Source organism: Phocaeicola vulgatus ATCC 8482 (assembly GCF_000012825.1).
Classification (GTDB): Bacteria; Bacteroidota; Bacteroidia; order Bacteroidales; family Bacteroidaceae; genus Phocaeicola; species Phocaeicola vulgatus.
On record NC_009614.1, the window covers coordinates 4,093,551 to 5,016,296 of the forward strand.

Sequence of the window (922,746 nt, forward strand, 5' to 3'; positions counted from 1 at the left end):
CGTATAGAAAACGGAGAAGTAGTAGAATATGATAAAATCAATATTTCGCCCACTATCGGAAGAGAGGACGGAACTTTTGGCTTTGGATTTTTTGAGTATGACACAGATCTTTCTTTATTTATTGAAAATGCAGAAAAGGAAATACATAGAGTAAAAAACAGTACCGGACTTTCTTTTTCCAAGGACACAGCAAGAGCGGATGTCATCCGTTATTCGGCTCTGCCTTGGTTTGCCTTTTCCGAGATGAAACATGCCGGTTCAATTCAAACAGGAGATTCTATACCCAAAATTTCTATAGGTAAGCTGATACAAGAAAAAAAGAAACTTTTGCTCCCTATATCCATCAGTGTCCACCATGGCTTGGTGGATGGACGAAATGTTGCCGAATTTATACAGAACGTAAAAGACGGACAAAACAATACATTATGATATGATTTGCTCCCTCTTCCTATTCTAATAATAAAACATGAAAAATAAGATAGAATTTATCGCTTTTGATGCCGATGACACTCTTTGGGAAAATGAACTTTATTTTCAAGAGTTGGAACACAAATTTTGTCATCTTCTGAGGAAATATTCACCGGCTCCTTCCGTATCAGAAGAATTGTTCAAGACAGAAATAAAAAATCTGCATATCTATGGTTATGGACTGAAAGGAATGCTGCTTTGCATGATTGAAACCATTTGCAAAGTTACTAATGGAGAAGGAGACCTCAATCTCGTAAAAGAAATCCTCCGATCAGGTCAGGAACTTCTGCAAAGACCAATCACATTATTGGACGGTGTGCAAGAAGTCATATCAGCCTTGCACGAAAATTATAAATTAGTATTGGCCACCAAAGGTGATTTGTTCGATCAAAAAAGAAAGATTTCTGCGTCCGGACTACAAGAATACTTTTGCCACATAGAAATAATGAGCGACAAGAAAAATGCGGATTATAAAAGATTGCTTGATCATTTAGGGTGTAAGGCAGAAAATTTACTGATGATAGGTAACTCGATAAAGTCGGATATTATTCCCATATTGGAACTCGGAGGTTATGCAGCCTATGTACCTCATCATGTCACTTGGGCACACGAACAGTATGAAGGAGAAGTAACGCACTCCCACTTTATTAAGTTGAATAACATTAAAGAGATACAAAACTATCTTTAGTTTTTGCCATACTCCATTCTCCACGTGGTAACTCTTTGAACAAAAATACCACGTCCGGCAAGACTCAAAAAAGGATAAGTCACTCTATACAACAAAAAAAGGTTGTCAAAACGTGGATAATGCTGTCGTTTCGTTCGTAGGGGCGAGGTTCGCTCGCCCGAAAACAGTTTGCTTTGTGTCTCCGGGCAGACAAACCCTGCCCCTACAGTTAACGATTGGATAGTCCGGTTTCGTTTTGACACTTCCTTTTGTTAAAAAAATCACATATTTAAAACCCAATACTTAATCCGGCTATCAGATAAGTTTTGTCAAATGAGGGCGAAACAATAGCCTGTACAAACAAAGGCAAAGAAAAATGATCTGTAATATTAATGTTCTTGGAAGCTTTTAAAGCAATATCTGTAAAAGCAGCACCATCAGCATCATACATTCCTTTCCAGGGAGTGAAACCAACGGAAGGAGTGAGCGTAATTTCTGCCGGGCAAGCAATATTATAAGAAGCATTGATATAAGTGGAATAAGCACGATCACCGTCTTTGTTATCGTCTCCTCCCGCAAACATGGTAGACCAGCTCAAGGTCAGAGGAAAGTTCTCGCCGAAATTATAAGCTAATGTTCCTTCAAAATGATGATCATGTTTATAATCCCCGTAGGGCATGGTGATGCCATTCCACCAATAGTCGGTCACTGTAATACCTAAACCGCCAATGGTATAACTCAAATTGATGTCAAACTCTTGTGCACCGTCTGTCTTGGTCAGGCTCTGACTCCCCCAAGCAGACAAAGAAAGATTGCCGTAAGATAATCCTAATGTAGGCTGTACAGAGAATCCTGAATTCTGGTAAGCGCCACGCCAAATGTAATCACTTACAAAATCCGCCTTAGCCGTTACGTTAAATTCTTGTGCTTTTATCACTCCAGGCAACAGTAGAGCCAGCACCAAGACCACTTTTTTCAAATTCTTTTTCATCTTAAAAAATTAAACTAATCAATATTCGTGTTTTACATATTTATACTATTTCCTTCTTATTGTCTGAAAGGAAATATCCATTTTGAGTTTTTCTGAATCAAGATGCATCATTCAATAGGGTGATGCACGTCAAAGATCAAGAATCCATGTTATCAAAGCAAAGAACAATACAATGATAGCCACAGCTTCTAGAGCCGACAGGCTCTCGGTATCCAGGAAACTTCTCTTTTTCATGACGCACATCTTCCTAATTTAATGACTATATATTTTTTATTATTTTGCCTTTTCTAAAGCAGCATTCAGTTTTAATACATTCACCTTCTCTGTACCGAATATGCCCATAAACGGTTTTTCCACAGCTTTATCTACAATAGCTTTTACAGTTTCCTCACTCATTCCGCGAGCTTTAGCCACACGTTGTACCTGCACGTATGCGCAGTCCGGAGTGATGTCAGGATCCAGCCCGGAACCGCTGGCTGTGACCATTTCGGCAGGTACTTCCTTACGGCTCAAGTAAGGATGATGCTTTAAAAATGTATCAATCCGCGCTTCTACTTCAGCCAAGTATTCTGCATTGGTAGGGCCTTTATTGCTACCGGCCGAACTGGTTGCATCATAACCATCTCCGGCACATGAAGGACGTCCCCAGAAATAGATATCTTCCGTAAATGATTGTCCCACATTGGCGGCACCTACCACTTTTCCGTTAAGTTCCACCACCTCGGCATTGCCGGAATTAGGTCCGGCAAATTGAGCGAAAATCCATAAGACTAGTATATAGCATACTGAGAAAAACACACAAAAGACTAAGGTAAGTCTGAATGACTTTATAAAATTTTTCATTGTCGTTTACTTGTTAAAAGAATAATCCTACTACTAAATCTATTAATTTAATACCCACAAAAGGAGCAATAACACCACCTATGCCATATATCAAAAGATTACGACGAAGCAAGGCGGAAGCTCCTATCGGTTTGTATTGAACTCCTTTCAATGCCAGCGGAATCAGAATAGGAATAATGATGGCATTGAATATAACCGCAGACAAGATAGCACTCTCAGGGCTATGCAGCCCCATAATATTCAATGCAGCCAGTTCCGGAATGGAAAGCATGAACAATGCAGGAACAATGGCAAAATATTTGGCCACATCATTGGCTATGGAGAAAGTGGTCAGTGTACCACGTGTCATCAGCAATTGTTTACCTATCTCGACAATCTCTATCAGCTTGGTAGGATCATTATCCAAATCCACCATATTCCCTGCTTCCTTGGCAGCCTGTGTACCGCTATTCATGGCAACCCCCACATTAGCTTGGGCAAGGGCAGGAGCATCATTTGTTCCGTCACCCATCATGGCAACCAGTTTGCCGGCAGCCTGCTCTTTCTTGATATACTCCATCTTATCCTCCGGTTTAGCCTCGGCTATGAAGTCGTCTACTCCGGCTTTCTCTGCAATATATTTGGCGGTCAATGGGTTATCTCCCGTCACCATGACTGTTTTTACCCCCATCTTGCGTAAACGTTCAAAACGTTCCTGAATACCCGGTTTTATGATATCCTGCAATTCTATTACTCCGGCAATTTTCTTATTGACACTTACCACCAATGGAGTACCTCCATTACTTGTAATGGTTTGAATGATATCTTCCGTTTCTTTTGGGAAAGGGTTTCCGGCAGACAAAGCTATCTTGCGGATCGCATCAAATGCACCTTTACGGATTTCTGTTCCATCCTTCAAGTTAATACCCGAGCATTTGGTTTCGGCGGTAAATTTTATCATATGAGCACCATCGGTATTCAAATTACGCATCCGTAAACCCGATTCACGTCCCAGTTCAATAATAGATTTGCCTTCCGGAGTATCATCAGATACAGATGAGAGCAGGCAGGCTTCGATGAAAGCATGTTCATCCACTCCCTGAGCCGGATAAAAACGGGTAGCTTTACGGTTTCCTATAGTTATTGTTCCTGTTTTATCAAGAAGCAACGTATCTATATCTCCGGCTGTTTCCACTGCTTTACCCGATTTGGTTATGACATTGGCACGCAAAGCACGATCCATCCCGGCGATACCGATAGCCGAAAGCAATCCTCCGATAGTGGTAGGAATGAGGCAGACAAACAAGGACAGAAAAGAAGCAATGGTAATGACAGTTCCCGTATAATCGGCAAACGGTTTAAGGGTGATACACACAATGACAAAGACCAATGTAAATGCTGCCAACAGGATAGTCAATGCAATTTCATTCGGTGTTTTCTGGCGGGATGCGCCTTCCACCAATGCAATCATCTTATCCAGGAAACTTTCACCCGGCTGGGTGCTTACCATTACTTTTATCTGATCGGACAATACTTTTGTACCTCCTGTTACTGAACTCTTGTCACCGCCTGCTTCACGGATTACAGGAGCGGATTCGCCTGTGATGGCACTTTCGTCAATAGACGCCAGTCCTTCGATGATCTCGCCATCGGCAGGAATTACATCTCCTGCCTCGCATACAAAAATATCACCTTTCTTTAACCGGGAACTACTGACAGTTTTCAAAGTCCCGTTCACAATCAATTTGGCAGGGGTTTCCTCACGAGTCTTCCTCAGGCTATCGGCTTGTGCTTTTCCGCGCGCTTCGGCAATAGCTTCAGCAAAATTAGCAAATAACAAGGTGATGAACAGGATTACGAAAACCCATAAATTATAAATAAATGAGCCTTGTGAATCATTAACGATAGAGTAGAGCATCACCAAGAACATAATAGCTGTACAAACCTCTACCGTGAACATAATCGGATTCTTAATCATCACTCGCGGATTCAACTTCACGAATGATTGTTTTATGCTGTCAATGACTTGCTCCTTCTGAAATAAAGAAGCTGATTTATTATCTTTCATATCTTCTATTAATATCGTTGTCTGTTATCAGAATTATAAACTCAAGTGCTCGGCAATAGTGCTTAATGCATGTACCGGGAAGAATGATAGTGCGGCAACAATAAAAATAACCGCAAATGTCATCACACCGAATGTCACTGTATCGGTTTGCAATGTGCCGGCGCTTTCGGGAATAAATTTTTTCTTAGCCAGAATACCTGCTATGGCCACTTGACCTACAATCGGGACAAAACGTCCTAATATCAGCACAATACCACAAGAGTAGTTCCAAAACCATGTGTTATCACCCAGTCCTTCAAAACCGGAACCATTATTGGCGGCACACGAGGTGTATTCATAAAGCATTTCACTCAGACCATGATATCCGGGATTGTTCAGCCAGCCACCTTCACTTTCCACAAATGCAGGCGCATGAACAAACAGATAAGCAGCCAATGCCGTACCAACTAAAATGATAAACGGATGAAGTAGTGCCACAATGGAAGCAATCTTCATTTCACGTGCTTCTACTTTATGACCAAGGAACTCCGGTGTACGGCCTACCATCAACCCACTGATGAACACGGCGATAATAATAAATGTAAAGTAGTTCATCCATCCCACACCTACACCGCCAAACCATGTGTTGATCTGCATGTTCAGCATTTCCATCATACCCGAAAGCGGCATTGTTGAATCGTGCATACCATTGACAGAACCATTGGAAGTAACCGTAGTAGTAATACTCCACAAAGCAGTGGCGGCCGAGCCCAAACGTATTTCTTTACCTTCCATCGCGCCATTATCCTGCGCTATCCCCATTTCGTCAATACGTGGATTACCACCCATCTCCTGACTCACATTGATACAAACTCCTACCAGATAGGCAAACAGCATGACACCATATATACTATAACCCAATTTTTTACGTTTCAGATAGAAACCGAATGCAAATGCCATCGCCATAGGTATGATAAGGATAGACCAACATTCCACCATATTGGCAAAATAGGTAGGGTTCTCCAATGGATGAGAAGAGTTTACACCAAAATAACCACCACCATTAGTACCCAATTGTTTGATAGGGACAATAGCCGCCGTAGGGCCTTGTGATACATATTGTGTAGCTCCTTCCATGGTGGTCACTTTCATTTTTCCGTCAAAGCCCATCGGAGTTCCTTGCACAATCAGGATAAAGCCTACGACCAATGAAAGAGGCAACAGGACACGGGTACAACTTAATACCAAATAGTTCCAGAAATTGCCAATAGTCTGAGTAGTCTTTGCAGCCAGCGCTTTCATTATACCTGCCATGGCAGCCATACCGGTAGCGGCAGTAATAAACTGAAAGAGCATGATGACGAATAGCTGAGTAAAATAAGTCAGCCCACTTTCACCGCTATAATGTTGCAAGTTGCAGTTCACCATGAAACTGATACAAGTATTGAATGCCTGATGCGCAGTCTGACCGACATTTCCATCCGGGTTAAGCGGCAGCACACCTTGTGTAACCAACAGTACCATCCCCCAAAGGAACCAAAATAGATTTACCACCAGCAAGGCTCTCAAAAACTGTTTCCAGTTCATCTCCTCATTGGGATTGATACCACTCAGTTTGAACATAACCCGTTCAACGGGCTTCATAAAATCCGACCAAGTCTTTTCACCTTTATAAACTTTAGCGATATATTTGCCCAAAGGATAGCTGAGCACTACCATTAAGACAATTTGCGCTATAACACCTAAAACTTCAGTATTCATAACTCTTTATTTCTTAACTTACTTTTTTAAAACTTCTCCGGCTTGATGAGAACATACATCATATAGCCGAACATAATCAAACTAACTACAAATAATGCTGTGTACATAACTTGTTTCTCCTTTCTTTTTTTAGATCTTCTCGAACCAGTCTATGCATTTAAAGAAAAGCCAAAAGCAAGCTATGCCGCTCAAGGTACAAACCACAAATCCGATTGAAAATAAATCCATAATTCCTTTTTTAAATTAATACTATTGTTAACTGCCACACTATATGCCAATAGTGTGCCATTACCGGCAAACAGGAGATAAGTAACTGATTTATATACAGATATAACAACAAGAAAAGAGAGAGAGCAAAAGAAAATCTTTTCAAAATGAAAAGGGAAGAATATCAAAACAGGAGAATAATTGATTTATTTGCTGCCAAACTGCATAATTCCCCAATTTATTATATAGCTTTGTATAGAGGTTTTAATACAGAAAAACAGAAAGGAAAAATGAAGAAGATAAATGTTACCGTAGCCGATATCACTACTTTAAAAGTCGACGCCATTGTAAATGCAGCCAACTGTTCGTTGCTGGGTGGCGGTGGTGTAGATGGAGCTATCCATCGGGCTGCAGGCCCGGCGTTGTTAGCGGAATGCAAAACATTGGGCGGTTGTCCGACGGGGGAAAGCAAGATAACCGATGCATACAACCTGCCATGCAGGAAAGTGATTCATACCGTAGGACCCGTATGGCATGGGGGAATGCATGGAGAAGCCGAAAAACTTGCATCATGCTATCATACCAGTTTCATACTAGCGAAAGAGAACGGCATCCAAAGCATTGCATTCCCCTGTATCAGTACCGGCGTATATCATTATCCCAAGGAAGAAGCGGCACGTATCGCATTGAATGCCATCGGGGAAGAAATGGCACATGGCTATGAAGGAGAAGTGATTGTATGCTGTTTCTCGGAGGAAGATGCCGAAGTATATCGAAAGCTCTTGTCTTGCTGAGGAAAGTCACGGATCATTTCTATATCCGGAATGTATTGATTCCGTAGCCATCTTTGCTGAAACCATCTTGCAATAATGCTGCCTATGGTCTTTCGTGAAGCAGTAGAATTTGAGTGGGGCTGTTTATCCGTAAGGAATACATAAAAGACTTGGGAACCGGATTCGTCATTAAAAGGTTTTATCCGTATCCCTAACCCTTTCCTGCCCTATGGTTAAGGGTTTTCTTCCTGTTTGTTTTATCTCCACAAGTCTTTGGAGTTAACTCCAAAGGCTATGGAGATAGAATACATCCGTATAAAAAGACTTAACCATAGGGCAGGAAAGGGTTGATCAATGACCTGCAACAACTAAATACCGTATTCCTCTATCTTTCTATATAAAGTAGTCAAACCTATTTTCAATAAACGTGAAGCCTCGGTCTTGTTTCCTTTAGTATGTTGCAGAACTTTAGCAATATGACGTTTTTCCATAGCGGCCAGTTCAAACTCCGAATAATTCTTGCCGGAATAATCTTCCTGCCGGGCATTCTGTATTTCAATGGGAAGATCTTGTAAGGTGAGCTGTTTGTCGCAGACAATCATGCTGCGTTCTATCACGTTTCGCAATTCACGGATATTTCCTCTCCAGTCGGCAGCTTTCAAAGCTTTCAAGAACTCCGGAGCCATCCCTTCCACCTGTTTCCCCAGTTTCTTTGAAAAGAGTTGGATAAAGCTTTCCGCCAAAAGTTCGATGTCTTCTTTGCGCTCACGAAGAGGAGGGAGGTGTATCTGAAAAACAGAAAGACGATAATAAAGATCTTCACGGAAATTACCTTGTTCTATTTCTTTTTTCAGGTCCCGATTGGTGGCGGAGATAACGCGGACATTCACTTTCGTCGGTTTCGTGTCGCCTATCTTGATGTACTCTCCCGCTTCGAGCACACGAAGTAATTTGGCTTGCAGCTCGAAAGCCATTTCACCTATTTCATCCAAAAAGATGGTTCCGTTATCGGCCACTTCGAACAGCCCCTTCTTATCTTTCATCGCTCCGGTAAACGAACCGGCTTTATGACCGAATATCTCGCTTTCAAGCAGATCTTTGCTAAAAGCAGAACAGTTTACAGCCACAAAAGCATTCTCTTTGCGAAGACTGTTGCGATGGATGGCTTGTGCAAAGACCTCTTTCCCCGTGCCTGTTTCTCCGGTCAGCAAGACTGTAACATCCGTTGCCGAAACCTTTCGGGCCAATGCTACGGCTTGTTGCATACCCTCCGACTTCCCTTTTATAGCGTCAAAAGAGAAACTTTGGGTCTCTTCTGTTTTCACTTTTTCTCCTACATTCTTTTTAGCCTGAGCCATAGCCCGGCTGATTAACGGAATAATTTTATTATTATCATCCCCTTTGGTGATATAATCAAAGGCTCCATTCTTGATTGCCTGCACACCATCCGGAATGTTACCGTGGGCGGTCAAAAGTATCACCTCCAATTCTGGATAGAGTTTTTTGATGGTTGTAACCATATCCACTCCATTGCCGTCCGGCAAAAACACATCACACAACACCACTTGGGGATTATGTAACTTAAGTTGTTTCAATGTAGACTGGCAATCGGCTGCCTGGAATACTTCGTAACCTTCCAATTCCATCATACGCGAAAGAAGTTTGCGTATTTGCGGTTCATCATCAATAATTAAAATACTATCCATATATTTATTCTGTTTTGCGTGACAAAGATAGAATAAAATGAACGCTCGACAAAAGGATAATACTTAATTTCTGTTTTATAGAAAACGCTTTCTGATTAGCTTTTTTTAATCTCGGACTTTCTGAACCACTCCCGTAGGGAGTAAACAATAACAAGCTGTAAAAAAACATATTTACTGATCAATAAAACTCATCTTATAATGAACCTTTTTATATTTTGTTTCGTTAAATATACCGGACGACATCTCAATTTACTTCCGTCAATTCCTCCCTATTCTTAATTAATTTAAACTATTATAGACTATGAACAAAATAGAAATAAAAGACTTGTATCTTGTTTTCGGTCCGGAAAAGCAGAAAGCGTTCCGGATGTTGAAAGAAAGAAAAAGCAAAAATGAAATTTTAAAGGCGACTAATTGTACTGTAGCAGTTAAAAACGCCAATCTGACAATCAAAGAAGGAGAGTTCTTCGTAATCATGGGACTGTCGGGCAGTGGCAAATCAACTTTATTGCGCTGCATAAACCGGTTAATCAAACCCACAAAAGGACAAGTACTGATTAATGGAACAGACATTACTGCCGCATCTGATAAGGAATTGCTGGAAATGCGCCGCCGGGAAATAGCTATGGTGTTCCAAAATTTTGGTTTGTTACCTCATCGCAGTGTTTTAAGCAATATTGCATTCGGGCTCGAACTCCAAGGAGTTCCCAAACAGGAACGTGAGAAAAAAGCCATGAAGAGTATGGAAATAGTCGGGCTGAAAGGATATCAGAATCAGATGGTCGGACAACTTTCCGGCGGAATGCAGCAACGTGTGGGATTGGCACGCGCTTTGGCAAATGATCCGGAAATATTACTGATGGATGAAGCCTTTTCCGCTCTGGACCCATTGATCCGCGTACAAATGCAAGATGAAATGCTGGCACTGCAGTCCAAAATGAAAAAGACCATCGTCTTTATCACGCATGATTTGAGCGAAGCAATTAAACTGGGTGACCGCATTGCCATTATGAGAGATGGAGAAGTGGTGCAAGTCGGAACTTCAGAAGAAATTTTAACTGAACCGGCCAATGACTATGTGGCAAGATTTGTAGAAAATGTGGACCGGAGCAAAATCATAACGGCAGGAAGTATTATGATAACCCGTCCCGCCGTAGCCCGTCTGCGTAAAGAAGGTCCCGAGGTTCTGATCAGAAAGATGAAAGAAAGAGATATTACCGTGCTTCCTGTGATAGATGAAAATGACAAGCTGATAGGAGAGATTACATTGGAAAGTGCCGCCATTCTTCGGCGTAAAGGTATAAAATCAATCCAGGAAGCCGTACAAAGTGAAGTACATTCCGTTACGGAGGACACAAAGATTGAGGATCTGCTTCCCTTAATCACGAAAACCAATTCTCCCATTTATGTGGTGAATGAAGAACGCGAACTGAAAGGCTTGGTTCCTCTATCGTCCATCGTAGTAGAGATGACCGGAAAAGATAAAGAAGAAATTAATGAACTTATTCAAAACGCTATCGAATTATGATAAACATAGGAAAATATATAGAAACAGCCATCAACTGGCTCACAGAAAACTTTGCCCCTCTTTTCGACGCCATCAATGTTGGAATAGGCGGGTTCATAGATGGGTTCCAAAACATATTGATGTGGATACCTTTTTATGTAACAATAGCATTGCTGGCCATCCTGGCTTGGTATAAATCGGGAAAAGGAGTCAGCATTTTTACCATTTTAGGATTATTGCTGATTTGGGGAATGGGATTTTGGAACGAAACCATGCAGACTTTAGCATTGGTGCTTTCGTCTACCATCATCGCTCTTATCATGGGACTTCCCTTGGGAATATGGAGCGCAAACAGCAAACGATGTGATAAAATTCTGCATCCTATCCTCGACCTGATGCAAACGATGCCTGCTTTCGTCTATCTGATTCCTGCCGTACTCTTTTTCGGGCTGGGAACCGTTCCGGGAGCCTTTGCCACCATTATTTTTGCCATGCCTCCCGTAGTGCGTCTGACCAGCCTGGGTATCAAGCAAGTACCGAAGAATGTTGTAGAAGCTTCGCGCTCTTTTGGTGCGACACCTATGCAATTATTATTCAAGGTACAATTACCGCTGGCATTGCCCACTATCATGACCGGTATAAACCAGACAATCCTGATGTCGCTCTCCATGGTGGTCATTGCCGCTATGATTGCAGCCGGAGGGTTAGGGGAAATCGTACTGAAAGGTATCACGCAGATGAAAATAGGTTTAGGTTTCGAAGGCGGTATCGCAGTAGTCATCCTGGCCATCATTCTGGATAGAATAACACAAGGACTTGGAAAACAAAAGAAAGGGAAATAAGCATGAAGAAAATACTATATTTTTTGTCTTTCCTCCTGCTGCTTGCCTCTTGCAGCGGGAAAAAAGATGATAAGACAATAAGCATTGGATACATAAACTGGGACGACGGCATCGCCCTGACCTATTTGACGGAAGTGATTCTTGAACAACAAGGTTATCATGTCGTTTTAAAGAATGCCGATCCGGCTCCTATCTATGCAACAATGGCCCGTGGCAAAGTAGATTTGCTGATGGATGCTTGGTTACCGGCTACACAGGCCGATTATATGAAACAATACGGAAAGAATCTGGAAATCTTAGGCAAGATCTATCCGGATGCCCGTATCGGTCTGGTAGTCCCCGATTATGTGGACATTCATTCCATTGAGCAATTAAATGCCAACAAAGAAAAATTCGGAGGCGAGATTATCGGCATTGATGCCGGTGCAGGGATTATGCATGCTACAGATATGGCCATAGAAAAATACAATCTGGATTACAAATTGCTGGAGTCTAGCGGACCGGCCATGACCGCAGTACTAAAAAGAGCCGTTGACGAGCATCAATGGATTGTGGTGACGGGATGGACTCCCCATTGGATGTTCACCCGCTTTAAATTAAAATTTCTGGAGGACCCGAAAGGTATTTTTGGTAAAGCGGAAACAATTACGGCCATTGCCCGCAAAGGATTTGGTGAGCAACACCCGTTTGTGGCAAAACTGATAGAAAACATACATCTGAGCACCGAAGAAATCAGCAGCCTGCTGGATGATGTATCACAAAATGAATATAATGAAAAAGAAGGAGCGGAAAAATGGGTAAAAGAACATCAGGAGCTGGTAGATTCCTGGATTCCCCGGAAATAGAAATATCTCACTTACCTTGAGGGCCGCGCCCAAGGTAAGTGAGAAAACAAACGAACTTTGTATCAGCTCAACTATGCCATATATTTTGATAAGTTTCTCGAAAACAAAACCTATCTTTGCAACATAATAAAACACATATAAATTATGAATGTTATCAAATCAAGGTTCGTCTATCACTTAATGGCAATAATCACTGTAGCTATCTGGGGAACTACTTTTGTTTCTACTAAGATTCTAATCCAACATGGATTAAGTCCTTCCGACATCTTCTTTTATCGTTTCACTCTGGCCTATCTTTGCATGTGGTGTATTTCTTATAAAAAACTATTTGCCAACAGAGTAAAAGATGAATTGTTACTTTTATTGGCCGGATTATGTGGAGGAACTATTTATTTCATTACTGAAAATACGGCTCTCGGTATCACATTAGCCTCCAACGTGTCTCTGATAGTATGCACATCACCTGTTCTGACCACACTGCTTTCTTATTTGTTCAGAAGAAAAGAACCTTTCACCCGCCATCTTGTTTACGGATCGATCATGGCTTTGATAGGAGTGGGGCTGGTTGTTTTCAACGGCAGTTTCATTCTGAAAATTAATCCTTTGGGAGATATTCTTTCACTGACCGCTGCATTGATGTGGGCATTTTATTGCCTTATTCTCAAACAATTGGATAATCATTATTCTATCGTATTCATTACCCGTAAAGTATTCTTCTACGGAGTGCTGACCATTCTGCCCATGTTTTTATTCCGTCCGTTAAATTGGGACAATATCTTGATGATGCAACCCATCGTGTTTGGAAATCTCCTCTTTTTGGGATTTGTCGCCTCCATGCTCTGCTTCATAGCCTGGAATGCTTGTGTCAAGGAATTGGGAGCCGTAAAAAGTACAAACTATATTTATATCGTCCCTTTGGTAACTCTTCTTACTTCAGCGGTCATTATTAATGAAAAGATAACTTGGATAGCCCTTACCGGCTGTTTTCTTATCTTGTGTGGTGTATATTTGGCAGAACGGAAAACAAATCCTACATTTGAGGCAAAATCTTAAAGCCCTTTAATTATGAACGAGATAGACAAAATGCGTAACAGTCAGCTGGCCGATATGGAGAAACCGGAAATACAGGCCAGTTTCATATACGCCAAAAAACTAGTGGCCCAATTACGGATGATGAGTACATACGATGATGGTTTCAGGGAAGTGCTGGAAGAATTAGTGCCGGGTATCCCTTCCACTTCTGTCATCTGTCCACCATTTTACTGTGATCATGGACACGGCATCCGCTTAGGAGAGCATGTCTTTGTGAATGCCAACTGTACATTTTTAGATGGTGGATATATCACCATAGGAGCACATACATTGATAGGGCCCAATGTACAGATCTATACTCCACATCATCCGGTAGATTACATAACCCGACGCGAACCCAAAGAGTATGCATATCCCGTAACTATCGGAGAAGATTGCTGGATAGGAGGAGGAGCTATTCTTTGTCCCGGAGTAAAAATAGGTCATCGCTGTATTATCGGAGCCGGAAGTGTCGTAACTAAAGACATTCCCGACAATTCCGTTGCTGTAGGTAATCCGGCCAAAGTGATTAGAAAAGTTGATTAAAAAAAGAAAACAGATAATTATGAAAGTTTTGGCCCCACATAATTATCTGTTTCTCGTATTCAGCCAATATAAACATTGACGCTCAGAAACAGGCAATCGTCTCCGTTAGAACATTCAAAGTCTATTTTATTCTCTCTGGCCAGCCAACCTATAGCTGCATTCAAATCTCTGTCAGACAATTCTGAAGCTCTTTTTAAATCACAATAACTCCACCGTTTATTGTCATTCAGCAGTTTCCAAACTTTTCCTGCGTTTACTCCAATTTGATGTTTATCCATTTTGATGTTCAATTAAAGAAGTTAATAATAGAATGCTTAGTTTTTTGCGGTAAATATAACCTTTTATTAAAATAAAATAGACTCTCCTACATAAAATTCATGTAAAAGACATGATTATTTAACATTTGTTTCTGTCAAATTTCATGTAAATTCTCTTTTTATGAAGATATTTATTGCCGGATGAGCCATTTTTACAAATATTTCCTCTAACTTTGTAAGTCAATTAATCCTTTGATATGAAAAGAAATAAAATAAACTGGAGAGTTCCCAAAGGTATGGAACTCACAGAGTTAGATAAAAAGGTTCTCTATTATCAAGATAGAGGTCATTTAGTACCTTCACGTGAACTGATCAAGACACCGGAACAGATTGAAGGAATACGCCGTAGCGGTATTGTCAATACCGGAGTGCTAGACCTTGTAGAACATGAGATCCATGCAGGCATGAGCACATTGGAAATAGACAAGCTGGTTTATGAATATACGAAAGATCACGGTGGCATTCCTGCAACCTTAGGTTATGACGGTTTTCCCAAAAGTTGCTGCACCTCTATCAATGAGGTTGTTTGTCACGGTATTCCCAATGAATTCGATATTCTGGAAGAAGGAGATATCATCAATGTGGATTGTACTACCATTCTTGATGGTTATTATGCCGATGCATCGCGTATGTTTACCATTGGAAAAACCACACCTCAAAAAGAAAAACTGGTACGAGTAGCTAAAGAATGTCTGGAGATAGGCATGGAAGCTGCGAAACCATTTGGTTTTGTAGGGGACATAGGACATGCAATTGAAAAACATGCTAAAAAAAATGGATTCTCAGTAGTGCGTGATCTCTGCGGACACGGAGTAGGCATAGAGTTCCATGAAGAACCGGATGTAGAACATTTCGGGAAAAAAGGAACTGGTATGCTATTGGTGCCGGGAATGGTTTTTACCATTGAACCAATGATCAATATGGGAACATGGGAAGTCTTCATTGATGAGGAAGATGGCTGGACTGTAGTCACCGAAGACGAACAGCCGTCTGCACAGTGGGAACATACTTTCGTTATGACAGATAACGGACTTGAAATTCTGACACATTAATATATATAATAAGGTATAGAAATATGGATACAATTATATTAGGTATAGAATCTTCCTGTGACGACACATCAGCCGCAGTTATCAAGAATGGCGTATTGTTGTCCAACGTAGTGTCCAGCCAGGCTGTTCACGAAGCTTACGGAGGGGTGGTTCCCGAATTGGCGTCACGTGCCCATCAACAAAACATTGTACCGGTGGTGCACGAAGCCTTAAAAAGGGCAGGAGTTACCAAGGAGCAACTAAGCGCCGTTGCATTCACCCGAGGACCCGGCTTGATGGGATCATTACTGGTCGGAGTATCTTTTGCGAAAGGTTTCGCACGTTCATTGAATATACCAATGATTGATGTTAACCACCTGCAAGCCCATGTGTTAGCCCATTTCATTAAAGAATCGGAAGAAGACAACAACCAACCTAAATTCCCTTTCTTGTGCCTGCTGGTGTCAGGAGGAAACTCACAGATAATATTGGTAAAGGCCTATAATGACATGGAAGTTTTGGGACAAACTATTGACGATGCAGCAGGAGAAGCTATCGACAAATGTTCTAAAGTAATGGGCTTAGGTTATCCCGGAGGTCCTATCATTGATAAACTGGCACGTCAAGGCAATCCAAAAGCGTTCACTTTCAGTAAACCACATATTCCGGACTATAACTATAGTTTCAGCGGATTAAAGACTTCTTTCCTATACTCTTTGCGTGACTGGTTGAAAGAAGATCCCGATTTCATCGAACATCATAAAAACGACTTGGCTGCTTCATTGGAAGCGACCATTGTAGATATTTTGATGGACAAGCTGAGAAAAGCAGCCAAAAATCTCAAGATAAATGAAGTGGCAGTAGCCGGAGGGGTATCAGCCAACAACGGGCTTCGTAACTCATTCCGCGAGCATGCCGGGAAATATGGTTGGAATATCTATATCCCGAAGTTCAGCTTTACTACGGATAATGCCGCAATGATCGCAATTACCGGTTATTACAAGTATCTGGACAATGATTTTTGCACTATAGACAAGCCCGCTTATTCACGGGTAACTATTTAATATTAAAAAACCGTTTTCAACATGTCAGTAGAAGGTAAATTTTTAAGTAAAGAGATTAACGATTTGTTTTGGAGAGAGGGCCTGACACTCGTTACTGCCGAGAGTTGCACGGCAGGAAGTGTGGCGGCCGCTATTACAGCCGTTGCCGGAAGTTCACAATTCTTTAAAGGTGGAATTATCGCCTATTCCAACGAAATAAAGGAAAGTCTGTTAGGGGTAAACCACGAAACTTTAGAAACTCACGGAGCTGTAAGTGAAGAAACCGTTATCGAAATGGTAAAAGGAGCGATGAAATCGATGAATTCTGATTGTGCTGTAGCAACTTCAGGTATCGCAGGGCCCACAGGAGGTACTCCCGACAAGCCGGTAGGTACCATTTGGATTGCTGCCGGATGTAAAGACAAAGTGATTACACTGAAATTGGAAGGCGACGAAGGAAGAAACAAAAACATTGCAAATGCAACCCAAAATGCACTGCAACTGCTTCGAAAGTTGTTCCAAAACGAAGAAAATGAGCAGTAATTGCAGAATTATTTGCAAAAACTCTTGTTTTATACAAATAAAAGTGCTTATTTTGCACTCCGTTTGAAATAAGTATTGAAAAAAACTATAAAAATAAGATAGCAATGTCGAAGATTTGTCAAATTACCGGAAAGAAAGCCATGATTGGCAACAATGTTTCACACTCTAAGAGAAGAACCAAAAGAACTTTTGATGTGAACTTGTTTACTAAGAAATTCTACTATGTAGAACAAGATTGCTGGATTAGCCTGAACATCTGCGCTAACGGCTTACGTGTGATTAATAAAAAAGGCCTGGATGCAGCGCTGAATGAAGCGGTAACCAAAGGCTATTGTGATTGGAAAAGCATCAAAATTATTGGTTAATTAAAAAGGAGAGATAGACTATGGCAAAGAAGGCTAAAGGTAATAGAGTACAGGTAATCCTTGAATGCACAGAAATGAAGGATAGTGGTATGCCGGGAACTTCTCGTTACATTACAACAAAAAACAGAAAAAATACCACTGAAAGATTGGAGCTTAAGAAGTACAATCCTATTTTGAAAAGAGTAACAGTTCACAAAGAAATTAAATAATTATAACCCATGGCAAAGAAAACAGTCGCAACCCTTCAGACAGGTAAAGAAGGACGTTCTTATACTAAGGTTATCAAGATGGTTAAATCTCCGAAAACAGGAGCTTACATCTTCGATGAGCAAATGGTACCTAACGAAAAAGTTCAAGACTTTTTCAAGAAATAATTCAGTCGGAATGACTGGTGGAAAGTTCCTTTCATATATTATGGAAGGAACTTTTTTTATACCACAATGTTATCATCATAATACATTATGACCAATCATTGTGACACTTTTTTTTGTCCGTGTAAGAGATTAGTTATATCTTTGTAGCATAAACAGATAAATCAGACTCCAATATGGGATTTTTTAATTTTTTCTCAAAAGAAAAGAAGGAAACTTTAGACAAAGGATTGTCCAAAACCAAAGAAAGTGTATTCAGTAAGATTGCCCGTGCCGTAGCGGGTAAATCAAAAGTAGACGATGAAGTATTGGATAATCTGGAAGAAGTGCTTATCACTTCGGATGTAGGCGTTGAAACAACTCTGAATATCATCAAACGCATTGAAGAAAGAGTTGCCAAAGATAAATATGTAAACACTCAGGAACTGAACAAGATTCTCCGTGAAGAGATAGCGGCATTATTGACTGAAAATAACACGGTGGATTCGGATGATTTCACTGTTCCGGAAGGTAAGAAGCCCTATGTCATCATGGTGGTAGGTGTAAACGGTGTGGGTAAAACCACAACCATTGGTAAATTGGCATATCAATTTAAGAAGGCGGGCAAAACCGTCTATTTGGGTGCCGCTGATACATTCCGTGCTGCCGCCGTAGAACAATTGGATATTTGGGGAGAAAGAGTAGGAGTGCCTGTTATTAAACAGAAAATGGGATCAGATCCCGCATCTGTAGCTTTTGATACCTTAAGTTCCGCCGTAGCTAATAATGCAGATGTAGTAATCATTGATACCGCAGGCCGACTTCACAATAAAGTAGGTTTGATGAACGAGCTTACTAAAATCAAGAATGTGATGAAGAAAGTTGTTGCGGACGCACCTCACGAAGTATTATTGGTTTTAGACGGTTCTACCGGTCAAAATGCATTTGAACAAGCCAAACAGTTTACTTTGGCGACAGAAGTTACTGCTATGGCAATTACCAAATTGGACGGAACAGCCAAAGGGGGCGTTGTAATTGGCATCTCAGAGCAGTTCAAGATTCCCGTAAAATATATTGGATTGGGCGAAGGCATTGAAGACATGCAGGTATTCCGCAAAAAAGAATTTGTAGACTCACTATTTGGAGAGACTGAATAATAAATGAAACGTAACACAATAGATATCATCACCTTAGGGTGTTCCAAAAACTTAGTAGACTCAGAAAAGCTGATGCGTCAGCTGGAAGCAAACGGTTATAAAGTAACTCACGATTCCGACAAACCGCAAGGAGAAATCGCAGTTATTAATACATGTGGTTTCATCGGTGATGCCAAAGAGGAATCGATCAATATGATATTGGAATTTTGTCAGGCCAAAGAAGAAGGGAAGCTCAAAAAACTATATGTGATGGGCTGCCTTTCAGAAAGATATCTAAAAGAATTGGCATTGGAAATTCCTCAAGTAGATAAATTCTATGGTAAGTTTAACTGGAATGAGTTGCTGGCAGATTTAGGCAAAGCATACAAGTCGGAATTTGCCATTGAACGGACATTAACCACACCCCATCACTACGCTTATCTGAAAATATCAGAAGGCTGTGACCGTAAATGCTCTTATTGCGCCATTCCTATTATTACAGGACGCCACATTTCACGGCCGATGGAGGAGATTATTGATGAAGTGAAACTACTTGTATCCGAAGGAGTAAAAGAGTTCCAAATTATAGCCCAAGAATTGACTTACTACGGCGTAGATTTATATAAAAGTCAGAAATTACCCGAACTCATCGAAAGAATCGCCAATGTTCCCGGTGTAGAATGGATACGTTTACACTATGCATATCCGGCCCATTTTCCGGAAGAATTATTCCGTGTTATGCGCGAACACGATAATGTATGCAAATATATGGATATTGCCTTGCAACACATTAGTGACAATATGCTGAATAAAATGCGCCGGCATGTAAGTAAAGCGGAAACCTACGAATTAATCGAAAAATTCCGTCGGGAAGTACCCGGTATTCACTTACGTACAACATTAATGGTAGGACATCCCGGTGAGACTGAAGAAGATTTTGAAGAATTAAAAGAATTCGTCAAAAAAGTACGATTCGACCGGATGGGAGCCTTCGCTTACTCGGAAGAAGAAGGAACATTCGCCGCTAAAGAATACGAAGATTCCATTTCTCATGAAGTGAAACAACAGCGTTTGGATGAATTAATGGCACTTCAGCAGGAAATAGCCGGCGAACTGAGCCAAACGAAAATAGGTAAAGAATTTAAAGTCATTATAGACCGGAAGGAAGGAGATTACTACATAGGCAGAACCCAGTTTGACTCTCCCGAGGTAGATCCTGAGGTCTTGATAAAAGCTGATGAGGAGTACTTAAAAATAGGTGAATTCTATAAAGTGAAAATTACAGCCGCTGATGATTTCGACCTATACGCCAGCATTTTATAGACCTTTGCCCTTATAAAGTTTGGATAATGTTTGTTTTTTTACTAATATAGCAACCAAATTAACACTTTAAGCTTTGAATAACAAAGAATTTATATCTGAATTATCACGTAAACTAGGATATACGAATAAAGATACATCACAATTGGTATCCTCAGTCATTGGTGTTATGACCCAGGAATTGCAAGATGGCAACAACATTGCAATCCAGGGATTTGGTACGTTTGAGGTTAAGAAAAAGCTGGAAAGAATTTCTATCAACCCGGCTACTCAACAACGTATGCTGATTCCCCCCAAGTTAGTGCTGACTTACAAACCCAGTGTAACTTTAAAAGAAAAGTTTAAATAAAATAGCCCTTATTTATAATATTATCATGAGCGAGAAAGTAACCATACAAGATATCATCGAACTTTTGGCTGAGAAACACAGCATGACTAAAAAAGATGCTGAAATCTTTGTCAAAGGAATGTTTGAACTGATAGAGGAAGCTTTAGTTACTGAAAAGTATGTAAAGGTTAAAGGACTAGGTACGTTTAAACTTACAGAGGTGGAGAGTCGTGAAAGTGTAAACGTAAATACGGGGGAAAGAATTGAAATACAGGGCCATACAAAAATATCTTTTACTCCGGATTCCAGTATGAAAGATTTAATAAATAAACCATTCGCTCATTTTGAAACGGTTATATTAAATGAAAACACCAAACTGGAAGATACCGAAACAGAAATAGAAGGAGAGGAGGAAGATACCTTTGACGGAAACGCGCCTAAGCCTAAACAAACAATTGCGGCTAAAGAGGTTGAGTTCATAGAAGCGGAAAATACAGAAGATTCTCCAAATGAGAATGCCATTGCCGCTGAAGACACTACTCCGGTTATTGAGGAAACAATTATTGAAGAACCTGTACCTTCTGTTGAAATTACAGAGGAAAAGATACAAATTATAGAACCGGAAAAAGAATCGGAAGATATTGTCACTGAAGCAGAAAAGGATATTGTTGCTGAAACAGCTGTTCCCCAAACGGTTTCCCCTTTAGCAGAAACAATAGAAGGAAACGAGGTAACAGACAAACCTCAAGAAGAAGTTATGACTATCGCCGATGCAGCCATACTGGCTGCTCGTAAAGCTTGTGAAGAAAAAACATCCTTGGAAACAATAGCGTCAGAAGAGGCAACCCCGTCAGAGAAAACAGTAATAACTCCTGTTACTTCTGATTTTGAAAAAGAACAGAAGATAGAGGAAACAACAGAGACACAAGAAATCTCAGAAGAGAAAAAGAACAGAGTTTCCCAGGGAGTTATTCTTGCTATCATTTTGATTGCCTGCATTGCAGGTGGCATATATTGGTATTTGCAATCAGATAAAACTTCGGATTTACAATCGCCGGCTACAATAAAAAACACCCAAGAACAATTGGAAGAGGATATTCCTGCAATTCCGGTTAATGACTCATTGATGCAAGGTAAAGATACCGCAAACATATGGACGAATGTTGCCGGAAAAGAGACCATCAGTCAATCACAACAGACTGTATCTCCTAGTACGGAAAAGAGTTCAGGCGTTGCGACAACCGCAAATGTTGCAAAAGAGACTTTAGCCGACACTGTAGAATATGACATAACAGGGACTAAAACTAATTACACATTACAAGAAGGAGAGAGTCTGGTAAAATTAGCAGTGAAATTCTATGGTACAAAAAAGCTATGGCCCTATATCGTGAAACATAATAAAAACATCATTAAAGATGCCGACAGAGTACCCATAGGGACTACTCTGCGTATTCCTGAACTAACTCCTAAAAAATAAGCCTTCTTGCATTTTGCCTGCTTTCGGCATAAATAAAGCAGGCAAAATACAAGAAGTAAAAAAAAGTGCGTTCAACTGATATTCTCACTCTACAAACCTTATCTTTGTATTTTAAAATTCTTTAGCCCAATAACCTTTAAAAAGTAGAGATGCACTTTACTTTTTTAATAAAAATTAGTTGCCGCTGTTAATTAATTAGCGTAATTTTGGCTGCGTTAAATGAACAAGGCTATTTACAAGCCCGTTATTAGATCAATAAAGAAACAACTAAATAAAAACAAAATTATGGCTGAAGCAATTGACATTCGCGAACTAAACGAACGAATTGAAAGACAAAGTGCGTTCGTAACCAACTTAATGACTGGTATGGACCAGGTTATTGTAGGTCAGAAACATTTGGTAGAATCATTACTTATCGGTTTACTGTCCGATGGTCATATCCTGTTGGAAGGTGTTCCGGGTCTGGCAAAGACTCTGGCGATCAAAACGCTTGCATCTTTGATTGATGCCAAGTACAGCCGAATCCAGTTTACTCCGGACTTGCTGCCCGCCGACGTTATCGGTACCATGATTTATAGTCAGAAAGACGAACAATTCATAGCAAAGAAAGGTCCGATTTTTGCAAATTTCGTATTGGCCGATGAAATTAACCGTGCCCCGGCTAAAGTACAGAGTGCTTTGCTGGAAGCCATGCAGGAACGTCAAGTCACACTGAGCAAGGAAACCTTTATGCTACCCGAACCTTTCCTTGTAATGGCTACTCAGAACCCGATTGAACAGGAAGGTACCTATCCGCTTCCCGAAGCCCAGGTAGACCGTTTTATGCTGAAAGTTATTATCGACTATCCGAAACTGGAAGAAGAAAAGAAAATCATCCGCCAAAATATCACCGGAGAGAAAATCGAAGTTCGCCCCATTCTGAAAGCAACAGATATTATGGAAGCCCGTAAAGTGGTGCGCCAAGTCTATCTGGACGAAAAGATAGAGCAATACATCGCTGATATCGTATTCGCAACCCGTTTCCCTGAAAAATATGACTTGAAAGAACTGAAAGACATGATTGGTTTCGGTGGTTCACCGCGTGCATCTATCAATCTGGCATTGGCAGCACGTAGTTATGCATTCATCAAACGTCGCGGTTACGTGATTCCCGAAGATGTTCGTGCAGTTGCTCACGATGTGCTTCGCCACCGTATCGGCTTGACTTACGAAGCAGAAGCCATGAACATGTCTTCTGATGAAATTGTAAGCAAAATCCTGAATAAAGTGGAAGTACCCTAAGGATTGTGTTCTGAGGCAGTTCTTAATTGCTTGACAGTTAGTAAGAAGACTTGGAAACAAAAGGTTGAGTACAGAGTTCCACATGGGTGGGACCGCCATTCCACCCATGTGGAACACCAAATGCATCCGTTTGAAAAACCATTCTCGATAGGAGAAAAAACAGAAACCGATGCACCGGATAAATAAACAACATAGTACGAACAGTATGGAAACAAGTGATTTATTAAAACGGGTTCGCCAGATTGAGATCAAGACACGCGGACTTTCGAACAATATCTTTGCCGGACAATATCACTCTGCATTCAAGGGAAAAGGTATGTCATTCTCGGAAGTACGTGAATATCAGTATGGTGACGACGTACGTGACATTGACTGGAACGTAACCGCCCGCTACAACAAACCCTTTGTCAAGGTGTTTGAAGAAGAGCGCGAATTGACGGTTATGCTCTTGATTGATGTTTCGAACAGCTTGGATTTCGGTACGGTGAAGCAGTTGAAGAAGGATATGGTGACCGAGATTGCCGCTACATTGGCATTCTCGGCCATTCAAAATAACGATAAAATCGGAGTTATTTTCTTTTCAGACCGGATTGAGAAATTCATTCCGCCTAAAAAAGGCCGTAAACATATTCTTTATATCATCCGTGAACTGCTTGATTTCAAGCCCGAAAGCAAGCGTACAGATATAAAGATAGCTGTGGAATATCTGACCAACGTAATTAAAAAACGTTGCACCACCTTTATGATAAGCGACTTTATAGATGAAAACGACTTCCGCAATGCTTTGACCATTGCCAACCGGAAACATGATATCGTAGCTATCCAGGTATACGACCGCCGCATGGCAGAGTTACCTGATGTGGGACTGATGAAAGTACGCGATGCCGAAACCGGCCACGAGCAATGGATTGACACCTCGTCACGAGCTTTGCGTCGCGCACATAATGACTGGTGGATACAGCGTCAGGGAGTATTGAATGAAACATTTACCAAAAGTAATGTGGACTCTGTATCTATCCGCACGGATCAGGATTATGTGAAATCGTTGCTTAACTTATTTGCTAAACGAAATTAAAGAATATGAATATACTGAATACTAGCAAAAAGTTCTTGAAAGCTGGAGTTTGTGCAATTATGCTGATAACAGCCGGACAGGCACAGGCACAGCAGGTTACGGTAGACGCCAGCATTGACTCGCTGCAACTTCTCATTGGCGAACAGGCTAAAGTGAAGCTGGAAATCAGCATGGATGCCAAGCAAAAACTGCAACTTCCGTTCCTGCGCGATACATTGGTAAAAGGAGTGGAGATATTGGATATAGCCAAGCCTGATACCCAGATGCTGAACGATGGAAAACGTATGCTGATAAAACAGGAATATACAATAACCTCTTTTGACTCGGCACTTTACTATCTCCCCCCATTCGAGGTGATGGTAAACGGAGAGCCTTACCGGTCCAAAGCATTGGCCGTAAAAGTATATTCCATTCCGGTAGACACGCTGCATCCCGAACAATTCTTCGGACCGAAGACCGTTCGCGAAGTACCTATCACCTGGGATGACGTATCGGCCATCGTATGGCTTACCTTGCTGATGCTTGCTTTGGGCGGACTGGCTTACTATCTGTTTGTACGCTACAAGGATAACAAGCCTATCATCAAGAAGATCAAGATTGAACCGAAGTTGCCGCCACACCAGCAGGCGTTGAAGGAAATAGAGCGTATCAAGGGAGACAAAACCTTGCGTACAGCCGATCCGAAGACCTATTATACCGAGCTGACGGATGTACTCCGCACTTATATGGAAGAACGATTCGGCTTTAACGCTATGGAGATGACTTCATCCGAAATTATTGATAAGCTACAGGAAATCAACGACAAAGAATCTATCAAGGATTTGATGTATTTGTTCCAGACTGCCGACTTGGTGAAATTCGCCAAACATTCTCCGTTGATGAACGAAAATGATATGAATCTGGTAAACGCAGTAGACTTCATCAATAATACAAAAGTGGAACCAGACCCGAATGCAAAGCCCGAACCTACGGAAATCACCGTGGAGGAAAAGCGAAGCAAACAGGGCAGAATGATTCTGCTGGGCAGCATCAGCATCATTGTTATTGCTATTGTGGTAATTCTGTATAAGGTGCTGAGTGGTGTATATAACCTCTGGTTTTAACAAATAAATACTAGGAACAATGATTTTTGCAAATATTGAATATCTATTTCTGCTGGTTCTGCTCATACCTTATATAGTATGGTACGTCATGAAGCGGAAGAAAACCGAGCCTACGCTTCAGGTTTCTACCACACGCATGTATATGAAGGCACCCAAAAGCTGGAAGATTTACTTGCTGCATACTCCGTTCGTACTCCGTACGGTGGCTATCATCATGGTAATCCTGATCTTGGCACGCCCTCAGACCACAGACAACTGGCAGAATACCGAAATAGAAGGAATCGACATCATGCTGGCAGTGGACGTTTCTACCAGTATGCTGGCCGAAGACTTGAAACCCAACCGACTGGAAGCTGCCAAACAAGTAGCTTCCGAGTTTATCAACGGCCGCCCCAATGATAATATCGGTCTGACCATCTTTGCCGGTGAGAGTTTTACCCAATGTCCGCTGACGGTAGACCATGGGGTGTTGCTGAATCTGTTCAACAGCATCAAAGGCGATATCGCCCAGCGCGGACTGATTGAAGATGGTACTGCCATCGGTATGGGCATTGCTAATGCGGTGACCCGTCTGAAGGACAGCAAGGCGAAATCGAAAGTGATTATTCTGCTGACGGATGGTAGCAATAACCGTGGAGATATTTCTCCGCTGACGGCTGCCGAGATAGCCAAACAGTTCGGAATCAGGATCTACACCATCGGTGTCGGTACAAACGGAACTGCTCCTTATCCGATGCAGACCTACGCAGGGACGCAATATGTGAATGTCCCCGTCGAGATAGACGAAAAGACTTTGACCGAGATTGCAGGTACAACGAACGGAAATTATTTCCGTGCCACCAGCAATTCCAAGTTGAAGGAAGTCTATCAGGAGATAGACAAACTGGAGAAAACGAAGTTGAACGTGAAGGAATTCAGCAAACGCGAAGAAGAATATCAGGTATTCGCCTGGATTGCTTTCTTCTGCATTTTGCTTGAACTCTTGTTGCGTAACTCAGTATTAAAGAAAATACCTTAAAAAAAGAAAGTCATGTTTCGATTTGCAGACCCGAACTTTTTATATTTACTCATCCTATTGCCGTTTTTGGTGGCGCTGTATTTGTATTCCAATTATCACCGCCGCCAAAATATTCGCAAATATGGTGATCCGGCATTGCTGAAAGGGCTCATGCCGACTATTTCCAAGTATCGTCCTGACATCAAGTTTTGGCTGACTTTTGCTGCGTTGACATTGGTTATACTGATGTTGGCCCGCCCACAGTTCGGCTCAAAGATGGAAACGGTGAAACGAAGTGGAGTGGAAGCTGTCATTGCCTTGGACATTTCAAACTCCATGCTGGCAGAAGATGTGACTCCCAGTCGTTTGGACAAATCAAAGAAATTGATTTCCAGACTGGTAGATACGTTCAATAATGATAAAGTGGGATTGATTGTTTTTGCAGGTGATGCTTTCACGCAATTGCCCATCACAAGCGATTATGTTTCCGCCAAAATGTTCTTGGAAACCATTAATCCGTCATTGATAACCACACAAGGTACGGATATCGGTGCGGCCATCCGCCTGGCAATGAAGAGTTTTACTCCGCAAGAAGGAGTGGGACGTGCAATTATTGTCATTACCGATGGTGAAAATCATGAAGGTGGGGCAGTAGAAGCAGCCCAAGAAGCAGCCGAAAAAGGTATGCAGGTATTTGTATTAGGAGTAGGTTCACCGGATGGTTCTCCAATTCCAGCTGAGGACGGTAGCAACAATTTCCGTCGCGATAAGGATGGAAATGTTATCGTCACCCGCTTGAATGAGCAGATGTGCCAGGAAATAGCCAAGGCTGGCAATGGAATGTATATTCGTGTGGATAATACCAACTCTGCCGAGAAGGTATTGAACAATGAAATCGCCAAACTGTCAAAAGCTGATGTAGAAAGTCAGGTTTATACTGAATTTGATGAACAGTTCCAGGCTTTGGCATGGCTGGTGCTTATCCTGCTGGTGGTAGAAATGCTTATTTTGGAACGGAAAAATCCGCTTTTCAAAAATGTCAGACTATTTAAATAAGGAATGCTTATGTTACAAAAAACCTATATCACTCTGTTATTCTTACTTGTGGCAAGCAGTGCCTTCGCCCAAAAAACAGAAAGAGATTATCTGCGCAGCGGAAACAAGCTGTATAATGACAGCTTGTTTATCAAAGCGGAGGTAGATTATCGTAAGGCATTGGAAATTAACCCGAAATCAACAGATGCCATGTTCAATTTGGGAAACTCGCTCTTGATGCAGCAAAAAGCAAAGGAAGCGATGGAACAGTTTGAATCTGCTTCTAAGGTAGAGAAGGACAAGGATAAACTGGCACAGATTTATCATAACATGGGAGTTATCCTTCAGTCGTCCAAGCAGTATCCACAGTGTATAGAGGCTTATAAGGAATCTTTACGGAATAACCCGAAAGATGATGAAACTCGTTATAACTTGGCTTTGGCGCAAAAGCTGTTGAAAGACCAACAGCAAAATCAAGACCAGAATCAGGATAAGAATCAAGATCAAAAACAAGATCAGAAAGACGACAAAAAGGATCAGAACAAAAACCAGCAAGAACAGGATAAGAAAGACCAACAAAATCAAAATCAGCAGCAACAGCAGCAAAATAAGGATGAAATGTCCAAGGAAAATGCCCAACAATTATTGAATGCTGTGATGCAAGATGAAAAGAATGTGCAAGACAAAGTTAAAAAACAACTGCAAATTCAAGGAAAGAAGTTGGATAAAGACTGGTAATTTCTTAATTTTGGCAAATAAAAAAATAATTAGATAGCAATGAGGAAAGTAATTCTCTTATTCATATTAATAACATCGGTGCTCGGAGCATGGGCAGACGGAAATGTGACGTTTACCGCTTCTGCGCCTGATGTAGTAGTAAGCGGGGATCAGTTCCGGCTGACTTATACGGTTAACACTCATAAAGTCAGGGATTTTCGTGCACCTAATATCAAGGGGTTCGATGTCTTAATGGGACCAAGCCGTTCACAGCAGAGTAGTACACAGATTATAAATGGTAATGTTACTTCTACCAGCTCCATTACTTTTACTTATATTTTGATGGCTGATAAAGAAGGAACTTACACCATTCCTGGTGCTACTATTGTGGCAGACGGACAAAACAAAACTTCAAATTCCGTACAAATCAAAGTATTACCGCCTGATCAAACAAATGGTGTTGGAGGTGGAAATAATAGCGGTGGAAGAACTTCTTCACGCAGTCAGGTTGCCGGAAGCAAAATAACCAATCAAGATTTGTTTATTACCGCAACAGCAAGTAAGACTACTGTTTATGAACAGGAAGCCATCTTGTTGACATACAAGGTCTATACTTTGGTAAACTTGCGCCAGCTGCGTGGTGACATGCCTAAACTAACCAACATTTATGTACAAGAAGTGGAACTTCCCCAACAAAAGACATTCTCTTTGGAACATTATAACGGAAGAAACTATAACACTACTGTGTGGAGTCAGTATGTACTTTTCCCCCAGCAATCGGGAAAAATAGAAATTCCGGCTATTACCTTTGAAGGGGTTATAGCTCAACAAGTTGCCTCAGACGATCCTTTTGATGCTTTCTTTAATGGTGGAAGTAACTATGTGGAAGTAAAGAAAAACATTGTCACTCCTAAGCTGACCATCAATGTGAAAGCATTGCCCGATGGCAAACCGGCTAATTTCTCCGGAGGAGTAGGAGAGTTTACTATCAGTTCGTCTATAAGTACAAAAGAACTGAAAACAAATGATGCTGTAACCATTAAGTTAGTCATTTCTGGTACAGGTAATTTGAAATTGGTCAATACTCCGGAAGTAGCTTTTCCAAAGGATTTTGAAGTATACGACCCCAAGATTGACAATAAATTTACATTAACTCGCGAAGGTTTGTCAGGCAATAAGGTGATAGAATATCTAGCAATTCCAAGACATGCCGGCAATTTCACTATTCCGCCTGTCGAATTTTCCTATTTTGACTTAAAAAGCAATAGCTATAAAACAATAAAAACAGAAGCTTACAACCTAAAAGTGGAAAAAGGTGCAGGAAATGCAGATCAAGTTATTGCAGACTTTACCAACAAGGAAGATTTGAAAGTATTGGGACAAGACATCCGCTACATCAAAATGGGGGAAACTAGTTTAACTCGTAAGGGAGATTTCTTCTTTGGCTCAACAACATATTATCTATGGTATATCATTCCATTGGTTCTCTTCGTTGTTTTCGTAATTGTCTATCGTAAAAAAGCTATTGAAAATGCAAATGTAGCAAAAGTACGTACTAAAAAAGCGAATAAAGTGGCTGCCAAACGCATGAAAAATGCAGGCAGATTATTAGCTGAAAACAAACAAGAAGCATTCTATGATGAGGTGTTGAAAGCACTTTGGGGATACATCAGTGATAAGTTGAATATCCCGGTTTCTCAATTGTCTAAAGATAATATCGAGGACGAATTGACCAAATATGGTGTTGCCCCCGAACTGATTAAAGATTTCATCGGAACATTGAATGAATGCGAGTTCGCCCGCTATGCTCCGGGTAATCAGAATGAAGCTATGGATAAAGTATATTCTTCGGCTGTTGAGGTCATCAGCAAAATGGAGAATAGTATAAAACACTAAATCAAAGGAGATTATAACAATGACAAAAATATATTTCATTTTGATATTCCTGATAAGTTTTGTCACAGTCTACGCACAGAATGAATCAGACTCTGCACAGGTTACCGCCCAAACAGAAATGCCACAAAGTGCTGCTGTGCAAACTTTCCCAACAAAGACAGAAGCCGATAGTGCATATATAAGAAACGACTTTGCAGCTTCTGTAGAGATGTATGAGAATATATTAAAAAACGAGGGGGAATCTTCCGATATTTATTATAATTTAGGTAACAGCTATTATAAAATGAATAACATTGCCAAAGCTGTCCTCAATTACGAACGTGCCTTGTTGCTAAACCCAGGAAATAGTGATATTCGTTTCAACCTAGAACTGGCTAGAAGCAAAACTGTAGACAAGGTAATCCCTTCTAGTAAAATGTTTTTCGTTACCTGGACTCAATCACTTATTAATACAATGAGTGAAAAGGCATGGGCACATACAGGCATCATCATGTTTATTCTGATGATATTGGCACTGTCTTTATTTATTTTCGGAAAACGAGTAGTCTTGAAGAAAGTAGGATTTATTTCAGCAATCTTTTTCTTTCTAGTGACTATTTTAGCAAATATATTTGCCTCAGAACAAAAATCTGAATTAATTAATCATGATAACGCTATTATAATGGCTCCTAGCGTTACAGTCAAAAGTACTCCTAACCAAAGTGGAACAGACTTATTTATTCTTCATGAAGGTAGGAAAGTAATAATTAAAGATAATACGATGAAGGAGTGGAAAGAAATTAAACTGGAAGACGGTAATGTGGGATGGGTACCTACCAATGTTATTGAAATCATTTAAAACATAATCAATGGATATACAACAGTACATAGCAGCAGATAAAGAATTACTACTGAATTTGAACGGAAGCCAATCCTTATTTTGGGACGGATTCATGTGGGTAGCTACCAGTACAATTGTATGGGTACCTGTAGCTGCTATGCTGTTATATATCATAATTAAAAATAATAAAATTCAAGAAGCATTATTGACTATCGTTATGATTGCCTTAGTCATAACTTTAGCAGATCAAATAGCTTCTGGTTTATGCAAACCGTTTTTCGCACGTTTCCGCCCAACACAAGACCCCAATATTATGTATATGGTTGATATTGTAAACGGATATAGAGGAGGACGATTTGGCTTCATATCCAGTCATGCTGCCAACACATTTGCTATTTCTGTCTTTTTATCTTTACTAATTAAAAGGAAATCTCTTACTTTTATGCTTCTTTTTTGGGCCGTACTCAATTCCTATTCTAGAATCTACTTAGGAGTGCATTATCCGGGAGATATTCTTTTTGGTACTATAGAAGGTTGTTTCATAGGATATTTGATTTATCTCCTTTATAAATTTATTCAAAAAAAAATCTTTTATAAACCACGTTGCATTTCTAATCAATACACTGCCAGCGGTTATTTGATTAGTGATATTAATTTATTCTACATAATTCTCATTTCTACTTATTTCTTCATTATTATAGCAGGTATGATTGTGACTCATACACTCAATCTATAATCAGCAAATTAACCATTATAAATTTACATACAGTCAAAAATAGCACAAAAAGATTTGTTTTATGCATTTTTTTGATTAAGTTTATACCATGATTTAAGTACTCACTTTTATAACTAAATTTAATACATCATGAGAACAATAACATTTAATGAACTGCGCAGAATCAAAGATTCATTACCTAGTGGGAGTATGCACAGAATCGCAGATGAACTCAATATGACCGTAGAAACTGTACGTAACTTTTTTGGTGGACACAATTTCAAGAATGGTAAAAGTGTTGGAATTCATTTGGAACCGGGACCAGATGGGGGACTAGTAATGCTAGATGATACAACAGTTCTTGAAAAAGCCCTTCAAATATTGAGAGAAACTGAAGAAAAAGTAACGCAAGAAGCGTAATATAAAATCCCGGTTGAATGCAACATTCAATTGGGATTTTTTGTTTAACCTGAAAATCACTTAAAATATAGAATTATGGAAGATAAATTGATAACCTTAGCAATCCTCACTTATGCTAAAGCACAGATTTTAAAGAATGTACTTGAGAATGAAGGAATTGAAGCGTACATTCACAATGTGAATCTTATTCAACCTGTCATATCTTCTGGAGTAAGGCTAAGAATTAAAGAAAGCGACCTGCCTCATGCTTTGCAGATTATAGAAAGTTCTGCATGGCTTTCAGAAGATATAATCAAAGGTAAGGAGAGCAGCTCAGAAAGAAATAAAGAAAAAAGAAAAGTACTTATCCCGATAGACTTTTCAAACTATTCTCTTAAAGCCTGCCAATTTGGTTTTTCTTTTGCTAATGCTATTAATTCAGAAGTTGTGCTTCTACATGCTTATTTCAGTCCTATTTATGTGCCTACAATTCCTTATGGAACTGATAATTTCAATTTTCAGATCGAAAGAGAAGAATCTGTAAAAAGTATGATAGAAACAGTGCACAACGAGTTGAATAAACTTTCTGATACAATCAAAAAGAAAGTTGAGTCGGGAGAGTTTCCTAATATAAAATATACTTGCATTTTGCGTGATGGTATTCCCGAAGAAGAAATCTTACGATATGCTAAAGAATATAATCCTCAGATAATTATAATGGGAACAAGAGGGAGAAGCCAAAAAGATATAGACTTGATTGGTAGCGTTACAGCTGAAGTTATAGAAAGAAGCAAATCCTTTGTATATGCTATTCCAGAACATACACCACTAAAAACATTCAATGATATAAAAAAAGTAGCTTTTGTGACCAATTTTGACCAAAGGGATCTAATAGCTTTTGACTCCTTGATAAATGCTTTTAAATCGTTTCATTTTGCTGTTTCCTTCATTCATTTAAGTACAGATAACGATGCATGGAATGAAATAAAACTAGCAGGTATTAAAGATTACTTTCAAAAACAATACTCTAAATTGGAACTATATTATAATGTAGTGAAAGAAGATAACATACTGAACAATTTGGACAACTATGTAAAAGAAGAAAATATAGACGTGATTTGCATCACAAATTATAAACGAAACATATTTGCTAGATTGTTTAATCCTAGCATAGCAAGAAAAATGATATTTCATGCTAATACACCTATATTAGTAATAAAATAAAGAATCAAGAAGGGTAGCACAAGCAAATCACAATGTGTTACCCTTCAACATATTAATGTTCACTTAGGGATATTCAGTAAATGTCTCTAAAAAATAAGATGGCATATGAAGATGATAGGGCATGACCATTTCATATGCCATTCTTATTGTCATTTTTCCGTGCTTTCTCACATACTTCTATCCGACAGGACATGACGTTCCGGAAGAAGTCTGATGACCTCTTCTGATTCTGTGAGTAAAATCATATCATGCTGCTTTAGCTGTTTTGTTTCTGATTTTTTCTATCATCAGTATGGCATTTGCCGTATGTATTCCAAAGAAAATCCACAGTATTTCCGTCTTCCTGTTTCTGGCCTTTATCCTTGAGAGCGAGTAATGTTGCTTTTGAGTGCCGAAGCTTCCTTCAAGCCGTGTTGCCCTTTCTTTTGAGAGTTCGCTTCTAAGCACCTTCCTCAAAGGCTCATCTTTGGCCGCCCTTCCCTTGCGCACAAAGGATGTGGATATCCCATATTTTGTACAGAACTTTCTGTTGGCATTATTGGCATATATGGAATCGGCAGCCACACATCTTACCCTTACATTCATAAGCTTCTGCTGCATACGGATACAGTCCTTCAAGCGTATACCCTCATTGAATGCCTTGAACGAGAGGTGTTCGATGAACGATATGCCGTCTATCTGTATATTATTGACCTTTGCACCGAACTCGACGGACTTGGTTTCCTTGCCTCTGACGATGGGACGTACATAATGACGGTCAATGCTGACGATGCGGTCACTGACTTTCCGCCCTTCAAACATTTCCTTTTCTTGTACAAGCACCTTTCTGATGATGGAAAGACGCTTATGATAATCCTGGGTATATCGGAGTAAAGCACCGTACTCGCTATGGATCCCATCCCTTTGACTGAGGAGCTTTTCAAGAAGCTTGATCATACGGCGCTTAAGCATTCTTGTCCTTGAAGCTCTCCTCTTTCTTTTCTTGCAGTAGGACAGATAGGATTCCGCCACATTCCTGTATTTGTTGCGCGGACGCCTTATGCCCAACTCCCTGCAATGCCGGCATATATGCCTGTAGAGCCATTCGAGGCTTTCCCAAAGGAGTTTCATGTCCGTAGGAAAACGCATGTGGCTTTCATAGCATGTGGCATCGGTCATGCAGACGTGAAGGTTATCAAGATAAGGTTTCCAGTGTGAAGCCAGGAGCTCCTGGAAAGAATCAATGTCAAGGCGGGATGCTATCTCATTACGGATGGCACTGACTATCTTGAAGTTGGTTATGGGAAGGGACGGGGGAATCATAATTCCACAGAAAATCTGGTAGTGTATGTTCCCGTTCAGATGTTCCACCAGTTGCCTGTCGGAGAATCCGGTGTATGCCTTCAGGACCATAAGGGCGATCTTTGCGGAAGGACTGAATCTGTTCCTGCGTCCCAGGCGCCGGTCCGACAGGCCGGCGGCTTTTGCCATACATTCAAACGGAAAGACCGAATGAAGCTTGCCAAGCTCACTCTCATTAAAACTCTTGCGGTATTTTTCCAGAATATCAAATTCTGTAAAACCCAAAGTAGGGTGAATTTCTGAAATATTCACTATCTTTGCCATATCTTATTAGTTTGGATATTTCCCCCGTTTTGGCCGTCAAATCTTATTTTCGGGGGAATACCTAAAGATACAAAAAAGCCAACTAATTCGCAATACTTTGTGTATGAATTAGTTGGCTGATTTTGTAATATTTAATGAATGTCCCCACTTAGTATTTAATTAAACATAATACTGATTATATATCAAAAATGGCTCGCGTAAATAGACTTGAAAAAGGGATTGGTTGATTAATAAAGACGAAAATAAATTTTGCCATAACGCAAAAAACTAATATCTAAAGATACATAAACTTTAGATAATAACAAAGCCCAGACTGGAAAAGTCCGAGCTTTGTGCATAAATAAATAGAAAGATCGTATTAATATCCTAATTCTTTTTCCAAAGAATCATATTCAGCTCTATTTAACTTCCAATAAATATTTAGCAAATAATTTCCCCACAAAGCTTTATTATCAGGCTTTAATTCTTTTGCCTTCTCATAATATGGTTTAGCTTTCTCATACAACTCTTTAATCTTATTTTCGTTTTCATTGTATTTGGGATCATCAATAGCTAACTTTGCATTTTCCTCAACAATAATCTGGGCTGGGAAAAAATAACAATCACCAATCTTTGAATATGCTTCAGCAACTAAATCTCCGTTGTTTGAAATAATTTTATTAAATATAGCAACTGCATCATCATACTGCTTTTTCTCATACAATAAGATACCTTTTACATAAAGATAGTACGGAGTTTCACTCGTAGCAAGCAATTTATTAATTTGAGCCAAACCCTCATCAACCATACCTTTTTGAATATAATAATCCATAATATTACCAACAAAGTATTCTTGCTTAGGAAACGATTCAGTACCTTCTTTGATTACTTCAAGCCATTTTGCAGAATCACCACCTTCTTTCTGACCATATGTTTCAGCCAAGCACATTAATGCTCTATAACCTTCTTCTTTATGATTCTTACCTATATTGCCATATTTGATGACAGCTTGATTGTCTTTCAGCATATTAGCAGCTAAAGTTGCATAACAAGCATATAATGCATTCAAAGTGTCAGCCTTCAACTCATCATCATCAGCAAACATAGGCTCGTTTACTACATCAACAAATAATCCAAAATATTTTAGAGCATCAGCATAATCTCCTTTATTGTAAGCATCACCACCACCATTAACTAGGTTTAAACGCAAAGTCTTCAAAGCATCTGCATTCTTCTTTCTGAATTTGGGTTTCTTTAACTCACCACTTTGGACTTTAGCCTGCTCTATTTCATCGCATTTCAAGTAGAAGTCATACATCTTAGCTAAGCTGTTATAAAGCTTAGTTGTATCTGCCTGACCTCCGGGTAAATAAAGTTTCATGTTTTCTTCATCATAAATTGCTTTCTGAAAATCTCCAGCTAATTTCCATGTTTCCGGATCATTAGCGGTTTCAGGATTAGTTAAAGCCGGTTCGATAGCTTTTGCAGCTTCTTCAGGTTTGCTTTTCAAGGATTTAGCCTCCTTAACAACACTTACTTGTGCAGACACAAAGCAAGCTGTTAACAATAAAGCCACTGTAAATAATACTTTTCTCATGATTTTGTGGATTTAATAATACAATTTATTTTATTCTTCACTATTTGCTTCGGCAGTTAAATCTGAATTAGTATCAGAATTAGTAGTACCACCACTCTCTCCTTCAGTTATATTTTCAAGATCTGTATTTGAATTTTCATCTGTAACCTCTTCTTCAGATGTCACCTTACATACAGAGCCTATTTGGTCATTACGTTTCTCCAAATTTATCAATCGCACACCTTGTGTTGCACGTCCCATGATGCGGACTTCAGCGACTTTTAAACGAATTGTAATACCAGATTTATTAATAATCATCAAGTCATTCTCATCTGTAACAGACTTGATAGCTACCAATTTACCCGTTTTATCTGTAATATTCAACGTTTTTACACCCTTACCGCCACGATTGGTCTTACGATAATCTTCGATATCAGAACGTTTACCGTATCCTTGTTCAGAAACTACCATAATTGATTCAGCTTCAGGATCTTTTATACAAATCATACCGATAACTTCATCGCCACCATCTTCATCCAAAGTCATACCACGCACCCCTGTAGCCGTACGTCCCATAACACGAACCGCACTTTCGTGAAAGCGAATTGCACGCCCGTTACGGTTAGCAATAATGATTTCATTATCACCGTTAGTCATACGAACTTCAATCACTTTATCATCCTCACGAATAGTTATCGCATTAACACCATTCTGGCGAGGCCGTGAGTATTGTTCCAACAAAGTCTTTTTAATGACGCCATTCTTTGTACAGAACAGCACATAATGGCTGTTAATGAACTCGGTATCATTAAGGTTTTTCACACGTAGATATGCTGTAACCACGTCATCGGAATCAATATTCAGCAAATTCTGAATAGCGCGTCCTTTAGCATTTTTAGTTCCTTCGGGAATTTCGTAAACTTTCAACCAATAGCACTTACCTTTCTGAGTGAAGAACATCATAGTATTGTGCATTGTAGCCGGATAAATATGCTCTACAAAGTCTTCATCACGGGTTTCACTTCCTTTTGATCCAACTCCACCCCTATTTTGGGCACGGAATTCTGATAAAGGAGTACGTTTGATATATCCCATATGAGATATCGTGATAACCATCTGATCATCAGCATAAAAATCTTCCGGATTAAATTCTTCTGAAGAATAAACTATTTCAGACCGACGCGCGTCCCCATACTTCTCTTTTACCTCTACTAACTCATCTTTGATTACTTTTTTACAAAGTTCATCATTTGAAAGAATTTCTTCATAATAAGCAATCTGTTTCATCACCTCTTCATATTCTGCGTGAAGCTGATCTTGCATCAAACCTGTTAATTGGCGCAAACGCATTTCTACAATAGCACGTGCCTGAATTTCACTCAGATTAAAACGCTCTATTAACCCTGCTATGGCATCATTAGGGGTTTTTGCAGCACGAATAATACGGATCACTTCATCAATATTATCAGAAGCTATAATCAATCCTTCAAGAATATGAGCACGCTCCTGTGCCTTCCGTAAATCATACTGAGTACGACGAATTACCACATCATGACGATGTTCTACAAAATATCTGATTAAATCTTTCAGATTCAACATTTTGGGGCGACCATGGACCAGAGCGATATTATTTACTCCAAATGAAGTTTGCAGAGCTGTCATTTTGAACAATTTGTTCAGCACCACACTAGCATTTGCATCACGTTTAACATCAATAACAATACGCATACCTTCACGGTCGGATTCATCATTTACATACGAAATACCATCAATCTTCTTGTCATTGACTAAAGATGCGATATTTTCAATCAATTCCTTCTTATTTACATTATAAGGAATTTCATTAACTATGATCTTGTCATGTGTAGTATGAGTTTCTATCTCAGCCTTAGCACGCATCACTACTCTACCACGTCCGGTTTCGTAAGCATCGCGTACCCCGCTTATACCATATATATATCCACCTGTAGGGAAATCCGGTGCTTTTACATATTGCATAAGCCCTTCAATATCAATATCATTATTGTCAATGTAAGCAATACATGCATCGATTACTTCAGAAAGATTATGGGTAGGCATATTGGTTGCCATACCTACAGCAATACCGGATGCTCCATTTACCAACAAGTTAGGAATCCGTGTTGGCATGACAGTCGGTTCCTGCAACGTGTCATCAAAATTATTCTGAAAATCAACAGTTTCCTTATAAAGATCCTGCATCATCTCTTCACCTATTTTCTTTAATCTTGCTTCCGTATAACGCATGGCAGCAGGGCTGTCACCATCAACAGAGCCGAAGTTACCCTGACCATCTACCAACGGATATCTCATAGCCCAATCCTGAGCCATTCTGACCAAAGCTCCATACACGGAAGAGTCACCATGCGGGTGATATTTACCCAAAACTTCACCTACAATTCTTGCTGATTTCTTATAAGCTTTATCGGAGGTATTTCCCAGTTCAATCATACCATATAAGATACGTCTATGAACCGGTTTAAAGCCATCGCGAACATCCGGGAGGGCGCGCGCAACAATTACTGACATTGAGTAATCAATGTACGACGACTTCATTTCCTCTTCGATGTTAATCTTTATAATTCTGTCTTGTTCTAGCATTTAAACAAATATTAATTATACATCTTTTTGGTTTACCAAAAACCACGCTAAAGTACTACTTTTATACGACATACGAAACAAAACCCATAAAAAAGTTAAGTCTATTAAATGTTTTTACTTATATAAGTAAAAAGTATCCCTATACCTTATTTTATAGTATATAGTGATTATCACTCCCACTTCTCATTTACTTTGTGAATAGTTCGCTATAACCCTTATTTTTGTTTAATCCATTTAGCCTGTCAAAGCTTGGCATACATTTTGTTATGCTAATATAAATAAGAAAACAATGGTATGCATTGTTATTATGTGTATCTTTGCACACTGGGAAATAAATACTATACTTTAGGAGGACGATAAATTTATGAACAATCAATTTACACAAAGAGTGTCCGATATCATCATGTATAGCAAGGAAGAAGCCAACAGGCTGCGAAATAGCTATATTGGTCCCGAACACTTGTTGTTGGGACTGATACGTGAAGGTGAAGGAAAAGCTATCGAGATTTTGTTTAATTTGCAAATAAACTTACAGGACATAAAAAATCAGTTGGAGGCCATTGTGAAAAACAATGCAGAAAATGACACCACCTATGACGAGAATATTAGCTTTAATGACAAAGCATCCAAAGTGTTAAAGCTATGTATTCTAGAGGCTAAGTTATTGAGAAACATTGCGGCTGACTCTGAACATATTTTGTTAGCAATTATGAAGGTCAAGGATAATGCAGCTTTCCACGTCTTGGAAAGCAATGGCGTAACATACGAAAAAATCAAACTCACTTTACAACCAGACACCCATGCAGGTCTGGGGTTCAGTGAGGACGAGGATGAAGACGAGGATATACGTCAGAGTCCAAGTGGCAATAAATCAAATGCAGCACAACAGCAGGCACGCCCGGCACAAAAAAAGCCGGCTAATGACACTCCTGTACTCGACAATTTCGGCACAGACATGACAAAAGCTGCCGAAGAAGGAAAACTAGATCCTGTAGTTGGCCGGGTGAAGGAAATAGAGCGACTGGCACAAATATTGAGCCGTCGCAAGAAAAACAACCCAATTTTGATTGGCGAACCGGGAGTCGGCAAATCTGCCATTGTTGAGGGACTTGCATTACGGATTGTGGAAAAGAAAGTATCACGTATCTTATTTGACAAACGAGTGATAGCTCTTGATATGACTGCCGTTGTCGCAGGCACTAAATATCGTGGACAATTCGAGGAACGTATTCGTTCTATCTTAAACGAGTTGAAGAAGAATCCTAACATCATTCTTTTCATCGATGAAATCCACACTATTGTGGGAGCAGGTTCTGCAGCGGGCTCAATGGATGCAGCCAATATGTTGAAACCCGCATTGGCCAGAGGCGAGATTCAATGCATCGGAGCGACGACGTTGGACGAATACCGCCAAAACATTGAAAAAGACGGTGCATTGGAACGTCGGTTCCAAAAGGTTATTGTAGAACCAACAACTGCAGAAGAGACACTTCAGATATTGAAAAATATCAAGGATAAATACGAGGATCATCATAATGTGAACTATACAGATGCAGCCCTTGAAGCTTGTGTGAAACTAACAGACCGATATATCACAGACCGTAACTTCCCCGATAAAGCGATAGATGCTTTAGATGAAGCCGGCTCGCGCGTACATCTTACTAATATCACTGCTCCTAAAGAAATAGAAGAACAGGAAAAACTGATTGATGAGATGAAATCTCTTAAAAATGAAGCTGTCAGGCTACAGAATTTCGAACTGGCCGCCAGTTATCGTGACAAAGAGAAAGAATATACGAATCAGCTTGATACCCTGAAGGAAGAATGGGAAAAAAGTCTGAAGGAAAACCGGGAAACGGTAGATGACGAACAAATAGCTGAAGTCGTTTCCATGATGTCAGGCGTACCTGTACAAAGAATGGCACAGGCTGAAGGAATGAAATTATTAGGAATGAAAGACGATCTGCTTTCTAAAGTTATCGGTCAGGACAAAGCAATCGCCACACTGGTAAAAGCTATTCAAAGAAGCCGTGTAGGCCTGAAAGATCCTAATAAGCCGATTGGTACATTCATGTTTCTAGGTCCGACAGGTGTCGGCAAGACTCATTTGGCCAAGGAGTTAGCGAAACTAATGTTCGGTTCAGCAGATGCACTTATCCGCATTGACATGAGTGAATATATGGAAAAATTCACCGTATCCCGTCTGGTAGGAGCACCTCCCGGATACGTAGGTTATGAAGAAGGTGGGCAGCTGACGGAGAAAGTAAGGCGTAAACCCTACTCTATCGTTTTATTGGATGAAATTGAAAAAGCGCATCCCGATGTATTCAACATATTGTTGCAAGTGATGGATGAAGGTCGGTTGACTGACAGTTATGGCAGAACTGTAGACTTTAAAAATACCATAGTCATCATGACATCTAATATTGGAACCCGCCAACTGAAAGAATTCGGAAAAGGAATCGGATTTGCCGCCCAGGTCCGTACTGATGACAAAGAATACTCGCGCAGCGTGATTACAAAAGCTTTGAATAAGTCTTTTGCGCCCGAATTCATCAATCGTTTGGACGAAATAATAACTTTCGACCAACTCGATCTGGATGCACTGACCCGGATTATTGATATTGAACTTAAGGGCCTTTACAGTCGTGTGAAAAACATTGGTTACAAGCTTGTTATTGACGAAGATGCCAAAAAGTTTGTAGCCACCAAAGGTTACGATGTACAGTTTGGAGCACGCCCATTGAAACGTGCCATCCAAAACAACTTGGAGGATGGCATCTCCGAGCTGATACTTGGATCAGAAATGGCAGCTGGTGACACGATCAAGGTAAGCTATGACAAAGAAAAAGACCTCATTGTCATGACTGTGGAAAAGTAAAGAGTCCAAAGTTATTCAAAAAATAACAGACAAAATGTCAGATATCACTGTATCTGGCATTTTTTTTGCCCATCATCCAACAAAAAGACGATTCAAACGTATATATAACATAATAACTTAAAACCATAAATAGTATGCAAAAAGGAAATATTGGGGTAACCACTGAGAACATTTTCCCCATCATTAAAAAGTTCTTATACAGTGATCATGAAATATTCCTCCGTGAATTAGTTTCTAATGCAGTAGATGCCACACAGAAGCTGAAAACCCTTGCATCTAAAGGTGAATTCAAAGGAGAGATGGGAGATCTTACCATTAAAGTAAGCTTAGGAAAAGATACCATCACCATTTCCGACCGGGGTATCGGACTTACAGCCGAAGAGATCGACAAATATATCAATCAGATAGCTTTTTCAGGTGCTAACGACTTCCTTGAAAAATATAAAGATGATGCCAATGCCATCATCGGACACTTTGGTCTGGGTTTCTATTCTGCCTTCATGGTAGCCAAAAAAGTGGAAATCATCACAAAATCCCACCAAGAAGGAGCACAAGCTGTGAAATGGACTTGCGACGGAAGCCCTGAGTTCACTATCGAAAACGTTGAAAAAGAAAGCCGCGGATCGGATATTATCCTTTATATAGATGATGACTGCAAGGAATTTCTGGAAGAAACACGTATTTCTTCATTGCTGACTAAATATTGCCGCTTCCTTCCTATCCCCATTGCATTCGGCAAAAAGAAAGAATGGAAAGATGGAAAGCAGGTTGAAACAAACGAAGACAACGTAATCAACGAAACCTATCCTTTATGGACACGCAAACCGGTAGAGCTGAAAGACGAAGATTATAAGAAATTCTATCGGGAGTTATATCCTATGGCAGACGAACCTCTGTTCTGGATCCACCTGAATGTGGATTATCCGTTCAATCTGACAGGTATTCTGTACTTCCCGAAAGTGAAGAGCAACATTGAATTACAAAAAAACAAAATCCAACTTTACTGCAACCAGGTCTATGTCACCGACTCGGTAGAAGGTATTGTTCCAGACTTCCTGACCCTGTTACACGGAGTGATTGACTCACCGGATATCCCGTTGAACGTATCCCGTTCTTACTTGCAGAGCGATTCCAACGTGAAGAAAATCTCCACTTATATTTCTAAGAAAGTATCAGACCGCCTGCAAGCCATTTTTAAGAATGACCGCAAAGAATTCGAGGAGAAATGGGATGATTTGAAGATTTTCATCAACTACGGCATGTTGACTCAAGAAGATTTCTACGAAAAGGCTAATAAATTTGCTCTGCTGAAAGACACAGATGACAAATATTACACTTACGAAGAATACCAAAGCTTGATCAAAGATAACCAAACAGATAAGGACGGCAACTTGATTTATCTGTATGCTACCCATGCAGACGAACAATACAGCTACATTGATGCGGCCAAAAACAAAGGCTACAACGTATTGTTAATGGATGGTCAGCTGGATGTAGCCATGGTAAGTATGCTCGAGCAGAAATTTGAAAAGAGCCGCTTCACCCGTGTGGACAGTGATGTAATTGACCACCTGATTGCTAAAGAAGAGCGCAAAGATGCCAGTTTGGAAGTTGGCCAACGCGATATTCTATCTTCCGTATTCCGCAGTCAGTTACCACAGATGAAGAAAGTGGAATTCAATGTGGAAACACAATCTTTAGGCGAGACAGGAACTCCTATCATGATTACCCAAAGTGAATATATGCGCCGTATGAAAGAAATGGCCAATATCCAGGCAGGTATGAGTTTCTATGGAGAAATGCCGGATATGTTTAACTTGGTTCTGAATGTCGACCACAAACTGGTGAAACAAGTTTTGAATGATGCGGACAACTCTTGCAAAGCTGCTCTTGAACCTATTGAAGCTGAAATGACCAGTCTGAATAAACGTCACGACGAACTTCACAAAGCACAGGAAGGTAAAAAAGCTGATGAAATACCTCAAGCAGAAAAAGATGAATTAAGTAATGTTGAGAAAAAGTTGGCCGATGAAAAGACCAAGAAAGAAGCTGTTTTAGGTGAATACGCAGGTGGTAACAAAGTAATCCGCCAATTGATTGACCTTGCTCTGTTACAAAACAACATGTTGAAAGGTGAAGCTTTGACAAACTTTGTAAAACGCAGTATCGAACTGATTTAACAAATCTATCACATTTTGCTATCAAAAGCGTCGGGAAGTTCATTTCCGGCGCTTTTTTATTCTAAAAAACGATTGGAAACGAAGATTTCTTTCTATATTTGGAGCGACACATACAAAGATTCGACATCCATGAAACATTATCTATATATACTTTTTCTTCTCTTTTTACTACTTCCTCCCATCCATGCACAGAAAGTGGGACTGGTACTGAGCGGAGGAGGTGCCAAAGGCCTAACCCATATCGGCATTATCCGCGCATTAGAAGAAAACGGTATCCCCATAGATTATATTGCAGGCACATCCATGGGAGCCATTGTCGGTTCACTTTATGCCATGGGCTATTCTCCCGATGAAATGGAGGCTTTACTCAAATCCGATGACTTCAAACGCTGGTATTCAGGTAATGTGGAAGAGAAATACATCTATTATTTCAAGAAAAATCCTCCAACACCCGAATTTATCAACATCCGTATCTCCTTAAAAGACTCGCTGAAGAATGTCAAACCTCAGTTTTTGCCTACCAGCATTGTAGATCCCATTCAGATGAATATTGTATTTCTGCAATTATTCGGTCAGGCAACAGCTGCAAGCAAGGCCAATTTTGACAGCCTGTATATTCCCTTCCGCTGTATAGCTTCGGATGTGTACAACAAAAGACCACTGATATTGAAAAAAGGAGATCTGGGAGATGCCGTACGTGCCTCCATGAGTTTTCCTGCCATGTTCAAGCCTATCGAAATAGACTCGATACTGGCATACGACGGTGGCATTTACAATAATTTTCCAGTGAATGTAATGCGTGATACCTTCCATCCAGATATCATTATAGGAAGTGCCGTATCCGCCAATCCGGGCAAACCCAAGGAAGGTGACATTATGGGGCAACTGGAAAATATGATTATGCAAAAGACAGATTACTCTTTACCCGATTCCCTCGGCATCCTCATGACTTTTAAATATGATGATGTCAATTTAATGGACTTCCAGCGCTTTGACGAGTTGCATGACATTGGTTATAAACGTGCCATAGAAATGATGGACTCCATAAAAAGCCGAATTCATCGAAGAATCACCCCCGAACAAGTGAAAGTTAAACGACTGGCCTATAAGAGCAATTTACCGGATTTCCGTTTCAAAAGAGTTAATATAACCGGTGCCAATGAACAGCAAAAGCAATATATACAAAAAGAGTTTCATGAAAACGACTCCGATGTTTTCACTATGGAGGATGTCAAACGAGCATATTTCCGTTTGTTGTCCGATAATATTATATCCGAAATCATTCCTCATGCCGTTTATAATGAGAAAGACCAAACCTACGACTTGAATCTTCAGGTCAAAATGGAGGCCAATCTCTCCGTTCGTGTCGGTGGAAACGTGTCTTCCAGTGGCTCCAATCAAGTCTATTTTGGTGCTTCTTATCAAAACTTGAACTATTATTCAAAAGAATTTAATTTTGACGGACAGTTAGGCCGGGTCTACAATAATGTACAACTTGCAGCACGAATCGATTTTCCAACCAAACTGCCTACATCTTATAAATTCATAGCCTCGATCTCTACCTTCGATTATTTCAAAGAAGCCAAATTCTTTTCCAACAAAGACAATCCGGCTTTCAACAAGAAAAGGGAAGAGTTTGTAAAATTGAAGGTGTCATTACCGTTTCTAAGCCGTAAAAAAGCTGAATTCGGTGTGGGTATAGCCCGTATGGAGGACAGGTACTTCCAAACCAATATCATCGACTTCAGCGAAACAAAACATGATGAAAGCACTTATTCTATCTTCGGAGGCTCTATCGTATTGGAAGGAAGTACCTTGAATGCCCGCCAATTTGCCACACAAGGAAGTCGTGAAAAAATGGCTGCACAAATTTTCACCGGCACAGAACATTTCAGATCCGGTATATCCAAAGTGACTAAAGGCACACCGGAGCCTTATAAAAAAGTACAATCCTGGCTTCAAGTTTCATATCAGAACGAAACATACCATAAGGTAAGCCCTAAGTTTACTTTGGGAGCGTATCTGGAGGCATATTACTCATCCCGAAATTTCTCCAACAATTATACGGCTACATTAATGCAGGCAGGAGAATTCACTCCGACAGCCCATAGCAAAGTAACCTATAATGAGGCTTTCCGTGCTAATCAATATGCCGGAGTCGGCACCATGCCCATCTACCAGTTAAGCGAGTCTTTTCAATTACGCGGAGAATTTTATGGATTTATACCCATCTTTCCTATCAAGAAAGATGAATATGGACAAGCATATTACGGGAAAGCTTTCACAAAATTCGAATATCTTGGAGAAATTTCATTAGTCTTTCAATTATCGTTCGGTTCTATCAGTGCCTATGTAAATCACTATAGCTCACCGTCTAACGATTGGAATGTAGGTTTAACACTAGGCTGGCAGCTGTTTAATTCCCGTTTCGTCGAATAATTTTTAGAAAAAAGTTTAGTAAAACGCTTGCATTTTCAAAAAAAGTCCGTATCTTTGCACCCGTTAAAACGAAAGAACAATAAACAATGGCCGCGTAGCTCAACTGAATAGAGTAGCTGACTACGGATCAGCCGGTTACAGGTTTGAATCCTGTCGCGGTCACTACCAAAAAGTTCGATTAGTTTTACAATGGCCGCGTAGCTCAACTGAATAGAGTAGCTGACTACGGATCAGCCGGTTACAGGTTTGAATCCTGTCGCGGTCACTACTAAAATATTAAACAACGGTCGCGTAGCTCAACTGAATAGAGTAGCTGACTACGGATCAGCCGGTTACAGGTTTGAATCCTGTCGCGATCACAAAAAAGACTATCTGAAAAGATAGTCTTTTTTGTATTTTCTTGAGTCAGTCCAGAATTAGGATGGCTCAGTTTGAAAACGGAGGCTCAATTTTCAAACTTGGGGGAATTAGTTAGTTAAAACAAGCACTTGTTTTTTTAAAGACAAGACGTTTCAAAGGTTACTAACATACAGACCGACAGGTTAGTAACGTGTCGGGTAACATGTTACTAATGTATCAGGTGAAAGATTAGTAATGTTATGCGTGAAAGATATAGAATCTTACAGGTATAACATATATATCAAAGAATGAACAGGTAGGCATAAAAAAAGACTGGTGTTTTTTATATGAGAAGCACCAGTCTTATCTAATTAAAAAGATTCCTTTATCAGCATTTTATTTTCAATTCATTCAAAATAGCACGCATCTTTTCAAATGTTGTGATACGAGTCGGTACAAGCGGCAAACGCAATTTGTTTTCAATCAGCCCCATTACATTCAACATAGCCTTCACCCCAGCAGGGTTACCATCTACGAACAACAGGCTGAATAATTCCGTAAACTTATGATGAATAGTCAATGCATTTGCAAAATCACCCTGTAATGCCAAACGGGTCATACGGCTGAATTCACGCGGAAATGCATTACCGATAACCGAAATAACCCCTACAGCACCCAAAGTAATCAAAGGAAATGTAATACCATCATCACCCGAAATCACATCAAAATTAGCCGGTTTATTCTTGATGATATCATCCATCTGAGTAATATTACCCGATGCCTCCTTGATAGCGATAATATTCTTGAAATCACGTGCCAAACGCAAGGTGGTCTCAGCAGTCATGTTCACACCAGTACGTCCCGGCACATTATAAAGAACCACAGGAAGATCCGTTGCTTCAGCAATCGCTTTATAGTGTTGGTAAATACCTTCCTGAGAAGGTTTGTTATAATAAGGTACAGCAACAAGCACGGCATCAACTCCTGTCATATCATCATTTTTCAGCGTTTCCACAACAGCACGGGTACAGTTACTGCTAACCCCCAGCAGAATAGGAATACGTCCATTCACTCTTTCGATTATCAAACGTTTTATCTTGTCTTTTTCTTCTTTAGTCAAAGTTGGGGTTTCAGCCGTGGTTCCCAACACGCATAAAAAGTCTGTTCCATTTTGAAGCTGGTAATCAACCAGACGAAGTAACGCATCATAATCAACGCTGTCATCTTCCTTGAAAGGAGTAATCAACGCTACTCCCATGCCTTTTAATCTTGTCTGTATCATAAATGAATTATAAATTCTTATTTAATAGCCTACAAAAGTACGAATATTTTCTATTTTAGCGATAAAAATCACACTATTTTTACTTTATACTCGCTAAAAAGTCACTCTATCATTTGCAGAAACTCCTCTTCGCTCACAATGGTCACACCCAGTTTCTGCGCTTTCTCCAGTTTACTGGGCCCCATATTGTCACCTGCCAGAATAAAGCTGGTCTTGGACGAAATACTTCCCACATTCTTACCGCCATGCTTTTCAATTAACTCCTTATATTCGTCACGCGAATGATGGGCGAAAACCCCACTGATCACGATAGATTTCCCTGCCAGTTTGTCAGTGTGTTCCGAAGTATCCTCCTCATCGGCTTCCAGTCTCACACCCGCCACACGAAGACGCTCTATAATGTCACGATTCTTCGGATTAGCAAAATACAACAAGATACTCTGCGCTATTTTTTCTCCGATTTCATCGACATGAATCAAATTATCCAAACTCGCGTCTGCCAAAGCATCCATCGACTTAAAGGATTTTGCCACCTTCTTCGCCACAGTTTCACCCACAAAACGGATGCCCAATGCAAAGAGTACCCTTTCGAACGGCACTTCTTTGGACTGCTCTATACCTTTTATTATATTCTCGGCAGATTTTTCTCCCATACGTTCTAGGTTGATGATATCCGATGTTTTTAAAGTATACAGATCGGCAACATCACGTATCAATCCTTCCTGGTAAAACTGATCTACCGTTTCCGGACCGAGACCATCAATATTCATAGCTCTACGGCTGATAAAATGTTCTATTTTTCCCTTGATCTGTGGGGGGCAAGCGGCATCATTGGTACAATAATAAGCAGCTTCACCTTCATAGCGTACCAATTTACTGCCACACTCGGGACAATGAGTAATAAACTTTACTTTGTCACCTATCATAATACGGGCGTCTTTGTCCACACCTACAATCTTTGGAATAATCTCACCGCCTTTTTCTACATATACCATATCACCAATATGCAAATCCAACCCTTCTATGATGTCGGCATTATGGAGCGAAGCACGCTTTACCACGGTTCCGGACAACTGTATAGGATCCAGATTGGCCACCGGAGTCACAGCACCTGTTCTCCCCACTTGATAGGTCACCTTGTTCAAGCGGGTAAGTGCCTGTTCGGCTTGAAACTTGTATGCAATGGCCCATCGGGGTGATTTTGCCGTAAAACCCAAATTACGCTGCTGTCGCAAAGAATTCACTTTCAATACTATTCCATCCGTAGCTACAGGCAGATTCTTACGCTCCACATCCCAGTATTTGATAAAATCAAAAACTTCCTGCAATGTTTTGCATTTGCGAGTGAGATCGGAAATTTTAAATCCCCATTTCTCAGCTTCTTTCAGATTTTCATAATGACCGTCGCACGGCAAATTATCTCCAAGTAAATAATAAAGGTAGGCATCCAGCTTGCGAGATGCCACAATAGCAGAATTCTGCAACTTCAATGTTCCCGAAGCCGCGTTGCGGGGATTGGCGAACAACGGTTCTTCGCGGGCTTCCCGTTCTTTGTTCAATTCCTCAAACACCACCCAAGGCATCAAAATCTCCCCACGAATTTCAAATGTTTCAGGATACCCCTTTCCATGCAGCACCAAAGGGATACTGCGGATGGTCTTTACATTGCCTGTCACATCATCTCCCTGCACACCATCGCCACGCGTCACGGCGCGCACCAGTTTTCCGTTCTCATAAGTCAGAGAGATGGAAGTTCCATCATACTTCATTTCACAACAAATTTCAAAATCCTCGTTCAGAGACTTCTTTACCCTGTCATAAAACTCGGTTACTTCCGTTTCCGAATAGGTGTTAGCCAATGAAAGCATAGGATATTTATGTACCACCTGCGTGAAATTTTTGTTTATATCACTTCCCACACGCATACTGGGCGAGTTCTCATCTCTATGTTCCGGATGTTTTTCTTCCAGATCCTGAAGTTCACGCATCAGCTTGTCAAACTCCTGGTCTGTAATCTCAGGCGCATTCAATACATAATAATTATAGTTATGTCGATGAAGCTCCTCGCGCAATTGGTCTATTCTTTCTATTTCTGTCATATATAAAAGGTAGTTTTCCCGCAAAAATAGCTATTTTTTGAATGAAAAACACCTTCCGACAAAGAGGAATTTGCTACTTTTGCAAAAAATAACCGAATATGAGAATAGACATCATTACCGTTTTACCCGAGATGCTGGAAGGCTTCTTTAACTGCTCTATCATGAGCCGTGCGCAGAAAAAAGGAATTGCAGAAATACATATACATAACCTGCGTGATTATGCATACGACCGTTATCGCAAAGTAGACGATTATCCCTTCGGTGGATTTGCCGGTATGGTGATGAAGATTGAACCGATAGACCGATGCATCTCAGCTTTGAAAGCAGAACGCGAGTATGACGAAATAATATTTACATCTCCAGATGGAGAGCAGTTTAACCAGCCGATGGCCAACTCACTTTCACTCGCAAAGAATTTAATTATTCTATGTGGCCATTTTAAGGGTATAGACTATAGAATACGTGAACATTTCATTACGAAAGAAATCAGTATCGGTGATTATGTTTTGACAGGTGGAGAGTTGGCTGCCGCCGTTATTGCCGATGCCGTAGTTCGTATTATTCCCGGGGTCATTTCTGACGAACAATCGGCATTGTCCGATTCTTTTCAAGACAATCTGTTAGCTGCTCCTGTATACACTCGTCCTGCAGAATACAAAGGATGGCAAGTTCCCGATGTGTTGTTATCCGGACACGAGGCAAAGATTAAAGAATGGGAACTTCAGCAGTCATTAGAAAGGACACAGCGGCTAAGACCCGATTTGTTGAAATAAAAAATATATATAAATAATAAAGAGGTAAAAGCCATGTTCGTCATAGGGCTTTTACCTCTTTTCTTTTGCTTATATCATATCCGAAAAGATGTTCTCTCCTTAAGTGTAATCTAAGTTCATCTTCCTTTCCCTTATATATTAATAAAGCTTTTTCAAGTGTTTTTCTACTCCGTTTTTTCAAAAACAAGCCATTTCATCGAAAAAAAATAATTGAAGTTATCATTTTATACCCATATAACAAGTTGCAACGGCAACCATTTTCATACTCATTCCATCTAGAGAAGGTTATAAAAAAAGCCCTGCAAGAGATGCTTCAATTTATTCATCTACACTCTCGCAGGGCTATAATTTAAAAGATAAAATTTTCAGACTTCCAAAGCACCTATTATATCTTTTACAGATGTATATCCATGACGTTCCAAATAGTCATTTATTCCTTCTGAAACTTTGACAGTAATAGCTGGATCTATGAAGTTGGCAGTACCTATCTGTATTGCGGTGGCACCTGCTAGCATAAACTCCACAGCATCCTTCCATCCCATGATACCCCCTAGTCCAATGACAGGAATATTTACTGCTTTAGCGACTTGCCATACCATACGCAATGCAATTGGTTTTACCGCTGCACCACTCATGCCGCCGGTAATAGTGGAAAGTACAGGCCTACGCTTTTCAGCATCGACAGCCATCCCCAGCAGGGTATTGATCAGAGATACACTGTCCGCACCGGAAGCCTCGGCCGCACGTGCTATTTCTGTGATGTCTGTCACATTGGGAGATAATTTTACGATCAGCGTCTTTTTATATACATTACGTACAGCTTTTACAACCTCGGAACATCCGCATGCGGAGACCCCGAAGGCCATACCACCCTGCTTTACATTAGGGCATGAAATATTCAATTCTATAGCGGGAATATGATCCAGATCATTGATGATCTCGGCAGTCTTCACATAATCCTCTACAGCAGATCCGGATACATTAACGATCATATTAGTATGAATATCCCTTATCTGCGGATAGATATGTTCAACAAAATAATCCACCCCTTTATTCTGTAACCCTACCGCATTAAGCATCCCCATAGGGGTTTCTGCCATGCGTGGGTAAGGATTACCCTCACGATGATGAAGGGTAGTCCCTTTTACAATGATACCACCAATCTTTTCGAGGTCTACAAAATCCTCAAACTCTTTTCCGTATCCAAAGGTACCCGATGCTGTCATAACCGGGTTACAAAGCTTTAAATCGCCGATATTTACGCTTAAATCTGCCATAATAGTTTCTTTATATTAAATACAGGACCCTCTTTACAAACACACAAATGCCCTTCGTCCGTGTTCTCCACACAGCATAAGCATGCACCGACACCACAAGCCATCCTATTTTCCAGTGAAACCTCACATTCTATTCCATGAGCTTTGGCGTATTTAGCTACCGAAACCATCATGGGTTTTGGACCACAGGTGTATATCATATCAAACCGGTCTGTATGCAAGACGCTATGCTGTGTCACATAACCTTTCTCGCCCATACTTCCATCTTCAGTCGTTGTATACACCTCACCTAATTTCTCAAAATTTTCCAACTGTAACAGGTCTTTGGATGAACGTGCGCCTAGCAGGAAAGCAGGCGTACATCCCATTTTTACCAACTCTGCACCAAGCATCAACATCGGGGCGGTACCCACACCACCGCCAACCAGTAACGGCTTTACCTTTGTCACGTTCCGAGGCATTGTAAATCCATTGCCGAGAGGCATCACCACATTAACAATATCTCCTTGTTTCACAGTGGCTAGTTTGCGAGTGCCATCGCCAACTAATTGCACCAGGAACCAAACTTCATTGGTTGTTTTATCCACATAATTAATAGAAATAGGACGGCGGAGAAAAGTAGTATTGGAACCGTCTATACGTATCTCAGCAAACTGGCCCGGCAGCATCTCGGGCAATGGGTTGGCATGAGTCAATTTTATCAGAACATAATTGGCATGCAATTTGATGTTCTGTGTAACCACAAGGTCTAAAATATATTTTTTCATGAAATAAAATTGGGTAAATTCGTTTTCTATGCAAAGATACACGAATTTACCCAAATCTTATTCTGCCAACCGGCATTTTAGTGGATTCCCACCCTAATTTTCAGGTTTGAACGTTTCATAAGTCCCATTATCAAAGAATATTCTTATTTCAGTGATTTTTTTGGCAGGTACTTCCACATACTTAATTTCCTCACGCACAATCTCTTTAGGAGAATAAAGCGGTGTTTTAACCTCATTTTCCTTGCGATATTCCGGAGAAGCCGGACGTTCGGGCGTAAATAATGAATTCTCGTCAAACAAAGAAGGCGTATAATGAATGTTATTGTCTGAATCAACATCCGTTTCCATTTGTCCTTCACCATAGAGTAACCAGTCTAAGCTGATATAGTCACACGCCTTGTGTATTTTCATGACGACTTCTAGGCTAGGATTGTTCCTGCCACTAAGAATATGGGAAAGAGAGGAAGGTGAAATTCCAATCTTCTCTGCAAATTGAGCTGCAGTCATATCTTCTTTCTGGATTATTTGAGCGATTCTTTCCTTCATTTACAAAAGTATAAGGCAAAATTTACAGATACAAAAGTAATTAATATAATTCATAAATGCAAATTTACAATATAAAAATGTATATATTACAAAAGTAAATAGACGGTGTATCGTTGGAAATAAATTAAGATTTACACACGTAAACCACTCCTAAAAACACCATAATTACCACTTTAACTATAAGTATATAAAATACTGATTATCTATAATATACTCACAGAAAAAAACAATATATTTACAAACAAACATGACTATATAAGCAAATAAAATGCATACAAGTTATCAATAGCTTTATCAATAAGATGTAAAACTTTGGTTTATAATATATTATTGTAATAAAATAAGGGATAAATAATTATTCATACACATTTATATATGTAATATTCACTCTTGACCACCATCCTGTTTATATTTGTAACATTCACATTACTAAATCTGTAAAACTTATAAAACCTTCTATATTAAGAGGGTTTACAGGTGTAATGTTACAAAATTAAATTATAATTATTTCCAACAGTAAATTTCATCTGTTTTATGATCCAACTTGATCCTATGAATATTTTGTTTTCCTATTTTACAAGTCAATGTATTTTTCATGGTAAAACCCATCCAAGTTTTAACCCATCTTCGCTTTATGGAATCCATGGATAGTGAGAATCATGGAAGGCACGATAAGAGAACAAAGTATAGATTCAAAATTTTAAAATAGCGTATGGAACTTACAAAAATAAATGGTAGCTATTTGCTCACTTCATCTGCATTCTTTCACATCCCCATTCTTCTATTCATTTTACTCCGAAAAGGCAAAATACTACCATATTCATGTACTAACGGACATTCTCTTTAAAATACACGATTCTAAGAAGGCGAAAAATGCTCTATCAATCTAGGAATAAGCGAGTTAATACTATTTTTCTCATCATCCATCTCTCATCATCTAGAAAAATAGAGAACAAAAGCATAACTTATAGCATTAAATGAGATAATAACAGAAGCATGAATGTAAAATATTATTCTCAATTGAGCCATCAACAGAATTTCTGCTGAGAGAAAGGATAAAAGAATCCCGACACTTAAAAAATAAAAGCATCGGGACATCGGAATCTTACTTGACCCTGTTAATTAATGAAGAATTTTATATACAAGTTCGCGCAGCAAATCTCCATCTCCCAAAGATGGATTACCCACTCCTTTTGATTTTGCATCACAGTAACGAATCTCACCAATAATTTGCATTACCTTTACTCCGCTATATTTCCTCATAGCAACCATATAGTCTTTAGACTGCCATGATGATTTAAGCCCCAGCTGATTGGCTATACCCTGCTCTGACTTATCAGGAGCATAATATGCAAGCATTAAATTAGAGAAGAAATTAAATAACACAGACAAGGTCATCTGCAAAGGATTTGTTTTGGGATTCTCCTCAAAATATTTTATTATCTGATTAGCCTTGAAAACATCCTTTGCCACCAAAGCATTCCTAAGCTCAAAATTATTATAATCCTTGCTTATGCCAATGTTACGTTCTATCTGTTCTGGAGTAATCCGCTTTTGTCCTCTTGGAAGTGTGATAATTAATTTTTCCAACTCTCCAGCCATACGGCTTAAATCTGCTCCAACAAATTCCGCCATCATTTCTGAAGCCTTAGGTTCTATTTCTACTGATCTACGTTTCAAGTAAGAAGATATAAACCCAGGAAGCTGGGCATCCTTAATCTTTTTCGATTCGAAAAGGACACCTACTTTCTCTATTTCAGCTGCCAATTTTTTTCTTCTATCCAATGTACCATGTTTATGGCATAACACCAGAATTGTAGAATCCAAAGGTTTTTGGAGATAATAAACAAGCTCTTCAATATTCTTTATATTTTGAGCCTCTTTTACTATTACAACTTGATATTTGGACATCATGGGATAACGCTTGGCTGCATTGATAACAGTCGCGATATCTGTATCAGCCCCATAAACAATAGTCTGATTGAATTCTTTTTCATTTTCATTTAACACCGTTTGTGCTATATACTCAGATATCCGGTCTATATAATAAGACTCTTCACCCATTAGATAATAAACAGGCTTATAGATACGGTTTTTCAGCTCACGGGCTATCTCTTCGTATGTTGTTTCTTTTGCCATACACAGTAAAATTACCAGTCAAATTTTAAGTGCTTGACCGTTTTCTTTTCCTCAATAATCATCTGTAATGAAGCAATACCAATCTCCACATGTTCCTCTACATATTGCTGCGTTACAATACTGTCGCTTTTCTCCGTCTTCACCCCTTCAGGAATCATCGGCTGGTCGGATACCAAAAGTAATGCTCCAGTAGGAATATGATTGTAAAAACCAGTAGTAAACAGCGTAGCCGTTTCCATATCCACACACATGGCACGCGTTTTAAGGAGATACTTTTTAAACTCTTCATCATGCTCCCATATACGGCGGTTGGTAGTATATACCGTTCCAGTCCAATAATCGCGGGCATGGTCGCGAATAGCCGACGAAACGGCACGCTGCAACATAAATGCAGGTAACGCAGGTACCTCAGGCGGATAATAATCATTGGATGTTCCTTCTCCACGAATGGCTGCAATGGGTAGAATCAGATCTCCCAACTTATTTTTCCTATCTATGCCCCCACATTTGCCTAAAAACAAACATGCTTTAGGCTGGATGGCCCCTAGCAAATCCATAATGATGGCAGCATTAGGACTTCCCATGCCAAAATTAATAATAGTGATTCCTTCCGCATGTGCCGAAGTCATATTGGCATCACGTCCTAATACCGGCACATTGAATTTGTCGGCAAAAAGTTCCACATATTTATTGAAATTGGTCAGAAGGATGTATTCTCCGAAATCATTCAAGCTTCTTTTTGTGTAGCGGGGAAGCCAGTTTGCTACAATTTCCTCTTTTGTTTTCATAATCTTTTGTATTTTTGTATCGGTTATTACCGAGTTACACTTATGCAAATTTACTAAATGTTATCATTAAACTTACCATCCTACGAAATTAAAATCGCGGAGCGAAATGGAAAAAATGTTATTTTCGATATGCTTCGCAAGAGATATGTCGCCCTTACTCCGGAAGAATGGGTAAGACAACATTTTGTTCATTATCTGACGGATTATAAAGGATATCCGAAGGGATTACTGGCCAACGAAATACAACTGGACTTAAACGGAACAAAAAAACGTTGTGATACTGTGCTCTACAACAAAGATCTAAGTGCCAAACTGATTGTGGAATACAAAGCTCCACATATAGAAATCACGCAAACAGTATTTGATCAGATAACCAGGTATAACATGGTCCTGAAAGTTGATTATCTGATTGTCAGCAACGGATTGAACCATTACTGCTGCCATATTGATTACAATACAAAAACATACCTTTTTCTACCGGAGATTCCCCATTATTCAGAACTGTAGATATAAAAACATTCTAAGCAACATCTTCTTACAAGATCTTGCTTAGAATGTGATAAAATTCTTTTTCCACAAAGAAAAAGATACTGCTTCAGGAGATATATTATCTCTTGACAGTTTCCAAATGCTGTTCAGCAATCACACCCGCCAATTCAGGGTCAATCATGATGCGACCACAATATTCACATACGATAATTTTCTTACGCATACGGATATCAAGCTGTTTCTGGGGCGGAATCTTGTTAAAACAACCACCACATGCATCACGCTGAACATATACAATTCCCAATCCATTTCGAGAATTCTTACGGATACGTTTAAATGCCTGCAACAGACGCGGTTCGATTGTTGTCTCCAATACTTTTGCTTTCTCTCTCAGCTTTTCTTCTTCCTGCTTGGTTTCAGAAACAATTTCTTCCAATTCGGATTTCTTCGCTTCCAAGTCCTTCTTTCTTTCATCCAAGTCTTGATTACTGTGCTCTATCTCCTCGCTCTTTGCTTTTTCTGCTGCAATATATTCCTTTATGCGTTTCTCGCAAAGTTCGATTTCCAATGACTGGAATTCAATCTCCTTTGTCAACACATCATATTCACGATTATTACGCACATTATCCTGCTGAGCTTTATATTTTTCAACAGAAGTCTTAGCTGTCTCGATTTCAATTTTCTTAGTTGCAATGTTTGATTTCAATTCCTCGATATCAGCTTTAATTTTCTCGATACGAGTGCTCAAACCGGCAACCTCATCTTCAAGGTCTTGAACTTCAAGAGGAAGTTCCCCTCTCAGAGTCTTAATTTTATCGATTTCAGACAACATGGTTTGCAACTGGTACAAAGCCTTCAGCTTTTCTTCCACTGTTAATTCGCTCGGGTCTTTCTTTGCTTCTCTAGCCATAGTTTTTCTTACAAATATTTAATAGGATTTGTATTTACCCGGGTTATCTGGACTTCCAGCTCCGGAAACATCTCCTGTATGATTGAATAAAATATTTCTTTTGTATACTGTTCACTCTCATAATGCCCCATTTCAGCTACCAGGATATCATTCTCATAATTGAAATAATCATGATATTTCACTTCACCTGTGATAAATACATCAGCATCGGCACTTACCGCTTTAGGCAATAAAAATGCTCCAGCTCCGCCACACAACGCTACTTTCTGTATCAGACGACCGGATAAACGAGTATGTCGCAGACAGCCCACTTCGAACGTTTTCTTGATGCGTTTCAAGAAATCCAGTTCGGCTTCAGGCTCTTCCAATTCTCCGACCACTCCCGAACCTACTTGTGTCCAGGTATTTTTCAACGGATAAAAATCAAAAGCCGGTTCTTCATAAGGATGTGTTGCCAATAATGCTTTTATCACCGCAGCCTTTTTAAAAGCCGGAAGAATCGTTTCTATACGCACCTCGGATTCCTTATGCAATTCGCCTATTTCTCCACAGAACGGACTGGTTCCTCTCTGCGCACGGAAAGTCCCCTCACCTTCCAAATTATAGCTGCATGAATCATAATTACCTATGCAACCACAACCGGCTTCAAATAAAGCTTTTCTTACTCTGTCAGCCTGTGCATCCGGCACAAAAGTTACAAACTTCAATAAATATTCTTCTTTCGGGTCTAATATGCGTACATTCTTGAGGCCTATCTTTTCAGCTATTTTATAATTGACACCTCCGGGAGCATTATCCAGATTGGTATGTGCCGAATAAATGACAATATCATTTTTAATGGCTTTCAACACACACCGTTCAATGTAATCCCGACCAATAATAGATTTATAACCTTTAAATATAAGTGGATGATGCGATATAATCAGGTTGTATCCCAACATGACAGCTTCATCCACAACAGCTTCAGTAACGTCCAGACACAACAAAGCCCCTGTTGCTTCCGCTTCTGTCAGTCCAACTTGCAATCCGGCATTATCAAATCCGTCTTGCAAAGGCAGAGGCGCGAACCTTTCAAGGGCACTTACTATTTCCTTAATTTTCATTCGTTCGCGAAAATTTGATTGCAAAGATAATCAATCCATTTGAATTTAAAAAGCAACCAAGCTATTTTTTATACTTTCCCCACTTTATCATTTTATTTTTCAAAGCATAACGCTCGTCAACAACACGGTCTGTCGGGAAAAAAGTAAGATGAATACGCCATCCGCCCGAATGAAACGTAAATTTGCGGGCTGATATTCCTGTTTCTATCAGAGCTAGTTTATCAATGATAAATGCTTTAATATCTACGGGAAATTCCTCTCCTTCATACATTATATCCGCAGTGACAAAGAAACCGGGAGTTGATAATTCTGCTATATATTTCCAAATTTGCTCATTCATGTTTTTCTATTTTATTGAAAGAAATATATAAAATGTATACAAAGCAAGAATAAGGCCCCTACTTCCGTTTGGTATCCTTATGAACCCGTAACAACCGGCCATAACTGTCGAATGATTTCCGTGAGGCCAGAAAAATGGTCATCATTAGTGAAAGCATGGATGCCACCACAGTGATAACTACAATCATAATCTGATATTTGATAGCCACATGTGGCGAACTTCCTCCCAATATCTGCCCAATCATAGTTCCCGGCAATGCAACAAGCCCTGTTACTGCCATATTGGCAATGCCCGGGCTGAACGCTTTAATAAGAGCCTGACGCACAAATGGAGCTATCGCCTCATTACGGGTAGCGCCATTCCCCAACAGAAAATAATAAAGTTGCTGTTCCCTACGCAATCCGGCATAGTAAGTATTTAATCCTATCACATTCACTCCCAACATATTCCCCATGATTATACCAAAAACCGGAATAAAATACTGGGCACTGAAGATGTTATCCAACTTTAATACAAAACCAAGAAAATAAAGTCCGACGAGCACCACTGTTACAAAAAAAGCGATAGAGATTGGAATCATCAAAATTCCACGTTTTAACCGCGTACGCGTCAAAGCCGTTTCAGCAGCCACCCCAACCATGATGATCACCCATAGAAAATTGATAAACGGATTGTTCCATTCAAACAGAAAACGAAGATAAGCCCCAATCAAAAACAACTGTATAATCATACGTACCGTGCCTATCAGAACCGGTTTAAGCAAGCCCGTCTTGAAATGCCATAAAAAATAAACCGGAATAAGCATCAGCAGCAATCCTATTCCCAAACTGCCATAGTCTATATCAATTGTTCCCATCAGTCAGATTATAAAGTAAATACCTTGTCGCATCCGGCGGCAAACTGTTTGTCATGCGAAACAGACAAGATAGTCATTCCTTTACTGCACAAGGATTTAAAGAAGTTAATCACCCGTAAGCACGATTCCGGATCAAGTGCCGAAGTCGGTTCATCCACTACCAGTAAAGGTTTGTCAAGCAAGGCTGTCACTGCCAACATGATACGCTGACGCTGACCACCCGACACTTCATTTACCCGTTTATCATAAAGTTTCTCTTCCAATCCTAATGATACGAAATAATCCATCAGCCGCTCTTTGTTGAATCCCGCCTCACGGTTTGCCTTCAGTTCAAAAGGCATCCGCACCATTTCACTGACCCATTCCGAAGGAAGAGCCAACTCCTGGGGAATCCATGCTATTTTCTTTCGGATATGATCCGCCGTTCTAGGTGCCAGCAGTGTGCCGTCCACCCTTATTGTCCCTTCACTTAAAGGTACAAAGCCCAAAACAGCTTTCAGCAATGAAGATTTTCCACTGCCGGAACCACCACAAATACATACGCTTTCTCCGTAATGAACTTGCAGGTCGAGTCCTCTGAAAAGAGTCAGGTTGCCAAAACTGATAGATATATTTTCTATATTAATCATCACATAAAAACAAAAAGAGTCGGGAGCATTCACTGCTGCCGACTCCACATAATGTATTAAAATAAAATAAATGTGTCGAAGTTTAATATGCTCTCGCAAAGAGAACACGGCGAGCAGATGGTTTTCCGGTTACCATACACTTGCCCGGAGTCAGGCTCTCTTCATCAGCATCAAAAGGAAGACAACGAATTGTTGCCTTGGTTTCCTCTTTAATCCGGTCTTCCGTTTCCGGGGTTCCATCCCAATGAGCCAGAATAAAGCCGCCTTTCTCTATTTGTTCCTTGAAATCATCGTATGAATCCACTTTCACGATATGTTCGTTACGATAGTTCAATGCCTTCTGATAAATATTGTTCTGGATATCCTCCAACAATTGTTGTACATATTCTTCGATTCCGTCGCAAGAACGAGTTTCTTTCTCCAATGTATCACGACGCATCACTTCCATTGTATTGTTTTCAAGATCACGGCCACCCATTACCAAGCGAACAGGCACACCTTTCAGTTCGTAATCTGCAAACTTGAATCCCGGACGCTTATTGTCTGCATTATCATATTTCACAGAGATACCCATTGCTTTCAACTTATTGACAATGCCTTCTACTTTTGCATCAATCTTCTTCAGCATTTCATCATTCTTATAAATAGGAACGATAACTACCTGAATAGGAGCCAAATGCGGTGGCAACACCAATCCGTTATCATCAGAGTGAGTCATTATCAAAGCACCCATCAGGCGGGTAGATACTCCCCAGGAAGTAGCCCAAACATAATCCAGCTTATTATTCTTATCAACAAACTGTACATTGAACGCTTTTGCGAAATTCTGTCCCAAGAAGTGAGAAGTACCACATTGCAATGCCTTTCCATCCTGCATCAAGCCTTCGATGGTGTAAGTATCCAATGCACCGGCGAAACGTTCATTAGCCGATTTTACCCCTTTGATTACCGGAACAGCCATATACTTCTCAGCGAAGTCACCATACACATGCAACATTTTCTGTGCTTCCGCTTCTGCTTCCTCGCGGGTCGCATGAGCCGTATGTCCTTCCTGCCACAAGAACTCCGCAGTACGCAGGAACAAACGGGTACGCATCTCCCACCGCATAACATTTGCCCATTGGTTACACAAGATAGGCAAGTCACGATAGGAATTAATCCAGTTCTTATATGTACTCCAAATGATTGTCTCAGATGTAGGGCGGATAATCAATTCTTCTTCCAGTTTGGCAGCCGGATCTACGATAACACCCGAACCGTCCTCTGCATTCTTCAGACGGTAGTGAGTAACTACAGCACACTCTTTGGCAAATCCTTCTACGTGCTCAGCTTCACGGCTAAGGTAAGATTTCGGGATAAGCAACGGGAAATAAGCGTTCACGTGGCCGGTTTCCTTAAACATATCGTCCAACTGACGCTGCATTTTCTCCCAAATGGCGTATCCGTAAGGCTTGATAACCATACATCCACGCACAGGTGATTGTTCAGCCAAATCGGCCTTCACCACCAAGTCATTATACCACTGAGAATAATTCTCGCTTCTTTTGGTAAGTTCTTTCAATTCTACTGCCATTGCTATATCGTTATTTTTGTTTTTCCTTTTTAAGAGTTTGCAAAATTAGTAAAAAAGCATGGGAAAGTACCAATGATTTAGCAAAAATATAGGATCAAAAAGTATAAAAATAACTTATTGATAACGATAATACCACCAATAGGTATCACCATATTCCCGCCGCATATGGTTTTTCTCTTCCACCGGTGATGAAAATTCCTTCTGACGGTTAAGAAACTCATCCAAACGCCGCACCATCAGCGTGTCTTTGACTTCTCTTCCATATCCAGGATGAGTCCGTTTGTAAAGCACCAATGCCTCACGATAATAACGCGGCAATGTATCTTGCTCGAAACAATACATATCAACCGCCGATACAAATTTGTCCAATTTCTTATCCAGCAGCAATGCACTCATATAATAATTCAAAGCGGTATGTCTACCTATTTCATCACGACAGATACGAGCCAAAAAGTCTACTGTCTTTTCTGCAACATGTGGTCTTGCACCAAGATAAGCATACAAGCTATCGGCATTCAAGCGCAAAGTTTCCTGAGAATGAGGCGCAAACAAAAGCCCTTCCGCACCATAATATTGAGGATATTCAAACAAATGCTCCCCCATGGTACCTTCCAAAGACATAGCATAGGCTCTAAGCACTGCCAATGTACGGGTTGTTTCCAAAGACTTTGCTCCTACCATCCGTGCAGCTTCATAATGATGATTACGGATAGCCTGCTCCACAGCCAGTTCATGATGAAAATTCACATTCGTATTTCCTATACCTACCGTCATCAGGCATAAAAGTGTCAAAATAGCTAAGTTAGAGTTTATTAAGCCCAATATGGACCCCTCTTGATTCAGCCAGGAACGAAACACACGCCGTAAAGTATAGACCACACCTATATATATAAGCAAAAGCAACGGCAGCAGCCAAAACCATTTATCTCCTATGTTTCCTCCGTAGAAAATAGTCCGGTCCACATCCGTCAGCACTCCCAGCAACAGACAAGACGGGAAATAAGAAAGTGTCCGTACAGGCCCCTTTAATCCCATCAATCCATTGATTCCCCAACGGAATACCAATAAAACCACTGTAATGATAATAGCTCCCACCAACGGAGAATAATGTGTCTTTCCTTGTGACAATGAATAATGCAATGCACCTACTACATCTTTCTGAAGCACAAAAAGATAGACAATACTAAAAATAGAGAAAAGAAGACCGCACGCAACCGTGAGGATGCGGGCGGCTCTTTTATAGGATAAGCTGTTGTTGCTGCTCATAAATTACTCTTTCACTTTTTTCAATACCACAGCCGAACGGGCAGGCAGATACAGTTTCAGCCATTCCTTTTTATCCTTCTTATAAAGAGGGTCGAAATTAGTGAAATGACGTATACTGTCATCAGCCAGACCATTGCCTCCGAAAGCTGTCGCATCCGTATTCAGTACCACATCATACGCCCCGACAGGCACTAGGAAACCATAGTCTGTAAATGACTTGGTAGGATTGAAATTAAATACAAAAATCAAATTCTTACGCCGGTAAGCCAACACTTGGTCACCGTCGTTATGCCATACTTCAATCACTGGAGTTTCCTGAATATTTTTCACACTCTCAATGAGGTGGACCATAGCTGAATCAAAATCGCCCAAGTAATGGTAACACAGGTTCTTATTATCAAAAAGCCCCCACTGACGACGGGCATATTTATGCGACCATCCGTTACCTTCACGCGGGAAATCAATCCATTCGGGATGCCCGAATTCATTACCCATAAAGTTCAAATATCCTCCATTGATGGTAGAGGCAGTAAGCAAACGAATCATCTTATGCAATGCGATGCCGCGATGCACTGTATAATTTTCATCCCCTTTCTGGAAATGCCAATACATGTCAGCATCTATCAGACGGAAAATTATAGTCTTATCGCCCACCAATGCCTGGTCATGGCTTTCGGCATACGAAATAGTCTTCTCGTCCTTGCGTCTGTTGGTCACTTCCCAGAACATGCTGCTCGGTTTCCAGTCTTCATCAATCTTCTCCTTGATTGTTTTAATCCAATAATCCGGAATATTCATGGCCATACGGTAATCAAACCCATATCCACCATCTTGAATCGGTGCTGCCAACCCGGGCATACCCGAAACTTCTTCCGCAATGGTAATCGCTTTGGAATTTACCTGATGAATCAACTTGTTGGCCAATGTCAAATAACAAATCGCATTATCATCCTGATTCCCGTTAAAGTAATCCCCATAATTACAGAACGCCTCTCCCAAGCCGTGGCTATAATACAACATCGATGTCACACCGTCAAAACGAAAACCGTCAAAACGGAACTCATCCATCCAATACTTACAATTGGACAGCAAGAAATGAATCACCTCATTCTTACCATAATCAAAGCATAAGGAATCCCATGCCGGATGTTCACGCCGCCCGCCCGGATAGAAGTATTGATTAGGATCACCGGCAAAATTGCCAAGTCCCTCCACTTCATTCTTCACGGCATGAGAGTGAACAATATCCATAATGACGGCAATTCCCATTCTATGTGCCGTATCAATCAATTCCTTCAATTCATCCGGTGTACCGAAGCGGGATGACGGAGCAAAGAAACTGGAAACATGATACCCGAAACTCCCATAATAAGGATGCTCCTGAATAGCCATAATCTGAATACAGTTATATCCGGCTTCCGCTATACGCGGCAATATTTTCTCACGGAACTCATTATAAGTCCCTACCCTTTCTTCTTCCTGAGCCATACCGATATGACATTCATAAATCATCAAAGGATCAGTCTTTGCACGGAACACCTTCTTTCTGAACCGGTAAGGATTCTCCGGTTCCCAGACCTGTGCACTGAATATCTTTGTCTGCTCATCCTGTACCACACGGTTGGCCCATGCCGGTATGCGTTCTCCTTCACCGCCATTCCAACGGACTTTCAGTTTATACAAATCACCATGCTTTATAGCACCGCTTTGTAATTCCACCTCCCATACACCAGGAGAGTTCTTTACATGGTACATCCTATAATCGCCATGTTCTTTCCAGTCGTTGAAATCTCCGATAAGATAAATTTCCTTCGCATTCGGAGCCCATTCACGGAACACCCACCCTCTTCTGGTACGATGCAAGCCGAAATATAAATATCCGGTGGCAAAGTCCGATAAAGTTCCTTTGCCTCCGGTCAGTTCCAATTCTTTGTCTAGTGCATGCTGATGGCGTCCTTCAATCGCTGCCGAATACGGTTCCAGCCAAGGATCACTTTCTATTATGCCTAATTTAGGAGTGGTATTTTCCATAATATGATTACTTGTTAGTTATTCTCTTTCAAACCAAAACTTTAACGATCACTTTTTTCACACCGTCAGGAGACACTCCCGGAGCGTGAGCATCCTGTGGAAAAAAGATGGCAAACATTCCCGGCTTTACAGGAATATAGCTTTCGGCAAGTCCCGGATAGAACGAGATATCCTTATCTGCATCATAGTCTGCTTCGGGAAGATCTTCACGGGCCGTATAACCCATCACTTCCACCCCTGACAGAGGAATCTGTATATCAATAAACTGATTATGAGTTTCTAATTTTGCTTCTTCTTTAGTTTTAGGCTTGGTCTGAGAAAAGTTTACTACCAGATCATCACCCTGTAATTTTACTTTTCCTAATTCCTGAGCGTTCAAGTCTGTAGTCTTCAGATATTCCATTGCTTTAGCGAACAAAGGATTCAATGAAGCGTACTTTTCTAAGTTTTCTAATCTGTCTACTACCATAATTATTTCATTTTAATGGTTAAAATATTGCTTTTATCATTCAAAGTCGTCTATTGTGAAATTTGTAAAATCAGCAAAACGCTTCAGTTGCTTGAAAACATCCTCTACTTTGTCCAACAGGTCAGGGGCAAGGAAAAACGCATCAGGCACCATATAAGCACAGGTATAATCCTTACATTTTAAATAATCAATATATTTAAAATCTTTCGGAAATCCTTTGGGAGCCGTTTTTAAGTGATTTTCTCCGATAACAGGAAAGTATTGCTTGAACGCAGGATCTTCCACAATTTCCCTGTATTCGTCTATGTTGTCATAAACGGACTGGCGGACAGCTTTCAGCACTTTAGGTTCCAGGCACCAGCTTCCACCAGCAAGCATACAGTTATCAGGCTCTATATGAACATAATATCCACAATGTTCCGATTTCTTTCCACGAGCGTTGATATAGCCGCCCAAGTGTATCTTATAAGGAGTCTTATCACTGGAAAAACGCGTGTCGCGATAAATTCGGTATGTACAGTCCTTGGCTTGAATACCGACAATACTTTCGTCAAACAACGAAATGCGGGCGATGATTGCTGTCAGTAATTCCTCAAACTCTTTTTGAGCTTTCAGATATTCATCCTTATGCCCCTGAAACCACTCCCGGTTATTGTTTGCGGCCAGGTCTTTTAAAAATTGAAAGATAACAGATACATCCATGTTACATTATGTTCATGTGTTCACTTGACAAACTTACAAAATATATTTGTAACGAACTAGAAAAAAGCGAAGTATTTATTTTTTTCCCAAGACCTTGAGAAACTCATCATGCAACTTTCCATTAGTAGCCAACACTTCACGACCGGAATAAAAGTCTCCCCCTCCGCTGTAATCTGTCACTTTTCCACCGGCATTCATCAAGATTATCGAACCGGCAGCAATATCCCACGGTCCCAGCAGCCCTTCTATACGGGCTTCAAAGCGACCGGCAGCTACATAGCAAAGTTCTGCCGCAGCAGCTCCTTGCAGGCGCATGCCTCCCACATTTCCATATAACTCGTGCACGATATGCTCCGCCAAAGGCTTATACTTTTGCGAATCGTATGGAAAGCCTAACGCCACAAACGCTTCGTCCATATCAGAAACATCTGATACATGTATTTCTTTGTTGTTCAGATAAGAAGGCGCTCCTTTATAAGTCCAGTAAAGTTCATCGCGGCATACCTCATACACCACCCCAACCAGCAGTTCTTCTTTATTGCGAAGGGCGATACTCACACAATAAGGAGCATTATTATGGATAAAATTGGTGGTTCCGTCCAGCGGATCTACCAGCCAGCAATAGTTTTCCGTAGTCAGGCTGCCCGAACCTTCTTCGGCAATGAATCCTGCTTCGGGAAGCAATTCCCGAAGTTGGGCCACAATACGGCGTTCCGATTCCTTATCTACATACGACACATAGTCGTGAGCATTTTTCTTCTCTACCTTGCTACGGTCAAAACCGCTACGCTCATTACGAAGAAAAGCACCCGCCCGGAGTGCTATTTCACGTACATTCAACGTTATCTTCTCTAAATCCAACATTATATTCTTATTTTTGTTCCGCATCCAGCGTTCCAAACTTATAAACACCTTTACGGATTACATTTCCATTCTTGTCAGTCTCCACAAAAGCGCCGTGTTTCTTCCCTTGTTTGAAAAATCCGTCATAGCGTACTCCGTTCTTATCTTCAAGCACACCTTTGCCGTCTTCCTTTCCTTTTACGAAATGCCCCTTGTATTTGGTTCCGTCAGCCGTGCGCAGAGTGCCTTCACCGTCGGCCATGTTGTTTTTCCATTCACCTTCATAGTCATCGCCGTTCGCCCAAATATAGTGTCCTTTACCGCTGCGCTGGTTATTCACCCACTGCCCTTCATACACAGCACCGTTGGCCCATGTAAAGGTTCCGGTCCCATGCTGCTCGCCGTTCTTGAACTGCCCTACATACTTGTCGCCATTCTTATGTATATAAATACCCTGCCCGGTACGTTCACCGTTCACGTAGTCACCTTCGTAACGGTCACCGCTATGAAAGTAATAAATGCCTTTACCGTGCTGCACGTCATCCTTCCAGTCACCCACATACTTGTCACCGTTGACATAGTAAAACGTCCCCTTTCCGTCACGTGCGTCATCTTTCCACTCGCCTTCATATTTTGACTGGTCGGGCCATACCATAACACCCTGTCCGTTTTTCTTGTCTTCTTTCCATTCGCCCTCATATTTGGCTCCTGCTTTCCAGGTATAAGTACCCTTTCCGCTACGTTTGTCCTGAAACCAGTTACCTATATAAACATCTCCGTTATAATAATACATAGTGCCTTCACCCTGCTGATAGTCGGCAAACCACATACCCTCATACCGGTTGTTATTCATAAAATAATAGGTTCCGCTGCCGTGTTGCTGGTCCTGGAACCATTGCCCCACATACTTTTCTCCATCGTGAAACGTATATGTCCCGTTCCCCTCGCGTTTACCTTTTATATATTCCCCTTCGTAGGTATTTCCGTTCTTGTAGATTGTTTTTCCTTTACCGTTTGGTTTTCTGCCTTTCAGTTCTCCGGTATATTCGCCCCCGTCTTTAAAAGTATAATTCCCGATTTTTATCTGGGCGGTGGCCAATGTACTGACCGATGCCAAAAGCAATAATATATATACGTATTTCTTCATTGGTTCGTTACTTATAATAGATAAGATTATGCCAAAGATACGATTTTCTATCTTTGGACATGATAGGTTATTACACTTTTTTACCCGCAATGACCTCTATTAAGTTTTCTTTGCAGAAATACTTTTGAGCCAATATGCGTATTTCTTCTCTGGTGATTCCCCGAATGGCATCCAGCGAACGGATAAAGAAGCGTTCGTCCAGCCCTGCCGTTTCTATATAAATCCAGGCATCAGACAAAGAAAAAGGTCCCTCGTACGACCGGCATAAATCGCCCAGCATATAGTTCTTCACCATTTCCAATTCTTCTTGAGGAACGAGATCATTACACAATTTGTCCATCTCCCGATAAACTTCTGTTATGATAGAATCCACATATTCATTGGCCGCCTCGGTACTGACAGTCAGTATTCCCGTTCCCGGATAGGACACAATGCCTGCGCCGATACCGTATGTATATCCCTTGTCTTCACGGATATTGGACATCAGACGGCTCCCGAAATACCCTCCGAACAAAGTGACCATGACACGTGCCTTCAAAAAGTCCGGATGATGACGGTCCATTACGAAACATCCCATTTTCAAGGAACTTTGAAGTGCATCCTCACGTTCTATAAAGATACGCTTTTCTTTGGTGGTAACCGGAGGAACAAGCATTGTCTTTGCTTTTTCCGTCACTTCCCCCCATTGTCCACTTCCCAAGTTATCTTCTATACAACGGATAATTTCCGATGTGACCTTTCCCGAAATATATACCGAACAATTGCCCGAATGATAATATTTCCGATAAAACGAACGGAGCACCTCCGGGGTAATCCGGTCATAATCCTCCGCTACCGCATAGCGCCCGAAAGGATGCTCCGGACCGAACAAGGCTGTATTCAGCTGCTTTCGGGCAATCATTTCCACCCGGGTGCTGTTCACCAGGAATTGCTGTTTGTTCGTATCGGCCACCACGGAAAGTTCCTTTGCCGGAAACGTAGGAGCCTTTATCATCTCGGATATGACGGCCAGCGTGCGGGCAAAATATTTATTCAGAGAGTAAAGTGTTATGAATCCATAGTTCACGGAAGAAGATAACTCCAGCCAGGCTCCATAATAATCCAATCGCTCCGCAATCTGTGAAGACGTTAAATTCCCAGCTCCCTCACGCAGCATCCTGTTGGCAAACATAGCCTGCAACGGCTGTTCCTGATTCCATTGTCCGCCTCCTATCAGAAGATCGAAACGTACAACATCCTCGGTTCCCGCATGAATGATATTCAAAGGCATCCCGTTCTTCATCGTCCTCCTGTCGGGACGGGTTATACTGAATTCGCTTAGTTGGCGGATTGGCGGTGGGGTGGTTCTGTCCAGCATTTACTCCCCCTCCCTTTGTTTTAAAAATGCTTCGGCACGTGCCAGATCCTGAGGCGTATCAATGCCTATTGTCTCCACTTCACTGATTCCCACCTTAATAGTATAACCATTTTCCAGCCAACGAAGCTGCTCCAACGATTCAGCCAGCTCCAGCGAAGATTGTGGAAGCGAAGTTATTTCTTTCAGTACATCGGCCCGATAAGCATACAGACCGATATGTTTATAGTAAGTATGCCCTTTCAGCCAGCCTTCCTTCTCCACATTACGCTGGAAAGGAATGATGGAACGGCTGAAATACAAAGCATTCATATTCTTACCGACTACTACTTTGGGAGAGTTTACATTTTCCAAGGCTTCAAGCCCGTCATCCGGGATGAAAGGTTTCACTAAAGTCGCAATCTGTGTGGCAGGATCTTCAAAGCAAGCTTTCACGGCTTCAAGCTGTGATTTTTGAATAAAAGGTTCATCACCCTGGATATTTACAACCACATCATATCCTCGTCCTACTTTGGTATACGCTTCATAGCAACGGTCTGTGCCGCTTTTATGGTGAACGGAGGTCATGACCACTTTTCCGCCAAAAGCTTTTACAGCGGATTCAATGCGTTCATCGTCCGTCGCTACATATGCTTCATCCAATATGCCGGACACTTGTTCATAGACTCTCTGAATCACAGGCTTGCCTCCCAAGACGGCCAGAGGTTTGGCAGGAAAACGTGTAGAGGCATATCTTGCAGGAATAATTCCAATAAATTTCATGGTAGCATTTCTTTTATATATTCATGCAAAAGTAACAAAAACATTTCATACATTTGCACCATTAATGCAATAAATGTTATGGACGAACACCATTGTTTGCTTTGTATGGGCTCTAATACCAACCGTTACGCGCAACTCTCGGTTGCACGGGAAGCATTGCGCACCACGTTTCCCGACATTCATTTCGGCGAGATGATGGAAACGGAAGCTGTTGGCAGCGGCTTTCACTCCCCTTTCAGCAATCAACTGGCAAAATTCAGCACTACGCTTTCACCCGATTCCGTTCGTGATTTGTTTAAAGAATTGGAACGACGCAGCGGACGGATTCCCGAAGACAAGGCTCAAGGGGTGGTAAAACTGGATATTGACCTGCTGGTCTTTGACAATAAGATATTGAAACCGGAAGATATGGAAAGAGAATATATCCGCCGTGGAATGTCTGTGCTCTTTTAGAGCTTATACCTTATTATATACTAATCATTATCACCTTGTGATACCCCGCCTCCATCCCCCCTATGGCAAACGATAGTGTTACTGAGAGGCCCAACCTGACAGGTGGGAAAACAGCTAAGTATTTTCATTGGCAGACCTAAGGCTTTCTACCAAGAAGGCTAAGGCTTTCCGGCCGTTCTATTTCTATCTCCATAGGCTTTGGAGTTATCTCCATAACCTTTGGAGTTATCTCCGCAGCCTTTGGAGTTAACTCCAAAGCCTATGGAGATAGAACACAACAGAAAGAAAAGCCTTAACCTGCCTCAAAAAAGAGATTAGCTTTCCTTGAAAAAAACATTTCATAAGAACAGAAAGCACATTTTTTATCTCATCTGTTTGTTGTTTCCAATGATTCCTTATACATTTGCGTTTACTAACAATCCTGTTAAACAAGACTGCTAATCCCGAACTACCTTTATTTATATACAGGGAGATTCTGACCAATGAATGCGGAAAAGAAGCAAGGATCAATACCAAGCTACGTTGCAACTGGACCAAGTGGTATGGGACGGTGGTAACATCCGGGCACGGAAAGAGGTAACCCGTGCCACATCCGAAGTAGACAAACAGAAACTGGAAGTGGACATGTATGCCATCAACGAACGGGTAACCCCAACTTTTTTTTGGCATCCTGTTATTGAAAGAGCAATTGAAGCAAAACCAGCTTATGCAGGAAGAATTACAAAGGAATTATGACAATGTTGCAGCGTATGTAAAGAATGGCATTGCCAATCAAGCCGATTTGGATGCTGTAAAAGTGGAACAATTGAACAACATACAGCAACGTCATACTCTAGAAGCTACCTATCGTGCTTACGGCAAGATGTTGAGTCTTGGGCCGCAAACTTCGAAATCAAAAATATGAATCTCAGCATAGTGGATAATGACCGCAGCCCCTATTCTACCCGATTAGTACAGAAAGTGGAAGCTTCCGAATATTTTCATCTGATAGATGTATCAAACAACTATCAGGAAGCGATGCAATGCATTGAAAAAGGAGATGCCGACCTCATTTTGGAAATCCCGCCACACTTTGAACGCGATTTGCTGAAAACCGGCGTAGCAAAAGTACTGGTTTCAGCCAACACCGTAAATGGGACGAAAGGAACGTTGGGAAGTTCCTACCTCAGTAATATAGTGAATGCCTATGCCACTGAAATCCGGATTTCCCATTCCGGCTCTATTTCTCCCTCCCCGGTGATAAAAATAGATACCCAAGGACGTTTCAACCTCTATCTGGATTATAAGGTATTTATGGTTCCGGCACTGATGGCGCAATTGTTGATGATGTTATGCGGATTTCTGCCAGCTCTTAATATTGTGAGTGAAAAAGAATTCGGAACCATCGAACAAATCAATGTGACTCCTGTAAGCAAGTTCACTTTCATTCTGGCCAAGCTGATTCCTTACTGGGTAGCCGGCATGCTGATCCTCACAATCAGTATCATTCTGGCATGGTTAGTCTATGGTCTGGTTCCGGCCGGTCATTTATGGCTGCTTCATTTCTTCGCATTGCTGTTCATTATCGTCATTTCGGGTATGGGACTGGTAGTTTCCAACTATTCCCGAACCATGCAGCAGGCCATGTTTGTCATGTTTTTCTTTGTGATTATCATCATGCTGATGAGCGGATTATTCACCCCCATCAACAGTATGCCCGAGTGGGCTCAAGCCATCACCATAGCCAATCCCTTGAAATATTTTATACAAGTGACACGTATGGTCTATTTGAAAGGAAGCGGATTCGATGACTTGATCATGCAATTTATTGCCTTGCTTTTTATGGCTATCATGTTGAACGGTTGGGCCGTGTTCAGTTATAAAAAGAACTCATAACAGATAAATCGGAACATTTGCTTGTTTATCATTGTTAATATCAGTAGCTTAGCAGCCTATTGCTAACCTGATTTTAATTATCTAAAAGAAAAAGTTATGAAATTCTTTATTGACACAGCTAATCTGGAACAAATTCGCGAAGCAAACGCATTGGGCGTACTGGACGGTGTAACTACTAATCCCTCTTTAATGGCTAAAGAAGGTATTAAGGGAGTTGAGAACCAACATAAGCATTACATCGAGATATGTAATATTGTGGATGGAGATGTCAGCGCCGAAGTCATTGCCACCAATTACGAAGGAATGATCAAAGAGGGTGAAGAACTGGCAGCCCTTAATCCACACATTGTAGTAAAAGTTCCTTGTATTGAGGACGGCATCAAAGCTATCAAATATTTCAGCAATAAAGGAATCCGTACCAATTGTACACTGGTTTTCTCTGCCGGACAGGCATTACTTGCGGCAAAGGCGGGGGCTACCTATGTATCTCCGTTTGTCGGCAGACTGGATGATATTTGCAATGACGGTGTAGGACTGGTTGCACAAATTGTAGAATTGTACCAAACTTATGACTACAAGACACAAGTTCTTGCCGCCTCCATCCGAAACACCTTACATATATTACAATGTGCGGAAGTGGGAGCAGATGTAGTAACCTGCCCGTTATCCGCCATTAAAGGCCTTCTAAACCATCCATTGACAGATATAGGATTAGAAAAGTTCCTGGCCGATTACAAAAAGGTTAACGGATAATAAAAAGCCTTCTCTCGCCATGAGGGAAGGCTTTTTACAACCATAACACAGAACTAATAATTTTCTGAATGTCGCTTATTATTAGCAAATAGTCGAATGGTGTTGTTTCATTCCAATTAAATTTATTCTTTTACTTTAAATAACATCAAGAATGATAAAAGGACATACCGACATAGACATCTGGAATACCGGCTTTTTCATTAACGCAGATTATTTTTCCGATGATTTCATTATTTATAATAATACGGGAAAAGATCTTACCCGCAAGACTCTTGCCCATCCTTTCTTTCACAACAATTCATATAAAACGACCTATACTTCATTTATACTGTGCCTTTCCGGAACTTCTGAAATAGAAATAGACTCCATCAACTATTCTACTAAAGAGAATACATTACTAATGATGGTGCCTAATCAAATAATTAAATATAATAAAATAAGCGAGGATTACAAAGCACATCTCATCATGATATCTAATAAATATTTTGATACCCGAGATAATTTTTATAAAATGATGTCTCTTTTAATTCCTCTAAAAAATCATCCATGTGTCAATTTGAATATCGCGGAAACAGATTTATTGAAAACATATCATGTATTGCTTTACAAAAAAATCAGTGAAGAAAATAATCTGTTTCGTGATTTTACCATACAATATCTGATACAAGCTACTTTCTACGAAGTATGCCAGCTCCTACTAAAGCATCTGGAAATAAAAAAGAAAAAACTGCCGCATAAAGAAGACATATTCAAACAGTTTTTAAAACTGGTAGAAACCCATCATTATAAAGAAAGAGACATTTCTTTTTATGCTGAGAAACTTTGTCTAACCCCTAAGTATTTATCTTCCATAATCCGGGATGTTAGCGGAGAACTGGCAGGAAACTGGATTGACAATTATGTAATTATTGAAGCAAAAGCCCTACTGATTTCTTCCAACCTTACCATTCAGGAGATTTGCTATAAACTGAATTTTTCTACTCCGTCCTCATTCACCCGTTTCTTTAAACGAATAACCGGCATGTCACCAAGAAAATTCAGAACACTAAAAGTTTTTCCCAACTTAATAGAATAAAAACATATAATATCTTGCCACCTGCCCTTATCTTCATGAATGAAGACAAGTACTTTTCCCACCTCGCCCGGTCTCTATTTGAACTTCAAATATCCTATGCGAGTATATTTTATTCCTTTGTTCTCATAATGAGAAAGAACTTTAGCCGATTTTAAATACAAACTTTCATGGACATTGATTTTTTTTGTATAACAGCTCAACATATCCGGTGACATACTGGAAGCCGCCGCCTTTATAATGAAAGTATAACGGTTGCCATCAGCATCAGCGGCAAGCACACTCTGGTCCACATAATATCCGGTTGTTTTGTATATGTCCAGTTGTAACCTTATCCCTAAGACTTCTAAACGCAAGTCGGATAGTTTTTCTCCCGGCTGACCGATAAAACGACTGCCAGCCGGCAAATGATGTTTTCTGATAACCGTTTCATAATGCACAGTAGCAAAAGCCTTCGCTAACATTGCCAGCTTCTTATCCCTAGGATTTCGGGCCTCAAATTTGTGTGCCAGCCAAAGTACATAGTTAGGATCAATGTAATAAACCTCCGCTAATCTTTTTCCACGATATTTTCCAAATGCGACTATATCCTCGGATATTCCATAATAAGGTTCAAAAAAAGTATTGTCTTTTACTTTCAGCAGGACGTTACAGTTCTGCAAATACTGAAAAGCACGTTCTGCCGCATCATTAAAAGTGACAGCCAGCGATTGAATAAACAAAGGGGAATAAATATTGTCCGGAAATATACGCCATAATGCATAATATGATCGGTAAGGGGTAGAAACACTGATTGCATAATATCCCGCATCTTCTCTACGGCCTTTATTGAAGTTATCTATTTTTTGGAAAACTCTCTCGGCCATAACATTAGTTATCTGATACAGAGTTACATCTCTATCCATAATTACCTCCTATCTTCATAAGGTAAAGATTTTCTTTTTGTAAATATAGTATTTTCTTACGAAACAGCAAGGGTTTTCACTATTTTTACATAAATTATTTTCCACAACACCAAGTAGAGAAAGCACCTTTTATAAAAGGTATATCAATAAAAAAAGTCTGTTTGCTTTTCCTTGCAAACAGACTTTTTTATTGATAAATCTTTCAATTATTCAAATATATTATCCAAACCTCCGGTTTCTTCTACCGAAGTTTCATCTATTAAGGTATCTTTGCAAGGGTCAAAGTCATCAGGAATATTGAATTTCTCATCCTGAGAATATCCCAAGCTCTTGTCTTTATAGACTTTCTGCATATAAAGTCCCCAAATAGGAAGCGCCATAGCAGCCCCCTGCCCGTCTACCATCGTATCAAAATGAATATCACGTTCTTCACCGCCTACCCATACACCGGACACCAATGAGGGAGTGAATCCCATAAACCAACCGTCAGAGTTACGGTTGGTTGTACCTGTCTTCCCCCCCATATCAGCAGTAATGCCATACAGACGGCGTACACGTCCACCGGTACCCTCATTAACGACCGCACGCAACATAACCAGCATTTTGTAAGCACTGGTCTCACTAATCACCTCATCCATTTGCGGAGTGAAATTCGCTAATACATTACCTTCATTATCCTCAATACGGGTTACAAATACTGGTGCTGTACGGATACCTCGGTTTGCGAATGCTGAATAAGCGCTGACCATCTCCCCTACAGAAATTTCACAAGGTCCCAAACAGAGTGATACTACGGGGTCTATCTGTTTGTTCTGCACACCGAATGAATGAATCAGACGAACCAACTGATAAGGATTAAGTTTCCCCATCAAATAAGCCGTTACCCAATTATCCGAATTAGCCAATCCCCATTTGATAGTTACCATTTCTCCATAACGCTTTTTGCTGGCATTACGTGGTGACCATGGACGCCCGTTCTCATCTATCAATGTCTGCTCTACGTGACGCACCTGATCACAGGGAGAGAAACCGTTCTCCATAGCCAAAGTATACACGTAAGGTTTAATAGTAGAACCTACTTGGCGACGCCCCACCATCGCCATATCATATTGGAAATAATTATAGTTAGGACCACCCACATACGCCTTCACATGACCTGTCAAGGGATCCATAGACATAAATCCCGCCCTAAGGAAGAATTTATAATATTTCAAAGAATCCATCGGAGTCATAATGGTATCCTTCTCTCCCTCGTAAGAAAATACAGACATTTCGTATTTAGTATTAAACGCTTTCTTTATTTCCGCTTCCGAGCATCCGGCTTCTTTCATAATACGATAACGATCAGTCTGTTTCATAGCCCTGGTCATGATGGTATTCACCTCCTCCTCTGTCAACTGATTAGTAAACGGAGCTGTTTTCTTTTTCCGTTTTTCCTTGAAGAAACGAGGTTGCAAGTATTGCGCCACATGTTCATAAACAGCCTCTTCCGCATATTTCTGCATACGTGAATCAATAGTGGTATAGATCTTAAGACCGTCTGTATAAATATTGTAGTTGGTACCGTCTTTCTTCTTGTTTTTAGCACACCACCCGAAAAGCGGATTCGTTTTCCATGCCAATGAATCTTCATAATATTTCTGCATCTGCCATCCGCGATAATCACTTTTCTTCGGCTCCTTGGCTGTCATTACTCCACGCAGATATTCACGGAAGTAAGTTGCCAAACCTTCTTTATGATCCACACGACGATATTTTAAGACGAGAGGCAACGCCTTTAATGAATCAGTTTCCGCATCAGTCAGGTATCCCGCCTTCCGCATCTGGCCAAGCACCACATTACGCCGTCCACGTGAACGTTCATTAAAACGTTTCGGATTATAAAGAGACGGATTCTTACACATACCAACCAAAGTAGCCGCTTCCTCAATGCTCAAATCTTTCGGTTCTTTCGAGAAGTAAGTATTGGCAGCTGTTTTGATACCTACTGCATTATTCAAGAAATCGAACTTATTAAGATACATAGTCAGAATCTCTTCCTTTGTATAATAGCGTTCCAACTGAACAGCTATTACCCATTCAATGGGCTTCTGCAACAGACGTTCCATCACATTATCTGCCGTAGGTGAATAGAATTGTTTTGCCAACTGCTGGGTTATGGTACTACCCCCACCGGCATTCTTCTGCATCATCACTCCCCGTTTCACCAAAGCACGGACAAACGCACGGGCATCAATGCCGGAATGTTCTGCAAAACGTTCATCTTCGGTAGCAATCAGCGCACGAATCAGATTCGATGAAAGCTGGTCATAACCTACAAAAACACGATTCTCCTTACTAAGTGACCAAGTACCCAGCATCTTGCCGTCATCGGATATAATCTCGGTTGCAAACTTTAAATTCGGATTTTCCAATTCCTCAATAGGCGGTACATATCCAATCCATCCTTTCGCTATTGCGGTGAATATAAGCGCTATAACTAACAGTACGCCGACTACAAGAGCCCAAAGCACGTATATAAATTTCTTCCTCATGACATTTTCTAGTAATTAACGGTACAAAAGTAAGGAAAAACTTTGAGATAGAATGTGTTTCTAACAAAGTTCAACGAAATATCTTTTAATTCTTCGCTCATTTATTTTTTTTTCATACCTTTACACTCCGTATAAATTGTAATTATAAATACAAGCCAATATGGAAAATAGAAGTTTAGTTACTATTGCCGAACACTCGAAAGAGAAAATCCTCTACCTTTTGGAGATGGCAAAAGAGTTTGAAAAGAAGCCTAACCGTAAAATCTTGGACGGCAAAGTTGTTGCCACCCTTTTCTTTGAGCCCTCCACCCGTACACGACTCAGTTTTGAAACCGCAGCAAACAGACTGGGAGCCCGCGTTATCGGATTTACCGATCCCAAAGTAACCAGTTCTTCAAAAGGAGAAACATTGAAAGATACCATCATGATGGTAAGCAATTACGCCGACATCATCGTAATGCGCCATTTTCTGGAAGGTGCCGCAAGATATGCCAGCGAAGTCGCCCCGGTGCCCATTGTCAATGCCGGAGACGGAGCCAACCAACATCCGTCACAAACCATGCTAGACCTCTACTCCATATACAAAACACAGGGAACGCTTGAAAATTTAAACATCTATCTAGTAGGCGACTTGAAATACGGACGAACTGTTCATTCTTTGCTGATGGCTATGCGTCATTTCAACCCCACTTTCCATTTCATCGCTCCGGAAGAGTTGAAAATGCCTGAAGAATATAAAATCTACTGCAAGGAGCACCATATTAAATACAAAGAGTACACAGACTTTAACGAAGAAACCATTGCTGACGCCGACATTCTTTACATGACCCGTGTACAACGCGAACGTTTCACCGACCTGATGGAATATGAACGTGTGAAAGATGTATATATATTAAGGAATAAGATGCTGGAGCATACCCGCCCCAATCTGCGTATCCTGCACCCTCTGCCCCGCGTCAACGAAATAGCTTACGATGTGGATGAGAATCCGAAAGCTTACTATTTCCAGCAGGCACAAAACGGACTTTATGCGCGCCAGGCCATCCTTTGTGATGTATTGGGCATAACCTTGAATGATGTTATAGAAGATGCAAAAAAGTAAAAACAAAAATGAAGATGAGCGATAATAAACAAGCATTGCAGGTAGCCGCTTTGAAAAACGGCACTGTTATAGACCATATACCTTCCGATAAATTGTTTACTGTAGTCGCCCTATTGGGCTTGCAGGATTCTGACTCTAACATAACCATCGGAAACAACTTCGAGAGCAAAAAATTAGGCAAAAAAGGAATTATAAAAGTGGCCGACCGCTTTTTTACTGATGAGGAAATAAGCCGCCTTTCCGTAGTAGCCCCGAATGTAAAACTGAACATTATCCGTGACTATGAGGTGGTAGAGAAGAAACAAGTCCTGATGCCTGAGGAATTACGTGGCATCGTAAAATGCGCCAATCCCAAATGTATCACCAACAATGAGCCAATGACCACCCTGTTTCATGTAATTGACAAAGAACATGGAATCTTGAAATGTCATTACTGCGAAAAGGAACAAAGTAAAGAAGGTATCAAACTACTGTAATGAATATGAAACAAGACTGGAAACCGGGAACTATGATTTACCCTCTTCCGGCCCTACTGGTAAGTTGCGGAAGTACGGAAGAAGAATATAACATTATCACAGTGGCATGGGCAGGTACTATTTGTACCAACCCCGCCATGTGTTATATATCCGTGCGTCCGGAACGCCATTCCTACCCCATTCTGAAACGGAATATGGAATTCGTCATCAACCTTACTACCAAAAGCATGGCATTCGCTACCGACTGGTGCGGAGTGCGTTCGGGCAAAGATTATAATAAATTTGAAGAAATGAAGCTGACCCCGGGAAAAGCAAAAATAGTCAGTGCTCCCATCATCGAAGAATCCCCGCTCTGTATAGAATGCAGAGTAAAGGAAATCATCTCACTAGGATCTCATGATATGTTCATAGCCGATGTGGTAAATGTAAAAGCCGACGATAAATACCTGAATGCGGAAACAGGAAAATTCGAATTATCCGAAGCTAACCCGTTAGTCTATGTTCATGGCGGATATTTTGAACTAGGACCGAAAATCGGGAAGTTTGGCTGGTCTGTAGAAAAGAACAGATCACAGACCAAGGAAAAATCCTAAAAATATCTCATGAAGAAACTCCTTTTATTAATCGCTTTATTACTTCCTGCCCTGTTCGTTACAGCACAAGGAATAAAGAATGGTCTGAAAGAGGAACCTAAGATCAATGTGGGAATAAAAGGAGGCTTCAACTCTTCCATGTATTTTACCAGTCGGTTAGAGCTAGATGGAGAGCGAATGGAAGATGTGCAAAATAATTATAAAGTAGGCTATTTTGCCGCTATGTTTTTTCGGGTGCACATGAAAAGGCATTTCATCCAACCCGAAATTATGTATAATATTTATAAAGGTGAAATAGCTTTCAATAAAAATCAAAATAAAGAAAACACCCTTCCCGAGCTTGCTAAACTGAACAGCACGATTCACTCTTTGGAACTACCTATATTATATGGTTATAGTTTTGTAAAAAGCAGGCCTTACGGCATGGCACTTTTTATCGGTCCCAAACTGGAATATGTATGGAAACATAAGACTTCCGAAGAGTTTGAAGGATTTGGATATTCTGGTATAAAAGAAGAATTACACCCCATTAATATAAGTTCTGTTATCGGATTAGGAGTAAATATTGCTAATATATTCTTTGATTTCCGGTATGAAATCGGACTCACCAATATCTCCAAATCAATCATTTATAAAAAAGACACAGATGGAATAATGTCCCAAGAAAAAGGTATCTTCATTAACCGACACCGCAATGTGCTAAGCTTCTCGCTAGGAGTTATTTTCTAAAGTAGGAAGCTTCCTCTAAGTAGATATCATAATGCCACATTTATATCCTTTTCTTTCCTCAAAACGCCCTTATCTTCAACTCTTTCAGCAGCTTCAGACCTTACTACACGACAAAAAGAAAGTCATATATCTTTTTTCCGTAACCTCACCAAATATTTTCCTCTAAATAATTTCCTTATATTCTAAAATTACTTAACTTTGTGAACTCAGAATCGAATATCGCACATAAACTTATTATAAAAAGAAATGAAAAGAGACGATTTGATTTTCGACATTATCGAAAAAGAGCATCAACGCCAGCTCAAAGGTATCGAGCTGATCGCATCCGAAAACTTTGTTAGTGACCAAGTAATGCAAGCCATGGGTTCTTGCCTTACCAACAAGTATGCTGAAGGGTATCCCGGCAAGCGCTACTATGGCGGTTGCGAAGTGGTAGACCAGAGCGAACAAATCGCTATCGACAGACTGAAACAAATATTTGGAGCAGAATGGGCTAATGTACAACCTCACTCCGGAGCACAGGCTAATGCTGCTGTATTTCTGGCCGTTTTGAATCCGGGTGATAAATTTATGGGATTAAATTTGGCCCATGGTGGTCACTTGTCACATGGTTCATTGGTAAACACATCCGGAATTATTTATACTCCGTGTGAATACAACCTGAACAAAGAAACAGGTCGTGTAGATTACGATCAGATGGAAGAAATCGCATTACGTGAAAAACCCAAAATGATTATCGGTGGCGGTTCTGCATATTCTCGCGAGTGGGACTACAAACGTATGCGTGAAATCGCAGATAAAGTGGGAGCCATCCTGATGATTGATATGGCCCACCCTGCCGGACTGATTGCTGCCGGACTGTTGGACAACCCGGTTAAATATGCTCATATCGTCACTTCAACAACCCATAAAACCCTTCGTGGCCCTCGTGGCGGTGTCATCATGATGGGTAAAGACTTCCCTAACCCATGGGGCAAGAAAACTCCAAAAGGTGAAATCAAGATGATGTCACAACTTTTGGATTCTGCTGTATTCCCTGGTATACAAGGTGGCCCGTTGGAACATGTCATCGCAGCCAAAGCTGTTGCATTCGGTGAATGTTTACAGCCGGAATACAAAGAATATCAAACACAAGTAAAAAAGAATGCAGCCGTATTGGCACAGGCTTTGATTGACCGTGGCTTTACGATCGTTTCCGGTGGTACAGACAACCACTCCATGCTGGTAGACCTGCGTACCAAATACCCTGATCTGACAGGCAAAGTAGCAGAAAAAGCATTGGTTGCTGCTGATATCACTGTAAACAAGAACATGGTCCCATTTGACAGCCGTTCTGCTTTCCAAACTTCAGGTATCCGTTTGGGAACTCCCGCTATCACAACTCGCGGAGCAAAAGAAGACTTGATGTTGGAAATCGCCGAAATGATTGAGACAGTTCTTTCAAACGTAGACAATGAAGAAGTAATTGCACAAGTTCGTGCACGCGTAAACGAAACAATGAAGAAATATCCTATTTTCGCTTACTAATCAACGACTTCTATCAATATACTCATAAAAGACTTTGGAGTTTTTGAAAAAGCTTTATCCTTCTTCAAGAACTTCAAAGTTTTTTATAAAACATCCAGACCATTTAAAAAGAGTAATAGAAAAGTATTTTTATCAGCATTCCCCACAGAAATCAGTATAAATTTCTACCTTTGCAGACAATTTATCCGTTAATGACGAATGAAAGGAACTAAGAATCTGACTCAAGGCCCTATCCTAAAGCAATTGTTTACTTTGGCAATGCCCATTATGGCTACTTCATTCATACAAATGGCATATAGTCTGACCGACATGGCTTGGGTAGGAAGAATAGGAAGTGAGGCAATAGCCGCCGTAGGTTCGGTAGGAATTCTTACATGGATGTCCACATCTATCTCTCTTCTGAACAAAGTAGGTTCGGAAGTCAGCGTAGGACAAGCCATCGGGGCACAAAACGAGCAAGCTGCCCGTGCATTCGCATCACATAATCTTACCTTGTCCTTACTTATATCATTGAGCTGGGGAGCATTGTTATTTATCTTTGCCACCCCTATTATCAGTATCTATGAACTAGAACCTCATATAGCCAAGATGGCTGTGGAATATCTACGGATTATAGCAACCGCCTTTCCATTCGTCTTTTTATCAGCTGCCTTTACAGGGATATTCAATGCCGCCGGACGAAGCAAAATACCTTTTTCCATTAACGGTATCGGACTGATTACAAATATAATACTGGATCCTATCTTTATCTTTGGTTTAAGCTGGGGAACTACGGGAGCAGCAATTGCCACTTGGCTGGCCGAAGCTACGGTATGCATACTGTTTATCTATCAATTGAAACAAAAGAAAATATTATGGGATGATTTTCGGTTATTTACTAAACTGAAAAAACAATATACACGCCACATTTTGAAAATAGGATTACCAGTAGCGGCACTCAATACATTATTCGCTTTCGTCAATATGTTTCTCGGAAGAACCGCCACAGAACAAGGTGGTCATTTAGGGCTGATGGCACTCACCACCGGAGGACAAATCGAAGCTATCACCTGGAACACCTCCCAAGGTTTTTCTACAGCTCTCAGTGCCTTTGTAGCTCAGAATTATGCAGCGCGGCAAATCTCCCGTGTGCTGAAAGCCTATCGCACCACTTTATGGATGACATTTATATTCGGATCTTTCTGCACATTCCTTTTTATATGTTATGGAAACGAAATATTTTCTATCTTTGTTCCTGAAAAAGCAGCTTACGAAACCGGCGGTGTCTTTCTACGTATTGACGGATACTCGCAACTATTTATGATGCTGGAAATTACCATACAGGGCGTATTTTATGGGATGGGGCGCACCATGCCTCCTGCCGTAATCAGCGTCACCTGTAACTATCTGCGCATCCCGATGGCACTGTTGTTTGTATCATGGGGCTGGGGTTTGCCGGGTATTTGGTGGAGCATAAGCATCACTAGCACTATGAAAGGAATTATTTGTCTGATCTGGTTTATGCTTATCAAGAAGAAAGCTTTAAATTATCAGGCCGTTTAATGAACAATTTTTGCATTAAGTCATTAATATATTAAAATGAACATGATTATGAAAAAGACTAAAATTATGGCTTTATTACTGAGTGCTACATTAGTATTCAGTGGATGTGGTAACATGAATAATACCGCTAAAGGCGGTCTGATCGGCGGCGGCGGCGGTGCAGCATTGGGAGCAATTATCGGCGGAATAGCCGGACATGGTAAAGGTGCGGCTATTGGTGCGGCAGTAGGTGCGGCAGTAGGTACAGGTGCCGGTGTGTTAATTGGGAAAAAAATGGATAAAGCAGCAGAAGAAGCTGCTCAAATCCAAGGAGCACAGGTAGAACAAGTAACAGATAACAATGGCCTTCAGGCTGTAAAAGTTACTTTTGATTCCGGTATTCTCTTCAATACAGGAAATGCAGCCTTGAGTGCACAAGCGAAATCAGCCTTGAGCAAGTTTGCAAACAACGTATTGAACCAGAACAGAGATATGGATGTATCCATTTATGGATATACAGACAACCAGGGCTGGAGAAACAGTACAGCTGAACAAAGTATCCAAAAAAACCTCAATCTGTCACAAGAACGCGCTCAAAGTGTGGCTAGTTATCTGTTGGGTTGCGGTGTAAGTAATTCCCAGATCAAGTCCGTAGAAGGCTTGGGTCAAGCAGATCCGATAGGTAATAATGACACAGCCGAGGGACGCCAGCAGAACCGTCGTGTAGAAGTATATATGTATGCCAGCCAACAGATGATTCAGCAAGCGGAAGCAGGAACACTGAAATGATATCAATGACGTTATTGTAGAGCGTATCCAATACGCCCGAACCAACGGTCACAACATTGGAATAACATATAAAATAAACCAATTTCGGACAGGTTATTTCTGCCCGAAATTGCTTTTAATACACAAGCATGAAAAAAAAGATTTTAAAATTCATCCGCAATCTGCTGCTTTTTTTCTTTGGTTCTTCCATTCTCGCAGTTATCGTTTTACGATTTATTCCGGTTTACTTTACCCCGTTGATGTTTATCCGTACTACCCAGCAAATCATTCATGGAGAAGATATAAAGTGGAAACACTCTTGGCTACCTAAAGAAAACATATCCCCTCATCTGTCTATGGCTGTTATTGCCTCTGAAGACAATCGCTTTGCCGAGCATAATGGTTTTGACTTCAAAGAAATAGAGAAAGCCTTAAAAGAAAACAAGAACCGAAAACGCCCTCGAGGTGCCAGTACTATCAGCCAACAGACAGCCAAAAACATTTTCTTGTGGCCTGCTTCTTCTTGGATCAGGAAAGGACTTGAAGTGTATTTCACCACCTTGATAGAACTATTTTGGAACAAGGAACGGATTATGGAAGTCTATCTGAACTCTATAGAAATGGGAAATGGTATCTATGGTGCCGAAGCAGTAGCTCGTGAACACTTTCACAAGAATGCCAGCAAACTGACACCGGAAGAATGCGCACTAATTGCAGCCAGCCTTCCCAATCCTCGCAAATTCAATTCAAGCAGACCTGGCAACTACATGCTTAAAAGACAAAAGAAGATACTTTATCTTATGAAATGCGTCCCTACATTTCCGCCCAAACAAGATACGTCCTCTACGGTTTCAAAGAAGAAAAAGAAATAACCCGCACCCCCGTGTGGGCTTTCTTATTTTTAGAGTATTCAAAGAGAGTCTGAGAATCTAGAATAACTTTCTTCATGACCGATGAAGCATGAAGCAAATGCAATTTACCATCCACCCAACAAGCAAATCCTGTATGCACCACATCCAGCCCTTTTATATTGGTAGTAATCGCTATGATATCCCCATTCTTTATGTCCAACTCCTCAGAAGAAACGTTCAGACTTGTTTTAGGAATATAAGAAACAGGAACATTTTTCCATTTTCTCTCTATTTCAATCATCTGGGATATCATGGAAGGATTATTTTTCAACCGGTGATAATTGTCAGAGTGTGTGGACATAAAATCCAAATTCAAGATTTGTGATACAGCAAGCCCTAATTCCCCTGTACGTTCATGTACAATTCCTTTCTGTTCGTTATCCTTAATCCAATCACTGAAGTAATGTAAACGCGAGACATAACCGGCTTGTTTTCCATTCCGATAGCGGATACACAGCAACGCTTTTTTGTAACTTTCAAAGTCACTTTTCCCATACTTGTCAGCGAGACTCAATGCAAGTACTGTTTCAACTAATGTGGTACAATCCACCTTATCCAAATGAACAACTAATCTCTCTTCATCTGTCCCATCCAATGTATTCGCTACGTATGGAACCCCTAATAGATTTTGGGCAAAAAACAATATCCTACAGCTATCGGCCGGCAACCGGGCAGCTTTTTGAAGCAGACTCTCGACTTTTATACTGTCATTTTCTGATGCTGAAACGATACAAGGCATTATTCCTAAAATCATTCCCAGCAACCACGGATACAGCTTTCTCATATATTTTTTCTTATCTACCTGTTTTTTCTGCATGGCAACAAAGATAACACATAACTGAATGAATGCAAATTTTAAAAGAATGAAAAGATAAAAACATCCGCCATGACAAATTCAACACTTGCCATAGCGGATAAAAAAAGCTATATAGCACCTTTAAATCATGCAGTAAACTCTGTTCTTTCCAAATAAGCTATAACATCACCTTTATTAACTACAGCTCCTTGTTGGGCGCAAACTTCTACAATACGTCCTGTAAAATTAGCAAAAATCTTTTCATACTCTCCCCACGGAGTGGAAATATAACAGAACACTTCATCATGCTGGTATTTCCGTCCGACAAACGGTGCCATAGAAGGACCTTCCACGGAAACTTCCCATAAAATCTGCCCCTTATCCGGTGCAATAATAGGATCTGCCTTAGCACGCTTATATTTTCGGATCGTTTCCTCATCGAAGCCACTTTTTACCATAGCCGCATCCTGAGCACGTTGTAAATCATCCATAAAACGTTTCTTGGCTACACCCGATTTATAATCACGGTATTGCCGGTCATGCATAGCCAGTTCAAACAACTCTTCCTCATCCTCACCATATTCCCATCCATTATCATCCATCTCCTTACGGTACTTGTCCAGCTCATCAGGATAGTTCACCTGAGGATCTTCATCAGTGAATTCGTAGCCTTTACTTTTCGCCAGTTCGATTATTTCAGGAGCCAACGCACCCGGCAATTTTCCACTTTTTCCCAAAATCATATCCCATGTATGGTTATCAATCATCGTCCATCTCTCCTCTCCCTTCACCAATTGCATAACATTCATCAAAGCCACATTCTTCACATATTGGCTAAACGGTGTTACTAAAGGTGGATATCCCAATTTCGGCCATACGTATTCCACTTCTTCAAACAGCATCACTACCAAATCATCCAAACTCATAGGTTCCTTTCCCTGTCCTTTCAGAATCAGATTGATGCCCGAATGCACCCCTTTCAGATCGGCCATCATTGAACCCATCATGCCACCGGGAAGTCCACATCCCAGCAGCAAGGAAGACATATGTTTGTTGGTAGGATCAATAAAATATCCCAAAAAATCATCAATAAATTCCTGCGTCATGCTACGCGCTTTCATATAAGCCTTCATATTGATTTCAGGTACCTGAAAACCTGCATTTTTCAACATAGCCTGTACAGAAATTACGTCAGGATGCACTTTTCCCCATGACAACGGCTCCATAGCGACATCAATGATATCCGCACCATTCTCACAAACTTCCAAAATAGATGCCATAGATAACCCAGGACCGGAATGTCCATGATATTGTACAATGACTTCAGGATGTTTATCTTTGATATTTCTCACCAACTGCCCCAACATTTCAGGACGGCCGATACCTGCCATATCTTTCAAACAGATTTCGGGTGCCCCCGCTTCTATTAACTGGTCGGCAATATAAGAATAATAATCCACCGTATGTACAGGAGAATAAGTGATGCAAAGAGTGGCTTGAGGAATCATTCCCGCTTCTTTAGCATATTTTATGGAAGGAATAATATTACGAACTTCATTCAAACCACAAAAAATACGAGTAATATCCACTCCTTGCGCATGTTTTACCCTATACATCAACCGACGTACATCAGCTGGAACAGGATACATTCGCAATGCATTTAAACCACGGTCCAACATATGCGTCTGAATACCCGCCTCACGTAAAGGCTTGGTAAATGTACGCACTGCCTTGTTAGGATTCTCACCATATAGCAAGTTCACTTGTTCAAAAGCACCTCCATTAGTTTCGACTCGGGCAAAACACCCCATTTCAACGATTAGAGGAGCAATTTTGGCTAACTGATCAGCTCTGGGCTGGTACTTCCCTGATGACTGCCACATATCGCGGTAGACCAAACTGAATTTGATTTCTTTTTTCATAATTATTACTTGATTTAAAGGTGTCTTGTCCTTTTGCAAATATAACAAATGAATAAAAATAAAGTTAATATTCGAAGCTGTTTTTTAGCTTCCAAAAACATGTTTAATATCATATTGTAAACCAACAAAAACAAAAAAGGCAGAGCAAAAGATTTTCACTCTACCTTTTTGATAATTTTCCCCCTTGGATTATACAAAATCACGGAGCTGTCCCTGCAAGCGTTGTCTGGTAAAAAAAATTCTGCTTTTTACAGTACCCAACGGCAATCCCAGCTTTTCGGCAATCTCACGATATTTAAATCCCGACACATGCATAGCGAATGGAATACGGTATTCTTTAGGAAGCAAACCGACTATACGATGTATTTCTTTCATGTCATAAGCTCCCTCGGTACTATCAAAGCCGGAATCCTGAGGCATACTTAAATGGTAGAGATTGTCTGTATGGTCCACAAATGTCTGGTCACGCACGATTTTCCTATAATTGTTTATAAAGATGTTACGCATAATGGTATACATCCATCCCTTAAAGTTTGTATCGGGGATATACTTGTCTTCATTATCCAGCGCTTTCAATGAAGTTTCTTGTAGCAGGTCATTAGCCTCCTCACGGTCGGCTGTGAGTTTGTATGCAAACCGAAGTAATTCTTCTTGCACACCCAGCAGGTTCTTTTTAAAACTAACGGGTCAGCGGATTTTCCTGGTTGGTAAGCTTTCTTTTAAGCGTATAGCCTAGCCAGTCTGAACATGAAGAATTTCAGATCAGCCACCCCTCTTAACTGGCTTCGAAAAGCTTTGATTTTAGCATTGAACGACTCCGCTGAAGCATTTGTCAATCGTTCTTCAAAATAATTTATGATGGTCGTACTATGGTTTGAAAAGGTATCAAGTACCTTGTTGAACTCCATATAGTCAAACTTTTCCACTTCATTGTACCATCTTGCGAGATTTAGCCTTGCTTCATCGGGACCTGACTTCTTGTTGAAGATGTCTGTCAGTTTCATGCTAAGGCTGTATCCTTCCAGAAGCTTGGGGAATTTATCAAAGAGAATGGCAGCCCTGGTCTTTTGCTGTTCATTCCATTTGCTCCAGTGTTTCAGTATAATATGCTTGCTTCTGCTTACTATCTGTGGCAGGGTTTCTCCGTTCTCCATTCTTTCAGGCTCCCATTTCCCTATTCTCTCCCTTTCCGCCTTACTCTTTGCTTCTTTCTTCTTTTGACGGTGCTCCCTGATAGCCTGATTTTCCGCATCAAGTACTTTCCACCGATAGCGTATTCTTAACCGGTCAACAGCTTCAGACATGAGCTGCTGTACATGAAAACGGTCATTGATCAGCTTTGCGGCAGGAAACACCTTTCTGACCGTCAGCATCATGGCTGAAGATAAATCTGTAGTGACAGTCTTGACAGACAGCCGTTTCCGGTGCGGAAGCCTGCGCAAGATTCCGCTTACCGCATCTGTGGCCACTCCACGAACCATTGCAACTAAAGCCCCCTTACGGCCTTTGGCTGCTTTATTGGTCAGAATCGTATAAACATCTCCATTGCTCAGGCAAGTTTCATCCAAAGAAAGGTTTTCTCCAATGTTTTCAGGATAAAGGAGGTAGTCATGCGCATGTTCGAGTTGGTCCCAGTTCCGGTAATCACTGATTTTCTCCTTGTATTGTTTACGAAGAGTCTGTCCTTTTACGCCATAACGTTCCGCAAGCACACAGATGCTCACAGGAGTAGATTCAATCTCCTTCTTTTAAAAAAGAAACGAACTCAGAATTGAGCCGTGTACCGTCAAATTCGGATAAATCCCAGTCATAGCTGAAGATTTCATTGGAAGACTTGTCAAGCCATTTACGTTTACGGACATGGAGATAAGTGGCGCGACCACGAATAGGGTAGTCTTGGATTGTACGGTACTCACCAAAACCATAGGATATGATATCCGGGTTGGTCTTATCTTCTTTTAGCTGAACTTTTTTTTCATCAAGATAAATATCAAAACGGTCAGCACTCTTGTCGAAATTGACAATATCAAAGTTGTCTATAAGCACATCCGGAAGGATGGCACGAAGGAGTCGTTCGGGTTTCATAAAACAAAGGTAAGCAAAGATAGCTAATTTTAAAACTTACCAACCAGAAATTTCCGCTGAGCCAAACTAACGCTATTCATAAGTCTTTCAGTTTAGGTTCATATTCTTTTTCCATGCTCTCGGTAATGCAAGGATAGCGCATTTTAAATAGGTGTCAAAGAAAAAACTATCAAAATAGGGGGTAAAAACCGTCATTTATCAGTTTTTACCCCCTGTTTTGATAGTTTTCAGGTGCTATTTAGCGTTGTTCCCCCTTTAAAATTGGTAAACAGATACTATATTTAACAGCTAAAATACGCGCCAAAAACACAGTACTACCTCCTATTATCTGGCAAATAAAGGCTTCCAGACCAAACAGATCACATATCCAATAGGCCAATCCCCCCACCACACAGGCCATTGCATAAATTTCTTTACGAAAAATAAGCGGAATTTCATTAATAAAAACATCGCGGAGCACACCACCTGCGGCCCCAGTGATACTACCCATGATTATAGCTACCCAAAAAGGATATCCGAGAGCAATACTTTTGCCTACTCCCACTACTGTAAATAGTGCCAGACCGATGCTGTCGAACAGGAAAAAAGTGTTATGCATATGAATCAGATACTTGCCGAAAGCAATTACCCAAAACAATGCAAGTCCTGTACATATTAAATATATAGGGTCGGTCATCCAACCCGGAGTCACATCTAGAAGCACATCACGGATAGTACCTCCTCCGATAGCCGTTGCCAAACCCACTACATATGCACCAAACCAGTCAAACTGTTTGGCAGACGCCAATCTGATACCACTGATGGCAAAGGCAAACGTGCCTATAAAATCTAAAACTTGAACAAATGTTAGCATAATGGTTGTTATTTGTCTGCAAAGTAACGAATAAATTCGATAAGAAAATGTATTTTTGTGTTCAGAAAATAGCTTAAAATAAGATGAAAGTAACAATTATCGCAGGTGCACGTCCCAATTTCATGAAAATTGCCCCATTAATGCGTGCTATCAAGGCTGCAAAGGCAGCAGGAAAAAATATCACTGCCCGTCTGGTCTACACAGGTTCGGACGAAGATAAAAGTTTGGAACCTTCTCTGTTTACAGACCTGGATATGCCGCGTCCTGATGTATATCTGCATGTAGATAATACAGATTTTTTCCAGCAAATGGCAGGTATATTGGTAGCTTTCGCCCGCGAACTGGAACAGCATCCTGCACAGGTAGTACTTGTAGTGGATGACCTGACTCCTACTATGGCGTGCTCTATCGTAGCTAAAAAGAAAGGGATAAAAGTCGCTCATCTAGTGGCCGGAACCCGCTCTTTCGATATGGATATGCCAAAGGAAGTGAACAGCATGATAACAGATGGCTTGTCCGATTATCTGTTCACGGCCGGAATGGTAGCCAACCGCAATCTGAATCAAACAGGAACCGAACAGGCACATGTACATTTTGTAGGAAACATCCTGATTGATACGCTGCGTTATAACCGTACCCGTTTACAGCGCCCGGTAGCGTTCTCCATTATGGGACTGAAAGAAAAAGAATACCTCTTGCTAACATTGAACAAGCATTCATTGCTAAACAAGGACACAACACTGAAAGCCATCTTCCACACTATACTGGAAAAAACAGACAAGCCGATCGTGGCGCCGCTCCATACATATGTAAAAAACAAGCTGTCTGCTTTAGGAATTACTTCCGAAAGGTTATATATATTACCACCGCAACCTTATTTGTCATTCGGATATTTAGTGAACCATGCCTGGGGTATCATTACAGATTCGGGCAATGTAGCGGAAGAAGCTACTTTTTTAGGAATCCCCTGCATGACATTAAGCACGTATGCAGAACATCCCGAAACAGTGACAATCGGCACAAACCGGCTGGTGGGGGAAAACTCTGAAATCCTGGCAGACGCCCTTGACATTCTGAATAAAGGAGAATGGCAGAAGGGACATTTGCCGGAACGCTGGGACGGACACGCAGCAGAAAGAATTGTGCAAACATTGCTGGGTGAACATAAATAAAATGGAGCACCAATAAAAACACGGATGCCGCAGAATTTGATATTCTGCGGCATCCGTGTTTTTATTGGTGCTCCATCGATATCGCTTACACTCTCCTTTCTTACCAAGTATAATTCAAACCAAAACTAAGCAATTCCTGCAACTGGAAATAACTCTTGTTATCTTCTGTCAGTGTCACACCGTCATCATAACGCGCATGAACAAACAACTTAGTAGACAAATAACGGTTCAACACAAAATTAAATGTATTTTCCCAACTGGCAATTACGGTGTCATAAGTTGTAAAGTACTCCAATTTAGACTCCCACACAATACTGGGGATAATTGTCCAAGTCAGATTACCTGTAAATTTCGAACCGAAGAGATTCGCTGTTTTATGCCCCGGATCCACATTAAAAGCACCCGGATCAGTTATCTTATCATTGCTGATATACATAAAAGTATACGCCAGTGGAGATCCCAACAAAGACAATGAATAATTCTTCTTATTCTGCTTAAAGTCCATACCGAGGGTTATATCCAATTGGGCGGGAGACAGAAAATTAGAAATCATATCATTCGTATTCGTCTTATAATTTCCAAAGAACTGAGTCTTGAACTCGCCCGCCAAAGTATAATACCAGTTTTTGAAGGCTTTTACACCCAGTTTACTGCTTAAACGAAGCAAGTCGGCATTCGTCTTATACTTATGCACTGTATCTGACGGTGCTGTAACAAAACCCAATTTTATTTCCAGCTTATTTTCAAACTCTATACGCTGGCGGTCATCAAAATTAGCTTCCAGCACTAAGCCGGACAACAGCGCATTAGTACTTTCACCACCTTTATACCAGTTATCTGAAATATAATGTTGTGTGAACTGAACATACCCATTCCCCTTATGCGTCCAAAAGTTAGGGCGTACCACCAACAATTCATTATCCGTAGTCAAGCTTTCCACCGGTGTTTCCGGTTGAAGGAAACTTTTGATTCTCTCTTTCCTTGGTCTTTTTACTATCTGATTATTTTCCAGTGGTTTCAAATCAGCCAAATAAAGTTCGTTATTCACCAATCTGCCCGGATATTGCAAATAATAATTCCTTAATATATTATTCGACCAACGGTCGGCAGCGGCCAAGGTTTCCAAATCGGGCAGTTGATATATAGCTGCAGATGCAGAGTCACGCTTTCCCATATATAGCGAATCGACAGCTGTCATTATTTTCGTATCCGGACTCCATTTTATTTCAAAAATTTCTTTTATAGGAGCTTCATAATAAGTGGGCGGAACAAACAACTTATAAAAAGCCGGATTAGGACGTACCCGCCGGGGCGCCGGAATATTCAAATCATCCCACAGCCTGAAATAAGCAAAATAAGATGCGCTTAATGCAGACAATGAATCAGAATAGGCTTTCACAGCCGGATTTTCTTTCGTCTTGGCTATTTTCTGTGCCGGCACTTCTTCCATACAGAATACAGCAAGTATTATAGCCAAACATATACTTTTTCTCATACTAATTTTAGTTTTGTGCAAAAGTACACTTAATTTTCCTTTTCCCAAAAAACTGTTTCCTTTATATAGTAACGAATGATAAATTCAGTTTCATCAAATGATTTTTTAAAGCATATCCGACAATATTGAAAAAGATTTTGTAATTTTGCAACTTTGATAAATATTGCGATTTTGATAATTAAGAAAATAACATTTAAAAATATTAAGTCGTGGGAGAAACTAAGTATATCTTCGTAACTGGTGGTGTTGCCTCCTCATTAGGTAAAGGTATTATTTCATCATCAATAGGTAAATTACTGCAAGCCAGAGGCTATAATGTAACAATTCAGAAGTTCGATCCGTATATCAATATTGATCCGGGAACTTTGAATCCTTATGAACATGGTGAATGTTATGTAACGGTAGACGGACACGAAGCCGACCTCGATTTGGGACATTACGAACGTTTTTTGGGCATCCAAACAACTAAAGCCAATAACATTACAACAGGACGTATTTACAAAAGTGTTATTGACAAAGAACGCCGTGGTGACTATTTGGGAAAGACTATTCAGGTTATCCCCCATATCACCGATGAGATCAAACGCAATGTAAAATTATTGGGAAGCAAATATAAATTTGATTTTGTCATTACCGAAATCGGTGGTACCGTAGGTGATATTGAATCACTTCCTTATTTGGAAAGTATCCGCCAATTGAAATGGGAAATGGGACGTAATGCGTTGTGCGTACACCTTACTTATGTTCCTTATCTGGCAGCAGCAGGCGAATTGAAGACCAAACCTACCCAGCACTCTGTAAAAGAGCTGCAATCTGTTGGTATTCAACCAGATGTATTGGTATTGCGTACCGAGCACGAATTGAGCACAAACTTGAAAAAGAAAGTTGCTCTGTTCTGTAACGTAGATGAAAATGCTGTGGTGCAGTCTATCGATATGCCCACCATTTATGAAGTACCTTTGCGTATGCAAGAGCAGGGACTGGATGTAACCATTCTCCAAAAGATGGGATTGCCCGTGGGTGAAACTCCAACCCTCGGTCCATGGAGAGATTTTCTAGATCGCCGTCATAAGGCAACTGAGAAAGTAAAAATTGGATTGGTTGGTAAATACGATTTGCAAGACGCTTATAAATCTATCCTTGAAGCCTTGTCACAAGCCGCCACTTACAATGACCGCAAAGCGGATATCCACTTCATAAACAGCGAGAAACTGACAGATGCTAATGTAGAAGAGCAGATTAAGGATATGGATGGTATCATCATCTGCCCGGGATTCGGACAACGTGGCATAGAAGGTAAGTTCGTTGCTATCAAATATGCACGTACACACAATGTGCCGACTTTTGGTATCTGTCTAGGTATGCAGTGCATGGCTATTGAGTTTGCCCGTAACGTGCTAGGTTATACAGATGCCAACAGCCGCGAAATGGATGAAAAAACGCCACACAACGTGATAGACATTATGGAAGAACAGAAAGCTATCACCAATATGGGCGGCACTATGCGCCTGGGAGCCTATGAATGTATCCTTGACCAACACTCAAAGACTTTTGAAGCCTATAAAAGCGAACACATACAGGAACGCCACCGTCACCGCTACGAATTCAATAATGACTATAAGCAGGAGTACGAAAAGGCGGGTATGAAATGCGTGGGTATCAATCCGGAATCCGATTTAGTGGAAATAATTGAAATCCCGACATTAAAATGGTTCATCGGAGTACAGTTCCATCCCGAGTACAGCAGTACAGTATTGAAACCACATCCTTTATTCCTGTCATTTATCAAAGCGGCAATAGACAAATAAGAAACGAGAATTATAATATAATAAGGTAAACAAGTAAAAATGGACAAAAACACTTTAGTGGGATTCGCCCTGATTGGTGCAGTTGTGATAGGCTTCAGCATCTACAACCGTCCTAGCCAGGAAGAAATGGCACGTGCCAAACATTATCAGGATTCCATTCAGGCGATAGCCCAAAAAGAGGCCGAACGACTGGCACAGGCTGCCACGGCACAGAGTCAGAATGCAACATTGCATTTAGACTCTACCTCTATGTTCTATGGCGCAAACCAAGGTACGGAACAGCTAACGACACTGGAAAATAATGTAGTAAAACTGACTTTCACCAATAAAGGTGGACGGGTGTGCGCAGCCATATTAAAAGATTATAACGGACAGGACGGCAAGCCTTTGATGTTATTTGATGAAAAAGATTCGGGCATGAATTTCGCTTTCGAAGGAAAGAATGAAAATATTTTGACCGAGGATATGTATTTCCAGCCTACCAACGTAACAGACAGCACTGTAACTATGCGTTTGGCAGCAAACAATGGAGGCTATATAGATTTCGATTACAAACTTTTACCGGATGCTTACATGGTGAATTTCACTATTCGCGCAAACGGCATGCAGAATTTCTTCCCTCCTGCCCTGAACACAGTCAATATAAACTGGCGTCAACGGGCACGCCAGCTTGAAAAAGGTTTCAGCTTCGAACAGCGCTATACTTCGCTCACCTACAAGCCGGTAGAAAAAAGTTCAGACTATCTGAACGAAATGAAAGAAGCAAAAGAAGATGTTACCGACCGTTTGGATTGGATTGCTTTCAAGAATCAGTTCTTCTCAAGCGTACTTATTGCCGATCAAGATTTTGATAAAGCTTCCCTAACCTCTACCCCCCAACAGGAAGGAAGCGGATATATGAAGAACTATACCGCGGACATGACAACTTTCTTTGATCCTACCGGAAAGCAGCCTACCGATATGCAGTTCTACTTCGGTCCGAACCATTTCAAGACTTTGCTGAACAGCAATGATCTAAGCCTTTCCCAAAAAGATTTGGAACTGGAAGACCTGGTTTATTTGGGCTGGCCCATTATCCGCTGGGTAAACCGCTGGTTCACTATTAATTTGTTTGATTGGCTCTCAGGGTGGGGACTGAGCATGGGTGTCGTATTGCTGCTGATGACGATTATCGTCAAAGTGTTAGTTTATCCGGCTACCTACAAATCATATATGTCCTCTGCCAAGATGCGCGTCCTGAAACCCTACATCAACGAGATCAACGCAAAATATCCCAAGAAAGAAGATGCTTTGAAAAAGCAACAGGAAACGATGGCACTTTACAGCAAATACGGAGTAAGCCCTATGGGAGGTTGCTTGCCTATGCTGATCCAAATGCCGGTATTCATGGCTTTATTCTTCTTCGTGCCTAACGCTATTGAGTTGCGCCAACAAAGTTTCTTATGGGCCCCGGACTTGTCCACTTATGATGATATTATCAACTGGGGAACCAACATTCCTCTGCTGGGCAATCATTTAAGCCTCTTCTGTTTGCTGTTCAGTATCACCAATATTCTGAACACCATGTACACCATGAAGCAGCAGGATATGGGACAACAGCAAATGCCGGGTATGAAACTAATGATGTATATCATGCCAGTCATGTTTATTTTCATCTTCAACGGTTATTCATCCGGCTTGAACTACTATTACTTCATTTCCGGACTGATTGGTATCCTCACCATGGTGATTCTGCGCAAAACAACTGATGAAAAGAAACTCCTTGCCATGTTGGAAGCCCGAAAAGAAAAGAAGAGCCAAAAGAATGGCGGCAAACCGGGTGGCGGACTGATGGCTAAACTGGAAGCTTTACAAAAGGAGCAGGAACGACTGCAACAAGAAAGAATGAATAAAGGGAAAAAATAACGAGTTTACACTTCCTTAAAAAAACAGCGAAGACCGGCATATATAAAAAACAGCGGTCTTTGCTGTTTTTTTATATATACCGGTTACCTCTATATTTGCTCTTCTTTGCAAAGACACCCTTCCACAGACACACAAAGAAACAAAACAAATATGCAGGAACATTTCACATCACCGGCTTTTATACGTATTTTTGCAATCAGTTAATCATCAAAAACAATTTTTAGATATGAATAAATCAAGCGCAACCATCATGGCAGCAGCACTTATGCTAGCTTCTTCCTGTACCGAAGTGAAACAGGAAGGACAGGGCTACGAGCCCATTATAGGCAAGCAAGAAATCACCATCAAAGACGGTCGTCTTACCCCCGAAGCCCTGTGGGCAATGGGACGCATAGGCAGTCTGAGTATTTCCCCCGATGGCAAACAGATAGCCTACACCGTAGCCTATTATAGTGTTCCCGAAAACAAAAGCCATCATGTAATTTACGTAATGGATGCCGATGGAAAGAACAACACCCTGCTTACTCAAACAGCATGGAATGAAAGCGAGCCTCAATGGATAAAAGGCGGAACAAAAATCGCATTCTTATGCAATGAAAGTGGTGGCAGCCAAATTTGGGAGATGAATCCTGACGGTACGGAACGCCGTATCATTTCCGATTTCAAAGGAAACATAGAAGGATTCTCTTTTTCACCGGATGGCAAAAAGATTCTTTTCATCTCACAAATAAAATACGGCCAACGCACCGTAGACCTCTACCCTGACCTGCCCAAAGCCAGCGGTATCATTGTAAACGACCTGATGTATAAACATTGGGATGAATGGGTAGAAAGTATTCCACATCCTTTTATCGCTGATTTTGATGGTAACATGATGGGAGCAGCCACCGATATCATGGAAGGTGAGCCGTTTGAAGCTCCAATGAAACCTTTCGGAGGTATCGAGCAGCTGGCTTGGAGCAACGACTCTAAACAAATAGCTTACACCAGCCGGAAAAAGCAAGGATTGGCATACGCAGTATCTACCGACTCGGATATATACCTTTATAATATAGAAAAAGGCACAACACTGAACCTGTGCAAACCGAATGGAAAAGATTCAAATGGAACAGATGAAATGAAAGGATATGACACCAATCCTAAATTCAGCCCCAACGGCAAATACATTGCATGGCAAAGCATGGAGCGCGATGGTTACGAAAGTGACCGGAACCGCCTGTGCATCTACAATTTAGATGACGGTCAAAAGACATTTGTTACCGAAAGTTTTGAATCAGGCGTAGATGACTATTGCTGGAACAATGATTCGCAAAGTCTGTACTTTGTCGGTGTATGGCATGGAACCAGCATGGTATACAGTGCCAATCTGAATGGTGATATAAAAAAACTGACTGATGGCATGTATGACTACGGATCAGTAGCCATGGCGGGCGATAAAATAATTACCAAACGTCACTCTATCAGTGCCGCCGATGAAATCTACACCCTCACTCCTGCCGACGGGCAAGTGGCGCAACTCTCACACGAGAATGATCACATCTTTAAACAGCTGAATTTGGGCAAAGTGGAGGAAAGATGGACCAAAACTACCGATGGCAAGCAAATGCTTTCATGGGTGATCTATCCCGTCAATTTTGACGCAAACAAGAAGTATCCTACTTTATTATTCTGTGAAGGTGGCCCGCAAAGTCCCGTCAGCCAATTCTGGAGCTACCGCTGGAACTTCCAGATTATGGCAGCCAACGATTATATTATCATTGCTCCGAATCGTCGTGGGCTACCTGGATTCGGCATGGAATGGTTGGAACAAATTAGCGGTGACTATGGAGGTCAATGTATGAAAGACTATTTGTCAGCCATAGATGATATTTCAAAAGAACCATATGTAGATACTAATCGTTTGGGATGCGTAGGTGCCAGCTTCGGCGGATTCTCCGTCTATTGGCTGGCGGGACACCATGACAAACGTTTTAAAGCATTTATCGCACACGATGGTATATTCAATATGGAGCAGCAATATCTGGAAACAGAAGAAATGTGGTTCGCCAACTGGGATATGGGTGGTGCATATTGGGACAAAAACAATGCAACGGCACAACGTACCTTTGCCAACTCTCCCCATCGTTTCGTTGATAAATGGGACACTCCCATTCTCTGCATTCACGGTGAAAAGGATTACAGAATTCTTGCTTCACAAGGTATGTCGGCGTTCAATGCAGCTGTATTGCGCGGTGTTCCGGCCGAACTTTTATTATATCCGGATGAGAATCATTGGGTATTGAAACCGCAAAATGGGGTGTTATGGCAACGCACTTTCTTTAGTTGGTTAGATAAATGGCTCAAATAACGCCTAAATTACTGCAATATTATCCGTTATTAGAACTATATAGTATAATTTTCAATTTTTGTGTTACCTTTGTAATGTCAAACAAAAAATGAACATTAAGTGATATTTGTTAAGCTACCTTTTATTAGGTGAGTAAACAATAGCTTGTGAAAGTAGTTGTTTACAGTGTTAGTATATAAATAACTTTTTATTCCCCGTGCTTTGTGAGCGCACAAAGCTGGATGATTACAAAATAATAAAGTGATTATTTTTTCGTGATACCGGCTTGTGATAAGTCGGTATCATTTTTTATTCCAGCAAACCAACATCATACTCATTATTATTCTGGAATGCTTATGCCCTCATGCTCTCATTTTACATATAACAATCTAATTATAAATAGCTTACATGATTACAGTAAAAATATTTGCTCTCACTTATGCCCTCATACCCTCACTATATTTTAAAGCAGATTTTCGCATAATACGCTTGCTGTCAACTATATATTCTTTTTTATAAAGTATTCCTGTTTGATATAAAGCAGGGTACTTTCAGACTTTTTCATTTCAAAAATGCATATGAAAGAGATGTACTTCCACGAAATAGCAGTTTACAGAGTTCCGATATCGATAAAAAAGATCAAAACGTTTTTAAAAAAGCTCGTTATCTTTTCCAAAAAGTTCCTGTTGTTATTTGAAAAGCTCTTGATCTTTTTTAAAAACGTCCTTATATTTGGGGGATTTATATGATTCACACTCACATACATACGCACAAACCCGTACATACATATGCGTAGCTTCATGTAGACATACGTGCGTTAGAGATTTTATATGATCACATCTATTGAAAAAACTCTTTTATTCAATATCACTTCGCCGATACAATAATAAAGAGGCTGAATCAAATTTATCTTGAATTTCAGCCTTTTTATTCATCAATACAACATTGGGAAATCGGACTACATGACCATTCTTGCATTAAGAAAGGCAGTTTAATAATGAAACAGCCAAATCTCTAAAAACAACAATATCCATCCGTCTACAGTTTGGTAAATGGATGGATATTGCTTTTTTATTCTTAACCTCTGCCCAAAATAAAAGCAAAGAAGCCTTATATTTAATTTTAACAGAAGAAATTTTCTATTTTTTCTGCATTAATCCTTTAAATGCCGTAGGATAAGGAGTTTCAAACTCCATCAACTCTTTTGTTACCGGATGATAGAAACATAACTTGAAGGCATGTAACGCCAATCGTCCTAAAGGATCACACTCACTGCCATAGCGCCGGTCACCAACAACAGGGTGACCTAAATCCAACATATGCACACGAATCTGATTCTTACGTCCTGTTTCCAAATCCAACTCCACCAATGAATATCCATTGGCCCGCTTTATTGTTTTATAATGAGTGACCGCAAACTTACCTTCCCCATTATCTACAGGACTGGAACTGACATACAATTTCCGGTCGGTCAACCAAGACTCTACAGTACCGTAATCTTTCTCCATATCACCAGAAACGATAGACACATAACGGCGGTCCGTCACAATATCATGCCAATTATCACGTAAAGTATTCTGGGTTTTTTCATCTTTGGCATACATCATCAACCCCGAAGTTTCACGGTCCAGACGATGTACTACAAATACGCGGTTGAAACGATGTGAACGTTTTACATACTCATTCAAAATATGTTGTGCAGTACGCTCCTTCTGATGTTCTGTGCTGACAGAAAGCAGTCCCTCCTTCTTTTCCACCACCAAGATATAAGCATCCTCGTATACCAGTTTCAGCATCGGATGTTTAAACTCACGATTATTCTTCACCTTGGATATCTGCACTTTCATACCTGGTTTCAATGCGAAATTATATTGGGTAGTAATCACATTATCTACCAAAATCACGCGGTTGGCAAGCAACGCCTTTACCTTGCTACGACTGATTCCCGCCATTTTCCGCATCAGAAAATCCATCAGCTCAGCGGGCTCCGTCACATTATATATAGTATATCGGGCAACACTTCTCGCCTTTGGCCTGCCGGAATCACTATTCTTACCTCTTGACATAATTCTATTTACTGTTTAAACAATTTATAATTGAACTATCCGGATTATCCTCTTTTTTCCAGCAACACCACATTTTCCACATGATGCGTATGAGGGAACATATCTACGGGTTGCACGGCCATCACCTTGTATTTGGCATCTAACAAAGACAAATCACGTGCCTGGGTGGCAGGATTACAGCTAACATACACAATCCGCTGAGGTTCAGCAAAAAGAATTGTATTAATCACATCATTGTGCATTCCGGCACGCGGAGGATCAGTGATTATAACATCAGGACGACCATGTTGGTTGATAAACTCCTGAGTGAGGATATCCTTCATGTCACCGGCATAAAATAAGGTATTGTCAATGCCATTAATTGCCGAATTCACTTTAGCATCTTCTATTGCTTCAGGCACATATTCGATACCAATCACTTTCTTTGCCTGGCGTGAAACAAAGTTGGCTATGGTTCCAGTCCCTGTATAAAGATCATACACCAATTCTTTACCGGTCAATCCGGCAAAATTACGGGCCACCTTATAAAGATTATACGCCTGTCCGGAATTAGTCTGATAAAATGATTTTGCTCCTATCTTGAAGCGCAACCCCTCCATTTCCTCGAAAATATGATCGTTGCCTTTGAACACCATTACCTCCAGATCGTTAATGGTATCATTGCATTTGTTATTGACTACATATAATAAGGAAGTAATCTGCGGAAAATGTTCTGCCACGAAAGCCAGCAGTTGCTTCATCAGATCCATTTCGCTCTCTTCCACAATCTTGCATTGCAGCAACACCATAAGCTCACCCGTACTCGAAGTACGGATCATCAAGTTGCGAAGCATTCCTTCTTGAGAACGCAGATTAAAGAAAGAATAATTGTGTTCGTATGCATAGTCACGAATCGCATTGCGTATCTGGTTGCTGATATCATCCTGTAACCAGCACTTTTCTATAGCCAGTACCTTGTCAAATGCACCGGGAATGTGGAAACCTACGGCGTTCATCTGATCGTACTTCACATCTTCCTTTACCTCTTCCTCTGTCAGCCAACGTTTGTTAGAAAACGTAAATTCCAACTTATTACGGTAAAACTCCGTTTTTTCCGACCCCATGATAGGTGAAATTTCCGGCAATTCGATCTTGCCGATACGGGTCAGATTATCCGTCACCTGCTTTTGCTTATACTTTATTTGTTCTGTATATGGCAGACACTGCCACTTACAACCACCACATATACCATAATGCTGGCAGAAGGGTACTGCACGCACAGGAGAATACTCATGGAATTTCACAGCCACAGCTTCTGCATAATGATTTTTCTTACGCTTCACTTGTAAATCCACCACATCACCGGGCACTACATAAGGCACAAATACTACCAGGTCATTCACTTTCGCCAAAGCTTTTCCTTCGGCAGCTACATCTATTATGGTTATCTTCTCTAATAATGGAAGTTCTTTCTTCTTTCTAGCCACTTTTCTGAATAAGTTAATTTGGGGACAAATTTAAGCATTTTCCCTGAATATTGCCTCATAAATCGTAAGATATTAAAATTGCAAAGTAGAAATTGCAATTTCCACTATTTTTTTTCAGTAAAAGATTTGGAGATAACTAAAATATGTATAGTTTTGCGATTACATTTTTTGAGCGAGTTAACTTTAAATACATTTATTATGGATAAAAAAAGAGTTTACACCTTTGGTAATGGACAAGCTGAAGGAAAAGCAGACATGAGAAATCTGCTTGGTGGAAAAGGCGCTAACCTGGCTGAAATGAATCTAATCGGTGTTCCCGTACCTCCGGGATTTACAATCACCACAGAAGTTTGTAGCGAATATTATGAGTTAGGTAAAGATAAAGTAGTAGAACTGCTGAAAGCGGATGTTGAGAAAGCTATCGCCAACATCGAAAATCTGATGAATTCCAAGTTTGGAGATGTAGAGAACCCGTTACTGGTTTCTGTACGTTCGGGTGCCCGCGCTTCTATGCCGGGTATGATGGATACCATCCTTAATTTAGGTTTAAATGACGAAGTGGTGGAAGGCTTGAGCCGCAAGACCGGACGCCCCCGTTTCGCATGGGATTCTTACCGTCGTTTCGTACAAATGTATGGTGACGTGGTATTGGGTATGAAACCGGTGAACAAGGAAGACATCGATCCTTTCGAGGAAATTATCGAAAAAGTAAAGGAAGAAAAAGGTGTGAAGCTCGACAACGAATTGGAAGTGGAAGACCTTAAAGAACTGGTTAAACGCTTTAAAGTTGCTGTAAAAGAACAGACCGGACAAGATTTTCCGACCTGTGCATACGAACAACTTTGGGGTGCCATTTGTGCTGTATTCCGCAGCTGGATGAACGAACGCGCCATTCTTTACCGCAAAATGGAAGGTATTCCTGCCGAATGGGGTACTGCTGTAAGCGTACAAGCCATGGTATTCGGTAACATGGGTGATACTTCGGCTACCGGTGTTTGCTTCTCTCGTGACGCAGGTAACGGTGAGGATTTGTTTAATGGCGAATATTTGATCAACGCACAAGGTGAAGATGTTGTGGCCGGTATCCGTACCCCGCAACAAATCACAAAAATCGGTTCTCAGCGTTGGGCAGAACGTGCAGGTATTTCTGAAGAAGAACGCGTAGCCAAATACCCCTCTATGGAAGAAGCTATGCCGGAAATCTACAAAGAACTGGATGCCCTGCAGACCAAACTGGAAAACCACTATCGCGACATGCAGGATATGGAATTTACCGTACAGGAAGGTAAATTATGGTTCTTGCAGACCCGTAACGGTAAACGTACCGGAGCTGCCATGGTAAAAATCGCCATGGACTTGTTGCGCCAGGGCATGATTGATGAAAAAACCGCATTGGAGCGTTGCGAACCTAATAAATTAGACGAACTGCTTCACCCTGTGTTCGACAAGAAAGCGTTGAAAGAAGCGAAAGTTTTGACTCGTGGTTTGCCCGCTTCTCCGGGTGCCGCTACCGGTCAGATTGTGTTCTTCGCCGATGATGCTGCTAAATGGGCTGCCGATGGTAAAAAGGTGGTCATGGTACGTATCGAAACTTCGCCGGAAGACCTGGCAGGTATGGCCGTTGCCGAAGGTATCCTGACTGCACGTGGCGGTATGACATCTCACGCTGCGGTTGTGGCCCGTGGTATGGGTAAGTGCTGCGTATCGGGTGCTGGTGCTATCAATGTAGATTATAAGACACGTACCGTAGAAATTGAAGGTATTACTTTAAAAGAAGGTGACTTCATCTCTCTGAACGGTACTACCGGTGAAGTATATAAAGGTAAAGTGGAAACCAAAGCAGCCGAAGTTTCAGGCGATTTCGCTGCATTGATGGATCTTTGCAACAAATACACAAAGCTGAATGTCCGCACTAACGCTGATACTCCGCATGATGCGGAAGTGGCCCGCGCTTTTGGTGCTTCAGGTATCGGTCTTTGCCGTACGGAACACATGTTCTTTGATGCTGAAAAGATTGTCGCTATGCGTGAGATGATCCTGTCACCGGATGTAGAAGGACGTAGAAAAGCATTGGCTAAATTGCTCCCCTTCCAAAAAGCCGACTTCAAAGGTATCTTCAAGGCTATGGACGGATGTCCGGTAAATGTTCGTCTGCTCGATCCTCCTTTGCATGAGTTCGTTCCCCATGATGCAAAAGGTCAGGAAGAAATGGCTAAGGCAATGGGCGTAACCGTACAGGAAATCAAAAAACGTGTGGAAAGCCTGTGTGAACACAATCCGATGTTAGGTCACCGCGGCTGTCGTTTGGGTAACACCTATCCCGAAATCACAGAGATGCAGACTCAAGCGATTCTAGGTGCTGCAATTGAACTGAAGAAAGAAGGATATGATCCGCATCCCGAAATAATGGTTCCCTTGACCGGTATCCTGTATGAATTCGAAGCTCAGGAAAAGGTGATCCGTGATGCAGCAGCAGCATTATTTGAAAAAGAAGGTATGGAAATTCCGTTCAAAGTAGGTACCATGATTGAAATTCCGCGTGCTGCGCTGACAGCCAACCGCATTGCCAGCCGTGCAGAATACTTCTCATTCGGTACCAATGACTTGACCCAGATGACCTTCGGTTATTCCCGTGACGATATTGCTTCTTTCTTGCCGGTATATCTGGAAAAGAAGATTCTAAAAGTAGACCCGTTCCAAGTACTCGACCAAAATGGTGTGGGCCAGCTGATTGAAATGGCTGTAGATAAAGGCCGTTCAGTTCGTCCTGATTTGAAATGCGGTATCTGCGGTGAGCATGGTGGTGAGCCTTCATCAGTGAAATTCTGTCACAAAGTTGGTTTGAACTATGTGTCTTGTTCTCCGTTCCGCGTGCCTATCGCCAGACTGGCGGCGGCTCAGGCCGCCGTTGAGGAATAATTCGTTCAACTTTAAATCGTTCAATAAACTTCCGCTTACACTGGGCTTACACCCAAAAGCGAAGTGAATGGTTTTCAGCACTATATTAGTGTGGCCCAAGCCACCGTTGAGGAATAATTCCAAATTGGCTTAATTAAAATAGTAGGCTGTAACTCATTGAAATACATGAGTTACAGCCTATGTTGTTCTTATACGGTTCGTACACTTGACAATGGAAATCGCGCCAAATGTGCGTACTCGCTTACTCACTGCTTACACTAAAATTGATGTTGCTTACACCTGCTTACACCATCAAAAAAGCCTATGGCAGCGTAAAATTAAAGGCTTATGACAACTACATTAAAAGCAATCGTAAGGAAGCCGAGAACAGACGGCCTTTATGCAGTGTACATTCGCATCGTACACAACAGAAAACCGGGTTACATCAAGACCAACAAGATTGTTGATGCGGATCATATCTCTAAAGATAATGAACCGACCGACCCTGTCGTTAATGAGTATTGCTCAATGCTCGTTCGACAATACACAGACCGACTGAACAGAGCCAACACTACCCTTTGGTCTGTCAGTGAAATTATAGAGTATCTTCTTAAAACGGATGAAGAAGTTTGCTTCAGTGATTATTCGCGTATGTTTATCCGGCAAATGCGACTTGACGGACATGAGCGGAATGCCAAGAACTATCAGCTTGCAGTGGCACATCTGGAACGCTATATGGGAACTACACGAGTTATGTTTGGGCATTTGACTGCTGCCGTCCTCAAAAAATGGATAGAATCATTGTCTAAGACACATCGTGCGAAGGAAATGTACCCTACCAATGTCCGAATGATTTTCCGTTCGGCGATAGCAGATATGAATGATGATGAGAAGGGCATACAACGTATCAAGTTCGATCCGTGGGTGAAGGTACAAATTCCCAAGTCTGAGCCAAGTGAAAAACTGGCCATCAGTGCTGAAGAATGCCGGGAGTTCTTCAATCGGCCTTTGCCTAGAACCAAGATGCTTTCTTCCCTCCCGGAACTGGGCAGAGATGTTGCACTTCTTTCTCTGTGTTTAGGCGGAATCAATACCGTGGACTTGTACAATTTGAAGAAGTCGGATTATCATGACGGAATCATTGGCTACAAGCGTGCTAAGACCAAACACAGCCGCAAGGATGAAGCATATATAGAAATGCGCGTGGAACCGTTTATTCAAGACACGTTCAACAAGTATCTGTCAGAAGAAGAGGATGAATTTCTTTTCACCTTCCACCAGCGCTATGGCAATACCGACAGCTTCAATGCCAATGTCAACATCGGCATCCGTAAAATTTGTATGGATATGGGTATGACAAATAAGGAAGATTTCTATTGCTTTTATACCTTCCGTCACACTTGGGCTACCATTGCGCAGAACGACTGCAATGCCAATCTTTATGAAGTGGCATTTGGTATGAACCATAGTCATGGCTTCAAGGTAACCCGTGGATATGTAAAAGTAGATTTTACACCGGCATGGGCATTGAATGCCCGCATCATTGACTTCATCTTCTTTAGTAACAAGCCTAGTAAGCAGGGACTTGCCAAAGATTTGGATGAATCAGGAGATAAGATGTTTCGCATTTCTGCAAAGATGATGATTTACGCCCGTGCCTATTTCAAAGGTGAGGTTATCGCTGAATTTACAGACATCGGCTTCAACAATGTTGATGAAGTACTAAGCAGGATCGTGAAAATGTTCCCCAAAGACATACCAGTTGGATGTACTGTTCAGATTCGTCTAACGAATTGTGACAATCACAAAGAAGTGGTTTATGAACGCAGCAAAGGTAAGGGCTTCTAAGCACTCTATACCTTATATATAGCGAACAATCCGTATCAATCGTTTGGACTGATGCGGATTGTCGTTTTCGGTAGGTTCCCTACCATATCACTTGGTGTTCGCTTAAAAGTAGTACTTAACCAGAGGGAACAGTTTAGCCACTTCCCCATGCAGCGTACTACCTTCTTGGTCAGAAGGCACTTCTTTCCCTCTTTTGTCCTTCAGAACTTTGGCGGCACATTTGTCCTTATTATCCCTATGAGTAAAACCATGATAAACACCAGCAGCTTCCAGGCAAGAGAGAACATGATTTTACCTAGCCACCAGGCAAGCTGGATGGCTTTTATGATAACGACTAATCCCACCTTCAAGAGAATAGCGAATATTATCGCGACCGGTATCAAATATATGAAGAATAGTACCAATACCATAGCTGTCTATTTTTTAGTAAGTGATAGCTTCTGAGGGCTGTTTTCTATACTCAAATATACTAAAAATCAATGAGATATAAAAATAATACGACTTCTTTTTCCTGGTTGTTAGCACTATTTAATCATTGATTTACAGGTCTTTTATTCTAAGGATTTGAAGGGTCAATCGTTCATAAGATAAGTAATTGTTTTCCCATTGTTGGACCACGTTATTTAGTTCGTTTGTGAGAGAATCAACTAAAAAAACTCTCCTTGCTCTTGTGGAGAATTCCACTTGACCAAGGAGAGTTACTTATTCATTAGTTATAATTCAACACGTAGCTTTTCTATTTCTTCTATGATTGCCTTTGCAATTTGTTCTTCGTTATCATTGGATAGGTTAAAATCTGAGAAGTCTTTGATTCCTAACCAGACTTTCAATTTATCTCTTTCTGTTTGATAGCCATATAGAGAAAGTACGTCTCGTAGTTGTATTTCGTCAGGAAAATCAATTTTTAGGTAATTGCGGTTTTTTCCTAAATGCCGAATACCGATGAATCCTGAATTTGCTGTTGATACTGTTAGTTCAATTTGCTCATTAAGCTTGTATCGGTGATTCTTTTCGTCATGAATAGGATATCGAAGTTCAGATAGCTTATTACACACAAGCTCGGCAACCTTATACTTATCAGAATATTTCTCTTTTCCCGATAAGTCGTAACCCTCAATCTTGGGTTCTAATGTATTTTGAATGAATTGCAGACGCGCTTTCAATCCATGCTTTCTATTTCTGGTATGTCTCATCAAATACAACGGGTGGTAAAACCTGTTTTCTAGAAAATCTTTATAGTAACACATCATACCTTGAGCTAAGGCTTCTTCAAAGAATCTTTGTGCAGTAATCTGATATGTTTCATGCTTGCTCAGGTTGGAAAAACCCAAGTATATGGGTGGTATCAAATGTGCTACATCATAGTCTGTCAAGTCCTTTGAACCGAACTGAGCCGTTTTTTGAAGGGCGCATTCCAAGTTTGCCTCCCTGATGTAAAACAGGTTGAAGATTTGTATGATTCCATTCAGCTCAATGTGTTTATTCATAGAATAGTATTCATGAAATAAATCCCTGATGCAATACATAGTTTGATCTGGCTTAAATTCATACCATATTTCTTCGGCAGTGTGTTCGTCAAAAATGCGAAGAGCCTGTAGAACTTCTGTATCTGTAACAGGACAGGAAACTGATGCACTTCCTGGGTTCTTCATAACGACAGTGCCTATAATGTTCCATGAATCTCCGAATTGTAGAAGGGTTCTCCAACGAAAGCCCTCTTTTTCTGTTATCTTAGTGTAATGGGTATATACTCTCATGTCAGTCATTTTTATATATGTTCCATAGGTCTTTTGCCCAATTGTGCATTTCATGCCGCAATGTGGCTGGTTGCATGACTTCTACCATGTTTCCAAATTTAAGCAATTCCATTCTGTTTTACGCAGTCCACTGCCGTATTTCGCTTCAAACTCAGTAACCAGTTTCCGGAAGTTCTCGGGCAGATAGGTCATCGCTTTCTCATACATCTCTTCGGGTACCCCATAAAGAGCTTCAGCAATGGAACCGGTGATGCAGCCGATGGTGTCGGAATCTCCACCGATGCTGATAGCATTACGGATGGCATCCTCAAAGTCTGTAGCTTGCAGCGCACATTGGATGGCTTGAGGGACACTGTCCTGACAGATGCCGCCATTGCCTTCCCCGTCAACTCCGTTCCAGGAATAACGCTTTTGCAGTTCGGCAATGGTGAGCGGAAAACGATAGCCGAAGTCCTGCTCCATACATAGCTGAATCTCATCCGTCGATGCACCCTTACGGGCCAGGAAGATACATATGGCTGTAGCCTGTGCCCCCTTGATGCCCTCCGGATGGTTGTGTGTCCCTTCTGCCGAAACCTTGGCGGCATTCATGATGTCGTTTTTCGTATCGAAAGCCCAACCCACCGGGCCGACACGCATGGCTGATCCGTTGCCGCAGCTGTTGTATGCCGGAGCATATCCGGTTCTTGTCTTCTGGATGACCCAATTCTGGAAACTGTTTCCATATCCACCCATCGGCGTGGGATAAGCTTCCGCATACCGGACATAGTAATCCGCCACCTGTGCAAGGCGCCCAGCCAGGATGGCATCCGCTGTAGCCAACGTCAGGATGCTATCATCTGTGTATTCCACGTAGCGACCGAAGAACTCAAAGTCCTTGGTTCGTATGTTACTGAACTCGTAGATACTGCCTACGATGTCCCCAATGATACTTCCAATCATACTCTTCCTGTTTTAGTGATTCTACTTACTCAAAGCTGTTGCCACCAGTAATATCCGTAAATATACTCATTTTGTATCTCATACAGAGCCAACCGATGGACTTTGTTGCAAAGTTACCACGATACTCCCTCAAAAAGTGAGACACCCTCTATGTTTTAGGTCATAACTACCATGGTATTTGCTGTTGGCGCTTTTACATGACCGCATTTCCATACGCTTCTGCACTTCTTTTTCCCTCCCGTTTCGAGTCCGTACGCTGAAATGCTCTTTTACCCTTGCAGACAACATACTGAGAGATTAGACACATCTTCAACTTGGCAACTCTGTATTGCCGGATTGCTGAAATCTTGAAATATGAGATGGGCGAACCATGGGTTCAAGACATCAGCCAAACTTGGCAACAAGTGATTATTATACGGGCGTATGCCGTTCCAAAGAAGTTGAGAACAACGGAGAAACAAACTTGGAACACCTGATAATCAAGATAAATCTACCGAAAATTTCTCCAAAGAATGATGTTGTGAATTTTTGCGTTCCGCCGTTTTTTGTGCTTCTTTGAGGTCTCTAAAGCTACCGGGAAGGCATCGAACTGCGTTGCAGGATTTGTCAAGCAAGTTGTACCCTTGTGAGGACAAAACAGAGTTTTGTCCTCACAAGGGTCACTTGCCGATTGCTGCCGCAACGGGGCGATAAATCGCTGTTTCGCTCTGCGAAATAGGTGTCCGGAGAACCCGGCTAACAAGTAATCCAAGGAAGTATGAAACAGAAAAACAAAGTATTTCAGTTACGGCTTACCCCCGAGGAAGCCCAACTGTTGAAGGAAAAATCAGGCTCATTCCACTCTGTGAGCCATTATATCCTGTCGGCAGTGCAGGAATTTTCCAATGTGGATGTGAAGGAACGCATCGAGTTGATCCGAGAACTCGGTGAGTTTTACCGAAAGAATCAGAACGAACTGTCCTGGGCAGGCGGCAACCTGAATCAGGTGGTCAAACGAGCCAATGAACTGGCGGTAGCCGGGTTGCTTGCACCCAGCTATATCCAGGAGATAGTGCTTCCAACCATCCGCGAAACACAGGAAACGATGAACCGCATCAAACGGGAATTGGAACTGATTACATTCAAGTGTATAAAGACCAAAATGCCGAAGTAGCGTTTGTGCGGTATATGTTTTGACCGTTGAACCTAACTAATCCGACTATTCAGATGATTGCAACCATTTTACCCGGAAGTTCGAACTTCCATGCCGTAGATTACAATGAACGGAAGGTGGCGAAAGGTGTAGCCCGGTTACTGGAGATACAAAACTTCGGAGCACTCGGTGAAGTACGCAAGCCAACTCCCGAAGAGTTGACTCAGTTTCTCATGGAATATTCCTCCATGAATCCTAGAATACAGAAAGCCCAGTTCCATGTAGCCATCTCCTGCAAGGGCCACGAGATGTCGGAACAGCAGTTACTTGATTTCGCGCACCAGTATCTGCAGGAAATGGGTTATGCTGAACCCGGACAACCCTGGCTCATCTATTCTCACAACGATACAGACAATGCGCACTTGCACATTGTAACTTCAAGAATTGCGCCCGATGGACACAAGATACAGCACGACCATGAACGCAGACGCTCGCAAGCGGTCATTGACAAGATACTTGGAACCGATAGAACACAAAAGACAGAGAAAGACATCGAGGCCGCCAAGCAGTACAGCTTTTCCTCCTTTGCACAGTTCAAAGCCGTGATGGGAACCATGGGCTATGAAGTATTCCAGAAAGACGGAAACGTCTTCGTCAAGCAAGGCGGTAGAATCCAAAAGAAACTCCCCCTGACAGAGATTGAAGCTCTATACAAGAAAGGTTATCAGGACAAGGCACGGAACCGCCAGCTGAGAGCCTACCTAAAGAAATACCGGGACGTATGCGCCAACAAGGAAGAATTGCAGAAGGAAATGAAGAAGAACTTCGGTGTGGATGTGGTCTTCTTCGGCAAGAAAGACAAGCCCTACGGCTACATACTGATAGACCATGCCAACAAGACCGTCATCCATGGTGCCCGGGTTCTAGCCGTAGAAGAACTGCTCGATTTCGCCACCCCCGAACAACGCTTTGACCGGATAGAAGCATTCATAGACCAGCTGCTGACCCTCAATCCCAAAATCACTCAGGGAAAAATTTTCCAGAAACTCAAGAAACAGCGTGCCTATATAAAGAAAGGTGTCATCTACTACGATGGCCAGAGCAGACCCTTGCCGCCTTTCATGGCCAAGGCCATTGACCGCAACAACCGCATCAGCTTCATCGAGAAGTTCCGTCCGCAGAACGCAGCCGAAGTGGAAATGCTGTGCAAGGTATTCAAGGTGGACCGGCCGGACCTGGTGGACATCTCTACGGAACGTCCTCCCAAGTATGCCGATTCCGTCGGCCGTCTGCATGAAATATTCAATGATCCCGAAGTGAAGTCCCCCCGCAGCGTCATGTACCAGGAAGGCTTCATCATCCGTCAGGTCGATGATACCTACTATGCCATCAACTTCAAGGAACATATTCTCATCAACCTGAATGAAGAAGGCTTCGATGTGGAACGGGTGAAGAAAAAGTCCAGGAAGCAAAAACGAAACGGAGTTCCGTTTAAGAAATCCAAGAAGAAGACGCTCAATCCTATTAAATCCCTTCAGCGTAAATCGCATCAAGGACTGGGTAAACTCCGGAAAGAAGGTGTCGGCAGCCACAGTGCCAACCGCGAATGGGAAGTTGGAAAAAAGACAAACTACGATGACGTGGATGACGGACGCTCATTGAAGATTTAGTATTGATGTTTAATGATTTAAGTTACAACTGAAAGTCAAAAGGAGACTTTTAGTTGTAACTTTTTTGGCTAATTTTTCTCAGATTCCCTTGTTCCGAAGTCCATTTAACCCTCGGTTTCAGCAATCGAAAGCACATTGATGTTGTGCATTTAGGTTTTCCCTGTTCCAGCATTTACTTTTGCTTGCGAGTTTAATAAACGGAAAACAACATGATACAGACCCCGGTCATAGTCACCTTTGCCAACCAGAAAGGAGGAGTCGGAAAGACCACCCTTTGCGTCACCTTTGCCAACTACTTAGTGGCAAAAGGCGTCCGGGTGCTTGTCATCGACTGCGACTTCCAACACTCAATCATGAAATGCCGCAAGGCAGACATCAAGAAGTATGGAGAGGAACAACTGCCCTATGAAGTTTGGTCATACGAACCCAACAACAAGGTGGAGATGACCTCTCTGGTGGAGAAACTGCACAACGACCCCGAAATAGATGTGGTACTCATCGACTCGCCGGGCAGCCTGAAAGCCGAAGGGCTCGTACCCATCTTTGTCAATTCAGACATCATCGTGGTCCCGTTCCACTACGACCTGGTGACCATTCCTTCCACCGCCAGTTTCCTGCTGTTTCTGGACCGCCTTCGTCAGGCCGTCGGCGAACGGATGAAAGCACAGCTCTTCATCATCCCCAACCTGAACGACAACCGCGTGGGCAAGCGCTCCGAACTCATCCTATGGGACAACACCCGGGAAACCTTCTCCAACTACGGGTATGTCACCGGAAAGATACCCCGCCGTGCAGACATGGAACGGTTCAGCACCATCGCCGCACTGGATATGCAATACCGCTATGTCAGTTCGGTATTCGACAAGATCTATTTCAGCATCTTCGACAAGACCGGTCCCATCCGTGAAATGGAACTTTCCGGCATCCAGCTGACGGAGAACCTTTACCCCAAGAGCGGCAAGAAGAAATACCAGGCCGAAACAAGCACCCATATTGCGCTGGATGAAGCCGAAGACGAAGAACAGGAAAACAACAGTGAGCATCAACATAATCAGTAACCATCAATACCTATCGTGCAATGACAAAAGACATTCCCGAAATTGATGACCTTCTTAAAGGTATCAACGATTCCGATATGACCTTGACGGGCGAACCGAAGGAAAAGTCGGATTCTACCAGCAAGATCTCCCAGGAGGCACCCGTGAACGAAGAAACCGCAGATGGCGCTACAGTTGCTCTTTTCCCTTCTGTGGAGGGGAACAAGTGCTGGCAAGTGTTCATGAACTATCTGGACACTTCCGATGAACGAGGCGACAAGGACGAACGGCTGGTCTGCAAACTCGACCGTGACCTGGCCGATTCACTCGATGACTGCGACATCCATAACCGGAGCCGTTCCGACATGGTCAATGCCATCGTCCGTGCCTTCTTCGAGACCTATCTGCCGCAACTCTCCGAGTTTCGCAGAAAGAAGAAATCATTGTTTATCAACTTCAACAAGGAAGATTATGAAATGGAATAGATGGAACGACCGGATGGTGTCCCTGCTTATCGAACTTTATCCGGTAGAAACCACCGCCCATACCGCCGCCGTGCTGGAGATGAGCGTGTCAGCCGTAAAGTACAAAGCCAAGGAACTGGGACTGGGTAAGCTGGCCAAGTCCAAATGGATGGAACGTGCCGACCATATCCGCAGCCACTTCAATGAAGAGTCCTTTACGGAAATCGGAGAGAAACTGGGTGTGACCCGAGTAACCGTCAGCCGTATCGCATCCAAAATGGGACTGAAACGCTCCAAACATGAAGGATATAAGGTATCCTCCCGCGTCCGTCAGAAAATAGTGCGTCGGGAACGAAGAAGAATGGTATTCGGTCTGGATCCCATCACCCGAATCAATGTAATATCCAACCGGGCCAAGGTACGCCTACGCTATCGCCTGAAAGTGAAAGGCTATATACTCAGCGGACAGAAGAACCTGATGTACTATACCGAAAACACCTTCCGCAAACAGCGTCTGGAGAACCGGGGCATGAAATTGGGAATTCGTTTCCTGCCAGTTCCGCAAGAGGACATTATTGTAATACCCAACCTCATATAAGTACAGCTATGACCTATGGACAAATAATCTCGATCCTCTTTGTGGCCCTGCTATGCTACTATGCCTTCTTGATAGTGATGGACATCCAGCGAGCCAAGGCAGCAGAAGCGGCAGAACAGGATAACCATATAGAGGAGGATATAGACATATCGGACGAAGCTCAGTCCTTCCGACCTCACAAGGTGAGCCGTGAGGAACCGAAGAAGGAAGAAGAAAAGAACGAAGAATCTCCAAACGAGAACACTTCTGAAAGCAGTCAGCAGGACAATACTTCCACAACTGAATCGGACGCCGATACTTCACAGGAAGGGAAAGAAGAAACCGATGATGAAAATGAACAGGAGGAATCGGACACTTCCGAAGATGTGTACAATGAAATTGAATCTGGAACTGCATCTCATTCACAGGCAACTGAATCGGATAACGAACAGGAAGCAACTTCTTCCCAATCTTCTGATGATGAAACGACCGAGGACCCTGCTGAAGAAGAATCTGAAGAACCTTCTGACGAACAACCATCCGAAGAAAGTACCGATGACGACCAACCCTTCCGTTCACCGACCTACCGCGAAGCCATACTGACAGACGGCATCCTGGTGGATGACATCTTTAAAGCCATCGACCAGCTGGCCGAAACCGGTGAATGTGACCTGGGTACCATTATCTATCACTGCGAAAGCATGCGATATGCCGGGTAGATAAACCCGAAACTACTTGGACGAAAGTCCACCGTTCCTTTAGCGACCTCTGATACTTGAATGACCTCTGTTTCTTTGGCGACCTCTGTTCCTTTGGCGATGAAATCCATTATCAAAGAAAGATACAATGAAACAACTTAATCAACTCGTATGCGGAAACGAAAGCATCTTCCGCTCTATCCAGCGTTCTTCTGAAAAAGCAGTCAACCGCCTCATGGCCTGCAGTGTGGTACAGAAATGCCTCATGTTCCTCCTTGCCCTCTGGGTATCGGCAGGTGAACTGATGGCTGCCAGCAAGGGAGCCGCAGGCTTTACCAAAGCCACCCAGGAAGTGAGTTCCTACCAGACTCCGGTGTCAAACTTGATGAAAGCGATTGCAGCCGTTATAGTTTTAGTAGGAGCTTTTAACGTTTATTTCAAGATGCAAAACGGCGACCAGGATGTCAAGAAAACTATCATGCTGACTATCGGTGGCTGTATCGCATTTATCGCTCTTTCTGAGGCGCTTCCGCTCTTCTTTAAGTAATCTAATTTATCAACATATTATCCAGAATTATGACGATAAATCAGGAGGGTTATCCCGTTTTCAAAGGCTTGCAGAAACCGCTGGAGTTCATGGGCATACGCGGTCGTTTTCTGACATTGGCAGCAGCGGCCATCGGTGTGTCGTTCGTAGGCTTCATCGGCTTCTCCATCGCTTTGGGAAAGCTTGCCGGGTTCATCGCCATGCTGGTGATGGCATTGGTCGGATTGGTCACCATTTATGTCAAGCAGCGTGGCGGTCTCCACAACAAACGGCAGGCAAAGGGTATCTATGTTTACAAGAATCTGAGACGCAACTCGTAAAATAAAATGAATATTTATGGCACATACCAAGAAAAGAATATTTGACGGACTCTATGCACAGCTGGAGGAAACGGACGGCAATGTCGTCCTTTTTTCAGCCAAAGGGGAACCGTCGGTTATTTTCGAGATAACCAATCCCGTGCAGCAGCTCTGTACCGATGCGGAACAGTACATGCTCTTTCAGGATGTACTCTCCAATGTGGTACAGACGCTCGGCGAGGGCTATGCCCTGCAGAAACAGGACGTGCTCTGCAAGCAGTCCTACCACCATGAGGTGCCGGAGGATGCGGAGTTCCTGACCAAGAGCTACTTCCGTTACTTTGAGGGAAGAGAATTTACGGAGATACGTACCTACCTTATCCTCACGCAGGAGGCACAGCGTAGCCAGTTCGTGCAATACGACCCGAAGAAATGGCTGGACTTCCATTCCAAGGTCTCCAAAGTGAGCGACATCCTCAAGGAGAAGAACATCAAGTATCGCAAACTCAGTAAAGAGGAAGTCAATGAGTACTGCCACCGCTTCATGGCCTTCCAATTCCGGCATGGTCCGTTCTCGATGACCAACTTCAAGGCATCGGATGAGTATCTGAAAATCGGCGACCGGGTAGTCCGTTCCTATCCGCTGGTGGATATAGACGAGATTAACCTGCCATCCCTGGTGAAGCCCTACACACAGATGAACATCAACGGCTACGGCATCGCCACGGACTTGTTCTCCTTCTTGACAAGTGTGCCCCATGCCGATTGTGTGGTGTTCAACCAGGTGGTGCAGATACCGAACCAACGAAAATTACTGAGAAAACTCCAGGCAAAGGCCAAGCGACACGGCTCCATGCCCGACCCGAGCAACAAGATTGCGAAGGAAGACATTGAGGAAGTGCTGGATCGCCTGGCGGTGGACAGCACGCAGCTGGTATATTGCAATTTCAACATTCTGGTGAGCTGCCTGGTAGATAAGGTCACTCCGGTCACTTCCTATCTGGAAACGAAGCTGTATGAGTGCGGCATCATGCCGTCCCGTACCGCCTACAACCAGTTGGAATTGTTTACAGACAGCTTCCCCGGCAACGGCTATGCCTTCAATCCGGACTATGACCTCTTTTTGACGCTCTCCGATGTCGCTCTGTGCTTCTTCTTCAAGGAGCATCTGAAAGGTTCGGAAGATACCCCGCTGACTACTTACTATACCGATCGCCAGGGGCTGCCAGTGTGTATTGACATCACAGGGAAAGAGGGCAAGGTGAAGATGACGGACAATGCCAACTTCTTCTGCATCGGACCTTCGGGAAGCGGGAAATCATTCCACATGAACAGCGTAGTTCGTCAACTTTTAGAACAAAATACTGATGTCGTTATGGTCGATACGGGCGATTCTTATGAAGGTATCTGTGGCTACTACAAGGGAACGTATATCTCTTACTCCAAAGAGAAGCCCATCTCCATGAATCCTTTCAAGGTCACAAAGGAAGAGTATGACTTGAACTTCGGGGAAAAGAAGAACTTCCTCAAGTCGCTCATCTTTCTCATCTTCAAAGGAAATGAGTTTCCGAGCAAGATTGAGGACATGCTCATCAACCAGACCATCGTGGAATACTACGAAGCCTACTTCCATCCCTTTACCAAGTTTACCGAGAAGGAACGTGAGGGGTTGAGACAAAAGTTGTTGGTAGCTTCCAAGATGGAAGAAGATTATGACAAGTTTTCTCACAGCATGGAAGACATTGATGCCCAAATCAGGGAAGCCGAGATGGACAAGCAGGCGGAAAGCAGGGCACTCATGCTTCCGGCAGAAGCCCGGCGACTCAAGCTGCTCCGCCAGTGCCGTTCGCTCTATGCCCTTGCCCAGGATGAAGCTGCCAGCAAAGGCGAAAAGGAACGTGCCCTGCAGATTATCGAGAACTACAAGAAGGAACTCTACAACAACTCCATGCTTATCAAGATAGACAAGCAGATAGACCACATCGAGGAACAGAAACGCAGACTGAAAGTCCGGGTACTGTCCTTCAACTCCTACTACGAGTTCGCCCTGGAACGCATTCCGCAAATCGTGGCACAGGAGAAGATTCAGTTCAACATCCGCGACTTCGCTGCCATCCTGAAGCAGTTCTACCGGGGAGGTGAACTGGAGATGACCCTGAACTCCGACCTGAACGTGAACCTCTTCGATGAGCAGTTTATCGTCTTCGAGATAGACAAGATTAAAGATGACCCCGTGCTGTTTCCGATTGTGGTACTCATCATCATGGACGTGTTCCTGCAGAAAATGCGTATCAAGAAAGGACGCAAGGCACTCATCATCGAGGAAGCGTGGCTGTGACATGTAAGTCTTGTATATGATTGTTCAACTTTCATTCCACGAGTTGGAAATCGAACGATTGAACCTGTTGTTCCGTCAACAGTAGCCTATGGGAACGTGCGGTATTAAGCAATGAACCCGTGCGGTAACAGAACCAACAATGAAGCCCTTCCGAAAGGAGAAGTCTGAACCGTGAGGGGATGACAACTGCCGTTAGTATCGAACGACAGGGGAGCTAGGCTGAATGGTATGAATAACGTAATGTGAACCGTTGATAAACGTCGTAACTTCGAATGAGCCGCTAATGATACTGGGCTCTAACCCAAAAGGGATGCAGTCGGTTAACCTTCTCCATGCTAAGGTTACACGGACATAACGACTGCCGGCGGATAGACGGATTCTAACCCATTCGTTTGTCATATACAAGAAACATGGTAAACCCGTACTTCTCCTGTGTAACAGCAGGTAAGCAGACCGTAAGTGAAGCCGAATGGAGTGCGGGCAGAGGAATGCGGAGAAAGCGAATGCCGTTCTGTAATGGGACGGATAGAGGTTGAAACATCACCTCACACGAAAGTGGGCAGACTTCCGCATGGTGGATGTTTTACAAGAAACTTATAGAACTTATTAAAGGAGAAAAGCAAATGAACGAAATTAAAACATCGTGTGCATCTACTGACCGTAAATGGAGCACTTGGGAAAGCATAGACTGGAACAAGTGTGAGATAGCGGTTAATAAGCTACAAGCACGTATTGTAAAAGCTCAAAAGGCGGGCAAACACGGCAGGGTGAAATCCTTGCAGTGGGTGCTGACGCATTCGTTTTACGCTAAGGCTTTAGCCGTAAAGCGTGTTACATCAAACAGTGGCAGTGACACCGCAGGCGTTGACAAGGTGAAATGGTCAACTCCCAATACCAGATTCAAGGCTATCGGTGAACTGAAAAGAAGAGGCTACAAGCCCCAGCCGTTAAAAAGGGTCAATATCAAAAAGAGTAACGGGAAACTACGTCCTTTAGGTATCCCGACAATGAAAGATAGGGCTATGCAGGCATTATACCTGCTTGCGTTGGAACCTGTATCGGAAACAACTGCGGACAGTAATTCCTACGGTTTCCGTAAAGAGAGAAGTACCGGAGATGCAAGGGAACAATGTTTTTGTGTCCTTGCAAAGAAAGCTTCTCCCGAATGGATTATGGAGGGTGACATCCAAGGTTGTTTCGACCACATCAGCCACGAATGGCTGCTGAACAATATCCCTATGGATAAAGTGATGCTGCGGAAATGGCTCAAATGCGGTTTCGTCTTCAACAAGGAGCTATTCCCCACGGAAGAGGGCACTCCACAGGGTGGTATCATCTCACCAACTCTTGCGAATATGACACTGGACGGACTGCAAACTATGTTTGCAGAGAAGTATCACAAGAAATTTGTAACCAGGAAAACGACCTACTATCCCAAAGTACATCTTGTACGCTATGCGGATGATTTTATCATCACGGGTAGAAGCAAGGAAGCTTTGGAAGAAATCAAACCGTTAGTAGTGGACTTTCTCCAAGAAAGGGGATTAACCCTGTCGGAAGAGAAAACAAAGATTACACACATTGATGACGGATTCGATTTTCTCGGGTACAATATCCGGAAATACAAAGGAGTGCTTCTAATCAAACCGTCCAAAAAGAGCCTGAAGAAATTCATGCAGAAAATCCGAGGAATCATCGATTCCAATAAAGGAAGCAAACAGGAATCACTTATAAGGCTCTTGAATCCTGTGATAACAGGCTGGGTAAACTACTACAAGAATTGTGTGGCATCTGATACATTCAGAAAAGCTGACTACCTGATATTTGAAAAGTTATGGCAATGGGCTACAAGACGACACCCCAAGAAAGGCAAATATTGGATTGCCGACCGATACTTTACACGGGTAAAGAACCGTAACTGGTGCTTCGTGGCAAACTTCAAGAAAGGCAAGACTGATGACAGGATTGCTCTGAAAAGGCTGTATGACACAAAGATTACCCGATATGTCAAGGTAAAAGGTGAAGCAAATCCCTTTGACCCCGAATGGACAGAGTATTTTGAAAAGCGCAAGACTTACAAGATGCTACAGTCGCTCAACGGCAGAAAATCATTGCTGTACATGTGGGAAAGACAGGACCATTTATGTCCCGTATGTGGTAAACCCATAGACAAGGAACATCCTTGGGGAACTTCCCAACAAATAGTCAACGGCAAGAAAGTAAATAATCTGCTACATGACAGTTGTAGAAGAAAAGTCATTCAAACTAATAAGATGTAACTATGAGCTGGTTTCTATTAAATAGAAATTTAACACTGCTTGAGCCGTATGATTGGAAACTTTCACGTACGGTTCTGAGGGGGGAAAGGGGCAGTAATGCCTCTGACCTACCCGGCAAGGCGATTGCTTCGCCCACCATGGCTGAATACATCAAATATTTGTACAAAACGGTCAGAAAGTTCCACGGCATAGCAGGTGTCGTTACCCAGGAGCTGAACGATGTGATAGATTCGCCCATCGTGAAGGAAGCCATCATCAACAACTCCGACGTGAAGATACTGCTCGACCAGACCAAGTTCAAGGACCGCTACGAGGATATTGCCGCCATCCTGGGACTGACACCCATCCAGCGACAGCAGATTTTTACCATCAATGCCCTGAACAACCGGGAAGGACGCAGCTACTTCAAGGAGGTGTGGATATGCCGGGGACAGAACTCGGATGTGTACGGTGTGGAGGAAGCGCCGGAATGCTACTGGGCCTACACCACCGAACGCACGGAGAAGGAAGCCCTCAAACTCTATCTGGCCCACTACGGAACCATGCAGGAAGCCATCACGCACATAGAGGCAGACCGCAAACGGGATGGCGGGCATAAGTATCTGGAATTTGCCAGAAAAGTCAATCAACATCAAAAAGTCATGTCATTATGGTCAAGTTAAGATTCCTGTTGATGGCGGTGCTGATGCTTGCCGCTTCAACGCAAATGTATGCCGGATGGCGGGTCGTGGTCGACAAGAACTGCATCAAAATCGTATCGTCCAACCTTGCCGCCCAGAAACTCATCGAGAAACAGCACAATGCCCGGCTGGACACCATCGCCGCCAAGCAGCAGAAGGTGGAACTCTATTCGGTCAGCATGGCCACGATGAAGGAACTCTACAAGTTGTCGATGCAGAACATCTCCGGCTTCGGCACGGAGAGCCTGTACTACAAGGAAATCGGCAGCTGTGCCCTCGACATCATCCGGAACGTACCGGAACTGATTAAAACGGTCAGCAAGGCCAAGTTCACCAACCAGCTCTACTGCCTGACGGAACTCGGAGGGCTGGTGATGGAAACTCAGCAGCTGGTAGGCAATTTCGTGAACATCGTGAACAATGCGAAGATACCCAATCCGCTCAAGGGAGAAGGCACAGCCGAGAGGAAGAGCGATGGCTACAACATACTCGATCGTTACGAACGGATGTCGCTGGCCAACTCCATCTACACCAATCTGAATGAGATCCGCTACAAGGTGGACGGCATGATGCTCATGGCACAGTATGCCACGCTGAATGACCTCTGCTTTGCCATCAACCCCGAAGGATGGGCCAACGTGATGACCATGCGCAACCAGGTGGACGGACTCGTATCGGACTGGAACGGACTGGTGGCAACTAATTGAATTATCTTGTAACACGCAACTTATACGGCTATGAAACACTGGAAAAAGAAATTGGGCGCATTGTGTTTGATGCTATCTGTCATGTCCTCAAATATGAGCTATGCCGTGGTCATACCCAAGGACCTGCCCACCATCGAAGCCCTGATAGCCCTGCACAAGTGCATCAAGAAGGACGAGGACCAGGCACTGGGCAGAGTGGCCACCAGCTTCGGGGAGCAGTCCATGATCACGAAAGGCGCCAACAAGTTCAACGAGGTGCGGACCACGCTGAACACCAAGATAAGCAATGCCCATTCCTACTTGGTGCTGGCCGGAGCCATTTCCTCCACCGCCAACTCGCTCTACATACTGGTCAAGGAGTACAAGGACTTTACCTCCAACACCTTCAAGCATGTCAAGAAGAAGCCCTTTGTGGGATGGTACTATGCCGATGCCAACGTGGCGATAGCCCGGGAAGTGAAGCACTGCTACAAGCTCTACGCTTCCGTGGCCGCTTTGGGCATCAACCTGATGAAAGCCTCCATGGACGAGAAACTGAACCTGGTGATGACCCTCAAAGCCACCATTGACAAGGCCCGCTACATCGTGGACAATGCGAACCTCTACTGCTTTCTCATCACCGACTGCGGCTGGAAGCCCGACTACATCTGGGAAATACTCAACTCCAACGTGAAGGACGAGATTGTGAATCGTGTCATCAATCAATGGAACAAAGGATATGCGGTATAGAATTTTATTACTCTGCTTGCTGGGCATGACAGTGGTTTCCGGTCTGTATGCCCAGCGTCCTACCAAGGACAAGGAAAAGGCCCGGCAGTGGCAGTCCATGGAGAACGGTCCCTGGGACTTCGCACCGGACTGGTACTACTTCTTTCTGCACAAGAAATACTCGGGAGCGGAAATGTACTGGAAGTGGGCAGGATTCCAATCCGGCTTCCGGGTGCGCTTCAAGGAGCACAAATCCAACGTGAAGCGCATCATGCCCACCCGGGTAACGGCGGAAGAGACCCAGCGGCAGAAAATCAAGAAGGTGGAGGAAGAGCGCCAGAAGATGGAGGAACTCTATCAGGAGGAATTGCTCCGCGAGGCAGACCGCAACGTGGATCTGATGTTCCCTTCCTACAAGGACGAGTTCAACCGGATGCAGGACTGCATCACCGACGGACTGCTCTACTGCATGCAGAAAAGCAAGGGCAAGCTCCAGTACCAGGTGGATGAACTGAGCCGCCAGAATGAAATCCTCTGTGCCGACATCGCCTACATCCACAAGATGGGAGTCGGCTACGGACTGGAGAATGCCAAGCGGCAGAAGGCTTACGAGGAAGCCCGGCAGAAGATGGAGGAACTGGTCAAACGGACCGCCAACCTCTGTGCGGTGGCTTCCACGCATTATTAAAAGGAATATGTAACGAAAATAGAATGAAAATATGAATCTACTGTTAGTACCATTAACCATCGGATTGCCTGCCATTGACGAGAGTCTGGACAAGCTGCTGGTCGCCATGGAAACCTTTCCCAATGTAGCGGTGCTGGGTGATGCCATCGGACTGGCACGCATCCTCGGCCTGTTGCTGGCGCTCTGTGTAGGCTCCTACGAATGCTGGATGATGATGCTCGGGCGGCGCGGCATGGACGTGATGAAACTCCTGCGCATCATCGGCATTTCCATCTGTATCTCTTCTTCCTCCTGGATCTGTCAGGCCCTGCAGGCTCCCGGCAAAGGACTGGAAACCGCGACCAAGGCCATGGCAAAAGCCAAGAACAAGGAAGTGGCCGCTTTCGAGCTGAAGGTGGCGCAGAAACAGAGTGAATACCTCGACCGGCTGAGAGCCGTGCAGGACTCCATATCTACCGCTCAGCAGGTAGCCGCCATCGGACAGGATGCCGCCTGGTGGGACAAGCTCATCTACAACGTGGAGAATCTGGGCAACACCATCAACAACTATGCCCAGCGGGCAGCGGTGGCGGCTGAAACCAAGATGAGCGAATGGATCAACGATGTCATCCGTTTTGTGGGGGAACTGATATTCCAGATGTCCTACTACGGCATTCTGGTGGCGCAGCGTATCTTCATGGCCATCATGATGATTTTCTGTCCCATCATGTTCGCCCTGTCCCTGGCTCCGCCCTGGAATTCGGCCTGGAGCCAGTGGATGTCGAAGTTCCTTTCCCTCTCGTTGTGGGGTTTCGTCACCTATATGTGCATCTACTACATTGACTTTATCCTGCTTTATAATTTGCAGCAGGATTTGATTGCCTACAACCATCTTCTTCATGGCTCGGTGAACTCATGGGAGCAGATAGGCGCCTTGGGACTGCAGGGCATCGGCTCCAACTGCATGTATGCCATGGGCATGCTAGTGGGTGCCTATATCATCCGCTTTGTTCCTGAAGTGGCTTCGTGGCTCATTCCGGGCGGTATCAGTTCGGGTGCAGGTTCAGCAGCAGGCAGTACGGTGATGGGCATGGCAGCAATGGCAGGCGGTGCAGCCGGCGGAGCGGCAGGTTCCGTAGTGGGCGGTGCCATTTCCATGATCAAGCCCAAGTCCAAGTCAGGAAAGAAATAATCTCTAATCCCAACGAATATGCTTATTGAATCATTAGCACAGAAAACGAAACTCGCCCTGATGACGGTGCTGGCCACGATAGGTGGCTGCACCCTCATCTGCGGGTTCACCGTCTGGTGCTGCATCTCGCTCGTGACGAAAGAGCGCGAGCAGATCTACATACTGGACGGTGACATTCCCTTCCTGGCACAGCGTGCCCGGCTGGAAGCGAACTTCACGATGGAAGCCAAAGCCCATATCCAGCTCTTCCATCAGTACTTCTTTAATCTGCCTCCTGACAACGACTACATCAAGTGGACGGTCGGCAAGGCGATGTACATGGCAGACGGTACGGCCCTCAAACAGAAGCAGGCTTTGGATGAGAACGGATTCTACTCCGACATCATCTCTTCCTCGGCAGTCTGTACCATCATGTGTGACTCTATTCAGTTCGACGAACATGAACGGAAGTTTACCTACTACGGAACGCAGCTCATCAAGCGCCGAACCAAGGACTTGAAGCGCAGCATGATTACCACGGGGTACATTGAATCGGTTCCCCGAACCCGGAATAATCCGCATGGACTGCTGATTACCAACTGGCGAACACTGGAGAATAAAGATCTCGATTACTGATGATAATCAGGTAATTACTCACAAATTACCGAAGAATTACTCAGTAATTACCAAGTAATAACCAAGAATAACTGAAGAATAACCATCAAATAACTGCCTATATGAAATCATTTAGAAAGACACTTCAGGAAAGCAGGCTCAAGACGCATCACTTGATACGCTCCTGGCTGCAACCCAGGTTGGGAGCCGTTGGCACCAGGTACCGCCTGGCAGGACGCATCCGGCTGGCCAACATCTGGGCAAGAAAGCATCCCAAACGCACCTTTGCCTATGTCACCGGTTCACTCTTTTTCCTGCTGGCAAGTACCGTGGCTATCGACAGCATGACCTTGTCAGACCAACGTGAGCCGGATGTCAGTAGCATTGCCCAGTTGGAACCCATCTTTTCCGGATTCCGTACCATTCAGGCAAACAAGAGCGTACACCGTACCACGCTGACGGAGTTGACCCATGAAGGGCAGCTGCTCCGGGAAAAATTGGATTCGTTGATAGCGATACCGCATAAAAGCCATCAGGATTCTATCCACATTGTGCAAAGCTACAACCGGCTGGAATCCATCGTCAAATCACTTAAAAACAATGACCATCCATGATCAGTAAAATCAATTTCAAACAGCCCAAGTACATCTTCCCGCTGGTGGTGTTCATTCCCCTGTGTGCCCTGGTGTACTTCGTGATGCAGACCTTCGGAGGCAGCGAGGACGCCCAGCAGACGGTTGCCACCGACCGCATCAATACGGAACTGCCGCAAGCCAATGCGGAGGAAGCCGGAGATAAAATGTATGAGATGTTGCGCCGTTTCGGGGACGAAGATGCCTTCACTGCGATTGGTGCCATCGGTGAAGAACAGAAAGAGAACGAGGAACTAGAGCACGGCTACAGCGAAGACGAACTTAACAAACTGGATGCAGCAGAAGCGGAACGGCTTCGTCAGCAACGGGAAATGGAGGAACTGGAGAGGTCGTTGGCCGAGTCCAGAAGACACATCAATTCCTTTGCATACGGGGATAATCCTTCTTCCGGAAATAGGTCAGGTAATGGAAGCAGAACTGGTACATCTACTGCTACCGAAGGCTATACTTCACAAGATGACTTCGCCCGTGACCTGGAGGAAATTCAGCGCAGAAGTTTCGAGCGCCAGAAGGCTATTGAAAGCGGATTGGGTATCGGACGTTTTGACCGTGATGAACAAGCGGAGAAGCTGCGGAAGGATTCCATAGCCAAAGTCCGTCAGGCCGAAAAGGAGCGCAACCGCCCCAAGCTTGTCATCAAGTCCGGTGATACCAATGCGGAGAAGTTTCATACGGTAACATCTCCTGATGATGTAGCGGAAGCCAAGTTGATCCGTGCTATGATTGACCAGACCACTAAGGCAAAAGAAGGGACCAGACTTCGTTTCAAATTGCTGGACGACATTACCGTCAGCAACACCAAGTTGAAGAAAGGCACCTACCTCTATGGAACAGTGACAGGCTTCGGACAGCAGCGTGTCAAGGCTACCATTACCAGTATTCTGGTCGGTGATAAGTTCATCAACGTGAAGCTTTCTGTGTTCGATAATGACGGCATGGAAGGGTTTTATGTACCAGAATCTTCCTTCCGTGAGTTTGTAAAGGATGCCAGCTCCAGTGCCGTGCAGCAGAACATCAGTTTTGAATCGGAAGATGGCTATGGCTCTGGAATCTCGGGTGAAGCCCTGGCACTGCAAGCCTTGCAAAACGTCTATAACTCAGCTTCTTCGGCTATCTCGTCCAATATCCGCAAGAACAAGGCGAAAATCAAGTACAACACGATTGTTTACCTAATCAACTCGGAGGAAGCAAGATGATAAGCCAAGAATAAAAATAGGTAAACTATCTTACTAATCATATAGTCAACAAAGTTACAAATCATAGAGTAAGTAAGATTACAAATAATAAAGTAAGCAATTCAACCAATCAGTAAATCATAAATATTACTCAATATGAAAGCGAAATTATTTTTACTTTTCTTCGGTCTTCTCGGTATTGTCGTACAGGCTGCAGCCAAGGAGAAGATCTATGTGAACTGTGAGGTCACTACCCATATCGTCATGCCCGAGAACATCAAGTTGGTGGACATATCTACAACCAAGATTATGGGCAACCAGTGTGCCGACAATATGGTACGCATCAAGCCTTATCTGGAGCAAGACTCCATCAAGGCTTCCTTTGACGAGAATGAGTTACTGGGCACCATCACCCTGGTTGGAGAGCGCCATATCGCTCAGTATGAAGTGGTTTATACCCATTATCCCAGCATGGCAGCCTCCATCTTTGAAGTGGCCTACAGTGATACCCAGTCCTATATCAACCCCGAAGTGTCGATGCCCAAGGCCGAAATGGTACGCTATGCGTGGGCGGTGTATGGCAGCAAGCGAAAGTACAATCAGGTGGTGTCGAATGCCCACGGCATGAAGGCCATCGTCAACAATATCTATACCATCGGCGACTACTTCTTTATTGATTATTCCTTACAGAACAAGACGAAGATTGCCTACGATATAGAGGAACTCCGCGTGAAGCTGACGGACAAGAAAGAGACGAAAGCCACCAACTCGCAGACCATCGAATTGACACCGGTTTACTCATTGAACCCCGTCAAGAAGTTCAAGAAGAATTACCGCAATGTGCTGGTGATTGAGAAGCTGACCTTCCCGGATGAGAAGGTGCTCCGTCTGGAAATCTCAGAGAACCAAATCAGTGGCCGTGTCATTACGCTCACCATTGAATATGAAGACATCCTCAATGCCGATGGCTTTGATTCGGACATTCTGAAGAATTCCTCTTGTTATCTGTATTACTATATTTACCGCTAAGTTATGAAGAAAATCTTATTTGTTTTAGTATGTGCGTTTGCCGTGCTTTCGGCATCTGCACAGGACAAGAAACTCACGCTGAATGCAGGTTTCCTGTTTCCGAATACTTTGAATGCGATGATTGGTTACGAGCATCCGTTGAGCTATGGCAATGCCGTGGAAATCTACGGTGAAGTGGGGAATCATTGGCAGAAACCCACCTGCTGCCGGTTCTGGAAGGGTTACTATTGGGATGGCGGATTGGTCTATAAGCAGCGACTGGTACGTTACAAGAACGGCATACTTCGCTTCCGTCTCGGTCCTCAGTTCGGTGCCACCCAGAAGAAGTTCTTCCTCGGTGTGGAAGCCGGCTTTGAATACAGCTATGTCTTTCAGAACGGCTGGGAGTTTTCGCTGATCCAGAAGAACAACGTGAACTTCCTGCATGGAGATACCTTCCGTAACGGACTCTTACTCGGTGTGAAGATTCCTTTTTAGTATTCACTCAATCTGATGGCTTATGGCATTCGAAGAAACCCGGGAACAGCAACAGATGTACAACTACTTCCGCAGTTGCATCTACATCTTTCTCATCATCGAGATTGTGATGAATCTTCCCATTACAGCGGATAACCGTGTCACGCAGTTTATTCTGGACCTTCTGGCACGCTTCAAGGTGTTCAATTCCGTATCGGGCTGCAAGGTGGCTGAGCTGATCTGCATCTGTGTGGTCTGTATCGGAACAAAGGCGAAGAAGGCGCTGAAGTTCAACGTGAAGACGATGGTCATCTATCCGGTGCTGGCGGGATTGACATTGGTCGGCATGTGTTTTATCTTTCACGGCATGAATATCGGTATAAGCTGGTTTGGCTTCCCGGCCAACCGCATCCTTTATACACTCTGCTCGGTCGTAGGTACCATGCTGGTGCATCAGGGGCTGGACGGTATTGCCAAGTACTACAACTACAAGGTGGGTGAAGACCGCTTCAACTTCGAGAACGAATCGTTCCAGCAATCAGAAACTCTGGTAGCCAATGACTATTCGGTGAACATCCCGATGATTTACTACTGGAAGCAGAAGATGCACAAAGGCTGGATCAACATCATCAATCCTTTCCGTGGGACGATTGTGCTGGGTACACCGGGTTCGGGTAAGTCGTTCGGTATCATCGATCCTTTTATCCGTCAGCACGCTGCCAAGGGATTTGCTATCATGTGCTACGATTTCAAGTTCCCGACGTTGGCCAAGACACTTTTCTATCAGTATTGTAAGAACCGCAAGGCAGGTAAACTGCCGCAAAACTGCGGCTTTCGCATCATCAACTTCACGGATGTGGAGTATTCCGACCGCATCAATCCGATTCAGCGCAAGTATATTCCGGACCTGGCGGCAGCATCGGAAACCGCTGCTACTTTGCTGGCTTCCCTGAACAAGGGAGGCGGTGAAAAGAAAGGCGGTTCGGAGGCGTTTTTTACCAATTCGGCAGAGAACTTTTTGGCAGCCATCATCTATTTCTTTGTGAACTTCCATCCGGTAGGCTTCAAGAATGGCAAGAAGCTGAAACGCTATGTTTCCCTGGCACCAGACTCCGAAGTGGTCATACCCGAGGGAAATAAACTGGAATTGGTGATACGGAATTGGGACGATTACCATGCCCTCGATGCAAAGGGCAACATCATCCTGGACTTTGTGGACAAAAACGGCAACGACGTGTCAACGGATGAAGACCGGATGTTTGTGGATTTAAACGGCTTCTCGTATTTGGACCGGACGGGTAAACGAGTTCACATAGAACGCTGCTGGTACGAAGATGATAAAGGCAAGGAAGTGGAGCCGGACACCATCACCGGGGAATATTCGGATATGCCACATGTGCTGTCCTTCTTAGGCAGGTCCTACGACCAGGTGTTCAACATTCTGATGCAGGACGACAAGATTGCTTCCCTCATGGCGCCCTTTAAGAGTGCCTACGAGAACAAGGCGAACGACCAGTTGGAAGGTATGGTGGGTACCCTTCGTGTGAATGCAGCCAGACTGGTATCTCCGGAAGCCTACTGGGTGTTTACGGGAGATGACTTCGACTTGAAGATTTCGGACAAGGCAAATCCGAGCTATCTGGTGATTGCCAACGACCCGGAGAAGGAACAGGTCATTGGCTCCTTGAATGCACTGGTGCTGAACCGACTGATTACCCGAGTCAATTCCAAGGGAAATATCCCGGTGAGCATCATCGTGGATGAGCTGCCTACACTCTACTTCCATAAGATAGACCGCTTGATAGGTACGGCTCGCTCCAACAAGGTGGCAGTGACCCTGGGTTTTCAGGAGCTGCCGCAGCTTGAAGCGGACTATGGCAAGGTGGGTATGCAGAAGATTATCACGACCTGCGGCAACATCTTCATGGGTGCTGCCCGTAACAAGGAAACGCTGGAATGGGCGCAGAATGATGTGTTCGGCAAGGCGAAGCAGACTTCCCGGTCCATCTCCATCAACGACAACAAGGTATCGACCACCATCTCTGAGAAGATGGACTACCTGGTGCCTGCTGCCAAGATAGCGGATATGGCAACCGGCTGGCTGGCAGGCCAGGCTGCCCGTGACTTCACGGCTACGGACGACAGCATGCTGAACCACTTCGACATCGAGCAGTCGGAGGAGTTCAAGACCACGAAGTACTTCTGCAAGACGCACTTCGACATGAAGAAGATTAAGGACGAAGAGAACCACTATGTACCGCTGCCGAAAATCTATGAGTTCAAGAACGACCGCGAGAAGGAAATCATGCTGAACCGCAACTTCAAGCGGGTGAACGAGGAGGTGGACAAGATGGTCAAGGAACTGCTGGGTATGGCATAAGCACCTTGAAGTAACACCTTTATAGAATAACGTAGTACATTGTAAAACAGTGAAATGAATATATATTATTCCACCAATACTTCAATTCGATTGAGTGGTAGCGCACTGAAGATCATCGCCGTCCTTTCGATGGTGGCAGACCACGGTGCCTACTACTTGATGGAGCACGGAACACTCCTTTACGAGGTCATGCGCTGCTTTGGTCGCATCGCCTTTCCAGTGTTCGCCTTCCTCATAGCAGAAGGCTTCCGGCATACCCGAAACCGGATGAAGTATTTCCTACAGCTGCTGGGATTTGCCGTAGTCAGCGAGGTGCCCTGGTACCTGCTGAATGGCGCAGACGGGACGCACAATGTGCTCTTTACGCTGGCACTGGGTGTAATGGCACTGGCATCTTTTGAGGCATTAAAAAAGGATGGCATCCTCTGTGGGACTGTCATACTTTCTATAGCTGGCTTCGCCACTTGGTCCGGTGTGGACTATGAGTGGCGAGGGATTCTGATGATGGTGGTGTTCTACCTGTTCGGGAATGTCAGCAATCTTTCTTTTCCCTCTGGTAGAAAGGCGCAGCTATTCTGTGCCTTTCTACTCATGATGCACTATGGGATAGTCGGCGCTTTGCTGGCATACCTGGTGATTGCTTGTTATGATGGGACTAGAGGGTTCATCCATGGCAAGGTGGCGAAGTATGGGTTTTATGCGTTCTATCCGGTGCATCTGTTTTTTATCCTTGTTATGCAGCCTTCATAAATTCTTTTCTTAATTTTTCATATGATACAGAAATATCATTACTTGCTTCTATAACAGAATCTATCTGAACTTTTGAAATGTTTTGGGGAATTATTCGACGTTCGGCTAACTCTTTTAAAAGAGCTGTTGAGGTTCGCAGTAAAAATAAAAGATTTTCTGGTATTGTATTAATATTGTTTTTATAGGTTACAGATATTATATCAAGAATTTGTTCTATAGCAGGAATAAACTTTTCGTTTACATCAGTATACACCTTTGCTATGTTGTTCAAAGCAATAGAAAGATTTTCAATTTTACTATTGTCGCTTTTCATTTTTTCAAAAACTAGATTTGTCTTATTTTGAATATCTGAGAATTTATTTTCAAGTTCATTTATTTTTTGTTTGACAAGAAATGGTGTTACTAGATATGCTGGGAATACGGGTATGATTGGCATATTTTCCAATACTTTTGTATATAGGTCATTGTTTATTGAATCGAATTCTTTAGTAATGAAATTGAACTCTTTATTTAATATGAAAGCCCTCATGTCAATAGACTCCATAGGGTAATCTTCAAGCTGACTATTTATCCCTAGTTTGCATAGTTTAAGAGCTACTTTCTTAAGTATATAGTCTTTCATTATAGGCTTGCGTTTATTGATAGTGTCTATTTGTGCCTGAACATCATATATAAATTGCTCATGTTTAATAACATAGTTATTGTATTCATTCTTGGCTGTATTAATATAGTTCACAATATTTTCTTTTGTTCTAGCAAGTCTCTTTCCTGGAAATACTATATCAGAAACAAATTCCCATATAGCTCCTAAAATTTGACTTGGCATATCGACAAAATAGTTTACCGCTATTGCGCCTGTGCCCATGGTTGTCAAAATCCATGCTTGCTCTTGATCTGACATTTTTTGGAATTGTCTGTCTTTCCTGAGCTCCTCTTCATTGTTTCCGTATTTTGATACTAGTCCAATACTTTTCGTATCTAAAATTAACGTAGATGTATAAGAAGCAGAAACGGTATCACTGATAATGTTCCTAATGGCAGGGTTTGTTGTATTCATTACATGTTCCAATTTATAGTTCCATTATTATTCTCATTTTTAAACTCGCTAAAGTTATTATAGTCCAAAACTATGTTTAAGTTTTTTGCAAGGGCAAGAACTTCGTAGCTGGCATCTGTAAAATCAGATTTTTCCATTGATTTTGAAAAACGATCTAAAATCAGGCGTGATTCAAGTGTGGATTGCCTCATTTTTTCTATGACAGCTTCGTTCATACTTTGCGTGGCTTGTCGAATTTCATTTATTCTCTCTTCAAACAACTCCTTAATTCTCGCGTTTCTTCTGTCGGCTTTGACATTGAAAATATCTGCTTTGTCTAAGAGATAAAATACAAGCATCGAGGCCAATCCAGATAGTAATGTTGAAATAACACCTCGTAAACTCTCTGGTATAATTGGAGTTTTTTCGAGCATGGAATCTATCCATATTCCGCACAATGCAGCAGCGCTTGCTCCGAATATTTTGAGAATGGCATCTCCTTTTTCAGCAGGTGTTGATGTTTTAGCATTGCTTCCGAAGAGGACATTGTATGATTGTGTCATAATCTTAATTCCTTCCTTGATTATTCTAAATGCTTGCTTAAAAATCCCTACAAACATACCTATGATACCTTCTATTATTGTAGAAATGAGTGTTTTGAGCGTGCTCATGATGGAGGAACACACATTCCCAAAATTAGTCATCTGTGACCATACATATTCTTTTACTCTACTAAATCGAATAGAGAATGCTCTTTTAAATGATTCAGCATTAACGCCCTCTTTAAATCCGTAAATAATGGAATCTTTCATTTCATAGAAAAGAGGTTTAATCATGAATAATATAGCAGATCCCATAGTGTACATTAGGGTCTGTTTACCTGCACTTTTTATATTTGTGCGGTGGATATCATATGCTTTATCTTTTGCTAATTCTTTATCAATTATATTTCTTTCCTCTTGTGTCAACTTACGACCTAACTCATTTTCTTTCTTATTAAATGCCTCCTTTCGTATCTCTCTATCAGCCTGTCCTTGGCCCAATAAATTTTTTATAACGGCATTATTAACACCATTTTCTATAGCCTTTTGTGCATTTTGCTCCATTTTAATCATGTTAGCTTTTTGTTCTGGTGTTAAGTCAATATATTCTTTACCTTGAGACTTTAAAACCTCTTGTTGTTTTATAAATTCGCTATTGGACATTTCCCTTTTGGGATTATTGATTCTTCGTCCTGTAACGGCAAGATTTTTTTCTGAGTTGGCAATTCTTTTTATATCGCCATCACTAAGTCCCATATTGTTTTGTAATTGGTTAAAAATCTGTTTCAAGGGTACAATATGATCAGTTTCTGCGTTATACAAATTTTTTTGGTCATTTCTTCTTAAATCAGGGTTGCTTTTTTTGCAGTAATGTTATTTTCTCCAGTATATTCATCTGTTAAATTCTTACGTGTTCCTGCTTCTTTTATTTTTTCATTTTTATATCGTCCCATTTCGCTTGTATTTTGATAAGTTGAGCGATCATAGGTAGAACGATTTTCATCACTCCATTGTTTGTTTATCAAATCTTGATTATGCTTTTCTACATAGGTGTCAGGTAATAAATAAATGCCTAGGCCATCATAATTAAAGGAATTACATTCTATCATTACTCGGTTTGCATTAAGACCGATTTTTTGTGTTATTCCTTTAAACATAGGCAGCATCAATAAAGCATCAACGATTGATGTCATAACAGGTGTTACAACATTATCAATTAGTTCTTCTTTCTGAAAATCTGTGTTGATACGATTAAGCATTTCTTCTGCTGTTTCACAATCGTATTGTTCTAGCTGCATCAATAGAGAAGGTATTTCAAGCGGAGATGCATTAGTTATTTTCTTCTGGAATTCATTAATGTCTATACTCATAGTTATTTGATTAAAGATTAATGCAAAAGTACGTTTTTCCTTTTGATTATTCAACATTTCCCATTTGACTTTTTCTATATCCTTTTTGAAGGTAGAGATTCTTTTATTAATTATTCTCTGCGCAGTTTGCTTGTTTAGCGGTAGGTAAGTATTTTATTCTCATCCGTTTTCTAATGAAAGTATGAGATTTTAGTTACAATTGGTATAATATCCGAATCACTTCACGCACATACCTTGGATCTTCCGCATAGCCAATCTTATGCAACCATAACAAATAATTGCCGCCAGTGTATTTGTATTGGACTTTGGTATAGTAGGCCCGGACACTTTCCGTCCAATGGTTGAACTCATAGTACTTTCCGGTTTTTGGATTCGTAAGTCCGAACAGGTTATGTCGGTTTCGGCAGAGCGGTGAACGGAACCAGCCCGTTTCGAGGATGGCTTGTGCCAGTACTATCTTTGGATGCCGGATGCCATTGCGGATGATTTCCTGATAAAGATTGAGTATGGTCAGTGCTGGCAGCGTTTTAGTTTCTGCTTTGACTTCTTTTGTTCGCACTAATTTTGGGGACGTTTTATTGTAACTTTTTTGGTCACTTTGTCCTTTATAGCCCCTTGTGGGCGCTAATGTACATAAACTATCCTTTTCTGCCTTTTTGCAAGACTCAAAAGCGACCAAACCCCTCTGTAAGGTATCAGGAGGCACTTTTTGCTTCTTTTCAGGACGGATTTCCGTCTCTTTTGTAATCGTATAGAACTGTGCCGATGCCGAAACGGAACCAAGAATCAGCAACGCGGCGCAAAGAATGATGTTGTGCATTTCTTTTCAATGATAGGGTTGACAATACTTTTGCGGGTGTTCAAGGCGGTTCCGACCGCAAATATATCGTTTTACTTAAACAATACGAAAATGCACAACATCAATCATTCTGAAAGGCTGCCCTACGAGAAGTTGGCGGCATTGGGCATTGACCGGGAAAAGGCCGAAAGCCTCCCTCAGGAAGTGAAGGAGAAACTGGCATCTGGAGAGGTCACCCCGCTCATGCAGGTGTCCATCAGTGCCCGTAACGGAGACATCATCACGCTTCCCCTCAAACTTCAGCTGACCACCGACCAGCAAGGTAATCCGGCGCTTATGGCTTATCCCGTCCGTGCCGTACTGGAAAAGGAACACAACCAGGTGTTGCGCCTCACGGAACAGGAAGCCGAAAGGCTCAACAAGGGTGAGGTCATCCAGAAAGCCGTGGAAGTCAACGGCGAAAAGACCCAGCAGTATCTGCAACTCGATCCCGAAACCAAATCAATCTTCCATCGCAGGGTTACAGACGTTCAGCTGGAACAGAAGCTCAAGGACATGGAAAAGGTCAACGACATCGAACTGGGCATGCAGCAAAAGCAGCAGGTACGCGAGGGAAAACCCATTGAGCTGAATGTAGGCGGCGAGAAAGTGTCGGTCGGTGTGGACTTGAAAGAGCCCCAGGGCTTCAAGGTCATTCAGGGCGACATGAAAGAGTGGGAACGACAGCAGAAGCTCCGCTACGACGAGCAGCATCCCGAGTACCTGGGACTGGTGATGACAGACAAGAACCGCTGGGAATACCAGCAGGTGGTGGACAAACAGTCACAGGAAAGAGCCTTGAAACTCCATGCGCCCAAAACAGAAAAATCCCAAGGTCTCAAACTCTAAATCCTTTTCCCTATGGTCAAGAAGAATGCAGAGAAGGATGCCGGTTTTGTCCAGCAGTTCAACGAATTGAAGAAGAAACATCCCGATGCGGTGCTGCTTTTCCGCAAGGGCGACTTCTACGAAATGTACAAGGAGGATGCACTCAAAGCATCGGTGATACTGGCGCTGAAGGTATCAGACAAGATTCTGCCGCTGGAAAATGACCCCATCAAGCTCCTGACCTTTCCCCGTCATGAACTGGACAAGCATCTGCCCAAGCTGATTCGCTCTGGTCAGCGGGTCGCCATCTGCGAGGCGATAGACCAGCCGAAATTGATGAAGAAGCCCAGAGAGAAGACCGGGAAAGAATTGAAAGAAACGAACACCTCTAACAAGAATACTATGGCGAAAAAGAAGAAAGAACAGGCTGTGCAGGAAGAGCCTACCAAGACTGTGAAAAGTGCAGTGGAGGAAAAACCTGCCAAGGAAATGAAGAGTGAACAAGCAACCGAGCAGAAAGCGGAAGCCAAGCAGGAACGCAAGCCACGCGAACCGCAGATGATTACCGCCAACGGCGAGAAAGTCAGCCACGGCCATGCCTTCCAGAGCACCATCAACCCGGCGGACTGGTACTTCACCGCCAAGATTGACGGCGTACAGCTGAAGCCACAGAAGATGGACGCTGCGGATTTGGCCGCTTACCAAAAGAAGGAAATGACGGTGCCCCAGCTGATGGAGAGGTATTATCCGACCAAGCTCATGCCGAAGGTATCGGAAGAAGCGTACCAAATGCCGAAGCAATTGTCTGGCCCTGATGGTGCCATCACCATCGACAAGTTCAATGTCTATAAGGAAAAGGATGAACAGCGCCCGGACTACAGCAAGTATAAGTTCTATGTGCAGATGGGCGACACCAAGATGTCGGCCGTGGCATCCCGTGAGGACCTGGATGCCTACTTCGACCGGGTGGTCAGTCCCACACAACTTGTGGAAAAGAACTTTGGGGAGCGCCTGCATCTGCAGTCAGCCTACGAGAAGTACCAGCTTCCCGAGGGAGTGGACCCCAAGGGAGTCCGTGTGGCCAAGGACCACTCCGACAACAAATGGAAGGTGTCGATGGACCTGGGCGACAAGGGCAAGACCAGCAAGCATGAAATCTCCTTCGACGACGGCTACTCGCTCTTCAAAGCCAAGACCGCTACCCGTGAACAGATTGCAGCCAAGTACCTCAATACGGAAATCACAGGTATGCTTTCAGCCGTGACCAACAAACTGGAGAAGTCGGCTTCCATGAAAATGTAACAAAATCAAGAGAAACAAACGAATATTCAAGAAACAATAAAAGACGAAAAGATATGACAGCTAAAAAGACACACGAGGAGTTGGTGGAACTCCTTCAGGCTGGTAAAATCGGCTTCCTCCGCTTTGTGATGGACGGCGATAATGCAGAGGACTATCTGGAATGGTGCCAGACCCACGGCACGGATCCTTCGGATGAATCCGCAGAGTTTTATGTCGAACAGACGGACATTGACCGGATGGACCGTCAGGTAATGGATGACGAAAGCTATGGCGTATGGAACTAACACATCAGGCAATGCCGGACAGGTAGCCATCGACCGCTTTGCCGAAATGATGATAGCCCGCATGGAGCAGATGAAGGCTTCCGAATGGAAGAAATGCTGGATTGGCGGCGCATCCGGATTTGCAGGTCTCCCGCAGAACGTGGGAGGCCGCAACTACTCGGGTTCCAACTCCTTCTTCCTCCAGCTGCAGACCGCAGCGCAGGGCTACCAACTACCGGTGTACCTCACCTTCAAGCAGGCGCACAACTTGAAGGCCCATATACTGAAAGGTGAAAAGGCTTTTCCGGTGGTCTATTGGGACGTGCTGGCCAAGGACAAGAACGGCCATAAGGTCAGTTCGGATGAGTATAAGGCCATGAGCAAGGAGGAGAAGAAAGGCATGGATGTCATTCCCTTCTTCAAGGCCTTCCCCGTATATAACATCGACCAGACCAACCTGGCAGAGGTGCAGCCCGAACGGGTGCAGAAACTCATGGAGAAGTTCAAGGTGCCCGAACTTCGGGATAAGGAAGGCATGTATGCCCATGCCGCCCTCGACCGGATGATTGAGACGCAAGGCTGGCTCTGTCCCATACAGGCGAACAAACGTGAGGACGGTGCCTACTATTCTCCGGCTCGCGATATCGTGGTACTGCCTATGAAGGAGCAGTTCAACATCGGCAATACCCCCGAGGAAATCTACCGGGGTGGCATGGAATTTTATTCCACCATGCTGCACGAGATGACGCACTCCACCATGACTCCCGAACGGCTCAACCGCGAGATGGGCGGACGCTTCGGAGACCTGAAATACGCCAAGGAAGAACTGGTAGCCGAACTGACCGCTGCCATGATCAGCCATTCGATGGGCTTTGACATGAAAGTGACGGACAATTCCGCAGCTTATTTGGATTCCTGGATTGGGGTATTGAAGCAGGAACCCAAGTTCATCGTTTCCGTCATGGCGGACGTGAACAAGGCTTCGGACCTGATTCTGGACCATGTGGACAAGCAGCGGCTGGCACTCAACGAGCAGCCTTACCTGACGAAGAACGACCCGTTTGCCCCGTTGGGCGAAGGCGAAGAAGTGCCGTTCAAGAATGCGGCCATCGTGAAGACAAGGAATGGCGACTATGCCATCCGTGCTTCGTATGACGGTGTGGAGTTAGGCTTGAAGAAGGTATCGAAAGATACGGCCAAGACCTACTTCCAGCTGACGGACTACAAGGACAAGGCAGCCTTCCTGAACATGACGGCGCACAAGACATTTGAGCCGGAGATAGCCAATCTCAAACGTACGCAGGCTGTGGGAGCGAAAATGAGTATCTAATCACACAATCAATACCATGACTGATTACAAGGTAAACTTCAAGGACCTCAAAGCTAAGGTAGGCATCGACGATGTAGCCTATGCGCTCGGGTACCGCCTGGACCGCAAGGCCGGTGTGGGCCGCTACATGGAACTGGTGTTGGGTGACGGCAAGGATAAGCGGGATGCGCTTGTGATATGTCATCCTCAAGACAAGGCTTCCCAGCGGTTCTTCCGCCGTGACGGTTCCAAGGGGGATGTGGTCACATTCATCCGGGAGAACCTGAACGCCTTCAATGTGTCGGGCAAGGATGAATGGCAGAAGATAGCCAAGGTGCTGTCCCGCTTTGCCAACATGCCCGAACCTGAATACCGCGAAGACCGGGAGTATGTGCAGTCAGTCAGGTGTCATGCCACCTTCGACAGCTCCAGGTATGAGGTGAAGCCGATAAATCCCGATAAGATTCCGGCCATCTTCCAACAAAGGGGATTGTCCGATGAAACGGTACGCACCTTTGCTCCGTTCATCCGGCTCATCCGCGACAGGAAGAACGAGAACTTTGACGGCTACAACATCGGCTTCCCTTATACCAACGGAGAGAACGACAAGGTCCGGGGCTACGAACTGCGGGGGTACGGTGGTTACAAATCCAAGGCTGCCGGAAGTGATTCCAGTTCTTCCGCATGGGTGGCTGATCTCTCCGGCGGCAATCAGCAGGCAGTCAGGAACGTGTTCTTCTGTGAGTCGGCTTTCGATGCCATGGCTTTCTACCAACAGAATCAAAGTCTGTTGAAAAACGATACGGCTTTGGTCTCCTTGGGCGGTACGTTCTCCGATGGTCAGGTTCAAGGAGTCATGAAACGCTTCCCGAATGTCCGTCCGTTTGATTGTTTCGACAATGATTTGGCAGGTCGCATCTACGGGTTGCGTATGCTGTCACTCTTGGAGGACATTCCGATGAGAATCAACAAAGTCGAAGATGTTATCCGTATAGAAGCCAAGGGAAAAACCTTTGACCTCATGCAAGGTCGTTCCTTTGTGGAACAGTTGAGCGAACAACTCAGCATCCGCTACAAGATGGGGCAATGGTTGCCACCCAAGGCATTCAAGGACTGGAATGATTGTCTGCTCAACAAGCCCATAGATATAAAACCCTCGCTCTCGCAGGAGGATAGAAAGAATAATCTGGCCGAACGCAGAAATGCAGGCCCTAAATTATAAATGTATGAATGCAGGACGATGGAAACGCTCCTTGTTAATAGCTGCTGTTGGCTTATTGATAGGCAAGACTCCGATCTTTGCCCAGCAGACCGACCCGGCGCTGACTTCTGCCGTACTGGGTCAGACCGCAGCCTTGAAGAAGGTCCACAAGGACCGCAAGAAGACGCAGGAGAAAATCATTGCAGCGGAAGTGGCTGTTACCGCTTCACTCGAACGGATTCACCATGTGGAAGACAAGATGCTGGACTACCTTTCGAATGCGCAGGGGGCCATGCAGAACCTCTACCAGATTAAGCGTGCCGGGGAACTGGTGGCCAAGGAAATCCCGCAGAACTGCAGCCTGCTCCTCAAATCGGTGGGCGGCAATCTGAAGGGAACCGTTATTGCGGCCATGGTATCGGATGAGCTGACGGATGCCGCCACCCAGATGACGGCGCTCTTTCCCTTCATGAAACAGCTGGTGACTTCGGGTAAGTATGATGTGACGGGAGATGACGGCAAGAACGAGAAGCACAAGGTGAACCTACTGAACGCTTCGGAACGCTACTACATCGCCAATGAGGTGGTGAGCCGGCTGGAAGCCATCAACACCAACCTGTTTATCCTGGCCTGGCAAGTGCGCACGCTCTCATGGAACGACCTCTGGTTCTCGCTTGATCCCGAAGGATGGGCCAACGTGATGTCCGGCAAGAACATCATCGGCGGTATCATCTCGGATTGGAACCAGGGCTACAGTCTGAAATGGTAAATAGGTAAACTAACTTACTAATCAGTTAATAACAAAGTAATAAAGTAAGGAAATAAGAAAGTAATAAAGTAAACAAATCATCCAAAAACAAAAGCGTATGGAAAAGAAAATAATCGGTCGCTGTCCCTTGTGTGGCGGCAACGTGGTAAAGACCTGCAAGGGCTACCGCTGTGAGAACAACATTGCCGAACAGCCTACCTGTGTGCTGAATATCAACGGTATTATCGGCAACCGCAAGATGAGTGACGAAGAAATTACCGAACTGTTGGAGCGCCGCTTTATCCTGTTGGACGGCTTTGCTTCCAAGGAGGGAAAGGTTTTCCCTTCCGTGCTGGAACTGGCCGACAACGGTGCCATCAACATACAGTCCATCATTGGCAAATGCCCGCATTGCGGTGGCGATATTCGGGTGGGTACACGCGCTTTCAACTGTTCCAATTACAGCAACCAGCAGGCGCCGTGCAACTTCGCCATCTGGCGCAACATTGGTGGACACCAGCTGAGCTTGACAGAAGCCAAGGAAATCTGTGAAAAAGAAATTACCTCCAACGAACTGGAAATGTACCGCGACGACGGCACCATCTACCGCAAGCGTCTCGGTCTTTCTCCCGATAAACTCCAAATTGTGAAGATATGAAACCGGGAATGAAACTCACTATCCTGCTGGTGACCGTCGTCTGCTTCTGGAGCGGACTGTTTTACTTCGCCAGCTGTTCCGACCATCCCGAACAACGGGCGGTGGAAATCGCAGAGAGAGCCCTGAAGGTAACCGTCGATAATCCGGAGTCCATCCAAATCAAGGGTATCAGCAAGGCAGATTCGGTATTTGGCAAGGAATATGTCAATCCACATGAGAAGGCCGTATTATCCATGCACCTGATGCAATATGGCCACAAGTTGATGGAAGAAACGGACTACTTTCAGAACCTCGACAAGGACGATGCCGCAATGAGTGATCAGGTCACCCGTCAGCTGGATGCCATGACCACGCTCCGGGCTTTGATAGCTTATGGAGAAATGGAAGAAGCGAAAACAGGGAAAGAAAAGGTCGCGAAGCCGTTTAACGGATGGAAGGTCAAGATAGATTTTGAAGCCAAGACCTTAAAAGGAAAGCCTTACCACTCGGAATACTGGTTTATCCTCGACAAGGAGGCAGAAATTGTAGTCAAATCATTTGAAATACCGCTGCTATGAAACTGAGAATTTTAAAACATCTACTGTGCGCTATACTCACAGGAGGAACCATGCTATTCACCTCCTGCGAAGAATGCGACCATGAAGGAGACAAGTCCATAGCTTCTTCCCTCCAGGTTGGTGACGTAGTCTGCTCGGATGGCAGTGTGCTGTCCAAAGAAAAGTTCAGTTCCTCCCAAAAGGAACCGGTGGCCATTGTCTATCATGTGAACCGGAATCCGGAGATCAAAGCTTTGGGCTATGCCGTTTCCATCCGGGAAGTCGCATCTGCCGCTTTTGCCGACAACCTGGGTGTCGAACAAGAAACCTCGGCTTCATTGGAGAAGGAAGACGGTAACGAGAACACCCATGCCATGTACCGCAACGAAGAAGTAAAATCTCCCTTAGCCGTTTATGTTTTCGACATATGGCGCTACGGCCAGTCCGCCTACATTCCTTCGGTGAAGCAGCTCACTTACCTTTATCAGCAAATTGGACTAGTCAACCAACGGATAGAGGCGGTCGGCGGATTACCCATCAGTTTGCAGCCCGGTGACTGCTGGCTGTGGACTTCCACCGAAGTGGAAGGGCAAAAGGACAGCAAGGCCTGGCTCTTTTCGATGCAGTCGGGAACCATTCAGGAAACCCCGAAGGACCAGACGCATAAGTTCAGACCCGTGATAAGTATCTATTAGGTAGTGTAACCTCTAAATGCAAAGATTATGAATGAATTACTCGAACAACTCCAGATGAAGATGGAGGCATTCCAAAAGAATGCAGCCCTTCAAGCAGACAAAGGAAACAAGGCAGCCGATCAACGTGCCCGCTGTGTATCACTTGAAATGGAACCATTGCTGAAGCAGTTCAGGAAATTGTCCTTGGCGGCTTCGAAAAGATAATAGTTTTTCAGTTCAAATTCATATTAAACCGAAGGTCCTGGTGCGTGAGCATCGGGGCTTTTTTTTATTCCTTGGCAGTTCATCTGCACTCCCGATGAAATTTCCGATACAAAGGTACGAAGGGTCGGTACGGCGTCAAATGGCGCTGCGCTTGGCTGCGAAGAAAGCAGCCGGCAGCCTTCCACAATTTGTGCCAAATTGGGTATTCCGTCTGCTTTCCCCTTGCCACATTTGCCTTCCGTTCCTGATACCCTTCGTGAAAAGAGATATCGTAAAAATCACCCGGGAGTGAGAAGCCCTAAGGCTTCAAACCAAAGGGAAAAAATTAGTTCAGCTATGGCATACAAACTTAAAGACCGAAAAGAAAAGATGTTCTACAAGGGCAGTGTTTACGAACTCACCCTGCAGTGGGACAGAGAGAGTCTCCGCAAGTGCTTTTGCGGTATGCCTCCTTTCTATGCACACATCCGGAAGGACGGCGCCAACTTTGCACAAATCGACTGCTATTCCAATGGGGACGATTTCAGTGTGGTACCCATGCACCCGCTTTTTGAAGAGCCGGAATGGATAGTACACTTCCTAAAGTCGGACATCAATTCCATTCCACTGCAGAAACTGCTGGGACTGCTTCCCATCTAATTCACGGAGTAACGAACTTAAAAGGAAACGCTATGGACACACTCATTGAAGCCATCCCCACATGGGCACTCTGCTATCTGTTCAACTCGGATGCAACCGGACTGACGGATGAAGAAATCGCTCTGATTGACCAGTGGTACACGGAGAATAAAGTCATGGGTATCACTACCGCAACGGAACAAGAGGGAGAATGTTTCCCTTACTTCTCACACTATCCGGCTTTCGGTCTTCCTGCCGAAGTGGTGGACTGCCATGTTATGGTAGGCTGAATACAGCCGGTGACTACAGATGATTATTTACGCTTAAACATAGGAACATATGAAAGGAACTGACCATTTCAAGGAACTCATCAAGAACTATCTTGATAACCGAGCCAAGGAAGACGAACTCTTTCGTGCCAAGTATGAAACCACCACACACACCATTGACGATGTGGTCAACTATATCTTCCATGCCGTACAGCAATCCGGCTGCTGCGGTTTCTCTGATGATGAAGTCTATTCCATGGCAGTCCATGCGATAGATGAACCCGATTTGAAAATCGGCAAGCCGATGAACTGCAACGTGGTGGTGAACCATCACATCGAACTGACCGAGGAGGAAAAGGCAGAGCAGCGAGCCATTGCCCTCAAACGATACCAGGAGGAGGAAATGCGGAAACTGCAGCAACGCAACAGCCGACCCAAGGCAGCCAAACCGCAATCCAAACCCATTCAAGAACTCTCACTATTTCAAGGCATGGAACTATGAAGGCAAGAACGAAAATAGAAAAACAGGTGGCAGCTTCCAATGAGAAGCTGACCGCCATAAGCCCCAAAGTGATGACATGGGCAGTGAGGAAAGTGGCAGGACATGTCTGCTTCCGTACTTCCGCACACAAGTGTACATGTGGCGAATGTGGCAGGCAGTTCGACTATGAGGGAAAAGGCAAGTCCGTATGCTGCCCTTATTGCGGTACTCGTTTGCAGATAAAGGACACCCTCAAACGCACCATCAAGGAAGCCTACTACTTTTCTTCCCTCGAAGTAATAGACCATTTGCAGGTGCAACGGGTATTCCGTTTGGAAACGACCTTTCGGAAAGGATTGCCTATGGAGGTAGACTACTGGGAAGCATGCCGTCTGTGGCTCAATGCCGAAGGCAAGTCGGCTGTCACGGCAAGAGCAAGGACATTGAGCTATTATGTGGACTGCTTTGATTGGGCATCCGAAATCACCTTGAAGCGACCGAACGAAGTTCACTGGCTCATTGCAGACACCTATGTCTATCCGCACTATCGGCTGCTGCCCGAACTGAAACGTAACGGCATGAAAGGCAAGCTGCCCGACTGCTATCCGATGAAGCTGATGAAAGCCGTACTGACGGACAGCCGGATGGAAACCATCCTCAAGTCAAAGGATTTACATGCCGTGTCTTATTTTGTAAACCGACCTTTGGAACTTGACCGATGCTGGCAGTCGTATAAGGTAGCCACCCGGCATCACTACCGCCCTTCGGACATGGGATTGTGGGCAGATACCATCCGCTTGCTGGAGCAGTGTGGCAAGGACATCTGCAGCCCCAGGTATATCTGTCCGCAGAACCTCAAAGCCGAGCATGACTATTGGATGAACCGGCACAACCAAATGGAGCAGAAACGCAGAAGCCAGGAGCAGATACAGCGAGCCAAACGGAAGGAAGCCGAGTTCTACAAGGAGAAGTCACGCTACTTCGGCATTACCATCACCGACAAAGACCTGGTGATTTCGGTACTTGATACGTTGGAAGCCTTCCAAGCCGAGGGAAATGCCCTGCATCATTGCGTCTTTCAGTGCGAATACTATGCCAAGGCGGACAGCTTGATACTATCGGCTCATGACAAGGAGGGAAACCGCATCGAAACGATTGAGTTCTCACTGACCGAGGGGAAAGTGATACAGAGCCGTGGGCTGTGCAATACGAATACTCCGCACCACGACCGGATTGTCCGGCTGGTCAATGCCCATGCCCATCAGATACTCGCAGCCAAACAGACAGCGTAAATTCCTTATATATGTTCCGCTCCGACTTCCGCCGTGAGGCGTGGGTCGGAGTTTAAAAGCATACCATACGAAATGTATTGACAAATTGTTTCAAACTGAATTTAGGCGCTCTTTCTGCCTTCCAATTCTTGAATATAAGGAAGATTGTTCAGCAGGACAAAATCCATCTTGATGTTTGTCTGATATTTGTTTGATGTTTATTTAATGATTGATTAACAAGGAAATAAAATCATCAGAAAAGTGATTTTTCGACAGAATAAATGAGTAAACTTTCTGCCTAATCAGCAAGTAATAAAGTATTTTTGTAAGTAAAGAAATAAATGGAATAGTAAACTTTTAATCTTGAAGATAATGAAAGGAAATAACTTGACAATAGCTATCGGTAATCAGAAAGGTGGAGTCGGCAAGACTACCTCTACTGCATGTATAGGCGCAGCACTCGCACTGCAAGGAAGACGTGTGTTGCTCATTGACCTGGACGCACAGCAGAACCTCACGTTCACGCTGACGCAGAACGAAGACCCGGAAACAAGCATCTATGATACGCTGGTCAAAGACCAACCGCTGCCCATCATTCCCATCCGTGAAAACCTGGACCTCGTTCCGGCATCGCTGAATCTGGCAAGAGCCGAAATAGACATGGCTACCATGATGGCAAGGGAGGGCATCCTCAAATCCTACCTCGATGAACAGAAGGAGAAGTATGACTACATCCTGATGGACTGTTCGCCCTCCCTCGGTATCGTGACAACCAATGCGCTGGTGGCAGCGGACAAACTTTATATACCGCTCACCGCTGAAGCCTTGCCCTTGAAAGGCTTGACCATGCTGGACGATATAGTACGGGAAGTGAAGCGCAGGGTGAACCCGACACTGGAACTGGGCGGTGTATTCTTCACCCGCTTCAATAACCGGAAGTTGAACAGGGAAGTGATTTCCATGGTAGAAAAACGGTACGGAGAGAAGGGCTTTCAGACGAAAATCCGTGAGAATATCGCCATAGCCGAGATGCCGCTTTCCGGTCAGACCATCTTTGAATACGACCCGAAAAGCAATGGTGCAGCGGACTATCAGGCACTGACCGATGAAATAATCAGTCGGGAGGAAAATAGATAAACTATGTTACTATATGACTAATCACAAAGGTTATTGGTAACATAGTAAGTTAATCAACAAGTAAACAAGTAATAAAGTAAGCAATATGAGTAAGAAGAATTTATCCTTATTGATGGACGGCTTCATGGGTGAAGCCATTCCATCTGACCCGGTACAGGAACAGCCTGAGGAACAGGCTGTTGAGCAAGATGCAGAACAAGCGGAACAGCCGGCTGCTCAAACGGATAAGCAGGATAGTCCGAAGGAAGCACCTGCAAAAGCGTCTTCTAAGAAAGAAACAACCGAAACGGCTGCTACTGAGCAAATGAAGTCCAAGCTGGAAGCCAAACGCAGGGAGAATGTGGGTCGCCCCAAGAAAGGCGAAGCAGCCAAAAGTGCCAAGAAGCCCCAGGAAATCCGAGCCACTTTCATCGTGGATCCGGATTTAGTCCGCAAAGTGAAGTACATTTCCCTCGTGGAAGGCATCCTCTTGAAGGATGTTATCTCTGAAGCATTGAACAGCTATGTGGATGCATGGGAAGAAAACAATCGAAAAATCAAACTGCCCAAAAAAAAGTAATTATCTATCATAATGTGCCACTATTCTGGCATAGTTCTATGTTAAAATAAATAAGACCATATGTTTTCAATTAACAAGGTTGATAACATATGGTCTTGATAATAAAATACATATTTTTGTATCCGAATTTATAAATTATCTATAGGATTTGAATACTCTCTTTCGTGTTTGGTCCTTCCTATTGATAATCCAGCGATAACGTGAGCACCTGCTTGTTCTAATAGATTCTTTGTCATTTCCATTGACATTCCAGATGTGATAACATCATCTAAAAGAACAATGTATCGATCTCTAAAAAAACTTCCATTTATACTGATTTGAGCTTGAGTTGTTCCTCCCAAATGTTTTGCTTCCCCCTCTTGGAGTACAGATATATAATCGTATCCATTATCCATACCTGTTATTGAGCATAATTCATGAGAGAAGTCTTTATACCTTCTTTCTGTTACAATTTTCTTAGAAGAAGGAATGCAAACTAGAGTCAGCTTTGAAGTGTTAGAACCAAAGTAATGACTCATGACCTTCTTAAATAAAGGAAGTACTTTATTCATAGCTCTTTCATGCCGAAATCTTATTTCAGACTCCGGTTGTGATCGATTGGGGTTTGCTTTGAAATCCCAAATCAAGTTTCTTACTTCCCACTCATCTTCAGATGCATTCCAATCACAGTTTGTGGGATAATAATAAAAGAGAGAGAAACACTTTAGAGAGCTTCGTGTCGGTTGGAACCAAGTAAAAACGCAAGATAGTAAATAAACGAGCTCTTCTTTACGTCGTTCTTCCTCCATTTGCTTACGCCTTGCTTCTTCTTGAAGGTTCTCCTTATATTTTATTTCATTGTCTAAGTCTTTTATTTTAATGCTATTATCTATGATTTCTTGAATTTGTGATATATCGCATACATCCAAATCAATTTCACTCCATAACGCAGCAAATCCTTTGCTGTAATTCGATTTAATAGACTTAGCCTTATTTCTTAATTCCTGCTGGTTGTTGTATTCATTTACATAGTTTGAAAGGTCGCTGCTAGGTATGCAAATATCATAATAGTCTGATATATAAACGACAGCTTTTCCATATTCCTTACTGTTGTAAGACTTAATCGCATTTTCATTTTGACATTTTATTCTTACAGCGTCATCAAAAGCAACACCAATCTCATCAAACTGTTTTCTATATTCGTAGAAATCTGCTAATGTAAAACTGGACGCGAAATTGCATTCTTTTCCATATTTTTCAGAATTTAATATTGCTCGCTTTAATTCAGTTTCATTTTGGAGATGAATTACGGATTTTAATAGATCAGTGCTGTTTGAACTTTTTAGAGATAATACTTTTATTATTTCTTTCTCTTGTTCTATGGCTTGTTCAGAAAAAGAGTTTATAGCTAATAATTCTTTGCCATAAATCAGTTTAATCAAGGATTCATGTTCTTTGTAATGTCTTAGATATTCCTCCTTGATTGAAAAGTATTCTTTGTTTATGCCGGACAACTCAGCATACGATATATTCTCAAATCTTCTTCCATTGCTAAATACTATCCAAGCTTCTTTGTATTGGGATTCGCAGTCATGCCCTTTTTTTATAGCAGATGAAATGTTTTTAATTTTTGTGCGATTTAAAGCAATATTCTTAATATCATTATATGTATAATAGGTATTAGTAAAGCGTCTTATTGCTTCTGAATCAGTTTGCATCAAAATGTTATACTCATTCCAATAGGTATCGAGAGTTTCTATTTGCTTCTTGTTTTCAAAGATTAACTTTAAATCTTGATACTGATTTGTCGTAGGATATGATAATGATTTCTCTTTTGAAAACCATTTCAATCCTTCTTCCTTATTTCTTTTTAAATAGCTATAAGTACTCTTCCATGAATCTACTTGCTTTATATCAGAATACGCGTTAGCTATAATCTCTTTTGTTTCAAACTTTCCGTTGTCTGAAACAGAATGATAACTACTCCAAATTTTGTATGCCTCTAAATACTTTTGTTTTATCTCGTCATATTTATAGATTACATCATTATAGTAGTTATTCTTGAATATAAAAGTAAATATGCTTTTCATTTGATAGGTATATTATATAGACATTTGGGATACTTTACATTATTACACTGAAACATCTTTATTCCGCCTATTATACTGATATCATTTTCCTCAATCTTTCCGAAGAGTATTCTGCTTCTATTTTTTGTCATAAAAGCATGAAGATCTGAATTTTCGCTCCTAGCTATATGCCCTAATTGAAAAAAACAATCTCCTCCTTGAAGTACTATACCTGAATCCTTATCTGCCAACATCGTTTTTTTTGTAGGAATCCATCTAAGAACTTTGATGGCATTATTATCATATTCATTGTCTAATTCTGCAAATAAGACACAGTATTTTTTGTCCAAGGTTGTGTATGGCGCATAGTATCGGGTACCAACCAATGTGAATTTTCTCGATAAGAATTCATCTGGTATATCTATTAATGCCAATGATTCTACATCGGAAAACTTATTGAACTTTATGCCTATATCGTCTTTTATTTTCTGTAGTGATGAGTCTGATTTAGAAAGATTTCTGCCTGTTATGTTGTATAAAGGGGTGTCAAAATCTAATCTTCTCATAAATCTAAAGGATACAACATCTTTATTTTTTTTATATTCAGCTATCTGAGCAAATGAAATTCCAGGATTGCTTCCTTTGTCTTCACTGTCATGGTTATCAACTGGAAATAGTAATGCTGCATCAAATTCGATTGGCAGAAATCTACATATTGTATTTTCAATATTAAAATACCCTTCAATTTTTTCAACACTTTGGTTTTCGCTAAAATCTACCAAAATCTTTATACTGTTTCCATTGACTATTTTTTCAGATTTGCCAAGAAGTTCATCGTGCAACTTTAAGGCCTTCTCATATGCACGATCAAGTTGTAAATGAAGTTCTTTTACTCCATCTACAATACCAGTATATCCTTCAACTACTTTCTTCATTGCTATCTTATTAATGTCAATATCTCACTCGGTCTTATAATAGCATGCGAATAATCAGAGCGTAATAAATCTGCTTTTTCTTTCGTTCCCCAAAAGCATGCAACACTTTCTATGCCTGCTGCATTAGAAGCTTGAATATCTATGACTCTATCTCCAAATGAGATGGTGTCTTTTGGAAGTACATCCATCATTTCAAGAGCTTTAAGCATAGGTGCAGGATGTGGCTTTATAGGTTTTGCATCATGATAGCTTACAATATACTGAGTAGGAATACTATAGTGCGATACCAAGCGTTCTATGTAGGGACGCGGCGATGTACTTACAATAGCCATTTTAATTTGGTGTTTTCTAATTATTCCTAGGACTTCGTCCATCTCTGGATACATTGTTGTTTGAGGAATAAGACTGTAAGCTAGATTCCAATTCCTGCTATGACGTGCTTCTTCGAGACAGGTTGTATCAACGAGCGTCAAATCCATATCAAATATTATATTTTTCATGAGAACAAATTTGGAAAAAGTGATTCTTGTTGATTCTGTTTTGCCTTATTTATGTAAGACTCTATCAGTTGTTTTGCTTCATCTATTTCTGACGAGCGCAGGGGATGTGCTTGCCCCTCTTGAACAAGCTTTAAATTCCCTTGTACCTTTTCACTGATCGTGTCTTCATTGTTTTTGAATTCAACTGCAAATAATGGTTTTTGCGAATTAATGGTAGCATTCACAGCATGCATAGTCCCACCTTTAATTCCTGTCTGAATCACTATGGTTGCATATGACAGCCCTGCTTGCAGTCTGTCGCGAGCTACTAAAGAATATCTTCCACAACTTTGCCCAACCGGATATTCACTTAGCAACAATCCACCATTTGACACAATTTCTTTTGCTAAAGAGAGGTTCTCTTTAGGATAAATGGAAGCCCAATCTAGTCCATTGGCTAAAAATGCAGTTGTAGTGCCTCCTACAGATAACGCACCTTGATGACCAGTTGCATCGCAACCTATAGCAAGTCCTGAAACAATATTATAACCACGTTTCGCAAACTCTCTTGAAAAATGCAATCCAGCCTTTATTCCGTTTGGAGTTGGTTCCCGTGTTCCAATTATTGCTACTCCAGGTTTTCTTAATGCTTCCAAGTTTCCCTTATAATACAGAATGAGAGGTGGATCTATTTTTCCATCTTCATTTGTGCATGATTTTAGTATCTCAGGATATTTTGAATCGTAATAAGATATTATACCTACATTTTCCTCTTTGCATCTTTCAATAATACGCAATGCAACATCATGTGCTTTGTATAAGTCATCTTCTGTTATAGCTTGAATTTTTTTCCCTTTTAGTGTTATCCAAAATTCGCATAATTGACTTATCTGACTAATTGTATTAGTCACATACTTTGCAATTTGGTTGAAAATTGTTTTATTTCCGATTCCGTCCAGTTGTTGAAGCGTCAGAATCATTTCTGTTGATAAATGCATACTTTTGATGTTTAATATTTATCTACTCATGGTGTTAAATATGAGATATTTTATTAGTGTGAGATTCTACTGATTTATGATTATTCTAATCAAATATCTTATGTAGATTAACAGTATCACTAGATATTTCATATCAATACACCATAGTAATATTGTTTATTATATTATTTGTTGAGCATATACAACTCATCTACAAAAATACTGATATTACTACATATAATCTATTAAACATCAAACAAAATACCACGACTATTTCCGTTTTTGACTATTTCTATACTTAAATATGTTTTATATCACTTTTTGTATACAATAGATTCCATAAATTTTTGTTTTAAGTGCAGGAGATGTTTTTGGTAACACATGGCCTGGCAATAGACATGACCGCCATGATGGGAAGGAAAGGCATCCTCAATTCCGACTTTGATGAACAGAAGGAGGAGTATGACTACACTTCACACGTGTCAATAACTGAAAGTGGAACTAGGCAGTGATTATCATTATGGAAAAGCGATACAGAGAGAAGGTTTTTCAGACGAAACCCCGGAGTATATCGCCATAGCCGAGATGCCGCTGTCCGGTCAGACCATCTTTGAATACGACCAGAAAAGCAATGATGCAGCGGACTATCGAACACTAACCGATGAGATAATCTGTCGGGAAGAAAATAGGTAAACTATATTACTATATGACTAATCACAAAGGTTATTGGTAACATAGTAAGTAAATCAGCAAGTAAACAAGTAATAAAGTAAGCAATATGAGTAAGAAGAATTTATCCTTATTGATGGACGGCTTCATGGGTGAAGCCAATTCATCTGATTCTGTACAGGAACAGCCTAAAGAACAGGCTGTTGAACTGGCCGAAGCACAAGCGGAACAGCCAGCAGTTCAAGATGATAAGCAGGAAAGTCCGAAGGAAGCACCTGCTAAAGTATCTTCTAAGCAGGAAGCAACCGAAACGGCTGTAGCAGAGCAAATGAAGTCCAAACTTGAAGCCAAACGCAGGGAGAGTGTGGGTCGCCCCAAGAAAGGCGAAGCAGCCAAAAGTGCCAAGAAACCCCAGGAAATCCGAGCCACCTTCATTGTGGATCCGGATTTAGTCCGTAAGGTGAAGTACATTTCCCTCGTGGAAAGCATCCTCTTGAAGGATGTTATCTCTGAAGCACTGAACAACTATGTGGATGCCTGGGAGGAGAAGAACAAGAAAATCCGGTTGCCGAAGGCGAAGTGAGAACATGCAAAAACGGAGCAAGCTGTTACAGTCTGCTCCGTTTTACTATTATACCATCCACACATCAGAGATAGCGTGATGAACTATCATTTAATCAGCTCGTTGAGCTTGTCCTCTCTGACAATTTTAGGCTGCGCCTTACCTGCCAGAATCAGTACTTTCTTGCCGTTTCGGTATATATGGAGTTGTCGACTGCATACCACTGCAGTGATTTCTTCATCCTCCTGTATGGCTTTCCATATCGGATAATATGCACCTTCCGGCTGAAACAGCTTCTTTTGAAGGTGGGAACACATATTGGTAGTATCAATGGTCATCATGGTTGTCATTCTATTTCGTTTCAATGGTAGGTTGTTTCTTTCCGTAACTTTCGCTGGGTTCGGCGGCAGCTTCCAAAACAGGTTCGTTCATCGGATAAATTTTGCTCAACTTCTTCTCTACAGGCTTCTTCTCCGTGGGTTTTGCCAATTCCGGATTCAGTCGCTCCTTCAGTTTCGTGTTCCGTTTCAACACCGACATGTTGCGGATGGCAAATGAAAGCGCCTTTTTGGTACCGATGAGCACGCAAATCTTCTTGGCACGGGTGATGCCCGTATAAACCAGGTTACGCTGCAGCATTACATAGTGTGTCATAAGAACTGGCATCACCACGATGGGATATTCCGATCCTTGCGACTTGTGAATGGTCGTAGCGTAGGCCAGTGTCAACTCATCCAGTTCTGAGGCTTCGTATTCCACCTGACGCTCCTCAAAGTTCACCAGCAGCGTACGTTCCTCCATATCTACCGATTCCACATAGCCGAGGTCCCCGTTGAACACATCCTTGTCGTAGTTGTTGCGCAGCTGCATCACCCGGTCGCCCTGACGGAAGGAATAACCTCCCCTGTTCAAGGCAATCTGGGAAGGATTCAGTGCATTTTGCAAGGCCATGTTCAGATTGGCAGCACCCACCACACCGCGTTGCATGGGGGTCAAAACCTGAATGTTGCTCACCCCTTGGCTGTAGGCTTTCGGCAGGCGGTTCTTCACCAGATTCACAATTTCCTCCGCCACCTTCTCCGGCTCCTCCTGTTGGATGAAAAAGAAATCCGTCTGCTTGCCGTTGCTCGTATCGGGGAAACGTCCCTGGTTGATGGCATGGGCACTCATCACAATGCGGCTGGTCTGCGCCTGACGGAAAATACGGGTCAGTCGAATCACCGGAATCTTTTCACTCTCAATGATGTCGCGCAACACATTGCCGGCACCAACACTCGGCAACTGGTCAATGTCGCCCACGAAGACCACGCGCATGGAAGAGGGAATGGCCTTCATCAGGTTGTTCATCAGGATGATGTCAATCATCGAACACTCGTCCACAATCAGTGCGTCCCCTTCCAAGGGATTCTCATCATTCCGCTTGTAGCCGTCTTTCGGATTGAACTCCAGCAGCCGGTGAATGGTCTTGGACTCCATCCCGGTGGCTTCACTCATACGTTTGGCTGCCCGTCCCGTAGGAGCCGCCAGCAGAATGCGAAGTCCCATATGCTTCAAAGCCGCAATGATACCCTGCGTGGTGGTAGTCTTACCCGTACCCGGTCCCCCCGTCAGTACCATTACTTTTGAACGGATGGCTTCCTCGATGGCCTGCAGCTGCACCTCGTCATATTCAATGCCAGTTTCCTTTGATAAAGCCTGCACATCTACCTTCTTGGCAAAGAGGTTCTGTTCCGATTCACGGAGCAAAGCCTGCAGCCTGTTCGTCGTACCTACTTCGGCAAAGTAGAAAGGCGGCAGATAGATGGCTTCGTCTTCCAACTTCAAGTCATCCGTCTGCACCATATTATTCAAAGCCTCACGGATAGGCGCTTCGTCCGCTTCCAGCAATTCCAACGCAGCTTGTACCAACTGTTCCTCTTCAGCATAGACATGCCCTTCGTTGGCCAACTGATTCAAGGTGTAGATGATGCCACTCTTACAGCGGCGGAGGTCATTTTTTTCGTAGCCCATCTTCGCTGCAATGCTGTCGGCCGTCTTGAAGCCGATGCCCCAGATGTCGTCAGCCAGTCGGTAAGGGTTCTCCTTTACCTTGTCGATGCTTTCCTTGCCGTACTGGCGGTAAATCTTGGCCGCATAGGCCGTACTGACACCATACCCCTGCAGGAAAAGCATCACATTCTTGATGTCCTTCTGCTTCTCCCAACTCTCGCAAATCTTCTCCACGCGCTTCTTGCCGATGCCCGGCACCTCGTAGAGCCGTTCGATGTCGGTCTCGATCACATCGATGGTTTCCAGACCAAACTGACGGACGATGAGTTGGGCAAACTTCGGACCGATGCCTTTTACCAGTCCGCTTCCCAGATACTTCTCAATGCCATAGACCGTGGCCGGCATCACCTCCTCCCACGATTGGCACACGAACTGGCTGCCGTAGCGTTTGTCCACCTTCCATTCGCCCTCACATAACAGCACACTTCCGGCAGGCACCTCCAGCAGGTTGCCCACCAGTGTCACCAGGTCGTCATAGCTTTTGACCTTGACCCTCATCACCGAATACCCGTTCTCGGGATTTTGGTAGGTGATTCTTTCTACTACGCAGCGAAGTTTGAGCATGATTAAAAAATATCTTATAGTTCATCAAATGGCGGAGTATCTGATTGCCCGTTTAGAACTTGTTCATACTCCTCGTCTTGAGGCAATCTAATTATGCTTACATTTTAACATTAAAATGTTACACAAAACTTTCAGCAATACTAGAGAGCAATATTCCTTCCAATTGTCATTTTATTTATTGCTATGCCTCAATAATTTACACCTTTCCTAAAATGTCTGGTTAATACGCCTTTAGTACTATTCATACTAATGTAGAAGTTATATTTTGAGTTTCCCATCCTCTTTATTGAGGGTGGGAAACTTCATTATTTTATAGTTACCAACGAAGGTGTTTCAATCATTCTAGTCACCAGCGACCGGAAATTTATTTTGAAATCTTCGTTCATATACTCCTTGTAGAGTGACATATCCTTCTGGCGTTGTCTGCGTACGATGCGGTCGATAATTTTGTCAAGCGCTTCTTCTGCAGCTTGCTTGTCAGGATTACCTACAATAAGTGAGAGGTAGTCGTTGTCCTGCTTGATGGCATTGACAATGGCTGTGAGCTTGACTTTCTGCTCTTCTGGAGTAGTATCCCAACCTTTGAACCATTTATCATTGAATTCTTGCAGAATTACGTCGAGTTCTTCTTTTGCATCATCACTCGTGCCTGCACCTGCCATAGCTGCTTTGGTAGGATCGAGAACAGTTTCGCTAGAATCTAATTCTATCTTTTCATTCAATCCAGTACGGCGTAGACCATAAGTATTCAAGTCTACTGAATCCAATAGGTCTTTGAGGTCGTCACGGCCAGGCACATCTACATGCAAGTTGGGAATTAAGAAACGAAGGAACCAGAACATTTTTTCCCAGTTGAGTACCTCATAATCCATGATGGCAGCTACACGAGAATAGACTTTTACAAACTGCTTGCATTTGATTTTGAAGTCTGCTTTACCATTCTCGTCAAACTCAATCTCGTGGTTGAATCGATGAGCTGCTGCATCTGTAATGGGAACCCATTTATCAGGTTCTGCGCCACTCATATAGATTTCCATAAATTGGTTGATGTCTTCTTCATCAAACACCCCAATAGACAACAAAGTACTACGCAACTCATGAAGAATGTTTACGTCCGTAGGTTCGGACAGAGTTGTGGAGGTGTAGAAAGGGTTGAAGCTTTCTTCCATGTCGTCCTTCTTGTTGTAGAAGTCCAAAATAAAGAGATCCTCGCTACGCTTGGACAAGTCTGGGGCTGCACGATTTAAGCGTGACAAAGACTGTACTGCCAACACACCAGCCAAAGGTTTATCAATGTACATGGCGCACAACTTGGGTTGGTCAAAACCAGTAAGATACTTGTTGGCCACCACCAAAATACGATTTTCGTCCGCATCAAATTTTTCTGCTGTTTCCGTTTCTGCAAAACCATTTAGACCTGCTTCGGTGTAGGTAACGCCGTTCATTTCTTTTTCACCAGAGAATGCGATGAGTACTTTGTAGGGCAACTTTAGTTTGACTACGAGGTCGGTTAACGCTTTGTAATAGTGGATTGCGCATTCTATGTCCTTTGTTACGACCATTGCTTTGGCTTTGCCCTTTAACTTTCGCTGGCGGAACACTTTACTGTCGAAGTGTTGTAGCATGGTGTCTGCTTTTACTGCGATGGTGTCAGGATGGCGTTCTACCGTTCGACGCAGTAGTTTTTGAGCTTTCTTTTCGTCATATTGAGGGTTCTCCTCAATCGACTTGATAAGCTCATAATAGCTCTTATAGGTGGTATAGTTTACAAGCACATCCAATATAAAGCCTTCTTCAATGGCCTGCTTCATACTGTATAGGTGGAACGGATGAAATACTCCTTCTTCGTCTTGCCATCCAAAGCGCTCTAGAGTTTCACGTTTCGGTGTAGCAGTAAAGGCAAAGTATGAGCAGTTGCTCGACATCTTACGGTCACGAATGAGTTTGGCTATCAACTCGTCTGTATCAGATCCTTCCTGGTCTGAATCACGTTGTACTGAAGCGTTCATTTTGTCCGCAGCTATACCACTTTGCGAAGAGTGAGCTTCATCGATGATGATGGCAAAATTATGGTCACTTACGTCAGCAATAGTCCCACAGATAAAAGGAAATTTCTGTATTGTTGTAATCACAATGCGTTTGCCACCTTCTATAGCTGTTTTTAGTTCGTTTGAACTATCTGCATGAGCTATCGTTTTCTCACTTTGACCGAACGCCTTTATGTTATCTGTGATTTGTTTATCTAGGATGCGACGGTCTGTCACTACAATCACGGTGTTGAATAGCTGTTGTCCCAATCCGCGAGAGCGTACAGCGTTTTCGGATGAAGCACAAGACTTAATCAACTTAAATGCCAGCCATGTCAATGAATTTGATTTTCCAGAACCGGCTGAATGCTCAATCAGATACCGCTTGCCTACGCCATTTTCTTGTACATCGGCAATCAGTTTATCTACCACATCAAGTTGATGGAAACGTGGAAAGATCAGTTTTTTTGCATTTCGAAGAATGTGAGGAACTTTTTTCCTTGTTTTCGCTTCACCATAATCAAAGAGAGCATAATTCATAATGATGTCAGACAACGTATCCTTGGTCAGAATACGCTCCCACATATAGGAAGTCTTGTAGCCATTTTCATTTACAGGATTTCCAGCACCGAGACCATTAGGCAGACCTTGATTAAAGGGCATAAAGAATGTCTTTCCTTCATTGAGCCGTGTAGTGAAGTACACTTCATCTTTGTCCATGGTGAAGTGTGCCAAACATCGTCCGTAGTTCAGCAAAGGTTCTTTGGGGTTGCGTTCTTCTTTGTATTGCTTGATGCCATTATAGCGAGCGGTCTGTCCAGTCCATGGATTTTTCAGTTCCATAGTAAATAAAGGCAATCCGTTCACACTGATCACCATGTCTATCTCCAGTCCTTTATTGGATGATGAGAAAGTTTGTTGGCGCGTTACACAAAATTGGTTTTGTGCGTAAAGTCGTTTACTCTCCTCACTGTCGGCCTCTGATGGTTTGGGATAGAATAGTTTGATTCCTTCCAGATTGTCCAAGTCAATACCTTTTCTCAGTATTTCCAGGATACCCTTGGTGGAAATGATTTTGGCTATTTGTTTGGGTAAGGCTGTTTCTAAGTCTTTGCCCTTGTATTCTTTAAGTTTCTCGCTTTGTGTGGCATTCAAGAATGACCATAAGCGCACAGTGTCGATGGCCAACTCTTTTTTTAGGTCATCAGGGCGGCCCCAGTAAAACTTTTCGTTACCTGGGTTCTGTGTGTCAAAGTCAGCTATTTCTTTATTATGTTTTCGCTCTTCTTTAGTATTCCCTACGAGTGCTTGTTCTATCAGCCACTCAAAGGCTTGTTCGTTGCTCTTTGCAGGTGTTACCATAAGCTTTTACTTTTTGAAGATGAATTTAGCGATACGTTCGGCAACGATTGCTGTTGCGTCTTCAATATCTTTCTTTCCCCATTTATCTTTAGGGTATTTTGAAAGGTCCAGGGCCATGCCGTAACGACTGCCCTTATACCCGCGTTTACTCTGAATGGTACTGCCTTTTTTGGTCTTAAACCAGTCATTGCTGATTGATTTGTTGATGTCTTCTTCAAGCAGTATTTTATTTCCCAGTAAGTTGGCCAGTGCGTCAAACTCTTCCTTCGTTTTGATATGCGCATCCATGCGAATGGCCTCTATGTTATGTCCGCTCGCCGGCATGATATGTTCTACATTCACACGGTCGTCAAAATCAAAGTTGCGATTTTGCTCCTTAGCATAAAGATACTCATTTAGGAAGACAAGAATGTTCTTGTCATATTCCTTGAGGTAATCGAGCACATCTTCCTTCTTCCAAGTGACTTCAATATGTTTGCTGAAATCAGACTCGATCTTATAGATATCGTAGTTTCCGTCTACCAGACGGAAGTTCTCGTTGAAAAGGAAGGTCTTGAAATTGGAGGAAGAGAAACCTACATCACCCACTTCGATAATGGCAAACAAGCGGAGCAAACATTCTGCTATTGGTTGTACATCTTCGGGGCAAAGATCATTTACGTCAAATCGGTAGAGATAGGCCATCAAAAACATCTTGAAGTTTTCATTAAACTTGAGCAGGAGCTTGATGATGGGGTAATCCTTGATTTTGTTCCACGTATTGAGAATCTTTTCAAAAGAATCGCAAAGCGCCATCGGCTCATTCAGAAGTTCTGAATGTTCGATGGTGTAATACTTACGAATACCTGGTGTGGTTACTTGGTTCAGTCCATAGTGATTGTTCTTAGCACGGTTGATATACATAAACTGTTGCAACACGGCATCGATATTCATCACCTTTCTTTGGCTAAGTTGGTTGGCTAACAGCGTGATTCCTTGCCATTTTTCGATGAATGTATCTTTATCGTCCTCTTTCGAGAACAACTGTGCAGAAATGATATCGGCATCCGACAATGGCATACCGGTGGAGTTGAGTGAATTAAACATGGTAATAGCCTGTTCTATCTGCCAACTCTTAATCTCAATGATTTGACACTTACCCAGGAATATCTTGGCAAAGTTATTCAAGTTTGACTCTGAGTACAAAAGCAGCTTCTCATAGAAATACTTGAAATTTCGGAAGAAGTTGGTGTATTTATTGTCTTTTTGCTTGCGAGGTATTTTATGAACTGCTTTCTCGACTTCAATGTAGGTCTCTGCCTCTATGATGTTTTGGAAGTCATCTTTGTAGAGTTCGTTGATACTCTTGTTTTCCAATATGGTAATACCCTTGGCTTTATTCCAATCTTCTTGAATGGCTACTTGTTTATCATCGTCTGCTTTGAATAGAATTTCAAAGATACCGTCATAGCTATTACTAAGGCCCTTGTATAGAGCTTTTGTATCTGGGCTCATTTGGAAATCATCCAGTACTTCCTTTAAACGGAGCTGTAGTGCTTTCAATAAAAGAAGAAACGTTGTTGTGCGTTGCTGACCATCAATCAAGTTCAGACAGTTATCCGTGGAGCAATCAATAATGATTGTTCCAAAAAAATAAGGGTCGTCTGCTCCCGAGTCGATAAATGCCTCAATGTCTTGCCACAACTTGTCGCAGTGCATAGTTGTCCATGAATAGCCTCTTTGGTATTCCGGGATACGGAATCTGTCATCTTTTCCCAACTTGGTATATTCACTGATAAGCCGTAAATTCGGTTCTATATTTTTTGTTGCCATGTTATGATACTTTTATTTTACCCGTTACTACTTCACTGATGATAATTTGCTTGCGCTCTTGAAGGAGAGTTATCTGTTTTTGTATCCGTTCTAAAGCTGTGTTTATTTGTTGTAAATTCTGAGTTAAGGAACTCACTATATTCTTTTGTTCTTCCATCGATGGTTTAGGTATGGGGAAACGTTTTAATGCTCCCATATCTACATATTGAAAGCAAGTAGAATTTGAGTTTTCACGACAAAAATCACCAACTACATACATATAGTAGAACAGGAAAAGCGGGTAGAAAGATTCAATCAGCGATTTGCGAATTTTAAAATTCGCAAATCGCTGATTCGCAAGCGAATCAGCAATTAACATCGCATGTTCACCTATTGACGCTGTACAGATTGCCATGATGTATGATCCTGCTTTAAAGGTGCCTTTTCCGTTTATGGCTTTGGTAGTAACGTATTGCATTGCCTCCCTTAGAAAGCGCCCAGATTTTCTTATATCCTCCATACGATACCATGGTATTGAACCATTAGTCCAATATGTAGGATCGTTTTTAGATGGTGTATATCCATTTCGCATTTCAAACACATAGGTTAACGGCAAAGATTCCCAATGTGATGGTATTTGTCCCAACCAATTCAATCCTGAATTCTTCATTTCCACATTCCCGTCCAGCCCTTTCGTAACTGCACGCTGAATGATGATTTGCTTTCTTTCATTAAGCAAATCAATCATACGCTGCTGTTGGGCAATGGCTTTGTCTATTTCGGCAGTAGCCTTGTCGAGATAGGTAGCCATGGATTGTTGTTCTTCTAAAGGAGGGATAGGTAATAGCTCATTTCTAAATTCTTTAAAAGATAATGTGAGTCTGACACCACATCCCATTCCATGAAACACTTTTCGTGCATCCATTCCTTTTAGAAGATAAGTAAAATAATCTGAACATATATTTTCTTTCGGGCGTAGGGCTATGTAAGCAGAAGTAATGATTCCCTTTTCTTTTACTTGAGCAACTCTTTGAGATACAAAATCATAATTCAGATTAAGCCCATTGATCATAATATCTCCATTTTGAACTATGGTGTACTTTGAAATGATTTTCTTTAAATCAGAATCCATTTCTTGAGATTTCTTAGGTTCAATCGTTCCAAATCTAAATTGAAGTTGATTAGTATTATTACATGTAGAATTTGTCTCAACATTTTCATCAAATATTAATCTAGAGCGTTTAATTTCCCAATGACTCGGAATTTTACCAAGCCATTGTATACCACTATCTTTATAGCTATTATATTTCTCCATAAGCCTACATCAATTTAAGCAATGCTTCGATAAACCCTTGACTCTGGCGATCTAACTCCAGAATATCATGTTCATTCTCTTCCAAAGAGCGAAGTTGAGCAGGCTTATAAAAGTACTTGTTAAACGAAATCTCGCATCCAATCTTGGTGACAGGAAGGTTAATCCACGCTTCTGACACATAAGGATTTACCTCACGCTGCACATACTCCCAAATATCCTCCTTAACAGGAATTTTTTCAATGTCACGCAAATCACTGTCAGCTTCGTAGGTCACATAAGTACCATCCGTTTGTGGGTAATAGCCATAATCGGGCAAAAGACTTTCATCTATGCCGTAAGTAGCCAAAAAAGCAGGAATGTCCTTATTCTTTGCCTTGAGCACTTTGGCAATGACAGGCTTTGCAGTTGGATCTTGTACTGCATTGGTACGCAAGATGGTTTTCAACTGGGCGGCAGTTAGCTTTAATCCTAGCTCCTTGATCGCCTTTTGGTTTAGCGCAAGGAAAAGGTTGTAGTCATCGTATTCAGCCGTGCCTACTTTGTGCATGAGCTTCATTGCAGCCTGTTGCAGGGCACGACGCTCTTGCCATTTCTTGGCACTCACCAAGGTGGTAAACTTCTTGTCTGTTAGCTTTAGCTCGTTCTCATTGAGATATTCTTTAATATCAGTCACCTCTGCTTCGAGACCGCTATACACCTTATCTCCATACGTTTGGTAAAGCCATTTCGAAAGTTCCATCATGGAAGAATCAAAAAGCAGTTCATCGCACTTAACGGCAGAGAAACGGCAACGTAAGCGTAGCGGACGCTCAATTTGTACGCTGTAATAGCGGAAGTCGTCGCCATCAAAAATCTTGCTCGAAATGCGTACGTCATCATTTGCCTCACATTCAGTGCGATTCATGTAAATACGTACAATATCATCTGCATCCTTAGGCGTTACCTCGCAGTTACGGCTACCTAGATTCTTGCGCAATTTGTCGAAAGCTTTCGAAGCATCAATGAGTTGCACCTTGTGGTCTTGTTTGTGATTGCTCAGCAGCCACACATAGGTACTGATACCGGTGTTGTAGAAAATATTATTAGGCAACTGCACAATTGCATCCACCAAATTATTCTCAATAAGATAGTAGCGACGGATATTAGATTCACCCGAGCCAGCATCGCCTGTAAACAGAGATGAGCCATTGTGAATGGAAGCCACTCTTGAACCTTGTGGTTGTGCTTCCAGTGACTTCATTTTATCCACTTCTTCGAGAATAAACAGAAGTTGTCCATCACTGGTGCGCGGCGTAGAATCCACAATTTCTTCTTCACCAATGAAATTAGTCAATTTCAAGTTGAAGCGTGCATCAAGCAGATCCTTATCATGATAGATTTTTTTCTTGTCCTCTTTCCACGATTTGCCATAAGGTGGATTGGTAAGCATATAACCAAACTGCTTATTATGGAAATGGTTCTCAGTGATTGTGTTACCACGGTGCATACCTTCAGGATCTACTCCTTTAATGATAAAGTCACTCTTACAAATAGCATAAGTTTCAGGGTTGACCTCTGTGCCATACATCTGAATGGCATTTGGAGTTACGCCCATGTTGAGTAAGTAGTCACGGCCTTCTGTAAGCATACCGCCCGAACCACAAGCAGGATCATAGAGTGAAATAATTTTAGGGAGATTATCTTTTACGGGTTCAAATACCATCTTAGCCAACAGTTCAATCACATCACGGGGCGTGAAGTGCTCACCTGCTTCCTCATTATTTTCTTCATTGAATCGGCGGAGCAGTTCTTCAAACAACGTACCCATTTGAAGATTAGACACAGCCGGAAGCGGTAAGCCGTCGGGGTCGGTTGCAGGACGGTCGGTAAGATTCAAACGGGGGTCCGTAATGCGTTCTATGATTGAAATCAATCGGTCATTATCGGCCAATTTCTTAACCTTCGCATAAAACTCAAAGTTCTTCAATACATCCTTGACATTCTCACTATAGCCATTCAGATATTCAATGAAATTGGTATAGTTGATGTCATTATTATCTGAGGATTGATTTTTCAGTCGATTGAGTGTCCACTTTGATAGGTTGTAATACGTTTGTCCCGACTCATCTTTAAGGGCTTCCTCATCTAAATTATCTGCAAGTCCAGCCTCAATCTGACTTTTGTATTCTTGCTCTACAGCTACTTTGGTAGGTTCCAACAAAGCATCGAGACGTCGCAGTACAACCATAGGAAGAATTACATCACGGTATTGACCGCGAAGAAACACATCACGCAGCACATCGTCTGCTATATTCCATATAAGGGCTATCAGTTGCTCCATTTTTTCTTACTTAAATTGTTTTTGTATATACTCAAAAAGCTCCGGATTATTTCTCATTGGATGCTGCAAACTGCGGCCTCCGTGAAATCCGTGCTCAAATAGTTTGGTTTCACTTAACGCATCACCAGTGTACTCCTCTAGAAGTTCGAGTTTAAAGGTTTTATCTTTGGGGGCTACTCCATTCCAGTAAGCACTATCGCCGCGTTCTTGATTGGCGGCAGTAACAATGGTCTTGAAACGCACACATCGTTCGTTTGACATGAAGAGATAGACTATATCTCCAATTGCAAACCTTACTCTGTCCTGTCGCCAAGATATGTAACCTAACTCTTGAAGAGCTTTTGCATGGTTACATTTTGATTTATTTGCGAATACCAGCCAATTATAATTCATGCTTCTAATCTTTTTGTGGAGTCGGTACTAACAAATCTCTAATGTCAACGCCTAAAGCTATTGCCACTTTTCTCAGTGTAGCAAGATCTGGCTGGGATGAATTAGTGCACCATTTTGAAACAGTAGCAGGGTCTTTGTCCAATTCTGCAGCCAGCCATTTATTTGTCCGCTTGCGCTCTGCAAGAACAACTTTTATGCGATTCAAATCTTTCATTTCAATTTCTAGGTTTATTGCGTTTGGTACAAATTTAGTGAGAATATATGGAATACGTATGAAAATATCTGTCTTTTCTCTTTTGAATGTAATTCATGTAATAACGAACGACCATTTGAGAGGATTATGGCATCCGGTTTACTCCATGTCTGCGACACCAAGCAAAGCCCGGCTGAATGGCTTTTGCAACAAGTGGGGACTCCAGTCCATTGCCACAGAGAGAAGCAGCAGGGTTTCACTTCGCTCCACTCAGCTATTTCTCACTGTGTCAATGAGGTCAGGCTGCTGGTCAAACGATGATTAGCTCAATGGCTCTACCGAACGCAGGCTGACGCTTGCGGAAGTAGAGCCATCGAATGGTTTTGGAGGCTGGCTCACAGATGTTGGCCGCCACTTCCGACTTATCGTATTGCATGCGATGCCGGAAGTGACGACCTTTTGGGAAGATGCACCATCCGGTTTGCTCCGTGTCTGCGACACCAAGCAAAGCTCGGTTGATAGGCTTTGGCTACAAATGGAAGCTTCAGTCCATCGCCACTGTGAGAAACAGCAGGCTTTCACTTTTCTCCACTCAGCTGTTTCTCACAGTGTCAATGAGGTTGGGAAGCTGGTCTTCAAACGGTGATTTGCTCGATGGTTCTACCGAACGCAGGCTGACGCTTGCGGAAGTAGAGCCATCGAATGGCTTTGGAGGCTGGCTCACAGATGTTGGCCGCCACTTCCGACTTATCGTATTGCATGCGATGCCGGAAGTGACGACCTTTTGGGAAGATGCACCATCCGGTTTGCTCCGTGTCTGCGACACCAAGCAAAGCCCGGCTGATTGGCTTTTACTACGAGTGGAAACTCCAGTCCGTTGCCATAGAGAGAACCTACAAGGCTCCACTTCGCTTCACTTTGTAGGTTCTCACAACGGCAACGGTTTTCGGGAATGTGCATCTTCAAGACGATCGGAATGCTGGGTTACGCGGACTTTCTGAGGAATATGTTTGAGATGACTTGTTAGAACTAATCTTTTTCCTTGGAGTCATGGTCGGGAAAGTCTTGAAAACCATTGGAGCTTCTTGGTCCAACTCGTTTTGTACGTGCAAAGGTACTGCGGACGGGAGAAACGTCAAGTGCCGCTGACGCTTTCGGACGGAGTACTTTCCGGCAGCCTTTCACAATTTGTGCCAAATTGGGTATTCCGAAAAGTCCTCTGTCCTCACACTTGCCTTATTCCCCCTGGTGTCCGCAGTGTAAGGAGGCACGAAAAAACGGTTTTCCCGACCAAGAAGCTCTAAAGGGCTTCACAAGAGGGAGAAGAATCGGAAACGTAACCAACTTAAATAATACAATTATGTGCAGACTTATGACAACACAGTTGGAGGAAGCCTTGAAAGGCTATCCTCTCTATTCCCAGGACGGCAAGGGAAAGGACGCTATTTGCCGTGCCATCTTTGCGCTCGGTGGAGTGCGGTGGTTCATTCTTGAAGGCGAAAAGGAAGGCAACGACACCATTCTCTTCGGTATCGTCATCGGACTGATGAAGGACGAGTATGGCTACATTTCTTTGAATGAACTTTCGGACATTGAGTTGGATTTGACCAAACAAGGCTTCGGCAAGCTGCAAGTGAGGCAGCAGGAAGACTTCCAACCGACACCGCTGAAGAAACTGCGCGACAGCCGGTTGCAGGAGTTCCTTGCAAGAATGGGCAGTTGAGTATGATAATGAAGTAATAACAAAATGACCTGCCTTATCCGTCACGGACCGGGCAGGTCTCAAATAGTAGGTTTAGTCTGAGATATGAGGAATGGAAATATATTCAGTATCGCAGCCCAACTCGGTTGGACTGCTTCCGCTCAGTACAAGGAGGGCAAACTCTTCTTTGACTTCCAACGGAAGACCTTGAGCGGTGTGCCGTTTACCTTCACGGCAGAAATGAAGGACGGCAAGGTAAGTAATCTGGTGAAGGAGATTGAGTCCTTCGTGGATGCCATCGAGCCGGAGACTTGTGCTTCGGAGTGGATGGTCCGGTCGGGCACCGTGGCACCATCCCGTTTCCGGCAGGCCGTGAGCGACATGGATGCCATCCGTACCGAAGCGTGGCTGTTGGCTTGCCAGCTGGCCGAGGCGGACGGCAAATCCGTCTTGGCAGGTCTGCCCTGGAGCCAGTGGAACTGAGTTCCGCTGGCCAATAAGTCCAAAAGCAGCCCTTTATTCACGAGGGCTGTTCTTGAACTTGCGTCCTCTTCTTGGAAGACCCGCTTCCTTGTAGGCAATAAGGTCGCTTCCCCGGAAGAGGATGCCCCTTTTATCGGTGTAGATCCGGATAAAAGGCAAGGGTCGCTCGGGATTGTTGATGTAGTCGTAGATGGTGCATCGGTGTACCCCGAGATAAAGGCAGGCTTCCTTGATGGTGTAGTTCCGGTCGGGAGCTATCGCTATCCATGTGTTCTTCAAGTCGGTCATAGGCATAAGCGTTTGATGCAGTAAAGTTACGAAGAAATACCTTGTGTGACAATAGCTTCCGTGTGATGCAATGAGGGATTTTGGGTGACTTTGTGGGATTTTGTGATACCCCCTGCAAAAAGTTAGGCAAACATTCATCCGTCTTTCATCCAAGAATGGCACTTAGTGTGGGGCTGCATCAAAAAAACACCTTCTGCAGTTTCCGGCGGTATAGTTAGGGTGGTGACAAGATAGCCAGGGTGACAACGGGCTGGAAAGGCCTGGAGCCGCTTCCGAAAGCCATTGTATTTCAATATCTTTTCTTTTTAAAGGAAAAAAATTATAGAATAGAAAAGCCGGAATTTGTCAACCAGTGGTTATAATTTTTCTGCCGCAGATTTTTTTGTCAACGCTTGTCAACGTTTGTCAACGCTAACGGATGTATTAAAGCTGTTGATATACAATGACTTTTGCTGTGGCTATCTTGTCAAAGCGAAAATGCTCCCATTCTAGAAAATGAAGCGACTATTTTATAAGGAATTATTCGTGTGAGTATGAGGGTGTAGAAGAAGGAGCAAAATGTACCTGCAAGGTCTTGTAGAAGTATCTGTCAGGGATGGAATGAGGAATATCCGGTTCTGTGAAGTGATGAATGAAATGACCGCTCACCGTTTTCTCATCTTGCCTACGAGGATATTTTTTTGCAAAGGTAGGCTGTTCCCACCAAATGTCAAATCTCTTACAGAAAATCTTCCTCAAACAAGTTGAGCGTATTTTCTGTCCTGAATTTACCTAATTGGTGGCTGCCAGCACTCTGAAAAAAGCAAAAAACATCCCTTCGGACAAGCTGCAAAACAGCAAAACAAGAGGGAAAAAATCAGAGCGTATGGCACACATGGACAATTACCTCAAGAAGCAGTTGGAAAAACCTCAGACATGGTTCTGCAAGTATTTCCCGAAACGCATCCGCAATGTCGGCGAAAAGGAAGTGACTGACAGACAGATGGTATATGATTTCAAGGACGGAAGAAGTTTTGAGGCAGTGGCACAAATGACCGCAGCAAGCATGAAGGAGCAGTATGGCGATTTCTGCAAGGACATCACCTTTGTTCCGGTTCTGGCATCCACCTCCGAGAAGAACGAACTCCGCTACAAGGCTTTTTGCGAGAGAGTCTGTGAACTGACCGGAGCCATCAACGGCTTTGAGCATATAAAGGTAATCGGTGGACGCCTTGCCATCCACGAGAACCGTAAGCTGGAGAAGGAAATCCGCAGGGTGAGCATCATCGAGTTTGATGAAATTTGGTTCAACGGCAAGAATATTGTTACCTTTGACGATGTAATCACCCGCGGTATCACTTGGGCTACCTATTCCGACCAATTGGAGAACTTGGGTGCACACGTCCTCAGTGGCATCTTCTTGGCAAGAACCCATTATAGAGTAACAACGAACTGACAATGATAGAAAAGAGAATAATGAAGGTGAAGGCAACCGCAAAGGCAGTTGCCTTTACCGGACATAGAGAAATATCCCACAATCACCAAGGACAAGTACGAGAACGGCTGAAGGATGCCGTTCTGCAAGCCATCCATCAAGGAGCCAACAAGTTCTACTGCGGCATGGCGCTCGGCTTCGACATGATGGCAGCGGAAGAAGTCCTTTCCCTCAAGTTGAGCATCCCCATGCTGAAACTGATAGCGGTCGTACCCTTCAAGGGACAGAGCGCTTCCTGGTCCATGGTGGAGCAGCAGCGCTATGCCTATATCCTTTCCAAGGCAGACGATGTGGTGCATCTGAGTGAGGACTACTTCAACGGATGCTATTTCAAGCGGAACGACTACATGCTGTCGCAAGGCAGTGTGATTGCCTGCTTTGACGGCAAACCGAAGGGCGGCACAGCTTACACCTGTCGCAAGGCAAGGGAGAAGCGGATGCCTGTCGTCAATGTGTATTAGTTTACAGCTTTCAATAAACGAGTAACGGGAAGCTAAACGCAAAAATATTTGCGTCCAGCTTCCCGTTTTGCGTGAAAATAGGCTGTTTTTGATGGTTGAACGCAAAAAAAATTGCGTTCAACGGTTAGGAAGGTTTCTTTCTGAAAGTGGCTTTTTTGAGATGAATAAGTCGGATTAAACCTCGAAGTCATAAGGATGTTATACGTTTTTCATATGTTTTTTGAAATACGTATAACATTATTCGGAAAACTGCTTATCTTTGTGCAGAAATAGTGTTTAGACCATGGGTAATCAGGAAAAACAAGTGATAAAACAAGCGGAAAACCAGCCCAAGAAACCCGGTAGAGGAGGTAAAAGACCAGGTGCAGGTCGCCCCAAGGGTACCAGCAAACTCTATGCTTTCCGGGCCGATAATGAAGTGGCTGCCTATCTGGACAGCCAGGAGAACAAGACGGACTTTATCAAGGAATGTATCGTCTGGCAGATGGAGGTTGCTAAAAGCAGGCAGGAAGACGAAGCTTTGATGCAGTTGGGGGAAGTGATGCCTACCAGCCGTGTCAAACCGATGACGCTGCCTTTCTTTGATGTGAAGGTGGTGGCCGGTTTCCCCATTCCTTTGAACAACGATGAACTGGCGCAGGACATTGAGGTGTTGAAGATGCTGTGCCCACACCCGGACTCTTCGTACTTGATCCGAGTGCAAGGCCGTTCGATGATTGAAGCCGGAGTGAATGATGGCGACATCATCATTGTAGATAAGAGTGAACGGAACCCTACGGAAAAGCAGATTGCGGTCTGCGAACTGAATGGAGAGTACACGCTGAAACGGGTTTGCAAGAAGGAAGGAATCCTTTGGCTGGTTCCGGCCAATCCCGAGTACCCCGAGATTAAAATCATTGATGGTGATGATTTCAGTGTTTGGGGAGTCGTGACGTATATCATCCATAAGCCTGTTTACTAATTTCTATAATCCGTTTGCCAACAACTCATGATTGCTTTAGTCGATTGCAACAGCTTCTTCTGTTCCGTGGAAAAGGTCTTCCATCCCGGACTGAACGGAAAGCCCGTCTGTGTGCTTTCCTGCAACGATAGCTGCATTGTTGCCCTGACCCCGGAAGCCAAGGCACTGGGGCTGCGTCGTGGAGACCCCATCTTCAAGAAGAAGGGTATTGTGCAGCACTATGGGGTGAAGCTGTTTTCTACGAACATGTATCTCTATGCGGCCATGTCCAAACGGGTGAACAACATTCTGCGGTCTGCTGTGCCTCATTCGGAAACCTATTCGATTGATGAATCCTTCCTCTATCTGGACGGGCTGGAGAAGTACCATAATTTGGAGGACTACATGAGCGGAGTGGTGGAAAAAATCAGGCTCTATACGGAAGTGTGGGCATTGCACCGACCAAGACATTGGCGAAGATTGGCAGCAAGTTCGCCAAGCAGTACAAAGGCTACCGCTCGGTGTGCCTGATAGATAATGAAGAGAAGCGCCGGAAAGCGTTGGCACTCTTTGAGTTGGCAGATGTGTGGGGAATTGGCAAACAGACCTTGACCAAGTTGAACTACCTGGGCATCCGTACTCCGCTGGACTTTGCCGACAAGAAAGGAAGTTGGGTGCACAGCCACTTCACCAAGCCGGGATTACAGACGTGGAAGGAACTGAACGGCATCCCATGCATTGACACCTCGGAGGTGTTGCAACGACAGACTATCTGCACCAGCCGGAGTTTCGGACTTTTGGTAACCGATTATAACGAATTGAAGGCATCTGTAGCCAGCTTTGCGGCCAGCTGCGCCAACAAACTCCAGGAACAGCACTCGTTGACTTCTGCCGTGACGGTATTCGTATCGAGCACCCGCTTCCGGGAGGAGCTTCCTCTGTATTCCAACGGGCAGACCAGGATTCTGCCCATGCCGACCTCAGACACGATAGAGATTACACTGGCAGCACTGGCAGTGCTGAAGGAGATTTATCGGGAAGGCATCGGCTACAAAAAGACGGGAGTCATTTTGGGAAACATCACCGATGTTTCCTACATCCAGCAGAACCTCTTTGACGAAGTGAAGAACCGGCCGGAGCGGATGCAGCTGATGAAGCGCATTGATGAACTGAACCACCGATTCGGTTTGCGGAAAATACATTTGGCCGTGGAGGGTGAAGAGAATCAGGCCTGGCATGCCAAGAGTGAATTCCGGAGTGGTAACTATCTGTCGGACTTGCGAGAGATACTGACGATTCAGATATAGTGATGCTGGGATTGTCACTATATTTATGTGGTTGTTTATCAAAAATCCTACGATTAAGGTTTAAATAAAGAATACCAATTGGTATATTTGCCAATTATTGCTATCTTTGCATTGTTTTGATAACATTTAAAGGTGGCGGCAACACTTAAAATGCGGCAGAATAATTATGACAAATCAAAATGAACTTTCCTTTTTGGAAATTCCCAATCAATCATCCGCGCAGATAATTAGCCGGAACGAGGTAGAGGTAATAGCTCCCGATGGTGAGGTCTTTACCGTATTATGTCAGATAGGTGCTTATACGAGCAAAGAGACACAAACCATAGAACTTTATTGGTTGGAGTCTTTGTTTGACAAGAACTTTTCCGCTGACAAAGAGGAAATGATTAATGCTATTTGGCGAGAATCCATGCAGTTTGCTATTGGTGGCGGAATAATAGGCATCAGTACAGGTACTCGCCATAAGGATAGAGCACGTATCGGTGAACGTATTCGTCAAATCCGTATGGATAGAGGTATGGAAGCTCGTGATTTAGCAAGACTTTCCGGCATAGATGCAGCTAATCTGTGTCGTATCGAGAATGGTAAGTATTCTGTAGGGCTAGATATTTTATCTAAGATAGCAGCAGCTTTAGGGAAGAAAATAGATTTTGTTGACCTTTAATAGCTTGTTATGATTGATATAGATGACTACAAAGTAGAGGTCTCTTGTGAATATAAGGGTGAAACCTATTCCGTACGAGATAACGGTGCTATTATGAGACATCCTAAAAAAGGCGGACGAACAAGAGCATTGGATGGTAAATGGACATTTGGAAAGAAGGATGAATCCAATGGTTATATGTTTTTTTCTTCTAACATTCGTGTTCATCAAGTTGTTGCTACAGCTTTTTGGGGGCAAAACAAGGAGGAAGGAATGGTGGTAGACCATAAAGACACCAACAGGTGTAACAACAGAGCTGAGAATCTTCACTGGGTAACAAAGCTTGAAAATGTGTTGAACAATCCGATTACTCGTAGAAGAGTTATCAATATTTGTGGAAGTGTAGAAGCTTTTCTTAAGAATCCTGCTTTGATATGGAATAGTTCTGCTGATCCTAATTTTACATGGATGCGCACTGTGACAGAGGAAGAAGCTGCGAAATGTAAGGCGAACCTAGAACGATGGAGTAAAGAAGATGTAGATTTCTTTAATTCACCTAAAGTCAACGGTTTAGGCGAATGGATTTACAGTGATGTGCGATCCAATAATGACGTCCTTCATGAAAGGAAGCCACTACCCCAACATCCTGAATTTGAAAAGTTAGATGAAGAACAAGTAGAACTTGAAGACGATCCAATGTGTAGTTTCGATGAGTCATTAACCCTCAATGCACTACAAGAGTATTGGAGAACTCCTACAGAGTTTTCTTTATGTCCTTCTGAGGTTCTGTCATTAGAAACATATTATGCGTTGCTTAAGAAGGGAAAAGTCTTTTATTCTAATACTTATGGTTCAGGTATTATCATTGAAGCTGCAATTTCTGATGACAAAAATGAATTGTGTGTTGCGACCCATAATCCTGAAGCATTAAAGAATTGGGGCATTACATACATTTATATCTTGGGCGGCAAGTACATTCATCGGAGTGGTGGAACATTTTTTTCAGAGATAGGTGCTTTAAAAGCAATAACATTTTTCCAAGGTAAAGAATGGACAGGCGGCGATTGCATAGATGATTATTGCTAATCAGTAAGTTTACATATATGTAAAGGGGAAAGATTATCAAATAAGATAGTCCTTTCCCTTTTGTCATCAAGATAGAATAGTTAATGGTATGAAACCCATTTTATGGATTCTTCTTGGATATGATTAGCCTTCTTCTAATAGATTAGTTGCTTTTGTACTGATTTATAGAGCAAAAACGAGTTTGCTTGGTGTTTGTTTGAGGTGCATTGCTTATCTTCGTGTGCTTTTTTAAGAATGTAGAAATGACGAAAGCAGAATTATGTAAGAAAATATCCGCAAAGACGGGATGTGATGCCCAGACTATACTGGCAGTAGTGGAGAGTTTGATGGTGGAAGTGAAGGAATCACTGGAGAAGGGAGAGAATGTTTATCTGAGAGGCTTCGGCAGCTTTATCGTAAAGCAGCGTGCAGAAAAGACTACACGAAACATTTCGAAGAATACCACTATTATTATACCGGCTCATAACATCCCGGCTTTTAAGCCTTCCAAGGAACTGGTGAAGCTGGTGAACAAACTGGAGGATTGATAGCTGTTTGCAAAGGATAAACCATAAAAGCGAGCCGTTTCTTGACTCGCTTTTATGGTTTATCTTAAATGGGCTTTTGCACTACTTTACTTCAATAGCTTCCAGTAGCCGGCTTTGGTCGGACCAATATGCTCTACAATATGTTTCAATTCTTCGATGTCGCGATGAATGGTACGGGCATTGACACCTAGCTTGTCTGCCATTTCCTCCATCGTAATCCTTGAATTCTTCCTGATCAACGAAACTATCGCTTGATGGCGCTTATTCTTTTTAGAATTTTCTTTCTTGTCTGTTGACTTTTTAAGAGAAATATTCAAATCGTCTTCATCATTGGTGGAAATGGTTTCTTGGGACATTTGTCCGTTTCTTGGGACATTTTCCACAGTTTCTTGGGACATTTTCTCATTTCTTGGGACATTTTTCACGATTTCTTGGGACATTCCCATATAGGTAATGGAGAAGATGAACTGTGAACCATTGACGATTTCCACTTTGTAGTCGGGATAGTACAAGGGAGCATAGCGCAGGATATTACGGGTGCCGGAACCCATGTCTTCCACCCAGGACAACTCATGGAACACGCGCACCAGCAGCGGATTCTTGGTATAGTTACTCAATTCCTGTAACGTGAGTTCGCCTTCGGGAATCTCCGGCAGCAGACGGGTGGGGTTCTTCGTGATTACTCGGTCCTTGAATACATGATAGAAACAGGCATAGCCTGTACTGAAATCGCTGTGTACGCAAAGATTGGCCACAATTTCACGGAAGAGGTCCCAGCGCAGGTCTTCCCGTTGGGTGGTACCTTCTGGCAGGTAGAACTTGTTCGGTAGGTAGCGTTCTGTAAACTGCGTCAGTCGGTCATAGACCTTGATCAGGTTACAGCGCATCGTGATGCGGTCGTCGTACCGGTTGGGAAAGCGCTTGATGTCGTTGTATTCCTCGTAGGTACACATGTGGAACAGTGCCTCGAAGCGGTAACGGGGCATGTACTCCTCAATGGCTTCTTCCTTGCCAAACAGAATGAGTGCGGCATACTTCAACTTTAGTTTCCCGGTTTCTCTGTCTTTCTTGGCCAGACGGGTATGAAGCAATATATCTTTATCAGCCAGCTGCAGCCAAGGATGGTTCGGTTTGATGACAGCCAGAATATTACGGCAGTACTGGAAAGTATCACTGTCCAAATCTTCCAGTGTCAGTTCCTCTACAATCCTTTCTTCAAAAAGATGCGGATTCTTTCGCTCAAAGAGCGACAACAGCAATTCCGGCTGGTCGGTTACATCAATGTCTGCATCTCCATTACGATCCCAGTATTTCCCCTTGTAACGGTAAACGTATTGGCCGCAAGGTATGTCCAGATGCAGGACCATCTTCCCTTCAACGGTAAGTATTTGCGGTGTGAAGTAGGGACAGGGCAAGAATAAATCAGGATTCTTGATGGCAGTGATGATATTACCCTGCAGTGTGGTGGCTTTGTCTGGATTCACTCCGACAATCTCACCATTATCCTTGACTCCCACAAGGATGTGGCCACCACTATGGTTCAGAAAGGAGCAGACGGTTTCATACAATGAATCAGAAATCTGTTCATAGCATGTTTTGTATTCTATTTGAGCATTCTCTCCAGCTTGGGAGAGCTTGATAAATTGGTCTTCTCTCATGAGGTTCAGTAACTTTTTTACAGATATATGTGGCATGGTCCTATCATTGAGACCCATGATACAAAGATAATTCTATTTCCTGAATGTTCGAAATAAAAAGGCCTTTATATCATGGGGTGTTAATCACATCAATTTTCTTACATATCAGAATCATCTTCACTGTTTTCCGTTATCACTTCCGTTTCCAGATCTAGTCCGAACATCTCCTTGAGCTGCAGGTAGTCGAAGCAAAGTGCTTTGGGACGGTTCACCTTAGGACTTTGGATTACCTTTCCGTCTTTCACAAGCGTCACGCAATCCAGGTTGCCGCTGGGTAGCAGGATGTAGAAGCGGTCCTGCTTGGTGCCCAGAAATGCCGGATGGGATTTGAGGTACGACAGAATGGTGGACCACGATGAGCGGTTGGCCGTGATGTTTTGGGTGGAGTTACGGCTGCTGAACAGCGAAGAGATGGCTGCCATGTTCAGGTAAAGTATCGGACGGGCTTCCAAGAACTCCATATCTTCCTTGACATTCATCGGACGGAACTTCTTGAGATAGCGAATGTTGAAGTGTACTTTTTCCGTACACTTTCCGATGGATTGCCAGCCCTGAAGCGTATTCCAGAAGTCTGCCACTTCGGAACTTTCCTGTGCCAGCTCGTTCTGGTTTCGCATACCGTTAATGGTGGTTTCCAGCATCTGGGTATAACCAAAGGGAAGATGCAAGGCGGATTCCAGTGTGCGGAGTGTGGCCAACGGAATAATCCAGTTACCGAAGATACGGTCATGGATGCCTTCCTGCTCCATCTTGATGGCAAGTTCCCGCTTGGTGAGGGAGTACATATCGGAAAAGTTCTTCTCAAACAGCTCCCTATGTTTTAAAATATCGAGGGTCAGATGGGTCAGACCTTGATTGCAAATGGACTGCAATTCTTCGTAATGCTTTTTCTCCAGAACGTTGAACGAGGTCTTGGTGTAGGCCAAAAAGAGGACACGGGTATAGAGTGCCATATCCTGCGTCGGTTTTTCCTGTCCGCAGATGACGACTCCCGTGCTGACGATGGTCTGAGAGGCCATGCCGTCCGTGTTGGTGTTTTTCTTGGTCTGACCGCCACCACCCCAAAGGCCTTTGAGAAAAGCTATCTTCCGTACATCGAGGTCGTTCTTGTATTCATCAAAAACGACCAGGGTGTTGACTGCCTGCGATACTCGGTCGTTCATAGCCGGAACCGATGCCACACCCATGTTGGGCGGTTCCACGTCATGCAGGAAGAAGGCCTGCAGACTGGTGGCCAGTGTGGTCTTGCCGGTTCCTTTCTCACCAAAAAGATTCAGGATGGGGAAATGCCGGGTTCGCTTATAGACCACATCTCGGAAAAGAGTAGCAATCAGGTAGCCAAAAGCGATGCGGGCATTGTCGCCAAAGACCTCCGTCAGCTTTTCCACGAAAGAGTGGAGAAGCACCCCGTTGCTATTTTGGTGTACCATCAGTCGTTCAAATTGGTAGATTTCCGCATTGTCCCGGTAGATTTTAGAGGTGGCGGGAATGTAATAGGCATGGTGGCTGTCATCTTGGATAATGCCCATTTCGTCAGCTTCATGAAAGACACCATGCTGATAGATGCCGTTGCCGAAAGCGAAGAACTCTTTGTTCTCGTTCCAGCCAAGCTTGCGGATTCGCTCGGCCGTCTGGGTGCGGGAGTAGAGGAACTCCTTGACGCTGTTCAGTTTGTCTATCTTGCCCAGCCATACATAATTGCCGACCGAACCTATCTTCTGCTGGAAGTTGGAGATGGAGCACATCTCGGATTCCTTCAACTCGATGATGCAGCTGTCCCGGAAGGAGTTGAACAGCCGGAACAGGCGGACTCCGTTGCATTCGTCATGGATATGGAACAGAGGTTCCATCCGAAAGTTGGAAAGGCGGATGGGGTCTTCATCATCCTTGCCCAGGCAATAGTAGCAGTTGTTGCGGACAAACAGGTTGAGCTGCCGGAGTGCATCGGTCTCTTCCTGTTGTTTGTCCATCATGGTCGGCTGTTTGGCCCTCTTGGCCTGGTTGCGGGCTTGTGTCACGGCATCCTTCCACAGACGGGCTTTGCCGTAGATTTTACTCAGCTGCTCGATGCACTGCTCATACACGAACTGGTCCTTTACATAACGCAGCAGGTCGGCTATCTGATTGACGCAGTTGATTTCCCTGAGCAACGAACTAGCCGTGGCAAACTGCTTCTCTGCCAGCCAGACGATGAAATGCTTTTCCCTCAGGTTGCGGTAGATTTCTTCGCTCAGGATGTAGCTGTCGGCATCATTCTTGACAAGCACCTCCCGTTGAGCATCTTTTGGAATAGTCCCTTCGTACTTTTCCTGCAGTTCATCTTCCGTCAGTTCCCAGGTGCCGAAGGGCAATTCCTTGACCGTGGCATGGAACCCCTTTCGGATGGCCAGTGTGCCGCATTCCATCACAGCCTTGAAGCCAGGACCGTATTGGCCTTCCGGAGCCACATCAGAGTCAGGAATGAAACAGAGGGAGGACTTATAGCGCTTGAGCAGGTTCAGCTGGTTCTCGTTCCAGCTGGTGCCCAAAGAGGCCACTGTGTTCTCCAGACCGATGGATTGCAAACGCAGCACATCAGGGGCGCCTTCCACAATGATGAAGTTCTCGGCATCCCTCAATCGAAAGGCGCGGTCGATGCCAAACAGGGTTTCTCCCTTGGTGTAGAGCACGCTGGTGGCGGAATTGATGTACTTGGGGGCATGGGGATTGGCGCCGATATAACGGGCCGTATAGGCAATGATACGTCCCCACCGGTTCCGTATCGGAATCATGATCCGTTCGCGGAACATGGGGTAACTGGTGCCATCCTCCTTCCGTTTGAGCATGCCCAGTTCAAAGAGCAGTTCCTCTTTCAATCCTTTCTGTTGACAGTAATCGCGGAAGGCGTTGCTGTCTTTCGGGGCATATCCCAATCCGGCCTCAGAGCAAAAGTCTTCCGGCCAGCGGTTGTAGGCATAACATCGGGCATTCCAAGAATCCTCCGTAGTTGCCAGGCGAAGGCTGTCCACAAAGAAGGTCTGGAGTATATCCAATGCGGCCAGAAGGGATTCCTTGTGTTTCTGTTCGGCTATGGCTTCCCCGCTTTGTTCCTCTTCCTTTTCATAATCTACCGGGATTCCGTGCTGTTTGGCCAGAAAATGCACCGCATCGGTGAAGGAAAGGTTTTCCTTCTCCATAATAAACCGGATGCCATCGCCTCCCCGGTTGCAGCCGAAGCAGTGGTACAGGTTCTTGGAAAGATTCAACGAGAAAGAAGGGGTTTTCTCCGAATGGAACGGACATAGCCCTTTCATGTTGAGTCTGCCGTCACGCGAAAGCTTCACATACGGCTCCACAATGGACTCGATGGGCAGTTCCCTGACTTTATCAAGTGTATCTTCGCTGGTCATAACATGCGGAGTTTAAGCCAGCAGTCCAGGATGGACTGGCCGGAATATTTCAGACGTCGGGAAGTGACCGGATTGATGGGCTGTATGTAGCCGTTCATCCGGTATTTACGCAATGTCTTGTAGCAGACACCCAGTTCCGCACAAGCTCTTTTTACTGAATAGACTCCCAAGGGGTCTACTATTGGCTTTGATTCTATCATATCTTTCTACTTTTTGGATATACCAATGGCCTATGAGAATAGGGTACACCAGATTTGTGTGGTATTCTCATTACATATTCAAATTGATAAAATCCAGTTCCTACTATTATGGTTTGTCTCCCAATAATGAATTAAGTGGCTATACTCTGGGAGGATGACGAGGTTAAGTATAGTCGCTGTCGTTTTTAATCTAGTCTTTTTTATCTTGCTTACGTACTTGTTTAGTTCTTACTTGAACTTTTTTAAAGTAGTCTTGAGTGGTCCGCTGGAGAAGTCTAAGGTCTGCAGTTCTGTATTCTAACTTGCCTGGTCGTTTGCACGGTTCAACCTTTCCTTCTTTCCGCCAGCGTTCAACATTACGTCTGCCAAATAATCTCCAGGCCTTGTTTTGACTGATGTATTCAGGGTCATCATGAGTGGATTGAATCATGTTGGCGATTCTAGCTGCTAGGTCATTGGCGAACTCTTCGTATGGAATCATTCGGTCCGAGAATTCTAGAACATTCATAGGACTCAGGTTTACTCTACGAAACTCGTGTAACCATAATCGTGTGGGTCTCCCGATTTGTTCTGGTTTTGAACTGTCGGTTGAGAATCATTCCCAGTTCGGAAGCTTGTGTTCGAACACTTTTCATCTTTTCGATGGGGAACTCCATGCTTTCGCCTACTTCAAGAGAAACGAGCGCAGGACGAATTTTTGTAGAAATTTCATTCATAAAACTTTGATGTTTGATGTTTAATGTTTAACTTTGCCCATGGTTATGGGTTTGTACACCGCAAATTAAATGATTTATGTTTATATAACCAATAAATGTTTGATGTTTTTTTGAGCTTCAATTAAAAATTTCGTTCGGATGCTATGAGTATAGGAATAAAACATGTTCATATAGGCAGGGAGATTGATAAACGACGTCTAGAGCTAGGTATCAGTAAATCAGAGCTTGGGCGGCGTATTCATGTACCCCAGCAGCACATCAACCGCATTCTGGAGAAAGAAACCATCGACACAGGCAAACTTATAGATATAAGTGTAGCCTTGGAGAAGAATTTCTTTGATTTGTATGCTTCCGATACGCACAACGTATCTGCATATTTAGCAGCAGTGTCCATTCATGGAGATGCCAATAATATGATTGGCGAATCGGAAGTGGCGAGTGAGCTGTCCCAAACGAAAGTTGTTTTGGAGGAAAAAGACAAGACCATTCAAGTTCTAACTGACGAGATCAAACGTCTGGAGGAATCACTTGAGGATAAAACACTCATCATATCCTTCTATAAGGAGAAGGTGGGTGAACCCATAAAGAAATAACCATAGTATTAACCATAGTTGCCTAGTCTGGAGAGATTGGTAGAGCTTGTAGTGAGTACAAGATTTTAGTGAAGAAATTGATTTGAGTTGCAGAGTCAGAGCTTGCCATCAAAGTGTAAGCATCTGATAGTTAAGCCAACTTTTCAACGATGCCTTTAAGCCATGATGGAAAATCCATCAAACTTTAAGCTTTAAATAAACATTCGCTTACACTCCGCTTACAACGATAGTGTTAGCAGTTGAATATCATAGCTATATTAGAGTGGCTCAGGCTGCTGTTGAAGATATGAAGTAAATTGAATATTTTCTGAATATAAAGGTGGGAGGTGCTTGGAATAAGTACCTCCTACTCTATTTTTATGGCATTTTATTTTTTCAATAAAAACATAGTTTATACATTTGCCTGCAAGACAAAATCTATATTCATATGAAAAACAAATGCCTCTTAGTATTACTGTTAGCTTTGGGATGTTGCCATGTACAAGCACAAAAAAGTCAAAAGGATCCTTTGTCCGAAGCACTCGTCCGGTTGAATCAAAAAGTGGATTCCGAATTGATTCCCGAAATAAAAAGGTTTCCCCTGATTGGAATTTCCACAGATATAAGTCCGAAACGGACAGCCGTAAACACGGCATATGTACAGTCAGTCATTCTCTCTGGAGGAATTCCTTACATGATACCTGTAACGGATAATGTAGAAATACTGCGTCAAATTGTATCCCGGCTGGACGGAATTGTCTTTACAGGTGGAGAAGACATCCAACCAATGTATTATGGCGACCTTCCTTATGAAAAACTGGAAGAAGTAAGTCCCGCCCGGGATACCTTCGACTTGATGGTGCTGAAAATGGCCGCAGATCGGAATATTCCCATATTAGGAATTTGCAGGGGACTACAATTAATGAATGTAGCTTTCGGTGGAACTTTATATCAAGATCTGCCCACGCAACATCCTTCAAGTGTCAACCATCGCCAAAAAGAATCCGGCACTACCACCACCCATCCGATATCCATCATAAAGGGAAGCAAGTTGGCAGACATTACAGGACAAGAAGTGCTGCAAGTCAATACATTCCATCATCAGGCTATCCAGAAATTGGCACCGGGATTCAAAATCACGGCTTGGGCACCCGACAGCATAGCGGAAGCTATAGAAGCTTATCCCATACGACAAATGATAGGTGTGCAATTTCATCCGGAAATATTTACAGCTGCCGGAGATACCACCATGCATAAATTATTTAAATTTCTGGTGAATAAGGCTGACACATTTAATCTGGCCAAAGATATCCATAGCCGTATCCTTTCCATTGACACTCATACAGACACTCCTCTTTGGTTTAAAAACGGTTACAGTGTAGGCCTGAGAAAAGACAACATGGTCAGCATCCCCAAAATGGAGGAAGGCAAATTGGACGCACAGTTCCTAGCCGCATTTATATGGCAGGGGAAACGGGATGACGCATCTTCACAAAAAGCCGTAGAAAGCACCACCCGATTAATTCAATCCATTTATGACGAAGTAGAGCAATACAAAGATTTTTGTGGCATCGCCCTTACGGAAGAGGATTTGGTACGTTTAAAGAATGAAGGCAAGAAAGCTTTCTTTATAGGGATCGAGAATGGTTACGCCATCGGCAAGGACTTAAAAAATATAAAAAAATACAAACAGATGGGAGTTAATTATATAACTCTCTGCCATTCTTATGATAACGATATTTGCCATTCGTCCACTCATACGGAAGATGCGACTCAAGGACTGACACAGTTTGGTCGTGAGGTAGTGAAGGAAATGAACCGGTTAGGTATTATGATAGACATATCACATGCCAGTGAAGGTACTTTCTGGGATGTGATAAAATATAGTGCACAACCTATCATCGCCTCTCATTCCTCGTCAAAGGCTTTATGCGACCATGACCGTAATCTAACAGACGAACAACTCCGTGCCCTAGCGAAAAATGGCGGAGTGGCACAGTTATGTCTCCTCGATGCCTATATCAATAAAAAAACAAAAGCCGCATCCATTTGTGATGCAGTCGAACATTTGGACCACATGATTAAAGTAGCCGGCATAGACCATGTAGGAATAGGTACAGACTTTGATGGCGGTGGTGGTCTGCAAGGATGTAGAGGAGATAATGACTTAATTAATCTGACCATAAAAATGATTGAAAAAGGATATACAGAAGAAGACTTAAGGAAGATTTGGGGAGGTAATCTCTTGAGAGTAATGAAGCAAGTACAGGAAGCACCACTTCTTTCTTCAAAAAAACGCAGATAATACCCAAACAAGGATAATTAAAAATATATAGAAATATCCTATTATCATTTTTCGGAAATTATCAGGGCTGTCTCACCAATGGACAGCCTCTTTTTGTAACTTACAGTTTAATAGTAAAAGAAATAAGACAGACCTTATTCCCCTCTCCTCACCATAGGAATTTTCCTATTACAAATAGGGAAACTCTCCTTTACAAATAGGAATATTCCGTTTATTGTATCATTCCCTCCACTTATCTTTGTGACATAAGAAAAACAAATTTTAAAATTAACGGATATGAGAACAAAAATACTGAAATACTTCGGAATGGTAGTTGTACTGATAATAATGGTTAACCTAACCTCCTGTGAAGTATCCATAGAAAGTTGGTACGATGATGATGATTACAGCGAAATATATTACAGAACCACTCGGGAACTATGCAGCCGGACCTGGCAAGAAACTTGGGAACAAGACGGTGAATACTACACACAACGACTAGACTTTTACGAAAATAGAACAGGCACAGACATCATACGAATAGAACATCGAAACGGCTATGTAACCGAAGACAGGTACAATTTTGAATGGAGATGGGATAACAGCGCACAGACATGTATCCGTATGGTTTACGGTCCCAGTGACATTTCATATTTTGAAAATATATGGTTGGCCGGAAACTTCTTAAAAGGCACATTGGATGGTGTCAATGTAAATTTCACAGGAATCAGGTAAAAAAAAAAAAGCGGGATGATACCCAACACATATCATCCCGCTCTCCTTTTTCCAAATACACTACTCAACTTTAATACTCTTTACCGGATTCTCATTAGCAATACGCCAAGCTCTAACAACGACACACACCACTATCAGAGCGATAATCACCAATGCTGTTCCGACAAAATACAACGCATTCATATCTATCGTTTCGGCAAATTGATCCAACCAAGCCTTTCCTGTAAAGTACGATACTACAATTCCCATCAAGACCGATGGGACAGCAACATATAATATATCACGGGACAGCAACCGAAGAATAGTCGAAGCTTCAGCACCATTCACCTTACGGATAGCTATTTCCTTACTGCGACGTTGTGTTTCATCATTCACGTAACCTATCAACCCCATAACAACAATAAGCAAAATAAAAGTAGAAGTAATCCATACAGAATTACGAAAACGATATACATTGCGATAGATTTCCTTCAGCATGGTATCTATCGGAATAAATTCCAATGCCTTAGTGGAATGCACCTGCTCCATGTATTCGTTCAGCTTTTTCAAACTCTCATCGTATGGCTGCTTTAAACGTACATCAAAAGTGTGACTGGTATTATGACTATAAACCAAAGCCACGGGAAACTGCTTATAAAGAAAAGACGTATTGCGCACATTACGGAATACACCAACAATGGTTCCGGCTTTATCAAAATCATTCAACCGTTTGCCTACTGCCCCATCTGTCCATTTCATCAGCCGCACTACTTCTTCGTTGACCAATACATCTCCCTCATTCTGCATATCTTTCCCTTCAATAATAGTAATCCCCATGGTTTCAGCATAATTCTTATCACAAGGATTATACATCAAGGTTTCTATTCGCTTGCCACTATTATCAATCAGCCCACGAGTCCAATATTCTCCCAGAACACCATGCATAGAACGGGTGGCATTTTCCACCATGGGTTGACGACGAAGATCGTTAACCATATTCTCTGCTTCTTCGGGTGACATCCATGTTTCCGCCTCCACCAATCCTGGAGTACGGATACCCATATCACTATTAATCAGATGATGATACTGCATCAAAGATACTAACAAAATCCCCATCACAAAAGATACCCCCATAAATTGTACAAATAAAAGAGAACGCTTCCACCCCTTTTTCCCATCTGTGTAACGACGAAAAACTTGAGTGACAGGAATGCGTGAAAACAATCTTCCCGGCAGCACTCCGGCTACTATGAACAGTACAAAAACAATGAGCATCGGAACCCATAAAGTTTCCAATGTAAAGAGTGAGGACAACTGCACCGAAAGTAAATCTTCTATCAGATCTTTGGTATTGAAAATAATAAAGAGGGCCACTATAACGGACATCAATACCACAATCCCCGTCTCAAAAAGGAACATACTGAAAATATTGATTGCACTGGCACCACTACACTTATGCACACCTATACTTTTTGCCCTGCGGCTCATGGTAGCAATAGCTACTAATACATAGTTCATGATTGCCACAAAAAATATGGCAAAGCCCAAAAAACCATAAATGTAAAGGCGAGTGCGGGTATTTGAGTCATCCAGATGAATTTCGGGCAATGGCTGTGCATCATAAAAATTTCTCCATTCATCATCAGCAGAATCAGGATAATATTTTTGCATAGCCTTGTATATCTGACGATTGATTTCTTCCCTGTCCACCCCATCGCGCAAACGGAGAATAGTATAATAAATGTCATTACGCCCCCATGTTCCACCCCCTATATAACCACCTCCGGCATAAATGGGAGCTACAAAATCAAAATGATAGGCCGTATTTTCCGGAGTATCCTGATAAACACCACGGACTGTCAGTTCATGCTGTTTATCCAAAGATAATTTTTGTCCCACAGGGTCCTGTCCACCAAAGACATCACGAACAAAAGTTTCAGAAACGAATATGCTCCCTGCCCTTTGCAATTCCTCAGGATTCCCTTTCAATACTTTGATGCCGAAAGTACGGAAATAGCAAGTATCTACATAAGCGTAGTTTACGTCTTTCAGCTTATGACCATCCTTGAATACATTTAATGTCTCAAAATTGAAAATGACTGTAGCATTTTCAATCCATTGTGACAAATCACTGCGGAATGCTTCTGCCATCGGAGCAAACAAGCTATCATCATATCCTTCTCCTTTCTCTCCAGTCTTTACATTCTCTCCTCCTCCACGTACCAACACCAATCGGTCGGCATCAGGGTAACATTTTTCATAATTGAGTTCAAATGCTATTTGTGAAAAAAGCAGAACACCAATAGTCAAGCCTAATGAAAGCGATATGACTTTTGTCACATTGCTTCCACGGCCGTGTAATGTCGATTGTATTGCATAATAGATTTGTTTCATTACAACCACCCTTTCATTATTATTCTTTAATGTTCGCCACTACACTACCGTCAAACAAATGAATGACACGATGAGCAAATCCGGCATCATGCTGAGAGTGAGTTACCATGACAATACTAGTCCCCTCCTTGTTAAGTTCGGTCAATAGATTCATTACTTCAGCACCGTTCTTTGAGTCCAAATTACCGGTAGGCTCATCGGCGAGGATCAATTTAGGGTTAGTAACCACAGCACGGGCAATAGCCACACGCTGTTGTTGACCGCCGGAAAGCTGTTGCGGGAAATGCTTGGCACGATGACTCAAGTTCATTCGCTTTAAAATTTCCAGAACACGCTCCTTACGTTCACTAGCCTTGATTCCAAGATAAGTCAACGGTAATTCCACATTTTCAAAAACATTCAGTTCGTCTATCAGATTAAAGCTTTGAAATACAAAACCTATTACACCTTTACGCAGGCGGGTGCGTTCTTTTTCTTTCAGATTGGCTACTTCATTGCCCAGCAACTTGTAACTGCCTTCAGTAGGATTGTCCAACAGACCAAGGATATTCAATAAGGTGGATTTTCCACAACCTGATGGTCCCATAATAGCTACAAACTCTCCTTCTTTCACCTCTATGTTTACATGATTCAACGCAATTGTTTCTACTTCTGAAGTACGAAATACCTTACTTAAATTTTCAATCTGTATCATAATAATAAATTTTAATTGTTTGTTCTATTGATCTTTATTCTGATTTAATACTCTTTACTGGATTCTCATTGGCAATGCGCCATGTTTTGGAAATGACACAACTGACAATCAATATCAAGACCACGATAGCTACACATACATAATAAGGAACAAGCGAACCTACAGTCACAGCAAACTGTTCCATCCATAAACCACCTACATACCATGCCCCTAGTGTACCTGCGACTACAGCCGGGAAAGAAATCCAAAGAACATCTTGCACCAACATTTCCAATATCGCAAATGACTCAGCTCCATTCACTTTACGAATAGCAATTTCTTTCGAACGTCGCTGTAATTCATCATTAATATAGCCTATCAGTCCCATCAAAGTAATAAACAAGATGGCAATTGCCGCCAATAAAGTCGCATTACGAAATACACGAACGGAATTATAACTATCCGCCATTTTTTGTTCCAAGCTTTCAAAGCCGACTGTTTGATTAGGAAAAGCTTCGGCAGCATCACGCTTCAGTTTCTGAAGATTCTCACCAAAGGGTTCCTTCAGACGGAGATAAACAAGATCAGCCAAATCTTTGGGATGATGATGCAAGACAAACGGTTTCAGCTCTGAGTAGAATCCGCCAATATTAAAATCTTTAATCACACCTACTATTTTGACACGGCCTTCTTCTGTCTGTATACTCTTACCTAAAACATCTTTTCCCCAATGCATTCTCCGTACAAATTCCTCATTCACTGCCACCTCACCGGATTCACGAGGCACACGCCCTTGCTGTATGACCATTCCCATAAAAGCTACATAATTCTCCTGAGTAAAATCATAACGGCTGGAAAAAAGACTCGTTCCTTTCTCATCCGGTATCATCTGCCCGCTATATCCATTAGACGGATAGCTAGTTGCCGAAGTCAATGCTTCCACGTATGGAAGCCCCTCATAAAAGTGACGGGCAGCAAGCCGGGCTTTAGCATCCGGTGCATTATTAACGCCAATCACTACCCGCTCAGGATTATAACCCGGATCTTTATTAATAACATAATGATACTGGAGCATCACTACACACATCAATCCACATATAAAAGCCACTCCTGCAAATTGGATAAACAATAACGGACGTTTCCATCCTTTCTTACCCTCTGTATAACGCCGGAAAACCTGTGTGACCGGTATCTTTGAAAAAATTCGTCCCGGCAGCACACCACCAATGAGGAATAAGACAGCAGTCACTCCAAAAGGCACCCAAATACGTTCCACCGCAAAAAGAGACTCCAGTTTAGCAGCTGTAGTATCTTCCACAAATTCCCGGAAATTAAACATTAAAAAAACCATCAAAAACAATGAAAGCAAAATAATAATACCGGTTTCCCACATAAACATACCAAAAACAGTACCCGTTCCCGCTCCGCTGCATTTATGAACACCAATACTTTTGGCACGCCGGCTCAATGAAGAAATAGAAATCAACACATAATTCAATGTCGTGATAAACAAAATAGATATACCTAAAATAAGCATAATATTACGCATTCTTTTCACTTCATCATATCCACGGTACGTATCCCGAACAGGTTTTGCCATGACAGTGATTCCCAACTTATCACTTCTGGGAATATGTTGCTGTACTACCATATCAATACGCTTGTTCAATTCATCCAAATCAATATCCTGCTTCAACCGGATATATTCTTTCCAGCTGTCCCCACCGTCCCATGAATAATTTCCTATCCGGCGGCTCCAGATAGAAGGCAAGGAAATGACAGCCTTCGGTCGCATAGTACAATTCTCAGGTAAAGCAGCATACGTTCCTTTGACTGTCAACTCAATTTCCTTATTGAAACTAATTATTTTACCAATCGGGTTCTCACCGCCAAACATTTTATCCGCCAAATCTTTACTCAGGAAAATTACATCTTTTTGCTGCAATTCACGTACCGGATCACCACTCAAGACCTCAATACCCATTGTCTGAAAAAACAATGAATCAGCAGCAACTTTAAAATCATCAAAGCGGACACTCCCGTTATAAATAGGTGCCGAAACCGGCCACGAGCCTGTACTTGCCGCCGATTCCACAATTTCCGGCATTGCATCCAGTATGCCTCCGGCAGCTGCACCGATAATGAACTCACTCGGAGGAAAAGGCTCTCCATTTACTGTCCATATATTCCACAACTGGTATAATTTATCATGATCCTTAAAACAAGTATCAAAACTCTGCTCATACACAACTCTTGAGAAAAGCAGAATACTCATAGTCAGGCCCAAGCCTAACGAAACGACTTTTATAATATTAGCTCCACGTCCATGTATCAAAGCCTGAATGACATAATAAATCTGTTTCATATTTCGTGTTTTTAATTATTATTATTTTAAAAGAGAGAAGTCCCGTTTCACAACGTTACTTCCCATAAAGTGTATAAGAAACTAAAGTTTCTATAATTCGTTCTCTATAATATAAATGCCAAAACCGTGCCACGCAAACAAATGACTGATTAACAACACATTGCAAAATAACAAAAAGAAACAGTCTGTCTAATTATTAGACAATAATGTATGATAATTAGACAGACTATGAAAACAAACAAATAGTTCTACGCTTCAAACTTATTGGAATTTGCCTTATTTTACTATCTTTGCATTATCACCTATATAAAACAAATTATTATGAAACACATTCTTTTGGCAGCCTGTGCGGTTGCCATATTAAGCGGTTGCGGTTCGCAAGGGAAACAGGCAGCCCCTACCGAAAATCCATTCCTTTCAGAGTACACAACTCCCTTCCAGGTTCCTCCTTTCGACCAAATCAAGATGGAACATTACAAACCCGCCTTTTTGCAGGGCATGGAAGAACAACAGAAAGAGATTGACGCTATAGTAAACAACCCCGAACCCGCCACTTTCCAGAATACCATTGCAGCACTGGATCAAAGCGGAGCGTTACTTCGTAAAGTCAGCACCGTATTCTACGGACTGAAAAGCGCCAATACCAATGATGAAATGGACGCACTGAGCCGTGAACTCTCTCCACTACAATCAAAACACAGCGATGACATCGCCTTAAATGAAAAACTTTTTGCACGTATTAAAGCTGTCTATGAAAATCCCGGCAATTTGGACAAAGAGCAAAAGAAGTTGTTGGAAGAAACCTATAAAGATTTTGTACGTGGAGGTGCCAACCTGGATGCCGACAGTCAAAAAAAACTGCGTGAATTAAATAGTGAGATTTCCATGTTACAGCTCACCTTCGGCCAAAATATGCAGAAGGAAACCAATGCTTTCCAATTGATCGTGGACAAAGAAGAAGACTTAGCCGGATTACCCCAAAACCTGATTGCCAGTGCTGCCGAAACAGCTAAAGAAGCAGGCATGGAAGGCAAATGGATTTTCACCCTGCATAATCCCAGCGTCATGCCTTTCCTGCAATATGCCGATAACCGAGACCTGCGTGAAAAGATATTCAAAGGATACATTAACAGAGGAAATAACGGAAATGAATACGACAACAAGGAAGTGGTACGCAAACTGCTCAAAGCCCGTCTGGAAAAAGCCAAGCTGATGGGATATGAAAACTATGCTTCCTTTGCACTGGAAGAACGTATGGCGAAAACACCGGATGCCGTATATAAATTATTAGACCAGATTTGGACACCTACTCTGTCCAAAGCCAAAGAAGAACTGGCAGATATCAATGCCGAAATAAAGAAAGACGGAAAAACCTTCACAGCCGAAGGTTGGGACTGGCGTTATTATGCAGACCGAGCCAAGAAAGCCAAATTCGACTTGGATGAAAATCAGGTACGTCCTTATCTGAAACTGGAAAACGTACGTGACGGTGTGTTCTATGTTGCCAACAAACTGTACGGTATCACTTTCACCCAGCTGGACAATCTTCCCCTCCCTCATCCCGATGCACAGGCATTCGAATGTAAGGACAAAGACGGTTCTCATCTAGGTGTACTCTATATGGACTTCTTTCCGCGTGCCAGCAAGAAAGGTGGCGCATGGTGCGGAAGCTATCGTTCACAGACCTACAAGGACGGCAAGAAAGTGGCTCCTGTAGTAACCGTGGTATGCAACTTTACCAAACCGGCAGCCGGACAACCCGCTTTGCTCAGTGCAGATGAAGCGAATACCTTGTTCCACGAATTCGGACACGCTTTACATAATCTTTTCAAAGATGTACATTATTATGGTGTGGCTAGTGTTCCGCGTGATTTTGTAGAACTGCCGTCACAGATAGATGAGCATTGGGCTTTTGAACCGGAGGTATTGAATGTATATGCCAAACATTATCAGACAGGTGAAGTTATTCCTGCCGGACTGGTTGAAAAAATGGACAAGAGTGGCAAATACGGACAAGGCTTCGCTACGGCTGAATATTTAGCTGCTTCCCTGCTGGATATGGATTATCATGTATTAAAAGAAATTCCCGATGATATGGACGTTATGCAGTTCGAAGCAGAAACATTAGGTAAGCGCGGATTGCTGAAACAAATTCCGTCACGCTATCGCACCACTTATTTCAACCACACCATGGGTGGTGGATATACTGCCGGTTACTATAGTTATATTTGGGCAGAAGTGCTGGATTGTGACGCATACGAGGCATACAAGGAAACAGGCGATATCTTTAATCAAGAAGTAGCAGGAAAGTTCCGCAAATATATCCTCACTCCCGGCTGCATTGACGATGCGATGGACATGTATGTCAATTTCCGTGGCAAAGAACCCGGTATTGATCCCTTGTTAAAGAACAGAGGACTAAAATAACCCTCTAACCCTAAATAGAATTCCTCCCCCTGCAAAAGACAAATGATTGTGACTCTTGCAGTGGGAGGATTCTCATTTTGTAGTATGATTGCGGATAGTTCTTTTTATTTTTTGTTCCAAAGCAAGAAATAATCCTCAGAGAAAGCGTACCTTTATGCCTGTCAAATCAAAAATTAAATTATGAATCAACCTATTGCTATGAACACCACAAGAAAACATGTGGTATGGCTGGATGTCGTTCGTTTGGTAGCCATGTTCACCGTAGTTTGCTGCCATAGTGCAGACCCGTTCAACTTTTACCCCGGCGAACCGCCAGCCAACATTGATGAAATCAAATTCTGGGGAGCCGCCTACGGAGCCTTTCTCCGTCCGTGTGTCCCACTGTTTGTCATGATTACAGGAGCATTGCTGCTCCCCGTACGTGGCGAAATATCCGCTTTCTACAAAAAAAGAATCAGCCGTGTATTCTGGCCGTTCCTTATCTGGAGTGTCATTTATAATTTATTTCCCTGGTTTACAGGATTGTTGGGACTTAATCCTGAAATAATCCTTGACTTTTTCCCTTATAGCGGTGAAGAAGCCGCCCGTCAGTCACTCAACGTATCATTGGGTTATATAGCAGAAATGCCTCTCAATTTCTCTTTATTAGACGTACATATGTGGTATATCTATCTGCTTATCGGATTATATCTATACCTTCCTATTTTCTCCGCATGGGTAGAAAAGGCCTCGGAGAAAGCCAAACTATGGTTTCTTGTCGCATGGGGAATAACCGGCTTGTTACCTTATTATTATCAGTTCGTATCCCCATACATTTGGGGAGGCTGTGCGTGGAACTCGTTCAATATGCTCTATTATTTTGCCGGATTCAACGGGTACTTGCTATTGGGACACTATCTGCGCAACCACGACTGGTCATGGAGTAAGACACTGTCAGTCTGTATCCCCATGTTTCTGGCAGGTTACATGGTCACATTCTTCGGTTTCCGCCACATGACCGCATTACCACAATGCACTGATGAAATGTTGGAACTGTTCTTCACCTATAATTCTTTGAATGTGATTATGATGACTATCCCCTTCTTCCTCATAGCCAAGAAAGTAAAAGTACGCTCAGAACTGATCCAGCGTATGCTGGCAAACTTGACCGTATGTGGTTTTGGCATCTATATGATACATTATTTTTTCACAGGTCCGGGTGTAGTCCTGATGCGCAATATCGGTGTTCCCGTGCCTTTACAAATTCCCGCTGCCGCAATCGTGGCATTTGGCGTATCGTGGCTGCTTGTGGTATTCATTCGTAAAATAAGCGGCAAGAATGCTAAATACATTGTAGGATAATAAAAACAGGACATACAAATATCGTTATATAAGAATAGCCGGAACTACTTTTTCCAAGTGATTCCGGCTATTCTTATAATGCTTCATCCACTAGAAATCAAGTCAGTTATTTGAGATGTAATTTAAAGAATATACCTCCGCTAAAAAATTTACCGTCATTCAGTTCAGCAATAAGATTGATATGGTCTTTCCATATTGAATAAGTTCCACCCACATTCACAGTATAAGTTGCTGTATGCAGATCTTCCGCATGTCCGGGACACACTTCCGCCATCAGATTAAATCCATTCAGAGCTTTCTGCCAGAAACCTTCGCCCTTCATGCCAAAATGAAAGTTTACCCCTGCAGCAAGACGGCTATAATGCACATCACTCATAGCTTTACCGATAACCCAAGCTACATGCCCCCCCACTGTACCTATTCCACTAAATTCAACATGTTTCGTTGCCGCCAGATAATAACGTGTCAAGTAATTGTGGTTTCCGCTACCACCGCCCCCCCAATCTATGTCTCCACCTCCATTTGAAGAATGGCTTCCCGGATCATTCGCACCAATCACTATCTGAGGCGTCCAAGCCTTCCACCAGCCTTCTTTCCATGCCCTCAACCGGAAATGAAACGATCTGTCCTGATTGGTAAACCTGCCCCAAGTTTGCTGAGGCCAATAAGAAGAACCATGTATCCCCTTTACCAACGTACAAGTATATGCTACTTCCAGCCAAGGAAACAAAGTACAATTTATATAATAGTTATAGGTATAGGGATGATATTCACTTCTCACCCAATATCGGGAAAGTATATTTACATCAAGCATATTTCCTCCCAGCATAACGGTTTTATCTTTCTGCATAACGGCAGTAGGTGCATGAAGTAGTCCTGTAGTACCATAAAAAGCCTGCCCTTTGATAACATTCATTCCTCCAAAGAGTCCCCCCAGAAATATTAGAGTTCTTAATTTCACTATTCTATGAATTTTAATTTATATTTGCAGCATGAAAACAGATGTATTAAAAATACTCGGAAAAATTATTCCTACTGCTATCTTCGTCCTGTTGTTGCCATTCTCCATTATTTACATGGCAATAAGCAAAGTCTGCTCTTTCATCCGAAAATTCTTTCCCCGATAAAGCGTACCGGAAACAAGAATGCAGCTTGCAGATATCTTGTACGTGTATGTTTCTCCTTATACATTCTATAAACGAAACGCAAATTCATCTTATCAACCCAGTTCGGATAATAGTGCATCCTATTCATTGCCGTTTGGTGAACAAAGCCACCACACGTAAAGCCGATGCCTTGGTAACCCATCTTTTTTACCTTAAGCAGAAACTTTTCCTGCATCAAGGCCCCCATACCTACTATCAGAAAATCCGGATTTAATTCGACTATATGAGAAGCTTCCTTATTCATTTCAGCATCCGAAGAGAAATATCCGTTCCTGAACCCTGCAATGCGTAACTCCGGATACTGCTCTTGAAATATCCTCACAGAACACTCCACTTGTTCTTGACCCGAGGCTACGATATAGAGCGTTTTACGGCTTTCCATGAGATAATTCAACAATTCGGGAGCAAGGGAGGTCATATCAAAGCTACGTCTGGTCACTCGCTTTCCGTATACTAATCTTATGGCAGAAACCAGTAAAGAGCCATCGGCAAAAATACCATCGAATTGTTCAAATAGGGATTTGTTTTCTAAAGCTATGAGGTAAGATACGGGGTTGAGAAAGGTGTAAATTCTGTTTTTCGTTTCGAAAAGTTCGGGAGACGTCCATTTCTCTGTTTGCAAAATGTGATTGACTAAGAGAGATGTCATATTTTATACTACAAGTTTTTGTAAATTCTCATGAGGTTTTCCGCCTCCGTTTCTATATTATAACCCGCTTTAGTGATAAGTTCAGTATTTCTTTCGCAACGTTCTTGACGAGACAATTCGTATTTAACATTACCGAGATATTCCGCCCAATAGTCAGCACCTTTACTTAAAGGTAATTGAATTACATCTTCACCTATGTTTACCATTTTAGTTACAGCATCCGAAATAATGCATGGTAGACCTGATGCCTGTGCTTCTACCACAGACAATGGCATACCTTCATAAATAGAAGGAAAAAGGAAAATATCCATTGCTTGTAACAATTCAGGGATATCAGAACGCAATCCAGCCAATATCACACAATCATTCACTTTGTTCTTATCTATCGCCGCTTCTACAAGATGACGTAACTCACCATCACCAATCAGCAATAATTTTGACTTTGGCTGCAAGGCATGATATTTAGCAAATACTTCAATAAGAAAGGAGTGATTTTTTGCTTCCATGAATATACCGATATGGCCTACCACATATTCATCATCTTTAAAACCAAAGACACACCGCATTGTCTTTCTTTTATCTACATTGAATATAAAAGGTTCCACTTTGATAGCATTACGCAAAATAGTAAATTGTGTTTCACCATAAAGCCATTCACCAGCTTCAATAGAACAAGCTATAGCCTGAGTGAACGAACGCCTATATCCAGGCAACAATAATTTATTTAAAATTTTATGTTGGCAACAACTAGAATGATTATGTATAATTCTTGCCTTTATACCTAACCATTTTGCAATTTGTAATTCCAAAACAGCTGTAGCACTGTTTCCATGTATATGAACAATGTCATAACTTCCTTTATACATTATGCGACATAATGCCATTATATAACGAAATAATTGCTTCTGCCGATGTGGCAAATGAATGATTCCACACCCTAGAGATTTGAATTTATCTATAACATCATTGTTTTCTTGTACCGTTACCACTATATCAATTTTATAATCACTGCTTCGCTGTAAGACTGAAATATAATTGAATATATGAGTAGTTATGCCACCTAGATCCAAACCATTTAAATTCTCAACAAGTATTCTTGTCATTTTAGTTTCTGTTTTTCAATATTTTATAAAGTTTAAAGTATGGAAAAGGAATTTTAAGCAAGCATTTTAAAAAACCTATTTTCCATTTACTAGACAATAAATCATTTTTTAAACATCGAGGATTAAACACATAATAAATAAACGACTTACTAGAAACTAATGAAAAAGTCTCTCCCTCATCAAAAAATCTAAATTTTGCCAACATCTTTAAATCCTTTCGAGAAGGAGATAATCCCACTGCTTTTAAATTCGCAAACAACACATCCGGAGTGAAAGGAATATATTTTACAAACTCTATTGCTTCTATATCATTAATGAAATCTAGAGCTGCTGACTGAATTTTTTCTACAATATAATACTCCTCTTGTAATTCGCCATTCATTTGATATTCATAATCATATCTCTCTGCCACAAGCCATTCATTTTTGTCACGAATATAGTTTTTTACAGATCCTTTTTGCTCTAAAAACAATGTTTCATAAAGCCCAACAAACGGACTTCGTTTATCCACACTGTTTACATTATTATAAAAATCGAACAAATATCCATGTAATGATAGTTTTCCATCATTCATATTTCGTTTATAATAATCAGCTACCCCTGTATAATAACCTAAAATTTCATTTTCTATACCTATTATTCCCAGTGACTTTTGAAGAAATCTCTGCATACCACCTGACCACCCTATATCCACAACTGCAAAACGTCCTTCAACGTGCATTTGCTTCATATATTCACACATTAAGACAAATTCTTTTTTTGAGTTTAAAATAATCTCATTCTGCAACTCATTATATAAAAGCATTAATCTATTTTCTTCCAATATGGTATTTCTATAGAAATAAGAATTTAAATCATATCCATATTTTCTAACTAAAGCTATATGATCAATAATATTTAATCCAACTCCATCAAATATTGACTTCAATGATATCCTTTTGGAAGGTGACAGCATGGTCAATAAATTAATAAATGATGGATCATTCCACAAAATGGGTACTCGCAAACTCCTTCTCGATACTTCTAAATAATAACTTTTCAGCCTCTCATCTTTGTTAACAATATCGAATGCTTTTTTCATGATAAGCCCATCACGAGCAAAAAAATAAATCTTATTAAGATCTTCTTTTTGAAAATTTTTAATTAGCCAATGAATATATCCCCATAATAAAGGACCCAAACATCTATAGCCCAAATATTTAAAATAATCCTCTTTTGTTTGACACATATAATCAATGACATTATTTAATAGGGATAAATAGCTTGTATTATCTACTTTTGACTTTGTAAGAGTTATCATAGTTGTATGTATACCCATTATCTTTGGTCTAATAAAATCAGACTTTAGTGTGTCTCCAATATGAACTAATTGACAAGGTTTTAGATTTTCTTTATCTAAGATATAACGAAACAAAGCCCCTGTTCTTTTAGTTCTTTTTATAGATGAAGAAAGATAAAGTTTTTCATAACCTGTAATGCCACAATGACTTAAAATATCCTTTATTATATCTTCAGGAAGATACATATCTGATGTTATTATTACTTTTTTTCCATTCTTAAGGCATTCATTAAAAAGACCGACAATAGATTTATTGGGAATACAAACTTCGTACTCCGTCTTCAATTCTAGGTTTTTCAATTCTTCATTTATAGCTGGACTAAATTCTATAAAATTATAAATTTCATCGATTGAAACTTCTTCTATTATTTTTTTCCTAGCCTTAAGTTCGGCATTTATCCTCAATTCCTTAAAACCTCTTATTTTCTCATTACTGGTACCATGTAAACTGTTATACCTCAATTCAACTATATCAAACACATCTGTAGGCAAGGAAACATATCTTTTTACTAATGTATCAAATATGTCAAAAGATACACAATCATGTTTTAATATAACGTGAGTTCGAAATAAAATCAAAAAATAGCAAGTTGTCCGTCATTGACAAACTTTACGTCAATGGCGGGCTTCTTTTCAAAAAAGCAGTATGCCGCGATAGCCGACAAGGAGTTGGCTATAAAGTTACTGAATGAACGATGTCTTGAGTGTTCAATCTGTGCGATGTTCTTCAGTTCGTCATTGACCGTTTCAATCAAGGCTCTTTTTCTTAGCAAAATCTTGTCGGCAATACTCATCAGTGAGTTCCTCATATTATTTTTAACTTTAGTAACAAGTTGTATGCCATTAAGGAAAAGGTTTTCAAACAGAGCCTGACCTATATATCCCTTGTCTGCACATAGTTTTCCTTTGATGTTTTCCAGAAACCTACCCTGTTTCAACGGTTCCCGGTCATCCACGTTTCCAGGCGTGAACATGAAATTGAGGATTTCACCCTTGTCATTGATTATCAGATGCAGCTTGAATCCGAAGAACCATCCCATAGAACATCTTCCACGCTCGGCAAGCCCTTCAAATGTCTTATGAATCAAGATTCTTTGGTTACGACATACACATAAGGGAGTGGAATCAACGAAACTGATGCCGGTACAAGTTCCCAGCAGTACTCTTTTGATGAATATGGTCATGGGAAGCAATACTTCCTTCTCCAGTTCCACAAAACGGTTATAAGAAACCTGACGAGGAAAAAGGTGTTTCAGATGTTTACAGACATACTCCTTGTAGTAATGCTTGAAACAACGGAAACCACCGGAGTGAAACAGGATTAGAATAACCATAATCTCTGCATCACTCATACGGTTGGGTTTGTTACGATGCATGGTCTTCATATCCTTAATCATATATTTTTCCTGTTGCAATGTAAATTCCTTGCAAAAATCATCGGCCATACAATAAATCTCTGTAACTTTAGACTCTGGAAACATAGTGGTAATCGTTTAAATGTTATAATTCAGCACTATAAATTTAATACTTTTATCGCTATGTTTCTAATTATAAGTGAAATATATTTATTCTTATTTCGAACTCACGTTAATATATATTTCAATTTATGATCCATATATAAGCCTCAATTGATTAGAGACCCTAATAAATAGGGAAATCTCGCTGATTAATATTTGGGGTTCTGACTAAGATTTAACAGATTTAAACAGTATCTTTAATAATAAAATGCATTTATATTTCAATAAAAAAAATACTATTCTATGCTTTAAATCCATTCGTTGATAAGGATAATTAGACAATAATTCTTGATATAGTTTTTCTTCTAATATTCTTTTGATCTTCTGATCTGTTTCACCAGCTAACACCATACGCATTACAGTATTACGAAGAAGAAAAAATACCGAGCGAAGATAATGCAAATAATATTTCTCTTCAGAGTAAATTTTTGCCAATCGCTCTTTTATTATCCGAGATAAATTTACCATTTTATGGTATTTGGCATCATCATAAGTATGAGAAAGCGAATATGGATTTACAACATAATAGTGCAAACAATCAGGCAGATAACATACACTCCTTACATGTGAAAGAAAATCAATATCAAAAATAATATCCTCGCTCACAAATTCACGTTCAGACACAAACTGTACTCTATGCTCCATAAAAATGCTATGACGATATATAGCATGCCCCACCGACATCATATAGCGAACATCATGATGATATTCAGGCAATGGAGCTATCATATCAAGCAAAAAATCATCAACAGCTTCACGCCCTCTGAAGATAACCTCCTCCTCTACATCTTTTCGAGGATAAATATGCTTTTTATCTTTATAAATATTGCAATTACAATAAACAACATCAATATCCTTGGCCTTTGCTTTTAAATATAACTGTTCATACATATTCACATCTACAAAATCATCGGAATCCAGAAATGCTATATATTCACCAGTAGCTATCTCCAACCCTGAATTACGGGCAAAGCCAAGACCTTCATTAATTTTATGAATCACCTTGATAATCGGCCAATGCAAATTATCTGACGCTGATTCATAATTATCACATAATGCAGGACTATTATCCGGTGAACCGTCATCCACTAGAATAATTTCTAATTCTTTCAGCGTTTGCCCAAGAAGCGATTGCATGCAACGATCAAGATATTTCTCCACATTATAAACAGGGACTATTATACTAACTTTCGGCTGTTTCATTCATTTTTTGATTTACATATTGAATAAAATCATCATAAGACGAAAATTTCGCCTTATGAGTAGATAACCAATCACCATAAGCTATACTTAACTGAGACCGAACAGGCACACCTTGACGTTCATATTCCTCTACATTTGAGGCATCTACAAAATAGATGAATTCTTCATATAATTCATGAGGCAAAGGATCTCGACCAAAATTCTTTTGAAAAGCCTTAACATGTTCCACAGCTTCCTGCAATCCTTTGACTTTCCGTTTTTGATAATATTCATCTAATGAACACACTACACGACAAGGAGCTCCTACCGCTACACTATTGGCAGGGATATCATGTGTTACAACACTGCCAGCACCTATAACACAGTTATCACCAATAGTAACACCACGTAATACAATGACATTTGTGCCAATATAAATATTCGAACCTATTTCCACTCTTCCTGAAGAATTCACAAAATCATGATATTTATTCCTAAAAACAAAGCTAGCCCAATCATGCGTCAATATCTGGAAATATGTATTCATATCAACATTACTACCAATGGAAACCAAGGCTGGCCTTGAAACATCGATTCTCGTAGTCAGCGGATCTCTAAAAATGCAACCATCACCAATTCTTATACCCAGTGAACGCAGATGAGCAATGTACGATCTGCTGTTTCGGCGATGCCAAATATCTAATATATGCGCTGTTATAGATGATAATTTTATCATATATTGAATTGTACAATGAATATTTAATATAAAAACCTATTAATATGTTACTTAGAGCATTTGAACATTGCCTATAAATTATACACGAATTTTTATCCATTCATTTGGCAAAGCTTCTAATTTTGAAAAATCAGTATTCACCCATCGGTCTGGAGTTATAATTATTTTTGCTGTCCTATTTAAATAAGCTGCCCAACATGAAAAGGTACTATTTGCCAAAATCATATTTTTAGCATGAGCCATCAGGTACATATCAAAGAAGCTGCGATCATCTCTATTATGTGATATGATTATTTTATTTCTTATATCAGCAAATTCTGTTTCCACATATAAACAATCATCAGAGAAAAAGAAAAAAAACGGTTCTTCCACCTCTTGTTCCATGAATTTAATTGCTTCCCGATAATATTTCGATGTACATATACCACCATAAATATGTATTAAATCTGTTTTCAAATAATCGCCACGACGAATATGCACTGAGATTGAATTACAGGTCTCCATTTTTTTAAGAAATTCCATGTTTTCCTTTCCTATAGGAAGTTCCGAGCGAAATTCAAAAATATTTATTTGTTTTATAATAGAATAATCTTGCCAATCTCCCCATTGAAAAAAATGTTTCATAGATTGAGGATAAACCCTATTACAAAATAACAATCTATAGCCATGATTATATAAAAAGCGATTCACACGATATAGAAGAATGCCCAATTTATTATATAAATAAGAAGTTGGAGGTAATTCTATATCAAACCATTTATCAATCTCTATCCCATTATGTGCCTTTAAACTATCAGGATATATTCCCAAAATTCTTTCTGAAGGATATTTCTTCTTCAAATATCTATAATAACTATACTGGAAAAGTTGGTTACCTAATCCTCCACCAAAAACAAAAAATTTCATTTCAATACTTCCATTTGTTCACCTATGAGTAGATGATATAACTATATTACACCACTTTAATTCAGAATCTCGACTCCAATAGTCCATTCTTAAAAAGATAACAACAAAAGTCATCAGAATATTTATATTTTCATCAATCGGAGCAGATAGAGATAAAAAAACAAAATATATAACAGGAAAAAGCACAGCAGTTTTCTGACATTTATAAATCAAAAAACAACATACTAATACAAGAAAAATAAACATTAAGCCACCCATTATTCCATAATCTATCAATAAAGAAAACCAAATACTTTCAGCACCTAATATTTCATAATTATTCTGTGTGGCAACATTCCACAAATATGAGCTCCCATTTCCCCATAATTCATTTTGCTCAAAAGCCCATAAAATAGATCCCCATTGCTCTAGTCTCATACCACTGCTACTACCTACGTCCATTTTGTTAGCAAATAAAGTAGAATAAATAAGAGTAAAATAGAATTTCCAAAAAAACAAACATGATACTAAAAACACACCTACTATTCTATAAAAAACTTTATACCTAAAAATATTTACACTCAATAAATAAGGCAGTATACCAATAAGAATGGCAACATACCCAGCCCTAGTCCCTGTAAGAATAGTGCATAATGGAAGGAAATATAATAGCTTTGTTACTTTATTTTTATTCAATGGATAATTATAATACCGACTACAAAAAAAGTAAAGATAAAAACACATACAACAATATAAAGCAAAAGGCTGATAATAAGAAAATATAGAATTACTTCGTTTAAAACCATATCTTTCCGCACCTTGGGCTATATATCCATGTACATCAAATAAGCTCAGCAATACGTCCTGAATAATATTCTTATTAAAAAGAACTTCTATAATAGAATAAACACAGGCAAATAACATACATCCACTAAGAAGTTGCAAACAATATATCATATATTTTCTAGAATCCAATGAATACCATAAAAACACGGGTAAAATGAAAAAGAAATATATGTTAGCAAAGGTCAGCATGTTATCAGGAGGATATAATGCCAAATAATTAGAAATTAAATAGCTGATTGAAGTTAAGACTGAAATAAGAATTAACGATATGGGATATTTTCCTTTTTTTGATCTATATATAACTAATCTTCTTTTTCTGCATTTCCGATAAACAAAAATACAAATAGCCACAACAGATGTCGGATAAATCAGGCGAAGACTAGTATTCCACAGAGTTAAATATATGAATATCTGCAAAATAACAACTATTTGTATGATACCTTTTTTCACATCTTTAAGAAGAACGAAACAAAAGTAGATGAATAGAAGAACAGATGGCATCTTTTATTATTTATTGTCTATTAGGAACATAGAATAGGCCTTTTTTTTCTCTTTTACAGGATTGAATCTATACAAGGGAATTGACAGCACAAAAAAAATTGCAAAAAGAATATCCCTATTATTTAAAGCTAATCGGAAACAACTCCAAAGTGCAGTATTATATCTTCTTATTTTACCATAGCACAAATATTGGTAAATTCTATACCTACTAGTAAATAGACTATACATTTTATCAAATGTTAGTTTAGATGTAGATATGTTTCCTTCCCGTGTATAATAAACATATATTTTATTTTTAATAACTTTTATATTAGTTGATCTATATCCAACTCTTACAGAAAATAAAGCATCATTTCCCTTTTCAATTTCCTCAAATTCTACATCCTCACAAATAAGTTCCTTTTTTATCATTTTATTCCATGGAGCCCATAAATAATACCGTATATTATTTATCATGTCTTTATGTCCTTCTAGATAAGATTTTATTTGTATAGAGATAATGTTATCACAATGTTCCATGGTCTTTTCTATGATATGATCACAGGCAAAATAAATTATATCATAATTACTATTCACATATTTATCCAAAACGTTCATTAAATCTGTTGTATAATGATCATCTGCATCAGGAAACAAAAACCATTTTCCCTTTGCATAAGTCAATCCTATATTCCTGGCATATCCCGCTCCCTTCCCTTCTTTTGTAAAATAAACCTCAACACATTTTTCATTTAAGCCTGGAAAACACTCAAAATTCACGATCTTAGGATCACTATTATCATCAACTATAATTATTTGGATATCATCACGTTTGGGAATTGAATCAATACATCGTTGAAGAAGATGTGGTACATTCCTATGAGGTATTATAAAAGAATAATTAATTTCTATTTCCATACGCACTAATACAAACTAAATATTAAATCATTTTTTTTGTTTATTTTTTCTCCGCTTTGATTCTAAAATGGTCACTAACTTTTGGTTTACCACATATCTTTCTGTTGATGAAAGACCGCATAAATAGGCAAGAGAAAATAAAATAAGTTCTAATATAAAACTTGAAAGAACAGCTGTAAAAAAACTATCCTGTTCCATCTTTTTATGTAAGATATAAGCTATACAATAGGTGATAAACACAATAAGTATATTTTTGCTAAAAATATGTGTCACATAGTATCTAATTTCATAGATGGGCAAGATTCTACTTATTAAAACTATCCGAATAAGTACCCCCAATAATGTAACAAATAATGATGCATAGAGAACTGAATATGGCGGATATCCAATTGATAACAATAAATAAGCTATCGGTAATTCTGTCAGCATAACAATACAAATTATTACTTGAAACCATTTGATTCTTCCCGTGGCTTGCATGGCTGTTGTTAATGGACTAGATATAGCATACAAAAGATTGCATACAATCGTTAATATCAGAAAAATATCCGTATATTGTGGAACTTCTACCAACCATAAATTTAATATATAGGTAATATTAATCATTATAGGCAGGGAAATGACAGCTAACAAATAAAATGAAAATCTACAACCTGCATATACTAACTCTTTAGATCTGTATAAGTCTCCTACTGCATACGATTTTGTTATTTGTGGATTCATCGCCATCATAAAATTAGCAGAAAAACTATTTATTAGCGAACCTACCTGAACTGATATTCCGCGTGCAGCATTAACAACTGTACCAAAAAATAGATTCAAGAGAATATTAGATAATTGATCTTTAAAAGAAAATCCTAAATTCCCAACCAAACTCCAACCAGCAAAGGCAAACATTTCCCTAAATTGTTCAATATTAAAGCTAAAAGTATAATGACACTCCTCAAAATGCCTTTTACAATAAAAGCAATATAAGGAACGTAAAAGCAATGCAACGCAAAATACCAAAATTGAATATACAATCAATTTATCATAAGATATAAATAACAGCAAATAGGCTATTGCTAACTTCAAACTAACTTCGAAGATACTAATATATGCAAATGCGCTCATTTTTTCGTGTGCCACAATAGAAGCATTATAAGGAACACTGATTACATTCACAGCAAATACGAATATAGATAATTGGAGTGTCCAATTGGCAGCCATCATTCTATCTGATGGAATATTCAGTTTGGTATTGAGGAACCAAACTCCTATTACTTCCGATAAAACAACAATAATAAACGCAATAGCTATGTGTATAGTTAAAGTCGTACAAAAAACATCTTTAAGTTTATGTAAATTTCCCTTTCCTAACTCATATGAAATAAAACGTTGTGAAGTTGCAATCATAGCCGAATTTAAGAAAGCAAATATTGTAACAATACCACCAACAAGATTGTATATGCCATAATCCTCTATTCCCAAACTTTCAAGTACAATACGACTTGTAAACAAACCTATTCCCATACTGAAAAGCATACGAAAATAAAGTAATAGAGTATTTTTAGCTATTCTTTTATTATTTTGCTGAGATAAAGCAGACATTTTCAATTATAAAAAAGCACATTAAAATATTATGTCTATAATAGACAAGTCCCGTAATATGTATCCTAATTCTATTAATATATTCAAATCACTTGAAAGATATATATCTTCCACCTGCAACATTACTAATCTTACACCCCACACATTAGTAACGTGTGGGGTGACACGTTACCAACCTTCCGGCATACACGTTACTAACCCTTAAAAGATCCTGTTCTTTTCCGAAAAGAACAAGGTCTTTAAAAAAAAGAACAGGACGTTTTCATTGAAAGAACAAGAGCTTTTAAAAATTTGACCTGTTATTTTTTCCATAACGGTATCTACATGCCGAAACGCCTTTTTTTTCCTTCAGATCTTTCAGCCACTCCGCAAACACCCTGCCTGTCGGCATTCCGGCTGAAGGATATGCATTGTGAAATGTTTCAGCCGGAAAATATCCTTCAGGAAAAACGATTCCCTAAGAATCGGAGGAAGATCAGTTCGGCTGAAACATTCCAACCCCCAACTGAAGGATTCCTGAACCCAATCCTTCAGCCGGAATGCCCACGGGTAGGGCGTTTGCGAGCAGGCTGAAGCTTTTGAAGGATTTTTCAGGGTATTCCCTATAGAGCATGACGAATGACCATATTCCATTGAAAAAAGTAAGATATCTTCGTAAGCAAAGTAACACCACTTACTTGGTCCACGAAGTCCGCATACTTTTCTTTACAACAAAACAGACCTCACAGCCATCTCATGCCAATGACGATAATCCCCCATCGGCAAAACATGCTCCGACCACACTTTCCGGTAAATTCCATCGTGCAAAATGATGTACTCACCCAAACAGCCCTCCGCCTCATCGGCAGGAACAGAAGCCATCACCACATATTCCACACAATCCGGGACACGAAACAAAGTCAGCTCACTTTTAGAAAACAAACCGCTCAACCTACAGGCGGAACGCTCGAAAGCCACCCAATACGCACCAATGTCATACAGATGAATGAATTTATCATTATTCTTTTCCCTGGCTAAAATTTCCTTATACTGATTCTGAATCAGCTGCTGGAGCCGGATGCCTGACGGCATGAATGTGGTTCTACACATTATTATACATAAGATTTATATTATCAGATCATTTACTTCCCCATTAATCAAGGGATAACAATGTTTAACGTAGCAAATGAAGTCATCTCTTCTTTGGCTCTTCTATCACTTCTATCAAGTCCGGCGAAAGCGTCGCCATGGCCATGGCTATCACCCCTTGCAGACTGATAACCACACGACGGTCTCTCGCACCTTTCACCTTTACAAACACCCCCTCGTAGCCCTCGAAGTCACCACCCGTAATACGGACTTTCGTACCTTTACGCAGGTTCACCTCATCGGGACTGAAGAAGATAAGATGCTCGTCATACGTTCCAGCCACAGCGATAAACTGCCTCATCTGATCATCGGGCACAATGATTTTCTGCCCGTTGCGGATATCAATCATATATTGAAAATACGGAAGTTTGAACTTCACCTTCTGAAGTTCGGACTGGACGGAATGAACAAATATCAGATCACTGATAACGGGAACCAGTTCACGCCTCTTGCGCCCGTTCCTTATACGAACTTCGTAACGCATGGGGATGAAGTTGTTGATTCCTTCTTTATCCAACAAAGCCTTGATCTGCATCCCCCGGCGATAGGTGGCACGCATGGCAAACCATTGCATTTTTTCACTTGAAAGCATAGTTATGGAGCTTTGAAGCACAGATATCTATCTGCAATTCAATCAATTACGAGAAGTTTCGTAAAATACAAGAGGAATCGGCCTCTTGTGATTAAGTTGACTGGAAAAGCTATTTCAACAAATGGAGGATGGAAATCCGCACGATGTAGATGCAGCCTGTCGGGTCAACCGATAACCTTCCGCAGATTCCCGAACCGGACGGTTCATATATGTTAAATCAGAAATTTGTAATACCTATATATAAAAAAAGCGCGGGAATCTGTACCTGTTACTCGTCCCACACTTCGAAGGCTTTGCACTGCCCATTGCTGTCTGAACGAGCAACGCAGAAGCCCACGCCGATATGTATAACAACACTTGAATACACCTTTGACCAACAAAAGCGCACCAAGGATATAAACATACCCCGCAGACATCCACTGTTGCTTTGTCTCTGACAGCAATTTCAAAAGGTGCAAATTTTCGAAGCGTCAAGAACAAAACGTCAAGTAAACGTCTTTTCTATATATGTATATTTCCCACCTCCCTAACTTCCTTGCGGAAGTACCGGCGTGGAAAACGTGGCAAAGATAGCAATTTAATAAATAGGACGAAAATATATTCCGCTATTTTTAGTGATGTTTCTTGATTACTCAAAAAACAAACAAGAAACAGATTATCGGTATACTTACCTTGATACAAATTCTTCCGGACGCATCATCGCCCAGATGGTAAGATATAAGATACAGCAAACAAGGCTACCTGGTACTCGGTACATGCCTACCCTGCCTGCATCATATGCTTGCCCGGTTCTTGGTATGAATTTGGCTTGTTCACCGCATCTCCCTGACGGATGCAAAAACGTCACGCAGCAACATAGCCGTATTTGTTTATTCTAGCCATATCTTCCTTATATTTAATTATCTTTCTGTTGAAACTATGATTGTGGAAAAATTAACATAAAAAAGGCGTGAAACCAAATGGAATCACACCTAAACTATTATTAAGAGATTAATCAAACGGCAAGTAATTCTTTTCCCAAAAGATGGAGAGCCTCTTTAATCTGCATCTTCCTTATATCACTCGGCTTTTTAATACCATAGATATACTTGGAAAGAAGACTCTTGTTTATTCCCATACTACGTGCAACCTCTGACACATTTAGTTGAGGGAAACGTTTAAATATCATTGCTATCTCATTTTCATAATCCGGCTCCGCTGTATCGAAAAAACTGGATATATGAATATCCTCATCCAATGATTCCCAACGAACATCGTCACCAAACTTTCCTATCTTGAAATCAAGGCGCTCTCTGTCACTTGCATCCTTCAGCAAAGGGAATGCCTCTAAGGGACGGCTGAAAGTTTCTCCACCATCCGTTTTCATATAAATGCGGTTAGCATCAAACCAAATGTCTTTTATTGTATCCATAACTTTCAGTTTTAATAATCATTCTCCATGATATTTTTAATTTTACTAATACAATATAGGGATAAATATTTATCCCCACAAATAAATAAGCAAAAAAATAGCGACAACTCTTTTCGAACCACCGTTCCATAACCTATGATGTACAAAGGAACTGATTTCCCTCCTGTTTTCCTAACAATCATCATCCGGCACACGGGTTCTTGCGTGTCAGAGCAGAGCTGCCATTTAATTGGAAAGATAATAATTATCTAAAGAATATATTTGTAGTTAAAAAGTTTCCTACACAAGAAACTTTATCTATTTTTGTGGTATGAATACGAATTTGCAAAAAATAGGAGAACTTTTGGCCCAATGCCGAAAAAACAAAGGATTGACACAAGAAGAAGTCGGGGTGATGATTGGCGTCCAAAAAGCAATGGTTTCCAAAGTGGAAAACGGTCTGTGTGTTAATTTTGGCACTGTCAACCGCATAGCGGAGGCGTTGGGTGTCGAACCGATAGTGGCGCTCAAGTCCAAAAAGAAAGCGGACAAGAACCTAATCGATTATGTGATGACGGTCATTGTCGAATTTGCGCGCCGTCACGATTTGACAATCCGGGAGGCAAGCAATTATATCAGACGTTTCAAAGGCATTGATTTTCTCACCGAATTTTACGATGTGGAACACACGCTTTCTTTTAACGACTGTGTGGATGACCTGACCATCGTCTGCCAAAACAATGGAGGAACATTGCGATGATACTTTACCACGGTTCAAATACGGCAATCGACGGCATCGACCTCAACAGATGCCGCCCCTATAAGGATTTCGGCAGAGGATTTTACCTGACCGACATTAGGGAACAGGCCCAAAGGATGGCCGCAAGAACAGCGCGGATGTTCAGCGGAAACCCCACTCTGACTATGTTTGAGTTTGACCTTGAAGAAGCGCAGTCGAGCGAATTGAAAGTCAAGGTTTTCAAGGAGCCAGACTGGGAATGGGCACGTTTTGTCATGTCGAACCGCGATATAAACACTACTCAGCCTTGCCACGATTACGATATCGTAATTGGCCCTGTTGCCGATGATACCATTGCGCGCTTGCTACGTTTATACACCGAGAATTTTATTAACGAAGAACAACTATTGCACGAACTGACATTTTCGAAAGTGACTTCACAATATTTCTTTCACTCAGAGGCAGCGATTAAAATGCTGAAACGACTATGAACACGAATACCGCAAAATTCCTCTTTGAAGGAATATCCGCCGATGTAGTCCGTTACTTGGTGGAACGTAATGATATGGATTTGCAGGAAGCCATCTCCACATTCCACAATTCGGAGACATTCGTCAAACTGGAAGACTTCTCCACCGGCCTGTATATCGAAAGCCCGGCATACGTCTATGACCTGCTGATGTCGGAACTGAAAAACGGAAAGCTGGTGCAATAACAATAGGGCATTATTTATCTTCTGGTCATTTTATTCTTCAATCCATCCTACAATTTCCTGTGAAAGCGGACTGGTAGTAGAGCCGATTGAGGCAACCCATCTACCATTTTCATCAATCAGAAACTTATGAAAGTTCCACCCTATCTTAGCATCCGAAACCCCGTTTTCACTTTTATGCGTAAGCCATTGATAAAGGGGAGCTATATCTTTCCCCTTTACAGATATTTTAGCCATCATAGGAAAAGTCACTCCATAATTCAACGTACAAAACTCCTTGATTTCTTCATTCGTTCCGGGTTCCTGATGCAGGAAATTATTGGCAGGAAATCCGATAACGACAAAATCATCTTTTCCATATTTCTCATACAACTCCTCCAACTTGGCGTATTGGGGAGTGAAACCGCATTTAGATGCCACATTGACTACCAATACTTTCTTACCCTTGAACGTGGAAAGTGGCAAGTCCTTCCCGTCAATAGTCTTGACCGTAAAGTCATAAAAACTTTTTTGCTGTGCACCAGCTACCGATGTAATCATGGTTACAATTATGCTTAATATAAATGTTTTCATTTGAAATGCTATTTTATAATAGAACAATTCATGAAATTGAAAAGTTTTCTCTGAAAGAAAAGATTGGCGGATACCTATCGGACAGCTTCCTCCATGTTACCAAAAAGAAAGAACCTTTGTTTTTTGGAGAAGCAGGGAAAAGAAAGTATCTTTGTATGCTATACATATCTCTTTTACCAGAGTTTATTCATAAAAAAACAATATAACTAATGGAATATGCACCTTCAAACAGGAAACGATTGCCATACGGTATGATGAACTTTGCAGACATCCGTTTCGACAATTATTATTATGTGGACAAAACCGCCTTCATCCCACTGATAGAACAGTCGGACCGGTTTTTCTTCTTCATCCGTCCCCGGCGATTTGGCAAAAGTCTGACCTTGAGCATGCTGCAACATTATTATGATGTACGCACCCGCGATAAGTTTGACGCCCTGTTCGGAGACCTCTACATAGGAAAGCACCCCACGCCGGACCGCAACACCTATCTGGTGCTGAAACTCAATTTTTCCGGTATCAGCGGGGAATTGCACAACTACCGTCAAGGGATGGACGCACATTGCCAGACCATGTTCGACTATTTCTGCGATATCTATGCCGACTATCTCCCACAAGGTATCAAGGAGAAGCTGGATGAAAAATCAGGAGCGATAGAACAATTGGAATATCTGTTTACGGAGTGCAACAAGACTGAGCAGAAAATTTATCTTTTTATCGATGAGTATGACCACTTTACCAATGCCATTCTCTCCGATGCCGAAAGCCTGCACCGATACACTGAAGAGACACACAAAGAGGGTTACCTGCGCGCATTCTTCAACAAAGTGAAAGCCGGAACTGATTCCTGCATCAAGCGTTGCTTCATTACCGGAGTAAGCCCCGTAACCATGGATGATCTCACCAGCGGATTCAATATAGGTACCAATTACTCCCTCTCACCGGAGTTCAACGAAATGACAGGGTTCACGGAAAAAGAAGTGCGTGAGATGCTGACGTATTATTCCACAAACAGTCCGTTCAACCATACCGTCGGCCAACTGATAGATATCATGAAGCCGTGGTATGACAACTACTGCTTCGCACCGGAATGCTACGGAGAAACTACCCTGTACAATTCCAACATGGTTCTCTATTTTGTCAAGAACTATATTCTGCGTGGCAAAGCACCACAGAAAATGATAGAAAGCAACATACGCATAGACTACGAAAAACTCCGGATGCTGATTCGCAAGGACAAGGAGTTTGCTCATGATGCCTCCATCATACAAACCCTGGTAAGTCAAGGATATATCACCGGAGAACTGAAGGATAGCTTTCCGGCTGCGAATATTGTCGATCCGGACAATTTCGTGAGTCTGCTCTATTATTTCGGCATGCTTACCATCAGTGGAATGCATAAAGGAAAAAACAAACTCACCATTCCCAATCAGGTAGTGGAAGAGCAACTATACACCTATTTGCTGAATACATACAATGAGGCCGACCTTAGTTTCAGCAGTTATGAGAAAGACGAACTGGCCTCGGCTTTGGCATACGATGGTAACTGGCAGGCCTACTTCGGTTACATAGCCGACTGTCTGAAACGCTACGCCTCACAACGCGACAAACAGAAAGGAGAGTTTTTCGTACATGGATTCACACTGGCCATGACAGCGCAAAACCGCTTCTACCGTCCTATTTCCGAAGCGGATACACAAGAAGGATACGCTGATCTTTTCCTGTGTCCTTTGCTGGAAATCTATCCGGACATGAAGCACAGTTATATCATAGAGTTGAAATATGCCAAATACAAAGATTCTGAAAGTCGTGTGGAAGAACTGAGGCTGGAAGGGATCGCTCAGGCAAATCGTTATGCTGATTCCGACCGGGTGAAGAATGCTGTGGGCACCACACAGCTACACAAAATAGTAGTGGTCTATAAAGGAATGGAAATGAGAGTGTGTGAAGAGATAGTACCTTTGCATGAAACGCACAACTAAAGATATCTTTAAAGGAAAAAGAAGCTACAACGACTTATGAGCAAACAAGGAACCATCATTGTGATAGATGATAACAAAGGAGTGCTGTCGGCAGTAAAGCTATTGCTGAAAAATCATTTCGAACATATCGTCACACTGCCCTCACCCATCACACTGCCCGCTGCGTTACGTGAAGAAAATGCGCAAGTGGTGCTGCTGGATATGAATTTCAGCAGCGGACTGAATACCGGGAATGAAGGTCTGTACTGGTTACACGAGATAAAGAAAATACACCCCTCCCTGCCCGTAGTACTTTTCACAGCCTATGCTGACATAGACCTGGCAGTGCGCGGCATCAAGGAAGGAGCGACAGACTTCATCGTCAAACCCTGGGACAATGCCCGGCTGATAGAAACCTTGCTGTCTGCCTGCCGCAATTCCTCCAAGAACAAGAAGAGAGCGGAAATCCCTAAAACCGTATCTTCTATGTATTGGGGAGAAAGCAATGCCATGAAGCAACTGCGGACGCTGATAGAGAAAGTGGCGCAAACGGATGCCAATATTCTGATTACAGGAGAGAACGGCACAGGAAAAGAAATGCTGGCGCGGGAAATACACGCCTTGTCCAACCGATACCGGCGGGATATGATAACAGTGGACATGGGTGCCATCACCGAATCCCTGTTCGAAAGCGAACTGTTCGGCCATAAAAAAGGCTCGTTTACCGATGCCCATACCGACCGTGCTGGTAAATTTGAAGCCGCCCATGAAGGGACTTTGTTTCTGGACGAAATAGGCAACCTGCCCTATCACCTGCAATCCAAACTACTCACCGCCATTCAGAGCCGGAGCGTGGTGCGAGTAGGAAGCAACGAACCGATACCTGTCAACATACGTTTGATTTGCGCCACCAATTGTAATTTGGAAGAGATGGTGGCCAAAGGCAAATTCCGCGAAGATTTGCTTTACCGCATCAATACCATCCACATCGAGATTCCCCCTCTGCGGGAACGCAAAGAAGATATTATCCCTTTGGCCGAACGCTTTATAGACCGGTTCTGCAAACAATATGACAAAGGAAATATCCTTCTTTCTACCGGTGCGCAAGAAAAGTTACGGACATATCCGTGGTATGGAAACATACGCGAACTGGAACATGCCGTAGAGAAAGCGGTCATTATCAATGAAGATGGTATATTGAGTGAGGAACATTTTCATTTTCCCCGAAAAATAGCGGCTCCTGCGACAGAAACAAGTGTCTCTACACTGGAAGAGATGGAATTGCAAATGATTCAGAAAGCGATAGAGAAATGCAACGGAAACCTCTCGGCTGTAGCGGCACAGTTGGGAATTACCCGGCAGACGCTTTATAATAAGATGAAAAAATTCGGATTATGACCTATTATCTCATCTCATTCTTCACGATGGTTCAGGATGACAAAACAAATAACAATAATCTATTTTTAAACAGGAACTAAAGGAACATTCAAACGAAATAATAAATAATTAAGCTGTGAAACAATTCTTCTTCCGCCTATTTACCGTACTGGTTCTAGCCATTGCCTGCACCTTACTAATCCAGCAGCGCAACTGGTTGTGGCTATGCGTAATCGTACCTTCATTCCTCGTTTCCATAGGCTGGTTTTACCGCCTGTACACTTTTAATACCCGGAAGATAGCCTTTCTGCTCGACGCCATCGAAAACGACGACCCCGCTGTTCGTTTTTACGAACATGCCTCCCCTGGCGATTCTTCCATGGTCAATGTCATGCTGAACCGTATCGCACGTATTTTGTACAATGTAAAACAGGAAACGGCACAACGCGAGAAGTATTATGAGCTCATCATGGACTTTGTAGAAACCGGCATAGTGGTACTGAACAGCAAAGGCTCCGTTTATCAAAAGAACAAAGAGGCCATGAATCTGTTGGGGCTGGATGTTCTGACTCATGTCAAACAACTCTCCCGCATCTCGGACGAACTGATGACTGCTTTGGAAAAAGCAGTTCCGGGTGACAAGCTGCAAATTCAGTTCAATACGGAACGGGGAACGGTGCATCTTGCCTTACGGGTGTCCGGCATCCGTATCAAAGACGAGGAACTCCGCATTATTGCCTTGAGTGATATCAATCGGGAATTGGATGAACGGGAAATAGATTCATGGATACGCCTTACCCGCGTGCTGACACACGAAATTATGAACTCCCTGACCCCGGTGACTTCCCTCAGCGAAACGCTGCTGGCTCTTCCCGGAGCAGAAAATGAAGAAATGAAACAAGGGCTGGAAACGATTCACTCTACAGGTAAAGGATTGATAAATTTTGTCATGTCTTATCGCAAACTGACACGACTGCCATCACCTGAGCCATCGCTGTTCTATGTCCGTCCTTTCCTGGAACGGATGATCCGACTGGCACAGCACCAGCATCCATGCCCCAACATCACCCTTTCCATCCTCGAAGCCCGGGAAGACCTGATAGTCTTTGCCGACGAGAACCTGATAGCCCAAGTGGTTACGAATCTGCTGAAAAATGCGATTCAAGCCATAGGTAATGCTCCCGACGGAAAGATCACCTTGAAAGCTTATTGTGATCCGCAAGAAAGTATCCGTATAGAGATAGCCAACAACGGTCCCGCCATTCCTCCCGATGCAGCCGGACAAATTTTTGTACCTTTCTTCACGACCAAAGAGGAAGGAAGCGGCATCGGACTGAGCCTGAGCAAACAAATCATGAGACTGAGCGGTGGCACACTGACCCTGCTGCCTTACAAGGAAAAGGGACAGGCCACTGTTTTTGTGCTGGTTTTTAATTAAAAATAAAAATGTACTAATGTGTCAGCCAATTACCATCCGGTACACAGCGCAGCCATTAGCAAATTAGCAAATTATTTAAAATGAAACATTCTCCTGAATTATTAGTTTATAAAGCCTCTGCCGGTTCGGGAAAAACATTCACACTGGCCGTGGAATATATAAAACTGCTGATACAGAACCCACGGGCATACCGTAATATACTGGCTGTGACTTTTACCAACAAGGCCACTACCGAAATGAAAGAGCGGATTCTGAGTCAGCTATACGGAATATGGATAAAGGATAAGGATTCTGATCCCTATTTACAGAAAATCACAGAAGAACTGGAAATGCCCCAAGAAGACATAAGGACAGCCGCCGGTACGGCACTGCACTACATGATACACGATTACAGCCGCTTCCGGGTGGAAACCATTGACTCATTCTTCCAGTCGGTGATGCGCAATTTGGCACGGGAGCTGGAATTGGGTGCCAATCTGAATATCGAACTGAACAATATGGAAGTTCTGAGTGATGCCGTGGACTCCATGATAGAAAAGCTGGACCGACAATCTCCCGTACTCTATTGGCTGTTGGAATACATAGAAGAAAGAATAGCCGATGACAAGAGGTGGAATGTTTCCGGTGAGATAAAGAATTTCGGACGAAATATCTTCGATGAAGGATATATAGAAAAAGGAAACGGACTACGGGAAAAATTACGGGACAAAGACTGTATCAAGAATTACCGCGAAACGCTGCAAGCCATTTTGGAAGAGGTGCAGGAACAAATGAAAGGATTTGCCGACCAATTCTTCGGAATATTGGATACAAACGGGGTGAAAGTAGAAGATTTGAAAAACGGCTCCCGAGGTATAGCCAGCTATTTTAATAAATTACAATCGGGTAAACTGGATGACAGTGTCCGCAATGTAACAGTGGAAAAATGTCTGGACTGCCCCGACGAATGGGTGAAAAAAACCTCCCCCATACGCAACGCTATCCTAGGTCTGGCAGAAAAAGAACTGATTCCTCTGCTGAATGAATCGGAAAAATACAGAAGCCGGAACAATATGCTGGCCAATTCCTGCCAACTCTCCCTGCGCCACGTAAACAATATCCGTCTGCTGGCCAATATAGACGAAGAGGTACGCGAATTGAACCATGAAAACAACCGCTTCCTGCTGTCGGATACCAACGCGTTGCTTCATAACCTGGTAAAAGAAGGAGATTCCTCGTTTGTATTCGAAAAGATAGGAACAACCATACGCAACGTAATGATCGATGAATTTCAGGATACTTCGCGTATGCAATGGGACAATTTCCGTCTGTTGCTGCTCGAAGGTTTGTCTCAGGGAGCAGACAGCTTGATTGTAGGAGACGTGAAACAATCCATCTACCGCTGGAGAAACGGTGACTGGGGCATACTGAACGGATTGAAAACAAACATCGAAGCCTTTCCCGTCAAAGTAAAGACACTGACCACCAACCGCCGGAGCGCCGCAAACATCATTCACTTCAACAACGAAGTGTTTACAGCCGCCTGCGAGGTGTTGAACAACATTTACAAGGAAGAACAAAAAAAGGAATGCAAGGAACTGAAGGAAGCCTACAACGACGTGTGTCAGGAAACATACAAAGATCCCGGAAAAGGGTATGTCAAAGTGGAATTTCTATCGGATACGGAAGACATGACCTATATGGAAAACACCCTGCACCACCTAGGAGAAGAAGTGGAGCTGCTTGTGGCGCAGGGCGTGCAACTGAAAGATATTGCCATCCTGGTGCGCAAGAACAGAAGCATTCCTTTAATAGCCGATTACTTCGACAAGAACACCTCTTACAAAATCGTATCCGATGAGGCATTCCGACTGGATGCCTCACTGGCGGTATGTATGATAATGGATGGCCTGCGCTACTTGTCACAACCCGAAAACCGGATTGCCAAGGCGCAACTGGCTGCTGCCTATCAGAATGAAGTATTACATAAAGGAATAGACCTCAACACTCTATTGCTGAACGGAATAGATGATTATCTGCCATTCGATTTCATAAAAGAAGCGGAGCAACTTCGCCTCATGCCACTGTATGAGCTGATGGAAAAACTTTTCAATCTGTTCCAGATGTCCTGCATCGAACAACAGGATGCCTATCTGTGCGCCTTCTTTGATGCCGTGACGGAATATCTGCAAAGCAATTCTTCCGAATTATCCGCTTTTATCACCTACTGGGAAGAAAAACTAGGCAGCAAAACCATCCCTTCCGGCGAGGTGGAAGGAATTCGCATTCTCTCCATCCACAAGTCCAAAGGATTGGAATACCATACCGTACTGCTACCCTTCTGCGACTGGAAAATGGAGAATGAGACTTACAATCATCTGGTATGGTGTGCTCCCCGGCAAGCTCCGTTTAGCGATCTTGACATTGTTCCCATCAACTATTCCACAGCCATGCAGCAATCCATTTATCGGGAAGAGTTCCTGAATGAACGCTTGCAATTATGGGTGGATAATCTGAACCTGCTTTATGTGGCATTTACCCGTGCCAAAAAGAACTTGATTATATATGGAAAGGCGGAACAGAAAGGAACGGTATCCGAATTGTTAGGAAGTGCCTTATCCGACATGACCGGAAAGAGCTATGCCACCGGAGAAGAAATATACGAACTGGGAACGCTCTATCTCTCATCTCACGAAGAGGAAAAACAAGTGTCCGGCAACAAGCTGCTGACTGTAGCCCGACGTTTGCCTATCCATCTGGAAACGCTGGAAACCAACATCGAATTCAAACAGTCCAACCGTTCTGCCGAATTTATCCGGGGAGAAGAGGAGACGGAAGACAAATACATCCGGCAAGGACAGTTGTTGCATAATCTGTTCTCCGTAATCCGTACCCCGGACGATGTGCCTCCCGCCATAGAACGCCTGCGTTTCGAAGGAATCATAGAGTCGGCACAACAGGAGGAACAAATACGAAAACTCACCGAATGGGCTTTGAGGCATCCGCTGGTCAAAGAATGGTATTCGGGCAGCTGGGAACTATACAATGAGTGTGCCATTATTTATCGGGAAAAAGGAGTGCTGCAAACCCGCCGTCCGGACCGCGTGATGATGAAAGACGGAGAGGTGATTGTGGTGGACTTTAAATTCGGTAAAAAGCGGAAAACTTACAACAAGCAGGTGAAAGAATATATGGATTTATTATCGGATATGGGATATGAGCATATCCGTGGCTATTTATGGTATGTATTTAACAACGAACTGGAGGAAATAGAATAATGGAAAGCTTTTTGAAACTGGTAGCAGCCGATTTATATAAACATACGGAAGGAAACCTGGCACATACAGCCGTGGTTTTTCCTAACAAACGTGCCGGACTTTTCTTTAATGAGTATCTCGCCCAAGAGTCGGAGTCACCTATTTGGTCGCCCGCATACGTCAGCATCAGCGAATTGTTCCGTAGCCTTTCTCCATGGGAAGTGGGTGATCCGGTAAAACTGGTATGCGAACTTTATAAGATATTCCGACGGGAAACTCAAAGTACGGAAACACTGGATGATTTCTATTTTTGGGGAGAAATGCTGATCAGTGATTTTGACGATGCCGACAAAAATAAAGTGGATACCGACAAACTGTTTTCCAATTTACAGGATCTGCGCAACATAATGGACGACTACACCTTCATTGACGATGAGCAGGAAGAAGCTATCCGGCAGTTCTTCCAGAACTTCTCCATCGAACGGAGAACAGCGCTGAAAGAACGGTTTATCTCTTTATGGGACGTATTGGGAAACATTTACAAAGGGTTCCGTGAATCCTTAGCTTCTCAAAACATTGCCTACGAAGGAATGATGTACCGCCACGTCATAGAGCACCTGGATGTGGACAAACTTCCATACGAGAAATATGTTTTTGTAGGATTTAATGTACTGAACAAAGTAGAACATACGTTGTTCACCCAATTGAAAGATGCCGGGAAAGCTGTTTTTTATTGGGATTACGACGAATTTTATATGAAGGAAAACAGACAAGCCGTCACCCATGAAGCCGGAGAGTTTATCCGCCGGAACTTACGCGACTTTCCTTCTCCTTTGTCCGGTGAGTTATTCAAAAATCTCTCGAAACCTAAAGAGGTACACTACATCGCATCTTCTACTGAAAATGCACAAGCCCGTTACCTGCCTCAATGGATACGAAACAATCTGACTACACCGGAAAAGGAAACCGCAGTCGTATTGTGTAACGAAGCATTGCTTCAGCCGGTCCTCCATTCATTGCCGGCAGAAGTAAAACATGTCAATATCACCATGGGATTTCCGTTATCGCAAACTCCTGTATATAGTTTCCTCATCGCCTTACTGGAGTTGCATACCCACGGATTTAATTTCAAAAGCGGCCGCTACACGTTTCAATCGGTTGTTACACTGTTAAAACACCCCTATACCCGGCAACTCACCGGTCAAGCCGAATTGTTGGAAAAAGAACTGACCCGGAACAACCGTTTCTATCCGTTACCCGGCGAATTGGGTAAAGATGAATTCCTTACCCGGCTTTTCACTCCGCTTTCCGGAAACCTGAATCTGTGCATACGCCTGTCCGAAACTTTGCAGCAAGTGGCAGGCATTTACCAGGCAAACACTTCCGGTACCGAAGACACAGATGCATTCAACCAACTTTACCGGGAGTCGCTTTTCAAAGCCTATACCACCATCAACCGGTTCCGCACACTGATAGAAGAAGATGAATTAACCGTACAGAGCGAAACATTCCGGCGATTGCTGGTCAAGGTCTTGTCAGCGACCAATATTCCATTCCATGGCGAACCGGCCATTGGTATGCAGGTCATGGGGGTATTGGAAACACGCAACCTGGATTTCCGCCACTTGGTATTACTATCGGTCAATGAAGGGCAGCTTCCCAAATCGGGAGGAGACTCTTCCTTTATTCCTTACAACCTGCGCAAAGCTTTCGGAATGACCACCATAGAGCATAAGATTGCCGTATATGCATACTATTTCTATCGTCTGCTGCAACGGGCAGAAAGGATTACCTTGATGTACAATACCAGTTCGGACGGACTGAACCGCGGCGAATGGAGCCGTTTCATGCTGCAATTCCTGATTGAATGGCCTCACCCCATCACACGTCAGTTTCTGGAGGCCGGACAGTCCCCCCAAGGCACCTCGCCTATCACTGTAGAAAAGACCCCGGATGTCATGCGCCGGATGCAAAGCCTGTTTGATGTCCGTGCCAATCCCAAAGCAAAATTTTCTCCATCAGCCTTGAACTATTACCTGGATTGTCCTTTAAAATTTTATTATAGGTACGTAGCCGGTCTCTCCGCCCCCGATGAAGTGAGTGCGGAAATAGACTCTGCCACATTCGGGAGTATTTTCCATTACGCCGCCGAGCATATTTATAAAGACCTGACCACTCATGGCAAAGTCATTAATAAGGAAGCATTGGAAACGTTGCTACGCAATGAAGTGAAGCTGCAAGATTATGTGGATACAGCATTCAAGAAATTATTCTTTAATGTTCCGCAAAACGAGAAACCGGAATATAACGGCGTACAACTTATCAACTCTGCCGTTATTGCAAGATATTTAAAACAACTTTTACAAAATGATTTACGTTACGCTCCCTTCACTTTTATTGCATCGGAAATGGAAGTGGATGAACCCATCGACATACAAACACCCAAAGGAGTCATAAAATCACGTATCGGGGGAATTATTGACCGTATGGACAGCAAGGATGGCACACTCCGTATTGTGGACTACAAGACAGGCGGTGATGCAGACACCCCACCCCATGTGGAATCTCTGTTTATTCCGGACAAGAAACGTTCCAACTATGTATTCCAGACGTTCCTGTATGCCGCCATCATGTGCCGCAAGCAACCAACGATGAAGATAGCTCCGGCCCTTCTCTATATTCATCGGGCCGCTACAGAAACCTATTCTCCCGTTATACAAATGGGCGAGCCACGAAAGCCCAAAGAGGCTGTGGAAGATTTCAGTAAATATGAAAAAGAATACCGTGAACGACTTCAAGGATTATTAGAAGAAATATTTAATCCGGAAAAATCATTTACCCAAACAGAAATCATAGAAAAATGTACCTATTGTGATTTCAAGGCACTATGTAAAAGATAGACTATAGTGGTTAGTGGTTAATACCTGCGGCATGACAGCGCAGTCCACTAATCACTAACCACTGATCTGCCACACTATTCCAACGCTCTCTGTCTGCAAAAGCATCCACAGAATTTATCTTCCACATTCTCTATCGGTGCTTTGAAAATACCATAGACGGAAGACCCCGAGCCACTCATGGCGGCATACACTGCCCCCAAATCATACAATTCATCTTTTATAGCAGCAATCTCAGGGAACTTTTTGAAGACACTATCTTCAAAATCATTCTTCATACTGTTTTTCCATGTTTCCATAGGTTGCTTTACAATTTCTTTCAAAGAAACAGCCGGACGCACAGGCTTTATTTCGGCAAACGCATCCCGGGTGGACACAAAGATATCAGGTTTAATCAAAATTATGTGGTATCCCTTTAATGACAATTCCACAGGCTCGAACAGATTCCCTATTCCGGTAGCGAAAACAGGTTTGTTCCGAATGAAAAAAGCACAGTCTGCCCCTAGTTTTACCGCATATTCCTCCATCCGTTCCGTACTGAGTCCCAATGAAAATTTATCATTCAGAAGCTTTATCATACAAGCGGCATCTGATGATCCGCCACCCAGTCCGGCACCCGCCGGTATATGCTTGTACATGTGTATATCTACCGGCAACAGTCCGGGATAGTCTTTTTTTAATAACTTGTAGGCTTGTACTACCAGATTATCTTCGGGTTCACCCTCCAAAGGAGATCCGCTTATGTGTAAAGTGTATTCTTTGTCATTGTTTTCCCGCCGCGTCACTTCCAGAGCGTCTTGCAGGTTTATCGGATAAAATATGGTTTCCAGATTGTGGTATCCATCCGGGCGCTTTTCTACAATATTAAGTCCCAAATTAATCTTTGCATTAGGAAATGTAATCATATTCTGTTCTTTAAATAGTTATTTTTAGTGTGTTTCGTTAGATTGTTGCCCGTTCTACAAAGATGCACGCCATCTTTTATCCGGACAGAGCGCCAAATATAGAACAAACTTTTCATTTTACCATATAAAAAAACCATTTACTGTCCAGATTGTTCATTTCTCTGTAGATTCAGGTTCATATTTCTTTTATATTTTTGGGAATGGACGAGTGTCCAACTCAGCAAAAAGTTCTATCTTTGCCCTACTTTAAACAGACGACAATGGCAGAAACGAGAAAAATGACACGTACTCCCAAAACTTCGAAAGCAAAGCCTGTTGACGAATACGGACATTTACAGCCCCAGGCACCTGAGCTGGAGGAAGCTGTATTGGGAGCCTTAATGATAGAAAAAGATGCTTACTCATTAGTAAGTGAGATTCTTCGTCCCGAATCTTTTTATGAACGCCGTCACCAACTTATTTATTCGGCTATTACCTCTTTGGCTTTACGCCAGCAACCAGTCGATATCTTGACTGTGGCCGAACAATTACGCAGCACCGGTGAACTGGAAGATGCAGGCGGTCCTTTTTACATAACACAGCTAAGCGGCAAGGTAGCCTCTTCCGCACACATAGAATATCACGCACGTATCATCGCGCAGAAGTTTCTTGCACGCGAACTGATTACCTTTACCAGCAACATCCAGACAAAGGCTTTCGACGAAACCCAAGACGTGGACGACCTGATGCAGGAAGCGGAAGGAAAACTGTTCGAAATCTCGCAGCAGAACATGAAGAAGGATTATACGCAAATCAACCCTGTCATCCAGGAAGCGTATGAGATGCTTCAAAAAGCGGCGGCACGAACGGACGGGCTGAGTGGTCTGGAAAGCGGTTTCCATGCATTGGACAAAATGACCTCGGGCTGGCAAAATTCCGACCTGGTGATTATTGCCGCCCGCCCCGCTATGGGTAAAACGGCTTTTGTGCTTTCCATGGCAAAGAACATGGCGGTAAATGCGAAAATCCCTGTGGCTTTGTTCTCTCTTGAAATGTCCAACGTACAGTTGGTCAACCGTATGATTGTCAACGTGTGCGAAATTCCGGGTGAGAAAATCAAGAGTGGTCAGTTGGCTCCGTATGAATGGGGACAACTGGATTATAAAATAAAAGAATTATACGATGCTCCGATGTATGTGGATGACACACCATCCTTGTCCGTCTTTGAATTACGCACCAAAGCACGACGGCTTGTACGCGAGCATGGAGTAAAAATCATTATCATTGACTACCTTCAGTTAATGAATGCCAGCGGAATGTCATTCGGTAGCCGTCAGGAAGAGGTCAGTACCATTTCACGTTCACTGAAGGGGTTAGCCAAAGAACTGAACATCCCCATCATCGCACTGAGCCAGCTGAACCGTGGTGTGGAAAGTCGTGAGGGTATTGACGGAAAACGCCCCCAGCTCAGTGACCTCCGTGAATCCGGAGCTATTGAGCAGGATGCCGATATGGTATGCTTTATCCACCGCCCGGAATACTATAAAATCTACTCGGATGAAAAAGGGAACGACTTGCACGGTATGGCAGAAATCATTATCGCCAAGCACCGTAACGGTGCCGTAGGTGATGTACTGCTGCGTTTCCGTGGCGAATTCGCCCGCTTCCAGAATCCGGACGATGATGTCATCGTGCCTATGCCGGGTGAGGCACCGGGTATTATCCGTTCCAAAATGAACGGTGGCGGCAACAGTGTACCTCCCCCATCTCCTGATGCCGCACCTGCCGACAATAATCCGTTCGGAGCCCCTATTCCCGAAGGACCTTTACCGTTCTGACATTTATTTATCCCTCACAGAATTAACACGGATTATTTCCCTCAAAGAAAAATCTGTGTTAATCTGAGTAATCTGTGATGGATAAATAACAGGATAAAAGAAAATAATTACTAAATTTGCAGGTCATTTGGAAATACATAAAAAATATCATATATGAATATCTCTTATAATTGGCTGAAAGAATACGTCAACTTCGATTTGACACCGGATGAAGTGGCCGAAGCGCTGACTTCCATCGGTTTGGAAACCGGAGGCGTAGAAGAAGTCCAAACAATTAAAGGTGGTCTGGAAGGTATTGTCATCGGCGAAGTGCTGACTTGCGAACCTCATCCCAATTCAGACCACATGCATGTTACTACTGTGAATTTGGGACAAGGCGAACCGGTACAGATTGTCTGTGGAGCCGCTAACGTAGCTGCCGGACAGAAAGTGGTGGTTGCCACATTGGGCACCAAGCTATACGATGGCGAAGAATGTTTTACCATCAAGAAATCAAAGCTCCGCGGAATTGAATCTATGGGTATGATCTGTGCCGAAGACGAAATCGGTATCGGAAACAGCCACGAAGGTATCATCGTACTGCCGGCGGATGCTGTTCCGGGTACTCCCGCTAAAGATTATTTCAATATCAAAAGCGAATACGTACTGGAAGTGGATATCACCCCGAACCGTGCGGACGCCTGCTCACATTACGGCGTGGCCCGAGATCTGTATGCCTACCTGATTCAAAACGGCAAACAAGCCACTTTAAAACGTCCGTCTGTAGAAGCGTTTAAAGTGGATAACCATGATATGGACATCGCCATTGAAGTAGAGAATACAGAAGCATGTCCGCGTTATGCCGGAGTTTCCATAAAAGGGGTAACTGTAAAAGAGAGTCCCGAATGGCTGCAAAACAAATTACGCCTGATTGGAGTACGTCCTATCAATAATATCGTGGATATCACCAACTACATCCTTCACGCATACGGCCAGCCCCTGCACTGTTTTGATGCAGATAAGATTAAAGGTGGTAAGATTGTAGTGAAGACTGTTGCCGAAGGTACTACATTCGTTACTTTGGACGAAGTGGAACGCAAATTATCCGACAAGGACCTGATGATATGCAACACTGAAGAACCGATGTGCATTGCCGGCGTATTCGGTGGTCTGGATTCGGGAACAACCGAGCAGACAGTAGATGTATTTTTGGAAAGCGCTTATTTCAACCCGACTTGGGTACGTAAAACAGCCCGTCGCCATGGATTGAGTACAGACTCTTCTTTCCGTTTCGAACGTGGTATTGACCCCAACGGAACTATTTATGCATTGAAAGAAGCGGCTTTACTGGTTCAAGAACTGGCAGGAGGTACTATTTCTTCTGAAATTAAAGACAACTACCCTGCCCCGATAGCCGATTTTACAGTAGAGCTGAATTATGAGAAAGTCCACTCACTGATAGGAAAAACCATACCGGTGGAAACCATAAAGAGCATTGTCACCAGTCTTGAAATGAAGATTGTGAACGAAACACCCGAAGGCTTGACTTTACAAGTTCCCCCCTATCGTGTGGATGTGCAACGTGATTGCGATGTAGTAGAAGACATTCTCCGTATCTACGGATATAATAATGTGGAGATTCCTACTACCTTGAAATCCAGCCTGACCACCAAAGGTGAAGTGGATTACTCCCAGAAATTACAAAATCTGATTTCAGAGCAACTGGTAGGTTGTGGTTTCAATGAAATACTGAACAATTCACTGACCGCCGCTTCCTATTACGAAGGGTCGGAAACATACAAGAACGAAAATTTGGTTTACTTGATGAACCCATTGAGTAACGATTTGAACGTGATGCGTCAAACTTTGTTATTCGGTGGTTTGGAAAGTATCCAGCACAATGCCAATCGTAAGAACGCCGATTTGAAATTCTTTGAATTCGGTAACTGCTATTTTTATAACGCAGAAAAGAAAAACCCGGAAAAAGTGCTTGCGGCTTATGCTGAAGAATATCATTTAGGATTGTGGGTAACCGGCAAACGCGTCAGCAATTCATGGGCCCATCCCGATGAAAACAGCAGTGTTTACGAATTAAAAGCATATGTGCTGAACATCTTTACCCGTTTGGGATTGAATTTCGGCAACGTGGTATTCGGCAACCTGACCAACGATATCTATTCAACAGCCATCAGCGTACACACACGTGGCGGCAAGTTATTGGCCACCTTCGGCATCATCAGCAAGAAGATTCAAAAAGCATTCGATATAGACAATGAGGTATATTATGCAGAAATCAACTGGAAAGAACTGATGAAAGCCATCAAGTCGGCTAAAGTCAACTTTAAAGAACTTTCCAAGTTCCCGGCTGTGAAACGTGACTTGGCTTTGTTGATTGACAAGAACATACAGTTTGCAGAAATCGAAAAAATAGCCTATGAGACTGAAAAGAAACTGCTGAAAGAAGTAGAATTGTTTGATGTTTATGAAGGCAAGAATCTGGAACCGGGTAAAAAAAGTTATGCAGTGAGCTTCTTGTTACAGGATGAAAGCGCAACACTGAACGACAAACAGATTGACAAGATCATGTCCAAACTGATTGCTAACCTGGAAAACAAACTAGGTGCAAAACTAAGATAATAATAAAAATAACCATTATAAAACTACAATCCAATGGGAAGAGCATTTGAATATAGAAAAGCTACAAAGCTGAAAAGATGGGGCCACATGGCCAAAACATTTACAAGACTGGGTAAACAAATCGCTATAGCTGTAAAAGCAGGTGGTCCGGAACCCGAAAATAACCCGACCCTACGTGGTGTGATCGCTACTTGTAAGCGTGAAAACATGCCGAAGGATAACATTGAACGCGCCATTAAGAATGCAATGGGTAAAGATACCAGTGACTACAAAGGTATGACTTACGAAGGATATGGTCCTCACGGAGTAGCTGTATTTGTTGATACATTGACAGACAACACTACCCGTACCGTAGCAGATGTGCGTTCAGTATTCAACAAATTCGGTGGAAACTTGGGTACTACCGGTTCCTTAGCTTTCTTGTTCGACCATAAATGTGTATTTACTTTCAAGAAGAAAGAAGGAATGGATATGGAAGAACTGATCCTGGATTTGATTGACTATAATGTAGAGGATGAGTTCGACGAAGATGAAGAAGAAGGAACTATCACCATCTATGGTGATCCGAAGAGCTACGCAGCAATTCAGAAACACTTGGAAGAATGTGGTTTCGAAGAAGTGGGTGGTGATTTCACATATATTCCCAATGACTTAAAAGATGTGACTCCTGAACAACGTGAAACTCTAGACAAGATGGTAGAGCGTCTGGAAGAATTTGATGATGTTCAGACCGTTTATACAAACATGAAACCTGCATCTGAAGAGGAAGAATAAAATGAAAATAACCTATAAGACGCAGGGCACTTGCAGCAGCCACATCGAAGTGGAAGTAGAAGATGACGTTATTCAACAAGTTTTCTTTTGGGGCGGATGCAATGGAAACTTACAAGGTATCAGCCGATTGGTGAAAGGAATGAAAGTGGAAGAGGTCTTACAGAAACTGGAAGGTGTAAAATGCGGAAACCGCTCCACCTCCTGCCCGGATCAATTATGTAAAGCGTTGCGTGAAATGAAACAATAAAAAAGAAGCTGTCTCATCTTGTAATTCAAGTTTGAGACAGCTTCTCTTTTTTTCAATATATTATCTTACTTCCGGATCATTGTTCCGTTTCATTTTCTGTTCTCTTCAAGGCCCTTCAAAGGTTGATGGTCTTTACCTTACCCGGGATGATGGTCAGATGCACCGTTCCATCCTTTTCTATCTCCACCTTCTGATATCTGGCCTCCACCACCACTTTTCCATCCAGTGCCATCACCCCCCATTGGCAGGCATTCCCTTCAAAAGCACAATAACCGCCTACGGGAACACAGATATTCCGGTAACAGGGAGGCACTACGATACGATCTCCCCATTTCAGCCCCCACTTCATCCCCATCCGGAAAGGAAGGACATCTTTTATTTCCTCCAGCCTCTTCCGCCTTTTCTCTTCCTCATTCTGTTGCCGTTCCCGCTGTACGCTCTCCGCACGCCGCCCGGCTTCCTTCCTCAGACCTTCCACCACGGAGGCAAAATCCGCCTCGCCCGCCTTAGGAACATTACAAGCTATATACCGCTTCCCCTTTCCTTTCTCCACATGATAATAGTTTCCTTCCCCGTCCATCACCACGATGCTCCGATCCGCCAAACAACCACAACACCAGTACACCTCTTCATCATCCCCTTCCAGCACGCAGGCGAAGACATCAAATATAGCAGACCACACAGGATCAACTAGCCGGCAAGACTTCGGAGCACGGTAATCCGGTATCTTCAAGTAGAAACCATAAAAACAAAGACTGTCTTTGTGCAAACCATGCATAGAGGTATACGCCTTCCGCGTGCGGCTATGGAAAGTCTCCCCCACCCGCAGCAACTCTATGCCGCCGTATGAAAAAACCACCGGCCTCTCCTGATAAGTTCTGTTTGTCTTCAAATCGGTATAACAGTCACTCCCATCCTCTTTGGTGACAGAAAGAAGTTCTCCCTTCAGGAATCTCAATCTCCGGCAGCGGTCTGTCACCATCAGGGGAGTTCCGGAATCATCCACCACTCCTGTCCGGCCGTCCTCAAAACGGACGGCAGCCCGGTCCGCACAAAGATCAAATACTTCCCGGTATTGAGGAATCACGGTGATTTTGTTCCCGCACCTCAAGCCCCACAAACCACTTGTAATTTGCAAATTTTCTTGTGCCTTTTTTTAGAAAAGTTAAATATGCCACAGAATACACCAGTAACTAAGGCTTCATAAGTTCGTTTCTCGTTCCTGTTGTAGTCTTGAAAATCGTTTGCCTGTTTTCTAACCGATAGCTACTGCCGGTGAACTTGATGACTTCACATCGATAAAGCAGCCTGTCAAGCAGAGCGCTGGCAAGGATTTCATCATTCAATGTTTCTACCCATTCTGTAGGTGCCTTGTTGGTTGTAATGATGATGGATGTCTTCTCATGTAGGGTGTTTATCAGGTTGAAGAAGGCAGTTGCTTCCTCTCTTTTCACAGGAAACAGCATGATATCATCTATTGCCAGCAGCTGTGCGCGCAGAATCTTATTATAAGTCATCATGGCCGGAGTTGAGATGTCTTTAAGTCTGAGACAATTTACGATATCCTCCATTGTCATCAGGTATGCCTTGTAACCGGCCTTGACCGCATCAAAGACAAGACCGGCTGCCAGAAATGTTTTTCCAGTCCCTGATGGTCCCATCAGGATCAGGTTATAAGCTTCACGGAGCCATACCAGTTCACGAAGCTCCTTCATCTGCCGGCGGTCTATGCCTTCATAAAAATTGTAGTCGTATTCGTCAAGATCATGTTTTCGGGGCAGACGTGCCGCAACAAGGCGTCTCTCGTAGTCTTTCCTCTCTTTCATCTCAACTTCGGTGCCTAATACCAGGGACAGGAATTCCGGGTAGGTCGGTTTTTCTTCCTGTGCATGATGCAGAATGCTGTCCATGCGGTTTGCAATGTTGTAAAGCCGCAGACGTTTGGCGTGTTCTTTCAATTTTTCACTTTGTATCATTCAAAAAACTTGTTATATTGGTTTATATCTGTTTTTTCAGGATGACAGTCCGCTGTTTCCGGAATGGATGTCGGAGCTTGGAAAGTCATCCCGTTCATATTGTCCTTACTCCTGTGGATTGAGCCGGATATTTCCTGCACGGAAAGACTGTTGTATATGTTTTTTTCCAGACAGGTCCGCAGGGCTGCTATCACTGTTTCTTTGCCGTATTCGGATATCACATGAAGCAGCAGTTTCATATTGTCTCTGTAATAACGCGGCTTTTCCCTTTCCAGATTCCGGAGCCACAGAATAACGGTGGGGTCATCTTCCGTCCGCTTTCGGATCCGGACCTGCAAGTCATTCACACTCCGTGTCTTGTCCTTATGATGTCTTTTGTCACATACATTTTTCCCTTTTCCGGGACACAACTCATGCCTGCATATGAGTTTACCGCTCTCTTTGTCGTACAGCTCGATATGTCCGTTATTCTCAAGAAGCCATACAACGGTGTTCCGATTTTTATAGGTGCCGGAGGGCACACTGTAGTAGTTGGTCCGGTACCGTACCGTATTGTCCTTGCGGACATGATACTCTTTCGGCTCGTCTTTAGGGGGCACCGGTTCTCCATAGTATGGCAACAGATATTTCCGTTCAATCTCAAATTCCTCAGCCGGAACCAGGCGTGTGGTTCCATGTATCTTGCCGTTTCCTGTTTTTTCCAGCCATTGCAGGACCTCGGTGTTAAGGACTTCCAGGCTGTTAAATGCCCGTCCGGCAAGAAAGTTACGCTTGACATATTTGACCACATTTTCCACTTTTCCCTTGCTTTCCGGATCAGCAGGACGGCAGAACACGGGCTGGAAATGCTGCTCGTTGACAAAGGCACGGAATGTTCTTGTCAATATGAGGTCACCCAGGTTTTCTCTGACCAGCAGGACTTTGTCCTGGTCATAGATTATCCTTCTTGGCTTCCCTCCGAAATATGCGAAAGCCAGTTCATGGGCATATACGGCTAGGGCTGATGTGAAAGGCGTACAGGAAAAATACACGAACTTCTGCCTGGAACGGCTCATCACCATGACAAAAAAATAAACTTTGACAAAGTTGTCCCTGTATGTGGGCATACGGCTTTCTCCGAAATCCATCTGGGCATATTCCCCGTAAGGGGTATCCGGCATTTTCTCATAAACACGTTTGGAAAGACCCTCCTTGTCCAGATTATACTTACGACGTACAGTTTCCACAAAATTGTATACGGTTTTCCCGCAGACGACAGGAAGATCAGGATACTGTTCCTTCATCCAGTCATGAATCTGGGAGGCGGACAGGAACCTGTACCGGGAAAGAACGTCACAGACATAACGTTCGTATTTGTCAAGTATGCGGGGATATCGCCTGCGATGCTGCAATTTTGCAGTCAATGTATCCTCATCCATTTTCAAGTACCGGCGCACCGTACTTCTATGCAGACCAAGCTGGAACGCAATCTGACTTTTGTTAAATCCTTTTGAATATAATTCTCTTATTTTGTACCACATGATGACTCTGTTGTTTGATTGGTGTCTGCATGCGTCCTTAGTTCTGTCCATATCATTTATATTATTGAAACGCAAATATAGACATTTTTAGGAGGCATGATGGCATATTTCCTTTTTCTAAAAGGACATGGGGCAAAGATACGGATTACAACTCCATACCTGTCCGTATTAATATTTTAATGTTGCAATATTTTAATTTTAAAATTGTTTGATATTTTAAAATTAAAATATTCTGATATTAAAATGTTTTTAAATTGAACCGTCAGCATTCCTTTGAAAAAAAGAATATCCATTGATTTTCCACATAAGATTAAGTGTGGGTTACAGAATTAGGTGTCTGATATTTTTGATGATAATATAACATGTATGGGTCAATAAATATCATAAAACAACACCTGCATGACTTCATGTACAGGTATTTATGACTAAAGTTTTAATATTTCAACATTTTGATATTTTAATGTTTTAATATTAAAACACTTTAATGTATTGACATTAAGTATTGGATGGATATATATATTGAATGGATATTAAAAAAAAGTGACACGGCAATTTAGAATGTATACCTATCGGATTCGTGGAAAAAGAGGACGATTCAAAATAATCCTGCCGCTTCTTTTTGTTCCTTCTTGACGCTACCAGGCATGTCCGGTTCTCCGCCATCATTTTCAGATTACCTATATTTTTATTCGTTCATGGACAGGAATGTTCATGCGCATTTCTATCGGCAACCCATAAGTATTGACTGTCAGGTATTGTTCATTTTCTTCTTTTCGGGAAGATTATGCAGAAACAGATATTGTACTTTTCTTGATTTTCAGAATCGGTTTGATAAAGTCTGCCGTATTGTCTTCTGGTTTGTCCACCGACCACTTGCCGATAGCTTCCGAAGGAATCTCTTACAAAATGGCAATGCCAGTGCCTTTCCGGATTTCTCCGTGTCTTTCAAGACCTGAAATCCGGCGCACATCCGTATCTGCCATATAACCTTGCAGTTTGTTCCTGTATGGACATAATATATATCCGTTTTTCTGTCACATATTTTTTATATTCATTTCATTCCGCATGGTCTTTTCTCTTTTCTTGGGAAAGGGCTCTGCCCGAGAAATTCCATTTTTTCATCGAAAAAATAATAAGGAAGAGCAAGCAGGGTTCAGGCAAAGCCATGAACTAAATCACGCAGAGCCTTGATTATCAATTGATTACCGGATTTTTTGTAAATAGAATATTTATATTTAGTAAATTTTAACTAGGTAAGTATCTATTTTACAGACTTTTATATTGTAAACACAATATTTACAATGTAAAATTATTATATTGTAAATCAGAGCTTTACAATGTAGATGTAATATTTACAAAAAAAATATGGTCTGAGTATAAAAACGTTATACTGCTTCCCACTTACATTTGCGGAAACCATATAAAAAATATGACTGCTTTGGAAAAAAAAATCAATACGACAATTCGGTTAACCGCAGATGTGAAACAGTATCTGGACGAAATGAAAGGAAGCGTGTCGGCCAGTGAATTCATTGAGACAATGCTGTCCTACTTTGAGCGGAACGGGGTGGATCCCCGAACATCAATCAATGGGAAGTTCAAGACACTGGAACTTCAGGGAATCGAACGGATCATCAAAATCATCCGTGCCATAGAAAAAGATAAGATTGACAAGCTGCTTCCTGCATCGGAATCGCACAGTGATGATCTGCTGAAACAGGCAGACAAACAGGTCACCCAACTGAAAGCGGAAGTGGAACGCTTGAAAAAAGCAAGTGCTCCTGACGTGGTAGGGTAGAAACAAATTGGGACAGGTTGTCAGGCTGCTGGAAAACGCTTTCGACCAGAAGAACTTCAAGAAGGCGGAAAAAGGAACAGATTATTTTGTCGCACCGGTTTATCTGGAAATGTTGTTATATAAAGTAAAGGAAATATGCTCATAAAACAGGTAATGGCCCGTCCTGTACCGACTCATCCGAAGTGGAAATACAGTTTGAACAGAGAAAGTATGATATTTTTTTTTCACAAGAAAATATTATATGGCGCCAATGTGGTTTATGCGGAAGGCTGGCAACAATCAAAAAAAGAATGGCATATTCTACCATATTTCCAGCAATCCTTTACAGAATGAAGTGTCCATATAGTCCGGCGAATTATCTGAAAGGGGATTATGAAGTTCGGGCTGTCACCATGAAGGAACAGAGGACGACAGGCGGTGAGTTGAAAAAAATGCAGTATCATACATGAATCTGTATTCAATAAATTTCAATAGGAACCTTATGATTATTATCAGAACTAAATCCAGGTGGAATGTTTGTAAAGGTACATAAACCGGTCAACACGCCCTGTGTATGCGACAACAAGGATAGGTGCCGGGCACTGGTGGAATATCTGTTGAAGGAAAGTCTTGAAGACAAACCTTATTATGACACTTTCTTCTCCCATGAGGAGGATTATGTACCACCGGTGACGGTCATACAAAAGATTGACAACAACCATAAGAAGCTGATGAAAGGAGATGATAAATTCTATATGCTGTCCATCAATCCCTCACAGGATGAAGCGGCTCATCTGATCCGGAAGGTTACAGGAAAGCAGGTGACGGAATTTGAACAGCTCACCGTGGAGGAACAGGAAAAAGTCATTCATGAGTTGAAGAATTACTCCCGGAACTGTATGGACCTGTATGCGGAGAATTTTCGCAGGGAGAAGATAAAATCAGGAAAGGATCTTGTTTATTTTGGAAGGGTGGAAACGGAACGCCACTACAGGAACAGTGATGAGGAAGTGAAGGAGGGACAGGCAAAGTCAGGGGACAGGAAGCCCGGGCTACAGCTTCATGTACATATCATCGTGTCACGGAACGATGTGACACAAACAGTAAGACTTTCACCATTAGCAAGAAGCAAAGGTTCATTTAATGAACTAAACGGTAAGAAAGTCATGGTGGGTTTCGAACACATGGAGTGGAAATCCCGGTGTGCGGACCGGTTCATCAGTATGTATGGTTACAAGGCCACACACAAGTATTACGAGGACGGCAGGGAACACACCTACCATTATGTTCCGGGAAAGAACGAGGCGATGAGCATGGCCAAATCCGCCATCCTGCAGAAAGAATTCAGAAACGAGAGGAAGATGCTGGATGTGTCTTACCGGATGTTCCGTTTCATGGTGAATCCGAAACAGGCTCTCATAGCGGAAGCTAAAAGACTGGTAAAGGATGCGCTTACTGGAAAAATCTAAATCAATTTATGAATATGGATCATATGTTTATTATGAGACTGGCAGCCCTGCTTTTTGGCGGCGGCATTGCCAGCTGTCTGTTTCCGGGAAAATCCCGGATGTCACATGTCCTGTTCCTGCTGTTGGTACTTGCAGAAACAGCTGTCGCACATGCCACTATCCCGGACGGGTGGTGGTTCCTGCTTCCGGGTGTCGTTTCCGTACTTCTTCGTCTTTCTTTCAAAGGAGGGACAGAAAGCGGAAAGGGCAGAAAAGCCCTGCTCTCCCTTCACGCTACGGACGGGACAATTATCAGATATTATTACTGGTTCTCCAATTTCCTTGTCTATGGAGGAGCCGGTTCCGGCAAGACCAAATCCATAGGCAAACCGCTGATGGAACAGTACATCAGGTCCGGATTCGCCGGTTTCATCTATGACTTCAAGGATTTTGACTATACCCGGACTGCATACAACCTGATCAGGAAACACGGATACCCCCATGAGTTCTATTATGTAAATTTCACGGACATGAACCGGACTTACCGCTTCAATCCGCTGGACAGGAGGAATATAAAGGACAGGACGATGCTCATGCAGCTGATGGAGGACGTACTGGGCGCGTTGATGCCGCCCACATCCAAACAGGACGAATGGTATACGGGCGCGCTTGGCATCCTGAACGGCGTGGCGTACAGGCTTTGGGACGAGTTCCCGGAATGTTGCACGCTGCCGCATATCGTCAACTTCGTGATAAAGGCCGATACGGGACAGCTTCAGGAATTCCTGAAGCTGAACGATATCAGCGCCATGATGGCGGGGGCGTACCTCAAGGCGGAAGGCAGTGAGAAAACACAGGCCTCCTATGTGTCCACTCTCAGCAACTATGTGGCGAAGCTGGCCACCAATGAGAACATATGCTATGTGCTGACAGGGAATGACTTCGACTTCAATCTGATTGATCCTGAACATCCGAAACTTTTTGCAATCAGCAACAACTATGCAACGGAGTCGGTGATATCCCCCGTCATCGCCATGGTAATGAGTATCGCCTCGCGCTCGTTTTCCATGGAGAACAGGGTCCCCTTTGTATTTATCCTGGACGAGATGACCACCTTCAAGGTGCGTGACTTCGAGAAGCTGCCTTCCGTCCTGCGCGAGTACGGGGCGGCGTTCCTGCTGCTCACCCAGTCCGGAGCCAAGCTGGAGAAACTGTACAGCAAACTGGACAGGTCGTCCATTGAGGCGAATTTCGGAAATATCTTCCTGGGCCGCACACAGGATGTGGAGGCATTGAAATATTACCCTCTCTTTTTCGGGAAATACGAGAAGGAGAAGAAGTCCACCAGTTCCGGCAGCAGCGGTGGCGGCCGTAATTCCAGCGTGACCATCAGCACACAGAAGGAAGAGATATATGAATCGAAGGACTTCGCTTCATTGGAACCGGGGGAATTTATCGGAATGGGAAACCGTTCCAATATCAAAGGGCATTTCAGAAAGAAGTTCAGGCTGTTCGAACTGGAGGAGGAACCGCTGCCGGTAGTCGCGTTCAGGACGGAGAAGGAAATATCTGACAATTATACCAGAATACTGAAAGATATCGAGAGGGTGCTTGGGATGGAAGACGCAGAAGTGGATGTAAATTCTTTATTTCCGTGAAATGCTCCGTATCGAAAACCTTTGCTGCCTTGTGGGATTCGATGAAAGGCAGACCGCAACGTTCGTCAAGGGAAAGCTGTTGGAGTATGCAAGAGAACTCTATTCGGAGGAACATAAGCGGAAATTCACGACCGAAAAGACAGGGTTTCAAGTGGTGAAAGAACCGACGAACGGGACGAGATTGGTTCTTGCCATCAACCGGAAAGCCTATTGTCGAGTGGTTCAAAGAGCAAATTCGATAAGCTACGGCAGAGCATACACCGACCTATACAGCCGCAAAGGAAAAGCAGGGGAATGAAGATATAACGGTTTTGTCTTGCCGGAAAACAATAAAAAAGTGCCATTCATAAAGTATTATGAATGGCACTTTCATTATATTCTTTTATGGGAAGTGGGGATATGTCCTCTTCCCTGGCGGATGTGTCTGCCAGGGTGTGCTGTTTTTCCATACTTTCCTCTATCATGGCGGATGCCTTGCCGGCCTCCCGTAACACACTCATGACATAGCCGGGGTCCTCCTTCAAATTTGACAGCCAGCTTTTCAGATACTGTGCGTTCTCCTTTCTCGGAGTTACGGCTATTCCCAGATCCCTGCCTGTGACGGCAGCTGTGAATTCGGCGATGATTTCCTCCCGGGCATATCCGCACGTTCCGAACGGGTGATGCAGGCCGCGGTCCAGTCGTGAGGAATGCCCGGTGGAGTAGGCCATTTCGTGAAGGGCGGTCATCTGGAATGATTCCATATCCTTGAATTGTCCCGGAGCCGGAAGAACGATCCTGTCTTTGGACGGGCTGTAATATGCTCTGTCCTGCACCTTCAGTTCTATGGGACAGAGCCATTTCTGTTCCTTTATCATTTTATCCAGCCAGGGGTTCCTATTTCCTTTTACGTTGTCCGCTACGGCAGGACCGGAGAATCTGACCCTCATGCCCTCATACCGCTCCGGATATTTTTCCTTGAAATCCGTCTGGTCTATGTTGAATACATAGAAATGTTTCATGAAGGGAGTCACCTTATATTCCTGCTTCTGAAGTTCCGGGAGGCTTTTGTAATCATCGAAGCTGATTTTTTCTCCCGTCGTCTTATGCTTCACGGTGATATCGTAAAAAGTCACGGGAAGGGCGTGCGATCCTTTTGTGACCATCAGGTTCTCATCCTTCAGCTGACGGAAGGTCATGAATACCGGGAGGGTGTATCCCATCCTGTCCATCTCCATGTAGAGCATAAGACGGTTCATGCTGTTGTACGGACGCCCTGATATGTTCTGTGGCAGGCCGGCACGGGGGGTGAACCAGGGCTTCTGCCATTCACCGGCGGACATCTGCCTGATCTTGTCAATCATCAGTTCCGCATATCTTTCCAGTACCTTCCCGTTCATGGCAGCAGTTCCTGATAAAGCCTTTCCTCGTATTCCTTCAAAAAACGCACCGCATCCGCTGCTGTGGGACAGGTGATGCCATTGCCCCGGGCATAGTCCGAAAACGGTTCCTTCAATTCCGGGTTGAGCATGACATAACCAAGCATGTCCAATTCCCCGTTTTCCACTTTGTGTATCAATTCCATTTCTTCCATTGTGTATTTTTTATAATTGACGGAACAAATGTAAGGGCGGCCCAGTATAACGTTTTTATACTCTTTGTCATTTTTCTGTAGTTTTTTTGGCTGTTCCAAATATTATTTCCATATTTGCAGTGCCAAATAATCACGGAGAATTCGTGCCGCGAGCTTCGGTTAATGCTCAAAGTTCAAAGAAATACAATGGGCCTTTTATACCCAGCACACTATCTTTTGCTTACAATAGCAAAATGATATATAAGAAATTGTAGAAGTCACAACTTATTGTGAACAACTGCGGCTGCTTTTCCCATTACAATTTTAGCTCTCGGGCGAAAATCTGTGATTGTTTGGCGACACGGGAAATGGCAGCCGTTTTTTCTGTCTAGTAAACGCCAAATAATCACAGTCATGAAACAAACAGTTTCTATTTTTGCTCCCGACATAAATGTCGCTAGCAAATCTTCAGCTATTCAATTATGGCTGAACCGTAAAAACCAATTCTTTTCTTCTGTACTCGAAGAGGGCGTATCCAACCGCCAGGTCCTGCTGCTTGGCCATGCCTCCTTTGTTTTCTCTGCATTAATATGCGCATCTTTCGTATCACAGGTTCCCGCTCTGATTTGTCTGGCCTGGTTCATGGTGGCATTGCGGCTTTGTGTGAAAGGAGGCCTGGGATGAAGTTCATTATAGAGCCTTCCGCGGCTTCCGGTATGATCCGTCTTCCTTTGAAAAAAGAAATGAAAGTTCCTTCGTTATGGGAGATCATGGTATCAAAATATTTTAGTGTTAAAATATATAAATATTAAAGCATTAAAACATCAAAATATTGGAAAAGAGAATTATTTTCCTTAACTTCGTAACACACTAAAAAACAAATAGATATGGTGAAAATTATAGCAGTCCATAATCAGAAGGGTGGAGTTGGCAAGACTACTACCACTACCAATGTGGGGTTCGAACTGGCACGAAAAGGATACAAGGTCCTTCTTGCTGATTTGGATCCGCAAGCCACTCTGACCTCGGCTTTGGGGGTGACAGATCCGGAAGAAACGGTTTTCTCGGCCTTGCAGGGTGCGGTGGATGGCAAGGAAACGCGGCTTCCATGGATACGGTTGCAGGAGAATATATCCCTGTGCCCGTCATGCAGGAAAATGGCGGATGCGGAGTATCTTCTGCAGAACGAATACGGGAGGGAAAACTTCCTTAAAGAACTGGCTGCCAAAACGGATGGAGGGTACGATTTTGTGCTTCTTGACTGCCCGCCGGCTGTCGGACTGATCACGGTCAACGCGCTTGTGGCCGCCACCGATCTGATTATACCGGTGCAGCCGGAAGTGGCTTCTTTATATGGTCTGGTTTCCATCCTGGATACGGTTGCTGTAATACAGAGGAAGATCAACAGGGGACTGAACCTGCTCGGCATGCTGGTGACACAGTATGACAGAAGGACTACATTGCATGCGGAGATATTGGAAGCGATGCGGAAACAGTACGGGGAAACGGTCTTTTCCACGGTCATCAGCCGTTCCATCAGGGTGGCAGAGTCCATGAGCAGAAAGACGGATGTCGTATCTTACAGCAGGAACAGCAATGGAGCGGCGGACTACCGGTCCCTTACCCGGGAGATCCTGTCCAGATTGAATATGGTTGACAACAAATAAAAGTAAATAAAGAATATGGGAAAATTTATTGGAATTGACGAGATTCTGCAGGGCGGAACACCAAACCGTCCCACACATTCCACTCCGAAGGAGGGGAAGAAAGGGGAAGCACTGGCCAGAACCTCACTGGAGTATCCGTTGGAACTGCACCGCAAGGTGAAGAAATACGCTGTAGACGCTGGAATGAAGGAGAAGCAGGTCATAGCACAGGCTATACGGGAATTCTTCGAGAGAGTGGAGAAAGAATAAAGAACATAAAATTGAAGAAAATGAAGACATTCGGATATTTGTTGATGGCGGTCATGGCGTGCATGACATGTTCCTGCCGGGATGAGGAACCACTGCCGGACCCGGTTCCTCCCGTAATGGAGCCGGAAAATCCCGGAAACCCGGAAGAGCCGGATACGGGAAAGGTGTACCTCGGCATCGCCCCTATCATCGAGAACATGCAGGAACAGAGGGCCGTGGTGGAGAACTGGAAGGAGGGGCATTGCCTGGGAGTGACAGCTGCAGGGGATGTGAACATACCCTTCACTTTTGACGGCAGGCGGTGGAAAGCCGAAAAACAGGTGGAGATGACGGCTGAGCAGAAAGTGTCCGCCTATTATCCTTATAATGTACAATATACGGACATGACCGCCATACCTGTGGACATCACGACACAGGAGGATTATATGTATGGAGAAGGAGGAGTAAGCGTTGAGAAGCCGAGCGCGGTCCTTGTGATGAAGCATGCTCTCTCCCTGGTCAGGATCCTGATAAAAAAGAATGATTATACAGGTGACGGGATGGTGGATGCGGTCACTTTTGGAGGTGTAAGGCTGTCTGCGTCCATGGATGTCACGTCCGGAAAGCTCCTTCCGACAGGACAGCCCGGAGAATATAAGGCCGGAGGGAACTACACACTGGACGATGCCTCTCCGGTATATGTGGAGGCAATCCTGATGCCTGTGGGTACGGCTGAGGGTATCACTGTCAATGTACATGTGGACGGGAGGGATTTCACCTATGCCCTGCCGCCTACCCATGTGTGGAATCCCGGCATGATCTATACTTACACTCTGAATATGAAATCCGGTTATAACTGTGAGGTGGACGTGGACCATGTGCCGATGGATGAGGAGTATTGGAGCACTTTCGGAAAGACCGACCGGATTGTCATGAGGGATTGCGGGACGGACAGGATTTATATACGGCCGAATTATACGGGATATGGCTATGACACCTATACCGGTGAGGGTAAGGTCTGGGGATTCTTTTTGCGGTATAGAAACCGTGGAGGTGGGGAAGACTTCGCCGGACAGGCACGGTTCGTGCTGATGGATGGGGACAGGATTGTGGAACAGTACCAGCCGTTTGATATCAAATGCGGAAACGGTGCATGGGACGGATACTGCAAGTATTGTTATGTGCAGGCCGTGCCGGGGACATACCGGCTGGCAGTGCTGTTCAAAAAGAACGGGGAGTCAGCCTGGTTCAAGCCTTACGGATACGATCAGAATTCCAATGACGGGGAATGGATGTATGAGGTGAGACCGGCCACTGATATGCCGGCACTTCGTATGATAACATTGGAGAACCAGAAATGCAATACGTTTCTGGCATATCCTGTTCCTGATAATGACTGGTTCAATATAGTCTATACGCTTTCAAACAAAAGCAGGAAAGCCATGAAAGGGACTATAAAGGTTGTATGGGAGAGGGAGTTTAAACTGGAATCCAATTCCTACAGACCGAGTGCCAAAGCGGATAAAAATGACAGCCTCAATGATGAAGAATGGCGTGATGAGCTGGGAAGCTGTACTGTTGACATAGCGGCAGGAGTACGTTTTTGGAAAGGAATAGTGTCCTGCAAGTTTCCGGTCCAGAGAAAAGAACCATGGCGCATTCATGATAATGTTGGTTATTGCACTCCAATAGCCCATTTGTATTATCAGCCAGAAGGAAGCAGTGAGTGGAAGCTTTTGCGGTGTGACACAGAATACCTGTTCAACCGGAACTATCCGGGTTCCGAGTCTGCAAAAATGGATGAAGCGTTCAATTATCTTTATGTGATTCCCAAAAGTTGGTAAAAGACGATGGCAGGAACTATTCCTCTTAAAGAAAAATAGGACATAACAGTCAATGTATTGGTTTACAGAAGAGCCACATAGAAAGATTTCAAACTCTTCTTTACTCTCCTTGTAATAAATCTGGCTGTTAGTATTGATGTTTGGAATAGTGCGGTTTATGATAATGACAGCCGGTATGTGCAATGTGAACAAGCTGGAATACCTTTTTCTGAAGGGTTCCGGCTTGTTTATTACATGGCTGAAAAAACAAGACAAATAAGAGGGTTGTGTCCATAGTGTTCCTGGAACATCCGGTATTTGGGTAGAATTCCGGTAGAAAATGTTTTCTCCACCCTTTTGAAGGAGAAAAAGTACGGACAGACGGTCTTGCAATCGCTCCGTTCCGGTGTTTTATCTTGAATTTTGTTATGTTTTTTTATTTTCCACCATTGTTCTACCAGTAGGGCGGGGAAAGTAATGATATCACACTTTTATCAAGGAATTACATATAGAATGCAGGGTTATATTGGTCAGATTTAGTATCTTTGCAAAAAATGGTACTGATATGGAGGACAAGTTGATTTCCCGATATGATATTTTAGTGAACCGGTACAAGGAACTTGTATCTGAGAAGCTGAGCAGGAAAGATTTTATAGAATACAATGAAATTCTATTCTCGGCGCATAGCTGTGCTATAGAGGGGAACAGTTTTTCAGTGGACGAGACCCGCACCTTGAAAGAAAAAGGGCTGGGCATGATCCCCAAAGGCAAGACCTTGCTGGAGGCATTTGAAATCCTGGATCATTTCCAGGCTTATGAATATCTTCTGAAGAATTTGGACAGGCCGCTGACCGAGGAACTCCTGAAGGAAACCCACCGGCTGCTGACGGAACATACCCTCTCTTACAAGACCCAATACGATGAAATACCGTCCAACCCGGGAGAATATACAACAGTGGACATGTGTGCCGGTGATACGATATTTGGGGACCATGAGCAGCTGATAAAGCAGGTTCCCCGCCTGTTGCAAAGCACCCAGCAGGTCCTGGACTCCGGGAAGATCCATCCGATGATCATCGCGGCAAGATTTCATGGGTTTTATGAATATCTGCATCCCTTCCGGGACGGAAACGGTCGTCTGGGACGTCTGATGTCCAATTTTATATTGCTCAAAAAAGAACAGCCGCTGCTGATAATCCCCGGTTCGCAAAGAGAGGAATATATCACCGCCTTAAAATATATCAAAAAAGAGCGTACAGATGAATTTCTGATAGATTTTTTCTTCCGGACATCCATAAAAAGGATGGAACAGGAAATAGAGGAAAAAAAGAATCTCACGGAGAATTTTATCAGGGGGATGGAATTTGTTAGAAATGTAAAATCATCCAATGATGACATTTCAGAAATCTAATATTACATTCTGACAGTCCGAACAGTACTTTGCAGGCGAACTTTTCAAAAGCCGGTAAAACGTTCTATTTCTCCATCCGGACAGGAAGAGGCAAACTGGATGTCTTTGATGAACGTAGTGAAACCACATTGCTGCCATCTGCTTCAGAAATAGTATTGAATCTTTCACCGGATGATGAAAACTTGGAACGAGGTGGTTACCTGATATCTCCAGAGCCGGAATCCGGTTGGAAATATGGAGAGGATGAATGGTATGTGAATGGCAACGGGATACCCTCCGGACAATATGGTCAATATTTATTTACGTACAATGATTACAGCCGTTATCCTGATGGAAGCAGATTCGTATACGATTTCAAAGCGGACAATCCTATAAAGGTGACTATACAGACTGGCATGTGGAGTAACAATTCTTTCTCCTTGTATACGCACGGTGATTTCAGAATTGGCTTTTCTGCTACCGGTCTGAGTTCCGGTCAGCAAACCCGTGAGTTCTCATATGGAGACCGGGTAACAATATATGCGGATGGTGCGGATTATGCCGTGCCGGGAGAAGGTGACCGCTGGAGATATAACTATCTGAGAGGTTTCTTTACTACCAGATGGCAGGCTTTGGACGATCTTGGGGAATACTCCCAGACATCAGCCGGTTCATATTCATTTACAGCGACAAAGGATATAACTATTAACATTGTATTCATGCCCACTATCAGATAAAATACAAGGGCTGTCTTAAAAAAATGACTTGACAGCCTCTTGTTATAATAGCCTTTATCTTGTCATACAAAATAAAAAAGAACTTGTAACAGAAGTTAATGTGCAACAGATTTTGGTTTTACGCACAAAATAGGCAGAATTCCTGCCTATTTTTATAAGTGTGGAAACATTCTACATCAGACCACACTATATGAGGATTATTTCCATTTTTTACATAATAAAAAAATGACAATTAACTGATAATCAGAATAAATATTCTTTTGGCATGGGAATTGCCTTATCATTATCGTAAAACAATAACCATTAAAAATATAAGATTATGAAAAAATTTTTTGTTGCAGTAGCATTGGTAATGGGATTAGGAACAACAGTGGCATTTGCCGAAAATTTGACCTCAGGTGTTGAAACAGTCATGGCAGTAAATGACTTCACCCCTATTGAAGTGAAAGACCTTCCGGCAGCGGTAACGGAAGCAATCGCCAAAAATTTTGCGGAATCAACCGTCAAGGAAGCGGCGGTGGAAGCGGCAGAGGATGGCAGCAAGACCTATCAGGTTGTTCTGACAGACAAGGAGGGAGCTGAAAGTACGGTGTTCTTCAATGAGAAAGGTGAAATACTGAAATAATATATTTTGCGTCTTTCTTGATAAAGAACTGAATTTGCCCTCATAAGAAGAGAACAGTTCTTATCAAAAGATACAGGGTCTTTATAAATAATTTCATTCATAAAGATTGTCGTTTTTTACTAATATTGAACCGTTTTTACAGGAGCAACTGTCCGAGATGAACAGTTGCTCTTTTTAATTTTTATGTTGCCGTTCATAACTGCCAGTACATTGTGAAAATCTATTTTAGATTTTTCTCGGTTTGACTTAACCGATTGAGAAATAAACTTTTAGCGAATTATTTGAGAAATAGAAGTAACGATTTAGCAACTGTGCGAATTTCAGTGTTTTACGTTGCTATGCTGTCAAATAACTCTTTCATCTGCAAATATAATATGTTTTTCCAAAAACGAAAAACATCAAGCGTGTTTTTCTGAATGGGATGGTAATTATCCCTTGATTAATATGGGGTATCTATATTCCAAATGTCCACTGAATCATTTTTTTGATATTCATTAAAATCAGAGATGGCATCATTTATCATTAGTGTATTCTCTCTAAACATTGAACATTTTGAAACATCATTATCATTGCAATATTTTGGATTACCACATTTTTTATACAATTTGCAGAACTTGCTTCCACTCATATCTTCTGCTTGCCATTTACATAATTGGCAATCTTTCTTTAAATACCCATCAAGATACGCTTTAACTTTTCCAATTGTATATAAACCACCACTATTGATAAAATATGGTATGCAATCATCATATGGCATACTTATTTCATAGATTCCCTTTCTGTGGTGATTGTAATTCCTACAAGTAAACGTATCTCGTTCAACATAGCTTTTCAAAGTATGATGTAAGATATATTTTTGAAAAGGTTGCGCAAAGTCCTCTGCTAAAACTTCCTTACGTTTAAAGTTGTGCAACTTAACTTTTTCACATTCATTTAAATTTGTGGAATTTACAATATCCAAAATATCTTCTTCTGACTGAATACTAAGTTCAATAATACGAATGCCCGATTTTTTCTTTTCTTGACTGCATTCATGTGTTACAAATACTTCAATGAAAATAGGCAAATTAGGATTAGTCTTGTTTTCGCAATACAAATCGGCTATAAAGTCTCTACACCTATGTTCTTGGATGCATTTTGAATAATAAGTCTTTAAATCAAATTGCACTTTCTTTACCCTCTTACAGTTTATCTTGTCATAGAAAACACAATTATCATACTTGTCGCACTTTTCATAACTATCCATAGATAATATGATATGCTCTTTCTGATTAAACCAATTCATTATCATTATCTCAGCAATGGAATGTAGATATTTGTCGTAAGAACATTTGTCAGCCTTATGCGCAAAATGCCATTGGCGGATATTTCCACGTTTAGCTATCATCTCACTGTGACAATAAGGACAAAAATATCGTTCGTTTGAATAATATACATCCTTTATATCAACGATGCAATTATCGGTGTTAAGTGCAAAATGTTGATAAGTGTGTGAATGTTTCATTTTATAAGTACCGACTAATAAACTCCTTCTTTTTCCCTAATTATGCCAATGTTTTCATCTGTCGATTTTGATTTTGACACGACTATTTGGTCAAAATTCTTTTTCCCCACTTGTATTTGACCATTTGAAAACACATATAGAAAAACATTTTTCAAAGTCTTTTTATATATAGATTTTCCATTTTTATCAACGACTTTTACTTTGACTTTATATTTATCTGATATAAAATAGTCAGGAGTTATTGACTTGAAAGACATCGTAACATCTTCATAATATTTCCCTTCAATATCAAGAAATGCTACTTTATGTACAACTTCCATATCAGTTAAAGGCTTTGCTGTTTCTGGTTCACTTTGAGCAAAAGCCAAAGGACACGTAAACAACATAATTAACAGCAATACAGACATTTTTGCCTTGTCTAAAACATAAGTGTTAGTGATTTTAGTCATATCTATTATTTTTTTAATGATAAAAAGCGCAGACATTCGCCATACGCTTCACGGTTCACCACAAACCACAACTAAATATGGGAAGTCTGCGCCCATATTCGGGGCAGTCCCAATATTAGTTGTTGCTCTTTACTTGTAGTGGTGATTGTGAAGCTATCGAGCAATATGTCTTGGAACGAGTTATCTCAATCCAACTGCAAAAATACAAAAAAACGTGATAATCCATTCAATATAGGTAGATTATTCGGCTGTTTTCTTTGAACTATAGTTTTATACCCCTATTTTGCCTTGGCTTCGGTATTCCAATAGCTTCTCAAAACTCGCTCATCTTTTTTCTGAACCAACTCACGTGTGGAACTCCGTCAATATTGAAATCGAATTTTCCGTTTTCATTCTCCTTGATGGCGCAGATAGAACGCTTGGTTTCAAAACTTTGGTTGAACTCCGAAGAGTAGAGTTTACCTTTAATGGCAACATCCTTGAAAGTGCATAGTCTTCGGATAATACCGTCATCGAAACCCAAGCGGTCACGCAGGAAATTTATTGTCGGTATCAGCTTTTCCACGTATGGGAAATAGCATTTGACAAAATTCACGAACTCGGACAGCTTACCATTCTGTTGCTCATATGTGCTTTTCATTTCCTGCATCTGTTTGGCTTGTTGTCGTTCCCGTTGTCGGGCTTCTTCTTCAAGTTCAATGATGCGGTTTTGCAGGGCGGTGTTCTCCCTTTCCAATGTCTTGACCTTGTTGCTGCCGAAAAGAGAACCGACACTCTCGGCGATGTTGGCGGCTGCGACGGTTGCCGCCCCTTTCAGCTTCTCGGTCTGTATTTCTTTTTTCGCCCGTCTTAGTTCCTCCCGTGCCGTTTCTTTCTGCTGTTGCAAATCCACCACTTCCGCTTTGAGGTCGTCGGAGAGTTTCTGTATATCCCGATAATACTGCTGCGTGGACTTGTGGCGAGCCTTCGAGCCGTCTACAGGCATAACCTTTAGGGGTACATTCTAAAAGGTGAAGATTTAACCTTTTTATTATTTATTAACACTCAAAGAGCGGTGGTAGAGGGTATTTTCCCTCTTTTCGGTACTTTATTGATGGTTCGATGTTCCCATCTTTCCACATTGCTTGGCTCGTTCGCACAAGCCACTACAAAGGTACTACAATTTCCAATAAAGGCAAGAGGACAGCAATTCAAATCTATTATTTTTGAGGGAGTGAAATCTGCCGCTTGCCAAATTTCTCTCTGTCGAAAATAATAGTCCTCTGAAAAGAATGAAAACAGCATTGATAAAATTGCCTTATTAAGGGGGGGCTATGCTGTTTTATGCTATTATTTCGTCAGTCGTTTATCTCCGTTGCCGGATGCAGTTTTCAGCCAAGCCGATGAATAAGAAAAGGTTTTGGAGCTGTTTACTCTCCAACGGAGGACGAAACTGCTCCAAATGGTTTACCGCTTGAACTTTTCGTTTTCTAAAAGAGGTTTGGCAACCTTTGCATCCGACAAAAGGAGATAAATGACCAGATATATAACAGTAGTATTACATTAAGGTAAAGAACAACCATGGTATAGTATTATTGCAATTTAACTATTTAAAGTTTGTTTATAATCAAATCATTTAAAGATTTTTGTCCTTCTATGATTTTTTGTATTTGATAAATGTCGTAATTAAATAAAAAATATCACGCATAATGACTTTTTCTTTTTTCTAAATTTCTTCAAATGACAAATTATTGTTACCTTTGTAATGTAATGTAGTTAATGGTTGCGCTTATAAAGTCCTTGGAAAGGATTTATGTATAAAAGAGGTAGATGTTTACTCTGTTCTTGCCTGGATTATCAGCATCACTGATATGAAATAACAGAAAAAAAATATACAATGGCTAAGCGGACGGACAGGCAGGGAAATAGTACAGATTCCCAATCCCCCTCTTTATAATACATTGCGTATAAGATTTATGGGTCAGCGGATTTTCCTGGTTGGTAAGCTTTCTTTTAAGCGTATAGCCTAGCCAGTCTGAACATGAAGAATTTCAGATCAGCCACCCCTCTTAACTGGCTTCGAAAAGCTTTGATTTTAGCATTGAACGACTCCGCTGAAGCATTTGTCAATCGTTCTTCAAAATAATTTATGATGGTCGTACTATGGTTTGAAAAGGTATCAAGTACCTTGTTGAACTCCATATAGTCAAACTTTTCCACTTCATTGTACCATCTTGCGAGATTTAGCCTTGCTTCATCGGGACCTGACTTCTTGTTGAAGATGTCTGTCAGTTTCATGCTAAGGCTGTATCCTTCCAGAAGCTTGGGGAATTTATCAAAGAGAATGGCAGCCCTGGTCTTTTGCTGTTCATTCCATTTGCTCCAGTGTTTCAGTATAATATGCTTGCTTCTGCTTACTATCTGTGGCAGGGTTTCTCCGTTCTCCATTCTTTCAGGCTCCCATTTCCCTATTCTCTCCCTTTCCGCCTTACTCTTTGCTTCTTTCTTCTTTTGACGGTGCTCCCTGATAGCCTGATTTTCCGCATCAAGTACTTTCCACCGATAGCGTATTCTTAACCGGTCAACAGCTTCAGACATGAGCTGCTGTACATGAAAACGGTCATTGATCAGCTTTGCGGCAGGAAACACCTTTCTGACCGTCAGCATCATGGCTGAAGATAAATCTGTAGTGACAGTCTTGACAGACAGCCGTTTCCGGTGCGGAAGCCTGCGCAAGATTCCGCTTACCGCATCTGTGGCCACTCCACGAACCATTGCAACTAAAGCCCCCTTACGGCCTTTGGCTGCTTTATTGGTCAGAATCGTATAAACATCTCCATTGCTCAGGCAAGTTTCATCCAAAGAAAGGTTTTCTCCAATGTTTTCAGGATAAAGGAGGTAGTCATGCGCATGTTCGAGTTGGTCCCAGTTCCGGTAATCACTGATTTTCTCCTTGTATTGTTTACGAAGAGTCTGTCCTTTTACGCCATAACGTTCCGCAAGCACACAGATGCTCACAGGAGTAGATTCAATCTCCTTCTTTTAAAAAAGAAACGAACTCAGAATTGAGCCGTGTACCGTCAAATTCGGATAAATCCCAGTCATAGCTGAAGATTTCATTGGAAGACTTGTCAAGCCATTTACGTTTACGGACATGGAGATAAGTGGCGCGACCACGAATAGGGTAGTCTTGGATTGTACGGTACTCACCAAAACCATAGGATATGATATCCGGGTTGGTCTTATCTTCTTTTAGCTGAACTTTTTTTTCATCAAGATAAATATCAAAACGGTCAGCACTCTTGTCGAAATTGACAATATCAAAGTTGTCTATAAGCACATCCGGAAGGATGGCACGAAGGAGTCGTTCGGGTTTCATAAAACAAAGGTAAGCAAAGATAGCTAATTTTAAAACTTACCAACCAGAAATTTCCGCTGAGCCAGATTTATTAACTGTCTGGTCTGGGGAATCTACAGAGATTTAACGAATCAAGATGGGAAGAGTCAGTCTTTGTCTTGTCATAATGTTCTTCATCTGTAGTGCTCAAAAAATTGATGCACAAGTACAGAATATCAGAGAGAAACAAGATACCATTTCGGCGACTAAATCATTAGAGCATATCAGGCCCGAGAATATCAAGAAGGGACCATTGAATAATGCTTTGGATGTATTGAGTGGTCAGTCTGCCGGTGTGAACGTCACCACTAATGGGACTGACAGGCTCGCTATGCTGAATAGTATCCGTGTGCGTGGTACCACATCCATTATGGGTGGCAATGACCCGTTAGTAATTATTGACGGAGTGACATCTGACATCGCTACGCTATCTACCATATATCCCGCAGACATCGAGAGTTTCACTATTTTGAAGAATGCTACCGAAACGGCAATGTACGGTTCCCGTGGTGCTTCAGGTGTAATTGAGATTAAGACCAAGAAAGGAACGGGGCGAGGTTTCGAAATATCATATGATGGCAACTACGGATTCGAGTCAATGTATAAACATCTGCAAATGCTCAACGGCCCGGAGTATATAGCTACAGCAGAGGCACTTGGATTAGATTACAATAATGGTGGCTACAACACCAATTTTCACGATGTAATTACTCGTACGGGCTTGATACATCAGCATCACTTGGCTTTTAGCGGTGGTTCGGAAAACTCAAACTATCGAGCATCGTTCGGTTTTATGGATCATAATACAATTGTCAAAGTTAACGATTACCGAAATTTAGTGGTAAAACTTGATGCTACACAAAAGGCTTTCGATGGTCGCTTAGTTGGCGATTTTGGTGTATATGGCTACTCGTCAAAGATACACGACATTTTCGATACACGAATGCTGTTTTACTCGGCAGCTGCACAGAATCCTACATATCCAGCAGGAACTGATGTTAATGGCAACTGGGTGAAGAACTCGGCTGCATCACACATCAACCACCCCGGAGCACTCCTCTATGAGAAAAATGACTCCGAAGAACGGAATTTCAATACACATTTGGGGCTGAAATTTAATATCCTTGACAATTTGATATTGTCGGCTTTCGGCTCTTATTCATATTCATCTACGGGAAATGCTCAATTTTGTCCTACATGGGTGTGGGCGCAAGGCAATGTTTATCGTGGAGAGTTCAAGGGTGAAGACTACTTTACAAATGTGTCCCTCTCATATAACAATGCTTGGGGAGACTCACACCTTGATGCTGTTGTTGGCGCAGAATATCTTAAACAGGTAAGGACTGGTTTATGGGTGCAGGCAAAAGGAATAACAACAAATGATTTCTCCTATAATAACATCGGAGCAACATCATCGCGTCCTTTCGGTGGTACGAGCAGTAGCTATGAAGACCCGTCACTTGCTTCAATAATGGGTAGTGTCACATATAGTTACAAGGATAGATATTCTATTGCGGCAGCACTCCGTGGAGATGGCTCTTCAATGGTAAGCGATAACAATACTTTCGGATTCTTCCCATCAGTATCACTGGGTTGGGATGTAAAAAAAGAAGGCTTCCTCTCTGATACTGACTTTATAACAATGTTGAAACTAAGAACCGGATATGGTCGGTCAGGAAATCTTGGAGGTATAACATCCTATACAACACTTAATACCGTAAAGGAGAATGGTATCGTATCCATCAACGGTGCACCTACCGTAACAATGGGAAGTATACGCAACACGAATCCGGACCTTAAGTGGGAGACTCGTTCAACATTTAATATCGGTTTTGACTTAGGTATATGGGATAATCGGTTGATGCTTACCTCGGAATTATATTACTCAAAGACAACGGATATGCTCTATGAGTATGATGTTCCCGTTCCGACCTTTGCGTTCGATAAACTGATGGCAAATATCGGCTCGATGTCTAACCAGGGTGTCGAACTAGGAATCTCGGTAGTTCCCATTCAACGAAAGGATATGGAGATGAATATCAACTTCAATATGTCCTACCAGAAGAATAAGTTACTTTCGCTTAGTGGAGAGTATAATGGTATGCATATGACAGCTTCAGATATTACTCCGATTGGCTCGCTTTATGGTGCAGGTCAGAACGGTGGAGACAATAATGTAGTATATCAGATTGTAGGTCAGCCATTGGGGGTATTCTATCTACCTCACTGCAAAGGGCTTAAAGAAAATGAACTTGGTGGCTACAGTTACGATATTGAAGATTTGAATGATGATGGCGAGATTGATTTTAGCGATGGCGGAGACAGGTATATAGCAGGTCAGGCAACCCCCAAGGTAACTATTGGATCAAACATCAGTTTCCGTTACAAGTCCTTTGATATTGCCATGCAGATAAATGGTGCTTTCGGTCATAAGATATTCAATGGCACGGGCTTGGCTTATACCAATATGTCTATATTCCCTGACTACAATGTATTGAAGGGTGCTCCTGAAAAAAATATTATTGATCAGAATGTTTCAGACTATTGGTTGGAAAAAGGTGACTATGTAAATATTGAACATATTACCATAGGCTACAATATTCCAATGAAATCCAAGGCTGTGAAGTCATTGCGTCTTTCGGCAGGCATTAGCAACCTTGCAACAATCACAGGCTATAGCGGTCTTACTCCAATGATAAACAGTTATGTAGTAAGCAACACTTTGGGCATTGACGACAAACGCACCTATCCTTTATATCGTACCTATTCGTTAGGTCTTAGTATTCAATTCTAACCGCTTACAGTTATGAAAAGATATATAAACATATTGATGGTTGCTTTGGCAACGATGATGACCTCTTGTCTTACTGAAGACCCTAGAGATCAACTTTATGAAGAAGACATTTACAACAATGCCAACAACATATATATTAATGCAGTGGCTGTGCTCTACAATTACATTGGTGGCAGTGCAGACAGTGAGGGTTTACAGGGGACCTGTCGTGGGATTTATGACTATAACACACTTACTACAGACGAAGCCATGATACCTATTCGTGGTGGCGACTGGTACGATGGAGGTTTGTGGACGAATATGTATCAGCATAAGTGGAGTCCTAATGATTTACCACTCTACAATACTTGGAAATACCTCTACAAGGTTGTTGTGTTATCGAACAAATCTCTGCATATCATCGATAAGTATAGCCATAACCTATCTGAGGAGCAGAGAGTGGCCTACGAAGCTGAGGTGCGAGCTCTGAGAGCACTTTTCTACTACTACATTATGGATATGTATGGCAGAGTGCCCATCGTAACATCCTATGAACAACCGCAGGATGAAGTTGTGCAGAGCGAGCGTAGCGAGGTTTTCCGTTTTATCGTGAATGAGTTGCAGGAGGTTGCCGAGTTGTTGCCAAATGAGCGTAGTAATAAGATGGGTAACTACTATGGTCGTATAACAACACCTGTAGCTAATTTCCTTTTGGCTAAGTTGGCTCTTAATGCCGAGATATATTGTGATGATAATTGGACTGATGGCGTTCCACGGAACGGTAAAGAGATATTTTTCACCGTCGATGGTGAGAAACTCAACGCTTGGCAGACCTGTATCAAATATTGCAATAAACTTGCCGAGGTAGGTTATCGGTTGGAGGACGATTATAGCTATAATTTCTCTGTGCATAACGAGAACTCCAACGAAAACATATTCACCATTCCGTTGGATAAGAACCTCTATGCTGCGCAGTTCTGGTATCTCTTCCGATCACGACACTACAACCATGGCGGTGCGTTGGGGGGCTCATCGGAAAATGGTACCAGTGCCAATATCTCAACAGTCTTAGCCAACGGATACGGCACAGATGATGTAGATGCTCGCTTTGAAAAGAACTTCTATGCCGGCATCGTAGAGGTTGATGGAAAGCCTGTAATGATGGACAATGGACAGCAGTTGGAGTATTTCCCATTGGAGCTAAAGTTGAATCTTACGGGAAGCTCCTATGTCAAGACAGCTGGTGCTCGTATGGCAAAATATGAGGTTGATAGGACCTCACATTCCGACGGTAGACAACCGGATAACGACATCGTGCTATTCCGCTATGCCGATGCTCTCCTGATGAAGTCCGAGGCAAAGGTACGTAATGGTGAGGATGGCTCGTTGGAGTTGAACGAAGTCCGAGGTCGTGTTGGTATGCCATATCGAGAAGCTACGCTTGAGAACATATTGAAAGAGCGTTTGTTGGAGTTAGTATGGGAAGGCTGGCGACGACAAGATATGGTGCGTTTTGGAGTTTATCACAAATCATACGATCAGCGAATCCAACTGGCTGATGAGAAAAATGGGTATACCACAGTTTTTCCTATTCCACAAAAAAGTATAGACTTGAACCCAAAATTGAAACAAAATGTTGGATATAAATAACTTTAGCCTATGAGTATTCAATTTGACATTGCAAAACAGATTATAGCTGAAACATGCCCTAATCGCAAACTTAAGTTGGAGAATATTCGCCTTTTTGCAGATATTATTCAGCCTAAGAAATATCAAAAAGGTGATATAATTCTAAATGAAGGTGATATCTGTAATTGCCTATTTTATATAGAAAAGGGATTTATTAGACAGCACTACCTAAAGCATGATAAGGATGTGATAGAACATTTAGCATGTGAAAAAGATGTTGTCTGGTGTATTGACAGCTATTTTAACCGAGAGCCAACACATCTTATGATGGATGCTGTAGAAAACAGTGTTTTATGGGAAATTCCGCGTGATATAATGGAAGAACTTTCTGATGCTAATGGTGATATAGCTTATCTATATCGGAGTTTTTTTGAAAATTCCTTAATGTTATCACAATTAAAGGCTGACATTTTACGTTTCGAATCAGCAAATGACAGATACGCTAGATTACAGCAACATTTTCCTGAAATAACTAGAAGAGCACCTTTGACAATGATTGCTTCATATCTTCAGATGACATTGGAAACATTAAGCAGAGTACGTGCATCAATAGCTAATGCTGAGAGCAAATAAAGCAAACTAACTATTAGGACTTAACTAACATCAAAAACAGGTCAGGATATAGCGTCCTGACCTGTTTCTTTAATAAACTTAAAAGCTATGGATTAATGAGATGTTAGTCATCGTCATCATCATCGAATTCATCCTCATCGTCGTCATCATCATATTCTATTGCTTCACTTTCTTCAATAATGTTACTAAAAGCTCCTGTTAAATCAAAATGATAGTTCTTTTTATTGTTAAAAAATTCATACGTGATAGAGCCGAAAGTATTCATAATATGTAACTGATGTTTATGACTCACTCATCTTATTCGAAAAATAAGGGCAAACTAAAAAGTGTATGTTTACTATATTGAAGTCATATCTTTTGAACGACAAAAAGTAAATACTTATATAGAACAACTTCCAACATAATAATCACTTTTTAGCATGCCGCATACATTGTTAACCTTAAAAATCTTTTTACCTGTTGCAAGTAAATCTTACATTTACTATGCATAAACTAAACCCTATTTACTTTCCTCTCTTGCTTAACTTTAAATTATAAAAGACAGGGATCATACCAGTGGGGCACACATGTACCTTGCAAATTTACACACCTCATTTTTATGTAATTTAATATATCCCACTTTTAGCAGGATATTACTTTACAGTTGTTAACTCTTTTAAAGTGTCTGTATCTTCACTCCGATTGCTAAAAATTGTTTTCCTGTTTTCCATCCGATAGCTGTTTCTTGACAGTTGTATAATCTCACAACAGTAGAGCAGTCTGTCAAGCAATGCCGCTGCGACAGCTTCCTCTCCCGGTATTGCCAGCCACTCTGTAAGGGAGTAGTTGGCTGTAACGATAAGCGATGTCTTTTCCTGAAACTCATTCACCAGTTTGAACAGCAACATGATATCTTCTCTTTTCAAGGGAAAGAGTGTGGCATTGTCAATGGCCAGCAGCTGTGCCTTCATGATCCGTTTGTAGGTTTTCATCGCATGCCTGGAAACATCCCTTGTCTTCAGACAGGTCAGAAGGTCCTCCAGCGTAACCATATATGCCCTGTATCCGGCTTTCACCGCCTCATGGACAAGTCCGGCGGCAATATAGGTCTTTCCTGTTCCGGAACCGCCTGCCAGAAGCAGGTTGTATGCCTGTCCCACCCATACCAGCTCGCGCAGTTCGCGCAGCTTTCTGGAGTCGATTCCTTCCGTCCGGGTAAAGTCGTAACGGTCCAGATCATGCCTTGCAGGAAGCCCGGCCGCTTTCAAACGACACAAATATTTCCGGTTCTCCCTGGTCCGGACCTCCTCCCTGAGGCAGGCGAGTAGAAACTCCGGATAGGTCAGCTGCTTTTCCTGGGCCTGATGCAGCAGTTCCTCCAGATGTTCGGTCAGATTGCCCAGCTTGAGCATACGTGCACATTCCATGAGTTCCTTCTTATGTCTTGTCATAATCCCTGAGTATTTCGTTATAAGACTGTATCAATCCGCCTTGTCGGGGCAGGTGATCCTCCAGTCCGTATATTTCTGTTCCATTTTCCTTTCCCCTGCACACATATTCACACAGGCTTTTAACCGAGTCCCCGTTATAGATGCCTTTGTCCAGACATATCCGTATGGCCTCTATCAGTGTATTCTTGTCATATCCGGGAATTATGCGCAGGATCACCTCCAGATTATCCCTGTAATAAACGTGAGTTCGAAATAAAATCAAAAAATAGCAAGTTGTCCGTCATTGACAAACTTTACGTCAATGGCGGGCTTTTTTTCAAAAAAGCAGTATGCCGCGATAGCCGACAAGGAGTTGGCTATAAAGTTACTGAATGAACGATGTCTTGAGTGTTCAATCTGTGCGATGTTCTTCAGTTCGTCATTGACCGTTTCAATCAAGGCTCTTTTTCTTAGCAAAATCTTGTCGGCAATACTCATCAGTGAGTTCCTCATATTATTTTTAACTTTAGTAACAAGTTGTATGCCATTAAGGAAAAGGTTTTCAAACAGAGCCTGACCTATATATCCCTTGTCTGCACATAGTTTTCCTTTGATGTTTTCCAGAAACCTACCCTGTTTCAATGGTTCCCGGTCATCCACGTTTCCAGGCGTGAACATGAAATTGAGGATTTCACCCTTGTCATTGATTATCAGATGCAGCTTGAATCCGAAGAACCATCCCATAGAACATCTTCCACGCTCGGCAAGCCCTTCAAATGTCTTATGAATCAAGATTCTTTGGTTACGACATACACATAAGGGAGTGGAATCAACGAAACTGATGCCGGTACAAGTTCCCAGCAGTACTCTTTTGATGAATATGGTCATGGGAAGCAATACTTCCTTCTCCAGTTCCACAAAACGGTTATAAGAAACCTGACGAGGAAAAAGGTGTTTCAGATGTTTACAGACATACTCCTTGTAGTAATGCTTGAAACAACGGAAACCACCGGAGTGAAACAGGATTAGAATAACCATAATCTCTGCATCACTCATACGGTTGGGTTTGTTACGATGCATGGTCTTCATATCCTTAATCATATATTTTTCCTGTTGCAATGTAAATTCCTTGCAAAAATCATCGGCCATACAATAAATCTCTGTAACTTTAGACTCTGGAAACATAGTGGTAATCGTTTAAATGTTATAATTCAGCACTATAAATTTAATACTTTTATCGCTATGTTTCTAATTATAAGTGAAATATATTTATTTTTATTTCGAACTCACGTTAATAACGTTCCTTCCTCCTTTTCAGATTATCCATCCACATGGCTACCTCCCTGTTGCCCGACACATGGACAAGGATGCGTTCGGCTATCTTCACTCCGGCGTTTCTCGGTTTTCTGTGGGAGTCGTCATAAACGGTCCTTCCCTTTCTGGTACAGAGCGCATGCCGGCAGATGAGTTTCCCCGTATCCTTGTTGTACAGCTCCACATTCCCTTCCGTTTCCTGCAGCCAGACGGTTGTCTGCCCGCTCCGGTAAGTTCCGCATGGCAGGCTGTAATAATTCCCCCTGTACTGCACTGTATTGTCCTTGCGTACATGGTATTCCCTCATCTCCTCCTGCGGTGGTTGTGGCGTCCCATGATAGGGCATGAGAAAGCCTTTTTCCACGGCAAACTCTTCCCGGGGAAAAAGACGGGTGGTCCCGTGCACCTTCCCGTTCCCCGTCCTTTCAAGCCATTCGAGGGCCTCCCTGTTCAGACTGTTCCTGCATGATTGATGCAGTACTCCCCGATTTGTCTGTGAGCAAGCATGTTGTACTCTATGGATTTGTCAATCTTCGAACGGCTATGATGTTGTGGACTTTTCTTTCTCCTTTGTTGTCGAATTTCTTGTTGTCGCTTGGGTGGTTGACCACTTGACCATTCACCCATAAGGTGGTAGAACCGCCTCCATCCAGATTAAGTGCGCAATGTGCCTTCAGAATTCGCAAAAGATAGGCAAGTTCTGCAATGGACATTCCATCTGCGTGCCCTTCTGCCCTTCCATCTACCGCTACCAGCATTATGTCACCTTCTTTTGTGAGTGCAATGGCACTTCTGGGATGTCTGGTCTCTGAGAATTCCCGATCTATCGTCGTGAAGTCACACGTCTTGCCGTCCTGCATCAAGAGCGGTCCGGACGCAAGTATATCCCCATCCAGCGGGAACCCTTTCTTCTCATTTTCGTCGTTCCATGGTATGATCCGGATATTGTTATCCACCATGTGTACGGCACCATTGACACGCAAATGCCTTTCTTCGGTAGTTGTCGTATCTATTACCGCTTCATTTTTACGGAGGTAACAGGTAGAGAAGCCTTCCTTGATACTGAAGTACGACCCGTTTATGGCTGCAGAAGAACGGCTTTGTTCAGCCAATTGGCTAGTGGTGGTCAGCGAGTCCGTCGTAGCAATAAAGGCTGTATAGCCTTCCGCTCTTCCAATGGTCAGGATGCTGATGGATTGCTTGCCTCCAAACAGGCCTTCTATCGAAGCTTGTTTCAACTGGATGCCTTGCAGTGAAGATGTTCTCTCCCATTTGGCCGATACGATGGCCAGGGAATCCGATGGATTGCTGGCTTTGGAAAGCTGTACGCCCGTGAGTGTGAGCACTGAAGCAAAGATGAAACTGAGATATTTATTCATGGTTTTCAGATGATTTGATGACAATGAACGAGGTTACTCTGCGTTGTCCCGCATGGTCGAATTTCTTGTTGTCAGTCGGATGGTTCACGACCCCTCCTACTCGCTGCTCTGAAGAGGCAATCCACATGGTAGTGGACCCTCCACCATCCAGGTTCAAGGCTGATTGGGGGCAGAAGTAAGTAAGTAGAAATCGGGTCAGTTCGTTTGCAGACATTCCTGCCGCCTGGGTACTTCTTCCGTCAACGGTTATCAAAAGCAGTTTCTTATGCTCTGTAAGTGCTACCGCTGTCCGCGGGTGTCTCACTCCCTGGTGCCTTCTGAAGTCTTCGTAATCAAGCTTGTTCAGGTCCATTCCTTCTACGTTTCCGGTAAAATTCAGCCCTACAGGATCGTTGTTGTCTATCAACATGGGAGCACCGGATAAAATGTTTGCTGCGGGGTGTGAAAGAAAAGTCGAGTCGCTGGCAAATCGGATGTCGATGTTCTTGTTGTCGTCATCGAACAGGAAGGCACCTTCGTGTTTCCAGTATCGAATGTGTGTGCTGTCCAAACGGTTTTGGGCAAGGAGTCTACCTCCGATTTTGATGAACGATGCTTCGGCCTCGTAGGTTCCGTTGATGGCGGCAGCCGCATTGTTGCGTTCCGCTACAGAAGATAGGGAATCCCCATGCTCTTCGTAAACAAGCTGTATATCATAACTTGGGGAGGTCAGGTCGACCTCGAGAACGTCTACATTTTGGTGCGCTTGGCTGATGGAGTCATATCCGGCGAATCGGTAATGTATCAGTGCCGGCGCAATGGTGTCTGCCACCCACCCGTCCGAAATACGCAGTACCGGGTTTGAAGCTGATCCCTTGTTGGATATTGTCATGCAAGACAAGCACAGTAGGGAAATAAAGGCGGTTTTCAGTTTTTTCATGAGAATCCATTAAAAGTTGGGCGTTGGGGTATTCCCAACGCCCGATAGTGACTATTTCCGTTGCCCTTCACATTCCAATCGAAACAGAGGTTGGCAGGCTGTCCCAACAGAAACCAACAGTATCCCGACCGAGCAGGGCAACGATGAATAACAGGGATTGGTTTATCAGTTATATTCGTTGAGGTTGGGATTGTATTGCACCTCTGATTCCGGCAAGGGAAGATAAAGGTTTGTCTTTCCGTTCATGGACACTACCTCTTCGGAAATCTTGTTGGTACGAATCAGGTCAAAAAACAGGAAGCCCTCACAGTAAAGTTCCTTTCTGCGTTCCAGGGCTACTTTCTTCTGGTAGTCTTCCTCCGAAGCAATATCCGAGTTGTTGTACGGATTCAATCCTCTTGAACGGCGCAGCTCGTTCAGTCTATTCAGTCCGTTCCGTCCTTGTGCTTCCGCACTAATCAGGTACATTTCTGCAATACGTGAAACGATGAGCGGCGTAAAATCTCTGAACTTGTTCATGATGATATAGGTTTCGGAAACGCTCTCCAGCGTAGTGATGCAGGTGTTGTTGCGCGTATCAGCCGGATCCTCGAACAGTTTCTCCGATTCGGGAGACGGGCAGAGAAACCAGCTTCCTTTCATCGGTGAGTTGTAGGTGGTGAACAGGGCGTACAAGTTCTGGCCTCCTTCGCTAGTGTTGTTGCGGAAACTGAAGATTATCTCGCTGTTGTTGGTTGTCGTGAAGATGTTGTCGTAGTTTTCGCTGAGTTTGAATTTGGGATTTGCGATCAGCGTTTCAGCCATATTTTTGGCCGTTTCCATATCTCCGGTTGTCAGGGCCAAGCGTGCCATCAGAGCTTGGGCTGCTTCGAGGCTTACCGTGAAGGGTGCGCCCGAAGTTTCACCAAAAGGTTTCAAATGTCCTTCATCGATACAAAAACTTAACTCTTCCTTGATGAAGTTGAACACAGCGGACTGTTTGTCACGCTTTACGTTCTCCAGGGTATTGTCCTTGATGATGGGAACACCATCCCAGCGTGTGGCCAGACAGTAATAGGCGTATGCCCGGAGGAAACGAGCCTGTGCCTCTATATGGGTGTTCTTTTCACTGGGCTCCAAATTGGAAAGGATGGAAAGGGTGGTATTGGCATTGTAAATGGCCTTGTAGTAACCACGCCACATCGTAAGCAGCGTACCGTTATTGGAGGGTATCTCGTTGTTTACAAAGTCATTGGAACCGCTCAGGTAGGTATTGATCAGATTCTCGCCCCGCATGTCAAAGAGTACCCAGGTGTCGCGACCCGGGTCGTTCTGTAACGAGCGGTAGGTACCGGTTAGCAGTTGTTCCACTTCACCTTGTCCGAGAATGGAGGGTGAGACGGCCGTTGCAGGTTCCAGATCCAACCAGGAGCAGGAACTGGTACCCAACGCGGTGCCCAGCATTAATGTATATATCAGATGATTTAGTTTCATGATGAATATCGATTATAAATGAATTATATTTAGAAAGTAAGATTGAAGCCGCAGACAAACGTACGCAACTGAGGAACGGTCATGGCATCCTCGCCCATTGTCTTGGAATTGTTGACTGAGTAGCTGACTTCAGGGTCATATCCAGGATAAGAGCTGATGGTCCACAGATTCTGTGCGGACAGGTACACACGCATATTGCTGATGTTCAGCTTCTGGGTCAGGTTTGACGGAAGGGTATACCCCAGTGTCACATCCTTGAATTTGAAGTATGAGCCATCATGAAGCAGGTAGGTAGATGCCTGTGTGTTGTGCGTGCTGATCATGGCACGAGGTATCGAGTTGTTTGTGCCGGGGCCGGTCCATCGGTTGGCAGCAATGTCCTTACGCATGCCGTAGTTGTTGTGTCCAACGGCATCAATACCACCCATACCGGTAGCATAGACATCGTTGCCAACGGAGAAAGTGTTGAAGATGGTCAGGTCGAAATTGCCGTATCTGAACCGGTTGGTGAGACCACCGAAGAAATCCGGAAGGGGCTTTCCGACGATTTCCTTGTCGGCGGGTGTCAAATCACCATCATTGTCCTTGTCTGCATACTTGATGTCACCGGCACGAACCCCCTTGGCATAAAGTTTTTCAGGAACCTCTTGATTATCTTGATAGATACCATCCATTTTATACATGTAGAAGGATCCGATGGGTTGTCCCACCTGAAGGACATGGTTGCCTACAGGAATGGGCTTTTCATCAATCAGTGAGGTCAGCTTGTTCTTGATCGTTGAGATGTTGAACTGTGTATCCCAGCTGAACCGGTCGTTCATGATGTTGTGACTCTCTACATTGAATTCGAAACCGGTGTTTCGCATGCTGCCGATGTTTTGGGTAATGGATGAGAATCCAGTTGTAGTATGCAGCGGGCGGTCATAAAGCAAGTCTTTCGTGTTCTTGATGAAATAGTCCATACCGACAGTGACTCTGTCATTGAACAGCGACAGGTCCAGACCGATGTTTGTCTGGTCGGACTTTTCCCATTTCAAGTCCGGATTGGCCAGGGTGGTGATAGCAATGCCGTCCTGGCCGTTGTAGTTGTGTCCGCCATTTGCCAGTGAACGGGAGTCATAGTTTCCAATTCCTTCCTGGTTACCGGTCATACCCCAGCTGGCACGCAGCTTCAGGTCCGAGATGATTCCGTCTTTTGGAAAAAAGGATTCGTTGCTGATGCGCCAAGCACCTGACACCGATGGGAAGGTACCCCATTGGTTACCGTCAGCGAACTTGGATGAACCGTCTGCACGGATAGAGAAGGTGAAAAGGTATCTGTCCGCATAACCCATGTTCAATCGGAAGAAGGTAGAGATGAGTCGATTCTTTCCTCCGGTGGTAGAAGCGCTGTTGATTCTACCTGCCGCGTTGATGTAGTCAAATTGTGAAGACGGGAAGTCCTTGCCGACAATAGAACTGGCATCTGTGTTGATTTCTTGCATGGAGTACCCTCCCAATGCCGTGAAATTGAAGTCCTTGATCTGTTTGGTATAAGTCAATGTATTATCGATCAGATAATTCTGCATCATCGAACGATAGTCTGTAATCTCACCTTTCGGACTGCCGTAGGGATGGTCCTTAGTCAGCTTCAGATAGTCGTTTGAATAGCGGATGTCTCCGCTCAGGCTGAGCTTGTATTCCAGTCCTTCCAACAGTTTGATGGTCAGGTAGGCGTTGGCCAGCACTCTGTACCATTCGTTTTTGGACTTTTGTTCATTTAGGACCTGGATCCCGTTGTGTCGTGGAATATCCACGCCTCCAATCATGTATCTTCCATCTTCTTTGAACGGCACATCAAACGGCCGCTGCTCGATGGAGCGTGTAAAGATGCCGTTGCCGACGTTGTCATTGGGAACGCGGTTGTTAATGGTTTTGCTGAGTGCAATGGACACCCCAGTCTAGAAGGCGTTGGAGATGTCGTGGTCGACATTGGTGCGGAGTGAATATCTCCGGAATCGGTTCGTAAGGATAATACCTTCCTGGTCGAAGTATCCCAAAGAAGAGTAGAAACGCGTCTTTTCGCTACCGCTGGAAACCGAAACCTCGTAGTTTTGTACGGCTGCTTGGTCGTGAGTAATGAGATCGATCCAGTCTGTATCGGGTTGTCCCGGACGGGGGTTGACTTCCAGAGTCTTGTAGAGGTTGTCTCCCGGTTTCAGGTTGTTTTGGGTATTGTAGTTGTTGACGGCTTCGTTACGAACAGTAAGGTAAAGATCCGAGTCAGCCATTTCGATTTCCTTGGGAAGTGACTGCAAACCGTATGAAGCACTAAGATTTACGGTTGTCCGTTGGCCTTTCTTTCCTCTCTTGGTGGTGACCATCACAACACCGTTGGTAGCTCTCGAACCATAGATGGCCGTTGCCGCTGCATCCTTCAGTACGTCTATTGACTCGATGTCGTTGGGATTGAGCATGGACAGCGGATTCTGCACGCTACCACCAAAGCGTCCGTTGACGCCTGAATTGTCCGAGTTGCTTACAGGTATACCGTCAATGACGAACAATGGTTCGTTTGAGCCGTTGATAGACCCTACACCACGGATGCTGACACGGACAGCTCCACCGGGCATACCTGATGCGTTCGTAATGTTTACACCGCTCAGGTTACCTTGCATCATCTGGTCCAAGCTGGTTGTTACCGAAAGCTTTTTGTCGCTGGCCTTGAGTGAGGAGGTTGAACCGGTCAGTTCTTTCTTTTTCTGGACGGCGTATCCGACAACGACCAACTCATCCAGCGCAACTGCATCTTCTTCGAGCACAATTTTCTCGACCAGCTGGTCTCCTTTCAGTTCCTGTGTCTTGTATCCAACGTAGGAGATGACAATGACAGCATCCCGATTGGATAGCGAGAGCTGGTATTGGCCGTTGAAATCTGTGATACATCCGTTGTCTGTACCTTTCTCAAAGATGGTTACTCCAATCAGTGGGTTTCCATCCTTGTCAACAATGGTACCGTTGACATTCTTCTTTGTCACAACATACTCTTTGGTCAACATCTTGCTGTAAGTCTGTGATGCAAGAGCAGGATGAGACATCCCTAAGTGACAGCATGTAATACAGATAGACGATGCAATCTGTAAGTAACGTAATTTCATATAACAATATTTAATAACTAAAAATCCTTTGTTGACAAGTAGTCAATAACTCTTAAAAACGGTCGCAAAGTAAGGCATATCCGTATTACAGGGAAAGCGAAACTGGTTAAGTTCCAAATTCGAAAGCGTTAAGAAAATGTTACATAAAAAAACCGGTAAGTCAAAGATGACCGCTCGTATATATTAAGGTATCGTTGCCAAGTATGAGGAGTTCGGGGAGAGGTTCCGGGTAGGTGGATTGTAATCGATTAATGTAAAAAAACGTACTTTATTTTGTCATTGAAACGTTTCTGCCACTTAACTGCTATGTAATATGATGCCGGTATTTTTGCCACCATATCAATAACAGGCATATATCATCAAATACATGAATCATAGAGCAAAAGTCCTTTCCGGCATGGGTAGTGTGCCACTTTTATCCGTCGCTGCGCCAATGTCTTTTTGGAGAGGATGTGGATTGATGGAGCATTCAGTAATCAGCCAAATGGAACTTTGTCGGTATGCGGATAATCCTGCTTTATTGCCTCTAAACCCTGCTTGGAAATAGTAAATTCATCATTTAAATTAATAGATTATATGGAAGTAAAGAAAGTATTGGTGAGTGCATTCCTTTTGACCACTTGCTTGATGAGTGGACAGGCGCAACGCCGGAATGAAATTCAGGTTCCTGATTTGGACGGATATACCACGTTGAAGTGTGACTTTCACATGCACTCTGTGTTCTCCGATGGTCTGGTTTGGCCTACCGTGCGTGTAGATGAAGCCTACCGGGATGGACTGGATGCCATTTCACTGACAGAACATATTGAGTACCGCCCTCACAAACAGGATGTTGTTTCGGATCATAACCGTTCGTTCGACCTTTGTCGGGAACAAGCTGAGAAGTTGGGGATACTTTTGATTAAGGGCAGTGAGATTACGCGAGCCATGGCACCCGGACACTTTAATGCCATCTTCTTGTCTGATTCCAATCCATTGGAACAAAAAGACTACAAGGATGCTTTTCGTGAAGCCAAAAAGCAGGGCGCTTTTATGTTTTGGAACCATCCCGGATGGGATAGTCAACAACCGGATACGACCAAGTGGTGGCCAGAACATACAGCACTCTATCAAGAAGGCTGTATGCACGGTATCGAAGTGGCAAACGGTCATTTGTATATGCCTGAAGCCATTCAGTGGTGTTTGGATAAAAACCTTACGATGATCGGTACTTCCGATATTCATCAGCCGATTCAGACTGATTACGACTTTGAGAAAGGAGAACACCGTACCATGACGTTTGTCTTTGCGAAGGAACGCTCTTTGCAAGGTATCCGCGAAGCTTTAGACAATCGCCGTACTGCTGCTTATTTTCATGAGTTGCTGATAGGACGAGAAGACTTGCTTCGTCCCTTTTTTGAAAAGTGCGTGAAGATTGAAGAGGTAAGTCGTAATGAGCAAGGAGTGACGCTCTCTATCACCAATGTGACGGATCTTGTTTTGAAACTGAAAAAGACAGCGCATGACACTTTATTGGTGTATTTCCGGGATATGACCTTAAAGCCACATACGCGTTACACTGTCCGTATCGGGTTTAAACAGGGTATCAAAGGTGGCGATGTAAATTTCGAGGTAACGAACTTTATTGTGGCTCCCGATAAAGGACTGAAATATACCATTTCTCTGTGAGATGCTATCGATAGTAATTCATGGACTGATCTTTTGCCTGCACGCTGTTCCTACTCTTTTGAAGAGTTAGAATAAGCAATAACGGTGGCATGAATAGCCAAATAGATTGTGATGGCCATGAGTCAATTTATTGAATTTGAGGATTCATCAGACTTGTTCTTTATATTTTATCTACATTCAATCAAATTGATATCAAAAGTTTGAATATCTAATTTAAATTATAGGTTTATATAGATATAAATCAACAAGAAGGTGTGTCGTAATGCACGATGCACCTCTTTTTTGTTCATCACTATACAAATCTGTTCATTTTCTTTAAGCTGCGATCTTTTGAAGATTTCTTTGATTTATGCAGCGGGTGGAGAGAATAAGACTTTTATCGGTTCGGCGGACTGGATGCCGCGCAACTTGGATAACAGGGTGGAAGTAATCACTCCCGTTTATGATTCTCGAATCAAGGAGGATTTATGGAAAGTCATTGATTTTGGACTCCGGGGTAATTGTCAGGGTAGCGTTGTCGACGGAAGCGGTAAGAACTGCCTTTGGACAACGGATACCGAAGAATCTTTTCGCTCGCAAGAAGAACTATATAAGTATTACAAATCACATATAACGAATGACTGATAGTAAATGTTACGCAGCTATTGACATCGGCTCTAACGCAGTGCGGTTGTTAATCAAAAAGGTGAAGAATAATGAGAATCTAGCCAATAAGCGCCTTTCCAAAGTGATGCTCCTGCGTGTACCTCTACGTTTAGGCTTTGATGTTTTTTCCTTGGGAGAAGTGTCGGATGCAAAGGTGATGAAATTGCGCAGGTTGATGAAGGCTTTCCGACAATTGATGAAAATTTATGAAGTGATAAACTATAGGGCTTGTGCCACTTCTGCCATGCGTGATGCCCAAAATGGCAAGTCTGTAATCAAAAAGGTATGGAAAGATACGGGAATCAACATTGAAGTGATTAACGGTCAAGAGGAAGCACGTATGATTTATAACAATCATATCGAGTGTTTGGAAGACCGTGCCGGAAACTATATATATGTAGACGTCGGTGGGGGAAGTACGGAAATAAATTTTCTCATCAACGGAGAGTTGGTACAGTCTCTATCATATAATATAGGTACCGTCCGAATGTTGAGCAATTCTGTAAGAGAAGGTAGTTGGGAACAGATGAAAAGTGACTTGACTCGTTTAACTGCTGATTTTCAAGGTGTCAATATTATAGGTTCGGGTGGAAATATTAATAAACTTTATCGTCTTGCTGATAAAAAGGATAAGAAACAATCACGTTTGCCAATCACTTCTTTGCAGGAGCTGTATGATAAGTTAAAAGTTCTAACTCTTGAACAGCGCATGGAAGAATTTAATCTGAAAACTGACCGTGCAGATGTTATTGTTCCCGCCGCTGGGATATTTCTGATAATTGCAGGTATTGTCAAAGCTGAGTATATCCATGTTCCGGTCATTGGCTTAGCAGATGGTATTATTGACAATTTGTATGCCATAGACCTGAAAACGGAATAAAAGGAATTGTGCATAGCTGTTTTAACTAGGGATATTCAGTAAATCCTATAAAATTAGCCAACTAATTCATACTAAAAGTATTGCGAATTAGTTGGCTTTTTTGTATCTTTAGGTATTTCCCCTAAAATTTTGAAGAACGATTGACAAATGCTTCAGCGGAGTCGTTCAATGCTAAAATCAAAGCTCTTCGAAGCCAGTTAAGAGGGGTGGCTGATCTGAAATTCTTCATGTTCAGACTGGCTAGGCTATACGCTTAAAGGAAAGCTTGCCAACCGGAAAAATCCGCTGCCCCTGGAAAAAGCAGCATAGCCAAAAGAAAATATAACAGAACTGTAAAATATAAAAGAGGTTGTGCCAACGTTTTGACACAACCTTAGCAGATTACTATTCAGCTGATACCTATTCTGAAAGATGTAAACAACTTGTTTCTTAGATAGCCTTATAAATATTCTACTACTTATTACAGTTCATTTAGAAATGTTATTCTCACTTTTATTCCTCCGCTTTTTCACTTGCTCCACTGCTTCAGATATGATTCCCTTGTTTTCAAAACGCTGCGTGTAATTGGTGTAATCCGGGTGAATACGTTCGTAAGTTGGGTCAGTGAATAAGGGACTCGTAATAATGTGGTCCGCAGTCGAACGGTTACAGCAGAAAACAATATTTTCAACTCCAGCCAGTCTGGTCAATGCTTTCACATCCGTATCATGCGGCTGTAGTGTCATCGGATCTGTAAAAAAGAACAGATAGTCTATTTCTCCTTCTACGATCCGCGAACCAATTTGCTGGTCACCTCCTAAAGGACCAGATTTCAGGATTGTGATATCCCATTTGATTTCAGGATGTTTTTCTTCAAGGGCTTTTTTAATTAGTGTACCGGTTGTACCCGTACAATAGAATTTATGTCCTATCAGACGTTCCGAGTTCCAGAGAACCCACTCTATCATGTCTTTTTTCATTGCATCGTGTGCAACAAGTCCAATTCTACGAACAATTGTTTCCATAAAGCTAAATTATTTTATTTTTATATGATAATTATAATAACAAAAAAACTAATTCTATTGAAGGCCGGAGGATGACCGGATAAATCTGAGCAATTCTTTGTTTGCCTGGCTATCCATGACGGTTTCCCGTTTTTCTTCAAAAAGATTGAGTGTTGTGGAGCATTCCCCACAGATGTCAATGCCCACTACCTGTTCTTTCTGAAGAATAACAGCCAGCAGTTTCTCCAATTCCCATAAGCTGAGAGAACCTTGATCCCAGTTTGTTGCTGCCGAAGCCGGCTTCAAGACATCCTTGTCTATGGAAATGTAAACCGGTCCGTTGATATGTCCGGAAGAAAAGTTCTGCCAACCCTCTTCGTGCATGAGCGTAGTTTCACTGTAAAACCGAACTTGTCTTTCATATCCTTTCGGCACAGCCTGTATCAGTTTGTCTGAAGCACCTACGATAATTACTTTCTTGCAGTTGTTGTTATGGTCCAATATATCCTTTACCCAACTTCCGCAAGAAAGTATGTTGTCAAACAACGGTGGCTGCATATCGGGATGGTGGTCGAACACAATCAGCGAAAACGGAGTTTCAAGTTTGTCTGTCCAGAATTTAGTCAAATAATGATAATTGCCTGAATCGATGAAATGGACTCCCTCCGCCGGATAATCAGCAATCATCCCCTTCAAAGCCAAAGCCCCCTCCCTATCACAGTAGCCATCTGTACCATAAAGATGACGACAATCCAGCCATATAAATTTATTGTTCCGGGCAAACGCCTCGTAGTCATACACTCCCGTGAAGTTCATGATGATGATCGGCCATGCTATCCGTTTATCTGTTTTTTGATTTTGCCCGCTCATACGTTGTTTTTGCATATCCTTTTACTGTTCATTAAAACCATCGTACATAACAGAAATCTTGTCGGTGAGGTAACAAAGCATTCTTGGGATACATACGGAAGGCCTGCTTGAAGCTTCCAGCGTTGAAAATACCGGATGTCGCCTTAAAGGTATATAAATTCCCATTCTTGGAAACCGGCAAAAGGGGAATAACCTCATATATGTGATCCTGACCGTCTTCACGCCTGATAATGACCGATTCTATTCCGATTGCGTCATCCAGGCCTTTCTCATCAACGACAACCGTCACCTCATATTCCTTTCCGGCTTCAACCGTGGCATTCAGCCCATTCCCAGCCTCTATGGATTTGATTTCTATGGCATCCCATCTGCTTCGGACGTTTGCTTTCCAGTCAGCCATCATTTTCGCCTTCGCAAAGTTGTCGGCTGCCAGAATGTGGAAATGCTCTGACAGCTTGTTATAGAACCTGTCATAGTAGTCGTCCAACTGTCTTTTCATGGTAAAATGGGGAGCGATTTGTGCGATTGAGTTCTTGATATACTTGACCCAGTCTTCCGAATAGTTCTTCCCCCCATACTCGTAATACAGTGGCAGGATGTCATGCTCCAACAAATAATAGATGGCTTCGGCATCCAGCTGGTTTTGGTACTGTTCATTCTGATAAGTCCTTTTATCAGTCAGTGCCCATCCAGCATCCTTACGGTATCCTTCATACCACCAACCGTCCAGCACGGAGAAATTAAGCACACCGTTCATCAATGCCTTCTCGCCCGACGTACCCGAAGCTTCTGCCAACCGCGTAGGGGTGTTCATCCAGATATCCACCCCCGAGATAAGATGGCGTGCCAGGTCCATGTCGTAATTCTCCAAGAATATGATTTTACCTAAAAATTCCGGACGCCGGGATATTTCCACGATTTGCTTGATCAGCCCCTGCCCGGCACCGTCATTGGGATGGGCTTTTCCTGCAAAGATGAACTGTACCGGATATTTCGGATTATTCACAATCCTGGCAAGTCGGTCTATATCCGTGAACAGAAGATGAGCCCTCTTATATGTAGCAAAACGGCGTCCGAAGCCTATTAGAAGAGCATCGGGATTGAATCTCTCAAAAATGGAAACGCTCAATGCCGGATCAACCTGACTCCTGAGCCAGTCCTTGCTGCATTTGCTTTTGATATAGTCCAGCAATTTTGCTTTCTGTTTTAACCGGGTATTCCATATCTCTTCATCTGGGATGCCATAGACGGCCTCCCAGATTTTCTGATTGGACTGGTCGCAGAAAAAATTCTCATCAAAATTGTCCTTGAAAAGCTTTTTCCATTCTGCCGCACACCAGGTAGGCAGATGTACCCCGTTGGTTACATAACCCACATGGTTCTCTTCCGGGAAGTATCCCTTCCAGATCGGCGCAAACATTTGCTGGGATACCGATTTATGCAACTTGCTGACACCGTTTACCTCCTGGCAGGTCTTGCAGGCGAAGACAGACATGCAGAAACGTTCCTCCTTGTCTCCCGGATTGTGACGCCCGAGATCCATCAGGTTATCCCAGGTTATACCCAACTTGCCAGGATATCCCTTCATATATTTATTGAAAAGCCCTTCGTCAAAATAATCATGACCAGCGGGTACGGGAGTATGTACGGTATAAAGTGAGGAAGCACGTACCAGCTCCATGGCCTGCCCGAAATTCAAGCCGCCATTTATGTAATCACAAAGCCGCTGGATATTGATCAGTGCGGCATGCCCCTCATTACAGTGATATACATCTTTCGTTATACCTAAAGCTCTCAGCGTTATCATCCCGCCTATGCCAAGCAGTATTTCCTGTTTTAGCCGATTCTCCCAGTCGCCTCCATACAGATGGTGAGTGATAGGGCGGTCAAACTCGCTGTTGAGTTCATTGTCCGTATCCAGCAGATAAAGGGGAATACGCCCCACACTGGCTTTCCAGACATTGGCATGTACCACAAAACTGTCGGCATAGGGGACGTGGATTACCAGTTGTTTCCCATCCGGTTGCATTACCTTTTCAATCGGGAGCTGCCCGAAATTCTGCGCTTTATAATTGACTGTCTGCTGGCCGTCCATGGAAAGCGACTGGTCAAAATAACCGTAACGGTACAAAAGTCCTATGGCACAAAGGTCCACATTGCTGTCCGACGCCTCTTTCAGGTAATCCCCCGCCAACATACCCAAACCGCCGGAATATATCTTAAGGACTTCATCCAAGCCGTATTCCATGCTGAAATAAGCTATTGACGGGCGCTGGTGATCCGGTTCCACATCGACGTATTTTTTGAAGGCGGAATAGACGGCATCCATTTTATAGACAAAGTTCTCATCATGTGCCAGCGCTACAAGCTTCTCATAATTTATCCGCTCCAGAAACAATACCGGATTCTGTTCCACCTCTTTCCAAAGTTCCGAATCCAAATCACAATACAGTTTCTTTGCGTCATCATTCCATGTCCACCAGAGATTATGTGCGATTTCTGCAAGTTTCCGCAGTTCTGCAGGAAGATGTGAACCTACTGTAATCTCCCTCCACTGAGGGGTATTTACATTATAACTTGAATATTCCATGACATTTTAATTAAATAAGTCCTAATCTTTATTCAGTCCTTTTATTATTTTTCGTTTACCGACAATCCATACCGTATCATTCTCCTTGAAAATTGTATCAGGGTCTGGATTCATAATATTCACGGTACTCCTCTCTATTCCGATAATGATGCTATCCGATATGTCTGCCTCCCGGATCGTCTTTCCGATCAATGGTGAACCTCCTTCGACAGGAAATTGCCCTATTTCCATCTCATCCTGCGAGGATGTTCCGTTCCCGTTCCTTTCTACCTTCTTTTGCTCCATGGATGTCCGGAAGCTTTCCAACTGCCGGTCCGTACCTACGACCGTAACCTTGTCATATGGATAGAGATGTTCTTCCCCTTGTGGTATATCCAGGCGTTTTTCTCCACGGGTGATTGAAATCACATTTATCTGAAACAAGGTGCGCAAGCTGCTTTCTTTTAATGTTCTGCCCACATATATGGAATCAGGGGATACTGTGAAATCCGCCAAATGTAATTCCTTGAACGGGATATTGCTGCCAAGGGTGGAGCCTGTATCACTTTCTGTAGAAAGTACATTCCCGTCCGTCCCCTGAAAGTTTGCCATAAATTGTCTCTCTATAGTCAGCGACCGTTTCTTGATCCGCTTGGAAAAATAAATGACGGCAATGATAATGGAAGAGACTACCAACCCGGCTCCCAAGGCAACATTGAAAAGATGGGTAATGATACTCATCATGATAATCGTGCAGATCAGTATTTTGACAAGTACTATTGATACCAAAGGCCCTCTGTTGAACTTGTTGTCCGTCCAGAGTTTACGGAACTCGGTTGAATTGTTCCTTTTCATGATGATGGCCCATAGAAACGGGGATATGACAAGAAAGATGATGATGAAGCCCAACAAGTTCCCTTCCATTCCCGGCAGACTTTTCCTAATCAAAGGATGCACATAGGAAAAATATAAAGTGATGAAAAAAACGCATACGACCAGATAGAGTGTGACAGACACCAGCATAGACCGGATCAGTTTATGCCAAGTCCCCTGGTGTTTTACAGTCATTGCCCCGGACGTATAGTGTACGAGATAATCTTTCAGGGATTCAGGCATGTGGATGTCTATAAACCGGTATGCTGGTTCCGAAAGCCGTATCATATAGGGGGTAAGAAAAGTCGTTATGACAGATACTGCCACTATGACCGGATAGAGATACTTGTCCGTAACATTCAGACTGACGCCTAAAGATGCGATGATGAATGCGAATTCACCGACCTGTGTCAGTGAAAAGCCGGACTGTATGGCAATTTTCAACGGCTGGCCGGAAAGCAAGACACCAAAGCTCCCGAACAGGACCTGACCGGACAGTACCAGCAATGTCAGGATGAGAATAGGGACGGCATATTCCCACATCATGGCAGGATCGATCATCATTCCTACCGACACGAAAAATATGGAAGCGAACAGGTCTTTTACCGGCTGTACGATATGTACGATTTTTTCCGCTTCAACGGTCTCTGCCAGCAGGGACCCCATGACAAAGGCTCCCAATGCGGCAGAAAATCCCGCTTTTGTCGCAATCATCACCATTCCCAGGCAAAGTCCCAGAGAGGTTATCAATAAAATCTCGTTGCTGGTGAAACGGCGTATCTTCTTCAGCAGGGTAGGTATCAGATAGATACCCAATGTCGACCAGAAAATAAGGAAAGCGGCCAGCTTCAATATACTTTCCAGCATCTCCTTCCCTTCAAAATGTTTGCCTACCGCCAACGTGGAAAGAACAACCATCATCACTACAGCCACCAGATCTTCGATAACAAGAATCCCCAAGACAATGCCAGTGAATTTCTGTTGGAGAAGTCCCATATCATTGAAAGCCTTGAATACGATGGCCGTGGACGACATGGACAACATTCCACCCAGAAAAATACTGCTCATGTGGGAGAACCCCATTGCATTCCCCGCTGTATAACCTATGAACATCATGCCACATACAATAGTGACAGTGGCAACGATAGCCGTAATGCCCACATTTATCAATTTCTTGAACGAAAAGTCCAGTCCCATCGCGAACAGCAGAAAAATGACACCGATGTCCGCCCATATTTTGATATTGGCAGGATCGGAAACAGTCGGGACCAGGGAAACGGAAGGACCCGCCATAATACCGGCTACAATGTAGCCCAATATGACCGGTTGCTTCAGCCACTTGAAAATGACGGTTACAATACCGGCAATAATCAGAATTATGGCAAGATCCGATATTAAGGGAGCAACTTCTGACATGTTGACGGCTATTTTATATCGATAATTCGTTAAGGACCCGGATCAGGCTTTTGTCAATAGTCTTGTCCTTTTTGATTGCCTGGACAAAAGGAACATAAACAATCTCGTTGTTCCGTATGCCTATCATAACATTCCGCTGGTCTTCCATTAAGGCCTGGATTGCGGCTTCACCCAGCCGGCTTGCCAGTATACGGTCATTGGCACTCGGAGTACCACCCCGTTGCAGATGGCCCAAGATAGAAACCCTGACATCATACCCGGGATATTCCTTCTTTACCCGGTCGGCGTAATATATGGCACCTCCATTCTTGTTTTCAGGACTTTCGGTCACAATTACGATGCTGCTGTTTTTCGTCTTTCTGAATCCGCGCCCGATGAATGTTTCCAACTGGTCCACGTCCGTCCTGTCCTCCGGGATGATGGCCGCTTCAGCACCGGAAGCTATTGCGCTGTTTTGTGCCAGGAAGCCCGCATCACGCCCCATTACTTCGACAAAGAAGATACGGTCATGGGAGGTTGCCGTGTCCCTGATTTTATCCACGCATTCCACAATGGTGTTCAATGCCGTATCATATCCTATGGTAAAATCGGTACCATATAGGTCATTGTCAATGGTGCCGGGCAATCCTATGCACGTCACATCATACTCCTCCGCAAAGATACGGGCTCCCGTCAGGGAACCGTCTCCACCGATAATTATCAAAGCATTGATGTTCTCTTTCTGTATGACCTTATAAGCTTTCTTGCGTCCTTCGGGAGTGGTGAAAGTCTCGGAGCGAGCTGTTTTCAGTATGGTGCCTCCCCTCTGGATAATGCTACTTACATCTTCCGTCGTGAGTTCTTTCACTTCACCGGCAATCAGCCCCTCGTAACCTCTATAAATTCCTTTCACTTTAAATCCGTTAAAAATGGCGGCGCGGGTCACGGCACGGATAGCCGCGTTCATTCCTGAAGCATCCCCTCCGGAAGTCAGAATTCCAATATACTTGTTATCCATAATTTGTTTTTTATATTTTAATTAATCAGGCAAAATCAGAAAGCAACTGTTTTAGCCTTTTTCTGCTATAAAAGATACGGCTTTTTATCGTACCCAGTGACACTCTTATCTTTGCGGCTATTTCCCGATATTTGACTCCGGTACAACATAAAAACGACATAATGTGCTTTAGGCAATGTTTTAAGGGCTTCCCTTATCTCTTTTGCATCATGCCCGTTATCCACGAAAATGAAAGAGTCGTCCCTTAACAGGAAATGATATTTAGGTTCTGATAATACATATAAATTCCCTCGTATTTTCTTTGTCCGGCAATTATTGATAAATGCATTGCGCATGATGGTATACATCCAGCCTTTAAAATTCGTACCGGAATCAAACTTATCCTTATTATCCAACGTCCTCAACATTGTTTCCTGCAACAAGTCTTCTGCTTCATCCTTGTCAGCAGTCAGTTTATATGCAAAACAATGCAGTTCATTCTGAAGGGCTACCAGCGCTTTATCGAAATCAAATCCTCTCATTATATTTATTTTGGAATTCAAATATCCGGGTGAAGGCATTCCCTGATAATAAGAAATGCCTTCTGTAGAGTCTCATCAAGATATCTTATTTGACATCAATAGTTTTGGTGGTTTCCTGAACCTTCTTATCTACGACTTTGGGAATATCGATAAACAGGACCCCGTGTTCCACTTTGGCCGAAATTTTATCTTTTTCCACATTATCCGGCAGCAGGATACTCTGCTGGAATCGGGAATAGGAGAATTCACGGCGCAAGTATTTTCCGTCTTTCTTCTCCTCCTTTTTCTCGTCCTTTTTTTCCATGCAGATTACCAGATTGTTGCTTTCATCCACACTTACCTTAAAATCATTCTTGGTCATTCCCGGAGCTGCCAGTTCTACCTTGTAGTCCTTTTCATTCTCAATCACATTGATGGCTGGAGCCGTAGCGTTTGCTCTTGCCATCCATTCATTGTCAAAGGAATCGTTAAAAATACTCGGTAACCAATTCTGGTTTGTTTTTACAGGTACCATTTTTACCTCCTCTTTAAAAGTTAATAATTAAAACTTAAAAAAAAGCATCTGCTTGATAGACAGATTTTTATTTTTTAGCCATCCCTTGTTTGGCCACAGCTTCTGCCCGTTTCCGTATCTCTTCCGGGTTTCCAAGGTAGTAGTCCTTGACAAGAACCAGCCTGTCGTCAAATTCAAAGACATAAGGAACTGCCGTAGGCAGGTTCAGGTTGGAAATATCCGTATCGGAAATTCCTTTGAGATGCTTGATGATTCCGCGCAGGCTGTTACCATGGGCGACTACCAGCAGGCTGTCCTTATACATCAATGCGGGAAAGATGATGCATTTCCAGTAAGGCATGACACGCCCAATAGTATCTTTCAGGGATTCCGTACGGGGAAGTTCCCTATCTGGTACACCGGCATAGCGGATATCCATGCCCGGATTACGGGGATCATCTTTGCCTACCGGAGCGGGAGCCACGTCATAGCTTCTTCGCCAGATGTGTACTTGTTCTTCACCATATTGGACCGCTGTTTCACTCTTATTCAGTCCCTGAAGCATGCCGTAATGCTTCTCGTTCAGCCGCCAGGTCTTTTCAACCGGAATCCAGTCTTCATCCAGCCGGTCCAAGACACAGTTCAACGTTTTTACGGCACGTTTCAAGTAAGAAGTGTAAGCTGCCTCAAAAGAAAATCCAGCCTCCCGTAATGCATCGCCTGCCTTGCAGGCTTCTTCAACTCCTTTCTCGCTTAAATCCACGTCCGTCCATCCAGTAAAACGGTTTTCTTTGTTCCATAGGCTTTCGCCATGACGTAATAACACTATTCTTTTCATGGATACTTCTTCTTTATGCAATGGTTATTGAAGAATCCAGATATACGTCCTGAATGGTGTTCAGAAGTTGAACTCCGTCTTTCATCGGTTTCTGGAAAGCCTTACGACCGCTGATCAGCCCCATACCACCTGCACGCTTATTTACTACTGCCGTTACGACAGCATCATGCAGGTCGGATTCCCCATGGGATTCACCGCCCGAGTTAATCAATCCGACACGTCCCATATAGCCATTCGCCACCTGATAACGGCAAAGGTCTATCGGATGGTCAGTGGTCAGTTCCGAATACATACACTCGTTTGTCTTTCCGAATCCGATAGCCTTGAAACCGCCGTTATTGGATGGGAGCTTCTGCTTCACGATATCGGCTTTAATGGTAACCCCGATATGGTTGGCTTGTCCTGTCAAGTCGGCAGCGGCATGATAGTCGGTACCATCCTTTTTGAAGCTGCTGTTTCTCAAATAGCACCACAGAATAGTAGCCATTCCCAGTTCGTGGGCATATTCAAAAGCCTGTGACACTTCCACTATCTGGCGGCGGCTTTGTTCCGAACCGAAATAAATGGTAGCACCGACAGCTACGGCTCCCATGTTCCATGCCTCTTTCACCGTACCGAACATTACCTGGTCGTAGCTGTTCGGATAAGTCAGCAACTCATTATGGTTCAGCTTGACGATAAAAGGTATCTTGTGTGCATATTTGCGTGCCACGGCGCCCAACACACCGAATGTGGATGCCACGGCATTACACCCTCCTTCAATGGCCAGCTTTATGATGTTTTCGGGATCGAAATAAAGCGGATTGGGGGCGAAAGACGCTCCTGCAGAATGTTCTATGCCCTGGTCTACAGGCAGAATGGATACATAGCCCGTATTGGCCAGACGTCCATGTCCGTATAAAGCCTGCAAACTTTCCAATGTACGGATATTCCTGTCGGAATTCATCCATACCTTATCTATCATATCCGGTCCCGGAATATGGATAAGTTGTTTGTCTATCGTCTTACATGTATGGTTCAGGTAGTACTCAGCCTCTCCTCCCAATAAATCTACTATTTTCATTTTATTTATTTTTATTGATTATTCTGGTTTATGACTCCCGTTCACCCAGTTTTGCATCCATAAAAAGGATAGCACAGTCTCCGGCTTTCCTCAGATGACTAACAATATTGAGTACATTCGCTTCATCTTCTACTTGCTCACGAACAAATTGCCACAAGAAGTCCTGAGTGGCATTGTCTTTCTCTTCGGATGCTACCTGTACCAACTCATCAATCAGTCTGGAAACATGTTTTTCATGCTCCAAAGCATGCTCGAATACTTCAACAGGGTTACCCCAACCTTGTGGAACCACATCGACCTTGTCTACTTTCGGGGTTGCCTCACGCTTAATCATGTACCCGGCAATGGCATATGCATGCCCGGTCTCTTCTGCAGACTGTTTCTGCATCCAGCGAGCCATTCCGGAAAAGCCCTCTCTTTCCAGATAAAAAGACATTGATAAATACAGGTTGGCAGACCATAATTCTGCTGTGATTTGCTCATTCAGGGCATTTTGCAATTTTTCAGTCATGATGAATCAAACTTTTAATGTTAATAATAAATCCAAATTATCTCTCTTCTTTAAGAACAAGCATGGGCTTGTTTCAAGATTTCAATTAATACCGGACGTATCCCGCTGATAAAACATTCCACGGCGATCACCATTAGAATAAGTCCCATCAGTCTCATCATCACATTGTTTCCCGTCTCTCCCAAGATTTTTAAAAGCTGGGTGGACGCGTACAGAATAAAGAAGGAAAGAATGCAGACCAAAGCGATTACGCCAAGCAATACTATTTTGAAAGTATATTCCGAAGCATCTTCCATCAATGTTATTCCACTGGAAATCGCTCCCGGACCGCATAACATCGGAATGGCAAGAGGTGTGATGGTTATATCTTTGGAATATTCTTTTCGTTCAGTTTCATTCAGTTTCACATGGGTAAAATGTGCCTGCAACATATCATATCCGATTTTAAAGATGATGATACCTCCCACAATCCGGAATCCGTTTGTTGAGATACCGAAAAAATGAAACAGAAACCTGCCCGATAATGTAAAAAGGACTAATATGATAAATGCAATGGTACATGCTTTCAAGGCGATATATCTGCGTTCTTTCGTATCCATTCCATCAGTCATTTGCAGGAATACCGGCATCACTCCAAGAGGGTCCATCAAGGTGAATAGCGAAGTGAAACACAATGTTAAATATACAAATATATCCATGATGACATATAGTTTATTATCGATTATTATATCGCAAAAAACATACCAGATAGCATTCTGCAATATTAAATTTTGCATAACATCAATCTTAAATCCATACCGTCAAAAATAAGGTAGTTTCCGTTCGTTTTCCTTGGCGAGGATACGTAACAATTCCATAAATGCCATACTTACATATATACGGTCTGCATACAGCCCGCTGATGAAAGAATGGAAGGACATGCTTACATTCCAGCATAATATGAGAAATGTGTTTACCTGACGTGATATGTACTGCTCATGTTCAAGCAATTCATTCAAGGCATTCAATGGCGTTGTCCATTAATGTGTATCCCGTTTCATTTCATTGATTACAACACATCCTCCATCATGGCATATCCGATTCATCATCTGATAAACCTTGTTCATATTGTCCTGTGCTTGGGAGTTCAGCCAGGAGCTAAGTATTGGAAGCCGTTCATCTTCAAAATAAACCTGCAATGACAGGTATAAACCGGTTGACCATATTTCTGTATTGATCAACTCATTCATGGCGTTTTCTATTCGTTTATCCATTATCACTCTGAATATTGAAAATCCATTACTAATATCATGTGTTATTCTCAGTATATAAAAATTCCATTCGATTGTGGGTAACCCATAAAACGGAATTCTTAAACGAGGCTTAAATAATAGGATAACTTATCGGCGTAGACAAATTGTCATAAAAAATAGCACTATGATGTCTTTTTGTCTTGCCTCCCTTGCAGAATATCCAATAAGACATCCAGTTCTCTTTCTATTCCTTCAATCTTATCGGAAATACAGTCCAAAGTATTATGGTGCAGACTAGCTTTACACTCCTGCAACTCTCTTGACAGAGAAAGTATCTGTAACCAAAGTTCTTCCTCTATGTGATAGGGGGAGTTACTATTATCTAGTACCATAGCAGGAGAAGGCAGAAAAGTGCTTTGGCATGTAATTTGTATGATAATGAACGGTATGTTCCGAAAGAGACAGGAATGGAAATGAAAGGATAGAATATTCCACAAAAGATAGTAACAAACAAAGGGGGAAAGTCGTTGGAGACAGTTGTCTCGCTTTTAAAACAAGTTGCTTTCATAATGTTTATTATAAGCCAACCCTGTTCCCTGGAGTTGTGTTTATATAAAGTTAAGCGTGGGAACTTTGGTATTACCGTTCAGAAGTATCCCCATACTCAACAACATATAATACACAAAGCCCCACGCCTATATATAACAAAAATCTATATAGATAGAACGTGGAGCGTCCAATGTATTATCCAATTGTTGTTTCGAAATTGGGGATTTCCTGAACTTGGATAATGCCTTAACGCTTTACTATAAATCTTCTATTTTCAAAAGACTAATACAAATGTAATAAAAGAAATGAATTCTTTGAAAGGAAATATCTCTTTTTTTTAAGGGGTAGCTTAATTTTTCTTTATTTAAAGTCTTAGAATTACTGCCCACCAAAGCCATCAATTTTCGTTTTTTTGTTGGGGTTCTCTTAGTAAGAGAACCCCAAGTTTACTTAAATGCCTGATAGAGTGTCCTATAGTTATAACCTTTCATATTATTTTTGCAAACAATTGTCATTTATAAGCATACTTTGGAATACTTTTTTAATACGGAATTTTCTGTATTAAGGAATTATAGCTATCTTTGCAGCAAAATGGGGTTCTCTTACTAAGAGAACTCCATTTTTTATTAAAGGCTTAAAAAGGGAAAAATCTTATTTTCAACACATTATATTATTTATACAATCAGAATCAATTTTCCTCTCACAATAATTATGGTGAACTAAAAATGCTCAAAAAGAAAGAGGCTTCCGTTTCCGGTCGCCTCTCTTTTCTTTTCGGATAAACGCTTTTATCCGTAAGTGTACTGACTTTCACAAGCAAATACTAACTATTAATCTTAAATCTATTACTATGAAAAACACATTATATTAACATTTGAATCGCGTAGATTGTTCAACAAAATGAGATTAAAAGAGTGTTAAATATATAGCAAAGGGAGGTCCAATTGTTTTTTAATGCAAGAAAAACGATTAAGTCTGATAAAAGTAAAAGAAACGGAAATACAAAAGATGTATCGTGATTTCACATAATCGTGACATAAGTAAAATACAATATAAATTATACAAAAACACACTACAAAAGAGAAAGGATGCCACCAAGGCACCCTTTCTCATCGCTCATTTGTAACTATAGAGAGTTAGACTCTCCTTAAAAACGCTGTAAAATTAATAAAATAATTTTAGACGCAAAATTAGTTTTGTAGAAAAATTCAAAAGGTTTTCAAAGTTTATCAGTATTGATCTGCCATAATGAACTGGTACGATAATTTATATTGGTTTTAAATGATATTCCTTGTAAATGAATTACTAACCACGGATATCTTATATTCCATTATTCATATTTCAATGACCGAGCGGGTTTACTATAAACAACCTTTATGGTTTGTCCTGCTACAGTCAGAAAAGAAATCAACAACATCAAGACCACAGGAAGCAGAAAGAACCACACTTTCAATTCTGTTCGGAACGGATAATGAGCCAACCATGCATTCATGCTGCCCCATGCCACAGGCAACGCAATCAGAATAGCGATAATAATAGGAATAAAGAAACCTTTACCCAACTGATAAAACAGATTCCAACGAGATGCCCCCAATACTTTCCGGATACCCATCTCCTTGGTACGGACGGCACAAGAGAACATAACCAACACCCATAAACCTAAGCAGGAGATAAAAATAGCCAATCCGGTAAAACCTCCCATCAATACGCCGAAAGCCTCATCCTGACGGTACTGCCGGTCATAGAACTGGTCGAGGAAGAAATAATCAAAACTGGAATCCGCAAAATAATTATTCCATATTTCTCCTATCTGTGATACTAATTCCGAAGGATCACCCGGTTTCATCACAACCGAAATATAACGCTGAGGAATCCAGTCAATCTTATCTTTATGGAAAAGCATTACCCCTGTATAACCTTTATTCAACGCTTGCTGATGATAATCCTTCACTACCCCGATTACCTGCATGGGCTCTCCTAGCGTTTCAACAGCTATTTCCTCACCAATGGCATCATCATTATCCACATATCCTAACATACGGGCAGCCGTTTCGTTGATAACCAATTTATTCACATCGTCCCCATATTCCTCGGAAAAACCCCGTCCGGCTACCACCTCCAGTCCGTATGCATCTATATAGTCAGGGTCACAACTCAGCATCTCGTACAACCGGTTTTGCTTCAACGCATCATGTGCCCGATGATTGGACAGGAACATGGCCACCTCTTCACCCGGTACCGCCCCGGAACAAGTTACTTTCGACGCCAATGGCAATTTCTTGATAGCTCTCCGCATAGACTCCATCTTTGTTTTCATACCCTCAGTAGGCCCGGGAAACTTGATTACCAAAATCTGGTCAGTCTTTACTCCCAAAGACTGCCGACGCATATAGCTGAGTTGTGCAAACACAATTAATGTACTACAAAGCAATATCATGGATGCCGTATATTGTACTATGACCAATATTTTACGTGTATTTTCTCCGGAACGGCTATTTTGGAATTTACCTTTCAGTAAAACAATCGGCTTCTTACGCAACAATGCGCGGGCAGGATAGTAACCGGAAATATAAATACCGACTATAAAAAGCAATAGAACCCCGCCCCCCCAATATTCCGTAAACCATACAGAGAAAGTAATAGTACGTCCTACCAACTGATTGAAGGAAGGAAGTAATAGTTCGATCAATCCTAACGCAATGATAAAAGCGATCAAATTCATTACAAATGCTTCAAATAGAAACTGACCAACAAGCTGTTTCGGGAAAGCTCCCACTACCCTGCGCACTCCTACCTCTTTGGCACGCTCCATAGAACGGGCAACTGTCAGATTTATATAATTGATCCAAGCAATAATCAAAATAGCAATAGCTCCGAAAATCAACGCGATGATGGCCGAATGGTTTCCTTTCAACTCGGCCTCATAACCTAATTGAGGATTGAGATGAATCTTCTCCAATGGCTCCAACCGCACCCCCCAAGTCTTGTTTTTCAATGCCTCTTCAGTTTTATACTTCTCGGCCAATTGAGGAAAAGCACGTTCTATCTCTTCTTTGCGCTCGGGCGAATCCAGCAATACATATGTATAGGCTTCATGTTTGTACCAATACTCCTGTACCCATTTAGGTAAGGTGGCATATGATAAAAGAAAATTATAATGTATATGCGAATTAGAAGGCATTTCTTTCATGACTCCAGTTACCTCACAAGACACCTTCCCCATATTGCTGTTAAAAATAAGTATCTTCCCGACAGGGTCTTCATCTCTGAAATATTTGCGGGCAATCCGTTCCGTAATCACTACCTGACATGGCATGGAAAGACAAGAAGCGCGGTCACCTTTCAACAATTCAAAATCAAACAAACGGAAAAAGCCAGGATCAGCGTATGCTATCCCATTCTCGCGCAGACATAATTCGCCATATTTTACCAATTGCTCCGGTTGGATAATACATCCTACACGAGTATAATCCTCAATTCCCGCCAGATTTTCCTGCATGGCCGAACCATATCCGAATGAACTGGTCGCCCAATCATCCGTCAGAACTTCCCCCTCATGAAAAGTACTTTGCACACGATAAATCCGTTCACTCTTACTATGCATTTTGTCAAAACTAAATTCAAAAGCAACGTAAGTAAATATCAATAAAGCTGATGCCATGCCTACAGCCAAGCCAAAGATATTGATGAAGCTGAAACCTTTCCTCTTCATCAGATTACGCCAAACGCTATTCCAATAATTTTGTATAATCATAAAATTTCAATTTTGCTGTCAGATTCCATAGGGCGGTTACGATTCTCGGCAATAATTTTACCATCCAGCAAACGGATTATACGATGTGCATAAGCAGCATCACGCTGTGAATGGGTAACAATGATGATGGTGGTCCCCTGTTTGTTCAGTGTACTAAGCAGTTCCATAATTTCCACCCCATTGGTAGAGTCCAAATTACCTGTCGGCTCATCCGCCAGCAAAAGCCTGGCATTGGTAACTACGGCACGGGCTATGGCCACACGTTGCTGCTGTCCACCTGATAACTGTTGTGGCAGATGATTGGCGCGATGCAGCATATTCACTTTTTCAAGCACTTCTTTTACCCGCCTGTTACGTTCTGTCGGCTTTATATTAAGATACACCAATGGGAGTTCAACATTCTCATATACAGTCAGTTCATCAATCAAATTAAAGCTTTGGAAGATGAAACCGATATTTCCTTTTCGGAGAGCGGTCAGCTGGTTTTCATTCATTTTATCCACTCGCTTTCCTTCAAAGAGATAGGAGCCCGAAGTAGGGGTATCTAATGTTCCAAGTATATTCAACAAGGTAGATTTTCCACAACCGGACGGCCCCATGATAGCGACAAATTCTCCCTTTTCAATTTCGAAAGTTACTTCATTCAATGCTTTGGTCTGCACTTCCTCGGTGCTGAACAACATAGAGAGGTTTTCTACTTTAATCATTCTTACGTGTTTTTTATTCGTTTAAAATCAGTTTCTCATTATCTCCAAACAGCTCGTAACCGGAAATAATAACTTTCTCACCGGAAGCCAGCCCGTCAGTCACTTCATAAAACTGAGGATTCTGCCTGCCAATCTTGATAGGACGTCTGACGGCAAATTTACCACTTTCATCCACAACATATATCCATCGTCCTCCGGTAATTTGAAAAAAACCTCCCCGAGGAATCAGAACAGCTTTGACAGGATCCCCCAACTGAAGATTGATATGATAAGTTTGTCCCGCCCGAATGTTTTCGGGACGCCCTGTCGTGAAACGGAAATCTGTACGAAACTGCCCGTCTTTCACTTCAGGATACACTTTGGTTACTTCCAACTTATAATTTTCTCCATCACGGGTAAAGTCAGCGGGAAGCTCTTGGACGACACGCTCCACATAATGCTCATCAATTAATGCCTGTACCTTCAGATCAGCAGTAATAATCTGACCGATATGTTCCCCGGCAGAAATGGATTGCCCGATTTGTGCTTCAAGATTACCCACTTGCCCGTCTATAGGAGCTTTCACTTTCAGGTTTTCAAGACGTTCTCGTACCAATGCCAAACTTCGTTTCATATTCATTATATTCTCGTCCAAACTGCTTATCTGAGTCAAACGAAACAAACTATCTTGACGGATCCGCTCATCCAATACCGACAATTGTTCTTTTACCGCTTCATATTCCTCCGTAGCTTGGAGATAGTCCTCCCTCGCTATCAATTGCCCCTCCATCAGCCGCTTGTATTGTCCGTAACGACGTTTCTTTATAATGAATTCTTTCTGAATACCGATACGATCCTGCTTCAGACTCAACCGTTCCTGCTCCATACTTATACGAGTATTACGCAACTCGTTTTCCTGATAAGCCAGATCTGCTTCACTTTGCATGATACCGATATTCAGCAGAGGATTACTCAGGCGCAGAATCACATCCCCTTTCTTTACCATCGCTCCCTCTTCATGAAGGCGTTCCTCCACTCTTCCGCCTTCTATAGCATCGAGGTAAATCATGCGGCTGGGAAGTACTTGTCCAATCACACGGACATAATCATTAAACTCATTTTCTGTAACTGTAGCGATAGTGATACGGCTCTTGTCAATGGTCATGGAGGAACCGGTATCACGAAAAATAAAATAAAAAACGAATACCAATATGAATAATACTCCCGCACCTCCATAAATCCGCCTGGGAGTGAAACGCTTTTTACGTTCAATTAGTGTGTCCATATTTTTTAATGGTTAATAAAACTTCCTGTCCGATAATACATAGTTAGTCGCGATGTCAGTTCGTACTGCAAACGCACTCTTATTTTTTCCGCTTTAGCGACAAGCAGGCGATTTCGTGCTTCCATCAACTGAAACACGGAAACAAGCCCTTCCTCCCACTTCCGTTCCGTTTCTTTCAGCACTTGCGTTTCTGCTTTTACCTGCAGGGAAGCCTGTCGATGCTCTTCCCATCCCGAATGTAATGAAAGTACAATTCGTTCCGTTTCATTACGTAAATGTAATTTCTCTTCCTCTATGCTGTTCCGCACCCGTTGCAAGTTCAATTTCTTCTTCCTTATTCCGGCATTCCGATCTAATCCGCTAAGAATAGGGAATGAAATACCTACTCCTATATATTTATTCCAATGGTCACGCAATTGATGTAACGAGAACAAGGAATTATAAAAATCAGATCCCCATGAGAAACGGGCGAAGATAGTCGGGCTGAACTGTCCAAGGGTCACAGCATACTCCTTACGAGCAGCACGTTCCCACATTTCCATCCGTTTATAATCCGGCAGTACGTGTACGGACCGTAAATAGACTTCTTCTACCTCTACTTGAGGCATTAACAAGAGCGTATCCTCACTAACTGATAAAGAAACAGACAAAACATCGCCCTCTTTCATACCCAGTATTTCCTTTAAATAAAGAAAGGACATCTGACGATTTTTTTCATACATACGCTCTCTGAACACATCTCCTTGATGACGCGCTTTTACTTCCTGCAAGTCCGAAAGCGATTTCAACCCCAGTTCTACAAAAGCTTCCGTCTGTTTCAGATAACGTTCTCCCAAACGAAGCTGTTCAGCTGCCAGTTCTGAAAGCTTTTTATCCAATACCGCTTTATAATAAGCCTCAGCTACCCGATAAGCCAAATCATTTTTCTTTGCCAGATGATCCCACTCCTTCTCTTTTTTAGTCCAATGCGTATATCGCAAACGATTGATCCGGGCAAATCCTTCGAATAAAGAAAGAGTTATATCCATTCCTATAGTTCCTTGATTATATGAATCGGCTGTATATTCATTAGTATCCGGATCGACAGAACGTCCGATATGCCTGCCCACTTCCGCCTGTACTGAAACATAAGGAAGAAATTTACCCATAGCAGCCACATAGTCTGTTCGTGCTTTCTTTACGTCTATTTGGACATTCTTGAAACCAGGATTATGTTTCCAAGCATAACGTATGCAATCGTCCAGTGTACTTTGCCCACATACAGGCAAAGACAGACCGGACAACAAACACACAATTATCAAGTTATTTCTCATTGCATTTTAATTTAAACACAGAATAGGAAGCAAACGATATGCCAAGAAGATCAGAACATTAATAATCAACCAGTTACAAAATAAAATATAAATTAGCTGTCCAAATTTTAGACGGTATAACGTCCAAATTATAAACACTATAAAACCAGAACGAACCAAGGAAGATATTGGAACGCTGACAACACGGACTGAAGACACATTCCAATGTCAAGTCACCGTTATGATAAATAAAAGCATTACAGAAAATAATAAAAAACGTCCAATAATTGGACGCCTCATTTGCAGAAACAATCAAAAGCAGATACCTTTAGCCTCTGAAAGCAAAAATGAGATGGAAAAAGGAACGATTTTAATAGTAGATGATAATAAAGGAGTATTGGCCTCACTGGAATTATTACTGGAAACGGAGTTCAGCGAAATAAAGACAGCCCATCATCCGAATCAAATCATATCTATCATAAATACCTCTCCGATAGATGTGATTATTCTTGATATGAATTTCTCGGCAGGAATCAATAACGGCAACGAAGGGTTATATTGGCTGAAACGAATCCGTGAGATAGCTCCTGCACTACCAGTAGTCATGCTTACAGCATACGGGGATGTAGAACTGGCAGTAAAGGCTTTAAAGAATGATGCAACTGATTTTTTGTTGAAACCTTGGGATAACCGGACCTTAGTGCGCAAAATAAAAGATGCTTTTGGAAGCGGTAAGAAAAGGAAAAACAGAATCCCCGATAGAAACAAATCACCGATGATTGTGGGAACATCACCTGCCATGCAGCAGTTAATGAAGATAGTAGTGAAAGTGGCACGCACAGATGCCAATATATTGATTACCGGAGAAAACGGAACAGGAAAAGAAATGCTGGCACAGGAAATACACCGGTTTTCCACACGAAAGGAACATTCTATGGTAACGGTAGATATGGGAGCAATCAGTGAATCTTTATTCGAAAGTGAACTGTTCGGGCATGAGCGCGGTTCTTTTACCGATGCCTACGAGAGCCGGCCGGGAAAGTTTGAAGCGGCATCCGGCAGTTCCCTGTTTATGGATGAAATAGGAAATCTCCCTTTAGCCATGCAGGCAAAGTTGCTCACCGTATTACAAAACCGAAAAATTACACGCATCGGCAGTAATAAAGTAATCCCAGTGGATATCCGGCTGCTTTCAGCTACCAACAAGAATATTCAGGATATGGTGGATTCCGGGACTTTCCGTGAGGATTTATTGTACAGACTGAATACTATTCATCTGGAAATCCCGCCTTTACGCGAACGGAGGGAAGATATACATTTGTTCATTGATTATTTTATGCAGCGCTATGCTGCTAAATACGAAAAAAAAGAAATCTTCCTGCATGAACATGCTTTAGAGAAATTATGTTCTTATCATTGGCCGGGAAATATCCGGGAATTGCAACATACCATCGAGAAAGCAGTTATTTTATGTGAAGGAGATGTAATCCGTTCCAAAGACATTTTCGTAAAACAAACCTGGAGTCCACAATTCTCCACTACCGTTCCTAATCTGGAAGAAGTAGAACGCCAGGCCATAGAAACAGCCATCCGTCAAAACGATGGAAATCTGACAGCAACAGCCGAACAGTTAGGCATCAGCCGCCAGACACTTTACAATAAAATAAAACGCTTTAAGCTCTGATGATCATGGTATTCAGCAAACATCTATATATGGTTATCCTAAGCTACATCTTATTAATAATTGCTGTAGCCGGAGCTGGTATCGCACTTATTATTACACATACCGCCCTTATTCTAGGCTGTCTTTTCTTGATTATTTCACTTTTTTTTATCAGAGCTTTGGTAAAACAATTGAATAAATTCAATGCCAAAATAAGAATATTCTTGGATGCGATGGAAGATAAAGAGAGCATGATACTGTTCAACGAGCAATCGGCAGATAAAGAAATGAATGCACTTAGCCATTCACTAAACCGAATCAATGAATTGCTTGCCACAACGAAATCGCAAAGCCGGGTACAAGAGAACTTTTATCACTCTTTACTGGAAGAAGTACCAAATGGAGTGCTAGCGTGGAACTCCGAAAAAAGAGTTCTGTTTGTAAATGGTGCAGCCTTACGTTTGCTGGGAGTTGAGTCAATCATATTCCTCCGCCAATTGGAAGAGCAATATCCGATCTTGAAAGATTTCATAACCCATGGAAATGTGGAAAATTCCTTTCTTTTACAATCTAACTCAAAAAAACAACTGTCACTATCCATGAACCGGATGAAACTAAATTCAGAAACGATTACCCTGTTGGCTATCAAAGATATCAGTAATGAACTGAACGAGAAAGAAAGTGAGTCATGGAACAAACTTACCCGGGTGCTTACTCATGAAATTATGAATACCATTGCTCCTATTGTTTCTCTGTCTCAAACACTTTCATTGCGCCCCGGTACGGACGAGAAAGTAATACGAGGACTTGGAGTGATTCGTGAACAAAGCGAAAGACTGATGGAATTCACAGAATCATATCGACGCTTATCGTATATGCCGGAACCGAAAAAGAAGCGATTCTCACTGACCAATTCATTGCACAATCTAGGTCTGTTACTACAATCTGATTTTGAAAATGCTCATATCCATTTCATTCTGCGTAGCACCCCCTCTGATATATATATTGAGGGCGATGAGAAGCAACTCTCTCAAGTTTTTTTAAATCTGCTGAAAAACAGTATGCAATCATTGGAAGGAAAAACAGACGGACAAATAGAAGTAACACTGGAAGTAACAAACAAACTTTATATAAGACTACTTGACAATGGACGGGGAATCCCTATGGAATTGCAAGAAAAAATATTCGTTCCTTTCTTTACCACAAAAACAGAAGGAACTGGTATCGGGCTTAGTCTGTGCCGGCAGATTATAAAAAGACATGGGGGCAATTTCTATTTACAGGAAAGCAGACAAGGAAAAACTATGTTTGTTATAGAATGGCCCGTAGCTTCTTTTATTTTGAAATAACAAAGTTCATTACAGGATCACTCTGATTAACACAGGTTATTCTTAAAAGTAAGGCGGAAATATAAAATAATAACCACTTATCTATAAACCAGCGTTAACCTGAGTAATCCGTAATGAAACATTTTTTTATTTCTTTATCTTCAGTTCATAAAGGTCATGCCTGCGGTCACGCAAATTGCGCACACTGCCATACGTATGCAATTCATTCAACAGATTCAGATCAACATCCGAAACTAAAATCATTTCGGTATTCGGAGTCGCCTCGGCCCGTTTGCCATCAGTTGGGAAAGCGAAATCACACGGAGTAAACACTCCAGACTGTGCATACTGAATATCCATATTGTGCACACGCGGCAAATTTCCCACACTACCGGCTATAACGACAAAACATTCATTCTCGATTGCCCGTGCCTGAGCACAAACACGTACACGGGAATAACCGTTCTGAGTATCGGTGAGGAATGGAACAAACAGAATCTGCATTCCCTGATCGGCCATGATACGAGAGAGCTCGGGAAATTCCACATCATAACAAATCAAGATACCAATTTTAGCACAATCCGTATCAAAAGTCTGCACCATCTTACCGCCCGAGAGGCCCCAACTCTTTATCTCATCGGGAGTGACATGTACCTTTTCATACATTTCGTATGAGCCGTCACGCCGTACTAAAAAACCAACATTATAAAGCCCTCCGTCCTCTTTTACGTATGGCATACTACCCGTAATGATATTAATATTATAACTGATAGCCAAATTGATAAAACGGTCGCGAACCTCTTCGGTATATTGTGCCAAACCACGAATGCTCTGGGCTTCTCCCAAATGATTGAACTTGGCCATCAACGGCGCATTGAAATATTCCGGAAAAAGAACAAAATCACTCTTATAATCGGAAACGGCATCTACGAAAAACTCAACCTGCTCAAATACATCATCCAATGTTTTATAAGGGCGCATCTGCCATTGCACTAACCCTACACGTACAGTGGTTTTCTTATCCACATAATCCTGCGTAGGCTCCTGATAATAAATATTATCCCATTGCAACAAAGTGGCACAATGCTTGGATTCTTCGTCATTGGGAAGATAATTCTTCATGACACGACGCACATGAAAATCATTGGAAAGCTGAAATGTCAATACCGGATCATAAATCTCACGGGAACGCACCTTATCCAAATATTCCTTAGGACGCATCGTATCCGCATACTTATAATAATTAGGAATACGACCACCGAACATGATCGCTTTCAGATTCAGTTTCTCGCATAATTCTTTCCGGTACTCATACATACGGCGTGCCAGACGCAAACCGCGATAATCCGGATGGATAAACACCTCGATACCATACAAAATATTCCCTTCCGGATTATGCGTACAGAAAGTTTCATTACCAGTTACTTTGGCATAGGTATGATCTCCCTTTACCATATCATAGTCTACAATAATAGAAAGAGCACATCCCACTATCTTATCGTCTACCACCGTTACTACTTGCCCTTCCGGAAAAATCCGGATAAGCGTTTCTATTTGCTCGTGTGTCCAAAACACATCCTTATCCGCATACACCCGCTTGAATGATTGTGATAATTGGATGTAATCTTCGATCTGTAAATTCCGGACCTCTACTTTATTAATTTTATGCATCGGTTCCATAATGATTCTCTTATTTATATTTTAAAACAGCGGTGCAAAGGTAGGACAAATTATAAAACGATGTTCTCCCAAACAGAAAAAGATAAAGAGAATATCACTCAGTATGAAAGAAAATATCTATGAACTTTTCATAGGATTTTCAGAAAACTTTTTGTTATCTTTGGAAAGTTAACCAAATAACAAACAAAAAACAACCAATTTTGCTATGAATAAAGAATTAATAATGAACCCCAACCAATTGGTGGCATTTCTAGAAAAACCTTGTGCAGAGTTTACCAAAGAAGACATAAAACGATACATTCAACAGAATGGCATCCGTATGGTCAACTTTATGTATCCCGCCGGAGACGGACGACTGAAGACATTGAATTTCGTTATCAACAACCAAGCATATCTAGATGCTATCTTGACTTGTGGAGAACGTGTGGACGGTTCCAGCCTGTTTCCATTCATTGAGGCGGGCAGCAGTGATCTGTATGTAATTCCCCGATTCCGGACGGCTTTTTTGGACCCGTTGGCCGAGATACCTACACTTTCCATGCTTTGCTCTTTCTTTAACAAGGATGGAGAGCCATTGGAAAGTTCCCCCGAACATACCTTACACAAAGCATGCAAGGCATTCAATGAAGTAACCGGCATGGAATTTCAGGCTATGGGGGAATTAGAGTACTATGTAATTGCTCCGGATACAAATATGTTCGAGGCTACAGATCAGAAAGGCTATCATGAATCAGCACCATATGCCAAGTTCAATGATTTCCGTACCCAGTGCATGGCCTACATTGCACAAGCAGGCGGACAAATAAAATATGGACATTCCGAAGTAGGTAATTTTACCTTGAATGGCATGATATATGAACAGAATGAAATAGAATTCCTGCCTGTCAATGCCGAAGATGCGGCAGACCAATTGATGATCGCCAAATGGATTATACGTAATCTGGCCTATAAACATGGTTATAACATTACTTTCGCACCTAAAATAACTACAGGAAAAGCTGGTTCCGGATTGCATATCCACATGCGTATCATGAAAGATGGACAAAACCAGATGTTGAAAGAAGGTGTTTTATCAGAAACAGCACGCAAAGCTATTGCTGGCATGATGGAACTTGCTCCATCCATCACCGCATTCGGTAATACCAATCCTACTTCTTATTTCCGCCTGGTTCCCCATCAGGAAGCGCCAACTAATATTTGCTGGGGTGACCGCAACCGTTCAGTATTGGTACGCGTACCTCTAGGATGGGCAGCTAAAACAGACATGTGCATGACTGCCAATCCACTGGAAACAGAAAGCCATTATGATACCACACAAAAACAGACAGTGGAAATGCGGTCACCGGACGGTTCGGCCGATCTCTACCAACTGATAGCAGGATTAGCTGTAGCCTGTCGCCATGGATTTGAAATAGAAAATGCACTGGACATTGCAGAAAAAACTTACGTAAACGTCAATATCCATCAGAAAGAAAATGCAGACAAACTGAAGGCATTAGCCCAGCTTCCCGATAGCTGTGCAGCTTCCGCAACCTGTTTGCAACAACAGCGCGAAATATTCCAAAAACATAATGTGTTCAGCCCCACTATGATTGATGGAATCATCAGCAAATTAACCAGTTATAACGATCTGACCTTACGTAACGACTTAAAAGATAATCCGGAAGGGATGTTGGCATTGGTCAATAAATATTTCCATTGCGGATAATTTGACTAAAACAGCGGGAGGAGGGTATATCAATATTTTGATTTGACCTTCTTCCGTTTTCTAACATTTACACCATGATAAATAAAAAAGATCAATGTACTTCTGCACTGATCTTTTCTCTTGAGCGGAAAACGAGACTCGAACTCGCGACCCTAACCTTGGCAAGGTTATGCTCTACCAACTGAGCTATTTCCGCAAACCTCTAACATGGTGCCCAGAACAGGACTCGAACCTGCATGCCTCTCGACACACGCACCTGAAACGTGCGCGTCTACCATTCCGCCACCTGGGCATTCTGTGTAACACTCTTGTCACAACGCACAATATTTTATTTATGTGAGCGGAAAACGAGACTCGAACTCGCGACCCTAACCTTGGCAAGGTTATGCTCTACCAACTGAGCTATTTCCGCAAATATCTTCTCTTCGTGAAGGAAATGAGACTCGAACTCACACGACATAATTGTCACCACCCCCTCAAAGTGGCGCGTCTACCAATTCCGCCATTCCTCCAAAAACGAAAACCTCGTGTGTAGTGCCCAGAACAGGACTCGAACCTGCATGTCTCTCGACACACGCACCTGAAACGTGCGCGTCTACCATTCCGCCACCTGGGCATTCTGTGTAACACTCTTGTCACAACGCACAATATTTTATTTATGTGAGCGGAAAACGAGACTCGAACTCGCGACCCTAACCTTGGCAAGGTTATGCTCTACCAACTGAGCTATTTCCGCAATTTCCGCTTTCGGTTTTAACTATTTCCCAGCTGTTTCCCGATTGCGGATGCAAAGGTAGTGCTTTTTTCTAAACTTCCAAAAATTTTCTATACTTTTTATAGTACTTTTATTACATTATTTCATCAAACTCCTCATAGTCAATATAAACCAAAAGTTTTTTTTACTTACTATCAAGACATACGGTCACGATAATCCTCATATCGGAAGTCTTTATATACTTCCAATGTATTATCTGTATGCCAAATAGCAATAGAAGGGTGATGGATTCCATTAAACATGTTTGTTTTTACCATAGTGTAATGAATCATATCTTCCAAAACAATGCGTTCTCCTATCTGTAACGGATGGTCAAAACACCAGCTACCCATATAGTCGCCACTTAAGCAACTGTTTCCACCCAAACGGTAAACATTCTCTTCCGTTAAAGCTGTTTTTATCGCATCGACTGGTAAAGTTTTGGCACCACGCACTGCCGGCTGATAAGGCATTTCAAGACAATCGGGCATGTGACAAGTAAAGCTAACGTCCAAAATCGCGGTTTTTATCCCCCGGTTTTCCACTATATCGACAACAGAAGCTACCAAAGGTCCGGTCTGCCAAGTAAAAGCCGAACCCGGTTCTAAAATAATCTCCAAATGAGGATAACGGGCTTTCAAGTTTTTTAATAAAGAAATAAGATGCTCCGTATCATAATCTTTACGTGTCATCAAGTGTCCCCCTCCCAAATTCAACCATTTTATTTGTGGGAACCAAGAAGCAAACTTCTCTTCTATGTGCTGCAAAGTATGCTCTAATTCATAAGAACTGGATTCACAATGACAATGACAATGGAAGCCCTCGATGCCCTCCGGTAAAGTTTCAGGAAGCAAATCGGCCGTCACCCCAAAACGCGTACCGGGAGCACAAGGATTATAAAGTTCCACCTCTACTTCCGAATATTCAGGATTGATGCGGATACCACAGGTTATCTTTTCTCCAAAGGCCTCAACCATAGGATAAAAACGCCGGAACTGACTGAAAGAATTAAAGGTTATATGACTGCTGCATCGCATGATAACCGGAAAATCAGTATCCGTATATGCCGGAGAATAAGTATGGGCCTTACTGCCAAATTCTTCATACGCCAAACGGGCTTCATATACGGAACTGGCTGTAGTATAACGAATGTATTCCCTGAAAATGGGGAATGATTTCCACATGGCAAAAGACTTGAAAGCCAAGATGATCTCAACTCCGGCTCGGTCTGCCACACTCTTTATCAAACTCAGATTCTTTCTGAGCAATGCTTCATCCATTACATAGCATGGAGAAGGTACTTTATGGATATCTATCATTTTTGTATCAGAATTCTATTAAAATATTTATTCTATTCCACAACTTTGAATCGGGCAAATTTCAGTAATAATTGTTTTTCTCCGGCATTCCGGAAACGGACAGTCGCTTTGCTGTTCTCACCAATTCCTTCCACCTTTATCACATCGCCTATTCCAAAACGCTCATGCTCTATCACCTGCCCTGCCTGTACATTCACTGACAAGTTTCTCGCTGCGGACGGCTTTGAGACCGTTTCCGGACCAACCTTGGTCAAATTACGTGGTATACTGGGACGAATAATCTCAACTTTCGGTCTTTCTCCAACTAAAAATGTTTTCTGACCACCAGAGATGTTCGATGAAGAACGCCCGTAAGAAGACTGAGAAGCAGGTTCGTCAAACAAGGAACGAGCCGCACGTTCATTTTGCTCACGACAGAAACGGCTGGCTCTCTCGTCTATTCTCCGGGCCATCTGTTCCTCCTGAGGTAACTTCAGGAAATGTACATCAATATCTTTCAAGAAACGGCTAGGGCTACTGAACTCCATCTTTCCATATTTAAACCGACTCTTGGCAAAAGACAAATAGCAATGCTCTTCGGCACGTGTAATCGCCACATAAAACAAGCGGCGCTCCTCTTCCAGCTCCTTATACGAATTGAGTGACAAAGCACTGGGAAACAAGTTCTCTTCCATCCCAACTACAAAGACGTTTTTAAACTCCAAGCCTTTAGCAGAGTGAATGGTCATCAAGGTAATCTTCTCGGCATCCCCCTCTTTCTCGTTATCCTGGTCTGTCAACAGAGAAACCTCCGACAGAAAATCCGTCAACAGGATGTTTTCATTCCCTTCTTCTTCACGGGTTGCACAAAAATCGTGCATACCGTTTATCAGTTCTTCAATATTCTCCTGACGGCTCAGATTTTCAGGATCATTGCTCTGATAAATCTCATTCATAATGCCGGACTGACGAACAATCATTGCTCCCAATTCGTATGCATTCTTCTTCGGGACCTCCACTATAAAACTTTCTACCAGTTCACGAAACCCCTGTAATTTAGTATGCATACCCTTGTTAATATTCAAGCCGTATGCCAACGGCTCTTCCAAAACCATCCAAAGACTGACATGATGCTGTGCAGCCGCATCAATGACCTTGTTCAACGTAGTATCCCCGATTCCTCGCGCCGGATAATTCAACACCCGCTTAAAAGCCTCCTCATCATTCGGATTTACCGCCAGACGGAAGTAAGATATAACATCTTTAATCTCCTTGCGTTGATAAAAAGAAAGCCCTCCGTAAATCTTATAAGGTAAAGCACGCTTCCGCAAAGCCTCCTCAAAAATACGGCTCTGAGCATTTGTACGGTATAAAATAGCAAAATCATTATAAGAATAATGTTCCCGCGAACGCAGTTTCACAATCTGGTTGGCAACAATCTCCCCTTCCTCCACATCACTGTAGGCATTGAAAACTCCGATAGGCTCCCCTTTCGCTTTTTCCGAAAATACCTCCTTCCTTATCTGCTCGCTATTTTTCTCTATCAAACTGTTTGCCGCGCATACAATGGTCTGGGTAGAACGATAGTTCTGCTCCAATTTAAAAAGCTTGGCTCCCTTATACAGCTGAGTAAATTTCAATATATTGTCAATATTCGCCCCTCGGAAGGAATAAATACTTTGTGCATCATCCCCCACTACGCATACACGCTGATGTTCTTGGGTAAGCTGAAGCACAATGCTGTGTTGCGCAAAATTAGTATCCTGATACTCATCCACCAGCACATAACGGAACTGCTCCGCATACTTACGGCAGATTTCGGGATGATCGCGGAATAACATATAAGTATAAACCAACAAATCATCAAAATCCATCGCATCGCTTTGGCGACAACGTTCCCAATATCGTCGGTAAATATCACGGGTAGCGGGTACTTTGGCATTCAGATCATACTGATAAAGCTCTGCGTTCGAAACATATGCATCGGGAAAAACCAAATGGTTTTTCGCATTGCTGATACGCGCCTGTATCACCCCCGGTTTATAGGTTTTATCATCCAATTGCATTTCTTTTACAATAGACTTGATCAAACTCTTCGAATCTGAAGAATCATAGATGGTAAAATTGGAGGTAAAGCCGACAGCCTGTGCCTCACACCGCAGGATACGCGAAAAAATGGAATGGAACGTTCCCATCCATAAATAGCGTGCCTGATCGCCCACCTGACGGGCTATACGCTCTTTCATTTCACGAGCAGCCTTATTGGTAAAAGTCAATGCCAGAATAGACCAAGGAGTATATCCCCGCTCCAGTAAATAAGCTATTTTATAAGTCAGTACGCGTGTCTTCCCCGAACCTGCTCCGGCTATCACCAAAGAGGGACCTTCGTTGTAAAGCACCGCATTGCGCTGACTTTCATTCAATTCTTCTAAATAGTTCGTCATAAATTTCACCTTTCGCCCGCAAAGATAGAGAAAGTTTGAGTTTATCAGAACAATTCTATGCTCAATAATGTTATTATGATAGAAGTTTAATTAAAACCTCGACTAAAAATGAATATATTATTAACCACTTTAATTTCATTAGTTATGACTTACGAAATGCCCAAACTCCCGTATGCAAACAACGGACTCGAACCTGTAATCAGTCAGGCTACTATAGACTACCATTATGGCAAGCACTTACAAACATACGTAAACAATTTGAACTCTTTGGTTCCGAGTACAGAATTTGAAGGAAAGACCGTAGAGGAAATTGTTGCATCAGCTCCCGACGGAGCGATATTCAATAACGCCGGACAAGTATTGAACCATACATTATATTTCCTTCAGTTCACCCCCAAACCCAACAAGCATGAACCGTCCGGCAAATTGGCAGAAGCCATCAACCGGGACTTCGGAAGCTTTGAAAACTTCAAGAAAGAATTCAACGCCGCTTCCACAGGACTGTTTGGTTCGGGCTGGGCTTGGCTTTCTATAGACAAGCAAGGAAAACTACATATCACCAAAGAGCCAAACGGAAGCAACCCGTGGCGTGCAGGCCTGAAACCATTGCTGGGTTTCGATGTATGGGAACATGCTTACTATTTGGATTACCAGAACCGCCGTGCAGATCATGTGAACAAGTTATGGGAAATCATTGACTGGGATGTAGTAGAAAAACGTCTATAAAAGAACCCTTAACTATACATCATAATAAAGCTGCCTCGCACCCTATTCATTCAGGGAGCGGGGCAATCTGCTTTAAGATGCAAAGATACAGCAGATATGCATTCATCCTTTTACAAGAATAAACAAGCATAATGCAAGATAATCATAAAAAAACATTCTTCCACAAAAAATAAAGCAGTCTGTTGTAGCATTATTCATTTCTTTCCCATATCTTTGCCATCGTAAAACAAAGGGGTGCCCCACGTAAACAGCGGACGGGCTGAGATTATACCCTGTGAACCTGATGCGGTTAGTACCGCCGAAGGGATTGTTACTTCTTACCTCATACCATCCGGTCAAAAAGCAACTCTTTGTATTTACAAGTAAATTCATAAACTGATATAGTATGAAACTGACAGTAAACAGCAAAGAAACCGAAGTAAAGGACGGATGCACCATAGCCGAACTTTCCACCTTTCTGGCACTTCCTGAGAAAGGTATCGCCATAGCGGTAAACAACCGGATGGTTCCCCGTATAGAGTGGGAGAAATGTGTGTTACACCCCAATGACAGTCTGGTAGTCATTAAAGCTGCATGTGGAGGATAAGACCGTGGAACTTCAATTCATCACTCACTTCACCGACACATATTCCTATTATGATTCCGCACGCATGGCCTTGGAAGGCGGTTGCCGCTGGATCCAGCTACGCATGAAAGACACTCCCGTTGACGAAGTGGAACGGGAAGCCATACGCCTGCAAGGCTTATGCAAAGACTATGGAGCGACATTTGTCATAGACGACCACGTGGAGTTAGTTAAGAAAATTCATGCTGACGGAGTGCATTTAGGAAAAAAGGACATGCCCGTAGCCGAAGCACGGGGAATATTAGGAAAAGAATTCATCATCGGAGGCACCGCCAATACATTTGACGATGTAAAGATGCATTACAAAGCCGGAGCTGACTACATCGGCTGTGGCCCGTTCCGTTTTACTACTACAAAAAAGGATCTCTCTCCAGTGCTGGGACTGGAAGGTTACCGTTCCATTATTCTGCAAATGAAAGAGGCAAATATCCATTTGCCCATCGTTGCTATCGGGGGAATTACTTTGGAAGATATCCCTTCCATCATGGAAACGGGAATCACCGGTATTGCCTTGAGCGGAACCATACTCCGGGCGAAAGACCCGGTAGCGGAAACTAAACGAATCATGAATTTATAATAAAATCACAAAATACAATGAAGAAACTGATTATAGCTGGAAAAGAATTTAATTCCCGTTTATTCCTGGGAACCGGTAAATTCAATTCAAACACCGTAATGGAAGAAGCCATTCTGGCATCAGGGTGTGAAATGGTAACCGTAGCCATGAAACGCATTGAACTGGACGATAAGGAAGATGATATGCTGAAACATATCATTCACCCCCACATACAGCTATTGCCCAATACCTCCGGTGTGCGCACAGCCGAAGAAGCCGTCTTTGCCGCACAAATGGCCCGCGAGGCCTTTGGCACCAACTGGCTGAAACTGGAAATTCATCCCGATCCGCGCTACTTGTTGCCAGATTCTACCGAAACATTGAAAGCAACCGAGGAACTAGTCAAACTAGGTTTTGTCGTATTGCCCTATTGCCAGGCAGATCCTACATTATGCAAACGGCTGGAAGAGGCAGGAGCAGCAACCGTCATGCCGCTTGCCGCCCCCATCGGGACAAACAAAGGCTTGCAGACACGTGACTTCCTGCGCATCATTATCGAACAAGCTTCCGTTCCTGTGGTAGTAGACGCCGGAATAGGCGCCCCCAGCCATGCCACCGAAGCGATGGAAATGGGTGCGGACGCCTGTCTGGTCAATACAGCCATCGCAGTAGCCGGCCAACCGGTAGAAATGGCAATAGCCTTCAAGGAAGCTGTCATTGCCGGACGCCGCGCCTATGAAGCAGGCTTAGGAGCAGTAGGACAGAACTTGATCGCATCCGCCTCATCCCCTTTAACTTCATTCTTAGATTAAACAGAAATATGATAGACAAAAAGCAAGATAAAAAAGCATACGCTCATGCAGAAAAGGCATATATGCAAGGAACCCTGTTCCCATACATCAAAGTAGGAATGCAGAAAGTAAACCTGACTCCTACTGTAAACATAGTGAACGGTGAAAAGGTAACAACGCCCAATGCTCCTGTTTATATTTATGACACCAGTGGTCCGTTCAGTGATCCCAATATGGAAATCGATCTGAAAAAAGGACTTCCCCGTATGCGCGAAAGCTGGATTATTGGACGGGGAGACGTGGAAAAACTGCCCTCCATTACCTCAGAATACGGAAAGATGCGCCGTGACGATAAAAGTCTGGACCACCTGCGCTTTGAACACATCGCCCTGCCCTATCGTGCCAAAGCCGGAAAGGCCATCACACAAATGGCATACGCCAAAGCCGGCATAGTTACACCGGAAATGGAATATGTAGCCATCCGTGAAAACATGAATTGCCGGGAACTGGGCATCGACACCTTTATCACCCCTGAATTCGTGCGTGATGAAATAGCCGCAGGGCGTGCCGTACTTCCCGCCAATATCAACCACCCCGAAAGCGAGCCTATGATTATCGGCAGGAACTTTTTAGTGAAGATCAACACGAACATCGGAAACTCCGCCACCACTTCCTCCATTGACGAAGAGGTGGAAAAAGCCGTGTGGAGCTGCAAATGGGGAGGTGATACCCTGATGGATCTCTCGACCGGCGATAACATTCACGAAACACGCGAATGGATTGTCCGCAACTGTCCTGTCCCCGTAGGTACCGTACCTATTTATCAGGCATTAGAGAAAGTAAACGGTAAAGTAGAGAATCTGAATTGGGAGATTTATAAAGATACATTAATCGAACAATGCGAACAAGGAGTGGACTACTTTACCATCCATGCCGGAATACGCCGCCAGAATGTACATCTGGCCGACAAACGTCTGTGTGGCATCGTAAGCCGCGGAGGCAGCATCATGAGCAAGTGGTGTCTGGTACATGACAAGGAAAGTTTCTTATATGAGCATTTTGATGACATCTGTGATATTCTGGCACAATACGATGTAGCCGTATCCTTGGGTGACGGACTTCGTCCGGGCTGTATCGCTGACGCTAATGACGAGGCACAGTTTGCCGAACTGGATACCATGGGTGAACTTGTACTCCGAGCATGGAACAAAAACGTACAGGCATTCATTGAAGGACCGGGGCATGTACCTTTGCATAAAATCAAAGAAAACATGGAACGCCAGATCTCTCACTGTCACAACGCACCGTTCTACACCCTCGGTCCGCTGGTAACGGACATCGCTCCGGGATATGACCATATCACTTCGGCCATCGGTGCCGCACAAATCGGCTGGTTAGGCACTGCCATGCTATGTTATGTCACCCCGAAAGAACATCTGGGATTGCCCAACAAAGAAGATGTACGCATAGGTGTCATCACTTACAAGATTGCTGCCCATGCTGCCGATCTAGCGAAAGGGCATCCGGGCGCACAGATCCGCGACAATGCTTTAAGCAAGGCACGTTATGAATTCCGTTGGCGCGACCAGTTCCATCTGAGTCTGGATCCCGACCGCGCTTTGGAATACTTCAATGAAGGCCGCCATACGGACGGTGAGTACTGTACCATGTGCGGACCCAACTTCTGCGCTATGAAACTGAGCCGCGACTTGAAGAACGTGGGTAATTAAACAACTGACTTTGTAAAAACTATGGAAGATTTCAAGAAAGCACTTGAAGGAACTTTAGGAAGAAAACACATAGACAACATAGTAGATCAAGTGGCCAGCTCCCCCGACCGCTTTGATGCTCTTTATACTCTAACGCAGCATGAAGAAACAAGGATAGCCTGGCGTGCCACTTGGGCTTGTGAAAAACTGAGTTTCCTCCTTCCTTCCCTATTGATGGATAAAAGGGAGGAACTGATGTTACGGGCCATGCAATGCCCCCACGATGGAACAAGACGCCTGCTACTGAATATCCTTCATCATCTTCCTGTCCCGAAGCCTGTCAACGCAGCTTTCTTCGATTTCTGCCTTCAAGGTATGCTATCTTCTGCCGAAAGCGCATCCGGACAAGCCGTCTGCATGAAACTTGCCTACGACATCTGCCTGGAAGAACCGGAACTGACAGGAGAGCTGAAAGCATATCTGGAAAATATGGAACCGGAATACTATACGGTTGCAGTGCAATGTGTCCGCAACAACATCCTAAAAAAAATAAGGTAATGAAGATATTGATACTCAACGGAAGTCCTCGTTGCCAAGGACTTATCAGCCGAATGCTGGACATCATGGCCGAAGAAGCTCGCATACGTGGCGCCGAAGTGGAAGCAATATCCATCCATAAATTGCAGGTACGCCCCTGTACAGGATGCATGGCTTGCCGCAGCCGGCAGGCCTGTGTCCTACCCGAAGACGATGCGCAGCGCACGCTTCAAAAGATACAATGGGCAGACGTGCTGATTGTCGGATCACCCTGCTATTGGGGAAACATGAACGGACATCTGAAAGTAGTGTTCGACCGCATCGTGTACGGCATGATGGGAGAAAGTCCGAAAGGGATCCCCCAAGCGTTGCATAAAGGCAAGAAAGCAGTCATCGTAAGCACCTGCTCCACCCCATGGCCGTTCAATATCTGGTTTAACCAGACACGCGGTGTAGTAAAAGCGTTGCGCGAAATTCTGAAGTGGAGCGGATTCTCTATCAAAGGCCGTTATCCAGAAGGGAGGAACGAAGCAACATCCCGAGCTGACGGAAAGCGACAAAAAGAAATGTAGAAAAATAATAAGAAACTTATAGCTTGAAACCTGTTTAAATGCCGAAAAAGTTTAAATAGGCTCTTATAGAAGCGAAATCATCTTATAGAACTATAACAAAAAAAATTATGTTTTCAGAAGAACTTGAAAAAATAGATTGGGAAGAAACCACCAAAACCATCTACTCCAAGACCGAAAGTGATGTGCTCCGCGCTCTTGGCAAGGAACATTGCGATGTGGACGACTTTATGGCGCTCATCTCCCCCGCAGCAGCAAAATACCTGGAGCCGATGGCGCAACTAAGCAAAAAATATACCGAAGAACGTTTCGGCAAAACCATCTCCATGTTTATACCGCTGTATATCACCAACTCCTGCACCAATTCTTGTGTGTATTGTGGTTTCCATATCAGCAACCCGATGGCACGTACCATCCTCACCCCCGAACAGATTGAAGATGAATACAAAGCCATCAAGAAACTGGGGCCTTTTGAGAACCTGTTACTGGTGACCGGAGAGAATCCGGCAAAAGCCGGAGTCCCTTATCTGGCTAAAGCTTTGGACATCGCCAAAAAATATTTCAGCAATCTGAAGATAGAGGTAATGCCCCTCAAAGCCGAAGAATATGCCGAACTGAAAGAACACGGACTGAATGGAGTCATTTGCTTTCAGGAAACTTATAACAAAGCCCGTTATAATATATATCACCCACGCGGGATGAAATCCAAATTCGAGTGGCGGGTAAACGGCTTCGACCGCATGGGTCAGGCAGGAGTCCACTCCATTGGCATGGGAGTACTTATCGGACTGGAAGAATGGCGCACCGATGTGACCATGATGGCTTATCACTTACGCTATCTTCAGAAAAAGTATTGGAAAACCAAATACAGTGTCAACTTCCCCCGTATGCGTCCGGCAGAAAACGGTGGTTTCCAGCCGAATGTCATCATGAATGATCGTGAGTTGGCACAGCTCACTTTTGCCATGCGTATTTTCGATCACGATGTAGATATCTCCTACTCCACTCGTGAACCGGCACAAATCCGCGACAACATGGCAGGGCTAGGAGTGACTACCATGAGTGCTGAAAGCAAAACTGAACCGGGGGGATACTATACCTATCCGCAAGCTTTGGAACAATTCCATGTAAGTGATGAGCGTACAGCCGTAGAAGTAGAACACGCACTGAAATCATTAGGAAGGGAGCCAGTATGGAAAGACTGGGATGTTTCTTTTGACAAGTTCACGCCAATACGATAGATTTTACCCATATTTTTAAAGGAATGGGGCTGTATAAATGATACAAAGCTCCTTTTTTTCAAATTAACAACAAACAAAGTGGAAAGATATAACCGTCAAATTATTCTCCCTGAATTGGGAGAAAAAGGACAACAACGGCTTCAGCAGGCCAAAGTGCTTATTGTCGGTGTAGGTGGTCTGGGATCTCCTGTTGCCTTGTACCTGACAGGAGCCGGAGTAGGTACCATCGGATTAATAGACGATGATGTGGTAAGTGTCAGCAACTTGCAACGTCAAGTACTTTATAGTGAAGCCGAGGTAGGCATGCCCAAAGCTATCCAAGCCAAGAAACGTCTTGAAGCCCTGAACCATGATGTACAAATCAATGCCTATCCCACAAGACTGACTAAAGAGAATGCGGATGAAATTATCCGTACCTACGACATCATTATAGATGGATGTGATAATTTCGCTACCCGCTATCTTATCAATGATATCTGTGTGAAATGGGGAAAAGTTTATGTATATGGTGCCATCCGTGCCTTCGAAGGTCAAGTATCCGTTTTCAATTACCAAGGAGGCCCCGATTACCGCCACTTTTTCCCCGACGAAACAGAAATGCTATCCATGCCCCATCCGCCCAAAGGAGTATTAGGTGTAACCCCCGGCATAATAGGTTGTGCCGAAGCTGCTGAAGTGTTGAAGATTATAGGTGAATATGGCGAAGTGTTAAGCGGCAAATTATGGACGATTAACGTAAAAACGATGGAAACCCATCTCATTTCCTTCTAGAGGAATCGAACCGACCCTATTCAAAAGACATTAATTCCTCAATTATGTGCCAACAGTCGAGGCATGACGACATCCGTCGTCCGGCATCGACCGGCACATGGATAGTTTGACTTTATCCTATAATATGTGGTACAAACTCGGACAAGTTATCTGTAACCTCCATACGATTTTCGCGAATACCGATGCCCGCAGCTTCTCCTCCTATAATCCAAGAACCAATAACTGGATATCTGCCACTGTACGCTGTCGGTTCCACATACTCCTGATATACATAAGCTCCAGTGTTATAATCACCCTCCGTTTCAGCTATACGTACATATTCCTCCCAATCCCGGATATCAACAACGCTTACATTATGACCTTCACGAGAGAAGACCGGTTTTTTACAAAACAATCCCGACCGAGGGCGCGACAAATAACAAGGAAGCACATAAGGAGAATCCGGAAACAACTCGTACAATGTGGCAAGGATCGCCTTATTGGACATCACCAATTTCCATATCGGCTCCAACCATTCCATTTCCGCTAGACATCCGTCAGGACTTTCGTCCACCATCCACTCCCACGGATAAAGTTTAAAGCACCGGTTCACTAGTTCACCTGCCGGATCAAAAAATCGTCCATTTTGCAAATCCAGCGCCTGCATATCCAATACTCGGGTAGAAAACCCAGCCTCCATCGCCGTACTTGCCAGATATTGCAACGTTCCTGTATCTTCATTATTCTCTAATGCACCAGCAAAATGAATCTCTCCTTTTTTGGGGAAAATATCTTTCCATGACTGCACCAATCCTTCATGAATACCATTAAACTGGTCGCATTCCGGAAAAACATCCTCTTTCCATTGCCATTGGATAACAGATGCTTCAAGCAAAGAAGTCGGTGTATCAGCATTGAACTCCAATATTTTCGGAGTACCATCCTTGGCTAATATAAAATCAAAACGACCATACAGACTTAACTCATCCGCATCCCAAGAAGCACGGATACGCTCACCAATCTCCTTCGGAATATTCAATGCACGCTCCATAAATTCCGGGTTATCTTCAATAATGAATTGAGCAGCCTCACAATACAGACGGTACGCCTCATTGGTTGCTTCCTCCAAACAGGCTGTTTCTTCAGCCGTAAAACGATAATACGCTTCCTCGCGCCAATAATCACCATGAAAATCAAAGCCCAGCGCTTCTATTTTCTCACGGTAGTCTGAACGTGGCGTAACAGGTATTCTTTTCATATCCGCTTCCTATTAACTATGAACACCGGATGAACGGCGTGTTTTCCCAAAAACACTTCCGCTCGATTTTGATTTTGTAGACGATTTTGCCCCCACATTCACTTTTGAAGGAGCATCCACTTTCATTCCGTTAGCATCTGTCCACGAATCAGATTTAGGATAATAATAATGTGTGGTAGAAAGTCCGTTGGCCATAGACGGCATTAATGCCCAACGCATTAGCATAGCGTTATAAATCCAACTGTTTCCCTGATGATCACGGTACTCTTCTTGATCTTTAGGATTCTCAGGCAATTCCGTTTTTTGCGTACATCCGGCAAGTGCCATCAAACAAAATGCGGCTGCAAGAAATTGTTTTTTATTCATAATTCTATCTATTCGTCTTGTTTTATTAGCGCAAAAGTAAATAAAAAACGCCTATTTCATACAGATACACACAGATTATTTAAAACTTTTCCATCGCATGAATCACTTTTTCGGGGAAAGTATCCCATTGATTTACAGGTTTATCAAAAATAAATCTATAAATCCACTAGGATTATTACAAATAGGTTGCTATCTTTGCTTAGCAATTAGTCATAAGGTATGAAGTTAATTCTAATAACGCCCCCCACTTATTTTGTGGAGGAAGATAAAATAATTACAGCTCTTTTCGAGGAGGGACTAGACACACTCCATCTGCGAAAGCCCGGTACAGCACCCATGTTTGCAGAACGTCTGCTAACCCTTATCCCCGAACAATATCACAAACGCATCGTGGTTCACGGACATTTTTATCTGAAAGAGGAATACAAACTGAAAGGAATTCACCTGAACGGTCGTAATCCGAACCTGCCGGAAGGATACAAAGGACATGTCAGTTGTTCTTGCCATTCGCTAGACGAAGTTAAAGAGCGCAAATCCAGTTGCGATTATGTCTTTCTGAGTCCGGTATTCAATAGCATATCCAAACTAAATTATAACTCGGCATACACCGCCGAAGAACTCCGTACCGCCGCCAAAGCAGGCATTATTGACAAAAAAGTCATAGCTTTGGGAGGCATTGACGAAGAAAACTTGCTGGAGGTAAAGGACTTTGGTTTCGGAGGAGCCGCCATATTGGGCGCCCTTTGGAATAAATTCGATGCGTGTACCGATCGCGATTATCGGTGCGTGATAGAACATTTCCGGAAATTAAGAGATTTAGCAGACTGATTTATCAAAATAATTTAGAATAGAAGCCTAAAAAAACGAAGAATATGCTTCAAACCAAGCATATTACAATAATGAGAAGTTATTTTTAAATTTCTATTTTTAATTTCTAATTATAATACGTACCTTTGCACGCAAATTAACAAATAGGTAATATCTATTACAAAAATGAGCAAAACATCACCTTTTAGGGTATTCTCAGGAACAAATTCGAGATACCTTGCAGAAAAGATTTGCAACAGCCTCGGTTGCAAATTAGGAAACATGAACATCATGCATTTTGCTGATGGTGAGTTCGCTGTTTCTTATGAAGAATCAATTAGAGGCGCACATGTTTTTCTAGTTCAATCTACCTTTCCTAACTCTGACAACTTAATGGAACTGCTGCTAATGATTGATGCAGCTAAAAGAGCCTCTGCAAAAAGCATTGTAGCCGTTATTCCCTACTTTGGATGGGCACGTCAGGACAGAAAAGACAAACCTCGTGTTTCTATCGGTGCTAAACTGGTAGCCGATCTTCTGAGCGTAGCAGGCATCGACCGTTTAATCACAATGGATTTGCATGCCGATCAGATTCAAGGATTCTTTGATGTACCGGTAGACCACCTCTACGCTTCTGGCGTATTCCTGCCTTACATTGAATCATTGCAACTGGAAGACTTGGTAATCGCAACTCCGGACGTGGGTGGTTCAAAACGCGCCAGCACTTATTCCAAATATTTGGGTGTACCCTTGGTACTCTGCAACAAGACGCGCCTGAAAGCCAATGAAGTGGCCACCATGCAAATTATCGGTGATGTAAAAAATAAAAATGTCATCTTAATTGACGATATGGTAGATACAGCAGGTACTATTACCAAAGCTGCCGATATTATGAAAGAAGCGGGAGCTATTTCCGTCCGCGCTATCGCTTCTCACTGTGTAATGTCAGGTCCTGCATCCGAACGCGTTCAGAACTCCGGCTTGGAAGAAATGGTATTTACCGATAGTATTCCTTATGCTAACCGTTGCTCTAAAGTGAAGCAACTGACCATTGCTGATATGTTTGCTGAAACAATCCGCCGCGTGATGAATAATGAGTCTATCTCTTCACAATACATCATTTAATCTTTATATGATTATAGAAATAAAAGTCCGGACTTTCCCAAGTTCGGACTTTTATTTTAGGGATATTCAGTAAATGTCTCTAAAAAATAAGATGGCATATGAAGATGATAGGGCATGACCATTTCATATGCCATTCTTATTGTCATTTTTCCGTGCTTTCTCACATAATTCTATCCGACAGGACATGACGTTCCGGAAGAAGTCTGATGACCTCTTCTGATTCTGTGAGTAAAATCATATCATGCTGCTTTAGCTGTTTTGTTTCTGATTTTTTCTATTATCAGTATGGCATTTGCCGTATGTATTCCAAAGAAAATCCACAGTATTTCCGTCTTCCTGTTTCTGGCCTTTATCCTTGAGAGCGAGTAATGTTGCTTTTGAGTGCCGAAGCTTCCTTCAAGCCGTGTTGCCCTTTCTTTTGAGAGTTCGCTTCTAAGCACCTTCCTCAAAGGCTCATCTTTGGCCGCCCTTCCCTTGCGCACAAAGGATGTGGATATCCCATATTTTGTACAGAACTTTCTGTTGGCATTATTGGCATATATGGAATCGGCAGCCACACATCTTACCCTTACATTCATAAGCTTCTGCTGCATGCGGATACAGTCCTTCAAGCGTATACCCTCATTGAATGCCTTGAACGAGAGGTGTTCGATGAACGATATGCCGTCTATCTGTATATTATTGACCTTTGCACCGAACTCGACGGACTTGGTTTCCTTGCCTCTGACGATGGGACGTACATAATGACGGTCAATGCTGACGATGCGGTCACTGACTTTCCGCCCTTCAAACATTTCCTTTTCTTGTACAAGCACCTTTCTGATGATGGAAAGACGCTTATGATAATCCTGGGTATATCGGAGTAAAGCACCGTACTCGCTATGGATCCCATCCCTTTGACTGAGGAGCTTTTCAAGAAGCTTGATCATACGGCGCTTAAGCATTCTTGCCCTTGAAGCTCTCCTCTTTCTTTTCTTGCAGTAGGACAGATAGGATTCCGCCACATTCCTGTATTTGTTGCGCGGACGCCTTATGCCCAGCTCCCTGCAATGCCGGCATATATGCCTGTAGAGCCATTCGAGGCTTTCCCAAAGGAGTTTCATGTCCGTAGGAAAACGCATGTGGCTTTCATAGCATGTGGCATCGGTCATGCAGACGTGAAGGTTATCAAGATAAGGTTTCCAGTGTGAAGCCAGGAGCTCCTGGAAAGAATCAATGTCAAGGCGGGATGCTATCTCATTACGGATGGCACTGACTATCTTGAAGTTGGTTATGGGAAGGGACGGGGGAATCATAATTCCACAGAAAATCTGGTAGTGTATGTTCCCGTTCAGATGTTCCACCAGTTGCCTGTCGGAGAATCCGGTGTATGCCTTCAGGACCATAAGGGCGATCTTTGCGGAAGGACTGAATCTGTTCCTGCGTCCCAGGCGCCGGTCCGACAGGCCGGCGGCTTTTGCCATACATTCAAACGGAAAGACCGAATGAAGCTTGCCAAGCTCACTCTCATTAAAACTCTTGCGGTATTTTTCCAGAATATCAAATTCTGTAAAACCCAAAGTAGGGTGAATTTCTGAAATATTCACTATCTTTGCCATATCTTATTAGTTTGGATATTTCCCCCGTTTTGGCCGTCAAATCTTATTTTCGGGGGAATACCTAAAGATACAAAAAAGCCAACTAATTCGCAATACTTTGTGTATGAATTAGTTGGCTGATTTTGTAATATTTAATGAATGTCCCTATTTTAATTCTACCTAAAGATTGGATTCCCTAAATCGTTTTATCAGCAAGACTAAATGTTTCCTTCCTTTATAAAGTCATTTCTTTCTTTGATGATTCCTGCGACGATATTGAGCCTTTTCATGCTGATAACGCTGAAGTTTTCTATACACGGTGAATACTACCATAATCCCGGCAGATACCAGAATCACAATAACCACGCCTACCCCCAAATTATCCCCCTTTACACGCGACCACATTTCCAAGACCAATTCGGTCTTGTCACCGGAATCACGAATCATGGCACAACGCTCCACCACTGTACGGTCAGGATACTGTACCTTATCTATTTGTATACTATCGGCAGCAGGACCGAAAAAATAGCTTAAATCTGCAAAGTAAGATAAAGTAGTATCTATTTTTGCCTCCAAAATCTCGGGAGTAGCAACGGCACTCACATAACCACAGGCGTCCATATTACGTAAAGCCACATCGGGACGGCATAAATAATTAATAAAATAGCTGGCAGCCTTTTTATTTCTAGCATACTTAGGGATCACCCATCCGTCATACCACACATTACTTCCTTCCACCGGCACCTCATAGTCCAGATGGATGCCCACTCCTTCAGCCTCTTCTATCGCCCATACCGCATCCCCGCTCCAGGTCATGTTCAGCCATGCTTTACCTTTAGTCATCATTTCCTTGCCAAAATCAGCTTCCCAACCTGCTATCAAGGGTTTCATGGCTTTCAGATACTTTTCAACTGTATCGATGGATGCTTGCGAATAGTTGTTCATCAACTCCTCTACCGTAACCTTGCCTTTTTTCAAATCCTCGGCATTGGCATAAATCAATGCGGTACCATATGCATCACGATAACTTTCCTTCATCAGGATCTTGTTCTCATATTTCAGATTCCAAAGACTGGCCCAAGTCCTGGCATCTTCCGCTGGAACATGATCGGTATTAAAAAGGATACCTGCTGTTCCCCACATATAACCGATGGCATAATCTGAAGCACGATGCCCCGACCAGCTCAATTTATCCAATTGTTCACGGATATAAGGAGATTCATTATGCAGATAATTGGGGGTCTTTCCAAAAACGGTATCAATGGGAAGCAATAAACCTTTCCTCAGCATGCGCTCTATGATATACTCCGAAGGACAAACTACATCAAAATCTTCATGCCCGCGTTCTATCTTAGTCAACATGATTTCATTGATGTCAAAAGTCTGATAGACAATCCGAATATCTTCCCCCGTCTGTTCTTTGTACCACCGGGGAAATTCCGCCAACATATCCTCATCAATGTAATCGGCCCAATTATATATTTTCAGCACACTCTCACGAGGCTCTGTGTTATAGCATCCGGTTAAAGAGAATAACGCGCACACACACACCATCAGCCATCTATTTATTTTCCTCATTTTTTATACCTCCTTTTTCTTGCCTGCACGGCGATTGATGATAACCAGCAATACCAGCACCAATACGAATATAATGGTAGAAAGCGGACGAAGTTCAGGGGTCAACCCTCCTTTCCGTGCATCCGCATAAATATAGGTGGAAAGAGTTTCAAGCCCTTCATTACCAATAGTAAATACAGTCACGGCAAAATCGTCAATGGACAAAGTCACCGCCAACATAAAACCTGAAATCATTCCCGGAAGAATCTCAGGAACAATCACCTTGCGGAGTGCCTGCATAGGAGTAGCCCCCAAGTCAAGCGCCGCCTCATAAATATTCGGATTCATCTGTTTCAAACGCGGCAACACACTTAACACCACATATGGAGTACAGAATGTGATATGTGCAAGCACTACAGTGGTATATCCTTGTGGAATACCCAAAGATACGAACAGCAAGAATAGAGATATACCAATAATAATATCTCCATTCAAAATAGGAATGTTATTGACAAAACTGATTGCTTTACGGGCACGGGGACGAAGATTGAATATGCCGATTGCCGTAATACTGCCCAGCAAGGTGGATACGGTAGCTGCAATAAAGGCAATGCTCAAGGTATTGACCAAGGCATTTGTCAATGAATGATGTGTACCCGCAACAAATAGGGATGAATAGAGTTTGGTGGAAAACCCGGTCCAGTTGCCCAGCACCTTTGCTTCGGTAAACGAATAGATCATAATGATAAAAATAGGCGCATAAAGCAATAGCAGAAGCAGCCACAAATACCCCTGACACAAAATTTTCTTTACCATAGTCCACCTCCTTCGTTATGATCCTTATCATCTGAAGCGAGCAAGGTTGTCGCACCAATAAGGAACAACATGATCAACGACAAGGCCGCCCCATAATTCCACATACTATTATTAATATTTTCCTGGATAGTAGTGCCAAATAATTTAATATTATTCATTGTCAATAATTCGGCAATAGCAAATGTGGAGATAGTAGGCATAAATACCATTAATATACCACTCACAATACCCGGCATAGACAGGGGCAACACAGCCTTGAAAAACACTTGCATGGGATTGGCGCCCAAATCTTGCGCCGCTTCCACATAACTTTTATCCAATTTCTGCAAAGTGTTGTAAATAGGATAAATCATAAAAGGCAAAAAATTATATACCATACCGAATATCAAAGCCCCCTCTCCTAAAGATACGTTCATAAAATCGAACAAGGCCACCGTAGCCAGTGTACGTATTAAAATATTCACCCACATGGGCAAAATAAACAATACCACCACTGTCGATGCATATTTCATCCGCGTCTGTGTCAGAATATAGGCAGCAGGATATCCCAATAAGATACATACCACTGTTGTGATAATGGCCACGCCAATAGAATAAACAAATGTGTTGATTGCCTCGGGATGAGCGAAAAATTTGGCAAAATTTCCCAATGTGAAATGCCCCGCATCATCCATAAATGCATAAACCACTATTAAAAGTAGCGGAAGAATAACAAATACCGCCGAAAATATCACGTAAGGAATAGTCCAACTTTTACGTGAAGACAAGAAAAATCGTATCGTTCTGAGCACCTCTTTTCTTTATTATGATTCTACAATCTGAGTTATTTTTATACTTTCAGGAAAGATGCTGATACCTACATGATCACCATTGTCCCATACATCATTGGTATCAACAAAAATATCCTCACCCCAGTCCGATGACACAGTGAGGTGATAATGATCTCCCTTATATAGGATAAAACGTACATCTCCGGTTAAAGTTCCATCCTCTTCATTATCCTGCAAAATGATATCCTTGAAATCTACCTGCACTTTTACTTTAGTTCCCGGCTCAATGTCAACCACTGGCAGACACTCAAACGTACATCCCAGAAATTCCACATGCGTTCCATCTATCAGTTCTCCTTCAAACGTATTGCATACACGTTCTTTTTTCATAATATGGATATCAAAAGGTTTTATCAACAAACCTACCTGCTCACCCACAGCAAAATGATGATAGTCCTGTACAATAAATTCATAACCATTGGCCTCGACCACCATTTCATAATGCACACCTTTAAAGATGGATGAGGTTACGATACCTGAAATCTGTGAAGCATCCGAATCCGGAAAAATATACCAATCTTCAGGACGTACCACAACATCTACCGGCATATTTTCACCGAAACCTTCATCTACACATTCAAATTCCACTCCTGCAAAACGCACAAGCTTGTCCTGTATCATAGTTCCGTTCAGAATATTGCTCTCACCTATAAAATCAGCTACAAACGAATTGATGGGTTCGTTATAAATATCCACCGGTGTTCCGATCTGCTGTATTTTTCCTTCACTCATTACAACAATCGTGTCGCTCAGTGTTAAAGCTTCCTCTTGGTCATGCGTCACATAAATAAAAGTGATGCCCAATGTCTTATGCATCTCTTTTAATTCCATCTGCATATCTTTACGCATCTTCAAGTCCAAAGCAGCCAAAGGCTCATCCAGCAACAACACCTCCGGCTCATTGACAATAGCACGGGCTATGGCTACACGCTGTTGCTGCCCGCCTGACAAGGAATTCACATCCCGATACTCATAGTCCGTCATCCCTACCATACGAAGAGCAGCCTTTACTTTCTTCTCGATAGTCTGCTTAGAGGTCTTTTTCAATTTCAATCCGAAGGCAATATTATCGAACACATTCAAATGAGGGAACAAAGCATACTTCTGGAACACAGTATTTACCGGACGCTTATGCGGAGGTGTCTGCGTGATCTCTTTTCCAGCTATCTTTATCTCGCCTTCCGAAGCAGTCTGAAAACCGGCAATCAAACGTAAAAGAGTTGTCTTTCCGCAACCGGAGGGCCCCAACACAGTTACAAACTCACCTTTTTTTACATATAAATTAATGTTATCCAAGACCATTTTATCACCAAAAAACTTGGAAACACCTTTTACCTCAATTATATAATTAGATTGTTGCATACTCATTTTGTAATTGAGTTGCAAAATTACGGTATTTTTCAAGAATGGAGGATATAAATAAAGTAATATTTATTCATCCGACTAATAATTTTCCATTGTGCGTACTATTTCTCTTCTCCCAGCAAAGTGAATGATAGGCTTTTGAGAAATTGTAAACAAAAAAATGAGACCTTCTCCCTGCTCGGATTCAACATCTACCCGATCTCCACCTCCGGATTATTTTTATTCCGTAATTGAAATAATTCCTCCAAATCGTACATCATTGCATTAATATTCACATCACTCTACACAAACTTCAATGTGCCCGATTCGATTTTCGAAAGATCCAGAATATTACCGATCAACTGTAACAGTAAGGCAGCCCCCTGTACAAATTATAACCAAAGGAATTGAATGAGTGCCCATAAAATTCAAAAAAAGCAAAGCAAAACTATAGATTCCTTATTTCATTCTGAAAATAAAAACCTTTTTTCCGCAAACATATTAATTAAGTAGTTATCTTTGCGTTCAAATTATAATCATATTAAAATGAAAAAATTAGTTTATTTATTGGCTGCAGGAAGTATGGCTTTCGTTGCATGTCAGAATTCGCCTTCCTATAAGGTTACAGGTTCAGTAGAAGACATCACTGATGGCGACACGATCTATTTACAGGAATACGCAGGAGGAAACCTTGTAAAACTTGATTCTGCTATTGTCAAAAGCGGAACTTTCGTATTCACCGGAAAACAAGATACGGCTGTAAACCGCTACATCACTTATATGAAAGGAGACAAGCGTTACTTTACTGATCTTTTTCTTGAAAATGGAAATATTAATGTAACCTTAGGTAAGGAAAGCAAAGTTTCAGGTACTCCTAATAACGACGCTTACCAAAAATTCAAAGATGGCTTCATGGCTTTAAGCAAGGAAATGAATGAAATGTACCAAAAGGCTCAAAGCGACACTAGCTTGACAGAAGAACAGGTAGAAGCTATCATGGCTGAGATTGAAAAGAAAGACAGTGTAGGCATGGATATGGTTTATCAAACAATTGAAGCCAATATCACCAATCCGGTCGGTGTATATCTTCTCCCTTCCTATGCAGGCGCATTCGAACTCGACAAACAAAAAGCGTTGGTAGAAAAAATTCCCGCTGCATTAGTTAATGAACGTATCAACAAGTTGAAAGCCCACATTGAAACTTCAGAGAAAACGGCTGTAGGTCAGAAATACATTGATTTCTCTATGCAGACCCCTGAAGGTAAAACTGTAAGCCTGTCTGATTTCGTCAGCAAAAATAAATATACTTTGATTGACTTTTGGGCTAGCTGGTGCGGACCTTGCCGTAAAGAAATGCCCAATGTTGTAGAAGCATACAAGGCTTTCAAAGATAAAGGCTTCGGAATTGTAGGTATTTCTTTAGACGAGAATGCAGACAAGTGGAAAGAGGCTATCACTGCCTTGAATATTACATGGCCGCAAATGTCTGACCTGCAAGGTTGGAACAATGCAGGTGCAAAACTTTATGGTGTCAATTCAATTCCTGCTACCGTATTGGTTGATCAGGAAGGTACCATTGTTGCACGTAATCTCCGTGGAGATGCCATCAAGTCCAAACTGAACGAACTATTGAAATAAAATAACTGCAAAATAGTTTACAAAGTAGGGATATTCAGTAAATGTCTCTAAAAAATAAGATGGCATATGAAGATGATAGGGCATGACCATTTCATATGCCATTCTTATTGTCATTTTTCCGTGCTTTCTCACATAATTCTATCCGACAGGACATGACGTTCCGGAAGAAGTCTGATGACCTCTTCTGATTCTGTGAGTAAAATCATATCATGCTGCTTTAGCTGTTTTGTTTCTGATTTTTTCTATTATCAGTATGGCATTTGCCGTATGTATTCCAAAGAAAATCCACAGTATTTCCGTCTTCCTGTTTCTGGCCTTTATCCTTGAGAGCGAGTAATGTTGCTTTTGAGTGCCGAAGCTTCCTTCAAGCCGTGTTGCCCTTTCTTTTGAGAGTTCGCTTCTAAGCACCTTCCTCAAAGGCTCATCTTTGGCCGCCCTTCCCTTGCGCACAAAGGATGTGGATATCCCATATTTTGTACAGAACTTTCTGTTGGCATTATTGGCATATATGGAATCGGCAGCCACACATCTTACCCTTACATTCATAAGCTTCTGCTGCATGCGGATACAGTCCTTCAAGCGTATACCCTCATTGAATGCCTTGAACGAGAGGTGTTCGATGAACGATATGCCGTCTATCTGTATATTATTGACCTTTGCACCGAACTCGACGGACTTGGTTTCCTTGCCTCTGACGATGGGACGTACATAATGACGGTCAATGCTGACGATGCGGTCACTGACTTTCCGCCCTTCAAACATTTCCTTTTCTTGTACAAGCACCTTTCTGATGATGGAAAGACGCTTATGATAATCCTGGGTATATCGGAGTAAAGCACCGTACTCGCTATGGATCCCATCCCTTTGACTGAGGAGCTTTTCAAGAAGCTTGATCATACGGCGCTTAAGCATTCTTGCCCTTGAAGCTCTCCTCTTTCTTTTCTTGCAGTAGGACAGATAGGATTCCGCCACATTCCTGTATTTGTTGCGCGGACGCCTTATGCCCAGCTCCCTGCAATGCCGGCATATATGCCTGTAGAGCCATTCGAGGCTTTCCCAAAGGAGTTTCATGTCCGTAGGAAAACGCATGTGGCTTTCATAGCATGTGGCATCGGTCATGCAGACGTGAAGGTTATCAAGATAAGGTTTCCAGTGTGAAGCCAGGAGCTCCTGGAAAGAATCAATGTCAAGGCGGGATGCTATCTCATTACGGATGGCACTGACTATCTTGAAGTTGGTTATGGGAAGGGACGGGGGAATCATAATTCCACAGAAAATCTGGTAGTGTATGTTCCCGTTCAGATGTTCCACCAGTTGCCTGTCGGAGAATCCGGTGTATGCCTTCAGGACCATAAGGGCGATCTTTGCGGAAGGACTGAATCTGTTCCTGCGTCCCAGGCGCCGGTCCGACAGGCCGGCGGCTTTTGCCATACATTCAAACGGAAAGACCGAATGAAGCTTGCCAAGCTCACTCTCATTAAAACTCTTGCGGTATTTTTCCAGAATATCAAATTCTGTAAAACCCAAAGTAGGGTGAATTTCTGAAATATTCACTATCTTTGCCATATCTTATTAGTTTGGATATTTCCCCCGTTTTGGCCGTCAAATCTTATTTTCGGGGGAATACCTAAAGATACAAAAAAGCCAACTAATTCGCAATACTTTGTGTATGAATTAGTTGGCTGATTTTGTAATATTTAATGAATGTCCCAAAGTAAAATACCGATGTCTAGAAAGGCATCGGTATTTTTTATACTCGTCCTATCCTTCCCAATAATGCGCACTTTCCATAACAATCTTAACTGGAATGATAATATCAATGAAACTTTGGGCGAACATACTAATAAAAAAGAACTGCTTCCTCTCTTTTCCAAGGAAACAGTTCTTTAAATAGAAATATTATCTTAATTCAATGATTAGTTAAACCAACGAACATAGCAGAAGTCCTGACGATGAGGCAAATCAACATTCTTCGGGAACATACGGTATGCCACCTTGAAGCTGCCTGAGTTAGACAAACTGTGTTTAACCTGGAATGTATACAAGTTACCTTCTTTCTTAATTACTTCCATTGGTTCTACAGAATAGATATGCTCTTTACCTTCCGCATTCGTGAAAGTGGTAACCAGTTCAATACCTACTGCATCATCCAATCCCTTTTCATCTATAACATAAGTAATGATATATTCTTTTCCGCTTTCAATATTACCGCTAGCCAGCTCTTCCGTCTTTTCACATGAAACGATTTCAATGGAATCCCAAAGTTCTGCAACTCTTTCTTTCCAAGCAGCCAGTTCCTTAGCCTTTGCATAATCATTGGCTACCAATTCTTTAAAACGTTTTGCTTCTTTAGTATAGAACTTAGCATAATAATCGTCTAACTGACGTTTCATTGTATAATGAGGAGCCACCTGAGCAATAGAATTCTTGATAGTCTTCACCCAACCCTCAGAATATCCCTTACGGTTACGTGCATAATACAATGGAAGAATCTCATTTTCCAAAATACTATAAATAGTTGCGGCATCCAATTGATCTTGATGATCTTGATTCTGATAAGTACGTTTTTCAGTTAACGCCCATCCTGCTCCTTCACGGTAACCTTCCAGCCACCAACCGTCAAGCACAGAGAAGTTAACAACACCATTCATCAAAGCCTTCTCGCCTGATGTTCCAGAAGCTTCCAAAGGACGGGTAGGAGTATTCATCCAAATATCAACACCTGAGACCAGACGCCGTGCCAACTGCATATCATAATTTTCCAAGAAGATGATTTTGCCCAAGAATTCCGGACGACGGGAAATTTCCACAATCTTCTTGATCAACCCCTGACCTGCACCATCGTGTGGATGAGCCTTACCTGCAAATAAGAACTGTACCGGATAATCAGGATTGTTCACAATCTTAGACAAACGTTCCAAATCAGTAAACAGCAGATGCGCACGTTTGTAAGTAGCAAAACGACGGGCAAACCCAATCAACAAGGCATTCGGATTAATCTTTTCCATCAGAGAAACGATACGTGAAGGATCACCTTGGTTCTTCAACCAGCTTTCACTGAACTGCTTACGAATATGGTCAACCAATTTGTACTTCAAAGCCATACGGGTTTCCCAAATTTCTTCATCGGCTACATTATAAATAGCTTCCCAAATTTTCTCATTAGACTGATCTTCCAGGAAATTAGGAGCAAAATGCTTAGCATATAGCTTCTTCCATTCAGTAGCACTCCACGTTGGGAAATGAACACCATTAGTTACATAACCCACATGACTTTCTTCAGGGAAATAGCCTTTCCAAATTCCAGAGAACATCTCCTGAGAAACCTTGCCATGCAACCAGCTCACACCGTTTACTTCCTGACAAGTGTTACAAGCAAATGTAGACATACAAAAACGTTCGCCTGCATCACCCGGATTAATACGACCCAAGTCCATCAAATCCTGCCAAGAAATCCCCATACGCTGTGGATAACCACCCATATATTTTCCAAACAAGCCTTCATCAAAATAGTCATGCCCCGCAGGAACCGGAGTATGAACCGTATATAAAGAAGAAGAACGAACTACTTCCAAAGCCTGGTCAAATGTCAGCCCGCTTTCTACATAATCACACAAACGCTGCACATTACACAAAGCAGCGTGTCCTTCATTACAATGATAGACATCTTTCTTAATGCCCAATTTCTTCAGCAGCAACACACCACCGATACCTAACAAGATTTCTTGTTTCAAACGGTTCTCCCAATCTCCACCATACAACTGATAAGTGATAGGACGATCAAATTCGCTGTTCATTTCATTATCCGTATCTAGCAGATACAAAGGAACACGTCCTACATTTACCTTCCATACGTATGCATGAACGAAATAGTTCAAATAAGGAACATCAACTACCATCGGCTGTCCGTTTTCATCCATTACACGTTCAATAGGCAGGCTACCGAAATTCTGTGATTCATAGTTAGCAATCTGCTGACCATCCATTGAAAGGCTTTGGCTAAAATACCCATAACGATACAAGAAGCCAACACCACACATATCTACATTACTGTCTGATGCTTCTTTCAAGTAGTCACCGGCCAAAATACCCAGCCCACCGGAATAGATTTTCAAAACATGTGTCAAACCATACTCCATACAGAAATAAGCAACAGAAGGACGTTTGCTATCCGGCTTAGCATCTACATAAGCTTTGAATTTAGCATATACATCATTCATGCGCTTTACAATCACCTTATCCTGAGTTAATGCCTCCAGCTTTTCATAGCTCAAACGTTCCAATAAAGCAACGGGATTCTGCCCCACTTCTTTCCAAGTTGCAGGATCTAAATCTCTAAACAGGTCTGTTGCTTCGTAATTCCATGCCCACCAGATGTTACGAGCCATTTCCTCCAACTTCTTCAGTTCTTCGGGAATGTGTGATTTTACTGTAACTTCCTTCCAATTAGGAGTATTCGCATTACTTACTTTGATTTTCATGTCTCTCAAATTATTTATTAATAATTAATTAGCTATTCATAACAAGCCTTTTCTGTGCATTATGCAATGCCACATCATAAGCTTCATAATAATATTTGATAAAATGCTTCCACAATGCCTTTTCAGCAATGTCCGCCGCATTTTTACGCACTGTCTTGATTGTATTTTCCGGCAATCCCGAAAATTCCGATATAGTGTCCTTTATAACATCCGCCACTTCAGAATAGTTGTAATCCGAGCGATGGATAACTTTCACACCATCTTTCAACTCACTGTATCTACCCTTCAACGAGTTTACCCACAAACCAAATCCAGCCAGATCAGTTGTTATAGTAGGTACATGGAATGCTACACTTTCCAAAGGTGTATACCCCCAAGGTTCATAATAGGAAGGATAAACACTCAAGTCATTCCCCAACACCAAATCATAATATTCCAAATTCAAGATACCATCCTTTCCATCCAGATAACAAGGTACAAATATTACTTTTACCTTAGATTCCGCCGAATTGGACATTCCCAAATACTTCATCATATCAAGTACCTGATCATGACTCATATTATGCAACCAATGTGTGATAAACGGACACTCCAACGGAGTTGTGAAATTCTCTTTGCTTTTCAAACGTTCCACCAAATCCTCACGAGGATCCCCTACCCAACCTGGTACATTAATAAATGCCAGCACCTCTTTTTTCAAATTTTTATCACGGGTCAATCGGTTCAAGGACTCCAAATAGACATTGATACCTTTATTTTTAAACTCATAACGACCGCTTGTACCCACAATAAGAGTATCATCGCTCATCGTCAAGCCAAGCAATTTATTAGCCAAATTCAACATCGCAGCACGAGCTTTCTTACGCTTGGCGGCAAATGTACGACCTTGCGGAACAAAGTCATCCTCAAACCCATTCATCAACACCACATCTGCCGGCTTGTCCAACAACTCCTTGCATTCGTTGTTGGTAATCTCACTGACCGTAGTAAAGCAATCCACATGATGCGCAGTCTGCTTCTCAATAGAATGCTTTGCCTCCATATTGAGTTCACGCGCCATTTGGTCGCCATTATAAGCAAATAAGTAATCGTAAAGGGGTTTATTGTTTCCGGCGATAGACCGGCCTATAGAAGTAGCGTGAGTAGTAAAAATGGTAGCTATTTCGGGTACCGCTTTCTGCAAATAAAGGGCCCCCATACCTGTCATCCATTCATGTGCCTGATAAATGACCTTATCATTTTCGGTCAGATTGAAACGATAAAAGCTTTCAACCACTTTTCCGGCTGCATAAGAAAACATAGACGCTTCGTCGTAATCTCCATAAGCATGAAGTGAATCAACTTTGAAATCCTCCCACATCCGGCCATATATTTCATTTCTTTTAGAGAAAAAAGGATAAAAATCCACCAATATGACAATAGGCTCTCCCGGAATATTCCAGCGTCCCACACGAACTTTCAATCCGTCTTTCTTCAAAGCATGTTCACGCCATGCCGCACAAAGATTTTCATTTTCACTGAACAAAGGATTTTCCTTTCCTGCCCAAAAATCGGGTCCTATGAAAAAGACTTTGTCTTTGAATGCTTCCTGCAGTGTTTTGGCCCTGGTGGACAACACCGTATAAATTCCCCCTACTTTATTACATACCTCCCAACTTGCTTCGAATATATAATCAGGGGCTAACAATTCTTTTGCCATCTATTAACTAATCTTAATTCGAGCGCAAAGTTACATATTTTCAATGAGATAATAAAGTTTTTTTGCAACTTTATGTTATTCAGATAGTTTCTGAATTAGCATTCAATTATTTTACTCTAACAATCTTCACAAAAAATACTGATATCGGCTACAATAATAAATATTTTTAAGGTTCTGTCTTACATTAGAATAAGAAAAGCGGCTATTTCCATAAAAACAGGAAATAGCCGCCCATATAAAAAAACTAATCTGATTACGCAGCCAATGCAGATCCCATCAAGAAGGTTGCAGCCAAAGCAACAATAGCATACAATTCAGGAAAAACGGCCAAAATCAATGTATTACCAAATACATTATGTCCTTGGCCAATGGCAGCAATACCATTAGCACAAACCTGCCCCTGACGGATAGCGGAGAAAAGAGCTACAAGTCCCAAAGCAATACCGGAACCCAACACGGCAGCAGCTTGAATACCTGTAATAGCCGGAGTCAGAACACCGAAAATACTCTGGAACATGAAATAACCGGCAAAACCATACAGTCCCTGTGTACCGGGAAGTGCAGTCAACACCAAGAAGTTACCGAATGCACTATCATTCTTCTTCAATGCACCGATAGATGCATTACCTGCGATAGTTACACCATACGCACTACCGATACCTGATAAACCAACCATAATTGCAATACCTACATAAGCAATCAATAAATTCATTTCCATAATTCTTCTATTTTTAATTTTTAAATTCTTTATTTTATCAAACTTCTCCTAAAAGGAATACTTTTCATGTCATCCAGAACTTAGCGAAATATCTGCATACTATGCTTCAGATTCTCCCTTTCTAGCTTTTCTGTCTGCACAAGGATACAACATTTATTCAAAATGACAATGCCGAAAAGGCTTAAACAGCTTTTAATTCTTTATTCTCATTCTTCAATTCTTGAAAGGCTTGTACTCCTTACCCCCTCCTTCGTAACCCGAATTCTTAAAAAACTCCACGAAAGTCAGACGCATCGGATGAACCATCGCTCCCAATATATTCATAAACATGTTGATAGAATGACCTATCAAGAAAATCAATACCATCACTATCGGACCTGCAATTGCATTATCAGGACTCATTCCAGCCGCCAGACTATTGAATACGCTGGCAAGAATACCACCCGACAGACCTAAAGCAAACAAACGCACATACGAAAGGATATCCCCCAGCAAACCGGTTGCCATATTGTAGGAATCCCACAAACCCAAACCGATATTGAGAAAAATATTCTTTCCTGGACTGTTGAGCAAGAAAATCAGCACACCGGCAAGCCCCAGAATTACCAAATGGACAGTTCCTCCCATCGGCATGGTATCTCCCAATAGGAATGCCAAAGCTGTACTTACCAATACAATAATCCATCCGATAGTTGACAATGCATATTTCAATCCGAACTGAATGGTCTGATTAGCCGCTTTCAGTATCATACCGAAAATAATCTGTACCGCTCCCAAAATCAATGAAAGATTAAACATCCATTGATTGTCCAAGAAGAACAAATCACGCATCTTATTAAAGAACGGAATATCATTACCATACAGATTAAATCCGAAAAAAGTACCTGTCAGCATACCGCAGAAGAAAGTAGAAGCACCCAAAATCTGCACCAAAGTTAAGATGGGCTTCATGGAAGCACCGACATTCTTCGCCAACATACGATAAACAGTTACTCCTAATACCATGAACAGACCATAGCCCGAATCGCCCAAACACAGCCCGAAAAAGAGCATAAAGAAAGGGGCAAAGAACGGCGTCAAATCCAGTTCATTATACTTAGGAAGCATATACAGTTTCATAATCGGTTCAAACAGACGGAAGAATCCTTTATTATTCAACTGAATAGGTACATTGTCCTCCGGCGTAGGGTCAGCAATTTCAAAGTACGCCTCCTGTTGATTCAGAAAATTAGTAATCTCCGGAATCTGCGTAGCCGGTGCCCACCCCTGTAACAACATCAATTTGTCATCCGCAGCTTGTTCAGTACTTAGCACCACTTTTGAGAATTCTATCTGTGAGCGGATATTAGCTTGTGCAACTTGCAAAGAAAGAAGTTTTTCTCCTGCTATGGCAGCTAACTTATCATCCACACTCTTCATTTGCTGTTCCAAATCTTCACATCTGGCAGCAAGCCTACTCAAGGACATTACCGGCAATTTGACCGATTCCACTTCCAATTCGGGCAACGTTCCTTCTTTGGTTATGGTAATGAAATAAATGCGTGAACCAATACGGTTAACCTCCGTAGCATAGTACGTATCCAACCATTCCTCGTTAAAGTTCTTCTCTGAGCAAATATAGAAATTCACCTGATATCCAACTTCTTGCAACCGCATAACCGACGCAGGATCGAAATCTCCCCATACCTCTAACGCGGCACGCTCTTTGTCGCAAATCTGCAACTGATGCTGCAACTGTGTTTTCTCCAGTTGTAACGCCTCCACTTCCTCCAACGCTTTCTCTCCACGGGCTGTATCCCCCTTCTGTTCTTGCAGTTCAACATTAAAACCTTGCAAAAACTTAATAGTTGAAGCATAGTGGTCGGACAGACGGATGCTCTCTTGAAGTTCGGTATTCTCCGCTGTCCCCTGCGCTTTTTCCGCCACGTGGACTACGCCCAAATCACGGATATTTTGCAGGAAACATTCATAGTCCTTATGATAAATAAGGAAAGTCAACTTCTTCATTTTTGTAATCATGCCTCCGCCTCCTTTCTTTTCTCTTGAATAGATTTCAGAATCTTCTGCGATGATTTGGACAAATTCTCTTCATCCTCCATAAATCGTTTTATCTTTCGCAGAGCATCCTGATATCCGGGTATCTGCACTTTCTCAAAAAGATTCACTTTTTGAGTGGTCTTTTTACGCGCATGTTCCAGCAGGTTCAGTTTGGCAAGCATAAATTCCCTTTCAATAGCAGTCTGTGCCAATCCTTTCAACAAATATATTCCATCGGAATACCACTTCGGGCTGTTGAACAGACTGTAGGGACGGATGTCAAAGTCTACGTTTTCCAACAAGGGAACTCGTACACCGGCAATCTTCTTTATACCCAAATGAACATCACTCACTTTTATTAATGAAGCATCAAATTCATTCCAAAGTGCGAACATGGCCTCGTATGCCTGAATCTGTTTTTCAAGCCTTTCCTCCAACCCGGCAGCTTCTGTCTTGCATCTCTTTACTTCCATGCGGAGAGCGCTTTCCTTATTTTTAATAATAGGAAGCGTACGCACACGGACCTTGAGCTGCTTCTCAAGCTGTTGTAGCGAGGTCTTGTTATATTGAAACTTTATTGCCATGTTTCTTCGTTAATTTATTGTTTTTTCCAATGCTGGTCAACCAATTCTTTCTTTATATTGACTTCTTCCGGCTTAAAGTATTTGCTGAACAATCCCCATGTAACATCCAGCATTTCAGTAGTATCCAGATTCACATCAATGGCGAGTAACTGATTAGCGTAATCTTTAGCGAATGCCAAAGTACGTTCATCATAATTAGTCAAGTCAAAACCATTTTCCATCTTAGTCTTGGCATTGGCGGCATCAGCATACAAACGTACAGCAGCATTCATCACCTGAGGATGATCCTTACGGGTTTTCTTACCACTCACCAACTGTTTCAAACGAGACAACGAACGGAACGGGTCCACGATAACCTTACCGATATCACTATCGCGACGCAGGAACAGCTGACCTTCAGTGATATAACCCGTATTATCAGGAACAGCGTGCGTAATATCACCGCCACTCAAGGTAGTTACCGCAATAATAGTGATTGAACCACCTGCGGGGAATTGTACCGCTTTTTCATAAATCTTCGCCAAATCCGAATAAAGAGATCCCGGCATAGAGTCCTTGGAAGGAATCTGATCCATACGGTTAGACACAATAGCTAACGCATCAGCATAACTGGTCATATCAGTCAGCAACACCAATACTTTCTGATTATGTTCCACTGCAAAATATTCAGCAGCCGTCAGCGCCATATCCGGAATCAACAGACGTTCTACCGGAGGATTTTCCGTAGTATTCACGAAACTGATAATACGGTCGAGCGCACCGGCATTAGAAAATACATTCTTAAAATACAGGTAGTCGTCATTAGTCATACCCATACCGCCCAAGATAATCTTATCGGTTTCGGCACGCAATGCCACATTGGCCATCACTTGATTGAACGGCTGGTCAGGGTCAGCAAAAAAAGGAATCTTCTGTCCTGATACCAACGTATTGTTCAAATCGATACCGGCAATACCGGTCGCAATCAGTTCCGACGGCTGTTTACGGCGAACCGGATTCACAGACGGACCGCCGATAGGCACTTCCTGTCCCTCAATTTCCGGTCCCCCATCAATCGGATCACCAAAAGCGTTGAAGAAACGTCCAGCCAACTGGTCGCTCACTTTCAGTGTAGGCGACTTGCCCAAGAATACGACCTCAGCATTGGTCGGAATACCTTCCGTACCCTCGAACACCTGCAAAGTCACTTCATCACCCATGATTTTTACCACCTGGGCTAATTTCCCATTAACCATTGCCAACTCATCATAGCCCACTCCTGACGCTTTCAGCGAACAGGTTGCCTTGGTAATCTGGCTAATCTTAGTATATATCTTTTGAAATGCTTTTGTTGCCATCTCTACTCATTATAAATTAAAATTAAAAATTAAAATCAGACACTTCTCTCGGCAACCAATTCCTGTAACTGCTTCTTAAAATCCTCATACTGCTCAGATTTATATTTAGCATAGTTCATCTGTTTGCAAAGGTTGATCATCTTTTTGAAATAATCCATCACCTCAATGAAAGTATCAAACTTGAATTCCGTATGACAGATGTCGATTACCATATTCAAGATCTCCTCCTGACGTTCCATCGGAGTCACTGAATCCACTTCATCAAAAGCATCCTGTTGCAGAATCACAAAATCAATCAACTCTGATTTCCAAAAGATTACATGATATTCTACAGGTACGCCATCATCACCCAAAATATTAATCTGTTCAGCAATTTCCTTACCACGCAACAATCTTGTTTTGATTTCGTTCACCTTACCAATCCATTCACCATTAATACGTTTGGCGATATATTCCTCAAATTCCGGATATTCCAGATATTTTGAATAAGAGTCAATCGGGTTCACAGCCGGATAACGCTTCCTGTCGGCACGTTCCTGCTCCAAGGCATAAAAGCAACGGGCCACCTTTTTAGTATTCTCCGTTACAGGTTCCTTCAAGTTACCACCTGCCGGAGATACAGTACCGATAAAGGTAATAGAACCGGTCTCACCATTATTCAGATGTACATATCCCGCACGTCCGTAAAAGTTGGAGATAATAGCCGAGATATCCATCGGGAATGCATCCGGACCAGGCAATTCTTCCATACGGTTGGACATCTCACGCAAGGCCTGCGCCCAACGGGAAGTAGAATCTGCCATCAGTAAGACTTTCAATCCCATAGCACGATAATACTCAGAAATGGTCATAGCCGTGTACACAGACGCTTCACGGGCAGCCACCGGCATGTTCGAGGTATTGGCAATAATGATAGTACGTTCCATCAGCTTACGTCCTGTATGCGGATCTACCAGTTCGGGGAACTCCGTAAAGATTTCCACCACCTCATTCGCACGTTCACCACAAGCAGCGATAATTACGATATCCGCTTCCGCCTGCTTGGAGATGGCATGCTGAAGCACTGTTTTCCCTGTACCAAACGGACCGGGAATAAATCCCGTTCCCCCTTCTACAATGGGGTTGACCGTATCAATAACACGGACACCGGTTTCCAATAATTTATAAGGACGCGGCTTTTCCTTATAATTAGTCATAGCCTTCTTTACCGGCCACTTCTGAATCATGTTTACCGGAATATCTTTACCTTCTCTGTCCGTCAGAACCACTACAGTATCCTCAATAGTATAATCACCTTCAGGAACAATGGATTTCACTTTATAAGTACCTGTCAACTGAAATGGTACCATAATTTTCAGTGGCTGGAAGTTCTCATCCACCTGTCCCAACCAAGCCGATGGACCAACTTCATCACCCACGTTCACCAACGGTACAAAATGCCACACTCTTTCTTTATCCAATGGATAGGTGTATTGTCCGCGTTTCAGGAACACTCCATCCATTTTATCAAGGTCGTTTTGCAGACCATCATAATTTTTAGACAACATACCCGGACCTAGAGTCACTTCAAGCATGTGTCCCGTAAATTCGGCTTCAGCACCAACTTTCAATCCACGTGTACTTTCAAACACCTGCACATAAACATTGCTGCCTACCACCTTAATAACCTCTGCCATCAAGCGGTCTCCGCCAGTCAGAATGTAACAAATCTCATTCTGTGCCACCGGTCCGTCAACGGTAAGAGTAACCATGTTGGCTATTACGCCACTAACAGTTCCTTTTGTTGCCATATATCTTTAATCTGTTTATTATCTGAATTCTGCGGGAATCTGTATCTCGTCCTTTAATTTATCAATAATCTGACGGAACAGTTCGCTTCCCTTTTCCTTATCCATAGAAATCCAACGGCCAATCATTTCCAGTTTCAACAAAAACACGAAAATCCGCTCCACAGTAAAATAGTTGAAAAAGACAGCGTCTTCCATCCAGTTCCATTTCAACAAATCTATCTTCTTTTCCCTTTCCACTAATTCTTCAATCTCGCTGATACGGAGTACCTGCTCAAAATATTCCAGCATCTCGGACAAACCGAAATCTCGGGCATTCGATGTACGAATCATCTCACTCACATCCGTCTTGCCCACTACTACCTGAGATACGTCCATTTTATATTTACGTGCAGCTAAGGCAGCCAGTATATTATTGATATTCAAATTAAATTCAAACCAGGAGGAAACAAATTGATTACCGCAGTTCATGGCATACGCATAATAGCAGGCAGATAACATATCTTCCGCACGATAGAGTTCCTCTGCGGAAAGAGCCAAATAAGCAGTAATAAATTCATAAAGATAAGATGGGTATCTCTTATCCGGAGCATCGCCTTCACGCACCGAACTGATAAGCGCCAGCAACTCATTCTGAGAATAATTCCCCTCAAAATCTGTCGTAGCTTCCTTATCTTTCAACAGTTTCAACAGGTTAGCATTATCGAATTTCAAATAGAACAAGTCGATTAACTTCCTATCCTTTTCCGATAATTCCGAATAGATTTCCGATTTAAAATTAGCCACTGTATAGTTCAGTTTGCCATCCTCCAACGAAAGATCCGGCAAACCGGCTACCAGGCAATAATAATTTGTCATAGTCCCGTTTTAAAACAACATTTCTACTAATTGAGGACGAAGGAAATCCTTGAAATAATTTTCAAATTCCTCTTCACCGAAGTTCACTTTGTAAGAGCCGTCAGCTGGTGAGATAGTAAAAAGTGATTTCGTTCCGTTCACTTCTTCTATTCTCACTCCTTTATCCAACAAAGCTTTTGCGTTCGCTGCAAAATATTTCTTAAGTCCTTCGGCATCTGCGGTAGAGATCACGATAGATTCGTTAGCAGACCATTGGGCAGCTAATGAAACTATAAACTTATTCAGATACTCCTTATCTGCCACAAATCCTTTCACACTTTCACTGACTACCTCATTGGTCAACAAGGTAGCTATTTCGGTCTTCAATGCATTTACTGCTTGTCCGGCAAACAATTTAATTTCTGATTGTGTATTTTCGGCAGTTTCCTTGGCTGACTTCCGAGCTACAGCGAGAATAGACTCAGCTTCCTTACGGGCATCCTCTACAATCTTTGCTGCTTCATCGTGAGCACTACTGATAAGTCGCTGTGCTTCTTCATTTCCTTTTTCCACACCTTCACGATAAATCTTATCGGTAAGCTCCTGAATTTTATTTTCCATATTCTTAGAAGATATTTTTTTGAGTTTAACACTTTCTTTCTTCAATAAATTCAAAAAGAATAGCCCAAAAGTACAAAAATCAATGATAGAAAAAGAATTTAATGATAGAATTTACACTAAAAGTACTGCAAAAAGAGAAAAATATACCATATTCATGTTACAGAACATAGGATTATTTCCGTTACTAGACTCCCCACACACGTGCGTATACAAAAAAAAGCCTCCGGAACTTCTTCAAGTCCGGAGGCTTCAATCAAAACGGCGGCTACCTACTCTCCCACTGTGACGCAGTACCATCGGCGTGACAAGGCTTAACTTCTCTGTTCGGAATGGGAAGAGGTGGAACCCTTGTGCTATAGCCACCTGAATAAGGTTGACATATTGTTGAGCTGTTATCGTAATTTCATTCTGTAGTAAAAACCAAAGGTATACACCATCCGACATATAAGGAAAGTGAACGGGCAATTAGTAATGCTCGGCTTTGGTATCTCTACCTTTACACCTGCATCCTATCAACGTCGTAGTCTACAACGACCCTGAGAAATCTAATCTTGTGGCCGGCTTCGTACTTAGATGCTTTCAGCACTTATCCGATCCAGACTTAGATACCCGGCAATGCACCTGGCGGCACAACCGGCAAACCAGAGGTCTGTCCAACACGGTCCTCTCGTACTAGTGTCAGAGCCACGCAAATTTCATGCGCCCACGATAGATAGAGACCGAACTGTCTCACGACGTTCTGAACCCAGCTCGCGTGCCACTTTAATGGGCGAACAGCCCAACCCTTGGGACCTTCTCCAGCCCCAGGATGTGACGAGCCGACATCGAGGTGCCAAACCACTCCGTCGATATGAGCTCTTGGGAGGGATCAGCCTGTTATCCCCGGAGTACCTTTTATCCTTTGAGCGATGTCCCTTCCATACGGAAACACCGGATCACTATGCTCTAGTTTCCTACCTGATCGACTTGTTAGTCTCCCAGTCAAGCGCCCTTATGCCATTACACTCTAAGGCCGGTTACCAATCGGCCGGAGGGCACCTTTAGAAGCCTCCGTTACGCTTTTGGAGGCGACCACCCCAGTCAAACTACCCACCAATCAATGTCCCCGTATCCACGGGTTAGAATCCAAACAAATAAAGGGTCGTATTTCAACAGCGGCTCCACAAATACTGGCGTACCTGCTTCAAAGCCTCCGACCTATCCTACACATCACGTGCCCAGATTCAATGATAAGCTATAGTAAAGGTTCACGGGGTCTTTTCGTCCCATCGCGGGTAATCGGCATCTTCACCGATACTACAATTTCACTGAGCTCACGGTTGAGACAGCGTCCAGATCATTACACCATTCGTGCAGGTCGGAACTTACCCGACAAGGAATTTCGCTACCTTAGGACCGTTATAGTTACGGCCGCCGTTTACTGGGGCTTCAATTCAACGCTTCTCTTATCGATGACATCTCCTCTTAACCTTCCAGCACCGGGCAGGTGTCAGGCTGTATACTGGATCTTTCGATTTGGCACAGCCCTGTGTTTTTGTTAAACAGTTGCCTGGACCGATTCTCTGCGCCCTCCCATAAAAGGGTAGGGACCCTTTATCCCGAAGTTACAGGGTCAGTTTGCCTAGTTCCTTAACCGTGAATCACTCAAGCGCCTTAGAATATTCATCCCGACTACGTGTGTCCGTTTGCGGTACGGGTACCTACAGGATTAAGTTTAGCGGATTTTCTCGGCAGCATGCTTACGCGCACTATTGCCTTGTCCCGAAGGACGCGGCATACTCTCAGGTTCGGATCTCATGGTGGATTTGCCTGCCATGATCGACTCCTACACCCTTCAACCATCTATTCCGTCAGATGGCGGCACTGTCACTACTGCGTCTCCACGTCACTCCTGAAGGTAGTAACGGAATATTAACCGTTTCTGCCATCGGCATCGCCGTTCGGCTGAGCCTTAGGACCCGACTGACCCTGATCCGATTAGCGTTGATCAGGAAACCTTAGTCTTTCGGCGAGGGGGTTTCCCGCCCCCTTTATCGTTACTTATACCTACATTTGCTTTTCCAGACGCTCCAGAATACCTCGCGGTACGCCTTCGACGCCGACTGGAATGCTCCCCTACCGATCATATTAATGATCCCACTGCTTCGGTAGACAACTTGATACCCGATTATTATCCACGCCCGACTCCTCGACTAGTGAGCTGTTACGCACTCTTTAAATGAATGGCTGCTTCCAAGCCAACATCCTAGCTGTCTTAGCAGTCAGACTTCGTTAGTTTAACTTAGCTGTCATTTCGGGACCTTAGCAGGTGGTCCGGATTCTTCTCCTCTCGGGCACGGACCTTAGCACCCATGCCCTCACTCCTGCGGTAGAACTGATGCGCATTCGGAGTTTGTCAAGACTTGATAGGCGGTGAAGCCCTCGCATCTTATCAGTCGCTCTACCTCACATCAGTAACCCGCAAGGCTGCACCTAAATGCATTTCGGGGAGTACGAGCTATCTCCAAGTTTGATTAGCCTTTCACCCCTACCCTCAGCTCATCCAGAAGCTTTTCAACGCTTATTGGTGCGGTCCTCCAGCTGGTGTTACCCAGCCTTCAACCTGGCCAAGGGTAGATCACTTGGTTTCGCGTCTGCCACTGCCGACTATACGCCCTGTTCAGACTCGCTTTCGCTTCGGATACGTGTGTCGTCACACTTAACCTTGCCGGCAAAGGCAACTCGTAGGTTCATTATGCAAAAGGCACGCCGTCACTCATTAATGAGCTCCGACCGCTTGTAGGCGCACGGTTTCAGGAACTATTTCACTCTTCTGTTCGAAGTGCTTTTCACCTTTCCCTCACGGTACTGGTTCGCTATCGGTCTCTCGGGAGTATTTAGCCTTACCGGATGGTCCCGGCAGATTCACGCAGAATTCCTCGTGCTCCGCGCTACTCAGGATACTACTATGCTTCGACAACATTCGAATACGCAACTGTCATGCTCTATGGTCTTTCTTTCCAGAAAGTTCTTCTCTGATGTCTTCATGCAACGGCGTAGTCCTACAACCCCACCCATGCCGTAACATGGATGGTTTGGGCTGTTCCCCGTTCGCTCGCCACTACTGGGGGAATCATTGTTTATTTTCTTTTCCTGCAGGTACTAAGATGTTTCAGTTCCCTGCGTTAGCCTCTTACATAGTAAGATAATACCTCTTCAAGATATTGGGTTGTCCCATTCGGAAATCTCTGGATCAAAGGTCATTTGCACCTCCCCAAAGCTTATCGCAGCTTATCACGTCCTTCATCGCCTCCGAGAGCCAAGGCATCCGCCATGCGCCCTTCTTTACTTTCCTTATCCATTCGCTCACACTTGCGTGCCAGCGGGATGATATATACTTTCAGCTCTTTACTACTAAAATTACTGTTTGCTTGTACAATATGTCATAGATCGTTCATCTTCGTTTCTTACGTTTCCGATGGAGTGGAGAATAACGGATTCGAACCGTTGACCCTCTGCGTGCAAGGCAGATGCTCTAGCCAGCTGAGCTAATCCCCCGAACTTGATTCCGTTCGTAGTCCCAGGCAGAGTTGAACTGCCGACCTCTACATTATCAGTGTAGCGCTCTAACCAACTGAGCTATAGGACTAAGTTCAACCTAGTCTGTTTAATTAGACCCGGCTTCTTACTTTCTCTCTTCCGTATCATTACGGAATCATATCTTGAATAAACAACACCAGCAGTACAAGAACAAAAACCTTCTCGATCTTTCGTCCTCTCCAGAAAGGAGGTGTTCCAGCCGCACCTTCCGGTACGGCTACCTTGTTACGACTTAGCCCCAGTCACCAGTTTTACCCTAGGGCGCTCCTCGCGGTTACGCACTTCAGGTACCCCCGGCTCCCATGGCTTGACGGGCGGTGTGTACAAGGCCCGGGAACGTATTCACCGCGCCGTGGCTGATGCGCGATTACTAGCGAATCCAGCTTCGTGGAGTCGGGTTGCAGACTCCAGTCCGAACTGAGAGAGGTTTTTGGGATTGGCATCCACTCGCGTGGTAGCGGCCCTCTGTACCCCCCATTGTAACACGTGTGTAGCCCCGGACGTAAGGGCCGTGCTGATTTGACGTCATCCCCACCTTCCTCACATCTTACGATGGCAGTCTTGTCAGAGTCCTCAGCAGAACCTGTTAGTAACTGACAACAAGGGTTGCGCTCGTTATGGCACTTAAGCCGACACCTCACGGCACGAGCTGACGACAACCATGCAGCACCTTCACAGATGCCTTGCGGCTTACGGCTTTCACCGTAATTCATCTGCAATTTAAGCCCGGGTAAGGTTCCTCGCGTATCATCGAATTAAACCACATGTTCCTCCGCTTGTGCGGGCCCCCGTCAATTCCTTTGAGTTTCACCGTTGCCGGCGTACTCCCCAGGTGGAATACTTAACGCTTTCGCTTGGCCGCTTGCCGTATATCGCAAACAGCGAGTATTCATCGTTTACCGTGTGGACTACCAGGGTATCTAATCCTGTTTGATACCCACACTTTCGAGCCTCAATGTCAGTTGCAGCTTAGCAGGCTGCCTTCGCAATCGGAGTTCCTCGTGATATCTAAGCATTTCACCGCTACACCACGAATTCCGCCTGCCTCAACTGCACTCAAGATATCCAGTATCAACTGCAATTTTACGGTTGAGCCGCAAACTTTCACAACTGACTTAAACATCCATCTACGCTCCCTTTAAACCCAATAAATCCGGATAACGCTCGGATCCTCCGTATTACCGCGGCTGCTGGCACGGAGTTAGCCGATCCTTATTCATAAAGTACATGCAAACGGGTATGCATACCCGACTTTATTCCTTTATAAAAGAAGTTTACAACCCATAGGGCAGTCATCCTTCACGCTACTTGGCTGGTTCAGGCTCTCGCCCATTGACCAATATTCCTCACTGCTGCCTCCCGTAGGAGTTTGGACCGTGTCTCAGTTCCAATGTGGGGGACCTTCCTCTCAGAACCCCTATCCATCGAAGACTAGGTGGGCCGTTACCCCGCCTACTATCTAATGGAACGCATCCCCATCGTCTACCGGAATACCTTTAATCATGTGAACATGCGGACTCATGATGCCATCTTGTATTAATCTTCCTTTCAGAAGGCTGTCCAAGAGTAGACGGCAGGTTGGATACGTGTTACTCACCCGTGCGCCGGTCGCCATCGGCCTTAGCAAGCTAAGACCATGCTGCCCCTCGACTTGCATGTGTTAAGCCTGTAGCTAGCGTTCATCCTGAGCCAGGATCAAACTCTTCATTGTAATAATATCTTTTTCAACTGTTCAGTTGATAATCTGCTCAAGGATTCCAAATCTATCAATATCAATATTGACGGTTCTTGTTTTTTCCGTACACCATATACATATATTACATACGGTGCACCGACTTGTACTACTTGTTTGTTTATCTTAAATCTTTCAAAGAACTCTCATTTATATTTTGCCATCGTTTCCGAAAGCGGATGCAAAGGTAAGAGATTTTATCGTAACCGCCAAATGTTTTCGAAAGTTTTTTTGAAAAAGTTTTTTTTTCGAAACTTCCATAAAAGGCGGGACGTCCATCCTCCCCAGGTCTTATCCGTTCTCGCTCCCTTAGCCCCGCTAAGGTAAGATACTGGGTGCAGACACTGTCAAGGAAAACTCTCCTACGTTTGTTTCACCAAGTCAGTCACACACTGTCTGAAGTGCCGCATCTCTCTCGATTGCGGATGCAAAGGTAGACCTTTTAACGATAACCAGCAAACATACGAAGGAAAAATTATCCGGATTTCCTGAAACTTTTTTGTAATACTCTGAATAACAGATGTGTTACAAAGCATGTTTTTATAACGGAGGACACCGGAGGAAAAAGACAGACACATTATAATATTCGCACGCGCGTATAAGGACGGAAAAAGGAAGGGACCCATACGAAGATAGCAGACGGAAAACAAGAAAAGAGAAAAAACGGAAGGCAAACTTGCAAAACTTGCAGCATCTCCACACCCACACACGTGCGCGTACATTATAATATGAAAAAATAATAAAGCATAAAAAAGAGAGCGGAAGACAGACGGACGATACCGGAGAGAACTACAACGGAGGAAAGGATAACAGAATGCAAAAGGCGGAAAGGGAGATACGTGACAAGACTTCCGGTGGAAAAGAGCAGGAAAGCCTGACAAGGAGAAAATAAGAAAGCGGAAGACAAGGACTAGAACAAAACAAACACTGACCGTAAAGGACCGACTTCCTGAATCTGCGGCAACCACACACTTTAACCTTAATACAATTCACATAATTCTGCGGAAGACACGTATCCTGCATGCGAAAAACCTCCTAGCTACTTTAAACAAGGTACGTTACTAACATACAGGCCTCTATGTTAGTAACGTACAAGGTCACACATTACTAACCTTACGGAACACACGTTACTAACCCTTCGGAACACACAAACTATACAAAAGCACATAGCATCCCGTCCAATACCCAGATACTCCGTCAGAAAAGCTGCCGGCTGCTGTTCACCTACCGCTCATCGGTTACCATAACCTCCAGAAAGATTTTCTTCATCCCCCCATTACAAAAAAACAGGATAGAACCAGACCATTCACTACCTAGAACTAGGAAAAAAGATGGAAGCCAACACACCACTCCACCTCTTCCTCCACTCTACCCTTCACACTCTCATCGGATTGTATGTCATTACTTTACCAGGATATAATAATCCATCGCCATTATAATGTACGCATACGCGCAATCGCGCGCGCTCGTGTGTGTGTGTGTGTGTGTGTGGAAAGACTGCAAGTTGTGCAAGTTTGCAAGTTTCCCCCTTGCATCATCTCATAAAAGGAGCTGAAAAAACAAAAGAAACAACAAGAGAATAATCACCAAGAATTAAAATATCAACAACTTTCAGGCTCCTCGCTCCAGCTCCAAACAGACCTTATAAAAAATGGAGAATCAGCAAAACGAATTACATAAAAAACAATCACACATAAAATTATTGTCTTTCACACTTTGCTTTCTTTATATTGTAGCGATAGGCTCGACAAGCCAAAACAAAGTATATCGCACATTGTATCCATAGGATAATATATTGCTGACTGATTTCAGACATACTAGCTCCCATAGAATTTATCTTAACAAAGGCCAAAGTTCCGGGAGCCGCAGGAACCATATAATGAATCCATTGCCAATACCAAGGCATTAACTCCAGCGGATAAGAAACTCCGGACAGGAAAATCAATCCTACAGAGAAGAAAGCTACCAACAACAATGGAGCATCACTATCACTGAAAAATAACGAACAGGCCAATCCAAAGAAACTGGTAGCAAGAATATAAGGTATCATAAGTGCCACAATTTTCCACGGATATGCTAAATGAGGCAATTGGAAAACTAAAGGAAGAAGCCCCAACAAAAAGACAGAGAATAAAGCATAAAAGACTAAATAAGTAAATGATTTTCCTATCACTACGGATGCCATACGTAAAAAAGAAAGATCCCTTCCTTCAGGGCCTGCAAACATCAGTATATCTCCAGTTTCACGCTCTTTCCCACTCAACATGCTGATAACAAATATCAACGTCTGAAAAATAACAACCATCAAAACGGCAGGTATCAAATAAGTACCATAACCATCGGTATAATTATACAGGGCAGTACCTACCACATCGACAGACCTTGTTTGAACCACAGATTGTATATCATCCTGAGGTAGAAAAACCACTTGCTCGGGTCGGACATCATCATTCACAGCAAGCATGGCTCCAGCAGACGCTTCCTGCATGGAAGCAAAATAAAGGAAAGCCGTAGTGGTGCTGTACATAATATATATCGCTTCTTCACCACGCCCCACACGAGCGTCAAAATCCGCGGGAATGTAAACAATACCCACCACTTCATCATATTTCATCAATTCCTTAGCAGCAGGCAAATCAGCATTGTTTGTCAATACCCGTGCCTGCGGAGTGGCATCCAGCAAACGGATGTAACTGCGGCTTAACGGAGTGCGACTCATATCCACTACTGCCACCGGAGCATCGCGTACCACATTGGGAGCATACATATAGTTATAAAGTAATCCATACACAAAGATGCCACCGCTGAGTACCAATAAAATGGAATAGCGGGTACACATCACACGAAACTCGTGCCAAGATACAGCTAATATATTATTCAATATCGTCATATTTCCGACTGATTAAAGAGCGTTTCAAATGAGGTAACAACAATAAAGGAGGAATAAGGAACAACAGCAGACAGGCTACATTGCCCCACATATACGCATAACCATAGTTGCCATAAAGCAGATTCTGTCCAATCTCGACAAAGTGACGGACGGGGAAAAGATAAGAGGCATAGTACACCGGTGCAAACATGTGAAGCACCGGAAAGGTAACCCCGCCAAGGGTAGCACCTAACGATCCTACCATGGAAACGATACTGATAATAATACTCAACGCAGGAAAAAGAGAGAACAGAAAAACCGCCAGCGCCTGCGTAGCAATGACCAATAGTGCCGAAGTAAGATTCAACGCCCAAAAACCACAATCCATCGGTATATGCATGGCACCAAAAAAGACATAGTTTGCCAGAATACTCATAACGATGAAGATAAAACTGTATGGAAGTAACTTGGCAGTGACCGCCACCCAGATATTCCCATCTGCCACTGCCAGCCAATTGGCTGAAGTATGGAATTTCCCTTCACTGCCAATGGAGTATGTAGTGACCAACAACAAGATAACTTGCAGAAAAACAAAGAAGAATGGCTGTGTAAGATAGACCGAATAATCCATATCAGGATTAAATAACGGATGATTCTGTGTGGTGACCGGTAACAGAAAAGATTCTATCTCTTCCTGATTTATACCCAATGCCACAGCATGAGTGACAATGGGAACTACCGAGATGCTTTTCAACAAACTTTGAAATGCTCCGTGAATCTCACTTCCCACACTCATCAATGCATAATGGTAATAATAAGTCAGAGCTGTTTCCTTACCATCCATCACCTTTGCTTCAAAACCAGACGGAATACTGAGGTATCCATAAATACTTTTCCGCTGCACATCTGCCCTGGCCTCCGCTTCATCGGCATAATGCCGAGTGATGCGGAAAGTGGGAACAGCCTCGGTCATACGAATTATCTCACGAGAAGTGGCTGTATTATCACCATCCACAACACCCACAGGCAGATTCTCCATCTGTCCGTTACCAAAAATTGTAGCCATAAAGAAGATAGAAAACAAAGGCAAGACGATACACGATGCAAAATAAATGCGCCGGGAAACCATACGGTCCAGTTCACGTTTCAATACCGCTATAAAAGGAGATTCTTTCATTCAAGTAGTTCATTTATATTTACCATTCACTGCAATCAGAATAACATAGCTATCCTTCTATCATTTCAATTCATCCAGATTTACCAAGACGGACATACCCGGTCTTAATCCCTCCATCGGCTCTACAGGCAGCGCATGAATTTCAAAAGTTTTCATATCGTATGTCCCCGTCTGCTTGGTAGAACGCCAAGTGGCAAAACTCCCCAACGGGCTGATGTAATTGATTTTAAATGCCTTGTTTTTTACATCAAGAGCCGGAATATCTCCCATAAAATTCTCGTTCATACGGAAATAAGGCATATAGTCCTCACGGACATTAAGCACTACATGACAATCATCCAATACTACCAGACTCATAATGGGAGTCCCCGCTCCTACCAGTTCTCCACGCTTGGGGTAGATGGTTGATATCTGTCCGTCTTCGGGAGCTGTGAGGCGGGCATCCATCAACAAGGCCTGAACCTCATTCACAGTGCCCCGAGCCGCATCCACCAAGGAGCGGGCACTCTCTTTATCCTCTTTCTGCGCTCCGTCCTTCACTAACAGGAATTGTTGATGCGCCGCCCGTTCGGCGGCAACAGCAGCTTTATACATGGCTTCCACTTCATCTTTCCGCTGGCTGGTGACCACGCTATCTTTGTAAAGCGCCTGAATACGGTCATACGTCACCGTGGCCAGTTGCAAGTCACTCTTTGACTTGTTCCACAATTCTTCTACCGAACGGACTATCTGCCGACGTGTACCGTCATCTATTTTCTTATTCTGAAATTTCGCAATATCTTCCAAGGCATTTACCTGCTGGAACTTCGCCCAAGCCTCAGGACTGTTAATCACAACCAAGGTGTCACCCATCTTTACATACTGTCCCTCCCGGACCAAAAAGGTATCAATTCTACCGGGAAGTTTTCCGGAAATCCGTATTTCAGTAGCTTCTATCTGCCCCTGCAATACAACCGGTTTATTGCTCATAGCTATAATCCCAATGGCAGACACCATAACAATGGCCACAAGAACAACGATAAAAGCGACTCCTAACTGTTTCTTCTCTTTTTCCATATTGTTTTCTTTTTTTATTATTTCCCGAATATAAAGTTCTCGGTTTGTCCGGTACGGCTATACTGCCAAAAACTTTCGGGCATTCCGCAAGTAGAGAGCAGAGATGCCAGTGCCACATCATATTTATAATAAGCCAGCAAAAAAGCAATCTGCACCTTGGATAACATCGTTTCCGCATCAATCACATCAGTAGAGGTAGCCATTCCTTCCTGAAAGGATTTTTTACGGATACGTACCAATTCACGACTCATCTCAATCGTGGTGTTGAGTGCGGCAACATCATCCTTTGCATTCTGAATTTCGCTATATAACTTGTCTACCAAAACACCCAATTCATTCTGAGCCTTTTCCCTTCCCAGTTGCAAAGTTTGTTTAGTAAGACGTGTCTGACGGATATTGGCTTCACGGTTCAGTCCGTCGAATATATTCCAAGTAAAACCCACTCCTACCAAAGTACGGGGCATCAGGTTTTTCGGAAGATTCTCTGCATAAAGTGTCTGCTTTCCAAACAATGCAATGGTAGGAATATATGCACTTTTACTGATTTTCAATTGATTATCAGCCATCGCCTCCTGTATTCGCAATTTACTTACTATATAGCTGCCGGTACTTACCAGATTCTTGAAATAAAGTTCATCGGGCAGATCATGGTTCATAAACAAAGGAGAACTGGGGTTGATGGATATGGCGTCTTCCACATTCAACAAGACTTTCAAGGCATTTTGCGCCACATTCAAATCTTTCCGGGCAGATTCCAACTCACGTCTGGCCTCGTCCATAGTGACCTGAGCAAAGAGGCGTTCGGCCTTATTTATCATACCGTTCTCCTCCAGCTTCATGGCATTACGGTAATGTTTCTGCAAGCCTAAAAAGGTTTGCTCGCGTACATCCACCACTCTTTGCGCCAGACGCAAAGCATAATAAGTTTCCACCAACTCCGATTGCAAAGTAGCTCCCGCCTCTTCCCTACCTGCTTTGGCCAAATCTACCATACGGTTGCCGATACGGCTTGCAAAAATTCGTTTTCCGCCTGTAAAAAGCGGCCACATCACATTAGCATCTATGGTCGTCAGGTTACGTTCTAATAAAGGAAAAGTAAGGGTATGCGCACCTATATTATCAAGAATAGAAGAAATAAATTTATCATCGGGCACAATGGAATGTACAAAGTCTTTTGCCGGATCGGTAAATTGCCTTAAAGGTTCCTTGACCTCAATATGGTTGGACAAATGGACGTATGCACCCGATGCATTCAAAGACGGATACCAAAAAGCATTCATCTTTTGTCGCTCACTGCGTGCTATATCTACAGCCTTATCCGCCATTTGCAACGTGCGGCTGCCCTTGTTCATCAGGCTGGCAGATTGTTCCAATGTTAAAGATAATTCCCCGTTTTGAGCTGATAATGAAACCGGGAACAAAAGAACACATAAAAATATTTTATAATGCATACACTGTTTAGTTTCTGTTATGTTGTAATAAACAGAAAACCAAACAGATTGTTTGAACAGGATTATTTATTAAATAACTCGAAAGTGAATTTAAAACCAAAGGTATCAAATTGCCCGTTGATAGTGCTTACAAAAGCCCCCACATCAAATATATGTGTGCCGATGCCATAACCCAACTCGATATATGGATTAAGATGTGGCATGAACAGGATACCACCATACAAACGCTCCTGCTGGACTAATCCCAGCCAACGGTTTAAGGGTTTCAAGAGAATAAAAGGAGACTCATAGGTGAAATTCCCCCGCCAGTACTGACGTGAGGAGTTATACCAACGTCCGTCCAGCAATTGGAAAGTGCCACCAATATCATCATTCCATCCTTCGGGAAGATTACGACGGGCAAAGTTAGCAAAATCCACGAAATACATATCTTCCTGCTTGGTAAACACCCCCCCCCCAATGCGATAACCGATACTTCGGATTCCGCTCAGTTTCAAGTTTTGCTGTATATCAAACTCCCAACGTTCATGAGCACCCGTACTCTTGAATACACCTTTAATGCCCCGTTCATAATCCAGCATAAAAGTAGGCATACTGGAACCTACATTCATCTTCCGGCGACCGTTCATGTAATAATACATACCGGGAGTCCATTCAATACGTATACGAGGTGCAAAACTATTGTATTCTGATCTGATACCTCGCAATGCAGCCCAATCCTTATCGGGCAACGGCTTTTCAAGAATGACTTTCGAATTATTTATCAGATACCTCCAATGTACGGAAACACCTGCTTTAATAAACAAGCCGTTCACTATTTCTATATTATGGAACAGATTGAGATACACATCCTTGAAATAGTCCAATTCCAATTGGTCAAAATTAAAGGTACTATCGGGCAATTGCTTTAGCTGATCCAATACGACACTACTATATATGCGGTTACCGTTACCTACACTAACCTCAAAACTAGCCTGCTTTTCCGGCCAATATTGCCAATCGGCATCCGCTTTCACATAAAGTTCCTTATGTGTAAAATTATAACCTATCTGCGGACTGATTCTAAGTATACGTCCATCATGAAAAAGCCGACTGTATTTAAACTTCTGCTTATACGAAAAGCCCCTGCTGTGGCTATAATCCAACAGCACCGGATTAATAAGTGGAGAACAATGCACACTCCCCATACTGGACAAATTCACATTGTAACTACTGATAAGCATGTCACCCAACTCCCCCCAAAACTCCAAATGTTCATTCTTCTTTTTTTTCGGTACGCGTAAAAGCGTATCCTGACGTAAAGCATAACTTCTATACAAAGAATCCTCCAAAGCGGACAGCGGAATGGGACGCAGCTCATTGAACTTTTCCTTATCTGTTATCAGCTGTTCCGAATCACAAGTCAGCTTATAGGATTCCGTCAGGTCATGGTGATGCTTCTTTTGAGATTTACGCCGGGCGGCTCCTTCATAAAATTTAATTTCATTGTATTTCAACCAGGCTCCCATATCCATTTCCAGATGGTTACCTATAAACTTAAAAACAAGATTCAAATCAAACTGCACCGGCAGAAACTCCACATCGCCCTCCTCTCCCATCTTGACACGGACCTTGAAGCGGATCACATCATAAACGCCTTCAATATAAAGTTCACGAATAGTCCATATCTGATCACTAACCCACATATATCCACTGACCAACTGTGTACCACGGAATTTGGGAATAATAAGTATTTTATACCGCTGGCAATCGGGAGGACCGGCTATAGAATCCAATAAATAATGATAATATCTGCTAGATTTCTTATCCAAAGGAGAAAGAAGTTTATCGGACATCAATGAAGAAGAATAGATATTCATGTTCAAATAATCCATCACATCCGTTATCTGTCCCCTGTTACGTGGAAATGTAGTGGATACCGCTTTTATCTTACGGTCGTATATATCAGGGGCCGTATAATGCAGCTCACTAAGAGATTCCATAAGGTAATCATTGATGTGTTTTTCGAAACGAAACATGGACGGTACATAGCGGATAAGGTGATTGCGCTTATGTACCTTTACTTTTCCTTTTATATATAAATCAGCCTTATACTCATCAATGATACGGGAATAGAACGGCGAAAACTGGAAAATACACTGAAGAATGGAATCGGACACCATCGGCTTGTCGGGCATATCAACCTTTTCCCTCTTAGCCTGAACAGCTAAAGGTAACAAAAGACAAAATATAATCAACCTGACAATCCGTATATAGTGCATCAATGTACTTTCTTTTCATTGTTTGAAGAGCAAATATAAACAAAAACCAACAGGCTGACGCATGATAATACTTAATTAACATCCTTAACAGAAATGAAAAATGATTAGCGATATAGCGAATTATTAATCAAAAAGCAGTATTTTTGCAGCCAACAACCAGTAAAAGAAAGACAACATGTCCAAAATGAGATTTTTTGCTCTACAGGAGTTAGCCAACAGACGCCCCGTTAAAGTTGACTACCCCTCTGAAAAGTTAGCTGATTATTACGGCAACCACGTATTCGACCGTAAAAAAATGCAGGAATATCTGCCTAGTGAGGCTTATAAAGCAGTAATAAACGCAATCGAGAAAGGTACCCCTATCAATCGTGAAATGGCCGACATGATAGCCAATGGCATGAAGAATTGGGCAAAGACCTTTAATGTTACCCACTACACTCATTGGTTCCAGCCTCTGACTGACGGAACTGCCGAAAAGCACGACGGCTTTATTGAATTCGGTGACGACGGTAATGTTATAGAACGCTTCTCGGGCAAACTGCTTATCCAACAAGAACCGGATGCATCCAGTTTTCCCAACGGCGGTATCCGGAACACATTTGAAGCACGTGGCTATACGGCATGGGATGTTTCTTCTCCGGCTTTCATTGTAGACAGCACACTTTGTATTCCTACTATCTTCATCTCTTATACAGGCGAAGCACTCGACTATAAAACTCCTTTGTTGAAGGCATTAGGTGCTGTAGACAAAGCGGCAACTGAGGTTTGCAGAATGTTCGATCCAAACGTAAAACGCGTATTCGCCAATCTGGGTTGGGAACAAGAATACTTTTTAGTGGATACCGCACTATATAATGCACGTCCGGATCTTTGCCTGACCGGACGCACCTTGATGGGACACTCGTCTGCCAAGGACCAGCAGCTAGACGACCACTACTTCGGTTCCATCCCTCCACGTGTAACCAGTTTTATGAAAGAATTGGAACTGGAATGTCACAAACTAGGGATTCCGGTAAAAACACGGCATAACGAAGTGGCTCCCAACCAATTTGAGCTAGCTCCTATTTTTGAAGATGTAAATCTGGCCAACGACCATAACCAGCTGGTAATGGACCTGATGAAACGTATCGCTTCCAAACACAATTTTACTGTACTGCTCCACGAAAAACCATTCAAAGGAGTAAACGGATCGGGCAAACACAACAACTGGTCACTTTGTACAGACACAGGTATCAATTTGTTCTCTCCTGCCAAGACTGCGGAAGGAAATATGCTTTTCCTGACTTTCATAGTCAACGTACTGATGATGGTCTATAAAAACCAAGATTTACTACGTGCCTCTATTGTCAGTGCCGGAAACAGCCATCGCCTAGGAGCAAATGAAGCCCCCCCCGCTATTCTGTCTATTTTCCTAGGACGTCATCTTTCCCATATGTTGGACGAAGTAGTGGCACGTCTGAATGACGCCGAACTGACCCCTGATGAAAAGAAAGCATTGCAATTGGGTATCGGGCGCATACCTGCCATATTGCAAGACAATACAGACCGTAACCGTACCTCTCCTTTTGCCTTCACCGGAAACCGTTTTGAATTCCGTGCTGCAGGCTCATCTGCCAACTGTGCCGCATCAATGATTGTGATCAATGCCGCTATGGCACACCAGTTGAATGAGTTCAAGACCCAGATAGATAAATTAGTAAACGGAGGGATGGAACAGGAAGAAGCTCTGTATAAGGTATTAAAAGAAACCATCATCGCTTCACAAAACATCCGTTTTGAAGGTGACGGCTACTCGGAAGAATGGAAAGCAGAAGCCGCGCGACGCGGATTGACCAATATCTGCCATGTACCCGAAGCCATCCTGAAGTTCAACGATGAGCAATCTCGTGCAGTACTGATAGGCGAAAAAATATTCAATGAAAATGAATTGTTCTGTCGTATAGAAGTGGAACTGGAAAAGTTTACTAAAAAGGTCCAGATTGAAAGTCGTGTACTAGGCGATCTAGCTATCAATCATATTGTTCCCACAGCTGTAATTTATCAGAACAGACTATTAGAAAATCTTCGTGGTCTGAAAGAGATATTCTCCACCGAAGAATACGAAGAGCTGACCGAAGACCGGAAGAATTTGGTACGTGAAATTCAAAACCGCATACTTGCTATTAAAAAAGCCGTGCACAACATGACAGAAGCCCGAAAAGTAGCAAATCATTTGGGAAGCCAAGTAGAGAAAGCCTTCAGTTACGAGGAACAAGTGCGTCCATATCTGGAAGAAATCCGCGACCATATTGACCATTTGGAACTAGAAATAGACGATGAGATTTGGCCATTACCTAAATATCGTGAATTACTGTTCACCAAATAAAATTTCACAAAAAAAAGAAAGGATAGGAGATAAGAACCTATCCTTTTGTTATTTTTTGAAGATAAATTAATAATATATCTTTCTTTTTTCTTCTGATTACTTCGTCCTTTTATTTTTTCTTCTTATATTTGTGCTCTATAACACGGTTTTATAGCACGTTTATGGTTAGAAAAGAATTATCAGAAACTGAGATTGCTGAAAGTATACCAGACTTATGGCAACCTTTAACACAGGAACAAAGAGAGTTCTTGGCTCAGAACTTTACGATACAGAAGTATAAAAAGAATGAGACGATATACTGCGAAGGAGAAACTCCGATGCACCTTATGTGTCTTCTTAGTGGAAAAGTAAAAATCTACAAAGAAGGTGTGGGAGGACGTAGCCAGATTATCCGCGTATTAAAGACGAAAGAATATTTCGCATACCGAGCTTTTTTTGCCGAAGGGAACTTCGTGACAGCTGCTTCCGCTTTCGAGCCTTGCACTATCTGCCTTATTCCCATGCCGGCCATTATGAAACTGATAAAAGACAACTCTGAATTAGCTTTGTTCTTTATCCGCCAACTTTCTATAGATTTGGGAATTTCTGATGAAAGAACCGTAAATCTTACGCAAAAACATATTCGTGGACGATTGGCGGAATCTCTGTTATTTTTGAAAGATACTTATGGAGTAGAAGAAGATGAATCTACACTAAGCATTTACCTTTCACGAGAAGATTTGGCAAACTTATCAAATATGACTACTTCGAACGCAATCCGTACGCTTTCTAACTTTGCAACTGAAAAACTGATTACCATCGACGGTAGAAAAATTAAAATCATTGATGAAGAGAAACTAAAAAAAATCAGCAAAATAGGATAAAATCTAATATCAATTCATACTTCACACACACAGGCGTCCGTTTTTCCATAACAGACGCCTGTTTTTTCTCTACTTACAAAACCTTTTTCAGTACCAGCTGTTATTAAAGAAACTAAAACCAAGAAACTATGAGTAAAGGTAAATTATGGGGAATCATCCTCCTTATTTTATTTGTGCTGGGATTCGGTATCTGGCTTTATACCAGTTCTGACGTAAAAAAAGATGTAGACCAGGAAGGCATAGGTGTGTTAGACGACATGACTATACCTGCTGTGGACTAAATAATAATAAACACTAACTTAAACTTTACATTATGGCTAAAGAATCTGTGAATATCCTGAAGGATAAAATTGACATTGTGGACTTATTGGCTCAGCTGAATGCAGCTCTGTCCGAAGAATGGTTGGCTTTCTACCAATACTGGGTAGGTTCATTCGTAGTAGAAGGCGCTATGCGCGGTGATGTACAACGCGAGTTTCAAGAACATGCAGCCGAGGAATATAACCATGCAAAATTATTGGCCGACCGTATCATTGAATTGGAAGGCGTACCCGTACTTGACCCTAAACAATGGTTTGATTTAGCTCGCTGCAAATATGATGCGCCCGTAGATTTCGGTTCGGAAATCTTGTTGAAACAAAATGTAGAATCCGAACGTTGTGCCATCTACCGCTATCAGCAAATTGCTGAATTCACAAACGGAATTGACTTCACCACTTGTGATATTGCCAAACATATTATGGCAGAAGAAGAAGACCATGAACAAGATTTGCAAGATTACTTAAATGATATAGCCCGCATGAAGGCTTATATTCTAAAAAAATAATCCACATCTGCTTCTATTCTTTTTTCTGTTTTGACGGAGAAAGAAAGGTAAGGCCGGTTTCTACTGCAAAAACCGACCTTATTTTATACTATTCATGCAAGTTGCCCCATAGTCCAAATAAATTAACCCATCTTACCTGTGAATCCCCAACGAATAACATTTATAACACTTGGCGGATTCTTACCAGTTTGGTCAATAGCCCTTCCAGCAAATCCAGTTTCAACATATTCGCTCCGTCACTCTTAGCGACAGAAGGGTCTTCGTGGGTTTCCATAAACAAACCGTCCACTCCTACCGCTATGCCAGCCTTGGCTACCGTTTCAATAAGCTGCGGCATACCACCTGTCACACCGGCAGTCTGATTAGGTTGTTGCAAAGAATGTGTCACATCCAGAATTACAGGAAAACCTAAAGTCTGCATTTCCGGAATACCCCGATAATCTACAATCAAATCCTGATACCCGAAAGTCGTTCCCCGCTCGGTCAGCATAACCTGATCATTACCCGCCTCCACCACTTTGTCAGCAGCAAAACGCATGGCGCCAGGTGATAAAAATTGTCCTTTCTTGATGTTGACAATCTTTCCGGTATGAGCTGCCGCCACCAGCAAATCAGTCTGGCGACACAGGAAAGCAGGAATCTGCAACACATCCACATATTCAGCGGCCATAGCAGCTTCTCCAGCACTATGAATATCGGTTACCACAGGAATTCCAAAAGTTTCCCGTACTTTACGAAGTACTTTCAAGGCCTTTTCATCACCTATTCCTGTAAACGAATCCAAACGGGAACGGTTAGCCTTACGATAAGATCCTTTAAACACATAGGGAATACCCAGTTTATCTGTTATTTTCACAATACGATCTGCTATTCGGAGAGCCATTTCCTCTCCTTCGATCACACAAGGACCAGCCAGTAAAAAGAAATTATCTGTCTTTCTTAAATCTGAAATTGTCATTATCTTACGTCTATTCATTGAGATATCTACTCTGCCTCTATCCTTAAAGCAAGAAATGGATATCTATAGTTTTTAATTAGGGATAATCAAAGTTATAGCTTCCGGCTGGATCGTAATTTCCAAAGGAAAATGGCGGTCTAAAATACGCCCGTCCAAACTGACAGAAGCATTCTGCGCACGTAGTACTTTTACTTTCCGTGTACGATAAGGTTTCACCATTTTATGATTTAAAATACGTCCCTGCAACAGCATCCACATACCCGAGAAAAGTTGAATTAACTCCGGACGATAAATAACCGACACATCCAACCAGCCATTATAAGGAACTGCACTAGGTGTCAAACCGTATCCACGGGCACTTCCCACACATACCGTCATGATACGTCCACGAATATGTTCGCCATTGATACAAAGATGTGTACGGTACAATTTACGTTCAAACAGCAACAGGAACATGGAAGCGGCAAAAGACAACTCACGTATTCCCCAAAAACGGCGGGTACCATCTGAGATCTGTACAATACGCGCACCTAAACCTATATATATGGCATTCAGGAAATAGCGGGAGGTGTGCTTCTCTCCATCAAAATAATTACAACGCCCCACATCAATTTCCCTCAGACGACGATTGATAATCCAATCTACCGCTGCTTTATAATTATCTTCATCCAACCCCCAATATTTGGCAAAGTCATTACCAATACCATTAGGAATGATTCCAAAAGCGATATTTGTCTTATCCTCCACCATAGAAGTCATAATACCGTTAATAGCATCATTGATCGCTCCGTCTCCACCTACAATCACAATGGTTCGATAACCATTATTAGCCAAGGTACGGGCGAGTCGTTCCACCGATCCAAAACCTTCGGACTGTACGTAGTCAAAAACCACCTTACGGTTTTCCATATAGCTACGTATCTCATTCCAACGCTTCTGAGTCTTACGGCTTCCGGCTTTCGGATTATAAATAATCCCCCATCTGTTTGGTTCTACAGCCATAACATTTAGTTTTTAGTGTGTAACAAATTAATGATTTTTTCCACCTTATCTTCCATAGGCAGGCAAGCATCCAGCCAATGTATAGTGAACCCTCGCCGCTCCATGCCCCGGAACCAGGTCATCTGCCGTTTGGCAAATTGATGGATAGCTATTTCCAATTGATGAAACATTTCATTGAAAGAAAGTTTACCCAAGACATATAAAGTCAAATACTTATATTCCAATCCGTAATAAATCAAATCCTCGGAAGAAATACCACTATCCAACAAAGCCTTCACTTCGTTTACCATCCCTTCATCCAAACGCTGCTTCAAACGGTGGGATATTTTTTCACGACGTAACTCACGAGCTATATCTACTCCAATGATCAAACTATGAATTTGCGGGAACTCACGGTATTCCGCTGATTGATGCTTGTAATACTCTTCTATTTCAATGGCCCGGATAGCCCGCTTTACAGTATCTACGTCCGTAGAGTTATGAAGTTTCCTGTAAGTTGACAACAACCGGGTGAGTTCCGCTAATGATTTATCTGCTAACGAGTCCCTAAGTTTGGGATTCTCTGGAACAGGAAGCAGCCTATATCCCTTCAACACGGATTCAAGATACATCCCCGTACCTCCGCATAATATAGGAAGTTTGTCTTTCCATCTCACTTGATCATAAGCATTCAAAAAATCACGTTGAAATTCAAATACATTATATTTATATCCGGGGTCTACAATGTCTATCAGATGGTAAGGTATTTGCTGTCCATTCACGACATAGTCTTCCAAATCCTTTCCCGTACCTAAATCCATCCGGCGATATACCTGCCGGCTATCTCCACTGATAATTTCGGTATCCAACTTGTAAGCTAAAGCCGCTGCCAAAGGAGTCTTTCCTGAAGCGGTAGGTCCTAATATCGTTATCAAATCGTACTTTTCCATCCTAAGTTTTTGTAACAGTCGCACAAAGATAACGAAAATGTGCAACTTAGCACGCAAAACTACATAAAAAAAAGCCGTCTGAATTACTTCAGACGGCTTTCGCTATATGGTTTTTAACTGATTAGCAGTTTACAGAAGCCATGTGAGCAATCAAATCCAATACTTTGTTAGAGTAACCGATTTCGTTGTCATACCAAGAAACCACCTTAACAAAAGTATCAGTCAAAGCGATACCAGCTTTAGCATCGAAGATAGAAGTACGAGTATCACCCAAGAAGTCAGAAGAAACAACTGCATCTTCAGTGTAACCCAATACGCCAGCCAATTCACCTTCAGAAGCTTCTTTCATAGCTGCACAGATTTCAGCATATGTAGCCGGTTTAGCCAAGTTAACTGTCAAGTCAACTACAGAAACATCCAAAGTCGGAACACGCATTGACATACCAGTCAATTTACCGTTCAATTCAGGAATAACTTTACCTACAGCTTTAGCAGCACCAGTAGATGAAGGGATAATGTTACCAGAAGCAGCACGACCACCTCTCCAGTCTTTCATAGAAGGACCGTCAACTGTTTTCTGAGTAGCTGTTGTAGAGTGAACTGTAGTCATCAAACCGTCAGTGATACCCCATTTGTCATTCAAGACCTTAGCGATAGGAGCCAAACAGTTAGTAGTACAAGAAGCGTTAGAAACGAACTGAGTACCTTTAACATAAGTCTTTTCGTTTACACCGCAAACGAACATCGGAGTATCATCTTTAGAAGGAGCTGACATAACTACATATTTAGCACCAGCTTCAATATGAGCCTGAGCTTTTTCTTTAGTCAAGAACAAACCAGTAGATTCAACTACGTATTCAGCACCGATTGCATCCCACTTCAAGTCAGCCGGATTTCTTTCAGCTGTTACGCGGATTGCATTGCCGTTCACGATCAATTTGCTATTTTCTACGTCAGCTTCGATAGTACCGTCAAATTGTCCGTGCATAGTGTCATACTTCAACATATATGCTAAGTAATCAACCGGGCAAAGGTCATTGATACCTACGATCTGAATATCGTTTCTTTTCTGAGCTGCACGGAATACAAAACGGCCGATACGACCAAATCCGTTAATACCTACTTTAATCATTTTGTTTAAATTTTAAAGGTTTTATAATATAGCTTTTAAACACTCTACGTTGGAATGTTGTTAAACGTTTAGTATTTATTTCCTAAACGCGGTGCAAAAATAAGAATTTGTTTTTATATTCGCACATAAATTCATATTAAAATAAAAAAAAATGGGAAAAAGCAGCTTCTTGCAAGATTTTAAGGCGTTCGCAATGCGCGGAAACGTCATTGACATGGCAGTCGGTGTCATCATCGGCGGAGCCTTCGGTAAAATAGTATCTTCCATTGTGGCCGATGTCATCATGCCTCCCATCGGATTGCTGGTAGGTGGCGTGAACTTTACAGATTTGAAACTACAATTAAAGCCGGCCGAAGTAGTGGATGGAGTTGAAAAAGCTGCCGTAACGTTGAATTATGGCAACTTCCTACAAGCTACTTTCGACTTTATCATCATTGCTTTTTCTATATTCTTATTTATAAGATTACTTGCCAAGCTGAATCGCAAGAAAGAAGAAGTTCCTGCTCCCGCCGCCCCACCTGCCCCTAGCAAGGAAGAGGTATTACTTACAGAAATCCGTGACTTGTTGAAGGAACAGGCTGGCAAAAAATAAAATATTATCCACACAAAAAAACGGGCTGCCCTCAAATGCTTGTCGGACAGCCCGTGATTTATATACCAGCCGACATTTCCTAAACATTCCAATCTTTTTTTTGCATATTTTTCCACAAGGAAGCAGGAAGAACAAAGTTTTTCCAATTCAATTATAAAAAGCCTCAACAGCATGACGGATTTTTATTTTTTCTGAGTATCTTTGCGGCACGAAATCATTTACATATCTTAATATATATATGCAAGAAAAGATCATTATTCTCGACTTCGGTTCACAAACCACACAGCTCATAGCCCGTCGCGTTCGCGAACTGAATACTTATTGCGAGATTGTGCCTTACAACAAATTTCCACACAATGATCCGTCCATAATCGGCGTTATCCTTTCGGGAAGCCCTTTCTCGGTGTATGATGAAAGCGCCTTTAAAGTCGATTTGAGTGACATTCGCGGAAAGTATCCTATTTTGGGTATCTGCTATGGTGCACAGTTCATGTCTTATACAAACGGTGGGAAAGTGGAACCGGCCGGCACACGTGAATACGGACGTGCACACCTTTCCACTTTCGACCAAGAGAACCCACTATTGAAGAACGTCCGTGAACACTCACAAGTATGGATGAGCCACGGAGATACCATCACCGCCATTCCGGAGAATTTCAAAATTATCGCTTCAACAGATAAAGTAGCCATCGCTGCTTATCAAATAAAGGAAGAGAAAGTATGGGGAGTACAGTTCCACCCGGAAGTGTTCCACAGTGAAGACGGAACCCAGCTTCTGAAAAATTTTGTAGTCGACATTTGCGGGGGGAAACAGGACTGGAGCGCTGCCTCTTTCATTGAAACGACTGTAGCCGAACTGAAAGCGCAACTGGGAAATGACAAAGTAGTACTGGGGCTGAGTGGCGGAGTAGACTCATCTGTGGCAGCCGTATTATTAAATAAAGCGATAGGCAAGAATCTTACCTGCATTTTTGTAGATCACGGCATGCTGCGTAAGAACGAATTCAAAAATGTACTCCATGATTATGAATGTCTCGGACTGAATGTAATCGGAGTGGATGCCAGCCAAAAATTCTTCAGTGAACTGGCAGGTGTGGAAGAACCTGAGAAGAAGCGTAAGATTATCGGTAAAGGTTTTATTGACGTATTCGATGAAGAAGCTCATAAAATTAAAGATGTGAAATGGCTGGCACAAGGTACCATTTATCCTGACTGTATCGAGTCATTAAGTATCACCGGCACTGTAATCAAAAGTCATCACAACGTAGGTGGACTGCCCGAAAAAATGAATTTGAAACTATGCGAGCCTCTGCGTCTGCTATTCAAGGATGAAGTACGCCACGTAGGTCGTGAACTGGGTATGCCGGAACATCTGATTACACGCCATCCATTCCCCGGACCAGGACTTGCGGTACGTATTTTGGGTGATATCACTCCTGAGAAAGTACGTATTCTGCAAGACGCCGATGATATCTATATCCAAGGATTGAGAGACTGGAAAGTGAAAGACTCGGACGGAAACGAAACATCCCTTTACCACCAAGTATGGCAGGCAGGCGTAATCTTGCTACCCGTACAAAGTGTGGGAGTAATGGGGGACGAACGTACATACGAACGTGCCGTTGCCCTACGTGCCGTAACTAGTACGGATGCCATGACCGCCGACTGGGCTCATCTTCCCTATGAATTTATGGCTAAGGTTTCAAACGACATAATCAATAAAGTAAAAGGTGTAAACCGCGTATGCTATGATATCTCGTCCAAACCGCCTGCCACAATTGAGTGGGAATAATAGACAACCAACTAATAACTTAAAAACAACATAACGGAATGAAACAAGATATGATTGTTATCTTGGATTTGGGAAGCACCGAAAACACCGTGCTTGCCAGAGCCATTCGTGCTTTGGGTGTATATAGTGAAATTTACCCGCACGATATCACAGCCGCCGAGCTGACAGCATTGCCCAATGTAAAGGGTGTCATTATCAATGGCGGTCCCAACCATGTAATTGACGGAGTGGATATTGACGTGCTTCCCGAGATTTACAAAGCAGGGATCCCCGTAATGGCTGCCGGTCATGACAAAGCATGTTGCGAAGTGAAGCTTCCCCAACTGACGGATGATGTGGAAGCAATAAAGAATGCTGTACAATCGTTTGTTTTTGATACCTGCAAGGCAGAGGCTAACTGGAATATGACAAACTTTGTCAATGACCAGATTGAATTGATCCGCCGCCAGGTAGGCGACAAGAAAGTATTATTGGCACTTTCCGGAGGTGTAGACAGTTCTGTAGTAGCAGCTCTGTTGCTGAAAGCCATCGGTAATAATCTGGTCTGCGTACATGTGAACCATGGATTAATGCGCAAAGGTGAATCGGAAGCAGTAATTGAAGTTTTCAAAAATCAGTTGAACGCTAATTTGATTTACGTGGATGCTACAGACCGTTTCCTGAGTAAACTGGAAAATGTAGCTGATCCGGAGCAGAAACGCAAGATTATCGGTGGTGAATTTATTCGTGTGTTCGAAGAGGAAGCCCGTAAGCTAAATGGAATCGACTTTTTGGGACAAGGTACAATTTATCCTGATATCGTAGAAAGTGGTACTAAAACAGCCAAAATGGTTAAATCCCATCACAATGTAGGTGGCTTACCCGAGGATTTACAGTTTGAATTAGTAGAACCTTTACGCCAGTTGTTCAAAGACGAAGTCCGTGCCTGCGGAGTGGAACTTGGTTTACCATACGACATGGTCTACCGTCAGCCGTTCCCTGGTCCTGGTTTGGGAGTGCGCTGTTTGGGGTCTATCACTCGTGACCGCCTGGAAGCTGTTCGCGAATCGGACGCCATCTTGCGTGAAGAATTCCAACTGGCAGGCTTGGACAAGAAAGTATGGCAATATTTCACCGTAGTACCCGATTTCAAATCAGTAGGCGTGCGTGACAATGCCCGTTCATTTGACTGGCCTGTTATTATCCGAGCTGTCAACACCGTAGATGCTATGACAGCTACTATCGAACCGATAGACTGGTCCATTCTGATGAAAATTACCGACCGTATTCTAAAAGAAGTAAAGAATGTGAACCGCGTATGCTATGACCTGTCGCCCAAACCCAATGCGACCATTGAGTGGGAATAAAAAATATACTTCAAACCATGTAAGATCCCGAAACTAAAAGTTTCGGGATCTTTTTTATATTCAAGTTCTTCACTTTGCCCCCAATGACACTAGAACAAGAACCATAAAATTTTTCGTTTTTTTGATATTTCCGCTTCAATATTTACATCCAAGGAATCAAAGCTCTATAATCTCCTCATTACAAATGGTCAGTTTGCCGGCTCCGTTTTCTGTAACTACCCAAGAATTTTCAATGCCGACCGGTCCTACTCCCGGCAATACGATTTTAGGTTCAAGGGCAAACACCATTCCCTCTTCCAACTCCCTCCGGATACGCGGAGCCAACACTGGTGCCTCATTGATTTCCAACCCGATGCCGTGTCCTATAAAACGTGCCTGTTGGGACACCCCCATAAAACGATCGGCAAATCCGGCTTTCGTCACGATCTCAATGGCCGCATTATAAAGATCCTCGCACACCACACCAGGCGCCGTCATAGAGGCAACCTTATCCTGCACTTCAAGACAGACTTGATGAGCTGCATAAGCCTCATCATTTAATTTTCCAATGGAGAACACACGACTCATATCGCACATATATCCGTAAAAGTTTCCCCCTATATCCACCATTACACTATACCCCTCTTTCAACAAAGTTCCATTCATTCCTCCGGGCAAAGACGGATCCAATCCCTTACCACCTAAGGCAAAATCATAAGGCGAAGGAGTAGCTGCATTATCTCCGGCCAACACACTTCCCATAAATATCTCCATACTCTGACCAAATACTCTGAATATTCCCAGACAACCTTCCAGTCGCATCAGGCGTTCCACCTCAACAGATAGTTCACGATCAGTCATCCCCGGATGGTATACATCGGGAATCTTACTATATGCTCGAGCATGTAAAGCAGCCGACCGACGAAAAAGTTCAATCTCCAGCGGAGTCTTTACACTACGCGCTTCACGAATAATAGCAGTTCCATCCACGACCTCCGATTCAGGAAAAAGAGATGCAAGACGCATATAGTCCGCATAAGGCAGTTCCCCGCCTTCCAACATTATCTTTGAAGCTACAGGTATACCATTTTCTTTTAACAAGTCCACTATCTGCTCAGGTTTACGAATAGGGAATACAAATTCTCCCACAATATTATTAGGACGTTTTACAAAGAGAAGTGCCGGTGAATGAAGCGGTAAATAAAGATAGCCGTTCACTATCTCACCATACGTATAAAGCAAATTTACATTACAAGCTATCAGGGCAGCATCAATGCCTTGTTGAGCCATCAAATAGCGTATTTTATCTCGACGAAATTTCAATTCGGGTTGTAACATAAGTAATATTATCTGATTATTTAAAATACTGAGTACAAAAATAACAGATTTCAGTCAGTATAAAGGATAGTAGTTCCAAAAAAGAGAAAGGATATATTAAAACTCACTAATTTTGGATGATTAGTTTGAAAACAGTGTTCAATTATATTAAATTTGCAAACGAATTGACAAACAAAGTATCTTTCATGTTCAACGGTATCAAAAAATATGTGGTAAGAATAGTATGCGTAATTATGTTATTACTCGTACAATTTGATGTATGCGCTCCACTGATTGATGCCAATCTGGCTATGGTAGAAACGATGGAACAACCCACCCTGCCTTCTGACAACAATGAAGAAAGCAGAGGAGAAGAAACTTATTATTTCCAGTCGGGACGTGCACAACTGCCAAACAGTCGTTTTTTACCCTGCACTATCGACATGCTGGTCAATCTTTTTGCTATTCCCCAAGTTCCGGTACAAAGTTACACACCTGTCAGTGAAAATCCGGGGAAAGTGGTACATCATCACATTATCTTTTGTGTGTACCGCATTTAATATGTCACATTAAAGCATATTCATACATATTGGCCTTGTATTCTGAAAGATTTGAATGCAAGCCGGATCTTTTATTTACTCAAACTCAATTATTAATCTTTTTAAATTGTATTCGTAATTTCATGAAGAGTAATTTTCAGAAAATTGCGGTCCTGTGTACATGCACAGGATTGCTATGCTCTTGTGGTCAATCGGACAACAAGCAGGAACATCACAAAGAATTCATTCCCATCACCATTCTTCACCCCACAACCATTGAGTTTCCACGCTCATATGTAGCTGATGTGCAAGCTATACAGTTTGTAGAAATTAAGCCCAAAGTGGAAGGATTTGTTCAACAAATATATGTAGACGAAGGACAGAAAGTCAAAAAAGGACAGCCCCTATTCCAACTCAGTTCCGACCAATATAGCGAAACGGTAAAAGAGGCGCAAGCCAATTACAAACAAGCACAGGCACAATATGAAATGGCAAATTATGAAGCCGAAAGAATAGGCCGGCTGGTTGACAAACAAATCTTATCAAAAATCCGACTCGACCAAGCCAATAAAGAAAAAGAAGTAGCCCAAATGAAAGTGGAACAGGCAAAAGCACAAATGCAACGTTCACAGATGGATTATTCTTACACCACTATCACTGCCCCTTTTGACGGCTACATAGACCGTATTCCTTATAAGACGGGAAGTCTGGTAAATCCGCAAAGCTTACTGACTACCGTAAGTGATATTTCCGAGATCTTTGCTTACTATAAAGTGAACGAAAGCGAGTATCTGGAATACAAGCGCCAACAACTTAGCGGACAAAAACAGCACGAAGAAAATAATGTGGAACTGATTTTGTCAGACGGTTCCATCTACTCCCACAAAGGCACATTAGAAACTGTAGAAGGTGACTTTGAACGAGGAACCGGCTCCATTGCCTTCCGTGTCCGTTTTCCGAACCCGGACGGACTGCTGAAACATGGAGTGACTGGAAAAGTACGTATGATGACCCAAATGGACAACATCTGCCTAGTTCCCCAGAAATCAACATTCGAAATTCAAGATTTCACCTATGTATATACCGTTGATAGTGCCAGTGTAGTAAAAGTACGCAGCTTCCAACCGCTGGAACGCTATAATAATTACTATGTGACACAAGACTTCTCTCCTAACACTGCCATCGTATACGAGGGAGTGCAAATGATGAAGGATGGCATTACCATCAAGACTGATACCATTGATATGGAAGCAATCAGAAAAGAAGTTGAATTAAAACAACCTATCGTAAAATAAAACGGACAGTTTATGTTTAAGCTATTTATAAAAAGACCGATACTTTCAGGAGTAATCTCCGTCATTATCGTCTGCTTGGGCGTACTGTCTATTTTGACACTGCCCATCACTCAGTTTCCCGATATCGTACCCCCATCTGTAACGGTAACCGCCCGATACACCGGGGCTAGTGCCGATGTGATGTCTAAAACAGTCGCCACCCCGTTAGAGCGTGCCATCAACGGAGTACCCGGCATGACCTACATGACCACTGTTTGTACCAACGACGGTATGTCCCTTACTACTATCTATTTTAAAGTGGGAACCGATCCGGACGTAGCTGCCGTAAATGTACAGAACCGTGTGACTACCGTACTAGACGAATTGCCTGAAGAAGTAATCCGTGCCGGAGTTATTACAGAAAAAGAAGTAAACAGTATGTTGATGTACTTGAACATCATGAGTACGGACAGTGCACATACCGAAAAGTTTGTTTATAACTTTGCCGATATCAATATTTTGCGCGAATTAAAACGTATTGACGGTGTAGGCTTGGTAGAAATCATGGGTAGCCGTGATTATGCCATGCGTGTATGGTTGAATCCTAATCGGCTGGCCGCCTACAACATGGTACCTCAAGATGTAACTGAAGCCATCCGTAATCAAAACATAGAAGCAGCACCCGGCAAGACAGGTATCAGTTCAGACAAATTACCCCAACAACTGCAATATGTATTACAATATACCGGAAAGTTCAGCACAGCAGAAGAATATGGAGAGATTGTATTGAAAGCTCTTCCCGATGGTTCACTGCTACGTCTGAAAGACGTTGCCACTATTGAATTCGATTCTGAAGATTATAACATGACCTCTATGACCGACGGAAGGCCATCGGCATCTATTATGATCAAACAACGCCCTGGCTCCAATGCAAGGGAAGTCATCCAAAATATTAAAACCAAAATGGCAGAAATCAAAGAAAGCAGTTTTGCGCCTGGCATGGATTACAATATCTCCTATGACGTATCACGCTTTCTTGACGCCTCCATACAGTCAGTGCTGAAGACACTGCTCGAAGCATTCATACTGGTATTTATTGTGGTGTATATATTTTTACAAGATTTCCGTTCCACCTTAATTCCGGCTATCGCCGTACCAGTTTCATTGGTCGGTACATTCTTTTTTATGGAAATGCTGGGCTTCTCCATAAATATGTTGACCTTATTCGCCCTTGTGCTCGCAATAGGTATTGTAGTAGACAACGCAATAGTCGTCGTAGAGGCTGTCCATGTAAAGATGCATCATGAGAAACTCTCTCCTTATAAAGCATCTGTAGCAGCTATTAATGAAATCGGTGGAGCCATTATTGCCATCACGCTAGTCATGTCGGCAGTCTTTGTTCCGGTGGGCTTCATGCAGGGAACTGTAGGTATTTTCTATCGGCAATTCTCATTGACACTGGCGGTAGCCATTGTTATCTCAGGAATAAACGCATTGACCCTCTCGCCTGCCCTATGTGCTTTGTTACTGAAACCCGCTGATGGAAAAAAGAAGAAAAAAGCAGGATGGCTACGTCGTTTCTTTATTTTTTTCAACCGCCGGTACGACCGCTTTGAAAAGAAATACAATATCGGATTACACAAGTATTTGAGCCGGAAAATAATCACTTATGCCACACTGATTATTTTCTTCCTTGCCACTTTCGGCATGAGCCAGGTACTTCCTTCAGGCTTTATTCCCAATGAAGACCAAGGTATGATTTATGTCAATGTAGATGCGCCTCCGGGAGCAACATTGGAACGCAGCGAAAAAGCCTTGAACGCTGTACAAGCTGCATTGCTTCCTTTCAAAGAAATTGAAAGCATCTCCACATTAGCAGGTTATAGTTTGATGACTGAAACGGAAGGTGCCAATTTCGGTATGGGTATGATTAATCTCACCCCGTGGAGTGAACGCGATCAAACAGCAGCCGAACTTATAGAGATATACAAAGACCGCACCTCGCATATCAAAGATGCGGATATTCAGTTCTTCCTGCCTCCTACAGTTCCGGGATTCGGTAATGCCAGCGGCTTCGAACTTCGTTTACAAGATAAAACAGCAGGCAGCTTTGCAGAATTTGCCGATGTTGCCAATACATTAGTAGAAAAACTGAATGAAGATCCGCGCATTGTGGGAGCAACCTCAGGATTCAATCCTAATTTTCCACAATATCTGCTGAAAGTGGATATTGCTAAAGCAGCTAAATTAGGAGTAAATCTAAATGAATCCATGGAAACACTCCAATCCTATATCGGCAGTTTCTACTCATCCAACTTTATTCGTTTCGGACAAATGTATAAGGTGATGTTACAGGCTTCTCCAGAGTATCGTATGAATCCTGAAGATCTGTATAAGTTCTATGCCAAGAACAAGGACGGGAATATGGTACCCTACTCTAACTTTATGACGATGGACCGTATATTCGGTCCTAACCAGATTACACGCTACAATATGTTCACCTCGGCCTTGATTACAGGTGAACCTGCCGAAGGAGTCAGTTCAGGAGAGGTTATCGAAGCAGTGGAACAAATTGCCAAAGAGACATTACCTCGCGGTTATGATATAGAATGGTCAGGAGTTACTCGTGAAGAGAAAGATTCGGGTGGACAAACCGTTCTTATTTTCGGTATCTGCCTGCTGTTTGTTTATTTGTTGCTGGCAGCACAATACGAGAGTCTGTTACTGCCTTTTCCCGTCATACTTTCATTGCCGGCAGGTATCTTCGGTTCTTATTTTTTCCTGCAACTGGCAGGCTTGGAAAATAATATTTATGCCCAAGTAGCCTTGGTAATGTTGATTGGTCTGCTAGGCAAAAATGCCATTCTTATTGTGGAAATGGCCAACCAGTACCGCAAACAGGGAATGAGCATCTTTGATGCTGCCGTTAGAGGTTCCGTAAGCCGTCTGCGCCCCATCCTGATGACATCCTTTGCATTTATATGCGGACTAATCCCGTTGGTAATGGCAAGCGGAGCCGGTGCTTTGGGCAACCGTTCCATCGGAACAGCTGCCGCCGGAGGTATGTTTATCGGTACATTCGTAGGAATCTTCCTTGTACCTGGACTTTACCTTATTTTCGAGAGTTGGTCTGCACATCTTAACCGTAATAAAGTCAGCTATGATGAAGAAGATGAAAAATAACAATATAAACAAAACAGGTTTAATAATAGGAGCTTTCTGTCTGATTATGGTAAGTTGCAAAGCCCCTTCCCTTACTCCGACAGAAAAGATAGAGTTACCCGAGTTCTATATGGATAGGGAAACGGACAGCACTACTATCTCTTCCATGTCATGGAAAACATTTTTTCCAGATACGTTATTGCAAAGTTATATAGCCGAAGCGTTAAATAACAATCATTCATTCCTTCAAACTATAGAACGGATATCCATTGCCCGTTCACAAGTTCGAGTAGGAAAAGGAGCGCTGCTGCCCGATCTTTCATTAGGCATTGATGGTGGAGTACAACGTTTTGGCGAGTACACTATGGACGGAGTTGGTAACAGCACCACCAACACTCCCGATTTAGAAAAAGACAAACATATTCCAGATCCCTACCGGAATTTCAACCTAGGACTCAATTTTCAATGGGAAGCTAACATATGGGGTAAGCTAACCGATAAAAAACGATCGACCGTATCCCGCTGGATGCAGTCTGTAGAAGCTATGCGTCTGGCACGCACCTTATTGATATCAGAAGTAGGTACACACTATTTTGAATTAATAGGACTGGATAAACAGCGATATGTGCTACGCGAAGCCATCCTAACAGCCAGAGATGCTTATAATTTAACCGATGAACTGATGAAAGAAGGTGAAGTAACCCGACTTTCTGTAGACCAATTCCGGTCACGACGCCTTAAATTGGAAGAAATGCTGCTTGCAAACGAACAGCAAATAAGTGAAAAGGAACGTGCCATCGCCACCTTATTAGGACGACTGCCTTTCAAGGTGAAACGAGTGTCATTTGAAACTGCATGTAGTTATGAGTTTCCCACAGATGCAGGAATCCCGTCACAACTTTTGCAATATCGCCCGGATATAAAGGCTGCCGAACTGGAGTTATTAGCTAGTAAATCCGACGTATCTGCAGCGCGAAAAGCTTTCTTCCCATCCATCGTGATTGGAGGAAACGGAGGTTTTAACGCATTTGATCTGGATAAATGGTTTACTGCTCCTGCATCCCTGGTTTACAATCTCGGTGCAGGTATCACAGCACCTATATTCAAACAAAATACTATACGTGCATTATGGAATGATGCGAAAAGCCAGCAACGCATCGCTTTGTTAGGATATCACGATACGGTATTAAAAGCCTATGAAGAAGTATTAAACCTCATTACTGCATCATCGCAAATGCACCAGCGCAAAAAGTTGAAAGAAGAAGAAAGCCGTATCCATCATCGATCTATTTATAATGCAAATGAAATGTTTAAAGTAGGATTCGCAGGCTATCTGGATGTACTGTCGGCCGATGAACGTTTCCTGGATTGTGAATTGGAACGTATCGCTCTGAATGTGGAATCTTGTAAACTGCATATCATGCTTTACCGTGCCTTAGGAGGTGGAAGCAATTAGTTAATATACTTATATTTTTTGATTTGTTTGGTTAGGAACCGCCCCCGGCAAGCGTGTCGTCAGGACGGTTCTTTTTTACTCTTATAATTCAAGAAATATCAGACCTCTTGAGCAAAGAAACAATCCACAACAATAATATAGCTCCCACAATAGAGGTAACAAGACTGCCAATAATACCAGTTGCTGCAATACCAAACAAACTGAATACCCAGCCGCCCAGGACACCACCAACAATACCAACCAATAAATTAATAAAGAGACCGAAACCTCCCCCTCTCATCAACTTACCGGCAACAAAACCAGCAATAATTCCGATAATAATGTACCAAATAAAATACATACGCTTTATTCTTTAGAGTTTATAGTTAATCATCTTACTGATAAAAACAGCTATTCTGTATAAAAAGTTGCCTGAATAAATCTTTTTTTACTTCATTGATAAAATTATTCAGGATGCATTTTCCCTTTTTCCGGTCTTCTTTTTCCGGCTTCAGCATTTTCTTCCCCATCTGTTCTCCCTTCAATCTTTATCTTTGTCTCAAACTTAAAAGACAAAATATGAAGATAAACGTACATTCCATGCTATTATTAAGCCTTGCCGCACTACTTTCTTCCTGTGCTGCCGAAGGCAATGATAAAAAACAAGACCTTATTGTAAAAACAACACAAGCTGTTCCAGTTTCACATCAGGGTGACAAAGAATTCTCTTTTATTGCCCGACCTTTTCGCACTTCCGAGTTATCTTTCCGAGTAGGCGGTCCCATCGACCGTTTCGATGTATACGCAGGTAACCGATACCAACAAGGCAGCATCATAGCCGAAATAGATCCGCGCGATTTCCGCATCCGTAAAGAACGTGCCGAAGCAATCTACCATCAGGCAAAAGCGGAATTCGAACGTATACAAAAGTTATACGGCAAAGGAAATGTTTCTGCAAGTACTTATGAAAAAGCAAAAGCAGACTATATCACTGCAAAAACAACTTTCAATACAGCTTCCTATGAACTGGAAGACACACACCTTATCGCTCCATTCAATGGTTATGTGGGTGAAGTATATATAGAGAAATTTCAAGACGTGAAAGCAACCCAGCCCATCATTTCTTTTATTGATATAGACCAACTTAAACTGGAGATTTATGTCACTCAAGACATTGCCCGTGCAGTGCAAGCACTAGATACAATACAAGTACGATTTGACGCCCAACCCGATAAAGTATATAATGCTAAGATAATGGAAATTTCCAAAGGGACTACCCGCAATAACCTCTCTTATCTGCTGACCGCTCTACTTCCCAATAAAGAAGGGAAATTACTGGCAGGTATGTCTGGTAAAGCAAGCCTAAATGCCCCTTCCGTTTCAACTCTTTCCCAAGGAGCAGCCATCCCTCAAACAGCCCTTTGCCATCGCCCTACAGAAGGAGATTATTTATGGGTAGTAAATTCCAAAACCCAACAAGTAACTAAGAGAAAAGTAAAGAAAGGGGATCTATTGCCAAACGGTTATGTATCTATCACCGAAGGCTTGTATCCTGATGAAACTGTAGCAAACAGTGGGCTCCGCTTCCTATCGGATGGAATGAAAATAAGTGTAGAAAACGAATAATATCACAGAAATAAACAATCATGAAACTCGTAAAATATTTTCTACAGAAGAAAGCAGTCACTATCTTGCTGTTGGTATTGATATTGGCCGGTGGGCTGTTCTCCTATATCAAAATGGGAAAACTGGAAGACGCCCCCTTTACCATCAAACAAGCACTCGTACTGACTCCGTATCCCGGAGCATCCCCCTCCGAGGTACAATCTCAAGTAACAGATGTTCTGGAAGAATCCATCCAATCTCTTGGTGAACTTTATTATCTGAAAACAGAAAACCGAACAGGACTTTCAAAAATAACCGTTTATGTAAAAAAGGAAATCCGGGCAGACGAAATGCAACAACTTTGGGACAAATTACGCCGTAAAGTAAATGATGTACAAAGCAAACTTCCCGCCGGAGCAGGTCCATCTGTTGTTAACGATGATTTTGGAGATGTATTGGGAGTTTTCTATGGACTGACTGGAAAGAGCCATACCTATCGGGAACTGGAAGACGAAGCCAAGATTATCAAAAACGAACTATTGAAAATAAAAGATGTTGCTAAAATAGAAATCTACGGAATACAGACACCTACCATTGACGTGTCTGTCAGCCCATCCGTCATGGCACAAAGCGGAATTACGACCTCGGATATAGCCCGCGCTTTCGAAGCACAAAATAAAGTGGTGGATGCCGGAGGTATTGATGCCGGACAAAATCGGCTGCGCATTGAATCCACTGGAAATTTTTATTCATTAGATGATATAAGAAACCTGACTATCGTATCACGCTCCGGTGAACATTTCCGCCTTGCCGACATTGCACAAATAGAAGAAAGTTATCAGACACCTGCCAGCAATCTGATGCGCATTGACGGTAATCCGGCCATAGGTATTGCCATCTCCACCGTCCCCACCGGAAATGTAGTGGATATGGCAGAAGCTGTGAAAAAACGCATTGACGAATTATCCCAATCCATGCCTGAAGGATATGAACTGACCTCTATCTACGATCAAGGATATGAATCAGCCGTTGCCAATCAAGGCTTTGTCTTGAATCTCATCATTTCCGTTTTAACTGTTATAGCCATTCTATTATTTTTCATCGGGTTCAAGAATGGCACGCTGATAGGTAGCGGACTGATTTTTTCCATCTTCGCCACTCTCATTGTCATGATGGCTTGCGGCATCGCACTCCAGCGAATGTCACTGGCCGCCATCATTATCGCCATGGGGATGTTGGTAGACAATGCCATTGTTGTGTCAGACTCCGCTTTAATCAATATGGAGCGTGGAATGCGGAAACGTGTAGCCATCATGCAGGCTTGCTCGACTACCGCCCTGCCCTTGTTGGCAGCAACCGTAATCGCTATTCTTACTTTCCTTCCTATCTATTATTCACCACATATCACAGGTGAACTGTTATCCTCATTAGTCGTGGTTATCGGAGTATCCCTGATGTTCAGCTGGGTGTTCGCACTGACACAGACACCTTTCTTTATACAGGAATTTGTCCGCCGCCCACGTCCCGAGGAACTGAAAGCGGCACTGTTTGACGGAAAATATTACAACCGTTTCCGCAATGCTTTACATTGGGTGCTCCGCCACCGGTCGGTCACCATCGGCTCACTGGCCATTATGCTGATACTCTCTGCCTGGAGTTTCAAATTTATTCCTAAAGTATTCGTACCCGCACTGGAAAAACAATACTTTACCGTAGATATGTGGCTGCCCGAAGGAACAAACATTAACGAAACAGACCGCATGGCAAGCAGTCTGGCAGACTATATACGCGGACACGAAGAAACAGAAATGGTTTCTACCTACATAGGTCGCACGCCCCCCCGCTATTATTTATCCAATGTATCTTTCGGTCCTCAATCCAATTATGCACAAATACTGGTAAAATGCAAGACCTCCAAAGATTCAAAGGAATTACATGCGCTACTGCAAGACTCCATTCGCCAGAAATATCCCGAACCCCTGATAAAAGTGAACAAATTCGAGCTTAGCCCTTTGACAGAAGCCGTCATCGAAGCCCGTTTTCTAGGACCGGATCCTGCTGTACTAGATTCACTGGCAGGGAAAGCAATAGAAATCATGCGCCGCAATCCCAAAGTAGCGGACGCCCGCAACGAATGGGGCAACATGAGTTTAATGATCCGCCCTGTTTACGATCCGGTAAAAGCCGGAGCACTGGGTATCACCAAAACACAAATGATGCAATCCGTCAAGTCTATCAGTGATGGAACTCCTGTAGGAATTTATCGGGATAATGAAAAGAAAGTACCTGTATTACTAAAATCGGAAGGGGTCATATTACAGACGAACGATCTTTAGGGGATTTCTCTGTTTGGAACGGGGAGCATTCGGCCCTCTGTCACAAGTAACGGAAAAAATTGAAACCACTTGGGAATTTCCGCAAATACGTACTTATAACCGTCAGTTATCCATGGCAGCCATGTGTGGAGTAAAACCGGGACACACCATGGCGGAAGTACACGGAGAAATACGAAAAGAGATAGAAGAAATAGAATTGCCCGAAGGATATACCTTCTTCTGGGATGCCCAATACAAAGACCAAGGCGAAGCGATGCAGGCCATTGCCAAGTTCTTTCCTTTGGCTTTTCTGATGCTCATTGTAATTCTTGTAGCATTATTCGGTAACTTCAGACAACCGGTCATTATCCTGTGTATCCTTCCCCTTTCCCTTATCGGGGTTGCCATAGGTATGCTGCTCACCGGATTCGATTTCGGCTTCTTCCCCATCGCCGGATGGCTGGGATTATTAGGTATGATTATTAAAAATGTGATTGTGTTACTGGATGAAATAAATATACAGCGCCGAAATGGAATCGCACCTTATACCGCCATCATAGAAGCTACAGTGTCAAGAACAAGACCTGTACTTATGGCAGCGACCACTACTATTTTAGGAATGGTTCCGTTGTTGTTCGATATAGCATTCGGCGGTATGGCAGCCACTATTATTTTCGGACTGACGTTTGCCACATTGCTAACGTTATTCGTAACCCCGGCATTATATGCCATGTTTTATAAAATTAAGAGTAATTCTAAATATGCATCCTATGAAAAGAATTAATATACTGTTTATCTTTATTTTTAGTGTTCCGTCCGCAACTTTCTCCCAACAAAGTGATTTATTGGAAAAGTACAGGTCGATGGCTGTGGAATACAACCACGACCTGAAGGCGGCGGATAAACACATCTCTGCAAGTATCGAACTGGAAAAAGCCGCCCGAAAAGATTTGCGTCCCAAACTTTCGGGTGACGCCAACTTTCAATATACCGGCAACCCCATCCAGCTCACTCTGGACTTGCCCAGTATGCAAAACCCACTGACGTTCGAAGGCAAGGACATGAAATATGGTGCCTCACTTACCCTATTACAGCCGGTCTATACAGGCGGGCGTCTGCTGGAAACCATCCGGATGGCAAAACATCAACATAGTCTGGCAGCACATCAGGCGGAATACTTTCGTTCCGCCCTGTGCTACCAAACCGATATGCAATACTGGAATACCGTAGCCCGTGCCGAACTTCTGCAAGTTGCTACCGACTATCGAAACTCTATCGCCTCACTCACCAAAACTATCCGTGAGCGAGTCGAAGCAGGACTAGTTGACCCGCAAGACTTGCTTATGGCAGAAGTAAAACTAAATGAAGCCGAATACCAATTGCTCCAAGCAAAAAGCAGTTTGGAAACAGGAAGAATGGCACTTAATTCACTGATTGGCACGGCATTTCATGAAATAACGGAAGTGGAAGATACCATTCCTTCCATCGTAATGAATGAGCAGTTATGGAAGCAAGACGGTTCTAACCGACCGGAACTAAAAATAGCATACGACCAAATAGGCATAGCCGAAAGCTCAAAGAAACTGACTGACTCAAAATATAAACCGCAACTGTATGTCGACATAGAAGGAAGTTACTCTTCACCAGGATATAACTTTAAATCCGACCTTGATCCCAACTATGCCGTTTATGCTAAGTTATCTGTACCTATTTTTGAATGGGGGAAACGACGCAACGAAAAACGGGCAGCCTCTTTCCAGATCGGTGCCGCGACTGATAATCTGCACCAAGTAAGTGACCATGTAAATCTGGAAGTGCAGACAGCCCGTGTATCCTTGTCTCAAGCAATGGAACAAGTACAATTAACTAGAAACTCATTGGAAAAAGCCCGCAAAAACGAACAAATGGCATTGGAAAGATATACAGAAGGGAAAGTATCAATAGTGGAAATGATAGAGGCACAAAACTATCGGCAGATTTCACAAACCAACTATGTACAAGCCAAAGTTTCTGCACAAGGACACTATTCCGCATTGCTGAAAGCTTTAAACAAATATTAGATAAAACCAACCATCATGAAAAGCATATTCTTCCATTCACCAAGGAACGGAATTTATCCGTACCTATAGTGAATGGAAAATATTAATTTAACACCTCTCCAGTCTATGATTATTCTGTAAAATATTGTAGCTTTGTTCACATGAAATGGAATGTTACATTATATGGCCTTTTATTCTCCGGACTAGGAGCATTTTCCTATCTTCTTCTAGCCAATTATTCCGATTTGTCACCCCATGTGGCAGATATGCTATTTTCCAAAGGTGCTTTTATCTTCTTCATCACAGCCTTCAATATTCTTGGCTACTCAACGTTGCGGCTCAGTTCCTGGCTAAACAGTCAATATGCATTGAATATCCGCAAACGTTGGAAAATTATTACCATTTATATAGCCGTAACTCTTCTGTTCTTTCTTTTGAATTATAGTTTATTGATTGTCGGAAAACTTCTGGTAGGTTCCTACAACATATTTATTTTCCCAAATGGCGGCTGGCGCATCCTCTTTCTGGTATGGTTGGTGGAGTTAGTTATTGTAGGACTACTTTTATCTAACCGTTCTATTCAGAACACATTAAAACTGCAACAAGAAGCTGCCGAACTTCAAAAAGAAAATAACACAGCCCGTTACACCGCCCTGCAAAACCAACTCAATCCACACTTTCTGTTCAACAGTCTTAACACGCTGATTGCAGAAATAGAATACAATCCCGCCAATGCAGTCCGCTTCACTAAGCATCTGTCCAGCGTTTACCGCTATGTCCTTCAAAGTCAAGATAAAGTCTTGGTACCTTTAAGCGAAGAATTGGAATTTATGAGATCCTACCTCTTTCTTCACGAAGTCCGATTAGGAAATTGCATCAGTTACAAATGTCATCTTCCCGAAGACTATCCTGAAGCCATGCTCCCGCCACTAACTTTGCAACTGCTGGTAGAAAATGTCATCAAGCATAATTCCATCACCTCAAACAAGCCTATGCAAATTAATATAGAAATTGAAAATTATTTCCTGACAGTAAGTAACCCTATCCAACCTAAAAAGAGTAATGACACCTCTTCGGGAGTAGGATTGAATAATCTTTCCAACCGTTGCAAACTACTGCTCGGTGAAGGAATCATTGTCACTAAAGCAAACAATTTGTTTACCGTAAAAGTACCTTTAGCATATGAATAAACTAAACGCAATCATTATAGAAGATGAAGTGCCAGCAGCACGTTTGTTACATTCCATGATTACCCGTCTGCGCCCGCAATGGACACTGACCATTATACCGGGCAGTGTGGACGAAGCTGTGGCTTGGTTTAAAGATAATCCACAACCCGACCTGATCTTCCTCGATATCCAATTGGCAGATGGAAACGCATTCGATTTCCTTTCGGCCGTGCATCCTTCCTCTATAATTATTTTTACAACTGCCTACGACCAATATGCCATCCGCGCATTTACAGTAAATAGCATAGATTATATACTGAAACCCATCGACGAAACACGTCTGCTCGATGCCATCATCAAATACGAAACTTTACAAAACAAAGGAATCTCCCGCCCCCAAGAATATCTGGATACATTGCTGGATACCCTGCAACATAAAGAAAGACGTTACCGTACACGCTTCCTTATTTATGGAGCCGACCGTTTCTGGTCTCTTCAAGTAACGGACATAGCCTATTTCTATTCTGAAAATAAAATAACTTTTGCCGTCACCCAAAAAGGACAAGAACACATAATCGACCTGTCTCTGAATAAATTAATGGAACAGTTGGACCCAGAACAGTTCTTTCGCGCCAACCGTCAGATTATTATCAGCATTGCTTCCATAGACCATGCCGAACCTTATTTTAATGGCAAGATAGTAGTCAGTGTCCTTCCTCCTTACAAAGCCCAAATCACCATCAGTGAAGAAAAACTTTCTTCATTCAAGCTTTGGCTTAATTATTAAGAAATGAAAAAGGAAGATTAAGCACTTACTAATCGGTAAACATGATAGCCTCAATGCATATACCTTGTTTATTGATAACACACTCTATAGTCGCTGCCGGAAGCCGGAACTCCAAAATATGCGCATCGGGCAAATAGGGACATATATATCTTTGTGAATCAGGATGAAATGTTCTGATACACAATTCCGAAAATCCAATAAAGCCCCTTACTTTAAAATAATTAAAGCAAGATTGCGAAAACGGCAAAAAAGGAGGTCTATTTTCTTTCATTAGTCTTTGCAATAGATTTATGTTACTCATGTCAAAAACATGAACTTATCATAAACAAGCGTGTGTCCGAAAGGTTTATCAAAAGTTCCATTTCTTCCGCCACAATATAAAAAAGCAGTCCGGCACAGATATTCATCCATATGCCGGACTGCTTTTACACCATATTATCCTTCTTACTTATTTCTAAGTTTTTTACACAAATCTGCTTTATCCGACAAACAAGGAAGATCGAAAAAATATTCATTCCGCCAAGTAACAGGACAAATTATTGTACCATTTTATTTCTATGCCAAAATCCTATAACAAAGCTTTTTAATGCATCGTTAAAAAATATGAGTTATAAAAAATTGTCGGAATACTAGAATATCTTCTAAAACTTATAGACTATCAGGTCCAACAAGTTTTAAAATAATTACGTATTGATTTAAAAATTTATCTGCCTTTACTCTTGCCCTTATTGATGAAATAATAAAGCACTCCATAAAAATATAAAGACACTGAAAAGAATTATCGGACGGAATGTTTCCGCCCGATAATATAAACAGTTATTCTACCGGCGGCACCTCCAGAATACTACCATAACGATGATATTCAAATGAAATACTTTGCTCCTTGATGTAATGAACCAATTCCACACGTCCGTCTTTCACCGGTTTAGCTGTAGCAATATACTTATCAATACGTGCAGCTTCCTCGTACATTTCCATCGGAATATCAGCCCCACAAGTGCGGATACGTTCATAATTCTTCATTGATTTCAGGAATCCGGCCAACGCTTCTTCTTTTAAAGGACATCCCAAAGAAGCCAATGCAGCGGTACGGTCATCACCAGGTTCAAAACTAATACTCAATGGAGTATGACAAATTCTGGCAGCCAAAGCAATCATCTTTGCATCTTCATTGTTATCTCCTGGGAAAAGACGCAAAACCATATTCTTTAAAGGCAGATAGCGGAATGCATTTTGCTCGCCATACAGATTATTGACATCACGAGCATGCGCAAATTCCTGCTCGTATGCCTTCACATAACTTTGTGTATAGTCGGTGGTACTGCCTGGCTTATCTGCAATATTTACAAAACAAGCACAATAGTTAGGACCACCCGCCTTCACACCTCCACCAAAAGCCGACAATTTCATTCCACCGAACGGCTGACGATTTACAATGGCCCCCGTTATACCACGATTGATGTAAAGGTTACCTGCCATAATTGAATCTTTCCACAATTTCTGTTCGCCTTCATCCAGACTCTGTAAGCCCGAAGTCAAACCATATTCCAAACTGTTTACCAAATCAATGCCTTGCTGCAAATTCTCAATGCAAACCACGCTCAGCATCGGACCGAACAATTCCGTTCTGAATGAATAGTTGCCGGGACGTACCCCCCACTTCACTGTAGGAGCCAATACATATTTATGCTTATCAAGAAAACGAGGTGGAACCAGCCAAGACTCCCCTTTTTCCAGTTCCAGAGCTTTCAATAATTTATCATTCTTATTGGTAATCATCGGACCTACCACATTCCCAGGATTCCATACACTACCCACCTTCATACTAGTTGCGGCATCTTTCAACTTATCTTGAAAGTTCTTGTCCTCATAGACCGAGCGTTCTACCAGCAATAAAGAACATGCGGAACATTTTTGACCGGCATTGCCAAAAGCAGAAGCCACAATATTCATAATAGCATGGTCACGGTCACCGGAATCTGTCAAGATAATTGCATTCTTGCCACCGGTTTCTGCCGACAATGGAGTAGCCGGATTACTGCGTGCAATATTTTGGGCAGTGTCTGTCCCTCCTGTCAGAATAATATGTTTGACAGCCGGAGCAGTAGTCAATACCTTTAATGCCTCACGGTCTGTAATGATAACCTGCAAAGCCTCTTTAGGCACACCTGCATCCCAAAATGCCTTGGCAAACAACCATGCCACAGGAGCGGCAACAGTAGCCGGTTTCAGAATCACAGTATTTCCTCCTGCCAGTCCTGCCACAATACCACCAATAGGTATGGCACACGGAAAGTTCCACGGAGAAATAACCAAAATAGTCCCTTTAGGAGCAATATCCACACCCGGCAATTCCGCAAACTGCTTCATGCTAGTGGTATAAAAACGAGCATAATCGATCCCCTCCGATACCTCCACATCGCCTTCCACCACTGTCTTCCCTGTCACAGCACACATACAACCTATCAAATCACCACGCATCTCACCCAGTCTGTTGGCAGCTTCATACATTATTTTATGCCGTTCCTGCAATGTGGTCTTTCTCCATCCGGCAGGATCTTTTTCGGCTATTTCCAAAATTTTCATCACCTGTCCGGCATCAGCTTGTGACATTTCACATACACAAACCTCATCATCCTGACAACGGTCCATATATTTATGACGCTTCTCACAAACCACCGTTTCAGCTCCTATCTGCAAAGGAATGATTTCAGGTGAATCCGCCGGTGACTTCTTCCATTTCGCAAAAATATTCCGAACCCACTCCTGGTTCTGAGCCAAATCAAAATCAGTATCAGGTTCATTCTTCATTACATCAGCTGGTGGAACGGGATTATAACGATGCAAGCGGTTTTGTGTACGGGTAGGAATATGCGTAATAACATCTTTCATCTTATAAGCTTCCTCAAACTGGTTCTGCAAGAAACGCCAAGTATCCGTACCCGGCTTCAAATTGAACGAATGGGTCAGAAAGTTGTCCGGAGCCGTATTTTCATCCATACGACGGACCAAGTAAGATACTGCATTCAGGAAATGCTCATCTTTTACCACCGGTGCATATAAAATCACATGATTTCCCAATTGGGATTGGGCACGCCATACATGATCAGCCATACCTTCCAACATCTCAAAAGTCATGTACTCCGCGCTTCCCAGCTTCCGACTCAACAGATAGGCGTATGCAATAGTGAACAAATTATGAGAAGCGACCCCCACATGCAAGGCTTTTGCATTCTCCGGTAACAAAGCCCGTTCCAGAATATGCAAATAATTGGCATCGACTTCTGTTTTCGATGTCCTCACTGGATTAGGCCAGCCACGAAGAGAAGAGATAACCGTTTCCATTTCCAGATTACAACCTTTTACCAACCGCATTTTCAATGGCGCACCGCCATCAGCCATACGCGCTTTGGCAAAGTCCAACAATTCAGTCTGAAATTCATACGCATCGGGCAGATAAGCCTGTACAACAATACCTGCCGAATAGTTTTTAAATTCCGGTCTGCTCAACACTTCTTTAAACAAGCGCAATGTAAAGTGAGCATCTTTATACTCCTCCATATCCAAATTGACAAACTTGGAACGTTTTACACCATTCTCATCTACGTAAGGAAAGTCAATCGCTTTCTGATATAGCGCACACATACGTTTCACCAGTTCCGGAAAACTTTCTTCATAATTCAGCGCATGGGTCTGTGCGTAAATACCCGATATTTTCACGGAGATATAATTGATATCGGGAGCCTCCAAAGCTTCTAAATAATGGAAATAACGATGGTCTGCTTCTCCGTTTCCTAATACGACCTCACCCAGCAAATTTACATTCTGACCAATCTTTTGCTTAAAACGGGCAGCCAGATGGTCTGTTAATTTAGGACGCGCCTCATCCAGAATCACTTTAGAAGTATCCATACGAAGACGCTTCTTTATGATTGGTATGGCAATAAAATCAAAATGGTGGCCAAAAGCCTGGTACATTTTAAAAAGGAAAGCATCACGCTTATTCAAGAATTCGGGTACACCATAACGGTCTATCAGTTTCTTGATACGTTCCGCCAGTTTCTTACGATCACGGATCTGAGAAGATTCGTCCAGCATCTTCACCAGGAACTTTTTATCCTGCGGCCGTTGTACCATAACGGCATATTTATGCTGTTCTTTACGTTCTTCGCTAGTGATGGTTTGTTCACACGTGTTATAAAGCTTCAGTACCCATTCTTGTACTTCAGCGATGGTCGGTCTGTTGTCCATAGTAAACTCATGTTAATGTGTAAGAATTAAGGATAAAAAAATCATAGGTAAACAACCAAAGACATGAGCATCGTAGGACTGAACATAACGGCACGATACCGGTGCAAGGTCTGAAGAGCCTGCTGCGAAAACCGGTCAAATATAAGTTCTCTGCCCATAACGTAAATTCCTTATAAAATGTTACTGTTCATGTGCAAATATACACTAATTCTTTTATTATCAAAGGAAAAAGTGAAAAATTATAATCCGGAACATATTAAATTTCCAATTTAAAGAAAGTAGGCTGATTGGAAGCCCTACTATAGCCTTCCAACAAATAGAAATCCGTACAGGCCACATGAATGGTAAATAAATAATTGATGGTATGCGAATGGTATCCTTTGGGAGGAGCGATACAATATAATCCACCTATCGTTTCCTGTGTCCAAGAATAAGACTTTTCCTTAAAATCGGCTACAAAAGCTGCCTTTCTGAAACGATCTGAGATTTCACGCAAATAAAACTCACCTATATGACAGGCATTGCTCCGATTAGACTCATGGTTGGCAAACAGCCAAAAATCATCCTGCAAACGAATACCTACCAAAGATCCTATATTGGAATGAATGCTATATAGAACAGATTCTCCGCTGTACAAACCATTCCGACATATAAACGCCACCTTCTCCAAGCAATAAAATATATCATAGGAAAGACCTTCATGCTCATCTTTCCAGTGAAACAGACCATTCTGTATCTGAAGCGCATACATCGGAACCGTCCATTGCCCGCAATCCAACAGACACAACACATCGCAGCCTCTTATCAATTTATGATAATCAGCCACACATTTATCCTGCGAATTCCAAACAATAATTTTCATCACTCAGGCTAGTTTTATCCGTTCATTTTTATGGTACAAACATAAAAAAGAGACGTGGGACCTGCTTAATATTTTATCTGCCTTAGAGGTATCCCCATACCAGCTGCACAAATAATAACAACAGTGTCCCACGTCTTTATGAATATACTAATCCTGTTAAGGAGTATAAACACAAGACGTGAGCGCTTGTTGTATTACACTTGTGCAGCTTTGAAAATTGGGGATTTTCTAAGACAAGGTAATATTTTAAACGCTCTTAATTATATATGTTCCTTCTTGTTTTCAAATGAATTTTCATCTGTTTTCAAGAATTGGTACAAAGTTAAAAAAAGAGTTCTGATTAAAGTGGAATTAATCTATTTTTTTAAATAAATAATAACCCGGATGAACATCTGAAAAAATTATTCCCCCATTACAGTAGCTACAATTTTACGACCACCTCCATGGTTGCGGAACTCACAAAGGTAAATTCCCTGCCAAATACCCATATTCAACCGACCTTCTGTAATAGGAATAGTGAGGCTGACGCCTATAATTGTTGCTTTTGCATGAGCAGGCATGTCATCCCAACCTTCTAAAGTATGTTCGTAATAAGGCTTACGTTCCTTTATCAAATGATTAAAAATAGATTCCATATCCGTACGGACATCCGGATCGGCATTTTCATTGATACTTAATGCCGCACTAGTATGTTTGATGAACAAATAAAGCAAACCTGTTTGGGGAAGTGGCGGCAAATTGCGCACCACTTCATCAGTAATCAGGTGAAATCCCCTGGTACGGGGACGAAGCGTAAATTCTGTCTGAGATACCATAACTATTATCAACCTTTATGCATCCATATAGATGCCACTTTACGACGTACCGCTACTATATTAAATAAGGATACACCCACAAAAAGCAAAACACCTATAACCAAGGCCGGTCCTAAATTTCCTTCTTCCAATTGTGGGAATAACTTTCCTATCATATCCATATAGTTACTCCGCACATAAATCACAATTCCCACTGATAAAAACAGCACCACAGCATTGAGTGCCAATGTCAGCATTTGATAAGGGAGCGCCACCTTAGCCGGACTGTAACCTATCAATAACAGATTCTCTAACTTGGATGTATTCTTTTGCAGCAACAAATAAATACTGAGCATCAAAATATAGAAAGAGAGCACACTGATAAGCAAACCTACAGAAAGCACAATTCCTATAATCACTTTCAAGAACCAGGTAGTCTTTCCCGCATCCAACTTGTCATCTTCCGTATCATATCCCTTGTCTTTAAAGAACCTGGCAATACGGTCGTCCGTAGGATTGTTCACTTCAACAATCAGTCGTGACGGTTCGCTTTTCTGCCCCGGGGCAAACTCATTGTTGGCCCACGTCATAAATGTTTCCGGAACAAGAATCGTATTCAGACGATTAGAGAAACCAACTATTTTTCCTTTAAAGTTTTCCGTACGCCCCACACCGGTAATACGTATATCCAAATTAACCATACCCATCACCCCTTCCGACAATTGCGGCAGGCTCCGGCTTTGTGCAAAACCGAAGTTATACAGATTCAGATAATTACGGGGGATGATAATAGGAACGACCCGTTCATATTCATCAAACTCCCATTTATCCAGGTTCACATCCACATACTCATCGGGAACAGACTCAAAGAACATGGCTGTAGACATGTGCAATCCCACGTTCTCCATCCCCATGCCTGCCGACACTTTAAATTGGGAAGGGATAAAAGCCCCTACCCCTTTGGTAAACGGCTGTTCGCTGATTTCAGCAATGTCTTGTTCGGAAAAAGTCTTGCTTTTACCGACAAAAGAACCCAATGTGCTCACTTTCTTGCTTACTATCACATAGTCTTTCTTCATGAAACTGTCACCTTCTGTAAAAACCGGCAACACATCTTTATAAAACTGAACACTCAGCAACACAATGACCATACCGCACAGATTGGCAAAGAAAAAACCCGCCAATTGTGAAAAGCTGATATGCTGACGTAATAATTTCCAGACCAACCTCATAGCTTCAACGTTTTTGTGTAGTTCAACTCCAAATGCTTGCCGATAGAAGTCACAATGATACCTGCCCCCTGTCTATCCGCTTCCTCCACCAATATCCGGGACATAATCCGCCCATTCTCCTCATCCAGATGGCTGATAGGTTCATCCAGAAAAATAAAATCGAAAGGTTGGCAAAGGGCGCGGACCAACGCAACACGCTGCTGTTGTCCGAAAGACATTTTAGCTATTGGCGTATCCCATTTATCGGCAATGCCGAACTGTTCAAACCAAGCCTTGATTTCTTTCTTAGATTTAAATCCGGTCAGCGAATTCTTCAACTGCACATTCTCCCACGCTGTCAGTTCTGTAAACAAACGTAATTCCTGAAACAACATACTGATGGAACATTTCCGAATCTCCACCCAGTCGCGCACCGAAAGCGTACGAATATTTTTCCCGTCAAAACAGATGATACCTTGATAGTCGTTACGGTATCCGTATATGTAGCTACAAAGCGATGATTTTCCTGTACCGGACGCTGCCTCCACCAAATAAGCTTCTCCACGCTTCAGAGTCAACGACTGATGCCAGACATCAGATATAATAGAATCCCTCCCTGCAAAAACGGCAGGGAGGGTCTGTTGTAATTCTATAGTGTTCATAAATTTTCCAATCCACGTACAATCAACTGTAGCACGTTGACCTCTTTATCTTTCATAACAATATTCATTTGGGCGCTTTTCCAATCGGGAGCCATCACATCCATATAGTCGCAAGGTCCCAGAATGGCATTGAACATGGCGGCATCGCTGCCCAGCATACGGCTTAACCGGGGATTCTCCTGAACATCCTTCACCAGCTGCGCCGCATTGAACGCCATAAAGAAACGGTTCTTTGTCACCTGTCCGGCCCAAGGAGTATTCTGCAAAGAAACTCCGTAACGGCGGCCTGCCTCATCTGCCAGTCTTTCATTGTTCGAGATATAAAGCAGATTGTCCTTCACACCAAACCAAATGCTTTGGCGATACATACGGAACTCGTATTGGTCTTTGCCCGTAGAGTTCAACTGCATCTGCCCACCGGTCATAGCCAACAAAGGTTTCAGGTCTTCGAAGGACTGCAAAAAGTCTTTATTCGTTACATCAGCATAAATCAGCAAGTCATTATTCGACAAGGAATTATAGCCAACCGCAACATCTCCATGAATAGAAGAGAATATACCTTCAATATCTATTGGTAACATCGGATTATCCAACGCTTGCCTGATGGTAGGATTTTCGCAAAGCAAATCATAAATACCCTTTCCATTGATATTACCTCCTGCCCAAACCAACGTATTGGCAGGGAAATACTCTAAACAGGCTCCTTTAATACATGAGGAAGCAGCCGACTGTTTTTCATACATAGCAATCAAATCCTTGTTTTCAATCAAAGTTTCCACGTCCACTACAATTTTGCCTTTTTCGAAAGTGGCGGAAACCAGATATTTGATATCTTCCAGTTTCAAATCGGCGGGCATTCCCATACGCATCTGCATGGTAATATCATTAGGAATGAACGACATATTCATCACTGTAACGACTTCACCTTTTGCCGAAGCCAACTTACCAAAGTCTGTAGTCTTTACGTAGCTGTTTTCAGCATCCTGACGCATCAATGAAAGCAAACTTCCTTTCAAACTGAGGGCATCTCCTTTATTACTACCCATCAATAAGAAAGTCCCCTTATTAAAAGCGCACAGCGCCGTACCCATCTGTGTCCATGTACATCCGCTTTCACTTTTCAACTCCGTACATATCTGCTCATTCTTTAATGCCTCCAGCAAAGCTTCCACTTTACCTTCATCATCCACTTTCGCCAATAAAGCAAAAGCATTAGAATGAGGAGTGATGAACATATACACCTTATCGGTAAAAGACAAGCCCGATTCAGACGGATTTTGAATAATCTTCTCGGCAATCTTGTAAGCTTCACCCTCCAAACCGCTTTTCAATGCGTCCGTCAGTTTGGCCACAACCTTTTCTCCTCCTTTACCGTTTATGCCGCTCTTCTCCGCCATCGTCTTGAAATCGAATGACATAACCATTGCCGCATCCTTAGGAATAGCGTTGGCATACTCACTTTCAGACGAACAAGAAGCCATAAGCAGCACTATCGCTACGAGTGCAAATCCCCAAATACCTTTTCTCATATTCTTATTTTTGGTTTAATAAATTCAGCGTATGACAGGCTACCAATGCAGCTGTTTCCGTGCGAAGACGGGACTTTCCCAAACTGACAGGCTGAAAACCCGCCGCTATAGCCTTAGCCACTTCTTCCTCGCTAAAATCTCCTTCCGGACCTATCATCACCAAAGCATCTTCTCCGGAACGCAATATATCTTTCAACAAAGGTTTTTCCCCTTCATAGCAATGGGCGATGAACTTCTGCCCTTTAAAATCCCGTGAAACAAACTTATTAAAGTCCGTCATTTCATTCAGCACCGGCATAGTCGCCTTCAACGATTGTTTCACTGCCGATACCAGAATCTTTTCAATACGTTCCTTCTTGATTACTTTCCGTTCGGAATAACGGCAGTTCAGGAAAGACAGTTCATCAAAGCCTATTTCAGTCGCTTTCTCTGTAAACCATTCAGTACGATCCATATTTTTAGTGGGAGCCATGGCAATATGCAACCAACCGTTCCACCCTTTTTCCTGCGGAATCGTTTCCGTTACCTTCACTTGGCAACGTTTACCGCTTGCAGCACTGATTACAGCTTTGTAAAAACAACCTTTCCCATCGGTCAACATAATCTCATCGCCTATGGAAAGGCGCAAAACCCGTAAACAATGTCCTGCTTCCTCTTCCGGAAGCTCAAGGTTACTCGCTATATCAGGGGTATAAAAAACATGCATAGTTCTTCTTGTTTTTTCAATTTATATATCAAGCTATTGTATTCTCCTCCTCTTGTTCCCGTCGTTTTATCTCATCACGCAAACGGGATGCCTGCTCATAATTCTCTTCTTCTATAGCCTTTGACAATGCTTCTTTCAGCATCACCACATCAACTGTATTTACATTGACAGAAAATGCCGTACTCCCAACTTCATGCAATTGCTCACTTTCCATAATCTCATCAGTAGTATAGACAGGACACCCGCAACGCATAGCCAACGCAATCGCATCGGAAGTACGTGAGTCTATTTTAAATACCTCACCTTCCTTTTCCAAAAACAGATAGGAATAATAGACTCCATCCTTTACCTTATATATCAATACTTTCTTTAAAGCAGTCCCCAACTCTTTGGTCACCGTCAGAAAAAGATCGTGCGTCAATGGTCTGGGCATCTTATAGCCCATCATTACCACCTTAATAGCCTGCGCCTCCAACGAACCGATAATAATAGGCAGCTTACGGTTGCCGTTCACTTCTTCCAACACCAACGCATATGCATCCGCCGGCTGCAATGTAGAGGACATATCATGTACCTTCAATTCTATTTCATCCATAATTTAACTTTCCTTCCACCATTCCCGTCTACATCGGAAACGGTCAAAAAATAATTTATCAAACTTGCCCGGGACGATGCTTATACTTGAATATGACAGCAAACAATACCGCAACCGCCAAGGCATATCCCGCAAAGACAAACCATGTCATGCTCCATCCCTCCATCTGCGGAGCACTGCTGTTCATATCAACAAAACGATTTACCACTGCCTGAGCTCCCAACGTTCCCACCGTAGCGCCAATACCATTTGTCATAATCACGAACAATCCCTGAGCACTGGAACGGATGGATAAATCAGTTTCATTGTTAACAAACAACGAACCAGAAATGTTGAAGAAGTCGAAAGCCACCCCATACACAATCATGGACAGTACAAACATCCAGACACCCGGCCCAGGATTCCCCAGTCCGAACAATCCGAAACGAAGTACCCATGCCAACATGGCTATCAGCATAACACGCTTGATTCCGAAATGCTTCAACACAAACGGTATTAATAAGATACACAATGTTTCCGACACCTGCGACAAAGATATCAATGCATTGGCATGATTCACTCCAAACGTATCGGCATACTCCGGAACTCCCTTGAAACTGCTGAGAAACGGATTGGCAAAACCGTTGGTTATCTGTAAAGAAACCCCCAACAACATAGAAAATATAAAGAAAATAGCCATCTTTTTCTGTTTGAACAGTGTAAACGCCCGTAATCCCATAGCATCTACCAACGATTTCTGTTCTCCACCACGACTTACAGGACACTCAGGCAAAGTAAGCGCATAAACCGCCAGTATCACTCCAAAGCAAGCACAAGAAAAAAACTGCATATAATTATTTTGGAATCCCAAGATATCCGTCAGCAACATGGAGCAGATGAAACCAATCGTTCCGAAAATACGGATGGGAGGAAAAGCGATGACAGGGTCCAGTTTTACTTTATCCAGTGCGGTATAGGCTACCGAATTTGTCAAAGCCAATGTTGGCATATAAAAAGCTACACTAAGAGAATAAAATGTAAACAAAGTACCGAAATTAACCGCTTCACCATCCACATAGCCATACCACCCGGCAGCCACCATAAACACGGCAGCCATAAAATGACAGAAACCATATAATTTTTGAGCAGGCACCCACCTGTCGGCAATAATTCCCATTATGGCAGGCATAAACAAGGAAACAATCCCCTGCATGGCGTAAAACAGACCTATCTTGGCCCCCAAGCCAATATTAAACAAATACGTCCCCATGGAAGTAAGATAAGCCCCCCATACGGCAAACTGCAAGAAGTTCATGACTATCAGTCTGAGTCTCATTCCGGTAATTTCGTTTTTCATCTTTCTTCTTTAATGTGTGTTTTTTATATTACTTGCAAAGATATAAAACAATTCGATTTTTCATGGAGATTCATCTTAAAAAACAAAGCCTTTCCGGCAGTTTCACAACTTCCGGAAAGGCAAGACAATTAAAAAGTTTTTGTAATCTAACCAAAAGAGAGTGTTTTATTATCTTGTGTTCGTGAAAAATAATGCCATCATCTATTCAGCTATGGCATAAGCATCCAGTCCTTTCAATGACTGGCGGATAGTTTCCTGCATCTTCTCCATCTCTTCCCGACTCATTTGGCGCACCTCTATACCGGAATCCCTTAGATTATTCCCTAATTCGGCCATCTGCTCATTGAACGAATCCCAATATTCCGGGTCAAGGACAACAGAACCCACTTCTTGCCCATCCTTCATCGGACTGATAATGACGGTCATGCTTACACTTCCGCTTTCTTTGACATTAAGGGTGTAAGTACGTTTCTCATTATCCGTCTTATAAATGAACGTAAAATTCGCTTTCTGCGCCTTGCCTCTTCCCTTCGGCATATCCTTGATGGCAGTTTCGGCATATTCCTCATCCTTCTCGAAAGCCTCAATCAACCTTGCACCTATATTCTCATCCTTTAACGAGAAACTTTTCACCACCTTCACCACTTTGCGGGTTTTAGGGTCACGTTTCGTTACAGAATTGATAGCCACATCATCCCGTTTTTCCAGTTCCGCCGCCATTTTATCAATATTCTTCTGGGCCATAACCTTACCTGTTCCACCCCACATCAGCAAAACAGCCGCCAATGCACTTCCTAAAATAAATCTTGTTTTCATATCTTATTTTTTTTATGTTTTTTATTCGCTTACCAATAATTCCTTTTCTTCTATCTCTTTCTCGGAACGACAAATTTCCTCCACACGCTCCTGAGCCAGTTTCTCCACCCGTTCCGCCTCTTCCAGTGTTTCAATAATACAAGGCATAATCTGTTTCACATCCGAAATTCGCTTGCCTCCCACTTCCACATAACTACCTTCGTAGCACGACCATTCACCACTTCCGCCTGCTTGGTTCTCCGAATAGAAAATCAAGCCTAACCCCAGCGCAATGACCATCATTGCCGCTATACCGGCACTCCAGACAGCTACCGGAATACGCTGATAAAAGCCTTCTTTTCCAACCACCGGTATCTTTTCCGATCTCTTCCCTCCGGCAACCTCCTCCTGACCGTCTGGCTGCGACATACCCGGTTCTCCCTGCATACCTCCCTCATACCAGGCAAACATCGGAGCATATCCCATCAGATGAGAAGGTACATCCCCTGTATGGAAGAAGCGATAAATAGCCTGCTCCTCGGCATTCGTGGTCTCCCCTTCCAGGAAACGGTTAATGTATTCTTCTATATTCCTCTTATCTAATTCCATACCTTACTGTGTATCATAAATTGTTCTTTTACTCTTTTTCTAGCTCTCGACAAATTGGTTCGTACCGCCACCGGCGTACTTCCTGTGAGACGGGCTATCTCCTCTACTTCGAAACCTTCCAGGTGCTTCATGCGGAGAATAGACTGTTGCAAGTCAGGCAAAGTACCTATTACTTCCAGTATCTCCTGCATATTCTCTTCCTCTACCAGTTTCATTTCAGGATTTTCACCTCCACCAATGCTGATGCCCTGCTCCAAATCGACTTTCTCTATCCGAGTGCCTCGCAGACGGTTGATGCACAAATGCTTGGTTATAACAATAGCCAATGCATCCACGCTGCGGTATTGGTCCAGACGGTCACGAAGAAACCAAAGTTTCAACAGTGCATCTTGCACTGCATCTTCTGCCTCGTCGGAGTTTTCCAAATAACGGATAGCCATTCTTAACAAAGCCGGCCGCATTCGTTTTGCCTCTATTTCAAATCTATTTTGTTCCATGTTCACCAGTATGACACATAGAGGTAGGGAAACGTTACATCAAAATGAAAAAAAAATTTGCTGACATGTCAATTTACCAATATACCAATAACCGTATGGGCATATATAGCACCGCTAATTGGCACATCAGCCAGTTGACGGATGCACCAATTATTCAAACTTATAAACCGTATGACTACGAAAGACCTCTCCCGGACGGAGTACAGTACTAGGAAATCCGGGCTGGTTGGGGCTATCTTGAAAATGCATCGTTTCGAAACATACCGCCGAACGGAAAGGATAAGCTATCCCCCCTTTACCTGTCATTTTTCCTTTCAGTCCATTACCGGTATAAATTTGCATTCCCGGCTCGGTGGTGAAGATCTCCATCTTACGCCCGCTTGCTGGATCATACACCCAGGCAGCCGGCCTTGTATCATCTCCTTTCGTATTCAATTCCCAAGTATGATCATATCCGTTTACCACCTTCAATTGGGGATGATCCGCATCTATACATTCTCCGATAGTATGCGGCATACGAAAATCAAGGGGAGTACCGGCCACCGGAAGATATTCTCCTGTAACACATTTCTTATCATCGTATGGAGTAAAACGATCTGCGTCTACCCAAAGTTGCTGGTCCTCCACGCTTTTCGTAAAATTTCCCGAAATATTAAAAAAAGAATGATGGGAAAGATTAAGTACCGTGGGTGCATCCGTAGTTGCCTCGTATGTCAAATCCAACGCATTATCATCCTCACCAAGACTATAGACCAACGTCACTTTCAGGTTTCCGGGGAAACCATTTTCTCCATCAGGAGAGATAAGACAGACGGACCCTATGTGTATCTGCCTGCTCCACTTTCCATATTCTATCGGCAAAACCGGGATTCCCTCCATGTGATATATGCCCGGACTTCCCATTGTTAGGGACCAGCTTATACTCTACTCCATCCAGCGTGAAACGCGCATTCAGAATACGTCCTATATAACGCCCCACCGTAGAACCAAAATTCTGCCGTTGCTCCATATATTCAGTAATCGTGGAAAATCCGCACACCACATCCTCCCGTTTTCCATTTCTGTCGGGGACAAGGATAGAAACCACCCGTGCCCCATAGTTTGTGATACAGACCTCCATTCCCTGCTTGTTGCTCAATGTAAATAAATCGGTATGCTGCCCATTCACTTCTGTTTGAAAATCCTTCCGCTGTAATCCAGAAGCTGTGATTTGCTTACCGGTGTGACAAGAAGAGAGCACCAGCAACAAGCCCATACAAACCAGACCCTGTTTTCCTTTCATATCATTCATTTTATAGGTTTTAAATACCACAAATGTAAATCCTCCGATGGAAAATAAGAAAAGCCGGCCTTCCCTTTTTCAAAGGATGACCAACTTTTCAACCATTTCAACCAATTTTTACCCTGTCGCTTCCTCTCTTTCAAAACCATCTTTTTACCATCCAGCGTATTGACAGGCTGATATTCCTGTCTGCCCCGCTATGATAGGAAAATCCAGAAATAACTGACTGATAACGCTTAAGCCCAAACAAACAACCTAGTGCTTCCACTCCACAGGCAACCTTAATCTCGCCTTGTAATCCTGCCTCCTGCAACAATCCTGCAAGCAGATTTATCTTTTCCGCTTCCGGACCATATGCAGTACGGATTATAAACAATGAAACGTTCGCCATACAATCATTCATCCCTGCTTCCACATAAGGTTTTCAGCCCTGCCCGTAAGTTGTGACCAAAGTTAAAAGAAAGCAAGCCAGTGTTGCATAAAGTTGTATTCTCATATTTTTCATCTGTTTTGTTTTAACCTAACAAATGCAGACAATTATCTTCTTTTTACATTTATTTTCAGAAAAACTTCTGTTTCCATGCAGTCTTTTACCCTCTCCTGTATCTTCATATAATAACATGACAAAAGAAGAATGAATGACACAGAACTAATAGAGGGATGTAAAGCCGGAAAGCGGGAAGCTTTGGAAACCATATACAGGCTCTTCTCCCGCCAAATGTATGGAGTGTGCTATCGCTATGTAGGCGAAGATTCGGCACTGGACGTCATGCACGATGGATTCGTCAAAGTATTTTCCGCCATCGGCCAGCTACATGCCACCGACCTGCATGGATTCAGATCCTGGATCACCCGTATCATGGTAACCACCTCCTTGCACCATCTCCGCAAACAGAAAAGCAGCTCTTTCCTTTCTGTAGATGACCTGGAAGAAAACATGCAACCTGTGGACGAAGAAGATATGATTTCAATTCCTATTGAAACCCTGATGAAATTCATAGCTGAATTACCGACAGGCTATCGCACCATACTGAACTTGGCCGTATTCGAGGAAATGCCTCATAAGGAGATTGCGAAGACATTAGGCATTAACGAACATTCATCCTCCTCACAACTGTACCGCGCCAAATGTATACTTGCTCAGAAAATTAAAGAATACTTAACTCGACAATCATTATGAAACAGGAAGAAGAACCGTGGATAGACCACTTGAAACAACGGGTTAACGAATACGAAAAGCCACTCCCAGAAAATGATTGGAATCATTTTCAAACGGAATTTTTCACTCCCTATCTACATAAGAGAAGAAGGATGAAAACGATGCGTATAGCAGCCGTTTTCTTCTTGATATTCATACCTTTTGCCACTACTTTTTATTTTTTACAGACAGAAAAACATGAAGCAGCCTCACCTGTTGTATCCTTACCGGCATGCCAGCCAAGAAGCATTACAGGCAGCCCTTCCATTATGCCTGAAAACAAACTGTTACAGGACAGGACCAAATCAAAGACAGCTTCCTTGACAAGGCCGCCAATCCAAACAAGTATCCACACCGATACGGCAAATAATATAGAAACAGAATGTATGCCCCCGGTACAAGATACAATCCGGGATACAGAATCTGTACACAAGCGCCCTTCCGGACACAAGCACTTTGCATTACCGTATAAGCGTTCCGGATATACTTTGGCACTTGCCATATCTGCCGGCAATAACGGAGCAAGTACCGGCTTCATAAACAAAACTTTTTCCCGGGGAGACATAGGGAGTTCTCATAAGGATGAAATTATGTATTGGAGTGACTTCAAAGACTATTTGCAGGAATATCCATCGGACTTTCCCGATGCACAAGCTTACGAAGCTCTACTACAAATAGCAAATGACAACACGGGACGGCCCATGACAGAATATACCCATTATAATCTCCCCGTCAGCATTGAGCTTTCGCTCCGTAAATCTATAAGCAGGCACTGGGGGGTCAGCGCGGGACTGCAATACACCTATCTGTCGTCCGAGAGTTCCATAGGAGAAGATTCCAAGTGGGTTAAACGACAAAAGCTCCACTACATAGGCTTGTCCGTGAAATTAGACCGCCGGCTTTATACCACCCGCACCTTTTCCTTTTATGCCACAGGAGGAGGCACAATAGACAAATCCGTTTCGGGTAAACTGGAACAAGATTTCATCGTTCAGAAAGAGAAAATCTATTCCAGTACAGAGAATCTGAAAATAAAACCGTTCCAATTCTCCATACACGCCGCATTGGGAATACAATATAATATAAATCCCACCCTAGGTGCTTTCATTGAGCCCGGAACAGTTTTTTATTTCAAGGACGGCAGCTTTAAAAACACCATACGTGACAAACACCCGCTCCATTTCAACCTGCAATTGGGGGTGCGCTGGAATTATTAAGGAAACTTCATGCAGTCTTTTGTCCATCCTTGTATCTATAAGATAAAAAAAACAACCATGCAAAAAAGACATAAAGACAGACAATGTTATTTTAACGAGCTGGCGAATACGTCCCGTAGTTTCTATATAGACTATGTGAAACAATTTATCTCCCTCAGCCCTTCCACCCACATACTGGAAATAGGTTGCGGAGAAGGAGGCAACCTGCTTCCCTTTGCCGAACTAGGCTGCAAGGTAACAGGAATAGACCGTGCAGCCAGTCGCATACACCAGGCAGAAACCTTCTTCACCGCCTCCGGCTACAAAGGAGAATTCACCACAACGGATTTCTTCAACTTTTCCTCAGCTTCCCGTTACCAACTCATCCTGATACACGATGTTATTGAACACATCAGTAACAAAGAAGAATTCTTCCGTTGCCTCTCTCCTCTTCTAGCTAAGAGAGGCATCATATTCTGGGGATTCCCGTCTTGGCAAATGCCATTTGGCGGACATCAGCAAATTTGCCACAACCGGTTCGTCTCCTCTCTCCCTTTCATTCATTTATGTCCCGGTATACTCTATCGGTTTCTGCTCAGATGTTTCCATGAAACACCATCATGTATTGAAGAATTATCAGACATCAAACGCTGCCGCATGACCATAGACACCTTTGAACAACTTGCTGAAAAGTATGGATACGAAATAACCGACAGACAATTATGGTTCATCAACCCACACTACCAACAAAAGTTCCATCTGCGGCCACGAAAGTTATATCCTGTACTGGCACAGTTAAAATATATCAGAAATTACTTCAGCACCTCCTGTTTCTATATAACGCGCCACCGTGAGCTTCATGATTGAGGCAACCCATTTATACTACTTTCATGTTTATACCAACACTATAATTACCAAGATGTTATAACCCGTCATCTAAGCATTTTCTTCTGTTACATTAAGCTTTTTCTTCCAGCCACCTAATACAGACTCCGGCAGTGGACTGTACAGACGATTGGAATAGACTATACAGTCTACTATAGGCGACTGTACAGTCCACTGCCGGAGTCTGTACTACATAACCGTACAAATCCCCTTAATCATCAGCCCGAAAAGACTTAGGAGAGCGTATATAAAGCTTTAAACCCAGGCAGAACAAACTATGCCGCCAGCATTGAAGAAGAACCAACAGAGGGCTGTCACCCCAAAAGAGAAAATGTAAGAAGTGGAAGAAAAAACAGAGCAAATCTCTTTTTCAGGAAGAAGAAGCCTAAAAAAACGGCCTATATCATATATAAAAAAAGAAGGGTATCTATCCCAGACACCCAATCTTCATTAACCTTAAATCTAATACCATGAAAAACACAGTGCAAAGATAAGTAGTTTTATGTTATCAAACATAATAACACTACAATTATTTGCTTTCAATTAACATCATTTAAATTTTAAAGACGCTTTTACAGTTTCAAATTCTGTAAAAACGCCTTTGTACTATATATGATTATACAAACCAATCAAATTATTCCACATACAGCACCAGCCCTTTCAAATACTCTCCTTCAGGATGGTAAATATTTACGGGATGATCTCCCGGCTGGGTCAATTGATGCAGAATACGCACACTACGTCCGCTTTGTGCGGCAGCTGTAAATACCGCATTACGGAAATTCACCTTATCCACCACCTGCGAACAAGAGAAAGTAAACAGAATGCCTCCCGGTTTGATTTTCTCAAATGCTTTAGCGTTCAATTTCGTATAGCCGCGCAATGCATTGCGGAGAGCATCCTTGTGTTTGGCAAATGCAGGAGGGTCAAGAATTATCAAATCATATTGATCCCCCATACGATCCAGGTATTTAAAAGCATCCTCAGCATACGCCTTATGACGGGTATCACCCGGAAAATTTAATTCCACGTTCATATTGGTAAGATCAATAGCTTTTGCCGAACTGTCTACCGAATGTACCAGATTCGCGCCTCCACGCATGGCATAGAAAGAGAAGCCTCCTGTATAGCAGAACATATTCAATACATTACGCCCTTTGGCATAACGCTCCAACAAATGGCGGTTCTCACGCTGATCCACAAAAAAGCCTGTTTTCTGACCTTTCAGCCAATCCACATGGAATTTCAAGCCGTATTCCATCGCTATGTTTTCGGAGCTTCCCCCCTTGATAAAACCATTCTCCGGTCCCAAATCCGCCTTGAAAGGCAATGTGGTTTCTGATTTATAATAAATGTTCCGGACTACATCCCCCATCACCTCGGACAAGGCATCGGCTATCTCCATACGGTAAACATGCATTCCGGCCGAATGTGCCTGCATCACGGCTGTATGATCATATACATCAATAATCAAGCCCGGCAAGTTGTCTCCTTCGCCATGAACCAGACGGTAAGTATTGTTTGCAGGATTACCGGCCAAACCCAAACTGCGGCGCAAATCGTATGCCACTTCCAGTTTATGCTTCCAAAATTCATGATCAATCTCACCTTCCTTGAAAGAGAGCACGCGCACGGCAATACTTCCTATCTGGAAATGCCCGCAAGCTATAAACTCTTTCTTCGAAGTGTACACATCCACTATCTCGCCTTCTTCGGGTTCTCCCTCAATGCGCTGGATAGCTCCGGAGAATACCCACGGATGAAAACGCTTTAACGACTCTTCCTTACCCGGTTTCAGGTATACTTTCTTATAAGCCATTTGTATTTACTGTTGTTTCTATTGGTTCTTCCTCTGTTATCTCATAACCGCCCGTACGTTCCAATTCCGTCAGGCAATTGTAAATTTCCACACAAGCCCACGCATCCGTGGCTGCATATAGTTTCTGTCCCTCGCTGAGCACCTCCGCCTCCCAATTAGAAAGACGCTGGCTTTTTGAAATCTTCTGGCCAAACAAATTGGCGAAGATTTTTTGCAGACTCCGGTCAGCTATGCCGAATCGTCCTACATAGTCCTGTAACTCTATCCAGTTTCCCCGGTCGGGATGCACATCCTCACGTTTCCGCAACGAGTTAAAATCGTCTTTCAGAGACAAACCTATCTTCAAGGTATTACTCATCAAAAACTCTTGCAGAGAATCGGGCATACCTATCCGGTTCAGGCGAAACAAGAAACAGGTATCTTGCGTAGATATTTGCAACAAAGCTACCTTATGGGTAGTACCGCGTTTAAAAGAAGGGCGTGTTTCCGTATCCACTCCCACTATGCGTTGATCTTTCAAATAGGCTACCGCTTTTTCGGCCTCACTCTCGGTATAAATCACGAAGATGCGTCCCGGAAAAAGCACCTTGGGCATTGCTGCTATCTCGGCTTTAGTAATCGTTTTCTTTATTTGTTTCATAATAATGAATTCTCATCTTCCATTTCTTCCTCCTCGCCATCATCGGCAGGGCTGTACTTCACATCATGCAAAGCACGCATAGTGTTTACCAGCCGTTGTCCCCAAAACTCTCTGAAATGTTCCTTGCAGACCACTAGAGAATCGTTCATCGTCTCATTCAGTCCCAGTTGGAACACACTGATAAAGTCCTTCAAATCCTGATAGATATCTGCCAAATCCTCTGAAATACATTTTTTGATGGGCGTGTCACTGTACACCATATCCGGCAAGAACACTTCCAGATAATCATCCTTGGCTCCTAACACACCGGCTATAGCCCTACGTATCAGTTCATAATCTTCTTCAGTAACGAAGGTTTCGGGTTCGTCCTCTCCTATCGGCTCACACGGAGGCAACAAAGTCGCTTTCAAATAAAGCAACGGAAGTATTTTTAAGGCGGTATCTACAAAGTCATAGCGTTTCATATCACGGGCACGTTCCAGAAAGCCACAAAATTCGGCGGCTACCGTTACAAACTCTACTGTATTTTTGTCAAATATCACCTGACTGTACTTTTCCATAAACATTAAAATTGAATCGCAAAGTTAAGAAAAAAGAGATTAAATAAGGCAATAATTAATGTTTTTCATGTACATTTGCGAAATAATAAATAGAACGAAGACCTATGGCAAAGAAAAAATCAGATAAGGAGACAGAGCCTAAAAAGGTATCTACCAAACGATTCTCCGCTTTTTTAAAGAACGAAACCACACATTTTGTAATCGGATTGATCAGTGTAATTTTTGCAGTTTATCTGTTACTGGCATTTACCTCTTTCTTCTTTACGGGGGCCGCCGACCAAAGTATTTTGGATAATCAGCAGCCGGGTGAACTGATGCAAACCGCCAATCATGTAAAAAATTACGCCGGAGCACGCGGTGCACAACTTGCCGAATTCCTTATAAACGAATGTTTCGGCTTAGCTGCTTATTTTATCATTTTATTCCTGGCCGTAGTGGGTATGAAATTAATGAAAGCTTACCAGTTCCGTATCTGGAAATGGTTTATGTCCTGTTCTATCCTGCTCATCTGGTTCTCTATCACATTGGGATTTATTTTTGACGGCACCTTTGGGGATAGTTTTATCTATCCGGGGGGATTGCACGGACATAATGTAAGCAATTGGCTGATTTCACAAATTGGGATTCCAGGTTTGGGATTATTGCTGTTCATAGCGGCACTATTGTTCTTTATCTATTTAAGTAACGAAACCATACTGGTTATCCGTAAAGCACTGCGTCCCAGCTTCAGACGAAAGAAAAAAGAGGATCAAACAATTTCTGCGACTGAAGAAAATCCGATTAAAGAAGCTCCCCGGAAGGAAGAATCCAGGAAAGAATTCTCTAATCCCGGTCCCGCTATCGTAGATTTCGAATTAGAACAACCGACAAAGAAAGAAGAGGAAGTGGAAGAACAAGTGCCCTTCCCTTTTGAGAGCAAGCAGGTTACCGAACCGGCAGTGATAGAAGAACCTGCCTACACAAACGAAGAAGAGGAAGTTGAAAATACAGATGAACCTGATTTTTCAATCAGTGAAGAAACAAATGAAGAAGACGAGGCGTACAAAGGTCCCGTACTTCCACCATACAACCCTCGTCTGGATTTGGAAAACTACAAATTCCCTAGTTTGGATTTGCTAAATGAATATGAAGATGATGGTCCTAATATTGACATGGAAGAGCAAAACGCCAACAAAGACCGCATCATCAAGGTTTTACGTAGCTTCGGTATTGAAATCAGTTCCATCAAGGCAAGTGTAGGTCCTACCATCACATTATACGAAATTACTCCGGCAGAGGGGGTACGTATCTCTAAAATCAGGAACTTGGAAGATGATATCGCATTAAGTTTGTCGGCACTGGGTATCCGCATCATTGCTCCGATACCGGGCAAAGGCACTATCGGTATTGAGGTTCCGAATGCCAATCCGCGCATTGTACCGATGAAATCCATCCTGAACAGCAAAAAGTTCCAAGAAACCACCTATGAGCTGCCTGTGGCATTAGGCAAGACCATTACGAACGAAGTCTTTATGGTGGACTTGGCAAAAGCCCCCCACATGTTGGTAGCCGGCGCTACCGGACAGGGTAAGTCCGTAGGATTGAATGCCATCGTGACCTCTTTATTATATAAGAAGCATCCGGCAGAACTTAAGTTTGTAATTGTAGACCCCAAGAAGGTGGAGTTCGCTATCTATGCTCCGATTGAGAAGCATTTTCTGGCCAAGCTGCCGGATGGAGAAGACGCGATTATCACCGATGTTACCAAAGTGGTACAAACCTTGAACTCACTATGTATAGAGATGGACAGCCGATACGACTTGCTGCGTAAAGCCGGTTGCCGTAATATTAAGGAATATAACGCGAAATTCATCAACCGGCAGTTGAATCCGGAAAAAGGACACCGCTTCATGCCTTACATAGTGATTATCATTGATGAGTTCGGTGACCTGATTATGACTGCGGGTAAGGAAGTGGAATTACCTATCTGCCGTATCGCCCAGTTGGCACGTGCAGTAGGCATACATGCCATTATCGCGACCCAGCGTCCGACAACGAACATTATTACCGGTACTATCAAAGCTAACTTCCCGGCACGTGTTGCCTTCCGTGTAGCTGCCATGATGGACTCACGTACTATTCTGGACCGTTCGGGAGCACAGCAGCTGATTGGTAAGGGAGATATGCTTTACTTGCAAGGTAATGATCCGGTACGTGTGCAATGTGCATTCGTGGATACTCCTGAAGTGGAAAAAATAGCCAATTACATCAGTAAACAACAAGGATACACCACCGCATTCATGTTGCCCGAATATGTAGGCGAAGAGAGTGAAAGCAGCGTTGGCGAAGTAGACATGAACCGGTTAGACCCTATGTTTGAAGACGCAGCCAGACTGGTCGTGATTCACCAGCAAGGCTCTACCTCATTAATCCAACGCAAGTTCTCTATCGGCTATAACCGTGCGGGACGTATCATGGACCAACTGGAAAAAGCTGGAATTGTTGGCCCCACTCAAGGAAGCAAGGCGCGTGACGTACTCTGCATGGATGAAACAGACCTGGAAATGAAATTGAACAATCTGCAACAATAAGTTGTTTAATAATGTTATGATAAAAATGAAAAGAACATATTTACTGGTATTAATCCTTTTCCTTTCAGTCAGCCTATCCGCACAAAAGGACAAACAGGCACGGGAGATATTGGACAAAACCGCCAATGCCCTGCAACAGGCCGGAGGCATCCGTGCCACCTTTGGAGGGACAGGAAATGGAACCTTATTGCTAAAAGGCAACCGGTTCTATCTGAACAGTGGCGGAATACAAAGCTGGTTTGACGGAACAACGCAATGGAGTTATCTGGAAAGCAGCGAAGAAGTGAATGTGAGCAATCCTACCCCGGAAGAGTTGCAAACCATCAATCCTTATGCACTGTTATCCATTTACAAAAGCGGATATAATTATAAGTATACAGGGATCAAAAGCCGTAACGGCAAACAGGGGTTTGAAGTGATACTGACTCCGGAGAATAAACAGGATATCACATCCATCACCTTGTTCGTTTCCCAAACATATCAGCCTTTATATATAAAGGTAGAACAAAGTAATAAATCGGCAAATGAGATTATCGTCACTTCTTACCAAACCAACCAGCCGCTGGACAATGCGACATTCAAGTTTGATAAAAAGAAATTCCCAAATGCCGAAGTGATAGACTTACGATAACAAGCAGAGTTCAAGATAGAGAGATAATATAATATTCATCAAATTAAATTAAGTAAAGAAATAAGTATTATGAGTACAGAAAAAGTTAAATGCCTTATCATCGGCTCAGGTCCTGCCGGCTACACCGCCGCCATTTATACAGGACGTGCCAACATCGCCCCGGTCTTATATGAAGGTCTACAGCCCGGAGGCCAGTTGACCATCACTACCGAGGTGGAAAATTTCCCCGGATATCCCGAAGGTATCAGCGGTACCCAACTGATGGAGGACTTGCGCAAACAAGCAGAACGCTTCGGCGCGGATATCCGCAATGGCATTGCAACCTCCGCCGACCTGAGCAAACGTCCTTACCGTATCACCATTGATGACGAAAAAGTGATTGAGGCAGAAACTGTAATTATATCCACAGGTGCCACCGCCAAATATCTAGGTCTGGAAGACGAACAGAAATATGCCGGAATGGGTGTAAGCGCCTGCGCCACCTGCGACGGTTTCTTCTATCGCAAGAAAACCGTAGCTGTAGTAGGTGGCGGTGACACTGCTTGCGAGGAGGCTGTCTATCTGGCAGGACTGGCCAAACAGGTTTACCTGATTGTACGCAAACCGTTCTTACGCGCATCCAAGATTATGCAGGCACGTGTTATGAACCATCCTAACATCAAGGTACTGTTCGAGCACAACGCTGTCGGCTTATACGGAGAGAATGGCGTAGAAGGTGTTCATTTGGTAAAGCGTCAGGGTGAATGCAACGAAGAACGTTATGACTTGCCTATTGACGGATTCTTTCTGGCTATCGGCCATAAACCCAATTCAGACATTTTCAAGGATTATTTGGACACAGACGAAGTAGGCTACATTATAACAGAAGCAGGTACTCCGCGTACGAAGGTTCCCGGTGTGTTCGCTGCCGGTGATGTGGCCGACCCGCATTATCGTCAGGCTATCACTGCTGCCGGAAGTGGCTGCAAGGCTGCCATAGAAGCAGAAAGATACCTATCTGCCAACGACTTATTATAATAAAAACAAACTAACCCCACAACAAACACTATGACACATTTTCTAAGGAAGATGGCAGCTGCCTGGATTATTCTAGGCAGCGTGTCGGTGGGCTTTGCACAACAGCAAATGCCTCCCATCCCGACGGACCCTAACGTTCGCATCGGTAAATTGGACAACGGATTGACTTATTACATCCGTCACAACGAACTCCCGGAAAAAAGAGCCGATTTCTACATCGCTCAAAAAGTAGGTTCCATTTTGGAAGAAGACAACCAGCGAGGCTTGGCACACTTCTTAGAACACATGTGCTTTAACGGGACTAAAAACTTTCCCGACAAAACCCTCATCCAATATCTGGAAAGCATAGGGGTGAAATTCGGTGAAAACCTGAATGCTTATACCAGCATAGATGAAACCGTATACAATATTTCCAATGTTCCCGTGATACGTGACGGCGTTGTAGATTCTTGTTTGCTGATTTTGCATGACTGGGCCGACGACCTGACACTGGATCCTAAGGAAATAGACAGCGAACGCGGTGTGATTCATGAGGAATGGCGTACCAGCACAAACGCTATGATGCGTATGTACGAAAAAGCCCTCCCTACCCTTTATCCGGAAAGTAAATATGCCTATAGGCTTCCCATCGGCATTATGGAAGTAGTAGACAATTTCCCTTATCAGGCATTACGCGATTATTATGAAAAATGGTATCGTCCGGACCAACAGGGTATTGTCGTAGTAGGCGATATAGATGTAGACAAGATTGAGGCAAAGATTAAGAAGATATTCTCTCCTATTAAAATGCCAGACAACCCGGCAGAACGAGAATACTTCCAAGTTCCCGACAATAAGGAAACTATTGTAGCAATAGAAACAGATAAAGAACAGGCAAACCCAGTAGCTTATTTATGCTACAAACATGAAGCTATTCCTAATGAACAAAAGGGAAACATGGATTATCTGGTAGTGAACTACATGAAATCCATGATAGAAAATATGTTGAACGCCCGTCTGAACGAACTGACCCAAACAGCCAATCCTCCTTTCATCTTCGCTCAAGTCAGCGACCAAGAATTCCTGATTTCCAAAACAAAAGATGCCTTTACAGGAATAGTAGCAAGCAAGGAAGATGGAATTGACAGTGCAATAACCGCCATTGTACGCGAAATTGAACGGGTCCATAAATTTGGTTTCACCGCGTCCGAATATGCCCGCGCCAAAGCGGATTATCTGCGTATGCTGGAATCTGCATACAACGAACGCAATAAAGTGAAAAACGGTGCATACGTGGATGAATATGTACGCCACTTCATTGACAACGAACCGATTCCAGGTATTGAAAATGAATATGCCATTATGAATCAGATCGTCCCCAACCTGTCTGTGGAAATGGTAAACAGTCTGATCCCGGCCTTGGTTACCGACAGCAATCTGGTAGTAAATGTATTCTTCCCAGAAAAGGAAGGATTGAAAGTTCCATCCAAGGAAGAAATTTTGGCTGCTGTCAATAAGGTAAAAGCTGAAACACTGACTGCTTATGAAGACAAAGTTTCTGATGAACCTTTGATTTCTGAAAAGCCCCAAGGTGGAAAGATTACAAAACAGGAAAATGGTCCGTTCGGTTCTACTATCCTGACTCTATCCAATGGAGTACGCGTTATCTTAAAGTCGACCGATTTCAAAGCGGATGAAATCAGAATGAGAGCTTTCAGTCCGGGTGGCAGTTCCTTGTTCCCGAATGATGAAATTATCAATATCAATGTCATGAATGATGTGGCAAGTATCGGCGGTTTGGGTAACTTCAGCAATGTTGATCTGGAGAAAGTATTGGCAGGTAAAAAAGCGAGTGTAAGTGCTTCTGTCGGTGGCAATACAGAGGGGCTGAGCGGAAGCTGCTCACCCAAAGATTTTGAGACCTTGATGCAATTAGTCTATTTGTCATTCACGGCTCCACGAATGGACAATGATGCATTCACTTCATTCAAGAACCGTCTGCAAGCATCTTTGGCAAATCAAGAGGCCAACCCCATGACTGCCTTACAGGATACATTGCAAAAAGCCCTCTATATGGGACATCCGCGTACTATCCGTATGAAAGCCGATATGGTGGACAAGATTGACTATGCCAAAGTTATGGAGATGTACAAAGACCGTTTCAAAGACGCCAGCGACTTTACTTTCATCTTTGTAGGAAACATCAAACCGGAAGAAGTAGAGCCGTTAATTGCAACTTATCTGGGAGCTTTGCCTTCTGTCAACCGCAAGGAAACCTTCCGTGACAATCACATTGATATGCGCCAAGGCGACTATAAGAACATTTTCAGCAAAAAACTGGAAACGCCCAAAGCCTCTGTACTGGTTATCAACAATGGTAAATGTGCATATACTCTGAAAAACCAAATCATGATGAGTATGCTTTCACAGATACTGAATATCATGTATACCGAAAGTGTGCGTGAAAAAGAAGGCGGTACGTACGGAGTAAGCGCATTCGGCAGTCTGACCAAATATCCAAAAGAGAAAGCGGTTCTGCAAATCTATTTCGATACCGATCCTGCCAAACGTGCCAAAATGACGGATATCATTTTGAATGAACTGAATCAGTTTGTCGACCAAGGACCGTCTGCCGAAAATTTGAACAAGGTAAAAGAATTCATGCTGAAGAAATACAAGGAAAATGCCAAAGAAAACAGTTATTGGGTAAATATACTGGGTGAATATTTCTGGGAAGGAACAGATATGAACACCGGCTACACAAATACCGTAAACAGCATTACCGCTAAAGATCTGCAAGAATTTACCAAAGCCTTGTTGGAACAGAATAACCGTGTAGAAGTAAGCATGACCTCGGAAGAAACAAAATAATCCAAGCCTATGCTTCTATCTATTATAAGACAGAATCAAAAACTTGCGGCCAAGCGGAATCCTGCATTTGACAGGAACCGCTTCGCCAAGTTTTTAATTTACTTTATGGTCGCTTTTTGGGCAGCATACCTCATCTTTATCGGGGTCATGCTGTCCTTTGCTTTTGAAGATATCTTTCCCAGCATGGAACCTTACCATATTATGAACCAAGGATTGATTTATCTTCTGATACTTGATTTCCTGTTACGCTTCATGCTCCAACCGGCCATGTCGCAAGAGATCAAGCCCTATCTGCTTATGCCGGTAAAAAAGAATAAGCTGGTGGATACCCTGTTACTACAATCCGGAATCAGCAGTTACAATTTCTTCTGGTTTTTCCTGATCATACCTTTTGCTCTGCTTACGATTATCCGTTTCTACGGACTCACGGGCATCCTATGCTATCTGTGCGGCATTTGGCTTCTGATGGTTATGAACAGTTATTGGTATTTGATATGCAAAACTTTACTGAATGAGAAACTGCTTTATATACTTCTCCCGATCGGAGTATACGGATTATTAGCGGGAACTGAATTTATTCCCGAAGGAAACCCGGTTTCCACGTTCATGATGAATTTGGGAGAAGGATTTATAGAAGGAAACATACTCGCCTTTCTAGGTGTCATAGCAGCCATTCTGTTACTTCTGCTAGTAAATCGCAAGCTACAGCTACACTTCATCTATAATGAAATAGCCAAAGTGGAAGACACCAAGATGAAGCATGTATCCGAATATAAATTCCTGGACCGCTATGGTGACGTAGGTGAATATCTACGTCTGGAACTAAAACTGTGTTTCCGTAACAAAACCGTAAAGACACAATTCCGCATGGGATTTATCATCATGCTGGCTTTTTCGGCACTGATTGCCTTCACGGATGTGTATGACGGAACAGGAATGATAAATTTTATCTGCATATACAATTTTGCCATTTTAAGTATCATGACCCTGGGGCAAGTGATGTCTTTTGAGGGCAACTATCTGGATGGTCTTATGAGCCGTAAGGAATCTATCTATAACTTGCTTCGTGCCAAGTATTACCTGAACTGCATCATCGTGTTCATCCCTTTCCTGATTATGATGATCCCTGTAGCTAAGGGCAAGATACCCTTCCTCATGGCTCTATCCTATATGCTGTTTACAACAGGATTCGTATTCGCCATGATGCTGCAACTGGCTGTGTACAATAAAAAGACACTCCCGTTAAACGCCAATGTCATGCGAAGCAATCGGGGAAGTTCCTTATTCCAGACCATTATCATCTCATGTGCTTTTTTCCTGCCCTTGATTATCAACAAAGCTCTGACAGCTTTCTTTGAACAGGATACAGCCTGCATCATCATGATGATTATAGGGTTGTTACTGATTGCAACCCACAATATTTGGATAAAAAATATCTATAACCGTTTCATGAAGCGCCGTTATGAGAATATGGAAGGCTTCCGTGACTCACGTTAAAACGAATTGCGTATGAATATCATAATAAACCAATTACAAAAGAACTTTGGCCCGAAAGTGGCTGTAGACATAGAAAATTACTCCATTCAAAGCGGTAACATGTTGGGACTGGTGGGCAATAACGGAGCAGGAAAAACGACCCTGTTCCGCCTGATGCTGGACTTGCTGAAAGCCGACGGAGGCAGTGTACATATCGGAAACATCGATGTGAGCCGGAGTGAGGAATGGAAAAATATAACGGGAGCTTTCATTGACGAAGGTTTCCTGATAGATTATCTTACCCCCGAAGAATATTTCTACTTTGTAGGAAAAATGTACGGACTAACAAAAGAAGAAGTAGATAAACGTGTCGCTAGGTTTGAACGTTTTATGAATGGCGAAGTCATCGGACAAAAAAAACTGATTCGTAACTATTCGGCAGGCAACAAACAGAAAATAGGTATCATTTCGGCTATGCTGCACCAACCGCAGGTACTGGTTCTAGATGAACCGTTCAACTTTCTGGACCCTAGTTCGCAGTCCATTATCAAGCATTTACTGAAAGCTTATAATGAAGAAACCGGAGCCACCATACTGGTATCCAGCCATAATCTGAACCACACAGTAGATATATGCCCACGCATCGCTCTGTTGGAAAACGGAAAGATTATCCGAGATATTGACAATAAAGGGAATTCCGCCGAAAAGGAATTAGAGGACTATTTTAATGTAACAGAATGAAAAAACTACTATTCCATTTGCTGGTATTAGGTACACTGGCCATGTTGTTGGTTTCATGCGGTACCTCTGCCCCACGTTATAACTACAAAGAACTGACGCGTGCCTCCATCCGTCTGAATATGGATATTGACATGAAAGACAATCACCAACTGTACGTAGAATCAGCAGCATGGCTGGGAGTCCCCTACCGTGGCGGTGGTAACAGCAAACGGGGAGTGGACTGTTCCGGACTGACTTCACATTTATATAAAAAGGTATACCACAAAAAATTGAAACGTAATTCGGATGACCAACGTACCCAAGATTGCCATAAAGTAAGTAAGAGAAACTTGCGCGAAGGAGATTTGGTATTCTTCCATAACGGCAGAAAAAAACGGATTGCCAGTCATGTAGGTATTTATTTGAAAGATAATAAGTTCATCCATGCCAGTACCAGCCGGGGAGTCATAATCAGCAGCCTGAATGAAGATTATTACCATAAACACTGGTTAAGTGGAGGCCGTCCTTGACAAGATCCTTGCGGACAATATATTCATTACACTAAAATGAATTTAATTTGAAAGAATGAAATACACAACATACCTTTTTGATTTTGATTACACACTAGCCGATTCTTCACGCGGCATCGTTATCTGCTTTCGTAATGTACTGGAACGCCATGGGCATACGGGCATCAGTGATGAAGCCATAAAACGCACCATTGGAAAAACACTGGAAGATTCATTCAGTATTTTGAGCGGAATCACTACTCCCGAAACATTAGCCGAATATAAAAAAGAATATGTAAAGGAAGCAGATACATACATGACTGTCAACACTTTCTTTTTTCCTGAAACGGTTACCGTGCTGAAAACACTGAAAAGCCAAGGTGCCCAAATAGGTATCATTTCCACTAAATTCCGTTTTCGTATCCGCGAAATGGTAGACCAACATTTTCCGAAAGATTTTTTTGACATTATTATCGGAGGAGAGGATGTAAAGCAAGCCAAGCCAGATCCCCAAGGTATAAAAAAAGCACTACGCCGGCTGCATCGCCGGAAAAGCGAAACACTCTACATCGGTGACAGCACAGTGGACGCAGAAACCGCCCAAGCAGCCAAAGTAGACTTCGTAGGTGTGCTCAATGGCATGACAACCCGCGAAGAACTGATGGTCTACCCACACCGGCAAATACTAGACAATCTTTCGTTACTTCCATTAATTCATAAATTCACCCCTTACGAACCAGACAAACATTTTCCGGAAAAGTTCTTTTATTCTTCCTGTTTTCCCCAAAAAATAGTAGCCTTCTACAAACTGCTCCATCAAAAACAAATAAGAGGGAAACATGAAATAAAAGAAAATCCGACATGTTGCGTCTGTAAGAACTGCAGAAACACGTTTCAAGGAAATTATTGTCCCCATTGCGGACAAAACCGCCACACGCCACGTTTTACCATACGAAATGCCTTTCAGAATATTTTAAGTGGGTTCTTTAACATAGACCATGGTTTCAGCCGTAACCTGATAGAACTACTCTACCGACCAGGATACATGATACGGGATTATCTGAAGGGAAAACGTGTACATTACTATAAACCATTTCAAACCTTGTTCGTTCTGGCTGCTCTATACATCATGGGCGTACAACTCATTGACCCGGCAGCGATAAAACTATCGGAAAAGGAAATGGAAGAAGAGCCTACTATCGCCAGCCTGATGGACGACATCAAGTACCAACAGGAACAGACATCAGACAGTTGTACCAAATATTATCTAGAACAAAGTATTACCTATGCAGACAGTGCACAGTGGGCCCAAACTCACAGTTTATCAGAATCAATACAAGCACAAATCGATGCAAAATTCAGCAATCAAGACCCCAATGAGCTAAAAAAAGAAATAAGCAAACAAATAAAAAAGGAGCTTAAACAAAAAATAAAAGCAAAAAACGGCGAGATTGATGACTGGAGAGGTCTGATGAAAGAAATTGGTACGACTTTGGCAAGACAAGATAGCTTACGGATGGCCACTTTAGGAAGAGAAGCCAACAAACAAGACTCAACCATATCGGAAATAAGAAAAAACATATTGGCAAACATGGCCCAACAAGATAATCCCTATGAAGATCAAGATATCTGGAATGATTTGAGCGAAGCCGGAAGTGAAATGAAAAATGTCTTTAACGAAATGACTAACAATTATTTCACAGAAAATAGCTTTCTCTCTGCAGTCGGTAACCTGATGAAAAGTTGGATACATGGCAACAAAGCCTTCAGCATCCTTGCTCTGCTCCCTCTTTTTACAATAAGCACCCGGTTAAGCTTCTGCCGGACCTCTATCGGACGTAGACTAAATCTGACGGAAAACTTTTTTGCACAAGTTTATATAGCCTGCCAAATCTTATGGATTTCTTTACTGATCCTGCCATTTACCGGAACAGCACATTTGAATGATATTTTTGATTTAAGTTACAAAGCAATCTTTATATTATTTGTCTGGGATTACCGCCAACTGTTCGGACTTTCCTGGTGGAAAAGCTTCTGCCGTACAATAATCATGTTTTGGTATTGCTTTTTGGGACTGTTGCTAGTCTGTTCTATCATTATAGGCATCATTGTATTGATAGCCTATATTATACAATGGGGTAAATAAAAGTACAATCACACAAACCTTATTTATACAATCGCGCATCCACAAAATGCAATATGAATAAAAACATTGAGTACAAGAAAAAAGAAGATGGTTTTTCTTTGCAGATATAAATAAATATAGTAATTTTGTGCCCGATTTAGTCCGATGAGGTAGAAAAGTGAAGGCAGTGATGCATTCCACCTTACGGAGAAAACCGTTTAATATTATAAAAAGATGTACGTAATTGTAGAAATTAACGGTCAGCAGTTCAAAGCTGAAGAAGGCAAAAAACTGTTTGTACACCACATTCAGAACGCAGAAAACGGCGCAACTGTTGAATTTGAAAAAGTATTGTTGGTAGACAACAATGGAACAGTAACTGTAGGTGCTCCTACTGTAGAAGGTGCCAAGGTAGTTTGTGAAGTAGTATCTCCGCTGGTAAAAGGCGACAAAGTACTTGTATTCCACAAAAAGAGAAGAAAAGGTTATAGAAAACTGAACGGTCACCGCCAGCAGTTTACAGAGTTAACTATTAAACAAGTTATTGCTTAATCATTTAAAATTTAAGAAGAAATGGCACATAAAAAAGGTGTAGGTAGTTCTAAGAACGGCCGTGAATCAGCAAGTAAGAGATTAGGCGTTAAGATATTTGGTGGACAGGCTTGTAAAGCAGGTAACATCATTGTTCGTCAGAGAGGTACAGAATTCCATCCGGGTGAAAACATCGGTATGGGACGTGACCATACTCTTTTCGCTTTAGTAGATGGTACAGTATGTTTCAAAGTAGGTCGCAATGACAGAAGATCTGTTTCTGTTGTTCCGGCTGTAGAAGCATAATCAGTTACAAAATAAAAAAATTGAAAGACTCTTCATTCCTTGAAGAGTCTTTTCTTTTAGAATACCCTGAACACTAAAACCTTACCTTCAGTCCGGATTATAAAATGCCTGGCCAATGCCTCATTCAAAAAGTCCCTTGCCACCAATTGGTAAACACAGACAAAGGATAAGCCAACCCTTCGGCAGATAAAGCCGTACTATTCATATTAAAAACAGAAATCTGCTGACCGATATAAGATTCAAACATACTGTCCTCCCTTATGGGAACAAAAATACCATAATCAGTCATCATACTAACCTCCGCCTGCTCCATATAATCCGCCAGCAAGCTGACATTCCCTATTGTATGATCTTCTCTTTTTCCTGTAGCCCCCATGATAGTAATACGCTTCCTCTCCTGTGACAGGCAGAAGCGAAATGCCTTACTCAAATCATTTGTTTCCTGCTCTGCCTCACTATGAATCAACGAAGCATATCGCTCTTTAATATCCGGCAATAAAGAATCGCCATCGCCAACAATGGCTTCCGGCATTCTACCTGAACGAATATAAGTATTTGCTGCCCCGTCACAACAAACCACATAAGGACACTGCCTCAACCACTCCAGTGCCAACGGATGGGAAGGGAAATCACCATCAGCCAGAATAATTGTTTCCGGCACGTCACATCCTATCGGTAATTTATACTCTTTCATAAGATAAATTCATTAATTGTTTCCACTTCAAATAACCGAAACAAGCGATTACCGCATAAAGTCCATACAAAAAAGAAGTGAAATATAAATCTTTGTAAACATAGATACCACAAGAAACAGCATCAACAACCAGCCATGCCAACCATTGTTCCACATATTTATGTGCAAGCATCCACATGGCAATAATACTAAGTGCTGTTGTAAAACTATCCCACCAGGGCACCGTACTATCTGTACAAGTTTCGAGAATAATCCCTATCAGCACAAACACCACAAGCAGCACAACAAACATAGGCAACAGCAGCTTAGACGGTGTGCCGGAAACAGGCTTCTCCCCTTTATCCGGCGTATGGCGCAACCACATCCACCAACCATAAATTCCAGCCAACAAATAATAGATGCTGATAACAGAATCGGCATACAGACCCACTTGATAATAAACAACTATATAAATGGCAGGCATAATGACACTGACCGGCCACAACCAAATGCTCGCCCTATATTCAAACCATAAATAAAGCAGACCGATTAAAGCGCCCGCTATCTCAAGATAATTCATCTTTCTTACTTTTCATTTTCTAATCCGGATGCAAAAGTAACGAATAACTCATACACCTTACCATTTTTTTATCTATCTTTGTCCATTAATTCAAGAAATATCAAAAAGACTGAAAAGATATGCTTACCATTAAACAAATTACAGAGAATACGGAAGAGGTAATCCGCGGACTGGAAAAGAAGCATTTTAAAGATGCAAAAGCAACGATAGAACAAGTGCTTGCATTCAATGACAAAAGACGTAGCACGCAGAATCAATTAGATAAAAACCTGGCAGAAGTGAACTCGCTCTCCAAATCTATCGGGCAACTGATGAAAGAAGGGAAAAAAGAAGATGCTGAAACAGCTAAAGCACGTGTAGCCGAAATCAAAGAAACCAGCAAAGCTTTACAAGCAGAAATGGACAAAGCACAGGAAGACATGACCAACCTGCTTTACACCATTCCCAATGTTCCTTATGACAGTGTGCCCGAAGGTGTAAGCGCTGAAGACAATGTGGTGGAAAAAATGGGCGGTATGGAAACCGAACTCCCCAAGAATGCGCTTCCCCATTGGGAACTTGCCAAAAAATACGACTTGATAGATTTTGACCTGGGCGTGAAAATCACAGGGGCAGGTTTTCCTGTATATAAAGGTAAAGGGGCACGTCTTCAACGCGCATTAATCAATTTCTTCCTGGATGAAGCCCGCGCTTCCGGTTACGAAGAAATCATGCCACCGACGGTAGTAAACACCGCATCGGGCTACGGAACAGGACAACTTCCCGACAAAGAAGGACAAATGTATCATTGTGAAGTAGATGATTTGTACTTGATTCCAACCGCAGAAGTTCCTGTAACCAATATCTATCGTGACGTGATTTTGGACGAAAAACAATTGCCTATCAAGAATTGCGCATATACTCAATGTTTCCGTCGTGAAGCCGGATCTTACGGCAAAGACGTACGTGGGTTGAACCGTTTGCACGAATTCTCAAAAGTAGAACTGGTACGCATTGACAAACCCGAACATTCCAAACAGTCACATCAGGAAATGTTGGACCATGTAGAAGGCCTGTTGAAGAAATTAGAACTCCCCTATCGCATTCTCCGCCTTTGCGGTGGTGATATGAGTTTTACAGCTGCACTTTGCTTTGACTTTGAGGTTTATTCGGAAGCACAACAGCGTTGGCTGGAAGTAAGTTCTGTATCCAATTTCGATACGTATCAGGCTAATCGCCTGAAATGCCGTTACCGTTCTGCCGAAAAGAAAACAGAATTATGCCATACTTTGAACGGTTCCGCACTGGCTTTGCCGCGTATTGTTGCAGCCTTATTAGAAAATAATCAGACTCCGGAAGGTATCCGTATCCCTAAAGCATTAGTTCCTTATTGCGGATTCGAGATGATTGACTAATAACAGCTAATTACATATATTGAATGTCATTCTGAGTATTATTCAGAATCCGATCTTTCCCGACAGATTCTGTCTTGTATGCAGAATGACATTCTTTTTTTATTATTTCAACCTGATTACTAACCATTTAACCTATTATTATGAATACTTCACAGAAAAATTTCATGGTACCTCTTGCCTTTGTAGGCATGATGTTTTTTGCAATTGGTTTTGCATTGGGCATTAACTCTTTCCTAATGCCGGTATTAGAACGGTCAATGGAAATGTCGGCTTCAGAATCCAATCTCCTGCTTGCCGCCACGTTTGTTCCATTCCTAATTTTTGGTATACCGGCCACCAAATGCATTGAAGCCATCGGTTACAAAAAAACAATGGCTCTTTCATTCATCATTTTCGCTATCGCTTTCGGATTATTCATCCAAGCAGCCGCTACAGAATCTATTGTATGGTTTCTTTTCGCCTCATTCATCTGTGGTGCCGCCAATGCAGTACTCCAAGCGTCAGTAAATCCATATGTAACTATTCTTGGCCCTATAGAGTCTGCCGCAAAACGTATTTCCATCATGGGTATTTGCAACAAACTGGCTTGGCCTGCCACTACTCTTTTTATTACCTTAGTAATCGGCAAAACCATAGACCAAATAAAAATGGAAGATTTGTTCCAGCCATTTGGTATTATTGTCGGTATTTTCGTTGTATTAGGCATTATCGCCTTAATGGCTCCACTGCCTGAAGTAAAAGCTGCCGGAGAGGATGCCGCCACAGATGCGGAAGAAGCGGTTGCCTGTCCGTATGCAGAAGGTAAAACTTCCATCATGCAATTTCCTCACTTGCTATTAGGAGTACTTGCTCTTTTCCTTTATGTAGGTGTGGAAACCATAGCCTTGGCAACTGCAACCGGATATGCCAAAGCATTGGAGCTGCCGGGTGACAATTACGGATTTATCCCTTCCATTGGTATGGTAGTAGGATACATTTGCGGCGCAACCTTAATCCCTAAATATCTGAGCCAGGCTACCGCAATGAAAATATGTGCCATCATAGCCATCATTGGTTCTGCATTAGTAGCAACCATGCCGGCTGAAATTTCAATCTATTGCATATTCTTTATGGCATTAGGATGCTCATTAATGTGGCCCGCATTATGGCCTCTCGCAATGGCGGATCTCGGCAAATTCACCAAAGCCGGCTCTTCATTGCTAACCATGGCTATTGCCGGTGGAGCGGTTATGCCATGGGTGCGCGGTGTGATTCAAGATGCAACTAGCTTCCAGACCTCCTACTGGATCTGTGTTCCCTGTTTCCTCTTCATCCTATATTATGGAATGATAGGATATAAAATCAGAACAAAGAAATAATCTCTTTTTCACATCAAGAACAAACTGCAACAAAATCAAAAACGGATTTATCATGATAGGATCAGCCGCCCCATACAAAAGGGCGGCTTTTCTTTTGTCTTTAAAAAATATAATCCTACCTTTGCATAAATTATCAATTTGACAATCAACTTAGAAAAACAACGAACTTATAGTATAGCAAAATGAATAAGATTATTTCAAAAGAACATTTCTCGGAAAAGGTCTTTAAATTGGTCATAGAGGCACCTCTGATTGCCAAGTCACGTAAGGCCGGACATTTTGTAATTGTCCGTGTCGGTGAAAAAGGAGAACGTATGCCACTTACTATCGCCGGTGCCGATCCCGTAAAAGGTACCATCACACTAGTAGTACAGGAAGTTGGCCTTTCTTCTACACGACTTTGTGAATTGAACGAAGGAGATTATATTACAGATGTGGTTGGTCCGCTGGGTAAAGCCACCCACATTGAAAATTTCGGAACAGTAGTCTGTGCCGGAGGAGGAGTAGGCGTTGCTCCGATGCTTCCTATCGTACAGGCTTTGAAAGCTGCCGGCAACCGCGTAATTACCGTATTGGCCGGACGTACCAAAGAATTAATTATCCTTGAGAAAGAAATGCGTGAAAGCTCTGATGAAGTAATCATTATGACAGACGACGGCTCATACGGACGCAAAGGATTAGTGACTGAAGGCGTGGAGGAAGTAATCAAACGTGAAACGGTAAACAAATGTTTCGCCATCGGTCCTGCCATCATGATGAAATTCGTTTGCCTGCTGACTAAAAAATATGAAATTCCCACCGACGTTTCTCTGAACACCATTATGGTGGATGGAACCGGTATGTGTGGTGCCTGCCGTATCACTGTAGGAGGCAAAACACGTTTTGTTTGTGTTGACGGCCCGGAATTCGACGGCCATCAAGTAGATTTTGACGAAATGTTGAAACGCATGGGAGCTTTCAAAGATATAGAAAAAGAAGAAATTCACAAACTAGACACCGAAAAGCCGACGACTTGTGAAGCGACTAAAGAACTGGACGGCCGGGATGCCGAATGGCGTGCAAGCTTACGTAAAGCCATGAAACCTAAAGAACGAATGGCTATCCCCCGTGTAAAAATGAACGAACTGGATGCAGAATACCGTTCACATAGCCGTAAGGAAGAAGTCAATCTAGGTTTGAATGAAGAGCAAGCTGTAACGGAAGCAAAACGTTGTTTGGACTGCCCCAACCCTACTTGTATGAACGGATGCCCCGTAGGAATCAATATCCCGAAATTCATCAAAAATATAGAACGCGGTGAATTCCTTGAAGCTGCCAAAACCTTAAAAGCAACCAGTGCATTACCTGCTGTCTGCGGGCGTGTATGTCCTCAAGAAAAACAGTGTGAATCACAATGCACTCATCTGAAAGCCGGACACGAAGCCGTTGCCATAGGCTATTTGGAACGTTTTGCTGCTGATTACGAACGTGAAAGCGGTCAAATATCCGTACCGGAAGTAGCGCAAAAGAACAACATAAAAGTGGCAGTTATCGGTTCAGGTCCCGCCGGACTCTCATTTGCTGGAGATATGGCTAAACAGGGATACGATGTCACTGTATTCGAAGCTTTACATGAAATAGGGGGTGTATTAAAATATGGGATTCCCGAATTCCGCCTACCCAATAAAATCGTAGATGTAGAAATTGACAATTTATCCAAGATGGGTGTCAAATTCATGAAGGACTGCATCGTAGGAAAGACAATCAGTGTGGAAGACTTGGAAGCAGAAGATTTCAAAGGTATATTTGTAGCATCAGGTGCCGGGCTTCCCAACTTCATGAATATCCCGGGTGAAAATTCTATCAATATCATGTCTTCCAACGAATATCTGACTCGTGTAAATCTAATGGATGCAGCCAGTGAGGATTCGGATACTCCTGTAACATTCGGCAAACGTGTAGCAGTAATCGGCGGTGGTAACACAGCTATGGACTCTGTCCGCACAGCACGCCGCTTGGGAGCAGAACGCGCAATGATTATTTACCGCCGTTCGGAAGAAGAAATGCCTGCCCGCCTGGAGGAAGTGAAACATGCTAAAGAAGAAGGTGTGGAATTCCTGACTCTGCATAACCCCATAGAATATATTGCCGATGAAAAGGGGCGTGTGAAACAAGTCGTTTTACAGAAAATGGAATTAGGCGAACCAGATGCTTCCGGCCGTCGCAGTCCGATAGCTATTCCAGGAGCAACAGAAACCATTGACATTGATATGGCGATAGTCAGCGTAGGCGTCTCCCCTAACCCGATTGTTCCCAGTTCCATCCCGGGATTGGAATTGGGACGCAAAGGAACAATTGCCGTAAATGAAAATATGCAATCGTCAATCCCGACTATTTATGCCGGTGGCGATATTGTGCGTGGTGGAGCTACAGTTATCCTTGCAATGGGTGACGGACGTAAAGCAGCTGCTTCCATGCATGCACAACTCTCCTCCAAATAAATATTATCATTTTCACTAATTTAGCCCGTTATTAAAAATTAACGGGCTATTTTTATTCTATACCGAAAATAAATCACACAGACAGAATGGACCCCATAAATCCATATAGACCTATATCGCCTATCTGACCAATGTACTGACATCAATTGAAATACATACCATGAATATGAACCCTGTCACTATATCTGAAAATAAAATACAAAACTTGATTACCAAATATTGAAGTAACTATCTAAATGTCTATATGAAGTGTGCTCCATGACAACAAAAGAGGTGTAAACGAATCCTTTTATTAACCAAATAAAATTTAAAGTATTCACATTATAAACAATTAATAACTCAAATTTAACCAGCATTAAACCCACTCTAGATTACTTTTGTTACCAATTATAACCATAAAGAAAAAACGAATGACCCAAAGGGTAAATTTTAGCATATTATTCTGCACTATCAGTATACTGACAGCACAAGCACAATGGAACAAACAGGACTCGATTCGTTTACAGGAGCTATTGAATGGAGATGGAGAACTAAAAATCAACACAGAAGCCGTAAAGTCTATCCATTTCGACTTTCAATCGGACAAAGACAATATAAAAGGTACTCCAATCATGTCCGAAGACAAACCGTGGATGAAGTTTCTGAAAGACTTGCCTAAAAACTTCGGCGACACAACCAAATGGGTACGCCCTAACTTTGTGCGTCTTACTCCCTACACTCCTTACACCACATGGCATGAAGATCCGGTTAATGATCCCATTTTCTTGAAAAGAAAAGACTCTCTGACAATATCATGGAAACTAAATATCAAACTGATTCCCGGTTTGCGAAACGGCTATGTAATATTACCTGCCGGCATGGATCAAACGGTAACTCCCAGTAATAACCCATTAATAGGAGGACTGGATGCCGACAAATTCCTGTATGAATCTTTAACCAAACGAGGACGTGCCATCCGACGTAATCGTAATCGTGCCAAAGGTTGGAAAATCTATCAAAGTTACGTACCAACCCGACAGGATTCCATCTTGTTTCCTAGAATCAGCAAAGTATCTGAACAAGATTCATTGCCCAAACAAGACACTTTGCTTATCAAAAAGGATTCAGCAATTATTAACCAAAACTCATTACTTCTTAAAGACAAAATAAACGGCAAGGACCAAACAGAGAAAAGCCGCTAAATGGTTCCACTTCAGTTCTGTTTTAAATGCCCAAACAGAAAATAATGTAAATACAGCCAATGTGATAACTTCTTGAATCACCTTGAGTTGCATAATATCAAACGGTCCTCCACTATCTTTAAACCCAAGACGATTGGCAGGAACCTGAAGACAATATTCAAAAAAAGCAATTGCCCAACTAAATGCAATCACACCAATCAACGGAAGGGCTGCAAACCAACTGAACTCTTGTCGCATTTTTAAATGACCATACCAAGCAAACGTCATAAAGACATTTGAAAAAATCAGCAAAATTACTGAATAAATACCATGAGACAACATATATTCTAATCTATTTTTTATCTGGAAACAATCTGCCTATAATATCCATTATGCTTTTAACAACTGCATATCAACAAGCATTTTGGGAGTGCAAAGATAATGGAAATAATCGAATTAAGAATAATACAATGAGTTATTGCCGCAACAAGCATGTTTTATTTCCGTTGAACAAAAAAGCAACCAATTCCACTCTTTCAATCTGCTATTTGTTAAGAAAAAAGTTCATTTGCTAAACCATGTTATAACAAGCTTTTTTTCTTTCTAAGAATTTGGACCCATCTCAGAAATTCGTATATTTGCACTGTGTTTTTCATAGTATTAGATTTAAGGTTAACAAAAGATTGGCTGTCTGGGAAGATAGCCTTTTTTATTTTATCCTTGTTAGCCCCCCCAAAAAAAGTGTCACTGCTAAAAATGAAAAAGGCAAAAACCAAAGTAAGATTGCTTGCAAAAATATAGGGAATGCCAAAGTATGTTTTTCCCGCATCAGAAAACATGTTTGTACACGTATATTCCCATATAGTTATACATACGTACAGACTTGTGCGGACGTATGTATGTATAATTATATATCCAAAATAAAATTCCATATCAAAGACAAGGGCGTTTTTTAAAAACGTCTTGATCTTTTTTACCGTTACCGGAACTTTGTAAACCGTCATTCTATAGAAATCCCCCCCTTATGCACACTTCTTGCGAGAAAAAAGCCTGAAAACACCCTACTCCCTATCAAGCCTGAAATAGCCCACAATATATGTATATAACTGAGGACAAGCATGTTACACGAAAACATATTTTAGAACACTATGAGAGCATGAGAGCATAAGTGAGAACAAATATTTTTACTATATGCATATAAGTTGTTTATAATTAGTCTGTTATACAGACAGTGAGGACATGAGGGCATAAACATCTGAACTTCCTCAAGAGAAAAACTGATACGTCAAGAACATTTCTGAAAGCTATCAGAGAACAAAACAATCCTTCAAGAACCAAAGTCCTTCCCCACGATTTTGCAGATGAACCTCAAACAGACCGAAAAAACCGCTTTTTAAAAACTTGTTTTTCAATTGAAAGGACAGAGAAGCACTCTTTACAAGGCAAAGTCATTTAAAAAAAGAAATAAAACATTGCCCGCAAATAAAGTCTTGCTAGCTTGTTCAAGAACTTTCTATTTATCACAAACTTCAAACTTTATTAAATCATTAAACCATTTCTACCCGTATTTGTCATCTAGGAAACAATAAATAGATTAGATTATGGAAAAAATTATTGAGAGAAATGTCCCTATTGCAGAAGAGAATGTAACATTATCAGGACAACCGGCAACAAATATGTTCGAAGACTGGAGTGAGAACATAACTGAAACAGATCTTTTGCATGAAGAAAAAGATAAAGGACTCTCCCCTAAAAAGAATCCCAAAAAACTAATGAAAGAAATGAATCAGATAGTACAGGATGACATTAAAAACATTCATTAATAACTATTCATCCAATCCCCTTTACTATTTTACATTTGTCCTAGGCTAGTGTACAAAAATCACTTGGCGAAAAGAGTATAAGGACAACTGAATACAAATAAATTGGAAACAGCTGCCATAAAAAACAGTTGTTTCCAATTTCAATTATGAACAAAATCTCTATGACGGCAAATTAATTAAGATAACAACACAAGTCTTGATGCCATCCTGTTGGAGCATTATTCACCTCAACAGGGGTAAAATGATTTATCGCAATCACATTCTTCACTCCACGTACTATATCTTTTGCAAACAACGCTGCAAGTCCTAATCCCATTACCCATACTAACACAACAAAAAACTTTCTCATATCCTAATATATTTAAATGGTTATTCTTATGACAAAGAGAAAACAAAGCCTATGCCAAAACAAGACATGCTTTGATTATCAATTAAATACATTAAGAATAAGCTATTTTCAAAGAAAAAGATCCACATTTTCATTGTAGAATATTTCTACACTTTCCCCAACAAACCAGACATGTACATCACCTTGTATCCGGCACAACAAACAACAGGAAGGATAACTTTATAACATTCTTCCTCATCTAAATACATTAATAATATTGATAGTTGGTTAAGCTGCACACAAGTACAAACAACTAACTATAAGCAGTTTCGTTATATCCCCTAATAACAAAACAACCATATCCACTATAAATCGTGTTCATTCATCCCAGGCAACAATTCTTCCTGAATATTTGTCATGCATTTCCACAAACTATACCGTGCTTCAGGATTCATTTTTTCTAGAGAATATAAAACCTCTTTCATATTTGAACGATTCGACAAACTTTCATAAGGACAATCTTTGATCTGTTTACGAAAACCGCGGATACGTGCCATTTCAATTAAATCCGCTTCATGTACCAAGCACATCGGACGAATAATTGTCATCTCAAATTTACGCATCACTAATTTAGGAGGCATTGTACTGAAGGCTCCCTGAAAAGTAATATTCATCAACAAAGTTTCCAAGATATCATCCATATGATGTCCTAAAGCAATCTTATTGCACCCCTGCTCCTTTGCCACCGTGAACAAAGCTTTTCTCCGATTCCAAGAACAAAGGAAACAAGGAGACTTCCGAGTGTCGGTACTCGGATCAAAAAAAGTTTCATAATGCACAAACGGCACCCCTAAATCCTCTGAGTAGCCTTTCAGATATTCCAAATCAGATTGATAAGGAATATTTGTCATGCCTACATGCACAGCTATCACTGTAAATTTCGGTTTCAAAATACGTGAACGCCTTGCCAATAGCTCCAACAGAGCCAAAGAATCCTTCCCACCAGAAAGACCTATCAAAATTTTATCACCATCCTCAATCAAGCGATACTTTACCACCCCCTTGTTAAAGCGTTGCTCCAACCTTCGCATTATTTTCTCGTCTTCCGTAAATTGTGCCATACATCTTCTTTAAAAATAGGGCACAAAAGTACATGAAAAGAATGATTTATGGAAGATTTAACAAAATAGAATTATGTGAAGCATGAGAATTCCAATTAATATTTGTATTTTTGAATCTAAATAATACGGATTATAAACTAACTATGTACAAAAAATATATCATTGGTTTATTTACTTTATGCTGCGCAGGCAATGCTGCGGCACAAAGCTTGGCGCAAGCCAAACAACTTTTCCTGAACGGAGAATTTGAACAAGCCAAACCTGCTTTCCAAAAGCTGGTAAAACAAGCCCCTTCTAACGCCAATTATAATTATTGGTATGGCGCATGTTGTTATGAAACAGGAGAAAAAAAAGAAGCACAGCCCTACCTTGAAAAAAGCGCCGCCCGCAAAGTCATTGACGCATACCGCTACTTAGGAAAACTATATTATGACATCTATCGGTTTGACGATGCCGTAGATAACTACGAACAACACATAGAATGGTTGGAAAAGAAAAAACGCCCTACCGAAATGGCTGAAGCAGAGCTGGAACAAATAAAGCAAGCAGCCCGTATGATAAAAGGAGTGGAAAACATTACTGTAATAGACAGCTTTGTAGTCGATAAAAATGATTTTCTAAAAGCATATAAAATCAGTAGAGAGTCGGGGGCACTCTATCACGATCCTGCGATATCCGGGACTGTCTATCAGACCGAAATGGGCAATAAAGTACTCTACGGAAACCAAAGCACAGACGGCAAGATGCAACTGTACTCCCGTATCCGTCTGTTGGACGGCTGGAGCGAGCCCGAACCCCTCACGTCCCTTAATGAACAGGGAAATGTAAACTATCCCTTCTTAATGTCAGATGGCATTACCTTGTATTATGCATCGGATGGAGAAGGCTCTTTGGGAGGATACGATATTTTTGTAACTCGCTATGATTCGGAAAATAGCAATTATCTTCGTCCCGATAATATAGGAATGCCATTTAACTCTCCCGCCAATGACTATATGTATGCCATTGATGAATTCAACAATATCGGCTGGTTTGCTTCAGACCGCTATCAGCCTGATAACAAAGTCTGTATCTATGTGTTTGTACCGAACTCTTCAAAAGAAGTATACAATTATGAAAGTACAGACGAACAGATCATCATAAATGCAGCCAGCCTGCGCTCTATCCATACCACTTGGAAAGATGAAGAGAAAGTACGAACCGGCAAGCAACGCCTGGCAGCCATAATGTATGCCAAAGAATCCGGAGAACAACAAAAAGACTTCACCTTGATAATAGATGATTCTGCCGTTTACCACACATTGAACGACTTCCGCTCTGCCGAAGCACGCAAACTTTACCAGCAAAGAATACAAAAGCAGAAGGATTATGACAACCTGAAGAAAAATTTGGATGACAAGCGCGAACAATATGCCCAAGGGAACAGTGCACGAAAGAAGAATCTGACACCCGCCATTTTGGAATTGGAAAAACGTACTGAACAACTTCTGAAAGAAATGGCCCAACTGGATATCAGTGTCCGCAACGAAGAAATAAAGAAGTTGAAACACTAATACAAAGATATTTATGGAAGTATTTATTATCGTATCGCTCATCTTGGCAGGACTACTTCTCTTTATTGTAGAGGTTTTCCTTATTCCCGGCATCAGTATAGCCGGAATAGCATCAGCCATCTGCCTGCTATATGCCAACTATTACGCTTTCGACACATTAGGACCGATAGCAGGATTCATTACTTTGATAGCATCCGTCCTAAGTTGCATAGCCATTATCGTTTGGTTTATGCACTCAAAAACCATGGACAAGCTTTCTTTGAAGAAAACACTGGATTATAAAATCGATCCCCTAAAAGGAACCCATATCCGCATCGGAGACAAAGGCATAGCAATAACCCGCCTTGCACTGATAGGCAATGCAAACTTTAACGGACACATCATCGAAGTGCGCTCTGCCGATGGTTTGATTGATGAGAATACTCCCATTTATGTAGAAAGAATGGTTGAAGGAACGGTGATTGTACGCAAATTCAACCAATGATAGAGAAATGACTTACAAATACGAATTTATCAGGTTTCTTGATTGACATTCTCATTCAAGCATATTTTAGACAATAGTGAAAACAGCAAAAACTTGATATTGAGCTGTTCAAATATAAATATTTACTTTTAAACAACTGATTATTATGATCGAACCCAACTATCTTCCTTTCATCCTTATAGGAGGTGGAATTATTTTCGTGGTACTATTCTTTCATTATGTCCCATTTTTCCTCTGGCTGTCTGCCAAAGTTTCGGGGGTACGCATCTCATTGGTGCAATTATTCTTAATGCGCATCCGTAATGTCCCTCCTTATGTCATTGTCCCGGCAATGATTGAAGCACACAAAGCCGGCTTAAGCAACATAACCCGAGATGAATTGGAAGCTCATTATATGGCAGGCGGGCATGTGGAAAAAGTAGTGCACGCACTAGTATCCGCGTCCAAAGCCAATATCGAACTGTCTTTCCAAATGGCAACTGGTATTGACCTAGCCGGTCGTGACGTATTCGAAGCCGTGCAAATGTCAGTGAACCCTAAGGTTATTGACACCCCTCCCGTTACCGCTGTAGCCAAAGACGGCATACAGCTTATAGCTAAAGCTCGTGTCACCGTACGCGCCAATATCCGCCAATTAGTAGGAGGTGCTGGAGAAGACACGATTCTAGCACGTGTTGGTGAAGGTATCGTGTCCTCTATCGGATCGTCCGAAAATCACAAATCCGTATTGGAAAATCCTGATTCTATCTCTAAATTAGTACTCCGCAAGGGCTTAGATGCCGGTACGGCTTTCGAAATCCTGTCTATTGATATAGCTGATATTGATATAGGCAGAAATATTGGAGCTGCTTTACAAATAGACCAGGCCAATGCCGACAAGAATATTGCACAAGCCAAAGCAGAAGAACGCCGTGCAATGGCCGTCGCCTTGGAACAGGAAATGAAAGCCAAAGCAGAAGAGGCACGCGCGAATGTAATTCAGGCAGAGGCCGAAGTGCCCAAGGCCATGGCGGAAGCATTCCGTAGTGGCAACCTAGGTATTATGGACTATTACCGCATGAAGAATATACAAGCAGATACCTCCATGCGTGAAAATATTGCAAAACCCGAAACAACTTTCGGTAATGAGCCATTAAGTAAATAAAACTAGTATTCAACGATTAATATATTTTTCTTGGATGCGAATGGAACTGTTTTTCTCTTGATAATGCTAATATCAATGAAAGTTTATAAATCCGTAACATCTACATCTAGGAAATAATCTGTTTGCATACTCATTAAAAAGACAAGAAATATAACATTAATTATACTGGCCATTAACCACAAAAATAAAGATTATGAAAAAATATTATGCAGAATCTGAGTTGATTATCAATCCCGACGGCTCTATCTTCCACCTTCATATCAAACCTGAACAGTTGGCAAATAAAATAATTCTAGTAGGTGACCCCGGGCGTGTAGCATTAGTAGCTTCTCATTTCGATACTAAAGAATGTGAAATAGAAAGCCGTGAGTTCAAGACCATTACCGGTACTTATAAAGGAAAACGTCTCACCGTAGTTTCCACCGGTATAGGTTGTGACAATATAGACATTGTGATGAATGAATTAGATGCTTTGGCCAATATTGATTTCAATACCCGTTATGAAAAAGACCACTTGCGCCAATTGGAATTAGTACGTATCGGTACATGTGGCGGATTACAGCCTTATACTCCTGTTGGTACCTATGTTTGTTCTGAAAAGTCTATCGGTTTTGACGGACTGCTTAATTTCTACGCCGGACGCAATGAGGTTTGCGATCTGAAATTAGAACAAGCTTTTATAGATTACATGGGGTGGGAAGGTAATGTATGCATCGCCCACCCATACGTTATTGATGCCGACCGGGAATTAATAGACCGCATTGCGCAAAATGATATGGTCCGTGGCGTAACTATCGCCGCAGGAGGTTTTTTTGGTCCGCAAGGACGAGAACTCCGTATCCCATTGGCCGATCCTAAACAGAATGAAAAGATTGAGAAATTTGAATACAATGACTATCGCATCACTAACTTTGAAATGGAAAGTTCCGCCCTTGCCGGATTAGCACGCCTGATGGGACACAAAGCCATGACTGTATGTATGGTGATTGCCAACCGACTAATAAAGGAAGCCAATACCGGCTATAAAAACTCTATTGATGGTTTGATAGAAAAAGTCTTGGAAAGAATATAATTCCCAATTTAGGTGTCTATATAATATGGATAAGATTCACCGGATCATCTATCAATACTTATTCTTATTATCATCCAGAAGAAGATTGGCATAAACAGATTTTTTACAGAATAAGCCAACTCTTTTTACCTAACAGGGGACATCGCTTCATAGAAGACCATTTTTTGTAAAAAAACAACAAGATGTCCCCTCATAAAACAAATAAAAATATGGAAACCAGTTTCAAACAAACAACTAGTAATAAAGTAGAACGTTACCGTCTTTTCCTCCCTCAGTTTGAACTTTTAATATCAGATGAAAAAGAAGAAATAAGTGTTTTGGCCAATACTGCTGCTGCTCTTCGGGAAGCCTTCGGCTTTTTTTGGGTAGGTTTCTATCTGGTTAAAGACGACCAACTTATTTTAGGACCTTTTCAGGGAAGCACCGCCTGTTATCGCATCCATAAAGGAAAGGGAGTATGTGGGACCTCATGGGCAGAAGCCCGAACCTTGATAGTGCCCAATGTAGAACAATTCCCCGGACATATAGCCTGCAGTTCTCTTTCCCGCTCTGAAATTGTTGTTCCTATTCTTGCTAATGGACAAGTAAAGGGAGTATTGGATATTGACAGTAATCTATTAAACTTTTTTGATGAAACAGACCGCCGTTATTTAGAAGAAGTAACAGCCATTGTAGCTAAAACATTATATTATTAACCAAATGAAAATGATAAACCAAGATACAATCTGTGCCATTGCCACCGCCCAGGGAGGAGCCATCGGAATAATTCGTGTATCTGGCCCAAAAGCGATTGAAATAACGTCACGCATATTTACACCCGCCACAGGCAAGCCACTGACAGAACGGGCACCATATACTCTTACTTTCGGAAAGATTTGTTCCCCAAAGCGAAAAATTAATAATACACTTTTCCAACAAACAAGTGAAATTCCGCAAGAAAAAAGTGAAACGTTACAAAAAACTTCGTCAATTACTTCTTCTGCAGAAGAAGTAATTGACGAAGTTTTAATTTCCTTGTTCCGCGCCCCCCATTCTTATACCGGTGAAGACAGTACGGAAATCATGTGTCACGGTTCATCTTATATCCTGCAGCAAGTTATACAACTCCTGATCTATAATGGATGTCGTGCCGCTCTACCAGGTGAATACACCCAACGTGCTTTTCTAAACGGAAAAATGGACTTGAGCCAAGCCGAAGCTGTGGCCGATCTGATAGCCTCATCGTCTGCTTCCACCCATCGCCTAGCCATGAGCCAGATGCGCGGAGGATTCAGTAAAGAACTTTCTAACCTGCGTAACCAATTACTTCATTTCACTTCGTTAATGGAATTAGAACTGGATTTCAGTGATCATGAAGAACTAGAATTCGCCAATCGTGACGAACTGAGCAGTCTAGCTACCCATATCGAACAAGTTATTGCCCGGCTAGCTCATTCTTTCAGTGTAGGAAACGCAATCAAGAATGGCATTCCTGTAGCAATTATCGGAGAAACGAATGCCGGAAAATCTACCTTACTGAATGCGTTGCTGAATGAAGAAAAAGCCATTGTCAGTGATATCCATGGAACAACCCGTGACGTAATAGAGGATACGATCAATTTACAAGGTGTCACATTCCGATTTATTGATACAGCTGGAATCCGTCAAACGAACGATACAATAGAAAATCTAGGGATAGAACGTACTTTCCAAAAGATGGACCAAGCATATGTCATTTTATGGATGATAGACTCTACAGATGCCCAAAGGCGGTTCGAAGAATTAAAAGCCGACATTCTTCCACACTGCGAAGGGAAAAAGATGATTATTTTATTTAATAAGTCAGATCTGTTACTAGCAACACAAAAAGAAGAGTTGTCAGCCATATTTGCTGACATGAAAGTGGAAAAACTATTTATCTCAGCAAAGAAAAGGGAAAATATAACGATCCTGGAAAAGAAGTTAGTACAGGCAGCTGCCTTACCGGAAGTCAACCAAAACGATATTATCATTACAAATGTACGCCATTACGAAGCATTAACACGAGCATTGGATTCTATTCATAGAGTACAGGAAGGATTGCAATTGGAATTATCAGGAGATTTGGTAAGTGAGGATTTAAGACAATGTATCCACGAACTAAGTGAGATTGTTGCAGAAGGAGGTATAACCTCGGAAGAAACATTGCAAAATATATTTCAAAACTTTTGCATCGGCAAATAGCTAACTATCTGATTATCAGATAGTTATACAGTCAAAACCTATAATTTTCTGATAGAAAATGACTTATATAGATGGAAAATAAGCTGTTTTGAGAACCATATTTTCTCTTTTTAGCATATGTTTTCCTCATTTTTGTCCCCAGTTTGTCCTCTATAGTGGCATCGGGGGACAAAATTATGTCCCCCGATGTATTTTTGAGATTTTCTCTATAAAATCCGTCAAAATCATAAATATTTGATGTCTGAATAATATTTTTTTATTTCTCAGCCTCGAATATATTCAAATTTTATAACGCTGATAAACAAATATATACATTAAAAATATTCGGGTCAGAAATTACAACAGATGATATTCTATTATAGAAACAAATAATATTCTATTGAAATATTTATTTTTACTTTTACATAAGTCAGATCTACGGTTCCAAGTTTAAAAAGAGACATTCAGTAAATGTCCCTTAAATGTAATCATTAAAGTTTCAAACTCAACTGGAGTTAATCCGGAGTTAATCCGGTGCTGCAAGCACCGGTCTCTATGGGTGTGAAGAATATTGCAACAAGCTTTTTATACTTCAAAGATATTCCAAAGATAGCTTTAATCAACTATTAGATATAAACTCTAATAAGATATGGCTTAGATGTTCTTATAAGCATATATCACCAATCTTAAGATAATACTATCAAATAAAAAAGCCCTCTTTTAAAAGAGGGCATAGGATATCAAGTACACCTGAAGAAGAAGGTTTATAAGGAATACTCTCTTTACCCTACATAACGAAGATACTAATTTTATATAAATAAAACTATTGCTGTCCAATAAAACTTTTCGATTACCTTATAGCTTATTGATATATACACAATTATAAAGCAATCTCAATTTAGAGAAAGGACTTGTACATAAAAACAATATTTATAATCATCCCATCAAATATATTTATCAGACACTAATAATAAAACAAGTCCCGAGGAATTTGCATAACATCTTTAACCTCACAGCCATTATGCATCATTAGATACTATATTTTATGCAGCTATTTAAGAAATTAATAGTCCGAGCAAAATTAGGTATTCCCCAATATGCTACAATTCTGAATATTTTTTTATTATAATATACCTAAATATGTTTTCTCTTTTCAAACATATTGATATTGACTGCGTCTATCAGCTGAAAACATCTTCTATATTCCTCCCGGTTCTTCATGTATATCTCCTGGCTTTCCTCCGCTGCCTTTATCAGTCTCAGATTATCACGCTCAAACAGGAACTTGTCCCACTCTCCATATTCAAAATATGTATCCGGTATGTATTCAGTGAGTGAATTCTTCAGTTCAAAACCTTTCCTGGATTTGAACATATCTTCTATAATCCACATCTTAAAAAAATTCAAAATATTCAACAAACTGATTCATCTTCATCTCCTGTCTTGATATGAATGTTTTCACGAAACCACCTTCTTCTCCAATCCAGTCACCTAACAGCATTCCGTCATAGCAGTAACCTCTTACATTCTCCTCTTTTTCTTTGCTGTAAAAACAATAGTTACTGTTGAACAGGAAGAACACCTTCATTATTTCCCGATTTGTAACCGGACGGCTGTCCTTATGTATTTTAAAGAACCTTTCTTTGTATCTGTCAAAAAAATGCCCAGTAAAAATAAGAACCACGTCGTTTGTTACTGCACCTACCAATAATTGTCCTTTATACTTGAATAACATTGTGAATGTGGGATTCAAAATACCAACCTCTTTTTTCGACTCTGCATAAAAAGAAATGTACCATTCGTTGAATCTTCGTGTCTTGATATTCGCTTCCCACAACCACGGGAACATTGTCCTTTTTTGAGCTGTTTTCCTGAATTTCCGTACGTAGTTCTTCCATCGTCCTTTTACTTCACTAAAATCTGTCTTGATTTCTCTTATAAGCTCCTCCAGTGTCATTGTGTCAAGTACCATACAAATCTAATCTTTATTCGGTAAAATATCAAGTCATAATTCTATTTGAATACGATTTGTTATTTCCGGTAGGTTGAATAGTAAAATAATTATTTATCACGCAGAAAGATCAGATACGGGAGAAAGAGGACAAAACACTGATTTTCCTCGTTTTTGCAAAATTAATATTTTATTGAAAACACGATATTATAAGAATTAGAATATTTCTTATCCGAACTTCACAGAAAGAAACTACCGGCAGGAAGTACGACAAGTTAAAACAGGAAGGATAGACTTATTAGGAGGTATTACAATCATAAAAACTATAACCAAAGATTATTGTTTTTAAATAAATGATTATATTTGGGAGTATACATCGGTTATAATAGATAAAAATGAAAACTTTTATACAGATTACAAAAATAAAGACAGTATTACTCTATATTATGCAGAGTTTCCCCAAAGGAGTTGAATGTGCAAAGCTTTTTAGAATTCTTTATTTTGCACAACAGGATTATCTTGTCAAATATGGAAAGGTACTTATAGAAGACTCTTTTATGGCATTGAAGTATGGTCCGGCGCCGACTTATATTTATAGGGTCCTACAGGCTGTAAAAGAAAAGCCAACAGAAGAAAGCTTTAATGATTTCCTTGCCGGAATAGAAGTGCATGAACAGAAAATTTATGCTTCTGCCAAACCTGATATGAACTACATTTCAGGCTCAGACAAGCGTTGTCTGGATGCTGCCATTACCAAATATAAGGATACAGATCCTTATGACCTGTCAGACCTGTCACACGACTTGGCATGGAAAGAAGCAAGGGCACGTATTAAGGATAATCCTCAAAAGAATCTGATTACCATCATAGATATTGCAAGGGCCGGGAAAGCTAATAAGGAAATGATAGATTATATCCGCGAAAAACAAATTGTAAGAAACGCTTTATCTTAAAATTACCGGTACGCTTGAAAAACTGAAGGCCACAATTGCTGAAGTCGAATTAGTAGATATTCCATCATTTATCGGTTTCACTAAGGAAGGAGTCACATCTATGGATTGCTTATAGTAAGATAGAGCCAGTCTTTTTCTCTACGAATAATGAATTTTCACCAAAATTTAACAACTAACTTCCACTTGCCAATAACAATTCGTTATCTCATTTAAATCGTACCATACGCCCCTAGAAACAGGCACACCTTCAAACATAAAATTCTACATTTAAAAGATTTGCAGTCTGCCGTATATTCAAGCTCTCGCAATACACCTCTGCCGAACTATCGGACATTACCTCTGCAAAGTTAATCTGCAGGTCGGAGTTATTGCATTCCTGCCTGTTGAATGTTTCCAGTAACCCGGTACGGACAGCTGCCCGATACCACAGGCTATCCTTCTTACAGGTTTCTAAAAACAGATCTGATGCTGTCATATTACCATATCTGACCAGAACATAGTCCATTATCTCTATTTCACACTTAGAGAACTCACTGTCATCAAAATCGGCTATAGCCTCAATAAAAATTCCACCGTCCCTGAACTCTGTCCTGACAAAGCCTTTCAAAATATAGGGTACGTCTGAAAGGTCAATAAAGACATCCTTTGCCACAGGACCTGCCTGCCACACCTCATATGGCATGCCGATGAATGGAACATGATATTTCAGAGCCATATGTTCCTCCATCAGATACAGAAGTTTCAATAGTTTGTTCCTACAAAGACCTGATGTATGATATGCTATATACACTATAGCATTACCCAGTTTCCGTTTTGTAGATTCAGAGAATTTAAACATAATCAATATATTTCGGTTACAAATTTAAACATTACCCACTAAAATACAAGAAAACAGGTAATGTCTTATAATGATTGCAGCCGTGTAAAACAACAGACAAAGCATTTAGCAAGATAAAAATACAATATAAGCATCTGTTAACCATTAATTAGCGTTATATTTGTCAGATAGAAAAGAACAAGATTATCATGAAAGAATCTATAATCATAAAGAATTTTGGTCCATTGAAAGAAGTGGAAATAGATGATATCAAGCCATTGACCGTATTCATAGGCAAGTCAGCCGGTGGTAAGAGTATAATTATGAAAGTAATAGTACTTATGCGTTACATCTACAAAATGGTAAATATCCGTTCGTATTTGAAAAATGCGAAAATCACCCGTTCTCCATTCAAGCTCCGTTTCAACTCACTGCTACATGATGGACTGAAGGGAATGATAACAGCACAGACCGAAATATATTACACCGTGGAAATTAATGGGAACAAATATACCCTGAAATATACCAACAGAGGTCTGCAGTCTGACATTAACATACCGGACAAGGACTTGATATTCTTCAAAGAAGCTTATGTTTCCGGAATGAGAAGCCTGATTCCTATATGGGCATCCAAAGCAGTCTCAGTAAAGGGAGAAAACCTGGGCTTCTTCTTTCACGAAACCTTCAATGACTTCAATGATGCTACGGATGTCATTAAAGAACAGAAGCTGGAGTATCTGAATCTGAAAATGAAAGTCCGTAAATCAGGCAACAGACCTAAACTATTTACCATTGAATCTTTGCAGAATGATGCTGTACCGATAGAACTGAGATACGCATCTTCCGGTATCCAGACATCAGCTCCATTGGTTGCAATTGTTCATTACTTCGCCCAAGAGTTCTCATTCAAGGACGCTTTCCAACGTTCTGTATTGAACTATCTGTACAAACAGGACCTGCTTACAAAATTCACTCCGGGAATCAACCGGAACAAATTGGGAAAGTATGTCCATATCCATATAGAAGAAGTCGAACTTAGTCTTGCTCCGGAAGATCAAAGAGCCTTTATGAGCAACCTAGTAGAAGAGGTATTCCATAAAAACAAAAAAGACCGCAAACTAGGACTGATGGTATCGACCCACAGCCCTTATATAGTCAATCATCTGAATGTACTGCTGCGTGCCGGATATTTTGAAAAGGCAAGGGAAAACTACCCTTTCCTGGAGAAGGACGACATTGCCGTATATCGTGTAAATGAAGGAAAAATCATTTCACTGATGGCTACAGACAACGATACGGGAGAATATGTAATCAACGCACTTGATATGTCCGATACTATGGAGAGGATATTCGAGGAATATGAGAGTATGGAGGAATAAGGGATTAACAGCACACTGATTGACTTTCTTTAAAAAAGTGCAATCCTCACTTTAAGTCCGGATATTATAAATCAGCTCAGCAGAAAGAAGTCTCATATAAAGAAATCAGCAAAAAACAGGTGTTAGCAAAGACTCGGATTCAACGTTAGTTTGCATACTTTGCTTTATCATATGAAACTTAATAAGGATACGTTATAGAAGATATTCCAATAAAATCCAGCCAAGTCCAACAAACCGATATCAGAAGAAAGAGAGGTGGCTGTCTCAAAATAAATTTGAGATGGCCTCTTTTTTCTTTTTAACACTTTCCATTTGAAACTTGTTACAACCAGTTTTAAAGGGTAAATTTGGCTCAAATATCGTTCCTGTCCCTAAATTTTGCGACCAAATGGCAATGGGAAAATGACATATATGGCATCTCATGCAAAAACTGCAAAAGTGATAAATATGCGCCCGTTGACATGTTGGACACCTCATGAAAATTCCTGCAAATACCTGAAAATTGCTGCAAAGGAAATTTGAGAAATAAGTTCCATATCACGTATTAATTTCTCTCCCTCCATTCTACACTCGTCATAAAGTTCTTTTAGCAAATGATAGTTTGTTGTAGTTCTTGTCACTCTCATGTCGCCTTTATGACGAATAACATAAACATATCCTTTGTTTTCCAGTTCATCGATATAATCCAATATTTCATTATAGCCGATATAACGCATCACCAGCTGGTGTCTCAGTTTGGGGTACTTATGTAGAAGGAACTTCGGCAAATAGAATTTCTTGTTTGGCTTCCTGTATTCTTTGGGCTTTGTAAGAATTACCACATTGTTTAAAAAGCCATCTTCCCTAGCACGACATACTGGTATAGAATCGCATACACCTCCATCCAACATAGGGATACCGTCTATATATTTTTCAGGACATAAAATGGTGAGTGAACAGGATGCCTGACATATATCCAATAGGCGTTCTTTATTTGTCCGTTCTTCAAAACACTCAGATTCACCGGTAATACATACTGGTTACTATAACAAATCTGTCTTTAGAATTCTTGATTGCTTCAAAATCCAAAGGCATATATTTCTCAGGATAATCTTTTATGAGATATTGAAGATTTATATAACCTTTATAATTTCATAGAGTATCCTCATATTGGCTTTTTCATTGCCTTTTCTGTCTTTCATTTTTTCAAGCCATCTTCCTAAAACGCCTATCTGCCAATAACTTTGCTACATTTTTCTGTTTATCACTTTTTATTCGTACTTTTGTATTATAAAACAAAAGGATGGCCACAAACGAAAAAACCCGTTCTTGATGAACGGGTATATCCTTAACTTGGTTACGTGTTTTGACAACAGAGGCTTTACCAAGCATTACGATACAAAGGTACGACTTTTATTTGAATATGCAAAATGAAATATAAAAAAGTAGTCAGATTATATTCCAATTCGAGGGTCGCCAAATATTACAGGGCGACCAACCGCAACAAAAACAAGGCAGTCATGCTCTATTTTGCCAACATGAAAATAGCACAAGCGTTTCATCCGTTACTGTCTTCATTTGAAGTTATATTACGTAACCAACTGCATTATGCGCTGGCACACCATTTTTCCGATGGTAACTGGATTATCAACCAGAAAACCGGATTCATGATTGCTCCTTCTCTGACATATACGAACAAGCGGACAAAGAAAAAAGTTACCAATGACTATATATTGAAAGAGGTTCTGAAAGCAGAAAAGAAAATTGCCGATCGGGGTGTCAGGGTTACGACTGGGAGAGTAATAGCTGAACAGACCCTGGGCTTCTGGAATAGCTTTTATGAAACACACCACTATGCGCTTTTGGCTGGTGTACCCTGCCGGATTTTCAAGAAACTGCCTCCCGGATTCGGACGTAAGGAGATTAACGATATTATAGTACAAGTTCGTGAACTGCGTAACCGCATCAATCATAATGAGCCGATATGTTTTGTAAACAGAAAATGTGATTTTTCTTATGTGAAGGGTATGTATACGATAATCAGTGATTTTCTTACATGGATAGACCCTGAGATTATGCCTTCACTAAAAGAGGTAGATAAGGTATGCAAAATCATAGAAAAAGAAGAAAATAAACAAAAACAATGACTATGTAAAAGAACCATTTCTAAGGGATGTTGGCTAAAAAAGGCACTATAAAATATTTTGTGTAAATGGAAAATAGGGGGTTCAAAATAGCGTTCCGTATTTTTTATTTTATACATTTACCAAATAAAGAAGATTATGAAAGAAAAGAATCAAGCAGTACCTGACGAAGTGTTAAGTAAGGAGTTTATCAGCCAGTTCAAGACAGAAGCCGATGTAAGCAAATTCCTCAAGCAATTGCATGCCCAGGTATTGGAGAAAATGCTTGAAGGTAAAATGGATGACCATTTAGGGTATGAGAAAAATTCCATGGCAGGAAACAACACCGGCAACTCTCGGAATGGCAGTTATCCGAAAAAGATTCATACAGGACATGGAGAATCTGTCATCTCCATTCCGCGTGACCGCAACGGTCAGTTTGAACCGATAGCAGTCCCCAAGCATGAAAGCCGGGGCTTTCTATAGAGAACTTGTTATCTCCCTATATGCCAAAGGGATAAGTATTTCCGACATAGAGGAAGAGATGCGTGAGATTTATGAAATATAGTTCTCCACATCTGCCATTTCCATCATTACAAACGAGGTAAACCAAGCTGCCCAGAAGTGGCAGAACCGACCTTTGAATACGGTTTATATGATAGTCCGGATGGACGGTATTGTCGTCAAGGTACGGGATAACGGCAGGATTATAAACAAGACCGTCTATCTTTGTGTCGGTCTGAAACAGAACGGCCTGAAAGAAGTCCTTGGCATGTGGGTCGGCAAATCGGAAAGTTCCTCTTTCCGGATCGGCGTTCTGACCGACTTAAAGGCTCGTGGAGTGCAGGATATACTGATTACCTATGCCGATAATCTGAATGGATTTACGGATACCATCCGTACCGTATTCCCTAGTTATTCACTCAAATCTGTGTGGTACATCAGATCAGAAACTCTTGTAAATATGTCGTTTATAAGGACAAGAAAGAGTTTACGGCAGATATGAAGAATATCTATAATGCGCCCAACAAAGAGGTTGCTGCTGCAGAACTTGACAACCTGGAAAAGAAATGGGGAGGAAAGTATCCTTATGCCATACTTTCATGGAGGAACAAATGGGATGACCTGACGGTTTTCTTCCAGTTCCCGCTGGAAATCAGAAAGATAATCTATACCACAAATCTCATTGAGAACCTGAATGGGAAAATCAGAAAGTACACAAAATCAAAGCTTTCATTCCCTTCAGATGATGCTGTAAAGAAAATGGTATACCTATCGCTTATGGAGATTGAGAAGAAATGGACACAGCCTATTCATAACTGGGGATTGATTATGAATCAATTTATGCTTATGTTTGAAAACAGAATCCAGATATAAAATCAACTTACAGCTGAATCCTGTTTCCATTTACACAGAATTTTGGACTGTGTTTCCAGATTCTATATCAACAAGCACATTATTATCCAGATATATCTTCATGTTCTATCCCCCTTCTTTTATATATCTCGTCTATGATCTTCTTAAATCGCGACGAACTTAACGCATCCAAATTGTCAGCATTTGCCCAATCTATATATTCTTTGATAACCTTCAACAGACCATACACTTGCTCTATCTCTTTCAATTTCATTTCTTCAGGCTCAGCCATGTCGGGATCAAGGTCCCGTAACTTTTCTACTATCTCTGTTTGTTTATCCTTCTTCTCTTTCCAATGCTTAACCAGTTCCACATAGAAATCGTCATCTCTTATCGTATCATCAACCACCACAGGCAGCATCCTATCCTTATAATTGACATTTTCCATAATGCCCGATAGTTCATACATACAGTTTTTCGATCTTAAGTAAGGCCTGCTCAGTACCACTATTACAGTTTTCCCAGCCCTTATGGCATTCATAAACTCCTTGATGTTGACCGTATAAGGACAATCTTTCTTGTCCAACTTAAAAGGAATCCCTCTATTCTCCAATACAAATCCAAGATAATCCACTATATGTGCTGAATGACCTTCCCAATTGTAAGATATGTAAATACCTTCATCCTCTCTCCACGGAATCTCTTCAGCTTTTTCCTCTTCTGTTTTCGTTAAGCGTCCTCCATCTGCTATACGCATAGCTTCATTGATATCGCTAATACCAGAATAAGCTGCATAGTACTTATCTTCAAACCCGATAATATAGCGGTTCAGATATTTATACATTTCGCCCCTTTGGGTTAACTGCCGTAAGTATTGCGTCACCTCCATCAATACATCCTTGCTTTTTATGGCAATCCTTTCCAAAGAATTAAGTATACTATTCAGCATAAAATGACCATCAATCTTATGCTCATAGCAGTAGCGGATAAAATAGCATAGCGATGAAATGGCGTTTGGATTGTCATAGTTAAAGTGGTAGTCATCCCTATATTTTATCATTTCTGGGCGCGTCACAAGATAGTCCAGCGCATCCATGCTGCCAATACTTATCAACAGACGTACCGCATGTTCTAAATCATATCCGTTAAAACTCTTGTATTCTCCTTCCAGCCTTTCTCTCACCCAAACCGATTCCTGCGTATTCCTTATAAGTGTTGAATAACAGAATAGTCTGTCAGACACTTTCAAGCCCGATGCAGCTTTCTTTATCTCTTCTATTTTCATTCCTTTCTTAACAAGAGTCTCCATTACGTTTGCAGACAATGAATAACCAGACAATGCGAAGCAAAGCACAAGACTATACCCCTCCTCTATTTGGTTTTCTATGATATAGTTCGAGAATGAATACAACAAAGGGTATTCTGCATTGTCAATATTTGCCCGTAGTTTTTCTATCACCTTAGGAGCTAGGGTTACAGAATCTACTCTCTCTGTTATATATTCAAACAAGGAATACTCACGGCTATAATATTCATCAAAATCCTTTCTGGAAATTGTATAACTGCCAAAACAAAGCAGTGAGAGCAGTTTCTCAGAAGGAATCTCAAACTCACCCTTCAGCATTAGTCCCAAGGCTTCTCGCCAGAAGAATATGGGCTCTCCATCGCTCAGTTTCAAGACAGATGCTTTAGCCCATTTTACAACCCGAATCTTGATTTCCTCTGTTACAGACACATCCATATCAGACCTATCCATCATTCCCGACACTTCCTTCATGAAGAAAGATTCATAAATATCCATGTTCTTAACACCTTTGACAATCTCTCCAATATTGTAATAATTATTGTCATCAACGAAAAGCAACAAAAAACTGAAAGCATACTGATTGTATCCTTCGTCTTGATCGCGCAGTTTCTTATAGAACTCTTTTCTGGAACTATGATTGTCCAATCCTGTCACCATTTCTAGCACAATCTGCTTAAATACAGGATACTCTGTAAAATCCATAAATGCTTGTTGCCGTCTCTCCCGCCCTTTGGTTATTATTTCAGGCTGTGGAAACTTCTCCTTGTAAAGTATTTCTGCACATTCCGCCACTTCGGCATAGGGTATTTCCTGATACCAACTGGCCTTGGCCCAGTCTGTACTGTTGTCTACTGCAAACTTCTTAAAATCATCCTTTACATCTTCTGCCGTCATCCATAAAGCAGCCATAATATAGGCTTGTCTGATATCTTCCCACTTCGAGGATTCTTCTTTTGGAGCAAACAGTTCTGCCTGTCTCTCATAAAAGGTCTTTCTTCCTTTTTCTCGTAAACTGGCGGTCAAATAACAATCCCTAATAACCATCAACAATTCTTGTGTCTGTCTATTATTATCAAAATGACGGTGATATTCTTTAAAGGCCTTTTTATAATAAGCCTCTATAATCCCTATCAGTTCTGTATGTCCTTGTTTGATGAATTCACTTGCCCTTCCAAACACTCCTTTTATCATGTTGGAATATTCTTCCTGCTCATCATGATATTCATATTGGGAATGATAGAACGTGTGAGTAAGGATTTTTTCTACACTCTGAAGAGAACGAACTTTGGCAAGGGTTGTATAGATGGGCGTTCGAGTTACCATATGTGTAGTATGTCCCTTGTGTTGATTATGAACATACCCTTCTTTATCGAGTATATAGTCTATATATCCATCGGCCTTGTCCGCCTCCCCTATCAGCCTTATCATCGATTTGATGGCATCATAGTGGTTTGAGTCCTTTACAATGGCAAACAAGCGTTCTAAATAGGTCTGCTGAGTAAAAAAGGGATTATCGAAATACAAGAATGACAAATCGTGGTATTTATCTTCTTTCTCTAGTGATTCAGCTGTCTTTTTCTCCAACACGCTGAAAAGTTTTTCAGTCAAATCAGCGCTATCAGACTTCAAACTATCCCATTTCAGGAAATAGCACAGGCACATCAAGTCTGAATAATAAGTCGTTCCTGTTTCTGTATCACTTAATTCATCCACAACGAACCCCACTGTATCTGTCGAATATGCAAATCGCCACAAATCCTCATAATCGTGCGTCATAATGTTCGACATTCTAATGCCTAGCGATTTATACTCCAATAAAAGCCCTTTGAACACTTCGTTTCGAGTTTCATAGTCTAGCATATCTCGGTCAATGTAGATGATTAAATCCAGACTGGCTTTCTTCAACCATTTTAATATGGCAGACACTTCTTCTTTCTTATCTTTCCCATACATTGACAGCCACAGCATAATGATGTTATACCATTCTGGCTTGATACGTCCATTGGGATGTGTGGCTAGTTGCTTAGCTCTTTCTATACCATATCTGTTCAAATAATTGGCAACAAGCCATTCGCGGAATGCGTTGTGTGCAAATGAATACTGACCTCCCTCATCGCGAATAAGATCATATCGCAAACATTCTTCCACATTGTTATCATCGTTTTGCAAGCATATACGCAGTTCCTCCTTGTTCAGACTTTGGGCATTCATCAGTGATAGCCCAAGGGCTACTCTTTCCAGTAGCCGAACAGACTCTTCAAAACTATGTTGTGCAGATAGTGATACGTTCTTTTCTTTTACCTCTTTATCGTAACTGCTTTTTATAAATAGTTTGTATATATCCGCCTTGGTCTTAGGAAGTTGTTTCCCCTTTCCTTTATATGCATCAATCAATACACTCAAGAAGAAAGGATTCTTGATGAAGTCTTCCAACTGATTGGCAAAGACGCTTCTCATAAACCTATCACTATTAACCTCACGTTTGGCAGCATAGTCTCTGGCATCGTCTATACTTAACTCTTCCAGAAACAATTCTGTAAATAACTCCAATTGGCGTTCCCTGCGGAAGTTACTACGGCACGAGAGCACCATTTTCATTTCTGGGTGTTCGTAAGCATAACCTCCTATTTCCTCCAGCAAGTCTTCATATTTCTGGCCGTTTACCTCATCCAGCGCATCAATTACGAGAACTACCTCCCTGCCATCTACGTATTGTGATTCCGGCAAATCGTCTCTCTTAAGTTTCGTATTGGTTCTAACCTCAAAGCTCACGGGAAGGTAAAGACCACTTTGCTGCAATTCCCAGCATAGTTGTTTCAGTTCTGTTGTCTTACCTGTCTGAGCACTGCTATACAGAACAATCTTATTGGTAGAAGTCTCCTCTACTCCCGTAACATAGTCAGCCAATGTATGACGTTCTTTTTTCCCAAGCACGTAATATATGAAGTTGTTCTCCGATTGGTCAGACGTGCAGAAACGGCGAATATAGCCATCTACCGCTTTGTGTTTTGTCAGTCCTCTACGTATCCGTTGCCCATTCCTAGTTTCTTGATTTGTCAGGGACGCAGTCAATTTGTCTAATTTTTCATCTTTCAAAATAATTCCTTGTGTGGTAATATAATAGGATACTTCTTCATCCTTACTTAATTCCTCAATCCATAAATTAGCAAGACTACTCAGAATCACGCCCTCCTTTTCCCACTTTTCTGTCAAGTAAAGTTTCTTTACTTGTTTAAGGTCATTAAAGTGTTTTTGGGCAATGCGCTGCCTGACGGCATCGTTTGCACACCATCGTCCCAATGCTGTCTGATAGCATTGTTCAATCCTTTCATCCAACGTTGTTTTATCCTTCGTTGAAATGAATTCTCTCAAAGAAGGTAACGATCCTGCCAAATAAGAGGCTATGAAGCCCCATAATATAGAACTAATGTCCATTATTATTCCTTTCTCTAATATAAAAATGGGCGACTTTCTACTCCCCGCATCGCATTGCAGTACCATCTGCTCTTTCGGGTTTTACTTCTCTGTTCGGAATGGGAAGAGGTAGATCCACCACAGATATAATCGCCCTCGATTAATCTTAATAATACCAAGCAGCGAAGAATAGCACTAATGATATGATTGTTGCTATGTTCACCAAGGTAATCAGTAAGTAGATACCGCATACTGACAATACCGCAATAATAAAACATAAAAGCAGCAGTATTTCTACTACAATTATAACAATAACGGCAAAATTACTTCATATTTGCCGTTATTGTTTTACTTTTAGGACTAAACATCGTCAAGCGCAATATGCACAAAAACACAAGCGTTGCCTCTATCATTCCGTAATCTTGCGGTATATAGAACGCATGTGCTACGTAATTGCGAATATTGTATCCTTTAGCTGTGAACACATACTCAAAGAATTCAATATCTTCTTTTCTGAATATTTGCAGTAAACATGGTTCTCTCAGTAGATCATCAAGTAATGCCTGAGAAATACTGTTATCTCGTCCTACTTTTGTAACACAACCTCCATAATCACCAACCATATCACGCAGAATGCCTTCAAAACGTATGGAAAGAATATCCACAGGCAATCGCCAATCAGTTGGTTTTCCTTGCAAAAAACGATTATACTGTTTAATGAGTGCTTCAACTCCGTAATCAATCTGCGAAAACCATGTGGTCGTAACTACTTGACCTGATCTAGTATATTCCAGTTGAATACCAAAACAAGTGTTTTTTAGGAACCATTTCCTCAATTTACTATAGGTTAATTGTTTTATGTTGACTGCTGTAAGAATCATATTTATAACAGTATTTCTCACAATATTCATGAGCCATATACCGTATTTCTGACGCAAATCGAAATCCTTACCTGCGTCCTTGCTGTTTCCGTTGATGTCCATAATCTTATTCTCAAAGCCAAGTTTTTCTACCGTAGATTTGCTTGCAGACATTCGTAGGCGTATTTGTTCGTAAGAGGGAAACAAAAACCTAACGGGACATGAAAGATTCTCCAATAGCCAACTTAGTTTCCCTTCAAGTAGTTCCTTTTCCAAGTTGCCAAAATACTCAACAATCTTCTTATCTGTTTTCTTCTCAATTTTGAAATGCAGCATTACCATTTTTTTCTTATTTTCTCGAAATGCCAGTTCTGCCCTGTTCCTTTTTTGGGTCAACCCCGCCTTCTGATAAAACGCCATAGCTTTTTGGGAATGATCTTCGTTCATCCATGGGATGGCAATATTATTTGGTGCAGTTGCCGGATCAACTAATTGCCCCATTTCCATATCTCCCAACGCTTCATAAAAAAAGTTCATGTACGGCTTTGCCTCTCCCTGAATCTTTGATGAATAGAATAAACCTAACTCACAGCAGTTCTCACGCCAGCTATCTTTGACTAATGACAACAAATCCTTGCACAAACATACGATTTTCTTTGCATCACGACTTGGAAAGAAACCCTTTTCCTTAGCCAACCTTATGCAAACCATTTTTGTGCGGTATCCATAGTCTGATTCCAACACGCCCCAAATCAAATCGGTAGCCTCGGGTATCTTATACTTCACTCTTTTTATCAGTGACATCAGAACCTCTATAGCCTTTTCTGCTACATGCGGATAATCTTCTTTGTCTTTTGGCAATAAAGTGTTAATCACCGCTATCAAAGCATCAATAGATTGCTTAGCATAGCGGTTGTCATTCGTTAATAGTGAAATAAAGTAATTGTATCTGTATTTTAATAACTGGTTATTCGTAGCTTTAACACGTTCATCAAAATAAGATACAATAAAATTCTTATCAAAATTACAATTCTCATCCTCTATCAGCCGTTCAATTTTCCACCATGTAAGAATCTCAAGACGTGCTTTTGGCTGTTCTACCGGTAAAAATGCGTCATACGAGAATCTACTGTCAAGATGACTATCATCCTGTTTTGTTTCAAGGAATTCGTACAATTCAGCTAAAGTTGCCATAATAATTTTACATCTATCCGTTAGACCTCAGATATTACCTGGCCATTTTTTAACAAACTATTGAATATATTATTAATACATTTTTGCGGAATCTTCTCTTGCTCTAGACGTAGGTTGTGAAACTTGACATGATCGTACAGTGCGGCTTCCGCAGGGGTAAGATGGAGAGGCTTTGATACATTGCTTGGTGTGCCTTTGTCGCCTTCAAAATATGTGTCAAAGGTAGTGCGATCCATCAGAAGGCTTTGTGTCTGGGGAAAATAACTGCGGAACTGCGAAAGAATTTCGAAGCCCTGTGCATCAATGTCGCCCCAATAATATAGTGAAGCGTGCCGCATGAACGGAACGGACTTGAGGATGCCAATGGTGAATCCATGCCCCCAAATCAGCAGACTTCCTGCCAACTTGGGAAAAGTCAGGAAGTTGATTTTATTCTCCACCACAAACACCTTTTGCACAGGCAACGACAACGCACAGAACTGACTCTGAGGCATCGTAAGATCGTCTACACCAGAAAAGTATTCATTCGCAATCGATGCTTCCAGCACACGAATCCGCACCCATGACTCATCGTATCGCAATCCAAAGCGCTTCTCGAACACCTTCTCATCCGAACAAACATGCTCTACAATGACAATATCCAGCAACTCACGAAGCACTCCCTTGTTACGTTCAATAAACTTGGTATGCACCTCAATGGGCAATTCACGAATGTACAACCTAGGACAAGGGTTTGCCACAAAATAGCGCAAAACTTTCAGCAAATCAGACCAAAAGGAAGCATTTTCCACCACCTTCAGCGGATAGCGTTCCACCCATGAACGAAGCTGCGGAAACTCATCAAGCAACATTGCCACATCCTTACGAAACTGTGATACTTCACCACACTTCTGCAAGAAGCGCTCAATGTCCGATGCACTCTCGAATAACACGCGCTCAGGCAGATCCTGTTCGCCCAATGCTTTCGTTTTCACTGTTTTCCACTCAATCGTGTAACCAAAGCCCTTCACCTCTTTCGATTGCGAACGGATGTCCGTCAGTTCACGTTGATACTCGTCCATCGATGCGCTAGCCTTCTTGTCGCAAGGGATCACAATTGGCTCAAACTCAGAGCCAGCTACCACCGAACGCAAATAATCTACATACTTGCGTTCAGTCTTCTTACGTATTTCTACTGCCGTTATCATACTTCCATACTCCTTTCACGTTCTGCCTTAAACTCACTGATAGGCATATTATAGAGCACAGAACAGTTGCCCTTGCGCTCCACATAATGCACATACGAAATATCGTTCTCCACGATGTGAATATTGTCGCTCGGAGTCACCACGAGCAACTGCAGATGGAGTTGTTTGCAGAGCGAAATCAGATAGCGTGCCTTGTCCTCGTCCTGTGCGCGAAAAGCTTCATCTATTGCAATGAAGCGGAACGAAGAATCTAATCCACTCTTGGTTAATCCGAACTGGTAAGCGATAGCCGATCCCAGAATCGTGTATGTTAATTGTGCTTTCTCGCCACCAGACAGCTGCCCCATCGCCTCATAGGTGTTACGCTTCTGCCCATCGTCTTGGTAAAACTCCTCCGACTTATATGTGTACCATCCACGCACATCCATCACCGACTTTCGCCATGATTCGACCTGTAAGCGAGACATCAGCGGTTCAATATGCTGTTCGAAATGAATCTTGCTTCCATCGATTGTTGAATTCATCTCATGAATATTAGGTATTGCACTGCTCAGCAGGTTTTGAAACTCCTTCACATCCACATTCAATCGTTTGGTTGCTACCAACTGGATATAAGTCTTTGGAGCATCTTTGAAATCAATGCCTATAAGATACGAATTCAATTGGTCGATGGTCTTGGTGATAGACTGACACCAGTTTTGGAAGAATACATTGAATGCACTGACTTTGTTGATGATATTCTCCTGCAAATACTTGTTGAAGCGCGATTCAAACCCTGGTAAATCTTCGTCAAGCAATCGTTGGTAATAGGCCTGATATTCGCCCATAAACTCCACGGCTTCGGGCAAACGGCTCACATCCGAACGCCAATCGTGATACTTCATGGTAATTTCCTCTGCGGGATTCTTGAAGCGATAAATCAGGTTCTTCAAATCGCTATTCTTGCGACTCTTCGTTTCACGCTGTTTCTGCAAAGCTAAATCGATCTCATGTTGTAACGTGTCACGCTTTCCGTTCAAATCCTCCAATGCCACATTCAGTAAATCTGTGTGTTGCGACTCAAAAGTATCCGTATCAACTACGCCTATTTGAGCCAAAGCTGAATTACTTTCGTTTCTCCTTTCTTTGAGCTTATTCTCACGATTCTCCGATAATGTTTTCTTTTTGATAGCTTCATTGTTCTCATCATCAAGTAAACCGATTTCTTTTCTCACCCCCGCCAATTGCTCCTGTAAAATCTTCACCCGATTATTGGCTTCCTCCAGTTGTCGTTTCTGTTCTTGCTTTTGCTGAATGACTAGTACACACGACTGCCAGTCGATATCATCAAATTTATCGTATTTACTAAACAGCGTCAAATAGGTTTCCCGCTTCTTCTGAGCATTCTTTATGTCTTCCTCTAGCTTACGGACTTTAGCTGCTGTCATCTTTTCTTCCTGCTGCAACTGACGCACCTCTGCCTGTAACACGGCAATTTTCTCCTTGTTATCCCAGCCAAGCACATAGTGTTCCTTGCCTCGTATCTCTGGTCGGTCGTCTTTCTCATGCTTACCACCTCTCGCCTTTATCAGCCCCTCTTTTGTTACTGCTTTCTCTTGCAGATGGTTGAAGTCCGCAAGCGAATCAACACAACTATAGTTGAACTCAGCAAATAACCTGTCCTCAAGCCAATCCAAATACAAACACATTGGCTTGTATTCAAGCTTACGGAGCAACGAATCCGCTTTCAATGTCCTATCCTCAAACTCACGAATAGTCTCTGCGCCCTGGTATCGCTGATACACGATACGACCTCGCAGATTATGACCATTCACATACTCATTTACCTGCTTGTAATACTTCTCCGGCACTACCAACCGCAATGCAAAATTGTGAAGAATACGCTCAATGGAATATTCCCAATCACGCTCATCATCCTTCACACATATCAGTTCACCAATGAATGGAATCTCTTCGGTAGTTGCACCAACAGCTTCCAGTATCTCATCACGAATCTCAGCCACACGACCGGATATATTGTTCTTATGCTGCTGCAGATAGCGTATGGTGGCCATTCGTTCTTCTATGTTGCTACTGATTTCATCCTGACGGTTTTGTGCCTGACGCTTCTCTTCCATAAGTTGCCTGTCAATCGTCACTTGCAGAGCATCTTTCTCGCGTTTGGCGGTCGCACGATTAATTTCGAATACCTCTACATCAGGACTTTGTTCCATCTTCACCAGCTTTGCCAACTTATCGTATTCTTCGGCTTTGGCCTTGCGGTTATCACGTATCCTCACTCTCTGATTGATTTCCTTTTCAATTTCATGTATCTGCTGACCCACCTCGTCCTTCTCAATAGCCACCGTCAAGCGCATTTGCTCTTGTTCCAGCTCACCCTTCTGCACCTTCAACTCCTTCAACCTATCTTCCAGTTTCCTCAAGTCGCTCTTGCAGCACACCAACTCCTTGTCGCACAAATCCACCGTTCGCGCAGCAAACCAATAGGCTGCCACACTCTTCTCCTGCTCCATTTCAACTATGCGTATGTCTATCTCCTTCAGTTCCTCTGTCAATGCATTGATAGGTTCCAGTTGGGCAATCTGCTCCTTCACCTTATCGATATTAGTCTTAGCCTCCATCAGATTTTGGAAGTTGTCCTTCAGTTCCTGATACTTCTCCTCAGCCGGCAGTTCCTCGAGCATATTCGTACGAATAAAACTGTCCAGATCGTCCAACACTTTCACACCCACTATCTGATTGAAGAGTGTAAGCGCCTTGTCCGAACGCATACCGAAGAGGGTTATCATCTTTTCGCCATATGCCACCGGACCATCAAAAAACTCTATCGTGCGTTTTGTTTCATTCGTATTGTATTTTTTCGTCAGTCGCTTGCGCCAATCGCCATGCAAGTCAAACTCTGAAAAGTCACGCTCTATAGTCAACGACTCTCGGGCTACACCAAACAGTACCTTTAGTTCCTCGCCAGTGTAGTAGCGCACCTGAAACAGCGTCACCACGCGCTTGTCCACATTGCAGAACGATGCAAGCAATACCGAACGAGCCCCTTTGTCGCGCAATCTCAGCGTGGTTGTGCTCGCTGCACCCTCCTGCTGCTGATTGCCATAGTTGCCAAAGAAGTACGATTCCTCTGTACGGTTGCCCTTCTTCTCCACACCCGATGATTGATTGTAAAATCGTTGGCGCTTCAGTGGCACCATCAGCGTGAGCAGAGCATCTATCAGCGTACTCTTGCCCGAGGCGTTTGCTCCGGTCAATAGCGAGTTGTTACCATGCAAATTCATATGGTACACTTTTTTGTCAAAGGTTCCCCAATTCCACACTTCCAAATAGTCAAGCTTAAAGCCTGCCACTTCCGAACTGGTATTAAATAGGTTCATCTGCTGCATTATAGTCATTAAGTTTGTTTTTAAATTCTAATATATCGTCCAGTGTCACCTTATCCTTGATGATGCGATGTATCTTATAGCGCTTCTCACCCTCAATATGCTTTGCTTCCACCAGGAAACCAAAGCCTGCTATGCTGTCTATATAGCGGTCAAGATCTTTCTCAAACTTGGCACGATTGAATGTGGCGGGAAGAAACAATTCTGCCTCTTCCTTTATTTCAGTAGCAGTTACATACTTGTCCGAAGCCTGCGACTCTGTTGGATTGCTGTCGAAGTCTTCGAGTATCTGCCTCAACACGATGAGTATCACCGAAACCTCAAAACCATACGACCTTCTCGACACCATGTTCAATGTTTTGTCTTCGTCCAATTTCATTTGCTTGACAAAGGCAAAACCTTCATCCTTTTTCACGATGAGTTCCAGTCCCATCACACTGATATAGTCCTGAATCTCGCTTTGGTAGTCGAGTAAATCATTCCAAACTACATCGTCTTTCTCTACGATGCCTTTCAACAGTTTCACTACAGCCCTGCTGTATGGTTGTATATTTGCTGCGTTCATCTTGTTATTATAATTTCGGGAATTGATATGGTTTTATTTTCTGTAAAAATAATATGTTGCTGGCGTTCTTCGCTTACCACCGTCTTATATTCCTTCAGCACGCCAATGTATCCAAACACTTCCGACAGACCTTTCTCCACGCCTTCGTTCCGCTCTATCACCTCTGCCAGGGTCGTCTGCTGTCTGTCGTTCAACACCTCGTTGATGCGGTCTCTCAGCACCTTTCGGTCGATGTGATACGGATTGTAGAGTTTACCAATACTCTCCAAATCAGCCAGACTCAGTCCGGCTATGTCAGGCTTATCCTTATACACAGTTTCTTTTACAGGTGTGAGGGTAAGAGGGCACTCCAGCGGCAGATTGATGTCAATGGTTTCGTATTCAAGCGAAGCATCTGGCTTTTCTTTCCGTCTGCTGGCTTCGATGAGTAGTTTCTTTATATCGTTGATTACTTGCTTTGTCGCCTCAGCATTCATATGTCCGTTCTGGCGAATGATTCGACTCAGTTTCTCGCTCATGCGGTCGTTGGTTTTCGCAACCTTCTCACCAGCGTCAAACAGATGCTTTTTCATTTCCTTGAGAAACATGTCATGTGCATCAATGCCTCTATTTTCCAGCGTTTTGTAGAGTGCACCAGCCAACTCGTCCCATTCTTTCTGCAGATCGGCCGAGAGCAGAAACTCCCAAAATGCATAGAAACTTTTGCCTTGTTGCGATTGTTTTAGTTCGCCATATGCATCAAAGATGTAGTTCAACAAAGCTTTCTTCTCTGCATTTTCTGTCTGACGTTCGTATATCTCTTTGATAATCCCCTTAAAGTTGTCATCCACCTCTTTGAAATCGCTCAGCAGTTCCTTCGCCAGTTTGTTCAAACTGTTGTATCGTGGTTCTATCTGGTAGTCCTCGTAAACCTCGACCTCTTCGCCCATCTCCAGCCGCTGAATCTGATGCTCTATCTCCATTTTTTTGGTTCGAAGCAATTCTAGTCGCTTCTCACGGTCCTCGTTCGAGTATTCCACCAATTCCTTCAGTTGGGAAAACAGTGTCTTGAACTTTGATTCAGTACCGATGTAATCTTCTTTTTTCAAGCTCACCACCCAATCTATCAATTTGCTTGTGTGTGACGAAATCTCGTATATCACCTCTCCCTCTTCGTTCTGATAATTGGTCAAGAATCCCTTGTCTGTCCAGTCTTTGATGAGCCGTTTCGCTTTCTGTTCGTTAGACTCTACTAGTCTCGTCATTTCAGAATCATCCTCCACCAACGTATTTTCCTGCTCATCCAGTCGGTTCTCCAGTAGCATGTGCAAGCGTTCCTGCATTATAGCCGCCTGTCCTTCAAACGCTTCAATGACAAAAGACAAGAAGAAATCCACACTTCTTGATTTTATGAGTCGTACGCTTGGTGACTCTCGTAATATTTGTGTTATTTCTTCTACTTGCATAAATGTTATTCGAAATTATTTTGTTTAAAATCCATCAGTGTCTTAAATATTACATTCAAACACTTTTAAGGTGTTATTTATCTTTACACACAAAACACCACCATTGAATCATTGAAGTTCTATAATTCATTTTCCCCAATCCTTGCGATCAGTTCAGCATTCAGTTTCTCATCTCGTCCCAACAATTGCCGTACAAGCTGATAAATCGTAGTGCAAGGATTTTGATTTGCATAACGTGAATCTGCATATTCTAAATGCTTCGCTTCCGCATACCGCAAGGCGGACTCCATTGAGCCGTAAGTAGTCATTATCTTATAATTGTTAGGATCTTTCTTGGCGTATCTGTACTTTTTCTTCGATTTATATTTCGGAGAAGCATTTACAGCTGTTGAAATCTTCTCTTCATAATCCTTTCGAGACACTCCTGTTATTACATTCTGAAAATGATATAGATACCACAATTCGAATGCTTCATTACTCCAGGCTACCTCAATGCTATTTTTTTGTCCCATCGCAATGGCTTCGTTGAAATCCTTTGCAGGAAATTCATCCCTATCGAAAACAGCCCAAACACGGTCATAGTTATTCTTATTTTTAAGATCAATGGCCTTCTCCACAACATCTTTTGTTCCACGCCCAAGCCCTTTAACCTCGATGTCATATACAATTACCCCCTGTTGCTTTTCGGCAAAAGCTTCAAAGTAATTAGGTTCAGTCTTTGTCCCTTCGCACACAATTAACACAGAGCAACGTATGACTTTCTGTTCTCTCTTTTGCGATTGCCTCCTAAATTTTGAAGAAGCATTATCTATCTTTATTCTCTTTGCTGCCATAGCCTTACATTATTAATCATTCAATATATAAGGAATGGCACCATAACGACCGGCGATATAGTTTTTCTCATAATTTGCATCATTACGAGGTTTGGTCCCGTCTGGGAGTACGATATCAATCAGACTATACAAATCCGTCTGCTCTTTAGAATCTTTCTCCGTGAACCATATCTGGTCTCGTCTTAAAATTTTCTGAGAAAGTAAGTGCGTATCGTGGGTAGTGAATATCAATTGGGCATTCTTTGGATTTGTTTCCGGATTATTGAATAATTCAATAATATACTGAGAAATCAGAGGGTGCATTTTTGCATCCAGCTCATCGATGACAAGCACGCTCCCAGAATAAAGCGTTTCGAATATCGGTCCCGAAAGATCAAATAACTTATTTGTACCGGAAGATTCCCTATCTTCAAACGAGAAGTTAATTGTACCTACTATATTACCTTTATCTGAATATACGTTATGTATAGAATCCAACTCAATACTCTTCTTGCCTTGCGTTTCTCTTTGGAAGAGTGCTCGTAATTCCATAGGCAAGTCCTGAGGAATATTGGGTTCTTCCTCATGAGTAAGAATGTTGTTAAATCCAAGTCTCAATTTCTGGAAGAAGTTGAGAGCATCAACACTCAAAGATTCTTTTTTGTGAAAAAATAATTTTGAATATGCTCTATATTGTTGATTATTCAATCCAGAAATCACATTAAAGTCCGATTGAAACCAAGAAATAACCTGACGAGATATTTCACCGCCTAACTGTTGGCATAATGACAGGAACAAACGGTTGTCATTGGTCTTTTCTTCATATCCGACTCCTTCCGGGAAATTATTCTCATCTACACAAATCCCATCTTCGTTTCTTACGAACATCATCTGCTCTTTAGAACGAGGTGTTGTTTTCCGGAATAACCATTCTTCAACGATACGCTCCAGATTATACCTGAATCCATATCTGTAACAATACTCTCCTTTCAAAAATATAATCTCAAACATAGAGGGATGGTGATTGTCCTTCAAAAGAAGAAATGGGTCATATTCCAATTGCTCATTGTCATTTAACTTCACCGACAACAACACGCAACTCGCCATTGCGTGCATCGCACTGACAAGATTGGATTTCCCACTTGAATTGGCACCATACAGCGCAAGCGAACGAAGCAGAGTATATTTATTGCAGTCAAACAAGTTCGTTTCAGTACATTCTTTCAAAGCTTTATCGGCCTCCAATACTAAGGTCTTTTTCCTATAAAACGACCTGTAATTCTCAACTGTAAATTCAAGTAACATATATCTGACTTTTAAGTGTTTCAATTATTTTTCATAACTGTTTTCGAGTACAAAGGTACAAAATTCAATTCATACAATGCATATTTTTGAGATATTTTCTCAAAAATATGCATACAGCATCTATTACATTTGCTGATTCAAAAAATAACATGCTGAAAATCAGCAGATAATCGTTATCTATACACATAATCATATCCGCATGATTGTGTGCAAAATTATGTAGAAATGAAATATTGTTGAAATTTCTTTTATGCTGACTAAAGGTACTGAACCATTTCATGCATTTGTGTCGCATACAAGACAGTTATTCTGTTATCATCCTCAGCATAGTAAGCAATACAGTGTTCTATTCCATTCAACATATTTTCAAATGCCAAACAAGGGTTCAACCCTCCACTGACTAATGTGTTACCCAAGGCCTTCATTTTTTTGCTCCGAGTAGTAATAGGTTCTGTTTTCAAGCATCCAAGAACTTTTTCTGGACTATCCAAATAACAATAATACAACCAAATCTCAAAACAAGGATTGCTCACGACCCATCTACCTTGTACATCGGTTTGATTACCTTTAAATATTTTCTCCAACTGATCATAGAATTCATCTACATCCGAAAGGAGAAATACTTTGTCCATAGTATCCAGTTGGAAAAAGCTGCGATTCTATTTTTATTTCTCCTGTCAACTGTATTTATTCCCACTTCTCTTGCATCTGATATGGCTGTAATCCTTGTCCTTTTTCAGACATAAATACAACTCTTAAAGAGTTAAGCTCACGCTGTTTAATCAATTCCAGAAGAAAATCCTTTCCCCCCAGAGAGTACGAATATAAGACTGGTGGAAAGAATCCCTTCAGGCTTTTGGTAAGCAGAAGACACTCCTGATGTTTCATATACCTGACAATTCTCCTTATTTTGGGTTATAGACTGATGTACAAGCTATTTAGGAGTTAATCTTGAGTATTTTTTTTGAATATGTAAATTTAGATAAATCCATAACAATATTAACATTTTACATATTCAATTCACCAATAAAAGGAATAGCGCCATAACGCCCCTCCATATATCCGTTCTCAATATTAATTGTGTTGTGAATCTTAAAATCGTTTAATGAATACATATGACTCCCACCATCCTTCTTTTCAACCATCCAAGCTTCATCGGTGCGCAAAAAATCCTGATTTAGCAAACAGGTCTGATGCGTTGTAAAAATAAGTTGTCCATTGGTGTCCTGTGAGGAAAAATAACGGACAAGTTCCCTGACCAAATGTGAATGTATGCTATGATCGAGTTCATCTATGATTACCGTCTTGGCGGATTTCATTGCATCATATAATGCCGGAACAAGCGACAGTAATCTAACCGTACCGTCAGACTGTGCCTGGATATCCATATCCTTTGAAAATCCGTTTTTACCAAATTGCTGGAATAGCATTTGACTTATCTTCTGCACTCCATCTTCTACACTAATAGATCTTGTATTTCTGAAATCAACGACCTCCGACAACACTCCGGAACGCATTTCTTTAAGTTTGTCCATAGGTAGATTACTGATGTCATGGGTACTCATCCAATCTTCAAAATTTTCTGTTTCGACATTAACTCTGTTAATACCAAGACCAAGTACCTTAAATATATCCGAAGCAAATTGATTGATTTCTTTGTTGCTCTTGAATATTCCAATCAGTGCAGGATTGAAAGAATGCAAGCCAATTATTGTAAGTTCGTCCTCAAACCATTTTTGTGCAATACTAATATTTTCATCCGTCAATACCGGCATATCATTGTTTATAGTCAAAAGACTGGAAAATGGATTTTTTTCTATCCATCCCAAAACCATATTGCCTACTTCCTCTGAAGGCGTAACTGCATATTCGATTTTGCCCTCTTTGCGAGTGAAAACATTATGGTTTTCTTCCGAACCCAAACCGGAAATCTGTAGTATTTCGGAAACAATCCCAGTATTCATAATTTCCACAGAGTATATATATGGAATTCCTGTTTTTGTCTCAAACTCTATTGTCAGTTCCATAGGTTCTGTTCCTGTATTTTCTTTTAACGCAAAGATGTACTTACCAAAGGTATCCTTGTCGAGAAAACTTTTGTTCAAAGCTATTGCTTTCAAGAAATTGATACCCTTTAACAAATTGGATTTTCCAGCGCCATTGGCTCCATATATAGCAGCCATTTTCAATACAGGCAGTTTCTCATTAAGCATAGTAATATGGTTAGACAAGGTTGTCCTTTTCATATTAGGAAACATATCAAACTGAACCTCATCATTGAATGACAGAAAATTCTTCAATATAACACGCAGTATCATAAAATAGTATTTAATAAAATAATCAAACAGTAATATCAATGAGACATTAACCTATCTCAATGCAAAGATAATTAAAACAACCAGAAATGTGAAAATTTCACGTGAAAATTTCACGCATTAAAAATAAAGAAAGGCATCAAGATAAATAATATTGCTGGCGAAAAGAGAAAATACAAGATTCTATTAACCAATATCAGTCATTATGAAGTTGTATAATGTTTGGTTTAGAACCTTTTTAAATATACAAGATACTAGACTAAACCTATAATTTCTTTTCTCTAATAAACGGCACTCTATGCATCTTGAATCTGGGTTAGAATTAATACTACTAGGTATCAGATTATGATAACTATGCAGAGAATTCTTCCTTTTTCTTTTGATTAGCATACGATTTTGAGAATTACTTAGTTCCAAAAAATTATGTTTTCTTTTTTTAGTGTTATTTTTGTATAAATTTTGTCCCCAGTTTGTCCCTCTTCATATAAATAATAGGGAAAAGCATACTAAATATCAATATATTACAAATCAATTTATATTTTCTGTATTGAACCCTACAAAGGTGTCAGCACTCGGCATACTTGCCCGAACTGTCACCGCCAAAGATGCTTTTCCAAATACATTGATACAGAGAAGCAAATCAAGTTCCCTGATTACGTAGGTCGTTGTGACCATGAGCAGAAATGCGGTTATCACTTCACGCCTCGTGATTACTTTGAGCAGAATCCATCTGAGAAAGAAAAGTTTGCTGAGAATAGCTTCGGAAGTTATACAACTATTAAAGAAGTAAAACTGGTAGCCATCTCCTACATGGATTTGGATATAGTCAACCAATCATTACGAGGCTATTCTGCGAACAAGTTATTTCAGTTTCTATCGGCTCAATTCGGAGAGGCGGAAACATTGAATCTTATGAAGAGATACAAGGTTGGTACATCCAAGTATTGGGATGGAGCAACCGTATTCTGGCAAACGGACAATCAGAGTAAAGTCAGAACTGGTAAGATAATGCTTTACAATTCCGAAACGGGTAAACGAATAAAAGAACCATACAATCATGTTACGTGGGTGCACTCCGTATTACACAAAGATGGCTACAATTTGAAGCAGTGCTTCTTCGGTGAGCATCTGCTTTCCGAAGACAAAAGCCGTCCAGTTGCGCTGGTCGAAAGCGAGAAAACGGCAATTATTGCATCTTACTATCTACCGCAATTCCTATGGATAGCATCAGGTGGAAAGAACGGTTGCTTCAATGTCAACAGCCTATCCGTTTTGGCAGGAAGAAGCGTTGTATTATTCCCTGATTTAGGTGCAACCGACTATTGGCAGAGCAAAATCAGCCTGATGAAAAGCTGCGGAATTGAAGTACAAATGTTCGATTATTTGGAAGCCAACGCTACCGAAGACGAACGCAAAGAGGGGTACGACATAGCTGATTATCTACTCAAAGTGAAGCCTGGCGAAGCCATTCTTCAACAAATGATAAGGAAGAATCCTGTCTTGGAAACACTGATAGATACATTCGATTTAAAGCTCATCAGCGTACAACAAGGCACTCCACGACCGAAGGTTTTACCACCCAAGAAGCGAGGATTCAGACTTTGAACTCAGGGAGAAGAATCGAGACTTTTTTACTGTAGCAAGTTAATGTCGGTGTATTACATTCCCCGACCACTTGCTCCTCAAAAAGTCTGAGGAGGCGGCTCCCGATGGTCACACATTATTCACTAAAAACAGATTCAAATGGAAAAGAAATATACAGTAACACTCCGTCTGTCATATCAGCAATACGCATGGCTTGGTGCGCTTTGCAGACGGAGCAAGCAAACTCAAAGCGCAGTCATCCGTTCACTCATTGAGAACGGAACGGTGCGTGAGCGAATCACGAAAGAGCATATCCACATCATCCGTCAGTTGATAGGTGAAAGCACAAATCTTAACCAGTTGGCGAAACAGGCAAACACCTACGGATTCTTCACCGTAGCGGACAGATGCAAGGAAATGGCTCAACACATTAATCAACTTATAAAACGACTGAAAGATGATAGGTAAACAAACTAAAGGAACGTCATTCGGTGGTTGCGTCCGCTATGTCCTCAAAGAGGAAAAATCCAAGCTATTAGAAGCAGTCGGAGTAGGAGGGACACCCGAACAGATGGCAAAGCAATTTGAGTTACAAGCATTACTCAACGACAAGGTAAAGAATATTGTCGGACACACCTCGCTCAACTTCTCACCGGAAGACAGCGCAAGACTAAGGTCCGATGATGCTCTGATGCTGAGCATAGCGCACGACTATATGAAACTGATGGGTATTGAAAACACGCAATACATCATTGCCCGTCATATCGACCGAGAGCATCCGCATTGCCATATCGTTTTCAACCGAGTGAATAATGACGGCAAGACGATTAGCGACAAGAATGACTTCCGAAGGAATGAAAAAGTATGCAAAATGCTAACCGCCAAATATCGCTTGCACTTTGCTAATGGTAAAGACCATATCAAAGAGGAACGCTTACGCCCCTATGATAAGGCAAAGCATGAGATATACAAGGCATTGAAAGAAGAACTGTCCAAAGCTCATAGTTGGGATGATTTGAAAGAAGTACTTGCAGACCGGGACATTGATATGAAATTCAAGGTCAGTCGGACTACACGGGAAATGCAGGGTGTCAAGTTTGAGTACAATGGTTTTTCTTTCTCCGGTTCAAAGGTCAACCGAGAATTTAGCTACTTGAATATCGACAACCGATTGGAAGAGAATGCTTGTGCATCCTTGTTGGAGTCTGCTAAACAGAAACCGAAACAGCAAAAAGAAGAGCTACAGCAGAGCGTTTCTCATTCCGATGATAGTTTCGGTATCAGTTTCGGTTTGCTAAACGGCAGCTCATCCTACGATGCCACTGCCACAGAAGAAGCGGAGTTCAATCGCCTGATGAAAAAGAAAAAGGCTAAGCGCAAGCGAGGCTTTCATTTATAATCCATTTTTATTAACATTTTAAATTCAATTATTTATGGTACAAAAAGATTTAATTCTTGATTTTAATCTCTACTTGTGTGAGAAATTTGGCTACAGAGAAAGCTGTAGCGTGATGCAAAATGCCAACGGCTTTTGTGTGGACATCCGTGAACGTGATTTAGACTGCTATATCCGATTCTGGGAGTATAGCTGTGGAAGAGGCAACTTCCCAGACTGGTCTATCATCATTGTGCGCAGCAACTTCAAGAAGAACCAAGAAGAAAGCCTGAAAGACTTGGCTCGGTTCTTCAAGGAGTACATGCCACGCTACGGTTACAAATACCTCTGTACCGAGGACGATGACTACAAGTATTATCAGACACTTGGTTTAAAGTGTATAATGGACGGTTTTTGTCCCAATTATGCACTAGCACTGAAAGATTTGAATGTCTGATACATGGTTTTAGAGTTATGGAGGGGATTTTCCTCTCCTTAATCTTTTCAATGTACCTTATGATAAAACAGGTTCCCCAATTATAAATGTTGGTAAAAGTGTTATTACTCCATTCTCATAATGTACGCAATGATTGAGAGCGAAGAAATTACTATAAAATTCCTTCGCTCTACATATTACATCATTTCCCCAGCGATTTAAAGACTTTCGCAATACAACGCTTTTTCTGTTCCATATTTGGATGAACATATAAGTCCAATGTAGTTGATATGTTGGAATGCCCTAACAATACACTAACGGTTTTGTAGTCACAGCCAGCTTCTATACAACGAGTGGCAAAACTATGGCGAAGCCCATGATATTTTAATTTAGGAATACCCAATTTTTCCATTAATTTGCCGTAATAATTACGGTAGGTACGAGGTTCGGTTGGATATTCATCATTAGTCAAGACATAGAAATCTTCATTAACGACCTTCTTTAGTGGTTTTACCATTGCAAGAAGCTCCTTTGTCATAGGAATTTCCCGACATGAGTTTTGTGTCTTGGGAGTATTGATTACCAACTCAGTATGTTTCTTCGTTCCATCAATAATGTAAATCCGTTCAATTGTACGATTAACGGTAATCGTTCCCTCAGAAACATTGATGTCACTCCACTTCAAAGCGCAAACTTCCCCAATACGAAGTCCTGTACAAAGACTGATGTAGATACCCAGTCCGGTAAAGGAGAAATGGTTTTGAATATGATTGAGTATTTTCTTGTGATTGGCAACTGACAGTACTTCCAATTCTTTGGTTGTTGAAGAAGACGGATATTTGATGTCCCACTCTTGATAATCCATCCATTCATTTTTCACACCGAATTTCATAACCATTTTCAGAACAATCAAAATGTCTTTTACGGATTTCACACTCAGCCCATTCTCAATTTTCCGCAAAACGAAGTCTTGCACAGCCTGTTCATGGAGCGTATCACTTTCTCCAAAGTTTGGAAGAATATGATTCTCCAAGATAAGCACATAAGCAGCCATTGTGGACTGTTTCACATAAGGTTGCTTGTACTCTTTCCATGCAACCGAGATTTCTCTAATTGTCTTTTGTCTCATAATCGTATATTAATATGTTGTACATATAATTAGAGAATAATAAATCACTGATGTTCCCCATTTGAGATTCCCGGAGTTTAGTGGGGAGTGGGAAATGGTATCACTTCAAGATATAGCCACTATAAATCCAAAATCAGATCCGCTTCAGAACACTTTTATTTATATAGACTTGGAAGCCGTTGAAAAAGGTGAGTTAAGAAAAATACAAGAAATAATGCGAGAAGAAGCACCAAGTAGAGCACAACGTGTTATAGATAACAATGATATTCTGTTTCAATGTGTGCGCCCCTATCAGAAAAACAACTATATTCATAGGATTCTAAATACGAGTAATCAACAATGGGTTGCTTCTACTGGATATGCTCAAATTAGAACAACAGAATTGCCAAACTATATTTATCATCTATTGAATACAGACGAATTCAATAGAAAAGTAATGGTTCGTTGCACAGGTTCAAGTTACCCTGCTATTAATAGTGAGGACTTAGCAACAATTCATCTTTATTATACACCCGACAAAAAAGAGCAACTTAAAATATCTCGATTATTAGATTTACTTGACAAACGCATTGCTACCCAAAACAAAATCATTGAGAAACTGCAGTCCTTAATCAAAGGAATTGCACAGCATTGCATTAAAGAATCAACAAGTGGAAACACATATGTAAAACTTGGTGATATTTGTCAAATTACAACAGGGAAACTTGATGCAAATGCACAGGTAGATAATGGGATTTATCCATTTTTTACTTGTGCAGAACAACCATTCAAAATTGATAGCTTCGCTTTTGATACAGAAGCTTTACTAATCTCTGGAAATGGTGCTAATTTGGGATATATCAATTATTATAAGGGAAAGTTTAATGCTTATCAAAGGACTGTAAGCATCCGATAAAGTACACATTGTAGACCTAAAAACTCTTCTATTACTTTGCGTTCAAAAACGTAGTTATGAAACGATCAATGAGTAAAGAAGAGTTTTTAGCGCTATATCAGCGCCAACAGTCCAGCGGACTAACCATAAAGGATTTCTGTGATAATGAATCGTATCCTGCTTCCTGTTTTCATTATTGGAAGAAGAAATATGGATTGAGTCACCCATATACCAAACACACCGAACCTACAGGTGATTCGTTTATCCCTCTTAATATTAATCATACTCCTGCCATTCCCACTTCATCATGTGGTGACAGGCATGTAACCATAGAACTTCCATCCGGCATAAAGATCCACCTCAACATCCTAAGTAATCCGGAGATTATTTATGGCCTGATCAGTAAATTATGTAGCCATGTTCTGCCTGAATGATACGATGCGCTACTTCCTGTGTCCCGGGAAGACAGATATGCGCAAAGGAATAAATTCCCTTTGTGGGCTTGTTCATGATAAAATGGGATATGACGTTCGACTTGGCGATGTGTTTATCTTTGTCAACCGAAGCAGAACAACCATGAAACTTCTGCATGCCGAAGACGGAGGTATGGTTTTATACATAAAACGCCTTGAGGAAGGTACCTTCAGACTTCCTTCCTATGATAGTGAAAGCCGTTCCTATCCCATGGAATGGCGTGATTTAGTACTGATGGTGGAAGGCATAACCGATAATCCGAGTGATAGACTCAAACGTCTTAAAGCCGGTCGAAAAGAAGGATTTTATTGATTAAAAAGAGCTTCCTAAACTTGTATAGCTGTACGATTTTCAGTATCTTTACATTATAATAAGATACTAAAAAGAATGATTCATACAGATACGATGGAACTAATAATCAAGAATCAACAGGAGCAAATAAAAGGGCTTCTGGAGACAAATCGTACCCTTGTAGAATCAAATCAGAAACTTATGGAACAGACGGGAGAACTGCAGCAAAAAGTACAGGAACTCCTGTCGCAAGTAGCCTGGTTAAACAGACAGCTTTTCGGCAGAAAGAGTGAAAAGCTGGCATCCTTGGATCCCAACCAGCTTGCCTTGTTTGATACCTTGGCTAATCCCAGGCAAGAGGAAACGGATCTTGTGGAGACTGGCGTAGGCACTAGGACATGTAAACCGGACGGAAAGAAAAAAGAATCCCGCCGTAATCGGGAACTGTTAGAGGGGCTGCCCGTTGTGGAAGTCATTGTCGAACCTGATAATGTGGATCTGAATCGATATCGTCGTATAGGTGAAGAGCGCACACGTACGCTTGAATTTGAACCGGGAAAGCTATATGTCAAAGAGACAGTACGTCCCAAATACGGACTCAAAAATAATTTAAGTCTTCCCAAAGAGGGTGAAAGCGGTGTCATAATAGCACCGCTTCCACCTTCCCCTATATACAAATGTCTGGCAGGACCTTCCTTGCTAGCCGAAATACTTCTGCAGAAATATGAATATCATGTTCCCTTTTACCGTCAGGTAAAGGAATACAGACATTTGGGTGTACGACTGCCGGAAAGTACTTTAAGCGGGTGGTTTAAGCCGGTATGTGAGTTATTAAGTCCTCTTTATTCGGAATTAGTAAAGCTCGTAACGGGCAGCGGATATGTTCAGGTCGACGAAACCACAGTACGGGTCATCAACAAAGGAAAGGGAAAAACCGATAAGGAGTATTTATGGATGGTCAGGGCAGTTATGGAAAAACAGGTCATCTTCCATTATGATGACGGTTCCCGATCCGGACAGACAATCAGAAATTTATTAAAGGACTTCAAAGGATATCTTCAAAGTGACGGATACAGTGCCTACAATGCGTTTGATGGCACTAAGGACGTGTGCCTTATTGCCTGTCTGGCCCATATCAGAAGACATATGGAGCTGGCACTGGATGAAAATAGATCACTTGCTGAATATGCTCTTAAACAAATACAGGAACTATATCATATTGAGCAGATAGCAGATGCCCGGAAACTCGATGCGCAGGGACGATGTGCACTCCGCCAGCGTTTGGCAACTCCCATACTTGACTCCTTTGAAAAATGGGTGGAACAGACTTATGGCAAAGTACCACCAAGAAGTCGCATGGGACAAGCTATTACCTATACTTATCCTCTTTGGCCAAGAATGAAGAATTACCTGAAAGATGGAAATCTGAAAATCGATAATAATCTGGCGGAAAATGCGATTAGACCACTTACTTTGTCCAGAAAGAACTTCCTCTTTTGTGGTAACCACGAGGCTGCTGAAAATACAGCAATCATATGCTCACTATTAGCTACCTGTAAAGCACAGGAAATTAACCCAAGGGAATGGCTGAATGATGTCATAGCCAAACTTCCATACTATCTGGAAAAGGACTCCGGGAAAAATGTTCGTGAACTTCTTCCGGATGTTTGGAAGTTAGAGAAATCCAACACGAATCCAATTGGAGTTTAAATATTTATGTTGAAGAATAAAAAAAACTCGATATTAGCTTTTGACTAAAGTTGATATCGAGTTTTCTATTTTATGAAAATACAATGTGTACTTTATCGGATGCTTACAAAGGACTTATGTATTAGACTTGTTCTCCGAAAATATCCAATACATTAAATGGGCGTTAAAAGTACTGCTACCCAAAAGAATTGCAATAGAAAAGAGTTCAAGCAACACTCCTTATATAGTGCTATCAACTCTCACGGATTTAAGGTTGCCTATACCTTGTAAAAGTAAGCAAAGTTTCATCGCAAACCTAATGCAATCTTTGGAAAGAAAACTATCAAATCAAATCGCACAGTATGATTCCTATAATTATTTGAAGCAATACTTGCTCCGCCAGATGTTTATATGAACATTTGACGGAGTAGATACTGCTTTTGACCTATATAAAGATTTAATACTTTATGATTAATATCTATTTTGTCTTGAATTTTATCAAAAATAATTGCCTTCTGTTTTTGTTCAGAAATAGTGGGCAATGTTATTTTTAACTTTTCCAATGGAGTACGTACTATTTGCGGCTGTCCAGAGCCAGAAATAATACTATTGAAGTTATACGCAGAAAGATAATGATATAAATATCTCTTACACACCTTATCTTGATACTTATCTGTATTTATCACCATTGCATTTCCAGTTATCCAAGACATTGGTTTTGTATAATTTACCATACCACAAGTATTTCCACGGCAAGTTATACAAATTTGTTCCGTTTCATGATTGTAATCCTTATATTTGCCAATAATCCCATTTGCCCCATATACAAGAAAACCATCTTCTGTTAATTCTGTTGAAGATATTGTTTGCGGCTGATATATTTGTGCAATTTCGCTTAAATACACGTTATTGCCATAAACTCTTTGCATACAACATACTCTTAGTCCTTTGATTAAGGATTGTAAAGTTTGTAGGTCTGCGATTAGTAAACATTTGTTCGCACGCAAAGATTTGTTAGAAACTACTATATGCTTGTCGAATATTGCGACATTGAAAAATGATTACGCATTCCAGAGTGGCAAGTATAATGCACTGGGCAAATGGAAAATCCTCACAATAACAAATGTGTCTGGCGAGCGATATATAAACGATGAAGATTACAATTGCATAATCAACTTGCCGAACGATATACAAGACCACCAAGTTTTAAAAGAAGGAGATATTTTAATCTCTCTTACGGGTAATGTTGGGCGTGTTTCTCTTTGTAAGGATGGAGACTATTTGCTCAACCAACGAGTTGGTTTGTTACAACTTGCGAAAAATGTAAATCAAGAGTTTCTATATCAAATTTTATCTTCTCAAAGATTTGAAAATAGTATGATTGCTTGTGGTCAAGGTGCTGCCCAAATGAATATTGGCAAAGGGGATGTAGAAAGCTATGTATTACCATATTCCTCGAATGTCAATAACATTCTTTTGGTCGCAAAAATATTACACTCATACGATGAGTACATCATTAATGAGCAGCGGAAACTAACATTGCTAACCATGCAGAAGCAATATTTCCTTGCCCAGATGTTTATATGAACATCTGTTGCAATAGATATAGCTTTTGTTTCTGCATGACATTCTGTATTCTTTCTTCAATCTCGGCTTTTCTTTCAAGCGATGACAGAAAAGTTGAGATTTTTATTTGCCACTCAATTTTTGGTACTATTATTTTGAACATTGCCAAGTCTTTCTTCTGAATATTTGGTAAGCCAGAACCTATACGCAGTTTCATTATGGCATCCTCATTCGATTTAAGATAATGGTACAAGTACATATTATCCACCTTGTCTGCAATGTTTTGAATGGAATAACAATGACCACCGCTCCAAAATGGTGAGGTGTTGAATTGTACATACCCACAAGAGTTTCCGCCCTCACTTATTGAAATAGTACTGGCTTCTACATTGTAATTGTCATAATAGCCAGATGGCTCTGTACCACCATTCATTACATAATAATTACCACTATCAGAGAGATTTTCCCCATTGATTTGTTTACCCTTAACAATGTCACATAGATCAGACAGTAGAACAGTAGAACCTTTTACGCTTTTGAAAAGTCTTTCTGAAATCGCAGACTTTAGTTTCTTCAAATCCTCAATGATTTTGTTTTGGGTGGCAATACGCTCATCAAGCAAGCATAATAAGTTGACAATTTTATTTCTTTCGGATTCCTCGCCATATATTATTTTAAGCTTTTTAAGCATACTACCTGTAATGAGGGGTTGGCCTGATCCAAACACCAATCTATTTAAATTGTAATGCTGCAAATAATAATAGATGTAACGATTCCATTCTTTTGCATTAATTATAAGGGTGTTATCAGTAACACCACATGGAATGGTTGTTATTTGTAACTGACCTGCGTTTGCTCCGACACGAGCAACAAGAACTATTTCTTCATTATAGGAGGCTAGTCTTGTCATACCTATAATTCCTGTAGAACCATAAAGAGCAACTGTTCCATTACTCGTGGGCTTATCCTTGCCAGAGCAAATATTAGGTGCGATATATTGTAATTCAGTATTTTCCCACTCTCCACTAAACTCAGGGAATCTCAAATGGGGAACATTAAGGACTTTTTTATCTTTATTATCTATTGCCATAGTTGTCATTATTTTATAGGATTCAAGTCAAATGGAAGCAATGGTGTTTCATCATTACCCTCATTAAAACGGTCAAAATCCGATATGTATGATTTGTCTTGAATCAGTTTATATTTTTCGTATTCGCTATAAGCCTTATCTCTTGCTTCCTCTTGTGTTACTTTTCCGGCTGTATCGCACGGCTCGTAATCCATCGTTGCAAGATATTGTTGAAGGAACTTTTTCCAATCATCCATAGTTGAAACGATATGACGTGCAGCACGTGATTCTGCCATATCAAGAAAGGCAGTTGTGATAAGATTCAACTGGGACAATTCTGAATCTGACAGGTAATTTTTTGCGACGATGGTATCAGACTTTTGCACTCTTCCGTTAGGAGCTTTCTTCCACGTGGTAAGCCCCATATAAGGTTGCTCAGAATCAGCTCGTTGATAGATAATTTCCGCTGCCGTATGATGGGTAACGGCAAGGTGCATCATATTCTGTACCATCTTGAAGAACAACTTTGTATCTTCTGATTTCGGGTCATAATCCGCACTACATTCTGCATAAATGTCAGTTATCTTTTGGTAATATCTGCGCTCTGAGGTACGTATCTCACGAATACGCTCAAGCAAATCGTCAAAATAGTCTTTCCCGAAATGTTTGCCCTGTTTCAGTCTCTCATCATCAAGGGCATATCCTTTAATGATAAACTCTTTCAGCACTGAAGTAGCCCAAATACGGAATTGAGTAGCTTGATAGCTGTTTACTCTATACCCCACCGCCACAATAGCATCGAGGTTGTAAAATAGCGGCATACGTTCCACTTCCCGGTCTCCTTCTGTTTGAACTATCCCAATTTTTCGGATAGTTGCCTCTTTGGAAAGTTCTCCTGTTTCGTAAATTTGTCCGAGATGATAATTTATAGTTCTGACATCAACTCCAAACAAGTCCGCCATTCTTTTTTGTGACATCCAGAATGTTTCGCTGTTGAAAATGACTTCTACCCGTGCCTCCCCTTGTGCTGTTTTATACAACAATATATTAGAGCTTAGTGAATTATGCATAAGTTCTGCCATTGAGACAGATTGTGAGAAAAAGTCCCGTGCTTGTTGGACGAGCAACTTTTTACCATCAGCATTTTCCGCAATAATCATACATGCCATACGAGAGAGACGGAATATATTTACCTTGCGGAATGAGCCGTTTCCTATCTTGACCATATCAACCGCTTGGTTGAAATGTTCATCCACATTCATCCCTTTTTCTCCGGCTACTTTAATGGCTTTATCTATGACTCGTTGAAATTTCCAATAAGCAGAATAGCCCATCGCACCACAAAGGTCACGGGAACTCCAGTATTCATTCCCGTTTTCATCCTTGCGGCATATATTCTCAAATGAAGGAGTCATCTGAGGTATGTTGTCATTTTCACCCATTGCTATTACTTTTCTGAACTATTCTACCAGTCCCAATTCTTTCAGGTACACTTCAATCTCTTTGTTGAGTTCAGCACGTTTGGCTTCCAACTCCTTTATCTCTGCCATTACAGCCTTTATGTCGATAGGTTCTTCCTCTTCAAAGGTATCAACGTAACGTGGAATATTCAGATTGTAATCATTCTCGGCTATTTCTTGAAGAGAGGCAAGGTGACTGTACTTTTCTATTTCCTTGCGGTCACGATAAGTTTCGACAATCTTTTGGATATGTTGCTCACGAAGTTTGTTCTGGGTCTTTACCTTTTCAAACTCCTTGCTTGCATCAATAAACAGAATATTGTCATCTTCCTTACGACATTTCTTGAAAACAAGAATACAAGTCGGAATACTTGTACCATAGAAAATATTCGCAGGTAATCCTATAATGGCATCCACATAGTTTTTCTTTTCTATAAGGAAACGACGGATAACTCCCTCCGCATTTCCTCGAAATAGTACACCATGCGGAGCAACACAAGCCATTGTACCACCCTCGTTCAAGTGATAAATCATGTGCAGAATAAATGCATAATCGGCAGTCTTACGTGGTGCAAGCCGTCCTGCTTTGCTGAAACGATCATCAGTATTGAATTTGTCGGCAGCACTCCATTCGGCTGAGAACGGAGGATTTGCAACCACTGCATCAAACTGAGTATCACCAAAAGCATCCCATTCAAGTGTATCACCATTTTCAATCTTGAAGTTGCTGAATCTGATGCCATGAAGCAACATATTCATTCGGGCAAGGTTATAAGTTGTAGGATTCTTTTCCTGTCCATAAATATCAACTGCATTTCCAATATTAGCAGCACGAAGAAGCAACGAACCACTACCGCAAGTAGGGTCATATACATTGCGTAAACGCTGGTGTCCGATGGAAACAATTTCTGCTAAGATACGGCTGACTTCCTGCGGAGTATAGAACTCTCCAGCCTTTTTTCCGGCTCCTGCGGCAAATTGCGAAATCATATATTCGTAAGCATCACCCAAAATATCAATCTCCTGTGATGCCTCTACTCCGAAGTCTATATCATCTAATGCAAGAAGCACGTTACTAACGAGCGTGTTTTTATCGTCGGCAGTCTTGCCCAATTTAGGTGATGCCAAGTCTATATCTGAAAACAATCCGCCAAAATCTTCTTCACTATCCTGTCCTAAAGTACTGTCTTCAATACGCTTCAATGAACGTTCAAGCATAGGCAAGATATTTTCTTTACGCTTGATAGCCTCTATTACAGACGAAAACAAGAATTTCGGTTCTATGAAATAGCCGATATTCTCCAAGCATTGGTTCTTTGCTTCCTCTTGAAGTTCCACCGCATCGGCATCATCCATTTTCCACAATTCCTTAAAGGTTATTTCATCATCCACCAAGGCATTGTTGGCATACTTCTCTATTTTTTCCGACAAGTACTTATAGAAGATGAAACCTAATGTAAAATACATAAAGTCACTTGCCGACATATTGCCACGCAAACGATTTGCAACCTCCCAAAGTTGGTCACGGAGTTTCTGCTGTAATTCTTCGCTCATAATATCTTATTCCCAATTAAACGTTTTTATAATACTACGCAATCTTTCCATTATTCTCGTCAAAGCCTTTCGGGTTTTGATAAGACCGAGATGCTTCTCTTTCAATGCCTTTTGTATAATTTCAGGCTGTTCTTTTTGTAAATAGTCATACTCTTTTATGTAAAGATTAAGCACTTCGGCAGAAATTTGTTCATCATCCGCCAAATCACTCACAGCCTTATTGCGTTCTGACACAATATATTGGTTCAAACGTTCCTCTAATTCATTTGTTCCATCTGCTCTATTGCGCCCATTCATGAAGTTTTCCTTGTCTTCATCTACATTCTTTTGAATAAAGCCGTCGATGAGTTTTGCTTTGCCTCGCATTCCAGCATCCTTAATCATTGTATCAAGGATATGCTTGCGCTTTTCTGAATAATCATCGCTATATGGGTCAAGTTCCGCAATGAGTTCAAGAATATACGCTACATTGATAATATCACTATGCAGAAGTTCAAGACAGAAATCAATGTCTTCCAGCCCTTGACTATTGCCATATGGAACAGGATCTTCCGCAACAGTTGACTGTGTAGCAGGTGGGTCAATAAAACCAACCGTAATGTCGAGGTATTTACTCTTATAATCATTAAACTGCTGTTCGGTCATACCGAGGTCTTCAGCATCCTCGCTGTAATCTTCGTATATCTGGATTTCTGCATGTTTACGGATAATGTCTCTGAACGCAAGTACAAAATTCTTCTTGTCATTTTCACTTTGCAGAAGGTCTATACTACTTGGCGTTGGATATTTTTGCAGAAAATCTGTTGCCAAACCCTTGTACTCATGCTTAACTTTTTCAAACGGAGGACGTACTATATCTTCAGGATTGTCGGAATTGCTAAACAGTTTTATAGACGTATCAACATTGTTTTTCAGATCACGGAAGCATACGATTTTACCGAATCGTTTCTTCTCGTTCAACACTCGGTTGGTACGACTGAATGCTTGCAGCAAACCGTGATATTCCATATTCTTATCCACATAAAGTGTGTTCAGTTTTTTACTGTCAAAACCAGTAAGGAACATTCCCACGACAAGACAAAGGTCAAGCGGTTTCATATCCGCTTTCTTCTTTTTCATGCGCAGGTTGATGTCATCATAGTAAGCACGAAAGTTCTCTGTTGTAAAAGATGTGCCGTAGTTTTCATTATAATCATCCATAATGGATTGTAGTTCATCTGCTTCGCCCACACTTTCGCTGACATATTTTCCCGTACCCATACCAGTCTGTTCATCATCTTGACTATTATTGGCTGCGTATGTAAATACTGCACCTATACGGATTTTAGGATTCAATGATTTGAAAATCTTGTAATAGCGGATAAGCATAGGAACAGACTGTACAGCAAACAATGCGTCAAACTCTCCATCAAATGTAGATTTATTGAAGTTGTTAAGGATAAATCTTGCAATCTCCTCCATACGAGTTTGGTTATCGTTATCTACAATCTCGTTACCATGATAATACTCCACTAGGAAACCAAGCACATTTTCATCAGCAATAGCATCTTTGATGAGATATTTATGAAGACAATTGCCGAAAATTTCTTTTGTCGTATGTCCATCCACTGCATTTTCGGTAAAGATAGGTGTTCCCGTAAAACCAAAAATCTGGGCATTATCAAAGAACTTCATAATCTTTTTATGGCTATCCCCAAAATGACTACGGTGACACTCATCAAAAATCATCACGATGCGTGAATGACGGATAGCGTCAATCTTGTTGCTATACCACGTCTTACTAACTGCCGCATTAAGTTTTTGAATGGTGGTTATGATGATTTTGGAATTGCTTTGAAGTCGCTTCACGAGTTCATCCGTATTGTCGGTACTATCCACTGCACCCGGCTCAAAAGCCTCGTATTCCGATTGCGTCTGAGTATCGAGATCATGACGGTCAACAACAAACATCACCTTATCCACATCATCCAATTCTGATACAAGTTGTGCAGCCTTGAATGAGGTCAATGTTTTTCCGGCACCTGTTGTATGCCAGATATAACCATTATCATTGGAGTTTTGTACACGATCCAAAATCTTCTCTACCGCATAGAATTGGTAAGGACGAAGTACCATCAAGCACTTGTCGCCCTCATGCAGCACAATATACTTTCCTATGATTTTGCCAAGCGTACATTTTTCCAAGAAGAATACGGCAAACTTGTCCAATTCATTGAACGGATGATTGGCGGCATCTGTCCAGTTGAATGTGAACTTATACCCACTATTTGGATTATTGGCAAAATAGCGAGTGTTAACGCCATTGGATATAACAAACAACTGGATATAATCAAACAATCCGTGAAACGAAGTCTTGTGATAACGCTGTATTTGGTTGTATGCCTGTTTAAGTTCCACGCCACGACGTTTCAATTCAATCTGCACAAGTGGCAAACCATTGATTAGGATCGTCATATCATAACGGCATTTTTTACGTCCTTCCACTGTGATTTGGTTGGAAACCTGAAATTCATTCTGACACCACTGTTGCCTATTTAGAAATTCCACCCATATACGCTGTCCATCAGCCGTATCAAGCGGATATAAATCACGGAGTTTCTTTGCCTTTTCAAAGCGAGTACCACCTTCAAGGTATATGAGAATCTTCTCAAACTCTTCTGTCGTAAACTCATTGCGTCCATATTCCTCCAGCCGTTTGCGGTTATGAACCTCCAACTGCCGCTTGAAATTGGCATACAAATTATCCTCTTCTACAATTTGGACATATTCATAGTCCATTTGTTGAAGAGTGGTTATCAGTCCGGCTTCCAATGCCGCTTCACTTTGTGTTGACATATCCTTGCCCTATTATGAGTAGTTACTACTTATGCTATTAGTATTCTGACATCCAATACCTTTTCGATTTTACATAGATTGCAAATGCATCTAAAACCATCAAATCGATTCAGGTTCTATTGCAGTCTTTCTTTTTTATCGGTTATTAAATCCTTCAAATCAACTTGTAGAATCTCGGCAATCCGCTGGAGCGTTTCCAAATTAGGTTGAATCCTATTGCAAGCATAAGCATTGACCATGCTAAAACTCTTATCCAATTGTTTGGCTAACCACGTTTGAGAAATGCCTTTTTCCGAAAGGACTGCCTTTATTCTATTCAGTTTCATTCTTTAATACGATTTTATAGTGCAAATATAGCGAATTATATTCGATAATTGTGATTATTTTTGTACTTTTGCACCTACAAGGTAAATAACTTGGATTCACGCATATGACAGCCAAAGATAGAAGTAGATTACATCGAGGTTATAAACGCTTCTTACGTCAGCTAAAAACAAAGAGACAAAAAAGAAGAAAGGCTCAAATCCTATGCGAAGAGAATGCCCGCTATAATAGGAAAAATGGCGTGATTCTCTCCGTAGATCAATTGTTGTCTAACACACTTTCTCCAAGTGTTTCGTATCTACTTAACTGCATAAGCAGTCCTCTTAATTACGAATTGATAAATAAAGAGAATAATAACACTAATTGTTATGTTGAAATACCAAGACTTTTTTCTCTAATTGAAAATCCCCAAGAAAGTTATTCCGCAATCAGAAAACTGATAGTTTTGTCTTTATTTTCAAACTATCCAGAAATATTCATTGACTATACCAAATGTGATGAATTCACTCTTGAGGCTCAAGTTTTGTTAGACTTAATACTTAAGGATATATTTAGGTTTTACAATAGATGTCGAAAGAAAAAGCGCTTTAAAAAGTACGCAAAAAGGATTACAGACAGATCTACTAGGGGAAGTTCCATAAGAACCATGTTATTTTCCGTAGGTTCTTTAGCAATTCATGCAAAAAAACAAATAGAGTTTTCTCATGTTGTTCCGTATAATCTTTGCATTCATCGTTCTGAAGTTGATACTATTCGACAAGCAGAAATGAAGGACATAGACACAACTACTTTATCTGACTATGTTGATACTTGTTTGTCAAAAATGGGTCGTAATTTAGAAGATGAGCAAATAGATGATTTATGTACCGTTATTGGAGAAATTCTCATTAATGCAGAAGAACATTCTTCTACGAAATGTCGCTATTCGATAGGATATTTTGAAGAACAAGAAATAGATGGAGAAAAAGTTGGAGTATTCCAACTAGTCATAATGAATTTAGGAATGTCGATTTACGAGAAATTCAAAGATGAAAATTGCCCAAATCCTATTATATCTGATAAGATGAAGGAGTTGTCAAAACAATACACACACAAAGGATTCCTAAAAAAGAAAGAATTTGAAGAAGAAACTTTATGGACACTATATTCTCTACAAGATGGAGTTACTTCAGTATCCCCAGAAAAATATAAAAATAGAGGAAATGGCTCTTTGCGCTTTATCGAAAGTTTTTACAACTTAAAAGGTTGCAACGCATCAAAATTATCAAAGATGACGTTACAATCGGGAAAAGCAAATATTGTATTTGACGGTAAATATCCAGTAACAGAATCTATGGTAAAAGGAGAAAAATATAGAGTCCTTACATTTAACAGCTCTGGAAATATTGAAGACAAACCTGATAATAAATACGTTAAATGTAGCGAGTTCTTTTTCCCTGGCACATTTATTCACGCATATATATATTTATAATTATGAAACAAAGTAAAGATAATATTATCAATTTAGAAGACTTTAGGGTCAAACGTGGCAATATTGTTTCTAAGGTTTTCACAGGTAGAGATCGAGGAGTCTATGTGAGAGAAAACTCACATATTGATGATATTGATTCTAAATATGAAACAATAGAGATCATTATTCCCGAAAATATCAAATCTATCAACCCCTCATTTTTTGAGGAGTTATTCAGAAATGTTGTCACAAAACATGGTAGGGATGAGTTTATGAACAAATACAAATTCCGTTCTTTGGGAACTTATAAATACGAAAGGACGTTATCAGAAGCCATTCAACGAATATTAAGAAATAACACTGCAATTGGATAATTATGGATACTTTACAATTGGTTATTGATTCTATTTCTAAAATAGCAATTATACCACAAAGCATTAGTCAAGGAATTTCACCACAACCTATTGCTTGTCTTGATGCGTTACATAAATTGGGAGTTGTATTAATCGCTTTATTTAATCTTATATTTTCTATTTATCTATACAAAACAAATAAAATAAACCAGAAAATAAAAGACATGAAAGTTAATAGACAAAATCTATTAAACATATTGATTCTCAACCACAAATTAAATGATTTCTATAAGATATTCGCCTGTATTCATACAGAATGTCAAATCCTTTTAAATACAGAAATAGGTGAGGAAAAACGAAAAGAACAAGCAAATGGAAAACTGGAAGAGCTATTTATTCAACTTAATTTAGAATTTATTACTACTCTACGAGCTGTTGACATAAAATTAAGTGATGAGATTTTATCTATTTCTGATACTCTACAAAGTAAATTATCCGAAAATATTTTTGATAATGGCGTAAATTTGCATGTTAGAGACAAATATGATGAATTGATTCAAACCCCCATTTCGAATGCAGAAATAGAAATACTAAAAAAACTATACGAGTTTTCGTAATTCAATACTAAGTGATATGTTAAGAATCAAATTATCACAAATGACACGAAAGCGTATTTAATTAGCAGAGATCAAACATGGATATATTTAGTGAATACATGAATGACGAAAACATCGAAAAAATGCGAAAGAGCTAAGCTCTGGCGAGCATCTATCGGGTTACAAGCAGTTGACAATCTGCGTGTATCCAGCTTTCTCATTGAGACTGCACGTAAACATATAGAAGGGCTTATTTCTATGGATGAGGTTCATAAAATGATAGATGAGCATTATGCACAAAAACGCAAGCAATCAAAACCAGATTGAATACTCACCTATCAGTATTATCGCCTTTCAGTTATTCGAAATTTTCGAATAACTGTCCCTCCGATGTACCATAAAAGCTACAAGGAAGAATATTCTAAGCATTGTGTATTTTACCGTTTTATAGTCTTTGTTAAAGCCTCGCAAGCCGTCCTTTCAATAATTCGCCATACTTTTCTTTTAATTCAGCACTTAGGAAAGAGTTTTGAATGATAGTCTCAAACTTGGGCAATAGTTTGATATATTTATTTATCAGTCGTTCTACAATCACATTCTCTATACCTAGCATGGAAGCTGATCGAATAAAATCCTCTCTTTGAAGCTTTTTCTTCCGACCATTCAAAGTCAATGCCAACTCTTCGTCATCCTTGGGATTGATGATAGCCGCATTTAGCAAATCATAAGCAGGGGTTAAACGTATCTTATCCGCCACCTCATACAAAGAGAAGTTTTTCAAGTGCATGTCGTTATTCCCTGTCAACCAAGAGAAAAGCACCAACTCAAAGAAATTGGTAACATCCATCTTTGGTAAAGACGAGTATTTCAAAACGACCTTGCCGACACGTTCATAACTGCTCTTGTATTTGTGCTCTGTTTGCCTTTCCGTCAGTTGGCACATATCTTCCATCGCAATCTTCTCTCCGGTAGAAGTCCTGTCTATCCGGCGGGTAAGATAGCATAGCGTATCATCTGCCATCCGCATCAGCGTATGAGGAACAACCTCAATACGTGCCACCTCAGCAAGGTGCATGGTTAAATCCTCAACCTCAGGCATCATTTCATATTGCGAGGTCTGTGGTTTACAAATATAACCGCCCCATAGCCCGACAATAGTCAATCTTTTACAGCCCTCATGTTCCTTCAAATGCAAGGATAATTTCGGCTGAACACCGGTCAAAGAGGTTTGTTCTTGAATGATTTGCAGAGCAAGCTGATCAAGTTGTTCTGTCGTATAATCAAGAACAGGCAATGTCGTTGTTCCGAAAAACTTTTTTATGCAAGCCGTGTGCATGTCCTTTTCCCCCTTTAAGAGCGGACGATAACAATATAAGCAATTACACATGGCTTCCCTCCTTTTCTTCCAATGGAATAACGCTTACTGCTCCGATACAATCCTTGCAGCATGTCAGCAACAACGACATCCGGTCAAGAATACTGATGTCTGTATTCCTCAACGCAACATCCAACAACCATCCTTCAGGAATCAAACCATCGAAAAATGGAAATAGTACATGACTTGTATATGCTTCCTCCTGTAAAGGCAATGTCATGCTAACCGCCTTTGCCGTTTCCGAAGAGAGATATTCCGGCAAATAGCGGAATTCATACCCGGCATCATTTTCTGTCAGAATACCTGCCAATTGGTCTTTGTAAAATATATGGGCTTGTCTCATTGATTATCAGTTTTAGAAGTGGCAACCATTTCATAATTGAAAAAGGCAAGGAGCTGGTTCACTTTATCGAGACGTAGCGTTTCCTTGCCCTGTTCAAGGTCTCGCACAAAGCGCAATCCTACTCCCGACTTCAACGAGAGTTCTTCTTGCGTCAGATTATATTGCTTTCGCAACATTTTGACCGTAGTAGAAAGATTATTCATAGCATCATACTTTATACCTTTTCGGGTACAAAGTTAGCATAAATATTCGATATTATATCAGTATGGGTATAATTTATTGTTTCACCACTGCAATTATATCAGACAGGGTATAATTCAATGAGGATTGAGATGTTAATACTAAGGCTAAAAACAAGTACAACGCAATGGTTCTACACTTTTCCAAGCGAATAATTCAGATTTGCTGCACTTTTTCCAGCGAATAACGCCCAAATGAAAACACTTTTTCAGACGAATAAATCATGTATTACCACATTTATTCAAGCCAATCATATATTTTCGTGCAAAATTTCAGTGCAAACCACAGAAATTCCAAGAAAACCACTACCTTTGCATTCAACAAGCGTTCTGTAACATACCTGCGGAAATGCCCTATCACTCAACACATTGTATCTGATAGCGGACATTCCACAAAAGGACTGAAAAGAGGCGGTACAACACGTATATGCAATACCATGAAATACAGCGGTTTGCATTTGTCCCCACATTCTGTGTATTTGTCAAAACAGAGGTTGTACCGATTAAAATGAATGGTCGCTGATAATCAATGATGTAAATATGCTGCATCGGTAAGTAGCTGATTATCAACAATATTACAATATATCGCTAACTGTCTGAAAGCCACCGTTTTGGTGGCTTTTTTCATTTTAACACTTTCCATTTGAAACTTGTTACAACCAGTTTTTAAGGGTAAATTTGGCTCAAATATCGTTCCTATCCCTAAATTTTGCGACCAAATGGCAATCGGAAAATGACATATATGGCACCTTATGCAAAAACTGCAAAAGTGATAAATGTGCGCCCGTTGACATGTTGGACACCTCGTGAAAATTCCTGCAAATACCTGAAAATTGCTGCAAAGGAAATGGACGATTTTAACATGCCAAAAAAATGAAGATATTAAAGAAATGTTTAACATGTGGAGCAGAGTTTATTGCATCCAAGATGTCAAATAAATACTGCTGTAGAGAGTGCGAACGTGACGCATCTCGCAAACGTGAAGCAAAACGTAAAAAAAGTGTCCGGGAAAGTGAAAAAGAAGCAGCTCTTGATAAAGAAAGAGACGCAGTTGCTTCACGACCATTTTTGACACCCTCAGATGTTGCCTTATTACTTGATATGAGTGTTAGCACTGTTTATAGATGTTTCTACTCCGGAATCATCAAGGCAGTGAGAATACGTAGAAAAACCCTTGTCCGTCGTGAGGATCTTGACAAATACTTTGAGGATGCAGGACCTTATAGAAAAAGAAGTTACAAGCGTAAGCAAGAACAAGAATACTATACCCTACAAGAGATTATGGATAAGTATAAAATTGGACGTAAAGCTGTATGGGGGCGTTGTGACAGATTAGGCATCCCTAAAGTTTACGAAGGGCGTAATACTTTCTACAGTAAAAAGCTTATTGACGCAAATTTCTCTGAGCTTCTTGATGTCATCGACATTGATAACTATTACACATTGAGTCAAATCATGGAAATGTACAATATGACTCAGGGTGCGACTCTTTGTTTTGTAAAATACCATGCGGTTCCCAGGGTAAAGAGAAATGGCAGGTCTTATTATTCTAAGGTTCATATAGATTGTATAAAACACAAGACCGATGAAATTGATCCTGACTGGTACTCTTATGAAGAAGCTATGCAAAAGTATGGCATAACTAAAGATCAGGTAAGTTATACTCTAAAGACCTATAGCATTAAGACTGAAAAGCGTGGAAAATTCACCATGATTTATCGGACGGATTTTGATAATATCATGCATCAACGTCTTCAAAATTCAACTCCACTAATAAAGTCAAATGGTGATGAAAAGGTTGTTTTCACGGCAAAGCAACAGGAAAAAATCTGTCCAGCAACTCCTGAAGGATACTATTCTACTGATGAGGTAGCAGAGATGTTTAAAATATCAATAAAGCATGCTGGAGTTATAACAAGAGAGAACAACATACCTAAGATAGCACTGAAAGGATTTAATTTCTATGAGAAGGGATCCATTGACCTGTTATACAACAAAAAGAATAAGTATGCAGAAATCACAGACTGGATAACGCCAGAGGAAATGCGTACAACATTTAAAATGACAGCAGATGGTGTACGCTCTTTTATTCATAGACATAAGATTCCAGCAAAGGTTGAGTATGGTAGTACCTATTATTCCAAACAACACATAGAGGAAATAAAGAATGGATATTTTGTTGGTAGAGACAGGTATTATTCCGTAGAAGAATGGTAAAGCATGTCCCAATACATCCCCAAGTAAACCACGGGGATTAAGCATGGCAGATGGGATTTTTTCATTGCACAAGACAAAAAAGGCGGCCCCACCTGCCGCCTGTAGATTGATAAAGAGAGAATTCCATCCTACGCAAGATGATCAAAGCCATATGGATCCAGCTTCCACATCCCCCGCCTGGTAGGTATAGGAAATGAACTCCTCAAGCGCCTCCTTCCATGTAAGACTGAAGGTTTTCATGATGGAGTGTAGCGTGCGGTTGCTGTCTTCATCCAGGCTATCCTCCCCGATCAGGTTCACATCTGCCTCCGGGTCCACATCAACAAACTCCTCGCGGCTCCAAAACACCACTACCGGGATGCTCAGGTTAATATCCCATGTTCCACGCTGGATCAATACCCCGGAGGGCTTGTAGAACGGGTCAAAGCCGTTTGTCTGCGGGTTCTTTTTAGAATTGTAGCCGTGATACAGGCGGAGTTTCAGGTCAAACTCCTTGCGGTCCTTCAGGAACCGGATAACTCCTTTTAATCCTACCGGGTTAGTGCTTCCCGTAATTTCCGCCTCGTTGTCATGTTTGGTCTTGTCCCAGGGCGTGGTATCCACATAGAGATAATCCACCAGTGCCTCCGGATCATTGTCGTCAGCTTCCGGTTTCCCGTCAAAGGTAGGTCTCACGTTCTCCGGGGTGAAGAAATGCTGGTGGATATTCTCCTGCCCGTTCTCCACGAACTGGCCGTTCATCAACTCTCCTTTGGAATTGTAGTAATAGATAAACATCAGGTAAACCGGGGCCGGGGTAAAGTTGTTTCCATTTTTATATTCGCCGTTTTTCTGAACGTAAAACTTGCCCTGGCTTCCTTCAGCAAGGGTCCATCCACTGCCGGTCTTCAGTTCATAAGTGATCTCCTGGACACGTTTCATATACCTGGCCGGGGATTCCGGATTTTGGTGGGAACCTCCGGCCTTCTGTATCTCGTTCCAGTCAGCGTGCAGGTGGCATTCAACGAGGCGGACGGTCATTTTTGCCGGGTCCTCATGCAGTTTGTTCTTCGTCTCGTCTTCTGGTATTACAGGATCCTTGCTGCAAGAGTTCAGCGACAGGACAAGGGACACTCCTATCAGAAGTGCCCACACGGTTTTACATGCAATTGTTCTCATTTTTCTTTTTATTTATTAGTGTTGATTATAGTTGTTATAAATTAAAAAATCCAGTTTACACCGCAACGCACATCACGTCCCATATCATGCGCATAGTAACGCGAGCGGTTGGTGTATTCCTTGTACTCACGATTCAGGAGGTTGTCTGCCGACAGCATGAACCGGACCTGGTGTCCCCGTTTCACGGGAAGTTCAAGAGCAGCGTCGAACCCGAGGAGATGGTACGCCGGGGGAGTATACGGGATAAGATCCGTGTCCGGATCAAACCGCCTCTGTTTTGCGGTGAAACGGTGCCTGATGTTCAGACGCAGCCTGAGATGCGATTTCGTCTCGTGTATCCACGCAAGTTCATGGCTGAAACGGAAGGAGGGAATATAAGGAAGATAATTACCCTTTGTCCGTTCGTTTGCCCGTATAAAGGAGACGACGGCATGGTAGTCCCATGAACCGCCCGGAGTGAAACGCAGGTCAAAGTCCATACCGCGGAAGAAAGCCGGGGTCTGCCTGTACTGGAAGACCGGGTATGCTCCCGAAATCACGGTGACTGTCTCTTTCTCCGGCCCGTCATAGATATAGCCGTCCACCCATTGCAGGTAACCGTCCAGACAGACGCTGAACATCCCGTCGCCGTAACGGAGGGAAGATATCCATTTGTAGCTTCTTTCCGAGTGCATCGCAGAGTCTCCCCTGACAAACATCCCAGACCCGAGCTCGTTCCCGTTGCTGTACAGTTCATACACGTGAGGGGCACGCCAAGCCAGACCGAAGTTGGAGGTGAGCCTCCAGCGTCTGGAAAGTTGATAGTGTCCTCCCAGGCTGTAGGACACGTTGTTAAACTTTCTTGTCCCGCCATAGGGGCTTCCCGTCCAGTCATAACCACTGGCACGGGTTTCCTGCATATCCAGGCGGAGGCCTGCTTCAACGCCTCCCCTGGCCAGGTGATATTTCCCGATTCCGTATATCCCTGCCTGTGTCTCCGTGTAGTTCGGGATAACGGGCACGAATCCGGTACCCGCGCGGCTGTGGTTCTCGATGAACATGACCTGACCTCCCGCCTCGACTTGCCAGGAGCGGTAATCCCGCTTCCAACGCAGAAGATGCTGGAATGAATTCAGGTGCAGGGAAACCGCCGGAATGTTAGAATCCAGCCGCCGGACACGGTTTTCCTGCCTATCGTCCTTCTGCCAGGTACTTTGCCAGTGAATACTTCCCCCCTTCTTCATGCCGAGCCGCATCCTGCCGAATGTGATCTGATGGGTGACCTCCTGGCAGGGAGCCCTGATACCACGGGAGAAGGGATCCGTGTGCAGGGGGCGACCAAGCCGGATACGTTCCGCCAGCAGGTCCTCGCTACCCATCTGGGCGCTGAGCATCACCCCTGTCCGGCTGTAGAAGCGGCTGTAGAAACCTTCCACTCTCAGACGTCCGCGGTCATAGCCCAGAGAGGCGGAAGCGTGATACTCTCTGGTTCCCGTGTTGTTCAGAAGATAGTGCGCAGTGGAACGGTCCCCGGAATTTGACCAGGTTCCCTGCAGACGCCAGGCGAAATCACCGGGAAAAGCACCTTCGAGCTGTCCGGTAGCCACGTAGCGACGCCCGTTACTTCCGTAAAGTGCGGAGATTCCCCCTTGAAGGGAGCGTTTTCTGAAAGGAAGCGGAGACTGCTCCATGACGATAATCCCTCCAAGGGCATCCGAACCGTATCTTACCGCATCGGAGCCCTTGATTACCGAAACAGAGGAGCTGCCGTTCATGTCCACTTCGGGAGTGTGGTCGGCCCCCCATTGCTGCCCGGTCTGGCGGGCACCGTTATGGATAATCAGTATCCGGTTCCCGTACATTCCTTGGATAACGGGTTTGGATACAGTGGTTCCCGTGCTGATGGAACTTACCCCGCTGACACGTTCGAGCAGGGTGGCAAGCGAGGTTCCCAGCGCGTTCCTGATCTCGGGAGATGAAAGGCGCCGGCTCACCACGTTGGGTGACGCCCCGGCACGTTCACCGGTCACGACCACTTCCCCGAGTTTTTGTATGTCCGGGGAGAGACATACGGTATGTATGCTGCTTTCTTTGAATACCTCGTTCAAAGGCACACGCCGGGAACCGTAACCCAGGCACTGCACGAGGACCGTATCCATGAAACACGTTCCATGACCGAAAACAATCATTCCACGGGGGGAGCTGACAAGTAACCGTTCCCTGGTCAGGATATAGGCCCCTTCAATGGGAAGCCCGCTTTCCTGGTCAATGACCAGCAGAGTATCGCGTGTACCCGTCGATTGCCGGTCAGCCTGTACCCGTGCTTCCATGGGAGAAGGGAGGGTACATAGGCAGACAACAAGCAGGCACACATACTGGAGATATGCATGAAATGTCATACTTGAAAAAATATAAACGGGTTATAATCTGTTAAGACAGGACATGAAAAGCCCCTGCACGCAATCACAGTGATGGCATGCGAATCCCTCAAGGGAGTTATGACAAACACACAGGGGGTGCACGGAGGAAATGCGGGAAAAGAATGACGATGACATCTGTTTCCCCGGAGATAAGATACCTTACAGGCCTGCCAGTCGGAATATAATCGTATATAAAAATCCCTGCCTCGACAAACGGGGAGAGCGTAAAGAGACAGATGGTACAATTTTCAGGAGAATCGTGACGGGAGTGTCCCTGTTCGTTATGGGATACGCACGAATGTTCCCCGTGAACATGAAAAGCTTTCACGAGGAAAAAGGGCATCAATGTCAGCAACAACATACATGCTATGACAGCCCGCTGTCTCTGTCTTTTTTTCGTACGATCCATTAGTTTGCAAAATTAACGGTTTTAATCATCACTCGCAATACCTACAAATAATGATTTGCAAGCATAAACACCATGTATATTTGTTACGGATACCAGACAGACCGTTTTATTCCTCCAACCAGTCGTCCGAGAGCCCGAAACTCCTGTCACGAAACAATTCAGCCAGACCTGAGATTTGTTTGAAACGGAGTAACTCGTTCTTGTCCATGCCTATGTTGCGCATGATCCAGCTGTCGGACATACCCGATTTTGACAGTTCCGCCACAATACCTGTCATAAGTTCCAGCGAGTGCATTCCCCTGGCCCTGTTATGACGGATAGTCGAGGCCATCCTGTTCGAGATGTCTTTGTTTATGACCGTTACAGGCAGCAATCCGTTCTCGCGCTTGTAAATCCTGACGGATGTTTTCATAACCAGATAGCGGTGGTAACCGTCAACCAGCTCGTAGATATCCTCTTCTTCCCGGTAATAACACACGAGGGGCATCGTGTAACCGTCTTCCCAGATGGACAGTTCCAACAGCTTCATCTCCGGGGGAGCAACGACATTCGGGTTATAGCTGTTGGCCACGATTTTCTCGACTGGCACGGCCTTGACGTTATACGCCGGACTTTTAAAACTTGACATGACAATCACAATTTATATCTTTTCAAAACTCTCTCTTTCATCTCCCTCTCCCGTTTGGTCTGCGTGAAACCCATATACTTGCAGGTATGATCGTTTTTCAGGATGCAGACGCACATTCGTTTGTAAGTGGGTATTTCACGAAATTCAGGGATATCTATCTCGTCTATATACTCCATGCGGACGGGCCTCTTGTCAGTCCGGTATGTCGTGCATTCTTCCACCGTGAACGGTACACCGGCCGCACGCAGCTTCCCGATCGTTTCCTCTCCCAGGCAGCCTCCTTTTTCTCTCCAGAATTTCTGGCTCACCCTCAGTTTCTCCAGGTAGTTCTCCCTTATCGCCCGGGGAAGCGTGTCAAGGAGGAAGTACATGTACTCTTTCCACGTGAACCCGTCCGGACAACTGATGGAGCGCCAGCCCATCGCAACCGTGTTCCCGTACATTCCGGCGAAACTGACGCCGTTGACCCGGCTGACCATGCGTCCCCAGGTATCCGGATCAATAACTTTATAAAGATGTAGGGTCGAAACGGCCTGTGAGATAAACGGGCTGGCCACCCTCTGGCGGGACAAGGGAATCCCGGCCTGGTAATACAAGTCATACAAACGGTTATAATCCCAACCATACCGGGCATACCCCGTCCACACGTCCGTTGTCTTCCAGTCGTATATCGGGTAGGCGTTATAAGTGTAATATCCTACACGGTGAGTCCACTTGTAGTTGGCCAGCTTACGGTAATTCTTGTCGGAATGAATCGCCCGCCACCGGTTGAAGCTCTCCTGCGTGCGGATCCCCACGAGGCAGCAAACACGCTTGCATCCCTTCTTACGACGTATCCAGGAAGGGAAAAGAGACTGGAAGTCGTAATCCCACAGGCTGTCGTTCCAGAAATCAAAATCTTTCACGGTAAGAGCGGTGCCCGGCATCTGGCGAACCCAGATATTCTGGTACCCCTCTTGCCAGGGACGCCAGTACTGCTGGTACATGGAAGTACATGTGGGTACCTTGAAGGGGACACAACAGTGGAACACTTCAAGGATATCCCGGTTGTTGGAAAACATCCTTTCCACGTACTCCGTGCTCTGGCGGTACTGCACCTCGTAATCCATGTGGAACACACCCAGTTTTCTACCGGGTGCATGCATGCGGATATAATCCATGCACAAATGGAGAAGGATACCGCTATCCTTGCCACCGGAAAAAGAGACATACACGTAATCAAAATAGTCAAAGATGATCTTCAATCTCCGGTTGGCGGCCTCGTGGACATCCATCCGGCGCATCATGCCCCACCTCCTTCATGATAACGCATCTTGACATACTTCTTCCACTCGACACAGGGGATAAAATTCTTCATTGAAAAGTCTTCCACGTGACGTTCGTGTACAACGGCCACAAGGGAACCATCAGAAGAAAAATCATGGATAATACGGTCCAATAACACCTCTATTACAGAGGAGTTATCCCCGCTAATATAGTAGTTATCTATGCAATTGTTTGTCAAGGTCATTTTCACGGGCATGAATCCCAACACCCTTTGCTCATCCATGGCAATGTACCAGACATGGTTACGCGTCGTTTTGAAAGGGTAATTATTATTTTGCCGCAATACGGCCGGGTTCATTACCAAAGGCGCGACAAGGTCAAAAAGCCGACCGTCCAATCCTTGTAACTTCAGAATGTTCATGATTCCAATCCGTTATTACTAAAAATCGAATGTGTACCTATTATGCGTTTGTCCATGATTTCCGGCATTATCATGCCGCAAGCACGTTACAAATGACTATCCGCAAACATGGATATCAATGGGGACGGGAATGATACCTCCTGAGTTTCCAAAAGGGAGAAAAACATAAGAATGAACAATAATGCCACGGGAACGATCTCCACACCCCATTCCCCTATCAGCTCAAAAGTCACGTGCAGGTCACATACCCTTCTTTCCGAAAACATATGACCGGAAAGGCAGGAGCAGAGAACACGGAAAAAACAATTCAAAATTTAGTACATGATATTAAAAAATTATACATTGAAAATCAGAGGAGCGACCCGCCAATCAACTGGTGATTGGCGGGTGCCCTCTGGCTTAAAATAAAAAATCACCTTACCAGATTCGGGTTTTTCTGGGAATCCATATCAGGATATGGAAGATACATCAGATTGTCACTCCATGTCCTGTTCGTATATTCTACAGACTCCTTTACCAGGATCCCGTCGGCGACTTCAACAGCCGTGTTCTCCGCTCTTTCCTTAAAGGTGTCTTTCAGTCTGTTCATACGGAACTGGTCCGCACGGCGTGTGACAAGGGCCACCCAGTAGCCTGCCACCTCCCAACCATGCTCCTTATAAGCCGCTTCGGCAAGGTCATCTGCAGAAAGTCCGGTGAGCGGTTCCAGTCCGGCACGCTCGCGGACATCATTCAGACACTTGAATGCCAACTCGTCCGTCTGCCCCGTCCTGGCCTTGGCTTCCGCATACCACAACAAAACCTCCGAATAACGAATGATTCTATGCCGATGGTCATTACACATGTTCTGACTGGCCGGTTTTGTATAATCATACGGGGCACTGGTATTCACTTTTGACGCAGGATCCCAGTTGACGGAGAATATACTGAACATGGGGTGATGTTCCGGAACGACAGGGGTACCGTCCTCCTTCAACTCCCACCAGTCAACCAACGTTCCGTCTTTCAGACGAATCTTGGGATCATAAGTCGCATCTTTTCTCGGACCGTCAGGAAACTCCTTCCAGAAACGAATTTCACCCCAGGCGTCTCCCCAGCCGCCCAGCGATTCAAACTGGTTACATGAAGTAAGCTCCGAATCCTGTGCCCAATCCACGAACGGTGAATAGTTTATGCCGAGCACCGTCTCATTATTATAGTTATTGCTCATAGCATACACATCTTTGTAATCCTTATCGAGCTTATACTCGTATTCACCTCTGTTCACACCCTCAATGACCTCCTTCGCCTTTTCAGCAGCCTTTGCGTAATATTCCGTTTTGTTCATCGGCCAGCCGGCCATAGCCATATACACTGCTGCCAAAGTAGATTTGGCTGCCTGCCGGGTTACATACACATTCACTCCGTTCAGAAAGCGGGGGCTGCCACTGTAACCCGTAGGCAATACGGCCTCAGCTTCGGTCAGGTCCTGCACAATATGACCATACACTTCTTCCACGGGGGATAGAGGTTTGGTATAATCATCGTTGACATTGTCCAGATTCATCGGCAGCGGTCCCCAAAGTCGCACCAGGGTAAAATAAGCGTATGCCCTCCAGAATTTAGCCTGCCCGAGGGCGATATTTATCTCATCTTGAGTGGTAGGTGTTTTAGAAGCCCCCTGTATGATCAAATTGGCAGCCTTTACAATGGCATAATGCATGTTCCACGCATCTTTGACACCCTTGTTGTTGTTTGCTGCGGCAAACTTGTCCATTTCTGCGGCAGGCTGTTTGTTGCTCCCCGGATTGGTCGTTATATCATCCCCCTGCCACTGGGGCAGCTGCATGTTCGTATATACCTGTGAAAGATTGACTTTCTGGTAAAGGGCATATATGCTCATGTTCAATTCATCCTGGGTAGAGAAGAAGTTTTCCGGAGTGAGTTTTCCCCTGGGATCTTCCGTTAAGAAATCACTGCACGACATCAGTGAAAATGACAGGGCAACCATAGTGCCTGCTATTATTTTTATTTTCATAAGTTCTTCTATTTTAGATTTAAAAATTCATCCGGAGACCGAATGTGAATGTTCTTGGGGAAGGATAGGCTCCCATGTCAATACCCGCGTCAACGTCAACGCTGCTGTTCGAGAAGGTAGTACCGGCCGGATCCATCCCCTTGTACCCGGTTATTGTAAAAAGGTTCTGACAGCTGAAAGTAAGCCGCAAATCAGCGAATCCCGTTGTCTTTTTGGGGAAAGTGTATGAAAGACTGATATTCTCCAGACGAAGGAAGTCCGCGTTCTCCAGCCATTTGGTTGAAACCGGCTGCAGATTATTTCCACCTTCGGTCAGGCTCGGGTATGTTGCCGAAGAGCCAATCTTGTCGAATCCCTTCAGATAGGCGTCTGCCAGAGTTACAAAGCGGGAATTCCCTTCGGCCGAAGCCATCGTATATCTTACAAGATTCAAACGTTTGGCTCCGAAAGATCCGTTGAAGAACAGGTTCAGATCCCAGTTTTTATAAGACAGGGAGTTATTCCATCCCAGGGTGAAATCGGGATTGGCCTTGCCGATGACCTTGCGGTCGCCACCGTCTATCATCTGATTTCCATCTACATCCGTGTAAGTGTCATGTCCGTTTTCATCCAAGCCGGTCCATTCATATCCCCAAAAAGTACCGATGGCCTCACCCGGCTTGATAATGGTGGCATAATCAACCATACCGGCAGCCGGACTGGAGCCGTTGATGAAATCATTCTCACCACCGGAAAGGCGTTCCACGCGGTTCTTCAAATAAGTACCGTTCAAGGTGGAGGTCCATTGGAACCGGTCATTCTGCATAATCCGGGCGGTCACGCTCAAATCAATACCACGATTACTGATTTCGCCGTCATTCACCCAAAAAGAGTTACCGCCGACATATCCGGGGATACTTCTTTTAAGCAACGCATCTGTAGTACGCTTATAGAAATAGTCCACACTGAAATTCAGCCGCCTGTCGAACAGGGAGAACTCCAGACCCAGGTCGAACTGCTTGGTCTTCTCCCACGTAAGCTCGGGAGTCGCTATGTCATTTGCCCAATAACCGGTAAAATTACTGTTGGTTCCAAAATTGTATGCAGTAGCACTCATAAGGCCCATGGTCGCGTAAGGACTGATGGCCTGGCTACCCACAATACCATAACTGGCGCGAAGTTTAATGTCCTGAACCGAGGAAACATCCTTCATGAAATCCTCATTGCTCAACGTCCAAGCTGCGGCAATAGAAGGAAAGTACCCCCATTTCTTTTTGGCAAAGCGAGAAGAACCGTCGGCACGAAATGTTCCGGTAAGCATATAACGATCCTTAAAATTGTACATGACACGGGCCACTCCCGACATCAGCGCCCATTGCTCGTAACCATTGTTTGCATCACGAGAGGAAGCCATACCCACATTCCACCAGCCCACACCCTCGGTCAGCAGGTTGTTACCGGTTATACCCATTGTCCTGGTTTCGGAGGAGGTCACCTCATATACAGCCGTGGCTGTCAGATGATGGTCATTCCAGGAACCTGTATATGTCAGATTGTTGGAGCTTTGCAGCATCAGACGATAAGTATCGTTATTGCCCATACCACTCTTGGTCCCCACTCGTTTGGAGCTGAAACTATAACTTTTCCCGTCATAATAGTCTACGCCATTGGTTGTGGTGAATGTCAGCCCCTTCATTATATCAAGGCGCAAATCAACACGTCCGTTGAAAACATTGGTCATTGTCTCTCCCGACTGCAACTTTAGGATACCGACCGGGTTGGAAGCTATGGAATTATAAGTATCGGTGTTATAGTTCCCGTTTTCGGCCATCATCGTCATGGTAGGCGAATAGTTCAAAGCAATCCAGATCGGATTATCCTTACCGGAGGCAAAAGATCCCCCGCGACGCACACCGTGGGAAGCATTGATGTCAGCCGTGATATGCAGCCAGTCGGTAAGCTGTGAGGAAAGATTCGCCTTCGCCTGATAACGCTCGTTCTTCGATTCAATGACCACACCTTCCTGGCTCATGTAGTTGGCGGAAATGTAATATTGGGTCTTCTCGCTACCATTGGAAAGAGCCAACTTGTAATTCTGGGTGATCCCCGTACGGAAAATCTCATCCTGCCAGTCGATGCCCCCCCGTTCCGTTCTGATAGGATTGCATCTCTTCGTTTGAGAAATCAATACCTTTGACCTCCTTGAGCGCCAGAGCGTAATCGTATGCTCCAAGGATATCGTATCTCTTATATACATTGGAAACTCCCACTGATGCGTCGAACATAATTTCACGCACACCGGCCTTACCAATCTTGGTAGTGATCAGAACGACCCCGTTCGAACCCCTGGAACCGTATATGGCAGTGGACGATGCATCTTTGAGAACCTGCATCGAACGGATGTCCTCGGGATTGATACCGTCCAAACCGCTTTCGCGGACGATTCCGTCAACCACATACAAAGGGTCGTTGCTTTTGCTGATGGAGTTAGCACCGCGGATGCGGATTTTCACGCTTCCCCCGGGGACGCCGCTGTTCTCAACATGAACGCCACTGACACGCCCCTGAAGAGCGTCTGCAACCTGGGTTATAAGCTGGTCCTTGAAATTTTTGTTGTCCAGCACGGCTACGGAACCGGCCATATCCGCTTTTCTTACAGCACCATAGCCAATAACAACCACCTCGTCAAGGACTTCGGCATCTTCCTTCAAAACGATGTTTAACGGTTCACCTGTCCAGGCTATTTCCTGGCTCTGATAGCCGACATAAGAAACAACAATTATATCCCCTTTTTTTACGTTCCTAAGGGAAAAATCACCGTCAAGTCCCGTAATGCTGCCGTTTGTCGTCCCTTTGACAAGTACGGATGCGCCGATAATGCTTTCGCCATTGGCATCTTTGACAACTCCTTGACAGATATCACTCTGTTCGATAATTTGTCCCCTCAGGGAAGGGTAGTCAGGGAACGCATAAACCTGCATCCCACACAATAGCGAGAGCGACAGAATTGCTCCCGCTGTTTTTTGAAGTGTATTCATAAATTATTTAGTTAGGAAAAAAAGTTCGATAAGAAACATGTTCAGGCGTTATGCTCTTTTCAATACAAGTTCTGTATTCTACCCGGATCATATCTCCTTGGTTGAAACGCTGAAAGTTTCAATAAGGGTATTACCATCTGTTATATATTCTTTTTCCAAACGGTTAACCTCCTTGTCGTCAATGTAGCCTATTACTGTTATATGAAGCCGTTTACCCGCCTCCGAGATACTGGAAACCGAACCGGCACAGGTCATGAAAAACGCATTCCCATTTGTACAACAAGACATAGTTGCCGTCCTTATTTGGGCAGAATAGGAATCACCAATGTATTCTCCCTTGTCATTGTACAACTTGGCGGGACCACCCTTGTCAGCACCACCGATACTTACACTCACTTCAAATGAATCTGTGTCACCGGACTGTTGGATTACAATTTTATGAATTCCTGTCTGAAAATCAGATGCGTTTTCTGTTCGTTCATTGTCACATCCTACAAATATAAATCCGGCCAAGAGCAATACAACACTCCATAATGTGAATTTACTTTTCATATTTATATTTACAACAATAATTGATAAAAATAATATATCTATAAATCTTGCCAAGAAGAATATTAATCATCTAAGGCAAACAAATTATCTAATTAACAACAATATATTTATTGAATATAATACGCAGCCCATTATTTATTGTGCAAAGAAAAAACAAGATAAAATATTATTGATTATCATTTTAGCCCTATAATTTATCAATATGGCCTAATAGTTTGGAATATATAAACAAAATATTATACAATAAGATAAATACATCAAATAAAAATACCTTAGATTTATATTACAAAGGAGATGATTATGGCAAATTTCTATGTTTCATGTAATGTGTCAAAGTATAATAAGAGAAATAGAGAGGAGCTGTAAGGTTATTTTAGGACAAGTCAATTCATTGGTGCAAGGTGCAGCTATATCTGTATATAGCTGCACCTTGCACCAATGAATTACATCCTAAAAATCAATGATTTACATTTTTAGTAACAAGAATAGGTGCAAATCCTTTTTTGCACTTATTCTGTTACTTACACTTTTCTTGTTTTTCCGTTTACACAGAAAACTAAAAATCTCCTGTTTTTTTCTTTTTCGGTCAAAATTAGTATATTTGTATCAGTTCTAAAAGTGAAGCAAAGCAATGCACTGAAATTAGCACCGCTACCAAATCGCTACCAATTACCAGGCTTATCGCTCTTTACGCTTTATCAATCAGCCGATTAAAAGAAAATCTTAGTTTTTAGAATAAAGATCTCACATGAATTATGTGCTTCTTCATCTTTGTATGCTGTTGACATCAACTTTGAATGGTCCAATATTCACTCCAATGGGCTTCCAGAAGAAATGTATATAAACAAGTACTGCCCAGAAATTATCAATGGAGTGACAGTTCCTGCATCGTTCTCGCCCCCTGACTCGCTCAATATCCATGCAATGTTTTTGGATGGCGAGCTACAATACCGGAAGAGTCCCCAAACAGTCCCCGTCCAGTTTAATCCTGAAGCAATGACCCTGACAGGTGGTCAAGAATATTAGTACAAACTTCAATAAGACATGTTATCAAATTTGTTATAATCCATAATGGGGACCAACTTTCCGGATACTTATATAATTGTATAATTTCCATTTCAACTCAAACTTTTTCATCTGTTATTGCGTCTCTTTAAAAATTATTATATATTTGCGACGTTAATTTAAATCAAATTGAAATTATAGTTATTAAAATTTTAAATATCTATAGTTTTAATAAACCTCAAAACTCAATATTATGTTAAAAAGACTGCAATCTGTTAGTATGGTATTATTCCTTGGAACTTTATTCTCCGGAACAATTTCTACAGCTACGGCCTCTGGAGCAAATTCTTTTGCGACCACACAGCAAGCGGGAATATGCAAAGGACTTGTGAAAGATGCTACCGGAGAGTCTGTTATTGGAGCCTCTGTTGTAGTAAAAGGTACCACTAACGGAACAATTACCGATTTTGATGGTAATTTTAGCCTCGATGGGATTAAGAAAGGAGATGTGATTGTAATCTCTTATGTGGGATATCAGACACAAGAGATTAAATGGAACGGCAGCCCGCTGAATGTTATCTTGAAAGAAGATTCAAAGACTCTAAGTGAGGTTGTGGTAGTAGGTTATGGCACACAGAAAAAGGCGAATCTTTCAGGTTCTGTTGCTATGGTAGACAGCAAAGAGTTGGAGAATCGTCCTATTCAGAATGTATCCAGTGGTTTGCAAGGTTTGATGCCGGGTGTTGCTATTACAGGAACCAACGGGGCACCGGGGCAGGATGCCGGCAAAATCCGTGTTCGTGGGATCGGCACATTGAATGAAGCGGGACCTTATATTTTAGTGGATGGCATTGAAACCGGTACATTGAGTGCGGTCGACCCTAATGACATAGAAAGCATTTCTGTATTGAAGGATGCTGCTTCGGCAGCAATTTATGGTTCTAAAGCTGCCAACGGTGTTGTTTTGATAACTACCAAACGCGGCAAGACCGGACAGACTAAAATTTCCTACAGTGGTTATCTAAGTTTCCAGAATGCAACGAATATGATTGAGCGTATGGGGTCATACGAATACGCATCCCTGCTGAATCAGGCATTGGAGGCTGAAGGTATGTCGAAGCGTTTCAATGATACCGAGCTGCAAAAGTTTAAAGACGGGAATGACCCGCTCTATCCGGATACCGACTGGTATGACCTGGCATATAAGACGGGTGTTCAACATCGCCATAATGTCAATATCAACGGTGGTTCTGAAAATGTAAAATATATGGCCTCGCTGGGATATTTGAACCAAACAGGTATTTTGCCTAACACAGGGCGTGAACAGTTTAATGCGCGTACCAATCTGGACATGAAGATTAATAAACGTTTGAGTGCGCGCATGAACCTGTCTTTCATTAAAAATGATTACAGTGACGCCAGTTCCGCCTACTACGGGGGTAGCTCGGATCAGATCATCAGGCAGTTGAATTTGATCGCTCCTTGGATTGTAGCCCGCTATGATGACGGCACTTGGGGCACAATTTCAGACGGCAGTCCCATTGCCTGGTTAGATTCGGGCATGAAGGTGAACCGTGACAATTATAATTTTTCGGGGATGGCCGCTGTAGACTATGAAATATTTGATGGCTTAAAATTAACCTTGCAAGGTGCTTACGTCAACAATTTACAAAATTACAATTATTTCCAAAAATATATAAAGTATAATGAGAATAAAGAATCTGATCCCAGTCAGTTGGACGAGCGTTTTTATAAATGGGACCGCACAAACTATGACGCCTTATTGAACTACAATAAAAATTTCGGCAAGCATAATATTAAGGGTCTGTTGGGATGGCATACGGAAAAATATAATTATAAATATCAGAAAGCCGTCCGCAAGAAATTCCCTAATAATGAATTGACGGATATGAATGCCGGTGATGCTTCTACCCAAAGCAATGAAGGGTATACAGCTGAATTGGCAATGATTTCATGGTTTGCCCGTATTAACTATGATTTTGCAGGTAAATATCTCTTGGAAGCCAACATTCGTGCGGACGCCTCTTCCCGTTTTGCGGAAGGTCACCGTTGGGGATATTTTCCTTCTTTCTCGGGTGCATGGCGCATCAGCGAGGAAGCATTTATGGAAAGTGCAAAAGACAGCTGGTTGTCCGGACTGAAAATTCGAGCTTCTTGGGGGCAGCTGGGTAATCAGGATGCATTGAGTGGCAGTAATAATGACTATTATCCTGCCTTGAACACGTATAATCTCGATTCCAAATATGCATTTGGAGGCTCTTTGAATTCTGGTTATTATCAACGGAAATATCGTCTGGAAACCATTTCATGGGAAAAAGCCTCTACTTGGGGAGTCGGCGTTGACTTTACTTTATTCAATAAACTGAATGGTTCTCTGGATTATTATAATCGGAAGACTACTGGTATAATTATGGATGTGACAGTCCCTAAAGAATTTGCTTTGGATGCCTATAAGGATAATGTAGGCTCTATGAGAAACAGTGGTATAGAAATAAATTTAAGCTACAATACAAAAATAGGTCAGGTTGATTTCGGAATTGCGGGCAATTTCTCTTACAATAAGAATGAAATTCTGGATCTGGGAGGCGGCGACCCTAACAAGTACCTGGATGCTACTGATGGTTACAGCCAGCGTAATAAGGTAGGTGAAGCAATGAATTCCTATTATATTTATAGGGCGGATGGATTTTTTAATTCTCAAGAAGAAGCTGATGCATATACGGCCAAATACGGTAATCCTTTCGGTAAAACTTTCAAGGCAGGCGATTTGCGTTATGTGGATACAAATAAAGATGGTAAACTGACAGCTGATGACCGTGAATATTGTGGAAGTTCCGATCCTAAAATTATTTACGGATTCAATATAAATGCGGGCTGGAAAGGAATTGACTTATCATTGATGTTCAATGGTGCGGCGGGTGTGAAACGCCTGTTTGACGGATACGAGGTGTATGGTAATTTCTCGGGTGACGCTGCTCATCCGGCTACTATTTGGAGAGATGCCTGGACACCCGATAACCATGATGCCTCCATGCCACGTATTTTTTACGATACAAACTCGGCCAGTAGCAGCCGTTCGGTACAATCGGATTTTTGGTTACAAGATACAAGTTATTTGCGTCTGAAAAATTTGCAGTTGGGATATACTTTGCCGAAAGGCTGGTTGAATTCGGTTGGTGTTGAGAATATCCGTATTTACTATTCTGTAGAGAATCTATTGACTTTTGATAAGATGAAGATCAATATAGACCCTGAATCCACAAGCCAACGGCTGTCTTCCTATCCTCTATTACGTACTCATGCATTCGGCGTTAATGTTACATTCTAAATTGTTATAGACTAAAAAAAATGGAATTATGAAATACTTGAAACAATATATGATCATAGGAGCGGTGACAATGATTACATCTTGCTCTGATTTTCTAGATACAGCTCCATTGGATGCCCTGTCTCCTGCCACTACGTGGAAAACCGAGGATGATGCCCAAAAATTTGCTATCGGGTGTTATGGCGGTAATAACTACGATACTTCCAGCTGGGAAGATGGTGGCAATATCTTATATCTCGACTGCGGGTCGGATTTTGGATATAACAACTTTGAATGGGAAAACTATAAGACCATTGGCAACGGTACAATGACTCCGTCAGGGGCTGTTGCAAGCTTTTATGATTTCTCAGTCATCCGCCGTTGTAACACATTCCTGGAAAAGGTAAAGGAGATCCCATTTTCCAATGAGCAGACCAAAAACGATTTGATCGGTCAGGTCCGTACTATTCGCGCTTATCGCTATTTTGTTATGAACTGGTGGTATGGAGGAGTGCCTGTGATTGACAACTATAACTCAGCAGATGAAGCTAAAGTTCCCCGCAAGTCGGAGGAGGAAGTGAAAAATTACGTCAATACAGAATTGGACACAGCCATCGGTGAACTGAATGCATCTCCCTCTGAAAGGGGACGGATCGCAAAGGGCGCTGCTATGGCAATCCGAATGCGCAGCGCACTGTATTATGGTGATTATGTGAAAGCAAAAGAAATGGCCGAGGCCATCATGAATTTGAAACAGTACGATCTGGAACCGGACTACAGTAATTTGTTCAAAGTTGCCGGTCAGGACTCAAAAGAGATTATTTTGGCTGTTCAATATGTGAATTCCACTTTGGAATTGGGCACAATAGGCCAGATGTATAATAATGGTGACGGTGGCTGGTCCTCCATTGTTCCGACTCAGAACCTGGTGGATACTTATGAAATGGCTGACGGCTTGACCAAAGAGGAATCCGGCTCTTATGACCCAAACCATCCGTTTGCCGGTCGCGATCCACGTATGGCCATGACCATTATATACCCAGGAATGGACTGGAATGGCACTGTAGTCAATACACTGGACAAGACAATCAATGGTAAGGATAATGCAAACTATCCTCCTTCTGCGAACAATGCTTCAAAGACCGCCTTAACCTGGAGAAAATATTTGGATGAACAATATGCTAATGGTATTTGGAACACGAATGCCTGCCCTATTGTAATCCGCTATGCAGAAGTGTTGCTTACTTATGCGGAAGCAGTCAATGAACTTTCTGGTCCGTCTGCAGATGTTTATGACAAACTGGATCTGATTCGTGGACGTGTAGGAATGCCGAAAGTGGATCGTGAGAAGTATGCTTCAAAGGAAACATTACGCCGGCTGATCCGCCGTGAACGTGGGGTGGAATTGGCCGGGGAAGGTGTGCGTCGGGCTGATATTCTGCGCTGGAAAGATGATAATGGAAAGATGGTTGCAGAAACAGTCCTGAATGGTGTTTTGGAAAGGGTTGTCGGAACTGTAAATTATGCCGAGACTGATCCGACGAAACGTGCGGAGATTGACACGAACGCCCCTGCTACTGACAAGAAGATTGAAGACCGTGTATTCAAAGTGCATAATCGATACAATCCAATTCCTCAGGGAGCTATTGATAATAACCCGAATCTTGAGCAAAACCCCGGGTATTAATACAATGACAGTATCGGTCTTTTGTAATTAGAATGGAAATCCAATAAAAAAATGGAAGGTGTGTCGTAATACACGATGCACCTTCTTAATTTTTATTAAGCGCAATACAATTGCAGTGTATTCTCCTATCATTGTATCCGAAATATAACATAAAAAAGAAACTACCATGCCAAATGAAAACAACCTGTTGCCGGAACATGCACAACTTGCAGCAGTTCTGGACAATCCGGACGCAATCCAAAGGATCAAAGAGCCGACAGAAAAAGTACAGATTGCCGCCGTACAGAAAAAGCCGGAACTTGTCCGGCTGTTCACCAACACTACGGAAAAAGTACAGCTTTCCGCCGTAATTGCCTCTCCTGAAAGTGTCCTTCTCATGCAGGCCCCATCCCCCCTGGCCTGCTTCACGGCCGTGGAAAGGATGTTCAAGGCGGACCTGCCGCCCACAACCGGTATTCTGGCCGCAGCCCGGAGGCTGGTATTCCGGATGAAGGGGAACAGGAAACTCGGAGAACCGGATACGGAAGCCGTAAAGGAGTTTTTTGATGAAGTCAAATCCTTTAAACATTGAAAGCCATGCCTACAATCCTGGAACACCTTGCCGCGCTGTTCGACAAGGACATGAGGGCGGTATTGAGCAATCCCCGCGCCATCAGCATGATCGCCAACCCTTCCGCCCGTGTCCAGATGGCCGCGGTCAGAAGGGACAGAAGTGTCATCTGCTTTATTGAGAAACCGACGGAAAAGGTACAGCTGACAGCTGTCAGAAACGCACCGCACAACATCCATTTCATCACTTCGCCAAGTGAGAGGGTACAGCTGACGGTCATAGGCATCAGGCCTTCCTATGTCGGCTTCATCCCAAACCCTACGGAAAAAGTACAGCTGAAAGCCGTCGAGAAGAGACCGGAATGCATCTTCCTGCTGCAGAAGCCCGCAGAAAAGGTACAGCTGACGGCCGTCCTGAAAGATCCCCGGTATCTCTCGGCAATCAGGGAGCCGACAGAAAAAGTACAGCTGGCAGCCGTACAGAAAAATCCGGAATGCATCCGTCATATAGCGGAACCGACGGAGAAGGTGCAGCATATGGCCGTCCAGAGAAGTCCGGATATCTTCCGGCAGATCAGGCAGCCTGAGGAAAGCGTGCGGCTGGCGGCGGTGCAGGCCAAGGGAGAGAACATCAGATACGTGTCCGCCCCGTCCGAGGCTGTACAACTGGCGGCTGTCAGAAACGATCCGATGAATATCCGATATATAGAAAACCCTACGGAAAAGGTGCAGTCTGTCGTTCTGAACGCAGACCGGGATGCGGCACCGTTTATCAGTTCGCCTACAGAAGAGATCAAAAGACTGGCGATGGAAATGTACGGCCTCAGACTGGAAAATGCCGCCGGCAAGGAGGCGGCAGCGGCCCGGACATCCGAAACCTCCGGAAACTCCGGAAAGAAAGCGACGGAGGGCGTGGCAAAGAAACCCTCGGCAAAGCAGGTCAAAGAGGCGGTGGAGAAACTGGATAGCGAGATCAGGGAAATAAACAGGGAGTACTTCCAGGCCACTTACGAGGCGCAGTACTCGGACAACGCCGCGGAACGGGAAAGCGAGATCTCGGCTGCCGGGAAAAACAGGGAGAAGAAGCTTGTCAAAGCTTATGAAAAATTCAACTCGGCAGCCGTTCCGGAAAGGAAGGAATGCAATGTGGGGAAGATTGTCAAAGAACTACGCAAGGAAAGGGTGGCCGTGGAAAACATGAAAGCCGGGGAATGGCACTCCCTGATGAAGGGGAAGGCCGTACAGCCGCCCCTTGTTTCCGGCGCATCCGGAGCCGCAGGAAAAGGAAGCGCACTGATGCTTGCCAGAACACCCGCGGGATATGCACTGAAGGCGGCGGGCACCATAAACCAGGCAAGCCGGCAGGCCAATGCGGAAATGTAAGTAACATTTGCATTCTACATATATCACTTGTTTACTTATTTACTTTAAATTTCGGAAATGTAAATAAGTAAACAAGTTTTTTGCTGATAAAACTCTTTATGACTTTATGAACAAGGTATCATATTAAGCCGGCAAACAATGACACATACTTCCGATAAACATGTCACGGACGAAGAACTGGAGCTTGTCACACGTGGCAAGGCGGACGGCATATACATGAAAGCTCCGAACGGCAGTCCGACTTCCCTGAATGAGAGGCAGTGGGTCCAAGTGCGCACCAGAGCATTCAAGAACTGGTTTGGAGACTGGGAAAATGTACCGGAGGCAGCTTCAAGGATTCCCGATGACAAATATGGCAATGAACAATGGACGGAAGAAGGATACGTGTATGACCTGTATGTAAATTCAAGAAACCCTTTTGACCCGAAAGACGGGCAGGCCGTAAAAAAAATCCTGCAGTCATTGGGCAGCGAGATACCTGTCCTGTCTTTTTATGGAGGAAAAGGAGGTACGGTATCCCCGGAGAAAGCGCTGGAGCTGGCATCAAGCAAAAGAAACTGCTGGATGCTGACGGAAACCCCGGAGTTTTTGTCCAAAGTCAGGGAGGCGGGCTATGACGGGCTTGTCGGTTACGACGAGGGAGTGAAATACATAGCCGTGATGTCTCCCGGACAGTTGAAGGACGCTTATGAAAACACGGGCGCGTTTTCCACATCAAATGACGACATCCGCTTCCGTCAGGTCTATCACGGCAGTCCGGCCTCCCTCGGGCATTTCGACCATGCCTTTACCGGAACCGGTGAAGGGGCGCAGGCCTACGGATGGGGGACATACGTGACGGAAGTGAAAGGAATCGCCCGCAAATATGCGGCCATCGGTATAAAGCGAGGAAACCACATCACCTATGACGGGGAGCCTTTATCCCCGGTGCTTGACAACGAATATTATTTTGATGAGGTATGGAGAATATGGAAACGCCAGATCCTTTCTTCCACCGATGTGGACAGTTTGAAACGGAACATTTCTTCCGTGTATATGGACGGGCGTACCGCAAGCGCATACAGCGGACGGAGAAAGGCATTCGAGCGACAGAAGCAGGAGCTGCTTTCCGACATAGATGCGGGCAGGATACGCATTGAGCCGCCGCGCCACCTCTATACGGTGGAAATCCCGGAAGACAACGGGATGAACTATCTGTACTGGGACAGGCCGGTATCCGCGGAGCAGCAGGGAAAGATATTCCTGCAACTCCGCAAGGAACGTTTCTTCTTTCCGGAAGCCACGGCGGAGTTCTGGAGCGGCAGGTCGCATGTATGGAACAGCGGGAAAGAGTTCTACGGCTTTCTGGACTATATGTTCATGAATCCGGACCGGGATACCGATTCACAGCGGCTTGCCAGCGGGTTTCTTTCGCGGGCGGGTTTTACCGGGATTGACTATCCGGCGGAGTGTTCAACCGGCGGCCGGGCTGACGGCGCGCGGAACTATGTCATTTTCAGCGAGGCCGACCTGAAGATAACCGCACATGAACGCTTCCGCTTCATCGGAGAGAAAGGGGCCTCCAGACTTGACCGGTCTGAAGGGGCCTCCCTGCGGCTGGAGAACCTCGCCGTCGCCCGCGAAATGGAAAAGTCCGGCAAGGATGCCGGAACAATAAAGGCGGCGACAGGCTGGGAACGCGGGGCTGACAGCAAGTGGCGTTATGAGACGGCGGATTTCGAATACCATCCGGCCGGAGATCTGGGCTATTCACGACTGCTGGAAAAACAGTCCTGGCATGGGGAGCTTGAAAATCTTCTTGACCGGCAGATAGAGGGCGAAACACTCTCTGAAGCGGAGTGGAAACGTTTTGAGAAACTGACGGAGCTGGCAGCCGGACTGAAGGAACAGGACGCGCTGCGTGAACGGATCTATCTTGATGACTATGTGAAGGACGATGAACTGTTCCAGGCCTATCCTGAAATGAAACGGACCCGGCTGGAATTTGTGGACCTGCCGTCGGCCGACTATTGCGGGGGCTATCTCCATCCGGACAACAGAATCGTGATAAACATCTCCCGGACTGATGATGTGAGGTCTGTCCTGGCCCATGAGATACAGCACGCAATACAGACCATGGAGGGGTTTGCGCGGGGAAGCAATCCCGGGGAGTTTAAAAACACGGTGGAGAATGTGATCCTGGACATCGTGCGGGCCACTGACGGAAGGATTCTGGAGGGCGGCGGTTTCGACAATACCCCCAAAGGCATATTTGCCGCACTTGACCGGAAAGTGCCCTACGGGACAATACTGAGACATTATGACTATCCCCTCAGCCTCGTGGCCGAGAAGTACGGATATGAGAACATCTTTGACCTGGTGAATGACATCGGCCGGTTTAAAAGCGGCATACAGGAATACCGTTCCACTGCAGGGGAGGTGGAAGCGCGCAATGTGGAAAGCAGGCTGGATTTTACTTCCGCCCAAAGACGGAACACGCTTGCCGTTTCCACCGAGGATATCGCCCGGAACGGGCAGATATTCCTTTCAAGGGACGTCCGGATGGACGAGCTCGCACGTCATGTGTCTTTTTTGGCCGGGAAACTGCACATTCCGGTGGAAGTGATCCGTCATGCCGACGAGGTAGGCTCTCCCGACATACGCGGCCTGCTCTCCTGCGGGAAAGACATCCGGGGCTGGTATGACATCCCCTCGCAACGTGTCTGCCTGTATCTTCCGCATGTCCGGGGGAAAGCGGACGTCGAGCGTACCCTGCTGCATGAGGGTGTGGCACATTACGGCCTCAGAAAGCTTGCAGGTCACAAGCATATGGATGCTTTTCTGGATGACATCTTCAACGGATGCGGAGAAAAAGTACGGGATGAGATTCTCCGGATGGCGGCTGCAGACAGGACGGACATACGTGTCGCAACGGAAGAGTATCTGGCCCGGATGGCCGAGGACGGTACGGACCAATCCTTATGGGACAGGATTGTCACCGCCTTCCGGAATCTCCTTCGAAAGCTGGGCTTCTGCCTGGAAATCGGCACAAGGGAACTGAGGGGCATACTCGCCGCCAGCCGGAAAAATCTCATCGGAATTGCGGAACCGACCGTAATACAGACGGCAAGAGGAGACCTTGAACTCTCCTGCGGATACGGGCGGGCGGTTCTCAGGCGGCAAGGGGTCGAAACGGATGTGACCTCCCTTCTGGAACGGATGAGAAAAGCGGGGATCAGCCCCGCCTCTCTCGGGCAGGAGGACTGGAAAGCCGTCTTTAACGGCGGCATCATCCTTCCCGGCGGCAGGAAACTCATGGCCGTAAGGGAACCGGCCGGATACGGGATGAGGATATCCGGTGTGTCACCGGGGAGTACAAGAGAGTCGGGAATGGAAATGTAAAACAGGATACTGAAAAATAAGATATGGACGAGTGCGGTGAAAAAAATGCTATAAGCCTCTCATGGGGAAGGCGGGAAATCCGGATTTCCGGAGAAGGGACCACCCTGTATGTGAATGGTGTCCCCCATGACATGACCATGATGCTGGAGGCTATCCGTGGAGCCGGCGCGAGACCGGAAAGGATATCCCCGGCCAGATGGATCTCCCTGTTGAGGGGACGGCCTACCGTGCTGCCGGGATGTGAAAGCCCCCTGGTCATGGTACGGGTCCCTTCCGGATATACGGTCAGGTGTCTGTTTCCGGCCGGGGAAAAGGAACACTCCTTCCAGGCGGAAATGCAGTAATTGGGCCGGATTACTTATAAAGTATGATATTAGTAAAGTAAATAGTGGTAAAAACTAAAAAAGTACAATGGAACATTACATTTTTTATTGCAAGCTGTCGCTTCTGGCAGTCCTGTCACTGATAACGGCCTGCTGCATGCTGAGCCGGAGATGGTATGTCAACCTGGCCGCATTTCTTGCATGCCTCTCGGGCGAGACCTTTCTGGCCCACCTGTTCTTCCCCGGATACATGCTGTGTCCGGCGGCCGCCTCGTTCATAATCCTCTTCCTTTCCCGGATATGGGACCTGTCCAGAACCCCGGCAAAGGGGAACGGAGCTGATCCCATCCGGCTGCCGGTCAGGTCAGGAATCCGGGAGTCCCGGCTCGAATTCCATTACCACTACTCCAACTTCCTGGTTTACGGAGAGGCCGGTTCCGGAAAGACGAAAAGTATCGGAAAATGGCTTCTGAGCGAATACATGCGGCTGGGATTCGCCGGATTCATCTATGACTTCAAGGATACGGACTATACCCGTACCGCCTACAATCTCATTAAAAGGCACAGGTATCCGCACAAGTTCTACTATGTCAGTTTCGACAGGCCTGAACGGTCGTACCGGTTCAACCCGCTCAAGGTGGTGAGGGACCGCACGGAACTGATCCAGCTGATGGAGGACGTGCTGCTCGCGCTGCTTCCCAAGAAGGAACAGCAGAACGAATGGGTCGCCGGAGGTCTGGGCATCCTCCGCGGCGTGGCGTTCCGGTTCTGGGACGAGTTCCCCGAGCATTGCACACTGCCGCATATACTGGCCTTCATCATGACCGCCTCGGCAAGGCAGCTCTCCCTGTTCCTGCAGCAGAACCTCGTGTCGGAAATGCTGGCCGGCGCCTATCTGAAGGCGGAAGGTTCCGAGAAGACCCAGGCATCCTATCTCTCCACGCTCTGCAACAATCTGGCGACCATATCTCAGAACGAGGAGATCGCCTATGTCCTTTCAGGGGATGACTTTGATTTCAACCTGATCGATCCGGAGACCCCCAAGCTGTTCGCCGTCAGCAACAACTTTTCCAAGAATTCGGTCTATGCCCCGGTCATCAGCATGCTCATGACCATATCCGCCAGGCAGTTCTCCATGCAGAACAGGGTTCCCTTCGTCTATTTCCTTGATGAGATGACCACGGTGAACATCAAGAACTTCGAGACGCTGCCTTCAGTCCTGCGTGAGTATAAGGCGGCATTCATATTGCTGACCCAGTCCGGCGCCAAACTGGAGAACCTGTACGGGAAACTGGACCGTTCTTCCGTAGAAGCCAATTTCGGAAATATGTTCCTGGGAAGGACGAAAGATGTGGAAGCCCTGAAGTATTACCCCTTATTCTTCGGCAAGGAAGAAAAGGAAAGACGCTCACGAAGTTCCGGAAAATCAGGCGCATCGTCCAGCAGCAGCGTGACCGTTTCTTCCCAAAAGGAGGACATCTACCAGGGAAAGGATTTTGCCGATCTAGAACCGGGAGAATTTATCGGCTCCGCCACGCGTGCCAACGTCAGCTACTTCAAGGTAAAGCTGGAGATGTATGACGACAGGAACGAGGAGCCCCTGCCCGATGTTCGGGTCCTTGAGCCGGGAGAGCTGGGCAGGAACTTCGCAAGGATTCTTGAGGAGGTACGGGAGCTGTTCCCGTGTGAATGACAATAACTCCCATCCTTTTCGCATTACTTTTACGTAACATTAAATATTTCACCTTATGAAAACGATATATAAAATTTTCACCTTTACACTCTTTATGAGGGAACGGTCAAGCTTTTACTAATGATCTGCCCTTATTATTTCACTCAGACTCTCATGAATTTTTGTGTTAAAAAATCCTTTTTCCAAGAGCCTGTATAAGACAGATTTCAATTATGTAAAATATGTGACATGTCTACATATTTAATGAAAACAAGCCTCTAAAAAACGTTTGATTCTATTCATATGATTATGAACGAAGACAACAATGTTATCACGATGGATTGTGAATCAGTAGCCGTATTGCTGCAAAAGATACAGAAGGAATCCAGATGGCTCTCCGGTTTTTTGGAAAGTTACCGTCCCCCGTTGGATGGGGAGCGGTATCTGACGGACAAGGAAGTGGCGGAACTGTTGCGCGTCAGCCGCCGGACCTTGCAGGAATACCGCAACAACAGGATATTACCTTTTATCCTGTTGGCAGGAAAGGTGCTTTATCCGGAATCGGGACTGCGCGAAGTATTGGAAGCAAATTATAGAAAGCCACTGAAAGGATGAGATAAGGCGACTGTATGTACAAAGAGGATACGGACAACTCCGGTTGTGGAGCTGTCCGTTTCCTCTTTGTGTTGCCGGCATCGTCAATGTATCTTCAGCAATACCCGTTTGCCTTGTGGATGAGCATCACGTATGCCTGCTGCTTTTCTTTGGCAAGAGCCTTCTCCACCAGCCACCTTCGGAACACGTGCGTGCAGTAGGTGTTCAGCCGAAAAGCAATGGGGATGATGATTTCAAGGGCGTACACATCGGCGTGCAGACCGTTTTCAAGCCGCATGTAACGGCATACCTCGTAGTCGTTCAGCACGTCCGACTTGCGGACGGCTTTGATGGCGGCGTTCACTGCCGGAACGCCTGCACGGAACAGTCCGGCGATTTCGGTGGCGGTCATCCATACCTCGTTACCGGTTACGCTGACCTTCTTGTCCTCTATGATAATTATTCCTCGCTTCATGTTTTTCTGTTTTTAAATGTTACATCCTGAAAATTCTTCAATGGTATTCAACCGTGCGGCAAGACTCTCCATGTCTTGGTTGAGCTTCTCCTTGGTTATCTTCGCATAAATCTGGGTGGTCTTTATACTTTTGTGCCCTAACATGGAACTCACCGTTTCAATGGGTACGCCGTTGGATAGGAACACCGTCGTGGCTGCCGTGTGGCGGCTTTGATGCCACGTGATATGCTTGGTGATGCCGCAACGCTTGGCGACAGCCCGGATTCCATGCAGACAGGTCATATAGTGGGGGACGGGAAATATCCTGCCGTCTTCACACAATCCCCGGTACTTGTCGATAATCCGCTTGGCGATGTCAAGCAGACGGATGTTGGAAACGACACCCGTCTTCTGACGGCTGATGTTGATCCACTCGTGGTCGTCGAAGTAGGTTCGGATATTCTCCTCCGTGAGATTGCGCATGTCAGCGAAGGACAAGCCCGTGAAGGCGCAGAACAGGTAGAGGTCGCGGTAAAGCTCCTGCTTGGCGTTCTTCAATTTCCCGTCCATCAGCAGGCGGATTTCATCTTTCGTCAGGAAACTGCGTGTCGTTTCCTCTTTCTTGATTTCGTACTCCCGGAACGGGTCGTGCGTGAGCCACTCGTTGTTGATGGCGATGAACACCATCGTCCGGAGCGGGCATACGTAAAGCCACACGGTATTGGTACAGCAGTGCTTGTCCGTGCGGAGGAACATCTCGAAGTCGGAGATGAACGCCGGGGTAAGCTCCTTCAGGGCGATGTCCTTCACATGGTAGCGGATGTTGAGGAACTCTTGCAGGTGCTTGTACACGGTCTTGTACTTGGCAAGCGTGCCTTTGGCTTTCATGCCTGCCTCCACCTGCTTCTCGTAGTCCTCGTTGTGCCGGCTGAACACCTGCATCAGCGTGTGGTAGCGGTGTTCCAGTCCGAGAAAGGCGTTCTTTACCTTTTCCGCCGTGACGTAGTTGTCACGCTCCATGATTTCCTGATAGTGCCTGTTGATTCGCACACGCATCTTGTCGAGCAGGCGGTTCGCTTCGAGTGCCGCCGTGCTTCTGCCCGTGACACGCCCGCCTTTGGTGTCCCACAACTTCGGATAGACGGTCAGCTTGCAACTGAACTGTGTCTGGCTTCCGTCCACCGTGATACGACCCATGACGGGCACTGTCCCGTCTTTTTTCACTACCTGCCTTTTGAGGTAAAAGATAACTGAAAATGTACTCTTCATCGTTCTGAACTTTTTTGATTTCAAAATTACTTGGTGAAGAGCCTTTGGCTGGTACGCAAACAAATGCAAAATACTGCAATTTATTTCCGGTTCGGTTTTTCTTGCGTGAGTTGTTAGTAACTCACTATACCATAGCGATTTGCTATGTTTTTCCACATCCCCGTGACACATTACAGGGCATGGTAACAAATGGGTAACGTAGCGAAGTACCAACATGGCCGGAATATGACTTTTACCGTCGTCGAACTTCTGATGATAATCCCTAAAAGCACCTATCTATCAATATCTTTGCCTTACTTTTCCATATATCATTTTTTCTCGCTAACTTTGTTACATCATAGCTATGAAGCAGCAGAAGTCTGTTATTGAGATGGAAGAGTCTCAACTCATCAAGGCTATGCAGGAGCATTGTACAGAACTAACTGAAGATTTAGCAAAGAAATGTATCATTCGCCTTTCTTTGGATAAACGGGAAAACTACCTCACTCCGCCAGTAGGATTAGCGGGCAAGGATATCTTCCCTTGGTCATACAATAGGGAATTAAGTTATCTGCGTCGCCCAGTGATTCGTTATCAATATGATGATGGCACAGTTATGTGCATGTTTGGGTTCCGCTCCTGTATTCAAGCCGGCATTCAGCTATCTGACTTGCTTTATTCTGGTCGCTTACGTTATGTGGGAAGGAAGATAGAAACCTTGCTTGGAAAATTTGAGGCTATAAAAGGGGCTGCGTTCAATGACGAGGTACGCTCTTTTTTGGCAAAGATACCAATAATGCGAGTATGGGAACATGATGTCACTATCAAATCTGGAGGTTATTTTGCGGCAGATAAAGATTATGGTGATATTGATGTGATGGCTTATGATACATCACGTGATATACTCTACTTGATAGAATGTAAGAATACCAATCCAGCCAAGAATATTAAGGAAATGAAAACCGAGATGGATGAATATCTTGGTCGTGGTGATAATCCCGAGAGAGACAAGAAGAGAGCTCTTGTTCTTAAACATTTGCGTCGTCATCGCTGGGTAACGGAGCATATTAATGAAGTTGCGAAACACATTGGTGTAGCAGTTACACCCCGAGTAAAGTCAATGATGCTGACAGCTACAGTAATACCAACATCCTATCTCAAAAGAGAGAAAATACCAATGTCAATTCTGAATTACCCTGAATTAAAGATAAAGGGCGTGAATTTACTAGATTCGTGCAAAGAACCAGATTTAAGCGTACTTGATATATGAGACTTTTAGAGGTGCTGACGCATCACGCCTTCTAATTTTTACCTACTCCTAAAGGTAGTATGGAGCAATCGCTGACGGTTTATCATCTCTGCAATCTGTTCAGTTCGCATTCCCCTATTCTGGCTTGCCAAACAGTAGAGTATAGCCTCTTCAATCTTCATATTACCAATAATTTAAAGTGTGCAAATTTTGCACAAGTTGTTACAAAAGTACGGAAAAATACGGCAACGGAGGCTCTCTGAAAAAGAATCATATCTGAAAACTTTCTCTTTTGACTGCAAAAGAATACGAAATCCCGACTAACAAGCCTGACAAAATTTCATATATGAACTTTTATACATATTTTCGTCCCCCCAAAGAAACAAAATTATGGAAACATCAAAAACATACAATAGAACAATTAATTTATTAGATAAGTACACAAAGTTTATCAAGTCTATTAACACCGAGGATATTGGTAACAATCTTACACTAGATAAATTAATAGAACTAAAATCAATACTGTCCGATATTAATAACATAATGACATTAATATCGACTCGTTCTATTGCAACAAAGTTATCAGATATATTATCATTTAAAAATGAAGATAGAGAACGGATATTTAATGATATTGATAAACAAAAGCCAAACACAAATGGATTCGACATAAGAATTGACTCTCCTGTAAAAATATTAGTAGAAGTCAAATGCAATTCTCTAATCCGCAACAAAAAATTTGGTGCTGCACAAATCAATGCAATTCTTGAAGATGCTAGAAAATTACGGTTAGAATCATCTCGACATATAAAGGCAAGTAAAAGTATTCAAGACACAAAAGATTATATTAAGATAATTGCTATTGTCAATTTTGGCAATAGGTCTGACGAAGATTTAACGTCTCAACTACTGAGAGAAACCAAGTGTAAAGAATCCACTAATTCTGCAAGAAAAGAACGAATGAAAGTGAAAAAGTTTTTAAGACCATTATATTCACTATCGCAAATACATGAAATAACAGATCTAGAAAATGTTTATCTAATAATTTTACATATAAATGATTTAAAAAATGAGTTAGAGCGAATACGATGTGAGTACAGTTTATCACTCAAGTAAAAATACAACATAGCTTTACTTTATCCCTGTATTCATATATACGTGCATTAAAGGGAAATAAGGTAGTATTACAAACCATAAACATCTATCATATTTAATTAGTAAGGCGTTCATTTTGAGCGCCTTTTCTTTTTGCCATCATACCATATAATAATGGTTTCTAATGGTTTTTCATTCATTTTTTGTGTCGATTTTGTACCGCATGGGCTGATTTGGGTATTTTGCGATTTGCAAGGTGGTATAAGAATGAGACGTCTTGATACACAATGAGACATAATGAGACATTTTAAACGAACTAAAAAGAGAAATTAGAATGAGAAATTTAATTAGAATTCAGAAGAAATGTGAGTGGTGCGGTAAAGAATTTACTGCCTACAAATGCTCTACGAGGTTTTGTTGCAAGCAATGCAATGATCATGCATACAAAGCAAAAAAAAGGGAATTAAAAGTTCAATCTGTTAATGAGAATTTAGCTTCTAAAAATGAACCTGAGATAATAAGGATTCAAGAAAAAGAATTCTTATCTCCTACTGAAACGGCTCAATTATTAGGAATGAGTAGAGCTACTTTATACCGTTATTTATTAAATGGTTTTATTCCTGCAGTACAATTCAAAGGTAAGACAAAAATAAGGAGATCCAGCCTAGAAAAAATTTTTGACACTCCTAAACAGTACCAAAAACATACAAAGTCACCTCGTTCTCCTATTACTGATTTTTATACTACCGCTGAAGTTGCAAGTAAATATGGAGTAAACGAATCGTGGATATTTAAAGTAGGGAAAGAACAAAATATACCCAAAGTTTTCAAGAGAGGAAAAACATACTGGAGTGCCAAGCATTTTGATAAATATTTTGCATCTAAAGCACCGGACTCCAACATTACGGAATGGTATTCTGTAGAAGATCTAACGGAAAAGTTTGGCATGACAACAAGTGCTATATATTCTTTTGTTTCCCGATTTGCTATTCCAAAGAAAAAAATCAAGCGACAGGTATTCTATTCCAAAAAGCATGTAGATATCGCCAAAGGTCTTGCCAAGGCTGAACCTGAATATTATACGACAGCCGAAGCTATGGAAAAATACAATCTCACACGTGACCAATTGTATCACTATGTAAAATGGCATCATATCAGTAAAGTGCAGGAAGGAAAATATATCAAGATATCACGCAAAGAGCTCGATGATCTGCTTGCTCCACCTTCGATTTAATGTTATTTACTGGTTATCCTGTGGTTAACTTTAAAATAACCACATCACCAGGAATACACTTGTTTATTTTGCTATCACCACAATAAGAATTAAACCTGAATATAAATTTTAATACATTATATTTTATGAGACAACAAACATGTACTACTGTAACATTAAGACAACGCCCTATAAGAAACGGACGAATCTCTCTTTACTTGGACTACTACCCTGCTGTACGTAATCCTAAAACAATGAAACTGAGCAGACGTGAATATTTAGGATTTTACATTTATGCAACCCCCAAGAATGCAATTGAGCTAGATTACAATAATGAAATCCTAGCTAAAGCCGAACTTATCAGATGCCGTCGACAAGAGGCTGTAATCAATGAAGAATTTGGATTTATGGACAGACACAAAATGAGAGCCGATTTTATGGCATATTTCAAAGAAGTATGCCGTAAAAAAGATCATAAATGGCATATCGTTTATCTGCACTTTGAGAAATTTGTCAATGGCAAATGTATGTTTGGAGAAATCACTGTTGACCTATGTAACCGCTTCCGAGACTATCTTCTCCATGCAAGGCAACTAAAACATACAGATAAAATGGTTTCCCGTAATTCAGCTGCCAGTTATTTCTCATTATTCCGAGGAGTTTTGAAACTTGCATATAGAGATAAATATTTACGTGAAAATCCCAATGATTTTCTTGAAAAGATAGAGAGTAGGGATATTCATAAAGAGTTTTTAACACAAGATGAATTAAAGACTCTGGCTTCAACTCCATGCGATATACCTGTATTAAGAAATGCATCCCTTTTCTCATGTCTTACCGGATTACGCATCAGTGATATATTGAATCTTAAGTGGGAAAACTTATGCACAGCTCCCGATCTGGGACATTGTATTCGTCTTCGTACGCAAAAGACACAGACAGAAGCCCTACTACCTATCAGTTATGAAGCATACGCACTTTGTGGAGAACCGGGCACAGGTAAAGTGTTTAAAGAACTGCGACGTTGCATGACTGGATATCCTCTTAAAGCATGGATAAAAAAAGCAGGTATTCAAAAACATATAACATTCCACTGCTTGAGTCACAGTAAACTCTTTTATTTATTGAATATCAGCGAGTTGAGTATTTTAAAGAATGTGACTGCTAACGATTTAGAAACGAGCTATATTCTTTTTCTTTCACAACTTTGCAATATACAAAGAACGCTTTGATTTCGAGTGCAAAGTTAAATCTAATTTCTGAAAAACAACATTTTATGCTGTGATTTTACAAAATATTAAGATTAGTCTTTGCAAAGGTAAAAGAGTAGTTACCAACAGTAATTTTCATGTAACGTCATTTTAAGAGTATGGCAAAAAGAACATATTCATAAACGCATATATGTATCTTGCCATATTGGGAAATCAATTGCTTAGTTCCATTTTTGCAGATTATATTTCTATTTTGTCTAAATTACGACGGAATACAGCAGATATTTAAGTGATTTGGATGGATTATCACGATAAAATATTATTTTTGTAGCGTAAACTCTTCAATATTTAGACTTACTGACATAGGGCTGTCATAGAAGACGCTATCTTTGTATCAAAAAGTATTAAACTTAATATTATAGAATATGAAAAGATTATTTTTATGCTCATCATTTGCTGATGTTGCTAATCTATTTGTCGATTGTGCCAAAGAAGATTTGCAAGGGAAAATTATAGCTTTTATACCAACTGCAAGCCTTACAGAACCAATACGATTCTATGTAAAAAAGGGGAAAAAGGCTTTAGAAGAAGCAGGAATGATTGTTGAAGAAGTCGAGATTACCCAACTGCCCAAAGAGGAAATATCTTCTATATTACATAAATGCGATTATATCTACATAACAGGTGGAAATACATTTTTCCTTTTGCAAGAGTTAAAAAGAAAAGGTGTTGATAAAATTATATCTAAACAAGTGAAATTGGGTAAACTGTATATTGGGGAATCTGCCGGAGCAATAATAGCCTCTCCCGATGCAGAATATATGAGAAGTGTGAATTTTGATCCAATAGAAAAGGCTCCTGAATTGAAAGACTGTACTTCTTTAGATTTGGTCGATTTTTATACGATTCCCCATTATGGAAATTTTCCATTCAAGAAAAAAGGTGAAAAGATAGTTCAACTATATAATGAGAAGTTGCAGCTTATTCCTATAAGTAATAAACAAGCTGTTATTATTGAAGATTCAAATATTCAAATTAAAGATGCAAAATGAATAGAATAGACCGTATTTCTGCTATATTGATTCAGTTACAATCGCACTCGTTAGTGAAAGCACAGCAAATTTCAGAACGTTTTGTAGCATAGACGAGATGCCAAGAAAGCATATCAAAGCAGAATGCAGCAACAAGAACGGTTGGCAATTCGTTACCTCAAAATCGGACAATCCTCCCAATGTCCTTATTATAAAGGGATAAAGATTATATTCCAAAATTACACTAAATAAATGAGAGGGGAATGTATTAAGTTTATTTCCCTCTCATTTAGTTTAGTTAGTTTCCAGAAACTTTATTTTGAGCTTTTCATAGCACGTATTATGCGATTTGATTCTTGCAAAAGCTTATTGGCTATACTATCTTTATAAGTAGCCATTTCAACCATTTCATGATGATGGCGAATAGAATCCTCGTAGGCAGCAACACAATTTCTTACATCATCTATAACTTTCTCATCTCGGCAAACAGAAAAATGCTTTTCGATGTATCGAACATTTGGGTCGTCAGATGGAAGAACCATCTTCAATGCCCGATATTTCAAGTCTGCTACCTCCCAAGCTTGATACTCTCGCCATTGGGCTAGGTTGCCCCAAATGGAGATGACAAGAGATAGAGCCAAGCCTCCAATGAAAAGAAGAACATACTTTGAAGTTGGCTCGAAGCGATGAGTCACTACTTTCTTCAGAGGTGCGTTATCCATTGCGTGAAGTTTGTCCTGCACATTTTTTGATGTGGCATTCAGCTCTTGTTTCACCTGATTAATGGTATCAAACAAGAGTTTGCTTCGCTGTTCATCTTTGCTTGCTTCTTTCTTGGTAAGGTCGGTAAAGATACAGATAGCCTCTCTTAATCTTACCAATTTGTCAATAGCTTCCCCTTCTTTTACAGCCATAGCAAGAATAGCTTTTTCAAGTTTGCTTGTATCAACACTTACAGAGACTGGAGTGCTTTCCGCCTCTGTATTCTTTGGTGAGGCAGAAAGTTCATCGACTTTCTGCTCCAATCTCTCAACTGTGCCGTAGATGGCTTCCAATAGTTCTTCTTTCATATTTCTTTTGTTGTTTGAATGGTTTGTAACTTGCATCAAAGGCTAAAGCCTCTTCTGCGTTTCTTCTTTTTCTTCTTGACTGATTCATCCTCTGGGAATGTCTCAAAGGTCTGAGCATTGGCTGGAGCAAAAAGTCCAATGGAAGAAATATCGTCCCAAGGGTCCTGGCTGCTCTCCGATATGGATGGCTCCTGCTCATTCTTGCAACAGCCCTGCTCATATTGCTGAGCAGAGTTGGCACTTGCTGATAAAAGGTTCTCCGTTCCCTCTAATCTCGCATTCAGTTTGCCAAAGCTATAGTCTCGGCTAATCTGCGTACCCTTGAAGCTATATCCATCCTTGCAGAAACGGATGCCTTGAACCTTGGTTCGCTCCTTATCCTTATAGACAAACTCTAAGTGAACACCTCGTTTTGCAAGTTCACTTTTGAACTCGTCCCAGCTATCTGCCATTCTCAATGCGCTCTTTACAGCATTGTGAATTTCATATTTGGCTCGCTCAGCATTGCGTAACTTGCGAGTATTAGTATTGCTCTTGTCCGTTCCGTAGGTAAATCCATACTTGGATTTAAGAGCCTTGGTCACTTGCTCATTACGCCTATAATCATTCCTGTCTGATATGAGCTTGCCCTCGTTATTGATGCGGTTATACACGATATGACAATGTGGATTGTCGGTGTTGTGATGCCTTACGATGATGAATTGAGTATCTTTTATCCCCATCATCTGCATGTATTCAAGGGCTATCTTAGCCATGAATTCATCCGTCAAACGTGGCTTGTCCTCGGGCTTGAAGCTCAAAGCTATGTGCCCCACAGGCTTCTTAATCCTTGGATTTAGCTGTCTTTGCAGCTCAAAACTTTGTACTATCTCGGCATTCGTGCCGAGTAACACTCCATCGGATGCAAGGATTTTCGCCTCGTCCTTGTCTGTCACGTAGCGGACGCAACCACCAAAGGATGCACCTTTCTTTAGCTTGCCTATCATGTGGTATCCTCCTTTCTGCCCATACTGCTTGGCTTCGGTTTATAACTTGCTTGGCGATACTCGCCAAGGATTTCTTTTAATCTTCTCAACAAGTCCACCACATATACATGGGTTTCATGGAAACCTCTCTGATGCGACAGCTTGGTAAGTTGGTTGAGGTTGTTCGCCATGCCAATGAGGTTCTTGGCGATGGCTATCGTCTCTGCGTTGTGTCCGCTGACCACCTTGCCGTTCAAGGCGGACTCACGGATGTACTCCGCCAACTTGCGGTTGGCTTTTCTCGCCCTCAGTCTCAAAGCCTCGTAGCTTGGCTTCGAGAACTTCACCGTGACAGACTTCGACAGCTTGCGAACCCTGCCTGTGGGCGGTCTTCCGCCCTTTCTTTTGTCTTGTTCATGTATGCTTGTCATTCGATATACTGTTTACAGTTGGTACACTCACTTTCTGCGACCGTCGGGAGCAAAATTCCTCCGCCCTCATGGTGGAGCGAGGCGTTTTGGGATTCCCAAAACATAACCTCGCTCCCTCTCAGAACACGTTAGTTGGAACTACAGCCTTTCAGCTATCCACGTCCAAGGTCACAGACCTTAATTCTCACAATTTGCGCCAAGCCTCGAAGTCCTCTTCATAAAGGCTTAGGTGGTGGCGCACGATGTTCTCGATGATGCCCGATACGCTCATGCGTCTCCCTCCGAGGATGCGGACGACACGATCAAGACGGTCTCGTACATCGGAACTGACGAAGACTGGCTTGCGGTCGTCAATCCTTGGAACCTGGAGGAAGGTCTGCTGATACTCCTCCAGTGTTGCCTTGCGCTGCTTGCCACTGATGCGCTTCTGCGGATTCGGTGGCGATTGAGCCTCGTTCGTTGATGTTTCCTCTCTATAGGGAGTTGTTGCAGCAACTTTCTCTACAATTGCTCTCAACTCTGGGTTCTCTACATCATCATAATCATCATAGAGAGAATTACAACTACTTGGATTGGCTTTGTTGCCATACGTAGATGGTTTAACAAAATCCAAATACTCTTTTTCCATCAGCTCCTTTTGCTCAGGAGCCAAGACTACATCTTTTGTTCTTGCCATAGCTTATGCTGTTTTATTTGTTAGTATAGTGGTCACGGTTTGCACCATTGACCGATTGTCGGGTGCAAAGTAAGTGTACTGAGTGCAGCCATGCAACTGATTGGGTGTAACGTGGCAATTTAGTTGTGGCTTGCTTATTTGCATACCGAGATAGTTGTGAGAACTTCAACGTATTTCTCAACTCATCATTGTTCATGCATTCGTTGCAGCCGTGCAAGTTTTTCTTGTTGTTTTTGGCGTTGAAGTCGGCAAACCCCGGCAACATACTGCCACAGAAATTGAAAGCGCTTGTTTTTAGATTGCCGTGCCTTATCTTTGCACTCACAAGCGTGGAGCACAGCATATGCGTGGAGCTTTGCGACATATAACATAGTATTAACTTAGAAAAAAGAAAAGTATGGGATTCATCGTATTCGAGGAAGAGGCATTCAACTATCTTGATGCCCAGTTGGAGAACTTCGTGAAGCGCATGGACAGAATCCGTGAGCGCAGTGAGGACAAGACCATGAACAAGTGGCTCGACACGCAGGACGTGTGTCAGACGCTCAACATCTGCCCACGGACAGTGCAGACGCTTCGGGACAACGGAACTTTGGCTTATACGCAAATCAGCCACAAGACCTACTACAAGCCGGAGGACGTGATGGCTATCGTAGCTGTAGTGGAGGACAGGAAAAAGGACATGCGCTTTCGCAAGCGCACAGGTTAGGCTGTCAATATACAACAGCCACTTAATCCAATGCAGCAAGTAAACCGAGTAACGTAAGTATCAACAATAAAACGAGACAACTATGAGCAATGAAGTAATGACAAGAAACAGCGAGTGGAAGAACCACATCGTGAACCACCTCAACCGAATGGTTGACAATTTTGAACGTGCCGTGATGAACTACCGCCCCATGCTTGGCGGTGAGCGCTTCATGACGGACAAGGAGCTTTGTGCCAGGCTGCAACTGAGCCGAAGAACCCTGCAGGACTACCGAAACAACGGTGTCATCCCGTATATCCAGCTTGGCGGAAAGATACTCTACCGCGAGTCCGACATTCAGAAGATTCTGATGGCTAACTATCGTGAGGCGTACAGAATGAAAGGTGTGTAGGAGAATGTCCTTGATGAGTGTGTGAAATGAACAAGGCGACAACGTATAACTTACCGAGTGTGGCTGTTATAGGTTGTCGCCTCGTTTTATTGGCTATACTGAGTTGTTCGTGTTTGCCGAGTGTTCTCCGTATGGTCTGTATAAAATCTAATACCTGAAAACACTGCGGTGGTTCGCCCAAGTGGCTGGAGGCGCAAAGCCTCCAAGGAACGTTGCTTTATGGCAGGTCTATGCCATTGCATTCTCTGTAAAGATACAGACCAGTTTAGTGCGGCTTGTCTGTCTGCCGATGACGGACTGCATGATGAACTCCCGAAAGGCTCTGCTCTCAATGCTGTCAATACGGAAGGCTACCGCAATGACGAGTTCAAGGCTATACACATCATAGCTGATGCGGTCGTTCTTCCTGACATGACGGCGTACACCCTGCTCTTTCAGAATGCCGTCCTTGAATATAGCCTTGACAGCCTTGCGCACATAGCAGCCGAATACATTATACATGTCGGCAATCTCCTGCAAGGTCATCCATACAGTATAGGTCGGCATGGATACCGTTCCGCTCTCGCTGATAGTTATAACTCCTCTGTTCATTTCCCGTCCTCCTTATTTTTATTCTGGTCAGTTTCTTTTGTTTCTCTGCGCAGCATCAGCTTGTCCATGTCCTTGGATATCTTGTCATCGGTGATGACAGCATAGACCTGGGTGCTTCGCAGGTTGGAATGCCCCATCATCTTGGCGATGCTTTCCATTGATATGCCCGAAGTAACCATGTTTACTCCGAATGTATGTCTTGCAACGTGTGCGGTAAGATTCTCATTTATACCCAAAGCCACACCGAGTGAATGAAATTCAAACCACATGGAATCACGTGAAGAAAGAGGGAAAACAGGTTTGCTATCATCCGCTGTATTGTATAGCGACATTATTTGTTCAGCTATCGGATGCAAGGGAATGAACGCTTCGTTGTTGGTCTTTGCTCTTTTCTCACGAATGTATTTTCTACCGTCTGCCGTCATCCCGATATGGTGTGGATACAGGTTACGTAAATCGACATAAGCCAAACCTGTAAGGCTGGAGAAAACAAACATTCTTCGTGCCAACTCCAAAGCCTTATCTTCCATAGGAGTCTCCATAATGAGCAGCAAGTCATTTCTGGATATATGTCTACGCTTTGGTGAGCCTTTCTTTTCATATCCGACATCTTCCAGTGGATTGAATTTCAGCAGACCTCTGTCAACAGCGATATAAACCAAGCGTTGCAGCCAACAAAGATTATGGTTCGTATTGGATGCACTATACCCTTTGCCAATCAAGAACAACTTATAAGATTTGCCAAATTCCTCAGTCAAATCTTCAAATGTAATGTCATTCATTCCTCGTAACCCGATGAACTCTCGCAAGTTTAGCTGCGATGTCTTAGATTGGCGATAAGAAGATGTTGAGTTAATACGGATGGAGCGCAGCCTAAGGCGTTCACGCTCCTCCTCGCCAGTGGCAAGCAATGTCATCGGGATAGTATTTGCATCAACAATAACATTCTTCAGAATCTCGGCGGTAACGATGCCCTTTTCCTTTGTTGCCTGCTCGTAGGCTTCGTCAATTCTTAGTCTGAACGCTTGCAGTTGTCCGTTCACTCTTGCATTCTTGGCTTCACCTTTTTTCGTGTCCCATTCTTCGGGAGCACAGTAAAGACCTGTTGCTATGGCTGACACTTTGCCGTCAATTGTGATACGGCAAAATATAGATGTGGTTCCGTCTGCCTTTACTCTGCCACGGTTGATATAATAAAACTGCTTGTATGTACTTCTCATTGTTATGTTCCTTTCTTATTTTGTGAAAATATTACAGGACAAACTTGAAGTCTTTGTTGGCTTCGATGAACTTGTCCATATCCTCAAATAGCTTTTTCGGGGTGACACGTGCATAGATTTGCGTGGTCTGAATGTTGCTGTGACCAAGCATTCTGCTGATAGTCTCTATCGGAACACCTTCTTCGAGCGTAACGAGCGATGCGAAACTGTGCCGTCCAACATGATAGACCAAATCCATACTTATGCCAGATATGCCAGATAGTACTCGGAGACTTTTCATGTTACCTCTCAGCACTCGAAATTCCTGTGGCGGTAAAAGAGTAGGTCTTGTCGGGTCTTTGTATTTCTCCAACATGGCAAGCGCCTCTGGCAGTAACTTCACACGTGCAAGCATCTTGTTCTTCTTTCTATGGTATTTCAGCCAAAGGCTGCCCTCCTCATCACGAAAGAGGTTTTCTTCCGTGATGGAAACCGTATCGGCATAAGCCGTGCCTGTATAGCAGGCGAAAAGAAAAAGGTCACGGGTCAAAGCCAACGATTTTCTTCGCTCTGGTATTTCGAGGTCACGAATTTTCAGGAAGTCCTCACGTGTCAATGCCTTTGGTGGATTCTCTTTCTTTTGAGGTAGCTTGAAGTGCATGAAATGATAACGCTCGGAGTGTCCTGCCTTGAAAGCTATTCGGCAGGTCTTCTTCAAGATGGCGAGATAGTGGCGGACTGTATCAAGTGCAAGACCTCTCTCGTCCAAGCAAAAGTCCATGTACTCACGGATAAACTGCTCGTCAAGCTCACCGAATGCCACATCGTCAGTTCCATAACGCTTCTTGACGAACAATCCCAATGTCAGGCGAGTGTACTGGTAGTTTGGCAGCGTGCCTTTCTTGTAGTCGATGCCGATTCTTGACTCAATGTCCGCAATGATGGCGTCAAGCTGCTTCAACAAGGTCATCTGAGTGTCTGCACTGCATTGAAACAGATCCTTTATCGCCTTTGCGTCAAAATCCGTCTTGCGCTCCACAAGTGACTCGTAGGCTGAGTTTATTGCCAGCAACAGCTTGTCAATCTTGGCGTTCACTTCCACAGCCTCCTTGCTCTTGCCGTCAAGTCTGCTCTCACGTGGATTCCATAACTTTGGCGTACATGACAACTTGCAACCGAACTGCGCCATTGTTCGGTTGAGGGTGATGCGTCCCATGATGGGAGCCTTACCGTTCTTGTCCAATCCGCTCTTTTTAAGGTAGAGCAGCACCTTGAATTTTTCAACTTTCATCTGCTTACTTTTTTAGTTTGCAAAAATAATCAATCAGTAAGCATTCTCCGTCATTGAAAGTTGTGCAGAACAGTGCAACAAACACTGGTGACAAACTATTTGTTTTTCACCTCGTTAGCAGTGTTGGTTTCGGTAACTGACCGCTAACGGTTTGGTAACTGAAATAACTCAATAGACTGCTCGGCTTTGCTTTGCAGCCAATTGGCAGAATTATGAAATATTGCTCATTCTCAACCACTTGCAGTTCATTTCTCTCATCTTCATTTTCCGTTGCTTTTGCTTAAATTGTGCACTGCTTTAGGCACACATATGCTACACTACAGATTGCAGCCGGTACAGACATCTTCACAGTGTCAAAAATGCTTACTCATAAGAATGTTGCAACAACACAAATCTATGCTGAATTAGTAAGTGAAAAGAAAAGAGAAACTGTCGATAAGATATCACTAAAGTAATATGCAATAAAATTGCATATCTGAAATAAACATGCAATAGTGATCAAAAGTTTTTATATGTATAGCCGTTGGGAAAATCGGAGTTTTCCAACGGCTTTTTCATTTATGTAACAATACAAAATACGGTTAAAAATGTAAATTTTCTTTGTTCGTTTTTTTATAAGTATGATTGGCGATTTCACGAAGTATGATACTTATATTATATTAAAAACCAGACATTTTGTAATCATTTCCTTTAATTTCTGATACTTCAAAAATATATTTGCATCAAAATCAATAACAAAAAATCATTAATTATGAAAAGATTAAATTTATTCCATTTTGCTGTAATATATGTAACTGCAATATGTTCAATTACCTCAATTCCCAGATATCTGATATTGAAAGGAAACTCTCCACATAGTCTGGACCTTGTATTATACTCACTCTTCACTACCCTACTTTTTATTACAATCATATTTATGATTGAAACAGCTTACTGTAAATATATTGTACCTACAATATGTAATCTTATTGATGTAGTACAAGATCAAAGAAGTAAAAGGATTAACAAAATACAGGGAAATACGAAAAGTAATGGTAGACTATCGATGAAACTATTTCATAAAACCATTGATGATGATAAAGAAAAGACAGATAATTCTATATTGTACTCTCATGAGGAAGAAGTAAGATTGGATAGAGAACGTATCAAAAAAGAAAAAGATGATACAATAAAAGAAGTCATGTCTTATTTTGAAGCTACTTTCAAAAATATACTGACAAGCAATGAAATGAGTGTCATGAAAGAAAATATTATGGCCTTAAACAATAAAACAGAAATAAAGACAGCTGTATTACGTCGTTTGAATGGAGTTACATCAAAAGATTTATACCATTTAGCTAGAAATATCGGGAAACGGTTAGGATGCTCAAACATGCAAATAGCACATTTCATCAAAAAAAGTTTTCAGCTCATGCTTGAAGATACTGAGATACTGACCATTTCAAGCAAACTCACCTGTAATGAAGGCCGGTTTACTATAAAAATTATTCCTATCGGAACACCGCTCGTTGCACAGTCTCTTCCCTTTTCAAAAGATTAATATAGAAAAAACATTACTATCCATTGGTTAACTTATAATCCACCAGTTAACCAATAATACACCATCTTTCTTTGCTGAAAATCAATTTAAAATGATGAAGATGAAATTAAATTTCGAGGAATTACCTCAAGCCACAGCTTTTCTATTGGAGAAGGTGGAAGAACTGACGATTTCTATTAATGAGATGAAGCAGTTATTAAAGAGACAGACAGCAGCAAAGGAAGAAATGATTGGTATTAACGAGGCTTGTGAGATACTCAGCCTTGCTAAGCCAACGGTTTATGCTCTTGTTCAGGCAAATAAAATCCCCTATTATCAACCTGGGAAAATGCTTAAATTCAAACGTACCGAACTTATGGAGTGGATGGAAAAAAGCAGGAAAAAACCGATTGACAAAGAGAGCCTATACAAAGAGATACAAAAAGGAGTAAAACATAAACCAAAATCAGGATGGGAGGAATTTTAGATATGGGAAAAATTGAAATGACAGATGAATACGTAAGAGTTGGTACCACACTCTATAAAATAGTTTTTCAGCCTCTTATTAATGGCACATTTGCCAAGCGTAGAGTTCCTTGGAGTATGGGGACTTTACGTTATGATCATGGGAAAGACTTCATAGCAAGTGTTCCTAAATACGATGGTTTTTGCACTGTTCCAAGTCACGTAGATTATAAGAGGAATATTGGCTCGTTCCTTAATCTGTATGAGCCGATTACCCATATCCCTCAAAAAGGGAAGTTTCCTCATATACAAGAACTTATTCATCATATTTTCGGAGAACATTATGAGTTAGGTATGGATTACTTTCAGCTTCTTTATCTCAATCCTGTACAGAAACTACCAATTCTACTTTTGGTCTCTCAAGAAAGAAACACCGGTAAAAGTACTTTCCTGAATTTTCTGAAAGCAATCTTTCAGGATAATGTCACATTTAACACTAACGAAGACTTTCGTAGCCAGTTCAATGCTGATTGGGCCGGCAAATTACTTATTGGAGTTGACGAAGTGTTGCTTAACCGCAGAGAGGATTCTGAACGATTAAAGAATCTAAGTACAGCAAGTGTATACAAGATTGAAGCAAAGGGTAAAGACCGCTGTGAAGTGCAATTTTTTGGTAAATTCATCATGTGGTTCCAATAATGAAGATACCCCTGTTCTTATAGAACCGGGAGAAACACGTTATTGGGTGCGAAAAATTAATCCTCTCAAAAATGACGATACGAGTTTTCTTCAAAAACTAATCACGGAAATCCCAGCATTCCTTTACTTTCTTCAACACCGTCAACTCACTACGGACAAAGAAAGCAGAATGTGGTTCAGTCCGCAACAGATACATACGCCAGCTCTCGACAGGATTATCAATTGTAGCAGGAATCATACAGAAATAGATCTCGCTGAAATCTGCATAAATATCATGGATACCATGAGCCAGGATAAATTGACTTTCTGTATTAATGACATTCAGCAGTTATTAATGCTTAGTAATATCAAGGTTGAAACCTATCAGATTCGAAACATTTTAAAAAGGAACTGGAGACTTACACCTACTGACAATTCTCTTGCTTATTCAACCTTCATAAAGAACTACCCTCCAGGCCCTCCGTATCGAGAAGAGAAGAAAACCGGCCGCTACTATACCATTACAAAAGAATTTCTTAGAAAGTTCCGATGATTTGATGAAATGATGAATATTGTTGTTAAACAATAGGGAATGAATGATTTATAATTCATCAAATTTTCATCATAATTCCGGAGAAAGACTCAATGCTTCTTTATTTGAGGCATTGGGCCTTTTTTCTTCCCTATTATTTAAATAAATCCTTAATAGTTTTTCCTACGAACAGGACTTCTTTATTAATCGCATTTTTTAGTATTGCCTTTGTTATATTTTGTGCATCAATTTTAAATTGTTTTATTTCTGTATGATTTTCGTACTCAAATTTCACTTCTTTAATCTTAATATCTCCCCATTCTGTTTTTACATAAGCATCCTCAAGAGGATAAACATAACCATCATCTTGCTTGGATTTTTTCGGCAATCCATCTTCCAATTTTCGTATATCTGCAATAACCTTACCTTCAGAATTCCTAATCTTATCCTCCTTAGTAGTTAAAGGGATATGGGTAGCATTAATCCATTTACCACAAACGGGGGAACAGAGCCAATCTAATCGTTGCTTATATGATTGGATATTTAAATCATGCTCTTTAGCCCAATCTTCATCAATAAGAAAAAGTCTATGTCTAACAGAACAGTCAATAGTTAATGTGGTTTCAGCAACAATAGCCCCTCCTTCTTCTGGTTCTCTTAATTCCATTAAATCAATTCCGTAATGCTCACCAAACTTCTTTGCCCCCTCTTGATAACCCTTCTTGGTAACCATAATGCCTTTTACTTCTTCCAAGTCATAAAGGACACCAAAAAAGTCTCTCACTTTACCAATAGATACTGTATGGTTATAATTCTTACATTCTATTGCAATCTTAAATGTAGTATTATCATATTGATACTCCCAGTACACATCTATTTGATGCCTCTGGCCTGACTTTCCTACCAATTTTACATTATGCTTTACATCTATATTTTTTACAGATTGATTTTTCAATATTTCATTATAAATTTCCTGGGTAAATTTTTCATATTCAGCACCTTCATTCATAATTTTCAATTTAAAATTTACTAACACACCGACATTTTCTTTCATATCCTCGTCGGAAGCATATACAAATATATATTATTTATAGAACAATATTGAAGTAATTCGCAATTTTCATTGCAAATACTTTTAGTTTATGGTTCCAATCTTTAAACTGTTTTATTATCTTTGCACATATGAGTAATAACATCCTTATGGAAAAAGATATAAACCGAATAAAAGTTGTTCTTGTGGAAAGAAAACGAACCAATAAATGGTTAGCCCAACAATTAGGGAAAGACCCTGCTACGGTTTCCAAATGGTGTACTAATACATCACAGCCCGGTTTGGAAACTCTATTACAAATTGCAGAAGTCTTAGATGTAGATATTAAAGAGCTTCTTAATTCTTCAAAGTGATTAAGTAATAAGTTCAGAAAAGACTCCAATATGATAAACTTGACTAAATACATAAATAAGGATTCCAGATATAAATTATTATTTATGCCTTTTTCTTCCATAATAGTACCATATATTGATATTGGACAAGAATTATCCAAAGCAATAGAATCTAATATAGACAACAAAAGATTGTCATTAATTGCAGGCGATGCTCTTGAGAAAATAATCAGTAGCAATATTGTAAACGATAAAGATATCGGTAAATACATTGCTATTAAAAATATTGGGATTCTTTTTGAACCAGCTTTGAAATTCAATTTAAGAGCAAAAATAGATTCCTGGGCAAAATCCTTTATCCTTATAATAGATTCAAATGAAGGGACTGCTATAAACAATATCTTTTATTTGGCAGGAGATTTTAAAAGCTCATACTCAATAAACCTAACTGAAATTTCGAATAAAACAATTTACAATGAAATATAGCGACCTTATACAATTCGATCCTATTGACGAAATTATCAAGTTCGGACAACTTGATAACGAAGATTATCGTGAGAAACTGGTAAAGAACTTTGTTTGTTCTCAGACATTTGAAAATTATATTATTCCACAGATTTGTGGTAAATTGGATCTGAACTCAACAACAGAAACTAAAGGAATTCAGATTGTAGGTAATTATGGTACCGGTAAATCTCATTTAATGTCTTTGTTTTCCATTATAGCCGAAAATGCAGACTATCTTGACCTGGTTCAAAGCGAAAAAGCAAAAGAGTGGTTAAAGACAATTGCCGGAAAGTATAAGGTGTATCGTTTTGAATTAGGCAATAACCAGGAATTATGGGAAGTAATAACATTCAAAATCGATGCTGCATTAGAAGAATGGGGCGTAGATTATCGCATATCGGATGATGACACTCCCCGCACCTATTCTGAGAAACTAGAGTTAATGCTGGCAGCCTTTGAGGAAGTCTATCCAGACAAAGGCTTTATGCTGGTGGTAGATGAGATGCTGGCATACCTGAAAGGAAGAAGCGAACCTGCTAAATTAAACAGAGATCTTCAAGTGTTACAAGCTCTTGGACAGATGAGCGACCGTACCCATTTCCGTATGGTTTTCGGTGTACAGGAACTGATTTACCGTTCTCCTGAATTCCAGTTTGCCAAAGATATGCTGGGACATGTAAATGAAAGATATGTCGATTTGACTATTCAGAAGGAAGATGTACAATTCATTGTGCAGCAACGACTGTTGCAGAAAAACGAACACCAGAAAGCACAGATACGTAAACATCTTTCCCAGTTCACTACTATGTTTCCACACATGAACAACAATCTGGAAACATACGTAAACCTATTCCCTGTCCATCCGTCATATTTTGAAAATTTCTCACTCATTCGAATAGGTAAAAGTCAGCGCGAAGTCCTGAAAACCCTTTCAAAAAAGTTCAGTACTATCATAAACGACGAGGTTCCGACAGATAAACCAGGTCTCATTTGTTATGATTCCTATTGGCAGGATATGCTAGGAAATGTAGATTTGAATGCCGACCCCGACGTAAGCAAAGTAAGTTCTATCACAGCACTGATTGATCAAAAGATAGAAGAAAACTTCACCAAAGGACTTGCCCCAAAGAAGGTATTGGCTCACAGAATTGTTTCAGCAGCAGCCATAAAAATGTTACAGGCAGATTTAAGCCATCCCAACGGGGTTTCTGCCGAGACATTGGCAAATGATTTATGCCATGTAGATATTACATGCGAAAATTTTGACGAACTTGTAGACTTGGCATTCACACGTGTACTTGATTCTATCGTTTCGGCAACTATCGGACAGTATTTTGTTAAAGGAGAAAACAACGAATATCATATTCGTATAGAAGGTGGTGTAAACTACGAACAGAAAGTCAAAGACTATGCAGCCCAAATGGGTGATGGCCAGAAAGATGAATATTTCTACATGTTCCTTTCAGAAGTTCTTCCGGTTGAAGGTGAAACATATCGCAGAAACTTCAGAATATGGGAACATCATATAGAGTGGCAATCACATAAATGTAGTAGGACAGGGTATATTTTTATGGGTAATCCCAATGAACGTTCTACCACTCAGCCACAACAACATTTCTATATATTCTTCATGCCGATTTTTGACACGAGCAATTCTTCAAGACCTGCTGAAAAGGATAGTGTTTATTTTCTGATGAATGATTTAAGCGAAGAGCTGAAACAAAAGATTGTGTTATATGGTTCTGCCCTCTCGCAAGAAGGTAGTGCAAGCACAGATGAAAAGCCTCGTTACAAACAGTTGCGGGAGAAATATTACAAGGAAGCCAGAAATATGTTCAACAACGAGTTCCTGGCTAAAATCATGGTAGAATATATAGGCGACAAGCATCCTATGCAAGGTATGCCTGGCGCACAAGCTGATTCCAAAATCGATGCAGTAAGTGCCGTCACGTCGTATATCATGGAAAAACAATTTGAGCTAGAAAATCCTCATTATCCTAAGTTCTCAGCTTTGCAGCAACCTCTAACCAATGAAAACAGAGAAAACCTCTTACGTTCGGCCCGTGCTAAAATTGCATCACCAACCACGATAAACAGGAATGGTGAAGCTATCTTGATGGGACTTGGATTATGGGAAAACGGAAGGCTTAGTTCCGAACATTCAGAATATGCCCGAAGTATAAAAAACAAGCTTGAAGCCAAAGGAGGACAAGTTTTGAATCGGGATGAAATTCTGGAAGTTTTCTATGCTGACACGCATGAATATATCTCGATTGATTATCATATCGAAGCTGACCTTGAGATGCTTGTGCTTGCTACTATGGCAGCACTTGGCGAAATTGAGATAGTATTGCAGGGAGGAAGCCGAATTAATGCCGGCAATATATCAGATATAAGTAAACTCAATCCACAGGATTGCTATACATTCTCCAATGTATGTCCACCTAAGGGAATAAACATCCCTCTTGTAAGGGAAATATGTTTAGGCTTACTGGGTGTGGACCGTACAAACGAGCTTGATAATCCCAATAGCAGTATCTTTGCTGATTTACTGGCCAAAGCTTCAGAGTTGGAGAATATTATAGTGACACTTCAGCATAAAATTCAAGGAGGATATTATTTTCTTAACGATATAGAAATCATTTCAGAAGATGATGCCCGCAATTTTGATGTAGAATTGGTTCGTCTGAAAGGTATTTGCAATCACATGCAGCGCTACAACACCAAAGCCAAGATGCGTAACATCGATTGGCCGATAGACGTTGTAAAAACGGCCATGACCGAAACTCGCAGCAAAGTGTTTGAAACTTTAGACTTGATGAAGGAACTGGATGGATTCAGAGATTTGGTTTCATATCTGCGCATTGCTCTATCAAATGTAAATGATAATGATTTGAAAACAGAAATAATCTCTTCCATTGACGGAATCAAAGAAGTAATAAACAAGGGAAAACAGGCAAGAGATGCTTACAAACTGAAACTGGAAGCACTCAAAGACAGGTATGCGACATGGTATATGGAAGCTTATCTGAAAGCTCATATAAGCGAAATAGATCATGGAAAGAAAAGTGCGGTAATGCTAAGCACCGAGAAACAATTGTGTGACATCATAAAGAATGCTTCATTTATCAATCCTTCAAGATATGACAACTGGTTGAGGAAGATGAATCTATTGAAAGTAGTAAATTCTTCAGTCAACAAGAATGCGATTCTTTCTGTACCTACATCTGTAGATGGCTTTAATCCATCCATGCAAAAAGATGAATTGCCGGAACTGGAAGACTTAAAAGATGAATTGAAAGAAATCTATGCAGAATATGAGCAAGGCTTTCATGATGCGTTGGAAGACCCTACCATTCTGAGAAATAAGGAAATGCTTACTCAGGAAGAGAGATCTACCATACAACAGTTTATTGACGGAAATATTACTCTGAATCCGCAATATGCACGCATATTGATTGATATTATCAACAAGCTCCAGAGGAGTTTTACAAAGGTAGAAATCAATCATAACGAGATGCTTAAAATATTCTCCCGTCCTATGACTAAACAGCAGGCTCTTGATGCCTTGGCAGCATATATTGATAATCATAGCAGAGGACATAAGCCGGAGGATATTCGAATAATCGTAAAATAAATAAACAGATTTAAATGAGTTCAAAAGATATAAGCCCTAGATTGTTTCTTGATGATGAATTTGAAGAAACAAAGATTGTACCAGATAAAGTTGTTTGTTTAGGAATGGAATTCCCAAGCGAAGATGCCCGTCGTGAGTATTTTCGTGCAGAGCTTCGTAAAAAACTGCCAGAGTTGAAACAAATCGAAGGTTTCCCAATTGGAGAGGATGATGATATAATCAATCTCTCCGATCCTCCTTATTATACGGCTTGCCCCAATCCTTGGCTAAATGATTTTATCGAAGAATGGGAAAAGGAAAAAGTTGAATTGGAAAAAGAAGGGAAACGTAAAGCAAATTTTGAGGTAAAAACGCCATACGCAGCTGACGTCAGTGAAGGGAAAAACAACCCGATTTATATGGCTCATGCCTACCATACAAAGGTACCACATCCTGCAATAATGCGTTATATATTACATTACACGCAACCTGGCGATATTGTATTCGATGGTTTTTGTGGCACTGGAATGACCGGTGTTGCAGCACAGTTATGTGGCTCAGAGAATGATGTAAAGGCTTTATTAAAAAAAGGAGAGAAAGCTGAAATTGGAGTCAGACATAGTATCTGTTCTGACCTATCTCCTATTGCCTCTTTAATAGCAGCTACATATAATCTAAAATTCGACCCCAAAGCTTTTGAAAGAAAAGCATTAAGAATTCTAGAACAAGTAGAAAAAGAACTTGGATGGATGTATGAAACTGAGGTAGATGGTAAAAAAGCCAAAATTAATTATACAATATGGAGTGATGTTTTTGTTTGCCCATCTTGCGGAAATGAGATTGTTTTATGGGACGAAGCTGTTGATTTAGATAAAGAAATAATGAAAGATTCTTTTCCATGTCCACATTGTGGTAATACTTGTTCCAAGAAGAATATGGAAAAAGCATGGGAAACTTCATTTGATTCGTTATTGAATAAAACAGTTACATTGAATAAAAAAGTTCCAGTAAGGGTTAATTATACTTTATCTGGCAAAAGAGGAGAAAAAAATATAGATGCTAAAGATAAGAATCTTATTGAAAATACGAATTTATATAAATTAAATCTTAATTTATACACTAACAAACTTCCATTTGGAGAAAAAACAAAAGCAATAAAAAGTTCTAATCACATAGAATATTTACACCATTTCTTTCATTTGCGTAATTTTATATTAAACAATAGAGTTTCGGACTTATCAGGAAAAGATATATATCTTCAGAGTTGGTTAACATCAATAATTCAAAATAGTTCCTCAATGTATAAATTTCGGTTAGATCGAAAAGGAGGTATATTAAATGGAACTTTTTTTATCCCATCATTAAATATTGAACAAAATCCTATTAAACTGCTAAAATCAAAAATAACAGATTTCAACAGATGTTTCTATGAAACTAGAGGAAATTCTGCCATTAGTGTTAATTCTGCGACATCATTATATAATCTACCAAATTCATCTGTAGACTATATTTTTATAGATCCACCTTTCGGAGCTAATATTATGTATTCTGAATTAAATTCAATATGGGAAGGATGGCTAAAAGTAACAACCAATAACAAAGAAGAAGCAATCATAAACAAAGAACAAAAGAAATCTTTATTTGATTATCAATCACTTATGTACAAATCATTCAAAGAGTTCTATCGTGTTCTAAAACCTGGTAAATGGATTACCATAGAATTTAGCAATACTAGCGCATCTGTATGGAATAGCATTCAAAATGCATTGCAAAGTGTAGGATTTGTAGTCGTAAATGTCGCTGCAATAGACAAAAAACAAGGTTCATTTAATGCTGTAACTACCACTACTGCAGTAAAGCAAGACTTAGTAATTACTTGCTATAAACCTTCTGATGCCATAATAGAGAAATTTGAAAAATCTGAAGATAAGGCCAAAACAGCAATGGACTTTATCGAAGAACTGCTTGTACATCTACCTGTACATTTAAGCAAAGGAGAATCTACAACAGCTGTAATTGAACGTAGCCCTAAGATATTATTCGACAGACTGATATCCTACTATGTACAAAAAGGCTATGCCATCCCTATGGATGCCCAAGAGTTTCAAAAGCAGCTTAAAGAACGATTTATAGAAAGAGACGGTATGTTCTTCACGGCATCACAAGCAATTGAATATGAACAAAAGAAAGAAAAATGTTCTGGTTTTGTACCTATGGCACTATTCATCAGCAGTGAAGCTGAAGGTATAGAATGGTTGAAAAGAGAGCTTCAAAACTCGCAGACATATTCAGACTTACAGCCAGAATGGATGAAGAATATGCTTCCTCCTAAAAAAGGAGACGTTCTTCCGGAACTAATGTCAATCCTTGAAGAAAATTTCATCAAAGATGAAGAAGGTAATTGGCGTAATCCGGACCCTGAAAAGGCTGCCGACCTTGAAATAATCCGAAATCGCAGAATGATGAAGGAATTCAACATGTATCTGGAACAAGCCCAAAAACCGAAAGCAAAGAGAATGAAAGATACCCGTCTGGAAGTATTGCGCTATGGTTTCAAAGAATGCTACAAGCAGAAGAACTATCAGGCTATAGTAACCGTAGGTGACCATATTCTGGAATCACTTCTACAGGAAGACGAAGTTCTGTTGCAGTACTATGACATTGCTTCATCAAGGGTATAAAATATAATAATCAAAGCAAAAATGACATCTGACATAAAAAGACATATAAAGGAATTGATCAGTGGTTCCGAAAACTCGGAGGTTGAATTCAAATCAGCAAAAGGAGGATTGCCGGAAAGCTTCTGGGAAACATTTTCTGCATTTGCCAATACAAACGGTGGAATCATCGTATTAGGTATAAAGGAAAAGAATGGGATATTCATGCCCGACGGTCTTAACAAGCAGCAAATTGATACATATAAGAAACGTTTCTGGGACTGTGCGCACAACAAAGAAAAAGTAAGCGCAACAATGCTTGCCGAACGTGATGTGTATGAAACAGACATCGATGGAAATTTTGTTCTTCTATTCAGAATACCAAGAGCATCGTATGACATCCGACCGGTATATCTTACAAGAAATCCTTTTGGAAATACTTTTAAGAGAAACCATGAAGGAGATTACCACTGTACTGATTCTGAAATTCGTCAGATGTTTGCCGATGCTCACCATGCAACTTTACCTTTTGACAATCAGATATTACCGAACTATTCGATGAATGATATTGATGTCGCTACATTAAAAGGGTATCGCCAACGGTTTATGCTCCGCAAAGACAATCATCCGTGGAACGAATTGGACGATTTTAATTTCTTATGCAAAATCGGAGCATATCGTGTGGATAGAGAAAACGGTCAGGAGGGATTCACTCGCGCCGGCATTCTGATGTTCGGTAAAACAGAAAGCATTACAGACCAGGTTTGCTGTCCATGGTACTTCGTAGATTATCAGGAAAAACTAAGTAATAACACCAATGAAAGATGGTCGGACAGAATATATGCAGACGGTTCCTGGAATGCTAACCTCTATCAATTTTTCTTCAAGGTATATAACAAGTTATCACAAACACTACCTGCTCCATTTTTATTAAACGGTATAGAAAGAACAGAAGAGACATCTGCACATATTGCAATTAGAGAAGCTTTGGTAAATTGTATAGTCCATTGCAATTATGCAGAACAAGGTAACATTCTTATTGTTAGAGAGAAGGACAAAATAACATTCAGGAATCCGGGAAGAATGCTTATTTCTGTAGATGACTTTTATGTAGGAAGTCAGAGTGTTTGCCGTAATCCCATTATTCAGAAGTTCTTTATTCAATTAGGTTATGGAGAAAAAGCTGGCAGTGGTGCTGATTATATAGTAAAAGGAGCTATTGATAACAAATGGCATATCCCTGCTCTTGTAGAACATGTTCAACCTGATACTGTATCATTATATCTTTATCTTAATGATGCTAATGATACAAGCTATGATGCTAATAATACAAGCTATGATGCTAATGATACAAGCTATGATGCTAATGATACAAGCTATGATGCTAATGATACAAGTTCTAATGAACACGGTCAACGTCTAACTAAAGAGACACTAATAAATAGGGTTCTTGAAATATGTGAAGATTGGATTACAATAGATGAAATATCAGAAAAAACAGGTAAAAGCCGTCAATATTTAAGAGGAAGGATTATACCAGAGATGCTGAAGCTTGGCCTATTGGAGAAACAATACCCTGATGCATCAACCAGTCCAAATCAAAAGTACAGAAAGAAACAATGAAATACAATGGCAAGAGTGTTGAAATAATAGGCAGCAAGACTTTATTTGGAAAGGATACAGTATGGATTCATATTCTTGAGGACAACACCTTTGTACAAGTTTTGCGTTCTGACCTTGAAGATGATATAACTGATGATAAGAAAATCGGTATGTCATACGTTCGTTATGTAGCCATAGCTGCACGAATAAAAGAGGAAATGGCACAAAAAAGATTACTTGCTCCATACGAAAGTAGTCTGATACCACTTCCTCATCAGATTTTAGTACTGGAAAAGGTAATGCAAGGCATACAGACAAGATTTCTTCTGGCTGATGAGGTAGGTATGGGAAAGACTATTGAAGCAGGTCTTATCATAAAAGAAAAGAAATTAAGAGGTGAGCTGAAACGAATCTTGCTTGTTGTTCCCAAGTCGGCAATGCTTCAATGGCAACAAGAGCTCAAGGAGCATTTCAATGAAAGCTTCTACATATATGACAGTGAATTCATTTCCGGTATGGCTCGTACATTCGCAAGTTTTGAAGCCGAAGAAGAGTTAAACTTTTGGAAGCAGCATAATCAGATTATCGTCTCTACAGATGCCCTAAAGCCATTGATAGCAAGACAGGGATGGACTCAGGATAAAATAGATGAATACAACAAGTACCGTCTTGAGGCTGTGGTAAATGCAGATTTTGATATGCTTATCTTGGATGAAGCCCATCGTATGGGTGGTTCTACTGCATTAGTGTCAAGATATCAAATGGCAGAAACCTTATGTAACTCTGTTCCAAATGTCCTATTACTTTCAGCAACCCCACATCGCGGAAAAAGTGATCATTTCAGAAGAGTACTTCAATTAATTGATTCGGATGCTTTTACAGGGGAGGGCACGCCAAGTATTCAAGAAATTGAGCCATACATAATGCGTTCTGAAAAACGTAATGCCGTAGACTATGATGGCAAAAAGTTATTCCAACCCAGAAATACAGTAAGAATCAATGTAAATCTTGATAATGACCAACATAGATTACAAATAGCTCTTTATAAGCATGTAACTGAATACGTACGCTATTGTTTTGGAAAAGCTAAGCACGGCAACAGAAATGCAACTGGTCTTGTAATGGTCATGATGCAAAAACTGGCCAGTAGTAGTACCGCTGCCATACTGTCTGCCATGCAGACCAGATTATGGCGTTTGCAGAACGGCTGTGTAGATGACATCAGTAATTATGATGAAGAAGAAACGGTAGATTTTGAGGATTTGAACACTGAAGATTATTCTGTGGAATATCCGAATGCAAACTATATTAATGAAGAAACTGCTTTAGCAGAACTTATTGCCGAAGCTCAAAACTGTATTGCATACGAACAGGATGCAAAAACTACAGCATTGATTCAGAACATCTATTCTCTGCAAGACAAATATAATGATTCAAAGCTTAAGATTCTAGTATTCACAGAATTCAGAAAAACACAAGCCTATCTTAATGAACAACTGGAAAAGGCTGGATTTACCACAGTTGGCATAAATGGCAACATGGACTTGCAAGAGCGACAGAAAGCATTAATAAAATTTAAAAACAATGCTCAGGTCATGATTGCAACAGATGCTGCAGGCGAATCTCTGAACATGCAGTTTTGTAATATCGTGTTCAACTATGATTTGCCGTGGAATCCTATGGCTATAGAACAGAGGATAGGACGTGTGGACCGTATTGGACAAAAGCATCCTGTCATTGCATATAATATGTTGACAAACAACTCTGTAGATACCCGAGTTTATGAGATTATTGTAGAAAAACTTGATGCCATACTGAATGAACTGGGAATTGATAAAAGTGGAGATGTACTGGATTCTACAATAAACATGAAAGATGTAAATCATCTCTACCTTCAATCATTACTCGACCCTAAAAGATTTGAATTTGCAAGTGAGAGTTGGTTATATGAGATACGGCAAAAATTACACGATTATAAGGCCACAGAAGGTTTGCTGCCAGCTTTCTCTGAACAAGATATTGTGAAAGAAAGTGCAGGAGAAGTAAAATACAGCCCTCTTCCAGTTTGGCTTGAAGAGCTGCTGAACCTTTATGCCATAAGTGAAAACGGAAAAATAAACAAGTTACTTACAGGTGTAACTGAATATGAAATAAACGGACAGAAGATAAACGCATGTTTTGATTCTTCATCAATAGGGTTTAATCCTGAATGTGAACATTTAACCTTGCAGCATCCATATATTAAGCGTTTGCTCGATGGTATTGACGGGAATAGCCAAAAGAAAATTCCGGTTATCACATCACACGATGGAAATGACATTAATGGTTTCCTCACTGTTTGGAAAATATCTGCCAAGAACAATTATGAAACTAAAACAACCTACAGTGCTCAATTTGTGGCAGATAATGGTAAAGTTTACGCTCCATACGGCAATGATGTTTGGAACAGACTTGTACAAACCAAAGATGCATTTGAATATTGTGGTGAAATGCCTTATAATTTGGATTTTGACAATAATTCCATTCTACAGAATAATCTACATGCAGTGTTTCACAGGATGGAATGTGAAATAGAAAATAATCTTAAAAGCATATTTGAAAAGAAGGTTAGAGCAATAGATTATTCTGAACAAAGAATTAGCAAAATTGGTATTAGCAATATAAGAAATTCAAAACTGAAAAGGCTAAAAGAAGAAAGAAAGAATTGGCAAGCCGCATTCGAAAAATCAAAAAGTATTATCCCAGATGTAACAATGATTTTGACAGTTAGAGTAAATGGATAGTTTTATACAAAGAATAATAGATAGCATCACATCCGAAACACATCTGATTAGTGTCGTTAACAATCCGGATGGTTTCTTAAGCAGACCTGATACACAAGAGAAAATACTCAAAGAGTCAGGTTTGCTCCTACTCCCTATTGAGTCTTCTATTGAACTAAGAGTACGTTTTGAACTAAGTGATAAAAACTCCGGAAACAAGGTATGTTACATTTATGACGATGTGGAAAGTATTCTACCTGATATTATGATGCATATTTATGTAGCACCAACTTTTAAGATATCTAAATTACTTCCTGCATGTAATGAGATAGTACTACTCAAGGCAAAAAACCTTACATTCAATATTGCATCTTATATATACAAAAAGAAGTTTACCAATACACTTACAGCACAGGAAACCATTAAATTATTGGAAGAAACCGATAGCATATATGGTACAGATGAAGAAACACTTAAAAAAGAGTTGACTAGAATTCCATTAAAATGGGAAAAGGTTGAAACAATAGAAAAAATATCTTACTTGTTACTTTCCGCAATCAAGAACAATTTATACGACAATATTGTTTCTGTTCTAGAAACCATTAATGAAGATTTTCAAAAGTTCATTGACAGTAAATATGCTTCAATGATTAACTCTTCAGCCATTCAAAGGCCTAAAATGGTACATAAAATATTGCCTAATATATTACATCAGCACTCCAGAACAGATAAAGTTGCACTTGTAGTCATAGATGGAATGAGTTATTGGCAATATCTTTTGCTGAAGAGAGAACTAAGTTTTCTAGAAATAGGAACTGATGATAATCAAATCCTTTCATGGATTCCATCCATTACAAAATTATCAAGACAGGCTATATTCAGAGGTGAATCTCCTGTTATTGAATATAATCAGTCGCCAAAGTCTGAAAGCAGTTTATGGATTGATTTCTGGACTTCTTCAAAACAAAAAGCTGCGAAACGATTGCAAACTTATGAAGTAGGATATATTCACGGCAGTTTGTGTCTGGATAACATGCAGTATCGTAGAATTGCGTTAGTAGATACAGATCTTGATGAAAAAATGCATTCTTCATCCAGTAATAAAGAGCTGTATCTTCTTACTGAAAATTGGGCACACGATACAGCTAAAGATATAAAAGAATTACACGAAAATGGGTATCATATATATATAACTACAGATCATGGTAATGTATATACTTCCCCATGGAGAAATCTGACTTCACAAGAAAAAACTTTTCTTTTTGAAAAAGAGAGCAGGGGCAAACGCCACTTGATTTATTCAAAAAAAGAATATCTTGACAGATTTATATCATCCAATAATGATATTGAAAATCAACTTCTCAGTACGGAGAAATGGACTAATAATAGTGCTGTATGGAGAAATCTGTATAGTTTTAATAATAATGAATGTATAACTCATGGAGGATCTCACTTTCTTGAAGTAGTAATACCTTTCATCACAATTAAAAAGAAATAATATGGGAAAAACTGTTGGAATCAATCAGCGAATAAGTATAAATGTAATTGAGATGGCTATGAAAGCAGCCTTAGAAGGGTGTTATTCATCTGAATTTGCAGCAGATTTGGCTTCAGGAGAATATGAAGGGAGCAACAGAATAAATAAAGCACGCAGTATCATAGGTAGATTATCTATACGTAATCCTTTATTCCCTTTTATTGAAGAACACAAGAATGAGTATTATGTAGCAATGAAGCATAAAAGTGATAGAGCAATTATCTTTACATCTTTAATTAATGCCGCATATAGTTTTGGATATGATGCAATGGTTGTCCTTGGAAAATTCTTCCATGTTCAGGATGAAGTATCAACACAGCTCATACTAAATAAAATGTCTTCAATATACGCTAGTAATCGTTCTTTGCCCAATGCTCTATATTGTATAATGCCAATGTACATTGAAGCCGGTCTGATAAACCGTCCTAAAACAGGCATTTATACAAAAGTGTATTACGAAGGCGTTTCTACATTTGCCCGTAAACTATATATTAAATCATTTTTGGTTCATAATAATTTAATACAAGAAGAGGATATTGACTCTTTGGAACATCCTTATTTTGAGTTTATTCTATAGACCAGTGTGTCTTTTATAATTTATGAAGGTGTAGTTGATTTACACCTTCATAAATTATAAACAAAAGTTAATTACTATTTTTGTTTTATATAGACAGCTACTTTAAAACGATTCTCCAACGGTTTTGTACTATCGTTTTGGCTAATTACTGCTTTAAATAATTTATTCCATCCCATATCAAGAATATCTTTAATTAGCCGTCCCTCTTCTTCGGGAATTACACCAATCACATTACCTTTCCCTTCTTCTTTTGTAATACCAACTTGATTAGTTAAACCTTTGAATTTTTTGTTATCTAAATCATTCTTTAAGTAAACTTCTGTTCCTACTTTGACATTTTTCAAAAACTCTAGACCTTCACACTCAAGGACTTTCTTTAAAGCAAATTCTTTGTAAAATTTTCCCATAAACTAATTTTTTTTATAATTAAAAATATCATTATCAAATTGTTGTTCAACAGACATTTGTCTAATTTTATCAAGCCAGTCTATTATCTGCCTTGGTGAATTTTTAAACCCTTCAGTCTGATGCCTTTCAATAGCCAAAGCTATCAAAGAATACTCTCTTTCCAACGATGTAGAAAATACGCCCTGATCATCTGTATTAATTGAAACAGCTATATCATGTTTGTTGTAAGGAGTATTCAAACCACTATTATAAAATTTCAGTATTGGATGTTCATCATAGTTTGACATCTCTCCTATTTTGTAGTTGGAAGTAGGATTACATTCTATAGATATTCTTTTGCTTTCAATCTCTTTAAGTAATTGCTCTTGTATTGCCTCAAGAAGCTTATAAAAATCTTCTACATAGCTTTCTTTTATGGTAAAGGCTACAGCTTCTGAGCCTCTCTCTACAATTTCATCTTTGTGATACTGATCGAACAATTCAAGCGCATTAATATTGAATTTTGCAATTTCTATTCCATATTCATGATTTTCTGCGCAGTTGTCCCATTCCTGTTCTAATTCATCATCACTTTCTTCCATATCACTAGCAAATTTAGGATTATTTCCTCTTAACACCCACGACTGATAATAGTCATTGATATTATTATTAACATCAGGATCATCCAATAATTCATAATTAATCTTACCATCCTGATATATTTGCCCTTGATACACGTCATAAAAATATTGATTAAATATTCCTTCTAAATAATAACAAAGAGAAGTATAGCCAAAAAGTCTTTTACACTTATGATGTAACCAAGCCATATTATCAAGCAGAACTTGCTTGGTACAGCATATAGTGTTATAACGCATGGAATAGTATTTTCTTACATCAGTACCTAGTACAAGACAATGGCCTAATCTGTCACCATTTTTCAAGTTAAAGTAAATCATAGCTTCCTCGACTGCACGAAGCCCATCTGCTATATCATAAAAATCTTCTCCAACATGATAGGTTATATTCAAATCATTAGGTCTTTGTCTTCCATTATTCTTTATATTATGGTATCTAAGGAATCGAAAAGCTTGAGCAAAGACCTCTGGACGACACATGAGTTCTGTGTTTGCAGTATCAATTCCCACAACATATCCAGAAAGAGGATAATCTTCGGAACCTACTCCAAGATATTCAGCATTATTACGGAATTTATGTATAGCAAAAGCTCTTTTTTTGATATCTTCTCTTAACTCCTTATGCCTATATTCCTTATCCTTTCTTTCATCTCTAGACTTTATAAAATGTAATATAATTGAAAATCTTTCTTTATATTTTTCATCTACACTTTCCGCTATTTCTTTTATTTTTTCTGCTATGCCTTCTGCTGTTGTATCAGGAACTATACGAGTTTCAAGATACCTATCTTTACCATTTATTAAAAAAGACTCTATCGCTGCTTTATAAAGAAATTTCTTATGTCTTTTTGCAATAAACTTATCTTTTATTTCTTCATACAATGTAAAATTGTGAAATCCAACCGTAGAATTTAACTGAATTATCGCATTTCTAAATTTAACCTTATAACAGAGATAACTATAAAAAAGAGAACTTATATCTTTATAGTCATCACACCCCTCTAATAATAGTCTAAAAACACTATACATCAGTTCTCTTTCAGATGAAAGTATAGATCTAACATTATCCTTATTGTAACGTGGAATTCGTATATAATCCAAATCCTGATAGTCAGATTTATCTTCAAAATGTTTTGATGTTTCCTTAGCTTTAGACAGTAGAAATTCCAATGAATGTGACTCCAATAATTGACGTTTAACAGATTCATCTATTGCACTTTTTGCAATAGCGTCATTTGCATTATTTATTTTATCGTCAATGATATTTGACAATTGTGCAGATGTAATTTGGGCATTTTCTGATAGTAATCCGGTTCTTGAGGCTAAATATAAACGTATGGCACATGCTCTATACATTTTTGCATAAAGGTCTTTATCCCATCCGTAAGTTTTCCGCAAGTTATAAACTTCGGTAAAAACATTCTCCATGCTCGTAATATTGTTCATTATCGAAAGCCAGCTTATATCAAAATTATATGAAGAGCCTTTTAAGTGCATGTGGAGATCTGCCATTTTATTTTTAAACAGAGCATTAATTTCCTTATTATTATGGTCAATATATGCCGGCCAATCAAAATATTTCCTTTTGGACTTGTTAACAATATCGAGAGATGCTGCAAATACAGTAGTAAATGTATCTTCTCCAAAGAGATTTGAGACATTATGCCATCTTAATAATTTGGAATAATGACAAACCGGATCGTTGTTTTTAAAATATATAGTCTTACAAGCAAAATGCAACAACATATTGAAAACTGACAGGTCAAAAGATTTTAACTCTTTATGAGACTTTAAAGGTTTCATCCACTCAGAAACTACAACCTGCCCTACTATTGATTCTTGATCTAAAGTATTATATGCATTAACCTTTCTTAATAGATATTGAATCTGCGATTCTTTCATCTCCGTATCGGGACGTGGCATTTCACCACGGTTATATTGATTATCCTTTTGCAACATATCCGCACAAAAAAGGACTTCATCGCCATCCTGTTCCTTAAAAACAGCTTTCAGCGCATTACTTAAATGTTCCATTATATTATAGATTTATTAGTCAAAAAGTTGTTTTATCTCTTCTATTGTAAGTTTTTCATTTATAGTATTGAATAATTCGGACATTTCCTCCTTATTTTTATGTAGTTCCAAAATTTTTTCTTCAACGGTATCTTTGCAAACCAAACGATATACCTTAACATCATTTTTCTGACCTATCCGATGAGTACGTGCAAAAGCCTGACTCTCAACAGCAGGATTCCACCAGTCATCCAGCAGAATTACTCTATCGGCAGCAGTAAGATTCAGTCCTGTTCCACCTGCTTTTATACTTACCATCATAACTGTGGCAGAAGGATCATTCTGGAATGTATTGACAAGTGTTTGTCTGTTACGCGTCTCACCTGTAAGTATTAACGGGTTCAGTTCTTTCAGTTTCGGATGCTTTATAAGCAACTCCAAAGCTGAAGTAAATTGTGAGAACAATAATACTTTATGGTTTTGTGAAACGAAATCCTTTATAAGTTTTATTGCGAAATTGAATTTAGAACTGTCTATAATCGCTTTTCCACTCAGACTAAGTGGCAAAAGACTGGTGTTTACACAGCATTGTCTTAATCTTAATAATCCCTCAAGTGCTATACTGGTCAATCGTCCACTTGTTCCATCACTCATAGCAAGGAGAAATGTTTTTCTTACTTTGGAATATATTTCTCTTTCTTCCTTCGAAAGCTCTATATATACATTTTTCACTACCATATCAGGCAGATTCAAAACCTCATCCTTTGTCCTTCTTAATATAAACGGTGACAAAAACATTTTAGAAAGTTCCACTACCCTCTTTCTATCGTTAGTGTCAGTCAAACTCTTGATTTTATTATATATCAGCTCAGTTTCTGGCTGTATAAGTTTAAATTGTGCCCATATTTCATCAATAGAATTTTCAATGGGAGTACCACTAAGGATAATCAAATAATGCCTGTTAAGTGACTCTATGGCTTTATGACGATGTGTATTGTCATTCTTTACCATTTGTCCTTCATCTACTATTATTGTATCAAATTCTCTTTTGTGGTATTCCGAGGCATGAATCCTTATGGCTTCGTATGACTGTATTTCAATTCTTTCTAATAATTGGGGAGTAAACTTCATTATCTCATTTTTCCAATTTGCAGTAAGTGAAGCTGGACATATTACAAGAAATCTGTTATTTTCTTCAGTTATTGTAGTAAGATAAGCCAATGTCTGTAGTGTCTTGCCCAATCCCATATCGTCAGCAAGCAGCCCTCCCCTATGATTCTTTCTGAGCTGAGACAACCACATAACACCATCCATCTGATATGGTTTCAAATGTACATTCACATTTTCAATAACTATCGAAGTTATTTTTTCTCTTTCGCTATCAGATAAAGGTATTATAGGTTTATAAAAATTCTCGATATTTATATTGTTGGGAATCAAACTACCGATAAACTTCTCAGGAGTAAGATTCTTTATCTTATCAGAATCAAACAAATTAAAGTTACCATCTGACTCTACATAATTTCTGCTATTAAGATATGCATGAAGAATATCTTTAATATTTAAAGAATCAGGACTTTCTTCATTTGCAGATGAAAACCACTCTATTCCATTCTTATCTCTATGATATGAAGCTGTAGTGTATGTTCCTTTAGAAGAGGGTAAATAGAGTTTCCATCCCTTAGATATAAGTTCTGTAAGTACCTTCACATCGGGCTTGTCTAACGATAAAGTGCTGTATAATCTGTCAAGATTTGAATCAATAGATTTTATAAATATATCTTCACCCTCTTTATCTCTGTAAAAGAAATCGTTATTATCATTTTTAATTGGAATGGAAGTATAACATATTGGATATAATGTAGCAGAATCTTCATATCTAAATCTTAGATTCATTTTCTTCCACCACGCCCGAATATCTGATATATAAATTTCTCCACCGATAAGTTTTCCTTTGCAAATAGGTATTTTATCTAGGGAAACAGAGTTTTTCAGAACAGATGTTATATTCTTTATTTTTCTTAGAGATGAATTTTTCCCTCCAGAACGCTGGTATATCCATTCATGATTAGACAAAACTTGAATTAGTTCTTCATTCACCATTTGCACTGGAAAGAAAATAAACGGCTGTTCTTCCTGTCCAACCATAAACAGGATTTGAGCCAAACGGTCTGTCTGAAAAGTTTTGGAACGACGAATATCGTCTCCGTTTACTTTTCTTTGAAACGGAGACAAAGACCTGGAACCTGTTTCCATACAGACTTCAATGTCAATATTTCGGTTTGAAGTCGTATTATTCAATATACACACAAACCTGTATTCCATCAATCAAACTTATAAAAATAATTAAAGCTATCTATCATTCTTTTCTTCAGCTTATTCTTTTTTTCATCATTACAACTTATCTGATGATATGGCAAAGCTGAAGATTGTATTTTACCTGCAAAATCAAAATCATCAATTCTACATCCACCGTCACAAATATATCTCAATTCACAGTCTTTACAAGGGATAACATTCTCAACCGAAGTAGCCAAATGTATTTCTTTACCTTTTTCCATGAAAAAAGACATTGGTTTCTCAGTAACATTTCCGAATGATTCCATTTCGTTTATTCTGTTACAGAAATAAACATTTCCATCCGAACTGACAGATATACCTCCTAATCCACAATTTATAGCTACCAAATTTGCAGTATGACCAGCAAGGAAGTTCTCATAATCTGCATTTTCATCAACATGCTTTTCTATATCCTTTATTATTGCAGAGTATTTTTCGTTCTCTTCAGCTTTAAAATGCACATCTCTACCTGGAAGAAGCTTTTTGCTAAGTTTGAAGAATACATCTTTACCTGATGTTTTTTCTTTTATCAAATCGACCAGATTTTTGTATCGGGTCTGTGTATTCTCATTAAGATTGTCATAAGTAAATGTAGTAGCGACAGACGTCTTTACTCCAGCATTGGCAAATTTCACAATAGTATCTACAACTTTTTCAAAATGCCCACTTCCTCTTACCATGGAGTTTGTTTCTTCATCAACACCATCAAGGCTAAACTGAATTTCATCAATAAATAGAGCCAAATCATGTATCAATTTACCTGACCACAACAATCCATTGGAAAGAACAGTACTTTTCAAGCCTAAATCATGAGCATGACTTATTATTTGCGGGAAATTTTTAAACATAAGAGGTTCACCACCAGAGAAAGTTACAAATTCTCCTCCATTCTCTTTGAATGAAGTCAGAACTTTCATCCAATCTTCTAATGTTAATTCATTTTCCAGTTTTTTCCCGGACAGCATGAAACAATGTTTGCATTTAAGATTACATGCATTTGTAATATATATATTAAGCATTTTGTAACCTTCAAGATATTCCTTAGTTACCTCACCATTAACTCCTGCAAATTTTCTTGCAAAAATTGCAGCCAATACAATCTTTAAATCACCCATTGCTTCTTCACTATCCACCGTCTCTATTACATCGCCAACGCACTTTCCAGAACGTAGCATATTTAGAAAATCTATCTGTCTGGAATTATAAAGAACAATCCAATTTGCTGTTTGTACAGCAATAACCAGATAGAAATCATTGATTTTTTCTACAACTATTTCTTCGGGAAAATGAAGTATATCATCGTAATCCAATTCTCCGTTCATAATTATCAGTAGTGATTTATTATAAAAAAAATGCCCCACTTTTTTCTGGGGCATCAATATTTCTGTAAGCCAAAATTAGTTTTGGTTTACATCACAGCGTTTGAAGCAATACATAGCCCCTACGCGTTCAGCATCAGAAATCTTTTTTTCTGACCAATTGAATGTAATTTTCTTTTTCATTTTAATTTATTTTAAAATTTATAATTATAAATAATGTCTGTTCTCTATTAACTTAGTTATTAAAGTACAGCAACTTTTTAAATCTTCTATATCTATGGTCTCTACAGGACTATGCATATATCTACAAGGAATACTCAATAACAATGTACGTATTCCATCACGGCTAATCTGAACCACATTAGCATCAGTACCGGTAGGACGTGCACAAACCTCTACCTGATAGCTGATATTCAAATTCTTTGCCAAAGATACAACTTTTTTCGTAATTTCATTATCCATATTGGGACCAATTGCAACAACAACACCTTTTCCCAAATTTATATCACCATCTCTTATTGGAGACATTCCAGGGTAATCTGTTGCATGAGTTACATCCAAAACTATACATATATCCGGATTTATAGCAAATGCAGCAGTCTGCGCTCCTCTTCCTCTAAGTTCTTCCTGAGTTGTGGCAACATAAAATATGTCATCATTACATTTTTTTTCTGCAAGTATTTTAGCTATAGAAACCATTGCTGAAAGGGAGCATCTATTGTCCATAGCCTTTCCTATCACCTTTGTACCTTGTTGATATGCTACTGATTCCAATGTTCCTATACTACCAACTTCTACTAACTCTAAAGCTGATTCTTTATTACTTACGCAAATATCAATCCACAAATCTTCAGGATTTAATGATTGCTTAGAACCAGAATCCTTTTGGAGATGAATTGGTTTAACTCCTATAACTCCTTTAATAATACGATTATCAACACCTTTTATCAACACTGTTCTACCCGGAAGAATATTAGTATCTATTCCACCTATTTCATCAAAATACAAATAACCATTATTATCAATATAAGTTACTATTATTCCAATTTCATCGGCATGAGCAGTTATCATTATTTTTTTTCGTGTATCTCCACAGCCATGTTTTACTGCTATAGCATTACCTATATTTGTAAGATTAATCTCATCAACATATTGTGACATTTCTTTGCACCATACATCAATAACTTCTTTTTCATAACCGGATGGTGCAATTATACTTGATACATGCTTTAGAAAACTTGTATTAAACTCCATATTCAATTTTTTTTAGAACACAAATTTACAAAAACTTATTTGAATATCATCAAAAGCAGCTTAAAATGACAATTGATCACTATTATATTAAAATAATTAAATCAACAACTTGATAAATAGAGAATTATCATTTTGACAAAATGAATCATACCTTATACTCAAAATTGCAAATTTACATACTCGAATGATGAGATTTTAAAAGATTGGATTCTCAAACAACAACGCAATTACAATTTAACACTATAAAAATGTAATATACAAAAGAAGAACCATCACAAAGATCAATACGCTAACACTACAACAACAATTAGCCACAACACCTTACGTATTGACATAAGCAATACATTGCAAAATATATTCCATCTAGACAAAAACAAGAAACCTTTTTGAAAGATTTAGAGTTTACATAAAAACGAGTAGGCATTTAAAAATAAATATACTGGTGTTATAGATCTAATTCCCTGTTATTTTAATCAAAACAACAAAGCATTTTAAAAGACTTAATATGTTAACCAAAACTTCAATTTAACAAATCACGCAAATAAAACTTATATTATAAGCAGCTATTGCCTTATCATAATTAATAATTCATTCTATTTTGCACATTTACAACAAACTGTAAGGTAAGCATAATCATACTTTTACTAATCAATTTCCACAAATACAGGCTGAATTAAATCAATATGATATATATTAAAATTCGAATTAAGTAATTATATTTGTGAATAATGAAATTCGGAACTGTTATTTTTCATCAGATGAAAATTGTTGCAGTCACAGTAGAGAAAATGTAGAGTTTTACAAAATAGACCATCTTTACAAGAATAATAATTAGATTTGTAACACAAATTAGCAATTTTATGAAATTAGGATATATACACAGCAACCGAGAAGAACAAGCCCGAGTCATGCAAGTACTGAAAATGACTTCGGAATCTGTAGCTCTCGACGAACTCGGCATTGGCCGTATCCGTGATGCTTTTGCAGACCGTATGTTCCCCGGAATATCTACCCTGCAAAAGCACATGAAGTATTTCTCGCTCATGCCACAACTCTATCGTAAGGCTACAGAAAAACGATATAACCGTTTATCGGAGGTGAAAGCGGAAATTATCCGTCTGGAACGGATCATGACAAAAAATCTATACGATGGAAGTGCGGACAAACGAGGTATCACAGGAAGTGAGATGATTGGTAAAAGTGGAAACAATTATGTAAAATATGATCCGGCATACATCTACAATTCCGGATTACAAACTTTTGGAATTTTACGTAGTCCACAGTTATATGAACTAATCTACTCAACTTCAAAGGCATTGCACAATGCCCCTAAAGTGACCAAGACGGATGATGAAGATACAAATGACGATGCGGACGAGAAGTCAGGCCTGTTCCAGTTCTGCTCTTTCCCTAATGTAGATTATGATTTTATCCAGAAATGTACATTAGATCTGACCGTAGAAGATAAAGACTTCATTGTGGATCACATTCTGAAAGCAGAAGCATGTCAAGGTACCTTATTACGTTACATCGTGGATAATCCTGACTTTGCAATAGCCGATAGTTTTGAACAGATTCCCTTCCGTCATTTGCCACAGGAGATTGGAGAATTGCAAGATTTGGCCCGACGCTTCGCTGATTTCATATATATGGTGCACATCCGCTATAACTATATATATTCGCAATACCAGGATGAAGAAATGCGAATCGAATTTCAGGAAAAACTTAAAGAATACCGGAATAGTGGTACGAACATAGACAAAGTGCTGAATGCAGTAAGTATACGGGAGAACAGCGGAAAATGGTTTTGCAAAGAAGTTGCGGAACGCATTGCAGCCAATGACATTGAAGAAAATGGCGGTTTGGATCAGTTGATTATCAACCGGGAACGAAGAGTAAAAGGGAATCGAAGAAAAATTGGAAATCCAGCATATATTTATAATAAAAGGAATCGCATACACTACTATAAACTCACCTACCGATGGGAAACGGTAAAAACCTTTACCGAGGAATTAAGAAAGGAGGCTATCAATGGCTGATGTATTATGGAATGATATTATCTATACGGATGTGTTGCAAAGCGATGGCTTTGTAATTGATTATGCGGTTTGTACTACCTATAGTCTGGACATGCCTTCCTTGTTATCAGTGCCCTTTATGTTGGGCACAATGACCGACCTGACAGAAACAACCATGCGCTCTCCTCACCTAATATTGGAGACTATCAATAAATCAGCTGGTAAGTTTGCCGTTTTCTGCAATGCCGGATGTATGGCAGTACCGCAAGCCAACTCCAAAGTGTATTCACTATTGGAGCAGAGCGTTGTACAAGTAACACTGCAAGCAAAGGGGGACGGTTTCATAAATTTCCATCCCAAGGTATGGATTATAAAAGAAACGAACCCGGACACCGGTGCTCAGCAGATCAAACTGATTGTCCTTTCCAGGAACCTTACCGGTTCCAATGACTTGGACGTAGTATGTGAACTTGTCGGTAAAATCGGCACCAAACCGGCCACAAGAAAAGCGCAAGTCAAACATACACCTCTTGTGGATTTCCTCACATGGTTAATCGCAAAAGCCGATAACCGTACTATCCGTAAAAATATGCGTTCTATCTGTAAGGACATCGACTACATTGAACAATTTGACCTTACCGATTCTCCTTTTGAAGATTACGAGTTTTTTCCTATGGGGATACCTGAATATGATGGATATACAAAGTGCTTTGAACAAAGTATGCTGAATCATGCGGCAGAAATGCTGGTCATCTCCCCCTTCGTGGACAAGAATATTTTGAATCAGATGGTCAGTTGCAATCCTAGTGCTAAAAAGACACTCATCACACGACATGCATCAGTTACACAAGAGGTAATAAACTTGTTTAATAATGGTGGTGTTTATGCTCCCAAGGAAGTACTGACCGATAAGGTGGAAAAAGATGTAGCTGTCGACTTGCACGAGAAAGTGTATTTCATACGCCGAAACGAGGGCAATCTCAGCTATAACCATCTGTATCTTGGTTCTACCAATGCCACCATGAATGGATTCAGACGGAATGTGGAGTTTTTACTGCACCTGAAGTTTGCTCCCTATAAATCTTCGTATGAAAAATACCGGAGTGAACTGATAAACGACAGCAAGGAATGTATGTTCGAGCAGGTTCTTTCGGTACCAGAGGAAGACTCTGAGAAAGAGGATGTCACTAACGAATTGATGCTGCGTCGTGCAATTTCGGCCATTCAGCAGGCACAAATTACATCTAATGACGGAAACTATACCATCACCATACAATGCCAGACTAACAGAATGCCTTCAGAGCCTGTTTTTCTTTATCCTTTAGGATGTGACGGCAAGGAACAAGTATTAGCTGACGGGCTGACATTTAAAGATATGGCACTGAATTCATTAACAGAATTCTACACGATACGGATTGGAGATTTGCGTCGTCTGATAAAAATACAGACGGAGGGAATGCCAACCGATGAGCGAGACAAAGCAATATTCCGTTCCTTTATCAATACGAAAGGAAAGTTCATCAACTATCTGGCATTCATGCTAACAGATGAGGTGGAACAGTATATATTGGAAAGCCAACAACTGGAAAAGGAGCTGGCCAATGACAAGGCATCCTCTTTGGAACAGCAAATTAGTACCTCACTTTATGAAGACATGGTGAAAATGGCCTATAAAGACCCTGACCGCATCGCTTCTATCCGGCAAATCGTAGAGAAAGCAGACGAGACAGTCATCCCAGACCATTTCATGGAGATGTACAACACATTTGAAAACGTTATTAAACAAATAAAACACTTATGAGTCAGGAAGTAAAGGATTTTCAGCGTGCTACGGCAGATCGCATTCTGCATATCTATAAAAATTTAGGTCATCGACGGGTATTGCTGGCCGACGAAGTGGGATTAGGCAAGACGTTCGTAGCCAAACAAGTCATCAACCTGGTTCGTGAATGGCACAAGCAGGAGAAAGATGACTTCTTTAAGGTGGTTTATATCTGTTCGAATGCCAACATAGCCGACCAGAACATTGAGAAATTAGGGGTTGAAAATCGGATGAGCATCAGCGAGAGCCGTCTGTCAATGCAGCATCTCTATATCAAATTGGCTGAGAAACGGATTGCAGAACAGCATGAACAGGGAGAAATGCCTGAATCAATCATTCCGCTGACTCCTTCCACTTCCTTCCGTTTTTACAGTGCACAAGGAACGGCCAATGAACGTGCCTTGATGTATAATATTTTATGCGGACTGGATCAATTCAAAGATTATAAGGAAGTTATCAGTGATTTTCTTAGCTGTAATGTAAAAAACTGGCAGGAGCTTACGAACATTTATAACGAAAAGATCAAAGGATGCGGAGATGATTATCTTTGTGAGATGCATAGTAAGTTACAGACGAGTTTGTCGGATACTATTACAAATCAATTGATTGAGTACGCACAAAATGGTTGCGATAATCGTCAGAGGGCAGAGATGATCAATAAGCTACGTCGTATTTTCGCAGAAATCAGTATTGACATGCTCGACCCTGACCTGGTTATCATGGATGAGTTTCAACGCTTCAATTCGTTGCTTGAACAAGGCGATGACGAGCAATCCATGCTGGCCAACAAATTCTTTGACAACGAGCGTTCCAATACGAAGATTCTGTTACTTTCCGCTACGCCCTACAAACCTTATTCCACCCTTGAAGAGTTAAATACAAATGGGAATGACGAGCACTATCAGGACTTTATGAAAGTAATGGATTTTCTATATGCCACAAAAGATAAAATGGACCGGTTCAAGTTGATATGGCACACATATTCTGCTGCACTCAAACGTACAAATGTGGTTGATTTAACACCGCTTGTGGTAACCAAGAATGAAGCAGAAGAAGCACTGTATGGAGTGATGTGCCGTACGGAACGGTTTAACAGTGGCATTATAGACGATTCCCGTGTATGTGACGTACAGGTCGTGCCGGAAGATATCCTTTCTTTTGCAGAGGGGCAGTATCTGATGGATTGTCTAAATCAAGAAAATACGAAAGTGCGCTTAGGTAATCTCCCCATGGAATACGTCAAATCTTCACCTTATTTGTTGTCCTTTATGGATAAATACGAACTGAAGAAACGAATTGCTTCGGCATTACAACACTCAGACGTAAAAAGATATGGAAAAATGGACGCATTGCTTCTATCGAAGTATGCCATCAATAATTATCGTCCCATTCCTGCTGCTAATGGAAAATTAAAGTATCTCCACGACCTAGTATTTGGTACACATCACGAGAAGAAAACACAGTTGTTGCTTTGGGTTCCTGCCTCTAATCCATACTATATTGAGAGTAACGAAGCTCGCAACTTCTCCAAGATTATTTTATTCTCTTCATGGGAGATGGTACCGAGAATGATTTCCATCATGATGTCATATTATTCGGAGTTATATACTTTGGGAGAGTTAAAGAAGGTAGAAGCAGAGATACGCTATACTTCTCAAAAGAAGAACCGTTATGGCGAGAATCGTTTAAGAGCCGACGGATTATTAGAGTATCCTTGCCAAACCCTATCCGGTCTTTTCTCTCCTACCACATTTTATGGAGAGAAACTTTCCTCAATCCGGAAAATCATAAAACAGAGAATTCAAGAAGAATTTGCACAGAATACTATCATAAGTAGTATTCCACAACAAGGGCGAAACAACGCCAAACTTATTCTTACTCTCATGAAAATACTGGATGGAAAGCCAGTAGAAGATTTGAACGACTTGTATGTGCCTTCAAATGCATTGGATGTGATGACAGATATTGCCATCGCTTCACCGGCTGTATGTGCTTATCGGCAATCCGGCAATGAAGAAGATGCCCAAATGGTGGCTAAAGCAATCGTCTCAGTATTCAACAAACCTGAAAGTGCAGCTGTGATAGACCTGATGTATAACAAAAAGAACGATGATGATTATTACGAATCTGTTCTTGATTACTGTGTGGTAGGTAACCTGCAGGCTGTACTTGATGAATATGCCCACATGACACAAACAAAGATGTTGGGACATACTGTTACGGAGGCTATTATTGGCACAAGCAATCTTAGCATAGATACAACCGATTCATTGGGAATGGAAGAAAAGAAACAACTTATGCGTTGTCATTTTGCTATTCCATTCATTGACAAAACGGTCACTGACAAATCTGTCGCTCGTACCACGAATATTCGTAAGGCTTTCAATTCTCCTTTCCGTCCGTTCCTGCTTTCAACAACATCAATAGGTCAGGAAGGCCTTGATTTTCATTGGTATGCCAGAAAGATTGTTCACTGGAATCTACCCTCAAATCCTGTAGATATAGAGCAACGGGAAGGTCGTATCAACCGATTTAAGTGTCTGGCTATTCGCAGAAATGTGGTAAAATTGTATGGCAGTGAAACTTATCATACTTGGGATGAACTGTTTTCTCTAGCTTATTCGAATTTGAAAGGCACACATTCGGATATTGTTCCTTATTGGTGCCTTCCTGTCGCAAATCTGACGGAAGAACAACGGGCAAAATTGGAATACATTGAGCGTATTGTTCCGCTTTACCCGCTTAGCCGCGATCGATATAAGTACGAACGTCTTATCAAGGTGCTTGCTTTGTATCGCATGACACTGGGGCAGCCACGCCAGGAAGAGCTGTTGAACCTTTTGAGAAATATGCATCTTTCGGATAAACAGCTCAAAGAACTGACAATTGATCTGTGTCCATATAATAAAAGGAAATGATTATAAAAACAGTTTCTCTCGAAAGGCTCTATATTTAATCAGATAAAGTAGATAAAAGAACAGAAATCACCTTACTTCTCATCTATAAATTACAGTCTAAAAATCTCCAGCTTTTAGTCCTATAATTGAAGTAAACAAAGGCTAAAGCTGGAGATTTTAATCATTACAACATTCACAATTGAGGGGAATTATAAATACCTTTACCAACATAAAGTATCCATCAACAGTCAATTATAATTCTAATAGATTTATTGCTTAATAACTTAAAATATAACCAACAAATTAATAAATAAAATGCTCAACAAATTGTTATTCATTCATTGTATAGAAATACATAACAAAAAGTCTTTTATATCATTGACATCAATATTCTCGGGTATACAACAAAAACATCCAACAATAAACATCTGTTCAAAAGGATAGATAAAGAACCATTTGTAATATTGCAGAAAAAATGAGCAAAACATGTTCCGTTTGCTTAAGATTATAAGAAACTATAGGGAAGAGATTAGTTATATAGAAATCAAACAACTAATCACAGATAAAATGCCAATTAATGTAGCTCTTTTACTAGATATTTTGATATACACTTTTTCCCTAAACTATCATAGAAAAACGCTTTTATAAAAGGGCTTGCCCTATTCACTTTTTTAAAAGAGGGGAGCCTAATTCCCCCTTACTAAAAAGGGCATTAGAAAAAGACAGTTTAAAATGGCAGCAAGCTGGATAATTTTGTTATGTAATTTACAGAACAGAGAATCGAATTTTTGCCATAATTTGGATCAAAAAATTATCAGCTGTACCAATATTAGCAATACACAAAAACAATCGTAAGAAAGGCTTAAAACTAGCTAAATTCAAAAGTTATTCTCCAGCAGCTACAGTCGTTTTATCATATTAAGAGCAATAGAAAACCAATACAGACTTGGATCTTTTTTAATTAAAAGTCCCCAATATATCATATACGACTGAAACAATTTATATGGGGGTGTCCAACAAAATTATACAACAGGATAACCTCAAGAAATAGATTTTTTGTTGTACACTATACCTATCAAAAATATGATTATAACAAAATAACAAAGTACAAGAAAACAGGGCTTAAAGTAGCAAACAAATAAACTTGATCGCCCCAAATGTAAGTATAGTATGGAAAGGATAATAGTATCTAACAAAAAACTTTTTTAAGATGCATTAAAACCATACTTTTATTCTAAATTGACATAATCAAAATCCAAACAATAACCTCATCATTTCATCAATTCATCAAAAAACAATTGTATCACATAACGTAGAATTGTATAAAAAAGCAATAAGCACTTTTATATTTAAACGACATTTCATACTTTTGAGATACATCTTTTGTTTTTCACTATTAATGCCCAGCACAATAGTAATAATTTATAACAATATACGTCATGATTAAAATTTACAGTATGAATACTTGTCCGGACTGTATTTATGTTGAAGAACAGATACAGGGAGACGACAGATATGATATTATAGACATAGGTTCGCATGTAAAATATTTAAAGGAATTTCTAAGGATCCGTGATAACAGCCCTGTTTTTAATGAAGCGAAAAAAGTTGGAGCTGCAGGTATTCCATGCTTTGTTCTAGAGGATGGTTCTATTACACTCATACCAGAAGAAGCCGGACTTACTTCAAGACCAATTACAGAAGGAATGTCATGTAATATAGACGGAAGTGGTTGCTGATACAAACTATATTTTGAGACATCTAACCTATCATATAATAAAGCTAAAATATGAAATTTGTTTATTATATGATAGGTTGTACTAATAATAGTCTTTAATCATAAACTACCTTTAGATAATGATTGATACTTCTATATTGTTTACTATCTTTCTCTTCTATGAATCGTGTATATTGGGAATATAGCTTCTGTTATAATGCAATGATGATGAATATGGTATACTTACCTGCCGCTTGTTGTATGGGAAAATTTTGCCAATGAGGATTTATAAAGATGTAATCCTAGCAAAGGACTCAACTATATTGAGAAATTAATGGAATATCTTTTTAAGTCATCCGATGAACATTGAAGAGATTTCCGTATTTTTGAAATACAAATCAAAATGGCCGACAATGGAAATTCATAATTTATTGGATATCAAATCAAGAACAGAACTACGTGAATGGCTAATACATAACCATAAAACGGAGAAAGAATGCTGGGTAGTGGTGAAACGTGGAAGACCTACGGATGATAATACTTTCTGGTATATTGATGCTGTAGAAGAAGCCCTATGTTTCGGCTGGATAGACAGTACCACTAAGAAAATAGCAGAAGATGTAACAGCCCAAAAACTTTGTCCACGAAAGCCAAGAAGCAATTGGTCCGAACTCAATAAAGAAAGATGCCGCAGAATGGAACGGTTAGGACTGATGACAGATGCCGGAAGAGCCGTTCTACCGGATATGTCACCTAATGGTTTTATCATAGACAAGGATATATTACAGAGGCTACAATCTGACCAGGTAGTGTGGAACAACTTCTGCAAATTCCCTGATTTATATAGGCGAATCAGAATTGATACGATTCAAATTAAAAAGAATCAACCCGAACTTTTTGAAAGCCGCCTGAATAAATTTATAGAAAATACCCGAAAAGGACTTCTTTACGGAGAATGGAATGACAACGGAAGATTATAAAAATACAGGAAAGCATTAACCTATTTCTATTTTTATTACCTTTGTATCTAGGATATTAAAAACAAAGATTGTTCAACCTATGAAATGGCAATTGTGCATATAGCTGCGCATAATAAATAGCATTTTCAATTCAAGCTATTAATATACAGGCTTATAATACAGGTCTGTACTTCTTTATTTTGCCATTATATCAAATAATTACCTTACAAATAAGTTATGTCACTAGTTGACAGGACTTGTTGTATTTTATCATGTTGAACAATGAATTATACATATAAAAACATATGGCTCATCAACTTTCCGGTTATGATGAGCATCCTTATCGAACAACTTATTAATATAACTGATGCTATCTTCTTAGGTCATGTTGGTGAAATAGAATTAGGGGCATCTGCACTTGCCGGAATCTGGTACCTTGCCATTTATATGCTCGGTTTCGGATTCAGTATAGGTTTACAGGTTGTCATTGCACGGCGTAATGGCGAGCGGCAATATTCAGAAACAGGTAGGACATTCTTTCAGGGGTTACTTTTTCTGTCTGGCTTAGCAGCTCTACTGTGCACTATTTCTAAAATATTATCTCCCATGATTCTGAGCAATCTGATTGTATCAGAGAAAGTATATTCTGCTGTTATTGACTATCTGGACTGGCGCATTTGGGGATTAATGTTTTCTTTCCCATTTCTTGCGTTGCGGTCTTTCCTGGTCGGTATCACACTTACAAAGCCCTTGAACAAAGCTGCCTTCACTGCAGTATTGGTGAATATACCTTGTAATTGGCTTTTCATATTTTATTTCGATATGGGAATAGCAGGTGCTGCAATAGCGTCATCTTTTGCTGAATTATGCTCATTGATAATATTGTCTATCCATGTTTTACGAAAAATGGACAGAAAGGTTTATGGTCTGAACTGGCAGTTTAATAAAAACATATTCCATCATGTCTGCCGTGTATCTATCTGGAGCATGTTCAATCCGTTTATTGGTGTGGCCTCATGGTTTGCCTTCTTCGTAGCCATTGAGCATTTAGGCGAATTGGAACTGGCAGCGACAAATGTAATACGTAGCATATCTACCTTGTTTTTTGTTATTGTCAATTCATTGGCAGCAACTACCGGCTCATTGGTAAGTAATCTGTTGGGAGCAGGACAAAAGAATCAGATTTTCCCGTTATGTAACCGGGTTATCCGTTTGGGATATGCCGTGGGATTCCCACTTATTATTCTTTCTATAATCTGTTTCAATCCACTTTTTAATATTTACTCGGATAATGAGGGCCTAATGCAAATAGCACAGCTGCCATTTACAGTAGCGTTGTTGAATTATGCCTTTGCCTTACCTGGTTATGTATATATGAATGCTGTCACAGGGACAGGTGCCACACGTACAACCTTCATTTTTCAGACTGTAACCATTATAGCCTACCAGATTTATTTATGGACGATAAGCAATTTAAGCTCCTCCCTGTCTGTATATTGGACAGCAGAATACTTATATGTGATATTGCTTGGAATGCTTTCCATTATATATCTTAAATGCAAAAACCATTAATCATTTGAATCCCATGATGGAAAAAGACCTGTCTATCGAAGTCGGCGATTACACTTTCAAGTGAATAAAATACTTTTCAACCATATCTTTAAGCTGATTCGATGACAGGTTTGCTATGCCCATTGATTCAATAAGTGAAAACTCTTCTTTATTCTTACCAATAATAAACTTACGTTCATGACCGTCTATTTCAGCAAGCAAATGGAAATTTCCCTTGTACGCCTGCTCAATACGGATATTCTTTATAATATGTCCGTTTATAACCAATTCGCATATTTCGGGAGCCATTTCCTCTAACTCTCTCCATGATTTCAGACGGTCAACTATAGTGTTTTCGACACGTCCTACCCACTGTTCAGCAACACCATATTTAGTGGCAACCGTACGAAATTGTTTCATGGCATTTACTATATCACGTATTATTGCATCAGGCCTACGTATTCCATTATCTTTAGCAAATTGAATAACATCTTCCCGTGTTATATTCCTAAGTTTTGCCCTAATATACATGCAATGATCTTCATTAGGCAAGAATCCTCCATTGTCAAATATATAAGTTACATCGTATGCAGGAGACAGACGCCAAGTACCGTCTTCACTCATAACGAATGAAAAATTCTTATTGTGATCATCTGTATTGTTTGCCAATACATTAAAGACCATCCTGCGGAATACCTCATAACAGTCTGTTTCCGGCAGATGGAGCTTCCGACATACTGTAATCAATTGTTCGTAACTGTCCGCATCGGGGCTAATTGCAGCCAAAGTTTGTGTATGAATCTTTTTTCCATGATTACGGTCAAAGCGTTTTGTCATAAAATGATTATTTCCGTCCACCTGATAGAGTTTGGAAGGCATCATATTTATCCCTGCCATTGTAGCAAGTTCATAGTAAGACATCTCCAATTCTGCCGAACTGTATTGCGAATTACCAAATTTGACCAGATAGTAATCAAACTCCTCTAATCCGGAAATCTGCCCGCTACGAACCTCACCATTCTTTAGATTAATGGCAACAATGGCCTTAGGTTGACGACCACCGGCTGAAGTACCAACCGTAAGTAATGACTGCATTGTTACCGACTCTTCAGGCAGGATTCTGGCATTTTCTCTTTCTGAGAATATACGCTCTGCTAAATTTGCCAATGATTTGATATCTATTTTTTCAGCCTTACGCTCTCTTGAAACCTCAGGCAAGAATTCCAAAGCTCCCATTCCACGCTTTCCTATAAATGAGAGTTTGTCAAGAGGAGTAATATCTGCGTTTGACAAGTGATTCTGTTGGCGCCATAATTCAAAAAGTTGATTACCCCATGAGTCAGGCAATGAATCTGCTAAAAATGCCGGTAATTTTTGATAAATCTTGGCCTCTTCTCCCCATACAGGCATAAGCCCTCTCGCTCCATCAACTGGTGCAGCTAATGGAGAAATATTAAGACCTTTCTTCAAGAAGGCCGGATTATACATAAAATAGGATAACCTGCGTCTGGCATCCCATGCCAATCTACCAATTTCCTCACCCCAAAGTATTACTTTTAACGACTGTACCATAATTTATGCTATTTAGAGTGTCTGACACGCTGTACCTTTTTATCATCCTTACGCACCATGTAAGGAGATTCAGGCAATTCCGGAAGAAGATTGTCTATAGTGTTAATCTGACCGACCACTTTCAACAACACAATAAATGTTGACAATGAAATATTGCCAGCTGTACCATTCTCGAATTTGTGAATGGTTGTAAGCCCAATACCGGATTGCTCAGAAACATCTTGCTGAGTAAGATTGCAACGAATTCTATATTCTTTAAATCTGTTGCCTAAGAGCCTTACAAGCTCAGGAGTGGAGTATTCATAGAAATCTACCATATAAGCCGTATTTATATATCATTATAATGATAGTTACATATATTTTTAAGCATTAATCTTCACTATTATGAAGATTATAAATACAAAACTATGTAATTTCTGAGAATAAAACTAATTTTTCTTAGAAAACTTATCGTCAAATCATAGTGATTGATTGTAAATCCTATATTTTGTATTTGTTATATGTCCAATTTCGCTATTTCCCTCATGAAGTTTTGATTGCAAAAAAATGGCTTATCAACCACGCATAAACACGGAGATAAGCCAACTTTTAATTACGACGTTCCATTAAGAAATAGGCTCTACACGTTTATCAGGCTCCCATTCGGTATGAGAAATAATATCATGATATTGTTCCAGAGTAAGAAAAGAGTTTTTCTCATCAGAACATTCATACTCCCAAGGAAGCTCATATACGGTACCTTCTTCCTGATATCCCATATAGTTATGGTATGAATCAGGAACCAATCGAACAAAATCCTCTTCCTTCAGAATACTCAGAAGTTTCTCTGCATCGTAAATATGTAATGGAGCATCAGCCTTATATAAAGAAACAGCCACCTCCATAGCCAATCCAACATTGGATGAATAACTGTTGGAAACAACAATCTTCCATCCCTGATGTTGAATATTTGAAGCTAAGATATTCAAACGTGAAAGCCCAAGTTCACCGTAATGATCCGTTGCAAACCGTATGAAATCCTCCTGGCTGTCGACGTTATAAAGGTTCTCCACATCCACATACTTCATATACTTGTAGTAAGCCACATCCGAGATTTTTTGGAGATCTCTTTTTGCATCCTTATTGATACGTCCACCGATACCCCGTTTCTTATGATAAGCCTTATAAGCTTCGTTAGCAATACGATAAAATTTACAATACTTTCGTATGGTCATAGTCTCTATAGGAGATAAAGAACACTCCTGTATTGAGTCCCCTAAAGCCTTAACTGTCATTTCCCGGTCCTCTACATCAATCCTAAGACTCGGAACTATGCGAACCAGGTTCTTTCTGGAAATCCTACCTGTACGTTGCTGGTATGGCAGATTGTTTGCTACATACTCATTAAACCCGTCGGAATCTGCTACAATAACACCAATTATAAGATTCAAAAAGTCGAAAAAACGTGTAAGGTTCTCCTTGCAACAAACATCATCGAACTCCTTTTCATTATACGAGGAGCGGTTAGAAATAACAAAGTGGGTAAATTTCCGGTCGGTAACATGAATCGACCGGTTATTCCCGTATTTCCTTGAGGTTACATAGAACCAGCGCGTTTCCATCGGATTAAACGCAAGCCAGTCCGACAGATATGCATCCATGCTGCTGTATTCTCCCGAAGCAATCAGTTCCTCTGCATTACCCCAATCTTCTGATGTTGGCCGAGGCACCTCTATATAAAACCCACGACACTCTTCATCACCAATCACGGCAAGACGCTCAAACTGACGCTGAGTCTCAATCATCCTTTCCAGTAAATTTCCTTCAACAACAATTTCCCAATGATGATTTTCGCCTAATGCTTCCAGATCTAATGTAGTCATACCAACTTCCTTAGCTAAATCGCAAAGGAATTTTCTATCTATGATTTTTCTTTCATTCATCGCTGTACTCATTTAATTTCAATAAACTTGCCCGATTCAAATCCATTCATCAGATGCTCATTTGCAAAAATATATCCCATCTGGTTAGAGATTACCCTGGTCCCTCCTATTTCCGTATCAATATTGGTATGCGAATGTCCATATATCCATGCATCAATCCTACTATTGGCAATTAAATTATCATACTCACTTGCAAATGCACTGTTCAGAACAGATCCTCTATGGTGCGCTGCTACCACTTGGAGTGTAGGCAAATGATGTGTAACCACCACAATATGGTTTGCTGTGCTCTCTTCGATGTTTTTCCGAATAAAGTCAATACTGATCTCGTGCATCCGGTTGAATTCCTCCACTTGCAGCAGCTTCCCGCCAAACTTAATCTGACGGAAGTCGTTCATACCTTTCCATACAAAATATTCATCATTCGGATTGATATGCGACCAAAGCGTACTTAGTATAAAGTCCGTATCATCGATGCGGACAGCCTGATTCTGATAGTAACCCACATTCTCCCGCAACATCCACTTCCATTGAAAACCGCGTTCCATCACATCCGAATAGTTATAGTATTCATGATTACCAGGAACAATCAATACCTGACGGTAATTTTTGGATGCCCACTTCCAGAAATTCATAACTGGAGCAGTCTTATCCTTGAGATAGAAAATATCTCCTGCCAGCACCAGTACATCACCTGTTACAGGCAATTCATTATATCTCAGATATCTACTATTCTCCTGAAATTCGAGATGCAAATCACTCATATATTGTATTCTCATTTTATCATTCTCCTTCCTTTGATTGTTCTATCTGTTTCTCTATTATCATCTTTACCTGTGCAAATGATACCGGTGTGAAATTATTGTTATCTACACCTACATCATACTGAGTCGGGAAAAGCATTTTCAACCGCGGAACATCCTTGCCGGTGTTATGCCTGCTGGTATGTACATGCCCGAAGAGTTGCCATGTATCACTGTAAGCTCCTCCATAACAAAGGAAGGGACAATGGTTCAGATAAATTTTCTGTTTATCAACTTCAATATGCATCTGCATCGTTATCTGTTCAAAGTACTTCGTATAATTCTGCCTGAGATTCTTTATATCGTGATTGCCAGCTATAAGATATATTTTTCCATTCAACCTGTTTAGTACATTTATCCATTCGGCAGAACCTCCCAAACAAAAGTCTCCCAAATGAAATATTATATCATCAGGGCCAACCACGCTGTTCCAGTTGGCTATTATCGTTTCATTCATGTGGGCTACATCTTTGAAGGGCCTGTTGCAGAACCGGATGATATTGGTATGGTTAAAGTGCGTGTCAGATGTAAAGAACACCCTGCTTCCATCAAATTTATAATTCATAATTTTGTTCATTTATGCGCATCACTGCGCGGTTAATAATACATTGTATTTTGCCCATGGACGGAATTGACGGAGAAGGACGCATCGAGCGGATGTCACCAAAAGGCATAAAGAAAAAGCCGTCGAAAAGTTTTAATCAGGACTTTCCGACGGCTTTCTGTTATAATTATCAGAGGGTTATCAGCATCATTGTAACCTCAATAATATACATAAAGATCGTTGGAAAGTGTAATTGTATTTATTCAATGATTCAATGCTTGATGCATGAACATACGACACACGCTCAAAGCATTTTGTGCTTCGATATAATGTATTTGCAGGTATGTTCATTCTATTATGTTGCATCGTTGTTATATATAAATTATATTGCAAAGTTACGAATATTATTGAGAATCAATAAATTCTTATATATAAAAATGAAAAGTCACACATTAAAATACCAGTACTTTATCTATTTTCAATATCCTACCGCTTGCTACACCCAACATCAGAACCATGATATAATTTCATTGAATGCCACCTCCATTATTTAAACAAACTTGAGTAAGATCCTGAATGGCATCATCCAATGAAAGCAGATGTTCTGCTTCATAATGTTCCGTAAGGAAGTCAATACCATTAAAACGTATTAAATAATTATTTGCTTCACGAACAGATATATGATAAGTCTTGGCAAATTCATTGATAACGGCAACGATATATACAATCACATTTTTATCAATTGCCTGCGTATTTTGTAAGATAATAGAAGCAGACATACCAAGAGCATCAAGAACTTTTGTCATTGTCTTTATTGTAAGTCCTTTTCCACTCTCAATTTTTGAAATCTGAGCTTTTCCAACTCCTATACGTTTACCTAGTTCTTCTTGAGTAAGTCCCTTGCGAAGACGTTCATTCCGAATCATCAAACCTATATTTTCTATGCTATCTGTCATATTATACGTTTTATCACATGGAAAACAAACATACGACAAAGTATCCTAAACCGGAAACAACATAGAAAAAAATTAAGTTCCCAATAGTAATGATGTAATATCGTCTTACTTTTTTTGATTTTGTTACATAATCAAAAACATAAATAATCTCCGGATTACACCACAAGTATTACCTAAATATATTATTATTTTCCTCATTAATACATTGAGAAATTCACAAAAAAGAACTATCTTTGTTGTACTATCATCATGTAGCGCATGGGATAAAACTATCAAAGAATCAAAGTTTTATACTTGATTTTTGATATACAAAATTTGAATGAAGAAAGGCGGTACAAATAAAATCGACAAAAGGCTGAAAAACAAAGGTTTGCACTTGTACATAGAAAATGAATTCTTTGTCAAAAATCTATTTGTACCGATTAAAATGCTAAAACGCTGATAATTAAACATGCTTCGATGTTGCATCGTAGATAAGTGGTGATTACCAACGATTAGCATTTGGAAAATCCATCGCAATCTGCCCTTGAAAACCAAGCGATTTTGCTCCCTTTCGTCAAAATAGACATTTCCTTTAAAAACAATATAAAAAGGGATATTCAGTAAATGTCTCTAAAAAATAAGATGGCATATGAAGATGATAGGGCATGACCATTTCATATGCCATTCTTATTGTCATTTTTCCGTGCTTTCTCACATAATTCTATCCGACAGGACATGACGTTCCGGAAGAAGTCTGATGACCTCTTCTGATTCTGTGAGTAAAATCATATCATGCTGCTTTAGCTGTTTTGTTTCTGATTTTTTCTATTATCAGTATGGCATTTGCCGTATGTATTCCAAAGAAAATCCACAGTATTTCCGTCTTCCTGTTTCTGGCCTTTATCCTTGAGAGCGAGTAATGTTGCTTTTGAGTGCCGAAGCTTCCTTCAAGCCGTGTTGCCCTTTCTTTTGAGAGTTCGCTTCTAAGCACCTTCCTCAAAGGCTCATCTTTGGCCGCCCTTCCCTTGCGCACAAAGGATGTGGATATCCCATATTTTGTACAGAACTTTCTGTTGGCATTATTGGCATATATGGAATCGGCAGCCACACATCTTACCCTTACATTCATAAGCTTCTGCTGCATGCGGATACAGTCCTTCAAGCGTATACCCTCATTGAATGCCTTGAACGAGAGGTGTTCGATGAACGATATGCCGTCTATCTGTATATTATTGACCTTTGCACCGAACTCGACGGACTTGGTTTCCTTGCCTCTGACGATGGGACGTACATAATGACGGTCAATGCTGACGATGCGGTCACTGACTTTCCGCCCTTCAAACATTTCCTTTTCTTGTACAAGCACCTTTCTGATGATGGAAAGACGCTTATGATAATCCTGGGTATATCGGAGTAAAGCACCGTACTCGCTATGGATCCCATCCCTTTGACTGAGGAGCTTTTCAAGAAGCTTGATCATACGGCGCTTAAGCATTCTTGCCCTTGAAGCTCTCCTCTTTCTTTTCTTGCAGTAGGACAGATAGGATTCCGCCACATTCCTGTATTTGTTGCGCGGACGCCTTATGCCCAGCTCCCTGCAATGCCGGCATATATGCCTGTAGAGCCATTCGAGGCTTTCCCAAAGGAGTTTCATGTCCGTAGGAAAACGCATGTGGCTTTCATAGCATGTGGCATCGGTCATGCAGACGTGAAGGTTATCAAGATAAGGTTTCCAGTGTGAAGCCAGGAGCTCCTGGAAAGAATCAATGTCAAGGCGGGATGCTATCTCATTACGGATGGCACTGACTATCTTGAAGTTGGTTATGGGAAGGGACGGGGGAATCATAATTCCACAGAAAATCTGGTAGTGTATGTTCCCGTTCAGATGTTCCACCAGTTGCCTGTCGGAGAATCCGGTGTATGCCTTCAGGACCATAAGGGCGATCTTTGCGGAAGGACTGAATCTGTTCCTGCGTCCCAGGCGCCGGTCCGACAGGCCGGCGGCTTTTGCCATACATTCAAACGGAAAGACCGAATGAAGCTTGCCAAGCTCACTCTCATTAAAACTCTTGCGGTATTTTTCCAGAATATCAAATTCTGTAAAACCCAAAGTAGGGTGAATTTCTGAAATATTCACTATCTTTGCCATATCTTATTAGTTTGGATATTTCCCCCGTTTTGGCCGTCAAATCTTATTTTCGGGGGAATACCTAAAGATACAAAAAAGCCAACTAATTCGCAATACTTTGTGTATGAATTAGTTGGCTGATTTTGTAATATTTAATGAATGTCCCTAAAAATGCCCCTGCCAAACATTGTCCGACAGGGGTGTTTTTCGTAGATTTGATTCCCGTCTTGACCGGTGGGGTAAAACCATTTCTACTATGACAACAAAGATAGCAAATATTCTCCAATGCTATGCATTGGGGATGGAGATAAAGCAAATAAGCAGGAGTTTTGAGCTATCCCGCAACACAGTGCGCAGATATGTGCGTCTGTTCCAAAAGTGTGGCATTCCGATAAAGGAGTTGGCATCAATGCCTTCTTCCCGCATCCAAGAAATGTTCTCCGAAGGGGTTAGCCGTAGTCAGATTCCATCACAACGCCAACTTAAGCTGGAGGCACTTCCACCCGAGTACTCCGCCCGTCTTAGCCGCCGAGGGGTAACGGTCAAATCCCTGTACAAAGAGTATCACAAAACACGCCCTAATGGATACAAACATGCCAGTTTCGGTAATTATCTCATGCGTTACCGGATGGTGACTCATGTCGTGGGGCATATTGAGCATTATGCCGATGACCAAATATACATTGACTTTGCCAGTGACAAGTTTGAGGTCATTGACAATGAAAACGGTGAATGCCGTAGCGTTGAAATGTTTGTGTCCATACTCCCCTGTAGCCACTATACCTATTGTGAAGCGGTCTGGTCCCAGTCAAAACAAGATCTGATCAAGGCATGTGAAAACGCACTTCATTTTTACGGCGGTATTCCGATGGCAATCGTACCTGACAACCTCAAAGCAGCAGTAGCCCGCAGCAACCACAACGGTCCGGTAATCAACGAGGAGTTTGCGGCATTTTCCGAGCATTATGGATGTACCGTATACCCCGCACGGGTACGCCATCCCAAGGACAAGGTGTTGGTTGAAAATGCCGTGAAACTGCTTTACCGGCAGTATATGCAGATGTCGAAGAGCTTGTGTTCAACTCTCTGGAATCTTTGAATGTGGCCATTTTCGAATCGCTCTCAGCCTTTAACGGGCGCAGGATGAACGGACGTTCCCTGTCCAGACGCGAACAGATTGAAGCCGAGTACCTCCGCCCACTTCCTGCCATACGCCACCAGATGAAGGAGCGGCGCTCTGCAACGGTAATGCGGAACTGCTATGTAACTTTCAAGCTTCACCATTACAGCATGCCGAAAGAGTATATAGGCAAACGTGTCGAAATTGTCTATGATGCTGACACGCTGAAGATATACCATGGTCTGCGCCTAGTGACCACACATCAGCGTGATGATACGCTTTATGCCTATACAACTAAGGCCCCCACAGACTGCCCGGACGCCATGGGAGCTATGAAAATAAAATAAACTTAATCATATATTAATCTTTTCAAAGGTCTGTAATCCGGAGTTGCCAAAAGGCAACAGCAGCTGCTGCAGCCACATTGAGCGAATCCACTCCATGCGCCATAGGGATACGGACTACATAATCAGCTTCAGCAATTGTCTTGTAAGGAAGCCCATCCCCTTCTGTTCCCATCACAATAGCCAACCGAGGTTCAGCCGCCAATATGGGATGATCTATAGAGATAGAATCATCAGTCAACGCCATGGCAGCAGTACGGAAACCAAACTTGTTCAAATCGCCAATCGTACCATTCAACCATGTCCATGGAACCAAGAACACCGAACCCATAGACACCCTTACCGCACGGCGATTCAACGGATCGCAAGAATTGCGTGTCAACAAAACAGCATCTATCCCAAGAGCAGCTGCCGAACGAAATATCGCCCCGATATTGGTAGTGTCCACCACACCGTCAATGACTACAATCCGCCGGGTATCCCGGCAGATCTCTTCCATAGAGGGCAACACTGGACGACGCATAGCACATAATACACCACGTGTCAGAACATAGCCAGTCAACGTAGTCAACAACTCTCTATCACCCGTATAAACGGGCACATCACCACAACGCTTGATAATGTGAGCAGCACTGCCAGAGATATGCTTACGCTCACACATAAGAGCAAGAGGTTCATATCCTGCATCCAAAGCCCTACTAATGACATTGGGGCTTTCGGCTATAAATACCCCTTTCCCAGGTTCCATACGCTGACGTAACTGAGCTTCCGTCAACATGCAGAAAACATCCACTCCGGGATGTGTCAATGATGATATTTCAATAATAGGCATACACTCTTATATTATACTATTTCATTGCTTTTAATCTACATTCCAGCCTCCATTGTCACAGCTACTTTTATCACTCCATCTTGTCGGTTCTCAAAAATCTGGTAAGCCGTTTCTATCTGATCTAGCGGGAAACGATGTGTAATTAGTGGAGTGGTATCTATTTTTCCCATCTCTATCAAGCGAAGTATCTCAGCACAATCGCAACCATCTACGCCACCAGTTTTGAAGGTTAGATTCTTTCCATACATATCCGGCAAAGGAAGAATCTGAGGACGGTCATAAAGAGCCACCAAAATAACGACAGCATTAGGGCGCGCACATTCCCATGCCAAGCGAAATGTATCCTCCCCTCCTGCCACTTCAAAAACTACATCCGCACCACCGTGTGGACTACTTTGCAATACAAATTCCTTACATTCTTCTGGAGTGACAACTTCTACCTGCGGATAATGTTCCCTAACAAACCGAATTCTTTCAGAGGATTGTTCACAAACAACAATGCGCTGCGGCTTTCTCAGCATCACACAAAGCAAAGTACAGATTCCCGTAGGTCCCGCACCAATGACAAGCACCGTGTCTTCTTCGGTAATCTCCGAAATGCGAGCAGCCCAAAATCCTGTAGCAAGGATATCTCCTACAAACAAAGCTTGCTCATCACTCACGGAATCGGGAATGAGATTCAAGCCTTGATCAGCATAAGGTACGCGAACATACTCCGTCTGCCCCCCATCAATCCGACATCCCAAGGCCCATCCCCCATTAGGATCAGCACAATTATTCACATATCTATGCCGGCAAAAAAAACATTCTCCACAAAAGGTTTCCACATTGACGGTAACTCGATCGCCTGGTTTGACTAATTTAACATCACGTCCTGTCTGCTCCACAATACCCACCATTTCATGCCCCACTGTTATTCCGGGAACAGCACGTGGCACACCACCATGTTTAATATGCAAGTCACTGGTACAAATACTCCCGAGAGTAACGCGCACAATAGCATCACGCGAGTCTCTCAACTCAGGCTTCGGTTTCTCTATCAATTCAAATTTTCCCTGTTTAATATAAGTATATGCCAACATGATATTTCCTTTTCTTCTTTAATGATTATCTTTATAAAACGACGCAAAGATAATATACAAACATAAATAACAGCCACCATTTGCTGACAAAATGGCTTTCTTTATCACTTTACCTTGCTTCTCAACTGCAAACAAATTTTACAAAGGTTTAAACACATCTCGATATTCATTAAAATTATCTTCACAGATTTAAATTCATTTCATTTCCGGCTGACATTTTGCCATCAGGCATATACTTTGCAAGAACATCAGTGTATTTCCAAAAACGACAAGATAAAAAAATCAAAAAGCAGTCTAGTAACAATTTAAAATATAGGAGATTATAATTATGATGCCGACTAGAAAGTATAACAATCAGAATTGGTTACCAAGTATTTTCAACGATTTCTTTGATAATGAATGGTTGACAAGAGCCAACGCTACCGCCCCTGCAATTAATGTCATTGAAAGTGACAAAGATTATAAAGTAGAGGTTGCTGCTCCGGGTATGACTAAAGAAGATTTCAATATCCACATCAGCGAAAACAACGAACTAGTGATCTCAATGGAGAAAAAGAATGAAATAAAAGAGGACGACCATCACAACAGAAGATATTTACGTCGTGAATTTTCTTACTCTAAGTTCGAACAAGCTTTGATTCTTCCTGAAGATGTGGTTAAGGAAAAAATCAGCGCCAATGCCAGCAATGGTGTTCTGACCATTGATTTGCCTAAACGCACTCCTGAAGAAAAAGCCAAAGTGAACAGAGTCATCGAAATTCATTAATCACAGATTTTGAATATTTACAATCAGACAGTTTATAAGGTACATCTATAACATGCTATTATTTTGCATGATATAAAAGTGTGCCTTATATATTGTCCGATTGTCATAAAATCAACATATTTGCATCAACACTTTCTGCGGATTTCCACCATGCTTTTCAGCGTTTCTTCCCATCTTTCCCCTAAAAAAAGTCCACCTCTATTACAATTGAACTTCAAATTCAGGACAAAACTGAAAAAAGCCAGTTTAAATTTTCCTTCAAAAAATGCTGAACAACATTAAAACAGAAACTAAGATGAGTAGGCTTCTTTTTTATTATACAAGCATTAAAATCACATATTTTTAGTATTTTTGTACCCAAATTCACCATATAAAACAAACCAATAAAAAGAGGATGAAAGCATCAGTACGTTTAGTTCGTTTTGCTACAATAGGAACCTTAAATTACCTTATTACCATGTTAGTGATATGGATTGTGATGAGTTACTTCTCATTCAAAGGAAAATATATAGTAGCAAATATTATGGCATATCTCATCGCTCAAACCCATAATTTTATATGGAGCAAATATTGGATTTTTCCTTCCAGCAATCCCCAAAACAGTCTTTGGCAACAAATAATGCTCTTTTGTACCGCTTTTGGTATTGCCTATGGCATACAACTTCTTTTTGTGATACTGATGATAGAAGCAATAGGAATCAAAGAATTTACAGCACAATTTATTGGAATAATAATATATGGAGCTGTTAATTTTATGGTAAACAATAGAATAACATTCCGATAAATATATTTCAAAACTTATGGCAGACAATTATATAGAAAGGCAATACGAACAATATGAAGCCCGAAAGGCTGCATGGGAAAAAAAATGTAAACAAGGAAAGAAGAAAACGATTTCCGTCAAGCTTCAACCAAAGGACCTGACAGACAATACAATCAAACTTCCTAGAAAAGCATTCATCACAGGAGGTGCCGATGGCATAGGGAGAAACATTGTGAAAGCTTTCTGCAACTCACAATACCAAGTCGCCTTTTGTGACAAAAATGAGGATTTAGGAATACAGACAGCCAAAGAGACCGGAGCAATTTTTTATCATGCCGATGTAAGTAATAAAGAATCCCTTGAGAACTGTATGCACGAGCTTTTTGAAAAGTGGGGGGATATGGACATCATTATTAACAATGCCGGAATAAGCGAATTTTCTCCCATCACGGAAACCAGCGTGGAAGATTTTGATAAAATTTTGTCCATCAATCTGCGCCCTGTATTTATCACCTCACGCACATTAGCTTTGCATCGCAAATCCCAAGCAGAAAATCACCCGTATGGCAGAATTATCAATATCTGTTCCACCCGTTATTTAATGAGCGAACCGGGAAGCGAAAGCTATGCGGCTTCCAAAGGAGGAATCTATTCACTGACCCATGCACTTGCTTTATCTCTTGCCGACTTTCATATCACCGTAAACTGTATTTCGCCGGGATGGATTCAGACCAATGATTACGAACGGCTACGCCCAGAAGATCATGCCCAACATCCATCAAGACGAGTAGGCAAACCAGAAGACATAGCACGTATGTGTTTATTTTTATGTCAAGAAGAGAACGACTTCATCAATGGACAAAATATCATCATCGATGGTGGAATGACCAAAAAGATGATTTATTTAGAATAAAACGAACTAAAGAAAATATCTATAATGAATAAATAATCACTCATGAAAATACATCATATCGCCATTTGGACATTTCATCTGGAAAAGCTAAGGGAATTTTATACTCGTTACTTTAACGGAACAAGTAATGAAAAATACATTAATTCCCAAAAAGGTTTTGAATCTTACTTCATTTCATTTGAAAGTGGTGCTACATTAGAGTTGATGAGTAGGATTGACGTGCAAAATATCCCGATAGAAGAAAACAGACCGGGATTGACCCATCTAGCTTTTTCTTTTGAAAGCCAAAAAGCTGTCTTATCACTAACGGAACAGCTACGTACTAAAGGATACCATATCGTAGGTGAACCTCGCATTTCAGGAGATGGCTATTTTGAAAGTGTGATACTAGATCCAGACGGAAACCGGATAGAGTGTGTTTACAAAAAAGAGCAGGAATGCCCTCCTGAGGGAAATCATGTAATAGAAACTGAGCGACTTATTTTACGTCCTTTTACAGAGAATGATACGGAAGCTGTTTTTAACTGTTGCCAGAATCCCAACCTAGGAAATAATGCTGGTTGGAAACCTCATGACACACTGGAAGAATCTCTGAAAATTCTTCAAACAATATTTATACCACAAAAAGACACATGGGCCATCACTAGAAAGGAAGACCGGCTTCTGATAGGAGCTATAGGAATTCTACCAGACCCAAAGAGAGAGAATTCAAATGCCGGAATGATAGGTTATTGGTTAGATGAAGCCCAATGGGGAAAAGGATATATGTCTGAAGCCGTCTGTGCTGTCTTGGACTATGGCTTCAACAAACTAGGATTAACCTTGATCAGTGCAAATTGTTATCCTCAAAACAAACGTTCACAACATGTTTTGGAGAAAATGGGGTTTACATACGAAGGCATTCTCCATCAAGCCGAAGTTAGCTATGATGACAAAATATATGATCATTTGTGTTATTACTTAGAGAAAAACAACCTAAAATAAGTTTTTCATTTTTACACAATCTCAAATGCCTATTCTATTTCATCATTAATTTTGTTAATCCCTAACTTCCCCCAAAGGATATATACGTGTCTAAAAAAATCAAAACAAAGCAATCGTTCTTGGGTAAAACATTTATCCAAGAACGATAAAAATACACCTTATTCTTCTTCGGAGATTATTTCTCATAAAATCAATTGAAATAATACAAGAAGATAGCGATGCCTTCAAGTGCCTTCTTCGGTTGGTCTTTTATCTCAATTGTAAATTTAATTTCAGCCTTGGCTACGCCACGCAAGTTCTGTAAAGAATGAAGACTTGCTACCATACGGATACTCTGACCTGCTAGGACAGCCTGTCCAAATTTCATCTTGTCCATACCATAGTTGATCATCATTTTCAGATTATTCACTTCTATAATCTGGTTCCACATATGTGGAAGCAACGAAAGGGTCAGGTAACCATGTACAATAGTACTATGATAAGGACTTTCCACTTTAGCACGTTCTGTATCTACATGAATCCACTGATGATCCAAGGTAGCATCTGCAAAAAGATTAATTCGGTCTTGCGACACTTCCACATAGTCGGAAATTCCAATCTGCCGTCCTAGCAGCTTCTCAAAATCCTCGTACGAATTAACAACAACTTTATCCATTATCTCTTTGTTTTAAAGGTTATACACTAATTGAATACAAAAATAAGAAAAAATAGTCCTATATTTGCACTTTATTCACACGAAAACTTCATTACAGATGAGAATTATCGAAAGAGAACAGCGTACCGCAGAACAAATGATCCGAATTTATTGTCGGTACAAGGAAGGCAATAAAGAGCTTTGCCCAACCTGTCGGCAGTTATTGCAATATGCACATAACCGGTTAAAGCATTGTACATTTGGTGAACAAAAAAAGACTTGCCGCAACTGTCCCATACATTGTTATAAACCAGAAATGAAGAAACGAATACAAGAAGTAATGCGGTATGCTGGTCCACGAATGTTTTTTTTTCATCCCATAACAACTATCAAGCATTTCATTCATCAATAAACAGAATGGACAGAGCACAGTTTTATAAAGAAGTATATAGCATTACAAAAGAAATCCCCTACGGCAATGTTTTTACTTACGGAAAAATAGCACAACTTATAGGTAATCCCCAATATTCACGAATGGTAGGACAGGCTTTATCTCATGCACCAAAAGAAGAAGACCTTCCTTGCCACCGGATAGTAAACAGCCAAGGAAGACTAGTTCCCAGCTGGCAGAAACAAAAAGAATTATTGGAAAAAGAAGGAATCACCTTCAAGCGCAATGGATGCGTCAACATGTCCAAACACTTATGGGACATTACTGGTTCACTCACATCGACAATAGGTATTAGCCCCACAAGTGCAACGTGGCAATAATTGCTCACTCAGTTCGTCCCGATAAAACTCATATAATTCACGATACATCGTTTCATAAAGTTCGGAAATACGATGTTCCAATTCTGTTTCATCCTCATAAATATGCTGAAACGGGTCATCAAAAGAAAAATGCTTCCAGTTTTTCACTTCCTTATTAAAATCACCCTCCACTTCCTTTGCTTCTTCACAAAGAGTAATCACATAGTCCCATGGTTGATGGCAATATATATCCACATCACTAGCTTTCTTACGAGAGCAATCATATCCATTCTGTTCCATCACCCCTACCACTGAAGATGGTACCACTCTTCCCGGCAGAACTCCAGAGGTAAATATCTTTGTCCCATATCCAAAAGAAGATAATATCTTCTGTGCCATACGACTACGACATATGTCACTATTACTCACCAATAAAATATTCATCGCTATTCCTATATTTAAATTCAACAATTATTTTCATTCATCCCTACTAACATAAAACACTCTCAAAGTATAAACTAATATCCGATATCCAGCCCCATTCAAGTGCAAATCATCAATGGGCAAATTAGAGTTCAATTTATCATTCAACAACAATTTATCGAACACGTCTAAAATCACCAATAAATGAGATTTTAAGTTTTCCTTTCATACCTACCTCTTCACCAGTTTTTTTGGAGAGCCACTCCATGAACACCCCAAACAATAAATAATAGTTAAATCAAACCCTTCCATATTCTCTTCCAAATTTTTCGGTACCACTTCCCCTTCATCCGATACATAAACTAACAACCTTTCTTTCTTCTCATTTTTAACGTATAACCCTGCAATTTTGCATTGCGGACACAACAATTTTCTCATATCTATTTTCTCTTTTTATCCAAAACAACAAATTAACATCCAATTTTTCTTATAAATTTGCGGCAAAAATACGAAAAAAAACAGTTGAATAGCATCTGTAATGAATTTGCACAACATAAAAAGATTATTGGAAAGAAAATGCCTATCTTTGCCCAAGAATATAAAATCGCAAAATAAAAGTGTAGCTATGGAAATAAAATTAGACAGAAAAAAAAATCATATTGCGGCATCTGATTACAAAGAACAAACAACCGTCATAAAAACAACTAGCGATTTCAAAATAGGGAACAATGTAGACACGAACAAAATAGAAGGGAATTATATGGTAAAAAGAGAGAAAGAAACGCTTATAAAAATAATAGAACTTCGCAAATCTCAACGCGATATTATCCTAACTTTAAATCGTATCTCTATATTCCCCTTACAGACTGAAAAGCAGTCAACTGAAGTATTACAGGAATTAAACAAAAACTTTATCATTCATTCCGAGTTGTCCGCATAGTGACCTCACAAGAAAAACAAATCATTAGCAACTATATTAAACGAACTATGATACATTTTTTTAAGAATTCCATTACCACTATAAAGTTACCCGATAAGTTCACTTATCCTTTTCACTATACCCCTCATCCACTTTGCATAATAGCGACTAAAGAAGTACAAGCCTATCTGACAAGTCAATCCCAATGGCAAAAAGAATTGCAACAAGGAAAAATGTTTGGTGTCCTAATTGTACAAACACCCGAGAATAAAATAGGTTATTTGGCTGCATTTTCAGGAACATTGGCTGGTAAAAACTGTCATCCTTTCTTCGTCCCGCCAATTTATGATTTGTTACAACCACAGGGATTCTTCAAAATAGAGGAAAAACGTATATCCGCCATCAATGTATGCATTAAAAAGACACAGAACGACCCTCGTTACATAGATCTACTCCGACAAATTGAAAAAGAAAAAATACAATCCCAGCAGGAATTGACTGAAGCTAAAGAGTTTTTCAAATCCGCTAAAAAAAACAGAGAAATCCGGCGCAAGACAGGAATTCCCGACGCAAAGGAGTTAGCTGCAATGATACGTGAAAGCCAGTTTCAAAAAGCTGAATTAAAACGCATGGAAAAAATATGGAAAGAAAAAATCGCTTCACTACAAGCAGAAGCCGATACTTTCATCACAAAAATAGAAACGATGAAGATAGAAAGGAAAAAACGTTCTGCCACTTTACAAAGAAAGCTGTTTGAGCAGTTTCAAATACTAAACGCCCATGGAGAAACAAAAGATTTATGTCGTATTTTTGCACAAACTATACAAAAATTTCCTCCTGCCGGAGCCGGTGAATGTGCAGCTCCCAAATTACTCCAATATGCCTATAAGCATCAATTAAAACCTATTGCTATGGCAGAATTCTGGTGGGGAGATTCTCCAAAAGCAGAAATAAGACATCATGGATACTACTATCCTGCATGTAAAGGAAAATGCGGACCTATCCTGGGACATATGTTACAGGGACTGGAAGTGGAAGAAAATCCCTTGTTAAAAAAACATTATCATGAAATGCCATTAGAGATAGTATATGAAGATAATTACCTAGTCGTAATCAACAAACCAGCAGGAATGCTCTCGGTTCCAGGAAAAGGAGAAATAGACTCTGTCTATCAACATATAAAAATACTTTATCCAGATGCCACAGGTCCTCTGATAGTCCACCGATTGGATATGGCTACTTCCGGTGTGTTATTAATAGCCAAAAACAAAGAAGTACATCAGCACCTGCAAGCACAATTCAAGAATAGAATGATAAAGAAACGATATATTGCCTTATTGGATGGCAAGATTTCTTCTAAAGAAGGAACCATAATACTCCCCCTCCGTATGGATCCTCTTGACAGACCCAGACAAGTAGTAGACCATGAACATGGAAAAACCGCTATCACACAATATCAGGTTTTAAACGAACAAGAAGGAAACACACTTATTGCCTTTTATCCATTGACAGGACGGACACACCAATTAAGAGTACATGCCGCCCATCCGGAAGGATTACATTGTCCTATACGAGGAGATGAACTCTACGGACAAAAAGCAGACAGACTTTATTTACATGCTGAAAGTCTAGAGTTTGTTCACCCTGTAACAAAAGAAATAATTTTTGTAGAAAAGAAAAGTAATTTCTAATAGTTTTTGCTCAGAAAATTTATCTGTGGGTGCTGAAAGTTTTTTTCAGCACCTCACACACCAAATTAGTATTTTACCATTCCTGAAGTAGACATCCGTTTTATTCTTCCATACACATATATAAATGCGGGAATCAGAAAAATAACTGCAAATATCCATGCCGTAGGGTCACCAAAACAAACAGCTAAATAGCCCAATATTGGTACTGCATAAAGACTGACCATTATACGGGCAATCATTTCGGATACCCCCGACAACATAGCCAAATTAGTAAAGCCCACCCCCTGAATGGAATAACGCAAGATACAAAGTAAGCCCAAAACCGGAAAGAAAGAAACGGAAATATGCAAAAACAATTCCGTATCTTTCAATATCTCCCATTCTGCTGGGTCAACAAATAACAAGGCAAAAGTACGTGCTCCCAACATCAAGACTACAAACATAAAACCACAATAAATAACCATCATTAACACACTCGCCTTGATTCCCAGCCAGATACGCTTCGGTTTTCCCGCACCGTAATTCTGTCCACTATAAGTAGCCATAGCTATACCCAGACTCTCAAGCGGACACATACAAAACATCTTAATACGCATAGCAGCCGTAAAAGCAGCCACACAAGCAGTACCCAATGCATTATTCGCACTTTGCAACATAATACTGCCAATAGCAGTAATAGAGAACTGTAATCCCATCGGCACACCGATATACAGTAAAGTCTTTGCCAACGCTCCTCGAAATTTATGCTCTGTCGGAGTTCCCTTCAGAATCTCAAAATGACGCATCATATACAAATAACACAATACAGCCGAAACCCCTTGTGAGAATACCGTAGCCACAGCTGCTCCCGCCACTCCCCAATCAAGTATCAAAATACAAAAGAGATCAAGCAAAATATTCAATATCGTAGAAAAAAGCAAAAACCAAAACGGAGTTTTGCTATCACCCAATGCACGAATAATACTTGAAAGCAAATTATAGAAAAAGGTACAGGGCACCCCGATAAAAGTAATCAGCAAATAAAGATAAGCATCCTCAAGAATATTCTCCGGAGTCTGCATCATCTGAAGAATATCCGAACAAAACATACTAGTTACAATAGCAATTACTACAGACATCACCGCTGCCAATTGTAAACTAACTGCCACAAAACGCCGCATCATACCATAATCCCTTGCTCCAAACTTCTGTGCGACAGGAATACCGAAGCCACCACAACAGCCATTGCAAAAGCCTAATATCAAAAACACCACCGAAGTGCTAGCTCCTACAGAAGCCAAAGCATTAATTCCAAGAAACTTACCCACAATAGCAGCATCCATCAAGGAATAAGTCTGCTGAAGTAAATTACCCAGCAATAAAGGAAAAGCAAAATTCAATATCAAAGGGAACGGACGTCCCGAAGTCATCTCTCTCGAAGTTGCCATAACATGAATGTATTGTAAATCCGAGCACAAATATATATCATCCTTTGTAAAAATACATATTTCTAGAACTTCATTTCAATGAATACCCATTAATTAAATGATACATATCAATTTTTCCCGGAGAACTATCGTCTTTCCCAAAATCCTGAATAAAAAAGCAACAACACAGCAAACAATTCCAAACGTCCTATCAACATCAGGAACGACAATATCCATTTAGCAGCATCAGGCAACGCCGCCCATGAAAAAGCAGGACCGAATGCTCCTAGCCCCGGTCCCACATTGCCTAAGCTAGAAATTACTGTACTCATCGCTTCAATTATCCCCACCCCGAAAAACATCAGCAGTATCCATCCGGCCAAAATACAGAACAAATAAAATACAAAGAATGTATTCACTGAAGCAATGATGGAAGGCGATATAACCTGACGGTTCACACGAACAGGCAATACAGCCCTAGGATGCAGCATCCGTTTGAATTCATTTTTGATATTACGCGCCAGAATCATAAGGCGCATATTTTTGATTCCCCCACTAGTAGACCCCGTACATCCACCTGACAACATAGCAAAAATAAGAAGCATCCATGTAAAAGATGGCCACAAGTTATAATCATCCGTTGCAAAGCCGCATGACGTATGCGCCGTAGCTACTTGAAACAGAGCCCTGCGGAATGCCTTTTCCCAATCATAATGATTCTGAAAAACTAAGGCAAACGTAATAACAAGTGTCAGAATACTCACTGATTTCATAAACCAACGGAATTCATCATCCTGAAATAAACGCTTGCCTTTCCCTTTCAGACACATAAAATAGAGAGAGAAATTAATACCCGAAAGGATCATAAATATCGCTATTACATATTCTATAAACGGAGAGTTCCAATAAGCTACACTAGCTTGTTTGGTAGAATAACCACCTGTAGCCGTTGTTGAGAATGAATGACATACCGCATCAAAAAAACTCATTCCTCCTATCATCAGCAGCACAGTTTCTGCAATTGTAAGAATAGCATATATCATCCACAGCCACTTAGCCATCACATCAATCCGGGGATGTGTTTTGTCGTGCGTCACCCCGATAGCCTCAGCTGAAAAAAGTTGTATAGTTCCTCCCCCGAAAATAGGAAGCACAGCAATAGTAAAAAAGACAATACCCAAGCCACCTATCCATTGTGTCAAGCTACGCCAAAATAACAGACCATGTGAAAGAGATTCTATATCATCCAATATAGTAGCTCCTGTAGTAGTAAAACCCGACATGGTTTCAAAAAAGGCATCCGTCACCGAAGGGATTCCTCCACTAAAATAAAAAGGCAACATTCCAAACAACGTAAACAAAAACCAAGTAAAAGTTACAATGCAGTACCCATCTCGTCGTGTCAGCCGATTCTCAGCACCTCTACTACAAATTAGCAAAACTCCACCGACCAATGTATTCAAAAGAATGGTATATAGAAAATATTGATAATCTTGCTCACCGTAACATAAGGAAACAGCCGCACAAAGCAGGAACATAGCAGATTCAATAAAAAGTAATACCCCCAATACACGGAATATCATTTTTTTATTTATCAAGCTATTATTCCGGCTTCCACCTTTATATAATTTATCTGGATTATAAAATTCTCCCATCTTTTTATACCTTTTATATTCGACAAGTATATAGCGAATACTATGCCAAAATGAAAAACAACATTATAAACTATTGATAAACAAACAGATATTATATGAAGTCATAAAAAAAAGGGAAACACTACCCTTTTCAAAATGAAAGGGAGCGTATTTCAAAACAACAAGGTTGCAGATATGACGATCTCAAGCAAAATTTAAATTACATACATATCTGCTAACACTACAACATCGTCCTCATCATAATGAATAATGAATAAATATTTTAAAATTACCCACTATTTTACTATTTTTGCATCCAAATCGATAATCCTCTACTAAATTTAATTCGCCTACTGTGGAATTATTCTACAGCTGTTGCCTGTTTTCCACACTTTCCCTATCAACAAAAGGCAGTAATAAAACACTGATTATGAAAAGGAAAGGCTATTTACAGTAGTTTGGCACGCTGCTTGTATTCCTACTGACGGCATCTTAAACAATAACAAAACTAAAGTATGAAACTATTTTTTACACACAAAGAAATTGCGCTAAAAAAGAAAAGAACAGCGCTTGTAGTAATAGGTATTGGACTAGTTATCGGGATTTACCTGATTGTTTCCCATCGACCGGCAAAGATGCCGGAACTTCCAGTAGTTGCCATAGCACCGGCAACGCAAGACGATGTGGAAATATATGGTGAATATGTAGGACGCGTACGTGCACAGCAATTCGTTGAAGTACGTGCCCGAGTAGAGGGATATTTAGAACAAATGCTTTTCGCAGAAGGTACATATGTCACTAAGAATCAAGTGCTGTTTGTTATCAATCAAGATCAATATCGAGCCAAAGCTGACAAAGCGCGTGCCCAATTGAAAAAAGATGAAGCACAGGCACAAAAAGCAAAACGCGATTTAGAACGTATCCGTCCGCTATATGAACAAAATGCTGCCAGCCAGTTGGACTTGGACAATGCTACTGCTGCATATGAAACAGCAGAAGCCTCGGTAGCTATGAGTAGTGCCGACCTTGATCAAGCAGAACTGGAACTAGGTTATACGATAGTTCGTTCTCCGTTAGCAGGACATATCAGTGAACGCCACGTGGATTTAGGGACATTGGTAGGTCCAAGTGGCAAATCACTGCTTGCCACCGTAGTAAAAAGTGATACTGTATTAGTGGATTTCAGCATGACAGCTCTAGACTATCTGAAAAGCAAAGAGCGTAATGTGAACTTAGGTCAAAAAGACTCTACCCGCTCTTGGCAACCCAATGTTTCCATTACTCTAGCAGACAATACTATTTATCCATACAAAGGACTGGTAGACTTTGCCGAACCGCAAGTTGATCCACGCACAGGTACATTCTCCGTACGTGCCGAAATGCCGAATCCAGAACGGATATTACTTCCTGGACAGTTCACCAAAGTAAAACTATTATTGGATGTCAGAGAAAAAGCTACGGTAGTTCCGTTAAAGTCCGTTATCATAGAAAAAGGCGGTGCCTATATTTATGTAATGCGCAAAGATTCTACAGTAGAGAGACGTTTCATTGAATTAGGACCTGAATTCCAGAATCAAGTAGTGGTGGAAAGAGGCTTGGCTCCCGGAGAAGACATTGTTATAGAAGGATACCACAAGCTGAATCCAGGCATGAAAGTAAAAGTAAGTCCTGCTGTAGAAGACAAAAAAACGGAGGAAAAAGATACGATCGGATAATTTCACTCCCGAATACGAATTCCCCTATGGAGGAAAATTTACGCATTCAAAAAAACAATAGACATTATGAAAGTTAGTTTCTTTATAGACAGACCGGTATTTTCAGCTGTCATCTCCATATTAATAGTCATTGTCGGTATCATCGGTCTCACGATGCTACCCATTGACCAATATCCGCAGATTACCCCGCCGGTAGTGAAAATCAGCGCATCCTATCCGGGTGCCAGTGCCCTGACAGTATCACAAGCGGTAGCCACTCCTATAGAACAGGAATTGAACGGTACTCCAGGAATGCTTTACATGGAATCAAACAGTTCCAATTCGGGAGGTTTTTCAGCCACCGTCACTTTTGATATCTCGGCAGATCCCGATCTGGCGGCAGTAGAAATACAGAACCGTATCAAGTTAGCAGAATCACGTCTTCCAGCAGAAGTTATACAAAATGGTATTTCGGTAGAGAAACAGGCTGCCAGTCAATTGCTAACCCTATGCCTTACCTCTACCGACCCGAAATTCGATGAAATATACCTTAGCAACTTTGCTACTCTGAATGTACTGGACCTAATCCGCCGTATCCCTGGCGTAGGACGTGTTTCAAACATCGGAAGCCGATATTACGCCATGCAAATTGGGGTACAGCCCGACAAACTGGCCAATTTCGGTCTGACCGTAGCCGATCTGCAGAATGCACTGAAAGACCAAAATCGGGAATCAGCAGCCGGTGTACTGGGACAACAACCCGTACAAGGATTAGACGTAACCATTCCCATCACTACTCAGGGACGTCTATCTACTGTAAGCCAGTTTGAGGAAATCGTAGTCCGTGCCAATGCCGATGGTTCCATCATCCGTTTACGTGATGTGGCCCGCATCTCACTCGAAGCACAATCATACAATACCGAGAGTGCCATTAACAAAGAAAATGCAGCGGTATTGGCCATCTATATGTTACCGGGAGCCAACGCTATGGAAGTAGCAAAAAGCGTGAAAGAAGCTATGGAGGAAATCAGCAAGAATTTCCCCGAAGGAATGAGTTACGAGATACCTTTCGATATGACCACATATATTTCGGAATCTATTCATGAAGTGTACAAAACACTGTTTGAAGCCCTGATACTGGTTATTATCGTAGTATACCTTTCACTCCAAAGCTGGCGTGCAACAGTTATCCCACTAGTTGCCGTACCTATCTCACTGATTGGAACTTTCGGATTCATGTTGATTTTCGGATTCTCGCTTAATATCCTGACCCTGTTGGGGTTGGTACTTGCCATCGGTATTGTGGTGGACGATGCTATCGTGGTAGTAGAGAATGTGGAGCGTATCATGGAAGAGGAGAAACTATCTCCCTACCAAGCTACCAAGAAAGCTATGGAAGGACTTACAGGAGCCATTATCGCCACTTCTTTGGTACTGGCAGCAGTATTTGTTCCCGTAAGTTTTCTAGGTGGAATTACCGGACAACTTTATCGCCAGTTTACGGTAACCATCGTAGTATCCGTATTGCTGTCTACGGTAGTAGCTTTGACATTGAGTCCAGTCATGTGTTCGCTTATCCTGAAACCGGAAGATCCGAACAAGAAAAAGAATATCGTATTCCGCCGTATCAATGAGTGGCTGGCTATCGGCAATCATAAATATGTAGGGCTTATCAAACACATTGTGAAACACCCGCGTCGGGTACTGAGCACATTCGGCATGGTATTGATCGCCATCCTGTTAATCCATCGCATCATTCCCACCAGCTTCCTCCCCATCGAAGACCAAGGGTATTTTAAAATAGAGTTGGAGCTACCCGAAGGTGCAACGTTGGAACGTACACGTATCGTAACAGAACGTGCTGTGGAATACCTGATGAAAAATCCGGCAGTGGAATATGTGCAAAGTGTGGCGGGAAGCAGTCCGCGTGTAGGAACCAGTCAGGCACGAAGTGAACTGACTGTCATCTTAAAACCTTGGGAGGAACGTGACTCGCAAACTATTGACAATATTATGGCACAGGTAAAAAAAGACATGTCACAATACCCCGAATGCAAGGTATATCTTTCCACCCCTCCCGTTATTCCGGGATTGGGCAGTTCGGGCGGGTTCGAAATGCAATTGGAAGCACGTGGAGATGCCACTTTCGAAAATTTGGTACAAGCTACGGATACATTGATGTATTATGCATCAAAACGTAAGGAATTATCAGGTTTATCTTCGGCTTTACAAGCGGATATCCCCCAACTTTATTTTGATGTAGACCGTGACAAAGTAAAATTCTCAGGAGTACCTTTAGCCGATGTATTCTCGACTATGAAAGCTTATACAGGTTCGGTATATGTAAACGATTTCAATATGTTTAACCGCATCTACCGTGTATATATTCAAGCAGAAGCACCCTACCGGGAACATAAGGAGAATATCAACCTGTTTTTTGTACGGGGTACAGACAATGCCATGATACCGCTCACCTCGCTGGGTACCACTTCGTATACCACTGGTCCGGGCAGCATCAAACGTTTTAATATGTTCAACAGTTCTGTGATTCTCGGTGAGGCCGCAGACGGTTACAGTTCAGGACAGGCTATGGAAATTATCGAACAAATAGCCCGCGAACACCTACCGGAAAATATCGGTGTAGAATGGAGCGGACTATCCTTCCAGGAAAAACAGGCAGGTGGACAGACCGGCATGGTGCTGGCATTAGTGTTCATGTTCGTATTTTTGTTCCTTGCTGCCTTATACGAAAGCTGGATGGTACCGGTTGCAGTATTACTCTCTTTGCCTGTAGCCGCATTAGGTGCTTATCTAGGTGTATGGGGCTGTGGACTGGAGAATGATGTCTATTTCCAGATCGGATTGGTGATGCTGGTAGGACTAGCCGCCAAAAATGCAATTCTTATTGTAGAGTTTGCCAAAGAACAAGTAGACAAAGGAGTAGATGTAGTACAAGCTGCACTTCATGCTTCACAGCTCCGTTTCCGACCTATTTTGATGACTTCATTGGCATTCATCTTAGGTATGTTACCTATGGTCATTGCCAGCGGGCCAGGTTCAGCCAGCCGTCAGGCTATTGGTACAGGTGTATTCTTCGGAATGATCTTTGCTGTAACTGTGGGAATTTTGTTAGTACCTTTCTTCTTTGTACTGATATACAAGATGAAAGCGAAGATGAAACAAAAATAAGGATATAAAAAGATGAAAGAAATGATGAAACATACATTATTATATATAGCCGTATCAGGAATGACTTTGCTGACTTCTTGCCAATTAGGTAAGCACTACACACGTCCCGACTTACATCTTCCCCAACAATTAGATACATTACGACAACAGGATACATTATCTATAGCCGATATGCAATGGTGGGAAATCTATACGGACACAACCTTGCAAAGCCTGATAGAAAAGACGTTGGATAACAACAAAGACATGAAAATAGCTGCGGCACGTGTAAAAGAACTTGCCGCAATGAAGCGCATAGACTTTGCCAACCTTTTCCCCCAACTGAACGGAAGCGCTTATGCCCAAAAAGAAGGAAGTAATTATGGTGGTGACAACTATAAAAATGACCCCGAACAGGGTGGTAAACTTACCGTGACTTGGGAATTAGACTTATGGGGTAACCTGCGTTGGGCAAAAGACAAAAGCATAGCACAATTTCTGGGAAGCATCGAGGCGCAACGTGCTTTGAAAATGAGTATTGTGTCCGAAGTGGCACAAGCCTATTTTGAATTGGTCGCATTAGACAATGAGCTGAACATCGTTCGTCAAACACTCTATGCCCGTAAAGAAGGAGTACGCCTGGCAAAGCTTCGTTTTGAAGGAGGACTAACTTCAGAAACTTCCTATCAACAGGCACAAGTGGAGTATGCACGTACCGCAACTTTAGTTCCTGAACTGGAAAGGAAAATTTCATTGAAAGAAAATGATATCGCATTCCTGGCAGGCGAATACCCGCACCGCATACAGCGTTCCATTCTACCCGAAGAGGTAAAACTACCTGAAACATTACCAGTAGGTCTACCCTCCACTCTGTTGGAACGTCGTCCCGATGTACGCGAAGCAGAACAGAAATTAATAGCAGCCAATGCCAGTGTAGGTATTGCCTATACCAATATATTCCCACGACTCAGCCTCACAGCACAATATGGCGTAGAAAGTGAAGAATTCTCTGATTTCTTTAAATCACCCATTCATTATATCAGTGGCAATCTTCTCACTCCTCTCTTCGCCATGGGAAAATACAGAGCAACCCTAAAGGCTAAGAAAGCCGCATACGAACAGGAATGCTACAGCTATGAAAAATCAGTGCTGACTGCATTCAAAGAGGCCCGCAATGCCATTGTGGACTTCAATAAGATAAAAGATATCTACGAATCGCGTCTGCAACTGGAACGTTCCTCTAAAGCAACAATGGAACTGGCCCAATTGCAATACATCAATGGAGTAATAGGCTATTTGGATGTATTGGATGCACAACGTAGCTATTTCGATGCACAAATAGGATTAAGTAATGCAATAAGAGACAAACAAATTACATTAGTAAAATTGTATAAAGCATTAGGGGGTGGATGGTAACCATCCCCTCTTAATTTGATTTTCCTTTATCCGGAAAATCAAATTAAGATATATGCCTGATAAGACGTATTGTTCTCTACCGGTGTAAGTGACAAATAACCCGACTTCACTTTTCCATTTTCCAAATATAAAGGATGCTTTTCTTGAAGCGCAAGATGAGAATGCCATGCCTCACCGGGCTTTGCATAATATTCTATAACATACCGTCCCTGCACGCCATCACACACATAGTTATCATATATCAAACGTGCTACCACTCCCATATTCATACGAAGATTTATTTCCACACACGGATGAATGGCATACCCGCCGTTTTGGGTACGGCATATCATCATATCCACCCCCAGATAGCCTTCGTAACTCCCTTTTATAACTTCCGCCAACTCTACCTGTAACATCCTCCCAACCTGATGTAAGATTTCCGCAGAAACATATGTGGATATCCTCGCTTCAATAACCCGATCCGCAGCCAACAAGTTTTCTTTATAAACACCTCTCTTGTCTGTTTCAAATAAAGAATACCCTATAAAATGTACCTGTTCCCACTCGTCTGCAAAAAACTCCATGGCAAAATCCAAAAGCTTATCATAAAAAGGCTCTCCTATCACCTCATGCTGAGTGGTAAGTATGTGTCGAACCCACCCTTCCAGAGGGATGGTAAAACTACCTGAAACATATTGTATCCCTCTCCCACTACCAGACCATGGCGCTTTTAACAAAGCACGAGGATGAGACAACACAAAAGCCTTCACTTCCTCTGTTGATGACAATACAAAAGCCTCCCCCAATGTGGGAATATTCCCACCTATATGCCTACAAAGGCGTCGTAACACTTTTACAGCCGTCTGACGTCCGGATATTTGACGGATACGCTTCATACGCTCTACTGAAGGATATGCTGTATCAGGAAATCCAGCTTCCTGCAAACGACGCACCAAAGACGGATTCCATCCCCAAGGAATCACCTTATTATAAATGGGGAGGAATTCTGAAGTCCAATTGACCGAAAGCGGCAAAAAAGATTGTCTTTCCATTGTTTTCATACGCAGAGCAGAATCCAGCCATACAGTTCCTCCCTGTTCTGCATACCATGCAGGCAACACGGACAGCTCGGCCGCCATTCGCCGGGCACTGGCAGGTGCCATATAATAAGGATCACCACAAGCCAATGCCATATCATTTTCCGGATTGAATAAATAAAGCGCTTCCATTTCCGGACACAAAGATAAATGTTTTAGAGTACAAACCATTTCTCTTGTTCGTCTTTTAGTTGAAAAAAAATAATATTTTGCTATCTCCAGTTTGCAATTTGAATTAGTATTGCTATATTTGCAACCGATAAAAAAGCAACCATGGAAACCTTTTACAGAACACACAGTTATCTGGTGGAACATACAAATGCTCCTGTTCGCCGGGACTTGATGGACGAAATAGACTGGAACGACAGACTGATCGGCATCAAGGGTACTCGTGGCGTAGGGAAAACGACTTTCCTCCTGCAATATGCAAAAGAAAAGTTCGGAACGGATCACTCATGTCTGTTCATCAACATGAATAACTTTTACTTCTCTAAATATACGTTAGTGGAGTTTGCCGCAGAATTCGTAAAACGAGGAGGAAAAGTTTTGTTGATAGACCAAGTGTTCAAGTATCCCGAATGGAGCCACGACCTGCGTGCTTGCTATGAAATGTTTCCTACTCTGAAGATTATATTCACCGGATCATCCGTGATGCGATTGAAAGAAGAAAATCCAGAACTGAGCGGCATTGCCAAGGTATACTACCTGAGAGGTTTCTCATTCCGCGAATATCTGAATCTGCAAAGCGGTAATTGTTTCCGTGCCTATACCTTACAAGAAATTTTGGAGAATCACGAACAGATAGCGAAAACCATCCTGCGCAATGTGAAGCCGTTGGATTATTTTCAAGACTATCTGCATCACGGTTTCTACCCATTCTTCCTGGAAAAACGTAACTTTTCGGAGAATCTGCTAAAAACCATGAATATGATGATAGAAGTAGATATACTTCTTATCAAACAAATTGAGCTGAAATATCTTTCAAAGATAAAAAAATTACTATATTTGCTAGCTGTGGACGGACCCGTTGCTCCGAACGTCAGCCAGCTGGCCACGGAGATTCAAACTTCACGTGCCACGGTGATGAATTACATTAAGTATCTGGCAGATGCGCGTCTTATCAATATGGTTTATCCCAAGGGAGAGGAATTTCCCAAGAAACCTTCCAAACTGATGATGCACAACACCAACCTGATGTACTCCATTTATCCGGTAAAGGTCGAAGAACAGGATGTTCTGGATACATTTTTCATGAATACCCTGTATAAGGACCATAAACTATATAAAGGCGATAAAGGCACTTCATTTATGGTAGACAACGGACTGCATTTCCGTATTTGCGCAGAAGGGTGCAAGTTCAAAAATAATCCAAACGTGTATTATGCCCTACACAAATTGGAATTAGGACACGGAAATATGATCCCATTATGGCTTTTCGGCTTTTTATATTAAGAGATAGAGAATAGATTTTATTACCTAATAATTAGTAATTGTATGACTAAACAAAAAAAATTCATCACTTGTGATGGTAACCAGGCAGCAGCACATATCTCGTATATGTTTTCTGAAGTAGCTGCTATCTATCCCATCACTCCGTCGTCTACTATGGCTGAATACGTAGACGAATGGGCTGCCGCAGGTCGTAAAAACATCTTCGGCGAAACAGTTTTGGTACAAGAAATGCAGTCAGAAGGCGGTGCAGCAGGTGCTGTTCATGGTTCTCTTCAGGCAGGTGCGTTGACTACCACTTACACTGCATCTCAGGGTCTGTTGCTAATGATCCCTAACATGTACAAAATTGCCGGTGAATTCCTGCCTTGCGTATTCCACGTATCGGCTCGTACATTGGCTTCACACGCATTGTGTATCTTTGGTGACCATCAGGACGTCATGTCTTGCCGCCAAACAGGTTTCGCCATGTTGTGCGAAGGTTCTGTACAAGAAGTTATGGATATGGCTGCTGTAGCCCATCTTGCTACTATCAAATCTCGCGTGCCATTCGTCAACTTCTTCGATGGTTTCCGTACTTCTCACGAAATCCAAAAAATTGAAATGCTGGAGAATGAAGATCTGGCAGGTCTGATTGATCAACAGGCTTTGGCAGAATTCCGTCAACGCGCGTTGAATCCTAACAACCCTGTTGCACGCGGTATGGCTGAAAACCCCGATCACTTCTTCCAGCACAGAGAATCTTGCAATAACTTCTATGAAGCTGTTCCGGCTATCGTAGAAGAATACATGAACGAAATCAGCAAAATCACAGGCCGTCCTCATGGTTTGTTCGATTACTATGGTGCTGAAGACGCTGAACGCGTAATTATCGCAATGGGTTCTGTTACAGAAGCTGCCCGCGAAGCTATCGACTACTTGATGAGCAAAGGTGAAAAAGTAGGTTTGGTTTCTGTACACTTATACCGTCCGTTCTCTGCTAAACATTTCTTGGCTGCTGTACCTAAGACTGCCAAGACTATCGCAGTTCTTGACCGTACTAAAGAACCGGGAGCAAACGGTGAACCTTTGTATCTGGATGTTAAAGACTGCTTCTATGGAACAGAAAACGCCCCGGTTATCGTAGGTGGACGTTACGGTTTAGGTTCTAAAGACACTACTCCTGCTCAAATCATCGCTGTATTCAAGAATTTGGCTCTGCCAATGCCGAAAAACCACTTCACTGTGGGTATCGTAGACGATGTAACTTTCACTTCTCTTCCCCAGGAAGAAGAAATCGCATTGGGCGGTGAAGGCATGTTCGAAGCTAAATTCTACGGATTAGGTGCTGATGGTACTGTAGGTGCCAACAAGAACTCTGTGAAGATTATTGGTGACAACACCGACAAGCACTGCCAGGCTTATTTCTCATACGACTCTAAGAAATCAGGTGGTTTCACTTGCTCTCACCTCCGTTTCGGTGATACTCCTATCCGTTCTACTTACTTGGTAAATACTCCGAACTTCGTAGCTTGCCACGTACAGGCTTATCTGCACATGTACGATGTAACCCGTGGTTTGCGTAAGAACGGTTCTTTCTTGCTGAACACTATCTGGGAAGGTGAAGAACTGGCAAAGAACCTGCCTAACAAAGTGAAGAAATACTTCGCTCAGAACAATATCACTGTTTACTACATCAATGCAACTCAGATTGCTCAGGAAATCGGTTTGGGCAACCGTACCAATACCATCCTGCAATCAGCATTCTTCCGTATCACAGGCGTTATTCCTGTTGACTTGGCTGTAGAACAGATGAAGAAATTCATCGTTAAGTCTTATGGCAAGAAGGGTGAAGACGTGGTGAACAAGAACTATGCTGCCGTAGACCGTGGTGGTGAATACAAACAATTGGCTGTTGATCCGGCTTGGGCTAATCTGGAAGTTGAAGCTCCTGCTGCTAACAATGACCCTGCATTCATCAACGAAGTAGTTCGTCCTATCAACGCTCAGGATGGTGACTTGTTGCCGGTATCTGCATTCAAAGGCATCGAAGACGGTACTTGGGAACAAGGTACTGCTCAATACGAAAAACGTGGTGTAGCTGCATTCGTACCTGAATGGAATGCTGAAAACTGTATCCAGTGTAACAAGTGTGCATATGTTTGTCCTCATGCTTCCATCCGTCCGTTCGTACTTGACGCTGAAGAACAGAAGGGTGCAGACTTCGAAACATTGAAAGCTGTAGGTAAACAATTTGACGGAATGACATTCCGTATTCAGGTTGACGTGCTTGACTGTCTGGGTTGTGGTAACTGTGCCGATGTTTGTCCGGGCAATCCGAAGAAGGGAGGCAAGGCTCTTACAATGAAACATTTGGAAAGCCAGTTGTCTCAAGCAGCCAATTGGGAATACTGCGCTAAGAACGTGAAGAGCAAACAACATTTGGTAGATATCAAAGCCAATGTGAAGAACTCTCAGTTCGCTACTCCGTTGTTTGAATTCTCTGGAGCTTGTTCAGGTTGTGGTGAAACTCCGTATGTGAAACTGATTTCCCAGTTATTCGGTGACCGTGAAATGGTTGCTAACGCTACCGGATGTTCTTCTATCTACTCCGGTTCTGTTCCTTCAACTCCTTATACTAAGAACGAAAAGGGTCAAGGTCCTGCTTGGGCTAACTCATTGTTCGAAGATTTCTGCGAATTCGGTTTAGGTATGACTTTGGCTGACAAGAAACTTCGTGCACGTATCGAAGCTGCTATGAAGGATGCTATCGCCAGTGATACTTGTCCGGCAGAATACAAAGAAGCATTCCAGGAATGGATTGACGGTAAGGACGATGCAGACAAGAGCAAAGCTGCTGCCGAAAAGATCATTCCAATGGTGGAAGCTGCTAAAGATAAATGTAAGAACTGCGCTACCATTGCAGAATTCAAGAACTATTTGGTTAAGAAGAGCCAATGGATTATCGGTGGGGACGGTGCTTCTTACGATATCGGTTACGGTGGTTTGGACCACGTGATTGCTTCCGGTGAAGATGTAAATATTTTGGTATTGGATACTGAAGTTTACTCTAATACCGGTGGTCAGTCATCTAAGGCTACTCCGCTGGGTGCTATCGCTAAGTTTGCCGCTTCAGGTAAGCGTGTACGTAAGAAAGACCTTGGTATGATCGCTACTACTTACGGTTATGTATATGTTGCCCAGATTGCTATGGGTGCTGACCAAGCTCAGACTTTGAAAGCTATCCGTGAAGCAGAAGCTTACCCCGGTCCGTCATTGGTTATCGCTTACGCTCCGTGTATCAACCACGGTTTGAAGGCAGGTATGGGTAAGAGCCAGGCTGAAGAGGCTAAGGCTGTAGAATGCGGTTACTGGCACTTGTGGCGTTTCAACCCCGCTTTGGAAGAAGAAGGCAAGAATCCATTCATGCTTGACTCTAAAGAACCGAAATGGGAAGGTTTCCAGGATTTCTTGAAGAACGAAGTTCGTTTTGCTTCTGTAATGAAACAGTATCCTGCTGAAGCAGCAGATCTATTTGCTGCTTGCGAAGAAATGGCCAAGAAACGTTATGCTTCTTACAAACGTATGGAAGCAATGAATTGGGGTGAATAATCTCTGATACATGCATATAAAAAAAGGCTTGTTCCTGTATGGAACAAGCCTTTTTTTATAGCCTTTTCTACCATTAGTATATATGAGGTCACCCATACGTATGTACAAAACAAGACTTCAATTTCAAGTATTTCTACTGTAACCATCACCATTTATGGCTTAAGGTTACCAAAAATTTCCTACCTTTGCACATAACATTATGAAAAACCTATAAACATGAATATTCTAATCAACCTGAAATACACATTGGCTGTCACAGCCGGAGTGTGCTCCTCTTTTGCATACGCACAAAAACATCCTCATATCATACTGATAATGACCGACCAACAGCGAGCTGATGCCATAGGCTGTATGGGAAACGATGCGGTTATCTCCCCTAACCTGGACGCACTAGCTGCCGAGGGAACATTATTTATGAATGGTTATTCTTCTTGTCCAAGCAGCACTCCGGCACGTGCAGGTCTGCTGACCGGACTTTCTCCTTGGCATCATGGCTTGTTGGGATATGGAAAAGTATCTCCCGAATATAAATACGAAATGCCACAGATGCTAAAAGATGCTGGTTATTATACTTTTGGAATCGGGAAAATGCACTGGCATCCCCAACGGATAAAACATGGTTTCGAAGGCACTCTGCTAGATGAAAGCGGACGCGTGGAGGACGAGAATTTCACCAGTGATTACCGCCAATGGTTCCAAACAAAAGCCCCCGGAAAGAATCCTGACGCCACCGGCATAGGCTGGAACGACCATACGGCAAGTATCTATAAATTGCCCGAAAACCTCCATCCTACCTATTGGACAGGAGAAATGGCCTGTGAACTTATCAGCAACTACGATCCGACCAACAAACCGTTATTTCTGAAAGTTTCTTTTGCCCGTCCGCACAGTCCGTATGATCCACCACAAAGATATCTGGACATGTATAAGGATGCCCTAATACCCGATCCTGCCATCGGAGACTGGTGTGGCAAATACGCCAAGAAACTAAATCCTGAAGAAACGGCACAAGACGCTCCATACGGTAATTTTGGCAATGAATATGCACGCAATTCCAAACGTCATTATTATGCCAACATCACTTTCATTGACGAACAGATAGGCAGAATTATCCAAACATTGAAAGAAAAGGATATGTATAATGACGCATTAATCGTTTTCGTTTCCGATCATGGCGATATGATGGGTGACCATTATCACTGGAGAAAGACCTATCCATACGAGGGCTCCACTCATGTGCCATACATCGTGAAATGGCCTTCTGCCAACCACGTTACACCGGGAAAAACAGACGCTCCCGTAGAGTTGCGTGATATTCTTCCCACTTTCCTCGATGCAGCCGATGTGACCATCCCCACTGACATGGACGGCCGTTCCTTGTTACCGCTTGCCAAAGGCATGGAAACAAACTGGCGCAAGTATCTGGATCTGGAGCATGCCACCTGTTACAGTGATGATAACTATTGGTGTGCACTGACTGACGGCAAAATAAAATATATATGGCGTATCCATACCGGTACCGAAGAGTTATTCGACTTGACCCAAGACCCTCAGGAATTGCACAATGCCGTCAATGACAAAAAATACAGGAAACAGCTGACGGAAATGCGTAATGAAATGATTCGCCATTTAAGTGAACGCGGTGAAGAGTTCGTGAAGGACGGCCGATTGGTGGTCAAGGAGAAGACCATGCTTTATGGACCTCATTATCCGGAAAAAGAAAATAAAAGATAACGTGTGTTGTACAGAGGAGTCGTTTCCAATTGCCCCACTTTCCTACAACAGAGTTTTATAATTCTGTTGCCACTGCCATCACCTCTCTAACTTCCTATGAATAGGGAGTTAGAGAGGTGATGGCAATACATTATTTTATGCAAGAAAAATGCCTGCAGCCACCACTTTATCCACCTTGTTCCATGGTACAAGCCTGCCCTGTCCGGTGGACAAAGCAGGCTTGTGCAATAAACACGGTAAGCTTGTGCAGCCTCGAAACTGCGACTTTCCTTGCCAAAGTATTCAGAATCTTGATACAAGTTCTGTCGGATCTTGCAGCAAGTTCCACGAAATCCTGTACCAAGTTTTGCCGTTACATCCAGCATCCTTCCCTTTCGGAGGAGAAGGATAAACCGGTAGAGCCGGAAAGACTTAAACTAAAGATTGAAAGATATAGATCTTTGGAATGAAACGTCTTGTTCTTTTTATCAGACGTCTTCATCTTTTTTGTAAACGTCCTTGTCTTTTCCGAAAAGAATAAAGACTTTCGGAACGATACGGAACAGTGACCGGAAACGGGTTTCTACACATACGTTTCCAAATGAACCTCTATTTACATCCGACAGATTCTTCATTTCGGCAAGAAAGGGTGCACAAGTTTCATCAAATTTCTGATGCCTCTCTATTCTTCTATTTTCCAGCAGTTCCTCAGCCTGTTCACAACTTAAAATATAAAGCCTAACCCTAACGACAAATTGGAAAGGGCCAATTTATCTTTCCCTTCATTCTTCTCGTCAGTAATATTAGCCGATTTCAAACCTTTTTGATAAGCGACATTCAAAAACAAGCGTTTCCAATAAATGCTGCCCTGTACGGCAATTCCCCAATCAAAACGGTTAATATTACCTTTAGGATCGTCCGCATCATCATTCTTGCCAAAGGAGGGATAATCATCTTTGGTTATGGTATGTTTATTTTCTCCATATTTGTCGGGGGATACTGTCAAATATTTATCCGACTCATATTTAAACTTACCAAACAACCCATAAGAGAAGTAAGGCCCCACTCCCAACTGAACCCTAAACGATTCTGACAAAGGTAAAGCATAAGCAAATAAAATAGGAACGTCCAAATATCCCAGATTATGTTTTTGAGTGACACTAGTGCCGCGAGATTCCGTCACATCATATTTCTTATAAGAATCCAAATCGAGCCGATGCGACTTTTTAGTGGTAAATTTATCGTACTCATAAGTGATACCTTTCATAGAAAGTCCAACAGCAGGCTGAATACTGAAGTTTCCAATCACAGGAACATCTATAAAATAATGGATACTGTAACCCATATAGCTTTTATTATTATAATCTTGATCTGCCATAAGATCATTATACTTCCCTGTAGCACTGGTCATATTTAACCCCACACGAATACCGGAAGTAGTTTGTGCTTGTGCCGTGAATGCACATACGGACATAGCCATGATAAAAAACAGTTTCTTCATAATGCAGTATTTTTATTAAAATTTGTAATCTTGTTTCACTCCTTTCATAGTGAACAATAAAGAAGGACGGACAGACCGAGTTTCATCAATAACATACCCAGCTCCTATTCCTGCATAGAAACCTGGATGCATTTTAGATTCCTCTACGTTAGACATGCTGCTCATATTGAGTTCAGCCTTCGCAGTCCACATTAAACCCTGTGCATACGATATTAACGAAATCAGCATTAAAAGTGCTGCAATAATTGTCTTTTCCATACTTCGTAACAATTGACTCTATAAGTTTACATTTGCAAATGTATTGCAACTTTTATATTCAAAAAACCATCATTTGTCAAGATTTACACTAAACACACTAAAGCAGATACCAAGCAGCTAAAATTAACGACTATATATACAATAAATAAATTATGCCAATAAGACAAGCTTGAAAATTTGTAAATTAAGCTTCACATTCCAGCTCTATATGATATGAAATTGGAAGAGCCATCAAAAAAACAGTTCTACTTTTCACACCTCTCCAAGCTGGCAGTATAGAACCATTTAAAACATAAACAAACAGGCGTTCATTTCCGAAGAATAAACGCCTGTTTGTTTTATGTTTCACTGAAGGTGTGTCAAAATGCACACCTTCTGTTTTTTACGCACAAAGCCCCGACTTTCACAAGCTGGGGCTTTGTTATTACCTAAAGATTTTGTATCTTTAGGTAATAAGAATTTCACTATGACAAAGATACATTTTCGTTCTTACAATCCCAACCAAACCGTTCTTTTTCCTCAAAGAATTGATGAGGATATTGCAGAAAACGATCCGGTGCGCATGGTTGACGCCCTGGTTGAGGGCTTGAATCTTGAAAGTTTCAGAAAGCTGTATAAGGAATGCGGGCGTAGCCCTTACCACCCCAGGATGATGCTCAAGGTCATTCTGTATGCCTATATGAACAACATCTACTCCTGCCGGAAAATTGAAAAGCTCCTTCACCGTGACATCCATTATATCTGGCTGGCCGGATATGAGAAACCGGATTTCATCACCATCAACCGTTTCCGCAACCGGGTGAAGAATGAAATCAACGAGGTGTTTACCCAAACCGTACTCCTTCTCTCTTCCAAAGGCTTCATCAGCTTGAATGTGGAATACATTGACGGGACAAAGATTGAGTCCAAAGCCAATAAGTATACTTTCGTCTGGCGGAAAACGGTTGAGCGGAACCGTGAACGCCTGATGAAGAAAATACATATCCTGCTAGGGCAGATAGACAATGTCATCGCCCAGGAGAACTCATCGGAAAGCAATGAGGAGATTGAGTTCACTCCGGCCATGCTGACTGAAATGGCAGGAGAATTGCGTCAAGCACTCGAACAGGTTCCTGAACCCTCCACGAAAGAGGAAAAGACTGCGTTGAAAAAGAAACGCAAACAGCTGAAGGAGTTGGAAGAGCACAGGGACAAGCTACAGGAATACGACAACCGTCTGGACACGCTGCAGGACAGGAATTCCTATTCCAAAACGGACAATGACGCTACTTTCATGAGAATGAAGGAGGATGCCATGCGCAACGGACAGACGAAGCCCGGTTACAACCTTCAAATCGGCACCGAAAATCAGTTCATCACCGATTTTGCACTCTTCCCGAACCCTACGGATACACTGACCCTGATTCCTTTCCTGCAATCTTTTTCAAACAGGTATGACCGGATGGCCCATACGGTGGTTGCTGATTCCGGCTATGGCTCCGAAGAGAATTACCGCTTCATGTCCGAAAACGGCATGGAAGCCTACGTAAAGTACAACTACTTCCACATGGAGCAGCGGCCGAGATTCAAACCGGACCCGTTCAAGGCCGAAAACTTCTACTACAATGAAGAACATGACTTCTGCATCTGCCCTATGGGGCAAAGGATGCGGAGGATAGGCACCAGGAATGTGAAAACCGCATCCGGATATGTCAACGAAAATGCACGGTACAGAGCTGTCAGGTGTGAAGGCTGTCCCCTGCGATGCCGCTGTTTTAAAGCAAAAGGAAACAGGACGATAGAACTGAATCATAGGCTTAGACAATACAAGCGGAGAGCCAAAGAACTGCTCTGCTCTGAGAAAGGACTGAAACACAGAGGGCAGAGATGCATAGAACCGGAAGCCGTGTTCGGACAAATTAAAAACAATATGAACTACAAACGTTTCCGACATTTTGGAAAGGACAAGGTCTTCATGGACTTTGCCTTCCTAGCCATTGCCTTCAATATAAAAAAGATGTGTGCAAAACTGACAAAAAAGGGTATGAACTGGCTGATTAGACTGTTTTATGAGCTTACAACTGCTGTTTTTAGATGCTGGGAACACATAAATCAAAGAAATCTTCAAAAGATCGCAGCTTAAAGAAAGTGAACAGATTTGTATAGTGATGAACAAAAAAAGAGGTGCATCGTGCATTACGACACACCTCCTTTAAAACATAAACAAACAGGCGTTCATTTCCGAAGAATAAACGCCTGTTTGTTTTATGTTTCACTATTCAGCCATATCAACAAATCTTTTTGGCAAGCAACCAATTTTCACTTCTGTTGACGAAGCCGGCTAACTTAAACACTTATTTTATTTCACGAATCAACATTCCCGGATAAAAATCGCCACCCGATACTTTTCGGAAAGTGGTAAAACCAAAGTCCGAACCATAAGCCTGTTCCTCGGAAGCCATATAGCGATTATCCCAAATCAGATTTTCCTTAGGCTGAATCACTCCTACACGCTTATAAGTCATTTTGCCTTCTTTGCTCAATTCAGCTTCCAGCACTTCAAATTTAGACTTTTCAGTGACTCCCTCTTTCAAGCCAATATAAGCTTTCAGGGGAGAAACACTGATTAAGGGAGTATTCACTTTGAACTGGTCAAAATTCTTTTGCAGACTCGCTATATTTTCATCAATGGCACGTTGGCATGCCTTTCGCACCATTTGCTGGGGCTCATCCAAGTTAATACCCAAAAAGGAAGTGTTACTTCCATCACTATGCTGGCTGCCCACATACTTCAACTTGAACATCTTACGGTTATTATTGAAAGCATTCACCTTCTCCTTATTATCCTTATCAGTATAATATTGAGTATAGAATTTTGTTGCAGTCTCTTCATCCCAAACCAGTTGATAGAGATAAGTATCAATATTTACTTTAAACCCCTTATAGGATGCAACCATATCTCCCGTAGAATTACCTAAATCCATATAGGATGTCTCACCGGTGTAAATAGCCGCTGCCGCACCCAGTCCTTTGACAATTCCTCCCCACACACTTGAACCTTTTGAACGGTCAATATAGCGAATGTCATTCACAATAAGAAAAGTATTTCCAATCAAGTCCTCACCGGCATCTTCCAGCAGAGCGTTTCCGCGTTGAGTCTTGGATGCCAGAGCCTTGTCCAGTTCGGAAGCGTTATACAGCCCTCGTTCTTTCACCAGTTCCACATCACAGATCCCTGTCATGTAATCACGGTTAAACCAGCGTCCTACCATACGGCTGGCAATACCATTGTTTCTGATAAATTCATCTATCTCCTCATGGTTTTTATCCAATTTCTTTTCAGAAGTATAGATTACTTTTACACTTAAATCATGGTTATTGTATTTATCAGGAACAGGAATTTTGAGAAAAACATCCTTTATTTCATCACCAAATTCTCTTCCTTCGTGATTGATCATCATGCTATAAAGAGAACTGCGGCGATATTTTATTTCGCCGTCTCCCTGGGCTTGAATTTGAGCGGCGAATACCACCGCCAACAGCTGTATTATAATGAATCTTTTCATTTTTCAAACATTCAATAATTAATAATCCCAATGTTTATCCGGAATGACAGAGGTTATCTTAAACATATTTGTATCCGGGTCAAAACGTGCAATCACTCGAAGAGCCTCTACTTCGGTCAAGTTCTTCTTGTCTTCCGCTAACATATATTGTTTGGCCAAGACCATATCCTCTTCTTTCTCGAACAAGCAAGGCACCAGTACCTTGCCATCCGGATCAATAATCCCCCACTTTCCATCAGACATCACATAAGCCATCTCATTATCAAAGTTGGACGCATTGGCAAATCCCTGCTTCAGACGAACAGACTTTTGCACCCCATCATAAAGATAATACAGGTTATCCTTTTTCACCCATATCAATTTCGGATCGACTATAGGAGCTACACCTTGCCACTCTAAAGGAACGACAACCCGGTTCTGCAAATCAATAGCCCCCCATAATTTGTTCAGGCATACGGATGCATACCCCTGATGAAAATTGCCTATACGGTCATACTTATCGGATACGATTTGTCCTTTCATATCCACATAAAACCAAGAAGCATTTTTTTGTACTCCCAAACGTCCATTGTTCACACTGGTAAGCGAATTGGTATATTCAATAGAAATAACAACTGCCCCTGTAGAATCAATAGCGCCAAAAGCCGATCCCTTTTGTACCACCCGGTATCCTTCATTACTCAGGAAAGCCTTTGACAGGCCACCAATCACCTTGTTCCCCTTTTTATCTATGAAATACAATTCATCATCCAATGAAACCGGAGCTAAATTATGGCTGAAAGCTCCAAACTTTCCCTTTTCTGAAGAAGATATTCTGACCATCACTTCAGCATCCAAATCATAATAAGCTTTAGCTATTTGCTTCTTTTCCACTTTAGCAAGCCTAAGCATATTGTCTGAAGGAGGAAGAATAGCCTGATTGGCAGTTAAAGGAATAATAGTATTTCCATGGATATCTACCAACCCTTGGGATTTCTTATTAATGAAATAAAAATAATCGACCCTTGATGAAGGCAACTGGGACTCAGCGGCATGAGGTTTGGGAAGCAGCAAGCTCTGTATTTCCTGCTTGGTAGCCGGAAATGCAGACTGGTCTGCCTTGGTATAAAAGGCAGCCTCATCAAGCAAAGCTCCGGTTTTCTTATCTCGCAAAACAGGGAAGTTACCCACATCTTCATACTTGGCAGGAATTATTTCCCGCCCATTTTCATTGATTAACCCGAATTTACCTTTAGACACCATGTTGTTCTTTTTATCGTATTTGCCACCGATATTAACCCAACAGATTCCTTGGTTATTGAAACTGCCAATAAAATTATAAGTAGGCTTCACTATGATATTGCCAGCTGAATCAATGAACCCGAACTTCTTGCCTTTCAAGACATATATCAGTTTCTTATTCAAATCTCCCATTGCTTCATAATCGGTTTTCAGGATTTCCTTACCTGTTTTATCAATCAACCCCCATTTTTCACCTGTATTGCTACTAGCTTTATTGCCTATGAGCCCACCCGTGGTTAGCATTACTCCTTTTTTAGTATTTCCACCTTCAGCGACGGGGCAAACCCCGTTATAAAATTCACCGATATATGTATATTTCCGTTTTGTAATGATTTCACCATCTTCATTAATCAGACTGTATTTTCCATCTTTTCCTATTTTAGCGATACCGTCTTTAAAGGGAGTAGCTTCATCATATTTATATTTTATCACTACCGTCCCGTCTTCCGTCATAAAGCCATAACGCCCCTTTTCATTCTGCACGGCCTTCAACCTCTGAGCTTGCACAGAGCCACTGACCAGCACCAGCAGACATAGAATTAGGATAACTTTTTTATTTCTCATATTCTCTTTATTTAAAATCATTTGAACTTGAATTAATGGAGCCAAGTAATATTAGTAGTAACCGGTTGCTGCCCATTACCAAATGCTACACCTATAGCTCTGGCAGCTTCTATCCTCTGCTTTTTCAGCCCCACTTCATCCTTATATTTCTCACGATTCTCAAAATTCCAATCACTGGTCACCTTTTGCTTTATTTCATTATACAAAGCTTTAGCTTCACCTTCACAACTGCTTCCCGGTTCAATGAAAACCAACCAGTCAAAAGCCTTTGAAGCACCTTCCGCATCGGGTGACTTCGCCCATTCGGATCTGGCGTATTGCATAATCAATTGACAATTATAATTCACATATTGAGTATAATAAGTGTCTATCAGTTTACTAGCTTCCTCATAGCCGACACAACATTCAGGAATAGAGGTAACATAATACAATGCAGCATCATACTCATGCATAGAAGCACTTTTTTGCGCTTTTACCAATATTTGCCTGTAATTACTATTATACCAAGAGATAATTTTTTCTTTCCCTTCGCGTATAAATTCTTGTATTTTCACGTTATTGCCATTTATTGCACGGAAAGCATTGATATATGCCCGGTTAATATTAGTACCTACTCCTTTTGCATCCACAGTGAGAGTAGAAAATACTTTCTGCCCTACTGCATCGCCTATATACAAAGTCAATTGAACAGTAAGCGCTGTACTGACAGGAGGACCGGACAATGTTTCCTTATATAAAGTATTGGTCTTAGCTGTGATAAAGAATGGTGTAAAATTGGAATTGGCAACACTCCCCTGACCGGCCACTGCCGCAGCTAAACGATTTCCTAAAATCTCTTGTACCTGGGATGGAAGTTCCTCTTTCTGGGCAGCTTTAGCTATGGTAAGGCTTATCTCACAATCCTGTGCTGCCACAGAGATGGCACAACATGCGCACCAAGCGGCAAATATCATATTCCTTATTTTCATATCTTTTCTATTTTTCTCCGATAACCAATTCAGCTTTACCTAACCCTTTCGTCATTACTTTGCAGGTAAGATTGGCTTTCTGATTGAGATATTTGCGCAAATCATTTGCAAAGCTTCTTGTATCTCTAGCCATTCCATTTTCACGATAAAGCGGAATGCGTACCTGCTCAAAAAGCATCATATTCTCAGTTGCATCAGTTAAACTAAAACGATGAGCCACCGTATTCTGCGCCACCCAATCTTCTATGATTTCCTGTAGTTCAGCCCCCCCAAATTCACTTTCCAAATTAACGCCGCTCCCATTATCAAACACACGGACTTCTAATGCCACTTCACGGCCATTAGCCATCAAATCATCAAAATGTTTCTGTAATTGACTTACGAAAGCATCCATCTTGTCTACTACCGCTTCTTCCAACAATACTGCCACTTCAGCAGCCATAGAAGGTTCTCCCGTACCTTGCGTCGCTGCGACCTGCTTATTAGTGTAGGCATCCAAGCCTCGCAAAGTATAAGTAACAGAACGTTTGGGACCCATTGTATTAATATTCCAAACTACTTCAATCAGAATATCAGCTTTAGCTCTATTCATTAACCGATCCAAAGGAGACTCTGCCAGTGAAGCTCCCGAAGTAGAACTGGTAGTCATCTCATGTTCCGCCGAACTCTGCTCTATGGAACGAATAGAAGATGCCATATCCTTCAACGGAAAATCTTTTTCAGCCATCAATTCACCTATTTTCGTTATGACATTCACCAAGTTCAAATCATTATCCAATGCCTTTTTATAATCCGGAATTTCAGTAATAGTGCCTTGATTGTTATATTTTTGTGTATAACCATTATGGGTACACCACACATTAGCGGGAACAACCATAATGGTGGGTTTTTTAGCCTGCCCATACACTCCGGTGTGTATAAGTGCTACAAGAAATAAAATAGCATATAATTTTTTCATGTTTTTCTGTCTTTATGGTTTTAAAATTTTATCTTCTATCAGTTTCTGCTGTAATTGAGAACGAAGCACACGCACCGTAGTGGAATAAGAAATTTGGGTTTTATTAGAAGCCTTCGTGTTAGAATTTGTTTTCTTATCTTCCATACTTACATACTTCAGATATTCCCCTCCGTCTCTAAAAAAGTCGTTAAAATAAGATGCATACCGTTCCTGTGCATTCACTTCTGTTATCAAAGGGCGCACACTACATTCACGACTACCGGCAACAACACCTTTGAACAAGACATCTCTTACTGCATTTTTCTTTGCCTGCTCTATAGCATCTGTACGATTTTTCCCTCTGCCCCAGGCGCGAAGTGTTTCCGACCCATCCAGTTCTACTCCCAAACATTCACTCTCAAAGGAATGATAGGAAGAAACACTTTTTTTGCTGCTGCATCCGGCAAGGATAAGTAAAAGCAGACATCCCAATTTCCACGTATAAAACAGATGTTTCATAATTTTTTCTTCTTTAAAATTCATAGTCTAATTTCAATGATACAAGTTACCATTATTCAGATTAATCACATCACGAGCCTGCCGGGCAAAAGCAGACAATAATCCGTCAGCCAGTATCAGAAAAGTAACAATCAACCTCTTATACATAAGCTAAAATCCATTATTTAGTCCTTTAATAACTCCGGCTGATACCAGCTCTTGATAGAGGGCGTCTTTCGCAACGGAAACCACTGCTGAAATTCGATACTGCTTTCCCATCTTCACCACTGAAAGATTCTCTCCTACCATATTGGCAAAATTCATGTAAGAACCTCCTTTTTGGAAAAAGACATCAAAATAATCCTGATGTTGCTGTTCTACCACCATACTTCCTGCCAAAGGTTTCTGCCGGGTGCGTGAAGTCTGGCTGGAAAATCCTTTAAAAAGCACCCCATGAACTGCACACTTCTTGATCACATCGACATCCAATTTACTTTTCTTCTGGATTACTGTCACTTTTACCAAATAAATACCTTGTGCACCTACTCCTTCTCCCTCTATCTCATATTTTAAAGGGTCATCACCTGCGTGCGCTCCAATACAGATGAATACAAAAAGAACCGTCATAATGATTCTACCGACAAATTTCACATTCATTACTCTCATAATTCTATTCTTTAATTATATATTATTGTTCACACCCTTCTTTACCGGCAAACTGCAAATATTCATCCTTCACTTTCCGATAATACTCTCCCATCAATTCGCCCGTATTCTTCTGAATCTTTTCTTCAAGATCTTCTAACACATATTTCAAAAAACCACAATGATTACTACCTCCTGCTATAGCAGTAGCTGTAGACCCACCAAGGGCATCTACCTCATCCATAGAAACTCCCAGATTAATTCCGGATGAAGGCTTATTTTGATTTCTGCTTTCATCTTTAAAAGAATTAGAGTTTGTAGATTCCAAATCATTATGCACACTTGCAATGTAACCAATCGTATTCAACGTTCTTTTCTTCTTGTCCTTTTTGGCTTGCTTCAGCGCTAACGCTACTTCTCCATTATCCGGATCCAATTCTGCCGCTATCTTCAGATGCTCCATTCCTTTAGAATAAATGCCATCAGTCACTTGCCCTTTTCCCATATAATAGTGGGCCATGGCATAGTCCGGAATCAAATCTGTCAATAAATTAAACATACCCCAAGCACCTGCCACTCCCTTTTTTTCTTCTTTCAAAAAGGATTCTGTCACATCCTCTGCAAAGCCATCAGAGAGTTGTCCCTTCGTATCTATCCAACCGAGTACGGAATTCAGCCAAACAGGTGCTTTGCCATCCACAAAACTACCTATATAATCAATCCTTCCCGGTAGTAATAAAGCACCTTGACTATTATATAGCCCCATTGCAAGACTTTTGGCAATCCAGACCTTTGCCGATACATCATAATATACCCATTGATAAACACAAGGCAATATAGTACGCCCATATATATCCAAAGCCCCCCATTTATCCTGCTTGCAAGCAAGAACAAATCCATCTTCTGCTATTATAAGTTCCTCATATTCTGTAGGAATTACAGTTTGTCCTCCCACTACAAGGCCCATTTTACCATTATCTTCCCTTATTCTGAGAGAATCGGTTATAACTTCTGCTCCAGGATTATTAATTTTTTCATTGACCTCTCTGCTACATTCAGCGATTTTATCAAGCAAATCATCAAAATCACCGTTCCCTTTCGCATTTTTCACTTCTTCTTGTTTCTGGCGATATACCTTATTGGATATAGGAACGCTTATCATTGCTTCTTCTAGAATATATTTACATGGGACAACGATTTCTCCCCTTAAATTAATAGCCCCGAACTTACCATCTTGCTTGATTGTAGCCAACATGTTATCTCTAAAATTATCAGCGTAATCAAATTGAGGTTCAATGACAAATTCTCCTTTTTTATTTATAAAGCCAAACTTGCCATTCTTCTTTACCGCAGACAGTCCTAAATTAAATCCATGAATATCATCTGCATTTTCAAACTGCGGTTTAATTATAAAACGATTGTGTATGTCTATAAAACCTACTTTTCCTCCTAAAACTACTCCTGCCAACTTTTCTGTAAATCTCTTGGTCACCCCTTCATATTGTGGAGAAATCAACCAATTTATCTCATAATCCTGATTTACTAAAGCCGCATCCCATCCACCAAACATAGAATTACCCCTATATTTTGAATTTTCCCACCATCCTTTATTTTCGGTCTGCTCATATCCCCATTTCTTTGTTACAGCATTTTGGCGCGCCTTCTGTGCATAAAAACTAAAAGGTATAGCACAGCATAATAAAAACAATATTACTTTTTTTACTTCATTCATATACATGTCTTTTTTTAACCTTATGCGGCTTCAAAGAAAAACAATTAACGTCATTTTACAAATTCACAAAACCAAGAGAAAGTATCAAACAGCCTAACAAGCATACTATTCTATCTAAATTAACGACTATATAGCCTCATTTCCATATACCGCAAAGGGAAAATTAAGCACTAAAAACAAAAAAAGCAGCAATCTCACGACTCCTGCTTTTCCACTGTGACTTAAAATCACTTTCTATAAACTTGTATTTTCAACGTCATCAATAGATTCACTACAACAAATAAAACCTATCCTGCAATTCTTTTCTGAACTTCTTGGAAACCTGAAGTTCCGTAATATTCTCAAACGGGGGAAACATGACGCAGCGGTTCTCCTTAATCATCATCAGATAATTGATATTAATGATATACGACTGATGGATCTGGACGAAGCAGGAGTCATATCCCTTGATATGATCGGCCGTAGTATTTTTCTTCAGCAGCAAAGGCAGCTGGTTGTTCAGCACCACTTCCCACAGTTTCCGGTCGGAGTTATAACGGAAAAAACCGATGTCAATGGAGCGCAGAATGCGCAAGTCATTGATGGGTGTGGATATCATAAAAGTATGCTCGCCGGCCGAATACACACGCGGAGGGATAACCAAAGATGCGGCTGCCGACTCTTCCGCCTTTTTCATGAAGCGGTCAATGATCCCTTCCAGCTCCTTCTTATCTATAGGCTTCAGCAAGTAGTCGAAAGCTGCCCCACGAATAGCATAAATCATGTACTTATCATAAGCTGTATAGAACACAATCTGCATATTCCAAGTGATTGCCCCCCTTAGCTGTTCCAGCAGTTCCATGCCCTTCATGTCCGGCAATTCCACGTCCAGAAACAGCAAGTCCGGATGAACCTTTTCCAGCAGTTTCCGGCCATTCGCACCGTTACGTGCCATCCCGTCTATAGACAGCCTGTTATATTTCTTCAGCTCCAGACAAAGATTGTCCGCAGAGAACTCATCATCATCAATTATTACGACCCTGTATAGTTTATCCATAGTAAACAATCCTGCTTTAGTTATTAACGGAACAAAAGTATTAAAACATGTTTTAACGCACAAACCCGACACTCCGGTTATGGAACTATAGCGACCGTTTCGGACACTATCCTAGCAAAAATAATAACTAAACCATCTTTTTCAAATTATAATCATAGCCTTGGGGCAGGAAGACAGCAAACTCGCAACCGGTTTCTCCGTCTTCCAGCTGCACATTGGTTATGGATATGTCGATATGCTTTTTATTGTTGGCGTTCAACAACTGTATGGTTTGAAGAATCACTTTTATACCGGTGCCTGTACCATGGTTGGCACTGTTTATCCGGTAACCTCCCCCATTGTCACGCACCTTGACGCAGATTCCCTCCCCGGTCTTCTTGATATCAATCCACAGTCTTTTCATCCCCTCTTTGTCCTTCAGGGCATGCTTGATGGCATTTTCTATCGGAATCTGTATCATCATGGAAGGAAGTATTTCTTGGTCAAGATGGATGGCAGCATCTATGGATGTGGACAGTATAAAGCTATCTCCCAATGCTTCACGTTCCAGGTTGATAAACGTATTGACAAAGTCCAGTTCCTCGGCCATGGTAACGCACAGCTGTTCGGTCAGTTCCAGGTTGCGCCGCATCAGCTTTACCAACCCACGCATATTTCCGGCCTGCTCATCGGTGTAGTTTCCCATCTCACGGTTCAGAATGTTAAAAATGAAATGGGGGGAAACCCGGTTACGGATATTCTCCATACGCAAAGTGGCAATCATATTCTGACTTTTCATTTGCAGCAGGAAACGCTGTCTCTTGTTGTACATGTAAACAAAAACAACGAGCCCCAAAATACAGATGCAGGCAAACATCCACAGGTAAAGCGTCTGATTCAGCGCCAGTACTTCATTCTCTTTTTGCTGGATAAAAATTTTCTGCTTCATCAGCGTGGTGTCCTGACTGTATTTCAGATCAATTTCAGCTGTACGCATTTTAATACGCTCATTACGTGTAGAATCATCAATACGCTGATTTTCCATTTGATAATAATAGGCTTGTTTGAAATCCCCCACCTCTTCAAAATAATGTTGCAGGTAACGGTTACGGATATGCTGCATATTCGGTTCCACATAATCAGGCTGTATAGCCTCAGACATACGTTTACGTGCTAAAGACAAGTTATTCTGCTTCAAGGCAAGTTCAATCAATTGGGTATCCAAATAATAGAGAGCCGTCTGATTTTCGATAGAACGAAAAAAATCACTGCAAAGGTTTAAATAGTATGCGGCAGAATCAACCTGATTCATCAATAGAAAAGTTTCTCCCAAATTCATTTCAGTCAGATGTTCCTCAAAAATCATATCCGGATAAGAACGAGCTAACAATAATGATTTTCTGAAAAATTCCAAAGCATTAGGATAATCAGCACGAAAATAATAAGAATTACCACGATTATTCAAATAAATATGTTTCTCAAATGGAAGCATCTTATCATATTGCCGGGCAGCCAGTTCATAGTAATGATCACAAGACGTAAAATCACGAAGTTCCATATAAACCTGTGCCAATCCGTAATAAACAGGAAAACGTTTTTCTTCAGGAATCTTCAATGAATCACAGTAAGACAAAGCTTTACGATACCACATCGCGCCTTTATCATAATGACCGGTACGGACAAAAGCATCAGCCAAATTAATAGAAATATCATGAAGCATATCTCTGTTACTACCCTTCAAACGATAATCAAATGCTTTTTGAAAACATACCACTGAAGAATCTGTCAACCCTTGACGAGCACATACATTACCCCGCATATTGTAAATCTCAGCATACAAATCATTAATTAACGATGACGGTTCAGCTCCATCGCAAAATACTTCCGCTCTATCCATGCTAAGTTTAGCCGAATCCATCTCGGATTTAAACATATATGCTTTTGCCAAAAGAACAAGATAATGGTAATACGCCACACTATCTGTGGCAACCGACATTTGCCTGGCAGTCCGGGTACATACATAACTAGGATTTTTTGACAATGAATCAATTATAAAATCATAATACTGCATATAGATATCCATTTGGGTCTTTTTATAAGTTCCGGAACTTGTACAAGATACTCCCCATATACAAAATAATACACTATACCATAAAAATTTAAATATCAAATGTATGTTCTCCATCTTATCCTCCTTCATAGCTTATTGACAAACATAAGCAAAAATAAACACAACCATATACTTTTATTAAAATTTATTTGACCCAAACAGCCTTTTAGATAAAATTTACACAAAGATGAAGATTCACTTTGTCATGTCATGAAACATCCCTACCTTTGAAAAAAGAATTTATAAACGAAGAAACATGGAAACACTATCTAATTCTATCCTGACTGTACAAATAGCCGAGCATGGCGCCGAGCTTCAAAGTATCAAAAAGGATGGCAAAGAATATCTTTGGCAGGGCGACGCTAAATTTTGGGGACGGCGTTCACCTGTCCTTTTCCCTATAGTAGGACGTGTGTGGAACAATAAATACCGTCATGCCGGAAACACTTATGAAATAGGACAACACGGTTTTGCACGTGATATGGACTTCAAACTAACCTATAAAGAAGACAAAGGAGCTGTATATTGGTTGGAAAGCACTCCTGATACATTGGGCAAGTTTCCTTTTCCCTTCCGCCTGCTGGTGGGATATTTATTGGAGGAAAATAAAATCACCGTAAAATGGCGTGTAGAAAATCTGGGAGCTATGGATATGTATTTCCAGATTGGAGCACACCCAGCTTTCTATTTCCCCGAGTTCGATGCTGCTACAAAGGATCGTGGCTTCTTTGTTTTTGACCGAAAGTCTGACTTAGAATATATCATGCCAACCGAAAAGGGGTGCGTATCACCAGAACGTCATGTACTAAAATTAAACAAAGAAGGGCTGATGCCAATTGATATTCATACTTTTGATTGTGACACTTATATTTTTGACAATAAACAACTGAAAAAAATAACCTTACTGGATAAAAAGAAAAAGCCCCATATCAGCTTGGAATTTAATTCTCCATTGGTAGCTTTGTGGTCTCCTACCAAGACACATCCCGATTGCCCATTTGTTTGCATTGAACCATGGTATGGACGTTGCGATTCTGTAGGGTATTCGGGCGAATTAAAGGACCGTGAATGGATACAGAAATTGGAACCAAAAGAAACGTTTGATGTAGAATATAAAATCATTATAGAGTAATAAAGAATAACGGGGTATGCACGATGAGTCACACCCCGTCTTTTTTGCTTACCGACTTCCCAAATACAAAAATATCATACCAATAAGTACCAGTGCCAAATCCACAGCCTTGCTTTTAAGATTCTTCTCACGGAATACCATTGCACCAAATAGAAAAGAAACAAGCACACTGCCACGCCTTACCATAGATACTATGGAAATCATTGCACCGTCCAAGCTTAAGGCATAGAAATAAACAAAATCAGCTGCCGACAGAAAAATAGATATCAGAATAATACACCAATGCCAATGAAACGGAGTGGTAGATTTGCGCTTCGGCCACCATAACAACATCAAAACACCTCCCATCATAAACAATTGATAGATATTATACCATGACTGTACAATCATTCTATCCAGTCCGATACCTCCTTGATCGACAGGCGCCATGAGATACTTGTCATAAAGCCCGCTGACCGCTCCCAACACAGCTGCCATTACCACATAATAAATCCATTTATTATGTTTGAAATCTATTCCCTCTTTCTTTCCGCTGCGGCTCAGCATAAAAAAAGAGAAGACAGCCATCAGCACACCAATCCATTGGTAAAAATTCAATCGCTCACCAAAGACCACTAAAGCTCCCACCAACACCATCACCGGACGAGTAGCGTTTATAGGTCCCACAATTGTGATAGGCAGATTCTTCATCCCAAAATATCCCAATATCCACGACGAAAGGACAATAACAGATTTCAACACCACATAGCGATGCACCTCCCACCCTGCAACAGGCACATAAAAAATAGAATCCTCCAATATTCCCGGCCTCCACACTGACAATACAATAAAAGGAAGAAATATCAAACTAGAGAACAACGTATTCAGAAATAATACCGGAATAACCGCATTGTCCTTCAACGACTGTTTCTTAAATACATCATAGAATCCCAGCAATGCAGCCGAGAGAAATGCCAAAAGTAACCACATCATATCTTTTACCTTATTTAAAACAGAAGGCAAAGTTACAACAAAAAATAAACAAAGAAGTGTAGATTTTGATATAAATGGCACGGAAATAAAAGAAAAGGGGGATAGAGAAATACATCTCCACCACCCCTTCTTTTATTTATGAATATTCTCTCAGACTTTCGCCCGATGCTTATACTCGATTAAATTCCCAGTGATTTTCTTACGGCTTCCACCTTTTCCTCAGCAGCTGCATTAGCAGCATCGAAACATTTGTGGCAACCCATTTCACCTTTTACTTCCACATAAAATTTGATTTTAGGTTCTGTTCCTGACGGGCGAACTGAAATCTTAGTTCCATCTTCCGTAAAATATTGCAATACGTTACTAGCCTCCGGCATATCTATTTCTGTTATATTCCCGTTACCATCTGTCACCTTCAAAGTTTTAAAGTCCTTGACAAGAACAACCTTAGAACCGCCTATTTCTCTCGGAGGATTAGAACGGAAGTTTTCCATCATTGCCTTAATCTCTTCTGCCCCGCTCTTTCCTGGTTTCACAACATTCACAGTAGTTTCTTTTGAGAAACCATACTCCACATAAATATCAAGCAAAACTTCGAACAAGGTCTTGCCCTGGTCTTTTGCCCAAGCACAAATCTCCGCCAACAATGTACAAGCAGAAACAGCATCTTTATCACGGACAAAGTCTTCGGCCAGGAATCCGTAGCTTTCTTCACCACCTCCGATGTATTGCTGTTTGCCTTCACGCAAACGGATTTCACGTGCAATCCACTTGAATCCGGTATAGCAATCCAACATTTCGATGTGATTCTTGTCTGCGACAGATTTAATCAGTTCCGTAGTAACGATAGTCTTCACAATGAAATCATCATCCTTCATCTTACCCATCGCAATACGGTTCTTTATTATATAATACAAGAACAGCAAACAGGTTTGGTTACCATTGATCAGCACCCATTCTCCTTTGTCATTTTTACAAGCCATACCTACGCGGTCAGCATCCGGATCGCTAGCCATTACAATGTCAGCGTCTATTTTCTTAGCCAAATCAATAGCCATAGACAAAGCCTCGGCATTTTCCGGATTCGGAGAGACAACAGTCGGAAAATCGCCACTCTTCACCATTTGTTCAGGCACGGTATGTACATTTTCAAATCCCCATTGCTTCAATGCACGCGGAATCAACATCATACCTGTACCATGAATCGGAGTATACACAATTTTCAAATCCTTCTGACGCTTGATCACTTCAGGATCAATAGAAATTGTTTTCACTTTATTCAAATAGACGCTGTCTACCTCTTCGCCCACAATCTGAATCAGATCCTTGTTACCTTCAAACTTGATGTCAGTAGCCGATGAAATCTTGTTCACCTCATCAATGATACCCTTATCGTGCGGAGCCAATACTTGTGCACCATCATCCCAATAAGCCTTGTAACCATTGTATTCTCTCGGATTATGAGAGGCAGTAATATTGATACCGCTCTGGCAACCGAAATGACGGATAGCAAATGACATTTCAGGAGTAGGACGCATATCTTCAAACAAATATACTTTAATACCGTTCGCAGAAAAGATATTGGCAGAAATTTCCGCAAACAAACGGCTGTTGTTACGGCAATCATGACCTACCACAACAGATATCTGATCGAGATCTTTAAAATTTTTATTTAGATAATTGGACAAACCTTGAGTAGCAGCACCTACCGTATAAATATTCATACGGTTACTGCCCACGCCCATAATACCACGCAAACCACCTGTCCCAAACTCCAAATCTTTATAAAATGCTTCAATCAAATCAGTCTTATCGGGATTCGCCAACATTTTCTTAATTTCAGCCTGTGTTTCGGCATCATAAGCAGGTGTTAACCATTTCTCTGCTTTCTCTGTCACTTGCTTTATCAATTCTTCATTTTCCATAATTTTTTGTTATTTATAAGGTTTATAATTACATCCGATTTTTACGTCTTGACAAATGTAAAAGAATTAAATTAAAAATCCTAGAAATTTGAAAGAAGAAAATTAGAGATATAAAGGATTATCCCCCTAAAATAATCTGTCATAAAAAAGCAGAAGACCATACAAGGTAAAAAAACACTACTATATAACAGTCAGAAAAGTTCCCAGGCATCCTGAATACAATCTAAAAAACTATCTTATTATGCACAGGAGCAGGATCATAACCTGCCCCTCCACTAATTAATCAGACTTTCAGAACATACAAAAATATATCCTATTTCATCTTATAGCGTTCACCGGTGGCCTTTACCAGTTCTTCCAAAAATTCTTTGGGATACCCCGGACGTACCAAAGGAGCGCAATGACCGGTTTCAGGACGAAGTATGGTTCCATCTTTTGCCATCTTTTTCACAGCACCGTCATTATACTTCACAATCAAAAATTCGCCCAATTTCTTCCAGCTGTCTATTGCCGATTCGGCTGTCATGCAACTATAGTTAGTCAAGAACTCTTTTGCCTTTACAGGATCTTTTTCATATAAGCTCATGGCAGAAGATTCAATGCCAGCCTGTGCATTCGCATAAGTATCTTCCAAATTATTTTGAACGGCACGCATATCATCAATCATCAGGCTATAACGTGGACGAATCATATCGGCCACCCAATTATAAATCCAAAATGCAGAGTCCCATGAAAAAGTTACACAGTCGGCTTCTTTACCGCTATAACAGTCAGGAATACGATCCGAACAACAATATACAGGAGCAAACACTGTCATATTAGCATCATCTGTTCCAAACCATAATACTCCCCCTATTGCATCGGGCAGGTTAGCACGCATCTGTGCCACAAAAGTGAAAGCCGTTTGCTGAGTCGAAATGGGACGTTCATTGAAATATTCCTGATCTCCTACTTTAAAACTCAAGGGAGACAGACGATAAGGAGTTTTAAACGGACCGGCACCGGGATCATTAGTTATATCCAGTGGAGTACCCTCATAGTGATCGCGCATAGCCGCTTGTACATCACGTACTGAAAGTTTACGGGAAGGCTTGATATAAAGAGGCATCGGTTCTTTGCTGTCCCCCTGAATATAAGGAAGATAGGTATCTCCCACCGACTTGTTGAACATATTATAGAAACTCCATACACGCGCTTCACAGAACCGTACACCACCAAAATCTAAAGGATTATATGCCGCCGAGAAACTGAAATCTTTATTCATACCGTCAAAATAACCTTTTTCACGAGCGAAAGAAATCACATCCGGAGAGTAAAGACAATTATCCTTGTCATTCATATTGAACTGATGAATCCGGCTCTGATTAGCATGTGCGGCAATACAATCATCCGGTATACGGACTGCTACCCATACAGCACCTTTCACACCGGGACCCTTACCGATCATCTCCAAAATCCAGACTTCATTGGGATCAGCGATACTGAATGATTCGCCACTGCTATAATAACCATATTCTTTTACTAAATCCGTCATTACCTGTATGGCTTCTTTAGCTGTACGAGAACGCTGGAGAGCTACATAAATCAAACTTCCATAATCCATAATACCGGTAGAATCAACCAATTCCTCCCGTCCACCAAAAGTAGTTTCACCTATGGTTACCTGAAATTCATTCATATTACCTATCACATTATAGGTTTGACGCGCTTCTTTTATTTGCCCTAAATATTTGCCCGAATCCCAATCATAGATATCACGCATGGTTCCTTTTTCATGCATACCGGCAGGATAGTGATACAACTCGCCAAACATTCCGTATGAATCAGCGGAATAAGAAACGATAACAGAACCATCAACCGAGGCTCCCTTACCTACAATCAGGTTAGTGCATGCCAAACTCTCTGTTATTGCCGCCAATAGAAAGGCAGCACCTAAAATCAGTTTATTCTTCATTAATATATAACTTTTTAATTGTGTATAATACTTATTTTACCATCAAAATTCATATTCCTCTTTTGTTTCGTTTCCACAATAATCTGTCACCACCAATTCCAATTTATGGGCGACTCCTTTTTTTAACCGTTCAGGATGCTTCATCCACAATTTCGCATTTTTGGAACTGAAACCGAATAAGGCAAATTCGCCGTCTATCTTCACCTTATAATCCTTAATACCCGTTTCCGCATCTCCTATTTTGAACTGAACCTTACCTGTCTTCCATTGTGCCTTATTTAATGGGGTCACTCGTGGAGACAAAGTATCTATAGCTACGGTATAGGTTCCCAGTTCACGGATGGAAGTCTTCATCCAACCATTTTCATAAATTCCTCCTGCTGAACCTTTCCTTTTTCCCCACTTACGGGCCACATAATATTTCGACGTATCCTCTACAGGAAGATGGCGTACCCCGATCATCAGCGTGCACCCAGCCTGCAAAGCTACTGGCTCATCGTGCAACTGGTACTCGTAAGATATTGCGGCTGTATCTTTAACCACATGACAGTTCAGTGCCACATCCTCATACAACATTCCTCGGGGGATAACCAGTTCCATACCCGGTTCCTGAACCACATTACCTTTATTCCATGCCAAATAATGTTTTACCTGCGGATGATATTCCTCTATCGGCTGCCTACGGCCACGCACAATGAAACGATAAGTCGACTTATTCCCGTATAAATCAGCTAATTCATAACGAAAATGATAATCACGTTCTTCATCAATCGTAACCACCCCTCCTTCATCATTGGCTTGCAACATGCGCAAACTATTTCCGGGAAGAATCTGTGAGCGCATCACCCAATTATGCCTCTTTACATTCTCCTCATAGTCTGTCCAGGCATTAATCATCCGGTTCTCTTCGGGCAAAACGCCATCCACCGTACTGCGAAAAACTTCTGTCGTATCCACATAGAGTACCACGGAACGCACACCATAATTATTATGTGTGCCATCCATATAGTCGTATGCCTTAATGCCAGCGGCTATTTTCCCCCAAGCAGAAACCGGTTGTCCCAAAGAAGCAACAGATATGGATTTTTTTCTTTGTGAGCCTTCCACAACTCCAGCGCCCCGCTGCGGATAAAGCATAATCATTGACGCACGTGGCGGAGTAGTGTCTTTAATTTTATCGGTATAGAACTGTAAGGGATCTATCAATTCACCAGTATCCGTACGGCGTATCTCCATATGCAGATGCGGTCCGAAAGAATACCCTTCATTACCGCTTAAAGCAATGATTTCTCCAGCTTTGAAACTGACCTGATGAGGCTCGAATTTCAAATCCACAGCAAAAGTTTCATGCCGATATTGATATTCCTCCACCACTTTTGCCACTGCAGAAGCAAATTTCAACACATGTCCATATACTGAAGTATATCCATTGGGATGCGTAATAAAAATAGCCTGCCCATATCCTCCGGGAGTAACCAGTACACGGCTCACATATCCGTCGGCAATGCAATGAATAGGTTTTCCCACCTCTCCCTGGGTTTTAAAATCCACTCCTCCATGAAAGTGGTTAGAACGCAGTTCACCGAAATTACCGCTCAGAATAAGCGGAAAATCAAAAGGAGGACGGAATACAGGAGCAGCCGGTTCTTCCTGTGCCCGTACAGCAAGAACACTGCCCAAAGCTGCTATGATTATATAATTTCGTAAAGTCATTTTCTTTATTTTATGGAGAACTCATCACAAAAATTTTGAATCTCTCCGCAAACTTACAAATAAAAAACAGAATATCCCTTAAAACAATGTTGCTAAACATACATTTATTACGAAAAAAACATATCCGGACAAAACCTACTTTTCTGACATTTTGTTATCTTTGAGGCAGTCAAACCCCTTAAATGTGACAATTATGATAGTAGGAATTCCTAAAGAAATCAAAAACAACGAGAATCGTGTATCATTAACCCCTGCAGGAGCACACGAGTTGGTACAGAGAGGTCACACGGTGTATATACAACACACCGCAGGTATAAACAGCGGATTTTCCGATGAAGAGTATGAGAAAGTCGGAGCGCGTATCCTTCCTACTATAGAAGATGTGTACGCCATTGCCGAGATGATTATAAAAGTCAAGGAACCCATCGAATGTGAATATAACCTGGTACGTAAGGGCCAACTGGTATTTACATACTTCCATTTTGCCTGTGACAAAGAATTAACGGAGGCAATGATGCGTAGTGGTTCAGTATGCCTAGCTTACGAAACTGTAACAGACAAACAAGGAGGACTGCCTCTGCTGATTCCCATGAGTGAAGTGGCGGGACGAATGTCCACTCAGGAAGGAGCACGTTTTTTGGAGAAGCCTCAAGGAGGACGTGGCATCTTGCTAGGTGGAGTTCCCGGTGTCAAGCCAGCCAAAGTGCTGGTATTAGGCGGCGGCATTGTAGGAACCAATGCAGCTTTAATGGCTGCAGGATTAGGGGCTGATGTCACAATCTGTGATATTTCATTACCCCGCCTGCGTCAGTTGAGTGAGTTCATGCCTAAAAATGTAAAAACATTATTCTCGTCCAGCCACAATATAGAAAAAGAACTGCCAACAACTGATTTGATAATCGGTGCAGTTCTTATCCCCGGTGCAAAGGCTCCCCACCTCATAACACGCCCTATGCTGAAACTGATGAAAAAGGGTACTGTACTGGTAGATGTGGCCATTGACCAAGGAGGATGTTTTGAAACCTCCCATCCCACAACTCATGCCGAACCCATTTACGAAGTAGACGGTATCATCCATTACTGTGTGGCAAATATTCCGGGAGCCGTGCCGTGTACTTCAACCTTGGCATTAACCAATGCTACACTGCCATACGCTATCAGATTGGCAGATCTTGGTTGGGAAAAAGCTTGCGAAAACGATCCGGGACTAAAAAACGGCTTGAATATTGTAAACGGAAAGATTGTGTTTCCGGCCGTAGCAGAAGCCTTTGGCTGGAAAATTTAATAAAGTATGGATCCTAATGGAAAAAGGAAGGCCTATCATGAAAGGTCTTCCTTTTTTACGGAATAACATTTATAAGGATTATCATCTCATGATTTTTCAAGCACTTCCTCTACGGATTCTTCCCGCTGTTTCTTCCCAATCCGACTTACAATCCAAATGCTGACTTCGTAAAGCAAATACATAGGCACAGACACCATCATCAATGTAAAGACATCTGACGTAGGAGTGATAACAGCTCCAACTATCAGAATAATAACAATAGCATGACGACGATACCGCTTCATAAAATCAGCCGTAAGAAATCCCAGTTTGGCAAAAAGCCAACAAAGGACAGGAATCTCGAAAACAATCCCCATCATCAGGCTCATCATCATCAATGTATCCATATACGAAGACAAAGTAATCGTGTTCTCCACTTCCATACTGACCTGATAGGTAGCAAGAAAACGGAAAGTAAGAGGGAAAATCAAAAAATAATTCAAAAGAACTCCCATCATAAAAAGAAAATAGCCCCACCCTACAATCCGGGTAGAATATTTCTTTTCATTCTCGTATAAAGCCGGCGAAACAAAACGGAACAACTGATAAATAACATAAGGAGATGCCAGCAAAAAACCCGTATAAAAAGACACGCTCATATGAGTAATGAATTGAGCCGCCAATTGGGTATTGATCATTTTCACATAAAACACTTCCGGACATAATGAAGGCATAGCCATGAAATCAGCTATCCGGCAAAAAAAACGATAAATAATGAAATCAGCATTCTTAGGCGCTAGAACAATAGCAAAAAGCTCATCCTTAAACAAGAATGCTACCAACATTAGAAATACCACAGCCACTGCAATACGGAACAAGACATGGCGCAGTTCTTCCAGATGATCCCAAAAAGTCAGTATCTTCTGCTGTTGTTCCATCATTTGTCACTCTTTCGTTTCCCCTTTCTTATCTTTTCCATCTATATCATCCTCCACCCCGTTCATCCCTTCCTTAAAACTCTTAACCCCTTTGCCCAACCCCTTCATCAGTTCGGGTATCTTCTTCCCACCAAAGAATAAAAGAACAATCAATGCAATGAATAATATTTCCTGCATTCCTAATCCTAAAAATAATAATGTGCCTGTCATTTTATCTATTAACTATTAAATGATTTATCAAAAACCAAAGTCATCCATTTACCGGGATCTCCATCCATGACAGCTACCAGAACATAGCCAGCGCCACCATTTTCAGGCTGTTTCACAATTTGCAGCATAACATCAAATGTTTACAACTTATCTTTTTGCAATAGCTTTCAACAAAGCATAGCCACCAAAAATCTGGAGCAACATGCCCGGAATTCCAATCCGGAAATCCTGTGCCGCCAAATAGAAATCACCGACAAGAGCCCATTCTATCAAGGTACCCACCACCTGATATGCCATAACAGTCCCCAGCAATGCAGGAATCGTAATCTTACGGAAACGATCTGCCATATATCCCGCCACCAACGCCAACAATACCGACTTTACCAATATAGCCGGAAGTATGGTCACAGAAGGCATTCCAAACAAGAAACTATTGACAAGCGGAGAAAGAACAGCCGTCAACATCCCCACTTTGAATCCATATTTATAAGCACCTATTAATGTGAAGAAATAAATGGGTAACATAGCAGGTCCACCCAAATGCACCAAATGACAAAGTTGCGGCAATACCACATTACCTACAATAAACACGAATGCAAATAAATAAGTATTTGCGTTTGTGTAATTTAACGAATAGAGTTTTGTTGTTGATTCCATGAATACTAACCTTTCATTTAATTTCTGCAAATATAATCATTTCATAAAGCAAGCTCAATCTTTTTTTTCCCTTTTCTTGTTTATATTATCAAATATTCTTCTATCTTCGCAATAGATTGATAAAATTACAACTATGAAATATTATAAATTCATCTATTTTTTAGCCTTCGTCCTTGGAATGTCAACATGGGCACAGGCACAAAGCACTCCTTGTACCGGAAATGCATATAGCACAAACGCAGACTTCTTCCGTGCCTCAGCATCAGCTCAGAGCGGTGATGCCACTGCCTCCAAAAAGAAGGCGGTCATTGCAGCCCGTACCGCAATAACCAGCCAGATCAAAGCAAAGGCGGAAATGGCTGCCAAGTCTCAAAAAAAATTCGGTAATGCAGAGTGGGAACAGTTCTCAGATCTGATCCATATGGCTACCCAGCAAGAGGCTGCTAACTTAAAAGTAATCTGTGAAAACAGCCGGCAGAGCGGTGGTAAATATAAAACAAACGTTGTGGTAGAATTGCCTAAAGCAGGAGTTCTGTCCACAATCATCAACCAAATAAAAAGTGATGATAAATTAAAAGGACTTTTTGAAGAAAGCCAGTTTAAGCAAGCGTTTTAAAGCCACTTGAATCCATCAGAGGAGTCAATGCAGTTTAAAAGGAAAACCTATTACATCAACCTAATCTTGACAGATTTATGGAAAAGTTGTACGATTACCTTCCCCAGCAATTGGTTACTTTCATTCTGGTGACCTTGTTCTCTTTACTCATCGGTTTATCCCAACGGAGAATCAGCCTGAAACGAGAGGGGGAAACTACGCTTTTCGGCACAGACCGGACTTTTACTTTTATCGGCATTTTGGGATATCTCCTCTATATACTTGATCCTAAGGAAATGCATTTATTTATGGGAGGCGGAATAATTTTAGGTATGTTACTGGGCATCAATTATTATGTCAAGCAATCCCAGTTCCACGTGTTTGGAGTGACAACAATCATCATCGCCCTTATCACCTATTGTATGGCTCCTATCATAAGTACACAACCTTCCTGGTTTTACGTGATGATGGTAGTCACCGTGCTTCTTTTCACAGAAATGAAACACACCTTCACAGAACTTGTACAACGGATGCAGAATGATGAAATGATCACACTGGCAAAATTTCTGGCTATCAGCGGTATCATTTTGCCCATGCTACCCAAGGAACCTCTCATACCGGGTATCAATCTCACTCCATACACCATTTGGCTGGCTACTGTAGTCGTATCGGGTATCTCCTATTTGTCCTACCTGCTGAAGCAATATGTTTTCCGCGAATCAGGCACTTTGGTTTCGGGCATTATCGGTGGTCTGTATAGCAGCACCGCTACCATTTCCATCCTTGCCCGCAAATGCAAACGGATACAAGCGCATGAAATACCGGAATATGTATCTGCCATGATGCTTGCTGTCAGCATGATGTTCTTACGTTTCATGATTTTGATCCTTATATTCAGCACTTCCATCTTTCTGAATATTTACCCCTATCTGCTCATCATGTCTGCAACCGCCGCCGGCATCGGCATATTCATCCATAAAAAGCATACTATAAAAGGCGAGCGCGAAGTTATTGAAGAAACGGAAACGGAAAGTAATCCACTGGAATTCAAAGTCGCTCTGATCTTTGCTTTATTATTTGTAGTATTTACATTTCTGACTCACTATACATTGGTTTATGCAGGAACAGGAGGTTTGAGTATTCTCTCCATTGCAACAGGATTAAGTGATATCACTCCTTTCATACTAAACCTGTTACAAGGCGGAAACATTCCGGCAACCATTGTAGGGGCCTGTATCATGCAAGCTATCATCAGCAACATCGTAGTGAATATGTTCTATGCCATATTTTTTTCCTCCCGCAGAAAAGAAATGCTGCCTTATGTATGGAAAGGATTCCTCACTGTCATTGGAGTAAACGCTGTACTATTACTCATCTATTACTTCTAAATTATATTCTCATAAAAAAACATGCGGATAACAGGATTTTTCAGACAATCCATATCATCCGCATACTTTTTAATATTCTAATAAATCCCTATCAGAAAAGTAGAATATAAGCCAATGAACTAAGACTGATCACCGCCCAAAGAGCAACACCTTGAATCAGAGGTTTCATACCTACTTGCTTCAATACATCCATAGACAAGGAAGCTCCAATAAAGAACATGGTAATAATCAATCCTTTACGTGCCAGTCCGGAAACAGCCTGCCCGAATTGAGGCACACCATCCAGCACATAAGTATTCAGAATGATAGCCACAACAAAATAAAGGATAAACCAAGGAATGCTTACTTTCTTACCGCTTCCCTTGAAAATAAAAGAAGTAGCGAATGCCAAAGGAATAATCCAAAGTGCACGGGTCAGTTTGATTGTTGTCGCCACTTTCAACGCCTCTTCACCGTATGCCGCACCTGCTCCCACCACAGAACTCGTATCATGAATAGCAATAGCTGCCCAAGTACCAAACTGTTGTTGATCTAACCCAAACATATGGCCTAACACCGGAAAAATAAACAAAGCGATGGCATTCAATACAAAGATAGTAGCCAAAGCCACAGACATCTCACTATCTTTAGCTTTCAATACAGGACCCACAGCAGCAATAGCGCTTCCCCCACAAATTGCAGTACCCGAACTGATAAGATAAGCCGTATCACGATCTACCTTCAAAAGTTTATGCCCTATAAACATACCTATAATCATTGTACCGATTACAGAAATGATCGTGAATTCCATTCCTTCCTTACCGGAAGCCAGAGAAGCCTGAAGATTCATACCGAACCCCAATCCCACTACAGAATATTGCAACAAATATTTAGAAACCTTTTTATTGAACTTAGGATAGGCCTGTCCGCAAACTAATGCAAATATCAACCCCAGAAATAAAGATACGGGGGGAGTGACCCACTGGGAAAATGAAGCCAATACCGGAATATAGTCCATCAACAAAAAGACCGTTAACGTGGAAAGCAAACCTACATAAATAGTTTTGCTGTTTTGCTGTAAAGCTGTTACTGAAATCATATATTTTACTTTTTAACATTATTTCTCCATTTCGGGATGCAAAGGTAATATATGTTTCAAAAACAATCTAATCGTTTTTAATTATAAGTTATAACTTTTCCTTATAATGATTGGCAAATTGCATGAACAGAGCCGGGAGCCCTGTATCCTGCCCTTGCAATTGGACAAAATCAAATTCACGAAACATCACCAGGTCTTTTATATCCAATACTTTAAACTTCCCTGAATACAGTTCTTTATTAATAGACCGGATAGACAAAATCCCCATGCACTCACTATTTTCCAGAAATAATTTAATGCTCTCTGTACTTCCCAGGTGCATACGGATAGTAAGGTCCGATAACTTTATGTTGTGTTTATGCAAAGCGGTAATCAATACATCCAATGTTCCCGAACCTCTTTCACGAAGTACAAGAGGAACTTCTTTCAATTCATCCAAAGTTATCTCATCATAATCCATCCACTTACTATGAGTATGGACGATAGCCACCAGCTCATCTTGCAGAAAAGGAGTATATTTCAAATTAGGTTGCCGGGTATTTCCCTCTACCAGTGCCAAATCTATACGATGTTCCTGCAATGCCTTTTCCACCTCAGAGGAGTTCCCGCTGAAAAGTGATAAAGACACTTGCGGAAACTTCTCGATGAAGCGGGCCAGCAAAGGGGGAAGCACATATTGGGCAATTGTAGTACTGGCTCCCAAGCGCAACTCACCGGTATGCTCATTACGTAATAAGTTCATCTCGTACTCCAAGCGTCCGTAATCTTCCAAAATTTTCTCACAATGCTCCAACAACAACCTGCCTGCATCAGTCAGCAAGATCTTGTTCCCCATTCGCTCAAAAAGGCGTGTCTGGTACATCGTCTCCAATTCCTGAATATGCTTGGTTATAGCCGGCTGACTAATAAACAGCTCTTGCGAAGCCTTTGTAAAGCTGAGGTTTTTCGCAACACTACTGAATACTCTTAACCTGAAATCAGACATGTTTTTTAATGATTATAGTTCGTCTGCTTTAATTCCTAACGACTGTAAAACAGCGAATCCAAACATCTCCCACTGATAAGCGACTTCACTGGTTGGAGGATTCATACCGAATACCGTCATTTTTTCTTTTCCGTCCACCTTATTTAATATAGCAGGAACTTTATCTCCATATTCTTCTTCGGCAGGGACAATAATCACCCGTTTCACCTCTTTTGCATCAACCACCACTCTCAAAGACTCCAGAAACAACTCTTCGCGACTAGCCATATCCGATGGTTCGAAAGAATAAAGTGCAAACTCTCCCAACTGGCTTTTGAAAGCCACGTTATTTAATTCCTTTTCCAAATCCGACGGCTGAAAAGCATCCATTTTCTTACTTTCCTCGTCATAAATAAATAATACCTGAACTGCATTCTCCCCCAAGGGTATTCCACTATCCAGTGACAGACATTCCAACAACACCGGTAAATCCGCTTTCGGCAACTTACGGCCCACCACGTCACCAAAATGTTTGGATAAATCACCCGCCACCCTGTCTACATAGGCTACATCCACCAGAATTACAGTATCTGCAAACTTTATTTCATTTGTCATCTCGTTTTCATTTTATGATTTCGATGCTAAGATAGCAATTATCATCTGCTTGCAAAAAGAGTTATCTGCCTTTTTGTGTACAATTCGGACTTTTTTTCATTTAAAAGCCGGAAAGCCTGCCATTTTGTCTTCTTATTTTACTTCATTAGCTTTCTTTTTCTTTTTGGCAAACTATTTGACGATTATCAAATGAAATCGCAAAAGCCACTGAACAAAGCAGTGACAGTTACGTTTTCAATAGGTATTTGAATAATATTTAGAAAGGAGATACAATATGAATTTTAACAACTTCACAATTAAATCACAGGAGGCAGTGCAACAAGCGGTGAACATAACTCAAGCCCGCGGACAGCAAGCTATCGAGCCTGTGCATCTGTTGGCCGGAGTACTGAAAGTAGGTGAAAACGTCACCAACTTCATTTTCCAGAAATTGGGAATGAACGCCCAGCAGATCGCATTGGTCATCGACAAGCAAATTGACTCGCTGCCTAAGGTTTCGGGAGGAGAACCTTACCTTAGCCGTGAAAGCAACGAGATATTACAAAGAGCCGTACAGTATTCCAAAGAGATGGGTGACGAATTCGTTTCACTGGAAGCTATTATCCTAGCCTTGTTGAATGTAAAGAGTACTGTCGCTACCATATTGAAAGACGCGGGAATGACAGACAAAGAGCTGCGCTCCGCCATAGCAGAACTACGTAAAGGTGAAAAAGTAACTTCACAATCCAGTGAAGACACTTATCAATCCTTAAGCAAATATGCCATTAATTTGAATGAGGCTGCCCGCAGCGGAAAACTTGATCCGGTTATCGGGCGTGATGAAGAAATACGTAGGGTATTACAAATATTAAGCCGCCGTACCAAGAATAATCCGATTTTAATCGGTGAGCCGGGTACCGGTAAGACCGCCATTGTTGAAGGCTTGGCACACCGTATCATCCGAGGTGATGTACCCGACAACTTGAAGAACAAACAAATCTTCTCATTGGATATGGGCGCACTGGTTGCCGGAGCCAAATACAAAGGTGAATTTGAAGAACGTCTGAAATCTGTTGTCAATGAAGTAATCAAAGCCGAAGGCAGCATCATCCTGTTTATCGATGAAATCCATACCTTGGTCGGAGCCGGTAAAGGTGAAGGTGCCATGGATGCCGCCAATATATTAAAACCCGCCTTGGCCCGTGGTGAGCTCCGCAGCATCGGAGCCACTACTTTGGACGAATATCAGAAGTACTTCGAAAAGGACAAGGCATTGGAACGCCGGTTCCAAACCGTTATGGTAGCCGAACCGGACACGCTGAGCACCATCTCCATTCTCCGTGGATTGAAAGAACGTTACGAAAACCATCACAAGGTACGTATCAAAGATGAAGCCATCATTGCCGCTGTAGAATTGAGTAACCGTTACATTACCGAACGTTTCCTTCCGGACAAGGCTATTGACCTGATGGATGAAGCTGCTGCCAAATTGCGTATGGAACGTGATTCCGTGCCTGAAGAACTGGATGAAATCTCACGTCACCTGAAACAACTGGAAATTGAACGTGAGGCCATCAAACGTGAAAAAGACGAGCCGAAATTACAACAACTGAATAAAGAGATTGCCGAACTGAAAGAACAGGAAACCTCTTACAAAGCCAAATGGCAGAGTGAAAAGGAACTGGTCAACAAGATTCAGCAAAACAAGCAGGAAATAGAACAATTGAAATTTGAAGCCGAGAAAGCGGAACGTGAGGGAGATTACGGTAAAGTAGCCGAAATCCGTTATGGAAAATTACAGGCTTTAGAGAACGAGATCAAGGATATTCAAGAAGACCTGAAACACAAGCAGGGTGACAGTGCCATGATAAAGGAAGAAGTTACCGCTGAGGACATTGCCGATGTTGTTTCACGGTGGACAGGGATACCGGTCAACAAGATGCTGCAAAGCGAACGTGACAAATTGCTTCATCTGGAGCAAGAATTACATTTGCGTGTGGTAGGTCAGGATGAAGCCATAGCAGCCGTATCCGATGCCGTACGCCGTAGCCGTGCCGGATTACAGGACCCGAAACGTCCGATAGGTTCATTCATCTTCCTGGGTACTACCGGTGTAGGTAAGACAGAACTTGCCAAAGCATTGGCCGACTACCTGTTTGATGACGAGAGTCTGATGACGCGTATCGACATGAGCGAATATCAGGAGAAACACTCTGTATCCCGTCTGATCGGAGCGCCTCCCGGATACGTAGGTTACGATGAAGGCGGTCAGTTGACAGAAGCCGTCCGACGCAAACCATACTCTGTGGTATTGTTTGATGAAATAGAAAAAGCACATCCCGATGTGTTCAATATTCTGCTGCAAGTTTTGGATGACGGACGTCTGACTGACAACAAGGGACGTACGGTAAACTTCAAGAATACAATTATCATCATGACTTCCAATCTGGGCAGCGCATACATTCAAAGCCAGTTCGAAAAGATTAATGACGAGAATCGCGAAGTGGTGATTGAAGAGACGAAGAAAGAGGTAATGTCCATGTTGAAAAAAACGATACGGCCGGAGTTTCTGAACCGTATAGATGAAACAATCATGTTCTTGCCTTTGAACAGAGAAGAGATAGAACAGATTGTGATGTTACAAATCAACGGTATCAAGAATATGCTGGCCGGCAACGGCATTACTTTGGAAATGACCGATGAGGCCGTCCGTTTCATTGCCAGCACAGGCTATGATCCCGAATTCGGTGCCCGTCCCGTGAAACGTGCCATCCAACGCTATTTGCTGAATGATTTGTCCAAAAAGCTATTGTCACAGGAAGTGGACCGAAGCAAACCGATTATCGTAGAAACAGCGGGTGACGGATTAAAATTCCGCAACTAGAATGTTACAAACAACCAGTAAAGATAAGGTCTTATCTTTACTAAGCAAAAGGGGTGTTCATCATGCACCCCTTTTTTCGTTAACTATAGCCCTCTATCTGCAATATTTTGAATATTTCCTTAACCAATATGTTTCCAATAGCTAAAAAACGGCAATAAGCTCATAAAACAGTTTAATCAGCCATCTCTACTTCCTTTTTTCATTTTTGTATAAGAAAAAGAAAACTGAAATACGGCAAGATTCAGAACAGCCTGTGTAGACTGGTATATTTTTACAATATTGAAAAACATAAGAAACTTATTCATCCGAAAAGAGTTCATTGAACTGGATAATCGTAAAAAAAGATAACCTACTGTTTTATTATCAAACATATACTGAAACTTCATACCTGTATGATATGTATCACTTGTAAGATATATAATCTTTCACCTGTAACATTACTAATCTTACAGCCCACACATTAGTAACGTGTCGCCCCACACGTTACTAACTTTCCGGCATGCAGGTTACTAACCTCTCAAACGTCCTGTTCTTTTCTGAAAAGAACAAGGTCTTTAAAAAAAAGAACAAGACGTTTTCATTGAAAGAACAAGAGCTTTTTAAAATTTGACCTGTTGTTTTTTTCCATAACGGTATCTACATGCCGAAACGCCTTATTTTTCCTTCAGATCTTTCAGCCCCTCCGCAAACACCCTGCCCGTCGGCATTCCGGCTGAAGGATTGAGGTTATGGAATCCTTCAGCCAAGTGGAAATGTTTCAGCCGGTTTTATTTTCGGAGGAGTGGTTGTTCTGAAGGATATTTTCCGGCTGAAACATTTCGTGAGGTATATCCTTCAGCCGGAATGCCGACGGGCAGGGTGTTTGCGGAGGGGCTGAAGCTTATGAAGGATTTTTCAGGATATTCTCTACAGGGCATTATAAACGACCGTATCCCACTGAAAAAGGTAATATATGTTCATAGACAAAGTATGTGTACTTCATCGGCAAAGTAAGTGGTGTTATTTCGCCAATGAAGTACACATACTTTTTTTACCAATAATGCCGGTAAACAAAAAGCCCGTCAAGCAGTTTACAATCTACTTGACAGGCCTTTCCCTTTCGCTTTATTTCAATTATTCAGCAACAGCTTCTTCCACTTTGTCAGCAGAATCTGCCGGAGCTTCTACAAATTCAGTAATACCATTGTTTACCAAAATATTGTACCATGAAATCAGTTTCTTGATATCTCCGTTATGGACACGGTCACGATCATAATTTGGCAAAACTTCTGCAAAATAAGCATGCAACTCATCGGCTGATGCTTTTTTATAATTGATAGAAGCAACCGCTCCATTCTCTTTCTTCTTTACCGCTTCCAGCACTTCGCTCAAAGGCACTTCTTCTGCATCTGTGTACATAGCAATATCCGCCAATGAGATAACTTTGTCATGAGCATAAGCAGGAACTCTTTTCTTAGCCGCGTCAACTGTTTCTACAATCAACATGTTCTTTCCTTGAGAAATCAATTTATATAATCCCGGTTTGCCCGCGATTGATAAAATGGTCTTTAACATACTATTCTATTTTATATTTATGGTTTGAGGAAGCAAAAGTACAATTCACCAATGAAACTCCCAAATTTATAGTATGAATTTTTCGGTTTTTAATTGTTCTACTATTCTGTTCAACTGGGGTATGAGCAATTGCACCCCGTCATTCACCACCGTGAAATCGGCCCGCCGACGCTTTTCTTCATCATCCATCTGGGCAGCAATACGTGCCCGGACTTGTTCCTCGCTGGCTCCGTCACGATACATGGCACGCTGTATACGCAGTTCTACAGGTGCATAGACCATTATTACCGCATCTACCGTATCCTGAAAACCGGCCTCATACAAAATAGCCGATTCCATACCCACTATCTCACACTTTTCCTGACGTTCCACCCATACGGTAAAATCTTTCCGTACCCGGGGATGGATAATGGAATTGATTTGGAGCACATGCGCCGGATTGGAAAACAGATAGGAAGCCAGCAACGGCTTGTTTAACAGACCATCCTTATAAACCTCCTCACCTAACAAAGCAATCAGTTCCCCACGAATTCCGGCATCGAAAACAGTAAGGCGTTTCGCTTCATTATCCGCATTATACACTGGGATATGCATATTCTCCAGCAAATGGGAAATGTATGATTTTCCACTGCCGATGCCACCGGTAACCGCTATCTTAATCATTGAATTTAATTCGTTGTTCTATCAAATAATCCACCTCCTTGGGATTCAAACGGACGTGGTTCACATATCGGGGGATGGATTTGAGATTGACCGGACACTTCTCCCCCTTATTGTTCAACAAAGACTCATAAGTCACCCCGATAAAGAAATCCTCGGAAGTGATGGACTTGAAATGACTCAGACCTACCTGAAAAGTCACCTGAACCTTGGAGGGAAAAGTGCGAAGTACTTTATCGGGCGGAAAATTGATGCCACGTATAGGCACCTCCACACTTTTTTCAGCGTAAATATCTACCAATAAAGTCACATCATCAAAAGAGGGAATGAATTTCGCTCCACGTACATCGGCCAGATTCACCCTGCGACGAACGGTGTCTGCCACATCTTCAAAGTTCAATGCCTGTGTATAAGCAGCCGTGATGGTATCCAAAATCTCTTGAGGAGCATAAACCATCACTGAATCCGGCGAGTAAATGATATCCGAGATATAATACTGACGGTCCAAAGCCACCTTGCCTTGCAATTTCACGGGCACCTTCTTTGCCTTCCCTTTTGTATAAATAAACTCCACAGTATCCGGCCGTATGGTCAGCAATTTGGTTGTCTGATTCAACTGGACCGAAATCTTTTTCATTAAAGCTGAAACCGGAATCCGGACACGACTTCCTTTATCCTCATAGTCCTTAAAGTCCACAACAATGGGATAGAATGTCTGTCCCAGCATATAGTTAGCCAATACAGTTCCCCTGTCTTTCACGCCAATACGCAGTTCGTCAGGAAGTTCGGAGGTCAGCACCACATCACTAGGTACATTCTTCAACCGTAACGGAACGGAGAATTCCGTTTCATAATCATCATTTAACACCTGAAGCAACCAAAAGCAGAAAGATACAAATACAAAAAACAAGAAAATCAGGAACTCCCTGCTATTACGGCTAAGCAGGAAGCTTCTGATTCTCTCTAAAGTCTTTAAATAGTAAATACGTATGTTCCTTTTGTCGAACATGTTGTTATGTCATTTACTTTGCCTGTTGTTGGTTGGATGCAGCATTAGCGAAGATAGAATTTCTATCAATTTTAATCTTAACGCCTGACGCTATTTCCAAAACAACCGTATTATCTTCTATTTCTTTTATCTTTCCGTATATACCACCTGCAGTGATCACTTCCTGACCCACTTCCAGGTTCTTGCGGAAATTAGCAATTTCTTTCTGTTTTTTATTCTGAGGACGAATCATGAAGAAGTACATAATAGCGAAAATGGCTACCATCATAATAAGGAAAGAGTAATCTCCTCCACCCCCTGCCTGCAGAAATACAAATAATAAGTTCATACTTTCTATGTTTTTTAGTTTATAATACCGTTATTCTTCAATAACAAACAAAGATATTAATTTTTTGTTAGCTTATTCTCTTTTTTTAATGAATTAACGATTCCATCCAAAGTACCGTTAATAAAGCCACCGCTTTTCGGAGTGCTGTACAGTTTGGCTATTTCCACGTACTCATTCAGTGAAACGCTGACCGGGATATTGGGAAAACTCAGGATTTCAGCCAAAGCGATCTGCATAATGACCACATCCATGAAAGCCACACGGTCTAAATCCCAGTTCTTTGTATTTTCGCTAATCAGATGACGATAATAATCGGCATTCAAGATAGTACGACGGAACAAACGGCGCGCGAAGTCTTGATCCTCCTCATCTTTAAATTCCGGCAACAATTCCTGTTTTGCACCATTCTTCTCATCGAAACGCTTGATGGTCTTCAACACAAAGGTATCCACGATTTCCTTATCATCATTCCAATACAAACTTTGGTCCTCCAAAACCTGATCCAGTTCGATATTATTGAAAATAATATTTTTATATAGCTTGCGCCACAATTCACGGTCTTCCTCATACGAAGAAGTCTCACTGGCCATATATTCCTTATATATATCGCTTTCTAAGATTTTATCACATAAAGTCTTTACGAAATCAGCTTCATTCTCCCAAGTTTTCTTCTGATTGTTCGAAAACTCCAGCAGCTGTTTGTTTACCTCCAGCTGTGCAATAAAGCGGTTTTCCACAAATTTGGTGTTGGGAAACAATTCTTCCTTAGTAGGGACCAGTTTGTTTTTCGCAGCATTCAGTCGTTTGTTAGCCTGTTTAGTTACCTCTACCATTAAAAGCAGCAGATAGTTGTATAAGTCATACGCTTTAGAAAGGCTGAAAAATAACTCTTTTTCCGCTGTATCCAAGTTTTTGCCTCCGTTCTGATAATAAGCATAGACTATCTGAACTATCTTAAGACGAATAAGAACTCTATTTATCATAATTCACATAAAATTATTAAGGAGTTGCAAAAGTAGGTATTTTCATTGATTTTACATAACATAATTACATTTTTTAATGTAAAATTTACATAGAGCTATCTAAATCGCTTTTTTCATCGAAGTTTATCCGCAAATTCTTTGCCCATTTAAAAAAAATGTCCAATTTTGAAGCCGATTTATAAAGATACTTAAGTTATGGAAGATTATAAAAAGAAAAGTGTAGTGGATGGTGACAAAGAAATTGTTTTTTCAAAAGCAATTAAAGCCGGCAAACGTATTTATTATTTAGATGTGAAGAAAAACCGAAAAGATGAAATGTTTTTGGCTATTACCGAAAGCAAGAAGATTGTTTCGGGAGAAGGTGATGACTCGCAAGTAAGCTTCGAAAAACATAAGATTTTTCTATATAAAGAAGATTTTGAGAAGTTCATGAACGGTTTACAACAGGCTATACAGTTTATTGCCGAAGAGCAAGGTCCTATTGAACCTCATCACACTGAAAATGAAGAACAGGAAACGACCGAAGACGCTCACAAGCCGCTTAGTCCGAATGAAATTAAAATAGATATCGATTTCTGATTCCAACCGATAAAGAAAGCACAATGATAAAAAAATTGTGCTTTCTTTTTGTCAAGTCGGAAATAAGCAGTAATTTTGCACCGCTTTTTCAAGCTCATCGTGTGATATACCACATCGTGTGATGGCGAATTAAGCAATAAGATCAACTTAATTTAGAGTAACACAAAAAATTAAAAAACAATGAAATCAATTGAAATTAAAGGTACTGTCAGAACAGACGTAGGAAAGAAAGCAACTCACGAATTGCGTAAGAACAATGGTGTTCCTTGTGTATTGTATGGAGTGCAGAAAGACGAAAACGGCTTGCCCGTAGCTACTCACTTCTCCGTGCCCACCGAAGGACTCCGTAACTTGGTATACACACCGCACATCTATGTTGTAGACTTGAACATTGACGGTAAAATAGTAAACGCTATTTTGAAAGATATCCAGTTCCATCCTGTAACGGATGCAATCCTTCACGTTGACTTCTATCAGATTGATGAAGCTAAACCCATCGTTATGGAAGTTCCTGTTCAGCTGGAAGGTTTGGCAGAAGGTGTACGTGCCGGTGGTAAATTGGCATTACAATTGCGTAAACTGAAAGTGAAAGCTTTATACAATGTAATTCCTGAACGTCTGGTTGTTGATGTAACTTCTTTGGGTCTGGGCAAGACTGTCAAAGTGGGCGAATTAAGCTATGAAGGTTTGGAATTGATTAACGCTAAAGAAGCCGTTGTTTGTGCAGTTAAATTGACTCGTGCCGCTCGTGGTGCTGCTGCAACTGCCGGCAAATAATCAGTAACCTTTTAATCCTTATCAATGAAATATTTGATTACAGGACTGGGTAATATAGGTGAAGAATACCGAAATACCCGTCACAACATAGGATTCACAGTATTGGACGCCCTTGCAAAGGCGTCCAATCTTGTTTTTACCGACGGACGTTATGGGGCTACTGCCACCCTCTCGCTCAAAGGACGCCAGCTTATCCTGCTGAAACCGTCTACTTACATGAACCTGAGTGGAAATGCAGTGCGCTACTGGATGCAGAAAGAAAACATTCCGTTGGAAAATGTGTTGATAGTGGTGGACGACCTCGCCCTTCCTTTCGGTACACTACGCCTGAAAGGAAAAGGCAGCGATGCCGGACACAATGGTTTGAAACATATAGCTGCTACGCTGGGTACACAGGATTATGCCCGTCTGCGCTTTGGTATCGGCAACGATTTTCCCCGTGGCGGACAAATAGATTTTGTATTAGGTCACTTCACTGATGAAGATTTGAAGACCATGGACGAACGTGTAGCAACGGCTTGCGACATAATTAAGAGTTTTTGTCTGGCAGGCATCAGTATAACAATGAACCAATACAATAAAAAGTAATGGCTGAAGCAAGAATTGATAAATGGCTGTGGGCCTCACGTATATTCAAGACCCGTACTATCGCTGCCGAAGCATGCAAGAAAGGACGGGTTTCCATCAACGGTACTCAGGTGAAGCCGTCGAGAATGATAAAGCCGGGAGAAGTGATACAGGTAAAGAAACCGCCTGTCACGTACTCATTTAAAGTTTTACAGGCAATAGAGAAACGTATAGGTGCCAAATTGGTTCCTGAAATTCTGGAGAATGTAACGACTCCGGAGCAATATGAATTACTGGAAATGAGCAGAATCAGCGGTTTTGTTGATCGCGCCCGCGGAACAGGGCGTCCCACCAAGAAGGACCGTCGCAGCATGGAAGAATTCATTACTCCTGAATATTTCGGTGATGATGACTTCGACTTTGAATTTGATTTCGAAGAACAAGAATAGATAGTGATTAATGGTTAGTGATTGTAGGTGTACGCATCTGCTATTAATCACTAGCCATTAACTACTATCTATCTGTTAATCATTTCACTACTACAGATTTTTCTTTATAGCTTCAATCATTTCTTGGTATTCCGCATCAGTCAGATAAACTTTTCCCGGATTCATCTGAAATACACCTCCATAATCAGGTCCGTCCACATACTTGGGAGCCAGATGAAAATGCAGGTGAGAAAGTTTGTCACTATATGCTCCGTAATTTATTTTTTCAGGGTGGAAAGCCTTGTCCATAGCACGGGTCACACGGGCTACATCTGCCATAAATGCATTACGTTCTTCATCACTCAGTTCAAACAAGTCGTTTACATGATCTTTATAAGCAACAAGGCAACGTCCGCGATAGGTTTGTTCCTTAAACAGGAATACGCGTGAAACACTCAGTGGCGCTATTTCAATCATTAAATTGTGCAATGTCTCATTGTTCTGACAATACAGACAATCTTTAGGATCACTTTTCATGGTTTTCTTATGTATTAAAATTAATTATTCTTCCTCTTTTTCTTTCTTACCCAACAAACGGTACACATCATCCCGTTCGCCTACCACCCATACCACATCTCCTTCCGTAAAAGGTACATTGATATCAGGGGTCATCAGCGTACTATCTTCTTTTTCGACGCCTACCACCAGACATTTGTACTCATCCCGGATACCACTTTCTTTGATATTTTTACCCAAGAAAAATGAGTTACGATCTATAATGAACTGTTTCAGATTCATTTCACGCCTTTCCAAATCTTCCTCTTCAGCGGCGGCTGATACTCTTTCTGCCTGACGGGCAAACTCGCCCAACTGCTCATCCGTACCGATTACCTGTATGGTGTCACCGGGAAACAGACGTACATTCGCCCCCGGAATATTAATACGATGCATTCCACGAATGATAGATGCCACATGTACTCCGTATTTATGCCCCAAATTCAGCTCTCTTAATGTATATCCCGCCCATAAGGAATCCGCAGGTATCTCAAAATCCGAAAGATGTAAGTCGCGGGACAACAAATGTCCTTCATACTCAGGACGCTTCTGACCTGTGAACTCAGCATGCACATCTCTGAAACGCAAATTCTGAATAAAAGTACGCTCCATGAATATAGATTGCTTCTTCAGCCATCGCGAGAACATCATCATACCTACCAAAACAACGGCTATACCGATCAGCAAAGTCGTGGAAGTCTGAAAAAGTTTCTCTATAACAAACATCACAAACATGACAGCTATCACTATACGGAGTAAAATGGTAGAAATTAAGGGAGCCCGGTTGAAACGGCTATCCTGCCATAACGCCTGGAACTCTACAGAGTGGTTTTTTTTCATGATAATGGCACGCAAGAAAGGTGCGATGCAGACGATAGTAAAAACAGTTCCTGCCAGATTGGCCCAAAAGACAGGCAGACTAGCCCGGAACAATGGAATAATAAAATGGAATGAAAGTGTAATCATAGCTATACACAATACAGAATAAACAGCTACGATCCTAGCTATGGCAACCAACAATTTCTTCCAATTGTTTTCATGATTCACCGTTTGTGATCCCGATGAATAACGCTCAAGCATTTTTTTCCATTTGCCGGGCAGACGTTTCTCTACTATATGATAAGCAGGTATCGCCAAACGTATCATATACGGGGTCAGAAATGTGGTAATGACCGAAACAGCCACCACAATAGGATATAAGAAATCACTGGTTACTTTCAGACTTACCCCCAACGAAGCGATAATAAATGCAAATTCACCAATCTGGGTCAGACTGAAGCCACATTGCATGGCAACTTTCAACGGCTGTCCCGACAAAATCACGCCACCTGTACCAAAAATAACCTGCCCAAGCAGAATGGCCAATGTAATAATCACAATGGGCCATATATATTCTACAATCATGGCAGGGTCTACCATCATTCCCACAGATACAAAGAAAATGGCTCCAAACAAATCCTTTACAGGGGCCACAAGCTTCTCTATATTTTCGGCCTCTACCGTTTCTGCCAAAATAGACCCCATTATAAAAGCTCCAAACGCAGCCGAAAATCCAACCTTGGCCGCCACAACTACCATACCGAAGCACAATGCCAGCGAAACAATCAGCAATGTTTCATTTGCCATCCACTTGCGGGAACGCTTCAAAAATGTAGGAATGATATAAATACCTACCACAAACCACAATATAAGGAAGAATAATAATTTGGCAATGCTATATACCATTTCACTGCCCTCGAAATTCTGACTCACTGCCATTGTACTCAACATAACCATCAAAACAATAGCCAATATATCTTCCAATATCAAAATACTAAGAACCAAACCGGCAAACCGTTGCTGCCTCAATCCCAAATCATCAAAAGCCTTATAGATAATAGTCGTGGAGGACATGGCCAACATACCTCCCAAATACAGACAGTCCATGCGTTGCCACCCGAAAGACCACCCTACAAAAATCCCAACCAATATCATACAAAATATAATGGTACACGCCGCAATGACCGCCGTCCCCCCTACCTTCACCAGTTTCTTGAAACTAAATTCCAACCCTAGAGCGAACAACAAGAATATCACACCAATCTCCGACCATGTATGGATATTGGCCACATCAATGACCGACGGAGTAAGAGGAACATGGGGACTTGCCAAAAAGCCGGCTACGATATAGCCGAGAACAAGAGGTTGCTTTAACCGTTTAAAGACGAGCGTCATGACACCGGCGCAGATCAGAATCAAAGCCAAATCACTTATCAATGGAGCCAATTCAGACATAGCTAATAAATTTTTGATTGCAAAATTAAGAATTATCTATTTATCATATTCTTCATCCTATTATTAATTTTGCATTAAAAGCTGTTTTTATGAAAAGGAACTAACCGTAAATGTATATCAGCCATATAAAGAAAACGCGAATATTCAGATTTCTTGAATATCCGCGTTTTCTTTGTTATCAGCGTTCTCTTTTCCGGCTTTCGATTTATTTTCTGAACGGGGCCTTTACTACTACAGCTTTCAGCTTGCGTCCGCGCACATCAATAAATATTTCAGTACCTAATGCTGTGTAAGCGGTCTGAACATATCCCATACCGATACCAATCTTACGCATTGGAGACATGGTTCCACTAGTTACTTCACCTATTTTCTCTCCATCAGCATTTACCAGTTCATAACCATGACGGGGAATACCACGGTCTACCATTTCAAAAGCAATCAGCTTGCGTTTCAATCCTTCGGCTTTCTGCTTTTCAAGTAAAGCACGTGAAGTGAAATTCTTTCCTTCAACAAATTTGGTAATCCAGCCCAATCCTGCTTCCAACGGAGAAGTGGTATCACTCAAATCATTACCATACAGGCAAAAGCCCATTTCCAAACGTAATGTATCACGAGCCCCTAGCCCGATAGGTTTAATCCCTTCAGGAGCACCTGCTTCAAAAATTGCTTTCCAGATAGCCTGACCGGCTTCGGGATAAAAATAAAGCTCGAAACCACCTGCACCGGTATAACCGGTATTCGAAATAATCACATCTTTCTGACCGGCGAACTCACCTGTGGTAAAAGCATAATAAGGAATTTCAGACAAGTTGACCGGAGTCAGTTTTTGCAAAACTTCCATAGCCTTCGGTCCCTGAATAGCAAGCTGTGCCATACGGTCGGATGCATTTTCCAATTCCGCACCCACTGTGTTATGGCTGACACACCAGTTCCAGTCTTTCTCAATATTGGCCGCATTTACCACCAACAAGTATTTTTCGGATTCATAGTGATACACCAACAGGTCATCAACAATACCTCCCTCCTCATTAGGGAAACAAGTATATTGCGCTTTACCGACGGGCAAAGTTGCCACATTGTTTGAAGTCACTTGCTGCAAAAACTCCAACGCATTAGGACCTTTTACCCAAAATTCACCCATATGGGATACATCAAAAACACCTACGGCATTACATACAGTAAGATGTTCATCAATAATTCCCGAATATTCAATAGGCATATTATAACCTGCAAATTCGTGCATTTTCGCCCCCAAGGCAATGTGTGTTTCGGTAAACGGAGTTGTTTTCATGTTATTACTTTACTATTTTAAGGTTAATAAATTACTTATCTTGCCACCAATTCAGCGATTTTCACCACCACTTTCATGGCTTTCTCAATAGACTGGATTGGCACGAACTCATATCTGCCATGAAAATTCAAGCCGCCGGCAAAAATATTGGGACAAGGCAATCCCTTGAATGAAAGTTGTGCACCATCCGTTCCACCGCGGATAGCCTTCACCTTAGGTGTCACGCCCGCCTCTTCCATAGCCTTGAAAGCGATATCAATGATATGCATCACCGGCTCAATTTTCTCACGCATATTGTAATACTGGTCTTTCAATTCCAATGTAACGGTGCCTTCTCCATATTTCTTATTGATGATTTCCGCCCACTTTTTCATATTTTCCTTGCATGCCTCAAACTTGGCACGGTCATGATCACGGATTATATAAGAGATGGTAGTCTGCTCTACTTCACCCGTCATGCCAATCAAATGATAGAATCCCTGATAACCATCAGTACATTCGGGCACTTCATCCGTAGGCTGTAAAGACACAAACTCATTAGCCACACGCAAGGAGTTGATCATTTTATCCTTTGCATATCCCGGATGTACGTTACGTCCTTTAATAATCACTTTCGCAGAAGCGGCATTAAAGTTTTCAAACTCCAACTCCCCTACTTCACCACCATCCATCGTATATGCCCACTCGCATCCGAATCTCTCCACATCAAATTTATGTGCACCCAAGCCTATTTCTTCATCAGGATTAAATCCCACACGAATTTTTCCATGCTTGATTTCAGGATGTTCTTTCAAATATACCATAGCTGAGATGATTTCAGCAATACCCGCCTTGTCATCAGCTCCCAACAATGTTTTGCCGTTGGTTACAATAAGATCCTCCCCTTTATGATCCAACAGTTCGGGAAATTGCTTGGGAGAAAGTATAATGTTGTCTTCTTCGCATAATACAATATCCGTTCCGTCATAACCATAGACAATGCGTGGGGTGACTCCCGCACCCGTCATATCGGGACTGGTATCCATGTGTGCAATAAATCCGATGGTAGGAACCGGTTTATCCGTATTGGCCGGCCATGTGGCAAACAGATAACCATTCTCATCCAAAGAAATTTCCTGAAAGCCCAATTGTTCCAATTCAGATCTTAAATATTGTGCAAACACCATCTGCTTCGGTGTACTGGGGGTAGCCCCGCTATTCTCATCAGACTGAGTGTCGAAGCTTACATATTTTAAAAATCGTTCTATTACCGTCATTTTTCTTTTTGTTTTAATATTCATACTTGCCTGTAAAAATAGAAAAAGAGCCGTGAATTGCCAAACAAATCACGGCTCTTTTTCATTAATATTTTATTATTTTGTTATTAGAAGCAACTGGAACCATCAAAACAATGGGTACATACCTTACATTTTGGTAATCCTATCGCTTCTACCAAAGTTTCCAAAGTATTGAATTTCAAGGAGCTCAAACCGAAGCGGTCGGCAATCATTTGCACCATCTTCTTATACTCCGGCGAATCTGTCGTTGCATATTTTTCCAGATTCTTATTTTCATCGCCTTCAATCTCCTTAATCATCCGGCGGGTTATCAATTCCAAATCACTTTTTGAAGAAGTGAAACCAATGAAAGGGCATCCATAAATCAATGGCGGACAAGCAATGCGCATATGAACCTCTTTGGCACCATAATCAAATAAAATTTTTACATTATCACGAAGTTGGGTTCCACGTACTATAGAATCGTCACAGAACAACACGCGCTTACCTTCCAGCATTGCACGATTAGGTATCAGCTTCATTTTTGCTACCAGTGAACGCATTTCCTGATTGGCAGGAGTAAAACTACGAGGCCAGGTGGGTGTGTACTTGGCAATAGCACGATGATAAGGAATTCCTTTGCCTTCAGCATACCCCAATGCCATGCCTACTCCCGAATCAGGAATACCGCAGGCACAATCAACTTCCGAATCGTCCTTCTGCCCCATTTTATAACCACTCATAAAACGTACTTCCTCTACATTTTTCCCTTCATAGCATGAAACAGGAAATCCATAATATACCCACAAAAAAGAACAAATCTGCATTCCTTCGTTCGGCTTGCGCATTTGTTCCATTCCGTCGGCACGCAAGCGAATAATTTCGCCCGGTCCTACATATTTCTCTATTTCATAATCCAGATTCGGCAAACTGCTTGATTCACTTGTCGCAGCATACGCACCCTCTTTTTTACCTATCACAATCGGAGTACGTCCCCATTTGTCACGTGCTGCTATAATACCATCTTCCGTCAATATCAGCATGGAGCATGATCCTTTGATTTTATTAAAGACATTCTCTATACCATCTACAAAATTTTTCCCTTGCACAATAAGCAATGCGATCAGCTCCGTCTGATTCGTCTTGCCAAGACTCATTTCAGAAAAGTGCATATTAGCTGCCAGCAAGTCGCGTTCCAATTCCGTAATGTTATTGATTTTAGCTACTGTGACGATGGCGAACTTGCCCAGATGCGAGTTTATCACGATAGGCTGCGGGTCCGTATCACTGATAATGCCGATACCCGAACTACCTTTGAACTTTGGAAGTTCAGATTCAAACTTCGTGCGGAAATAAGAACTCTCCAAATTGTGGATAGAACGCATAAATCCCTCTCCTTGGGCATACGTAGCCAAACCACCTCTTTTTGTTCCTAAATGTGAATTATAGTCCGTCCCGTAAAATAAGTCGGTGACGCATTCAGCCTTTGAGACTGTTCCAAAAAAACCACCCATTCCTTTTTGCGTATTTTTCGTTTAGGGTGCAAAATTACGAAAAAAGTTTGGCTCTGAATGAATAATCATTGCTATTTTTGCATTAAAATGTAGCATTTATGAAATCACTATTACTCATCTTCTTGGGAGGAGGTACAGGAAGTGTACTTCGCTACCTGCTTACCATAAGCATTTATCGCCAGGGAACAACGAATTTTCCGTGGGGTACTTTCGCAGTCAATATTTTGGGTTGCATACTGATCGGGGTATTCTATACCCTCACCTCACGCATTCATATCAACAATGATATAAGACTGATGCTCACTATCGGACTTTGCGGTGGCTTCACTACTTTTTCCACTTTCAGCAACGAAAGTCTGCAATTACTGAAATCAGGACTCTACCCCTCTTTTTTCACCTACATCATCGGTAGTGTGGTATTGGGTATCCTCGGAGTAATGCTAGGGATATGGATGAGCGAATAAAGCAAAAAAATATCCCTCCGGCTCTATACCACATAGAACAGGAGGGATTGAAATTGCACCTCAGTTATTAAACCTTATTTTAATCTCAAGACACTTCGTCCGGCTGTAATGGCTGCACTGTTTGCAGGAGTTGACTTACGGGTACAATAATCAAATTCCGCAGTTTTCTCTCCGTTAAATGATTTCCATTTTAATTTCAGCTTCACTGTTTTTCCTTCAGTGTCAGGCAAGGAATCCAAATTAAATGCCACCAGTCCGTCGGCAGGTTCACCATATACATCACCAAAAGCATTATGACGGAATTCTACCTCATAAGGATTTTCAGCATCTTTACTCATCAACAAATTGACAAAATGAGCTTGACTGCGATTTCCCCACATGGTTCTGAAACGCAAAGTCAAATAACCGTCCTCGGCAATTGTTACCCAATCGTTAATCATATCTACAGGGTCAGTACCATATACTTCATCATTCTTATCTCCTAAATCACCGGCAATCGGTTTTGTCAAGATACTGTCTATCCAGTTGATATGTACAGCCTTGTCATACTCTCCGCTTGACTCATTCACCGGATCGAAATTTACAAGGGCCCTTACTTCCTTCTCACCATAGGGAGAATTTTTCATATTGACAGGTAACAGTGTCGTACTGTCATCCAACTGCATAAAAAATGAATTGTCGGCCACCGGTTTCACTGTAACCAGTGCATTGGGCAACGCATATCTATAATAATCATTATCATCATCATCCAAACAGGATTGAAAGATCATCACAGAAGCAAGTACCGCTACAGACGCAAGCAATTTATTAAAACCAAAAAACTTTTTCATTGTGCTTTTCTTTACTTAGTTAATTATTCTAGTTTATAAGTCCTTTCTATTGAAAGAAATGCAGGCCATACCATAATGCTGCACGAAGTTTTGTTAAGAAAACATAATCATCTGACAGTTATGTTACAAACCTTCTTCCATTTATATTTCTTATATTCACACAAGCGAGCCATAGGCGAACAAAGGGATAATTTTACCGAAATTTAGCTCATCTCAAATTACTAATCCTATGATTTTTTTATCTTAATTTTGTTACTGTTTTTTGAAAAAAGAAAAGATTTAGAATAAAGAGTTTTATGAAAGCTACTATCACAAGTCTCATTTTTTTACTACTGTCATTAACCGTCTCATCGCAGACTTATAAATATATTGGCATAGAAGAAGGACTAAGCAATCAGAAAATATACAAAATTCAGAAAGATGCTCGTGGATATATGTGGTTCCTTACCCATGTGGGGATAGACCAATATAACGGAAAAGAAATAAAACATTATAAATTAAGAGAAGGTAACAGGGAACTAGACCCGTTATTGAATATAAACTGGACTTTTTTAGATAAAACAGGTACACTACTGGTCACAGGAAAACAAGGCAGAATTTTTCGTTATGATTCAGGCCACGACCGTTTTGTACAGATATACAGTATGTACAATTACTGGAATAAGGACTACCATGCTTTCGTGAGATATAGTTACATAGACCAGGAGGATAACGTATGGCTGTGCGGCAAATCGGCTATCCACCTTTTTAACATAGAATCCGGACAAAAGCAACGAATCTCTAACCGACTGGGAAATATCACCTGCATAGAACAGATAAACAGTGAACATTTCTTTATAGGTACAGACAAAAGAATCTATCTGGCAAAACTGGAAAACGGGAATTTAAAAGAGCTCTCCTGCGGCAAACTGGGAATGATGGATATGCACGTACATGAATTATATCTACACCGTACAGCCAACAAACTGTTTATAGGCACTTTTGAAAAGGGAGTCTATATATATGACTTGAACAGCCAGAAAATTGTACGTCCCGAAGTAGAACTGACAGATGTGAATATTACACGGATCAGTCCTTTGAACACAAAGGAGTTATTAGTAGCCACTGAAGGAGCAGGAGTACACAAGTTAAACATAGACACCTATGAAACAGATCCTTATATCATTGCGAACTATGGTAGTTACAACGAAATGGACGGAAACATTATCAATGATGTATATGTAGACAACGAGCAGCGTATCTGGCTGTCCAACTATCCTACGGGAATTACCGTCCGCAATAACCAATATACCAACTACAACTGGATAAAGCACTCTATTGGCAACCGGCAGTCACTAGTAAACAACCAAGTAAACTCCATTATAGAAGACAGTGACGGGGATCTGTGGTTTGGAACAAGCAACGGCATCAGCTTATACGATTCAAAACAAAAGCAATGGCGTTCTTTCCTAAGCTCTTTCAATCACGGACTAAAAAATCAGAACCGCATTTTTATTACTTTATGCGAAGTCTCTCCGGGTATTATATGGGCGGGAGGATATGCATCGGGCATTTTCCAGATTACCAAGAAAAACGGAAACATAGAATACCTCACCCCTGCCCAATCCTTCCATCTGAATGTACGTGCCGACAAATACATACGCGACATTAAAAAGGACAGATACGGGTGTATATGGTCCGGAGGATATTATAATCTGAAATGCTTTAATCTGAAGACACGCCAAGGACGTCTTTATCCCGGACTAGGTTCTGTTACTGCCATTGAAGAAAAGGACAGTACATCTATGTGGATAGGTACCTCCACCAATCTTTTTCTACTAGACCGGAATTCGGGCAAATACCATGAAATACCTCTGCCCGGTGGAGCAACCTACATTTATACGTTACACCAAGAAGACAATGGTTTACTCTACATTGGCACCAGTGGTTCCGGACTATTTACTTATGATCCGGTAAAAGAATCAATCAGCGCCCATTACCATACAGGAAACAGCCCGTTAGTATCAAACAGCATTTATGTTATTCTACCCACAAAAGACGGGAATATCTTGATGAGTACCGAAAATGGTATCAGTATTTTCTCGCCTACCAACCGCCAGTTCCGCAACTGGACTCGCGGACAAGGGTTGATGTCCACCTGTTTCAATGCCGGCTCCGGCGTACTACGTGCCAATGGGAACACCGTATTCGGAAGTACAGACGGTGCACTGGAATTCCCCCCAAACATAGAGATGCCCAAAACAGGAGATTCACATATGATATTCAGCGATTTCCGTATTTTCTACCAAACTGTATATCCCAATGATCCAAACTCTCCTCTGACTAAAGATATCGACCAAATAGAGAAATTGAATCTGAAATATATGCAAAATACATTTTCCATCCGAGTATCCTCTATCAATTACGATTATCCGTCGGACATACTATATACCTGGCAGTTGGAAGGATTCTACGATGGCTGGACTACTCCCAGTGACGAAGGAACTATCCGATTTACTAATGTTGCTCCCGGCACCTATACACTGCGTGTACGTTCTGTTTCCAAAGAGGATAATAAACACGTGTTGCAGGAGCGGATATTGAAAATAACTGTAGCACATCCCGTGTGGCTCAGTTTTTGGGCTATTTGTATTTATGTCCTGACTATCATTTTAGCAACATACGTCATTTTCCGCCTTCATTCCATGCGCAGAGAAAAAAAGGCCTCGGATGAAAGAACTCGGTTCTTTATCAATACAGCGCATGATATCCGTACTCCGCTGACACTGATAAAGGCACCTTTGGAAGAAATTCAACAAAAAGAAAATTTAAGTGAAGAAAGTCAGGCCAATATGCTTACAGCCATGAAGAACGTGGACACTTTGATACGCCTCACCACCAATCTGATAAACTTCAGCAAAGCCAATGTGTACTCATCCTCCCTTCGTATATCGGAACACGAACTTAATACCTATATGGAAGGAATATACCATGCCTTTTATAGTTATGCAGAAGCCAAACAGATCAAACTCGACTACAAAAGCAACTTTGAATATCAAAATGTATGGTTCGACAAAGAAAAGATGGACTCGATCACAAAAAATCTGATTTCAAATGCCATCAAATATACTCCCGCCCACGGTGAGGTACACATTATCACCCGCCATGACAAGGACAACTGGAGTCTGGAGATTACGGACACGGGCATCGGGATTCCTGCCAAAGAACAGAAAAAGTTATTTAAGTTACACTTCAGGGGCAGCAATGCCATCAATGCAAAAATTACAGGCAGTGGAATCGGACTGATGTTAGTGTGGAAACTGGTACGTATTCATAAAGGAAAGATCAGCATAGAAAGCGTAGAGAATAAAGGCACCCGCGTAAAGGTTATCTTCCCCCAAAAACAATTCCGAAGTCAACAGGTTCCGACAAAAACGGTACAACAAGAAAACGTGGTACCAGTATCCCCTAGTGCAGTCTCTCCCCACACTTATAAAGATCAGTATCGGCAGCATGTTCAAAATGCACAGCGCATCCTGGTTGTGGAAGACCATGACGATCTACGCGAATATCTGTCTCATACTTTATCCGAAGCTTATCAAGTGGAAACATGTACCAATGGAAAAGAAGCCTTAAAAATCATCCCCGAATTTAAGCCTGATTTAGTATTATCGGACATTATGATGCCCGAAATGCGGGGGGACGAATTGTGTTCTGCTATCAAGAATAATATACTGACGTCTCATATCCCTGTAATTCTGCTAACAGCATTAAATGACGAAAAGAATATCGTTGAAGGGTTGGAAACAGGTGCGGACAAATACCTGATAAAACCTTTTAACATAGGAATACTAAAAGCATCCATAGCCAATATACTGACTAACCGTGCACTACTTCGTAGCAAATATGCAGAAATGGAACTACACAATGACAGCATTTCCATAAATTATAGCAACACATTGGATCAACAGTTCCTGGAAGCAGTAAAAGAAACAATAACTGAAAATCTAGACAATTCAGGTTTCAACGTGGAGTCACTCTGTGCTTCACAAAATATGAGCCGTTCCAGTTTCTACAATAAACTAAAAGCATTGACAGACCAAGCTCCGGCAGACTATATCCGCCTGATCCGGCTGAAACGGGCAGCGCAATTACTATCCGAAGGACAGTATAATATATCCGAAATATCAGATATGACCGGGTTTAATGATGTAAAATATTTCCGCGAGGTATTCAAAAAATACTATAAAATAAGTCCTAGCGGATATAGCAAGGGAGAAATGAAGGAAGAACCGACTAAACCATAAGATTCCTAAAGAAACTTATTTTGAACAAAATTTATCATTAACGCATTAACAGATAAAAGAGAAAATGAGTACTTTCGGGGCATTCATCCGTAGAATAAACTGACTTATGATAGGAAAAATTAAAATGATGGCAATCATCACGTTTTACGTAGCTGTATTACTTGTTATTGCAGTGTATTTGCAAGACGGAAGCGGAACATTCTCCCATTTTTTCGAAAATGCAAATCTATACATACGTAATTTGCGTAATGTACATGCTCCGGCTTTCCATCAAACTTATGACAATTATCTGCAACTTTTTCCACTCATACTTCTATTCGGACTGAAATTGGGAGGAATAAGAGGTAATTTCGGATGGAAACGGCTGTTCACTTTCATAGTCTTGTCAGTCGTACTGACGCAGCTGGTAGTAAATGGATTAAAACTCACCACAGGGGTGCTTCGCCCGGATGCCACAAATTATTTCTCTTTTCCTTCCGGACATACGGCAGCAGCGTTTATGGCAGCTACCCTATTGTATAAGGAATATGGATTCAAAGGATATTGGGTAGGATTAGTAGCATACGCAGCAGCTATAGTTACAGGGTTTACCCGCATTCTGAATAACCGTCACTGGCTGTTTGATGTCATCATTGGTGCGGCCTTGGGAATATTGCTTACTGATTTGGCTTTCCGCCTGGTACAACTCATATTCAAAGACCGGGGACTTATACAACATAAATAAATACTATAAACTTAATAACACAACAAACTTGGCACTTATGAAAAAACAAATGATCTTATTGGGAATGTTAATGGCATTTTGTATGGCAGAGGCCAAAGTAACACTGCCTGCATTATTCACAGACAATATGGTATTACAACAAAAATCGAATGTCATTTTTCATGGCCATTCATCTACAAAAAAAGAAGTGATAATAAAAACGGGATGGAATAAGCATCCCTATACGACATCACCTGACAAAGAAGGAAATTGGAAAATAGAAGTTCCTACCCCATCTGCCGGAGGTCCTTATGAAATTATCATTTCGGACGGGGATGAGCACATACTGCAAAATATTCTGATTGGCGAAATATGGTTGTATACAGGAGAATGTGAAACAGAAACTCCCATAGATATACCCTCCCAACCTTATATCCGTCTGTTTCAGACAAAAAAAGAAATCTCTTTAGTTCCCAAGAAAGATTTGCATGCTACACAAGAAGGTTGGAAAGAATGTACATCTGAAACCATAACCGGACTCCCTGCAATCGGATATTTTTTTGCCAGTCAGTTACAAAAAAACCTGAAAGTACCCATAGGTATAATAAGTTGTACCTGGAAAGATACTCCTGCAGAAGCATGGGCCAGTTATGATGCGTTAGAAAACCTGCCAAGTTACAACAAAGAAACTGAAATGCTTGAATCCTTGGGGTTCAATCCTGAAAAAATAGAAGCAGAATATGCCCGTCAAAGAGAAGAGTGGTATCAAGCTCTTTACGAACACGATATGGGATGGTGCGATGACCACCAAGTATGGGCGGAACCTGATTATTCGGATGAAAACTGGAAAACAATGGAACTTCCGGGATACTGGGAAGATAAGGGAATGAAAGACTTCGATGGAGTAGTGTGGTTCAGAAAAACGATAGATATTCCACGTAACTGGGCTAGAAAAAATGTCACAATAAATTTAGGGAACATTGCCGATGAAAGCATCGTATATTATAACGGGACTGAAATAGGACGAAACACGAAAGCCGATGCGTCCCGCTATTACACAATTCCCTATAAGCTGGTAAAACGCGGAAAAGCTGTACTGACCATACGTGTGACCAATTACAAAAGCAAAGGAGGAATATATGGCCGTCCAGAAGACATGAAGCTGAGTGTAAAAGGCAAAGATCCTATCTCATTGGCAGGAGAATGGAAATACCTATCCGGTCTCTCATTAAGTGGAATCCCCCCTGTACCCATTTCACCAGAAAGTAACCCTAAGTATCCTACAGGATTATTCAATGCAATGATACATCCGCTTACCTCTTTCCCCCTTCAAGGTGTTATATGGTATCAAGGAAAGAGTAATTTGGAAAGTAGCGATGAATATGCAGACTTATTCATGTCATTGATAGCCGACTGGCGCGATAAATGGCAAAAACCACAAATGCCTTTCTACTTTGTGCAACTGCCCAATCATGAGAAAAAAGAAGAAGCACAAGATGATTCAGACTGGGCGGCCATGCGTGAAGCACAAGCACAGGCTTTACACTTGAATCATACAGGCATGGTGATAACCACCGATATTGGGAAAGAAAAAAGCAATACCTTCCAAAGTACTCTGGAAACAGGTCTTCGCCTATCACAGTTAGCTTTAAAGCAAACTTACGGAAAAAGAAAAATGCCTCAATATCCGGTTTATAAAGGCTACAGCATCGAAGGAAATACCCTTCGCATCCATTTTGAAAACTTAGGAAAAGGATTCTTGCATCCCGACCCAGTACGCGGATTTATAATCGCAGGTACAGATCGGATTTTTTATCCGGCAACAGTAACTGTAAAAAAGAAAGAAATAATTGTACAATCACCCGATGTACCTCATCCTGTAGCCGTAAGATACAATTGGGCCAACCATACTGATGGTACCTTATTCGGAGCATCAGGCCTGCCTGTAGCTCCATTCCGAACAGATAATTGGTAATTATTGCAAGCTATATGAATAGCCACTTAGATAATTCCTGTATATTTGCACTATTTTAAAATAAACAAAGAAAAACAATGGGAATGGTAATAGGTATAGACGTAGGCGGAAGCACCACCAAGATAATAGGTGTGGATAAAGAAGGCATAAAACATCCTATGATTGTAAAAGCCGAAGATCCTATCACTTCGTTATTCGGTGCTTTCGGCAAATACATATATGATAATGGAATCAGCTTAAACGACATTGATAAAGTCATGTTGACAGGAGTGGGAAGTGCTTACGTAAACCAACCCTTATATGGACTCTCTACTGATCATACGGATGAGTTTCTAGCAAACGGTCTTGGAGCTCACTATGACTCCCAATTGCAAGACCTTATTGTAGTAAGCATGGGTACCGGCACCTCTTTTGTAAAAGTGGAAGGAGGTAAAAACATATCTCACATAGGTGGTATAGGTATTGGCGGAGGAACCATTCAAGGACTATCTCGCCTGTTGTTAAAAACACAGAATATTCATCAAGTGGTAAAGATGGCAGAAAAAGGTGTAATAGAAAATATTGATCTGCAAATCAAGGATATTTGCAATACCCCTCTACCTGGACTGCCTCTGGATGCCACCGCTTCCACATTTGGCAAAGCAAGTTCAAACGCCTCTATGGAAGATGTAGCAGCGGGAATCATTCATATGGTATTACAATCAATAGGACAATCTGTCATATTAGCAGCACTGAATAGCCACATTAAAGATTTTGTCCTAATAGGTAATTTGACCAAAATGCCACAATGCAAAGAAATATTCCCAGTTATGGAAGAAATGTACCAATGCCATTTTTGGATACCTGAATATGCAGAGTATCGCACGGCATTGGGAGCAGCACTAGCTTATACACATAAATAAGAAAGAGAACTGTACTGTTCCTAACTCCTTTGTATTATTATGCTTAGCATAGCAGCAAGATTTTTCAGCTCAATGAAAAAGAAAAAGTGCATCTCCCGCTGATCTTCTAAAGTGGGAGATACAATAAATATCATAAAATTAGCCAACTAATTTATACTTAAAGTAGGGATATTCAATAAATATTCCTAAAACATGAGTACCCGGCGAGGGTTTCCGGAACCGCTTCCGCCGGAGAAAGGACATGGCGGAGCCTTCCGGACAGTTCCGTGGGAAAGGTACCCACACCCACGGGGAAAAAACGGTAGAGGCCACATTTCACACGTGCGTATACAAAAAAAAGCCTCCGGAACTTCTTCAAGTCCGGGGGCTTCAATCAAAACGGCGGCTACCTACTCTCCCACTGTGACGCAGTACCATCGGCGTGACAAGGCTTAACTTCTCTGTTCGGAATGGGAAGAGGTGGAACCCTTGTGCTATAGCCACCTGAATAAGGTTGACATATTGTTGAGCTGTTATCGTAATTTCATTCTGTAGTAAAAACCAAAGGTATACACCATCCGACATATAAGGAAAGTGGACGGGCAATTAGTAATGCTCGGCTTTGGTATCTCTACCTTTACACCTGCATCCTATCAACGTCGTAGTCTACAACGACCCTGAGAAATCTAATCTTGTGGCCGGCTTCGTACTTAGATGCTTTCAGCACTTATCCGATCCAGACTTAGATACCCGGCAATGCACCTGGCGGCACAACCGGCAAACCAGAGGTCTGTCCAACACGGTCCTCTCGTACTAGTGTCAGAGCCACGCAAATTTCATACGCCCACGATAGATAGAGACCGAACTGTCTCACGACGTTCTGAACCCAGCTCGCGTGCCACTTTAATGGGCGAACAGCCCAACCCTTGGGACCTTCTCCAGCCCCAGGATGTGACGAGCCGACATCGAGGTGCCAAACCACTCCGTCGATATGAGCTCTTGGGAGGGATCAGCCTGTTATCCCCGGAGTACCTTTTATCCTTTGAGCGATGTCCCTTCCATACGGAAACACCGGATCACTATGCTCTAGTTTCCTACCTGATCGACTTGTCAGTCTCCCAGTCAAGCGCCCTTATGCCATTACACTCTAAGGCCGGTTACCAATCGGCCGGAGGGCACCTTTAGAAGCCTCCGTTACGCTTTTGGAGGCGACCACCCCAGTCAAACTACCCACCAATCAATGTCCCCGTATCCACGGGTTAGAATCCAAACAAATAAAGGGTCGTATTTCAACAGCGGCTCCACAAATACTGGCGTACCTGCTTCAAAGCCTCCGACCTATCCTACACATCACGTGCCCAGATTCAATGATAAGCTATAGTAAAGGTTCACGGGGTCTTTTCGTCCCATCGCGGGTAATCGGCATCTTCACCGATACTACAATTTCACTGAGCTCACGGTTGAGACAGCGTCCAGATCATTACACCATTCGTGCAGGTCGGAACTTACCCGACAAGGAATTTCGCTACCTTAGGACCGTTATAGTTACGGCCGCCGTTTACTGGGGCTTCAATTCAACGCTTCTCTTATTGATGACATCTCCTCTTAACCTTCCAGCACCGGGCAGGTGTCAGGCTGTATACTGGATCTTTCGATTTGGCACAGCCCTGTGTTTTTGTTAAACAGTTGCCTGGACCGATTCTCTGCGCCCTCCCATAAAAGGGTAGGGACCCTTTATCCCGAAGTTACAGGGTCAGTTTGCCTAGTTCCTTAACCGTGAATCACTCAAGCGCCTTAGAATATTCATCCCGACTACGTGTGTCCGTTTGCGGTACGGGTACCTCCAGGATTAAGTTTAGCGGATTTTCTCGGCAGCATGCTTACGCGCACTATTGCCTTGTCCCGAAGGACGCGGCATACTATCAGGTTCGGATCTCATGGTGGATTTGCCTGCCATGATCGACTCCTACACCCTTCAACCATCTATTCCGTCAGATGGCGGCACTGTCACTACTGCGTCTCCACGTCACTCCTGAAGGTAGTAACGGAATATTAACCGTTTCTGCCATCGGCATCGCCGTTCGGCTGAGCCTTAGGACCCGACTGACCCTGATCCGATTAGCGTTGATCAGGAAACCTTAGTCTTTCGGCGAGGGGGTTTCCCGCCCCCTTTATCGTTACTTATACCTACATTTGCTTTTCCAGACGCTCCAGAATACCTCACGGTACGCCTTCGACGCCGACTGGAATGCTCCCCTACCGATCATATAAATGATCCCACTGCTTCGGTAGACAACTTCATACCCGATTATTATCCACGCCCGACTCCTCGACTAGTGAGCTGTTACGCACTCTTTAAATGAATGGCTGCTTCCAAGCCAACATCCTAGCTGTCTTAGCAGTCAGACTTCGTTAGTTTAACTTAGCTGTCATTTCGGGACCTTAGCAGGTGGTCCGGATTCTTCTCCTCTCGGGCACGGACCTTAGCACCCATGCCCTCACTCCTGCGGTAGAACTGATGCGCATTCGGAGTTTGTCAAGACTTGATAGGCGGTGAAGCCCTCGCATCTTATCAGTCGCTCTACCTCACATCAGTAACCCGCAAGGCTGCACCTAAATGCATTTCGGGGAGTACGAGCTATCTCCAAGTTTGATTAGCCTTTCACCCCTACCCTCAGCTCATCCAGAAGCTTTTCAACGCTTATTGGTGCGGTCCTCCAGCTGGTGTTACCCAGCCTTCAACCTGGCCAAGGGTAGATCACTTGGTTTCGCGTCTGCCACTGCCGACTATACGCCCTCTTCAGACTCGCTTTCGCTTCGGATACGTGTGTCGTCACACTTAACCTTGCCGGCAAAGGCAACTCGTAGGTTCATTATGCAAAAGGCACGCCGTCACTCATTAACGAGCTCCGACCGCTTGTAGGCGCACGGTTTCAGGAACTATTTCACTCTTCTGTTCGAAGTGCTTTTCACCTTTCCCTCACGGTACTGGTTCGCTATCGGTCTCTCGGGAGTATTTAGCCTTACCGGATGGTCCCGGCAGATTCACGCAGAATTCCTCGTGCTCCGCGCTACTCAGGATACTACTATGCTTCGACAACATTCGAATACGCAACTGTCATGCTCTATGGTCTTTCTTTCCAGAAAGTTCTTCTCTGATGTCTTCATGCAACGGCGTAGTCCTACAACCCCACCCATGCCGTAACATGGATGGTTTGGGCTGTTCCCCGTTCGCTCGCCACTACTGGGGGAATCATTGTTTATTTTCTTTTCCTGCAGGTACTAAGATGTTTCAGTTCCCTGCGTTAGCCTCCAACAACGTTGGATAATACCTCTTCAAGATATTGGGTTGTCCCATTCGGAAATCTCTGGATCAAAGGTCATTTGCACCTCCCCAAAGCTTATCGCAGCTTATCACGTCCTTCATCGCCTCCGAGAGCCAAGGCATCCGCCATGCGCCCTTCTTTACTTTCCTTATTCATTCGCCCACACTTGCGTGCCAGCGGGATGATATATACTTTCAGCTCTTTACTACTAAAATTACTGTTTGCTTGTACAATATGTCATAGATCGTTCATCTTCGTTTCTTACGTTTCCGATGGAGTGGAGAATAACGGATTCGAACCGTTGACCCTCTGCGTGCAAGGCAGATGCTCTAGCCAGCTGAGCTAATCCCCCGAACTTGATTCCGTTCGTAGTCCCAGGCAGAGTTGAACTGCCGACCTCTACATTATCAGTGTAGCGCTCTAACCAACTGAGCTATAGGACTAAGTTCAACCTAGTCTGTTTAATTAGACCCGGCTTCTTACTTTCTCTCTTCCGTATCATTACGGAATCATATCTTGAAATAAACAACACCAGCAGTACAAGAACAAAAACCTTATCGATCTTTCGTCCTCTCCAGAAAGGAGGTGTTCCAGCCGCACCTTCCGGTACGGCTACCTTGTTACGACTTAGCCCCAGTCACCAGTTTTACCCTAGGGCGCTCCTCGCGGTTACGCACTTCAGGTACCCCCGGCTCCCATGGCTTGACGGGCGGTGTGTACAAGGCCCGGGAACGTATTCACCGCGCCGTGGCTGATGCGCGATTACTAGCGAATCCAGCTTCGTGGAGTCGGGTTGCAGACTCCAGTCCGAACTGAGAGAGGTTTTTGGGATTGGCATCCACTCGCGTGGTAGCGGCCCTCTGTACCCCCCATTGTAACACGTGTGTAGCCCCGGACGTAAGGGCCGTGCTGATTTGACGTCATCCCCACCTTCCTCACATCTTACGATGGCAGTCTTGTCAGAGTCCTCAGCGAAACCTGTTAGTAACTGACAACAAGGGTTGCGCTCGTTATGGCACTTAAGCCGACACCTCACGGCACGAGCTGACGACAACCATGCAGCACCTTCACAGATGCCTTGCGGCTTACGGCTTTCACCGTAATTCATCTGCAATTTAAGCCCGGGTAAGGTTCCTCGCGTATCATCGAATTAAACCACATGTTCCTCCGCTTGTGCGGGCCCCCGTCAATTCCTTTGAGTTTCACCGTTGCCGGCGTACTCCCCAGGTGGAATACTTAACGCTTTCGCTTGGCCGCTTGCCGTATATCGCAAACAGCGAGTATTCATCGTTTACCGTGTGGACTACCAGGGTATCTAATCCTGTTTGATACCCACACTTTCGAGCCTCAATGTCAGTTGCAGCTTAGCAGGCTGCCTTCGCAATCGGAGTTCTTCGTGATATCTAAGCATTTCACCGCTACACCACGAATTCCGCCTGCCTCAACTGCACTCAAGATATCCAGTATCAACTGCAATTTTACGGTTGAGCCGCAAACTTTCACAACTGACTTAAACATCCATCTACGCTCCCTTTAAACCCAATAAATCCGGATAACGCTCGGATCCTCCGTATTACCGCGGCTGCTGGCACGGAGTTAGCCGATCCTTATTCATAAAGTACATGCAAACGGGTATCCATACCCGACTTTATTCCTTTATAAAAGAAGTTTACAACCCATAGGGCAGTCATCCTTCACGCTACTTGGCTGGTTCAGGCCTGCGCCCATTGACCAATATTCCTCACTGCTGCCTCCCGTAGGAGTTTGGACCGTGTCTCAGTTCCAATGTGGGGGACCTTCCTCTCAGAACCCCTATCCATCGAAGACTAGGTGGGCCGTTACCCCGCCTACTATCTAATGGAACGCATCCCCATCGTCTACCGGAATACCTTTAATCATGTGAACATGCGGACTCATGATGCCATCTTGTATTAATCTTCCTTTCAGAAGGCTGTCCAAGAGTAGACGGCAGGTTGGATACGTGTTACTCACCCGTGCGCCGGTCGCCATCAGTCTTAGCAAGCTAAGACCATGCTGCCCCTCGACTTGCATGTGTTAAGCCTGTAGCTAGCGTTCATCCTGAGCCAGGATCAAACTCTTCATTGTAATAATATCTTTTCCAACTGTTCAGTTGATAATCTGCTCAAGGATTCCAAATCTATCAATATCAATATTGACGGTTCTTGTTTTTTCCGTACACCATATATATATATTACATATAGTGCACCGGCTTGTACTACTTGTTTGTTTATCTTAAATCTTTCAAAGAACTCTCATTTATGTTTTGCCATCGTTTCCGAAAGCGGATGCAAAGGTAAGAGATTTTATCGTAACCGCCAAATGTTTTCGAAAGTTTTTTTTGAAAAAGTTTTTTTTTCGAAACTTCCATAAAAGGCGGGACGTCCATCCTCCCCAGGTCTTATCCGTTCTCGCTCCCTTAGCCCCGCTAAGGTAAGATACTGGGTGCAGACACTGTCAAGGAAAACTCTCCTACGTTTGTTTCACCAAGTCAGTCACACACTGTCTGAAGTGCCGCATCTCTCTCGATTGCGGATGCAAAGGTAGACCTTTTAACGATTACCAGCAAACATACGAAGGAAAAATTATACGGATTTCCTGAAACTTTTTTGTAATACTCTGAATAACAGATGTGTTACAAAGCATGTTTTTATAACGGAGGACACCGGAGGAAAAAGACAGACACATTATAATATTCGCACGCGCGTATAGGGACGGAAAAAGGAAGGGACCCATACGAAAACAGCAGACGAAAAACAAGAAAAGACGGAAAAACGGAAGGCAAACTTGCAAACTTGCAAAACTTGCAGCACTTCCACACCCACTAAAAAACAAAACTACCATTTAAGACAAGAACGAAATCAAAGACAATAAATAAGTAAATTCTATAATTCTCTTTATACAAAAAGACAGACCTGTTTTATTCCTCCATTTACAAATAAAAAACTATCCACCTATCAGATGATCCATTAAAAAGACGTATCTTTGCCATTCATTATTTTTAATGCTAACATGAAATACGGAGTAACAAAAAATACATTACTTATTACAGCAGGCATAGTTTGGCTCTTAGCCGGTATCAACATCTTACGTATTGGAATAAGTTGCTGGATAAACGATTCTCATTATTGGTTCTTCAAAGTCTGTGAAGCTACCATAGTATTTCTGTTATTCTTTGGTCTGATATTTCATAAACTTTACAAGAAACATACTCATCGCATATCTCAAAAGAAAGCCAAGAATTGTCCATTCTCTTTCTTCGATGTAAAAGGGTGGATTATCATGGCATTCATGATTACCATAGGTATTTTAACACGCACCCTGCATTTACTACCGGAAGCATTCATTGCTGTATTTTATACAGGATTGTCAGTAGCCCTAATTACAACTGGTACCCGATTTATATGGTACTGGTGGAGAAACAGGCATCTACTAGTCTGATAAGTCATTCGGTCTACAGGGATTTCCACGACGGATGCTATTTTTCCCTCGCACGATGGCAGCGAAACCTCCCCAAAAGAAACGACAGTATCACCAATCACTCTTTCAAATCGCATGTTTCAAGAAATCTACAGGCTACCATACAGGTTGATACCACTAGCAGAGTGAATCGAAGAAAATCATATCATGCTACGCTAAGGTTTCCGCATCGAGCAGATTAATCATACCTGATTGCAAATTGTTATAAGCTCCCGAACAGTTGTTGTCATTGTATGGATTCCTCAACATACAGTTCGGCAACCTCAATGCGGCATACATCTACACCGGTAAACTCCACAATACACTCGCCCACAACCTGCGTTATCCTTGCGCGAAGAAGTAAACCACAAGTATCTTACCTTTTCAGCCGGATAGTCGAAATCACCCCGGTTCTCTCCACTTCCTAGCTTTTCGGGTATTATCAACTGTTCTGTTTCTAGCGTAGAAATATCATTAAGAAAACATACTGCCACGCTGAACAACGGAAAGAGCAATAGTTAAATAATAAATAACCTTTTCATCTTCTATCATTTTTTTATTGGTTGTTACATTCTTCATCTGTCACAACATGGGATGGAGATAAAATAGCACTACCGTAACGACGGTTCAACAGTTCTGATTATGTAGAATCAACACAAGACGATGAGCCAACTGGTTAAATCAAACTAATAAAAAACAATCGCCGCAGAAAGAAATGTATAACTCCCTGCGACAATTGTTTTATTGTAATATCCAAGTACATCGATCTATCAATTGTTTTTTACTATCATTGGCACGTACTTCTATTTCATTCCTTCCTTTTCTGAGAGGGACATCCTTGAACAAACAAACTTTCAAACTGTCTGGTTTCATCTTTCCACACTGACAGTCATTCACGATCAATATCACTTCTTCTACATTCGAAAAAACCTGTACATCAACGAGTGGCTTCACTCGATTCACATTACGACGCCCCGCGATATAAATCATAGGTTCCGGATTCCAATTGGCCCGATAAAAATAATAAGCATCCTTTTTAATCTTGCGATCATGGGTTACCAGCCCTTTGTCATTAATGCCCGGACGATCACCTTCCGTACGATGAGCCGCACCGAAATCAAACATATTCCACACAAAACTAGCCCACACATACGGACGTTCGTTTATTATTTTCCAATTCTGAATGTGATATTCTGTTTGCCAATTCTCTGGATGCCACCAACTTCCGGGAACAGTTTGTACCAATGAATCCTGCTGATGATAGATACTAGCACCCGCACCATATTCGCTGATGGCAATTTTCATTTCGGGATGGTTCTTATGAGTAGCATCCAACCATGTGGCAAGCGTAGCCGGCGTAGCCCCATACCATCCGTCATAGCGATTCCAAGCTATATGATCAGTAATGAAATTCAACGCACCCTCCTGATTACTTGCAGAAGTAGTAGGACGAGTAGGATCCTCTTGATGCGCTATAGCATTCAACTCCTTTATATACTCTACAGGATTGTCTCCCTGCTCTTTTAATTCATTGAACAACCCCCAAAAACAGATACTAGGATGATTGTAATGCTGGCGTATCATCTCTTTCAACTGCTCTTTACCATTTTCACGGAAAGAAGGCTGATCAACAAAACCTTTATCAGCGTATCCTCCTGGCCCCACAAATGGAATCTCAGCCCAAGTAACAATACCATGTTTATCCATTAAATCATACATATAGGTAGCTTGCGGATAATGTGCCAGACGAACAGCATTCACCCCCATATCAAGCATGATACGAGTATCTTCCTCGTGATGCACCGGACAAAGAGCATTACCCACTTCCGCCCTCTCCTGATGACGGCATACACCATGCAGCGGCAAGTATTTTCCATTCAAGAAAAAACCTTTATCGGGATCCGTAACGTAATAACGTAACCCTAACGGCTGTTCCACTTTGTCCAATTCTTTTCCGTCTTTAATCAAAGTCACCACCGCCTGATACATGAACGGATCCTGCATACCGTTCCAAAGACGCGGATTCTTCAGTATGAACTCTATATTCTCTACCTGTACATCTGTATGAGGAATCATACTTACTTCCTTCTCCGTTTCATACACAGTCTTTTTCCCGTCATTAACCTGCAACCGGAGCACTACTTTCCGGAGTTCTCCCGTTCCATTAGAAAGATTTACGCGTGCACAAATAGTTGCCTGTTTATCCGTAACCTGTTGCTGTATGAGATAAACCCCAGACGATGCATAATCTAACGGAGAAATACACAGGTTATCAGTCAGCAACAGATGTACATCCCGATAAATGCCGCCATAAAAATTAAAATCACCGACCAATGGCATTACATCCAACTGCTCGCCATTATTGACACGTACCAGCAATGTATTCTCTTTTCCATATTCCACTTTATCGGTTATCTCGAAGACAAAAGCTCCATAGCCTCCCCGATGCTCACCTATATGTTTACCATTTACAAAGACGTTGCTCACGCAATTCGCCCCCTCGAAACGTAAAAAAAGCCGCTTGCCTTGCCACTCGGGACGGATGAATATCTTTTTAGTATAATTACCTATTCCCCGCTTGTAATCGTGCTTACCACCCAAGGCATCCTGCGCATTCCAAGTATGAGGCAAGTCTACCCTACGTGCAGCACTAGCATTTACTTGATGGGAAAAACGGAAACTCCAATCCTGATTGATAAGCTTATCTTCTCTTTGTGCCAACACCTGCATGCTGAAAGCTGCGGCAAATAATACGGTGAAAGTTCTTCTGAGGTTTTTCATATGTATTTTTATTATTATACTTTGATTTATGTTCCAACAGCAAAAATAGGCAAAAAACTTGAGAGAGCAACTAAAACACAGAAGAATAGTTGAATACGAAAAAGGTAAAAGTCAAAACCGCCATGAATAACTTTTCTTCTGATATTCACAGCGGCATATATTATAAGCAAAATAATAAATCAACACATATCCTCTCAAAGATTTTTCCAAGCATTTCTTATAATATTTCGTATAGAAGCATGCTAAAAAATACCGATATAATTACAAATATAAAATCCAACGATATATTATCTTATTGTTTTACATTTAGCTTATAACCAACAGAGAGGGTTAAACTGTTATAATTCACACCTATATTATCATTTTTAGATTCTTTCCCAAGTGACATTTCATATTGAAGCTTAACCGTCCACCTCCGATTTTCAATACCTACAGCAGATGTCATTCCCCAGTCGAAATTTCTCGCATGCTGATATAGAAACTGGTTGCTACCACCCTCCGCACTTTCTCCCACACCAGGATATCCTTCAACCCAACCGGAAGAAGGCATAGTTAGATAATATGGATTGCTGTCAATATGATTTTTTATACAATATCCTATATATGATCCTATCTCAAAGAAAAATTTAGTGGAATTGTTGCTATGGATAGAGAATTTAGCTAAAATAGGAACTTGTAAAAAATGCCTTGTCTGAGAAACATTTTCTATCCATGTAGCATCTCCATTACTATATGTTCCGCCATTATTCACAGAGTATCCTCTAAAAGTATAATATAATCCCGACTTCATAGAGAACATATTATTAACATTATAATCTGCAGATATCCCTAAACGAGTGGATGGACGCCAACATTCTCCATACCCAGTTCTTTGTATTGCAGATAACCCTGCTTCGGTTGCCCATGTAACACGCTGAGCATTAGCCCACATGCTACAAGAAAAAACAACAGCAAATAATAATACTTTTTTCATTGAAAAATAAATTAAAGTTAGTAATTCTATAGTTTATACTATCGTGTCGCTATAATCTTTTTCATCATAACAACTTCATTTTTTGACAGAATGACAACAAAGTTCCGTTTTACCCCCATCCATGAAATCATTTTTATTTCAAACTAACATTTTACCAAACCGATAAGATTGAATGTAAGTACGATATAGCGATAACCGATCCACTAAAAAAATACAAGGGGAACAAGCAATAAGTACGGTTTCAGGCTTACAAAAGAAGAAGCTATTTTAAATTAGCACATTGACTGCATGATTTTTTATATATTTCCACATCAACAATAATTCATCTTGATACATTATTTTTCTGAAGCAGCTCATATATTTGGTCAGCGTATTCTGAGACAATTTTCTCACTATCCGCAGGTGCATTTCAAAAGCATCAATAAACTCACCCTTCAACTCGTTGAAGGAAATATACTCTTTCCTGTAGAATTCGTGGATTACAATCTCCAGCAATTCATAGCAGTTCCCATAACGGGAAAGAGTGGATTTCTGATATTCCTTGCCGATTAATGCCGTCCAGTCATCCATGCACTTCTTCATCGTACCCAAAACAATACGACGTTCCTCTTTAGAGAACAGCTTCACCAAAAGATGTTTAGGAATTACCAAAGCCTCCTGACACAAAAGTTCCTTGTGAATCTGGTATAAACGGACTGTCAGCGACTCAATATAGCAGTTCAGTTCCACCGACGCCCGGTCTTTACCTTTGCTGCATCCCTTAACATTATTCCACATCTTTAGAGGAACACTTCTTTGGATACGGGCATCTTCACTTTGCCCGTCAATTGTCACACGAAGAATAATAGGTGCTTCACCATTTTTCAACAATCTGCTCTTCAGAGCGAAGAACAAAACTTTCATTGCACCTTAGTTTCATCCTATTCTGTTTTTAGCGTTACAAACGCAATAAATATGGAGCAAGGCACTTCCTTATAAAATAAGGAAATTCAGAGAAATATCTGCATTTTAGTTGCATTTTTCAGTAGCCCTAAAAAAGCAACAGAATTTGCACCTGACATACTTCTCAGAAACGCTACATTCTGCTTCACCTCAAACAAACAAAAAAGCCCTAATTCCGTTGAGAATCAGAGCTTTTCCTAATTTTGCTTTCTTGAGAAGCGGTGCGTACGGGACTCGAACCCGTGACCCCATGCGTGACAGGCATGTATTCTAACCAACTGAACTAACGCACCAATAATTTTAATAAATCAAAAAAGACTTGCGGTGCGTACGGGACTCGAACCCGTGACCCCATGCGTGACAGGCATGTATTCTAACCAACTGAACTAACGCACCAGTAATTTTGATAAATCGGAAAAAAACTTGCGGTGCGTACGGGACTCGAACCCGTGACCCCATGCGTGACAGGCATGTATTCTAACCAACTGAACTAACGCACCAATAATTTTGATAGTCTCTCTTCCGACGCTTTCTCTCTCGATTGCGGGTGCAAAGGTACGCATTATTTTTAAATCTGCAAGCGTTTTGGCAAAAACCATAAAAAAAATATTTTCCAACTCCCTTCACCTCCCCACCCTAAAAATTACGATATTGTTATTATTTTAATCTTTTCAACAAACTTCTTGTTATAAAATTTAGCTTATTGGCAATAATTCGCTATTTTTGTGCACTCAATAGATTAAAATCGAAAATTAGGGAAAAAGATGAATACAACTGCAAAATTATTGTTGCACTGCCCAGACCAACCAGGCATTTTGGCAGAAGTCACAAACTTTATTACAATTAACAAAGGTAATATTGTCTACTTAGACCAATATGTGGACCATGTAGAAAATATATTTTTCATGCGTATAGAATGGGAAATAAAGGATTTCTTTATTCCTAAAAATAAAATAGAAGATTATTTTGAAACCTTGTATGCCCAAAAATATGAAATGAAATTCCGTCTTTATTTCTCGGATGTAAAACCCAAAATGGCCATATTTGTTTCCAAACTGTCCCATTGCCTGTTCGATATGCTGGCACGCTACACGGCCGGAGAATGGAATGTGGAAATTCCGCTGATTATAAGTAACCATCCCGACCTTCAGCATGTGGCAGAACGTTTCGGTATACCGTTCTATCTCTTCCCTATTACTAAAGAGAACAAAATGGAACAGGAAAAAGCAGAAATGGAGCTATTGGAAAAACATAACATCAATTTCATTGTACTGGCACGCTATATGCAAGTGATTTCCGAACAAATGATTGAAGCATATCCCAACCGCATCATCAACATACACCACTCTTTCCTCCCTGCGTTCGTTGGTGCAAAACCTTATCATGCAGCGTTTGAACGAGGAGTAAAAATCATTGGTGCGACCAGCCATTATGTTACCTCCGAACTGGATGCCGGTCCTATCATTGAGCAAGATGTAGTACGCATCACACACAAGGACACTGTGCAGGATTTAGTAAGTAAAGGTAAAGATTTGGAAAAAATAGTCCTTTCTCGTGCTGTTCAGAAACATATTGAACGAAAAGTATTGGCTTATAAAAATAAAACAGTTATCTTTAGCTGATGAAAATTGCTGTCGTAAAATATAATGCAGGAAACATCTACTCCGTAGACTATGCACTGAAGCGCCTTGGAGTAGAAGCAACCATCACTTCCGATAAGGAAGTATTGATGAGTGCCGACAAAGTTATCTTCCCCGGTGTGGGCGAAGCCGAAACAACCATGAGCCATCTCCGGAAAAACCGGTTGGATGAAGTTATTAAAAACTTAAAACAACCTGTACTAGGTATCTGCCTGGGAATGCAGCTGATGTGCCGGCACTCCGAAGAAGGAAATGCTGACTGCTTGGGCATCTTTGATACTGATGTAAAGTTGTTCAGCCCCACCCGGCATGAAGACAAAGTACCCCATATGGGATGGAACACCCTGACTCATGTACGCAGCGACCTGTTCAAAGGATTCACCAAAGAAGAATTTGTATACTTCGTACATAGCTTCTATGTGCCTCTGAACGAGTTTACGGCAGCACAAACAGATTATATCCTCCCCTACAGTTCGGCCTTGCACAAAGATAATTTCTATGCGACACAGTTCCATCCCGAAAAGAGCGGAGCCGTGGGCGAACGAATCCTGAGGAACTTTTTAGAATTGTGAACCATTACATTATATATAACAATGTATAAGAAGAAATAGATATGATAGAGTTAATTCCTGCCATCGACATTATTGATGGCAAATGCGTCCGTCTTTCTCAAGGAGATTATAACACACAGAAAGTATATAACGAAAACCCGGTTGAGGTTGCCAAAGAATTTGAAGCCCATGGGATTCATCGTCTGCACATTGTCGATCTGGATGGAGCAGTTTCACGCCATGTTGTGAATTACCGTGTACTAGACCAAATCGCCAGCCGCACTTCTCTGGTCATTGATTTTGGAGGAGGGATAAAAACAGACGAGGACCTAGTCATCGCTTTCGACAATGGCGCACAAATGGTAACCCTGGGCAGCGTAGCCGTGAAAAATCCCGGGCTTTTCAAAAAATGGCTGGAACAATACGGAAACGAGAAAATCATTCTGGGAGCTGATGTAAAGGAGAATAAAATTTCTGTCAATGGCTGGAAAGAGGAAAGTCAGCAGCAGTTGATCCCTTTTTTGAAAGATTATACTAAAGAAGGGGTTTTCAAGGTGTTATGTACCGACATCAGCCGTGACGGAATGTTGCAAGGACCTTCCGTGGAACTATACCAGCAAATCCTGAAGGAGTTCCCGAATATGCATCTGATAGCCAGCGGAGGAGTAAGCTGTATACAGGACATTATCGACCTGGAAATAGCCAAAGTTCCGGCTGTTGTTTTCGGCAAGGCATTATACGAGGGAAAAATTACATTGAAAGACTTAAACCGTTTCATGTAAAAGCAAATCATGTTAGCAAAAAGAATCATACCTTGCCTGGACATCAAAGACGGGCAGACCGTAAAAGGAACCAATTTCGTAAACTTACGTCAAGCAGGTGATCCGGTAGAACTGGGGCGTACCTACAGTGAACAGGGAGCTGACGAACTGGTCTTTCTCGATATCACTGCCAGCCATGAAGGGCGCAAAACCTTTACCGATTTGGTAAAACGGGTAGCGGCCAATATCAATATCCCCTTTACTGTAGGAGGAGGTATAAACGAACTGAGCGACGTAGACCGGCTATTGAATGCAGGAGCTGACAAAGTTTCTATCAATTCATCAGCCATCCGCAATCCGGATTTGGTAGACAAGATTGCCAAACATTTCGGTTCACAGGTCTGTGTGGTAGCCATTGACGCCAAGCAGACTGAAACCGGGTGGAAATGCTATCTGAACGGCGGCCGGATTGAAACCGACAAGTACCTGTTTGACTGGGCTAAAGAGGTGAACAACCGCGGGGCAGGAGAAATTCTTTTCACGAGCATGAACCATGACGGAGTGAAAAACGGATATGCCAACGAAGCCCTCTCCACCCTGGCCGATTTACTGACAATTCCCGTCATCGCATCTGGAGGCGCCGGATGCATGGAACATTTCCGCGATACATTTGCAAAAGGGAAAGCAGATGCTGCATTAGCAGCCAGCGTTTTTCATTTCGGAGAAATTAAAATTCCCGAATTAAAACAATATCTTTGCGAACAAGGAATTAATGTGAGGTTATAACTCTGTTTTTAATTGCATCTAAATCTGTTTCCACTACCATCCCAAACAGGATGAAAGACTGGCAAACGACCTTCAGATCCTCATTCCACTCTGAATGACGATGCTGATGAAATTTTAAACAAGTTCTATACAACACCGATAATATAACAATAAAATATAGAAAAATGGATTTGAATTTCGAAAAAATGAACGGGTTGATCCCCGCCATCATACAAGACAACAGCACCAGCAAAGTACTGATGTTAGGGTTTATGAATGAAGAAGCATACCGAAAGACAGTGGAAACCGGTAAAGTAACCTTCTTCAGCCGTACCAAGAACCGTCTGTGGACAAAAGGTGAAGAAAGCGGGAATTTCCTGAATGTTGTTTCTATAAAAGAAGACTGTGACAAGGATACCCTGCTGATCAAAGTAAATCCGGCAGGTCCTGTATGTCACACCGGAACAGATACTTGCTGGGGAGAAGAAAACAAAGAAGACATCATGTTCCTGAAGGAATTACAAGATTTCATTGACAAACGTCACGAGGAAATGCCCGCAGGCTCTTACACCACCAGCCTGTTCGAATCCGGTATCAACAAAATGGCACAGAAAGTAGGCGAGGAAGCCGTGGAAACGGTTATCGAAGCTTGTAACGGAACCGACGAACGCCTCATCTACGAAGGAGCCGATCTGATATACCACATGATTGTACTGCTCACCTCAAAAGGCTATCGCATCGAAGACCTTGCCCGTGAATTGAAAGAACGTCATAGCGCTACGTGGAAAAAACATTAAAAATGATGGACGAAGCTCTCATTCGATATAAAAACGTATATATCAACCAACAAGAGTTAGGCGTATTGGAAGATGTAAACCTGGAACTGAACAAGGGTGAATTTGTTTACCTCATTGGAAAAGTCGGTTCCGGAAAAACCTCATTACTGAAAACAATTTACGGTGAGCTGGATATACAGTCAGGAGAAGCTGAGGTATTAGGCTACAACATGACTAACATCAAGCGGAAGCATATTCCCGAACTGCGCCGCCGTTTAGGCATTGTCTTTCAAGATTTTCAGTTACTGACAGACCGCACCGTACACGCAAACCTCAGTTTTGTATTGCGCGCCACCGGATGGACAAACAAAGCAACCATCAAAGCACGCATTGAAGAAGTACTGGACCAAGTGGGAATGACCGGCAAAGGATACAAAATGCCCAACGAGCTATCGGGTGGCGAGCAACAACGCATTGTTATCGCCCGTGCCATCCTGAACCGGCCGGACATTATTCTGGCCGACGAGCCGACGGGTAACCTGGACACCGAAACAGGGCGCAAAATTGTAGAACTTCTGAAATCCATTTGTGCTACAGGCTCCGCCATCATGATGACCACCCATAATCTGCATCTCCTGTCGGAATATCCGGGAGTTGTCTACCGCTTTGAGAATCATCATATCAAAGAAGTGACTCACGAATACAGCCGGATGGAAAGAAGTCAAAATGAGACCGAAAAAGGAGAAAAAACGACAGTTACACCCCAAGAAACGGCAGAATAAGTAGATGAATGATAAATATCATCGCTAAAATGCTGATTTTTGCAGTCTTATTTGTATATTTGCACGCTAATTATCAATATAGGAACAATTAAAATACGAAACGAAAAATGAAAGTTTTAAAGTTTGGAGGTACTTCGGTAGGTTCTGCACAAAGAATGAAAGAAGTAGCCAAATTAATTACCGACGGTGAACAGAAGATTGTTGTACTTTCAGCCATGTCTGGAACAACAAACACGTTGGTTGAAATTTCGGATTATCTGTATAAGAAAAATCCCGAAGGTGCGAATGAAATCATTAACAGACTGGAGGCTAAATATAAACAGCATGTTAATGAACTTTATTCTACTGACGAGTATAAGCAGAAAACACAGGAATTTATAAAAGCACAGTTCGATTATATTCGTTCGTATACAAAAGATATTTTCACACTGTTCGAAGAAAAAGTAATCCTGGCACAAGGCGAATTGATCTCCACCAACATGGTTACCAACTATTTGCAGGAACAAGGGGTCAACGCCATCTTACTTCCGGCATTGGAATTCATGCGCACGGACAAGAACTCGGAGCCCGATCCTGTATATATCAAAGAAAAACTGGCCGCACAGCTGGAAATACATCCGGATGCTGAAATTTATATCACACAAGGTTTTATCTGCCGTAACGCCTATGGCGAGATAGATAATCTGCAACGTGGCGGAAGCGACTATACCGCATCACTGATCGGTGCCGCTGTAAACGCCTCCGAAATCCAGATATGGACAGATATTGACGGTATGCACGATAATGACCCGCGCATCGTAGACAAGACTTCTCCTGTACGTCACCTGCACTTCGAAGAAGCTGCCGAGTTGGCCTACTTTGGTGCGAAGATTCTGCATCCTACTTGCGTACAGCCTGCCAAATATGCCAATATTCCCGTCCGTCTGCTTAATACAATGGAACCTACAGCCCCGGGGACTTTGATTTCCAATGATACGGAAAAAGGCAAAATCAAGGCAGTTGCAGCCAAAGACAACATCACTGCCATCAAGATCAAATCAAGCCGTATGTTACTGGCCCACGGCTTCTTGCGCAAAGTATTCGAAATCTTCGAAAGCTATCAGACCTCTATCGACATGATCTGTACTTCAGAGGTCGGTGTTTCCGTATCCATTGATAACACCAAACATCTGAATGAAATTCTGGACGACTTGAAGAAATATGGTACAGTAACCGTAGATCAGGATATGTGTATCATCTGTGTAGTCGGTGACCTGGAATGGGAAAACGTAGGCTTTGAAGCCAAAGCGTTGGACGCCATGCGCGACATACCGGTACGTATGATTTCATTCGGCGGTAGCAACTACAATATTTCTTTCCTGATTCGTGAAGAAGACAAGAAGAAAGCATTGCAGTCATTAAGCGATCATTTATTCAACAATAAATAATTTCTACTGTAGGGGCGGATTGAATCCGCCCGAATACATCCCACTCTACAAAGTTGGTGTTTTCGGGCGAATTTAATTCGCCCTTGCTCATAAAAACAAAATACAATATGAAAGGAACATTCCCCGTAAACAAGTTCAGAGAGTTGGAAACTCCCTTCTACTATTACGATGTCAATGTGCTGCGAGAAACCTTGTCATGCATCAACAAAGAAGCAGGCAAATACAATAATTTCTGCGTGCATTACGCCGTGAAGGCCAATGCTAACCACAAAGTCCTGACAATTATCCGCGAAAGCGGTCTGGGAGCCGACTGTGTAAGTGGCGGAGAAATCCGCGCAGCCATTAAGGCCGGATTCCCGACAAACAAAATAGTCTATGCTGGTGTAGGCAAGACAGACTGGGAAATTAATCTGGGTCTGGATTATGATATTTTCTGCTTCAACGTAGAGTCCGTACCCGAACTGGAAATCATTAACGAACTGGCTGCCGCCAAAGGCAAAACAGCCCGTGTAGCTTTCCGTATCAATCCGAATGTAGGTGCGCATACCCATGCAAATATCACCACCGGACTAGCAGAAAACAAATTCGGTATCAGCATGGAAGATATGGACAAAGTGATTGATATGGCCGGAACATTGCCTCATGTAAAATTTGTAGGCTTACATTTCCACATCGGTTCTCAGATTCTGGATATGGGTGATTTTGTAGCCTTGTGCAACCGTGTAAACGAACTACAGGAAAAACTCTATGCCCGCCAAATCATAGTAGAACATATCAATGTAGGCGGCGGCTTAGGAATTGATTATGCACACCCCAACCGTCAAGCCATCCCCAACTTCACGGAATACTTTGCCACTTATCACAAGCATCTGAAACTGCGCCCCCAGCAGACTTTACATTTCGAACTGGGACGTGCCGTAGTAGGACAGTGCGGCAGCCTTATCAGCAAAGTGATTTATGTAAAGCAAGGAACCAACAAACAGTTTGCCATATTAGATGCCGGCATGACCGACTTGATTCGTCCTGCCCTTTATCAGGCATACCACAAAATAGAAAATATCACTTCGGAAGAACCTATGGAAACTTACGATGTGGTAGGCCCCATCTGCGAATCATCCGATGTATTCGGCAAGGCTATTGATTTGAACAAAGCACACCGTGGCGACCTTTTCGCTCTCCGTTCAGCAGGAGCATATGGTGAAATTATGGCATCGGCTTACAATTGTCGTGCATTGCCCAAAGGATATACCTCAGAAGAGTTAGTATAAACCAACTCCAACTGCCTGAATAAATAAGAAACAGCGCCGCTTTGATGCAAAGCGGCGCTGTTTCTTATTTAGGGATATTCAGTAAATGTCTCTAAAAAATAAGATGGCATATGAAGATGATAGGGCATGACCATTTCATATGCCATTCTTATTGTCATTTTTCCGTGCTTTCTCACATACTTCTATCCGACAGGACATGACGTTCCGGAAGAAGTCTGATGACCTCTTCTGATTCTGTGAGTAAAATCATATCATGCTGCTTTAGCTGTTTTGTTTCTGATTTTTTCTATCATCAGTATGGCATTTGCCGTATGTATTCCAAAGAAAATCCACAGTATTTCCGTCTTCCTGTTTCTGGCCTTTATCCTTGAGAGCGAGTAATGTTGCTTTTGAGTGCCGAAGCTTCCTTCAAGCCGTGTTGCCCTTTCTTTTGAGAGTTCGCTTCTAAGCACCTTCCTCAAAGGCTCATCTTTGGCCGCCCTTCCCTTGCGCACAAAGGATGTGGATATCCCATATTTTGTACAGAACTTTCTGTTGGCATTATTGGCATATATGGAATCGGCAGCCACACATCTTACCCTTACATTCATAAGCTTCTGCTGCATACGGATACAGTCCTTCAAGCGTATACCCTCATTGAATGCCTTGAACGAGAGGTGTTCGATGAACGATATGCCGTCTATCTGTATATTATTGACCTTTGCACCGAACTCGACGGACTTGGTTTCCTTGCCTCTGACGATGGGACGTACATAATGACGGTCAATGCTGACGATGCGGTCACTGACTTTCCGCCCTTCAAACATTTCCTTTTCTTGTACAAGCACCTTTCTGATGATGGAAAGACGCTTATGATAATCCTGGGTATATCGGAGTAAAGCACCGTACTCGCTATGGATCCCATCCCTTTGACTGAGGAGCTTTTCAAGAAGCTTGATCATACGGCGCTTAAGCATTCTTGTCCTTGAAGCTCTCCTCTTTCTTTTCTTGCAGTAGGACAGATAGGATTCCGCCACATTCCTGTATTTGTTGCGCGGACGCCTTATGCCCAACTCCCTGCAATGCCGGCATATATGCCTGTAGAGCCATTCGAGGCTTTCCCAAAGGAGTTTCATGTCCGTAGGAAAACGCATGTGGCTTTCATAGCATGTGGCATCGGTCATGCAGACGTGAAGGTTATCAAGATAAGGTTTCCAGTGTGAAGCCAGGAGCTCCTGGAAAGAATCAATGTCAAGGCGGGATGCTATCTCATTACGGATGGCACTGACTATCTTGAAGTTGGTTATGGGAAGGGACGGGGGAATCATAATTCCACAGAAAATCTGGTAGTGTATGTTCCCGTTCAGATGTTCCACCAGTTGCCTGTCGGAGAATCCGGTGTATGCCTTCAGGACCATAAGGGCGATCTTTGCGGAAGGACTGAATCTGTTCCTGCGTCCCAGGCGCCGGTCCGACAGGCCGGCGGCTTTTGCCATACATTCAAACGGAAAGACCGAATGAAGCTTGCCAAGCTCACTCTCATTAAAACTCTTGCGGTATTTTTCCAGAATATCAAATTCTGTAAAACCCAAAGTAGGGTGAATTTCTGAAATATTCACTATCTTTGCCATATCTTATTAGTTTGGATATTTCCCCCGTTTTGGCCGTCAAATCTTATTTTCGGGGGAATACCTAAAGATACAAAAAAGCCAACTAATTCGCAATACTTTGTGTATGAATTAGTTGGCTGATTTTGTAATATTTAATGAATGTCCCTTTTTATCTTCCGGAATGAAATCTTCTTTTATAAATTCATCATACACACGCCGTGGATGATCCGCTTTTGAAAATCCATTATTACCAAAATTCTGTTCACGGAACTTCTTTAGCTTTAAATTATCTTCCGCATACTCACGCAAAGTTTTCTGTTTGCCTCCTAATATGGAACTATCCAGCACCTCACATTCCAACAGATTTTCCTTCGGAGTAATTATTGGAAGGAGCTTCTGTTCCAAAAAACCGCGATAGGCCCCCACATACTCGCACCAGCACTCCCCCTTCACCTCATAAATACGATACGTGTACTTAGACAAAGCAGTTCTAATAAAAATTTCATTCCCCATCACCTCGGCCACGGCTTCTAAGTTATAAGCCAAGTCTTTAATCTTGATAATCTTCTTTCCTGACTCATCTTCCTTGATTTCCGTAGCCCAAAAGTCGGAATGCATAAGCTGATCAAGTATATTGATCAAACTTTCTTTAATCTCAAATTGTATTCTCATAATAATTGCCCGTTGGTCAGGACTTGTTACAGGTTTCAGTTAACTTCCTTAAATATAGCAATTATACTTGAAAAATATTCACGGAAACACACTTTTAACATTAAATTATAATTAAATCTGAACTTTTGAATAAATAAAGAATATTCATCCTGCTACAATTCAATTATTTGCTGTATTTTTGCACGTTTTTAAAACAGATCACACATGGAACCATTCACCATAGATACAATCTTACCAATAGCTTCGGGAGCCTTATTCACCACGCAGGCCGTTTACTATCTGGGGCTATATAACAAACTATACACTCACAGCAGAGAAACAGCATATGCCACTGATATAAATACCCAAAATCCTCCACTGTCTGTCATCATTGTGGCAAAAGACGCAGCCCACGAATTACAAGAAAACCTCCCATTTATTTTAGAGCAGGACTATCCGGAATTCGAAGTGATTGTGATTTACGACCGCCCGGCAGATGATTGTGACAATACGTTGAAATTACTGGAAGACAAATATCCCAATCTCTATCATACCTTTATCCCCGACAGTGCACGCTACATCAGCCACAAGAAACTGGGAATAACAATGGGAATTAAAGCCAGCCGCCATGAATGGCTGGTATTTACCGAACCCGATTGCCGTCCGCAAAGCAATCAATGGCTGAAACAGATGGCACGTAATTTCACACCTGCCACCGAAATCGTTTTAGGCTACAGCAACTACGAAAAAGTACCGGGATGGTTTAATAAGAAAATCACTTTCGACACGTTGCTGAATTCTATGCGTTATCTGGGTATGGCTGTGTCCGGACATCCCTACATGGGCACAGGACGGAATATGGCTTATCGGAAAACGCTGTACTACAAGCAGAAGGGATTTGCCTCCCACCTGAATCTGCAACGTGGAGAAGATGATTTGTTCATCAATGAAACAGCCCGTGCACACAATACACGAGTTGAAGCCAGCCCTGAAAGTCTGATGCGAATCGCCATGCCTAAATATAAAAGAATATGGTGTGAAGAGAAAATAAGCTATGCGGCTACCAGCCGGTTATTTCATGGAACCGCCCGTTATCTCATGGGATTTGAGACTTGCAGCAGATTCTTGTTCTATACAGCCATCATCGCCACTATAACCACCAGTATTCTTCTCCACCAATGGACTATTGCAGGCATTGCCGTTTTGCTATGGTCAGCACGCTTCACGATGCAACTGATTGTTTTCAGAAAAACCGCCAAAGTTTTTGGCGAACGGAAGTTCTGTGCACTACTCCCCTTATTCGATTTTCTGCAACCTGCATGGAATGGGGTATTCAAATTACAACGTAAATTCAGACGGAAAAATGAGTTTATGAGAAAATAAAAAGAGAATGAAACCAACTATACATTTCTTAATTTAATAATACGAATTATGATCAGATTAAATGTTTTTATCCAAGTAAACGAGAGTAACCGCAATGCTGTCTTAGAAACAGCAAAGGAATTGGTAGCGCAATCTTTAAACGACAAGGGTTGCATCGCTTATGATATCTTTGAGAGCGCGACACGGAAAGATGTCCTTATGATTTGCGAAACATGGAAAGATGCTGAGTCACTGGATGCACACGAAAAAGCTGCACATTTTATAACCTTGGTTCCTAAATTGCAAGAATTGGGCAAGATGAAATTAGAAAAATTTGAATTCTAAATCCGGTTATCCATCTTGATCCGACAAAAACAAATCAGGGCTTGTTTATACAAACCCTGATTTGTTTTTATCCGCCAAGAAAGGTTATGCAAGAAACACTTTTCCACCAATGTAATCACTGCCTGAAAAAACAGAAGAGTATCACATTATCCAGCATAACAAATTGAAACCTTTTATCGCTTCATATTCTCTAACACACCCCAAACAGCCCCTTTTTCATTGTTTTCACCCACCCATGCACATGCAATATTATTCGGTAAAACTATAAATGTAACAATTTAAAACCTTCGTTTTACAACGAAATATCACAAATATTGTTTGTTTTATATCATATTTCGCTTCAATAAGATTTAATATGTATATTATTTGCATATTAAAGACAATTATTCTACTTTTGCACCCGTTTTAAAAACAACAAAAAGTTTCAAATTGAAAGCATAAGTATGAAAATAATCTGGTCCATCCGTTCTTTCAACTTTACCAATATACCGTAAATGCGTTTGTCCAAAAGCGTGTTATAAGTAATATTGTAAAATCAGAAAAACAGTTGAATCTCATGTTTACTTTCATTTCTATAATGGCTGTCGGAGTCCTTATAGGCTATCCCTTACGCCACAAATCCCAAGTACGCAAGATCACTCCTCTCATCCATATCGTGGTCTGTCTGCTACTTTTCTTACTCGGTCTCTCTATTGGTCTTAACAGACTGATTATTGACAATCTTGGTTACTTCTGCGGCCAGGCAGCCGTCATCTCCTCATTAAGCATATTGGGCAGCATGATGGCCTCCCTTGCAGTATACCACATCTTTTTCAAAGGAAAGGGGGCAAGCGGTGAAAAGTAGTCTTGTAACTCTAGCCTTTTTCTTGTTTGGCTGCGTAGCCGGAGTCAGCTATGCGGTGGACTTCGACGTACACCAAACCTCTGTATATGTACTATATGTACTGATGCTGTTACTCGGCATTAATCTTGGAAGCAACCGCAACCTCAGGCAGTTTGTCTTATCCCTCAATTTCAGAACACTGCTTGTACCCCTTGCCACCGTAAGCGGCACTCTGCTGTTTTCCGCCATCGGAGGCTTTCTCTTGAGCCGCTGGAGTATTTTCGACTGCATGGCTGTCGGAAGCGGATTCTCCTATTATTCCGTTTCCTCCATCCTTATCACGCAGATCAAATCCCCCTCCATCGGTGTGCAGCTTGCTACCGAATTGGGGACCATCGCACTACTATCCAATATTTTCCGGGAAATGACCGCCTTGATAGGAGCTCCCCTTTTCCGCAAATATTTCGGTTATCTGGCGCCTATCTCGGCGGCGGGCATCGGTTCTTCCGACATTTCCCTGGCAGCCATCGCACGCTGCTCCGGACCGGAAGCCGTACCCGTGGCCATCGTCCACGGCATACTGATAAACATAAGCATGCCTTTCTTCGTTTCTTTCTTCTGCAAACTGTGAACTGAAGGAAGTGACATACTATACGTAACTTTACATTCTCTCTATAAAGAACCGGCCCTGTCACGAATTCGCAGCAGGGTTGGTTCTAACACATCCGCCCGACTAAAGCATTTCTTCCTAACAATTAGGTCTTTTCTTTCTATCAACTACTACAGACTTTCACAACAGACTGTACAGTCCATTACATCAGACCGTACAGTCCACTATAATGGACTATACGATTCACTGTAGGAGACTGTAGTACATTACCGCATAAAAAGACTTAATCATAAGGGAAAAAGACCTTAGCATTATAGGAAAAAAGGATTAATACCGGATATACGGAAAACGCAGAAAGAGAATCTTCTCATTCAAACCGAATAGATTTTGCCGGATGAATACGCGTCACCAGAAATGACGGCCCGACAAGCATCAGCACCGACACCAGCAAAGTACAGACATTCAGCAACAAATAAATCCAAATGTTGAATTCAACAGGAACACGATCTACATAATAAGTGGCAGGGTCCAGTTTGAAAAGATGAAATTGAGATTGAATAAAGCATAATGCCACCCCGATGATATTTCCCCATAGCATCCCCCTGCCTATCAAGAATACAGAAAAACTGAGGAATATCTTACGGATAGCAAAATTATCAGCTCCCAATGCTTTCAGCACCCCGATCATATTGGTACGCTCCAGAATGATAATCAGCAAACCGGATATCATGGTGAATCCGGCCACCCCCGTCATGAGAAACAAGATAACCCACACATTCATATCCAGCAAATCCAGCCATGCAAATATCTGAGGATTGACTTCCTCCACCGTCTGAGTATAGTAAGTACCTCCGTATGCATCCACCTGCGTATCCACCCGTGCACGGATTTCCTCCTTCACCGGCTCCAACCGGCTATACTCATTCACTTCCAGTTCCATACCACTCACCTGCCCTTTCTGCCAGCCATTCAAACGGTTCACCGTATATAAGTCGGTTATCAGAAACAAATCATCGTATGCGGAAAAATTGGTCTGATAGATGCCGGCGACAGTAAGACGGCGGGCGCGCACATTATCCTCTATATAATAGGTATAGATTTTATCACCCAGTTTCAGATGAAGCTTGTCGGCAATAGTGCGGGACACCAATACCTTATTGGTAGAGGCAGTATCCGAGAAAACAGGAATTTCCCCTTCCTGCAAATGATTCTTTAAAAACCTCCAGTCGTATTCATGAGAAACACCTTTCAGTACCATTCCCTGAAAGCTGTCGTCTGTCATAATCATTCCCGGCTTGGTGGAATAGCGCTGCACGTGCTTCACTCCTTCCAGTGTTTTCAACAGATGGAGCAAACTGTCGTTGGCAACGATGGGAACCGTCTGATAAGATTGCTGGGAGTCGAAGTTAGTTATTACGATATCGGACCCCAAGCCTACCACCTTGTCGCGTACCTCATGTTTGAAACCGATCACCACCGCTACCGACACAATCATGACGGCCAGCCCGATGGCTATGCCCAGCATAGCAATGCGGACGGCAGGCTTGGACACCTCTTTTCCACCCTCATTGCTGCGATAGATGCGTCTGGCAATAAAGAGCTTCCAGTCCATATCAGTCTTCTACCCTTCCGGGATATGCTTCCAATGCCTTACGCAGTACGAACAACGCACGGACCAAATCCTCTTTCTTCAACACGTAGGCAATACGCACCTCATTACGGCCTGCACCGGGAGTGGTATAGAATCCGGCAGCCGGAGCCATCATGACCGTCTCGCCTTCATAGTTGAATTCCGACAGACACCATGCACAGAACTTCTCGCTGTCGTCCACCGGTAATTTGGCAACCGTATAGAATGCACCCATCGGTATGGGCGAATAAACACCCGGAATACGGTTCAGCCCGTCAATCAGGCACTTACGGCGCTCCACGTATTCGTCATACGTCTCGCGTGTGTACTCTTCGGGGGCATCCAATGAAGCCTCGGCAGCAATCTGACCGATCAAAGGAGGGCTCAGACGTGCCTGGCAGAACTTCATGACAGCATTTCTCACTTCCTTATTCTTGGTAATCAACGCACCGATACGGATACCGCATTCGGAATAACGCTTGGACACCGAGTCTATCAGTACCACATTTTCTTCAATGCCTTCCAAGTGACAGGCAGAGATATAAGGAGAACCGGTATAGATAAACTCGCGGTACACTTCATCCGAGAACAGGTAAAGATCATACTTCTTCACCATGTCACGAATCTGGTTCATCTCGCGGCGGGTATACAAATAGCCGGTCGGATTATTCGGGTTACAGATCAGAATAGCTTTTGTGCGTTCGTTTATCAACTCCTCGAACTTCTCCACTTTCGGCAGGGAGAACCCTTCCTCGATGGTAGTCGTCACCGTGCGGATCACGGCTCCGGCCGAAATGGCGAACGCCATATAGTTGGCATAGGCAGGTTCCGGCACAATGATCTCATCTCCCGGATTCAAGCAACTCAGAAAAGCAAACAGCACCGCTTCCGAACCTCCGGTAGTGATGATGATATCATCGGCAGACAAGTTGATGTCATATTTCTTATAATAACCCACCAGTTTCTCGCGATAGCTGCGGTATCCCTGGCTGGGACTATATTCCAAAACGGTACGGTCAATATTACGAATCGCATCAAGGGCCGCTCGCGGAGTAGGCAGGTCGGGCTGACCGATATTCAGGTGATACACATGAATTCCTCTCTGTTTTGCAGCATCGGCCAGCGGTGCCAATTTGCGAATTGGCGATGCGGGCATCTCGTTTCCTCTGATGGATATTATTGGCATAATGTTATAAAAATTATTTAATCGAAGTGCAAAGATAGACTTTCGCAACCAACCGAGCAAACAATTAATTAAGAATTTAAATCTTTGTTATCTTAATGCGCATTTTTTAGGGTTATTAAAAAAAAACATGTAAGTTTGTTCCAGTAAAACAAAGCAAAATATCAAATGAATCTATACCTGATAACCTTCCAGTCCTCCTTGAACAGAATTGAATCTGTATATGATTGCCATAAAGATTTATTTGTGGAAATCGAGAAGTTTTTCACGCTTCATCTGGTACCATATACAGAGGCTGCAAGTATTCCGGCAGATGCCTACCGGATGGCTTTCATCGCTTCGGGCGGGGTAGAAAAAATGGTCACCCAACACTTCGAACTACTTCCCTATCCTATCCATCTGCTGACCGACGGACAACAGAACTCACTGGCTGCTTCCCTGGAAATAGCTACATGGATACGCAGCAAAGGAATGAAAGTACATATTATTCATGGCACTATCCCCAATATGGTGAAACAACTGATAGATCATCACAAGGCTTTCGCCGCCCAGCGCGAGGTAAGAGGAAAACGAATAGGAGTTGTTGGATATTCTTCTCCGTGGCTGGTGGCCAGCAATGTAGATTACCTGCTTGCCAAACGCCGCTGGGGAATAGAGTTCATTGATATCCCCATGGAGGAAGTGTATTGTCTGTTTTATCAGATAAAGGATGATGATATAGGATATGAGGCGTCCGTATTTGCCAACCGTGCCATTGCCTGCCGGGAAGGAACTCCGGAAGATTTGCTGAAAGCCATGCGTCTTTATCAGGCCGTGAAAATAATCTGCGAAAAGAAAAAGCTGGATGCGGTAACCCTCTCCTGCTTCTCGTTGATTGAGAAATTAGGAACTACCGGATGTCTGGCACTTGCCCTGCTGAATGATGAAGGCATCCCGGCCGGATGTGAAGGAGACTTGCAATCCATCTTTACTCTGCTCATCGCCAAGACACTGACCGGCCAGGCAGGATTCATGGCGAATCCGGCATTCATCAACGATGACCAGAACGAAATAGTGATGGCTCACTGTACGATTGCCACCAAAATGGTGGATCAGTTTATCATCCGGAATCATTTTGAAACGGAGACCGGGATAGCCATACAGGGTATTCTGCATCCGGGAGGCATCACGATGATAAAATGCGCGGGAGAGTGTCTGGACGAGTATTTCGTTTCCACAGGCCAACTGATAGAAAATACCAACTACATCAATGCCTGCCGCACCCAGGCAAGAATCAAACTGGACAAACCCGTAGACTATTTTATGCGTAATCCTTTGGGTAACCATCACATCATATTAATGGGCGATCATGAAAAAGTGATTCACGAATTCATGCAATTGAACAGCTGCAAACTAGTGGAATAAGGAAAGCATGAAGAAATTAAGTAAAATGGGAGACGAAGATTAAATAAATTGTATCTTTGTATCCAATTTAATATTCAATAAAACAATAAACTTTTATGATGCATACTTGGTTTGAATGTAAGATACGTTACGAAAAAGTCATGGAAAACGGCATGAATAAGAAAGTAACGGAACCCTATTTGGTTGACGCGCTGAGCTTTACTGAAGCAGAAGCCCGTATTATTGAAGAAATCACTCCGTATATCAGCGGCGAGTTCACTGTTTCGGACATCAAACGCGCCAACTACAGCGAACTGTTCCCCTCTGAAGAAGATGCAGCCGACCGCTGGTTTAAGTGCAAGCTGTTCTTCATTACGCTGGACGAAAAAAGCGGAGCAGAGAAAAAGACCTCCACTACCGTACTGGTACAAGCTTCCGACCTTCGCGACGCTGTAAAGAAACTGGACGAAGGAATGAAAGGTACAATGGCAGACTACGTGATTGCGTCCGTAGCCGAAACCGCCATCATGGATGTTTACCCATACGAAGCCGAACCGGATGTGAAACCTGAATTTCCGGATGCCGGAAAAACCGAATAAAGCCTGATAAAAAAATAGAAAGTATAACAGATAATGAGCATTCAAGCAAATTTAAAAGAAGTTCTTTCCGAACTGCCTGCGGGTGTCCGCCTGGTAGCCGTATCCAAATTCCATCCCAACGAGGCGTTGGAAGAAGCGTATGCTGCCGGCCAGCGTATTTTCGGTGAGAGCCACGTGCAGGAAATGACTCAGAAATATGAAACCCTGCCCAAAGACATTGAATGGCATTTCATCGGCCACCTGCAAACAAACAAAGTCAAATACATGGCCCCTTATGTAGCTATGATACATGCCATAGACTCGTATAAATTGTTGGTTGAAGTCAATAAACAAGCTTCCAAAGTCCATCGCGTCATCCCTTGTTTATTGCAGATACATATCGCCCAAGAGGAAACGAAGTTCGGTTTCTCTTTTGACGAATGCAGGGAAATGCTGGATACAGGCGGATGGAAGGATTTGAAAAATGTCCGCTTATCAGGAGTGATGGGTATGGCGACCAATGTGGATGACGACGAACAAATCAAAAGAGAATTTTGTTCCTTAAATACATTCTTCAAAGAAATAAAGCAGAACTATTTTTCTGATTCAGAATACTTTAAAGAAATTTCCATGGGTATGTCACACGATTATCCGCTGGCAGTGGAAGCCGGAAGTACACTAGTCAGGGTAGGAAGCAAAATCTTTGGAGAACGAAACTATTAAAACTACTATTTATATGACTCAATTAAAAACCACTTTTGCCGGGTTGTCACTGCGCAATCCTATAATCATCAGCAGTTCCAGCCTTACAAACAGCGCTGAAAAGAACAAGAAACTGGAGCTGGCAGGCGCCGGAGCCATTGTTTTGAAATCAGTTTTCGAAGAGCAGATCATGATGGAAGCACATCACATGGCTACTTATGGCTCTCCCGAAGGAGATGACTACTTGAGCACATATGTACGCTCTCATGCATTGAACGAATATATTTCATTGATTGAACAGACTAAAAAGCTTTGCACCATTCCTGTCATTGCCAGCATCAACTGCTTCAGCAACTCAGAATGGACAGACTTTGCCCGTACCGTGGAAGCAGCAGAAGCCGACGCACTGGAAATCAACATCCTTTCCTTGCAGACCGAAAAAGAATATCAATACGGTTCTTTCGAACAGCGTCATATCGATATCGTAAGCAGTATCAAGAAACAGATTTCCATCCCCGTCATTGTGAAACTGGGCAGCAATCTGACCAACCCCATCGCACTGATCAACCAGCTTTATGCCAACGGAGCCAATGCTGTGGTATTGTTCAACCGATTCTACCAGCCGGATATCAATATCGACACCATGACATATTCTGCAGGCGATGTATTCAGTACTCCTGCCGACTTGTCCAACGGACTGCGCTGGACTGCTATCGCTTCGGCACAAGTTCCTCAGACAGACTATGCCATCTCGGGCGGTGTGCACGATGGAAAAGCGATAGTCAAAGCAATTCTGGCAGGCGCTTCGGCTGTAGAACTGTGCAGTGTCATCTACCAAAGAGGCAATCAGGCCATTGCAGATATGACAAATGAAATGACCCAATGGATGAACCGGCAAGGCTACAAGGACATCAGCGAATTCAAGAGCTCGATGAACGCACTGTCTACCGGAGCCAGCAATCCGTTTGAACGTACACAGTTCATGAAGTATTTCAGCAGCAAAGAATAAAAATCAGTGGTTAGTGATTAGTGGTTCATATCCATGCGACATCACAGCGCAGCTCATTAACCACTAACCACTAATCACTATTTTTCCTTCTGTTTAATTTGTATGCTCCAAAGAAAGTCTTATATTTGCACATTTGATTAAAGTTTGTGCAAAATATAAACAAAAGAGTATATACAATGGAGCAGAGTTTTATTGCCTTCCTGGAAGACAGTATAAAGAAAAACTGGGACTTGGATGCCCTTACAGATTATAAAGGTGCCACATTACAATATAAAGATGTAGCCCGCAAAATAGAAAAGCTACACATCATCTTCGAATTAAGCGGCATCAAGCAAGGAGACAAGATAGCTGTCTGTGGCCGCAACAGTTCTCATTGGGGAGTTACTTTCCTGGCTGCCGTTACATACGGGGCAGTGATTGTTCCCATTCTTCACGAATTCAAATCGGACAACATTCATAATATAGTCAATCACTCGGAAGCACGCCTGCTGATGGTGGGCGATATGGTATGGGAGAATCTGAATGAAAATGCCATGCCGTTGTTAGAAGGGGTTATCCTGATGAATGACTATACCCTGCTAGTTTCCCGCAGTTCCAAATTGGACTATGCACGCGATCATCTGAACGAACTGTTCGGAAAGAAATATCCGCGCAATTTCCGCCGGGAACATGTCAGCTACCGCCGGGATACACCGGAAGAACTGGCTGTGATCAACTATACTTCCGGCACGACCAGTTATTCCAAAGGAGTGATGATTCCTTACCGCGCATTGTGGTCGAATACCCAGTTCGCTTTTGATGTCTTGAAAATGAATCCGGGTGACAAGCTGGTTTCCATGCTCCCTATGGCACACATGTACGGACTGGCTTTCGAGTTCCTTTATGAATTCTGTGTGGGATGCCATATTTATTTCCTGACCCGTACCCCCAGTCCGAAAATCATCTTCCAAGCCTTTTCCGAAGTGAAACCCAATCTGGTAGTAGCCGTTCCATTGATTATCGAAAAAATCATCAAGAAGAATGTACTGCCCAAACTGGAAACCCCGGCTATGAAGATTTTACTGAAAGTTCCTATCATCAATGATAAAATCAAAGCCACAGTCCGCGAACAGATGATAAATGCCTTCGGAGGTAATTTCTACGAAATTATTGTAGGAGGTGCCGCCTTCAATCAAGAAATAGAGCAGTTCCTGAAAAGTATAGATTTCCCCTATACCGTGGGATATGGCATGACTGAGTGTGCTCCGATTATCTGTTATGAAGATTGGAAATATTTCAAGCCGGGTTCCTGCGGAAAGGCGGCTCCTCGTATGGAAGTCAAAATATTGAGCCCCGACCCTGAGAATATAGTAGGTGAGATAGTATGCAAAGGACCTAATGTAATGTTAGGCTATTACAAGAATCCCGAAGCTACCGCCGAGGTGATAGACAAGGACGGCTGGTTGCATACCGGTGACCTGGGTGTTATGGATGCGGAAGGCAACGTTACCATCAAGGGACGCAGCAAAAACATGCTGTTGGGTCCATCGGGACAGAATATTTATCCGGAAGAGATTGAAGATAAATTGAATAACATGCCGTTCGTTTCAGAAAGCATTATCATACAGCAGGCAGACAGCAAACTGGCGGCTTTGGTTTATCCCGATTTCGACGATGCCTTTGCTCATGGGCTGGATAATGACGCGATAGCACAGGCTATGGAAGAGAACCGTATCAACTTGAATACAGAACTTCCTGCATATTCACAAATAGCCCGTGTAAAAATCTATCCGGAAGAATTCGAGAAAACTCCTAAAAAGAGTATCAAACGTTTCTTATATCAGGAAGTAAAATAACACCTGACAGAAAAAGAACCTGCCTGCAACATATATAATGTATAAGTCTGAAGATTATAGATGTTGCAGGCTATACATTATAGATGTTACAGGTTATACATCCGCATATATGGACACCTGGATCATGATGCGTGAAAGGAGACAATACAAAACATAATTTTACTCTTGCACCCCGATCAATTCTCCCCATAATTCCCCCTTATATCTACATTTTTATTACATTTGCACCCAAGAAACTAAAAATGTATGAAAATGAATATGCGTATAGCAGCAATACTCCTTTTAGGATATTGTGCAGGTATGTCAACTCCTGCTTTTGCCCAGAAAAAGGACAAGCTTAAAAAAGGCCCCAACATCTCCTTGAACATTTCCGCGAAGAAAGACAGTGTCAAAACCACTTATCTGAATATCGGTCTGCTTACAAATATCTATCAACTGAAAGGAATCGGTATCAACGCTGTATCCAGTGTTGTACAAAACGATATGACGGGTTTCCAAATCTCCGGCCTTGCCAGCATTACCGGACGCCACGCCTCCGGTTTCCAACTGGGAGGTATTGCCAATGTAGCCGGAGGCAATGCCAATGGCATCATGCTCAGCGGACTGATGAATGTTGCCGGAGGGAAAGCCAACGGTATCCAAATTTCCGGATTAGGCAACATTGCCGGAAACATATCAAGAGGAGTTATCATCGGCGGTCTGATGAATCTGGCCGGCAACAAAGCCCAAGGAGTTCAGATAGCCGGCTTGGCCAACATTGCCGGAAAATCACAAAATGGCGTCGCTATCGGCGGACTGATGAACGTATCTGCCGAGAAACTGAACGGAGCACAAGTTTCCACCCTGCTCAATATCAGTGGCGGAGAAGCCAAAGGCGCTCAAGTCTCAGCCATTGGTAATGTAGGTGTAAACGTGAATGGTATGCAATTCTCCGCCATCAGCAATATCGCTGCCGGAGAAATCAGAGGCTTGCAGCTTTGCGGTGCGGTAAATATCGCCGTCAAGACGGAAAATGCCCTGCAATTCTCAGGACTGACCAATGTTTGCCAAGGCAAGTTACGCGGTGTGCAGTTCGCTCCCGGCAACTACGCCGGAGAAGTAAGCGGCGCGCAAATCGGTTTACTCAACCTGTGTGGCGGGAATGTAAAAGGAATACAAATAGGAATCATCAACCATAGCAAGGATACTACCGCCCATAAACTAGGTTTGGTGAATATCACTCCCAAAACCCGTATCCAGATGATGCTGTTTGCAGGTAACACCAGCAAACTGAATGCTGCCGTGCGTTTTAAAAACCGCCGGAGTTATACCATGCTGGGTATCGGTACACACTATCTGGATTTGAATGACAAATTTTCGGGCTGCGTGTTCTATCGTGCCGGTCTTTACTATCCCATCGCCTCCAAACTGGAACTAAGTGGCGACTTAGGTTATTTCCATATAGAAAACTTTGAAAATGAAGATGCGGAAACACCGGAACGCATGTATTCATTGCAAGCCCGTATCAATCTGGAATATAAATTCAAATCCAGAATCAGTTTCTTTGCATCGGGTGGTTACGGCATGACGCGCTACTATGATAAAAATAAGTTCTACGAAAAAAAAACTATTTTCGAAGCAGGTGTTATCTTGTTTTAAGCAGCCCCGTCACCCTAGTATAAACTAATCCATACAGTATGAAACTACAGCATATCGCATTAGTCTGCCTGCTGGCATTAAGTAGTGCCGGGAACGTCACAGCCCAGATGCTCCACCGCCCCGATTCCATGTATACATTCACCGATCCTCGCCTGCAAAAAAAACACCCTTGGCGTGCCGCTGCCGAAACTTTCGGAATGAATGTCGGAGTATGGGCATTCGACCGTTATGTAATGAACGAAGACTTTGCCAAAATCAGTATCGGCAGCATACGACGCAATATCAAGCATGGTTTTGTATGGGATAACGACCAATTCTCCACCAACCTGTTCGCCCACCCCTATCACGGAAATCTTTATTTCAATGCAGCACGCAGCAACGGACTTACCTTTTGGGAATCGGCTCCATACGCCTTTGCTGGTAGTTTGATGTGGGAAATAGCCGCAGAAGTGGAGCCGCCCGCCATCAATGACCTGATGGCAACCACCCTAGGCGGCATCGCCCTGGGAGAAGTAACGCACCGTATGTCTTCTTTGGTACTGGACGACTCCAAGCGTGGTTTCTCACGTTTCACCCGCGAGTTTTTGGGAACCTTGATCTGCCCCATGCGGGGATTGAACCGAATGATAACCGGCGAGATGTGGAAAGTAAAACGCTCTCATTACAAATACCACGATTACGACCGCATTCCGGTACACTTTTCCATAGGTGCCGGTGACCGTTATCTGGCCGATGACAATTACCTGTTCCGTGGAGAGCACAATCCCTACCTTGAATTCCGGGTACAATACGGAGATGCCTTCGATAAAGTGAATGACGGCCCATACGATTACTTCACCGCGCGGGCCACCTTCGGTCTTTCCGGGAACCAGCCTCTTATCAGCCAGATCAACCTGATGGGCAAACTATGGGGTGTTCCCCTGAAAACCACTACCGGCATGGAAATGATGTTCGGTATCTTCCAGCACTTCAACTATTTTGATTCCGAGGAAGTGATTGACGGATCGGGGCGTATCCCTTACAAGATTTCGGAAGCTGCCAGTGTGGGACCGGGTATGATTTATAAATTCCCCCGAATGAACAGCCTGGTAAATTTGGAACAGCGTGTGTTCCTGAGTGCCATCCTGCTGGGTGGAAGCCTTACCGACTATTACAACGTAATAGACCGCAATTACAATATGGGAAGCGGATACAGCATAAAGAACAACACCATTCTGGACTTCGGCCGTTACGGCATGTTCGCACTGAATATGCATCTTTACCAGATTTTTACCTGGAAAGGATACGAACACAAGGATTTGGAAACAATAGATCCGCTCTATCTGAATGCGCAGGGAGACAAAGGAAATGTAATGCTCGCTGTAGTGAATCCGATTATCGAGCTGAATCTAAGCTCCCACTTCAAAGCCAATATGGAAGTGTCCTATTACTACCGCCACACACATTATTCCTACCATGAGGACATAAAATATAAGACCTTTGAAACCCGGCTAGGATTGATTTATCAATTCTAAAGCAAGGAAGAACGGACACGGCTCAAGGTTTCGGGAGTCATCTGTAATAAGGAAGCGATGTACACAAGAGGCGCACGCTTCAATATTTCGGGATGAAGCTGCAACAATCTGTTATAACGTTCATGAGCCGGTTCAAAACGAAGCGTGTCCGCCTTCACCTGTGACTCTATCAAAGAATGTTCGATAAAACCGCGATAAAGACGTTCGATATCGTGATATTGATCTATCAATTTCTCCACTTCCACACGGGGTAACTCCCATACCACGGATGCTTCCAAAGTTTCCACCATCAAGCGGGTGGGCTCCTGTTTAAAATAACTCTCTATGCAAATAATCATTCCGTTCTCATAACCGATATGCTCAGTCAGATCTTTATCATATTTATAATAAAATTGTCTGAGCATTCCTTTTTCTATAAACAACATCGATTTACAAACCTCACCGGCCTGCAAAACAATCTCCCCTTTACGATATTTTCTACAAACTAAGATTTCGGCTAATGCGTGAACACTTTCTCTACTGAGAGGATGGTTAACTTCTGCTATCCTTCTAGCTATGTCTATACTAGTTGTCATGTGCTCCCAATTTTTGTATTTGCTGCAAAAATACAAAAAAGGCTGGATTATTAGACATAAATTACAAAATTAAACCGATAAAGTTCTGAATAATAGTTTTTTTTATATACTTTTGAAACGCAATAGTAATAAAACGACCTTTATGAAACTACTAGCCTCTTTAACAATCCTGGGTTTAGTCATGGCACAAAGTGTCACAGCCCAAACGAATTACACAAAGGATCCGGAAAGCTGCACTAGCATTATGGTAGGAAAGAAAGCAACTACCGATGGATCAGTTATAACCAGTCATACATGCGACAGCTGGTACCGAACCTGGGTAAACATGGTTCCGGCAGAAAGTTATGAAAGGGATACTGTAATGAATATTTACGATGGCCGTATGCATACCGAGTTTGTAGCCGACCAGACTAATGTAAAAATCAAGGGGCAAATACCACAAGCTAGAAAAACATATGCCTTCATGGACACCTCCTACCCTTGCATCAACGAAAAGCAGCTGGGGATAGGTGAAACTACCGTAAGCGGACGCAGGGATCTGGAAAATCCCAAAGGTATGTTTATGATTGAAGAATTGCAACGTGTGGCATTGCAACGCTGTACAACAGCCCGTGAGGCTATCCGCCTGATGGGAGATCTCATAAAACAATACGGTTATGGCGACAGCGGCGAATGTCTGACCATTGCCGATCCTGATGAAGTATGGCACTTCGAAGTCTTCGGAGAAGGAAAAGATAACATTGGCGGAGTATGGGCGGCAGTCCGTATTCCGGATGATCATGTAGGCGTATCTGCCAACATCTCGCGAATCAGCACCCTCAATCTGAAAGATCCCGACCACTATATGGCTTCCGAAAATGTATTTGACGTGGCTAAAAAATTAGGATATTGGGATGGAAAAGAGCCTTTTAAATTTTGGAAAGCTTATAGCGGAAAGAATTACTCCGGCCAACTGAAATCCTTCAGCACCCGCGAGCACTTTATCCTGAATGCACTGGCACCGTCATTAAAGCTTGATTATGAAGCAGAAGAACTGCCTATCAGTGTAAAACCCGACAAGCAAGTATCTGTAACCGATGTTATGGCATTGCTCCGGGAAACATACGAAGGAACGCCGCTGGATATGACACAGAATCTGAAAGTTACGGTAAAAGATAGAAAAACCGGAAAAGTAGACACCATTATCAGCCCGAAAGCCAATCCGTGGATGCGTGGCGATGAACTGAATATGCTGAACGGTATTAAAAAGGGAGTTGTGAAATCAGTACGCAATATCGCAGTTCCGCAATGTGCTTATTCTACAGTTATCCAATTGCGCAACTGGCTGCCCGATGCAGTAGGCGGTGTGGTATGGTTCTCTATGGACAACCCCGGACAAAGCCCGCGCGTTCCGGTATTCTGTGGCATTACTGATTTCCCTGCTATGTATAAAATCTGCGGTAACCACCGCTATCGCGACGACGCCGCCTTATGGCACTATCGCCGCGCCAACAAACTGGCTGCTGTAAGATGGGGAACTGCCCGCAAAGTAATGGAAAAAAATATTCGTCATTTCGAGGAAAAAGGACAACGGGAACTTCCATTTGTGGAAGCACAATACCAAAGTATCCTTCAATCTAAAGGGGAAGAAGCAGCCCGTGCTTATCTCACAGACTACACGGCAGACTTTATAGGCGCCACCATCCTTCGCTGGGACGAAATGGCAAACCAATATTGGATTGAGTCACGCTTCGGCTTTTAATTGTTAACCTTATCATATTAAAAACAAACTTATGAAGACAAAAGTATTCACACTAGCCGCACTGCTATGCTGTGCATCAGCCATGTATGCACAAGAAAGTGGTTACAAATTCACGACTGTTGCATCACAGAAAGCAACTCCAGTCAAAAATCAGGCCTCTACCGGAACTTGCTGGTGCTTTGCCACCACTTCGTTCATGGAATCCGAACTGCTCCGTATGGGCAAAGGGGAATATGATCTTTCTGAAATGTTCATTGTACGCCAAAAGTACTTGAACCAATTGGAAGACAACTATTACCGGGGAGGCAACGGGAATTTAGGACAAGGAAGCCTTTCACACACATGGAAGAATGCTTTCAACCAAGTGGGTATCGTACCCGAGGAAGTATATCACGGAATCAACTATAACTCAGAAAAACATAACCACGGTGAAATGGTGAGATATATCAACGCTTTAGGAAACACAGCCGTTAAGATGAAACGTCGCAGCCCGGAATACTACAAGCTGATCAACAACCTTTTCGATACTTATCTAGGAGAACTTCCTGAAAAGTTCACTTACAAAGGAAAAGAGTACACTCCGAAATCTTTTGCCGAAAGTCTGGGTTTGAACATGGACGATTATATCGAACTGACTAGTTTCACTCACAAACCGTATTACCAGAAATTCTCTCCGGAAGTACCCGACAATTGGGAAAATGAACAAATGTACAATCTTCCGCTGGACGAAATGATGGAAGTTGCCGACTATGCTTTGACCCACGGATATACCGTATGTTGGGACGGTGATGTCAGTGAAAAAGGTTTTTCATTCAAAAATGGTGTAGCCATCAATCCGGTAGTGAAAAAAGCGGAAGATCTCTCGGGTTCCGACCGTGCACGTTTTGAGAAAATGGACCCTAAAGAACAAAGAGAGATGCTGGCGGAAGCCTACAAATTTGAAAAACCGTGTCCCGAAGTAAATGTCACTCCGGAAGTCCGTCAGGAAGGTTATGAAGCATTTGTCACTACAGATGACCACCTGATGCATCTTACCGGTATTACCAAAGACCAGAACGGGACCAAATACTATATCACCAAAAATTCTTGGGGTACAGAACGCAATACATTTGGCGGTTATCTGAATATGTCCGAAAGCTATGTACGTGCCAAGACTATTTTCCTCATGGTGCATAAAGATGCTATTCCGGCTGCAATCAAACAGAAATTAGGAATTAAATAAAAAAGAAAAGAGCAGGCGTCCGTTTTTCTAAAATAGACGCCCGTTTTTTGAAAACAGATATCCGGAATCCCAATACATACTTGTGTTTTCAAATGGACATCTATTTTTTAGTAAAAGATTCATAATAACTATGACGAAAAAGAACTTATTTACATTAGTCTTATGCTTATTCTGTTTCGGAACCACAACTCATGCGCAACGTATCCCCACATTGGAGGAGGCCGTATACGGAGGACTGATCAAGACAGAAGGCGGAAGTAACGTGAACTGGATGAAAGATGGAGAACGTTATTCCAAAATAGAGAAAAATGCCGAGGGAGCATACGAAGTCACTGCCTACAAAGCAAAGGACAATTCCAAAGAAGTGCTGATCCCTGCCAATATGCTTTTGAATCCGCAAACAGGAAAACCTATCTCTGTCCGCAATTTCGTATTCAGCGAGGATAACTCCAAAGTATTGATCTATACCAATACCCGTCGCGTATGGCGTTATGATACCCGCGGTGATTACTGGGTGCTTAATTTGAAAGACGGCAAACTGCAACAATTGGGCAAAAGCTTGCCGGAAGCTACCTTGATGTTCGCCAAGTTCTCGCCGGATGCCAGCCGGGTAGCATATGTCTCCAGAAACAACATTTATGTAGAGAGTCTGGTTGACGGGAAAATCAACCAACTAACTCAAGACGGAAATAATGAAATTGTAAACGGAACATTCGACTGGGTATACGAAGAAGAATTCAACTGCCGCGACGGTTTCCGCTGGAGTCCCGACGGGCAATACATAGCCTATTGGCAAAGCGATACCCAAGGTACGGGATGGTTTGATATCATCAATAATGTAGATTCCATTTATCCTAAAATCCAACGTTTTCCCTACCCTAAAGCCGGAACAGCAAACTCCGCTGTAAAAGTAGGCTATGTATCAGCCGACGGTGGAAACACCACTTGGCTGGCTCTTCCAGGTGATGCACGCAACCACTATATTCCACGTATGGAATTCATTCCGGGCTGCAACGAACTGTTCATCCAGCAAATGAACCGTGCCCAAAACACCAATAAAGTATGGATTGCGAAAATAGGTGAAAATACCCCCGTCAATATCTTTACCGATCAAGATGCCGCATGGTTGGAAACGAATGACAATGTGCGTTGGTTGAAAGGGAACAAGTATTTCACTTGGGAAAGCGAACGTGACGGATGGCGCCACCTGTATCGTGTAAGCCGTGATGGTAAAGAAATCAAGCCCATCACCCAAGGAGCTTTTGATTATATTCAAGAAGTAGGTGCGGATATGGATAAAGGTTTTGTGTACTTTATCGCCTCTCCCGACAACTTCACCCAGCGCTATCTCTACCGGGCACGTCTTTTCGGCAATGGAGAGGTAAAGCGGCTAAGTCCTGTTGACCAAAGCGGGCAACATCGTTATATCATGTCACCGTCCGGCAAATGGGCAGTCCATACATTCAGTAACTCGGAAACTCCCCCTGTAATCGACATGGTGTCTTTCCCTGCCCATAAAAGTATACGTCTGATTACTGACAATGCAAAAGCCAAGGAGCAATACAAAGCCTTGGGGCTGCAACCGAAAGAATTTGTAAAAACCCGTTCAGGAGAACTGGAACTGGATGCATGGATGATCAAACCCGTAAACTTTGATCCCAGCAAAAAATATCCGGTCATAATTGATGTCTATGGAGAACCTGCCAACGCCACCGTGCAGGATGTATGGAGCGGAGGAAGTTTATGGCACCAGTACTTGGCAAACCTGGGGTATATCATAGTCAGCATCGAGAACCGTGGTGCCAATGCACCCCGTGGACGCGAATGGCGCAAATGTATTTATGGAGAAGTCGGAACCTTTGCCAGTGAAGATCAGGCAAGAGGCATCCAAGACTTGGCACGTCAATACTCTTTCATTGACACCGCACGTATCGGTATCACCGGCTGGAGTGGCGGAGGCAGCCAGACGCTGAACAGTATGTTCCGTTATCCCGATGTTTTCCACACAGGTATTGCCATTGCTTTTGTGGCCGACCAGCGTCTGTATGACACGGTTTATCAAGAACGTTATATGAATACTCCTCAAAATAATCCGGAGGGTTACCGCAAAGGGTCTCCCATCTCGTATGCAGCAGGATTGAAAGGCAACTTGCTGTTAATTCACGGTACAGGAGATGACAATGTCCATTATCAGAATTGTGAAATGTTGGTCAATGAACTGGTACGGCACGGAAAAATCTTCTCACAGATTTCTTACCCGATGCGTTCCCATGGAATTTACGAAGGCGAGGGAACCAGCTTGCATCTGCGAAAGACAATGGCTGATTACTGGCTGAAAAACCTGCCTGCCGGAGGAAAATAAATATGCCAAAATTCCTGCTGATATGATTATACAGTCGGCCATTCTGAACATTAGTGAAACTTTTCATATACATAAAATGATTAGAGTCCAAATTTTTCACAAAAGTTCGGGATGGCAGACTAATAAACCGATTTCGTTTTAGCAAGCTTAGCACTAAACACATAAACTAAATGAAGAAAATACAACTATTCTTATTACAATTTCTGTTAATATCTATTACGCAGCACACCAATGCCCAACTCCCTGTCAAAACAGAATATACCGTTGAGATGGGAGGAACATCGGGTAAAGGAACCTACGCGCCGATGTGGCTTACTGCCAACAGGCAAGGTTTATCTTCTGCCAATACCCAAAATGGTTATTTACGGGCAGGGATTGCACATACAATGCCATTAAACCAACATTTCGGCTTCAGTGCAGGACTGGATTTGGCAACCGCCTACAATTTCACCTCCTCCTTCATCATCCAACAAGCCTATGCAGACCTCAGTTACCGATGGTTGAACCTGAGTATCGGCAGCAAAGAACGCTTGCCCGAGTTAAAGAATTCCAAGTTAAGCAGCGGGAGGTATGGTAGAATCAAATAATGCCCGCCCCATTCCCCAAATACGCCTGGAAGTTCCCGATTATGTAGCCATACCAGGTACCCATAAATGGCTTCACTTGAAAGGACACATAGCCTATGGACGTTTTACTGATGACAAATGGCAGGAACATTTCACCTCCATAGGCAACCCATATACCATTGATGTACTTTACCACAGTAAATCGCTTTTCGCCAAAGTAGGAAACAAAGAACATTTTCCGGTAGAATTTGAAGGAGGAATACAAATGTCCGCCCAATTTGGCGGAGACCAATATATTGCAGGACAAAAAGAGCCTGTAATAGATATGCCTACCCGGTTTGTTGACTTTATGCGTGTATTGGTTCCTATGGCCGGAGATGATACCACACCCGAAGGCGAACAAGTAAACATCTACGGAAACCATGTCGGTAGCTGGAATTTTGCCGCAACAGCTTATCTTAACCGATGGAAGGTAAAGATCTATTATGAACATTATTTCGACGACCACTCCCAAATGTTTTTCCAATACGGACGTTGGAAAGACGGACACATCGGACTGGAAATAACTTTTCCCAAAAACCGCTTCATTGATACTTTTGTATACGAAGGATTAGGAACAAAAGATCAAACCGGACCTATGCTGTATGATTCCTTTTGGGGGGAATTTGAAGAGCAAATCAGTGCTAAAGATAATTATTATAATCACTACCTCTATCAAGGATGGCAGCATTGGGGAATGGGAATAGGTAATCCTTTACTTCCCGGACCTATTTACAACAAGAACGGACAGATTACTTTTATCAGCAATCGTGTACTGGCACATCACATAGGATTCTGCGGTTCCCCATGTCAGTCGCTAAGCTATCGTATGCTGCTCTCCTACTCCCGCCATTGGGGTACTTATGATAATCCTCTGAATGAGATCAAGAAACAATTCAACTCTTTGTTTGAAGTAACTTATGCTCCACAACAACTGAAAGGATGGAGTTTCACTGTATCCGGAGCTATGGATCGCGGCAACTTACTTGGAAATAATTATGGTGGAATGCTGGTTATCCGCAAACAAGGAATTATCAAATCGGGCAATAAATAGAAATTTTAACTGTCAACCCAATCAACATATGAAACAAATATTATTATTTATACTCTTTATGCTGGGAATCAGCAGTTGTGACAAAGCTCCCATCAACGGCAAATTAGATGGCAGATGGCAATTAATGACTATAGAATATACTAATGGGAAAATAGAAGAATGTAACCGCATTTATTATAGTATCCAGTTACATTTGGTGGAAATCAGTGCCAAAGGTGGAAATGGAGGCACTCATATCGGACGTTTCTCTTATAAAGGAGATGAGGTAACCATGAGTGAATTCCGCCACCGGGGAGATGAAGAAAAACTAACGACACTGAATGAATTGAAACCTTTCGGACTTAATCAAGCTATTAATCATCTTAAGGTGGAAAAAGCAACAGGCAAGAAACTAATTCTGAAATCTGATTATGCACGCCTCACATTCAGAAAGTTCTAAAAAAATATACCACAGGCTATACAAACTGTCTGCCGATAAAATATCGGCAAAACAATTTATACGCTATAGCAGTGGCAAACCACTATACCGGATTTCCAGAAATCAATTTATCGGCAGAAATAAAACCGGTGCCACCACTCATGGAGCCGGCTTTACAAATATTGAAGCCGGCTTCATGAAACAAGTTCTTTACCTTCCTGTAGTCTGTGGTGAAATAAATTTATCTTCTAGGCTTGATATCCAATTTTACCGGCTTCAACATGTTTTCCGGACTTAGGATTGTATCCAACTCTTCCTTATTTAAAATACCATGTTCCAAGACCAGTTCATAAACACTTCTACCTGTTTCCAACGCTTCTTTTGCAATCTTTGTAGAGTTTTTATAACCAATAATCGGATTCAATGCGGTTACTACACCAATACTGTTATGCACTTCAATCTTGCAACGTTCCGCATTAGCAGTAATACCTTCTACACAACGTGTACGCAAGGTTTCAAAACCATTGATCATTAAATCTACAGATTCAAAACAACACTGTGCCATCACCGGTTCCATAGCATTCAGTTCCATTTGGGCAGCTTCGCCAGCCATAGTCACACATAGTTCGTTACCCATTACCTTATAACAAATCTGATTCATCACTTCAGGAATCACCGGATTCACCTTACCTGGCATTATAGAAGATCCCGGTTGCATAGCCGGAAGGTTGAATTCTCCTAAGCCACAACGCGGTCCGCTGGCCAGCAAACGTAAATCATTACATATTTTATTTACCTTTACGGCTATCCTTTTTAAAGCTGAAGCATAACCTACCAAGCAGGAAGTATCTGAAGTAGCTCCTACCAAATCTGACGACAATTTGAAATCAAAACCTGTAATTTCACACAATGCTTTCACACATTTTTCCGCATATCCCGGTTCCGCACAAATGCCTGTACCAATAGCGGTAGCACCCATATTTACTGTCAGGAAGTCTGCCGCAGCTTCATTCAAATGACGAATTTCATCTCTCAATATACTGGCAAAACCATTGAATGTCTGACCTAAAGTCATAGGAACGGCATCTTCCAACTGAGTACGCCCCATTTTGATGATATGTGCAAACTCTTCTCCTTTCTTATGGAATGCACCAATCAGCGATTCCAAATAAGGCAGAAAACGAAGATGAGAATAATACATGCCAATATGGATTGCAGTGGGATAAGCATCATTCGTTGATTGCGAGCAGTTCACATGGTCATTAGGAGAGCAATATTGATACTCGCCACGTTTGTGTCCCATAATCTCCAAAGCACGGTTAGCAATGACTTCATTAGCATTCATATTGGTAGAAGTACCGGCACCTCCCTGAATCATGTCTACCGGGAATTGCTCATGATGCTCACCATTTAAGATTTCCTGACACGCCAACACTATGGCATCTTTTTGTTCTTTAGTCAATAAACCTAACTCATAGTTAGCCATTGCAGCTGCCATTTTCGTAATGGCAAGACCGTTGATAAACAACGGATATTCATTTAGATGAAATTTACTTATTGGGAAATTTTCTATGCCTCTTAGAGTCTGCACACCATACAATGCACTGGCCGGAATTTCGCGGGCACCAATTAAATCACTTTCTACTCGGGTTTCTTCTGTAAGTTTTGTTTCCATGATCAGGTTATTTATTAGTTTATCATTTCTTATTTTATACAGCAAAGGTATAAACTAACATTTTGATATCAAAATATAATCTGATATAATTTCAAAATATTATTTTATACTTATTTTTCGAGATAAAGCAGACAACAAACTTACATTATGAAAGTTCATTCAGTTAACAAAGTCTTATATCCTTTGAAGTTCATTCAAAAAACAGACATAAAAAAAGGCGTCCATTCAGAACGCCCTTATTCTATTTTTTAACTTCGGAACTCTTATTTAACCTTTATTCTATCAAAGCCTTCTCCAAATACACCAATGACAGCACTTTGTGATACAAATGCATTCGGATCTATATCTTTTATCAAACGGAATATAGTAGTAGACTCACGTTTTTTTGCCAGCACAAACATCATTTTCACACCCGCACCGGTATAACAACCTACTCCGTCAATGAACGTCACTCCTCGATGAAGGTCTTTATTTATGCGATGCCCTATTTCTTCATGCTTCTTAGAAATAATAAAAAATTGCACTGACTGACGGGCACTATTTACTACCTGATCCAAGACAAAGCTGGATATAAACAAGACAACATATCCATATACCACCTTCTCCCAATCATGCAATACAAAATAACTGGAAGAGATAATAACCAAATCACACATCAAAATAACCCGGCCCAAAGTAATATCACGATACTTATTGACAATAGCAGCTATAATATCCGTACCTCCTGTGCTACCATTGGCAGAAAAAGCGACACCAATACCACCTCCGCAGAAAAAGGCTCCCAAGACACAAGCCATGAAAGGTTGGTCATGTATTAAAGACTCTCCCCCGGTCAAATCCTGTATGATAGGCAGAATAGAACTCAGCACAAATACAGCATAGATGGTTTTCACACTAAACTTCCATCCCAAAATAACCAAAGAAAGTATCAACAATGCTCCGTTTATTCCCAAATAGGTGTACTGAACCGGCAAACCGGTAGCCCAATAAACAATAGAAGCAATACCTGGCACCGCACCCGAAGGAAGGTCATTAGGTAACAAAAAGACGGTCCATCCAATAGCATACATCAGCATACCAAGAGCAATCAACATATAATCCCTTAGTTCTCTGATAATCCGTTGCTTACGCGTCGTAATAAAGACTGAATCCATGTGAGTTTTCCTTTATAAAATCATATTGTCCGCAAAAGTACAAAAAGATTGAATCACTTGGCTTCAAAAGGTGACATTTTTTCAAGTAAAAAGTCCTGTTAGTCCGATTTATCAAAAACAACAGTGCCTTTCACCCTTTATTATTCTTTAGGATGTAAATACCAATCTTTATAATCCGCACCAAAAGAATCTCTCCACTGTTTAAACTCGGGATAATAGGTAGTAATAGACACCTTCTCTGAAGGCCATCTAAATTCACTGTTACTGATATTTATAGCGAAAGGCATATTATCTTCTGCTATATAATACATTGGGATACCATTGGAGTCTTGACTCAAATCACTACCCGTACCACGTAAACTCTCATCAGCTACGCTTGTCGGCTTATAGCCTGACAAATGTACTTCATGAGAACGTTTATTCACAAAAATGAAAGAATTGTAAGGCGGATAAGCATCCATGTCGCTTACTTTATCATATTTTTTAAATCCGATCACTACAGTCACAGGCTTTTTGAGAACAGGCTTTATATCAGAAAAAAGTATTAATACAGGCTTTTCTATTCCCGGCTCAAAGTTTTTTCCGATCACATTACCTTCTTGACTCACCTGCACCAAATCTATATGCTCCTTCCCTACGTAATCCAACTGAAAACCAAACCCATTTGTATAAGTAGCACCATCATTCATCGGAGTAAAAGTAGTAGTGGTGCGCACCAATGCGTTAGAAGATTTATCTTTCACAACTGTACTGGAATAATATATCACAACATCATTCATATCGTAATCATTCTTATCAGGCCAATTGTCCTCATAAGCCAAAGACCCTTTGACTACATACGAAATTTCACCCTTATTTACTTCATCCGGTATATTAGGAGTAGGTTCTACAGAAGAAGAAGCAGACGCCATAATAGCAAACTGTACATCATTAAAACGCATGTCCACATTATCTTCCATAGCCATAAAGAAACAATTGTCCAGTTCCGGATCACTTAACAAAACTGAACGTTGCTCTTTATTATCGTTATATGCAGGATTAGAATAACGAGGAAAAACACCCTTTTCTTTTCCAAATCCCATTCCCAATAAAATCCATCCAATATGAGTGCCTTGGGGAAATTCATCTTCATACTTGCTTTGTTCCTTATTCCAATATTTTAGTTTTATTTGCTCACCGACTAAAGATTTAGGAGCATTCCTACTGGAACGTGGAATCAGGATGGTCTTTTTTATGGTAGCTATGTCCACAGACTCTCCTTCTTTATAAGTATAATAAGCAACCATATCCTCCCACGCAGTAGACGAGAAATCAAAATAAGTCGCGACCAAACCTGTAGATTTAGTTATTACCATATCATTACTCCCTGAAGTACGTAGTTCCGGAAACCTTTCCAACAAATTACGATTATCTACTACTATAGAACGGCTTAAATTACTGCATCTCTCTAAAAAAGCACCGGGTATATCCAACTTTTCAGGCAACAAATAATCAGGAACCCCATTTTCATTCCAATTACCCAATACATCATATCCGTCAGGATAACTCACTCCTCCCATTACCGCTCTAGAATGCCCGTTAGCAGACAGTTGTGCCTTATAATCAACATAATTAAAGGTTAGTCCGTCAGATAGAAATTCCAATTCAACAGGTGATACGACCAACACATTATCAGTTACCAGCCATACCTTTTTCAAATAAGCCGGCAAAGATACTTTTGAAAAAAATCTACCATTCATATCAGTCGAAGCGGCATAAATGGGATTTATATCTTTAAATTCCCAAGTATTTCCAACTAATTCCATAGGATATTCATCATACAGATAAAAAGCAGTCTGTACTTTCATGCCATAATCAATGATAAGTTGACTATTACGGACAGTAGTAAAATCAAAAAAATCGTCTTTATTGATTTTTTCCTCCTCTTCTTCCTCTCCCCCCGTATATATATCATGCATATTACGCAAGCAAGACACAAAGAAAACTGATAAGCAGATGATCCAAAATTTTGTTTTCATAAAGTAGTGCGTGATTATTTTCGACAAATATAGCCATAAATAACTAAAAAACAACTAAATAGTCAGAAAAAAAACTGTCCCCCGACTCACGTCGGAGAACAGCCACAACACAAACACAAAATAAAACACGACAAAACTACTATGCAATTTTTTAGCCTGCTCTATGTTTTGAGTAACATAACTACCGCCAATCAGGTATTCACATATCCAAGAGGGGTTTCAGGTTATTTGCATCTATAAAACGCCACACTAGCGTCCTTTGTTCATCGGTCTTTCTAAAAATATCTTAATTCTTATTGAATTCCTCTTTCTCTTAGTTTCAGCTGCCAGTTCCAAGCCGAACGTAGAGTGTCCTCCAAATTGGCTTCTGCCTTCCATCCCAACTCCTTATTAGCAAAATCAGGATTAGCCCATACCTTCTCAATATCTCCGGCACGACGACCCACGATCTGATAATTAAGTTTCACACCGGTAGCTTTTTCAAACGTATTGATCAGTTCCAATACAGAAACACCTTTACCCGTTCCAATATTAAAGACTTCCACCTTCTCCTTCTGCTTGTTATTCAAAATGCGATCCATTGCGATAACGTGAGCCTTCGCCAAATCCACTACATATATATAGTCACGGATGCAAGAACCGTCCGGTGTATCATAATCATCCCCGAACACACTCAGTTTTTCACGAATACCCATCGCTGTCTGAGTAACATAAGGTAGCAAATTTTGTGGAACCCCATTAGGTAATTCACCTATTAATGCAGTGGGATGTGCGCCAATAGGATTAAAGTAACGCAACATAATAGCATTGATAGGCGATCCCGAAGCAACTGTATCACGAATAATTTCTTCATTGATCTGTTTTGTATTACCGTACGGAGACTCAGCCTTCTTAATCGGAGCCTCTTCCGTTACAGGAAGAACATCGGGCTGACCATACACCGTACATGATGATGAAAAAATAATACCTTCTACTCCATGTTTCGGCATTAACTCCAACAGGTTAATCAATGAAACCAAGTTATTGCGATAATACAACAACGGTTTTTGTACCGATTCACCCACAGCCTTGCTAGCCGCAAAATGAATAATACCTTTTATACCCGGATATTTAGTAAACAGCTTATCCATTCCCTCAAGATCCAAGCAATCCAACTTTTCAAATGCAGGACGGATTCCTGAAACCTTTTCTATATTATCTACCACATCGGCGCTTGAGTTGGACAAATTGTCCACAATCACTACGTCGTAACCGCTATTTTGCAGCTCTACTACCGTATGAGAACCGATGTAGCCGGTTCCTCCTGTTACTAAAATTCTTTCTTTCATAATACTTAATATTCTGTCGTTTTCTAATAGGTTCAAAACAACTTCGACGGGTAGATCCCTTTTCGTATCATATCATTGATACGAAGCAGGACTTGTATCTTGTCATCATGCGATACCAATCCCATCCATCTGGCAGGTGTCTCAATCACTTTCACCCTGACTCCGTCAGCAATACGCTCATTCATAAAAGCCGGAATAGAATAATGGGCTTTCATATCCATTCCATTCTCATCTATGAACTTATCGAACGCCTTCTTCATCTCACCGAATACCTGCGGAGTAAATCCCCACATATTCATTGAAACCAAGCTGTTGTCATCCAAAGCCACCCATTTATGTAATTCATTAGGATACATCGGATTTCCACTTATCCGTTCTACTCCTACACGGTCTGTAACGGACAACAGATATCCCTTTTCATCCACTTCACAAATACCACGGGTAACCCCTCCGCTTTCCGCCAATACATTTCTCAGCCTGTAGCAAATATTGAAACTATGGTAGTCAGCTTCTCCCAACATCACCAGATTATTATATAACAATTCAAAACTTTCTCTTTGGTAAAAGTTCACGGCATTTATCACACCGAATGGAGAGTCAATCAACTCTTCTCCCATCAGAACAGCTCTTACCGAACCGTACAGTGCTTTGCGCTTCGGATTACGCTTTTCTTCAGGAATCGTTTCCACATCCTGATAAACATACTCCACTTCTACCACATGTTCGTATTTGCCTGATACCAGTTTCTTGAATTCTTGTTCAAAATGTCTGCTTATGACAAATACGATCTTATTAAATCCGACTCTTACGGCATCATATATGGAAAAATCTAATATTGTTTCGCCATTAGGACCTATTCCCTCCAGCTGTTTCAATCCACCATATTTATTCCCCATAGTGGCCGCGAGTACAATCAAGGTCATAGCCATTTAATCTCTCTATTAATTCTAATGCAAAAATAAGCATAAAAATTGAATTTACGGACAAGAACAATGGATTTCTTTCTAATAAAAAAGTCCGAAGCTGTGCTCCGGACTTCTGAATCGGTTTATTTTAACGATGAAGTGAATTTATTCTATTCCAAACAAAACACCCAAGCCTTTGTCTACACCTGAAAATCCCATGAATGCCATTGCCAGCAGACCGGCAGTAACCAATGCGATAGCCATTCCCTGCATTCCTTTAGGTATATTCACCAAACTTAATTGTTCACGGATACCTGCAAACAACACCATAGCCAAAGCAAAACCAAGAGCTGTAGAGAAGGCATAAACCACCCCCGTCAACAAATCAAAGTCTTTCTGGATTACCAAAATAGCCACACCCAGAATACAGCAGTTAGTAGTAATCAACGGAAGAAAGACTCCTAATGCCTGATAAAGGGCGGGAGATACCTTCTTCAAAATGATTTCCACCATCTGTACCAATGCTGCAATGACAAGGATAAATGCAATGGTCTGCAAATATTCCAACCCGAAAGCATCGAGCACGAATTTCTGGATAAGATAGGTAACAATGGTAGCGATGGTAAGCACGAATGCAACAGCCGCTCCCATACCCGTAGCTGTCTCAACTTTCTTGGATACACCGAGGAATGGACAAATACCCAAGAATTGTGACAACACAATGTTGTTCACAAATATAGCGGTGATAAATATCAATATATATTCCATTTTCTTACTTTTTACGGGTTATGCTTTCTTCAGTTTATTCACAATCGCAATGAGGTAACCCAATGCAATGAAGGCTCCCGGTGCGAGAACGAAAATCAACATTCCGTATTGCTCCGGCATAATAGCGATATCAAACAATTTACCTGTACCAAGGAACTCACGTACACCACCAAGGATGGTCAATGCAAGTGTAAATCCTAGTCCCATACCCAATCCGTCAAAGAATGAAGGAACAGGACCGTTCTTTGCGGCAAACGCTTCGGCGCGTCCCAGCAAGATACAGTTTACCACAATCAACGGAATAAACAATCCCAAAGTAGCATACAGCGCCGGCACATATGCCTGCATAATCATCTGCAACAAGGTTACAAATGATGCAATAACCACAATGAATGCAGGAATACGCACCATATCAGGAATCAGATTCTTGATAGATGAAATTACCACATTCGAACAAATCAACACAAACATGGTTGCCAGTCCCATACCCATACCATTGATGGCAGAAGAAGTGGTTCCCAATGTAGGACACATACCCAAAAGGAGTACAAACGTAGGATTCTCTTTGACAATCCCGTTCATTAATACTTTAAAATTATTCATAGTCTGCTCCTTCCTTATTTTTTGTTTTTACAATCTTGCTTTGGGCATTCTGCTTTTTTACAGTCCGCCTTGTCGCAGTTAGCAGGATCACATTTACCACCACAAGCAGCTTTGCAGGCAGCAGAGTCACAGGCTTGTCCGCAACAATCCTGAGTTCCCTCACATTGTGCCTTAGCTGCTTTGGGGTCATCGGCAGCAGTTTCAGACACCTGCTGTGTCGCACCGCTGGAACCATCCACATTTTGGCCACTATATGCCGCATAAGCATTATTCACAGCTTTCAGAAAAGCACGTGTCGTGATAGTAGAAGCAGTGATTGCATCTATCTGACCGCCATCTTTATTTACAACCAATGCTTTCTGTCCCGGATTCATACCAGTAATATCGCCTTTGCCGCCTTTCTTAAACCAATCGGCTGCCTTTGATCCCAGTCCCGGAGTTTCTGCATGACTCAACAAAGAATAGTCTATAATATTACCCTCTTTATCGAAACCTACCAATACATTCAACGCACCACCAAAACCATTTGCAGAAGACTCTACGGCTGCACCAATAAATTCTCCTCCTTTGGTTGCTTTATATATCTTATAAGTAACGCCTTCCAATTCTATGGTTTCAGGAGCTTCGGCAGGATTATTGTCAAATCCCGGAACTACGATAGCAATGGCATCACTCAAAGCCTTGGCATTAGCCTGTGCAATGGGTTCCTTTGTCAACTCATTCACATAACCCAGCAATGCTCCGGCTACCACGGTTACGCCTGTCAGCACGATAACCATGTTTTTCAAAGATGATTCTAGTTTTTTCATTTCTTCACGACCTCCCCGAATCTTTTAGGTTTACAATAAGTATTGATTAACGGAGTGAATGCGTTCATAATGAATATAGCGAAAGACATACCTTCGGGATATGCACCGAACAAACGGATAACCACCGTCAGGAAACCGATAGCCACACCGTAAATAATCATACCTTTATGAGTCATAGGCGAAGTAACATAGTCGGTTGCCATGAAAATAGCTCCCAACATCAAACCACCTGTAAACAAGTGAGCCAACGGAGATGCGTAAGCAACCGGATCAACCAAATGCATCAGCCCGGCAAATACAAATACTGTCACCAGAATAGATACAGGAATATGCCAGGAAATAATCTTTTTCCATAGCATATATCCCAGACCAAGCAATAAAGCCAATGCACTCACCTCACCTAGTGAACCCGGGTTATTACCCAGAAATAGACTTAATGTATCGGGCAACTGACCTAAAGCATTTGCATCACCCTTTACAGCCATTTTCATCAATGCCAGCGGAGTAGCACCGGTTTCAGCATCGGTATAACTTCCCCATTGTTGAACCAACGGCCATGAAGTCATCTGCACAGGAAAAGAAATCAGCAGGAAGATACGACCTACCAGCGCGGGATTGAAAGGATTACAACCCAATCCGCCGAAAGTCATCTTGCCCACACCGATTGCCACCAACGCACCGATGATAATAATCCAAAGCGGCAAGTTGGAAGGCAGATTGAATGCCAGCAACACACCGGTTATAATAGCCGAACCATCACAGATGGTAGAGCGTTCTCTCTTCAAAATAAACTTGGTAATCGCCCATTCGAAGAATACACAGGCGGCAACCGAGGTCAAGGTCACCACCACGGCGCCCAGTCCGAACATATAAAATGACACCAGCAACGCAGGTATCAACGCAATGAGTACACCATACATATTCTTCTGTATGCTGTCACCGCTATGAACGTGAGGCGATAATGATACTATTAATTTATTAGCCATACTATTTTGTCGAATTATTTTTTAGCATTACGTGCACGGATGATACCGCCTACTGTGCCCTTACCCAAACGGATATAGTCCAGCAAATAACGATGAGACGGACATGTAAACTGACACGAACCGCACTCGATGCACGACATTACATCTTCTTTTTCTACTCTCTCCCAGTCCTTATGAGCTGAAAGTGTCGCCAACAAGAAAGGCTCCAATCCCATAGGACACACACTGACGCACTTGGCACAGCGGATACAGGGCTGAGCTTCCGCACGGGCAGCTTCCTTATCATTCATAATCAGCACACCCGAACTACCTTTACAAATGGGAACTTCCGTATTAACCAGTGCTTTACCCATCATCGGACCGCCACCAATCACTTTTCCCGTATCTTCGGGCAAACCGCCAGCCGCATCAATCAGCTGGCTCATCGGGGTACCCATACGGGTGAGGAAGTTGGAGGGGTTCTTGACAGACTTACCCGTAACAGTCACGATACGTTCAAACAAAGGTTTGTTTTTCTGAACGGCTTCATAAACGGCAAATGCAGTACCTACATTCTGAACTACCGCACCCACATTGATAGGAATAGCGGGAGGAGCAGGAACCTGGCGACCGATCACAGCATCTATCAACTGTTTCTCACCACCTTGCGGATATTTCACCTGCAAAGGAACTACCTCTATACCGGGATACTGAGCAGCCTTTTCAGTCATCAACTTAATAGCATCCGGTTTATTATTTTCAATACCGATATATCCCTTGGTCACTTTTGCAGCTTTCATCAGGATGCTTACACCCACCAGTACTTCGTCTGCCTTCTCCAACATCAAACGATGATCGGCAGTGAGGTAAGGCTCACACTCTACAGCATTGATAATTACACATTCCGCCTTGCAGCCCGGAGGAGGAGAAAGTTTCACATGAGTAGGGAAACAAGCACCGCCCATACCTACTACACCTGCATTTTTCACTTTAGCAACGATTTCTTCGGGTGTGAGAGCACACTCTTTCACCAATGTCGAACTGCGGTCTATTGATTCTTCCCATTCGTCACCATCCACATCGATAAAGATAGCCGGCTTGCGGTAACCGCTAGCATCGATTACGGCGTCTACCTTGTTCACTTTACCGGATACAGACGAGAAGATGGCTGCTGAAACAAAGCCACCCGCCTCAGCAATCTTCGTACCTACCTTCACCACATCGCCTTTTTTCACGATGGCAGTAGCAGGAGCACCGATATGCTGTGACAAAGGAAATACCGCTTGCTTAGGAAGTGCAAGTGTTTCAATGGCTTTGCCTGCTGACAATTTATTTTCTGCTGGATGTACTCCACCAATTCTAAATGTCTTCACTGTTATATCTTTTTAATTTTTACTTACTTTGAATTTTGATTATGCTTCCGTTTTCGGAGCCTCAGCTTTCACCGCTTCCGCTTTCGGAGTTTCCACCTTTGAAGCCTCTACTTTTACAGCAGGTTTTGCAGCAGCCTCACCAGCCGGCACTTCTACTTTCGGTTTACGTGGCGGGAAATTGATAGCTTGGATAGCCCCTTTCGGACATTCCGATTCGCATTTACGGCAAGACTTACACTTAGCCGGATCAATGTATGCCAAATTATTTTCCAACGTAATGGCTTCGAACGGACACACTTTCACACACTTTCCACAACCAATACAACTAGCCTTGCAAGCTTTGTTGGCAACAGCTCCCTTATCCTTGTTCACACACATCACCACTACGCGGCGGTTGTTCTTTCCTTTCGGACGAATTTCAATGATCTTACGCGGACAAGCTTTGCTGCAAGCCCCACAAGCTGTACATTTTTCTTCGTCCACTTCCGGAAGACCGGTTTCAGGATTCATGTGAATAGCATCAAACTGACACGCTTCCACACAATCACCACAACCCAGACAACCGAATGTACAACCCGTCTCACCACCTGAAGTGGCATGAGCGATGGCACACGATTTAGCTCCGTCGTACAGAGCAGTACGAGGGCGATTTTCACAACTACCGTTACATCTTACCACCGCAACTTTCGGTTCAGCAGCAACGGCTTCCAATCCCAAAATGGCAGCTACTTTCTCCATTACCGGAGCACCACCAACCGGACATAACTTACCCTCCAGCGAACCGGCATCGGCAGCCTTCACGCAGGCACCGGCAAAACCAGAGCAACCGGGATAACCACATCCACCGCAATTCGCCTGAGGAAGCACTTCGCTCACCTTGGCAATCCGCGGATCTTCATACACAGCAAACTTCTTAGAAGCGGCATACAAGATTACCGCGGCAATCAAGCCAATCGCTCCCAACGAAATTACTGCAACCAGAATTAAATCCATAAATTTTAGTTAGTTATTTATTAATTATTTTTTATTGGTTCAAGCGTAAATGAAAACTTCTTGCTCAACTTATTCCTGCATACATATATAATAAGGTAATACGGAAGCAAGGCTGACAAAGCAACAAGCGCCGACCTTAACTCATCCCCCCCCGTAAGACGCATGGAAATAAATAAAGTAATCAGCAATACCAAGAAAGGGATACCAAAAGCCAGCAATACGGCTTGCATCCCCATGGAAGTAGTACCATAAATCATCACCTCCTCACCTATGCGGTAAGAAGATGCCTTCATGTCAAAAACATCAATCAGTTTCTCTTTACTTTCAGATGCATTGCAATGCCCTTTCACACTACAAGCCGAACAGGCAGAAGTTTGTACGATTCTCACCCGCACGTGAGAACCTTCAATGTTTTCCACAATACCACGATGTTTGATTATATCGGTCATTTTTGCAAACTCTACATTACAAAACTGCGACAAATGTACGACTTTAATTGGATTCTAAGAAGTATAAAATGATATTTTCACTATAAAAATCGATTTTTTGTGTGGAGAAATTAAAATTAGAAGCAAGAAAAGGAAGAAATATTTAATTTTCCTCCTTTCTACTTGTAAGGTATATAATTTATTTCATTATCACATAGCCTGCATCCAACAGTTTTTGACGAATGGATGCTATATGTTCCTCGTTTCTGGTTTCCATAACGACACGAAGGGCACATCCGGTGACATCTGCACTCTCACTATTTCGCTCATGATGTACAGAAATTACATTTCCTCCCTGCTCTGCAACAATTTTGCTGACTCCCAACAGCTGCCCCGGCTTGTCTATCAAGTCCAAAGTTACTGCATAGGTACGTCCCGACTTCGCCATACCGCGACTGATGACACGGCTCAATATCGTCACATCAATATTGCCTCCGGACACCAGGCAGACAGTTTTCTTACCCTTTACCGGTACTTTATTGAACATGGCTGCGGCAACGGACACAGCTCCCGCCCCCTCTGCAACAATCCGCTGGCGTTCTATCAATGCCAGAATAGCTGCGGCAATCTCGTCCTCAGTCACAGTTACAACTCCGTCCACATACTGATTTACCAAGTCAAAAGTATTTGTTCCCGGCTCTTTCACCGCGATTCCATCGGCAAAAGTGGAAACAGAGTGAAGACGCTCAATACGCGAATGAAGAATAGAATTTGCCATACTGGCCGCACCCAACGCCTGTACGCCATATACCTTGACAGATGGTTTCAAAGCCTTCAACGCATAAGCCACTCCCGAAATCAGTCCTCCCCCACCAATGGGAACAATGACTACCTCCACATCCGGCATTTCCTCCAATAATTCCAAACCGATAGTACCTTGTCCGGCTATCACGTTCTCGTCATCAAAGGGATGAACAAAAGTATATCCCTTTTCATCACGCAATTGCAGGGCTTTCTGATAAGCATCATCATAGACTCCCGGAACCAAACAAACTTCCGCCCCATAATGCTTCGTAGCCTCAACTTTAGATATAGGCGCTCCTTCCGGAAGACAAATCAACGACTTGATACCGCACTTAGTGGCAGCCAATGCCACCCCTTGCGCATGATTACCGGCAGAACAGGCTATCACGCCTCTCGCCTTTTCTTCATCGGACAATTGGGAAATCTTGTAATAAGCACCACGCACTTTAAACGATCCTGTGAGTTGCAGGTTTTCGGGCTTCAGATAAACTGTACTCTCAGGATTTATCTGAGGAGCATAAATCAAATCAGTGCGACGGACAACCTCTTTCAGGACATGAGCCGCTTTGTATATTGCATCTAATTGTAGCATAGGTATAACACTCTTGTTTTTAAATTGGGTGCAAAGCTACAAATAAAATTGATTCCTTACACTCACATACAACGTAAAATTGTATTCTTTTCTCTTTGTTCTCCTTTTCACTTGTCGACAGAGTTCACACTCAAGGAAATATGTAAAAGCCCCGGCAGCACTATCGTTTTCATTTTGACACTCCTTATCTGCTGTCTTATCTGGATTTCGATATAATCTGTTTTTCACTTTTACTCTCGGCCACCTCTACCAGATAAACACTGGCACAAATAAGAACAATCGCCGCCAACTGCGTCCATGAGAAGCGATCCTGCCCCAAAACAAAAGAAGTCACCGTAGCAACAATCAATATTAAATACCCGTAAATGGCTACTAATGTCGTTTTCAGATATTTCAGCCCGAGAGGAAGTAATAAATAACTAATGGTGGTAGGAAATACCAAAACAAAAAGCAAGATCAACATAGGCGTAGAGAAAAGTGACATTTTCAGTATAGGAGCATCAAAACCATAAATCGTATTGACAACAACAGCCATAACAGCCGCCCCTAAAAAAGTATATTTTAACATCGTCATATCTCCCACTCCTTTTAACAGACGGTTACTGAAAACAAGATAGACGGCATAAACCAATGAACTGGCCAAACACATCAAATTACCTAACGGAGCATTGGAGGCAAGATCGTCACTAGGTTGTGTGGATATGCATAGAACAGCTCCTCCCAATCCCATTCCAATGCCAAGCACTTTCATCCAGGTTACTTTTTCCTTATAAAACAATACAGAGATAATGAATACCCATATAGGCTCCAAACTGACAAAAATAGAACTGGAAACCGGAGTAGTCTTACTGATACCCAACAAATAAAAAAACATATATCCATAAATACCTAAAGCCCCTAAAATAAAGAGCTGCCATTTCTGACGGATAGTGGAGTTTTCGGGCTTGCAAAATATATCAATAAGCCAAAAAGCGGCGGCCCCAAATACCAATCGGAAAGTAACCCCTGTCACAGGAGCTATCCACAAAGGTAAAAGATACTTCAGTGCGTTCATATTAAGGCCTCCCAACGCTTTGGAGACAACCATGCTAAGGTTTGCTTCAACTTGTCTATTCATACTTCATGCTGTTATGTTATTACGTGGGTATTTTTCTTATAAACTCAGTTTTTCCTGCTTCATCACAATAAACATCCCCATCAAGGCTACCATCAGATTAAGCCAGAAGGCAAAGGTTTGCGAATGAGAATGGAACAGATTCTGAAAAGCATCCACAATAAACGGACAAAGCAGTATGGCCACATAATTCATCGCCATGACAAAAGCAAGTGCCAACGTCACTTTGTGAGGAACCGCCACATCAGAAGTCTTATCATAAATCAACGGTTGGATAATACCGTATGAAAGCCCGTTCAGAATACATCCCAAAGCAATCAGTATTTCGGAACGACTAAGCAGAATAATCCCCATTCCACAGGCTATCATCAACAAACAAACCATATAGATACGACGGCCCAAGACCTGCACTATCTTATTCAGGACAAAACCCGGTGCCATAATAGCGAGAAAAAACAAAGATATCAAGATGCCTGCCCTACCACTGGACAGTCCATATTCTTCCATCAGGAAAGGCAGATTGAAACTAATAATAATCACCAGATAAGTAGCCAATCCGTAAAAAGCCATCAGCTTGACCAAAGCCTTGACATTAATTCCCCGCTTACCCATTTCCCTGGCAGTATCGGCTGGAATATCATCAGAGGAATGATAATTGGAGAGATCTTTTTTCAGATAACGAGTAAGGAAAACGGACACAAAAGGAAACAGATAGACCAAAAACGGCAAATGCCAGTTCACTTCTGCCAGATATCCTGTCAGTGTAGTGGCAAGCACCAGCGTGATATTGGTGATGGCAGAACTGTAACCAAATTGCTTTGTACGGTAACTTCCCACAAAATAACGGGATATCAATCCGGTAGAAAGCGGAACAATCAATCCCGACCCCATCCCCAACATGGCGCTGACGGCTATCAACTGCCACATTTTATCAGAAAGCAGATAAAGAATACCACTCGCCCCGAAAAGAGCCAGCCCTATCTGCAACAACAAAAGGTTGTTCACTTTCTCTGTCAATTTACCTGATAACAAGATAAAGGGTATGATAAGAAGTGATGGCAACGAAGACAACATCTGGATCTCCAGATCTGTAGCAGAGGGAAATATTTTATTCAAATCTCCCAAAATGGGCGACACCGCCAGTCCCGGCAATGCATTGAGTGCCGAGATGGAAAATATACCTACTAACGTAATGAGGGGAATGGTCCCCTGCCCTGTTTGTACTTTCATAATGAAATCGGTTTAGATTGTGATAGAAACAAAGTGTAAAAGAATTGGTTCAAAGCCGGTTTATAATTGGTCAATGCAATCATGTGCCCATATGCTACTATGCCAATTGGCTGCGCTATGTTCCGCATGACACATTATCCCCCATAAATTAAAAAACATAAAATCAAGAAACTTTTCTCCAAACCTCCTGTTGAGGGAGAAAAACGCGGGAAACTCCCATGTTTTCCATTGTATTACTAATCTAAACTTTAAGTAAAATGAAAGAATGTAATTGTGATTTGAGAGACGGTGACGCAAAGACAGCCGTGTTTGGTTCAAACGAAATGCTACAGCCTGCCCCGGTAGATACCATCCCTATGGAACCTACCACCCCACAGATTGCTTATCAAATGGTAAAAGACGAAACATTCGCCCAAACCCAGCCACGCCTTAACCTGGCCACTTTCGTTACCACCTACATGGACGACTATGCCACCAAACTGATGAACGAAGCCATCAGCATCAACTACATTGATGAAACAGAATATCCTCGTATCGCAGTGATGAATGCCAAATGTATCAATATCATGGCTAATTTGTGGAATTCGCCCGAACAGGCAAAATGGAAAACCGGAGCACTGGCTATCGGCTCCAGCGAGGCTTGTATGCTGGGAGGAGTAGCCGCCTGGTTACGCTGGAAAGACAAACGTAAAGCTCAGGGGAAACCGACTGACAAGCCTAACTTTGTCATTTCAAGCGGTTTTCAGGTTGTTTGGGAAAAGTTCGCCCAACTTTGGCAAATTGAAATGCGCCAAGTACCTCTCACCTTGGACAAAACCACTCTGGACCCCGAAGAAGCACTGAAGATGTGTGACGAGAACACCATCTGCATCGTCCCCATCCAAGGTGTGACATGGACAGGTTTGAACGATGACGTGGAAGCGTTGGACAAAGCACTGGATGCCTACAACGCCAAAACCGGCTATGATATTCCTATCCATGTAGATGCTGCAACCGGCGGTTTCATCCTGCCGTTCCTCAATCCCGACACAAAATGGGACTTCCGCTTGAAATGGGTTCTCTCCATCAGCACTTCCGGCCACAAGTTCGGACTGGTTTATCCGGGACTGGGATGGGTAGTATGGAAAGACAAGAAATACCTTCCGGATGCCATGTCGTTCAGTGTCAATTATCTGGGTGCGAACATCACACAGGTTGGTTTGAACTTCAGCCGTCCCGCCGCACAGATTCTGGGACAGTACTACCAATTTATCCGTCTGGGATTCCAAGGATACAAAGCCATCCAATACAATTCCATGGAAATCACCAAGTACATCCACAGCGAAATAGCCAAGATGGCTCCGTTCGTAAATTACAGCGATGACGTAGTAAATCCTTTGTTCATCTGGTACATGAAACCCGAATATGCAAAGAATGCCAAATGGACTCTGTACGATTTGCAGGCTAAATTGCAGCAAAGCGGCTGGATGGTTCCTGCCTACACCTTGCCGGAAAATATCCAGAATTACGTAGTTATGCGTGTTGTGGTACGTCAGGGATTCAGCCGTGACATGGCGGATATGTTGTTGAACGACATCAAGAATGCCATCTGCGAGTTCGAGAAACTGGAATATCCCACTCCTACCCGCATCGCCCAAGACAAGAATATCGCTGTAAAAGGTACTGTGTTCACTCACAATGCCCATAGCAACGCCGCTAAAAAATAAGCATAGATAACAATAATGCAACCATCCGCCGTTAAGGTAGATGGTTACTTCAATCAAATTAATTTATGGAAAGAACTATAACTATCCAGCAAATAAAGGATGTTGCCCAGGAGGCTTACAATCTGTACAAGGACAATACAGACGGTAAGAACGCCGACTATATCCCTTATCTGGCAAATATTGATCCCAAACTGTTCGGGATCAGTATCTGTCTGATGAACGGAGAAATCATCCAACTGGGTGACTCTCAGTACCGTTTCGGTATCGAGTCCGTTTCCAAGGTGCTGACCGCCATCCTGGTACTCCGCCAATACGGTGCTCCCAAGGTGCTCGAAATGATTGGCGCCGATGCTACCGGACTGCCGTTCAACTCCATCATGGCCATCTTGTTGGAAAACGACCATCCGTCCACCCCATTGGTAAACGCCGGCGCCATCTCGGCCAACAGTATGGTGCAACCCGTAGGAAACAGCGATGCCAAGTGGAAAGCCATCGTAGACAATATGACCGAACTATGCGGAAGTACCCCGCAACTGATCGACGAACTGTACCGGTCAGAGTCGGCGACAAATTTCAACAACCGTTCCATCGCCTGGCTATTGAAAAATTATAACCGTATCTACGATGACCCCGATATGTCGCTCGACCTCTACACCCGCCAGTGTTCCATGGGCATCACTGCAGAACAGTTGTCCATCTGTGGAGCCACCATCGCCAACGAAGGATTGAACCCGAACACCAACAAGCAAGTGTTCGACAAAGCCCTCTCCCCGAAAATCACCTCCATGATAGCTACCGTAGGTTTCTATCAGCACACAGGCGACTGGCTTTACACTTCGGGAATTCCTGCCAAGACAGGCGTAGGAGGCGGTGTCATGGGCGTAATGCCGGGTGTCATGGGCATTGCAGCCTTCGCGCCTCCTCTGGATGACGCCGGCAACTCCGTGAAAGCACAGCTTGCCATCAAGCATATTATGAACAAACTGGGCATGAACGTATTCAATGGCCATCGCATCCACGTGCAATAATCCATTTCGTTCCCATAGGAAAACCGGTATTTCTCTCACTCCGAGAGGAGTACCGGCTTTTTAATTAAAAATTTTTTCCGCTAAAATTTCTCACACTCTTACATTATGCCTATCTTTGCACTGACAAATTCATCATATTATGAAGAACAAAGTCATCCGTAAAGAACCGGACCAATGACGAACTCACGCAGAGAAACCATTGGAGTTCCCTTGGCGGAATATTTGAAAGAGAAATGCTGGAACAGCCCAAAGCGCCCGATGACGTTGATTATGGAATTGAATTAACTATTAAATAACTTTATGAGTAACAAATCAAAAATCGAGATTTGCGCCAACTCCGTGGAAAGTGCTGTGAAGGCACAACAAGCCGGTGCTTATCGTGTAGAACTATGTGCAGGTATTCCGGAAGGCGGAACAACCCCGTCTTTTGGTGAAATCCGTATGGCACGCCAATTATTGAACCAAACAAAACTGCATGTCATTATCCGTCCCCGTGGCGGAGATTTCCTATATTCTCCTATTGAACAAGAAATCATGCTGCATGATATTAAAGTGGCACGCCAGCTGGGTGCGGACGGTGTGGTATTCGGCTGTCTTACCGCAGAAGGCTATGTCGATGTGCCTCTGATGCAGAAACTGATGAATGCGGTAGGCGAGATGAGTGTCACCTTCCACCGTGCTTTTGATATGTGCAGCAATCCCAAAGAGGCCTTGGAACAGATTATCGGACTGGGTATAGACCGGGTTCTTACTTCCGGACAGGAAGCTACCGCCGAAAAGGGAATCCCTCTTCTGAAAGAATTGGTGGAACAGGCCGACGGACGGATCATCATCATGCCGGGATGCGGTGTGAATGCCGGTAATATCCGTAAGATTGCCGAAGAAACCGGAACTTCGGAATTTCATTTCTCCGGACGTAGCAGCGTAGACAGCGGCATGATTTATCGTAACTCAAAAGTATCCATGGGAGGTACTGTAAAGATAGAAGAGTATCTGAAAGACGTTACCGATCCTGACAAAGTAAAAGCCGCCTTGTCCGAACTGGCAATGAAAGACGAAAACGACAAAGCACTGGAAAAGAAAAACAAAAGCCTCAACCCCAAGAAATCAAAGAAAGAGGATGACTGGGACGATGAGGACGATGACTTGGATGATGACAAGTAAACAACAGGTAAGCATAAACGCTATCAATATATTTAGGGATATTCAGTAAATGTCTCTAAAAAATAAGATGGCATATGAAGATGATAGGGCATGACCATTTCATATGCCATTCTTATTGTCATTTTTCCGTGCTTTCTCACATACTTCTATCCGACAGGACATGACGTTCCGGAAGAAGTCTGATGACCTCTTCTGATTCTGTGAGTAAAATCATATCATGCTGCTTTAGCTGTTTTGTTTCTGATTTTTTCTATCATCAGTATGGCATTTGCCGTATGTATTCCAAAGAAAATCCACAGTATTTCCGTCTTCCTGTTTCTGGCCTTTATCCTTGAGAGCGAGTAATGTTGCTTTTGAGTGCCGAAGCTTCCTTCAAGCCGTGTTGCCCTTTCTTTTGAGAGTTCGCTTCTAAGCACCTTCCTCAAAGGCTCATCTTTGGCCGCCCTTCCCTTGCGCACAAAGGATGTGGATATCCCATATTTTGTACAGAACTTTCTGTTGGCATTATTGGCATATATGGAATCGGCAGCCACACATCTTACCCTTACATTCATAAGCTTCTGCTGCATACGGATACAGTCCTTCAAGCGTATACCCTCATTGAATGCCTTGAACGAGAGGTGTTCGATGAACGATATGCCGTCTATCTGTATATTATTGACCTTTGCACCGAACTCGACGGACTTGGTTTCCTTGCCTCTGACGATGGGACGTACATAATGACGGTCAATGCTGACGATGCGGTCACTGACTTTCCGCCCTTCAAACATTTCCTTTTCTTGTACAAGCACCTTTCTGATGATGGAAAGACGCTTATGATAATCCTGGGTATATCGGAGTAAAGCACCGTACTCGCTATGGATCCCATCCCTTTGACTGAGGAGCTTTTCAAGAAGCTTGATCATACGGCGCTTAAGCATTCTTGTCCTTGAAGCTCTCCTCTTTCTTTTCTTGCAGTAGGACAGATAGGATTCCGCCACATTCCTGTATTTGTTGCGCGGACGCCTTATGCCCAACTCCCTGCAATGCCGGCATATATGCCTGTAGAGCCATTCGAGGCTTTCCCAAAGGAGTTTCATGTCCGTAGGAAAACGCATGTGGCTTTCATAGCATGTGGCATCGGTCATGCAGACGTGAAGGTTATCAAGATAAGGTTTCCAGTGTGAAGCCAGGAGCTCCTGGAAAGAATCAATGTCAAGGCGGGATGCTATCTCATTACGGATGGCACTGACTATCTTGAAGTTGGTTATGGGAAGGGACGGGGGAATCATAATTCCACAGAAAATCTGGTAGTGTATGTTCCCGTTCAGATGTTCCACCAGTTGCCTGTCGGAGAATCCGGTGTATGCCTTCAGGACCATAAGGGCGATCTTTGCGGAAGGACTGAATCTGTTCCTGCGTCCCAGGCGCCGGTCCGACAGGCCGGCGGCTTTTGCCATACATTCAAACGGAAAGACCGAATGAAGCTTGCCAAGCTCACTCTCATTAAAACTCTTGCGGTATTTTTCCAGAATATCAAATTCTGTAAAACCCAAAGTAGGGTGAATTTCTGAAATATTCACTATCTTTGCCATATCTTATTAGTTTGGATATTTCCCCCGTTTTGGCCGTCAAATCTTATTTTCGGGGGAATACCTAAAGATACAAAAAAGCCAACTAATTCGCAATACTTTGTGTATGAATTAGTTGGCTGATTTTGTAATATTTAATGAATGTCCCTATTTAACGCGGATATTCAGTTTGCAAACTTGAATATCCGCGTTACTTTTTGTTTATACTGAATCCTACAGCTTATGTATCACCTTCATCAGCTGCTCACCCAGTCCGATGGTATATCCTTGTGACACGAATACCACCCGGTTAAAGGTATCCCCAATGATAAACATAGGCAGGATAGTCTTGTTAGACAACTTCATGCCTTCTGCAATCTGCTTCTGGATGGAACCGTCCACATCAATACCGTAAGTAATGGTAGCCGGTAATCCGGGGAATTCCTGCGGGCGGAACTTCTTGTACTGCTCCTCGTTGGGGAACAACAGCACGATTCCTCTGCCCCATTCATCAAACTCCTTACCCAATGCCGCAATATCACGCAAGGCATGGTTCGTAGGTTCTTGTCCGGCACCCAGTACGGCTACAATGTAGTAACCACGTCCTGTAGTGGCAAGAATAGACTTCAGTTCATCGCTATCTATCGGTTTATAAGTAGATTCCGAGTTGAAGTTACCGATCACCTGAATATCATCCTTACTTTCACGCATCACCAAGTCCACCGTAGTCGTTTCCCCCGGCTTGATGGTAAAGAAAGTCAGCTGGGACAATACGCCGCCGTTGGCCAGACGAGTACCGGTCACCATCACATAATTGCCGGCATCCAGTGCCGTTCCGTTCTTCAACAGATTAGCCCAAGTAGCACCGCCACCCATATCAATATCGCCTTCATCATAATTCAGCAATTTCAAGGTTCCGGCAGGAGTCAGTCTGGAAATAGAGAAATGAGAATAATACTTCGGGTCGGCCAAAGACTTGATCGGCGTATATCTGGCAATAAACTTGCCGGTAGGCGCACTGGCCTGTTCCATCGCCTCAAAGTTCACATCAACAGCACCTTCATCACCCATCAACTGCACTTTTCCGGTCACTTCGTCTATACGTGCAGGAATACCCATGCTGCGTGCCATGGAAACAAAGAAGATATCACGGCTGTGCGCATCGGCTGTACGGGCCTTCCACACCCCTTCCGGAGTAATCGGAGAACCGCCCAGATTGCAATCCTTGTCCACACGGATATTTTCGGCAACCCATGCAACCAGCTTCATCGGATCGGCAAGGTAAGCCTCACGCTCCTGTTCGGGCACTGCTTTCTCAAAGAATCCTTTGTACGGAGTAATCATTTCGTTGCTCACACGCGGATTACGCACAAATCTGCGGAAATAATCGGCATTGGCGCACAGATGTGAATTCATCATGTGGTCTATCAACACTTCGGAACTTACATCGCGAAGGTCTTTGGCGGAAATCTGCTGAAGCAGGTCAATGCCGCCCTTCTTTGACTTGTCCGAACGGAGACGGGCCATAAAGTCACGGATGGTTTCGTGGTTACCACGTGATGCCACCAGCAATTTGGCAACAACATCCTCGTCCAACTGATACTCTTTAGCGAAATGACGGGCCGATTCATCCGTCATGAACGTAGCCACGTAGGCATTGCGGATAGAGTCCTCCAAGGCCATGCGGCGATTGTTCTCCGCACGTTGTTCGGGAGTCACTTCGGGCATATTGGCGCCTTCCACCGGAGGAATGATATCCATATCCAGTGTATAAGCCTCGCCGGCCGTCTTGTCCAGTTTCACGGTCAAGGCATTGTCTTTTCCGAAAGACAGTTTGGAGTAACCGAATTTTCCATCTTTGGAAGCCCATACCAGCATATCCCCTTTTCCGGCTGTCAGGAACGTCTTGCCGTCCGCATCCGTCTGTTTGGAAGCTACGGTATAAAATTCGGCATAGTTATACACCTTGAATTCCACTTTGGCATCAGCCACCGGTTTGCCATCCGCATCCACGATGGCCACATCGGCTTTTGCCGTAGGGGCATAGTTGTCAATCACATTGATTTCCGTATACCGGGGAGTGCGGTACATCACTTCTTCCGGTCCGTTATAACGTCCGAACACCTTGGTGTGCATCAGCATACCCCGTGAAGCGGGAGCGTTGAACCAACCCAGATTCAGTACCGGTTCGGGTTCGCAAGCACCCAGGAAGTACCATTTGCCATCCACCCAGGCTTCCACCCAGGCATGATTATCATCGGTATGTGCCCAACGCGGCGTATATACCTGGCGGGCAGGGATGCCTACCGAACGCAAGGCGGCTACCGTGAACGTAGATTCCTCGCCGCAACGTCCGTAGGCTGTCTTTACGGAAGCCAGCGGACTACTGGTACGGGCATCAGAGGGAGTATAAATCACCTTCTCATGACACCAGTGGTTCACTTCCAGCACGGCATCATATAAAGAAAGGTTTTTCACTCTGTCCTTCAGTTCCTCGTAGAATACCTTACGGCTGTCGTCCAGATTCTCGTTGTTTACGCGGATGGGCAGTACAAAGTGGCGGAACTCGCGTTCGGGAACCACTTTTCCCCACGGCATCTCCTCACGCGCCTTGAAAGCGTAATCCACGTTTTCCAGATAGAATTCACCGGGATGATCCGCTATATCCGCCAAAGGCATATAGGCGTAAAGGAAAGTCATCGCCTCCTTCTGCTCATCGCTCATGGGTTGTTCGAATACCTGGAAGAGGTCACCTTGGGCCAGCGTATCACGCCGTGCCTCAAAATCCTGCTGAACAGCGGCACGTTCAGCCTCATCACTGATCAAATGTTTGTTGTTTGTACACGAGGCACACAGCATCAAGCCTATCCCCGCCGCACACAGAGCCAATAATTTCATCTTGTTGTTTATTTAGGTTAGCAATTTGTTATTGGCTACGAAGATAAGACTTTTTTCTTATTTTTGACGAAGTTCAAGCTATTATTTAGTATCCGCCGGCTCCGATTGTTGCGATTGATAATATTCCTCCTTCCGCTTGTTGGCCTGCTGCACCAGACTGGTGACGTATACCGTGAAAATGGGGAACATCATCATTCCCAAGGCGGCCAGCACCACCGACAGTATTTTCCCCGTAGGAGTGACGGCATAAATATTGCTCCCTACGGTAGTGACATCCATAAACGCCCACCACAGCGCACTCCAGTAGTCCGTCACCATAGGGTTCACCTTATGTTCCAGCACAAAGAAGATAAGGCTGGCAAAATACACGGTGGCCATCAGCATGGTGATGTACGAGGTAAACAGCCCGGACGCCTTGCTGCCCGACAGCCAGCCCACCACGATAGCCAGCGCATACCCTCCCCTCAGCAAAGGGATAAAGCGCAGGAAATAACTGATTTCGGGCGAGAAAGTGATGTGATAGAAATCAATGATATTTAAATAAGGTATAGATACCAGCAGGAAAATAAAATGGCTGGTGAAGTATCTTCCTTTTTCTTTCGAGAGGAAAAACTCCAGCAGGAAATCGAACAGGAAAAACATACATATCCAGAACTGAATCTTCAGATAAGAACCTTGATTCAGGAAAGGGATGTTATGAAAAGTATCTATCGAGATACTTATAACCAGAAAAAGGGACATCAACAGGATGAGTATATGCAAGATCCCGTAAATCCCCCTGCGGGAATAGATGAATGAGGAGAAAGCTGTTTTCATAAACGATACTGATTATATTGTTTTTTCTAGAAACACCCTTCCGGGTACGATTGTTTCATTCCGGATACCTTCCGGGTTAATAAACCTAAACGGATAAACATCATTTCCAGGGAGTTGTTATAAACTCCGTAAACAAAAAACATACATTTTTTAAAACCTAAACTTTATGGCAAACATTAGTAAATCAGTCAAGCTAGGGGTATTTACCCTCGCTATTATGAACGTGACTGCGGTAGTATCCCTGCGCGGGCTGCCTGCTGAAGCCGAATACGGACTGAGTTCGGCATTTTATTATTTATTCGCGGCCATCGTCTTCCTGATACCTACCTCGTTGGTAGCGGCGGAACTGGCGGCCATGTTCCAGGACAAGCAAGGCGGTGTGTTCCGATGGGTGGGTGAAGCCTACGGAAAGAAATTCGGCTTCCTCGCCATCTTCCTGCAATGGGTGGAAAGCACCATCTGGTATCCCACCGTCCTGACTTTCGGAGCCGTGGCACTGGCATTTATCGGCATGAGTGACACCCATGATATGGCCTTGGCATCCAACCGCTATTACTCACTGGCGGTGGTCTTGATTATCTACTGGCTGGCCACCTTCATTTCGCTGAAAGGCATGGGCTGGGTAGGCAAAGTGGCCAAAGTAGGCGGTATGGTAGGTACGATCATTCCTGCCGGCCTGCTGATGGTGCTGGCGGTGATTTACCTTGCTTCCGGCGGACAGAGCCAGATGAACTTTGACGGCAACTTCTTCCCCGATTTCAGCAACTTCGACAACCTGGTACTGGCTTCCAGCATCTTCCTGTTCTATGCCGGTATGGAAATGGGCGGTATCCATGTAAAAGACATGGAAAATCCTGCCAAGAACTATCCGAAAGCCGTATTCATCGGTGCGGCTATCACCGTGATCATCTTCGTGCTAGGCACCTTCGCACTGGGGATCATCATTCCCGAAAAGGACATCAACCTGACTCAGAGTCTGCTGGTAGGCTTTGATAATTACTTCAAGTATGTCCATGCTTCGTGGTTGTCGCCTATCATCGCCGTGGCTTTGGCATTCGGTGTGCTGGCAGGCGTGTTGACCTGGGTGGCAGGTCCGTCCAAAGGTATCTTCGCAGTGGGCAAAGCAGGTTATCTGCCTCCCTTCTTCCAGAAGACCAACGCCAACGGCGTACAGAAAAACATTCTGCTGATCCAAGGCCTTGCCGTAACCTTGCTCAGCCTGCTGTTCGTTGTGATGCCTTCCGTACAGAGTTTCTACCAAATCCTGTCACAGCTCACCGTATTGCTTTACCTCATCATGTATCTGCTGATGTTCAGCGGCGCCATCTATCTGCGTTACAATATGAAAAAGGCCCCGCGCCCGTTCCGCATCGGCAGCAAAGGCAACGGACTGATGTGGCTCATCGGCGGTCTGGGTTTCTGCGGTTCGCTGCTGGCATTCGTGCTCAGCTTCATTCCGCCCAGCCAGATTGCGGTAGGCAGCAACACCGTATGGTTTGCCGTTTTGATTATCGGCTGCGTCGTGGTAGTCGCAGCTCCGTTCATTATCTATGCATCGCGCAAACCGTCATGGGTAGACAAGGATACACAGTTCGAACCGTTCCACTGGGAAGAACAGGCCACAACGGCACAGACAGCGGCTCCGGTTTCCGGCGCGGCTAAAAGTTCCGCTTCAAGCGCCTCTACAAACGCTGCCGCCGGACCGGCCTCTCAAAGTACCCCGTCTCCGGAGCAACACAAATAACCCCCGCTGACGGGTTGGCCCATTCCTTTTTATCACAGGCAATTCCGGTTCCTTGAAAAGCAAGAAGCATGTTTTTCAAGAAGCCGGAATTGCTGTTTTCCACCAACCGGGATGGTTATTTCCCTCTCTCTTCCAATAATTTCCTGTAAATCATAGCCGGAATTAAAGAAACATTCCTATCTTTGTCCCCCGGTTCACTTAATAATCACGTTTGACATGAAGCATAAGGCCTTTTTCATTTTTATGACAGCCCTTTTTATAGGGAGTCCGCTTTATGCACAAAAATATAAAATAGCCCTTATCCATTCCTACCAGGAAGGGTACAGCGGTGCCGGCATTGTAAACAAACTGTTTGTCAAAGGACTGAAAGACCAGCAAATAGACTTCCAGCTGCGCACCTTTTATCTGGATTGCGAGAAATACGAATCCGTAGAAGAAGAGCGACGGATTTCCGAGTTTGCAGATTCCATCCGCTCATGGGGAGGAGATTTGATTGCCGTGCTCGATGATCAGGCAACCTACTCTGTCATGGCTTGCGGAAACCCGTATGTCAGGCAGGTTCCCGTCGTATTCAGCGGAGTGAATTATCCCAACCAAGAGTTGCTGGCACAATATCCCAACATTACGGGCTACATAGACAAACCCGATTACCTCACCACCTGCCGGATGATAGAACGTATCATGGGCAAAGTCCGCATCCACATCCTGAACGGGCGGACCGTGCTTGACCGCCTTATCTGGAAAGACCTGAGCGAACAATGCAAAGGATCGGAAATCACCCTCCACCAATGGAAAAGACAAGAGGCCCGGCCCGACAAGCTGAATATCCCCATCAGTGACAAAGATGATACCGAATATGAATCCCTGTACGAAAAGCTGAACGAATACAACCAATTGGACTCCACCGTCGTAGTCCGCCTGTCCAGTGATTCCGTAGCTGCCCGCGACCTGATGTGGCTGTCCAGCGGAGTCTTCCAATACTCCCTGTTCCTGTATACCAAACGGGACTATACCACCCTGCGCATCGGCAGCCTGTTCGACAATCCCGGATTCGAAACCATCAACGAAGGATTCGGGATAAAGGAATACATGCTGGGAGGTTATTTCGCCCCCATCGAAACACAGCTAAGCGACATGACCGCCGGCATCAAAGAAAGACTGCAAGGAAAGATACCCGTCCCGGCGGTAAAACAAATCGCCAAACAGTACCTGGTCAACTGGCAGGCCATGAAGAGATACCAGATCCCCCTTGAAAGCATTCCACCGGAATATACCATCATGTACAGGCCGTGGAGGGAAAAATACGCAACCCCCATCCTGATTCTTGAAAGCCTCCTGGTCTTCACACTCCTTTTGGGGATAGCCTACCTTATTTATATCTATACACTGGAAAAAGGACGCAAAAAAGAAGCCTTGCGCAACCTCAGGTTCGAACACGAAGCATTAACGCTTGCACTGGAAGGAGGGAATACCTACGCGTGGTGTTTCGACGGAAAGACCGCCGTGCTCGACCAAGCTTTCCCAAAACCTGTTGGGAATAGAGGAAATAGCCCATTATGTACACCCCGACGAACAAGCCCGGTTCAGAAAAAACGTATCCAACATACTACACCGGCAACGAAGAACAGCCCAATACCGTTGCCAATTCAACGACACCGGTTACCAATGGTGGGAATTCAGATACAGCGTGTTGCAGAATAATGAACAAAATCCTATCATCACCGGACTTCTGGTAAACATTCAGGAGATCAAAGACAAGGAAGAAGAACTGATACGCGCCCGCAAACTGGCGGAACAGGCGGAACTGAAACAATCCTTCCTGGCCAACATGAGCCATGAAATCCGTACTCCGCTTAATGCCATCGTGGGATTCTCCAACCTGCTCACTACCGAGAAAAACATCTCGGAAGAAGAGAAAAAAGAGTTTGCCTCCATCATAGACAACAATACCAGACTCTTGTTGAAGCTGGTCAATGATGTGCTGGAACTATCCCGTATAGAATCCGGCAATATGTCCTTTCATTGCGAGGATTGCAGCGCGCATCATTTCGCCGAAACGGTCTATCAGACCCATCAGGTAATTATTCTCCCTCCAGTGGAATTCATCAAAGAATTTCCCGACGAGGATGTGACCATACACATAGACCGTATGCGCCTCACCCAAGTCATCACCAACTTTTTGGGAAACGCCAAGAAGTTCACCTCCCAAGGACACATCAAACTGGGTTATTTCTGCGACAAAGAGAAAAAGGAAATCCATATCTTCGTAGAAGATACCGGTGCGGGAATCCCTAAAGAAGAATTACAAATGATATTCGAGCGGTTCTACAAGCGGAATGAGTTTGTACAGGGTGTAGGGCTGGGACTCGCCATCAGCAAGGTCATTGTAGAAAAAATGAACGGACACATCGATGTGCAATCCGAGGTGAACAAGGGCAGCCGTTTCACCGCCGTACTGCCCTATCTGTAATTTTATTCCTGTGCAGGCTGTTTAGGCAGGGCGAACTGCAAGACCAGATACGCCAGCACACCCGCCAGCACCGTTCCCAGTATGACACCCATCTTTGCCTGCGTCAGCAACACCGGCGAATCCCCGAAAGAGAGGTTGGCTATGAACAAAGAAACCGTAAAACCGATACCTCCCAAAAGACAGATACCTGTCAGGTTCACCCAGGTCATGCCTTTCAGCAGTCCGGCGAACCCCATCTTTATCACCAGCCAGGTAAAGAAATAAATGCCGGCAAACTTACCCGCCAGCAATCCCGCCAGCACCGCCCAGGTAGCCATCCCCACTTCCAGACCGCCATGATCCGCCGTGAGCGAGACACCCGCATTGGCAAAGGCGAACAAGGGAAGAATAATATAATTCACCATTCCATGCAGACTGTCTTCCAATGACTGCAAGGGAGAGATGACACGGTCCGAGGAAGACTCGATGCTTTTCAGCACATTGATCTGCATCTTGCTTAACACAACACTTTCCTTGTCACTGGCAGGAAAGACAGCAATGTTCTCGCGGATGCGGTTAATGTACTTACCTATCTTGTAATGAGGAGTGGCGGGAACCGTGAAGGCTGCGACAACTCCCGCAATGGTAGCGTGGATGCCGCTCTGCAAAAACAGATACCACATAATCACTCCCCAGAAAATATAAAACCAACGGTTGTGCACCCGGAAGAAATTCCCGCCGCAAAGTATCAGCAGGATACCCGCCGAAGCAATCAGGTAGTTCACCGACAGATGAGAGGTGTAAAAAAGGGCGATGACCAGAATGCCGCCGATATCATCGACCACAGCGAAAGCGGTCAGAAAGACTTTCAAGCTCAGCGGAACCCGCTTGCCGAACAGGCTGAGCACTCCCAGCGAAAAGGCGATATCCGTAGCCATCGGTATGGCCAGACCACTTTGGGCCGGAGTTCCCGCCGTCATGAAATAATAGATCAGCACCGGAACCAGCATACCGCCGCACGCCGCCACGATGGGCAAAAGCGCCTGCCGGAAACTGGACAACTCGCCCACCAGTATCTCACGCTTTATCTCCAGCCCCACACTGAAGAAAAAGACAGCCATCAAAGCATCGTTGATAAAAGTCATCAAGGTCATGTGATGCCCGTTATGACTGAAGAAATTAAATTCTCCTATCTGAAGATGCACCTCGTAATTCCAAAAGGAGGCATAAATATCCCCCCACGGAGAATTGGCCAGGAACATAGCCAGCAAGACTACCCCCATCAGCAACATCCCTCCATTAATATGATAGTGCGCCGCCCGCTGGAAGGAAAAGTTCAAGTTCAGAATTTTCAGTTTTTCCATATCAATTGAATTTAAGAGTTTGTGATAAATTGCCATCAAAACACAAGCCCTTCCTGTTATTGACTTTTTAATTTCAACTAACAGAAAGAGCCCGCTTATTGTTTGCTCCCCAGAGCTTGTTTATTCTTGAATTAATCCAGCTTCAGAACGGCCAGGAACGCCTTTTGCGGTACTTCCACATTACCGATCTGTTTCATTCGTTTCTTACCTCTTTTTTGTTTTTCCAACAATTTACGCTTACGGCTCACGTCACCGCCATAACACTTCGCGGTCACATCCTTGCGCACCGCCTTGATGGTTTCCCTTGAGATAATCTTCGCCCCGATAGCTGCCTGAATGGCAATATCAAACTGCTGGCGCGGAATCAGCTCTTTCAGTTTCTCACACATACGCTTGCCCAGGTTATAGGCATTGTCCACATGTGTCAGGGTAGAAAGCGCATCCACCGGCTCACCGTTCAACAAGATATCCAGCTTCACCAGTTTGGAAGGGCGGAAACCCGACTGATGGTAGTCAAAGGAAGCATATCCTTTCGAGATACTCTTCAGCTTGTCATAAAAGTCAATCACGATTTCACCCAGCGGCATCTTGTAGTGAATCTCCACCCGGTTGCCCGACACATAATTCTGCCGCACCAGTTCGCCGCGCTTGCCCAGACACAGTGTCATGATAGGGCCGATGTAATCGGTGGCGGTAATGATCGTGGCATCAATGAAAGGTTCCTCGATGTGGTCAATCAGCGTCGGATCGGGCATACCGCCGGGATTATGCACCTCGTTGGCATGTCCCTGCTTGTCATACACCATGTACGACACGTTGGGCACGGTCGTAATCACATTCATATCAAACTCGCGGTCCAGACGTTCCTGAACAATCTCCATGTGAAGCAATCCCAGAAAACCGCAACGGAATCCGAAGCCCAGAGCCAGTGAAGACTCCGGCTGGAAAGTCAGCGAGGCATCATTCAGCTGAAGTTTCTCCAGCGAAGCGCGGAGGTTCTCGTAATCTTCCGCCTCGATAGGATAAACCCCGGCAAACACCATCGGCTTCACTTCCTCGAATCCGGCAATCGCCTTTTCACACGGACGGGCGATGTGAGTGATGGTATCCCCCACCTTCACCTCGCGCGAGGTCTTGATGCCCGAAATGATATACCCCACATCTCCTGTGCGCAGTTCCGCACGGGGAATCATATCCATTTTCAGCACACCGATCTCATCTGCATCATACTCCTTGCCGGTATTGAAGAATTTCACCTTGTCCCCTTTGCGGATCACCCCGTTCTCTATTTTAAAATACGCGATGATCCCACGGAAAGAATTGAATACCGAGTCGAAAATCAAAGCCTGTAGCGGCGCCTCCTCGTCCCCCGTCGGGTGCGGGATACGTTCCACCACCGCCTTCAATATCTCCTCCACACCCATTCCGGTCTTGCCGGAGGCACGGATAATATCCTCATGTTTGCAGCCCAGCAGGTCGATGATTTCATCTTCCACCTCATCGGGCATGGCACTCGCCATATCACATTTGTTCAGCACGGGAATGATTTCCAGGTCATGCTCCAACGCCATGTACAGATTCGAGATAGTCTGCGCCTGCACTCCCTGCGAAGCGTCCACAATGAGCAGCGCCCCTTCACAGGCGGCTATGGAACGGGATACCTCGTATGAAAAGTCCACGTGTCCCGGAGTGTCAATCAGATTCAGTACATACTTCTCTCCCCCATACTCGTACTCCATCTGGATGGCATGGCTCTTGATTGTAATACCTCTCTCCTTTTCCAGGTCCATATCGTCAAGCATCTGCCCTTCGGTTACCTGGATGGTTTTTGTAAACTCCAACAAACGGTCGGCCAAGGTCGATTTCCCGTGGTCTATATGTGCTATAATGCAAAAATTACGGATATTCTTCATCTTCGTCACTTAAATTTCGCGCAAATATACAAAAACTCGCTCATATACGGATGAATTTTGCAGGAATAATACAAACCATCTGAAATCAAAACCAGAAGATTTGCCAACAATATTCATTCTTAAAAGTGGCCGTTCTTAAGTCCTTCCTCCAATTTTTCCATCCATTTATTAAAACGAGGACATTTGCCTCGAATATCATCTATATCCAGCGCCTCAAGAATCATCTCCCCGTCAGCAGTCTTCTCATACGGGAATATCCTCATCAATCGTTTGGAAGGAGCGGTATCCGCCCCTCCGTTTATATCTTCGGGGGTAGGATATGAATCTATTATCCGCTGCAATTCATCCAAGCTTTCCTGATCATCCACCACAACATTGAAACCGTCCATACTGGTATACATCAGGGATTCAATCTCATGCCGTTGGATATAAGGCAGAAAACAGGAAGCATCCATAAATTCCGTTACCTTTTCTTTTATCCCCTGTTCCATATCCGGCAGTCTCAAACTGTCTGTGGTATAGCCGGGAAAATCTGTAGGAAGTCTGAAAAAGTCAAGCAAGGTTGTGATTAACACGTTTTTTGTCGCAGCCACCCGTGAAACGTCATTCTTCAGATATTCAAAACCCACATTCCCACCTTTTTTATTCAATTTTCTGTTCGTTAAGATTTTCTGGGCATTCATAGGATTAGTAAATCCTTTCGAATACAAATAGGGAATTACACGCTTCTGAATAAAACTCACTTCCGTATCGCCTTCAACTATAAACACTACTCTTTTCATTCCCACTCAATTTAAAGGCTGCCCGCCAATGACATTCTTCTCCCATATTTCTCCCAAGCTGTAATCTTCCAGCCAATGCGCTAAATTCTCAGAATCAAGCCGGTTGAAAACAGTCGCGTTGTCTTTACGATCCACAACAATGATATCTTCCGGTTCAAAGTTATCCACCAAATTGACAGATTGAGTGGAGATAATTATCTGAGCTTCTCTGGAAGCTTTTTTGATCAAAGCAGCCAGTTTGTTGACCGCTACCGGATGTAGTCCGAGTTCCGGCTCGTCAATGATGACCGTCTTTGGCAGATCCGGCTGAAGCAACAAGGTTGCCAGACAGATAAAACGCAGCGTTCCGTCTGATAACTGGTACGCATTAAAATACGTATCAACAGCTCCCTTCTGCTTCCACTCCAGCTGGATCAGCTGTTCGTTCAAGCGGTTGGGCATTAAACAGAATCCCTCAAAAAAAGGAGAAACCGAAGCTACCGCCTTTTCTATACGTGTGAAATGTTTTGGATGCTTTTCTTTCAGATAATATAAGAATGCGGCAATGTTAGCCCCATTGTTCTTCAAGCTGACATTATCATCCATATTACATTTTCCTTTCATGGGGGAACGGTCTCCCGTATCATGGAAATGATACACCTCAAATTCGCGTAAGAAGCTGTTTACATAAAATGCCTGTCCGGTATGGTCGTTCTTAAATGAAGATTCCTGCTTGTTGACCTCGTGCAGTTGTTTGTGCCAGGATACCCCATTGTGATAAGCCGTATCAATACGCTCAATAAATAAAGAATCCTGAGCCTCTTTCATATTTACAATAAAACGATTATGAGCATCCTTACCGCGTTCCGCAAAAAACAAGTCAAAGGACAAATGATCAGTTTCTTTTTTTCCCATATACAACAAACTGTCGGAGCCGCCTTTGGTGAGAACATAATTCTGAAGATTCCGCTCGTACAGGTTATGTATAAGAGTAAAGGCAGAAATGAAATTGCTCTTTCCTATTCCATTCCCACCTATCAATATATTTATGGGAAACAGCTCTACAGTTTGTTCCTTTATTGATTTGTATCCTTCAATCGTTATTTTCTGTATCATCAAAATTTTGTTTACATTCTCAAACAACAATACAAAAGTAGCTTTTTTGCCTGAATACTACAATTTTGCCGGTTGCAAATCTCTTATTTTTCATTTCTTTTATAGATATCTCAGACTTCAACAAATATACAAAAAAAATGCGTTGACAACATACCAAACGATGTGCCAACGCATTTTTTTATGAGTTTAAAATCTTCTTCTTACACCAATTTTACAAAGATCTCGCCTTCCACTTCAGAAGTAACGACCTTATCTTCTCTCAGCAGCCAGCCCAGCCCCAGGAAGAAATCCTTGTCAGCTTTCAGTTTGGTTGCTTTCTTGATTTGTTTTTGTGTCAAACCTTCAGTTCCATTCAATGCTTCCCAGATTTGTCCGGCCAAAGCACCTGCTTTTTCTTTCAACATTTTCAATTTGCTTTTAGTTAAACGTTAACCGCACCCACACATTCCGATGTGAATGTTTGTGTTTCTTATCGCTTGCAAAGATACACAAAATTATGTTATTCAACACTTTTGCATCGAAAAAGTTTGTATTTCTATAAGAAAAAGCGATTTTTCAACCTATTTTTTTTGTTTTTCGAGGTGTTCGCTCCAAATCCGGGCCGCTTCCTCTACCATTCTTGCACAAGGACGCTTGGCGTAATACCGTTCCGTCCTTGCTTCCGGTGTGGATACTACCGGCTCTTTTCCGGACAATCCCAGCAAATCGGCACACCGCAGGGCGCCGTTCCGCTTCTTGAATTCTTCGGCCAGTTCCTGCACCAGAGCGTAATTCGCCGCCTTGCTCTCACGGTCTTTCCCCTCGATGGCGCACTTCTCCAGCCCGGCCAGCAGGAACATGCCGCAAGCAGCACCGCAGGTTTCACGCATCCGCCCTATGCCGCCGCCGAAAGAGGCGGACATGTGCAGGGCCTGTTCACGGGTGAAACCATACAGATCGGCAAAAGCCGTCACTACGGACTGGGAGCAGTTATATCCTTCCTTGAACAAGGCAACGGCCTTTGCCACCCTGTCCTCTTCCCTAGCTTCCGTATGCAAATCCAACGTATTCTTGTCTTCTTCCATTTTTCTTACCTCCTTCTTTTCTTTCCGTCTTTTTCCTTTGTTCTCATTCCGCCACATTGTTTACAATCTCACCCTTGATGAATCCTTTCAAGTTCCCCACCGCAATCCGCATCAGCCGGACACGGGCTTCTTTCGTGGCCCAGGCGATATGCGGCGTAATGAAGCAGTTCTTCGCCGTCAGCAGGGGGTTGGTATATTGGGGAGGCTCGGAAGAAAGCACGTCCAGTCCGGCAGCCGCTATCACACCCTTGTTCAGTGCGTCGGCCAGGTCTTTCTCGTTCACCAAGGGACCGCGGCCGGTATTTATCAGAATGGCCGTCGGTTTCATAAGAGCCAGGCGGTCGGCATTGACCAGCTCTTTGGTATCGGGTGTAAGGGGGCAGTGCAGGCTCACCACGTCACATTCGCGGAACAGCTCATCCAGCTCCATTTTCCGGATTCCTCCGGGAAGTTGTGACTGCGGCTTGGAAGTATAGGCGCATACCTGCATTCCGAAAGCGGCAGCGATGCGCGCCGTCGCCTGTCCGGTGTTTCCCAAGCCGATGATTCCCAGTTTCTTCCCGTCCAGCTCCACCAGGTCGGTATCCCAGTAGCAGAAGTCGGGATTGTTCGCCCAACGCCCGTGACGGTTGGCATAGGCATAATGGCCTACACGCTGGGTGATGTTCAGTATATGCGCAAAGACCATCTGGGCAACGGAAGCGGTGCTGTAGGCAGGTATGTTGGTGACAATGATGCCCCGCGCTTTCGCAGCCTGGATGTCCACAATATTATATCCCGTAGCCAGCACGCCGATGTATTTCAAGGCAGGCAGAGCGGCCATATCCTCCGCCGTAATCACCGTTTTATTTGTAATCAGCACTTCCGCTCCGGCAGAACGCTCCAATAACTCGGCAGGGGCTGTGCGGTCGTACACCGTCAGCTCGCCCAACGCCCGCATCTCCTCCCATGACAAATCACCGGGATTCAATCCGTAACCGTCTAAAACTACTATTTTCATATGCTCAAAAGTTAAATTCCATGTTTTGTCCATTTATTCGGTTAGATTGGAACGCGAATAACGCACATTAACAGCTGCACAGTATGGATATAAACCGGCCGGAAGGTTGGATTTATGTCATTTGCGTTCCAATTTTTAATTTTATAGCACAGGATCAATGCAATTCATTTTCATTCCTTGAACCGTTCCCCCCAGAGGCTCTGCATCCGTTCCTTTATCTTCGCTTCCTGCGCATTGTTCTGCGGATGCCAGATGCGGCTGTCCTTCACCTCGTCCGGCAGGAACTGCTGCTGCACGAAATTGCCCTGATAGGCATGTGCATACTTGTAATCCTTGCCATAGCCCAACTGTTTCATCAGCTTGGTGGGTGCGTTGCGCAGATGCAAGGGAACAGGCAGATTGCCCGTCTGCCGCACCAGTTCCAGGGCACTGTTGATTCCCTCGTATGCCGAGTTGCTCTTGGGGCTGGTGGCCAGATACACCGTAGCTTCCGCCAGCGGGATACGCCCCTCAGGCCATCCTATCTTCATCACGGCATCAAAAGCGGCGTTCGCCAGGAGCAATGCGTTGGGATTGGCCAGACCGATATCCTCGGCTGCCGAAATGACCAGTCTGCGGGCTATGAAAGCCGGGTCCTCTCCGGCCTCCACCATACGCGCCAGCCAGTAGAGCGCCCCGTCCGGATCACTTCCGCGGATGGACTTGATAAAGGCGGAAATGATATCATAATGCATCTCCCCGTCCTTGTCATACGCCAACGGATTCTGCTGCAGACGCTCGGTCACCTTCTCATCCGTAATCACCACGGGTCCGGCATCCGCATCCGCCTCCACCACCAGTTCCAGTATGTTCAGCAGCTTGCGGGCATCGCCTCCCGAAAAGCGGAGCATGGCATCCGTCTCCTTCAGCTCTATCTTCTTTTCTTTCAGTATCACGTCCTTTGCGATGGCATTATGCAGCAGTTCCAGCAAATCTTCCTTCTCCAATGATTTCAGCACATACAGCTGGCAGCGGGAGAGCAAGGGCCGGATCACCTCGAACGAAGGATTCTCGGTGGTGGCGCCTATCAGGGTCACCACTCCCGTTTCCACCGCCCCCAACAGGGAATCCTGCTGGGACTTGCTGAACCGGTGGATTTCATCAATGAACAGGATGGGGCTGGCCTGAGAGAAAAAACGGTTGCTTCTCGCCTTCTCTATCACATCGCGCACATCCTTCACACCGGAAGTGACCGCGCTCAGTGTATAAAAAGGAGTTTCCAGCTTGTTGGCTATGATCTGCGCCAGCGTGGTCTTCCCCACCCCCGGAGGCCCCCAGAGGATAAAGGAGGAGATGCGTCCCGCGTCAATCATCTTGCGCAAGACAGCCCCCGGCCCCACCAGGTGTTTCTGACCTATATAATCGTCCAATGTCTTCGGACGCAAACGTTCTGCTAAAGGTTGTGCCATATCTTCATCTTTATTTCGGATAACAAAAATACAGCATATTTTCCTATGAACAAAGCCCAGGGCAACAATATAGGATTTATTTTTTTAAGGCAGAAAAACAAAAGAACATAAAAAACAGGGACTCATATAAAATGCAATACGGGTTCTTTGTTCATCTGATCTAAAACAATTATTTTTGCAACCCTTTTTCAAAAGAGTGATTATTTCAAATTTAAATGTAATTCTAATAAAGACAGACGATGAAAAAACTTTTTTCCACCAGCCTGTTGATTTTAGCAGGTATGCTTTTACTGCTGGGCGGCTGCAAAGAGGACGAACTTCCGGTTTCCGGAGAAGGAAACGTGGCAAACAATGAATTGCCCGTCCGGCTGGCCGAAACGGATTATAACCCGGACAACACGTATTACCTGCTGAATGACAATGAATCCCAGGATGTTTATTTCGACTCCAGCCAGCGCAGCTTCTACGTCAGCCAGCCTCTTCAGTTCGGAATGGACGACGAGCACTGTTTCCAACTCCGTTTCTATAGTCCCAGAGCCTTGAAAAACGTAACTTTCTGGGCCAGGATAGACGGTTACGAGGAAGAGTTCAAGTTCATGTCGCTGGAAAAGATCATGCCTTTCCAGCAACTCCGGGTGCACATACCGTTCGCCACCAAGGACCTGACCGCCTATACCCGCAGCGGAAAGAAAATACGGATCATGGCAAACCCCTACCTCACGGAAGAAAACCTGACCTTCACCGTAGAGTGTGACGACCCGTACTGGGCAAGGCTGCAATCCATCCGGTGCAAATGGTACATCGCCTTCGGCAGATACAGTGACACCCAGGACAGCTGGAAGTACAAGATGAAGGCTTCGCACACGCGTGAGGCGGTGGCCATCGCGCTGAACATGGCGTATATGTTCTCGTCGGAACGGTTCAAGACCGCCCTGTACGAGTTCGGCCCGCTGCACAGCAACAATGACAAGACGGAAATAGACAAGACCGCCCTGCTGGCCAACGTGCTCAACCACCGCGGACTGACCTTCGGCTATACCACCGGCGTGATGGGACTGGGCGGAGGAACCACCTTCGGCATGCATGAAGTGTGTTATCTGGAACACTATGCCGATGACAAAAGCATCACCGAAACCATCTTCCACGAGTTTGCCCACTGTGTGGGCTACGGCCATGCGGGAAACATGACCTACGAACAGACGGGACCGGGGTGGATCACCCTGTGCAACAACGTATATGTGGCGCTGTCGCTGGACAAGGAGCTGCCCGTCTATTCCCGCCGCTTCCTGCACACCCGCTGGAGCAGGAACCGTTATTTTGATGATATATACGTGGCTTCGAAACACATTATCGAAGACCCGGAACTCGATGCGCTGGACGGTGGCCTGTCTCCCCTGCGCGGAGAGACCGACCGGGGAGGAAACGACGGGGAGCCGGTGGCGTTCAAGCTGGATTATACCGACTTGCCCGGCGCTACGGGAACCACCTTCCGCCCCAAGGATGTATATGTGTACGGAGATACCCTGTATGCCGTGAACGATGCGGACAACCAGTACAGCGTAGAGGTGTTCGGCCTTGCCGGCGACGGCAAGAAGCACTTGGGAAGCATCAAGGAATGGAAGCACGGAGAAGTTACCGGGAAATTCGGCGGCCGCCCGAACGGTGTCACCCGTGCCCACGACAAGATTTATGTCACCCACGAAGGAAGCCGTACCGAGATTTTTGATGCGAAGAGCCATCAGTTCCTTACCTGCATAGGCAATGGAAGCTGGGGAACGGGGCCCACGCAGACCGTACATGCCTTCGATGTGCTGCTCTACAAAGGGCTGGTCATGATACACGACAAACGCTACGTCAACTTTGTAGAAGAGCAGGCTATACAGTCCGGAGTGACTCCGCGGATTTATGTACGTTCCGAACATCTGGGCGAGACAAACGGCACTTACGGCATGGCGGTGGACGAACAGACCGGCCTGCTCTACTCCACCCATCCCGCCAAACGCATAGACCTGTTCGCCCCCGACGGGATACGGGAAGGAGTTTCACCCAAACGCACCGGGCAACTGGCTTATAAAAATGTACCCTACGACTTGGAGTTCTACGAAGGAAGGCTGTTTGTAAGTTCCAACGGCACAGAAAAGTTCTGTGAGGTCAATCCCCGGACGGGAGAGATCATGAAGGACCATACCACCATCGGCGGCATCACCCTGCAAGCACCTGAGAAGTTCTGCATCCGCCGCCACACGCTGTTCATCACCGACCGCGTGAAAAACGGGACATGCGTTTACGCCATCCCCATGAGTGAGCTGAAATAAATGTATACCTATATAATATAGTAAGAACAACATGAAAATATACGCTTATATCCTGATTGTGCTGTCCGGAGTCCTGACGGCACAATGCAGCAAAGTCACCCTGGATGAAATCTGCGGCTACCCCTCCGCTCCCGGCGGAGGAAACGGGGAAGGAGAAGGAAACGGGGATTATAACAGTTACTGGTATTACTCGTATGAGGCGGCGCAGCTGATTGATGCGGAAACCCTGGGCATGGAAACGGCCGAGGATTTCACCCCTTATACCGTTGTCCATCTGGGGGATACCCTTTTCATCGCAAACATCGGAAAGGCAGGCAGCAGCCTGTTGCTGTTCAGTATAAAGAAAGGTGAACGGCTGGGAACCTTGCAGAGCTGGCAGCACGACGGCGGGGAGAAGAGTTTCGGAAGTCAGATAGAAGCCATCGTGCCGTCGGGCAACCGGCTGTATGTGACCGAACGCCAGTCGCGCATCCATGTATTCCGGTTGCCGGAACTGTCCTACCTCACCTGCATAGGCAACGGGCAATGGAGCGGCCCCGTATTCCAGGCACAGGCCATGACGGTAAAGGACGGGCTGATTTTCGCACGCGACAAGAACGGAATGGTCAGCATTTACAAAGAGGAGGATGCCACCCCGGAAAATTACCAGAAGGTGAACCGCTACCGCCGGGCATCCGGCAACGGCAGTCCGGGCAACAACGGCTTTGCCAGCCATTCCATGCAGCCCGATGCGGAAGGGCATCTGCTGCTCACGGATTATGAAGGGAAGAAAATACGGGTGCTCGATCCGGCACTGGTCAACGATGATATGGCAAACGACGCTTCCATCGATCTGGACGACCTTTCCCTGTCGCCCGGCTTCAAGCCCAAGACACTGGCGTTGTGCGGCGACCGCTGGTATGCCACCGGCGACAATGATGCCATCAACATATACGAACGCCAGTCCAACGAATGGAGCAAGAAAATAAAAACTGTAAAAGGATATGCTTTTTCCCAGCCTGCCCGCATCTATGCGCAAAACGACTCTGTGCTATGGGTTTCGGACACGCACAGTTCCAAACGGACACTGGTGAAAATGCTGGTGCATAAGGGAGAAATACGGGAATAGAGGTTCTATTCCGTTCTTTATCCAGAATGTGAATGACACGAATGGCGCAAATTGGGTTTATATCTCTGATTGGCGTCATTCGTGTCATTTTCATTCACACATATCAACCTTGCCAATCTTTCAATGCGACTGTCAACAGGAGCCGGTCGTTCACTTGCCATATCGATTACGCAATCGGGGAAGCCATTCTTTTTATCTGGCCGCACTCCATCACAATCCCCTTTCAAGGCTCCCCTATCGCCCCCACAATCAGCTGTACCTGAGCCGGCATATAGGTACGGCAACTCAAGCCACTGCCCATCTTCTCCAGTTGCTCCCTGAGGTGAGGATAATAGTCAATCCAATACTGCAACTTACGGTAAGCCACCTGCGGATTCAAATCCGGGAAATAACACAGGGCCAGTTCGGTGCGGCCATACGTGCGTATCTCAAAATTCTCCATACATTCCATACTTTTTATTTACTTCCATAAAAGTACGAAAAACGGACGAGAAGAAAGAATGTTTTTCCAACAATAATCAACTAGAATCAACTGTTATCAACTACAATCCACCGGAATCAACTTTCCGGAATCCGCACATCGTATCTTTGTAATGTCGGGACGATGAAGGCGAAAGATCTATAATCTTACAGCTGTAAGATATAGGATCTTACACGTGAAAGATAGGGTTCTTTCAGCAGTCGGCAACCAGTGGCTGACAGTTAATGGACAGTGACTGACGGCTGACTGGCTTCATTCCCCGGCAACAGTGTTTTTTAATTCTCAATTATCAACTTTTAATTTTAACAGACTATGGTAAATTACAGTATCGTTATGCGTAGCAATCCGATGGACGCGGATGCCGCCAAGAAGGCTTACGCCAGTGCACAGTATTCGGAAGTGATGGACATCAACCGCTTTGCCGAGCACATCGCCAGCCACGGCTGTGTGTACAAGCGTGCGGACATCGTGGCCATCCTCACCATGGCGGTGGACTGCATGAGGGAACAGCTTCTGGGAGGACAGAAGATACAGCTGGGCGACTTGGGGGATTTCTCCATCAGCATCAACAGTATAGGAGCGGAAAGCGCTGCCGACTACAATCCTGCCATCCACGTCAGAAAGCTGAATGTGAACTGGAGTGCCGGAACACGTTTCCAGAACTTGCAGGAGGAAGCTGTGTTCAATCTGGTGGCCACGCGCAAAGCGGCCCGACTGGTGGTGAAGGCGCTGAAAGCCGGAAAGACCAGTGTGGATCTTACCGGAGAGGCGAAGGAGCCGGAAAACGGAGGACAGGCCTGACGGAACTCCTGTATGACGGAAGCAAGGCACAACGCTAAAGGCACGACGCTAAAAGGCTGAATGTGCCCCTGTGACAAGCCGTTTTCATTGGGGTACATTCAGCCCTTGGCTTCCATTACAATTCACTTATTATCAACCTCTAAAACAAAATTCCAATGAGTTCAAGAACAAAGAAAAACACCTGGACACTGATTCTGAAAGTAATTATCACCGTAGCCACCGCCGTTGCCGGCGCACTCGGCCTGAACGCCTGTATCTGATGATCATGAGAACCATCACCCTGATTATTATCCACTGCTCCGCCACCCCTGAGGGGCGGAGGCTGGATTTTGAGACTTGCCGCCGGGACCACATCCGCCACCGGGGCTTCACGGACATAGGATATCATTTCTATATCACCCGTGACGGAGAGATTCACCGCGGACGACCTCTGGAAAAGGTGGGAGCGCATTGCAAGAACCACAACCGGCATTCTATCGGCATCTGCTATGAGGGAGGACTCTCGGCGGACTGCACACCTGCCGATACGCGTACTCTGATGCAGAAGGGAAGTATGCTGGCACTGTTGCGCGAGCTGCGCCTCCTGTTCCCCAAAGCGTTGATAGTGGGGCATCATGACTTGAATCCCGTGAAGCCGTGCCCTTGTTTTGATGCTGTAAAGGAATACCGCTTTTAAGGGAAGCTTTCTCCAAAGATAGGGTTTCCAATGAGAGCCGTTCGTTTTCAAAGAGGTTTCTTCAAAGATAACGTATCCAAGGGGGCTTTCTCCAAAGATAGCGTCCCTTTCCTCCGCTTTGATTTCCTGACCCTTCATTCAACTAATCTTTTCATTTAACAATAATAAAAATGAACTATCTGATAAACCAACTCATGACCGTGGACAAAGCCTTCTACCGTCATTATCTGGAAATGCTGCTCACCCTGAACCGCATCCAAGCCCTCACCCCCTGGCAGATGTCCATGCTGCTGTGGAGAGCCAAGATTTTCCATATACAGGTGCTCTACCCCGAACTGCTGCGCATCAGCCTGTGCACGGAGCAGGAAAAGGACGAGATACGCTTTATGAAGGGATGGAAACTGAAAGAGCTGGAGAAAATAATGCCCGCATGGCAGCGACGGCAGTGCGAGGAGATAAAACGGGAACGGTGGAGAGGATTTTAGTGGCTAGCGGTTAATGAGGAATGAGCAGTGATCACTGAGGAATGACCAGTAATCAGTAAAGCCTGCCGGCAACATGATCTACTTGTAAGCAACTTTTAAAGGGGGTATGTCAAAATAAAATGACTACTCCGAGAAGTTACAGACTGTAACTACAAAACCTAAAAGGCGAATGTCAAAACTCAGTTTTTGAAAACATGAACTTACAATCTGAAATTTGAGCATCCTAAAAGACTAAAGAAAGGGTCGTATCATTACTCCATACAGAGCTTGATACGATCCTTTTACGTGTTATAATTACTATCTGTAACTTTTCGGGGTTGTCCTTTTTGTTTTGACATCTCCCTTCTCCTATCCCCAAGTTATTCAGGAACAGCAACATTCAACTACTTCATTCCCCCTCATTAAACCCCAGGCCCTGCTGTTCGGGCTTCAGCTTCTCTGTCAGGAAATTGGTATGCTCCCACTTCGGTTCGGGCGGATTATGATCCAAGGTCCTCTCCTCGGTAGGCGTGTAGCGTCCGTTGTAAGTGCTGAAGGCGAAAAAAGCATCTCCCGGTCCGCCCAGATGGTCGAAACGTACCTTGGCCACACGCACCAGCACCTGCCCCAGCTCATCGTTACGGTCTACCACCATTCCATAATCCGTCTTGTTGAAAAAGGCTGCCGAGCCGTTGATATCATACAGCGTGGGCACAGGCCAGCGTTTGCTTCCCGGTTCGCGGCGCAACTTGGTGGGGTGCGCCACCAAAATGAGCAACACCTTGTGCTTCACGGCAAAATTGGAGAACTCGTCGAAGATGCGGCTGATGTACTGCGTTTCCGTCTCCCAGTCGGGAATCTGATGCTCGAAGCGGTTGAAGGGGTCCACCACCAGCACCTTCACTCCTTTCCGGCTCACCAGTTGGGCGGCAATGCGGAGCACGCTCTCTACCGAGAAGTCCTCTTTCGGCATAATGGAGAAGACACTCTGTGCCAGGTAACGGATGGCCTGTCCGGCTTCCGGCAACGGCATCCCCTTGTGTTCGAAACGCTTGCCCACCACGCGGCGTATCAGCTTGCGGTAGTGATAGGCCAGCGGGGTATTCTCCGGGCTGAAATAGCCCACCTTCCAATCGTGGCGCAGGAGCAGGCGCATGGCAATTTCGTCCACAAACTCGCTTTTTCCGCTGCCGGGAACGCCTGTGACCGTGAGCACAAAACCACGCTCGAACTTGATCAGCCGGTCCAGATTCTCCAGTCCCGTATCGGCTCCTTCCGGCATTCCGTTGTAATAAATATCCATCAGCGTATCCCATTCGTCCATGGGGCAGAAGACTCCTTCCAACGGGATTTCCGCCGCCTGCTCCACCTGCTGGCGGAGCCTCGGAAGATCGTACTTCAACAGATACTCGTTGGCATCCTTGCAGCCTTCTCCCCAGGCCACCACCTTGCAGCGGTCCACGCCCAGGCGGCGCACCAGTTCGTCGCGTAACTCCACTCCGCGCCTGTCGGTATCCATGGCCAGGATGATTTCCGTCTTGTCATCGAAGTGCGACTCCACGAAGCGGTCCAGCCACTGAAGGTTCGCGCCTCCGGCTCCGTTGGGTACGGACACCACCTCTTCCAGTCCTGCGGCTATCAGGCTGAGGGCATCTATCTCGCCTTCGGTGATGTAGCACTTTTCCTTCCCTTTTATGGCGTCTATGTTCCAAGGAATCAGCTCGGCTCCTTTCACCATCTTGAAATGCTTTGCGGCATCCCGGAATTTCATGTTTTTCATTACTCCGTCCTCCAGGTAAGGGAAGCAGATGCAGGCTTCTTCCTTGCCGGTCTGCGGCAGGAATTCCAAGCGTTCCTCTATCTTCATCCTTGTCAGGACGTCCATCGGAATACCTCGTCTGCCGACCATGTATTCCATCATTTTTCCATTCATAATTTGTTTGTTTTTATTAATTACCGGGCATACGTAATGTACAGGCGGTTGCAGGGGGATGTGCGGCTTGCGTTGCGCCGTGTTGCGTTGCTGCGGTGCTGCATCGTGGTGCTGCGACGTGTTATGGTGCTGCGATGCTGCATCGTGGTGCTGCGATGCTGTATCGTGGTGCTGCGACGTGTTGCGGTGCTGCGATGCTGCATCATGGTGCTGCGACGTGTTGCGTTGCTGCGGTGCTGTATCGTGGTGCTGCGACGTGTTGCGTTGCTGCGGTGCTGCATCGTGGTGCTGCGACGTGTTGCGGTGCTGCGATGCTGCATCATGGTGCTGCGACGTGTTACGGTGCTGCGGTGCATCCTTCTGCTGTTTCTGCCGTTCCCGGTCTTGTTGTTTCTGTTCTCTTTTCCACATCTCGTCCTCGTTCCACGCTATGGCGAAATCACAATGAAAGCATTTCGCCCATCCCCCTTCACGGGTGATATGCACACTGAACGAAGGATCTTTGGGATTGCTTCGCGTTGCGGAACATTCGGGACAAGGCATACGGAAATGGTCCTTTCTGCGCGGCAGGCTTTTCAGCCACCGCACATAATCTGCATGTTCTTCGCGCGTCATATCCAGCTCTGTTTCAGATTATCCCAGGTGGCACGTCCGTTGGGGCGCGGTGGTGCATCGGCAGGAAGAGGAACTCCGCAATACGAACGTTCGCCGGTCAGCGGATTGTACGTTTCGTAGGGCGAGAGCGATGTCGATTCATTCTGCATCCGGCTTCTTTCTTTCAGCTTTTCTTCCAGAAAAAGACGGGTGGGCCTTTCTCGGCGGATGTAGTTGGCGAAATAAGCTTCGGCTTCGGACACGGAAGTGATTCCTCCTGTGTTTCCTTGTGCCACGACATGTTTCTTGAACAGATCACGAATAAAAGAAAGATTGTTCAAAAAGAGTTCTTTCAAACCTGACATCATCCCCACAGCCTCCAGCCAACTCTGAGTAATGAAAGCTTCATTGATGCATTGTTCCCATCGGGGCATCGTTTCGGACAATTCGGAAAATCGGGGAAGTTTATCAACAGCAGCAACAGCAATTATTTCTTTTTCTTTGTTATTGTTGTTTTTCTTCTCTCCTCTATTCTTTTCTTCTCTTATAAAGCTTTGCTTAAAGCTTGCTTGCAAGTTCTTTCCATAGCACTCATTATCAACACTTTGAATCACATTTTTGACTGAATTTTCATTTGTATTTTTTGCAGTCGTATTTTTCATACTTTCCGCACTACTTTTCACGTTGCTTTCCGTGCTGTTTTCCTTGTAGATTTCCTTATTATAATCCGAATGGATTGGCTTGCTGTTCTCCATGCAGACAGTCTTGTTACTATCTACATTCCTGCTTTCCATATAAATTCTCTCCTTGCTATCCATACTGGGTGCACCACTGCTTTTCAGGTAGACTTCCTTGTTATTATCCATGCAAGGTGTATCATCGCTTTTCAGGTAGGCTTCCTTGTTATTATCCATGCAAGATGTATCATCGCTTTTCAGGTAGGCTTCCCCATTATCATACACGCAGGGCGCATCATTACTTTTCGTGTAGATTTCCTCGTTACGATCCATACAGGACGTATCACCGTTTTTCCCTTCGTTGATTCTGCCCCTTCCTATTGTAGACGCAGTTGCTTTTGCAGATGCTTTCACCGTACTTTTCTTACTGCTTCTCCCTCCCTTACTGCCGGCAGCGGCACGTTGCTCGGAAAGTTTGCTCTGATATCCCATCACCTCGTCCAGATACAGACATCGGAAATACCCGTCCTCTGTAATGAGAAACAAATCGAAGTCCTTAATAAGATGTTGCAGATTTTCCACGGTAGCTCCCCACTGATCGGCCAGCAAATCCAGTTCGTTAAAATCATGTTTGTATTCCTGCTGTTTTCGCAGAAACAATATCGTTTCAAGATACAACCCCAGCCCCATGCATTTCATGTCGGCATTCAGCTTCATCATTTTGTAATCCGACATCAAGCTGCAATTCAGCCGGATAAACTGCTCTGTATAATCCATTTCTTTTGTGTGTTAGTATAAATATAACGCAAAGGAACGCAAAATATAAATAGGGCGTTGCTCACAAAAACAAGCAATTGTTAATAAACATTTCCTATCTTTGCCGAGACATTTTGTAAGTAGCTATGTTTATGCTGTTTACAAATTATTATTTAATAATTTAATTTTTAGTAACATGAAAAAAATTTGAGATCATCAGCACTTGCATCAGTAATGCCGTGCGAAGAAGCGATTTAAACCCCAACAACTTGAACGACAAAGGTGCGATAGGCCGGTCCACCGCCACCAAAATTCGAGACGGAAAGATTGTGACTCCAAATTCTTACTTCAAACTGATGAAATGGATGGAAAAGGAGAAACCGGAGGTTTACAAAGAAGCCATGGAGCACATCCTGAAAGAACTGGGCAAGCTCAAAATGGAAGAGTAACCTCCCGGCTTCCCGGAAACGGGAATTTTCCCCGGTAAACGTGGGGAAACGGGAAACCGCCATAGAGCGCCTCTGTATGGAGACTGCCTCTATGGCGGTTTTTGCACCCAGGATGCATGGAGTTATAGTTATTTTATTTCCAACTATAAATCCTCCTTTTTACTCAAAAATTATTTTTCTTGTGACAGATAAATACAGAATTGCTGAATATTTACAACATTCACTTTAGGAAAATCTATATCTTTCAGCACATCATAATGATGGTCGTTAGTAACAATGTAGTGCGCATTGGCCGAAATGGCACAATCCACAAACTTATTGTCATCAGGATCGACTGTAATCAGATTAAAGTGATAGAATGGAGTTATCAATTCAACAAACGGACTGTTCAATATGGTTTTCACCACATATTCCGCCGTTTCATTGTCGGTAAGTCTTTGCAGAATTTCTATATATTCCTCCAATATTTCATTGGATACACAGAGCTTGTTCGTTCCGTCCACAAAGGATTGCCACAAGACATGGTAACGACTCCTTTGGGGAATGCTTTGAATAAGACAATTCGTATCAAGAACCAACTTAGCCATTGACGTTATTTTAATGAATGAATATCTATTTCAGCTATTTCATCCAGCTTTTTCTGGTCAAGAATTCCCTTATCCCAAAGTTCATCCAACTTTGTATTCATCCGTTTGGAATAATATTGAAAGAGCACCTCTTTCAATTCTTCCAGACCTTCCTGAGATTTATCGTAAGAAAACATTTCCAACAAATGCCTCTGTATGGGGTTGAATACTGTAGTTTCCATAATTATATCGGTTATAAATTCTATGCGAATATAGAATTTATAATGATAATATCCAAAATGTTTCTCATTAATTAACGCCTATGAAATACGACTCGATAAATCTTGCAACAATATCTCCCTTACACCCGATGTTCAAAATGTTGTAGAGTAAAATCTATTCCGGAGATCCTAATCGGATAATCTTTTTTATCATTTCAGATGGATTTTGAAGTAAATGCCACCAGAGAAGTATTTCCCGTTGTTCAATTCGGCAATCAGGTTGATGTGGTCTTTCCAAAGCTGGTAGTGCGCCCCGATGTTCACTGTGCGGGCGTCATATTCGGCCATCAGGTTAAGATTATTTACAACTTTAATCAAAGGCTGGTCACCGAGTAACTGAAAACGGAAGTTTGTGCCGAATGAAGGACGTTTATAATGCTCTATACCTTTGGCATTACCATATACAAATGCGGCATGAATACCCCATTCACCTATATTCTGAACATCCAAATGTTTGGTTACAGCCAGATAATAACGTGTTGCGTAATTATTGGAACCGCTTGTATTACCGGACACCAATTCCCCACCACCATGATCGGCATGAGAGGTGGGATCGTCCAGACCAAGGACTATTTGCGGTGTCCACTCCTTCCACCACCCTTCTTTCCAAAGGCGCAGACGCGCACTGAAAGCCCGGTCCTGATTCGTGAATTTTCCCCAAGACTGTTCCGGGAAATAAGTAGAGCCATGATCCGCATGTACCAATGTACAGATATACGACACCTCCAGCCAAGGGAAAATAGTAATATTAATGTAATAATTGAAGGTATACCCCACTTCACTGCTACGAAAATGGGTGGATAACGGATGAGTATTCAAATAGTTTCCACCAAATAGAAAAGTTTTATCACGCTGCATATCAGCCGTGGGAGCATGAAGCAGTCCGGTAGTTCCCAGCAATGCCTGGGCATCAGCCCATAAGGAAACACTACACCAAAAAACGAGCAATAAGATTCTTTTCATCAAGCTACTCCTTACATATATTCCACATGAACAACAGATTGCCGATAATGTAACGTTTCCACATCCGGCGGGGTTCTTTCAATAACCGGTAACACCATTCCAGAGAATGCCTTTGCCACCAGGCGGGAGCACGCTTTACCGTTCCGGCATAGAAATCGAAAACAGCACCTATCGTTCCGCAATGGCAATGGATTTTCAATTCATGCCAATGCGTGTACGCCCATTTCTCCTGCTTGGGGGCAGTCATCCCTATCCAAAGCAAATCAGGATTTGCCTTGTTGATAGCTTCGACTATCGCCCGATTGTCCTCTTCCGAAAACTCCGGCTTATAGGGTGGCGAATAGGTTTCCACTTCGATGTTGGGATAATCCACTTTCACACGCTGTTTTATCAATGCCAATACTTTTTCACTGCTGCCCATGAAAAAACATTTTCCTCCGATAGTATTCAGCTTGTTCATCTCGAACTCGAACAGATTCCAGCCGGCAATACGCTCTGTAGGTTTGGATCTTGCATTCAGCCAACGACACGCCTTGACAATACTTGCTCCGTCGGGGATTAACACATCTCCCTGCTGCAAAGCTTCGGCAAAGAGCTTGTCTTTCTGGGCGGTGTTGTAGGAATGGGCGTTGATGGTGTTGATCAGGAGTTTGCCGGAAGGCAAAGTGGTCAGCCCTCGATGGCTTTCCAACAAGGGTAAGTTTTTTAACTTCAATAACATGGATATTGTAATTCTACCTTTAAAAATTAGTTTTCTTTTTCCTTTTGAGGAAGATTTTGGGATAATATATCCAGCATTCTGTGCTCAAATTGTTGTAGAGTAAATTCACGACAGAATTTATCATAACCGGCATTTCCCATTTTAACTCTTAATTCCTCATCATCCAACAACTTCGCAATACAATCAGCCAACGAATACGGATTCTGTTTTTCACAAATCAAGCCATTTTCTCCATCTTTCACCATATCGGGGATGCCGCCTTCATTGGTTGAAATGGCTGGCAATTTATATTCCATGGCTTCTAAAATGACCAAAGGGAAACACTCATTATAATAATAAGTTGGAAAAACAAAGACATCTGCTTGTTGAAAAAAAGCATTTTTTTCTTCTCCTACTTTTCGACCGACATAAGCAACCCTATCATTCAAATCCCGTTTATCCACTTCTTCTGAAAACTGTACAGCATTAATCTCGGCTGTTTCTCCACCTACATACTGACAATTAAAAAGATACCCTTTTTCTTTCAATATTCTTAACGCATCAAGTAATACAAACACTCCTTTATTTATCAATAGATTAGAAAGAAAAAGTAGATAAGGGACTTCGTTTTTCCGTCTTGCTTCAAATTCTCCTTTACGTAAGTTTGGTATACCATTCGGACAAATATACACATCTTCTCTTTTTACATACTTGGCTATATCTTTATAAAGATTCTCTGCCAACAGAATTACTTTCAAATTGCTGAAAAAACGTTTATAAAAGAAGTTATAAACCCATTTACTCTGATAAACCGAAACGCCTTTATTGTGATAATGAGCTATGACTTTGCACCCCATACTTTTCAGCATCTGCACTACAATAAAGTCTTTAAAAAAGGCTTTTCCTCCGGCATTCGGAGTGATATAAACCAATTCGGGACGGATTTCTCTTACAACGTGAGAAATATGCTTTAGAAGAAAGAAATACTTCAACAGCTTTTTTAAACTTATATGCCCAATATCAGACAAACTTCCTGCTGTAGCTAAATTTATACAAAAACAATCGAAAGAAGAATTTACCAACTCACTTTCTTGAATGTATTTCCCCATCATGGCTGCGCCATGTATAGGTGGAGGAAGATGAAGAATAAAAAGGATTTTAGGTTTCATCAACTATCAAAATCTATAAACAAAATATATTATCCGGCTAAAAATTCGCTTTATGATGGAATGATAACCAATAGCAGAACGAAATAAGGATGGATGGATAGACACATTTTCCGGATATGTAAATTCCTTTTTTGCCGAGTTATCAAATATACAATGAAAACGACTCCAGCGCTTACAGTTTGTACCTTTCCCATCAAAACCATCATTTTGCACTTTGCTTGTAACAGGAAATAAGGAAACTTTTTTTTGTAAGAACTGAGCAAAACAAAAGCGAATAGCCCATGACTTATTCCTTCCACATTTCCAATCATTCAGCATCTTCCAACAATCGGAACCTCCCCATCGGTTAAATTCTTTTTTCAGTATGTGGTATTTATCGAAATTCTCCAACTCCCAATCCACACTATTCCAGCGATCAGCCCAAGTAGCCCATCCCCATGAACTACTACGAGTGCAGAAATAAGTATCATATGAATAATCTTTCGGCACTTTCACTTTATTAGAATATCCACAAATAGAAAACACACTCGTCTCTTCTTTGTACTTATCAAGACCTTGATTCATAAAAAAAAGAAAATTGGGTGCAAGAATAAGATCATCTTCCAAAACTATTGCTTTACCATATCGGTTGATAACTTCTGTTACACCTTTTATAACAGAATTACCAAGTCCTTTATTTTGCAATGCAAACTTATAATGAACCTCTTTAAACCCTGTTATAGATTTTACATAATCACGCACTTTTTCCACATTTTCCACTTCACCTTTTCGTTGGAAACGTGGTCCATCAACAAAAACATAAAGAACAGAATGTTTTGCTTCTTCATTCTGAAGCAAAGATTCTATTATAGCCTTTAATCCTTCTGGACGATTAAAGGCAAAAAGAATAACAGGAGTATATTCCATATTATTTATTTCAGCCCATAAAATAATAAGCTAATACCAACTTGGAAATTATTATTTCAAATCTTGAATCAAAAATTTTTGTTTGCCTCGTTTGGTTTTCTCTATTGTATCCACATAATGGATTACCAAATCAAAACCATGGGTAATAAAAAGCCTCTTCACTTCTTTTTCTATTTGCTCGTCATACCCTATCGATTTCACTATATATATAGCAACTTTACCTATTTCAGACTAATGAAGTTGCCAAGTCTGTATATGGTTTATCTCAAGTAACTTTATTATTTAAAAGAGAATAAAATAAATCCAACCATTTAGCACCTATGCATTCTATAGAATATTCTTTACTTTTATTTATAGAACAAGTGGACATTTTCATCCATTTTTCATCATTTTCAATAAGCTCTATTATTTTTTTTCTATATTCATTGATTGAAAAAGGAGTAACTAAAATCCCATTCTTATCATCATCTATAATATCCGAACAATTAGAAAAACTATTAAATGCCATTGGCACTACACCATACGACATTGCTTCCACCAAAACTAATCCAAACCCTTCAAATGCTGAAGCCATACAAAAAATCTTTGCTTTATCATAATATCCATCAGGCTTTTGAAATCCTTCAAATGAATAGTTAATAAGTTCCATATCCATTGCATACTTTTCCATTTGTTTTCTTTTTTCACCATCACCTACAATCACCAACCGCCACTCTTTATACTTTTCTTCATGACAGATTCCACGCCATACTTCTAAAATTTTATCTACACCTTTTTCTTGGCTGATCCTTCCCACAAAAAGAACTATTTTTTCTTTTTTTTCACTCCCTCCCCCATTAATAGTTACAGGATTAGAAATAGACAACATCTTTTCAGCATATTTTTTCCCCGAAAAATATAAAAATTCATTTATAAATTTATCTGAAAGCATCACTAGTTTATCACTATATTGAAGCATTCTTTTTAAATATCTTCCATATTTCAACTTAAATGCAAAATGTATAAGTACATCCACTAAATTTCCTACCTTGTCAACACCAAAAACATTACAAATTTTAGGAAATGCTTTTATCCCGTACATACCATACGGCTGACTATGAAATACTGAAATAAGTTGAACTCCTGTTTTTTTTATAACAGGTAAAAACACTGATAATTTAGGATTTAAGCAAGTCTGGTTTAGCACAATTTCAATATGTTTTTCCTTTATAAAATTCATAAGAAATTGTTTATTTGCATCACTATCATTTCGTTTTTGATCTGGCAAATAGATTTGAATATCATCTAAATAATCTGAAGTTCGATTAATAGAAATAATATATACTTCATGCCCTAATGAATTAAAATAATGGGCTAAACAATGCGTAACAGACTGTACTCCACCTAATAAAGGATTAGCCGATCCAGTATTGAAAAATAGTATCTTCATACAAACAACACTACTAAAATCTATGATTCATCTCACTCCATTCAAATTAAATAAAGCTTCAAAAGAGAAATGACCACTAATTCTAATATTTTATTCCTCCAATTTAAATTTACCACATTTACTAATTCTAAGCTTTATAAAAACGTAATAATATAAACGCTGAATAATATGACCAATCTTTGGCAATAGTTTTCGTATTAAAGTCTTTTTGCACAACAACTCATAATCACACAATATTCGATGAGGAAAATATTCCAATAAGACTTTTTGTTTTTCTTCTTTAAACTTAATATTTGCACTCACCCCACTCAAATCATACTTTGCTATCACATAATCAACGAATTGATAAGACAAATTATTCACCACAAGTGTTTGAATACAGAATTTCCAATCAGAGTATACTTTCAATGTCTCGTCATATGGATATTCTCGCAACAAAGCTGTTTTTATCAACATCGCCTGATGATTTATAGAATTAGCATACAAATATTTCATTGTTACTTTTTTGGGTGCAGATTGCATGGAACTAAATCTACCATTCTTAAAACAATATGTTTTACCTGCTAATACGTCAACGTCAATATGTTTTGAAAAAATATTTTCTAAAACTTCAGAATTCCAAAAGCTATCACCAGAGTTCATAAAAATGCAATACTCACCTGAAGCAATACTAACCCCCTTGTTCATTGCATTATAAACTCCATTATCAGGTTCACATATACATTTTGATATTTTATCAGAATATTCCACTAAAAGATCTACACTTCCATCCGTAGAGCCACCATCTACTATTATATATTCCATATCTTTATAAGATTGTGATATAACACTTTGAATGGTAGTTTTCAGACCTTGTATATTATTATAATTTATAGTTATAACAGACACTTTCATTTTAAAAATATTTATTCCTAATTTGTTCATCAGACATATATCTGATAGAAGATGTATTACAATATAAAATGGAGATCCACAAAATAACCCAACTCAAATTGAACTCTGGTGTTCCTGAAGGATATAAAAAAAAGACATAAGCTAAACAATATACTCCCATACCTTTTGTTAACATATTCTTCGATTTAAAATACCCTAAAAAAAAGGATTTAATACAAAAGAAAACATAAGGTAACAACAAAAAAATTCCACCTTTTAATATAATATTTAAATACCCTGTTTCTATCACTAATCTATTCAACCTATCAATATCAGATACCTCCCAACAATAATAAGTACCAGTCATACCACGCCCTATTATCCAATCCATCCAACTCATATCTTTATAAAAAGCCATTTCAACTCCAGATCGAGTGTTTTTGTCCAATTTATCTAATAATAAAACCAAATAGGACTCCCAGTCAAAAGACGACATTAGTATCAAACAAATACCAATAATTACCAATATCCCCCACAGCAACTTTACTAAATTTTCTTTTTTCACATAAATCAACAGACCAGATAATAAAAAGAAAAAATAAAAAAATAATGTACTTCGCCTCGCATACAAAGCAGCATTTACAGAACCTAACAAGAAAAGAAGGATTGTAAAAACCACCAATTTGTTTGAATAGAATTTTTGACAAAGTAAAATAATACCTGCTGGAAGAATAAAATAAGATGCAACCTGTCCTTTTCTTACTTCTTCAGCAATAAATGAATTATACAAATTTAGATGCGATGTAAAAAAAATCTCTTCCCAGTTTAATATAATATAAAACATTCCAACCAACATAGAAAGAATAAGAATACATTTCACATCCTTAAAATTTAAATACCGGATACCAAATAGCAATATAAAAGGTATCCAATATTGCCAAAAATAATCTGGTTGGTAAATAAGCATATTCCATTCTATTGGTGCACCTTCAACAGAAGCACGTACAATGACTAAAACAGACCATAACAAATAAAAAACATATATATATCTTAAAACACCGGCAAAAGGGAGAACAACCTGACTTCCCTTTACATAAAAAGAAAAAATAAAAGATAAAATACCAAATATAAAAAAAAAGTTTGACCATAAACTTCCTATATAGGAAGTTATAAAATAAAATTTAAATGTAAAAAGAAACACTCCTAAAGAAGTCCAAAATAAGGGTATATATTTAAATCTTCCCATACATCAGCTTTTTATGTTTCTCTATAATCAAACTAGGACTATATTTTTTTATAATAGAAGACCTACAAACCTCTTGAATAGAATATTGTGAAACACACCATTCTATTCCTTTTTTCAAGTCCTCACAATCTTTATAATGTGCTAAATAGCCATTAGATTTATGCATTATTAAATCAGGTATCCCCCCGACATTAAAAGCAACAACTGGTGTACCACATGACAAAGACTCCAAAATTGTATTAGGAAAGTTATCTGCCAAGGAAGGCGTCACAAAAACATCAGCAGCATTATACAAAACAGAAAGGGAATATTCATCATATAATTTCCCTATAAAATTACATTTAATAGGTAACTGTTTCTCTACTGTTTTATTATACTCACCAAATATAACAGCCTCATAGGAAGAAGTAGATAAATGCAAAATGGCTTTTTGCAAATATTCCCACCCTTTATATATATTTCCCATCCCCCCTGTAGCAGCCCCAAATAATATAAGCTTTTTACTTTCTGAAAGATTAAATAATCTTTTGGCCCAACCCTTTCCCATCGGTTTAAATATATTTATATCACAAAGATTCGGAATGTGAATCAATTGTTTATTTTTAAACAAAAGACTTGTTGAGGCTAGATGAAATAGCCAAGTAGAAGGAGCAATAATTTTCAAATTTGAGTATTTACTAAAAATTCTATATTTTTCCTCAAATTGGAATTTGCAAAATAACATATCACGTTTTCTATGAAGTAATGGACAATCAATACATTTTTCTAAATATTTTGTACAATCAAAAGCATGGTGACACCCGCCAGTTAAAGGCCACATATCATGCATAAACCAAAAAACAGGTCGACCTAATTTTAAAATTCTCTCCACATCATAAATAGAAAGCATTCCCATATTAATCCAATGTAAATAAATAAAATCAGCCTCTCTTATATCATTTTCTTTAGACAAATCACAACCATTAAAAGCAAAAGAATATGTACCTATTATTTTACTTGCAGGATAAAGTAATTGATTTATCATAACATTGACCTTATGATGCAGTTTTTTCCTTATTGAAAACTGATAGACCCCCTCCTGACGACTACGAATTCCTTGAAATGCAACCAGCATCTTTGAATCCAACCCATTCTTTCTCATTTCACAATGAAGTCTATACGCAGCAATAGCTGCTCCTCCATTGGAACCTGATAAATTTATATGTACTATTCGCATTTCTTTCATCTTATCCATATTCCCTTTCTATCTTTATAAAATATCTTGTAGTATTGTATAGGAGCAATTATAAATCCATTAAAATTGGCTAAGCAACCAGCTAATATCAATGCAGGAAAACCAATCTGATTTTCGATAAAAAAGATGCATAACCCTATAAATAACAATGGAGAGAATACAGAACTCCAAAATTGAATATACAAAGCACTGATGCCATTCAAAATATTAACAAAAATACTCCCAAACATAAATACTAAAGTATATACATATACGACCAATGATAATTTAAAAGAAATGCCAATATCTTGACCCAACCAAAGTTTATATATATATGTTGAAAACAAAAGCATCAATGCTCCGACACATGCCAATCCTACCCATATAAGCAAATATTTATGCACTATATTTCTAATCCATTTGAAGTCTTTCTTCGCATAAGCTTCCGTTGTTGCAGCCCATATCGGAGCTATAAATATTGTAAAAATCATAGATAAAATACTGAAATATTTATATGCCACGCTATAACACGTAACATCAGAGGCCGAATAATAACGCATTATTAAAAAATTAATCGTCTGATATTGTATTACAGCAGCTATTTGAATCACAAAAAATTTAGATCCTAAAGATAACAGTTCTTTATATAATGATTTATCAATACAAGAAAGACGAGGGATATAGGCTTTATAACGAGTTTGAAAAAGTAATACATTATAATAAAGACTTATCAATAAAGGGATACCACAAAATGCTAAGGATAAATATAACAATTCATCCTTTTGGGTTACTTGAGTTAATACATATATTACAATTAATGAAAGAATTTGTTGTACCAATGTTCTTGCAGAAGATTCAGCAGGACGCTGATCTGCTATTAATATAACATTAATGGTTGATAAGACAAAATTAATACAAAAATATATTACAACAATAGCGATTATTATTTGTAACTGTTCATTTAATAAAAAAGAAACATTCAACCACGAACACCAATCGATAAAAGTATTAGCTATCAACAATAAAATCATTAAAGGAACAAAAATTAGAGCCAAAACAAAATAAGTTGTACTGACATATTTTTGAATAAGTACCTCATTATTCATTGCTTTCGCTTCAGCAAACTTATTTTTTAAACCATTATTTATCCCTATATCGAAAAAACTCATCCAACTGATAATTGAACTTACAGTTAACCATATCCCATAATTATCCGCATTCACATAATTTATAGTTATAGGAATTAACATCAGATTTACTAATATATTCCCTCCCTTTAGAAAAAGCATGGCTAATATATTCTTTTTAGCCTTTATACTTCTTTCATTCCCTTTCTTTATAAAGCTAAAGAAGTCAAATACAATATGATGAAATTTTAATTTAATCTTCGTCAACATACTCTTTTGATATATCTTATATGAAAAACGCTTAAATTCATCTTTCTCTACAAGATTTATTAAATTCTGTAAGCACTCAATTTATGGCATTCCCCTTTGAAAGGGCACTTTTCAGTGCCCCAATCCGAGTTTTGTTAATTTATTAGTTTTGAATTCAACATTGGCTTGTAGCCGAAGGATTTTGTCAGGAATCATATTAGCATCATCCCTACATCCGTTAAAGATATTTTTGAAAAAAGTTCCGATGAAGTTCCAGATAGAGCCACCATGAAGCTTTACCGTACCAATCACACTATAATATATGGCAGCCGTTTCAACTCTAACTTCACTACCATAATGAAAGAAATTATTTCGTTGAGTAATAAGCTTTCAAATAGTTTGCTCGGCAAGATTGTTATCTATCGATAGTTCTCCATCATCCCAAAAAGCAAATATTTTTTCCAGAATCAGAACCTTTGTTAAATCAGAAAGATGTTCAACCGGATCTCCAACCACACCCATCGTTTTATGCTCATCAGGACAATCGGATAAATCACGTTCTTTCTTAGAAGGCTCTTTTACTTCTTGAGATTGATTATTAACTGAGTCCGTACAAAAAGCATCATCGATACCATCATAATCATCTTTCTCTTTTTTTCAATCAGAATCCACTTTCTCAAGCCCACCATCAGTCATTTTCGGCTTTAACTTCCACCGTCTATCCCCGAAGAGCTGCAAGTTAGCATATTCTAATTTCTTCTGCATCGATTTTAACTGACGTTCCAAAAACTTGCATAATTTGCTTTTTTCAACAGTTCTTTTCGCAAACCTGCTTTAAATTAGACATCTTTCTCTCAAGCTTTGTCTTTAAGCTATAAAATCTTCTAGGACAAGCTTCATAACCTCTCCTGTCAACCTAAGATCCTTGTTCTGCTCAGTAATATTCAATGCCTCAACCACCGATCATAATCAGCCAACCGGTTGATCAGCTGCTGCTTACTCTTTTTCGGCTTTTCCTCTTTCTTCCACGGATCAACCGCCTCGTGCGCCAAATGATAATAGATACTGCTATCCGTACAACCATAAAGTGTAACCACAGCAAGTGCACGCGACTGCTCCGCCTTGACGAGAGGAAGCATAGTCTGCATAACGCCAACCAGCTTTGCCGCCTCTTCTTCCATACCCAATATAGTATAAGCCGGCAACAAAATAGCATAAAGCTTGCAACGCATCACATCCGTATCCATCCGGAGATTGCCATATTCTTTCAACGCCCTGGCAGCCAGGGAACGATCTTCCTCATTCACCCCCTCCGCACTGTGATAACGCTGAAGAGCACTGTGCAAACCATTCAACATACAGTCATTGTCCAGACGGGTATATACATGCTTGTCCTCATCATTCAGGGCAATTACCTCGTACTCACCCGGCATCACACGCAGCAGCGGAACCCACATCCAGTTCTCCACACATACCATCACATCCTTTCGCCCGGCTCCCGGCTGAATGACAACAGTCGCCTCCACCCCCTTAAACCGTCCCTCGGTAATGCGTATCCGGTCGCCCTTGCGCAAACCATCCGGCTGGGGTATATAAACAGGAAGTGTATTGGAATAAGAACGGGCCACCCACTGCAAATTCTCCATTGCGGCATCGGAAAGGTAGGGAAAATACTCCCGCTTCCGTTCCCTCACCCGAGGCAGGAAACTGAGTACAGGAAAACGTTGCATCAGTTGGAAAACATCACGCTCGGAAGCACGGACAAATACATAGTTGAAGAGTAACGGACGCTGGGTATTGACGAATTTGCCGTCTATACGCCTCACTTCCTGATAGGAAGGAGCAAAAAAGCCGAATGAGGGCTCGCCTGCCTGTATGCGCCGGTCCTGTTCCCGTTGCAAACCGCGCACTCCTCCCCGATGACAGTCGGGAAGCGACAACACATACCAACGCACGGCATTGTTATTCCGCAAAGCTTCCAACGCTTCGGGAGATGCCACAGAACGCTTCGGTTTATCAAACTGATGGGATAGCTTTTTCATGAGGTTTATCGTCAGAAATCCACGCTGACCGATACTGGAAGACTATATCAGCACAGTGTTTATAACTGGCTGATAAATAGTATTTTACACAGATTTCATTTTGTATTTCTGAAATCTTTTATTTGTTGTTTCTTTCGTCCGAAGACGTCTTTTCTGTCTGCTTTTTATAGACATGTTTATACCCTCAAAAAAGGTTCTTTACCCTTTATATAAAAGGAATTTAGAAACTTTTTGAGGGCACAAAGATACACTATAATTGTGTATTACACAATAAAAGCGCTTAAAAAATAGGAAAACTTACTTTTGATAAGAAAATAAGAGATGGGTATATTTCGTAATCACAATAAAAGATTCAAGTTTTACAAATATTTATTCAATAGGACTGTAATAACCTTATCCAATTCTATAAGGTCATTCTTTATAGTAGTAAATACTATCTGCTCGTCTACATTACTATATTCATGCGAAATAAGATTGCGCATATCATAAATAGCCAACCAAGGAATTTCCTTATATTCAGAAAGCGGTGATGGTTGTAAAAACAACAACTTTCCTACCTGTTCACCTATTACTTGAAGGCGCATAACACATGCATTGAACACCATCACTTTATCCATGGAGGCTAAAAAATCATCAGCACAATTTATTTCTTTACTCCATTGCTGTATATAGTAAATGGATTCTTTTATCTGGGTTAACCTGTCGCAAATGGTTAGTCGTCCTCCTTTATACATAAATGGCTTCTTTTTCAATATTCTGTTTCAAAAATGGAGGCAGTGAGGAACGGAAACGCACTAAATCAATTTCACAATGAAACATTTCCGTCAAAACAGTCTTCAAAGTGTACATAGTGGATAAAGTAGGATTATCAATATCTACAACAATATCCAAATCACTATCTTCCCTGTTCTCTTGACGTGCAACCGAACCGAAGATACCAATTGATTTAATTCCAAACTCATGCCCAAAACATTGTTTGAAACTAACTAACTTTGCCTTACATTCATCTAAGCATAACATACTTTTCACCAACTTTAGGTACTGGAACAAAGATAAACCTTTTATTTGAACGATACAAGTTCTTACCTCGGTTTCTTCATTTCACACTCCATCGGAGTTCTCTCCTTGCATCAGAACGTCATCATCACCATAAACCGCACGCCCCATTTGTTCGCATCGGGATGATCCAGATAATTCAGACGGCGGACATAGTCTATGTGCAATATCTTGAAAATATTGTGAATACCCACAGAGCATTCCATGTACGGGGTCTTCGGGTCCATCACAAAGCTGGTAGGACGTCCGTCACGGGTCGGGAACAGGAAGAGCTCGCTGTCACCCGGATGCTTCATCGGATTGTTCTTGTCGGTTAAATGACCATACAGCATCTTGAAGCCGATAGCCTCACGCCACTTCAGTTTTTTCAGCAAAGGAATACGGTTGAAAATCTTACCGTTCAAATCCCACGATACATCCAGAGAGGCGTAACGGTCGTTCAGGAACTCCATATTATTAATCAAGTTGAAAGTCTCGCGCTGCAGGATATAGGACAAGTTGGCCGCCGGCATGATCAGCAACGGGAACGGAACTTTGTTCCACTGCGCACCGCCTTTCACGAACATGTCGATCTTACCCCATGACGAGAACCAGAAACGCTTGTACAGCCCGATCTCTGTCAAGTTATAGTTATACTCTCCGCCCAGCACGCCCTTGAAACCGGCCGTGTGCGACAGCGTAAATACCGGAGCGTCAAAAGAAACCGGAATACGGCGTTGCTTGGTATTGACAAATGTCTCACCCGGAGCGTAACGGAAGGCCAGGGAGGCTTCCATGGTCTGAATCTCAGGAACCAACGTTTTCTGGTCATCATTGGTTATATAGGCCAGACCGCCGGTAGGCTCGTCTGTGCTGTGTTTCACTTCCACCGTGGTCTTCAGGCCAAACTGTGTCTCGTTCTCATACTTCAAGGCGATATTCCGCACGTAGGACATCTGGTCTACCGTAGAAGTCTTGAAAGATACGAACACGTTGTCTTTATCTGTCTTCAGGAACTTATCCGTGGGAGACATCACATCATACTGATAGCTGAACGTGATGGAGTTCTTCGGGAACTCGCGCGGCAGGTATTCCTTCTTGTTGAAAGAGTATTCCACCTCACCCATATACTTGGAACGATGATCCTTGAATCCGTAAGCGTAATATCCCTTGAAGAACAGATGCGGATTCAGGTTGGCCGTGGTCTGCGCGCTCATACGCAGACGCAATCCGTCGATATAGTTATTGGAGATCATGGTGTTTACCGGACCGATATCTACCTTGCTGGGATGCTCCTTGGTCCCGGTTTCCACAAAGTTCTCGATAAACGCCTTCAATACAAAAATCACATATTTGAATCCCGGCATCTGCTCCAGACGCTTTACCAGCATATCCATAGAACTCTCGGTCTGCGTAAGCGGAACCGGCCGGTATTGATTCCAGAAATCGTCTCCGCGCATCATGGCGTCCGCCTCTTTGATCTCGGCCCCCTTACGCTTGAAAAGTTGCTGCGGAAGCTCATCGAAGGCATAATCAGAGTAACGGGTAGTCCTTCGTATCTGGAATCCTTGCATGATCTTCATCAAGGTCATCTCCACAATCATGTCATCGGTTTTCAACACCCACTCCCCATTGGGCAATTGCTCGAACTCCTGAATAATATCCATATTGTCTACAAAGTTCACCCCCGATTTCTTGGGCAGGTTCATTGTACATTTCTTCACCGTATAAGACGAGTCGGCCAATACGTAAAGATGCCCCGTAAAACCGAAGTCCTGCGAGTTATTGGGAACGAAGGTGAGATGGAAACACTTGTCCTTGTCCACGAATGTGGTGTCCATAATGTAAAACTTATAAAAAGAGATGGCATCACTGGACGAAATAGGGCTGATGAAAGGATACTGCAACAGACGGATATCATTGTCGTAAATATTCACATCCGTAAATACATCCTTCAGCACCGTGCTCAGCATATCTCCCGTTGCAAACAGCTCGTTCACCCCCGTAGAGCTCATTCCTTTGATAATGGTCTTCTCACTCTTGGGATGTTTACGGTAAATTTTCTGCGAAGCGGTCTCGTCCACCGAAATAGGAAGGATGAATTTATTGGTTTCCTCGCAAAGTTCGATCTGGTCTTTCAGGAAAGGCATCTTTTTATACATGCCTTTTTCCAGCATCTCGGGAGTCACATCATTCAGTGACATCGTGATCTTCTGATACTTATTGTACTGATAGTAATCGTTCTCGCTCAGCTTATTATTCTTTTTATGAGCGATCACCTTCTTCATCAGTTCCACTGCCGGATTATTCTTACGGGAGTATTTCTCTCGTTTGGGCTTCACCACCACTTCGTCCAGCATGATATCATCCGGTCTCATCCTCACATTCAGGTTCTTGGTGACGCCGGGAATTATATTCACCACTTTTGTTACATATCCCACCGCCGAAAAGGTGAGTTTATTCCAGCCTTTACGGGTTTCGACCTTATAATTTCCATCATTATCGGTAATACTTCCTACGCCTTTTCCTTCATAAAAGACTGACAAGTAGGGTATGGGTTCATTCGTCAATGAGTCTGTTACAACGCCTTGTATATTTTGAGCTGACACCGAAATGCAGCATCCTAATAACAAAAATAGTAGAAACGACTTGATATATTTTGTCTTCATTCTTTTCACCGCTATTTTTATGAGGGAACAAAGTTAAGCATTAACTTAAAAGAAAGTTGCTAATATAAGCTAATAAATACAGAAATCTTACATATTGACCAATAAATAGGTGAAATTTAACACCGGAAGAACCATTATGCAGCAAATAAAAAAGGGGTCTTTTCACAAAGCCCCCTTTTTAAGTTTTCAATAGGTATTAGTTTTTTTTTAAGGTAAAAAGATTGTTTTCAGGATAACGATGCAAATATCGAGCCTTTTTTTAAACCAGCCAAATAAAAAACTATGCCATACAACATGTTTTTAGATTTTTCTGTCTTTTTTGGCAGATTATTATTCAAAATGATCTTTATCGGCCTCATTATATATACAAAGGTAGCAAAAATATAGACTAAAACAGCATTTTAATGAGTTTTTTCTTTTCCCAAGAAATGTCCATCTACCTTATCGCGATGTTTCAGCACCTTTGCATCGATGAAGAAAACAATTTCTTCGGCGATATTGGTTATATGGTCTCCGGCACGTTCCAGCTTACGGATAACGGTGCCGAGTTCCAGGCAAGTCAGGAAATTATCGGGGTGTGTTTCCAGATATTTTGTAAGGACGGCAGGGGCAGCCGCATTGATTTCGTCCAGCAAATTATCTTTACTGAATACATTGAGGGCTAATTCCAGATTTTCTTCATTCAACGCGTTCTTGGTCATTTCGAGCATACCGAGCACTTGTCTCAGCATCTCTTCTATACGCAGGCTGTGGAGCAGTTCACTATCCAGCACGGTTTCCTCGCTTCTCACCACAAAACGGGCTATGCCTTCGGCAAAATCTCCCAAACGCTCCAAATCACTGTTTATCTTGAACATGGCCAGCACAAAACGCAGGTCAATGGCTACCGGATTGTATAGAGCGATAGTGTCCTCTACATCACTGTCTATTTTCAACTCGAACGCATTCACCCTTTTCTCACGGACAATGACTTGCTGTGCCTGGTCACGGTTAAAGGTCAGCACAGCCTCTCCTGCCCTGTCCAGCTGATTGTAAACCAATGTCCACATCTCGTTCACTTCCTTCTTCAGTGATACAAGTTCTGATTCTATAAATTTCACCATATTCTTAATTCTTGTTTTGTTTATCATTATTTCTTTCACCGCAGATTGCGCAGATTCACACTGATTTTAATTTTCCGGACAGAAGAATAAAAAGACAAATCCGTACCATTAGATCTGAAAAGCAAGCAAGCCCGCATCGGGCTGTGGCACATCAGTTCCAGCTTTATCTTATCTCCCATCTGTGCAACGCTGTGATGAATGCTTTACCCGAAACGCCCTGTAATATAATTCTGGGTCGCTTCCTTGCCCGGATTCGTAAATATTTTCTTCGTATCATCATATTCCACCATATTGCCCATATAGAAGAAGGCTGTCTTGTCACTGACACGCGCGGCCTGCTGCATGTTGTGGGTGACAATAACGATGGTATATTCTTTCTTCAGCTCATGAATCAACTCTTCTACCTTGGCTGTAGAGATAGGGTCCAGTGCCGAAGCCGGTTCATCCATAAGCAGAACCGAAGGAGATACGGCCATGGCACGGGCTATGCACAACCGCTGCTGCTGACCACCGGACAGGGCAAACGCAGACTCTTTCAACTTATTCTTCACCTCATCCCACAATGCGGCTCCTTTCAAGGTTTCCTCCACCCTGTGGCGGATAAACTCATTATCTTTCACCCCATTTACCCGAAGACCGTAGGCCACATTCTCGAAAATGCTTTTCGGAAACGGGTTGGGACGCTGAAAGACCATCCCTACGCTCTTGCGCAACTCGTCCACCTGCACGGACTTGTCGTATATATTTCTCCCGTCAATCAAAATCTCCCCCTCCAGACGAGAGCCGGGAATGAGGTCGTTCATGCGGTTGAACAGACGGAGGAAGGTGGACTTGCCACAACCGGACGGGCCTATGAAAGCCACCACCGATTTCTCTTCAATCGTCATGCTTATATCTTTCAGTGCCTGAAAATCACCATAGAAAAAATTTACATGTTTTGCATCTATCTTATTCATATTCTTAATGTTTTAATAATTTGCTGATTTGTCTATGTGCTAATGTACCAATGTCCGTGCGGTACACAGCGCAACCCATCGGCACACCGACAAATTATTAATTCGTTTTTACTTTGTTGGAAAAATACCGGCGGAGTGCATTTGCCAACAGGTTTATAATTAAAATAATAAGGATCAGTACCAACGCCGTACCGTATGCCAAAGGAAGCTGTGACTCCATATCCGTTCCGCTGGTAGAAATCACATAAAGGTGATAAGGCAATGCCATGCATTGGTCCAGAATGCTATGCGGCAGTTGCGGCAGGAAGTAAGCGGCACACGTAAACAAGATGGGCGCCGTTTCACCCGATACACGTCCCAAAGCCAGAATCAGTCCGGTAATGATGTTGGGCATCCCCATAGGCAGAATCACATGCCAGATGGTTTGCAGCTTGGTCGCGCCCAAAGCCAGACTCCCTTCACGGAAGCTGTCGGGAATCGCCTTCAAGGCTTCTTCGGTGGTGCGTATCACCAAAGGTACACAAAGCAATCCCAACGTCAAAGAACCGGCCAGGATGCTGTCGCCGAACCCCATGTATTTCACAAACAGTGCCATACCAAACAAACCGAACACAATGGACGGAATACCGCTCAGGTTATTGGTCATCATCCGGATAAAGCGGACCAGCTTGCCTTTCGGCGCATACTCGTTCATATAAATGCCACTCATCACTCCCACCGGAAAAGCGAACAGCGCACTGCCCGCCATCAGATAAAAAGTACCTACAATGGCCGGCCATATACCGCCACCCGTCATGCCGTCACTGGGCGCCGTGGTCAGAAACTCCCAGCTGATTACTCCTATACCTTTATATATAATAAAACCGAGAATGGCGAACAGAATGAGGACAATGCTATAACTCAACAGTTTGAAAATGCCGAATGCCAGCCATTGCGAACGTCTTTTACGCGCCCCTTGCCCGACAGGGAAAACATCTTGCTTCATATTTTAAATACTTAATTAATCATTTGTCAATCTATCCATATACCCATTGGCTACGCTGTGTGCCGCATGATCATTAGCACACCGGCAAATCAGTACATTATTTATTTGTTCTTGATGAAATATATTCTACACTAAAGTTGATAAGCATCGTGATGAAAAACAACACTACTCCCAACAGGAACAGGGCTTCATAGTGCGCGCCGCCGGCTGGAGCCTCTCCCAGTTCCGCTGCAATAGTCGCCGGAATGGTACGGAGCGGTTCCAGAATAGTGGTGGGTATCACGGCCGCATTTCCTGTAACCATCAGCACCGCCATCGTCTCGCCTATGGCACGTCCGATGCCCAGGACAACGCCCGAAGTGATTCCCGAAACAGAGAAAGGTATTACCACCTTATATATAGTCTGCCAACGGGTAGCGCCCAATGCCAGACTGGCTTCGCGCATGGCACGGGGACAATTCCGCATCGCATCCTCGCTTACGGTAATGATAGTGGGGAGTGCCATGATCGCCAAAACAATACTTCCGGCCAATCCGGTCTCGCCCACAGGCAGATTAAAGACTTTCTGAATAAGCGGTACGATGACTATCAACCCAAAGAAACCGTAGACCACGGACGGAATACCACTGAGCAATTCAATAACCGGCTTCAGAAAACTACGGGTCCGATGGTCGGCCACCTCGGACATATACACCGCCACCGACAAGCCGAAAGGCAAAGCGAACAGGATGGCAAAGAAACTCACCCAAAGCGTACCCGTAATCAAAGGAAGAAATCCGAACTGAGGGGCGGGAGTAGCCGTAGGGAACCATTCCTTTCCAGCAAAAACCTCGTCAAAAGAAATAGACTCGTCTTTCAGCAGGTGGCCCGGAAAATCCTTCTCTATAAACTTGGAGGGAACAAAGGCGATGATGCCTGGATTACCGGCAACGATCTCGCCGATGCACCGGGGGGCTTTCTCGTATTCGGCTCCCAGCTCTTCCTCCGAGAAATAGGAAGTGATATCCTCCAACCGGAAAACTTTAACCTCCGCGTCCGGTCCTCCCAACTCTTTCCAGTTGGTAATCTCTTCGTCAAAAACGTCTTTTATTTGTGCCGCACTCAGTTCCTGCACCGGATTGGCTTTATTCACCGCCAGCACATATCCCTCTTCTATGACTTTTTTATTAAAAAGTCCCAAAGCTTCCGCAAACAAGAATACGACAATCAGCAAAATAGTAATGCTCGTTACAAAACCGCTGCAAGTCAATATCCCTTCTACAATCTTTTCCCAAACTCGTTTCATACAGTTTTAGTCTTCTATTTTAATAACCGATGCAAAAAAAGCCTCTTTATATTAAGGTGATATGAAAGAAGCTTGAAGTATTTGCTACAATTATATTACAAACTTGTTACAAGCAAAGACAATCCTGATCTTATTGCCATTTTCCCGCAAGGACGGATTCAATCCACCCTTGCCGGCGAATATTGCCCGTAACAGAATCGTAACACACCAGTAAAACAAATGACACAAGAAAACGTTTCTTTTGCACACGAATTAATATAAGAACTTATGAATCAATTAAAAGCTCTATTTCTTTTTATTCTATTGGCTTGTAGTCTGAATATTACCGCACAACGCATAAAAGGCAGTGACACGGTGTTGCCTGTGTCACAGGAAACAGCCGAGATTTTCATGAAAGATGATCCCGACCGGCGGGTAACCGTCACCGGCGGAGGAACCGGAGTGGGAATTTCCGCCCTGATGGACAACACGACAGATATCGCTATGGCTTCCCGTCCCATCAAATTCAGCGAAAAGATGAAACTGAAAGCCGCCAAACAGGAAGTGGAGGAAGTAATCATAGCGTATGATGCCCTGGCCGTCATTGTAAACCCGTCCAACCCTGTCAGCCAACTGACACGCCAGCAACTGGAAGCCATATTCCGCGGCAAGATAACCAATTGGAAGCAACTGGGAGGACCCGATATGAAAATTATTGTCTATTCCCGCGAAACCTCTTCGGGAACTTACGAATTTTTCAAAGAAAGCGCCCTGAAGAACAAGAACTACATGAGCAGCAGCTTGTCCATGCCCGCCACCGGAGCCGTGATCCAGTCTGTAAGCCAGACCAAAGGCGCTATCGGCTATGTGGGACTGGCCTACTTGTCCCCCCGGGTGAAAGCCATCGCCGTTTCCTACGACGACGGCAAGCACTATGTACTGCCCAGCCTTGAAAACGGAAAGAAGAAACTTTACCCCGTAGTACGCCCTCTTTACTACTATTACAACGTAGCCAATAAGGAAAAAGTAACCCCGTTCATCGACTATATCCTGTCGCCCCAGGGGCAAAATATTATAAAAAACGGTGGATATATTCCTGTGAAATAAAGGATATCCCAAAAAGAATGCGTACTTTTGCAGCAAAAGTGTAAAATTGATATCACAATGACTGAAATGAACGCTACAGAAGCTACAGAGAAGAAAAGTCTGAACTTCATTGAACAGGCAGTTGAGAACGACCTGAGAGAAGGTAAAAACGGAGGGAAAGTACAAACCCGCTTTCCGCCCGAGCCGAACGGCTACCTGCACATCGGTCATGCCAAAGCCATCTGTCTGGATTTCGGGATAGCTGCACGCTATGGTGGCGTATGTAACCTGCGTTTTGACGACACCAACCCGACCAAAGAAGATATGGAATACGTGGAAGCCATCAAGGAGGACATCCAATGGCTCGGATTCCAGTGGGGAAACGAATATTATGCATCCGACTACTTCCAGCAATTATGGGATTTCGCCGTCAATCTGATAAAGGAAGGAAAGGCTTATATAGACGAACAGAACTCCGAACAAATCGCGGCACAAAAAGGCACTCCCACCCAACCCGGAACCGAGAGTCCTTACCGCAACCGTCCCATCGAGGAAAGCCTGGAACTGTTCAACAAAATGAACAGCGGTGAAATAGAAGAAGGCAAAATGGTGCTCCGTGCCAAAATAGACATGGCAAGCCCCAACATGCACTTCCGCGACCCTATTATTTATCGTGTGGTAAAGACTCCGCACCACCGTACAGGCGAAACCTGGAAAGCATACCCCATGTATGACTTTGCACACGGACAGAGCGACTATTTTGAAGGAGTGACCCATTCGCTGTGTACCCTGGAGTTCGTACCCCACCGTCCGTTGTACGACCTGTTCGTGGACTGGGTAAAAGAGGGTAAAGATCTGGACGACAACCGTCCTCATCAGTATGAGTTCAACAAACTGAACCTGAACTACACCTTGATGAGCAAGCGTAACCTGCTGATTCTGGTAAAAGAACATCTGGTAAACGGTTGGGACGACCCCCGTATGCCGACTCTCTGCGGTTTCCGCCGTCGCGGCTACTCGCCTGAGTCCATCCGCAAATTTGTAGACAAGATAGGTTATACCACTTACGATGCCCTGAATGACTTCGCCCTGCTGGAAAGTGCTGTCCGCGAAGACTTGAACAGCCGTGCCACCCGTGTATCGGCAGTCATCAATCCGGTGAAACTGATCATTACCAACTATCCCGAAGGACAGGTGGAGGAAATGGAAGCTGTCAACAACCCGGAAGATCCGTCGGCAGGCACACACACCATCGAATTCAGCCGCGAACTGTGGATAGAACGCGACGACTTCATGGAAGACGCCCCGAAGAAATATTTCCGTATGACTCCGGGACAGGAAGTGCGTCTGAAAAGCGGATACATCGTGAAATGCACAGGCTGCAAGAAAGACGACAACGGCAACGTGGTGGAGGTATACTGCGAATACGATCCCGACAGCAAAACAGGTATGCCGGGCAGCAACCGCAAAATCAAAGGTACCATCCACTGGGTAAGCTGCGCACACTGTCTGCCTGCCGAAGTACGCCTGTACGACCGCCTGTGGAAAGTGGAGAACCCGCGTGATGAGATGGCCGCCATCCGCGAAGCAAAGAACTGCGACGCACTGGAAGCCATGAAAGAAATGATCAACCCCGATTCGTTGAATGTATTAACCAACTGCTATGTAGAGAAATATCTGGCCGATGCCAAACCGCTGGATTACTTGCAGTTCCAACGCATCGGTTATTTCAATGTAGACAAAGACTCTACACCGGAACATCTGGTGTTCAACCGCACCGTATCTTTAAAAGATACCTGGAGCAAAATCAATAAATAAAAACAAGCTTATGAACTACGACATGTCTTCTTACTTTGAAGACCCGGAATTTAAAGAAGCATTGGCAAAATACGAGGGTATGGTGGAGAACCATACCCCCGCTTATTTTGAAGCTGATGAACTGATCGATATCGCCGAATACTACACTTTAAAAGGAAGACATAAAGATGCAGACAAGGCCATAGACCTCACTCTCCAATTACATCCCGAAAACACAGACGCCCTGGTTTTCCGGATACGCTCCCTGATGCTGCAAAACAAAAAGGAAGAAGCCAAAGTGGTAGCGCAACTCATCGCCAACAGCACCGACCGTGAATGCAGGTTCCTGCAAGCTGACATGCTGATGGAGGAGGACCGCATAGAAGAGGCCGAGGAGATATTCAAACAACTGGTCATGGACGAGGAGTACGAAGTGGATACGCTGCTGGATATCATCCAGGACTATACCAACGCCAATCAGGAAGAATATGCCGGACAATGGGTAGACTGCCTGTTTGCTCATTCCGACATGCAAACCCTGCCCAAAACCAACCAACGCCTCCGCGATGTGCTGTGCGATTATTACAGCACGTTCAACAAGCCCGACTTGGCCATCCCCTACCTGAACATGACCCTGAACGAGTATCCCTATTCCATCGAGCATTGGAACGAACTGGGGAAATGCCATCTGCAACAATGCCAATACGAAGAGGCGAACGAAGCCTTGGATTTCGCATTAGCCATTGATGATGAAAATACAGATTCATTGACTTTGAAAGCATTTGGTTACCACCAGGCAGGCAATTTAAAGGAATCCTGCGACTACTATCTCCGTCTGGCCAATGTGAGCAAGAACAAGACGAAAGCCTATCTGGCACTGGCACAAATCTATCTGGAGATGCGGGATCATGCTTCGGCCATCAGCTATATAGAAAAGCTGATAAACCGGAAATCGGGCCTGACCGACTACGAATTGGCCGAGTTATATTCTGACACGGCGCTCTGTCATGCCTATCTGGGGCATACCGAAAACGGATACAAATATATCAACCAAGCATTGGAGCTGAACGAACATGATGCCGAAATACGTATCGCAGCCGGACGCTTCTTTACAATAGAAGCTCAAAAAAGCGATATCAGCGAAGAGGAACAAGAAAACAACCTCCGCAATGCGGAACATCAATTCACACGTGCATTGGAGTTTACTCCGAAGGAGGAACGGTTTGATGTGCTGTTCAAAATCGGCTCTCTATATTTTGACGAACATAATTTTGAATATGCCAACCAGTACTTCGAACTAATAAACAAAGAATTTCCGGAGGATGCCGATGCCACTTACTTTTTTCTGGCTTACGGTTATTACCACCAGCAGGAATCCGCTTCGTTCATGCACTATCTGGCTAAAATCAGAAAAGAAATTCCGGATATGTACGCCACCATGGGAACCGGCGATACCATACTGATGACCGACACCTACTTCAATGAAGCGCTGCGTGCCATTAAAGAAGATGTCAGCACAGGCAAGATTAACTTAAACAAATATTTATAATAATTTTATGGAATCAGTTGCATTTATCCAGTGGTGTCTGGACCACTTGAATTATTGGACAATAACGTTATTAATGGCCATCGAAAGCTCTTTTATCCCTTTCCCCTCGGAAGTGGTAGTGCCGCCCGCCGCCTATAAGGCTGCCGGAGGAAACAGTGACCTGAATGTATTTCTGGTAGTTATATTTGCGACCATCGGAGCCAATATAGGAGCCATCATCAATTATTATATAGCCTATTTCGTAGGCCGTCCGCTGGTTTATAAATTTGCGAACAGCCGCTTCGGACACATGTGCCTGATTGATGAAGCCAAGGTTCAGAACGCGGAACACTACTTTGACAAGCATGGGGCACTCTCCACCTTTATCGGACGTCTTATTCCTGCCGTCCGCCAGCTTATCTCCATTCCTGCCGGTCTGGCCAAGATGAAATTATCCACTTTCCTGCTGTACACAACGCTGGGAGCAGGTATCTGGAATGCCATCCTGGCAGCCATCGGTTACTATCTGCAATCAGTGGTTCCCGAAGAGCAGTTATTGAGTACCGTCACCGAATACAGCCACGAGTTAGGATATTGCTTTATAGCTATCGGCGTTTTAATAGTAGGTTTCCTGATTTATAAAGGAAGAAAATAAAAAAGAATGAACTTTTTTCCATTTAAATTTGTTATCATTACAGTATCGAACTAAAATATAATAAAATTATGGCAAAAACAGCATTTAAAGGCACACCGGTAACACTAGCCGGAGAATTTGTGAAAGCAGGAACTTCAGCTCCGGAATTTACATTGGTAAAAGGAGATTTGAGCAATTATACATTAAAAGACGGGAAGGGCAAATATCTGATTCTGAACATTTTCCCCAGTATGGATACCGGCGTGTGCGCTACTTCCGTACGCAAGTTCAACCAGCTGGCTGCAAACCAGCCCAATACGGTGGTATTGGCAATCTCTAAAGACCTGCCATTCGCCCAGGGACGCTTCTGCACTACTGAAGGCATCACCAACGTTATTCCTTTGTCTGATTATCGCTATACTTCCGATTTCGCTGAAAAATATGGTGTATTGATGACTGATGGTCCTTTGGCTGGATTATTGGCACGCTCGGTTGTAGTGATTGACCCGGAAGGAAAAGTGGTTTATACCGAACTTGTTCCCGAAATAACCCAGGAACCGAATTATGAGGCCGCACTGAAAGCGGTAAAATAAAAAATGCTTCCCGAAAGAATAAAGAAAACGGCAGAAGATTTTTACAATCTATCCACATAGTTTTTAGGGCAGTTTCCGGCATAGCTTCTTGAAAGTTATGCCGGAAATTTTTATATGTCATGCTTGAAAGATCTATAATCTTGCATGTGAAAGATTTATAATCTTATGCCCGCAAGATCTATAATCTTACATCTTCATCCTTTAGACAAGTACCATTGGTACATTCTGTGTACCCCTTCTTCTATATCAATCTTATGCTGCCAGCCCAGCCGGTGCAATTTGCTTACATCCGTCATCTTACGCATAGTGCCGTCCGGTTTCGTAGCGTCAAAAGTCAGTTTGCCCTGATAACCCACCTCCTTGACAATCTTGTCCGCCAGTTGGGCAATGGTGATTTCTTTCCCCGTACCGATATTGATATGACAGTTGCGGATATCCTTGGAGCCGGCAGCATAGGTATCCTTAAAATCCACATGCTCCATGATATAGACACTGGCATCAGCCATCTCCTCACTCCATAAGAACTCACGCAACGGCTTGCCTGTTCCCCACAAAGTTACTTCCTGCCCGGTTATACCATACTTTTTCAGAATGGAGAGAATCTCCTCATCCGTATGCGAACCGTCTATCCCCTCTACGGGACGAAGATTCATATCTTTACGCACCGCGTCCCAGTCCCCTTCATTCAGGCATTTTCCCAAATGAATCTTACGAATCATGGCAGGCAGCACATGGCTGTTCTCCAAATGGAAATTATCATTGGGACCGTAAAGGTTCGTAGGCATCACGGCTATGTAATTGGTTCCATATTGCAAGTTAAAGCTTTCGCACATCTTCAACCCGGCAATCTTCGCAATAGCATACGGTTCGTTGGTATATTCCAAGGGAGAAGTCAGTAACACATCTTCCTTCATGGGTTGTACGGCATCACGAGGATAAATGCAAGTGCTTCCCAAAAACAAGAGTTTCTTTACATCATGGCGGAAACTCTCCCCTATCACATTCTGCTGAATCTGCAAGTTCTGATAAATAAAATCGGCACGGTAAAGACTGTTCGCCATGATGCCTCCCACATGTGCCGCTGCCAGAATGACATACTGGGGCTGCTCTTCATCAAAAAACTTCTTCACAGCCTGCCCGTCCAGCAAATCCAGTTCTTTGTGAGAACGGCCTACCAGATTGGTATATCCCTTTTGCTGCAAATTATTCCATATAGCAGACCCCACCAGTCCGTGGTGGCCTGCTACATATATCTTGGCTGTTTTTTCCATTATTCTGCTATTTGAGCCTTTAAATACAGTTTCTTCACGAACTTCATATCATGCTTCACCATGATTTTCACCAGTTCGGGGAAAGAAGTCTTACGGGGATTCCAGCCCAGCAACGTTTTGGCTTTAGTGGGATCACCCAACAACTGCTCCACTTCGGCGGGACGGAAATACTTAGGATCGACGGCAACCAGTTCCTTGCCCGTCGCCATATCGATACCTCTTTCATCCACCCCTTTGCCTTCCCAGCGCAATTCAATGCCCACTTCCTTGAAGGCCAGGGTACAGAACTCGCGCACCGTATGGTATTCGCCGGTCGCAATGACAAAATCTTCGGGAGTATCGTGCTGAAGAATCATCCACATACACTCCACATAATCCTTGGCATAGCCCCAGTCGCGCAAAGAATCCAGATTTCCCAGATACAATTTGTCCTGATATCCCTGGGCTATACGTGCGGCAGCCAAAGTAATCTTGCGTGTTACGAAATTTTCACCACGGCGTTCACTCTCATGGTTGAACAGGATGCCGTTCACGGCAAACATACCGTAACTTTCACGATAGTTCTTGGTAATCCAGAAACCATACTGCTTGGCCACCCCATACGGAGAACGGGGATAGAAGGGAGTCGTTTCCTTCTGAGGCACTTCCTGTACCAGTCCGAACAATTCGGAAGTCGATGCCTGATAAATCTTGGTCTTCTTTTCCAGGCCCAGAATACGGACCGCTTCCAACATACGCAGCGTGCCTACCGCATCCGCTTCCGCTGTGTACTCGGGTACATCGAAACTTACTTTCACATGGCTCTGAGCAGCCAGATTATAGATTTCATCGGGCTGTACAGCCTGAATGATACGTATCAGCGAACTACTGTCGGTCATATCCCCCCAATGCAGATTCACCAGACGGGTCTTTTGCATATCACGAACCCACTCGTCCAGATAAAGATGTTCGATACGACCGGTATTGAATGAAGAAGAACGGCGCAGAATACCGTGAACCTCATATCCCTTTTCAATCAAAAACTCTGCCAGGAATGAACCGTCCTGACCTGTAATACCTGAAATTAAAGCTACTTTTTTCATTTCGTTTATTGTAAATGGCCTTATGCAAGCCCTCTTGGTTATTTCATATCACATAGCTATCTACTGCTATCTGCCTTTCGGCATGGCAAAGGGCGGAATGACCCAACAGAACAGCAGATGACAGACAGCATACACTCCATGTATGCAGAAATAAAATATATACAAGAAAGAATATTTACTCCGCCGAAAATTCTTTGATGCGCTGTTCCTCGCTCAACCGGCAGATCAGCAATGTGTTATTCTTCTCAGCAACGATATATCCGTCCAGTCCCTGTACCACCACCCTCTTTTCCTGTGTAGTGTGAATCACACAGTTACGGGTTTCATACAACTTTATATTCTCACCTATCTGCGTATTATTATGGGCATCTTTCGGCAAATTCTCGTGCAATGATCCCCAAGTACCCAGATCACTCCACCCAAAGCTGGCAGGAAGGACAAAAATCTCATCCGCCTTCTCCATAATGGCATAATCCACCGAAATGTTCTCGCACAAAGGGAAATTCCGGTCAATCATTTCCTGCTCCTTGTCCGTATAATAATAAGGAAGCAAACGCTCGAACACCTTCGAAATGGCAGGCTGATATACGCGCAGGGCGTTCACCACCGTATTTACATTCCACACAAAAATACCGGCATTCCAGAAGAAATTATTTTTTTGAATATAGCGCCGGGCTGTTTCCAGATCGGGTTTCTCTTTAAAAGAATACACCCGGAATACCTCCTTATTGGCGGTAGAAGGTACACTGAGATCAGCTTCAATGTAACCGTAGCCCGTCTCAGGACGGGTAGGTTTCATGCCCAGGGTAAGGATAGCGTCCGAATCGGCCGTAAAATTCATCGCCGAATTAATCACCCGCTGAAACTCCGCGATATTCATCACAATGTGGTCGCTGGGGGTCACCACCATATTGGCCTTAGGATTACGTGCCTTTATTTTCCAACTGACGTATGCTATACAAGGAGCCGTATTGCGACGGCAAGGCTCACGCAGGATATGATCATCAGCAATATCGGGCAACTGCTCCTTTACAGTGTCCGCATACTTCTCTGATGTCACCACCCAAATATTTTCCGGAGGACAGATCCCCTGAAAACGGTCAGCCGTAAGTTGGATCAATGTACGGCCGCAACCCAGTACATCAATAAATTGCTTAGGATAATCAGGAGTACTCATCGGCCAGAAACGGCTTCCAACACCTCCGGCCATTATAACGAGGTGATTATTCTTGATGTTCATATGATTCATTTTTTACGTTGTATGACCGCAAAGATAAGTATTATTTTTTAAAAAAAGTATTGCGTTTTAATTTATATGTCCTATATTTGCATACGACTAACATTTTTTTTGTCATGAAACAACCGACAACTGAAAACTCTGATATAATTAAACTAGTAGCGATATTAGGTGATTTTGCCTTGTTGAACCTTTCTATGATACTTGTGTTTTTTATTCTGAAAGGAATAGATTCACAGGCCATAGCCCATATTTCATTGAAAACCTACCTGCTGACTTCCAACCTGTGCTATATTCCCTGCATATCCATCTTTGGGGTCATACTGCACAACCGCATAGTGCGTCCGGAACAGATTGTAGGCCGCCTGTTAGGAACAATCAGCTTGCATGTAGTCATCTTCCTCACGGTGCTGGCCATTATTAAGGTAGATAACTTCTCACGCATCTATCTGCTTGCTTTCTATCTGTCTTTCATACCTTTAGCTATAGGATGGCGACTGACATTGCGGTTCTTTGTGAAAATGTTCCGCCGCAGTGGCAGGAACCTGCACACCACTGTACTGATAGGCGACGGGGACAATATGGTGGAGCTGTACCATACGTTGAACGATTTGACTTACGGATACAGGGTTTTAGGCATTTTCTATGATGAGAAGGACTCTAATTACCCCGAAGGGATTCCCTTTAAAGGTCCTGTAAACCAATTATTTGAATGGTTATCCCATAACACCGTGCACGAACTGTACTGTGGTCTGCCATCCAGCAGAAAGGATGATATTCTGGCCATCATGAACTATTGCGAGAACAATCTGATCCGCTTCTATAGCGTACCTCATGTACGTAATTACATAAAGCGTCAGCTGCAACTGGAATTATTGGGTGAAGTTCCTGTATTGTCCATCCGTACCGAGCCGTTGCAGAACCCGGTAAACAGACTGGCAAAACGGTTATTTGATTTGACATTTTCCTCTCTGTTTTTACTTACAATTTTTCCATTTATGTACCTGATTGTAGGTCTTATTATTAAAATTACCTCACCTGGTCCCATATTCTTCAAACAGGAGAGAAACGGGGAAAACGGGAAAATCTTTAAATGCTATAAGTTCCGTTCCATGAAAGTGAATGCATTGTCCGATTCATTGCAGGCTACCAAGAATGATCCCCGCAAGACCAAGTTCGGCAACTTCCTGCGTAAAAGCAATCTGGACGAACTGCCGCAATTCATTAATGTATTCAAAGGAGAGATGTCCATTGTAGGTCCCAGACCCCATATGCTGAAACATACAGAGGAATATTCCCAACTGATTAACAAATACATGATGCGCCACCTTGTCAAACCCGGAATTACCGGATGGGCGCAAGTCACCGGCTACCGGGGAGAAACCAAAGAACTTTCCCAAATGGAAGGCAGGGTAAGAAGAGACTTGTGGTATATTGAGAACTGGACTTTCCTGCTCGACATCCGCATCATGATAAAAACAGTAACCAACATGTTCCGGGGCGAGAAAAACGCCTATTAATCCAAATCGTAGGGACATATAAAAAATAAAAAGATATGAAAGGTATTGTACTAGCCGGAGGTTCGGGCACGCGCCTCTATCCTATTACCAAAGGAGTATCCAAACAGCTGCTGCCTGTCTTCGACAAACCCATGATTTATTATCCTATATCGGTACTTATGCTGGCCGGCATACGGGAAATACTCATTATCTCCACCCCATACGACTTACCGAGCTTCAAAAGACTGTTAGGAGACGGAAGCGATTTCGGAGTACGCTTTGAATATGCGGAACAGCCTTCGCCCGACGGACTGGCTCAGGCTTTCATCATCGGCGAGAAATTCATCGGAAATGATTCCGTCTGCCTTGTACTGGGTGATAACATATTCCACGGCAACGGCCTGTCCGCCATGTTGAGAGAATCCGTACGTGCTGCCGAAGAGGACAAGAAAGCAACGGTATTCGGCTATTGGGTCAGTGACCCCGAAAGATATGGCGTAGCGGAATTTGACAAGGATGGCAATTGTCTCTCTATTGAAGAAAAACCTGCCCAACCTAAGTCCAACTATGCCGTGGTGGGACTCTATTTCTATCCCAACAAGGTGGTGGAAGTAGCCAAGAATATCAAGCCTTCGGCACGGGGAGAACTGGAAATCACCACCGTAAACCAGCAATTTCTTCAGGACAAGGAATTGAAAGTACAGACATTGGGCAGAGGTTTCGCATGGCTGGATACCGGTACTCACGACTCGCTGGCCGAGGCAAGTACCTACATCGAAGTCATTGAAAAGCGCCAGGGGCTGAAAGTGGCGTGCCTTGAGGGCATAGCTTTGAGAAAAGGCTGGATTACCCCGGAAAAGATGCAGGAACTGGCCCAGCCGATGCTTAAAAACCAATACGGACAATATTTACTGAAAGTTATAAAAGAACTGGGATTAGAATAATGGAAGTTATAAAAACAGCAATAGACGGGGTTTTCATTTTGGAACCCCGTATTTTTAATGATGCAAGAGGGTATTTCTTTGAAAGCTTCTCGGGACGTGAATTTGAAGAAAAAGTATGCAGGACTACATTTGTACAGGATAATGAGAGTTTCTCCACTTATGGTGTATTACGCGGCCTGCATTTCCAGAAACCTCCTTTCACACAAAGCAAACTGGTGCGTGTGATCAAGGGAGCGGTACTGGATGTGGCTGTAGATATCCGGAAAGGTTCTCCCACTTTCGGAAAGCATGTGGCCGTAGAATTGACCGGAGAGAATCACCGGCAGTTTTTTATCCCCCGCGGATTCGCACACGGCTTTGCGGTACTAAGTGACGAGGTGTTGTTCCAATACAAGTGTGACCATTATTATGCTCCGCAAAGCGAAGGAGGAATCGCATGGGACGACCCCGATCTAGGCATAGACTGGCGACTTCCGGCCGACAAGGTTATTTTGTCCGACAAGGACAAGAAACATCCGAGATTGAAAGACTATCAAACGGATTTCGACTTTAATCAAAGTTTATATTAAAGGCAGTTTTGATTCTGCGTTTGTCCGGTTTTCGCCAGTGAAATTAAAGAAGCCGAAAACTGCACACCGGACTATCGTAACGTTCAGGACAACATTTCCGAAGATTGACCTATAAAAACAGGGTGCACCTCCTACGAAAGAGATGCACCCTGTTTTTATAGGTCAATATCTTTATATCACTTCTTCTCCATCCCCTCCTGAGGAGCATTAAGTCCTGCCTTCAGATTTTCAAAGAATTCACGTCCGAACAAGATCCATGCGGAAGCGCCCGCCACTGCCAGGAAAATAAATCCGACAAGAATCACCTTCTTGCTGGTTCCCGAAGGCAGCAACGGCACACTGGCAGGTTCCACAACGGCAAATACAGGTTTGGCCTCCTGTACTTTGGCCCGTGCCACCTGCAATTGGGTAGCCACCTGGCTATACACCTGATATGCCAGATTCATATCATTCTGCAACCGTTCTCTCTCCGTCAAAGCACTTTGAAGGACAACCCCCTTGTTGGCATCCATGTAATTGGCATAATTCTGCTGGGCTACATAATACTCCTGCTGGCGTTCCTTATACAATTGTTCCAGATAAGCACAATCCTGCTGGGCTTTGGAGACCCTGTACGCTGTGATATACTCCTGAAGCTTCACCACTACCGTGTCTGTAATGGCGGCCGTAACCATCGGGTCCTGCAAAGTCACCGTCACTGTGGTGATGCCGGTTTTCTTATCCACATCAGCAGTAATCGCCTTACGCATGGCTTCCACTTTCTTCGCCTGATCTTCTGTCAGGTGGAAAGGATCCAGCCTGTTCCCTTCTTCCTCTTCCTTATCGGAGAAGAGAGATTTCACCCCGCCTATAGCCGCCCCGGGCAATCCCATAACAGCACCCCACCACGGAGCTTTCTGCTCATCGAGATAAGCTACAAAAGTAGTATCCACCTCACCGTCCAACGTGGTGACATGTGCATTAAACAGTTCCAGAATGAAAGGAGTAGACGCTACTATATCCGGGAAAAGAGATACGTTCAACGCATCCGCCTCACTGCCCAGACTCATGCCTCCGATCCCCAGCATGGCAGCCATTCCCGACAGGCTCCCCCCTCCGCTTTTACCGGATTCGGGAGACAATGTCACTTCCACCGTATATTGCTTGGGAATACTCAAAGCGATAATCACCCCTACAATAGCACCTATTCCGGCAACCTTCAGCAGCATCTTTCGGGCAGCCCACAACTTACGGACATACTCCATCAAATCAATTTCCAACTCCTCGTCTTCCCGTGGTCTTTCCGTATTATTCGTATAATTCTTATCTTCCGCCATACTGTTTCTATTTTAAGATATTAGCAATAGATGCAATCATAGTAGCCAACGACGCACTGGTGGTTGCTATGGACAAGGTGTTCTGCAAAGACCAGTTGCTCTTTTCCTTCACCGGAACAATCACCTCACAGCCCGGCTGGATCAGCTCACGGCTACCCTTCTTCGCTCTCTTCACCTGACCGTTCATATATACAATATACGCCTTGCTCTTCTTCGCACGGAAACCATAACCTCCGGCCTGCTCTATATAATATTTCAACGTCTTGCCATCTTCAAATGAAACGGTATTGGGATACATCACAGCCCCGCTGATACGTACCGTGTTGTTGTATTCGGGAATTTCAATCACATCCCCCTCACGCAATACGATATCCGCACTGGAGCCGGGTTTAAGCATCGCTTTTTCCAAATCGATACCCACATAATAGATATCTCCCAAATCCAGCCGGTTGACATCAATGGAGTCCTTTCCAGTCTTGGCCATATCCAGAACCATTTCCATACGTTTGCGTTCATCGGCATTGATACGACGGCTTAAACGGGCCCCTTTGATATAAGCAAACGGAGTCACTCCACCTGCCTTCTTGATCAAATCGGAAAGACGTTCGCTCTTCTCTGTCAGCGCATAATCACCTTCATACAAAACCTCACCGGTCACCTGCACATTCACCTGTTCCTGATAAGCAGGGCTCTTACGCACATATACCTGATCGTATGGCTGCAACACAAAACCCGGTTCTCCGTCTATCACAAAACCGTCTTTCAGAGAAAACGAGTACATTTGTCCTATGGTGGAAACCGCTTCCGTACCTTTGCTATCCTTGATACGGCGGGAAACATCCACACGGACGGTAGAAGCCGACTCCATCAATCCGCCAGCCTGGATTATAATATCCTCCAAAGTCGTATTGTCGGCAAAAGCGAACTCACCCGGACGGGCAACCTCACCATACACCATGACGCTTCCCACATCCTCCAAGTCATGAATACTGGGAATATAAAGCACATCATTACGCTGCAAAGGTACATCGGGTGCAGTACCGTCCATGATGCCTTTTATATCTACTTGAATAACCTCTTTCTTCAGATTCTCGCGCTCGCGATGCAACACCGCACGTCCTGTAAAGGCATCACCCATAAGGCCTTCAGCCTTTTCCACCAGTTGGCGGACTGTATTCAAGGTTCCTCCGAACTGATAAATGCCCGGACGATAGACAGCCCCCTTGATTTCAAGCTTGTTCTCAAAACGGTCCAGAATAGCTTCAGCAGTCAGCGCATCACCATCTTTTACCTGGAATACGGAATAATCAATATCATCAATCGTATAAATCTGATACTCCTTTCCGTTTTGACGAATCATGCGGAGAGAACGGGTATAGGCATCCCCCGAAAATCCACCGGCATACTTCAACAACGTGGCAACACTTTCGTTGTTTTTCATCTCGTATTTCATGGGGCGTTTCACATTACCCTCTATGCTAACCAACGCCTCGTATGGAGGAACGATGATCACATCGCCTTCCTGCAAGCGGATATCATCATTGATTTTACCTTTCATAATAAAATCGTACACATCTACGGTAGCGATTTTCTGTCCTCCGCGCACTACTTGTATATTGCGCAAGCTACCGATATCGCTCACGCCACCGGCACGGTACAGTGCATGAAACACGGTAGAGAAAGAAGACAATGCATAAGTTCCCGGTTGGAACACTTCCCCCATCACGTTCACCTGGATCGTCCGGCTGTTTCCCAAAGTAACCTTGATTTGTGAGGACGGGTTCTGTTCATTATCAAGCCCTGCATAAATCTTATTCAGTTCTTTACGCAAATATTGGTTGGCTTCGGCAATAGTCATGCCGTTCAGATAAATCAATCCCAAATCGGGGATCGTGATAGATCCGTCCGGAGATACATTATCGCGGATGGTGGCCTGGTTTGTACCCCAGATGTCAATGATTACCTCATCACCCGGCCCCAGACGGTAATTAGGAGGAGTAGCCAGATTCACACTCGGCTCGAATGTAAGGTTTCTGGTTTCAAAAATGTCCCGTCCGTACACCTTATCTTTCTGCATTTCTTCCATATCGCCCATGCCCATCCCCTCGTAATAGCGATTGGCAGAAACACTGTCCGACAAGTTCTTCCCTACCACTCTGCCCGCAGCCGGACGTTGGTCGAAAGTAAAATTCTCTGTTACATAGATATCTTCCTGCGTCTTTGTCTTTTCACGCAAACGGTTCCGATTTTGCATCGTTGCATTTGCGTCTTTATCAGCAGACCCATTTTGCTGTTCATAAAGTTTCTTTACACGCTTAGCCTGTTCTTGTGTCACTCCTCTACGGGCTAACTCTGTAGCAATCTGACGTTGGTCTTTTCCTTGTTGCATGCCCGTCTTCACATATTCCAACACCTGTTGGTCACTCATAGATTGCTGTGCAAGCACAGAACCCGAGAGGGCAAAAACTAAGACCAGTACGGATAATAGTTTTTTTATCATATAAATTCAATAAACTTAGTAATTTAGCAGCCGCAAAGGTAGATATTATTTTCGATATAGGCGAGTATTATTTCATAAATATCCCTCTAACAAATATAAAAACGGCTGCCACCTGACGGTGTACAGCCGTTTATTCTTTAATAATCCGTTAGCAGAATTCATTCAGACTTCATTGCACAGCCCTCCTTCTTAAAAAAGGTCTGCAAGGGTAAAACTTGTGCAATACCATTCCGGCCGGATCAGCAATACATATTTACGATGGCTTCGTACAATTCCTGCTTACCGCTTACTTGCTTGGGCTCACCATTCTGCTTAGCATAAGCCACTACGTCTTCCAGTGTCAGCTTGCCTTCTTCAAATTCTTTGCCTTTGCCACTGTCGAATGAAGCATAGCGGTCTGACAACATCTTGCAGTAAGGAGATTCATTAAGCAAAGCAGCAGCACTTTCCAATGCACGCGCCATAGCGTCCATACCTGCAATATGGGCGATAAAGATATCTTCCAGATCAGTAGAGTTACGACGTGTCTTGGCATCAAAGTTGGTACCGCCATTACCCAAACCGCCATTGCGGATAATCTGCATCATGGCCTGGGTCAGTTCGTAATTGTCGATAGGGAACTGGTCTGTATCCCATCCGTTCTGATAATCGCCACGGTTAGCGTCAATAGATCCCAACATTCCGTTATCTACCGCAACAGCCAGTTCATGTTCAAATGTATGACCAGCCAACGTAGCATGATTCACTTCAATGTTCACCTTGAAATCCTTGTCCAGTCCGTGAGTTTTCAAGAACCCTACCACAGTTTCGGTATCCACATCATATTGATGCTTAGTCGGCTCCATCGGTTTGGGTTCAATCAGGAAAGTACCTGTAAACCCTTTGCTCCGGGCATAATCGCGGGCAATGGTCAACATCTGAGCCAGATGTTCTTTCTCACGCTTCTGATCTGTATTCAATAAAGACATATACCCTTCACGTCCACCCCAGAACACGTAATTGGAGCCACCCAGTTCGATGGTAGCGTCAATAGCGTTCTTTATCTGGACAGCAGCGCGGGCAACCACATCAAATTCGGGGTTTGTAGCAGCCCCGTTCATATAGCGTGCATGACCAAAAACATTTGCCGTACCCCATAACAATTTGATTCCGGTTTCAGCCTGTTTCTGTTTGGCATAAGCAACTATCTCTTTCAGATTCGCTTCATATTCCTCGATTGTATCGGCTTCCTCACACAAGTCCACATCATGGAAACAATAATATTCGATTCCCATTTTCTGCATGAATTCAAAGCCGGCATCCATCTTATTCTTGGCAGCCTGCACCTTATCGGCATCACCGTTCCAAGGGAATTTCTTTGTTCCGCCGCCAAACTGGTCACCGCCCTCGGCACACAACGTATGCCACCATGCCATAGCAAACTTCAACCAGTCTTTCATCTTCTTGCCGTTAATTACCTTTTCAGCATCATAATAACGGAACGCCATCGGGTTCTTACTTTCCTTACCTTCAAATTTAATCTTTCCTATACCGGGAAAATACTCTTTTGTAGCCATAATTCTTTACTTATTTTAATAACTTGTTCTAATTTATCTACTATTTTTTTTCAACACGCAGGCGGATAGCCATTTCTTTATCCGAAGGTCCTTAAAAGGCAGCCATCGCTCTCTCCAGATTGGATTTCCAGCGGGCATACGCATCATCGTAAGCAGTGCGCTGTGCCACATCAGGCTCTATCACCTCCAGTTTTTCCAATGTGGCAAATGCCTCGTTGTTATCTTTATAAACACCCGCGCCTATGCCGGCCCCCTTGGCGGCGCCCACCGATCCATCCGTGTCATACAGTTCGATTACAGCCCCTGTCACTCCCGCCAACGTTTCGCGGAAGATAGGACTGAGAAACATATTGGCATGTCCGGCATGAATCTTCTGTACAGGGATACCCATCTGCTCCATGATATCAATGCCGTATTTAAACGAGAACACGATCCCTTCCTGTGCGGCACGAACAATATGCTGCTTTCCATGCAGGTTAAAATTAACTCCACATATAGAGCATCCTGTCTCTTTATTTTCCAGCATACGCTCCGCCCCGTTGCCAAAAGGAAGAATACTTACTCCGGCACTGCCGACAGGAGCCTGTGCCGCCAGCCTGTTCATATCACTGTAAGAAATACCTTCGGGAGCCACATTACGTTTCACCCACGAATTCAATATACCGGTACCATTGATGCACAACAACACTCCCAGACGGGTCTGCTCGGCAGTATGATTTACATGGGCAAAAGTATTCACCCGGGATTTCGGATCATAATTCACCTCACCGTTCACGCCATATACCACTCCCGATGTTCCTGCCGTAGAAGCAATCTCTCCCGGATTGAACACATTGAGCGACAAAGCATTATTAGGCTGGTCTCCGGCGCGATAGGTTACAGGAATTCCCTCTCTCAGGCCCAATTCTTTGGCAGCCCATGCATTTACACGTCCCTGCTCGCCAAAAGTCGGTTTGATATCAGCTATCAGCGAACGGTCGAATCCATAATAATCCATCAGGAAGCCCGCGACATCATTTGCCTGAAAATCCCAGAACATCCCTTCGGACAAACCGGACACCGTGGTACAAATATCCCCCGTCAGTTTCATAGCGATATAATCGCCTGGCAGCATTATTTTATAAATACGTTCGTACACAGCAGGCTCATTCTCTTTAATCCATGCCAGTTTGGAAGCGGTAAAATTCCCCGGAGAGTTCAGCAGATGAGAAAGACATTGCGTTTCCCCCAATGCCTCAAACGCTTTCTGCCCGTATGGAACCGCCCGTGAGTCACACCATATAATAGCCGGACGTAATACATTTTGCCCTTTATCCACACAAACCAGTCCGTGCATCTGATAAGAGATACCGATAGCGGCAATTCCATCCGGACCGATCCCACTCCCGGCCATGACAGCCTGAGTTGACAATTTCAGATTTTCCCACCAATTTTGCGGATCCTGCTCAGCCCATCCGGGGCGGGCAGCCATAATAGCAGCCTCTGTTTTAGGGAAGAATGCAGAAGAAACACACTTTCCGGTCTCTGCATTTACCAAACTCGCCTTTACCGACGAACTGCCAATATCATAACCTAATAGGTACATTTAATTGAAAATTAAGAATTTTAAAATAATAGTCTCTGTCCCGATGCTTATCAGCATTATCCTTCCAAGGAAAGGCCGGTGAAGAATCCCAAAACATATACCGATTCCCCGAAACGACCAGGCGGAGTATTCTCACAGCAATCACAACAAGGCTAAAGTTATCTGTCTGTTATCACTTCGTTCCCGACTTATTATATATTGAACGGTCGAACTTATAGAAGCGTGCCGCCCTGTGGCATACACCTACCTGTTTTTCTTCCAAAGGTACTACATATGGCATCAACGCTATCTTCTTATGGAAGTTCCTTACGTCAAACACCTTATCATAAATCAACTGATAGACAGTCCGCAACTGGGCCGCCGTAAACTTCCGGGGAAGCAAGTCGAACATTGCGGAAGGAACATATTCCACATAATGGCGTATATGCACCAATGCATCCTGCAAAATCTGGAAATGGTCGAACGCCAGGCTTTTCACCTCCGTCACAGGTGTCCAGCAAGCATCGTATTTATCAGACAGCTGTTCGAACCGTCTGTCAATCTTCACCAGTGTCAGGTAAGCGATAGTCACAATGCGGTCTATTTTCTTCTCGTCCAAACGATGAAAACGTTCCAGCCACAGCACATCCTTAGGGTTACGGGTACGGTCTTTCGATCCATACGCCTTAAACTGGGTAAGCTTCACATTCTTCAGGCCCGTCAACTCATTCAACACCCGCTTGGCCGCCTCATCCAGATCCTCATCGTCATAGATAAGGCTGCCCGGCAACTTCATGTTATTATATCCGTCCTCGGACTGTTTCCCCACCTGCCTTACCAACAGGACACGGAACTGCTCTCCATCAAACCCAATCAGCACACAGTCCACAGATACATGTAAATTAATCGTCTGGTTTATTTCCGACATAGTAATATGGCTTTTATCATTTCCGGCAGCAAAGATAAATACTATTTTTCGAATTACACAAAACAATATATTTATTTTTATTATGTTCCAAAACACTATTTTTCAATATAATAAATATCATCCATCATACAATATCACATCTTAATCTTATCATATACACTACAATATATAATGTACAGGAGTTGTCCCGTCTTCTTTTTTCCCTTTTTCCAAAGGGCTTTTATTCCATTCAATCCCCTATTTCAGACACTTGGTTAAGGAAAAGCAATCTTTACGCCAAAAAATTAATAGAATAAAGTTGTTTATTCACAATAATTTTCTTTACTTTTGCCCATTAAAATCTAAAGATTACTCTATGAGAAAGAAAATTTTGGTCTTGGACGACAAAATAGCAATTGCAAAAGTCCTTTCAATCTATCTGGCCAGTGATTATGATTGTATTTGGTTACCGAATGGCATCGAAGGGGTAAAATGGCCTCAGGAAGGTAACATACCAGATTTGATTATATCAGATATCCGTATGCCCGAAATGCGTGGAGACGAGTTTCTGGAATGGATAAAATCCAATCAGTTATTCAAACACATTCCGGTGGTTATGCTAAGCAGCGAAGACAGTACCACAGAACGCATCCGCCTGTTACAAGAAGGCGCGGAAGACTATATTGTCAAACCTTTCAATCCCATGGAGTTAAAAGTAAGAATTAAGAAAATCATTGAGTAAATCAGCATGACCTTTCTGCTTTATATAGGAAAGAACAAGGATTTTTTGCGTAAATTCAGCAAGCTCGAAAATGTCCAGATGATTTATGCCCAAAACTACCAGGATGCCATTACAATTTGTATCAGACTGAAAGTACGTGAGAACATCATTGTCCTTCACGAACAAGGGGAGATGAACGGAGATATTGAACAGATCGGTGCTTTCAGGAAAAAGTTCTATCAGGCATATGTCGTACTCATTACGGACAGACTGACTCCCGAAGCCAGCAAAGTCTATCTGAACAGCGGAATAAACGATACCGTCAGTTTGAACATCACCACCGCCCGGTTAAGGCAGAAAATAGACATCATCAATAAACGGCAGGAACTGCTATATGCACATAACCGGAAGAAAAAAGACGTGAGGCATTTTATCCTTCCCCAATGGAAGCGCTGCTTCGATATCCTTTTCTCCGGTGCAGCGTTAGTCTTCCTGTCCCCAGTCTTTCTGCTGATTGCCATAGCCATACGTATGGAAAGCAAAGGACCTGTTATTTACAAATCCAAACGGGTAGGAACGAATTATACCATTTTTAATTTCCTGAAATTCCGTTCCATGTATACGGACGCCGATAAAAAGCTGAAAGACCTTGCCGGTCAGAACCAGTACCAGCCGGAAGGCACTCCGGAGATTGCCAAAGATTTCTCGATGGAAGAATTAGGAGGACTGATGTTTGGAGATGACGGTGTTATAGATAACGGCGGAATGCTGGTTTCCGATGACTTCATCATTCCGGAAGAAGAGTTTATTTCCAGACAAAACGCACTGGATGAAAGTCCTTTCATAAAAATAGAAAAAGACCCGCGGGTTACCAAGGTAGGACGCGTTTTACGAAAATACAGCCTGGATGAGTTACCTCAACTGGTCAACATCTTGAAAGGCGACATGTCTGTGGTGGGGAACCGTCCTCTTCCACTCTATGAAGCCGAACGCCTGACAAACGATGAAAGTATCGAACGCTTCATGGCGCCTGCCGGGCTGACCGGCTTGTGGCAGGTGGAAAAACGGGGGGATGCCGGAAAATTATCCGCTAAAGAACGCAAAGAATTAGATTTGAAATACGGTAGAGAATTCTCCTTTTTCCTGGATATGAAAATCCTGTTCAAGACTTTGACAGCTTTTGTCCAAAAAGGAGATGTTTAAATAATTTGTTTTAGGAATAAAAAGGGGATTTATTATATGGGTAAAGTATGTCTTTTTGTCATCTGTATGTATTGTTCTATCCACCATTTAAGCGCACAACAGGAAGAGCAGCAAACACAACCGGTACAACAACCTCTTGTGACACAGGATGATATATTGGGGAATATGAATGTGGATTATGCAAAGATAAAGCTGCCTCCGTTAAGTGTCCTTTATGAGAATGCACGCAGCACTCCAAGCTTACAGATTTTAGAGAAGGAGAAACAGTTACAGAAAAAGTTACTATCGAAAGAGAAAAGGAACTGGCTGGGGTTTATCCATGCCGGCGGAAGTGCTTCTTACGGTATAGCAGACAATGTGGCCAGCAATACGGATGTCAACACCCCACTTATTTACAGGTATGTAGGTACAGAACAGACTTCGTGGAATGTGGGAGGCGGCATCAGTATTCCTTTTGAAAAGCTGTTCGACCTCCGGGGAGGAATCAAGCGCCAGCGAATCCAGGTGGATATTGCCGAGTTAAGAAAACAGGAAGCATACGAAACCCTTAAAATACAAATAGCTCATTTATATGTCCAGATTTTATCCAATATAGAAACATTGCAAAGATCAGCTGAAAATATAGCTTTATATAAAGGCGCATCGGCTGTTGCAGAACAGGAATATAGAAACAGACGTACCTCTATTCATGATGTGGCCAAGACTAAAGAACAGGAATTTGCCGCTAATCAAGACTTTGCCTTACTACGCTCTACTATTAACGACCAGCTGCTGACCCTTGAAATAATCTCCCACACCCCCATCCTGACCATACAAGGAGAAAAGGACGTTCAAGAAACAACGATACAGGAACAGGAAGAAAACAAGAGGCAAAGTAAGAAAAAAGACAAAAAGGAATAAGAAGCATGGAATTATTTAAATACATAGTCAAGTTTATCTACCGTATCCGTTGGTGGATGGTTATATTTCCATGTATAGCCGGTATCATAGCATGGTTTCTTACCAGAAATCTGGAAAAAACGTATGATGTGAAAACCACCATCTTTACAGGAATCATCTCCGGATACAACGTAGATGCCACCGATACCCGGAACGCCACCGTGCACATGAGTAATTTAATGAATATCATTACAACGGAACGCACACTAAAAATAGTATCTCTGAAACTGCTTGCCCGCTGTCTGGTCTATGGAGATGCCGAAAGAAACACCAGTTATATTTCAGCCATACACTACCAGCAGCTGGTTTCCGGTATTCCACGAGAGTTACAGGCATTGATAGACAAGCAAAACGAAGAGAAGACCTATCATAATCTGGTAGCTTTTGAACGCCCGTCCGTCAATAATTTCATCTACCAACTACTCAATTATACCCACCCTTATTTCAGCGTACCTCTACTCTCACAACATATAAAAGTAGCCAGGTTGGGAAACAGTGATATGATCGAGATTGCTTATAGTGCCAACGATCCGGGAATAGCTTATAACACACTTGAGATTCTGAATGAAGAGTTTGTCAAACAATACCATGAACTACGCTATGGAGAAACAAACAATGTGATCAAGTTCTTTCAAGAAGAACTGGCCAGATTGGGCAAAATGCTGACTGCCGCCGAGGATTCTTTAATCGAGTACAATATAGAAAACCGCATCATCAACTACGGAGAACAAACCAAACAGGTGGCAAGCATGGACGCTACTTACCAGATGATGGACAATGATTTGCTTGTCAATTATTCCACCAGTAAGGCGTTGATCGATTTCTATGAATATAAATTAGGTGATGTAGCCAAATTGATCCGTACCAACAATGAGTTTATGGACAAACTTCATCAAATGTCCCAATTGAACCCCCAGATCTCAACCATGGAAATCACTCCGGACGAAAAGAACCGGAAAAAGCTGGAAGAACAAAAAAACATGTTAAGTAACGCCGAACAAAACATCAACAATCTTGCCCTGAAACTAAGTGCCGAAGCCGCAAGTACAAACAATGTATCTTATGAGACACTCATCAGCCAATGGCTTGACCAAGTAGTTCTTGCCGAAAAGACTAAAGCCCAAATGGAAGCACGAGATATAATGAGAGAGAATTTAAATAAAGATTTCCTTTATTTCTCCCCCATCGGCGCTACCCTGGGCCGGAAAGAAAGGCATATCGGCTTTGTGGAAAGCAACTATATGTCTACCATGGGAGCCTTGAATGCAGCCATCTTGCGACAAAAGAACCTGGAAATGACCTCGGCTTCATTAAAAATCATGAATCCGCCCCTGTTTCCACTGACCTCCTCCCCCACCAATGCACGCATGATTATACTTGCATCCATACTGGGGACTTTACTTTTCATCATTGGCTATTTTCTGATTATCGAAATACTGGACCGTACCCTCAGAGACAAAATACGTACAGAACGAATCACCGGAGGAACAGTTATCGGCGCATATCCTAAAGAAAGCAAGTTAAGATACAGACGTTATAATAAAGCCATAAACGAAATGGCCGTCAAGCAACTCAGCACCGCTTTATTGCCTCATCTAAATACACAGGAACAGCGGGTCATCAATCTGTTAAGTACAGAAGAGAAAGACGGAAAGACCCATGTCGCCCGCCTGATAGAGGAATACTGGAGCAGCATCGGTCTAAACGTCCGCCGCATTACATACGATGAAGATTTTCTAAGCGAAGACAGCCAATATGTACAGGCAAACAATTTGAAAGAACTATGTCCCGATCTGGAAAAGGATGAAATACTTCTAATCGAGCACCCGGTCCTGAAAAGCAATCCTCTGCCTCCGGCTTTGTTAAATGAAGCATCCATCAATCTGCTGGTTGTCCGTGCCAACCGTACTTGGAAAAATACGGATCAGGCACTGTATGAGCATTTGTTACAAGTTAAACAAAAAGAAGTACCCCTCCTTTTCTATCTGACACAAGCAGACAGAAATACAGTGGAAGACTTTACAGGACAATTACCTCCTTACACGAACTTTAAGAATATGGAATACAGGCTGTTCCAACTCGGACTGACCGCCATTGAATACAAAGGAAAATAGATAATGATAGCAAAAGAAATAAATATAACCCATACAGGTCAAATTCTGGCCAGCTTCATTATCGGACTGTGCTTATGCCTATGGACAGCCCTCAACATGAAGCCCTCCATAGGAGTTGCAATAGGGTTCATACCTTTTGCCACGCTTTTTATCTTCATATGCATAAACAGACCCGTCATTCTGCTGGCCATCACCTTTATGCTGAATTACCTGATAATGGGAATTAACAGATATCATTCCATCCCTATTGCCATTACCAATATCTTTGATTTGCTCTACGGCATCATGTTGGCCCTTATTCTTCTGAAACAGTTGCAAAGCAATCATCATTTCAGGAAAATACTAAACGTCTATACCTGCATCACATTGGTCTGGCTGCTATATTGTATCATCAACATAGGTAATGGTATAACCGGTGAATTTTACATGGAAGCATGGCTTCGTATTTTAAGACCCTGGGCCTTATACCCTATTCTGACCTGTATTATTCTATCCATACACTGCAATCGCTACACTTTTATCCATTATTTTTTAATACTATGGGGTATCATGACCCTACTGGCTGCCGCAAAAGGATATTGGCAAAAGAACAAAGGTTTTGACAGTACCGAGCTAAGCTGGTTGTGGGCCTACGGAGCACGTACCCATTTTATCCATTCCGGCATCCGCTATTTCTCATTTTTCACTGACGCGGGTCTTTTCGGTGCCAGTATGGGATTATCCTGCACTGTTTTCACGCTTACTTTTTTCTATACAAAGAACCTATTTCTCAGACTCTTCTATTTAATAGTGGGTATGGCAGGATTTTATGGTCTGTTAATATCGGGAACCCGATCGGCCATAGCTGTACCCATTGCAGGGCTGGGGCTCTTTCTGTTCCTGTCTAAAAGTTGGAAAATAGGCATCATCTCCTTTATCCTGCTTGCCGGAGGGATAGGAATGCTGAAATATACCAAGATCGGAGAGAACAATAAGTTGATCCGTCGTATGCGTACTGTCTTTGACACAGAGGATCAATCGATGATGGCTCGTTTCGAGAACCAGAAAGCACTGAATGCCTACATGGATGAAATGCCCTTCGGCATAGGCATGGGAGCCATAGACGGGGTAGTTCCTCCCCATAACAAATATTATTTCGTTTCCATCTGTCCTTCAGACTCCAGTCTGGTAGATGTATGGAAACAGATGGGAATAGTGGGACTGTGTGTGTTTTTGGGTATGCATGCCATTCTATTTCTATCGGGCTCCTACATCCTTTTATTCAAAATCCGAAATCCGGAAATCCGGGGACCGCTGACAGGTATGTTATGCGGTTGTGCAGGCATACTGGTAGCTTCTTACGCCAATATGGTTTATTTCCAGTTTCCTAACGGAATCTTGATTTATTCTTGTTTCACCTTTGTTTTTTTAGGACCTTATTTAGATAAACAATACTCAGAAATACATGGACTACCGACAGCCTGACCTATCCGTCATCACCGTGAACTATAACGGTTTTCACGACACCTGCGAATTCATTGACTCGTGGGCAGCCACTGTATTCTCTGTCAGTTATGAAATGATAGTCATTGACAATGGTTCCACTGCCAATGAAGCCGCCTTGCTACAAAAAACATATCCTTTTATCCAAGCCGTACGCAGTGAGCGGAACTTAGGATTCGCCGGAGGTAACAATCTGGGTATAAACCTTGCAAAAGGAAAATACCTGTTCTTGCTGAACAATGATGTTTGTATGGTCAAAGATGCCATACCCTTGTTGATAAAACGCCTTCTGTCCTCCGACAAGATAGCAGGTGTCTCCCCGTTAATCCGTGATTATGCAGAACCGCACGCCATACAATTTGCAGGATACACCCAACTTTCGCCCATTACCTTAAGAAACAGAGCCATAGGCAAAGGGAAAATAAATAAAGACCACTACCCCGCCCAAAAAACGCCTTATCTGCATGGTGCCGCCATGTTACTGAAAAAAACAATAATAGACAAGCTTAGCCTGATGCCCGAAGAATATTTTCTATATTATGAGGAACTGGACTGGTGCACCTATATCAATAGGGAAGGCTACGAACTATGGTACGATCCCGCTTGCGAAATATGGCACAAGGACAGCAGCTCCACCGGAAAAGAAAGTCCGTTGAAATACTATTACCTGAGCAGAAACAGATTATTATATGCCTACCGCAATCTCTTTGACTGGAAACTTCCGGTTTCCATCTTATACCAGACAATGATTGTATGTCCCAAAAACATACTGACCGCCTTGGGAAAAGGAAAGAAAGCCATAGCCAAAGCACATTGGGAGGGAACAAAAGCATTTTTCAAACTTAGAAACAAAGACAAACAGCCATGATATTTCTAGCATACATAGAACTACTACTTTTCGCGATATGTGCCTTTACTGTTTTTTACCTGCTGGTGTACGCCATAGCGGCAACAGGCAACCGCACCGACAAATATTCCGAATCAAGAGTAAAACACCGTTTCGCCATTCTGATACCGGCCTATCAGGACGATGACTACATACCCTATACCGTCAAATCATTTCTGCAACAAGAATATCCTATAGACTGCTATGACATTATCGTCATTTCAGACCACCTGAAGCCGGAAACAAACAGACAACTGGCACAATATCCCATCACCCTGTTGCAAGCCAGATTCAAGAAAAGTTCAAAAATGAAATCTGTCAAAGCTGCAATGTCACAATTACAAGAAGGACAATACGATATCGTTTTAATCATGAATGCGGACAATGTAGTGGACACCAACTTTCTTGAAGTTGTCAACAATACGTATGCCAGCGGCTCCAATGCCATCCAAACCCATCGCATCTATCAGGAAAGACCCAGCAATGTCAGCATATTGAATGCCATCACCGACGAGATAAACAATTCCATTCTTCGTGCGGGGCATGTCAATTTGGGACTTTCAGCTTCGCTGAACGGCTCCGGAACCGCAATAGACTTCACTTGGTTCAAAGAAAACATCCGTCATTTAAAAGACGATGACGATGAAAAAGTCATCGAATCCTTGCTGCTCCGCGAACGGATATATGTGGAATATTTAAATAATACCCATGTATATGCCTTGAAGAATAGTGGAAAGAAAAAATTCTATACCCAACATAGCACTTGGATTAAAACCCAATATTATTCCCTGTTCACCAATATCGGTAATCTGCCCGGCGCCATTTTAAGTGGAAAATTTGATTATGCCGACCGTATTCTGCAATGGTTCATTTTCCCTCGCACCATCCTGCTAGGTATCCTCCTCCTGTTCAGTTTCCTGTCCGTATACTTCCACTGGAGCGCCTGCCTAAAATGGTGGGGATTATTACTCACTTTCTTATTGACTATGGCAATAGCCACTCCAAACTACTTGGTGGACAGCAAATTCAACAAAGCCATGAAAGCTATCCCCTTTCTGGCGGCAGGCATGATATTCAATATGCTTTTAAGAAAGAAAAAATAAAAGCCCCATGCTATCGGAAATTATACATATCATGGAATATACGCTATATATCTACCTTTCCGTCAGTGTGGGGTATATAGTCCTGTTTTCTGCCGCCTCTCATTTCTTCAAACAAAAGAAATATCCCGCGACTACTGTCCGGCAACGTTTTATCATCCTTGTTCCCGCCTATAAAGAGGATGCGGTCATTCACGCCTGCGTCACTTCCGTTCTGCGCCAAACTTATCCGGCAGAGCTTTACGACCTGATAGTCATATCCGACCACATGCGTCCCGAAACCAATGCCTCACTGCGCAAAGAACGCATCGGCTTGATAGAACTGCATGAAAAGGAAAGTTCCAAGGCAAAAGCCCTGCGCATTGCAGCAGAGACCATCACAGACCAGCCATACGATTATGTCCTCATACTGGATGCCGATAATCTGATCTCACCCTGTTATCTTCAAGAACTGAATAAGGCAGTTTCACAGGGTATAAAAGCCATACAGACACACCGCAAAGCCAAAAATATGAATACAGACATAGCCCTATTGGATGCCGCCATCGAAGAGATGAACAATTCCATCTTCCGCAAGGGACACATCCGGCTGGGATTTTCATCTGCCCTTACCGGCTCCGGAATGGCTTTCGATTTCCGATGGTTTGTCCGGAACATCATCCATACCCATAGTACGGGCGAAGACAAAGAACTGGAAGAACTCCTGCTCCGTCAAGGCATTCACATTGAATATATAGACACCCTAGAAACATTGGACGAAAAAGTCCGGCAACCGGATGCCTTGCGTAACCAGCGCCGCCGCTGGATAGCCACCCAGCTTTTCCTTGCATTAAAAATGGGACGTAACCTCCCCACAGCCTTACTGAACGGAAACGGAGATTATCTGCTGAAAACCCTCCAAGCCTTTATCGCCCCCCGCAGCATTCTGTTGGCGCTCATCGGATTCTTTTCATGTGTTCTCTGCATTTTCTCTCCGGCTTCTTCCATAAAGTGGTGGATTTTGCTTATCTTGCTGAACGGTGCGTTATACCTGGCCATTCCGTCCAATATGAGATATAAATACATGAGCAGAATCCTCAGGCAGACACCTTATTTTGTAATCATTATGCTTCTCAACTTGTTTCACTTGAAAGGAATGGCACAGAAGTTCAACCATACACAGCATGGATAGAATTATGAATATAAAAGAGTACTTACAGCAACACCCGCAATGGAAAAAACGGATACACGGTTTCATCATGCATCCGGTAAAGACACGCCCCTATTGGTGGATACGCGTATGGCAGCCTTTCTACATAAAAAAAGGCCGGGGCTCAGTCATTTATTCCAGTGTACGGAAAGACCTTCCACCGTTCCACCTGTTCCAGATGGGAAAATATTCGGTAGTGGAAGATTTCTCCTGCTTGAACAATGCCGTAGGCGACATCGTAATCGGCGATTATTGCCGGATAGGACTCGGCAATACGGTCATCGGTCCCATCCGGATAGACAACGGGGTCAATATTTCACAAAACGTAGTCCTGATAGGATTAGATCACAATTACCAGGATATCACTCAAGGCATCATCGAACAAGGTATCACCACTTCTCCTATCCACATCGGAGAACATACCATCATAGGAGCCAACGTGATTGTACTGCCCGGAATCACCATCGGCAAACATTGTTTTATCGGTGCCGGGTGTGTGGTTACCCAAAACATACCCGACTATTGTGTCACGGTAGGAAATCCCGCACGCATTATCAAACGCTATAACCCTCAATCACAAACATGGGAAAAAATATAAAAATATTAGTATGTGCCCATAAGGACAGCCGGCTACCACAGCATGAGTACTTCTGTCCCATACAGGTGGGGGCCTCCCTAACCAGTGCCCGATTCTTCCCTGTACTAGATAACACAGGAGATAATATATCCGACAGGAATCCTCACTTTTGTGAACTAACCGCCCATTATTGGGCTTGGAAAAATCTAAAGTGTGACATTATAGGGCTCAATCATTACAGGCGCTTCTTTGATTTTCATCGCCCGTTTCCGGCTTTTTCACCAGACAGGAGTTTCATCAACATAGATTCATTTCTAAAAGAAACTTACCGATTTCCTGATTTAGAAACCTTATTAAATGATTATGACATCATCCTCTCTCCCAAGCGTCATTATCCCTATAACGTCGCTACACAATACGCCATATTCCATCTAGTCAATGACCTCAATTTGCTGAAAGAAGTCATTCAACACCTCACACCCGAATATGCTGAAGCTTTTCATACATTCATGTATCACTGCAATGCCTATTCCGGATATAATATGTTCATCACCGGACGGAAACATTTTGACGAATACTCCCAGTGGCTATTCAGCGTATTGTTTGAATTAGAAAAACGGGTAAAACTGTCCGCCTATCCGGATCAGGCACGTCTGTTCGGCTATTTATCAGAAAGATTGATCAATGTCTATTGCATAAGGCACCGGTTAAAGATAAAGTATGTTCCCGTCATCATGCCCTTGGAAGAAACGTTTCAGAATCCGAGCAACCTGCTTTATACGCTTCGCCGACTAAAGAATGATCTTATTTATAAACTCACAGAATTATAAGTTATGCCGTTGGTTTCTGTCATCATCCCTATATACAATACAGAAAAATTCCTGCCTTTGTGTATCAACAGCGTCTTAAACCAGACACTGACAGACATTGAAGTACTGCTGGTTAATGACGGAAGTACGGACGGAAGCGGGAAAATATGTGACGAATACGCCTGCAAGGACCAACGAATACAGGTAATACACACTCTGAACCAAGGAGTCAGCCATGCACGAAACCAAGGACTGGAAACCGCAAAAGGAGAATATATAGCTTTCATGGATAGCGACGACTGGATAGAAACGGATATGATAGCCACTCTTTATCAACTTATCCGGACAAACGAAGCCGGTCTGGCTACTTGCGGATATATCATTGAAAATGAAGATGGTCGTCCGATTTACCACATCAACGAAGTGAAATCCGGCAAATTAACCCAGTGGGAAGCCATTCACTCCCTGTTTAACGACAGGCATTACAAATACAAAGGAAACTTATGGGATAAATTATATCATAAAGAAATCATTGACAAACATCACCTAAAATTCAATGAACATATTTATTATAATGAAGACAGGCTCTTTATTTTTCAATACCTGAGCCACTGCCAATCAGCCGCATACACCACTTCCCCCTATTATCACTATGTCACAAGAAAATCAAGCGCCATGAACCTGTCGCAAAAAAACTACACCCCCAAACTGTGCACTTTCATGGATGCATTCGACCTGATGACTTCACTTTCGGCCACATTCCCCACCTATATTCTACGTGCTTTGTCGGCCGATTACATAAAAAGTTCGTTCTTGTTCTATACCCAACACTCACGGGAAATCCCCTTCAATGAATTATGGGACAGAATGCTAAGAATCAGAAAAAACAATTATATACATCTTCCACTTTCTCTAAAAATAAAGTATGCGCTATATGGCATCAGACTTATCCTGCGGGCATGGCTCAAGTGAAAAGACCAATTTACTGCTTACTTAACACGCACCCGTTTTATCTTTCCATGCACCCACAACAAGGCACAGACCAATTTGTATGCCATCTGATGAAGGCCCGCAGTTTTATTCAGTTCGGGAATCAGTTCCAATAAAGGAGATTCCACCTTTTCCAGTCTTATATAATCCTTCATCATTCTATCCGGAAACAACTCCTTATACACCCGCTTTCTTTCCATATCTCTTGTTCCGGCATCCGTTTCACTGACCCCTCCGGGTACAAACCTACAAACGATGGAACGAATATTGCGGAACGTCGCATTGTTGAATATCAAGGTCTGAATATAAAATTTCCAATCGGATACAATCTTATAACTCTCGTCATACCTGTTTTCATCAAAAAGTTCTTTACGGAAGAATGAAGCCTGATGCAATACAGTTCCCCGAATCAAATCCATCAGCGTTATATCCTCCTTATGAAATCCCCACACCTCTGTGCCATGCACTATTTTTCCAACAACAATATCGCTGTCCAATGAAGGTGCCACCTCCTGCAACACACCATTGTTATAAAATTCATCACCGGAATTCATAAAGTTCAAATACTCTCCATGCGCCTGTAAAACTCCTTTATTCATGGCATGATAAATACCCTTGTCCGGCTCCGATACCCAATAGTCCACTTTACCGGCATACTCTTTTATCACTTCAATACTTCCATCCGTAGACCCTCCGTCAATAATAATATACTCAAAATCCCTAAAAGACTGGCCGACCACACTTTCTATGGTTTTCCTCAACCCTTCTTTATTATTATAATTAATGGTTATAATCGAAAATTTTCTTTGTGACATAATTTTCCGCTTTTTACAATCTAAAGTTTCCATTCGTCATCCAGACTGAGCGATTTTTCGAATCCGACATACAGAGGCACAATCCGGCTGACATTCGAAGTATAAGTACCGATAAAAAATGAAGAATGGATCAGAATATCCATATCCAACAGCATATTCAACGTATCTATATATCTACTTTTTTTATCCTTTGTATTAAACAAAGACTCGTCAAATCCTGTTTGTGTCACAGCTGTGTTCCAGTAAACATTAAATCCTTCGGCAACCAGTACGGATTTCAACTTATCCGTCACAGAACCATCATCCGTAGCTATAAACACATTACGGCTGATATGCTTCTTCCCTTTAACAGCATCAATATAAAGAGACAAACCAAGTTCCTTCATCTCACGGGAAACTATCTTATCTCCCCGCCTTATATGTACCGCTATGTAATCTACCGGCAAATTCATCTCGCTTTTCCTTTTTTCTATATAGCCGGTTGTCTTTTCATTAAATTTTAATATTTTCCGCAAGGCAGAGCCATAATCATTTCTGATATCTTCCAGTTTCTCCAGAAAATCCTCCGATCTCATTTTTAGAAAGACCTCATTCCCTAGTTCCGTTTCCGGATGAAATAACAGATATATCCTATTCATCATATAGAAAATATAATACCGGAAAAAAGCGGACGGATTATAATAGATATTTCCCCACCAAGGTTTCCCCTTTTTATAAACAATATATTGCGAACACATCACCCCGTTACAGTCTGGCAAGACCGATTCGAAATAATCACTCCAGCCTTTCTCTACCCTTGCATTCCAGTTCCTTGTATTGACAGTCAGCTCTTCCTGATTATAGTCCGCATAGACCAATGCCAAAGCAAGGTTAGACAACTCTGAGAACAACCCTCTTCCAGTCAAACTATATACGATTCTTTTTTTCTCCATCTCCATAATAGAACATAATGATCAAACTTTTATATCCTCCAATCCGATAAAGCCGTTGGACGTTTGTGTCAGTGCATGCCCGAATCCACTTTGAAACCCCTCACATTCCAGCAAACAGCAACGAACTGCTTTCAAATAATATTCCACCATAGGATGATGTATAAACAAATCTGCCTGCAGGACACCTTTACTCAGCACAGGCGGAAGCTCTATACGCCTCTCGATGCAAAAATCCCCTTTAGGTAAATGACTGATACTCCCGTAATAATGTCCCGGAGCATAAGTAGCATAAGGCACTTCCGTCCTGCTCTTCAAAACCAGCATTACATCATACATCATATCCTCTTCAGAATATCCCTGTATTTTCACAGTCAGAAAATTCTGACCTCCATGAATAGTGGAAGAGGCACATTCCGTTCCGTTTATCTCAATGCAATCTATATGAAGCGTATTTTTCGTCCAACCCACATAATCTATAATTTTACTTTTCCGGACCGTCCCTTTCTCTTTCAAGTAATAATCGATGGCAGAATGAACCGTCCCTTGATAAACCGCGGTACCATTTTCCAAGCATATTCCTTTTGTACACAAACTTCTTACCGCTGCCATGTTATGACTGACAAACAAGACTGTCCGTCCCTCTCCTTTCGACACATCCTGCATCTTGCCAATAGCCTTCTTTTGGAATTCCGCATCTCCCACTGCCAACACCTCGTCCACCACCAGAATTTCCGGCTCCAGATGGGCGGCGATAGCAAATCCCAACCGCACGGTCATACCCGAAGAATAACGTTTCACTGGAGTATCGATATATTTCTCCACACCGGCGAAAGCCACAATCTCATCCAACTTGCGGGTAATCTCCGCCTTGGTCATCCCCATGATGGAACCATTCATATAAATATTCTCCCGTCCTGTCATTTCGGGATGAAAGCCTGTACCCACTTCCAGCAAAGAGGCAATACGCCCCCGTGCACGGATACAACCGGCAGTAGGAGAAGTCACCCGCGAAAGGATTTTCAACAAAGTGGACTTTCCCGCACCGTTCTTACCTATAATACCCAGCACTTCACCTTCCTCCACATGGAAATTAATATCTTTCAACGCCCATACAAAATCTCCCGTCGCTTTCTTGGAACGGTCATTCTCTTCCCCGATTCTGAGATACGGGTCCTCCTTTCCACGGATCCGCGCCCACCAACGATTCAAATCACGGCTCAGCGTGCCGGTTCCGATGCTTCCCAATGCATATTGCTTGCTGATATTCTGAAACTCTATCGCTATTTTTCCCATTCTGTCCCTTCTTTTAAATCACATCCATGAAACTACGTTGCACTCTATTAAAAGTCACCATCCCCCAAAGCATTATCACCACTGTAAACACCAACGTGTAGCCTAAGTGGAACCAACTGAAAGTCCCCACCCCCAAGAATCCGAATTTAAATGTTTCGATAAGGGAAGTCAGCGGGTTCGCCACAATGATCCACATATACTGCTCATGACTCTGCCTCATCACGGACAAAGGGTAAATAACCGGAGTGGCATACATCCACAACTGTACCCCGAAAGTAATCAAGAAACGCAAGTCACGGTACTTGGTCGTCAAGGAGGATATCAATAATCCGAACCCCAAACCAAGTCCTGCCAACATGAGCAGCAGCAAGGGAGCCAACCAAGCATATCCGTTGACCATCAACGAATATCCGTTGCACAAATAGTAAATATAAATTAAAACGAACAATCCGAACTGAATGCCCATCTTTATCATGCAAGATATAACGATGGACAAGGGTACCACCAGACGAGGGAAATATACTTTTCCAAATACATTCTGATTGGCGTTGAACGTATCCGAACAGCGGCTTAAACACTCCGAGAAATAATTCCAGCAAAGTAAGCCCGCCATATAAAACAGCGGTTGGGGAAGTCCGTCGGTAGGAATACCGGCAATACCGCCAAAAACAAACATGAACATGACGGTAGTAAGCAGTGGCTGGATAACAAACCATAACGGTCCTAAAACAGTCTGTTTATAAAAAGTGACGATATCCCGTCTGATATACATTACCAGCAAATCCCTATACAGCCATACCTCTTCCAGATCCAACCGGAACAAACCGGACCGAGGCTTGATCACAATATCCCATTTTTCCTGTTCATCTTGTACCATACACTACTTTTTTTAGTAAATTATTCCAACTGTCACATACCTTCTCTATATGAAATGTATCAGCATACTCCACCGCCTTATTTCCCATCCATTCCCAATCCGTCCGATCAGCCATATACGACATACAACCGGCCAGCTGAGCTATATTCCCTGTTTCAAAAAGAACGGCCATATCTTTGTCTTTCAACAACTCGCGCGTTATCGGTAAATCAGATGCAATAACAGGTAACCCGTGCGCCATAGCCTCTATCATCACCAGGCCGAATCCCTCCCAACGGGAACTCAGCACATACATACTGGAATGTGCATAATACTCCTGCACCTCTTTCGTGAAAGGATGCAGCGCGATGCTCTTTTCCAATTCATATTCATTGATCAATGAACGGTAAAGCGCTTCCTCAGGACCCTCCCCCACAATTTCCAGTGTCCAGTCCGGATGAGTTTTCACAAAAACAGAAAAAGCTTTTATTAAAATATCAAATCCTTTATGTCCGAATGAAAAACGACCGACCGCCAAAATCCTTCTATATTCCTTCTTTCCCCGACCTTTAGGCAGTACAGTCAGAGGATTGTATATCACCTCGCAGCACAGGTTCATTTTCCGAAAGAAACAACCGGCATCTGCATGACTTAAAACCACCCTCTCGTCCAATTTCCCCATCTGGACTTGAAAAAAGCAATCCAATCCCGGCAAATAGGGAGTTTCTTTCTCAAAGAATGCTTCATAAGAATTATGCAGCCACCCAACAGTCTTTGTCCGGATCCGACTCTTTACTGCAGAGAGGTGCAGAGCCATAAAAGCATGTACCCCGATGACTACATCACATTGCCGGGCATTTATTTTCCTTGCCAATGTCCGTTTATAAGAAGAAGGGAAAAAACTGGCAGCATACCATTCTGAAGTCAGCCGGGTATGAGGCAACCCATGTTTATATAAAAAACTATAGCCTTTACATAACAAACGCTCGATGAAAGAGGAGGCGGAATAAGAGAAAGAATCAAACCGCACGGTACTTTCGGCATATCCGTACATCGACAAGTCCGTACAAGTATCCGTGGTCAGTATCGTGACTTCATGTTTTCCGGACAAAGCCTTGGCTATTTCAGCCAACACACGCTGTACTCCGCCGAAACTGAAGACAGTATCACAATAAAATAATATTCTCATGGAATTTAGATTACACTCTTTCTTCGCAAAGATACAATAAAGAAATGAAAATAAATGCGGAATGAAGAAAGAATATCATATAATACAAAGCAGGTATCTGCGGCACGTACATACGTATAGAGCGGCACGTACATATGTGAAATCCTGCTCCCCCAAAAACAACAGGTCAAATAAAAAAAAGACCTTGTTCTTTTTTAAAAAGATGGCGAGCTTTTTTAAAAACCTCCTGATCTTTTTACTGCCATCGGAAATTTGCCATATTCCATAGAGGTATCCCCCCTTCAGACACACTTTTTGCAAAGAAAAAGCCTGAGAACATCCTACTTCATATTAAATCGGAACAACTTATAAAAAAGGATATATTACTGATAACAAATAGATTATATGAAATTCTGCTCCAAAAAACAGTGAGGGCATGAGAGCATAAGTGAGAGCTACAATTTTTACCATCACTATACAAATAGTTCATAAACAACCAGTTGTGCACACAATGAGGGCATGAGGGCATTATCACCCCGAATTTCCAGTGAAAGATTCTCATACTCATCGAGATATTATCAAGATAATGCATGATGCTGAATATAAATCAATATCTTTGCAAAAAGAAGAAGAATGACAAAGAACACAAGTTACCATTACAGCATCATTATTCCGCACAAGAATACCCCCCGTCTTCTGGAACGCTGTCTGTGCTCAATTCCCACTTGGGATGAAATTCAAATCATTATCATTGATGACAACAGCAATTCCGAATCTGTCGATTTTTCTCATTTTCCGGGAAACGGCAGAAAAAATACGGAAGTCCTGTTCACTAAGGAGGGAAAAGGGGCAGGATACGCACGGAACATAGGGCTCTCCCACGCCCGTGGCAAATGGATTATCTTTGCAGATGCAGACGATTTCTTTACAGCCGATTGTTTTACTATCTTAAACGAATACATGGACAGCCCCCATGAAGTCATCTATTTCAATGTACGTTTTGTCATGTCCGACAATCCGTCCCAAGAAAGCCGACGCGGAACTTACTATACCAACTTCTTCAATGATGTAAACCCGGAAAACAAACTGCGATACCAATCTCAAGTTCCTTGGGGCAAAATGATAAGGCGCAGCTTCCTGTCAACATTCCACATTCAATTCGATGAAACAAGAATAGCCAACGATGTGTATTTTTCATGCCTTGTCGGTATATATGCCCCCAAAGCAACCACAGACAGAAGAATCATTTATTATTGTACCGAATCCGGCCAGTCCCTTGCTATGTCCAAACAAGACCGCGAGAGTTTAATCATACGGTTTAACGCAAGCATGAAATGCAACAGACTGTTGCGACAAGAAAAAATCCACTATTACCTGTCACCACTTCCGTGGTGTATCCCTTCGGCAAAAACAAAAGAATGGCTCCCCGCCAAATACTTTTTTGAATACCTGTTTTTCTTCCGCCTGCAAGCATTCAAAGAATTATATTATGCTTTTTCCGCTATCCTGTCACATATGAATGAGCCGGCCACAAAAGAAACCGACAACCAATGTAACAAGAAGACTACCAACCTAAGGGAATAATATTCATTACACAAGAAGATTCAACGGTACAACCTTCCCCATATCTTATAATACAATTTGATCAGATTAGCGTATTTATACAATATGTGATGTCTGTAAATCCCCCAATTCAAAAGCAGAGAAAAAGGATAGAACAAATTCAATTCGTACAAAACCTCCATAGGCCGGAACTCTCTGCAATGCTTCCTTATCAGATTTCTTTTAAACTTATCTATCGCATCATTACTTTCCCTTGTAACCCCTATTACAGCAGCATTATACACCACCGGCATCAACTTGTTCAAAATGAAACAGATATTTTCAGCATACAATTCCTGTTCCATGTGCTCATTAAAAACAGTCAAGATAAAAATAAAATCCTTTGCCGGCTTGTCAAAGTCCGTTTTCGCCTTATTCATGGTTGAGAAAGGATTTGAACGCCTGTAGAAATAAGTAAAAGAATTGACGGAAGCAAACGTTTCCACCTTTTTATACAGAAAATAGCACCACAAAAAGTCCTCAAACAAAATGCCCGTCCTGAAATAAATGGCATTCTCTGTCAGCACCTCCTTTCTGATCAATCTGTTGACCGGAGTGGATGTTATTTTCGAATCCAGAAACAGCTTGTTGATACGTATCCGTCCTTCCGTATATCTTTGCAAATCACTGTTTTTGTTTTCCATCCCTTCTGAATAAGAATCCCCCTGCACCAAGTCAATCCCCGGATATCTTTTCGTTTCCTCCCATAATTTCTCCAGACAATTCTCATAAAGCATATCATCCGAATCTATAAAAAAAAGATAACCACCCCGGGATAGTTCTATTCCCTTGTTCCTTGCCGCAGAGACTCCTTCATTCCTCTCATTTCTCACGATCCTAAAACTGATGTTCCCTTTATATCCGGCCAGCTTTTCCTCTATCAGGCGCATACTGTTATCCGGAGAGCAATCATCAATGATGATACACTCAAAACAATCAAAAGTTTGGTTGATTATGGAATCAAGACATTCTGATACGTATTTTTCCACCTTGTAAACCGGCATCACCACCGTTATCTCTTTCATCATTATCTGCTAATCATTATAAAATGCAATATTCGCAAAAACAAATGATACTCACAACATTCCAAAGACTTTAATTACTAAATAGCCCCATCTTCATCCATTGAAACCCACTTTTTACTCCGAATACAGCCGACATTCCATAAAAAAACGGATATGGACAGGAATTTCAACAACTTCTTATTGGATATATAAAAAGAATACACTATTTTTACGGAAAAACAAACCAGGGGAATGAAAATAGTATATGTATACGACTCCATAGCCCGTATAGGAGGCATGGAACGGATTTTAACGGATAAGATGAATTACTTGGCCGAAATTTATGGGCACGAGGTCTATCTTATCACTTCTTCCCAAGGCAATCATCCTTTTTCTTTCCCGTTATCCCACAAAGTGGAACATATCGATCTGGATACAAAGTTTCATTTGCAATACCAGCATCCGCTTCTGGAACAATTGAGAGTGGGATGGACTTTGAACCATAAATTCGAACAAAAATTTAAAAAAGAGATTAGGCTCATCAATCCCGATATCATATCAGGAAATACCAGTTTCAAAGCGGATTTGATCTGTAAATTAGACTGCAAGGCAAAGAAAATCATAGAATCGCATTGCGCCAAAATATACACCCGGATACCTGCAAACCGCAAAAAGAGTTTTTTTAAAGATATAAAAGACAGATACGTCAGCTACCAATGTTTCCGTGATGTAAAACGATACAGCGATGCTATAGTCACACTGACACAAGGAGATGCCGCCATGTGGGGACAACATCCGAATATACATATCATTCCGAACACCACCTCTATTGATATACAAACAATCAGCTCCTGTGAGGCTCCCCGTGTAATAGCGGCAGGCAGACTGACCTGGCAAAAAGGATTCGACAGACTGGTTGACGCATGGAATATCGTGCAGAAACGCCACCCCGACTGGATACTGGATATATTTGGTGAAGGATTTTACAAGGATAGCTTAACCCGGCAGATTAAAGACAGAAAGCTGGAACACTCCATCACAATTCATCCTTTTACACAAAACATAACGCAAGAATACCTGAACAGTTCCATTCTGGCCCTAAGCTCCAATTACGAAGGTTTTGGACTGGTCTTGATCGAAGCCATGAGTCTGGGTGTTCCTTGTGTTTCTTTCGACTGTCCTTTCGGTCCATCGGAAATCATCAGAAACCAGGAAGACGGACTCCTCGTCAAAAACGGAGATATACAAGGATTTGCCAACGCTCTTTGCCACTTGATAGAACATGAAGCAGAAAGAAAAGCTTTTGGCAAAAGAGCTAAACAAAATATAACACGCTACTCACTCCGAAACATCATGCCGCAATGGGAAATGTTGTTTCATAAACTGACTGAAAAATGACCATCGTTTATCTATACACAGCACTATGCACCGTGGGAGGCGCAGACCGGAGCATCATCCAAAAAGCGAACTATCTGGCTGACGAAATGCATCAGGATGTATTTATTATCACAGATTCACAAAAAGAACGCCCGCCCGTTTTCCCGATATCTCCCAGAATCAGGCACATTGACATAGGAATTGATTTTGACAGACAATATCATCACAACCTGTTAGTAAGAGGATATTATTATTTTACCCTGATGCACCTGTACAGAAAGAAGCTGGAGTATTGGCTGAAAACCTTGAAACCGGATATTGTCATCAGCACATTGGGCCGAGAATTGGATTTTCTGACACAACTGGATGATGGAAGCGTAAAAATAGGAGAATCCCATATAGCCAAACCATACACTCGTAACCTGCATCTGATGGAACAACGGGGATTCCCATACAAGCAAATCGCACGGCATTGGAGAAAGAAACAGGAGGAGGCTGTAAAAAAACTGGATGCGCTGGTTGTTCTGACACAACATGATGCGGATAATTGGAAAGAAGTGAAGAAGGCTTGTGTCATACCGAACTTCTTACCTTTCTCACCCGAAAAAGGGAGTTCTTGCCTGGAGAAAAGAATCATCAGCATAGGAAGATACAGCGAACAGAAGGGGTATGACCGCCTGATTGAAGCCTGGATCAAAGTCAATCGGAAGCATCCCGACTGGCATATCCGCATTTACGGAGAAGGACAGGATAGGAACAGCCTGCAAGAGCTTATTGAAAAGCATCATATAGAAAACAGTTTTTCACTATGCCCTCCGACAAAAAGCATTCAAGAAAAATATCTGGAAAGTTCCATATACGTCATGAGTTCACGATTTGAAGGATTACCGATGGCACTTCTGGAAGCGATGGCATGTGGTGTTCCCTGCATTTCATTCGACTGCCCGTACGGACCTGCCGAGATTATCACTCCGGAAGAAGACGGAATACTGGTGAAGAACGGAAACACGGACGAACTGGCTGACGCGATATGCCGGCTGATAGAGGATACGGACAAACGCATACGGATGGGAAAGCAGGCCCAAAAGAATATCCAACGTTATTCACGCGAAGAAGTGATGAAACTGTGGGATGAACTATTCAACACCTTAACAACTGCCCGACCATGAATATCATCTACCTCCTTTTCCACGGACTATCCCCTTACAGCGGCATCAGTAAAAAGATCTTGCATCAGGTTAAAGGCTTTGAAGCATGTGGACACCGGGTAAGTTTATGCACATACAGCATAGCGGACAACGGCCACCGGGTAAGGATGATAAACAATGAAATAATAGAAGACTACGGAACAGGCAAACCGGCTGCGGCGAAAAGAAGAGTTTCCTACCAATGCATATACCGCTATGCTATAACACATCAAGTGGAATTAATCTATGTACGCTCTTTCCATAATGCAAATCCGTTCACCATCCGGCTGTTCAGCAAACTGAGGAAAGCCGGAATTAAAATAGCGATGGAAATACCTACCTATCCTTACGACAGCGAATACGCCGGTTTCCCACTGGTCACACGCCTGGGGATACAAGTGGATAAAGTATTCCGAAAGACATTGGCAAAACACGTGAACGCCATCGTCACTTTCTCAGACTATCACTGTATATTCGGCCAACGTACCATTCAGATATCCAATGGAGTTGACTTTGATTCCATTCCGCTGAAAAAGACGGTTTCTAAAAATACCTCCGTCATTCATCTACTAGGAGTGGCCGAAGTACATTATTGGCACGGTTACGACCGCCTGATAGAGGGTTTGGGTAAATATTACCAAAACCCGGCAAACACAACCGTATTTTTCCACATCGCAGGAGGTATATGGAAATCCGAAATGCATGATTCACAACACGCTCCCGGATTTTATGAACTTATCAACAAATATCATATAGAAAAATATGTCATCTTCCACGGACAAAAAATGAACGAGGAACTAGACGAATTATTCAACGAAGCAGACTTTGCCATCGGCAGTCTGGCACGCCACCGCAGCGGCATCGACAAAATCAAAACATTAAAAAACAGAGAATATGCAGCACGGGGAATACCTTTTGCATATTCAGAAACAGATGGAGACTTTGACAAGATGCCTTATATACTGAAAGTTCCGGCCGACGAAAGTCCCATAGATATCCACCGGCTTATCCGGTTCTATATGGAACTGGATCTGTCTCCTCGTAAAATAAGGGATTCCATTAAAAACCTGTCATGGAAAGAACAGATGATGAAAGTAATAAACAACCTGTAATACTCCCGCCTATGATCCGAATCGCCTATTGTACCCCCTCTCTCCATATCCCCGGAGGAGTGGAAAGGGTACTGACCACCAAAGCCAATTATCTGGCAGAGAATGGTAATTATGACATATATATTTTGCTGACTGACGGAAAAGGCAAGCCTCCCTGCTATACTTTATCGCCTAAAGTAAAAATCATCCAACTGGATATAGATTTTGAAGAATTATGGGAACTCCCTCTTTGGAAAAAAGTGCCGGTTTATCTGAAAAAACAAAGAATATACCGACGCAAGCTCTCTGCCGCCTTGTCTCACCTCAAACCGGACATCACAGTTTCTTTGTTACGACGGGAAATAAACTTTATCACTTCCCTCAAAGATGGAAGCAAAAAGATAGGGGAGCTACATGTAAACCGGAAAAACTATCGTAACTTTGAAAAGAACGAAAGCAACTTCATCAAGGAACTTTTTGCCAAATTATGGATGAAAAGTCTGGTGAGGCATTTAAAAAAGCTGGACAAGTTCGTTGTACTGAGTGAGGAAGACAGAGCCAACTGGCCCGAACTGCAAAATGTAAAAGTTATCAGCAACCCTCTACCCTTTCAATCCGGAACATTCAGCGACTTGAACAATAAACGGATAACCGCAGCCGGAAGATATACTTATCAAAAAGGATTCGATTTGTTACTGGAAGCATGGAGCAAAATCTGTAACCGGCATCCGGACTGGGAATTACATATATATGGCAAAGGAAACAAGACTACATATCAAGTACTGGCCGGAAAATGGAAATTAAAGAACCTTTTTCTTGAAAATGCAACCCCGGATATGCTCTGTAAATACCATGAAAGTTCTATCTTTGTATCAAGTTCCAGATTTGAGGGATTCGGAATGGTCATAGCGGAAGCAATGGCGTGCGGAGTACCTGCCGTGTCATTCGCCTGTCCGTGCGGACCTAAAGACATCATCCGGGACGGGGAAGACGGACTATTGGTCGAAAATGGAAAAACAGAAGAACTGGCCGAAAAAATAAATTATCTGATTGAGAACGAACAAATAAGAAAAGAAATGGGGAAAAAAGCCCGCATCAATGTACAACGTTTTGCTGAAGATGTAATAATGCAACAATGGATTCAGCTATTCAACAACTTATTAAACGGAACAAAACAATGAAAACAGATTCCCCCTACGACAGAGGAGACATCCATATAAATAAAAACGACAAAGTGCTGGAGATAGGTCCGGGCCATAATCCGACATATCGCTCCAACGTGATAGCCGAAAAATTTATTGACACCAATTACCACCGCTGCGGTGACGTGAAAATATACCCGCATCAGACCTTTGTACATGCCGATGGAGAAAAACTGCCCTTCAAAGACAAGGAGTTTGACTACGTAATATGCAATCAGGTATTGGAACACGTGGAACATCCCGAAGCTTTTGTCAAGGAATTATGCAGGGTAGCCCGACGGGGATACATAGAAACTCCCAGTCTGCTGGGCGAATACTTGTTTCCCAAAAAATCACATAAATGGGTTATATTGGATATAGACAACAAACTGGTCTTCTATGAAAAGAACAAGATGCCGGGAAACTATGAAAACGACTATGGAGAATTATTCCTGAATTATCTGCCTTTCCAATCCCTCCCCTACAAACTGCTGTGGCTGACGGAAGGAGATATAACCTTGAACCGTTATGAGTGGAAAGATGAAGTGGAGATACTAGTCAATCCCGAAGATGAATACTACTCCTCTTTCTTCCTCAACAAATGGAACTGGGAAATGGTGGAGAAACTATATCCCCGCCGTTCCGCCCTGACGGAAATGAAGAAGATGATTCAAGCCCTGTTCTATATCCTCAAAAACAAATTCAAATCACGATTCAGTAATCACCGGAATCCGGTCACACTGTCCGAATATATAAAAACGCATGAAGTGGTACGCTGACTATTTATCCATCTATGACAAGCCTTTCACCCAAGCCCCACAAGCGGTTATCAACCAAGTGAAAGACAAGGTCCGGCAGCTTGCAACTCATGCTCCGCTGGTTTCGGTGGTCGCCATCGCCCATAATGAAGAAAAGAGGATATTGAGCTGCCTGTGGTCTTTATGTGAAAACCAACATAACTATCCTGTAGAAATACTAGTCATCAATAATCATTCTACCGACCACACCGAAGAGGTACTAAAAGAATTAGGAGTCACCTACTTCAATGAATACCGGAAAGGTCCCGGTTTTGCCCGGCAATGCGGACTGAACCATGCCCGGGGGAAGTATCATCTCTGCATAGACGCCGACACACTTTATCCGCCCCAGTACATCAGTACCATGATAAAGGTCTTACAGGACAAAGAAGTGGCAGGTGCATACGCCCTGTGGAGTTTTCTTCCTAATGAACATCATTTAGGACTTTTCTTCTATGAGACACTACGTGATCTCTATTTGAAAATACAAAATCTGAACAGACCGGAGCTCAATGTACGTGGAATGGCTTTTGCCTTCCACACGGAAACAGCCCGGAAAGAAGGATTCCGGACAGACATACTCCGCGGAGAAGACGGCTCCCTGGCACTGGCATTGAAAAAATACGGAAAATTAAGATTCGTCACCGCCCGCAAAGCCCGTGTCCTTACCGGCTATGGCACTATTTCGGCCGACGGATCCCTGTTCAGCAGTTTCAAAAAACGAGCCATAAAAGGTTTAAGAAGCTTCACGGCTCTTTTCTATAGCAAAAACAATTACGAGGACGAAGATTCTAACTTGATAAAGTAACGACAGATGAAAATAGCAATAGAAGCCCAGCGCATCTTCAGAAAAGAGAAACATGGCATGGACTATGTAGCTCTGGAAACCATCCGGGAACTGCAAAAGATAGACCAACAGAACGAATACTTCATACTGGTCAGCCCGGGAGATGATGTTTGTTTGCAAGAATCCGCCAACATGCATATCGTGACCGTTAATTGGCCATCCTATCCGCTTTGGGAACAGATAGGACTACCGTTGGCTTTAAAAAAAATCAAACCCGACCTGCTGCACTGCACAAGCAACACTGCCCCTGTGCATGGAAACATTCCACTGGTGCTTACACTGCACGACATTATCTTTCTAGAAAAAAAACAAGGCAAGAACCAGTCCATGTACCAAAGACTGGGACGTTTCTACCGAAAAATCATTGTTCCCCAAATCCTTACCAAATGCAAAAGAATCATTACCGTTTCTCATTTTGAATGCAACCGCATCAGTCATTTCCTGCACATTGACAAACAACTGCTTGTCGCCGTATACAACGGCTATTCACAACATTTCATACCCATACGGAACGCACAGGCCATCACTGCCCGATACATAAAGAACCATCCTTACCTGTTCTTTTTAGGAAATACCGATCCCAAGAAGAATACGGCAAGGGTATTGCAGGCATACGGCATTTATTTAAAAAAATCCAGTCAGCCCCTCCCCTTGCTTATCGCCGACCTGAAAGAAGAGATCATAGACGAATATCTGAACCGGGAAGGATTACAAGAAATAAAAAAAATGCTGTATCATCCCGGATACATTCCAAACACAGAACTACCCGCTGTTTATAGTGGAGCATCCGTCTTTATATACACGTCTTTACGCGAAAGTTTCGGCATCCCCATTCTGGAGGCGATGGCCTGTGGAACTCCCGTCATCACCTCAACCACTTCCGCCATGCCCGAAATCGCAGGACCGGAGGGTATTCTGGTCAATCCGTTCGAACCGGAGGAAATTGCTTCCGCCCTCCTTCATTTAGAAGAAAATGCAGAATTCTATCAGTCACAAACTGCATATGGACTAGAAAGAGTCCGTCGGTTCTCATGGGAGAACACAGCCAGAGAAATATTGAATATATATAAAGAAATACTAGCATGAACACTCTTGAAATCCTCTTCTTCGTTCTCCTGTTCATTGTATTCTACACCTATGTGGGATACGGAATCCTGTTGTGGATATTGGTAAAAATAAAACAAAGTTTTATTTCCTTCTACGATACGGACGAACCGGAGCAAGAAACCTGCCGGAACGGCAACAACACCGACCTACCCGAAATCACCCTGTTCATCACCGCCTATAATGAGGAACAGGTAGTGGACGGAAAGATGAAAAACTGCCAAGAACTGGATTATCCCAAAGAGAAACTGCATATCGTATGGGTAACGGACGGCAGCAATGACCGAACCAATGAAAAATTAAAAGCATATCCCGATGTCACCCTATTGTTCGTCCCCGAAAGAAAAGGAAAAACAGCCGCTATGAACCGGGGCATGGGATTTGTCACCACACCTTTGGTCATATTCACAGACGCCAATACATTTATTAATCCGCAGGCCGTTCGCGAGATAGTAAAATGTTTTAACCATCCGCAGGTGGGATGTGTGGCAGGAGAAAAACGGGTGGACATGTACAGTACCGAAGGAGCGGTTTCCGGAGGAGAAGGATTGTACTGGAAATATGAATCATGGCTGAAAAAAATGGATTATCAGCTCTATTCCGCCATAGGTGCTGCCGGAGAATTATTCGCCATCCGCACCCCGTTATATGAGGAAATGCCTGAAGATACCCTACTGGATGATTTTATGTTGTCCCTGCGTATCGCCATGAAGCAGTATACGATAGCATATTGTGATACGGCATATGCCTTGGAAAGCGGATCGGCCGATATGAAAGAAGAGGAAAAAAGAAAAGTACGTATCGCGGCAGGAGGATTGCAGTCTGTCTACCGTTTGAAAGAACTGCTGAATCCGCTACGTTATGGAATCCTCAGTTTTCAATATGTTTCCCATCGCGTGCTGAGATGGTCGGTAACCCCGGTCGCCTTGTTTCTGCTCTTTCCCTTGAATATCCTGCTGGTTGTCTGTAGTGAAAGCCTCCCGGTTTATTTTCTTTTTCTTCTGCTGCAATCCGCATTCTACCTCGGGGGAGTTTATGGCAGCCTCTTGTCTGCCAAGTCCGTAAAGAACAAATTCCTTTATATTCCCTACTATTTCCTGTTCATGAACATCAATGTGATAAAAGGTTTCTTCTATTTGAAGAGACATGCCGGCGGAACATGGGAAAAGTCCCGCAGGGCATAATATTTACTCACCAAAATACTTTTTTATCATCTCACGCAAAGCGGGAGCCATGATCGGCTTGGCCATATAATCGTCACATCCGGCTTCAAAAGCCTTGTCACGGTCACTGTCGTATGCATTGGCGGTAAGAGCTATGATGGGAAGTGTCCCTCCCTTCAGACGAATTCTTCTGGTAGCTTCCAAACCGTCCATAACAGGCATCTTTATATCCATCAAAATCATATCGGGCCGGCAACTCTCAAATTTCTCAATAGCCTCCTGCCCATCATGGGCACGGTGAACTTCATACTCCTTTCTTAAAATTATAGATAATAAGAGATAATTACTTTCCGTATCTTCAGCTACCAAAATCTTTTTCATTTCTTCTTTTCATTGATTACCTTGCAAAATTACGATATAAAATGATATAAACAATATTTTTTTTGTATATTTGCTGTCAGTAACAAATATCACGCATCTAAATTCGCTAAGAGAAACAGTATATTGAGAATCATACTATTAATATGAAAATTCCGAGTAATATATTGCACGATAAGCAGTATGCAGACAAAATTCTGGAAATTACGGCTGATACTATGTTTTTCGTATATAAAGACGGCACCTGTTTAGACTTCAAGGCTAATACGACGGACTTCTTTATAAAAGAACAAGATATTATAGGGAGAAATATATTCTCTTATTTCCCCGTAGAAACGGCACGGGAGATGTATGCGGAATTCATCAAAGTACGGGCAGGAGACAAACCTTCCGCACGGAATTACAAATTAATATTGGAAGATGACGTGAAATACTACAAATGTATTATCAGCAAGTATGATGAGGAGCATTTTCTTTTTCAATACAGGGATATCACAGGCCGGAGTGTCGTCAGGCTGAAACTGGAAAAAAAGCAAAAAGATTTGTGCGAAGTAGAAAAAGCCGCAAGAATAGGATTATGGGCATACGATTCGTCCACACGGCTCTTCACTTACTCGGGATACACCCGGATATTCTGTAACGATGAGGAACAGAAACAGATTTCCATAGATGAATACATGAACTATATGCACCTTGATGACAAGGACCGTTTCAGTCAATGGCTGGAAGAAAACCTGAAGGAGAAAGATGCTTCCAATACCGTAAACTATAGACTCCTTATTGACGGAAAGACCGTCAATATGAGAATAAAAACATACCACAAAGAGGTATATATGCAAAGGACCGTATTGGAAGGATATATACAGAACACATCCGAAATTGTTTGGAAAGCAGAACGCTCCAACCAGCTGAAATCTGCCTTCCTTGCCAATATGAGCCATGAAATCCGTACGCCGTTGAATGCCATTCTGGGATTCTCACGCATTATAGCCGAAACGGAAAACGCCGAGGAAAGATTGCAGTATTACGATATTGTAGAAAAAAACAACATGCGCTTGCAGGAACTTATCAACGAGATTTTGGACCTGTCGAAGATTGAATCGGGCATGATGGAGTTCAACTATGCGCCTGTATCCCTTTATATTTTATGTGAGGATGTAAAAAACACGTATAGTTTCCGGTGTCAACCCGGAGTGGAGCTTGTTTTCGAAGAGTCCGATCCGTCACTGGTTATCTCGACAGACAGGAACCGCTTGTTTCAGGTTTTCTCCAATCTGATAGGTAATGCTACGAAATTCACCGCCAAAGGTTCTATCAGCTTCGGGTATAAATTGAAGGAAAAAGAGATTGTTTTTCATGTAGCCGATACCGGAAGCGGTATTTCCGATGACAAGATAGACAAGATATTCGATCGTTTCATCATGGCCAACAACCAAGTGCAAGGCACAGGACTGGGGCTTTCCATCAGCAAAATCATTGTAGAAAAGTTAGGAGGAAAAATAGCTGTACAATCCAAAATGGGAACCGGGACCACATTCACTTTTACATTGCCTTACATTTCGGCAAACGGAGATATGAAATGGGAGGAAAAACTTACACCGGCTTCCATTAAAGACAACAATAGAACTTCCCATCAGGAGATGACCATCCTAGTGGCGGAAGACTATCAAAGCAATTATGACTTGATAGAGGCTATGCTCGGAAAAATGTACAAACTGGTGCATGCTCATGACGGAATGGAGGCTATCATATTCTATGAACAATACAAACCCGACTTAATTTTGATGGATATAAAAATGCCTAACATCAATGGTCTGGACGCCACCAAAGCCATCCGGGAAATGTCTGCCAGCGTACCTGTCATCGCTGTAAGCGCATACGCATATGAAAAAGACAAAATAGCTGCCATAGAAAGCGGATGCAATGAGTTTTTAACCAAACCGGTATCTGCCGACTTATTGAAAATGACTATAAACAAGTATCTAAAACAAAAGTAATTTATGGGAAGATTAGCCGTATACAAATTTGCCTATTTTTTATCTATCCTGTTCACAATCTTCATTCTGGGACTTTCCATCTTCGCTTACTTCTCAGGTAAAATAAATCCGGTGGAGAATATGTTCGCCGCATACGTTGCCTTAAGCAAACCTATACTGGTGGTTGTCAATACGATATTATTTATTTACTGGCTCATCAGACTACGGTATTGGTTATGGATTCCATTGACGGGTCTGATAGTAAATTACGAATACATCACTTCCATGTACCAAATTTATAACCCTACCAAATATGCTAACGAGAACAGATTGAAAGTAGTGACTTACAATGTCCACTCATTTGGAAATGAAATTACGGGATTCTCCGCCAAGGAGTTTGCCGAGATGATGAACAAGGAGGAAACGGATGTACTTTGTTTTCAGGAATATAGAGGCAATGGCGACTTTACGGAACAAGACTTACAGAATACGTATGCTAAAATATTCCCTTACTCGTTTATCCCCGAAGGATTGAGTCAGGCCATTTACAGCCGCTACCCCATCAGACAGTCACAAACAATAGAATTTCCGAATACCAACAACGGAGCCATCTGGGCCGACCTGGATGTAAAAGGTATGACGATACGCATCATCAACGTGCACATGCAGACTACCAGCTTTGACAGAATGCGTTCCAAAGCAGCACAGGCTCGGGGAGAACAAGATGAGGAACAGGAAAGAGGCATTTATCTGGGCTATTCTGACAACTTCCGGGAAAATACTGTCAGACGTGCCGGACAGGCTGAACAAATCAGTTCGCTGATCAATGCCACGGAATATCCCTTGATTGTATGCGGTGACTTCAATGACCCTCCGGGAACTTTTACTTATGAAACTCTGAAAAACGGTTTGAAAGACGGATTTCAAACCGCTGGAGAAGGGTACGGAGCCACTTATCGGGGGTTTCACCATTTACTACGGATAGACTACTTGTTCCATTCCACCTTATTGGAAGGTATAAAGTATAAGGTGATTCCTTATGATATGAGTGACCATAACCCGGTATATCTGGAGGTGGGGCTTTGATAAATCACTTCTTCAAAGCTACCGAAAAGAAGAAAGTGGAACCTTTTCCCTCTTCAGACTCAAACCATAAACGCCCACCATTCTTAACAGCAAAATCCTGACATAATAACAAGCCTAATCCGGAACCTTCCTCATTATTCGTTCCGTATTTGCTGAAATGAGTTTCCGTGTTCAACAGTTTCTTTTGGTCTTCCTCACTCATGCCTTTTCCGGTGTCTTTTACACTGACTATGACTTTATCACCCTCTATTTCGGCATTAACCAGAATTTCGGAATCATTATAACTGAACTTAATTGCATTGCTGAGAAGATTACGCAAGATGGTTTTCATCATATCCATATCGGCATGTACCTCAATCTTTCCATGCACCGGGAAGTTCACCTTTATATTCTTCATACCGGCTACCAGATTGAAAATTTCGATAACCGAAGCAATATTCCCCACAATATCAAAGTCCTGATAAACTACATTCAGCTTGCCTATCTGGCTTTTAGTCCATTTCAATAAATTATCCAGCAAAGAGAAAACATCCTCCGTACTTTGATTGGCCATGCTCAGCATATCAAACATTTCCTTACCGATCTGTTCGGACGGAAGACTGAGTATCAACATATTGAGCACCATTTTAATGGATCCCATGGGTGAACGCAGGTCATGTGCGATAACAGAATATAACTTGTCGCGCCCCATAATAATCTTACGCAATTCTTCCGTTTGCTTCATGATGATCCGTTTGGCGGCAATCAGGGATATCTGATGGGTAACACGGATCACAAGCTCTTCCTTATTAAAAGGTTTGGATATAAAATCATTCGCACCTACCTTGAAACCCTTCACTATATCGGCAGTGGTATTCAAGGCTGTCAGAAATATAATAGGAATATGTTGTGTTTCCGGATCGGCTTTCAATCGTTCGGCAACTTCAAAACCATTCATCTCGGGCATCATGACATCCAACAAAATCAAATCGGGACGGGCATTGACCGCCTGGGATAATGCCTCCTTTCCATTACCGGCAGTTATCACCTTAAACTTCTCGTTTGTTAACAACACTTTTAACAACAAGACATTAGAAACCACATCATCCACAACCAAAACAGTGTACTCAGAATGACTTATTACAACATTTACATCCGGTGTCATAGGTATATATTATTTAGCCAGAACACTTTTAAAATAATCAATCACTTTCATCAGCCCCTCTTCCAGATGAATGTGAGGCTCCCAATCCAGCTTTTCTTTTGCCAGAGTAATATCCGGCCTGCGCTGACGAGGGTCATCATGAGGTAAAGGTTCGAAAATAATGTTAGAATGAGAACAGGTCAGTTCCAATATCTTCTGAGCCAGTTCGAATATGGAAAATTCGCAAGGGTTACCGATATTCACCGGTCCTGTGAAGTGATCTTCCGTAGCCATCATACGTATCATCCCTTCCACCAGATCATCTATGTACTGAAAACTACGTGTCTGTTTTCCGTCTCCATAAATGGTTATATCTTTATCTAGCAATGCCTGTACCACAAAATTGGAAATTACACGTCCGTCATCGGTCAGCATATTAGGACCATACGTATTGAATATGCGGATTATTTTTACCAAAACGCCATGTTGACGGTAATAATCCATGCACAAAGTCTCGGCACAACGTTTTCCTTCATCATAACAAGACCGGTAGCCTATGGGATTCACATTTCCCCAATCTCCCTCCCTTTGGGGATGCGACAACGGATCACCATACACCTCACTGGTAGAAGCCTGAAGTATTTTTGCTTTGTTACGCTTCGCCAGTCCCAACATATTAAACGTGCCGAAGACAGCCGTCTTCGCCGTTTTGATAGCATCATGCTGATAATGTATAGGAGAAGCGGGACATGCCAGATTGTATATCTCGTCCACATCCGTCCAAAACGGATTAATTATATCGTGTTCTATCAGTTCAAAGCGCGGATGCCCGATCAGGTAACTTATATTCTCTTTACTCCCCGTGAAAAAGTTGTCTAAACATATAACAATATTACCTTCCTCTATCAGACGAGTGCATAGATGTGACCCTATAAATCCTGCGCCTCCCGTTACTAGGATTCTTTTCATTCCCCTTATTTTTACTTTATTTTATGTTTAGCAAAAATAATTGATTCCCTTCACTTGTGCAAACATTTAAAACAAGATTATTCGTTATCTTTGCAAATACTTTGTCAAAATGAGATTTATATGAAGAAATATCCTTGTGTATTAAGTATAGCAGGATCCGATTGCAGCGGAGGAGCCGGCATACAGGCTGACCTGAAGACCATCTCCGCCTTGGGTGGTTATGCTGCGACAGCCATTACTGCAATCACCGTACAGAACACTTTGGGAGTACGTGCCATACATCCCGTACCACCGGTATATGTACGTGGGCAGATAGAAGCCGTAATGGAAGATATCCGTCCGGATGCTGTTAAAATAGGTATGATTAATGATGTGGAAATAGTCGAGGCCATAGCCTCCTGCCTTCGTACATACCGACCCCGTTTCGTTGTGTTCGATCCGGTCATGGTATCGACTAGCGGACACCGGCTGATAGAAGAGGACGCCATCAGTGCACTGACCCGGGAACTGATGCCTCTGGCCAGTCTGATTACGCCCAATCTGAGTGAGGCGGAAGTATTGACGGAACACTGCATAAGCAATGTGGACACAATGAAAGCTGCCGCATCGGAATTATTAAAATTCGGTTGCGGATCCGTTTTACTGAAAGGAGGACATTTGGAGGGCGACAAGATGTGCGATGTATTACAAACAGCTGGAGAAGACAAGCCTCATCTCTTTATCTCAGATAAGATAGAAAGCAAAAACACACACGGAACAGGATGTACTCTTTCTTCCGCCATTGCTACTTTTCTGGCACTGGGATATGATATGCCGCAGGCCGTAGAACATGCAAAAGCATATGTCACCAAAGGAATCCACGCCGGGAAAGACGTGCATATAGGCGAAGGACACGGCCCGCTGAATCACTTTTACGCACCTGTTCCGATGAAAACAATGAAATAATTTGTCAATGTGCTAATTACCATGCGGTACATAATGCAGCATATTAGCAAATTGCCTCATTATTATTCCGTAGTTCCGAAAGAAATAATTAACTTTGCAACGTTTTTAAACCAAAATAGGAAAAATATGAAAGCATTTGTATTCCCCGGACAGGGAGCACAGTTTGTAGGTATGGGTAAAGACCTGTACGAAAACTCGGCTTTAGCCAAAGAACTTTTTGAAAAAGCAAACGACATTTTAGGATACCGTATCACAGACATCATGTTTGAAGGTACTGACGAAGACTTGCGCCAGACTAAAGTAACTCAGCCTGCCGTTTTTCTGCACTCGGTAATTTCCGCTCTTTGCATGGGTGATGATTTCAAACCTGAAATGACTGCCGGACACTCGCTGGGCGAATTTTCCGCATTGGTTGCAGCCGGAGCATTGTCTTTCGAAGATGGTCTGAAACTGGTTTATGCACGTGCTATGGCTATGCAGAAAGCTTGTGAGGCACAACCCTCTACGATGGCTGCCATCATTGCATTGCCTGACGAAAAAGTAGAGGAAATCTGTGAAGCGATTTCTAAAGAAGGAGAAGTGGTAGTGGCTGCCAATTATAACTGCCCGGGACAAATTGTCATCTCAGGTTCTATCGAAGGAATCAACAAGGCTTGCGAGCAAATGAAAGCTGCCGGTGCTAAACGTGCCCTGCCGCTGAAAGTGGGAGGCGCCTTCCACTCTCCGCTGATGAACCCCGCCAAAGTGGAACTGGAAGCTGCTATCAACGCTACTGAAATTCATACTCCGAAATGCCCTGTATATCAGAACGTGGACGCTTTGCCTCACACAGATCCCGCTGAAATCAAGGCAAACCTGGTAGCTCAGCTCACCGCTTCCGTACGCTGGACCCAGACAGTGAAGAATATGGTTGCCGATGGTGCCGATGACTTTACCGAATGCGGACCGGGTGCTGTACTGCAAGGACTGATCAAGAAAATTGATGGATCGGTCAACGCACACGGTATTGCTTGATAAACAAAATTCAGTTATTATAAATTTTATACGGATTACCGGAATATGCTGAGTAATCCGTATTTTTTTTATGGCATTTCACAAAAATATTCGTAAGTTTGTCGATATCTAAACGAGATCAGACTATGAATGAATTTAAATATAACATTGGTTATGCCCTGAGCGGAGGATTTATAAAAGGATTTGCCCATTTGGGGATTATGCAGGCTTTGCATGAACATGGCATCAGGCCGGAAATACTTTCCGGAGTAAGTGCAGGTGCTCTTGCCGCTGTCTTCTATGCCGACGGCAAAGAGCCTTATCATATTGTTGAACTTTTTGAGCACCATTCATTCAAAGAACTGACCACTTTTTCTATCAACAAACAAGGTCTGCTGAAACTGGATAGTTTTATCGATTTCTTAAACAGCAACTTGGAGTCGAAAACGATAGAAGAACTAAAAATTCCCACTATTATTACCGCCACCGATTTGGATCACGGACGCATCGTTTCTTTTAAAAAAGGGAAAATAGCCGAAAGACTGGCTGCTTCCTGCTGTATGCCTATCTTGTTTGCCCCCATACGCATCAACAATACATATTATGTAGATGGAGGAATCTTGATGAACCTGCCGGTCAGCCCCATTCGCAAAGAATGCGAGAAAGTGATAGCACTCAATGTAGATCCGCTGGTAGCAGATGAATATAGCAAGAATGTGGTAAGCATCGCACTCAGAGCCTATCATTTTATTTTCCAAGCCAATACACTGCCTCAAAAAGGGATTGCAGATTTGCTGATCGAATCATACGGACTGGAAGAATACAGCAACAGAGAACTGGAAAGAGCCGAAGAGATATTCGAAAAAGGATACAATACGGCAACGGAACTCCTGGACAGACTACTCCTGGAGAATGGAACAATTTGGAGATAAACAAAAAAAAATAAAATGGATACACAAGAAAAAATTATTATCTATCAGGTATTCACCCGTTTATTCGGGAACAACAGCCTGCGTTGTAAGCCTAATGGTTCTTTGGAGGAAAACGGTTGCGGAAAAATGGCCGATTTCACGACAAAGGCTTTAAACGAGATCAAAACACTGGGTGCTACACATATTTGGTATACAGGTATCATTGAACATGCTACCCAAACCAATTATACCCGCTATGGCATCAAACCCGATCATCCCGCAGTAGTAAAAGGAAAGGCCGGATCACCGTATGCCATCAAGGATTATTATGATGTAGACCCTGATTTGGCAACCAGTATCCCGGACCGTATGAAAGAGTTCGAGAATCTGGTAACACGAAGCCACAAAGCCGGATTGAAGGTCATCATTGATTTTGTCCCCAACCATGTAGCCCGCCAATATGGTTCAGACGCCAAGCCTGAAGGAGTAACCGATTTGGGTGAGAAAGATGATGTGACAAAAGCTTTCAGCCCCAACAATAATTTCTATTATATTCCCGATACAAAGCTGGAAGGCAATATTGACCTGCACCGTGGCGCAGCGGAACCTTACATAGAGTTTCCGGCAAAAGCAACCGGTAATGACCGTTTTGACGCATGGCCCAACTCCAATGACTGGTATGAAACTGTGAAACTGAATTATGGTATAGACTACTTGAACGGTCATAGCCGCCACTTCGAACCGATTCCGGACACATGGGTGAAGATGCGTGACATCCTACTGTTCTGGTCTGCCAAAGGCATTGACGGATTCCGCTGTGATATGGCAGAAATGGTTCCTGTAGAATTCTGGGGATGGGTGATTCCGCAAATCAAAGCTGAACATCCGAAACTGATCTTTATCGCCGAGGTCTATAATCCGGGAGAATACAGAAATTATCTGTTCAATGGCAAATTCGACTATTTATATGACAAAGTAGGTCTGTATGATACACTACGTGCCATTACCTGCGGATGGGAATCGGCAACTGCTATTCCACAACGCTGGCAAAGCTTGGGAGGTATTGAAAAACGAATGCTCAATTTCCTGGAAAATCATGACGAGCAGCGCATAGCTTCCGATTATTTTGCCGGAAACGGCTCAAAAGCCATCCCCGCAATGATTGTATCGGCTTGCATGAATACCAATCCGGTCATGATTTACTTCGGGCAGGAATTGGGAGAACATGGCATGGATACGGAAGGTTTCAGCGGGCGTGACGGAAGAACTACCATCTTTGATTACTGGAGTGTGGACAGCATACGCCGCTGGCGCAATGGAGGCAAGTTTGACAATAAATTCCTGAATGAGGATGAAAAGCAATTGAAACAATTCTATACCCGTCTGCTGAATATATGCAACAGTGAAAAAGCCATACGGGAAGGTGTGTTCTTTGACTTAACCTATGCCAATCTGGCCGGATGGGTATTTAACGAACATAAACAATACGCCTTTTTACGAAAACAGGATGATGAACTGATATTAATTATGGTTAACTTTGACTCCATACCGGCACGTTCAGCCGTCAATATTCCGCAACATGCGTTTGATTATTTAGGCATCCATCGTTATGGAGAATATGAGGCAACCGAATTGCTGACCGGAAACACAGAGAAGCTGACTCTTATGCCGGACAAAACAACTCCCGTATTACTAGATGGAATGAATGGAAAAATTCTGAAATTCAAGCTATAGTTTCCCACCACAGATTACTCAGATTAACACAGATACAGATTGAAATAAGCAATAAATCGTATTTCAATCTGTGTAATCTGTGGTAAAAAACATTTTAACTCTAGGAAAATACAAATTCCTTCATTGTCCTATCTCTTCAACAGACCGATTTTCAAGTTCAGCTTAAAATAATAGACTCCGTTCTCACGTTCCAGATATCCGTATTTATCTTTTTCAGTAGAACTTTTCTCAAACCGGGAATTAACAAACAGGAAATCGGCAAATACCTGACGGTCAGCCTTCTGATAACAAAGTACCTCTCCATTACCATTTACAAACAGAAAACCGGATATGGCAGAATCTATCCCATTAAATATCTTGGCAGGACGCATTCCTAAAGCCAAAGCCATAAGAAACTGCTTCATCTTATATTCATAATAACTATGCTTATGGATCAATTCATCCTTTATTTTCAACGGATTGATTTGTTTGATTGCTTCTGTCAGGTCACTAACTTTGGATATACCATCCAAATGCATGACACGCAACATCTCGCCCAACATACGGGGAAAATGAAGATCTATCATGCAAAGATTACTACGGAATACCTTATCGGCCACATCATTATATTTTAAGATTCCTCCCAAGCGTTCTATCATCAACATACGTCCTGCCACATCATCTTCTTCACCAAAAGCATTAATTTTGTTTACGGTAGGAGTAGCGAATTTAACACCTGTCTGCTCAAACTTCAAATTGGCGGTACGCCCTCCATCCAACAACGGGAACATAGTTCCCAAACGGGAACGAACGCAAAAACCTACCAACGGAGCCTCTATACTGTAAAAAGCAACATAGAAATCAGTACGGTCATCCGTCTTTGCTTCCAAGTCATAAATGGCGACTTCATCTAAAAATTCTTCTACACCGTCGGGAGACATCACATCATTCTCTCGGCTCTCTTTGACAGCAGCAAAAACCAACTCTGCCACAGCCGCAAAATCCTCACGAGGTATCTGCTTATCTATCTTTTCCCCACAAATACGTACGGTCGCCTCATCCTCCAGAATATAACGGCGTGTCCCGTCATGTTCCTCACGCTGTACCATCGCCACAGGAAGCTTTTGCACTTCATTCCTTTTCACATCAGGCGTACCTGCATACACATATCCGTCCGCTAACAAGCGGAAAAAGGCGTAAAGCTCGCCCCACTCTCTCTTTGTCGCTTCAAATGCCATATATTTTCTCTTTTTACTATCGTCTGCTATTTTTTAACGGCTGCAAAGATACGCAAAAGAAGTCTTAAAAAACAGGTTTTCGAGAAACGCAAATATTAAACAATGTTATATAGCATACTTTTTAAGTCTGATTATTTGCTATTTTCCAAAAAGTCCGTACCTTTGCAATGTGTTTTTCATAGTATTAGATTTAAGGTTAACAAAGGTTGGAGCAAGGCGTTGCTCCTTTTTTATTTTATCCCCCTTACTTTTACGATAAAACAAGTATTTCTTTTAATCCAGAAACCTCGACCTATCTTCAATCGTTCTCAACAGAATCCCTCCGACAGGATAATCAGGTAGAAATTTATGAAGGGAATGCGGATGTGATTTACGTTCCAATCGAACCGATGAATTAGCATTTATCAACAAATGTATCACAAATCACTGCATTTCCATAAACCTGTTCCTTATCCGGTTTGTTCTAAATGGCAAAGACAATCTTTATAAATGATAGAATCATGAAATTAAAAAAAGGAAGTATTGCATTACTAACATTGGCAGGTATGTTCTATATGAGCGTACAAAAAGCGGATGCATGCACGCGTGCCGTCTATATCGGACCGGACCATATGGTAGTAACCGGACGTACAATGGACTGGAAAGAAGATATTATGAGTAATATCTATGTTTTCCCCAGAGGAATACAACGTGCAGGATATAATAAAGAAAATGCCGTGAAATGGACTTCAAAATACGGCAGCGTCATTGCAACAGGATATGATATAGGTACGTGTGACGGAATGAATGAAAAAGGATTGGTTGCCAGTCTGTTATTTTTGCCAGAATCCGTCTTTGACCGTCCGGGAGATACACGTCCTGTCATGGGAATCAGCATATGGACACAATATGTACTGGACAATTTTGCCACCGTACATGAAGCTGTTGAGGAGCTGAAAAAAGAATCATTCCGCATTGATGCTCCCCACATGCCCAACGGTTCAGCTTCCACTCTTCACCTGGCTATTACAGATGAAACAGGAAATACAGCGGTTTTGGAATATCTGGACGGGAATTTAAGCATACACGAAGGAAAAGAATTCCAAGTGATGACCAATTCTCCACGATATGATTATCAGTTGGCTATCAATGATTACTGGAAAGAAGTAGGAGGATTGCAAATGCTGCCGGGCACGAACCGTTCCAGCGACCGCTTTGTGCGTGCCTCTTTTTATATACATGCAATCCCTCAGACTCCGGACGCTAAAATAGCTGTACCCAGTGTACTCAGTGTGATGCGTAATGTATCTGTCCCTTTCGGAATTACCACACCGGACAAACCTCATATATCTTCCACCCGCTGGCGTTCTGTATCCGATCAGAAGAATAAAATATATTATTTTGAATCGGTCATGACTCCTAATCTGTTTTGGTTGGATTTGAAGAAAATCGACTTCAGTCCCAAAGCCGGAATCAAGAAACTGCCCCTCACCAACGGAAAGATTTATGCAGGAGATGCTGTAAAAGATTTAAAAGACAGCGACTCATTTGTATTCTTATTCCAAACCCCTGTGATGTAAAACAGTAAAAATCAATATGACGTTCATGCCTCATTAAAATCGGTTAAGAGCCTCGTGAACGTCATACTTTTCTGCAAAAGTACTCCCCTCCGGCATTGAGTATCTTTTAAAATTCGTTGTTTTATAATAATACAAAAGCAATCATTTCCTCTCTGCTTCCTTATTACAAAAGAATAATTTATCTTTGAACGGATTTTAATATCCCATCAAAATCAGAACAAAAATAAAATAACTATGGAACAACCATCACTCAACGACCATAATAAACAGGAATACCCTCCCATGCATACTACAGAGCATGTCATAAACAGGACAATGGTCAATCTTTTCGGATGCGGACGGGCAATATCCGCCCATATAGAACGCAAAAAAAGCAAGCTGGATTTTGCGCTGCAAACCTGTCCGGAAGAAGCGGATATTATAAGAATAGAAAACACCGTAAACGAAGTATTGCGAAGAAATTTGCCCGTTACAATGGAATTTATCTCTCAAGAGGAAGCTATAGGGCGCTTTGACATGAAACGTTTACCGGAAAAAGCTTCCGAAACCGTACGGATTGTAAAAGTCGGCGATTACGACGAATGCCTCTGTATAGGTCAACACGTGAAAAATACGTCCGAAATAGGTACATTTAAAATTATAAGCCACGACTATAAAGACGGAATCTTCCGTATGCGGTTCAAGCTGATATAGAACAACTGTCAATCTGTCCCCCTAAAATTACAAATTGGCAGTAGCCTTGACAATCAAATGTTTAAAGAGGCTTACCAACTTTTAATGCAAAGGTTTTAATCTTTAAGAAAACCTTTATAGGTTTAAAAGAGTGCAATATAAACCGCATATCATCGAACTAATGGTATGCGGTTTGCATTATGGATAGTGAATGACAAAGCCGAAAGGTGAAGGAATTCAGAAATAAACAAAATGTTTAACCAAAACCTATAGGAGATTAAGATTATGATGCCAGTAAGAAGATCAAACCAAACATGGTTACCAAGTATTTTTAATGATTTCTTTGATAACGACTGGATGGTAAAAGCCAATGCAACAGCTCCCGCCATCAATGTTATTGAAAGTGACAAAGACTACAAAGTAGAAGTCGCCGCTCCGGGAATGACCAAAGAAGACTTCAAGATTCATATCAACGAAGACAACGACTTGGTTATCTCTATGGAAAAGAAAACAGAAAGTACCGAAGGTGATAAAGAAGGCAAGAAAGAAAGCCGTTACTTGCGTCGCGAATTCTCTTATTCTAAATTCCAACAGACATTGATCCTGCCTGATGATGTAGATAAAGATAAAATTGATGCAAAAGTAAACGATGGTGTATTAACTATCGAGTTGCCGAAACGTACGCCGGAAGACAAAGAAAAAGCAGCCAAGGTTATCGAAGTTAAATAACATGCTCTCAAATTCAGAAAAGAGGGATTGCCGCAGAGGCAGTTCCTCTTTTGTTTTTATAAAAGTCCGTTTCTATTCCCTATGAGTCCATCGTAATCTTACAACCCAAAGATATAAATCTTTCACCTGTAAGATCTATAATCTTCCGGGGGTAAGATCTATAATCTTCGCATTGCATCCTCCCTTCCCTGTTCTGTTCCATATTGCCTGTTGTCTTTACGCACTATACCTCGCCAATGTCTACTTAACATATTTATCCAACACTTTTTCCAAGGCATTTTGTGAAACCGGCTTAGTCAGGAAATCATCGCATCCGGCTTCTATAGCCCTGTCTTTGTCGGACTCAAAAGCAAAGGCAGTCAAAGCGACAATAGGCACTTCTTTTGAATAAGAACGAATCAGGCGCGTAGCCTCCAGCCCATCCATATGGGGCATCTTGATATCCATCAAAATCAAGTCGGGCTGATGTTCTTTAAATTGATTCACCGCATCCTCTCCATTCTTAGCCCATAGCAGATTACATCTTTTCCCTAACAATGTCTTTAACAGCAAAAAGTTGCTGTCTACATCTTCCGCCACCAGTACTGTTCTTCTTTGCAACACTTTTCTCGGTCCCGTACTCCCTGATTCCGGACACTTCGTAACCTTTCCGGATTCCGGAATTTTTTTACCCGCCTTATAAGGAATCGTAAAACGAAAAGTAGAACCTTCATTCAGTTTGGATTCCGCAGTAATCTCTCCACCTAGTTTTTCTACAATCACCCTACAAATCGCAAGCCCCAAACCTGTTCCCTGAACAAAAGTATTCAGTTTCACGAAACGCTCAAAAATCATTTTAATCTTCTCCTCGGAGATACCCATTCCCGTATCTTTTACATAAAAATCAATATACTCCTCCCTCACTTCAAAACCAAAACGGATTTCCCCTTTGAAAGTAAATTTTATAGCATTGGTTATCAAATTTGTAACAACTTGCATAATTCGGTTCTGATCTTCATTGATTATCAAGCTGGTGTCTTTATTGTCTAATATCAAAACAACCCCAGTCTGCACCCGATCCTTATGCATCTCATACACATTACGGCACAATTCTCCCAAATCCATTGGATATCTGATGTATTCCAATGTACCCGCCTCTATTTTTGCCAAATCAAGTATGTCATTGATTAATTGCAACAATATTTCCGAATTCTGGTTGATGATGTCCGAATAAAGTTTTTCATCCTCTGCGTTATCCGCTATAGTCATCAAATGCGAAAATCCCACAATTGCATTCAGCGGAGTACGGATTTCATGGCTCATATTGGCAAGGAAAGCGGTTTTCAACCTGTCGGACTGTTCGGCTTTGATACGGGCGAATATCAATTCCTGCTCTATATTCTGTATATTGGTAATATCCCATGAAATACCGATAATGAGCGGTGTCCTCCCTTCCAGAGGAACCAACGTTTTCAAGGTCTGCACAATACGGGGCTCTCCTGTAGCCGTCACATACGTTTCCTGCATTTCCATACGTTCGCGGGTACGAATCAATTCCAAATCATCCCGATGAAACTTCTCCGCATTCTCATATTCGGGAAATACTTCAAAATCAGTACGCCCCAACGCTTTGGAAGCAGGAATTTTAGAGTGACTGGCAAACGCCTTATTCCAATAAAGATATCGGAAATCATCTTCAGGGTCCTTCACAAACAAATAAACAGGAATATTATTCAGTATAGCATCCATCAGATAATTCAATTCACGCAATTCATCACGATTCTTGATAACATCTGTTATATCCTGTGTAAAGAACCAAATCATTTCCTCGCCCTGATTTTGAATCATAAAGGCCGAAACCTGATGAACACGAAGTTTTGTTTCTCCCACACGGGTATATTTGGCACGATAAGCAAAATTACCTCCGTTGTCGCGAATCTCCTGAACACGTTTATCAAACTGTTCTTTAGTATTCAAGGAAACAGGCAAATCATAGATTTTCTGTGTTCCTAATTCCCCTTTCACTCCATATTCCTCAATAAACTGCCGGTTGGCATAGACTAAGGTTCCGTCAGCCGATACAGCCAGAATACTATCACTGACCCTATCCAATATCCGTTTAAATATTTCCAAATTCTGCTGTGTGGCAACTCTTTCACTAATATCACGGCACATTATCAACACATATTCTTCATCTAAGGGGAAAATACGATTTTCATAATAATGAAGCGTCCCGTCCACATCCAATTCATGATGGGCTGTAGAACCCCTACCTGTCGAAATAACCTTCTGAAGATTATTATGTATATTGTGATAAGCCTCTTTAGGAACCATATCCTGCATACGCATCCCCTTAAAATCGTTGTTGGATACACCCACATGATTTGTTTCCTCATTAGACACCACCTCTATCCCCATTTCCTCATGATTGAAAACGGTCAACATATCCGGCAAGGAATCTAATATTCTTACCGCATATTTCTCCTTGAAACTAACGCCATCAAAGTTTTTTTCAGAAGAAGATAATTTTTCTTTCAGCAGCCTGTTCTCCTCTTTCAACGATTCAATTTCCTGCTCTAATACTTTAAGCTTGTGTTCACAATCCATTTGTTTTGAATATCTTTAGGATTCCTAATTGGACAAAAGTAGAAAACTTTTTGTAAACACAGAAAGAATAGTGATTTATTTTCCGATAAAAGAGAAGTCACTGATTAATAGTTAATGGAGTGCACTGTTGCCACACCCCATTAACCACATATCATCAGCCATTAAAATCATTTATATTCCGCCCAGCTCTTGATAGCGATATCGTTTATCGTCATGGTACAGAAAGCATTGATAAACGCACTTGCCAGACGAGCATTGGTTATCAAGGGCACATTCAGGTCGATAGCGGCACGACGTATCTTATATCCATTGTCCAACTCCCCGGCTGTCAGATTCTTCGGGATATTGACTACCATGTCTATCTCTTTCCGATGCAACATATCCAGTGCCTGAGGTTTCCCTTCCTCACTGGGCCAATACACGCGGGTATTTTCCACCCCGTTCTCGGTCAGGAAGTGGGATGAGCCTCCGGTGGCATAAAGTTTATAACCTTTCTTCTGCAACATACGGGCCGCTTCCAAGGTATCCGCTTTCTGCTTGGCATTACCTGTAGAAAGCAACACGCTCTTTTCCGGAATACGATACCCCACAGACAGCATCGCCTTCAATACGGCACACGAAGTATCCGTACCGATGCAGCCTACTTCACCGGTAGAGGCCATGTCTACCCCCAATACCGGATCGGCTTTCTGCAAACGGTTGAAAGAGAACTGGCTGGCCTTAATACCCACATAATCCAACTCGAAAAGATTCTTGTTCGGTTTCTCAACCGGCAGTCCGAGCATCACTTTGGTAGCCAGTTCAATAAAATTAATTTTCAGCACCTTGCTGACAAAGGGGAAGCTGCGTGAAGCACGAAGGTTACATTCAATTACCTTGATATCATTGTCCTTTGCCAGATATTGGATATTGAACGGACCGGAGATATTCAATTCCTTGGCTATCTGACGGGAGATGCGCTTGATGCGGCGCACCGTTTCCACATACAGCTTTTGCGGTGGGAACTGGATAGTGGCATCGCCCGAATGCACTCCGGCATACTCAATGTGCTCACTGATAGCATATGCCACAATCTCACCATTCTGAGCCACAGCGTCCATTTCCACTTCCTTGGCGTGCTCGATGAACTGGCTCACCACTACCGGATGCTTTTTCGATACATTGGCAGCCAGTTTCAGGAAGCGTTCCAACTCTTCTTGATTGGAGCAGACATTCATGGCCGCACCACTCAGCACATACGAGGGACGTACCAAAACAGGGAAGCCTACCTTGTCAATAAAGGCATGGATGTCTTCCATAGAAGTCAATGCGCTCCATTCGGGCTGATCCACTCCGATGCGGTCCAGCATGGCCGAGAATTTATCCCGGTCTTCGGCATTGTCAATGCTCTTGGCACTGGTACCGAGGATATTTACATTTTGCGCATCCAGACGGAGAGCCAGATTATTGGGAATCTGGCCACCGGTAGATACAATGACTCCGTGAGGATTCTCCAGTTCGAGAATATCCATCACACGCTCGAAAGTCAGCTCGTCAAAGTACAGACGGTCGCACATATCATAGTCGGTAGAAACCGTTTCGGGATTATAATTAATCATGACACTGCGGTAACCCTCCTTACGGATAGTCTGCAAAGCCTGCACGCCACACCAGTCAAATTCCACCGACGAACCGATGCGGTAAGCACCCGAACCCAGTACCACGATGGATTTATGGTCGCCTAAGTACTTCACATCATTGGCCACACCGCTATACGTCAAGTACAGATAGTTGGTCTGTGCAGGGTACTCGGCCGCCAAAGTATCGATTTGTTTCACCACCGGAAGGATTCCCACCTGCTTACGATGATTACGCACATACAGAATACCGTCTTCCATATCTCCTTCGTAGCCAATGGCACGGGCTATCTGGAAATCGGAGAATCCCTGCACTTTCGCCTTGCGGAGCAATTCGTCCGGCATATCGGTAATCTGCTTGTGGTTATTGCCCCATTCGTGCATCTCTTTAGAAGTGTCCATGATGTGCTGCAATTTCTGCAAGAACCATTTGTCAATCTTGGTCAGCTCATGAATCTGGTCTACCGTGTAACCTGCACGCATGGCTTTGCTGATCACGAAGATACGTTTGTCCGTCGGCTCACGAAGGGCTTTGTCCACGTCTTCTATAACCAATTCCTTATTCTCTACAAAACCATGCATTCCCTGACCAATCATGCGCAAACCTTTCTGAATGGCTTCTTCGAAAGTACGTCCGATAGCCATCACCTCGCCCACCGATTTCATGGACGAGCCCAGTTCACGATCCACACCGTGGAACTTGCCCAAGTCCCAACGGGGAATCTTGCACACCACATAGTCCAGTGCAGGCTCGAAGAAGGCACTGGTGGTCTTTGTCACCGAGTTTTTCAAGTCGAACAACCCATATCCCAAGCCTAATTTGGCGGCAACGAAAGCCAACGGATAGCCGGTAGCCTTGGAAGCCAATGCAGACGAACGCGAAAGACGGGCGTTGACCTCAATGACACGGTAATCTTCCGATTCGGGATCGAAGGCATACTGTACATTGCATTCGCCCACAATGCCGATATGGCGGATGATACGGATAGCCAGTTCACGAAGTTTATGATATTCCGCATTGGTCAGTGTCTGCGAAGGGGCGATCACGATAGACTCGCCGGTATGGATACCCAGCGGGTCGAAGTTCTCCATGTTACATACAGTGATGCAGTTATCATAACGGTCACGGACCACTTCATACTCCACCTCCTTCCAGCCTTTCAAACTCTTTTCCACCAATACCTGCGGAGAGAAAGAGAAGGCCTTTTCAGCCAGAACATTCAGTTCCTCTTCATTGTCACAGAAACCTGAGCCCAAACCACCCAATGCATAGGCGGCACGGATAATGACCGGATAACCTAATTCTTTAGCGGCGCGACGGGCATCTTCCAGATTTTCCACCGCTTCGCTCTTGATGGTCTTGACATTGATTTCATTCAGTTTTTCTACAAACAATTCACGGTCTTCAGTATCCATGATGGCCTGCACGGGAGTACCCAACACACGGACATTGTATTTTTCGAAGATACCTGCTTTGTACAGTGCCACCCCACAGTTCAAGGCAGTCTGTCCGCCGAAAGACAGGAGCACGCCGTCCGGACGTTCCTTTTCTATCACCTTCTCTACAAAATAAGGAGTAACGGGCAGGAAATAAATCTGGTCTGCCACCCCTTCGCTGGTCTGCACGGTAGCGATGTTCGGGTTGATCAGAACCGTTTCAATCCCTTCCTCCTTCAAGGCTTTCAATGCTTGCGAACCCGAATAGTCAAATTCTCCGGCCTCGCCAATCTTCAAGGCACCGGAACCTAATAACAATACTTTCTTTATTTCGTCTTTCATACTTGTTCTTTTTAATACACGGTTTATAACAACTTCACAAACTCATCAAACAGGAACTCGGTATCCGTAGGTCCCGATGCAGCTTCCGGATGGAACTGTGCCGAGAACCAAGGTTTGGTTTTATGCCTGATACCCTCGTTGGAACCGTCATTCATATTGATGAACAGCGGTTCCCAATCGGTTCCCAATGTATTATTATCTACCGCATAACCGTGGTTCTGACTGGTAATGAAACAACGTTCCGTTCCTATCATGCGCACCGGTTGGTTATGGCTGCGATGACCGTATTTCAATTTATAGATGGTGGCACCTCCTGCTTTGGAAAGCAACTGATTCCCCATACAAATGCCGAAGATAGGCTTGTCGCTCAGGCTCATCGCCTTGCGGATATGCTGTACCGCCTCATCGCAAGTATCCGGATCACCCGGACCGTTCGAAATAAACAATCCGTCATACTCCATCCCTGTAAAGTCATGGTTCCAAGGAACACGGATCACTTCCACATCCCGTTTCAGTAAGCAACGGATAATATTTGTCTTTACACCACAATCCACCAACACCACTTTTTTCTTACCTGCACCTTCATTGTAACGAATCACTTCCTTACACGATACTTTATCTACATAATTGATACCTGCATACATTGCTTCGGGCACATTGCCGGGTTCATCATCAAATACAATTTTCCCCATCATTACCCCATGTTCGCGAAGAACTTTGGTCAGTTCACGGGTATCGATGCCTGTAATGCCCGGCACTTGCTCACGCTTCAGCCAGTCGGCCAGACTTTCTTTCGCATTCCAGTGACTGTATTCTTCACTGTAATCACTTACAATAATCGCTTCGGCATGGATACGTTCACTTTCCATAAAAGTAGCCAAGCCATTGGGTTCGATAGTAAAGGGAGGTACCCCGTAGTTACCGACCAACGGATAAGTTAAGGTCATCAGCTGCCCCGCATATGAAGGGTCTGTCAAACTCTCAGGATAACCGGTCATAGCGGTATTAAACACCACTTCGCCGGCTACCGGTTTCTCATAACCGAACGACTTGCCCGGGAAACGGCTCCCGTCGTCGAGGATCAATGTTACATTTCTCATCTAATCTATCTTGAATGGTTGTTCTTTAGAATTGATAAACTTTTTCTATATAGTCTATAAACGCCTGGTTCACCAGCTTCACTCCACCCGGAGTAGGATAATCCCCACTGAAATACCAGTCGCCCGTATGGTTGGGACACGCTTCATGCAATCCTTCCAGTGTCTGATAAACGATTTCCACTTTCGCCTGCGTACCCTTCGGAGTGAGAAGTTCCACCATTTTTGCCGCAATCTCCTCATTAGTGAAAGGGGCATAAATTTCTTTCACATAATTCACCATCTGCTCTTTGGGTAACCCCACCTGGTCTTTCGATTTGTTGTAAGCACGGGCTATCACATCTTTCATATCCCGTTCTTTCAATAAATCGATAGCAGCCTTGAAAGCGATAAACTGATCCATACTGGCCATATCAATACCATAATAATCAGGATAACGCACCTGTGGCGAAGAAGAAACAATGACGATTTTCTTCGGATGCAGGCGGTCGAGGATGCCGATAATGCTCTGTCTTAACGTAGTTCCCCGGACGATGCTGTCATCAATAATCACCAGATTATCCACATGAGGCACAAGGCTTCCATAAGTGATATCATACACATGGGCAGCCAAATCATTCCGACTGTTGCCTTCGGCGATAAAGGTACGCAGCTTGATATCCTTGATGGCTACTTTCTCGCTACGGATACGCCAGGACAGGATTTTTTCCAGTTCCTCGTGATTGGGATGATGCCCCAAAGCCTCTATCTTCTTTACTTTCAGTTCATTCAGATAATTGTCGAATCCTTCCAGCAGTCCATAGAAAGCCACTTCCGCCGTATTGGGTATAAAAGAGAATACGGTATGCTCCACATCATAGTCTACCGCTTTCAAAATAGGATTCACCAGTTTTTCGCCCAGCTGTTTTCTTTCTTTATAAATATCCATGTCACTTCCCCGGCTGAAATAGATACGTTCGAAGGAACAGGCTTTCTTCTCTTTCGCCCGGTTGATCTGTGCCAGACGCATCTTTCCAGTCTTGCTTATAAGGATAGCCTGTCCCGGTTGCAATTCATTGATGCTTCCGGCAGATACATTCAAGGCAGTCTGAATGACAGGGCGCTCGGATGCCAATACCATGATTTCATCGTCCATGTACCAGAAAGCCGGACGGATGCCCCACGGATCGCGCACCGCAAAAGACTCACCGCTACCGGTCATACCGCAGATCACATAGCCTCCATCCCACTCCTTGCTCGAAGTCTTGAGGACATTGCCCAGATCAATGCGGTCTTCTATAGCGTGAGTAATATCCATGCCTTTCAGACCTTCCTTCTCACATTCCACATAGAGGCGCTCCACCTCGCGATCCAAACGGTGCCCCACTTGTTCCAGCATAATATATGTGTCGGCATATTTACGCGGATGCTGGCCGTCGGCAGTGATACGTGCGAAAATCTCATCCACATTGGTCATGTTGAAATTGCCGCACAACGCCAAATTCTTGGCACGCCAGTTGTTACGGCGCAAGAACGGATGCACGTAGGAGATACCGCTTTTTCCGGTAGTGGAATAACGCAAATGCCCCATATATACCTCTCCGGCAAAGGGAAGGCATTTCTTGGCGTATCCGGCATCATGCAATTGTTCAGGCGCCAAATCCTTGAAATGATTTTGCACCGTACCGAATATCTCTGTTATCGCCCCTGAACCTAAAGCTCTTTCACGGAACATATATTCTTCACCGGGATTGGCCTCCAGTTTGACACAGGCCAACCCGGCGCCTTCCTGTCCGCGGTTGTGTTGTTTTTCCATCAGCAGATACAGCTTGTTCAAGCCATACATCCAGGTTCCATACTTTTCCTGATAATATTCCAGCGGTTTCAGCAGTCGTATCATAGCGACTCCACATTCATGCTTTAACGGTTCCATGCTCTCTCTTTACTACTTAAATTAATAGTTCATTTTCAGATTCTTATAAAAACATCCCAAAGGTATGACAAGACCTTCTGTCATTTTTCCAAACTTACGGTACATCTTTCAAGAATTATGCCGGAAACTTCCTGCATAATCTCCGGCAGCATTGCCTTCTATTCTACTGTTACCGACTTCGCCAGATTTCGTGGCTGATCCACATTCTTCCCTTTGCAAATGGCTACATGGTAGGCCAATAACTGTAAGGGGACCGTAGCTATCAACGGTTCGAGGCACTCTAATGTTTCGGGCAACTCAATGCAATCATCGGCCAACTTACCGATTACCGTATCTCCTTCTGTGACCAAAGCGATTACTTTTCCCTTCCGCGCCTTGATTTCCTGTATGTTACTCATTATCTTTTCATACATCGCATTATGCGTAGCTATCACCACAACAGGCATTTCGGCATCAATCAATGCGATAGGCCCATGTTTCATCTCGGCTGCGGGATAGCCTTCAGCGTGAATATAAGATATCTCCTTCAACTTTAACGCACCTTCCAAAGCTACCGGGAAACTGTAGCCCCGTCCCAAATAGAGGAAATTATGTGCATAGGTGAAAATACGCGACAGTTCCGCTATTTTAGGATTACTGATCAATATCTTTTTTATTTTAGCCGGAATCACAGTCAATTCCCGGATCACTTCCAGGTATTTCTCATCTGCCATACTCCCTTTCTCTTTTGCCAGCGTCAGCGCCAGCATGGTAAGCACGGTTACCTGTCCGGTAAATGCCTTGGTGGACGCCACTCCTATTTCCGGTCCTACATGAATATAAGAACCGGTATCTGTAATGCGCGGAATGGATGAACCTACCGCATTGCATATACCATAGATAAAAGCTCCTTTCTCTTTCGCCAGTTCTATGGCAGCCAATGTATCGGCCGTTTCACCCGATTGCGAGATAGCTATTACCACATCGTCTTCATGAATCACCGGATCACGATAGCGGAACTCGGAGGCATATTCCACTTCTACCGGAATACGGCAGAAACTTTCTATCAGTTGTTTCCCTATCAATCCGGCATGCCACGAAGTTCCGCAAGCCACAATTACAAAGCGACGAGCCTTGAGCAGACGTTCCTTATGATCAATAACCGCCGACAGTACTACTTTATCACCGTCCGCATTGATGCGTCCACGCATACAGTCGTTAATACAATCGGGTTGTTCGAATATCTCCTTCAACATGAAATGCGGGTATCCCCCTTTCTCCAGTTGTCCCAGATTCATTTCCACCGTACGTACTTCGGGATTTTGAAGCACGTTGTCCAGATTGACGACTTCCAATGTCTTGTCTCTGCGAATCACCGCTATCTCCCCATCTTGCAGATACACCACTTTATCCGTATACTCTACAATCGGAGTAGCATCCGAAGCCAGAAAGAATTCATCCTTCCCTATCCCTACCACCAGCGGACTGCTTTTGCGTGCTGCAATAATCTCATCGGGATTATTCTTGTCGAGCACCGCTATAGCGTATGCGCCAATCACCTCATGCAGAGCCAACTGAACGGCAGTAAGTAAATCTAAATGGTTGGAAAGTTGGAAAAATTCAATTAACTGTACGAGAACTTCGGTATCTGTACTACTTTTAAAGATGAACCCTTTTTTTTGTAGCTTTTCTTTCAGGGTAGCGTAGTTTTCAATAATACCATTGTGGATAAGAGCTAGATTCTTTGAAGAAGAAAAATGAGGATGAGCGTTAGCCTGACAAGGCTCTCCGTGGGTGGCCCATCGGGTGTGGGCAATACCAATTGTACCGGAAACGTCTTTTTGGGAAACAAAAGCCTCTAGGTCTGAAACCTTTCCTTTCGTTTTATAAACGTTCAACCTCCTTTTTTTGTCTATCAATGCGACTCCTGCGCTATCATAGCCCCGGTATTCCAACCGCTTCAGGCCTTTTATGAGAACAGGGTAAGCATCTCGTTTTCCAATATAGCCTACTATTCCACACATAATCTACTAAGTATATGTTCTGATTCGACTGCAAAGATACAAATATCAATTAACATAAATGCAATAAAAAACCATAAATAATTGACGAAAGCGATAAAAAAGTAAGAATAAAAATCGAAAAGAAATATTTTATTCGTTTTTTTATAAATATGAAAACTTACAGTATGATATTGTCTGTTGTGGTTTTAGTTACGATTTGAAAGACAGTAAGCAAGCAAGAAGAGTAATGTGTAAAGAGGACCGTCATCCCGACGCCCCTCTCCGCAAACTTAAAACAACCAACAAAAGAAATAGATAACCTTTATGCAGTGATTATCTAATAAAAAGCAATTCACGATATTTAGGTAATGTCCACATCTGGTTGTCTACGATCAGCTCCAGCTTGTCAATATGATAACGTATCTCTTCCAGCATCGGGGCGATGGTATCGTGATAGGCAATGGCCTTTTCGCGCTCGCTCTCTATTTTGTTCGCCACTTTTCGCGCCTCCACCATGGCATTTACATGCTCGGTGATGAAAATGGTTCGCCGGGCAATCTCTTCGATGAGTTTCATGTTCTCGGCCGACAGTTGGGATGCTTTTTCCGCCGGGAAGAGCTCTTTCATTTTATACACATTGTCTATCAGCTTGCTTTGGTATTCGGTGGCTACGGGGATGATGTGGTTCATCGCCAGGTCGCCCAGCACGCGCGCCTCGATCTGGATTTTCTTTGTGTAAGTTTCCCATTTCACTTCATTGCGCGCCTCCAGCTCCTTGCGGGTCATCACGCCGGTGGATTCGAACATGGCGATGCTCGCGGGCTTCAAGTAGTTGTCGAAAATGAGCGGGCAGCTCGTTTCGCAGTCCAGACCCCGGTGGGCGGCCTCCGCCTTCCATTCGTCCGAGTAGCCGTTGCCGTCAAAACGGACAGGCTTGCACTCCTTGATGTAGCGGCGGATAATTTCGATGATGGCGGAGATTTTCGGTTCACCCTTTTCGATGAGCGCGTCCACGTCCTGCTTGAACCGGGCAAGTTGTTCGGCAACGGCCGCGTTGAGCGCAATCATGGCACTGGCACAGTTTGCCTCCGAGCCTACGGCGCGGAATTCGAAGCGATTGCCGGTGAAGGCGAACGGCGAGGTGCGGTTGCGGTCGGTATTGTCAATCAGCAGTTCGGGAATTTGCGGGATGTCCAGCTTCATTCCCTGTTTGCCTGCCAGTGAGACAAGGTCATCGTTGCCGCTTTCTTCTATATGGTCCAGCACTTGCGTGAGCTGTTTGCCCAGGAAAGAAGAAATGATGGCGGGCGGCGCTTCGTTGGCTCCCAGGCGATGGGCGTTGGTGGCACTCATGATAGAGGCTTTCAGCAAACCGTTGTGGTGGTATACCGCCATCAGGGTGTTGACAATGAAGGTGATGAAGCGCAGATTGTCTTCGGCGGTCTTGCCCGGAGCCATCAGCAGAACGCCGGTGTCTGTACCCAGTGACCAGTTGTTATGCTTCCCCGAGCCGTTGACGCCTTTGAAGGGTTTTTCGTGCAGCAACAGGCGGAAGCCGTGGCTCCGCGCCACCTTGCGCATGAGCGACATGAGAAGCATGTTATGATCTACCGCCAGGTTGCATTCTTCGAAAATGGGAGCCAGCTCAAATTGGTTGGGAGCCACTTCGTTATGGCGGGTCTTGACGGGTATGCCCAGTTCCAGCGCCTGTATTTCAAGGTCTTTCATAAAGGCAGCCACACGGGTGGGGATGGCTCCGAAGTAATGGTCTTCCAATTGCTGGTTCTTGCTGGCTTCGTGTCCCATCAGGGTGCGCCCGGTCAGCAGCAGGTCGGGACGGGCGGCATACAGTCCTTCGTCTACCAAGAAGTATTCCTGTTCCCAGCCCAAGTAGGCCACCACTTTCTTCACTTCCGGGTTGAAGTAACGGCACACGTCCACGGCGGCTTTGCCCACAGCACTCAAGGCTTTCAGCAGTGGCGTTTTATAGTCCAGCGACTCGCCGGTGTAAGCAATGAAGACGGTAGGGATGCACAGGGTGTCGTCCACCACGAAGACAGGCGATGAGGGATCCCATGCGCTGTAGCCGCGTGCCTCGAAAGTGTTTCGGATGCCGCCGTTGGGGAAGCTGGAAGCATCGGGCTCCTGCTGTACGAGGAGTTTGCCCGAAAATTCCTCCATCATTCCACCCTTGCCGTCGTGTTCCACAAAGGCGTCGTGCTTTTCGGCTGTGCCTTCAGTCAGGGGTTGGAACCAGTGGGTGTAGTGGGTTACCCCTAGCTCAGTTGCCCAGCGTTTCATGCCTGCCGCCACTTCGTCGGCTATGGCACGCTCCAGGGGGGCACCGTTGTCCATGGCGTCCGTCAGTTTGGCATAAACGGCGCCGGGCAGATACTTGAACATTTTCTCGCGGTTGAAAACGTATTTGGCGAAATATTCACTGGGCCTTTCGGCTGGTGTCTCCACCGTTGCTGCTTTCTTCTTGAAAGCCGTTTCGACTACTCTGAATCTTAATTTTGACATAATACCTAAATTTGTTTAGTTGTTGATTAGTAGAGTGAATGGAAAAAACTTTTGTGATTAATTGTATGCTGACTCGCCATGCTCGTAGATATCGAGTCCTTCCTCTTCAATGCGTTTCGGAACACGCAAGCCATGTATCTTGTCCAGCACTTTAAAGACAATGAAGCCCATGCCTGCCGCCCACGCTCCTACCACGGCCGCGCCGAAGAGCTGTGCCAGCAGGAAGCTGCTGCCGCCGCCATAGAACAGTCCCTTTTCTGTAGCGAAGAGTCCTGTAAGAATCGTTCCCAGGCAACCGCAAACGCCGTGTACGGACGATGCGCCTACGGGGTCGTCAATCTTTAGCACATGGTCGATAAAGTCGACTGCAAATATCATTACCACGCCGCAAATGGCACCGATAAGTACAGACCCGAAAGGCGATACCAGGTCACATCCCGCCGTGATGCCCACCAGTCCTGCCAGCACACCGTTCAGTGTGAGGGACAAGGAAGGTTTGCCATACTTCATCCAACTCGCCACCAGTGCGAAGAAACCTCCTGCACAAGCTGCCAGGTTGGTGGTGAGGAACACATGCGAAATGGCTGTCTGGTCTCCACTTGTTGCCGCTGCCAACTGCGAACCGGGGTTGAACCCGAACCAGCCGAACCAAAGGATAAACACGCCCAGGCAGGCAAGCGTCAAACTATGACCGGGGATGGCCCTTGATTTGCCGTCTTTCCCGTATTTGCCAATACGCGGTCCCAGAATGGCGGCGCCCACCAGGGCAATCCATCCGCCTACGGAGTGAACCACCGTAGAGCCGGCAAAGTCATGGAAAGTAGCGCCGAACGTCCTCATCATAAAGGAGCCTTCGTCTCCGTTCATCAGCCATCCTCCGCCCCAGGTCCAGTGGCCGGAAACCGGATAAATGAGTACGCTGATAAAGACAGTATAGACCAGATACATGGAGAACTTAGTACGTTCCGCCATGGCTCCGGACACGATGGTGGCCGCCGTGGCGCAGAATACAGTCTGGAAAATCAGGAAGCCTTCGATGGGCAATCCGTTGTCGATGATTTTGTCCATCGCCTCCAAGTTGAAAAAATGGGGGGCGCCCACAAAACCGCCTATGCCGAACATCAGCCCGAAGCCGATGAACCAGAACAGGATGGAGCCGAACATGAAGTCTACCAGATTTTTCATCAGCACGTTGGCCGTGTTCTTGGTACGGATGAACCCGGCTTCTACCAAGGCGAATCCCGGTTGCATGAAGAATACCAGCATGGCAGCAAGTAGCATCCATACAGTGTTGAGTCCGGTAGCAAGTTCGCCCAGGGCCCCGGCGGTTGCATCGGGCGCCGCGGTGGTGGCTGCCACGCCTGCATCTTGCGCCCAAAGGCCGGCGGGGAGCATAAATAAGAGTATAGTATCCATAATTTTTCTCGTTTACGTTGTAGTATTGTTTTATTCCCGACTTTACTTTTGCCGGTAAAGGGAAGTAGCTTGCGCTTATTTTTCCTGTTCTGCATTATACAGGGCTATGTCACCCCGCTCGCCCGTGCGTATGCGGACGGCGTCTTCAATGGGGATGACGAAAATACGTCCGTCGCCTATCTCGCCGGTGTGCGCCGCCTTGATGATGGCTTGCACTGTTTTCTCCACATTCTTTTCGCGCACCACGATGGAAACCAGGATTCTTTCAATCGAACTGGTATCATACACCACGCCACGGTAGATACGTCCCTGGCGTGCTTTGCCAATGCCTCTTACATCGTAGTAGGAAAACCATTCGATGTCGGCTTCGAGCAACGCGTCCTTTACGTCCTCGAACTTGGTCTTACGGATAATAGCCTCAATTTTCTTCATTGTTGTACTTGTAATTTATATGTTCCAATCTTTTTACCTTTTTAAAAACTGATACCTCTCTATTTTGTCGTTATGTCTGAATTTGTTGTCGTACCTGCATTTTCAGCACTTCCTGTCAGAAACCCAGTCCGAATACGAAATAGGCCCCTTCGGTGCGCGGATTCACCGTCACCTTGGCGAAGGCGGGGACTGAGAATGAGTCTGTAATCTTGATTTCCTTGGATGCCCCAAGGCTGATGTCGCATACGGCGAACCCGTCCGAACCACTGCATTCCGGATCTGCGGACACGTTATAGAAGTCATTGGCCCATGGCGTGGCTCCTATTTCTGCCGTCCAGTCCAGACCTGCCAATTTGAAGGGGGCGGCGAGTGATATGTAAGAGGAGTAAGCCCGGTCGCCGTCCTTGTTCACCCCATCGTCGCCTGCAAAGTTGGTGTACCAGTTCACTGCCAACGGACCGAAATCGTAGCCTATCTGCGCTTCGAATACATGGCTGGTATGGTGCGTGCCATAGTGGAAATAGCCGGGACCGCCATTGAACCAGTAGTCTGTCACCGAAATGCTGAAACCGCCGGTACTGTAGCCCAGCGTCAGGTCCAGTTCTTTCGTATCAGCGGACTCAATGCCTGCGGATCCCCATGCACCGAGCGAAAATCCTTTGTAGGCAACGGACAATGACGGCTGTATGCTTACGCCTCCCAAATCCTGTCCGCGCCAAATATAGCCGCTTACCAAGTCAGCTCCTACACTGGCTTCCACCTTGTCTTGAGCGATGCTCGTTGCCGGCACTGCCATGGACATGCCTAATAGCAATGCCGTTTCCTTAAAATTCATCTTCATAGCTTTTTACCTTTTAATTAATAATAGTGAGTATGTCATATTTTATATACCTATTGGCTTGATTGATGTAAGTCCGGTGCAAGCACACAGTGCTTCAAGGTGTTGCCGTGTACAGCTCAGAGCAACCATTTCCTGATCCGTTTCATGGCTTCTTCGCAATCCGCCCGCTCTCCGAAAGCGGTCAAGCGGATATATCCTTCACCACTGGGGCCGAAGCCTACTCCCGGCGTGCCCACTACATTGGCTTCATACAGCATCTGTTCAAAGAATTTCCACGAGCTTACCTCGCCCGGCGCCTTCACCCACAGGTAGGGGGCGTTCTCTCCGCCGAAAACTTTGAGTCCTGTACTTTCCAACGCTTCTTTCATGATGCGGGCGTTAGCCATATAATACTGTATGATGGCTTTCACTTGCTTTTTGCCCTCGGGGGTATAGATCGCTTCGGCACCACGCTGGGTGATATAGGATGTCCCGTTGAACTTGGTGCACTGGCGGCGGTTCCACATCCGGTTCAGCGGAATGCGCTCTCCTTCCAGCGTGGCGGCTGTGAGTTCTTTCGGTACGACGGTGTATCCGCAACGCACCCCGGTGAATCCGGCCGTCTTCGAGAAACTGCGAAATTCTATCGCTACTTTCTTCGCTCCTTTTATCTCATAAATGGAGTGAGGAATGTCCGGGTCTTGTATGTAGGCCTCGTAGGCAGCATCGTAAAGGATGAGGGTATCATTTTCCAATGCATAGTTCACCCATTTTTTCAGTTCGGCCTTGCTAATGACCGTCCCCGTAGGGTTATTGGGATAGCAGAGGTATAGGATATCTATCCTGCGGTCGGGAATTTCGGGCACGAAATTATTCTCGCTCAGGCAAGGCAAGTATACCACGTTGCTCCATCGCCCGTCTTCCAGTATCCCGGCACGGCCGCACATTACGTTCGAGTCGATGTATACGGGGTAGATGGGGTCTGTCACGCCGATGCTGTTGTCGTGGCGAAGGATGTCTCCGATATTTCCCGTATCGCTCTTGGCGCCGTCACTGATAAAGACTTCGCCGGGTTCCAGATAGACGCCGCGCGGAGCGTAATCGTTCCTGATGACGGCATCTATCAGGAAATCATAACCTTGTTCGGGACCGTAACCGTGGAATGTCTCTTTGTTTGCCAGCTCGTCTACTGCCTTATACATGGCTTCGATGGAAGTTTGAGGCAGCGGGCGGGTTACATCTCCGATACCCAGACGGATAAGGTCCGTTTTGGGATGAGAGACTTTGAATGCATTTACCTTTTTGGCAATGTCCGAAAACAAGTAATTGTTTGGTAGTTTTAAAAAATGTTCGTTTACTAGTGCCATCGTTGTTATTGTTTTTATCGTTGTTTTAAGTTTTTCAAAATCAGTATCACATCTCTATTTCGCCTTCGAAAACCTTTCCGGCCGGACCGGTCATGTATACATGTCCGTCTTTCTCGTTCCAATGGATGTGGAGATCGCCTCCGTCCATCCTTACCCACGATTTTCGTCCGGCTTTATGGTTCAGTACGGCCGCCACGGCGGTGGCGCAGGCCCCTGTTCCGCAAGCCATTGTGATGCCCGAACCTCTTTCCCACACTCTCATCCGTAGGGATTGATCCGGCAATATTTCTACAAATTCCACATTGGTCCGCTCAGGAAAAAGCGGATGATTTTCCAGTTTCGGGCCAACCGCGGGCAAATCCACCTCTTTTATATCATCTACGAAAATGACAACATGCGGATTTCCCATGCAGACGAATGTTCCTTTGTATTCTTTTCCATCGGCCGGGATGGTTTCTGCCAGCATTCCGCCGGTTTTCGTAGCTATCTGTCCGGGATTCGATAGCAGAGGCGTACCCATATCTACGGTTACATCCTTCACCACCCCGTTGCCTGTATGAAGTTTCAGGATTTTGATTCCCGAAAGGGTTTCCAGCGTGATCACCTCCTTATCCGTCAGTCCTTTCTCGTATACATATTTGCCTATGCAGCGCGAGGCGTTTCCACACATCATGGCTTCGGAGCCGTCTGCATTGAATATACGCATACTGAAATCCGCTTTTTCGGATGCTCCAATCAGTACCAGACCGTCCGCACCGATACCGGTATGATAAGTGCTCCATTTTCTGGCGGCTTTTATCGGATCTTGCAGCGGAGAAGACAAGGTATTTACATAGATATAATCATTGCCGGTTCCTTGCATCTTGGTGAACTTGATAGTTGTTGCCATTTTGATTAATACTTATTTATTGTGGTTTCCTTTTGCTTTTAATTCTGTGCAAATATATATCTTTTTGATATTTTATAAGATATAATTGTTTCTATTTTCTTATTTATTTTCATTCTAATAACAAATAGAAACAGAAGCATTTATTTTTTCTTTCAAATTGCATCAAAACAAGGGTAGATAGTTTTGAATTGTAAGTCAATAGGTCGTTATATGATTGGGGAATGTAATATTCCCATTATTATATTCGGTCGATTGACTATAAAGGGGATATGCCGTCATAAATACAATCTATATGAATAAAAGAAATGCCCAAACTTACAATTTAAAAGTATTTTTCACAATCTAGCTTTCAAATATTAAATATACACGTCATATATACAACAAACTGTAATACAGAGACGCAAGACTGCATCTTTTTATCAAAAGAAAGCACCAACTCTTCATCAAAAAGAAATAAATTACCTACTTTTGCAGAACAATATGAAATACAAACCAGCATTATTATAAACTAAAGATAGCAATAATGGTAAAAACAGAGCAAACAGGTCTTTATGACGCAACCAACGAACATGACGCTTGCGGCGTAGGCATGGTAGTCAACATTCATGGCAACAAGTCGCATGAACTGGTAGACTCCGCATTAAAGGTATTGGAAAACATGCGCCACCGAGGCGCGGAAGGAGCCGATAACAAAACCGGCGACGGAGCCGGAATCATGCTACAGATTCCCCACGAATTCATCCTCCTGCAAGGCATCCCCGTACCCGAAAAAGGAAAATACGGAACCGGACTCGTATTTCTGCCCAAAGACGAAAAAGAGCAAGCCGGCATCCTGAGCATTATGATTGAAGAAATAGAACGCGAAGGACTTACCTTGATGCACCTGCGCAATGTGCCCACCAACCCCGCCTGCCTGGGCAAGGACGCACGGGCCACCGAACCGGACATCAAACAGGTATTTATCACCGGAGTGACAGATGCGGACAGCCTGGAACGCACCCTCTACATCATCCGCAAGAAGATAGAAAAGCGCGTGCGGCACACGGACTTCTACATCGTTTCGCTATCGGCAAAAAACATTATATATAAAGGTATGCTCTCGTCCATGCAAGTGCGCGAGTACTTCCCGGACCTGACGCAACCCTATTTTACCAGTGGATTGGCATTGGTACACTCCCGTTTCAGCACCAACACATTTCCTACATGGAGCCTCGCCCAACCGTTCCGTTTGTTAGCGCACAACGGCGAAATCAATACCATCCGCGGTAACCGGGGTTGGATGGAGGCGCGCGAAAGTGTCCTTTCCTCTCCGGCATTGGGGGATGTCAAAGACATCCGTCCCATTATCCAGCCGGGCATGAGCGACAGTGCCTCACTGGACAATGTGCTGGAATTTTTTGTGATGTCGGGACTGAGCCTGCCCCATGCCATGGCGATGCTGGTACCCGAATCGTTCAACGACAAAAACCCCATCAGTGAAGATTTGAAAGCGTTTTACGAATATCACTCCATCCTGATGGAACCTTGGGACGGGCCTGCCGCACTGCTGTTCAGTGACGGACGGTTTGCCGGAGGAATGTTGGACCGCAACGGTCTGCGCCCTGCCCGTTACCTCATTACCAATAATGACATGATGGTAGTGGCCAGTGAAGTAGGCGTGATGGATTTCGAACCGGGAGAGATTAAAGAGAAAGGGCGTCTGCAACCGGGAAAAATACTGATGATTGATACCGAACAGGGTAAAATATATTATGACGGTGAACTAAAAGAACAACTGGCATCGGCACGCCCCTATCGCGCCTGGCTGTCTGCCAACCGCATCGAGCTCGATACCTTGAAAAGCGGACGCAAGATAGACAACCGGATAGACGGCTATGACCGTATGCTGCGTACCTTCGGATTCTCGCGCGAGGATATAGAACGCACCCTCATGCCGATGTGCAACACAGGAGCCGAACCCATCGCCTCTATGGGTAACGACACGCCGCTGGCCGTCCTTTCGGACAGGCCGCAGTTACTGTTCAACTATTTCCGCCAACAGTTTGCCCAAGTGACCAATCCCGCCATCGACCCTATCCGTGAAGAGTTAGTCATGTCGCTCACCGAGTACATCGGCGCCGTGGGAATGAATATCCTGGTGCCCAGCGAAAGCCATTGCAAAATGGTACGCCTGCCTCATCCCGTGCTGAACAACACCCAACTGGACATCCTCTGCAACATCCGGTATAAAGGATTCAATACCGTGAAACTCCCTATCGTATTCGAGGTGAGCAAGGGAAAAACCGGATTGCAAGAGGCCCTGAACGACCTGTGCAAACAAGCCGAGCAATCCGTTACCGACGGAGTGAACTATATCATTCTGAGCGACCGTTTTGTGGACGACACCCATGCCGCCATCCCGTCGCTACTGGCAGTTAGCGCTGTCCATCATCACCTCATCTCCGTTCAGAAACGCGTGCAAACCGCATTGATTGTAGAAAGCGGCGAGATTCGCGAGGTGATGCACGCCGCCCTGTTGCTGGGATATGGCGCCAGTGCCATCAATCCCTACATGGCCTTCGCCGTACTGGATGAACTGGTGAGGAAAGGCGATGTGCAGATGAATTACGAAACGGCCGAGAAGAATTATATCAAGGCCATCCGCAAGGGCTTGTTCAAGATCATGAGCAAGATGGGCATTTCTACCATCCGTTCCTATCGGGGCGCAAAGATTTTTGAAGCCGTAGGGGTCAGCGAGGAATTGCTGAGAAGCTATTTCGGCACACAGACATCCAGCATCGGAGGCATCCGTCTGGAAGAAGTCGCCAGAGACGCCATCGCCCTGCACGATGCCGGATTCGCTGCAAAAGAAGTGAGCGACATTTTACCGCACAACGGACTTTTCTCTTTCCGCAAAGACGGAGAACGGCACGCCTGGAATCCGGAAACCATCTCCACCCTGCAACTGGCCACCCGGCTGGGCAGCTACAAGAAGTTCAAGGAATTCACCTCCATGGTAGATGGAAAAGATTCCCCCCTCTTCCTGCGCGACTTCTTCGGACACAAACGAAACCCCATTGATATTGAAAAGGTGGAGCCGGTAGAAAACATCGTGAAACATTTCGTGACAGGAGCCATGTCCTTCGGCGCTATCAGCAAGGAGGCACATGAGGCGCTGGCACTGGCCATGAACAAACTGGGCGCACGCAGCAATACGGGTGAAGGAGGTGAGGACAGCGACCGCATTACCGGCACTTACCAGGGTATCTCACTTTGCAGCAAGACCAAGCAGATAGCATCGGGACGCTTCGGAGTCACCGCCGAATACCTGGTCCATGCCGAAGAGATCCAGATAAAGGTGGCCCAAGGCGCCAAGCCGGGAGAAGGAGGACAACTGCCGGGATTCAAGGTAGACGAGGTGATTGCCAAAACCCGCCACTCCATTCCGGGCATCTCGCTCATTTCCCCTCCACCCCATCATGACATTTATTCCATCGAAGATTTGGCCCAGTTGATTTTCGACCTGAAAAACGTAAATCCACAGGCACGAATCAGCGTGAAACTGGTAGCCGAAAGCGGCGTAGGAACCATTGCCGCCGGAGTAGCCAAAGCGAAAGCCGACCTGATTGTCATTTCGGGAGCGGAAGGAGGAACCGGCGCGTCGCCTGCATCGAGTATGCGGTATGCAGGTATCTCGCCCGAAATAGGACTGAGCGAGACGCAACAGACCTTGGTGTTGAACGGACTCCGCGGACAAGTGAAACTGCAAGTGGACGGACAGTTGAAAACCGGACGGGATATTATCAACATGGCCTTGCTGGGTGCGGAAGAATTCGGTTTCGGTACCACCGCATTGATTGTACTGGGATGCGTCATGATGCGCAAGTGCCACACCAACACCTGTCCCGTAGGCGTGGCCACCCAAGACCCCGAACTCCGCAAACATTTCCGCGGACACTATGAATATGTAGTGAATTATTTCACTTTCCTGGCACAGGAAGTACGCGAATATCTGGCCGAAATGGGATTCACCCGGTTGGAGGATATCATCGGACGGACAGACCTGATTGAAATACAACAAGCACCAAGTGAGAAGAAATCCTCACTATTGGATTTCAGCAGACTGCTACACCGGGTGGACAACGGAGCTGCCATACACCATGTCATGGAACAGAAGCACGACATTGCCCATGTGAAGGATGTGACCATACTGGCCGCCGCCAGGGATGCCATAGAAAACGGAAAAGAAATTTCCCTGGAATACACCATCGCCAATACGGACCGTTCGGTAGGCGCCATGCTGGCAGGAGCGGTTGCCAAGAAATACGGGCAGGCAGGACTTCCGGAACAGACCATCCACATCAAATTCAAAGGTTCGGCAGGCCAAAGTTTCGGTGCGTTCCTGACCCACGGCATCAGTTTCAAGCTGGAAGGCGAAGCGAATGACTACCTGGGAAAAGGACTGAGCGGCGGACGCATTGCTGTACTGCCCCCCGTGCGCAGCAATTTCGATGCGGAAAAGAATACCATCGCCGGAAACACCCTGTTGTATGGCGCTACTGACGGCGAGGTGTATATCAACGGACGGGTGGGCGAACGCTTCGCTGTCCGCAATTCCGGTGTGACGGCCGTGGTAGAGGGTGTAGGCGACCACTGTTGCGAATACATGACCGGAGGACGGGTCGTGGTACTGGGGGAAACCGGACGGAATTTCGCTGCCGGGATGAGTGGCGGCGTGGCTTACGTGTGGGACAAGAACCACAACTTCGATTATTTCTGCAACATGGAGATGGTGGAGCTCTCGCTTATCGAGGAGGCATCTTACCGGAAGGAACTGCATGAACTGATCCGTCAGCATTACCTCTATACCGGCTCCAAACTGGCAAGAACGATGTTGGATGACTGGAATCGCTATGTGGATGAATTTATTCAGGTAGTACCTATCGAATATAAACGAGTATTGCAAGAAGAACAAATGCGTAAGCTGCAACAAAAAATAGCTGATGTACAAAGAGATTATTAACGACAAAAGAAATACAACAAAGATATGGGAAATCCAAAAGCATTTTTAACTATACCGCGTCAGGAAGCGGGCTACCGTCCCATCCACGACCGGATATCAGATTATAGCGAGGTAGAACAGACTCTGAACAGCCGTGACCGGAAACTTCAAGCCTCACGCTGCATGGACTGCGGCGTTCCCTTCTGCCACTGGGCTTGTCCGCTGGGCAACAAGCAGCCCGAATTTCAAGATGCCCTCTACAAAGGCAAATGGGAGGAAGCCTACAAGATATTGAACGAAACCAACGATTTTCCTGAGTTCACCGGCCGCATCTGCCCCGCCCTCTGCGAAAAGAGTTGCGTGCTGAAACTGAGCATGGACTCTCCCGTCACCATCCGCGAGAACGAAGCGGCCATTGCCGAAGCAGCCTTCCGCGAAGGTTACATCAAGCCCCGGAACATTGAACGCAACGGACGGAAAGTAGCCATTATCGGCGCCGGGCCCGCCGGACTGGCCGCCGCCAACCAGCTCAACGGAAAAGGGTACACAGTGACCGTCTTCGACAAGAATGAGGCTCCCGGCGGCCTGCTACGTTACGGCATCCCCAACTTCAAGCTGCACAAGCCCATCATCGACCGCCGTATCCGGGTGATGGAAGAAGAAGGCATCCACTTCAAAATGAACAACGATGTGGATGTGCGGCAACTCCCCGAAGGTTTTGACGCCTACTGCATCTGCACCGGAGCTCCGACCGCCCGTGACCTCCCTGTCCCCGGACGCGAACTGAAAGGCATCCACCCGGCACTGGACATGCTGGCGCAACAAAACCGTATCCTTGCCGGCATGACGTTCCCGAAAGAACAACTGGTTACTGCCAAAGGGAAAAAAGTACTGGTCATCGGCGGAGGGGATACCGGCAGCGACTGCATAGGGACCAGCAACCGGCAAGGTGCCCTAAGCGTCACCCAAATAGAAATCATGCCCCAGCCGCCCGTAGGACAGAATCCTGCCACTCCATGGCCCCAATTCCCCGTCGTACTGAAAACCACCTCTTCTCACGAAGAAGGGTGCAGCCGCCTATGGTCTCTCGCCACCCGTAAGTTTTTAGGCAAAAACGGTAAAGTGTGCGGTGTGGAAGTGGAACCGGTGGAATGGACTCCGAGTCCCGACGGCGGCCGCCCTGTCATGAAGCCCACCGGAAAGGTGGAAGTGATTGAAGCCGACCTGGTTCTTCTGGCAATGGGATTCCTAAAGCCCGAACATCCCCAATTCGCCGAAAACGTATTCGTAGCCGGCGATGCAGCAAGCGGAGCCAGCCTGGTGGTACGCGCCATTGCCAGCGGACGGAAAGCGGCAACGGACATAGACAGTTATCTCAATAAATAAATCAACAAATACAATTATGTGTGGAATCGTAGGAATATTCAAGATAAAGCAACAAACGCAGGAACTGCGTCAGAAGGCATTGAAAATGTCACAAAAGCTCCGCCACCGCGGGCCGGACTGGAGCGGCATCTACGTAGGCGACTCTGCCATCCTGGCCCATGAACGCCTCTCCATCGTAGACCCTCAAAGCGGAGGGCAACCCCTATATAGTCCCGACCGGAAACAAATCCTCGCCGTGAACGGAGAAATCTACAACCATCGGGATGTTCGTGCAAAGTACGCCGAAAAATATGATTTCCATACCGGAAGCGATTGCGAAGTCATCCTTGCCCTTTACCGTGACAAAGGTATTCACTTCCTCGAAGAGCTGAACGGCATCTTCGCCTTCGCCCTTTATGATGAGGAGAAAGACGATTTCCTCATTGCCCGCGACCCCATCGGAGTCATACCTTTATATATAGGTAAGGATAAGGACGGCAAAATATACTGCGCCAGCGAGTTGAAAGCCCTCGAAGGGTTCTGTGATGAATACGAACCCTTCCTTCCCGGCCATTACTATTGGGGAAAAGAAGGCAAGATGACCCGCTGGTACGTCCGCGACTGGTTTGAATACGAAGCCGTGAAAAACAACAATGCCTATTCCCTGGACATACACGACGGACTGGAAGAGGCCGTTAAACGCCAACTGATGAGTGATGTGCCCTACGGCGTACTTCTTTCCGGCGGTCTGGACAGTTCCGTCATCTCTGCCATTGCCAAGAAATATGCAGGCAAACGGGTAGAAACCGACAATAAAAAAGATGCCTGGTGGCCTCAGCTCCATTCCTTTGCCATCGGTCTGGAAGGTGCGCCCGACCTGATAAAAGCCCGCGAAGTGGCCCGCTTTATCGGAACCGTGCATCATGAAATCCACTATACCATCCAAGAAGGATTGGACGCTATCCGCGACGTCATTTACTACATCGAGACTTACGATGTCACCACCGTTCGCGCCTCTACCCCGATGTATTTGCTGGCACGCGTCATTAAAAGCATGGGAATCAAAATGGTGCTGAGTGGCGAAGGGGCTGATGAAGTGTTCGGCGGCTATCTCTATTTCCACAAAGCCCCTACAGCCCAAGCCTTTCATGAAGAAACCGTGCGTAAACTAGGCAAACTCCACCTCTATGACTGCCTCCGTGCCAATAAATCCCTCGCAGCATGGGGAGTGGAAGGCCGAGTGCCTTTCCTGGACAAAGATTTTCTGGACATAGCCATGCGCCTCAATCCCGAGGCAAAGATGTGCCCCGGAAGCACCATCGAAAAGAAAATAGTCCGCAAAGCCTTTGCAGACATGTTGCCCGACAGTGTAGCATGGCGACAGAAAGAGCAGTTCAGCGACGGCGTGGGCTATAGTTGGATTGATACACTGAAAGCCCTTACCGCCGAAGCCGTCAGTGACGAGCAAATGGCGCACGCAGCCGAACGGTTTCCTATCAATACGCCGCAAAACAAGGAAGAATACTACTATCGCAGCATCTTCCAGGAGCACTTTCCCAGTGAAAGCGCAGCCCGCAGCGTGCCAAGCGTGCCCAGTGTGGCATGTTCTACAGCCGAAGCCCTTGCGTGGGACGCCGCCTTCAAGAACATGAACGAACCAAGCGGACGGGCCGTGAAGGGAGTGCACGAAGAAGCATATGATTCATAATATGGCAACGTGAGTCTGATTCCAACAATTTCATGCATACAAAGAAGAGATGCTTTGCACCCCGAAATCTTGCGCGGCCTTGCCTTCGAAAAGAGGAAGGCTGCGCGGTGCTTTTGCCAACGTTTTCGAAATAGAGTGGAAAAAACAGCCCTTTCCATGCCGGGTATCAGAAAAAAATGGTGTAACTTTGTATAGCTATAAAAAAGAGAAGAAGAAAGATGGAAACAAAAAAAGCGCCTCAAATCCCTTACGGCATCTCGGACTTTGTGCGGATGCGGACTGAAAATTATTATTATGTGGACAAGACCATGTATTTGCCCATGATTGAAGATTTTCCACATCCCTGGAGGCATGCCCACCTATCAGATATATGTTCGACCCATGAGTCTGACCCGCACCCTGCAATGGCAAAAAGAAGAAAAATCCTCACTTGTACATGCACAGGATCTTAGCAAGATTGAGCAAACAGGTTTAAGCAAACAAGCCAAAGGCGTTTTGCTGGCACCATCGGCTGACAAACTAAAAGCTATCGTTTGGATAAATGGAGAAGAAGTACCTGTTCTGATGAAACAAGAGATAAAAGAGTACTTCGATGCTACCGAATACGGCAATGCCTATCTGCTGACCGTGGATATGCCCAGACACCAGAAAAATATTCTCCCCTACCGAATATTTAAAGTAGAGTTAACTGATTTAGAGAATGGTGACCGTGGAGAAGGGCTTTATTATATGGAAAAAGAGAACTATATAGGGACATTCATTAAATATTACAAAATCAGCCAACTAATTCATACACAAAGTATTGCGAATTAGTTGGCTTTTTTGTATCTTTAGGTATTCCCCCGAAAATAAGATTTGACGGCCAAAACGGGGGAAATATCCAAACTAATAAGATATGGCAAAGATAGTGAATATTTCAGAAATTCACCCTACTTTGGGTTTTACAGAATTTGATATTCTGGAAAAATACCGCAAGAGTTTTAATGAGAGTGAGCTTGGCAAGCTTCATTCGGTCTTTCCGTTTGAATGTATGGCAAAAGCCGCCGGCCTGTCGGACCGGCGCCTGGGACGCAGGAACAGATTCAGTCCTTCCGCAAAGATCGCCCTTATGGTCCTGAAGGCATACACCGGATTCTCCGACAGGCAACTGGTGGAACATCTGAACGGGAACATACACTACCAGATTTTCTGTGGAATTATGATTCCCCCGTCCCTTCCCATAACCAACTTCAAGATAGTCAGTGCCATCCGTAATGAGATAGCATCCCGCCTTGACATTGATTCTTTCCAGGAGCTCCTGGCTTCACACTGGAAACCTTATCTTGATAACCTTCACGTCTGCATGACCGATGCCACATGCTATGAAAGCCACATGCGTTTTCCTACGGACATGAAACTCCTTTGGGAAAGCCTCGAATGGCTCTACAGGCATATATGCCGGCATTGCAGGGAGTTGGGCATAAGGCGTCCGCGCAACAAATACAGGAATGTGGCGGAATCCTATCTGTCCTACTGCAAGAAAAGAAAGAGGAGAGCTTCAAGGACAAGAATGCTTAAGCGCCGTATGATCAAGCTTCTTGAAAAGCTCCTCAGTCAAAGGGATGGGATCCATAGCGAGTACGGTGCTTTACTCCGATATACCCAGGATTATCATAAGCGTCTTTCCATCATCAGAAAGGTGCTTGTACAAGAAAAGGAAATGTTTGAAGGGCGGAAAGTCAGTGACCGCATCGTCAGCATTGACCGTCATTATGTACGTCCCATCGTCAGAGGCAAGGAAACCAAGTCCGTCGAGTTCGGTGCAAAGGTCAATAATATACAGATAGACGGCATATCGTTCATCGAACACCTCTCGTTCAAGGCATTCAATGAGGGTATACGCTTGAAGGACTGTATCCGTATGCAGCAGAAGCTTATGAATGTAAGGGTAAGATGTGTGGCTGCCGATTCCATATATGCCAATAATGCCAACAGAAAGTTCTGTACAAAATATGGGATATCCACATCCTTTGTGCGCAAGGGAAGGGCGGCCAAAGATGAGCCTTTGAGGAAGGTGCTTAGAAGCGAACTCTCAAAAGAAAGGGCAACACGGCTTGAAGGAAGCTTCGGCACTCAAAAGCAACATTACTCGCTCTCAAGGATAAAGGCCAGAAACAGGAAGACGGAAATACTGTGGATTTTCTTTGGAATACATACGGCAAATGCCATACTGATGATAGAAAAAATCAGAAACAAAACAGCTAAAGCAGCATGATATGATTTTACTCACAGAATCAGAAGAGGTCATCAGACTTCTTCCGGAACGTCATGTCCTGTCGGATAGAAGTATGTGAGAAAGCACGGAAAAATGACAATAAGAATGGCATATGAAATGGTCATGCCCTATCATCTTCATATGCCATCTTATTTTTTAGAGACATTTACTGAATATCCCTATATAAAATAAAAAGAAGCGGTATTCTACCGCTTCTTGAGCCGAAACCGGGACTCGAACCCGGGACCTATTCATTACGAATGAATTGCTCTACCAACTGAGCCATTTCGGCAACTGTTTTTTCTGCAATATCGGGTGCTTTTCTGAAAAAGCGTTGCAAATATATATCTTTCTTTCGAAATAAAGAAACTAAAAGCGGATAATTTTTCAGTTATCCGATTTTGTTATGTCAATTGATGCCGGATTTATTAGTAGGCTTCTTCATGTATCCCTTTCATGGCCCATCCGCTTGGTTCGTTTATGTTCTTGAAAGCGGTATCCCACGTAAGAGCTTCAACGGTAGAATTGTTTTCTTTTATGTAAAGATTATAACATCAAGGCGTAAAAACTATTTTACACTAATTGCTCTCCTCATCAAACACCCGTGATATACTGAAATTTACCCACTCCATACCCAAACAATTCAATATCCGTCAAAGTTTGATGGTCTTTACCTTACCCGGAATGATGGTCAGATGCACCGTTCCATCCTTTTCTATCTCCACCTTCTGATATCTGGCCTCCACCACCACTTTTCCATCCAGTGCCATCACCCCCCACTGGCAGGCATTCCCTTCAAAAGCACAATAACCGCCTACAGGAATACAGATATTCCGGTAACAAGGAGGCACTACGATACGATCTCCCCATTTCAGCCCCCACTTCATCCCCATCCGGAAAGGAAGGACATCTTTTATTTCCTCCAGCCTCTTCCGCCTTTTCTCTTCCTCATTCTGTTGCCGTTCCCGCTGTACGCTCTCCGCACGCCGCCCGGCTTCCTTCCTCAGACCTTCCACCACGGAGGCAAAATCCGCTTCGCCCGCCTTAGGAGCATTACAAGCTATATACCGCTTCCCCTTTCCTTTCTCCACATGATAATAGTTTCCTTCCCCGTCCATCACCACAATGCTCCGATCCGCCAAACAACCACAACACCAGTACACCTCTTCATCATCCCCTTCCAGCACGCAGGCGAAGACATCAAATATAGTAGACCACACAGGATTAACTAGCCGGCAAGACTTCGGAACACGGTAATCCGGTATCTTCAAGTAGAAACCATAAAAACAAAGACTGTCTTTGTGCAAACCATGCATAGAGGCATACGCCTTCCGCGTGCGGCTATGGAAAGTCTCCCCCACCCGCAGCAGCTCTATGCCGCCGTATGAAAAAACCACCGGCCTCTCCTGATAAGTTCTGTTTGTCTTCAAATCGGTATAACAGTCACTCCCATCCTCTTTGGTGACAGAAAGAAGTTCTCCCTTCAGGAATCTCAATCTCCGGCAGCGGTCTGTTACCATCAGGGGAGTTCCGGAATCATCCACCACTCCTGTCCGGCCGTCCTCAAAACGGACAGCAGCCCGGTTTGCACAAATATCAAATACTTCCCGGTATTGAGGAATCACTGTGATTTTGTTCCCGCACCTCAAGCCCCACAAACCACTCTGCCGGTCATGACAGGCTTTCAAAGCAGTCCGTTGCTCCCCACCGACCGGACCACCTCCTCCCAAACAAATCAAATCCCCTTTCCGAATAGCATCCAGCAGACAGTTGTGTGTCATCACAATTTCCAGTCCTTCATTCTGTTTGCTATCTTCCGATAGAGAGCAAGACACAGACAGCCCGCTGTTCTCCATCCGTGTCCAGGGCTGAGCATTTCCCGCCATCCGTCCTTCGAACATCGCCTCCCAGTCACGGTCACGGACAGGCAGACCGAATATCCGGTGCAAGCCCACATTATCTATCAGCATACATGATTCCTTATTATCCGACTTCCGCAGCCCCCGTCCCACCTGTTGCAGGTATTTCGCCAACGAAAGCGTGGGACGTGCCAGCTGCACGAACTCCACATCGGGACAGTCAAAACCTTCGGAAAAAATATCCACATTGACCAACACGCTGATCTTTCCCCGCCTGAAATCCTCTACCAGTTCCTTGCGTTCCAGAGCGGGGGTCCTGCTGTCGATAGCAACAGACTCCACGCCATGCAGGCTGTAATAAGCCGCAATCTGTCGGGCGTGTGCGATGCTCACGGCATAGACTATCCCTTTCTTCCCAGCGGCATATCGACGGACGCTCTCATACAATTGGCGGATACCGGTTTCCCGGTTCAGCACCGCATTCATTTCCTTCACCTGGTAATCCCCGTCCGCACCCCGCTTCTTCAACGAGTCAACCAGCCGCTGTTCCCTGCTGTTCGCACGGATGGACACATAGTCAAAGGACGACAACCAGCCCCTCCCGATAAATTCCGCAATACTCCATGAGGTAATCAGGGTATCAAACAAATCCGTGAATCCTTTGCGGTTCAGCCGACAGGGGGTAGCGGTCATACCCAATTTCCTCGCCTCCGGATAACTCTTCCAAAGCTCCCGATAAGTTTCTGCCAGGGCATGATGTGCCTCGTCAATAACAATCAAATCCGGCTGTCCGTTCACAATCTTCCGGTTTCGTGACAACCACTGGATGGACATCACCCTCACACTTCCGTCCTCCCTCCCCATTCCATAACGGGAAACCGTCTCCTCTATCTGCTCCACCAGTTCCCGACGATGCGCCACAATCCATACCCGGCTACCGGAACCACACAAGAACTCCCTCACTATGGCAGCCAGCAGGTGTGTCTTTCCCGTGCCTGTAGGCATCTGTACCATCACACTCCGGTGAAGCTCCCACTCTTCAAAGAGCCTGAGCTTCATCTCCTGCTGGTAGTCACGAAGACAATCGTTCTTGCAATACATTATACGGATGCCAGTCGCTACCGACAACAAAAACAAGGAAGGCCGCATACGTTATCGCATACAGCCTATATAAATTATAAATATTTTATCTTTACAAAGAGCTTATAATATCGTCTATTCTTCTATGATCCAATCACTCAAAGTATGGTTTTCCGAGTCAAAGTTTAAACCTATCTTCATCACGAGAAGTCCGCAGAGAACAAAGCGTTCGGCCCACATACATTCCCCAAAAGTGATTGCACGCCATGTTCCATTTCACACGGGAGATGGCTTTTTACGTTTTTTTTAGATGCTAACAACAAACTACAGAATAACTATTCGCCCTTGAATACGATTAGCTTTTCCATATCTTGAATAAATTGAAATGTCTTGTCAATATAAGGTATGACCTCATCCTCTGTTGCATCATACAAATCATCATAATCGCCAGATTGCCGTAATTCAAATAAACGGGACAGCAAACGACCATAACTTTTATCTAAAAGACCTTTTACTACAAACCGAGTACCTATCAAGTGAATCATACCACTGTGAAAACAAGATGCAAGACCCTTATCCAACAATAATGCAGAAGCCATATGAAATGCCAAATAATAAAAGCGGTTACCTACCAAGTTCCAAAAGCCCAATTTCGCAACTTCTTTTGCCTCGTTCAAATTACCGTAAGACTTTTGTATCCGATAATTTATAATCGCTTTTTTCTCATCAACACTCAGCATAGTACAATCCCGTCTTGTTCCACATTTTTATAAAAGAGAGAAAAATTTCGTTTCAGCCAATCTTTTAAAGTATACATTATAGGATGAATCTCCACATCAATTTTCCAGTCCAATTCAAATAAAGGATAAACATACTTATCGTGATCTGCTTCTTCTAATTTTTCTTTATCAAGAAGAATCAATATATCCCAATCCGAATCCTCGCGGGCATCGTTACGAACCTGAGAACCCAAAAGTACCACTCTTGCACCTGTAGGCATAACCTGCGCTATGACTTCCTTAATTGCATATAATATTTCTTCTTTTTGCTTCATCATCACAAATAGCTTTTTGTAAAGATAACAAAAAAAATCAGAAACAAAAAGCAAGTATATCCTTTTACCCTTTATTTCTTCAACACCCAACATAAACATCCAACCAGCACGCAGTCCGCCTCTTTGTTTAGAGGATAGTTCTTCTGATTTATTTGGGATAAAGCGCAGCACCAAGTATTCCGTAGTTTTTTCAATGGCAAGTCCTTTAAAAAGGTCTTTTTTCCCGGCTAAATAGCTATGCAGCAGGAGGTCAGCAACGACTTGCCGAAACGATGGGGATGGTTCAGAAAACAATATTTGGAGGTACCGTGGCCATCTATATATAAGGTAGTTTTCCTTTCTGACTATTTCAATCCATCTATCTTTCTACCAACTTAGAAAAAGAAAGTTTGAACAAAGGATTTTTTTTTAATCTCTCACAATCCTCTTTTAACTGTATCTCACAATAGAAGCATATCCCAAACAACGGATATGCTTCATAAAAGACCTATTAAATCCTCCACAAAGCAAACAATACATAATTGAATAATATACTTTCCCGCTGTTCAAAACGGCTTTTAGCCAATTGCTCCACAAGTTCTTCAGGCAATTTCCATTCTTCCTTTATTTCATTCTTAATAACATCACGATAGATATTAGGAAAAACTGTATTTTCCTGACGGTTTAATAAACCATGTACCACATCCTTATAATAATCACTGCAAATGCCTCTCATCACCCGACTTATGATCATCTTTTCTACAACATGAGACTTCATGTTGCGATAAAATGAAACATGTATGTTATCAAAGTCTTGTTGAAATAGAATCGACATGGGTATTTTTTTTCAAAAAGTTATTTCAAATGAAGTTTGAAGACCAAACCGCCGGAAAAATATTTATAGCGGTTCAACTCTACTACGGCGTTGATGTAGTCTTTCCAGAAGCTGTACTCAAAACCACAATTTATCGATTTGCTATCATATTCTGCCATCAGATTCAAGTTATTTACCGCTTTGTTGATAAAGGAAATCGGGGACAGAGAGAATCGGAAATTGGCACCGATAGCGGGACCATTTAACGGATAGTCCTTCCGCCTGTTATAAACATATGCTAAATGAACACCTAGCTCTCCCATATTCTTAAATGCCAAATGTTTAGTTGCGACAATGAAATAGCGGTTCCAAAATCCATTACCTGTCCCCTTCGGATTTGAAAAGTTTGTACTACTGTCATCACCGGGGCGTGTCGTAACATCATTGGAACCAATAACAATTGCCGGCATATATTTCCACCATTGTCCCTCTTTCAATAAACGTAAGCGAACAGAAAAGTTTCTATCCTGATTTACGAACTTGCCATACGTGGACGGAACCCAGAATCCACACCCATAAACAGGATCGCATTTCATAGCCTTATGAAGTGTACAATCGTAAGCTACCTCCAGCCATGGAAAAAGAGTGATATTGATATAGTAGTTCAAAGTATTGTATGTCCATCGTGCTGGTGTGGCATGTTTTTCCAAAAATCCACCACCAAACATAAATGTTTTGTCACGCTGCATTTCGGCTGTAGGCATATTGAGGAGTCCTGTTGTTCCTGTTGTAAACTGGGCGTATAAACTCATATAGACTAATGTCCCGACAAGAATAAGAAGTATTTTTCTCATTTAATTTATTTCAGATAAAGATTGTCATTATCTTTATACCAATCAGCTATCGCTTCCTCAAAAGAATAATGGAATTTGTATCCTGAAGCTGAAAGCTTTTTCCCACAAATATTCGTAGATATCATCAGTTTTTTCACACGGGCAGGACAAATTCCCATGGGTGCGCCCAAACAACCAATTACTGTGGCAACCGGCATCAGCACCCATGCGGGTATCAATGGTACCACCTTTTTCAAATCTGTCACTTTCTTCATTGTTTCCACTATCTGTTCAATAGTATAAGCCGGCTCAAAAGTGCAGTTATATAATTCCACTCCCTGTTCATGATGTTCCAATCTATATAGCATAAAACGGACTAACTCCTTCACATAAATACATGCCTTTACAGTATCCTTTCTTCCGGGATATATAAATTTTCCGCCACGTATTCCCCAATAAAGACGAGTGAAGTTTCCATTTTCCCCTTTACCGAATACCACACCCGGACGAACGATCGTCAATTGTCTTTCTGCCTGATTCCTAGCTTGCCAAATCATGTGAATCTTTTCAGCAACCAATTTTGATATTCCATAAGGAGTATTAGGAGTAGGAACTGTAGTTTCTTCCTTCAATTCTTCCGCTGCACCATATGGAGCAATGGAGGAAGTGAATACAATTTTCTTTATTCCATACTTTTCCGCAAAAGCCGTCACATTCTCTGCACCAAGAACATTTGTTTCAAAGTAGGCATAATCAGGATGTCCCGGAGTACGATGTACGGCAGCAAAATTAAAGATAACATCATCAGCCGTAACATTTACCCCTTCAAGCACAATAGGCTTGCGAACATCACAGCGAATGAATGTTGAAGCCAATTTTTGCCCCTTGCGCAATGCAGGCTTATAATCCTCCACACTAGGCAACGGTGTACCCGGCTCTACTATATCAAGATTATATACATTACATTCAGGGTGCAATTCTTGGAGAAGGTTGGTCAGGTGAGTACCTATAAAGCCAGTCCCACCTGTTATAAAATAGTTCATACTCAATTATTTATTAAATTCTTTATATTTCTCCTCTACAAATTCTTTTATTTCCCTTTTAAACCGTTCCTCTGAAAATCTTTCTGCCCAACTACGGCAATCCTCATATTTGAAAGGAGCACTCCCCATCGTTTCAAACTCTTTCACTGCATTTACTATGGCATCGGCCGTCTGCTCATAAAAAAACATTCCGGTTTTTCCATCACAGACCGTTTCCAATGAACCTCCATGTCCATAAGCTATCACAGGAGTACCACAGGCTTCAGCCTCTATAGGAATCATACCGAAATCTTCATCTGCTGCAAAAATAAAAGCTTTGGCATGTTGCATCTTCTCTTTCAGCAAATTAAAAGGTTGATAACCCATCACTGTAATATTTTCATTGGCCAATTCTTTATAATTCTTCAAATTCGGTCCTCCTCCAATCACGATCAATTTCTTATCGGGCATCCTATTGAAGGCTTCAATGATGATGTCTATCTTCTTATATGCTACAAGTCTGCTACTCGCTAAATAGTAATTCTGTTTATCATTGCAATATTCAAAGTTAGAAATATCAATATTAGGGTGAATCGTCACAGAGTTCCTGCGATAAGTTTCTTTGATGCGCCTTCCCACATAATCTGAATTACTGATAAAATAATCCACACGAAAGCTGGAAAGCATATCCCACTTCCTGATATTGTGTAGCATATACCTTACAAGCCAGCTCTTGAATCCTTCAGCCAAATTTGCTTCTTCCAAATATTCGTTATACATATCCCATACATAACGAACTGGAGAATGACAATAACAAATATGTAACTGGTCGGCTTTTGTCAGTACTCCTTTTGCCACCGCGTGACTTGAAGATATAATCACATCATATCCCCGCAAATCAAATTGTTCTATTGCAAAAGGAAACAATGGAAGATAAGCCCGATGCTTCTTTGTCCCCAAAGGCATCTTTTGAATAAAAGATGTATGTACTTTTTTCCAATCAATTCCTAATTCATCACAGACTTCTTTCTTGGCTACTAACGTAAATATATCTGCATTTGGAAACACATCAGCTATAGCTTTGACTACTTTGTCGGAACCTCCAACGGTTACTAACCATTCTTGAATAATCGCTACTTTCATACAATAAAGATTTTCAAAATAGTAGATTTAAATAAATCGTAATCAAAAAGAGAAACACTCTGATAAGATTCTTCCGCCAGCTTATTATATAAAACTCTATCCTTAACCATCATTTCAATATATTGCTTTATGCTTAAAGAATCTCCAACAGGAACAAGGAACCCGTCAATACCATTCCTTATAATTTCTGCTTGACCACCAAGATTAGTTACTATTGCAGGTAGTCCTACACTCTTAGCTTCAACAAGCACTAATGGCAAAGCTTCAGGAATAATAGTCGGCACAACTACAATATCAATAGATTCATACAGTTCATTCATTATATTTTCGCTAAATCCCATAAATTTCACTTTACCATTTGATAATGTTTCCAAAGTATCATGTAGAGGTCCTTCACCATATAATCTAAATTCAACAGGAAGTTTTTCCGAAACTTTATCAGCAGCCTTAATATAATATTCAAATCCTTTTATCTTGATAAGACTTCCCATCGCTGCCACTACAAATTTGTCTTTATTTTTACGACCTTTAAAACCTTTATCATTAATATTAGGGTTGTACAGCAAAATTTTATTCGGTAATTTAATGGTATCATATACTGCTTTTGAAACACATAAAGACATCTCAGCTTTTTTCAAACAAGATCTATATAAAAAATAAAATATTGATTTTGTATTTTCAACTAAATGAGCATGATATATGAATGGGACACCATACATTACTTTCATCATATATGCATACAGTAATCCTTTCTTTGTTGTAACATAAATCAATGTTTTCTTAGTAACATAATATTTAATCTTTCTTAAATTTCCAGGAAAGAGACACGTCAACACCACCAAATCTAATAACCAATTCAAATATTTAAAAGGGAAAAAGAAACTTCGACCTTTTAGCAATACTTTAGAAGAATCCGGAAACTTTTCATTAATCATCTGTTCAAAACGAGTGCCTTTTGCAAAATCTACAAATACAAGTTCACAAGTTTTACTCAAAATCTCAGCTACTTGCAAAGTTATTTTTTGGCCTCCACCAAAATTTACCTTACCGGAATTCTCTATAATTATAATTCGCCTCATATACTCTTTCGATAATAGGATTTTAAGCTTATATTTTAACAAATAAAGAGGGTGATATTTATATTATAGCATCATGCTATATTAGAACATAATTTTAAATAGTTACATCGTATATATCTTATATTGCTTTGCATAACAGTATATTACAATCATACAGAACGATATAAAATAGGCATTAATAACGCAGTAATGTAGACACATAAAAAACAGAGTAATCAACAACATAAAATTCAATCTCTTATCATAAGTTTTATAAAAAGATTTAAGAAACCATAGAAGTAAAATAAAATTCACAATTCCCACTTGTGCCAACAAACGAGCTTCAAAACATTCACAGATATAGCCATGTATTAATAATGATTTTTGATAAGGAATTCCAATTCCTAATAGTATATTAGGAATATCATAGTTTAAAAAACACAAATTATCATTTAAGACATCATTCCTAGCTGAGTTAGAGCTTATTAAAGCGATATTTTGGATATCAATCCCAATAAATAAACTATAGACTATCAATACGAATATAATAACATGATATATCCCCAATCTTTTTCTTGTCATTTTCTGCCCCAAGTATATATTCAATTTTATTGCAATCAACAAAACCAACGCACATAATAGTGCTGTCTTGGCACCAGTAAGAAAAATTGCTACAACAAAAAGAATGTACCATAAATTAGTGAAATGACTATGAGAAAGTCTATTTCTAATGTACTGAAGGATGATTCCGACACAAAAAACGAAACCACTCTTTTGAGGCTGTAACATCAAGCCAAAAGGCCTAATTGCCATTAAACCAAGATTGTCCGATTCTCTCAAATATTGAGAATCAACATCATAAGATGCCATTGCCTTACCCACTAAAAAAATTCCATCATAATCACCTAAAGCCAACAAATTTATATAAGTAAATTCGTATAAGGTGAATAATATATGCATCTTGCAACACCAAAGACAAAGTTTTGATAATTTATCAAAATCCAAAGGTAATGATGCCATTACAGCCAACATTATCAAGAAAAGGAAAAATCTATAATTCTCATTAGCAAACCCAGCCTCATCAAAACCGTTGTAACTTATAAAGCTTGATATTATAAAATAAATAAAGAAGTATACAACAAATTTGCTTGCAGTTGGAGACCAAATTTTTTTAGTAAATTTATGTTTTGCAAATCCCCATACTACCAGTCCAAATGTCACAATCTCAAGTATTATAGATGTTGATACATAAAACCTTAATGGAGCTGCTAAAAAGATCAACAATACTAAAATGGAATATATATCAATCTTAAGTAGATAAGATTTTATATTAAGTATCATAATGCTTATTCACAAAAAACAACATTTAATAAATTGTATATACAATATACTACTTCACACACAAATAAAATTGTCAAAATAGAAAAGATTTAAAATATGCTTTCAATGTGACCTTAAAAAATTAGCATTCAATTTTGACATATAGCTCAAAGAAACTTGCCACAAGGCGATTTCCTAACAAACAACATCAAAAAGGATACTGATTTTTATGACTTGTTGTAAGCACTCAATTTAGGGCATCCCCCTTCGAAAGGGCACTTTTCAGTGCCCTAAACCGAGTTTTGTTAATTAATTAGTCTTGAATTTAACATTGGCTGGTAGCCAAAGTGATTTTGTCAGGAACCATGTTAACATAATCCCTGCATCCGTTAAAGATATTTTTGAAAAAAGTTCCGATGAAGTTCCAGATAGAACTGCCAAGAAGCTTTACCGTTCCTATCACACTGTGATAAGTTGCTGCCATCTCTGCACCGGCATCACTACCATAATGAAGTGAATTGTTGCGTTGAGTGGTCAGCTTTCGAATGGTTCGCTCAGCCAGGTTGTTGTCTATCGGTAATTCACCATCATCCAAGTAAGCAAAGATCTCTTTCCTGAACCGGTTCAGATAATTGAGAGCTTCTTTATAATACCGGCTTCTAAATTCTGAATCCTTTGACTGTTCACTATCTAACAAACTACGCAGCTCTATCAGGAGTTCCTTAGTTTCCAAGCTTTGCCTTTCTTGAAACCTTTCTTTTGGAGTTAATCCGGCATCATCGTATTCACGATCCCTCATAAAGAACTCCTTTAAAATTTCGGAAAAGCGTTCTGCAGTCGGTTCACCACCCTGATTGGAAGCCTTGACAAACTTGTTTTTGGCATGAGACATACAAACTTGGTGTACAGTATCTTTAAACCGGCCTAATTTCAGCTCATTGCCGATAAATACATAAGCATTGTATCCGTCGGACATAATACTCTTCAATTCTGCATCGCCCAAAAAGTCTGTAAGTACATCACGACCACACGAGCCATTCTCATAGAAGAAAATGGCTGTTTTCCGAGCCTTGTTGACTAGAACCCCAATGTAGCACTTCTTATAGTGATCATATTTACGCACTTTACACCAGGTCTCATCGCAGTTCACTATCGAGTCTTTTTCCAAAGCTATAGACTTCAATACACAGACCAGTTCGTCCAGGTATGTCTTGTCCTTCGTAAGCCAGTTGCGCAACGTATTTTTAGAAATGGTCATGCCCATATCTGTCAGCCATCGGTGAAGAAGACCAAAAGTCACATTCTTTACATAAACTTCGTAGGCAATAGCCTACAGAAATTCAGGAGTGGCTTTAGTACCCTCGAATCTAGTCATCACCTCAGGATGGCCTTCAGAAGGGAAATAACCCCACCTGGGCTTTTTACCAAGCTCTGCATAATGAACCATCTCAAAACATTCTTCCGCAAGGAAAGTACGGAAACTGAACACCCGTACCATTCTTCTTTCAATGAGGCGACCGGGAGCCTTTGTCAAATCAGAAGGATGCTCTGTCGCCTCTCCGGCTACTCCCATCGTTTTATAACCGTCAGGACGATTGGACAAATCACGTTCTTTCCCGGAAGGCTCTTTAACCCCCGGTGATTGGACATGATCAACCGAATCCGTGCGAAGCGTATCATCGGTTCCATCATAATCATCCTTCTCCTTGTTACGGTCTGAATCACCTGTCTTAGCTTTAGATTTGATCTTTTGACGTCGATCACCAAAACGTTCCTGATGGGCATAATCAAGTCTTTCCTGAAGTGATTTAATCTTACGTTCAGCTGATTTGCGAAGTTTATGCTCTTCTGACAACCGATTCTCAAGGTCAGCATGTTTCGATTCCATAGAGGACACCTGAGCCTTCAGATCCTTCATCTGAGCCATAAAATCCTCCAAAACAAGCTTCATGGCATCACTTGTCAACCTTAAATCCTGATTCTGTTCGGCAAGGTATTGTATGTACCGCTCTTTCTGATCCTCTGCCATACCTGCACTATAATTATAGGGTTGCGTGAGTAGGTTGCCCTACCCAACAACTCTCTTTTTGTTTTAACTATATCTTGCAGTTCGATCATACTTAAACCTTTTATTTACAGCACAAAAGGCAGTAAAATAATCATAAAACCACAAGTGTATATTTAATTTAATCATCTGATTTTTAACATTTTAGTTATCGGGATTTCAAGGATCAAAGCCACGTCTTTCCAGTCAATCCGATAAACAGTATCTGCCCCGTTCCGCTCCACTTTCATGAACTGATAACCTGCAACAAACTTCTTTTCGAACAGACTATATGAACGATTATCAAATGAAAACATACGGACTATTCTGCGATTTCGAGACATGACTATAAAGACGTCTCCATCATTGGGCTCACGGTGAAGCCGTTCACGAATGACAGACAACACACGGCTGTGTTTACAACGCATATCGGTAAAATCACGGATACAATAAAAATGATTGAAACCGGTAACACTCAACATAACCCCTCCAGCTTCTCTACCATCCGAACCCAATCCGGATAGCTTAAATTCTTTTGGGACAAATATAAGCCATTGCTTATACGAATGTCAACCCAAATACGAACAGGGGTATCATTTTTACTCTGTAATATAGGGTGAGATTGATCACTAGTCTTGGATTTTTCCTCATGACCTATTTCAGGAACACCATTAATCTGGACTTCAACTATTTTTTTCCGGATATCCTTTAACCATTTCTGAAAGATGTTATAAGGAACTTTGTGCTTAACACAAAATGATTGGAGGGATTCTCCATGAGGCAAAGCCTCGGTCTGGTATTGAAAGTAAAACCTTTCAAGATCTTCACTGCTATACATAAATCCTAATTTTTTTGTTCGCAGCGAAGATAGAGGTTTCAATCAATATCCATTTTTTAACGGCTTACAATCTTGATTACTTAACAAGCGTTATATAAAGGTAGAAAGAAAAAAGTCAAAGCTAAATAGACTAATAATGATATCTTTTTTTTCTAAATATATATATAAATCTTCGATATAAAGAAAACGGTAAAACAACATATGCAAAGTGAATTAATAATTTGAACGATAATCGCAAATTTTGAATAATCATACGTAAAACAGCTAATTTCTTCCCATGTAAAATTAAATATTCGACATCTGCATTAACACTCCTAACTTTAAGCCATTTCAATTCTTCAGAATATTGTTGGATTTCGTCCACACTCAACAAATTATATATTAAATCTGTATATAAACACATAAATTCTTTTCCCCATCCTGCCTTCTGTGTCACCGTCAAAGAGTCTGAATGCATCCGATATTTCATCAACGGACGAGCATCATAATATGCATCGTTCTTATATATCAATCTCAAAAAAAAATCATAATCCTCTACCAACTGATATTTAAAATCAAACTTTATATCATCAATTTTCATGCTGTTCACATTAATGACAGCAGCAGACATACCAACCATGTACTTTGACAATAAGTCTTTAAAAGTACGGTTTCCTGAGTTCTTTTCCGTGTTATATTCAACAAGTTCTTCACCATCAATCCAAGAATAATAATTACTATAATAAAATGAAAATTTATTTTTATAAATAGATAAGACACCTACAGCTCTTTCCAAAAAATCACGCTCCCAAACATCATCACTATCAAGAAATGTAAGAAACTGCCCTTTTATCTTATCTAAAGCTAAATTTCTAGCTTCTCCTAAAGTTGTATGTTTTGGAGCATAATAGAAATTAAACCGTTCATTTTTATACGACTTAATTATTGATGCTGTCGAATCAGTAGACTGGTTATCCCAAAATATCACTTCATAATTATGATATGTTTGGTTCAATATACTATCTATTGTTTCCCTAAGATACTTTTCACCATTATAGCAATTAACAATTATACTTACTAGAGGTTTATCCTCCATCATATACTCTTTTTAATTAGTCCACAAATATAATATACGTCATCCTCTACCATATCGGCATGTAATGGAAGAGTGATGAGTTGTTCGTAAATCTCGTCCGTATGCTTAAGAGTCGTATTATTTTGATTACCTGTAAACAATGTAAGCAAATGGTTGGGGCGATAATGTATGCCTGTTGCCACCCCATTGTCATTCAAACATTGTTTCACAATATCCCTCTTGCCACAAGTTATTCTAATAACAAAGATATGAGGAACCACTTCATTATAATTACAGGGTATAATTTTTATTCCCTTTACATTATCAAGTTCTTGCTGATAAATTTTTGCCAGCCTTTGACGTATTTCTTTAAACTTAGGAAATTTCTTCAGCTGAGTATAACCTATTGCGGCCATGATATTACTCATATGATAACGCCACCCCGGTTGATTGACATCAAACACCCATGTTCTTGTACCCTTGAATCTACTATCGGTATCATTCTGTACACTCAAAAGGCGAGCATCCTTAATTATTTTCTGTACATCAAGGTCCTCAGTAATTATCATCCCTCCTTCACCAGATGTTATATTCTTGATACCATCCATACTTATACACACCACATCACCAAAAGATCCTATTAACCGACCTTTATAATAAGTGCCAAATGCATGTGATGCATCTTCTATTACTCGTAGATTATGCTTTTTTGCAAATTCATATATAGCATCAAGATTACCACATTGTCCAGCATAATGTACAGGCATTATAGCCTTCGTTTTTGGAGTCAGTTTACGTTCGGCATCATCCAAATCGATAGTAAGCGTATCATCATCCACATCGCACGCCACAGGTATCCCACCTGTAGCTCTTATAGCTTGAAAACAAGCCACATATGTAAGAGACTGTACAAGTACTTCATCTCCATCTTTTATTCCTACACCTTGTACTGCAAGATGCAAAGCTGCCGTACCAGTATTTACAAGTGTCACGTCACGCCCAAAGAAATCTTTTAAATCATCTTCAAATTTATGTACATCCTGTCCCATACCCAAATACTCTCTATGAAGAACGTCTGTTACGGCATCTATTTCTTCCTTACCAATGCAAGATTTGGACAATCTAATATTTCTCATAAACATCATCATTTTATTATCGGTATTTCTCTTTCCCATTTTTTCCATGGAGCAACTCCATCAATAAGCAACTGTTCCAATAGATTTTTTTCACGTATATTATCCATACATTGCCAGAACCCCTTATGTGTATAAGACATTAGTTCACCTTCGGTAGCCAACTTATTCAATGGTTCTTTTTCAAATATGGTTTGATCTCCTTCTATATAATCGAACACTCTAGGTTCCAACACCATATATCCGGCATTAATAGGTACACCATCATTGATATTCTTCTCACGAAATGAACGAATGGAATTATTTTCATCAATATTTAAAACCCCCTTGTCTTGTGCTTGAATAACAGCAGTAAGAGTTGCTATTTTACCATGCTTTTTATGAAATGCCACAAGCTTATTGATGTCAACATCACACACACCATCACCATATGTCATCATAAAGGTTTCATTGTTAACATATTCCTTTATACGTTTGATACGGCCTCCGGTCAATGTGTTATATCCTGTATCAACTATCGTTACTTTCCAAGGTTCAAGATTTGAATGATGTACAGTTATTTCATTCTTACCGTTACGGAAGTTGAAGCTAACATCGGAATTGTAAAGAAAATAGTTTGCAAACCATTCCTTAATATATTCCTGTTTGTATCCAGCACAAATTATGAATTCATTATATCCATAATATGCATATTCCTTCATTATATGCCAAAGAATGGGCATACCGCAAATTTCAATCATGGGCTTTGGCTTAAATTGGCTCTCTTCACTAATACGCGAGCCAAAACCGCCTGCTAAAAGAACTACCTTCATATAGATCTGCTAATTTTGTTGAAATCAAACTTTATATCACTCTCTTCTATTGGAATGTTTACCTGCTCTAGAGGATCATGAGGAATATTGGCTACATTTAGAAGAATGCTTTTACCTTCACCTATTCCAACGAAGCCCATCCATACTCCAGCCGGTATTGTGATCCTTCGATACAATTCAGGTAATTCAGGTGACAATATCACCTCCATGTACTTTCCAAATGTAGAAGAGTTCTCACGCCCATCATATAAAACGAAATGTATCTTTCCTACAATACATACTAGGTTTAATGTCATTCTAGAATGACGTTTCCATGCCTTTACCAAACCTTGTAAAACACTTGAGAAATAAACTTCACCAAATCCTTCAAATCCAGGGTCAACACATTTCATTGCATGAAATACATCCCCTTTGGGATGAGTTATCTGTTTTAAGGGAGTCAGCAAAACTCCGTCAATTGTGATATTGTCCATTATTTCCAATTATTTTGCCCAATCAAGATTCTGTTTTTTTGCAGCTTCCATATATGCATTGATTTGTTTTTCTGTCAAAGCAAACATATCCTTAGCCTGCTCTACATAGAATGCACGATACCATTCAGCAATAAAATTCACACATTCGTCATAATGCAAGGTTGAATGCCAATGTAAATAAGCCAAGGCCTTATCACAGTTCAGCTTAAGCAATGTAGCTTCCTCAAAAGGTACATTGCCTGTGAGTTTTGCAGCTTTGTTCTTATCCAATCCCCATAAAGTAGCAAGATCTTGAAACAGTTCAAATACGGTTTTTGTCTGTTCTGCACGTGGACCAAAGTTGTAAGATTCCCCATTTTCGCATTTGCCTTCACATAAATATTGCGCCAACGTCAGATATCCACTTAATGGCTCAAGAACATGTTGCCAAGGACGAGTCGCCTTTGGACTTCTGATTTCTACAGTCTTTCCTTCTGAAAAAGCTTTCACACAATCTACAATAATTCTATCTTTTGCCCAATCACCGCCACCGATAACGTTACCAGCTCTAGCCACACCAAACTTAATGTTTGGCATTTTCTTGATAAATGAATGCCAATAACTCTTAATGACAAGTTCGGCAGCACCTTTAGATCCAGAATATATATCCTTACCTCCAATACCATCTGTTTCACGATACCCCCAAATCCACTCTACATTATCATACGCTTTATCAGAAGTAATTAGAACACAAGTACAATTCCAATCAATGTTCATGACAGCTTCACATACAACAGCTGTACCCACAATGTTAGTAGTCATTGTTTCAAATGGTTCGCGATAACTTGTCAAGACCAAAGCTTGTGCGGCAAGATGAATCAAAAAATCAGGTTTCACTTCCTGCACAAAATCATTAAATTCCCTTTTGTTTCTAATATCACCATAGTGTTGACATATCTTATCTTCAAGATGAAGTGTATCAAACATCGATGGAGTTGTCGGCACACCAATCGAATATCCATAAACCTCAGCTCCCATCATTTTAAGCCATGTAGACAGCCAAGTCCCTTTAAACCCAGTATTACCAGTAATAATAACCTTCTTATTCTTATAAATATTACTAAATGCCATAACTATATGTTTTTTTTATATTCCGCAAAAAGATATTTTGTTGTTTTGAATCTATAATAACCGGTAGATTCATAATCGATTTTCCTATTTTTTCCGCAACTGGGCATCCTCCCCAATGATATCCAAAGTCACATATATTTTCTTTTGTTGCAACAATCGGAGTTTTAAACCAAATCCAATCATCAATGTATGAGAATACAGTAAGAGCGAAATGAGTTGAATAAGCAATACGCAAAGGAATAATGTCACAACCAGTATCATAATAAGCTGCAGGCATATCTTCTTTTTTTTCTACAACCTGTAAAATTTCTTTAAGCCAACTCTGCCTTTGATGAATATTAGCTTTATATTGTTCAAGAACATGTAATCCAATCTTTGCCAAAACAGAAGGTAGTTTAGCAGGATAACTGTAATAAGGGTTTATTGCGATTTTGGCAGATGTTTCCAACTCCAAATAAGGAGATATTTCATTATGAATATGTAGCTTATTCATCAAAGCCTTTTTATAGTTCCGCATTATGTATATTTTATGATTTACAGTTTCTATGCGGTGTTCATCAATATAAGTCTTTAAGATCATTCGCTGATGTTCGTTACTTAAATCCCCACAATCATCACGCATTGCCCGAATAGATGTAGCTATGTCTATATCATTAGTATAAACAAAGCCTCCTATAAGTGTATTAAGAGGTTTGGTATGATCTGTTGAAAATATTGCAGCATCACCATAATTGCCAACTATAATACTTTTATATTTTGAACCAAAGGTCAACGCACAATCTTCCACTAAATAGCAACTATGAGATTTAGCAATCTCCTTTATTTTATCAATCTTACATGGAATTCCAAAAGAATGCTGAGCCACAACTACTTTTGTCCGATTCGTAATTTTGGACACTAAAGATTCTGCAGACATTCCTAAGGTATCCTTGTCGATATCCACATAAATTGGAGTTGCTCCAGTTCGCAAAACAGCATTAGCCATAACAGCACAAGTAAATCCTGTAAGAGCAACTTCATCGCCTTCTCTTATTCCCCAGCTTTTTAATAAAGAATAGAATGACATACGTCCTGATGCGAAAGTCACGACATGCCCTCCTCCAAGAAATTGGCTTAGTTCTTTTTCATAGCGATTAACATAATCAAGATTAGGAGCCTCTATCAGTGCTTCATAGTCTGACTGTTTTTCTGATATATCAATACTTGGAGAAATAAAGCTACTGATTTCAGACGTAAACAATAGTCTAAACATTTTTTTCATTTTTGATATTATCATAATCTCTAAATGGTTTCGTTTTCCATAATTCCTTTCTATTCAACGTCTAATAATTGACTTCACCAATGAATACATTTCTCTATTACAACACACTGATACTAGAATTGATATTAAAACAATCAATCCCATAACCAATAAATTATAACAAAGGGAAATCTTATTATATTCATAAGCCATATAAGGCTTTACAAGAGTACTTAATACTAATAGTACAATTAAAGGTAAAAACAAAGTTTTCAAAATTAGGAATAGTGAAACTATCTGACCAGCATTCTTTGCAAAATCTCTGTATAATGAATACCAATAAAGAATACCCAAAAATATAGGAATCAATCCTTTAGATATAGCGAACGAAAATACGCCCCATTTACCAACAGTAAAAAAAATTAATAACCAGTATAGTATAGGTTGAAATATATTAAACCTATTAAGTAAAGTAGTTTTTTCAATTGCAATAAAATAAGAAGAACTAGGGTTTGAGAGAAAGCAAGGAAAGAAACAAAACACCAAAAGTGATAAAATAGAACTGGATTCCTCATAATTGAATCCAACCCAACTTATAATAAATGGTTCACTCAGCATAGACAATCCAACAATGGGCAGAACTACCATTGGCGAGAGCATTAATAACATCCGATTCACAAATTTCATCAGTCCTACCCTGTCATTTTCACCAATCAAATGATTATATCGCGATGAATAAGGTGAATAAAGTAATGACACAAAGGTTCGTACAAAGGTCAATGCAGAAAAAGCTATGCCATAAACTGCTACTGCCTCCAGACCAACAAAATTTGAAATCGCGATTTGATCAAATTCATAGAACAACACCCAAGAAAGTATAGATATAAATGAAGCTCCCGTCAAGCCCTTTTCTTTATCAAAGATAATACGGTCAAAACGGATAGCTTTAAGAAATTCCACAAATGAATATTGATACTTTCGGACCTGAAAAGCTGCCATCAATACTACGGATAGGTTGATAAACTGCACGAATGCAAAATAAGGTACCAACAAATAATTTTCACTTCCAAAAAAAAAGAAAACTGATAAAATCTTCAGAATACTGCCTACCGCAGAGATACGCTGTAATTTATAATCTTCTACACGTATGGAATAAATCATATTAAGAATTCGTTGGCCAATGATTACCGGACAGGAAACAGACAACAGAATCAGCAAATAACGTGCCGTATAAAAATTTTCACTATCTGGTTCCAATTCAGGCATGAGAATTTGAGGGAATATGCTGATTATTCCAAATAGCAAAGCTATCAGCATAAACATGCTAAGCATAATAAATGCAGTAAAACCTATCGTACGAATTTCATTCTTTCGGTCACCACGAATATAATATTCCGCTGCATATTTCAATCCCGATGAAATAAAACCTAAATCAGCATACGAAAAGAATATAGTCAGAGACGTACAAACACTGTAAATACCAAAGAGTGTTTTATTTCCAGAAAGTGAAGGCATCACAATAAAAAGCGAAAGAAAACCTAAAATTATGGATAATCCTTGCCAAATGTAAATCCTAAAATATTTTCCGCGATATGATATGCTCATAGGTATCAAGTGAAAAGTTGGAAAATTAACTGAGGCTCTAGTTTGGTAAAGAAATAGTTTCTCAACCGATAGCCCTCGGTCATTGCATCCTCAATATTTAGATTCAATATCCTAACAATAGCATCCGAAAGTTCAGCCAAATTATTGGCAGTATACCACAATACTTCATTCACCTCTTCTATTTTATCAAAAAGAATGATGGAAAGCGGATCTTTCAGATTAATAACAGGGATTCCCAAACTTAAGGCTTCAAACATCACAGATGTGTTAGCTGCAAGAATTGCGTCTGCTTTCAGCAAGAAAGAGTTTACATTACCTTTTACTACTTCTAGCTTTCCCCCTGCCTTGTTTGTACAGGAAACCATCCATGATGAATTTGCATCAGGATGGGGCTTCAAAAGTATATTAATATTAGCATTAGAAGATTTAATAAAATCAGTGAGCAATTCGTATTTATACTCCATATCATAATTATCGAGTGCAAATGGCACCAAGAGCGTGAACTTATCATGAGGTTTGGTGCTTCTATGACTGCTATATATCTCTTGATTTCTCAGTGCAGGAGCTATATGCTTATACCCGTTATAATTTTGATAGAACTTTAGCAGATAACTGCTACATAAATAAATATCTTTTGGAGCAATATGACAAAATAATTCTTTATTCGATGCTATAATATGTGGAAAAATTGTTGAATCAGCAATAAATCCCATATATCCATGAACTTTTGCCTCTGGATAGTATTGATGCATTGCGTAATATACTGATTTGTCGTAGCTTTGGTTCTCAAACCAATCCACAAATAAGCAAATGTCAACATCCAATTCTTTCATTCTCATAATAGCTCTTTCCATCAAAATGGCATAGTAGAAATAACTCTGATTACTCTCTTTGTATGCCTTTCCCAAAAGCCATTGAAGACTGAATCCCTGATAAGTATAACTTGCAAAATCTGGCTTTTCAAAACGCCCCATATAGCGCCATGCGTAGAGGTAATCTTTAAAAAGTAAAAAATCACTCATAAAGAACAAGTTTTCCTTAGAATTGGCAACAATAATATCCAATTGCTTTTTTGAGGCAAAGGGCAAATACAAAGGCATGAAATATATTTGTTCTTTTTGGGCATCAATCAATTTATCTACAGAATTTCCATAAAAACGATCCCAATAGGCATCAACCTTTTTTGCAATAAAGGTATCAATGATAGTTAATCTTCCCCCTCGGCACACCTTATTACGCCTCTCTTTCGAACCGCTAAGCCATGAACAGAGTGACCATATTCCATATCGAATATTATTTTTCCATAAACGAATATTATTTTTCAAAGAACTTGTCTTACCATGCACATTTATCTTAGGATACAGATTTGAAATGGTTTTTCGCAACTCATCATTATCCACTATGATTTCTTCTATTATTTCTCCGCTACTTATAAGCTCTGATATCAATCGCAAGGACTCAAGTTCTGCCAGCATTGAAGAAAAAACGGTACTACGAGAATTTACGTTACAAACCAGCCATTCCAAACTATCACGATTATAATCAATTAACTGTTCGGTCAATGCATTATAGTCGGCAATCACATTTTTTTTCAGCTTTGCCTTTAATTTACTCTGTTCCAGAGTTAGTTCATTTAGATTTAATATCATCTATTTTATCTTTAATAAAGCTTCACTCAATAAATCTGCACTTGCTTTTCCAATCTCATCTTTTGTATAAAGATATTTATCAATAAATTCATCGTACACGCTATCAAACACCACAGGGACGGATATATCAGCATCTTCTGCATCAATATTTACCAATGGACTTTGGAAAAAACTAGAGTAACTCAACTCAGCTGCAATGCCATACTTGTTAACGACTTCATCAGTCGTGATAAACTTGATTGGTTTGTGCTGTATTATAAGAAAAGTAATAGCTGTACTCAAATGATTAATAGCCCATGCACAACCCTTACACAACTCCGCAGTCTTTCCAAATAATACGGGTCTGCCGTCAAAATAGTTATGTTCATGATATTTTTGAGCACTAGGATGTGCAGCTATAACTACAGGTAACCCATACTTATCCTCCACACGTTTCAGGTAATTATTTACTGATTTAAAATATTGTTCAGGATCAATATGTCCACTGGCAGTTAGTTCAAAATCAGGATGGAAAGGCATATAAGCATCAATAAACACAATATATTTCCTATCATTATACCTTTCCATTTTATCCACCTTATTAAAATGCTCTATATCATAGTCTACAATTGTTATTTTCTGCGTCTTGTCGGAAATAAGTTGAGATGCAGAGTTAATACTGTGTACACCTTGAGTCACAGCATAATCAAAATCTTTTAAATAACCAATTTTTCTCAATAGAGGAATAGACCTATGAATGAAATAATACCTCACTCTAATCGGGTTAAACAAAAGTTTAAGTCTATGCTCCATTCTATTTTTGGGGAGAGGCAAATGCATACTTCCAATATTGAAATAGCCAACATTTTTTTGTTTTGCTTTGCTTAAAATTCTAAACAACTTCAAACAAGGAGCAAATACAGGCATTAATGAAATGAGAATAGCATCTTTATTGCGATCTAGATTTATAATCCGCTGAATTTCTTTCCAAGATTTGGGTATAGTTTCACAACCTTTAGAAGGTACATTACTTAATAAACCAACTAACGGTCCAATCCAAACATACTCAATTGGGAATCCCTTTTCTTGCAATTGTTTTAACAGAAACCTATCATTATAGACTTCTTTCCAAGGTTCAATATTAAAAAAAAACAGTTTTGGCAGATTTTGATTTGACATCCTTATTTTTTATTATAATTATCTCTAATATTTAAAGTATTAACCACTTTTTCTGTTTCAAAAAATACCATATTTGTCCTAAATATCAAAATTCTCTTTCACAATCATTGGCTTTATATTATACCCATAAATATCCATAGTTGCTACCCTTCAAACTCAAAATATAGAGAATTCTTTAAACTCATTTTCACCAGTCAAGTATACTTCCCCATAATCCTTATCCAGCCTTTATGTTAAAGCGGTATTTAACACCGGGGTATAAAAACTCCCCACCATATTTTTCCCCTTCCAGTTCCACATCCAATCCTTGTTCCAGTGCCAGATTCATACCCGGAAGAATATCCCAAGAATAACATCCTTTCAGATGTAAAAACTGTCTGTAACAGCCTCGTATAACATTATACATATTATACATGCAACACCCCATAATACGATATTCAGAGCCCTGTTCCAACCTCTTAAAATCTTCAGGTTGCATATAAGATGACAGCCCACAAATTCTTGAACCAATAATTTTAGAAAACTGATCACCTGTACATAAACGAATTCCCAATTCGGGTAACATAATCATACTTTGATAATGCCTCATTCCTTTATAAACAGAAATGCCGACTCCCCATTCCTTCAGACCTGAAACAAAATTCTCCGTACCGTCTATCGGGTCTACCGTTATCACATACTCAACTTCTTCCAAACGTGACAAATTCGTTTCTGTTTCCTCTGAAATAACCAAATAATCCTTCAGATTGGAGTCCAAGAAATCAAAAATGAGTTTTTCACACAATTTGTCCCCTTTGGAAACAAAGGTATGATCGGATTTCAACTCTGAAGTATTCCGTAAGGAGAGAATTTCAGGCAAATGAAGCATAATCAGTTCATGTATGCTTCTACAAATATCCGGTTCATTCATATAGAGACGGAGTTAAAAATTCAATATCCATAACCTTTCCTATTTCACTGATGCGATGCTTTATCGCTTTATTCATTTCCAAGACATAATCCCTATCCTGAATCAGATTCAAACGCTCCTGATAGTAGTTTCCCTTTTTCATAGAGTAACCGTCCATACCTGCCAGATAAACTTTTCGAGGAGACAGTTTCTGTAAAAGGTTCAAAGCCATCAGAGCCGAATTATCACGAATAATGTCCACTTCGTTCAGCAAAGAAACATAATTGACACAATAGCCAGATTGTTCTTGATTTGCACGAATATTGGACGTATAAATCAAACTCACCTCCTTTTTCATCGGATTAAAAGTCGTAGCATACCGCTTGGCATTAGCCAAGAAAGTAAAGTCACAATCCATAAAATCAGGAACAAAGGTCACAGAAATAAGCAGACAGTTCTCCGAATTCTGTTTCTGGACAATTTCGTCATAACAGTCTGTAATTGAACCTCCTGGAGCCATCAGTATAATATTTCTTCCACCTATTTTTTCTTTCAAGTTCTTTAAGACATAAGTATCATCCACCTCATGAGATTGATACTCCAAATAAATCCTATTTACCAATTCCTTATTGTATAAAGAACGCTTTTCGACAGGAATCATATGCAATATGGCAGAAATTTCCTTCACAGCAAGCGTCTGTTTCTGAGCCAGATAAGAGGCATAATTAGGATGACAACCATTAATAGCCGCCAAATAATAAGGAACAGTATACCCCCACTCATGTTTCTGCCTAATATGAATGATGAATTCATCAACAACCTCCAACAATGGCTCTATAGCATACATATGCCCTTCACGGTCATTAACATAATTGGCAATCAGTTCCGTATTCAGGTTTCCGGCCCCTCGTCCCATTCCATAGATAGAAGCATCCAACGAAATGACACGGTCGCCTACATATTCAAAAAACTCCTGAGAGTTGGAAAAGGAAAGCTGTAAGTTATTGTGGGAATGAAAACCCATATTTATTGACTTGTCCAGATTAGTATTGATCAGATAAAAAAATCTGGCTATATCATTCTTGTGCATCAGTCCCAAAGTGTCTACCAGATAAAAGGAATAGGGTTGCAACTCATTCACCTTCTCTATCAGATGGAGAAGCTGGATATCAGTATAACTGGACGTGCCTACCGGTTGCACAAAAACCTTATAGCCTTTTTCTTTTATTTCCCGACAGTATTCCAAAGCACCCTCCACTTCATCATAATGAAAAGTGACCCGTATTCCATCTATGGAATTTCTAGTACAAGGACTCAGCTGACTCAGATCGTATTCACCATAACAGACCATCGCTACAAACATGGTACGTCCATGTTCATTAGGTAACAGGGAGGCTATCTGCTCTGCGGCATTAAAAATGGAGGTATCCTCGTCGTATTCACCATCCTCCAAAAATCCACATTCCACTATATCCAAACCTGCATGGGTCAGTTGTTGAAGAATTTTCCGTATGGCATATTTACCGAATCGGAAATTATTGATGTACCCTCCATCACGCAAAGTACAATCTAATAGTTGGATTTTGCTCATAATACGATCTCCTTATTTTTAACCCTGCGCTCTAAGACTTCTGTCACAATTTTCACATCAGCCTGCGTATCTACAGATAAAGTTTCAGCTGGAATCTCTACAAACTTTATTTTTTTTCCGTTTTCCAAAAAACGATATTCGTCAATATCCTCTATACTTTCAATTTTTCCACGTTTATTATCCTTGCAGAAAAGCAAGGCAGAACGTGAGAAACATTGTATTCCAACAAATTTCATATAGTCAAAATCCGAGCTGGCCTTTGGATATGGAATAGGAGTCCTAGCCATATACATTGCATATCCTAAATTATCCGTTACCACCTTTATACGAGAAATGTCCGCCACCTCCACTGTCTTTTTTATTTTAGTCATAGCATTAGCAAAATAAAAATCAACAGGATTCAAGTCGGAAGTAGGTAAAAGTCGTTCTACATATTCGGGCATCATCAAAGGTTCATCACCATTAATATTAATATAAAAATCAGACTCTATATTTTCGGCGAATTCAGCCAAGCGATCAAGATGCGTGGGATGACTATCTGAAGTCATCACATATTTAATTCCATAATCCGAACAAACCTTTCTAATACGTTCATCATCCGTTGCCACATAAATTTCACTCAATCCTTTTACTTGACAAAGCTGATGATGAACCCACCAAATCATAGGTTTACCACAAAGGTTTACTAACGGTTTACCTTCAAAACGCGTAGACTTATAGCGCGCAGGAATTACTGCTATTACTTTCATTGTATGTTGTATTTTAAATTTATTTCAAATGTTTCACCATCTCTCTTGCTCTCGCCAATTCATCATGCTGACCAATATCCAGCCAATATCCACTAATAGGATAGCGAATCACCTTGTATCCCTGTTCTATGAGTTTATACATGAAGTCAGTGGCATTAAAGAAGATATCATCAGGAATAAGGTCAAGCAATTTGCGTTTGATAAGGTATATACCGGCGTTTGCATAATAACTGATGGTAGGTTTCTCGGTAACGCCCTTGATTTCTCGTCCTTCGAGATTGAACACACCGTATGGCACCTTCACTACGTAGGGCACAGCTGCCACACTCATGTCGGCATCATGCTGACAGAAATGAAGGAAAAAATCCTCAAAATCAATATTCGTAAAGAGATCTGAGTTCATTACCAGCACCGTATCATTGTAAAAAGTTTCCACGAACTTGATACTGCCAATGGTACCTAGATATTTCGGTTCACGCACAGTAACTATCTTCACCCCATCGCGTTCCTCCCGGAAATGTTCCTCAATCTGGTCGCCAAGATAGTTAACCGTTACAGATATATGATTCAAACCGTATGAAAGCAAACGATCAATATTATAATCAATGATACACTTGTCACCTACCTTAATTAGGGGCTTAGGAGTTTTCTCCGTTAACGGACGAAGGCGTTCCCCCTTACCACCGGCCATTAATACAGCATCAATTGGCAATTTAGTTACATAATGTTCCAAATTGATGATTTCGCAAATATGATTTTCTTCATCAAGTATGGGTACCAAACGCATCCTTAAATCACGTTGGTGGTGAATATCCTCCACTCTATCGTTCACTCCGCGACGTAAAAAGTTAAAATTACGATGCATGGCCTCACTAATAGGAGCATCCACATCTATACCTTTAATCAAGGCACGACGCACATCACCATCGGTAAGGGTACCTTGCATCCTTTTGTTCTCATCTACCACAAAGAGCACCAGTGGTTCATTGTGAATCTCATTGATGCAGCGAATGGCATCAATAATAGAGAAAGATTGGAGAATAATATGAGAGCAATTCATATAAATTAATTTTCAATAAGATGACTACTGATTACCTTTTCCGCCATATACCAGTCAAACATACTATCAATATCTATTGAATGAAGATCATCCATAACATATTTACGTATTCTATTGAGTTTGGACAAACCTACTTCTTTAAGGCGAGTGCTATTAATCACATAAATAGAACCGTTAAACTCCCATACCTTAGGTGCATCCTGACGCCGTTCAATAGTACCATCCCCTTTGCTGATGACCAATAAGCCTTCAGCATCCTCCTCAAAACTATTATAATATGGATTAGTTGCCGCTTCTTTCACCGAAACAACCATATCTATGTCAGAAGTATACAAAGCCACAGCCTCCTTCAATGATTTAGTCTCACGAAAAGGAGAAGTGGGTTGCAACAAAACTACTACATCATATTTACGACCTTGTTTCTCATAAAACTCCAAAGCATGGAGCAGTACTCCATTTGTTCCTGCACAATCTGTAGCCAACTCTGCAGGGCGTTTAAAATGAACTTTCAAGCCATAATCCTCTACAACCTTGATAATGACATCATCATCAGTAGAAACACAAATATTCTCATCGGTGGTAAGCTGACGAGCCGCATCAATGCTATAGCATATCAACGGTTTTCCATTTAATTCCTTAACATTCTTGTGAGGTATTCCTTTACTTCCACCACGTGCAGGAATTATTACAAGTATATTCATTACTATTGTCTATTTTTAAATGATAATAGGTTCGTCTATAGCATAATTGCAGGTAGCTATACGCCCGTTTACCAAATCCCATAAAGAAGCTTTCAAACCAACGGTACTGCGTTTCACAGTCATATTATCCGCCGAGAGCACCTCACCTTCCTTTATTGGTGTAGCCGCCACAATACGTTTGAGCACTACTTCTGAAATTTGTTTCTCACTCTCATTAGGCTGTTTGATGCCATCACCTAAAGCTTGTTCTATATGACGGATGGCGACAACCATTTGTTTGAGTTCCTCGGGATTGAGGGAGGCTTTGTGGTCAGGACCGTCCATTTCCTTATCAAGCGTAAAATGTTTCTCTATGATTTCAGCTCCCATTGCTACAGCTGCAACAGGTACTTCCACACCCATTGTATGGTCTGAATAACCTACGGAACAATGAAATGCATCCTTAAGAGTTTGTATAGCCCGAAGATTTACTTCATGCATGGGACATGGATAGTTAGTAGTACAATGAAGTAAAGAAACACTTTTAGCTCCTGCTTCTATCAAGGTGCGATATGCTATCTCTACATCACCGAGATACGACATTCCTGTAGAAAGGACAACATCAATATGTCTGCTACCAACAAGACGAAGAAAAGGAATATTGGTAACATCTCCCGATCCCAGCTTGATGAAAGGCAAATTAAAATTACAAAGAAAGTCTAGACTATCTATTTCATCAGGAGTAGAAAGGAACTGGATACCTATCTCATCACAATGATTTTTCACTACTTCAAAATTATCATAGCTCAATTCAAGTTCTTTCAACATCTTAAACTGTGATTTGGTCTTATCGGATATGTTATTCTCCTGATAAACAGCCAATTCAGCATTCCGAGTAACAATCTTCTCTGTTTTCCATGTCTGAAATTTCACGGCATCAGCTCCCGCATCTTTGGCAGCATTACAGAGCTGAAGAGCCAAATCCAACCGACCATTGTGATTCACTCCGGCTTCGGCTATTATATAAACGTGATTAATCATGATAATCTCTTAAAAGGTCAACTTCCTTAGTTATGACTACATCATCATACATCAACATGAGCACACCTTCATCATAATCACCAATGCAAACTTCATTGGTAACACCATTAATGTTATTGATGATCAGTTTAAAGAAATCAACTCCAGCACCATACGCATGCAAATAGGCTCCGCCAAAACGAGGATTTATTTCAGACAGATAGTACTCTCCATCTCTAAAAAAGAAATCCATATCAATTGCTCCAGCAAAGTCGAAAAGATGCATAAAAGACTGCACGAAGTCAAACAAACGCTGGTCTTTGAATGAAATAGTTTTACTGGCCCCACCGATACGAGTTTCAATTTTCTTTTTTGAAAAAATAGAAACCACTTCCTTTGAATAATAATCAATATAAGCATCTGCATCGCAATCACCTTGCATAAACTCCTGAATGATATAATCGAAAGCATTCTCAGCATAATAGTTTTCCAAATCCTGCATGGTATTGACCTTATGCGCTCCAACACTACCACTACCTGTACGTGGTTTGATGAAAACAGGAAATTGAATTTCACCTTTGAAGTATGCAGCTTTGAAATCATCTAATTCATGGAAAGTAAGCGGTGTATTAACACCATGATTTTTTAAATACAGGTACATGCTGTACTTATCAAAGCACAAATCAGCAGTTTGCTTAGAAGGACAAAGAGGAAGAACACCAATTTCTTCAAACTTCTTTTTATTTGATGCTAAAAGATCTATTTCAGGGTCGATTAAAGTAAAAATAGCTTTAATATCTTCTTTCTTACAAATACCAAGTACTTCTTGAATATAATTTGGATGTGTAATTTTAGGAACTACATATTGCTTGTTTGCGAAAAATATTGCTGGGGCTACCGACCAGTTATCTGTAGCAACCACATTACCACTATCACCGATAGTCTTACGCATATCTATCATTAAACGCCCTCTACGGCCCGCATTACAACACAGAATATTATTCATAACTATAAAGTTTATTGTTATTGCTTTAAATCATTGACAGTCCATTCCTCTCTAATTATCTCATAACCATTTAAAGTTTTCAAATAAACTCTAGGAAAAAATCGAATGAACAATGGTGATAAAGTCATAGTGTATGCACCGACATTTTGGTAAAGTATTCTATCACCGACATTTAGTAATGGCTGATTTTGAAGTGTAAAAAGCTTATCATACTCCAAACAACTACATCCTACAACCATTTGTGAATCAATGAACACTTTTTCCTCTTGCTTTCTGATGAAAGATTTAAAATAGTCTTTTTTCAGGAAAAAAGGGTCCACATCATTACGAGAACCATCAGTTACTATAATTTGAGAGTCACCTATTTTTTTTGTATCAATGATCTCCGATAAAAAACTAAAAGGTGAAGCAACTATTGCATTTCCTGGTTCCACTATGACTTTCATTTTAGAAACATCAATCCCTTCCTCTAACAAACTTGAATAGATAGTGTCCACATATTCTTTATAAGTAGGTGCATTAGGCTTGTCACCAAAATAACCACCACCAACATCAATATAATCAAGTTCTAGACCTAATGAATTAATGATCCGAATAGCATATTTGCAAATATTCCTATAAACATTTAAAGAACGAGTCAATGAAGTACGATGCAGATGCAAACCTCCAAGTTTTACATTTTTGCATAATTGAATCTTATTTATTGCTTCTTCCAGTTCTCCATTCTCAAACGAAAAACCAAATCTGCTATCCGATTCACCCTCTTTAGCATCTTCTGGCGAAATCTTCCCTAAATTCAAATTGACACGAATGCCGACCTTATAAGAATGCTGTTTGTTCAAATCATTCAACCATTCTATTTCACGTTTTGTATCTATATTTACATATGCACCATTCTTTATTGCATCTAAAAAAGTCTCCTTATCTTTAGCTGGACCATTATATACAATATGGCTCTTCTCAAAACCAACTTGCAAAGCTAATGCATACTCTGTATAAGATACTACTTCAGCATAGCATCCCAACTCATTAAGCATGTGCAACATATAAGGAAGTGAATTCGTCTTAATTGAGTATCCAATGCAATGGTTTGAAAAGCGACTGTTCAAAGCTCTTTTAAATTCCAAAACATTAGATACCAACTTATCCGAATCCAAAATAAAACAAGGTGTTTTTAGATTACTTAACTGCATTAAAATACATTTTTATCTGTTCTACAATACGTTTGGAAGCATTGCCATCACCATAAGGATTATCAATATACTTTAACATTTGCTGAAATTCGTCTGTTTCAATTTTCTTTAAAGACTGAATAATAGACTCAGAACAATTATCGCAACAAATAATGTTAGATGTCATATATCTGCCTTCTTGACGATGTCCTATATTAATCGTAGGCAACTTCCAATAACCCGTTTCATATACTCCACTGGACGAATTACCTATCATACAATATAACTGAGGAAGAAGGCTGACATAACACTTCTGTCCTAACGAGGTAAACAAATGAAAACAAGGCTTATTGCATACATAATCATTTAAAAGTTGATTAATATCCGAACCATATAAATCTGTATTAGACTTAGAAACTAGTATTTCATAGTCATCACCTAACGACTGGAGCACATGGAGTAAACTATTTACATCGAAAAGATTCTTCTCACGGCTTTCTTTAGTTACCGGATGGTAAGTCATCAATATCCATTTTTTACCTAAATCAATATTTAAAGACTCTGCTAATTCATTCCTTGACAAAAGCGACAAACGTAAAAAATTATCTAAATTGGTCTCACCTACAACAAAAACATTCTTCATAGTTCCAATCATCCTACCAATACGGGCTGCAGAAGTTTGAGTACCCGGAAAGTGGAGTGTAGACATCATTGTAACAGCATTGCGCACTTCATTGTCAATAGCTCCTTCAGTGATGTCACCTCCTGAAATATGAGCTATCGGAATACGCATCACCAAAGCAGTACCAACTATGGGAAGCAACTCATATCTATCACCTAAGACAACAATCATATCAGGCTGAAGATGCAGAAAAGCATCGCTCATCCCAATACTGCACATCCCCATAGATTTCGCTATACCAGAAGCACAATCCGAGGACAACAACATATCGACTTTAGCATCAATATCATATCCGTCCTCCTCAATACAACGATAAGTCAACCCCTGTTCGGGAGACAGGTGTCCGCCTGTAACGATAAGCTGCAACTGTAACTCAGTAGCATGATGTATCTCATCTATCACCCAACGTAGCAGTCCATACTCTGAACGTGCACCAGTGACAACTGCGATTTTTTTCATTTATCTAATCTTACACTACTAGGAATATTCACCACCCGGTCAGCCAGCCACTCGGTATTCTCCAGCCCGTCCGTTTCGCAATGCTCGAACATGGGCAGTCGATTCATCAGTTCCCAAACGGGACGGGTCATCACACCATGATCATTTGTGTACTCCAAAAAATCAAGTTGAGCCGCCTTATCCTTTAGTACCACCGCATTGAGCCAATAATTCGATTTGCAATCAGCAGGTTCAGTAAAAAAAGTAATATCTTCCTTACCCTTGAAAAACTCAGCATAGCAGGCTGCTGTTTCACGCTTATCTGCCACATAGCGGTCTAGATTCTCCAACTGGGCACAACCTAGAGCGGCATTGATATTCGGCATCCGGTAATTATAACCAATATGGTCATGACGAAACTCCCAACGATGAGGTATCTTAGCCTGGGTAGTAAGGTGCTTGGCGTATGCGCCCAGTTCTTCATCCTGGAAAAGCAACATGCCTCCACCACCTGTAGTGATGGTTTTGTTTCCATTAAAGCTAATAGCACCCACCTTTCCGAATGTACCGGTATGGCGACCTTTATAAAAACTGCCGATACTTTCGGCTGCGTCTTCAACCAATTCGATATGCCACTCACGGCAGATATCCGCCAGTTCATCTATTTTTACGGGATGGCCGAAAGTGTGCATGGGAATACAAGCTTTTACACGACGACCGGTACGCTTGTTATAGCAAACTCCTTCTTTCAGTTCAGCATTCCTCTCCAGCCATGCCTTGACAGCTCGGGGCGAAAGTCCCATCGTTTCTTTGTCCACATCAATAAAAACAGGATATGCTCCGATATAAGTGACAGCATTGCAAGTAGCGATGAAGGTCAGAGCTTGGGTGAGCACCTCATCATCGCGTTCTACACCCACTAGCAGCATGGCCATGTGAAGGGCATTGGTACCACTCACACAGACTACGGTACGCTTGGCACCGGTGTACACAGCCATATCGTGCTCAAAGCGGTCAACAAAAGCACCGACACTTGACACGAAAGTCGTATCAATACATTCGTTGAGGTATTTTTTCTCGTTTCCGATAAACTTGGGAGCACTCAGAGGAACAAAATCTTGTGTTCCAAAAAGATGGTGAATGAATTCACAGATTTCAGCGTTGTTATTCATAGCTGTATATCGTTTTAATTACATTTTCTGATCCAGATTCTTCCCCTTTTCCTCATGTTCAAAGTTGGGGATGAAACGCTTTATCGCCATAACCACCTCTTCTTTGGTAAAATCCGGTTCGGCAAATATATTCTCCATTTCAGTAAAGAATGCATCTATCTCAGTCATCGGCCGTTTCACCACTTCCTCAATCACCCCCAGGCTGCAAAAACGATCCATATTAATTTTCTCACCAGAAACATAGAACTCCTCGTATGCCTTCTCACCTGTTGTATCACTTTTAAAATACACCACTGGGTAATCCTTATTATCAAAAGTCATATCCGAAGCAAATTTCTTCGCTTCCTCATCCGTTGCAAACTCTTTTTTCTCGCAGCCAACCGCTTTTATATACTCATCACAAATGGAAGAGAAAGTGAGCATCTGTCTTTCACCCAACTTTGGGAAGAATATTTCACCATTCTTACCTAGTATGCAGGCAAGCATACATATCTGGCCGCTTTCCTCCGGAGAAACAAAGTAGCGTTTCACATCATTGGGTGCAGCCAACGGCTGCTTTTTCATGACACGCTGTATCCAGCCATCCGGCAAAGAACCGTTGGAAAAAGCTACATTGGCAAAACGGGCGGTGGTCACCTTGAACTTGGAAGAATACGCCATAATCATATCTTCCATAATACGTTTGCTGGCTCCCATGATATTCACCGGATTGGCGGCCTTGTCAGTGGAGACACAGAAGAAGTGCCTAGGCGGGTAAACGGCCAACAGGTCAAGGAATCTTTTTGCCTTGATATCATTGTTTTCAATGAGTGCCTGTACCGAATATTTGTCCTTCTCACTACGGACATGCTTGTGAGCTGAAAAATTCGCCACAATGTCAAAGCCTTTCTCCTCACGGAAGATCCTTTCAAAGATAGGATCGGCAAAGTTCAAGGTATATGCCCGATATTCCGCAGGTACATACATGCCGTATGTGGAACGCAGGTCACGTGTCAGTTCTGCCAATCCGTTCTCGTTCAGGTCTATTACAATCAGTTTGGAGGGCTTGAACGGCAAGACTGCTTTAATGAAAGAAGAACCGATGGAACCGGCACCTCCTATGACGCATACACTTTTATTCCTTATTTCTGCTTGAAGCGTTTCTTTATTAGCTTCAATATCTGCTGCAAACATACTTGTCGGACGACAAATCACATGGTCTGCAATGAATTGCTGTAAATTAAACATGGATTTATTAGGATTAGCATCTCATTTTGACACATCCTATAAAGAAAACCGCATTAAAGCAGTTTCCCTATAAATTGGGTCAAAAATTGGATTATCTTTTAATGCTTATTTAACGAAAAAGTAAGATATATTCCCAAGCAAAGTAAGTAGACTTAAACAGCAAAGTAAGTGAACTTACTTTGCCCACGAACATATCTTACTTTTTTCCACACTTTTCACCAGTTTTTCACCTCCGGTCATAACCGCTTTCTCGGTCGTCTTGCCCAAGCGTTATTGATACGCGCACGGATATTACTGACAGTCTTGACCGATACGAACAAAGGTGTGAGAGGAAAGAACAACGAGATAAAACGCTCCTTCACCATCTCTTCCGAAGTAATCTTCGGTTCCCGTTCGCCCATCTTAACTATAACCCTGGCCAGTTCCACCGCATTGGTACATTCTGCTATCTGTACCAGATAGATACGTAAATCCTCCACCTTATTTATATAAGAGAAAAGGCGCGTAGCCTCGGGAGATAAAGCAGGTTCCTTGTCCTTGCTTACATCATCCTTCTCTAGTTCCGCCTCATCACCATAATAATTCTGTGTGGCGGAAGTAGCATTGGGAAGAATCTGGTTGCTGCCTCCATAAATATTGAAGACGATGCTGAAGTGTGTCTCACTATCCATAAGCTTATTGTTTGAATGATTCGTCAACGGGTAGTTAACGGTCAGTCAATAGCTAGTGAACGGCAGTCAACAGTTAGTAAACGATAATAAATAGATTTTTTTACGGTATTTCCCCGCATTAATTTTGTCGTGTCGGAAGGATGAACGAACATCCCGGAAACACAAAACTTTTAAACTTTATTTTATTATGATTGATTACAGTGTATTTATGATGGGCAACCCGATGGATGTCGATGCCGCCCAAAAAGCGTATGCAAAAGCTCAAGTTTCTGAAATCATGCCATTCAGCCAGTTTGTCAAACACATTGCCGACCACAATGGCGTATTCACTCGCGGAACGGTAAAAGGTGTAATAGCCGATATGTGCGAGTGCCTTGTAGAAATGCTTCTGGAAGGCAAAAAAGTACAACTGGCAGAATTAGGTAATTTCTGGATTTCTATAGGCTCGGAAGGTGCGGAAGACCTGAAGAAATTTACAGAAAGCAACATCACCGCCGTCAACATTGTGTTCACGCCGGGAGAAGACTTCCAAAATCTTCGTTCCCGCGCCGCTTTCAATCCCGTAGCAAGCCGCATAGCCCAAGCCGCCACCCTGAAGGCCGAAAAGGCCGGTAAAGGCACAGTCGACTTGGATGCCGCCAAAGGAAAGACCCCGGCTTCCACAAATGAAAACAATCCGTCATTATGATAAAATACCACGTTTTCTCGATGAGAAATGCGTCCGACAGGACGATGCCCAAGAAAGCATACGCAAAGTGTGTGCCCAACGAAACGGTTTCGCATAAGAAACTCGTAAAGGAAGTGACGGAACATCTCCGCTTTTTCCCACACGGCATGATGGAAGCGGTGCTGGAGGAAGTCTTCAACCGCCTGTCCGAGCATCTTGCCCAAGGCGACCGAGTCACCCTGGACGGCCTCGGAACATTCAGTGTCTCCCTGAAATGCGAAGGAGCCGCTTCGGAGGCTTTGTTCTCCAAGAAAAACATCAAGGGCGCGCACATCGTGTTTGCCCCGTGTCGCAAACTCAAGGAGACATTTGCAGATATGGAATATAAAATGACTCCACGAATCTTTTAACGTCATGGAACTTATATTATTCATCTATTTAAAGACAAAGCGTATGAAAAAGAACTGGAAAAATGTACTGCTGTACATCGTCCGCATCATTGAGCTGCTCATTACAGGCGCTGCCGGAGGAGCACTTGGAAGCGGCTTATGAGAACGGTTTCGTTGATTATCGTGCACTGCTCTGCCAACAAGGCGGGCAGTGCCTTGCGAGCGGAGGACATTGACCGCTACCATCGTTCATTGGGCTGGAAGTGCTGTGGTTACCACTATGTGATTCCTACAGACGGAACGATAGAAGCCGGACGCCCGGAAGAGTTGGTTGGAGCACATTGCAAGCACCACAACAGCCACAGTATAGGTATATGCTACATAGGCGGACTGGATGATGGCGGAACAACGCCGAAAGACACCCGAACGGAAGCACAAAAGGCTACGCTGAGAAAACTGATTGAACAACTGCATCAACGTTATCCCAAGGCACTGATTGTAGGCCATCATGACTTGAATCCGCAAAAAGCCTGTCCATGTTTCCATGTCACAGCTGAATATATAGACTTGCAACCTTAGTTGCGTCTGTAGTCTTATCTGCCATCCATCGTCCTGCAAGGGATGTATGGATGGCTTTAATTAAACTAATCAATTTTTTCAAACGGAAACGCATGAAGATAGCTCACTGCCACCGTCATATTGCCAAAAGCGAATACCAGCCTTGTATTGCGGTGCAAACGCATGATACATCCCTCTTTCCCCCGAAAGACACCACCGGTAATACGGATTCGTTGCTTTTTCTGAAGATAGTCCTCCAAAGGCCGGTTCATCAGCTCGATATTGTAAGGCATGGATTCATACAGATAAATAAATTCCTCCATCTGACGTTGAGGAATTACCGCCGCACGGTGTGTGTTATAGTCCGTCACCAGATACTGGCGGGGAAGCATGGCAGACAGAATACATTCCAACTGCCCCAAGGGGGCACATACAAACAGCCAACCGTTGCCTTCAATCCCTTTCTCGTTCGTCAACGCATTCAGTTTCTGAGTGGAGCCGGTAGCAAAAGCCTCTTTCACCACCCGGGCAGAGTCACGGCGAGCGGTATATTCCTCTTTGGTATAAGCACATTGCTCGAAACGTTTCCTATGATCGGTGGCAGTGTAAGAAAACACCTTGAAGCAAAAAAATCTCTCTTCTACGGTACCTGATGGTGTACGAAGCCGAACAGCTTTCCTGCCACTGAAAACACTGATATAGCGTTTCAGTTCTTTGTTGGAAAGATACAGATAATACCAGCCGAGTTCAGGGTATTCTTTTCCTATTCCCGCCATTGGCGTGATTCCTTCATTTGACCCCAGGTCTGAGCCGGAAGCGATTGAACTGCAGAGCAGTAACTTAGGCGCTTCGCCCGTTATGTCTTGATTTGAAAGGAACGCTTGATTTTCAAGCTCCATACTATTTTCTGTTACCATCAAAACATTACTTTTTATGTATGTCTTTTTGGGGTTCTCTTAGTAAGAGAACCCCAAAAAGACATATACTGCTGACAATAAGATATTTACACATAATCAGAGATGGATAATTTGCAAACAAATATTATAAGAATCCTTATCAGAGACTGATTCCTGAATAAAAGATTTCCGTATTTGGATTATTATAGCTACATTTGCAGCGGAATGGGGTTCTCTTACTAAGAGAACTCCATTTTTTTTATTCTAACAGATTCATTTTCAAGATAGATCCAAGAAAGACCAAAAAGGAACACATAAATTCCTTTTCCGCACTCATTAAAAGAACAAATGATAAAACGCAAAAGCGGCCACTTACGATAAAAATCGAAAGTGACCGCTAAAAAGAGATTTATTTCTCTAATATAAGGATCTAACAGTACGGAGTTACTTCACCACAAATCCTCTCTTATCCAGATAAGCTTTGAATTTATGCAAATATTCTTCATCCGGACCATCAAAGAAGGATACACCGGATGCCCCGTTATTGTACGCTTCATCCAGCGCCTCTTCAAAATTGTCCTTAATATCACCAAACATCAGTCCGGCATATATCTTGGCACGCCCATTCACCGTTTCAACGCTTTCCTTTACCGAACGCCCGATCCATTCAGGACCTTCATAATAGAATTTATTATAAATCATCGGATAATAAGCATCCAACGTCCATTCTCCCCAATCTTGGCGCACCATCTTGCGAGCCATGGACGGCCCCGGGAACACTGCGGCAGAAATAGCTTTATGATCGGCTTTCACCGCTTTGGTAATGGCATCCACCACACGAGTGATGGCATCCAGACGGAAATTGATCCAACTCTGGTTTTCCATCGGATACTTTAACTCCAACGGATCCTGTCCTGTTTTAGCTTTAAACAATTCACGGCAGACATCACAATAACAATAGTCATATTCCGGCAACTCTTCTTTCTGCTCTATACCATAGTTTTTCCATAGGCTGACAGGCAAGATTACATCCGGCATACGGACATAATCCAGATGAACACCATCCACATAAGGCTTATGGGCTTCCTTTACATAGTCTTCTGCCAGATACTCTGCCACACCTTGGTGATTAGGGCACAAGAAGCGATAATAATCCACGTAGGCCGGTTTGTCGTGACAAGACTCGCCTTTACGGTTCACGGCATACCAGTCGGGATGCTTGTCCAGCAGTTCCCTGCGGTTCATCGTCCATTTCCAATAATGTGCCTCCAGTCCGGCTTCTTTGCAAAGACGATAAATATTTTCATTGTATCCCTCGAACATGACACCCGAAATACCACATTCTTTCAACAACGCAAACCATTTTTTCCATTCGGCATCCGAACGGTTATTCAGACGCATCCACAACCAGTTTTTAACTTCACGGGCAGGTATCTTTTCTGTCCGGAAACGTCCTTCATTATTTATCACATAACGGACTCCTTCAGCAGGATTGGTTATAGCTATCTGATAGGTGTTCTGAGTCGCTTCCACCGCAATCCGGGCATCAGCCGGAAGATCTTTCAACTCTTTATCAGTCAAAAAGAATTGTTCTGTGGCACGCAAGTAGTTATGTTGTTTACTATAATTATCCTGCTGTGCGTAGAACATAGCCCATAGCAGTTTATAGATAGCCTGATTGTACGGATAAACCAACTCATCCTGCGAGATTCCCACTTGCTTGTCTACGAAATAAAGATATCCCCAACGGTCGGGCATGTGCATATCGATTCTTCCGGTAGGAGTCCATACCCAATTTTCCTCGGGTCCTTTCTCCTTCAGCCACTGTACACGCGAGAAGTTGATGCGCCAGGTGTTGCCGGCCTTCAACGGATTGTTAAAGTTCATGGTCAGCGCCTGATGAGGAATGGCCATTTCCACACTCCAATACTTATCTTTATCTTTTGATTTATTCAGTGTACCTTCACAATGGATGGCGGTCTTCAATCCGGGGCAGTCCCATTGCACCATGAAATTTCCACCCGAACGATAAGGTTTGTCCAGCATCAGGTCGAAAATCACGCCACGCGCATTGGTTTCTATTTCAAAATAATTGTGTCCGTCGCTATCCGGATCGATAAACACTTCAAAGTCATTGTCATAATAGATGATGGTATCACGCAGGGTAAGACGTGCCTTGATATCCTCTTCTTGAAGAACAGCTCCTACATATAAATATTCATCATCCCACAGCATCTTGGCGGTAGTTTCATATTTGGGAGTCGGGAATCCTTCGCCGCTTATATCTACAAACGGAGCGGTAGACGCCGCCTTCTTCCAGGAACTTTCATTCAGTTTACCATCTATTTTCAACTTTCCATCCGGACGATAACATACATAGGTACGCGGTTCGGCCAGAAAACGTTCATATTGTTCAAAAAGGCTTTGTGCCATTGCCGGAAAAGTAACCAGCAGAAGCAACAGGGTATAAATAAGTTTCTTCATCTATTTTTCTGATTCAGATTAGTTATTATCTTGCACTTGTCCCACTCCACGATAGAGTTTGATCGGTCCATCCAGCAACACGGCCAGCACGGTAATCTGCTCATCCTGTACCTGTTGGGGTACATCAATATAAAGATTGCCCGGTACTGAGTTCCAATAATTTTTATTGTAGACCTTGTAATTCAACATAGCTCCGTTACCAACCACCCATATACGGTTCACTTTGTTCATCAGCCCTTTTACTTCCACCGGACCGTTAGGTTTGTAAGGGAGGTATAAATACAGAATATCCCCCGCCTTATTCAGTGTGGTATATCCCTGGAAATGCTCGGTAGGAATCCCTGCGCGAGTTTCATAAATAGCTTCTTTATGCTTCTTGGTCCATCGGCCGAACTCCTTCAACACAGCGATCTGTTCTTCAGGAATGGAACCGTCCTCTTTCGGACCGATATCCAATAAAAGATTACCGCCCATGCTCAGGCAGTCTACAAATGTACGAAGCAAGATATAGGGTGATTTATAGTTGCTGTCTGTATGCTGATATCCCCATGAATCATTCATGGTCATACAAAGCTCCCAATATTTATCCTCGGGACGCACCACCGGCACTCCCTGTTCGGGAGTAGCATAGTCGCCATATCCCTGTATGCGCGAATTGATAATCACATTCTTATTATCCGAACGGAGCAGATCTACAATACCTTTGGAATTCCATGCTTCCGCACTTTGCTCCCAATCCCCGTCGAACCAATACAGATCCGGCTTCCAGGTTTTGTTCAGCTCCGCCAATTGTCCGAAATTGAACTTGTTGAATCTGGCCCAACGTTCAGGATCATTTTTATAACGTACTTCCGTACGGGTTTTGTTTGGGTAATCAGGATGAGACCAGTCCAATAAAGAATAATAGAAGCCAAGTTTCAATCCTTGTTTTCTTACTTCCTTTACAAAGGGAGCTATGAGATCACGTTTTGCCGGAGTGCTTTTCACGACGCTGATATCTCCTACTTTGGTATCCCATAACGCAACTCCGTCATGATGTTTGGTAGTTATCACTGTATATTTGGCTCCACTTTCTTTTATCAGATCCACCCAAGCCTTCGGATCATACTTGGAGGCTGTGAAACCTTTTTCCTGCTCCATGTATTCATCATAGGGCAGGTAGTTGTTAAAGAAGGACCAGCTTTCGGACACTCCTCTGACGGAATAAATTCCCCAATGGATAAAGATACCCAACTTGGCTTGTGAAAACCATTCCATTCTCTTGTCTTTCTGCTCGACTGTTTCATTCTGTAGCGTATCTTGTGCCCGTAAAGGAGAAGCTGCAATCAGCAGACTCAGGAACGCTAACGATAATCGGTTCTTTTTCATATATAATAGGTTTGATTAGTTAGGATAGCATGTCAGTATTATTAAAATTTACAGCTATATAATGGACAAAGATAATGTATTTTTATATTTTATTCTATCTTTGCACCCCTAAAACAGAACAAATATGAGCGCAAAGAAAAAGAAACAATCCAATAGTCCCCTGAGAGTCATCATTATTTTAGTATTACTGGGACTTTTGGCATATAAACATCAATTGTTTGACGGGAAACTGCTTGAAAATATCCCCACTATCGAAAGCAATGAAGAAAAGCCAGAAATACTGACCTCGCCCCAACATGGCGGTGCATTGGAAATTCCGATGATACAATCAAGTACAGGCGGCCAGATTCTGAAACGTAAAGGATATACCCTGTCTTATAATGCCGATTACAAAACTCCACAATGGGTGGCGTGGGAACTTACTAAAAAAGAAACAAAAGGAAAAGAAGGGCGAACAAATAAATTCTTGCCCGACCCGGACGTACGTGGAGCCAAAGCATATACGGGAGATTATACAAAATCAGGATACGACCGGGGACACATGGCCCCTGCCGCCGATATGAAATGGAACAAACAAGCCATGGAAGAATCTTTTTATATGAGCAACATTTGTCCGCAAAATCCGAATCTGAACCGCGGCGACTGGAATGACCTGGAGGAAAAGTCACGCCAATGGGCAAAAAAATATGGAGCCGTGTATATTGCCTGCGGACCTATATATGATACTAAACGCCCCAAAAGAATTGGCAACAATAAAGTGGCAGTCCCCCATGCTTTCTATAAAGTCATATTGATAAATGATAAGAAAAATCCGCAAGCCATAGGATTTATTTTCCCCAACAGCGCCGGACATAAGCCACTGAAGAAATATATGGTAACAGTAGACAGCGTAGAGAAAAGAACGGATATCGATTTCTTCCCTGCCCTGCCGGATGAAATAGAAAACAGAATCGAAGCGGAGTTGGTACAAGAATTACCGTAGTCTATCACACATACGCAGGCATGAAACGATACATACGTATGTATACCCCCACACATACGTATGTGTGGGGGCACACGAACGTACGGGTTTTATTTCACTTCCAGCACTACGATAGACTTGGCAGGAAGAGTCACTTTCAAGCTTCCTTTATTGACCTTTGCTCCGGTAAATTCTTTCGGGGCAACCACATTCGGTTTCTCGAAACTATTGTAATCACCTATATTGTTAGCAGTCAGAATACGGCCGGTAACACTCTTGGCCTTTACCTCACCCAAGTTCAACTCTATTTCCTGCGATTCCTGCAAATCCACATTAGACAAGGAAATATGAATCAAACCGTTTGCATCCCGTGAAGCTGTAGCACTTACCATCGGGACAATACGGTCGTCGCGTACAATCTTGCGTTCACAGTTCAGTTCCAAAGGAAGATAAGTAGCATCCTGATGCACTTTATACATTTCAAAGACATGGTAAGTCGGTGTCAGAACCATCTTGTCGTCCTTTGTCAAAATCATAGACTGAAGCACATTGGCAATCTGGGCAATGTTTGTCATCTTGATGCGATCCGTATATTTATGGAAAACATCCAGTGTCAAAGAGGCCACGAAAGCATCGCGCAACGTGTTCTGCTGATACAGATGTCCACGGACAGTTCCCGGCTCTTCATCCCACCAGGTTCCCCACTCGTCCACCATCAAACCGATTTGCTTCTTCGGATCATATTTATCCATAATTGCCATATGCTTCTTCAGCACCGGTTCTATTTCCAGACATTTGCCCATAGTCCAATAATAATCATCATCAGTGAACTGTGTAGCCGATCCTTTGCTTCCACTCCATCCCATCACTGTATAATAATGTAAAGACACACCGGCCATACGGTGACCTACATTCTTCATCAGTACTTCTGTCCAGTTATAGTCATAATCACTGGCACCACTTGCAATCTTGAACAAGTGATTGCCATCATAGTCACGACAATAAGTGGAATAACGGCGGTACAAGTCTGCATAATATTCAGGACGCATACTGCCTCCGCATCCCCAACTTTCATTACCTACCCCAAAGAATTTCACTTTCCATGGTTTTTCACGACCGTTCTCCTTACGCAGTTTCGCCATCGGGCTACCTTGTTCGGAAGTCATGTATTCCACCCATTTCGCCATTTCTTCCACACTCCCACTTCCTACATTACCGCTGATATAAGGCTCACAACCTATCAGCTCACACAAGTTCAGAAATTCATGTGTTCCGAAACTATTATCTTCCACTGTACCTCCCCAATTGTTATTGACCATTCGGGGGCGGTTCTCTTTCGGACCGATACCATCCATCCAATGATATTCATCGGCAAAACATCCGCCCGGCCAACGAAGCACCGGCACTTTCAAGTCTTTCAATGCCTGAAGCACATCATTACGATAGCCTTGGGTATTGGGAATTTTAGAATCCTCACCTACCCACAAGCCTCCATAGATACAGGTTCCCAAATGCTCTGCAAATTGCCCGTAAATATGTTTACTGATGATTTCTTTCCCTTGCTCGGGATGTACATTGATAGTCGCTTTCTGTTGGGCAAATACCGGCATTGCAGCGAACAATGCCAAGCCCATAAGTGCATTTTTCATGATTAAAAATAAAATAATTAATTATACTATATTTGCGTTCTCGTTTTTCGTTTGGTCAAATTTACACATTTTACATCAACCGGATAGTGGACAAAATTGTATTTTTAGGGGTACAAAATCGTCAAAAGTAGAAAAGAAACGGATATTTGCCTATATTTGCATACAAAAAAGCCCGATAGACTAAAATGAATAAAAAGAAGCGTACTATTGTATGGATTGTTATCCTTATCATTATCCTGACAGGAGCAGGCGGTGCAGGAAGTATATATTACTATTTCTTTGCCAAACAATTCCAACTTACAAAAACCACCTATATTTATATAGACAGAGATGATAACCTGGATTCTGTATACCATAAAATAATCCGGAACGGACATCCTAAAAGTATGTTCGGTTTTCAATATCTGGCAGAAAAAGAGAAGTATGGCGACAATATACGGACAGGACGTTACGCTCTCAATCCATCGGACAATATGCGCTACCTCTTCCGACGTCTTTCCATGGGATACCAGACTCCCATTAATCTGACTGTACCCAGTGTACGCACCGTGGACAGATTAGTGCGGGCCGTTTCGCGCCAGCTCATGATTGATTCTCTGGATATTGCCAAATTAATTTCCGACAGTGCTTACTGTGCACAAATGGGATATACCCAAGAGACACTACCCTCCCTTTTTATTCCTAACACTTACGAGGTTTATTGGAATATGAGTGCTGACGCTTTCATGAAACGAATGCAAAAAGAACATGCTGCCTTTTGGAATAATGACAGGCTGAAAAAGGCTCAACATATCGGACTTACTCCTGAAGAAGTGTCTACCCTGGCCTCTATCGTGGAAGAAGAAACGGCCAATGGTCCCGAAAAGCCCATGGTCGCAGGACTTTATATTAACAGATTGAATAAAGGGATGTTGTTGCAAGCAGACCCGACGGTAAAATTTGGTTTACAGGAATTCGGACTGAAACGCATTCTTTTCAAACATCTGGAAGTGGATTCTCCTTATAATACCTACAAACATGCAGGTTTACCTCCGGGACCTATCCGAATCCCATCCATCCAAGGATTGGAAAGCGTACTGAACTATACACAGCATCATTATATTTATATGTGTGCAAAAGAAGATTTCTCAGGCACTCATAATTTCGCTGTCACAGCAGCCCAGCATCAAGCTAATGCAAGACGCTATCAACAAGCGTTAAACCGGCGAAAAATAAAATAAAAGGAGCGGACTATAGGTCCGCCCTCCCAATGGATTATTTAATGTGTATCTATAAATCTTTCAGCAACCTTCCTTTGTATTGTCCTTTTTTCCCGGTCATCTTTCCATATTCCACTGCATGTACCGGACAAACATGGTAACAAGCCAGACATTGAGTACAGTTACCTCCCCAAACGGGACGATCCGTCACTGTTATATTGCCCACAGGACAAACCTTCTCACACTTCTTACAACCAATGCAGGCTTCCGTTGTATGAAAAGGCTTGGGAGACATCAGAAAAGCATTGAAAAGAGGGCGCAGCAAATAGGATTTAGTAAATGGAAGCGCACCTTCATGACAATTATATTGTTTCATTTGAGCCCTTGATGTAATTTCTTCGTTGATAAAACGCACACGGGCAACAGCATTCTGTACTTTCTGGGTTTCTATATCTTTATCATCTACATCAAAACCGGGCAAAGAAACATACGTATTCGGCATAGTAACCGAATAGCCGGCAACACATTGCCAACCTTTCCGGGTAACGGCAGAAGAAAAAATTTGTGCAGTCCGGCCTGTATCATCTCCGCAAGTACAGACAAAGAAAAGGTATCCCGGCTTATCCAACTTTAGCTGATGAATAAAACGAAGTACTATCTTGGGAGGTCCCCATGCATATACAGGAAAAACAAAACCTACTTTTTCCCCTTCTTTCAGCTTATACGCTTTGTTCCTGTCTATTTCCATAGCTATGGACAACAATTCCTCATTCTGTCCTTCCGCCAGCTGCCTTGCCACCCAAGCCGAATTACCTGTACCTGAAAAGTAAAATATCATATCCGTACTATTTTTATAAAAAGAAGCGATGCTAATCTTTTGAATTAGCATCGCCTTATAATGAAGCCGCACCAGTGATGCGATGAAACTCCGAATGACAGGTTTTGAGTGCTCTCCTCCTTTGTAATCCACCGGCATAAATGCTACCCGAAGGCGTGGCCCGCCATTGGAAGATGAAGCTATGTCTCGGTTTTCAGATTAGTTTGATGAGTTTCCCAATCCAACTAATGCGGCTCGCTTTTCATCTCTTTCCGTATGACAAATATACGTCCTTTTTATGATATAAACAAGAGTATAGCAGAATTTGTTTGTTAAAAATAATAAGCAAGAAAATAACTCTCTGTAATTCTGCTTATTGTTGTTTCCATTTATTAAGGAAACATCACAAGGCATCCGCAATAAAAAAGAGCAACCTCGTAGAGATTGCTCTTTCATAAATCTTTATATCGCCGTTTACAGAAGAATTAAGCAGCTTTTGCTTTAGCAACAATTGCTTTGAATGCTTCCGGATGGTTCATAGCTAAATCAGCTAACACCTTACGGTTGATTTCGATACCTGCTTTGTGCAATGCACCCATCAATTTAGAATAAGACATTCCTTCCAGACGAGCGGCAGCGTTGATACGCTGAATCCACAAAGCGCGGAAATTACGTTTCTTGTTCTTACGGTCACGGTATGCGTAGGTCAAACCTTTTTCCCAAGTGTTTTTTGCTACTGTCCATACATTCTTTCTTGCACCAAAGTAACCTTTGGTAAGACCTAAAATTTTCTTTCTTCTTGCTCTAGAAGCAACATGATTTACTGATCTTGGCATAGTTTTAATTCTTTTTGAATGTTAGCGCCACTGTTTCACACGGTGAACTTAAAGCTAAAGACATTCGGTTAATACTTTAAATAATACGTTTACGCTTTCGTTGTTTTTAGATTACTTCATGCAAAGCAATTCCTTAACCTGATCCAAGTTAGCATTAGCTACTAGACCTGAGTGTACAAGGTTTCTTTTCTGCTTTTTAGTCTTCTTAGTCAAAATATGACTGTGAAAAGCGTGCTTTCTTTTGATTTTACCTGTTCCGGTAAGAACGAATCTTTTTTTAGAACCGGAGTTAGTCTTGATCTTTGGCATCTTGTTTTTAATTTTAAATTATTATTCAAATGGTGGTAACGCACTATACCGGCGCGTTACGCACTCTTTTTTCATTCTTTTGTTTCTACTGCCTTTTTCGGATTTTCCTTTTTAGCAGTATCCGTTTCTGCCTTCTTCGGAGAGCCCGCTTTCTTCGGAGCCAAAGAAATAGTCATTCTCTTACCTTCCAACAAGGGCATCTGCTCTACTTTTGCATATTCTTCCAAGTCATTCGCAAAACGAAGCAACAATACTTCGCCTTGTTCTTTGAAAAGAATGGAACGACCTTTAAAGAACACATATGCTTTCACCTTGTCTCCGTCCTGCAAGAATCCGATGGCATGTTTCAACTTGAAGTTGTAGTCATGATCATCTGTTTGAGGTCCGAAACGGATTTCCTTTACGTTTACCTTTACCTGTTTAGCCTTTTGTTCCTTTTGACGTTTCTTTAATTGATAAAGAAATTTAGAATAATCAATAATTCTACAAACTGGAGGAACAGCATTGGGTGAAATTTCAACTAGGTCAGCCTCATGATCCTCAGCCATTTTTAAAGCTTGAGCTATCGGATAAACTGCCGATTCTACATCGTCGCCCACAATGCGGACTTCTTTGGCACGAATCTGTTCATTGATTCTGTGTTGCCCTTTTAAACTGTCATTCTTCATTAAAAAACTTTTAGTTCCTGTTTGTTTCTTCTTATTTTAATTAGTATTTCTTTATCTTAACGCAAAAGAATACATAAAGGTTTAACAATGCGCTCTTTTGCAAACGGCTGCAAAGTTACCATTTATTTATCATATTAGAAACTTCTTCGGCAAGATTTTTTCCGAATTCTTCTATTTTCATGGTTCCTTTGTCGCCTTCGCCCTGCTTGCGGACTGCAACTTCACCGTTTTCAGCTTCTTTCTCGCCTACAATCAACATGTAAGGAATACGCTTCATTTCATTGTCACGAATCTTACGGCCGATTTTTTCATTACGGTCATCCACAATAGCACGAACATCGAATTTTCTCAGTTCCGCTTTCACTTGTTCCGCATACTCATTGAATTTCTCAGAAATAGGCAGAATAGCTACCTGGTCAGGAGTCAGCCACAGCGGGAATTTACCGGCAGTATGCTCAATCAATACGGCAACAAAACGTTCCATTGATCCGAAAGGCGCACGGTGAATCATTACCGGACGATGCTTTTGGTTATCTGAGCCCATATATTCCAACTGGAAGCGTTCGGGCAAGTTGTAGTCTACCTGAATTGTTCCCAATTGCCAGCGACGACCGATAGCGTCTTTCACCATAAAGTCCAATTTAGGACCATAGAATGCAGCCTCACCATATTCCACTTTCGCAGTCAGGCCTTTTTCTTCGCAAGCTTCAATAATGGCCTGTTCGGCTTTTTCCCAATTCTCATCACTACCGATGTACTTTTCGCGGTTCACCTTGTCACGAAGAGAAATCTGAGCTTCCACATTCTCAAAATTCATAGACTTGAACACAATGTTGATGATATCCATCACGCGAAGGAATTCTTCCTTCACTTGGTCGGGACGACAGAACAAGTGAGCATCATCTTGTGTAAAACTGCGCACACGGGTCAGTCCGTGCAATTCACCACTTTGTTCGTAGCGGCATACGGTTCCGAATTCCGCGATACGCAACGGCAGGTCCTTATAAGAACGTGGAGAATTCTTATAAATCATACAGTGATGAGGACAGTTCATCGGTTTCAGGAAATATTCTTCCCCTTCTTCGGGTGTATGAATAGGCTGGAACGAGTCCTTACCGTACTTGGCGTAGTGTCCGGAAGTGATATACAGGTTCTTGTTGCCAATAGGCGGACACATTACTTCCTGATAATCATAACGGGCCTGGATACGGCGCAAGAAATCCTGCAAACGGATACGCAAGGCAGTACCTTTCGGCAACCACATGGGAAGTCCCTTGCCCACCATATCGGTAAACATGAACAAATCCATTTCCTTACCTATCTTACGATGGTCGCGTTTCTTGGCTTCTTCCAACATTACCAGATATTCGTCCAGCATTTTCTTCTTCGGGAAAGTTATACCATAAATACGTGTCATCTGCTTGCGGTCTTCCTGTCCTCTCCAATAAGCACCGGCTACAGTAAGCAGCTTGATAGCTTTGATAGGAGCGGTAGAGGTCAAGTGAGGACCACGGCAAAGGTCGGTAAACGCACCTTGTGTATAAGTGGTGATGTGTCCATCCTCCAGTTCGGAAATCAATTCACATTTATAAGTCTCACCTCTTTCACCGAATTTCTTCAACGCATCCTCTTTAGCGATGCTCTGACGCACCAATATCTCTTTCTTTGCAGCCAACTCGGCCATCTTGGCCTCGATAGCGGGTAGATCTGCTTCCTTAATGATTGCTTCACCCGGGTCTACATCATAGTAAAAACCGTTTTCAATGGCCGGACCGATACCAAACTGAATGCCCGGATAAAGTTCTTGCAATGCTTCGGCCAGCAAGTGGGCACTAGTATGCCAGAAAGCATGTTTGCCCTGTTCGTCTTCCCATTTATAAAGAACGAAGTTTGCATCTTCATTGATAGGGCGAGATAAATCAATCGTTTCACCGTTCACGCCACAAGCTAAAACATCTTGTGCCAGCCGTGAACTGATACTTTCTGCAATCTGCAGACCAGTAACTCCTTCGTTATATTCGCGAACGGAGCCGTCGGGGAATGTTATCTTTATCATAATCTTCTATTTATATTCTTTCTTGAGGATGCAAAAATAACGAAATCTTTTTGACTTATCCTCTTTTTAGCAAAAAAATGTTATTCTTTTCGTTCCGTAAAGCGTTTGATGATATTGTAAGCAGAGAAAAGCCCCAACTCACCTGCTTTACTCAGGTCCTGTATACCTTGCCTGTTGTTACCCAAGAAAATATGTGTCAAGCCGCGATTGAAATAAGCATCCGCAAATTTAGGGTCCAACTGGATGGCTCTGTCATAATCAACAATTGCCGCACGATAGTCTTTCAAGATAGAAAGCACATTACCTCTATTATAATAAGCATAGACAAAATCCGGAGCCAGCTCAATCACCTTGTCCAAATCGCGCTTTACCATTTCATAGTCCGCAGCTTTCACGGCACTCTTCTCTCCCGGACCGGCTTTCAAATCATACTCTTTTTCCATCTTCTGGTATTCCAGCTGCTTATAACGGATGAGAGCACGGTTGAAATAAACCGGGAAGAAATGATCTTCTATAATAATAGCCTGATTCAAATCTTCAATGGCACTTGCAAAATCCTGCACCAGATAAAAGTCCAATGAACGTGCAAAACGTTTGTTCACATCATTCGGATCAGCCACAATGGCAGCAGTCTGTTCGTCAATGGATGCAAAATGTTTTGTAGCTTGTTCTTCCGTCAGAGGAGCTTCCTCATTAGTTATAATCAGACGGCCGGGAAGTACTTTCTGATTATTCAATGTTTCAATGAACTTATAATAGTTGACCTGCCGTTTCACATCATCGTGCTTTTCATAATAGGTAAGCACGAACATGGGCTGGGGAACAATATTCACATTCTTATCCTGCACGCGTCCACGATAGTCACTCTTATATTTTTCTTCTCCCTCTTCGTTGTCGGCAACCACTATCTTACGATAGTTGTTCATGTTCTTGTCGGACTTCTTACGGGTTTTATTATTCTCCGTATTATCGGCAGTCTGCTTATTAGGATCTACTCCGTTCTGTTTATCCAGCTGTGCTTTCAACACCTTGAATTCATCTGCATCAGCACCTTTCACATCCCCTATTTTCCTACGCGCCTGCGCTCTGTACTGATATCCCAGCAAGAAATTGGGATATTCATTTATCACCGTAGAATAATCTTTAATTGCCCCTTTATAATCTCCTGTCTGATCCAACAACAGACCACGGTTGAAAATAGCCATCATATTGTCGGGCTCCATTTCGATAACAAAATTAAAGTCTTGAATAGCCCGGTTGTCATCGCCTACTTGTGCACGTAACAAGCCCCGGTTATAATGGCCGATGAAATTATTGGGATCAATATCCAATGCAATATCATAGTCACTCATCGCTCCTCTCAGGTTATTCTGATGGTAACGGGCCAAAGCACGGTTGATATAAACACCTGAATTCCGGGTGGACAGACGGATGGCATGATCAAAATCGGCTTCCGCATCTTTATATCTCTGCTGTTGCAGACGAAGGATAGCACGGCTGGCCCATGTATCTGCATCATAACGGTCTATTTCAATCGCCTTGCCAAAGTCTTTTTCGGCAGCCAAAGTATCTTTCTGCTTCAAATCCACCTCACCACGCATCAAATAGGCCTTTGTATATCGGGGGGAAATGGCGATCAGCTTATCCAGATCATTCTTCGCCCCCTTATAATCCTCCTGTCTGATACGGCAAAGGGCCATATTATGCCATACCCCTATGTTCTCAGGATCAAACTCCAACGCCTTGGTATAATCTTCTATAGCTCCCGCAAAATTATTCTGCTGGATCCGTGCCAATCCACGCACCTGGTAAGCACTTACCACAAACGGATTCCTCTCAATAGCCTCCGAACAATCACTCTCCGCCCCCTGAAAATCATCCAAATTTATCTTCGCCAGACCTCTATAGAAATAAGGATCAGACAAATAAGGCTTTGCATTAATCACCTGATTGAAATATTGAATCGAAAGGACATAATCCTCAAAATAAAGCGCATTACGCCCTATCGCCATCACCCTGTCCGTATTTATCTGTGCCGAAGCCACTACAGGGAACATTATTAATAATGTATAGAGTATCCGTTTTATCATTTTGTATTTATAAAAATACGGTTTTCCCACAAATGCGCCACTGGTGGCGCATAGATCAAAATTGCGGAGTTATCATTTTATAGTCTTGACCTTATAGGAGCAACGCGCCTTGCCCTTCAGCATGGCCCCCAGCTTTCCTTTAATCATCTGTTTGCGTAATGCAGACAAATGATCAATGAACATTTTTCCGTCCAGATGATCAAATTCATGCTGCATGACCCTTGCCAAATAACCTTCCACCCACTCATCATGTTCTTTCAGTTCCTCATCCAAATAAGTCACATGAATACGGTCCGGACGTTTCACCGCTTCATGAATACCGGGCAAACTCAAACAACCTTCTTCCATGCTGACTTCCTCTCCACCCACTTCTAAAATATGAGGATTTATATAGGCACGGCGGAAATCCTTGAATTCGGGCAAGTCATCAGACATCACATCCAAATCAATAGTTACAACACGAATAGGCAGACCTATTTGCGGAGCAGCCAAGCCCACACCATCTGCACGATTCATGGTTTCAAACATATTTGCTATCAACTCTTTCAAATTAGGGTAATCCGGGGTAATATCCTCTGCTTCTTTACGCAACACCGGTTGTCCGTACACATAAATAGGTAATATCATTTTTCTTAATCTGTTTTTATTTATTAAATATATTTCTTCGACTCCAAATAAGACTGTAAGATTATCGTAGCACTGATTTCATCAACCAAGGCTTTGTTCTGCCTGTCTTTTTTCTTCAAGCCTCCATCCAACATGGCTTGGTGGGCCAATACGGACGTAAACCGCTCGTCAACAAACTCTACCGGTATATCCGGTATTTTTTTTCTTAGTTGATTGACAAAAGGGACAATATTACGCATATTTTCCGACTCCTGATTATTCATTTGCTTAGGATGCCCCACAATGATGCGTTCCACAGGCTCTTTTTCCACATATTTCAGAATAAAGTCCAGTAGTTGGTGTGTAGGAACAGTCGTCAACCCGTTTGCAATAATCTGCAAAACATCCGTCACAGCCACACCTGTGCGCTTTTTACCGTAATCTATCGCTAATATTCTACTCATATAGTTTGCAAAAATACAAATTTATTCCATACCTATTTTATATATAAAGATTAAAATATGCTTTTTCAACTGTTTTTTCAAAAGGAATGATTCATTTCGTTTAATTTTATTTGCTATTTAAAAAATAGTACTTATTTTTGCACCGAATATGTGGTTTAACGTAGAGGCCGCATAATTGTTAAATCGAAACAGGTATTTGTTATAAAATGAAAAATCAGAGCTCTTCCAAAGGAGTTTCATATAGATGTTTGTTGTATTGTATAGCTATATTGTTGCTTGTTATGATTCCATTAAAAAGTTTCAGCCAATCAACAGGAGAATTAACAACAGACAGTCTTGTAAAAATGGGATTTGAAAATGTAAGATGGACAGATACTCCTGAAGAAAGAGTTTATGTGGTTGAAAACAGTGCTTACAAAATTCAAGCGTTGGGCATCAGAAAGGCTGTAGATATCATACAGTCGATGGGATTACCCAAGGACAAATCTTGTAAGTTGATTGTTACCAACTATAATATACCTCAGGTCTCACTGACCTATCAGCCTCTTGCCGGTGACACAACAGTGGTAAGCGGTGAAGACTGGAAAGTCAGTTATGATATAGGTGACAGTTGGGACAAGGTGAAGAAAGAAAAGAAAAAGAACAGTTCGCTGTTTAAAGTAGATATTATGGTATATCCTCAATTATCATATATGAATATGATTATTACACAAATATATCAGGTGTTATTTGACTTAAGCCCAGCTATTGAAGTTTCCTTATGGCCAGGAAGTAAGTTAACAGGACAGATAAAGATACCTGTGTATAACGATGGATATGGGATATTGGAAGATAAAGTTCATCCGGGACATATAACCCTTTCCCAGCGTTTCCGTCTGCCATATAATATATATGGGAAAGCAACTATAGGCTATTTTAATGCAGACAGATGGGGAAGTGATTTATCATTGTTTTATCCGTTTAAAGACGAACGTTTCTCTATAGAAGCACGTATTGGTTATGTAGGTATAGGTTATTGGAATGGCTTCAAGCTACATTATGATACGAAAATGACAACAACATGGACAATTGGAGGAAACTTTTATTGGCCGAGATATAATACACAATTTAGCTTAAAAGGAGAAAGATATTTATTAGGAGAAAAAGGTATCAAGTTTGAAATGATACGTCATTTCCGATATGCGTCCATAGGTTTTTACGCAATGAAAGCAGAACATGCCAACAGTAATGGTGGATTCAGGTTTCAAGTCGCGCTTCCTTTTTATAAAAACAAAAGACATAAATATATACCGCGTGTAAACTTCTCAAATAATATGGGAATTATTTATAACGCAGGAAATGAACGAAAATATTATAAACAATATAAAGCTGAAACGAGTGACAACATAATGGAAAGTAATAGTTTTAATCCATATTTTATTAAATCAGAATTATTAAAATTTTAATTTTATCGAGATGAAAAAAAACAAATTTTTAAGTGGTTTAAGTGCTAAATTGGCACTGGCCATAGTAGCATTGACAACAACAATGTTTACTTCTTGTGAGAAGGAAAATATTGGAATTGAGGTTACCCCCGTAAATGCAAAATTTATTATAACCCCCGTGGTTATTGATGCGACTACAGGTACAGATGTAACTCAAAGTGCAGAAATTTCTTTCAGTAAAGGTAACGGAACCTACGAAGGTACACCTGAACTAGCTAGTGAATCCATTAATATAAATGCAAAATACAAGGGAATGACTGGTTCTGCATCAGTTACTATTCCTGCACTAAAAGCAGGTCAATTCGGTGCAAAAGAAGTTACTATTATCTTAAGCGAGAATTTCTTTGCACAAGAAGAAAGTAGTAATTCTCAAATAGAAACAACTAAACACAGTGGGTTCAAGAATAATACCAGTGATTATTGGTATTACATTACAGTAACTTACACTAAAAAAGAAGGTAGTGAAGTTATAAAGAACGATTATGAGGGAGACGACAGCGAAATAAAGAACATTATAGATGCTTATAATAAAGGTGTCCGAGAAGACAAAGTGACTCTAAATGATGTACAGGTATTAGCACATTCTCGTTTTAGTGTTTTTGTGGACTATATGAAAACAACATCTGTTTATCAGATAATCGAAAAATCACCTAAAAGAGATGGAAATCCTGTTGCAAGCTTCACAGTCGATTCTTACAATACTATAGTTTCTCCTAAAAATGAGCAAATACCGGGTCATGGACATGCTCCAAGTCACGGCCACGGTCATGGACATGGAGATGACAGCAATGCCGGTGGTGGTATTATTATTGCAGACTAATAGCCAGTTAATATTTTGATTTAATCACTAAAAACATAATATAATGAAATATAAATTTTTAACCCTGTCTTTATTATTGGCAGGCGTATGTGCAACAACAATTAAAGCACAAGAAACTAATTATTATACTCCGAAATGGAGCGATAATATTTTTATTAGCGTAGGTGGTGGTATACACTCTGTAGCAAACGATGGATTTAACAGAATATCTCCGAATTTCAGTATTTCGCTTGGTAAATATATTACTCCGACTTGGGGAATACGCGGTCAAGTGAACGGAATATGGCAAAGTTTATGTTTACAAGAAATTGGCTATCACGAACACAACAAGAACTATGTTGGAGCGAATATTGATGCAATGGTAAACTTGTCATCTTTATTTGCAGGCGCTAATCCTAACCGTTTCTTTGAAGTTTATGGTTTTGTAGGTCCTCAGTTATCTGTTGCAAAATCTGCAAATGTTGTTTATACTTACGATGGCAACACAGGTGAAAGAACTGGTGTTTCTACATCCGGTGAAGCAAAAGCTAAAGCTCGTATAGGCGCTTCTGCCGGTTTAGGTTTAAAGTTTAACTTAAACAATAAATGGGCTATCGATGTTGAAGCTCGTGGTGCAATCGCTCCTTCAATCTTCGGTAACATCAGCGATCACCGTAAGGCAGAAGGTACAGGTATGATCACAGCAGGTGTAAGCTATACTTTTGGCGGCAAGAAGTTTGCTAAAGTTGAAGACCGTGTAGTAGAAAAAGAAGTGATCAAGGAAGTGGTTCGTGAAGTTCCGAAAGAAGTAGTCAAGGAAGTGATTAAAGAAGTTCCTAGCGCTGCAGAAGTTGCTATCTTCTTCAAGATCGGTAAAGCAAAAATCAGTTCGGAAGGTATGGTTAATGTACAGTTAATGGCTAAAGCTATCAAAGCTAATCCTAACGCCAAGTACAAAATCGCAGGCTTCGCTGATAAAGCTACAGGATCTGCTTCATTCAACCAGACTTTGTCTGAAAAACGTGCTCAGGCTGTTTACGATGCATTGGTTGCAGAAGGCGTAAAAGAAAGCCAACTTGAAAAAGTTGCTATGGGTGGAACAGACAACATGTTTGGCAAGAACTATCTGAACCGCGTAGTTATTCTGGAAGTAAAATAATCATTGCTACCTGATAAAACTCTGATAAATTAAAGAAGGGGGTATCGTAACAAACGATGCTCCCTCTTTTTTTCTTCAACTGCATTTTTAATCACATAAGCAGCAACAGCAAACAAACCGTATAACAAGAATCTACGAATCTTGGCTATACAATTCTGGAAACCAGAGGCAGCATTTACCGAATCTTGTAACAAGATACCGGGCTATATCACAAACAAAAAGCTTTTTTAAAATACTCCCAGGATATATAAGCAAAGGGCATATAATGTTGCAGGTGCAAGATATATATCTTGCACCTGCAACATTACACAAACAAAAGCATTTACTTATCTTCAATAGACCAGCTTCACATTGTCAACCCAAAGCGTATTTCCGGGAGAACCGATAAAAGCTCCCCCATGACTGGACGAAAATTGCAGTATCATGTGGGTAGGATTCTCATTGACCTCCGCCCATCCTGTTTCTTTAATCAAGACACTTTCTCCCTTACTATTTCTAGTATAATCTCTCTCTCTCAACCCCATCGTTTCATGATCATAAGACGGATGCTTGGTTATATCACCATACAGCACTTCATAAGTAGCACCATTCACCCAACCATCCGAGTCCTTATCATACTTCACCACCATAGTTCCTACCCTCTTCGCAGTAATATTTCCTTCAGCGTCCTCCATACGTTTTTGCAAAAAGAAAACAGTTATCGCACAATCCTGCCCTGCCACCTGACCTTTCTTGCTGAAGCCTGTCAACCGGATACGATCTTTCTCACCAGACATCTTTACCTTATAATCATAACGGACAGCTTTGGGACGTTGGGTAAAAGGAACTCCCCAATTCATATTCTTCTCAGCATTCTTGGTTCCTGTTATCGGCTCCAGCATATCGCCCAAATAAATGGATCCGGCTGCCAATACAGTAATATTCACCATTCCCAATACCTTGACGCTCTCTATATGCGTTTCCAGACGAGCACAATATCCATTGTCCCGTTTGTCCCTGTAAACAGAATTATTTGTTTTAACAATGCCCACTACCTTAGCCATCACATTAGAGGTTCCCCAAGGAGACCCTCCCATATTCTTATAAGGTTTGTTACCATCTATTTCCTTTGTAGGGCCTATCTCATAAAGAAGTTTGGTATTGCCGCCTATAACACCGGATTCATGAACCTTACGGATTATCCACTGATCCATATCTCCGTATTTTATAGGTACCACCTTTTCCTGGGCAAAGCCATACAGCGGTGCTATAGCCAAAAGAGCAGCGACCGATAATCTGCCATAATATTTCATACCCTTAGTTTTTATTGTTGTTTAGAACCAGCAAAGCTATAAAAAAAAGCGGCAACTGTGAAGTTGCCGCTTTTAATAAAGAAAAATAGACTATATTTTCTTCTTAATTTACCAAAAAGAAATCATTAATATACTCTATATAGTAACCATGCCTTTTGGAAATCGTCACGGTTAGGATATTTTGCCTTAAATTCCTCCTTTGCCTGAGTAGCCTCCGCACGGTCATCGTATGAAGATGCTATAACGCGATACGTATTTCTTTCAGCATTATAAACCACTTTGGCATTATAGCCTTGACCATCCAAATATTGTTTCAGACCTTCCGCATTCGCTTTCACGCCAAAGCTACCACATACTACACTATATGCTTTTAAGCCGTCACCTGAAACCAGTTCTACTTTCTCTTCGCGAACCGGACCGGCAACAGGAGCAGTTGTCACGGGGGCAGATACTACCGGAGCAGCTTCAACCGGAGTCGCTTCTACCTGATCGGCAGGAGCTTCAGCCAATTCCTGTTGTTTTGCCTTTTCATAAGCCTTCTTGTAAGCACTTTCGCTAGATTTACATGAGGAAAATGCCAAGGCTACGCACAATCCCATACCCAACACAACTAATTTTTTCATGATTACTCAATCTTTTATAAATTAATACTCTAGTTTAATTCCATTATATTGGTGCAAAAGTAGCAATATATCAACAGCTTTCACAGCAAGAACGGAGTTAAATTTAGTTAATCAGAGAAGAATCTCCAATTTCTATTCAAAAATAGACAAAATAAACAACAACATTCAGTTTTATTTGTTAGATTTGTAAGGTACAAAAAACAAAAAACTATGAAAGGATTAAGTATTTTAGCTGCATTCCTAGGCGGAGCCGTAGTTGGTGCAGCAGCCGGTATTTTATTTGCTCCTGAAAGCGGAGAAGACACTCGTAGCAAAATTGCTGATGCTTTACGTAAAAGAGGTATCAAATTAAGTCGCACAGATATGGAAAATCTGGTCGATGAAATTGCAGCCGAGGTAAAAGAATAAGCAACGCCCACAAAAGTGTATTGTCATTCCGGATACAAGTCCGGAATGACAATAATTTTTAAATCAAAACTCCACGCATGTTTGCAAACGATAAAAATATAGATAATCTGCAACAACTTCTGGCAGAGCTTAAAAAGTACGCAGAGTTACAAAAGGATTATGTAAAACTACATTTAGTAGAAAAACTTACTATACTGATATCAACCCTCATCCTTGTCTTTATATTATTGATATTAGGTATTATCGCCCTTTTCTACTTATCATTTACATTGGCCTATGTACTCGCACCTCATGTAGGCGGGCTTATGGCCAGTTATGGAATCATTACCGGATGCATTATTCTGCTGATTCTGTTAATCGTTTTATTCCGCAAACGGCTGATTGTTCAGCCTATGGTAAATTTCCTTGCCAACTTGCTTTTAAATGACAACTGATTATGAAAGAGAATACTCCTAATAAAACGCCCATCATCACTTTGGAAGTGATAGCACAACGAAAAGCTGAGAAGTTGGAAGAAGTACAGCAAGCTAAAAAAGAAATGGTACAAACCATACATGAACTTTTTGCGCCTGTAGAACACAAAGGAGGCGTAGAAGGCATTATGCAACATATCAATACAGGAATCGCCGTTTATGACGGAGTACGGACCGGTATCAAGATCATGCAAAGAATCAGAGGATATTTCCTGAAAAAAAAGAAATAACTTAGTATTAACCACAACATTTTATCCACATGAAAAGACAGCTACTAGGTGTGGCGGCAATTTTGTTGTCAATTTCCACGTATGCACAGGACAATCCATTATGGATGCGTTATTGTGCCATTTCTCCGGATGGAACCACCATCGCATTCACCTATAAAGGTGACATCTACACAGTACCCTCTACAGGCGGCAGGGCCAGTCAGATTACAACCAACCCTGCCCACGACACCAAACCCATCTGGAGCCCTGACGGAAAAAAAATTGCTTTCGCATCAGACCGAATGGGAAGTATGGATATTTTTGAGGTAAACAAGGAAGGGGGTATCCCCAAAAGATTAACTACCCATTCGGGTAATGAAACACCGGTGGCTTATAAAGATGCCGGACACATTCTGTTTCTAGCCAATATAATGCCAACAGCAGAAGACGCACAATTCCCCTCCGGACAATTCCAACAAGTATATGAAGTCAATACCGAAGGCGGACGCCCCATCCTCTTCTCTTCCATGCCGATGGAAGATATCAGTATCAATCATACAGGCAATACTTTACTCTACCATGACAAAAAAGGATATGAAGACCCTTGGCGTAAACATCACACTTCATCCATTACCCGCGATATTTGGCTGTGTTCTCTGAATGGAAACCGTACCTTTCGCAAACAAACTGCTTTCAATGGTGAGGACCGCACTCCCGTTTGGGCTTCAGATGATAAATCATTCTATTATTTAAGTGAGGAAAAAGGCTCATTTAATATTTTCAAACGTGATATTGACGGTAATACATCCAAACAAATTACCAACCATACCAAACATCCGGTACGCTTCCTGAGTGCTGCCTCCAATGGAACATTATGCTATGGATATGATGGCGAAATCTACACGGTAAAAGAAGGTGCCATTCCGCAAAAAGTTCAGATTTCCATTGTCACCGACAAGAACGACAAAGATCTCATCCGCCAGATCAAGCGTAGCGGAGCAACAGAGATATCCCTTTCGCCCGATGCAAAGGAAATTGCTTTTGTACTACGCGGAGATGTATATGTCACATCAACAGAATACAGCACTACCAAACAAATCACCAATACTCCGCAACAGGAACGCGATATTCACTTTTCTCCGGACGGAAGAAGTATTGTTTACGCTGCCGAAAGAAACGGATTATGGCAGATTTATCAAACCAGTCTAGCTAAAAAGGAAGAAAAACAGTTCGCTTACGCAACCGATATCAAAGAGGAAAGACTGACCAATTCGGATATCACTTCATTCCAACCTCAATACAGTCCTGACGGCAAAGAAGTAGCCTTTCTTGAAAACCGTACTACCATCCGTGTTCTGAATCTGAAATCAAAAGCTGTACGCACCGTCATGGACGGCAAGTACGAATATTCTTATAGTGACGGCGACCAATGGTATCAATGGAGTCCGGACAGCAAATGGATTCTTACCAACTACATAGGTATTGGCGGATGGAATAACAAGGATGTTGCACTGGTCAACGCATCTGGTAACGGAGAAATTCATAATCTGACCGAAAGTGGATACAGTGACGGCAATGCCAAATGGGTATTGGATGGAAAAGCCATGATTTGGGAAAGTGACCGCGCAGGATTCCGCAGTCACGGAAGCTGGGGTGCTGAAGCGGATATCTATATCATGTTCTTCGACCTGGACGCATACGACCGTTTCAGAATGAGCAAGGAAGAGCTTGCCTTGCTGGAAGACTCGGAAAAGAAAGACAAAGAGAAGAGTGAAGAGAAGGAGAAGGCCGATCATAAAAAAGATAAAAAGAAAGACTCCAAGAAAGAAGATGACAAGAAGGAAGTAAAGCCACTGGTTTTCGACCTTGAAAACAGCCGTGACCGTGTGATTCGTCTGACTGTAAATTCTTCACGATTGGGAGATGCTGTATTAACTCCGAAGGGTGACAAACTATATTATCAAGCAGCCTTCGAAAGCGGATATGATTTATGGGAACACGATCTTAAAGAAAACAAGACTAAAATCGTCATGAAAAAAGTCGGTGGCGGAGCCCTGCTTCCTGATAAGAAAGGCGAGAATCTGTTCCTTTGCAGCCAAGGTGGTATCAAGAAAGTCACTGTCAGCAGTGGTGAAACCAAACCTGTAGAATTCGAAGCTTTCTTCGACTACCAACCCTATGGTGAACGCGAATATATTTTCGATCATGTATGGCAACAAGTAGAAGATAAATTCTATGTAAAAGATCTGCACGGAGTAGACTGGAAAGGCTATCACGAAGCATACGCACGCTTTCTTCCATACATCAATAACAATTATGATTTTCAGGAAATGCTGAGTGAAATGCTGGGTGAGTTAAACGGTTCGCACACCGGAGCACGTTACTACTCAAACGGCCCTATACTATCCACAGCGACCCTAGGAGTATTCTATGACGAAACTTATGATGGTGACGGGTTAAAAATTAAAGAAATATTGGCAAAAGGCCCATTTGCCGTGAAAAAAACGGATGTTACTCCCGGTTGCATCATCGAGAAAATTGACGGCAAACCTATCGTGAAAGGGCAAGACTACTTCCCGCTGCTGGAAGGCAAAGCCGGAAGAAAAGTGTTACTGGCCATATATAATCCGGCTACCGGCAAACGTTTTGATATCACCATCAAAGCTATCAGCATGGGCGAACAAAGTAACTTGCTGTACAAACGTTGGGTAGAACGTTGCCGCAATATAGTCGATAAGTTATCCGAAGACCGCATCGGCTATGTACACGTAAAAGGCATGGACAGTCAAAGTTTCCGCGAAGTATATAGTGAAGTATTGGGACGCTGCCGCAACAAAGAAGCTATTATTGTAGACACACGCCACAATGGAGGCGGATGGCTACATGATGACTTGGCCACTTTATTAAGCGGCAAGGAATATCAGCGTTTCGTTCCACGCGGACAATACATAGGCAGCGACCCATTCAATAAATGGCTCAAGCCATCCTGCGTATTGGTATGCGAGGACAATTACAGTAACGCACATGGCTTCCCATGGGTTTACAAGGAATTAAAGATAGGCAAACTGATTGGTGCTCCGGTTCCGGGCACAATGACTGCCGTATGGTGGGAAAACCAGATCGACCCGAGTATTGTGTTCGGTATTCCTCAGGTGGGTTGTATGGATATGCGTGGACAATATGCGGAAAATCACCAACTTTCTCCAGACATTGAAGTTTATAATACTCCAGAAAAGGCATTGGCAGGTGAAGACCAGCAGTTGGAAGCAGCCGTACAAGAAATGCTGAAAACAATAGGGGAAAAGAAATAAAACAATCCCATCCTGATAAAAAGAAAAAGGTGTCAAAACACAACCTTTGAGGAAAAGGACTTTTCATCCGAGGATACTTTGACACCCTTTATCAGCCATAAAAAGAGCCGTATCAACTCTACTCCCAAGTAATGATACGGCTCTTTTTTATACATTACAGCAAGATAATGTATGGGGCATCTATGCTGAGCATACTTAAATATGTCATAATGATGCTCTATAAGTTGTTCCCACTCATGCCCTCATTTCCAACTATAACCCACTCATTGTAAAGTCATTACCCTCACTCCTTATTCCTCATTCTCATCTCTTAAGACACTCATTCACAATATAATATACATTCACAAGCCTATAAACCGGTTATTTGGTAAGCCCCCTGTTTTTTCAGTTTTTCTTCCTTGCACAAACGGCATAAATAACGGTGTCGTAGTTTGTATCATACTGTTCTTCTTTGACGATTAAAAGTTCAATATCTGTTAATCACGAATGTAATTAAGTCTAATCACTATTGTAGTTAACTTTAACCACTACTGTAATTAAACTTAGTCACAGTAGTGAATAAGCAATTACAAACATATAAAAGTGAGAAAATAAAAGGGAGAAAACAGATAAGAGACAGGGAAATATGCATACATAGACTACCGCCAACTCGCTGCACAAGCCATGCAGCTGCTTTATAAGAACGAACGTTATGGGTTGAATGATGAAAATGAGAAGGTATTTTGGCAAAACAACACCGAATTTGAGTAAATTTCGCCTTTGGAACAGTTGTTTAAATGTCACTTCTATTCCGCCACTACAGAGAAGAAGGGAGAAAGGCTGACCGCACATGAAGATTTTCAATTATTTGCAAGAGTACAAGCGTGAAAAACCTGTCAATCAACAAGATAAATTAATACAGACACATTATCCGCAAACTGAACATTCACCCAAAAGCCAGCAGAAAAGATACTTTATATCACATGATAAAGTTAGAATAATTTATTTTCAAGCATCTGTGTTAGTGAGGGCAATGCCCTCACTAACACAGATACTACCATCACTAATAAGCAGTTCATTATAAACCAGTTAGAGCCAAAGTGAGGGCATGAGGGCATTTTCGCGTCCAACTTTCTATTTGTTAAGTTGAAAGGGATGGTTTCTATTCTCCGGTATGAAAGACACCGTTTCCGGCATCGCACCAACTTATCTTGCTCTTTCTTTCCAAAGACGAGTCATATCTTCCAAAGTCTTTCCTTTTGTTTCAGGAACCATCTTCCACACAAACAGAGCTGCAAGCACACAAATCACGCCATAAAGCCCATAGGCAAATACCGGACTGAATTCATACATGGCAGGAAAAGTGGAAGAAACCAGATAATTGAATATCCATTGGAAAGCTACAGCGATAGCCACTGCCTTACCGCGGATAGTATTCGGAAATATCTCTGCAATCAACACCCAGCAGATAGGTCCCCATGACATCATAAAGAATGCAGCATAAACTATGATGGAAAGAACAGGAAGAATACCTTCCACCTGAAACTCATCACAAAACGCAACACAGAATGCACCTACAGCCATGCCAATAGAACCAACAATCAACAAGGGTTTACGTCCCATCTTCTCTACGGTAAAGATGGCAATCAATGTAAAGAGAATATTAACTACCCCCATTACCACAGTCTGCATCATACCATCGCCACCGCCACCGATTTTTTCAAAAATACGCGGTGCATAATAAAGCACAGCATTAATGCCGATAGCTTGCTGAAATACAGAAAGCAAGATGCCGACTACAATAACTGTCAGCCCGTATGTAAGCAGTTTTTCCGTTTTCTCGGAAGTTACAGCCTTTATTTCAGACAAAATAGTTTTAGCCTTATCTGTTCCATTTACTTTTTCAAGTACAGAAAACGCTTTATCATCCTGATGGGTCATAGCCAAATAGCGCGGAGTTTCAGGAACCAAAAACAATAAAATGCCAAATAATGCAGCCGGAACCGCTTCTGAACCAAACATATATCTCCAACCATCGGAAACAAGCACTTCATCCGGCATACCATCTTTAATCATATAATTGACAAAATAGACTACCAACATGCCAAAAATAATAGCAAACTGATTACAGGAAACCAATTTACCACGAATTTCGGAAGGGGCAATTTCGGCAATGTACATCGGACAAACAGCAGAGGCAAGTCCTACACCGATTCCCCCGATGATACGATAAAAGTTAAAAGCAAGGATCAATGCAAACGAAGTATCTCCTTTCGAGAAAAATAAAAATTCGGGATAATAAGAGCCTAAAGCAGACAGGAAGAACAATAAAGCAGCCAGACGCAACGAATTACGACGTCCTAGCCCCGAAGCAAAATAACCGGAAAAAGCACTGCCAATGACGCAACCTATCAATGCACTGGAAGCAGTCACGCCATGCCAGAAAGCATCTAATCCCAAATGTTTTTGCAGAGCCTGCTCCGCCCCCGAAATAACAGCTGTATCATAACCGAAAAGTAAACCGCCGAGAATGGCTATAAACACCACTCCCATCAGATAGAAATTGTTTTTCTTGTTTTTCATAATAAAAGGATTATAATAGTTTTCGTAATAAATACAATAACAAAGCTGTGCGAAAATAATCATTAATACGTAATTCTATTATAATTCTCCAACCATTTTAAATCTTTTTCACATCAAGGAAAAACAAGATTATTCCGTCTGAACTGTTCTATGTCTTCCTTTTTTAATCCTATCTTATCCAATGACTTAGGAAGATTATGGTCATTAAGATAATAACGCGGACGAATGAGATATTGTCTGTTTGCTACCGATAGGCTATCTGCCCTATAAGGTGTCTGTACCCCTGCCAAATTCAGCATGGTATGAAACACGGAGGCATTTCCCGCCACCGGTTTTTCACGGTTCTGCAATATAGCTTCATGTACTTCCACATTCTTTTCTCTATATGTTTTGGACAACCAAATTAAAAATGGCACATGCAGTTGATAATAAGACGGGACTGGGGATGCATGTAAAAATAATTTTCGATTATCATCAAAAATATCCTCTCCATGATCCGAAGTATAAAGCATAGCCGAAAAAGAGTTTGTTTTCTGCAATAAAGTGATCAAAGAAGCCAGGAAACCATCTGTATAACGGATGGTATTATCATATGCATTCATCAAATACTCTTTATTCTCATATTTGGCGTCTGTCAGATTATCCGGTTTAAAGACAGACATGGATTCGGGATAACGTTCTTTATAATTAAAATGTGATCCATAGGCATGCAGCACGATGAATAATTTTTGATGACCTGCCTTTAGCTCCTTTTCTACCAGAAACAATAGTTCGTCATCCGAAATATTGGCTCCTTTCGGAGCATCTTTCTTGATAAACTTCCAATCATCTGCCTCCATCCCCAAAAAATCAATAAAAGAATGGTTAGGAAGCTGGTTCGAAAAAAAGGCAGTATGAAATCCTGCTTCCTTGAAAGCGGTAATGATTCCTTTCTGTCTATAAAGACAGTCATAATCCTCAGCCGAAGCTGCCGAAAGCAACATAGGCACACTTTTATGAGTAGTATTAGACTGGGTAAGCACATCCGTGAAAGTTACCACCCCCTCCATTTTATCAAGTAATGGAGTAGTATTCCTTTCATAACCATAAAGTCCGAAATTACAGGCACGGGCCGTTTCCCCTATCACCAAGACATAAACTTCCCGGCTGTTTTCATCATGTGCGGCACTGGCATTAAAAGTAAAATCCCTTGAAGTTTCCGCATATCCGGCTGTTTCGCCCGCACGTTCTGCAGCCAATACTAGATTATAACATACATTAGCCGGATACATTTCGATCTTTACTTGATAATCACGTTGCGTCGCATAGCAGATAACGGTCAATAACGCTCCTGCAACAATGCCTGCCAAGGCATACTTACGTTGAGAACGAATAAAAGAATATTCCAACTGATTACCCCGGGCCCATGAAAAACCTCCCAAGACCAAAGCAGGAATGTAAACAACAAAAACACCAATTACAGCCGGCAGTAAATTATCCAACAGTTCCAGCGCCTCCCCGGAATTAGTAGTTGTCAGATTCAGGAACATATCTACTGCAATGATAGAACGCCCGAACAGGTATAGCAATACCAGTTGGAATGCCGCAAAGAAAACAAACGGAAATAAGATCCAAATAGTCTTTCCAGGTTTACGCCCCAATGTCATAATCAACCAATAAACCGATACCGGCAGAATGACATTACAAATACGTGCCCAAAGTGTCATTTGCTGTTCTGTAAAAAACAATGCCACATTGGGAATGGCCAAGACAACGATGAACAGAACGAACAACCGTTGTGGCTCACAACACCACTGAATAAATTCTTTAAAATGCTTCATTTATATTAAAGATAAAACCAGACTGTCCATTTTTTCCAAATCCATAGTCCAGACGAACATTTACATTCTTTTTAAACTCCCAACGATAACCTATTCCATAATTAGGCAACACTCTGTCCATGCACAAAGCACTGAACTTATTGAATACAGTTCCGGCCCCTATCCAAACTACAACACCATTACGTTTCCATACATGCTGACGCAATTCCACCTGCCCCTCTATTTTATGCTTGTCACGATAGCGCCCTTCGTAATAACCACGCATGGAATACGAGTTTCCCAACAACGCCATCATGGCCCATGACGGATTACCGAAATTAAAAGTACCGCGTAATTCTCCTGCCAACAATCCTCCTTTCCATACAGGATGATAATAACTGGTACGCAAATCCGTAGTACTGAATGCATAATCGTTTCCTAAAAACTTAGGACGGAAACACTGGGTAATATTCAAATAATATCCCTTATGGGGATTGGTCAACACATCGCGCGAATCATATGCCAAAGAAAGGCCCACTCCATAATTAGCAGTAGTAAGATTCATCCCCTCCAGTAGTTCGGGGCGTTCCATATTCTTACCATGCACATAATCATAAGATACCATAGGACCTATATATAGATTATCCGCTATCCGAAACAGGAAACTAGCTTTAACTTGTGCTTGCCAGCGATCTAAATCAGATTCATTGGCATCTACCTTACCCATATCGTACCCTATTCCCCAAAACTTGGAAGGAAAGGAATAAAAATAAAGAGTATAATCCAGCCGGTATTTGTCCTGCGGAAAGATATGAGTTCCGCGTATCCCCAACATATAGAAGCCAACAGTGGAAACATCTCCGAATAAAGACACATTGGATGGAGGAAGAAGCATGTCATTTCTATCGGTACGATAAAGCCCCGCCGCCACCAGTCCCAGCCCCAGTTTGGTATCCGTACTGTAATGTGGTCCGCCAATAATACTGAAATCAAATTTCTTATGATTCTTATCTTTATTAGCATCATTAAAATAGTCCAGAAACTTTTTGAAAAAAGTCCTTTTCTGTACTGTGCTGTCTTTGTGTTGCATTGTCGTATCTTCAGGCAAATAAAACAGCCCACCCTCTTGCGTGACTGCCAAAGCCGCATCTGCCATACATATAAAGATTACGATCCAAAATGATATTTTCTTCATTGTAATCTATTCTTTTTTCCACTGTTAAAACAAGCTTTACAGTAAACATAAACTGAATAAAAACAAATAAAGCAGGTCTGGATACAAAGATAGCCAAACCTGCTTTATTGTGACTTTTTTATATAATAAGAATCTGGTCTGAATTTACCTATTTCTGTCCTAAATACCTTATACCGGTTGCTTTTCTGTAATCAGCCAACGCAATCTTCTGCTCATAATAAGATTGGATAAGGTTTGTATATGCCTGTATCCATGTCAGCTGTGCAGAAAGCACATCCAAAATAGTCAACTTACCTTCAGTATAACTAAAAGTGTTCAAATCCAAATTCTCTTCTGCCAGTTTGCAGTTCTCCTCGGCAATACTTATCTGACGGGTATTCTCGGTCAGACTAGTCCACGCCTTCGCCACTTCTTTGCTTATTTGGTCTTGCTTATCTTGCAATGCATACTGCTTGCTTAATAAAATAGCCTTCTGTGCAGCCGTCGATTTAAAGCGGGCTCCCCAATGGAAAATCGGCAATTTAATAGAGGCATACACATTACTATTAAACATAGTTTCGCCCGAAATGTTCAACATCTGTGTTCCCCATGTCTCTTTAAAACCGATAGAAAGAGAAGGATTGTACTTGGCGGCAGCCAGACTTACCTGTCTTTTCTGATAATCCACATCCAACTGTGAGATAGCATAATCGGGACGCACATTCAAGGCTGTTTCCGCTCCAATAAAAGCAGGCATAGGCAATATGGTAGAAATAGAATCCGTCAAATCCATTTCAGCCAGCGGTTCCAATCCCATCAGCACATTCATATTCTGCAAGGCGACCTGATAAGACTGGTAGCTGCTGGAACGTTGCAATTCAGCCTCTTTCAAACGGGTCTGCATCTGAATGAGATCCGTCTTGCTGATATAGCCATCATCGTACTTATCTTGCAGCACTTTGGTCAACTGCTCAATAATCTGCACATACTGGCACATCGTTTCATACATTTCTTTTTGTGCGGCTGTTCCCCAATAACTGGCTTCAGCAGCATAGATAATATTATCCGTTGTCAAATCCACCGACTTATCCGCCATCTGGGTTTGTATTTGGGAAGCCTTGTAATTGTGATAGATGCTTCCACCGGCATAAATAGGTTGTGATACCCCTACTTCGGCACTGTATGAATCGTGCTCCATAGGAACAGCCATTCCGCCAAGATCCATCTCGTATTTGTTAATACGATACTGATAGCTTCCCGTTGCATCAACAGCCGGGAAGAAAGCGGTTTTTGCCGCTTTCATAGCCTTCTGCATAGCTGTACGTTGTGCCACACTCTGTTTTAAGGTTTGGCTATAATCCAGTACCTTTTGTTCAAAGGTAGAATAATCCACGACAGTCTGAGCCGAAAGTGTACCGGTCATACAAGCCATACCTATAATATAGATCATCTTAGTTTTCATTATCTGTCTGCTCTGATTTTAAAGAAAATACAATAAGTTACCGGAAGAACAAAAATGGTCAGTACCGTCGATACGAACAAACCACCCATAATGGTAGCCGCCATACCTGCAAACATGGCATCGCCCAACAATGGAAGCATACCCAGAATAGTAGTTCCGGAAGCCATGGTCACCGGAACGATACGTGTCTTGGTAGCCTCGACCACGGCAGGCACAGCCCCCTTTCCATCCTTCAACTGAAGTCCGATTTCATCGACCAGCACAATGGCATTCTTGATATTCATACCAATCAATCCCAACAGACCGAGGATGGCAAAGAAGTCCAATGACTTGCCAAACAAGAGCAATCCCCATACCACACCGATAAACACCAGCGGCAACATAAGCATAATCAATACCGGCTTGCGGTAGTTGCTGGGGAAAAGAAACAGCAGAACCACATAAATCAACAGGAAAGTCAGCGGAATATTCTTCGCCAATGCAGCATTACTTACATCCTGTGTTTCCTGCTCACCGAAATATTTCATTTTATACCCTTCGGGCAACTGCATCTGCTCTTGTACGGCAGTAAGCACCTGTTTAAACGCAGCCATCGTATTGGCTCCACGTTTAGGTTCACATTGCATCATCATACAACGCTCGCGGTTAAAGCGACGGACTACATTATAATCATAACCCAAAGCGAAATTATCGATTACCTGTTCCACTTTCACGGAATTTCCTTTCGTACTGAATACAGGCACACTTTTCACATCATTCAAGTTCATTTTTTCCACATCCTCATCTTTCAGCAGGATAGGCAAGGAAACATCCCCCTCACGATATTCTCCCAAAGGCAAACCATTGGTAGCCGTACGGAATGAGTTGGCAACCTGCTGACGGGTAATCCCCAAGCGTAAACCTTTCTGTTGAGAGAACATCGGTTTCCACACGGGCACCTTATCTCCCCAGTTGGAACGGATATCCGTCACCATATCACACTGGCGGGCTATTTTTTTCGCCCTTTCAACCAATGCGGTCAATGTATCGGGGTTTTCAC

757 protein-coding genes, 17 tRNA genes, 7 rRNA genes, 24 pseudogenes and 1 riboswitch (2 of these 806 running past the window's edge) are annotated in these 922,746 nt (G+C 42.1%); of the genes and pseudogenes, 376 read left to right on the forward strand and 429 right to left on the reverse strand.

Going from position 1 to position 922,746, the window contains the following annotated elements; all coding sequences use genetic code 11:
• Both BVU_RS16405 and BVU_RS16410 read left to right on the forward strand, forming a co-directional pair.
• Positions 1-429, forward strand: the 3' portion of a protein-coding gene (locus BVU_RS16405; protein ID WP_005841234.1) for a chloramphenicol acetyltransferase. It extends 207 nt beyond the left edge of the window; the window shows 429 of its 636 coding nt (coding positions 208-636); its start codon lies off the left edge, out of view; the stop codon is at positions 427-429.
• A 37-nt stretch (positions 430-466) separates the two neighbouring features.
• Complete coding sequence (locus BVU_RS16410) at positions 467-1,156, forward strand: HAD family hydrolase (RefSeq protein ID WP_005841236.1); 690 nt, start codon at positions 467-469, stop codon at positions 1,154-1,156.
• A gap of 268 nt (positions 1,157-1,424) precedes the next feature.
• On the opposite strand, the gene BVU_RS16415 is transcribed toward BVU_RS16410, so the two are convergent.
• The 5 genes from BVU_RS16415 to BVU_RS21805 form a co-directional block, all read right to left on the reverse strand.
• Entirely contained in the window at positions 1,425-2,126 is a 702-nt protein-coding gene (locus BVU_RS16415; protein WP_005841238.1) for a hypothetical protein, read from the reverse strand.
• Positions 2,127-2,399: 273 nt separating this feature from the next.
• Positions 2,400-2,969, reverse strand: a complete 570-nt coding sequence (locus tag BVU_RS16420) for a K(+)-transporting ATPase subunit C (RefSeq protein WP_012055618.1) — start codon at positions 2,967-2,969, stop codon at positions 2,400-2,402.
• 13 nt (positions 2,970-2,982) lie between these two features.
• A complete protein-coding gene (kdpB, locus tag BVU_RS16425; protein ID WP_005841244.1) occupies positions 2,983-5,016 on the reverse strand; it encodes a potassium-transporting ATPase subunit KdpB in 2,034 nt (677 codons plus the stop codon).
• 33 nt (positions 5,017-5,049) lie between these two features.
• Positions 5,050-6,756, reverse strand: a complete 1,707-nt coding sequence (gene kdpA, locus BVU_RS16430) for a potassium-transporting ATPase subunit KdpA (protein WP_005841245.1) — start codon at positions 6,754-6,756, stop codon at positions 5,050-5,052.
• Between the two features lie 26 nt (positions 6,757-6,782).
• Complete coding sequence (locus BVU_RS21805; protein WP_074783379.1) at positions 6,783-6,863, reverse strand: potassium-transporting ATPase subunit F; 81 nt, start codon at positions 6,861-6,863, stop codon at positions 6,783-6,785.
• Positions 6,864-7,130: 267 nt separating this feature from the next.
• Between BVU_RS21805 and BVU_RS16435 the strand changes: the two genes are divergently transcribed.
• Positions 7,131-7,757 (forward strand): O-acetyl-ADP-ribose deacetylase, encoded by a 627-nt coding sequence (locus tag BVU_RS16435; RefSeq protein WP_012055619.1) that lies wholly within the window; start codon positions 7,131-7,133, stop codon positions 7,755-7,757.
• Positions 7,758-8,104: 347 nt separating this feature from the next.
• Here the strand turns inward: BVU_RS16435 and BVU_RS16440 are convergent, their stop codons facing one another.
• Positions 8,105-9,442 carry a sigma-54-dependent transcriptional regulator gene (locus tag BVU_RS16440; protein ID WP_005841250.1) on the reverse strand — a complete coding sequence of 446 codons (1,338 nt, stop codon included), beginning with the start codon at positions 9,440-9,442 and terminating at the stop codon, positions 8,105-8,107.
• A 301-nt stretch (positions 9,443-9,743) separates the two neighbouring features.
• Here BVU_RS16440 and BVU_RS16445 point away from each other — a divergent pair, with 301 nt between their 5' ends.
• The 5 genes from BVU_RS16445 (at position 9,744) to BVU_RS16465 (ending at position 14,253) form a co-directional block, all read left to right on the forward strand.
• Positions 9,744-10,970, forward strand: coding sequence for a quaternary amine ABC transporter ATP-binding protein (locus BVU_RS16445; RefSeq protein ID WP_005852472.1), 1,227 nt, complete (start codon positions 9,744-9,746; stop codon positions 10,968-10,970).
• Positions 10,967-11,791 carry an ABC transporter permease gene (locus BVU_RS16450; RefSeq protein WP_005841255.1) on the forward strand — a complete coding sequence of 275 codons (825 nt, stop codon included), beginning with the start codon at positions 10,967-10,969 and terminating at the stop codon, positions 11,789-11,791. Before BVU_RS16445 ends, BVU_RS16450 begins: the two co-directional genes overlap by 4 nt.
• 2 nt (positions 11,792-11,793) lie before the next feature.
• Positions 11,794-12,636 carry a glycine betaine ABC transporter substrate-binding protein gene (locus tag BVU_RS16455; protein WP_012055620.1) on the forward strand — a complete coding sequence of 281 codons (843 nt, stop codon included), beginning with the start codon at positions 11,794-11,796 and terminating at the stop codon, positions 12,634-12,636.
• Positions 12,637-12,780: 144 nt separating this feature from the next.
• Positions 12,781-13,689: a DMT family transporter gene (locus BVU_RS16460; RefSeq protein ID WP_012055621.1), complete on the forward strand. Its 909-nt coding sequence runs from the start codon at positions 12,781-12,783 to the stop codon at positions 13,687-13,689.
• Positions 13,690-13,701: 12 nt separating this feature from the next.
• On the forward strand, positions 13,702-14,253 hold the full coding sequence (locus tag BVU_RS16465) for a sugar O-acetyltransferase (protein WP_012055622.1): 552 nt from the start codon (positions 13,702-13,704) through the stop codon (positions 14,251-14,253).
• Positions 14,254-14,312: 59 nt separating this feature from the next.
• Here the strand turns inward: BVU_RS16465 and BVU_RS16470 are convergent, their stop codons facing one another.
• The gene (locus tag BVU_RS16470) at positions 14,313-14,531 is read right to left on the reverse strand and encodes a winged helix-turn-helix domain-containing protein (RefSeq protein WP_005841264.1); all 219 of its coding nucleotides are present in this window, start codon (positions 14,529-14,531) and stop codon (positions 14,313-14,315) included.
• Positions 14,532-14,767: 236 nt separating this feature from the next.
• Between BVU_RS16470 and map the strand changes: the two genes are divergently transcribed.
• The 21 genes from map to BVU_RS16570 all read left to right on the forward strand — a co-directional run bounded on the left by map (position 14,768) and on the right by BVU_RS16570 (position 33,425).
• The gene (gene map, locus BVU_RS16475; protein ID WP_005852479.1) at positions 14,768-15,622 is read left to right on the forward strand and encodes a type I methionyl aminopeptidase; all 855 of its coding nucleotides are present in this window, start codon (positions 14,768-14,770) and stop codon (positions 15,620-15,622) included.
• A gap of 23 nt (positions 15,623-15,645) precedes the next feature.
• Positions 15,646-16,665 carry a tRNA (adenosine(37)-N6)-threonylcarbamoyltransferase complex transferase subunit TsaD gene (tsaD, locus tag BVU_RS16480; RefSeq protein ID WP_005841268.1) on the forward strand — a complete coding sequence of 340 codons (1,020 nt, stop codon included), beginning with the start codon at positions 15,646-15,648 and terminating at the stop codon, positions 16,663-16,665.
• A gap of 21 nt (positions 16,666-16,686) precedes the next feature.
• Complete coding sequence (locus tag BVU_RS16485) at positions 16,687-17,187, forward strand: CinA family protein (protein WP_005841281.1); 501 nt, start codon at positions 16,687-16,689, stop codon at positions 17,185-17,187.
• Positions 17,188-17,291: 104 nt separating this feature from the next.
• Complete coding sequence (rpmB, locus tag BVU_RS16490; RefSeq protein WP_005841284.1) at positions 17,292-17,552, forward strand: 50S ribosomal protein L28; 261 nt, start codon at positions 17,292-17,294, stop codon at positions 17,550-17,552.
• A gap of 20 nt (positions 17,553-17,572) precedes the next feature.
• Positions 17,573-17,761 (forward strand): 50S ribosomal protein L33, encoded by a 189-nt coding sequence (gene rpmG, locus BVU_RS16495; RefSeq protein ID WP_005841291.1) that lies wholly within the window; start codon positions 17,573-17,575, stop codon positions 17,759-17,761.
• Between the two features lie 9 nt (positions 17,762-17,770).
• The gene (locus BVU_RS21810; RefSeq protein WP_005841293.1) at positions 17,771-17,926 is read left to right on the forward strand and encodes a DUF4295 domain-containing protein; all 156 of its coding nucleotides are present in this window, start codon (positions 17,771-17,773) and stop codon (positions 17,924-17,926) included.
• Between the two features lie 173 nt (positions 17,927-18,099).
• A complete protein-coding gene (ftsY, locus tag BVU_RS16500) occupies positions 18,100-19,059 on the forward strand; it encodes a signal recognition particle-docking protein FtsY (RefSeq protein ID WP_005852483.1) in 960 nt (319 codons plus the stop codon).
• A 3-nt stretch (positions 19,060-19,062) separates the two neighbouring features.
• A complete protein-coding gene (gene rimO / locus BVU_RS16505) occupies positions 19,063-20,361 on the forward strand; it encodes a 30S ribosomal protein S12 methylthiotransferase RimO (RefSeq protein WP_012055623.1) in 1,299 nt (432 codons plus the stop codon).
• A gap of 73 nt (positions 20,362-20,434) precedes the next feature.
• A complete protein-coding gene (locus BVU_RS16510; RefSeq protein WP_005841299.1) occupies positions 20,435-20,707 on the forward strand; it encodes an HU family DNA-binding protein in 273 nt (90 codons plus the stop codon).
• A gap of 25 nt (positions 20,708-20,732) precedes the next feature.
• The gene (locus BVU_RS16515) at positions 20,733-22,163 is read left to right on the forward strand and encodes an HU family DNA-binding protein (protein ID WP_012055624.1); all 1,431 of its coding nucleotides are present in this window, start codon (positions 20,733-20,735) and stop codon (positions 22,161-22,163) included.
• Positions 22,164-22,448: 285 nt separating this feature from the next.
• Positions 22,449-23,444, forward strand: a complete 996-nt coding sequence (locus BVU_RS16520) for an AAA family ATPase (protein WP_005841303.1) — start codon at positions 22,449-22,451, stop codon at positions 23,442-23,444.
• Positions 23,445-23,649: 205 nt separating this feature from the next.
• Positions 23,650-24,519 carry a DUF58 domain-containing protein gene (locus BVU_RS16525; protein ID WP_012055625.1) on the forward strand — a complete coding sequence of 290 codons (870 nt, stop codon included), beginning with the start codon at positions 23,650-23,652 and terminating at the stop codon, positions 24,517-24,519.
• Positions 24,520-24,524: 5 nt separating this feature from the next.
• Positions 24,525-25,622 (forward strand): BatD family protein, encoded by a 1,098-nt coding sequence (locus BVU_RS16530; RefSeq protein ID WP_005841307.1) that lies wholly within the window; start codon positions 24,525-24,527, stop codon positions 25,620-25,622.
• 19 nt (positions 25,623-25,641) lie between these two features.
• Positions 25,642-26,640 carry a vWA domain-containing protein gene (locus tag BVU_RS16535; RefSeq protein WP_012055626.1) on the forward strand — a complete coding sequence of 333 codons (999 nt, stop codon included), beginning with the start codon at positions 25,642-25,644 and terminating at the stop codon, positions 26,638-26,640.
• A gap of 12 nt (positions 26,641-26,652) precedes the next feature.
• On the forward strand, positions 26,653-27,675 hold the full coding sequence (locus BVU_RS16540) for a VWA domain-containing protein (RefSeq protein WP_005841321.1): 1,023 nt from the start codon (positions 26,653-26,655) through the stop codon (positions 27,673-27,675).
• 9 nt (positions 27,676-27,684) lie between these two features.
• Positions 27,685-28,392 (forward strand): tetratricopeptide repeat protein, encoded by a 708-nt coding sequence (locus BVU_RS16545; RefSeq protein WP_005841323.1) that lies wholly within the window; start codon positions 27,685-27,687, stop codon positions 28,390-28,392.
• 39 nt (positions 28,393-28,431) lie between these two features.
• Positions 28,432-30,267 carry a BatD family protein gene (locus BVU_RS16550; RefSeq protein WP_005852490.1) on the forward strand — a complete coding sequence of 612 codons (1,836 nt, stop codon included), beginning with the start codon at positions 28,432-28,434 and terminating at the stop codon, positions 30,265-30,267.
• 19 nt (positions 30,268-30,286) lie between these two features.
• Entirely contained in the window at positions 30,287-31,105 is an 819-nt protein-coding gene (locus BVU_RS16555; RefSeq protein ID WP_005841327.1) for a tetratricopeptide repeat protein, read from the forward strand.
• A gap of 10 nt (positions 31,106-31,115) precedes the next feature.
• Positions 31,116-31,823 (forward strand): phosphatase PAP2 family protein, encoded by a 708-nt coding sequence (locus BVU_RS16560; protein WP_005841329.1) that lies wholly within the window; start codon positions 31,116-31,118, stop codon positions 31,821-31,823.
• 129 nt (positions 31,824-31,952) lie between these two features.
• The gene (locus BVU_RS16565; RefSeq protein ID WP_005852491.1) at positions 31,953-32,222 is read left to right on the forward strand and encodes a hypothetical protein; all 270 of its coding nucleotides are present in this window, start codon (positions 31,953-31,955) and stop codon (positions 32,220-32,222) included.
• A gap of 75 nt (positions 32,223-32,297) precedes the next feature.
• Positions 32,298-33,425 (forward strand): universal stress protein, encoded by a 1,128-nt coding sequence (locus BVU_RS16570; RefSeq protein WP_012055627.1) that lies wholly within the window; start codon positions 32,298-32,300, stop codon positions 33,423-33,425.
• Positions 33,426-33,671: 246 nt separating this feature from the next.
• On the opposite strand, the gene BVU_RS16575 is transcribed toward BVU_RS16570, so the two are convergent.
• The 3 genes from BVU_RS16575 to gyrA all read right to left on the reverse strand — a co-directional run bounded on the left by BVU_RS16575 (position 33,672) and on the right by gyrA (position 39,204).
• Positions 33,672-35,030: a transposase gene (locus tag BVU_RS16575; protein ID WP_008667781.1), complete on the reverse strand. Its 1,359-nt coding sequence runs from the start codon at positions 35,028-35,030 to the stop codon at positions 33,672-33,674.
• 358 nt (positions 35,031-35,388) lie between these two features.
• Positions 35,389-36,606: a hypothetical protein gene (locus BVU_RS16580; RefSeq protein WP_005844610.1), complete on the reverse strand. Its 1,218-nt coding sequence runs from the start codon at positions 36,604-36,606 to the stop codon at positions 35,389-35,391.
• A gap of 30 nt (positions 36,607-36,636) precedes the next feature.
• Complete coding sequence (gene gyrA / locus BVU_RS16585) at positions 36,637-39,204, reverse strand: DNA gyrase subunit A (RefSeq protein WP_005844612.1); 2,568 nt, start codon at positions 39,202-39,204, stop codon at positions 36,637-36,639.
• A 364-nt stretch (positions 39,205-39,568) separates the two neighbouring features.
• Between gyrA and BVU_RS16590 the strand changes: the two genes are divergently transcribed.
• From BVU_RS16590 to BVU_RS16615, 6 genes are all read left to right on the forward strand, one after another.
• The gene (locus BVU_RS16590) at positions 39,569-42,085 is read left to right on the forward strand and encodes an ATP-dependent Clp protease ATP-binding subunit (protein WP_005844614.1); all 2,517 of its coding nucleotides are present in this window, start codon (positions 39,569-39,571) and stop codon (positions 42,083-42,085) included.
• A 134-nt stretch (positions 42,086-42,219) separates the two neighbouring features.
• The gene (gene htpG, locus BVU_RS16595; RefSeq protein ID WP_012055628.1) at positions 42,220-44,265 is read left to right on the forward strand and encodes a molecular chaperone HtpG; all 2,046 of its coding nucleotides are present in this window, start codon (positions 42,220-42,222) and stop codon (positions 44,263-44,265) included.
• A gap of 129 nt (positions 44,266-44,394) precedes the next feature.
• Complete coding sequence (locus BVU_RS16600) at positions 44,395-46,704, forward strand: patatin-like phospholipase family protein (RefSeq protein ID WP_012055629.1); 2,310 nt, start codon at positions 44,395-44,397, stop codon at positions 46,702-46,704.
• A gap of 88 nt (positions 46,705-46,792) precedes the next feature.
• Positions 46,793-46,866 (forward strand) — tRNA-Arg (locus BVU_RS16605).
• 29 nt (positions 46,867-46,895) lie between these two features.
• A tRNA-Arg gene (locus tag BVU_RS16610) sits at positions 46,896-46,969 on the forward strand.
• Between the two features lie 20 nt (positions 46,970-46,989).
• Positions 46,990-47,063 (forward strand) — tRNA-Arg (locus BVU_RS16615).
• Positions 47,064-47,431: 368 nt separating this feature from the next.
• Here BVU_RS16615 and dapA read toward each other — a convergent pair.
• Positions 47,432-48,325, reverse strand: a complete 894-nt coding sequence (gene dapA / locus BVU_RS16620; protein WP_005842012.1) for a 4-hydroxy-tetrahydrodipicolinate synthase — start codon at positions 48,323-48,325, stop codon at positions 47,432-47,434.
• 101 nt (positions 48,326-48,426) lie between these two features.
• Positions 48,427-50,424 (reverse strand): NAD-dependent DNA ligase LigA, encoded by a 1,998-nt coding sequence (gene ligA, locus BVU_RS16625; RefSeq protein ID WP_005852506.1) that lies wholly within the window; start codon positions 50,422-50,424, stop codon positions 48,427-48,429.
• Between the two features lie 98 nt (positions 50,425-50,522).
• Here ligA and trmD point away from each other — a divergent pair, with 98 nt between their 5' ends.
• Positions 50,523-51,197, forward strand: coding sequence for a tRNA (guanosine(37)-N1)-methyltransferase TrmD (trmD, locus tag BVU_RS16630; RefSeq protein ID WP_005852508.1), 675 nt, complete (start codon positions 50,523-50,525; stop codon positions 51,195-51,197).
• Positions 51,198-51,562: 365 nt separating this feature from the next.
• Here the strand turns inward: trmD and BVU_RS16635 are convergent, their stop codons facing one another.
• From BVU_RS16635 to BVU_RS16655, 5 genes are all read right to left on the reverse strand, one after another.
• Positions 51,563-52,474: a dihydroorotate dehydrogenase gene (locus BVU_RS16635; RefSeq protein ID WP_007843008.1), complete on the reverse strand. Its 912-nt coding sequence runs from the start codon at positions 52,472-52,474 to the stop codon at positions 51,563-51,565.
• A complete protein-coding gene (locus BVU_RS16640) occupies positions 52,462-53,241 on the reverse strand; it encodes a dihydroorotate dehydrogenase electron transfer subunit (RefSeq protein ID WP_008781542.1) in 780 nt (259 codons plus the stop codon). The genes BVU_RS16635 and BVU_RS16640 overlap by 13 nt, the downstream gene beginning before the upstream one ends.
• 93 nt (positions 53,242-53,334) lie before the next feature.
• The gene (locus BVU_RS16645; RefSeq protein WP_005852511.1) at positions 53,335-53,748 is read right to left on the reverse strand and encodes a helix-turn-helix domain-containing protein; all 414 of its coding nucleotides are present in this window, start codon (positions 53,746-53,748) and stop codon (positions 53,335-53,337) included.
• A gap of 1,161 nt (positions 53,749-54,909) precedes the next feature.
• Entirely contained in the window at positions 54,910-55,926 is a 1,017-nt protein-coding gene (gene holA, locus BVU_RS16650) for a DNA polymerase III subunit delta (RefSeq protein ID WP_005852515.1), read from the reverse strand.
• 11 nt (positions 55,927-55,937) lie between these two features.
• Positions 55,938-56,714, reverse strand: a complete 777-nt coding sequence (locus tag BVU_RS16655; protein WP_005842027.1) for an AMP nucleosidase — start codon at positions 56,712-56,714, stop codon at positions 55,938-55,940.
• Between the two features lie 57 nt (positions 56,715-56,771).
• Here BVU_RS16655 and BVU_RS16660 point away from each other — a divergent pair, with 57 nt between their 5' ends.
• Positions 56,772-57,221, forward strand: coding sequence for a type I restriction enzyme HsdR N-terminal domain-containing protein (locus BVU_RS16660; protein WP_005842029.1), 450 nt, complete (start codon positions 56,772-56,774; stop codon positions 57,219-57,221).
• Positions 57,222-57,321: 100 nt separating this feature from the next.
• On the opposite strand, the gene BVU_RS16665 is transcribed toward BVU_RS16660, so the two are convergent.
• From BVU_RS16665 to kdsB, 14 genes are all read right to left on the reverse strand, one after another.
• On the reverse strand, positions 57,322-58,113 hold the full coding sequence (locus BVU_RS16665) for a zinc ribbon domain-containing protein (protein ID WP_005842031.1): 792 nt from the start codon (positions 58,111-58,113) through the stop codon (positions 57,322-57,324).
• Positions 58,114-58,121: 8 nt separating this feature from the next.
• On the reverse strand, positions 58,122-59,216 hold the full coding sequence (locus BVU_RS16670; RefSeq protein ID WP_005842033.1) for a Nif3-like dinuclear metal center hexameric protein: 1,095 nt from the start codon (positions 59,214-59,216) through the stop codon (positions 58,122-58,124).
• A gap of 61 nt (positions 59,217-59,277) precedes the next feature.
• Complete coding sequence (locus tag BVU_RS16675; protein WP_005842035.1) at positions 59,278-59,556, reverse strand: hypothetical protein; 279 nt, start codon at positions 59,554-59,556, stop codon at positions 59,278-59,280.
• A 58-nt stretch (positions 59,557-59,614) separates the two neighbouring features.
• Entirely contained in the window at positions 59,615-60,412 is a 798-nt protein-coding gene (locus BVU_RS16680; RefSeq protein ID WP_005842037.1) for an ABC transporter permease, read from the reverse strand.
• A gap of 8 nt (positions 60,413-60,420) precedes the next feature.
• Positions 60,421-61,041, reverse strand: a complete 621-nt coding sequence (locus BVU_RS16685; protein ID WP_012055631.1) for an ATP-binding cassette domain-containing protein — start codon at positions 61,039-61,041, stop codon at positions 60,421-60,423.
• An 82-nt stretch (positions 61,042-61,123) separates the two neighbouring features.
• Entirely contained in the window at positions 61,124-62,614 is a 1,491-nt protein-coding gene (proS, locus tag BVU_RS16690) for a proline--tRNA ligase (RefSeq protein WP_005842041.1), read from the reverse strand.
• Between the two features lie 114 nt (positions 62,615-62,728).
• Complete coding sequence (locus BVU_RS16695) at positions 62,729-63,880, reverse strand: DUF6057 family protein (protein WP_012055632.1); 1,152 nt, start codon at positions 63,878-63,880, stop codon at positions 62,729-62,731.
• Between the two features lie 3 nt (positions 63,881-63,883).
• Positions 63,884-65,911 (reverse strand): alpha amylase C-terminal domain-containing protein, encoded by a 2,028-nt coding sequence (locus tag BVU_RS16700; protein WP_005852530.1) that lies wholly within the window; start codon positions 65,909-65,911, stop codon positions 63,884-63,886.
• A 28-nt stretch (positions 65,912-65,939) separates the two neighbouring features.
• On the reverse strand, positions 65,940-66,380 hold the full coding sequence (locus tag BVU_RS16705; protein WP_005842047.1) for a YhcH/YjgK/YiaL family protein: 441 nt from the start codon (positions 66,378-66,380) through the stop codon (positions 65,940-65,942).
• 36 nt (positions 66,381-66,416) lie between these two features.
• Positions 66,417-67,082, reverse strand: coding sequence for a DUF2461 domain-containing protein (locus BVU_RS16710; protein WP_012055633.1), 666 nt, complete (start codon positions 67,080-67,082; stop codon positions 66,417-66,419).
• 75 nt (positions 67,083-67,157) lie between these two features.
• Positions 67,158-67,946 (reverse strand): inositol monophosphatase family protein, encoded by a 789-nt coding sequence (locus BVU_RS16715; RefSeq protein WP_005842051.1) that lies wholly within the window; start codon positions 67,944-67,946, stop codon positions 67,158-67,160.
• 7 nt (positions 67,947-67,953) lie between these two features.
• Positions 67,954-69,072, reverse strand: coding sequence for a phosphatidylinositol-4-phosphate 5-kinase (locus BVU_RS16720; protein WP_005842053.1), 1,119 nt, complete (start codon positions 69,070-69,072; stop codon positions 67,954-67,956).
• 70 nt (positions 69,073-69,142) lie between these two features.
• Positions 69,143-70,429, reverse strand: coding sequence for a M16 family metallopeptidase (locus tag BVU_RS16725; protein ID WP_005842055.1), 1,287 nt, complete (start codon positions 70,427-70,429; stop codon positions 69,143-69,145).
• On the reverse strand, positions 70,430-71,188 hold the full coding sequence (gene kdsB / locus BVU_RS16730) for a 3-deoxy-manno-octulosonate cytidylyltransferase (protein WP_005842057.1): 759 nt from the start codon (positions 71,186-71,188) through the stop codon (positions 70,430-70,432).
• 78 nt (positions 71,189-71,266) lie between these two features.
• Between kdsB and BVU_RS16735 the strand changes: the two genes are divergently transcribed.
• The 5 genes and pseudogenes from BVU_RS16735 (at position 71,267) to BVU_RS16760 (ending at position 75,344) form a co-directional block, all read left to right on the forward strand.
• Entirely contained in the window at positions 71,267-71,641 is a 375-nt protein-coding gene (locus BVU_RS16735) for a 2-amino-4-hydroxy-6-hydroxymethyldihydropteridine diphosphokinase (RefSeq protein ID WP_005842059.1), read from the forward strand.
• 486 nt (positions 71,642-72,127) lie between these two features.
• Positions 72,128-72,515 (forward strand): annotated as a pseudogene (locus BVU_RS22885) (TolC family protein); the annotation flags it as partial.
• Complete coding sequence (locus BVU_RS16750) at positions 72,446-73,516, forward strand: ABC transporter permease (RefSeq protein WP_373207472.1); 1,071 nt, start codon at positions 72,446-72,448, stop codon at positions 73,514-73,516. The pseudogene BVU_RS22885 and the gene BVU_RS16750, both read left to right, overlap by 70 nt.
• A 96-nt stretch (positions 73,517-73,612) precedes the next feature.
• Positions 73,613-74,269, forward strand: a complete 657-nt coding sequence (gene fsa / locus BVU_RS16755; protein WP_005842067.1) for a fructose-6-phosphate aldolase — start codon at positions 73,613-73,615, stop codon at positions 74,267-74,269.
• A gap of 151 nt (positions 74,270-74,420) precedes the next feature.
• Complete coding sequence (locus BVU_RS16760; RefSeq protein WP_005842069.1) at positions 74,421-75,344, forward strand: helix-turn-helix domain-containing protein; 924 nt, start codon at positions 74,421-74,423, stop codon at positions 75,342-75,344.
• Between the two features lie 74 nt (positions 75,345-75,418).
• On the opposite strand, the gene BVU_RS16765 is transcribed toward BVU_RS16760, so the two are convergent.
• A complete protein-coding gene (locus BVU_RS16765) occupies positions 75,419-76,246 on the reverse strand; it encodes a hypothetical protein (protein ID WP_005852550.1) in 828 nt (275 codons plus the stop codon).
• 206 nt (positions 76,247-76,452) lie between these two features.
• Entirely contained in the window at positions 76,453-78,780 is a 2,328-nt protein-coding gene (locus BVU_RS16770) for a transglycosylase domain-containing protein (protein ID WP_005852552.1), read from the reverse strand.
• Positions 78,781-78,940: 160 nt separating this feature from the next.
• Between BVU_RS16770 and pyrB the strand changes: the two genes are divergently transcribed.
• The 8 genes from pyrB (at position 78,941) to mtgA (ending at position 86,368) form a co-directional block, all read left to right on the forward strand.
• Positions 78,941-79,882: an aspartate carbamoyltransferase gene (gene pyrB / locus BVU_RS16775; protein ID WP_005842002.1), complete on the forward strand. Its 942-nt coding sequence runs from the start codon at positions 78,941-78,943 to the stop codon at positions 79,880-79,882.
• An 8-nt stretch (positions 79,883-79,890) separates the two neighbouring features.
• Complete coding sequence (pyrI, locus tag BVU_RS16780) at positions 79,891-80,358, forward strand: aspartate carbamoyltransferase regulatory subunit (RefSeq protein WP_005841999.1); 468 nt, start codon at positions 79,891-79,893, stop codon at positions 80,356-80,358.
• Between the two features lie 5 nt (positions 80,359-80,363).
• Positions 80,364-80,951, forward strand: coding sequence for a flavin reductase family protein (locus BVU_RS16785; protein ID WP_005852554.1), 588 nt, complete (start codon positions 80,364-80,366; stop codon positions 80,949-80,951).
• 9 nt (positions 80,952-80,960) lie between these two features.
• On the forward strand, positions 80,961-81,680 hold the full coding sequence (locus BVU_RS16790; protein WP_012055634.1) for a porin family protein: 720 nt from the start codon (positions 80,961-80,963) through the stop codon (positions 81,678-81,680).
• A gap of 246 nt (positions 81,681-81,926) precedes the next feature.
• Positions 81,927-83,207 carry a serine hydroxymethyltransferase gene (gene glyA / locus BVU_RS16795; RefSeq protein ID WP_005841993.1) on the forward strand — a complete coding sequence of 427 codons (1,281 nt, stop codon included), beginning with the start codon at positions 81,927-81,929 and terminating at the stop codon, positions 83,205-83,207.
• Between the two features lie 198 nt (positions 83,208-83,405).
• Positions 83,406-84,749 carry an MATE family efflux transporter gene (locus BVU_RS16800; protein ID WP_005841989.1) on the forward strand — a complete coding sequence of 448 codons (1,344 nt, stop codon included), beginning with the start codon at positions 83,406-83,408 and terminating at the stop codon, positions 84,747-84,749.
• Between the two features lie 48 nt (positions 84,750-84,797).
• A complete protein-coding gene (locus tag BVU_RS16805) occupies positions 84,798-85,517 on the forward strand; it encodes an OmpA family protein (protein ID WP_005852557.1) in 720 nt (239 codons plus the stop codon).
• Between the two features lie 128 nt (positions 85,518-85,645).
• Positions 85,646-86,368 (forward strand): monofunctional biosynthetic peptidoglycan transglycosylase, encoded by a 723-nt coding sequence (gene mtgA / locus BVU_RS16810; RefSeq protein ID WP_005841984.1) that lies wholly within the window; start codon positions 85,646-85,648, stop codon positions 86,366-86,368.
• Here mtgA and BVU_RS16815 read toward each other — a convergent pair.
• The 6 genes from BVU_RS16815 to BVU_RS16840 form a co-directional block, all read right to left on the reverse strand.
• A complete protein-coding gene (locus BVU_RS16815; protein ID WP_005841982.1) occupies positions 86,340-87,224 on the reverse strand; it encodes an N-acetylmuramoyl-L-alanine amidase-like domain-containing protein in 885 nt (294 codons plus the stop codon). The genes mtgA and BVU_RS16815 overlap by 29 nt on opposite strands.
• Before the next feature lie 125 nt (positions 87,225-87,349).
• Complete coding sequence (locus BVU_RS16820; RefSeq protein ID WP_008668959.1) at positions 87,350-89,125, reverse strand: biotin/lipoyl-binding protein; 1,776 nt, start codon at positions 89,123-89,125, stop codon at positions 87,350-87,352.
• Positions 89,126-89,314: 189 nt separating this feature from the next.
• The gene (locus BVU_RS16825; RefSeq protein ID WP_041174475.1) at positions 89,315-89,791 is read right to left on the reverse strand and encodes an RNA polymerase sigma factor; all 477 of its coding nucleotides are present in this window, start codon (positions 89,789-89,791) and stop codon (positions 89,315-89,317) included.
• Positions 89,792-89,844: 53 nt separating this feature from the next.
• Positions 89,845-90,849, reverse strand: coding sequence for an ISAon1 family transposase (locus BVU_RS16830; RefSeq protein WP_011964719.1), 1,005 nt, complete (start codon positions 90,847-90,849; stop codon positions 89,845-89,847).
• 10 nt (positions 90,850-90,859) lie between these two features.
• Positions 90,860-91,210 carry an ISAon1 family transposase N-terminal region protein gene (locus BVU_RS16835; protein WP_005645980.1) on the reverse strand — a complete coding sequence of 117 codons (351 nt, stop codon included), beginning with the start codon at positions 91,208-91,210 and terminating at the stop codon, positions 90,860-90,862.
• A 238-nt stretch (positions 91,211-91,448) separates the two neighbouring features.
• Positions 91,449-92,063: a trimeric intracellular cation channel family protein gene (locus BVU_RS16840; RefSeq protein ID WP_005841975.1), complete on the reverse strand. Its 615-nt coding sequence runs from the start codon at positions 92,061-92,063 to the stop codon at positions 91,449-91,451.
• An 83-nt stretch (positions 92,064-92,146) separates the two neighbouring features.
• On the opposite strand from BVU_RS16840, the gene BVU_RS16845 reads away from it, so the two are divergent.
• Positions 92,147-93,235, forward strand: a complete 1,089-nt coding sequence (locus BVU_RS16845; RefSeq protein WP_012055636.1) for a UDP-N-acetyl glucosamine 2-epimerase — start codon at positions 92,147-92,149, stop codon at positions 93,233-93,235.
• 100 nt (positions 93,236-93,335) lie between these two features.
• Here the strand turns inward: BVU_RS16845 and BVU_RS16850 are convergent, their stop codons facing one another.
• Positions 93,336-94,730 (reverse strand): DUF3078 domain-containing protein, encoded by a 1,395-nt coding sequence (locus BVU_RS16850; RefSeq protein ID WP_008668955.1) that lies wholly within the window; start codon positions 94,728-94,730, stop codon positions 93,336-93,338.
• A 209-nt stretch (positions 94,731-94,939) separates the two neighbouring features.
• On the opposite strand from BVU_RS16850, the gene BVU_RS16855 reads away from it, so the two are divergent.
• The 3 genes from BVU_RS16855 to BVU_RS16865 all read left to right on the forward strand — a co-directional run bounded on the left by BVU_RS16855 (position 94,940) and on the right by BVU_RS16865 (position 100,790).
• Positions 94,940-96,538: a CTP synthase gene (locus tag BVU_RS16855; protein WP_005840023.1), complete on the forward strand. Its 1,599-nt coding sequence runs from the start codon at positions 94,940-94,942 to the stop codon at positions 96,536-96,538.
• Positions 96,539-96,577: 39 nt separating this feature from the next.
• A complete protein-coding gene (gene yidC, locus BVU_RS16860; RefSeq protein WP_005840021.1) occupies positions 96,578-98,443 on the forward strand; it encodes a membrane protein insertase YidC in 1,866 nt (621 codons plus the stop codon).
• Between the two features lie 226 nt (positions 98,444-98,669).
• The gene (locus BVU_RS16865; protein ID WP_005840019.1) at positions 98,670-100,790 is read left to right on the forward strand and encodes an alpha/beta hydrolase family protein; all 2,121 of its coding nucleotides are present in this window, start codon (positions 98,670-98,672) and stop codon (positions 100,788-100,790) included.
• Positions 100,791-101,908: 1,118 nt separating this feature from the next.
• On the opposite strand, the gene BVU_RS16870 is transcribed toward BVU_RS16865, so the two are convergent.
• Both BVU_RS16870 and rlmD read right to left on the reverse strand, forming a co-directional pair.
• Positions 101,909-102,835 carry an RluA family pseudouridine synthase gene (locus BVU_RS16870; RefSeq protein ID WP_012055637.1) on the reverse strand — a complete coding sequence of 309 codons (927 nt, stop codon included), beginning with the start codon at positions 102,833-102,835 and terminating at the stop codon, positions 101,909-101,911.
• A 44-nt stretch (positions 102,836-102,879) separates the two neighbouring features.
• Positions 102,880-104,301, reverse strand: coding sequence for a 23S rRNA (uracil(1939)-C(5))-methyltransferase RlmD (gene rlmD, locus BVU_RS16875; RefSeq protein ID WP_012055638.1), 1,422 nt, complete (start codon positions 104,299-104,301; stop codon positions 102,880-102,882).
• A gap of 198 nt (positions 104,302-104,499) precedes the next feature.
• Between rlmD and ppdK the strand changes: the two genes are divergently transcribed.
• The 3 genes from ppdK (at position 104,500) to BVU_RS22410 (ending at position 109,491) form a co-directional block, all read left to right on the forward strand.
• Positions 104,500-107,220, forward strand: a complete 2,721-nt coding sequence (gene ppdK, locus BVU_RS16880) for a pyruvate, phosphate dikinase (RefSeq protein WP_012055639.1) — start codon at positions 104,500-104,502, stop codon at positions 107,218-107,220.
• Between the two features lie 327 nt (positions 107,221-107,547).
• Entirely contained in the window at positions 107,548-109,047 is a 1,500-nt protein-coding gene (locus tag BVU_RS16885) for a tyrosine-type recombinase/integrase (RefSeq protein ID WP_012055640.1), read from the forward strand.
• Positions 109,048-109,284: 237 nt separating this feature from the next.
• On the forward strand, positions 109,285-109,491 hold the full coding sequence (locus BVU_RS22410; protein ID WP_012055641.1) for a hypothetical protein: 207 nt from the start codon (positions 109,285-109,287) through the stop codon (positions 109,489-109,491).
• 269 nt (positions 109,492-109,760) lie between these two features.
• On the opposite strand, the gene BVU_RS21080 is transcribed toward BVU_RS22410, so the two are convergent.
• Complete coding sequence (locus tag BVU_RS21080) at positions 109,761-110,699, reverse strand: hypothetical protein (protein WP_143707634.1); 939 nt, start codon at positions 110,697-110,699, stop codon at positions 109,761-109,763.
• 186 nt (positions 110,700-110,885) lie between these two features.
• The gene (locus tag BVU_RS16900; protein WP_012055643.1) at positions 110,886-111,746 is read right to left on the reverse strand and encodes an ADP-ribosylglycohydrolase family protein; all 861 of its coding nucleotides are present in this window, start codon (positions 111,744-111,746) and stop codon (positions 110,886-110,888) included.
• A gap of 757 nt (positions 111,747-112,503) precedes the next feature.
• Between BVU_RS16900 and BVU_RS16905 the strand changes: the two genes are divergently transcribed.
• The 22 genes from BVU_RS16905 to BVU_RS17010 all read left to right on the forward strand — a co-directional run bounded on the left by BVU_RS16905 (position 112,504) and on the right by BVU_RS17010 (position 133,778).
• The gene (locus BVU_RS16905; protein WP_012055645.1) at positions 112,504-112,899 is read left to right on the forward strand and encodes a hypothetical protein; all 396 of its coding nucleotides are present in this window, start codon (positions 112,504-112,506) and stop codon (positions 112,897-112,899) included.
• A 53-nt stretch (positions 112,900-112,952) separates the two neighbouring features.
• The gene (locus BVU_RS16910) at positions 112,953-114,548 is read left to right on the forward strand and encodes a relaxase/mobilization nuclease domain-containing protein (protein WP_012055646.1); all 1,596 of its coding nucleotides are present in this window, start codon (positions 112,953-112,955) and stop codon (positions 114,546-114,548) included.
• 209 nt (positions 114,549-114,757) lie between these two features.
• The gene (locus BVU_RS16915) at positions 114,758-115,606 is read left to right on the forward strand and encodes a ParA family protein (protein ID WP_012055647.1); all 849 of its coding nucleotides are present in this window, start codon (positions 114,758-114,760) and stop codon (positions 115,604-115,606) included.
• A 20-nt stretch (positions 115,607-115,626) separates the two neighbouring features.
• On the forward strand, positions 115,627-116,070 hold the full coding sequence (locus tag BVU_RS16920; RefSeq protein ID WP_041174477.1) for a hypothetical protein: 444 nt from the start codon (positions 115,627-115,629) through the stop codon (positions 116,068-116,070).
• Positions 116,057-116,647 carry a hypothetical protein gene (locus tag BVU_RS16925; RefSeq protein ID WP_012055648.1) on the forward strand — a complete coding sequence of 197 codons (591 nt, stop codon included), beginning with the start codon at positions 116,057-116,059 and terminating at the stop codon, positions 116,645-116,647. The genes BVU_RS16920 and BVU_RS16925 overlap by 14 nt, the downstream gene beginning before the upstream one ends.
• An 8-nt stretch (positions 116,648-116,655) precedes the next feature.
• Complete coding sequence (locus BVU_RS16930; protein WP_012055649.1) at positions 116,656-117,345, forward strand: hypothetical protein; 690 nt, start codon at positions 116,656-116,658, stop codon at positions 117,343-117,345.
• A 214-nt stretch (positions 117,346-117,559) separates the two neighbouring features.
• A complete protein-coding gene (locus tag BVU_RS16935; RefSeq protein WP_049764446.1) occupies positions 117,560-117,871 on the forward strand; it encodes a DUF4134 domain-containing protein in 312 nt (103 codons plus the stop codon).
• Positions 117,872-117,900: 29 nt separating this feature from the next.
• The gene (locus BVU_RS16940; protein WP_012055651.1) at positions 117,901-118,191 is read left to right on the forward strand and encodes a hypothetical protein; all 291 of its coding nucleotides are present in this window, start codon (positions 117,901-117,903) and stop codon (positions 118,189-118,191) included.
• A 16-nt stretch (positions 118,192-118,207) separates the two neighbouring features.
• On the forward strand, positions 118,208-120,508 hold the full coding sequence (locus BVU_RS16945) for a hypothetical protein (protein WP_012055652.1): 2,301 nt from the start codon (positions 118,208-118,210) through the stop codon (positions 120,506-120,508).
• Between the two features lie 623 nt (positions 120,509-121,131).
• Positions 121,132-122,787: a group II intron reverse transcriptase/maturase gene (ltrA, locus tag BVU_RS16950; protein WP_012055653.1), complete on the forward strand. Its 1,656-nt coding sequence runs from the start codon at positions 121,132-121,134 to the stop codon at positions 122,785-122,787.
• Between the two features lie 2 nt (positions 122,788-122,789).
• Positions 122,790-123,449: a conjugal transfer protein gene (locus tag BVU_RS16955; protein WP_012055654.1), complete on the forward strand. Its 660-nt coding sequence runs from the start codon at positions 122,790-122,792 to the stop codon at positions 123,447-123,449.
• Entirely contained in the window at positions 123,437-124,174 is a 738-nt protein-coding gene (locus tag BVU_RS16960) for a hypothetical protein (RefSeq protein WP_012055655.1), read from the forward strand. The genes BVU_RS16955 and BVU_RS16960 overlap by 13 nt, the downstream gene beginning before the upstream one ends.
• A 30-nt stretch (positions 124,175-124,204) precedes the next feature.
• Positions 124,205-124,903 carry a hypothetical protein gene (locus BVU_RS16965; protein ID WP_049764370.1) on the forward strand — a complete coding sequence of 233 codons (699 nt, stop codon included), beginning with the start codon at positions 124,205-124,207 and terminating at the stop codon, positions 124,901-124,903.
• Between the two features lie 25 nt (positions 124,904-124,928).
• Positions 124,929-125,570 carry a DUF5045 domain-containing protein gene (locus tag BVU_RS16970; protein WP_085938697.1) on the forward strand — a complete coding sequence of 214 codons (642 nt, stop codon included), beginning with the start codon at positions 124,929-124,931 and terminating at the stop codon, positions 125,568-125,570.
• A gap of 31 nt (positions 125,571-125,601) precedes the next feature.
• Positions 125,602-126,741 (forward strand): membrane protein, encoded by a 1,140-nt coding sequence (locus tag BVU_RS16975; protein WP_012055658.1) that lies wholly within the window; start codon positions 125,602-125,604, stop codon positions 126,739-126,741.
• A gap of 18 nt (positions 126,742-126,759) precedes the next feature.
• Positions 126,760-127,356, forward strand: coding sequence for a conjugative transposon protein TraK (gene traK, locus BVU_RS16980; RefSeq protein WP_012055659.1), 597 nt, complete (start codon positions 126,760-126,762; stop codon positions 127,354-127,356).
• A 101-nt stretch (positions 127,357-127,457) separates the two neighbouring features.
• Positions 127,458-127,949: a hypothetical protein gene (locus BVU_RS16985; protein WP_012055660.1), complete on the forward strand. Its 492-nt coding sequence runs from the start codon at positions 127,458-127,460 to the stop codon at positions 127,947-127,949.
• The gene (gene traM, locus BVU_RS16990; protein WP_041174574.1) at positions 127,949-129,184 is read left to right on the forward strand and encodes a conjugative transposon protein TraM; all 1,236 of its coding nucleotides are present in this window, start codon (positions 127,949-127,951) and stop codon (positions 129,182-129,184) included. Before BVU_RS16985 ends, traM begins: the two co-directional genes overlap by 1 nt.
• Positions 129,185-129,319: 135 nt before the next feature.
• On the forward strand, positions 129,320-130,192 hold the full coding sequence (gene traN / locus BVU_RS16995) for a conjugative transposon protein TraN (RefSeq protein WP_012055662.1): 873 nt from the start codon (positions 129,320-129,322) through the stop codon (positions 130,190-130,192).
• Positions 130,193-130,195: 3 nt separating this feature from the next.
• Positions 130,196-130,669 carry a hypothetical protein gene (locus BVU_RS17000; protein ID WP_012055663.1) on the forward strand — a complete coding sequence of 158 codons (474 nt, stop codon included), beginning with the start codon at positions 130,196-130,198 and terminating at the stop codon, positions 130,667-130,669.
• Between the two features lie 22 nt (positions 130,670-130,691).
• Positions 130,692-133,028 carry a type IV secretory system conjugative DNA transfer family protein gene (locus BVU_RS17005; protein ID WP_012055664.1) on the forward strand — a complete coding sequence of 779 codons (2,337 nt, stop codon included), beginning with the start codon at positions 130,692-130,694 and terminating at the stop codon, positions 133,026-133,028.
• A 54-nt stretch (positions 133,029-133,082) separates the two neighbouring features.
• Positions 133,083-133,778: a TraX family protein gene (locus BVU_RS17010; protein WP_012055665.1), complete on the forward strand. Its 696-nt coding sequence runs from the start codon at positions 133,083-133,085 to the stop codon at positions 133,776-133,778.
• Here BVU_RS17010 and BVU_RS17015 read toward each other — a convergent pair.
• The 4 genes from BVU_RS17015 to BVU_RS17025 all read right to left on the reverse strand — a co-directional run bounded on the left by BVU_RS17015 (position 133,762) and on the right by BVU_RS17025 (position 137,546).
• Complete coding sequence (locus tag BVU_RS17015; RefSeq protein ID WP_012055666.1) at positions 133,762-134,835, reverse strand: hypothetical protein; 1,074 nt, start codon at positions 134,833-134,835, stop codon at positions 133,762-133,764. The two genes, BVU_RS17010 and BVU_RS17015, sit on opposite strands and share 17 nt — an antisense overlap.
• On the reverse strand, positions 134,835-136,112 hold the full coding sequence (locus BVU_RS17020; RefSeq protein ID WP_143707635.1) for a hypothetical protein: 1,278 nt from the start codon (positions 136,110-136,112) through the stop codon (positions 134,835-134,837). The genes BVU_RS17015 and BVU_RS17020 overlap by 1 nt, the downstream gene beginning before the upstream one ends.
• Positions 136,113-136,198: 86 nt before the next feature.
• Positions 136,199-136,726: a hypothetical protein gene (locus BVU_RS21085; RefSeq protein ID WP_012055668.1), complete on the reverse strand. Its 528-nt coding sequence runs from the start codon at positions 136,724-136,726 to the stop codon at positions 136,199-136,201.
• A 193-nt stretch (positions 136,727-136,919) separates the two neighbouring features.
• Positions 136,920-137,546, reverse strand: coding sequence for a glucosaminidase domain-containing protein (locus tag BVU_RS17025; protein ID WP_041174479.1), 627 nt, complete (start codon positions 137,544-137,546; stop codon positions 136,920-136,922).
• 90 nt (positions 137,547-137,636) lie between these two features.
• On the opposite strand from BVU_RS17025, the gene BVU_RS17030 reads away from it, so the two are divergent.
• The 16 genes from BVU_RS17030 to BVU_RS17105 all read left to right on the forward strand — a co-directional run bounded on the left by BVU_RS17030 (position 137,637) and on the right by BVU_RS17105 (position 149,643).
• Positions 137,637-138,413 (forward strand): DUF4099 domain-containing protein, encoded by a 777-nt coding sequence (locus BVU_RS17030; RefSeq protein ID WP_041174575.1) that lies wholly within the window; start codon positions 137,637-137,639, stop codon positions 138,411-138,413.
• Between the two features lie 12 nt (positions 138,414-138,425).
• The gene (locus BVU_RS17035; protein WP_012055670.1) at positions 138,426-139,694 is read left to right on the forward strand and encodes a DNA mismatch repair protein MutS; all 1,269 of its coding nucleotides are present in this window, start codon (positions 138,426-138,428) and stop codon (positions 139,692-139,694) included.
• A gap of 53 nt (positions 139,695-139,747) precedes the next feature.
• A complete protein-coding gene (locus BVU_RS17040; RefSeq protein ID WP_041174480.1) occupies positions 139,748-139,978 on the forward strand; it encodes a hypothetical protein in 231 nt (76 codons plus the stop codon).
• Complete coding sequence (locus tag BVU_RS17045) at positions 139,962-141,287, forward strand: ArdC family protein (RefSeq protein WP_012055671.1); 1,326 nt, start codon at positions 139,962-139,964, stop codon at positions 141,285-141,287. Before BVU_RS17040 ends, BVU_RS17045 begins: the two co-directional genes overlap by 17 nt.
• A gap of 16 nt (positions 141,288-141,303) precedes the next feature.
• Positions 141,304-142,488 (forward strand): DUF3991 and TOPRIM domain-containing protein, encoded by a 1,185-nt coding sequence (locus BVU_RS17050; RefSeq protein WP_012055672.1) that lies wholly within the window; start codon positions 141,304-141,306, stop codon positions 142,486-142,488.
• A 4-nt stretch (positions 142,489-142,492) separates the two neighbouring features.
• Complete coding sequence (locus tag BVU_RS17055) at positions 142,493-143,236, forward strand: hypothetical protein (protein WP_012055673.1); 744 nt, start codon at positions 142,493-142,495, stop codon at positions 143,234-143,236.
• Between the two features lie 97 nt (positions 143,237-143,333).
• Complete coding sequence (locus BVU_RS17060) at positions 143,334-143,873, forward strand: topoisomerase C-terminal repeat-containing protein (protein WP_012055674.1); 540 nt, start codon at positions 143,334-143,336, stop codon at positions 143,871-143,873.
• Complete coding sequence (locus BVU_RS17065) at positions 143,870-144,430, forward strand: hypothetical protein (protein WP_012055675.1); 561 nt, start codon at positions 143,870-143,872, stop codon at positions 144,428-144,430. The genes BVU_RS17060 and BVU_RS17065 overlap by 4 nt, the downstream gene beginning before the upstream one ends.
• Complete coding sequence (locus tag BVU_RS17070) at positions 144,427-145,104, forward strand: hypothetical protein (RefSeq protein ID WP_012055676.1); 678 nt, start codon at positions 144,427-144,429, stop codon at positions 145,102-145,104. Before BVU_RS17065 ends, BVU_RS17070 begins: the two co-directional genes overlap by 4 nt.
• A 27-nt stretch (positions 145,105-145,131) precedes the next feature.
• Entirely contained in the window at positions 145,132-145,308 is a 177-nt protein-coding gene (locus BVU_RS17075) for a histone H1 (RefSeq protein ID WP_012055677.1), read from the forward strand.
• A gap of 336 nt (positions 145,309-145,644) precedes the next feature.
• Positions 145,645-145,947: a hypothetical protein gene (locus tag BVU_RS17080; protein WP_012055679.1), complete on the forward strand. Its 303-nt coding sequence runs from the start codon at positions 145,645-145,647 to the stop codon at positions 145,945-145,947.
• Positions 145,948-145,979: 32 nt separating this feature from the next.
• Entirely contained in the window at positions 145,980-146,216 is a 237-nt protein-coding gene (locus BVU_RS17085; RefSeq protein WP_007757507.1) for a DUF6926 domain-containing protein, read from the forward strand.
• 49 nt (positions 146,217-146,265) lie between these two features.
• Positions 146,266-146,697, forward strand: coding sequence for a PcfK-like family protein (locus BVU_RS17090; protein WP_012055680.1), 432 nt, complete (start codon positions 146,266-146,268; stop codon positions 146,695-146,697).
• Positions 146,694-147,968: a PcfJ domain-containing protein gene (locus tag BVU_RS17095; RefSeq protein ID WP_012055681.1), complete on the forward strand. Its 1,275-nt coding sequence runs from the start codon at positions 146,694-146,696 to the stop codon at positions 147,966-147,968. The genes BVU_RS17090 and BVU_RS17095 overlap by 4 nt, the downstream gene beginning before the upstream one ends.
• 351 nt (positions 147,969-148,319) lie before the next feature.
• The gene (locus BVU_RS17100; RefSeq protein WP_012055682.1) at positions 148,320-149,084 is read left to right on the forward strand and encodes a ParA family protein; all 765 of its coding nucleotides are present in this window, start codon (positions 148,320-148,322) and stop codon (positions 149,082-149,084) included.
• An 85-nt stretch (positions 149,085-149,169) separates the two neighbouring features.
• Complete coding sequence (locus BVU_RS17105) at positions 149,170-149,643, forward strand: hypothetical protein (RefSeq protein ID WP_012055683.1); 474 nt, start codon at positions 149,170-149,172, stop codon at positions 149,641-149,643.
• Between the two features lie 128 nt (positions 149,644-149,771).
• Here BVU_RS17105 and BVU_RS17110 read toward each other — a convergent pair whose 3' ends face one another.
• Genes BVU_RS17110 through BVU_RS17125 form a run of 4 tightly spaced genes read right to left on the reverse strand, consistent with a single transcriptional unit; the run spans position 149,772 to position 154,103 of the window.
• Complete coding sequence (locus BVU_RS17110) at positions 149,772-151,712, reverse strand: ribose-phosphate pyrophosphokinase (protein WP_012055684.1); 1,941 nt, start codon at positions 151,710-151,712, stop codon at positions 149,772-149,774.
• Positions 151,709-152,626 carry an HIRAN domain-containing protein gene (locus BVU_RS17115; RefSeq protein ID WP_012055685.1) on the reverse strand — a complete coding sequence of 306 codons (918 nt, stop codon included), beginning with the start codon at positions 152,624-152,626 and terminating at the stop codon, positions 151,709-151,711. The genes BVU_RS17110 and BVU_RS17115 overlap by 4 nt, the downstream gene beginning before the upstream one ends.
• Positions 152,627-152,628: 2 nt before the next feature.
• Positions 152,629-153,126 (reverse strand): HAD family hydrolase, encoded by a 498-nt coding sequence (locus BVU_RS17120; protein ID WP_012055686.1) that lies wholly within the window; start codon positions 153,124-153,126, stop codon positions 152,629-152,631.
• Positions 153,123-154,103 (reverse strand): DNA-processing protein DprA, encoded by a 981-nt coding sequence (locus tag BVU_RS17125; RefSeq protein ID WP_012055687.1) that lies wholly within the window; start codon positions 154,101-154,103, stop codon positions 153,123-153,125. The genes BVU_RS17120 and BVU_RS17125 overlap by 4 nt, the downstream gene beginning before the upstream one ends.
• Before the next feature lie 344 nt (positions 154,104-154,447).
• Here BVU_RS17125 and BVU_RS22480 point away from each other — a divergent pair, with 344 nt between their 5' ends.
• The 3 genes from BVU_RS22480 (at position 154,448) to BVU_RS17130 (ending at position 155,334) form a co-directional block, all read left to right on the forward strand.
• Positions 154,448-154,594 (forward strand): hypothetical protein, encoded by a 147-nt coding sequence (locus tag BVU_RS22480; RefSeq protein ID WP_162013703.1) that lies wholly within the window; start codon positions 154,448-154,450, stop codon positions 154,592-154,594.
• On the forward strand, positions 154,578-154,775 hold the full coding sequence (locus BVU_RS22295) for a ParA family protein (protein WP_233471868.1): 198 nt from the start codon (positions 154,578-154,580) through the stop codon (positions 154,773-154,775). The genes BVU_RS22480 and BVU_RS22295 overlap by 17 nt, the downstream gene beginning before the upstream one ends.
• Positions 154,776-154,860: 85 nt before the next feature.
• A complete protein-coding gene (locus BVU_RS17130) occupies positions 154,861-155,334 on the forward strand; it encodes a hypothetical protein (protein ID WP_012055688.1) in 474 nt (157 codons plus the stop codon).
• 86 nt (positions 155,335-155,420) lie between these two features.
• Here BVU_RS17130 and BVU_RS17135 read toward each other — a convergent pair whose 3' ends face one another.
• The 9 genes from BVU_RS17135 to BVU_RS22300 all read right to left on the reverse strand — a co-directional run bounded on the left by BVU_RS17135 (position 155,421) and on the right by BVU_RS22300 (position 168,234).
• Positions 155,421-155,651 (reverse strand): hypothetical protein, encoded by a 231-nt coding sequence (locus BVU_RS17135; protein WP_041174576.1) that lies wholly within the window; start codon positions 155,649-155,651, stop codon positions 155,421-155,423.
• Between the two features lie 13 nt (positions 155,652-155,664).
• Positions 155,665-157,926 carry an SF1B family DNA helicase RecD2 gene (locus BVU_RS17140; RefSeq protein ID WP_012055690.1) on the reverse strand — a complete coding sequence of 754 codons (2,262 nt, stop codon included), beginning with the start codon at positions 157,924-157,926 and terminating at the stop codon, positions 155,665-155,667.
• A gap of 305 nt (positions 157,927-158,231) precedes the next feature.
• Positions 158,232-161,315, reverse strand: a complete 3,084-nt coding sequence (locus BVU_RS17145; RefSeq protein ID WP_012055691.1) for a type I restriction endonuclease subunit R — start codon at positions 161,313-161,315, stop codon at positions 158,232-158,234.
• Between the two features lie 6 nt (positions 161,316-161,321).
• On the reverse strand, positions 161,322-163,127 hold the full coding sequence (locus BVU_RS17150; RefSeq protein ID WP_012055692.1) for a DUF262 domain-containing protein: 1,806 nt from the start codon (positions 163,125-163,127) through the stop codon (positions 161,322-161,324).
• 1 nt (position 163,128) lies between these two features.
• Positions 163,129-164,421 carry a restriction endonuclease subunit S gene (locus BVU_RS17155; protein ID WP_012055693.1) on the reverse strand — a complete coding sequence of 431 codons (1,293 nt, stop codon included), beginning with the start codon at positions 164,419-164,421 and terminating at the stop codon, positions 163,129-163,131.
• Positions 164,422-164,425: 4 nt separating this feature from the next.
• The gene (locus BVU_RS17160) at positions 164,426-166,741 is read right to left on the reverse strand and encodes a type I restriction-modification system subunit M (RefSeq protein WP_012055694.1); all 2,316 of its coding nucleotides are present in this window, start codon (positions 166,739-166,741) and stop codon (positions 164,426-164,428) included.
• A 6-nt stretch (positions 166,742-166,747) separates the two neighbouring features.
• Positions 166,748-167,134: a hypothetical protein gene (locus tag BVU_RS17165; protein ID WP_012055695.1), complete on the reverse strand. Its 387-nt coding sequence runs from the start codon at positions 167,132-167,134 to the stop codon at positions 166,748-166,750.
• Between the two features lie 4 nt (positions 167,135-167,138).
• Positions 167,139-167,348, reverse strand: a complete 210-nt coding sequence (locus BVU_RS17170; protein WP_012055696.1) for a helix-turn-helix transcriptional regulator — start codon at positions 167,346-167,348, stop codon at positions 167,139-167,141.
• 571 nt (positions 167,349-167,919) lie between these two features.
• On the reverse strand, positions 167,920-168,234 hold the full coding sequence (locus BVU_RS22300; RefSeq protein WP_143707636.1) for a hypothetical protein: 315 nt from the start codon (positions 168,232-168,234) through the stop codon (positions 167,920-167,922).
• 453 nt (positions 168,235-168,687) lie between these two features.
• Here BVU_RS22300 and BVU_RS17175 point away from each other — a divergent pair, with 453 nt between their 5' ends.
• Entirely contained in the window at positions 168,688-169,050 is a 363-nt protein-coding gene (locus BVU_RS17175) for a hypothetical protein (RefSeq protein ID WP_012055699.1), read from the forward strand.
• An 84-nt stretch (positions 169,051-169,134) separates the two neighbouring features.
• Positions 169,135-169,512 carry a hypothetical protein gene (locus BVU_RS17180; protein WP_012055700.1) on the forward strand — a complete coding sequence of 126 codons (378 nt, stop codon included), beginning with the start codon at positions 169,135-169,137 and terminating at the stop codon, positions 169,510-169,512.
• A gap of 33 nt (positions 169,513-169,545) precedes the next feature.
• On the opposite strand, the gene BVU_RS17185 is transcribed toward BVU_RS17180, so the two are convergent.
• A complete protein-coding gene (locus BVU_RS17185; protein WP_041174481.1) occupies positions 169,546-169,800 on the reverse strand; it encodes a helix-turn-helix domain-containing protein in 255 nt (84 codons plus the stop codon).
• 865 nt (positions 169,801-170,665) lie between these two features.
• Between BVU_RS17185 and BVU_RS17190 the strand changes: the two genes are divergently transcribed.
• The 8 genes from BVU_RS17190 to BVU_RS17220 all read left to right on the forward strand — a co-directional run bounded on the left by BVU_RS17190 (position 170,666) and on the right by BVU_RS17220 (position 176,238).
• Complete coding sequence (locus tag BVU_RS17190; RefSeq protein WP_012055702.1) at positions 170,666-171,235, forward strand: hypothetical protein; 570 nt, start codon at positions 170,666-170,668, stop codon at positions 171,233-171,235.
• Positions 171,236-171,237: 2 nt separating this feature from the next.
• Positions 171,238-171,735: an SLOG family protein gene (locus BVU_RS17195; RefSeq protein ID WP_012055703.1), complete on the forward strand. Its 498-nt coding sequence runs from the start codon at positions 171,238-171,240 to the stop codon at positions 171,733-171,735.
• Positions 171,736-172,018: 283 nt separating this feature from the next.
• On the forward strand, positions 172,019-172,696 hold the full coding sequence (locus BVU_RS17200) for a LexA family protein (RefSeq protein ID WP_012055704.1): 678 nt from the start codon (positions 172,019-172,021) through the stop codon (positions 172,694-172,696).
• Between the two features lie 27 nt (positions 172,697-172,723).
• Positions 172,724-173,206, forward strand: coding sequence for a hypothetical protein (locus BVU_RS22890; protein ID WP_241510160.1), 483 nt, complete (start codon positions 172,724-172,726; stop codon positions 173,204-173,206).
• The gene (locus BVU_RS17205; RefSeq protein ID WP_241510159.1) at positions 173,122-173,982 is read left to right on the forward strand and encodes a DUF4113 domain-containing protein; all 861 of its coding nucleotides are present in this window, start codon (positions 173,122-173,124) and stop codon (positions 173,980-173,982) included. The genes BVU_RS22890 and BVU_RS17205 overlap by 85 nt, the downstream gene beginning before the upstream one ends.
• Positions 173,983-174,148: 166 nt before the next feature.
• Entirely contained in the window at positions 174,149-174,646 is a 498-nt protein-coding gene (locus BVU_RS17210; protein ID WP_012055705.1) for a helix-turn-helix domain-containing protein, read from the forward strand.
• Between the two features lie 9 nt (positions 174,647-174,655).
• Positions 174,656-175,711: an HNH endonuclease signature motif containing protein gene (locus BVU_RS17215; RefSeq protein WP_012055706.1), complete on the forward strand. Its 1,056-nt coding sequence runs from the start codon at positions 174,656-174,658 to the stop codon at positions 175,709-175,711.
• A gap of 242 nt (positions 175,712-175,953) precedes the next feature.
• On the forward strand, positions 175,954-176,238 hold the full coding sequence (locus tag BVU_RS17220) for an HU family DNA-binding protein (RefSeq protein WP_012055707.1): 285 nt from the start codon (positions 175,954-175,956) through the stop codon (positions 176,236-176,238).
• Between the two features lie 86 nt (positions 176,239-176,324).
• On the opposite strand, the gene BVU_RS17225 is transcribed toward BVU_RS17220, so the two are convergent.
• The 5 genes from BVU_RS17225 to BVU_RS22895 form a co-directional block, all read right to left on the reverse strand.
• Positions 176,325-177,896: an RNA-binding domain-containing protein gene (locus tag BVU_RS17225; protein ID WP_012055708.1), complete on the reverse strand. Its 1,572-nt coding sequence runs from the start codon at positions 177,894-177,896 to the stop codon at positions 176,325-176,327.
• A 137-nt stretch (positions 177,897-178,033) separates the two neighbouring features.
• A complete protein-coding gene (locus BVU_RS17230) occupies positions 178,034-181,324 on the reverse strand; it encodes a DNA primase (protein WP_012055709.1) in 3,291 nt (1,096 codons plus the stop codon).
• Positions 181,321-181,524 carry a hypothetical protein gene (locus BVU_RS17235; protein ID WP_041174482.1) on the reverse strand — a complete coding sequence of 68 codons (204 nt, stop codon included), beginning with the start codon at positions 181,522-181,524 and terminating at the stop codon, positions 181,321-181,323. The genes BVU_RS17230 and BVU_RS17235 overlap by 4 nt, the downstream gene beginning before the upstream one ends.
• A 190-nt stretch (positions 181,525-181,714) precedes the next feature.
• On the reverse strand, positions 181,715-182,032 hold the full coding sequence (locus BVU_RS17240; RefSeq protein WP_012055711.1) for a hypothetical protein: 318 nt from the start codon (positions 182,030-182,032) through the stop codon (positions 181,715-181,717).
• 16 nt (positions 182,033-182,048) lie between these two features.
• The gene (locus tag BVU_RS22895; RefSeq protein ID WP_080510716.1) at positions 182,049-182,240 is read right to left on the reverse strand and encodes a hypothetical protein; all 192 of its coding nucleotides are present in this window, start codon (positions 182,238-182,240) and stop codon (positions 182,049-182,051) included.
• Between the two features lie 143 nt (positions 182,241-182,383).
• Here BVU_RS22895 and BVU_RS17245 point away from each other — a divergent pair, with 143 nt between their 5' ends.
• The 3 genes from BVU_RS17245 (at position 182,384) to BVU_RS17255 (ending at position 185,831) form a co-directional block, all read left to right on the forward strand.
• The gene (locus BVU_RS17245) at positions 182,384-182,833 is read left to right on the forward strand and encodes a helix-turn-helix domain-containing protein (RefSeq protein WP_012055712.1); all 450 of its coding nucleotides are present in this window, start codon (positions 182,384-182,386) and stop codon (positions 182,831-182,833) included.
• Positions 182,834-183,260: 427 nt separating this feature from the next.
• A complete protein-coding gene (locus BVU_RS17250) occupies positions 183,261-185,117 on the forward strand; it encodes a gamma-glutamyl-gamma-aminobutyrate hydrolase family protein (protein WP_012055713.1) in 1,857 nt (618 codons plus the stop codon).
• Positions 185,118-185,393: 276 nt separating this feature from the next.
• Positions 185,394-185,831, forward strand: a complete 438-nt coding sequence (locus tag BVU_RS17255) for a hypothetical protein (protein WP_012055714.1) — start codon at positions 185,394-185,396, stop codon at positions 185,829-185,831.
• Between the two features lie 60 nt (positions 185,832-185,891).
• On the opposite strand, the gene BVU_RS17260 is transcribed toward BVU_RS17255, so the two are convergent.
• The 3 genes from BVU_RS17260 to BVU_RS17270 are packed head-to-tail and all read right to left on the reverse strand — an operon-like array spanning position 185,892 to position 191,242.
• Positions 185,892-188,204, reverse strand: coding sequence for an ABC transporter permease (locus BVU_RS17260; RefSeq protein WP_005840008.1), 2,313 nt, complete (start codon positions 188,202-188,204; stop codon positions 185,892-185,894).
• Positions 188,205-188,223: 19 nt separating this feature from the next.
• Positions 188,224-188,898 (reverse strand): ABC transporter ATP-binding protein, encoded by a 675-nt coding sequence (locus BVU_RS17265; RefSeq protein WP_005840005.1) that lies wholly within the window; start codon positions 188,896-188,898, stop codon positions 188,224-188,226.
• 34 nt (positions 188,899-188,932) lie between these two features.
• Positions 188,933-191,242, reverse strand: a complete 2,310-nt coding sequence (locus tag BVU_RS17270) for an ABC transporter permease (protein ID WP_012055715.1) — start codon at positions 191,240-191,242, stop codon at positions 188,933-188,935.
• A gap of 321 nt (positions 191,243-191,563) precedes the next feature.
• On the opposite strand from BVU_RS17270, the gene BVU_RS17275 reads away from it, so the two are divergent.
• Complete coding sequence (locus tag BVU_RS17275; RefSeq protein WP_012055716.1) at positions 191,564-193,669, forward strand: M3 family metallopeptidase; 2,106 nt, start codon at positions 191,564-191,566, stop codon at positions 193,667-193,669.
• A 180-nt stretch (positions 193,670-193,849) separates the two neighbouring features.
• A complete protein-coding gene (locus BVU_RS17280; protein ID WP_005852613.1) occupies positions 193,850-195,010 on the forward strand; it encodes an acyltransferase in 1,161 nt (386 codons plus the stop codon).
• 106 nt (positions 195,011-195,116) lie between these two features.
• On the opposite strand, the gene BVU_RS17285 is transcribed toward BVU_RS17280, so the two are convergent.
• The 14 genes from BVU_RS17285 to BVU_RS17355 all read right to left on the reverse strand — a co-directional run bounded on the left by BVU_RS17285 (position 195,117) and on the right by BVU_RS17355 (position 210,552).
• Positions 195,117-195,926 carry a YjbH domain-containing protein gene (locus tag BVU_RS17285; RefSeq protein WP_049764375.1) on the reverse strand — a complete coding sequence of 270 codons (810 nt, stop codon included), beginning with the start codon at positions 195,924-195,926 and terminating at the stop codon, positions 195,117-195,119.
• A 185-nt stretch (positions 195,927-196,111) separates the two neighbouring features.
• The gene (locus BVU_RS17290; RefSeq protein ID WP_012055718.1) at positions 196,112-196,825 is read right to left on the reverse strand and encodes a WecB/TagA/CpsF family glycosyltransferase; all 714 of its coding nucleotides are present in this window, start codon (positions 196,823-196,825) and stop codon (positions 196,112-196,114) included.
• A gap of 8 nt (positions 196,826-196,833) precedes the next feature.
• Positions 196,834-197,928, reverse strand: a complete 1,095-nt coding sequence (locus BVU_RS17295; protein ID WP_012055719.1) for a glycosyltransferase — start codon at positions 197,926-197,928, stop codon at positions 196,834-196,836.
• 1 nt (position 197,929) lies between these two features.
• The gene (locus BVU_RS17300; protein ID WP_229035929.1) at positions 197,930-199,759 is read right to left on the reverse strand and encodes a glycosyl transferase; all 1,830 of its coding nucleotides are present in this window, start codon (positions 199,757-199,759) and stop codon (positions 197,930-197,932) included.
• An 83-nt stretch (positions 199,760-199,842) separates the two neighbouring features.
• Complete coding sequence (locus tag BVU_RS17305; protein WP_016270147.1) at positions 199,843-200,748, reverse strand: IS982 family transposase; 906 nt, start codon at positions 200,746-200,748, stop codon at positions 199,843-199,845.
• Positions 200,749-200,952: 204 nt separating this feature from the next.
• On the reverse strand, positions 200,953-201,987 hold the full coding sequence (locus BVU_RS17310; protein ID WP_012055721.1) for a glycosyltransferase: 1,035 nt from the start codon (positions 201,985-201,987) through the stop codon (positions 200,953-200,955).
• Entirely contained in the window at positions 201,968-202,702 is a 735-nt protein-coding gene (locus BVU_RS17315; RefSeq protein WP_007835154.1) for an acyltransferase, read from the reverse strand. The genes BVU_RS17310 and BVU_RS17315 overlap by 20 nt, the downstream gene beginning before the upstream one ends.
• 78 nt (positions 202,703-202,780) lie before the next feature.
• A complete protein-coding gene (locus tag BVU_RS17320) occupies positions 202,781-203,608 on the reverse strand; it encodes an alpha-1,2-fucosyltransferase (RefSeq protein ID WP_007835151.1) in 828 nt (275 codons plus the stop codon).
• Positions 203,609-203,626: 18 nt separating this feature from the next.
• Positions 203,627-204,883, reverse strand: a complete 1,257-nt coding sequence (locus BVU_RS17325; protein ID WP_227191494.1) for an O-antigen ligase family protein — start codon at positions 204,881-204,883, stop codon at positions 203,627-203,629.
• Positions 204,884-204,940: 57 nt separating this feature from the next.
• On the reverse strand, positions 204,941-205,831 hold the full coding sequence (locus BVU_RS17330; RefSeq protein ID WP_007835148.1) for a glycosyltransferase family 2 protein: 891 nt from the start codon (positions 205,829-205,831) through the stop codon (positions 204,941-204,943).
• Between the two features lie 27 nt (positions 205,832-205,858).
• Positions 205,859-207,421 (reverse strand): lipopolysaccharide biosynthesis protein, encoded by a 1,563-nt coding sequence (locus BVU_RS17335; RefSeq protein ID WP_012055722.1) that lies wholly within the window; start codon positions 207,419-207,421, stop codon positions 205,859-205,861.
• 705 nt (positions 207,422-208,126) lie between these two features.
• Positions 208,127-208,510 carry a hypothetical protein gene (locus BVU_RS17345; RefSeq protein WP_012055724.1) on the reverse strand — a complete coding sequence of 128 codons (384 nt, stop codon included), beginning with the start codon at positions 208,508-208,510 and terminating at the stop codon, positions 208,127-208,129.
• An 82-nt stretch (positions 208,511-208,592) separates the two neighbouring features.
• Entirely contained in the window at positions 208,593-209,141 is a 549-nt protein-coding gene (locus BVU_RS17350) for a UpxY family transcription antiterminator (RefSeq protein ID WP_008668758.1), read from the reverse strand.
• 994 nt (positions 209,142-210,135) lie between these two features.
• On the reverse strand, positions 210,136-210,552 hold the full coding sequence (locus BVU_RS17355) for a DUF2442 domain-containing protein (RefSeq protein WP_005839966.1): 417 nt from the start codon (positions 210,550-210,552) through the stop codon (positions 210,136-210,138).
• A gap of 310 nt (positions 210,553-210,862) precedes the next feature.
• Between BVU_RS17355 and BVU_RS17360 the strand changes: the two genes are divergently transcribed.
• Genes BVU_RS17360 through BVU_RS17370 form a run of 3 tightly spaced genes read left to right on the forward strand, consistent with a single transcriptional unit; the run spans position 210,863 to position 211,985 of the window.
• Positions 210,863-211,291 carry a DUF3791 domain-containing protein gene (locus tag BVU_RS17360; RefSeq protein WP_005852645.1) on the forward strand — a complete coding sequence of 143 codons (429 nt, stop codon included), beginning with the start codon at positions 210,863-210,865 and terminating at the stop codon, positions 211,289-211,291.
• Positions 211,288-211,761, forward strand: a complete 474-nt coding sequence (locus BVU_RS17365; RefSeq protein ID WP_005852647.1) for a DUF3990 domain-containing protein — start codon at positions 211,288-211,290, stop codon at positions 211,759-211,761. The genes BVU_RS17360 and BVU_RS17365 overlap by 4 nt, the downstream gene beginning before the upstream one ends.
• Positions 211,758-211,985, forward strand: coding sequence for a ubiquitin-associated-like domain-containing protein (locus BVU_RS17370; RefSeq protein ID WP_005839961.1), 228 nt, complete (start codon positions 211,758-211,760; stop codon positions 211,983-211,985). The genes BVU_RS17365 and BVU_RS17370 overlap by 4 nt, the downstream gene beginning before the upstream one ends.
• A 30-nt stretch (positions 211,986-212,015) precedes the next feature.
• Here the strand turns inward: BVU_RS17370 and BVU_RS17375 are convergent, their stop codons facing one another.
• A complete protein-coding gene (locus BVU_RS17375; RefSeq protein WP_005839958.1) occupies positions 212,016-212,555 on the reverse strand; it encodes a glutathione peroxidase in 540 nt (179 codons plus the stop codon).
• A gap of 209 nt (positions 212,556-212,764) precedes the next feature.
• On the opposite strand from BVU_RS17375, the gene BVU_RS17385 reads away from it, so the two are divergent.
• From BVU_RS17385 to BVU_RS17405, 5 genes are all read left to right on the forward strand, one after another.
• Positions 212,765-214,537: an AAA family ATPase gene (locus tag BVU_RS17385; protein ID WP_012055727.1), complete on the forward strand. Its 1,773-nt coding sequence runs from the start codon at positions 212,765-212,767 to the stop codon at positions 214,535-214,537.
• A gap of 36 nt (positions 214,538-214,573) precedes the next feature.
• Complete coding sequence (locus BVU_RS17390) at positions 214,574-215,914, forward strand: sigma-54-dependent transcriptional regulator (protein WP_012055728.1); 1,341 nt, start codon at positions 214,574-214,576, stop codon at positions 215,912-215,914.
• 115 nt (positions 215,915-216,029) lie between these two features.
• Complete coding sequence (locus tag BVU_RS17395) at positions 216,030-217,331, forward strand: sensor histidine kinase (RefSeq protein ID WP_005839950.1); 1,302 nt, start codon at positions 216,030-216,032, stop codon at positions 217,329-217,331.
• A gap of 80 nt (positions 217,332-217,411) precedes the next feature.
• Positions 217,412-220,588 carry a UvrD-helicase domain-containing protein gene (locus BVU_RS17400; RefSeq protein ID WP_012055729.1) on the forward strand — a complete coding sequence of 1,059 codons (3,177 nt, stop codon included), beginning with the start codon at positions 217,412-217,414 and terminating at the stop codon, positions 220,586-220,588.
• Positions 220,588-223,467 carry a PD-(D/E)XK nuclease family protein gene (locus BVU_RS17405; RefSeq protein ID WP_012055730.1) on the forward strand — a complete coding sequence of 960 codons (2,880 nt, stop codon included), beginning with the start codon at positions 220,588-220,590 and terminating at the stop codon, positions 223,465-223,467. Before BVU_RS17400 ends, BVU_RS17405 begins: the two co-directional genes overlap by 1 nt.
• Before the next feature lie 74 nt (positions 223,468-223,541).
• On the opposite strand, the gene ispE is transcribed toward BVU_RS17405, so the two are convergent.
• The gene (gene ispE, locus BVU_RS17410) at positions 223,542-224,369 is read right to left on the reverse strand and encodes a 4-(cytidine 5'-diphospho)-2-C-methyl-D-erythritol kinase (protein ID WP_012055731.1); all 828 of its coding nucleotides are present in this window, start codon (positions 224,367-224,369) and stop codon (positions 223,542-223,544) included.
• Positions 224,370-224,629: 260 nt separating this feature from the next.
• Between ispE and dnaB the strand changes: the two genes are divergently transcribed.
• From dnaB to BVU_RS17430, 4 genes are all read left to right on the forward strand, one after another.
• Positions 224,630-226,186, forward strand: coding sequence for a replicative DNA helicase (gene dnaB / locus BVU_RS17415; RefSeq protein WP_005839941.1), 1,557 nt, complete (start codon positions 224,630-224,632; stop codon positions 226,184-226,186).
• 153 nt (positions 226,187-226,339) lie between these two features.
• The gene (pheT, locus tag BVU_RS17420) at positions 226,340-228,802 is read left to right on the forward strand and encodes a phenylalanine--tRNA ligase subunit beta (protein ID WP_005852670.1); all 2,463 of its coding nucleotides are present in this window, start codon (positions 226,340-226,342) and stop codon (positions 228,800-228,802) included.
• A 33-nt stretch (positions 228,803-228,835) separates the two neighbouring features.
• The gene (locus tag BVU_RS17425) at positions 228,836-229,576 is read left to right on the forward strand and encodes a YebC/PmpR family DNA-binding transcriptional regulator (protein ID WP_005839937.1); all 741 of its coding nucleotides are present in this window, start codon (positions 228,836-228,838) and stop codon (positions 229,574-229,576) included.
• 1 nt (position 229,577) lies between these two features.
• On the forward strand, positions 229,578-229,823 hold the full coding sequence (locus BVU_RS17430; protein WP_005839935.1) for a TIGR03905 family TSCPD domain-containing protein: 246 nt from the start codon (positions 229,578-229,580) through the stop codon (positions 229,821-229,823).
• 115 nt (positions 229,824-229,938) lie between these two features.
• On the opposite strand, the pseudogene BVU_RS17435 reads toward BVU_RS17430, so the two are convergent.
• The 3 genes and pseudogenes from BVU_RS17435 to istA form a co-directional block, all read right to left on the reverse strand.
• Positions 229,939-230,949: pseudogene (locus BVU_RS17435) on the reverse strand (hypothetical protein); the annotation flags it as partial.
• A 67-nt stretch (positions 230,950-231,016) separates the two neighbouring features.
• Positions 231,017-231,799: an IS21-like element helper ATPase IstB gene (gene istB / locus BVU_RS17440; RefSeq protein WP_005839930.1), complete on the reverse strand. Its 783-nt coding sequence runs from the start codon at positions 231,797-231,799 to the stop codon at positions 231,017-231,019.
• Positions 231,796-233,370, reverse strand: coding sequence for an IS21 family transposase (gene istA / locus BVU_RS17445; RefSeq protein ID WP_012055733.1), 1,575 nt, complete (start codon positions 233,368-233,370; stop codon positions 231,796-231,798). The genes istB (BVU_RS17440) and istA overlap by 4 nt, the downstream gene beginning before the upstream one ends.
• Before the next feature lie 1,378 nt (positions 233,371-234,748).
• Between istA and BVU_RS17450 the strand changes: the two genes are divergently transcribed.
• From BVU_RS17450 to BVU_RS17470, 5 genes and pseudogenes are all read left to right on the forward strand, one after another.
• Positions 234,749-235,117: a BfmA/BtgA family mobilization protein gene (locus tag BVU_RS17450; protein WP_241510158.1), complete on the forward strand. Its 369-nt coding sequence runs from the start codon at positions 234,749-234,751 to the stop codon at positions 235,115-235,117.
• A 7-nt stretch (positions 235,118-235,124) separates the two neighbouring features.
• The gene (locus BVU_RS22900; RefSeq protein ID WP_241510157.1) at positions 235,125-235,262 is read left to right on the forward strand and encodes a hypothetical protein; all 138 of its coding nucleotides are present in this window, start codon (positions 235,125-235,127) and stop codon (positions 235,260-235,262) included.
• Between the two features lie 367 nt (positions 235,263-235,629).
• Positions 235,630-236,565: a DUF5712 family protein gene (locus BVU_RS17460; protein WP_005843693.1), complete on the forward strand. Its 936-nt coding sequence runs from the start codon at positions 235,630-235,632 to the stop codon at positions 236,563-236,565.
• Positions 236,566-236,579: 14 nt separating this feature from the next.
• Entirely contained in the window at positions 236,580-238,202 is a 1,623-nt protein-coding gene (locus BVU_RS17465) for a type IV secretory system conjugative DNA transfer family protein (RefSeq protein WP_041174484.1), read from the forward strand.
• Positions 238,192-238,508: pseudogene (locus BVU_RS17470) on the forward strand (mobilization protein); the annotation flags it as partial. The gene BVU_RS17465 and the pseudogene BVU_RS17470, both read left to right, overlap by 11 nt.
• 38 nt (positions 238,509-238,546) lie before the next feature.
• On the opposite strand, the gene BVU_RS17475 reads toward BVU_RS17470, so the two are convergent.
• Positions 238,547-239,581: an ArdC family protein gene (locus tag BVU_RS17475; RefSeq protein ID WP_012055738.1), complete on the reverse strand. Its 1,035-nt coding sequence runs from the start codon at positions 239,579-239,581 to the stop codon at positions 238,547-238,549.
• Complete coding sequence (locus BVU_RS17480) at positions 239,578-239,775, reverse strand: hypothetical protein (protein WP_005841751.1); 198 nt, start codon at positions 239,773-239,775, stop codon at positions 239,578-239,580. The genes BVU_RS17475 and BVU_RS17480 overlap by 4 nt, the downstream gene beginning before the upstream one ends.
• Positions 239,776-240,168: 393 nt before the next feature.
• Between BVU_RS17480 and BVU_RS17485 the strand changes: the two genes are divergently transcribed.
• From BVU_RS17485 to BVU_RS17515, 7 genes are all read left to right on the forward strand, one after another.
• Positions 240,169-240,438: a hypothetical protein gene (locus tag BVU_RS17485; RefSeq protein ID WP_005841749.1), complete on the forward strand. Its 270-nt coding sequence runs from the start codon at positions 240,169-240,171 to the stop codon at positions 240,436-240,438.
• 203 nt (positions 240,439-240,641) lie between these two features.
• Positions 240,642-241,421 (forward strand): ParA family protein, encoded by a 780-nt coding sequence (locus tag BVU_RS17490; RefSeq protein ID WP_005841745.1) that lies wholly within the window; start codon positions 240,642-240,644, stop codon positions 241,419-241,421.
• Between the two features lie 15 nt (positions 241,422-241,436).
• A complete protein-coding gene (locus BVU_RS17495) occupies positions 241,437-241,670 on the forward strand; it encodes a hypothetical protein (protein WP_005841743.1) in 234 nt (77 codons plus the stop codon).
• Between the two features lie 20 nt (positions 241,671-241,690).
• Positions 241,691-243,493, forward strand: coding sequence for a fimbrillin family protein (locus tag BVU_RS17500; protein WP_041174485.1), 1,803 nt, complete (start codon positions 241,691-241,693; stop codon positions 243,491-243,493).
• Positions 243,494-244,037: 544 nt separating this feature from the next.
• Positions 244,038-244,883, forward strand: a complete 846-nt coding sequence (locus BVU_RS17505; protein WP_005841739.1) for a Fic family protein — start codon at positions 244,038-244,040, stop codon at positions 244,881-244,883.
• 29 nt (positions 244,884-244,912) lie between these two features.
• On the forward strand, positions 244,913-245,599 hold the full coding sequence (locus tag BVU_RS17510; protein WP_105093531.1) for a hypothetical protein: 687 nt from the start codon (positions 244,913-244,915) through the stop codon (positions 245,597-245,599).
• 319 nt (positions 245,600-245,918) lie between these two features.
• Positions 245,919-246,224, forward strand: a complete 306-nt coding sequence (locus BVU_RS17515) for a hypothetical protein (protein ID WP_005841735.1) — start codon at positions 245,919-245,921, stop codon at positions 246,222-246,224.
• 439 nt (positions 246,225-246,663) lie between these two features.
• On the opposite strand, the gene BVU_RS17520 is transcribed toward BVU_RS17515, so the two are convergent.
• The 5 genes and pseudogenes from BVU_RS17520 to BVU_RS17540 form a co-directional block, all read right to left on the reverse strand.
• Entirely contained in the window at positions 246,664-247,728 is a 1,065-nt protein-coding gene (locus BVU_RS17520) for a competence protein CoiA family protein (protein ID WP_012055741.1), read from the reverse strand.
• A gap of 14 nt (positions 247,729-247,742) precedes the next feature.
• Positions 247,743-248,177: a hypothetical protein gene (locus BVU_RS17525; protein ID WP_012055742.1), complete on the reverse strand. Its 435-nt coding sequence runs from the start codon at positions 248,175-248,177 to the stop codon at positions 247,743-247,745.
• A gap of 313 nt (positions 248,178-248,490) precedes the next feature.
• A pseudogene (locus BVU_RS17530) lies at positions 248,491-249,156 on the reverse strand (mobilization protein); the annotation flags it as partial.
• Positions 249,157-250,169: 1,013 nt separating this feature from the next.
• The gene (locus tag BVU_RS17535; protein WP_011964719.1) at positions 250,170-251,174 is read right to left on the reverse strand and encodes an ISAon1 family transposase; all 1,005 of its coding nucleotides are present in this window, start codon (positions 251,172-251,174) and stop codon (positions 250,170-250,172) included.
• Between the two features lie 10 nt (positions 251,175-251,184).
• On the reverse strand, positions 251,185-251,535 hold the full coding sequence (locus tag BVU_RS17540; RefSeq protein WP_005645980.1) for an ISAon1 family transposase N-terminal region protein: 351 nt from the start codon (positions 251,533-251,535) through the stop codon (positions 251,185-251,187).
• 115 nt (positions 251,536-251,650) lie between these two features.
• Here BVU_RS17540 and BVU_RS17545 point away from each other — a divergent pair, with 115 nt between their 5' ends.
• Genes BVU_RS17545 through BVU_RS17555 form a run of 3 tightly spaced genes read left to right on the forward strand, consistent with a single transcriptional unit; the run spans position 251,651 to position 256,588 of the window.
• The gene (locus BVU_RS17545; RefSeq protein WP_005835700.1) at positions 251,651-254,347 is read left to right on the forward strand and encodes a SusC/RagA family TonB-linked outer membrane protein; all 2,697 of its coding nucleotides are present in this window, start codon (positions 251,651-251,653) and stop codon (positions 254,345-254,347) included.
• A 12-nt stretch (positions 254,348-254,359) separates the two neighbouring features.
• Complete coding sequence (locus BVU_RS17550) at positions 254,360-255,976, forward strand: RagB/SusD family nutrient uptake outer membrane protein (RefSeq protein ID WP_012055744.1); 1,617 nt, start codon at positions 254,360-254,362, stop codon at positions 255,974-255,976.
• 9 nt (positions 255,977-255,985) lie between these two features.
• Positions 255,986-256,588, forward strand: a complete 603-nt coding sequence (locus BVU_RS17555; RefSeq protein WP_005835699.1) for a Crp/Fnr family transcriptional regulator — start codon at positions 255,986-255,988, stop codon at positions 256,586-256,588.
• 103 nt (positions 256,589-256,691) lie between these two features.
• On the opposite strand, the gene BVU_RS22575 is transcribed toward BVU_RS17555, so the two are convergent.
• The 9 genes and pseudogenes from BVU_RS22575 to BVU_RS22905 all read right to left on the reverse strand — a co-directional run bounded on the left by BVU_RS22575 (position 256,692) and on the right by BVU_RS22905 (position 266,219).
• Positions 256,692-256,853, reverse strand: a complete 162-nt coding sequence (locus BVU_RS22575; protein WP_005835698.1) for a hypothetical protein — start codon at positions 256,851-256,853, stop codon at positions 256,692-256,694.
• 367 nt (positions 256,854-257,220) lie between these two features.
• Positions 257,221-258,018 carry an IS21-like element helper ATPase IstB gene (gene istB, locus BVU_RS17565; RefSeq protein WP_012055745.1) on the reverse strand — a complete coding sequence of 266 codons (798 nt, stop codon included), beginning with the start codon at positions 258,016-258,018 and terminating at the stop codon, positions 257,221-257,223.
• Positions 258,005-258,268: pseudogene (locus BVU_RS17570) on the reverse strand (IS21 family transposase); the annotation flags it as partial. The gene istB (BVU_RS17565) and the pseudogene BVU_RS17570, both read right to left, overlap by 14 nt.
• A gap of 8 nt (positions 258,269-258,276) precedes the next feature.
• Complete coding sequence (locus BVU_RS17575; protein ID WP_016270147.1) at positions 258,277-259,182, reverse strand: IS982 family transposase; 906 nt, start codon at positions 259,180-259,182, stop codon at positions 258,277-258,279.
• A gap of 109 nt (positions 259,183-259,291) precedes the next feature.
• Positions 259,292-259,765, reverse strand: a pseudogene (locus BVU_RS17580) (Mu transposase domain-containing protein); the annotation flags it as partial.
• A gap of 61 nt (positions 259,766-259,826) precedes the next feature.
• Positions 259,827-260,690 (reverse strand): phosphodiester glycosidase family protein, encoded by an 864-nt coding sequence (locus BVU_RS17585; protein ID WP_005842472.1) that lies wholly within the window; start codon positions 260,688-260,690, stop codon positions 259,827-259,829.
• A complete protein-coding gene (locus BVU_RS17590; RefSeq protein WP_012055748.1) occupies positions 260,683-261,609 on the reverse strand; it encodes a phosphodiester glycosidase family protein in 927 nt (308 codons plus the stop codon). The genes BVU_RS17585 and BVU_RS17590 overlap by 8 nt, the downstream gene beginning before the upstream one ends.
• Before the next feature lie 165 nt (positions 261,610-261,774).
• Complete coding sequence (locus tag BVU_RS17595) at positions 261,775-263,082, reverse strand: RagB/SusD family nutrient uptake outer membrane protein (RefSeq protein ID WP_005842468.1); 1,308 nt, start codon at positions 263,080-263,082, stop codon at positions 261,775-261,777.
• A gap of 29 nt (positions 263,083-263,111) precedes the next feature.
• Positions 263,112-266,219 (reverse strand): annotated as a pseudogene (locus tag BVU_RS22905) (SusC/RagA family TonB-linked outer membrane protein).
• A gap of 576 nt (positions 266,220-266,795) precedes the next feature.
• Between BVU_RS22905 and BVU_RS17605 the strand changes: the two are divergent.
• The 4 genes and pseudogenes from BVU_RS17605 to BVU_RS22305 all read left to right on the forward strand — a co-directional run.
• Positions 266,796-267,887 carry an Sb-PDE family phosphodiesterase gene (locus tag BVU_RS17605; protein ID WP_005842464.1) on the forward strand — a complete coding sequence of 364 codons (1,092 nt, stop codon included), beginning with the start codon at positions 266,796-266,798 and terminating at the stop codon, positions 267,885-267,887.
• Positions 267,888-268,232: 345 nt separating this feature from the next.
• Positions 268,233-268,511: pseudogene (locus BVU_RS17610) on the forward strand (polyphosphate kinase); the annotation flags it as partial.
• A complete protein-coding gene (locus tag BVU_RS17615; protein WP_005842460.1) occupies positions 268,504-269,412 on the forward strand; it encodes an exopolyphosphatase in 909 nt (302 codons plus the stop codon). The pseudogene BVU_RS17610 and the gene BVU_RS17615, both read left to right, overlap by 8 nt.
• A 128-nt stretch (positions 269,413-269,540) precedes the next feature.
• Positions 269,541-269,669 (forward strand): annotated as a pseudogene (locus BVU_RS22305) (transposase); the annotation flags it as partial.
• A 210-nt stretch (positions 269,670-269,879) separates the two neighbouring features.
• On the opposite strand, the gene BVU_RS17620 reads toward BVU_RS22305, so the two are convergent.
• From BVU_RS17620 to BVU_RS17700, 17 genes and pseudogenes are all read right to left on the reverse strand, one after another.
• On the reverse strand, positions 269,880-270,416 hold the full coding sequence (locus tag BVU_RS17620) for a methylglyoxal synthase (protein ID WP_004295275.1): 537 nt from the start codon (positions 270,414-270,416) through the stop codon (positions 269,880-269,882).
• 54 nt (positions 270,417-270,470) lie between these two features.
• Positions 270,471-271,280, reverse strand: a complete 810-nt coding sequence (locus BVU_RS17625) for an arginase family protein (protein ID WP_005842458.1) — start codon at positions 271,278-271,280, stop codon at positions 270,471-270,473.
• A 16-nt stretch (positions 271,281-271,296) separates the two neighbouring features.
• The gene (glgP, locus tag BVU_RS17630; RefSeq protein WP_005842456.1) at positions 271,297-273,855 is read right to left on the reverse strand and encodes an alpha-glucan family phosphorylase; all 2,559 of its coding nucleotides are present in this window, start codon (positions 273,853-273,855) and stop codon (positions 271,297-271,299) included.
• Between the two features lie 21 nt (positions 273,856-273,876).
• The gene (locus tag BVU_RS17635) at positions 273,877-276,123 is read right to left on the reverse strand and encodes a cation:proton antiporter (protein ID WP_005842453.1); all 2,247 of its coding nucleotides are present in this window, start codon (positions 276,121-276,123) and stop codon (positions 273,877-273,879) included.
• Between the two features lie 13 nt (positions 276,124-276,136).
• Positions 276,137-277,120 (reverse strand): 6-phosphofructokinase, encoded by a 984-nt coding sequence (gene pfkA, locus BVU_RS17640; protein WP_005842452.1) that lies wholly within the window; start codon positions 277,118-277,120, stop codon positions 276,137-276,139.
• Between the two features lie 65 nt (positions 277,121-277,185).
• The gene (locus tag BVU_RS17645; RefSeq protein ID WP_012055751.1) at positions 277,186-277,641 is read right to left on the reverse strand and encodes an RNA polymerase sigma factor; all 456 of its coding nucleotides are present in this window, start codon (positions 277,639-277,641) and stop codon (positions 277,186-277,188) included.
• Between the two features lie 85 nt (positions 277,642-277,726).
• Complete coding sequence (locus tag BVU_RS17650; protein WP_005842449.1) at positions 277,727-278,155, reverse strand: Hsp20/alpha crystallin family protein; 429 nt, start codon at positions 278,153-278,155, stop codon at positions 277,727-277,729.
• Between the two features lie 67 nt (positions 278,156-278,222).
• Complete coding sequence (gene gpmA / locus BVU_RS17655; protein WP_005842447.1) at positions 278,223-278,972, reverse strand: 2,3-diphosphoglycerate-dependent phosphoglycerate mutase; 750 nt, start codon at positions 278,970-278,972, stop codon at positions 278,223-278,225.
• Between the two features lie 13 nt (positions 278,973-278,985).
• Entirely contained in the window at positions 278,986-280,035 is a 1,050-nt protein-coding gene (locus BVU_RS17660) for a class I fructose-bisphosphate aldolase (RefSeq protein WP_005842445.1), read from the reverse strand.
• A gap of 28 nt (positions 280,036-280,063) precedes the next feature.
• Positions 280,064-280,546, reverse strand: coding sequence for a ferritin (locus BVU_RS17665; protein WP_005842443.1), 483 nt, complete (start codon positions 280,544-280,546; stop codon positions 280,064-280,066).
• 50 nt (positions 280,547-280,596) lie between these two features.
• Positions 280,597-281,244: a MarC family protein gene (locus BVU_RS17670; RefSeq protein ID WP_032938582.1), complete on the reverse strand. Its 648-nt coding sequence runs from the start codon at positions 281,242-281,244 to the stop codon at positions 280,597-280,599.
• 102 nt (positions 281,245-281,346) lie between these two features.
• Positions 281,347-281,799, reverse strand: a pseudogene (locus tag BVU_RS22910) (ferritin-like domain-containing protein).
• A 161-nt stretch (positions 281,800-281,960) separates the two neighbouring features.
• Positions 281,961-282,170, reverse strand: coding sequence for a hypothetical protein (locus BVU_RS17680; protein ID WP_004295287.1), 210 nt, complete (start codon positions 282,168-282,170; stop codon positions 281,961-281,963).
• 1,487 nt (positions 282,171-283,657) lie between these two features.
• Complete coding sequence (locus BVU_RS17685) at positions 283,658-286,081, reverse strand: ABC transporter permease (protein WP_005842429.1); 2,424 nt, start codon at positions 286,079-286,081, stop codon at positions 283,658-283,660.
• Positions 286,078-286,788, reverse strand: coding sequence for an ABC transporter ATP-binding protein (locus BVU_RS17690; protein ID WP_005842427.1), 711 nt, complete (start codon positions 286,786-286,788; stop codon positions 286,078-286,080). The genes BVU_RS17685 and BVU_RS17690 overlap by 4 nt, the downstream gene beginning before the upstream one ends.
• 13 nt (positions 286,789-286,801) lie before the next feature.
• The gene (locus BVU_RS17695) at positions 286,802-288,052 is read right to left on the reverse strand and encodes an efflux RND transporter periplasmic adaptor subunit (protein ID WP_005842425.1); all 1,251 of its coding nucleotides are present in this window, start codon (positions 288,050-288,052) and stop codon (positions 286,802-286,804) included.
• 5 nt (positions 288,053-288,057) lie between these two features.
• Entirely contained in the window at positions 288,058-289,365 is a 1,308-nt protein-coding gene (locus tag BVU_RS17700) for a TolC family protein (protein WP_012055754.1), read from the reverse strand.
• Positions 289,366-289,696: 331 nt separating this feature from the next.
• Between BVU_RS17700 and BVU_RS17705 the strand changes: the two genes are divergently transcribed.
• Together BVU_RS17705 and BVU_RS17710 are read left to right on the forward strand one after the other, a co-directional pair.
• A complete protein-coding gene (locus tag BVU_RS17705; protein WP_012055755.1) occupies positions 289,697-291,028 on the forward strand; it encodes a sigma-54-dependent transcriptional regulator in 1,332 nt (443 codons plus the stop codon).
• A gap of 5 nt (positions 291,029-291,033) precedes the next feature.
• Positions 291,034-292,356, forward strand: coding sequence for a sensor histidine kinase (locus BVU_RS17710; protein WP_041174580.1), 1,323 nt, complete (start codon positions 291,034-291,036; stop codon positions 292,354-292,356).
• Between the two features lie 126 nt (positions 292,357-292,482).
• On the opposite strand, the gene BVU_RS17715 is transcribed toward BVU_RS17710, so the two are convergent.
• Positions 292,483-294,015, reverse strand: coding sequence for a carbon-nitrogen hydrolase family protein (locus BVU_RS17715; protein WP_005842418.1), 1,533 nt, complete (start codon positions 294,013-294,015; stop codon positions 292,483-292,485).
• Positions 294,016-294,220: 205 nt separating this feature from the next.
• Here BVU_RS17715 and BVU_RS17720 point away from each other — a divergent pair, with 205 nt between their 5' ends.
• Positions 294,221-295,723, forward strand: a complete 1,503-nt coding sequence (locus tag BVU_RS17720; RefSeq protein WP_012055757.1) for a glutamine synthetase family protein — start codon at positions 294,221-294,223, stop codon at positions 295,721-295,723.
• A gap of 123 nt (positions 295,724-295,846) precedes the next feature.
• Here the strand turns inward: BVU_RS17720 and BVU_RS17725 are convergent.
• From BVU_RS17725 to BVU_RS17760, 8 genes are all read right to left on the reverse strand, one after another.
• Positions 295,847-295,919 (reverse strand) — tRNA-Gly (locus tag BVU_RS17725).
• 12 nt (positions 295,920-295,931) lie between these two features.
• Positions 295,932-296,015, reverse strand: a tRNA-Leu gene (locus tag BVU_RS17730).
• A gap of 47 nt (positions 296,016-296,062) precedes the next feature.
• Positions 296,063-296,135: transfer RNA gene (locus BVU_RS17735), tRNA-Gly, on the reverse strand.
• Between the two features lie 16 nt (positions 296,136-296,151).
• Positions 296,152-296,235 (reverse strand) — tRNA-Leu (locus BVU_RS17740).
• Positions 296,236-296,258: 23 nt separating this feature from the next.
• Positions 296,259-296,339, reverse strand: a tRNA-Leu gene (locus tag BVU_RS17745).
• A gap of 47 nt (positions 296,340-296,386) precedes the next feature.
• Positions 296,387-296,459: transfer RNA gene (locus BVU_RS17750), tRNA-Gly, on the reverse strand.
• Positions 296,460-296,632: 173 nt separating this feature from the next.
• Positions 296,633-297,796 (reverse strand): carboxynorspermidine decarboxylase, encoded by a 1,164-nt coding sequence (gene nspC / locus BVU_RS17755; protein ID WP_005852747.1) that lies wholly within the window; start codon positions 297,794-297,796, stop codon positions 296,633-296,635.
• 32 nt (positions 297,797-297,828) lie between these two features.
• The gene (locus BVU_RS17760) at positions 297,829-300,219 is read right to left on the reverse strand and encodes an ATP-dependent helicase (RefSeq protein ID WP_005852749.1); all 2,391 of its coding nucleotides are present in this window, start codon (positions 300,217-300,219) and stop codon (positions 297,829-297,831) included.
• Positions 300,220-300,327: 108 nt separating this feature from the next.
• Here BVU_RS17760 and BVU_RS17765 point away from each other — a divergent pair, with 108 nt between their 5' ends.
• From BVU_RS17765 to BVU_RS17810, 9 genes and pseudogenes are all read left to right on the forward strand, one after another.
• Positions 300,328-300,945 carry a superoxide dismutase gene (locus BVU_RS17765; protein WP_005852751.1) on the forward strand — a complete coding sequence of 206 codons (618 nt, stop codon included), beginning with the start codon at positions 300,328-300,330 and terminating at the stop codon, positions 300,943-300,945.
• A 220-nt stretch (positions 300,946-301,165) separates the two neighbouring features.
• Positions 301,166-301,269: riboswitch (TPP riboswitch) on the forward strand.
• A 61-nt stretch (positions 301,270-301,330) separates the two neighbouring features.
• Complete coding sequence (gene thiS, locus BVU_RS17775; protein WP_005852752.1) at positions 301,331-301,531, forward strand: sulfur carrier protein ThiS; 201 nt, start codon at positions 301,331-301,333, stop codon at positions 301,529-301,531.
• Positions 301,521-302,147 (forward strand): thiamine phosphate synthase, encoded by a 627-nt coding sequence (locus tag BVU_RS17780; protein ID WP_012055758.1) that lies wholly within the window; start codon positions 301,521-301,523, stop codon positions 302,145-302,147. The genes thiS and BVU_RS17780 overlap by 11 nt, the downstream gene beginning before the upstream one ends.
• Before the next feature lie 17 nt (positions 302,148-302,164).
• Positions 302,165-302,938: a thiazole synthase gene (locus tag BVU_RS17785; protein ID WP_005852753.1), complete on the forward strand. Its 774-nt coding sequence runs from the start codon at positions 302,165-302,167 to the stop codon at positions 302,936-302,938.
• A gap of 8 nt (positions 302,939-302,946) precedes the next feature.
• Positions 302,947-304,647, forward strand: coding sequence for a phosphomethylpyrimidine synthase ThiC (gene thiC / locus BVU_RS17790; RefSeq protein WP_005852754.1), 1,701 nt, complete (start codon positions 302,947-302,949; stop codon positions 304,645-304,647).
• Between the two features lie 21 nt (positions 304,648-304,668).
• Entirely contained in the window at positions 304,669-305,184 is a 516-nt protein-coding gene (locus tag BVU_RS17795; protein WP_005845957.1) for a hypothetical protein, read from the forward strand.
• A pseudogene (locus BVU_RS17800) lies at positions 305,184-305,757 on the forward strand (flavodoxin family protein). The gene BVU_RS17795 and the pseudogene BVU_RS17800 overlap by 1 nt, the downstream one beginning before the upstream one ends.
• A gap of 85 nt (positions 305,758-305,842) precedes the next feature.
• Positions 305,843-306,973, forward strand: a complete 1,131-nt coding sequence (thiH, locus tag BVU_RS17805) for a 2-iminoacetate synthase ThiH (RefSeq protein ID WP_005845953.1) — start codon at positions 305,843-305,845, stop codon at positions 306,971-306,973.
• A gap of 78 nt (positions 306,974-307,051) precedes the next feature.
• Positions 307,052-307,744, forward strand: a complete 693-nt coding sequence (locus BVU_RS17810; protein ID WP_005845950.1) for a HesA/MoeB/ThiF family protein — start codon at positions 307,052-307,054, stop codon at positions 307,742-307,744.
• Between the two features lie 112 nt (positions 307,745-307,856).
• On the opposite strand, the gene BVU_RS17815 is transcribed toward BVU_RS17810, so the two are convergent.
• The gene (locus BVU_RS17815; RefSeq protein ID WP_008781587.1) at positions 307,857-308,981 is read right to left on the reverse strand and encodes a glutathionylspermidine synthase family protein; all 1,125 of its coding nucleotides are present in this window, start codon (positions 308,979-308,981) and stop codon (positions 307,857-307,859) included.
• A 12-nt stretch (positions 308,982-308,993) separates the two neighbouring features.
• Positions 308,994-309,347, reverse strand: a complete 354-nt coding sequence (locus BVU_RS17820; RefSeq protein WP_005845946.1) for a hypothetical protein — start codon at positions 309,345-309,347, stop codon at positions 308,994-308,996.
• Positions 309,348-309,566: 219 nt separating this feature from the next.
• Here BVU_RS17820 and BVU_RS17825 point away from each other — a divergent pair, with 219 nt between their 5' ends.
• On the forward strand, positions 309,567-310,175 hold the full coding sequence (locus tag BVU_RS17825) for a thiamine phosphate synthase (RefSeq protein WP_005845944.1): 609 nt from the start codon (positions 309,567-309,569) through the stop codon (positions 310,173-310,175).
• Positions 310,176-310,340: 165 nt separating this feature from the next.
• Positions 310,341-311,279: a ribose-phosphate pyrophosphokinase gene (locus BVU_RS17830; RefSeq protein WP_005845942.1), complete on the forward strand. Its 939-nt coding sequence runs from the start codon at positions 310,341-310,343 to the stop codon at positions 311,277-311,279.
• A gap of 239 nt (positions 311,280-311,518) precedes the next feature.
• Here BVU_RS17830 and BVU_RS17835 read toward each other — a convergent pair whose 3' ends face one another.
• The 5 genes from BVU_RS17835 to potA form a co-directional block, all read right to left on the reverse strand.
• The gene (locus BVU_RS17835; RefSeq protein WP_012055760.1) at positions 311,519-312,877 is read right to left on the reverse strand and encodes a transposase; all 1,359 of its coding nucleotides are present in this window, start codon (positions 312,875-312,877) and stop codon (positions 311,519-311,521) included.
• A gap of 222 nt (positions 312,878-313,099) precedes the next feature.
• Complete coding sequence (locus BVU_RS17840; protein ID WP_012055761.1) at positions 313,100-314,434, reverse strand: ABC transporter substrate-binding protein; 1,335 nt, start codon at positions 314,432-314,434, stop codon at positions 313,100-313,102.
• Between the two features lie 3 nt (positions 314,435-314,437).
• Positions 314,438-315,229 (reverse strand): ABC transporter permease, encoded by a 792-nt coding sequence (locus BVU_RS17845; RefSeq protein WP_005839542.1) that lies wholly within the window; start codon positions 315,227-315,229, stop codon positions 314,438-314,440.
• Positions 315,223-316,020, reverse strand: a complete 798-nt coding sequence (locus BVU_RS17850; RefSeq protein ID WP_005839541.1) for an ABC transporter permease — start codon at positions 316,018-316,020, stop codon at positions 315,223-315,225. The genes BVU_RS17845 and BVU_RS17850 overlap by 7 nt, the downstream gene beginning before the upstream one ends.
• A gap of 12 nt (positions 316,021-316,032) precedes the next feature.
• Positions 316,033-317,421: a polyamine ABC transporter ATP-binding protein gene (gene potA, locus BVU_RS17855; RefSeq protein ID WP_012055762.1), complete on the reverse strand. Its 1,389-nt coding sequence runs from the start codon at positions 317,419-317,421 to the stop codon at positions 316,033-316,035.
• A gap of 528 nt (positions 317,422-317,949) precedes the next feature.
• On the opposite strand from potA, the gene BVU_RS17860 reads away from it, so the two are divergent.
• Entirely contained in the window at positions 317,950-319,041 is a 1,092-nt protein-coding gene (locus tag BVU_RS17860) for a TlpA disulfide reductase family protein (protein ID WP_008781589.1), read from the forward strand.
• Positions 319,042-319,248: 207 nt separating this feature from the next.
• Here the strand turns inward: BVU_RS17860 and BVU_RS17865 are convergent, their stop codons facing one another.
• The 20 genes from BVU_RS17865 to BVU_RS17965 all read right to left on the reverse strand — a co-directional run bounded on the left by BVU_RS17865 (position 319,249) and on the right by BVU_RS17965 (position 347,267).
• The gene (locus tag BVU_RS17865; protein ID WP_012055760.1) at positions 319,249-320,607 is read right to left on the reverse strand and encodes a transposase; all 1,359 of its coding nucleotides are present in this window, start codon (positions 320,605-320,607) and stop codon (positions 319,249-319,251) included.
• Between the two features lie 350 nt (positions 320,608-320,957).
• Complete coding sequence (gene glgP / locus BVU_RS17875) at positions 320,958-323,522, reverse strand: alpha-glucan family phosphorylase (RefSeq protein ID WP_005839535.1); 2,565 nt, start codon at positions 323,520-323,522, stop codon at positions 320,958-320,960.
• A 28-nt stretch (positions 323,523-323,550) separates the two neighbouring features.
• Positions 323,551-325,221 (reverse strand): glycosyltransferase, encoded by a 1,671-nt coding sequence (locus tag BVU_RS17880; protein WP_005839533.1) that lies wholly within the window; start codon positions 325,219-325,221, stop codon positions 323,551-323,553.
• Positions 325,222-325,474: 253 nt separating this feature from the next.
• The gene (locus BVU_RS17885; protein ID WP_005839531.1) at positions 325,475-325,939 is read right to left on the reverse strand and encodes a V-type ATP synthase subunit K; all 465 of its coding nucleotides are present in this window, start codon (positions 325,937-325,939) and stop codon (positions 325,475-325,477) included.
• Between the two features lie 213 nt (positions 325,940-326,152).
• Entirely contained in the window at positions 326,153-327,958 is a 1,806-nt protein-coding gene (locus BVU_RS17890; protein ID WP_005839529.1) for a V-type ATP synthase subunit I, read from the reverse strand.
• Positions 327,955-328,560 carry a V-type ATP synthase subunit D gene (locus tag BVU_RS17895; protein ID WP_005839527.1) on the reverse strand — a complete coding sequence of 202 codons (606 nt, stop codon included), beginning with the start codon at positions 328,558-328,560 and terminating at the stop codon, positions 327,955-327,957. Before BVU_RS17895 ends, BVU_RS17890 begins: the two co-directional genes overlap by 4 nt.
• A gap of 14 nt (positions 328,561-328,574) precedes the next feature.
• On the reverse strand, positions 328,575-329,897 hold the full coding sequence (locus tag BVU_RS17900) for a V-type ATP synthase subunit B (RefSeq protein WP_005839525.1): 1,323 nt from the start codon (positions 329,895-329,897) through the stop codon (positions 328,575-328,577).
• A 35-nt stretch (positions 329,898-329,932) separates the two neighbouring features.
• Positions 329,933-331,687: a V-type ATP synthase subunit A gene (locus BVU_RS17905; protein ID WP_012055763.1), complete on the reverse strand. Its 1,755-nt coding sequence runs from the start codon at positions 331,685-331,687 to the stop codon at positions 329,933-329,935.
• Positions 331,688-331,705: 18 nt separating this feature from the next.
• A complete protein-coding gene (locus BVU_RS17910; RefSeq protein ID WP_005839521.1) occupies positions 331,706-332,542 on the reverse strand; it encodes a DUF2764 domain-containing protein in 837 nt (278 codons plus the stop codon).
• 9 nt (positions 332,543-332,551) lie between these two features.
• Positions 332,552-333,142 (reverse strand): V-type ATP synthase subunit E family protein, encoded by a 591-nt coding sequence (locus BVU_RS17915; protein ID WP_012055764.1) that lies wholly within the window; start codon positions 333,140-333,142, stop codon positions 332,552-332,554.
• A 256-nt stretch (positions 333,143-333,398) separates the two neighbouring features.
• Positions 333,399-333,509: ribosomal RNA gene (gene rrf / locus BVU_RS17920) — 5S ribosomal RNA — on the reverse strand.
• 78 nt (positions 333,510-333,587) lie between these two features.
• Positions 333,588-336,476, reverse strand: a 23S ribosomal RNA gene (locus BVU_RS17925).
• A 129-nt stretch (positions 336,477-336,605) separates the two neighbouring features.
• Positions 336,606-336,679: transfer RNA gene (locus BVU_RS17930), tRNA-Ala, on the reverse strand.
• 17 nt (positions 336,680-336,696) lie between these two features.
• Positions 336,697-336,770, reverse strand: a tRNA-Ile gene (locus BVU_RS17935).
• 134 nt (positions 336,771-336,904) lie between these two features.
• A 16S ribosomal RNA gene (locus tag BVU_RS17940) occupies positions 336,905-338,432 on the reverse strand.
• Together the 16S, 23S and 5S rRNA genes with 2 tRNA genes alongside form the textbook arrangement of a ribosomal RNA operon.
• A gap of 1,720 nt (positions 338,433-340,152) precedes the next feature.
• Positions 340,153-341,343, reverse strand: a complete 1,191-nt coding sequence (locus tag BVU_RS17945) for an ABC transporter permease (RefSeq protein ID WP_005839257.1) — start codon at positions 341,341-341,343, stop codon at positions 340,153-340,155.
• On the reverse strand, positions 341,327-342,499 hold the full coding sequence (locus BVU_RS17950) for an ABC transporter permease (protein WP_008669564.1): 1,173 nt from the start codon (positions 342,497-342,499) through the stop codon (positions 341,327-341,329). Before BVU_RS17950 ends, BVU_RS17945 begins: the two co-directional genes overlap by 17 nt.
• A gap of 60 nt (positions 342,500-342,559) precedes the next feature.
• Positions 342,560-343,555: an HlyD family secretion protein gene (locus BVU_RS17955; RefSeq protein ID WP_005839262.1), complete on the reverse strand. Its 996-nt coding sequence runs from the start codon at positions 343,553-343,555 to the stop codon at positions 342,560-342,562.
• 17 nt (positions 343,556-343,572) lie between these two features.
• Complete coding sequence (locus BVU_RS17960) at positions 343,573-345,006, reverse strand: TolC family protein (RefSeq protein WP_008669562.1); 1,434 nt, start codon at positions 345,004-345,006, stop codon at positions 343,573-343,575.
• A gap of 62 nt (positions 345,007-345,068) precedes the next feature.
• Positions 345,069-347,267: a DUF5686 family protein gene (locus BVU_RS17965; RefSeq protein ID WP_012055766.1), complete on the reverse strand. Its 2,199-nt coding sequence runs from the start codon at positions 347,265-347,267 to the stop codon at positions 345,069-345,071.
• 175 nt (positions 347,268-347,442) lie between these two features.
• Between BVU_RS17965 and BVU_RS17970 the strand changes: the two genes are divergently transcribed.
• The 4 genes from BVU_RS17970 to BVU_RS17980 all read left to right on the forward strand — a co-directional run bounded on the left by BVU_RS17970 (position 347,443) and on the right by BVU_RS17980 (position 351,321).
• Positions 347,443-349,632, forward strand: a complete 2,190-nt coding sequence (locus BVU_RS17970; protein WP_005839267.1) for a glutamine synthetase III — start codon at positions 347,443-347,445, stop codon at positions 349,630-349,632.
• A 161-nt stretch (positions 349,633-349,793) separates the two neighbouring features.
• A complete protein-coding gene (locus tag BVU_RS17975) occupies positions 349,794-350,495 on the forward strand; it encodes a Crp/Fnr family transcriptional regulator (RefSeq protein WP_005839272.1) in 702 nt (233 codons plus the stop codon).
• Positions 350,496-350,623: 128 nt separating this feature from the next.
• Positions 350,624-350,776: a hypothetical protein gene (locus BVU_RS22100; RefSeq protein ID WP_005851688.1), complete on the forward strand. Its 153-nt coding sequence runs from the start codon at positions 350,624-350,626 to the stop codon at positions 350,774-350,776.
• Positions 350,777-350,808: 32 nt separating this feature from the next.
• The gene (locus BVU_RS17980; RefSeq protein WP_005839275.1) at positions 350,809-351,321 is read left to right on the forward strand and encodes a ferritin-like domain-containing protein; all 513 of its coding nucleotides are present in this window, start codon (positions 350,809-350,811) and stop codon (positions 351,319-351,321) included.
• 160 nt (positions 351,322-351,481) lie between these two features.
• Here the strand turns inward: BVU_RS17980 and kdsA are convergent, their stop codons facing one another.
• The 4 genes from kdsA to gap form a co-directional block, all read right to left on the reverse strand.
• Complete coding sequence (kdsA, locus tag BVU_RS17985) at positions 351,482-352,279, reverse strand: 3-deoxy-8-phosphooctulonate synthase (protein ID WP_005839276.1); 798 nt, start codon at positions 352,277-352,279, stop codon at positions 351,482-351,484.
• A 72-nt stretch (positions 352,280-352,351) separates the two neighbouring features.
• A complete protein-coding gene (locus BVU_RS17990; RefSeq protein WP_012055767.1) occupies positions 352,352-353,281 on the reverse strand; it encodes a diacylglycerol/lipid kinase family protein in 930 nt (309 codons plus the stop codon).
• 5 nt (positions 353,282-353,286) lie between these two features.
• On the reverse strand, positions 353,287-354,210 hold the full coding sequence (miaA, locus tag BVU_RS17995) for a tRNA (adenosine(37)-N6)-dimethylallyltransferase MiaA (RefSeq protein WP_005851691.1): 924 nt from the start codon (positions 354,208-354,210) through the stop codon (positions 353,287-353,289).
• Between the two features lie 121 nt (positions 354,211-354,331).
• On the reverse strand, positions 354,332-355,342 hold the full coding sequence (gene gap / locus BVU_RS18000) for a type I glyceraldehyde-3-phosphate dehydrogenase (RefSeq protein WP_005839282.1): 1,011 nt from the start codon (positions 355,340-355,342) through the stop codon (positions 354,332-354,334).
• Positions 355,343-355,493: 151 nt separating this feature from the next.
• Here gap and mscL point away from each other — a divergent pair, with 151 nt between their 5' ends.
• The 3 genes from mscL (at position 355,494) to guaA (BVU_RS18015) (ending at position 359,072) form a co-directional block, all read left to right on the forward strand.
• Positions 355,494-355,934, forward strand: coding sequence for a large-conductance mechanosensitive channel protein MscL (mscL, locus tag BVU_RS18005; protein WP_005839284.1), 441 nt, complete (start codon positions 355,494-355,496; stop codon positions 355,932-355,934).
• Between the two features lie 238 nt (positions 355,935-356,172).
• On the forward strand, positions 356,173-357,726 hold the full coding sequence (guaA, locus tag BVU_RS18010; protein ID WP_005839286.1) for a glutamine-hydrolyzing GMP synthase: 1,554 nt from the start codon (positions 356,173-356,175) through the stop codon (positions 357,724-357,726).
• 38 nt (positions 357,727-357,764) lie between these two features.
• The gene (gene guaA / locus BVU_RS18015; protein ID WP_005851695.1) at positions 357,765-359,072 is read left to right on the forward strand and encodes a glutamine-hydrolyzing GMP synthase; all 1,308 of its coding nucleotides are present in this window, start codon (positions 357,765-357,767) and stop codon (positions 359,070-359,072) included.
• A 156-nt stretch (positions 359,073-359,228) separates the two neighbouring features.
• Here guaA (BVU_RS18015) and BVU_RS18020 read toward each other — a convergent pair whose 3' ends face one another.
• A complete protein-coding gene (locus BVU_RS18020; RefSeq protein ID WP_005839290.1) occupies positions 359,229-360,389 on the reverse strand; it encodes a M24 family metallopeptidase in 1,161 nt (386 codons plus the stop codon).
• Positions 360,390-360,622: 233 nt separating this feature from the next.
• Here BVU_RS18020 and BVU_RS18025 point away from each other — a divergent pair, with 233 nt between their 5' ends.
• From BVU_RS18025 to BVU_RS18040, 4 genes are all read left to right on the forward strand, one after another.
• Positions 360,623-360,928, forward strand: coding sequence for a hypothetical protein (locus tag BVU_RS18025; RefSeq protein ID WP_224205355.1), 306 nt, complete (start codon positions 360,623-360,625; stop codon positions 360,926-360,928).
• A gap of 122 nt (positions 360,929-361,050) precedes the next feature.
• Positions 361,051-362,202, forward strand: coding sequence for an efflux RND transporter periplasmic adaptor subunit (locus BVU_RS18030; protein ID WP_005851698.1), 1,152 nt, complete (start codon positions 361,051-361,053; stop codon positions 362,200-362,202).
• 12 nt (positions 362,203-362,214) lie between these two features.
• Positions 362,215-365,364 carry an efflux RND transporter permease subunit gene (locus BVU_RS18035; RefSeq protein WP_008669550.1) on the forward strand — a complete coding sequence of 1,050 codons (3,150 nt, stop codon included), beginning with the start codon at positions 362,215-362,217 and terminating at the stop codon, positions 365,362-365,364.
• Positions 365,342-366,799, forward strand: a complete 1,458-nt coding sequence (locus BVU_RS18040) for an efflux transporter outer membrane subunit (RefSeq protein ID WP_080510718.1) — start codon at positions 365,342-365,344, stop codon at positions 366,797-366,799. The genes BVU_RS18035 and BVU_RS18040 overlap by 23 nt, the downstream gene beginning before the upstream one ends.
• A gap of 88 nt (positions 366,800-366,887) precedes the next feature.
• Here BVU_RS18040 and BVU_RS18045 read toward each other — a convergent pair whose 3' ends face one another.
• Positions 366,888-367,139: a GlsB/YeaQ/YmgE family stress response membrane protein gene (locus tag BVU_RS18045; protein ID WP_005839298.1), complete on the reverse strand. Its 252-nt coding sequence runs from the start codon at positions 367,137-367,139 to the stop codon at positions 366,888-366,890.
• Positions 367,140-367,357: 218 nt separating this feature from the next.
• On the opposite strand from BVU_RS18045, the gene BVU_RS18050 reads away from it, so the two are divergent.
• From BVU_RS18050 to BVU_RS18070, 5 genes and pseudogenes are all read left to right on the forward strand, one after another.
• A complete protein-coding gene (locus BVU_RS18050; RefSeq protein WP_012055770.1) occupies positions 367,358-368,404 on the forward strand; it encodes an efflux RND transporter periplasmic adaptor subunit in 1,047 nt (348 codons plus the stop codon).
• Between the two features lie 20 nt (positions 368,405-368,424).
• Positions 368,425-371,482: pseudogene (locus BVU_RS18055) on the forward strand (efflux RND transporter permease subunit).
• Positions 371,469-372,758, forward strand: coding sequence for a TolC family protein (locus BVU_RS18060; protein ID WP_012055773.1), 1,290 nt, complete (start codon positions 371,469-371,471; stop codon positions 372,756-372,758). The pseudogene BVU_RS18055 and the gene BVU_RS18060 overlap by 14 nt, the downstream one beginning before the upstream one ends.
• Before the next feature lie 140 nt (positions 372,759-372,898).
• A complete protein-coding gene (locus BVU_RS18065; RefSeq protein ID WP_012055774.1) occupies positions 372,899-373,927 on the forward strand; it encodes a sensor histidine kinase in 1,029 nt (342 codons plus the stop codon).
• Complete coding sequence (locus BVU_RS18070; protein ID WP_005839310.1) at positions 373,920-374,693, forward strand: LytR/AlgR family response regulator transcription factor; 774 nt, start codon at positions 373,920-373,922, stop codon at positions 374,691-374,693. Before BVU_RS18065 ends, BVU_RS18070 begins: the two co-directional genes overlap by 8 nt.
• Positions 374,694-375,509: 816 nt before the next feature.
• On the opposite strand, the gene BVU_RS18080 is transcribed toward BVU_RS18070, so the two are convergent.
• The 14 genes and pseudogenes from BVU_RS18080 to BVU_RS18145 all read right to left on the reverse strand — a co-directional run bounded on the left by BVU_RS18080 (position 375,510) and on the right by BVU_RS18145 (position 390,225).
• On the reverse strand, positions 375,510-378,944 hold the full coding sequence (locus tag BVU_RS18080; protein WP_012055776.1) for a bifunctional proline dehydrogenase/L-glutamate gamma-semialdehyde dehydrogenase: 3,435 nt from the start codon (positions 378,942-378,944) through the stop codon (positions 375,510-375,512).
• A 256-nt stretch (positions 378,945-379,200) separates the two neighbouring features.
• Positions 379,201-379,806: a hypothetical protein gene (locus BVU_RS18085; protein ID WP_012055777.1), complete on the reverse strand. Its 606-nt coding sequence runs from the start codon at positions 379,804-379,806 to the stop codon at positions 379,201-379,203.
• A gap of 401 nt (positions 379,807-380,207) precedes the next feature.
• Complete coding sequence (locus BVU_RS18090; RefSeq protein WP_041174487.1) at positions 380,208-380,621, reverse strand: secondary thiamine-phosphate synthase enzyme YjbQ; 414 nt, start codon at positions 380,619-380,621, stop codon at positions 380,208-380,210.
• Between the two features lie 8 nt (positions 380,622-380,629).
• The gene (locus BVU_RS18095; RefSeq protein ID WP_005839325.1) at positions 380,630-381,832 is read right to left on the reverse strand and encodes a hypothetical protein; all 1,203 of its coding nucleotides are present in this window, start codon (positions 381,830-381,832) and stop codon (positions 380,630-380,632) included.
• The gene (locus tag BVU_RS18100) at positions 381,829-382,473 is read right to left on the reverse strand and encodes an ATP-binding cassette domain-containing protein (protein WP_012055780.1); all 645 of its coding nucleotides are present in this window, start codon (positions 382,471-382,473) and stop codon (positions 381,829-381,831) included. Before BVU_RS18100 ends, BVU_RS18095 begins: the two co-directional genes overlap by 4 nt.
• Positions 382,470-384,002 (reverse strand): DUF4836 family protein, encoded by a 1,533-nt coding sequence (locus BVU_RS18105; RefSeq protein ID WP_012055781.1) that lies wholly within the window; start codon positions 384,000-384,002, stop codon positions 382,470-382,472. Before BVU_RS18105 ends, BVU_RS18100 begins: the two co-directional genes overlap by 4 nt.
• 4 nt (positions 384,003-384,006) lie before the next feature.
• On the reverse strand, positions 384,007-384,708 hold the full coding sequence (locus BVU_RS18110; protein WP_005839331.1) for a 16S rRNA (uracil(1498)-N(3))-methyltransferase: 702 nt from the start codon (positions 384,706-384,708) through the stop codon (positions 384,007-384,009).
• Positions 384,709-384,736: 28 nt separating this feature from the next.
• Positions 384,737-385,303 (reverse strand): bifunctional nuclease family protein, encoded by a 567-nt coding sequence (locus BVU_RS18115; protein ID WP_005839333.1) that lies wholly within the window; start codon positions 385,301-385,303, stop codon positions 384,737-384,739.
• 58 nt (positions 385,304-385,361) lie between these two features.
• Positions 385,362-386,639, reverse strand: coding sequence for an MFS transporter (locus tag BVU_RS18120; RefSeq protein WP_012055782.1), 1,278 nt, complete (start codon positions 386,637-386,639; stop codon positions 385,362-385,364).
• Positions 386,640-386,840: 201 nt separating this feature from the next.
• The gene (locus BVU_RS18125; RefSeq protein WP_005839337.1) at positions 386,841-387,455 is read right to left on the reverse strand and encodes a DUF5024 domain-containing protein; all 615 of its coding nucleotides are present in this window, start codon (positions 387,453-387,455) and stop codon (positions 386,841-386,843) included.
• A gap of 21 nt (positions 387,456-387,476) precedes the next feature.
• On the reverse strand, positions 387,477-388,043 hold the full coding sequence (locus tag BVU_RS18130) for a hypothetical protein (RefSeq protein WP_008669490.1): 567 nt from the start codon (positions 388,041-388,043) through the stop codon (positions 387,477-387,479).
• Positions 388,034-388,504, reverse strand: coding sequence for an RNA polymerase sigma factor (locus BVU_RS18135; protein ID WP_049764385.1), 471 nt, complete (start codon positions 388,502-388,504; stop codon positions 388,034-388,036). The genes BVU_RS18130 and BVU_RS18135 overlap by 10 nt, the downstream gene beginning before the upstream one ends.
• A 186-nt stretch (positions 388,505-388,690) precedes the next feature.
• Positions 388,691-389,822, reverse strand: a pseudogene (locus BVU_RS18140) (aldose epimerase family protein).
• 139 nt (positions 389,823-389,961) lie between these two features.
• Entirely contained in the window at positions 389,962-390,225 is a 264-nt protein-coding gene (locus tag BVU_RS18145) for a hypothetical protein (protein WP_234248226.1), read from the reverse strand.
• 231 nt (positions 390,226-390,456) lie between these two features.
• Between BVU_RS18145 and BVU_RS18150 the strand changes: the two genes are divergently transcribed.
• From BVU_RS18150 to BVU_RS18160, 3 genes are read left to right on the forward strand one after another with little or no spacing between them, the layout of a single operon-like run.
• Positions 390,457-391,002 carry an RNA polymerase sigma factor gene (locus tag BVU_RS18150; RefSeq protein WP_012055784.1) on the forward strand — a complete coding sequence of 182 codons (546 nt, stop codon included), beginning with the start codon at positions 390,457-390,459 and terminating at the stop codon, positions 391,000-391,002.
• Positions 390,999-392,237 carry an autotransporter outer membrane beta-barrel domain-containing protein gene (locus BVU_RS18155; protein ID WP_012055785.1) on the forward strand — a complete coding sequence of 413 codons (1,239 nt, stop codon included), beginning with the start codon at positions 390,999-391,001 and terminating at the stop codon, positions 392,235-392,237. Before BVU_RS18150 ends, BVU_RS18155 begins: the two co-directional genes overlap by 4 nt.
• A 57-nt stretch (positions 392,238-392,294) precedes the next feature.
• Positions 392,295-393,083, forward strand: coding sequence for a class I SAM-dependent methyltransferase (locus BVU_RS18160; RefSeq protein ID WP_005839350.1), 789 nt, complete (start codon positions 392,295-392,297; stop codon positions 393,081-393,083).
• Positions 393,084-393,735: 652 nt separating this feature from the next.
• Here BVU_RS18160 and BVU_RS18165 read toward each other — a convergent pair.
• Genes BVU_RS18165 through BVU_RS18175 form a run of 3 tightly spaced genes read right to left on the reverse strand, consistent with a single transcriptional unit; the run spans position 393,736 to position 396,120 of the window.
• Positions 393,736-394,920, reverse strand: coding sequence for a class I SAM-dependent rRNA methyltransferase (locus tag BVU_RS18165; RefSeq protein WP_005839352.1), 1,185 nt, complete (start codon positions 394,918-394,920; stop codon positions 393,736-393,738).
• On the reverse strand, positions 394,910-395,560 hold the full coding sequence (locus tag BVU_RS18170) for a 3'-5' exonuclease (protein WP_012055786.1): 651 nt from the start codon (positions 395,558-395,560) through the stop codon (positions 394,910-394,912). The genes BVU_RS18165 and BVU_RS18170 overlap by 11 nt, the downstream gene beginning before the upstream one ends.
• Positions 395,557-396,120 carry a DUF5063 domain-containing protein gene (locus tag BVU_RS18175; RefSeq protein WP_005839356.1) on the reverse strand — a complete coding sequence of 188 codons (564 nt, stop codon included), beginning with the start codon at positions 396,118-396,120 and terminating at the stop codon, positions 395,557-395,559. The genes BVU_RS18170 and BVU_RS18175 overlap by 4 nt, the downstream gene beginning before the upstream one ends.
• 104 nt (positions 396,121-396,224) lie before the next feature.
• Between BVU_RS18175 and BVU_RS18180 the strand changes: the two genes are divergently transcribed.
• The 10 genes from BVU_RS18180 (at position 396,225) to rpmA (ending at position 408,855) form a co-directional block, all read left to right on the forward strand.
• Positions 396,225-398,690 carry an FtsK/SpoIIIE family DNA translocase gene (locus BVU_RS18180; RefSeq protein ID WP_005839358.1) on the forward strand — a complete coding sequence of 822 codons (2,466 nt, stop codon included), beginning with the start codon at positions 396,225-396,227 and terminating at the stop codon, positions 398,688-398,690.
• A gap of 16 nt (positions 398,691-398,706) precedes the next feature.
• Positions 398,707-399,321: a LolA-like putative outer membrane lipoprotein chaperone gene (locus tag BVU_RS18185; RefSeq protein ID WP_005839359.1), complete on the forward strand. Its 615-nt coding sequence runs from the start codon at positions 398,707-398,709 to the stop codon at positions 399,319-399,321.
• Positions 399,322-399,390: 69 nt separating this feature from the next.
• Positions 399,391-400,338: a thioredoxin-disulfide reductase gene (gene trxB, locus BVU_RS18190; RefSeq protein ID WP_005839361.1), complete on the forward strand. Its 948-nt coding sequence runs from the start codon at positions 399,391-399,393 to the stop codon at positions 400,336-400,338.
• Between the two features lie 30 nt (positions 400,339-400,368).
• Positions 400,369-403,188: a M16 family metallopeptidase gene (locus BVU_RS18195; protein WP_012055788.1), complete on the forward strand. Its 2,820-nt coding sequence runs from the start codon at positions 400,369-400,371 to the stop codon at positions 403,186-403,188.
• Positions 403,189-403,197: 9 nt separating this feature from the next.
• Positions 403,198-404,685: a DUF5687 family protein gene (locus BVU_RS18200; protein ID WP_012055789.1), complete on the forward strand. Its 1,488-nt coding sequence runs from the start codon at positions 403,198-403,200 to the stop codon at positions 404,683-404,685.
• A 12-nt stretch (positions 404,686-404,697) separates the two neighbouring features.
• Positions 404,698-405,405, forward strand: coding sequence for an ABC transporter ATP-binding protein (locus BVU_RS18205; RefSeq protein WP_005839367.1), 708 nt, complete (start codon positions 404,698-404,700; stop codon positions 405,403-405,405).
• Positions 405,402-405,914, forward strand: a complete 513-nt coding sequence (locus BVU_RS18210; RefSeq protein ID WP_012055790.1) for a C40 family peptidase — start codon at positions 405,402-405,404, stop codon at positions 405,912-405,914. Before BVU_RS18205 ends, BVU_RS18210 begins: the two co-directional genes overlap by 4 nt.
• 55 nt (positions 405,915-405,969) lie before the next feature.
• Complete coding sequence (locus BVU_RS21905; RefSeq protein WP_012055791.1) at positions 405,970-408,039, forward strand: HAD-IA family hydrolase; 2,070 nt, start codon at positions 405,970-405,972, stop codon at positions 408,037-408,039.
• Between the two features lie 213 nt (positions 408,040-408,252).
• Positions 408,253-408,570: a 50S ribosomal protein L21 gene (gene rplU / locus BVU_RS18220; protein WP_005839375.1), complete on the forward strand. Its 318-nt coding sequence runs from the start codon at positions 408,253-408,255 to the stop codon at positions 408,568-408,570.
• Between the two features lie 21 nt (positions 408,571-408,591).
• A complete protein-coding gene (gene rpmA / locus BVU_RS18225; RefSeq protein ID WP_005839377.1) occupies positions 408,592-408,855 on the forward strand; it encodes a 50S ribosomal protein L27 in 264 nt (87 codons plus the stop codon).
• 56 nt (positions 408,856-408,911) lie between these two features.
• Here the strand turns inward: rpmA and BVU_RS18230 are convergent.
• Both BVU_RS18230 and pnuC read right to left on the reverse strand, forming a co-directional pair.
• Positions 408,912-409,549 (reverse strand): annotated as a pseudogene (locus tag BVU_RS18230) (thiamine diphosphokinase).
• Entirely contained in the window at positions 409,536-410,108 is a 573-nt protein-coding gene (gene pnuC, locus BVU_RS18235; protein WP_012055793.1) for a nicotinamide riboside transporter PnuC, read from the reverse strand. Before pnuC ends, BVU_RS18230 begins: the two are co-directional and overlap by 14 nt.
• 119 nt (positions 410,109-410,227) lie before the next feature.
• Between pnuC and serS the strand changes: the two genes are divergently transcribed.
• From serS to BVU_RS18255, 4 genes are all read left to right on the forward strand, one after another.
• Positions 410,228-411,502: a serine--tRNA ligase gene (gene serS / locus BVU_RS18240; RefSeq protein ID WP_005839384.1), complete on the forward strand. Its 1,275-nt coding sequence runs from the start codon at positions 410,228-410,230 to the stop codon at positions 411,500-411,502.
• A 140-nt stretch (positions 411,503-411,642) separates the two neighbouring features.
• Positions 411,643-412,860, forward strand: a complete 1,218-nt coding sequence (locus BVU_RS18245; protein WP_012055794.1) for an MFS transporter — start codon at positions 411,643-411,645, stop codon at positions 412,858-412,860.
• 182 nt (positions 412,861-413,042) lie between these two features.
• A complete protein-coding gene (locus BVU_RS18250; RefSeq protein WP_005851768.1) occupies positions 413,043-415,340 on the forward strand; it encodes a bifunctional dihydroorotate dehydrogenase B NAD binding subunit/NADPH-dependent glutamate synthase in 2,298 nt (765 codons plus the stop codon).
• A 410-nt stretch (positions 415,341-415,750) separates the two neighbouring features.
• Positions 415,751-416,521 carry a DUF4858 domain-containing protein gene (locus tag BVU_RS18255; RefSeq protein ID WP_012055795.1) on the forward strand — a complete coding sequence of 257 codons (771 nt, stop codon included), beginning with the start codon at positions 415,751-415,753 and terminating at the stop codon, positions 416,519-416,521.
• On the opposite strand, the gene BVU_RS18260 is transcribed toward BVU_RS18255, so the two are convergent.
• Positions 416,468-416,842 (reverse strand): DMT family protein, encoded by a 375-nt coding sequence (locus tag BVU_RS18260; RefSeq protein ID WP_005851774.1) that lies wholly within the window; start codon positions 416,840-416,842, stop codon positions 416,468-416,470. The two genes, BVU_RS18255 and BVU_RS18260, sit on opposite strands and share 54 nt — an antisense overlap.
• Before the next feature lie 1,259 nt (positions 416,843-418,101).
• Between BVU_RS18260 and BVU_RS18270 the strand changes: the two genes are divergently transcribed.
• Positions 418,102-418,323, forward strand: coding sequence for a hypothetical protein (locus tag BVU_RS18270; RefSeq protein ID WP_012055798.1), 222 nt, complete (start codon positions 418,102-418,104; stop codon positions 418,321-418,323).
• 172 nt (positions 418,324-418,495) lie between these two features.
• Here BVU_RS18270 and BVU_RS22585 read toward each other — a convergent pair whose 3' ends face one another.
• Positions 418,496-418,672: a hypothetical protein gene (locus BVU_RS22585; protein WP_005851777.1), complete on the reverse strand. Its 177-nt coding sequence runs from the start codon at positions 418,670-418,672 to the stop codon at positions 418,496-418,498.
• A 344-nt stretch (positions 418,673-419,016) separates the two neighbouring features.
• Positions 419,017-419,772, reverse strand: coding sequence for an ATP-binding protein (locus BVU_RS18275; protein ID WP_005839398.1), 756 nt, complete (start codon positions 419,770-419,772; stop codon positions 419,017-419,019).
• A 143-nt stretch (positions 419,773-419,915) separates the two neighbouring features.
• Between BVU_RS18275 and BVU_RS18280 the strand changes: the two genes are divergently transcribed.
• From BVU_RS18280 to mnmE, 6 genes are all read left to right on the forward strand, one after another.
• Entirely contained in the window at positions 419,916-421,325 is a 1,410-nt protein-coding gene (locus BVU_RS18280; protein ID WP_012055799.1) for a tetratricopeptide repeat protein, read from the forward strand.
• A 13-nt stretch (positions 421,326-421,338) separates the two neighbouring features.
• A complete protein-coding gene (locus BVU_RS18285; RefSeq protein WP_005839403.1) occupies positions 421,339-421,809 on the forward strand; it encodes an NfeD family protein in 471 nt (156 codons plus the stop codon).
• Between the two features lie 145 nt (positions 421,810-421,954).
• A complete protein-coding gene (gene floA, locus BVU_RS18290; RefSeq protein ID WP_005839405.1) occupies positions 421,955-422,953 on the forward strand; it encodes a flotillin-like protein FloA in 999 nt (332 codons plus the stop codon).
• Positions 422,954-423,146: 193 nt separating this feature from the next.
• Positions 423,147-424,025 (forward strand): nucleoside phosphorylase, encoded by an 879-nt coding sequence (locus tag BVU_RS18295; protein ID WP_005839407.1) that lies wholly within the window; start codon positions 423,147-423,149, stop codon positions 424,023-424,025.
• A 209-nt stretch (positions 424,026-424,234) separates the two neighbouring features.
• Positions 424,235-424,720 carry a GAF domain-containing protein gene (locus BVU_RS18300; RefSeq protein ID WP_012055800.1) on the forward strand — a complete coding sequence of 162 codons (486 nt, stop codon included), beginning with the start codon at positions 424,235-424,237 and terminating at the stop codon, positions 424,718-424,720.
• Between the two features lie 13 nt (positions 424,721-424,733).
• Positions 424,734-426,227, forward strand: coding sequence for a tRNA uridine-5-carboxymethylaminomethyl(34) synthesis GTPase MnmE (mnmE, locus tag BVU_RS18305; protein ID WP_032934854.1), 1,494 nt, complete (start codon positions 424,734-424,736; stop codon positions 426,225-426,227).
• 1,113 nt (positions 426,228-427,340) lie between these two features.
• Here the strand turns inward: mnmE and BVU_RS22915 are convergent.
• Positions 427,341-427,580, reverse strand: coding sequence for a hypothetical protein (locus tag BVU_RS22915; RefSeq protein WP_224205351.1), 240 nt, complete (start codon positions 427,578-427,580; stop codon positions 427,341-427,343).
• 19 nt (positions 427,581-427,599) lie between these two features.
• On the reverse strand, positions 427,600-428,178 hold the full coding sequence (locus tag BVU_RS18310) for a hypothetical protein (protein WP_012055802.1): 579 nt from the start codon (positions 428,176-428,178) through the stop codon (positions 427,600-427,602).
• A gap of 374 nt (positions 428,179-428,552) precedes the next feature.
• Between BVU_RS18310 and BVU_RS18315 the strand changes: the two genes are divergently transcribed.
• On the forward strand, positions 428,553-429,110 hold the full coding sequence (locus tag BVU_RS18315; RefSeq protein ID WP_005839414.1) for a Panacea domain-containing protein: 558 nt from the start codon (positions 428,553-428,555) through the stop codon (positions 429,108-429,110).
• A gap of 247 nt (positions 429,111-429,357) precedes the next feature.
• On the opposite strand, the gene BVU_RS18320 is transcribed toward BVU_RS18315, so the two are convergent.
• Entirely contained in the window at positions 429,358-429,948 is a 591-nt protein-coding gene (locus BVU_RS18320) for a Panacea domain-containing protein (protein WP_005839416.1), read from the reverse strand.
• A gap of 188 nt (positions 429,949-430,136) precedes the next feature.
• Here BVU_RS18320 and BVU_RS18325 point away from each other — a divergent pair, with 188 nt between their 5' ends.
• On the forward strand, positions 430,137-431,306 hold the full coding sequence (locus tag BVU_RS18325) for an ATP-binding protein (RefSeq protein WP_012055803.1): 1,170 nt from the start codon (positions 430,137-430,139) through the stop codon (positions 431,304-431,306).
• Between the two features lie 473 nt (positions 431,307-431,779).
• Here BVU_RS18325 and BVU_RS18330 read toward each other — a convergent pair whose 3' ends face one another.
• Positions 431,780-432,265, reverse strand: coding sequence for a DUF6363 domain-containing protein (locus BVU_RS18330; RefSeq protein ID WP_005839421.1), 486 nt, complete (start codon positions 432,263-432,265; stop codon positions 431,780-431,782).
• Positions 432,266-432,715: 450 nt separating this feature from the next.
• On the opposite strand from BVU_RS18330, the gene BVU_RS18340 reads away from it, so the two are divergent.
• Positions 432,716-433,432: an Abi family protein gene (locus tag BVU_RS18340; RefSeq protein WP_008142193.1), complete on the forward strand. Its 717-nt coding sequence runs from the start codon at positions 432,716-432,718 to the stop codon at positions 433,430-433,432.
• A 135-nt stretch (positions 433,433-433,567) separates the two neighbouring features.
• A pseudogene (locus BVU_RS21915) lies at positions 433,568-434,785 on the forward strand (IS256 family transposase).
• A gap of 82 nt (positions 434,786-434,867) precedes the next feature.
• Here the strand turns inward: BVU_RS21915 and BVU_RS18360 are convergent.
• From BVU_RS18360 to BVU_RS18415, 11 genes are all read right to left on the reverse strand, one after another.
• The gene (locus BVU_RS18360; protein WP_012055805.1) at positions 434,868-439,505 is read right to left on the reverse strand and encodes a TIR domain-containing protein; all 4,638 of its coding nucleotides are present in this window, start codon (positions 439,503-439,505) and stop codon (positions 434,868-434,870) included.
• A 24-nt stretch (positions 439,506-439,529) separates the two neighbouring features.
• Positions 439,530-439,642 (reverse strand): 5S ribosomal RNA (gene rrf / locus BVU_RS18365).
• 165 nt (positions 439,643-439,807) lie between these two features.
• Positions 439,808-441,538 (reverse strand): DUF4209 domain-containing protein, encoded by a 1,731-nt coding sequence (locus tag BVU_RS18370; protein WP_012055806.1) that lies wholly within the window; start codon positions 441,536-441,538, stop codon positions 439,808-439,810.
• Positions 441,539-441,558: 20 nt separating this feature from the next.
• The gene (locus tag BVU_RS18375; protein ID WP_012055807.1) at positions 441,559-442,725 is read right to left on the reverse strand and encodes a Wadjet anti-phage system protein JetD domain-containing protein; all 1,167 of its coding nucleotides are present in this window, start codon (positions 442,723-442,725) and stop codon (positions 441,559-441,561) included.
• Complete coding sequence (locus tag BVU_RS18380) at positions 442,722-446,123, reverse strand: ATP-binding protein (protein ID WP_005845192.1); 3,402 nt, start codon at positions 446,121-446,123, stop codon at positions 442,722-442,724. The genes BVU_RS18375 and BVU_RS18380 overlap by 4 nt, the downstream gene beginning before the upstream one ends.
• On the reverse strand, positions 446,092-446,676 hold the full coding sequence (locus tag BVU_RS18385) for a DUF4194 domain-containing protein (RefSeq protein ID WP_005845194.1): 585 nt from the start codon (positions 446,674-446,676) through the stop codon (positions 446,092-446,094). Before BVU_RS18385 ends, BVU_RS18380 begins: the two co-directional genes overlap by 32 nt.
• Positions 446,673-448,121: a DUF3375 domain-containing protein gene (locus BVU_RS18390; protein ID WP_012055808.1), complete on the reverse strand. Its 1,449-nt coding sequence runs from the start codon at positions 448,119-448,121 to the stop codon at positions 446,673-446,675. Before BVU_RS18390 ends, BVU_RS18385 begins: the two co-directional genes overlap by 4 nt.
• A gap of 119 nt (positions 448,122-448,240) precedes the next feature.
• A complete protein-coding gene (locus tag BVU_RS18395) occupies positions 448,241-448,954 on the reverse strand; it encodes an RloB family protein (RefSeq protein WP_005845198.1) in 714 nt (237 codons plus the stop codon).
• 12 nt (positions 448,955-448,966) lie between these two features.
• Positions 448,967-450,238, reverse strand: a complete 1,272-nt coding sequence (locus tag BVU_RS18400; protein ID WP_012055809.1) for an AAA family ATPase — start codon at positions 450,236-450,238, stop codon at positions 448,967-448,969.
• A gap of 257 nt (positions 450,239-450,495) precedes the next feature.
• Positions 450,496-450,870: an RloB family protein gene (locus BVU_RS18405; protein WP_012055810.1), complete on the reverse strand. Its 375-nt coding sequence runs from the start codon at positions 450,868-450,870 to the stop codon at positions 450,496-450,498.
• 375 nt (positions 450,871-451,245) lie between these two features.
• Complete coding sequence (locus BVU_RS18415; protein WP_005845203.1) at positions 451,246-452,556, reverse strand: AAA family ATPase; 1,311 nt, start codon at positions 452,554-452,556, stop codon at positions 451,246-451,248.
• A gap of 528 nt (positions 452,557-453,084) precedes the next feature.
• Here BVU_RS18415 and BVU_RS18420 point away from each other — a divergent pair.
• The 4 genes from BVU_RS18420 (at position 453,085) to BVU_RS18435 (ending at position 455,969) form a co-directional block, all read left to right on the forward strand.
• Positions 453,085-454,158, forward strand: coding sequence for a DUF6371 domain-containing protein (locus BVU_RS18420; protein WP_085938699.1), 1,074 nt, complete (start codon positions 453,085-453,087; stop codon positions 454,156-454,158).
• 138 nt (positions 454,159-454,296) lie between these two features.
• Positions 454,297-454,605, forward strand: a complete 309-nt coding sequence (locus tag BVU_RS18425) for a MobC family plasmid mobilization relaxosome protein (RefSeq protein WP_012055813.1) — start codon at positions 454,297-454,299, stop codon at positions 454,603-454,605.
• Positions 454,595-455,536: a relaxase/mobilization nuclease domain-containing protein gene (locus BVU_RS18430; protein ID WP_012055814.1), complete on the forward strand. Its 942-nt coding sequence runs from the start codon at positions 454,595-454,597 to the stop codon at positions 455,534-455,536. The genes BVU_RS18425 and BVU_RS18430 overlap by 11 nt, the downstream gene beginning before the upstream one ends.
• A gap of 34 nt (positions 455,537-455,570) precedes the next feature.
• Entirely contained in the window at positions 455,571-455,969 is a 399-nt protein-coding gene (locus BVU_RS18435; protein WP_012055815.1) for a hypothetical protein, read from the forward strand.
• Between the two features lie 181 nt (positions 455,970-456,150).
• On the opposite strand, the gene BVU_RS18440 is transcribed toward BVU_RS18435, so the two are convergent.
• Complete coding sequence (locus tag BVU_RS18440) at positions 456,151-457,077, reverse strand: tyrosine-type recombinase/integrase (RefSeq protein ID WP_012055816.1); 927 nt, start codon at positions 457,075-457,077, stop codon at positions 456,151-456,153.
• Positions 457,078-457,171: 94 nt separating this feature from the next.
• On the opposite strand from BVU_RS18440, the gene BVU_RS18445 reads away from it, so the two are divergent.
• The 5 genes from BVU_RS18445 to BVU_RS18470 all read left to right on the forward strand — a co-directional run bounded on the left by BVU_RS18445 (position 457,172) and on the right by BVU_RS18470 (position 460,820).
• A complete protein-coding gene (locus BVU_RS18445) occupies positions 457,172-457,972 on the forward strand; it encodes a restriction endonuclease subunit S (RefSeq protein ID WP_258521914.1) in 801 nt (266 codons plus the stop codon).
• Positions 457,973-458,028: 56 nt separating this feature from the next.
• A complete protein-coding gene (tnpA, locus tag BVU_RS18455) occupies positions 458,029-458,385 on the forward strand; it encodes an IS66 family insertion sequence element accessory protein TnpA (RefSeq protein ID WP_005635862.1) in 357 nt (118 codons plus the stop codon).
• The gene (tnpB, locus tag BVU_RS18460) at positions 458,369-458,737 is read left to right on the forward strand and encodes an IS66 family insertion sequence element accessory protein TnpB (protein WP_005678154.1); all 369 of its coding nucleotides are present in this window, start codon (positions 458,369-458,371) and stop codon (positions 458,735-458,737) included. The genes tnpA and tnpB (BVU_RS18460) overlap by 17 nt, the downstream gene beginning before the upstream one ends.
• Before the next feature lie 75 nt (positions 458,738-458,812).
• On the forward strand, positions 458,813-460,426 hold the full coding sequence (locus BVU_RS18465) for an IS66-like element ISBvu3 family transposase (RefSeq protein ID WP_005678155.1): 1,614 nt from the start codon (positions 458,813-458,815) through the stop codon (positions 460,424-460,426).
• A gap of 85 nt (positions 460,427-460,511) precedes the next feature.
• A complete protein-coding gene (locus tag BVU_RS18470) occupies positions 460,512-460,820 on the forward strand; it encodes a restriction endonuclease subunit S (protein WP_012055818.1) in 309 nt (102 codons plus the stop codon).
• On the opposite strand, the gene BVU_RS18475 is transcribed toward BVU_RS18470, so the two are convergent.
• Complete coding sequence (locus tag BVU_RS18475; protein ID WP_005785678.1) at positions 460,813-461,334, reverse strand: restriction endonuclease subunit S; 522 nt, start codon at positions 461,332-461,334, stop codon at positions 460,813-460,815. The two genes, BVU_RS18470 and BVU_RS18475, sit on opposite strands and share 8 nt — an antisense overlap.
• Before the next feature lie 64 nt (positions 461,335-461,398).
• Between BVU_RS18475 and BVU_RS18480 the strand changes: the two genes are divergently transcribed.
• Positions 461,399-461,992, forward strand: coding sequence for a restriction endonuclease subunit S (locus BVU_RS18480; RefSeq protein WP_041174585.1), 594 nt, complete (start codon positions 461,399-461,401; stop codon positions 461,990-461,992).
• Here BVU_RS18480 and BVU_RS22320 read toward each other — a convergent pair.
• From BVU_RS22320 to BVU_RS18505, 5 genes are all read right to left on the reverse strand, one after another.
• The gene (locus tag BVU_RS22320) at positions 461,985-463,061 is read right to left on the reverse strand and encodes a restriction endonuclease subunit S (RefSeq protein ID WP_012055821.1); all 1,077 of its coding nucleotides are present in this window, start codon (positions 463,059-463,061) and stop codon (positions 461,985-461,987) included. The genes BVU_RS18480 and BVU_RS22320 overlap by 8 nt on opposite strands.
• An 8-nt stretch (positions 463,062-463,069) precedes the next feature.
• The gene (gene rhuM / locus BVU_RS18490; RefSeq protein WP_012055822.1) at positions 463,070-464,482 is read right to left on the reverse strand and encodes a RhuM family protein; all 1,413 of its coding nucleotides are present in this window, start codon (positions 464,480-464,482) and stop codon (positions 463,070-463,072) included.
• Between the two features lie 18 nt (positions 464,483-464,500).
• Positions 464,501-466,054 carry a type I restriction-modification system subunit M gene (locus BVU_RS18495; RefSeq protein ID WP_012055823.1) on the reverse strand — a complete coding sequence of 518 codons (1,554 nt, stop codon included), beginning with the start codon at positions 466,052-466,054 and terminating at the stop codon, positions 464,501-464,503.
• 6 nt (positions 466,055-466,060) lie between these two features.
• On the reverse strand, positions 466,061-468,889 hold the full coding sequence (locus BVU_RS18500) for a type I restriction endonuclease subunit R (protein ID WP_012055824.1): 2,829 nt from the start codon (positions 468,887-468,889) through the stop codon (positions 466,061-466,063).
• 116 nt (positions 468,890-469,005) lie between these two features.
• Complete coding sequence (locus BVU_RS18505) at positions 469,006-469,215, reverse strand: helix-turn-helix domain-containing protein (protein WP_005785666.1); 210 nt, start codon at positions 469,213-469,215, stop codon at positions 469,006-469,008.
• Between the two features lie 104 nt (positions 469,216-469,319).
• Between BVU_RS18505 and BVU_RS18510 the strand changes: the two genes are divergently transcribed.
• The 4 genes from BVU_RS18510 (at position 469,320) to BVU_RS18525 (ending at position 471,939) form a co-directional block, all read left to right on the forward strand.
• Positions 469,320-470,684, forward strand: coding sequence for a hypothetical protein (locus BVU_RS18510; RefSeq protein ID WP_012055825.1), 1,365 nt, complete (start codon positions 469,320-469,322; stop codon positions 470,682-470,684).
• Positions 470,685-470,686: 2 nt separating this feature from the next.
• On the forward strand, positions 470,687-471,037 hold the full coding sequence (locus BVU_RS18515) for an STAS-like domain-containing protein (protein WP_012055826.1): 351 nt from the start codon (positions 470,687-470,689) through the stop codon (positions 471,035-471,037).
• A gap of 2 nt (positions 471,038-471,039) precedes the next feature.
• On the forward strand, positions 471,040-471,633 hold the full coding sequence (locus BVU_RS18520) for a hypothetical protein (RefSeq protein ID WP_041174489.1): 594 nt from the start codon (positions 471,040-471,042) through the stop codon (positions 471,631-471,633).
• A gap of 102 nt (positions 471,634-471,735) precedes the next feature.
• The gene (locus BVU_RS18525) at positions 471,736-471,939 is read left to right on the forward strand and encodes an antitoxin VbhA family protein (protein WP_041174490.1); all 204 of its coding nucleotides are present in this window, start codon (positions 471,736-471,738) and stop codon (positions 471,937-471,939) included.
• Between the two features lie 130 nt (positions 471,940-472,069).
• Here BVU_RS18525 and BVU_RS18530 read toward each other — a convergent pair whose 3' ends face one another.
• The 3 genes from BVU_RS18530 to BVU_RS18540 are packed head-to-tail and all read right to left on the reverse strand — an operon-like array spanning position 472,070 to position 473,533.
• Positions 472,070-472,999, reverse strand: coding sequence for a HipA domain-containing protein (locus tag BVU_RS18530; protein ID WP_012055828.1), 930 nt, complete (start codon positions 472,997-472,999; stop codon positions 472,070-472,072).
• Complete coding sequence (locus tag BVU_RS18535; RefSeq protein ID WP_012055829.1) at positions 472,992-473,330, reverse strand: HipA N-terminal domain-containing protein; 339 nt, start codon at positions 473,328-473,330, stop codon at positions 472,992-472,994. Before BVU_RS18535 ends, BVU_RS18530 begins: the two co-directional genes overlap by 8 nt.
• The gene (locus tag BVU_RS18540; RefSeq protein ID WP_012055830.1) at positions 473,327-473,533 is read right to left on the reverse strand and encodes a helix-turn-helix transcriptional regulator; all 207 of its coding nucleotides are present in this window, start codon (positions 473,531-473,533) and stop codon (positions 473,327-473,329) included. The genes BVU_RS18535 and BVU_RS18540 overlap by 4 nt, the downstream gene beginning before the upstream one ends.
• Positions 473,534-474,442: 909 nt before the next feature.
• On the opposite strand from BVU_RS18540, the gene BVU_RS18550 reads away from it, so the two are divergent.
• Complete coding sequence (locus BVU_RS18550) at positions 474,443-475,786, forward strand: helix-turn-helix domain-containing protein (protein ID WP_012055833.1); 1,344 nt, start codon at positions 474,443-474,445, stop codon at positions 475,784-475,786.
• Positions 475,787-475,927: 141 nt separating this feature from the next.
• On the opposite strand, the gene BVU_RS18555 is transcribed toward BVU_RS18550, so the two are convergent.
• The 9 genes and pseudogenes from BVU_RS18555 to BVU_RS18595 form a co-directional block, all read right to left on the reverse strand.
• On the reverse strand, positions 475,928-476,944 hold the full coding sequence (locus tag BVU_RS18555; protein WP_012055834.1) for a hypothetical protein: 1,017 nt from the start codon (positions 476,942-476,944) through the stop codon (positions 475,928-475,930).
• 41 nt (positions 476,945-476,985) lie between these two features.
• Positions 476,986-479,322 (reverse strand): TonB-dependent receptor, encoded by a 2,337-nt coding sequence (locus BVU_RS18560; RefSeq protein WP_012055835.1) that lies wholly within the window; start codon positions 479,320-479,322, stop codon positions 476,986-476,988.
• A 97-nt stretch (positions 479,323-479,419) separates the two neighbouring features.
• Positions 479,420-479,752, reverse strand: a complete 333-nt coding sequence (locus BVU_RS22920; RefSeq protein WP_008640858.1) for a hypothetical protein — start codon at positions 479,750-479,752, stop codon at positions 479,420-479,422.
• 106 nt (positions 479,753-479,858) lie between these two features.
• Positions 479,859-480,380: an IbrB-like domain-containing protein gene (locus BVU_RS18565; protein ID WP_005798034.1), complete on the reverse strand. Its 522-nt coding sequence runs from the start codon at positions 480,378-480,380 to the stop codon at positions 479,859-479,861.
• A 5-nt stretch (positions 480,381-480,385) separates the two neighbouring features.
• The gene (locus BVU_RS18570; RefSeq protein ID WP_012055836.1) at positions 480,386-481,666 is read right to left on the reverse strand and encodes a DUF3440 domain-containing protein; all 1,281 of its coding nucleotides are present in this window, start codon (positions 481,664-481,666) and stop codon (positions 480,386-480,388) included.
• A complete protein-coding gene (locus BVU_RS18575) occupies positions 481,663-482,067 on the reverse strand; it encodes a hypothetical protein (protein ID WP_005798039.1) in 405 nt (134 codons plus the stop codon). The genes BVU_RS18570 and BVU_RS18575 overlap by 4 nt, the downstream gene beginning before the upstream one ends.
• Positions 482,068-482,479: 412 nt before the next feature.
• Positions 482,480-484,084: a RagB/SusD family nutrient uptake outer membrane protein gene (locus BVU_RS18585; protein WP_009291524.1), complete on the reverse strand. Its 1,605-nt coding sequence runs from the start codon at positions 484,082-484,084 to the stop codon at positions 482,480-482,482.
• Positions 484,085-484,103: 19 nt separating this feature from the next.
• A pseudogene (locus BVU_RS18590) lies at positions 484,104-487,101 on the reverse strand (SusC/RagA family TonB-linked outer membrane protein).
• Positions 487,102-487,188: 87 nt separating this feature from the next.
• Positions 487,189-487,653: a beta-barrel fold lipoprotein gene (locus tag BVU_RS18595; RefSeq protein WP_012055839.1), complete on the reverse strand. Its 465-nt coding sequence runs from the start codon at positions 487,651-487,653 to the stop codon at positions 487,189-487,191.
• Between the two features lie 834 nt (positions 487,654-488,487).
• On the opposite strand from BVU_RS18595, the gene BVU_RS18600 reads away from it, so the two are divergent.
• The 9 genes from BVU_RS18600 (at position 488,488) to BVU_RS18640 (ending at position 501,596) form a co-directional block, all read left to right on the forward strand.
• On the forward strand, positions 488,488-488,679 hold the full coding sequence (locus BVU_RS18600) for a hypothetical protein (RefSeq protein WP_011964977.1): 192 nt from the start codon (positions 488,488-488,490) through the stop codon (positions 488,677-488,679).
• Between the two features lie 232 nt (positions 488,680-488,911).
• Positions 488,912-492,007: a SusC/RagA family TonB-linked outer membrane protein gene (locus BVU_RS18605; RefSeq protein WP_012055840.1), complete on the forward strand. Its 3,096-nt coding sequence runs from the start codon at positions 488,912-488,914 to the stop codon at positions 492,005-492,007.
• Between the two features lie 28 nt (positions 492,008-492,035).
• A complete protein-coding gene (locus BVU_RS18610) occupies positions 492,036-493,673 on the forward strand; it encodes a RagB/SusD family nutrient uptake outer membrane protein (protein WP_011964979.1) in 1,638 nt (545 codons plus the stop codon).
• Between the two features lie 166 nt (positions 493,674-493,839).
• Positions 493,840-494,244: a hypothetical protein gene (locus BVU_RS18615; protein WP_011964980.1), complete on the forward strand. Its 405-nt coding sequence runs from the start codon at positions 493,840-493,842 to the stop codon at positions 494,242-494,244.
• A 5-nt stretch (positions 494,245-494,249) separates the two neighbouring features.
• Complete coding sequence (locus tag BVU_RS18620; RefSeq protein WP_012055841.1) at positions 494,250-495,605, forward strand: hypothetical protein; 1,356 nt, start codon at positions 494,250-494,252, stop codon at positions 495,603-495,605.
• A gap of 138 nt (positions 495,606-495,743) precedes the next feature.
• Positions 495,744-498,986 (forward strand): LPD23 domain-containing protein, encoded by a 3,243-nt coding sequence (locus BVU_RS18625; RefSeq protein WP_012055842.1) that lies wholly within the window; start codon positions 495,744-495,746, stop codon positions 498,984-498,986.
• Positions 498,987-499,009: 23 nt separating this feature from the next.
• A complete protein-coding gene (locus BVU_RS18630; protein WP_012055843.1) occupies positions 499,010-499,330 on the forward strand; it encodes a hypothetical protein in 321 nt (106 codons plus the stop codon).
• 67 nt (positions 499,331-499,397) lie between these two features.
• Positions 499,398-501,002, forward strand: coding sequence for a type IV secretory system conjugative DNA transfer family protein (locus BVU_RS18635; RefSeq protein ID WP_012055844.1), 1,605 nt, complete (start codon positions 499,398-499,400; stop codon positions 501,000-501,002).
• A 285-nt stretch (positions 501,003-501,287) separates the two neighbouring features.
• Positions 501,288-501,596 (forward strand): helix-turn-helix domain-containing protein, encoded by a 309-nt coding sequence (locus BVU_RS18640; protein WP_041174586.1) that lies wholly within the window; start codon positions 501,288-501,290, stop codon positions 501,594-501,596.
• Between the two features lie 94 nt (positions 501,597-501,690).
• Here the strand turns inward: BVU_RS18640 and BVU_RS18645 are convergent, their stop codons facing one another.
• Positions 501,691-502,050, reverse strand: a complete 360-nt coding sequence (locus BVU_RS18645) for a hypothetical protein (RefSeq protein ID WP_012055846.1) — start codon at positions 502,048-502,050, stop codon at positions 501,691-501,693.
• A gap of 12 nt (positions 502,051-502,062) precedes the next feature.
• On the reverse strand, positions 502,063-503,298 hold the full coding sequence (locus tag BVU_RS18650; protein WP_041174492.1) for a site-specific integrase: 1,236 nt from the start codon (positions 503,296-503,298) through the stop codon (positions 502,063-502,065).
• 343 nt (positions 503,299-503,641) lie between these two features.
• On the opposite strand from BVU_RS18650, the gene BVU_RS18655 reads away from it, so the two are divergent.
• From BVU_RS18655 to BVU_RS18675, 5 genes are all read left to right on the forward strand, one after another.
• Positions 503,642-504,547 (forward strand): hypothetical protein, encoded by a 906-nt coding sequence (locus BVU_RS18655; RefSeq protein WP_012055848.1) that lies wholly within the window; start codon positions 503,642-503,644, stop codon positions 504,545-504,547.
• Positions 504,548-504,916: 369 nt separating this feature from the next.
• Positions 504,917-505,642, forward strand: coding sequence for a hypothetical protein (locus tag BVU_RS18660; protein WP_012055849.1), 726 nt, complete (start codon positions 504,917-504,919; stop codon positions 505,640-505,642).
• 313 nt (positions 505,643-505,955) lie between these two features.
• Positions 505,956-506,855: a helix-turn-helix domain-containing protein gene (locus BVU_RS18665; protein WP_012055850.1), complete on the forward strand. Its 900-nt coding sequence runs from the start codon at positions 505,956-505,958 to the stop codon at positions 506,853-506,855.
• A 125-nt stretch (positions 506,856-506,980) separates the two neighbouring features.
• Positions 506,981-508,066 carry a site-specific integrase gene (locus tag BVU_RS18670; RefSeq protein WP_012055851.1) on the forward strand — a complete coding sequence of 362 codons (1,086 nt, stop codon included), beginning with the start codon at positions 506,981-506,983 and terminating at the stop codon, positions 508,064-508,066.
• Positions 508,067-508,470: 404 nt separating this feature from the next.
• Positions 508,471-509,097, forward strand: a complete 627-nt coding sequence (locus tag BVU_RS18675) for a Type 1 glutamine amidotransferase-like domain-containing protein (protein WP_004315354.1) — start codon at positions 508,471-508,473, stop codon at positions 509,095-509,097.
• A gap of 293 nt (positions 509,098-509,390) precedes the next feature.
• Here BVU_RS18675 and BVU_RS18680 read toward each other — a convergent pair whose 3' ends face one another.
• The 4 genes from BVU_RS18680 to BVU_RS18695 form a co-directional block, all read right to left on the reverse strand.
• On the reverse strand, positions 509,391-510,146 hold the full coding sequence (locus BVU_RS18680; RefSeq protein WP_012055852.1) for a hypothetical protein: 756 nt from the start codon (positions 510,144-510,146) through the stop codon (positions 509,391-509,393).
• A gap of 35 nt (positions 510,147-510,181) precedes the next feature.
• Positions 510,182-511,132, reverse strand: a complete 951-nt coding sequence (locus BVU_RS18685; protein WP_012055853.1) for a relaxase/mobilization nuclease domain-containing protein — start codon at positions 511,130-511,132, stop codon at positions 510,182-510,184.
• Positions 511,129-511,542 carry a plasmid mobilization protein gene (locus BVU_RS18690; RefSeq protein ID WP_012055854.1) on the reverse strand — a complete coding sequence of 138 codons (414 nt, stop codon included), beginning with the start codon at positions 511,540-511,542 and terminating at the stop codon, positions 511,129-511,131. The genes BVU_RS18685 and BVU_RS18690 overlap by 4 nt, the downstream gene beginning before the upstream one ends.
• A gap of 184 nt (positions 511,543-511,726) precedes the next feature.
• Entirely contained in the window at positions 511,727-512,218 is a 492-nt protein-coding gene (locus BVU_RS18695) for a DUF3408 domain-containing protein (protein WP_012055855.1), read from the reverse strand.
• Positions 512,219-512,615: 397 nt separating this feature from the next.
• Between BVU_RS18695 and BVU_RS18705 the strand changes: the two genes are divergently transcribed.
• Together BVU_RS18705 and BVU_RS18710 are read left to right on the forward strand one after the other, a co-directional pair.
• Positions 512,616-512,927: a helix-turn-helix domain-containing protein gene (locus BVU_RS18705; protein ID WP_008628599.1), complete on the forward strand. Its 312-nt coding sequence runs from the start codon at positions 512,616-512,618 to the stop codon at positions 512,925-512,927.
• A gap of 82 nt (positions 512,928-513,009) precedes the next feature.
• Positions 513,010-513,318 carry a helix-turn-helix domain-containing protein gene (locus BVU_RS18710; RefSeq protein ID WP_012055857.1) on the forward strand — a complete coding sequence of 103 codons (309 nt, stop codon included), beginning with the start codon at positions 513,010-513,012 and terminating at the stop codon, positions 513,316-513,318.
• 228 nt (positions 513,319-513,546) lie between these two features.
• Here the strand turns inward: BVU_RS18710 and BVU_RS18715 are convergent, their stop codons facing one another.
• The 3 genes from BVU_RS18715 to BVU_RS18725 are packed head-to-tail and all read right to left on the reverse strand — an operon-like array spanning position 513,547 to position 516,399.
• Positions 513,547-513,909 carry a hypothetical protein gene (locus BVU_RS18715; RefSeq protein ID WP_012055858.1) on the reverse strand — a complete coding sequence of 121 codons (363 nt, stop codon included), beginning with the start codon at positions 513,907-513,909 and terminating at the stop codon, positions 513,547-513,549.
• Complete coding sequence (locus BVU_RS18720; protein WP_012055859.1) at positions 513,906-515,129, reverse strand: site-specific integrase; 1,224 nt, start codon at positions 515,127-515,129, stop codon at positions 513,906-513,908. Before BVU_RS18720 ends, BVU_RS18715 begins: the two co-directional genes overlap by 4 nt.
• Positions 515,130-515,160: 31 nt before the next feature.
• Positions 515,161-516,399, reverse strand: a complete 1,239-nt coding sequence (locus BVU_RS18725) for a site-specific integrase (protein ID WP_012055860.1) — start codon at positions 516,397-516,399, stop codon at positions 515,161-515,163.
• A 290-nt stretch (positions 516,400-516,689) separates the two neighbouring features.
• Between BVU_RS18725 and BVU_RS21940 the strand changes: the two are divergent.
• The 4 genes and pseudogenes from BVU_RS21940 to BVU_RS18740 all read left to right on the forward strand — a co-directional run.
• Positions 516,690-516,854 (forward strand): annotated as a pseudogene (locus tag BVU_RS21940) (tyrosine-type recombinase/integrase); the annotation flags it as partial.
• Positions 516,855-517,315: 461 nt separating this feature from the next.
• On the forward strand, positions 517,316-517,939 hold the full coding sequence (locus tag BVU_RS18730; RefSeq protein WP_237470439.1) for a mobilization protein: 624 nt from the start codon (positions 517,316-517,318) through the stop codon (positions 517,937-517,939).
• Positions 517,940-518,030: 91 nt separating this feature from the next.
• Complete coding sequence (locus tag BVU_RS18735; protein WP_012055862.1) at positions 518,031-518,405, forward strand: helix-turn-helix domain-containing protein; 375 nt, start codon at positions 518,031-518,033, stop codon at positions 518,403-518,405.
• A pseudogene (locus BVU_RS18740) lies at positions 518,390-519,614 on the forward strand (primase-helicase family protein). Before BVU_RS18735 ends, BVU_RS18740 begins: the two are co-directional and overlap by 16 nt.
• A gap of 133 nt (positions 519,615-519,747) precedes the next feature.
• On the opposite strand, the gene BVU_RS18745 reads toward BVU_RS18740, so the two are convergent.
• Entirely contained in the window at positions 519,748-520,602 is an 855-nt protein-coding gene (locus BVU_RS18745) for a restriction endonuclease (protein ID WP_012055865.1), read from the reverse strand.
• A 191-nt stretch (positions 520,603-520,793) separates the two neighbouring features.
• Here BVU_RS18745 and BVU_RS18750 point away from each other — a divergent pair, with 191 nt between their 5' ends.
• The 8 genes from BVU_RS18750 to BVU_RS18785 are packed head-to-tail and all read left to right on the forward strand — an operon-like array spanning position 520,794 to position 534,234.
• The gene (locus tag BVU_RS18750; protein WP_012055866.1) at positions 520,794-520,997 is read left to right on the forward strand and encodes a helix-turn-helix transcriptional regulator; all 204 of its coding nucleotides are present in this window, start codon (positions 520,794-520,796) and stop codon (positions 520,995-520,997) included.
• Positions 520,998-521,027: 30 nt separating this feature from the next.
• Positions 521,028-521,462: a hypothetical protein gene (locus BVU_RS18755; protein ID WP_105093529.1), complete on the forward strand. Its 435-nt coding sequence runs from the start codon at positions 521,028-521,030 to the stop codon at positions 521,460-521,462.
• Entirely contained in the window at positions 521,452-525,120 is a 3,669-nt protein-coding gene (locus tag BVU_RS18760; RefSeq protein WP_012055867.1) for a DUF6079 family protein, read from the forward strand. The genes BVU_RS18755 and BVU_RS18760 overlap by 11 nt, the downstream gene beginning before the upstream one ends.
• Positions 525,121-525,134: 14 nt before the next feature.
• Positions 525,135-527,780, forward strand: a complete 2,646-nt coding sequence (locus tag BVU_RS18765; protein ID WP_012055868.1) for a DNA methyltransferase — start codon at positions 525,135-525,137, stop codon at positions 527,778-527,780.
• A gap of 21 nt (positions 527,781-527,801) precedes the next feature.
• On the forward strand, positions 527,802-529,379 hold the full coding sequence (locus tag BVU_RS18770; protein ID WP_012055869.1) for an RNA-binding domain-containing protein: 1,578 nt from the start codon (positions 527,802-527,804) through the stop codon (positions 529,377-529,379).
• Positions 529,376-532,141: a DEAD/DEAH box helicase gene (locus tag BVU_RS18775; RefSeq protein ID WP_012055870.1), complete on the forward strand. Its 2,766-nt coding sequence runs from the start codon at positions 529,376-529,378 to the stop codon at positions 532,139-532,141. Before BVU_RS18770 ends, BVU_RS18775 begins: the two co-directional genes overlap by 4 nt.
• A complete protein-coding gene (locus tag BVU_RS18780; protein WP_012055871.1) occupies positions 532,134-533,618 on the forward strand; it encodes a PglZ domain-containing protein in 1,485 nt (494 codons plus the stop codon). The genes BVU_RS18775 and BVU_RS18780 overlap by 8 nt, the downstream gene beginning before the upstream one ends.
• A gap of 1 nt (position 533,619) precedes the next feature.
• A complete protein-coding gene (locus BVU_RS18785; protein WP_012055872.1) occupies positions 533,620-534,234 on the forward strand; it encodes a hypothetical protein in 615 nt (204 codons plus the stop codon).
• Positions 534,235-534,308: 74 nt separating this feature from the next.
• Here the strand turns inward: BVU_RS18785 and BVU_RS18790 are convergent, their stop codons facing one another.
• The 5 genes from BVU_RS18790 to BVU_RS18810 all read right to left on the reverse strand — a co-directional run bounded on the left by BVU_RS18790 (position 534,309) and on the right by BVU_RS18810 (position 542,185).
• The gene (locus BVU_RS18790; RefSeq protein WP_012055873.1) at positions 534,309-534,641 is read right to left on the reverse strand and encodes a hypothetical protein; all 333 of its coding nucleotides are present in this window, start codon (positions 534,639-534,641) and stop codon (positions 534,309-534,311) included.
• Between the two features lie 3 nt (positions 534,642-534,644).
• Positions 534,645-537,293 carry a hypothetical protein gene (locus BVU_RS18795; protein ID WP_012055874.1) on the reverse strand — a complete coding sequence of 883 codons (2,649 nt, stop codon included), beginning with the start codon at positions 537,291-537,293 and terminating at the stop codon, positions 534,645-534,647.
• 15 nt (positions 537,294-537,308) lie between these two features.
• Entirely contained in the window at positions 537,309-539,528 is a 2,220-nt protein-coding gene (locus tag BVU_RS18800) for a DEAD/DEAH box helicase (protein WP_158303742.1), read from the reverse strand.
• Positions 539,529-539,596: 68 nt separating this feature from the next.
• Positions 539,597-540,934, reverse strand: a complete 1,338-nt coding sequence (locus tag BVU_RS18805) for a radical SAM/SPASM domain-containing protein (RefSeq protein ID WP_012055876.1) — start codon at positions 540,932-540,934, stop codon at positions 539,597-539,599.
• 204 nt (positions 540,935-541,138) lie between these two features.
• Entirely contained in the window at positions 541,139-542,185 is a 1,047-nt protein-coding gene (locus BVU_RS18810) for a M20/M25/M40 family metallo-hydrolase (RefSeq protein ID WP_012055877.1), read from the reverse strand.
• 860 nt (positions 542,186-543,045) lie between these two features.
• On the opposite strand from BVU_RS18810, the gene BVU_RS18815 reads away from it, so the two are divergent.
• The 6 genes from BVU_RS18815 to BVU_RS18840 all read left to right on the forward strand — a co-directional run bounded on the left by BVU_RS18815 (position 543,046) and on the right by BVU_RS18840 (position 553,170).
• A complete protein-coding gene (locus tag BVU_RS18815) occupies positions 543,046-544,224 on the forward strand; it encodes a DUF6361 family protein (RefSeq protein WP_012055878.1) in 1,179 nt (392 codons plus the stop codon).
• Positions 544,217-546,004: a phospholipase D family protein gene (locus BVU_RS18820; protein ID WP_012055879.1), complete on the forward strand. Its 1,788-nt coding sequence runs from the start codon at positions 544,217-544,219 to the stop codon at positions 546,002-546,004. Before BVU_RS18815 ends, BVU_RS18820 begins: the two co-directional genes overlap by 8 nt.
• The gene (locus tag BVU_RS18825) at positions 546,001-548,943 is read left to right on the forward strand and encodes a DEAD/DEAH box helicase (protein WP_012055880.1); all 2,943 of its coding nucleotides are present in this window, start codon (positions 546,001-546,003) and stop codon (positions 548,941-548,943) included. Before BVU_RS18820 ends, BVU_RS18825 begins: the two co-directional genes overlap by 4 nt.
• A 1,418-nt stretch (positions 548,944-550,361) precedes the next feature.
• Positions 550,362-550,661: a hypothetical protein gene (locus tag BVU_RS18830; protein WP_012055881.1), complete on the forward strand. Its 300-nt coding sequence runs from the start codon at positions 550,362-550,364 to the stop codon at positions 550,659-550,661.
• A 391-nt stretch (positions 550,662-551,052) separates the two neighbouring features.
• Positions 551,053-551,619 (forward strand): YdeI/OmpD-associated family protein, encoded by a 567-nt coding sequence (locus tag BVU_RS18835; RefSeq protein ID WP_012055882.1) that lies wholly within the window; start codon positions 551,053-551,055, stop codon positions 551,617-551,619.
• Positions 551,620-551,880: 261 nt separating this feature from the next.
• Positions 551,881-553,170 (forward strand): MATE family efflux transporter, encoded by a 1,290-nt coding sequence (locus BVU_RS18840; RefSeq protein WP_012055883.1) that lies wholly within the window; start codon positions 551,881-551,883, stop codon positions 553,168-553,170.
• Between the two features lie 48 nt (positions 553,171-553,218).
• Here the strand turns inward: BVU_RS18840 and BVU_RS18845 are convergent, their stop codons facing one another.
• The 7 genes from BVU_RS18845 to BVU_RS18880 form a co-directional block, all read right to left on the reverse strand.
• A complete protein-coding gene (locus tag BVU_RS18845) occupies positions 553,219-554,721 on the reverse strand; it encodes a type II toxin-antitoxin system HipA family toxin (RefSeq protein WP_012055884.1) in 1,503 nt (500 codons plus the stop codon).
• 8 nt (positions 554,722-554,729) lie between these two features.
• Positions 554,730-555,038, reverse strand: a complete 309-nt coding sequence (locus tag BVU_RS18850; RefSeq protein ID WP_012055885.1) for a helix-turn-helix transcriptional regulator — start codon at positions 555,036-555,038, stop codon at positions 554,730-554,732.
• Positions 555,039-555,326: 288 nt separating this feature from the next.
• A complete protein-coding gene (locus BVU_RS18855; protein WP_012055886.1) occupies positions 555,327-556,643 on the reverse strand; it encodes a hypothetical protein in 1,317 nt (438 codons plus the stop codon).
• A gap of 8 nt (positions 556,644-556,651) precedes the next feature.
• Complete coding sequence (locus BVU_RS18860; protein ID WP_012055887.1) at positions 556,652-557,422, reverse strand: metallophosphoesterase; 771 nt, start codon at positions 557,420-557,422, stop codon at positions 556,652-556,654.
• 4 nt (positions 557,423-557,426) lie between these two features.
• The gene (locus BVU_RS18865) at positions 557,427-558,011 is read right to left on the reverse strand and encodes a metallophosphoesterase (RefSeq protein ID WP_012055888.1); all 585 of its coding nucleotides are present in this window, start codon (positions 558,009-558,011) and stop codon (positions 557,427-557,429) included.
• A 506-nt stretch (positions 558,012-558,517) separates the two neighbouring features.
• On the reverse strand, positions 558,518-558,946 hold the full coding sequence (locus BVU_RS18875) for a DUF3791 domain-containing protein (protein WP_012055890.1): 429 nt from the start codon (positions 558,944-558,946) through the stop codon (positions 558,518-558,520).
• Positions 558,947-559,718: 772 nt separating this feature from the next.
• The gene (locus tag BVU_RS18880; protein ID WP_012055760.1) at positions 559,719-561,077 is read right to left on the reverse strand and encodes a transposase; all 1,359 of its coding nucleotides are present in this window, start codon (positions 561,075-561,077) and stop codon (positions 559,719-559,721) included.
• A gap of 235 nt (positions 561,078-561,312) precedes the next feature.
• Between BVU_RS18880 and BVU_RS18885 the strand changes: the two genes are divergently transcribed.
• On the forward strand, positions 561,313-562,155 hold the full coding sequence (locus tag BVU_RS18885) for a DDE-type integrase/transposase/recombinase (RefSeq protein WP_012055892.1): 843 nt from the start codon (positions 561,313-561,315) through the stop codon (positions 562,153-562,155).
• A complete protein-coding gene (locus BVU_RS22925; protein ID WP_237470031.1) occupies positions 562,131-562,523 on the forward strand; it encodes a Mu transposase domain-containing protein in 393 nt (130 codons plus the stop codon). The genes BVU_RS18885 and BVU_RS22925 overlap by 25 nt, the downstream gene beginning before the upstream one ends.
• 22 nt (positions 562,524-562,545) lie before the next feature.
• On the opposite strand, the gene BVU_RS18895 is transcribed toward BVU_RS22925, so the two are convergent.
• Positions 562,546-563,352, reverse strand: a complete 807-nt coding sequence (locus BVU_RS18895; RefSeq protein WP_012055894.1) for a TrmH family RNA methyltransferase — start codon at positions 563,350-563,352, stop codon at positions 562,546-562,548.
• A gap of 35 nt (positions 563,353-563,387) precedes the next feature.
• Positions 563,388-564,434, reverse strand: a complete 1,047-nt coding sequence (locus BVU_RS18900) for an alcohol dehydrogenase (RefSeq protein ID WP_012055895.1) — start codon at positions 564,432-564,434, stop codon at positions 563,388-563,390.
• Positions 564,435-564,762: 328 nt separating this feature from the next.
• Between BVU_RS18900 and BVU_RS18905 the strand changes: the two genes are divergently transcribed.
• The 4 genes from BVU_RS18905 to BVU_RS18920 all read left to right on the forward strand — a co-directional run bounded on the left by BVU_RS18905 (position 564,763) and on the right by BVU_RS18920 (position 567,860).
• Positions 564,763-565,200: an Hsp20/alpha crystallin family protein gene (locus BVU_RS18905; RefSeq protein WP_012055896.1), complete on the forward strand. Its 438-nt coding sequence runs from the start codon at positions 564,763-564,765 to the stop codon at positions 565,198-565,200.
• Between the two features lie 394 nt (positions 565,201-565,594).
• Positions 565,595-565,984, forward strand: coding sequence for a GtrA family protein (locus tag BVU_RS18910; RefSeq protein WP_005852036.1), 390 nt, complete (start codon positions 565,595-565,597; stop codon positions 565,982-565,984).
• A gap of 16 nt (positions 565,985-566,000) precedes the next feature.
• The gene (locus tag BVU_RS18915; RefSeq protein ID WP_005842126.1) at positions 566,001-566,876 is read left to right on the forward strand and encodes an SDR family NAD(P)-dependent oxidoreductase; all 876 of its coding nucleotides are present in this window, start codon (positions 566,001-566,003) and stop codon (positions 566,874-566,876) included.
• 42 nt (positions 566,877-566,918) lie between these two features.
• Positions 566,919-567,860, forward strand: coding sequence for a GNAT family N-acetyltransferase (locus BVU_RS18920; protein ID WP_005842129.1), 942 nt, complete (start codon positions 566,919-566,921; stop codon positions 567,858-567,860).
• A 190-nt stretch (positions 567,861-568,050) separates the two neighbouring features.
• On the opposite strand, the gene BVU_RS18925 is transcribed toward BVU_RS18920, so the two are convergent.
• Complete coding sequence (locus BVU_RS18925; RefSeq protein WP_005842132.1) at positions 568,051-568,515, reverse strand: MaoC family dehydratase; 465 nt, start codon at positions 568,513-568,515, stop codon at positions 568,051-568,053.
• Positions 568,516-568,612: 97 nt separating this feature from the next.
• Here BVU_RS18925 and BVU_RS21945 point away from each other — a divergent pair, with 97 nt between their 5' ends.
• Positions 568,613-568,906, forward strand: a complete 294-nt coding sequence (locus BVU_RS21945) for a nitrous oxide-stimulated promoter family protein (RefSeq protein ID WP_005852040.1) — start codon at positions 568,613-568,615, stop codon at positions 568,904-568,906.
• A 5-nt stretch (positions 568,907-568,911) separates the two neighbouring features.
• Positions 568,912-569,265: an MGMT family protein gene (locus BVU_RS21950; RefSeq protein WP_005852042.1), complete on the forward strand. Its 354-nt coding sequence runs from the start codon at positions 568,912-568,914 to the stop codon at positions 569,263-569,265.
• Here the strand turns inward: BVU_RS21950 and BVU_RS18930 are convergent.
• Both BVU_RS18930 and BVU_RS18935 read right to left on the reverse strand, forming a co-directional pair.
• A complete protein-coding gene (locus BVU_RS18930) occupies positions 569,215-569,688 on the reverse strand; it encodes a low molecular weight phosphatase family protein (RefSeq protein ID WP_008781695.1) in 474 nt (157 codons plus the stop codon). The two genes, BVU_RS21950 and BVU_RS18930, sit on opposite strands and share 51 nt — an antisense overlap.
• A 210-nt stretch (positions 569,689-569,898) precedes the next feature.
• Positions 569,899-570,105 (reverse strand): hypothetical protein, encoded by a 207-nt coding sequence (locus tag BVU_RS18935; protein WP_032945689.1) that lies wholly within the window; start codon positions 570,103-570,105, stop codon positions 569,899-569,901.
• A gap of 187 nt (positions 570,106-570,292) precedes the next feature.
• Between BVU_RS18935 and BVU_RS18940 the strand changes: the two genes are divergently transcribed.
• Complete coding sequence (locus BVU_RS18940) at positions 570,293-570,607, forward strand: hypothetical protein (protein ID WP_005842136.1); 315 nt, start codon at positions 570,293-570,295, stop codon at positions 570,605-570,607.
• 47 nt (positions 570,608-570,654) lie between these two features.
• The gene (locus BVU_RS18945) at positions 570,655-572,277 is read left to right on the forward strand and encodes an RluA family pseudouridine synthase (RefSeq protein WP_005842137.1); all 1,623 of its coding nucleotides are present in this window, start codon (positions 570,655-570,657) and stop codon (positions 572,275-572,277) included.
• 65 nt (positions 572,278-572,342) lie between these two features.
• On the opposite strand, the gene BVU_RS18950 is transcribed toward BVU_RS18945, so the two are convergent.
• Positions 572,343-573,704, reverse strand: coding sequence for an MATE family efflux transporter (locus BVU_RS18950; protein ID WP_012055898.1), 1,362 nt, complete (start codon positions 573,702-573,704; stop codon positions 572,343-572,345).
• Positions 573,705-573,829: 125 nt separating this feature from the next.
• On the reverse strand, positions 573,830-575,338 hold the full coding sequence (locus BVU_RS18955; RefSeq protein WP_012055899.1) for a TrkH family potassium uptake protein: 1,509 nt from the start codon (positions 575,336-575,338) through the stop codon (positions 573,830-573,832).
• A 494-nt stretch (positions 575,339-575,832) separates the two neighbouring features.
• On the opposite strand from BVU_RS18955, the gene BVU_RS18960 reads away from it, so the two are divergent.
• The 3 genes from BVU_RS18960 (at position 575,833) to BVU_RS18970 (ending at position 581,595) form a co-directional block, all read left to right on the forward strand.
• A complete protein-coding gene (locus tag BVU_RS18960; RefSeq protein WP_005842144.1) occupies positions 575,833-577,032 on the forward strand; it encodes an efflux RND transporter periplasmic adaptor subunit in 1,200 nt (399 codons plus the stop codon).
• A 66-nt stretch (positions 577,033-577,098) separates the two neighbouring features.
• Entirely contained in the window at positions 577,099-580,200 is a 3,102-nt protein-coding gene (locus tag BVU_RS18965; RefSeq protein WP_012055900.1) for an efflux RND transporter permease subunit, read from the forward strand.
• A 21-nt stretch (positions 580,201-580,221) separates the two neighbouring features.
• Positions 580,222-581,595 (forward strand): efflux transporter outer membrane subunit, encoded by a 1,374-nt coding sequence (locus BVU_RS18970; protein WP_005842148.1) that lies wholly within the window; start codon positions 580,222-580,224, stop codon positions 581,593-581,595.
• A 38-nt stretch (positions 581,596-581,633) separates the two neighbouring features.
• Here the strand turns inward: BVU_RS18970 and BVU_RS18975 are convergent, their stop codons facing one another.
• On the reverse strand, positions 581,634-582,845 hold the full coding sequence (locus BVU_RS18975) for a hypothetical protein (protein ID WP_012055902.1): 1,212 nt from the start codon (positions 582,843-582,845) through the stop codon (positions 581,634-581,636).
• A gap of 102 nt (positions 582,846-582,947) precedes the next feature.
• Between BVU_RS18975 and BVU_RS18980 the strand changes: the two genes are divergently transcribed.
• The 3 genes from BVU_RS18980 (at position 582,948) to BVU_RS18990 (ending at position 589,448) form a co-directional block, all read left to right on the forward strand.
• A complete protein-coding gene (locus BVU_RS18980) occupies positions 582,948-584,126 on the forward strand; it encodes an ATP-binding protein (RefSeq protein WP_005842152.1) in 1,179 nt (392 codons plus the stop codon).
• Between the two features lie 42 nt (positions 584,127-584,168).
• On the forward strand, positions 584,169-587,714 hold the full coding sequence (gene nifJ / locus BVU_RS18985; protein WP_005842154.1) for a pyruvate:ferredoxin (flavodoxin) oxidoreductase: 3,546 nt from the start codon (positions 584,169-584,171) through the stop codon (positions 587,712-587,714).
• 216 nt (positions 587,715-587,930) lie between these two features.
• Positions 587,931-589,448 (forward strand): arylsulfatase, encoded by a 1,518-nt coding sequence (locus BVU_RS18990; protein ID WP_005841699.1) that lies wholly within the window; start codon positions 587,931-587,933, stop codon positions 589,446-589,448.
• Positions 589,449-590,151: 703 nt separating this feature from the next.
• On the opposite strand, the gene BVU_RS19000 is transcribed toward BVU_RS18990, so the two are convergent.
• Both BVU_RS19000 and BVU_RS19005 read right to left on the reverse strand, forming a co-directional pair.
• Entirely contained in the window at positions 590,152-590,928 is a 777-nt protein-coding gene (locus tag BVU_RS19000) for a porin family protein (protein ID WP_005841703.1), read from the reverse strand.
• A 15-nt stretch (positions 590,929-590,943) separates the two neighbouring features.
• The gene (locus BVU_RS19005) at positions 590,944-591,186 is read right to left on the reverse strand and encodes a hypothetical protein (protein ID WP_012055904.1); all 243 of its coding nucleotides are present in this window, start codon (positions 591,184-591,186) and stop codon (positions 590,944-590,946) included.
• A gap of 466 nt (positions 591,187-591,652) precedes the next feature.
• On the opposite strand from BVU_RS19005, the gene BVU_RS19010 reads away from it, so the two are divergent.
• Positions 591,653-593,308, forward strand: a complete 1,656-nt coding sequence (locus BVU_RS19010) for an IS1182 family transposase (RefSeq protein ID WP_011965154.1) — start codon at positions 591,653-591,655, stop codon at positions 593,306-593,308.
• Between the two features lie 211 nt (positions 593,309-593,519).
• Here the strand turns inward: BVU_RS19010 and BVU_RS19015 are convergent, their stop codons facing one another.
• The 9 genes from BVU_RS19015 to BVU_RS19055 form a co-directional block, all read right to left on the reverse strand.
• Positions 593,520-594,731, reverse strand: a complete 1,212-nt coding sequence (locus tag BVU_RS19015) for a hypothetical protein (RefSeq protein WP_005852081.1) — start codon at positions 594,729-594,731, stop codon at positions 593,520-593,522.
• An 18-nt stretch (positions 594,732-594,749) separates the two neighbouring features.
• Positions 594,750-596,597, reverse strand: a complete 1,848-nt coding sequence (locus BVU_RS19020; RefSeq protein ID WP_005841561.1) for a WG repeat-containing protein — start codon at positions 596,595-596,597, stop codon at positions 594,750-594,752.
• Between the two features lie 11 nt (positions 596,598-596,608).
• Positions 596,609-597,544 carry a hypothetical protein gene (locus BVU_RS19025; protein WP_012055906.1) on the reverse strand — a complete coding sequence of 312 codons (936 nt, stop codon included), beginning with the start codon at positions 597,542-597,544 and terminating at the stop codon, positions 596,609-596,611.
• Between the two features lie 7 nt (positions 597,545-597,551).
• Positions 597,552-598,502: a DUF6175 family protein gene (locus BVU_RS19030; RefSeq protein WP_005841565.1), complete on the reverse strand. Its 951-nt coding sequence runs from the start codon at positions 598,500-598,502 to the stop codon at positions 597,552-597,554.
• A 12-nt stretch (positions 598,503-598,514) separates the two neighbouring features.
• Positions 598,515-599,000 (reverse strand): hypothetical protein, encoded by a 486-nt coding sequence (locus BVU_RS19035; RefSeq protein ID WP_005852087.1) that lies wholly within the window; start codon positions 598,998-599,000, stop codon positions 598,515-598,517.
• 150 nt (positions 599,001-599,150) lie between these two features.
• The gene (locus tag BVU_RS19040) at positions 599,151-599,645 is read right to left on the reverse strand and encodes a hypothetical protein (RefSeq protein ID WP_005841569.1); all 495 of its coding nucleotides are present in this window, start codon (positions 599,643-599,645) and stop codon (positions 599,151-599,153) included.
• A gap of 22 nt (positions 599,646-599,667) precedes the next feature.
• Positions 599,668-601,362 (reverse strand): WG repeat-containing protein, encoded by a 1,695-nt coding sequence (locus BVU_RS19045; RefSeq protein WP_008670056.1) that lies wholly within the window; start codon positions 601,360-601,362, stop codon positions 599,668-599,670.
• Positions 601,363-601,627: 265 nt separating this feature from the next.
• Positions 601,628-602,392: a LytR/AlgR family response regulator transcription factor gene (locus tag BVU_RS19050; RefSeq protein WP_005841573.1), complete on the reverse strand. Its 765-nt coding sequence runs from the start codon at positions 602,390-602,392 to the stop codon at positions 601,628-601,630.
• 127 nt (positions 602,393-602,519) lie between these two features.
• Complete coding sequence (locus BVU_RS19055) at positions 602,520-604,571, reverse strand: tetratricopeptide repeat-containing sensor histidine kinase (protein ID WP_012055907.1); 2,052 nt, start codon at positions 604,569-604,571, stop codon at positions 602,520-602,522.
• A gap of 166 nt (positions 604,572-604,737) precedes the next feature.
• On the opposite strand from BVU_RS19055, the gene BVU_RS19060 reads away from it, so the two are divergent.
• Positions 604,738-605,613 (forward strand): aldose 1-epimerase family protein, encoded by an 876-nt coding sequence (locus BVU_RS19060; protein ID WP_005841577.1) that lies wholly within the window; start codon positions 604,738-604,740, stop codon positions 605,611-605,613.
• A 48-nt stretch (positions 605,614-605,661) separates the two neighbouring features.
• Here the strand turns inward: BVU_RS19060 and BVU_RS19065 are convergent, their stop codons facing one another.
• The 4 genes from BVU_RS19065 to BVU_RS19080 form a co-directional block, all read right to left on the reverse strand.
• Positions 605,662-606,582, reverse strand: a complete 921-nt coding sequence (locus tag BVU_RS19065) for a DMT family transporter (protein WP_005841579.1) — start codon at positions 606,580-606,582, stop codon at positions 605,662-605,664.
• A 182-nt stretch (positions 606,583-606,764) separates the two neighbouring features.
• The gene (locus BVU_RS19070) at positions 606,765-608,510 is read right to left on the reverse strand and encodes a phospho-sugar mutase (protein ID WP_005841583.1); all 1,746 of its coding nucleotides are present in this window, start codon (positions 608,508-608,510) and stop codon (positions 606,765-606,767) included.
• Positions 608,511-608,823: 313 nt separating this feature from the next.
• Positions 608,824-610,464 (reverse strand): C69 family dipeptidase, encoded by a 1,641-nt coding sequence (locus BVU_RS19075; protein WP_005841585.1) that lies wholly within the window; start codon positions 610,462-610,464, stop codon positions 608,824-608,826.
• A 42-nt stretch (positions 610,465-610,506) separates the two neighbouring features.
• Positions 610,507-612,177 carry a M23 family metallopeptidase gene (locus BVU_RS19080; RefSeq protein ID WP_005841587.1) on the reverse strand — a complete coding sequence of 557 codons (1,671 nt, stop codon included), beginning with the start codon at positions 612,175-612,177 and terminating at the stop codon, positions 610,507-610,509.
• Positions 612,178-612,370: 193 nt separating this feature from the next.
• On the opposite strand from BVU_RS19080, the gene ald reads away from it, so the two are divergent.
• Complete coding sequence (gene ald, locus BVU_RS19085; protein WP_005841589.1) at positions 612,371-613,462, forward strand: alanine dehydrogenase; 1,092 nt, start codon at positions 612,371-612,373, stop codon at positions 613,460-613,462.
• A gap of 86 nt (positions 613,463-613,548) precedes the next feature.
• Here ald and tatC read toward each other — a convergent pair whose 3' ends face one another.
• The 3 genes from tatC to BVU_RS19100 form a co-directional block, all read right to left on the reverse strand.
• Positions 613,549-614,379, reverse strand: coding sequence for a twin-arginine translocase subunit TatC (gene tatC, locus BVU_RS19090; RefSeq protein WP_005852112.1), 831 nt, complete (start codon positions 614,377-614,379; stop codon positions 613,549-613,551).
• A gap of 6 nt (positions 614,380-614,385) precedes the next feature.
• Entirely contained in the window at positions 614,386-614,589 is a 204-nt protein-coding gene (locus BVU_RS19095) for a Sec-independent protein translocase subunit TatA/TatB (RefSeq protein WP_005841594.1), read from the reverse strand.
• 147 nt (positions 614,590-614,736) lie between these two features.
• Positions 614,737-615,246 (reverse strand): hypothetical protein, encoded by a 510-nt coding sequence (locus BVU_RS19100; RefSeq protein ID WP_005841596.1) that lies wholly within the window; start codon positions 615,244-615,246, stop codon positions 614,737-614,739.
• Positions 615,247-615,379: 133 nt separating this feature from the next.
• On the opposite strand from BVU_RS19100, the gene BVU_RS19105 reads away from it, so the two are divergent.
• Together BVU_RS19105 and BVU_RS19110 are read left to right on the forward strand one after the other, a co-directional pair.
• Positions 615,380-615,862, forward strand: a complete 483-nt coding sequence (locus BVU_RS19105) for a hypothetical protein (RefSeq protein ID WP_012055908.1) — start codon at positions 615,380-615,382, stop codon at positions 615,860-615,862.
• Between the two features lie 77 nt (positions 615,863-615,939).
• Positions 615,940-617,229, forward strand: a complete 1,290-nt coding sequence (locus tag BVU_RS19110) for an MgtC/SapB family protein (RefSeq protein ID WP_005841600.1) — start codon at positions 615,940-615,942, stop codon at positions 617,227-617,229.
• A gap of 91 nt (positions 617,230-617,320) precedes the next feature.
• Here the strand turns inward: BVU_RS19110 and BVU_RS19115 are convergent, their stop codons facing one another.
• From BVU_RS19115 to BVU_RS19125, 3 genes are all read right to left on the reverse strand, one after another.
• Entirely contained in the window at positions 617,321-618,307 is a 987-nt protein-coding gene (locus tag BVU_RS19115) for a YeiH family protein (protein ID WP_005841601.1), read from the reverse strand.
• A gap of 88 nt (positions 618,308-618,395) precedes the next feature.
• Positions 618,396-619,292 (reverse strand): LysR substrate-binding domain-containing protein, encoded by an 897-nt coding sequence (locus tag BVU_RS19120; RefSeq protein WP_005841603.1) that lies wholly within the window; start codon positions 619,290-619,292, stop codon positions 618,396-618,398.
• Between the two features lie 12 nt (positions 619,293-619,304).
• The gene (locus tag BVU_RS19125; RefSeq protein ID WP_005841605.1) at positions 619,305-619,886 is read right to left on the reverse strand and encodes a DUF6621 family protein; all 582 of its coding nucleotides are present in this window, start codon (positions 619,884-619,886) and stop codon (positions 619,305-619,307) included.
• Between the two features lie 274 nt (positions 619,887-620,160).
• Between BVU_RS19125 and clpB the strand changes: the two genes are divergently transcribed.
• On the forward strand, positions 620,161-622,749 hold the full coding sequence (gene clpB / locus BVU_RS19130; RefSeq protein WP_012055909.1) for an ATP-dependent chaperone ClpB: 2,589 nt from the start codon (positions 620,161-620,163) through the stop codon (positions 622,747-622,749).
• A 1,113-nt stretch (positions 622,750-623,862) separates the two neighbouring features.
• Here clpB and BVU_RS19145 read toward each other — a convergent pair.
• The 5 genes from BVU_RS19145 to nusB all read right to left on the reverse strand — a co-directional run bounded on the left by BVU_RS19145 (position 623,863) and on the right by nusB (position 627,283).
• Positions 623,863-624,303 carry a DUF5606 family protein gene (locus BVU_RS19145; protein ID WP_012055911.1) on the reverse strand — a complete coding sequence of 147 codons (441 nt, stop codon included), beginning with the start codon at positions 624,301-624,303 and terminating at the stop codon, positions 623,863-623,865.
• Positions 624,304-624,369: 66 nt separating this feature from the next.
• Positions 624,370-624,966: a dephospho-CoA kinase gene (gene coaE / locus BVU_RS19150; RefSeq protein WP_012055912.1), complete on the reverse strand. Its 597-nt coding sequence runs from the start codon at positions 624,964-624,966 to the stop codon at positions 624,370-624,372.
• Positions 624,959-625,972, reverse strand: a complete 1,014-nt coding sequence (locus tag BVU_RS19155) for a CdaR family protein (protein ID WP_005852250.1) — start codon at positions 625,970-625,972, stop codon at positions 624,959-624,961. The genes coaE and BVU_RS19155 overlap by 8 nt, the downstream gene beginning before the upstream one ends.
• 13 nt (positions 625,973-625,985) lie before the next feature.
• Complete coding sequence (yajC, locus tag BVU_RS19160; protein WP_005841619.1) at positions 625,986-626,300, reverse strand: preprotein translocase subunit YajC; 315 nt, start codon at positions 626,298-626,300, stop codon at positions 625,986-625,988.
• A gap of 56 nt (positions 626,301-626,356) precedes the next feature.
• A complete protein-coding gene (nusB, locus tag BVU_RS19165; RefSeq protein ID WP_005841621.1) occupies positions 626,357-627,283 on the reverse strand; it encodes a transcription antitermination factor NusB in 927 nt (308 codons plus the stop codon).
• A 195-nt stretch (positions 627,284-627,478) separates the two neighbouring features.
• Here nusB and BVU_RS19170 point away from each other — a divergent pair, with 195 nt between their 5' ends.
• The 4 genes from BVU_RS19170 (at position 627,479) to BVU_RS19185 (ending at position 629,655) form a co-directional block, all read left to right on the forward strand.
• Complete coding sequence (locus BVU_RS19170; protein WP_005841624.1) at positions 627,479-627,862, forward strand: PUR family DNA/RNA-binding protein; 384 nt, start codon at positions 627,479-627,481, stop codon at positions 627,860-627,862.
• Positions 627,863-628,042: 180 nt separating this feature from the next.
• On the forward strand, positions 628,043-628,639 hold the full coding sequence (locus BVU_RS19175) for a 50S ribosomal protein L25/general stress protein Ctc (protein ID WP_005841626.1): 597 nt from the start codon (positions 628,043-628,045) through the stop codon (positions 628,637-628,639).
• A gap of 24 nt (positions 628,640-628,663) precedes the next feature.
• Positions 628,664-629,227: an aminoacyl-tRNA hydrolase gene (pth, locus tag BVU_RS19180; RefSeq protein WP_005841628.1), complete on the forward strand. Its 564-nt coding sequence runs from the start codon at positions 628,664-628,666 to the stop codon at positions 629,225-629,227.
• The gene (locus BVU_RS19185) at positions 629,227-629,655 is read left to right on the forward strand and encodes an RNA-binding S4 domain-containing protein (RefSeq protein ID WP_005841630.1); all 429 of its coding nucleotides are present in this window, start codon (positions 629,227-629,229) and stop codon (positions 629,653-629,655) included. Before pth ends, BVU_RS19185 begins: the two co-directional genes overlap by 1 nt.
• A 90-nt stretch (positions 629,656-629,745) precedes the next feature.
• Here BVU_RS19185 and BVU_RS19190 read toward each other — a convergent pair whose 3' ends face one another.
• From BVU_RS19190 to BVU_RS19210, 5 genes are all read right to left on the reverse strand, one after another.
• The gene (locus BVU_RS19190) at positions 629,746-630,171 is read right to left on the reverse strand and encodes an HIT family protein (protein ID WP_005852253.1); all 426 of its coding nucleotides are present in this window, start codon (positions 630,169-630,171) and stop codon (positions 629,746-629,748) included.
• A 24-nt stretch (positions 630,172-630,195) separates the two neighbouring features.
• Positions 630,196-632,463 (reverse strand): cation:proton antiporter, encoded by a 2,268-nt coding sequence (locus tag BVU_RS19195; protein ID WP_005841685.1) that lies wholly within the window; start codon positions 632,461-632,463, stop codon positions 630,196-630,198.
• A gap of 205 nt (positions 632,464-632,668) precedes the next feature.
• On the reverse strand, positions 632,669-633,754 hold the full coding sequence (gene gcvT, locus BVU_RS19200; protein ID WP_005841683.1) for a glycine cleavage system aminomethyltransferase GcvT: 1,086 nt from the start codon (positions 633,752-633,754) through the stop codon (positions 632,669-632,671).
• A 35-nt stretch (positions 633,755-633,789) separates the two neighbouring features.
• On the reverse strand, positions 633,790-635,010 hold the full coding sequence (gene pepT, locus BVU_RS19205) for a peptidase T (protein WP_041174592.1): 1,221 nt from the start codon (positions 635,008-635,010) through the stop codon (positions 633,790-633,792).
• 107 nt (positions 635,011-635,117) lie between these two features.
• Positions 635,118-636,524 carry an amidophosphoribosyltransferase gene (locus BVU_RS19210; RefSeq protein ID WP_005841679.1) on the reverse strand — a complete coding sequence of 469 codons (1,407 nt, stop codon included), beginning with the start codon at positions 636,522-636,524 and terminating at the stop codon, positions 635,118-635,120.
• 98 nt (positions 636,525-636,622) lie between these two features.
• Between BVU_RS19210 and crcB the strand changes: the two genes are divergently transcribed.
• Positions 636,623-636,988, forward strand: a complete 366-nt coding sequence (gene crcB / locus BVU_RS19215; protein WP_005841677.1) for a fluoride efflux transporter CrcB — start codon at positions 636,623-636,625, stop codon at positions 636,986-636,988.
• A 74-nt stretch (positions 636,989-637,062) separates the two neighbouring features.
• Here crcB and BVU_RS19220 read toward each other — a convergent pair whose 3' ends face one another.
• Positions 637,063-637,818, reverse strand: coding sequence for a NigD-like protein (locus BVU_RS19220; RefSeq protein WP_005841675.1), 756 nt, complete (start codon positions 637,816-637,818; stop codon positions 637,063-637,065).
• Positions 637,819-638,114: 296 nt separating this feature from the next.
• Between BVU_RS19220 and BVU_RS19225 the strand changes: the two genes are divergently transcribed.
• The 4 genes from BVU_RS19225 to coaW all read left to right on the forward strand — a co-directional run bounded on the left by BVU_RS19225 (position 638,115) and on the right by coaW (position 645,684).
• The gene (locus BVU_RS19225; protein ID WP_012055914.1) at positions 638,115-642,104 is read left to right on the forward strand and encodes a response regulator; all 3,990 of its coding nucleotides are present in this window, start codon (positions 638,115-638,117) and stop codon (positions 642,102-642,104) included.
• Between the two features lie 106 nt (positions 642,105-642,210).
• Entirely contained in the window at positions 642,211-642,828 is a 618-nt protein-coding gene (locus tag BVU_RS19230) for a phosphatase PAP2 family protein (protein ID WP_005841672.1), read from the forward strand.
• Between the two features lie 37 nt (positions 642,829-642,865).
• The gene (locus tag BVU_RS19235; protein WP_012055915.1) at positions 642,866-644,782 is read left to right on the forward strand and encodes a sialate O-acetylesterase; all 1,917 of its coding nucleotides are present in this window, start codon (positions 642,866-642,868) and stop codon (positions 644,780-644,782) included.
• Positions 644,783-644,859: 77 nt separating this feature from the next.
• On the forward strand, positions 644,860-645,684 hold the full coding sequence (gene coaW, locus BVU_RS19240) for a type II pantothenate kinase (RefSeq protein WP_005852264.1): 825 nt from the start codon (positions 644,860-644,862) through the stop codon (positions 645,682-645,684).
• Positions 645,685-646,060: 376 nt separating this feature from the next.
• On the opposite strand, the gene rrf (BVU_RS19245) is transcribed toward coaW, so the two are convergent.
• The 5 genes from rrf (BVU_RS19245) to BVU_RS19265 form a co-directional block, all read right to left on the reverse strand.
• Positions 646,061-646,171 (reverse strand): 5S ribosomal RNA (rrf, locus tag BVU_RS19245).
• 78 nt (positions 646,172-646,249) lie between these two features.
• Positions 646,250-649,138 (reverse strand): 23S ribosomal RNA (locus BVU_RS19250).
• A gap of 129 nt (positions 649,139-649,267) precedes the next feature.
• Positions 649,268-649,341 (reverse strand) — tRNA-Ala (locus BVU_RS19255).
• A 17-nt stretch (positions 649,342-649,358) separates the two neighbouring features.
• A tRNA-Ile gene (locus tag BVU_RS19260) sits at positions 649,359-649,432 on the reverse strand.
• Between the two features lie 135 nt (positions 649,433-649,567).
• Positions 649,568-651,095, reverse strand: a 16S ribosomal RNA gene (locus tag BVU_RS19265).
• A gap of 924 nt (positions 651,096-652,019) precedes the next feature.
• On the opposite strand from BVU_RS19265, the gene BVU_RS19275 reads away from it, so the two are divergent.
• A complete protein-coding gene (locus BVU_RS19275) occupies positions 652,020-652,448 on the forward strand; it encodes a hypothetical protein (RefSeq protein ID WP_012055917.1) in 429 nt (142 codons plus the stop codon).
• A gap of 759 nt (positions 652,449-653,207) precedes the next feature.
• On the opposite strand, the gene BVU_RS19280 is transcribed toward BVU_RS19275, so the two are convergent.
• The 6 genes from BVU_RS19280 to BVU_RS19305 all read right to left on the reverse strand — a co-directional run bounded on the left by BVU_RS19280 (position 653,208) and on the right by BVU_RS19305 (position 657,662).
• On the reverse strand, positions 653,208-655,247 hold the full coding sequence (locus BVU_RS19280; RefSeq protein ID WP_005845752.1) for a beta-glucuronidase LacZ4: 2,040 nt from the start codon (positions 655,245-655,247) through the stop codon (positions 653,208-653,210).
• Between the two features lie 292 nt (positions 655,248-655,539).
• Positions 655,540-656,220 (reverse strand): porin family protein, encoded by a 681-nt coding sequence (locus tag BVU_RS19285; protein WP_005845753.1) that lies wholly within the window; start codon positions 656,218-656,220, stop codon positions 655,540-655,542.
• Between the two features lie 267 nt (positions 656,221-656,487).
• Complete coding sequence (locus BVU_RS19290) at positions 656,488-657,123, reverse strand: phage integrase SAM-like domain and Arm DNA-binding domain-containing protein (RefSeq protein ID WP_005845755.1); 636 nt, start codon at positions 657,121-657,123, stop codon at positions 656,488-656,490.
• Positions 657,124-657,381: 258 nt separating this feature from the next.
• Positions 657,382-657,455 (reverse strand) — tRNA-Asp (locus tag BVU_RS19295).
• A gap of 29 nt (positions 657,456-657,484) precedes the next feature.
• A tRNA-Asp gene (locus tag BVU_RS19300) sits at positions 657,485-657,558 on the reverse strand.
• A 30-nt stretch (positions 657,559-657,588) separates the two neighbouring features.
• Positions 657,589-657,662: transfer RNA gene (locus tag BVU_RS19305), tRNA-Asp, on the reverse strand.
• A gap of 264 nt (positions 657,663-657,926) precedes the next feature.
• Here BVU_RS19305 and purU point away from each other — a divergent pair.
• The 8 genes from purU (at position 657,927) to lysA (ending at position 665,132) form a co-directional block, all read left to right on the forward strand.
• On the forward strand, positions 657,927-658,784 hold the full coding sequence (gene purU, locus BVU_RS19310; RefSeq protein ID WP_005841207.1) for a formyltetrahydrofolate deformylase: 858 nt from the start codon (positions 657,927-657,929) through the stop codon (positions 658,782-658,784).
• Positions 658,784-659,374: an imidazole glycerol phosphate synthase subunit HisH gene (gene hisH, locus BVU_RS19315; RefSeq protein WP_005841208.1), complete on the forward strand. Its 591-nt coding sequence runs from the start codon at positions 658,784-658,786 to the stop codon at positions 659,372-659,374. The genes purU and hisH overlap by 1 nt, the downstream gene beginning before the upstream one ends.
• Positions 659,375-659,415: 41 nt before the next feature.
• On the forward strand, positions 659,416-660,135 hold the full coding sequence (gene hisA / locus BVU_RS19320; protein WP_005841209.1) for a 1-(5-phosphoribosyl)-5-[(5-phosphoribosylamino)methylideneamino]imidazole-4-carboxamide isomerase: 720 nt from the start codon (positions 659,416-659,418) through the stop codon (positions 660,133-660,135).
• A 9-nt stretch (positions 660,136-660,144) separates the two neighbouring features.
• Complete coding sequence (gene hisF / locus BVU_RS19325) at positions 660,145-660,900, forward strand: imidazole glycerol phosphate synthase subunit HisF (RefSeq protein ID WP_005841210.1); 756 nt, start codon at positions 660,145-660,147, stop codon at positions 660,898-660,900.
• A gap of 164 nt (positions 660,901-661,064) precedes the next feature.
• On the forward strand, positions 661,065-661,676 hold the full coding sequence (gene hisIE / locus BVU_RS19330; protein WP_005841211.1) for a bifunctional phosphoribosyl-AMP cyclohydrolase/phosphoribosyl-ATP diphosphatase HisIE: 612 nt from the start codon (positions 661,065-661,067) through the stop codon (positions 661,674-661,676).
• 2 nt (positions 661,677-661,678) lie between these two features.
• Positions 661,679-662,437 carry a cell division ATP-binding protein FtsE gene (locus BVU_RS19335; protein WP_005841212.1) on the forward strand — a complete coding sequence of 253 codons (759 nt, stop codon included), beginning with the start codon at positions 661,679-661,681 and terminating at the stop codon, positions 662,435-662,437.
• Between the two features lie 107 nt (positions 662,438-662,544).
• Positions 662,545-663,864: an aspartate kinase gene (locus BVU_RS19340; protein WP_005841213.1), complete on the forward strand. Its 1,320-nt coding sequence runs from the start codon at positions 662,545-662,547 to the stop codon at positions 663,862-663,864.
• Positions 663,865-663,971: 107 nt separating this feature from the next.
• On the forward strand, positions 663,972-665,132 hold the full coding sequence (gene lysA, locus BVU_RS19345; RefSeq protein WP_005841215.1) for a diaminopimelate decarboxylase: 1,161 nt from the start codon (positions 663,972-663,974) through the stop codon (positions 665,130-665,132).
• A 251-nt stretch (positions 665,133-665,383) separates the two neighbouring features.
• On the opposite strand, the gene BVU_RS19350 is transcribed toward lysA, so the two are convergent.
• A complete protein-coding gene (locus tag BVU_RS19350) occupies positions 665,384-666,742 on the reverse strand; it encodes a transposase (RefSeq protein WP_008667781.1) in 1,359 nt (452 codons plus the stop codon).
• A gap of 108 nt (positions 666,743-666,850) precedes the next feature.
• On the reverse strand, positions 666,851-667,393 hold the full coding sequence (locus BVU_RS19355) for a hypothetical protein (protein ID WP_012055918.1): 543 nt from the start codon (positions 667,391-667,393) through the stop codon (positions 666,851-666,853).
• A gap of 204 nt (positions 667,394-667,597) precedes the next feature.
• Between BVU_RS19355 and BVU_RS19360 the strand changes: the two genes are divergently transcribed.
• The 4 genes from BVU_RS19360 (at position 667,598) to BVU_RS19375 (ending at position 670,533) form a co-directional block, all read left to right on the forward strand.
• Positions 667,598-668,755 carry a glycosyltransferase gene (locus BVU_RS19360; protein ID WP_012055919.1) on the forward strand — a complete coding sequence of 386 codons (1,158 nt, stop codon included), beginning with the start codon at positions 667,598-667,600 and terminating at the stop codon, positions 668,753-668,755.
• A gap of 48 nt (positions 668,756-668,803) precedes the next feature.
• Positions 668,804-669,079: a putative quinol monooxygenase gene (locus tag BVU_RS19365; RefSeq protein ID WP_005851637.1), complete on the forward strand. Its 276-nt coding sequence runs from the start codon at positions 668,804-668,806 to the stop codon at positions 669,077-669,079.
• A gap of 556 nt (positions 669,080-669,635) precedes the next feature.
• On the forward strand, positions 669,636-669,923 hold the full coding sequence (locus tag BVU_RS19370) for a LysO family transporter (RefSeq protein ID WP_008671218.1): 288 nt from the start codon (positions 669,636-669,638) through the stop codon (positions 669,921-669,923).
• The gene (locus tag BVU_RS19375) at positions 669,913-670,533 is read left to right on the forward strand and encodes a lysine exporter LysO family protein (protein ID WP_008782404.1); all 621 of its coding nucleotides are present in this window, start codon (positions 669,913-669,915) and stop codon (positions 670,531-670,533) included. The genes BVU_RS19370 and BVU_RS19375 overlap by 11 nt, the downstream gene beginning before the upstream one ends.
• Positions 670,534-670,879: 346 nt before the next feature.
• Here BVU_RS19375 and BVU_RS19380 read toward each other — a convergent pair whose 3' ends face one another.
• Positions 670,880-672,124, reverse strand: coding sequence for an ABC transporter permease (locus BVU_RS19380; RefSeq protein ID WP_005841546.1), 1,245 nt, complete (start codon positions 672,122-672,124; stop codon positions 670,880-670,882).
• A gap of 1 nt (position 672,125) precedes the next feature.
• Complete coding sequence (locus BVU_RS19385) at positions 672,126-673,328, reverse strand: pyridoxal phosphate-dependent aminotransferase (RefSeq protein ID WP_005851630.1); 1,203 nt, start codon at positions 673,326-673,328, stop codon at positions 672,126-672,128.
• 165 nt (positions 673,329-673,493) lie between these two features.
• Here BVU_RS19385 and BVU_RS19390 point away from each other — a divergent pair, with 165 nt between their 5' ends.
• The 7 genes from BVU_RS19390 (at position 673,494) to BVU_RS19420 (ending at position 681,984) form a co-directional block, all read left to right on the forward strand.
• Positions 673,494-674,729, forward strand: a complete 1,236-nt coding sequence (locus BVU_RS19390) for a fucose isomerase (protein ID WP_012055920.1) — start codon at positions 673,494-673,496, stop codon at positions 674,727-674,729.
• A 95-nt stretch (positions 674,730-674,824) separates the two neighbouring features.
• A complete protein-coding gene (locus BVU_RS19395) occupies positions 674,825-675,307 on the forward strand; it encodes a DUF4494 domain-containing protein (RefSeq protein ID WP_005841540.1) in 483 nt (160 codons plus the stop codon).
• Positions 675,308-675,340: 33 nt separating this feature from the next.
• On the forward strand, positions 675,341-676,009 hold the full coding sequence (locus tag BVU_RS19400) for a YggS family pyridoxal phosphate-dependent enzyme (RefSeq protein WP_005841538.1): 669 nt from the start codon (positions 675,341-675,343) through the stop codon (positions 676,007-676,009).
• Between the two features lie 13 nt (positions 676,010-676,022).
• Positions 676,023-676,997, forward strand: a complete 975-nt coding sequence (locus BVU_RS19405) for a dihydroorotate dehydrogenase-like protein (protein ID WP_012055921.1) — start codon at positions 676,023-676,025, stop codon at positions 676,995-676,997.
• A 176-nt stretch (positions 676,998-677,173) separates the two neighbouring features.
• Positions 677,174-678,832, forward strand: a complete 1,659-nt coding sequence (locus BVU_RS19410; RefSeq protein ID WP_005851623.1) for an AMP-binding protein — start codon at positions 677,174-677,176, stop codon at positions 678,830-678,832.
• 252 nt (positions 678,833-679,084) lie between these two features.
• Positions 679,085-680,470: a hypothetical protein gene (locus BVU_RS19415; protein WP_032945748.1), complete on the forward strand. Its 1,386-nt coding sequence runs from the start codon at positions 679,085-679,087 to the stop codon at positions 680,468-680,470.
• A 38-nt stretch (positions 680,471-680,508) separates the two neighbouring features.
• A complete protein-coding gene (locus tag BVU_RS19420; RefSeq protein ID WP_012055923.1) occupies positions 680,509-681,984 on the forward strand; it encodes a DUF3943 domain-containing protein in 1,476 nt (491 codons plus the stop codon).
• Here the strand turns inward: BVU_RS19420 and BVU_RS19425 are convergent.
• Positions 681,981-682,559 (reverse strand): Crp/Fnr family transcriptional regulator, encoded by a 579-nt coding sequence (locus BVU_RS19425; protein WP_012055924.1) that lies wholly within the window; start codon positions 682,557-682,559, stop codon positions 681,981-681,983. The genes BVU_RS19420 and BVU_RS19425 overlap by 4 nt on opposite strands.
• A gap of 142 nt (positions 682,560-682,701) precedes the next feature.
• Here BVU_RS19425 and BVU_RS19430 point away from each other — a divergent pair, with 142 nt between their 5' ends.
• From BVU_RS19430 to BVU_RS19450, 5 genes and pseudogenes are all read left to right on the forward strand, one after another.
• Positions 682,702-684,300, forward strand: coding sequence for a dipeptidase (locus BVU_RS19430; protein ID WP_012055925.1), 1,599 nt, complete (start codon positions 682,702-682,704; stop codon positions 684,298-684,300).
• A 31-nt stretch (positions 684,301-684,331) separates the two neighbouring features.
• Entirely contained in the window at positions 684,332-685,522 is a 1,191-nt protein-coding gene (locus BVU_RS19435; protein ID WP_005851616.1) for an aminopeptidase C, read from the forward strand.
• A gap of 130 nt (positions 685,523-685,652) precedes the next feature.
• Entirely contained in the window at positions 685,653-687,884 is a 2,232-nt protein-coding gene (locus BVU_RS19440) for a S9 family peptidase (RefSeq protein ID WP_005851614.1), read from the forward strand.
• A 170-nt stretch (positions 687,885-688,054) separates the two neighbouring features.
• A pseudogene (locus tag BVU_RS19445) lies at positions 688,055-689,543 on the forward strand (capsule assembly Wzi family protein).
• Positions 689,544-689,601: 58 nt separating this feature from the next.
• Positions 689,602-689,982 carry a lipocalin-like domain-containing protein gene (locus tag BVU_RS19450; RefSeq protein WP_005851610.1) on the forward strand — a complete coding sequence of 127 codons (381 nt, stop codon included), beginning with the start codon at positions 689,602-689,604 and terminating at the stop codon, positions 689,980-689,982.
• Positions 689,983-690,202: 220 nt separating this feature from the next.
• Here BVU_RS19450 and BVU_RS19455 read toward each other — a convergent pair whose 3' ends face one another.
• The 15 genes from BVU_RS19455 to BVU_RS19525 all read right to left on the reverse strand — a co-directional run bounded on the left by BVU_RS19455 (position 690,203) and on the right by BVU_RS19525 (position 706,720).
• The gene (locus tag BVU_RS19455) at positions 690,203-691,636 is read right to left on the reverse strand and encodes an aspartate ammonia-lyase (protein ID WP_005841516.1); all 1,434 of its coding nucleotides are present in this window, start codon (positions 691,634-691,636) and stop codon (positions 690,203-690,205) included.
• 263 nt (positions 691,637-691,899) lie between these two features.
• The gene (locus BVU_RS19460; RefSeq protein ID WP_005841515.1) at positions 691,900-692,790 is read right to left on the reverse strand and encodes a YitT family protein; all 891 of its coding nucleotides are present in this window, start codon (positions 692,788-692,790) and stop codon (positions 691,900-691,902) included.
• A 140-nt stretch (positions 692,791-692,930) separates the two neighbouring features.
• Positions 692,931-694,808, reverse strand: coding sequence for an LruC domain-containing protein (locus BVU_RS19465; protein ID WP_005851608.1), 1,878 nt, complete (start codon positions 694,806-694,808; stop codon positions 692,931-692,933).
• A gap of 293 nt (positions 694,809-695,101) precedes the next feature.
• Positions 695,102-696,136 carry a UDP-glucose 4-epimerase GalE gene (gene galE / locus BVU_RS19470; RefSeq protein WP_005841511.1) on the reverse strand — a complete coding sequence of 345 codons (1,035 nt, stop codon included), beginning with the start codon at positions 696,134-696,136 and terminating at the stop codon, positions 695,102-695,104.
• 32 nt (positions 696,137-696,168) lie between these two features.
• Complete coding sequence (locus BVU_RS19475; RefSeq protein WP_005841508.1) at positions 696,169-697,065, reverse strand: hypothetical protein; 897 nt, start codon at positions 697,063-697,065, stop codon at positions 696,169-696,171.
• Between the two features lie 141 nt (positions 697,066-697,206).
• Positions 697,207-697,809: an electron transport complex subunit RsxA gene (gene rsxA, locus BVU_RS19480; protein WP_005841506.1), complete on the reverse strand. Its 603-nt coding sequence runs from the start codon at positions 697,807-697,809 to the stop codon at positions 697,207-697,209.
• An 18-nt stretch (positions 697,810-697,827) separates the two neighbouring features.
• The gene (locus BVU_RS19485) at positions 697,828-698,412 is read right to left on the reverse strand and encodes an RnfABCDGE type electron transport complex subunit E (protein WP_005841504.1); all 585 of its coding nucleotides are present in this window, start codon (positions 698,410-698,412) and stop codon (positions 697,828-697,830) included.
• A gap of 14 nt (positions 698,413-698,426) precedes the next feature.
• Complete coding sequence (locus BVU_RS19490) at positions 698,427-699,221, reverse strand: RnfABCDGE type electron transport complex subunit G (RefSeq protein ID WP_008671243.1); 795 nt, start codon at positions 699,219-699,221, stop codon at positions 698,427-698,429.
• Entirely contained in the window at positions 699,218-700,207 is a 990-nt protein-coding gene (locus BVU_RS19495) for an RnfABCDGE type electron transport complex subunit D (protein WP_005841499.1), read from the reverse strand. The genes BVU_RS19490 and BVU_RS19495 overlap by 4 nt, the downstream gene beginning before the upstream one ends.
• A gap of 14 nt (positions 700,208-700,221) precedes the next feature.
• Positions 700,222-701,559, reverse strand: coding sequence for an electron transport complex subunit RsxC (rsxC, locus tag BVU_RS19500; protein ID WP_005841497.1), 1,338 nt, complete (start codon positions 701,557-701,559; stop codon positions 700,222-700,224).
• A 39-nt stretch (positions 701,560-701,598) separates the two neighbouring features.
• Complete coding sequence (locus BVU_RS19505) at positions 701,599-702,552, reverse strand: Fe-S cluster domain-containing protein (RefSeq protein ID WP_005841495.1); 954 nt, start codon at positions 702,550-702,552, stop codon at positions 701,599-701,601.
• 20 nt (positions 702,553-702,572) lie between these two features.
• Entirely contained in the window at positions 702,573-703,001 is a 429-nt protein-coding gene (locus BVU_RS19510; RefSeq protein ID WP_012055929.1) for a SoxR reducing system RseC family protein, read from the reverse strand.
• Positions 703,002-703,179: 178 nt separating this feature from the next.
• Positions 703,180-704,376, reverse strand: a complete 1,197-nt coding sequence (ilvA, locus tag BVU_RS19515) for a threonine ammonia-lyase (RefSeq protein ID WP_005841490.1) — start codon at positions 704,374-704,376, stop codon at positions 703,180-703,182.
• Positions 704,377-704,572: 196 nt separating this feature from the next.
• Positions 704,573-705,493 carry a DMT family transporter gene (locus tag BVU_RS19520; protein WP_012055930.1) on the reverse strand — a complete coding sequence of 307 codons (921 nt, stop codon included), beginning with the start codon at positions 705,491-705,493 and terminating at the stop codon, positions 704,573-704,575.
• Positions 705,494-705,529: 36 nt separating this feature from the next.
• Positions 705,530-706,720: an MFS transporter gene (locus tag BVU_RS19525; protein WP_005851602.1), complete on the reverse strand. Its 1,191-nt coding sequence runs from the start codon at positions 706,718-706,720 to the stop codon at positions 705,530-705,532.
• Between the two features lie 257 nt (positions 706,721-706,977).
• Between BVU_RS19525 and BVU_RS19530 the strand changes: the two genes are divergently transcribed.
• The 3 genes from BVU_RS19530 to BVU_RS19540 all read left to right on the forward strand — a co-directional run bounded on the left by BVU_RS19530 (position 706,978) and on the right by BVU_RS19540 (position 710,618).
• Complete coding sequence (locus tag BVU_RS19530; protein WP_012055931.1) at positions 706,978-708,426, forward strand: glutamate decarboxylase; 1,449 nt, start codon at positions 706,978-706,980, stop codon at positions 708,424-708,426.
• 65 nt (positions 708,427-708,491) lie between these two features.
• Positions 708,492-709,454, forward strand: coding sequence for a glutaminase A (gene glsA / locus BVU_RS19535; protein WP_005841484.1), 963 nt, complete (start codon positions 708,492-708,494; stop codon positions 709,452-709,454).
• A 300-nt stretch (positions 709,455-709,754) separates the two neighbouring features.
• Positions 709,755-710,618 carry a copper homeostasis protein CutC gene (locus tag BVU_RS19540; RefSeq protein WP_005851598.1) on the forward strand — a complete coding sequence of 288 codons (864 nt, stop codon included), beginning with the start codon at positions 709,755-709,757 and terminating at the stop codon, positions 710,616-710,618.
• Between the two features lie 215 nt (positions 710,619-710,833).
• Here the strand turns inward: BVU_RS19540 and BVU_RS19545 are convergent, their stop codons facing one another.
• From BVU_RS19545 to BVU_RS19555, 3 genes are all read right to left on the reverse strand, one after another.
• Positions 710,834-712,192, reverse strand: coding sequence for a transposase (locus tag BVU_RS19545; protein WP_008667781.1), 1,359 nt, complete (start codon positions 712,190-712,192; stop codon positions 710,834-710,836).
• Positions 712,193-712,402: 210 nt separating this feature from the next.
• The gene (locus BVU_RS19550; protein ID WP_005851595.1) at positions 712,403-715,066 is read right to left on the reverse strand and encodes a transglutaminase domain-containing protein; all 2,664 of its coding nucleotides are present in this window, start codon (positions 715,064-715,066) and stop codon (positions 712,403-712,405) included.
• 81 nt (positions 715,067-715,147) lie between these two features.
• On the reverse strand, positions 715,148-715,882 hold the full coding sequence (locus tag BVU_RS19555; protein ID WP_005841479.1) for a potassium channel family protein: 735 nt from the start codon (positions 715,880-715,882) through the stop codon (positions 715,148-715,150).
• 166 nt (positions 715,883-716,048) lie between these two features.
• On the opposite strand from BVU_RS19555, the gene gadC reads away from it, so the two are divergent.
• Together gadC and BVU_RS23065 are read left to right on the forward strand one after the other, a co-directional pair.
• The gene (gene gadC, locus BVU_RS19560) at positions 716,049-717,626 is read left to right on the forward strand and encodes a putative glutamine/gamma-aminobutyrate antiporter GadC (protein ID WP_012055932.1); all 1,578 of its coding nucleotides are present in this window, start codon (positions 716,049-716,051) and stop codon (positions 717,624-717,626) included.
• A 216-nt stretch (positions 717,627-717,842) separates the two neighbouring features.
• Positions 717,843-720,096: pseudogene (locus BVU_RS23065) on the forward strand (ATP-binding protein).
• A gap of 2 nt (positions 720,097-720,098) precedes the next feature.
• Here the strand turns inward: BVU_RS23065 and nhaA are convergent.
• From nhaA to BVU_RS19605, 8 genes are all read right to left on the reverse strand, one after another.
• Positions 720,099-721,439 (reverse strand): Na+/H+ antiporter NhaA, encoded by a 1,341-nt coding sequence (gene nhaA, locus BVU_RS19570; RefSeq protein ID WP_007846505.1) that lies wholly within the window; start codon positions 721,437-721,439, stop codon positions 720,099-720,101.
• A gap of 131 nt (positions 721,440-721,570) precedes the next feature.
• Positions 721,571-723,352 (reverse strand): translation elongation factor 4, encoded by a 1,782-nt coding sequence (gene lepA, locus BVU_RS19575; protein ID WP_005841470.1) that lies wholly within the window; start codon positions 723,350-723,352, stop codon positions 721,571-721,573.
• Positions 723,353-723,471: 119 nt separating this feature from the next.
• Complete coding sequence (locus BVU_RS19580) at positions 723,472-724,134, reverse strand: DUF4276 family protein (protein WP_012055935.1); 663 nt, start codon at positions 724,132-724,134, stop codon at positions 723,472-723,474.
• Positions 724,135-724,140: 6 nt separating this feature from the next.
• Positions 724,141-725,229: an AAA family ATPase gene (locus BVU_RS19585; RefSeq protein WP_012055936.1), complete on the reverse strand. Its 1,089-nt coding sequence runs from the start codon at positions 725,227-725,229 to the stop codon at positions 724,141-724,143.
• Between the two features lie 200 nt (positions 725,230-725,429).
• Positions 725,430-725,633: a winged helix-turn-helix domain-containing protein gene (locus BVU_RS19590; RefSeq protein WP_005841464.1), complete on the reverse strand. Its 204-nt coding sequence runs from the start codon at positions 725,631-725,633 to the stop codon at positions 725,430-725,432.
• 156 nt (positions 725,634-725,789) lie between these two features.
• Entirely contained in the window at positions 725,790-726,293 is a 504-nt protein-coding gene (locus tag BVU_RS19595) for a C-GCAxxG-C-C family protein (RefSeq protein WP_012055938.1), read from the reverse strand.
• A gap of 43 nt (positions 726,294-726,336) precedes the next feature.
• Complete coding sequence (locus tag BVU_RS19600) at positions 726,337-727,293, reverse strand: D-2-hydroxyacid dehydrogenase (protein ID WP_005851581.1); 957 nt, start codon at positions 727,291-727,293, stop codon at positions 726,337-726,339.
• Positions 727,294-727,463: 170 nt separating this feature from the next.
• Entirely contained in the window at positions 727,464-728,741 is a 1,278-nt protein-coding gene (locus BVU_RS19605; RefSeq protein WP_005851579.1) for a replication-associated recombination protein A, read from the reverse strand.
• A gap of 239 nt (positions 728,742-728,980) precedes the next feature.
• Here BVU_RS19605 and BVU_RS19610 point away from each other — a divergent pair, with 239 nt between their 5' ends.
• Both BVU_RS19610 and BVU_RS19615 read left to right on the forward strand, forming a co-directional pair.
• Positions 728,981-731,056, forward strand: coding sequence for a hypothetical protein (locus BVU_RS19610; RefSeq protein ID WP_012055939.1), 2,076 nt, complete (start codon positions 728,981-728,983; stop codon positions 731,054-731,056).
• Positions 731,057-731,087: 31 nt separating this feature from the next.
• On the forward strand, positions 731,088-732,164 hold the full coding sequence (locus BVU_RS19615; protein ID WP_012055940.1) for a hypothetical protein: 1,077 nt from the start codon (positions 731,088-731,090) through the stop codon (positions 732,162-732,164).
• Between the two features lie 223 nt (positions 732,165-732,387).
• Here BVU_RS19615 and BVU_RS19620 read toward each other — a convergent pair whose 3' ends face one another.
• The gene (locus BVU_RS19620; protein ID WP_005851573.1) at positions 732,388-732,606 is read right to left on the reverse strand and encodes a DUF4248 domain-containing protein; all 219 of its coding nucleotides are present in this window, start codon (positions 732,604-732,606) and stop codon (positions 732,388-732,390) included.
• A gap of 351 nt (positions 732,607-732,957) precedes the next feature.
• On the opposite strand from BVU_RS19620, the gene BVU_RS19625 reads away from it, so the two are divergent.
• From BVU_RS19625 to BVU_RS19635, 4 genes are all read left to right on the forward strand, one after another.
• Entirely contained in the window at positions 732,958-733,446 is a 489-nt protein-coding gene (locus BVU_RS19625) for a hypothetical protein (RefSeq protein WP_005851571.1), read from the forward strand.
• 155 nt (positions 733,447-733,601) lie between these two features.
• Entirely contained in the window at positions 733,602-733,706 is a 105-nt protein-coding gene (locus tag BVU_RS22420; protein ID WP_005851569.1) for a smalltalk protein, read from the forward strand.
• Positions 733,706-734,122, forward strand: coding sequence for an N-acetylmuramoyl-L-alanine amidase (locus BVU_RS21990; RefSeq protein ID WP_007846495.1), 417 nt, complete (start codon positions 733,706-733,708; stop codon positions 734,120-734,122). The genes BVU_RS22420 and BVU_RS21990 overlap by 1 nt, the downstream gene beginning before the upstream one ends.
• Before the next feature lie 170 nt (positions 734,123-734,292).
• Entirely contained in the window at positions 734,293-734,607 is a 315-nt protein-coding gene (locus BVU_RS19635; protein ID WP_005851565.1) for a hypothetical protein, read from the forward strand.
• 388 nt (positions 734,608-734,995) lie between these two features.
• Here BVU_RS19635 and BVU_RS19640 read toward each other — a convergent pair whose 3' ends face one another.
• Both BVU_RS19640 and BVU_RS19645 read right to left on the reverse strand, forming a co-directional pair.
• Positions 734,996-737,134 carry a DnaB-like helicase C-terminal domain-containing protein gene (locus BVU_RS19640; protein WP_234247723.1) on the reverse strand — a complete coding sequence of 713 codons (2,139 nt, stop codon included), beginning with the start codon at positions 737,132-737,134 and terminating at the stop codon, positions 734,996-734,998.
• Complete coding sequence (locus BVU_RS19645; protein ID WP_012055944.1) at positions 737,131-738,567, reverse strand: DUF4373 domain-containing protein; 1,437 nt, start codon at positions 738,565-738,567, stop codon at positions 737,131-737,133. The genes BVU_RS19640 and BVU_RS19645 overlap by 4 nt, the downstream gene beginning before the upstream one ends.
• A gap of 248 nt (positions 738,568-738,815) precedes the next feature.
• Here BVU_RS19645 and BVU_RS22425 point away from each other — a divergent pair, with 248 nt between their 5' ends.
• A complete protein-coding gene (locus BVU_RS22425; protein ID WP_008782394.1) occupies positions 738,816-738,995 on the forward strand; it encodes a hypothetical protein in 180 nt (59 codons plus the stop codon).
• 170 nt (positions 738,996-739,165) lie between these two features.
• On the opposite strand, the gene BVU_RS19655 is transcribed toward BVU_RS22425, so the two are convergent.
• The 20 genes and pseudogenes from BVU_RS19655 to pstC all read right to left on the reverse strand — a co-directional run bounded on the left by BVU_RS19655 (position 739,166) and on the right by pstC (position 759,792).
• The gene (locus tag BVU_RS19655) at positions 739,166-739,582 is read right to left on the reverse strand and encodes a putative toxin-antitoxin system toxin component, PIN family (RefSeq protein WP_012055946.1); all 417 of its coding nucleotides are present in this window, start codon (positions 739,580-739,582) and stop codon (positions 739,166-739,168) included.
• Between the two features lie 5 nt (positions 739,583-739,587).
• Positions 739,588-739,803, reverse strand: a complete 216-nt coding sequence (locus BVU_RS19660; protein WP_041174498.1) for a hypothetical protein — start codon at positions 739,801-739,803, stop codon at positions 739,588-739,590.
• A gap of 189 nt (positions 739,804-739,992) precedes the next feature.
• Positions 739,993-740,805 (reverse strand): YjbH domain-containing protein, encoded by an 813-nt coding sequence (locus BVU_RS19665; protein WP_012055948.1) that lies wholly within the window; start codon positions 740,803-740,805, stop codon positions 739,993-739,995.
• A gap of 4 nt (positions 740,806-740,809) precedes the next feature.
• Entirely contained in the window at positions 740,810-741,526 is a 717-nt protein-coding gene (locus BVU_RS19670) for a WecB/TagA/CpsF family glycosyltransferase (RefSeq protein ID WP_007846488.1), read from the reverse strand.
• Positions 741,527-741,552: 26 nt separating this feature from the next.
• Entirely contained in the window at positions 741,553-742,674 is a 1,122-nt protein-coding gene (locus BVU_RS19675; protein ID WP_012055949.1) for a glycosyltransferase family 4 protein, read from the reverse strand.
• A 6-nt stretch (positions 742,675-742,680) separates the two neighbouring features.
• On the reverse strand, positions 742,681-743,580 hold the full coding sequence (locus BVU_RS19680; RefSeq protein WP_012055950.1) for a glycosyl transferase: 900 nt from the start codon (positions 743,578-743,580) through the stop codon (positions 742,681-742,683).
• 265 nt (positions 743,581-743,845) lie between these two features.
• Complete coding sequence (locus BVU_RS19685; protein ID WP_041174499.1) at positions 743,846-745,009, reverse strand: glycosyltransferase; 1,164 nt, start codon at positions 745,007-745,009, stop codon at positions 743,846-743,848.
• A 90-nt stretch (positions 745,010-745,099) separates the two neighbouring features.
• Positions 745,100-745,933 carry a glycosyltransferase family 2 protein gene (locus BVU_RS19690; RefSeq protein WP_049764400.1) on the reverse strand — a complete coding sequence of 278 codons (834 nt, stop codon included), beginning with the start codon at positions 745,931-745,933 and terminating at the stop codon, positions 745,100-745,102.
• Positions 745,905-747,128, reverse strand: coding sequence for a hypothetical protein (locus tag BVU_RS19695; protein WP_012055953.1), 1,224 nt, complete (start codon positions 747,126-747,128; stop codon positions 745,905-745,907). Before BVU_RS19695 ends, BVU_RS19690 begins: the two co-directional genes overlap by 29 nt.
• Entirely contained in the window at positions 747,115-748,362 is a 1,248-nt protein-coding gene (locus BVU_RS19700; protein WP_012055954.1) for a glycosyltransferase, read from the reverse strand. Before BVU_RS19700 ends, BVU_RS19695 begins: the two co-directional genes overlap by 14 nt.
• Entirely contained in the window at positions 748,350-749,738 is a 1,389-nt protein-coding gene (locus BVU_RS19705; RefSeq protein ID WP_012055955.1) for an LPS biosynthesis flippase, read from the reverse strand. The genes BVU_RS19700 and BVU_RS19705 overlap by 13 nt, the downstream gene beginning before the upstream one ends.
• Positions 749,739-749,892: 154 nt before the next feature.
• A pseudogene (locus BVU_RS23140) lies at positions 749,893-750,179 on the reverse strand (IS66 family transposase); the annotation flags it as partial.
• A gap of 482 nt (positions 750,180-750,661) precedes the next feature.
• The gene (gene nusG, locus BVU_RS19710; RefSeq protein WP_012055956.1) at positions 750,662-751,759 is read right to left on the reverse strand and encodes a transcription termination/antitermination protein NusG; all 1,098 of its coding nucleotides are present in this window, start codon (positions 751,757-751,759) and stop codon (positions 750,662-750,664) included.
• A 359-nt stretch (positions 751,760-752,118) separates the two neighbouring features.
• A complete protein-coding gene (locus BVU_RS19715) occupies positions 752,119-752,493 on the reverse strand; it encodes a HepT-like ribonuclease domain-containing protein (protein ID WP_005843171.1) in 375 nt (124 codons plus the stop codon).
• A complete protein-coding gene (locus BVU_RS19720) occupies positions 752,486-752,779 on the reverse strand; it encodes a nucleotidyltransferase family protein (protein WP_032938776.1) in 294 nt (97 codons plus the stop codon). The genes BVU_RS19715 and BVU_RS19720 overlap by 8 nt, the downstream gene beginning before the upstream one ends.
• A 110-nt stretch (positions 752,780-752,889) precedes the next feature.
• Complete coding sequence (locus BVU_RS19725) at positions 752,890-755,463, reverse strand: DUF5686 and carboxypeptidase-like regulatory domain-containing protein (protein ID WP_005851517.1); 2,574 nt, start codon at positions 755,461-755,463, stop codon at positions 752,890-752,892.
• 401 nt (positions 755,464-755,864) lie between these two features.
• A complete protein-coding gene (gene phoU, locus BVU_RS19730) occupies positions 755,865-756,566 on the reverse strand; it encodes a phosphate signaling complex protein PhoU (RefSeq protein WP_005851515.1) in 702 nt (233 codons plus the stop codon).
• Positions 756,567-756,769: 203 nt separating this feature from the next.
• Positions 756,770-757,522 carry a phosphate ABC transporter ATP-binding protein PstB gene (gene pstB, locus BVU_RS19735; RefSeq protein WP_005843167.1) on the reverse strand — a complete coding sequence of 251 codons (753 nt, stop codon included), beginning with the start codon at positions 757,520-757,522 and terminating at the stop codon, positions 756,770-756,772.
• Between the two features lie 97 nt (positions 757,523-757,619).
• A complete protein-coding gene (pstA, locus tag BVU_RS19740; protein ID WP_005843166.1) occupies positions 757,620-758,507 on the reverse strand; it encodes a phosphate ABC transporter permease PstA in 888 nt (295 codons plus the stop codon).
• 97 nt (positions 758,508-758,604) lie between these two features.
• Positions 758,605-759,792, reverse strand: coding sequence for a phosphate ABC transporter permease subunit PstC (gene pstC / locus BVU_RS19745; RefSeq protein ID WP_005843165.1), 1,188 nt, complete (start codon positions 759,790-759,792; stop codon positions 758,605-758,607).
• 267 nt (positions 759,793-760,059) lie between these two features.
• Between pstC and BVU_RS19750 the strand changes: the two genes are divergently transcribed.
• The 5 genes from BVU_RS19750 to tpx all read left to right on the forward strand — a co-directional run bounded on the left by BVU_RS19750 (position 760,060) and on the right by tpx (position 765,409).
• On the forward strand, positions 760,060-760,878 hold the full coding sequence (locus BVU_RS19750; protein ID WP_008671314.1) for a PstS family phosphate ABC transporter substrate-binding protein: 819 nt from the start codon (positions 760,060-760,062) through the stop codon (positions 760,876-760,878).
• Positions 760,879-760,935: 57 nt separating this feature from the next.
• Complete coding sequence (locus tag BVU_RS19755; protein WP_005843162.1) at positions 760,936-762,675, forward strand: glutamine--tRNA ligase/YqeY domain fusion protein; 1,740 nt, start codon at positions 760,936-760,938, stop codon at positions 762,673-762,675.
• Positions 762,676-762,685: 10 nt separating this feature from the next.
• On the forward strand, positions 762,686-764,203 hold the full coding sequence (locus BVU_RS19760; protein ID WP_012055959.1) for a tetratricopeptide repeat protein: 1,518 nt from the start codon (positions 762,686-762,688) through the stop codon (positions 764,201-764,203).
• A 7-nt stretch (positions 764,204-764,210) separates the two neighbouring features.
• Positions 764,211-764,837, forward strand: a complete 627-nt coding sequence (locus BVU_RS19765) for a DedA family protein (protein WP_005843160.1) — start codon at positions 764,211-764,213, stop codon at positions 764,835-764,837.
• Positions 764,838-764,905: 68 nt separating this feature from the next.
• Positions 764,906-765,409 (forward strand): thiol peroxidase, encoded by a 504-nt coding sequence (gene tpx / locus BVU_RS19770; protein WP_005851502.1) that lies wholly within the window; start codon positions 764,906-764,908, stop codon positions 765,407-765,409.
• A 194-nt stretch (positions 765,410-765,603) separates the two neighbouring features.
• Here the strand turns inward: tpx and BVU_RS19775 are convergent, their stop codons facing one another.
• From BVU_RS19775 to BVU_RS19785, 3 genes are all read right to left on the reverse strand, one after another.
• Entirely contained in the window at positions 765,604-766,680 is a 1,077-nt protein-coding gene (locus BVU_RS19775) for a GDP-L-fucose synthase family protein (protein WP_012055960.1), read from the reverse strand.
• Positions 766,680-767,762 (reverse strand): GDP-mannose 4,6-dehydratase, encoded by a 1,083-nt coding sequence (gmd, locus tag BVU_RS19780; RefSeq protein WP_012055961.1) that lies wholly within the window; start codon positions 767,760-767,762, stop codon positions 766,680-766,682. Before gmd ends, BVU_RS19775 begins: the two co-directional genes overlap by 1 nt.
• Before the next feature lie 175 nt (positions 767,763-767,937).
• Positions 767,938-769,002: a mannose-1-phosphate guanylyltransferase gene (locus tag BVU_RS19785; RefSeq protein ID WP_005851496.1), complete on the reverse strand. Its 1,065-nt coding sequence runs from the start codon at positions 769,000-769,002 to the stop codon at positions 767,938-767,940.
• Between the two features lie 113 nt (positions 769,003-769,115).
• Here BVU_RS19785 and BVU_RS19790 point away from each other — a divergent pair, with 113 nt between their 5' ends.
• From BVU_RS19790 to rfbC, 3 genes are read left to right on the forward strand one after another with little or no spacing between them, the layout of a single operon-like run.
• Positions 769,116-770,519, forward strand: a complete 1,404-nt coding sequence (locus tag BVU_RS19790; RefSeq protein ID WP_005851494.1) for an undecaprenyl-phosphate glucose phosphotransferase — start codon at positions 769,116-769,118, stop codon at positions 770,517-770,519.
• Positions 770,520-770,554: 35 nt separating this feature from the next.
• The gene (gene rfbA, locus BVU_RS19795) at positions 770,555-771,442 is read left to right on the forward strand and encodes a glucose-1-phosphate thymidylyltransferase RfbA (protein ID WP_005843154.1); all 888 of its coding nucleotides are present in this window, start codon (positions 770,555-770,557) and stop codon (positions 771,440-771,442) included.
• Positions 771,442-772,011, forward strand: a complete 570-nt coding sequence (gene rfbC, locus BVU_RS19800; RefSeq protein ID WP_005843153.1) for a dTDP-4-dehydrorhamnose 3,5-epimerase — start codon at positions 771,442-771,444, stop codon at positions 772,009-772,011. The genes rfbA and rfbC overlap by 1 nt, the downstream gene beginning before the upstream one ends.
• Positions 772,012-772,187: 176 nt before the next feature.
• Here rfbC and BVU_RS19805 read toward each other — a convergent pair whose 3' ends face one another.
• From BVU_RS19805 to BVU_RS19825, 5 genes are all read right to left on the reverse strand, one after another.
• Positions 772,188-773,327, reverse strand: coding sequence for a Wzz/FepE/Etk N-terminal domain-containing protein (locus tag BVU_RS19805; protein WP_005843152.1), 1,140 nt, complete (start codon positions 773,325-773,327; stop codon positions 772,188-772,190).
• Positions 773,328-773,334: 7 nt separating this feature from the next.
• A complete protein-coding gene (locus BVU_RS19810; protein WP_012055962.1) occupies positions 773,335-775,827 on the reverse strand; it encodes an SLBB domain-containing protein in 2,493 nt (830 codons plus the stop codon).
• A 239-nt stretch (positions 775,828-776,066) separates the two neighbouring features.
• Entirely contained in the window at positions 776,067-777,383 is a 1,317-nt protein-coding gene (xylA, locus tag BVU_RS19815) for a xylose isomerase (protein ID WP_005851486.1), read from the reverse strand.
• A gap of 91 nt (positions 777,384-777,474) precedes the next feature.
• Complete coding sequence (locus BVU_RS19820) at positions 777,475-778,968, reverse strand: xylulokinase (protein ID WP_005843149.1); 1,494 nt, start codon at positions 778,966-778,968, stop codon at positions 777,475-777,477.
• A gap of 172 nt (positions 778,969-779,140) precedes the next feature.
• Complete coding sequence (locus BVU_RS19825) at positions 779,141-779,875, reverse strand: NUDIX hydrolase (protein ID WP_012055963.1); 735 nt, start codon at positions 779,873-779,875, stop codon at positions 779,141-779,143.
• A gap of 355 nt (positions 779,876-780,230) precedes the next feature.
• Between BVU_RS19825 and BVU_RS19830 the strand changes: the two genes are divergently transcribed.
• Genes BVU_RS19830 through BVU_RS19880 form a run of 11 tightly spaced genes read left to right on the forward strand, consistent with a single transcriptional unit; the run spans position 780,231 to position 791,846 of the window.
• Positions 780,231-780,596 carry a response regulator transcription factor gene (locus BVU_RS19830; protein ID WP_012055964.1) on the forward strand — a complete coding sequence of 122 codons (366 nt, stop codon included), beginning with the start codon at positions 780,231-780,233 and terminating at the stop codon, positions 780,594-780,596.
• Positions 780,597-780,602: 6 nt separating this feature from the next.
• Complete coding sequence (locus tag BVU_RS19835; RefSeq protein WP_005843146.1) at positions 780,603-781,778, forward strand: sugar transferase; 1,176 nt, start codon at positions 780,603-780,605, stop codon at positions 781,776-781,778.
• Between the two features lie 36 nt (positions 781,779-781,814).
• A complete protein-coding gene (locus BVU_RS19840) occupies positions 781,815-782,678 on the forward strand; it encodes a TolC family protein (RefSeq protein ID WP_005843145.1) in 864 nt (287 codons plus the stop codon).
• 5 nt (positions 782,679-782,683) lie between these two features.
• Positions 782,684-784,831 carry a GumC family protein gene (locus tag BVU_RS19845; RefSeq protein WP_012055965.1) on the forward strand — a complete coding sequence of 716 codons (2,148 nt, stop codon included), beginning with the start codon at positions 782,684-782,686 and terminating at the stop codon, positions 784,829-784,831.
• 3 nt (positions 784,832-784,834) lie between these two features.
• A complete protein-coding gene (locus tag BVU_RS19850; RefSeq protein ID WP_005843143.1) occupies positions 784,835-786,295 on the forward strand; it encodes an O-antigen ligase family protein in 1,461 nt (486 codons plus the stop codon).
• A complete protein-coding gene (locus BVU_RS19855; RefSeq protein ID WP_008671344.1) occupies positions 786,276-787,181 on the forward strand; it encodes a glycosyltransferase family 2 protein in 906 nt (301 codons plus the stop codon). The genes BVU_RS19850 and BVU_RS19855 overlap by 20 nt, the downstream gene beginning before the upstream one ends.
• A complete protein-coding gene (locus BVU_RS19860) occupies positions 787,178-788,302 on the forward strand; it encodes a glycosyltransferase (RefSeq protein WP_005843140.1) in 1,125 nt (374 codons plus the stop codon). Before BVU_RS19855 ends, BVU_RS19860 begins: the two co-directional genes overlap by 4 nt.
• Positions 788,303-788,309: 7 nt before the next feature.
• Positions 788,310-789,470 (forward strand): glycosyltransferase family 2 protein, encoded by a 1,161-nt coding sequence (locus tag BVU_RS19865; RefSeq protein ID WP_005843139.1) that lies wholly within the window; start codon positions 788,310-788,312, stop codon positions 789,468-789,470.
• 4 nt (positions 789,471-789,474) lie between these two features.
• A complete protein-coding gene (locus tag BVU_RS19870) occupies positions 789,475-790,086 on the forward strand; it encodes an acyltransferase (protein ID WP_008671350.1) in 612 nt (203 codons plus the stop codon).
• On the forward strand, positions 790,071-790,895 hold the full coding sequence (locus BVU_RS19875) for a DUF4422 domain-containing protein (protein ID WP_005843137.1): 825 nt from the start codon (positions 790,071-790,073) through the stop codon (positions 790,893-790,895). The genes BVU_RS19870 and BVU_RS19875 overlap by 16 nt, the downstream gene beginning before the upstream one ends.
• Before the next feature lie 3 nt (positions 790,896-790,898).
• Positions 790,899-791,846, forward strand: a complete 948-nt coding sequence (locus BVU_RS19880; RefSeq protein ID WP_005843136.1) for a glycosyltransferase family 2 protein — start codon at positions 790,899-790,901, stop codon at positions 791,844-791,846.
• A gap of 17 nt (positions 791,847-791,863) precedes the next feature.
• On the opposite strand, the gene BVU_RS19885 is transcribed toward BVU_RS19880, so the two are convergent.
• The 5 genes from BVU_RS19885 to BVU_RS19905 are packed head-to-tail and all read right to left on the reverse strand — an operon-like array spanning position 791,864 to position 796,949.
• Complete coding sequence (locus tag BVU_RS19885) at positions 791,864-792,679, reverse strand: glycosyltransferase family 2 protein (RefSeq protein ID WP_005843135.1); 816 nt, start codon at positions 792,677-792,679, stop codon at positions 791,864-791,866.
• Between the two features lie 20 nt (positions 792,680-792,699).
• A complete protein-coding gene (locus BVU_RS19890; protein ID WP_005843134.1) occupies positions 792,700-793,617 on the reverse strand; it encodes an O-fucosyltransferase family protein in 918 nt (305 codons plus the stop codon).
• 15 nt (positions 793,618-793,632) lie between these two features.
• Positions 793,633-794,904, reverse strand: a complete 1,272-nt coding sequence (locus BVU_RS19895; RefSeq protein ID WP_005843133.1) for an ABC transporter ATP-binding protein — start codon at positions 794,902-794,904, stop codon at positions 793,633-793,635.
• 13 nt (positions 794,905-794,917) lie between these two features.
• Complete coding sequence (locus BVU_RS19900; RefSeq protein WP_005843132.1) at positions 794,918-795,781, reverse strand: ABC transporter permease; 864 nt, start codon at positions 795,779-795,781, stop codon at positions 794,918-794,920.
• Positions 795,768-796,949, reverse strand: coding sequence for a glycosyltransferase (locus tag BVU_RS19905; RefSeq protein ID WP_005843131.1), 1,182 nt, complete (start codon positions 796,947-796,949; stop codon positions 795,768-795,770). The genes BVU_RS19900 and BVU_RS19905 overlap by 14 nt, the downstream gene beginning before the upstream one ends.
• A 612-nt stretch (positions 796,950-797,561) precedes the next feature.
• Here BVU_RS19905 and BVU_RS19910 point away from each other — a divergent pair.
• On the forward strand, positions 797,562-798,512 hold the full coding sequence (locus BVU_RS19910; RefSeq protein WP_005843129.1) for a glycosyltransferase family 2 protein: 951 nt from the start codon (positions 797,562-797,564) through the stop codon (positions 798,510-798,512).
• A gap of 20 nt (positions 798,513-798,532) precedes the next feature.
• On the opposite strand, the gene BVU_RS19915 is transcribed toward BVU_RS19910, so the two are convergent.
• Positions 798,533-799,558 carry a glycosyltransferase family 2 protein gene (locus BVU_RS19915; protein WP_012055968.1) on the reverse strand — a complete coding sequence of 342 codons (1,026 nt, stop codon included), beginning with the start codon at positions 799,556-799,558 and terminating at the stop codon, positions 798,533-798,535.
• 228 nt (positions 799,559-799,786) lie between these two features.
• On the opposite strand from BVU_RS19915, the gene BVU_RS19920 reads away from it, so the two are divergent.
• The 8 genes from BVU_RS19920 to BVU_RS19955 are packed head-to-tail and all read left to right on the forward strand — an operon-like array spanning position 799,787 to position 808,302.
• Positions 799,787-800,932: a glycosyltransferase family 4 protein gene (locus tag BVU_RS19920; protein ID WP_012055969.1), complete on the forward strand. Its 1,146-nt coding sequence runs from the start codon at positions 799,787-799,789 to the stop codon at positions 800,930-800,932.
• Positions 800,929-802,080: a glycosyltransferase family 4 protein gene (locus tag BVU_RS19925; protein ID WP_005843126.1), complete on the forward strand. Its 1,152-nt coding sequence runs from the start codon at positions 800,929-800,931 to the stop codon at positions 802,078-802,080. The genes BVU_RS19920 and BVU_RS19925 overlap by 4 nt, the downstream gene beginning before the upstream one ends.
• On the forward strand, positions 802,077-803,210 hold the full coding sequence (locus BVU_RS19930; RefSeq protein ID WP_012055970.1) for a glycosyltransferase family 1 protein: 1,134 nt from the start codon (positions 802,077-802,079) through the stop codon (positions 803,208-803,210). The genes BVU_RS19925 and BVU_RS19930 overlap by 4 nt, the downstream gene beginning before the upstream one ends.
• An 11-nt stretch (positions 803,211-803,221) precedes the next feature.
• Positions 803,222-804,370, forward strand: a complete 1,149-nt coding sequence (locus BVU_RS19935) for a glycosyltransferase family 4 protein (protein ID WP_185097251.1) — start codon at positions 803,222-803,224, stop codon at positions 804,368-804,370.
• Entirely contained in the window at positions 804,367-805,149 is a 783-nt protein-coding gene (locus BVU_RS19940; protein ID WP_032945402.1) for a class I SAM-dependent methyltransferase, read from the forward strand. Before BVU_RS19935 ends, BVU_RS19940 begins: the two co-directional genes overlap by 4 nt.
• A complete protein-coding gene (locus tag BVU_RS19945) occupies positions 805,133-805,975 on the forward strand; it encodes a glycosyltransferase family 2 protein (protein WP_012055973.1) in 843 nt (280 codons plus the stop codon). The genes BVU_RS19940 and BVU_RS19945 overlap by 17 nt, the downstream gene beginning before the upstream one ends.
• A gap of 6 nt (positions 805,976-805,981) precedes the next feature.
• Positions 805,982-807,100, forward strand: a complete 1,119-nt coding sequence (locus BVU_RS19950) for a glycosyltransferase family 4 protein (protein ID WP_012055974.1) — start codon at positions 805,982-805,984, stop codon at positions 807,098-807,100.
• Positions 807,097-808,302: a glycosyltransferase family 2 protein gene (locus BVU_RS19955; protein WP_012055975.1), complete on the forward strand. Its 1,206-nt coding sequence runs from the start codon at positions 807,097-807,099 to the stop codon at positions 808,300-808,302. Before BVU_RS19950 ends, BVU_RS19955 begins: the two co-directional genes overlap by 4 nt.
• Positions 808,303-808,305: 3 nt before the next feature.
• On the opposite strand, the gene BVU_RS19960 is transcribed toward BVU_RS19955, so the two are convergent.
• Entirely contained in the window at positions 808,306-808,662 is a 357-nt protein-coding gene (locus tag BVU_RS19960) for a response regulator (protein ID WP_005843119.1), read from the reverse strand.
• A 143-nt stretch (positions 808,663-808,805) separates the two neighbouring features.
• Between BVU_RS19960 and BVU_RS19965 the strand changes: the two genes are divergently transcribed.
• Together BVU_RS19965 and BVU_RS19970 are read left to right on the forward strand one after the other, a co-directional pair.
• Positions 808,806-810,656 (forward strand): hybrid sensor histidine kinase/response regulator, encoded by a 1,851-nt coding sequence (locus tag BVU_RS19965; protein ID WP_005843118.1) that lies wholly within the window; start codon positions 808,806-808,808, stop codon positions 810,654-810,656.
• 3 nt (positions 810,657-810,659) lie between these two features.
• Positions 810,660-811,721 carry an endonuclease/exonuclease/phosphatase family protein gene (locus BVU_RS19970; protein WP_005843117.1) on the forward strand — a complete coding sequence of 354 codons (1,062 nt, stop codon included), beginning with the start codon at positions 810,660-810,662 and terminating at the stop codon, positions 811,719-811,721.
• A gap of 4 nt (positions 811,722-811,725) precedes the next feature.
• On the opposite strand, the gene BVU_RS19975 is transcribed toward BVU_RS19970, so the two are convergent.
• Both BVU_RS19975 and BVU_RS19980 read right to left on the reverse strand, forming a co-directional pair.
• Entirely contained in the window at positions 811,726-812,865 is a 1,140-nt protein-coding gene (locus BVU_RS19975; protein WP_012055976.1) for an ATP-binding response regulator, read from the reverse strand.
• A gap of 9 nt (positions 812,866-812,874) precedes the next feature.
• Positions 812,875-813,813: a UDP-glucuronic acid decarboxylase family protein gene (locus tag BVU_RS19980; protein ID WP_005843115.1), complete on the reverse strand. Its 939-nt coding sequence runs from the start codon at positions 813,811-813,813 to the stop codon at positions 812,875-812,877.
• Between the two features lie 120 nt (positions 813,814-813,933).
• Between BVU_RS19980 and thiD the strand changes: the two genes are divergently transcribed.
• From thiD to BVU_RS20000, 4 genes are all read left to right on the forward strand, one after another.
• On the forward strand, positions 813,934-814,758 hold the full coding sequence (gene thiD / locus BVU_RS19985) for a bifunctional hydroxymethylpyrimidine kinase/phosphomethylpyrimidine kinase (protein ID WP_005843114.1): 825 nt from the start codon (positions 813,934-813,936) through the stop codon (positions 814,756-814,758).
• A gap of 126 nt (positions 814,759-814,884) precedes the next feature.
• Positions 814,885-815,772 (forward strand): ACP S-malonyltransferase, encoded by an 888-nt coding sequence (fabD, locus tag BVU_RS19990; RefSeq protein ID WP_005843113.1) that lies wholly within the window; start codon positions 814,885-814,887, stop codon positions 815,770-815,772.
• Positions 815,773-815,897: 125 nt separating this feature from the next.
• Positions 815,898-816,683, forward strand: coding sequence for a patatin-like phospholipase family protein (locus BVU_RS19995; RefSeq protein WP_005843112.1), 786 nt, complete (start codon positions 815,898-815,900; stop codon positions 816,681-816,683).
• A 15-nt stretch (positions 816,684-816,698) separates the two neighbouring features.
• Positions 816,699-818,396 (forward strand): alpha-amylase family protein, encoded by a 1,698-nt coding sequence (locus tag BVU_RS20000; protein WP_005843111.1) that lies wholly within the window; start codon positions 816,699-816,701, stop codon positions 818,394-818,396.
• A gap of 128 nt (positions 818,397-818,524) precedes the next feature.
• On the opposite strand, the gene BVU_RS20005 is transcribed toward BVU_RS20000, so the two are convergent.
• Positions 818,525-819,613: an HpaII family restriction endonuclease gene (locus BVU_RS20005; protein ID WP_005851449.1), complete on the reverse strand. Its 1,089-nt coding sequence runs from the start codon at positions 819,611-819,613 to the stop codon at positions 818,525-818,527.
• Positions 819,614-820,113: 500 nt separating this feature from the next.
• Here BVU_RS20005 and BVU_RS20010 point away from each other — a divergent pair, with 500 nt between their 5' ends.
• The 3 genes from BVU_RS20010 to BVU_RS20020 all read left to right on the forward strand — a co-directional run bounded on the left by BVU_RS20010 (position 820,114) and on the right by BVU_RS20020 (position 822,573).
• On the forward strand, positions 820,114-821,172 hold the full coding sequence (locus BVU_RS20010; protein WP_012055977.1) for a linear amide C-N hydrolase: 1,059 nt from the start codon (positions 820,114-820,116) through the stop codon (positions 821,170-821,172).
• Positions 821,173-821,406: 234 nt separating this feature from the next.
• On the forward strand, positions 821,407-821,865 hold the full coding sequence (locus tag BVU_RS20015) for a hypothetical protein (RefSeq protein ID WP_005839660.1): 459 nt from the start codon (positions 821,407-821,409) through the stop codon (positions 821,863-821,865).
• Positions 821,866-822,129: 264 nt separating this feature from the next.
• Positions 822,130-822,573, forward strand: a complete 444-nt coding sequence (locus tag BVU_RS20020) for an Hsp20/alpha crystallin family protein (protein ID WP_005839658.1) — start codon at positions 822,130-822,132, stop codon at positions 822,571-822,573.
• 240 nt (positions 822,574-822,813) lie between these two features.
• On the opposite strand, the gene BVU_RS20025 is transcribed toward BVU_RS20020, so the two are convergent.
• From BVU_RS20025 to dapF, 11 genes are all read right to left on the reverse strand, one after another.
• A complete protein-coding gene (locus BVU_RS20025; protein WP_005851445.1) occupies positions 822,814-825,159 on the reverse strand; it encodes a PAS domain-containing protein in 2,346 nt (781 codons plus the stop codon).
• Between the two features lie 167 nt (positions 825,160-825,326).
• Positions 825,327-828,554, reverse strand: a complete 3,228-nt coding sequence (carB, locus tag BVU_RS20030; RefSeq protein WP_005851444.1) for a carbamoyl-phosphate synthase (glutamine-hydrolyzing) large subunit — start codon at positions 828,552-828,554, stop codon at positions 825,327-825,329.
• Positions 828,555-828,577: 23 nt separating this feature from the next.
• Positions 828,578-829,654 carry a glutamine-hydrolyzing carbamoyl-phosphate synthase small subunit gene (gene carA / locus BVU_RS20035; RefSeq protein WP_005839651.1) on the reverse strand — a complete coding sequence of 359 codons (1,077 nt, stop codon included), beginning with the start codon at positions 829,652-829,654 and terminating at the stop codon, positions 828,578-828,580.
• A 25-nt stretch (positions 829,655-829,679) separates the two neighbouring features.
• Positions 829,680-831,563 carry an amidophosphoribosyltransferase gene (locus BVU_RS20040; protein ID WP_005839648.1) on the reverse strand — a complete coding sequence of 628 codons (1,884 nt, stop codon included), beginning with the start codon at positions 831,561-831,563 and terminating at the stop codon, positions 829,680-829,682.
• Between the two features lie 158 nt (positions 831,564-831,721).
• Positions 831,722-833,566 (reverse strand): glutamine--fructose-6-phosphate transaminase (isomerizing), encoded by a 1,845-nt coding sequence (gene glmS, locus BVU_RS20045; RefSeq protein WP_012055978.1) that lies wholly within the window; start codon positions 833,564-833,566, stop codon positions 831,722-831,724.
• 312 nt (positions 833,567-833,878) lie between these two features.
• Positions 833,879-836,068, reverse strand: a complete 2,190-nt coding sequence (locus BVU_RS20050; protein WP_008671392.1) for a glutamine synthetase III — start codon at positions 836,066-836,068, stop codon at positions 833,879-833,881.
• Between the two features lie 57 nt (positions 836,069-836,125).
• On the reverse strand, positions 836,126-837,484 hold the full coding sequence (locus BVU_RS20055; RefSeq protein ID WP_012055979.1) for an ammonium transporter: 1,359 nt from the start codon (positions 837,482-837,484) through the stop codon (positions 836,126-836,128).
• A gap of 75 nt (positions 837,485-837,559) precedes the next feature.
• Entirely contained in the window at positions 837,560-837,916 is a 357-nt protein-coding gene (locus tag BVU_RS20060; protein ID WP_005839640.1) for a P-II family nitrogen regulator, read from the reverse strand.
• Between the two features lie 115 nt (positions 837,917-838,031).
• Positions 838,032-838,751, reverse strand: coding sequence for a hypothetical protein (locus BVU_RS20065; RefSeq protein ID WP_370006506.1), 720 nt, complete (start codon positions 838,749-838,751; stop codon positions 838,032-838,034).
• Positions 838,752-838,873: 122 nt separating this feature from the next.
• Positions 838,874-840,103: an LL-diaminopimelate aminotransferase gene (locus BVU_RS20070; RefSeq protein WP_012055981.1), complete on the reverse strand. Its 1,230-nt coding sequence runs from the start codon at positions 840,101-840,103 to the stop codon at positions 838,874-838,876.
• 46 nt (positions 840,104-840,149) lie between these two features.
• Positions 840,150-840,992, reverse strand: a complete 843-nt coding sequence (dapF, locus tag BVU_RS20075) for a diaminopimelate epimerase (RefSeq protein ID WP_005839633.1) — start codon at positions 840,990-840,992, stop codon at positions 840,150-840,152.
• A gap of 523 nt (positions 840,993-841,515) precedes the next feature.
• Between dapF and gltB the strand changes: the two genes are divergently transcribed.
• From gltB to BVU_RS20105, 6 genes and pseudogenes are all read left to right on the forward strand, one after another.
• Positions 841,516-845,994 (forward strand): glutamate synthase large subunit, encoded by a 4,479-nt coding sequence (gene gltB / locus BVU_RS20080; protein WP_012055982.1) that lies wholly within the window; start codon positions 841,516-841,518, stop codon positions 845,992-845,994.
• Between the two features lie 24 nt (positions 845,995-846,018).
• A complete protein-coding gene (locus tag BVU_RS20085; RefSeq protein ID WP_005851429.1) occupies positions 846,019-847,359 on the forward strand; it encodes a glutamate synthase subunit beta in 1,341 nt (446 codons plus the stop codon).
• Positions 847,360-847,375: 16 nt separating this feature from the next.
• Positions 847,376-849,046 carry an asparagine synthase B gene (asnB, locus tag BVU_RS20090; RefSeq protein ID WP_012055983.1) on the forward strand — a complete coding sequence of 557 codons (1,671 nt, stop codon included), beginning with the start codon at positions 847,376-847,378 and terminating at the stop codon, positions 849,044-849,046.
• Between the two features lie 218 nt (positions 849,047-849,264).
• Positions 849,265-849,384 (forward strand): annotated as a pseudogene (locus BVU_RS23075) (AAA family ATPase); the annotation flags it as partial.
• Positions 849,371-849,796: pseudogene (locus tag BVU_RS20100) on the forward strand (carboxypeptidase regulatory-like domain-containing protein); the annotation flags it as partial. The pseudogenes BVU_RS23075 and BVU_RS20100, both read left to right, overlap by 14 nt.
• A 145-nt stretch (positions 849,797-849,941) precedes the next feature.
• Positions 849,942-851,300 (forward strand): transposase, encoded by a 1,359-nt coding sequence (locus BVU_RS20105; RefSeq protein ID WP_008667781.1) that lies wholly within the window; start codon positions 849,942-849,944, stop codon positions 851,298-851,300.
• Positions 851,301-851,519: 219 nt separating this feature from the next.
• Here the strand turns inward: BVU_RS20105 and BVU_RS20110 are convergent.
• The 34 genes and pseudogenes from BVU_RS20110 to BVU_RS20280 form a co-directional block, all read right to left on the reverse strand.
• Positions 851,520-851,592 (reverse strand) — tRNA-Thr (locus BVU_RS20110).
• A gap of 361 nt (positions 851,593-851,953) precedes the next feature.
• Positions 851,954-854,308, reverse strand: coding sequence for a DEAD/DEAH box helicase (locus BVU_RS20115; RefSeq protein WP_012055985.1), 2,355 nt, complete (start codon positions 854,306-854,308; stop codon positions 851,954-851,956).
• Positions 854,309-854,574: 266 nt separating this feature from the next.
• A complete protein-coding gene (locus BVU_RS20120) occupies positions 854,575-854,979 on the reverse strand; it encodes a HEPN domain-containing protein (RefSeq protein WP_005838991.1) in 405 nt (134 codons plus the stop codon).
• Positions 854,973-855,296: a nucleotidyltransferase domain-containing protein gene (locus BVU_RS20125; RefSeq protein WP_005838989.1), complete on the reverse strand. Its 324-nt coding sequence runs from the start codon at positions 855,294-855,296 to the stop codon at positions 854,973-854,975. The genes BVU_RS20120 and BVU_RS20125 overlap by 7 nt, the downstream gene beginning before the upstream one ends.
• A 487-nt stretch (positions 855,297-855,783) precedes the next feature.
• The gene (locus tag BVU_RS20130) at positions 855,784-856,107 is read right to left on the reverse strand and encodes a hypothetical protein (RefSeq protein WP_012055988.1); all 324 of its coding nucleotides are present in this window, start codon (positions 856,105-856,107) and stop codon (positions 855,784-855,786) included.
• Positions 856,108-856,127: 20 nt separating this feature from the next.
• On the reverse strand, positions 856,128-856,940 hold the full coding sequence (locus tag BVU_RS20135) for a YjbH domain-containing protein (RefSeq protein ID WP_005838982.1): 813 nt from the start codon (positions 856,938-856,940) through the stop codon (positions 856,128-856,130).
• A gap of 5 nt (positions 856,941-856,945) precedes the next feature.
• Entirely contained in the window at positions 856,946-857,962 is a 1,017-nt protein-coding gene (locus tag BVU_RS20140; protein WP_005838979.1) for an NAD-dependent epimerase/dehydratase family protein, read from the reverse strand.
• Between the two features lie 6 nt (positions 857,963-857,968).
• The gene (locus BVU_RS20145; protein WP_005838977.1) at positions 857,969-859,084 is read right to left on the reverse strand and encodes a glycosyltransferase; all 1,116 of its coding nucleotides are present in this window, start codon (positions 859,082-859,084) and stop codon (positions 857,969-857,971) included.
• Positions 859,081-860,163, reverse strand: coding sequence for a glycosyltransferase (locus tag BVU_RS20150; RefSeq protein WP_005838975.1), 1,083 nt, complete (start codon positions 860,161-860,163; stop codon positions 859,081-859,083). Before BVU_RS20150 ends, BVU_RS20145 begins: the two co-directional genes overlap by 4 nt.
• A gap of 102 nt (positions 860,164-860,265) precedes the next feature.
• Positions 860,266-861,483: a hypothetical protein gene (locus BVU_RS20155; protein WP_005838973.1), complete on the reverse strand. Its 1,218-nt coding sequence runs from the start codon at positions 861,481-861,483 to the stop codon at positions 860,266-860,268.
• Between the two features lie 304 nt (positions 861,484-861,787).
• A pseudogene (locus BVU_RS22020) lies at positions 861,788-863,580 on the reverse strand (IS66 family transposase).
• Positions 863,581-863,652: 72 nt separating this feature from the next.
• Positions 863,653-863,988 carry an IS66 family insertion sequence element accessory protein TnpB gene (gene tnpB / locus BVU_RS20170; RefSeq protein WP_005838966.1) on the reverse strand — a complete coding sequence of 112 codons (336 nt, stop codon included), beginning with the start codon at positions 863,986-863,988 and terminating at the stop codon, positions 863,653-863,655.
• Positions 863,982-864,344: a hypothetical protein gene (locus BVU_RS22590; RefSeq protein ID WP_012055989.1), complete on the reverse strand. Its 363-nt coding sequence runs from the start codon at positions 864,342-864,344 to the stop codon at positions 863,982-863,984. Before BVU_RS22590 ends, tnpB (BVU_RS20170) begins: the two co-directional genes overlap by 7 nt.
• 130 nt (positions 864,345-864,474) lie before the next feature.
• Positions 864,475-865,422 carry a glycosyltransferase family 2 protein gene (locus BVU_RS20180; protein WP_005838964.1) on the reverse strand — a complete coding sequence of 316 codons (948 nt, stop codon included), beginning with the start codon at positions 865,420-865,422 and terminating at the stop codon, positions 864,475-864,477.
• Complete coding sequence (locus tag BVU_RS20185; protein WP_012055990.1) at positions 865,419-866,534, reverse strand: DegT/DnrJ/EryC1/StrS family aminotransferase; 1,116 nt, start codon at positions 866,532-866,534, stop codon at positions 865,419-865,421. Before BVU_RS20185 ends, BVU_RS20180 begins: the two co-directional genes overlap by 4 nt.
• Positions 866,535-866,542: 8 nt before the next feature.
• Positions 866,543-867,343: a glucose-1-phosphate cytidylyltransferase gene (gene rfbF, locus BVU_RS20190; RefSeq protein WP_005847178.1), complete on the reverse strand. Its 801-nt coding sequence runs from the start codon at positions 867,341-867,343 to the stop codon at positions 866,543-866,545.
• Positions 867,340-867,816, reverse strand: a complete 477-nt coding sequence (locus tag BVU_RS20195; RefSeq protein WP_005847176.1) for a dTDP-4-dehydrorhamnose 3,5-epimerase family protein — start codon at positions 867,814-867,816, stop codon at positions 867,340-867,342. The genes rfbF and BVU_RS20195 overlap by 4 nt, the downstream gene beginning before the upstream one ends.
• A gap of 9 nt (positions 867,817-867,825) precedes the next feature.
• Positions 867,826-868,926 (reverse strand): CDP-glucose 4,6-dehydratase, encoded by a 1,101-nt coding sequence (rfbG, locus tag BVU_RS20200; RefSeq protein WP_005847174.1) that lies wholly within the window; start codon positions 868,924-868,926, stop codon positions 867,826-867,828.
• The gene (locus BVU_RS20205) at positions 868,916-870,202 is read right to left on the reverse strand and encodes a DegT/DnrJ/EryC1/StrS family aminotransferase (protein WP_100069360.1); all 1,287 of its coding nucleotides are present in this window, start codon (positions 870,200-870,202) and stop codon (positions 868,916-868,918) included. The genes rfbG and BVU_RS20205 overlap by 11 nt, the downstream gene beginning before the upstream one ends.
• A 39-nt stretch (positions 870,203-870,241) precedes the next feature.
• On the reverse strand, positions 870,242-871,771 hold the full coding sequence (locus tag BVU_RS20210) for an LPS biosynthesis protein (protein WP_012055992.1): 1,530 nt from the start codon (positions 871,769-871,771) through the stop codon (positions 870,242-870,244).
• A gap of 5 nt (positions 871,772-871,776) precedes the next feature.
• Positions 871,777-873,420, reverse strand: a complete 1,644-nt coding sequence (locus BVU_RS20215) for a hypothetical protein (RefSeq protein WP_005847166.1) — start codon at positions 873,418-873,420, stop codon at positions 871,777-871,779.
• A complete protein-coding gene (locus tag BVU_RS20220) occupies positions 873,421-874,578 on the reverse strand; it encodes a hypothetical protein (protein WP_012055993.1) in 1,158 nt (385 codons plus the stop codon).
• Between the two features lie 217 nt (positions 874,579-874,795).
• Entirely contained in the window at positions 874,796-875,488 is a 693-nt protein-coding gene (locus tag BVU_RS20225; protein WP_012055994.1) for an inositol monophosphatase family protein, read from the reverse strand.
• A complete protein-coding gene (locus BVU_RS20230; protein ID WP_005847160.1) occupies positions 875,481-877,058 on the reverse strand; it encodes an aldolase catalytic domain-containing protein in 1,578 nt (525 codons plus the stop codon). The genes BVU_RS20225 and BVU_RS20230 overlap by 8 nt, the downstream gene beginning before the upstream one ends.
• Positions 877,055-877,807, reverse strand: coding sequence for a 3-deoxy-manno-octulosonate cytidylyltransferase (locus BVU_RS20235; protein WP_012055995.1), 753 nt, complete (start codon positions 877,805-877,807; stop codon positions 877,055-877,057). Before BVU_RS20235 ends, BVU_RS20230 begins: the two co-directional genes overlap by 4 nt.
• A 19-nt stretch (positions 877,808-877,826) precedes the next feature.
• Positions 877,827-878,867 (reverse strand): nucleotidyltransferase family protein, encoded by a 1,041-nt coding sequence (locus BVU_RS20240; RefSeq protein WP_005847156.1) that lies wholly within the window; start codon positions 878,865-878,867, stop codon positions 877,827-877,829.
• Between the two features lie 5 nt (positions 878,868-878,872).
• Positions 878,873-879,568 carry a cytidylyltransferase domain-containing protein gene (locus BVU_RS20245; protein ID WP_005847154.1) on the reverse strand — a complete coding sequence of 232 codons (696 nt, stop codon included), beginning with the start codon at positions 879,566-879,568 and terminating at the stop codon, positions 878,873-878,875.
• Positions 879,569-879,583: 15 nt separating this feature from the next.
• Complete coding sequence (gene neuB / locus BVU_RS20250) at positions 879,584-880,588, reverse strand: N-acetylneuraminate synthase (RefSeq protein WP_005847152.1); 1,005 nt, start codon at positions 880,586-880,588, stop codon at positions 879,584-879,586.
• On the reverse strand, positions 880,581-881,573 hold the full coding sequence (locus tag BVU_RS20255; RefSeq protein WP_005847150.1) for an ATP-grasp domain-containing protein: 993 nt from the start codon (positions 881,571-881,573) through the stop codon (positions 880,581-880,583). The genes neuB and BVU_RS20255 overlap by 8 nt, the downstream gene beginning before the upstream one ends.
• A gap of 17 nt (positions 881,574-881,590) precedes the next feature.
• The gene (locus BVU_RS20260) at positions 881,591-882,766 is read right to left on the reverse strand and encodes an alanine racemase (RefSeq protein ID WP_005847148.1); all 1,176 of its coding nucleotides are present in this window, start codon (positions 882,764-882,766) and stop codon (positions 881,591-881,593) included.
• Entirely contained in the window at positions 882,753-883,886 is a 1,134-nt protein-coding gene (gene neuC, locus BVU_RS20265; protein WP_005847146.1) for a UDP-N-acetylglucosamine 2-epimerase, read from the reverse strand. The genes BVU_RS20260 and neuC overlap by 14 nt, the downstream gene beginning before the upstream one ends.
• Positions 883,883-885,037: a LegC family aminotransferase gene (locus BVU_RS20270; RefSeq protein ID WP_005847144.1), complete on the reverse strand. Its 1,155-nt coding sequence runs from the start codon at positions 885,035-885,037 to the stop codon at positions 883,883-883,885. Before BVU_RS20270 ends, neuC begins: the two co-directional genes overlap by 4 nt.
• Positions 885,038-885,055: 18 nt before the next feature.
• The gene (locus tag BVU_RS20275; protein WP_005847142.1) at positions 885,056-886,264 is read right to left on the reverse strand and encodes a polysaccharide biosynthesis protein; all 1,209 of its coding nucleotides are present in this window, start codon (positions 886,262-886,264) and stop codon (positions 885,056-885,058) included.
• 236 nt (positions 886,265-886,500) lie between these two features.
• Positions 886,501-886,935, reverse strand: coding sequence for a hypothetical protein (locus tag BVU_RS20280; protein WP_005847140.1), 435 nt, complete (start codon positions 886,933-886,935; stop codon positions 886,501-886,503).
• Between the two features lie 187 nt (positions 886,936-887,122).
• Here BVU_RS20280 and BVU_RS20285 point away from each other — a divergent pair, with 187 nt between their 5' ends.
• The 4 genes from BVU_RS20285 to BVU_RS20295 are packed head-to-tail and all read left to right on the forward strand — an operon-like array spanning position 887,123 to position 888,570.
• The gene (locus tag BVU_RS20285) at positions 887,123-887,623 is read left to right on the forward strand and encodes an HU family DNA-binding protein (RefSeq protein ID WP_012055996.1); all 501 of its coding nucleotides are present in this window, start codon (positions 887,123-887,125) and stop codon (positions 887,621-887,623) included.
• Positions 887,620-888,012 (forward strand): HU family DNA-binding protein, encoded by a 393-nt coding sequence (locus BVU_RS20290; RefSeq protein WP_012055997.1) that lies wholly within the window; start codon positions 887,620-887,622, stop codon positions 888,010-888,012. Before BVU_RS20285 ends, BVU_RS20290 begins: the two co-directional genes overlap by 4 nt.
• Positions 888,013-888,016: 4 nt before the next feature.
• Positions 888,017-888,154 (forward strand): hypothetical protein, encoded by a 138-nt coding sequence (locus BVU_RS22430; RefSeq protein WP_005847132.1) that lies wholly within the window; start codon positions 888,017-888,019, stop codon positions 888,152-888,154.
• The gene (locus BVU_RS20295) at positions 888,151-888,570 is read left to right on the forward strand and encodes an N-acetylmuramoyl-L-alanine amidase (protein WP_005847130.1); all 420 of its coding nucleotides are present in this window, start codon (positions 888,151-888,153) and stop codon (positions 888,568-888,570) included. Before BVU_RS22430 ends, BVU_RS20295 begins: the two co-directional genes overlap by 4 nt.
• Positions 888,571-888,635: 65 nt before the next feature.
• Here the strand turns inward: BVU_RS20295 and BVU_RS20300 are convergent, their stop codons facing one another.
• The 3 genes from BVU_RS20300 to BVU_RS20310 all read right to left on the reverse strand — a co-directional run bounded on the left by BVU_RS20300 (position 888,636) and on the right by BVU_RS20310 (position 893,297).
• Positions 888,636-889,466, reverse strand: a complete 831-nt coding sequence (locus tag BVU_RS20300; RefSeq protein ID WP_005847128.1) for a hypothetical protein — start codon at positions 889,464-889,466, stop codon at positions 888,636-888,638.
• Between the two features lie 423 nt (positions 889,467-889,889).
• Positions 889,890-891,929, reverse strand: coding sequence for a sugar-binding protein (locus tag BVU_RS20305; protein WP_005847125.1), 2,040 nt, complete (start codon positions 891,927-891,929; stop codon positions 889,890-889,892).
• Positions 891,930-891,947: 18 nt separating this feature from the next.
• On the reverse strand, positions 891,948-893,297 hold the full coding sequence (locus tag BVU_RS20310; protein WP_005847124.1) for an alpha-L-fucosidase: 1,350 nt from the start codon (positions 893,295-893,297) through the stop codon (positions 891,948-891,950).
• A 124-nt stretch (positions 893,298-893,421) separates the two neighbouring features.
• Here BVU_RS20310 and BVU_RS20315 point away from each other — a divergent pair, with 124 nt between their 5' ends.
• Complete coding sequence (locus tag BVU_RS20315; RefSeq protein ID WP_005847122.1) at positions 893,422-894,279, forward strand: DNA/RNA non-specific endonuclease; 858 nt, start codon at positions 893,422-893,424, stop codon at positions 894,277-894,279.
• Positions 894,280-894,368: 89 nt separating this feature from the next.
• Here the strand turns inward: BVU_RS20315 and BVU_RS20320 are convergent, their stop codons facing one another.
• Entirely contained in the window at positions 894,369-895,892 is a 1,524-nt protein-coding gene (locus BVU_RS20320) for an alpha-N-arabinofuranosidase (protein ID WP_005847120.1), read from the reverse strand.
• Positions 895,893-896,092: 200 nt separating this feature from the next.
• Between BVU_RS20320 and mltG the strand changes: the two genes are divergently transcribed.
• Positions 896,093-897,127, forward strand: coding sequence for an endolytic transglycosylase MltG (gene mltG, locus BVU_RS20330; RefSeq protein ID WP_012055998.1), 1,035 nt, complete (start codon positions 896,093-896,095; stop codon positions 897,125-897,127).
• A gap of 49 nt (positions 897,128-897,176) precedes the next feature.
• Here mltG and BVU_RS20335 read toward each other — a convergent pair whose 3' ends face one another.
• From BVU_RS20335 to ruvX, 8 genes are all read right to left on the reverse strand, one after another.
• Positions 897,177-897,944, reverse strand: coding sequence for an EFR1 family ferrodoxin (locus BVU_RS20335; protein WP_012055999.1), 768 nt, complete (start codon positions 897,942-897,944; stop codon positions 897,177-897,179).
• A gap of 464 nt (positions 897,945-898,408) precedes the next feature.
• Complete coding sequence (gene rplT / locus BVU_RS20340; protein WP_005847114.1) at positions 898,409-898,759, reverse strand: 50S ribosomal protein L20; 351 nt, start codon at positions 898,757-898,759, stop codon at positions 898,409-898,411.
• Positions 898,760-898,870: 111 nt separating this feature from the next.
• Positions 898,871-899,068 carry a 50S ribosomal protein L35 gene (rpmI, locus tag BVU_RS20345; protein ID WP_005851390.1) on the reverse strand — a complete coding sequence of 66 codons (198 nt, stop codon included), beginning with the start codon at positions 899,066-899,068 and terminating at the stop codon, positions 898,871-898,873.
• 71 nt (positions 899,069-899,139) lie between these two features.
• Positions 899,140-899,736 carry a translation initiation factor IF-3 gene (gene infC / locus BVU_RS20350; protein WP_005847112.1) on the reverse strand — a complete coding sequence of 199 codons (597 nt, stop codon included), beginning with the start codon at positions 899,734-899,736 and terminating at the stop codon, positions 899,140-899,142.
• A 115-nt stretch (positions 899,737-899,851) separates the two neighbouring features.
• A complete protein-coding gene (thrS, locus tag BVU_RS20355) occupies positions 899,852-901,792 on the reverse strand; it encodes a threonine--tRNA ligase (protein ID WP_008782199.1) in 1,941 nt (646 codons plus the stop codon).
• An 80-nt stretch (positions 901,793-901,872) separates the two neighbouring features.
• Positions 901,873-903,882, reverse strand: coding sequence for a tetratricopeptide repeat protein (locus tag BVU_RS20360; protein ID WP_005847108.1), 2,010 nt, complete (start codon positions 903,880-903,882; stop codon positions 901,873-901,875).
• Between the two features lie 72 nt (positions 903,883-903,954).
• Entirely contained in the window at positions 903,955-904,509 is a 555-nt protein-coding gene (gene def / locus BVU_RS20365; protein WP_005847106.1) for a peptide deformylase, read from the reverse strand.
• Between the two features lie 23 nt (positions 904,510-904,532).
• A complete protein-coding gene (gene ruvX / locus BVU_RS20370; protein ID WP_005847104.1) occupies positions 904,533-904,952 on the reverse strand; it encodes a Holliday junction resolvase RuvX in 420 nt (139 codons plus the stop codon).
• Between the two features lie 206 nt (positions 904,953-905,158).
• Between ruvX and BVU_RS20375 the strand changes: the two genes are divergently transcribed.
• Genes BVU_RS20375 through BVU_RS20385 form a run of 3 tightly spaced genes read left to right on the forward strand, consistent with a single transcriptional unit; the run spans position 905,159 to position 908,394 of the window.
• On the forward strand, positions 905,159-906,397 hold the full coding sequence (locus tag BVU_RS20375) for a hypothetical protein (RefSeq protein ID WP_008782197.1): 1,239 nt from the start codon (positions 905,159-905,161) through the stop codon (positions 906,395-906,397).
• A gap of 10 nt (positions 906,398-906,407) precedes the next feature.
• Positions 906,408-907,256: a DUF3869 domain-containing protein gene (locus BVU_RS20380; RefSeq protein ID WP_012056000.1), complete on the forward strand. Its 849-nt coding sequence runs from the start codon at positions 906,408-906,410 to the stop codon at positions 907,254-907,256.
• A 43-nt stretch (positions 907,257-907,299) separates the two neighbouring features.
• The gene (locus BVU_RS20385) at positions 907,300-908,394 is read left to right on the forward strand and encodes an OmpA family protein (RefSeq protein WP_005847098.1); all 1,095 of its coding nucleotides are present in this window, start codon (positions 907,300-907,302) and stop codon (positions 908,392-908,394) included.
• 332 nt (positions 908,395-908,726) lie between these two features.
• Here BVU_RS20385 and BVU_RS20390 read toward each other — a convergent pair whose 3' ends face one another.
• On the reverse strand, positions 908,727-909,686 hold the full coding sequence (locus BVU_RS20390) for a PCMD domain-containing protein (protein WP_005847095.1): 960 nt from the start codon (positions 909,684-909,686) through the stop codon (positions 908,727-908,729).
• 125 nt (positions 909,687-909,811) lie between these two features.
• Complete coding sequence (locus BVU_RS20395) at positions 909,812-910,309, reverse strand: SPOR domain-containing protein (RefSeq protein WP_005847093.1); 498 nt, start codon at positions 910,307-910,309, stop codon at positions 909,812-909,814.
• Between the two features lie 210 nt (positions 910,310-910,519).
• On the opposite strand from BVU_RS20395, the gene BVU_RS20400 reads away from it, so the two are divergent.
• The 4 genes from BVU_RS20400 to BVU_RS20415 all read left to right on the forward strand — a co-directional run bounded on the left by BVU_RS20400 (position 910,520) and on the right by BVU_RS20415 (position 914,710).
• Positions 910,520-910,717: a YtxH domain-containing protein gene (locus BVU_RS20400; RefSeq protein WP_005847090.1), complete on the forward strand. Its 198-nt coding sequence runs from the start codon at positions 910,520-910,522 to the stop codon at positions 910,715-910,717.
• A 77-nt stretch (positions 910,718-910,794) separates the two neighbouring features.
• On the forward strand, positions 910,795-911,151 hold the full coding sequence (locus tag BVU_RS20405; RefSeq protein WP_005847087.1) for a phage holin family protein: 357 nt from the start codon (positions 910,795-910,797) through the stop codon (positions 911,149-911,151).
• 2 nt (positions 911,152-911,153) lie between these two features.
• Positions 911,154-911,420, forward strand: a complete 267-nt coding sequence (locus BVU_RS20410; RefSeq protein ID WP_005847085.1) for a hypothetical protein — start codon at positions 911,154-911,156, stop codon at positions 911,418-911,420.
• A 29-nt stretch (positions 911,421-911,449) separates the two neighbouring features.
• The gene (locus tag BVU_RS20415; RefSeq protein ID WP_005847082.1) at positions 911,450-914,710 is read left to right on the forward strand and encodes a S41 family peptidase; all 3,261 of its coding nucleotides are present in this window, start codon (positions 911,450-911,452) and stop codon (positions 914,708-914,710) included.
• Positions 914,711-915,895: 1,185 nt separating this feature from the next.
• On the opposite strand, the gene xylE is transcribed toward BVU_RS20415, so the two are convergent.
• The 5 genes from xylE to BVU_RS20440 form a co-directional block, all read right to left on the reverse strand.
• Positions 915,896-917,335, reverse strand: a complete 1,440-nt coding sequence (xylE, locus tag BVU_RS20420; protein ID WP_005847080.1) for a D-xylose transporter XylE — start codon at positions 917,333-917,335, stop codon at positions 915,896-915,898.
• 50 nt (positions 917,336-917,385) lie between these two features.
• Positions 917,386-919,092, reverse strand: a complete 1,707-nt coding sequence (locus tag BVU_RS20425; RefSeq protein ID WP_005847079.1) for a phosphoethanolamine transferase — start codon at positions 919,090-919,092, stop codon at positions 917,386-917,388.
• Positions 919,079-920,266 (reverse strand): BamA/TamA family outer membrane protein, encoded by a 1,188-nt coding sequence (locus BVU_RS20430; protein ID WP_012056003.1) that lies wholly within the window; start codon positions 920,264-920,266, stop codon positions 919,079-919,081. The genes BVU_RS20425 and BVU_RS20430 overlap by 14 nt, the downstream gene beginning before the upstream one ends.
• A 148-nt stretch (positions 920,267-920,414) precedes the next feature.
• Entirely contained in the window at positions 920,415-921,707 is a 1,293-nt protein-coding gene (locus tag BVU_RS20435; RefSeq protein WP_012056004.1) for a TolC family protein, read from the reverse strand.
• Positions 921,707-922,746, reverse strand: partial view of an efflux RND transporter permease subunit gene (locus BVU_RS20440; RefSeq protein ID WP_005847070.1) — the 3' end only. 2,008 nt of this gene lie beyond the right edge of the window; the window shows 1,040 of its 3,048 coding nt (coding positions 2,009-3,048); its start codon lies off the right edge, out of view; its stop codon occupies positions 921,707-921,709. Before BVU_RS20440 ends, BVU_RS20435 begins: the two co-directional genes overlap by 1 nt.

Excerpts from the sequence above, each read along its gene's own strand:
- BVU_RS18020 (WP_005839290.1), bottom strand. The coding sequence starts at position 360,389 with ATGTTACAACCCGAATTGAAATTTCGTCGAGATAAAATACGCTATTTG.
- BVU_RS18550 (WP_012055833.1), top strand. The coding sequence starts at position 474,443 with ATGAAGATATTAAAGAAATGTTTAACATGTGGAGCAGAGTTTATTGCA.
- BVU_RS18300 (WP_012055800.1), top strand. The coding sequence starts at position 424,235 with ATGGAAACCAGTTTCAAACAAACAACTAGTAATAAAGTAGAACGTTAC.
- BVU_RS21810 (WP_005841293.1), top strand. The coding sequence starts at position 17,771 with ATGGCAAAGAAAACAGTCGCAACCCTTCAGACAGGTAAAGAAGGACGT.
- BVU_RS19755 (WP_005843162.1), top strand. The coding sequence starts at position 760,936 with ATGACTGAAATGAACGCTACAGAAGCTACAGAGAAGAAAAGTCTGAAC.
- BVU_RS17200 (WP_012055704.1), top strand. The coding sequence starts at position 172,019 with ATGGGTAATCAGGAAAAACAAGTGATAAAACAAGCGGAAAACCAGCCC.
- BVU_RS19870 (WP_008671350.1), top strand. The coding sequence starts at position 789,475 with ATGAATATAAAAGAGTACTTACAGCAACACCCGCAATGGAAAAAACGG.
- BVU_RS19405 (WP_012055921.1), top strand. The coding sequence starts at position 676,023 with ATGACTCAATTAAAAACCACTTTTGCCGGGTTGTCACTGCGCAATCCT.
- BVU_RS19060 (WP_005841577.1), top strand. The coding sequence starts at position 604,738 with ATGGAAACACTATCTAATTCTATCCTGACTGTACAAATAGCCGAGCAT.
- BVU_RS18990 (WP_005841699.1), top strand. The coding sequence starts at position 587,931 with ATGAATATTCTAATCAACCTGAAATACACATTGGCTGTCACAGCCGGA.
- BVU_RS20125 (WP_005838989.1), bottom strand. The coding sequence starts at position 855,296 with ATGATGAAGCAAAAAGAAGAAATATTATATGCAATTAAGGAAGTCATA.
- BVU_RS20240 (WP_005847156.1), bottom strand. The coding sequence starts at position 878,867 with ATGAATTGCTCTCATATTATTCTCCAATCTTTCTCTATTATTGATGCC.
- BVU_RS17375 (WP_005839958.1), bottom strand. The coding sequence starts at position 212,555 with ATGAAAACATTTATATTAAGCATAATTGTAACCATGATTACATCGGTA.
- BVU_RS18400 (WP_012055809.1), bottom strand. The coding sequence starts at position 450,238 with ATGTTACTTGAATTTACAGTTGAGAATTACAGGTCGTTTTATAGGAAA.
- BVU_RS20115 (WP_012055985.1), bottom strand. The coding sequence starts at position 854,308 with ATGCGGCCTTCCTTGTTTTTGTTGTCGGTAGCGACTGGCATCCGTATA.
- BVU_RS20195 (WP_005847176.1), bottom strand. The coding sequence starts at position 867,816 with ATGGACAATATCACAATTGACGGAGTTTTGCTGACTCCCTTAAAACAG.
- BVU_RS18025 (WP_224205355.1), top strand. The coding sequence starts at position 360,623 with ATGTTATTACTCGTACAATTTGATGTATGCGCTCCACTGATTGATGCC.
- BVU_RS16420 (WP_012055618.1), bottom strand. The coding sequence starts at position 2,969 with ATGAAAAATTTTATAAAGTCATTCAGACTTACCTTAGTCTTTTGTGTG.
- carB (WP_005851444.1), bottom strand. The coding sequence starts at position 828,554 with ATGAAAGACGAAATAAAGAAAGTATTGTTATTAGGTTCCGGTGCCTTG.
- hisH (WP_005841208.1), top strand. The coding sequence starts at position 658,784 with ATGAAAATTGCTGTCGTAAAATATAATGCAGGAAACATCTACTCCGTA.
- BVU_RS19600 (WP_005851581.1), bottom strand. The coding sequence starts at position 727,293 with ATGAAAATAGTAGTTTTAGACGGTTACGGATTGAATCCCGGTGATTTG.
- BVU_RS18790 (WP_012055873.1), bottom strand. The coding sequence starts at position 534,641 with ATGGGAAAATTTTACAAAGAATTTGCTTTAAAGAAAGTCCTTGAGTGT.
- BVU_RS18120 (WP_012055782.1), bottom strand. The coding sequence starts at position 386,639 with ATGAAAAACGAAATTACCGGAATGAGACTCAGACTGATAGTCATGAAC.
- BVU_RS19145 (WP_012055911.1), bottom strand. The coding sequence starts at position 624,303 with ATGTTAAAGACCATTTTATCAATCGCGGGCAAACCGGGATTATATAAA.
- BVU_RS19930 (WP_012055970.1), top strand. The coding sequence starts at position 802,077 with ATGAATATCATCTACCTCCTTTTCCACGGACTATCCCCTTACAGCGGC.
- BVU_RS19015 (WP_005852081.1), bottom strand. The coding sequence starts at position 594,731 with ATGAAAAGATTCATTATAATACAGCTGTTGGCGGTGGTATTCGCCGCT.
- BVU_RS19360 (WP_012055919.1), top strand. The coding sequence starts at position 667,598 with ATGGAACCATTCACCATAGATACAATCTTACCAATAGCTTCGGGAGCC.
- BVU_RS17595 (WP_005842468.1), bottom strand. The coding sequence starts at position 263,082 with ATGAAACTAAATCATCTGATATATACATTAATGCTGGGCACCGCGTTG.
- pepT (WP_041174592.1), bottom strand. The coding sequence starts at position 635,010 with ATGACGGTAATAGAACGATTTTTAAAATATGTAAGCTTCGACACTCAG.
- BVU_RS17275 (WP_012055716.1), top strand. The coding sequence starts at position 191,564 with ATGAAACACATTCTTTTGGCAGCCTGTGCGGTTGCCATATTAAGCGGT.
- BVU_RS19340 (WP_005841213.1), top strand. The coding sequence starts at position 662,545 with ATGAAAGTTTTAAAGTTTGGAGGTACTTCGGTAGGTTCTGCACAAAGA.
- coaW (WP_005852264.1), top strand. The coding sequence starts at position 644,860 with ATGGGAATGGTAATAGGTATAGACGTAGGCGGAAGCACCACCAAGATA.
- thiD (WP_005843114.1), top strand. The coding sequence starts at position 813,934 with ATGAAGAAATATCCTTGTGTATTAAGTATAGCAGGATCCGATTGCAGC.
- BVU_RS18130 (WP_008669490.1), bottom strand. The coding sequence starts at position 388,043 with ATGGAATTAGATAAGAGGAATATAGAAGAATACATTAACCGTTTCCTG.
- BVU_RS17310 (WP_012055721.1), bottom strand. The coding sequence starts at position 201,987 with ATGAAACAGCCGAAAGTTAGTATAATAGTCCCTGTTTATAATGTGGAG.
- BVU_RS16485 (WP_005841281.1), top strand. The coding sequence starts at position 16,687 with ATGTCAGTAGAAGGTAAATTTTTAAGTAAAGAGATTAACGATTTGTTT.
- BVU_RS16885 (WP_012055640.1), top strand. The coding sequence starts at position 107,548 with ATGACAACTACATTAAAAGCAATCGTAAGGAAGCCGAGAACAGACGGC.
- BVU_RS19885 (WP_005843135.1), bottom strand. The coding sequence starts at position 792,679 with ATGTCACAAAGAAAATTTTCGATTATAACCATTAATTATAATAATAAA.
- BVU_RS16925 (WP_012055648.1), top strand. The coding sequence starts at position 116,057 with ATGAAATGGAATAGATGGAACGACCGGATGGTGTCCCTGCTTATCGAA.
- nifJ (WP_005842154.1), top strand. The coding sequence starts at position 584,169 with ATGACTAAACAAAAAAAATTCATCACTTGTGATGGTAACCAGGCAGCA.
- BVU_RS22100 (WP_005851688.1), top strand. The coding sequence starts at position 350,624 with ATGAGTAAAGGTAAATTATGGGGAATCATCCTCCTTATTTTATTTGTG.
- rplT (WP_005847114.1), bottom strand. The coding sequence starts at position 898,759 with ATGCCAAGATCAGTAAATCATGTTGCTTCTAGAGCAAGAAGAAAGAAA.
- BVU_RS20315 (WP_005847122.1), top strand. The coding sequence starts at position 893,422 with ATGAGCGCAAAGAAAAAGAAACAATCCAATAGTCCCCTGAGAGTCATC.
- BVU_RS19105 (WP_012055908.1), top strand. The coding sequence starts at position 615,380 with ATGAAATATTATAAATTCATCTATTTTTTAGCCTTCGTCCTTGGAATG.
- BVU_RS19410 (WP_005851623.1), top strand. The coding sequence starts at position 677,174 with ATGGAGCAGAGTTTTATTGCCTTCCTGGAAGACAGTATAAAGAAAAAC.
- tatC (WP_005852112.1), bottom strand. The coding sequence starts at position 614,379 with ATGGAACAACAGCAGAAGATACTGACTTTTTGGGATCATCTGGAAGAA.
- BVU_RS18955 (WP_012055899.1), bottom strand. The coding sequence starts at position 575,338 with ATGGGAGAATTTTATAATCCAGATAAATTATATAAAGGTGGAAGCCGG.
- BVU_RS17225 (WP_012055708.1), bottom strand. The coding sequence starts at position 177,896 with ATGAGAGAAGACCAATTTATCAAGCTCTCCCAAGCTGGAGAGAATGCT.
- lepA (WP_005841470.1), bottom strand. The coding sequence starts at position 723,352 with ATGAAGAATATCCGTAATTTTTGCATTATAGCACATATAGACCACGGG.
- BVU_RS19820 (WP_005843149.1), bottom strand. The coding sequence starts at position 778,968 with ATGTACCTATTAGGTTATGATATTGGCAGTTCGTCGGTAAAGGCGAGT.
- BVU_RS17425 (WP_005839937.1), top strand. The coding sequence starts at position 228,836 with ATGGGAAGAGCATTTGAATATAGAAAAGCTACAAAGCTGAAAAGATGG.
- BVU_RS21945 (WP_005852040.1), top strand. The coding sequence starts at position 568,613 with ATGAGAATTATCGAAAGAGAACAGCGTACCGCAGAACAAATGATCCGA.
- BVU_RS19425 (WP_012055924.1), bottom strand. The coding sequence starts at position 682,559 with ATGACAACTAGTATAGACATAGCTAGAAGGATAGCAGAAGTTAACCAT.
- BVU_RS19465 (WP_005851608.1), bottom strand. The coding sequence starts at position 694,808 with ATGAAAACAAAATTTTGGATCATCTGCTTATCAGTTTTCTTTGTGTCT.
- BVU_RS17955 (WP_005839262.1), bottom strand. The coding sequence starts at position 343,555 with ATGGAAAAAGAGAAGAAACAGTTAGGAGTCGCTTTTATCGTTGTTCTT.
- BVU_RS17140 (WP_012055690.1), bottom strand. The coding sequence starts at position 157,926 with ATGCTCAAACTTCGCTGCGTAGTAGAAAGAATCACCTACCAAAATCCC.
- BVU_RS19115 (WP_005841601.1), bottom strand. The coding sequence starts at position 618,307 with ATGATTTCAGTAACAGCTTTACAGCAAAACAGCAAAACTATTTATGTA.
- BVU_RS17360 (WP_005852645.1), top strand. The coding sequence starts at position 210,863 with ATGAATACGAATTTGCAAAAAATAGGAGAACTTTTGGCCCAATGCCGA.
- crcB (WP_005841677.1), top strand. The coding sequence starts at position 636,623 with ATGAAATCACTATTACTCATCTTCTTGGGAGGAGGTACAGGAAGTGTA.
- BVU_RS19455 (WP_005841516.1), bottom strand. The coding sequence starts at position 691,636 with ATGGAAACAAAACTTACAGAAGAAACCCGAGTAGAAAGTGATTTAATT.
- BVU_RS19020 (WP_005841561.1), bottom strand. The coding sequence starts at position 596,597 with ATGATTTTAAATAAAGAGAATATGAGAAATAAAAAAGTTATCCTAATT.
- BVU_RS18585 (WP_009291524.1), bottom strand. The coding sequence starts at position 484,084 with ATGAAAATAAAAATAATAGCAGGCACTATGGTTGCCCTGTCATTTTCA.
- BVU_RS19910 (WP_005843129.1), top strand. The coding sequence starts at position 797,562 with ATGACAAAGAACACAAGTTACCATTACAGCATCATTATTCCGCACAAG.
- BVU_RS19080 (WP_005841587.1), bottom strand. The coding sequence starts at position 612,177 with ATGACTTTACGAAATTATATAATCATAGCAGCTTTGGGCAGTGTTCTT.
- BVU_RS16640 (WP_008781542.1), bottom strand. The coding sequence starts at position 53,241 with ATGAAAAAATATATTTTAGACCTTGTGGTTACACAGAACATCAAATTG.
- BVU_RS18960 (WP_005842144.1), top strand. The coding sequence starts at position 575,833 with ATGAAACTATTTTTTACACACAAAGAAATTGCGCTAAAAAAGAAAAGA.
- BVU_RS19225 (WP_012055914.1), top strand. The coding sequence starts at position 638,115 with ATGAAAGCTACTATCACAAGTCTCATTTTTTTACTACTGTCATTAACC.
- BVU_RS19000 (WP_005841703.1), bottom strand. The coding sequence starts at position 590,928 with ATGAAGAAACTGTTTTTTATCATGGCTATGTCCGTATGTGCATTCACG.
- BVU_RS19805 (WP_005843152.1), bottom strand. The coding sequence starts at position 773,327 with ATGGCGGAAGATAAGAATTATACGAATAATACGGAAAGACCACGGGAA.
- BVU_RS18295 (WP_005839407.1), top strand. The coding sequence starts at position 423,147 with ATGAAAAAATATTATGCAGAATCTGAGTTGATTATCAATCCCGACGGC.
- BVU_RS16940 (WP_012055651.1), top strand. The coding sequence starts at position 117,901 with ATGACGATAAATCAGGAGGGTTATCCCGTTTTCAAAGGCTTGCAGAAA.
- BVU_RS17885 (WP_005839531.1), bottom strand. The coding sequence starts at position 325,939 with ATGGAAATGAATTTATTGATTGCTTATGTAGGTATTGCAATTATGGTT.
- BVU_RS19355 (WP_012055918.1), bottom strand. The coding sequence starts at position 667,393 with ATGAGAATACAATTTGAGATTAAAGAAAGTTTGATCAATATACTTGAT.
- thiS (WP_005852752.1), top strand. The coding sequence starts at position 301,331 with ATGAAACTGACAGTAAACAGCAAAGAAACCGAAGTAAAGGACGGATGC.
- BVU_RS19520 (WP_012055930.1), bottom strand. The coding sequence starts at position 705,493 with ATGAATAGACAAGTTGAAGCAAACCTTAGCATGGTTGTCTCCAAAGCG.
- BVU_RS19635 (WP_005851565.1), top strand. The coding sequence starts at position 734,293 with ATGAACTATCTGATAAACCAACTCATGACCGTGGACAAAGCCTTCTAC.
- BVU_RS18720 (WP_012055859.1), bottom strand. The coding sequence starts at position 515,129 with ATGAGAAGTACATACAAGCAGTTTTATTATATCAACCGTGGCAGAGTA.
- BVU_RS20085 (WP_005851429.1), top strand. The coding sequence starts at position 846,019 with ATGGGAAATCCAAAAGCATTTTTAACTATACCGCGTCAGGAAGCGGGC.
- BVU_RS16565 (WP_005852491.1), top strand. The coding sequence starts at position 31,953 with ATGAGAACAATAACATTTAATGAACTGCGCAGAATCAAAGATTCATTA.
- BVU_RS16415 (WP_005841238.1), bottom strand. The coding sequence starts at position 2,126 with ATGAAAAAGAATTTGAAAAAAGTGGTCTTGGTGCTGGCTCTACTGTTG.
- coaE (WP_012055912.1), bottom strand. The coding sequence starts at position 624,966 with ATGATTAAGATAGCGGTTACCGGTGGCATCGGCAGTGGAAAATCATAC.
- BVU_RS19285 (WP_005845753.1), bottom strand. The coding sequence starts at position 656,220 with ATGAAAAAAGTATTATTATTTGCTGTTGTTTTTTCTTGTAGCATGTGG.
- xylA (WP_005851486.1), bottom strand. The coding sequence starts at position 777,383 with ATGGCTACAAAAGAGTATTTTCCCGGTATAGGAAAGATTAAATTTGAA.
- BVU_RS16680 (WP_005842037.1), bottom strand. The coding sequence starts at position 60,412 with ATGGGAACAATTGATATAGACTATGGCAGTTTGGGAATAGGATTGCTG.
- BVU_RS17090 (WP_012055680.1), top strand. The coding sequence starts at position 146,266 with ATGAAAGGAACTGACCATTTCAAGGAACTCATCAAGAACTATCTTGAT.
- BVU_RS19620 (WP_005851573.1), bottom strand. The coding sequence starts at position 732,606 with ATGGAGAATTTTGAGATACGCACGTATGGCCGCACCGAACTGGCCCTG.
- BVU_RS18425 (WP_012055813.1), top strand. The coding sequence starts at position 454,297 with ATGGAAAAGAAATATACAGTAACACTCCGTCTGTCATATCAGCAATAC.
- BVU_RS18440 (WP_012055816.1), bottom strand. The coding sequence starts at position 457,077 with ATGAGACAAAAGACAATTAGAGAAATCTCGGTTGCATGGAAAGAGTAC.
- BVU_RS19685 (WP_041174499.1), bottom strand. The coding sequence starts at position 745,009 with ATGAAGATACTATTTTTCAATACTGGATCGGCTAATCCTTTATTAGGT.
- BVU_RS18405 (WP_012055810.1), bottom strand. The coding sequence starts at position 450,870 with ATGGACAAAGTATTTCTCCTTTCGGATGTAGATGAATTCTATGATCAG.
- BVU_RS20290 (WP_012055997.1), top strand. The coding sequence starts at position 887,620 with ATGATAAAATACCACGTTTTCTCGATGAGAAATGCGTCCGACAGGACG.
- BVU_RS18690 (WP_012055854.1), bottom strand. The coding sequence starts at position 511,542 with ATGACAAGCATACATGAACAAGACAAAAGAAAGGGCGGAAGACCGCCC.
- rimO (WP_012055623.1), top strand. The coding sequence starts at position 19,063 with ATGAAACGTAACACAATAGATATCATCACCTTAGGGTGTTCCAAAAAC.
- BVU_RS18610 (WP_011964979.1), top strand. The coding sequence starts at position 492,036 with ATGAAATACTTGAAACAATATATGATCATAGGAGCGGTGACAATGATT.
- BVU_RS19025 (WP_012055906.1), bottom strand. The coding sequence starts at position 597,544 with ATGAAAATAAGGAATATGATATTTGCCGCTTGGTGCGCATGTTGTGCC.
- yajC (WP_005841619.1), bottom strand. The coding sequence starts at position 626,300 with ATGAACTTATTATTTGTATTTCTGCAGGCAGGGGGTGGAGGAGATTAC.
- BVU_RS18810 (WP_012055877.1), bottom strand. The coding sequence starts at position 542,185 with ATGGAGTTTAATACAAGTTTTCTAAAGCATGTATCAAGTATAATTGCA.
- BVU_RS16785 (WP_005852554.1), top strand. The coding sequence starts at position 80,364 with ATGAAACAAGACTGGAAACCGGGAACTATGATTTACCCTCTTCCGGCC.
- BVU_RS20435 (WP_012056004.1), bottom strand. The coding sequence starts at position 921,707 with ATGAAAACTAAGATGATCTATATTATAGGTATGGCTTGTATGACCGGT.
- BVU_RS18095 (WP_005839325.1), bottom strand. The coding sequence starts at position 381,832 with ATGAGGTTGGTCTGGAAATTATTACGTCAGCATATCAGCTTTTCACAA.
- BVU_RS22320 (WP_012055821.1), bottom strand. The coding sequence starts at position 463,061 with ATGGCAATAGATAATAAAGATAAAAAAGTCCTTAATGTTCCCCATTTG.
- BVU_RS17970 (WP_005839267.1), top strand. The coding sequence starts at position 347,443 with ATGTCCAAAATGAGATTTTTTGCTCTACAGGAGTTAGCCAACAGACGC.
- BVU_RS18380 (WP_005845192.1), bottom strand. The coding sequence starts at position 446,123 with ATGACTATAATGCAGCAGATGAACCTATTTAATACCAGTTCGGAAGTG.
- fabD (WP_005843113.1), top strand. The coding sequence starts at position 814,885 with ATGAAAGCATTTGTATTCCCCGGACAGGGAGCACAGTTTGTAGGTATG.
- BVU_RS16685 (WP_012055631.1), bottom strand. The coding sequence starts at position 61,041 with ATGATTAATATAGAAAATATATCTATCAGTTTTGGCAACCTGACTCTT.
- BVU_RS16470 (WP_005841264.1), bottom strand. The coding sequence starts at position 14,531 with ATGGATAAACATCAAATTGGAGTAAACGCAGGAAAAGTTTGGAAACTG.
- gadC (WP_012055932.1), top strand. The coding sequence starts at position 716,049 with ATGGCAAACATTAGTAAATCAGTCAAGCTAGGGGTATTTACCCTCGCT.
- xylE (WP_005847080.1), bottom strand. The coding sequence starts at position 917,335 with ATGATTATTTTCGCACAGCTTTGTTATTGTATTTATTACGAAAACTAT.
- BVU_RS19235 (WP_012055915.1), top strand. The coding sequence starts at position 642,866 with ATGAAAAAACAAATGATCTTATTGGGAATGTTAATGGCATTTTGTATG.
- BVU_RS22410 (WP_012055641.1), top strand. The coding sequence starts at position 109,285 with ATGAGTAAAACCATGATAAACACCAGCAGCTTCCAGGCAAGAGAGAAC.
- BVU_RS17405 (WP_012055730.1), top strand. The coding sequence starts at position 220,588 with ATGGAAAGCTTTTTGAAACTGGTAGCAGCCGATTTATATAAACATACG.
- BVU_RS19370 (WP_008671218.1), top strand. The coding sequence starts at position 669,636 with ATGTTTACTTTCATTTCTATAATGGCTGTCGGAGTCCTTATAGGCTAT.
- BVU_RS19625 (WP_005851571.1), top strand. The coding sequence starts at position 732,958 with ATGGTAAATTACAGTATCGTTATGCGTAGCAATCCGATGGACGCGGAT.
- istB (WP_005839930.1), bottom strand. The coding sequence starts at position 231,799 with ATGATACAAAGTGAAAAATTGAAAGAACACGCCAAACGTCTGCGGCTT.
- BVU_RS20360 (WP_005847108.1), bottom strand. The coding sequence starts at position 903,882 with ATGATAAAACGGATACTCTATACATTATTAATAATGTTCCCTGTAGTG.
- BVU_RS19835 (WP_005843146.1), top strand. The coding sequence starts at position 780,603 with ATGACCTTTCTGCTTTATATAGGAAAGAACAAGGATTTTTTGCGTAAA.
- BVU_RS17690 (WP_005842427.1), bottom strand. The coding sequence starts at position 286,788 with ATGATTAAAGTAGAAAACCTCTCTATGTTGTTCAGCACCGAGGAAGTG.
- BVU_RS20320 (WP_005847120.1), bottom strand. The coding sequence starts at position 895,892 with ATGGGCTTGGCATTGTTCGCTGCAATGCCGGTATTTGCCCAACAGAAA.
- BVU_RS17305 (WP_016270147.1), bottom strand. The coding sequence starts at position 200,748 with ATGTTTCCAGAGTCTAAAGTTACAGAGATTTATTGTATGGCCGATGAT.
- BVU_RS19505 (WP_005841495.1), bottom strand. The coding sequence starts at position 702,552 with ATGGATTTAATTCTGGTTGCAGTAATTTCGTTGGGAGCGATTGGCTTG.
- BVU_RS18525 (WP_041174490.1), top strand. The coding sequence starts at position 471,736 with ATGACGAAAACATCGAAAAAATGCGAAAGAGCTAAGCTCTGGCGAGCA.
- BVU_RS17190 (WP_012055702.1), top strand. The coding sequence starts at position 170,666 with ATGGCACACATGGACAATTACCTCAAGAAGCAGTTGGAAAAACCTCAG.
- BVU_RS20120 (WP_005838991.1), bottom strand. The coding sequence starts at position 854,979 with ATGCTGAGTGTTGATGAGAAAAAAGCGATTATAAATTATCGGATACAA.
- BVU_RS18620 (WP_012055841.1), top strand. The coding sequence starts at position 494,250 with ATGCCTACAATCCTGGAACACCTTGCCGCGCTGTTCGACAAGGACATG.
- BVU_RS17175 (WP_012055699.1), top strand. The coding sequence starts at position 168,688 with ATGTGCAGACTTATGACAACACAGTTGGAGGAAGCCTTGAAAGGCTAT.
- BVU_RS17075 (WP_012055677.1), top strand. The coding sequence starts at position 145,132 with ATGAATGAATTACTCGAACAACTCCAGATGAAGATGGAGGCATTCCAA.
- BVU_RS17890 (WP_005839529.1), bottom strand. The coding sequence starts at position 327,958 with ATGATTACAAAAATGAAGAAGTTGACTTTCCTTATTTATCATAAGGAC.
- BVU_RS16865 (WP_005840019.1), top strand. The coding sequence starts at position 98,670 with ATGAATAAATCAAGCGCAACCATCATGGCAGCAGCACTTATGCTAGCT.
- BVU_RS20275 (WP_005847142.1), bottom strand. The coding sequence starts at position 886,264 with ATGTTTAATTTACAGCAATTCATTGCAGACCATGTGATTTGTCGTCCG.
- BVU_RS21805 (WP_074783379.1), bottom strand. The coding sequence starts at position 6,863 with ATGTACACAGCATTATTTGTAGTTAGTTTGATTATGTTCGGCTATATG.
- rpmA (WP_005839377.1), top strand. The coding sequence starts at position 408,592 with ATGGCACATAAAAAAGGTGTAGGTAGTTCTAAGAACGGCCGTGAATCA.
- BVU_RS18250 (WP_005851768.1), top strand. The coding sequence starts at position 413,043 with ATGAATAAGATTATTTCAAAAGAACATTTCTCGGAAAAGGTCTTTAAA.
- BVU_RS18515 (WP_012055826.1), top strand. The coding sequence starts at position 470,687 with ATGAAACAAAGTAAAGATAATATTATCAATTTAGAAGACTTTAGGGTC.
- BVU_RS17240 (WP_012055711.1), bottom strand. The coding sequence starts at position 182,032 with ATGAATGTTCTAGAATTCTCGGACCGAATGATTCCATACGAAGAGTTC.
- BVU_RS19100 (WP_005841596.1), bottom strand. The coding sequence starts at position 615,246 with ATGGAATCAACAACAAAACTCTATTCGTTAAATTACACAAACGCAAAT.
- BVU_RS16525 (WP_012055625.1), top strand. The coding sequence starts at position 23,650 with ATGGAAACAAGTGATTTATTAAAACGGGTTCGCCAGATTGAGATCAAG.
- BVU_RS18105 (WP_012055781.1), bottom strand. The coding sequence starts at position 384,002 with ATGAGAAAAGGTATTTGGGGATTTGCACTCGTAGCGATAGTGCTGCTT.
- BVU_RS20040 (WP_005839648.1), bottom strand. The coding sequence starts at position 831,563 with ATGGAACCGTTAAAGCATGAATGTGGAGTCGCTATGATACGACTGCTG.
- BVU_RS18970 (WP_005842148.1), top strand. The coding sequence starts at position 580,222 with ATGATGAAACATACATTATTATATATAGCCGTATCAGGAATGACTTTG.
- BVU_RS20425 (WP_005847079.1), bottom strand. The coding sequence starts at position 919,092 with ATGAAGCATTTTAAAGAATTTATTCAGTGGTGTTGTGAGCCACAACGG.
- BVU_RS19655 (WP_012055946.1), bottom strand. The coding sequence starts at position 739,582 with ATGGCTAAGTTGGTTCTTGATACGAATTGTCTTATTCAAAGCATTCCC.
- BVU_RS19955 (WP_012055975.1), top strand. The coding sequence starts at position 807,097 with ATGAACACTCTTGAAATCCTCTTCTTCGTTCTCCTGTTCATTGTATTC.
- BVU_RS18755 (WP_105093529.1), top strand. The coding sequence starts at position 521,028 with ATGATAAACTTGACTAAATACATAAATAAGGATTCCAGATATAAATTA.
- BVU_RS19610 (WP_012055939.1), top strand. The coding sequence starts at position 728,981 with ATGAAAAAACTTTTTTCCACCAGCCTGTTGATTTTAGCAGGTATGCTT.
- BVU_RS20235 (WP_012055995.1), bottom strand. The coding sequence starts at position 877,807 with ATGAAAGTAATAGCAGTAATTCCTGCGCGCTATAAGTCTACGCGTTTT.
- BVU_RS17635 (WP_005842453.1), bottom strand. The coding sequence starts at position 276,123 with ATGTCAGAAGTTGCTCCCTTAATATCGGATCTTGCCATAATTCTGATT.
- BVU_RS17895 (WP_005839527.1), bottom strand. The coding sequence starts at position 328,560 with ATGGCAATAAAGTTTCAATATAACAAGACCTCGCTACAACAGCTTGAG.
- BVU_RS17835 (WP_012055760.1), bottom strand. The coding sequence starts at position 312,877 with ATGGCAAAGATAGTGAATATTTCAGAAATTCACCCTACTTTGGGTTTT.
- rpmI (WP_005851390.1), bottom strand. The coding sequence starts at position 899,068 with ATGCCAAAGATCAAGACTAACTCCGGTTCTAAAAAAAGATTCGTTCTT.
- BVU_RS18715 (WP_012055858.1), bottom strand. The coding sequence starts at position 513,909 with ATGAACAGAGGAGTTATAACTATCAGCGAGAGCGGAACGGTATCCATG.
- BVU_RS19940 (WP_032945402.1), top strand. The coding sequence starts at position 804,367 with ATGAAAACAGATTCCCCCTACGACAGAGGAGACATCCATATAAATAAA.
- BVU_RS16845 (WP_012055636.1), top strand. The coding sequence starts at position 92,147 with ATGAAAGTAACAATTATCGCAGGTGCACGTCCCAATTTCATGAAAATT.
- BVU_RS19485 (WP_005841504.1), bottom strand. The coding sequence starts at position 698,412 with ATGAATAATTTTAAAGTATTAATGAACGGGATTGTCAAAGAGAATCCT.
- BVU_RS16600 (WP_012055629.1), top strand. The coding sequence starts at position 44,395 with ATGAAACATTATCTATATATACTTTTTCTTCTCTTTTTACTACTTCCT.
- BVU_RS16935 (WP_049764446.1), top strand. The coding sequence starts at position 117,560 with ATGGCCTGCAGTGTGGTACAGAAATGCCTCATGTTCCTCCTTGCCCTC.
- BVU_RS18975 (WP_012055902.1), bottom strand. The coding sequence starts at position 582,845 with ATGGTTTGTACTCTAAAACATTTATCTTTGTGTCCGGAAATGGAAGCG.
- BVU_RS16545 (WP_005841323.1), top strand. The coding sequence starts at position 27,685 with ATGTTACAAAAAACCTATATCACTCTGTTATTCTTACTTGTGGCAAGC.
- BVU_RS19640 (WP_234247723.1), bottom strand. The coding sequence starts at position 737,134 with ATGACGCGCGAAGAACATGCAGATTATGTGCGGTGGCTGAAAAGCCTG.
- BVU_RS18745 (WP_012055865.1), bottom strand. The coding sequence starts at position 520,602 with ATGAATGAAGGTGCTGAATATGAAAAATTTACCCAGGAAATTTATAAT.
- BVU_RS17060 (WP_012055674.1), top strand. The coding sequence starts at position 143,334 with ATGGAAAAGAAAATAATCGGTCGCTGTCCCTTGTGTGGCGGCAACGTG.
- BVU_RS16675 (WP_005842035.1), bottom strand. The coding sequence starts at position 59,556 with ATGAATGAGCAAATTTGGAAATATATAGCAGAATTATCAACTCCCGGT.
- BVU_RS16660 (WP_005842029.1), top strand. The coding sequence starts at position 56,772 with ATGTTATCATTAAACTTACCATCCTACGAAATTAAAATCGCGGAGCGA.
- BVU_RS17030 (WP_041174575.1), top strand. The coding sequence starts at position 137,637 with ATGCACAACATCAATCATTCTGAAAGGCTGCCCTACGAGAAGTTGGCG.
- BVU_RS17035 (WP_012055670.1), top strand. The coding sequence starts at position 138,426 with ATGGTCAAGAAGAATGCAGAGAAGGATGCCGGTTTTGTCCAGCAGTTC.
- traK (WP_012055659.1), top strand. The coding sequence starts at position 126,760 with ATGCTTATTGAATCATTAGCACAGAAAACGAAACTCGCCCTGATGACG.
- BVU_RS17355 (WP_005839966.1), bottom strand. The coding sequence starts at position 210,552 with ATGGATACAATAAAAGACATTTGGTTTGATGCTAACCGCATTTATATG.
- BVU_RS16435 (WP_012055619.1), top strand. The coding sequence starts at position 7,131 with ATGAAAAGGGAAGAATATCAAAACAGGAGAATAATTGATTTATTTGCT.
- BVU_RS17235 (WP_041174482.1), bottom strand. The coding sequence starts at position 181,524 with ATGATAGAATCAAAGCCAATAGTAGACCCCTTGGGAGTCTATTCAGTA.
- ppdK (WP_012055639.1), top strand. The coding sequence starts at position 104,500 with ATGGATAAAAAAAGAGTTTACACCTTTGGTAATGGACAAGCTGAAGGA.
- BVU_RS20285 (WP_012055996.1), top strand. The coding sequence starts at position 887,123 with ATGATTGATTACAGTGTATTTATGATGGGCAACCCGATGGATGTCGAT.
- BVU_RS19460 (WP_005841515.1), bottom strand. The coding sequence starts at position 692,790 with ATGGATTCAGTCTTTATTACGACGCGTAAGCAACGGATTATCAGAGAA.
- BVU_RS17010 (WP_012055665.1), top strand. The coding sequence starts at position 133,083 with ATGAATATATATTATTCCACCAATACTTCAATTCGATTGAGTGGTAGC.
- BVU_RS18175 (WP_005839356.1), bottom strand. The coding sequence starts at position 396,120 with ATGGAAAAGTACAGTCAGGTGATATTTGACAAAAATACAGTAGAGTTT.
- BVU_RS18825 (WP_012055880.1), top strand. The coding sequence starts at position 546,001 with ATGAGTCAGGAAGTAAAGGATTTTCAGCGTGCTACGGCAGATCGCATT.
- BVU_RS19290 (WP_005845755.1), bottom strand. The coding sequence starts at position 657,123 with ATGAAAGTTTTGTTCTTCGCTCTGAAGAGCAGATTGTTGAAAAATGGT.
- BVU_RS17160 (WP_012055694.1), bottom strand. The coding sequence starts at position 166,741 with ATGGAGCAACTGATAGCCCTTATATGGAATATAGCAGACGATGTGCTG.
- BVU_RS17040 (WP_041174480.1), top strand. The coding sequence starts at position 139,748 with ATGACAGCTAAAAAGACACACGAGGAGTTGGTGGAACTCCTTCAGGCT.
- BVU_RS18150 (WP_012055784.1), top strand. The coding sequence starts at position 390,457 with ATGAATGACACAGAACTAATAGAGGGATGTAAAGCCGGAAAGCGGGAA.
- BVU_RS18210 (WP_012055790.1), top strand. The coding sequence starts at position 405,402 with ATGAAAAAACTACTATTCCATTTGCTGGTATTAGGTACACTGGCCATG.
- BVU_RS19895 (WP_005843133.1), bottom strand. The coding sequence starts at position 794,904 with ATGGGAAAAATAGCGATAGAGTTTCAGAATATCAGCAAGCAATATGCA.
- thiH (WP_005845953.1), top strand. The coding sequence starts at position 305,843 with ATGTTTTCAGAAGAACTTGAAAAAATAGATTGGGAAGAAACCACCAAA.
- BVU_RS20405 (WP_005847087.1), top strand. The coding sequence starts at position 910,795 with ATGTTTGCAAACGATAAAAATATAGATAATCTGCAACAACTTCTGGCA.
- BVU_RS17450 (WP_241510158.1), top strand. The coding sequence starts at position 234,749 with ATGACTGCTTTGGAAAAAAAAATCAATACGACAATTCGGTTAACCGCA.
- BVU_RS19400 (WP_005841538.1), top strand. The coding sequence starts at position 675,341 with ATGAGCATTCAAGCAAATTTAAAAGAAGTTCTTTCCGAACTGCCTGCG.
- BVU_RS19945 (WP_012055973.1), top strand. The coding sequence starts at position 805,133 with ATGAAGTGGTACGCTGACTATTTATCCATCTATGACAAGCCTTTCACC.
- BVU_RS20415 (WP_005847082.1), top strand. The coding sequence starts at position 911,450 with ATGAAAAGACAGCTACTAGGTGTGGCGGCAATTTTGTTGTCAATTTCC.
- BVU_RS18935 (WP_032945689.1), bottom strand. The coding sequence starts at position 570,105 with ATGAGAAAATTGTTGTGTCCGCAATGCAAAATTGCAGGGTTATACGTT.
- BVU_RS18600 (WP_011964977.1), top strand. The coding sequence starts at position 488,488 with ATGTATATAAACAAGTACTGCCCAGAAATTATCAATGGAGTGACAGTT.
- gmd (WP_012055961.1), bottom strand. The coding sequence starts at position 767,762 with ATGAAAAAAGTAGCTTTAATTTCAGGTATTACAGGTCAGGACGGTTCA.
- BVU_RS17540 (WP_005645980.1), bottom strand. The coding sequence starts at position 251,535 with ATGAAACCCGAACGACTCCTTCGTGCCATCCTTCCGGATGTGCTTATA.
- BVU_RS20230 (WP_005847160.1), bottom strand. The coding sequence starts at position 877,058 with ATGAGCAAAATCCAACTATTAGATTGTACTTTGCGTGATGGAGGGTAC.
- BVU_RS20065 (WP_370006506.1), bottom strand. The coding sequence starts at position 838,751 with ATGAATTTTAAGGAAACGGCATTGCTATTAGGCATGTCCATGGCAGTG.
- BVU_RS17650 (WP_005842449.1), bottom strand. The coding sequence starts at position 278,155 with ATGGTACCTGTAAAAACAAACCAGAATTGGTTACCGAGTATTTTTAAC.
- BVU_RS20295 (WP_005847130.1), top strand. The coding sequence starts at position 888,151 with ATGAGAACGGTTTCGTTGATTATCGTGCACTGCTCTGCCAACAAGGCG.
- BVU_RS17615 (WP_005842460.1), top strand. The coding sequence starts at position 268,504 with ATGACTGATAGTAAATGTTACGCAGCTATTGACATCGGCTCTAACGCA.
- BVU_RS18775 (WP_012055870.1), top strand. The coding sequence starts at position 529,376 with ATGAAATACAATGGCAAGAGTGTTGAAATAATAGGCAGCAAGACTTTA.
- def (WP_005847106.1), bottom strand. The coding sequence starts at position 904,509 with ATGATATTACCTATTTATGTGTACGGACAACCGGTGTTGCGTAAAGAA.
- BVU_RS20140 (WP_005838979.1), bottom strand. The coding sequence starts at position 857,962 with ATGAACTATTTTATAACAGGTGGGACTGGCTTTATAGGTACTCACCTG.
- BVU_RS18880 (WP_012055760.1), bottom strand. The coding sequence starts at position 561,077 with ATGGCAAAGATAGTGAATATTTCAGAAATTCACCCTACTTTGGGTTTT.
- BVU_RS18505 (WP_005785666.1), bottom strand. The coding sequence starts at position 469,215 with ATGAAACTGAATAGAATAAAGGCAGTCCTTTCGGAAAAAGGCATTTCT.
- BVU_RS16985 (WP_012055660.1), top strand. The coding sequence starts at position 127,458 with ATGAAATCATTTAGAAAGACACTTCAGGAAAGCAGGCTCAAGACGCAT.
- BVU_RS17270 (WP_012055715.1), bottom strand. The coding sequence starts at position 191,242 with ATGAAACAGATTTATTATGTCATTCAGGCTTTGATACATGGACGTGGA.
- BVU_RS20060 (WP_005839640.1), bottom strand. The coding sequence starts at position 837,916 with ATGAAGAAAATTGAGGCTATTATCCGTAAGACCAAGTTCGAGGACGTA.
- BVU_RS18950 (WP_012055898.1), bottom strand. The coding sequence starts at position 573,704 with ATGGCAACTTCGAGAGAGATGACTTCGGGACGTCCGTTCCCTTTGATA.
- BVU_RS17290 (WP_012055718.1), bottom strand. The coding sequence starts at position 196,825 with ATGACATCTCTCTTAGTCAATCACATTTTGCAAACAGAGAAATGGACG.
- BVU_RS18760 (WP_012055867.1), top strand. The coding sequence starts at position 521,452 with ATGAAATATAGCGACCTTATACAATTCGATCCTATTGACGAAATTATC.
- BVU_RS17015 (WP_012055666.1), bottom strand. The coding sequence starts at position 134,835 with ATGAATACAACAAACCCTGCCATTAGGAACATTATCAGTGATACCGTT.
- BVU_RS18665 (WP_012055850.1), top strand. The coding sequence starts at position 505,956 with ATGAGAAATTTAATTAGAATTCAGAAGAAATGTGAGTGGTGCGGTAAA.
- BVU_RS19070 (WP_005841583.1), bottom strand. The coding sequence starts at position 608,510 with ATGGAAAATGAAGAATTGATAAAGCAAGTGACAGAGAAAGCAGAGAAA.
- BVU_RS19595 (WP_012055938.1), bottom strand. The coding sequence starts at position 726,293 with ATGGAAGAAGACAAGAATACGTTGGATTTGCATACGGAAGCTAGGGAA.
- BVU_RS19440 (WP_005851614.1), top strand. The coding sequence starts at position 685,653 with ATGACGAAAAAGAACTTATTTACATTAGTCTTATGCTTATTCTGTTTC.
- mtgA (WP_005841984.1), top strand. The coding sequence starts at position 85,646 with ATGAAAAAAAAGATTTTAAAATTCATCCGCAATCTGCTGCTTTTTTTC.
- BVU_RS17260 (WP_005840008.1), bottom strand. The coding sequence starts at position 188,204 with ATGAAACAAATCTATTATGCAATACAATCGACATTACACGGCCGTGGA.
- BVU_RS17660 (WP_005842445.1), bottom strand. The coding sequence starts at position 280,035 with ATGAAAATAGTAGATTTATTGGGAGGAGAGGCTGAGTACTACCTGAAC.
- BVU_RS17430 (WP_005839935.1), top strand. The coding sequence starts at position 229,578 with ATGAAAATAACCTATAAGACGCAGGGCACTTGCAGCAGCCACATCGAA.
- floA (WP_005839405.1), top strand. The coding sequence starts at position 421,955 with ATGATCGAACCCAACTATCTTCCTTTCATCCTTATAGGAGGTGGAATT.
- traN (WP_012055662.1), top strand. The coding sequence starts at position 129,320 with ATGAAAGCGAAATTATTTTTACTTTTCTTCGGTCTTCTCGGTATTGTC.
- BVU_RS17125 (WP_012055687.1), bottom strand. The coding sequence starts at position 154,103 with ATGCATTTATCAACAGAAATGATTCTGACGCTTCAACAACTGGACGGA.
- BVU_RS22915 (WP_224205351.1), bottom strand. The coding sequence starts at position 427,580 with ATGTTCAAATCCAGGAAAGGTTTTGAACTGAAGAATTCACTCACTGAA.
- trxB (WP_005839361.1), top strand. The coding sequence starts at position 399,391 with ATGAGTACAGAAAAAGTTAAATGCCTTATCATCGGCTCAGGTCCTGCC.
- BVU_RS18415 (WP_005845203.1), bottom strand. The coding sequence starts at position 452,556 with ATGATACTGCGTGTTATATTGAAGAATTTTCTGTCATTCAATGATGAG.
- BVU_RS18865 (WP_012055888.1), bottom strand. The coding sequence starts at position 558,011 with ATGAATTATAAATTTGATGGAAGCAGGGTGTTCTTTACATCTGACACG.
- BVU_RS16945 (WP_012055652.1), top strand. The coding sequence starts at position 118,208 with ATGGCACATACCAAGAAAAGAATATTTGACGGACTCTATGCACAGCTG.
- BVU_RS17155 (WP_012055693.1), bottom strand. The coding sequence starts at position 164,421 with ATGGAGAAATATAATAGCTATAAAGATAGTGGTATACAATGGCTTGGT.
- BVU_RS20155 (WP_005838973.1), bottom strand. The coding sequence starts at position 861,483 with ATGATACTTAATATAAAATCTTATCTACTTAAGATTGATATATATTCC.
- carA (WP_005839651.1), bottom strand. The coding sequence starts at position 829,654 with ATGAGAAATGTAACATTGATCCTCGACGACGGGAGCCGTTTCCCGGGC.
- BVU_RS20260 (WP_005847148.1), bottom strand. The coding sequence starts at position 882,766 with ATGCAGTTAAGTAATCTAAAAACACCTTGTTTTATTTTGGATTCGGAT.
- BVU_RS19030 (WP_005841565.1), bottom strand. The coding sequence starts at position 598,502 with ATGAAAAAATTATATGCTATTTTATTTCTTGTAGCACTTATACACACC.
- BVU_RS19760 (WP_012055959.1), top strand. The coding sequence starts at position 762,686 with ATGAACTACGACATGTCTTCTTACTTTGAAGACCCGGAATTTAAAGAA.
- yidC (WP_005840021.1), top strand. The coding sequence starts at position 96,578 with ATGGACAAAAACACTTTAGTGGGATTCGCCCTGATTGGTGCAGTTGTG.
- BVU_RS16790 (WP_012055634.1), top strand. The coding sequence starts at position 80,961 with ATGAAGAAACTCCTTTTATTAATCGCTTTATTACTTCCTGCCCTGTTC.
- BVU_RS18390 (WP_012055808.1), bottom strand. The coding sequence starts at position 448,121 with ATGCAAGTAGAAGAAATAACACAAATATTACGAGAGTCACCAAGCGTA.
- BVU_RS19585 (WP_012055936.1), bottom strand. The coding sequence starts at position 725,229 with ATGATACAGAAAATAACGATTGAAGGATACAAATCAATAAAGGAACAA.
- BVU_RS19155 (WP_005852250.1), bottom strand. The coding sequence starts at position 625,972 with ATGTTCGACAAAAGGAACATACGTATTTACTATTTAAAGACTTTAGAG.
- BVU_RS17110 (WP_012055684.1), bottom strand. The coding sequence starts at position 151,712 with ATGAAAAGCATATTTACTTTTATATTCAAGAATAACTACTATAATGAT.
- nspC (WP_005852747.1), bottom strand. The coding sequence starts at position 297,796 with ATGATAGATATCCATAAAGTACCTTCTCCATGCTATGTAATGGATGAA.
- BVU_RS16765 (WP_005852550.1), bottom strand. The coding sequence starts at position 76,246 with ATGGATAGAGATGTAACTCTGTATCAGATAACTAATGTTATGGCCGAG.
- BVU_RS17670 (WP_032938582.1), bottom strand. The coding sequence starts at position 281,244 with ATGGATATATTTGTATATTTAACATTGTGTTTCACTTCGCTATTCACC.
- BVU_RS18310 (WP_012055802.1), bottom strand. The coding sequence starts at position 428,178 with ATGGTACTTGACACAATGACACTGGAGGAGCTTATAAGAGAAATCAAG.
- BVU_RS19875 (WP_005843137.1), top strand. The coding sequence starts at position 790,071 with ATGGGAAAAAATATAAAAATATTAGTATGTGCCCATAAGGACAGCCGG.
- BVU_RS19980 (WP_005843115.1), bottom strand. The coding sequence starts at position 813,813 with ATGAAAAGAATCCTAGTAACGGGAGGCGCAGGATTTATAGGGTCACAT.
- BVU_RS17120 (WP_012055686.1), bottom strand. The coding sequence starts at position 153,126 with ATGAAAAATATAATATTTGATATGGATTTGACGCTCGTTGATACAACC.
- BVU_RS18045 (WP_005839298.1), bottom strand. The coding sequence starts at position 367,139 with ATGTATTTTATTTGGTACATTATTATCGGAATTATTGCTGGTTTTGTT.
- holA (WP_005852515.1), bottom strand. The coding sequence starts at position 55,926 with ATGGCAAAAGAAACAACATACGAAGAGATAGCCCGTGAGCTGAAAAAC.
- BVU_RS17820 (WP_005845946.1), bottom strand. The coding sequence starts at position 309,347 with ATGAATAAAAAACAATTTCTTGCAGCCGCATTTTGTTTGATGGCACTT.
- BVU_RS17695 (WP_005842425.1), bottom strand. The coding sequence starts at position 288,052 with ATGGACACACTAATTGAACGTAAAAAGCGTTTCACTCCCAGGCGGATT.
- BVU_RS21085 (WP_012055668.1), bottom strand. The coding sequence starts at position 136,726 with ATGAGTATAGACATTAATGAATTCCAGAAGAAAATAACTAATGCATCT.
- ltrA (WP_012055653.1), top strand. The coding sequence starts at position 121,132 with ATGAACGAAATTAAAACATCGTGTGCATCTACTGACCGTAAATGGAGC.
- rsxA (WP_005841506.1), bottom strand. The coding sequence starts at position 697,809 with ATGGAATATATATTGATATTTATCACCGCTATATTTGTGAACAACATT.
- BVU_RS19950 (WP_012055974.1), top strand. The coding sequence starts at position 805,982 with ATGAAAATAGCAATAGAAGCCCAGCGCATCTTCAGAAAAGAGAAACAT.
- BVU_RS17100 (WP_012055682.1), top strand. The coding sequence starts at position 148,320 with ATGAAAGGAAATAACTTGACAATAGCTATCGGTAATCAGAAAGGTGGA.
- pyrB (WP_005842002.1), top strand. The coding sequence starts at position 78,941 with ATGGAAAATAGAAGTTTAGTTACTATTGCCGAACACTCGAAAGAGAAA.
- BVU_RS17135 (WP_041174576.1), bottom strand. The coding sequence starts at position 155,651 with ATGACCATTGATACTACCAATATGTGTTCCCACCTTCAAAAGAAGCTG.
- guaA (WP_005839286.1), top strand. The coding sequence starts at position 356,173 with ATGCAAGAAAAGATCATTATTCTCGACTTCGGTTCACAAACCACACAG.
- BVU_RS19185 (WP_005841630.1), top strand. The coding sequence starts at position 629,227 with ATGGCTGAAGCAAGAATTGATAAATGGCTGTGGGCCTCACGTATATTC.
- BVU_RS20210 (WP_012055992.1), bottom strand. The coding sequence starts at position 871,771 with ATGAGCATATCATATCGCGGAAAATATTTTAGGATTTACATTTGGCAA.
- BVU_RS17705 (WP_012055755.1), top strand. The coding sequence starts at position 289,697 with ATGGAAAAAGGAACGATTTTAATAGTAGATGATAATAAAGGAGTATTG.
- BVU_RS17605 (WP_005842464.1), top strand. The coding sequence starts at position 266,796 with ATGGAAGTAAAGAAAGTATTGGTGAGTGCATTCCTTTTGACCACTTGC.
- BVU_RS20390 (WP_005847095.1), bottom strand. The coding sequence starts at position 909,686 with ATGAAATATTATGGCAGATTATCGGTCGCTGCTCTTTTGGCTATAGCA.
- BVU_RS16710 (WP_012055633.1), bottom strand. The coding sequence starts at position 67,082 with ATGGATGTATCTGTTATCTTTCAATTTTTAAAAGACCTGGCCGCAAAC.
- BVU_RS18670 (WP_012055851.1), top strand. The coding sequence starts at position 506,981 with ATGAGACAACAAACATGTACTACTGTAACATTAAGACAACGCCCTATA.
- rhuM (WP_012055822.1), bottom strand. The coding sequence starts at position 464,482 with ATGGGTGAAAATGACAACATACCTCAGATGACTCCTTCATTTGAGAAT.
- BVU_RS16725 (WP_005842055.1), bottom strand. The coding sequence starts at position 70,429 with ATGCTGGACAGAACCACCCCACCGCCAATCCGCCAACTAAGCGAATTC.
- BVU_RS19035 (WP_005852087.1), bottom strand. The coding sequence starts at position 599,000 with ATGAAACATCTGTTTTATACGTGGAAATTGGGATGTCTGCTTTTACTT.
- BVU_RS16920 (WP_041174477.1), top strand. The coding sequence starts at position 115,627 with ATGACAAAAGACATTCCCGAAATTGATGACCTTCTTAAAGGTATCAAC.
- BVU_RS17700 (WP_012055754.1), bottom strand. The coding sequence starts at position 289,365 with ATGAGAAATAACTTGATAATTGTGTGTTTGTTGTCCGGTCTGTCTTTG.
- BVU_RS17080 (WP_012055679.1), top strand. The coding sequence starts at position 145,645 with ATGGCATACAAACTTAAAGACCGAAAAGAAAAGATGTTCTACAAGGGC.
- BVU_RS17990 (WP_012055767.1), bottom strand. The coding sequence starts at position 353,281 with ATGGCTGTAGAACCAAACAGATGGGGGATTATTTATAATCCGAAAGCC.
- BVU_RS16455 (WP_012055620.1), top strand. The coding sequence starts at position 11,794 with ATGAAGAAAATACTATATTTTTTGTCTTTCCTCCTGCTGCTTGCCTCT.
- BVU_RS18160 (WP_005839350.1), top strand. The coding sequence starts at position 392,295 with ATGCAAAAAAGACATAAAGACAGACAATGTTATTTTAACGAGCTGGCG.
- BVU_RS21950 (WP_005852042.1), top strand. The coding sequence starts at position 568,912 with ATGGACAGAGCACAGTTTTATAAAGAAGTATATAGCATTACAAAAGAA.
- BVU_RS17295 (WP_012055719.1), bottom strand. The coding sequence starts at position 197,928 with ATGACAAGAATACTTGTTGAGAATTTAAATGGTTTGGATCTAGGTGGC.
- nusB (WP_005841621.1), bottom strand. The coding sequence starts at position 627,283 with ATGATAAATAGAGTTCTTATTCGTCTTAAGATAGTTCAGATAGTCTAT.
- BVU_RS18875 (WP_012055890.1), bottom strand. The coding sequence starts at position 558,946 with ATGACAGATAGCATAGAAAATATAGGTTTGATGATTCGGAATGAACGT.
- BVU_RS19005 (WP_012055904.1), bottom strand. The coding sequence starts at position 591,186 with ATGGAAAAGACAATTATTGCAGCACTTTTAATGCTGATTTCGTTAATA.
- pnuC (WP_012055793.1), bottom strand. The coding sequence starts at position 410,108 with ATGAATTATCTTGAGATAGCGGGCGCTTTAATCGGTCTGCTTTATTTA.
- BVU_RS22480 (WP_162013703.1), top strand. The coding sequence starts at position 154,448 with ATGTTTTTGGTAACACATGGCCTGGCAATAGACATGACCGCCATGATG.
- BVU_RS22430 (WP_005847132.1), top strand. The coding sequence starts at position 888,017 with ATGGAACTTATATTATTCATCTATTTAAAGACAAAGCGTATGAAAAAG.
- BVU_RS19970 (WP_005843117.1), top strand. The coding sequence starts at position 810,660 with ATGGGAAGATTAGCCGTATACAAATTTGCCTATTTTTTATCTATCCTG.
- trmD (WP_005852508.1), top strand. The coding sequence starts at position 50,523 with ATGAGAATAGACATCATTACCGTTTTACCCGAGATGCTGGAAGGCTTC.
- BVU_RS17280 (WP_005852613.1), top strand. The coding sequence starts at position 193,850 with ATGAATCAACCTATTGCTATGAACACCACAAGAAAACATGTGGTATGG.
- BVU_RS21905 (WP_012055791.1), top strand. The coding sequence starts at position 405,970 with ATGAAATACACAACATACCTTTTTGATTTTGATTACACACTAGCCGAT.
- BVU_RS16800 (WP_005841989.1), top strand. The coding sequence starts at position 83,406 with ATGAAAGGAACTAAGAATCTGACTCAAGGCCCTATCCTAAAGCAATTG.
- BVU_RS20280 (WP_005847140.1), bottom strand. The coding sequence starts at position 886,935 with ATGGATAGTGAGACACACTTCAGCATCGTCTTCAATATTTATGGAGGC.
- BVU_RS19715 (WP_005843171.1), bottom strand. The coding sequence starts at position 752,493 with ATGTATAAAGGAGGACGACTAACCATTTGCGACAGGTTAACCCAGATA.
- BVU_RS20010 (WP_012055977.1), top strand. The coding sequence starts at position 820,114 with ATGAAATTAAAAAAAGGAAGTATTGCATTACTAACATTGGCAGGTATG.
- BVU_RS16960 (WP_012055655.1), top strand. The coding sequence starts at position 123,437 with ATGGTCAAGTTAAGATTCCTGTTGATGGCGGTGCTGATGCTTGCCGCT.
- BVU_RS16665 (WP_005842031.1), bottom strand. The coding sequence starts at position 58,113 with ATGGCTAGAGAAGCAAAGAAAGACCCGAGCGAATTAACAGTGGAAGAA.
- BVU_RS19545 (WP_008667781.1), bottom strand. The coding sequence starts at position 712,192 with ATGGCAAAGATAGTGAATATTTCAGAAATTCACCCTACTTTGGGTTTT.
- BVU_RS19075 (WP_005841585.1), bottom strand. The coding sequence starts at position 610,464 with ATGAAGAATAAACTGATTTTAGGTGCTGCCTTTCTATTGGCGGCAATA.
- BVU_RS17335 (WP_012055722.1), bottom strand. The coding sequence starts at position 207,421 with ATGTCTGCTTTATCTCAGCAAAATAATAAAAGAATAGCTAAAAATACT.
- BVU_RS19530 (WP_012055931.1), top strand. The coding sequence starts at position 706,978 with ATGAAAGAATGTAATTGTGATTTGAGAGACGGTGACGCAAAGACAGCC.
- BVU_RS16655 (WP_005842027.1), bottom strand. The coding sequence starts at position 56,714 with ATGAAAACAAAAGAGGAAATTGTAGCAAACTGGCTTCCCCGCTACACA.
- BVU_RS17550 (WP_012055744.1), top strand. The coding sequence starts at position 254,360 with ATGAAAAGATATATAAACATATTGATGGTTGCTTTGGCAACGATGATG.
- BVU_RS19525 (WP_005851602.1), bottom strand. The coding sequence starts at position 706,720 with ATGAAAGTACAAACAGGGCAGGGGACCATTCCCCTCATTACGTTAGTA.
- BVU_RS19790 (WP_005851494.1), top strand. The coding sequence starts at position 769,116 with ATGAAACAACCGACAACTGAAAACTCTGATATAATTAAACTAGTAGCG.
- BVU_RS17195 (WP_012055703.1), top strand. The coding sequence starts at position 171,238 with ATGATAGAAAAGAGAATAATGAAGGTGAAGGCAACCGCAAAGGCAGTT.
- BVU_RS18765 (WP_012055868.1), top strand. The coding sequence starts at position 525,135 with ATGAGTTCAAAAGATATAAGCCCTAGATTGTTTCTTGATGATGAATTT.
- BVU_RS19865 (WP_005843139.1), top strand. The coding sequence starts at position 788,310 with ATGCTATCGGAAATTATACATATCATGGAATATACGCTATATATCTAC.
- BVU_RS21080 (WP_143707634.1), bottom strand. The coding sequence starts at position 110,699 with ATGAAGAACCCAGGAAGTGCATCAGTTTCCTGTCCTGTTACAGATACA.
- BVU_RS17245 (WP_012055712.1), top strand. The coding sequence starts at position 182,384 with ATGAGTATAGGAATAAAACATGTTCATATAGGCAGGGAGATTGATAAA.
- ilvA (WP_005841490.1), bottom strand. The coding sequence starts at position 704,376 with ATGCTACAATTAGATGCAATATACAAAGCGGCTCATGTCCTGAAAGAG.
- rfbC (WP_005843153.1), top strand. The coding sequence starts at position 771,442 with ATGGAAGTTATAAAAACAGCAATAGACGGGGTTTTCATTTTGGAACCC.
- BVU_RS18915 (WP_005842126.1), top strand. The coding sequence starts at position 566,001 with ATGGCAGACAATTATATAGAAAGGCAATACGAACAATATGAAGCCCGA.
- BVU_RS16575 (WP_008667781.1), bottom strand. The coding sequence starts at position 35,030 with ATGGCAAAGATAGTGAATATTTCAGAAATTCACCCTACTTTGGGTTTT.
- BVU_RS16715 (WP_005842051.1), bottom strand. The coding sequence starts at position 67,946 with ATGTTGGATTTAGAGAAGATAACGTTGAATGTACGTGAAATAGCACTC.
- BVU_RS17255 (WP_012055714.1), top strand. The coding sequence starts at position 185,394 with ATGAGAACAAAAATACTGAAATACTTCGGAATGGTAGTTGTACTGATA.
- tpx (WP_005851502.1), top strand. The coding sequence starts at position 764,906 with ATGGCAAAAACAGCATTTAAAGGCACACCGGTAACACTAGCCGGAGAA.
- BVU_RS20225 (WP_012055994.1), bottom strand. The coding sequence starts at position 875,488 with ATGAATGAACCGGATATTTGTAGAAGCATACATGAACTGATTATGCTT.
- BVU_RS16840 (WP_005841975.1), bottom strand. The coding sequence starts at position 92,063 with ATGCTAACATTTGTTCAAGTTTTAGATTTTATAGGCACGTTTGCCTTT.
- pstA (WP_005843166.1), bottom strand. The coding sequence starts at position 758,507 with ATGAAGCAAGATGTTTTCCCTGTCGGGCAAGGGGCGCGTAAAAGACGT.
- BVU_RS18060 (WP_012055773.1), top strand. The coding sequence starts at position 371,469 with ATGAAAAGAATTAATATACTGTTTATCTTTATTTTTAGTGTTCCGTCC.
- BVU_RS18785 (WP_012055872.1), top strand. The coding sequence starts at position 533,620 with ATGGGAAAAACTGTTGGAATCAATCAGCGAATAAGTATAAATGTAATT.
- BVU_RS17045 (WP_012055671.1), top strand. The coding sequence starts at position 139,962 with ATGGCGTATGGAACTAACACATCAGGCAATGCCGGACAGGTAGCCATC.
- BVU_RS19210 (WP_005841679.1), bottom strand. The coding sequence starts at position 636,524 with ATGGGTGGTTTTTTTGGAACAGTCTCAAAGGCTGAATGCGTCACCGAC.
- clpB (WP_012055909.1), top strand. The coding sequence starts at position 620,161 with ATGAATTTTAACAACTTCACAATTAAATCACAGGAGGCAGTGCAACAA.
- BVU_RS19860 (WP_005843140.1), top strand. The coding sequence starts at position 787,178 with ATGATATTTCTAGCATACATAGAACTACTACTTTTCGCGATATGTGCC.
- BVU_RS20335 (WP_012055999.1), bottom strand. The coding sequence starts at position 897,944 with ATGATATTTTACTTTTCAGGTACAGGTAATTCGGCTTGGGTGGCAAGG.
- BVU_RS19335 (WP_005841212.1), top strand. The coding sequence starts at position 661,679 with ATGATGGACGAAGCTCTCATTCGATATAAAAACGTATATATCAACCAA.
- BVU_RS18780 (WP_012055871.1), top strand. The coding sequence starts at position 532,134 with ATGGATAGTTTTATACAAAGAATAATAGATAGCATCACATCCGAAACA.
- BVU_RS16635 (WP_007843008.1), bottom strand. The coding sequence starts at position 52,474 with ATGGCAGATTTAAGCGTAAATATCGGCGATTTAAAGCTTTGTAACCCG.
- BVU_RS18255 (WP_012055795.1), top strand. The coding sequence starts at position 415,751 with ATGACCCAAAGGGTAAATTTTAGCATATTATTCTGCACTATCAGTATA.
- BVU_RS16805 (WP_005852557.1), top strand. The coding sequence starts at position 84,798 with ATGAAAAAGACTAAAATTATGGCTTTATTACTGAGTGCTACATTAGTA.
- BVU_RS17170 (WP_012055696.1), bottom strand. The coding sequence starts at position 167,348 with ATGAAAGATTTGAATCGCATAAAAGTTGTTCTTGCAGAGCGCAAGCGG.
- BVU_RS18165 (WP_005839352.1), bottom strand. The coding sequence starts at position 394,920 with ATGGCTTATAAGAAAGTATACCTGAAACCGGGTAAGGAAGAGTCGTTA.
- BVU_RS17910 (WP_005839521.1), bottom strand. The coding sequence starts at position 332,542 with ATGACAAATTATTATTGCCTGGTAGCCGGTTTGCCGGATCTTTCGTTG.
- BVU_RS16530 (WP_005841307.1), top strand. The coding sequence starts at position 24,525 with ATGAATATACTGAATACTAGCAAAAAGTTCTTGAAAGCTGGAGTTTGT.
- BVU_RS20145 (WP_005838977.1), bottom strand. The coding sequence starts at position 859,084 with ATGAAAGTAGCGATTATTCAAGAATGGTTAGTAACCGTTGGAGGTTCC.
- BVU_RS18495 (WP_012055823.1), bottom strand. The coding sequence starts at position 466,054 with ATGAGCGAAGAATTACAGCAGAAACTCCGTGACCAACTTTGGGAGGTT.
- BVU_RS20375 (WP_008782197.1), top strand. The coding sequence starts at position 905,159 with ATGAAAAATCAGAGCTCTTCCAAAGGAGTTTCATATAGATGTTTGTTG.
- BVU_RS19900 (WP_005843132.1), bottom strand. The coding sequence starts at position 795,781 with ATGGTACAAGATGAACAGGAAAAATGGGATATTGTGATCAAGCCTCGG.
- pfkA (WP_005842452.1), bottom strand. The coding sequence starts at position 277,120 with ATGGATAACAAGTATATTGGAATTCTGACTTCCGGAGGGGATGCTTCA.
- BVU_RS17825 (WP_005845944.1), top strand. The coding sequence starts at position 309,567 with ATGAAGTTAATTCTAATAACGCCCCCCACTTATTTTGTGGAGGAAGAT.
- BVU_RS19615 (WP_012055940.1), top strand. The coding sequence starts at position 731,088 with ATGAAAATATACGCTTATATCCTGATTGTGCTGTCCGGAGTCCTGACG.
- BVU_RS18360 (WP_012055805.1), bottom strand. The coding sequence starts at position 439,505 with ATGGACATTAGTTCTATATTATGGGGCTTCATAGCCTCTTATTTGGCA.
- BVU_RS19855 (WP_008671344.1), top strand. The coding sequence starts at position 786,276 with ATGGACTACCGACAGCCTGACCTATCCGTCATCACCGTGAACTATAAC.
- BVU_RS17485 (WP_005841749.1), top strand. The coding sequence starts at position 240,169 with ATGAAACAAACAGTTTCTATTTTTGCTCCCGACATAAATGTCGCTAGC.
- BVU_RS19550 (WP_005851595.1), bottom strand. The coding sequence starts at position 715,066 with ATGAAATTATTGGCTCTGTGTGCGGCGGGGATAGGCTTGATGCTGTGT.
- BVU_RS16535 (WP_012055626.1), top strand. The coding sequence starts at position 25,642 with ATGATTTTTGCAAATATTGAATATCTATTTCTGCTGGTTCTGCTCATA.
- BVU_RS16770 (WP_005852552.1), bottom strand. The coding sequence starts at position 78,780 with ATGAGGAAGAAATTTATATACGTGCTTTGGGCTCTTGTAGTCGGCGTA.
- BVU_RS18280 (WP_012055799.1), top strand. The coding sequence starts at position 419,916 with ATGTACAAAAAATATATCATTGGTTTATTTACTTTATGCTGCGCAGGC.
- BVU_RS18910 (WP_005852036.1), top strand. The coding sequence starts at position 565,595 with ATGAAAGCATCAGTACGTTTAGTTCGTTTTGCTACAATAGGAACCTTA.
- BVU_RS18930 (WP_008781695.1), bottom strand. The coding sequence starts at position 569,688 with ATGAATATTTTATTGGTGAGTAATAGTGACATATGTCGTAGTCGTATG.
- BVU_RS18090 (WP_041174487.1), bottom strand. The coding sequence starts at position 380,621 with ATGGTATCTCAGACAGAATTTACGCTTCGTCCCCGTACCAGGGGATTT.
- BVU_RS19120 (WP_005841603.1), bottom strand. The coding sequence starts at position 619,292 with ATGTCTGATTTCAGGTTAAGAGTATTCAGTAGTGTTGCGAAAAACCTC.
- BVU_RS21990 (WP_007846495.1), top strand. The coding sequence starts at position 733,706 with ATGATCATGAGAACCATCACCCTGATTATTATCCACTGCTCCGCCACC.
- BVU_RS22920 (WP_008640858.1), bottom strand. The coding sequence starts at position 479,752 with ATGGATCGTACGAAAAAAAGACAGAGACAGCGGGCTGTCATAGCATGT.
- BVU_RS16850 (WP_008668955.1), bottom strand. The coding sequence starts at position 94,730 with ATGAGAAAAAGTATATGTTTGGCTATAATACTTGCTGTATTCTGTATG.
- hisF (WP_005841210.1), top strand. The coding sequence starts at position 660,145 with ATGTTAGCAAAAAGAATCATACCTTGCCTGGACATCAAAGACGGGCAG.
- ruvX (WP_005847104.1), bottom strand. The coding sequence starts at position 904,952 with ATGAGTAGAATATTAGCGATAGATTACGGTAAAAAGCGCACAGGTGTG.
- BVU_RS16760 (WP_005842069.1), top strand. The coding sequence starts at position 74,421 with ATGATAAAAGGACATACCGACATAGACATCTGGAATACCGGCTTTTTC.
- BVU_RS19975 (WP_012055976.1), bottom strand. The coding sequence starts at position 812,865 with ATGACACCGGATGTAAATGTTGTAATAAGTCATTCTGAGTACACTGTT.
- gyrA (WP_005844612.1), bottom strand. The coding sequence starts at position 39,204 with ATGCTAGAACAAGACAGAATTATAAAGATTAACATCGAAGAGGAAATG.
- BVU_RS17210 (WP_012055705.1), top strand. The coding sequence starts at position 174,149 with ATGACAAATCAAAATGAACTTTCCTTTTTGGAAATTCCCAATCAATCA.
- BVU_RS17520 (WP_012055741.1), bottom strand. The coding sequence starts at position 247,728 with ATGAAACATTCACACACTTATCAACATTTTGCACTTAACACCGATAAT.
- BVU_RS16900 (WP_012055643.1), bottom strand. The coding sequence starts at position 111,746 with ATGATTGGAAGTATCATTGGGGACATCGTAGGCAGTATCTACGAGTTC.
- glmS (WP_012055978.1), bottom strand. The coding sequence starts at position 833,566 with ATGTGTGGAATAGTAGGCTATATTGGAAAACGAGATGCTTACCCTGTT.
- BVU_RS18145 (WP_234248226.1), bottom strand. The coding sequence starts at position 390,225 with ATGAATGATTGTATGGCGAACGTTTCATTGTTTATAATCCGTACTGCA.
- BVU_RS16905 (WP_012055645.1), top strand. The coding sequence starts at position 112,504 with ATGAAACAGAAAAACAAAGTATTTCAGTTACGGCTTACCCCCGAGGAA.
- BVU_RS18625 (WP_012055842.1), top strand. The coding sequence starts at position 495,744 with ATGACACATACTTCCGATAAACATGTCACGGACGAAGAACTGGAGCTT.
- BVU_RS17345 (WP_012055724.1), bottom strand. The coding sequence starts at position 208,510 with ATGTGTAGAACCACATTCATGCCGTCAGGCATCCGGCTCCAGCAGCTG.
- BVU_RS17390 (WP_012055728.1), top strand. The coding sequence starts at position 214,574 with ATGAGCAAACAAGGAACCATCATTGTGATAGATGATAACAAAGGAGTG.
- gltB (WP_012055982.1), top strand. The coding sequence starts at position 841,516 with ATGGTAAAAACAGAGCAAACAGGTCTTTATGACGCAACCAACGAACAT.
- BVU_RS17265 (WP_005840005.1), bottom strand. The coding sequence starts at position 188,898 with ATGATACAGATTGAAAATTTAAGTAAGGTATTTCGTACTTCAGAAGTA.
- BVU_RS19220 (WP_005841675.1), bottom strand. The coding sequence starts at position 637,818 with ATGAAAAAGTTTTTTGGTTTTAATAAATTGCTTGCGTCTGTAGCGGTA.
- BVU_RS18830 (WP_012055881.1), top strand. The coding sequence starts at position 550,362 with ATGATTAAAATTTACAGTATGAATACTTGTCCGGACTGTATTTATGTT.
- BVU_RS17115 (WP_012055685.1), bottom strand. The coding sequence starts at position 152,626 with ATGAAGAAAGTAGTTGAAGGATATACTGGTATTGTAGATGGAGTAAAA.
- gcvT (WP_005841683.1), bottom strand. The coding sequence starts at position 633,754 with ATGAAAACAACTCCGTTTACCGAAACACACATTGCCTTGGGGGCGAAA.
- BVU_RS16645 (WP_005852511.1), bottom strand. The coding sequence starts at position 53,748 with ATGACTGCAGCTCAATTTGCAGAGAAGATTGGAATTTCACCTTCCTCT.
- lysA (WP_005841215.1), top strand. The coding sequence starts at position 663,972 with ATGAAAGGAACATTCCCCGTAAACAAGTTCAGAGAGTTGGAAACTCCC.
- BVU_RS19555 (WP_005841479.1), bottom strand. The coding sequence starts at position 715,882 with ATGAAAACAGCTTTCTCCTCATTCATCTATTCCCGCAGGGGGATTTAC.
- BVU_RS19845 (WP_012055965.1), top strand. The coding sequence starts at position 782,684 with ATGGAATTATTTAAATACATAGTCAAGTTTATCTACCGTATCCGTTGG.
- BVU_RS19125 (WP_005841605.1), bottom strand. The coding sequence starts at position 619,886 with ATGACAAATGAAATAAAGTTTGCAGATACTGTAATTCTGGTGGATGTA.
- BVU_RS19645 (WP_012055944.1), bottom strand. The coding sequence starts at position 738,567 with ATGGATTATACAGAGCAGTTTATCCGGCTGAATTGCAGCTTGATGTCG.
- BVU_RS18820 (WP_012055879.1), top strand. The coding sequence starts at position 544,217 with ATGGCTGATGTATTATGGAATGATATTATCTATACGGATGTGTTGCAA.
- BVU_RS17095 (WP_012055681.1), top strand. The coding sequence starts at position 146,694 with ATGAAGGCAAGAACGAAAATAGAAAAACAGGTGGCAGCTTCCAATGAG.
- BVU_RS17385 (WP_012055727.1), top strand. The coding sequence starts at position 212,765 with ATGGAATATGCACCTTCAAACAGGAAACGATTGCCATACGGTATGATG.
- thiC (WP_005852754.1), top strand. The coding sequence starts at position 302,947 with ATGATAGACAAAAAGCAAGATAAAAAAGCATACGCTCATGCAGAAAAG.
- BVU_RS17840 (WP_012055761.1), bottom strand. The coding sequence starts at position 314,434 with ATGAGGAAAATAAATAGATGGCTGATGGTGTGTGTGTGCGCGTTATTC.
- BVU_RS18940 (WP_005842136.1), top strand. The coding sequence starts at position 570,293 with ATGGAAATAAAATTAGACAGAAAAAAAAATCATATTGCGGCATCTGAT.
- BVU_RS18270 (WP_012055798.1), top strand. The coding sequence starts at position 418,102 with ATGGAAAAAATTATTGAGAGAAATGTCCCTATTGCAGAAGAGAATGTA.
- BVU_RS17365 (WP_005852647.1), top strand. The coding sequence starts at position 211,288 with ATGATACTTTACCACGGTTCAAATACGGCAATCGACGGCATCGACCTC.
- dapF (WP_005839633.1), bottom strand. The coding sequence starts at position 840,992 with ATGGCAACAACTATCAAGTTCACCAAGATGCAAGGAACCGGCAATGAT.
- BVU_RS17720 (WP_012055757.1), top strand. The coding sequence starts at position 294,221 with ATGAATAAAGAATTAATAATGAACCCCAACCAATTGGTGGCATTTCTA.
- BVU_RS20055 (WP_012055979.1), bottom strand. The coding sequence starts at position 837,484 with ATGGATACTATACTCTTATTTATGCTCCCCGCCGGCCTTTGGGCGCAA.
- BVU_RS19095 (WP_005841594.1), bottom strand. The coding sequence starts at position 614,589 with ATGACAGGCACATTATTATTTTTAGGATTAGGAATGCAGGAAATATTA.
- BVU_RS18465 (WP_005678155.1), top strand. The coding sequence starts at position 458,813 with ATGATTCATACAGATACGATGGAACTAATAATCAAGAATCAACAGGAG.
- BVU_RS20050 (WP_008671392.1), bottom strand. The coding sequence starts at position 836,068 with ATGTCAAAATTAAGATTCAGAGTAGTCGAAACGGCTTTCAAGAAGAAA.
- BVU_RS18650 (WP_041174492.1), bottom strand. The coding sequence starts at position 503,298 with ATGAAGAGTACATTTTCAGTTATCTTTTACCTCAAAAGGCAGGTAGTG.
- BVU_RS16820 (WP_008668959.1), bottom strand. The coding sequence starts at position 89,125 with ATGAAAAAAGAAATCAAATTCAGTTTGGTCTACCGCGATATGTGGCAG.
- htpG (WP_012055628.1), top strand. The coding sequence starts at position 42,220 with ATGCAAAAAGGAAATATTGGGGTAACCACTGAGAACATTTTCCCCATC.
- BVU_RS22585 (WP_005851777.1), bottom strand. The coding sequence starts at position 418,672 with ATGAGAAAGTTTTTTGTTGTGTTAGTATGGGTAATGGGATTAGGACTT.
- BVU_RS19450 (WP_005851610.1), top strand. The coding sequence starts at position 689,602 with ATGCTGGGAATCAGCAGTTGTGACAAAGCTCCCATCAACGGCAAATTA.
- BVU_RS19660 (WP_041174498.1), bottom strand. The coding sequence starts at position 739,803 with ATGGAAACTACAGTATTCAACCCCATACAGAGGCATTTGTTGGAAATG.
- BVU_RS18315 (WP_005839414.1), top strand. The coding sequence starts at position 428,553 with ATGAAAACTTTTATACAGATTACAAAAATAAAGACAGTATTACTCTAT.
- BVU_RS16465 (WP_012055622.1), top strand. The coding sequence starts at position 13,702 with ATGAACGAGATAGACAAAATGCGTAACAGTCAGCTGGCCGATATGGAG.
- BVU_RS17900 (WP_005839525.1), bottom strand. The coding sequence starts at position 329,897 with ATGGCAACAAAAGCATTTCAAAAGATATATACTAAGATTAGCCAGATT.
- rfbF (WP_005847178.1), bottom strand. The coding sequence starts at position 867,343 with ATGAAGGTAGTTCTTTTAGCAGGCGGTTTTGGCTCGCGTATTAGTGAA.
- BVU_RS18035 (WP_008669550.1), top strand. The coding sequence starts at position 362,215 with ATGTTTAAGCTATTTATAAAAAGACCGATACTTTCAGGAGTAATCTCC.
- BVU_RS19475 (WP_005841508.1), bottom strand. The coding sequence starts at position 697,065 with ATGGCTATGACCTTGATTGTACTCGCGGCCACTATGGGGAATAAATAT.
- BVU_RS18540 (WP_012055830.1), bottom strand. The coding sequence starts at position 473,533 with ATGAATAATCTTTCTACTACGGTCAAAATGTTGCGAAAGCAATATAAT.
- BVU_RS19890 (WP_005843134.1), bottom strand. The coding sequence starts at position 793,617 with ATGGAGATGGAGAAAAAAAGAATCGTATATAGTTTGACTGGAAGAGGG.
- rpmB (WP_005841284.1), top strand. The coding sequence starts at position 17,292 with ATGTCGAAGATTTGTCAAATTACCGGAAAGAAAGCCATGATTGGCAAC.
- BVU_RS17250 (WP_012055713.1), top strand. The coding sequence starts at position 183,261 with ATGAAAAACAAATGCCTCTTAGTATTACTGTTAGCTTTGGGATGTTGC.
- BVU_RS19280 (WP_005845752.1), bottom strand. The coding sequence starts at position 655,247 with ATGAAAAACCTCAGAAGAACTTTCACCGTATTATTTGCCGCAGCTTTC.
- BVU_RS17065 (WP_012055675.1), top strand. The coding sequence starts at position 143,870 with ATGAAACCGGGAATGAAACTCACTATCCTGCTGGTGACCGTCGTCTGC.
- BVU_RS17220 (WP_012055707.1), top strand. The coding sequence starts at position 175,954 with ATGACGAAAGCAGAATTATGTAAGAAAATATCCGCAAAGACGGGATGT.
- BVU_RS19785 (WP_005851496.1), bottom strand. The coding sequence starts at position 769,002 with ATGAACATCAAGAATAATCACCTCGTTATAATGGCCGGAGGTGTTGGA.
- BVU_RS19490 (WP_008671243.1), bottom strand. The coding sequence starts at position 699,221 with ATGAAAAAACTAGAATCATCTTTGAAAAACATGGTTATCGTGCTGACA.
- BVU_RS18340 (WP_008142193.1), top strand. The coding sequence starts at position 432,716 with ATGAAATATAAAAAAGTAGTCAGATTATATTCCAATTCGAGGGTCGCC.
- BVU_RS17815 (WP_008781587.1), bottom strand. The coding sequence starts at position 308,981 with ATGAAAAGAATACCTGTTACGCCACGTTCAGACTACCGTGAGAAAATA.
- BVU_RS20135 (WP_005838982.1), bottom strand. The coding sequence starts at position 856,940 with ATGAGAAAAATACTTCTTATTCTTGTCGGGACATTAGTCTATATGAGT.
- BVU_RS18630 (WP_012055843.1), top strand. The coding sequence starts at position 499,010 with ATGGACGAGTGCGGTGAAAAAAATGCTATAAGCCTCTCATGGGGAAGG.
- BVU_RS18860 (WP_012055887.1), bottom strand. The coding sequence starts at position 557,422 with ATGAGAATACAATATATGAGTGATTTGCATCTCGAATTTCAGGAGAAT.
- BVU_RS20245 (WP_005847154.1), bottom strand. The coding sequence starts at position 879,568 with ATGAATATACTTGTAATAATTCCTGCACGTGGTGGAAGTAAAGGAATA.
- BVU_RS19725 (WP_005851517.1), bottom strand. The coding sequence starts at position 755,463 with ATGAAGACAAAATATATCAAGTCGTTTCTACTATTTTTGTTATTAGGA.
- BVU_RS17555 (WP_005835699.1), top strand. The coding sequence starts at position 255,986 with ATGAGTATTCAATTTGACATTGCAAAACAGATTATAGCTGAAACATGC.
- BVU_RS16540 (WP_005841321.1), top strand. The coding sequence starts at position 26,653 with ATGTTTCGATTTGCAGACCCGAACTTTTTATATTTACTCATCCTATTG.
- BVU_RS18395 (WP_005845198.1), bottom strand. The coding sequence starts at position 448,954 with ATGGCAGCAAAGAGAATAAAGATAGATAATGCTTCTTCAAAATTTAGG.
- ftsY (WP_005852483.1), top strand. The coding sequence starts at position 18,100 with ATGGGATTTTTTAATTTTTTCTCAAAAGAAAAGAAGGAAACTTTAGAC.
- BVU_RS18895 (WP_012055894.1), bottom strand. The coding sequence starts at position 563,352 with ATGCCTATTATTGAAATATCATCATTGACACATCCCGGAGTGGATGTT.
- BVU_RS19390 (WP_012055920.1), top strand. The coding sequence starts at position 673,494 with ATGAATCTATACCTGATAACCTTCCAGTCCTCCTTGAACAGAATTGAA.
- BVU_RS16955 (WP_012055654.1), top strand. The coding sequence starts at position 122,790 with ATGAGCTGGTTTCTATTAAATAGAAATTTAACACTGCTTGAGCCGTAT.
- BVU_RS18945 (WP_005842137.1), top strand. The coding sequence starts at position 570,655 with ATGATACATTTTTTTAAGAATTCCATTACCACTATAAAGTTACCCGAT.
- BVU_RS19040 (WP_005841569.1), bottom strand. The coding sequence starts at position 599,645 with ATGAGAGTAATGAATGTGAAATTTGTCGGTAGAATCATTATGACGGTT.
- BVU_RS19700 (WP_012055954.1), bottom strand. The coding sequence starts at position 748,362 with ATGGATAAGATGAAAGAAATGCGAATAGTACATATAAATTTATCAGGT.
- pstB (WP_005843167.1), bottom strand. The coding sequence starts at position 757,522 with ATGAATAAGATAGATGCAAAACATGTAAATTTTTTCTATGGTGATTTT.
- infC (WP_005847112.1), bottom strand. The coding sequence starts at position 899,736 with ATGAAGAATGACAGTTTAAAAGGGCAACACAGAATCAATGAACAGATT.
- BVU_RS18980 (WP_005842152.1), top strand. The coding sequence starts at position 582,948 with ATGGAAACCTTTTACAGAACACACAGTTATCTGGTGGAACATACAAAT.
- BVU_RS17915 (WP_012055764.1), bottom strand. The coding sequence starts at position 333,142 with ATGGAAAATAAAATTCAGGAGCTTACCGATAAGATTTATCGTGAAGGT.
- BVU_RS18430 (WP_012055814.1), top strand. The coding sequence starts at position 454,595 with ATGATAGGTAAACAAACTAAAGGAACGTCATTCGGTGGTTGCGTCCGC.
- BVU_RS17475 (WP_012055738.1), bottom strand. The coding sequence starts at position 239,581 with ATGAACGGGAAGGTACTGGAAAGATATGCGGAACTGATGATTGACAAG.
- BVU_RS18800 (WP_158303742.1), bottom strand. The coding sequence starts at position 539,528 with ATGGAAACAGGTTCCAGGTCTTTGTCTCCGTTTCAAAGAAAAGTAAAC.
- BVU_RS20215 (WP_005847166.1), bottom strand. The coding sequence starts at position 873,420 with ATGATATTAAATCTAAATGAACTAACTCTGGAACAGAGTAAATTAAAG.
- BVU_RS18750 (WP_012055866.1), top strand. The coding sequence starts at position 520,794 with ATGGAAAAAGATATAAACCGAATAAAAGTTGTTCTTGTGGAAAGAAAA.
- BVU_RS18100 (WP_012055780.1), bottom strand. The coding sequence starts at position 382,473 with ATGAACACTATAGAATTACAACAGACCCTCCCTGCCGTTTTTGCAGGG.
- hisIE (WP_005841211.1), top strand. The coding sequence starts at position 661,065 with ATGGATTTGAATTTCGAAAAAATGAACGGGTTGATCCCCGCCATCATA.
- BVU_RS17685 (WP_005842429.1), bottom strand. The coding sequence starts at position 286,081 with ATGATTATACAAAATTATTGGAATAGCGTTTGGCGTAATCTGATGAAG.
- BVU_RS20400 (WP_005847090.1), top strand. The coding sequence starts at position 910,520 with ATGAAAGGATTAAGTATTTTAGCTGCATTCCTAGGCGGAGCCGTAGTT.
- BVU_RS17865 (WP_012055760.1), bottom strand. The coding sequence starts at position 320,607 with ATGGCAAAGATAGTGAATATTTCAGAAATTCACCCTACTTTGGGTTTT.
- galE (WP_005841511.1), bottom strand. The coding sequence starts at position 696,136 with ATGAAAGAAAGAATTTTAGTAACAGGAGGAACCGGCTACATCGGTTCT.
- BVU_RS18195 (WP_012055788.1), top strand. The coding sequence starts at position 400,369 with ATGACACATTTTCTAAGGAAGATGGCAGCTGCCTGGATTATTCTAGGC.
- BVU_RS17460 (WP_005843693.1), top strand. The coding sequence starts at position 235,630 with ATGTTTGTAAAGGTACATAAACCGGTCAACACGCCCTGTGTATGCGAC.
- BVU_RS17500 (WP_041174485.1), top strand. The coding sequence starts at position 241,691 with ATGAAGACATTCGGATATTTGTTGATGGCGGTCATGGCGTGCATGACA.
- BVU_RS19905 (WP_005843131.1), bottom strand. The coding sequence starts at position 796,949 with ATGAGAATATTATTTTATTGTGATACTGTCTTCAGTTTCGGCGGAGTA.
- BVU_RS18435 (WP_012055815.1), top strand. The coding sequence starts at position 455,571 with ATGGTACAAAAAGATTTAATTCTTGATTTTAATCTCTACTTGTGTGAG.
- BVU_RS17050 (WP_012055672.1), top strand. The coding sequence starts at position 141,304 with ATGACTGATTACAAGGTAAACTTCAAGGACCTCAAAGCTAAGGTAGGC.
- BVU_RS19435 (WP_005851616.1), top strand. The coding sequence starts at position 684,332 with ATGAAGACAAAAGTATTCACACTAGCCGCACTGCTATGCTGTGCATCA.
- BVU_RS20150 (WP_005838975.1), bottom strand. The coding sequence starts at position 860,163 with ATGAGGCGAATTATAATTATAGAGAATTCCGGTAAGGTAAATTTTGGT.
- BVU_RS19230 (WP_005841672.1), top strand. The coding sequence starts at position 642,211 with ATGATAGGAAAAATTAAAATGATGGCAATCATCACGTTTTACGTAGCT.
- BVU_RS18710 (WP_012055857.1), top strand. The coding sequence starts at position 513,010 with ATGAGCAATGAAGTAATGACAAGAAACAGCGAGTGGAAGAACCACATC.
- BVU_RS16975 (WP_012055658.1), top strand. The coding sequence starts at position 125,602 with ATGAATCTACTGTTAGTACCATTAACCATCGGATTGCCTGCCATTGAC.
- BVU_RS17285 (WP_049764375.1), bottom strand. The coding sequence starts at position 195,926 with ATGAATGTTATCAAAGGGCAGGCTTTTTATGGTACTACAGGACTACTT.
- pyrI (WP_005841999.1), top strand. The coding sequence starts at position 79,891 with ATGAAGATGAGCGATAATAAACAAGCATTGCAGGTAGCCGCTTTGAAA.
- BVU_RS20385 (WP_005847098.1), top strand. The coding sequence starts at position 907,300 with ATGAAATATAAATTTTTAACCCTGTCTTTATTATTGGCAGGCGTATGT.
- BVU_RS17845 (WP_005839542.1), bottom strand. The coding sequence starts at position 315,229 with ATGGTAAAGAAAATTTTGTGTCAGGGGTATTTGTGGCTGCTTCTGCTA.
- BVU_RS19880 (WP_005843136.1), top strand. The coding sequence starts at position 790,899 with ATGCCGTTGGTTTCTGTCATCATCCCTATATACAATACAGAAAAATTC.
- BVU_RS17860 (WP_008781589.1), top strand. The coding sequence starts at position 317,950 with ATGAAAAAATTAGTTTATTTATTGGCTGCAGGAAGTATGGCTTTCGTT.
- glyA (WP_005841993.1), top strand. The coding sequence starts at position 81,927 with ATGAAAAGAGACGATTTGATTTTCGACATTATCGAAAAAGAGCATCAA.
- BVU_RS18245 (WP_012055794.1), top strand. The coding sequence starts at position 411,643 with ATGAATACTTCACAGAAAAATTTCATGGTACCTCTTGCCTTTGTAGGC.
- BVU_RS18050 (WP_012055770.1), top strand. The coding sequence starts at position 367,358 with ATGAAGATAAACGTACATTCCATGCTATTATTAAGCCTTGCCGCACTA.
- BVU_RS18500 (WP_012055824.1), bottom strand. The coding sequence starts at position 468,889 with ATGTCAACACAAAGTGAAGCGGCATTGGAAGCCGGACTGATAACCACT.
- BVU_RS20270 (WP_005847144.1), bottom strand. The coding sequence starts at position 885,037 with ATGAATAACAACGCTGAAATCTGTGAATTCATTCACCATCTTTTTGGA.
- BVU_RS19350 (WP_008667781.1), bottom strand. The coding sequence starts at position 666,742 with ATGGCAAAGATAGTGAATATTTCAGAAATTCACCCTACTTTGGGTTTT.
- purU (WP_005841207.1), top strand. The coding sequence starts at position 657,927 with ATGAATACAACTGCAAAATTATTGTTGCACTGCCCAGACCAACCAGGC.
- BVU_RS18185 (WP_005839359.1), top strand. The coding sequence starts at position 398,707 with ATGATAAAAATGAAAAGAACATATTTACTGGTATTAATCCTTTTCCTT.
- BVU_RS16735 (WP_005842059.1), top strand. The coding sequence starts at position 71,267 with ATGGACGAACACCATTGTTTGCTTTGTATGGGCTCTAATACCAACCGT.
- BVU_RS16670 (WP_005842033.1), bottom strand. The coding sequence starts at position 59,216 with ATGAAAATTAAGGAAATAGTAAGTGCCCTTGAAAGGTTCGCGCCTCTG.
- BVU_RS18615 (WP_011964980.1), top strand. The coding sequence starts at position 493,840 with ATGCCAAATGAAAACAACCTGTTGCCGGAACATGCACAACTTGCAGCA.
- mltG (WP_012055998.1), top strand. The coding sequence starts at position 896,093 with ATGAATAAAAAGAAGCGTACTATTGTATGGATTGTTATCCTTATCATT.
- BVU_RS19960 (WP_005843119.1), bottom strand. The coding sequence starts at position 808,662 with ATGAAAAAGATTTTGGTAGCTGAAGATACGGAAAGTAATTATCTCTTA.
- BVU_RS16590 (WP_005844614.1), top strand. The coding sequence starts at position 39,569 with ATGAACAATCAATTTACACAAAGAGTGTCCGATATCATCATGTATAGC.
- BVU_RS22895 (WP_080510716.1), bottom strand. The coding sequence starts at position 182,240 with ATGAATGAAATTTCTACAAAAATTCGTCCTGCGCTCGTTTCTCTTGAA.
- BVU_RS19825 (WP_012055963.1), bottom strand. The coding sequence starts at position 779,875 with ATGTCGGAAATAAACCAGACGATTAATTTACATGTATCTGTGGACTGT.
- BVU_RS17315 (WP_007835154.1), bottom strand. The coding sequence starts at position 202,702 with ATGATAAAATTATCATCTATAACAGCGCATATATTAGATATTTGGCAT.
- BVU_RS19670 (WP_007846488.1), bottom strand. The coding sequence starts at position 741,526 with ATGTTATTGAAGTTAAAAAACTTACCCTTGTTGGAAAGCCATCGAGGG.
- mscL (WP_005839284.1), top strand. The coding sequence starts at position 355,494 with ATGGGAAAAAGCAGCTTCTTGCAAGATTTTAAGGCGTTCGCAATGCGC.
- BVU_RS18320 (WP_005839416.1), bottom strand. The coding sequence starts at position 429,948 with ATGTTTAAATTCTCTGAATCTACAAAACGGAAACTGGGTAATGCTATA.
- BVU_RS19830 (WP_012055964.1), top strand. The coding sequence starts at position 780,231 with ATGAGAAAGAAAATTTTGGTCTTGGACGACAAAATAGCAATTGCAAAA.
- BVU_RS18285 (WP_005839403.1), top strand. The coding sequence starts at position 421,339 with ATGGAAGTATTTATTATCGTATCGCTCATCTTGGCAGGACTACTTCTC.
- BVU_RS18170 (WP_012055786.1), bottom strand. The coding sequence starts at position 395,560 with ATGAAACAAATAAAGAAAACGATTACTAAAGCCGAGATAGCAGCAATG.
- BVU_RS19495 (WP_005841499.1), bottom strand. The coding sequence starts at position 700,207 with ATGGCTAATAAATTAATAGTATCATTATCGCCTCACGTTCATAGCGGT.
- BVU_RS18645 (WP_012055846.1), bottom strand. The coding sequence starts at position 502,050 with ATGAAGCGAGGAATAATTATCATAGAGGACAAGAAGGTCAGCGTAACC.
- BVU_RS16410 (WP_005841236.1), top strand. The coding sequence starts at position 467 with ATGAAAAATAAGATAGAATTTATCGCTTTTGATGCCGATGACACTCTT.
- BVU_RS18805 (WP_012055876.1), bottom strand. The coding sequence starts at position 540,934 with ATGAACGGAGAATTGGATTACGATGATATACTTCATTTTCCCGAAGAA.
- BVU_RS19590 (WP_005841464.1), bottom strand. The coding sequence starts at position 725,633 with ATGTTGAAAGAAAAAGCAGGTGCTTTGGCCGGACAAATCTGGGAAGCA.
- glsA (WP_005841484.1), top strand. The coding sequence starts at position 708,492 with ATGGAAAGAACTATAACTATCCAGCAAATAAAGGATGTTGCCCAGGAG.
- BVU_RS17760 (WP_005852749.1), bottom strand. The coding sequence starts at position 300,219 with ATGACGAACTATTTAGAAGAATTGAATGAAAGTCAGCGCAATGCGGTG.
- BVU_RS16515 (WP_012055624.1), top strand. The coding sequence starts at position 20,733 with ATGAGCGAGAAAGTAACCATACAAGATATCATCGAACTTTTGGCTGAG.
- BVU_RS18595 (WP_012055839.1), bottom strand. The coding sequence starts at position 487,653 with ATGAAAAGTAAATTCACATTATGGAGTGTTGTATTGCTCTTGGCCGGA.
- BVU_RS18030 (WP_005851698.1), top strand. The coding sequence starts at position 361,051 with ATGAAGAGTAATTTTCAGAAAATTGCGGTCCTGTGTACATGCACAGGA.
- BVU_RS19045 (WP_008670056.1), bottom strand. The coding sequence starts at position 601,362 with ATGTATATGAATGAAGTAAAAAAAGTAATATTGTTTTTATTATGCTGT.
- map (WP_005852479.1), top strand. The coding sequence starts at position 14,768 with ATGAAAAGAAATAAAATAAACTGGAGAGTTCCCAAAGGTATGGAACTC.
- pstC (WP_005843165.1), bottom strand. The coding sequence starts at position 759,792 with ATGAAACGAGTTTGGGAAAAGATTGTAGAAGGGATATTGACTTGCAGC.
- ald (WP_005841589.1), top strand. The coding sequence starts at position 612,371 with ATGATAGTAGGAATTCCTAAAGAAATCAAAAACAACGAGAATCGTGTA.
- BVU_RS20310 (WP_005847124.1), bottom strand. The coding sequence starts at position 893,297 with ATGAAAAAGAACCGATTATCGTTAGCGTTCCTGAGTCTGCTGATTGCA.
- BVU_RS17000 (WP_012055663.1), top strand. The coding sequence starts at position 130,196 with ATGAAGAAAATCTTATTTGTTTTAGTATGTGCGTTTGCCGTGCTTTCG.
- BVU_RS17665 (WP_005842443.1), bottom strand. The coding sequence starts at position 280,546 with ATGACTGAAAAATTGCAAAATGCCCTGAATGAGCAAATCACAGCAGAA.
- BVU_RS20180 (WP_005838964.1), bottom strand. The coding sequence starts at position 865,422 with ATGATGGAGGATAAACCTCTAGTAAGTATAATTGTTAATTGCTATAAT.
- BVU_RS18660 (WP_012055849.1), top strand. The coding sequence starts at position 504,917 with ATGGAAACATCAAAAACATACAATAGAACAATTAATTTATTAGATAAG.
- BVU_RS18385 (WP_005845194.1), bottom strand. The coding sequence starts at position 446,676 with ATGAACGCAGCAAATATACAACCATACAGCAGGGCTGTAGTGAAACTG.
- BVU_RS18065 (WP_012055774.1), top strand. The coding sequence starts at position 372,899 with ATGAAATGGAATGTTACATTATATGGCCTTTTATTCTCCGGACTAGGA.
- BVU_RS17150 (WP_012055692.1), bottom strand. The coding sequence starts at position 163,127 with ATGGCAACAAAAAATATAGAACCGAATTTACGGCTTATCAGTGAATAT.
- BVU_RS22420 (WP_005851569.1), top strand. The coding sequence starts at position 733,602 with ATGAGTTCAAGAACAAAGAAAAACACCTGGACACTGATTCTGAAAGTA.
- tnpA (WP_005635862.1), top strand. The coding sequence starts at position 458,029 with ATGAAACGATCAATGAGTAAAGAAGAGTTTTTAGCGCTATATCAGCGC.
- kdsB (WP_005842057.1), bottom strand. The coding sequence starts at position 71,188 with ATGAAATTTATTGGAATTATTCCTGCAAGATATGCCTCTACACGTTTT.
- BVU_RS19415 (WP_032945748.1), top strand. The coding sequence starts at position 679,085 with ATGAATATGCGTATAGCAGCAATACTCCTTTTAGGATATTGTGCAGGT.
- gap (WP_005839282.1), bottom strand. The coding sequence starts at position 355,342 with ATGATTAAAGTAGGTATTAACGGATTTGGTCGTATCGGCCGTTTTGTA.
- BVU_RS17005 (WP_012055664.1), top strand. The coding sequence starts at position 130,692 with ATGGCATTCGAAGAAACCCGGGAACAGCAACAGATGTACAACTACTTC.
- gpmA (WP_005842447.1), bottom strand. The coding sequence starts at position 278,972 with ATGAAAAGAATAGTGTTATTACGTCATGGCGAAAGCCTATGGAACAAA.
- BVU_RS17960 (WP_008669562.1), bottom strand. The coding sequence starts at position 345,006 with ATGCATTATAAAATATTTTTATGTGTTCTTTTGTTCCCGGTTTCATTA.
- BVU_RS19680 (WP_012055950.1), bottom strand. The coding sequence starts at position 743,580 with ATGGAATATACTCCTGTTATTCTTTTTGCCTTTAATCGTCCAGAAGGA.
- BVU_RS19720 (WP_032938776.1), bottom strand. The coding sequence starts at position 752,779 with ATGTTATGCTTAGATGAATGTAAGGCAAAGTTAGTTAGTTTCAAACAA.
- BVU_RS17465 (WP_041174484.1), top strand. The coding sequence starts at position 236,580 with ATGGATCATATGTTTATTATGAGACTGGCAGCCCTGCTTTTTGGCGGC.
- BVU_RS18560 (WP_012055835.1), bottom strand. The coding sequence starts at position 479,322 with ATGACATTTCATGCATATCTCCAGTATGTGTGCCTGCTTGTTGTCTGC.
- BVU_RS20300 (WP_005847128.1), bottom strand. The coding sequence starts at position 889,466 with ATGGTAACAGAAAATAGTATGGAGCTTGAAAATCAAGCGTTCCTTTCA.
- ligA (WP_005852506.1), bottom strand. The coding sequence starts at position 50,424 with ATGACAGAAATAGAAAGAATAGACCAATTGCGCGAGGAGCTTCATCGA.
- BVU_RS19380 (WP_005841546.1), bottom strand. The coding sequence starts at position 672,124 with ATGGACTGGAAGCTCTTTATTGCCAGACGCATCTATCGCAGCAATGAG.
- BVU_RS19170 (WP_005841624.1), top strand. The coding sequence starts at position 627,479 with ATGGAAGATTATAAAAAGAAAAGTGTAGTGGATGGTGACAAAGAAATT.
- BVU_RS17905 (WP_012055763.1), bottom strand. The coding sequence starts at position 331,687 with ATGGCAACAAAAGGAACTGTTAGTGGCGTAATAGCCAACATGGTTACT.
- BVU_RS17025 (WP_041174479.1), bottom strand. The coding sequence starts at position 137,546 with ATGCACAACATCATTCTTTGCGCCGCGTTGCTGATTCTTGGTTCCGTT.
- BVU_RS18635 (WP_012055844.1), top strand. The coding sequence starts at position 499,398 with ATGGAACATTACATTTTTTATTGCAAGCTGTCGCTTCTGGCAGTCCTG.
- glgP (WP_005839535.1), bottom strand. The coding sequence starts at position 323,522 with ATGAAAATCAAAGTAAGTAATGCGAATACTCCTAATTGGAAGGAAGTT.
- BVU_RS16910 (WP_012055646.1), top strand. The coding sequence starts at position 112,953 with ATGATTGCAACCATTTTACCCGGAAGTTCGAACTTCCATGCCGTAGAT.
- BVU_RS19580 (WP_012055935.1), bottom strand. The coding sequence starts at position 724,134 with ATGAAAAGAGTAGTGTTTATAGTTGAAGGCGATACGGAAGTGAGTTTT.
- BVU_RS18205 (WP_005839367.1), top strand. The coding sequence starts at position 404,698 with ATGAATATCATAATAAACCAATTACAAAAGAACTTTGGCCCGAAAGTG.
- BVU_RS16705 (WP_005842047.1), bottom strand. The coding sequence starts at position 66,380 with ATGGTAGTAGACAGATTAGAAAACTTAGAAAAGTACGCTTCATTGAAT.
- BVU_RS16700 (WP_005852530.1), bottom strand. The coding sequence starts at position 65,911 with ATGGAAAATACCACTCCTAAATTAGGCATAATAGAAAGTGATCCTTGG.
- BVU_RS20005 (WP_005851449.1), bottom strand. The coding sequence starts at position 819,613 with ATGGCATTTGAAGCGACAAAGAGAGAGTGGGGCGAGCTTTACGCCTTT.
- BVU_RS19065 (WP_005841579.1), bottom strand. The coding sequence starts at position 606,582 with ATGTGGTTACTTTTGGCATTTCTCTCGGCTGCATTGCTGGGATTCTAT.
- BVU_RS19110 (WP_005841600.1), top strand. The coding sequence starts at position 615,940 with ATGGAAAAGTTGTACGATTACCTTCCCCAGCAATTGGTTACTTTCATT.
- BVU_RS18655 (WP_012055848.1), top strand. The coding sequence starts at position 503,642 with ATGAAGCAGCAGAAGTCTGTTATTGAGATGGAAGAGTCTCAACTCATC.
- phoU (WP_005851515.1), bottom strand. The coding sequence starts at position 756,566 with ATGGTGAAATTTATAGAATCAGAACTTGTATCACTGAAGAAGGAAGTG.
- BVU_RS22590 (WP_012055989.1), bottom strand. The coding sequence starts at position 864,344 with ATGTATAGCAGTGAAGATCTTGAAAGGTTTTACTTTCAATACCAGACC.
- BVU_RS19840 (WP_005843145.1), top strand. The coding sequence starts at position 781,815 with ATGGGTAAAGTATGTCTTTTTGTCATCTGTATGTATTGTTCTATCCAC.
- BVU_RS16550 (WP_005852490.1), top strand. The coding sequence starts at position 28,432 with ATGAGGAAAGTAATTCTCTTATTCATATTAATAACATCGGTGCTCGGA.
- BVU_RS18885 (WP_012055892.1), top strand. The coding sequence starts at position 561,313 with ATGACAACAAAGATAGCAAATATTCTCCAATGCTATGCATTGGGGATG.
- BVU_RS18040 (WP_080510718.1), top strand. The coding sequence starts at position 365,342 with ATGATGAAGAAGATGAAAAATAACAATATAAACAAAACAGGTTTAATA.
- BVU_RS19965 (WP_005843118.1), top strand. The coding sequence starts at position 808,806 with ATGAAAATTCCGAGTAATATATTGCACGATAAGCAGTATGCAGACAAA.
- BVU_RS18850 (WP_012055885.1), bottom strand. The coding sequence starts at position 555,038 with ATGGTAGATTTCTATGAATACTCCACTCCTGAGCTTGTAAGGCTCTTA.
- BVU_RS18965 (WP_012055900.1), top strand. The coding sequence starts at position 577,099 with ATGAAAGTTAGTTTCTTTATAGACAGACCGGTATTTTCAGCTGTCATC.
- BVU_RS17830 (WP_005845942.1), top strand. The coding sequence starts at position 310,341 with ATGAGCAAAACATCACCTTTTAGGGTATTCTCAGGAACAAATTCGAGA.
- BVU_RS16450 (WP_005841255.1), top strand. The coding sequence starts at position 10,967 with ATGATAAACATAGGAAAATATATAGAAACAGCCATCAACTGGCTCACA.
- istB (WP_012055745.1), bottom strand. The coding sequence starts at position 258,018 with ATGACAAGACATAAGAAGGAACTCATGGAATGTGCACGTATGCTCAAG.
- BVU_RS17165 (WP_012055695.1), bottom strand. The coding sequence starts at position 167,134 with ATGAATTATAATTGGCTGGTATTCGCAAATAAATCAAAATGTAACCAT.
- BVU_RS19775 (WP_012055960.1), bottom strand. The coding sequence starts at position 766,680 with ATGGAAAAAACAGCCAAGATATATGTAGCAGGCCACCACGGACTGGTG.
- BVU_RS17145 (WP_012055691.1), bottom strand. The coding sequence starts at position 161,315 with ATGGTAACACCTGCAAAGAGCAACGAACAAGCCTTTGAGTGGCTGATA.
- BVU_RS17645 (WP_012055751.1), bottom strand. The coding sequence starts at position 277,641 with ATGAGAGGATTTGATTTCGATAAAGCGCTGGTAGCCCTTCAGAATGAA.
- BVU_RS20105 (WP_008667781.1), top strand. The coding sequence starts at position 849,942 with ATGGCAAAGATAGTGAATATTTCAGAAATTCACCCTACTTTGGGTTTT.
- BVU_RS17575 (WP_016270147.1), bottom strand. The coding sequence starts at position 259,182 with ATGTTTCCAGAGTCTAAAGTTACAGAGATTTATTGTATGGCCGATGAT.
- BVU_RS18675 (WP_004315354.1), top strand. The coding sequence starts at position 508,471 with ATGAAAAGATTATTTTTATGCTCATCATTTGCTGATGTTGCTAATCTA.
- kdpB (WP_005841244.1), bottom strand. The coding sequence starts at position 5,016 with ATGAAAGATAATAAATCAGCTTCTTTATTTCAGAAGGAGCAAGTCATT.
- BVU_RS19540 (WP_005851598.1), top strand. The coding sequence starts at position 709,755 with ATGAGTAACAAATCAAAAATCGAGATTTGCGCCAACTCCGTGGAAAGT.
- BVU_RS19385 (WP_005851630.1), bottom strand. The coding sequence starts at position 673,328 with ATGCCAATAATATCCATCAGAGGAAACGAGATGCCCGCATCGCCAATT.
- miaA (WP_005851691.1), bottom strand. The coding sequence starts at position 354,210 with ATGGAAAAGTACGATTTGATAACGATATTAGGACCTACCGCTTCAGGA.
- BVU_RS16520 (WP_005841303.1), top strand. The coding sequence starts at position 22,449 with ATGGCTGAAGCAATTGACATTCGCGAACTAAACGAACGAATTGAAAGA.
- rpmG (WP_005841291.1), top strand. The coding sequence starts at position 17,573 with ATGGCAAAGAAGGCTAAAGGTAATAGAGTACAGGTAATCCTTGAATGC.
- BVU_RS18275 (WP_005839398.1), bottom strand. The coding sequence starts at position 419,772 with ATGGCACAATTTACGGAAGACGAGAAAATAATGCGAAGGTTGGAGCAA.
- BVU_RS18900 (WP_012055895.1), bottom strand. The coding sequence starts at position 564,434 with ATGTTGGCATATACTTATATTAAACAGGGAAAATTTGAATTGATAGAG.
- BVU_RS18815 (WP_012055878.1), top strand. The coding sequence starts at position 543,046 with ATGAAATTAGGATATATACACAGCAACCGAGAAGAACAAGCCCGAGTC.
- BVU_RS17515 (WP_005841735.1), top strand. The coding sequence starts at position 245,919 with ATGAAAAAATTTTTTGTTGCAGTAGCATTGGTAATGGGATTAGGAACA.
- nusG (WP_012055956.1), bottom strand. The coding sequence starts at position 751,759 with ATGAAAAAGCTATCCCATCAGTTTGATAAACCGAAGCGTTCTGTGGCA.
- BVU_RS16815 (WP_005841982.1), bottom strand. The coding sequence starts at position 87,224 with ATGCAGAAAAAACAGGTAGATAAGAAAAAATATATGAGAAAGCTGTAT.
- BVU_RS19925 (WP_005843126.1), top strand. The coding sequence starts at position 800,929 with ATGACCATCGTTTATCTATACACAGCACTATGCACCGTGGGAGGCGCA.
- BVU_RS18200 (WP_012055789.1), top strand. The coding sequence starts at position 403,198 with ATGCTTCTATCTATTATAAGACAGAATCAAAAACTTGCGGCCAAGCGG.
- BVU_RS16560 (WP_005841329.1), top strand. The coding sequence starts at position 31,116 with ATGGATATACAACAGTACATAGCAGCAGATAAAGAATTACTACTGAAT.
- BVU_RS18155 (WP_012055785.1), top strand. The coding sequence starts at position 390,999 with ATGAAACAGGAAGAAGAACCGTGGATAGACCACTTGAAACAACGGGTT.
- BVU_RS20410 (WP_005847085.1), top strand. The coding sequence starts at position 911,154 with ATGAAAGAGAATACTCCTAATAAAACGCCCATCATCACTTTGGAAGTG.
- BVU_RS19010 (WP_011965154.1), top strand. The coding sequence starts at position 591,653 with ATGACAAAGATACATTTTCGTTCTTACAATCCCAACCAAACCGTTCTT.
- BVU_RS18795 (WP_012055874.1), bottom strand. The coding sequence starts at position 537,293 with ATGGAACATTTAAGTAATGCGCTGAAAGCTGTTTTTAAGGAACAGGAT.
- BVU_RS18845 (WP_012055884.1), bottom strand. The coding sequence starts at position 554,721 with ATGGTACAGTCGTTAAAAGTAATACTTTGGGGTGAGGAAATTGGTAGA.
- BVU_RS19365 (WP_005851637.1), top strand. The coding sequence starts at position 668,804 with ATGATCAGATTAAATGTTTTTATCCAAGTAAACGAGAGTAACCGCAAT.
- BVU_RS18705 (WP_008628599.1), top strand. The coding sequence starts at position 512,616 with ATGGGATTCATCGTATTCGAGGAAGAGGCATTCAACTATCTTGATGCC.
- kdpA (WP_005841245.1), bottom strand. The coding sequence starts at position 6,756 with ATGAATACTGAAGTTTTAGGTGTTATAGCGCAAATTGTCTTAATGGTA.
- BVU_RS17320 (WP_007835151.1), bottom strand. The coding sequence starts at position 203,608 with ATGAAATTTTTTGTTTTTGGTGGAGGATTAGGTAACCAACTTTTCCAG.
- BVU_RS17085 (WP_007757507.1), top strand. The coding sequence starts at position 145,980 with ATGGACACACTCATTGAAGCCATCCCCACATGGGCACTCTGCTATCTG.
- BVU_RS18730 (WP_237470439.1), top strand. The coding sequence starts at position 517,316 with ATGATTGAAACAGCTTACTGTAAATATATTGTACCTACAATATGTAAT.
- BVU_RS19665 (WP_012055948.1), bottom strand. The coding sequence starts at position 740,805 with ATGAAAAGAATCTTATTGCTCGTTTTTTGGTGTAGTGTTTCCTTATGG.
- BVU_RS18855 (WP_012055886.1), bottom strand. The coding sequence starts at position 556,643 with ATGAATGAAAGAAAAATCATAGATAGAAAATTCCTTTGCGATTTAGCT.
- tsaD (WP_005841268.1), top strand. The coding sequence starts at position 15,646 with ATGGATACAATTATATTAGGTATAGAATCTTCCTGTGACGACACATCA.
- BVU_RS17880 (WP_005839533.1), bottom strand. The coding sequence starts at position 325,221 with ATGGCAAAAGAATTGTTAGCCCCTGATTATATATTCGAAGCAAGTTGG.
- BVU_RS20255 (WP_005847150.1), bottom strand. The coding sequence starts at position 881,573 with ATGAATAATATTCTGTGTTGTAATGCGGGCCGTAGAGGGCGTTTAATG.
- BVU_RS16580 (WP_005844610.1), bottom strand. The coding sequence starts at position 36,606 with ATGAGAAAAGTATTATTTACAGTGGCTTTATTGTTAACAGCTTGCTTT.
- thrS (WP_008782199.1), bottom strand. The coding sequence starts at position 901,792 with ATGATAAAGATAACATTCCCCGACGGCTCCGTTCGCGAATATAACGAA.
- BVU_RS17715 (WP_005842418.1), bottom strand. The coding sequence starts at position 294,015 with ATGGAACCGATGCATAAAATTAATAAAGTAGAGGTCCGGAATTTACAG.
- BVU_RS18085 (WP_012055777.1), bottom strand. The coding sequence starts at position 379,806 with ATGAAAATTATTGTTTGGAATTCGCAGGATAAATGTGTGGCTGATTAT.
- BVU_RS16870 (WP_012055637.1), bottom strand. The coding sequence starts at position 102,835 with ATGTCAAGAGGTAAGAATAGTGATTCCGGCAGGCCAAAGGCGAGAAGT.
- BVU_RS19055 (WP_012055907.1), bottom strand. The coding sequence starts at position 604,571 with ATGAAGGAGGATAAGATGGAGAACATACATTTGATATTTAAATTTTTA.
- BVU_RS17545 (WP_005835700.1), top strand. The coding sequence starts at position 251,651 with ATGGGAAGAGTCAGTCTTTGTCTTGTCATAATGTTCTTCATCTGTAGT.
- BVU_RS18735 (WP_012055862.1), top strand. The coding sequence starts at position 518,031 with ATGATGAAGATGAAATTAAATTTCGAGGAATTACCTCAAGCCACAGCT.
- BVU_RS16965 (WP_049764370.1), top strand. The coding sequence starts at position 124,205 with ATGAAACACTGGAAAAAGAAATTGGGCGCATTGTGTTTGATGCTATCT.
- BVU_RS18605 (WP_012055840.1), top strand. The coding sequence starts at position 488,912 with ATGTTAAAAAGACTGCAATCTGTTAGTATGGTATTATTCCTTGGAACT.
- BVU_RS18770 (WP_012055869.1), top strand. The coding sequence starts at position 527,802 with ATGACATCTGACATAAAAAGACATATAAAGGAATTGATCAGTGGTTCC.
- kdsA (WP_005839276.1), bottom strand. The coding sequence starts at position 352,279 with ATGACAATTTCAGATTTAAGAAAGACAGATAATTTCTTTTTACTGGCT.
- asnB (WP_012055983.1), top strand. The coding sequence starts at position 847,376 with ATGTGTGGAATCGTAGGAATATTCAAGATAAAGCAACAAACGCAGGAA.
- BVU_RS17590 (WP_012055748.1), bottom strand. The coding sequence starts at position 261,609 with ATGAAAAAACTGAAAACCGCCTTTATTTCCCTACTGTGCTTGTCTTGC.
- BVU_RS17185 (WP_041174481.1), bottom strand. The coding sequence starts at position 169,800 with ATGACCGACTTGAAGAACACATGGATAGCGATAGCTCCCGACCGGAAC.
- BVU_RS17710 (WP_041174580.1), top strand. The coding sequence starts at position 291,034 with ATGGTATTCAGCAAACATCTATATATGGTTATCCTAAGCTACATCTTA.
- BVU_RS19605 (WP_005851579.1), bottom strand. The coding sequence starts at position 728,741 with ATGGCACAACCTTTAGCAGAACGTTTGCGTCCGAAGACATTGGACGAT.
- BVU_RS20020 (WP_005839658.1), top strand. The coding sequence starts at position 822,130 with ATGATGCCAGTAAGAAGATCAAACCAAACATGGTTACCAAGTATTTTT.
- BVU_RS17055 (WP_012055673.1), top strand. The coding sequence starts at position 142,493 with ATGAATGCAGGACGATGGAAACGCTCCTTGTTAATAGCTGCTGTTGGC.
- BVU_RS19430 (WP_012055925.1), top strand. The coding sequence starts at position 682,702 with ATGAAACTACTAGCCTCTTTAACAATCCTGGGTTTAGTCATGGCACAA.
- dapA (WP_005842012.1), bottom strand. The coding sequence starts at position 48,325 with ATGATACAGACAAGATTAAAAGGCATGGGAGTAGCGTTGATTACTCCT.
- BVU_RS17020 (WP_143707635.1), bottom strand. The coding sequence starts at position 136,112 with ATGGGACTTAGTGATGGCGATATAAAAAGAATTGCCAACTCAGAAAAA.
- BVU_RS18135 (WP_049764385.1), bottom strand. The coding sequence starts at position 388,504 with ATGCGGCCGGCTTTGTTAAGAATGGCTATCCGTTATTTGGAAAACTCC.
- BVU_RS17480 (WP_005841751.1), bottom strand. The coding sequence starts at position 239,775 with ATGGAAGAAATGGAATTGATACACAAAGTGGAAAACGGGGAATTGGAC.
- BVU_RS17945 (WP_005839257.1), bottom strand. The coding sequence starts at position 341,343 with ATGACGATATTGAATAATATATTAGCTGTATCTTGGCACGAGTTTCGT.
- BVU_RS18685 (WP_012055853.1), bottom strand. The coding sequence starts at position 511,132 with ATGATAGGCAAGCTAAAGAAAGGTGCATCCTTTGGTGGTTGCGTCCGC.
- potA (WP_012055762.1), bottom strand. The coding sequence starts at position 317,421 with ATGCAACAATCTAATTATATAATTGAGGTAAAAGGTGTTTCCAAGTTT.
- BVU_RS19510 (WP_012055929.1), bottom strand. The coding sequence starts at position 703,001 with ATGACCGATATAATCAAACATCGTGGTATTGTGGAAAACATTGAAGGT.
- BVU_RS19275 (WP_012055917.1), top strand. The coding sequence starts at position 652,020 with ATGAAATACGGAGTAACAAAAAATACATTACTTATTACAGCAGGCATA.
- BVU_RS17105 (WP_012055683.1), top strand. The coding sequence starts at position 149,170 with ATGAGTAAGAAGAATTTATCCTTATTGATGGACGGCTTCATGGGTGAA.
- BVU_RS16555 (WP_005841327.1), top strand. The coding sequence starts at position 30,287 with ATGACAAAAATATATTTCATTTTGATATTCCTGATAAGTTTTGTCACA.
- BVU_RS16445 (WP_005852472.1), top strand. The coding sequence starts at position 9,744 with ATGAACAAAATAGAAATAAAAGACTTGTATCTTGTTTTCGGTCCGGAA.
- BVU_RS17680 (WP_004295287.1), bottom strand. The coding sequence starts at position 282,170 with ATGGTACTAGATAATAGTAACTCCCCCTATCACATAGAGGAAGAACTT.
- BVU_RS18835 (WP_012055882.1), top strand. The coding sequence starts at position 551,053 with ATGGAAATTCATAATTTATTGGATATCAAATCAAGAACAGAACTACGT.
- BVU_RS17400 (WP_012055729.1), top strand. The coding sequence starts at position 217,412 with ATGAAACATTCTCCTGAATTATTAGTTTATAAAGCCTCTGCCGGTTCG.
- BVU_RS17490 (WP_005841745.1), top strand. The coding sequence starts at position 240,642 with ATGGTGAAAATTATAGCAGTCCATAATCAGAAGGGTGGAGTTGGCAAG.
- neuB (WP_005847152.1), bottom strand. The coding sequence starts at position 880,588 with ATGATTAATCACGTTTATATAATAGCCGAAGCCGGAGTGAATCACAAT.
- guaA (WP_005851695.1), top strand. The coding sequence starts at position 357,765 with ATGAAACAAGATATGATTGTTATCTTGGATTTGGGAAGCACCGAAAAC.
- BVU_RS17980 (WP_005839275.1), top strand. The coding sequence starts at position 350,809 with ATGGCTAAAGAATCTGTGAATATCCTGAAGGATAAAATTGACATTGTG.
- glgP (WP_005842456.1), bottom strand. The coding sequence starts at position 273,855 with ATGGAATATTCAAGTTATAATGTAAATACCCCTCAGTGGAGGGAGATT.
- BVU_RS20025 (WP_005851445.1), bottom strand. The coding sequence starts at position 825,159 with ATGGATTGTGAACACAAGCTTAAAGTATTAGAGCAGGAAATTGAATCG.
- BVU_RS18520 (WP_041174489.1), top strand. The coding sequence starts at position 471,040 with ATGGATACTTTACAATTGGTTATTGATTCTATTTCTAAAATAGCAATT.
- BVU_RS20220 (WP_012055993.1), bottom strand. The coding sequence starts at position 874,578 with ATGTCAAATCAAAATCTGCCAAAACTGTTTTTTTTTAATATTGAACCT.
- BVU_RS16460 (WP_012055621.1), top strand. The coding sequence starts at position 12,781 with ATGAATGTTATCAAATCAAGGTTCGTCTATCACTTAATGGCAATAATC.
- BVU_RS18125 (WP_005839337.1), bottom strand. The coding sequence starts at position 387,455 with ATGAAAACAAGATTTATTTTAGGAAGTGCATTGGCGGCTGTTTTGCTG.
- BVU_RS18840 (WP_012055883.1), top strand. The coding sequence starts at position 551,881 with ATGAATTATACATATAAAAACATATGGCTCATCAACTTTCCGGTTATG.
- tnpB (WP_005838966.1), bottom strand. The coding sequence starts at position 863,988 with ATGTTGAGTGTTACCGGTTTCAATCATTTTTATTGTATCCGTGATTTT.
- rplU (WP_005839375.1), top strand. The coding sequence starts at position 408,253 with ATGTACGTAATTGTAGAAATTAACGGTCAGCAGTTCAAAGCTGAAGAA.
- BVU_RS18535 (WP_012055829.1), bottom strand. The coding sequence starts at position 473,330 with ATGAGACAAGCCCATATATTTTACAAAGACCAATTGGCAGGTATTCTG.
- BVU_RS19850 (WP_005843143.1), top strand. The coding sequence starts at position 784,835 with ATGATAGCAAAAGAAATAAATATAACCCATACAGGTCAAATTCTGGCC.
- BVU_RS17975 (WP_005839272.1), top strand. The coding sequence starts at position 349,794 with ATGGTTAGAAAAGAATTATCAGAAACTGAGATTGCTGAAAGTATACCA.
- BVU_RS17795 (WP_005845957.1), top strand. The coding sequence starts at position 304,669 with ATGGAAGATTTCAAGAAAGCACTTGAAGGAACTTTAGGAAGAAAACAC.
- BVU_RS20000 (WP_005843111.1), top strand. The coding sequence starts at position 816,699 with ATGGATACACAAGAAAAAATTATTATCTATCAGGTATTCACCCGTTTA.
- BVU_RS19695 (WP_012055953.1), bottom strand. The coding sequence starts at position 747,128 with ATGGGAAGATTTAAATATATACCCTTATTTTGGACTTCTTTAGGAGTG.
- fsa (WP_005842067.1), top strand. The coding sequence starts at position 73,613 with ATGAAATTCTTTATTGACACAGCTAATCTGGAACAAATTCGCGAAGCA.
- BVU_RS18925 (WP_005842132.1), bottom strand. The coding sequence starts at position 568,515 with ATGGATAAAGTTGTTGTTAATTCGTACGAGGATTTTGAGAAGCTGCTA.
- BVU_RS19765 (WP_005843160.1), top strand. The coding sequence starts at position 764,211 with ATGGAATCAGTTGCATTTATCCAGTGGTGTCTGGACCACTTGAATTAT.
- BVU_RS17785 (WP_005852753.1), top strand. The coding sequence starts at position 302,165 with ATGAAGAAACTGATTATAGCTGGAAAAGAATTTAATTCCCGTTTATTC.
- BVU_RS17950 (WP_008669564.1), bottom strand. The coding sequence starts at position 342,499 with ATGAAAGAATCTCCTTTTATAGCGGTATTGAAACGTGAACTGGACCGT.
- BVU_RS16915 (WP_012055647.1), top strand. The coding sequence starts at position 114,758 with ATGATACAGACCCCGGTCATAGTCACCTTTGCCAACCAGAAAGGAGGA.
- BVU_RS20305 (WP_005847125.1), bottom strand. The coding sequence starts at position 891,929 with ATGAAGAAACTTATTTATACCCTGTTGCTTCTGCTGGTTACTTTTCCG.
- BVU_RS20070 (WP_012055981.1), bottom strand. The coding sequence starts at position 840,103 with ATGGCACTAGTAAACGAACATTTTTTAAAACTACCAAACAATTACTTG.
- BVU_RS19050 (WP_005841573.1), bottom strand. The coding sequence starts at position 602,392 with ATGGATAAACTATACAGGGTCGTAATAATTGATGATGATGAGTTCTCT.
- BVU_RS17585 (WP_005842472.1), bottom strand. The coding sequence starts at position 260,690 with ATGAATAAATATCTCAGTTTCATCTTTGCTTCAGTGCTCACACTCACG.
- serS (WP_005839384.1), top strand. The coding sequence starts at position 410,228 with ATGCTTACCATTAAACAAATTACAGAGAATACGGAAGAGGTAATCCGC.
- BVU_RS19995 (WP_005843112.1), top strand. The coding sequence starts at position 815,898 with ATGAATGAATTTAAATATAACATTGGTTATGCCCTGAGCGGAGGATTT.
- BVU_RS18510 (WP_012055825.1), top strand. The coding sequence starts at position 469,320 with ATGACAGCCAAAGATAGAAGTAGATTACATCGAGGTTATAAACGCTTC.
- BVU_RS18115 (WP_005839333.1), bottom strand. The coding sequence starts at position 385,303 with ATGGATGAAATAGAATTGAAGGTACATGATATGTCCTCTACATTGCAG.
- BVU_RS17180 (WP_012055700.1), top strand. The coding sequence starts at position 169,135 with ATGAGGAATGGAAATATATTCAGTATCGCAGCCCAACTCGGTTGGACT.
- dnaB (WP_005839941.1), top strand. The coding sequence starts at position 224,630 with ATGGCAGAAACGAGAAAAATGACACGTACTCCCAAAACTTCGAAAGCA.
- pheT (WP_005852670.1), top strand. The coding sequence starts at position 226,340 with ATGAATATCTCTTATAATTGGCTGAAAGAATACGTCAACTTCGATTTG.
- BVU_RS18725 (WP_012055860.1), bottom strand. The coding sequence starts at position 516,399 with ATGAAAGTTGAAAAATTCAAGGTGCTGCTCTACCTTAAAAAGAGCGGA.
- BVU_RS19195 (WP_005841685.1), bottom strand. The coding sequence starts at position 632,463 with ATGTCTGAATTGGCTCCATTGATAAGTGATTTGGCTTTGATTCTGATC.
- BVU_RS18260 (WP_005851774.1), bottom strand. The coding sequence starts at position 416,842 with ATGTTGTCTCATGGTATTTATTCAGTAATTTTGCTGATTTTTTCAAAT.
- BVU_RS17495 (WP_005841743.1), top strand. The coding sequence starts at position 241,437 with ATGGGAAAATTTATTGGAATTGACGAGATTCTGCAGGGCGGAACACCA.
- BVU_RS18555 (WP_012055834.1), bottom strand. The coding sequence starts at position 476,944 with ATGAGAACAATTGCATGTAAAACCGTGTGGGCACTTCTGATAGGAGTG.
- BVU_RS19675 (WP_012055949.1), bottom strand. The coding sequence starts at position 742,674 with ATGAAACCTAAAATCCTTTTTATTCTTCATCTTCCTCCACCTATACAT.
- BVU_RS19750 (WP_008671314.1), top strand. The coding sequence starts at position 760,060 with ATGAATCAATTAAAAGCTCTATTTCTTTTTATTCTATTGGCTTGTAGT.
- BVU_RS17765 (WP_005852751.1), top strand. The coding sequence starts at position 300,328 with ATGAATATATTATTAACCACTTTAATTTCATTAGTTATGACTTACGAA.
- BVU_RS16930 (WP_012055649.1), top strand. The coding sequence starts at position 116,656 with ATGACCTATGGACAAATAATCTCGATCCTCTTTGTGGCCCTGCTATGC.
- BVU_RS18110 (WP_005839331.1), bottom strand. The coding sequence starts at position 384,708 with ATGCATGTTTTTTATACCCCTGATATAGCGAGTAACCTTGAGCTTCCG.
- proS (WP_005842041.1), bottom strand. The coding sequence starts at position 62,614 with ATGGCAGTAGAATTGAAAGAACTTACCAAAAGAAGCGAGAATTATTCT.
- BVU_RS17525 (WP_012055742.1), bottom strand. The coding sequence starts at position 248,177 with ATGACTAAAATCACTAACACTTATGTTTTAGACAAGGCAAAAATGTCT.
- BVU_RS16695 (WP_012055632.1), bottom strand. The coding sequence starts at position 63,880 with ATGAGCAGCAACAACAGCTTATCCTATAAAAGAGCCGCCCGCATCCTC.
- istA (WP_012055733.1), bottom strand. The coding sequence starts at position 233,370 with ATGGACAGAACTAAGGACGCATGCAGACACCAATCAAACAACAGAGTC.
- BVU_RS17965 (WP_012055766.1), bottom strand. The coding sequence starts at position 347,267 with ATGCACTATATACGGATTGTCAGGTTGATTATATTTTGTCTTTTGTTA.
- BVU_RS18180 (WP_005839358.1), top strand. The coding sequence starts at position 396,225 with ATGGCAAAGAAAAAATCAGATAAGGAGACAGAGCCTAAAAAGGTATCT.
- BVU_RS22890 (WP_241510160.1), top strand. The coding sequence starts at position 172,724 with ATGATTGCTTTAGTCGATTGCAACAGCTTCTTCTGTTCCGTGGAAAAG.
- BVU_RS17370 (WP_005839961.1), top strand. The coding sequence starts at position 211,758 with ATGAACACGAATACCGCAAAATTCCTCTTTGAAGGAATATCCGCCGAT.
- BVU_RS17505 (WP_005841739.1), top strand. The coding sequence starts at position 244,038 with ATGGAGGACAAGTTGATTTCCCGATATGATATTTTAGTGAACCGGTAC.
- BVU_RS17215 (WP_012055706.1), top strand. The coding sequence starts at position 174,656 with ATGATTGATATAGATGACTACAAAGTAGAGGTCTCTTGTGAATATAAG.
- BVU_RS18325 (WP_012055803.1), top strand. The coding sequence starts at position 430,137 with ATGAAAGAATCTATAATCATAAAGAATTTTGGTCCATTGAAAGAAGTG.
- BVU_RS19190 (WP_005852253.1), bottom strand. The coding sequence starts at position 630,171 with ATGAAAAGTGATCCTAAAGATTGTCTGTATTGTCAGAACAATGAGACA.
- hisA (WP_005841209.1), top strand. The coding sequence starts at position 659,416 with ATGATAGAGTTAATTCCTGCCATCGACATTATTGATGGCAAATGCGTC.
- BVU_RS18920 (WP_005842129.1), top strand. The coding sequence starts at position 566,919 with ATGAAAATACATCATATCGCCATTTGGACATTTCATCTGGAAAAGCTA.
- tnpB (WP_005678154.1), top strand. The coding sequence starts at position 458,369 with ATGTTCTGCCTGAATGATACGATGCGCTACTTCCTGTGTCCCGGGAAG.
- BVU_RS20015 (WP_005839660.1), top strand. The coding sequence starts at position 821,407 with ATGGAACAACCATCACTCAACGACCATAATAAACAGGAATACCCTCCC.
- BVU_RS17070 (WP_012055676.1), top strand. The coding sequence starts at position 144,427 with ATGAAACTGAGAATTTTAAAACATCTACTGTGCGCTATACTCACAGGA.
- BVU_RS19175 (WP_005841626.1), top strand. The coding sequence starts at position 628,043 with ATGAAATCAATTGAAATTAAAGGTACTGTCAGAACAGACGTAGGAAAG.
- BVU_RS17230 (WP_012055709.1), bottom strand. The coding sequence starts at position 181,324 with ATGACCAGCGAAGATACACTTGATAAAGTCAGGGAACTGCCCATCGAG.
- rfbA (WP_005843154.1), top strand. The coding sequence starts at position 770,555 with ATGAAAGGTATTGTACTAGCCGGAGGTTCGGGCACGCGCCTCTATCCT.
- BVU_RS19705 (WP_012055955.1), bottom strand. The coding sequence starts at position 749,738 with ATGTTGACGAAGATTAAATTAAAATTTCATCATATTGTATTTGACTTC.
- BVU_RS19420 (WP_012055923.1), top strand. The coding sequence starts at position 680,509 with ATGAAACTACAGCATATCGCATTAGTCTGCCTGCTGGCATTAAGTAGT.
- BVU_RS18565 (WP_005798034.1), bottom strand. The coding sequence starts at position 480,380 with ATGTCAAGTTTTAAAAGTCCGGCGTATAACGTCAAGGCCGTGCCAGTC.
- BVU_RS20430 (WP_012056003.1), bottom strand. The coding sequence starts at position 920,266 with ATGAAGAAAATATCATTTTGGATCGTAATCTTTATATGTATGGCAGAT.
- BVU_RS20380 (WP_012056000.1), top strand. The coding sequence starts at position 906,408 with ATGAAAAAAAACAAATTTTTAAGTGGTTTAAGTGCTAAATTGGCACTG.
- BVU_RS18375 (WP_012055807.1), bottom strand. The coding sequence starts at position 442,725 with ATGATAACGGCAGTAGAAATACGTAAGAAGACTGAACGCAAGTATGTA.
- BVU_RS18695 (WP_012055855.1), bottom strand. The coding sequence starts at position 512,218 with ATGGCAAGAACAAAAGATGTAGTCTTGGCTCCTGAGCAAAAGGAGCTG.
- BVU_RS20185 (WP_012055990.1), bottom strand. The coding sequence starts at position 866,534 with ATGAGAAATATTAGATTGTCCAAATCTTGCATTGGTAAGGAAGAAATA.
- nhaA (WP_007846505.1), bottom strand. The coding sequence starts at position 721,439 with ATGGAAAAACTGAAAATTCTGAACTTGAACTTTTCCTTCCAGCGGGCG.
- BVU_RS18570 (WP_012055836.1), bottom strand. The coding sequence starts at position 481,666 with ATGATGCGCCGGATGGATGTCCACGAGGCCGCCAACCGGAGATTGAAG.
- BVU_RS16835 (WP_005645980.1), bottom strand. The coding sequence starts at position 91,210 with ATGAAACCCGAACGACTCCTTCGTGCCATCCTTCCGGATGTGCTTATA.
- BVU_RS19395 (WP_005841540.1), top strand. The coding sequence starts at position 674,825 with ATGATGCATACTTGGTTTGAATGTAAGATACGTTACGAAAAAGTCATG.
- BVU_RS16970 (WP_085938697.1), top strand. The coding sequence starts at position 124,929 with ATGACAGTGGTTTCCGGTCTGTATGCCCAGCGTCCTACCAAGGACAAG.
- neuC (WP_005847146.1), bottom strand. The coding sequence starts at position 883,886 with ATGAAAAAAATCGCAGTTGTCACTGGTGCACGTTCAGAGTATGGACTG.
- BVU_RS17620 (WP_004295275.1), bottom strand. The coding sequence starts at position 270,416 with ATGGAAACAATTGTTCGTAGAATTGGACTTGTTGCACACGATGCAATG.
- pth (WP_005841628.1), top strand. The coding sequence starts at position 628,664 with ATGAAATATTTGATTACAGGACTGGGTAATATAGGTGAAGAATACCGA.
- BVU_RS18370 (WP_012055806.1), bottom strand. The coding sequence starts at position 441,538 with ATGGCAACTTTAGCTGAATTGTACGAATTCCTTGAAACAAAACAGGAT.
- rfbG (WP_005847174.1), bottom strand. The coding sequence starts at position 868,926 with ATGGCATTTAGTAATATTTATAAGAATAAGAAGGTTATTATTACTGGT.
- BVU_RS17330 (WP_007835148.1), bottom strand. The coding sequence starts at position 205,831 with ATGGAAATAGAAATTAATTATTCTTTTATAATACCTCATAGGAATGTA.
- BVU_RS18680 (WP_012055852.1), bottom strand. The coding sequence starts at position 510,146 with ATGAAAGAAGAACTATTGGAAGCCATCTACGGCACAGTTGAGAGATTG.
- BVU_RS17625 (WP_005842458.1), bottom strand. The coding sequence starts at position 271,280 with ATGCAAAAACAACGTATGAGCGGGCAAAATCAAAAAACAGATAAACGG.
- BVU_RS18475 (WP_005785678.1), bottom strand. The coding sequence starts at position 461,334 with ATGCAAAGAGTTTATGGCAATAACGTGTATTTAAGCGAAATTGCACAA.
- BVU_RS20130 (WP_012055988.1), bottom strand. The coding sequence starts at position 856,107 with ATGTCGATTCTATTTCAACAAGACTTTGATAACATACATGTTTCATTT.
- ispE (WP_012055731.1), bottom strand. The coding sequence starts at position 224,369 with ATGATTACATTTCCTAATGCAAAGATTAATTTGGGACTTAATATTGTA.
- BVU_RS22575 (WP_005835698.1), bottom strand. The coding sequence starts at position 256,853 with ATGAATACTTTCGGCTCTATCACGTATGAATTTTTTAACAATAAAAAG.
- BVU_RS17350 (WP_008668758.1), bottom strand. The coding sequence starts at position 209,141 with ATGCTTTCAAGTGAAAAAATGCAATGGTTTGCCATGCGTGCCACCTAT.
- BVU_RS19810 (WP_012055962.1), bottom strand. The coding sequence starts at position 775,827 with ATGATAAAAAAACTATTATCCGTACTGGTCTTAGTTTTTGCCCTCTCG.
- BVU_RS20395 (WP_005847093.1), bottom strand. The coding sequence starts at position 910,309 with ATGAAAAAATTAGTTGTGTTGGGTATGGGATTGTGCGTAGCCTTGGCA.
- BVU_RS17130 (WP_012055688.1), top strand. The coding sequence starts at position 154,861 with ATGAGTAAGAAGAATTTATCCTTATTGATGGACGGCTTCATGGGTGAA.
- BVU_RS18530 (WP_012055828.1), bottom strand. The coding sequence starts at position 472,999 with ATGTGTAATTGCTTATATTGTTATCGTCCGCTCTTAAAGGGGGAAAAG.
- BVU_RS18445 (WP_258521914.1), top strand. The coding sequence starts at position 457,172 with ATGGTATCACTTCAAGATATAGCCACTATAAATCCAAAATCAGATCCG.
- BVU_RS19920 (WP_012055969.1), top strand. The coding sequence starts at position 799,787 with ATGAAAATAGTATATGTATACGACTCCATAGCCCGTATAGGAGGCATG.
- BVU_RS19915 (WP_012055968.1), bottom strand. The coding sequence starts at position 799,558 with ATGATGAAAGAGATAACGGTGGTGATGCCGGTTTACAAGGTGGAAAAA.
- BVU_RS19690 (WP_049764400.1), bottom strand. The coding sequence starts at position 745,933 with ATGAACAAATTAGGAATAAATATTTTTAAAATGAAAGTGTCTGTTATA.
- BVU_RS18070 (WP_005839310.1), top strand. The coding sequence starts at position 373,920 with ATGAATAAACTAAACGCAATCATTATAGAAGATGAAGTGCCAGCAGCA.
- BVU_RS18080 (WP_012055776.1), bottom strand. The coding sequence starts at position 378,944 with ATGGACAACAGACCGACCATCGCTGAAGTACAAGAATGGGTACTGAAG.
- BVU_RS20205 (WP_100069360.1), bottom strand. The coding sequence starts at position 870,202 with ATGATAATATCAAAAATGAAAAAAATGTTTAGACTATTGTTTACGTCT.
- BVU_RS16720 (WP_005842053.1), bottom strand. The coding sequence starts at position 69,072 with ATGAAGAAATACGTATATATATTATTGCTTTTGGCATCGGTCAGTACA.
- BVU_RS16440 (WP_005841250.1), bottom strand. The coding sequence starts at position 9,442 with ATGGATAGTATTTTAATTATTGATGATGAACCGCAAATACGCAAACTT.
- BVU_RS18575 (WP_005798039.1), bottom strand. The coding sequence starts at position 482,067 with ATGAACATTCTGAAGTTACAAGGATTGGACGGTCGGCTTTTTGACCTT.
- BVU_RS19935 (WP_185097251.1), top strand. The coding sequence starts at position 803,222 with ATGATCCGAATCGCCTATTGTACCCCCTCTCTCCATATCCCCGGAGGA.
- BVU_RS16570 (WP_012055627.1), top strand. The coding sequence starts at position 32,298 with ATGGAAGATAAATTGATAACCTTAGCAATCCTCACTTATGCTAAAGCA.
- BVU_RS18905 (WP_012055896.1), top strand. The coding sequence starts at position 564,763 with ATGATGCCGACTAGAAAGTATAACAATCAGAATTGGTTACCAAGTATT.